General features: G+C 67.5%; 808 protein-coding genes, 12 tRNA genes, 6 rRNA genes, 1 other RNA gene and 13 pseudogenes (2 of these 840 only partly in view). 312 read left to right on the top strand and 528 right to left on the bottom strand.

Going from position 1 to position 922,746, the window contains the following annotated elements; genetic code table 11:
• The 4 genes in view from K3U94_RS10730 to K3U94_RS10715 are tightly spaced (at most 49 nt apart) and all read right to left on the bottom strand, a layout consistent with a single transcriptional unit that may run on beyond the window.
• Window positions 1-578 carry the 5' portion of an SDR family NAD(P)-dependent oxidoreductase gene (locus tag K3U94_RS10730; protein ID WP_220696461.1) on the bottom strand. It extends 157 nt beyond the left edge of the window, so 578 of the gene's 735 nt are visible here — the first part of the coding sequence; its start codon is at window positions 576-578; its stop codon lies beyond the left edge, outside the window.
• The gene (locus tag K3U94_RS10725) at window positions 575-1,027 is read right to left on the bottom strand and encodes a VOC family protein (RefSeq protein WP_047320849.1); all 453 of its coding nucleotides are present in this window, start codon (window positions 1,025-1,027) and stop codon (window positions 575-577) included. Before K3U94_RS10725 ends, K3U94_RS10730 begins: the two co-directional genes overlap by 4 nt.
• Window positions 1,028-1,041: 14 nt before the next feature.
• On the bottom strand, window positions 1,042-2,520 hold the full coding sequence (locus K3U94_RS10720; protein ID WP_230987541.1) for a flavin-containing monooxygenase: 1,479 nt from the start codon (window positions 2,518-2,520) through the stop codon (window positions 1,042-1,044).
• Window positions 2,521-2,569: 49 nt separating this feature from the next.
• Window positions 2,570-3,487 carry a metal-dependent hydrolase gene (locus K3U94_RS10715; RefSeq protein WP_220696459.1) on the bottom strand — a complete coding sequence of 306 codons (918 nt, stop codon included), beginning with the start codon at window positions 3,485-3,487 and terminating at the stop codon, window positions 2,570-2,572.
• 118 nt (window positions 3,488-3,605) lie between these two features.
• On the opposite strand from K3U94_RS10715, the gene K3U94_RS10710 reads away from it, so the two are divergent.
• Window positions 3,606-4,151 (top strand): TetR/AcrR family transcriptional regulator, encoded by a 546-nt coding sequence (locus tag K3U94_RS10710; RefSeq protein ID WP_047320846.1) that lies wholly within the window; start codon window positions 3,606-3,608, stop codon window positions 4,149-4,151.
• On the opposite strand, the gene K3U94_RS10705 is transcribed toward K3U94_RS10710, so the two are convergent.
• Window positions 4,137-4,970 (bottom strand): alpha/beta fold hydrolase, encoded by an 834-nt coding sequence (locus K3U94_RS10705; RefSeq protein ID WP_230987540.1) that lies wholly within the window; start codon window positions 4,968-4,970, stop codon window positions 4,137-4,139. The two genes, K3U94_RS10710 and K3U94_RS10705, sit on opposite strands and share 15 nt — an antisense overlap.
• A gap of 129 nt (window positions 4,971-5,099) precedes the next feature.
• Between K3U94_RS10705 and K3U94_RS10700 the strand changes: the two genes are divergently transcribed.
• Genes K3U94_RS10700 through K3U94_RS10685 form a run of 4 tightly spaced genes read left to right on the top strand, consistent with a single transcriptional unit; the run spans window position 5,100 to window position 9,325 of the window.
• Window positions 5,100-6,596 carry a flavin-containing monooxygenase gene (locus K3U94_RS10700; protein ID WP_220696457.1) on the top strand — a complete coding sequence of 499 codons (1,497 nt, stop codon included), beginning with the start codon at window positions 5,100-5,102 and terminating at the stop codon, window positions 6,594-6,596.
• Window positions 6,562-6,885: a hypothetical protein gene (locus K3U94_RS10695; protein ID WP_220696456.1), complete on the top strand. Its 324-nt coding sequence runs from the start codon at window positions 6,562-6,564 to the stop codon at window positions 6,883-6,885. Before K3U94_RS10700 ends, K3U94_RS10695 begins: the two co-directional genes overlap by 35 nt.
• Complete coding sequence (locus tag K3U94_RS10690; RefSeq protein ID WP_220696455.1) at window positions 6,882-8,444, top strand: SDR family NAD(P)-dependent oxidoreductase; 1,563 nt, start codon at window positions 6,882-6,884, stop codon at window positions 8,442-8,444. The genes K3U94_RS10695 and K3U94_RS10690 overlap by 4 nt, the downstream gene beginning before the upstream one ends.
• On the top strand, window positions 8,441-9,325 hold the full coding sequence (locus K3U94_RS10685; RefSeq protein ID WP_220696454.1) for an amidohydrolase family protein: 885 nt from the start codon (window positions 8,441-8,443) through the stop codon (window positions 9,323-9,325). Before K3U94_RS10690 ends, K3U94_RS10685 begins: the two co-directional genes overlap by 4 nt.
• A 25-nt stretch (window positions 9,326-9,350) precedes the next feature.
• On the opposite strand, the gene K3U94_RS10680 is transcribed toward K3U94_RS10685, so the two are convergent.
• The gene (locus K3U94_RS10680; protein WP_220696453.1) at window positions 9,351-10,016 is read right to left on the bottom strand and encodes a chymotrypsin family serine protease; all 666 of its coding nucleotides are present in this window, start codon (window positions 10,014-10,016) and stop codon (window positions 9,351-9,353) included.
• 136 nt (window positions 10,017-10,152) lie between these two features.
• Here K3U94_RS10680 and K3U94_RS10675 point away from each other — a divergent pair, with 136 nt between their 5' ends.
• Window positions 10,153-10,719 (top strand): metallophosphoesterase family protein, encoded by a 567-nt coding sequence (locus K3U94_RS10675; RefSeq protein WP_220696452.1) that lies wholly within the window; start codon window positions 10,153-10,155, stop codon window positions 10,717-10,719.
• Between the two features lie 13 nt (window positions 10,720-10,732).
• Here the strand turns inward: K3U94_RS10675 and K3U94_RS10670 are convergent, their stop codons facing one another.
• The 3 genes from K3U94_RS10670 to K3U94_RS10660 form a co-directional block, all read right to left on the bottom strand.
• Window positions 10,733-11,275, bottom strand: coding sequence for a GIY-YIG nuclease family protein (locus tag K3U94_RS10670; protein ID WP_220696451.1), 543 nt, complete (start codon window positions 11,273-11,275; stop codon window positions 10,733-10,735).
• Between the two features lie 87 nt (window positions 11,276-11,362).
• Window positions 11,363-11,824, bottom strand: a complete 462-nt coding sequence (locus tag K3U94_RS10665) for a hypothetical protein (protein WP_220696450.1) — start codon at window positions 11,822-11,824, stop codon at window positions 11,363-11,365.
• A gap of 154 nt (window positions 11,825-11,978) precedes the next feature.
• The gene (locus K3U94_RS10660; protein ID WP_220696449.1) at window positions 11,979-12,185 is read right to left on the bottom strand and encodes a hypothetical protein; all 207 of its coding nucleotides are present in this window, start codon (window positions 12,183-12,185) and stop codon (window positions 11,979-11,981) included.
• Between the two features lie 448 nt (window positions 12,186-12,633).
• Between K3U94_RS10660 and K3U94_RS10655 the strand changes: the two genes are divergently transcribed.
• The 4 genes from K3U94_RS10655 to K3U94_RS10640 all read left to right on the top strand — a co-directional run bounded on the left by K3U94_RS10655 (window position 12,634) and on the right by K3U94_RS10640 (window position 16,997).
• Window positions 12,634-14,100, top strand: coding sequence for a serine/threonine-protein kinase (locus K3U94_RS10655; protein ID WP_220696448.1), 1,467 nt, complete (start codon window positions 12,634-12,636; stop codon window positions 14,098-14,100).
• Window positions 14,101-14,169: 69 nt separating this feature from the next.
• Complete coding sequence (locus K3U94_RS10650) at window positions 14,170-15,180, top strand: hypothetical protein (protein ID WP_220696447.1); 1,011 nt, start codon at window positions 14,170-14,172, stop codon at window positions 15,178-15,180.
• Between the two features lie 61 nt (window positions 15,181-15,241).
• Window positions 15,242-16,135 (top strand): protein NO VEIN domain-containing protein, encoded by an 894-nt coding sequence (locus tag K3U94_RS10645; protein ID WP_220696446.1) that lies wholly within the window; start codon window positions 15,242-15,244, stop codon window positions 16,133-16,135.
• 115 nt (window positions 16,136-16,250) lie between these two features.
• The gene (locus K3U94_RS10640) at window positions 16,251-16,997 is read left to right on the top strand and encodes a DUF5131 family protein (RefSeq protein WP_220696445.1); all 747 of its coding nucleotides are present in this window, start codon (window positions 16,251-16,253) and stop codon (window positions 16,995-16,997) included.
• On the opposite strand, the gene tcmP is transcribed toward K3U94_RS10640, so the two are convergent.
• Window positions 16,994-17,992, bottom strand: a complete 999-nt coding sequence (gene tcmP, locus K3U94_RS10635) for a three-Cys-motif partner protein TcmP (RefSeq protein WP_220696444.1) — start codon at window positions 17,990-17,992, stop codon at window positions 16,994-16,996. The genes K3U94_RS10640 and tcmP overlap by 4 nt on opposite strands.
• A gap of 381 nt (window positions 17,993-18,373) precedes the next feature.
• Between tcmP and K3U94_RS10630 the strand changes: the two genes are divergently transcribed.
• On the top strand, window positions 18,374-18,583 hold the full coding sequence (locus K3U94_RS10630; protein WP_220696443.1) for a cytochrome c-type biogenesis protein: 210 nt from the start codon (window positions 18,374-18,376) through the stop codon (window positions 18,581-18,583).
• 326 nt (window positions 18,584-18,909) lie between these two features.
• On the opposite strand, the gene K3U94_RS24130 is transcribed toward K3U94_RS10630, so the two are convergent.
• From K3U94_RS24130 to K3U94_RS10570, 12 genes are all read right to left on the bottom strand, one after another.
• Window positions 18,910-20,088, bottom strand: coding sequence for a PGRS repeat-containing protein (locus K3U94_RS24130; protein WP_267878354.1), 1,179 nt, complete (start codon window positions 20,086-20,088; stop codon window positions 18,910-18,912).
• Window positions 20,089-20,456: 368 nt separating this feature from the next.
• A complete protein-coding gene (locus K3U94_RS10615; protein ID WP_220696441.1) occupies window positions 20,457-20,831 on the bottom strand; it encodes a hypothetical protein in 375 nt (124 codons plus the stop codon).
• Window positions 20,832-20,833: 2 nt separating this feature from the next.
• Complete coding sequence (locus tag K3U94_RS10610) at window positions 20,834-21,340, bottom strand: tyrosine-type recombinase/integrase (protein WP_220696440.1); 507 nt, start codon at window positions 21,338-21,340, stop codon at window positions 20,834-20,836.
• Window positions 21,341-21,371: 31 nt separating this feature from the next.
• On the bottom strand, window positions 21,372-21,719 hold the full coding sequence (locus tag K3U94_RS10605) for a hypothetical protein (protein WP_220696439.1): 348 nt from the start codon (window positions 21,717-21,719) through the stop codon (window positions 21,372-21,374).
• 526 nt (window positions 21,720-22,245) lie between these two features.
• A complete protein-coding gene (locus K3U94_RS10600) occupies window positions 22,246-22,608 on the bottom strand; it encodes a DUF732 domain-containing protein (RefSeq protein WP_220696438.1) in 363 nt (120 codons plus the stop codon).
• Window positions 22,605-22,862, bottom strand: coding sequence for a hypothetical protein (locus tag K3U94_RS10595; RefSeq protein WP_220696437.1), 258 nt, complete (start codon window positions 22,860-22,862; stop codon window positions 22,605-22,607). Before K3U94_RS10595 ends, K3U94_RS10600 begins: the two co-directional genes overlap by 4 nt.
• Before the next feature lie 14 nt (window positions 22,863-22,876).
• Window positions 22,877-23,209, bottom strand: coding sequence for a DUF732 domain-containing protein (locus K3U94_RS10590; protein ID WP_220696436.1), 333 nt, complete (start codon window positions 23,207-23,209; stop codon window positions 22,877-22,879).
• A 268-nt stretch (window positions 23,210-23,477) separates the two neighbouring features.
• Window positions 23,478-23,786 carry a DUF732 domain-containing protein gene (locus tag K3U94_RS10585; RefSeq protein WP_220696435.1) on the bottom strand — a complete coding sequence of 103 codons (309 nt, stop codon included), beginning with the start codon at window positions 23,784-23,786 and terminating at the stop codon, window positions 23,478-23,480.
• A 187-nt stretch (window positions 23,787-23,973) separates the two neighbouring features.
• Complete coding sequence (locus tag K3U94_RS10580) at window positions 23,974-24,870, bottom strand: hypothetical protein (RefSeq protein WP_220696434.1); 897 nt, start codon at window positions 24,868-24,870, stop codon at window positions 23,974-23,976.
• A 283-nt stretch (window positions 24,871-25,153) separates the two neighbouring features.
• Window positions 25,154-25,897 (bottom strand): AAA family ATPase, encoded by a 744-nt coding sequence (locus K3U94_RS23675; protein ID WP_267878363.1) that lies wholly within the window; start codon window positions 25,895-25,897, stop codon window positions 25,154-25,156.
• Window positions 25,898-25,972: 75 nt separating this feature from the next.
• Window positions 25,973-26,635 (bottom strand): hypothetical protein, encoded by a 663-nt coding sequence (locus K3U94_RS23670; protein WP_230987537.1) that lies wholly within the window; start codon window positions 26,633-26,635, stop codon window positions 25,973-25,975.
• 107 nt (window positions 26,636-26,742) lie between these two features.
• A tRNA-Pro gene (locus K3U94_RS10570) sits at window positions 26,743-26,816 on the bottom strand.
• 183 nt (window positions 26,817-26,999) lie between these two features.
• Here K3U94_RS10570 and K3U94_RS10565 point away from each other — a divergent pair.
• Complete coding sequence (locus K3U94_RS10565) at window positions 27,000-28,655, top strand: patatin-like phospholipase family protein (RefSeq protein WP_230987600.1); 1,656 nt, start codon at window positions 27,000-27,002, stop codon at window positions 28,653-28,655.
• 5 nt (window positions 28,656-28,660) lie between these two features.
• Here the strand turns inward: K3U94_RS10565 and K3U94_RS10560 are convergent, their stop codons facing one another.
• Window positions 28,661-29,443: a sulfite exporter TauE/SafE family protein gene (locus tag K3U94_RS10560; protein WP_220696432.1), complete on the bottom strand. Its 783-nt coding sequence runs from the start codon at window positions 29,441-29,443 to the stop codon at window positions 28,661-28,663.
• Between the two features lie 60 nt (window positions 29,444-29,503).
• On the opposite strand from K3U94_RS10560, the gene K3U94_RS10555 reads away from it, so the two are divergent.
• Window positions 29,504-29,938: a hypothetical protein gene (locus K3U94_RS10555; protein WP_220696431.1), complete on the top strand. Its 435-nt coding sequence runs from the start codon at window positions 29,504-29,506 to the stop codon at window positions 29,936-29,938.
• A 9-nt stretch (window positions 29,939-29,947) separates the two neighbouring features.
• Here K3U94_RS10555 and der read toward each other — a convergent pair whose 3' ends face one another.
• The 6 genes from der to K3U94_RS10525 are packed head-to-tail and all read right to left on the bottom strand — an operon-like array spanning window position 29,948 to window position 35,264.
• Complete coding sequence (der, locus tag K3U94_RS10550) at window positions 29,948-31,354, bottom strand: ribosome biogenesis GTPase Der (RefSeq protein ID WP_220696430.1); 1,407 nt, start codon at window positions 31,352-31,354, stop codon at window positions 29,948-29,950.
• Window positions 31,351-32,043: a (d)CMP kinase gene (gene cmk / locus K3U94_RS10545; RefSeq protein WP_220696429.1), complete on the bottom strand. Its 693-nt coding sequence runs from the start codon at window positions 32,041-32,043 to the stop codon at window positions 31,351-31,353. The genes der and cmk overlap by 4 nt, the downstream gene beginning before the upstream one ends.
• Window positions 32,040-32,795, bottom strand: coding sequence for a pseudouridine synthase (locus K3U94_RS10540; RefSeq protein WP_220696428.1), 756 nt, complete (start codon window positions 32,793-32,795; stop codon window positions 32,040-32,042). Before K3U94_RS10540 ends, cmk begins: the two co-directional genes overlap by 4 nt.
• Complete coding sequence (gene scpB, locus K3U94_RS10535) at window positions 32,795-33,571, bottom strand: SMC-Scp complex subunit ScpB (protein ID WP_220696427.1); 777 nt, start codon at window positions 33,569-33,571, stop codon at window positions 32,795-32,797. Before scpB ends, K3U94_RS10540 begins: the two co-directional genes overlap by 1 nt.
• Window positions 33,572-33,585: 14 nt before the next feature.
• The gene (locus K3U94_RS10530) at window positions 33,586-34,410 is read right to left on the bottom strand and encodes a segregation/condensation protein A (protein WP_220696426.1); all 825 of its coding nucleotides are present in this window, start codon (window positions 34,408-34,410) and stop codon (window positions 33,586-33,588) included.
• Entirely contained in the window at window positions 34,407-35,264 is an 858-nt protein-coding gene (locus K3U94_RS10525) for a ParA family protein (protein ID WP_047320823.1), read from the bottom strand. Before K3U94_RS10525 ends, K3U94_RS10530 begins: the two co-directional genes overlap by 4 nt.
• A gap of 112 nt (window positions 35,265-35,376) precedes the next feature.
• Between K3U94_RS10525 and K3U94_RS10520 the strand changes: the two genes are divergently transcribed.
• Window positions 35,377-36,132, top strand: coding sequence for an O-methyltransferase (locus K3U94_RS10520; protein ID WP_220696425.1), 756 nt, complete (start codon window positions 35,377-35,379; stop codon window positions 36,130-36,132).
• Between the two features lie 110 nt (window positions 36,133-36,242).
• Here K3U94_RS10520 and xerD read toward each other — a convergent pair whose 3' ends face one another.
• From xerD to K3U94_RS10445, 15 genes are all read right to left on the bottom strand, one after another.
• Window positions 36,243-37,199 (bottom strand): site-specific tyrosine recombinase XerD, encoded by a 957-nt coding sequence (gene xerD, locus K3U94_RS10515; protein WP_047320821.1) that lies wholly within the window; start codon window positions 37,197-37,199, stop codon window positions 36,243-36,245.
• Window positions 37,196-37,819 (bottom strand): NUDIX domain-containing protein, encoded by a 624-nt coding sequence (locus tag K3U94_RS10510; protein ID WP_220696424.1) that lies wholly within the window; start codon window positions 37,817-37,819, stop codon window positions 37,196-37,198. The genes xerD and K3U94_RS10510 overlap by 4 nt, the downstream gene beginning before the upstream one ends.
• The gene (pyrG, locus tag K3U94_RS10505) at window positions 37,812-39,620 is read right to left on the bottom strand and encodes a CTP synthase (protein ID WP_047320874.1); all 1,809 of its coding nucleotides are present in this window, start codon (window positions 39,618-39,620) and stop codon (window positions 37,812-37,814) included. The genes K3U94_RS10510 and pyrG overlap by 8 nt, the downstream gene beginning before the upstream one ends.
• Before the next feature lie 141 nt (window positions 39,621-39,761).
• Window positions 39,762-40,703 (bottom strand): copper transporter, encoded by a 942-nt coding sequence (locus K3U94_RS10500; protein WP_047320819.1) that lies wholly within the window; start codon window positions 40,701-40,703, stop codon window positions 39,762-39,764.
• A gap of 37 nt (window positions 40,704-40,740) precedes the next feature.
• Entirely contained in the window at window positions 40,741-41,922 is a 1,182-nt protein-coding gene (steA, locus tag K3U94_RS10495; RefSeq protein WP_220696423.1) for a putative cytokinetic ring protein SteA, read from the bottom strand.
• Window positions 41,923-42,033: 111 nt separating this feature from the next.
• Complete coding sequence (gene recN, locus K3U94_RS10490) at window positions 42,034-43,818, bottom strand: DNA repair protein RecN (RefSeq protein ID WP_220696422.1); 1,785 nt, start codon at window positions 43,816-43,818, stop codon at window positions 42,034-42,036.
• A gap of 13 nt (window positions 43,819-43,831) precedes the next feature.
• Window positions 43,832-44,764 (bottom strand): NAD kinase, encoded by a 933-nt coding sequence (locus K3U94_RS10485; RefSeq protein ID WP_047320817.1) that lies wholly within the window; start codon window positions 44,762-44,764, stop codon window positions 43,832-43,834.
• Window positions 44,761-45,567 carry a TlyA family RNA methyltransferase gene (locus K3U94_RS10480; RefSeq protein ID WP_220696421.1) on the bottom strand — a complete coding sequence of 269 codons (807 nt, stop codon included), beginning with the start codon at window positions 45,565-45,567 and terminating at the stop codon, window positions 44,761-44,763. The genes K3U94_RS10485 and K3U94_RS10480 overlap by 4 nt, the downstream gene beginning before the upstream one ends.
• Window positions 45,568-45,574: 7 nt before the next feature.
• On the bottom strand, window positions 45,575-45,751 hold the full coding sequence (locus tag K3U94_RS10475; RefSeq protein WP_220696420.1) for a hypothetical protein: 177 nt from the start codon (window positions 45,749-45,751) through the stop codon (window positions 45,575-45,577).
• Between the two features lie 28 nt (window positions 45,752-45,779).
• Window positions 45,780-47,837, bottom strand: a complete 2,058-nt coding sequence (locus K3U94_RS10470) for an HAD-IIA family hydrolase (protein WP_230987536.1) — start codon at window positions 47,835-47,837, stop codon at window positions 45,780-45,782.
• A gap of 165 nt (window positions 47,838-48,002) precedes the next feature.
• Window positions 48,003-48,115, bottom strand: a 5S ribosomal RNA gene (gene rrf, locus K3U94_RS10465).
• Between the two features lie 131 nt (window positions 48,116-48,246).
• Window positions 48,247-51,373, bottom strand: a 23S ribosomal RNA gene (locus K3U94_RS10460).
• A 357-nt stretch (window positions 51,374-51,730) separates the two neighbouring features.
• Window positions 51,731-53,265: ribosomal RNA gene (locus K3U94_RS10455) — 16S ribosomal RNA — on the bottom strand.
• The 16S, 23S and 5S rRNA genes sit together here, the layout of an rRNA operon.
• A 403-nt stretch (window positions 53,266-53,668) precedes the next feature.
• The gene (tyrS, locus tag K3U94_RS10450; protein ID WP_220696418.1) at window positions 53,669-54,937 is read right to left on the bottom strand and encodes a tyrosine--tRNA ligase; all 1,269 of its coding nucleotides are present in this window, start codon (window positions 54,935-54,937) and stop codon (window positions 53,669-53,671) included.
• Between the two features lie 17 nt (window positions 54,938-54,954).
• A complete protein-coding gene (locus K3U94_RS10445; RefSeq protein WP_047320970.1) occupies window positions 54,955-55,566 on the bottom strand; it encodes a DNA-3-methyladenine glycosylase in 612 nt (203 codons plus the stop codon).
• Between the two features lie 69 nt (window positions 55,567-55,635).
• Here K3U94_RS10445 and K3U94_RS10440 point away from each other — a divergent pair, with 69 nt between their 5' ends.
• The 3 genes from K3U94_RS10440 to K3U94_RS10430 are packed head-to-tail and all read left to right on the top strand — an operon-like array spanning window position 55,636 to window position 57,778.
• The gene (locus K3U94_RS10440) at window positions 55,636-56,394 is read left to right on the top strand and encodes an ABC transporter ATP-binding protein (protein ID WP_220696417.1); all 759 of its coding nucleotides are present in this window, start codon (window positions 55,636-55,638) and stop codon (window positions 56,392-56,394) included.
• Window positions 56,328-57,158, top strand: a complete 831-nt coding sequence (locus K3U94_RS10435; RefSeq protein WP_220696416.1) for an ABC transporter permease — start codon at window positions 56,328-56,330, stop codon at window positions 57,156-57,158. Before K3U94_RS10440 ends, K3U94_RS10435 begins: the two co-directional genes overlap by 67 nt.
• Complete coding sequence (locus tag K3U94_RS10430) at window positions 57,158-57,778, top strand: TetR/AcrR family transcriptional regulator (protein ID WP_220696415.1); 621 nt, start codon at window positions 57,158-57,160, stop codon at window positions 57,776-57,778. The genes K3U94_RS10435 and K3U94_RS10430 overlap by 1 nt, the downstream gene beginning before the upstream one ends.
• Here the strand turns inward: K3U94_RS10430 and K3U94_RS10425 are convergent.
• Window positions 57,744-57,968 (bottom strand): Trm112 family protein, encoded by a 225-nt coding sequence (locus tag K3U94_RS10425; RefSeq protein WP_220696414.1) that lies wholly within the window; start codon window positions 57,966-57,968, stop codon window positions 57,744-57,746. The two genes, K3U94_RS10430 and K3U94_RS10425, sit on opposite strands and share 35 nt — an antisense overlap.
• Window positions 57,965-60,994 carry an acyl-CoA synthetase gene (locus K3U94_RS10420; RefSeq protein WP_220696413.1) on the bottom strand — a complete coding sequence of 1,010 codons (3,030 nt, stop codon included), beginning with the start codon at window positions 60,992-60,994 and terminating at the stop codon, window positions 57,965-57,967. The genes K3U94_RS10425 and K3U94_RS10420 overlap by 4 nt, the downstream gene beginning before the upstream one ends.
• A 70-nt stretch (window positions 60,995-61,064) precedes the next feature.
• On the opposite strand from K3U94_RS10420, the gene K3U94_RS10415 reads away from it, so the two are divergent.
• Window positions 61,065-62,846: an ABC-F family ATP-binding cassette domain-containing protein gene (locus tag K3U94_RS10415; RefSeq protein ID WP_220696412.1), complete on the top strand. Its 1,782-nt coding sequence runs from the start codon at window positions 61,065-61,067 to the stop codon at window positions 62,844-62,846.
• 185 nt (window positions 62,847-63,031) lie between these two features.
• On the opposite strand, the gene K3U94_RS10410 is transcribed toward K3U94_RS10415, so the two are convergent.
• Window positions 63,032-63,685 carry a M15 family metallopeptidase gene (locus tag K3U94_RS10410; RefSeq protein ID WP_220696757.1) on the bottom strand — a complete coding sequence of 218 codons (654 nt, stop codon included), beginning with the start codon at window positions 63,683-63,685 and terminating at the stop codon, window positions 63,032-63,034.
• Between the two features lie 126 nt (window positions 63,686-63,811).
• On the opposite strand from K3U94_RS10410, the gene K3U94_RS10405 reads away from it, so the two are divergent.
• The 4 genes from K3U94_RS10405 (at window position 63,812) to K3U94_RS10390 (ending at window position 67,597) form a co-directional block, all read left to right on the top strand.
• The gene (locus K3U94_RS10405; RefSeq protein ID WP_220696411.1) at window positions 63,812-64,579 is read left to right on the top strand and encodes a siderophore-interacting protein; all 768 of its coding nucleotides are present in this window, start codon (window positions 63,812-63,814) and stop codon (window positions 64,577-64,579) included.
• Between the two features lie 10 nt (window positions 64,580-64,589).
• Window positions 64,590-66,098 (top strand): PPE family protein, encoded by a 1,509-nt coding sequence (locus tag K3U94_RS10400; protein WP_220696410.1) that lies wholly within the window; start codon window positions 64,590-64,592, stop codon window positions 66,096-66,098.
• Window positions 66,076-66,738 carry a biliverdin-producing heme oxygenase gene (locus tag K3U94_RS10395; RefSeq protein WP_220696409.1) on the top strand — a complete coding sequence of 221 codons (663 nt, stop codon included), beginning with the start codon at window positions 66,076-66,078 and terminating at the stop codon, window positions 66,736-66,738. The genes K3U94_RS10400 and K3U94_RS10395 overlap by 23 nt, the downstream gene beginning before the upstream one ends.
• Window positions 66,739-66,850: 112 nt before the next feature.
• Window positions 66,851-67,597 carry a helix-turn-helix domain-containing protein gene (locus tag K3U94_RS10390; RefSeq protein WP_220696408.1) on the top strand — a complete coding sequence of 249 codons (747 nt, stop codon included), beginning with the start codon at window positions 66,851-66,853 and terminating at the stop codon, window positions 67,595-67,597.
• Here the strand turns inward: K3U94_RS10390 and argH are convergent.
• The 14 genes from argH to K3U94_RS10320 all read right to left on the bottom strand — a co-directional run bounded on the left by argH (window position 67,594) and on the right by K3U94_RS10320 (window position 88,215).
• Complete coding sequence (gene argH, locus K3U94_RS10385; RefSeq protein WP_220696407.1) at window positions 67,594-69,006, bottom strand: argininosuccinate lyase; 1,413 nt, start codon at window positions 69,004-69,006, stop codon at window positions 67,594-67,596. The two genes, K3U94_RS10390 and argH, sit on opposite strands and share 4 nt — an antisense overlap.
• A gap of 85 nt (window positions 69,007-69,091) precedes the next feature.
• Complete coding sequence (locus K3U94_RS10380; RefSeq protein WP_220696406.1) at window positions 69,092-70,288, bottom strand: argininosuccinate synthase; 1,197 nt, start codon at window positions 70,286-70,288, stop codon at window positions 69,092-69,094.
• A gap of 33 nt (window positions 70,289-70,321) precedes the next feature.
• Window positions 70,322-70,810, bottom strand: coding sequence for an arginine repressor (locus K3U94_RS10375; RefSeq protein WP_047320983.1), 489 nt, complete (start codon window positions 70,808-70,810; stop codon window positions 70,322-70,324).
• Window positions 70,807-71,733, bottom strand: coding sequence for an ornithine carbamoyltransferase (gene argF, locus K3U94_RS10370; RefSeq protein ID WP_220696405.1), 927 nt, complete (start codon window positions 71,731-71,733; stop codon window positions 70,807-70,809). The genes K3U94_RS10375 and argF overlap by 4 nt, the downstream gene beginning before the upstream one ends.
• Window positions 71,730-72,905, bottom strand: coding sequence for an acetylornithine transaminase (locus K3U94_RS10365; protein WP_220696404.1), 1,176 nt, complete (start codon window positions 72,903-72,905; stop codon window positions 71,730-71,732). Before K3U94_RS10365 ends, argF begins: the two co-directional genes overlap by 4 nt.
• On the bottom strand, window positions 72,902-73,780 hold the full coding sequence (gene argB / locus K3U94_RS10360) for an acetylglutamate kinase (protein WP_047320986.1): 879 nt from the start codon (window positions 73,778-73,780) through the stop codon (window positions 72,902-72,904). The genes K3U94_RS10365 and argB overlap by 4 nt, the downstream gene beginning before the upstream one ends.
• Window positions 73,777-74,979: a bifunctional glutamate N-acetyltransferase/amino-acid acetyltransferase ArgJ gene (gene argJ, locus K3U94_RS10355; protein ID WP_220696403.1), complete on the bottom strand. Its 1,203-nt coding sequence runs from the start codon at window positions 74,977-74,979 to the stop codon at window positions 73,777-73,779. The genes argB and argJ overlap by 4 nt, the downstream gene beginning before the upstream one ends.
• Complete coding sequence (argC, locus tag K3U94_RS10350) at window positions 74,976-76,034, bottom strand: N-acetyl-gamma-glutamyl-phosphate reductase (RefSeq protein ID WP_220696402.1); 1,059 nt, start codon at window positions 76,032-76,034, stop codon at window positions 74,976-74,978. The genes argJ and argC overlap by 4 nt, the downstream gene beginning before the upstream one ends.
• Before the next feature lie 125 nt (window positions 76,035-76,159).
• Window positions 76,160-77,602: a dihydrolipoyl dehydrogenase family protein gene (locus K3U94_RS10345; RefSeq protein ID WP_220696401.1), complete on the bottom strand. Its 1,443-nt coding sequence runs from the start codon at window positions 77,600-77,602 to the stop codon at window positions 76,160-76,162.
• A 329-nt stretch (window positions 77,603-77,931) separates the two neighbouring features.
• Window positions 77,932-79,272, bottom strand: a complete 1,341-nt coding sequence (locus K3U94_RS10340) for an IS110 family RNA-guided transposase (RefSeq protein WP_157864287.1) — start codon at window positions 79,270-79,272, stop codon at window positions 77,932-77,934.
• Between the two features lie 125 nt (window positions 79,273-79,397).
• On the bottom strand, window positions 79,398-81,881 hold the full coding sequence (gene pheT, locus K3U94_RS10335; RefSeq protein ID WP_220696400.1) for a phenylalanine--tRNA ligase subunit beta: 2,484 nt from the start codon (window positions 81,879-81,881) through the stop codon (window positions 79,398-79,400).
• Entirely contained in the window at window positions 81,881-82,933 is a 1,053-nt protein-coding gene (gene pheS / locus K3U94_RS10330; protein ID WP_047320991.1) for a phenylalanine--tRNA ligase subunit alpha, read from the bottom strand. The genes pheT and pheS overlap by 1 nt, the downstream gene beginning before the upstream one ends.
• A 118-nt stretch (window positions 82,934-83,051) precedes the next feature.
• Entirely contained in the window at window positions 83,052-87,167 is a 4,116-nt protein-coding gene (locus tag K3U94_RS24125) for a PGRS repeat-containing protein (RefSeq protein WP_267878353.1), read from the bottom strand.
• A gap of 142 nt (window positions 87,168-87,309) precedes the next feature.
• Window positions 87,310-88,215, bottom strand: a complete 906-nt coding sequence (locus tag K3U94_RS10320) for an adenylate/guanylate cyclase domain-containing protein (RefSeq protein WP_082134232.1) — start codon at window positions 88,213-88,215, stop codon at window positions 87,310-87,312.
• A 155-nt stretch (window positions 88,216-88,370) separates the two neighbouring features.
• On the opposite strand from K3U94_RS10320, the gene K3U94_RS10315 reads away from it, so the two are divergent.
• Window positions 88,371-89,489, top strand: coding sequence for an oxygenase MpaB family protein (locus tag K3U94_RS10315; protein ID WP_082134233.1), 1,119 nt, complete (start codon window positions 88,371-88,373; stop codon window positions 89,487-89,489).
• Here the strand turns inward: K3U94_RS10315 and K3U94_RS10310 are convergent.
• From K3U94_RS10310 to infC, 4 genes are read right to left on the bottom strand one after another with little or no spacing between them, the layout of a single operon-like run.
• Window positions 89,486-90,268 carry a TrmH family RNA methyltransferase gene (locus K3U94_RS10310; protein WP_220696399.1) on the bottom strand — a complete coding sequence of 261 codons (783 nt, stop codon included), beginning with the start codon at window positions 90,266-90,268 and terminating at the stop codon, window positions 89,486-89,488. The two genes, K3U94_RS10315 and K3U94_RS10310, sit on opposite strands and share 4 nt — an antisense overlap.
• A 14-nt stretch (window positions 90,269-90,282) precedes the next feature.
• On the bottom strand, window positions 90,283-90,672 hold the full coding sequence (gene rplT / locus K3U94_RS10305; RefSeq protein ID WP_024442881.1) for a 50S ribosomal protein L20: 390 nt from the start codon (window positions 90,670-90,672) through the stop codon (window positions 90,283-90,285).
• Window positions 90,673-90,726: 54 nt separating this feature from the next.
• Window positions 90,727-90,921: a 50S ribosomal protein L35 gene (gene rpmI, locus K3U94_RS10300; protein ID WP_047320993.1), complete on the bottom strand. Its 195-nt coding sequence runs from the start codon at window positions 90,919-90,921 to the stop codon at window positions 90,727-90,729.
• 26 nt (window positions 90,922-90,947) lie between these two features.
• Window positions 90,948-91,604 (bottom strand): translation initiation factor IF-3, encoded by a 657-nt coding sequence (gene infC / locus K3U94_RS10295; protein WP_220696756.1) that lies wholly within the window; start codon window positions 91,602-91,604, stop codon window positions 90,948-90,950.
• Window positions 91,605-92,002: 398 nt separating this feature from the next.
• On the opposite strand from infC, the gene lysX reads away from it, so the two are divergent.
• From lysX to K3U94_RS10260, 7 genes are read left to right on the top strand one after another with little or no spacing between them, the layout of a single operon-like run.
• Entirely contained in the window at window positions 92,003-95,284 is a 3,282-nt protein-coding gene (lysX, locus tag K3U94_RS10290) for a bifunctional lysylphosphatidylglycerol synthetase/lysine--tRNA ligase LysX (RefSeq protein WP_434084924.1), read from the top strand.
• 59 nt (window positions 95,285-95,343) lie between these two features.
• The gene (locus K3U94_RS10285) at window positions 95,344-96,666 is read left to right on the top strand and encodes an alpha/beta hydrolase (protein WP_220696755.1); all 1,323 of its coding nucleotides are present in this window, start codon (window positions 95,344-95,346) and stop codon (window positions 96,664-96,666) included.
• A gap of 8 nt (window positions 96,667-96,674) precedes the next feature.
• Window positions 96,675-97,091: a DUF6653 family protein gene (locus tag K3U94_RS10280; protein WP_230987535.1), complete on the top strand. Its 417-nt coding sequence runs from the start codon at window positions 96,675-96,677 to the stop codon at window positions 97,089-97,091.
• Between the two features lie 10 nt (window positions 97,092-97,101).
• On the top strand, window positions 97,102-97,341 hold the full coding sequence (locus tag K3U94_RS10275; RefSeq protein ID WP_220696397.1) for a hypothetical protein: 240 nt from the start codon (window positions 97,102-97,104) through the stop codon (window positions 97,339-97,341).
• 3 nt (window positions 97,342-97,344) lie between these two features.
• Window positions 97,345-98,517, top strand: coding sequence for a winged helix DNA-binding domain-containing protein (locus K3U94_RS10270; RefSeq protein WP_220696396.1), 1,173 nt, complete (start codon window positions 97,345-97,347; stop codon window positions 98,515-98,517).
• A 25-nt stretch (window positions 98,518-98,542) separates the two neighbouring features.
• Window positions 98,543-98,785 carry a ribbon-helix-helix protein, CopG family gene (locus K3U94_RS10265; RefSeq protein WP_047320996.1) on the top strand — a complete coding sequence of 81 codons (243 nt, stop codon included), beginning with the start codon at window positions 98,543-98,545 and terminating at the stop codon, window positions 98,783-98,785.
• The gene (locus tag K3U94_RS10260; RefSeq protein WP_220696395.1) at window positions 98,782-99,216 is read left to right on the top strand and encodes a type II toxin-antitoxin system VapC family toxin; all 435 of its coding nucleotides are present in this window, start codon (window positions 98,782-98,784) and stop codon (window positions 99,214-99,216) included. The genes K3U94_RS10265 and K3U94_RS10260 overlap by 4 nt, the downstream gene beginning before the upstream one ends.
• Here the strand turns inward: K3U94_RS10260 and uvrA are convergent.
• Window positions 99,213-102,119 carry an excinuclease ABC subunit UvrA gene (gene uvrA / locus K3U94_RS10255; protein ID WP_220696394.1) on the bottom strand — a complete coding sequence of 969 codons (2,907 nt, stop codon included), beginning with the start codon at window positions 102,117-102,119 and terminating at the stop codon, window positions 99,213-99,215. The genes K3U94_RS10260 and uvrA overlap by 4 nt on opposite strands.
• A gap of 57 nt (window positions 102,120-102,176) precedes the next feature.
• Between uvrA and K3U94_RS10250 the strand changes: the two genes are divergently transcribed.
• Window positions 102,177-102,863 carry an MBL fold metallo-hydrolase gene (locus K3U94_RS10250; RefSeq protein WP_220696393.1) on the top strand — a complete coding sequence of 229 codons (687 nt, stop codon included), beginning with the start codon at window positions 102,177-102,179 and terminating at the stop codon, window positions 102,861-102,863.
• Between the two features lie 10 nt (window positions 102,864-102,873).
• On the opposite strand, the gene K3U94_RS10245 is transcribed toward K3U94_RS10250, so the two are convergent.
• From K3U94_RS10245 to K3U94_RS24415, 3 genes and pseudogenes are all read right to left on the bottom strand, one after another.
• On the bottom strand, window positions 102,874-103,320 hold the full coding sequence (locus tag K3U94_RS10245; protein WP_047321000.1) for a universal stress protein: 447 nt from the start codon (window positions 103,318-103,320) through the stop codon (window positions 102,874-102,876).
• A 305-nt stretch (window positions 103,321-103,625) separates the two neighbouring features.
• Complete coding sequence (locus K3U94_RS24420) at window positions 103,626-104,399, bottom strand: IS256 family transposase (RefSeq protein ID WP_434084923.1); 774 nt, start codon at window positions 104,397-104,399, stop codon at window positions 103,626-103,628.
• A gap of 100 nt (window positions 104,400-104,499) precedes the next feature.
• Window positions 104,500-104,862: pseudogene (locus tag K3U94_RS24415) on the bottom strand (transposase); the annotation flags it as partial.
• 274 nt (window positions 104,863-105,136) lie between these two features.
• On the opposite strand from K3U94_RS24415, the gene K3U94_RS10235 reads away from it, so the two are divergent.
• The gene (locus K3U94_RS10235) at window positions 105,137-106,585 is read left to right on the top strand and encodes a glycosyltransferase family 39 protein (RefSeq protein WP_230987534.1); all 1,449 of its coding nucleotides are present in this window, start codon (window positions 105,137-105,139) and stop codon (window positions 106,583-106,585) included.
• Between the two features lie 3 nt (window positions 106,586-106,588).
• Here the strand turns inward: K3U94_RS10235 and K3U94_RS10230 are convergent, their stop codons facing one another.
• Entirely contained in the window at window positions 106,589-106,948 is a 360-nt protein-coding gene (locus K3U94_RS10230; RefSeq protein WP_220696391.1) for an Rv2640c family ArsR-like transcriptional regulator, read from the bottom strand.
• 102 nt (window positions 106,949-107,050) lie between these two features.
• On the opposite strand from K3U94_RS10230, the gene K3U94_RS10225 reads away from it, so the two are divergent.
• Window positions 107,051-107,446, top strand: a complete 396-nt coding sequence (locus K3U94_RS10225) for an ArsI/CadI family heavy metal resistance metalloenzyme (protein WP_220696390.1) — start codon at window positions 107,051-107,053, stop codon at window positions 107,444-107,446.
• A complete protein-coding gene (gene arsB / locus K3U94_RS10220) occupies window positions 107,446-108,966 on the top strand; it encodes an ACR3 family arsenite efflux transporter (protein WP_220696753.1) in 1,521 nt (506 codons plus the stop codon). The genes K3U94_RS10225 and arsB overlap by 1 nt, the downstream gene beginning before the upstream one ends.
• On the opposite strand, the gene K3U94_RS10215 is transcribed toward arsB, so the two are convergent.
• Complete coding sequence (locus K3U94_RS10215) at window positions 108,918-110,357, bottom strand: MFS transporter (protein WP_220696389.1); 1,440 nt, start codon at window positions 110,355-110,357, stop codon at window positions 108,918-108,920. The genes arsB and K3U94_RS10215 overlap by 49 nt on opposite strands.
• A 59-nt stretch (window positions 110,358-110,416) precedes the next feature.
• A complete protein-coding gene (gene uvrB / locus K3U94_RS10210; RefSeq protein ID WP_220696388.1) occupies window positions 110,417-112,597 on the bottom strand; it encodes an excinuclease ABC subunit UvrB in 2,181 nt (726 codons plus the stop codon).
• A gap of 46 nt (window positions 112,598-112,643) precedes the next feature.
• Between uvrB and K3U94_RS10205 the strand changes: the two genes are divergently transcribed.
• Window positions 112,644-113,147, top strand: coding sequence for a ribonuclease FAU-1 family protein (locus K3U94_RS10205; protein ID WP_220696387.1), 504 nt, complete (start codon window positions 112,644-112,646; stop codon window positions 113,145-113,147).
• Window positions 113,148-113,157: 10 nt separating this feature from the next.
• A complete protein-coding gene (locus K3U94_RS10200; protein WP_052957025.1) occupies window positions 113,158-113,598 on the top strand; it encodes a hypothetical protein in 441 nt (146 codons plus the stop codon).
• 16 nt (window positions 113,599-113,614) lie between these two features.
• On the opposite strand, the gene coaE is transcribed toward K3U94_RS10200, so the two are convergent.
• Together coaE and rpsA are read right to left on the bottom strand one after the other, a co-directional pair.
• Window positions 113,615-114,832: a dephospho-CoA kinase gene (coaE, locus tag K3U94_RS10195; RefSeq protein WP_220696386.1), complete on the bottom strand. Its 1,218-nt coding sequence runs from the start codon at window positions 114,830-114,832 to the stop codon at window positions 113,615-113,617.
• Between the two features lie 39 nt (window positions 114,833-114,871).
• Window positions 114,872-116,311 carry a 30S ribosomal protein S1 gene (rpsA, locus tag K3U94_RS10190; protein WP_047321004.1) on the bottom strand — a complete coding sequence of 480 codons (1,440 nt, stop codon included), beginning with the start codon at window positions 116,309-116,311 and terminating at the stop codon, window positions 114,872-114,874.
• 173 nt (window positions 116,312-116,484) lie between these two features.
• Here rpsA and K3U94_RS10185 point away from each other — a divergent pair, with 173 nt between their 5' ends.
• The 3 genes from K3U94_RS10185 to K3U94_RS10175 all read left to right on the top strand — a co-directional run bounded on the left by K3U94_RS10185 (window position 116,485) and on the right by K3U94_RS10175 (window position 119,025).
• The gene (locus tag K3U94_RS10185; RefSeq protein ID WP_220696752.1) at window positions 116,485-117,612 is read left to right on the top strand and encodes a PrsW family intramembrane metalloprotease; all 1,128 of its coding nucleotides are present in this window, start codon (window positions 116,485-116,487) and stop codon (window positions 117,610-117,612) included.
• 18 nt (window positions 117,613-117,630) lie between these two features.
• Window positions 117,631-118,596 (top strand): NAD(P)H-dependent flavin oxidoreductase, encoded by a 966-nt coding sequence (locus K3U94_RS10180; protein ID WP_220696385.1) that lies wholly within the window; start codon window positions 117,631-117,633, stop codon window positions 118,594-118,596.
• A gap of 63 nt (window positions 118,597-118,659) precedes the next feature.
• Window positions 118,660-119,025: a nuclear transport factor 2 family protein gene (locus K3U94_RS10175; RefSeq protein ID WP_220696384.1), complete on the top strand. Its 366-nt coding sequence runs from the start codon at window positions 118,660-118,662 to the stop codon at window positions 119,023-119,025.
• A 6-nt stretch (window positions 119,026-119,031) separates the two neighbouring features.
• Here the strand turns inward: K3U94_RS10175 and K3U94_RS10170 are convergent, their stop codons facing one another.
• Complete coding sequence (locus K3U94_RS10170; RefSeq protein WP_220696383.1) at window positions 119,032-120,561, bottom strand: HNH endonuclease signature motif containing protein; 1,530 nt, start codon at window positions 120,559-120,561, stop codon at window positions 119,032-119,034.
• Window positions 120,562-120,619: 58 nt separating this feature from the next.
• Entirely contained in the window at window positions 120,620-123,334 is a 2,715-nt protein-coding gene (polA, locus tag K3U94_RS10165; RefSeq protein ID WP_220696382.1) for a DNA polymerase I, read from the bottom strand.
• A gap of 78 nt (window positions 123,335-123,412) precedes the next feature.
• Between polA and K3U94_RS10160 the strand changes: the two genes are divergently transcribed.
• The 3 genes from K3U94_RS10160 to K3U94_RS10150 all read left to right on the top strand — a co-directional run bounded on the left by K3U94_RS10160 (window position 123,413) and on the right by K3U94_RS10150 (window position 125,373).
• Entirely contained in the window at window positions 123,413-123,862 is a 450-nt protein-coding gene (locus tag K3U94_RS10160) for a Zn-ribbon domain-containing OB-fold protein (RefSeq protein ID WP_220696381.1), read from the top strand.
• Window positions 123,855-125,051 carry a lipid-transfer protein gene (locus K3U94_RS10155; RefSeq protein WP_220696380.1) on the top strand — a complete coding sequence of 399 codons (1,197 nt, stop codon included), beginning with the start codon at window positions 123,855-123,857 and terminating at the stop codon, window positions 125,049-125,051. Before K3U94_RS10160 ends, K3U94_RS10155 begins: the two co-directional genes overlap by 8 nt.
• A 91-nt stretch (window positions 125,052-125,142) precedes the next feature.
• Window positions 125,143-125,373, top strand: coding sequence for a DUF167 domain-containing protein (locus tag K3U94_RS10150; RefSeq protein WP_047321363.1), 231 nt, complete (start codon window positions 125,143-125,145; stop codon window positions 125,371-125,373).
• Between the two features lie 20 nt (window positions 125,374-125,393).
• Here K3U94_RS10150 and K3U94_RS10145 read toward each other — a convergent pair whose 3' ends face one another.
• The 8 genes and pseudogenes from K3U94_RS10145 to K3U94_RS10110 form a co-directional block, all read right to left on the bottom strand.
• Window positions 125,394-126,059, bottom strand: coding sequence for a GntR family transcriptional regulator (locus tag K3U94_RS10145; RefSeq protein WP_047321362.1), 666 nt, complete (start codon window positions 126,057-126,059; stop codon window positions 125,394-125,396).
• An 8-nt stretch (window positions 126,060-126,067) separates the two neighbouring features.
• The gene (gene prcA / locus K3U94_RS10140) at window positions 126,068-126,814 is read right to left on the bottom strand and encodes a proteasome subunit alpha (protein ID WP_220696379.1); all 747 of its coding nucleotides are present in this window, start codon (window positions 126,812-126,814) and stop codon (window positions 126,068-126,070) included.
• Entirely contained in the window at window positions 126,811-127,698 is an 888-nt protein-coding gene (gene prcB, locus K3U94_RS10135) for a proteasome subunit beta (protein ID WP_220696378.1), read from the bottom strand. The genes prcA and prcB overlap by 4 nt, the downstream gene beginning before the upstream one ends.
• Complete coding sequence (locus K3U94_RS10130) at window positions 127,695-127,889, bottom strand: ubiquitin-like protein Pup (protein ID WP_024441366.1); 195 nt, start codon at window positions 127,887-127,889, stop codon at window positions 127,695-127,697. The genes prcB and K3U94_RS10130 overlap by 4 nt, the downstream gene beginning before the upstream one ends.
• An 83-nt stretch (window positions 127,890-127,972) precedes the next feature.
• On the bottom strand, window positions 127,973-129,481 hold the full coding sequence (dop, locus tag K3U94_RS10125) for a depupylase/deamidase Dop (RefSeq protein ID WP_220696377.1): 1,509 nt from the start codon (window positions 129,479-129,481) through the stop codon (window positions 127,973-127,975).
• Between the two features lie 29 nt (window positions 129,482-129,510).
• A pseudogene (locus K3U94_RS10120) lies at window positions 129,511-130,173 on the bottom strand (DUF2293 domain-containing protein); the annotation flags it as partial.
• 2 nt (window positions 130,174-130,175) lie between these two features.
• Window positions 130,176-132,113 carry a hypothetical protein gene (locus K3U94_RS10115; RefSeq protein WP_220696375.1) on the bottom strand — a complete coding sequence of 646 codons (1,938 nt, stop codon included), beginning with the start codon at window positions 132,111-132,113 and terminating at the stop codon, window positions 130,176-130,178.
• Between the two features lie 90 nt (window positions 132,114-132,203).
• A complete protein-coding gene (locus tag K3U94_RS10110; RefSeq protein WP_230987532.1) occupies window positions 132,204-132,875 on the bottom strand; it encodes a TetR/AcrR family transcriptional regulator in 672 nt (223 codons plus the stop codon).
• Window positions 132,876-132,958: 83 nt separating this feature from the next.
• Between K3U94_RS10110 and K3U94_RS10105 the strand changes: the two genes are divergently transcribed.
• A complete protein-coding gene (locus tag K3U94_RS10105; protein WP_220696374.1) occupies window positions 132,959-133,381 on the top strand; it encodes a hypothetical protein in 423 nt (140 codons plus the stop codon).
• 139 nt (window positions 133,382-133,520) lie between these two features.
• On the opposite strand, the gene arc is transcribed toward K3U94_RS10105, so the two are convergent.
• Window positions 133,521-135,344 carry a proteasome ATPase gene (gene arc, locus K3U94_RS10100; RefSeq protein ID WP_047321370.1) on the bottom strand — a complete coding sequence of 608 codons (1,824 nt, stop codon included), beginning with the start codon at window positions 135,342-135,344 and terminating at the stop codon, window positions 133,521-133,523.
• Window positions 135,345-135,509: 165 nt separating this feature from the next.
• Here arc and K3U94_RS10095 point away from each other — a divergent pair, with 165 nt between their 5' ends.
• From K3U94_RS10095 to K3U94_RS10080, 4 genes are all read left to right on the top strand, one after another.
• Entirely contained in the window at window positions 135,510-136,004 is a 495-nt protein-coding gene (locus K3U94_RS10095) for an MTB12 family secreted protein (RefSeq protein WP_220696373.1), read from the top strand.
• A gap of 12 nt (window positions 136,005-136,016) precedes the next feature.
• Entirely contained in the window at window positions 136,017-136,550 is a 534-nt protein-coding gene (gene lppK, locus K3U94_RS10090) for a lipoprotein LppK (protein WP_220696372.1), read from the top strand.
• A gap of 2 nt (window positions 136,551-136,552) precedes the next feature.
• Entirely contained in the window at window positions 136,553-136,846 is a 294-nt protein-coding gene (locus K3U94_RS10085) for a DUF503 domain-containing protein (protein ID WP_047321353.1), read from the top strand.
• A 73-nt stretch (window positions 136,847-136,919) separates the two neighbouring features.
• Window positions 136,920-138,626, top strand: coding sequence for a hypothetical protein (locus tag K3U94_RS10080; RefSeq protein WP_220696371.1), 1,707 nt, complete (start codon window positions 136,920-136,922; stop codon window positions 138,624-138,626).
• Window positions 138,627-138,629: 3 nt separating this feature from the next.
• Here K3U94_RS10080 and K3U94_RS10075 read toward each other — a convergent pair whose 3' ends face one another.
• Window positions 138,630-139,466: a tRNA (adenine-N1)-methyltransferase gene (locus tag K3U94_RS10075; protein ID WP_220696370.1), complete on the bottom strand. Its 837-nt coding sequence runs from the start codon at window positions 139,464-139,466 to the stop codon at window positions 138,630-138,632.
• Between the two features lie 65 nt (window positions 139,467-139,531).
• Here K3U94_RS10075 and K3U94_RS10070 point away from each other — a divergent pair, with 65 nt between their 5' ends.
• Window positions 139,532-140,344: a RecB family exonuclease gene (locus tag K3U94_RS10070; protein ID WP_220696369.1), complete on the top strand. Its 813-nt coding sequence runs from the start codon at window positions 139,532-139,534 to the stop codon at window positions 140,342-140,344.
• On the top strand, window positions 140,341-141,126 hold the full coding sequence (locus tag K3U94_RS10065; RefSeq protein ID WP_220696368.1) for a thioesterase family protein: 786 nt from the start codon (window positions 140,341-140,343) through the stop codon (window positions 141,124-141,126). The genes K3U94_RS10070 and K3U94_RS10065 overlap by 4 nt, the downstream gene beginning before the upstream one ends.
• 5 nt (window positions 141,127-141,131) lie before the next feature.
• On the opposite strand, the gene K3U94_RS10060 is transcribed toward K3U94_RS10065, so the two are convergent.
• The 5 genes from K3U94_RS10060 to metH form a co-directional block, all read right to left on the bottom strand.
• Window positions 141,132-141,614 (bottom strand): DUF4126 family protein, encoded by a 483-nt coding sequence (locus tag K3U94_RS10060; protein ID WP_047321368.1) that lies wholly within the window; start codon window positions 141,612-141,614, stop codon window positions 141,132-141,134.
• A gap of 70 nt (window positions 141,615-141,684) precedes the next feature.
• Complete coding sequence (gene hisG, locus K3U94_RS10055) at window positions 141,685-142,545, bottom strand: ATP phosphoribosyltransferase (protein ID WP_220696367.1); 861 nt, start codon at window positions 142,543-142,545, stop codon at window positions 141,685-141,687.
• A 2-nt stretch (window positions 142,546-142,547) separates the two neighbouring features.
• Window positions 142,548-142,829, bottom strand: a complete 282-nt coding sequence (locus K3U94_RS10050; protein ID WP_046284100.1) for a phosphoribosyl-ATP diphosphatase — start codon at window positions 142,827-142,829, stop codon at window positions 142,548-142,550.
• A gap of 79 nt (window positions 142,830-142,908) precedes the next feature.
• Entirely contained in the window at window positions 142,909-143,619 is a 711-nt protein-coding gene (locus K3U94_RS10045; protein ID WP_220696366.1) for an HAD family hydrolase, read from the bottom strand.
• Between the two features lie 6 nt (window positions 143,620-143,625).
• Complete coding sequence (gene metH / locus K3U94_RS10040) at window positions 143,626-147,366, bottom strand: methionine synthase (RefSeq protein ID WP_220696365.1); 3,741 nt, start codon at window positions 147,364-147,366, stop codon at window positions 143,626-143,628.
• A 201-nt stretch (window positions 147,367-147,567) separates the two neighbouring features.
• Here metH and K3U94_RS10035 point away from each other — a divergent pair, with 201 nt between their 5' ends.
• Complete coding sequence (locus K3U94_RS10035; protein ID WP_220696364.1) at window positions 147,568-148,434, top strand: PAC2 family protein; 867 nt, start codon at window positions 147,568-147,570, stop codon at window positions 148,432-148,434.
• A gap of 19 nt (window positions 148,435-148,453) precedes the next feature.
• Here the strand turns inward: K3U94_RS10035 and K3U94_RS10030 are convergent, their stop codons facing one another.
• From K3U94_RS10030 to K3U94_RS09995, 8 genes are all read right to left on the bottom strand, one after another.
• A complete protein-coding gene (locus K3U94_RS10030) occupies window positions 148,454-149,332 on the bottom strand; it encodes an SDR family oxidoreductase (protein WP_220696363.1) in 879 nt (292 codons plus the stop codon).
• A gap of 29 nt (window positions 149,333-149,361) precedes the next feature.
• Window positions 149,362-150,597, bottom strand: a complete 1,236-nt coding sequence (gene mshC / locus K3U94_RS10025; RefSeq protein WP_220696362.1) for a cysteine--1-D-myo-inosityl 2-amino-2-deoxy-alpha-D-glucopyranoside ligase — start codon at window positions 150,595-150,597, stop codon at window positions 149,362-149,364.
• 24 nt (window positions 150,598-150,621) lie between these two features.
• Window positions 150,622-151,407, bottom strand: coding sequence for a 3'(2'),5'-bisphosphate nucleotidase CysQ (locus K3U94_RS10020; protein WP_220696361.1), 786 nt, complete (start codon window positions 151,405-151,407; stop codon window positions 150,622-150,624).
• A 70-nt stretch (window positions 151,408-151,477) separates the two neighbouring features.
• Window positions 151,478-152,305, bottom strand: a complete 828-nt coding sequence (locus K3U94_RS10015; RefSeq protein ID WP_220696360.1) for an Rv2133c family protein — start codon at window positions 152,303-152,305, stop codon at window positions 151,478-151,480.
• A complete protein-coding gene (locus K3U94_RS10010) occupies window positions 152,289-152,882 on the bottom strand; it encodes an Rv2134c family protein (RefSeq protein ID WP_220696359.1) in 594 nt (197 codons plus the stop codon). Before K3U94_RS10010 ends, K3U94_RS10015 begins: the two co-directional genes overlap by 17 nt.
• Window positions 152,883-152,943: 61 nt before the next feature.
• Window positions 152,944-153,630, bottom strand: coding sequence for a histidine phosphatase family protein (locus K3U94_RS10005; protein ID WP_220696358.1), 687 nt, complete (start codon window positions 153,628-153,630; stop codon window positions 152,944-152,946).
• Entirely contained in the window at window positions 153,627-154,481 is an 855-nt protein-coding gene (locus K3U94_RS10000) for an undecaprenyl-diphosphate phosphatase (RefSeq protein ID WP_220696750.1), read from the bottom strand. Before K3U94_RS10000 ends, K3U94_RS10005 begins: the two co-directional genes overlap by 4 nt.
• 45 nt (window positions 154,482-154,526) lie before the next feature.
• Window positions 154,527-154,820 carry a hypothetical protein gene (locus K3U94_RS09995; protein WP_047321341.1) on the bottom strand — a complete coding sequence of 98 codons (294 nt, stop codon included), beginning with the start codon at window positions 154,818-154,820 and terminating at the stop codon, window positions 154,527-154,529.
• Between the two features lie 124 nt (window positions 154,821-154,944).
• Here K3U94_RS09995 and K3U94_RS09990 point away from each other — a divergent pair, with 124 nt between their 5' ends.
• Genes K3U94_RS09990 through K3U94_RS09980 form a run of 3 tightly spaced genes read left to right on the top strand, consistent with a single transcriptional unit; the run spans window position 154,945 to window position 157,320 of the window.
• On the top strand, window positions 154,945-155,985 hold the full coding sequence (locus K3U94_RS09990) for a YncE family protein (RefSeq protein WP_220696357.1): 1,041 nt from the start codon (window positions 154,945-154,947) through the stop codon (window positions 155,983-155,985).
• Window positions 155,982-156,248, top strand: coding sequence for a DUF5703 family protein (locus tag K3U94_RS09985; RefSeq protein ID WP_047321340.1), 267 nt, complete (start codon window positions 155,982-155,984; stop codon window positions 156,246-156,248). The genes K3U94_RS09990 and K3U94_RS09985 overlap by 4 nt, the downstream gene beginning before the upstream one ends.
• Window positions 156,249-156,252: 4 nt before the next feature.
• On the top strand, window positions 156,253-157,320 hold the full coding sequence (locus tag K3U94_RS09980) for a quinone-dependent dihydroorotate dehydrogenase (protein WP_220696356.1): 1,068 nt from the start codon (window positions 156,253-156,255) through the stop codon (window positions 157,318-157,320).
• Between the two features lie 208 nt (window positions 157,321-157,528).
• Here the strand turns inward: K3U94_RS09980 and K3U94_RS09975 are convergent, their stop codons facing one another.
• Complete coding sequence (locus K3U94_RS09975; RefSeq protein WP_220696355.1) at window positions 157,529-158,059, bottom strand: YbhB/YbcL family Raf kinase inhibitor-like protein; 531 nt, start codon at window positions 158,057-158,059, stop codon at window positions 157,529-157,531.
• Window positions 158,060-158,080: 21 nt separating this feature from the next.
• A complete protein-coding gene (locus tag K3U94_RS09970) occupies window positions 158,081-159,427 on the bottom strand; it encodes a M20/M25/M40 family metallo-hydrolase (RefSeq protein ID WP_220696354.1) in 1,347 nt (448 codons plus the stop codon).
• 108 nt (window positions 159,428-159,535) lie between these two features.
• Here K3U94_RS09970 and K3U94_RS09965 point away from each other — a divergent pair.
• Window positions 159,536-159,621: transfer RNA gene (locus K3U94_RS09965), tRNA-Leu, on the top strand.
• On the opposite strand, the gene K3U94_RS09960 is transcribed toward K3U94_RS09965, so the two are convergent.
• The 4 genes from K3U94_RS09960 to K3U94_RS09945 form a co-directional block, all read right to left on the bottom strand.
• Window positions 159,603-161,249, bottom strand: a complete 1,647-nt coding sequence (locus tag K3U94_RS09960; RefSeq protein ID WP_005086570.1) for a recombinase family protein — start codon at window positions 161,247-161,249, stop codon at window positions 159,603-159,605. The genes K3U94_RS09965 and K3U94_RS09960 overlap by 19 nt on opposite strands.
• Before the next feature lie 186 nt (window positions 161,250-161,435).
• Window positions 161,436-162,926 carry a replication initiator gene (locus tag K3U94_RS09955; RefSeq protein ID WP_005086571.1) on the bottom strand — a complete coding sequence of 497 codons (1,491 nt, stop codon included), beginning with the start codon at window positions 162,924-162,926 and terminating at the stop codon, window positions 161,436-161,438.
• Entirely contained in the window at window positions 162,919-164,364 is a 1,446-nt protein-coding gene (locus K3U94_RS09950) for an FtsK/SpoIIIE domain-containing protein (RefSeq protein ID WP_005086572.1), read from the bottom strand. Before K3U94_RS09950 ends, K3U94_RS09955 begins: the two co-directional genes overlap by 8 nt.
• Window positions 164,365-164,468: 104 nt before the next feature.
• Window positions 164,469-164,813 (bottom strand): SCO3933 family regulatory protein, encoded by a 345-nt coding sequence (locus K3U94_RS09945; RefSeq protein ID WP_005086573.1) that lies wholly within the window; start codon window positions 164,811-164,813, stop codon window positions 164,469-164,471.
• 254 nt (window positions 164,814-165,067) lie between these two features.
• Here K3U94_RS09945 and K3U94_RS09940 point away from each other — a divergent pair, with 254 nt between their 5' ends.
• Window positions 165,068-165,868, top strand: coding sequence for a hypothetical protein (locus K3U94_RS09940; protein WP_005086574.1), 801 nt, complete (start codon window positions 165,068-165,070; stop codon window positions 165,866-165,868).
• Between the two features lie 5 nt (window positions 165,869-165,873).
• Window positions 165,874-166,341, top strand: coding sequence for an NUDIX hydrolase (locus K3U94_RS09935; protein ID WP_005086575.1), 468 nt, complete (start codon window positions 165,874-165,876; stop codon window positions 166,339-166,341).
• Window positions 166,342-166,351: 10 nt separating this feature from the next.
• On the opposite strand, the gene K3U94_RS09930 is transcribed toward K3U94_RS09935, so the two are convergent.
• The 15 genes from K3U94_RS09930 to K3U94_RS09860 all read right to left on the bottom strand — a co-directional run bounded on the left by K3U94_RS09930 (window position 166,352) and on the right by K3U94_RS09860 (window position 183,947).
• A complete protein-coding gene (locus tag K3U94_RS09930; protein ID WP_005116484.1) occupies window positions 166,352-166,888 on the bottom strand; it encodes an HD domain-containing protein in 537 nt (178 codons plus the stop codon).
• A gap of 370 nt (window positions 166,889-167,258) precedes the next feature.
• Window positions 167,259-168,458: an acyl-CoA dehydrogenase family protein gene (locus tag K3U94_RS09925; RefSeq protein ID WP_005086577.1), complete on the bottom strand. Its 1,200-nt coding sequence runs from the start codon at window positions 168,456-168,458 to the stop codon at window positions 167,259-167,261.
• Window positions 168,459-168,617: 159 nt separating this feature from the next.
• Window positions 168,618-169,724: an NDMA-dependent alcohol dehydrogenase gene (locus tag K3U94_RS09920; protein ID WP_005086578.1), complete on the bottom strand. Its 1,107-nt coding sequence runs from the start codon at window positions 169,722-169,724 to the stop codon at window positions 168,618-168,620.
• 148 nt (window positions 169,725-169,872) lie between these two features.
• Window positions 169,873-170,283, bottom strand: a complete 411-nt coding sequence (locus K3U94_RS09915; protein WP_005086579.1) for an SCP2 sterol-binding domain-containing protein — start codon at window positions 170,281-170,283, stop codon at window positions 169,873-169,875.
• A gap of 91 nt (window positions 170,284-170,374) precedes the next feature.
• The gene (locus tag K3U94_RS09910; RefSeq protein WP_005086581.1) at window positions 170,375-171,433 is read right to left on the bottom strand and encodes a BtrH N-terminal domain-containing protein; all 1,059 of its coding nucleotides are present in this window, start codon (window positions 171,431-171,433) and stop codon (window positions 170,375-170,377) included.
• A 49-nt stretch (window positions 171,434-171,482) separates the two neighbouring features.
• Window positions 171,483-172,628: an acyl-CoA dehydrogenase family protein gene (locus K3U94_RS09905; RefSeq protein WP_005086582.1), complete on the bottom strand. Its 1,146-nt coding sequence runs from the start codon at window positions 172,626-172,628 to the stop codon at window positions 171,483-171,485.
• 38 nt (window positions 172,629-172,666) lie between these two features.
• The gene (locus K3U94_RS09900) at window positions 172,667-174,286 is read right to left on the bottom strand and encodes a fatty acid--CoA ligase (protein ID WP_005118169.1); all 1,620 of its coding nucleotides are present in this window, start codon (window positions 174,284-174,286) and stop codon (window positions 172,667-172,669) included.
• 26 nt (window positions 174,287-174,312) lie between these two features.
• On the bottom strand, window positions 174,313-174,966 hold the full coding sequence (locus K3U94_RS09895; RefSeq protein ID WP_005086585.1) for a transglutaminase-like domain-containing protein: 654 nt from the start codon (window positions 174,964-174,966) through the stop codon (window positions 174,313-174,315).
• Window positions 174,963-176,420: a cytochrome P450 gene (locus K3U94_RS09890; RefSeq protein ID WP_005086587.1), complete on the bottom strand. Its 1,458-nt coding sequence runs from the start codon at window positions 176,418-176,420 to the stop codon at window positions 174,963-174,965. Before K3U94_RS09890 ends, K3U94_RS09895 begins: the two co-directional genes overlap by 4 nt.
• Window positions 176,421-176,535: 115 nt before the next feature.
• Window positions 176,536-178,065: a flavin-containing monooxygenase gene (locus K3U94_RS09885; RefSeq protein ID WP_005086589.1), complete on the bottom strand. Its 1,530-nt coding sequence runs from the start codon at window positions 178,063-178,065 to the stop codon at window positions 176,536-176,538.
• 76 nt (window positions 178,066-178,141) lie between these two features.
• Complete coding sequence (locus K3U94_RS09880; RefSeq protein WP_016895701.1) at window positions 178,142-179,107, bottom strand: alpha/beta hydrolase; 966 nt, start codon at window positions 179,105-179,107, stop codon at window positions 178,142-178,144.
• On the bottom strand, window positions 179,104-180,621 hold the full coding sequence (locus K3U94_RS09875) for a flavin-containing monooxygenase (RefSeq protein ID WP_005086591.1): 1,518 nt from the start codon (window positions 180,619-180,621) through the stop codon (window positions 179,104-179,106). Before K3U94_RS09875 ends, K3U94_RS09880 begins: the two co-directional genes overlap by 4 nt.
• A gap of 44 nt (window positions 180,622-180,665) precedes the next feature.
• The gene (locus tag K3U94_RS09870; protein WP_005086592.1) at window positions 180,666-182,159 is read right to left on the bottom strand and encodes a flavin-containing monooxygenase; all 1,494 of its coding nucleotides are present in this window, start codon (window positions 182,157-182,159) and stop codon (window positions 180,666-180,668) included.
• Window positions 182,156-183,079 (bottom strand): hypothetical protein, encoded by a 924-nt coding sequence (locus tag K3U94_RS09865; protein WP_005086594.1) that lies wholly within the window; start codon window positions 183,077-183,079, stop codon window positions 182,156-182,158. Before K3U94_RS09865 ends, K3U94_RS09870 begins: the two co-directional genes overlap by 4 nt.
• A gap of 13 nt (window positions 183,080-183,092) precedes the next feature.
• Window positions 183,093-183,947 carry an SDR family NAD(P)-dependent oxidoreductase gene (locus K3U94_RS09860; protein ID WP_005086595.1) on the bottom strand — a complete coding sequence of 285 codons (855 nt, stop codon included), beginning with the start codon at window positions 183,945-183,947 and terminating at the stop codon, window positions 183,093-183,095.
• A 128-nt stretch (window positions 183,948-184,075) separates the two neighbouring features.
• On the opposite strand from K3U94_RS09860, the gene K3U94_RS09855 reads away from it, so the two are divergent.
• A complete protein-coding gene (locus K3U94_RS09855) occupies window positions 184,076-184,708 on the top strand; it encodes a TetR/AcrR family transcriptional regulator (protein ID WP_005086596.1) in 633 nt (210 codons plus the stop codon).
• 183 nt (window positions 184,709-184,891) lie between these two features.
• On the opposite strand, the gene K3U94_RS09850 is transcribed toward K3U94_RS09855, so the two are convergent.
• A complete protein-coding gene (locus K3U94_RS09850; protein ID WP_005086597.1) occupies window positions 184,892-185,761 on the bottom strand; it encodes a metal-dependent hydrolase in 870 nt (289 codons plus the stop codon).
• Between the two features lie 68 nt (window positions 185,762-185,829).
• Here K3U94_RS09850 and K3U94_RS09845 point away from each other — a divergent pair, with 68 nt between their 5' ends.
• From K3U94_RS09845 to K3U94_RS09820, 6 genes are all read left to right on the top strand, one after another.
• Window positions 185,830-186,504, top strand: coding sequence for a TetR/AcrR family transcriptional regulator (locus K3U94_RS09845; RefSeq protein ID WP_005086598.1), 675 nt, complete (start codon window positions 185,830-185,832; stop codon window positions 186,502-186,504).
• 351 nt (window positions 186,505-186,855) lie between these two features.
• Entirely contained in the window at window positions 186,856-188,457 is a 1,602-nt protein-coding gene (locus tag K3U94_RS09840; protein WP_005086599.1) for an acyl-CoA carboxylase subunit beta, read from the top strand.
• Between the two features lie 5 nt (window positions 188,458-188,462).
• Window positions 188,463-190,496: an ATP-binding protein gene (locus tag K3U94_RS09835; RefSeq protein WP_005116476.1), complete on the top strand. Its 2,034-nt coding sequence runs from the start codon at window positions 188,463-188,465 to the stop codon at window positions 190,494-190,496.
• Between the two features lie 54 nt (window positions 190,497-190,550).
• A complete protein-coding gene (locus K3U94_RS09830; RefSeq protein ID WP_005086601.1) occupies window positions 190,551-191,705 on the top strand; it encodes an acyl-CoA dehydrogenase family protein in 1,155 nt (384 codons plus the stop codon).
• Between the two features lie 26 nt (window positions 191,706-191,731).
• Window positions 191,732-193,285 (top strand): acyl-CoA synthetase, encoded by a 1,554-nt coding sequence (locus K3U94_RS09825; RefSeq protein ID WP_005086603.1) that lies wholly within the window; start codon window positions 191,732-191,734, stop codon window positions 193,283-193,285.
• A 213-nt stretch (window positions 193,286-193,498) separates the two neighbouring features.
• Window positions 193,499-194,092: a TetR/AcrR family transcriptional regulator gene (locus K3U94_RS09820; protein ID WP_005086604.1), complete on the top strand. Its 594-nt coding sequence runs from the start codon at window positions 193,499-193,501 to the stop codon at window positions 194,090-194,092.
• On the opposite strand, the pseudogene K3U94_RS09815 reads toward K3U94_RS09820, so the two are convergent.
• The 11 genes and pseudogenes from K3U94_RS09815 to K3U94_RS09765 form a co-directional block, all read right to left on the bottom strand.
• Window positions 194,089-195,815: pseudogene (locus K3U94_RS09815) on the bottom strand (acyclic terpene utilization AtuA family protein). The gene K3U94_RS09820 and the pseudogene K3U94_RS09815 overlap by 4 nt on opposite strands.
• Window positions 195,812-196,624 (bottom strand): TIGR03084 family metal-binding protein, encoded by an 813-nt coding sequence (locus K3U94_RS09810; RefSeq protein ID WP_005116473.1) that lies wholly within the window; start codon window positions 196,622-196,624, stop codon window positions 195,812-195,814. The pseudogene K3U94_RS09815 and the gene K3U94_RS09810 overlap by 4 nt, the downstream one beginning before the upstream one ends.
• Window position 196,625: 1 nt before the next feature.
• Window positions 196,626-197,393 (bottom strand): enoyl-CoA hydratase/isomerase family protein, encoded by a 768-nt coding sequence (locus K3U94_RS09805; protein ID WP_005086608.1) that lies wholly within the window; start codon window positions 197,391-197,393, stop codon window positions 196,626-196,628.
• Between the two features lie 43 nt (window positions 197,394-197,436).
• The gene (locus K3U94_RS09800; protein WP_005086609.1) at window positions 197,437-197,907 is read right to left on the bottom strand and encodes a hotdog family protein; all 471 of its coding nucleotides are present in this window, start codon (window positions 197,905-197,907) and stop codon (window positions 197,437-197,439) included.
• Window positions 197,904-198,395: an FAS1-like dehydratase domain-containing protein gene (locus K3U94_RS09795; RefSeq protein WP_005115562.1), complete on the bottom strand. Its 492-nt coding sequence runs from the start codon at window positions 198,393-198,395 to the stop codon at window positions 197,904-197,906. The genes K3U94_RS09800 and K3U94_RS09795 overlap by 4 nt, the downstream gene beginning before the upstream one ends.
• A gap of 32 nt (window positions 198,396-198,427) precedes the next feature.
• The gene (locus K3U94_RS09790) at window positions 198,428-198,853 is read right to left on the bottom strand and encodes a dihydroxy-acid dehydratase (RefSeq protein ID WP_005086611.1); all 426 of its coding nucleotides are present in this window, start codon (window positions 198,851-198,853) and stop codon (window positions 198,428-198,430) included.
• Window positions 198,850-199,308, bottom strand: a complete 459-nt coding sequence (locus K3U94_RS09785; RefSeq protein ID WP_005086612.1) for an FAS1-like dehydratase domain-containing protein — start codon at window positions 199,306-199,308, stop codon at window positions 198,850-198,852. Before K3U94_RS09785 ends, K3U94_RS09790 begins: the two co-directional genes overlap by 4 nt.
• The gene (locus tag K3U94_RS09780) at window positions 199,301-200,344 is read right to left on the bottom strand and encodes an LLM class flavin-dependent oxidoreductase (RefSeq protein WP_005086613.1); all 1,044 of its coding nucleotides are present in this window, start codon (window positions 200,342-200,344) and stop codon (window positions 199,301-199,303) included. The genes K3U94_RS09785 and K3U94_RS09780 overlap by 8 nt, the downstream gene beginning before the upstream one ends.
• Complete coding sequence (locus tag K3U94_RS09775; RefSeq protein WP_005061010.1) at window positions 200,341-200,778, bottom strand: Zn-ribbon domain-containing OB-fold protein; 438 nt, start codon at window positions 200,776-200,778, stop codon at window positions 200,341-200,343. Before K3U94_RS09775 ends, K3U94_RS09780 begins: the two co-directional genes overlap by 4 nt.
• Window positions 200,775-201,942 (bottom strand): annotated as a pseudogene (locus K3U94_RS24360) (thiolase family protein). The gene K3U94_RS09775 and the pseudogene K3U94_RS24360 overlap by 4 nt, the downstream one beginning before the upstream one ends.
• 282 nt (window positions 201,943-202,224) lie before the next feature.
• The gene (locus K3U94_RS09765) at window positions 202,225-203,229 is read right to left on the bottom strand and encodes a helix-turn-helix domain-containing protein (protein WP_005086614.1); all 1,005 of its coding nucleotides are present in this window, start codon (window positions 203,227-203,229) and stop codon (window positions 202,225-202,227) included.
• A gap of 114 nt (window positions 203,230-203,343) precedes the next feature.
• Between K3U94_RS09765 and K3U94_RS09760 the strand changes: the two genes are divergently transcribed.
• From K3U94_RS09760 to K3U94_RS09750, 3 genes are read left to right on the top strand one after another with little or no spacing between them, the layout of a single operon-like run.
• Window positions 203,344-203,664: a 2Fe-2S iron-sulfur cluster-binding protein gene (locus K3U94_RS09760; RefSeq protein WP_005086615.1), complete on the top strand. Its 321-nt coding sequence runs from the start codon at window positions 203,344-203,346 to the stop codon at window positions 203,662-203,664.
• Between the two features lie 30 nt (window positions 203,665-203,694).
• The gene (locus K3U94_RS09755; protein WP_005086616.1) at window positions 203,695-205,083 is read left to right on the top strand and encodes a cytochrome P450; all 1,389 of its coding nucleotides are present in this window, start codon (window positions 203,695-203,697) and stop codon (window positions 205,081-205,083) included.
• On the top strand, window positions 205,080-206,279 hold the full coding sequence (locus K3U94_RS09750; protein ID WP_005086617.1) for an NAD(P)/FAD-dependent oxidoreductase: 1,200 nt from the start codon (window positions 205,080-205,082) through the stop codon (window positions 206,277-206,279). The genes K3U94_RS09755 and K3U94_RS09750 overlap by 4 nt, the downstream gene beginning before the upstream one ends.
• 16 nt (window positions 206,280-206,295) lie before the next feature.
• Here K3U94_RS09750 and K3U94_RS09745 read toward each other — a convergent pair whose 3' ends face one another.
• The 4 genes from K3U94_RS09745 to K3U94_RS09730 form a co-directional block, all read right to left on the bottom strand.
• Window positions 206,296-206,877 carry a TetR/AcrR family transcriptional regulator gene (locus K3U94_RS09745; protein ID WP_005116470.1) on the bottom strand — a complete coding sequence of 194 codons (582 nt, stop codon included), beginning with the start codon at window positions 206,875-206,877 and terminating at the stop codon, window positions 206,296-206,298.
• A gap of 90 nt (window positions 206,878-206,967) precedes the next feature.
• The gene (locus tag K3U94_RS09740) at window positions 206,968-207,879 is read right to left on the bottom strand and encodes an alpha/beta fold hydrolase (protein WP_005086619.1); all 912 of its coding nucleotides are present in this window, start codon (window positions 207,877-207,879) and stop codon (window positions 206,968-206,970) included.
• On the bottom strand, window positions 207,879-208,316 hold the full coding sequence (locus K3U94_RS09735; protein ID WP_005086620.1) for a PaaI family thioesterase: 438 nt from the start codon (window positions 208,314-208,316) through the stop codon (window positions 207,879-207,881). The genes K3U94_RS09740 and K3U94_RS09735 overlap by 1 nt, the downstream gene beginning before the upstream one ends.
• 45 nt (window positions 208,317-208,361) lie before the next feature.
• The gene (locus K3U94_RS09730) at window positions 208,362-209,015 is read right to left on the bottom strand and encodes a TetR/AcrR family transcriptional regulator (RefSeq protein WP_369816234.1); all 654 of its coding nucleotides are present in this window, start codon (window positions 209,013-209,015) and stop codon (window positions 208,362-208,364) included.
• An 84-nt stretch (window positions 209,016-209,099) separates the two neighbouring features.
• On the opposite strand from K3U94_RS09730, the gene K3U94_RS09725 reads away from it, so the two are divergent.
• Genes K3U94_RS09725 through K3U94_RS09715 form a run of 3 tightly spaced genes read left to right on the top strand, consistent with a single transcriptional unit; the run spans window position 209,100 to window position 212,303 of the window.
• Window positions 209,100-210,593 carry an acetyl-CoA acetyltransferase gene (locus K3U94_RS09725; protein WP_005110545.1) on the top strand — a complete coding sequence of 498 codons (1,494 nt, stop codon included), beginning with the start codon at window positions 209,100-209,102 and terminating at the stop codon, window positions 210,591-210,593.
• On the top strand, window positions 210,590-211,690 hold the full coding sequence (locus K3U94_RS09720; protein ID WP_005086624.1) for a zinc-dependent alcohol dehydrogenase: 1,101 nt from the start codon (window positions 210,590-210,592) through the stop codon (window positions 211,688-211,690). Before K3U94_RS09725 ends, K3U94_RS09720 begins: the two co-directional genes overlap by 4 nt.
• A gap of 34 nt (window positions 211,691-211,724) precedes the next feature.
• Window positions 211,725-212,303: a carboxymuconolactone decarboxylase family protein gene (locus tag K3U94_RS09715; RefSeq protein WP_005086626.1), complete on the top strand. Its 579-nt coding sequence runs from the start codon at window positions 211,725-211,727 to the stop codon at window positions 212,301-212,303.
• Between the two features lie 143 nt (window positions 212,304-212,446).
• On the opposite strand, the pseudogene K3U94_RS09710 reads toward K3U94_RS09715, so the two are convergent.
• Both K3U94_RS09710 and K3U94_RS09705 read right to left on the bottom strand, forming a co-directional pair.
• A pseudogene (locus K3U94_RS09710) lies at window positions 212,447-213,624 on the bottom strand (IS481 family transposase).
• Between the two features lie 212 nt (window positions 213,625-213,836).
• Window positions 213,837-214,652, bottom strand: a complete 816-nt coding sequence (locus tag K3U94_RS09705; RefSeq protein ID WP_220696353.1) for an SDR family NAD(P)-dependent oxidoreductase — start codon at window positions 214,650-214,652, stop codon at window positions 213,837-213,839.
• A 135-nt stretch (window positions 214,653-214,787) separates the two neighbouring features.
• Between K3U94_RS09705 and K3U94_RS09700 the strand changes: the two genes are divergently transcribed.
• Window positions 214,788-215,501, top strand: a complete 714-nt coding sequence (locus tag K3U94_RS09700; RefSeq protein WP_220696352.1) for a phosphoribosyltransferase — start codon at window positions 214,788-214,790, stop codon at window positions 215,499-215,501.
• Here K3U94_RS09700 and K3U94_RS09695 read toward each other — a convergent pair.
• Entirely contained in the window at window positions 215,498-215,833 is a 336-nt protein-coding gene (locus tag K3U94_RS09695; protein ID WP_220696351.1) for a hypothetical protein, read from the bottom strand. The two genes, K3U94_RS09700 and K3U94_RS09695, sit on opposite strands and share 4 nt — an antisense overlap.
• A gap of 44 nt (window positions 215,834-215,877) precedes the next feature.
• A complete protein-coding gene (gene wag31, locus K3U94_RS09690; protein ID WP_047321029.1) occupies window positions 215,878-216,681 on the bottom strand; it encodes a DivIVA-like cell division protein Wag31 in 804 nt (267 codons plus the stop codon).
• Between the two features lie 521 nt (window positions 216,682-217,202).
• Here wag31 and K3U94_RS09685 point away from each other — a divergent pair.
• Window positions 217,203-217,997, top strand: coding sequence for a DUF2249 domain-containing protein (locus tag K3U94_RS09685; protein ID WP_220696350.1), 795 nt, complete (start codon window positions 217,203-217,205; stop codon window positions 217,995-217,997).
• 7 nt (window positions 217,998-218,004) lie between these two features.
• Here K3U94_RS09685 and K3U94_RS09680 read toward each other — a convergent pair whose 3' ends face one another.
• From K3U94_RS09680 to K3U94_RS09595, 18 genes are all read right to left on the bottom strand, one after another.
• Window positions 218,005-218,295: a YggT family protein gene (locus K3U94_RS09680; RefSeq protein WP_019735026.1), complete on the bottom strand. Its 291-nt coding sequence runs from the start codon at window positions 218,293-218,295 to the stop codon at window positions 218,005-218,007.
• Between the two features lie 70 nt (window positions 218,296-218,365).
• Window positions 218,366-219,034 carry a cell division protein SepF gene (locus K3U94_RS09675; RefSeq protein ID WP_220696349.1) on the bottom strand — a complete coding sequence of 223 codons (669 nt, stop codon included), beginning with the start codon at window positions 219,032-219,034 and terminating at the stop codon, window positions 218,366-218,368.
• Between the two features lie 155 nt (window positions 219,035-219,189).
• Window positions 219,190-219,897: a peptidoglycan editing factor PgeF gene (gene pgeF / locus K3U94_RS09670; RefSeq protein ID WP_220696348.1), complete on the bottom strand. Its 708-nt coding sequence runs from the start codon at window positions 219,895-219,897 to the stop codon at window positions 219,190-219,192.
• An 18-nt stretch (window positions 219,898-219,915) separates the two neighbouring features.
• Window positions 219,916-221,079 (bottom strand): cell division protein FtsZ, encoded by a 1,164-nt coding sequence (ftsZ, locus tag K3U94_RS09665; protein ID WP_220696347.1) that lies wholly within the window; start codon window positions 221,077-221,079, stop codon window positions 219,916-219,918.
• A 326-nt stretch (window positions 221,080-221,405) separates the two neighbouring features.
• A complete protein-coding gene (locus tag K3U94_RS09660; protein ID WP_434084914.1) occupies window positions 221,406-222,404 on the bottom strand; it encodes a cell division protein FtsQ/DivIB in 999 nt (332 codons plus the stop codon).
• Window positions 222,401-223,885 (bottom strand): UDP-N-acetylmuramate--L-alanine ligase, encoded by a 1,485-nt coding sequence (gene murC / locus K3U94_RS09655; RefSeq protein WP_220696346.1) that lies wholly within the window; start codon window positions 223,883-223,885, stop codon window positions 222,401-222,403. The genes K3U94_RS09660 and murC overlap by 4 nt, the downstream gene beginning before the upstream one ends.
• A gap of 5 nt (window positions 223,886-223,890) precedes the next feature.
• Window positions 223,891-225,036, bottom strand: a complete 1,146-nt coding sequence (gene murG / locus K3U94_RS09650) for an undecaprenyldiphospho-muramoylpentapeptide beta-N-acetylglucosaminyltransferase (protein WP_230987530.1) — start codon at window positions 225,034-225,036, stop codon at window positions 223,891-223,893.
• A 4-nt stretch (window positions 225,037-225,040) separates the two neighbouring features.
• Window positions 225,041-226,573: a putative lipid II flippase FtsW gene (gene ftsW, locus K3U94_RS09645; protein WP_220696344.1), complete on the bottom strand. Its 1,533-nt coding sequence runs from the start codon at window positions 226,571-226,573 to the stop codon at window positions 225,041-225,043.
• On the bottom strand, window positions 226,570-228,087 hold the full coding sequence (gene murD, locus K3U94_RS09640; protein WP_230987529.1) for a UDP-N-acetylmuramoyl-L-alanine--D-glutamate ligase: 1,518 nt from the start codon (window positions 228,085-228,087) through the stop codon (window positions 226,570-226,572). Before murD ends, ftsW begins: the two co-directional genes overlap by 4 nt.
• Window position 228,088: 1 nt before the next feature.
• Window positions 228,089-229,168 carry a phospho-N-acetylmuramoyl-pentapeptide-transferase gene (gene mraY, locus K3U94_RS09635; protein WP_220696343.1) on the bottom strand — a complete coding sequence of 360 codons (1,080 nt, stop codon included), beginning with the start codon at window positions 229,166-229,168 and terminating at the stop codon, window positions 228,089-228,091.
• Window positions 229,165-230,679, bottom strand: a complete 1,515-nt coding sequence (locus K3U94_RS09630) for a UDP-N-acetylmuramoyl-tripeptide--D-alanyl-D-alanine ligase (RefSeq protein ID WP_220696342.1) — start codon at window positions 230,677-230,679, stop codon at window positions 229,165-229,167. Before K3U94_RS09630 ends, mraY begins: the two co-directional genes overlap by 4 nt.
• Entirely contained in the window at window positions 230,676-232,229 is a 1,554-nt protein-coding gene (locus K3U94_RS09625) for a UDP-N-acetylmuramoyl-L-alanyl-D-glutamate--2,6-diaminopimelate ligase (protein ID WP_220696341.1), read from the bottom strand. The genes K3U94_RS09630 and K3U94_RS09625 overlap by 4 nt, the downstream gene beginning before the upstream one ends.
• Window positions 232,230-232,370: 141 nt before the next feature.
• On the bottom strand, window positions 232,371-232,622 hold the full coding sequence (locus tag K3U94_RS09620; RefSeq protein ID WP_220696340.1) for a hypothetical protein: 252 nt from the start codon (window positions 232,620-232,622) through the stop codon (window positions 232,371-232,373).
• Window positions 232,623-232,765: 143 nt separating this feature from the next.
• Entirely contained in the window at window positions 232,766-234,784 is a 2,019-nt protein-coding gene (locus tag K3U94_RS09615; protein ID WP_220696339.1) for a peptidoglycan D,D-transpeptidase FtsI family protein, read from the bottom strand.
• The gene (gene ftsL, locus K3U94_RS09610; protein WP_230987528.1) at window positions 234,781-235,893 is read right to left on the bottom strand and encodes a cell division protein FtsL; all 1,113 of its coding nucleotides are present in this window, start codon (window positions 235,891-235,893) and stop codon (window positions 234,781-234,783) included. The genes K3U94_RS09615 and ftsL overlap by 4 nt, the downstream gene beginning before the upstream one ends.
• Entirely contained in the window at window positions 235,893-237,107 is a 1,215-nt protein-coding gene (rsmH, locus tag K3U94_RS09605) for a 16S rRNA (cytosine(1402)-N(4))-methyltransferase RsmH (protein ID WP_220696338.1), read from the bottom strand. The genes ftsL and rsmH overlap by 1 nt, the downstream gene beginning before the upstream one ends.
• Window positions 237,082-237,513, bottom strand: a complete 432-nt coding sequence (mraZ, locus tag K3U94_RS09600) for a division/cell wall cluster transcriptional repressor MraZ (protein WP_024440488.1) — start codon at window positions 237,511-237,513, stop codon at window positions 237,082-237,084. The genes rsmH and mraZ overlap by 26 nt, the downstream gene beginning before the upstream one ends.
• Window positions 237,514-237,820: 307 nt before the next feature.
• Complete coding sequence (locus K3U94_RS09595; RefSeq protein WP_047321041.1) at window positions 237,821-238,222, bottom strand: SCO2097 family morphological protein; 402 nt, start codon at window positions 238,220-238,222, stop codon at window positions 237,821-237,823.
• Window positions 238,223-238,461: 239 nt separating this feature from the next.
• Between K3U94_RS09595 and K3U94_RS09590 the strand changes: the two genes are divergently transcribed.
• Both K3U94_RS09590 and K3U94_RS09585 read left to right on the top strand, forming a co-directional pair.
• Window positions 238,462-239,079, top strand: a complete 618-nt coding sequence (locus tag K3U94_RS09590; RefSeq protein WP_220696337.1) for a GNAT family N-acetyltransferase — start codon at window positions 238,462-238,464, stop codon at window positions 239,077-239,079.
• Window positions 239,080-239,226: 147 nt separating this feature from the next.
• Window positions 239,227-239,874, top strand: a complete 648-nt coding sequence (locus tag K3U94_RS09585; RefSeq protein WP_047321083.1) for an LppM family (lipo)protein — start codon at window positions 239,227-239,229, stop codon at window positions 239,872-239,874.
• Window positions 239,875-239,887: 13 nt separating this feature from the next.
• Here K3U94_RS09585 and K3U94_RS09580 read toward each other — a convergent pair whose 3' ends face one another.
• Window positions 239,888-240,781 (bottom strand): mycobacterial-type methylenetetrahydrofolate reductase, encoded by an 894-nt coding sequence (locus K3U94_RS09580; RefSeq protein WP_220696336.1) that lies wholly within the window; start codon window positions 240,779-240,781, stop codon window positions 239,888-239,890.
• Window positions 240,782-240,959: 178 nt separating this feature from the next.
• Here K3U94_RS09580 and idsA2 point away from each other — a divergent pair, with 178 nt between their 5' ends.
• Window positions 240,960-242,054 carry a bifunctional (2E,6E)-farnesyl/geranyl diphosphate synthase gene (gene idsA2 / locus K3U94_RS09575; protein WP_047321084.1) on the top strand — a complete coding sequence of 365 codons (1,095 nt, stop codon included), beginning with the start codon at window positions 240,960-240,962 and terminating at the stop codon, window positions 242,052-242,054.
• A 15-nt stretch (window positions 242,055-242,069) separates the two neighbouring features.
• Window positions 242,070-243,650: an alpha-(1->6)-mannopyranosyltransferase A gene (locus K3U94_RS09570; RefSeq protein ID WP_220696335.1), complete on the top strand. Its 1,581-nt coding sequence runs from the start codon at window positions 242,070-242,072 to the stop codon at window positions 243,648-243,650.
• A gap of 16 nt (window positions 243,651-243,666) precedes the next feature.
• Here the strand turns inward: K3U94_RS09570 and K3U94_RS09565 are convergent, their stop codons facing one another.
• Window positions 243,667-244,071, bottom strand: a complete 405-nt coding sequence (locus K3U94_RS09565) for an Rv2175c family DNA-binding protein (RefSeq protein WP_047321045.1) — start codon at window positions 244,069-244,071, stop codon at window positions 243,667-243,669.
• A 52-nt stretch (window positions 244,072-244,123) separates the two neighbouring features.
• Here K3U94_RS09565 and K3U94_RS09560 point away from each other — a divergent pair, with 52 nt between their 5' ends.
• Window positions 244,124-245,308 carry a protein kinase domain-containing protein gene (locus K3U94_RS09560; RefSeq protein ID WP_230987527.1) on the top strand — a complete coding sequence of 395 codons (1,185 nt, stop codon included), beginning with the start codon at window positions 244,124-244,126 and terminating at the stop codon, window positions 245,306-245,308.
• Window positions 245,309-245,402: 94 nt separating this feature from the next.
• Here the strand turns inward: K3U94_RS09560 and K3U94_RS09555 are convergent, their stop codons facing one another.
• Genes K3U94_RS09555 through K3U94_RS09545 form a run of 3 tightly spaced genes read right to left on the bottom strand, consistent with a single transcriptional unit; the run spans window position 245,403 to window position 248,321 of the window.
• The gene (locus K3U94_RS09555) at window positions 245,403-246,788 is read right to left on the bottom strand and encodes a class II 3-deoxy-7-phosphoheptulonate synthase (protein ID WP_220696334.1); all 1,386 of its coding nucleotides are present in this window, start codon (window positions 246,786-246,788) and stop codon (window positions 245,403-245,405) included.
• 34 nt (window positions 246,789-246,822) lie between these two features.
• Complete coding sequence (locus tag K3U94_RS09550) at window positions 246,823-247,311, bottom strand: polyadenylate-specific 3'-exoribonuclease AS (protein ID WP_220696745.1); 489 nt, start codon at window positions 247,309-247,311, stop codon at window positions 246,823-246,825.
• Entirely contained in the window at window positions 247,308-248,321 is a 1,014-nt protein-coding gene (locus K3U94_RS09545; RefSeq protein WP_220696333.1) for a hypothetical protein, read from the bottom strand. The genes K3U94_RS09550 and K3U94_RS09545 overlap by 4 nt, the downstream gene beginning before the upstream one ends.
• 93 nt (window positions 248,322-248,414) lie before the next feature.
• Here K3U94_RS09545 and K3U94_RS09540 point away from each other — a divergent pair, with 93 nt between their 5' ends.
• A complete protein-coding gene (locus K3U94_RS09540) occupies window positions 248,415-249,710 on the top strand; it encodes a glycosyltransferase 87 family protein (RefSeq protein ID WP_220696332.1) in 1,296 nt (431 codons plus the stop codon).
• Here K3U94_RS09540 and K3U94_RS09535 read toward each other — a convergent pair.
• The 5 genes from K3U94_RS09535 to K3U94_RS09515 all read right to left on the bottom strand — a co-directional run bounded on the left by K3U94_RS09535 (window position 249,671) and on the right by K3U94_RS09515 (window position 253,128).
• On the bottom strand, window positions 249,671-250,405 hold the full coding sequence (locus tag K3U94_RS09535; RefSeq protein ID WP_047321051.1) for a lysophospholipid acyltransferase family protein: 735 nt from the start codon (window positions 250,403-250,405) through the stop codon (window positions 249,671-249,673). The two genes, K3U94_RS09540 and K3U94_RS09535, sit on opposite strands and share 40 nt — an antisense overlap.
• A 125-nt stretch (window positions 250,406-250,530) precedes the next feature.
• Window positions 250,531-250,926: a hypothetical protein gene (locus K3U94_RS09530; protein ID WP_220696331.1), complete on the bottom strand. Its 396-nt coding sequence runs from the start codon at window positions 250,924-250,926 to the stop codon at window positions 250,531-250,533.
• Window positions 250,923-252,182 (bottom strand): ArsA family ATPase, encoded by a 1,260-nt coding sequence (locus K3U94_RS09525; protein WP_230987526.1) that lies wholly within the window; start codon window positions 252,180-252,182, stop codon window positions 250,923-250,925. Before K3U94_RS09525 ends, K3U94_RS09530 begins: the two co-directional genes overlap by 4 nt.
• Before the next feature lie 32 nt (window positions 252,183-252,214).
• Window positions 252,215-252,652: an SRPBCC family protein gene (locus tag K3U94_RS09520; protein WP_047321054.1), complete on the bottom strand. Its 438-nt coding sequence runs from the start codon at window positions 252,650-252,652 to the stop codon at window positions 252,215-252,217.
• An 80-nt stretch (window positions 252,653-252,732) separates the two neighbouring features.
• Window positions 252,733-253,128 carry a polyketide cyclase / dehydrase and lipid transport gene (locus K3U94_RS09515; protein ID WP_047321055.1) on the bottom strand — a complete coding sequence of 132 codons (396 nt, stop codon included), beginning with the start codon at window positions 253,126-253,128 and terminating at the stop codon, window positions 252,733-252,735.
• A 180-nt stretch (window positions 253,129-253,308) separates the two neighbouring features.
• Between K3U94_RS09515 and K3U94_RS09510 the strand changes: the two genes are divergently transcribed.
• Window positions 253,309-255,111 (top strand): AMP-dependent synthetase/ligase, encoded by a 1,803-nt coding sequence (locus K3U94_RS09510; protein WP_220696329.1) that lies wholly within the window; start codon window positions 253,309-253,311, stop codon window positions 255,109-255,111.
• Window positions 255,112-255,173: 62 nt separating this feature from the next.
• On the opposite strand, the gene K3U94_RS09505 is transcribed toward K3U94_RS09510, so the two are convergent.
• The 4 genes from K3U94_RS09505 to K3U94_RS09490 all read right to left on the bottom strand — a co-directional run bounded on the left by K3U94_RS09505 (window position 255,174) and on the right by K3U94_RS09490 (window position 258,779).
• The gene (locus K3U94_RS09505) at window positions 255,174-256,316 is read right to left on the bottom strand and encodes a glycosyltransferase family 4 protein (protein WP_220696328.1); all 1,143 of its coding nucleotides are present in this window, start codon (window positions 256,314-256,316) and stop codon (window positions 255,174-255,176) included.
• Between the two features lie 55 nt (window positions 256,317-256,371).
• Window positions 256,372-257,172 (bottom strand): eCIS core domain-containing protein, encoded by an 801-nt coding sequence (locus K3U94_RS09500; RefSeq protein ID WP_434084922.1) that lies wholly within the window; start codon window positions 257,170-257,172, stop codon window positions 256,372-256,374.
• Window positions 257,173-257,191: 19 nt separating this feature from the next.
• Window positions 257,192-258,328, bottom strand: a complete 1,137-nt coding sequence (gene ripC, locus K3U94_RS09495; protein WP_220696743.1) for a peptidoglycan hydrolase RipC — start codon at window positions 258,326-258,328, stop codon at window positions 257,192-257,194.
• A 184-nt stretch (window positions 258,329-258,512) separates the two neighbouring features.
• On the bottom strand, window positions 258,513-258,779 hold the full coding sequence (locus tag K3U94_RS09490; protein WP_230987524.1) for a hypothetical protein: 267 nt from the start codon (window positions 258,777-258,779) through the stop codon (window positions 258,513-258,515).
• Window positions 258,780-258,922: 143 nt separating this feature from the next.
• Here K3U94_RS09490 and K3U94_RS09485 point away from each other — a divergent pair.
• Window positions 258,923-260,737: pseudogene (locus tag K3U94_RS09485) on the top strand (DEDD exonuclease domain-containing protein); the annotation flags it as partial.
• Here the strand turns inward: K3U94_RS09485 and trpD are convergent.
• Window positions 260,675-261,757, bottom strand: a complete 1,083-nt coding sequence (gene trpD / locus K3U94_RS23650) for an anthranilate phosphoribosyltransferase (RefSeq protein ID WP_230987523.1) — start codon at window positions 261,755-261,757, stop codon at window positions 260,675-260,677. The pseudogene K3U94_RS09485 and the gene trpD sit on opposite strands and share 63 nt — an antisense overlap.
• A gap of 182 nt (window positions 261,758-261,939) precedes the next feature.
• Here trpD and ctaE point away from each other — a divergent pair, with 182 nt between their 5' ends.
• Genes ctaE through K3U94_RS09460 form a run of 5 tightly spaced genes read left to right on the top strand, consistent with a single transcriptional unit; the run spans window position 261,940 to window position 266,899 of the window.
• Window positions 261,940-262,551 carry an aa3-type cytochrome oxidase subunit III gene (ctaE, locus tag K3U94_RS09480; RefSeq protein ID WP_047321060.1) on the top strand — a complete coding sequence of 204 codons (612 nt, stop codon included), beginning with the start codon at window positions 261,940-261,942 and terminating at the stop codon, window positions 262,549-262,551.
• Window positions 262,548-263,423, top strand: coding sequence for a cytochrome bc1 complex diheme cytochrome c subunit (qcrC, locus tag K3U94_RS09475; protein ID WP_230987522.1), 876 nt, complete (start codon window positions 262,548-262,550; stop codon window positions 263,421-263,423). The genes ctaE and qcrC overlap by 4 nt, the downstream gene beginning before the upstream one ends.
• Window positions 263,420-264,589, top strand: a complete 1,170-nt coding sequence (gene qcrA / locus K3U94_RS09470; RefSeq protein ID WP_047321089.1) for a cytochrome bc1 complex Rieske iron-sulfur subunit — start codon at window positions 263,420-263,422, stop codon at window positions 264,587-264,589. The genes qcrC and qcrA overlap by 4 nt, the downstream gene beginning before the upstream one ends.
• Window positions 264,586-266,211, top strand: coding sequence for a cytochrome bc1 complex cytochrome b subunit (gene qcrB / locus K3U94_RS09465; RefSeq protein WP_047321061.1), 1,626 nt, complete (start codon window positions 264,586-264,588; stop codon window positions 266,209-266,211). The genes qcrA and qcrB overlap by 4 nt, the downstream gene beginning before the upstream one ends.
• A 58-nt stretch (window positions 266,212-266,269) precedes the next feature.
• The gene (locus K3U94_RS09460) at window positions 266,270-266,899 is read left to right on the top strand and encodes a pyridoxine/pyridoxamine 5'-phosphate oxidase (protein ID WP_220696326.1); all 630 of its coding nucleotides are present in this window, start codon (window positions 266,270-266,272) and stop codon (window positions 266,897-266,899) included.
• A gap of 32 nt (window positions 266,900-266,931) precedes the next feature.
• Here the strand turns inward: K3U94_RS09460 and K3U94_RS09455 are convergent, their stop codons facing one another.
• The 4 genes from K3U94_RS09455 to ctaC all read right to left on the bottom strand — a co-directional run bounded on the left by K3U94_RS09455 (window position 266,932) and on the right by ctaC (window position 270,088).
• Window positions 266,932-267,564 carry a DUF2561 family protein gene (locus K3U94_RS09455; protein WP_434084913.1) on the bottom strand — a complete coding sequence of 211 codons (633 nt, stop codon included), beginning with the start codon at window positions 267,562-267,564 and terminating at the stop codon, window positions 266,932-266,934.
• Window positions 267,561-268,448: an MmpS family transport accessory protein gene (locus K3U94_RS09450; RefSeq protein ID WP_220696325.1), complete on the bottom strand. Its 888-nt coding sequence runs from the start codon at window positions 268,446-268,448 to the stop codon at window positions 267,561-267,563. Before K3U94_RS09450 ends, K3U94_RS09455 begins: the two co-directional genes overlap by 4 nt.
• Window positions 268,449-268,578: 130 nt before the next feature.
• Complete coding sequence (ctaF, locus tag K3U94_RS09445) at window positions 268,579-268,998, bottom strand: cytochrome c oxidase subunit 4 (RefSeq protein WP_047321064.1); 420 nt, start codon at window positions 268,996-268,998, stop codon at window positions 268,579-268,581.
• Between the two features lie 10 nt (window positions 268,999-269,008).
• On the bottom strand, window positions 269,009-270,088 hold the full coding sequence (ctaC, locus tag K3U94_RS09440) for an aa3-type cytochrome oxidase subunit II (RefSeq protein WP_434084912.1): 1,080 nt from the start codon (window positions 270,086-270,088) through the stop codon (window positions 269,009-269,011).
• A gap of 194 nt (window positions 270,089-270,282) precedes the next feature.
• Here ctaC and asnB point away from each other — a divergent pair, with 194 nt between their 5' ends.
• Window positions 270,283-272,229, top strand: coding sequence for an asparagine synthase (glutamine-hydrolyzing) (gene asnB, locus K3U94_RS09435; protein WP_220696324.1), 1,947 nt, complete (start codon window positions 270,283-270,285; stop codon window positions 272,227-272,229).
• A 68-nt stretch (window positions 272,230-272,297) separates the two neighbouring features.
• Here the strand turns inward: asnB and K3U94_RS09430 are convergent, their stop codons facing one another.
• The 3 genes from K3U94_RS09430 to K3U94_RS09420 all read right to left on the bottom strand — a co-directional run bounded on the left by K3U94_RS09430 (window position 272,298) and on the right by K3U94_RS09420 (window position 275,045).
• A complete protein-coding gene (locus K3U94_RS09430; protein ID WP_047321067.1) occupies window positions 272,298-273,272 on the bottom strand; it encodes a carbohydrate kinase family protein in 975 nt (324 codons plus the stop codon).
• A 123-nt stretch (window positions 273,273-273,395) separates the two neighbouring features.
• On the bottom strand, window positions 273,396-273,752 hold the full coding sequence (locus K3U94_RS09425; RefSeq protein ID WP_220696323.1) for a HesB/IscA family protein: 357 nt from the start codon (window positions 273,750-273,752) through the stop codon (window positions 273,396-273,398).
• A 174-nt stretch (window positions 273,753-273,926) separates the two neighbouring features.
• A complete protein-coding gene (locus K3U94_RS09420; protein WP_220696322.1) occupies window positions 273,927-275,045 on the bottom strand; it encodes a glycerate kinase family protein in 1,119 nt (372 codons plus the stop codon).
• Window positions 275,046-275,178: 133 nt separating this feature from the next.
• Between K3U94_RS09420 and K3U94_RS09415 the strand changes: the two genes are divergently transcribed.
• The 4 genes from K3U94_RS09415 (at window position 275,179) to K3U94_RS09400 (ending at window position 277,898) form a co-directional block, all read left to right on the top strand.
• Window positions 275,179-275,808 carry a DUF3043 domain-containing protein gene (locus K3U94_RS09415; protein WP_434084921.1) on the top strand — a complete coding sequence of 210 codons (630 nt, stop codon included), beginning with the start codon at window positions 275,179-275,181 and terminating at the stop codon, window positions 275,806-275,808.
• A 31-nt stretch (window positions 275,809-275,839) separates the two neighbouring features.
• Window positions 275,840-276,883: a nicotinate-nucleotide--dimethylbenzimidazole phosphoribosyltransferase gene (gene cobT, locus K3U94_RS09410; protein ID WP_220696320.1), complete on the top strand. Its 1,044-nt coding sequence runs from the start codon at window positions 275,840-275,842 to the stop codon at window positions 276,881-276,883.
• The gene (locus tag K3U94_RS09405) at window positions 276,880-277,611 is read left to right on the top strand and encodes an adenosylcobinamide-GDP ribazoletransferase (protein WP_220696319.1); all 732 of its coding nucleotides are present in this window, start codon (window positions 276,880-276,882) and stop codon (window positions 277,609-277,611) included. Before cobT ends, K3U94_RS09405 begins: the two co-directional genes overlap by 4 nt.
• 125 nt (window positions 277,612-277,736) lie before the next feature.
• On the top strand, window positions 277,737-277,898 hold the full coding sequence (locus K3U94_RS09400; RefSeq protein ID WP_220696318.1) for a hypothetical protein: 162 nt from the start codon (window positions 277,737-277,739) through the stop codon (window positions 277,896-277,898).
• An 8-nt stretch (window positions 277,899-277,906) separates the two neighbouring features.
• On the opposite strand, the gene K3U94_RS09395 is transcribed toward K3U94_RS09400, so the two are convergent.
• Together K3U94_RS09395 and gcvT are read right to left on the bottom strand one after the other, a co-directional pair.
• Entirely contained in the window at window positions 277,907-279,013 is a 1,107-nt protein-coding gene (locus K3U94_RS09395; protein WP_047321073.1) for a branched-chain amino acid aminotransferase, read from the bottom strand.
• Window positions 279,014-279,036: 23 nt separating this feature from the next.
• Complete coding sequence (gene gcvT / locus K3U94_RS09390) at window positions 279,037-280,131, bottom strand: glycine cleavage system aminomethyltransferase GcvT (protein ID WP_047321074.1); 1,095 nt, start codon at window positions 280,129-280,131, stop codon at window positions 279,037-279,039.
• A gap of 32 nt (window positions 280,132-280,163) precedes the next feature.
• Between gcvT and K3U94_RS09385 the strand changes: the two genes are divergently transcribed.
• Together K3U94_RS09385 and K3U94_RS09380 are read left to right on the top strand one after the other, a co-directional pair.
• Entirely contained in the window at window positions 280,164-281,252 is a 1,089-nt protein-coding gene (locus K3U94_RS09385) for an adenylate/guanylate cyclase domain-containing protein (protein WP_047321075.1), read from the top strand.
• Window positions 281,253-281,263: 11 nt separating this feature from the next.
• Window positions 281,264-282,808, top strand: a complete 1,545-nt coding sequence (locus K3U94_RS09380) for a leucyl aminopeptidase (RefSeq protein WP_220696317.1) — start codon at window positions 281,264-281,266, stop codon at window positions 282,806-282,808.
• Between the two features lie 14 nt (window positions 282,809-282,822).
• Here K3U94_RS09380 and K3U94_RS09375 read toward each other — a convergent pair whose 3' ends face one another.
• Window positions 282,823-283,731 carry a hypothetical protein gene (locus K3U94_RS09375; protein ID WP_220696316.1) on the bottom strand — a complete coding sequence of 303 codons (909 nt, stop codon included), beginning with the start codon at window positions 283,729-283,731 and terminating at the stop codon, window positions 282,823-282,825.
• 232 nt (window positions 283,732-283,963) lie between these two features.
• Here K3U94_RS09375 and sucB point away from each other — a divergent pair, with 232 nt between their 5' ends.
• Genes sucB through K3U94_RS09350 form a run of 5 tightly spaced genes read left to right on the top strand, consistent with a single transcriptional unit; the run spans window position 283,964 to window position 289,145 of the window.
• Entirely contained in the window at window positions 283,964-285,721 is a 1,758-nt protein-coding gene (gene sucB, locus K3U94_RS09370; protein WP_220696315.1) for a 2-oxoglutarate dehydrogenase, E2 component, dihydrolipoamide succinyltransferase, read from the top strand.
• Between the two features lie 43 nt (window positions 285,722-285,764).
• The gene (locus K3U94_RS09365; RefSeq protein ID WP_220696314.1) at window positions 285,765-286,673 is read left to right on the top strand and encodes a TIGR01777 family oxidoreductase; all 909 of its coding nucleotides are present in this window, start codon (window positions 285,765-285,767) and stop codon (window positions 286,671-286,673) included.
• Window positions 286,674-286,700: 27 nt separating this feature from the next.
• A complete protein-coding gene (gene lipB / locus K3U94_RS09360; RefSeq protein ID WP_220696313.1) occupies window positions 286,701-287,396 on the top strand; it encodes a lipoyl(octanoyl) transferase LipB in 696 nt (231 codons plus the stop codon).
• Window positions 287,393-288,349 (top strand): lipoyl synthase, encoded by a 957-nt coding sequence (locus tag K3U94_RS09355; RefSeq protein WP_220696312.1) that lies wholly within the window; start codon window positions 287,393-287,395, stop codon window positions 288,347-288,349. Before lipB ends, K3U94_RS09355 begins: the two co-directional genes overlap by 4 nt.
• Window positions 288,350-288,392: 43 nt before the next feature.
• Entirely contained in the window at window positions 288,393-289,145 is a 753-nt protein-coding gene (locus K3U94_RS09350) for a DUF4191 domain-containing protein (protein ID WP_220696311.1), read from the top strand.
• 90 nt (window positions 289,146-289,235) lie between these two features.
• Here the strand turns inward: K3U94_RS09350 and K3U94_RS09345 are convergent, their stop codons facing one another.
• Complete coding sequence (locus tag K3U94_RS09345; RefSeq protein ID WP_220696310.1) at window positions 289,236-289,706, bottom strand: RDD family protein; 471 nt, start codon at window positions 289,704-289,706, stop codon at window positions 289,236-289,238.
• 123 nt (window positions 289,707-289,829) lie between these two features.
• Here K3U94_RS09345 and glnA (K3U94_RS09340) point away from each other — a divergent pair, with 123 nt between their 5' ends.
• Complete coding sequence (glnA, locus tag K3U94_RS09340) at window positions 289,830-291,266, top strand: type I glutamate--ammonia ligase (RefSeq protein ID WP_220696309.1); 1,437 nt, start codon at window positions 289,830-289,832, stop codon at window positions 291,264-291,266.
• Between the two features lie 64 nt (window positions 291,267-291,330).
• The gene (locus K3U94_RS09335) at window positions 291,331-291,852 is read left to right on the top strand and encodes an MTB12 C-terminal domain-containing protein (RefSeq protein ID WP_220696308.1); all 522 of its coding nucleotides are present in this window, start codon (window positions 291,331-291,333) and stop codon (window positions 291,850-291,852) included.
• A 35-nt stretch (window positions 291,853-291,887) separates the two neighbouring features.
• Here K3U94_RS09335 and K3U94_RS09330 read toward each other — a convergent pair whose 3' ends face one another.
• Window positions 291,888-292,562, bottom strand: a complete 675-nt coding sequence (locus K3U94_RS09330; RefSeq protein ID WP_230987520.1) for a hypothetical protein — start codon at window positions 292,560-292,562, stop codon at window positions 291,888-291,890.
• Window positions 292,563-293,250: 688 nt separating this feature from the next.
• On the opposite strand from K3U94_RS09330, the gene K3U94_RS09325 reads away from it, so the two are divergent.
• The gene (locus K3U94_RS09325; protein ID WP_230987519.1) at window positions 293,251-294,648 is read left to right on the top strand and encodes a PE-PPE domain-containing protein; all 1,398 of its coding nucleotides are present in this window, start codon (window positions 293,251-293,253) and stop codon (window positions 294,646-294,648) included.
• 16 nt (window positions 294,649-294,664) lie between these two features.
• Here K3U94_RS09325 and K3U94_RS09320 read toward each other — a convergent pair whose 3' ends face one another.
• The 4 genes from K3U94_RS09320 to K3U94_RS09305 are packed head-to-tail and all read right to left on the bottom strand — an operon-like array spanning window position 294,665 to window position 301,268.
• The gene (locus tag K3U94_RS09320) at window positions 294,665-295,312 is read right to left on the bottom strand and encodes a PaaI family thioesterase (protein ID WP_220696307.1); all 648 of its coding nucleotides are present in this window, start codon (window positions 295,310-295,312) and stop codon (window positions 294,665-294,667) included.
• Window positions 295,313-295,324: 12 nt separating this feature from the next.
• A complete protein-coding gene (locus K3U94_RS09315) occupies window positions 295,325-298,351 on the bottom strand; it encodes a bifunctional [glutamine synthetase] adenylyltransferase/[glutamine synthetase]-adenylyl-L-tyrosine phosphorylase (protein ID WP_220696306.1) in 3,027 nt (1,008 codons plus the stop codon).
• A 14-nt stretch (window positions 298,352-298,365) separates the two neighbouring features.
• A complete protein-coding gene (glnA, locus tag K3U94_RS09310; protein ID WP_047321447.1) occupies window positions 298,366-299,706 on the bottom strand; it encodes a type I glutamate--ammonia ligase in 1,341 nt (446 codons plus the stop codon).
• A gap of 20 nt (window positions 299,707-299,726) precedes the next feature.
• The gene (locus tag K3U94_RS09305; RefSeq protein ID WP_047321448.1) at window positions 299,727-301,268 is read right to left on the bottom strand and encodes an alpha/beta hydrolase; all 1,542 of its coding nucleotides are present in this window, start codon (window positions 301,266-301,268) and stop codon (window positions 299,727-299,729) included.
• 193 nt (window positions 301,269-301,461) lie between these two features.
• Between K3U94_RS09305 and panB the strand changes: the two genes are divergently transcribed.
• Both panB and K3U94_RS09295 read left to right on the top strand, forming a co-directional pair.
• Window positions 301,462-302,301, top strand: a complete 840-nt coding sequence (panB, locus tag K3U94_RS09300) for a 3-methyl-2-oxobutanoate hydroxymethyltransferase (protein ID WP_047321449.1) — start codon at window positions 301,462-301,464, stop codon at window positions 302,299-302,301.
• A 42-nt stretch (window positions 302,302-302,343) separates the two neighbouring features.
• Window positions 302,344-303,750: a CYTH and CHAD domain-containing protein gene (locus K3U94_RS09295; protein ID WP_220696305.1), complete on the top strand. Its 1,407-nt coding sequence runs from the start codon at window positions 302,344-302,346 to the stop codon at window positions 303,748-303,750.
• Between the two features lie 114 nt (window positions 303,751-303,864).
• Here K3U94_RS09295 and K3U94_RS09290 read toward each other — a convergent pair whose 3' ends face one another.
• The 18 genes and pseudogenes from K3U94_RS09290 to K3U94_RS09200 form a co-directional block, all read right to left on the bottom strand.
• The gene (locus K3U94_RS09290) at window positions 303,865-304,692 is read right to left on the bottom strand and encodes an HIRAN domain-containing protein (RefSeq protein WP_220696304.1); all 828 of its coding nucleotides are present in this window, start codon (window positions 304,690-304,692) and stop codon (window positions 303,865-303,867) included.
• Window positions 304,693-304,844: 152 nt separating this feature from the next.
• Window positions 304,845-305,600, bottom strand: coding sequence for an IS21-like element helper ATPase IstB (gene istB, locus K3U94_RS09285; RefSeq protein WP_046301961.1), 756 nt, complete (start codon window positions 305,598-305,600; stop codon window positions 304,845-304,847).
• Window positions 305,601-305,658: 58 nt separating this feature from the next.
• Window positions 305,659-307,200: an IS21 family transposase gene (istA, locus tag K3U94_RS09280; protein WP_047318348.1), complete on the bottom strand. Its 1,542-nt coding sequence runs from the start codon at window positions 307,198-307,200 to the stop codon at window positions 305,659-305,661.
• Window positions 307,201-308,305: 1,105 nt separating this feature from the next.
• Window positions 308,306-308,563: a hypothetical protein gene (locus K3U94_RS09275; protein ID WP_220696303.1), complete on the bottom strand. Its 258-nt coding sequence runs from the start codon at window positions 308,561-308,563 to the stop codon at window positions 308,306-308,308.
• Between the two features lie 14 nt (window positions 308,564-308,577).
• Entirely contained in the window at window positions 308,578-308,901 is a 324-nt protein-coding gene (locus K3U94_RS09270) for a DUF732 domain-containing protein (RefSeq protein WP_220696302.1), read from the bottom strand.
• Window positions 308,898-309,236 (bottom strand): DUF732 domain-containing protein, encoded by a 339-nt coding sequence (locus K3U94_RS09265; protein WP_220696301.1) that lies wholly within the window; start codon window positions 309,234-309,236, stop codon window positions 308,898-308,900. The genes K3U94_RS09270 and K3U94_RS09265 overlap by 4 nt, the downstream gene beginning before the upstream one ends.
• A 1,467-nt stretch (window positions 309,237-310,703) precedes the next feature.
• Window positions 310,704-311,091, bottom strand: an RNA gene (gene rnpB, locus K3U94_RS09255) — RNase P RNA component class A.
• A gap of 21 nt (window positions 311,092-311,112) precedes the next feature.
• Window positions 311,113-311,601 (bottom strand): annotated as a pseudogene (locus tag K3U94_RS09250) (CAP domain-containing protein); the annotation flags it as partial.
• 13 nt (window positions 311,602-311,614) lie between these two features.
• Window positions 311,615-312,181, bottom strand: coding sequence for an Rv1363c family protein (locus K3U94_RS09245; RefSeq protein WP_220696299.1), 567 nt, complete (start codon window positions 312,179-312,181; stop codon window positions 311,615-311,617).
• A 14-nt stretch (window positions 312,182-312,195) separates the two neighbouring features.
• Window positions 312,196-312,702, bottom strand: a complete 507-nt coding sequence (locus K3U94_RS09240; RefSeq protein WP_220696298.1) for an Rv1363c family protein — start codon at window positions 312,700-312,702, stop codon at window positions 312,196-312,198.
• On the bottom strand, window positions 312,669-314,105 hold the full coding sequence (locus tag K3U94_RS09235; RefSeq protein ID WP_220696297.1) for an MCE family protein: 1,437 nt from the start codon (window positions 314,103-314,105) through the stop codon (window positions 312,669-312,671). Before K3U94_RS09235 ends, K3U94_RS09240 begins: the two co-directional genes overlap by 34 nt.
• Before the next feature lies 1 nt (window position 314,106).
• Window positions 314,107-315,225 (bottom strand): virulence factor Mce family protein, encoded by a 1,119-nt coding sequence (locus tag K3U94_RS09230; RefSeq protein ID WP_275564546.1) that lies wholly within the window; start codon window positions 315,223-315,225, stop codon window positions 314,107-314,109.
• The gene (locus K3U94_RS09225; RefSeq protein WP_220696296.1) at window positions 315,222-316,532 is read right to left on the bottom strand and encodes an MCE family protein; all 1,311 of its coding nucleotides are present in this window, start codon (window positions 316,530-316,532) and stop codon (window positions 315,222-315,224) included. Before K3U94_RS09225 ends, K3U94_RS09230 begins: the two co-directional genes overlap by 4 nt.
• A gap of 1 nt (window position 316,533) precedes the next feature.
• Window positions 316,534-317,802 carry an MCE family protein gene (locus K3U94_RS09220; RefSeq protein WP_220696295.1) on the bottom strand — a complete coding sequence of 423 codons (1,269 nt, stop codon included), beginning with the start codon at window positions 317,800-317,802 and terminating at the stop codon, window positions 316,534-316,536.
• Window positions 317,799-318,827, bottom strand: coding sequence for an MCE family protein (locus K3U94_RS09215; protein WP_220696294.1), 1,029 nt, complete (start codon window positions 318,825-318,827; stop codon window positions 317,799-317,801). Before K3U94_RS09215 ends, K3U94_RS09220 begins: the two co-directional genes overlap by 4 nt.
• Window positions 318,824-320,101: an MCE family protein gene (locus tag K3U94_RS09210; protein WP_220696293.1), complete on the bottom strand. Its 1,278-nt coding sequence runs from the start codon at window positions 320,099-320,101 to the stop codon at window positions 318,824-318,826. The genes K3U94_RS09215 and K3U94_RS09210 overlap by 4 nt, the downstream gene beginning before the upstream one ends.
• 14 nt (window positions 320,102-320,115) lie before the next feature.
• Window positions 320,116-320,919 carry an ABC transporter permease gene (locus tag K3U94_RS09205; RefSeq protein WP_047319455.1) on the bottom strand — a complete coding sequence of 268 codons (804 nt, stop codon included), beginning with the start codon at window positions 320,917-320,919 and terminating at the stop codon, window positions 320,116-320,118.
• Window positions 320,916-321,680, bottom strand: coding sequence for an MlaE family ABC transporter permease (locus K3U94_RS09200; RefSeq protein ID WP_047319456.1), 765 nt, complete (start codon window positions 321,678-321,680; stop codon window positions 320,916-320,918). Before K3U94_RS09200 ends, K3U94_RS09205 begins: the two co-directional genes overlap by 4 nt.
• Window positions 321,681-322,046: 366 nt before the next feature.
• On the opposite strand from K3U94_RS09200, the gene K3U94_RS09195 reads away from it, so the two are divergent.
• The gene (locus tag K3U94_RS09195) at window positions 322,047-322,769 is read left to right on the top strand and encodes a 2OG-Fe(II) oxygenase (RefSeq protein ID WP_220696292.1); all 723 of its coding nucleotides are present in this window, start codon (window positions 322,047-322,049) and stop codon (window positions 322,767-322,769) included.
• Window positions 322,770-322,777: 8 nt separating this feature from the next.
• On the opposite strand, the gene K3U94_RS09190 is transcribed toward K3U94_RS09195, so the two are convergent.
• A complete protein-coding gene (locus tag K3U94_RS09190; protein ID WP_434084911.1) occupies window positions 322,778-323,434 on the bottom strand; it encodes an SAM-dependent methyltransferase in 657 nt (218 codons plus the stop codon).
• 75 nt (window positions 323,435-323,509) lie between these two features.
• Window positions 323,510-324,631, bottom strand: coding sequence for a YeiH family protein (locus K3U94_RS09185; RefSeq protein WP_220696291.1), 1,122 nt, complete (start codon window positions 324,629-324,631; stop codon window positions 323,510-323,512).
• Between the two features lie 236 nt (window positions 324,632-324,867).
• Here K3U94_RS09185 and relB (K3U94_RS09180) point away from each other — a divergent pair, with 236 nt between their 5' ends.
• Window positions 324,868-325,443 (top strand): type II toxin-antitoxin system RelB family anti-toxin, encoded by a 576-nt coding sequence (gene relB / locus K3U94_RS09180; RefSeq protein WP_220696290.1) that lies wholly within the window; start codon window positions 324,868-324,870, stop codon window positions 325,441-325,443.
• A gap of 25 nt (window positions 325,444-325,468) precedes the next feature.
• Here the strand turns inward: relB (K3U94_RS09180) and K3U94_RS09175 are convergent, their stop codons facing one another.
• Genes K3U94_RS09175 through K3U94_RS09165 form a run of 3 tightly spaced genes read right to left on the bottom strand, consistent with a single transcriptional unit; the run spans window position 325,469 to window position 328,432 of the window.
• Window positions 325,469-326,557 carry a bifunctional RNase H/acid phosphatase gene (locus K3U94_RS09175; protein WP_220696289.1) on the bottom strand — a complete coding sequence of 363 codons (1,089 nt, stop codon included), beginning with the start codon at window positions 326,555-326,557 and terminating at the stop codon, window positions 325,469-325,471.
• Between the two features lie 10 nt (window positions 326,558-326,567).
• Window positions 326,568-327,302 carry a zinc ribbon domain-containing protein gene (locus tag K3U94_RS09170; protein WP_220696288.1) on the bottom strand — a complete coding sequence of 245 codons (735 nt, stop codon included), beginning with the start codon at window positions 327,300-327,302 and terminating at the stop codon, window positions 326,568-326,570.
• Entirely contained in the window at window positions 327,299-328,432 is a 1,134-nt protein-coding gene (locus K3U94_RS09165) for a Nif3-like dinuclear metal center hexameric protein (RefSeq protein WP_047319462.1), read from the bottom strand. The genes K3U94_RS09170 and K3U94_RS09165 overlap by 4 nt, the downstream gene beginning before the upstream one ends.
• A gap of 61 nt (window positions 328,433-328,493) precedes the next feature.
• Here K3U94_RS09165 and K3U94_RS09160 point away from each other — a divergent pair, with 61 nt between their 5' ends.
• From K3U94_RS09160 to K3U94_RS09145, 4 genes are read left to right on the top strand one after another with little or no spacing between them, the layout of a single operon-like run.
• The gene (locus K3U94_RS09160; RefSeq protein WP_230987518.1) at window positions 328,494-329,171 is read left to right on the top strand and encodes an HAD-IA family hydrolase; all 678 of its coding nucleotides are present in this window, start codon (window positions 328,494-328,496) and stop codon (window positions 329,169-329,171) included.
• Window positions 329,164-329,658 (top strand): low molecular weight protein-tyrosine-phosphatase, encoded by a 495-nt coding sequence (locus tag K3U94_RS09155; RefSeq protein ID WP_167344279.1) that lies wholly within the window; start codon window positions 329,164-329,166, stop codon window positions 329,656-329,658. The genes K3U94_RS09160 and K3U94_RS09155 overlap by 8 nt, the downstream gene beginning before the upstream one ends.
• On the top strand, window positions 329,658-330,494 hold the full coding sequence (locus tag K3U94_RS09150; protein WP_220696286.1) for an SURF1 family cytochrome oxidase biogenesis protein: 837 nt from the start codon (window positions 329,658-329,660) through the stop codon (window positions 330,492-330,494). Before K3U94_RS09155 ends, K3U94_RS09150 begins: the two co-directional genes overlap by 1 nt.
• Window positions 330,495-330,528: 34 nt before the next feature.
• The gene (locus K3U94_RS09145) at window positions 330,529-331,389 is read left to right on the top strand and encodes an LLM class F420-dependent oxidoreductase (protein WP_220696736.1); all 861 of its coding nucleotides are present in this window, start codon (window positions 330,529-330,531) and stop codon (window positions 331,387-331,389) included.
• Window positions 331,390-331,391: 2 nt separating this feature from the next.
• Here K3U94_RS09145 and fadD8 read toward each other — a convergent pair whose 3' ends face one another.
• The gene (gene fadD8 / locus K3U94_RS09140; RefSeq protein WP_220696285.1) at window positions 331,392-332,984 is read right to left on the bottom strand and encodes a fatty-acid--CoA ligase FadD8; all 1,593 of its coding nucleotides are present in this window, start codon (window positions 332,982-332,984) and stop codon (window positions 331,392-331,394) included.
• Window positions 332,985-333,103: 119 nt separating this feature from the next.
• Here fadD8 and K3U94_RS09135 point away from each other — a divergent pair, with 119 nt between their 5' ends.
• Together K3U94_RS09135 and K3U94_RS09130 are read left to right on the top strand one after the other, a co-directional pair.
• Window positions 333,104-333,520: an ArsR/SmtB family transcription factor gene (locus K3U94_RS09135; RefSeq protein ID WP_230987517.1), complete on the top strand. Its 417-nt coding sequence runs from the start codon at window positions 333,104-333,106 to the stop codon at window positions 333,518-333,520.
• A gap of 7 nt (window positions 333,521-333,527) precedes the next feature.
• Window positions 333,528-333,734 carry a zinc transporter Slc39a7 gene (locus K3U94_RS09130; RefSeq protein ID WP_220696284.1) on the top strand — a complete coding sequence of 69 codons (207 nt, stop codon included), beginning with the start codon at window positions 333,528-333,530 and terminating at the stop codon, window positions 333,732-333,734.
• Window positions 333,735-333,761: 27 nt separating this feature from the next.
• Here K3U94_RS09130 and K3U94_RS09125 read toward each other — a convergent pair whose 3' ends face one another.
• The 5 genes from K3U94_RS09125 to K3U94_RS09105 all read right to left on the bottom strand — a co-directional run bounded on the left by K3U94_RS09125 (window position 333,762) and on the right by K3U94_RS09105 (window position 335,695).
• Window positions 333,762-333,980: a hypothetical protein gene (locus K3U94_RS09125; protein ID WP_220696283.1), complete on the bottom strand. Its 219-nt coding sequence runs from the start codon at window positions 333,978-333,980 to the stop codon at window positions 333,762-333,764.
• A gap of 38 nt (window positions 333,981-334,018) precedes the next feature.
• A tRNA-Val gene (locus K3U94_RS09120) sits at window positions 334,019-334,093 on the bottom strand.
• A gap of 112 nt (window positions 334,094-334,205) precedes the next feature.
• A complete protein-coding gene (locus tag K3U94_RS09115; protein ID WP_220696282.1) occupies window positions 334,206-334,667 on the bottom strand; it encodes a peroxiredoxin in 462 nt (153 codons plus the stop codon).
• Complete coding sequence (locus K3U94_RS09110; protein WP_047319470.1) at window positions 334,667-335,089, bottom strand: DUF3052 domain-containing protein; 423 nt, start codon at window positions 335,087-335,089, stop codon at window positions 334,667-334,669. Before K3U94_RS09110 ends, K3U94_RS09115 begins: the two co-directional genes overlap by 1 nt.
• A gap of 84 nt (window positions 335,090-335,173) precedes the next feature.
• Window positions 335,174-335,695, bottom strand: a complete 522-nt coding sequence (locus K3U94_RS09105; protein WP_230987515.1) for an Rv2240c family protein — start codon at window positions 335,693-335,695, stop codon at window positions 335,174-335,176.
• Between the two features lie 253 nt (window positions 335,696-335,948).
• Here K3U94_RS09105 and aceE point away from each other — a divergent pair, with 253 nt between their 5' ends.
• The 8 genes from aceE to K3U94_RS09065 all read left to right on the top strand — a co-directional run bounded on the left by aceE (window position 335,949) and on the right by K3U94_RS09065 (window position 348,302).
• Window positions 335,949-338,738 carry a pyruvate dehydrogenase (acetyl-transferring), homodimeric type gene (aceE, locus tag K3U94_RS09100; protein WP_220696281.1) on the top strand — a complete coding sequence of 930 codons (2,790 nt, stop codon included), beginning with the start codon at window positions 335,949-335,951 and terminating at the stop codon, window positions 338,736-338,738.
• A gap of 44 nt (window positions 338,739-338,782) precedes the next feature.
• Window positions 338,783-340,099 (top strand): PucR family transcriptional regulator, encoded by a 1,317-nt coding sequence (locus K3U94_RS09095; RefSeq protein WP_230987513.1) that lies wholly within the window; start codon window positions 338,783-338,785, stop codon window positions 340,097-340,099.
• Window positions 340,100-340,278: 179 nt separating this feature from the next.
• Window positions 340,279-341,211: an ACP S-malonyltransferase gene (locus K3U94_RS09090; RefSeq protein ID WP_082134086.1), complete on the top strand. Its 933-nt coding sequence runs from the start codon at window positions 340,279-340,281 to the stop codon at window positions 341,209-341,211.
• A gap of 89 nt (window positions 341,212-341,300) precedes the next feature.
• Window positions 341,301-341,600, top strand: a complete 300-nt coding sequence (gene acpM, locus K3U94_RS09085; RefSeq protein ID WP_024440584.1) for a meromycolate extension acyl carrier protein AcpM — start codon at window positions 341,301-341,303, stop codon at window positions 341,598-341,600.
• 2 nt (window positions 341,601-341,602) lie between these two features.
• Window positions 341,603-342,856, top strand: a complete 1,254-nt coding sequence (gene kasA, locus K3U94_RS09080) for a 3-oxoacyl-ACP synthase KasA (RefSeq protein ID WP_047319473.1) — start codon at window positions 341,603-341,605, stop codon at window positions 342,854-342,856.
• Window positions 342,857-342,891: 35 nt separating this feature from the next.
• Window positions 342,892-344,160: a 3-oxoacyl-ACP synthase KasB gene (kasB, locus tag K3U94_RS09075; protein ID WP_220696280.1), complete on the top strand. Its 1,269-nt coding sequence runs from the start codon at window positions 342,892-342,894 to the stop codon at window positions 344,158-344,160.
• 56 nt (window positions 344,161-344,216) lie between these two features.
• Complete coding sequence (locus K3U94_RS09070) at window positions 344,217-345,638, top strand: acyl-CoA carboxylase subunit beta (protein ID WP_047319475.1); 1,422 nt, start codon at window positions 344,217-344,219, stop codon at window positions 345,636-345,638.
• Between the two features lie 207 nt (window positions 345,639-345,845).
• Window positions 345,846-348,302, top strand: coding sequence for an arylsulfatase (locus K3U94_RS09065; protein WP_220696734.1), 2,457 nt, complete (start codon window positions 345,846-345,848; stop codon window positions 348,300-348,302).
• Here K3U94_RS09065 and K3U94_RS09060 read toward each other — a convergent pair whose 3' ends face one another.
• On the bottom strand, window positions 348,303-349,052 hold the full coding sequence (locus tag K3U94_RS09060; RefSeq protein WP_220696279.1) for an SDR family oxidoreductase: 750 nt from the start codon (window positions 349,050-349,052) through the stop codon (window positions 348,303-348,305).
• Window positions 349,053-349,163: 111 nt separating this feature from the next.
• On the opposite strand from K3U94_RS09060, the gene K3U94_RS09055 reads away from it, so the two are divergent.
• Both K3U94_RS09055 and K3U94_RS09050 read left to right on the top strand, forming a co-directional pair.
• Window positions 349,164-350,042: a LysR family transcriptional regulator gene (locus tag K3U94_RS09055; protein ID WP_220696278.1), complete on the top strand. Its 879-nt coding sequence runs from the start codon at window positions 349,164-349,166 to the stop codon at window positions 350,040-350,042.
• Window positions 350,043-350,121: 79 nt separating this feature from the next.
• Complete coding sequence (locus K3U94_RS09050) at window positions 350,122-350,688, top strand: methyltransferase family protein (RefSeq protein WP_220696277.1); 567 nt, start codon at window positions 350,122-350,124, stop codon at window positions 350,686-350,688.
• Window positions 350,689-350,692: 4 nt separating this feature from the next.
• Here the strand turns inward: K3U94_RS09050 and K3U94_RS09045 are convergent, their stop codons facing one another.
• From K3U94_RS09045 to K3U94_RS09030, 4 genes are all read right to left on the bottom strand, one after another.
• Window positions 350,693-352,285, bottom strand: a complete 1,593-nt coding sequence (locus K3U94_RS09045; RefSeq protein ID WP_220696276.1) for an FAD-dependent monooxygenase — start codon at window positions 352,283-352,285, stop codon at window positions 350,693-350,695.
• A gap of 81 nt (window positions 352,286-352,366) precedes the next feature.
• Window positions 352,367-352,993, bottom strand: coding sequence for a TetR/AcrR family transcriptional regulator (locus K3U94_RS09040; protein WP_220696275.1), 627 nt, complete (start codon window positions 352,991-352,993; stop codon window positions 352,367-352,369).
• 48 nt (window positions 352,994-353,041) lie between these two features.
• On the bottom strand, window positions 353,042-354,580 hold the full coding sequence (locus tag K3U94_RS09035) for a glycerol-3-phosphate dehydrogenase/oxidase (RefSeq protein WP_220696274.1): 1,539 nt from the start codon (window positions 354,578-354,580) through the stop codon (window positions 353,042-353,044).
• Window positions 354,577-355,155 (bottom strand): TetR/AcrR family transcriptional regulator, encoded by a 579-nt coding sequence (locus tag K3U94_RS09030; protein WP_220696273.1) that lies wholly within the window; start codon window positions 355,153-355,155, stop codon window positions 354,577-354,579. The genes K3U94_RS09035 and K3U94_RS09030 overlap by 4 nt, the downstream gene beginning before the upstream one ends.
• A 56-nt stretch (window positions 355,156-355,211) precedes the next feature.
• On the opposite strand from K3U94_RS09030, the gene K3U94_RS09025 reads away from it, so the two are divergent.
• Window positions 355,212-356,792, top strand: coding sequence for an FAD-binding oxidoreductase (locus K3U94_RS09025; RefSeq protein ID WP_220696733.1), 1,581 nt, complete (start codon window positions 355,212-355,214; stop codon window positions 356,790-356,792).
• Window positions 356,789-357,697 carry a diacylglycerol kinase gene (locus K3U94_RS09020; protein ID WP_047319485.1) on the top strand — a complete coding sequence of 303 codons (909 nt, stop codon included), beginning with the start codon at window positions 356,789-356,791 and terminating at the stop codon, window positions 357,695-357,697. Before K3U94_RS09025 ends, K3U94_RS09020 begins: the two co-directional genes overlap by 4 nt.
• 14 nt (window positions 357,698-357,711) lie before the next feature.
• Here the strand turns inward: K3U94_RS09020 and K3U94_RS09015 are convergent, their stop codons facing one another.
• The 3 genes from K3U94_RS09015 to K3U94_RS09005 form a co-directional block, all read right to left on the bottom strand.
• Entirely contained in the window at window positions 357,712-358,233 is a 522-nt protein-coding gene (locus K3U94_RS09015; RefSeq protein WP_047319574.1) for a DUF3145 domain-containing protein, read from the bottom strand.
• 135 nt (window positions 358,234-358,368) lie between these two features.
• Window positions 358,369-359,211, bottom strand: a complete 843-nt coding sequence (locus K3U94_RS09010; RefSeq protein WP_230987510.1) for a serine hydrolase domain-containing protein — start codon at window positions 359,209-359,211, stop codon at window positions 358,369-358,371.
• A 10-nt stretch (window positions 359,212-359,221) separates the two neighbouring features.
• Window positions 359,222-360,301: an AraC family transcriptional regulator gene (locus K3U94_RS09005; protein WP_047319486.1), complete on the bottom strand. Its 1,080-nt coding sequence runs from the start codon at window positions 360,299-360,301 to the stop codon at window positions 359,222-359,224.
• Window positions 360,302-360,393: 92 nt separating this feature from the next.
• Here K3U94_RS09005 and K3U94_RS09000 point away from each other — a divergent pair, with 92 nt between their 5' ends.
• Genes K3U94_RS09000 through K3U94_RS08990 form a run of 3 tightly spaced genes read left to right on the top strand, consistent with a single transcriptional unit; the run spans window position 360,394 to window position 363,921 of the window.
• Window positions 360,394-362,196, top strand: a complete 1,803-nt coding sequence (locus K3U94_RS09000; RefSeq protein ID WP_220696271.1) for an N-acyl-D-amino-acid deacylase family protein — start codon at window positions 360,394-360,396, stop codon at window positions 362,194-362,196.
• Between the two features lie 10 nt (window positions 362,197-362,206).
• Entirely contained in the window at window positions 362,207-363,292 is a 1,086-nt protein-coding gene (locus tag K3U94_RS08995) for an S-(hydroxymethyl)mycothiol dehydrogenase (protein WP_220696270.1), read from the top strand.
• Window positions 363,289-363,921, top strand: a complete 633-nt coding sequence (locus K3U94_RS08990) for an MBL fold metallo-hydrolase (protein ID WP_220696269.1) — start codon at window positions 363,289-363,291, stop codon at window positions 363,919-363,921. The genes K3U94_RS08995 and K3U94_RS08990 overlap by 4 nt, the downstream gene beginning before the upstream one ends.
• Window positions 363,922-363,924: 3 nt before the next feature.
• Here K3U94_RS08990 and K3U94_RS08985 read toward each other — a convergent pair whose 3' ends face one another.
• Window positions 363,925-364,641: an SHOCT domain-containing protein gene (locus K3U94_RS08985; RefSeq protein ID WP_434084910.1), complete on the bottom strand. Its 717-nt coding sequence runs from the start codon at window positions 364,639-364,641 to the stop codon at window positions 363,925-363,927.
• 82 nt (window positions 364,642-364,723) lie between these two features.
• On the opposite strand from K3U94_RS08985, the gene K3U94_RS08980 reads away from it, so the two are divergent.
• A complete protein-coding gene (locus K3U94_RS08980) occupies window positions 364,724-365,800 on the top strand; it encodes a class I SAM-dependent methyltransferase (RefSeq protein WP_047319491.1) in 1,077 nt (358 codons plus the stop codon).
• Here the strand turns inward: K3U94_RS08980 and K3U94_RS08975 are convergent.
• Window positions 365,797-367,323: an Hsp70 family protein gene (locus tag K3U94_RS08975; RefSeq protein WP_220696268.1), complete on the bottom strand. Its 1,527-nt coding sequence runs from the start codon at window positions 367,321-367,323 to the stop codon at window positions 365,797-365,799. The two genes, K3U94_RS08980 and K3U94_RS08975, sit on opposite strands and share 4 nt — an antisense overlap.
• Window positions 367,324-367,474: 151 nt before the next feature.
• On the opposite strand from K3U94_RS08975, the gene K3U94_RS08970 reads away from it, so the two are divergent.
• The 3 genes from K3U94_RS08970 (at window position 367,475) to K3U94_RS08960 (ending at window position 370,303) form a co-directional block, all read left to right on the top strand.
• A complete protein-coding gene (locus K3U94_RS08970) occupies window positions 367,475-368,722 on the top strand; it encodes an MFS transporter (protein ID WP_220696267.1) in 1,248 nt (415 codons plus the stop codon).
• A gap of 154 nt (window positions 368,723-368,876) precedes the next feature.
• Complete coding sequence (locus tag K3U94_RS08965; RefSeq protein ID WP_275564545.1) at window positions 368,877-369,551, top strand: cutinase family protein; 675 nt, start codon at window positions 368,877-368,879, stop codon at window positions 369,549-369,551.
• Window positions 369,552-369,643: 92 nt separating this feature from the next.
• On the top strand, window positions 369,644-370,303 hold the full coding sequence (locus tag K3U94_RS08960) for a cutinase family protein (protein WP_220696266.1): 660 nt from the start codon (window positions 369,644-369,646) through the stop codon (window positions 370,301-370,303).
• 56 nt (window positions 370,304-370,359) lie between these two features.
• Here the strand turns inward: K3U94_RS08960 and K3U94_RS08955 are convergent, their stop codons facing one another.
• From K3U94_RS08955 to K3U94_RS08945, 3 genes are read right to left on the bottom strand one after another with little or no spacing between them, the layout of a single operon-like run.
• A complete protein-coding gene (locus K3U94_RS08955; RefSeq protein WP_220696265.1) occupies window positions 370,360-371,919 on the bottom strand; it encodes an acetolactate synthase large subunit in 1,560 nt (519 codons plus the stop codon).
• Window positions 371,920-371,974: 55 nt separating this feature from the next.
• On the bottom strand, window positions 371,975-373,357 hold the full coding sequence (locus K3U94_RS08950) for an FAD-binding oxidoreductase (protein WP_220696264.1): 1,383 nt from the start codon (window positions 373,355-373,357) through the stop codon (window positions 371,975-371,977).
• A 6-nt stretch (window positions 373,358-373,363) separates the two neighbouring features.
• Complete coding sequence (locus K3U94_RS08945) at window positions 373,364-375,724, bottom strand: Tex family protein (RefSeq protein WP_220696263.1); 2,361 nt, start codon at window positions 375,722-375,724, stop codon at window positions 373,364-373,366.
• A 183-nt stretch (window positions 375,725-375,907) separates the two neighbouring features.
• Between K3U94_RS08945 and K3U94_RS08940 the strand changes: the two genes are divergently transcribed.
• Together K3U94_RS08940 and K3U94_RS08935 are read left to right on the top strand one after the other, a co-directional pair.
• Window positions 375,908-377,290, top strand: coding sequence for an HNH endonuclease signature motif containing protein (locus tag K3U94_RS08940; RefSeq protein ID WP_220696262.1), 1,383 nt, complete (start codon window positions 375,908-375,910; stop codon window positions 377,288-377,290).
• A 45-nt stretch (window positions 377,291-377,335) separates the two neighbouring features.
• On the top strand, window positions 377,336-378,046 hold the full coding sequence (locus K3U94_RS08935; protein WP_220696261.1) for an ankyrin repeat domain-containing protein: 711 nt from the start codon (window positions 377,336-377,338) through the stop codon (window positions 378,044-378,046).
• Here K3U94_RS08935 and K3U94_RS08930 read toward each other — a convergent pair.
• Entirely contained in the window at window positions 378,037-379,617 is a 1,581-nt protein-coding gene (locus K3U94_RS08930; RefSeq protein ID WP_220696260.1) for a class I adenylate-forming enzyme family protein, read from the bottom strand. The genes K3U94_RS08935 and K3U94_RS08930 overlap by 10 nt on opposite strands.
• Window positions 379,618-379,646: 29 nt before the next feature.
• Window positions 379,647-380,483, bottom strand: a complete 837-nt coding sequence (locus K3U94_RS08925; RefSeq protein ID WP_220696259.1) for an SDR family oxidoreductase — start codon at window positions 380,481-380,483, stop codon at window positions 379,647-379,649.
• 112 nt (window positions 380,484-380,595) lie between these two features.
• Between K3U94_RS08925 and K3U94_RS08920 the strand changes: the two genes are divergently transcribed.
• From K3U94_RS08920 to K3U94_RS08905, 4 genes are all read left to right on the top strand, one after another.
• Complete coding sequence (locus tag K3U94_RS08920) at window positions 380,596-381,708, top strand: glycoside hydrolase 5 family protein (protein ID WP_047319499.1); 1,113 nt, start codon at window positions 380,596-380,598, stop codon at window positions 381,706-381,708.
• A gap of 95 nt (window positions 381,709-381,803) precedes the next feature.
• On the top strand, window positions 381,804-383,579 hold the full coding sequence (locus K3U94_RS08915) for a serine/threonine-protein kinase (protein WP_220696258.1): 1,776 nt from the start codon (window positions 381,804-381,806) through the stop codon (window positions 383,577-383,579).
• Window positions 383,580-383,690: 111 nt separating this feature from the next.
• Window positions 383,691-384,758 carry a DUF1942 domain-containing protein gene (locus tag K3U94_RS08910; RefSeq protein ID WP_220696257.1) on the top strand — a complete coding sequence of 356 codons (1,068 nt, stop codon included), beginning with the start codon at window positions 383,691-383,693 and terminating at the stop codon, window positions 384,756-384,758.
• Window positions 384,759-384,907: 149 nt separating this feature from the next.
• Window positions 384,908-385,588: an MPT63 family protein gene (locus tag K3U94_RS08905; RefSeq protein ID WP_047319580.1), complete on the top strand. Its 681-nt coding sequence runs from the start codon at window positions 384,908-384,910 to the stop codon at window positions 385,586-385,588.
• 12 nt (window positions 385,589-385,600) lie between these two features.
• Here K3U94_RS08905 and K3U94_RS08900 read toward each other — a convergent pair whose 3' ends face one another.
• The 3 genes from K3U94_RS08900 to K3U94_RS08890 are packed head-to-tail and all read right to left on the bottom strand — an operon-like array spanning window position 385,601 to window position 388,943.
• Window positions 385,601-386,734: an acyl-CoA dehydrogenase family protein gene (locus K3U94_RS08900; protein ID WP_220696730.1), complete on the bottom strand. Its 1,134-nt coding sequence runs from the start codon at window positions 386,732-386,734 to the stop codon at window positions 385,601-385,603.
• A gap of 35 nt (window positions 386,735-386,769) precedes the next feature.
• Window positions 386,770-387,858 carry an NAD(P)H-dependent amine dehydrogenase family protein gene (locus tag K3U94_RS08895; protein ID WP_220696256.1) on the bottom strand — a complete coding sequence of 363 codons (1,089 nt, stop codon included), beginning with the start codon at window positions 387,856-387,858 and terminating at the stop codon, window positions 386,770-386,772.
• Window positions 387,855-388,943 (bottom strand): Rieske 2Fe-2S domain-containing protein, encoded by a 1,089-nt coding sequence (locus K3U94_RS08890; protein ID WP_220696255.1) that lies wholly within the window; start codon window positions 388,941-388,943, stop codon window positions 387,855-387,857. The genes K3U94_RS08895 and K3U94_RS08890 overlap by 4 nt, the downstream gene beginning before the upstream one ends.
• A 108-nt stretch (window positions 388,944-389,051) precedes the next feature.
• Here K3U94_RS08890 and K3U94_RS08885 point away from each other — a divergent pair, with 108 nt between their 5' ends.
• Together K3U94_RS08885 and K3U94_RS08880 are read left to right on the top strand one after the other, a co-directional pair.
• On the top strand, window positions 389,052-389,684 hold the full coding sequence (locus K3U94_RS08885; protein WP_220696254.1) for a TetR/AcrR family transcriptional regulator: 633 nt from the start codon (window positions 389,052-389,054) through the stop codon (window positions 389,682-389,684).
• Between the two features lie 140 nt (window positions 389,685-389,824).
• Window positions 389,825-390,430, top strand: coding sequence for a cutinase family protein (locus tag K3U94_RS08880; protein WP_434084920.1), 606 nt, complete (start codon window positions 389,825-389,827; stop codon window positions 390,428-390,430).
• A gap of 17 nt (window positions 390,431-390,447) precedes the next feature.
• On the opposite strand, the gene K3U94_RS08875 is transcribed toward K3U94_RS08880, so the two are convergent.
• From K3U94_RS08875 to K3U94_RS08840, 8 genes are all read right to left on the bottom strand, one after another.
• A complete protein-coding gene (locus tag K3U94_RS08875) occupies window positions 390,448-391,020 on the bottom strand; it encodes a carboxymuconolactone decarboxylase family protein (protein ID WP_220696252.1) in 573 nt (190 codons plus the stop codon).
• Window positions 391,017-391,334: a hypothetical protein gene (locus tag K3U94_RS08870; RefSeq protein WP_220696251.1), complete on the bottom strand. Its 318-nt coding sequence runs from the start codon at window positions 391,332-391,334 to the stop codon at window positions 391,017-391,019. Before K3U94_RS08870 ends, K3U94_RS08875 begins: the two co-directional genes overlap by 4 nt.
• A gap of 101 nt (window positions 391,335-391,435) precedes the next feature.
• Complete coding sequence (locus K3U94_RS08865) at window positions 391,436-391,996, bottom strand: ester cyclase (RefSeq protein ID WP_220696250.1); 561 nt, start codon at window positions 391,994-391,996, stop codon at window positions 391,436-391,438.
• Between the two features lie 19 nt (window positions 391,997-392,015).
• Entirely contained in the window at window positions 392,016-392,786 is a 771-nt protein-coding gene (locus K3U94_RS08860; protein ID WP_047319584.1) for a MerR family transcriptional regulator, read from the bottom strand.
• 9 nt (window positions 392,787-392,795) lie between these two features.
• Window positions 392,796-394,280, bottom strand: coding sequence for a flavin-containing monooxygenase (locus K3U94_RS08855; protein WP_220696249.1), 1,485 nt, complete (start codon window positions 394,278-394,280; stop codon window positions 392,796-392,798).
• 11 nt (window positions 394,281-394,291) lie between these two features.
• Window positions 394,292-395,212, bottom strand: coding sequence for a reductase (locus K3U94_RS08850; RefSeq protein ID WP_047319506.1), 921 nt, complete (start codon window positions 395,210-395,212; stop codon window positions 394,292-394,294).
• A 38-nt stretch (window positions 395,213-395,250) separates the two neighbouring features.
• Window positions 395,251-396,108, bottom strand: coding sequence for an SDR family NAD(P)-dependent oxidoreductase (locus K3U94_RS08845; RefSeq protein WP_220696248.1), 858 nt, complete (start codon window positions 396,106-396,108; stop codon window positions 395,251-395,253).
• Window positions 396,108-396,983 carry an alpha/beta hydrolase gene (locus K3U94_RS08840; RefSeq protein WP_434084909.1) on the bottom strand — a complete coding sequence of 292 codons (876 nt, stop codon included), beginning with the start codon at window positions 396,981-396,983 and terminating at the stop codon, window positions 396,108-396,110. Before K3U94_RS08840 ends, K3U94_RS08845 begins: the two co-directional genes overlap by 1 nt.
• 314 nt (window positions 396,984-397,297) lie before the next feature.
• Here K3U94_RS08840 and K3U94_RS08835 point away from each other — a divergent pair, with 314 nt between their 5' ends.
• On the top strand, window positions 397,298-397,924 hold the full coding sequence (locus tag K3U94_RS08835) for a hypothetical protein (RefSeq protein ID WP_220696247.1): 627 nt from the start codon (window positions 397,298-397,300) through the stop codon (window positions 397,922-397,924).
• Window positions 397,925-397,973: 49 nt separating this feature from the next.
• Here K3U94_RS08835 and K3U94_RS08830 read toward each other — a convergent pair whose 3' ends face one another.
• Together K3U94_RS08830 and K3U94_RS08825 are read right to left on the bottom strand one after the other, a co-directional pair.
• Complete coding sequence (locus K3U94_RS08830; protein ID WP_220696246.1) at window positions 397,974-399,935, bottom strand: phosphoinositide-specific phospholipase C-related protein; 1,962 nt, start codon at window positions 399,933-399,935, stop codon at window positions 397,974-397,976.
• Window positions 399,936-400,232: 297 nt separating this feature from the next.
• Window positions 400,233-401,255 carry a hypothetical protein gene (locus tag K3U94_RS08825; RefSeq protein WP_220696245.1) on the bottom strand — a complete coding sequence of 341 codons (1,023 nt, stop codon included), beginning with the start codon at window positions 401,253-401,255 and terminating at the stop codon, window positions 400,233-400,235.
• A gap of 334 nt (window positions 401,256-401,589) precedes the next feature.
• Here K3U94_RS08825 and K3U94_RS08820 point away from each other — a divergent pair, with 334 nt between their 5' ends.
• A complete protein-coding gene (locus K3U94_RS08820; RefSeq protein WP_220696244.1) occupies window positions 401,590-402,351 on the top strand; it encodes a PE-PPE domain-containing protein in 762 nt (253 codons plus the stop codon).
• Window positions 402,352-402,439: 88 nt separating this feature from the next.
• On the opposite strand, the gene K3U94_RS08815 is transcribed toward K3U94_RS08820, so the two are convergent.
• A tRNA-Ile gene (locus K3U94_RS08815) sits at window positions 402,440-402,513 on the bottom strand.
• Window positions 402,514-402,800: 287 nt separating this feature from the next.
• Here K3U94_RS08815 and K3U94_RS08810 point away from each other — a divergent pair.
• Window positions 402,801-402,953, top strand: coding sequence for a hypothetical protein (locus tag K3U94_RS08810; protein ID WP_047319587.1), 153 nt, complete (start codon window positions 402,801-402,803; stop codon window positions 402,951-402,953).
• A 168-nt stretch (window positions 402,954-403,121) separates the two neighbouring features.
• Here the strand turns inward: K3U94_RS08810 and K3U94_RS08805 are convergent, their stop codons facing one another.
• Entirely contained in the window at window positions 403,122-403,994 is an 873-nt protein-coding gene (locus K3U94_RS08805) for a sigma-70 family RNA polymerase sigma factor (RefSeq protein WP_220696243.1), read from the bottom strand.
• Window positions 403,995-404,073: 79 nt separating this feature from the next.
• Between K3U94_RS08805 and K3U94_RS08800 the strand changes: the two genes are divergently transcribed.
• Window positions 404,074-404,457, top strand: a complete 384-nt coding sequence (locus K3U94_RS08800) for a DoxX family protein (RefSeq protein ID WP_220696242.1) — start codon at window positions 404,074-404,076, stop codon at window positions 404,455-404,457.
• 59 nt (window positions 404,458-404,516) lie between these two features.
• Window positions 404,517-405,380 (top strand): alpha/beta fold hydrolase, encoded by an 864-nt coding sequence (locus tag K3U94_RS08795; RefSeq protein WP_047319514.1) that lies wholly within the window; start codon window positions 404,517-404,519, stop codon window positions 405,378-405,380.
• Between the two features lie 2 nt (window positions 405,381-405,382).
• On the opposite strand, the gene K3U94_RS08790 is transcribed toward K3U94_RS08795, so the two are convergent.
• Entirely contained in the window at window positions 405,383-406,123 is a 741-nt protein-coding gene (locus tag K3U94_RS08790) for a carboxymuconolactone decarboxylase family protein (protein WP_220696241.1), read from the bottom strand.
• 39 nt (window positions 406,124-406,162) lie between these two features.
• On the opposite strand from K3U94_RS08790, the gene K3U94_RS08785 reads away from it, so the two are divergent.
• The gene (locus K3U94_RS08785) at window positions 406,163-407,167 is read left to right on the top strand and encodes a zinc-binding dehydrogenase (protein ID WP_220696240.1); all 1,005 of its coding nucleotides are present in this window, start codon (window positions 406,163-406,165) and stop codon (window positions 407,165-407,167) included.
• 9 nt (window positions 407,168-407,176) lie between these two features.
• Here K3U94_RS08785 and htpG read toward each other — a convergent pair whose 3' ends face one another.
• Window positions 407,177-409,111, bottom strand: a complete 1,935-nt coding sequence (gene htpG / locus K3U94_RS08780) for a molecular chaperone HtpG (protein ID WP_220696239.1) — start codon at window positions 409,109-409,111, stop codon at window positions 407,177-407,179.
• A 144-nt stretch (window positions 409,112-409,255) separates the two neighbouring features.
• On the opposite strand from htpG, the gene K3U94_RS08775 reads away from it, so the two are divergent.
• Window positions 409,256-418,366 (top strand): BTAD domain-containing putative transcriptional regulator, encoded by a 9,111-nt coding sequence (locus K3U94_RS08775; protein WP_267878362.1) that lies wholly within the window; start codon window positions 409,256-409,258, stop codon window positions 418,364-418,366.
• Window positions 418,367-418,387: 21 nt separating this feature from the next.
• On the opposite strand, the gene K3U94_RS08770 is transcribed toward K3U94_RS08775, so the two are convergent.
• Together K3U94_RS08770 and K3U94_RS08765 are read right to left on the bottom strand one after the other, a co-directional pair.
• Window positions 418,388-419,755, bottom strand: coding sequence for a metallopeptidase TldD-related protein (locus K3U94_RS08770; RefSeq protein ID WP_047319518.1), 1,368 nt, complete (start codon window positions 419,753-419,755; stop codon window positions 418,388-418,390).
• Window positions 419,752-421,266, bottom strand: a complete 1,515-nt coding sequence (locus tag K3U94_RS08765) for a TldD/PmbA family protein (RefSeq protein WP_047319519.1) — start codon at window positions 421,264-421,266, stop codon at window positions 419,752-419,754. Before K3U94_RS08765 ends, K3U94_RS08770 begins: the two co-directional genes overlap by 4 nt.
• Window positions 421,267-421,328: 62 nt before the next feature.
• Here K3U94_RS08765 and K3U94_RS08760 point away from each other — a divergent pair, with 62 nt between their 5' ends.
• A complete protein-coding gene (locus K3U94_RS08760) occupies window positions 421,329-422,345 on the top strand; it encodes a DUF2804 family protein (RefSeq protein ID WP_052956884.1) in 1,017 nt (338 codons plus the stop codon).
• Window positions 422,346-422,371: 26 nt separating this feature from the next.
• Window positions 422,372-423,241: a carbohydrate ABC transporter permease gene (locus K3U94_RS08755; RefSeq protein WP_047319520.1), complete on the top strand. Its 870-nt coding sequence runs from the start codon at window positions 422,372-422,374 to the stop codon at window positions 423,239-423,241.
• Between the two features lie 26 nt (window positions 423,242-423,267).
• On the opposite strand, the gene K3U94_RS08750 is transcribed toward K3U94_RS08755, so the two are convergent.
• Together K3U94_RS08750 and K3U94_RS08745 are read right to left on the bottom strand one after the other, a co-directional pair.
• A complete protein-coding gene (locus tag K3U94_RS08750; RefSeq protein ID WP_047319521.1) occupies window positions 423,268-424,689 on the bottom strand; it encodes an amino acid permease in 1,422 nt (473 codons plus the stop codon).
• Between the two features lie 81 nt (window positions 424,690-424,770).
• Window positions 424,771-425,226 (bottom strand): lipoprotein LpqH, encoded by a 456-nt coding sequence (locus K3U94_RS08745; RefSeq protein WP_047319522.1) that lies wholly within the window; start codon window positions 425,224-425,226, stop codon window positions 424,771-424,773.
• A 248-nt stretch (window positions 425,227-425,474) separates the two neighbouring features.
• On the opposite strand from K3U94_RS08745, the gene K3U94_RS08740 reads away from it, so the two are divergent.
• Genes K3U94_RS08740 through K3U94_RS08730 form a run of 3 tightly spaced genes read left to right on the top strand, consistent with a single transcriptional unit; the run spans window position 425,475 to window position 430,254 of the window.
• Window positions 425,475-428,072 (top strand): ATP-binding protein, encoded by a 2,598-nt coding sequence (locus K3U94_RS08740; RefSeq protein WP_052956892.1) that lies wholly within the window; start codon window positions 425,475-425,477, stop codon window positions 428,070-428,072.
• Window positions 428,073-428,083: 11 nt separating this feature from the next.
• Window positions 428,084-428,926, top strand: coding sequence for a carbohydrate ABC transporter permease (locus K3U94_RS08735; RefSeq protein WP_047319523.1), 843 nt, complete (start codon window positions 428,084-428,086; stop codon window positions 428,924-428,926).
• Window positions 428,923-430,254, top strand: coding sequence for an ABC transporter substrate-binding protein (locus tag K3U94_RS08730; RefSeq protein ID WP_047319524.1), 1,332 nt, complete (start codon window positions 428,923-428,925; stop codon window positions 430,252-430,254). Before K3U94_RS08735 ends, K3U94_RS08730 begins: the two co-directional genes overlap by 4 nt.
• A gap of 41 nt (window positions 430,255-430,295) precedes the next feature.
• Here the strand turns inward: K3U94_RS08730 and K3U94_RS08725 are convergent, their stop codons facing one another.
• From K3U94_RS08725 to K3U94_RS08715, 3 genes are all read right to left on the bottom strand, one after another.
• Window positions 430,296-431,177, bottom strand: a complete 882-nt coding sequence (locus K3U94_RS08725) for a type IV toxin-antitoxin system AbiEi family antitoxin (protein WP_047319590.1) — start codon at window positions 431,175-431,177, stop codon at window positions 430,296-430,298.
• A 110-nt stretch (window positions 431,178-431,287) separates the two neighbouring features.
• Window positions 431,288-432,016, bottom strand: a complete 729-nt coding sequence (locus K3U94_RS08720; RefSeq protein WP_082134096.1) for a CbiQ family ECF transporter T component — start codon at window positions 432,014-432,016, stop codon at window positions 431,288-431,290.
• A 65-nt stretch (window positions 432,017-432,081) separates the two neighbouring features.
• Complete coding sequence (locus tag K3U94_RS08715) at window positions 432,082-434,085, bottom strand: ATP-binding cassette domain-containing protein (protein WP_220696727.1); 2,004 nt, start codon at window positions 434,083-434,085, stop codon at window positions 432,082-432,084.
• A gap of 134 nt (window positions 434,086-434,219) precedes the next feature.
• On the opposite strand from K3U94_RS08715, the gene K3U94_RS08710 reads away from it, so the two are divergent.
• From K3U94_RS08710 to K3U94_RS08700, 3 genes are all read left to right on the top strand, one after another.
• Complete coding sequence (locus tag K3U94_RS08710; RefSeq protein WP_220696238.1) at window positions 434,220-434,669, top strand: MarR family winged helix-turn-helix transcriptional regulator; 450 nt, start codon at window positions 434,220-434,222, stop codon at window positions 434,667-434,669.
• Window positions 434,670-434,897: 228 nt separating this feature from the next.
• Entirely contained in the window at window positions 434,898-436,706 is a 1,809-nt protein-coding gene (locus K3U94_RS08705; RefSeq protein WP_047319592.1) for a putative bifunctional diguanylate cyclase/phosphodiesterase, read from the top strand.
• 418 nt (window positions 436,707-437,124) lie between these two features.
• A complete protein-coding gene (locus K3U94_RS08700) occupies window positions 437,125-437,490 on the top strand; it encodes a PAS domain-containing protein (RefSeq protein WP_024440654.1) in 366 nt (121 codons plus the stop codon).
• A 5-nt stretch (window positions 437,491-437,495) separates the two neighbouring features.
• Here the strand turns inward: K3U94_RS08700 and K3U94_RS08695 are convergent, their stop codons facing one another.
• The 3 genes from K3U94_RS08695 to K3U94_RS08685 all read right to left on the bottom strand — a co-directional run bounded on the left by K3U94_RS08695 (window position 437,496) and on the right by K3U94_RS08685 (window position 440,216).
• Window positions 437,496-438,161 (bottom strand): TetR family transcriptional regulator, encoded by a 666-nt coding sequence (locus K3U94_RS08695; RefSeq protein WP_047319527.1) that lies wholly within the window; start codon window positions 438,159-438,161, stop codon window positions 437,496-437,498.
• Window positions 438,161-438,853 (bottom strand): TetR family transcriptional regulator, encoded by a 693-nt coding sequence (locus K3U94_RS08690; protein WP_047319528.1) that lies wholly within the window; start codon window positions 438,851-438,853, stop codon window positions 438,161-438,163. Before K3U94_RS08690 ends, K3U94_RS08695 begins: the two co-directional genes overlap by 1 nt.
• Before the next feature lie 199 nt (window positions 438,854-439,052).
• Complete coding sequence (locus tag K3U94_RS08685) at window positions 439,053-440,216, bottom strand: esterase-like activity of phytase family protein (protein WP_220696237.1); 1,164 nt, start codon at window positions 440,214-440,216, stop codon at window positions 439,053-439,055.
• 54 nt (window positions 440,217-440,270) lie between these two features.
• Here K3U94_RS08685 and K3U94_RS08680 point away from each other — a divergent pair, with 54 nt between their 5' ends.
• Both K3U94_RS08680 and K3U94_RS08675 read left to right on the top strand, forming a co-directional pair.
• Window positions 440,271-442,217, top strand: coding sequence for an acyl-CoA dehydrogenase family protein (locus tag K3U94_RS08680; RefSeq protein ID WP_412178204.1), 1,947 nt, complete (start codon window positions 440,271-440,273; stop codon window positions 442,215-442,217).
• A gap of 50 nt (window positions 442,218-442,267) precedes the next feature.
• Window positions 442,268-442,663, top strand: a complete 396-nt coding sequence (locus K3U94_RS08675; RefSeq protein ID WP_047319530.1) for a hypothetical protein — start codon at window positions 442,268-442,270, stop codon at window positions 442,661-442,663.
• 15 nt (window positions 442,664-442,678) lie between these two features.
• Here the strand turns inward: K3U94_RS08675 and K3U94_RS08670 are convergent.
• A tRNA-Asn gene (locus K3U94_RS08670) sits at window positions 442,679-442,754 on the bottom strand.
• 134 nt (window positions 442,755-442,888) lie between these two features.
• Between K3U94_RS08670 and K3U94_RS08665 the strand changes: the two genes are divergently transcribed.
• Window positions 442,889-443,143 (top strand): hypothetical protein, encoded by a 255-nt coding sequence (locus tag K3U94_RS08665; protein ID WP_220696236.1) that lies wholly within the window; start codon window positions 442,889-442,891, stop codon window positions 443,141-443,143.
• 75 nt (window positions 443,144-443,218) lie between these two features.
• Here K3U94_RS08665 and dnaG read toward each other — a convergent pair whose 3' ends face one another.
• The gene (dnaG, locus tag K3U94_RS08660) at window positions 443,219-445,135 is read right to left on the bottom strand and encodes a DNA primase (RefSeq protein ID WP_047319532.1); all 1,917 of its coding nucleotides are present in this window, start codon (window positions 445,133-445,135) and stop codon (window positions 443,219-443,221) included.
• A gap of 82 nt (window positions 445,136-445,217) precedes the next feature.
• On the opposite strand from dnaG, the gene K3U94_RS08655 reads away from it, so the two are divergent.
• Window positions 445,218-446,012 (top strand): sensor domain-containing protein, encoded by a 795-nt coding sequence (locus K3U94_RS08655; protein WP_047319533.1) that lies wholly within the window; start codon window positions 445,218-445,220, stop codon window positions 446,010-446,012.
• Between the two features lie 10 nt (window positions 446,013-446,022).
• Here the strand turns inward: K3U94_RS08655 and K3U94_RS08650 are convergent, their stop codons facing one another.
• Window positions 446,023-447,276: a deoxyguanosinetriphosphate triphosphohydrolase gene (locus K3U94_RS08650; RefSeq protein ID WP_220696235.1), complete on the bottom strand. Its 1,254-nt coding sequence runs from the start codon at window positions 447,274-447,276 to the stop codon at window positions 446,023-446,025.
• A 138-nt stretch (window positions 447,277-447,414) separates the two neighbouring features.
• Between K3U94_RS08650 and K3U94_RS08645 the strand changes: the two genes are divergently transcribed.
• The gene (locus tag K3U94_RS08645) at window positions 447,415-449,412 is read left to right on the top strand and encodes a TPM domain-containing protein (RefSeq protein WP_220696234.1); all 1,998 of its coding nucleotides are present in this window, start codon (window positions 447,415-447,417) and stop codon (window positions 449,410-449,412) included.
• A 14-nt stretch (window positions 449,413-449,426) separates the two neighbouring features.
• On the top strand, window positions 449,427-450,176 hold the full coding sequence (locus K3U94_RS08640) for a hypothetical protein (protein WP_220696233.1): 750 nt from the start codon (window positions 449,427-449,429) through the stop codon (window positions 450,174-450,176).
• Window positions 450,177-450,182: 6 nt separating this feature from the next.
• Here the strand turns inward: K3U94_RS08640 and K3U94_RS08635 are convergent, their stop codons facing one another.
• Window positions 450,183-451,565 (bottom strand): glycine--tRNA ligase, encoded by a 1,383-nt coding sequence (locus K3U94_RS08635; RefSeq protein ID WP_220696232.1) that lies wholly within the window; start codon window positions 451,563-451,565, stop codon window positions 450,183-450,185.
• 186 nt (window positions 451,566-451,751) lie between these two features.
• On the opposite strand from K3U94_RS08635, the gene K3U94_RS08630 reads away from it, so the two are divergent.
• Both K3U94_RS08630 and K3U94_RS08625 read left to right on the top strand, forming a co-directional pair.
• Window positions 451,752-452,084, top strand: coding sequence for an ArsR/SmtB family transcription factor (locus tag K3U94_RS08630; RefSeq protein ID WP_230987592.1), 333 nt, complete (start codon window positions 451,752-451,754; stop codon window positions 452,082-452,084).
• Window positions 452,081-452,473 (top strand): Fur family transcriptional regulator, encoded by a 393-nt coding sequence (locus K3U94_RS08625; RefSeq protein ID WP_047319537.1) that lies wholly within the window; start codon window positions 452,081-452,083, stop codon window positions 452,471-452,473. The genes K3U94_RS08630 and K3U94_RS08625 overlap by 4 nt, the downstream gene beginning before the upstream one ends.
• Window positions 452,474-452,485: 12 nt before the next feature.
• On the opposite strand, the gene K3U94_RS08620 is transcribed toward K3U94_RS08625, so the two are convergent.
• The 5 genes from K3U94_RS08620 to recO all read right to left on the bottom strand — a co-directional run bounded on the left by K3U94_RS08620 (window position 452,486) and on the right by recO (window position 456,658).
• Complete coding sequence (locus K3U94_RS08620) at window positions 452,486-452,875, bottom strand: hypothetical protein (RefSeq protein ID WP_220696231.1); 390 nt, start codon at window positions 452,873-452,875, stop codon at window positions 452,486-452,488.
• Entirely contained in the window at window positions 452,875-453,762 is an 888-nt protein-coding gene (locus K3U94_RS08615) for a decaprenyl diphosphate synthase (RefSeq protein WP_047319539.1), read from the bottom strand. Before K3U94_RS08615 ends, K3U94_RS08620 begins: the two co-directional genes overlap by 1 nt.
• A gap of 82 nt (window positions 453,763-453,844) precedes the next feature.
• Complete coding sequence (locus K3U94_RS08610) at window positions 453,845-455,065, bottom strand: class I SAM-dependent methyltransferase (protein WP_220696230.1); 1,221 nt, start codon at window positions 455,063-455,065, stop codon at window positions 453,845-453,847.
• A 134-nt stretch (window positions 455,066-455,199) separates the two neighbouring features.
• Window positions 455,200-455,742 carry a hypothetical protein gene (locus K3U94_RS24120; protein ID WP_220696229.1) on the bottom strand — a complete coding sequence of 181 codons (543 nt, stop codon included), beginning with the start codon at window positions 455,740-455,742 and terminating at the stop codon, window positions 455,200-455,202.
• Window positions 455,743-455,854: 112 nt separating this feature from the next.
• Entirely contained in the window at window positions 455,855-456,658 is an 804-nt protein-coding gene (recO, locus tag K3U94_RS08600; RefSeq protein ID WP_047319541.1) for a DNA repair protein RecO, read from the bottom strand.
• A 74-nt stretch (window positions 456,659-456,732) separates the two neighbouring features.
• On the opposite strand from recO, the gene K3U94_RS08595 reads away from it, so the two are divergent.
• From K3U94_RS08595 to K3U94_RS08585, 3 genes are all read left to right on the top strand, one after another.
• Window positions 456,733-458,181, top strand: a complete 1,449-nt coding sequence (locus tag K3U94_RS08595; RefSeq protein WP_220696228.1) for an amidase — start codon at window positions 456,733-456,735, stop codon at window positions 458,179-458,181.
• A gap of 122 nt (window positions 458,182-458,303) precedes the next feature.
• Window positions 458,304-458,642 (top strand): hemophore-related protein, encoded by a 339-nt coding sequence (locus K3U94_RS08590; RefSeq protein WP_047319543.1) that lies wholly within the window; start codon window positions 458,304-458,306, stop codon window positions 458,640-458,642.
• A gap of 13 nt (window positions 458,643-458,655) precedes the next feature.
• Window positions 458,656-459,522, top strand: a complete 867-nt coding sequence (locus tag K3U94_RS08585; protein ID WP_220696227.1) for a sulfurtransferase — start codon at window positions 458,656-458,658, stop codon at window positions 459,520-459,522.
• A gap of 26 nt (window positions 459,523-459,548) precedes the next feature.
• Here K3U94_RS08585 and K3U94_RS08580 read toward each other — a convergent pair whose 3' ends face one another.
• The 8 genes and pseudogenes from K3U94_RS08580 to K3U94_RS08545 all read right to left on the bottom strand — a co-directional run bounded on the left by K3U94_RS08580 (window position 459,549) and on the right by K3U94_RS08545 (window position 467,830).
• On the bottom strand, window positions 459,549-461,006 hold the full coding sequence (locus K3U94_RS08580) for a flavin-containing monooxygenase (RefSeq protein ID WP_220696226.1): 1,458 nt from the start codon (window positions 461,004-461,006) through the stop codon (window positions 459,549-459,551).
• Entirely contained in the window at window positions 461,003-461,860 is an 858-nt protein-coding gene (locus K3U94_RS08575; RefSeq protein WP_220696225.1) for an SDR family oxidoreductase, read from the bottom strand. The genes K3U94_RS08580 and K3U94_RS08575 overlap by 4 nt, the downstream gene beginning before the upstream one ends.
• Window positions 461,861-461,863: 3 nt before the next feature.
• Complete coding sequence (locus K3U94_RS08570; RefSeq protein ID WP_047319547.1) at window positions 461,864-462,538, bottom strand: DUF5642 family protein; 675 nt, start codon at window positions 462,536-462,538, stop codon at window positions 461,864-461,866.
• Window positions 462,539-462,623: 85 nt separating this feature from the next.
• Entirely contained in the window at window positions 462,624-463,532 is a 909-nt protein-coding gene (gene era, locus K3U94_RS08565) for a GTPase Era (protein ID WP_220696224.1), read from the bottom strand.
• Between the two features lie 90 nt (window positions 463,533-463,622).
• Window positions 463,623-464,921 (bottom strand): hemolysin family protein, encoded by a 1,299-nt coding sequence (locus K3U94_RS08560; protein WP_047319549.1) that lies wholly within the window; start codon window positions 464,919-464,921, stop codon window positions 463,623-463,625.
• The gene (ybeY, locus tag K3U94_RS08555; RefSeq protein WP_085263471.1) at window positions 464,918-465,454 is read right to left on the bottom strand and encodes an rRNA maturation RNase YbeY; all 537 of its coding nucleotides are present in this window, start codon (window positions 465,452-465,454) and stop codon (window positions 464,918-464,920) included. Before ybeY ends, K3U94_RS08560 begins: the two co-directional genes overlap by 4 nt.
• Complete coding sequence (locus tag K3U94_RS08550) at window positions 465,451-466,509, bottom strand: PhoH family protein (RefSeq protein WP_047319551.1); 1,059 nt, start codon at window positions 466,507-466,509, stop codon at window positions 465,451-465,453. The genes ybeY and K3U94_RS08550 overlap by 4 nt, the downstream gene beginning before the upstream one ends.
• Window positions 466,510-466,666: 157 nt before the next feature.
• Window positions 466,667-467,830 (bottom strand): annotated as a pseudogene (locus K3U94_RS08545) (sodium-dependent bicarbonate transport family permease).
• A gap of 795 nt (window positions 467,831-468,625) precedes the next feature.
• Between K3U94_RS08545 and K3U94_RS08535 the strand changes: the two are divergent.
• Window positions 468,626-469,273: a class I SAM-dependent methyltransferase gene (locus K3U94_RS08535; protein WP_220696222.1), complete on the top strand. Its 648-nt coding sequence runs from the start codon at window positions 468,626-468,628 to the stop codon at window positions 469,271-469,273.
• Here the strand turns inward: K3U94_RS08535 and K3U94_RS08530 are convergent, their stop codons facing one another.
• Genes K3U94_RS08530 through K3U94_RS08500 form a run of 7 tightly spaced genes read right to left on the bottom strand, consistent with a single transcriptional unit; the run spans window position 469,274 to window position 476,152 of the window.
• Entirely contained in the window at window positions 469,274-469,954 is a 681-nt protein-coding gene (locus tag K3U94_RS08530) for an AraC family transcriptional regulator (RefSeq protein WP_220696221.1), read from the bottom strand. It abuts the gene before it with no gap.
• Window positions 469,947-470,690, bottom strand: a complete 744-nt coding sequence (locus K3U94_RS08525; RefSeq protein WP_220696220.1) for a 16S rRNA (uracil(1498)-N(3))-methyltransferase — start codon at window positions 470,688-470,690, stop codon at window positions 469,947-469,949. Before K3U94_RS08525 ends, K3U94_RS08530 begins: the two co-directional genes overlap by 8 nt.
• Before the next feature lie 7 nt (window positions 470,691-470,697).
• A complete protein-coding gene (dnaJ, locus tag K3U94_RS08520; RefSeq protein ID WP_220696219.1) occupies window positions 470,698-471,849 on the bottom strand; it encodes a molecular chaperone DnaJ in 1,152 nt (383 codons plus the stop codon).
• Between the two features lie 33 nt (window positions 471,850-471,882).
• The gene (gene hrcA, locus K3U94_RS08515; RefSeq protein ID WP_047319556.1) at window positions 471,883-472,926 is read right to left on the bottom strand and encodes a heat-inducible transcriptional repressor HrcA; all 1,044 of its coding nucleotides are present in this window, start codon (window positions 472,924-472,926) and stop codon (window positions 471,883-471,885) included.
• Window positions 472,927-472,971: 45 nt separating this feature from the next.
• Complete coding sequence (locus K3U94_RS08510; protein WP_267878361.1) at window positions 472,972-473,889, bottom strand: LysR family transcriptional regulator; 918 nt, start codon at window positions 473,887-473,889, stop codon at window positions 472,972-472,974.
• A 32-nt stretch (window positions 473,890-473,921) separates the two neighbouring features.
• Entirely contained in the window at window positions 473,922-474,743 is an 822-nt protein-coding gene (eutC, locus tag K3U94_RS08505) for an ethanolamine ammonia-lyase subunit EutC (protein ID WP_220696217.1), read from the bottom strand.
• Window positions 474,740-476,152, bottom strand: a complete 1,413-nt coding sequence (locus K3U94_RS08500) for an ethanolamine ammonia-lyase subunit EutB (RefSeq protein ID WP_220696216.1) — start codon at window positions 476,150-476,152, stop codon at window positions 474,740-474,742. The genes eutC and K3U94_RS08500 overlap by 4 nt, the downstream gene beginning before the upstream one ends.
• 212 nt (window positions 476,153-476,364) lie before the next feature.
• Here K3U94_RS08500 and hisN point away from each other — a divergent pair, with 212 nt between their 5' ends.
• The 3 genes from hisN to K3U94_RS08485 all read left to right on the top strand — a co-directional run bounded on the left by hisN (window position 476,365) and on the right by K3U94_RS08485 (window position 480,461).
• The gene (gene hisN, locus K3U94_RS08495) at window positions 476,365-477,159 is read left to right on the top strand and encodes a histidinol-phosphatase (protein ID WP_434084919.1); all 795 of its coding nucleotides are present in this window, start codon (window positions 476,365-476,367) and stop codon (window positions 477,157-477,159) included.
• Between the two features lie 366 nt (window positions 477,160-477,525).
• Window positions 477,526-478,920: a pyridoxal phosphate-dependent decarboxylase family protein gene (locus K3U94_RS08490; RefSeq protein WP_047319560.1), complete on the top strand. Its 1,395-nt coding sequence runs from the start codon at window positions 477,526-477,528 to the stop codon at window positions 478,918-478,920.
• The gene (locus tag K3U94_RS08485; RefSeq protein WP_047319561.1) at window positions 478,917-480,461 is read left to right on the top strand and encodes a xylulokinase; all 1,545 of its coding nucleotides are present in this window, start codon (window positions 478,917-478,919) and stop codon (window positions 480,459-480,461) included. Before K3U94_RS08490 ends, K3U94_RS08485 begins: the two co-directional genes overlap by 4 nt.
• A 16-nt stretch (window positions 480,462-480,477) precedes the next feature.
• Here the strand turns inward: K3U94_RS08485 and K3U94_RS08480 are convergent, their stop codons facing one another.
• From K3U94_RS08480 to K3U94_RS08440, 9 genes are all read right to left on the bottom strand, one after another.
• Complete coding sequence (locus K3U94_RS08480; RefSeq protein ID WP_491562387.1) at window positions 480,478-480,975, bottom strand: MTB12 family secreted protein; 498 nt, start codon at window positions 480,973-480,975, stop codon at window positions 480,478-480,480.
• Between the two features lie 133 nt (window positions 480,976-481,108).
• Complete coding sequence (locus tag K3U94_RS08475) at window positions 481,109-482,539, bottom strand: serine/threonine-protein kinase (protein WP_052956890.1); 1,431 nt, start codon at window positions 482,537-482,539, stop codon at window positions 481,109-481,111.
• Between the two features lie 70 nt (window positions 482,540-482,609).
• The gene (locus K3U94_RS08470) at window positions 482,610-482,840 is read right to left on the bottom strand and encodes an MbtH family protein (RefSeq protein WP_047319563.1); all 231 of its coding nucleotides are present in this window, start codon (window positions 482,838-482,840) and stop codon (window positions 482,610-482,612) included.
• A complete protein-coding gene (gene mbtG, locus K3U94_RS08465; protein WP_047319564.1) occupies window positions 482,821-484,113 on the bottom strand; it encodes an NADPH-dependent L-lysine N(6)-monooxygenase MbtG in 1,293 nt (430 codons plus the stop codon). The genes K3U94_RS08470 and mbtG overlap by 20 nt, the downstream gene beginning before the upstream one ends.
• Window positions 484,110-488,483, bottom strand: a complete 4,374-nt coding sequence (locus tag K3U94_RS08460) for a non-ribosomal peptide synthetase (RefSeq protein ID WP_220696214.1) — start codon at window positions 488,481-488,483, stop codon at window positions 484,110-484,112. The genes mbtG and K3U94_RS08460 overlap by 4 nt, the downstream gene beginning before the upstream one ends.
• Window positions 488,480-495,103 carry a non-ribosomal peptide synthetase gene (locus K3U94_RS08455; RefSeq protein WP_220696213.1) on the bottom strand — a complete coding sequence of 2,208 codons (6,624 nt, stop codon included), beginning with the start codon at window positions 495,101-495,103 and terminating at the stop codon, window positions 488,480-488,482. Before K3U94_RS08455 ends, K3U94_RS08460 begins: the two co-directional genes overlap by 4 nt.
• Window positions 495,096-498,080: an SDR family NAD(P)-dependent oxidoreductase gene (locus K3U94_RS08450; RefSeq protein WP_220696212.1), complete on the bottom strand. Its 2,985-nt coding sequence runs from the start codon at window positions 498,078-498,080 to the stop codon at window positions 495,096-495,098. The genes K3U94_RS08455 and K3U94_RS08450 overlap by 8 nt, the downstream gene beginning before the upstream one ends.
• A complete protein-coding gene (locus K3U94_RS08445) occupies window positions 498,074-499,399 on the bottom strand; it encodes a beta-ketoacyl [acyl carrier protein] synthase domain-containing protein (protein WP_220696211.1) in 1,326 nt (441 codons plus the stop codon). The genes K3U94_RS08450 and K3U94_RS08445 overlap by 7 nt, the downstream gene beginning before the upstream one ends.
• Entirely contained in the window at window positions 499,392-500,138 is a 747-nt protein-coding gene (locus K3U94_RS08440) for a thioesterase II family protein (RefSeq protein WP_220696210.1), read from the bottom strand. Before K3U94_RS08440 ends, K3U94_RS08445 begins: the two co-directional genes overlap by 8 nt.
• A 176-nt stretch (window positions 500,139-500,314) precedes the next feature.
• Here K3U94_RS08440 and K3U94_RS08435 point away from each other — a divergent pair, with 176 nt between their 5' ends.
• On the top strand, window positions 500,315-500,686 hold the full coding sequence (locus K3U94_RS08435; protein WP_220696209.1) for a nuclear transport factor 2 family protein: 372 nt from the start codon (window positions 500,315-500,317) through the stop codon (window positions 500,684-500,686).
• A 19-nt stretch (window positions 500,687-500,705) separates the two neighbouring features.
• Here K3U94_RS08435 and K3U94_RS08430 read toward each other — a convergent pair whose 3' ends face one another.
• From K3U94_RS08430 to K3U94_RS08420, 3 genes are all read right to left on the bottom strand, one after another.
• Window positions 500,706-501,389, bottom strand: coding sequence for a cutinase family protein (locus K3U94_RS08430; RefSeq protein ID WP_220696208.1), 684 nt, complete (start codon window positions 501,387-501,389; stop codon window positions 500,706-500,708).
• 213 nt (window positions 501,390-501,602) lie between these two features.
• Entirely contained in the window at window positions 501,603-502,646 is a 1,044-nt protein-coding gene (locus K3U94_RS08425; RefSeq protein WP_220696207.1) for a hypothetical protein, read from the bottom strand.
• 432 nt (window positions 502,647-503,078) lie between these two features.
• Window positions 503,079-506,498, bottom strand: a complete 3,420-nt coding sequence (locus K3U94_RS08420; RefSeq protein WP_220696206.1) for a non-ribosomal peptide synthetase — start codon at window positions 506,496-506,498, stop codon at window positions 503,079-503,081.
• Window positions 506,499-506,585: 87 nt separating this feature from the next.
• On the opposite strand from K3U94_RS08420, the gene K3U94_RS08415 reads away from it, so the two are divergent.
• The gene (locus K3U94_RS08415; protein WP_047319993.1) at window positions 506,586-508,124 is read left to right on the top strand and encodes a (2,3-dihydroxybenzoyl)adenylate synthase; all 1,539 of its coding nucleotides are present in this window, start codon (window positions 506,586-506,588) and stop codon (window positions 508,122-508,124) included.
• Between the two features lie 15 nt (window positions 508,125-508,139).
• Here K3U94_RS08415 and K3U94_RS08410 read toward each other — a convergent pair whose 3' ends face one another.
• Genes K3U94_RS08410 through K3U94_RS08400 form a run of 3 tightly spaced genes read right to left on the bottom strand, consistent with a single transcriptional unit; the run spans window position 508,140 to window position 513,134 of the window.
• Window positions 508,140-508,775, bottom strand: a complete 636-nt coding sequence (locus K3U94_RS08410; RefSeq protein WP_220696205.1) for a DUF3060 domain-containing protein — start codon at window positions 508,773-508,775, stop codon at window positions 508,140-508,142.
• 25 nt (window positions 508,776-508,800) lie between these two features.
• The gene (locus K3U94_RS08405) at window positions 508,801-510,540 is read right to left on the bottom strand and encodes an ABC transporter ATP-binding protein (RefSeq protein ID WP_220696204.1); all 1,740 of its coding nucleotides are present in this window, start codon (window positions 510,538-510,540) and stop codon (window positions 508,801-508,803) included.
• Window positions 510,537-513,134, bottom strand: a complete 2,598-nt coding sequence (locus K3U94_RS08400; protein WP_220696203.1) for an ABC transporter ATP-binding protein/permease — start codon at window positions 513,132-513,134, stop codon at window positions 510,537-510,539. The genes K3U94_RS08405 and K3U94_RS08400 overlap by 4 nt, the downstream gene beginning before the upstream one ends.
• A 123-nt stretch (window positions 513,135-513,257) precedes the next feature.
• Between K3U94_RS08400 and K3U94_RS08395 the strand changes: the two genes are divergently transcribed.
• The gene (locus K3U94_RS08395; RefSeq protein ID WP_047319990.1) at window positions 513,258-513,887 is read left to right on the top strand and encodes a GNAT family N-acetyltransferase; all 630 of its coding nucleotides are present in this window, start codon (window positions 513,258-513,260) and stop codon (window positions 513,885-513,887) included.
• Here the strand turns inward: K3U94_RS08395 and mbtN are convergent.
• From mbtN to mbtL, 3 genes are read right to left on the bottom strand one after another with little or no spacing between them, the layout of a single operon-like run.
• Window positions 513,848-515,023 (bottom strand): mycobactin biosynthesis acyl-ACP dehydrogenase MbtN, encoded by a 1,176-nt coding sequence (gene mbtN, locus K3U94_RS08390; RefSeq protein ID WP_047319989.1) that lies wholly within the window; start codon window positions 515,021-515,023, stop codon window positions 513,848-513,850. The genes K3U94_RS08395 and mbtN overlap by 40 nt on opposite strands.
• Window positions 515,020-516,606 (bottom strand): long-chain-fatty acid--ACP ligase MbtM, encoded by a 1,587-nt coding sequence (mbtM, locus tag K3U94_RS08385; protein ID WP_047319988.1) that lies wholly within the window; start codon window positions 516,604-516,606, stop codon window positions 515,020-515,022. Before mbtM ends, mbtN begins: the two co-directional genes overlap by 4 nt.
• Window positions 516,603-516,911 carry a mycobactin biosynthesis acyl carrier protein MbtL gene (mbtL, locus tag K3U94_RS08380; RefSeq protein WP_267878360.1) on the bottom strand — a complete coding sequence of 103 codons (309 nt, stop codon included), beginning with the start codon at window positions 516,909-516,911 and terminating at the stop codon, window positions 516,603-516,605. The genes mbtM and mbtL overlap by 4 nt, the downstream gene beginning before the upstream one ends.
• A 124-nt stretch (window positions 516,912-517,035) precedes the next feature.
• Between mbtL and K3U94_RS08375 the strand changes: the two genes are divergently transcribed.
• From K3U94_RS08375 to K3U94_RS08355, 5 genes are all read left to right on the top strand, one after another.
• Window positions 517,036-517,956, top strand: coding sequence for a hypothetical protein (locus tag K3U94_RS08375; protein ID WP_047319986.1), 921 nt, complete (start codon window positions 517,036-517,038; stop codon window positions 517,954-517,956).
• Window positions 517,957-518,096: 140 nt separating this feature from the next.
• Window positions 518,097-518,963 carry an SDR family NAD(P)-dependent oxidoreductase gene (locus K3U94_RS08370; protein WP_047319985.1) on the top strand — a complete coding sequence of 289 codons (867 nt, stop codon included), beginning with the start codon at window positions 518,097-518,099 and terminating at the stop codon, window positions 518,961-518,963.
• Between the two features lie 11 nt (window positions 518,964-518,974).
• On the top strand, window positions 518,975-519,895 hold the full coding sequence (locus K3U94_RS08365) for a hypothetical protein (RefSeq protein WP_047319984.1): 921 nt from the start codon (window positions 518,975-518,977) through the stop codon (window positions 519,893-519,895).
• Window position 519,896: 1 nt separating this feature from the next.
• The gene (locus tag K3U94_RS08360; protein WP_220696202.1) at window positions 519,897-521,366 is read left to right on the top strand and encodes a flavin-containing monooxygenase; all 1,470 of its coding nucleotides are present in this window, start codon (window positions 519,897-519,899) and stop codon (window positions 521,364-521,366) included.
• Window positions 521,363-522,259, top strand: coding sequence for a MerR family transcriptional regulator (locus K3U94_RS08355; RefSeq protein ID WP_220696201.1), 897 nt, complete (start codon window positions 521,363-521,365; stop codon window positions 522,257-522,259). Before K3U94_RS08360 ends, K3U94_RS08355 begins: the two co-directional genes overlap by 4 nt.
• A gap of 25 nt (window positions 522,260-522,284) precedes the next feature.
• Here the strand turns inward: K3U94_RS08355 and K3U94_RS08350 are convergent, their stop codons facing one another.
• The 4 genes from K3U94_RS08350 to K3U94_RS08335 all read right to left on the bottom strand — a co-directional run bounded on the left by K3U94_RS08350 (window position 522,285) and on the right by K3U94_RS08335 (window position 525,554).
• Window positions 522,285-522,554: a metal-sensitive transcriptional regulator gene (locus K3U94_RS08350; RefSeq protein ID WP_220696200.1), complete on the bottom strand. Its 270-nt coding sequence runs from the start codon at window positions 522,552-522,554 to the stop codon at window positions 522,285-522,287.
• 69 nt (window positions 522,555-522,623) lie between these two features.
• Window positions 522,624-523,970, bottom strand: coding sequence for a salicylate synthase (locus tag K3U94_RS08345; RefSeq protein WP_220696199.1), 1,347 nt, complete (start codon window positions 523,968-523,970; stop codon window positions 522,624-522,626).
• A gap of 67 nt (window positions 523,971-524,037) precedes the next feature.
• A complete protein-coding gene (locus tag K3U94_RS08340) occupies window positions 524,038-524,532 on the bottom strand; it encodes a hemerythrin domain-containing protein (RefSeq protein WP_220696726.1) in 495 nt (164 codons plus the stop codon).
• The gene (locus K3U94_RS08335; protein ID WP_220696198.1) at window positions 524,529-525,554 is read right to left on the bottom strand and encodes a Rieske (2Fe-2S) protein; all 1,026 of its coding nucleotides are present in this window, start codon (window positions 525,552-525,554) and stop codon (window positions 524,529-524,531) included. The genes K3U94_RS08340 and K3U94_RS08335 overlap by 4 nt, the downstream gene beginning before the upstream one ends.
• A 525-nt stretch (window positions 525,555-526,079) precedes the next feature.
• On the opposite strand from K3U94_RS08335, the gene K3U94_RS08330 reads away from it, so the two are divergent.
• Window positions 526,080-526,352 carry a hypothetical protein gene (locus tag K3U94_RS08330; protein ID WP_412178212.1) on the top strand — a complete coding sequence of 91 codons (273 nt, stop codon included), beginning with the start codon at window positions 526,080-526,082 and terminating at the stop codon, window positions 526,350-526,352.
• An 18-nt stretch (window positions 526,353-526,370) separates the two neighbouring features.
• On the opposite strand, the gene hemW is transcribed toward K3U94_RS08330, so the two are convergent.
• The 3 genes from hemW to K3U94_RS08315 are packed head-to-tail and all read right to left on the bottom strand — an operon-like array spanning window position 526,371 to window position 528,536.
• Entirely contained in the window at window positions 526,371-527,552 is a 1,182-nt protein-coding gene (hemW, locus tag K3U94_RS08325) for a radical SAM family heme chaperone HemW (RefSeq protein WP_220696197.1), read from the bottom strand.
• 49 nt (window positions 527,553-527,601) lie between these two features.
• Window positions 527,602-528,000 (bottom strand): transglycosylase family protein, encoded by a 399-nt coding sequence (locus tag K3U94_RS08320; protein ID WP_220696196.1) that lies wholly within the window; start codon window positions 527,998-528,000, stop codon window positions 527,602-527,604.
• Window positions 527,997-528,536: an Rv1363c family protein gene (locus K3U94_RS08315; RefSeq protein ID WP_230987504.1), complete on the bottom strand. Its 540-nt coding sequence runs from the start codon at window positions 528,534-528,536 to the stop codon at window positions 527,997-527,999. The genes K3U94_RS08320 and K3U94_RS08315 overlap by 4 nt, the downstream gene beginning before the upstream one ends.
• 118 nt (window positions 528,537-528,654) lie before the next feature.
• Between K3U94_RS08315 and K3U94_RS24355 the strand changes: the two genes are divergently transcribed.
• The 6 genes from K3U94_RS24355 to K3U94_RS08290 all read left to right on the top strand — a co-directional run bounded on the left by K3U94_RS24355 (window position 528,655) and on the right by K3U94_RS08290 (window position 534,608).
• On the top strand, window positions 528,655-528,825 hold the full coding sequence (locus tag K3U94_RS24355) for an Ms4527A family Cys-rich leader peptide (RefSeq protein WP_350355354.1): 171 nt from the start codon (window positions 528,655-528,657) through the stop codon (window positions 528,823-528,825).
• A 113-nt stretch (window positions 528,826-528,938) separates the two neighbouring features.
• Window positions 528,939-530,618: a nitrite/sulfite reductase gene (locus tag K3U94_RS08310; RefSeq protein ID WP_220696195.1), complete on the top strand. Its 1,680-nt coding sequence runs from the start codon at window positions 528,939-528,941 to the stop codon at window positions 530,616-530,618.
• On the top strand, window positions 530,615-531,346 hold the full coding sequence (locus K3U94_RS08305) for a phosphoadenylyl-sulfate reductase (RefSeq protein ID WP_047319974.1): 732 nt from the start codon (window positions 530,615-530,617) through the stop codon (window positions 531,344-531,346). Before K3U94_RS08310 ends, K3U94_RS08305 begins: the two co-directional genes overlap by 4 nt.
• Window positions 531,325-532,056 (top strand): sirohydrochlorin chelatase, encoded by a 732-nt coding sequence (locus K3U94_RS08300; RefSeq protein ID WP_220696194.1) that lies wholly within the window; start codon window positions 531,325-531,327, stop codon window positions 532,054-532,056. The genes K3U94_RS08305 and K3U94_RS08300 overlap by 22 nt, the downstream gene beginning before the upstream one ends.
• Before the next feature lie 105 nt (window positions 532,057-532,161).
• A complete protein-coding gene (locus tag K3U94_RS08295) occupies window positions 532,162-532,974 on the top strand; it encodes an iron reductase (protein WP_230987502.1) in 813 nt (270 codons plus the stop codon).
• On the top strand, window positions 532,971-534,608 hold the full coding sequence (locus tag K3U94_RS08290; RefSeq protein WP_220696193.1) for a diflavin oxidoreductase: 1,638 nt from the start codon (window positions 532,971-532,973) through the stop codon (window positions 534,606-534,608). The genes K3U94_RS08295 and K3U94_RS08290 overlap by 4 nt, the downstream gene beginning before the upstream one ends.
• Before the next feature lie 16 nt (window positions 534,609-534,624).
• Here K3U94_RS08290 and K3U94_RS08285 read toward each other — a convergent pair whose 3' ends face one another.
• From K3U94_RS08285 to K3U94_RS08265, 5 genes are all read right to left on the bottom strand, one after another.
• The gene (locus K3U94_RS08285; RefSeq protein WP_047319972.1) at window positions 534,625-535,665 is read right to left on the bottom strand and encodes a sulfate/molybdate ABC transporter ATP-binding protein; all 1,041 of its coding nucleotides are present in this window, start codon (window positions 535,663-535,665) and stop codon (window positions 534,625-534,627) included.
• A complete protein-coding gene (gene cysW, locus K3U94_RS08280; RefSeq protein WP_220696192.1) occupies window positions 535,662-536,474 on the bottom strand; it encodes a sulfate ABC transporter permease subunit CysW in 813 nt (270 codons plus the stop codon). Before cysW ends, K3U94_RS08285 begins: the two co-directional genes overlap by 4 nt.
• A gap of 1 nt (window position 536,475) precedes the next feature.
• Entirely contained in the window at window positions 536,476-537,327 is an 852-nt protein-coding gene (gene cysT, locus K3U94_RS08275) for a sulfate ABC transporter permease subunit CysT (protein WP_220696191.1), read from the bottom strand.
• Window positions 537,324-538,355: an extracellular solute-binding protein gene (locus tag K3U94_RS08270; RefSeq protein ID WP_047319970.1), complete on the bottom strand. Its 1,032-nt coding sequence runs from the start codon at window positions 538,353-538,355 to the stop codon at window positions 537,324-537,326. Before K3U94_RS08270 ends, cysT begins: the two co-directional genes overlap by 4 nt.
• Window positions 538,356-538,715: 360 nt before the next feature.
• Entirely contained in the window at window positions 538,716-538,913 is a 198-nt protein-coding gene (locus K3U94_RS08265) for a hypothetical protein (protein WP_047320021.1), read from the bottom strand.
• A gap of 274 nt (window positions 538,914-539,187) precedes the next feature.
• On the opposite strand from K3U94_RS08265, the pseudogene K3U94_RS08260 reads away from it, so the two are divergent.
• Window positions 539,188-541,095, top strand: a pseudogene (locus K3U94_RS08260) (glycoside hydrolase family 15 protein); the annotation flags it as partial.
• Window positions 541,096-541,175: 80 nt separating this feature from the next.
• Here K3U94_RS08260 and K3U94_RS08255 read toward each other — a convergent pair.
• The 4 genes from K3U94_RS08255 to K3U94_RS08240 form a co-directional block, all read right to left on the bottom strand.
• Window positions 541,176-541,940, bottom strand: a complete 765-nt coding sequence (locus tag K3U94_RS08255; RefSeq protein ID WP_220696190.1) for a sensor domain-containing protein — start codon at window positions 541,938-541,940, stop codon at window positions 541,176-541,178.
• Window positions 541,940-543,784 carry a translation elongation factor 4 gene (gene lepA, locus K3U94_RS08250; protein ID WP_230987590.1) on the bottom strand — a complete coding sequence of 615 codons (1,845 nt, stop codon included), beginning with the start codon at window positions 543,782-543,784 and terminating at the stop codon, window positions 541,940-541,942. Before lepA ends, K3U94_RS08255 begins: the two co-directional genes overlap by 1 nt.
• 162 nt (window positions 543,785-543,946) lie before the next feature.
• Window positions 543,947-544,486, bottom strand: coding sequence for a hypothetical protein (locus K3U94_RS08245; protein ID WP_047319967.1), 540 nt, complete (start codon window positions 544,484-544,486; stop codon window positions 543,947-543,949).
• Window positions 544,487-544,835: 349 nt separating this feature from the next.
• Window positions 544,836-545,390, bottom strand: coding sequence for a hypothetical protein (locus K3U94_RS08240; protein ID WP_220696189.1), 555 nt, complete (start codon window positions 545,388-545,390; stop codon window positions 544,836-544,838).
• A gap of 588 nt (window positions 545,391-545,978) precedes the next feature.
• Between K3U94_RS08240 and K3U94_RS08235 the strand changes: the two genes are divergently transcribed.
• Window positions 545,979-546,593, top strand: coding sequence for a type II toxin-antitoxin system PemK/MazF family toxin (locus tag K3U94_RS08235; protein WP_047320019.1), 615 nt, complete (start codon window positions 545,979-545,981; stop codon window positions 546,591-546,593).
• 19 nt (window positions 546,594-546,612) lie between these two features.
• Here the strand turns inward: K3U94_RS08235 and K3U94_RS08230 are convergent, their stop codons facing one another.
• The gene (locus K3U94_RS08230; protein ID WP_220696188.1) at window positions 546,613-547,041 is read right to left on the bottom strand and encodes a CBS domain-containing protein; all 429 of its coding nucleotides are present in this window, start codon (window positions 547,039-547,041) and stop codon (window positions 546,613-546,615) included.
• 126 nt (window positions 547,042-547,167) lie between these two features.
• Here K3U94_RS08230 and K3U94_RS08225 point away from each other — a divergent pair, with 126 nt between their 5' ends.
• Both K3U94_RS08225 and rpsT read left to right on the top strand, forming a co-directional pair.
• Window positions 547,168-548,025 (top strand): ribonuclease Z, encoded by an 858-nt coding sequence (locus K3U94_RS08225; RefSeq protein ID WP_047319964.1) that lies wholly within the window; start codon window positions 547,168-547,170, stop codon window positions 548,023-548,025.
• Window positions 548,026-548,125: 100 nt separating this feature from the next.
• The gene (gene rpsT / locus K3U94_RS08220) at window positions 548,126-548,386 is read left to right on the top strand and encodes a 30S ribosomal protein S20 (RefSeq protein WP_047319963.1); all 261 of its coding nucleotides are present in this window, start codon (window positions 548,126-548,128) and stop codon (window positions 548,384-548,386) included.
• Between the two features lie 69 nt (window positions 548,387-548,455).
• On the opposite strand, the gene holA is transcribed toward rpsT, so the two are convergent.
• The 4 genes from holA to K3U94_RS08200 form a co-directional block, all read right to left on the bottom strand.
• Window positions 548,456-549,418, bottom strand: a complete 963-nt coding sequence (gene holA / locus K3U94_RS08215) for a DNA polymerase III subunit delta (RefSeq protein ID WP_220696187.1) — start codon at window positions 549,416-549,418, stop codon at window positions 548,456-548,458.
• A 12-nt stretch (window positions 549,419-549,430) separates the two neighbouring features.
• On the bottom strand, window positions 549,431-550,993 hold the full coding sequence (locus tag K3U94_RS08210) for a ComEC/Rec2 family competence protein (RefSeq protein ID WP_220696186.1): 1,563 nt from the start codon (window positions 550,991-550,993) through the stop codon (window positions 549,431-549,433).
• Window positions 550,994-550,996: 3 nt separating this feature from the next.
• Window positions 550,997-551,848, bottom strand: a complete 852-nt coding sequence (locus K3U94_RS08205; RefSeq protein WP_220696185.1) for a ComEA family DNA-binding protein — start codon at window positions 551,846-551,848, stop codon at window positions 550,997-550,999.
• 99 nt (window positions 551,849-551,947) lie between these two features.
• Entirely contained in the window at window positions 551,948-552,484 is a 537-nt protein-coding gene (locus K3U94_RS08200) for a DUF4352 domain-containing protein (RefSeq protein WP_047319959.1), read from the bottom strand.
• Between the two features lie 109 nt (window positions 552,485-552,593).
• Here K3U94_RS08200 and K3U94_RS08195 point away from each other — a divergent pair, with 109 nt between their 5' ends.
• Window positions 552,594-553,754, top strand: a complete 1,161-nt coding sequence (locus tag K3U94_RS08195) for an acyl-CoA dehydrogenase family protein (RefSeq protein ID WP_220696184.1) — start codon at window positions 552,594-552,596, stop codon at window positions 553,752-553,754.
• Between the two features lie 14 nt (window positions 553,755-553,768).
• Complete coding sequence (locus K3U94_RS08190; protein ID WP_047320018.1) at window positions 553,769-554,878, top strand: acyl-CoA dehydrogenase family protein; 1,110 nt, start codon at window positions 553,769-553,771, stop codon at window positions 554,876-554,878.
• Between the two features lie 90 nt (window positions 554,879-554,968).
• Here K3U94_RS08190 and K3U94_RS08185 read toward each other — a convergent pair whose 3' ends face one another.
• Window positions 554,969-556,180, bottom strand: a complete 1,212-nt coding sequence (locus K3U94_RS08185; RefSeq protein ID WP_220696724.1) for an enhanced intracellular survival protein Eis — start codon at window positions 556,178-556,180, stop codon at window positions 554,969-554,971.
• 38 nt (window positions 556,181-556,218) lie between these two features.
• On the opposite strand from K3U94_RS08185, the gene K3U94_RS08180 reads away from it, so the two are divergent.
• Window positions 556,219-557,262: an NAD(P)H-dependent amine dehydrogenase family protein gene (locus K3U94_RS08180; protein WP_220696183.1), complete on the top strand. Its 1,044-nt coding sequence runs from the start codon at window positions 556,219-556,221 to the stop codon at window positions 557,260-557,262.
• Between the two features lie 151 nt (window positions 557,263-557,413).
• Here the strand turns inward: K3U94_RS08180 and K3U94_RS08175 are convergent, their stop codons facing one another.
• Window positions 557,414-558,001, bottom strand: a complete 588-nt coding sequence (locus K3U94_RS08175) for a PepSY domain-containing protein (protein ID WP_220696182.1) — start codon at window positions 557,999-558,001, stop codon at window positions 557,414-557,416.
• Between the two features lie 231 nt (window positions 558,002-558,232).
• Here K3U94_RS08175 and K3U94_RS08170 point away from each other — a divergent pair, with 231 nt between their 5' ends.
• Together K3U94_RS08170 and K3U94_RS08165 are read left to right on the top strand one after the other, a co-directional pair.
• Window positions 558,233-558,676, top strand: a complete 444-nt coding sequence (locus K3U94_RS08170) for an MmpS family transport accessory protein (RefSeq protein WP_047319956.1) — start codon at window positions 558,233-558,235, stop codon at window positions 558,674-558,676.
• Window positions 558,673-561,591, top strand: a complete 2,919-nt coding sequence (locus tag K3U94_RS08165) for an MMPL/RND family transporter (protein ID WP_275564544.1) — start codon at window positions 558,673-558,675, stop codon at window positions 561,589-561,591. Before K3U94_RS08170 ends, K3U94_RS08165 begins: the two co-directional genes overlap by 4 nt.
• Window positions 561,592-561,607: 16 nt before the next feature.
• Here K3U94_RS08165 and K3U94_RS08160 read toward each other — a convergent pair whose 3' ends face one another.
• From K3U94_RS08160 to nadD, 5 genes are read right to left on the bottom strand one after another with little or no spacing between them, the layout of a single operon-like run.
• Entirely contained in the window at window positions 561,608-562,459 is an 852-nt protein-coding gene (locus K3U94_RS08160; protein WP_220696181.1) for a DegV family protein, read from the bottom strand.
• Entirely contained in the window at window positions 562,456-563,205 is a 750-nt protein-coding gene (gene octT / locus K3U94_RS08155; RefSeq protein ID WP_220696180.1) for a diglucosylglycerate octanoyltransferase, read from the bottom strand. The genes K3U94_RS08160 and octT overlap by 4 nt, the downstream gene beginning before the upstream one ends.
• On the bottom strand, window positions 563,195-563,875 hold the full coding sequence (gpgP, locus tag K3U94_RS08150; protein ID WP_047319952.1) for a glucosyl-3-phosphoglycerate phosphatase: 681 nt from the start codon (window positions 563,873-563,875) through the stop codon (window positions 563,195-563,197). Before gpgP ends, octT begins: the two co-directional genes overlap by 11 nt.
• Window positions 563,872-564,267: a ribosome silencing factor gene (gene rsfS / locus K3U94_RS08145; RefSeq protein WP_220696179.1), complete on the bottom strand. Its 396-nt coding sequence runs from the start codon at window positions 564,265-564,267 to the stop codon at window positions 563,872-563,874. The genes gpgP and rsfS overlap by 4 nt, the downstream gene beginning before the upstream one ends.
• Entirely contained in the window at window positions 564,264-564,890 is a 627-nt protein-coding gene (gene nadD, locus K3U94_RS08140; RefSeq protein ID WP_434084918.1) for a nicotinate-nucleotide adenylyltransferase, read from the bottom strand. The genes rsfS and nadD overlap by 4 nt, the downstream gene beginning before the upstream one ends.
• Before the next feature lie 162 nt (window positions 564,891-565,052).
• Here nadD and K3U94_RS08135 point away from each other — a divergent pair, with 162 nt between their 5' ends.
• Window positions 565,053-566,105, top strand: coding sequence for a class I SAM-dependent methyltransferase (locus tag K3U94_RS08135; RefSeq protein WP_434084908.1), 1,053 nt, complete (start codon window positions 565,053-565,055; stop codon window positions 566,103-566,105).
• A 14-nt stretch (window positions 566,106-566,119) separates the two neighbouring features.
• Here K3U94_RS08135 and K3U94_RS08130 read toward each other — a convergent pair whose 3' ends face one another.
• The 6 genes from K3U94_RS08130 to K3U94_RS08105 are packed head-to-tail and all read right to left on the bottom strand — an operon-like array spanning window position 566,120 to window position 574,307.
• Entirely contained in the window at window positions 566,120-567,028 is a 909-nt protein-coding gene (locus tag K3U94_RS08130) for an NAD-dependent epimerase/dehydratase family protein (protein ID WP_267878358.1), read from the bottom strand.
• Window positions 567,029-567,076: 48 nt separating this feature from the next.
• Complete coding sequence (locus K3U94_RS08125; protein WP_109519613.1) at window positions 567,077-568,519, bottom strand: vWA domain-containing protein; 1,443 nt, start codon at window positions 568,517-568,519, stop codon at window positions 567,077-567,079.
• A gap of 7 nt (window positions 568,520-568,526) precedes the next feature.
• Window positions 568,527-569,435: an AAA family ATPase gene (locus tag K3U94_RS08120; RefSeq protein ID WP_047319948.1), complete on the bottom strand. Its 909-nt coding sequence runs from the start codon at window positions 569,433-569,435 to the stop codon at window positions 568,527-568,529.
• Window positions 569,436-569,460: 25 nt separating this feature from the next.
• The gene (locus K3U94_RS08115; protein ID WP_047319947.1) at window positions 569,461-570,723 is read right to left on the bottom strand and encodes a glutamate-5-semialdehyde dehydrogenase; all 1,263 of its coding nucleotides are present in this window, start codon (window positions 570,721-570,723) and stop codon (window positions 569,461-569,463) included.
• 27 nt (window positions 570,724-570,750) lie between these two features.
• Window positions 570,751-572,139, bottom strand: a complete 1,389-nt coding sequence (locus K3U94_RS08110) for a mechanosensitive ion channel family protein (RefSeq protein WP_220696177.1) — start codon at window positions 572,137-572,139, stop codon at window positions 570,751-570,753.
• Entirely contained in the window at window positions 572,136-574,307 is a 2,172-nt protein-coding gene (locus K3U94_RS08105; RefSeq protein WP_220696176.1) for an adenylate/guanylate cyclase domain-containing protein, read from the bottom strand. Before K3U94_RS08105 ends, K3U94_RS08110 begins: the two co-directional genes overlap by 4 nt.
• An 84-nt stretch (window positions 574,308-574,391) precedes the next feature.
• Here K3U94_RS08105 and K3U94_RS08100 point away from each other — a divergent pair, with 84 nt between their 5' ends.
• On the top strand, window positions 574,392-575,252 hold the full coding sequence (locus tag K3U94_RS08100) for a ribokinase (protein ID WP_220696175.1): 861 nt from the start codon (window positions 574,392-574,394) through the stop codon (window positions 575,250-575,252).
• Here K3U94_RS08100 and K3U94_RS08095 read toward each other — a convergent pair.
• The 3 genes from K3U94_RS08095 to K3U94_RS08085 are packed head-to-tail and all read right to left on the bottom strand — an operon-like array spanning window position 575,236 to window position 578,466.
• The gene (locus K3U94_RS08095) at window positions 575,236-575,631 is read right to left on the bottom strand and encodes a tautomerase family protein (RefSeq protein WP_220696174.1); all 396 of its coding nucleotides are present in this window, start codon (window positions 575,629-575,631) and stop codon (window positions 575,236-575,238) included. The two genes, K3U94_RS08100 and K3U94_RS08095, sit on opposite strands and share 17 nt — an antisense overlap.
• A 21-nt stretch (window positions 575,632-575,652) precedes the next feature.
• Window positions 575,653-576,396, bottom strand: coding sequence for a methyltransferase domain-containing protein (locus K3U94_RS08090; RefSeq protein ID WP_220696173.1), 744 nt, complete (start codon window positions 576,394-576,396; stop codon window positions 575,653-575,655).
• Window positions 576,397-576,411: 15 nt separating this feature from the next.
• Window positions 576,412-578,466, bottom strand: a complete 2,055-nt coding sequence (locus tag K3U94_RS08085; protein WP_220696172.1) for an NAD(+) synthase — start codon at window positions 578,464-578,466, stop codon at window positions 576,412-576,414.
• 57 nt (window positions 578,467-578,523) lie between these two features.
• Between K3U94_RS08085 and K3U94_RS08080 the strand changes: the two genes are divergently transcribed.
• From K3U94_RS08080 to K3U94_RS08065, 4 genes are all read left to right on the top strand, one after another.
• Window positions 578,524-579,063 (top strand): cysteine hydrolase family protein, encoded by a 540-nt coding sequence (locus tag K3U94_RS08080; protein ID WP_220696171.1) that lies wholly within the window; start codon window positions 578,524-578,526, stop codon window positions 579,061-579,063.
• 4 nt (window positions 579,064-579,067) lie between these two features.
• Window positions 579,068-579,919, top strand: a complete 852-nt coding sequence (locus K3U94_RS08075; protein WP_220696170.1) for an NAD-dependent protein deacetylase — start codon at window positions 579,068-579,070, stop codon at window positions 579,917-579,919.
• 39 nt (window positions 579,920-579,958) lie between these two features.
• Window positions 579,959-581,209: an MFS transporter gene (locus K3U94_RS08070; protein WP_220696169.1), complete on the top strand. Its 1,251-nt coding sequence runs from the start codon at window positions 579,959-579,961 to the stop codon at window positions 581,207-581,209.
• Window positions 581,210-581,305: 96 nt separating this feature from the next.
• Window positions 581,306-582,181 carry an alpha/beta fold hydrolase gene (locus K3U94_RS08065; RefSeq protein WP_220696168.1) on the top strand — a complete coding sequence of 292 codons (876 nt, stop codon included), beginning with the start codon at window positions 581,306-581,308 and terminating at the stop codon, window positions 582,179-582,181.
• An 11-nt stretch (window positions 582,182-582,192) separates the two neighbouring features.
• On the opposite strand, the gene K3U94_RS08060 is transcribed toward K3U94_RS08065, so the two are convergent.
• The gene (locus K3U94_RS08060) at window positions 582,193-583,452 is read right to left on the bottom strand and encodes a cytochrome P450 (RefSeq protein WP_220696167.1); all 1,260 of its coding nucleotides are present in this window, start codon (window positions 583,450-583,452) and stop codon (window positions 582,193-582,195) included.
• Window positions 583,453-583,556: 104 nt separating this feature from the next.
• Between K3U94_RS08060 and K3U94_RS08055 the strand changes: the two genes are divergently transcribed.
• Window positions 583,557-584,192 (top strand): TetR/AcrR family transcriptional regulator, encoded by a 636-nt coding sequence (locus K3U94_RS08055; protein ID WP_220696166.1) that lies wholly within the window; start codon window positions 583,557-583,559, stop codon window positions 584,190-584,192.
• Window positions 584,193-584,198: 6 nt separating this feature from the next.
• Here the strand turns inward: K3U94_RS08055 and K3U94_RS08050 are convergent, their stop codons facing one another.
• From K3U94_RS08050 to clpX, 17 genes are all read right to left on the bottom strand, one after another.
• Window positions 584,199-584,951: a PE-PPE domain-containing protein gene (locus K3U94_RS08050; protein WP_220696165.1), complete on the bottom strand. Its 753-nt coding sequence runs from the start codon at window positions 584,949-584,951 to the stop codon at window positions 584,199-584,201.
• Window positions 584,952-585,078: 127 nt separating this feature from the next.
• Entirely contained in the window at window positions 585,079-586,185 is a 1,107-nt protein-coding gene (gene proB / locus K3U94_RS08045) for a glutamate 5-kinase (RefSeq protein WP_047319936.1), read from the bottom strand.
• A complete protein-coding gene (gene obgE / locus K3U94_RS08040; protein ID WP_220696164.1) occupies window positions 586,182-587,627 on the bottom strand; it encodes a GTPase ObgE in 1,446 nt (481 codons plus the stop codon). Before obgE ends, proB begins: the two co-directional genes overlap by 4 nt.
• A 48-nt stretch (window positions 587,628-587,675) precedes the next feature.
• Complete coding sequence (gene rpmA / locus K3U94_RS08035) at window positions 587,676-587,936, bottom strand: 50S ribosomal protein L27 (protein WP_024440772.1); 261 nt, start codon at window positions 587,934-587,936, stop codon at window positions 587,676-587,678.
• Window positions 587,937-587,953: 17 nt separating this feature from the next.
• Window positions 587,954-588,265, bottom strand: a complete 312-nt coding sequence (rplU, locus tag K3U94_RS08030; RefSeq protein WP_024440773.1) for a 50S ribosomal protein L21 — start codon at window positions 588,263-588,265, stop codon at window positions 587,954-587,956.
• Between the two features lie 152 nt (window positions 588,266-588,417).
• A complete protein-coding gene (gene rne, locus K3U94_RS08025; RefSeq protein WP_220696163.1) occupies window positions 588,418-591,342 on the bottom strand; it encodes a ribonuclease E in 2,925 nt (974 codons plus the stop codon).
• Window positions 591,343-591,637: 295 nt separating this feature from the next.
• Window positions 591,638-592,084, bottom strand: a complete 447-nt coding sequence (gene ndk, locus K3U94_RS08020; RefSeq protein ID WP_220696162.1) for a nucleoside-diphosphate kinase — start codon at window positions 592,082-592,084, stop codon at window positions 591,638-591,640.
• Between the two features lie 86 nt (window positions 592,085-592,170).
• Window positions 592,171-592,521 (bottom strand): DUF4233 domain-containing protein, encoded by a 351-nt coding sequence (locus K3U94_RS08015; RefSeq protein WP_047319932.1) that lies wholly within the window; start codon window positions 592,519-592,521, stop codon window positions 592,171-592,173.
• A complete protein-coding gene (gene folC / locus K3U94_RS08010) occupies window positions 592,518-593,933 on the bottom strand; it encodes a bifunctional tetrahydrofolate synthase/dihydrofolate synthase (RefSeq protein ID WP_220696161.1) in 1,416 nt (471 codons plus the stop codon). The genes K3U94_RS08015 and folC overlap by 4 nt, the downstream gene beginning before the upstream one ends.
• On the bottom strand, window positions 593,930-596,581 hold the full coding sequence (locus K3U94_RS08005; protein WP_220696160.1) for a valine--tRNA ligase: 2,652 nt from the start codon (window positions 596,579-596,581) through the stop codon (window positions 593,930-593,932). Before K3U94_RS08005 ends, folC begins: the two co-directional genes overlap by 4 nt.
• Before the next feature lie 92 nt (window positions 596,582-596,673).
• Window positions 596,674-597,264: a DUF937 domain-containing protein gene (locus K3U94_RS08000; protein WP_047320010.1), complete on the bottom strand. Its 591-nt coding sequence runs from the start codon at window positions 597,262-597,264 to the stop codon at window positions 596,674-596,676.
• A gap of 99 nt (window positions 597,265-597,363) precedes the next feature.
• Window positions 597,364-598,620 (bottom strand): saccharopine dehydrogenase family protein, encoded by a 1,257-nt coding sequence (locus K3U94_RS07995; RefSeq protein ID WP_220696159.1) that lies wholly within the window; start codon window positions 598,618-598,620, stop codon window positions 597,364-597,366.
• Window positions 598,621-598,714: 94 nt separating this feature from the next.
• Complete coding sequence (locus K3U94_RS07990) at window positions 598,715-599,038, bottom strand: transglycosylase family protein (protein ID WP_024440781.1); 324 nt, start codon at window positions 599,036-599,038, stop codon at window positions 598,715-598,717.
• 856 nt (window positions 599,039-599,894) lie between these two features.
• Complete coding sequence (gene mobA, locus K3U94_RS07985) at window positions 599,895-600,467, bottom strand: molybdenum cofactor guanylyltransferase (protein WP_220696158.1); 573 nt, start codon at window positions 600,465-600,467, stop codon at window positions 599,895-599,897.
• Window positions 600,468-600,471: 4 nt separating this feature from the next.
• On the bottom strand, window positions 600,472-601,557 hold the full coding sequence (locus K3U94_RS07980) for a 2-oxoacid:ferredoxin oxidoreductase subunit beta (RefSeq protein ID WP_047319928.1): 1,086 nt from the start codon (window positions 601,555-601,557) through the stop codon (window positions 600,472-600,474).
• Window positions 601,554-603,509 (bottom strand): 2-oxoacid:acceptor oxidoreductase subunit alpha, encoded by a 1,956-nt coding sequence (locus K3U94_RS07975; protein WP_230987500.1) that lies wholly within the window; start codon window positions 603,507-603,509, stop codon window positions 601,554-601,556. The genes K3U94_RS07980 and K3U94_RS07975 overlap by 4 nt, the downstream gene beginning before the upstream one ends.
• A 272-nt stretch (window positions 603,510-603,781) precedes the next feature.
• On the bottom strand, window positions 603,782-605,065 hold the full coding sequence (gene clpX / locus K3U94_RS07970) for an ATP-dependent Clp protease ATP-binding subunit ClpX (protein WP_047319927.1): 1,284 nt from the start codon (window positions 605,063-605,065) through the stop codon (window positions 603,782-603,784).
• A 265-nt stretch (window positions 605,066-605,330) separates the two neighbouring features.
• On the opposite strand from clpX, the gene mmuM reads away from it, so the two are divergent.
• On the top strand, window positions 605,331-606,224 hold the full coding sequence (gene mmuM, locus K3U94_RS07965) for a homocysteine S-methyltransferase (RefSeq protein ID WP_220696157.1): 894 nt from the start codon (window positions 605,331-605,333) through the stop codon (window positions 606,222-606,224).
• Between the two features lie 31 nt (window positions 606,225-606,255).
• Here the strand turns inward: mmuM and clpP2 are convergent, their stop codons facing one another.
• The 4 genes from clpP2 to K3U94_RS07945 form a co-directional block, all read right to left on the bottom strand.
• A complete protein-coding gene (gene clpP2 / locus K3U94_RS07960) occupies window positions 606,256-606,903 on the bottom strand; it encodes an ATP-dependent CLP protease proteolytic subunit ClpP2 (RefSeq protein WP_047319926.1) in 648 nt (215 codons plus the stop codon).
• Window positions 606,900-607,478 (bottom strand): ATP-dependent Clp protease proteolytic subunit, encoded by a 579-nt coding sequence (locus K3U94_RS07955; protein ID WP_047319925.1) that lies wholly within the window; start codon window positions 607,476-607,478, stop codon window positions 606,900-606,902. Before K3U94_RS07955 ends, clpP2 begins: the two co-directional genes overlap by 4 nt.
• 95 nt (window positions 607,479-607,573) lie before the next feature.
• The gene (tig, locus tag K3U94_RS07950; RefSeq protein ID WP_220696156.1) at window positions 607,574-608,986 is read right to left on the bottom strand and encodes a trigger factor; all 1,413 of its coding nucleotides are present in this window, start codon (window positions 608,984-608,986) and stop codon (window positions 607,574-607,576) included.
• Between the two features lie 58 nt (window positions 608,987-609,044).
• Window positions 609,045-609,121, bottom strand: a tRNA-Pro gene (locus K3U94_RS07945).
• A 136-nt stretch (window positions 609,122-609,257) separates the two neighbouring features.
• On the opposite strand from K3U94_RS07945, the gene K3U94_RS07940 reads away from it, so the two are divergent.
• Both K3U94_RS07940 and K3U94_RS07935 read left to right on the top strand, forming a co-directional pair.
• Window positions 609,258-609,331: transfer RNA gene (locus K3U94_RS07940), tRNA-Gly, on the top strand.
• 215 nt (window positions 609,332-609,546) lie between these two features.
• Window positions 609,547-610,770 carry a serine hydrolase domain-containing protein gene (locus K3U94_RS07935; protein WP_220696155.1) on the top strand — a complete coding sequence of 408 codons (1,224 nt, stop codon included), beginning with the start codon at window positions 609,547-609,549 and terminating at the stop codon, window positions 610,768-610,770.
• A 21-nt stretch (window positions 610,771-610,791) separates the two neighbouring features.
• Here K3U94_RS07935 and K3U94_RS07930 read toward each other — a convergent pair whose 3' ends face one another.
• The 5 genes from K3U94_RS07930 to K3U94_RS07910 form a co-directional block, all read right to left on the bottom strand.
• Window positions 610,792-611,175 carry an Mtp family mycobacterial-type pilin gene (locus K3U94_RS07930; RefSeq protein WP_220696154.1) on the bottom strand — a complete coding sequence of 128 codons (384 nt, stop codon included), beginning with the start codon at window positions 611,173-611,175 and terminating at the stop codon, window positions 610,792-610,794.
• 105 nt (window positions 611,176-611,280) lie between these two features.
• A complete protein-coding gene (locus K3U94_RS07925; protein WP_220696153.1) occupies window positions 611,281-612,084 on the bottom strand; it encodes an Fpg/Nei family DNA glycosylase in 804 nt (267 codons plus the stop codon).
• A gap of 21 nt (window positions 612,085-612,105) precedes the next feature.
• Window positions 612,106-612,585 (bottom strand): ribose-5-phosphate isomerase, encoded by a 480-nt coding sequence (locus K3U94_RS07920; RefSeq protein ID WP_047319922.1) that lies wholly within the window; start codon window positions 612,583-612,585, stop codon window positions 612,106-612,108.
• Window positions 612,586-612,626: 41 nt separating this feature from the next.
• The gene (locus tag K3U94_RS07915) at window positions 612,627-613,238 is read right to left on the bottom strand and encodes a DsbA family oxidoreductase (RefSeq protein ID WP_047319921.1); all 612 of its coding nucleotides are present in this window, start codon (window positions 613,236-613,238) and stop codon (window positions 612,627-612,629) included.
• 79 nt (window positions 613,239-613,317) lie between these two features.
• Window positions 613,318-613,698 carry a DUF1304 domain-containing protein gene (locus K3U94_RS07910; RefSeq protein ID WP_047319920.1) on the bottom strand — a complete coding sequence of 127 codons (381 nt, stop codon included), beginning with the start codon at window positions 613,696-613,698 and terminating at the stop codon, window positions 613,318-613,320.
• Window positions 613,699-613,758: 60 nt separating this feature from the next.
• On the opposite strand from K3U94_RS07910, the gene pepN reads away from it, so the two are divergent.
• Window positions 613,759-616,323: an aminopeptidase N gene (gene pepN / locus K3U94_RS07905; RefSeq protein WP_220696152.1), complete on the top strand. Its 2,565-nt coding sequence runs from the start codon at window positions 613,759-613,761 to the stop codon at window positions 616,321-616,323.
• On the opposite strand, the gene K3U94_RS07900 is transcribed toward pepN, so the two are convergent.
• From K3U94_RS07900 to K3U94_RS07885, 4 genes are all read right to left on the bottom strand, one after another.
• Window positions 616,324-617,088, bottom strand: a complete 765-nt coding sequence (locus tag K3U94_RS07900) for a hypothetical protein (protein ID WP_230987498.1) — start codon at window positions 617,086-617,088, stop codon at window positions 616,324-616,326.
• A gap of 35 nt (window positions 617,089-617,123) precedes the next feature.
• Window positions 617,124-617,591 (bottom strand): DUF5130 domain-containing protein, encoded by a 468-nt coding sequence (locus K3U94_RS07895; protein ID WP_047319918.1) that lies wholly within the window; start codon window positions 617,589-617,591, stop codon window positions 617,124-617,126.
• Entirely contained in the window at window positions 617,578-617,811 is a 234-nt protein-coding gene (ctaJ, locus tag K3U94_RS07890; RefSeq protein ID WP_047319917.1) for an aa3-type cytochrome oxidase subunit CtaJ, read from the bottom strand. Before ctaJ ends, K3U94_RS07895 begins: the two co-directional genes overlap by 14 nt.
• A gap of 64 nt (window positions 617,812-617,875) precedes the next feature.
• The gene (locus tag K3U94_RS07885; protein WP_052956925.1) at window positions 617,876-618,517 is read right to left on the bottom strand and encodes an HNH endonuclease; all 642 of its coding nucleotides are present in this window, start codon (window positions 618,515-618,517) and stop codon (window positions 617,876-617,878) included.
• Between the two features lie 135 nt (window positions 618,518-618,652).
• On the opposite strand from K3U94_RS07885, the gene K3U94_RS07880 reads away from it, so the two are divergent.
• Complete coding sequence (locus K3U94_RS07880) at window positions 618,653-619,051, top strand: globin (RefSeq protein ID WP_220696151.1); 399 nt, start codon at window positions 618,653-618,655, stop codon at window positions 619,049-619,051.
• Window positions 619,051-620,628: a glycoside hydrolase family 13 protein gene (locus K3U94_RS07875; protein WP_220696150.1), complete on the top strand. Its 1,578-nt coding sequence runs from the start codon at window positions 619,051-619,053 to the stop codon at window positions 620,626-620,628. The genes K3U94_RS07880 and K3U94_RS07875 overlap by 1 nt, the downstream gene beginning before the upstream one ends.
• Window positions 620,629-620,641: 13 nt before the next feature.
• Here K3U94_RS07875 and K3U94_RS07870 read toward each other — a convergent pair whose 3' ends face one another.
• Entirely contained in the window at window positions 620,642-621,499 is an 858-nt protein-coding gene (locus tag K3U94_RS07870) for an alpha/beta fold hydrolase (protein ID WP_220696149.1), read from the bottom strand.
• A gap of 22 nt (window positions 621,500-621,521) precedes the next feature.
• Here K3U94_RS07870 and K3U94_RS07865 point away from each other — a divergent pair, with 22 nt between their 5' ends.
• On the top strand, window positions 621,522-622,163 hold the full coding sequence (locus K3U94_RS07865; RefSeq protein WP_220696148.1) for a TetR/AcrR family transcriptional regulator: 642 nt from the start codon (window positions 621,522-621,524) through the stop codon (window positions 622,161-622,163).
• An 18-nt stretch (window positions 622,164-622,181) separates the two neighbouring features.
• Here the strand turns inward: K3U94_RS07865 and K3U94_RS07860 are convergent, their stop codons facing one another.
• From K3U94_RS07860 to K3U94_RS07840, 5 genes are all read right to left on the bottom strand, one after another.
• Entirely contained in the window at window positions 622,182-622,589 is a 408-nt protein-coding gene (locus K3U94_RS07860) for an acyl-CoA thioesterase (protein WP_267878357.1), read from the bottom strand.
• Between the two features lie 29 nt (window positions 622,590-622,618).
• Entirely contained in the window at window positions 622,619-627,460 is a 4,842-nt protein-coding gene (locus K3U94_RS07855; RefSeq protein ID WP_220696147.1) for an NAD-glutamate dehydrogenase, read from the bottom strand.
• 53 nt (window positions 627,461-627,513) lie between these two features.
• Entirely contained in the window at window positions 627,514-629,187 is a 1,674-nt protein-coding gene (gene ettA, locus K3U94_RS07850; RefSeq protein ID WP_047319911.1) for an energy-dependent translational throttle protein EttA, read from the bottom strand.
• Between the two features lie 81 nt (window positions 629,188-629,268).
• Entirely contained in the window at window positions 629,269-629,733 is a 465-nt protein-coding gene (locus tag K3U94_RS07845) for a single-stranded DNA-binding protein (RefSeq protein WP_220696146.1), read from the bottom strand.
• A 152-nt stretch (window positions 629,734-629,885) separates the two neighbouring features.
• Window positions 629,886-630,701 (bottom strand): LppX_LprAFG lipoprotein, encoded by an 816-nt coding sequence (locus tag K3U94_RS07840; protein WP_220696145.1) that lies wholly within the window; start codon window positions 630,699-630,701, stop codon window positions 629,886-629,888.
• Window positions 630,702-630,878: 177 nt separating this feature from the next.
• Between K3U94_RS07840 and K3U94_RS07835 the strand changes: the two genes are divergently transcribed.
• Window positions 630,879-632,225, top strand: coding sequence for an MFS transporter (locus tag K3U94_RS07835; protein WP_047320003.1), 1,347 nt, complete (start codon window positions 630,879-630,881; stop codon window positions 632,223-632,225).
• A 2-nt stretch (window positions 632,226-632,227) separates the two neighbouring features.
• Here K3U94_RS07835 and K3U94_RS07830 read toward each other — a convergent pair whose 3' ends face one another.
• The gene (locus tag K3U94_RS07830; RefSeq protein ID WP_220696144.1) at window positions 632,228-633,139 is read right to left on the bottom strand and encodes an acetoacetate decarboxylase family protein; all 912 of its coding nucleotides are present in this window, start codon (window positions 633,137-633,139) and stop codon (window positions 632,228-632,230) included.
• A gap of 157 nt (window positions 633,140-633,296) precedes the next feature.
• Here K3U94_RS07830 and K3U94_RS07825 point away from each other — a divergent pair, with 157 nt between their 5' ends.
• The 3 genes from K3U94_RS07825 to K3U94_RS07815 are packed head-to-tail and all read left to right on the top strand — an operon-like array spanning window position 633,297 to window position 636,487.
• On the top strand, window positions 633,297-634,535 hold the full coding sequence (locus K3U94_RS07825; RefSeq protein WP_220696143.1) for an NADH:flavin oxidoreductase/NADH oxidase family protein: 1,239 nt from the start codon (window positions 633,297-633,299) through the stop codon (window positions 634,533-634,535).
• A 27-nt stretch (window positions 634,536-634,562) separates the two neighbouring features.
• Entirely contained in the window at window positions 634,563-635,759 is a 1,197-nt protein-coding gene (locus K3U94_RS07820; RefSeq protein ID WP_220696142.1) for a saccharopine dehydrogenase family protein, read from the top strand.
• A complete protein-coding gene (locus K3U94_RS07815; RefSeq protein WP_220696141.1) occupies window positions 635,756-636,487 on the top strand; it encodes a nitroreductase family protein in 732 nt (243 codons plus the stop codon). Before K3U94_RS07820 ends, K3U94_RS07815 begins: the two co-directional genes overlap by 4 nt.
• On the opposite strand, the gene K3U94_RS07810 is transcribed toward K3U94_RS07815, so the two are convergent.
• Entirely contained in the window at window positions 636,449-637,279 is an 831-nt protein-coding gene (locus K3U94_RS07810) for an SDR family NAD(P)-dependent oxidoreductase (protein WP_220696140.1), read from the bottom strand. The genes K3U94_RS07815 and K3U94_RS07810 overlap by 39 nt on opposite strands.
• Before the next feature lie 127 nt (window positions 637,280-637,406).
• Here K3U94_RS07810 and K3U94_RS07805 point away from each other — a divergent pair, with 127 nt between their 5' ends.
• A complete protein-coding gene (locus K3U94_RS07805; RefSeq protein ID WP_220696139.1) occupies window positions 637,407-637,985 on the top strand; it encodes a TetR/AcrR family transcriptional regulator in 579 nt (192 codons plus the stop codon).
• A 19-nt stretch (window positions 637,986-638,004) separates the two neighbouring features.
• Here K3U94_RS07805 and K3U94_RS07800 read toward each other — a convergent pair whose 3' ends face one another.
• From K3U94_RS07800 to K3U94_RS07780, 5 genes are all read right to left on the bottom strand, one after another.
• Complete coding sequence (locus tag K3U94_RS07800; protein ID WP_047319903.1) at window positions 638,005-640,017, bottom strand: bifunctional copper resistance protein CopD/cytochrome c oxidase assembly protein; 2,013 nt, start codon at window positions 640,015-640,017, stop codon at window positions 638,005-638,007.
• A gap of 67 nt (window positions 640,018-640,084) precedes the next feature.
• Window positions 640,085-642,439 carry a glycerol-3-phosphate 1-O-acyltransferase gene (locus K3U94_RS07795; RefSeq protein ID WP_220696138.1) on the bottom strand — a complete coding sequence of 785 codons (2,355 nt, stop codon included), beginning with the start codon at window positions 642,437-642,439 and terminating at the stop codon, window positions 640,085-640,087.
• Window positions 642,436-644,046, bottom strand: coding sequence for an HAD-IB family hydrolase/lysophospholipid acyltransferase family protein (locus K3U94_RS07790; protein ID WP_220696137.1), 1,611 nt, complete (start codon window positions 644,044-644,046; stop codon window positions 642,436-642,438). Before K3U94_RS07790 ends, K3U94_RS07795 begins: the two co-directional genes overlap by 4 nt.
• On the bottom strand, window positions 644,043-645,491 hold the full coding sequence (locus K3U94_RS07785) for a wax ester/triacylglycerol synthase family O-acyltransferase (RefSeq protein ID WP_220696136.1): 1,449 nt from the start codon (window positions 645,489-645,491) through the stop codon (window positions 644,043-644,045). The genes K3U94_RS07790 and K3U94_RS07785 overlap by 4 nt, the downstream gene beginning before the upstream one ends.
• A gap of 165 nt (window positions 645,492-645,656) precedes the next feature.
• A complete protein-coding gene (locus tag K3U94_RS07780) occupies window positions 645,657-647,090 on the bottom strand; it encodes an RNA-guided endonuclease TnpB family protein (protein WP_220696135.1) in 1,434 nt (477 codons plus the stop codon).
• A 402-nt stretch (window positions 647,091-647,492) separates the two neighbouring features.
• On the opposite strand from K3U94_RS07780, the gene K3U94_RS07775 reads away from it, so the two are divergent.
• The 3 genes from K3U94_RS07775 (at window position 647,493) to K3U94_RS07765 (ending at window position 649,941) form a co-directional block, all read left to right on the top strand.
• Window positions 647,493-647,566 (top strand) — tRNA-Arg (locus K3U94_RS07775).
• A gap of 113 nt (window positions 647,567-647,679) precedes the next feature.
• Window positions 647,680-648,876: an IS481 family transposase gene (locus K3U94_RS07770; protein WP_220696134.1), complete on the top strand. Its 1,197-nt coding sequence runs from the start codon at window positions 647,680-647,682 to the stop codon at window positions 648,874-648,876.
• 306 nt (window positions 648,877-649,182) lie between these two features.
• Window positions 649,183-649,941: an enoyl-CoA hydratase gene (locus K3U94_RS07765; RefSeq protein ID WP_220696133.1), complete on the top strand. Its 759-nt coding sequence runs from the start codon at window positions 649,183-649,185 to the stop codon at window positions 649,939-649,941.
• A gap of 10 nt (window positions 649,942-649,951) precedes the next feature.
• Here the strand turns inward: K3U94_RS07765 and K3U94_RS07760 are convergent, their stop codons facing one another.
• The 19 genes and pseudogenes from K3U94_RS07760 to K3U94_RS07670 all read right to left on the bottom strand — a co-directional run bounded on the left by K3U94_RS07760 (window position 649,952) and on the right by K3U94_RS07670 (window position 672,319).
• The gene (locus K3U94_RS07760) at window positions 649,952-651,136 is read right to left on the bottom strand and encodes a dihydrolipoamide acetyltransferase family protein (RefSeq protein WP_220696132.1); all 1,185 of its coding nucleotides are present in this window, start codon (window positions 651,134-651,136) and stop codon (window positions 649,952-649,954) included.
• Complete coding sequence (locus K3U94_RS07755) at window positions 651,133-652,182, bottom strand: alpha-ketoacid dehydrogenase subunit beta (protein ID WP_047319896.1); 1,050 nt, start codon at window positions 652,180-652,182, stop codon at window positions 651,133-651,135. The genes K3U94_RS07760 and K3U94_RS07755 overlap by 4 nt, the downstream gene beginning before the upstream one ends.
• Window positions 652,182-653,276: a pyruvate dehydrogenase (acetyl-transferring) E1 component subunit alpha gene (pdhA, locus tag K3U94_RS07750; protein WP_220696131.1), complete on the bottom strand. Its 1,095-nt coding sequence runs from the start codon at window positions 653,274-653,276 to the stop codon at window positions 652,182-652,184. Before pdhA ends, K3U94_RS07755 begins: the two co-directional genes overlap by 1 nt.
• Window positions 653,277-653,364: 88 nt before the next feature.
• Window positions 653,365-655,932 (bottom strand): multicopper oxidase domain-containing protein, encoded by a 2,568-nt coding sequence (locus K3U94_RS07745; RefSeq protein ID WP_220696130.1) that lies wholly within the window; start codon window positions 655,930-655,932, stop codon window positions 653,365-653,367.
• A 79-nt stretch (window positions 655,933-656,011) separates the two neighbouring features.
• The gene (locus K3U94_RS07740; RefSeq protein WP_220696129.1) at window positions 656,012-657,073 is read right to left on the bottom strand and encodes a zinc-binding dehydrogenase; all 1,062 of its coding nucleotides are present in this window, start codon (window positions 657,071-657,073) and stop codon (window positions 656,012-656,014) included.
• A 10-nt stretch (window positions 657,074-657,083) separates the two neighbouring features.
• On the bottom strand, window positions 657,084-658,331 hold the full coding sequence (locus K3U94_RS07735; protein WP_220696128.1) for a sulfotransferase family protein: 1,248 nt from the start codon (window positions 658,329-658,331) through the stop codon (window positions 657,084-657,086).
• Window positions 658,328-659,392: a DUF1214 domain-containing protein gene (locus tag K3U94_RS07730; protein ID WP_220696127.1), complete on the bottom strand. Its 1,065-nt coding sequence runs from the start codon at window positions 659,390-659,392 to the stop codon at window positions 658,328-658,330. Before K3U94_RS07730 ends, K3U94_RS07735 begins: the two co-directional genes overlap by 4 nt.
• Window positions 659,385-660,002 (bottom strand): TetR/AcrR family transcriptional regulator, encoded by a 618-nt coding sequence (locus tag K3U94_RS07725; protein ID WP_220696126.1) that lies wholly within the window; start codon window positions 660,000-660,002, stop codon window positions 659,385-659,387. The genes K3U94_RS07730 and K3U94_RS07725 overlap by 8 nt, the downstream gene beginning before the upstream one ends.
• Window positions 660,003-660,094: 92 nt before the next feature.
• Complete coding sequence (locus K3U94_RS07720) at window positions 660,095-660,916, bottom strand: class I SAM-dependent methyltransferase (RefSeq protein ID WP_220696125.1); 822 nt, start codon at window positions 660,914-660,916, stop codon at window positions 660,095-660,097.
• A gap of 64 nt (window positions 660,917-660,980) precedes the next feature.
• On the bottom strand, window positions 660,981-661,910 hold the full coding sequence (locus tag K3U94_RS07715; protein ID WP_220696124.1) for a ketopantoate reductase family protein: 930 nt from the start codon (window positions 661,908-661,910) through the stop codon (window positions 660,981-660,983).
• A gap of 4 nt (window positions 661,911-661,914) precedes the next feature.
• Window positions 661,915-663,090 carry an enolase C-terminal domain-like protein gene (locus K3U94_RS07710; RefSeq protein ID WP_220696123.1) on the bottom strand — a complete coding sequence of 392 codons (1,176 nt, stop codon included), beginning with the start codon at window positions 663,088-663,090 and terminating at the stop codon, window positions 661,915-661,917.
• 23 nt (window positions 663,091-663,113) lie between these two features.
• Window positions 663,114-663,911 (bottom strand): HpcH/HpaI aldolase/citrate lyase family protein, encoded by a 798-nt coding sequence (locus K3U94_RS07705; protein ID WP_220696122.1) that lies wholly within the window; start codon window positions 663,909-663,911, stop codon window positions 663,114-663,116.
• A pseudogene (locus tag K3U94_RS07700) lies at window positions 663,908-664,497 on the bottom strand (MaoC family dehydratase). Before K3U94_RS07700 ends, K3U94_RS07705 begins: the two are co-directional and overlap by 4 nt.
• Window positions 664,497-665,657, bottom strand: a complete 1,161-nt coding sequence (locus tag K3U94_RS07695) for an acyl-CoA dehydrogenase family protein (RefSeq protein WP_109519715.1) — start codon at window positions 665,655-665,657, stop codon at window positions 664,497-664,499. The pseudogene K3U94_RS07700 and the gene K3U94_RS07695 overlap by 1 nt, the downstream one beginning before the upstream one ends.
• On the bottom strand, window positions 665,654-667,642 hold the full coding sequence (locus K3U94_RS07690; RefSeq protein ID WP_220696121.1) for an acetyl/propionyl/methylcrotonyl-CoA carboxylase subunit alpha: 1,989 nt from the start codon (window positions 667,640-667,642) through the stop codon (window positions 665,654-665,656). The genes K3U94_RS07695 and K3U94_RS07690 overlap by 4 nt, the downstream gene beginning before the upstream one ends.
• A gap of 6 nt (window positions 667,643-667,648) precedes the next feature.
• The gene (locus K3U94_RS07685) at window positions 667,649-669,220 is read right to left on the bottom strand and encodes a carboxyl transferase domain-containing protein (protein WP_220696120.1); all 1,572 of its coding nucleotides are present in this window, start codon (window positions 669,218-669,220) and stop codon (window positions 667,649-667,651) included.
• Window positions 669,217-669,858, bottom strand: a complete 642-nt coding sequence (locus K3U94_RS07680; protein ID WP_220696119.1) for a 3-oxoacid CoA-transferase subunit B — start codon at window positions 669,856-669,858, stop codon at window positions 669,217-669,219. Before K3U94_RS07680 ends, K3U94_RS07685 begins: the two co-directional genes overlap by 4 nt.
• Window positions 669,855-670,604, bottom strand: coding sequence for a CoA transferase subunit A (locus K3U94_RS07675; RefSeq protein ID WP_220696718.1), 750 nt, complete (start codon window positions 670,602-670,604; stop codon window positions 669,855-669,857). Before K3U94_RS07675 ends, K3U94_RS07680 begins: the two co-directional genes overlap by 4 nt.
• Window positions 670,605-670,678: 74 nt before the next feature.
• Complete coding sequence (locus K3U94_RS07670; RefSeq protein ID WP_220696118.1) at window positions 670,679-672,319, bottom strand: AMP-binding protein; 1,641 nt, start codon at window positions 672,317-672,319, stop codon at window positions 670,679-670,681.
• Between the two features lie 102 nt (window positions 672,320-672,421).
• Here K3U94_RS07670 and K3U94_RS07665 point away from each other — a divergent pair, with 102 nt between their 5' ends.
• Both K3U94_RS07665 and K3U94_RS07660 read left to right on the top strand, forming a co-directional pair.
• On the top strand, window positions 672,422-673,075 hold the full coding sequence (locus tag K3U94_RS07665; RefSeq protein ID WP_047321399.1) for an SACE_7040 family transcriptional regulator: 654 nt from the start codon (window positions 672,422-672,424) through the stop codon (window positions 673,073-673,075).
• A 66-nt stretch (window positions 673,076-673,141) separates the two neighbouring features.
• Window positions 673,142-673,912 (top strand): MmpS family transport accessory protein, encoded by a 771-nt coding sequence (locus K3U94_RS07660; protein ID WP_220696117.1) that lies wholly within the window; start codon window positions 673,142-673,144, stop codon window positions 673,910-673,912.
• Here K3U94_RS07660 and K3U94_RS07655 read toward each other — a convergent pair.
• From K3U94_RS07655 to K3U94_RS07645, 3 genes and pseudogenes are all read right to left on the bottom strand, one after another.
• Window positions 673,887-675,224, bottom strand: a complete 1,338-nt coding sequence (locus K3U94_RS07655) for an MFS transporter (protein WP_220696116.1) — start codon at window positions 675,222-675,224, stop codon at window positions 673,887-673,889. The genes K3U94_RS07660 and K3U94_RS07655 overlap by 26 nt on opposite strands.
• Window positions 675,221-676,609 (bottom strand): IS607 family element RNA-guided endonuclease TnpB, encoded by a 1,389-nt coding sequence (gene tnpB / locus K3U94_RS07650; RefSeq protein WP_220696115.1) that lies wholly within the window; start codon window positions 676,607-676,609, stop codon window positions 675,221-675,223. The genes K3U94_RS07655 and tnpB overlap by 4 nt, the downstream gene beginning before the upstream one ends.
• A pseudogene (locus tag K3U94_RS07645) lies at window positions 676,609-677,186 on the bottom strand (IS607 family transposase). Before K3U94_RS07645 ends, tnpB begins: the two are co-directional and overlap by 1 nt.
• Window positions 677,187-677,276: 90 nt before the next feature.
• Between K3U94_RS07645 and cmrA the strand changes: the two are divergent.
• Window positions 677,277-678,083: a mycolate reductase gene (gene cmrA / locus K3U94_RS07640; protein WP_220696114.1), complete on the top strand. Its 807-nt coding sequence runs from the start codon at window positions 677,277-677,279 to the stop codon at window positions 678,081-678,083.
• On the opposite strand, the gene K3U94_RS07635 is transcribed toward cmrA, so the two are convergent.
• Entirely contained in the window at window positions 678,080-679,624 is a 1,545-nt protein-coding gene (locus K3U94_RS07635) for a helicase HerA-like domain-containing protein (protein WP_047321396.1), read from the bottom strand. The two genes, cmrA and K3U94_RS07635, sit on opposite strands and share 4 nt — an antisense overlap.
• A gap of 75 nt (window positions 679,625-679,699) precedes the next feature.
• Between K3U94_RS07635 and orn the strand changes: the two genes are divergently transcribed.
• Together orn and K3U94_RS07625 are read left to right on the top strand one after the other, a co-directional pair.
• Window positions 679,700-680,356: an oligoribonuclease gene (gene orn / locus K3U94_RS07630; protein ID WP_220696113.1), complete on the top strand. Its 657-nt coding sequence runs from the start codon at window positions 679,700-679,702 to the stop codon at window positions 680,354-680,356.
• 34 nt (window positions 680,357-680,390) lie between these two features.
• Window positions 680,391-680,463 (top strand) — tRNA-His (locus K3U94_RS07625).
• 68 nt (window positions 680,464-680,531) lie between these two features.
• Here the strand turns inward: K3U94_RS07625 and K3U94_RS07620 are convergent.
• Window positions 680,532-681,122: a class I SAM-dependent methyltransferase gene (locus K3U94_RS07620; RefSeq protein WP_220696717.1), complete on the bottom strand. Its 591-nt coding sequence runs from the start codon at window positions 681,120-681,122 to the stop codon at window positions 680,532-680,534.
• Window positions 681,123-681,198: 76 nt separating this feature from the next.
• Complete coding sequence (locus tag K3U94_RS07615) at window positions 681,199-682,632, bottom strand: alkaline phosphatase family protein (protein ID WP_220696112.1); 1,434 nt, start codon at window positions 682,630-682,632, stop codon at window positions 681,199-681,201.
• A gap of 225 nt (window positions 682,633-682,857) precedes the next feature.
• Between K3U94_RS07615 and K3U94_RS07610 the strand changes: the two genes are divergently transcribed.
• On the top strand, window positions 682,858-684,003 hold the full coding sequence (locus K3U94_RS07610; RefSeq protein ID WP_220696111.1) for a PE-PPE domain-containing protein: 1,146 nt from the start codon (window positions 682,858-682,860) through the stop codon (window positions 684,001-684,003).
• A gap of 204 nt (window positions 684,004-684,207) precedes the next feature.
• Entirely contained in the window at window positions 684,208-684,993 is a 786-nt protein-coding gene (locus K3U94_RS07605) for a VldE C-terminal domain-containing protein (protein ID WP_220696110.1), read from the top strand.
• A 14-nt stretch (window positions 684,994-685,007) separates the two neighbouring features.
• Here K3U94_RS07605 and K3U94_RS07600 read toward each other — a convergent pair whose 3' ends face one another.
• Window positions 685,008-686,156 carry a L,D-transpeptidase gene (locus K3U94_RS07600; protein WP_412178222.1) on the bottom strand — a complete coding sequence of 383 codons (1,149 nt, stop codon included), beginning with the start codon at window positions 686,154-686,156 and terminating at the stop codon, window positions 685,008-685,010.
• Window positions 686,157-686,391: 235 nt separating this feature from the next.
• Here K3U94_RS07600 and K3U94_RS07595 point away from each other — a divergent pair.
• Window positions 686,392-686,464: transfer RNA gene (locus K3U94_RS07595), tRNA-Lys, on the top strand.
• A 151-nt stretch (window positions 686,465-686,615) separates the two neighbouring features.
• Window positions 686,616-687,536 carry a DUF3761 domain-containing protein gene (locus tag K3U94_RS07590; protein ID WP_230987497.1) on the top strand — a complete coding sequence of 307 codons (921 nt, stop codon included), beginning with the start codon at window positions 686,616-686,618 and terminating at the stop codon, window positions 687,534-687,536.
• Between the two features lie 12 nt (window positions 687,537-687,548).
• Here the strand turns inward: K3U94_RS07590 and K3U94_RS07585 are convergent, their stop codons facing one another.
• Window positions 687,549-689,885 (bottom strand): APC family permease, encoded by a 2,337-nt coding sequence (locus K3U94_RS07585; protein ID WP_220696109.1) that lies wholly within the window; start codon window positions 689,883-689,885, stop codon window positions 687,549-687,551.
• Window positions 689,886-689,951: 66 nt separating this feature from the next.
• Window positions 689,952-690,179, bottom strand: a complete 228-nt coding sequence (locus K3U94_RS07580; RefSeq protein WP_047321278.1) for a DUF3618 domain-containing protein — start codon at window positions 690,177-690,179, stop codon at window positions 689,952-689,954.
• A gap of 92 nt (window positions 690,180-690,271) precedes the next feature.
• Here K3U94_RS07580 and bcp point away from each other — a divergent pair, with 92 nt between their 5' ends.
• The 3 genes from bcp (at window position 690,272) to K3U94_RS07565 (ending at window position 692,453) form a co-directional block, all read left to right on the top strand.
• A complete protein-coding gene (bcp, locus tag K3U94_RS07575; protein WP_047321298.1) occupies window positions 690,272-690,745 on the top strand; it encodes a thioredoxin-dependent thiol peroxidase in 474 nt (157 codons plus the stop codon).
• 40 nt (window positions 690,746-690,785) lie between these two features.
• Entirely contained in the window at window positions 690,786-691,259 is a 474-nt protein-coding gene (locus K3U94_RS07570) for a VOC family protein (RefSeq protein ID WP_220696108.1), read from the top strand.
• Between the two features lie 156 nt (window positions 691,260-691,415).
• Entirely contained in the window at window positions 691,416-692,453 is a 1,038-nt protein-coding gene (locus K3U94_RS07565) for an FAD-dependent oxidoreductase (protein ID WP_220696107.1), read from the top strand.
• 12 nt (window positions 692,454-692,465) lie between these two features.
• Here K3U94_RS07565 and K3U94_RS07560 read toward each other — a convergent pair whose 3' ends face one another.
• Together K3U94_RS07560 and K3U94_RS07555 are read right to left on the bottom strand one after the other, a co-directional pair.
• Window positions 692,466-693,410, bottom strand: coding sequence for a LysR family transcriptional regulator (locus tag K3U94_RS07560; RefSeq protein WP_220696106.1), 945 nt, complete (start codon window positions 693,408-693,410; stop codon window positions 692,466-692,468).
• A gap of 50 nt (window positions 693,411-693,460) precedes the next feature.
• Window positions 693,461-694,798, bottom strand: a complete 1,338-nt coding sequence (locus K3U94_RS07555) for a dipeptidase (protein WP_220696105.1) — start codon at window positions 694,796-694,798, stop codon at window positions 693,461-693,463.
• 135 nt (window positions 694,799-694,933) lie between these two features.
• Here K3U94_RS07555 and K3U94_RS07550 point away from each other — a divergent pair, with 135 nt between their 5' ends.
• Window positions 694,934-696,175: an IS256 family transposase gene (locus K3U94_RS07550; protein ID WP_220696104.1), complete on the top strand. Its 1,242-nt coding sequence runs from the start codon at window positions 694,934-694,936 to the stop codon at window positions 696,173-696,175.
• Window positions 696,176-696,332: 157 nt separating this feature from the next.
• Here the strand turns inward: K3U94_RS07550 and acpS are convergent, their stop codons facing one another.
• The 3 genes from acpS to K3U94_RS07535 all read right to left on the bottom strand — a co-directional run bounded on the left by acpS (window position 696,333) and on the right by K3U94_RS07535 (window position 707,134).
• The gene (acpS, locus tag K3U94_RS07545) at window positions 696,333-696,722 is read right to left on the bottom strand and encodes a holo-ACP synthase AcpS (protein ID WP_047321283.1); all 390 of its coding nucleotides are present in this window, start codon (window positions 696,720-696,722) and stop codon (window positions 696,333-696,335) included.
• An 11-nt stretch (window positions 696,723-696,733) separates the two neighbouring features.
• The gene (locus tag K3U94_RS07540) at window positions 696,734-705,976 is read right to left on the bottom strand and encodes a type I polyketide synthase (RefSeq protein ID WP_220696103.1); all 9,243 of its coding nucleotides are present in this window, start codon (window positions 705,974-705,976) and stop codon (window positions 696,734-696,736) included.
• 435 nt (window positions 705,977-706,411) lie between these two features.
• Window positions 706,412-707,134, bottom strand: coding sequence for a DUF1906 domain-containing protein (locus K3U94_RS07535; protein WP_220696102.1), 723 nt, complete (start codon window positions 707,132-707,134; stop codon window positions 706,412-706,414).
• Between the two features lie 118 nt (window positions 707,135-707,252).
• Here K3U94_RS07535 and K3U94_RS07530 point away from each other — a divergent pair, with 118 nt between their 5' ends.
• On the top strand, window positions 707,253-708,509 hold the full coding sequence (locus tag K3U94_RS07530; RefSeq protein ID WP_230987494.1) for an MFS transporter: 1,257 nt from the start codon (window positions 707,253-707,255) through the stop codon (window positions 708,507-708,509).
• 4 nt (window positions 708,510-708,513) lie between these two features.
• On the opposite strand, the gene K3U94_RS07525 is transcribed toward K3U94_RS07530, so the two are convergent.
• On the bottom strand, window positions 708,514-708,897 hold the full coding sequence (locus tag K3U94_RS07525) for a DUF732 domain-containing protein (RefSeq protein WP_230987492.1): 384 nt from the start codon (window positions 708,895-708,897) through the stop codon (window positions 708,514-708,516).
• A 433-nt stretch (window positions 708,898-709,330) separates the two neighbouring features.
• Between K3U94_RS07525 and K3U94_RS07520 the strand changes: the two genes are divergently transcribed.
• Window positions 709,331-710,815: a hypothetical protein gene (locus K3U94_RS07520; RefSeq protein ID WP_131721551.1), complete on the top strand. Its 1,485-nt coding sequence runs from the start codon at window positions 709,331-709,333 to the stop codon at window positions 710,813-710,815.
• Window positions 710,816-710,846: 31 nt separating this feature from the next.
• Here K3U94_RS07520 and K3U94_RS07515 read toward each other — a convergent pair.
• Window positions 710,847-710,933 (bottom strand) — tRNA-Leu (locus tag K3U94_RS07515).
• Window positions 710,934-711,016: 83 nt separating this feature from the next.
• Here K3U94_RS07515 and K3U94_RS07510 point away from each other — a divergent pair.
• Window positions 711,017-711,388 (top strand): hypothetical protein, encoded by a 372-nt coding sequence (locus tag K3U94_RS07510; protein WP_200900700.1) that lies wholly within the window; start codon window positions 711,017-711,019, stop codon window positions 711,386-711,388.
• Complete coding sequence (locus K3U94_RS07505; protein WP_047321289.1) at window positions 711,385-711,726, top strand: DUF3817 domain-containing protein; 342 nt, start codon at window positions 711,385-711,387, stop codon at window positions 711,724-711,726. Before K3U94_RS07510 ends, K3U94_RS07505 begins: the two co-directional genes overlap by 4 nt.
• Window positions 711,727-711,741: 15 nt before the next feature.
• On the opposite strand, the gene K3U94_RS07500 is transcribed toward K3U94_RS07505, so the two are convergent.
• From K3U94_RS07500 to clpS, 8 genes are all read right to left on the bottom strand, one after another.
• Window positions 711,742-712,353, bottom strand: coding sequence for a non-canonical purine NTP pyrophosphatase (locus K3U94_RS07500; RefSeq protein ID WP_047321290.1), 612 nt, complete (start codon window positions 712,351-712,353; stop codon window positions 711,742-711,744).
• A gap of 8 nt (window positions 712,354-712,361) precedes the next feature.
• The gene (gene rph / locus K3U94_RS07495) at window positions 712,362-713,141 is read right to left on the bottom strand and encodes a ribonuclease PH (protein WP_047321291.1); all 780 of its coding nucleotides are present in this window, start codon (window positions 713,139-713,141) and stop codon (window positions 712,362-712,364) included.
• A 38-nt stretch (window positions 713,142-713,179) separates the two neighbouring features.
• Window positions 713,180-713,956 (bottom strand): cyclic nucleotide-degrading phosphodiesterase, encoded by a 777-nt coding sequence (locus tag K3U94_RS07490; RefSeq protein WP_047321292.1) that lies wholly within the window; start codon window positions 713,954-713,956, stop codon window positions 713,180-713,182.
• An 80-nt stretch (window positions 713,957-714,036) separates the two neighbouring features.
• Complete coding sequence (murI, locus tag K3U94_RS07485; RefSeq protein WP_109519708.1) at window positions 714,037-714,843, bottom strand: glutamate racemase; 807 nt, start codon at window positions 714,841-714,843, stop codon at window positions 714,037-714,039.
• Window positions 714,840-715,508: a rhomboid family intramembrane serine protease gene (locus K3U94_RS07480; RefSeq protein WP_434084907.1), complete on the bottom strand. Its 669-nt coding sequence runs from the start codon at window positions 715,506-715,508 to the stop codon at window positions 714,840-714,842. Before K3U94_RS07480 ends, murI begins: the two co-directional genes overlap by 4 nt.
• Window position 715,509: 1 nt before the next feature.
• On the bottom strand, window positions 715,510-716,580 hold the full coding sequence (locus K3U94_RS07475; RefSeq protein ID WP_047321293.1) for a P1 family peptidase: 1,071 nt from the start codon (window positions 716,578-716,580) through the stop codon (window positions 715,510-715,512).
• Between the two features lie 5 nt (window positions 716,581-716,585).
• A complete protein-coding gene (gene aosR / locus K3U94_RS07470; protein ID WP_047321294.1) occupies window positions 716,586-717,173 on the bottom strand; it encodes an oxidative stress transcriptional regulator AosR in 588 nt (195 codons plus the stop codon).
• A 30-nt stretch (window positions 717,174-717,203) separates the two neighbouring features.
• On the bottom strand, window positions 717,204-717,518 hold the full coding sequence (clpS, locus tag K3U94_RS07465; RefSeq protein WP_065039540.1) for an ATP-dependent Clp protease adapter ClpS: 315 nt from the start codon (window positions 717,516-717,518) through the stop codon (window positions 717,204-717,206).
• Window positions 717,519-717,573: 55 nt separating this feature from the next.
• Here clpS and K3U94_RS07460 point away from each other — a divergent pair, with 55 nt between their 5' ends.
• Window positions 717,574-718,881: a nicotinate phosphoribosyltransferase gene (locus K3U94_RS07460; protein ID WP_267878352.1), complete on the top strand. Its 1,308-nt coding sequence runs from the start codon at window positions 717,574-717,576 to the stop codon at window positions 718,879-718,881.
• Window position 718,882: 1 nt separating this feature from the next.
• Here K3U94_RS07460 and K3U94_RS07455 read toward each other — a convergent pair whose 3' ends face one another.
• On the bottom strand, window positions 718,883-719,149 hold the full coding sequence (locus K3U94_RS07455) for a YdeI/OmpD-associated family protein (protein WP_047321295.1): 267 nt from the start codon (window positions 719,147-719,149) through the stop codon (window positions 718,883-718,885).
• Between the two features lie 72 nt (window positions 719,150-719,221).
• Between K3U94_RS07455 and K3U94_RS07450 the strand changes: the two genes are divergently transcribed.
• The 4 genes from K3U94_RS07450 (at window position 719,222) to K3U94_RS07435 (ending at window position 726,200) form a co-directional block, all read left to right on the top strand.
• Window positions 719,222-719,596 (top strand): nuclear transport factor 2 family protein, encoded by a 375-nt coding sequence (locus K3U94_RS07450; RefSeq protein ID WP_047321296.1) that lies wholly within the window; start codon window positions 719,222-719,224, stop codon window positions 719,594-719,596.
• Window positions 719,597-719,640: 44 nt separating this feature from the next.
• Entirely contained in the window at window positions 719,641-721,623 is a 1,983-nt protein-coding gene (locus K3U94_RS07445) for an ATP-dependent DNA helicase (RefSeq protein ID WP_220696099.1), read from the top strand.
• A 212-nt stretch (window positions 721,624-721,835) separates the two neighbouring features.
• Complete coding sequence (locus K3U94_RS07440; RefSeq protein WP_220696098.1) at window positions 721,836-723,206, top strand: neutral zinc metallopeptidase; 1,371 nt, start codon at window positions 721,836-721,838, stop codon at window positions 723,204-723,206.
• A gap of 111 nt (window positions 723,207-723,317) precedes the next feature.
• Window positions 723,318-726,200, top strand: coding sequence for a PE family protein (locus tag K3U94_RS07435; protein ID WP_220696097.1), 2,883 nt, complete (start codon window positions 723,318-723,320; stop codon window positions 726,198-726,200).
• Between the two features lie 21 nt (window positions 726,201-726,221).
• Here the strand turns inward: K3U94_RS07435 and glgP are convergent, their stop codons facing one another.
• Complete coding sequence (gene glgP / locus K3U94_RS07430) at window positions 726,222-728,804, bottom strand: alpha-glucan family phosphorylase (RefSeq protein ID WP_220696096.1); 2,583 nt, start codon at window positions 728,802-728,804, stop codon at window positions 726,222-726,224.
• 139 nt (window positions 728,805-728,943) lie between these two features.
• Here glgP and K3U94_RS07425 point away from each other — a divergent pair, with 139 nt between their 5' ends.
• Together K3U94_RS07425 and glgB are read left to right on the top strand one after the other, a co-directional pair.
• Window positions 728,944-730,980 carry an alpha-1,4-glucan--maltose-1-phosphate maltosyltransferase gene (locus K3U94_RS07425; protein ID WP_220696095.1) on the top strand — a complete coding sequence of 679 codons (2,037 nt, stop codon included), beginning with the start codon at window positions 728,944-728,946 and terminating at the stop codon, window positions 730,978-730,980.
• Window positions 730,980-733,196, top strand: coding sequence for a 1,4-alpha-glucan branching protein GlgB (gene glgB, locus K3U94_RS07420; RefSeq protein WP_220696094.1), 2,217 nt, complete (start codon window positions 730,980-730,982; stop codon window positions 733,194-733,196). The genes K3U94_RS07425 and glgB overlap by 1 nt, the downstream gene beginning before the upstream one ends.
• A 16-nt stretch (window positions 733,197-733,212) precedes the next feature.
• Here the strand turns inward: glgB and K3U94_RS07415 are convergent, their stop codons facing one another.
• Together K3U94_RS07415 and K3U94_RS07410 are read right to left on the bottom strand one after the other, a co-directional pair.
• Window positions 733,213-734,124, bottom strand: a complete 912-nt coding sequence (locus K3U94_RS07415) for a tetratricopeptide repeat protein (RefSeq protein ID WP_220696093.1) — start codon at window positions 734,122-734,124, stop codon at window positions 733,213-733,215.
• A 144-nt stretch (window positions 734,125-734,268) separates the two neighbouring features.
• Window positions 734,269-735,450 carry an acetyl-CoA C-acetyltransferase gene (locus K3U94_RS07410; RefSeq protein WP_220696092.1) on the bottom strand — a complete coding sequence of 394 codons (1,182 nt, stop codon included), beginning with the start codon at window positions 735,448-735,450 and terminating at the stop codon, window positions 734,269-734,271.
• An 82-nt stretch (window positions 735,451-735,532) separates the two neighbouring features.
• Between K3U94_RS07410 and mce the strand changes: the two genes are divergently transcribed.
• Complete coding sequence (gene mce, locus K3U94_RS07405) at window positions 735,533-736,024, top strand: methylmalonyl-CoA epimerase (protein WP_047321539.1); 492 nt, start codon at window positions 735,533-735,535, stop codon at window positions 736,022-736,024.
• Between the two features lie 4 nt (window positions 736,025-736,028).
• On the opposite strand, the gene K3U94_RS23635 is transcribed toward mce, so the two are convergent.
• Genes K3U94_RS23635 through nucS form a run of 3 tightly spaced genes read right to left on the bottom strand, consistent with a single transcriptional unit; the run spans window position 736,029 to window position 738,142 of the window.
• The gene (locus K3U94_RS23635) at window positions 736,029-736,313 is read right to left on the bottom strand and encodes an Rv1322 family protein (RefSeq protein WP_230987490.1); all 285 of its coding nucleotides are present in this window, start codon (window positions 736,311-736,313) and stop codon (window positions 736,029-736,031) included.
• A 17-nt stretch (window positions 736,314-736,330) separates the two neighbouring features.
• Window positions 736,331-737,425, bottom strand: a complete 1,095-nt coding sequence (locus K3U94_RS07400; RefSeq protein ID WP_220696091.1) for an NADH:flavin oxidoreductase — start codon at window positions 737,423-737,425, stop codon at window positions 736,331-736,333.
• A 45-nt stretch (window positions 737,426-737,470) separates the two neighbouring features.
• Window positions 737,471-738,142, bottom strand: coding sequence for an endonuclease NucS (gene nucS / locus K3U94_RS07395; protein ID WP_047321541.1), 672 nt, complete (start codon window positions 738,140-738,142; stop codon window positions 737,471-737,473).
• Between the two features lie 46 nt (window positions 738,143-738,188).
• Between nucS and K3U94_RS07390 the strand changes: the two genes are divergently transcribed.
• On the top strand, window positions 738,189-739,793 hold the full coding sequence (locus K3U94_RS07390) for an adenylate/guanylate cyclase domain-containing protein (RefSeq protein ID WP_220696090.1): 1,605 nt from the start codon (window positions 738,189-738,191) through the stop codon (window positions 739,791-739,793).
• 7 nt (window positions 739,794-739,800) lie between these two features.
• Here K3U94_RS07390 and glsA read toward each other — a convergent pair whose 3' ends face one another.
• A complete protein-coding gene (glsA, locus tag K3U94_RS07385) occupies window positions 739,801-741,078 on the bottom strand; it encodes a glutaminase A (protein ID WP_220696089.1) in 1,278 nt (425 codons plus the stop codon).
• A gap of 88 nt (window positions 741,079-741,166) precedes the next feature.
• Between glsA and K3U94_RS07380 the strand changes: the two genes are divergently transcribed.
• Both K3U94_RS07380 and K3U94_RS07375 read left to right on the top strand, forming a co-directional pair.
• Complete coding sequence (locus K3U94_RS07380) at window positions 741,167-742,672, top strand: DNA-3-methyladenine glycosylase 2 family protein (protein WP_220696088.1); 1,506 nt, start codon at window positions 741,167-741,169, stop codon at window positions 742,670-742,672.
• Window positions 742,669-743,160 (top strand): methylated-DNA--[protein]-cysteine S-methyltransferase, encoded by a 492-nt coding sequence (locus tag K3U94_RS07375; RefSeq protein WP_047321544.1) that lies wholly within the window; start codon window positions 742,669-742,671, stop codon window positions 743,158-743,160. Before K3U94_RS07380 ends, K3U94_RS07375 begins: the two co-directional genes overlap by 4 nt.
• 6 nt (window positions 743,161-743,166) lie before the next feature.
• Here the strand turns inward: K3U94_RS07375 and K3U94_RS07370 are convergent, their stop codons facing one another.
• From K3U94_RS07370 to murA, 5 genes are all read right to left on the bottom strand, one after another.
• Complete coding sequence (locus tag K3U94_RS07370; RefSeq protein ID WP_230987488.1) at window positions 743,167-744,288, bottom strand: PE-PPE domain-containing protein; 1,122 nt, start codon at window positions 744,286-744,288, stop codon at window positions 743,167-743,169.
• Window positions 744,289-744,959: 671 nt separating this feature from the next.
• A 5S ribosomal RNA gene (gene rrf, locus K3U94_RS07365) occupies window positions 744,960-745,072 on the bottom strand.
• A 132-nt stretch (window positions 745,073-745,204) separates the two neighbouring features.
• Window positions 745,205-748,329 (bottom strand): 23S ribosomal RNA (locus K3U94_RS07360).
• Between the two features lie 356 nt (window positions 748,330-748,685).
• A 16S ribosomal RNA gene (locus K3U94_RS07355) occupies window positions 748,686-750,219 on the bottom strand.
• Window positions 750,220-750,493: 274 nt separating this feature from the next.
• Window positions 750,494-751,747 carry a UDP-N-acetylglucosamine 1-carboxyvinyltransferase gene (gene murA, locus K3U94_RS07350; RefSeq protein WP_047320031.1) on the bottom strand — a complete coding sequence of 418 codons (1,254 nt, stop codon included), beginning with the start codon at window positions 751,745-751,747 and terminating at the stop codon, window positions 750,494-750,496.
• A gap of 100 nt (window positions 751,748-751,847) precedes the next feature.
• On the opposite strand from murA, the gene K3U94_RS07345 reads away from it, so the two are divergent.
• Window positions 751,848-752,438: a cob(I)yrinic acid a,c-diamide adenosyltransferase gene (locus K3U94_RS07345; RefSeq protein WP_220696087.1), complete on the top strand. Its 591-nt coding sequence runs from the start codon at window positions 751,848-751,850 to the stop codon at window positions 752,436-752,438.
• A gap of 24 nt (window positions 752,439-752,462) precedes the next feature.
• Here the strand turns inward: K3U94_RS07345 and K3U94_RS07340 are convergent, their stop codons facing one another.
• The 21 genes from K3U94_RS07340 to argS all read right to left on the bottom strand — a co-directional run bounded on the left by K3U94_RS07340 (window position 752,463) and on the right by argS (window position 773,864).
• Window positions 752,463-752,906 carry a DUF2550 domain-containing protein gene (locus K3U94_RS07340; protein WP_220696086.1) on the bottom strand — a complete coding sequence of 148 codons (444 nt, stop codon included), beginning with the start codon at window positions 752,904-752,906 and terminating at the stop codon, window positions 752,463-752,465.
• A 13-nt stretch (window positions 752,907-752,919) separates the two neighbouring features.
• On the bottom strand, window positions 752,920-753,285 hold the full coding sequence (locus K3U94_RS07335) for a F0F1 ATP synthase subunit epsilon (protein ID WP_220696085.1): 366 nt from the start codon (window positions 753,283-753,285) through the stop codon (window positions 752,920-752,922).
• A gap of 34 nt (window positions 753,286-753,319) precedes the next feature.
• Window positions 753,320-754,750, bottom strand: coding sequence for a F0F1 ATP synthase subunit beta (atpD, locus tag K3U94_RS07330; protein WP_220696084.1), 1,431 nt, complete (start codon window positions 754,748-754,750; stop codon window positions 753,320-753,322).
• Window positions 754,751-754,784: 34 nt separating this feature from the next.
• Entirely contained in the window at window positions 754,785-755,708 is a 924-nt protein-coding gene (locus K3U94_RS07325; RefSeq protein WP_220696083.1) for a F0F1 ATP synthase subunit gamma, read from the bottom strand.
• Window positions 755,709-755,715: 7 nt separating this feature from the next.
• On the bottom strand, window positions 755,716-757,365 hold the full coding sequence (atpA, locus tag K3U94_RS07320) for a F0F1 ATP synthase subunit alpha (RefSeq protein WP_220696082.1): 1,650 nt from the start codon (window positions 757,363-757,365) through the stop codon (window positions 755,716-755,718).
• 59 nt (window positions 757,366-757,424) lie between these two features.
• Entirely contained in the window at window positions 757,425-758,753 is a 1,329-nt protein-coding gene (locus K3U94_RS07315; protein ID WP_220696081.1) for a F0F1 ATP synthase subunit B/delta, read from the bottom strand.
• A gap of 8 nt (window positions 758,754-758,761) precedes the next feature.
• Window positions 758,762-759,283 (bottom strand): F0F1 ATP synthase subunit B, encoded by a 522-nt coding sequence (locus K3U94_RS07310; protein ID WP_220696080.1) that lies wholly within the window; start codon window positions 759,281-759,283, stop codon window positions 758,762-758,764.
• 9 nt (window positions 759,284-759,292) lie between these two features.
• A complete protein-coding gene (locus K3U94_RS07305) occupies window positions 759,293-759,553 on the bottom strand; it encodes a F0F1 ATP synthase subunit C (RefSeq protein WP_019735417.1) in 261 nt (86 codons plus the stop codon).
• A 61-nt stretch (window positions 759,554-759,614) separates the two neighbouring features.
• Complete coding sequence (gene atpB / locus K3U94_RS07300) at window positions 759,615-760,370, bottom strand: F0F1 ATP synthase subunit A (RefSeq protein ID WP_220696079.1); 756 nt, start codon at window positions 760,368-760,370, stop codon at window positions 759,615-759,617.
• Window positions 760,363-760,809: an ATP synthase subunit I gene (locus tag K3U94_RS07295; RefSeq protein ID WP_220696078.1), complete on the bottom strand. Its 447-nt coding sequence runs from the start codon at window positions 760,807-760,809 to the stop codon at window positions 760,363-760,365. The genes atpB and K3U94_RS07295 overlap by 8 nt, the downstream gene beginning before the upstream one ends.
• Before the next feature lie 115 nt (window positions 760,810-760,924).
• Window positions 760,925-762,103 carry a glycosyltransferase family 4 protein gene (locus K3U94_RS07290; RefSeq protein WP_220696077.1) on the bottom strand — a complete coding sequence of 393 codons (1,179 nt, stop codon included), beginning with the start codon at window positions 762,101-762,103 and terminating at the stop codon, window positions 760,925-760,927.
• A complete protein-coding gene (locus K3U94_RS07285; protein ID WP_220696076.1) occupies window positions 762,100-762,759 on the bottom strand; it encodes an L-threonylcarbamoyladenylate synthase in 660 nt (219 codons plus the stop codon). Before K3U94_RS07285 ends, K3U94_RS07290 begins: the two co-directional genes overlap by 4 nt.
• Complete coding sequence (prmC, locus tag K3U94_RS07280) at window positions 762,756-763,613, bottom strand: peptide chain release factor N(5)-glutamine methyltransferase (RefSeq protein WP_220696075.1); 858 nt, start codon at window positions 763,611-763,613, stop codon at window positions 762,756-762,758. The genes K3U94_RS07285 and prmC overlap by 4 nt, the downstream gene beginning before the upstream one ends.
• Window positions 763,610-764,686 carry a peptide chain release factor 1 gene (gene prfA / locus K3U94_RS07275; protein ID WP_220696074.1) on the bottom strand — a complete coding sequence of 359 codons (1,077 nt, stop codon included), beginning with the start codon at window positions 764,684-764,686 and terminating at the stop codon, window positions 763,610-763,612. Before prfA ends, prmC begins: the two co-directional genes overlap by 4 nt.
• Window positions 764,687-764,755: 69 nt before the next feature.
• Complete coding sequence (gene rpmE, locus K3U94_RS07270; protein WP_220696073.1) at window positions 764,756-764,998, bottom strand: 50S ribosomal protein L31; 243 nt, start codon at window positions 764,996-764,998, stop codon at window positions 764,756-764,758.
• 151 nt (window positions 764,999-765,149) lie between these two features.
• Window positions 765,150-767,165: a transcription termination factor Rho gene (gene rho, locus K3U94_RS07265; RefSeq protein WP_220696072.1), complete on the bottom strand. Its 2,016-nt coding sequence runs from the start codon at window positions 767,163-767,165 to the stop codon at window positions 765,150-765,152.
• A 265-nt stretch (window positions 767,166-767,430) separates the two neighbouring features.
• Window positions 767,431-768,378, bottom strand: coding sequence for a homoserine kinase (gene thrB, locus K3U94_RS07260; protein ID WP_220696071.1), 948 nt, complete (start codon window positions 768,376-768,378; stop codon window positions 767,431-767,433).
• A complete protein-coding gene (gene thrC, locus K3U94_RS07255) occupies window positions 768,378-769,460 on the bottom strand; it encodes a threonine synthase (protein ID WP_220696070.1) in 1,083 nt (360 codons plus the stop codon). Before thrC ends, thrB begins: the two co-directional genes overlap by 1 nt.
• Window positions 769,457-770,776: a homoserine dehydrogenase gene (locus tag K3U94_RS07250; RefSeq protein WP_220696713.1), complete on the bottom strand. Its 1,320-nt coding sequence runs from the start codon at window positions 770,774-770,776 to the stop codon at window positions 769,457-769,459. The genes thrC and K3U94_RS07250 overlap by 4 nt, the downstream gene beginning before the upstream one ends.
• Before the next feature lie 17 nt (window positions 770,777-770,793).
• Window positions 770,794-772,221 (bottom strand): diaminopimelate decarboxylase, encoded by a 1,428-nt coding sequence (lysA, locus tag K3U94_RS07245; RefSeq protein WP_220696069.1) that lies wholly within the window; start codon window positions 772,219-772,221, stop codon window positions 770,794-770,796.
• On the bottom strand, window positions 772,218-773,864 hold the full coding sequence (gene argS / locus K3U94_RS07240; RefSeq protein WP_220696068.1) for an arginine--tRNA ligase: 1,647 nt from the start codon (window positions 773,862-773,864) through the stop codon (window positions 772,218-772,220). Before argS ends, lysA begins: the two co-directional genes overlap by 4 nt.
• Window positions 773,865-773,976: 112 nt before the next feature.
• Here argS and K3U94_RS07235 point away from each other — a divergent pair.
• Window positions 773,977-774,052: transfer RNA gene (locus K3U94_RS07235), tRNA-Arg, on the top strand.
• Between the two features lie 396 nt (window positions 774,053-774,448).
• Here K3U94_RS07235 and K3U94_RS07230 read toward each other — a convergent pair.
• Both K3U94_RS07230 and K3U94_RS07225 read right to left on the bottom strand, forming a co-directional pair.
• Window positions 774,449-776,398 (bottom strand): M48 family metallopeptidase, encoded by a 1,950-nt coding sequence (locus tag K3U94_RS07230; protein ID WP_220696067.1) that lies wholly within the window; start codon window positions 776,396-776,398, stop codon window positions 774,449-774,451.
• Between the two features lie 13 nt (window positions 776,399-776,411).
• Window positions 776,412-777,014: a LemA family protein gene (locus tag K3U94_RS07225; protein ID WP_220696066.1), complete on the bottom strand. Its 603-nt coding sequence runs from the start codon at window positions 777,012-777,014 to the stop codon at window positions 776,412-776,414.
• A gap of 522 nt (window positions 777,015-777,536) precedes the next feature.
• Here K3U94_RS07225 and K3U94_RS07220 point away from each other — a divergent pair.
• A complete protein-coding gene (locus tag K3U94_RS07220; protein WP_220696065.1) occupies window positions 777,537-780,257 on the top strand; it encodes a helix-turn-helix transcriptional regulator in 2,721 nt (906 codons plus the stop codon).
• On the opposite strand, the gene K3U94_RS07215 is transcribed toward K3U94_RS07220, so the two are convergent.
• On the bottom strand, window positions 780,239-780,523 hold the full coding sequence (locus K3U94_RS07215; protein WP_220696064.1) for a hypothetical protein: 285 nt from the start codon (window positions 780,521-780,523) through the stop codon (window positions 780,239-780,241). The two genes, K3U94_RS07220 and K3U94_RS07215, sit on opposite strands and share 19 nt — an antisense overlap.
• A 155-nt stretch (window positions 780,524-780,678) precedes the next feature.
• On the opposite strand from K3U94_RS07215, the gene K3U94_RS07210 reads away from it, so the two are divergent.
• The 3 genes from K3U94_RS07210 to K3U94_RS07200 all read left to right on the top strand — a co-directional run bounded on the left by K3U94_RS07210 (window position 780,679) and on the right by K3U94_RS07200 (window position 784,586).
• On the top strand, window positions 780,679-782,382 hold the full coding sequence (locus K3U94_RS07210) for a PGRS repeat-containing protein (protein WP_220696063.1): 1,704 nt from the start codon (window positions 780,679-780,681) through the stop codon (window positions 782,380-782,382).
• 182 nt (window positions 782,383-782,564) lie between these two features.
• Entirely contained in the window at window positions 782,565-783,593 is a 1,029-nt protein-coding gene (locus tag K3U94_RS07205; RefSeq protein ID WP_220696062.1) for a hypothetical protein, read from the top strand.
• A 75-nt stretch (window positions 783,594-783,668) separates the two neighbouring features.
• Entirely contained in the window at window positions 783,669-784,586 is a 918-nt protein-coding gene (locus K3U94_RS07200; RefSeq protein ID WP_220696061.1) for an LLM class F420-dependent oxidoreductase, read from the top strand.
• Window positions 784,587-784,604: 18 nt separating this feature from the next.
• Here the strand turns inward: K3U94_RS07200 and K3U94_RS07195 are convergent, their stop codons facing one another.
• Window positions 784,605-785,327: a FadR/GntR family transcriptional regulator gene (locus K3U94_RS07195; protein ID WP_047320064.1), complete on the bottom strand. Its 723-nt coding sequence runs from the start codon at window positions 785,325-785,327 to the stop codon at window positions 784,605-784,607.
• Between the two features lie 25 nt (window positions 785,328-785,352).
• On the opposite strand from K3U94_RS07195, the gene K3U94_RS07190 reads away from it, so the two are divergent.
• The 3 genes from K3U94_RS07190 to K3U94_RS07180 are packed head-to-tail and all read left to right on the top strand — an operon-like array spanning window position 785,353 to window position 788,557.
• Window positions 785,353-786,339: a tocopherol cyclase family protein gene (locus K3U94_RS07190; protein ID WP_220696060.1), complete on the top strand. Its 987-nt coding sequence runs from the start codon at window positions 785,353-785,355 to the stop codon at window positions 786,337-786,339.
• A complete protein-coding gene (locus tag K3U94_RS07185) occupies window positions 786,336-786,692 on the top strand; it encodes a hypothetical protein (RefSeq protein WP_220696059.1) in 357 nt (118 codons plus the stop codon). Before K3U94_RS07190 ends, K3U94_RS07185 begins: the two co-directional genes overlap by 4 nt.
• Entirely contained in the window at window positions 786,689-788,557 is a 1,869-nt protein-coding gene (locus K3U94_RS07180; RefSeq protein WP_220696058.1) for a GMC family oxidoreductase, read from the top strand. The genes K3U94_RS07185 and K3U94_RS07180 overlap by 4 nt, the downstream gene beginning before the upstream one ends.
• Before the next feature lie 13 nt (window positions 788,558-788,570).
• On the opposite strand, the gene K3U94_RS07175 is transcribed toward K3U94_RS07180, so the two are convergent.
• Together K3U94_RS07175 and K3U94_RS07170 are read right to left on the bottom strand one after the other, a co-directional pair.
• On the bottom strand, window positions 788,571-790,010 hold the full coding sequence (locus tag K3U94_RS07175) for a glycoside hydrolase family 183 protein (RefSeq protein ID WP_220696057.1): 1,440 nt from the start codon (window positions 790,008-790,010) through the stop codon (window positions 788,571-788,573).
• A gap of 131 nt (window positions 790,011-790,141) precedes the next feature.
• A complete protein-coding gene (locus tag K3U94_RS07170) occupies window positions 790,142-791,032 on the bottom strand; it encodes an LLM class flavin-dependent oxidoreductase (RefSeq protein WP_220696712.1) in 891 nt (296 codons plus the stop codon).
• 59 nt (window positions 791,033-791,091) lie between these two features.
• On the opposite strand from K3U94_RS07170, the gene K3U94_RS07165 reads away from it, so the two are divergent.
• Entirely contained in the window at window positions 791,092-791,481 is a 390-nt protein-coding gene (locus tag K3U94_RS07165; RefSeq protein ID WP_220696056.1) for a VOC family protein, read from the top strand.
• A 14-nt stretch (window positions 791,482-791,495) separates the two neighbouring features.
• On the opposite strand, the gene K3U94_RS07160 is transcribed toward K3U94_RS07165, so the two are convergent.
• From K3U94_RS07160 to cysD, 4 genes are read right to left on the bottom strand one after another with little or no spacing between them, the layout of a single operon-like run.
• Window positions 791,496-791,969, bottom strand: coding sequence for an Rrf2 family transcriptional regulator (locus K3U94_RS07160; RefSeq protein ID WP_220696055.1), 474 nt, complete (start codon window positions 791,967-791,969; stop codon window positions 791,496-791,498).
• Between the two features lie 25 nt (window positions 791,970-791,994).
• On the bottom strand, window positions 791,995-792,723 hold the full coding sequence (locus tag K3U94_RS07155; protein ID WP_220696054.1) for a 3'(2'),5'-bisphosphate nucleotidase CysQ: 729 nt from the start codon (window positions 792,721-792,723) through the stop codon (window positions 791,995-791,997).
• On the bottom strand, window positions 792,720-794,573 hold the full coding sequence (gene cysN / locus K3U94_RS07150) for a sulfate adenylyltransferase subunit CysN (protein WP_220696053.1): 1,854 nt from the start codon (window positions 794,571-794,573) through the stop codon (window positions 792,720-792,722). Before cysN ends, K3U94_RS07155 begins: the two co-directional genes overlap by 4 nt.
• Entirely contained in the window at window positions 794,573-795,511 is a 939-nt protein-coding gene (gene cysD, locus K3U94_RS07145) for a sulfate adenylyltransferase subunit CysD (RefSeq protein ID WP_230987487.1), read from the bottom strand. The genes cysN and cysD overlap by 1 nt, the downstream gene beginning before the upstream one ends.
• Before the next feature lie 255 nt (window positions 795,512-795,766).
• Here cysD and K3U94_RS07140 point away from each other — a divergent pair, with 255 nt between their 5' ends.
• Complete coding sequence (locus K3U94_RS07140; protein WP_157864287.1) at window positions 795,767-797,107, top strand: IS110 family RNA-guided transposase; 1,341 nt, start codon at window positions 795,767-795,769, stop codon at window positions 797,105-797,107.
• 306 nt (window positions 797,108-797,413) lie between these two features.
• Here K3U94_RS07140 and K3U94_RS07135 read toward each other — a convergent pair whose 3' ends face one another.
• The gene (locus tag K3U94_RS07135) at window positions 797,414-797,905 is read right to left on the bottom strand and encodes a beta-class carbonic anhydrase (protein ID WP_024442311.1); all 492 of its coding nucleotides are present in this window, start codon (window positions 797,903-797,905) and stop codon (window positions 797,414-797,416) included.
• Between the two features lie 194 nt (window positions 797,906-798,099).
• Here K3U94_RS07135 and oppB point away from each other — a divergent pair, with 194 nt between their 5' ends.
• From oppB to K3U94_RS07090, 9 genes are all read left to right on the top strand, one after another.
• Entirely contained in the window at window positions 798,100-799,077 is a 978-nt protein-coding gene (gene oppB / locus K3U94_RS07130; protein ID WP_220696052.1) for an oligopeptide ABC transporter permease OppB, read from the top strand.
• The gene (gene oppC / locus K3U94_RS07125) at window positions 799,074-799,955 is read left to right on the top strand and encodes an oligopeptide ABC transporter permease OppC (RefSeq protein ID WP_220696051.1); all 882 of its coding nucleotides are present in this window, start codon (window positions 799,074-799,076) and stop codon (window positions 799,953-799,955) included. Before oppB ends, oppC begins: the two co-directional genes overlap by 4 nt.
• Window positions 799,952-801,772 carry an oligopeptide ABC transporter ATP-binding protein OppD gene (gene oppD, locus K3U94_RS07120; RefSeq protein ID WP_220696050.1) on the top strand — a complete coding sequence of 607 codons (1,821 nt, stop codon included), beginning with the start codon at window positions 799,952-799,954 and terminating at the stop codon, window positions 801,770-801,772. Before oppC ends, oppD begins: the two co-directional genes overlap by 4 nt.
• 2 nt (window positions 801,773-801,774) lie before the next feature.
• Window positions 801,775-803,493 (top strand): oligopeptide ABC transporter substrate-binding protein OppA, encoded by a 1,719-nt coding sequence (gene oppA, locus K3U94_RS07115; protein WP_230987485.1) that lies wholly within the window; start codon window positions 801,775-801,777, stop codon window positions 803,491-803,493.
• Between the two features lie 86 nt (window positions 803,494-803,579).
• Window positions 803,580-803,837: a DUF4258 domain-containing protein gene (locus K3U94_RS24350; protein ID WP_350355356.1), complete on the top strand. Its 258-nt coding sequence runs from the start codon at window positions 803,580-803,582 to the stop codon at window positions 803,835-803,837.
• A 10-nt stretch (window positions 803,838-803,847) separates the two neighbouring features.
• On the top strand, window positions 803,848-804,105 hold the full coding sequence (locus tag K3U94_RS07105) for a hypothetical protein (RefSeq protein WP_220696047.1): 258 nt from the start codon (window positions 803,848-803,850) through the stop codon (window positions 804,103-804,105).
• Between the two features lie 60 nt (window positions 804,106-804,165).
• Entirely contained in the window at window positions 804,166-805,623 is a 1,458-nt protein-coding gene (locus K3U94_RS07100) for an FAD-dependent monooxygenase (RefSeq protein ID WP_220696046.1), read from the top strand.
• 104 nt (window positions 805,624-805,727) lie between these two features.
• A complete protein-coding gene (locus tag K3U94_RS07095; RefSeq protein ID WP_220696045.1) occupies window positions 805,728-805,979 on the top strand; it encodes a FitA-like ribbon-helix-helix domain-containing protein in 252 nt (83 codons plus the stop codon).
• Window positions 805,976-806,398, top strand: coding sequence for a type II toxin-antitoxin system VapC family toxin (locus K3U94_RS07090; protein ID WP_220696044.1), 423 nt, complete (start codon window positions 805,976-805,978; stop codon window positions 806,396-806,398). Before K3U94_RS07095 ends, K3U94_RS07090 begins: the two co-directional genes overlap by 4 nt.
• A gap of 13 nt (window positions 806,399-806,411) precedes the next feature.
• On the opposite strand, the gene K3U94_RS07085 is transcribed toward K3U94_RS07090, so the two are convergent.
• Window positions 806,412-809,027, bottom strand: coding sequence for an AAA family ATPase (locus tag K3U94_RS07085; RefSeq protein WP_220696043.1), 2,616 nt, complete (start codon window positions 809,025-809,027; stop codon window positions 806,412-806,414).
• Entirely contained in the window at window positions 809,024-810,169 is a 1,146-nt protein-coding gene (locus K3U94_RS07080) for a metallophosphoesterase family protein (RefSeq protein ID WP_220696042.1), read from the bottom strand. Before K3U94_RS07080 ends, K3U94_RS07085 begins: the two co-directional genes overlap by 4 nt.
• A 218-nt stretch (window positions 810,170-810,387) precedes the next feature.
• Between K3U94_RS07080 and K3U94_RS07075 the strand changes: the two genes are divergently transcribed.
• A complete protein-coding gene (locus K3U94_RS07075; RefSeq protein ID WP_220696041.1) occupies window positions 810,388-810,888 on the top strand; it encodes a SixA phosphatase family protein in 501 nt (166 codons plus the stop codon).
• Window positions 810,889-810,914: 26 nt separating this feature from the next.
• Here the strand turns inward: K3U94_RS07075 and K3U94_RS07070 are convergent, their stop codons facing one another.
• The 3 genes from K3U94_RS07070 to K3U94_RS07060 form a co-directional block, all read right to left on the bottom strand.
• Complete coding sequence (locus tag K3U94_RS07070; RefSeq protein WP_230987482.1) at window positions 810,915-811,295, bottom strand: type II toxin-antitoxin system VapC family toxin; 381 nt, start codon at window positions 811,293-811,295, stop codon at window positions 810,915-810,917.
• 16 nt (window positions 811,296-811,311) lie between these two features.
• Complete coding sequence (locus K3U94_RS07065; protein WP_220696040.1) at window positions 811,312-811,560, bottom strand: type II toxin-antitoxin system Phd/YefM family antitoxin; 249 nt, start codon at window positions 811,558-811,560, stop codon at window positions 811,312-811,314.
• A 142-nt stretch (window positions 811,561-811,702) separates the two neighbouring features.
• Window positions 811,703-812,008 carry a hypothetical protein gene (locus K3U94_RS07060; RefSeq protein ID WP_220696039.1) on the bottom strand — a complete coding sequence of 102 codons (306 nt, stop codon included), beginning with the start codon at window positions 812,006-812,008 and terminating at the stop codon, window positions 811,703-811,705.
• A 12-nt stretch (window positions 812,009-812,020) separates the two neighbouring features.
• Between K3U94_RS07060 and K3U94_RS07055 the strand changes: the two genes are divergently transcribed.
• Window positions 812,021-812,362, top strand: coding sequence for a type II toxin-antitoxin system RelE/ParE family toxin (locus K3U94_RS07055; protein WP_220696038.1), 342 nt, complete (start codon window positions 812,021-812,023; stop codon window positions 812,360-812,362).
• A gap of 4 nt (window positions 812,363-812,366) precedes the next feature.
• Entirely contained in the window at window positions 812,367-812,663 is a 297-nt protein-coding gene (relB, locus tag K3U94_RS07050) for a type II toxin-antitoxin system RelB family anti-toxin (RefSeq protein WP_220696037.1), read from the top strand.
• Window positions 812,664-812,712: 49 nt separating this feature from the next.
• Here relB (K3U94_RS07050) and K3U94_RS07045 read toward each other — a convergent pair whose 3' ends face one another.
• Window positions 812,713-813,897: a Fic family protein gene (locus tag K3U94_RS07045; RefSeq protein ID WP_220696036.1), complete on the bottom strand. Its 1,185-nt coding sequence runs from the start codon at window positions 813,895-813,897 to the stop codon at window positions 812,713-812,715.
• 184 nt (window positions 813,898-814,081) lie between these two features.
• On the opposite strand from K3U94_RS07045, the pseudogene K3U94_RS23630 reads away from it, so the two are divergent.
• A pseudogene (locus K3U94_RS23630) lies at window positions 814,082-814,183 on the top strand (antitoxin Xre/MbcA/ParS toxin-binding domain-containing protein); the annotation flags it as partial.
• A gap of 113 nt (window positions 814,184-814,296) precedes the next feature.
• Complete coding sequence (locus tag K3U94_RS07040) at window positions 814,297-814,764, top strand: hypothetical protein (protein WP_220696035.1); 468 nt, start codon at window positions 814,297-814,299, stop codon at window positions 814,762-814,764.
• Here K3U94_RS07040 and K3U94_RS07035 read toward each other — a convergent pair.
• On the bottom strand, window positions 814,761-815,102 hold the full coding sequence (locus K3U94_RS07035) for a helix-turn-helix domain-containing transcriptional regulator (protein ID WP_220696034.1): 342 nt from the start codon (window positions 815,100-815,102) through the stop codon (window positions 814,761-814,763). The two genes, K3U94_RS07040 and K3U94_RS07035, sit on opposite strands and share 4 nt — an antisense overlap.
• A gap of 329 nt (window positions 815,103-815,431) precedes the next feature.
• Here K3U94_RS07035 and K3U94_RS07030 point away from each other — a divergent pair, with 329 nt between their 5' ends.
• Both K3U94_RS07030 and K3U94_RS07025 read left to right on the top strand, forming a co-directional pair.
• On the top strand, window positions 815,432-815,863 hold the full coding sequence (locus tag K3U94_RS07030) for a type II toxin-antitoxin system TacA family antitoxin (RefSeq protein ID WP_220696033.1): 432 nt from the start codon (window positions 815,432-815,434) through the stop codon (window positions 815,861-815,863).
• Window positions 815,860-816,357, top strand: a complete 498-nt coding sequence (locus K3U94_RS07025; RefSeq protein WP_230987480.1) for a GNAT family N-acetyltransferase — start codon at window positions 815,860-815,862, stop codon at window positions 816,355-816,357. Before K3U94_RS07030 ends, K3U94_RS07025 begins: the two co-directional genes overlap by 4 nt.
• Window positions 816,358-816,398: 41 nt before the next feature.
• Here K3U94_RS07025 and K3U94_RS07020 read toward each other — a convergent pair whose 3' ends face one another.
• Window positions 816,399-817,568 (bottom strand): acyl-CoA dehydrogenase family protein, encoded by a 1,170-nt coding sequence (locus tag K3U94_RS07020; protein WP_220696031.1) that lies wholly within the window; start codon window positions 817,566-817,568, stop codon window positions 816,399-816,401.
• Between the two features lie 138 nt (window positions 817,569-817,706).
• Between K3U94_RS07020 and K3U94_RS07015 the strand changes: the two genes are divergently transcribed.
• Entirely contained in the window at window positions 817,707-818,228 is a 522-nt protein-coding gene (locus K3U94_RS07015) for a TetR family transcriptional regulator (RefSeq protein WP_220696030.1), read from the top strand.
• A 152-nt stretch (window positions 818,229-818,380) separates the two neighbouring features.
• Complete coding sequence (locus tag K3U94_RS07010; protein WP_230987475.1) at window positions 818,381-818,872, top strand: MarR family winged helix-turn-helix transcriptional regulator; 492 nt, start codon at window positions 818,381-818,383, stop codon at window positions 818,870-818,872.
• 156 nt (window positions 818,873-819,028) lie between these two features.
• Here the strand turns inward: K3U94_RS07010 and K3U94_RS24410 are convergent, their stop codons facing one another.
• Window positions 819,029-819,394, bottom strand: a complete 366-nt coding sequence (locus K3U94_RS24410) for a hypothetical protein (RefSeq protein WP_434084906.1) — start codon at window positions 819,392-819,394, stop codon at window positions 819,029-819,031.
• A 144-nt stretch (window positions 819,395-819,538) separates the two neighbouring features.
• Here K3U94_RS24410 and K3U94_RS23625 point away from each other — a divergent pair, with 144 nt between their 5' ends.
• Entirely contained in the window at window positions 819,539-819,913 is a 375-nt protein-coding gene (locus K3U94_RS23625; protein ID WP_230987474.1) for a hypothetical protein, read from the top strand.
• A gap of 343 nt (window positions 819,914-820,256) precedes the next feature.
• Here K3U94_RS23625 and K3U94_RS24115 read toward each other — a convergent pair whose 3' ends face one another.
• The 3 genes from K3U94_RS24115 to K3U94_RS24110 form a co-directional block, all read right to left on the bottom strand.
• A complete protein-coding gene (locus K3U94_RS24115; protein WP_267878351.1) occupies window positions 820,257-823,055 on the bottom strand; it encodes a PGRS repeat-containing protein in 2,799 nt (932 codons plus the stop codon).
• Between the two features lie 57 nt (window positions 823,056-823,112).
• Complete coding sequence (gene gjpA / locus K3U94_RS06990) at window positions 823,113-824,204, bottom strand: outer membrane porin GjpA (protein WP_220696028.1); 1,092 nt, start codon at window positions 824,202-824,204, stop codon at window positions 823,113-823,115.
• A 575-nt stretch (window positions 824,205-824,779) separates the two neighbouring features.
• Complete coding sequence (locus K3U94_RS24110; RefSeq protein ID WP_267878350.1) at window positions 824,780-825,307, bottom strand: MarR family winged helix-turn-helix transcriptional regulator; 528 nt, start codon at window positions 825,305-825,307, stop codon at window positions 824,780-824,782.
• On the opposite strand from K3U94_RS24110, the pseudogene K3U94_RS06980 reads away from it, so the two are divergent.
• Window positions 825,192-826,479: pseudogene (locus K3U94_RS06980) on the top strand (IS3 family transposase). The gene K3U94_RS24110 and the pseudogene K3U94_RS06980 overlap by 116 nt on opposite strands.
• A 2,007-nt stretch (window positions 826,480-828,486) precedes the next feature.
• On the opposite strand, the gene K3U94_RS06975 reads toward K3U94_RS06980, so the two are convergent.
• From K3U94_RS06975 to K3U94_RS06965, 3 genes are all read right to left on the bottom strand, one after another.
• On the bottom strand, window positions 828,487-829,008 hold the full coding sequence (locus tag K3U94_RS06975) for a MarR family winged helix-turn-helix transcriptional regulator (protein WP_230987469.1): 522 nt from the start codon (window positions 829,006-829,008) through the stop codon (window positions 828,487-828,489).
• Window positions 829,009-829,567: 559 nt separating this feature from the next.
• Window positions 829,568-830,752 (bottom strand): Fic family protein, encoded by a 1,185-nt coding sequence (locus K3U94_RS06970; RefSeq protein WP_220696026.1) that lies wholly within the window; start codon window positions 830,750-830,752, stop codon window positions 829,568-829,570.
• Window positions 830,753-831,003: 251 nt separating this feature from the next.
• The gene (locus K3U94_RS06965) at window positions 831,004-832,173 is read right to left on the bottom strand and encodes an acyl-CoA dehydrogenase family protein (RefSeq protein ID WP_220696025.1); all 1,170 of its coding nucleotides are present in this window, start codon (window positions 832,171-832,173) and stop codon (window positions 831,004-831,006) included.
• A 138-nt stretch (window positions 832,174-832,311) separates the two neighbouring features.
• On the opposite strand from K3U94_RS06965, the gene K3U94_RS06960 reads away from it, so the two are divergent.
• From K3U94_RS06960 to K3U94_RS06950, 3 genes are all read left to right on the top strand, one after another.
• Window positions 832,312-832,827 carry a TetR family transcriptional regulator gene (locus K3U94_RS06960; protein WP_220696024.1) on the top strand — a complete coding sequence of 172 codons (516 nt, stop codon included), beginning with the start codon at window positions 832,312-832,314 and terminating at the stop codon, window positions 832,825-832,827.
• Window positions 832,828-833,031: 204 nt separating this feature from the next.
• Entirely contained in the window at window positions 833,032-833,523 is a 492-nt protein-coding gene (locus K3U94_RS06955) for a MarR family winged helix-turn-helix transcriptional regulator (RefSeq protein ID WP_220696023.1), read from the top strand.
• 218 nt (window positions 833,524-833,741) lie between these two features.
• Complete coding sequence (locus tag K3U94_RS06950) at window positions 833,742-834,551, top strand: sulfotransferase family protein (RefSeq protein ID WP_220696022.1); 810 nt, start codon at window positions 833,742-833,744, stop codon at window positions 834,549-834,551.
• A 362-nt stretch (window positions 834,552-834,913) separates the two neighbouring features.
• On the opposite strand, the gene K3U94_RS24300 is transcribed toward K3U94_RS06950, so the two are convergent.
• The 6 genes from K3U94_RS24300 to K3U94_RS24460 form a co-directional block, all read right to left on the bottom strand.
• Window positions 834,914-838,387: a PGRS repeat-containing protein gene (locus K3U94_RS24300; RefSeq protein WP_220696021.1), complete on the bottom strand. Its 3,474-nt coding sequence runs from the start codon at window positions 838,385-838,387 to the stop codon at window positions 834,914-834,916.
• 85 nt (window positions 838,388-838,472) lie between these two features.
• On the bottom strand, window positions 838,473-839,615 hold the full coding sequence (gjpA, locus tag K3U94_RS06940) for an outer membrane porin GjpA (protein ID WP_230987467.1): 1,143 nt from the start codon (window positions 839,613-839,615) through the stop codon (window positions 838,473-838,475).
• 815 nt (window positions 839,616-840,430) lie between these two features.
• Window positions 840,431-840,955 (bottom strand): MarR family winged helix-turn-helix transcriptional regulator, encoded by a 525-nt coding sequence (locus K3U94_RS06935; protein WP_230987466.1) that lies wholly within the window; start codon window positions 840,953-840,955, stop codon window positions 840,431-840,433.
• 442 nt (window positions 840,956-841,397) lie between these two features.
• Window positions 841,398-841,904, bottom strand: coding sequence for a MarR family winged helix-turn-helix transcriptional regulator (locus K3U94_RS06930; protein WP_067975374.1), 507 nt, complete (start codon window positions 841,902-841,904; stop codon window positions 841,398-841,400).
• A 329-nt stretch (window positions 841,905-842,233) separates the two neighbouring features.
• Window positions 842,234-842,602 (bottom strand): MarR family transcriptional regulator, encoded by a 369-nt coding sequence (locus tag K3U94_RS06925; protein WP_230987464.1) that lies wholly within the window; start codon window positions 842,600-842,602, stop codon window positions 842,234-842,236.
• A gap of 221 nt (window positions 842,603-842,823) precedes the next feature.
• Window positions 842,824-842,988, bottom strand: a complete 165-nt coding sequence (locus tag K3U94_RS24460; protein ID WP_491562386.1) for a hypothetical protein — start codon at window positions 842,986-842,988, stop codon at window positions 842,824-842,826.
• A 47-nt stretch (window positions 842,989-843,035) separates the two neighbouring features.
• Here K3U94_RS24460 and K3U94_RS06920 point away from each other — a divergent pair, with 47 nt between their 5' ends.
• Window positions 843,036-843,266 (top strand): hypothetical protein, encoded by a 231-nt coding sequence (locus K3U94_RS06920; RefSeq protein WP_220696018.1) that lies wholly within the window; start codon window positions 843,036-843,038, stop codon window positions 843,264-843,266.
• A gap of 18 nt (window positions 843,267-843,284) precedes the next feature.
• Window positions 843,285-843,551, top strand: coding sequence for a hypothetical protein (locus tag K3U94_RS06915; RefSeq protein WP_220696017.1), 267 nt, complete (start codon window positions 843,285-843,287; stop codon window positions 843,549-843,551).
• A gap of 303 nt (window positions 843,552-843,854) precedes the next feature.
• Here the strand turns inward: K3U94_RS06915 and K3U94_RS06910 are convergent, their stop codons facing one another.
• Both K3U94_RS06910 and K3U94_RS06905 read right to left on the bottom strand, forming a co-directional pair.
• The gene (locus tag K3U94_RS06910; protein WP_220696016.1) at window positions 843,855-844,400 is read right to left on the bottom strand and encodes a DUF3558 domain-containing protein; all 546 of its coding nucleotides are present in this window, start codon (window positions 844,398-844,400) and stop codon (window positions 843,855-843,857) included.
• Window positions 844,397-844,897 (bottom strand): DUF3558 domain-containing protein, encoded by a 501-nt coding sequence (locus tag K3U94_RS06905; protein WP_220696705.1) that lies wholly within the window; start codon window positions 844,895-844,897, stop codon window positions 844,397-844,399. Before K3U94_RS06905 ends, K3U94_RS06910 begins: the two co-directional genes overlap by 4 nt.
• Before the next feature lie 171 nt (window positions 844,898-845,068).
• On the opposite strand from K3U94_RS06905, the gene K3U94_RS06900 reads away from it, so the two are divergent.
• Window positions 845,069-846,817: an ABC transporter ATP-binding protein gene (locus K3U94_RS06900; protein WP_220696015.1), complete on the top strand. Its 1,749-nt coding sequence runs from the start codon at window positions 845,069-845,071 to the stop codon at window positions 846,815-846,817.
• Window positions 846,814-848,715: an ABC transporter ATP-binding protein gene (locus K3U94_RS06895; RefSeq protein WP_230987462.1), complete on the top strand. Its 1,902-nt coding sequence runs from the start codon at window positions 846,814-846,816 to the stop codon at window positions 848,713-848,715. The genes K3U94_RS06900 and K3U94_RS06895 overlap by 4 nt, the downstream gene beginning before the upstream one ends.
• Window positions 848,716-849,255: 540 nt before the next feature.
• Here K3U94_RS06895 and K3U94_RS06890 read toward each other — a convergent pair.
• Window positions 849,256-850,233 carry an Acg family FMN-binding oxidoreductase gene (locus K3U94_RS06890; protein WP_220696014.1) on the bottom strand — a complete coding sequence of 326 codons (978 nt, stop codon included), beginning with the start codon at window positions 850,231-850,233 and terminating at the stop codon, window positions 849,256-849,258.
• Between the two features lie 211 nt (window positions 850,234-850,444).
• Between K3U94_RS06890 and K3U94_RS06885 the strand changes: the two genes are divergently transcribed.
• Together K3U94_RS06885 and K3U94_RS06880 are read left to right on the top strand one after the other, a co-directional pair.
• Window positions 850,445-851,266 carry a type IV toxin-antitoxin system AbiEi family antitoxin gene (locus K3U94_RS06885; protein ID WP_220696013.1) on the top strand — a complete coding sequence of 274 codons (822 nt, stop codon included), beginning with the start codon at window positions 850,445-850,447 and terminating at the stop codon, window positions 851,264-851,266.
• Window positions 851,263-852,159: a nucleotidyl transferase AbiEii/AbiGii toxin family protein gene (locus K3U94_RS06880; RefSeq protein WP_047320106.1), complete on the top strand. Its 897-nt coding sequence runs from the start codon at window positions 851,263-851,265 to the stop codon at window positions 852,157-852,159. The genes K3U94_RS06885 and K3U94_RS06880 overlap by 4 nt, the downstream gene beginning before the upstream one ends.
• On the opposite strand, the gene K3U94_RS06875 is transcribed toward K3U94_RS06880, so the two are convergent.
• The gene (locus K3U94_RS06875) at window positions 852,156-853,265 is read right to left on the bottom strand and encodes an adenylate/guanylate cyclase domain-containing protein (RefSeq protein ID WP_047320107.1); all 1,110 of its coding nucleotides are present in this window, start codon (window positions 853,263-853,265) and stop codon (window positions 852,156-852,158) included. The genes K3U94_RS06880 and K3U94_RS06875 overlap by 4 nt on opposite strands.
• 32 nt (window positions 853,266-853,297) lie before the next feature.
• Here K3U94_RS06875 and K3U94_RS06870 point away from each other — a divergent pair, with 32 nt between their 5' ends.
• The 6 genes from K3U94_RS06870 to K3U94_RS06845 all read left to right on the top strand — a co-directional run bounded on the left by K3U94_RS06870 (window position 853,298) and on the right by K3U94_RS06845 (window position 860,148).
• Window positions 853,298-854,449, top strand: a complete 1,152-nt coding sequence (locus K3U94_RS06870) for a MalY/PatB family protein (protein WP_220696012.1) — start codon at window positions 853,298-853,300, stop codon at window positions 854,447-854,449.
• A gap of 18 nt (window positions 854,450-854,467) precedes the next feature.
• Window positions 854,468-854,893 (top strand): HIT family protein, encoded by a 426-nt coding sequence (locus tag K3U94_RS06865; RefSeq protein ID WP_220696011.1) that lies wholly within the window; start codon window positions 854,468-854,470, stop codon window positions 854,891-854,893.
• Window positions 854,894-854,910: 17 nt separating this feature from the next.
• Window positions 854,911-855,366, top strand: a complete 456-nt coding sequence (locus tag K3U94_RS06860) for a nitroreductase family deazaflavin-dependent oxidoreductase (RefSeq protein ID WP_220696010.1) — start codon at window positions 854,911-854,913, stop codon at window positions 855,364-855,366.
• 71 nt (window positions 855,367-855,437) lie between these two features.
• On the top strand, window positions 855,438-859,487 hold the full coding sequence (locus K3U94_RS24295) for a PecA family PE domain-processing aspartic protease (RefSeq protein WP_220696009.1): 4,050 nt from the start codon (window positions 855,438-855,440) through the stop codon (window positions 859,485-859,487).
• Window positions 859,488-859,522: 35 nt separating this feature from the next.
• Window positions 859,523-859,771 carry a type II toxin-antitoxin system Phd/YefM family antitoxin gene (locus tag K3U94_RS06850; protein ID WP_220696008.1) on the top strand — a complete coding sequence of 83 codons (249 nt, stop codon included), beginning with the start codon at window positions 859,523-859,525 and terminating at the stop codon, window positions 859,769-859,771.
• A complete protein-coding gene (locus K3U94_RS06845; RefSeq protein WP_220696007.1) occupies window positions 859,768-860,148 on the top strand; it encodes a type II toxin-antitoxin system VapC family toxin in 381 nt (126 codons plus the stop codon). The genes K3U94_RS06850 and K3U94_RS06845 overlap by 4 nt, the downstream gene beginning before the upstream one ends.
• Window positions 860,149-860,189: 41 nt before the next feature.
• Here the strand turns inward: K3U94_RS06845 and K3U94_RS06840 are convergent, their stop codons facing one another.
• Entirely contained in the window at window positions 860,190-861,221 is a 1,032-nt protein-coding gene (locus K3U94_RS06840) for an LLM class flavin-dependent oxidoreductase (RefSeq protein WP_220696703.1), read from the bottom strand.
• 96 nt (window positions 861,222-861,317) lie between these two features.
• Here K3U94_RS06840 and K3U94_RS06835 point away from each other — a divergent pair, with 96 nt between their 5' ends.
• Entirely contained in the window at window positions 861,318-861,518 is a 201-nt protein-coding gene (locus K3U94_RS06835) for a BrnT family toxin (protein ID WP_230987460.1), read from the top strand.
• A 53-nt stretch (window positions 861,519-861,571) separates the two neighbouring features.
• The gene (gene brnA, locus K3U94_RS06830; protein WP_047320114.1) at window positions 861,572-861,808 is read left to right on the top strand and encodes a type II toxin-antitoxin system BrnA family antitoxin; all 237 of its coding nucleotides are present in this window, start codon (window positions 861,572-861,574) and stop codon (window positions 861,806-861,808) included.
• 15 nt (window positions 861,809-861,823) lie between these two features.
• Here brnA and K3U94_RS06825 read toward each other — a convergent pair whose 3' ends face one another.
• From K3U94_RS06825 to K3U94_RS06805, 5 genes are all read right to left on the bottom strand, one after another.
• Complete coding sequence (locus tag K3U94_RS06825) at window positions 861,824-862,642, bottom strand: uracil-DNA glycosylase (protein WP_047320115.1); 819 nt, start codon at window positions 862,640-862,642, stop codon at window positions 861,824-861,826.
• A gap of 66 nt (window positions 862,643-862,708) precedes the next feature.
• On the bottom strand, window positions 862,709-863,146 hold the full coding sequence (locus K3U94_RS06820) for a MarR family winged helix-turn-helix transcriptional regulator (RefSeq protein ID WP_047320157.1): 438 nt from the start codon (window positions 863,144-863,146) through the stop codon (window positions 862,709-862,711).
• A 54-nt stretch (window positions 863,147-863,200) separates the two neighbouring features.
• Window positions 863,201-863,704 carry a nucleoside deaminase gene (locus K3U94_RS06815; RefSeq protein WP_047320116.1) on the bottom strand — a complete coding sequence of 168 codons (504 nt, stop codon included), beginning with the start codon at window positions 863,702-863,704 and terminating at the stop codon, window positions 863,201-863,203.
• A 98-nt stretch (window positions 863,705-863,802) separates the two neighbouring features.
• Window positions 863,803-864,690, bottom strand: coding sequence for a transcriptional regulator CynR (gene cynR / locus K3U94_RS06810; RefSeq protein WP_047320158.1), 888 nt, complete (start codon window positions 864,688-864,690; stop codon window positions 863,803-863,805).
• A 76-nt stretch (window positions 864,691-864,766) separates the two neighbouring features.
• The gene (locus K3U94_RS06805) at window positions 864,767-865,657 is read right to left on the bottom strand and encodes a helix-turn-helix domain-containing protein (RefSeq protein ID WP_220696006.1); all 891 of its coding nucleotides are present in this window, start codon (window positions 865,655-865,657) and stop codon (window positions 864,767-864,769) included.
• 160 nt (window positions 865,658-865,817) lie between these two features.
• Between K3U94_RS06805 and K3U94_RS06800 the strand changes: the two genes are divergently transcribed.
• Both K3U94_RS06800 and K3U94_RS06795 read left to right on the top strand, forming a co-directional pair.
• On the top strand, window positions 865,818-867,770 hold the full coding sequence (locus tag K3U94_RS06800) for a hypothetical protein (RefSeq protein ID WP_220696005.1): 1,953 nt from the start codon (window positions 865,818-865,820) through the stop codon (window positions 867,768-867,770).
• A gap of 51 nt (window positions 867,771-867,821) precedes the next feature.
• Window positions 867,822-869,189 (top strand): FAD-binding oxidoreductase, encoded by a 1,368-nt coding sequence (locus K3U94_RS06795; protein ID WP_220696004.1) that lies wholly within the window; start codon window positions 867,822-867,824, stop codon window positions 869,187-869,189.
• An 89-nt stretch (window positions 869,190-869,278) separates the two neighbouring features.
• On the opposite strand, the gene K3U94_RS06790 is transcribed toward K3U94_RS06795, so the two are convergent.
• The 4 genes from K3U94_RS06790 to K3U94_RS06775 form a co-directional block, all read right to left on the bottom strand.
• Window positions 869,279-870,034, bottom strand: a complete 756-nt coding sequence (locus K3U94_RS06790; RefSeq protein ID WP_230987458.1) for a TetR/AcrR family transcriptional regulator — start codon at window positions 870,032-870,034, stop codon at window positions 869,279-869,281.
• Between the two features lie 65 nt (window positions 870,035-870,099).
• Window positions 870,100-870,537, bottom strand: coding sequence for a hypothetical protein (locus K3U94_RS06785; protein WP_047320120.1), 438 nt, complete (start codon window positions 870,535-870,537; stop codon window positions 870,100-870,102).
• Complete coding sequence (locus K3U94_RS06780) at window positions 870,534-873,458, bottom strand: MMPL/RND family transporter (protein ID WP_047320121.1); 2,925 nt, start codon at window positions 873,456-873,458, stop codon at window positions 870,534-870,536. Before K3U94_RS06780 ends, K3U94_RS06785 begins: the two co-directional genes overlap by 4 nt.
• A complete protein-coding gene (locus K3U94_RS06775; protein WP_047320122.1) occupies window positions 873,455-873,916 on the bottom strand; it encodes an MmpS family transport accessory protein in 462 nt (153 codons plus the stop codon). The genes K3U94_RS06780 and K3U94_RS06775 overlap by 4 nt, the downstream gene beginning before the upstream one ends.
• A 119-nt stretch (window positions 873,917-874,035) precedes the next feature.
• Between K3U94_RS06775 and K3U94_RS06770 the strand changes: the two genes are divergently transcribed.
• Both K3U94_RS06770 and K3U94_RS06765 read left to right on the top strand, forming a co-directional pair.
• Window positions 874,036-875,256 (top strand): cytochrome P450, encoded by a 1,221-nt coding sequence (locus tag K3U94_RS06770; protein WP_047320123.1) that lies wholly within the window; start codon window positions 874,036-874,038, stop codon window positions 875,254-875,256.
• The gene (locus tag K3U94_RS06765; RefSeq protein WP_047320124.1) at window positions 875,256-875,840 is read left to right on the top strand and encodes a TetR/AcrR family transcriptional regulator; all 585 of its coding nucleotides are present in this window, start codon (window positions 875,256-875,258) and stop codon (window positions 875,838-875,840) included. Before K3U94_RS06770 ends, K3U94_RS06765 begins: the two co-directional genes overlap by 1 nt.
• A gap of 284 nt (window positions 875,841-876,124) precedes the next feature.
• Here the strand turns inward: K3U94_RS06765 and K3U94_RS06760 are convergent, their stop codons facing one another.
• Both K3U94_RS06760 and K3U94_RS06755 read right to left on the bottom strand, forming a co-directional pair.
• Window positions 876,125-877,270 (bottom strand): acyltransferase family protein, encoded by a 1,146-nt coding sequence (locus K3U94_RS06760; RefSeq protein WP_220696003.1) that lies wholly within the window; start codon window positions 877,268-877,270, stop codon window positions 876,125-876,127.
• Window positions 877,267-879,015, bottom strand: coding sequence for a DEAD/DEAH box helicase (locus tag K3U94_RS06755; protein ID WP_220696002.1), 1,749 nt, complete (start codon window positions 879,013-879,015; stop codon window positions 877,267-877,269). Before K3U94_RS06755 ends, K3U94_RS06760 begins: the two co-directional genes overlap by 4 nt.
• 97 nt (window positions 879,016-879,112) lie before the next feature.
• On the opposite strand from K3U94_RS06755, the gene K3U94_RS06750 reads away from it, so the two are divergent.
• Window positions 879,113-879,682, top strand: coding sequence for an LppP/LprE family lipoprotein (locus K3U94_RS06750; RefSeq protein ID WP_220696001.1), 570 nt, complete (start codon window positions 879,113-879,115; stop codon window positions 879,680-879,682).
• A gap of 12 nt (window positions 879,683-879,694) precedes the next feature.
• Here K3U94_RS06750 and K3U94_RS06745 read toward each other — a convergent pair whose 3' ends face one another.
• Complete coding sequence (locus tag K3U94_RS06745) at window positions 879,695-881,605, bottom strand: MFS transporter (RefSeq protein ID WP_230987580.1); 1,911 nt, start codon at window positions 881,603-881,605, stop codon at window positions 879,695-879,697.
• A 298-nt stretch (window positions 881,606-881,903) separates the two neighbouring features.
• Here K3U94_RS06745 and K3U94_RS06740 point away from each other — a divergent pair, with 298 nt between their 5' ends.
• The 3 genes from K3U94_RS06740 to K3U94_RS06730 all read left to right on the top strand — a co-directional run bounded on the left by K3U94_RS06740 (window position 881,904) and on the right by K3U94_RS06730 (window position 887,496).
• Window positions 881,904-882,683 (top strand): hypothetical protein, encoded by a 780-nt coding sequence (locus tag K3U94_RS06740; protein ID WP_220695999.1) that lies wholly within the window; start codon window positions 881,904-881,906, stop codon window positions 882,681-882,683.
• 138 nt (window positions 882,684-882,821) lie between these two features.
• Entirely contained in the window at window positions 882,822-886,529 is a 3,708-nt protein-coding gene (locus K3U94_RS06735) for a multifunctional oxoglutarate decarboxylase/oxoglutarate dehydrogenase thiamine pyrophosphate-binding subunit/dihydrolipoyllysine-residue succinyltransferase subunit (protein WP_220695998.1), read from the top strand.
• A gap of 142 nt (window positions 886,530-886,671) precedes the next feature.
• Window positions 886,672-887,496 (top strand): SDR family NAD(P)-dependent oxidoreductase, encoded by an 825-nt coding sequence (locus K3U94_RS06730; RefSeq protein ID WP_047320130.1) that lies wholly within the window; start codon window positions 886,672-886,674, stop codon window positions 887,494-887,496.
• Window positions 887,497-887,501: 5 nt separating this feature from the next.
• Here K3U94_RS06730 and K3U94_RS06725 read toward each other — a convergent pair whose 3' ends face one another.
• Together K3U94_RS06725 and K3U94_RS06720 are read right to left on the bottom strand one after the other, a co-directional pair.
• Window positions 887,502-888,359, bottom strand: a complete 858-nt coding sequence (locus K3U94_RS06725; RefSeq protein WP_230987455.1) for a glycine betaine ABC transporter substrate-binding protein — start codon at window positions 888,357-888,359, stop codon at window positions 887,502-887,504.
• Window positions 888,360-888,367: 8 nt separating this feature from the next.
• Window positions 888,368-889,555 carry an NAD(P)-dependent malic enzyme gene (locus tag K3U94_RS06720; RefSeq protein ID WP_047320131.1) on the bottom strand — a complete coding sequence of 396 codons (1,188 nt, stop codon included), beginning with the start codon at window positions 889,553-889,555 and terminating at the stop codon, window positions 888,368-888,370.
• A gap of 116 nt (window positions 889,556-889,671) precedes the next feature.
• Here K3U94_RS06720 and K3U94_RS06715 point away from each other — a divergent pair, with 116 nt between their 5' ends.
• A complete protein-coding gene (locus tag K3U94_RS06715) occupies window positions 889,672-892,995 on the top strand; it encodes a LuxR family transcriptional regulator (protein ID WP_220695997.1) in 3,324 nt (1,107 codons plus the stop codon).
• A 4-nt stretch (window positions 892,996-892,999) separates the two neighbouring features.
• Here K3U94_RS06715 and K3U94_RS06710 read toward each other — a convergent pair whose 3' ends face one another.
• The gene (locus tag K3U94_RS06710; protein ID WP_047320132.1) at window positions 893,000-893,989 is read right to left on the bottom strand and encodes a malate dehydrogenase; all 990 of its coding nucleotides are present in this window, start codon (window positions 893,987-893,989) and stop codon (window positions 893,000-893,002) included.
• A gap of 173 nt (window positions 893,990-894,162) precedes the next feature.
• On the opposite strand from K3U94_RS06710, the gene corA reads away from it, so the two are divergent.
• On the top strand, window positions 894,163-895,197 hold the full coding sequence (gene corA, locus K3U94_RS06705; RefSeq protein ID WP_220695996.1) for a magnesium/cobalt transporter CorA: 1,035 nt from the start codon (window positions 894,163-894,165) through the stop codon (window positions 895,195-895,197).
• A gap of 163 nt (window positions 895,198-895,360) precedes the next feature.
• Here the strand turns inward: corA and K3U94_RS06700 are convergent, their stop codons facing one another.
• The 6 genes from K3U94_RS06700 to K3U94_RS06675 form a co-directional block, all read right to left on the bottom strand.
• Window positions 895,361-895,972: a suppressor of fused domain protein gene (locus tag K3U94_RS06700; RefSeq protein WP_220695995.1), complete on the bottom strand. Its 612-nt coding sequence runs from the start codon at window positions 895,970-895,972 to the stop codon at window positions 895,361-895,363.
• A complete protein-coding gene (locus K3U94_RS06695; RefSeq protein ID WP_220695994.1) occupies window positions 895,972-897,114 on the bottom strand; it encodes an ABC transporter ATP-binding protein in 1,143 nt (380 codons plus the stop codon). The genes K3U94_RS06700 and K3U94_RS06695 overlap by 1 nt, the downstream gene beginning before the upstream one ends.
• A gap of 4 nt (window positions 897,115-897,118) precedes the next feature.
• Window positions 897,119-897,946 carry a carbohydrate ABC transporter permease gene (locus K3U94_RS06690; RefSeq protein ID WP_047320136.1) on the bottom strand — a complete coding sequence of 276 codons (828 nt, stop codon included), beginning with the start codon at window positions 897,944-897,946 and terminating at the stop codon, window positions 897,119-897,121.
• Window positions 897,943-898,836, bottom strand: a complete 894-nt coding sequence (locus K3U94_RS06685) for a carbohydrate ABC transporter permease (protein ID WP_220695993.1) — start codon at window positions 898,834-898,836, stop codon at window positions 897,943-897,945. The genes K3U94_RS06690 and K3U94_RS06685 overlap by 4 nt, the downstream gene beginning before the upstream one ends.
• Entirely contained in the window at window positions 898,833-900,254 is a 1,422-nt protein-coding gene (locus K3U94_RS06680; RefSeq protein WP_220695992.1) for an extracellular solute-binding protein, read from the bottom strand. Before K3U94_RS06680 ends, K3U94_RS06685 begins: the two co-directional genes overlap by 4 nt.
• Window positions 900,255-900,334: 80 nt before the next feature.
• Window positions 900,335-900,862 (bottom strand): YflT domain-containing protein, encoded by a 528-nt coding sequence (locus K3U94_RS06675; RefSeq protein WP_047320139.1) that lies wholly within the window; start codon window positions 900,860-900,862, stop codon window positions 900,335-900,337.
• A 78-nt stretch (window positions 900,863-900,940) separates the two neighbouring features.
• Between K3U94_RS06675 and K3U94_RS06670 the strand changes: the two genes are divergently transcribed.
• Entirely contained in the window at window positions 900,941-901,558 is a 618-nt protein-coding gene (locus tag K3U94_RS06670; RefSeq protein WP_220695991.1) for a DUF4190 domain-containing protein, read from the top strand.
• Between the two features lie 447 nt (window positions 901,559-902,005).
• Window positions 902,006-902,674, top strand: coding sequence for a hypothetical protein (locus K3U94_RS06665; protein WP_131721562.1), 669 nt, complete (start codon window positions 902,006-902,008; stop codon window positions 902,672-902,674).
• Window positions 902,675-902,805: 131 nt separating this feature from the next.
• Here the strand turns inward: K3U94_RS06665 and K3U94_RS06660 are convergent, their stop codons facing one another.
• On the bottom strand, window positions 902,806-903,771 hold the full coding sequence (locus K3U94_RS06660) for an HpcH/HpaI aldolase/citrate lyase family protein (protein ID WP_220695990.1): 966 nt from the start codon (window positions 903,769-903,771) through the stop codon (window positions 902,806-902,808).
• Window positions 903,772-903,795: 24 nt separating this feature from the next.
• On the opposite strand from K3U94_RS06660, the gene K3U94_RS06655 reads away from it, so the two are divergent.
• From K3U94_RS06655 to K3U94_RS06640, 4 genes are all read left to right on the top strand, one after another.
• Window positions 903,796-905,094, top strand: coding sequence for a magnesium transporter MgtE N-terminal domain-containing protein (locus K3U94_RS06655; protein ID WP_047321606.1), 1,299 nt, complete (start codon window positions 903,796-903,798; stop codon window positions 905,092-905,094).
• Window positions 905,091-905,609: a DUF1003 domain-containing protein gene (locus tag K3U94_RS06650; protein ID WP_047321605.1), complete on the top strand. Its 519-nt coding sequence runs from the start codon at window positions 905,091-905,093 to the stop codon at window positions 905,607-905,609. Before K3U94_RS06655 ends, K3U94_RS06650 begins: the two co-directional genes overlap by 4 nt.
• 108 nt (window positions 905,610-905,717) lie before the next feature.
• Window positions 905,718-907,046 carry a lytic transglycosylase domain-containing protein gene (locus tag K3U94_RS06645; RefSeq protein ID WP_220695989.1) on the top strand — a complete coding sequence of 443 codons (1,329 nt, stop codon included), beginning with the start codon at window positions 905,718-905,720 and terminating at the stop codon, window positions 907,044-907,046.
• Window positions 907,047-907,095: 49 nt separating this feature from the next.
• Window positions 907,096-908,250, top strand: coding sequence for an Mrp/NBP35 family ATP-binding protein (locus K3U94_RS06640; protein ID WP_047317101.1), 1,155 nt, complete (start codon window positions 907,096-907,098; stop codon window positions 908,248-908,250).
• A 7-nt stretch (window positions 908,251-908,257) separates the two neighbouring features.
• Here K3U94_RS06640 and tatB read toward each other — a convergent pair whose 3' ends face one another.
• The 4 genes from tatB to sigE form a co-directional block, all read right to left on the bottom strand.
• A complete protein-coding gene (gene tatB / locus K3U94_RS06635) occupies window positions 908,258-908,641 on the bottom strand; it encodes a Sec-independent protein translocase protein TatB (RefSeq protein WP_047317102.1) in 384 nt (127 codons plus the stop codon).
• A 12-nt stretch (window positions 908,642-908,653) separates the two neighbouring features.
• The gene (gene htrA, locus K3U94_RS06630; protein ID WP_047317103.1) at window positions 908,654-910,153 is read right to left on the bottom strand and encodes a serine protease HtrA; all 1,500 of its coding nucleotides are present in this window, start codon (window positions 910,151-910,153) and stop codon (window positions 908,654-908,656) included.
• An 87-nt stretch (window positions 910,154-910,240) separates the two neighbouring features.
• On the bottom strand, window positions 910,241-910,648 hold the full coding sequence (gene rseA / locus K3U94_RS06625; protein ID WP_220695988.1) for an anti-sigma E factor RseA: 408 nt from the start codon (window positions 910,646-910,648) through the stop codon (window positions 910,241-910,243).
• Between the two features lie 122 nt (window positions 910,649-910,770).
• Window positions 910,771-911,562, bottom strand: coding sequence for an RNA polymerase sigma factor SigE (gene sigE / locus K3U94_RS06620; protein WP_082133880.1), 792 nt, complete (start codon window positions 911,560-911,562; stop codon window positions 910,771-910,773).
• 192 nt (window positions 911,563-911,754) lie between these two features.
• Between sigE and K3U94_RS06615 the strand changes: the two genes are divergently transcribed.
• From K3U94_RS06615 to K3U94_RS24090, 7 genes are all read left to right on the top strand, one after another.
• Window positions 911,755-912,420 carry an O-methyltransferase gene (locus K3U94_RS06615; protein WP_220695987.1) on the top strand — a complete coding sequence of 222 codons (666 nt, stop codon included), beginning with the start codon at window positions 911,755-911,757 and terminating at the stop codon, window positions 912,418-912,420.
• A gap of 197 nt (window positions 912,421-912,617) precedes the next feature.
• Entirely contained in the window at window positions 912,618-913,253 is a 636-nt protein-coding gene (locus tag K3U94_RS06610) for a TetR/AcrR family transcriptional regulator (protein WP_220695986.1), read from the top strand.
• Window positions 913,243-914,148: an ABC transporter ATP-binding protein gene (locus K3U94_RS06605; protein ID WP_220695985.1), complete on the top strand. Its 906-nt coding sequence runs from the start codon at window positions 913,243-913,245 to the stop codon at window positions 914,146-914,148. The genes K3U94_RS06610 and K3U94_RS06605 overlap by 11 nt, the downstream gene beginning before the upstream one ends.
• Window positions 914,145-915,779, top strand: coding sequence for an ABC transporter permease (locus K3U94_RS06600; RefSeq protein ID WP_220695984.1), 1,635 nt, complete (start codon window positions 914,145-914,147; stop codon window positions 915,777-915,779). Before K3U94_RS06605 ends, K3U94_RS06600 begins: the two co-directional genes overlap by 4 nt.
• A gap of 10 nt (window positions 915,780-915,789) precedes the next feature.
• Entirely contained in the window at window positions 915,790-916,464 is a 675-nt protein-coding gene (locus tag K3U94_RS06595; protein ID WP_220695983.1) for a methyltransferase family protein, read from the top strand.
• A 17-nt stretch (window positions 916,465-916,481) separates the two neighbouring features.
• Complete coding sequence (locus K3U94_RS06590) at window positions 916,482-917,156, top strand: methyltransferase family protein (RefSeq protein ID WP_220696701.1); 675 nt, start codon at window positions 916,482-916,484, stop codon at window positions 917,154-917,156.
• Between the two features lie 91 nt (window positions 917,157-917,247).
• Complete coding sequence (locus K3U94_RS24090) at window positions 917,248-918,633, top strand: DUF2599 domain-containing protein (protein ID WP_220695982.1); 1,386 nt, start codon at window positions 917,248-917,250, stop codon at window positions 918,631-918,633.
• A 4-nt stretch (window positions 918,634-918,637) separates the two neighbouring features.
• On the opposite strand, the gene glgC is transcribed toward K3U94_RS24090, so the two are convergent.
• Window positions 918,638-919,852, bottom strand: coding sequence for a glucose-1-phosphate adenylyltransferase (gene glgC, locus K3U94_RS06580; RefSeq protein ID WP_047317108.1), 1,215 nt, complete (start codon window positions 919,850-919,852; stop codon window positions 918,638-918,640).
• Window positions 919,853-919,991: 139 nt separating this feature from the next.
• Between glgC and glgA the strand changes: the two genes are divergently transcribed.
• Window positions 919,992-921,152, top strand: coding sequence for a glycogen synthase (glgA, locus tag K3U94_RS06575; protein WP_220695981.1), 1,161 nt, complete (start codon window positions 919,992-919,994; stop codon window positions 921,150-921,152).
• 15 nt (window positions 921,153-921,167) lie between these two features.
• Here glgA and K3U94_RS06570 read toward each other — a convergent pair whose 3' ends face one another.
• The 4 genes from K3U94_RS06570 to K3U94_RS06555 form a co-directional block, all read right to left on the bottom strand.
• Window positions 921,168-921,335 (bottom strand): DUF3117 domain-containing protein, encoded by a 168-nt coding sequence (locus K3U94_RS06570; protein WP_003885506.1) that lies wholly within the window; start codon window positions 921,333-921,335, stop codon window positions 921,168-921,170.
• Between the two features lie 166 nt (window positions 921,336-921,501).
• On the bottom strand, window positions 921,502-922,077 hold the full coding sequence (locus K3U94_RS06565; protein ID WP_220695980.1) for a DNA-3-methyladenine glycosylase I: 576 nt from the start codon (window positions 922,075-922,077) through the stop codon (window positions 921,502-921,504).
• Complete coding sequence (locus K3U94_RS06560) at window positions 922,074-922,385, bottom strand: DivIVA domain-containing protein (protein WP_047317111.1); 312 nt, start codon at window positions 922,383-922,385, stop codon at window positions 922,074-922,076. Before K3U94_RS06560 ends, K3U94_RS06565 begins: the two co-directional genes overlap by 4 nt.
• Window positions 922,386-922,458: 73 nt before the next feature.
• Window positions 922,459-922,746, bottom strand: the 3' end of a protein-coding gene (locus K3U94_RS06555) for a glucosyl-3-phosphoglycerate synthase (protein ID WP_047317112.1). Its footprint extends 651 nt past the window's final position; the window shows 288 of its 939 coding nt (coding positions 652-939); its start codon lies beyond the right edge, outside the window; it ends in the stop codon at window positions 922,459-922,461.

Raw genomic sequence — 922,746 nt, 5'->3', positions numbered from 1 at the left:
AGCCTTCCCAGCGCGGTCCGTTCGGTCAGCCCATCGACCCAGCCGGGTAGCTGCTCCGGCCTGGCGAGCATCGGGGTACGGGTGACCCCGGGACCCACCGCGTTGACCCGGATCCCGTGTGCGCCCCACTCGGCGGCCGCCACCCGCACCAGCATGTCCAGACCGGCTTTGGATACGCAGTAGGCGCCCATATCTCGGTCCGCCAGCGTTCCGCTGATGCTGGACACCGCGATGATCGACCCGCCGATTCCGGCGTCGATCATCGCTGCGGCGCCCGCGCGCATCGCCAGCCACGTCCCGGTCAGATTGACGTCCAGCACGCGCTTCCACTGCTCGGGCGGCTGCTCGAGGAGCAGTCCGGACGCGCCGATTCCGGCGCAGGTGATGAACCGGTCGGGGCAGCCCACCGTCTCGACGGTCTGCGCCATGGCTGCGCTGACCGCGCCGGGATCACTGATATCGCAGATGAAGTCGGCATCGTGGAGATCCCACACGGTGACCGTCAGGCCCTGCGAGCGCAGCCGGCTCACCACCGCCTCTCCGATACCGGACGCTCCCCCGACCACGACGGCGGTCATTCGGGTGCTCCGATGAGTTCGACGAGAACGCCGTCGGGTGCTGTGATGACCGCCATTGCCACACGTTTCCCGCCGGGTGCCGGCATGGATATCCGTCGCACTCCTTCGCTGAATCCCAGCGCCGCCAACGCCGGCAAGGTCGCTTCCACGTCACGTTGCAGCGAGACCAGGAAGAAGCCGGCGCGGGGCGGACCCGGGTCCGGATCGCCGGCACCAGGGACGCTCGCTCCACCGAGGAACTGCACGAGTTCCACGATCCCGGCTTCCGGGTGGGCCTGGTCGCCCAGGAAGATCGAACGCAGCGTGTCGGTTTCGGCGCCGAACAATGTCTTCCAATCCCCGGTGAAGGTGTGGTCGAGCAGCTGGGTCAGTCCCAGCCCGTCCCGCCAGAACCGCAGCGACACGTCGATATCGGCGGTGACGATCGCGGTGTGGTGAAGGGCGCGCACTCGAGATCCTCTCGTCAGATGACGGTCAGTGTCGTGTCGGCGGTGGACAAGTGGTAGTCCTCGAGGCGGACCGTTCGGAGCAGATCCGCGAACGCCATGCCGCTGTACGGGAACTGGGTGACGATCTTGCCGCTCGGGTGCCGGTAGTAGTTGTTGCAGTTCGCCAGCCACACCTTGCCCTGCATCGCGGCCTGGATTTCGGCGTTGTAGCGGGTGTGCACCTCGCGTCGCACCTCGACGCTGCGCAGACGGCGTTGCGACATCGAGTCCAGCAGCTGCCGCACATAGGCCGTCTGGACCTCCAGGATGTGGATGATGGAGGTGACACCGTTGGTGTTCGGGCCGTACAGGGTGAACAGATTGGGATAACCCGGGATTGCGGTGCCCAGGTAAGCCTCGGCGCCGTCTTTCCAGACCTCGCGCAGGCGTGCCCCGCCGCGGCCGACAACATCGAGACTGCTCAGGTAGTCGGCTGCCCGGAAACCGGTTCCGTAGATGACAGTGTCGGCCGGGTGTTCGGCGCCGTCGGCGGTACGCAATCCGTCGGTGGTGAACTCGACGATGGGCGAGGTTTCCAGGGTCACGTTGGGCAAGGTGAAGGTGGGCCACCAGTCCGCCGACAGAAGCGGGCGCTTGCACCCGACCGGGTAGTCCGGAGTCAGCTTCGCCCGCAGCACCGGATCCGCGATCTTGCGGTGCAGGTACTTGCGCGCCATCTCGGTGGAATCCCTTGTTTGGCGGGCATTCTCGGCGAAGTCGGCCATTTCGTACTGCTCGCATGCGGCGTTGCGGAGCTTGCGGGCCTCCTCGGGATGGCGCGCGAACAGCTGTTGCTGCTCCGGCGTGAACGGTTCGTCGGGCCGCGGCGCGACCCAGATGGGTGTGCGCTGAAAGACCGTCAGGTGCTCGGTTTCCCGGGCAATCGCCGGAACGTACTGAACCGCACTGGCACCGGTACCGATCGATGCGACCCGCTCCCCGGCGGTGGAGCGGGAATGATCCCATGCCGAGGAGTGGAATATCCGCCCTCGGAAGCTGTCCGCCCCGGGGATGTCGGGGAGGTTGGGGACGTCGAGCATGCCGACCGCACTGATCACCACGTCGAACTGGTAGGTGCGCGCGTCGTCGGTGTGTACGAACCACAAGTCGTCGGCATCTGACCACCGCAGTGTGCTCACGCTGGTGTTCGGGATCAGGTGACTGCGCAGACCGTGGTCGTCGGCCACCGCTTCCAGGTAGGCAAGGATCTCCGGCTGGTTGGCGAAAGTCTTGCTCCACCAGGGGTTGAGCGCAAACGAGAACGAATAGAAATGCGACGGCACATCGCATGCTGCTCCCGGGTAGGTGTTTTTGCGCCAGGTGCCACCGAATCCGTCATTGCGGTCGAAGATGGCGAACTCGTAGTCGCCGGCGGCCAGCGCGGTACCCATGGCGATGCCGCCCGGGCCCGCGCCGATGACCGCCACGGTCGGCTTGTCCGGTTTCGGCCTCACACCTCGACCTCTCATCTGTGACATACGGATGGCTGAACGTAAACGGCGATCATTCCGCGGAGAAGACCGTCATGTCGGCACCGTTGTCGTATTCGGACATCCAGGTGCCCGCCCAGTCCGGCAACGGCTGATCCGCCGGATCGTGATACGGCATCTGAGACAGCGCCAGCCGCCAGACCATCCGCGTCAGATCACCGGAGGGCACTGATCCGAACAGCGTTGGCGGCCCGGACAATCGGGTCCTACGGCGGCGCCCGCCGGGCCCGCGGAACTTGAACTCGTTGACCAACAGCGCTGCCGACATGAGCTCTTCCGCCGACACCACCCGCTCCTCGGCGGGCACTACCTCATCGATGGTGCGCCCGATCGCGGCGGCTATCTCACCGATATGCCGGAACGTGTGGCGAATGTGCCGAGCCCGGTACCACCGGTGGGGCGTCAGGTGGTTACACAGGATGAGCCCAGAGCTGCGGTGCTCGATCTCTTCGACGAAATGCCAGGTCATCAACGCGGCGACCCGCGGATCAGACCCGGCGAACAGCGAATGCCGGTTGTCCAGAATCACTTTGAACAACGGCGTGAAAGTGGCTTCGAGATTCGCGATATAGGAGGCGTGAAACTGCACCGGATGACCGTCGATCAGGTCGTCGAACGCTGCGGTGGCATCCACGTAGGCCCGTTCCAGCCCTGGGTACCGGGCGATCAGTGCCGCCATGTGCTTGCGGTGCGCCGCAGCGTGCTGGCCCTCCTGCCGCAGGAATGCGTCGGCCTCTGCCGCAACCGCGGGCGAGCGGTCGAAGTCCGGCTGCGCCTGCCGGAGCGCCTTGATCAGGTAACGCTCGAACGGTACTGCGATGAAGGTGAAAGCGTTACAGAACATCCCGAAGTTGGGATTGGCCGGCTGCCACAGAAAGGGCACCGTCGCGTCGAAGTCCCAACGGATTTTTCGCACCACCAGATCCGTCATCGGATGTCACCCCAATACGCGCTCAGGTCCTAACATGGACTCAATATTTGCCAGCAGGTGCGTACTGGCAGTGTGACATTTCAATGGCTATGTGTAAACCACTCGAGGAGGTGGCGGAGTGCCCGCTGAGAGCGAGCAGTCCATCCGCAAACGGATCCTGGACGCCACCTTCGAGGTGGTGGCCCGCTGCGGCCGCCGCAAGCTGCAGATCCTGGACGTGGCCGCCACAGCAGGCGTGTCCCGGCCCACGGTTTATCGCTACTTCGGGTCGAAGGAGGGCCTGCTGGACGCCTTCGCACTCTACGAACAGGACAACTTTGCAGTTGGAATGGCTGCTGCCACAGCAGGTTTACGTGGCATCGACCGAGTCAATGCCACACTGGAGTTCATCGTCGACTATCAGTTCTCGCACTCGCTGGCCATGCTGGTCGAACTGGAGCCCGAATATTCGATCGCGCAGATGGTGCGGGTACTGCCGATCATGGAGGAGGGTATGCGCCGGGTGCTCTCCGACGAGAATGCCGATATCGCCGCGGCCGCCGTCGTGCGCATTGCCGTGTGCCATTACCTGGTCGGCGGCGGCGACCGCACCAGCTTCCTGGCCGAATTGCGCCATGCCGCCGGCCTCGAACCGCGCCGCCGGCGCAACTCAGTCGGCCGCTAGCCAGGCCAGGATCTCGGCGGCGATCTCGGCGGGACGCTCCAGGTGCAGGAAGTGCCCCGCCCCCTCGACCATCCGGAACGCTGATCCCCCGGCGGGTAGATACGACGTCACGTCACCGAGCAGGTCGGCCCCGATCGCGCCGTCGCGGCGGCCGTGCAGGCACAGCGTGGGTATCGGGGGCACGGTCAGTGTCGCTGCGGCCTCGGACACGGCGCCGGGGTCGATGAACGCCGCATTGAAGGATGCCCGGTACGGACTGAGCACGCCCGCGATGGTCTCGGGTCCGACGTACCGGCGCAGCATCTCCAGGTCCTCTCCGGCGTCGTAGCCGGGCGACCAGTCCGACCACAAGGACTCCCAGAAACCCGGTTCCAGCAGCACTGATTCCGCGAGCCCGGCCTGCTGGATGAACCAAATGTAGAAGGATCGCTTGAGCTGGGCGTAGGAAAAGATGCCGCCGCCCAGCGCGGCCGTCGGCGGCACGGCCAGTGCCACAAAGCGGCGAAACGCTGCGGGGTCCGATGACACCGCGCCGTATCCCGCGTTGGCGCCCCAGTCGTGCCCGATGAGCACGGTCCGCTGGTCACCGCGGTGCACCGAACGTTCGGCGAGGATGTGCTGCACATAGGTTCCCACGCTGACCGGACCCGCAGCGGGGCTGTGGTATCCGGGCAGCCAGGGTGCCGCCACCCGGTAGCCGGCGCCGGCGAGCACCGGGCCGAGGTGCCGCCATGTGTGCGGGGTATCCGGAAATCCGTGTACCAGGAGCGCCAACGGTCTGGTCACGTCGTCGATGTCACCGAAGATCACCCGTGGCATCACAACTCCTCGCACTCCTGTTTACATACACACCTGCTTGTGTCAATCAATGCTAGGCATGCCAGCAAGACTTGGTTTACATTAATGACGAACTTTGTAACCCCGTGCGGATGCCGCCGAAAGGGAGTCATGTCGTTCGACCTCGAAGCCGTACACGCCAAATACCGCGCGGAACGTGACAAGCGCCTGGTGCCCGGACGGGCCGCTATCCGTGACATGACCCACGATCGGCGACTCGCCGGTTTCCTGACCGACCCCTTCACCGCCTGGCGCGAGCGCGAACCGGTCGAGGACGATCCCGATGTCGTGATCCTGGGCGGCGGGATCGCCGGGCTGTTGGCGGGGGCTCAGCTACGCAAGGCCGGCGTGGAGCGCATCCGGATCATCGACCGGGCCGGCGGAGTCGGCGGCACCTGGTACTGGAACCGCTACCCGGGCGTGATGTGTGACGTGGAGTCCTATCAGTACCTGCCCCTGCTCGAGGAACTCGATTACATCCCGACCCAGCGCTACGCCTACGGCGAAGAGATCCGGCTGCACCTGCAGGCCGTCGCCGACCGGTTCGACCTGGTGCGCGATGCGCTCTTCCACACCGGGATCCAGCGTGCGGTGTGGCATGAGGACTCCGGCAGATGGGTGATACACACCGACCGGGGCGACCTGCTTTCCGCCCGCCACTACGTGGTGGCCGCCGGCATATTGAACCTGCTGAAGCTGCCGGTGGTTCCGGGGATGGACGACTTCGCCGGAAAGGCCTTCCACACGGCACGCTGGGATTACGGATACACCGGCGGCGCCCCCGGCGCCCCCCTCACCGGACTCGCCGACAAGGCTGTCGCGCTGGTCGGCACCGGCGCCAGCGGACTGCAGGTTCTCCCGCCGCTGGCCGAGGCCGCGCGGCAGGTATTCGTGTTCCAGCGCACCCCTTCGGCGATCGGAGCGCGGGACAACCGGCCGACCGAACCCGATTTTCGGCACGGTCTGGCGCCCGGTTGGCAGAAGCGGCGGATGGACAATTTTCAATCGATCATGCTGGGCCGGCCGGTGGATACCGATCTGACCGACGATGGATGGACGAAATACTATGCCGCGGTGCAGAATCCGCCTCGGATCCCGGGCGCGGGCATCGCCGAGTTCCTGCTCAACGCGGAACGACTCGATTTCGACATCATGGAGCAGCATCGGCGCCGAATCGATGAACTGGTCACCGATCCCGAGGTCGCCGAGCAGCTCAAGCCCTACTACCGCTACCTGTGCAAGCGCCCGTGCTTCCACGACGAGTACTTCGACGCCTTCAACCGGCCCAACGTGACGCTTATCAGCTGCCCTGCCGGTATCCGAGCGGATCACCGAGCGCGGTCCGGTGGTCGACGGCCGCGAGTTCGACGTCGACTGCATCGTCTATGGCACCGGTTTCGAGGCGGAGGTGACACCCCTGCCGCGCCGCGTCGGCCACGACATCATCGGCCGCAACGGCATCACCCTGGCCGAGAAGTGGGCCGACGGCGCCGCCAGCCTGTTCGGAATGATGAGTCAAGGCTTCCCCAATATGTTCGTCATGCCGGCGCCGGGCCAGCAATCGGTGGTGACCGTGAACTACACCCAACTCGCGGTGCTCGGAGCTGAATTCGTCGCCGGAACGGTGGCCCTGCTGACCAAGCGCGACGCGACCGTCTTCGATGTACGGGCCGATGCCGAAGCCGACTGGATCAAGCAGATAGTCGACACGTTCGTCGACCCGAGCGGCGTGATGTCCGCCTGTACGCCGTCCCGGCTCAACAACGAGGGTGACCCCGGCGCTATCCGCGCGCGTGATACCAACTACGGCAAGGGTTTCGGCGACTACTTCGCCTATCGGGACCTACTGGAGAACTGGCTCGCCGCCGGCGACCTGGCCGGCCTGGACCTGGCGTGACCGACCGGCAACGGGTGGTCGCCGTCACCGGCGGTGGTGGCGGGATCGGCGCCGCGATCGCACAGGCGCTTGGGCGGGCCGGTGATTTCGTGGTGACCCTCGATCCGCTGGTCTCGCTGGACGGATCCCAGACCCTGCCGGCACCGGAACAGACGACCGCCGTCCGGATCGTCGCGGCCGGAGGCACTGCCCGCGCATCGGGAGTCTCGGTCACCGATGCGGCGGCGCTGCAGAAGTTGTTCACCGACCTGGCCGACGAGTTCGGCGGTCTCGACGCGGTGGTCAACGTCGCCGGCATCAGCCGCCCCACCAGCTACACCACCGGAAGCTCCCGCGACTGGCAGGATGTGCTCGCAGTCCACCTCGACGGGTATCGCAATGTGCTCTGTGCGGCAATGCCTTTGATGGCCGCCGCCGGCCGGGGACACATCCTGGGTGTCACGTCCGGGTCCGGCTGGCGCTCCGCGGATACCGGGGCCTACGGTTGCGCCAAACGCGCGGTCGCGGCACTCACCTGGCAGCTCGGACGACACGCGCCCGACGGTGTCACCGTCAATGCCATCTCCCCCATCGCCGCGACCCGGATGGTGGCCGTTGCACTGGCAAAGACCTCGACATCGGTCACCGGCGGGTTGTCACTGGCCGCCATGCCGTCCCCGGAGGACCTCGGCGCGCTCGCCGCGCATTTGGTCGCCGACGACTTCGCCACCTGCCAGGGTCGCGTGCTGTTCGCTGCGGGGTCGGAGATCGCGATGATCGACGAGCCGAGACTGATCGAGGCGGTCCGGGACACCGACCTGCCCCACCTTCTCGATACCGCGACCTCGATTGCGCTGGTACCGGCCGAGACTCACCAGACCACCGGTGGCGGCGGCAACGCCCGCTTCGGGTCGATCCTCGCTGAGCCCGCGCCCGCCGAACTACCACGCCCCGCCGCGCACACTTGTGCCGTGGCCGCGGACTCGCCGGCGGTGGCCTCGGCCGTTGCCGGGGCCCTGGGGCGCCGGGGTGTCTCGGTGACAACGGTCGACGAGCCTGCGGGGCTGGCCGGCATCCCCGCCCTCGACGCCGTCGTCATCGCCTCATCGAGCACGCCGTCCACGGCGGCGGCGCCGGGGTGGCAGCGCATCCTGGATGAGCACGGTGACATCGTGGCGCAGATCCACCGGGACGCCCGATGGAGCCGGGCGGTAGCCGACCTCGCGATCGCCACCAACCGCCCGATACGGCTGGTGGGCCTGCACGACGCCACCACCGCCGGTGGACGCAGCCGAGCTCAGGCAGCCGCCCAGCTGGCGCGGGCCGGACGCCAGGCCACCGACGGGCTGGTCCTGCCGTTCACCATCAGCGCCGAATCCGATGCCATCCCGGCGGATTTCATCGCTCATCTGCTGTGCAGTCAGCTCACCGGTGATCTGGCCGGCGCCGAACTGGTCACCGGCGAGGGATGGTTCGGCCTGCGCAACCACCCCCGGCCGGTCGGCAGCATCAGTTTCGGCGGGCCCGACGTCCCGCCGTGGTTCGACACGGCCCTTCAGGAAGTGGTGCAACCCCGATGACCGCCGAGACGCCGCGGCCCGCGCGCATTGTCGACGCGCATGTCCACCTGTGGGATCCGGCTCGCACCGATTGGTATCCCTATCTGACGCCGTCGGCCGAGCAGGCAGACCTCGACATGGGCGATGTCAGCGCCATGGCCCGTCGTTTCGACATGTCCGACTATGCCGCCGAGGCCGGCGACTGGAATGTCGAGAAGGTCGTCAATGTGGCCGCGGCGACGGACTGGTTCTCGGTCGACGAGACGCTGGAACTCGACCGACGCGCCGACGAGGGCGGCGGGCCGGACGCCATCATCGGCGGCCTGCCGTCAACCGAATCGGTGTCCGAGTCCATCGCGGCGTTGGACACCCAACTTGCGGCGTCACGCTTTCGCGGCGTCCGCCGAATGGGCGCCGACCGGGACTCGCTGCCGGCCGATGAGGTGCTCGATGCGCTGGCCGAGCGGGGCCTGATCTTCGAGTTCATGGCCCGTCCGGATCAGTTGACGGCCGCGGCACGGGGATTACGCAACCATGGCAATCTGCTCGTGGTCGTCGAGCACACCGGCTGGCCGTGTGACGATTCCGAGGCGGAGTACCGGCGGTGGCAGCAGGGGCTGCGGGCGATGGCCGATGTCGGTCCCAACGTCATGTGCAAGCTCTCCGGACTGGCCATGCCGCTCGGGACGATGAACGCCGGGGCGTTCACACCATGGCTGGAGTACGCAATCGCTACTTTCGGCGTGGACCGGTGTTGCTTTGCCAGCAATTTCCCCGTAGACGGCCTGCGCGGGACACTGCAGCAGCTCTGGCAGACGTACTCGACCGTCACCGCCGGGCTGCCGGCCGAGGCACGGGACAAGCTGTTCGCCGGCAATGCCGAACGGATCTACCGGTGCTGACGTGTCCGGCCGCCGTACCGCTGCGTCAGCTGCCGATGGGGACGAATCCGCTGCCTGGCCCGTCGCCGGCGTTGACATCGTCGAGAATCGCACTGAATTTCGTCAAGTACGTGAGCGCCCTCGGAAGCGAATACCTGCTGCCCAGTGTCACGCCGCCCGCGTAGACCATGCCGACCAGCAGGCCGTCCATGGTTACCGGAGCGCCCACGTCACCGTGGTCAAATTGCGCCAACAGGTTCACCCGTGGCCCGAAGGGGGTAGTGATGCGACCACAGAGACCAGGGTCGGCAGGTCCCCACTTGCATACGAGCGAATCGAACTGCGGTTCTGGGCCTAAACCGTTGATCGCAATACCGGCGTAGTCAGACACCGGGATCAGGTCGGGCACGTCGAACTTGATCACCGCGTAGCGAAGGTCGCCGTTGACGGCGACGACGGTGCCGACGGTGGCGTCTGTTCCCGCGACCGTGACGGCTGCCCCTGGTCCTCCGCACTGCGCTCCGGTGAAACCCACCACGTCACCGGTCCGGTCGCGTCCGATCGTGGTCAAGGTGCAGTAGTTGTTGCCGTCCACGATGATGACGGCCCCACCGCCCAAGATCACCATCGCGGCCGCGGGCGGGGCGGCAGGTAGCCCGACGCCCAGGAGCAGCGCGAGGGTAAGAGTGAGCCGCCAACGAGTGAACTGCAAGGCGCCTCTCCCTTTGATTCCGCTGATGCCGCGACCTGAGGCTGGGGCCAGCATGGCACACCGAGTCCGAAGCTGGAGATACCCGCGGCGCAATCCTTCCCGATGGGTGTCAGTAGTCGGTGACATCATCAGCGCCGTGGACTTCTTCGTTGCCGATCTGCACCTTGCGCACCCCAAGCTGGCGGCCATGCGCGGGTTTGACACGGTCGCAGCGCATGACTCGGCGGTGATGGCTTCGCTGTACCGGCTCGACCCCGACACCGACGCACTGTGGGTGCTGGGTGACATCTGCGCCGGCGGCGTTGGGAGCATGCACCTCGCCCTTGAGCAACTGGCGACGCTGCGAGTACCGCTCCACCTTGTGACGGGGAACCACGATCCGATCCACCCGATGTACCGCGGCGGACAGAAGCGTTTTGCCGACTACGCGCTGGTGTTCGCGAGCGTGCAACAGATGGCGCGGACCAAGATCGGCGGGACCAGCGTGCTGCTTTCGCATTTCCCATACCATGGCGTGCCGGACCGCTACTCGCGCAAGCAGTTTGACCAGTATCAGTTGCCTGACCTGGGCGGATGGCTGATCCACGGGCACACCCACTCGGATCAGCGGCGGAGCGGGGAACGCAGCATCTGTGTAGGCCTGGAGGCGTGGGATCTGCGGCCGGCGTCGGCTGACGAGTTGGCCGAGGAAATGTCGAAGTAGCCGCTCTCGCGCGTCACTGTCGCCGACTGGCCCGTGCCGCATCAGCGCAGCGCTTGCGCGCCGCCCTGATCGTCGGCGCGTCCGGGTTCGGCCAGTGCGTGAGATTCAATGGCGGCCGGGCTAATACGGCGAGTTCGCGCTCAAGCGGTTTGGGATCAGCCTCTTCGAACACGGCCACATCAAGGTGATCGTGCATCCAGGCGCTGAGTGCTTCTTCGCCGCTCTTGTCGAAGCGATAGTTGCGATAGTTGGTGTCGCTGGTGCCGGCGCTTCTCGGTTGGGGTTGCAGATCGAGTTCGTCGATCAGCAGCGCGCCCAGCGATCGACGCAGGGTGGAGAAGCCGCTGCCGCCCACACGGAAATGCGTGTCGAACTCCCGCTGAGCAAGGTTCTGCGACAGCCCGATGTAAAGACAGTCCCCGGATCCGCAGTGCAGTCCCGGCACAGCACCCTTACGGAGGAAAAACGCATAAACTCCGGGCGCTGCCGGGGCATCGAGGAGCGCCAGGTGAGAGCGACGATCCGACAGCCGCCCCAGCACCTGTGCTGCGTCCATGCTCGAAACCTAGCTGAGCTGCATCCTGTCCGCGTCCCAGCCACCACCGGGATGCAACTCGGGCGCGGTCCTCTACTGAGCCGGCACCTATTCCCCGGCGGGTGCGCCCGCCAGTGCGTCCAGTACCCGATCGATGAACCGGTCGGCATGGCCACGAAGGCTGTCGTTGGTGTGTTGGGTTGTGTCGACCTCGATCGGATCCGCCGATGCGAAACGCACCCGCATTGCACGCCGGTACGTCCGCTCCCCGAAACCGTCCGCCGAACCATAAGCGTTGACGTCGACCCCAGCGACCTGGCTGAGCGGCCGGATCACCGCAGCCAGATTCTGCTCCTCCGCAGCGTCGGCGATGTAGTCCAACTGTCCGATCACGTGCCGGTCGATCCACACCAGACGGCACCCGTGGTCTGGCAGCTTCTCGCGGGCGAAGCCTTCAACCGGCCACCGCCTAACCAGCTCGCCGATCTGCTCCACCACAATCCTGGGCGGCCGCGACCAGTCCGGGAATACGTCCCTGGCTATCTGCCGGAGTCGTTCTTCGTTCGTCATGGACGTCAAAGTAACCCCAACGGACGACCGTCGCCCGCCGACGCGGTCGCCATCGGCCTACCCTTTGACCTCTGTCGGGCTGACTGTCGGGCTGACCGGATTTGAACCCTGCGGCCGTCGCGGAGTTGATCGGCACCGAACCCATGCCAGAAAGTTAACAGCACTTCTGGGCTGCCGCCACTCGTCCCAACGAGGCCGCGCGAACCCAACGTCCGTAGGCATCCATATCGACGTTGTTGTCACACACGATGGTGACCATCTGTCGGCCAGCGAAGCGGTCGCGGTCCTGGGTGATCGGCGCGAGGCCGAGTGCGGCCGCCGGCTCAACGACCAGACCGGCGTGCTCGAGGAGCCTCCGCATCCCAGCGACGATCGAGGCCTCGCGGTCGGAAAGCCACTGTCGGCCAGCCAGATCGGACGACCGATGGCGCCGACGCAGCAGGGGGTGCTGCTCGACGTGCTGGATGGTTCAGGCCGGGACCCTGCAAGAGGCCGGGGTCAACCGCGAGCAAAAACAGCTGCACTCACGCCACCGAGCAGTGTTGACGCAAAAATGCCGCGATTGGTGCGATTGGCATATCACCGCAGGTCAAGGGCATGAATCGATTTGGTACCTGTACCGCGACTCGCACCGCGATTCATCCAACCCCTCCTCACCCAGCCGTGATGAACCCACCCCCCCACCCCGCCCCGACCGGTCCAGCCCCGGGAGCTGGGTCAGGCTGCGGGCGGTGCGGACGGGGCCGAAGCCGGCGGAGAAGTAGGGGCGCAGCGCGCCTCCTCCGCCTCTTGCCTGCCAAACTCACCGCGTGGACATCACCGAGATCGCTAGCTATCGGGTGATTCGTGAGCTCGGCGCCGGCGGCATGGGCCAGGTATTCCTGGTGCAACACCCCCGCCTTCCGCGTCGGGACGCGTTGAAGCTCCTCGACTCCGGTGTATCCCGCAACGACGACTTCAAAGCGCGGTTCCAGCGCGAAGCCGATCTCCTGGCGCAGCTTTCGCACCCCAACATCGTCACGCTGCACGACCGCGGCGAGTTCGACGGTCGGCTGTGGATCACGATGGAATACGTCAACGGCACTGACACCGCGCAGCTGCTCAAAGCTGGCACCCCGCTCGACACAAACCTCGCAACCTCTCTGATCGCTGGCGCCGCCGCAGCGCTGGACTACGCATGGCGCAAGCAGAAAATCACCCACCGCGACGTCAAGCCCGCGAACATCCTCGTCGGTATCGACGAGTCCGACGACGGCCCGGTGATCGAGTCAGTGAAGCTCGCCGACTTCGGCATCGCCAAGGCTGCCGGTGAATCGACCTCACTCACCTCCACTGGGATGACCATCGGAACGATGCAGTACATCAGCCCTGAGGCGATCGAAGGCGAAGCGGTCGATAACCGGTCGGACATCTACTCCCTGGGCTGCACTGCGTTCCACCTGCTCGCGGGTCAGCCGCCGTTCACGGGAACGTCGATCGCCTCGACGATGTCCGCGCACCTGACCAAGCCGGTGCCGCCCATCAGCACGGTCAACGCGCATCTGCCGGAAAGCATGAATGCAGTGTTCGAGCGGGTGCTGGCGAAGAACCCCGACGACCGATATCAGTCCTGCGCCGAGTTCGTCACCGCCCTCCAGGCGGTGGCCTCCGCCGGCGAGGTGCACTTCCCGGCGTCCGCTCCGACGCTGGCAGCGGCGACGTTGCCGAACAGAGTCGGTGTTGACGCGGCTGCTCCGACTTTGCTGCGGAAGACGAGCGAGGGCACGCAGGCGCGGCCGAAGTCCCGCCTCCCAATCTTCGCCGCAGTGGTAGCGATGCTGGCACTCACTGCGGTGATGCTGGGCATTTACGCGACGAGAGGGGACAAGAGCGTCGACGCTCCGCCCACTCCGAGCGCGACGGTGACAACCACGGCGACCACCACGAGCGCTGTACCGCCGCCGACGTTGTTGCCAGCGCCCGAGCCCATAAGTACGCCAACGCCGACTTTGGCGCCGACGCCATGGACCACGGTGACGACGACGGTTGCGGCAGCTCCCGTGCCGTACGAAGGAATGCCGTGCACTCCGGCGGAGTACAACCAGGAGACGGCTGATGGCACCTTGTACTGCAGTGCGATGACGGGTGCGTGGAGGGACCTGACCCACCAATCCCGCCCCGCAGTGGAAGCAGGTACGGCGTGCACTGAGCCCGGGGCACGCGCCCGTGTCGTGGCAAGTGACGGGCTCGTGACCTGCAAGGCTGGCCCGAGTGGTGACCTGATCTGGACCTGGTGAGCGCCCCGGCACTCACGACCGCCCCACGGCAGCTGCGTCATCGGTACCGGCTCATGTTGACTGTTAGCCGTGACGCAGACTTCATCAGCGCTCGATTGGTTGCCCGCTGAGCTCTCCCCGGTCGCCCTGCGCCTGGCCCGCGCCGATGAACTTCAGTACGAGCTTGAGAAGCTGTGCTTGGAATGGTCGAGCCGAGCACTCGGCTTTGCGCAGGTGTGGAACGACGAAGGGCTGCTGGACCTCACTGTTTCCGCGATCCGGCCCGTACCACCCGCCATCACGACGCTGTTCGGCGAAGCCGTCAATCACCTGCGCGCGGCTATCGACAATGTGGTTTTCCACCTCGTCGAGAAAGCACGCGGCTCGACCTTGCCTCCGGCCCAGGCTAGGAAGGTTGAAATGCCGATACGCCAATCGGCCGACAGTTTCGCGGAGTGGTCGAAGAAGATCGCCAAGCACGTGCCCGAGCTGGGTCCCGGAACCACACTCAACCAGCGGATCGAGAGTGCGCAGCCCTTTGCAGACCGCACCGTCATCATGTCGATCCCAATCGGACTGGCGAAGATGATGGGCGGCACCAGCCACGACGGGGTTCATCCACTGCTGTTGCTCCAGGGTTATTCCAACGAGGACAAGCACCGCATGATCCGCCCCGTCGCGTGCAGGTCAATTGCGACCCGTGACGACCTACCGTTCATAGCCCAAGACCTGGGATGGAAAGAGATCAACGAAGGCGACGTCGTTGCCAGCGACGTGGAGGAAGGCACTCTTGTCGGCGTAACCGCTCGGACAGCAGTCCATATTCAGCGCCCCGAACGCGCGGAATGGGTAGTGCCAGGGGCAGAGCTTTCGCAGATACATGACTTCATCGCCGACATCCTGATCCCCACCCTCGTTGCGGGAGCTCCGAACACTGAGACCTTGCCCCGGCAAGTCGATCTGAGCGACAGCGGGGAGACTGCCGAACAACGGATCCGCGCCGGAAAGAGTGAATCCGCGCACCGACGAGCGAACCGCGAGATAGGCGAACCGTTGTTCGCGGACGCAAACCTGCCCCGAATCATTCCCATGCCGGACTAGCGGCCTGGCGCAACCGTCGCCGGCCCGAGCCCCGTCCTCGCCTCGTGCGACGCTTGAGCCCGTGCCCGACACCGCTAACCCCTACCGCGAGGACATCGCCGGCTACCTCCGCCGCGCCCAGTGCCACTACGGCGCACAGTTGCTCTACGACGAAGCCGGATGGACGGTTGAGGACACCGCCAACGAACTCGACGTCCAGCAGCAACGGGTCCGCGCCTGCCGGCGCTCCGTTCACCGCGTGATCGACGGGCAGTTCGCCGCCAACAAGACGCAGGCCGACTTCGACGCCGACGCGCTCCGGGCGCTTCTGCACTTCCGCGGCGAGATGAGTGACGGGCTGCGAGAGCACATCAACACCCGGCTCAACCGGCTACGGACGGAGCATGAGCTCGATACCGGGGTCGAACCGCTGCGGTGCAAGTACGGCTTCGACTCTTCGTCCAAATCCACAACCCCACCGCTGCGGTCCCCCACCCCGCCTGAGCCCGCAGCCGAGCTCGACGAACCCGAACCAGAGCCAGTCCTTGCCCCGGACAGCGCCTCGACTGACGAAGTCGATGAGCTGGGATACGCCAGCGCCGCGGAGCGTCAGCAGGTCGACGAGATGGCGATGGAGCACGCCATGGATGAGGCCACGAGACGCTGGCCCACGGCTGCGGTCACGCAGATGCCGCACAACAACCCCGGGTTCGACATCGAGGTCCAGCACCCAGTCGAAGGCACGCGCTACATCGAGGTCAAGGGAACGCGTTCGCCCGAGCCCGCCTTCTTCATCACGGCCGGCGAAGTCGAGCACTCGCTCAGGCACCCGGATCGGTACTCCATCTGGATCTTCCACGCGATGGATCTCGACAGCGGCGAGGCGACACTGACCGAACACGACGGTCCGGTCACCGAGTCGCACTTCGAGCTTCGGCCGGTCCAGTACCGGGGCCGGTTCACCGGTCCACGGTGAACTGCCCGGCCGCTAGCCACTTGCGACACACTGGCCACAAACGCCACACTCAAACCGTCAGTGGCTGATCATAGAGTGACGCAGCGAGAAGAAAACCCCAGGTGAGGAGACCACGATGGCTGATCGTTCGGCGATCGAGTGGACCGAGGCCACCTGGAACCCCGTCACCGGCTGCGACCGCGTGTCAGCGGGATGCGACCACTGCTACGCGATGACACTCGCGAAGCGGCTGAAAGCCATGGGCTCGGCGAAGTACCAGGTCGACGGCGACCCGCGGACTTCCGGCCCGGGTTTCGGCGTCACGGTCCATCCGCAGGCCCTCGACGAGCCGTACCGGTGGCGCAATTCGCGCGTTGTGTTCGTGAATTCGATGAGCGACCTGTTCCACGCGAAGGTCCCGCTGGACTTCATCCGCGACGTGTTCGACGTCTGCCGCGACACCCCGCAGCACACCTATCAGGTGCTGACCAAGCGCAGTCTGCGGCTGCGTCGCGTGGCCGACAAGCTCGACTGGCCGGACAACCTCTGGATGGGCGTATCGGTGGAGAGCGCCGAGGTGCTGCAGCGCGTCGATGACCTTCGCCAGGTGCCCGCCGCGGTGCGGTTCCTGTCGTGCGAGCCGCTGCTCGGCCCGCTCGACGGCATCGACCTCACCGGCATCGGATGGGTGATCGCCGGCGGTGAATCCGGTCCTCGCTACCGGCCGATGGAGCTCGGCTGGGCTCGTGGGATCCGCGACGCGTGCACCGAAGCCAACGTGCCGTTCTTCTTCAAGCAGTGGGGCGGCCGGACACCGAAGGCTCTTGGCCGCGAGCTCGATGGCCAGCTGTGGGACGAGATGCCCGAGGCCGCTACGGGTTAGTGACCCCCGGCGTCCTCGTCAGGCGAGTACCGCAGGGGTTCGACGGGCGGAGCGAGCGGCTCACGTACCGACGTCTTGATAACCAAGTCGACAAGCTCGTCAGTCCCGAACAGACCTTCGTCGGAGTCCTTCGCCAACCGCCGTTCGACCTTCCTGGTCGCGCGCATCTTCTCCAACGCGACACCGTGCTTGGCGAACACCGACTCCATGATCTTGTTGCCGGTGGCATTCGATGTCGCGAAGATCACCGTGTAGATCGGCTGCCCGTTGGTGTTGGTGAACTCCAGCGGGATGGTGGTGGCGTAGCCCAACTCCTTCTCCAGTCGCCATCGCATCAGGTTGACTAGCTCGTCGCGGAACTGTTCAGCATTGAGCACCCCATCTCTGCGCGCGTACCAAAGCTCGCGCCACTGAGTTGTCCCGAACATGCGGTCCACCCGCTGGGCATATTCGGGGTCAGGTTCGTCGCCAGTGAATTGGAGGCCGCGCGGCAATAGTGCGTGGCCGAAGTACAGCCATAACTCGACCTTGAACCCCCGCTTGTTCTGTCGCCAGCTGGCGAGGTAACGGAGAGTCTCCCAAGTGATCTCGGCACTGAACTGATCGACCATGGCGAAGACCGCAGCGCCGCGCCGCCAACTGTAGTCGTAAGTATCGAGGTGCTTCGGGATCTCGATGTTGCAGTCACCGGGCAGCACCACCAGATCTCGGCCCGGGTATGCGTCTTGCAACGTCTTCCGCAGAGTCTCCGCGGTGCGCTGTTGGAGTTCGCAGAGCACGACGCGGTCGAAGGGTGGGTCCGTAGACAGAGCGCGATGGCCAGAGCCGAGGATGACGTTGCCGGTGCCCCGTTCAAAGTTGTCCGGTGCTCCCGCGAACAGATCGAGGTACAGAGTATGCCCGGCTGATTTCGACGCGATCGTGAAGGCCGTCAGGTAATCCGCGAGGGCCTCAAGTTTGATCCGGGACCAAGGCCCCCAGCCGCGACTCGCCAACACGCCATCCTCTCCCCGCCCGCTCCCCGCTGAAACAGCATCGACAAAGCGGACGTACCGCCCGCTCAGCGCCGGGAGAGCTGCTCTTGCAGGTTAAGCACGAGCTACGGCGATGCGTGTGTCGACGCGCCGCATTGACCACCTCCACCGACTCCCCCTGATCCGGCAAAGCCGTCTGCCCGATTGCATAAGGTCTACAGGCGCAGCCGGCGATGTGTAGGAGCAGAATGGGTTCGATTCACCAGGTGATCGAAACGCTGCGCCGTCGAACTCTGAGCGCGGCACGGTGTTCGAGCGGTTGATGGTGCGTTACTTCGAGCTGGTCCCGATGCTGTCGCAGCATCGTCCTACACTCGCGCTACCGCCACAGAAAGGATGACCATGTCCTCTTCCGACGATCTCGCCGCCGAGCTCATCAAGCAGGTCCATGAGCAGTTCGACCGGACGATCAACATCCCGGACGGCCTAACCGAAGACGAGGCAGTGGCCTATCTCGTCGCGGAGTACAAAAAGGAGACCGGCGTGGAGCTCGATGCCGACGATGTCCGCGCCGATGTCCGCGAACAGATGCAGGGGCGGACGACTACCTGACCCCCACCCCCGCCGTCGCCGCCACAATCCGCGCCCGCCTCGCCGCCGTCTCTCCCGCTGACCTGCCTGCGTTCGACGCCCAGCTGGCCGCCGCCGGCGACGCTGCCGCGGTCCTCGGGCGGTGGGCACTGCGACTGCACCCGATCAGCCCGGAGGAGAAGCGGCGCTGGATCGGTTCCGCTGCGGTGACTTCAACGGAATGTGGTGCCGCGACGCCGACGGGAAATGCGTGCAACTGTGACAGTCCTGCGCCGGGTGGCTACCCACAGGCCACCGCCGCCTATATCGCGATCAGCGACGAGCCGGCGCCCATGCCGTTCATGTCACTAGAAGTCTTGTCCCGGCGAGCCTGGCGAACCATCCACAGTGCCTTGGCCGCCGCTTCCGCCCTGACCGGCGTGTGCGCCGTTCGTAGCGTTGCCGCCGTTGCCACCGTTACCGCCGTCGCCCCTGTTGCCGCTAATTGGGGGAACGCCGCCGTTTCCGCCGTTGCCGCCGTTTCCGCCGTTGAACCCCACACCATCGCCGGTGCCACCGCTTCCGCCGGTCCCACCATCTCCCGCGTAACCCGCTGAAGTGTTGGCGTAACCACCACCTAAGCCGCCGTTGCCGCCGTTCCCTCCTGATGCGTTGCTGCCCAGTGCAGCGGACCAGCCGTTGCCGCCACTACCGCCGTCTCCGTGCTGGCCTGTAGGAAAACTCACTGGCCCCGCGTCGAACCTGCCTGAAATACCACCCTGGCCGCCGTTACCGCCGTCGGGGTGTTCGGCAGTGCCATCCGCGCCGCGGCCACCAACACCGCCCGAACCAACTTCACCGTAGTTGCCAGACGAATTCGCCAGAGTGCTGTAAAGGTTGCCGGCGAGTTCGTATCGGTTACCACGGGCACCGGCGTCACCGCCGTTCCCGCCACTCCGGCCGTCACCGTCACTAGTGATGAAAGAGCCTGCGATACCCGTACCGCCGGCGCCGCCGTTCCCGCCGTCGCCGCCAATACCAGCGAAGCTGCCTCCCCAGCCCCCACGGCCGCCATCACCGCCATCCTGACCGAGTATGCCGTCGCCGCCGTTCCCGCCGTCACCGCCGTTTCCAAAGAACCCGGCGTGTCCGCCGTTGCCGCCGTCACCACCGTCGATATTGCTCCAACCGTCGCCACCGTCACCCAACCAGAGCCCGCCGTTACCGCCATCAGGATCGGAAGCCGTCCCATCAGTGCCGTTGCAGATGAAACCGCAGGCGTCCGCGGACTCCGGAGCGAAGCTATTGATGACCCCATTGACCGTCTGACCGAAGGCGCTGTCAATCCAGGTCTGGACAGCGCCATGCAGCATGAGGTAGATCGACTCGACCAGCCCGCCGGTCGCATCCGCACTGCCGATGCCACTCAGCTCTCCGGCAGTTTGGGTCCACTCCCAGGTGATCGACATGTCAACGTGCGAAGAGAGGTCGAATACGGAATCGAACCAGGCCGAGTCATCTGCTTGCGCTGCTGGCATTGCGGCCATGCCGAACGCCGAGGCCGCGCCCAACGCTGCCGCGAATACGAACCCGCGGCGCCCTGCGTTCGTGGTGCACGAAGCTCGGTCGAACTTTGAGCGGTGCCGTTCGGCCATCTCGTCAAACCTCCAGTTTTCGGTCGCGGTCACGCCGCGTTAGATACACAGGATTTTCTATGGAAAACATGGATGGCAGGCCGCGCGACCGGTCGTCTCGACCCAATCCGCCAATCAGGGATGGCCTACGTAAACAGCTTGACCACCTGTGATGTCCTCTCCGCACCCACAGGCCGCGATCCTGCCAACTCAAGAAACCCTGGCCAGAACCTTAGCATCAAGTGAATGAGGATCTGCACCTCGACAACTTGCCGCCACTATCAGCAGGTCAGCGACATCGCCCCTAAACCGCCACAGCCCCAGCCACACCCCACTCCCGCTCCTCCGCCGCCGCGCTGCGCCGCCGCAACCGACGGCGCCGAGGCGTCGATGATCGTGTACACGCCTCCGCCGAACGCGACGCGCATCCCGACCAGCGATGCCGGCGCCGCCGCTGGGGCGGTCGGGACCAGGCCCCACACCCACCCGGTCGAGAACCCCATCGCCGCGGCCACACCCAGCAGGGCGATCGCCAGCCAGGTCAAAGTGCCATTGCCGCTGAAATGCGCGATCCCGGCGCAGAGCCCGCCGGCACCGCCCAGCAGCGCGGCAGTCTCGGCGCGGGTCAGCGGCGCGGCGGTCTCGGTGGTGGTCATGGTCATCCCTTCCTTGTCGGTGGATCCGACAGAAGCTCGGTCGCCTGTTGCACCGCTGCGAAGCTCGGCCGGGCGTAACGCTGCAACGACCGCAAGTTGGCGTGCCCGCTCTTCGCCATCAGCGTCGTGGTGCCGACGCCGGCCTCGGCGAGGTGGGTCAAGCTGGAGTGCCGCAGCTGGTGCAGGGTGATCTCGCCGCCGGTGTAGCGCTCGATCAGCGCCCGAGCCCGTCCATAGCTGAGCCGGGTTCGGCTGGTGTCGTGGTCGATGTCGCGGGCTTTGGTTGCGGCGGCCCGACGCGGCCCGGCCGGCAGATCGGTCAAGAAAACCGGCCCGGAGTTCCGGCCGGCGACGAGCCGGCCGAGGATCGCAGCGGTTCCGTCACCCCACGCGACCTGAATCTGATGCCCGCCTTTCTGCGTGATCACCGCCGATCGGTTCCGCAGATCCAGATCCTCGACGTTCAGCTGCAGGATGGCGCTGGCACGTGACGAAGTCTCGTAGAGCATCCGGAACAAGGCCTTGTCCCGGAGCGGAACGTCACGGCGCGAGCAGAGCCGGTCGATCGTGTGCCAGTCGACGGCGCGAGTTTCGTTCCTCTTCTCCCGGCGCCGCCGTGTAGAGCCGGCCGCCTTCGCGCATCGCCGCGGAGAACGCGGCGATCCGCCCGTGCAGCCGCGCATCGGTCGATTCCCAGTGCGCACCGAGCTCGGCCAGCGCTTCCGCGGAGTCGCCGGCCCACGCAGCGGAGCATTCGCCGACGTAGCCGGCATGACGAGCGGCGAAGGTGCGCGACACCTCGGTGGCGTTCGCCACCTGGGTGGCGTGGGTGTCCAGCAGCGCCGGGCGAACCGCGAGTTTCGCGGGATCGATCGGAACTGAAGCCATGCGAGAAAGTTAACAGCGCTTCTGAGCTGCCGCTAGTCACCCCGGGCGGGCGACCCGCAACTGAGCCGCGGCGGACAGCTGGCCGCTGATCGGATCCGCGCTCGGGATCAGCGGCGCGGCGGCGCAGCAGCGGTTCGGGTGAGCTGCGGTTACGGCTGAGAGGGCGCGGGTTCGCCGGCGGGTGCTGGTTCCGGAGCTGCACCTGCTGGGGGTGCCGACTCGGCACCGGCCGGGACATATGTGCAGCTGTGGTCAGCAACCTTTCCGCCGGAGAACGGCACAAAGTGCATGAGGCATTCATCCCGGCCGCCGTCGGAATACTTGCAGGTGAGGGTCGGGTTGAACCAGGGATCGCCGGTGGTCTTGCAGTACACGTGCTCCTTGAACACGCACTCGTTGTAGGCGTCATAGTCGTTCGCTAGAGCGGTACACGCACCGTCGGCATGGACGACCGGTGCAGGAGCGGCAAGGAACAGGGTGGCTGGCACAGCAGCGAGTAGAGCTTTGATCCACACGATTCGTCTCATTAGCTCGGCTCGCTGACAGGTGCTGGATCGGAACCTCCGAGGGTGTCGGGACATAGCTCGTGCTGCGCTCCTTCGATCATCACGTCGGTGAGTGGGAGGTTGTCAAGCAGAATAAGGCCGTCGCGTGGATTGCCAGCCCGATGGATCTTGTCGCATACCCAATGCCCCCACTCGATCGTCACCGGAGCTGCATCCGCGCCGCGGTGGTAAGTGAAGCCATGGGCGAACAGGTAGTCCATGTAGGACTGCTCATCCGCCTGCGCCATCCCCGCTGCTCCGAACAGCAACCCCATCACGGCCACGCCAGCGCTGAGCGCCTTCGCAATTCGTCCCATTGCAGTTCCTGTCGTTGACACGGTCACGGGCATAGCGTCTGGTCTGCGATCTCGACGAGGTCAATCGTCGAGTAGGTCAGGTTGGGCGCAGGGGCACGCCACAGTGCGCCATTCCCGTCCGCCTGGTCGTGGCAATACATGGTGCCCCAGTAAATGAGCATCTCGTCAGAGACGATCTGATACGCGCCGCGGGCGTGGTACTGGTCGAGGAAGTCCTGCCGAGCGTCAGCCGCAGCGGGCGACGCGCCGAGAAACAAAGCGGCGGAAAGAACGGTCGCCATCGTCAGAACGGTTCTCACTGCGCAGATCCAATGGTGTCGGGGCACAGCTCATGCTGCGCGATGTCGATCAGCTGTTGAGAAACCTTCGCGTTGGTGACGTAATTGAATCCGGCGCGAGGGTCTCCGTCCAGTCTGATGTTGTCGCAGATTTTTCGGCCGATTGTGAGGCGATTCGCAGATGAGCTGTAAACGTTCGCCGCGCCAGTCTCATTGAGTTGGTCCAAGTAGGACTGCTCATCGGCCTGCGCCACCCCTGCGGTTCCGAGCAGCAGCCCCGCCGCGGCCACACCAGCGTTGAGCACCTTCGCAATCCGTCCCATCGCGGTTCCTTTCGTTGACACGGTCACGGGCACAGCGTGTGGTCTGCGATGTGTGCGACTGCGGACGGAGAGAATGTTGGCGTCCAGGGTTGCCCGTACCACCAGGCTCCGGCGTTACGTGACTTCTGCTCGCAATAGCTTTCCGCGACGTAAACGAGCTGGTCGTCAGAGAATGTCTGGTGTGCGCCAGCGGCGTGGTATTGGTCGAGGAAGTCCTGTCGAGCGTCAGCCACAGCGAGCGGTGCGCCGAGCAGGACAGCGGCGGCAAACACGGTCGCCATCGTCAGAACGGTTCTCACTGCGCAGATCCGAGAGTGTCGGGGCAGCGTTCGTGTTGCGCCGCAACGGCGATACCGTGGCCATCTACAAGGATGCCTGCCGGGAACCCCGCCACTGTATCCAGGCTGGACCCTTCTCTCAATGACGAGCACATGATGTGTCCAAGGCCGATGAGTGTCGAGTCGTTCATCGAAGCGACGCGAACCCCGCTGCCGCGGATGCTAGAGATGAACGACGCGTCGTCCTCTTGCGCCACCCCCGCCGTTCCGAGCAGTAGTCCCAGCGCCGCGATACCGATTCCTGCCGCCCGCACGACCCGTTTCATCACGTTCCTTCCGCCGCCTGCTGACGCTCGATCGTCCAGTATCGCCGGACGTCCGTGGTTTCGCGCGGCGGATTGGCGGCATTCCCGCGACAGCGGTCCACCGGGATGCGCAGGAACTGGCCCGGTCGCAGCCCCGCGATCGGAGCTGGGTCAGCCGGGCGTTACGGCGCACCGCACCCAACGGCAGCTACAGAAATGCGCTTTCCACGGCAGCCTCCGATGCCGCCACCTGGCCACCGACGACGATGGTGAGACCCCGGAGAGTGGCTTCGTATCGAGTGCCGTCCGTGGGATTGATCGCGGTGAAGCCGTTGTCATCGGCGGTGACGTTGTCGACGCGGATCGCCGCCGAGTCACTCAGCCGCATCCCCTTGTAATAGAGACCTCCACTCGGTCCTCGGCAAATCACCACGAGCGAGGCTGCGGTTCGCAGGAGCATCGCCGAATGGTCTGGGACTTCGCAACGAGCAGCTGGGTATCCAAGGAATCCTTGAGCGTCCGCACCAGCGATGGGCAGCGGCGGGGTCGACCCGGGAACCGAAACATCCGGCGGCGGTGGTGGCGGTTCCGGCCACAGTGGGGGCCGCGCCGCTTCGGAAGGCGGCGGCAATTGGCGGTCCTCAAACGCGGGGACAGGTGAATCCCACCGACAGTCGAGCATGCGAAACATAAGGAAGTCTGGCTCGCCGTTGGCGCGCGGCCGCCCATTCGCCACCGGGGATATCGCTACGTCAGCCTTGAACGGCCCGCGGCCGAGTATCTCGCGCTGGCCCGCAAAATCAAGGACCAGGGTGAGGACCTTCCCGCGGGCGGACGCGGAAACCAGAACGCCTTCGGGGTTCGACTTGTCGAACTCCGATACGTCAGCTCTCCAGTCCTGGCCAACGCTGGGCTTCGGCGAAGACACGACGATCAACCGGTCATCGGCGATATGCGAAGGTCGAATGTAGAACTCCATGTCCATGCTGCCTGGCTCTTCTGTGAGCCCGAATCGATCTCGAACGAGCCGCGGCGATTGCGGCGCCTTTATGGCGAAGGTCGCTTCTAGTTGCAAGCGCTGACCACCCACATGGTCCAATGCCACTTGCTGGACTCGCGTGATCGCAGGACCCACGGGGTCGTCGCTGTCACTGCTTGGCTCGCAGCCCATCGCGTGAGGAAGCGCCGACCATCGCCTCGACCCTGGATCTTCTTTCGCACATCCGGTGCCGACGACGGTGGCACCAATTGCTAGGACGGCAAATCCAGATCGCAGTGCACGCATGCACATGATTCACGCATGCACATGATTACAGCAAACGCTCGCGCATGTTCCTACCGCAGTGAGTCCCCCTGAACCACCGCGCCCCGCATCTGATCCTCCGCCTTCACCGCGCACCCTGGCCGGCATGGACGCACCGACCCGTGAGCAGCTCAAAAGATTCGTGGTCGGCCGCCTGGCGGGGTCTGGTGCCACCCCCGAGCAGATCGAGGCGGCGACCGACGCGGTACTTAAGTATGCGCCGCTGCCCAGCTGGGAGTTCGACGGGCACTGGTATGGGACGGAGGCCAATCTCTCCCAACAGCGCAGCTGTGGTCAGCTCCCCGCCCTTCACGGTGAGGACCGCGCGGCGCACGATCTCCCGAATGTCACTGCCGCTGGTGCGCTCCGGAAGCCGGCCTGCCACAGCCGTTGTGTCGACCACGTCTGCGCCGGGCAGGCCGTCCAGCAGCGCAGCGAGGATCCGGGCAGCGTCGGGCCGGGTCGGGAAACCCACCATCGCCAGGCTGTCAAAACGACCGGTCCGGATCGCGGCAGCAGCGAGTGTCCCCGCGTCGTTCGTGCTGGCGAGGGTCAGGATCCGGGCATCGCTGGCGATGTCCATGGCCTGCAGCAATTCGCTGAGACCGCCACCGTCGCCGCGGTGGCGGTCAAGGCACCACAGGTCAACGTCGTCCAAGACGAGGAGCACCGGACCGCCCAGTTTCTGCGCTGCCTCCACGACGCCCGTGAGCAGTCGTTCCCCGGCCCGCGCCTCCACGTAAATCACCGTGAATTCGCCAACCAGTTCATTGGCGATCACCGCTGACACAGCTGACTTCCCTGTGCCGGGCGGGCCACAGAGGAGCACCCCGCGCCGGCTTCCCAAACCGTGACGGTTCAGCAGCTCGTACAGATCCCGCACCGCGGCCACTGCGAGATCGATTTATTTCCACACCTCCGGCGCCACGATCACGTTCTCACGGGTCAGCGGCGGCAGCTCGAGCAGCGACAGCGCTAGGGCTAAGCTGAAGCTGGCGCGACAAACCCTTCCGCGGTATGGATTCAGCTGATCCGCCCGCTGCAGCAGCCGGTCCAGGACGGCCCTCGCATCGCGCTGAAAATGACGATGCACGTAAGCGGTGACATCAAGGTTGTGGCCGAGCGACATTTGCGTGTCGATGCTGATCACCACCGGGGTATGCGGCAGCAGCGTTCCCGCCGAAAAAGCCGCGCGCAATTTCTGGGAGTGGTGGTAGGTCACGTCGCCGACTTCGGACTCCGTCCAGGCCGGCGGATCTGCGTAACTGTGCGGCCCAAGCTGCACCTGCCCCGCGTGCTTCTCAATCAGCTCCGCCAATGCCAGCGCCGCGGTCAGCCGCGTGACCGCCGACAAGGCGCGCTCTTCGTCGATTACGTGCGAGTGACTGGGCACTCCGAGGCAGCGGAGTGTGAACCGTTCTGCCGTCTCATTTTTCGGCGGTCGTTCCGCGACGCCGACAAGCAGCTGACCCAGCGCCATCAGCGCCCGCTGCGAGTCGTCGGCCAACGCATCGATCCACGCCGCTGCGTCGGTGATGGGTACCCGAGTTTCGGCGCCACTAGTCATGGCAAACGACGGTAGGCGGGGGTACCGACATCGAACTGGGGTCAAAACTGGGGTCAAACCCCGTTTCCGGAACCCCTCCGGACCTTAAAAACCACCTCTGAACTCTGTCGGGCTGACAGGATTTGAACCTGCGACCACTTGACCCCCAGTCAAGTGCGCTACCAAACTGCGCCACAGCCCGCCACCGCCGCAACATCTCCGGCAGCAGGTCGAAAGCCTACCGCACGGCCGCGGGTGTCCCGAATCCGCGTGAGGACACCTTGACCGCGTAGGCTCGGCCACGCGGGACTGCCCCCTCGGCAGCGCGACTACCCCTCAGGAATCACCACTTATGCAGCTTCCCCCCTCGCAGCAGTGGTCGGCCATGCCCGACCCCACGGACCCCATAGGCATCCCCGAGACCAGCGGCGACCCCGCCGTCACCGACGAAGTGGTCGACGTCGCCGACACCGGCGACACCGTTCTGCTGCTGCAGAAGATGGAAAACCGCCTCATCCGGCACACGCTGCGCCGGCCCGACGTGCTGAGCGCCGAGCAGCTGCGCCGGCTGCGGTATCTGCTCAACTTCGCCCGGCTCGACGACTTCGAGCCCGGCGCCGCCGGCCCGGGCGGCGCCCGCGGCCGCGGCGACGTCTCCGTCGGCGCGGAGCTGGCCGGGTGGCGAGCCAAGGTGGCCGACGCACTGCGCGGCCCACTGCGCGTAGAGCGCGACCCGGTGATGGCGTTGGTCGCCGCCCGTGACACCCTGGGCACGCTGGCCCCCGAGCAGGACGAACAGCGCCGCCTGCTGGCCGAACGCCACGGCAATGACTTCTCCCTGGCCGAGCTCGACGCGGAGGTGGGCCACAAGAAGCTGGTAGCCGTCCTCGGCGGGGGTGGCGGCGCCGGCTTCGTCTACATCGGCGGGATGGAGGCCCTGCTGGAGTCCGGGGCGGTGCCCGACTACCTGATCGGGTCCTCCTTCGGTTCCATCCTGAGCTCGGTGGTCAGCCGCACCTTGCCGGTGCCCATCGACGAGTACGTCCAGTGGGCCAAGACGGTGTCGTTCCGCGCCATCCTGGGGCCCGAGCGGCTGCGCCGCCGCCACGGCCTGACCGGTGTGTTCGCCTTGAACTTCGACCTGTTCGCCGACGCGATGTTCCGCCGCGAGGACGGCGCGCCGATGAAGATGTCGGATCTGGAGATTCCGTTCGATGCGGTGGTGGCCGGGGTGCGCCGCCAACCGTTTGCGGCCCTGCCGGCGCGTTATCGCAACCAGAGCCTGGCCGGCCTGCAGTTGCGGTCCTTCCCCTATCTGTCGATCGGCCTGGGCCCGCAGGTGGCGACGCGGATGTGGCAGACGGCCGCCTTCATCGACCCGCGGGTGGTGACCCCGATCGTGATCGGCGGCGACAACCCGGACCGCGACGTCAACGTCGTTGATGCGGCGTCGTTCTCCTCGGCGATCCCCGGGGTCTTGCACCACGAGCCCAAGGATCCGGCGATGGAGCCGATGTTCGACGCGCTGCTGGCCGACAACGACGTCGGCGCCCTGGTGGACGGTGGCGCGGCCAGCAATGTGCCTTTGGAGCTGGCTTGGAAACGAGTCCGCGCGGGCCGGTTGGGCACCCGCAACGCCTGCTACCTCGCCTTCGACTGCTTCCATCCGCAGTGGGACCCCAAGCACCTGTGGCTGGTGCCGATCACCCAAGCGATCCAGTTGCAGATGGTGCGCAACGCGCCTTATGCCGACCATCTGGTCCGGTTCTCCCCGACGCTGTCACCGGTCAACTTGGCGCCGTCGGCGGCAACCATCGACCGGGCCTGTCATTGGGGGCGCAAGAGTGTCGAGCATGCCATTCCGGTGGTTTCCGCACTGCTGCAACCGGTCTGGTGGGAAGGCACCGAGCCCTCGGTGGTGACCCCGAAGGCGCCCGCGCAACCGGAGCACCCGCACGCCGCGTCGATGGACGAGGTGATGGCCTCGGCCCGGGCGCCGCGCAGCCGCTGGGAACGGTGGCGTAGGCAGAACCCCGCCTGAGCCGGCTAGACCGTCACCAGCCGGTACAGCCCGATCAGTCCGACCACCAGGATCACCGCGCGCAGCGCGTTCGGAGACAACCGGCGCCCGTAGTGACCGCCCAGGTAGCCCCCGATCAGCGAACCAACGGCGATCAATCCGGCTGCCGGCCAACTGATCCGGTCGAAAGCCGTCGCGATGTAGGCCGCCGCGGCGACCACATTGACGATCAGCACCAGCAGGTTCTTCGCGGCGTTCATCCGCTGCATCGACTCGGGCAGCAGCACCCCCATCACGCCGATCAGCAGAATTCCTTGGGCCGCAGCGAAATAGCCGCCATACACACCGACAGCGAAAGTGCCGATTGCTAACGCCGCCAGCCGGCCATCGCTGAGCTGATCGGTCGAGCGACCCTCGGCCGCCGCGCGGCGCTGCGCCAACGCCTGAATCTTCGGGCCGATCACCACCAGCGCCAGGGCACCGACCAACAGCGCCGGGACGACCCGGTTGAACACGCTCTCGGGCAGGTGCAGCAGCAGGTACGCCCCGAGCACCGCGCCCAGCAGCGATCCCGGTATCTGCCATCGCAGTCGGTCCCACTGGCCGCGCAGTTCGCGACGGTACGCCCAAGTGCTGGAGATGCCGCCGGCCACCAGGCCGATCGCATTGGAGATCGTCGCGGTCAGTGGCGCAAAACCCAGCGTCACCAAGGTCGGAAAGGTGATCAACGTGCCCGAGCCGACCAGGGAGTTGATCACCCCGGCGCCCACCCCGGCCAGGATGATCAACACCATCTGCGATACCGGCATTTGCAGCACCCTACGCTGATCGTGCGCAGGGCTAGGGCAGCCGAGCTGAGAGGTGACGCGATGATCGGCATTACGGGAAAGCGGGCGGTCGGTGCTGTCTGCGGGCTGCTGTTCCTCCTCGGAGCGCCGCCGGCGGCCCAGGCCGCCCCGGAGGTGCCGTCAGGCCGGTACGCCTTCACCGCCCAGCACGGGCCGTCGCAGCGGGCTGCGACGTGGACGTTCACCCCGTGCGGCGCGACGTGCACCACCGTCGACGCCGAACGCTGGCTCCAGAACGCCGAATTTCATCTCAACGGTGGCCGCTGGGAGTACAGCGGGCGGGGCAGCATGGACTGCCCGGTGGATCACACCCCGCTGCCGGTGTCGAAGACGGTCAGCTTCGACGCGGTGACGCTGGCCGGGCAATGGACCACCGCAACCCTGGAGCCGTGCGGTCGCGGACCGGCCGGCGGGGTGGTGGGGCAATGGGACTTCCAGCTGACCAAGGCCGGCTAACTGGAGGGGTCAGCGAGAACGCTTGGGGCCGCGCTTCTCTCGCACTCGCACATTGATCCGGATCGGGCTGCCCTCGAATCCGAACGTCTCGCGCAGTCGCCGCTCCAGGAACCGGCGGTAGCCGGCCTCCAGGAATCCCGATGTGAACAACACGAACGTCGGCGGACGCGACGTCGCCTGGGTGGCGAACAGGATGCGCGGCGCGCGGCCGCCGCGTGCCGGCGGCGGGGTCGCGGCGACCACCTCTTTGAGCCAGGTGTTGAGCTGCCCCGTGGAGATCCTGGTGTCCCAGGAAGCCAGCGAGGTCTCCAGCGCAGGCACCAACTTCTGTACCGCGCGACCGGTTTTCGCGGAGATGTTCACCCGCGGCGCCCACGCCAGCCGGGCCATGTCCCGGTCGATCTCTTTGTCCAGCAGGTAACGCCGGTCTTCGTCGACCAGGTCCCACTTGTTGTAGGCCAGCACCACCGCCCGGCCCGCCTCGACCACCATCGAGATCACCCGCTGATCCTGCTCGGTCAGCGGCTGCGACGAATCGACCAGCACGATCACCACTTCGGCGGCGTCGATAGCGCCATGGGTGCGCACCGAGGCGTAGAACTCGTGTCCGCTGGCCTGCCCGACCTTGCGGCGCAGCCCGGCGGTGTCGACGAAACGCCAGATCTTGCCGTCCATCTCGATCAGCGAGTCGACCGGGTCGACGGTGGTGCCGGCCACATCGTGCACCACCGAACGCTCGTCGCCGGCCAACCGGTTCAACAGCGAGCTCTTGCCCACGTTGGGTTTGCCGACCAACGCCACCCGGCGTGGGCCGCCACCACCGCCGGCGGTTTCGGCCACCTCGGGCAGCTTGGCGATCACCTCATCCAGCAGGTCGGCCACTCCGCGTCCATGCAGTGCACTGATCGTGAACGGCTCGCCCAGTCCCAGCGACCACAGTGCCGCCGCGTCCGATTCGGCTCGCTCACTGTCAACCTTGTTGGCGGCCAAGAACACCGGCTTGCCGGACCGGCGCAGAATCCGCGCGGCGGCCTCGTCGCCCGCGGTCGCGCCCACCACCGCGTCCACCACCAGAATCACCGCATCGGCGGTACGCATGGCCACCGCGGCCTGCTCGGCCACCAGCTGCTGCAGACCCTTGGCGTCGGGTTCCCAACCGCCGGTGTCCTGCACGACGAATCGGCGGCCGGTCCACAGCGCGTCGTAGGACACCCGGTCGCGGGTCACCCCGGGCAGGTCCTGTACCACGGCTTCGCGCCGGCCCAGGATCCGGTTGACCAGCGTCGACTTGCCGACGTTGGGCCGGCCCACCACGGCCACCACCGGCGGCGGGCCGGAGTCTTCGACAAGATCGTCGAAGCCGCCGTCTTCGCCGATCTCCCAGTCGCTTTCGTCGACCCAGGTTCCGTCACTCATCGGATCGCCCCGCAATGCTGCTCAACCAGGTCCCGCAGGTGGTCGACCACCTGGTCCTGGGTCATGTCTCCGGTGTCCACGATCACCGCGTCGTCGGCGGGCCGCAGCGGCGACACCGCCCTCGTGGAATCCATCTCGTCGCGGCGAAGCACGTCAGCCAGCACGCCGGCGTAGTCGTCGCGCAGTCCGGCCGCGATGTTCTGGTCATTGCGCCGCCGGGCGCGGGTCTCGGCCGAGGCGGTCAGGAAGATCTTCACGTCGGCGTCGGGCAGCACCACGGTGCCCACGTCACGGCCTTCCACCACCACGCCGCCGCCTTGCGCGGCCAACTGCTGCTGCACGGCGACCAGCCGGCTGCGCACGGCGGGAACCGCCGCCACGGCCGACACCGCGCGGGTCACCTCGTCGCCGCGGATCTCTCGCGAAACGTCTTCGGCGCCAAGAAAAGCGCGATCGCCGTCGGGTTGGGGGTCCACCGAGACCTCGACACCCTGCGCGACCGCGGCGACGCCGTCGAGGTCATCGAGGGCGACACCGGACCGCAGCACCGCCAGCGTGACGACGCGGTACATCGCACCGGTGTCCAAATAGCGTGACCCCAGCGCCTTTGCCAATCCCCGCGCGACCGTGGACTTTCCGGTACCGGCCGGCCCGTCGATGGCGACGACGGCCGCACTGACCGGGCTCACAGACCGACTGCCTTATACAGTTCCCCGATTTCCTTGCGGGTCAACGCCCTGATGCTGCCGGGACGCTGCTCCCCCAGCGCAACCGTGCCGATGTCGGTGCGCACCAACTCCTGGACCGGAAATCCGACCGCCGCCAGCATCCGCCGCACGATCCGCTTGCGGCCTTCGTGCAGCGTCACCCGCACCAAAGACTTGCCGGGCACGGCGTCCACCACCGCGAAATCGTCGACGTTCGCCGGCCCGTCGTCGAGTTCGACGCCCTCGCGCAGCTTTTTGCCCAGCCCGCGCGGGACGGTGCCCAGCACGGTGGCCACGTAGGTCTTGGGCACCTGATACGACGGGTGCATCAGCCGGTGCGCAAGTTCGCCGTCGTTGGTCAACAGCATCAGGCCCTCGGTGTCGGCGTCGAGGCGCCCGACGTGAAACAGCTTGGCGTCACCGCGAACTCGATGTTGGACGTAGTCGCCGATGCACGGCCGCCCGCGGTCGTCCGACATCGTCGAATGCACCCCGCGCGGCTTGTTCAGCGCCAGGTAGACCCGGGTGTCATCGACGGTCACCCGCGCCCCGTCGACCCGGATGACCGATGCGGCAGGGTCCACTCGGGTGCCCAGTTCGGTCACCACCTGACCGTCCACTTCGACCCGGCCGTCGCGAATCATCCGCTCGGCCACCCGGCGCGAGGCGACCCCGGCCTGCGACAGCACCTTCTGCAGGCGCACTCCGTCTTGTTCTTCGTCCGGCCACGCCATCAGAGGTGGTCCACATCGAAGGTCAGCGGCTGATCGGCCGCCGGCGCACCGCCGAGTTTCATGAAACGCGGTTCGCTGTCCAGGGTTTCGCTCATTTCATCGATCACGTCGACATCAGGCAGCAGCGGCGCGATGTCGGGCAGGTCGGTCAGTGACGACAGGCCCAGCCGTTCCAGGAACAGCTCGGTGGTGGCGAACGTCACGGCCCCGGTGTCGGGGTCCGTGCCCGCCTCGGTGATCAAGCCGCGCGCCACCAAGGTTCGGATCACCGCGTCGACGTTGACGCCGCGGACCGCGCTGACGCGGGCCCGCGTCACGGGCTGGCGGTAGGCGACTACGGCAAGGGTCTCCAGCGCGGCGCGGGTCAGCTTGGACCGGGCGCCGTCGAGCAGTAACCGCTCCACGTACGGCGCGAACCGGGCGCGGGTGTACAGGCGCCAGCCGCCGCCGGCCTCACGCAGGTCGATGCCGCTGTCGCGTTCGGTGAACTCTTCGGCCATCGTCCGCAGTTTGGCCGTGATCCGGTAGACCGGCTGGTCGGTGGCGGCCGCCAGGGCCTCCACGGTCACCGGGGTGTCCACCACCAGCAGCAGGGCCTCGAGCACCGATCCCAGCTCGGAGTCCTCGAGCTCGGGTGCCAGGGCGACGTCGATCCCCAGATTGGAGCCCGACGTCCCGGCCGTTTCCTCGGCGGCCTCGTGGTCTTCCACAGCGTGGGCGGCCTCGGGAGCCTCGAAGTCCTCCGGCACTTCGGAGTCGGGCACGTGGTCAGTCATCAATTCGTCTCGCACTACTCGGCCGATTCTGCTTTCACCAGGTCTTCATTGGTGGGACGTTCCCCCGTCCACGACACCTGGAGCACACCAAGTGGTTCTGACTGCTCAAATGCTACCGCCCGGGCCCGATACAGTTCGAGCAGCGCTAGGAAGCGGCCGACGATCTCGATCGGCGCCTGACAGTCGGCGACCAGTTCGGAGAACGACGCCCACTGCCCCGTGCCGCGAGCCTCCAAGAGCCGCAACACCACACCGGCTTGCTCGGGAACCGACACCATCACCTGATGCAGGTGCCCGAGGCCCACCACCGGCGCCGGACGCGGGGTGAAGGCGGCCGCCGCGATCTGGGCGAAGGATTCGGCGTCGACGCCCAGCATCACTTCGGGGAGCAGGTTGGCATACCCGTCTTCCAGCGACACCGCGCGCGGATAGCTGCGCAACGCGGCGGCTTCGAGCTCGGCGAACATCTGCGCGACGTGTTTGAACGCCCGATATTGGAGCAGCCGCGCGAACAGCAGGTCGCGGACCTCGAGCAACGCCAGGTCTTCTTCGTCGTCGACCTGGCCGGCCGGCAGCAGCCGGGCCGCCTTGAGGTCGAGCAGCGTCGCGGCGATCACCAGAAAGGCCGTGGTCTCCTCGAGCTCCAGCTGCGCGCCGACGTCGCGGGTGTAGGCGATGAAGTCGTCGGTGACCTGGTGCAGAGCCACCTCGGTGACGTCGAGGCGATGCGCGAAGATCAGCTGCAGCAGCAGGTCGAACGGACCCTCGAAGTTTGTCAGCCGGACCTGGAAGCCCTGCGCGTCATGTGGGGCGTCGGCCGTCTCAGTGTCGGGGTTCACGCGCCGAATCGGTCGATGACTTCGCGGGCCAGCGCACGGTAGGCCTGTGCACCCCCGGATTTCGGAGCCCAGGTGGTGATGGGCTCGCCGGCCACGGTGGTCTCGGGGAAGCGGACGGTACGAGTGATGACCGTGTCGAACACCAGGTCGCCGAAGCGCTCCACCACCCGCGCCATGACCTCGCGGGAGTTGACCGTGCGCGGGTCGTAGCGAGTCAGCAGGATGCCGCTGATCTCCAGCTTCGGGTTGAGCCGGTCGCGGACCTTGTCGACGGTGTCGGTCAACAATGCCAGCCCGCGCAGCGAGAAGTACTCGCACTCAGTCGGGATCACCACGCCGTCGGCGCAGGCCAGACCGTTGACGGTGAGCAACCCCAGCGACGGCTGGCAGTCGATCAGCAGGTAGTCGTAGCGGTCCAGCACCGGGGTCAGCGCCCGCGCCAGGGAATGCTCCCGACCCACCTCGTTGACCAGCTGAATCTCGGCCGCGGACAGGTCGATGTTGGAGGGCACCAGGTCCAGGTTCTCCACCCCGGTGTGCACGACCACGTCGTCGATGCCGACCCGAGGTTCGACCAGCAGGTTGTGCACGGTGTGCGCCAGGTCGTAGTGCGGCACGCCGAGCCCCGCCGACAGCGCACCCTGCGGGTCCAGGTCCACCAGCAGCACCCGGCGGCCGTACTCGGCCAGCGCGGCACCGAGGTTGATGGTGGAGGTCGTCTTGCCGACGCCGCCCTTCTGATTGCACATCGCAATGACCTTGGCCGGCCCATGTGTCGAACGGGGCTGCGGCTCGGGGATATTCCGCGGCGGACGCCCGGTCAAACCGACGCCCGAGGTGTCGTCGTCGCTCATGGCCGGACCGGCGCTGTGGTGGCGGACATCCGCAGAAGTCTAATAGGTGACGGCCGTCTGCATTAGCCACATGACCAGTGATTGCGGCGCCGGCGGCCATAGGATCGCATCCATGAGCCTCAAACGACGTTTCCCCTTCCTGCGGTGGTCGTTCCTGCGGATGGCAACCGGTGGGCGCAACGTCGTCACAACAGGGCAGATCGGCGACGGCCGCGAGGCCGCAGCGGTCGACTTCGTGCTGGCCAACGCCCGCGCCGGCGATATCGACGACGTGCTCGCCCGCATCGACGAGTTCGCCTACGAGAAGTCTTTGCTGATCAATATCGGCGACGAGAAGGGCCTGCTGTTGGACGCCGCGGTGCAGCGGGTCAATCCGGCGTTGGCGCTGGAGCTGGGCACCTACTGCGGTTACAGCGCGCTGCGGATTGCCCGCGCCGCACCGGCGGCGCGGATCTACTCGATAGAGCTGGCCGAGGCCAACGCCGCCAACGCCCGGCGGATCTGGGCGCACGCCGGGGTGGCCGACCGGGTGACCTGTGTGGTGGGAACCATCGGCGACGGCGGGCGCACGCTGGACACGTTGACCGCTAAGCACGGTTTTGCCGCCGGTGGGCTGGACTTCTTGTTCCTCGACCACGACAAGACCGCCTACCTACCCGACTTGCAGGCGATCCTGGACCGGGGCTGGCTGCATCCGGGGGCGGTCGTGGTGGCCGACAACGTCAAGGTGCCGGGGGCGCCGCGTTACCGCGAGTACATGCGGGCTCAGCAGGGCGTGCTCTGGGACACCAGCGAACACCGCACCCACGTGGAATATCAGAGCCTGCTCCACGACCTGGTGCTGGAGTCGACCTATCTGGGCGGCTAGTTCCCTGCGCGAGCGTGCGCAGACTGACAGTTTTTGCGGCGTGTCGGCGTACAGACCCGCACTCTCGCGCCAGGAAACTCTCGCGCCGGGAAACTCTCGCGCCAAAAGAACTAGCGGGCGCGGGGGTGGGCGCCGGCCCACACCTCGCGCAGGGCGTTGACAGTGACCAACGTGTAGATCTGGGTGGTGGTCACCGAGGCGTGGCCGAGCAGCTCTTGCACCACCCGCACGTCGGCGCCGCCGTCGAGCAGATGGGTCGCGAACGAGTGTCGCAGGGTGTGCGGTGACACCTTGGCGGTGATCCCGGCCCGCTCGGCGGCGTCCTGCAGCACCTGCCAGGCGCTCTGGCGCGACAGCCGCCCGCCCCGGGCGTTGAGGAACACCGCCGCGGTACCGCGGCCCCGGCCCGCCAGATCGGGGCGGCCCCGCACCAGGTAGGCATCCAGCGCCGCCACCGCCGGCCGGCCCACCGGCACCAATCGCTGCTTGCCGCCTTTGCCGTGCAACAGCACCGATCGGTCTGCGACGTCGATGTCGTCGAGATCCAGGCCGACGGCCTCCGAGATACGAGATCCGGTGGAGTACAACATTTCCAGCAGGGCGCGGTTGCGCAGCGTCAACGGCCCGTCCGAGGCGCTGTCACCGCCGGCGCCGGCCAGCAGCGCCGCCACCTCGTCGATAGTCAGGCTCTTGGGCAGCCGCCGTCCCGGGGTCGGCGGCTTGACCGAACGCGCCACGTCGGCCGCCACCAGTCCCTCGGCGGCGGCGAACCGGTGCAAGCCGCGCACCGCGATCAGCGCGCGCCCCGCCGAGACCGCGGACAGTGCGGGCACGCCGTTGTCCGGGTCGCCTCGACGCAGCGTCACCAGAAACTCGGTGACATCGCCTTCGGCGACGCCGGCCAGGTCTTCGATCCCGCGGGCCAGCAGGTGCTCGCGGTAGCGGCGCAGGTCGCGCCGATAGGAACTCAAGGTGTTGGCGGCGACCCCGCGCTCGATGGTCAGGTGGTCCAGATACCCCTGCAACTGCCCGTTGAGCGGGCACACCGGCTGGGTCGCCGCGGTCATGGCCGGTTCTGTCTGGCCGCGAACGCGGTCGGTCGGTCGACCCACTCGGCGCCGGTGTCGCGCAGCTCGGCGAAGCCCTGACTGTGGGCAAAGGCGGCCAGGATCCCCGCCACCGCAATGGCATTGACGATCTCACCGGAAAACACCATCCGGGCCGCCTCGGCGATCGGATACCACTCGAGTTGCAGATCGGCCTCTTCGTCGTGGGCCTCCGGGCGGTCCACCTCGGTCAGGCCGGTGGCCAGATACACCCGCACCGACTCGTCGGAAAAGCCCGGGGTGGAGACCAGGTCGACCAGCACCTGCCAGGTACTCGCCGTCAGACCGGCCTCCTCGACCAGTTCGCGGCCCGCGGTCAGGTGCGACGGCTCGCCACCGACGTCGAGCAGGCCGGCGGGCAGTTCCCACAGCCGGCGGCCCAGCGCGTGGCGGTACTGGTAGATCAGCGGGATCCTGCCGTCGGCATCCAGGGCGACCACCGCCACCGCCCCGAAGTGCTCCACCACGTCCCGGGTGGCCGTCGCGCCGCCCGGCATCAAGACCTCGTCGCGGCGCAGCGCAAAGATTTTGCCGCTGTGCAGCAGCTGCGACGACGTGGTCTCGAAGACGTGGTCAGCCACGGGTGACGTGTTCCGGCAGCGCTTCTTGCAGTGGGTCGGTCAACGGCTGGGCGCTGCCGCCGTGCCCCTCGGCACCGTTCTGGGCGTCTTCGTGCTCAGCACCGTGAGGTTCGTGGGCGTGCTCGGGGATCTCCACCGGCAGCCGCTCGGCCGCCTTGTAGTCCATCGCCGCGCCGATGAACGCGGCGAACAGCGGATGCGCCCGGGTGGGCCTGCTCTTGAGCTCGGGGTGCGCCTGGGTGCCCACCAGGAACGGGTGTACCTCGCGGGGGTACTCGACGAACTCCACCAGCTTCCCGTCCGGGGAGGTGCCGGAGAACCGCAGCCCGCTCTCGGCGATCCGGTCGCGGTAGGCGTTGTTGACCTCGAAGCGGTGCCGGTGCCGTTCGGAGACCTCGGTGGCCTGATATGCCTCGGCCACAATCGAATCCGCTTCCAGCACGGCGGGATAGGCGCCGAGCCGCATGGTGCCGCCGAGGTCGGCGGTGCCGGCGACTGCCTCCTGCTGGTCGGCCATGGTCGCGATGACGGGGTCGGGCGTGTCGGGGTCGAACTCCGCCGAGCTGGCGTTGGTGATTCCGGCCAAGCGGGCCGCCTCGATCACGATGCACTGCAGACCCAGGCACAGTCCCAGCACCGGCAGGGCGTGGGTGCGGGCGTAGGTGATGGCGCCGATCTTGCCCTCGATGCCGCGGATGCCGAACCCGCCGGGGATCAGCACGCCGTGCATCTCCCCGAGCGCGGCGGCCGCGCCGGCGGGGGTTTCGCAGGCATCGGAGGCCACCCAGTGGATCTCGACCTTCGCGTAGTGGGTGAAGCCGCCGGCCCGCAGCGCCTCGGTCACCGACAGGTACGCATCCGACAGGTCGATGTACTTGCCCACCAAAGCAATTCGCACAGTCTCGTGGGGTTCGTGGACGCGGCGCAGCAGCTCGTCCCACTCGGTCCAGTCGACGTCCTTGAACGGCAGGTTGAGCCGACGCACCACGTAGGCGTCGAGTTCTTCGCGGTGCAGCACCTTGGGGATGTCGTAGATCGAGGGCGCGTCCGGGGTGGAGATCACCCCGTCGATGTCGACGTCGCACATCAGCGCGATCTTGTTCTTCAGTGCCTCGGGGACGTTGCGGTCGCAGCGCAGGATCAGCGCGTCGGGAGTGATGCCGATGCTGCGCAGCGCCGCCACCGAGTGCTGGGTGGGCTTGGTTTTGAGTTCTCCGGACGGGGCCAGGTAGGGCACCAGCGACACGTGCAGGAAGAACACGTTGTCCCGTCCGACATCGTGGCGGATCTGCCGGGCGGCTTCCAGGAACGGCTGCGACTCGATGTCGCCGACGGTGCCGCCGATCTCGGTGATCACCACGTCGGGGCGCACGCCGTCGGCGTCCGGCTCCGACATGGCCAGGATGCGGCGCTTGATCTCGTCGGTGATGTGCGGGATCACCTGCACGGTGTCGCCGAGGTATTCGCCGCGGCGCTCCTTGGCGATGACCGTCGAATAGACCTGGCCGGTGGTCACATTCGCCGAACCGGACAGATCGCGGTCCAGGAATCGCTCGTAGTGGCCGACGTCGAGGTCGGTCTCGGCACCGTCCTCGGTGACGAACACCTCGCCGTGCTGGAACGGATTCATCGTTCCGGGGTCGACGTTGAGGTAAGGGTCCAGCTTCTGCATGGTGACCTGCAAACCCCGGGCGATCAGCAACTGGCCCAGGCTACTTGCGGTCAAACCTTTACCTAGCGAGGACGCAACTCCGCCCGTGACGAAGAGATGCTTCGGCTCGGTTTGCGGATGCTTTCGCAGTGGTGGCAACACCAACCTCCGTGACGACGGCGCAGGATCTGAGGGCCTGCCGACCCACGGAATCTCACCCTAACATCGACGCGGCGTCTCGGCTCCAGACACGCCCACCCGCGCCCGGACACCGCCTGTGATACGTCGGCCTTATTGCGCCAGCGTGACCGACCCGGCGCCGTGGCCGATGCCGTACTGCCCCGGCTGTCCACCGCCGATCAGGCTGCTGACCGCCATGACGGTGGTGATCCGGCCCGACTCGATGTCCACGTCGTCGACGGTGCTGATCGTCCCGGCCACCGCGGAATCGGTGCGGGCCATTGCCACCGCCGCGGTGCCCGACGCCGACCCGTCCCGGCCGGCCAGGACCGTCGCCGAGCCGTGCGGGGCCAGTGCCGCGGCGAACCGGGCCACGCTCAGCCCACTGGTGCCGGCGTCTTCGGGCAGCGCCCCGCCGGTGAGCACCACGGCCGAGTTGGCCGCGGGGAAACGCTCTTGGGCGTAGGTGATGAAGCCGGTGTCGCGCAGCGCGGCCAGCACCGTGCCACGCGCGGCGTCGTCGGCGGGCGCGATCGTGGGGTTGCGGTTGATCAGCAGCGCGATCCCGAGCAGATCACCGGTCTGCGCGTCCTGGTCGACGAGGTTGGTGCTCAGTTGGGCACCGGCCGGCACGATGCCGGACTCCAGCACCGCACGCAGCTTTTCCTCGGCGTTGCCGTCGACGAACTGGGCCGTCAGTGTCACCGTTCCGGTGACGGTTCCGCCGGCCTGCCCGATGATCCGCGAGACCGCCTCGACGTCACCGTCGACGGCATCGGGGGTCCGGAAGATCACCGTGGATTTGCCGTTCAGCGCGTCGCGCACGATCCGGGGGGCCATCTGGGCGTCGAAATCGTTGGCGTTGCTAAGCCGCTCACCCAGCGCGTTGTGCTGTTCGTGCAGCGCGTCGATCTGCTCCCGCAGATCCTGCTTGTCGGACTGCAGCCCGGCCATCAACGGGCCCGACAACAGCCCGGAGCCGAGCACGACGCCGAACACCAGTGCCAGCAGCACTGCCGTCAGCGACATCGCGTGGTAGCGAGGGGTGATCATTGCGGTGCCGACCCCGATTCTTCTTAGTCGATCCCTGTTAGGTCACCCAGTGCCGCAGCCACTGCGACAGGTGGTGCCAGTAGTTGCCGAGCCACTCGAGCACCACGGCGTCGGTGCGCGAGACCCACAGCGCGACGATGATCGCCATCAGCATCGTCAGCACCAGCAGCGCGATCGCGCCGGCCGAGATCCGGTTGCGGTAGAGCGTGGCGACCGCCCGGGCGTCCACCAGCTTTTCGCCGACCTTGAGCCGGGTCATGAACATCGACGGGTTGGTCAGCTGGCGGGTCCGGTCGAAGAACGTCTCGATGTTGGCGGTGTGCCCGGCGGTCACCAGCAGCGCCGCACCGTGGTGATCGGCCAGCAGCAGCGCCAGGTCCATCGCGGAACCGGCGGCGGGGAAGGTCATGGCACCGACACCCAGGTCCTGGATGCGCTCCAGACCGGGTGCGTGGCCGTCGGCGTCGGCGGGCAGCACCACCTGCGAGCCGCACCGCAGCACCTCGGCGCTCATCTGGTCGGGGTCGCCGACGATCAGCTGCGGGCGGTAGCCGGCCTTGCGCAGCACGTCGGCTCCGGCACCGACGCCGATCAGCACCGGCTGGTACTCCTTGATGAACGGCTTGAGGCACTTGAGGTCGTCGACGGCGCCGGCTTCGTCACCGACCAGCACCACGTGGCGGCGCCGCAGGTCGACGTCGATCTCGGGGATCCCGATCCCGTCGATCAGCAGCGGGCTCTCGCTGCGGATGAACTCGATGGTGTTGCCGGCGAAGGACTCCAGGTGGGCCACCAGCCCGCTCTTGGCCTCGATCATCATGTCGGCGATCTCGACGTCGCTGCGCTCGACGCCGCGGGCCAGCCGGCGGTCGCCGGAGTACACGGCGCCGTTGTAGAGGCGGACCTTGGCGCCGTCCCGGATCTTCTTGAACACCGTGGGTCCGGCTTCGTCGATCAGCGTGACCCCGTTGGCGACCAATACTTCCGGCCCCAGGTTGGGGTAGCGCCCGGAGATCGATGCCGAGGCGTTGACGACGCCGGCGATCTGGGCTTCCACCAGCGCGTCGGCGGTGATCCGGTCCAGGTCGAGGATGTCGAGGACCACGATGTCGCCGGGGCCCACCCTGCGCAGCAGTCGGTCGATGTCGTGGTCGACCCGAGCCGTACCGACGAGACCGGGCCGAGCGGTGTTACGAGACAGCAGCGCAGACATCTTCATGGGCGCGATTCTGTCCGGGAAGTCGTGTGAATCCGGGGAGGCGCGCCGTAACACCAGCCCCAGAAGTTTCATCACGTCACATCAGTCACACGGCGCTGACCTGTCGTCGCCCTAGCCGTCGGAGCCGGCGCCCCGATCCTCCTGCGCGGCATCCAGCAGCTCTCGCGCGTGAGCCCGGGCGGTGTCGGTCTCCCCCAGCCCGGCCAGCATCCGGGCCAGCTCGCCGACCCGGTCGTCGTCCGCCAACCGCCGGACCCCGCTGGCGCCCTGTCGCCCGGTGGGCTCGACCATCAGGTGCACGTCGGCATAGGCCGCGACCTGCGGCAGGTGCGTCACCACGATGACCTGGTGGGTGCGGGCCAAGCGGGCCAGCCGCCGCCCGATCTGCACCGCGGCCCGTCCCCCCACTCCGGCGTCGACCTCGTCGAACACCATCGTGGTGCCCGCCGACTGCCGCGAAGAGGTGGCCAGCACCACCTCCAACGCGAGCATCACCCGCGACAGCTCCCCGCCGGAGGCGCTCTTGGCCAGCGGCAGCACCGTCATGCCGCGGTGCGGGGCCAGCCCGAACTCGACGTCGTCGATACCGTCGGCGCCCGCGTGCACGGTCTGTCCCGACGGCAACCGCAATGCGGACGGGTCCTCGGCGGCGGCCGGGCCGGTGCTCACCCCGATGCTGAATTCGGCATCGGCCATCGCCAACCCGGACAGTTCCGCACTGACCGCCTTGGCCAGTCCACCGGCCGCCTTGGTGCGCACGGCACTGAGGTCGGTGGCGGCCTTGGCCACCTCCTCGCCCAGCGCGTCGACACGGCGGGCCAACTCGGCGAGTGCTTCTTCGGAGACGTCGAGCTGGGTCAGGCGCTCCCGAGATTGCGCCGCCCAGGCCAGCACCCCGTCGATGTCGGCGGCGTATTTGCGGGTCAGGCTGCGCAGCTCGGCCTGCCGGGCCAGCTTGGCATCGAGCGCGTCGGCGCCGGTGGGCAGATCCTCGAGATAACTGCCGAGCTCGCGGGCCACGTCGCCCACCACGGTGAGCGCCTCACCGAGCTGATCGCCCAGTGCCTGCAGCACCGTGTCGTCGGTGGTGCTCAACGCCGTCTTCGCCTGCCCCAGCCGATCGGTTGCCGAGCTCGGCCCGTCCGCTGCGTCAACTGCTTCGTCGGCGCCGGCCAGGGCCGCCCGCGCGCCGGCGGCCGCGGCGCGCAGCGCATCGAGCTCGGAGAGTCGCCGGATCTCGGTGGTCAGCGCGTCGTCTTCCCCGGCGCGGGGGTCGACGGCATCGATCTCGCGGAGCGCGAACGTGAGCCGGTCGGCTTCCTGAGCCAGTTCCCGGGCGCGGTCGCGGCGTTCGACGAGCTCGCGCCGGGCGGATTGCCAGGCCTCGCGGGCGGCACGGTAGCGCTCCAGCCGGGGACCCACCGCGGCGTAGCGGTCCAGCGCCGCACGCTGCTCGTCCGGGCGCATCAACCGCAGCTGGTCGTTCTGGCCGTGCAGCGTCAACAGGCTGCCGGTGAATCCGGTCAGCGATTTGGCGGGCACCCCGCGACCGCCCAGGTAGGCCCGCGACGGGCCGTCGCGGCTGACCGAGCGGGCCGCGATCACCGTGCCGTCCTCGTCGCGCTCCGCCCCGGCGGCCTCCAACAGCTCGTCGATCTGCGCGGCCGCAGCCTGCGCCAGGTCGGCGGTGCAGAACCTGCCCTCCACCACGGCACGGGCGGCGCCGGAACGCACCCGGTTGGCGTCGGCGCGAGCACCGCCGAGCAGGTGCAGCCCGGTGACCACCATCGTCTTGCCGGTGCCGGTCTCGCCGGTCAGCACGGTCAGTCCGCGATCGAATTCGGCGGTGGCTGCGCTGATGGCGCCCAGGGACTCGATACGGATCTCAGTCAGCACCGGGAGCGCACCCCTACTGTCCCCGCCAGCCGGTGACGGGCAACCGGAATTTGCGCACCAGGCGGTCGGTGAACGGCGAGCGGCCCAGCCGCGCCCACTTCACCGGGGTGACGCCGCGCTGCACTTCCAGGCGCCCGCCGGCCGGCACCAGCATTTTGCGGCGACCATCGCAGAACACCAGCGCGTTGTGGCCGTCGCTTTCGACTTCGATCGCAATGGTCGATTCGGGGCTGGTGACCATGGGCCGGGCGAACAGCGCGTGCGCGTTGTTGGGCACCACCAGGATGGCGTCCAGGTCCGGCCAGAGCACCGGTCCACCGGCGGAGAACGCGTAGGCGGTGGATCCGGTGGGGGTCGACACCAGCACCCCGTCGCAGCCGAACGTCGACACCGGCCGGCCATCCACCTCCACGACGACGCCCAGCACGCCCAGCCGCGGGCCCTTCTCCATGCTGGCCTCGTTGAGCGCCCACCCGCTGTCGATGATCTCGCCGTCGGCGCGCACCACGACGTCGAGCGTCATCCGGTCTTCCACCCGGTAGTCGCGGGCGATGATCTTGTCCAGGACCTGGTCGATGGTGTCGGCTTCGGCCTCGGCCAGAAAGCCGATCCGGCCCAGGTTCACGCCCAGTACCGGGATGTCGGCGCTGCGAGCCAGTTCGGCGGCGCGCAGGAAGGTCCCGTCACCGCCGAGAACGAGCACCAGTTCGCAGCCCTCGGCCGCCCCGTTGTCGGGGTCCACCAGGTCGATCGCGACACCGAATTCGCGACCGTCGTCAGAACCCGCGTGCAGCGCGCCCTTGTCGACGGCTTCGGCGGTCAGCACCCGCAGCGCGATGCCGTGTTCGTCAAGCACCTTCTCGACGCGGCGAGCGGTGTCGGTGGCCTCTTCACGACCGCTGTGCACCACCAGCAGCACGGTGCGTTGACGATCTCCACTGGTCATTGCGGACCCCTCGCGACGGCATCCTGCACGGCCGCGCGCAACGCGTCACCGGCCAGCGGCGCGGCGGCGGCACGCAGGTGCAGAAAGTATTCGACGTTGCCGGACGGTCCCGGCAGCGGACTGGCGGTGACGGCGACGGTGCCCCACCCCAGTTCTTCGGCGCGGTGCGCCACCGATAAGACCGCGTCTGCCCGCAGGACCGGGTCGGACACCACACCGCCGGAACCCACCTGTTGTCGTCCGACCTCGAACTGTGGCTTCACCATCGGAACGATATCGGCGTCCGGTGACGCGCAGCCAGTCAGCGCGGGCAACACCGTGGCCAGCGAGATGAACGACAGGTCAGCGACGATCAGCTCCGCGGGCCCGCCGACGGCCTCCACCGTCAGGCCGCGGACGTTGGTGCGTTCGATGACCACCACCCGCGGGTCGGTACGCAGCGACCAGGCCAACTGCCCGTAGCCGACGTCCACGGCGACCACCCGGGCCGCACCCCGATCCAGCAGCACTTCGGTGAATCCGCCCGTCGAGGCACCGGCGTCCAGACACTGTCGGCCGGCCACCGCGATGCCGAAGGTGTCCAGCGCACCGATCAGCTTGTGCGCCCCGCGAGACACCCAGCTGCGTTCACCGTCGTCCAGCACGGCCAGCGCCGCGGTCAGCGCCACGGCGGTGGCCGGCTTGACCGCCGGGATGCCGTCGATGGTGACCTTGCCGGCATCGATCAATTCGGCGGCCTGCTGACGAGACCGCGCCAAACCGCGCCGGACCAGTTCGGCGTCGACGCGAGCACGCCGCGACATGCCTGACTCAGCCCTTCTCTACCGACTCCAGCGCCCGCACCAACACCTGGTGGGCTTCTTCGAGCCGCTGCGCCAAGGCGTTGAGATCGCTGTGGGCCGGCAGGTCGGCCAGCTCCGCTTCCCCCGGTAGCTCGGCCAGCAGTGCCGCGATGCGTGCTCGGACGTCCTCAATCTCACTGTTCATGGGTGCCACTCACGCTAGTCGATACCGCTTAAGGCCACGTGCCGAGCAGGGACCACTGTTGCAGCGCCGCATCCGCGGTGCCATCGGCAGCCGCGACCGTGAACGGGCGCCCGGCCAGCTCGGCGTCGGCCACCGCGGACGCGAGCGCGCGGACCACCGACAGGCCATCGCCGTCGTCTTCCTCGGGTTGCGCAGCGGCGACGGTGACGGTGGTGCCGTCCACCTGTAGGTCCCAATACGGCTGCGGGCCGATCGCCAGCCGGCCGGCGTCGACGTTGAGCGCCCGCAGGTCATGGCCGAGGTAGGTCGGGCGACACTCGGCAACAGCGCCGACGGCGTCACGTGCGGAGCTCACTCCGGTGAGCACCATCAGGCTGGGCAGCCCGGCGGCGTTGGCGGCGGCGATGTCGGTGTCGAGCCGGTCGCCCACCACCAGCGGGGCATAGAACTCGCCGCGGGCCAGTGCAGCAGTCAGCAGCGCCGGGCCCGGTTTACCGGCCACCTGCGGCTCGGCGTCGGTCGCGGCGCGAAGAGCGGCCACCATCGAACCGTTCCCGGGCAGCAGACCGCGCTCCGACGGCAACGTGTTGTCGACGTTCGTCGTCATCCACAGCGCCCCGGCCCGGATCGCCAGAGCCGCCTCGGCCAGGTCGGCCCAGCCCAGCTCGGTGGAGAGGCCCTGGATGACCGCCGCCGGTTCGTCGGAGGCCAGGCGCACCGCCTCCAACCCGACGGCGCCGATCTCGGCGGCCAGCGAGTCGGTGCCCAGCACCAGGACCCGCGCCCCGGCGGGAAGTTGGGCAGCCAGCAGGCCTGCCGCGATCTGGCCGCTGGTGACGACGTCCTCTGCCGTGGCGGTGAAGCCCAGCTGGTTCAGATGTACCGCGACCTCGTCGGCGCCGCGCGACGAATTGTTGGTGATGAACAGCGCTCGGCTCTGCAGCTCGGCCAGGGTCTCGACAGCGCCGTCAGTGGGTTCGCCACCGCGGAACACCGTGCCGTCGAGATCCAGCAGCAGGCAGTCGTATTCCTCGGCCAGCGTGGCGCCGCCACCGAGCTCCGCGATGCGGTCCTCCACATCGGTGATGCCCTCGGTGTCGGCGGCCGCGGCGCGCAGGAACCACTCCAGCGCTTCGCCTTGGCGGCCGAGCGCCACCAGCGTCTCGGCGTGCGCGTAGTGCAGCCGGGCCACTGTCGAGCCGGTCCGGTCGGGGTCCGCCGGCGCCGACGAGAGCACCGTCAGGGCCTGCTCCAACTGGCCCAGGTCGGCGCGAGCACCGGCGGCGACGATCCGCATCTCGTCGGCCTCGTCACCCTCGAGCTGTTCGGCATCCGGGCCGGTGGCCAACTCGATCGCCCGCTGGGGGCGACCCAGGCCGCGTTCGCAGTCGGCGATCAGCGGCAGCAGCGCGGACTTGCTGCCCATCCGCCGGGCCGCCCGCAGCTCGCCCAGCGCCTGCGACCAATCCCCGCACTGATAGGCGGCGATCCCGACGGCTTCGCGGACCGCGGTGATCCGCGTCGACCGGGACCGGGCCGCCTTGGCATGCCGCAGTGCGGCCTCGGGGTCGTCGTCGAGGAGCATCCCGGCAGCGACCAGGTGGCAGGCCACCGCGTCGGCGGTGACCCGGTTGAGCGTGCTCAGTTCCCGGCGCACTTCCGGAGCCAGCTGCTTGGGCTCGACTCCCTCGGGCAGCGGCGGATCGTCGTAGCGTGGGGTGGTCTCCTCGCCGGCAGGTCGCGGAGTTCGCGGCGTACTGTCCTGGTCCCGCCGTGGCCGCGCGGAGCGGTCGTAGTCCCGCGGGGGCCGGGCGGCACCGTCGCGCTCCCGCGCCGGCCGCGAGACGCCGTCGCGGTCCCGAGGTGGCCGCGGGCTGCCATCGCGGTCGCGCGGCGGCTGCGAACGACGATCACGATCCGGTCCCGCGCCCCGCGGTGTCCGGCGCTGATCACCGGCTCCCCGGAACGAACCACCACCGGACTGCCCAGGACGGCTCCCGGATTGCCCGGGCCGGCCTCGTCGCCCGGCATCCCCGGAGCCCCTGCCGCCCCGCGGCCCGTCGCCGCCATTGCCGTGTTCGGCCACCTCGCGCCCTCCGGTCGTAACAGTGCTACGGCAAAAGGATACGGCGAGGATCGCCGACCTCTTGACACGGTCGCATTTACGCGATCTGTTCGCGCAAAACATAGAACATGTGGAAAATGCCTGTGCCCCCCAACTGTTGTTGGGGGGCACAGGACTTTAAATTGTGTTCGGCGGTGTCCTACTTTTCCACCCGTGTGGGCAGTATCATCGGCGCTGACAGGCTTAGCTTCCGGGTTCGGGATGGGACCGGGCGTTTCCCTGTCGCTATTTCCGCCGTAACTCTATTTTCTTGTGTTGGGTGCCGGGGTTGGTTGGCCGGCACCCGGTGTCACCAAAGTGTGTTTGGTGGTGGGGTGTGGGTTTGAAGTTTTTGTGGTGTGGTTGCGGGCAACACATGTGTTTTTTGTGTGTTGGTAAGTTTTCGGCCGGTTAGTGCCAGTTCCCTGCACACCTTGCGGTGCTTCCAGGTCTGGTCTATCGATCCCGTGGTCTGCGGGGGGCCTTATCCCTCTAAAAGGGTGAGAATCCTGGTCTTGGAGTAGGTTTCCCGCTTAGATGCTTTCAGCGGTTATCCTGTCCGAACGTGGCTATCCAGCCGTGCTCCTGGTGGAACAACTGGTATACCAGAGGTTCGTCCGTCCCGGTCCTCTCGTACTAGGGACAGGTTTCCTCAAGATTCTGACGCGCGCGGCGGATAGAGACCGAACTGTCTCACGACGTTCTAAACCCAGCTCGCGTGCCGCTTTAATGGGCGAACAGCCCAACCCTTGGGACCTGCTCCAGCCCCAGGATGCGACGAGCCGACATCGAGGTGCCAAACCATCCCGTCGATATGGACTCTTGGGGAAGATCAGCCTGTTATCCCCGGGGTACCTTTTATCCGTTGAGCGACACCCCTTCCACTCGGGGGTGCCGGATCACTAGTCCCGACTTTCGTCCCTGTTTGACGTGTCAGTCTTACAGTCAAGCTCCCTTGTGCACTTACACTCAACACCTGATTGCCGTCCAGGTTGAGGGAACCTTTGGGCGCCTCCGTTACATTTTAGGAGGCAACCGCCCCAGTTAAACTACCCACCAGGCACTGTCCCTGAACCAGCTTCATGGTTCGAAGTTAGAGGTCCAATACGATCAGAGTGGTATTTCAACAACGACTCCACCCACACTGGCGTGCGGGTTTCACAGTCTCCCACCTATCCTACACAAACCGCATCGAACATCAATACCAAGCTATAGTGAAGGTCCCGGGGTCTTTTCGTCCTGCCGCGCGTAACGAGCATCTTTACTCGTAATGCAATTTCGCCGAGTCTATGGTTGAGACAGTTGAGAAGTCGTTACGCCATTCGTGCAGGTCGGAACTTACCCGACAAGGAATTTCGCTACCTTAGGATGGTTATAGTTACCACCGCCGTTTACTGGGGCTTAAATTCTCAGCTTCACCCCGAAGGGTTAACCGGTCCTCTTAACCTTCCAGCACCGGGCAGGCGTCAGTCCGTATACATCGTCTTGCGACTTCGCACGGACCTGTGTTTTTAGTAAACAGTCGCTTCTCACTGGTTTCTGCGACCCCCTCCCGCTGCCGGCCGTAAAGGCCATGACGGTATGAGGGTCCCCCTTCTCCCGAAGTTACGGGGGTATTTTGCCGAGTTCCTTAACCATAGTTCACTCGTACGCCTTGGTATTCTCTACCTGACCACCTGTGTTGGTTTGGGGTACGGGCCGTGTGTGTGCTCGCTAGAGGCTTTTCTCGGCAGCATAGGATCACCGAATTCGCCGCAATCGGCTATGCATCACCTCTCGGACTCATGAGACCCGGATTTGCCTAGATCTCGTCCTACGGGCTTGCCCCAGTATTACCACTGACTGGTACGGCTACCTTCCTGCGTCACCCCATCGCTTGACTACTACCAGCGAAGGTCCCACGCAGCCCCACAGTCCCCCTCACCCCGAAGGGATCGAAGTAACCATGGTTTTGGGTGGTTAGTACCACTGATTCATCATGGGCGCGCACACACGGGTACGGGAATATCAACCCGTTGTCCATCGACTACGCCTGTCGGCCTCGCCTTAGGTCCCGACTCACCCTGGGAGGACTGGCCTGGCCCAGGAACCCTTGGTCTTTCGGCGGGCAAGGTTCTCACTTGCCTCATCGCTACTCATGCCTGCATTCTCACTCCCACACCCTCCACCACTAGATCACTCTGTGGCTTCACCGGATGCAGGACGCTCCCCTACCCAATACTTGACGTATTGCCGCGGCTTCGGCGGTGTGCTTGAGCCCCGCTACATTATCGGCGCACAATCACTTGACCAGTGAGCTATTACGCACTCTTTCAAGGGTGGCTGCTTCTAAGCCAACCTCCTGGTTGTCTAAGCGACTGCACATCCTTTTCCACTTAGCACACGCTTTGGGGCCTTAGCCGCAAGCGATCTGGGCTGTTTCCCTCTCGACGCACGGAGCTTATCCCCCGCCGTCTCACTGCCACGCTTACACTCACCGGCATTCGGAGTTTGGCTGACGTCAGTAACCTAGTAGGGCCCATCGGCCATCCAGTAGCTCTACCTCCGGTGAGAAACACGCAACGCTGCACCTAAATGCATTTCGGGGAGAACCAGCTATCACGGAGTTTGATTGGCCTTTCACCCCTACCCACAACTCATCCCCTCAGTCTTCAACCTAAGTGGGTTCGGGCCTCCACGCGGTCTTACCCGCGCTTCACCCTGGCCATGGGTAGATCACTCCGCTTCGGGTCCACAACACGCCACTACACCAACCCCAACGGATTGGATACGCCCTATTCAGACTCGCTTTCGCTGCGGCTACCCCACACGGGTTAACCTCGCGACGTGCCGGTGACTCGCAGGCTCATTCTTCAAAAGGCACGCCATCACCCCACCACAAGGGAGGGCTCTGACGGATTGTAGGCACATGGTTTCAGGTACTATTTCACTCCCCTCCCGGGGTACTTTTCACCATTCCCTCACGGTACTAATCCGCTATCGGTCATCGAGTAGTATTCAGGCTTACCGGGTGGTCCCGGCAGATTCACAGCAGATTCCACGGGCCCGCTGCTACTCGGGAAACATCGCAAGGCAGGTATCGGGTTTTCACGTACCGGGCTCTCACCGTCTACGGCAGACCATCCCAGGCCACTTCCGCTAACCACAACACTTTCTCACTGCCCTCCGGCCAGGTAGAACCGGACACAACACTCCCACAACCCCGCACACACAACCCCTACCCGGTATCACATGCATACGGTTTAGCCATCCTCCGCTTTCGCTCGCCACTACTCACGGAATCACATTTTGTTTTCTCTTCCTACGGGTACTGAGATGTTTCACTTCCCCGCGTTACCTCCCCACCAGCTATACATTCACCAGCGGGTGACACGACATCACTCGTGCCGGGTTTCCCCATTCGGACATCCTCGGATCCACGCTCGGTTGGCAGCTCCCCGAGGCATATCGCAGCCTCCCACGTCCTTCATCGGCTCTCGATGCCAAGGCATCCACCATGCGCCCTTAAACACTTACAAACACAAAAACCAAGAAACAAAAATTGCAAAACAAACAAGACACCAGCCTTGCTTGTTAGATGCTCGCAACCACTATCCACAAAACAAACACCACACCCCACCACCAAGATGGAGCGACAACACACCCACCCCCACCAAGGGAGCAACAAACGGGCCTGTTGCCTCAGGACCCAACAGTGTGCCCAGACAAAGCCGGCCGACACCACCCCCGAAGAGGCCGCGCCGGTTGGTGATCAAAGCTGTTGTCGTTCAAATTAATCTGCACCACCGAACAACCCACTACAGGCGCCGGCGAAAAATCTCCCAACCGCATCACCCTCACCCATGTGAGGAACGGGGGAATATGGTGCTCCTTAGAAAGGAGGTGATCCAGCCGCACCTTCCGGTACGGCTACCTTGTTACGACTTCGTCCCAATCGCCGATCCCACCTTCGACGGCTCCCTCCACAAGGGTTAGGCCACCGGCTTCGGGTGTTACCGACTTTCATGACGTGACGGGCGGTGTGTACAAGGCCCGGGAACGTATTCACCGCAGCGTTGCTGATCTGCGATTACTAGCGACTCCGACTTCATGGGGTCGAGTTGCAGACCCCAATCCGAACTGAGACCGGCTTTAAAGGATTCGCTAACCCTCACGGGATCGCAGCCCTTTGTACCGGCCATTGTAGCATGTGTGAAGCCCTGGACATAAGGGGCATGATGACTTGACGTCATCCCCACCTTCCTCCGAGTTGACCCCGGCAGTCTCTCACGAGTCCCCACCATAACGTGCTGGCAACATGAGACAAGGGTTGCGCTCGTTGCGGGACTTAACCCAACATCTCACGACACGAGCTGACGACAGCCATGCACCACCTGCACACAGGCCACAAGGGAACCAACATCTCTGCTGGCGTCCTGTGCATGTCAAACCCAGGTAAGGTTCTTCGCGTTGCATCGAATTAATCCACATGCTCCGCCGCTTGTGCGGGCCCCCGTCAATTCCTTTGAGTTTTAGCCTTGCGGCCGTACTCCCCAGGCGGGGTACTTAATGCGTTAGCTACGGCACGGATCCCTAAAGGAAGGAAACCCACACCTAGTACCCACCGTTTACGGCGTGGACTACCAGGGTATCTAATCCTGTTCGCTCCCCACGCTTTCGCTCCTCAGCGTCAGTTACTGCCCAGAGACCCGCCTTCGCCACCGGTGTTCCTCCTGATATCTGCGCATTCCACCGCTACACCAGGAATTCCAGTCTCCCCTACAGTACTCCAGTCTGCCCGTATCGCCCGCACGCCCACAGTTAAGCTGTGAGTTTTCACGGACAACGTGACAAACCACCTACGAGCTCTTTACGCCCAGTAATTCCGGACAACGCTCGCACCCTACGTATTACCGCGGCTGCTGGCACGTAGTTGGCCGGTGCTTCTTCTGTACCTACCGTCACCCCAAGAAAAATCCCGGAGCTTCGCCGATACTGAAAGAGGTTTACAACCCGAAGGCCGTCATCCCCCACGCGGCGTCGCTGCATCAGGCTTGCGCCCATTGTGCAATATTCCCCACTGCTGCCTCCCGTAGGAGTCTGGGCCGTATCTCAGTCCCAGTGTGGCCGGACACCCTCTCAGGCCGGCTACCCGTCGTCGCCTTGGTAGGCCATTACCCCACCAACAAGCTGATAGGCCGCGGGCCCATCCCACACCGCAAAAGCTTTCCACCACACACCATGAAGCATGCGGTCCTATTCGGTATTAGACCCAGTTTCCCAGGCTTATCCCAAAGTGCAGGGCAGATCACCCACGTGTTACTCACCCGTTCGCCACTCGAGTACCCCCGAAAGGGCCTTTCCGTTCGACTTGCATGTGTTAAGCACGCCGCCAGCGTTCGTCCTGAGCCAGGATCAAACTCTCCAAACAAAAACCAATTTGGAAACAATCCCAAAACATCAGTTCCGAAAAACCGACAAAAAACAACACCACACCCCCAACACGGGGCGCCAGAGGCATGGCAAAAACAACAACAAACAAAAACCACCAAACACACTATTGAGTTCTCAAACAACACGCCCATCTGAACGCGCAGACAACCCGCGGCTAAAAGCCGCGTATTGGCAGTGCGGGCAGACGAAAACCCCCGGAATCGCATCTGAATCTCTGTCGATTCCGCGGGCTTGTCGCGCTCCCCCGGCTTGGCCGTGTCGCGGCGACGTCGATAAAGTTACGCGAGGTGAAACTGGGAGTCAAATCCGCTGCTAGCAGGCCCTTTTCAAGCGGTTCAAGATCAACTCGCACAGCCCACCGGCCTGCCTCCCGGCCTGGTCTAGACCCGTTCGACCCCCGCCACGTTGCGCTTGCCGCGGCGCAGCACCAGCCACCGGCCGTGCAGGAAATGCTCCGGCTGCGGCGTCCATTCCTCGCTGTCGACGCGGACGTTGTTCACTGAGACGCCGCCCTCACCGATAGTGCGCCGGGCCGCGCCCCGACTCGCCGACAGACCGGTCGCGACCAACAGGTCGACAATTCCGTCGGCAGCTCCGGGCTCCAACTGCGCCACCGAGGTCTCCCGTAGTGCCGCGGTCAGGGTGGACTCGTCCAAGCGGGTCAGCTCACCGCGGCCGAACAGCGCCTGGCTGGCCAACTCGACCGCCTCGGTGGCTGCTTCCCCATGCACCAGCGTGGTGAACTCCCGGGCCAACGCGCGCTGGGCGGCACGCTCGTGCGGGCGCTCCGCCGTCGCCTCCTCCAGCGCGGCCAGCTCCTCGGCCGACAGGAAGGTGAACCAGCGCAGGTAGCGGATCACGTCGGCGTCGGCGGTGTTGAAGAAGTACTGGTACCAGGCGTACGGGCTGGTCATCTCCGGATCCAGCCACAGGCTGCCGCCGCCGGTGGACTTGCCGAACTTGGTGCCGTCGGCGGCGGTGACCAGGGGCACGGTCAACGCGTGCACGGTCGCGCCCAGTTTCTGGCGAACCAGCCGGACCCCGGCGATGATGTTGCCCCACTGATCCGAGCCGCCGATCTGCAGCGAACAGCCGTACCGCTGATACAGCTGCACGTAGTCGTTCGCCTGCAACAGCATGTAGCTGAACTCGGTGTAGGAGATGCCCTCGTCGAGTCGGCGCCGGATGGTGTCGCGGTCCAGCATCACGTTGACCGAGAAGTGTTTGCCCACGTCACGCAGGAATTCCACCGCCGACAGCGGCGCGGTCCAGTCCAGGTTGTTCACCACCACCGCGCCGGTCGGGCCGTCGTCGAAGTCGACGAACCGCTCCAGCTGACCGCGGATCCGCTCGGACCACTCGGCCACGGTGTCGGCGGTGTTCAGGGTGCGTTCGCCGCTGTCCCGGGGGTCGCCGATGAGCCCGGTGGCGCCGCCGGCCAGCACGATGGGCCGGTGTCCGGCCCGCTGGAATCGGCGCAACGCCAGCAGCGGCACCAGGTTTCCGGCGTGCAGGCTGGGCGCGGTCGGGTCGAATCCGGCGTACACCGTGATCGGCCCGTTCGTCACGTCGGCAGTCAGGGCGTCCAGGTCAGTCGACTGGGCGATCAGCCCGCGCCAGGTCAGCTCGTCGAGAATCGTCGTCGGCATGGGTCGATTTTCCCGGATCAGTCCGAGGCGCCCGGCGCCGGTGCCCGCGGGCTGCGTCGGTAGACCGAAACCTCGGGCGTCCCGGGCGCCCACAGCCGCCATGGCCGGTCGGCGGCCTGGCTGACGCCCACCCGCGGTCCGGTCAGCGCCGTGAGCGGCCCGCCGAGCCGCAGCCGCACCGGACTGCACGGGTCGAACAAGTCGATCCCGTTGTCTTCCATAGTGATTCCCAACGCGGAACACAGATTCCCCGGACCGCGAGCCAATGCCACGCCCGGCACGGCGTCGCCGCGGCGAACCCGCGCCAGCGACTCCCCCTCGTCCACCACCGCGGCCCGCAGCAGCACCGCGGCGGCCGTCCCGTCCGGGCCGCAGACCACGTTGGCGCAGATGTGCATGCCGTAGCTGCGGTAGGTGTAAAGATGCCCGGGCGGGCCGAACATCACCGTGTTGCGCGCAGTGGGACCGCGGTAGGAATGCGCCGCCGGGTCGGGCCACGGCCCGTCGGGCACACCGCCGTAGGCCTCCACTTCGACGATGGTGGCATTGACGCCGCGACAGGTGAGGGTGGCGCCGAGCAACCGCCGGGCAGCCGCGAGCGGGTCGACGGCAAGCCCGGCAGCACTCACGCTGGAGATTCTGCCGTGAGTCCCCGACCGCCCTTGACAGGGCGTCGTCCCGGGCAGACTATTCATCACATGATGATTTCATCGCGTGATGAATTCTCGGGTTCGGGTCCGGCCATCGCGATCGATCATCTGCGGGTGGTGCGGGGCAAAAGGCCGGTACTGCACGACCTCTCCGTGCAGATCGCCCCGGGCACCATCACCGGCCTGCTCGGGCCATCTGGCTGCGGAAAGACCACGCTGATGCGTTGCATCGTGGGCACTCAACTCATCACCGACGGCCGGGTCGAGGTGCTGGGCAGCCCGGCCGGCTCCCCCGTGCTGCGCCATCGGGTCGGCTACATGCCGCAGCGGGCCACGATCTACGACGACCTGCGGGTGATCGACAACGTGCGGTACTTCGCCGCGCTCGCCGGGGTCGACGCCCGCGACGCGGACGACGCGATCGAATCGGTGGACCTGCAGAAGCACCGCGGCGACTACTGCGCCAACCTGTCCGGTGGGCAGCGCGCCCGCGTCTCGCTGGCCTGCGCATTGGTCGGCCGGCCGGACCTGCTGGTGCTCGACGAGCCGACGATCGGCCTGGACCCGGTGCTGCGCGCCGAGCTCTGGCAGCAGTTCGCGGCGCTGGCCCGGCGCGGCGCCACGTTGCTGGTGTCCAGTCATGTGATGGACGAGGCCGAGCACTGCGGCGATCTGCTGCTGATGCGCGAGGGCTGGCTGCTGGCGCGCACCACCCCGAGGCGACTGCGAGAGGAGACCGGATGTCGAGCGATGGAGGAAGCGTTCCTGTCCATCATCCGGCGCACCACCGCGCCCCGAGCCGGCTGACCGGATTCCTGCAGTTGCGGCCCTTCGTGGCCACCACACTGCGAATCCTGCGCCAGCTCGCCGGTGACCGGCGCAGTGTCGCGATGATTCTGCTGGTGCCCAGCCTGGTCATCACGCTGATGTACTTCATGTTCGGCAACGCCGCGCACCCGCCGGGCACGCCGTCGCCATTCAATGCGGCGTGCCTGGTCATGCTGGGCCTGTTTCCGCTGTTCTTGATGTTCGTCATCACCGCAATCACCATGCAGCGCGAACGCGCCTCGGGAACCCTGGAGCGCATCTTGACCACCCCGCTGCGCCGGGGCGACCTGCTCGCCGCCTACGGAACGGCGTTCTCGGTCGCGGCGGCCGCCCAGGCCAGTCTGGCGTGTGTTGTCGCGTTCTGGCTGCTCGGTTTCCACACCGTGGGCAGCCCGGCCTGGGTGTTCGCGATCGCGATCATCAACGCGGTGCTCGGTGTCGGGCTGGGCCTGCTGTGCAGTGCGTTCGCCCGCACCGAATTTCAGGCCGTGCAGTTCATTCCGCTGGTGATGGTGCCGCAACTGTTGCTGGCCGGGATCATCGTGCCGCGCGCGGCGATGCCCGGGTGGCTGCAGTGGTTGAGCAACGCGATGCCGGCCAGCTATGCACTCGAAGCACTGCAGCAGGTGGGCGCCCACCCGGAACTGACCGGTGTCGCGGTGCGCGACATCGTCATCGTGCTGGCGTTCGCGGTCGCGGCACTGGGATTGGCCGCGGTCACGCTACGGCGACGGACGCCGTGATGGCCATCGCGCCGCACAGCCGTAAACCGGGTCGCCCGTCGGGTGCCTCCGACACCCGCGACAGGATCCTGGCTGCGGCCCGAGAGCTATTCGCCCGCAACGGTTTCGCGAACACCTCCATCCGGGCGGTGGCCGCTCAAGCGGGCGTCGACGCGGCGCTGGTGCACCACTACCACGGCACCAAGCAACAGCTGTTCGCCGCCGCGGTCGCGCTGCCGATCGATCCGATGGTGGTGCTGGGGCCGCTGCGGGAGACACCGGTCGAGCAACTCGGGCGCACCCTGCCCGAACTGCTGCTGCCACTGTGGGATTCGCAGGCCGGCACCGGTCTGATCGCGGCAATGCGGTCGATGCTCACCGGGACCGAGGTGCCGCTGGCCCGATCGTTCTTTCGCGACATCGTGATCGCCGAACTCTCCCCGCGCATCGACGAACCGGCCGGAACCGGAGTACTGCGGGCCGAGTTCGCCGCAAGCCAGTTGATGGGCGTCGTGGTAGCCCGCTACATCGTCGGGCTGGAGCCGATCGCCTCGTTGCCGGCGCAGGAGGTCGTGGCGATGATCGCTCCCACCCTGCAGCGTTATCTCACCGGGGATCTGCCGGGCCCGCCTGGGCAATGAGCAGGGCGTGCTCGTCGTCGCCGACGTCCTCGGCCTCATCGACCAGCAGCACCGGAATGCCGTCGTCGATGCGGTAGGCCCGGTGCAGACGCGGGTTGTAGAGCACCTGGGCGCCGGAACGCTGCACCAACAGCAGCGGGCCGCGGTCGGCCGGGCAGACCAGGATGTCCAACAGGTCGTGGGCGATCATCGCCGGCCACCGGCCAGTTCGGCACGCACCGCGGCCGTCAGCCGCTTGAACTGTCGACTGGTGGCATCGAAGTACCAGGCGTTGCGTCCGGCCTTGGGCATTCCGGCCTCGCGCAGCGCGCCGACGACCGGGCGGTACACCGTGCTCAGCTGCAGGTCCGGCACCACGTGGATGACGTCAGGACCGACGCCGGAGGGAAGAGCTGCCACCGCCTCGCTGAGGTCGGCGGCGGTGATGGTGGCGCCCGGCTGCACCGTCACCGCCGACACCACAAGGTCCGCCCCCTCGGTCGGCACCCGATAGGTCACCGCCAGGTCGACGCCGGTGACAGCACCGAGCGCATCGGTGATGACCACCGGGAACGCGATGCCCCGGTCGGTACGGACGCTGGACGCGCGGCCGCCGACCAGCCAGTAGTCACCGTCGGCGTCGCGCCGGAACAAGAACTCCGTGGAGATCCAGGTGTCGGCCGGCGCGAACACCCCCCGCTTGACCGAGGCCGACGGGTCGATCGGTCCGCGGGGTTTGGCCAGCAGCACACCGACTTCGTCGGTCTCGGCGACCCGCACGAAACCCCGGTCGTCCTCGAGAATCAGGTCGTGGTCGCAGTCGTAGGCGGCCAGCTCCACATCCACCGCACCGGGCAGCGGGCGTCCCTTGCTGCCGACCTTGGCGCCGGACACGTTGGCCAGCACGGCCTGACCGTCCTTGGTGGCGAAGAACTCGACGACGTGGGCCGGCGCGAACGCCTCGGTGACCCGGTTCCACAGGCCGACGGGCATACCGGAACCGATGAACAGCCGGACCGGGTGGTTGCCCTGCAAGACGAAGTTCGGGTCGTCGATGACCTCGCCCAGCATCGCCCAGGTGTAGGACACCACGCTGACGCCGTACTGGCGAATTTCGGCGACGAACCGGTCCGGGTTCAGGCCACGTGACAGCGCGATGCGGGCGCCGCCGACCACCGCACCGCCGAGACTGACCAGCAGCCCGGACTCGTGGTGCAGCGGCGTGAGGCAGTACACCGTGTCGCCTGCGCCCAGGGCCGCCGTCGACGCGGTGCCGAACGCCGAGAGCGCCCAGCGGAAGTTGGTGATCTGCTTGGCCACCAGCTCGCCGGCCGCGTTGCCGAAAGCCACGAATGCCAGGTCGCGGGCGAAGCCCGGGTTCGGCCGGTACCAGCCGGGCAGTTCGACGGCGTCCGGGTCGATCTGCTCCATGTCGACGACGTCGATGTCGGTGGGCAGGTCCAGGTCGCGGGCTTCACCACCGCCGAGCACCAGCACCTGGCAGTCCAGTTCGCGGGCGGCCGCGCCGGCCAGCTCGAGAGTGTCCGGGTCGACGATGATGTCGGAGATGCCGCCCAGGCGAGCCGCGGGCAGCAGGTCTCCGTCGGTGGGCATCAGCACGGCCACCGCGCCCAGCCGGGACAACGCCGCGATCGCGACCAGGGCGCTGGGCCGGGTGGCCATCAGCACGCCGACGTGCACGCCTTGACGCACCCCGACGTCGATCAGGCCGCGGACGACGTTGTCGATGCGCTTGTTGACCGCCTCGTAGGTGTGTACCCGACCGTCGAACAACAGGAATTCGCCGTTGGGTGAGTCGGCGGCCTGCTCATCGATGATGCGGCCCAGCGAGATTCGGGTGTGGTCGTTGATCTGTCCCAGCCGAGCCAGCCGGGGCAGCGTGCGGGCGGTCTCAACCGCCATGGTGCGCACCGATTTCTGCGCCGCCACCATGGCGTCCGCGGCTCCGCGCGCCAGTGTCAACGCGACCTCGGAGGCCTCCCCCAGCCCGTGCGCGATCCGTGACGTCATCGCGACGCCGCGCTTGGCGCCCTCGGATGGCTGCGCGGACATCAGTGCCACTCCTGGTGGCTGCGGGCCCATCCCGGACTGCCACAGCACCCAGCGCGCCACGGTCGGCCAGGTCAGCTCGGCGGCCTTGGAGCCCACCACCAGACCGAAGTGGCCCGCCCGCAGCAGATATTCGAAGACCTTGGCATCCGGCGCGGCGCGGCGGATCCCGCGGACGGCCGCCGGCTGGCCGATGTCGTCGACCTCGCCGACGAATGCCAGCACCGGGCAGGTGATGTCGGCGAGCGTGACCAGTTGACCGTTGATGGCGAAACCACCGGTCATCATCCGGTTGTGGGCGATGAACTGCTTGAGCAGCTCGGAGATCGCCGGACCCGACCAGGCGATCCAGCCCTCGGACTCCAGGAACCGCCGCTGCGCCTCGCGGGGCAGCAGGGCCTCCCGGTCGTGCAGCTGACGCAGGAAGTCCATCCGCGCCTTCGCCGTCTTGAGCGGGTCCATCATCTGAAAGCCGACACGCGCCTGCCATCCCGAGATGTCCAGCCGGTTGAAGACGTGGTCGGCCATGAAACCGGCGACACCGGAGGCCAGGTTGGGCGGCAGGCCCATCGGCAGCGCGGCCAGGGTGTCCACCGGCGAACCGAACGCGATGATGCTGGCGATGTTCTTCGAATGCCGGTATGCCCCGGTCTGATAGGCGAACATGCCGCCCTGGGAGTAGCCGGCCAGGTGCACGTCGCGCCCGGTGGCCTCGGCGACGGTGTCGATGGCCTGGCTCAGGCCGACGATGTGGTCGGCCAGATTGCGGCGCATGCCGCCTTCGATCTGGTCCGGTGAACCGAAGTCGATCACCCACGGGTCCACCCCGGCGTCGTGCAGAATGCCGACCGCGCCCTCATCGTGTGTGACGTCCCACATGTTTGCCGACATCATCATCGGGTGCACCAGCAGCACCGGCGGTCCGGGCTGCGGTTGCCCCGGCCGGTTGTCCGGCGGGAAGTACCGCCGCAGCTTGTACATCGGGGTGCTCTCGACGATCTGGAACGGTGACGGCACCGTTCCGGTCTCCAGGCCGCCCCAGCGCAGCACCTCCAGGCCGTTCTGTGCGGTGGCCATCAGCCACTCGACCGGCCGGGTAATGGCCGACAAGTTCAGATCCACCGCAGCTCCCCTACTTCGCGCTCGATCCTGGAATGACGTGCACATTCTGGCACATCAGCACCGTAGGTCCGGCTGGTTCACCATTCGGCGAGGGGCAGGCAGTACCGTTCCTGCAGTGGCACACCTGCTCGGAGCCGAGGCCCTTCACCTGCGGTACGCCACCGGTGTGGTGTTGGACTCAGTCACCCTTGGGGTGAACGACGGCGCCCGGATCGGGATCGTCGGCCGCAACGGGGACGGAAAATCGTCGCTGCTGCGCCTGCTGGCCGGCGCCGCGACCCCGGATTCGGGCCGCGTCACCCGGCGCAGCGGTCTGCGAGTCGGGTTGCTGGACCAGGCCGACACCCTCGACCCGGACAGCACGTTGGGGGCGTCATTGGTCGGTGAGCAAGCCGACCACGAATGGGCGTCTGACCCACGGATCCGTGACGTGGTCGAGGGCTTGGTCTCCGACATCTCGTGGGACGCAACCATCTCCGAGCTGTCCGGCGGACAGCGCCGACGAGTGCAGTTGGCGGCGTTGCTGATCGGCGAGTGGGATGTGATCTGCCTCGACGAGCCGACCAACCACCTCGACGTGGAGGGGATCACCTGGCTGGCCCGGCATCTTCAGCAGCGCTGGGCCCGCAACAGCGGCGGCCTGCTGGTGGTCACCCACGACCGGTGGTTTCTCGACGAAGTGGCCACCACCACCTGGGAGGTGCACGACCGCATCGTGGAGCCGTTCCAGGGCGGCTACGCGGCTTACGTCCTGCAGCGGGTGGAGCGCGATCGGATGGCCGCGGCCAGTGAGGCCAGGCGGCAGAACCTGTTACGCAAGGAGTTGGCCTGGCTGCGACGTGGGGCACCGGCCCGCACGTCCAAGCCGAAGTTCCGCATCGAGGCGGCCAACGCACTGATCGCCGACGTCCCGCCGCTGCGCAACGACGTCGAGCTGATGAAGCTGGCGACCGCGCGGCTGGGCAAGGACGTCATCGACCTGCTCGATGTGTCGGTGACTTTTGACGGCAAACCGGTGCTGCGCGACGTCGAATGGCGGATCGGCCCCGGTGAGCGCACCGGGATCGTCGGCGCCAACGGTGCTGGGAAATCCACCCTGCTCGGTCTGATCGCCGGCACGGTGGTGCCGGACAGCGGCCGGGTCAAGCGCGGCAAGACGGTGCGACTGGGCATGTTGGACCAGCAGTCGGCGGAGTTGGCGACGCTCGCGCAAGACCGGGTGGCCGACGTGCTGGGCCGGCTGCGCAACGACTATCAGGTCGACGGCAAGGAGATGACGCCCGCGCAGCTGTTGGAGCGGCTCGGGTTCGGCAGCGCTCAGCTGTCGGCGCGGGTGGGCGAGCTCTCCGGCGGGCAGCAGCGGCGGCTGCAGTTGATGCTCACCTTGCTCGCCGAGCCGAACGTGCTGGTGCTCGACGAGCCCACCAACGACGTCGACACCGACATGCTGACCGCGACCGAGGACCTGTTGGACTCCTGGCCGGGCACCTTGATCGTGGTCTCCCATGACCGGTATCTGCTGGAGCGGGTGACCGACAACCAATACGCGATCCTGGACGGGCAACTGCGCCACCTGCCGGGCGGTGTCGACGAATACCTACAGCTGGCCGCCGACGCCCGTCGCGCACCGGTGTCGCGGCCCGTGGCCGCGGCCGCCGATGCCCCCGGGCCGCTGTCCGGAGCGGAACTGCGTGCGGCACAGAAGGATCTGGCCGCCGTCGATCGCCGGCTGGCCCGGCTGGCCGAGCAGATCGAGGCCAAACATCACCAGCTGGCCGACTACGACCAGTCCGATCATGTGGGCCTGGCGGAGCTCACCCGGGAGCTGAGGGCACTCGAGGCCGAGGTGGCCGAGCAGGAGGGCCGTTGGTTGGAGCTCTCGGAGCTCGTGGAGTAACCGCTTTCGTCACATGAGTCCCGCCGGTAACGCGAGAGAAGCATGTGGGCGTTGTCGATTTGGATAGCGCATGCGCTAGCAGTCGGCCGGCGCCGCGGCGGTGATATCGCCGGCGACATCCCTTTTCAACGTCGGTGCATGGTCGGTTGACGGTGCCAATGTGGCAGGTGTGACTTTTCGTCGCGTCAGCGCCGCTCGAAGTGCTGATAATCCACCGGCGACTTCCAGTTGCCGCCCCAACGCCACCCGGCGTCGGTGAAGACGCGGACCGCGGCGTCACCGGCATGCAGCAGGCCCGGCTCGATCCGACGGCGGTCCAGGTACACCTTCGCGTTGCGCGGCTCGAATTTTCCGTGGTCGACCGACGGATTCAGCAGCGGGTTGACGTCGATGGCACGGCCATAGGCGTGTAGCGCCCAGTTGCCGGAGCCCGGGATGCGCCGGCAGTTGAACGCCGAGGTGTTGTTGTCCTCCATCGACAGCTCGTCGTCGCCGCCCCGGTAGTGCGCCACCGGTTGCATCCGCTCGATCGGGAACTCCAGCCGGTAGAGCCGCTCGAATACCTCGATGACCTGCGAAACCAGCTCCTGGTTCACGATCAGTTCGCCGCGGTGCGGCCGGTCGTCGAAGCCGAGGTGGGTCAGCGTGACGCGCCGCAGCTGCGCGGGGGTAACCGGGCAGCCGGGGTGCCAGGTCGGGCCGAGTTCGGCGGCGGTGACGCCGGTGACGGTGGCGGGTTCGGGAGCGACATTCCGCGGCGAGGGTGCTGCCGATGTGGGTGCCGGCGGTGCGCCACCGGTGCACTGCGGCAGCAGCCCGCAGAGCGCGATCGCCGCCATCAGGCGCCACGCGGTCAAGATTCTTCGGCTGCCGTTGATCCATTCACGCTAGCGCAGCGCCAGATCTGCTACTGTCGCCGCTTAGGTAAGGCATACCTAATCTTATTCGACTTACGGGAGACCGCCGTGGCACCGCTCCTCGACTCGTTACCGCTCGTCAGCACCCTGCGCGACGCCCTGTTTCTGTCCGCAACCGTCGGGGAGATCGAACAGCTGACGCCGACGATGCGCCGCATCCGTTTCACCGGTCCGCGCCTGCGGGGCCTGACCTGGACACCGGGCCAGCATGTCCGTCTGCAGGTCGCCGGTCTACTCGATTCCGTGCTGCGGCTGCATCCCCACGACGCACTGCGCAGCTATTCCATCTACGACGCGGATCCCGACGCCGGAACGCTCGACATCGTGATGTGCCAACACGGCTACGACCAAGACGCCGTGACGCCTGCCCGGCGATGGGCGACGGGAGCGGCCCTCGGGGACCACGTCGATTTCACCCGGCCGCAGGGCAACTTCGTCGTACACCGCGACGCTGCCTACCACGTGTTCGTCGGGGAGGAGACGGCGTCGGTCGCGTTCGCCGCAATGCTGCGGTCGCTGCGGCCCGACGCGGAGGTCTACGGCGTCATCGAGGCGGCCACCGAGGCCGACCACCTTCCCCTCACCCGGCCGGTGACCCACGTCGAGCGCGGCGACGCCTCGGCCGCGAACTCCGCCGTCCTCGCTGACGCCCTGCGCGCCCTCGACCTGCCCGACCATCCCGGCGTCGCTTACCTCGCCGGTGAGGCCCGCACCATCCAGACTCTGCGAAAAATCCTGATCACCGAACGTGGCTGGGATCGACGCCGCATCCGTACCAAACCTTTCTGGACGCCCGGCCGTACCGGCATGGAGTGAGCCCGCGATCATGACCACACCCATTTGGATGGCGTTGCCCCCTGAGGTGCACTCCACCCTGCTCAGCAGCGGGGTGGGTGCCGGGACACTGCTGGCAGCTGCCGATGCCTGGACCGCACTGAGCAGCGAATACACCACGGCTGCAGCCGAACTCACGACAATTCTGGGCGCCGTGCAGGCCGGGACGTGGGAGGGCCAGGGCGCGACGCGCTACCTTGCCGCACATGTGCCCTACCTGACCTGGCTGATGCAGGCCGGTGCGAACAGCGCCAGTGCGGCCGCCCAGCTCCAGACTGCGGCCGGCTCCTACACCGCGGCTCTGGCAGCCATGCCGACCGTGGCCGAGCTGGCCGCCAACCGCGCGACGTTGGGCGTCTTGGTGGCGACAAACTTCTTCGGTGTCAACGCGATCCCGATCGCGGTCACCGAGGCGGACTACATCCGGATGTGGCTGCAGGCCGCGACGACCATGAGCGTGTATCAGGCCGTCTCCGCAGCGACCGTGGCATCAACACCGCAGACGGCGCCGGCACCGTCTGTCCTCGAGCCGGGTGTCGGTGAGGCGGGGTCCGCCGCCTTCACCGACCCCATCGAGGAATGGCTGTCGTGGTCCGAGCACTTCAGCAGCATGTACCGCATGCTCAAACAGGTACTTGCCGATCCGCTCGGCACCCTGATTCAGGTCATCATGGATTTTGCGGCCGACCCGGCGGCGGCCGTCACCACCTGGATGCCGTTGTTCTACCTCTTCGCCTACGCGGCAACCTTCGGCGTGATGGGAACGCCGATCTACGCCGCCATCATGGCGCCGGCAGCAGGATCGTCGGCGATCCCGATCGCATTGGGATTGTCCGGGCTCGCCTACCTGGCCCAGGTACCCCCCGCCTTGGAGCTACCGCCCGTGGTCACGCCCCAGAATCTGCCGGCTGCGGTCATGGTTCCGACTCCCCCGGCGTCTGCGCTGTCCACTCCTCCCGCTCCGGCTCCGGCGCCCGCAAGCACGGCCACCGCGCCGGCACCGCCGGTGCCGAATCCGCCTCCGGCTACCGGCGCCCCACCGCTGTACTACGCGGTTGCCGGCGGCGGCCCCGGCGTGGGCTTCGGCCCACCGATGCAGCAGCGGGCCGCGGAGGCGTCACGCCGTTCGAGGAGCGCGAGTGAAGCCGTAGACGCAGCGGCAGTGGCTGCGTCCGGCAGAAAATCCAGGACTCGCAGACGCCGCGGCGCCGAGGTCAAAGCCCGTGGCTATCGCTACGAGTTCATCACCATGGACGACGAGACGCCCGCTGCGCCTGTCCCGGTGCACCAGATGCGGGTCAGCGCATCGGGCAGCGTGACGATCGGATCGACCGGGGCTACGGCGAAGTCTGGACTGGCGGACCCGGCCGGACTCACTACGCTGGCGGAAGATGCATTCGGCAACGGGGCCACCACCCCGATGATGCCGGGAAGCTGGACCAGCCAAAGCACCCGCGAAGAAGGGAACGGATCACAGCATGCCGCTGAAGGCCCCGGTTGAACCCGATGCCGTCCGATCACTGTCCACCGCAATGCGGGAAGGATCGCAAGCGGCACACGACGCTGCCGAGGCCTCGCCGTTTGTGTCAGAACTGATGAGCGGCAAGGTCAACGAACAGGGCTACGTCGACTACTTGTTGCGGTTGCGGAGGGTCTACGCCGCACTGGAGGCCGCGGTGCGGGCGCGACGTGACGACGCACTCGTCGCGTCGGTGTACGACCCTGCGCTGGAACGGCTGTCGGCGATCGAGGCCGACCTGCAGTTCTGGGCCGGGGGGCCCGTCGCGGATGTCGATTCACCCGCCGCGCAGGCCTATTGCGACCGGATTGCGGCCGCCTCGAACAGCGACTTGCTGGCCCACCACTACACGCGCTACCTCGGGGATCTCTCCGGCGGCCAGGCGATCGGACGCGTGCTGGACCGCACGTTCGAGCTCGGCGGCGCCGGCCTGTCGTTCTACGAGTTCCCGGTGCGGGCGAAACCGTACAAGGACGCCTACCGTGCCCGTCTCGACGGGCTCGGCCTGGCGCCCGACGAAATCGCTCGCGTGGTCGATGAGGTCAGGCTCGCGTTCGGCCTGAACCAGGACTTGTTCGACGAGCTGGCCCAGAACCTGGCGTCCTATTACCGCGAATCCTGAGTCCGTCGGTGGGCCCGCGGTCTACGTCACCGGCCGCACCGGCATGGAGTAGCCCACCGAGTCAGGGGCTGTTGGTGCCCACTGTGCCGGGACTACCGGGGGTGCCGTCGGCATGGTTCTGTTGTCCCCCGCCGATAGGGCCCATCACTGGGTCGAGCGGACTATATTTTCTTCCGTGTCGGCGCCAGACACCACGTCTCGACGGGTCAGTACCGACCCGTCGAGACGTGGTGTCTTGGAAGCTGGGTTTCAACTGATCGACGCGGTAGCCCGGGTTTCTGAGGGACTCTGCATCACGGAGCTGGCCCGTGTGACGGACCTACCGAAAACAACCGCGCACCGGCTGGCTCGACAGTTGGTCGAGGTCGGCGCGCTGGAGCGGATCGGCGACCGTTACGTCGTCGGAGACAGCGTGTTGCGGTGGGGCAAAGTCCGGCCCAGCGGCGGCCGACTGTATACGGCCGCGTATCTGCCGGTGCGGCGGCTGGGGCAGCTCAGCGGCGCATTGACCGGCGTGATCGAGGATTCGCCCGACGGCCCGAACGTGGTGGTGCACTACTCGCGTGATGGAGTCCCCTTCACCGTCGATCCGTCGTCGACGCAATGGCACCACACCGCCGTCGCTCGGCTTTTCGCCCTCGGCATCGGCAAAAGCGGCATGGTGGCCTACGATCGCGGCGACGTGATGCCGGGGCTGAGTTGCGTAGCAGTGAGCCTGCGCCTGAAGGACCACATTCCCGCAGCTGTGGCGGCGCTGTACTTCCGGCCGGACCTGCCGCCCGCAGCCGCGTCCATGGCTATCGCCACGGCACGAACCATCCAGCGCAACTGGGCGCTGCCCCACTCGGCCAGCGCCTAGCTGTTCACCCAGCGCCGTTGCCGCACGGTGCGTTCAGCAAGGCCGGCAAGCTGATCGGCAACCCGGTCCGGCGCGGTCCCGCCACGGGCGTCGCGGGATGCCACCGAGCCTTCGACGGTGAGCACCTCGCGCACTTGCGGGGTGAGGTCCGGGCTGATGGCGGCCAGTTCGTCGTCGGTCAGCTCATCCAGACCGACCCCACGCTGCTCGGCTACCTTGACCGCCGCACCGGCTGCCTCGTGTGCGATGCGGAACGGAACACCTTGGCGCACCAGCCATTCGGCGATATCGGTGGCCAGGGTGTAGCCGGCCGGTGCCAGCGCGGCCATCCGCTCGGTGTCGAAGCGCAAGGTGCCGACCAGTCCGGCCATCGCTGGTAGCAGCAGCTCGAGCTGCGCCGCCGAGTCGAACACCGGCTCCTTGTCCTCCTGCAGGTCCCGGTTGTAGGCCAGCGGCTGGCCTTTGAGCGTTGCCAGCAGGCCGGTCAGGTTGCCGATCAGCCGGCCGGACTTGCCGCGGGCCAGCTCGGCGATGTCGGGGTTTTTCTTCTGCGGCATGATCGAGCTGCCGGTCGACCAGGAGTCGTGCAGGACGGCGTAGCCGAATTCCGTTGAACTCCACAGGATGATGTCTTCGGCCAGCCGAGACAGGTCGACGGCGATCATCGCGAACACGAATGCGGCCTCGGCGGCGAAGTCGCGTGCGGCGGTGGCGTCGATCGAGTTGTCCGCGGCCGCGGTGAAGCCGAGTTCGGCGGCAATAGCGTCCGGGTTGAGGCCCAGTGACGACCCGGCCAGCGCGCCGGACCCGTACGGCGAGACCGCGGCGCGGGCGTCGAAGTCGATGATCCGGTCCACGTCGCGCAGCAGCGGGTGGGCGTGGGCCAGCAGGTGATGGGCCAGCAGCACCGGTTGCGCGGACTGTAGGTGCGTCTTTCCCGGCATGATCGCGCTCGGGTGGGCAGCGGCCTGGTGTGCCAGCGCGCCGACCACGTCGAGCACCCCGGCGGCGACGCGACGGACCGCGTCGCGCAGCCACATCCGAAACAGCGTGGCCACCTGGTCGTTTCGCGATCGCCCGGCGCGCAGCCGGCCGCCCAGATCCGCGCCGACCCGGTCGATCAGGCCGCGCTCCAGCGCGCCGTGCACGTCTTCGTCGGTGACCAGCGGTCCGAAGCTGCCGTCGGCGACGTCTTCGCCGAGGCTGTCCAGGCCGGCCAGCAGCCCGTCACGCTGCTCGTCGGTGAGCAGCCCGGCGCCGTGCAGCACCTTCGCGTGCGCCTTGGACGCGGTCACGTCGTAAGGAGCCAGCACCCAGTCGAAGTGGGTGGATTTGCTCAGCGCCGCCAACGCGTCGGAAGGGCCTTCGGCGAACCGTCCGCCCCACAGTGATCCCTCGTTGGTGCTCATGGCATCCCTCCGAGCGCGAGCGTGCGTAAACCCGGCGACACGCTCGGCGAGTCGCCCGGGGACACGCACGCTCGCGGGAAAGGCGTCACCCCAGGTCCCGGCGGGCGGAGATCTTGGAGCTCAACCCGTGGATCTGGACGAAGCCGCGAGCCGCGGTCTGGTCGAAGGTGTCGCCCTCGTCGTAGGTGGCCAGGTTGAAGTCGTACAGCGACTCCGCGCTGCGCCGGCCGTTGACGATGATGCTGCCGCCGTGCAGCACCAGCCGGATGTCACCCGACACGTGCTGCTGGGTGTCCTCGACGAACACCTCTAGGGACCGCTTGAGCGGGCTGAACCACAGGCCGTCATAGGTGAGCTCGCCCCACTTGCGGTCCACACCGCGCTTGTAGCGGCCCAGCTCGCGCTCCAGGGTGACGTGCTCCAGCTCGGTGTGCGCGGTGATCAGCACCATCGCGCCGGGCGCCTCGTAGATCTCGCGGCTCTTGATGCCCACCAGCCGGTCCTCGACCACGTCCAGGCGTCCCACACCCTGCGCGCCGGCACGGGCGTTGAGCTCCTGGATGATCTGCAGCACGCTGAGCGGGCGACCGTCGATGGCCACCGGACGGCCCTTGTCGAAGCTGATGATCAGCTCGTCGGGGGCGTTGAAGTTGACCGTCGGGTCCTCGGTGTAGTCGTAGACGTCCTTGGTGGGGGCGTTCCACAGGTCCTCCAGAAACCCGGTCTCCACCGCGCGGCCCCACACGTTCTGGTCGACGGAGAACGGCGAGCGCTTGGTGACGTTGATCGGGATGTCGTTCTGCTCGGCGAACGCGATGGCCTTCTCCCGGGTCCAGGCGTAGTCGCGGACCGGGGCGATGACGTTCAGTTCGGGCGCCAGCGAGGCGAAGCCGACCTCGAAGCGGACCTGGTCGTTGCCCTTGCCGGTGCAGCCGTGCGCGACGATGGTGCCGCCGTGGCTCCGCGCGGCTTCCACCAGGTGCTTGACGATCAGCGGGCGGCTGATGGCCGAGACCAGCGGGTAGCGGTCCATGTAGAGCGCGTTGGCCTTGATGGTCGGCAGGCAGTACTCGTCGGCGAACTCGTTGCGGGCGTCGACCACGACGGCTTCCACCGCACCGCAGTCCAGGGCACGCTGGCGCACCACCTCCATGTCCTCGCCGCCCTGGCCGAGGTCGATGGCGACGGCGACCACTTCGCGGCCGGTCTCCTTGCCGATCCAGCTGATCGCCACCGAAGTGTCCAGGCCGCCGGAATACGCCAGGATGACGCGTTCGGACATCGAGTTCTCCTTGCTTTGTGTTGCTTTTGGGTCTTATTGCAGGTCGTTGAGGGTGGCGGCGAGTTCGGCGCCGGTCATCGGCTCACGGGCCGCCACGAAGATGGTGTCATCCCCGGCGATGGTGCCGACGACGTACGGTAGCGCGGCCCGATCAATGGCACTGGCCAGGTAGTCCGCCGCCCCGGGCGGGGTGCGCAGCACCGCGAGGTTTCCGGTGGCATCGGTGGACACCAGCAGCTCGCCCAGCAGCCGGCACAGCCGATCGGTGCCGCCGGACACTGCGCGCACCGGGCTGCCGTCCTCGGGCACCACGTACACCCCGGCTCCCCCGTCGACGCCGCGCAGCTTCACCGCGCCCAGCTCTTCGAGGTCCCGCGACAGGGTGGCCTGGGTGACCTCGATGCCGTCCGCGGCCAGGATCGAGGCCAGCTCCGTCTGGCTGCGCACCGACGCCGAGGACAGCACCTCGACGATGCGGGCCTGGCGGCCCACTCGCGTGACGGTGCTCTCGGCTCGGCTCATCGTGACCGTTCCAACAACCACACCAACAGCGCCTTCTGCGCGTGCAGACGGTTCTCGGCTTCGTCCCACACCGCGCTGCGCGGCCCGTCGATCACCGAGTCGGTGATCTCGTCGCCGCGGTGCGCCGGAAGACAGTGCAGCACCGTGACTTCCGGGTCGGCCAGCGCGACGAGTTCGTCGTTGATCTGGAACGGCCGAAACGGCGCCACCCGGTCCAGACCGTCGTCCTCCTGGCCCATCGAGGTCCAGGTGTCGGTGACCAGTACATCGGCGCCCGCGGCGGCCTTGGCCGGGTCCACGGTGAGCGTGACCGAGGCCCCGGTGTCCGCGGCGCGCTGCTGCGCGGCGGCGACGACGACGGGATCGGGCGTGAAGCCCTCCGGGGCGGCGACCGTGACGTGCACTCCGGCGGTGACGCCGCCGAGCATCAGCGAGTGCGCCATGTTGTTGGCGCCGTCACCGAGATACGTCAGCCGCAGACCTTTGAGCCCGCCCTTGCGTTCGGCGATGGTCTGCAGGTCGGCCAGCACCTGACAGGGGTGGAACTCATCGGAGAGCGCGTTGACGATCGGCACCGTGGCGGTCGAGGCCATCGCAGTCAGCCGGTCCTGGGCGAACGTGCGCCACACGATGGCGTCGACGTAGCGCGACAACACCCGTCCGGTGTCTTCCAAGGTTTCGTCGCGGCCCAGTTGGGTGGACCGGCCGTCGACGACGACGGCGTGGCCACCGAGTTGGGCGATGCCGATCTCGAAGGAGAACCGGGTGCGGGTGGAGTTCTTGTCGAAGATCACCGCGACCCCGCGAGGGCCTTCCAGTGGCCGGTGGCTGAACGGCTGCGCTTTCAGTTCCGCTGCCAGGGAAAGGATCTCGGCCTGCTCGGCCGGGGTGACGTCGTCGTCGCGCAGGAAATGGCGGATCATTGTGCAGCCTCCTTCGCGGTGTCGAGGATGCCCGGCAGGGCGGTGATGAAGCTGCCGATCTGCTCTTCGGTGACGATCAACGGCGGCGCCAACCGGACCACGCCCGCCGCGGCGGCGTTGACCAGGAAGCCGGCCTCCCGAGCGGCCAGTTCGACGGCTTTGGCCTTCGGCGCGGTCAGCACCACGCCCTGCAGCAGACCCTTGCCGCGGACGTGGTCGACCAGCGGATGGCCCAGTTCCTCGATGCCGTGGCTCAGCGTCTTGCCGAGCGTGCCAGCCCGGGTGATCAGGTCGTCGTCGGCCAGCGTCCGCAGCACCGCCAGCGCGGCCGCGGTGCACACCGGGTTGCCGCCGAAAGTGCTGCCGTGCAGGCCCGGAGTCAACAGGTCGCCGGCCGCGCCGACCGCCAGGCAGGCGCCGATCGGCAGCCCACCGCCCAAGCCCTTGGCCAGCGTGATGATGTCCGGGGTGATGCCGTCATGCTGGTGGGCGTAGAAGGCGCCGGTGCGCCCGATCCCGGTCTGGACTTCGTCGAGGACCAGCAGTGCGCCGTGGGCTGCGGTGATACCGCGAGCTTCGGCCAGGTAGCCGGCGGGCGGGGTGACGACACCGCCCTCCCCCATGATCGGCTCCAAGAAGACGGCAGCGGTACTCGAATCGACCGCCGCCGCAAGTGCTTTGGTGTCGCCGTAGGGGACGTGGGTGACGTCGCCGGGCAGGGGCTCGAACGGCTTCTGCTTGTCGGGCTGTCCGGTCAGCGCCAGCGACCCCATGGTCCGGCCGTGGAAGGCGCCCTGGGCGGCAACGATCTTCGTCTTGCCGGTGAGCCGGGTCATCTTGAAGGCGACTTCGTTGGCCTCGGTCCCGGAGTTGCAGAAGAACACCCGCGCCGGCGCGCCGAGATGATCGACCAGGCCCTCGGCCAGCGCGATGCCCGGCTCGGTCGCGTACAGGTTGGAGGTGTGGCCCAACGTGTTCAGCTGGGTGGTGACGGCCTCGATCACCGCCGGGTGCCGATGGCCGAGCACGTTGACCGCGATGCCGCCGAGCAGATCGACGTAGCTCTTCCCGGCCTCGTCGGTCACCACTGCGCCCTCGCCGCTGACCAGTGCCAGCGGCGGGGTGCCGTAGTTGTTCATCATCACCGCTTGCCAGCGATCTTGGAGGGTCACGCTTTCACCACCTTGGTTCCGGTGCCGGCGTGGGTGAACAGCTCGACCAGCACGCAGTGTTCGACGCGGCCGTCGATGATGTGGGCGCTGGGCACTCCGCCGCGGACGGCGCGCAGGCAGGCTTCGACTTTAGGGATCATGCCGGACTCCAGGCTCGGCAGCAGTTGCTCCAGCGTCGCGGTGTCGATCTCGCTGACCAGCGAATCGGTGTTGGGCCAGTCCGTGTAGAGGCCGTCGACGTCGGTGAGCATCAGCAGCTTCTCCGCCTGCAGGGCTTCGGCCAGGGCGGCCGCAGCGGTGTCGGCGTTGATGTTGTGCACCACGCCGTCGGGGTCGGGCGCCAGCGTCGAGACCACCGGAATCCGGCCTGCGGCAATCAGATCCAGCACCGCGGCGGTGTTGACCTGGTCGACGTCGCCGACCAGCCCGATATCGGTGGCGACCCCGTCGACGGTGACGCTGCGCCGCACCGCGGTGAACAGCGCCGCGTCCTCTCCGGTGATGCCGACCGCATACGGGCCGTGGGCGTTGATCAGGCCGACGAGTTCGCGACCTACCTGGCCGAACAGCACCATGCGCGCCACGTCGAGCACTTCCGGTGTGGTGACCCGGAATCCGCCCTTGAAGTCACCTTCGATGCCGAGCTTCTTCAGCATGGCGCTGATCTGCGGCCCGCCGCCGTGTACCACCACCGGGTGGATGCCGCAGTTGCGCAGGAAAGCCATGTCGGCGGCGAACGCGTGTTTGAGGGTGTCGTCGGTCATGGCGTTGCCGCCGTATTTGACGACGACGATCTTGCCGTGCAGCTGCTTGAGCCACGGCAGGGCCTCGGCCAGGACCTGGGCCTTGACGTGCGTGCTGAGTTGTTCGGTCATGAGCTATACGCGGAGTTCTCTTCGACGTAGGCGTGTGACAGGTCGGTGGTGCGCACCATGGCCTGCCCACTGCCGAGGTTGAGTTCCACGGTCACGTGGATGTCCGCCCCGGACAGGTCGACTTCCCTGGCGCCCGGCATGGGCATGCCATCGTGAAAGACCGGGGAGCCGTTGAACGACACCGTGATCCGGTCCGGGTCGATGGTGAACGGCACCATCCCCACGGCGGCCAGCACCCGTCCCCAGTTGGGGTCCGAGCCGAACAGCGCGGTCTTGACCAGGCTGTCGCGGGCCACGATCCGGGCGGCGATCAGGGCGTCGTCGTCGCTGCCCGCGCCGCTGACGGTGATACTCACCCGCTTGGTGACGCCCTCGGCGTCGGCCTGAAGCTGGGCGCACAGGTCGTCGCAGACGGCCAACACCGCGGCATCAAGGTCGTCCTGGCTGGGCGTGATCTCGCTGGCGCCCGACGACAGCAGCAGCACCGTGTCGTTGGTGGAGCAGCTACCGTCGATGTCGAGCCGGTCGAACGTCACCGCGGTGGCCCGGCGCAGGGCGGTGTCCAGCGCCTGGGCGTCGACCTTGGCGTCGGTGGTCAGCACCACCAGCATGGTGGCCAGCGACGGCGCCAGCATGCCGGCGCCCTTGGCCATGCCACCCACGGTCCAGTCGCCCTTGTGGTGCAGCGCAACCTGTTTGGGGACGGTGTCGGTGGTCATGATGGCGCGGGCGGCTTCGTCGCCGCCCACCAGGCCGCCGGCCATGGCCTGCACCACCTCGGTGACACCGGCCAGCAGCTTGTCCATCGGCAGCCGGTCACCGATCAGACCGGTGGAGCAGACCGCCACCTCGGCCGCCCCGGTCTCGGTGCCCCAGTCCGACAGCGCCGCCGCGACTGCTTCGGCCGTGCTGTGGGTGTCTTGGAAGCCGTCCGGGCCGGTGCATGCGTTGGCACCGCCGGAGTTCAGGATCACCGCCCGCAGCCGGCCGGCCTTGAGCACCTGCCGGCTCCAGAGGACCGGCGCGGCCTTGACCTGGTTGCTGGTGAACACGCCGGCCGCGGCGTAGTCCGGCCCTTCGTTGAACACCAGCGCCAGGTCCGGATTTCCGGAAACCTTGATGCCGGCGGCGATTCCGGCGGCCCGGAAGCCTCCGGGTGCGGTGACGCCCTGCTCACGCAGCAGTTTCTGGTCGGTCATGGCGCCACTCCCACGGTCGAAAGCCCTTCGGTCTCCGGCCAGCCCAGCGCCAGGTTCATCGCCTGGACGGCGGCACCACCGGTGCCCTTGACCAGGTTGTCGATCGCGGCGATCGCGATAAACGTCGAGGCGTCCTCGTCGATGGCGACCGCGAGGTGGGCGGCGTTGCTGCCGATCACCGATCCGGTCTTGGGCAGTTGCCCCTGCGGCAGCAGGTGCACGAACGGCTCGTCGTGGTAGGCCTTTTCGTAGACCGCCCGCAGTTCGGACAGCGGCGCCGTGGTCTTGGCGGTGCAGGTGGCCAGGATGCCCCGCGACGCCGGGATCAGCACCGGGACGAAGGCGACGGTGACGTCGCGGTGGGTGACCGCCCGCAGCCCCTGGCCGATCTCCGGGGTATGCCGGTGGGCGCCGCCGATGTTGTAGGCCCGCGCCGATCCGATGACCTCCGAGCCCAGCAGGTCGACCTTGGCGGCCTTGCCGGCACCGGAGGTGCCGCTGACCGCGACCACGGTGACGTCGGGTTCCACGAGTCCCGCGGCGACGGCCGGGAACAGCGCCAGCAGCGCCGCGGTCGGATAGCAGCCCGGCACCGCGATCCGCCGGGCGTTAATGAGTTTGTCCCGGCCGCCGGGCAGCTCCGGCAAGCCGTACGGCCAAGTGCCGGCATGCGCCGAGCCGTAGAAGCGTTCCCAGTCGGTTGGGTCGCCCAGCCGGAAGTCCGCTCCGCAGTCGATGACCACGGTGTCGTCGTCGAGCTGCTCGGCCAGCACTGCCGAATGTCCGTGCGGCAGGCCCAGAAACACCACGTCGTGTCCGGCGAGGGTGTCGACCTCGGTCGGTTCGAGGACACGGTCGGCCAGCGGCACCAGATGCGGGTGTTGTTCGCCCAGGGTGCTGCCGGCGTTGCCGGCGGCCGTCAGCGCGCCGATGCTCAGCCGGCCGTCGGCGTAGGCGGGGTGTCCGAGCAGCAGCCGCAGGATCTCCCCGCCGGCGTAGCCGCTGGCCCCAGCCACCGCCACTTTGATCGCTTTGGTCACCGGGCGATTCTGCATGATTATGCGTCTATACGCAAACTAATTACGTTCACTTTCGCGAGAGTGCGTGTTTGCGCCACAACCTGCGGCGTGTCGCGTACAACCACGCACCGTCGCCGCCGGTGACTGACGGTAGCCGACGGTCAGTTCGACCCGGCATCGCGGTAGGCCTCCAATAGGCGCAGCCACACTTCGCTGATCGTCGGGAAACACGGCACGGCGTGCCACAGCCGGCTGATCGGCACCCGGCCGGCGACGGCGATGGTGGCCGAATGAAGGAGCTCGGCCACACCGGGGCCGACGAATGTGACCCCGAGCAGGACCAATTCGTCGGCGTCGACCACCATGCGCGCCCGCCCCCGGTAGCCGTCGGCGTGCAGCTTGGCGCCCGTCACCGCGTCACCGATCTCCACGTCCACCACCTGCACCCGGTGACCGGCCTGTCGTGCCTGCTCGGCGGTGAGCCCGACCGCGGACGCTTCGGGGTCGGTGAAGAAGACCTGCGGCACGGCGTGATGGTCCGCGGTGGCGGCGTGCACGCCCCACGGCGCGGTGTCCAGCGGTGTCCCGGCGGCTCGGGCTCCGATGGCGTCGCCGGCGATGCGGGCTTGGTATTTGCCCTCGTGGGTCAGCAGTGCGCGGTGGTTGGCGTCGCCGCACGCATACAGCCAGCCGTCGTCGACGGCCCGCACCCGGCAGGTGTCGTCGACCTCCAGCCAGTCGCCGGGAGTCAGTCCGACGGTTTCCAGGCCGATGTCGCCGGTGGCCGGGGTGCGGCCGGTCGCGAACAGGATTTCGTCGACCTCTAGTTCGCTGCCGTCGGTCAGCTCCAAGCGCACCGGACCGTCGCCCACACGCTGCAGCCGGGCAACCGAAACACCGGTGCGCACATCGACTCCGGCGTCGGTGAGCCCGCGGGCGACGTATTCGCCGACGAACGGTTCCATCCGCGGCAACAAGCCCGAGCCGCGCACCAGCAACGTCACCGCCGAGCCCAATCCCTGCCAGGCGGTGGCCATCTCAACGCCCACCCCGCCGGCCCCGACCACGGCGAGGCGCCGGGGCACCGACGTGGCCTCGGTGGCTTCGCGGTTGATCCACGCACGGGCGTCGGCCATTCCCGGCAGGTCCGGCAGGGACGCGCGGGTGCCGGTGCAGACGACGACGGCGTGCCGGGCCGTCAGCGTCACGTCGCCATCGGCCGTGCTGACGACCACCCGTCGTGGCCCGTCCAGGCGGCCGTGGCCGCGCACCAGCGTCGCGCCGATCCCGTCGATCCAGTCCGCCTGCCCGGAGTCGTCCCAGTCCCCCACATAGTGATTGCGGCGCTTGAAGACCGCGGCGGCGGCGATCGGGGAACTGACGGCTTCGCGGGCGCCGGCCACCCGGCGGGCGTCGTCGAGAGCGAGCACCGGCCGCAGCAGGGCCTTGCTGGGCACGCATGCCCAGTAGGAACACTCGCCGCCGGCGAGTTCGCGTTCCACGATCGCCACGGTCAGCCCGGCAGCCCGGGCGCGGTCGGCGACGTTCTCCCCGACCGGTCCGGCGCCGAGGACGACGACGTCATAACTGGCGGATCGGGTCATGTGTCCGAGTCCTCTCGGCCGGGGTTTCCCCCAGCATGCCGGAGCATGGGGGTTCGCGATACCCCGCGAGCGTGCGTAGTTGTACACCTGGGCGCGGCGTGTCGTGTGCAAACACCTTCGTAAGTGGTTTTTGTCAAGGGGGTTGGGGGGCCTGCCCTGTCCTCGTCTCTACGTAGTTCGTCAAACGGGTTTGGTTCCCAACTGCGTTCAACCGAGTTCAGTGAGGATGGGCGGGGCCTGCTCAGGGTGTCTGGCGAGGTCACCCAATGGTTGCCTCATGCACGTGTGGAGCTTGGCCCCAACCGAGTTATTCGGGTGGATCGTGATGGTCAGGCGGCGGCCAGTGGCACCACCTCCGCGCCGGCACGGACTGCATCCCAGTGCACCCGGTTGGTAACGACGACATGGATCCAGCGCAGCAGTGCCGCGGCCAGCGCAGCGCGTGCCTGACCATCTGAGAGCGGATTGGCCTCGCGAGTGGTCAGGTTTCGGTAGCGCTCGGCCATCACCGGGTTGTGCAATAGGGCACCCCACACCGCGCGCCAGGCAGCCAGTCGCAGCCCGGGCCGACCGCGCCGGGAGATTCGGGCACGACCCGCAAACGTACCGCTGGCATTGTCGCGCGGGCACAGTCCAGCGTGCTTGACCAGCGAACGAGGGCTGTCGAAACGGGTGGGGTCACCGGTTTCGGCCAAGATGGCCGCCGCCCCGACCGTCGAGAGTCCGGGAATGCTGGTGACATAGGCGGTCAGGTCCAGCTCATCGAGGACGGCGACCATGCAAGCCTGCACCTGGGTCAACCGTGCGGTGGCCGCACGCCAGTCCCCGAGCACCCACCGGGCACGCTCGAGCATGCCGGGGCGCTGAGCCAGCACCCCTCGGCGGTCAACCAGAGCGACGAACACCGCCTCGATGATCGATCGGCGGCACCGCTTGCCGCCCCAACGCGGCAGCTCACGGCGTACCGCGGCTTCAAACCGCGGCAGACCCCATCGAGCCAACCGCTCCGGCCGACCCGCGCAACGCTCCAGTGCTACCGCCACCGCAGCACACCAGTTGACCGACTCAAACGGCGATGCAGCAGCCTCCAACACCCCGGGCCATGCGCACTCCAGCAAATCACGTATTTGCTGCATGCAGGCGGTGGATTCGGTGACCAACCGGCTGCGCCGCGCCCCCTGCTGACGCAGCCGTGCCCAGGTCTCATCAGCACGCTCCGGCACATAGCAGTGCAGCTGGGCGGTCAGCCGCGCGATCAGCATCGCGTCCTTGTCATCGCTTTTATCTCGGGTGTAATCCTCGGCTTCCCGAGCCTTGCCCACAAGCATCGGGTTGACACACACCAGCGTCATATCGCGTTCGCTCGCAAGCTGATTGAGCACCATCCAACGATGTCCCGTCGGCTCACACGCCACCGTCACACCGGCGAACCCCGCCTTGCGCGCAGCGCCCAACGCCCAGTCCAGTACCGGCCCCATGTCCCAGGCCCGCTCCCGAACCGTCTTCCGGGCCAGCACCTGCGAATCATGGTTACACACCGCCACCGCCTGCTTGCGATCCGCCAAATCAATCGCCACGATCGCGTGACCTACCGGCACCAGCTCCCGCAACCGCGCCAACCTGGCATTGCGGCGCCGATCACCACGCGACAATCCACTACCCTGAACCACGACGTCCTCCTCGCTGTTTTGGGACACCAAGCCCGTCAACGACAGCAGGAGGACGTCTTCTACATCCAGACTTTCAACGACACGCGCCATAGCTCTCTTACTACGCACCCCCGCGCCAGGAGGAGCTACCCCCGCAGGGCGGCGCCGACGGCCTCTCCGGCGCGGGCCACGGCGGCGTCGCGGGCGGCGCTGGCCTCGTCCTCGGTGAGCGTGCGATCGGCGGCCCGGAAGCGCAGCGCGAACGCGAGCGACTTGCGGCCCTCACCGACCTGCGGGCCGGTGTAGACGTCGAACAGCGCGATGTCCTCCAGCAGCTCACCGGCGCCCTCACGCACCGCGTCGGCCACCGATTGGGCGGTCACCTTCTCATCGACCACCAGGGCCAGGTCCTGGAACACCGCCGGGAACGGCGAGACCCGGGGCGCCGGCAGCGCGGCGGTCACCGGGATGGCGTCCAGGTTCAGCTCAACAGCACAGGTGCCCTTGGGCAGGCCGGCGCGTTCGACGACGGCCGGGTGCAGCTGGCCGGCGTGGCCGATCAGGGTCTCGCCGACGAGCACCTCGGCGCAGCGGCCCGGGTGCCACGGCAGATACGCCGCGGAGCGCAGCGTGACCTCGACACCGCTGGCCCGGGCGATCACCCGTGCCGCCTCGATGGCGTCGGCGGCTTCTACCGGCCGGCCCGGGCCCCACGGCCCGCGGGGTTCGGCCAGGCCGGTCAGCGCGACCGCGATGTGCTGCGGCTGGCGTGGCAGGGCCGCGTCGATGCCGGCGATCTCGGCGTCGGTGGGGCGCCGGACCGGGGTGACGGCCGGGAACTCGGCCGGGCCGGCCGACTGCACCACCTGGGCGATCGCGAACAGTGCGACATCGCTCATCCCCCGGGACACGTTGCGGCCCAACGCCTCCAGCAGGCCCGGCAGCAGGGTGCTGGCCAGCTGCGGCCGATCGGCCTCAAGCGGGTTGAGCACCGACACGGTGTTACGGCGCGGGTCGTCGTCGGCCAGGCCCCAGGTGTCGAACACTCCGGCGGGCAAGAACGGTGTGGTGAGCACCTCGACGTAGCCGGCCAGGGCCAGCGACTTGCCGATCGCGCGGCGTCGGCGCTGGGTGGCACTCAGCCCACGCCCGGCCGGTGCGGTCGGCAGGACCGACGGGATGGACTCCAGCCCCTCCAGCCGCAACACCTCCTCGACCAGATCGGCGGGCTGACGCAGGTCCGGACGCCAGCTCGGTGGGGTGACCGTGAGTACGTCACCGGCGGCCGCCACGTCGCAGCCGATCTGGGTGAGCCGCCGCACGGTGGTGCCATCGGGGTAGCTCACCCCCGCGGTGCGGTCCGGCAGGTCGGCGGCGATCTCGATGGCAGCCGGGTTCCAGTGCTCGACGGGCGGGTCGCCGCGCCAGTCGGTCAGCCCCGCCCCGATGACTCCGCCGGCGATCTCGGCCAGCAGTGTCGCGCAGCGGTCCAGCACGGCCACCGAGATAGCCGGGTCGACGGAGCGCTCGTAGCGCCGCGCCGCCTCGCTAGGCAGGTGTAGGCGCCGCGCGGTCCGCGACACCGCCGCGGGATCCCAGATCGCGGCCTCCAGCAGCACATCGGTTGAGTCGTCGCGCATTTCGGTGCTGCCCGAGCCCATCACGCCGCCGATCGCGGCGGTCGCGACGTCGTCGACGATGAGCACGTCGACCGGCTCCAGCTTGCGTTCGATGTCATCCAACGTGGTGACGGTCTCGCCGGCGGCGGCGAAGCGGACGTCGAATCCGCCGGCGATGCGGGCCCGGTCGTGGGCGTGCATCGGGTGGCCGAGTTCGACCATGACGTAGTTGGTGGCGTCGACGGCCGGCGAGATCGCCCGGATGCCACACAGTGCCAGGCGGCGCTGCAGCCACCACGGCGATACCGCCGCCGGGTCGATACCGGTGACGCTGCGCAGCGCGAAGCGGCGCACCCCGGTGCCCGGCTGCACGCTCAGCGGCCAGGCCTCCCCCTCCGCGGGCAGCGCCGGTACCGCAGCCGGGTCGGCGAAGTCCAAGTCCAAGGCGCAGGCGATGTCACGCGCCAGCCCGCGCACCGACATGCAGTAGCCGCGGTCGGGGGTGATCGCTAGCTCATAGACCACATCGTCCAGACCCAGCACCTCATGAGCGTCGGCGCCAGGTTCGGCCGTGCCCGCCGGCAGCACCAGGATGCCGGAATGGTCGGTGCTCAGCCGGATTTCGGAAGCCGAGCAGATCATCCCGTCGGAGGTGCGGCCGTAGGTCTTGCGGGTGGCAATCGCGAAGTCACCAGGCAGCACCGCTCCCGGCAACGCCACCACCACCAGATCGCCGACGGCGAAATTGCTGGCACCGCAGACGATGTCGCGCGGCTCCGCTTCGCCGACGTCGACGCGGCAGGCCCGGATCGGCTTCTTGAATTCGGTGAGTTCCTCGATCTCGACGACGCGACCGACCTTGAACGGACCGGTGACCGGACCCAGGGTGTGCACGCCCTCGACCTCGTGGCCGATTCGCAGCAGCGCCTGCTCAAGTTCCTCGGCGGTAATGTCGAAGCCCGGCGCGCCGGCGATCAGCGTCTCACGCAACCAGCTGTAGGGGATGCGCATCAGGCACCCACCCCGAACGGCAGGGAGAACCGGACGTCGCCCTCGACCATGTCGCGCATGTCGGGAATACCGTTGCGGAACTGCAGGGTTCGTTCCAATCCCATACCGAACGCGAAGCCGGAGTATTCGGCCGGGTCGATGCCCACCGCGCGCAGCACGTTGGGGTGCACCATCCCGCAGCCGCCCCATTCCACCCAGCCGGGTCCGCCCTTCTTGCCCTCGAACCAGATGTCGACCTCGGCCGACGGCTCGGTGAACGGGAAGAAGTGCGGCCGGATACGGGTCTTGGCGGCCGGCCCGAACTCCGACTGAGCGAAGGCGTCCAGGGTGCCGCGCAGGTGCGCCATGGTCAGTCCACGGTCGACCGCCAGGCCTTCGACCTGGTGGAACACCGGGGTGTGGGTGGCGTCGAGTTCGTCGGTGCGGAAGGTGCGCCCGATCGAGACGACGTAGACGGGCAGTTCGCGGGCCAGCAGGGCGCGGATCTGCACCGGGGAGGTGTGGGTGCGCAGCAGTTGCCGCGATCCGGGCGGGGCGATGTGGAAGGTGTCCTGGTCGCTGCGCGCGGGGTGGTCGACCGGGAAGTTCAGTGCGTCGAAGTTGAAGTGTTCGGCTTCGACCTCGGGGCCCTCGGCCAGTTCCCAGCCCATCGCGACGAAGGTGTCGGCGACGTGTTCGGCCAGCATGGTGATGGGGTGCCGCGCGCCGACGGGCTTCCGGGCCGAGGGCAGGGTGACGTCGATGCTCTCGGCGGCCAGCACGGCAGCGTCGCGCTCGGCGCGCAGGGCCGCCAGGCGCTCGTCGTAGGCGCGCTGGGCGTCGGTGCGGGCGGCGTTGACACGCTTCCCCGCGTCGGCGCGCGCGGTCTTGTCCAGTTTGGCCAGCGCCTGGCGTGCCAGTGCCAGCGGCGCCTTGTCACCGAGGTGCTCGGTTTTGGCGTGGGCCAACGCATCCAGGTCGGCGGCCGCGGCAAAGGCGGCCTGCGCTGCCTGCAGCGCCGAGGTCAGGGTCGCGTCGGAGACGACGGACGGGTCGACTGGTTGTTCGCCCACGCGAGGAAACTCCCTCTACTGGCTGTGATTTTGGCTGAGACGCAAGCGTCGATCTTATCGACATGACGACGAAAGCCCCGCACGCGGTGGCCGGTGTGCGGGGCTTTCGTCGGATGGGTTAAGGCGCCTTGGGCTCGGCTCCAGCGCCGCCGGCGCCACCTTCGACACCGTTGGTGTCGGTAGGTGCGGCGGGCTTGGTGCCGGCCGCACCTGCCACGCTGCCCGCCTTACCGCCGGTGCCGCCGGTGCCGCCGGCACCGCCCTTGGTGTTTCCGAGGCCGTTGCCGCCGTCGCCACCCTTGCCGCCGTCGCCACCGTGGCCGGTAGTGGCGGAATCAGTGCTGCTGCCGCCGTTACCGCCCGCACCGCCGGCGCCGACTGTGACCGCCTGGCCGTTGGTCGGTGCGGTAGCACTGCCGTTGAGGCTGCCGCCGTTACCACCGGCGCCGCCCTTACCGCCGTCACCGCTGGTGCTGTTGCCGCCCGCGCCACCGGCGCCGCCGGCCTGTGCCCGCCAACTGCCGTTGCCGCTGTCGCCGCCCTTGCCGCCGTCGCCGCCATCTCCGGTGGTGCCGGTTCCGCCCGCTCCGCCGGCCCCGCCGGTGCCGCCGGAGCCGTACTTGCTTCCGCCGGTAATGCCGGCGGCGGCCGTACCGCCGTCACCGCCGTTGCCGCCGGCCTCACCGTTGCCACCGGCGCCGCCGGTGCCCCCGCTGCCGCCGAAGCCGAGGATCTGGCCCTTGCCGGCCAGGTTGCCGTTGGCGTCATTCCAGCCAGTGCTCTCGCTGCCGGTGCCACCGTTGCCGCCCTTGCCGCCGACACCGTCGGTGCTGGCCCCACCGGCCCCACCACTGCCACCGCTGCCGCCGGTGATGGTGCCCTGTCCACCAGCGCCACCGTTGCCGCCATTGCCGCCGTTGCCGCTGTCGGGGGCCGGAGCGTCATCGGTGCCGGCACTGACGGTTGCAGCGCCCCCGGCTCCACCGGCACCGCCCGCGCCGCCCCAGATGACAACAGTGCCGTCTTCGGGAGCTTCCTCGATCCCACCGCCGAGACCACCATTGCCGCCGGTGCCACCGGTACCGGTGGTTGCCGCACCACCAGCACCGCCGGCGCCACCAGCGCCGGAGACGCCGAGGATGGTGCCGGCCGCAAACTTGTTGGTGAATCCGTCGATGCCCCAGGTGCCGTCGGACGACCAGCCGGTAGCGACTGCGCCGGCACCACCGTCGCCGCCCTTACCGCCTCCGGTGGTGCCGGCACCGCCGGCACCACCCGCGCCACCGGTGCCGCCGTACTGAGTGCCGGAGCCGGCGGTGCCGCCCTTGCCCCCGTCGCCGCCGACGCCGTTGGTCGCGGCTCCGCCCTTTCCGCCCGCACCGCCGTTGCCGCCCTTGGTGGCGGTGGTGGTGTTGGTGAAGTCGGATTTAGTGCTGGACCCGTTGCCGCCGTTACCGCCGTCACCACCATCACCAGCGACCGTGCCGCCCGCACCGCCCTTGCCACCAACACCACCATTGCCGCCGGTGGTTGCGGTGCCGGTGGTGGCGTAGGCGTTTCCGCCCAAACCACCGGTGCCGCCATCGCCGTTGGTCCCGCCCGTGCCGCCGTCACCGCCGGTGCCACCGTTCAGGTGCAGAGAGTCGCCGGCCGCGCCGTTGCCGCCACTGCCGCCGTGGACATTGTTGGGGTCGTAGATCCCTTGGCCGTCCGCACCGGCGGTACCGGCTTCGCCGCCCGTGCCGCCAGTACCTGCGTCGCCCGCCGCGCCGGCCTTACCCACCGAGCCCACGCTGCCGACGTTGCCGCCAGTGCCACCGGACCCGTAGCCATACTGGCCCTTGGAATCCCACTCCCCGTTGGCCCCGTCACCACCGTTGCCCCCCGCACCCGCCTGGCCACCGTCACCGCCGTTGCCGCCGTTGCCGTTGGTGCCGGAGTCGGACCCGCCGCCGGCACCGCCGGCGCCACCGTTACCACCGTTGTAGCCGGCGCCGCCGTTACCGCCATTTCCGTTGCCGCTGGCGAAGTCGCCGTCAGCACCCGTCAGGCCGGTTCCGCCGTTACCCCCATCGCCACCATTGCCGCCCTGGCCTCCGGTGCCGGTACCGGCGCCCTTGCCGCCATTGCCACCTGTGCCGCCGTGACCGCCGTTGCTCGGGATTGAGCCGTTGCCGTCGGCGCCGTTGCCGCCGGTGCCACCGTCGCCACCGGCACCATTGCTCCCTGCGTAGGCGTTGCCGCCGTTGCCGCCGCTGCCGCCATCGCCGCCGTATTTACCGTCGCCACCGTTGCCGCCCTTGCCGCCGTCGTTGTGCAGCGCGGTACCGGCGGCACCGTTGCCGCCGTTACCACCCGAGCTGGCCTGGGAGGGGAAGATGCTGCCGTCTTCACCCTGAGCGCCGGTGGCGCCTGCATCGTCGCCCTCGCCGCCGCCGGCGCCGCCGGCCCCGCCGTTGCCGACCTCTTCGCCGTTTTGACCTGCCTGACCGCCATTGCCGCCGCTACCGTCGCCGCCGTTGTCCCAGGTGCCGTTCGCGCCGTTGCCGCCGTTTCCGCCCGCACCGACGGCCCCGCCGGCACCGCCCTGGCCACCAGCACCGTTAGCTCCGTCGGAGCCGGTGTCGCTCTGGGCCGCACCGGCTAGACCGCCCTTGCCGCCCACACCGCCGTCGAAGCCGTTGCCGCCTTGGCCACCATTGCCGCCGTTGTCGCCCGCAACGGTGGCGTCTTGACCGTTCGTGCCCTTAATGCCGTCGTGCCCGGCTCCACCGGCACCACCGACACCGCCATTGCCGCCGTTACCCGCTTCGGTACCGCCCTTGCCGCCGTTGCCGCCGACACCGCCCGTCCCGCCGACAGCCGCGCTGCCGCCGTTCATGTCGTTACCGGCCGTACCGCTGATCCCGCCGGCACCGCCGGTACCACCCGAGCCGCCGTTGCCGATCTTGCCGCCGTCACCACCGGTCCCACCGTTGCCACCGGTACCAGCATCGTGGGTGGCATCACCGGCACCACCTGCGCCACCGGTACCACCAGCGCCGCCGTTACCGGTGTCGCCGCCGACGCCACCGTTACCGCCGAGACCACCATTGCCGGCGGCATTGCCGCCCTCGGCGTCGGCGCCGGCGCCACCGGTGCCACCCCTACCGCCGTTGCCGTTGATCGTGCTGGCCGCGCCGTCCGCGCCCTTGACACCGAGCGTGCCGCCGGCACCGCCGGTGCCGCCTACACCACCGACGCCACCATTACCGCCGTTGCCGCCGGTACCGCCGTTGAGCCCAGTGGGGTTGTCCTCACCCGCTGCGCCGGTGCCGCCCTGGCCGCCTTCGCCGCCGGCGCCGCCCTTGCCGCCCGCACCGCCGGTGCCGAACAGGGAGCCGCTCGCAGCACCGCCGTTGCCGCCCTTGCCGCCCGCGGCGCCATCGTTACCGGTACCACCAATACCGGTGCCGCTATCAGCCCACGTGCCAATGATGCCGGTCGCGCCGGTCGCGCCCACACCACCGTCGCCACCCGCGCCGCCGATCCCGAAGAGCCAGCCCATCGCGGCGCCACCATTGCCGCCGTCACCCCCGTCACCGCCGGCGCCACCCGCGCCGCCGATGCCCATGATCGAGCCGCCGAGGCCGCCCGCGCCGCCGTCGCCGCCCACAGCACCCGCGCCACCGGCGCCGCCGTTGCCGAACCAGCCGGCGTTACCACCCATGCCGCCGCCGATCGAAGCGTCGGCGTCCTCGTCAGCGCCCGCGGAGTAACCGGCCCCGCCGTCACCGAACCACAGCCCGCCGTCGCCGCCATTGATGTGGTCCGCCGTGCCGTCGGCGCCGTCGCCCAGATAGATCTGGCCTTCGGGCGCCCAGCTGTTGACCATGTTCACGATCCAGGCGTTGGCCGAGTTGTCGATCCACGACTCCATGGCCGAGTGGAACGGCTGGTAGAACAGCGTGTTGAACAGCGCCGAGACGTCGAACGCACTGGTGTCGGCGGCGCTGCCCGGGTCCGAGCTGAACCACGAACTGATGTCCCAGGCGTTGCTGTCCCAGCCGCTCGACGAGTCTGAGACGGGGGTGAACAGGTTGTCCAACCAGTCGAAGTCCCAGTCGGCGCGCGCCGTGGGAGCCGCCGCCAACGGGGCCATGCCGAACGTCAGGAACGCCGCCGCCGTGCCACCGGCGCCCACCAGCCGATTCGTCTTACGGCCGTTGTTCCGACGCTGCTGCCGACCTGACATGATTCCCCGCTTCTGCGTTAAGACGACCTGTGTAAACCGGTCAAATAGTTACGTTGCTCACCGCAGGGTATTCCAAGGAACGGGCTTCATCCACTCGTGCGCAGCAATCTGACCGGCCCGCAAGCCAGTTAACGACGCGCAATCAGTCGGTGTCCGAAGGGCTCTGGCGAACTACCTTCAGGCGGTACATCGTCAGATCCGCCGGGACGCCGCTGGTCTTGGCGGCGAGCACCTGACGGCGCGCCCGCTTGGCTACCACGCCCAGCTCATCAAGGGCGGCCGGATCGATACGTTCCAAGGTCGGCCCGGAAACCACGATCCCGCCCTTGGCGGCGCGTTCCATGACCCGGGCGGCGATGTTGACGTCCACGCCCAGCCAGTCGTCGGCCAACCGCTGCGGCCGGCCGGTGTGGATGCCGACCCGCATCCGCGGCGTGTGCCCGTTGACCTCTACCTCGCGGATGGCCTCTTGTGCCTCCAGGACCGCGGCGACGGCGACCAGCGGATCCCGGAACACGGCCATCAGCCCGTCGCCCATCCGTTTGACGATGCGTCCACCCGCATCCAGCAGCGGCGGCTCAATCGCGCGCGACACCCGCCGCAGCAGCGTCAGGGTGGCGTCGTCGCCGGACTGCAGCGACCACGTTGAGAAACCGACCAGGTCGGTGAAGACCAGCGTCGCCTCAGCATTGCCCGGCACCCGCGACATCCGTTGGGTCAGGGCCTGCCAGACCTGCAACGCGCCCAGGCTGACTTCACGGGAGGCCGCCGAGCGATCTCCCATCAGGCGATCGGCCGCCCGCGCGGCGGCCTGCGGTCCCCCGTCTCCGGCGGTGGACAGCGGATCACCGAACTCCGGGTCCCCGGGCAGCACCCGTCGCACCCGCCGGACCAGGTCAACGATCCGGACGTCGTTGGTGGTGCGGTTCAGCCAGGCCGCGGCCTCATCCAGGGAGAACGTTGGGCGGCGGTTGGGGCTGGGCTGGTCGGGCATCTCCACCGCCTCCCCGAGCCCATCAGCCTGCCGAGGGGCCGGCTCGAGGTCCATGTGACTCAGGGTAGGTGGCGCTCACGGAGACCGGCAACGACCCCGACAGTGGCACACGCCACGATCGGCGGTTTTCATGCGACGCGCCACAACGAATGTAGACAACGGCCGTTGTCACAATTATCGTAGTTTCAGGTTTCAAGACAGGAGACGTGATGACCGTTACGCCGACCGCGTCCGTTGAGCAGGCTTCCCCGCCCGCCGACGAAGGTGCCCAGAGCGTTGCCAAAACCGCTCCCAAACCCGCTCCCGCGGTGGAGCCGTTGAACTCCGATTCGCTGACCTGGAAGTACTTCGGCGACCTGCGCACCGGCATCATGGGCGTCTGGATCGGCGCCATCGAGAACATGTACCCCGGCCTGGGCGCCGGCGTGACCGAGCACTCCAGCATCTTGAGTGAGCCGATGCAGCGGGTGACGCGGTCGGTGTACCCGATCATGGGCGTGGTCTATGACGGCATCCGGGCACAGCACACCGGCGCATCGATCCGCGACTACCACCGCGACATCAAGGGGGTCGACGAGAAGGGCCGGCGCTATCACGCGCTGGACCCCGACACCTTCTACTGGGCGCACGCCACGTTCTTCATGTTGATCATCAAACTCGCCGAGTACTTCGACGGCGGGCTCACCTTGGCCGAGAAGCGCCAGCTCTTCGACGAGCACGTGCAGTGGTACCAGATGTACGGCATGAGCATGCGGCCCGTCCCGAAGTCCTGGGAAGAGTTCTGCGAGTACTGGAACCGGGTCTGCGAGGACGAGCTGGAGCTGACACCGGCCGCCATCGACATCTTGAACATCCGCATCCCGAAGCCGTGGTTCGTCCCGATGCCCGACGCGGTGTGGCACCAGATGTTCAAACCGGCGCTGGCGGCCCAGCGCTGGGTGGCGGCAGGGTTGTTCGAGCCGGTGGTGCGGGAAAAGGCCGGTCTGCGCTGGTCAGAGAGCGACGAGGTGCTGCTGCGGCTGCTGGGCAAGGTCAGCCACGTGGCATTCAGCTTCGTGCCCGACGAGATCCGGCTGCACCCGCGCGCGCTGGCCGGATACCGACGCGAGCAGGGCAAGATCCCCAGCGACACACCGCCCATCGAAGCCCCGTGGTTCAGCGGACCGCCAAAAGACCGGCGCCGCAGCGGGATGCACTACGTCCCGCCGGTCAGCCGGGGCATGAAACTGGTGGAGCGCGCCGGGGCGCTGATGCACAGCACCTTCTCGCTGGCCGCCGGCAGCGGCCTGACCCCGCGACCGCCACGCCGCAAGCCCAAGGCCGCCTAACCCCGGCGCTGGGCTCGCGCGCTTTGGTAGAGGCAGATCGCTGCTGCCGCAGCAACATTGAGGCTCTCAGCCCCGCCTGCCATCGGAATGCGCACCCGGTGGTCGGCGGCGGCTGCGGCCTCGGCCGGCAGACCCTGGGCTTCCGGGCCGAATAGCCACGCAGTCGGCGCGGTCAGCACCGGATCAGCGTCGTCGAGGCTCAGCTCCCCGTCCAGTGCCGTCGCCAGCACCTGCAAACCCGCCTCCCCCAACGCGGCGAGCACGGCGTGGGTGTCAGCGGCCACGACCACCGGGACGTGGAAGATGCTGCCCGCAGAGGAGCGCAGACACTTGCCGTTGTAGGGATCAACGCTGTTGCCGGTCAGCACCACCAGATCGGCGCCGGTGGCGTCGGCGATACGGATCAGAGTCCCGGCGTTACCGGGCTCGCCGATGCCCACCGCCACGGCCACCAGCTGCGGATGCTCGGCCAGTGATGCGTGCAGATCCGCTTCGGCCTGCGCGCACACCGCGACCAATCCGGCCGGAGTGACGGTGTCCGACAACGCTTTAGCCGCGCGGTCGGTGACCAGCTGGACCGGTACCTGCGAGCAAGCCAGCAGGTCGTGGTGACGCTGCGCCGCCGACTCGGTGGCGAAGACCTCGAGGACCAGGCCGCGAGCGATGGCGGCCTCGATCAGATTGGGCCCCTCGGCCAGGAAGCGCTGTTCGCGCTTCCTGGCCACGTGCCGATGCAGCTTGACCGCCGCGACCACCCGGGCCGAACGTTCGGTCAGCATCGGCTCGGTTCGGGTCAGGCAGCCTCGCCGGAGGGCGCGTTGACATCCTCGGGCAGCGCGGCCCGGGCGACCTCGACCAGCGCGGTGAAGGCAGCCGCGTCGCTGACGGCGATCTCGGCCAGGTTCTTGCGGTCCACCTCGACACCGGCGGCCTTGAGGCCCTGGATCAGCCGGTTGTAGGTGATGTCGTTGGCGCGGGCCGCGGCGTTGATGCGCGAGATCCACAGCTTGCGGAACTCACCCTTGCGGGCGCGACGGTCGCGGTAGGCGTAGGTCATTGAGTGGAGCTGCTGCTCCTTGGCCTTGCGGTACAGCCGCGACCGCTGGCCACGGTAACCCTTCGAAGCCTTCAGGACTGTACGGCGCTTCTTCTGGGCGTTGACTGCGCGCTTCACGCGTGCCATGGGGTGTTCCTACTCTCGTTGGGGCGTAAGGGGGTTGCGTTGCAAAAGCGGCAATTAGCCGTTCAGCATCGCGTTGACGCGCTTGGTGTCGTTGGCAGACACCGCGGTGCGGCCGGCCAGCCGACGGGTGCGGGTGCTCGGCTTGTGCTCGAGCAGGTGGCGGGCGTTGGCCTTCTGCCGGACGATCTTGCCGGTTCCGGTGCGACGGAATCGCTTCGAAGCGCCGCTGTGGGTTTTCGCCTTGGGCATGTTTCCTCAGTTCTGCTGTCGGGTTTTCAGTTCTCGGGCTGCTGCTCGGCCGCGTCCGCCGCGGGGGCGGGGGCGGGGGCGGGGGGCTTGGCGCCCGCGCCGGCGTCTTCTGCTGCCTTGGCACGGGTTTTCGCGCCGCGGTGCGGTGCCAGCACCATCGTCATGTTGCGTCCGTCTTGCTTGGCGGAGGTCTCGACGAAGCCGTACTCGGCCACGTCGGCGCCCAGCCGCTGCAGCAGGCGGTAGCCGAGTTCGGGCCGGGACTGCTCACGGCCGCGGAACATGATCGTCACCTTGACCTTGGCCCCGGCTTCGAGGAAGCGGACCACGTGGCCCTTCTTCGTCGCATAGTCGTGGTCGTCGATCTTGGGACGCAGCTTCTGTTCCTTGACGACGGTCTGCTGCTGGTTCTTGCGAGACTCGCGCTCCTTCTGAGCCGCCTCGTACTTGTACTTGCCGTAGTCCATGATCTTGCAGACCGGCGGTTTGGCGGTCGGTGCGACTTCGACAAGATCAAGATCGGCATCCGCGGCGACGCGAAGCGCATCTTCGATGCGCACAATGCCTACCTGCTCCCCGCCCGGGCCGATCAAACGAACCTCAGGTACACGAATGCGCTCGTTGACGCGGATCTCAGTGCTGATGGGACCTCCTTGGGTAGTCTTCGGTCGCGGCCGCCGCAGTGCTCGTCCGGACGCAGCGGCGCTGACCCCACCCACCAGCAAAAAAGCCCTGCACGAAGCAGGGCCCATACCGACCGATCACGGCCTGAACAACATCAAGCCGCCTGCGCACCGCGCAGAGCAGGCGGTTTACACCGCCTGCGACCGGACCACTGAGCCCAAGGATTGCTCCTCGGCTAGTGGTGGGAGGGAACTCCACTTGCTGTCCTGGCGTACGCCGGGACGGTCGCGAAAGCGAGTCTAGCAGCAGTTCAGCGCTGCTTCCTCCCGGCGATCGCGACCACCGGCGATTCCTCACATATTTTTCGCGGCTTTTCTGCTTATTCTCGCGGGCTATGACGTTGACTGTGCCGTCCGCGCCGCGCTCACGCAGCCGCTCGACGACCCGGTTCCACTGGGTGCCCGCGGCAGCCGCCTGGGCCGTCGGCATCGCCGCCACGTTGTCGCTGCTGGCGAGCATGTCACCGGTGATCCGCTGGGTGATCCGGGTGCCGCGTGAGTTCATCGACAAATATCTGTTCAACTTTCCCGACACCAGCCTGGCCTGGGCATTCGTGCTGGCCTTGCTGGCCGCCGCACTCAATGCGCACAAACGCATCGCCTGGTGGTTGCTGATCGCCAACCTGGTGGTCGCCGGCGGGTGGAACGTCAGCCGGCTGGTGTCGGACACCTCCGACCGGTTCCAGGTCGTCAGCGGCGTCGCGGGCCTGGTGCTGCACGTGGTCGCGATCGTGGTGCTGGTGGCAGCCCGCGATGAGTTCTGGGCCAAAGTACGGCGCGGTGCGCTGCTCAAGTCCGCCGCGGCACTGGTCGCCGGCTGGACGGTGGCGATCCTGCTGTGCTGGGGGCTCATCGAGCTGTTCCCCGGCACGGTGACGCGTCCGTTGCGGCTGCCCTATGTGGTGAACCGGGTGGTCGGCTTCGGGCTGCTCGAACCGGACTTCTTCCCCGGAAAACCGGATTTCGGGCTCAAGGCCCTCTGCGGGCTGCTCGGGGCGCTGGCCCTGATCATCGCGGCCATCGTGTTGTTCCTGTCCCAGCGGGCCGACAACGCCCTGACCGGCCAGGACGAGTCGGCGATCCGCGGGCTGCTCGAGCAGTACGGCCAGAACGACTCGCTGGGCTACTTCGCCACCCGCCGCGACAAGTCGGTGGTGTTCGCCCCCAGCGGGCGCGCCGCCATCACCTACCGGGTCGAGGTGGGTGTCTGCCTGGCCAGCGGCGACCCGGTGGGCGATCCGAAGGCATGGCCGCAGGCCATCAACACCTGGTTGCGGGTCTGCAAGGACTACGGCTGGGCGCCCGGGGTGATGGGTGCCAGCTTCGCCGGTGCGCAGGCTTTCCGCGACGCCGGCCTGAGCGCCCTGGAACTGGGCGACGAGGCGATCCTGCGACCCTCGGAGTTCAAACTGTCCGGGCCGGACATGCGCGGGGTCCGCCAGGCGGTCACCCGGGCCCGTCGCTCGGGCCTGACCGTGCGGATGCGCCGGCACGGTGAGATCGGCGCCGACGAAATGGCGCGGGTCATCGAACACGCCGACGCCTGGCGCGACACCGAATCCGAGCGCGGGTTCTCCATGGCTCTAGGCCGCCTCGGCGACCCGGCCGACGCCGACTGCCTGCTGGTCGAGGCGGTACGCGGCGATCCGCAAACCGGCGAAGTGGTGGCGATGCTGTCGCTGGTGCCGTGGGGGCACAGCGGGGTTTCGCTGGATCTGATGCGCCGCTCACCGCAATCCCCCAACGGCACCATCGAACTGATGGTCAGTGAACTGGCGTTGCAGGCCGCCACCATCGGCGTCAGCCGGATCTCGTTGAACTTCGCGATGTTCCGGGCTGCCTTCGAACAGGGCGCGCAGCTGGGCGCCGGTCCGGTGCTGCGACTGTGGCGCCGGCTGCTGATGTTCTTCTCCCGCTGGTGGCAGCTGGAGACGCTGTACCGCTCGAACATGAAATATCGGCCGGAGTGGGTGCCGCGCTACGCCTGCTACGAGGACGCCCGGTTGATCCCCCGCGTCGGCGTGGCCTCGGTGATCGCCGAAGGCTTTCTGGTGCTGCCCTTCTCACGGCGCAACGAGCAGCACACCGGACACCACTCGGCCGTACCGGCCACGGTGGCCGCCACCGGGCGGCTGCACAACGACGGGACCGCACCCGACGACGTGCACGGCAGTGCTGCCGGCGAGTTCGGCGAGCCCGCTGAGCCGCTCCCCCGGCTGCCCGAACAGGTCCGGGTCCGGATGGCCAAGTTGAAGTCCTTGCAGGACAGCGGCGTCGACGCCTACCCGGTGGGGTCCCCGCCCAGCCACAGCGTTGCCCAAGCTCTGGCGAGCAGTGGCGACGAGACCGTGTCGGTGGCCGGCCGGGTGCTGCGGATGCGCGACTACGGCGGCGTGCTCTTCGCCCAGCTGCGTGACTGGTCGGGTGAGGTGCAGTTGCTGCTCGACAATTCGGTTTTGGCCGAGGTCAGCCATGCACGGGCCGCGGACTTCAGCGCGGGTGTCGATCTCGGCGACCTGGTCCAGGCGACCGGCCGAATGGGCCACAGCCGCAACGGAACACCGTCGCTGCTGGTGCAGCACTGGCGGCTGGTCGGCAAATGCCTGCGCCCGCTGCCCGACAAGTGGAAAGGGCTGACCGACCCCGAGGCCCGGTTGCGGACCCGCTACGTGGACCTGGCGATCAACACGCAGGCGCGCGAGCTGATCGCAGCCCGCAGCAATGTGCTGCGTTCCATCCGGGACACCTTGTTCGCCAAGGGATTTCTGGAGGTCGAGACCCCGATCCTGCAGCAGCTGCACGGCGGGGCCAACGCGCGCCCGTTCGTCACCCACATCAACGCCTACGACCTCGACCTGTATCTGCGGATCGCCCCGGAGCTCTACCTCAAGCGGTTGTGCGTGGGCGGGGTGGAGCGGGTGTTCGAGCTGGGCCGAGCATTTCGCAACGAGGGCGTCGATTACAGCCACAACCCGGAGTTCACCCTGCTCGAGGCCTACCAGGCCCACGGCGACTACCTGGCCTGGATCGACGGAGCACACGAGCTGATCCAGAACGCCGCGGTGGCGGCCAACGGTGCGCCGGTGGTGCTGCGCCCGGGCGCAGACGACAAGCTGGAACCGGTCGACATCTCCGGGCAGTGGCGGGTGCGCAGCGTGCACGACGCGGTGTCCGACGCGCTCGGCGAGCAGATCGACGCCGGCACCGACCTGGCCACGCTGCGCCGATTGTCCGACCGCGCCGGTGTCCACTACCTGCGGCAGTGGGATGCCGGAGCGGTGGTGCTCGAACTCTACGAGCACCTGGTCGAGGCCCGCACCGAGAAGCCGACGTTCTACACCGACTTCCCCACTTCGGTGTCGCCGCTGACCCGGCCGCACCGCAGCAAGCCGGGCGTGGCCGAGCGGTGGGACCTGGTGGCGTGGGGTGTGGAGCTGGGCACCGCCTACAGCGAACTCACCGATCCGGTGGAGCAGCGCCGCCGGCTGCACCAGCAGTCGCTGCTGGCCGCCGGCGGCGACCCCGAGGCGATGGAACTCGACGAGGACTTCTTGGCGGCCATGGAGTACGCGATGCCGCCGACCGGCGGGCTGGGCATGGGCGTGGACCGCCTCGTCATGCTCATCACCGGCCACAGCATCCGGGACACCCTGCCGTTTCCGCTGGCCAAACCCCGCTGACCGGCGTTCCGGTCCATCATGGAGGGGTGATCCTGGCGAGTGGCGCACACACCTCGCTGATGCATGGCTGGATCCCGGTCACGGTGCAGGCGGCGGCGGTGTTGTCGCTGATTGTGGCCGTGGGCTGGCGGTCGCGGCGCTGGCTGGGGCGGCTTCCGCTGATCGGCGGCGTGGGGCTCGCCGCGGCGGCGTGCGCGTATTGGTTTGTCGCCGACGACGGTCTGTCCGGGCAGCCGCCGCCGCTAACCCTGTGGCTGTGGATCGCGCTGACCGGCGCCGCCGCGGCGCTGCTGGTCCTGGGCTGGGCAGGTGCGGCCTGGTGGCGCCGCGGCATATCCCTGCTGGCGGTGCCGCTGTGTCTGGCCAGCACGGGATTGACGCTCAACGCCTGGGTTGGCTACTTCCCGACTGCGCAGAGCGCCTGGGATCAGCTGACGTCCGGCCCACTGCCGGATCAGAGCGACATGGCCACGGTGAACGCGCTAGCCGGCTCGGGCACACTGCCCGAGCGCGGCCATGTGCTGCAGGTGACGATTCCCGCGGACGCCTCGCATTTCAAGCATCGCGGTGAGCTGGTGTACCTGCCGCCGGTGTGGTTCGCCCAGAGTCCGCCGCCGGCGCTGCCGGCCGTGATGATGATCGGCGGCGAGTTCAACACGCCCGCCGACTGGCTGCGCTCCGGGGGCGCGATCAAGGCCGTCGACGACTTCGCGGCAGCACACCACGGCAACGCACCGGTGCTGGTATTCGTCGATTCGGGCGGCTCCTTCAACAACGACACCGAATGCGTCAACGGCCCACGCGGTAACGCCGCCGACCATCTGACCGAAGACGTGGTGCCGTACGTGATCTCGCGCTTCGGCGTCAGCCCCGAACCGTCGCACTGGGGGGTGGTCGGCTGGTCCATGGGCGGCACCTGCGCGGTCGACCTGACCACGATGCATCCCGACAAGTTCAACGCCTTTGTCGACATCGCCGGCGACCTCAGCCCCAACGCGGGAACCCGCTCCCAGACCATCAACCGGCTGTTCGGCGGCAGCGTCGATGCCTGGGCGGCGTTCGACCCTTCGACGGTGATCGCCAAGCACGGCCGATATTCCGGGGTTTCGGGATGGTTCGCGGTCAACGGCAGCGCCAGCACGTCCGACACCGGCGGCCAGCTCGCCGCCGCGAAGTCGCTGTGCACGCTGGGCCAGGTCAATGGCATCGACTGCGCCGTGATCACCGAACCGGGCCAGCATGACTGGCCGTTCGCCGGGCGGGTGTTCACCCACGCGCTGCCGTGGCTGGCCGCCCGGCTGAACACCCCGGGCGTGCAACCGGTTCCGTTCCCGGACGCGTCGCGTGACGCGGCTCGCCACCTTACCCAGACAGGCCGGTGATCCGCCCGATGCCGACCATCACCCGCATCCGCCGCGCGATGTTCGCCCGGCACGCCAACCCGTGGAGCGCCTGGACCCGCTGGGCGACGACGCCGCTGATCCTGGTCCCGGTGTGGCGACGGTCATGGCGGGATGCGGCGTGGGTGTCGGTGTGGTTCGCGCTGAACCCGATGATCTTCCCGGCGCCGGCCGATCAAGCGGCGTGGTCGACCCGCGCGATGCTCGGCGAGGAACAGTGGATCATCGCCCGGCCGCGAGACGCCGCACTGCTGGTGAATCTGGCCGGCGGCGCGGCGACCGCGGCGGCGCTGCTCTACGCCCGACGGCGACGGCTCGGGCCGACGGTGATCGCGACGGTGGTGGCGATGGCGCTGACCATGGGCTACTGGGCATTGATGGTCCGCTACTTCGATCGCCGGCGGTAACGTGACGACCATGGGTGACGATCCGAGCGACCCGCAGCCCGACACCGGATACGACGGCTCCGGCGTGCCGACCTTCGAATCGGTGCGCGACAAGATCGAGCGCCGCTTTGAGACCTCGATCGGCGCTCAGGAGCTGGATGCCGAGACCCCGGAAGGCCGCACCGTCGAGAAGCAGTTCGAGGACCGCCAGCGCGCGGCCGCCGACCGGTTGGAGCAGATCCGCAAGTCCATGCGCGAGGGTGAGCACTGACCGGTGCGGACCTTTACCGTCGCCGAGCGGCGAAACCGTTTGGCGCGCCGGCATTTTCTGGCACCCGATACCGCAGCTGAGTCGATAGCCACGATCACGGCAACACTGGTCGGGCTGCACGCCACCGATCCCGCTACCCCGTACCTGTCGCTGTGGGCGCGGCATTCCCCATTCGCCGTGACCGACCTGGACGACGCCTTTTATGAAAAGCGTTCACTGGTCAAGCATCTGGCGATGCGCCGCACACTGTGGGTTTTCGATCCCGCCGACCTGCCCGCCGTGCAGGCCGCGGCCAGCGACCGGGTGGCCGACACCGAACGGCGGCGGCTGATCGCCGATGTGGCCAAAGCGGGTGTGGCCGATGACGGCGAAGAATGGCTGGCCCGGGCCGCCGCCGCGGTGCTACGGCACCTCGATGAGCATGGCCCGGCGAGCAGCATCGCGCTGCGCGCGGCCCTGCCCGAACTGGCCGGTACCTACGATCCCGCGCCCGGTAAGTCCTACGGCGGCCAGACCCATCTGGCGCCGCGCGCACTGACCGTGCTGGGCGCGCAGGGCCACATCGTGCGGGGGCCCAACGACGGAGGCTGGACCTCGTCGCGACCACAGTGGGCGATCGCGGCGAGCTGGCTCGGTGATCCCGCTGCCCCGATGACCGCCGAGCCGGCGCAGACCCAGCTGATCCGCACCTGGCTGCGAGCGTTCGGCCCGGCCACCGCCGACGACATCAAGTGGTGGTTCGGCACCACCAAGACCGTGGTCCGCAGGGCGTTGAGCGAGATCGGCGCGGTGGACGTCGACCTGCACGGCACGCCGGGGTATGCGCTGGCCGACGACCTGGAGCCCGAGCCCGAGCCTGAGCCGTGGGGTGCGCTGCTGCCGGGGCTCGACGTCACCACGATGGGCTGGTATCACCGCGACTGGTACCTCGGCGAGCACCGCGGCCAGCTCTTCGACAACAACGGCAACGCCGGCCCCACGGTGTGGTGGAACGGGCGGATCGTCGGCGGCTGGTATCAGAATGCGGCTGCCGAGGTGCAACTGCAGCTGCTCGAGGACCCGGGCAGCGCGGCCCGCTCTGCGCTGGAGAAGCGGGCGCAGGAGCTCACCGCGTGGCTGGACGGGGTGCGGGTGCCGCCGCGGTTCCCGTCGCCGCTGGTGAAGGCGGCGCGGTGATATATGGTACTGGTACCATAACCATATGGCACTGAAAAAGACGACGGTGATGGTCGACGAGGACGACTTGGCGGTGATCAAAGAGGCTGCCGCGAGGAACGGACGACCCGAGTCCGAGTACTTTCGCGAAGCCTTCCACCTCGCCGCCCTAAGGGCCCGTCGCTGGTCTGAAGACTGGGACATTCCCGTGCTGAGCTTCGGGCATCCGGTGACAGCTGACGAGATCCATCAGGTGGTCGCGGAAGCTTCCGCAGACAGCGCGGGATGATCGTCGTCGCTGACACATCCGGATTGGTGGCCGCGTTCAACTCCGCCGACCCGGAGCATCTGGCCGCGCGGAAGGCGCTGGTCGACGCGGCACTCACCGTCGTCTCCCCGCTCGTCCTGCTGGAGATCGAACACGTCACCACCCGAAATGTCGGCAGGCAGGCGGCCCTGGCAATCAACGATTGGCTACTCGCGCAGGAGCGTACCGGCCGCGTCACCATCGCCACCGTTACGGCCTCCACATTGCGGACCGCTCGTACCGTGCAAAACCGTTACGCGGCACTGCGACTCGACCTCACCGATGCGATCTCCGTCGCGATGGCCGAACAGTATGAAACGGACGCGGTGCTCACGCTCGACCGTCGCGACTTCCGTGCCATCACGCCCCTGAACAACGTTCCGGCATTCCGGTTGCTGCCCGATGACGGTTAAGCGCTGGCCTTGCGGCGGCGCTTGGCGGCTTTGGCCGGCTTCGCCGGCGCGCCCAGTATTTCGGCGAGGAACTTGCCGGTGTAGCTCTCCGGAACCGCCACCACGTCCTCGGGTGTGCCGGTGGCCACCACCGTCCCACCGCCCGCGCCGCCTTCGGGCCCCATGTCGATGATCCAGTCGGCGGTCTTGATCACGTCCAGGTTGTGCTCGATGACGATCACGGTGTTGCCCTTGTCGACCAGGCCGTTGATGACGCCCAGCAGTTTGGCGATGTCCTCGAAATGCAGGCCGGTGGTGGGCTCGTCGAGGATGTAGACCGTCCGCCCGGTGGAACGCTTCTGCAGCTCGGAGGCCAGCTTCACCCGCTGTGCCTCTCCCCCGGACAGCGTCGGCGCCGGCTGGCCCAGCCGCACATATCCGAGCCCGACGTCGACCAGGGTGCGCAGGTAGCGATGGATGCCGGTGATCGGCGCGAAGAACTCCGCCGCCTCCTCGATGGACATGTCGAGCACCTCGGCGATGGTCTTGCCCTTGTAGTGCACCTCCAGGGTCTCCCGGTTGTAGCGGGCGCCGTGGCAGACCTCGCAGGGCACGTAGACGTCGGGCAGGAAGTTCATCTCGATCTTGATGGTGCCGTCACCGGTGCACGCCTCGCAGCGGCCGCCCTTGACGTTGAACGAGAACCGGCCGGGCTGATAACCGCGGACCTTGGCCTCGGTGGTGGCGGCGAACAGGGTGCGGATCTTGTCGAACACCCCGGTGTAGGTGGCCGGGTTGGAGCGCGGCGTACGCCCGATCGGTGACTGGTCCACCCGCACCAGCTTGTCCAGGTGATCGAGTCCGGTGATCCGGGTGTGCCGGCCGGGCACCAGCCGGGCGCCGTTGAGCTTGTTGGCCAGCACCGTCGCCAGGATGTCGTTGACCAGGGTCGACTTGCCCGAGCCGGAGACCCCGGTGACCGCGGTGAGCACGCCGAGCGGAAACGCCACGTCCACACCGGACAGGTTGTGCTCGCGCGCCCCGACCACTCCGAGTTGGCGCTTGGCGTCCACCGGCCGGCGGATCTCTGGCACCGCAATGCTTTTCGCGCCGGACAGGTAGGCGCCGGTGATCGAGTCGGCGTTGGCCAGCAGCTCGCTGTAGGGGCCGCTGTGCACGATCTTGCCGCCGTGCTCGCCGGCCGCCGGGCCGATGTCGACGATCCAGTCGGCGTGCGCGATGGTGTCCAGGTCATGCTCGACGACGATCAGGGTGTTGCCCAGATCGCGCAGCCGCACCAGGGTTTCGATCAGCCGCCGGTTGTCGCGCTGATGCAGCCCGATCGACGGCTCGTCGAGCACGTAGAGCACCCCGACCAGGCCCGAACCGATCTGGGTGGCCAGCCGAATGCGTTGCGCCTCGCCACCGGACAGGGTTCCGGCGGCGCGGGACAGCGTCAGGTACTCCAGGCCGACGTCGAGCAGGAAGCTCAGCCGGGACTGGATCTCCTTGAGCACCTGCCCGGCGATGGCCTGCTCGCGGGGACCCAGGGTCAGCGCGTTGAGGAAGTCCGAGCAGTCCGCGATCGACAGCTCACTCACCTGCGCAATGGATTTGCTGCCGTAGTCGCCCGCGGCGAGCGTCACTGCGAGGATCTCCGGCTTGAGTCGGGTGCCGGCGCATTCCGGGCACGGCACGTCACGCATGAACCCGGCGTAGCGTTCCTTCATCTGCTCGGATTCGGTCTGCTCCATCTTGCGCTGCAGGAACGCCATCACACCTTCGAAATCGGTGTAGTAGGAGCGGGTGCGGCCATAGCGGTTGCGGTAGCGCACGTGCACCTGCTCGTCGGAGCCCTCCAGGATCGCCTTGCGGGCCTTGGCCGGCAGTTTGCGCCACGGGGTGTCGACGTCGAAGCCCATCGCCTCACCGAGGCTGGCCATCATCCGGGTGAAGTACTCACTGGTGGGGCCCATCGACCACGGCACCACCGCGCCCTCGGCCAGGGTGCGGTCCGGGTCGGGCACCACCAGGTCGGCGTCGACCTCCTTGCGGATGCCCAGGCCCGCGCACTCCGGGCAGGCCCCGTAGGGCGAGTTGAACGAGAACGACCGCGGCTCCAGGTCGTCGACCGACAGCGCGTGGCCGTTGGGGCAGGCCAGCTTCTCGGAGAACCGCTGCTCGCGGTGCGGGTGGTCGTCTTCCCGGTCGACGAACTCCAGCACCACGATGCCGTCGGCGAGGCCCAGCGCGGTCTCCACCGAGTCGGTGAGCCGCTGCTTGGCCGACTCCTTAACTGTGAGGCGGTCCACGACCACCTCGATGTCGTGCTTCTCCTGCTTCTTGAGCTTGGGTGGATCGGTCAGCGAATGCACCACGCCGTCCACCCGCACCCGGCTGTAGCCCTGGGAGTTCAGCTTCTCGAAGAGGTCGGCGAACTCCCCCTTGCGGGTGCGCACCACCGGCGCCAGCACCTGGAACCGCAGACCCTCGTCCATGGCCAGCACCTGGTCGACGATCTGCTGCGGGGTCTGGCGGGCGATCCGCTCGCCACAGACCGGGCAGTGCGGGGTCCCGGCCCGCGCGTAGAGCAGCCGCAGGTAGTCATAGACCTCGGTGATGGTGCCGACCGTCGAGCGCGGGTTGCGGTTGGTGGACTTCTGGTCGATGGACACCGCCGGCGACAGGCCCTCGATGAAGTCGACATCGGGCTTGTCCATCTGGCCCAGGAACTGGCGGGCGTAGGCCGACAGGGATTCGACGTAGCGGCGCTGGCCCTCGGCGAAGATGGTGTCGAAGGCCAGCGAGGATTTACCCGAACCGGACAACCCGGTGAACACGATCAGCGCGTCGCGCGGCAGATCCAGGTCCACACTGCGCAGGTTGTGTTCACGCGCACCCTTGACGATCAGCCGGTCAGCCACGGGTCCATGCTAGGTGGCGCTACCGACAACCAGCTCAGGGCCAGTACCGTGGCGGACATGACCTCCAAGATCGCGGTTGACGACAACTACACCGGACACGTCGAACCCGGTACCGCGGCGAGGCGCACCCTGCCCGGGGCCACGATCATCAAGGCCTCGGTGGGGCCGATGGACAACAACGCCTACCTGGTGACCTGCACCAACACCGGCAAGACACTGCTGATCGACGCGGCCAACGACGCCGAGAACCTGGTGGCGCTGGTGCGCGAGTACGCCCCGGACGTGGCGCTGATCGTCACCAGCCACCAGCACTTCGACCACTGGCAGGCGCTGACCGCGCTGGCCGAGGCCACCGGGGCTCCGACGGCCGCGCACGCCCTGGACGCCGAACCGCTGCCGGTGAAACCGGACCGCATCCTGGCCGACGGCGACACCGTGACCGTGGGCGATCTGGGCTTCGACGTGATCCATCTGCAGGGCCACACCGAGGGGTCGGTGGCGCTGGCGCTGGACGGCCCGGCCACCGGCGGTGTGACCCAACTGTTTACTGGCGACTGCCTCTTTCCGGGCGGAGTCGGGAAGACTTGGCAGCCCGGGGATTTCGAGCGCCTGCTGGGTGATGTGAGCCGCAAGGTGTTCGACCGGTTCGGCGACGACACCGTCGTCTACCCCGGGCACGGAGACGACACCGTGTTGGGGGTCGAGCGCCCGCATCTTGCCGAATGGCGCGAACGGGGTTGGTGATATCCGGGGATTACCCGGTGGTGTGAACGATCAGCACGTCGATCTTGGAGCGCCGCGACACGTTGGCCGGCACCGAACCGAGCAGCCGCCCGGCGATGGTGCTCAGGCCGACATTGCCGACCACCAGCAGGTCGGCCTTGACCGACTCGGCCAGCTCCACCAGCGCGTCGACCGGGGCACCGACGATGGCCCGCTCCTCCACCTCGTAGGCGCCGGCAGCGATAGCCCGCTCCTTGGCCTCCTTGAGGATGGCGTAGATCGGGGCGTTGCCCGAGGCCTTGTAGCCCTCGTCCTTGAGAGCGTCGGCGGCGCGGGGGTCGTCGGCGTGCGGCAGGTAGGCAGTGGCGATGACGACCTTGGAGCCCTCAGCCGATGCCAGGTGAGCCGCACGGTCGACGGCGCGCAGCGACGAGTCCGAGCCGTCCGTACCGACCACCACGGTCTTGTAGCCGCTCATTCGTAACCCTCCCGGTGCATTGGTCGCCTGTTCGCAAATTGAGCCATGGCGACATTAACGCGTCGACGGCCTCGATGGGGGCGATTGACGTCACATGTCGTTTGCGCCGCGGTGCGCGCAGCCGTCTGACCGGCCAGAAAGCCCGGTTTGACGGTCCTCGTGACGTAGCTGACATGTCGTGTCGACCGGTAGCGTGGAGTGTTATCACCGTCACCGCTACCGACAGCACAGATAGCGTCCCGTGGAGTGGTGGACTTCGGATCGGACGTGGTTCATGCGTCGTGATCGACGAGTCATGGTGAACGCTAAGCGATTTGGTGTTGTTTGGCAAGCGCTTCGGCGGTGTGTTTCTTGGCGATGACGGTGCGTAGTTCGTCCATGGAGACATCGGAGAGATAGCGGCGGGTGACCTGCCATTCGTCGTGGGCTTCGATGACTACCGCCGTCGCCAGGCGCAGGAACGCCGCGGGGTTGGGGAAGATCTCCACGACATCGGCCCGGCGCTTGATCTCCTTGTTCAACCGTTCTATGGGGTTGTTCGACCAGATCTTCTGCCAGTGGGCCTTCGGGAACGCGGTGAACGCCAGCACATCGGTCTTGGCCTCGCCCATCATGGCCGCGACCTTCGGAAACGATTCGGCGAGGGTGTCGGCGACGCGGTCCCACTGGTCGCCGACTCCCTCGGGGTCGGTGTGGGCGAAGATCGTCTTGACCGCCGCGGTCACCGCGGGGGCATGCTTCGCGGCCACGGCGGTGTGCAGGTTACGCATGAAATGCACCCGGCACCGCTGCCACGACGACCCACTGAACTGTTGGGCCACCGCAGCTTTCAAGCCCGCATGGGCATCGGAAATCACCAGGTGCACCCCGGACAGACCACGCGATTTGAGCGAGGCGAGGAACTCCCGCCAGAACTCGAAGGACTCGCTATCGCCGACAGCGGTGCCCAGCACCTCGCGGGTGCCGTCGATCGAGACCCCGGTGGCCACCACCAGGGCCTGGGAGACCACATGCGCCCCGACCCGCACCTTGCAGAACGTGGCGTCGCAGAACACGTACGGAAACTGCGTGTGAGCCAGGCTGCGGGTGCGAAACGCCTCGATCTCGGTATCGAGGCTTGGCGCAGATCCGGGAGACCTCCGACTTGGACACCCCGGATTCGACGCCCATCGCGGCTACCAGGTCATCGACGCTGCGCGTGGACACCCCGTGCACGTAGGCCTCCATGATCACCGCGTGCAGGGCCTTGTCGATGCGGCGGCGGCGTTCCAGCAGCGACGGGAAAAACGAGCTAAGCCCGCAGCTTGGGGATGCCCACCTCGATATCGCCGCGGTTGTGGCCACCGTCTTGGGGCGGTGCCCGTTGCGCTGCGTGCTACGCCCGCCGGTGCGCTCGTAGCGGCCGGCCCCGATCGCCTCGGTGGCCTCGGCCTCGATCAGCGCCTGCAGCCCGGCGCGGATCAGCTCAGCGAACACCGCACCGGAGTCGGCGGACTTGAGTGCATCGAGCTGGGCCAGCAGGGCAGAATGGTTCTGGGTCATCGCGTCGTGTGTCTTCCTGTTGAGTCACTTGGTAGGTAACTCACCGATCACTACGCGATGGCCCACCCCAACACCGGCACCGACACACCCGGGACCTTCAACCCTGGCCGGACCGCCTCCCGAAACCCCACCACCCCAGGGGACTTACCCACAGCACACGCCGTTGAGCCAGGTATTGAGCCCGGCCCCGGTGCGTACGGATGCGGGCCCGCCACCCCGCCCGCCGCCCTCACCGGACGCGGCCGTAATCGCCGTAGCGGCAACGTTGATCAGCGTGATCGGTGCGAGCCGGCCGTCTCTGTGGTTCGACGAGGCAGCCACCATTTCGGCGTCGACGCACCGCTCACTTCCGGAACTGTGGCGATTGCTCACCCACATCGACGCGGTGCACGGGCTGTATTACCTATTCATGCACGGCTGGTTTGCCGTCTTCCCCGCGACCGAATTCTGGTCGCGGGTGCCGAGCAGTCTGGCAGTCGGGCTAGGGGCCGCCGGTGTGGTGGTGCTGGCACGCGGGTTCACCGGCCGACAGGTATCGGTCTGCGCCGGTGCGCTTTACGCGATATTGCCGAGGATGACATGGGCCGGCGTCGAGGCACGCCCCTATGCGTTCTCGGCGATGGCCGCGGTCTGGCTCACCGTGCTGTGGGTGACCGCGGCCCGGCGCAACACCGTGCGACTGTGGACGGGCTACGGCGTGGCGCTCGTGGCGGCGACGCTGCTGAACACCTTCACCGTGCTGATGGTGGCGGTACACGCGGTGGCGCTGCGTGCGGTGGGGGGCGAGGGTTCGGCGAGGCGGAGATGGGCAACGGCGGCCGGTATCGCGTTGGCCGCGCTGGCCCCGTTCCTCTGGTTCAGCCAGGGGCAGATCCGGCAGGTCGCCTGGATCCGGCCGTTGAGCCCGCACACCGTCATCGAAATCGTCGAGCAGCAGTACTTCGACAACAGTGTGCCGTTCGCAATCCTGGCCTGGCTGGTGCTCGCCGCCGCCGTCGTGTCCGTTCGGACCGGCACCCGCCGGGCCCCTGACGACGACGCACGACGGCTGGTGGTGCTGTGCGTGGCCTGGATCCTCATTCCCACCGTGGCCACGCTGGCCTATTCGGTGCTGGTGAAACCCGTTTACTACCCGCGGTATTTGATCAGCACCGCTCCGGCGATGGCGATCGCGCTGGCGATCGCGGTCACCACAATCGTTGGTTCGCGCCGCGCCGTCATCGGCGTCGTCGCACTGCTGGCGATCGCGGCAGTGCCCAATTACATTGCCAATCAACGCGATCGCTACACCAAGGAGAAGGGCTGGGACTACAGCGCGGTGGCCGACGTGATCGTCGCGCACGCCCAGCCCGGCGACTGCCTGCTGATCGACAACACCACCAGGTGGCTACCCGGCCCGATCCGGGCGCTGACCGCGGCGCGCCCCGAGGCGTTCGCGAAGCTGACCGACCCCGGCCTCGGCCCGCACCGCCAAACTTTGGGGCAACTGTGGGACGGACACCTGTCGGTGTCGGCACTGAAGGACCAGTTCGACCGCTGCCCGACGATCTGGGCGATCACCGATCACGACCGCAGCCTGCCGGCCCATCAGGCGGCAGCGGCGCTGCCGGTGGGCACCCGGTTCGCCCGCACACCCGACGGTCAGATGCTGCACGCGCTGCGCTTCTACGCCGTGGAACGCTGGCAGTTCACCTTCGCCCAGGTGATCAAAGCCAGCCGGTAACCACTAGATGCAGCAGTTGGGGTCCAGGGCCGCGCACAAAGCCTGCAAGGCATCCGGCCGCACCCGGTGAAACATGTTCATCCCCCGCCGGTCCGACACCACAAAACCGGCCTTACGCAGCTGCGTCAGGTGGTGGCTGACCGTGGATTCACTCAAGCCCAGGACCGTGGCCAGGTCGCCGGACTTCTCCTCTCCGGCGGTCGAGCTGAACAGATACGACACGATCTTGACCCGAACCGGATCCGCTAACGCCTTGAGCCGCAAAGCGATCTGCAATGCATCGGTGTCAGTCATGGGCCCTGCGGCAACCGGGGCGCAACACACCGGCGCGGTCGTGTCGATCACCGGCAACGCTTTCGGCATGCATCCATACTGACATACTTCATTGACATATATCGAAATGGCGGGCAGGCTGACCCCGGGATCGCTAGTTCGACATATGTCTTACAACCGGAGGTGGTTGCCATGTCCCGCGTACAACTCGCACTCAACGTCGACGACCTCGATGCCGCAATCGCGTTCTACTCCCGGCTGTTCGGTACCGAGCCGGCCAAGGTCAAACCCGGCTACGCCAATTTCGCGATCGCCGACCCGCCGCTGAAGCTGGTGCTGCTGGAAAGTCCGGGCCACGGCGGGACGCTGAACCACCTCGGCATCGAGGTGCCCTCGAGCGAGATCGTCCACGAGGAGATCACCCGCCTGAGCGAATCGGGCCTGTTGACCGAGGAGGAGATGGGCACCACCTGCTGCTACGCCACTCAGGACAAGGTCTGGGTCAGCGGCCCGGACCGAGAACGCTGGGAGGTCTACACCAAGATCGCCGATACCGACTCTGCCGCAGCCCCGGCCTCGTGCTGCTGATGGTCGACGACGCCACGGCAATGCACTCGGCCGCGACCACTCGGCTGTCCACCCTGAACCGATTGCTGCCGTTCTGGATCGGACTGGCCATGGCCGCCGGCCTGATCTTGGGACGGATGATCCCGGGCCTGGGTGACGACCTCAGCGCGGTGCAGATCGACAGGATCTCACTGCCGATCGCGGTCGGGCTGCTGATCATGATGTATCCCGTGCTGGCCAAGGTCCGCTACGACCGGCTCGACACCGTCACCTCCGACCGGCGACTGCTGGTCAGCTCGCTACTGCTCAACTGGGTTGTCGGTCCAGCGGTGATGTTCGCCCTGGCATGGCTGCTGCTGGCCGATCTGCCCGAATACCGCACCGGGCTCATCGTGGTCGGGTTGGCCCGCTGTATCGCGATGGTCATCATCTGGAACGACCTGGCCTGCGGGGACCGCGAAGCCGCCGCCGTCCTCGTCGCGCTCAACTCGATCTTCCAAGTCGTGATGTTCGCCGTGCTGGGCTGGTTCTACCTTTCCGTGCTGCCCGGCTGGGTGGGACTGCCCCAGACAAGCATCGCGGTCTCTCCGTGGCAGATCGCCAAGTCCGTGGCCATCTTCCTCGGCATACCGCTGGCCGCCGGCTTCTTGACTCGCCGCTGGGCCGAACGCACCAAGGGCCGCGACTGGTATGAAAGCCGGCTGTTGCCGCGGATCGGACCCTGGGCGCTGTACGGCCTGCTCGGCACGATCGTCATCCTTTTCGCGTTACAAGGCGATCAGATCACCCGCCACCCCGTCGACGTGATCCGTATCGCGATCCCGCTGCTGGCCTATTTCGCGGTCATGTGGGGTGGCGGCTACCTCGTCGGGGCCGCTCTCGGCCTGGGCTATGCGCGCACCACCACCTTGGCGTTCACCGCCGCGGGCAACAATTTCGAACTCGCCATCGCGGTGGCGATCGCTACGTGGGGCGCCGCCAGTGGACAGGCACTCGCCGGGGTGGTCGGGCCCCTGATCGAGGTGCCCGTCCTGGTCGGTCTGGTCTACGCGTCGCTGGCCCTGCGGTCCCGCTTCACCGCAGCCACCAGACCCAGCGTGTTGTTCGTCTGCGTGCACAACGCCGGTCGGTCACAAATGGCCGCGGCACTGCTGCGCCATCTCGCCGGAGACCGCATCGAGGTTCGTTCCGCCGGTACTGAACCCGCCGACCAGCTCAACCCCGGCGCCGTTGCTGCCATGGCCGAAATCGGAATCGACCTCACCACCAGCACACCCAAGGTCCTCACCGCCGACGCCGTCGAGTCCAGCGACGTCGTCATCACCATGGGCTGCGGTGACACCTGTCCCTACTTCCCGGGCGTGACCTACCGCGACTGGAAACTCGATGATCCGGCCGGTCAGCCCCTCGACACTGTCCGCGCCATCCGCGACGACATCGCCAACTACGTCAACACGCTCATCGCCGAACTCTTGCCAGGTGTGGCACCGCGTCAGGCGGTGCCGCCGACGAGTTCGCCGGCACCCCGGCTGGCCCGATAGGCGACCACGAATCCCAGGGCGGCGAGCACGGCGAAGATCGCGAACAGCCAGCGGGCCGCGGGCTGGCCGGCGCTCATCGCGGTGTTGACCACCAGGCCGGCGATGCCGGCGCCGAACGCCCCGCCGATCAACGTGACGGTGTTGACCGCAGCGGCGGCGGTACCGCCCTCGGCCGGATCGTCGACGCAGCTCATCGCCCACGCCGACAGGTGCGGCCAGCCGGCGCCGACGCCGATACCCACGACCAGCAGTGCCAGCGCCCAGATCGCGGCGACCGCGGTCGGGTTGTAATGGCTCATCCGGGCGAACGCGACCACCGCCAGACCCGCCGACATCACCAGCGGCGCGCTGATCACCAGGCCGATGACCACTCGCACCTTGCTCACCGACGCGCTGGCGATCTCGCTGAACGTCCAGCCGGTCGACAGCGCGGCGCCCAGGAAGCCGGCCATCACCGGCGGCAGGTGAGCCAGCCGCTGCCCGAGCAGCGGGATGTACAGGTTGGCCTTCGTGGTGGCCATCAGCAGGCCCAGCGTCAGGTAGATCCACTTCTCCCGGCCCGGGTGGAACGCGCTGGACGGCAGCACCGCCGACGACGAGCGCCGGTCCACGACCAGGAACAGCCCCAGCAGGATGGCGCCCGCGACCAGCAGACCTGCCGCACCGACGAGACTGCGCGGCAACTGCGCGACACTGACCGCCAGCGCGGCGCCGCCCAGCAGCAGCAGCGACCGCACCGGGATCTTCATCGGCTCGCCGCGGTGCCCGCTGGTCCCGGCCGGCAGCACCACGCTCACTGCCACGCCCATCGCCACGGTCAGCATCGCCATGACACCGAACGCCCACCGCCAGATACCGAACTGCGCGAACAGGCCGCCGGCCGCCGGGCCAACCAGGGTGCCGATCCCCCACATGGCCGAGACCAGTCCCGACGCCCGGGTCCACAACCAGCTGGGTAGGACCGCGTTGATCAGCGCCCACCCCAGCCCGGCCAACAGGCCGCCGCCTATGCCCTGCAGGGTGCGACCGACCAGCAGAACTTCCATCTCGGGCGCCAGCGCACAGAGCACCGTGCCCAGGCCGAACGACAGCAGACCCATCAGGTAGGCCGCGCGGGACCCCACCCGGACCAGCACCGCGTTGGCCGCGGCTGCGGCGATCACGGATCCGACCAGGTACAGGGTGGTCACCCAGGCGTAAAACCGCTCACCGCCGATGTCCTTGATCGTGTTGGGCAGCAGGCTGATCGTCAGGAACTCATTGGTGGCGTACAGCGCCACACCACCGGCCAGCACGGCCGCGGTGCCCAGATAGCGCTTACCGAGCAGCTCACGCCAGCTGCCAGTGCTAACAGCGGGCTCATGCACCACCGCTTCAGTCAGTTCCACCACCGCTTGCAGTCAATCACGGATCACCATCACACGCGAAAATGGATCGGCTGCCTGGCGCGTCACTTGATTCCGGCCGCGTCCATACCCCGCAGTTCCTTCTTGAGGTCGGCGATCTCGTCGCGAATCCGGGCCGCCAGCTCGAATTGCAGATCACGCGCCGCGTTCATCATCTGCTCGGTGAGGTCCTTGACCAGATCGGCGAGCTCGGCTCGCGGCATGTTGCTGGTGTCGCGGCCCTCGAAGACCCCGGCGCTCACGGATTGGCCTGCCCGGCCCGGTGCCCCCTGGGCGCGCCGCCCGCGTGAAGCGTTGCGGCCCGACCCGGCGACCTCGATGGTTTCGGTGTCCTCCACCTCCCGGTACACCTGGTCGAGGATGTCGGCGATCTTCTTGCGCAGCGGCTGCGGGTCGATGCCGTTCGCCTCGTTGTAGGCGACCTGCTTGGCCCGGCGGCGTTCGGTTTCGTCGATGGCCTCCCGCATCGAGTCGGTGATCTTGTCGGCGTACATGTGCACTTCGCCGGAGACGTTGCGGGCGGCCCGGCCGATGGTCTGGATCAGGCTGCGGGTGGAGCGCAGGAAGCCCTCCTTGTCGGCGTCCAGGATCGCCACCAGCGACACCTCGGGCAGGTCCAGGCCCTCCCGCAGCAGGTTGATGCCGATCAGCACGTCGTAGTCGCCGAGCCGCAGCTGCCGCAGCAGCTCCACCCGGCGCAGCGTGTCGACCTCGGAGTGCAGGTAGCGCACCCGAATCCCCATCTCCAGCAGGTAGTCGGTGAGGTCTTCGGCCATTTTCTTGGTCAGCGTGGTCACCAGCACCCGCTCGTCGGCCGCGGTGCGCTGCCGGATCTCGGCGATCAGGTCGTCGATCTGGCCCTTGGTCGGCTTCACCACCACCTTGGGGTCCACCAGGCCGGTCGGGCGGATCACCTGCTCGACGAACTCGCCGCCGGCCTGGCTGAGCTCATAGGGGCCCGGAGTGGCCGACATGTAGACCGTCTGGCCGATCCGGTCGGCGAACTCCTCCCAGGTCAGCGGCCGGTTGTCGCAGGCCGACGGCAACCGGAACCCGAACTCCACCAGGTTGCGTTTGCGCGACATGTCGCCCTCGTACATGCCCCCGATCTGCGGCACGGTGACGTGCGACTCGTCGATGATGAGCAGGAAGTCCTCGGGGAAGTAATCCAGCAGGGTGGCCGGGGGCGTGCCGGCGCCGCGACCGTCGATGTGGCGCGAATAGTTCTCGATGCCCGAGCAGAAGCCGACCTGACGCATCATCTCGATGTCGTAGTTGGTGCGCATCCGCAGCCGCTGGGCTTCCAGCAGCTTGCCGTGGTTCTCCAGCTCTTCGAGGCGGGCGGCCAGCTCCTCCTCGATGGTGGAGATGGCCTGCGTCATCCGTTCCGGACCGGCGACGTAGTGGGTGGCCGGGAAGATGCGGAGCGAATCGACCTTGCGGACCACGTCCCCGGTGAGCGGATGCAGGTAGTACAGCGCCTCGATCTCGTCGCCGAAGTACTCGATGCGGACCGCCAGCTCCTCGTAGGACGGGATGATCTCGACGGTGTCGCCGCGCACCCGGAACGAGCCGCGGGTGAACGCCATGTCGTTGCGGGTGTACTGCACGTCGACCAGCAGCCGCAGCAGGGCGTCGCGCGGCACCTCCACGCCGACCTGCAGCTCGACGGAGCGGTCCAGGTAGGACTGCGGGGTGCCCAGGCCGTAGATGCAGGACACCGACGCGACCACCACCACGTCACGCCGGGACAGCAGGCTGGAGGTCGCCGAATGACGCAGCCGCTCGACGTCGTCGTTGATCGAGCTGTCCTTCTCGATGTAGGTGTCGGTCTGCGCGATATAGGCTTCCGGCTGGTAGTAGTCGTAGTACGAGACGAAATACTCGACTGCGTTGTGCGGCAGCATCTCTCGTAGCTCGTTTGCCAGCTGCGCGGCCAGCGTCTTGTTCGGCGCCATCACCAGGGTGGGCCGCTGCAGCCGCTCGATCAGCCAGGCCGCGGTGGCCGACTTGCCGGTGCCGGTGGCGCCGAGCAGCACCACGTCCTTCTCCCCCGAGGTGATGCGGCGTTCCAGTTCGGCAATGGCGGTCGGCTGGTCGCCGGCCGGCTGGTAGTCGCTGACGACGTCGAACCGGCCGCCGGCGCGGACGATGCCCTCGACGGCGTCAGCGGCGGGTCGGTACTCCGAATGCGCGACGATGGGGTGTTCCGTTGCGAAGGCCACGGAAACCAGAGTAGGCCGGGGAGCCGACAGGGAGAGGCGGTCAGTGGTGCACCCACCCAAGGAAGAGACCTTCGACCTGCACGGCTACACCAACACCGACCCCAAAGGGGTGGTGCGCGCCGTCGACGTCTACGAGGTGCATCCCTGGGGCCTCTACCTGGCCCGCCCCACCCCGGGGCGGGCCCAATTCCACTACCTGGAGTCCTGGCTGCTGCCGTCGCTGGGTCTGCGGGCGAGCATCTTCCACTTCAACCCCGGACACGAGCGCGACCAGGACTTCTACCTCGACGTCGGCGAGTACACCGCGGGACCGGAGCGCTGGCACTCCCGGGACCACTACCTGGACCTGGTGGTCCGCACCGGGTCCAGCGTCGAGCTCACCGACACCGACGAGCTGATGGCCGCCGTCGCCGAGGGTCTGCTGAGTCAGCATGACGCCGAGCAGGCGGTGCTGCGCGCGGTGAACGCCGTGGACGGCCTGGCCCGCAACGGCTACGACCTGCACCGCTGGCTGGCCGACCTCGGAATGCAACTCTCCTGGGCCGGGTAATCTCGCTGATATGAACGCCAAACTGCGAATCGGTGTCGCCGCTGCCACCACCGCAGCCGTACTCGGGTGCGGTCAGCTGATCCCGGCGCCGGCGGGGGCCGATGACAACGACACCACCACCGAGCTGCACAACGTGACCTACATCGCGAAGGTCGACGCCTGGTCCAGCGGCAACGTGGTGACCTTCATGCGCAACGACTACGAGACCGCCAGCGCGGACCTCGACGCGTTCGGCACCCCGTTCGAGGCCAACACCGTGATGTCCGACCCCAGCAAGGCCGGCATGGTGATCCGGCTGCGCTTCCCGACCACCGCAACCGTGCACTGCGAGATCAAGGTCGACGACGTCACCACCGTCAAGAGCGAGCGCTTCATCAACACCTGGGGCAACACCAATGACCCCCACACCGGCGCGATGCTGTGCGGCGCGCTGATCAGCAGCATGGCCTGATCAGGCTTTAACGCAGCTAAGGCCGCCACCCGGTGCGATCGGCCCAGGCCCATGCCTGCCGGTAGGCGGCGTCGAACCAGGGTTCCTTGACCTCGGCATACGCCGCGATGCCACCGTGCGCCCCCGCACGTTCCGCGTCGCGTTTGACGCCCAGGTACTCGGTCCGGGCCTCGGCGTCGGCGGACAGCCAGGCCGGGAACAGCAGGGCGAACTGCTGATTGGGCCAACCGGCCACTCGGATGTGGACGTTGGTGGCCCGGCCCGGGTCGGCGGAGGCGTGAATCCGCTTCTGCCACAACGCCGGGTCTGCCGCGTGATCGAACTCGTCGACGGTGCTGCGGGCGTTGGGCTTTCCGTTGTCGGTGGTGATCGCCTCCACCCGGGGGTAGCCGGCGCGCAGCAGGGATTCGGCGAGTTCGTCGGCCACCGCGAGGGATTCGACCGTGACCTGGACATCGATGACATCCTTGGCGTCCAGTCCGGGCACCGCCGTGGAGCCGATGTGATCAACGCGGGTGGCCCGGTGCCCACAGGCGGTGCGCACCCGGGCCAAGATTCGCTGCGCCTGATCCGGCCAGGTCGGATCGGCCGGCATCAGCTGCGTCGGGGACGGCACCGTCTGGCGCGTGGTGAGGTTGTGCGCGAACGGCAGGATGCGCTGGTGCCACAGCTCAAGGGCCTGCTTCGACAGCTCATCCGGGTTGCCGGAATTGTCCAGCCAGACGTCGGCGACGTCGCGTCGCTGCGGCTCGGTGGCCTGCGCGGCAATCCTGGCTCGCGCGTCGTCCTCCGACATACCGCGGTATTCACGCAGCCGAGCTACTCGGGTTTCTATCTCGGCGTGCACCACGACCACCAGCGGGAAAAGCGGCGCCATCTGAGACTCGACCAGCAGCGGGATGTCCTCGACGATCACCGCTTCGTCACCGGCCGCTGCGATCAGCTCAGCACGGCGGTGCGCCACCAGCGGATGCACGATGCCGTTGAGCGTTGCCCGCTTGTCGTCGTCGCTGAAAGCGATCGCGGCCAGCGCCGGACGGTCCAGTGCCCCGTCCGGCAACAAGATCCCCGGCCCGAAGGCCTCGACCAATTTGGCGAGGCCTTCGGTACCGGGCTCCACGACTTCGCGGGCGATGACATCACCGTCGACGATGACGCCACCGCACCGGCTGAAGGTAGCCGACACCGTCGACTTCCCGGCGCCGATACCGCCGGTCAGACCGATACGCAGCATCTGCGCCCCTTCAAAGCCCCTTCGAGCGCCCAGACGCTACTACGCGCTGTTACCGGCGAGCTTCTCCCGCAGCGCGGCGAGCTGCTCGTCGCTGGCCAGCGAACCACCGGCCGGAGCCTCGTCGCGGTGCGAACCGTTGGCACCTGAGCGCGGCTCGGCCTGCTCGGCAGCGGCGAACTTCTCCATCTGCGCGGTGTGCATCTTGTGCCGGCGCTCGGCCTCGGCGTAGCGGGCCTCCCACTCGGTGCGCTGCTTGTCGAAACCGTCGATCCACTCGTTGGTCTCGGCGTCGAAGCCCTCGGGGAAGATGTAGTTGCCCTGCTCGTCGTAGCTGTCGGCCATGCCGTACTTCGAGGGGTCGAACTCCTCGGTGTAGTCCTCGTTGGCCTGCTTGAGGCTCAGCGAGATCCGGCGGCGGTCCAGGTCGATGTCGATGACCTTGACCATGGCGTCGTCGCCGACCGCGACCACCTGGTCCGGGACCTCGACGTGGTGCTCAGCCAGCTCGGAGATGTGCACCAGACCCTCGATGCCCTCCTCGACACGGACGAACGCACCGAACGGCACCAGCTTGGTGACCTTGCCCGGGACGATCTGACCGATCGCGTGGGTGCGGGCGAAGTGGCGCCACGGGTCTTCCTGGGTGGCCTTGAGCGACAGCGAAACCCGCTCGCGGTCCATGTCGACGTCGAGCACCTCGACGGTGACCTCGTCGCCCACCTGGACGACCTCGGACGGGTGGTCGATGTGCTTCCAGGACAGCTCGGAGACGTGCACCAGGCCGTCCACGCCGCCCAGGTCGACGAAGGCGCCGAAGTTGACGATCGAGGAGACGACGCCCTTGCGGACGGCGCCCTTCTGCAGCTGGTTGAGGAACTCGCTGCGCACCTCGGACTGGGTCTGCTCCAGCCAGGCGCGACGCGACAGCACCACGTTGTTGCGGTTCTTGTCCAGCTCGATGATCTTGGCTTCGATCTCTTTGCCGATGTAGGGCTGCAGGTCGCGGACCCGGCGCATCTCCACCAGCGAGGCCGGCAGGAAGCCGCGCAGCCCGATGTCGAGGATCAGGCCGCCCTTGACGACCTCGATGACGGTGCCCTTGACGGCCTCGTCCTTCTCCTTGAGCTCTTCGATCGTGCCCCAGGCGCGCTCGTACTGGGCGCGCTTCTTGGACAGGATCAGACGACCCTCTTTGTCCTCTTTGGTCAGGACCAGGGCCTCGACCTCATCACCGACGGACACCACCTCGTGGGGGTCGACGTCGTGCTTGATGGACAGTTCGCGGGAGGGGATGACCCCTTCGGTCTTGTAACCGATGTCGAGCAGGACCTCGTCCCGGTCAACCTTGACGATCGTCCCTTCCACGATGTCGCCATCGTTGAAGTACTTGATCGTTTTGTCGATGGCGGCGAGAAAGTCCTCGGCCGAGCCGATGTCGTTGACGGCTACTTGCGGCGAGGTGACGGTGGGACTTGGCATGTGTTGGGTTGCTCCGGACATTGTGACGTAGTAGGGACGGGGTGCTATCACGCATGCTGCGCATGCGGTGGCCCGCGATCTGGCCTAGGACTAGTCGAGGACTACCTGTTGAGGCTACTCGACGCGTTGCACGCTGGACAAACCGGTGGCTACGCTCCCTCGCTATGCCTCAGATGCGGAACCGGCGGAGAGTCGGAGCGCCGCTCATCGTGATCGTCCTGCTCGCCATTCTCACCGTGTTCCTGTTGCTGCTGTTCACCGCGGCGAACCCGGGCGGGACGCTGACCGCGCTGGTACTGGCGAGCATGTCGATGCTGGTGGTGCTGTTGTGCTACCGCTGGCTGGACCGTTGGGAGCCCGAGCCGCGCCGGCTGCTGCAACTGGCGTTCTTGTGGGGAGCGTCGGTGGCCGTGGTGCTGGCGGTGGCACTGGAGACCTTCGGGTCATCGGTGGCCACCGTGCGGCCGCTGGTGTCGAAGGCCTTCGACATGGCAGCCATCCAGGCACCGTTCATCGAGGAGGCCGCGAAGGGCCTGTTCCTGCTGATCATGCTGACCGGGCGCCGGCGGCTGGCGCTCAACTCGCTGACCGACTGCATGGTCTACGCGGGCATCACGGCGGTGGGTTTCGCCTGGATGGAGGACATCGTCTACATCGCGCCGGCCGACTCACCGGCCAAGATGGCCGCGGTGGCCATCGCCCGGCTGATCTTCGGCCCCTTCGCCCACCCGCTGTTCACCACCATGACCGGGATCGGGGTGTTCTTCGCATTGCGCCGGCACGGCTTCTGGTCGAAAGCCTTCGTGATCCTGCTCGGCTATCTGGCGGCGGTGGCGATGCACGCCTCGTGGAACGCCTCGCTGGCGATGGGCGGCGGGCAACTTTTCCTGGTCACCTACGTGTTCTGGTTGGTCCCGGTGTTCCTGCTGATGGTGGTGCTGGGGATGCTGAGCCGCCGGCACGAGCAGCAGCTGGTCGCTTCGAAGCTGCCCGCGACGGTGGCGGGTGGCCTGATCACCCCCAATGAGGCGTCCTGGCTGGGCTCGATCCGGGCCCGCAAGCTGGCGATCCGCGAGGCGAAGCGCATCGGTGGCCGGCCCGCCGGTCGGGCCGTCAAGAAGTTCGCCGCCCAGGTGATCCAGCTGGCGTTCATCCGGGATCGCATCGACCGCGGCTTCGGTGATCCCGAGGTGTTCGCGGTGCAGCAGGAGGACGCCTACGGCGTGGTGGCCGCCCGCACAGCCGCTCCGGTGCTCTACACCATGGCGGGGTATCACTCGCCGGTGCCGGCGCGGCGGTGATCTTCGGGAGGCATCGCGATGTCGCTGCGCAATCGCCTCACCGACTACTTCGGTATCGAACACCCGATCGTGCTGGCGCCCATGGCGCAAGCTTCCGGCGGCCGGCTCGCCGCTGCGGTCACGCATGCCGGTGGACTCGGTCTTCTCGGCGGGGGCTACGGCGACGCTGACTGGGTGCAGCGCGAATTCGATGCCGCCGGCGACGCGCGCGTCGGGTGCGGTTTCATCACCTGGAGCCTGGCCCGCGTGCCGGAGGTTCTCGACCTCGCACTCAGCCGGCACCCGGCGGCGATCATGCTGTCCTTCGGTGATCCCGAGCCCTTCGCCGAAGCCATCCGCGACGCGGGGGTTCCGCTCATCTGCCAGGTGCAGACCCTTGAGCAGGCAGTTGCCGCGCTGCGGGCCGGAGCGAATGTCATCGTGGCCCAAGGCGCCGAGGCCGGCGGCCACGGAATGTCCACCCTCTCGACTCTCACGTTCGTCCCGGCCGTCGTCGACCTGGTGGCGGAGAGCTCCCCGGAAACTCTCGTACTGGCCGCGGGCGGTATCGCCGACGGCCGCGGGGTGGCCGCGGCGCTGGCGCTCGGTGCCGACGGAGTCTTGGTCGGCACTCGGTTCTGGGCCTGCAGCGAGGCGCTCGTGTCGCCCAGCGCTCACAAGCGCGTCATCCGGGCCAGCGGTGAGGACACCGTTCGCACCCGCGTCTACGACCTTGTGCGACAGCTTGATTGGCCTGCCCACTACGACGAGCGGGCGCTACGCAACGCGTTCCTGCAGAGCTGGCACGGCGACGAGAGCCACTTGCTGGCCAACCTGCCCGAGGCCATCGCCGCCTTCCAGGCGGGGCTCGCCGCGGCGGACTTCGACATTGCGCACATCCTGATCGGCGAGGCCGTCGGCCTCATCCACGACGTCGTGCCGGCGGGTGCCATCGTGGCGCAGATGGTGCACGACGCCACCCGAATCCTGAACCGCGGCTCGTAGCGGCCTTGATGGCCGTCCGACCCGGACTTTCAGTACCGTCGATACAGACGGAGAGGCTGATTGATGGGGACTTCGGAAGAACTGATCGCACTGGAACAACGCGGGTGGGAGGCGCTCGCGACGAGCGGTGAAGCCGCTGCGGACTTCTACCGGCACGTTCTCGACGACGACATCGCGATGGTGTTCCCAGGCGGTATGTCGATTTTTGACCGCGACGCCGTCATCGCATCCATGGGCGGCGATGCGTGGTCGTCCTTTGAGCTCAGCGATATCCACGTGCTTGTGCCGGTGCCCGATGTTGGCATCGTCACCTATCGCTCGACCTCGCAACGCGGAGATCAGCCCACCTACGTTGCCCTTGTCACCAGCGTCTACACACGGCGCGGCAACGCCTGGCGGCTCACGCTGCACCAACAGACCGCCGCCTGACCGCCGCTAGAAGGGTGGTGGGTCGTCGGGGTCGATGCCGGGGGCTACTTTCGGGAACCAGATGGCGTCGCGGGCGGCGCGTCGGGCTTGGCGGGCCTTGCGGTTGTGATTGCGTTCGGTGGCGATGCGGGCGGCGCGGTGTTGGGCGCGGGTGCGTCGGCGGCGGGGCATCATCGCGGTGCGGTCACCGCGGCGGTCCTCGTCGCGGCATTGAGGTGGCTTCAGGTTTCCGGTGGGTGCGCACAGGTGCGGGAACAGCAGGGAGCTGCCCGGGGTGGTGACGTAGGTCTGCCCGGAGGGTGAGGTCAGGATCAGCGTGCCGTCGGGCAGTTGCTGATCGCGCCAGCCCCAGAAGGTTTTCACCAAATGATGGGTGCGGCAATAGCATTTGAGGTTCGACGGATGGGTGACACCGCCGTCACCGCGGGGAATGGTGTGGTCGATGTCGCAGTCGAGTGCTGGGCGGTCACAGCCCGGCCAGCGGCACGTCAGGTCCCGGCACCGGACGAAATCCGCGAGTGCTTTGGAGGGCACATACCCGGGCTCGGGTGGTGCGTCGGTGGGGTGCACCAACGCCACCAGCCGGGCCGATTTGGCGAGTTCGGCGATCAGTTCCGGTGGGATGAGTCCATCGGCCTCGACCATGGAGCCCGGCTGCTCACCGGTGCCGTCGAGGGTGGCCTGCTGGGCGATCACATGAATCACCACCGGCGAGGCGCCCGGGCGCCCACCTGCCGCACAGTCGGACCGGCCGCAGCGGCATCCCAGCCGATCGGCCCGCGCCGCCAACGCCCCCATGGCATCGGCGCGCCGCTGCGCGCGGGTCCGTGGGTCGTGCTCACAGACCGTGGCCGCCAACGCATCCAAGGCCTTATCCACTGCACGCGCATCGACGCTGAACAAGCTGCCCTGGATCTCCGAGAGACCGCCTTCGACGTAGTCCCCGAACAGGATCTCGCGTTCGGCCTGCCGCTCCTTGCGGCGGCGCACCGCATCGGCGTCGGCTTTGGCCACGATCTTGTCGATCTTGCCCGCCAACCGGCTCATCGTCAGCGACGGCCAGCGCACCACCTGCGCCGCCAACTGCCCATCCACGGCCGCCAACACCTCACGGTCGGTGATCAACCCGGTGCGATACACCATCGTCTGAAACAACCGCAGATCGATATCACCGGCCGCAAAGACCTGCGCCACCTGCGGCAGCTGCTCGCGCATCGCCCGGGCATACCGCAGCCGACTGCCCGCCAGCCCTTGGCTGATCCGCAACGCCGCGGCGACCTCGGCAGCCACTGCCGCCTCGGTGTCGACCGCCCACTCCTCGGTTTCACTACAGCGACTCAACCGCAGCGCAAACAACTCCCCGATCGCCACCAAGTGCGCGGCTGCCGCCCGATTCTCCGCCCGCGCCGACGCGCAGACCCGATCCACCAACGCCGCCGACTCCGGCGTCACCGAGGGATACCGCCGCTCAAAGCGCTCAGACAGCCGCGCGATCGACTCCGCAGAGGGAAGCCTCGATGACGACTGTTCGAACATACGTTCGATTGTAGCAGCATCCACTGACACGTACCGGGTGTGTCGAGGCGAGCAGGGGTCAGTGCGCGGCAGCGTCCCAACTACGCCCGTAACCCACCGCGACCTCCAGCGGGACGCTGAGCGGATAGGCGCTGCCCATCTTGTCGCGTACCAGCGCCTCGAGCGGCTCGCGTTCGCCCTCGGCCACCTCGAACAGCAATTCGTCGTGCACCTGCAACAACATCCGCGACCGCAGGCCAGACGCCTTGAGGGCTCGGTCGACGTTGATCATCGCGACCTTGATGATGTCGGCCGCGCTGCCCTGAATCGGCGCGTTGAGCGCGGCCCGCTCGGCGGACTCCCGGACCTGGCGGTTGCTGCTGTCCAGTTCCGGCAGGTAGCGCCGCCGGCCCAGCACCGTCGAGGTGTAGCCGTCCTTGCGGGCCTGCTCGACGACCTCGTGCAGATAGTCGCGCACCCGGCCGAACCGGTCGAAGTAGGCGTCCATCTGCTCTTTGGCCTCTTCGGTGGAGATCTTGAGCTGGGAGGCCAACCCGTAGGCGCTCAACCCGTAGGCCAGGCCGTACGACATCGCCTTGACGCGGCGCCGCATGTCCGGGGTCACCTCGTCGATCGGCACCGAGAACGCCCGCGACCCGACGAACGAGTGCAGGTCTTCGCCGGTGTTGAACGCTTCGATGAGGCCTTCGTCGGCCGACAGGTGCGCCATGATGCGCATCTCGATCTGGCTGTAGTCGACCGTCATCAGCTCGGGGTAGCCGTCCCCCACCACGAAGGCGTCGCGGATCTGGCGTCCGGCGTCGGTGCGGATCGGGATGTTCTGCAAGTTCGGGTCGGTGGACGACAACCGGCCGGTCGCGGCGATCGTCTGGTTCAGCGTGGTGTGGATTCGGCCGTCGGAGGCAACCGATTTCAGCAATCCGTCGACGGTCACCTTCAGGCGAGTGACGTCGCGGTGCGTCAGCAGGTGCTCCAGGAACGGATGACCGGTCTTGTCGAACAGCGACTGCAGCGCGTCGGCATCGGTGGTGTAGCCGGTCTTGGTCTTCTTGGTCTTGGGCATGCCCAGTTCGTCGAAGAGCACCACCTGCAGCTGCTTGGGTGATCCGAGGTTGATCTGCTTGCCGATCACCGCGTAAGCGGCTTCGGCGGCGTCGCGGATCTGGTCACCGAACCGACTCTGCAGCTGGCTCAGGTGATCGAGGTCCACACCGATCCCGGCGGTCTCCAGCTCGGCCAGCACCCGCTGCAGGGGCAGCTCGATGTCGGCGAGCAGGCCGGAGGAGTCGATGCGGGCCAGTTCGAGATCCAGCGCGTCGGCCAGGTCGGCGACGGCCCGGGCCCGCAGGATCGCGGTCTGCACCGCTTGGTCGTCGATGCCTTCGGTGTCATCCAGCAGCGAGAGTTGTTGTTGCTCATCGGATTCGGCACGCAGTTCCCGGCGCAGGTAGCGCACCGAGAGGTCGTCGAGACTGAAGCTGCGCTGACCGGGCCGCACCAGGTAAGCGGCCAGGGCGGTGTCACAGGTGACACCGTCCAGAGTCCAGCCTCGCCCGGCCAGGTCGTGGATGGCCAGCTTGGCCTCGTGCAGCGCCTTGGGCTTGTCCGGGTCGGCCAGCCAGGCGGCCAACGCGGCGTCGTCCTCGGCGGTGAGCGTCGCGGTGTCGATATAGCCGCCATCGCCGTCCGCCGAGGCCAGGGCCAGTGCGGTGGCGTCGCTGTCGAAACTGCGGTGGGTGCCGATCACGGCCAGCCCGGTGCGACGCCCGTCGGCGGCGTGTTCGGCCAGCCAGGCCCCGACCGTGCCCGGCTCCAGGGCGGCGCCGCGCACCTCGAAGCCTTCCTCGGCCTCGGGCACCGTGCCCCCTGCGGTGGACAGAGTGTCGAACAGCCGGTCGCGCAGCACCCGGAACTCGAGGTCGTCGAAGAGCTGATGGATCTGCTCACGGTCCCACGGCACCAGCCGCAGGGTGTCCGGCGTCTGGGCCAGCGGCACGTTGCGGACCAGGTCGGTCAGCTCGCGGTTGAGGATCACGGTGGACAGGTTGGCGCGCAACGCATCTCCGACCTTGCCCTTGACGGTGTCGACCTGGTCCACCAGCCCCTGCAGCGACCCGTACTCGGTGATCCACTTCGAGGCGGTCTTCTCCCCCACCCCGGGGATGCCCGGCAGGTTGTCGCTGGGGTCGCCGCGCAGCGCCGCGAAGTCCGGGTACTGCGCCGGAGTCAGGCCGTACTTCTCGACGACCGCGTCCGGGGTGAACCGGGTCAGGTCGCTGACCCCCTTACGCGGGTAGAGCACGGTCACGTTCTCGTTGACCAGCTGCAGGGCGTCGCGGTCGCCGGTGACCACCAGCACCCGGTAGCCCTCGGCGTCGGCCTGGGTGGCCAGCGTGGCGATCAGGTCGTCGGCCTCATAACCGGGCTCCGACAGCGTGGTGATGCCCAGCGCGACGAGGACTTCCTTGGTGATGTCGATCTGGCCGCGGAACTCATCGGGGGTGGTCGAGCGGGTGGCCTTGTACTCCGGGAAGCGCTCGGAGCGGAAGGTCTGCCGCGACACGTCGAACGCGGCGGCGACGTGGGTGGGGGCCTCGTCGCGCAGCAGGTTGATGAGCATCGCGGTGAACCCGTAGACGGCGTTGGTGGTCAGGCCGCTGCGCGTCTTGAAATTCTCCGCGGGCAGCGCGTAGAAGGCCCGGTACGCCAGCGAGTTTCCGTCCAGCAGCAGCAGCGTCGGTTTGGTCTGACTCACAGGGCCAACTCTAGGCACCGCCGGCGGGCGCCCGTCAGCGCCGGTGGAATTGCAACACGTTTCAGTTTTACGGTCGCGGTTGGGTACGCTGACCGGGTGCCAGATGTAGCCTCGCAGCCAGCCATCGACGGGTGGTTCGCCACCGACGACGCCGGCCTCCCCCACCTGATCGGCGCCAAGTGTCCGCAGTGCGGCACTTACGTGTTCCCGCCGCGTGAGAACAACTGCCCCAACCCGGCCTGCGACGGCGACGTGTTGGAGCCGGTCGCGCTGTCGCGGCGCGGCACGATCTGGAGCTACACCGAGAACCGGTACCTGCCGCCGGCCCCCTACCCGCCGAGCGACCCGTTCGAGCCGTTCGCGATCGCCGCGGTGGAGTTGGCCGACGAGGGCCTGATCGTGCTGGGCAAGGTCGTCGAGGGCACCCTGGCCGCGGACTTGAAGGTCGGCATGGAGATGGAGCTGACCACCATGCCGCTCTACACCGACGACGACGGCGTGACGCGCACCGTCTACGCGTGGAAGAAGGTGGACTCCAATGCCTGAACCGCTGTACATCCTGGGTGCGGGCATGCACCCGTGGGGCAAGTGGGGCCGCGACTTCACCGAGTACGGCGTGGTCGCCGCCCGCGCCGCGCTGGCCGACGCCGGCCTGAACGCGCAGCAGATCCAGTTCATCGCCGGCGCGGACACCATCCGCAACGGCTACCCGGGTTTCATCGCCGGTTCGACGTTCGCCCAGAAGCTGGGCTGGAACGGGGTGCCGGTGTCGTCCTCGTATGCTGCCTGCGCCTCGGGCTCGCAGGCGCTGCAGAGCGCCCGGGCCCAGATCCTGGCCGGCTTCTGCGACGTGGCGCTGGTGATCGGCGCCGACACCACTCCCAAGGGCGCGTTCGCCCCGGTCGGCGGTGAGCGCAAGAATGACCCGGACTGGCAGCGGTTCCACCTGATCGGGGCGATGAACCCGGTGTACTTCGCGCTGCTGGCGCGCCGCCGGATGGACCTCTACGGCGCCACCTCCGAAGACTTCGCGAGCGTGAAGGTGAAGAACTCCCGGCACGGCTTGAGCAACCCGAATGCGCGCTACCGCAAGGAATCCGCGGTCGAAGACGTGCTGGCCAGCCCGGTGGTCTCCGACCCGCTGCGCCAGCTCGACATCTGCGCCACCTCCGACGGTGCCGCCGCGTTGATCGTGGCCAGCGCGGAATTCGCCCGCAAACACCTGGGTTCGCTCGAGGGTGTGCCGTCGGTGCGCGCGGTGTCCACCGTGACCCCGCGCTACCCCCAGCACCTGCCCGAACTGCCGGACATCGCAACCGATTCCACCGCTGTGGTGGCGGCCCCGGAGCGGGTGTTCAAGGACCAGATCCTGGACGCCGCCTACGCCGAGGCCGGGATCGGCCCCGAGGATGTCAGCCTGGCCGAGGTCTACGACCTGTCGACCGCGCTGGAGATCGACTGGTACGAGCACCTGGGGCTGTGCGCCAAGGGTGAGGGCGAGCAACTGCTGCGCAGCGGCGCCACCACGATCGGCGGCCGGGTGCCGGTGAACCCGTCGGGCGGGTTGGCCTGCTTCGGCGAGGCGATCCCGGCGCAGGCGATTGCCCAGGTGTGCGAGTTGACCTGGCAGCTGCGCGGGCAGGCCACCGGTCGGCAGGTCGAGGGCGCCACGGTGGGCGTGACCGCCAACCAGGGTCTGTTCGGTCACGGCTCCTCGGTGATCGTCGCCCGGTAGTTTTTTTGGCGCGAGAGTGCGTGTCTGCACGGCGACACGCCGAGTTGAGCCGTACAGCTACGCACACTCGCGGCACTGGGATCCTGTTGCGATGACCGAAACCGTCGTCGTCAAGGTCAAACCGGGCAGCCGCAAAGGTCCCCTGGTCGAGACCGACGATGACGGACAGCTCACCGTCTACGTTCGCGAGCCCGCCGTAGACGGCAAGGCGAACGCCGCCGTCATCCGTGTTCTGGCAGAGCATTTCGGCGTTCCGCGCAGCCGTGTCGAACTGGCATCCGGTGCGGGTGCGCGCGTCAAACGTTTCCGGATCGATCGCTAACCAACTCCGGTGAAACCAGTTCAGCCAGAACGCAACTCGCTCAGCACGCCACGCCTGGTCAACTCGGCGAGCACCACCTGAGCCTGCAATTCGGCCCGGTCCATACAGGCCACCCGTGCGGCCTCCGGGTCGCGCTGGCGGATCGCCGCGGCTTCGGCCTCAAAACTGGGCAGAAACTCTTCGTGTTCGTTGACGTAGCTCGTCCAGAACCCGCGCGGCATGAACACCCGTGAAGCGCTGATGGCCGCCTGCAGTGGCGGGCCGGCGTATTCCTCGACGATGATCCGGCGAAACTCGATGGCCGCGTCGTGAAACCCCGCCGGTGCCTTATGGCCGCGCAGTTCCCGCAGCGCCGCATCGAGTTCGGCGAGAACACGCGGCGTTGGGCTCGCCGCCGCCCGCGCCGATGGAATCGCATTCAATGTCCCGTGCAACTCGTGCTGTTCGCGAACCACGGCCTCATCAAACCGGCTGACAAACACGCCACGGTGATAAACGCTGGCCAGCATTCCTTGCTGCTCGAGTTGGTCGATCGCCTGCTGAACCGGCAGCCGGCTGACCCCCAAAGCGCCCGCGATCGCATCGCGGTTGATCCGGTCGCCGGTGCGCAGCTCCCCCGCCAGCACCAGGTCGACGATGTGGTTGACAACCAGGTCCTTCTCTTTGACCCCGTATTTCTTGGGCATAGGCGGGCCTAGCCAGAAGCCTCGTCTGACGCCTCCCCGGACGAGTCAGCTTGCGGCAGCAGTGATTCCAACGCGGCGCGGTTGATCCGCCGAAACGCGCGCTTGGGCCGGTTGGCATCCAGGATGGCCACCTCCAAGGTGCCCGGCCCCAGATCACGCGGTTCGGCGCCGTTGCCGGTGTCGGTCTGTTTGAGCGCGTTGACCGCGATGTGCAGCGCGTCAGCCAGCTCCGCGTTCTCGGCGTAGGACTCCTTGAGCGCATTCGTGACCGGCTCGGTGGTGCCGCCCATCACCACGAAGTGCGGCTCGTCGGTGATCGACCCGTCGTAGGTGACCCGGTACAGCTCAGGCGCTTTCGTCTGGCCCTGGTAGGCGACGCCGGCAACGCACAACTCCACCTCGTAGGGCTTGGCCTGCTCGGTGAAGATGGTGCCCAGCGTCTGGGCGTAGACGTTGGCCAGCTGGCGCGCGGTGACGTCACGCCGGTCATAGGCGTAGCCGCGGGTGTCGGCGAACTGAATACCGCCGCGGCGAAGGTTCTCGAACTCGTTGATCCGGCCCGCCGCTGCGAAACCGACTCGGTCGTAGAGTTCGCTGATCTTCTGCAGAGAGCGCGAAGGGTTTTCCGCGACGAACAGCACGCCGTCGGCGTAGGCCAGGGCCACCACGCTGCGGCCGCGGGCGATGCCCTTGCGGGCGAGCTCGCTGCGCTCGCGCATCGCCTGCTCGGGCGAGATGAAGTACGGGAAGCTCATTTCTTACCCCGCTTGGTCTCCGACGCCGAATCCCCTCCACGAGTTCGACTCTCGACCACCAGACGGGCCAATTCGGCGATCCGCTCCTCGGCGACGTCGACGGCGCCGTCGGCGTCGATGGTGACCGCAGTCGGGTAGATGCCACGCACCAGATCGGGGCCGCCGGTGGCGGAGTCGTCATCGGCGGCGTCGTAGAGCGCCTCGATGGCGACTCGCAGCGCGGAGTCGGCGTCGCTGATCCGACTGTAAAGCTTCTTGATCGATGACTTGGCGAACAGCGAGCCCGAGCCCACCGCCTGGTAGCCCTCGCTTTCGATGTTCCAGCCGCCGGCGGCGTCGAACGACACAATGCGCCCGGCGGTCTGAGGGTCGTCGGCGTCGATGTCGTAACCGGCCAGCAGTGGCAATGCCACCAGGCCCTGCATCGCGGCGCCCAGATTGCCGCGCACCATGGTCGACAGCCGGTTGACCTTGCCGGCGAACGTCAGCGGGACACCTTCGAGCTTCTCGTAGTGCTCCAGTTCCACCGCGTAGAGCCGGGCGAACTCGACGGCGATCGCCGCGGTGCCGGCGATGCCGGTCGCGGTGTACTCGTCGGTGACGTACACCTTCTGCACATCACGGCCCGCGATCATGTTGCCCTGTGTTGAGCGCCGGTCGCCGGCGATCAGGACCCCTCCCGGGTACTTCAACGCGACGATGGTGGTGCCGTGCGGCAATTGCTCACCTGCCCCGCCGGAATGCGCGGCGCCCGCGCCGGTCGGCAGTAGCTCCGGTGCCTGCAACCGCAGGAACTCCGAAAACGACGACAGACCTACACCGGTGAGCGCGATTCCTGGGTTTGCTGAGTTGAGGGGCAGACGATCACGCGACAACCAGGTCACTGGCCGCCCTTTTGGACGTACGCGCGCACGAAGTCTTCGGCGTTCTCCTCCAGCACGTCGTCGATCTCGTCGAGCAGGTCATCGGTGTCCTCGGTGAGCTTCTCCCGGCGTTCCTGGCCCGCCGCAGTGCTGCCGGTGAGATCGTCGTCGTCTCCGCCGCCCCCGCCACGCTTGGTCTGCTCCTGAGCCATTGCTGCCTCCTGAATCTCATCGGCCGCGCATGACCGCGGCCGGTTTCTCCACCCTACCGGTCGGCGACGATGTTGCTCGGGGTCTAGGTGGTGAGTTGTTGCACCAGTTCGGCGGCGCTGTCCACCGAGTCCAGCAAAGCTCCGACGTGCGCCTTACTGCCGCGCAGGGGCTCCAGCGTGGGGATCCGCACCAGCGAGTCCCCGCCCAGGTCGAAGATGACCGAGTCCCAGCTCGCGGCGGCGATGTCGGCTCCGAACCGGCGCAGGCACTCGCCACGGAAGTAGGCCCGGGTGTCGGTCGGCGGGTTGTGGACTGCGGCCAGCACCTGCTGTTCGGTGATCAGGCGGCGCATCGAGCCACGGGCGACCAGCCGGTTGTACAGGCCCTTGTCCAGCCGCACGTCGGAGTACTGCAGGTCGATCAGGTGCAGCCGGGGCGCCGACCAGCTCAGGTTCTCCCGCTGCCGGAACCCCTCCAGCAGACGCAGCTTGGCCGGCCAGTCCAGCACGTCGGCGCACTCCATCGGGTCCCGTTCCAGCTGGTCGAGCACCCGGGCCCAGGTCTCGATGATGTCGGTGGCGCGCGGATCCGGATCGCGGGTCTCGACCAGCTTGGCCACCCGCTCGAGGTAGATCCGTTGCAGCGCAAGGCCGGTCATCTCACGACCGTCGGCCAATGCGACAGTTGCCCGCAGGGTCGGGTCCCGGCTGATGACGTGCACCGCACGCACCGGCCGGGCCAACACCAGATCGCTCAGGTCGATCCCGTGCTCGGCACCCTCCTCGATCAGGTCGAGGACCAGCGCGGTGGTGCCCACCTTCAAATACGTCGAGGTCTCGGCGAGGTTGGCGTCGCCGATGATGACGTGCAGCCGGCGGTACTTGTCGGCGTCGGCGTGCGGCTCGTCGCGGGTGTTGATGATGCCGCGCTTGAGCGTGGTTTCCAGGCCGACTTCGACCTCGATGTAGTCGGCGCGCTGGGAGAGCTGGAAGCCCGGTTCGTCGCCCGCGGCGCCCAACCCGACGCGCCCGGAGCCGGTGACCACCTGCCGGGACACCAGAAACGGCGTCAGACCGGCGATGATCGCCGAGAACGGCGTCTGCCGGCTCATCAGATAGTTCTCGTGGGTGCCGTAGGAGGCGCCCTTGTTGTCGATGTTGTTCTTGTACAGCTGCAGCTTCGCCGCGCCGGGAACGCTGGCCACGTAGCGCGCGGCCGCCTCCATCACCCGCTCACCGGCCTTGTCCCAGATGACCGCGTCCAGCGGGTCGGTGACCTCGGGCGCCGAGTATTCGGGGTGGGCGTGATCGACGTAGAGCCGTGCCCCGTTGGTGAGGATCATGTTGGCCGCACCGACCTCGTCGGCGTCGATGATCGGGGGCGGGCCGGACGAGCGGCTCAGGTCGAAGCCGCGGGCATCCCGCAGCGGGGACTCCACCTCGTAGTCCCAGCGGGTGCGCTTGGCGCGTGGGATTCCGGCGGCGGCGGCGTAGGCCAGCACCGCCTGGGTGGAGGTGAGGATCGGGTTCGCGGTGGGATCTGATGGCGAAGCGATGCCGTATTCGACTTCGGTCCCGATGATCCGCTGCATGGCTAGAGCCTAGGCGAGGACGAAAAGGACTAACGCGGGTGGCGCGAGCGCCAGCTGGCAAGTACGTCCTCGACATGGTCGCGTACCCGGAGTCGAGCAGCTTCCCGACCGACGCCGGCCATCAACATCGCGTCGTAATCGGTCTCGGTGTGGCGGACCGAGGCCGCAACGGCCAGACGAACTGCCTCCGGAGCAAGCGCCCGGCCCGCGGCGCTTCGGCCCACCCGACCGCTGCCGCGCGTCGCCGCATGACGTGCGATCGCGGCGGCCCGGTCAGCGGGACACCCCGGGAACTGGCTACGGATGGCGTCAGCGAATTCGGCGGCGAAACGCTCGTCTTCATCGGCACGCCGGAGAGCGTCGCGCGCCCGCCGCCGTTCGCGTACCTCGGAGTCGGAAAGGCACTCCTGTTCGGCACCCTCGATCGCCTCCGGTTCAGCCAGGATGCCTTGGCGTTCATAGCGTTTTCGGGACCGGCTCCAGCGCACGACCACCGCCGAGAGCCGGCTGGCCTTTTTCGCGCGTCGGGTCATCGCTGCATCGCCCGACGGCAGAAATTCGAGATGGCCAAGGTCTGCGCAGTTCAGGCACAGCGGACCTGCATCGTCCATGATCAGCAGGTCGCCGGCGCCCGAACACGACGTACACGCCCAATCTCTGAGCGCTGCGATCACCACGAGGTCCGACGAGCGGTTCACCCGCGATTCGCCATCCAGCTGCGGTGGCGCATGGCGGCCTTACGTGCGGCTTTGGCCAGTTTGCGGTCGGTGAGGTGCTCGCCCAGCACATCGAGCACCTGTGCGGTCTCGGGAGCGGGATGTCGCCACATGCCGTCCAGCAAGCGGAACGGCTGATCGGCGTCGGGGCCGGTGGTGAACAAGTCGCAGAGCTCATCGGGGTCGTCCAAGTTGACGGCGAAGATGTCGACCATCGCCCCGATGTCGACGAAGCCGCCGAGACTGTCCATGTCGGCACGTTCATGCGCCATCAACCACATCGCCGCGTTGCCGGACACCGGGGTGTCCAGCAGCTGGCGAACCAGCGGTTCCACCAGACCGATGTCGAACATGTCGAGCGCCGCGAAACCGATCAGCCGGGCCCCGGCAGTCTGCACGGCCGTGATCGCCTCGGTGAGCAATCGAACCCGCTCAAGTGCGGGCAGGTTCGGCTGCCAAGCCGCCACCACCGATTCATGTTGGGTGTCGGGAACCGACAGCATGGCGTCGATCAACACGGTGGCGTCAGCCTCCGAAAGATCCTCCAGGCGGTGCAGGACAAGGCCTATTCGATCGACATAGTCAGGCAGGACGTGACGGCCCAGAGCGGTCAATGCGACGGCGCCCCCGCTCTTGTAGGAAAATCCAAACGGTTCGGCTGTTTCGATCCAGTCGGTCCAGAGCAGTACGCCTGCCACCTCAAGGGCTTCGAAAATGCGGATCAGGTTGCGCTCGACCTGCTCATCGATGCGTTCTCGTGGCGACAGCCAGGGTGTGGTCAGTTGCTGGGCGACCATCACCTTGGGTACCTCGACAAGGTCGGCGAACGGTGCCGCGCTATCGGGAAGGAGCAGCGGAGAAAGCCACAGCGCGATCCCCTCGTCCAAGAACTGGTCGAGGTCGTCGAAGAAGGCGTTGCGGTAGTAGACCCGCGAACTCAACGGACCGAGCTGTATCACCGACTCGATCAGAGCGGTCGCCTGCTGTACCGCCGATCGTCGCGCCCAGGCCTTGGTCGGAACCAGCCGACGCTGGTGCACCCGGACCGCGCCGGCGTCCTTCGCCACCTCAAGCAGGAAACGCAGATGCGGTAGATCCGCGGTGGACGAGGTCCGAAAGGTCCGGTCTCCGATTCGGGGGTCCATCTGGTCGCCGGTGTCGAGCAACTCGATCAACGCGCGCCCGTCGGCCAGCTTGAGGTTGCCCCTGCCGGTCAACGGTTTACCGGCCGGACCGAGGTATTCGCGCAGCGCAGCCACCTTCGCCGGCAGGGGCGCTGCAGCCGCCGCGGCCGCGACGTCGGCCGGCGGCGGGGGGATGTGAACGAACGGCAACTCGTACGGTTCCGGTTCGGGTTCCTGTTCGAAGAATCGATCCGTGGCCGCCCGGCGCTGCTCGAGCGGCAGGGCATTGTGCTCTTCGACTCGGGATTGCAGTGCGGCCAACATCTGCTCATCGGACATCTCCGAGACATCGCCCAGACCCGCGAACAGCGATTTGGCCATACCGAAGTTGGCCGGGTCGTCCATTGCCTCACGCATCGCCGGGGCCAGCTCGCGGGCCAGCTCGCTCAATGCTCTGGCGTGGCCTACCCCGCCGACCAGGCGCTGGGTATCGGCCATGAATTCGATGTAGGCGCCCACTGCCCGACAGACGCACTCGGACTGCCCGGGCGGTACAGATAGTTTGCGTGGGCACCACCCCAGTAGGAACTCTTCGATGTCTGCGTCGGTGAACTCGTCGAGCAGGCCGGTGGAGTAGTTATAGCGCCAGTCCAGGAAGATCCGGATGTCGCCGACGACCTCTGCTCGCTCTTCATCGGAGGCATCTAACCAACGGGCGACCTCACTGAGCAGTGTGTCCCGGGCAGCCGAGAAGGCTGCCTCATCGTCGGACGGGGAAAACCGTAACCGCATCGAGTCGAGGGTAGCCCCGGGCGGGCTCCGCCGTGCACGGATGTACAGCCCTACCGGCGTGTCGGCGGGCAGACGCGCACCCTCGCCGAATCAGTCTGGGGCGGTACGCAGGGTGCGGCGGACCATCTCCTTGGCCGCGGCGATGACGGCGGCCTCGTCGGGCTCGGCGTCCGCTAGGTAGGCGGCGTTCAACAGGCCGTCGACGGCGTAGTACAACAGCGCGGCGGTGGTGGGCGGATCGGTCACCGCGGCCGCTCCGGCGGCCACCGCCGCAGCAATGACGTCGGCGAGGAGCGTGACGACTTTGGCGTCGGCTTGGCGCAATTGGCGCAGCCCGTCGCCGGATGCTTGGGAGAACACCGCCCGGTGCAGCGCCGCGTTGGCCATGTCGTAGTGGATCATCTGCTCGATCAGCGCATCGAGCACCGCCGGCCAACCCGGCGCCGAGGGCCGCGCGGCGGCGAGCTGCTCCTGCACGGTGTCCAGGAAGGCATCGAGGTAGTCGGCCCACAACCGGGCCAGCAGGTGATCTTTGGATTCGAAGTACAGGTAGAACGTGCCCTTGGCGACCTGGGCCGCGGCGGTGACCTTGTCCACCGTCAGCTCGGTAGGTCCGTCGGCCAACAGCAAATCCCGGGCCACCTCCAGCAACTGGCTTTCCCGTTGTGCGGGCGGCAGCGTGGTGCGCCGCCGCCCGGATCCTTGCTGCGCCACTGCGTCGTCCTTTCCCGAGTCGGTACCGCCGTGGACCGTGCCGGACACGATTGACAGCCGCGGAGAACCGCCGTTACGGTAACATGACTGACCGTCAGTCAGTTCGATTCGAGCAGCAAAGCGAGGTTCGTATGGCAACAACTGACACCGCTACCGGTACGGACCTGCCGGTGACCGAGAATCTGAACAGCGCATTGAGCGTGATGGCAGTCGGCCGGATGATCCTCGCCGTGGTCTCATTGGCCGCGCCGAGGCAGTTCGCCAAGCTCGTCGGGGTCACGCCGTCGGCCGAACTCACCTACATGACCAGGATCTATGGAGCGCGGGCATTCGCGATGGGCCTGGCATATCTGACCAGCGGCGCCCGGGAGCGCTACCGCTGGAAGCGGCTCTCCCTGATGGTGGACTCCCTGGACACCATCAACGGCGTCAGCCATCTCGTTCGCCGTGACCTGCCGCTGCGCGCGGCCGTGAGCATGGTCGGTCTCACCGGTTCGTATGCGGTTATCGGCGCGACCAAGGTCGCAACAGAACAGTTCGCCGAATCGGGCTAGCCGAGGGCGCCGGCGTGCTGCGCGGGGTGACGTTTGGGCGTGCATGGTTGTACGTGGTTCGCGGCGTGTCGCCGGGCAAACACGCACCCTCGCGCAAGGAGGATGCCCGCGCTGAGAAGCCGCGCTACTAGAGCTAGCGCTACAGGTACTGGCCCAGGTTGGACTCGGTATCAATAGCACGACTGGCGCTCGACGACTTGCCGGTGACCAGGGTGCGGATGTAGACGATCCGCTCGCCCTTCTTGCCCGAGATCCGCGCCCAGTCATCGGGGTTGGTGGTGTTGGGCAGGTCCTCGTTCTCGGCGAACTCGTCGACGATCGAGTCCAGCAGGTGCTGGATGCGCAGGCCCGGCTGACCGGTCTCCAGAACCGACTTGATGGCGTTCTTCTTCGCCCGGTCGACCACGTTCTGGATCATCGCCCCGGAGTTGAAGTCCTTGAAGTACATGACCTCTTTGTCACCGTTGGCGTAGGTGACCTCCAGGAACCGGTTGTCGTCGATCTCGGCGTACATCCGGTCGACGACCTTCTCGATCATCGCCTTGATGCAGGCGGCGCGGTCCCCACCGAACTCGGCGAGGTCGTCGGCGTGCACCGGCAGCGTCTCGACCAAGTACTTCGAGAAGATGTCTTGTGCGGCTTCGGCATCCGGGCGCTCGATCTTGATCTTGACGTCGAGACGGCCGGGCCGCAGGATCGCCGGGTCGATCATGTCCTCACGGTTGGAGGCGCCGATCACGATGACGTTCTCCAGCCCCTCCACACCGTCGATCTCACTCAGCAGCTGGGGCACGACGGTGGTCTCCACGTCCGAGGAGACACCGGTGCCACGGGTGCGGAAGATCGAGTCCATCTCATCGAAGAACACGATGACCGGGGTGCCCTCGGAGGCCTTCTCGCGGGCACGCTGGAAGATCAGCCGGATGTGACGTTCGGTCTCGCCGACGAACTTGTTCAGCAGCTCGGGGCCCTTGATGTTGAGGAAGTACGACTTCGCCTCGTGGGCGTCGTCCCCGCGCACCTCGGCCATCTTCTTGGCCAGCGAGTTGGCCACCGCCTTGGCGATCAGCGTCTTGCCGCAGCCCGGCGGACCGTAGAGCAGCACCCCTTTGGGCGGACGCAGCGCGTATTCGCGGTAGAGGTCCTTGTGCAGGAACGGCAGTTCCACGGCGTCGCGGATCTGCTCGATCTGGCGAGTCAGGCCGCCGATGTCGCCGTAGCTGACGTCGGGCACCTCCTCGAGCACCAGGTCTTCGACCTCGGCCTTGGGGATGCGCTCGAAGGCGTAGCCGGCCTTAGTGTCGACCAGCAACGAGTCGCCGGGGCGCAGCTTGCGGGGACGCCAGTCATCCGACAGCGCGTCCGGGTTGCTCTCGGGAAGGTCCGCGGCGACCAGCGGCTCGGCCAGCCAGACGATGCGCTCCTCATCGGCGTGGCCCACAACCAGCGCGCGGTGCCCGTCGGACAGAATTTCACGCAACGTGGATATTTCGCCCACCGACTCGAAATTGCCGGCCTCGACCACCGTCAGCGCCTCGTTGAGCCGGACCGTCTGGCCCTTCTTGAGGGTAGCTACGTCGATGTTGGGCGAGATGTTCAGCCGCATCCGGCGGCCGGAGGTGAACACGTCGACGGTGTCGTCTTCGTGACTGCCCAGCAGCACCCCGTAGCCGCTCGGCGGCTGACCGAGCCGATCGACCTCCTCACGCAGCGCCAGCAACTGCTGGCGCGCCTCTTTGAGGGTGTCCATCAGCTTGGAGTTTCGCGCGGTCAGCGAGTCAATGTGGGCTTCGAGCTGACGCACATCGCGGCCGACGCGGGCGGTGTCCTGCGGGGTGTTCTCGAGCTGTGCGCGAAGCACCGCGGCTTCGCGGCGCAGTTCCTCCAACTCGGCGAAGTCATCACCGGGCGTGCCCGGCCCCCCGGACGCGTCGAAAGTCTCAGGACGCGGCGAATCTTCCATGTTGCTCATGGTGCGCTCCTTTCCCGAACTGGAAGTTGAAGCGACGGATACCTCAACGCTACCGGCCATTGTGCATTCGCGTGCTCTGTGGCAATCCGACACACCGGCTCCGCTGCTAGCCTCGCTCTCAAATCGGGTGATCAAAAGGGCCTAGAAAGGATCCGAATGAACATGAAATCCCTTGCCACGGGTATGGCGGCAGTCGCTGCCATCGGCGCGGCAGCCATAGCTGTGAGCTCCCTGGCAACGCCGGCGCCGGCCGCCGCCGAGGCACCGACGACGGTGTTCTTCGCGCCGCTGCCGTTGGACCCCGCCGCCGCCGTACCAGCGCCGGAGCAGCTGGCCAGTGTGCTCAACACGCTGGCCGACCCCGGTGTCCCCGCCGCCGGCAAGTCCGATCTCGTCGAGGGCGGCCTGGGCCCGGTCGAGAGCGGTGCCATCGACCACCGGCTGCAGAAGGCCCTCAAGAAGGGCGCCCTCCCGCTGTCGATCAGCGTGGCCAACGTCGTGCCGGCCGGCCCCGGAGCGGCCAGCGCCGACGTCACCGCGTCGGGGCCGAAGTTGGAGCCGCACTCGGTGAATCTCACCTTCGTCGACCAGGGTGGCTGGAAGCTCTCCCGGGCTTCGCTGTTGTCGCTGTCGCAGCTGACGTCGAGCTGATCGCAGACCCGTATGTGTAGCCACCGCATCGGCTGGCCCGCCGTCCTCGCGGCGGCGGTGCTGGTGATGTCGGGCTGCGCGGGCCACCAGCCGGCGGAGCCGGTGGCCGAGATTCCGGTGACGTCGACGACGGTGCCTGTCCAGGCGCCGTCGTCGGCCTTGCCGGCGCCCGAGGCGTTGACCGATGTCCTGTACCGGCTGTCGGACCCCGAGGTTCCCGGCGCAGACAAGCTGCCCCTCGTCGAGGGAGCCAAACCCGCCGACGCGGCAACCATCGACAAGTTCGCGACCGCCCTCAGGGACGGCGGATATCTGCCGCTGAACCTCGAGGCCGCCGATCTCGGCTGGTCGGACCGCTACCCGGGCAACGTCACCGCTGACGTCACGGTCAACACGGCCAACCCCGCCGCCGGCACGTTCGCCTTCCCGATGGAGTTCACGCCGAATCACGGCGACTGGCAGCTGTCGCAGGCCACCGCCAAGAGCCTGCTGGCATTCGGCAACGCCCAGGCCGGCAGCACACAGCCGGCGCCACCGCCGCCCTGACCATGTGGATCGGCTGGCTCGAATTCGACCTGCTGCTCGGTGAGGTGCACTCGCTCAAGCAAAAGCGCTCGGTGGTGCGCCCGATCGTCGCGGAGTTGCGGCGCAAGTTCGATGTGTCGGCCGCCGAGACGGGGTCGCCGGATCTGCACCGGCGCAGCGGAATCGGAGTGTCCGCGGTGTCGGGCGACCGCGGGCACCTGGTGGCGATCCTGGACGCGGCGGAACGCTTGGTGGCCGCCCGGCCGGAGATCGAACTGCTGTCGGTGCGCCGGGGGCTGAATCGCAGCGACGACTGAGACCGCAAAATCCCGTCGAAATCGGCACAGCGAACCCGCAGCAAACCGCTGGCGACCGGCGCATACTCCGAGAATGCCCATCGAGCAACGGCTGATCGTCAGCGTCGTTGACGAGATACCGGATTCCATACCGATCATCACCTATCAGCGTGACGATCACTCGTGTAGCGGGGCGTGGTCGCGCCCGAAAGTGCCAGCACTGGTCTTCGCCGACAACTCCCACGACGGGTCCGCGGTGGCCTATCACCACGGCGTGCTCGGCGGCGCGCAGACGCCGGTGCAGCTGGTGTTCTGGGGAGCCTGGTGGAACGGCGCGGGTTCGGCTCAGCGCGGTCTGATCGAATCCCGCACCCAGTCCCTTTTGGCGAGCCGCTATTTCAGTGAGCTGGGGCAGTATTACATCGCCGGCGCCCCGACCTGGCGGGGCTCGCTCACCGTGATCTCCCCCGGTCCGCCGTCGGGTGCGGTGGATTCCACTGTGACGATGCGGCGGGTGCTGGAATTGATCGAGGACTGCATCGACGACGGTGTGTTCCCCGATCCCGACGACGGCCCGCGGATCGCCTTCATTGTCCTGATGCCCCAGGGATTTACGGTGACCGGTGGCGCCGTTGCCGGTGCGCACTCGACGGACTACACGTTCGATTTCCCGTTCGATACGGATCGGTACTGGGCGGGCTGGGTGCGCTACTTCGACCCGGCAACCGAGGACATCGAACTGACGATGTCGACGTTGGGCCACGAGTTGGTGGAAATCCTGACCGATCCCGAGGCAGACGGCTGGCGGCGGGAACCGCTGGACGGCAACTGCGAGATCTGCGACTGGAGCGATTCGACGGTCAGCGGCCGGCAGGTGCGGCAGCGCGCCTGGGTCAACGACGTCCGTGTGCAGTCGTACTGGTCTGTCCGGCACGGGGCCACCGTCCTCCCGATCGATGACGACTACGGCGCGCAACTCGAGGCCAAGGTGACCGAGACCACTCGGCGGGAGGTGTCGCGGGGAACGCTGGTCTCCGACCCCGCGGTCCGCCGTGCCTGCGCGACCATCCCGGCATGCTGCATCGCTGACGACCGCTACGAGTACGTGCTGTACTCGGTGTCCGAGACCGCTCGGATTCGGTTGAACTGGACGCGGTACCGCACGCCCCGCGCCAGCTGGAGCATCCGCGGAATTGCCGTATCGGGTTCCGGCACCGTGCAAGTGACGCTTCCGGTAGACGGGTACAACGGCCAGAACCCGGTGACGGCGGTGCGGCGAGTGAGCGTGGGCTACACCGCGACGGACACCGTGCTGGACCTGACGGTCAACGAGCCCGGCGGCAACTTCGACCTGCCGGTGAGCTGCAGCGTGACCGACACGTCGATCGCGGGGAACGTGGCGACCAATGTGATCGCGACTCCCAGCGTCGTCGTCGGCTTCGTCGGAGCCGACCTGGTCGCCGACGCGAATTACCTCGCCGCGCTGAGCCGCTGCTATAAGGCGATGCTGGACAAGTACAAAGTCGAGTACCAGCCGATGGGACGGCCAGGGCCGGGCGACCCGATCAAGTACGACCCGACGGTGCTCAATATCGGACTACCGGCCTACGCCGGCCTGACCGGACACCAGCAACTGCAGGAAACCGGCAAGCTGATCCGCGCCGCGGCCTACCTGCTCGACTCCGACGACGCCTATGCCTTTGTCGGACATCTTGTTCGGTCGCAGCCGGCGCTGGTGCGCGCCCTGCAAACGCGCACCGAGGCGGACGTGGTGTCTACGTTGCTGACGACGACGTCCTGACCGCTACGGGCGTCCTCGTTTGCGTCCCAGCCGAGTCGGGGTGACGGTGTCCGGCGCCAGCCGGCGGGCGCAGACCAGGAATGCGGTGTGGCCGCGCATCGCGTGCTGGGGGCGAACCGCCAAGCCGACCACGTTCCAGCCGCGCTGCATCGTCTCCCAGGACCGCGGCTCGGTCCAGCACTGCTGCTCGCGCAGCGCCTCGTTCACCTGGGACAACTGGGTGACGGTAGCCACGTAAATCACCAGCACCCCACCGGGGATCAGCACCCGCGACACGGCTTCCAGCACCTCCCAGGGCGCCAGCATGTCCAGCACCACCCGGTCGATCGACGCGTCGGGCAGGTCGCAGTCGGCCACGTCGCCCATCACCAGCCGCCAGTTGTCCGGCTGGTGGCCGAGGAAGGTCTCGACGTTGGCGCGGGCGTGCACGGCGTGGTCGTCGCGCAACTCGTAGGAGATCACCTTGCCCTCCGGCCCGACCGCCCGCAGCAGCGACAGCGTCAGGGCTCCCGACCCCGCCCCGGCTTCGAGCACCCGGGCGCCGGGGAAGATGTCGCCCTCGTGGATGATCTGCGCGGAGTCCTTGGGATAGATCACCTGCGCACCGCGCGGCATCGACATCACGTAGTCGACCAGCAGCGGCCGCAGCACCAGGAACGGGTCGCCGTTGGCGGACTTGACCACGCTGCCGTCGGGCAGCCCGATCACCTCGTCGTGCGGAATGGCCCCGCGGTGGGTGTGGAAGTCACCGCCGGGGACCAGCACCGTGGTGTAGCGGCGCCCCTTGGCGTCGGTGAACTGGGCCCGATCGCCCGCCTGAAAAATCCCGGATTCGGACACAGCCGTCCACCCTACGCAGCGTGTTCGCGAAGGGTTGTCGGTGCATGCCCGTAGGGTTCGCAAGTATGAGCAAGCCTGCGTTATCCCCGTCGCGGGCGGCCGACTTCAAACAGTGCCCGCTGCTGTACCGATTCCGGGCCATTGACCGGCTCCCGGAACCACCTTCGGCAGCGCAACTGCGCGGCTCGGTGGTGCACGGCGCACTGGAGCGGCTCTACGCGCTGCCCGCATCACAGCGCGATCCCGCGACCGCCCGGGAGCTGGTGACCCCGGCCTGGGAGCACCTGATCAGCGCCTCCCCGGGCTTGGGCGCCGGGCTGGACGCCGAGCAGCTCATGGCCGAGGCACGCAGACTGCTGGCCGGCTACTACCGGCTGGAGGACCCCCGCCGGTTCGATCCGCAGAGCTGTGAGCAGCGGGTCGAGGTCGAGCTGACCGACGGCACCCTGCTGCGAGGCTTCGTCGACCGCATCGACGTCTCCGCGACCGGAGCGTTGCGGGTGGTCGACTACAAGACCGGCCGGGCTCCGTCGGCCACCGGGCGGCTGTCCGAGGCCGCCGAATCGAAGGCACTGTTCCAGATGAAGTTCTATGCGGTGGCGCTGCTGCGGTCCCGCGGTGTGCTGCCCGCACGGTTGCGGCTGATCTATCTGGCCGACGGGCAGCTGCTGGACTACTCTCCCGAGCACGCCGAGCTGCTGCGGTTCGAGAAGATCCTGATCGCGATCTGGCAGGCCATCCAAAATGCCGGTGCCACAGGAGATTTCCGTCCCCAGCCGTCACGCTTGTGTGACTGGTGCGCGCACCGCGCACTGTGCCCGGCGTTCGGGGGGACCCCGCCGCCCTACCCCGGCTGGCCGGCCGACAGCGCGGCATGACCGGCAGCTACTACCGACGCGCGGGCGGTTCCGGCCCCGATGACGTGGTCTACGAATCCACTGACCTGACCCGCAGCAACTGGGGCCAACTGCAGCACGGGTCTCCTCCGCTGGCGCTGCTCACCCGCGAGATCGAGCGGCTGCTCGACGGATCGGGTCAGCGGATCGCCCGACTGAGCCTGGACATCCTGGGGGCGATACCGGTGGCCCCGGTGCGGGTTGCGGCCCGAGTCCAGCGGCCGGGCCGGCGGATCGCCCTGCTGGAAGCCGAGATGCTCACCTGCGACGACGACCGGCCAGTGGCACGGCTGAGCGCGTGGGCGCTGGCCACCTCCGACAGCACCGCGGTGGCCTCCGACCGGCACGCGCCACTGACCAGCGGGCCGTCGTTGCCGCCGCCGGAGTGGTTCGCCCAGGCCAGCGGGTATGCCCAGTCGGTGCGCTGGCGTGTCCAACCGGACGCACCCGACGGCACGGCGGTCGCATGGTTGAGTCCGCGGGTGCACCTGGTGGACAGTGAGCCGACCACCGCCCTGCAGCGGCTGGCGATGGTGGTGGACTCCGCGAACGGTGTCGGCGCCGCGCTGGACGTCAACGAGTACATGTTCATGAACACCGACACCGTCGTGCACCTGCACCGGCTGCCGACCGGAGCGGACTTCGGCCTGCGCGCCCGCGCCTCGATCGGGCCGGACGGCGTGGGCGTCACCAGCGCGGAGCTGTTTGACCACGACGGATTCTTCGGAACGTCAGCGCAGGCACTACTGGTGCAGCGGCGCTGACCGGATCAGACCACCGCGGTCAACGCGGCGATCGCGAGTCCGCCCAGCACCGCGATGCTGTCCTCCATCAACGCGATCGGCAGATCGTGGCCGCCGTTGGCGGCGACCAGGCGCTGCCGGATCCCGAAACCGACCAGGGTGCCGATCACCGCACCGATGATGCCCGCGCCGAGCGCAGTCCAGGTGTAGTTCCAGGCCGTGCCGAGCACCGCGCCCGCGAACCCGCCCAGCACGATCCGCGCGGCGAACTGCATCGGCACGGTGCGCGCCGGCGTGCTGGGCAGTTGGTCGGTGATGAACTCACCAACCGCCAGTGCCGTCAGGACGGTGACGGTCGCCGGATGGCTCAGCCACTCGGCCCACGTCCCGTCCAAGTTGATCCACTGCAGGGCTGCGGCCCAGGCCATCACGGCCGGCGCGGTGAACGCGCGCAGTCCGGCAACGGCGCCGATGAACAGCGCGAGCACCAGCACGATGAAATGCGTCACCACTACCTCCCGGGCCAGTCGAGTCGACCACCGGACGCTAACACGGCAACGCCTCAGCTACCGGGACTGTTCAAAATCGGCAGAATCTGATGTCCGAGGCGAGGATCGCCTTGGCCCCGATCGCGGCCAACTCGTCCATGATGGCGTTGACCTCGCGTCGCGGCACCAGCGCGCGTACCGCCGCCCAGTCCGGGTCGGCGAGCGGGGCGATAGTCGGTGACTCCAGACCCGGGGTGATCGCGGTGGCCTGGTCGAGCACCGCTCGCGGGCAGTCGTAGTCCAGCATCAGATACTGCTGCCCGAACACCACGCCCTGCACCCGGGCGGCCAATTGGTCGCGGGCGCTGGCGGTCTGCGCGCTACGACCATTGGCCTCCGCGCCCTCGATCAACACCGCTTCCGAATCGCAGAGCGACTCACCGAAAGCCACCAGTCCGTGCTGGCGCAGGGTGCGCCCGGAACCCACCACGTCGGCGATCGCGTCGGCCACCCCCAGCTGGATCGAGATCTCCACCGCCCCGTCGAGCCGGATGACGGTGGCCTCGATTCCCTTGCCGGCCAGATCCTTGCGGACCAGATTCGGGTAGGCGGTCGCGATCCGCTTGCCGGCGAGGTCCGCGGCGACCCAGTCCCGCCCGGCCGGAGCGGCGTAGCGGAACCGCGAAGAGCCGAAACCCAGCGCCAACCGCTCGGCCACCGGCGCCCCGGACTCGGCCGCCAGATCCCGTCCGGTGATCCCGAAGTCGAGTTCCCCCGACCCGACGTAGATGGCGATGTCCTTGGGCCGCAGGAAGAAGAACTCGACCTTGTTGGCCGGATCGATGACCGTCAGGTCCTTGGCGTCGGTACGGCTGCGGTAGCCGGCCTCCGACAGCATCGCCGCGGCAGCCTCACTGAGCGCCCCCTTGTTGGGGACGGCGACACGCAACATGCTCACAGCTTCCCGTAGACGTCGGACAGCGTCAGCCCGCGCGAGATCATCAGCACCTGGGTCCAATACATCAGCTGGCTGATCTCCTCGGCCAGGTCCTCGTCGGACTGGTGTTCGGCGGCCAGCCACACCTCGCCGGCCTCCTCCAGGATCTTCTTGCCGATCGTGTGCACACCGGCATCCAGCGCCGCCACGGTGCCGCTGCCGGCCGGCCGGGTCGCGGCACGCTCACCGAGCTCGGCGAACAGCTCCTCGAAGGTCTTCACGAGCAGCGATTGTTTCATGTCCGGTCAGGGGCGGTCACGGCAGTTTCGCTCCGCGAGTGTTCGGCTACCGCCGCGAGCGTGCACAGATGTACAGGTTTTACGGCGTGTCGGCGTGCAGACGCGCACGCTCGCCGGAGGACGGGGCCAGCTGGGCGCAGATTTCGTGCAGGTCACTCAGCCCCAGCCCGGTCAGGGACTGCACGTGGTGGCGCCGGGCGCCGGCCGGCACCGGCACCGCATTGGGCACCACCAGCACCGCGCAACCGGCCGCCTCGGCCGCAGCCGCACCCGTCGGCGAGTCCTCCACGGCCAGACACCGGCGCGGATCCAGGTTCAGCAGCTTGGCGGCACGCAGGTAGGGATCCGGCGCCGGTTTGCCCGAGGGCACCTCGTCACCGCAGACCACGGCTGCGAAATAGTGCCGGCCAATGCTGCCCAGCGCCCGCTCGGCCAGCATCCGCGGGGTGTTGGTCACCAGGGCCGTCGGCATCGCCGCGGCGGCCAGCTCGTCGAGCAGCTCCCGGGCGCCGTCGCACCAGGGCAGGCCCGCGTCGAACAGCTCACCGGTGTAGTCGTGCAGCCAGCGCGCCGAGGCCGCCATGGCCGCCGGATCGAGCGGCAGCCCCAGGTCGTCGTAGACGATCCGCATGGTGTTCTCCGCGCAGCCGCCGACCGTTGACGCCCGGACCTCCGGAGTCAGCACCCCGCCGAGGCGGTCGTAGAGGGCGTCCATCGCGACGTCCCACAGCTTCTCGGAGTCGACCAGGGTGCCGTCCATGTCGCACAACACCGCGCGTAACACCGCCAACTGAGCTCAGTCCTCCGGGTTGTAGCCGAGGTTGGAGGCGAGCCAGCGCTCAGCTTCGGCCAGGGTCCAGCCCTTGCGCTTCGCGTAGTCGGCGACCTGGTCCTGGGCTAACCGGCCGATCACGAAGTACTGCGACTGCGGGTGCGAGAAGTACAAGCCGCTGACGGCGGCACCGGGCCACATCGCCATCGACTCAGTCAGCTCGATGCGGGTCCGCTCGTGGACGTCCATCAACTTCCAGATCGTCGCCTTCTCGGTGTGCTCCGGGCAGGCCGGGTAGCCCGGGGCAGGACGGATGCCCTGATACTTCTCGGCGATCAGCGCATCGTTGTCCAACTGCTCATCGGGCTGGAATCCCCAGAACTCCTTGCGAACCCGCTGATGCATCCGTTCGGCGAAGGCCTCCGCCAGCCGGTCGGCGACCGACTCCAGCAGGATCGCGCTGTAGTCGTCGAGGTCTGCCTTGAACTCCGCGATCTTCTCGCCGCTACCGAGGCCCGCCGTGACGGCAAAGGCGCCGATATAGTCCGCCAGACCCGTCTCTTTGGGGGCGATGTAGTCGCCCAGCGACCGGTTCGGGATGCCGGCCCGGTGCTCGCCCTGCTGGCGCAGGTTGTGGAACATCGTCAGCACCTCGGTACGGGTCTCGTCGGTGTAGACCTCGACGTCGTCGCCGACCGCGTTCGCCGGGAAGAACCCGATCACCGCGTTGGCCGTCAGCCACTTCTCCTCGATCAGGGTGTCGAGCATCTGCTGCGCGTCGTTGTACAGCTTGCGGGCAGCCTCGCCCGAAGCCGGGTTGTTGAGGATGTCGGGGAAGCGCCCCTTCATCTCCCAGGCGTTGAAAAACGGCTGCCAGTCGATGAACTCGCGCAACTCAGCGAGGTCGTAGTCAAGAAACTCCCGTACGCCGAGACCCTGGGCGGGTACCGGTGGCGTGTAGCCGTCCCACTCGATCGGCGTCCGGTTCGCGCGGGCCTTCTCCAGCGGCACCATCGGCCGCTCGTTCTTCTGAGCGTGCCGTTCCCGCAGGGACGCGTAGTCGGCCGCGGTCGACTCCAGCAGCGCCGGCCGCTGCCTGTCGTCGAGCAGCGCGGCCGCGACCGGAACGGAACGCGAGGCATCTTTGACCCAGACCACCGGACCGCTGCGACGCGGCGCAATCTTCACGGCCGTGTGGGCACGCGAAGTGGTCGCGCCGCCGATCAGCAGGGGGATCTCCAGGCCTTCACGCTCCATCTCGGCGGCGAAGCCCGCCATCTCCTCCAGCGACGGGGTGATCAGGCCGGAGAGGCCGACGATGTCGGCGTTGTATTCCTTGGCCGCAGCCAGGATCTTCTCGGCAGGCACCATCACACCGAGGTCGACGACGGTGTAGTTGTTGCACTGCAGCACGACCCCGACGATGTTCTTGCCGATGTCGTGGACGTCGCCCTTCACGGTCGCCATCACGATCGTGCCGTTGGTGTGCTCGGCTTCACCGGGCTGCTTCTCCGCCTCGATATACGGCAGCAGGTACGCCACGGCCTTCTTCATCACCCGGGCCGACTTCACCACCTGGGGCAGGAACATCTTGCCCGCGCCGAAGAGGTCGCCGACCACGTTCATACCGTCCATCAGCGGGCCCTCGATCACCTCGATCGGGCGACCGCCCGCGGCGGCGATCTCGGCCCGCAGCTCCTCGGTGTCGGTCTCTACGTCGGCGTCGATGCCCTTGACCAGGGCGTGCGTGATCCGCTCGCGAACCGGGAGGCTGCGCCATTCGGCCGCAGCGGTATCTTCAGCCTTCTCCGCGGAGTTGAACCGTTCGGCGATCTCCAGCAGCCGCTCGGCGGCATCGGGGCGCCGGTTCAGCACGACGTCCTCGATGCGGTCCCGCAACTCGGCGTCGATCGAGTCATAGGGCACCAACGCCCCGGCGTTGACAATGCCCATGTCCAGGCCGGCCTTGATGGCGTGGAACAGGAACACCGCGTGGATCGCCTCGCGGACCGGGTTGTTGCCCCGGAACGAGAACGACACGTTCGAGATGCCGCCGGAGATGTGCACCCCGGGAAGGTTCTCCTTGATCCAGGCGCAGGCCTCGATGAAGTCGATCCCGTAGGTCGCGTGCTCCTCGATGCCAGTCGCCAGCGCGAAGCAGTTCGGGTCGAAGATGATGTCCTCGGCCGGGAACCCGACCTGCTCGGTCAGGATCCGGTAGGCGCGTCCGCAGATCTCCTTGCGGCGCTCCAGGTTGTCGGCCTGCCCCTGCTCGTCGAAGGCCATCACGACCACGGCGGCGCCGTACTTGCGGCACAGCCGGGCCTCGCGGATGAACTTCTCCTCGCCCTCCTTCATGGAGATCGAGTTGACGATCGGTTTGCCCTGCACGTTCTTCAGGCCCGCTTCGATGACCTCCCATTTGGACGAGTCGATCATCACCGGCACGCGGCTGATGTCCGGCTCGGACGCAATCAGTTTGGTGAACCGGTCCATCGCGGCGACGCCGTCGATCATGCCTTCGTCCATGTTGATGTCGATGACCTGCGCACCGACCTCGACCTGCTGCAGCGCGACCGACAGCGCGGTGTCGTAGTCCTCGGCCTTGATCAGGTTGCGGAACCGGGCGGAGCCGGTGATGTTGGTGCGCTCACCGATATTCACGAACAGGGAGTCGTCGGTGATGTTGAGCGGTTCCAGACCCGACAGGCGGGTGGCCACCTCGATGGTGGGCAGCTCGCGCGGCGGCTTGCCCTCTACGACCTTGGCGATCTCGGCGATGTGCGCCGGCGCCGTTCCACAGCAACCCCCGACCATGTTGACCAGGCCCGCGTCGGCGAAGTCCGCGATGTAGGAGGCCTGAGCCTCCGGCGACTCGTCGTACTCGCCGAATGCGTTGGGCAGGCCGGCGTTCGGGTAGCAGGAGATGTAGGTGTCCGCGATCCGCGCCATCTCGGCGATGTACGGCCGCATCTCCGGCGCGCCCAAGGCGCAGTTGAGGCCCACCGCGATCGGCTTCGCGTGCCGGATCGAGTTCCAGAACGCCTCGGTGACCTGACCCGACAACGTACGCCCGGAGGCATCGGTGATGGTGCCGGAGATGATGACCGGCCAGCGTCGTCCGCGTTCCTCGAACAGCGTCTCGACGGCGAACACCGCTGCCTTGGCGTTCAGCGAGTCGAAGATCGTCTCGATGAGGAGGATGTCCGCGCCACCGTCGACCAGGCCGTTGGCGGCTTCGAGGTAGGCGGCGACCAGCTGGTCGTAGGAGACGTTGCGGGCACCGGGGTCGTTGACGTCCGGTGAGATCGACGCCGTCCGCGTCGTCGGCCCGAGCGTACCGGCCACGTAGCGAGGCTTCTCGGCAGTGCGGTATTCGTCTGCCGCCTTGCGGGCCAGGGCGGCACCGGCATAGTTCAGCTCATAGCTGAAGTCCGCCATGTCGTAGTCGGCGAGCGAGACCGCGTTCGCGTTGAACGTGTTGGTCTCCAGGATGTCGGCGCCCGCCTCGAGGTACTCGCGGTGGATGCCTTCGATGATCTGTGGTTGCGTCAGGGTGAGCAGGTCGTTGTTGCCCTGCAGCGCGGTCGGCCACTCGGTGAACCGGTCGCCGCGGTAGCCGGCCTCGTCCGGGCGGTCCCGCTGAATCGCCGTGCCCATCGCGCCGTCGATCACCATGATTCGCCGGCTCAGAGCAGCCGTCAGCTCGTCGGTGCAGTCAGGCCGGATGTTGGGCGCGAAGATTTCGGCCTCGGGGGCGGTCATGCGGGCTCCTTCCGTGGCGGAAGGCGTCCTTAACTCTGCCGAGCGTGGCGGTTACCGGCGGGACCGGCGAACCGTTGCAACGCCTCTCGACGGGGAAAAGTCTACGTGGTCGCCCAGCGTCGGGTTGAATGCCCCGACGAACAAGCCGACTCAGCCGGTCTGTGGGACCCGTGATCTTTGTGCAGGCCTTACCCTGGCCTTGTGACCCGACCGGATGACGGCGCTGCCCTTCCCGAACTGCACGACACCATCGTCGTGGCCGCGTTCGAGGGCTGGAATGATGCCGGCGACGCGGCCAGCGACGCCGTGCAGCATCTCAACAACATCTGGGAGGCCCGGCTGATCGTCGAGATCGACGACGAGGCCTACTACGACTACCAGGTGAATCGGCCGGTGATCCGCCAGCTCGACGGCGTCACCCGGGAGCTGGTCTGGCCGTCGATGCACATTTCGCACTGCCGCCCGCCGGGCAGCGACCGCGACATCGTGCTGATGCATGGAGTCGAGCCGAACATGCGCTGGCGGTCGTTCTGCGCCGAGCTGCTGGCGGTGATCGAACAACTCGACGTCGACACGGTGGTGATCCTGGGCGCACTGCTGGCCGACACCCCCCACACCCGCCCGGTGCCGGTGTCGGGGGCGGCGTACTCGGCGGAGTCGGCCACCCGCTTCGGGTTGACCGAGACCCGCTACGAGGGCCCGACCGGAATCACCGGGGTGTTCCAGGACGCCTGCGTGGCGGCCGGGATTCCGGCGGTCACCTTCTGGGCGGCGGTGCCGCACTACGTCTCGCAGCCACCCAACCCCAAGGCAACGGTCGCCCTGCTGCGCCGCGTCGAGGACGCCCTGGACATCGAGGTTCCGCTGGGCGACCTGCCGGCCCAAGCCGAGGAGTGGGAGCTGGCGGTCAGCGAGATGGCCAGCGAGGACGACGAAATCGCCGACTACGTGGCCTCCTTGGAGGAACGCGGCGACGCCGAGGTCGACATGACCGAGGCACTGAACAAGATCGACGGCGACGCGCTGGCCGCCGAGTTCGAGCGCTACCTGCGGCGCCGGCGGCGCTGAGCCGCCGGGCTCACGCGGGCTACTTTTCTTTTTCCCGGGCCTCGTTGTAGGCACTGGTGGAACGGCCCAGCGCGGCGACTTCGGCGTCCATCTTCGGGACGATGGTGGCGGCTCCCTTGATGAACGGGCCTTCCACCGGCCGCAGCGTCAGCACCGGCTTGAGCCAGCGGAACACCCCCACCCAGCCGGGGCAGTAGACGCGGCGACGGCGGCCCTCGATGCCGGCGACGAAGGCGTCGACACATTTGTCGACCGAGGTGGTCTTGTTCAGCGGCCACGGCAGCTTGGCCAGCATCTCGCCGAAGGCCCCCAGGTCGGCCTTGGTGTCGCGAACCAAGGGAGTGTCGATCCAGGCCATGTGCGCCGAGCCGACCTCCACGCCCTGGTAGGCGACCTCCTGGCGCAGCGCACTGGCGAAGTGCTCAACCCCGGCCTTGGCCACGTCGTAGGAGGCCATCCCGGCCAGCGGACTGAACGCCGCCAGCGAGGACACCACCAGCACATAGCCGCGACGCTCGATGACCGCCGGCAGCGCGGCCCGCACGGTGTTGAACACCCCCATCACGTCGACGTCGATCACCCGCTTGAACGTCTCGGGGTCCACGTTCAGCACCGACCCGTAGCTGGCGATGCCGGCGTTGGCGACGACGGTGTCGATGCCGCCGAACCGCTGCTCGGCCTGCGCGACCACCGACTGCATTGCGGCCAGATCCCGCACGTCGGCGACGGCGGTCAGCACCCGGTCACCGAGGTCATCGGCCAGCTTGTTGAGGGCGGCCGCATCCAGGTCGGTCACCACCACCGAGGCGCCCTGGGAGTGCAGCCGGCGGGCCAGCTGCTCGCCGATACCGTGCGCGCCACCGGTGATGAAAACGACTTGGGAGTGAATCGAAGACATGCGCTCAACCTACCCCCGCCGTGGGTGGCCTACAGCGCCACTCCCAGCAGCGCATCGACCGCGGTGGCCACCAGCCGCGGTGCGCTCGTGTCGTGACCGCCGTACTCCAGCGCGTCGGTCGTCCAGCCGTCCAACGCGGCCAGCGCCTTGACGGTGTCCAGGTCATCGGCGAGATAGCGACGGACCCGGGCGATGACGTCGTCGGCAGCCGGTCCGGCCGGTAGCGCCGTCGCGGCCCGCCAGCGGTCCAGCCTCGCCTCGGCCGCCGCGAGGGTCGCGTCGTCCCAGAACCGGTCGCTGCGGTAGTGCTCGGCCAGCAGGCCCAGCCGGATCGCGGCCGGCTCGGTTCCCTGGGCGCGCAACTTCGACACCAGCACCAGGTTGCCGCGACTCTTGGACATCTTGTGGCCGTCCCAGCCGATCATCCCGGCGTGCACGTAGTGCCGAGCGAAACGGCGCTCCCCCGTGAGGGATTCGGCGTGTGCGGCGGAGAACTCGTGGTGCGGGAAGACCAGATCGGAGCCGCCGCCCTGGATGTCGAGACCCGAGCCGATCCGGCTCAGCGCGATCGCGGCGCACTCGACATGCCAACCCGGCCGGCCCGTCCCGAACGGCGCCGGCCAACTGGGCTCACCCGGGCGGGCGGCGCGCCACAGCAGGGCGTCGAGCGGATCGGCCTTGCCGGCCCGATCCGGGTCGCCGCCGCGCTCGGCGAACAGTTCCAGCATGGTGGCGCGGTCGAACCCGGATTCGTAGCCGAACTGCTCGGTGGCGTCGGCGCGGAAGTAGATGTCGGGATAGTCGGCGTCGACGATGTAGGCCGACCCGGCGGCCAGCATCTTCTCGACGAGCTCGACCACCTCTGCTATGGCCTCGGTGGCCGCCACGTAGTCCCGCGGCGGCAGCACCCGCAACGCGGTCATGTCGGCGCCGAACAGCTCGACCTGACTGGCCGCCAGCGCCTGCCACTGCACCCCGTCTCGCTCGGCGCGCTCAAGCAGCGGGTCGTCGACGTCGGTGACGTTCTGCACGTAGTTCACCTGATGGCCGGCGTCGAGCCAGATCCGGTGAATCAGGTCGAACACCAGATAGGTGGCGGCGTGGCCCAGGTGCGTGGCGTCGTAGGGCGTGATGCCGCAGACGTACATGCTGGCCGTCGGGCCCGGCGACACCGGGCGCACCTGCCGGTCGGCGGTGTCATAGAGGCGCAGCGCCGGGCCGCGCCCGGGCAGGACCGGAACGGTCGGCGCGGACCACGATTGCATGTCCACGACTGTAAAGCCCCGCCTCTACAGCACCGTTCGCCGCATCGCGTCCAGCAGGATCGGCGCCACATCGGGCCGGCACATCAGCAGGTCGGGCAGGTAGGGGTCGGGGCGGTTGTAGCGCAACGGCGACCCGTCGATTCGGGACGCGTGCAGCCCCGCCGCCAGCACCACCCCGGCCGGGGCAGCCGAATCCCACTCCCACTGCCCGCCGGCGTGCAGGTAGGCGTCCACGTCGCCGCGCACCACGGCCATCGCCTTGGCGCCCGCCGAACCCATCAGCACCGGCTCCACCGGCAACACCTCGCGGATGAGCCGTACCACCGCGGGCATCCGGGAGGCGCTGACCGCGACCCGAATGGTGTCCGGCGGCCCGGTCGGCGGGGCGGGCCGGGCGACCGTGTCGGTGCGGAAGACGACGTTGCTTCTGTTGTCGTAGGCCGGCAGGGACACCGCGGCGTCGGTGATGGCGCCAAAGCCGTCGGCTCCGCCCCGCTGCCACAGCGCGATGTGCACCGCCCAGTCGTCGCGTCCCGGCGTGGTGAACTCCCGGGTGCCGTCCAGCGGGTCGACGATCCAGACCCGGTCTGCCCGCAGCCGGGCCAGGTTGTCCGGTGATTCCTCGCTGAGCACCGCGTCTGACGGGCGTGCGTCGCGCAGTCGGCGGATGATCAGCTGGTTCGCGCGGCCGTCGCCGGTGTCGCCCAGGTGCCACGGCTGGGCGAAGCCCACCTCGTCACGCACCGCCAGCAAGAGCTTTCCGGCCTCGACTGCCAGTTCGGCGGCCAGCGCCGCGTCGGTCAGCGTCACGTCTGGCAGTATCCCCGACGGCGGGCGGGGCCGGATTCGCGAGTGCGGCTAGCGGGCGGCCACCCCTTGTTCAGAACGCCGGCCAGGGTATCGGGCGATGACGGTTCGGGCCGGGCATCACCGGGTGGTCCAGCAGGTCGGTCACCCGCCGGCGCAGTGCCGCGATCTCGTCGGCGGTCAGGTGCGGTTGCAGGGTTACCGCCAGCGGGCCGTCCAGCGCCACCAGCAGCCGCGACAGCGCCGGCAACGCCTCGTCGTCCAGGTCGGCCACCGGTTTGCCCGCCCACCCCCACAGCACGGTGCGCAACTTGTCTTGGGTGTGCAGGCTCACGCCGTGGTCAACGCCGTAGACGCGGCCGTCGGTGCCGCACAGGATGTGCCCGCCCTTGCGGTCGGCGTTGTTGATCACCACGTCGAAGACGGCGAGGCGGCGCAGCCGCAGGTCGTCGGCGTGCACCAAGGTGACCGGGTCGCCGGTGTGGCCATAGGCCTGCAACACCGGCAGGTAGCCCGCCGGAACGTGGTCGCCGGGCACCACGTCGACCAGGCCGGGCGGCGGCGACGCGTCCTCGGCTTCGTCGTCGTCTTCGGGTTGATCCACCCAGCGCTGCACCATGCCCGGACCCGCCGGTCCCTCCCGAATGATGGTGTAGGGAACCAGGTTCCAGCCCAATTCGGCCGAGATCAGGTGCGCGCCGAGTTCGCGGCCGGCCAGGGTGCCGTCGGGGAAGTCCCAGAGCGGCTGTTCGCCGGCGACCGGCTTGTAGACGCAGTGCACGCGGTGCTCCCCCAGCGTCGCCTGGCACAGAAACGTGGCGTTGCTGGCCGAGCGGATGCGGCCCAGGATCTCCAGTTCCCCGGAGTGCAACGCCTCCCGGTCGTCAGATGTCGGCGTCATCGGGCTCATCGTCGGGCCCGAATGCGCCCCTTCGATAGCCGTTGGTGCGCACACACATGTGACCGGAGGGGTCCAGCGGCTCGTCGCACAGCGGACACGGCGGGCGGCCCGCCGAGATGACCCGGTTGGAGCGGGTGGCGAACTGGCGCGCGGACTCCGGGGTGAGGAACACCCGCACCGCGTCCGGCCCTTCGTCGGTGTCGTCGAGCACCACCGATGCGTCGAATTCGGCGTCACTGACCGCGAGCAGCTCAACCACCACCGTCTGCGCTTCGGAATCCCAGCCCAACCCCATGGTGCCGACCCGGAACTCCGCGTCCACCGGTGTGACCAGCGGGTCCAGGTCGTCGATCTCGGTGGGTTCGGGCGGCACCGGGGTGCCGAATCGGCGGTTGACCTCCAGCAGCAGCGCACCGATCCGTTCGGACAGCACTGCGACCTGCTGCTTTTCCAGCACCACCGAGACCACCCGCTCGTCGTGGACCGCCTGCAGATAGAAGGTGCGATTGCCGGGCTGGCCGACGGTCCCGGCCACGAAGCGGTCGGGGGTGCGGAAGACGTGAATTGCTCGGGACATGGCATCTCCAAAATACCGGCAGTTGAGGCGGCCGACGGTATCTGGCTTCGGCGAGGTGGACCTAGGTGGTGGACCCGCCGACTACGGCGTCGCTTTCACCGACGGTGCCGGCCGGCGAACTCTGCACCGCGGCGGCCAACGACGCTCCGGTGTGGTTGAGGTGGATCACGAACGGGCGCAACGGCGTGTAGCGGATCACGCTCGCCGATGCCGGGTCGGCGGTGATCCGTTGGAAGCCGTCCAGGTGCACGCCGAGCGCGTCGGCGATGACGGCCTTGATGACGTCGCCGTGGGTGCAGGCCACCCACAGCACGTCGGCGCCGTGCTGTTCGGCCAGCTGCCGGTCGTGATCGCGGACCGCGGTGACGGCGCGGGCCTGCACCTGCGCCAGCCCTTCGCCCTCGGGGAAGATCGCCGCGCTGGGCTGCGCCTGCACCACCCGCCACAGCGGCTCGGCGGTCAGCTCGCTGAGCTTGCGCCCGGTCCAGGCCCCGTAGTCGACTTCGGCGAGCCGGTCGTCGACGAGCGGCTCCAGCCCCAGCGCTGCGGCCAGCGGTTCGACGGTGCGTCGGCAGCGCAGCAGCGGTGAGCGCACCAACGCCTTGATCGGCAGGCCGTCGAGCCGGCCGACGAGCTGCGTGGCCTGCTCACGGCCCAGGTCGTCGAGTTCGACGCCTTCGGTGCGGCCGGCCAGCACCCCGGAGGTGTTCGAGGTGGACCGGCCATGCCGCAGCAGGATGACGGTCATGGCGAGGCCGCCAACACGCCGGTGGCCAGCAGGACCAGGATCGTCGTCCCGACGACCACCCGGTACCCGACAAACCAGTACATGCTGTGTGACACCAGGAACTTGAGGAACCAGGCGACGGCCGCCCAGCCCACCGCGAACGCGATCAGGGTGGCGACCAGCAGTTGCGGACCGCTGGCGCTCATGCCGGCCCCTTCGGGGTGAAACGCGTCAGGCAGCGAGAACAGCCCGGAGGCGAACACCGCGGGAATCGCCAGCAGGAAACCGAAGCGGGCGGCCAATTCCCGGTCCAGGCCGGCGAACAGCCCGGCACTGATGGTGGCGCCGGACCGTGACACCCCCGGCACCAGCGCAAGTGTCTGCGCCGAACCCACCAGCACGGCGTCGCGCCACGTCAGTTCCTTGGCATGGCGGGCCTGGCGGCCGAAGTACTCGGCTGCGGCGATCACCACCGAGAACACCACCAATGCGGTGGCCACCACCCACAGGTTGCGGACCCCGGACCGGATCAGGTCTTTGAACAGCAGGCCCAGCACACAGATCGGGATGGTGCCGATGATGACGTACCAGCCCATCCGGTAGTCGGTCTCGCGGTCGGCGGGCAACCGGGTCTTGGCCAGCGCCGACGCCACCCCCGAGAGCCAGGCCGTGCCGATGCGCGCGATGTCCCTGGCGAAGTAGACCAGCACGGCGACCTCGGTGCCGAGTTGGGTCACCGCCGTGAAGGAAGCGCCGGCGTCACCGGCGAAGAACAGCCGTGAGACCAACGCCAGGTGTCCCGACGACGAAACCGGCAGAAATTCGGTGAGGCCCTGGACAATCGCCAGGACAACCACTTGCGGCCACGACATCACCGTCTCGACTACCGACACGACGATGACCGTACCGGGCTGGTGTCAGCGGGTCAGACCGGATACCACGTCGCGCACCGCGGCGGCCAGGCTCCGCTCGTCGGCGACATCGATCTCGAACAGATGCCGGCTCGCGGTGGCGACCACGTCCTCGTCGTGCGGGACCGGGCCGGCCAGCCGGGGCCGATAGATGTCGACCACGAGCTTCTGCTGCTCGGTGTGGAACGAGAAACTACGGCCGTCACCGACCTCGCCGAAACCACTGGCGAAGGCCCCGGTCCAGATCTCCTCGATGCGGAACTCCGAACACGCCAGCTGCCAGTCATCGACCACAGTCATGGCCGCGAGGTTACACCTAAGCGAACTTATTGTTCGGCCGGACATGCGAGCTTCACCTCGCCGCCTTCCTTAGAATCGATATTTGCACCAACCCGCCACCATGACGAGCTGGAAGAGCTGCCCTGTGCCCAAGCGCGCCACCCGCCGGCCCCGCCGGTCCCTACAAGGCCTGTTGCTGCCGTTGTTGCTGCTCACAGCGTGCTCATCCAATCCCATCACCGCATCGCCGCCCACCATCGCGCCGGCCGAGCCCGCCGTCTCCCCGGTCGCCGCGGTCCGGCCGGCCGGCACGGTACGGCCACTGGCCGGCCGGGCCACCGGCGCGGTTTTCGACGCGGCCACCGGACTGCTGGCGGTGCTGTCTCCCGGGCCGGACGCGCAGGCCGCCGCCACGCTCGGGCTGGTCGGCGACGGGAGTCACCCGCCCGCCGTGGTCGCGTTGCCGGGGCCGGCAAGCGCACTGGCCGGCGACGGCAACGGCACGGTCTACCTGTCCGGCCATGGCGGCTACTACGCCGTCGACCTGGCCACCCGCAGCATCAAACGGGTCGACGTCGACGATGCCGCCGGTGTCGAGTTCACCGCGATCGGCCGGCGCGCCGACGGCACCATGGTGCTGGGCAGCGCTGACGGCGCGGTCTACACGCTGGCGAACGACGGCACGCGGATTGCGGAGCGGGTGAAGATCTTCGCCCGGGTCGACCAGATCGTGACCCAGGGCGATATCGCGGTGGTGCTGGACCGCGGCCAGACCTCGGTGACGACCATCGGTACCGACGGCAAGCCCCAGTACGCGCTGCGGGCGGGTCAGGGCGCGACCACGCTTGCCGCCGCTGCGCACGGGCCGGTGCTGGCGGCCGACCCCCGCAGCGGCCGGCTGCTGGTGTACGCCGTGGACCCGCTGATGCTGCACCAGGACTATCCGGTACCGCACGCTCCCTATGGACTGGCCGGGGCGGGCGGGTTTGCGTGGGTGTCGCAAACCGGGACGAACACCGTGACCGGCTACGATTTGTCCACCGGAATTCCCGTGGAGAAGGTTCGCTATCCGACCGTGCAGCAACCCAACACCCTGGCCTTGGACGAGAAGTCAGACACCTTGTACGTGGTGTCGGGCTCCGGCGCCGGGGTGCAGGTGATCGAGCACGCGGCGAGGCCACGTTGACCGCGCTGCGGCCACGCCGACTGCCGGCCGGCTGGGACACCGAACTGTCCGATGACTATGAGTGGATTCCGCTGCGACTGCCCCCGGAGGTCACCCGGATCGGGGCGTCCACCCGGCTGTCCATCGAAGCCGAATACCGAGGTTGGGAGCTGACCCGAGTGCGGTTGTACACCGACGGGAGCAGGCGGGTGTTGCTGCGCCGCAAGAAGTCTGCCGCGAACGCGATCAGCGAGAGCCGCTGCGTCGACCAGCCGGGACTGTAGACCGATGGGTCTCTACGGCGCGGTGCGCCGCGCGTTTTTCATGGTGCCGGCCGAGCGCATCCACACCATCGTGTTCGCCGGGCTGCGCGGTGCCACCGCCACGCCACCGGCACGGCGGGCTTTGCAGCGCCGGCTCGCCCCGCACGACCCGGTGCTGGCCAGCACCGTGTTCGGGGTGCGATTCCCCGGCCCGCTCGGGTTGGCCGCCGGGTTCGACAAGGACGGAGCCGGGATAAATGCTTGGGGCGCATTGGGTTTCGGTTACGCCGAAGTGGGCACCGTGACGGCCGCGGCGCAACCGGGTAACCCGGCGCCGCGCCTGTTCCGGCTGCCCGACGACCGCGCTCTGCTGAACCGGATGGGCTTCAACAATCACGGGGCCGCTGCGCTGGCGGCCCAGCTGGCGCGGCATCGGTCCGACGTGCCGATCGGGGTGAACATCGGCAAGACCAAGGCCACTCCGCCCGAGGGCGCGGTCGAGGACTACCGCACCAGCGCCCGGCTGCTGGCCCCGCTGGCCGCCTATCTGGTGGTCAACGTCAGCTCGCCGAACACGCCGGGACTGCGCGACCTGCAGGCCGTCGAGTCGCTGCGGCCCATCCTGGCCGCGGTCCGCGCCGAGACCACCAAGCCGGTGCTGGTGAAGATCGCACCGGACCTGGCCGATTCCGACCTGGATGCCATCGCCGACCTCTGCGTCGAGTTGGATCTGGCCGGCATCGTGGCGACCAACACCACGGTGTCACGCGACGGCCTGGCAACGCCGGGGGTGGCCGAGCTGGGGCCCGGCGGCATCTCCGGGCCACCGGTGGCCCGCCGCGCGCTGGAGGTGCTGCGGCGGCTGTACGCCCGGGTCGGCGATCGGCTGGTCCTGATCAGCGTCGGCGGGATCGAGACCGCCGACGACGCCTGGGAGCGGATCACTGCCGGCGCCGCACTGCTGCAGGGCTACACCGGCTTCATCTACGGCGGCGGCCTGTGGGCCAGGGATATCCATGACGGCCTGGCCCAGCGGCTGCGCGACGGCGGGTTCGCGTCGCTGTCCGAGGCGGTCGGGTCCGCCGCCCGCTAGCCCCTATTCCCCCGCGCGAACGTGCCCATCCCGCGCGAGCGTGCCCATCTCGCGCGAGCGTGCCCATCCCGCGCGAACGTGCCCATCTCGCGCGAACGTGCCCATCTCGCGCGAGCGTGCGTGTTTGTACGCGACTCGCCGGTCGCAACCGTACAAGCACGCACGCTCGCGGTGGGAAGTGCTCGCGCGGTGTGGGGCTAGTTCTGCACTACTTCTGTTCGAAGGTGCCGACGATCACCGCGCGCGCGATCGCGTGCATGAACAGGTTGAAGCCCAGGTAGGCCGGGCTGGCGTCTTCGGCCAGTTCCAGCTTCTCGACGTCGACGGCGTGCACCGCGACGTAGTAGCGGTGCGGCCCGTGACCGGCCGGCGGCGCGGCACCCACGTAGCGGCGCATCCCGGCGTCGTTGACCAGCGTCAGCGCGTCCCCGGGCAGCAGGCTGCCGTCCCCGACGCCTTCGGGCAGCTCGGTGCAGGTGGCCGGCAGGTTGGCCACCGCCCAGTGCCAGAAGCCCGACGCGGTGGGGGCGTCCGGGTCGTAGACGGTGACCGCGAAGCTGCGGGTCTCCTCGGGAAAGCCCGACCAGCTCAGCTGCGGGCTGGCGTCTTCACCGCCGGCACCCATGATTCCGCTCACCTGGGCTTTGCCCAGCGGCTGGCCGTCGGTCAGCGACGTGGAGGTGAGCGTGAACGTCGGCAGCTTGGGCAGCGCGGCGTACGGGTCGGGGGCTGTGGTCATGACGTGGTCCTCTCGTTGTGGTCAACAGTGTGTCAGGAAGTGGTGCAGCACGCGGGTACCGAACTCCAGGGCGTCAACCGGAACCCGTTCGTCGACCCCGTGGAACAGTGCGGAGAAGTCGAGGTCGGGCGGCAGCCGCAGCGGAGCGAATCCGAAGCAGCGAATACCCAACTTGGCGAACGCCTTTGCGTCCGTTCCTCCGGACAACATGTAGGGAACGGTCCGGGCGTCGGGGTCGCAGGCCAGCAGCGCGGCGTTCATCGCCTCGACCAGGTCGCCGTCGAAGGTCGTCTCGACCGGAGGCTGGATGGCGACCCATTCCCGGGTGACGTCCGGGCCGATCAGCGCATCGACCTCCGCCTCGAACGCGGCCTGGCGCCCGGGCAGCACTCGGCAGTCCAACACCGCCTCGGCCGTCGCCGGGATCACGTTGGCCTTGTAGCCGGCCGCCAGCATGGTCGGGGTCGCGGTGTCGCGCAGGGTGGCGTTGACGATGCGGGCCATCGGCCCCAGCTTCTCGATCATCCCTTCCAGGTCTGGCGAGTCGACGTCGATCGTAAGTCCGGTCTCGTCGCTGACCGCGGCCAAGAACTGCACTACGGCATCGGTGAGCACCAGCGGGAAGCGGTGCCGACCCAGTCGCGCCACGGCCTCGGCCAGGATGGTGACGGCGTTGTCGTCGTTGATCATCGACCCGTGCCCGGCCCGGCCGTGGGCCCGCAGCCGCATCCAGCACAGCCCCTTCTCCGCGGTCTCGATCAGGTACAGCCGGCGCTCCCCGCCATCGCGCCGCGGCACGGTCAGCGAGAAACCGCCGACCTCCCCGATCGCCTCGGTGACACCGGCGAACAGGTCCGGACGGTTCTCGACGAGCCACTGTGCGCCGTACTTGCCGCCGGCCTCCTCATCGGCGACGAACGCGAACACCAGATCCCGCGGCGGGGTGATCTTGTTCCGGGCCAGGTGCCTGGCCACCGCGATCATCATGCCGACCATGTCCTTCATGTCGACCGCGCCGCGGCCCCAGACATAGCCGTCCTCGATCGCGCCGGAGAACGGGTGCACGCTCCAGTCCGCAGCCTCGGCGGGCACCACGTCGAGGTGACCGTGGATCAGCAGTGCCCCGCGCGACGGATCGCTGCCCTTGAGGCGGGCGAACACGTTGCCCCGCCCCGGCGCACCGGATTCGAGGTATTCGGTCTCATAGCCCACTTCCTCGAGCTGGGCGGCCACCCAGCGCGCGCAGTCGGCCTCGCCTTTGGTGGTGGCCGGCTCTCCGGTGTTGGAGGTGTCGAAGCGGATGAGAGCGCTGACGAGTTCGACCACCTCGCCCACTGCGTCGCCGGCGGGATCGGGGAAATCGGTCACAGCTACCTTTACTACCACTTCGCGCCGCTGCGGATGGCGTCGCAAGGGCTGGGTTTGGGTCCGGCGATCAGCATCCGTTAGCCTTAGCTGCCCGGCCGAGCCGGGTTGGTCCGAGTGGCGGAATGGCAGACGCGCTAGCTTGAGGTGCTAGTGCCCTATTAACGGGCGTGGGGGTTCAAGTCCCCCCTCGGACACATCCGGCGACACGACTCAGGTCGGCAGTCGCCGTGACTCGCCGAAGATGCGGGTCGTAGTCGAGACGCAGGCCCAAGCTTGCGTACACCTCGGCGCGCTCAGCTCCGGTTGCCGCGCCGAGGATGACCGACAGTCCGCCTAACTCCTTAACTAACTCACTGATCTCGGCGGCACACATGGCGCGGGGCCGCGCCACTCGCTCAACGCGTGCCCTCAGCTCGTCGCGCTCGGCGGTACGTTGACGCAACGCAGCAGTTAGATCCTCAACGGCCACGCCAGACTCCACGGCGGTGATCAAGGCAGCCACTTTGGCATTCGCCTCGCTCAGCTGGCGCTGCAAGGCGGCGTAGCCAGGTCCGGCCGCCGGGTCCACGTCTTGCCCGCGTGCGAGGTCTTCTGGATCGGCCAGAGTGGCGATCCATTCGTCGAGTCGCGCTGTCACTGCGTCTTCGCGGAGATAGACGGTGCGCGGATGATCACTCAGGTCCACAGGTACAGAACGTGACTTGCCGAACTCACAACGGTAGAGGATCCGCGTTGTTTGCTTCCCCGGCCGGGCGGCGCCCTGCATGCGGCGTCCACATGCGGCACAGAACAGCAGCCCGCGCAGCGCATATGGCACCGTCGATTCTCTGCTACACACAAGACCCGGACCCCGCCGCGCCTGCATCCGAAGTCGGACAGCCCGCGCCAGCTCGTCAGTGATCAGCGCTTCGTGCGTTCGCCGGTCAGGTGCGATCCAGTCGACCTCGTCACGCCACCGCATGCGAGTCTCGTACCCGGCAGCGACATCGTCGGGGTTGACCAAGACCTCGTATTTCTCCTGCTTGCCCCACACACGAATACCGCGGTACGCCGGGTTGTCGAGGATTGCGCGGATCGCCGAATGGGACCATCCGCGCGGATCACGGTGCCGGTTCCGCTCCGGGTCATATTGGCTTGGTGATGGCACTCCATCGTCGGTGAGCTGCTGTGCGATGAAGCGCAAGCCAGCACCATCGGCGTACATGCGGTAGATCCGCTCGACGACCGAACATGTCGCGGGGTCGGGTTCGAGACGATGGAGCCGCTGCCCAAGACTTGCCTTGGCAGGGTTGGGATGCGGGCCGGCATCGACGAGTCGATACCCGTACGGTGGGCGACCGCCGAGGTATCTGGTTGTGTCCTGCGCGAGTGCCGACATCGCGGTACGGACGCGCATCTGGATTCGTGCGCGTTCTCCCTTGCTCATACCGCCGAAGAGCGTCATCACGAGGTCGTGTGCCTCGGATCCGGGATCAACCGCTCCGCCGACTTCAGGCACCCATAGGCCAACCCCGTAGTGCGTGAGCACCGGGAAAGTGAGCGCAAATTGCGGTCCGTAGAACGCGCGAGCAGGTTCCCCGATCACCACGGCATCGAAGCCACGGTCACGAGAAGTGACATCTGCAAGCAGACGTGAAGCCTCCGGTCTGCGTTTCCAGGGAAGCGAACGGCTTTGACCTATATCGAAGTAGTCGACAGCGAGGACTCCGCCATGCGGAGTGATCAGATCGATGGCACGACGTTTCTGCCAGCTGCGGCTCGCCTCGGGATCTTGAGCGTCCTCGGTACTCACTCGGCCATAGAAAGCGAACCTGAGGCTCATGCCACTTCCCTTCGTGATCCGCGGGTCCGGTCCCGCACAGCCAGTATGACGTTTACCAGCGCGCGGTTGGCCTCGCGCGGAAGCCGATTCCGGTTCGGCAGGTCAATTTGAACACCTCCCTCTGACATGCTCGGTGCATTAATTCGAGCGTCACATTCGGAGCGAGCATGTGGGGTTGGGCATCGTTCAGCCATCGCTTGCCCCTGGTGGATCCCAATGCTGGCTGCGTGTGTGGCGACGGGCTTCCACTAGTCCGATGCGGCGGATGTGAATACGTTGGAGGGCCGCGGAATAGACGAGACTGCGATCGCCGAGGCTGCCGGGGCCGGCACGGTCAAACTCCCACGCCACCAGATCATCGCCACCGGCGAAGTCACAGTCGGGATCGTATTGGTATGCAGTGCTTTTCGAGCTTTCCTGACGCGTCCAAATGGCGCGCTGTTCGCGCAGCACGGTCATGGTAGTCGAATAACGGCGGGATTTGCTGGTGATGTGGCCGCGGAATCCGAGGGTGTGCAACCACCGCCCGATGCCGGACAGTCCTTTGTCCGCGAGATCGCTGATGGTGGTCAGGATGGTCCGCACATGCTCGGACACGTCCAGGTCGGGTATGGCTTCCGTAGATAGGCGGCGTGCGCTGATTCCGAGGGCTGCCAAGGATTTGGTGACATACTTGGCGAGATAGCGCGCCACCAGCCGGCTAGACATGGACCGGCTTGAGCCTGAATTGTGCTCATTTGGCGGCGGATCCACCGATGCGGTTAGCGGTTGGGTGTCGATCTGTGTGCCGAACCGTATCGTCTGCCCACCGCCATCGGCTGTCGGGTCGTTGACGGTGAGTGTGACGGTGCGGATGGCGTACTGGATGACCTTAGCGAGTTCGACTGCACCGATAGGTGATTCCCACCCGGGGCGGTCAAGGTCGTCGTGGGGATCCAGGCGGATCAGTGCGTGGATGTGTGGGATAGCGCGGGCTTGCAGTTCGACGATCTTGATGAAGCTCACTCGCACCGTATCCGGGTCAACTCCGGCGGCTTTCAGGCTTTTGCGTAGGGCGCGCCGCAGGGTGATGGTGAAGCGTCGCCACAGTTCGGGCAGGTGCCACGTGAACAGCACATGCCCGGCATAGTCGTAGCACTCCGGACACAGCGGCTGGCCGACCCGCTCGTCGCCATGATCATGGGACATGCTGCACCACAATTGTTTTCCATGCGGGCAGCGTCGGTAGCCGCCGACCCGGTGCTGGTCGCGGCACACCTGCGCTGCCTTCTCCCGTGACTTCGTGGCGGTGTGGACGGCCCCGAAGCTCGGTGCGGTGAGAGTGACAAACACTTGCGGATGATCGGCCACCGTGGTGGGCATGCCGTGGTGACCGCCAGCGGCACCGGCGTGCACGAGTTGCCAGGTGTCGCGGGCGTAGAGATCCGAGCAGGAGGGGCAGATGTGGGCGCGACGGTTGTTGCAGCGCGTCCATACCACCCGCTGACGCCCGTACTCATCGGCACCGATCAGCTGGATGGGGTGGGCGCAGAATCCGACGGATTCTGCTCGTCGCCACCAGGATTCGTATCCCATCGAGGCGGCGCGCCGCACCATCTGCTCGACCACCCGGGCGGTGTCAGCTGTATCCGGAACACCCGGTAGGACAAGCTGCGCCGATGTCGTGGAGCTATTCACCGCTGCCCTCACTCGCGGTGTGGCCGGTATCGGTGTTGTGTGGCTGGTGGGGCTTGTTCGGTCGCCTCGCGGTTCGGCGGAACCGGCTGGCCAGGGCGGTAATGTCGTGGTCGGTGACGTGAAAGGCCCGCACCCGCTGGGCGTGGGCGGTGCCGTCAACCATCATGTAGCCCACCCCGGGGGTGGTGTCGGGGATGCGGTCGCATTCTGCCCCGGCATCGCGCGCCCCTTGGCCGAGGACCATGGTGGTTTGGGTGGCTTCGGTCAGCCGCAACCCGATCCGCACCGTGAACAGCTGCCGTACCGGCAGGGTGTCTTTGGCCGGGTCTTGGACCGCGGCGACCACGCTGATGCCGACTGCGCGGCCTTGGGAGAGCAGCAGGCCCAGGAGTTGTTCGACTTCGGTGCGGACCTTGCGGTCGGTCACGTATGCGGTCAGTGCGGCGATCTCATCGATCACCGCAACGAACAACGGCTCCGACGTCGTGGGGGTGTGTAGGCGGGTGTGGCCGCGCAGACGATTCGCCCGGGCGTGCATCACCGTGACGAGCTGGCGTAGCAACTCCAGGGTGGTGTCGGTGGCGTCGTGGGTGAACACGGTGAACAGGGGTGCTCCGGCACCGAGTTCCATGCCGCCTTTGGGGTCGATGACACACAACCGGACCAGCCCGGTCTTCACCGCGGGGGCAATGCCGGCGATCAACGACCACAGCACTGAGCCTTTGCCTGCGCCGGTTGCCCCGGCGATCAGCACGTGGTGACCGAGCAGCGGCACCTGCCACCAATGTCGCGTTTCGGTGATCCCGACCCGCACCGACACCAGATCGACCGGGGTGGCCGGGGTTGGCATGGGCAGGGCGATCGGTTCAGCCAGCACGTCTGCGCGCATTAACGTGATGCGCAGTTCGCCGGGCGAGATGGCGGTGATGCTGATGCGGCCGGCGCGCCACGCGGCGGCCAGCGCGTCGGACTGTTTATGCCAATCTGCCACGGACTGGCCGGTGACGATCCGCACCACGAGCACATCGGTGGTTTTACCGATCGTCACCGTGCGCAGGGTGGGAGTGAGAGTGCGTCCGCCGAGGGTGGCGGTCAGGCCGTGCAAGGTGCAGGTCGATTCCCAGGTGCGGGTGTAGCGCGACCACGTGAGCCAGCGCCGCCGTACCGGTTCGGTCACCCAGGCGCGAAATGACCCCGGTTGGAGCCAGGCCCAGCCCGCATACCCGGCACTGCACACGATCGCGCAGATCAGGCCCACGCGTGGGCCGTGGCTGATAGCAAGGACGAGGCTGGCGATGATGGGCACGCTGATCGCCGGGAACAGCACCGCCCACCACAGCACATACCCGGATGCGGTGAACAGCGACATGACCAGTTCTCCGAACCAGTCGTCATCGCCTGATCCACTGTTGGTGGTGTTCTTCTTGTTCGATGTCATGAGAGATGCCCTCCGTGAGCGTGTGGTCAACAGCAATGCCCGGGGTGTCGGGGTGGCGGGGTGCGATGATCTGCTCACCGCACCCCACACCCGCTTGGGGGTTGTTACTTCTGCGGGCGTGTCTGCTCACTCGGCGCAGCACCACTGGCGGTGGCGGCGGTGAGGGCATCAGCACGGAACGCCACCCCGCTGCGATCACCTTGGGCCCACGGGATGGCCACCAGACCAACTACCGAAACAGGCTGCGTGACTGTCACTTTGGGGTCTCCTGCCACAGTGACAATGAGCACTTCGCCGCCGGAGTCATCCAGCGCGAGGACCTGGGTGGCGTACATCGGCATCCCGGTGGCGGTGTCGACTTTCGGGGCGCCGGTTTCGAAGTTCAGCCGTGGCTCAGGAGCGCGGGTGACGATAAAACGAGTCCCAGACGTATCGATTCTCAAACGCATTGTCCTACTGGTCCTTTCGTGAGCTGTTGACGCCGGTCCGGCGCTGGACTCAGTTCACGTGGACATCACGGACGTTGCGAGAGACATATGCCGACATTTCCGACACATCCACGGGCATTTCGGACACGGCCCGGACATACCCACGGACATCACACCGGCACTATCGCCGCCGGGTGGCGGCAGTCGCATGGCAAACTAGACACCACGCGCTGAGGGATGGATACGGACGACACGGGAAGATGTGCGCTGGCACGATGGACGAGCAGGACGGCACCGAGGCCGCCATCACTCCCAACGATCGCCTCGTGCAGCGGCTACACGCCAAAGGTCTGTCCTCGCAGCGGTTCGCCACCGCGGTGGGTGTCGATATCAAGTCGGTGCGACGCTGGCTGGCCGATAGCGACTACAGAATTCGCGAACACAACGCCCACAGAGCCAGCGAGGTGCTCGACTGCACCCCGCATGACCTGTGGCCCAACCAGTACCCACCCTCCACCGCGAGCGCAGTGGCAACAGCGTCTGCGGGTGGGCCGTTCACCGCGACCCTGTATGCCAGCCGCACCCAGCTACCCATCACCATGTGGCAGCAGCATTTCGCCGACGCCACCACCGGCATCGACATCCTCGTCCTGGCGGCCACGTTCCTGTTCGACACCCTCGACGGATTCCTCGACACCCTGCTCGCCGCCGCCGCCCGCGGTGTGACGGTGCGGTTTCTCGTCGGGGACCCCGACACCCCCACCACGATCCTGCGCGGCGAGGAGGAAGGGATCGGCGAGGCCGTCATCGCCCGCTGCCGCACGTCCGTGGAACTGCTCGCCCCTCACGCCGGCACCCCGGGGCTGGACATCCGCACCCACGACACCGCGCTCTACACGTCGATCTTTCGGGTCGATGACGCCATGATCGTCAACTTCCACATCTACGGCTCAGCCGGGCGCAACAACCCTGTGCTGGTTCTGTCACGTCACCACGAGCCACGGCTCTGGGCCACCCTTGAAGACGCTTTCACCCAGGTCTGGGACCATGCCAGACCGCTGACCTCGAAAGGCTGACCCCGATGCGCACCGACTACTACAACGACCCCAACGCCCCGGCGCCCAACAGTGTCGTTCCGTCGGCCTCGGCCATCGTCACCGACGAACACGGTCGCATTCTGCTGATCAAACGCCGCGACAACACCCTGTGGGCGCTACCGGGCGGCGGCCACGACATCGGCGAAACTATCGCCGACACCGCCGTGCGGGAAGTCAAAGAGGAAACCGGGCTTGACGTCAAAGTCACGGGTCTGGTCGGTGTCTACACCAATCCCCGCCACGTGGTCGCGTTCACCGATGGCGAAGTCCGCCAGCAATTCTCGCTCCTGTTCACCACCACGGTGCTCGGCGGCACCCTTGCCATCGACCACGAAAGCACGGACATCGCCTGGACTGCACCCGACGAGATCCCTAACCTGGATATGCATCCGTCGATGAGGCTGCGCATCGAGCACTACCTGCAACACCGCGACGGCCCCTACCTCGGCTAACCGGCTGGGTTTATAGCCAGTCGCGTACTCGCCGGACGGCCGCCAACAATTCGTCGCGGCCCGCGTCGACCGCCCGGTGCACCGGGTCCTCGGATCCATAACGCGACAGCACGTCGCGTAACCGATCGCGCGGTGATATCGGCGCCCCGTCAGGTCCGGTCGTCAGATCGCAAAAAGTCAGCACATCAAGGAAATCGCTGGGCGGATCACTGAACGCGGATAAGCCTGACAAGCCCCGCTCGGCAGCCTCCGCGTGCGCTCCGGTATGAAAGGCCACCAAGGAGGCGGCCAGCTCCCCGAAGCCGGCCGCTCGCACGTACTCCGCTCCATCGAGCGGATGAAACCCGGTCCGGCGCAACGACGATGCGTAACCGATATCGTGCAGCCACGCCGCTGCGACCAGACAGTCCGCTGTCTGGGGATCGAAACGCCGACTCAACCGCTCGGCAGTCGCCGCGACGCCCCGGACATGCGCCAACCGCCGCGGCTGCTCAGCCAGCCGCGTCTCGGTCTCGCGCCGTGCACGCTGCGTCAGAACCCCGCTCACAGCCGCCAGCTTACGAGCCACAGCACCATGACGCAGCCCCCTCGCAGCTTATGACGTAGATCCTGGAGGCCAGGATCTGCGAGGAACGGCGGCTACCTGCAGGCTTCGCTACGCTCGCTCTGCTCCCGTACGCTGGCGCTCCCGTCCGCGCCGCTCCCTGCGCTTCGCCCTCCGTCCGCCGCCACGCACACATGCACCCACGACCGGCGCCGGAACTAAGTCGCAGGCCACCACAGCTCTGGCATCACGACGAAGCGCAGCTGCCCTCGCTCCTCGCCGCATCGAGACGCCGCGAGCGGCAGGCTGGACCAACAGCCGCCTGACCGTCGTTGACCTGCGATGTGAGAACTTTCTTTACTGGTATCAAGAACTAGAGTCCGATACGTTTGGCAATGATCTCATTCATGATTTCGTTGGTGCCGCCGCCTATTCCGAGAATCCGGCAGTCTCGGTAGTGTCTCTCGATCTCAGACTCACGCATGTAGCCCATCCCACCAAAGATCTGAACCGCCTCATTGACCACGTAGTCGCACGCATACACAGCGGTGTTCTTGGCCATCGACACCTCGGCAACGACATCCTCCCCCGCTAGCCACCTCTGCATGACCGCACGGGTATAGGTGCACGCCACGTCGACCTGTCGAGCCATCTCCGCGAGCTTATGGCGAATGACCTGGCGCCCCGTCAAGGGTCTACCGAACGTTTCACGCTCCCGCGCCCAACTCTTGGCGAGATCGAGAGCCCGACCCGCCGTCGCGTACGCCTGGACGGCGATGCCGAGCCGTTCAGCCTGAAATTGCTGCATGATCTGCAAAAACCCGCTGTTTGCTGCCCCCACCAGGTTCTCAGCCGGTACGCGAACGTCGACGAAAGACAACTCGGCGGTGTCGCTACATCGCCATCCCATCTTGTCCAACCGGCGGGACACTTCGAATCCAGGCGAATTCTTGTCGATCACGAGCAATGAAACTCCACCGTAACCCGGTCCGCCGGTGCGTACCGCCGTAGTAACGAAGTCCGCCCGAACTCCGCTGGTGATGAACGTCTTTGCTCCGTTGACCACGTAGGTGTCGCCGTCGCGCACTGCGCGTGTGCGCAAATTCGCGACATCTGAACCTGCCCCAGGCTCGGTAACGCCCAGCGAGCCGATCATCTTTCCTGCGAGCGTCGGACGGACATATCGTTCAATCAGGGCGTCGGAGCCATTGGCGGCAATGTGGGGAAGGGCAATGCCATGGGTGAACAAGGCGGCGCAGACGCCAGTGGACCCGCCTGCGGCCAGGATGGCCTCAGTGACCAGTGCAGAGTCAATCGCATTGCCGCCGCTGCCGCCGACTTCTTCCGGGAACCCGATTCCGAGAAGCCCCACCTCGGCAGCATTGAGATGCAGGTCGCGCGGAATCTCACCCACGTGCTCCCATTCCGCTAGCTTCGGCGCGATTTCACGTTCCACGAAAGACCGCGCCATTTGGCTCAGCGCTCGTCGCTCCGGCGTGGTCCACACCTCCGGGGCGATAGCGAAACGAGCAGCCCCATCCCCGCTTGCCGTGGTCGTGCCAGCGTCCGTCATCTCAGCCTCCAGAGAATTTGATAAATGATCTATGAGGTGTCTGATGCTTGCCGTCCTCACGACGGGAAAGAAGGACGCGACGCCAACCACCCAAGCGGCCCGGCCGCATGATCTGCAGCGACGCAAGGACATGAAGACCAGCAGTGGGCATGATGCTCTTCAGAACCGGACCAGCCCTCGGATGTTTTTTCCTGAACGCATATCCTCGTAGCCCTCATTGATTTGGTCGAGGGAGTATTCGCGGGTGACCAATTCATCGAGCTTCAACAACCCAGCGGAGTACAGCTCGACCAGTCGCGGAATATCGTGCGGCGCATTGGATGAGCCATACAAAGCGCCACGAATCTGCTTCTCGTAAAGCGTCATTTCAAGCAGTGATCCTGAGATCGATGAGTCGTCGGGGTGCCCGATGGCCGTGACCACGACGCGCCCGCGCTTTCCGACCAAGGCCAGCGCTTCCGCGGTGTAGGAGGCCTCAGCCACATCGGTGGTGAGGATGCAGACATCAGCCAGCTTGCCCAGCGTCATATCGCTGACCAGCGACCAAGCTTCATCCATCGAGGCCGCGGTGTGCGTCGCACCGAACCCGCTCGCTTGCTCTCGCTTGAACTTCACCGGATCGACCGCCACAATCGCCAGCGCTCCCGCGATTCGCGCGCCCTGAATCGCATTCATTCCGATTCCGCCCGCTCCCACTACCACGACGGTGTCCCCGGCGCGCACCTCCCCAGTCCGCACCGCAGATCCGTAACCGGTCGTGACGCCGCAACCGATCAAGGCTGCCCGATCCAGGGGGATTCCGCCGTCAATCTTGACCACGGACGCCTGCGGCACCACTGTGTACTCGGAAAACGTCCCGAGCAAACACATCTGCCCGACGTCCTCGCCTCGTGCGTGAAAGCGATAGGTGCCGTCGATCTGCGGTCCCATCATGAGCGCCGCTCCCAACTCACAGAGATTGCCCATGCCGCGCGCGCAGTACGAGCAGCGCCCACACGAGGGAAGGAAGGTCAAGATGACAGAATCACCTTCGGACAGTTCCTCAACCCCTTCGCCGCACTCCACGACTGTGCCAGCACCCTCATGACCCCCCACTACCGGCAATGGGATCGGGAGGTCGCCGGTCACCAGATGTTCGTCGGAATGGCACAAGCCGGTGGCCGCCAGCCGCACGAGGACCTCCCCGGGACCTGGCGGATCCAAATCGACTTCTTCGACCTCCCACTTCTGCTCCAAGCCCCACAAAACAGCCGCACGTGTCTTCATGTTGAAGTCCCTTCTATCGAATTACGCTTCTCGAGTAGTTATCCCGACCGCGCACGGTGGTCGCGCGAACTGTCCTGGATGATCTCCGGGCACATCGCCCAGAGGCCCGCGCCGCTCACCCGTGCCCGGGCGCGGTACCGCACCGACATCACACATTGAGCAGGTCGTGACGCTTGTCGGCCTCAAGGATTGCCCGGTATTCCGGAAAGAGGTTCTTTGCCTGCGGTATGAGCTTGATCAGTTTGGTGACAGGACCTTTCGCTCGTACAGTTCCTTTCGCCATCGCCATGGTCAAGTTCACCTTCCCCAACCAGAACCTGTTGCCGGTATCCGCGGACATGAACAATTCGACATTCGGTGTAACGCCACTGTCCGCGCCGGTCTCTACGACCTTCTCCGGCATATCCACGGTTAGTACCGCATCCGGATCGGTGTAGTGGATCCGTAACACCACCCCGGACCCGGCAAGTCTGTTCGCAAGGTCTTCGTTCTCCAAACCTCGTCGAAAGATGCCGGCGAGGTAGCGGTAAACCTCTTCCGCATCAGCGAAGACAGCCATCGTGATTCTCCCTTCTTATGACACAATTCAAAGCGCTCAAATAAATCTGCTGGGTCGCAACCAGTTCGGCTTGCTCCGAAGCAATCAGAACTCATAGGAGTAGATCTCCTGCCTCCCTCAGCGCCTCCGCGAGTCGACGTTCGGCTGTCGGCAATTGCGCAGCCACGGACGCGGCGCCGCTCGCTCTTCGGTGCGGATCTGCACCGCGGTCATAAGCGGCGTGCGCAACCGCGGTCCACAACTCAGATGCGGTCTTTGCAGCCTCCGCTGCTTTAAACGCAGGTTCGAAACTCAACTCTTCAGCGACGCGCCGACATCCACGTGCTTGCAGATCTCGGAACAGACCGCCTCCGGTTCCGGCTTTTTCGATGAAGGCGCTCAGCGCAAACAAGGCTCCGTCGAGGGTGTCGTCGTCAAAGATCTTCGGCCACCGCTTGAGATCCTCCACAAAAGTCGATACCCCTGGTAGCCCACGCACCTGAATTTCACAATCGGAGTCCTCGGTGATCGGCGCGCTCACACACGAACCCTGCATCGCGTCCGCGGACCTACGGAAGGCCGACCGGGCAGCATTGCCGAGATCTGGTGCCGCGCCGGGCCACTCGACTACGTAGGTGGTGTGCCGCGTGGGGACGGGAAATCCCGTCGATGCCCGCGCCTTCCGTAGATTCTCGTAAGGCACGGCTTGAGGTGTATCGCGATCGTTATCGACCACGAAGGCGAGTTCCTCGTCGTCGTCGTACCCTACGATCACGACATCGTGCCGGCTCATACTCAGACGCGTTCTCAGATAGGGCAATTCGGCGATGTCAGTCCACACCATGACCGGCGTACCGGCATCGATCTGTTCGGTCACCCATTTCCACCCGAGATCGGGGTCGTCTGTCGAACGACACTCGAAGCGCGCGCCCAACCGGGTCAAGTATTCGTCTTCGAGGTCCGCGCTGCGTCCAACGAGGTAGATCGGTGGACGTAGGTGGGCCGAGCGAACATACGAGAAGTCGAGGGCCCCGCCGAGAGCAAACACGATGCCTTCGTCCGGGGTGTCATCACCCCAACGGATCCCGGCCCATTCGGTCAAATCCCGAAGAGCCCCCGATCCGCAGTGGCCGCCCATGTCGTGGCGATACGGCACCACCATCGATGCCATCAGTCCTCCTCCTCTAGATGACTAACGTGCGGGCGGCAACTCCTCTGAGTCATAGGGAACGCGAGATGATTTCCTTCATCACCTCGTTCGTGCCGGCATAGATTTTTTGCACGCGCTGATCCACCCACAACCTCGAGATGGGGTACTCGGTCATGTAGCCATATCCGCCGTGAAGCTGCATACAGTCATCGAGTACCTTCATCGCTCGCTCAGTGGTCCACCACTTCGCCATGGCGACGGTCTGCACGTCGAGTTGACCCGCAAGGTGCAGGTCGATGCAGTAGTCGAGGAACACTCGTGCGATGCGCGTTTCTGTCGCGGCTTCAGCCAGCGTGAACTTAGTGTTCTGAAAGCCAAAGACAGGCCGACCGAACGCCTCCCGCTCACGGGTGTACTTGAGCGTCTGCTCCAGGGCAAGTTCCATCGCTGCGACAGCCCCCACCGCGACGATGAGTCGCTCTTGTGGCAGCTGCGTCATCAGCTGAATGAAGCCCTGTCCCTCAGACTGGCCCAGTAGATGCGAGCGCGGAACTCTCACTTCATCGAAGAACAACTCGGAGGTGTCCTGGCCGCGCTGGCCGATTTTGTCGAGAACCTTGCCGCGCCGGAATCCCGCCCGGTCAGCCTCGACAACGATCAAAGAGATGCCCGCAGCGCCCTGGCTCGGATCTGTCTTGGCAACAACGATGATGAGGTCGGCCTGTTGGCCGTTGGTGATGAAAGTCTTGGAGCCGGTGATCACGTACTCGTCACCGTCCAGGAGGGCTTTTGTCTTGACGCTCTGCAGATCGGACCCGGTCCCCGGTTCTGTCATGGCGATCGCCCCGATCATTTCACCGGACGCCATCTTGGGAAGCCACTGCGCGCGCAGCTCTTCAGTCGCGTACTGCAGGATGTAGTGGGCGACGATTCCGCTGTGCAGTCCCGCGCCCCATGAGCTGTCACCTATGCGGGCCTGCTCTTCAAGCACGACCGCTTCGTGCGCGAAAGTGCCACCGCCTCCGCCGTATTCCTCAGGTATAGACATGCAGAGCAGGCCCAGCTCGCCTGCTCGGTTCCACAGTTCTCGGTCGACGTGGTGCTGGTCTGCAAAGCGGTTCGCATGCGGCGCCAATTCGGCCGAGAAGAACTTCGCAGCGAGGTCACGAAGCTCGAGTAATTCGGCATTCATCCAGGGAGAGATTGGTGAGGACATGATTACCTTCCGACAGTTGGAATTTCAGGGATTTGACGTTATGACGTTTCGATTTCGATGAGGTATTCGCCGGCAGAGTGGCGCGCACGGATGGCCTTTTTGTCGTACTTTCCGACGCTCGTTCTCGGAATATCGGACACGAAGCTCCATCGCTCGGGAATCCACCATTTGGCGACTTTGTCCGCAAGGAACGATCGGAGTTGGTCAATGTCAACATCGGTTCCGGGGTGGACGACGACAAGCGCCAACGGCCTTTCCTGCCATTTATCGTCCGCGACGCCGACTACCGCCGCTTCGTACACGGCAGGGTGGCCGATCAGCGTGTTTTCCAGCTCCACCGAGGAGATCCATTCGCCACCTGACTTGATGACGTCTTTCGAGCGGTCGGTCAGTGTCAGATAGCCCTCGGCCTCGATCTTGCCCACATCACCGGTACGCAGCCATCCTTCGTCGAACTTCTCCGTATCGTTGTCTCCGAAATAGGACCCGGTGATCCAGGGACCGCGCGCCTGGATCTCCCCAACTGATTGCCCGTCCCACGGCACGTCTTTCCCGTCGTCGTCCCGCAACCGGATTTCGACACCGCAGATCGGCCGGCCCTGGGATGCGCGCAGCTCCCAGCGCCGCGTCGCGTCGGCTCTGTGAGGCGGACGTGCAACGGTCGCCAACGGAGAGGTTTCGGTCATACCCCAGGCCTGCACAATGGGCACGTCGTACTTCTCTTCGAATGCCCGCATCAACGAAAGCGGAACAGCAGACCCCCCGCACGCGACCAGCCGTAACGAAGAAATGTCCCGCTCAGGGTGCGAATCCAGATATCGGTCGACATCGTTCCAGATCGTCGGCACTGCACCGGCCAAGGTCGGTCTGGTGTCTTCGATGATCGACACCAACGGTTCGGCTTGGAGATACCGGTCAGGCAGTACCAGATCCGCACCGGACATCAACGCTGCGTAAATAAGCCCCCACGCATTGGCGTGAAACATTGGGACGATGGCCAGCAGACGGTCGGCCTCGCTGACTGACAAAGCGTTAGCTGTGCAGGCGGTCAGGGAGTGAAGGTACGTCGAACGGTGGCTGTAGACGACGCCTTTGGGATCTCCGGTGGTACCGCTCGTATAACACATGGCCGCGGCGGACAGCTCGTCGAGCTCAGGCCAGTCGAATGATTCTTCTTGGCCGGCAAGCACTTCCTCGTAACGCAGAACGGTCTTCCCGCATCCCTGTAGCGGGGCAAGGTCGCCCTCTCCGGTGACGATGACGGTGTGCACCGACGCCATCGCTGGGAGCGCGCGCGCCAACAACGGGGCAACCGAAGCGTCGACTAGGACGATCTGATCGCTCGCGTGGTTGGCGATGTACGCCAGTTGCTCTGGGGCCAAACGAATGTTGAGCGTGTGCAGGACCGCGCCCATGGAGGGAATCGCACAGTAGGCCTCCAGATGTTCCTGGTTGCTCCACTGGAAGGTGGCCACGCGTTGGTCTGCCGTGACGCCAAGACTGCGCAGCGCATTGGCAAGGCGAGCCACTCGCGCCAGCACAATGCGGTAAGGCGTTCTCCGATATCCATTTCCGGTCGGAGTGACGACCTCGCTGTCACCGTGTATGGCTGCCGCATGCTGGACGATCGCCGACACCGTGAGCGGAACATTTTGCATTGTGCTTTGCATCGTGTAGTGCCCTTTCAGGCGAAGAGGTCGGGACGGCTGTTCGGCTGATCGATGAATGTGCCGTAATGCGTTCTCAGTGCTTGCAGGATGTCTGCTAGGGGTAGATCGTCGTAGGCTCCCCGGTCGCGCAGATACTCCATGTGCTGGGTGCCGTCAGCGGTGAAACCATGGAGTAGCGCGTCGCTACGGCCGTCGAACTCGATCGGCGAGACACCGAAGCGTGCGCACAGCTCGCGATTGAACGCCGGGGTGGCCTTTACCCACGCACCGTTGAGGAACATGAGACTGTAGCCGTGGTAGACGAAAACGTCGCTACCACCCATCCGCTCGCGCAATGCCTTGGTCTGGAGGTGGTTTCGGACGTCGGCGAACCCCAGCCGCGCCGGGATTCCCGCCGCTCGGCACGCTGCAGTCAAGAGCACGGCCTTCGGGACGCAGTAGGCCCGTTCTGCGGTCGCGACGGTGCTGGCGCGATACGCGTGCGGGTTGTCGGTCACCGTGTAGGGGTCGTACCAAATGGAGTCACGGACCGCGGTGAAGATGGCGATGGCCTTCTCGGTGTCGCCGCAGGCATCACGGATCGTCGATGACACGAAGTCACGTACCGAATCTTGTTGCCAGTCAAGAAACTCCGTGGGTTCGAGGTAGGGCCTGTGGTCGACGGTCATCGGCGCTTCAACTGCAACGGAAGTCCGTCCACCGGAATGGGCAGGGAGGTGTTGTCCCATCGGACGTGATAGTTCTCCGGCACCGTCCAGGTGAGCGAACGCAGCATCCTGTGCAGGATTGCTTTGACCTCGAGCGTCCCGAATTGCATGCCGATGCACTTGTGCGCTCCACCTCCGAACGGAACCCAGGCGAATCGGTGGTGTTGGTCTTCGCGCCGAGGCTCGTCGAAACGTGAGGGATCGAACCGCCCCGGATCACTCCAGATCGTTCGATCGAAGTGATTTACGGCAGGCGTTATAGCGCATAACGTGTTCGAGGGGATGTGATATCCATCGATGGCGACATCTCGAACCGTCTTGCGCATCACCAGCGGAACAGGTGCAAGCAGTCTGAGCGCTTCCTTGATCACGAGGTCGATGACCGTCATCTTCTCCAGGGCCTCGATGTCCGGCAACCCGTCACCGATGGCCGCGGCTTCCGCAGCCGCAGCCTCCTGCCACTGCGGATACTTGGCAAGGAAATAGGTGACCGCTGTGGTGGTGATCGTCGAGGTGTCGTGGGCCGCCATCATCAAGAAGATCATGTGATTCACCACATCCTCGTCGGAAAACCGCTCCCCGTCTTCGGTCGTGGCTTGACAGAGAGCAGCGAACAGATCCTCCGTTTCACCGGCTCGCGCGGCCGGCAGATGCCGGAAGAAGTAGTCCTCCAAAACGCGCCGCCCTTGCACACCAGCGCGGAATCTGGTTCCCGGAAGCGGAGCACGCACAAGGGAACTCGCCGCCCGGACCGTAGCGACGAACGCCTTGTTGACAGCATCGCTCTCGTCCTTGCCGCGGCCGCCCATGAAGACGTCGGTAGCGATGTCGAGGGTGAGTTCCTTCAACAGTGGGTAGATTCGAACCGACGGGCCCACCGGCCACGCAGGCACTGCCGAGCGAACGCATGGCGTTACCTGTTCGACGTATCCGGTCAGGCGCGGACGCGTAAACGCCTCCTGCATGATGCGCCGGTGCATCAAGTGCTCGTCGAAGCTCATGAGCATCAAACCGCGATGGAAGAAGGCGTCGATCAGGAAGGACCAGCCATCCTGAGAGAATGCCTTCGCTTCGCTCGTGAACGCCTCTCGAGTGGCGTCAGGGCCGGCGATGACCACCATCTTGGTGCCGAACGCGCCCATCCACGACACCGAACCCAGACGGTCGTAGCGCTCTCGACTGAAATCCGAGCCGAATCGGATGTAGTCGAGCGTGTGACCTACGAAGGGCAGTCCGGCATCCCCCCGGACGGCTTTCAATCCACTGCCCGCGGGTGCCGGTGCCAGTTCACGAACCGGCCAGTCCCGGCTCCATCGACGCCATCTGTCGTCGACGGCGTGAGGCGCGGGGACCATGATCACAGAGGACAACCGCTCCTTCACGTGGTGCGCAGGTGCGAGAAGGTGATTCGTCATGGTTCCTCCTGGACGCTGGGCCGCTTTGACGGCGTCCACCAGTCTTTACAAAGATGCCATTGATGTCAATATCTAGACATTATTGGCCTAGCGGTTAAGTGCGCGTCTCGTGCCCTTAGTCGGCCAGGCTCGGTTCTGCAGGGTCTCCGACCTTTAGACGCCCGACGTTTCTCAAGACGTAATCGCCGCTGTGCGGCTTCCGGGTAAGGAGTCGATAAACCAAGGTAGGCCCCGGCCAGTTCGTCGGGATTTCCCCGCTCGAGGTTCGATACCAGCTCGCACACAGCGCCCACACCGACCTCCGTAGTCGCCTTCTCAAGCGCGTGTTGTAGCGTTGCGCGCTCTCCGCCCTGACATCGATCGCATGACCCGGATGAGCAGCCACGGCTTTGATGAGCGTTGCGATGTGACGGACTTGTGACTCGATCATGTAGAGGATCGACCCCGAGCCCACATTCGTGTTGGGACCATAAAGCAGGAACAGGTTCGGGAACATGGGGACAGTGATGCCCAGATATGCGTACGCCTGGGTCTTCCAACCCTCGGCCAAGGAGACTCCGCGAGAGCCGCGCACGGACATCGGGGCGAGAAAATCGGTGGCGCGAAACCCGGTTCCGTAGATCACGACATCTGCAGGACGAAACTTTCCATCCACGGTCTTGACACCGTTGTCGCAGAGCTCTGCGATAGCCTTCGGCACCAACGACACGCGATCACTCGCGATTGCTGGATAGTAATCATTCGAGAACAGCACTCGCTTGCACCCTGGCGCGTCCGAAGGCATCAATTGCTCGCGCAAAGATGGGCTAGCAACCTGCCGATGTAGGTGGCGGCGCGCGATCGCACCGAGGACGCGTGAGAGGGGCTTCGCGTCGACTAGCGTCACAGCGAGCAACTCGAAAATTAGCCATACCGCGAAACGCTCGAGGCGCAGCGCCATCGGCAATAACTCGCTCACCCTGTCGTGAAGGACTCCATACCTGCTGTCCCACTTCGGCAAGATCCACGGAGCCGTGCGCTGATATAGCGTGACATGCTCCGCCTCCTGGGCGATGTGTGGCACGAATTGGATGGCACTAGCTCCTGTGCCGATGACGGCTACTTGCTTGCCGCGAAGCGAAACCGATCGGTCCCAACGCGCCGAATGAAAGCGCGGCCCCTGGAAGGTGTCTGCGTCGGCAATAACGGGTACGTGGGGCAAGGAGAGCTGACCCACGGCCGAGACGACGACATCGCAGGTTATTGTCTCGTTCGAGTTCGTAACCAGGGTCCAACGCCCTGGCTGGTCATCGAAGGTCATTGCGACAACTTCGGTCTGGGTACGCAGATGCGCGGCCAGTCCGCCACTCTCCACGAGTTGTTGGAGGTACTTGAGTATCTCGGGCTGCTCGGCATATCGCCGTGACCAACGAGGATTGGGCTTGTACGAGAGTGAGTACAACGCTGACGGCACGTCGCAGGCCGCTCCCGGATAGGTGTTGTCACGCCAAACACCCCCGATGTCTGCAGCCTTTTCCAGGATCGTGAAGTTCGTGAACCCGTCCTTCTTCAGCCGGTGGGCCATCGCAACCCCGGCGAAGCCGGCCCCGATGATCACGATCGACGGATCGTACGCGCGACAGGCCGTCGCGAAGTTGCTGCTCATGAGGCAGAGACGACTGACTTCACGCTGCGGCGGTCGAGGTGGTGTAGGTGTAGGAGCATTGCCTGTTCGGACACTTTCACCTGACTTCCGAGGCTTCAAGGAAGCGTCCCGCTCGATGAATCGCGTCTCGGGCTTCGGGAAGAATCCGGAACATAGCCTGGAATACATGGATCTGTCCCCGGTATACCTGGATGTCGACGTGGGATCCAGCTGATTGAAGTCGCTCGGCGAGACGGCGCGAGTCATCGATCAACATTTCTCTCCCGCCCACCTGAATGAGGATCGGCGGCATCGAGGTGAGGTCCGCGTCAAGCACGCTGAGGCGCGGATCTCCGCGATCTGCGCCACCTACGTAGAGGTCAAGAGCGCGCGCCGCTGATTGAGCGGAGGCAAAAGGATCCCGGCGGCGAAGTTCACGCGCTCTGGCAAGTTCGCACCTGAGATCCAGGACGGGAGACATCAGCAGCATCGCATCAGGGAGCGGCAATCCAACTGCACGAGCGCCCAAGGCCGTGGCCATCGTGAGCTGACCGCCCGCTGAATCGCCGGCAACCGCGACGGTGCGCTGACAAGAACCCGGGGACCCTCCGCTGGTAAGCCAGCGATACGCATTCAGCGCATCGTCCGCGGCTGCGGGATAGGGATACCGCGGGGCAAGACGATACTTCACTGCGAAGATGGGGCGCCCGCTCGCCGAGGCGAGTTCACCAAGAAGACCGCGGTGCGTCTCCGGCGAGCACATAGAATAGGCGCCGCCGTGGATGTACAGCAAAGGGTTGGCATGCGGATTAATGGCAGGCGTGGTGATCCAGTCCCCACGAACCGGGCCTCCGGCGAATACAGTGTCAACCTTGCGCACTGTGACGCCGCGCCGAGGCCGTGAGGCTACGAGCGCTGTTCGAAGCACGCGATCCATCACCGCAAGTCCGTAGGCGTTTGATGGCATCAGCTGCGCCAGTGGCCGCAGCGTGGTTCGCGAGGACATCGCGACGAGATGACTGGCAAGACTGGGCTGCCAGTCAGGGGCATCCATTCTGGTCACCGGGGACACACCTCTTCGGGCCGATTCTCGAATCGGTAGTCCGAGAGGCGAAAGGTGCGGCTCCGCCAATAGGTCTCCAGAGTCGTTGATGGACGGAGTGGAACGTCACCGTGCCTGTCGAAGTAGTAGCTGTTGGCACTGGAACAGCTCGGCTGCCAGAAAACCTGTCTGTGACGCCGCCTTAGCACTTCGGCGAAATAACGGTCGTTCGCCTCCTTCTTGACCTCCACCCAGTTAGCACCCAGCGCCCGCGCGCGACGAAGACACCGGACGATGTGCCGACTCTGCGCCTCGATGAGCGTGAAGTACGAGGAACCGTTGTAGCCGTACGGGCCGAAGATGTTGAAATGATTCGGAAATCCCGGGACGCTCACCCCTTCGAAGGCCTGCAGTCGATGCTCGCCCCACCATGTAGCCTGCTCCAGCCCGCCGCGTCCCTTCAATACGTAAGTAGGCATGTTGCCCGACTCCATCACTTTGAAGCCGGTGGCCAGGATCAAGACGTCAATGGGATGAGCTTTGCCGTCTCGAGTATGGACGGATGCATGGTCGATATGGGTTATGCCGCTCGTCTCGAGCGAAACGTTGGACCGGTTGTAGGTTGCGAGATAGGAATTGTGGAAGCTGGGTCGTTTACAGCCCAACGAGTAGCGCGGAATGAGTTGTTCTCTCGTCGTCGGGTCATGGACCTCACGCCGCATGTACCGCTTTGCGGCGCTCTCCATGACATCGGCGAACGGTATCACCGTATGAAAGTGAGCGGCGATTGGGAAAGTGATTTCCACGAACGCCTGGCTGGCGGTCCGGGTCGCCAATTGTGCCCCCGGCAGGAAATGTAGAAGCCTTCCACCCCACGTCGGTATGGGGAAGTCTGGCTTCGGCAGACAATAAATTGGAGTTCGCTGAAATACCGTCAGACTCTCTGCTTTCTTTGCGACTTCGGGTATCAGTTGCACCGCCGATGCACCGGTACCGATTACTGCAACCCTCTTCCCGCTGAGATCTTTGGCATTGTCCCATCTAGCCGTGTGGAGCGTAACGCCGGCGAAATCTCGCACCCCCTTGATTTCAGGCCACTTTGGCCGACTGAGAACGCCGGAGCAATTTATCACGAAGCGTGCCGTGAACTCCTCACCATTGGCACTGGTCAAATGCCACCGTGTTGCGTTCTCGTCGAAACAAGCCTCGGTAATGGTTGTGTTGAAACGAATATGGTCCCAGAGCCGATACTTTTCAACACATCGCTCGGCATAGGCTTTGAGCTCATTGCCGTGGGCGTACGTGCGCGACCAAGAGGGCCGCATTTCGTATGAGAATTGATAACTGAACGACGGTATATCGACAGCGATACCCGGGTAGGTGTTCCAGTGCCACGTACCACCTACGCCATCGGCGTCATCAACCATCAAGAAGTCGGTAAATCCCGCCTTCATCAAGCTAATGCCAGACCCGATGCCGGAAAATCCAGCTCCTATGATAATTATCTCGTAATTACGGTCGGACTTGCGATCCATTCCTGTATTTCACCGTTCTGACGGTCAGCCTTGCAAACTTGTATTCAGAGTGATTGCGTCAGCTCGACGTGTGTATCGTCGCGCCGGGTTATCACGTAATCATGAGGATCCAAGCGGGATAGTTCTCTCATAAACTGGGTCGCGAAACCTGGGTACATCGTGCCGTTGTAGCCGTCCTCGGTCAAATACCAACTGCTGCACCCCGAATTCCAAGTCGTTCGTCGAAGGCGGCGCTGAATTTCGGAGTGATAGCGGTCCTGACGATCCTCCCTCACATCCAAAGTGCCGATGTCATTTTGCTGAAGGAGCTTGATCGCCTTGACTATATAGTCAATTGCAGCCTCCATATATACGAGCGCCGAGTTGTGGCCTGGCCCCGAATTCGGTCCGAAAGTGAAGAATAAGTTCGGATACCCGGCCACGCTCACGCTCTTGAAGGCAAATGTCCCCTGAGACCATTCATCGCCGAGCTTCCGACCGCCGAGGCCGCTAATCGGGAACGGGGTGCCACGTTTGGCCACATCGAAGCCAGTGGCAAATACGATACAGTCCACTTCGTGCTCGACACCGTCGGCGGTCCGAACACCGTTGGGTGACAATGTGGCGATCGGCCAGCTGATCAGCTTGCAGTTATCCGCCTGTAGCGCAGGGTAATAATCACTGGTCATGAGCATGCGCTTGCATCCAGGCCTGAAATGGGGCGTCAACTGACGTCTCAACCAGGAGTCTTTCACCTGCCGACGGAGATGAGCCTTGGCCGCCAGCTGTATCGCGGACGTCGCGGCGGTGTTCCAGACCATACCCACTGCCATCACTTCGTGGGCCCAAAACCACGCGTCGCGGAGCGCTTGTTCGCTCACCGGCAGGTGTGTGAAGGTCGAACGCGCCCAGGCCGGATGCCTGAAGTTCACCCTGGGCAACACCCAGCCGGGCGTTCTCTGGAAGACTTTGACCGAGGCAGCCGACTTTACGAGCTCGGGAATGATCTGAACCGCGCTCGCGCCTGTCCCGATGACTGCAACCCTCTTACCGCCGAGATCGTAGCCATGGTCCCATCGAGCGCTGTGGATCTTTTTTCCACCGTACGAGTCAATACCCCGAATATCGGGAAAGCTGGCGTTGGCAAGTGGTCCACTGGCCATCACAACTGACCGGGTGTGATACCGCTTTCCATCTGCCGTGTCGGCCATCCAGATGCCGGCACTCTCATCGAATTCCAAGGCAGTCACGTCGGTATCAAACTGGATGAACCGGGCAAGATCGTACTTGGCGACCATATCGTCGATATATTCGAGGATCTCAGCGCTCCCCGAGTAGGTACGAGTCCAGCCCGGATTCGGCTCGAACGAGTAGGAGTAGAGAAGCGAGGGAATATCGCAGGCCGCACCGGGATAAGTATTGTCTCGCCAGGTGCCTCCGACGCGATCTGACCGTTCCAGGATGACCAAGTCATCCGTGCCCTCTTGAAGCAGTCTGATCGCCGCACCGATACCTGCGAACCCGGCGCCGACGATCAACGTCGTCGTGGTGCCTGTCATTTGGCAACCGGTTCGTAGGTCAGTTCGTCCGTCCAGGATGGCGGCCGACCGAAAATCTGAACAGGGAAAACATCGATCGCATTGCCAAGGCGCTGAGACACGAAGTGCAGAGGCTGGGACCGCTTGATGGACGACGACATGTGCGCCTTCAAGATGTGATAGCCGGGCACCCTCCGCGTATGCTCACTGCGATCGCCGACATTGGCATACCGCGTCACTGCGTTGTATAACTTCTCCTCGGACAGACCCATAGCGTTGAGATTCATCAACATGCGCGTCAGGAGCGGGATATACAGCAAAGCGCCGGTGAGAATTCGCGGGTCGACAAGAGCACCCGCAGTTTGAATGGCGTGGATTCGCATCGGGCTGGCGCCCAGGTCATTCAAGACCTGGAAGCCAACCGCGAGATGCCTTGATTCGTCGCTGTTGACCTTGTTGAACACCTCCCCGCACACAGGGTCGTCAACCTCATCGAGGAGAAACTTCAGCAGCGCTCCATCGAGCGCAGTCTCCAGTGCCGGAATCGCGGCCCCGATGACGGTCAGGGGCAGGGCTTCCGCATAACGGTCCAGCCATTCGATGACCAGCCGAATATTCTTGTTCGGGACCGGTTTCTCGCCTTCCTCGAGCATGCCCCAGCGACGCATCAAGGCAAGTTCGGCATTGGCGTGACGCTGCTCCTCGGCGTGAAAGTAACGGTAAATGTCTCCGAGCGCTTCGAATGGCGCCTTTGGAGCCATCGCGGCGAAGGCACGTGCTCCAACATGCTCAATCCACACCACGTCGGACATGAATTGCTTGAGTTTGGGACGCTGTTCATCGGTGATCAGTTCCGCGCCAGGGGCGTTCCAATCGATATCGGCAAGAGCCCATTGCTTGTTTTTGATTGTCTCGAGCATGTCACTGTATGCGAAAGCCATTTTCCCTGCTCCTCTACTCGGCTGAATCGTTCCATGAGGCCATGCGCTCCACGAGGCCCAGCGTGCGAGTAAAGGGGCCGGGTAGGGCTCTCTTGAGTTGCCACAAGACTTTGGCATCGAGTTGGGGTACTACATAAATTTGTCCGCGATCGTGCGCGTTCAACGTCGTTCGAGCAACGTGCTGTGGCGAAATGCCGGTCCATTTCATCAGGTTGGCCGCGAGTCTTGCAGCCGCCTCGTCGATTTGAGGATTGTTGACGATGTTCGTCTTCACGAAGGTGGGGCAAAGCACTGTGACGTTGATGTCAGTACCGCTCAGTTCGGCCGCCAATGTCTCCGACAGAGCGAGCACCCCGGCCTTGCTCACGTTGTAAGCCGCCATCCGAGGGGCCGAGCCAAAGCTCGCTGCCGACGCCACATTGATGACTCCGCCATGCCCATTGCTGCGGAGCCGAGGCACAAAAGTCTCGCAGCCGTAGATAACGCCCCAGAGGTTGACAGAAATCGCCGCGTTCCAGTCCTCGATCGACGTCGCGCCGATGCGGTTGCCGCCCGCACCGATTCCGGCGTTGTTGATGACGAGGCTCGCAGCCTTCTCGAACCAGTCTTCGCTCACATCAGCGAGGTTGCGGACCTGCTCAAGATCGGTGACATCGCATGCGATGTCGAAGCCCTCGCCGCCAGCCTGCCTCACCAACTCTGCCGACTCTTTTGCAGTGACGGGATCTTTGTCGGCGCACACCACGCGTCCACCTCGGCGCGCAAGCTCCACGGCGAATGCGCGGCCGATACCGCTTCCTGCGCCCGTGACGACTGCATCGGCGCGGTGCGTTCTGCCTGGTGCGCCGCCGAAGGGCAGCAATCTCATCCGTCTGCCTTTCGGGTCGCGACATGGACGTCTGCTGTGGGGAAACTCTCATCTGGGGGCACCAGCCACCATTGGTGTCGCATGCCACCAGTTTGGTGGTGGAACGAGCACCTTGTCAAGATGGAGAGGTGCGGTCGAGAAACAAGCGCTGGGGTGGTCGGACCGGGGCCGAGCGTCGTGCCGAGCGACGGCAGCAATTGATCGAGGCCGCAACCGAGATTTGGAGTGAGAGCGGTTGGGCCGCGGTCACTATGCGCGGCGTATGCGCCCGCACAGGGCTGAACGATCGATACTTCTACGAGGGCTTCAAGACGCGCGATGAGCTGCTCGTTGCTGCGTGGGATGGCGTCCGCAATGACATGCTCGGCGAGGTCGCCGCGCTCTTCAACGAGCGTGCGAATCGGCCGCCGATCGAAACCATCACCGCGGCGATCACCATCGTGGTCGACCGGATCGCACGCGATCCCGGCCGGGCACGCATCCTCCTCGCTCAGCATGTCGGTAGCTCACCGCTACAAGACCGCCGCGCCGTGGCGCTACAGGAAGCAACGCAGTTGGTCGTTGAGGCAAGCCGGCCACACCTCCGACAAGATGCCGACGAGATAGCCCTTCGCATGGACACCCTGATCGCTGTCGGGGGATTCGTCGAAGTCATCACCGCCTGGCACTCCGGTTTGCTTGCGGTGACCGAGAAAGAAGTGGTCGCGCACACCAGCAGACTTGCTGAAACCCTGGCTCAACGCTATGTCATCAGCGACTGATCGAGGCTCACAACAGGGCCAGCCAGCCCCGTGGCGATCGCTGCGAACCGCATTTGCGGGTCCGACCGCCACCTTCACCGGCCACCGAGCACCGAATCCGTGAGTCGACCGACGCGTCGCACCCTGTTCGGAAGGAGCGACGCAGGAACGGTGCTCCTGCGTCGCCGCACTTCCGCATCTTTGCTATCCCGACGAAGCGATAACTCGCTGTGAACCGTCTTGGTCGAACAGTTCTTTGCTCCAATGCTCCAGGACCGCGGCGCTGTCCCAATCATCAGGATGGAAACCCGGGCGATTGTAGGAACGGAAACGCCGCAGCGCATCGGCGGTGAACATCGGGGTGCGACTGAAGCGGTACAGACTGCGCACCAACGTGACCGGGTTATATGAGGCTTTGTCAGCGGCCATGGACAGGGCAGTCTGCAGAATGAGTTCGCCGAACAGAATTACTGAAGCGATCCGCATGCCGCGTACACGGGTGCGCTCGGTTCCTCCCACGAGCCGATAGACATCGAAGGCAACCGCTTTGTGCTCCGACTCCTCGAAGGCATGCCACAGCAGAATCGGTCGAACCTCTGTCTGTCCGATGAGCTTCTGGGCGTCTTCGCTGGTAAGAATGATTTCTGCCAGCGTAGCGGTGTAGTGCTCCAACGCGGAGGTCATGGACAGCCGCATTTCCGGCGAAAAGCGCCGTTCCAATCGCTTGATCAGGCGTGCGACATGACGGTCGATTCGCGCCGTCGGATACCCCATGACCTGGAGTCGCTCGTTGAGGAGACGATGCTGGTGTCGATGTGTGGCCTCTTGTCCGATGAAACCCTTGACCGCTGTATCCAATTGGGGATCGTCGATGGAGCTCTGGAAGTTCCTGACCGATCGGATGAAGAAATCCTCGCCTTCCGGGAACGTCGCAGAAAGCACCGAGATGAAATGGCTCATCACCAGGTCGCCATCCACGAAGTGTTGCCGCTTCGTGGAGGTCGGCATCGGAAAACGAACACGCCTGGGTTTTGGCAGCACGCGGGTCCTGGTCCGGGCTTGATCTTCCGACACTGGAGGTCCTTCCTCGAAGTTGGATCTGACTTTATGCCTTGTCAGATAAGACTGCCAGACTGTAGGACATGAGTCCAGCACGTGTTTATGGCGGGCTGTCCGCAGCTCAACGCGATGCGCAGCGCCGCGTGATGTTGATTGATGCCGCGGTCTCAATCATGGGCACCCACGGAGCTACCGCGTGCACCGTGACCGCCGTGTGTGCGAAGTCAGGAGTGACGAGCCGGTACTTCTACCAGCAGTTTCGCGACCGAGACGCACTCTTGCGCGCGGTATTTGCCAAGATCTCCGCCACCTTCCAGGCGGTGATAACCAGCGCCATTCCGGACGACACGGTTGCTCCTCAAGAACTCGCTTACGCTCCGATCAAGGCCCTGGTTCAGGTGATCGAGAACGATCCCAGCATGGCCCGCATACTGTTTGTCGAATCGGGCGCAGAACCCCTCCTTCGGCAGCTGCGAAGCGAGCTGATGACCGATTTTGCGGAGCTGGTGCTCAGAGAGGCCCGCTTGCACCTCGATATACCCAGCGAGGTGCTTCAAGTCGCAGATCTCGCCGCCACCTACGGTGTCGGGGGCCTGTTCGAGATACTCCGTCGCTGGATAGACGGACAACTGAACCTCTCGACTGAAATGCTTATCGAGCACTGTGCGGGTTTTCTCGGCAGTCTCGGCCTATATACCCTCGGGCAGGCGCCTGATCAGGCCGCTCCGCGGCTGGCCGCAGTTGACGAGACCCGATAGATTCTGACCGACCCGGATTTATATACGACTCGGTTGGCTGAGGCGCATGGCGCGACGCTGATAATCACTGCTGGCGTTCACCCGAGATCGCGACCGTAGACTCCACGCGCGCCGGACGAGGAACTCGATACGACCTAGCAAGGGCCCTGTGTGTGCCGTCGCGCCCGCAGTCAATTCCTTTGATCGCTCGATCTGCAGCGAAGCGCACCGCTTCGATCCATCGCGCTTCGACGGAATCGCGGCGCGGGAAACAAATCTGACGCAAGCCCTGCCGCCGTTGTCACCTGATGTTAATTGCGGCTAACATCAGCGCCTAGCAGATGACGTCGATGCTCGCCCGGAGGGAAAATTTTGGTACAGGTCTTGCCCGACCGGGTCGACGACACCGCGCCCGGGTATCTCAAGAACCGCGAAGGACTGAGCGCGCAACTCCACACCATCGTGGAGCAACTGGCGCTGGTCAACGGCGGCGGAGGCGCGAAATACGTTGCGCGCCACCGCAAGCGGGGCAAGCTGCTCGTCCGCGAGCGCATCGAGCTGATGCTCGACCCCGACACGGCGTTCCTCGAACTATGTCCCTTCGCCGCCTGGGGCAGTAAGTTCCCCGTCGGCGGTAGCGTGGTGGTCGGCATCGGCGTAGTCGAGGGCATCGAGTCGATGATCATCGCCCACGACCCCACCGTCCGCGGCGGCGCATCGAACCCCTATACCTTCCGCAAGGTGTTCCGCGGCATGGCCATCGCGCGGGAGAACCGACTGCCCATCATCAACATCGTCGAGTCTGGCGGCGCCGACCTGCCCACACAGGCAGACATCTTCGTGCCCGGCGGACAGCTGTTCCACGACTTGACACAGCACAGCGCAGCGGGGCTGCCGACACTGGCCTTGGTCTTCGGCAACTCCACCGCTGGAGGTGCGTACGTCCCGGGCATGTGCGACTACGTCGTGATGGTTCGCAACCGTTCCAAGGTGTTCCTCGGGGGTCCGCCGCTGGTCAAGATGGCCACGGGCGAGGTCTCCGATGACGAGTCGCTCGGCGGCGCCGACATGCACGCCCGCACCTCGGGGCTGGCCGATTACATGGCCGAGGACGAGCAGGATGCGATCCGCATCGGCCGTCGCATCATGGCGCGGCTCAACTGGCGGAAGAACGGCCCCGGACCCACCACGCCGCCGCACCCACCGGTGCACGACCCCGATCAGCTGCTCGGCATCGCGTCGGTCGATCCGAAGGTGCCCTTCGACCCCCGCGACGTCATCGCCCGAGTGGTCGACGGCTCGGCCTTCGACGAGTTCAAACCTCTCTACGGCACGTCACTCGTCACCGGCTGGGCCTCGATCCACGGCTTCCCAGTCGGCATCCTCGCCAACGCACGGGGCATCCTGTTCAGTGAGGAGGCCGAGAAAGGTTCGCAGTTCATCCAACTGGCAAATCAGATCGACACCCCCCTCATCTTCCTGCAGAACACCACCGGTTTCATGGTCGGTGCCGAGTACGAACAGGGCGGCATCATCAAGGACGGCGCCAAGATGATCAACGCCGTATCCAACAGCACGGTCCCCCACGTGACCATCACCATGGGTGCGTCCTACGGTGCCGGGAACTACGGCATGTGCGGGCGATCGTACTCGCCGCGTTTCCTATTCGCTTGGCCTAACTCGAAGTCGGCCGTGATGGGTCCGGCGCAACTGGCCGGAGTGCTGTCCATCGTGGCGCGCGAGTCCGCCGCCGACCGCGGGCTGCCCTTCGACGAGGAGGCCGACGCCCAGATGCGCGCCGCCGTCGAGGAACAGATCGAGCGCGAATCCGTCGCACTGGCCAACAGCGGCCGACTTTACGACGACGGGATCATCGATCCCCGCGATACGCGGACCGTTCTCGGGTTCTGCCTGTCGGTGATCCACAACGGCGAGGTCCGTGGCCAGCGTGGCTACGGCGTGTTCCGGATGTGATGGCGATGCCCAAGATCCGCAAGGTCCTGGTCGCCAACCGTGGCGAGATCGCGCGGCGGGTGTTCCGCACTTGCCGCGATCTCGGCATCGCCACCGTCGCGGTCTATTCCGACGCCGACGCCGACGCGTGGCACGTCGCCGACGCCGACGAGGCCGTGCACCTTCCCGGCTCGTCTGCCGCTGAGACCTACCTCGACATCCACCGGATCATCGCCGCTGCCTCGCTCACCGGCGCGGACGCAGTACACCCCGGCTACGGCTTCCTTTCGGAAAACGCCGGGTTCGCGCGCGCCTGTGCCGCCGCCGACCTCGTCTTCATCGGTCCGCCGCCCGGGGCGATCGACGCGATGGGCTCGAAGCTGCAGGCCAAGAAGACGATGTCCGACGCGGGGGTGCCTGTGCTGCCCGGTGGCGACACGACGGGGCTATCGGCCGAGCAGCTGGCGAAGCTGGCCGCCGACGTCGGCTACCCCGTGCTGGTCAAGGCCAGCGCCGGCGGCGGTGGCCGAGGCATGCGCATTGTCGCGTCGCCGGACGAGCTCGACGAAGCGGTCACCTCCGCTTCGCGTGAGGCCGCCGCCGCGTTCGCCGACGGCACCGTCTTCCTCGAGCGTTACGTCCAGCGCCCACGCCACGTCGAGATCCAGATCATGGCCGACACGCACGGAAACGTCGTCTCTCTGTTCGAGCGCGAGTGCTCCGTGCAGCGTCGACACCAGAAGGTGATCGAGGAGGCGCCGTCACCGGTCGTCGACGACGCGTTGCGCGCTCGGATGAGCGAGGCCGCCATCGCCGCCGCGCGCGCCGTCGGCTACGTAGGCGCCGGGACGGTCGAGTTCGTCTACGACGCCGCTCAGGATGGCAAAGCCGACTCCTTCGCCTTCCTCGAGATGAACACCCGGCTGCAGGTCGAGCACCCGGTTACCGAGCTGATCACCGGCCTCGACCTGGTGCGTGCCCAGCTGCTCGTAGCCATGGGCCGCCCGCTGCCTGAGGAGATGCACAACCCGCGAATTCGCGGTCACGCGGTCGAGGCCCGTCTGTGCGCCGAGGATCCGGCCGATGACTACCGGCCCTGTACCGGCACCCTGCGCACCTTGGATGTCCCGGCGCTTGCCGGCGTGCGGGTTGACTCGGGTTTTCGTGCCGGTTCGGTCATCAGTCATTACTACGATTCGCTGCTGGCCAAGGTCATCGCGTGGGCACCAACGCGCGACGAGGCACTTGCCAGCCTCTCGGCGGCGCTGGCCGGCGCCCGTATTCACGGCGTGACCACCAATCGCAACCTGCTTGTTCGCGTCCTGCGCCATGACGAGTTCGCCGGGCGGGGCACCGACACTGGGTTCCTTGACCGACACGACGTCGCCCAACTCGGCGCTGCCCTCCCAGACACGCAGTCCGAGCGCCTGCACGCCGTCGCGGCGACCGTGGCCGGGGTGGCCGCGCGGCGTGCCGTCGCAACTCTGCAGGCCACGTTGCCCGCCGGCTGGCGCAACAACCCTTCGCAGCCGCAGACCACGACCTGGCAGACCCAGGGTGGGCGCGAAGTGCGCGTCGGGTACACGTTAGGTTCGACAGGGACCTGCCTGCAGGTCGACGACGAGCCGTTGGCCGACGTCGAGGTTGTCGAGGGCAGTAGCGAGCGGGTGGTGCTGCGCGTCGACGGGGTGCGCCGCACTTATGATGTCGTCCTCGACGGCGATGTTGCCCACCTCGACTCGGTCGCCGGCTACTCCGCCCTGCGGCTGGCGCCACGCTTCGTCGACCCGAGCACTCTCAACCCGCCCGGGTCGCTCACCGCGCCGATGCCGGGCTCGGTGATCCGACTACCGGTCGCCGAGGGCGAGACGGTCTCGGCGGGCCAAACCCTTGTCGTCCTGGAGGCGATGAAGATGGAGCACACCGTCGCGAGCCCGATCGACGGGGTGCTGAGCGCCCTGCCGGTCCAGGTCGGCCATCAGGTCTCGAGCGGTGACGTCCTCGCCGTGGTCGAGGCGGTGGACGGCGGTGAAGTGGCGTCGGACGCCACCGAGCTCTAATGAACCCGGCGCGCTCCCGATCGGTGGCGCGTCGATACCGATGTGAGGAGTGTCATGGAATTGCACGAGACAGAGGAACGTCAGGACCTGCGCAAGGCGGTCGCCGAGATCGCCAAGGACTTCGGACACGAGTACTACCTGGAAAAATCGCTGGCCGGCGCGAAGAGCACCGAGCTGTGGCAGGCCGTGGGCAAACAGGGCTTCCTCGGGGTGAACCTTTCCGAGCAGTACGGCGGCGGCGGCGGCGGCATCTACGACATGCAGATCGTCGGTGAGGAGCTCGCCGCGGCGGGCTGCCCGCTGCTGATGACCGTCGTCTCGCCAACCATCTGCGGCACGATCATCCAGGCATTCGGCAGTGAGGAACTCAAGCAGCAGTGGCTGCCGGGCATCGCCAGCGGCGAGACGATCATGGCATTCGCAATCACCGAGCCGGACGCGGGCTCGAACTCGCACAACATCTCCACGACCGCGAAACGCGACGGCGACGACTGGGTCATCAACGGCACCAAGTACTACATCTCCGGTGTCGACGAAGCCGAAGCGATCCTGGTCGTCACCCGAACGTCTACCAACGACAGTGGTCGCGGACTACTCAGCCTGCTCGTCGTGCCCACCGATGTCCCCGGGCTCACCAAGTCACTCATCCCGGTCCAGGCGGTCACTCCAGAGAAGCAGTTCACTCTATTCTTCGATGACGTCCGCGTGCCGGCCGCCAACCTTATCGGCACGGAGAACGAGGGCCTGCGCCAGGTCTTCATGGGCCTGAACCCGGAGCGAATCATGGGGGCAGCGCTCGGCAACGGCATCGGCCGTTACGCGCTGGATAAAGCCGCCGATTACGCCCGCAACCGCCACGTGTGGGGAGCGCCGATCGGCTCGCACCAGGGCGTATCGCACCCCCTCGCCCACGCCAAGATCCAGGTCGAGCTGGCCCGGTTGATGACCCAGCGTGCCGCCGCCCTGCACGACGCCGGCGATCCGGGGTCGGGTGAGGCGTCGAACATGGCGAAATATGCCGCAGCCGAGGCGGGCATCCTGGCGCTCGACCAGGCGATTCAGACCCACGGCGGCAACGGCATGGCCACCGAGTACGGCCTCGCCACGTTGTGGGGTCCGGCCCGGCTCATGCGCACCGCGCCGATCAGCCGCGAAATGATCCTCAACTTCGTGGCGCAGCACAGCCTGAAACTGCCCGCGTCCTACTGAGTCGCCGCGGACGGAAAGGGAATCGCATGCAACTCGGCATCGGTCAGTGGGTGACCCGGCGCGCCTTCCTCAACGGCGGGCGCACCGCGTTGATCAGCAACGGCGCGCACATCACCTACGCCGACCTCGATCGGCGCACCAACCAGGTCGCCGCCGCACTCATCGCCCTCGGCGTGCGCAAGGGCGATCGGGTCGCGATGCTGCTGGTCAATTCGACCGAGTTCATCCAGGTGCTGCTGGGCTGCGCCAAAATCGGCGCACTTGCAGTTCCGCTCAACGTGCGCCTTGCCGGACCCGAGATCGGCTACATCCTGGCCGACTCAGGCGCCGATGTTCTGGTCTTCCACGAGCCGTTCGCCGCGCAGGCCAAGAGCGCCGTCACCGAGTCCGGAGTCCGCGTGCGCCATGTCGTACGCGCCGGTGGGGCGCCGGCGCCGGGCGAGCTCGGCTACGAAGACGTCGTCTCGGGCGCCGCGCCCGAACCGCTCAACGGTGACGTCGACGGCAGCGACCCCGCGTTCATCATGTACACGTCGGGGACGACGGGCCGACCCAAGGGCGCGATCCTCACCCACGACAACCTGCTATGGAACGCGATCAACGTCCTCGGCACCGACATCGGCCTGCGGGGCGAGGACGTCACCGTCGCGGTGGCGCCGTTGTTCCACATCGGCGGGCTGGGAGTACACACCCTGCCGCTGCTCTACGTCGGCGGCACCAGCGTCATCATGCCGTCCTTCGAGCCGCGAGCTACGCTGCAGGCGATGGCCGACCACCACGTCACGGTTCAGTTCATGGTGCCGGCCATGTGGACCGCTCTCACACAGGTGTCCGACTTCGACTCCTTCAACCTGTCTGCGCTGCGTTTCGCCATGGGCGGCGGGTCGCCCGTCCCCCTCACGGTCATCGACTTCATGCGCGAGCGAGGCGTGCCCTTCACCGAGGGCTTCGGCATGACCGAGACCGCTCCCCTGGTGACCGTCCTCGACGCCGAGAACATCAGCACGCGGGCCGGGTCGATCGGCCGCGTCGCGATGCATGTCGACGCCCGCATCGTCGACGACGACGACCGCGACGTCGCGACCGACACCGTGGGCGAACTGATCGTGCGCGGTCCGAATGTGTTCACCGGCTACTGGATGAAGGCCGATTCGAGCGCCGAGGCGTTGCGCGGGGGCTGGTTCCACACGGGCGATCTCGGGCGCATGGACGCGGAGGGCTTCATCACCCTCGTCGACCGCAAGAAGGACATGATCATCTCCGGCGGCGAGAACGTCTACCCGATCGAGGTCGAGCAGGTCCTCTTCCGCCACCCGGCGGTGTTCGACGCCGCCGTGATCGGCGGTAAGGACGCGAAGTGGGGCGAACGCGTCGTCGCGGTCGTGGTTGCCGACCCGGCGACGCAGGCGCCGAGCGCCGAGGAGATCGTGGCGTGGTGCCGGGAGCGGCTGGCACACTTCAAGTGTCCGCGTGACGTGCACTTCGTCGCCGAACTGCCGCGCAACGCCACCGGCAAGCTGCTCAAGACCGAGCTGCGCGCGCAGTTCACGGGCATCGAGGGCGGAGTCGTTTTGCGCTGAGTCGTGCCGCTGCACATCGCGGGTTCGGAGCAGGGCCCCTAAATCATGAACTGAGAAAAGGATCGACAGCATCGGCGGGGGCTAGCGGTTTCGTTCACCTCCCTCGATTCGGTGCGGCGGGTGCCGACGCAGGCAACCCCAGCGTCGGTAGGATCCCAGCCCAGCGGATCGGACGGCGAACAACGTAACCACAAATCGACAGGAGGCCTGAAAGTGGCCGGTTTGCGCCGCAAACTGCTCCTCGAGGCCGCCGCCGACCTGTTCGCGCGGCAAGGCTTTCACGCCGTGGGCATCGACGACATCGGTGCCGCAGCAGGGGTGAGCGGGCCGGCCGTCTACCGGCACTTTCAGAACAAGGACGCGATCCTTCGCGAGTTATGCGACGCCGCCATGACTGAGCTGCTGGCCGGCGCCCGGCGCGCCACCACGGCCGGCACACCGACGGAGGTCCTGCACGCCCTTGTCGACCTGCACGCGGCCTTCGGCGCGCGACGACGCGGCCTGTTGGCCGTCTACGCCCGCGAGCACCGCTCGCTGTCGCCGCTGGCGACCCGTGCCCTGCGACGCCGACAGCACAGCTACGAGTCCTTTTGGGTCGAGGCACTCGTACGAGCACGGGGCGATCTGGACCGTGAGCGCGCACAGGGCCTGGTCGCCGCCGTGCTGTCATTGCTCAACGCGTCCGCGTACATGCCGGCGTCGCTGGACGACGCGACGATTGAGGCGATGCTGGCCGCCGCGGCCGTTGCGGCGCTGTTCAGCCGCGCGGTTACACAGCAGGTAGACGGCGCCCCGCACCGGATTTAGTGTGTGTCGAGCAGCGACTGGGGAATGTCCACCATGCGGGACCGCACGTATTCCCCGAGCCCCTTGGCCTGTGCGTCCAGCCGGGTCGAGGAGGCCACCCCGTCACCGAGCAAGCCGTGCACCACCACGTTGAGGGCGCGCAGGTTCGGCAGTTCGAAGCGCTCCATGGGCAGGTGCGCCGTCTCCGGCCCGAGCAGAGTGCGCAGCCGCTCGACGCTGAGGTAGTCACGCGCCCACGCGTACCCAGGGTCATCCCGTGCCCACAGGCCGAGGTTAGCGTTGCCGCCCTTGTCTCCGGACCGCGCGCCGAGTACCGACCCGAGCGGCGCGCGACGTGTCGGCCCGGACGGCACTGGCAGCTTCGCGAGCGCGGCGATCCTAGCCGGCGGGACGGCACCGGTCGGCGGGTCGGGGATCTCGTGCCGTGTGCCGTCGGCGTCGACGAGTACGTGCGTGAGGGCCGACCGCGCTACGTAGGCCGGCCGGTAGACGCCGAAGGCGGTCTCCGAGGACGGTGGCGTGGTGGTGTGGAAGCCGGCGAAACCAGCCAGGGCGATCTCCATGACCCCCCCCCGGAGAAGGCTCGGCCCACCTTGCGCGGGTCGGCGTCCTTCACCGTCACACGCAGGTGCGCGCAGGCTTGCTCGTTCGTCGGTGCGTCGGAGACGTCGAAACGCAACAGCCTCACGTCGACTTCGTCGAAGGCGTCGCGTCCGCCGAGAACGTCGAAGAGCTGCTGTTCGGCGAAAGCCGCCTTGGCCCCGATGTCGAGGCCGGTGAGCACCATGGTCATTGTGTTACGGAAGCCGCCCACCTCATTCAACGCCACCTTCAACGTGTCCGGCGGCGGACTGCCTTTCGTACCGCTGATCGCGACGCGGTGCTCACCCTGTTGAGCCAGCCGGATGGTGTCGAAGTGGGCGACGACGTCGGGGCCGAGGTAGGCAGGTTCAGCGGTCTCGTAGAGCAGCTGGGCGGTGACCGTGCCGACTGAGACCAGTCCCCCGGTGCCGGGATGCTTCGTGATCACCGAAGAGCCGTCCTCGGCGACCTCGGCGATCGGAAACCCCGGGTAGCGGCGGTCCGTGATCTCGTCCAGGAACGCGTAGTTGCCGCCCGTCGCCTGAGGGCCGCACTCGATCACGTGCCCGGCGACGACCGCGCCCGCGAGCCGATCCCAGTCGGCGGGTGCCCAGGCGTGCCACCAGGCGGCTGGACCGACGACCAGGGATGCGTCGGTGACCCGGCCGGTCACGACGACGTCGGCGCCCGAACGCAGCGCCTCGGTGATGCCCCAGGCGCCGAGGTACGCGTTGGCCGATACCGGTTTGATGTCGCCGACGGGCGGCGTGATTGCGTGGAGGTCGCCACGTAGGTCGTCGCCCTCGACGTGAGCGACGCGCGCGGTGAGGCCGAGACGGGCGGACAGCTCGCGCAACGCGGCGGCCAAGCCGGCGGGATTCAGCCCGCCCGCGTTCGCGACGACCTTGATGCCATGATCGAGACAGGTGCCCAGCACCTGTTCCATTTGGGTGAGGAAAGTCCGCGCGTACCCGCCGGACGGGTCTTTGGCCTGGGCCTTGGCCAGGATGAGCATGGTCAGCTCGGCCAGATAGTCACCGCACAGGACGTCGATCGGTCCGCCCTCGACCATCTCGCGGGCTGCGGCGATGCGGTCGCCGTAAAAGCCGGAGCAGTTGCCGATGCGGACCGGGACGCTCACCGCTGACGCCCTGCAAACTGGCCCGCCACGCGCCCGCCGCCAGGGGGCCCCGCGAAGGCCTGGGCGATCGCGAGCCACTGGTCGGCCAGCGGGCCGTCGGCGACCAAAGCGGTGTCGTCGCGGTGGCGGCGTTGGGTGACCAACAGGCAAAAGTCGAGCGCCGGCCCGCTCACGCGGTTGGCCGCGTCGGCTGGCCCCCACGTCCAGACGCTGCCGTCCGGAGCGGTCAGCTCAACGCGTACCGGGTCCGCGGGCAGGTCCAGACCGTTGGCCAGGTAGCTGAACGCGCGTGCACCCACCCCGATGTGGGCCACGTGACGCAGCCGTGCCGTGGCCTCGCGGGTCGCGCCGAGCGCGTCGACGACGTCCTGGCCGTGCGCCCAGGTCTCCATGAGTCGCGCTGTCAGCGACGAGACCGCGCTCATCGGCGGCCCGAACCACGGCAGGCGGGTCGCCGGGTCAATGTCCGCGAACGCCGCAACGAGGGCGGCACGCGACGTGTCGAACCACGCGAGCAGGTCGGCAGCCGGCATTTGACGGTAGCGCTCGGCGATGACGTCGGGTGAGATGGCTCCGTCGGCCATCATCGGCAGGTAGTCGCTGCTGAACCCGTCGGGGTCGGTGGCCGAGCGCACCGCGACGTCGTCGAAGAACGCCAGATGGCTGATCTGGTCGCGGATCGTCCAGCCCACGGCCGGAGTCGGCGCGTCCCAGCCGCGCGGACCTTCGGTCAGCGGCGCGACCAATCCGCGTAGGGCTGCCGTCTCCGCTTCGATGTCGGTGATAACCGACTGCATGCTCACCGCCATGTCAGTGTCCCTTCCACTGCGGCGCGCGCTTCTCGCGGAACGCCGCCGGGCCTTCCTGCGCGTCGTCGCTCAGATAGACCGGCTCCCATATCTCGTCGGCCAGGTCGTACGCGGCGGCGAGGTGGTGCTGCGCCGAGAGGTACACGGTGCGCTTGGACGCGAGCACGGACAGCGGTGCGTTCGCGGCGATGCTGAGCGCCAACTGCTGGGTACGCTCGCGTAACTGATCGGCCGGCACCACCTCATTGACCAAGCCGACCTGGTGGGCGCGCGCGGCGGTGATCGGGTCGCCGGTCAGCAGGATTTGCATGGCAACGCGCGGGGGCACCAGCCACGACAGGGGTGTCGCCCACGGCGAACCGCGGCCGACCTTGACCTCGCTGACGGCGAAGGTCGCGTGTTCGGCGGCCACGACCAGGTCGCACTGCTGCGCGAGCAGGAAGCCCCCGGCGAACGCGACACCGTTGACGGCCGCGATCGTCGGCTTCGCGACATCGATGTTGCGGCCGAACTGCGGAGCGAAGTCCTTCGGGGGCACCTTGAGCGCGTTCTGCGCCATCTCCTTCAAGTCCCCGCCGGCGCAGAACGCCTTATCGCCCACGCCGGTGAGGACGAGCACCTTCGCCGCGTCGTCGTCATTGAAGCGGAGTACCGCGTCGATAAGCCCCGTGCGCACAGCGTTGTTCAGCGCGTTGCGCGCCTCGGGCCGGTTGATCGTCAGCCAGGCCACGCTGTCGACGACCTCGTAGCGAATCGGTTGCTCGGCCACCGAGCCTCCGTCCCTCACCGTCGTCTCGCATGTGAGTGGCAGTTCACCCCGGCACCTCGACAAACGGGTCGGCCAGCTCAACGGTGGCTTCACTCGGCACGCACGGACCATCTTCGCTCGAGACGAGCAACTCGAGGTCGACGAGGCGCCGTCCGCCATCGTCGCGTTTGGCCACGACCTTGCCGCTCAGGGTCGCGGTCTGGCCCGGGTAGATCGACCGGATCATTGAGATTCTGCGGCGCCGGATGAGCGCGTCGGGTCCGGCCCATTCGTTGAGGCCGCGGTCGATGAAGCCATGGAAGAAGAGGGTTGACAGGTAGATTGTGCGCTGGCCCTGGCTGCGCGCGTAGTCGGGGTCGTGGTGACCGGGGAACCAGTCCCATGTCGAAGCCGCGTTCATGCAGATGCGCTTGTAGCTGATCTCGATCGAGACGGGCGTCAGGGTGTCGCCGACGGCGATGTCCTCGAACCGCACGGGGAAGCGGACCATGCTGTGCTCGGTGGATCCGTTCATGATGCGCCTTCACTATCGGCGGTGTCGTATCGGAAGAGCACGTTGGTGTTGCGGCCGATGACCTCACCGTGCTGGTCGGAGAACGTACTCACCGTGGTGATGAACACGCCGGTGCCCACCCGCGTCGTCTTCGGCTCGGAGATCGAGGCGATCTCCTCCACGATCGACACGTGATCGCCTACCCGGGGCCGGCGTTCGAACTCCGTCGTCGTCGAGGCGTTGATGATGTGGTGGCCCGGCAACGGGACGCTGAGCGCGAACATCATGTCGGCACGCGCTAGGTACCCGGGCACCCACTGCGGCGCGAAGCCGAGGCTCATCAGCAGCCCGGGCGGGCAGTCCTCACCCTCCCAGTAACGGGGGTTCGCGTCCTCGACGAGCGAGCAGTAGTACAACACCATCGAGCGGTCGATCGGGAACCACGCACGCCGCGGTTCGGAGCGATGACCGACCCACGCCCGGCCTTCGTCGAAGGTCCCGAATGTCATCCCGAGGCCGGTGACGTCGCTCGTTGGCGCGCTCACCGGGCCACCTGCACGACGGCGCTCCCCTTTATCGCGGGTTCGCCGGACTGGCGCGTGACCACGAGTTCGAGGTCTGCCACCTGCTGCCCTCCGGCCTCGCGCACGCCGGTGACCCTGCCGCCGAAGCTGAGCAGGTCACCGGGCCATACCTGACCGGTGAACCGGATGCGGAACGAGCGGATGTTGGCCAGCCCCACCCAGGCGGTCAGCCGCTGGGCGAGCACACCGCCGTGCAGCAGTCCCATACCGAACACACCGGGCATGCCGGCCGCGCGGGCGAACTCCTCGTCATGGTGGATCGGGTTGAAGTCGCCGCCGGACCCGGCGTAGCGGACGATGTGCGAGCGCGTCAGCGGGCCGAACTGTGAGCTCGGCATCTCGTCGCCGGCGGCCAACGCCACCGGCGCGGGGGATGTCGTCATTGGGTGGAGCCTCCGGTTTCGATCAAGACGTCGGTCTGGCGCACGACGAGTTCGTCGCGCTGGTTGGTGAAGTCGGTCTCGATCGTCACGATTGTCATGGTGCCGCCGCGCTTGCCCTCGCGGCTGGTCACGTTCGACACCCGACGCGTCTCGGTGAGCTCGTCGCCGACGACCACCGGCGCGAAATACTCCCAGCCGCACTCACCGTGCAGTACGCGTCGCAGGTCGAGCCCGAGGGCGCCGAACATGTCGTCGTCGGCGCGCCAGTGAGCCGAGGAGACGACGAAGGTCGGCGGAGCGGGGATCGCGCCGAAGCCGGCGGCGCGGGCCGCTGCGGCGTCCTGGTAGATCGGGTCGTGGTCGTCGAGGGACAGCGCGAACTCGCGCACTTTGGACCGGTCGACGGGAAATGTGGTGCTCCCGAGTTGCGTCCCGATGAGCGATGCGTCAGCCACTCTGGTCACCTTTCCCGCCGGCGAAGGCCGGTGCACAATCGCGAATGAGGCTGCCTAGGTTCTCGGCGATGCGCTCGGGCGCGAGGCCGATCGAGGGTGAGTAGAGAACGATGTGGTCCAGCACGCCCTCGTAGCGGCGCAGCCCTTCTCGGACCTCGGCGGCGGTGCCGGCCACCGCCATCGCGTCGATCATGTCGTCGGTGACGGCTGCGAACATGGCCGGCAGGTCACGCCGCGCGAACGCGTCGCGAATCGCCGCCCCCTGCCTGGCGAAGCCGCTCACATCGAGAACGTGTTCGTAGGTCTTCACCGAGGAGTAGAACGCGATCTGCTGCGCGGCCTCACGGCGTGCGATCTGTGGGTCGTCGTGCACCGCGCAGATGACCATCGAGACGATCTCAATGTCGGCGGGATCGCGTCCGGCCCGCTCCGCACCGCGCACGACGGCTGGGCGGGCGACCTCCTCGACGTAGGTCGTGGTGAATAGCGGATGACCGGCCAACCCGTCGGCGACGCGCCCTGCCACCTCGCACATCCGCGGACGCACGCCCGCGGTGATGATCGGGATGGCCCGCTGCGGCGGCGCGACGTCGCCGGTCGGGACGAGATTCATCCGATAGAAGCGACCCTCATGGCGCACGGGGCCCTCGTGCAGGTTCCAGATCCGACGCACGAGCGGGACCAGCTCCTCCATGCGCAGAGCGGGAGCGGAGGTGTCCTCCACGCCGTGCCAGTCGCTCATCATGCGGCGTGTGCCGTTGCCGAGCCCGAGCACGACGCGCCCGCCTGAAAGCTCGTCGAGGTCACGCGCCTCGGTGGCGAGCACGAGCGGGCTGCGCCCGACGCCATACAGGATCGACGACCCGATGCGGCAGCGCTTTGTGCGCGCGGCCATCGCGGCCATCGAGATCGAGCCGGAGCGCGAGTAGAACTCCGAGGCCCAGGCGGCGTCGAAGCCGGCGAGGTCGGTAGCCTCGGCGGTCTCGACAAGGGTGGCCAAGTCCGCGCCGAGCACCGAGACCCCGTACGTGCTCACGACGCCGCCGGCCTGAATCGGACCAGCCCAAGGTCCTCGTTCACCCGCTCGAACACTGCGCGCACTCTTGCGCCGATCGCAACTTCATCGGGGGCCACGCCCTCGAGACTGGCCAACAACTGCGGCCCCTCGTCCAGACGAACGAGCACGACGACGTACGGCTCGCTGCGCGGGAACGAGTCCCACGGGGGGCGGTACACCGGCGCGAAACTGACGATCTCACCAGTACCCGCCGCGGTCTCCCAGGCCAACTCACCGTCATGGCAGACGGGACACACCAGCCGCGGGTAGAGGAACGGGTGGCCGTTCGCGCACCGCTGGAAGACGAGTACGCCGCGGGCCGCTGCTGCGAAGTAGGGACGGTTGACATCGGTCAGCGGCGGCAGCGCCTCAGGATCGTGCAGACCGTCGAGGGAACTCGAAGCTGCGGTCATGACGCTCCCTCCATCACCATGCTGACGTGACTGCACAGCATCGAGCCGTAGCTGTGCACGAACGCGGTGTCCGCCCCGAAGACCTGACGGCCCTCGGCGCGACCGGGACAACTGCCAATAACCCTCGAGGATCTGCGAAATGCCAGAGGAGGTCCCGGTGTGCCCGAACCGGATCAGGCCGCCGTCGGTGTTCACCGGAAGGTCGCCCCCCGGATCGGCGCGGCCGTCACGGTAGAAATCGCCTGCCCCGCCGGGCTTCACGAAGCCCGCCTCCTCCAGGATCATCGCCGGGTTTGAGGCGAAGGCGTCGTAGAGCAAGGCGATGTCGATGTCGGCCGGCGCCCGTCCGGAGCGCTCGAAGGCCATCGGACCCGAACGGGCGGCCCCGGTACGACCCGGGCGGGCCAGCGAGGTCAGAAAACCGTGGGTGTGACCCTCTCCAAACCCGAGCAGGTGTACCGGCCGGTGTTTGCCCGCGCGAGCCCGGCGGGCCGAGCCCAGCACGAGCGCGCCACCGCCCTCGCAGGGAATCGAGCAGTGGTAGAAGTGGAACGGCCCGGCGATCGGGCGGGACGCCAGCACGTCCTCCACAGTCAGGCGTTGTGAGCGGTGCGCGATCGCCGCGGGATTCAGCGCGGCCCACCGGTCCTGCGACGCGGTGACCTCGGCGATGTCCGCCTTGCCCTGTCCCGTCTCGTGCATCCAGGCCTGCGCGATCAAACCGTACAGCGCCGGCACGGAGGGTCCGTAGGGCATCTCGAACGCGTGGTCACACACCAGCGCCATCAGTTCGCGCCCGCCATCGCGGATCGGTGGAAACTTGCCCGCCGACACGACCAGCACCGTCTCGGCCTCGCCCCGGGCGATGACGTTACTCGCCATGCGCGTCATGGCCAGATGGGTCCCGCCGCCAAGCTGACAGGTCATCTGAAGTTTCAGGTTGTGCAGCCCGAGATAGTCCATGAGGTCCTCGGACAGGAAGATCGAACCCTCGTTCGTCATCGGCCCGGCGCACACGAGACCGTCGACCTCGTCTGGGACCACCCCTGCGTCGGCGAGAGCCGCGACCGCGGCGCGCACATGCAATTCAGTGGAGGTGTACGGAACGTTTCTTCCTGGAGCGACTTCGGCGGCACCGATGATGGCCGGCTGGTCGTGTGGCATCCGGACTCCTTCCGACCACGCGTTCAACGCCGGTCCCGACGTGAACGACGGTTAGCATAGCGTGACTAGGGGGTCCGCGTCACCCCCGGCCCGCACCCGCCGCCAGCGCGGTATGGATTCTCTGGATGTCGTTGCGCCTCTTCCCAAGAGGGTGCTGCGATGACCGAAACCCGCGCCGATCGTGTCGTTTCTCGACGATGTCCAGGTGACAGATGAGGCCGATCGCGAAGCCCGCTGGTTCCGGTGGACGCCCGGCACGCGCCCGGGCGGAACTTTGCGCGCTCAGTCGCGCGTTTTTCTGAAGTGGCGCGGTGACCGACCGGTCCACCGTTTGAACGCATGTGTGAAGTTCGTGAGGTCCGCGTACCCGAGTTCTGCCGCGATCTCGCTTACAGACACCGATCTGTCGAGAATTCGCAGAATTGCTCGCTCCTGCAAGAACGACTGACGTAATTCTCGAAAGGTGGTCCCCTCTTCGCGCAGGCGCCGCTTCAACGTGCTCGGGGATATCGAGAGCTCGCCCGCCGTCCGGCTGATGTTCGTTTTTCCGGGATCTTTCTCGAGCAGGTCCCTTACTTTTTCGGAGACCGACGTGTCACGTCGTTGATCGAGAGTTCGCTGCAAATCGGTGACGGCAATCCGGTACGCCACAGGATCGGAGAATCGACAGACCTCCTCCAGCGTAGCCGCGGGAACGTGGACGAACGAGCTGGGGGCGTCGAAGAAGATCCGACCCGCCAACACTTCGTCATGAAGAACCCACGACTCCGGCGCTGAATGACTCAGATGCAGTTCAATATTCGGTACGGCACCCGCGAGCATGTCGAGCAGACGCAACAGCGCCAGCCCACCGTAGGTGACGGCCAGGCAGTTCAGGCCCGCGTCACCGGTGCGACCGGTGAGCCCGATCGTGAGGCCGCGTTCCGTCGAATGGAACGACGGGCTGAGGGCTGTGGTGATCACCGGCAGATAAGCAAGCAACTCGACAACCTCGGCTACCGAGCCCGCGCTGACCAAGGGAACACTGAGTGCCCCAAAGGACGTCAGTTTGGCGTGTTCAGCGAACGCGAAACCCAGACGGGTTCCCTGATCACAATCGAAATCGGAATATATCTCCCTGAACCACCGTAAGGGGACCTGCGCGTCGCGGCCCACCAACATCGACTCGGTGACGTGCTCGCGAACCATGATGCTGCGCAGCGCAATGCTGGCGTCATGCCCCAGCGCCTCACTGTCCAGCATCTGCAGGAAAGCCAGCGCTGGCATACCCGAGTCGTCGAGTTTCACGTGCCTCCCTGCGCGTGAGCTAAAAACACAACTCTTTGACTCCTGCGAGTCTAGCGACGCTGGTCACGCGCGACAACACTAAAAAGAGAAGTTCCAGATTGAGGAGAGTTAATCATGGCAGTCGTCACCTTCGTCTCTCATGACGGCGAGAAGTACGAAGCCCCCTTGGCCGAAGGGCAGTCCTTGATGCAGATTGCGGTCAATAACGCGGTGCCCGGCATCGACGGCGATTGCGGAGGGGAAGCCGCATGCGGAACATGCCACGTGATCGTCGCTCCCGAGTGGTCGGACACGGTGGGACTCTGCGGCGCCAACGAAGAGGAGATGCTCGCGATGAACCCCGAGCGTCAGCGGACGTCGAGGCTGTCCTGCCAGATGGCCGCCTCCGAGGCATGGGATGGCTTGACGGTCGAGCTACCTGAGTTCCAGCTCTGAAACAACGTCATGGATTTGGAGGAAACAATAATGAGTATTCCCGCGGCAGTGGCCGCCAAAGCCCAGTCTGCCGTGCCTCTGGAGCTGCAAATCCGCGGCGCACACCTCTACGACAAGACACGTCGGTGGGTAACCGGAACCAATGGTAAGAAGATCTTCACCGAGACGCCCATTCCTCCGGTCGAGGACGTCGATATCGCCGACATCGATCTCAGCAACCCGTTCCTCTACCGCCAAGGCCGCTGGAAGTCCTACTTCGAACGCGTGCGCAACGAGGCGCCGGTGCATTACCAGGCTCGCAGTCCGTTCGGCCCGTTCTGGTCGGTGACCCGCCACGCGGACATCATCGCCGTCGACAAGAACCACGAGGCTTTCTCCGCAGAGCCGTTCATCATCATCGGGAGACCGCCTCGTTTTATGGACATCGCCATGTTCATCGCGATGGATCCGCCACAACACGACTTGCAGCGCGCTTCCGTCCAAGGGGTTGTCGCGCCGAAGAACCTGCGCGAGATGGAGGGGCTGATCCGCTCGCGTGTCCAGGAAGTGCTGGACGATCTACCGGTGGATCAGCCGTTCAATTGGGTGCACCACGTCTCCATCGAACTGACAGCGCGCATGCTCGCGACCCTGCTGGACTTCCCGTACGAGCAGCGGCACAAGCTCGTGGAATGGTCGGACCTCGCCACCTCCATGGAGCAAGCCAATGGCGGTCCTTCCGACAACGACAGAGTGTTTCGTGGCATGGTCGACATGGCGAAGGGGCTCAGCGCTCTCTGGCATGACAAGGCGGCCCGTACCGCCAACGGGGAGCGACCGGGCTTCGATCTGATCACGATGCTGCAGGCCAACGAGGACACTAAGGATCTCATCGACCGCCCGATGGAATTCCTCGGCAATTTGGTATTGCTGATCGTCGGGGGAAACGACACGACTCGCAACTCGATGAGCGGAGGGGTTCTCGCCTTGAACCAGTTCCCCGATCAGTTCGAGAAGTTGAAGGCGAACCCTGACCTGATTCCCAACATGGTGTCCGAGATCATTCGCTGGCAGACCCCGTTGGCGTACATGCGCCGAGTCGCGAAAAAAGACATCATGTTGAACGGGCAATTCATCCGCAAGGGCGACAAGGTCGTGATGTGGTACGCCTCTGGTAACCGCGATGAGCGTGTCTTCGAGCGGGCCGATGAGTTGATCATCGATAGGAGCAACGCCCGCAATCACATCTCGTTCGGGTTCGGCGTGCACAGGTGCATGGGAAACCGACTTGCTGAGTTGCAGCTTCGAATCCTGTGGGAGGAATTGCTCCCTCGCTTTGAGAACATCGAGGTGGTCGGCGAACCCGAGTATGTGCAATCGAATTTCGTCAGGGGTATCAGCAAGCTGATGGTTCGCCTCACTCCCAGGCCGAGTGCATGACTCCCGAACGAGCGGTGATCGTCGGCGCGAGCCACGCCGGCGCGCAGTTGGCAGCTAATCTTCGAAGGGAGGGGTGGTCTGGGGAGGTCGTGCTCATCGGCGACGAGGGGGGACTGCCCTACCACCGGCCTCCGTTGTCGAAGGGATACCTGGCCGGCAAGAACGGCCTCGACGACCTCCTGATTCGCGGCGCTGATTTCTACGAAAAGCAGCACATTCGACTCTTGAATGCGACCGTGGAGGCGATCCACCGGAGTGCCAAGCGTGTGTCTCTGAGCACCGGCGACACGCTGACGTACACCAAGCTCGCGTTGTGCACCGGCGCAAGGGCCAGACGACTCCCCACACCAGGGGTGGATCTTCCCGGAATTCACTACCTGCGTACCGCTGCAGACGTCGAGTTGATCCGTGCCGCCGCCACACCGGGTCGGAGGGTTGTGATCGTGGGCGGCGGTTACATCGGGTTGGAAACGGCGGCCTCGCTGTGTTCGCTCGGCATGAACGTCACCGTCCTCGAGGCAACCGAGCGTGTACTCGAAAGGGTCACCGCGCCGGAGGTTTCCGCGTTTTACACGCGAATCCACCGCGGCGAGGGAGTGGAGATCCGAACACACGCCCTCGTCGAAGCCTTCTCCGGTAACGGTGGGGTGCAGGAGGTCGTGCTGGCTGACGGCGAATCGATCCCCGCCGACTTGGTCATCGTCGGCGTCGGTGTGGTGCCGAACACCGAGCTCGCCTCGGCCGCAGGATTATCCGTCGACAACGGCATCGTGATCGACGACCAGGCCCGCACCAGCGACCCCGACATCGTGGCCGCCGGCGACTGCACGAGCCACACCATGGCTCGATACGGCTCGCGTATTCGTTTGGAATCCGTATCGAGCGCCGGCGAGCAGGCCAAGATCGCTGCGGCGACAATCTGCGGAAAACACAGCGCAATCGCTGCGCTTCCGTGGTTCTGGTCCGACCAGTACGATCTCAAACTCCAGATTGCCGGTCTCAACGCCGGATACGACGAACTGTTGCTCAGTGGTGACCCGTCGCGTGACCGTGACTTCAGCTGCTTCTACTTCCGCGAGGGCGAACTCATCGCCGCCGACTGCGTCAATCGTCCTCGCGATTTCATGTCCAGTAAGCGGGCCATCAGCCAGCAGCTCCGAGTTGACCGCTCAGAGCTCCTCGCCGGCTCGATCTGACACGAGAGCTTGCTGGCTACAAACTGTGGACAACTCCCAGGTACCTGAGTGCTACGCGGGAGATCCGCTCACCGGTGGTGGCGATGTCCGCGGCGGGGAGTACAACATGACTCACTGTCAGTCGCACCAGAACATCTGCGACCTCCTCAACGTCTTCGGGATCGAGATCGTCGAAGTGGTCGTTAAACCACGTGATCAGAGCCGCGGAGCAGAGCTGAAGCAGGGAAGCCGACGTCGGCAGAAGAGGTAGGACTCCAGTAGACGACGAGCCACCGCGATCATTCCCCGAAGCGTTGGACGTCAGAACTGCCTTGAGGAGCGGGCTGTCTTCTGCTTCACAGAGGGTGAATTGCACCGCTGCGGTGATGCCGCCCCGCACGTCGCCCACGTGTTCGGCAAGGACGGCAAGAATGCCTTCCATAAAGCGCTGGCCCTCCGACACCACAAGCGCGTCGCCGAGCCCCTGTTTGTCGCCGAACTCTTTGTACAACGTCGGGCGGGAGACGCCGACCGATTCGGCAACCTCGCTCATCCGGACCTGATCCCAGCCCTTCTCGATGGCGAGTTCTCGTGTCGCCCTCAAAACCTTTTCGCGCACATGCCGGCGGAAAGACACCCGCACTGGTTCAGTTGGCATAGGAGCAGGATAGGCGCCAGCCCTACATGGGCAGTCAACCGACAGCAGGGTTCATATGGTCCTGTCGAGGAATTCGACGACCGCCGTCGAGAATGCGTCGTTGTTGTCGCCGGCAATCATGTGTCCCGCGCCCGACACGTCAACGGTTTGCGCGTGCGGAACGACGGTCAGGAAATGCCTTACTGTCTCTTCGGAGACGATGTCAGATAGTAGGCCCCGGACCAGCAGCGTTGGCGCGGACACCTGCCGCGCACCATCGAGAAGGAAGGCGCTCATCATCTCGAAGTACTCAGCGCCCTCGTCTGGATCACCCTGCAGGAACTGGAAATTCGACGTCACGAAGGCTGGATCCCATCGCCAGGACCAGCGACCGTCTTCGCGACGGGCGAGGACTTTTCGGAGCCCGTCGAGGTTTTCGGGGCGAGGGCGGTGCGGGTTGTAGGCGGCGATCACGTCAGCGGCCGACTCTAGGCTGTCGAAACCTTCGGGGTGTGCCGACATGAACGCTACGACTCGTCGGGCGCCGTCCATCTCCATTCTCGGAGTGACGTCAACCAGCACGACGGCCTGCCATAGATCCGGCGGGGCGAGCAAGTGTGTTCCGAGAATGGTCAACCCGCCCAGAGATGCGCCGATCGCGGCGACGGGGCGGCCGGAATCGGCGTATGAGCGCACGGCCAATAGGTCGGACCCCAGCCGGTCCATGTCGTAGCGTCCGTCGGGGTCCCAGTCGCTGTCCCCGTGTCCCCTGGTGTCGTACGCGGCCACCGTGTATCCCCGCTGGTGCAGGCGTTGGGCGGTGACGTCCCAGGCGTGTCGGCTTTGACCGCCGCCGTGAAGGAGCAACACGACCGCCCGCGGTGCGTCACAGTGGTAGAGGTCGACGGCCAGCGCCAGCCCGTCTGCCGTGGGCACGCGCTCGACCACAGGAGCCGACGAATCGCCTGTTCTCTTTGCCGACATCAGGAGCTCGTCTTCGGTGCGACGACGGTGACGGTTCCCTGGGCCGCACACACCGCTCTGCCGTCGTTGCAGATGTCGATCCGCGCCACCCCGCTGGTTCTGCCCAGCGCGATGATCTCAGCTGTGGCTACACAGGTGCCGCTGGAGACCGGACGAAGCAGATTCAGTTTGAACTCCGTTGTCGCGACCCAAGATCCCAGTGGAATCACGGGATAAAACACCACGCCGAGGCAGTGGTCGACCATGGCCGATAAGCAGCCCCCATGCAGGTTGCCGAACGGCGTCTTCAGGTCGTCGCGTGCGTCCATCTCCGCGACGAGCCGTCCCGCAGCGAATTCGGTGTGACGGAAGCCGAGGTAACCGGCCAACCCGCCCGTGGTTTCTGCTGCGCTCTTGAGTTGCTCAGCGACCTGTTCGTTGAACGTGGTGAATTGCACAGGCCCTCCTACCTCATCTGCCGTCGAGACATTACTCCATAGATGTCACATCGGTCGAGCGTGGTCACCCGCCAGGATCGCCGGAAGGAGAAACCTCGACAGAAACGCCCGGAGTCCGTCACGACTGCGCTCCCGCGGCCCTCGAACAGTCAGCAGGCTCAGTATCGTGCGGACAACCCACTCGGCGGCGTCGTCGACGGAGACGCCCGGTTCCACGCAACTCCAGTGTCTGGTGAAGATGGGACGCAGAAATTCGGTGACGATTTCGAAGAGGGACGTCGAGGTCCCCGCCGCGAGACCCACGCCGGCTAGTTCCTCGTCGCTGCCGAACAACAATCCGATGATCTCTTCGCGGCGCGCGGCCTCAACCGTGTATTCCACGAAGTCGACGAGCGCGGAGCCCAGGTCGGCGTGCGCCGCGATCCGCGGGCTGATGCGGTCGAGATAGCGCTCGGCGGCGCGAATGATGACGCCCGACATCACCGCCTCCCGACTGGGGAAGTAGCGATACACCGTTGCCCTGGACACACCCGCTGTTCTGCCGATGTCCTCCATAGTCGTGCCCACCACACCGCAACTCTCGAGGCACCGCTCGGCAGCATCGAGCAACCGGTCGCGAGCGGACCCACGATCTGTCGGCGCGGCGGCGCCCCATCTCAACAACCTCGTCGACACACAGCCAGTATGCCGCGCGCGCACACCATTGTGACTTGCCCACGCACATGACACCATCGCAGTTATGTCTCAAGTCAGCCCCGTGGCCCTGAGCGGATGCCGATGCCGATGTTGGTAGAAGCGCGTACCCCGGTTGTCGTCGGCGTGGGCGAAGTTACCCATCGCGGGAACGACTTCGTGGACCCGATCGACTTGGCGGTAGAAGCCGCACGCCGCGCGGTCAAAGACGCAGGTCGCCCGGTCGAGCGGCGCATCGACACCGTCGCGACTCCCGGCATCCTGGTCATACCGCGCGACAATCCCGCCAGCAGGATCGCCGAAGCGATGCACATCAGTCCCGCCCGCCGCATCAGCTGTCCCGTCGGCGGAAACACCCCGCAGTATCTCGTCGAGGTGTTGGGTGGCGAAATACGCGAAGGCCGTGCAGATGTCGTCCTGGTCGTCGGGGCGGAGAGCGGGCATTCCGCACGCAAGCTTCAGGGCAGGGCACTTCTCGACTCGCCGCCCCCACCCCGCTCCGGCGACGAATCCCTGGGCGACGCCCGCCCCGGGCTGAGTCAAGCCGAATTGTCGGTGGGTCTGAGTTGGCCGCACGAGGTGTATCCCATCTTCGAGTCCGCGATCGCCGCGCGCCACGGCCGCGACTTCGATGCTCAACGGGAGTGGCTGGGCACGCTGATGGCACCGTTCACAGCCGAGGCGGCACGCCATCCGGAACAGGCCTGGTTCCCACGCGCACGAAGTGCCACCGAACTCAGCGAAGTCACCGCGGAAAACCGCATGGTCTGCTTGCCCTATCCCAAGTTGCTCAACAGCATCATGTCCGTCGACATGGCTGCCGCCTTCATTCTCATGGCGGCCGAGGTGGCGGACGAATTGGGCGTCGCGCGCGATCGTTGGGTCTTTCCCTGGTCAGCAGCGACTTGCAACGACGTGTACTTCCCCGTGGAACGGCCGGACCTCAGTCGCTCATCGGGTATCGAGGTAGCGGCACGGAAGGCTCTCAATGCGGGGCGGTTGACCATCGACGACATCCGGTGGTTCGATCTCTACTCCTGCTTCCCGTCGGCAATTGAGATGACTGCCGAGGCTCTCGACTTGGACCCCCTCGACGACAGAGGCCTCACAGTAACCGGAGGCCTGCCGTATCACGGCGGTCCCGGAAACAATTACGTCAGCCACTCGATCGTTGAGATGGTCCGACGGTGTAGACGCGACCCAACCGATGTCGGACTCGTCACCGGCCTCGGGTGGTATTCGACGAAGCATTCGGTCGGTCTGTGGTCGGCCACCCCGCCACCAACCGGGTGGCGACTGCTCGACACGGCGGTCGAGCAAGCTCAGATCGATTCATCGAGGTTGGGTGTCGCAGGCGTCGACGAGGCGACCGGTTGCGCGACAGTGGACGGATACACCGTCGTCTACGACCGAGACGGGCAACCTCGATGGACTCCGATCATCGCGCACCTGTCCGACGGGCGAAGAGTCGTCGCACGCAGCGACGATCCGCAGATTGCCGAGGCGATGGGCGGGGAAATGTATGTAGGTAAAACGGTGTGCCTCCGAAACACAGGGTCGTTCACCGGATTCGAGCTTCCATGATCGCCGAGGCGATGGTGCTGACCGGACCGCGGAGTCTGCAGCGGCGCCAGATGATCATCCCCGACGTCGGCGACCGGGGTGCGATCCTGCGAGTTGAAGCATGCGGTCTGTGCGGAACAGATCACGAACAATTCACCGGACACCTGCCTGCCGGCTTCTCATTCGTTCCAGGGCACGAAATCGTCGGCATCGTCGAACATGTCGGCGCTGCGGCCGGCCAACGCTGGGGTGTACAAGCCGGCCAGCGCGTGGCCGTTGAGGTGTTCCGGTCCTGCCGAGACTGCCCCGAGTGCCGCCGCGGCGAATACCGGCGGTGCGCGGTGAACGGCATCGCCACCATGTTCGGGTTCGTCGACGTGGAGATCGGCGCGGGCTTATGGGGCGGATACGCCACCCATGTGGAGCTTCCGTGGGACGCGATGCTGCTCCCGATTGCCGAAGACATGGACCCCGTTCTCGCCACGTTGTTCAACCCTCTCGGGGCCGGTATCCAATGGGGGGCGACTCTTCCCGACACCAAGGCCGGGGACGTCGTAGCGATCCTGGGGCCCGGCATCCGCGGAATCTGTGCGGCGGTGGCGGCCAAAGAGGCGGGAGCCGCGTTCGTCGCGATGACCGGCGTCGGCCCACGCGACGAACAACGACTGGCCATCGCCAGATCATTCGGTGTCGACCTGCCCATCGATGTATCGCAGGACGATGCAGCGACCGCGCTTCAGCGTGAGACAGGCGGACGGCTTGCCGACGTGGTCGTCGACGTCACCGCCAAAGCACCCTCCGCGTTCGCCGATGCCGTCGGCCTTGCCAGGCCCGGCGGCACAATTGTGGTGGCCGGCACCCGCGGAGGAGGCGGCGCGCCCCGGTTTGAACCAGACTTGTTGGTCTATAAAGAATTACACGTCGTAGGCGCACTCGGCGTGGAGTATCCCGCCTACCGGGCAGCCCTCGAGATTCTCGCCATGGGCCGCTGGCCGTTCGACCGGATCACCAGAGAATCAACCGGATTCGCTGGGCTCGCACAGCTGCTCACTTCGCTTGCAGATGAAAGTGCCCGATCAAGTGGGGCGCTCCACAACGTCTTTTTGCCCACGCCCTAACGGCGGTGCAGAGGTTCAACAGAGAGGGCCACCCGTGACCATGGCGGAACGCGTACCGATGCTCGACCGTGAGCAGGCCCAGCTGCGAGCTGCCGAATGTGGGTTGCCCGAAGAGTTGGCAGAGCTGTCGGTATTCCGCGTGGCACTTCATCAGCCGCGTGTGGCGGTTGCGCTGTATGGGCTGCTGGACGCGTTACTCTTCCGCGGTTCCCTTGACGCGCGGCTACGCGAGCTGGTCATCTTGCGCATCGGCTGGATCACTGGCTCCGAATACGAATGGACTCAACATTGGCGAATCGCCACACTGCTCGGCGTGCCTGAGCGTGATCTCCTCGCGGTGCGCGACTGGCAGAATTCCGAAAGCCTCGGGCCAGTCGAGCGTGCGGTCCTCGCAGCGACCGATGATGTGGTACGCGACGGGGTCATCTCCGAGGAAAACTGGGCTGGGTGCCAGAAGGCGTTCAATAGCGATCACGCGGTTTTGGTCGAACTTGTCGGAGCAATCGCCAATTGGCGGCTCTTTTCGATCCTGCTTCGATCTCTGAATATTCCGCTTGAGTCCGGTACCGACGGCTGGCCGCCCGATGGGCGAGCTCCTCGGCGTCGCGATTGAGCGAAAAAGGTGGACCGGTGCTTGACCGAAGCGGTCAGCGCCCCAATCGCCAGACCACGACCCGTGTCGTAGACGGACAAGTCCCCCCTCGGACACATTTGTGATGAGTCGGGTCATGGGTTACACATGAGTCGCGTCATCGGTTACAGATTGCCCCGGCTTTTGCCGGGGTTTTTCTGTTTGTTGGGCCAGTAGTTGTGGTCGGGGTCGATGTGGTGGCTGGCGATGACGTGGTGGCCGGTTTTGCTGATGACGGTGACGGTGTCGGTGGTCACGAGGATGAGTACGGGTGTGCTGGCGTGGGCGCGGCCGATGCCGAGGTGGTGTAGGCGGCTGCCGTGGCGGAGGGTGAGTTTGCCGTAGTGGTCGAAGATGTCGGTGCGTAGCCGGATGGCAGTGCTGGGTTGGTTGGCGGGGGTGGCTTTGGGGCGGGCGAGGTAGGTCTGTTCGGGGGTGCGGTGGTGCGGGTGGGCGCGGTGGCCGCGTTCGGTGTTGTAGATGACGCGGAAGGCATCGAGGAGTTTTTGGAGTTCGGCCAGGGTGGCGGGGCGGGGTCGTGCGGCGAGCCAGCGTTTGAGGGTTTGGTGGAAGCGCTCGATTTTTCCTTGGGTCTGGGGGTGGCCGGGGTGCCCGTTTTTCTGGGTGATGCCCAGGGCGGCGAGGAGTCGTTCGAAGTCGTTGTGGCCGCCGGTGAATCGGGAGGTGTAGACCGAACCGTTGTCGGTCAAGGTGGCTGCGGGCAACCCGAATTCGAGGCTGGTGGCGGTGAAGGTGTCGACGACGTCGGGGCCGCTGACGCGGTGGTGGGCGGTGCACGCCAGTAGGTAGCGGGAGTGATCGTCGAGCCAGTTGAGGATCTCGGTGTCGGTGCCATTGGCCAGGGTCCAGTGGGTGAAGTCCGATTGCCAGCATTCGTTGGGTTGTTCGGCGGCGAAGCGGTGGTAGGAGCTGCGGGGGCGTTTGCGGGGTTGGGGGGTGATTAGGCCGTGGTGGTGCAGGATGCGCCGGATGGTGGAGGTCGAGGGCACTGGCAGGCTTTGGCGGGCCAGGTGGTTTTGCAGGGTGAGGGGGCCGGCGTCGAGGCCTTCGGCGGTGAGTTTTCGCGGAGTAAGACGATGGCGGCGATGACGTCATCGGGGATCCTGCGGGGGTTGCTGGTGGGGCGCCGGGAGCGGGGTTCGAGCGCGTCGAGGCCACCGGTTCGGTAGCGGGTCAGCAGGCGGTAGAGGTGTTGGCGGGATAGCCCGTAGGTGCGGGCTGCAGCAGTCACCGACAGGTTTCCGCTGAGGACTTCCAGGACGGCCACACGCGCTTTGGACATGACCCATGACTGTCACCCATGACCCGACTCAGCAGCCATCACCGCAGGTGTCACCCATGTCCCGACTCATCTGTCACCTATGTCGTGAACCCACACACCCCCTCGGACACAGTGTGATGAGTCGGGTCATGGGTTACACCTGAGCCGCGTCATCGGTTACAGATTTGTTCCCAGCCGGGTTAGCACAACTCCGGCAGCTATCGGGTGCGCAGCTATTGAAAGCGTGCCGTCAGCGGCATCAGAAGCCGGTGGTAATTGGACGGTGCAATGCGGACGATCAGGTCGAGGACTCTCGCGTCTGGTCCGACCAATACGCGGGCCTTGCGCTTGCGTACCGCTTTCAGGATGATGCGCGCGGCGCGTTCAGGCCCCGTGATCGCGATCTTGTCAAAAGCCTGCACCGCCTTCGTCTTATCGACACCCTCTGCTGTGGTCGCATTGCGGGCAACGGCAGTTTTGACGTATCCGGGATGCACCACCGTGACCGCCACCGGATGGTGTGCCAACAGCATTTCCTGCCGCAGCGCCTCCGTGAAGCCGCGAACCGCGAATTTCGCCGAAGTGTAAGCCGCTTGGCCTGGTACCCCGGCCAAACCGAACATGCTCGACATGTTGATGACGTGGCCGTCGCCGGAAGCGATGAGGTGAGGAATGAATGCTTTGGTGCCGTTCACGACGCCCCAATAGTCAACGTCCATCACCCGCTCGACATCCTTGAACTGGCTGATTTCAATGTCACCAAGGAACGCGATGCCAGCAATGTTGTAAATCTGGTTAACGGCACCAAAGTGATCTGCAACTGAATCGGCATATGCCGCGATCGCGTCGCGCTCGGTCACATCAATTCTTTCCCCACGTACCGGGCTGCCGATTCCCCGTAAAAGCTCCTCGGTGTGCGCGAGTCCATGGGCGTCCACGTCGCTGATGGCCAGCTTCGCGCCCGAGCGGGCCAGTTCAATGGCGAGCGCCTGTCCGATACCCGAACCTGCGCCGGTCACGGCAGCGACTTTCCCGGCGAAACCGTCCACGAATAACCTCCGCAAAGGCCATATCCCCTGGAGCGAGTGTGGCAGCGAGGCGACTGCCTTGTCTGGTGATTCGGCCGATATGCGCGCGTTCACCATCGCATCGCATGCCCCAACCGTCGTAGGCTCGATGGGGAGATGACTCGTCCAGGTGCGTACCTTCGCCAGCCGGCGCCACGCTCCTTCCACGACCGCCGTGACGCCGGCCGGGCCTTGGCCGAGCTGCTGACGGCTTACCTAGCCGACTACCTGCCCGGTGTAGCGGGCGCCCAGGGCGTGGTGGTGCTGGGATTGGCCCGCGGCGGCGTGCCGGTCGCCTGGGAGGTCGCCGCCGCCCTGCGGGCGCCGTTGGACGTGTTCCTGGTCCGCAAGCTCGGTGTGCCGCAGCAACCCGAGCTGGCGATGGGTGCGCTGGCCGGCGGCCACGTGGTGATGAACGACGAAGTGGTTCGCAGCCTGGGTATCAGCGACGACGTGGTGCAGTCGGTGATCGAGCGCGAGACGACCGAGTTGCGCCGCCGCGAACGTGCCTACCGCGGGGACCGGCCGCCGGCCGACCTGCGCGGCCGGGTGGTGATCTTGGTCGACGACGGTATCGCGACCGGAGCGAGTGTGCTGGCGGCCGTGCGGGCGGTCCAGGCGGCCGAACCGGCGTCGATCATCGTCGCCGTGCCGGTGGCGCCACGCTCGGCGTGCCGCAAGATCGCCCAGGAAGCCGACGACATCGTCTGCGTCACGACCCCCGACGCATTCGATGCCGTAGGGCAGGCCTACCGCGATTTTCACCAGACCGACGACGACGAAGTCCGCGACCTACTGGCCACACCGACTACGAGCCGAGCGGCGGGCTAATCGGCCGGGTGGGCGGCCGGCTCGTCGGCGGGCTCTTCGGTCGCCTCGGCGTCGAAGTCCACCTCGTCAACCGCGTCGGAGCTCTCGATGTCAGCACTGTCGTCATCGTCGGCGGGAACCTCGGACTCATCGACAGCGTCCCCGGCATCCAAGGGGGCCTCGACCGCTGGAGCTTTCGCGCGCCGCTCCCGCAACGCGTCCACGATCAGCAGCAGTACGCCCAGCACGCTCGCACCGATGCAGACCCACGCCACCAGCGCATTGCTGGTGACGACGGCGAACACCAACGCGGCAAGGCCGATTACCGCCAATACCAATGCGATGACCAGCATCTCATCACCTCCAGTCCGACGGGCGAACTACTCGACTCCGACGGTCAGTTGGTGCCGCGGTTGAAATGGTTGAACCCGCCGCCGTCGCCGGAGGCACTGCTGTCGACCGGTGCCGCCGAGCCCCGCTGGCCCAACTCCTCGAGCTGGGATTCCAGATACGTCTTGAGCCGGGTGCGGTACTCGCGCTCGAAAGTGCGCAGTTGTTCGAGGCGACCTTCCAGCACGGTGCGCTGCTGGTTGATCGTGCCCATGATCTCGGAGTGCTTGCGCTCCGCGTCGGCCTGCAGCGCGTCGGCCTTCTCCTGAGCCTGGCGCAGCTGGGTCTCCGAACGGGTCTGGGCGTCTGCCAGCATGGCGTCGGCCCGCTGACGGGCTTCGGCGACCGTCGTCTCGGCGGTCTGCCGCGCCTCGCTGAGGATCTGGTCGGCGTTGGCGCGGGCGTCGGCCATCAGCTTCTCCGACTCGGCCCGGGCCGTGCTGGTCAACCGGTCCGCGGTGTCCTGGGCCAGGCTCAGCACGCGGGCCGCCTTGAGGTGCTGCTCCTCGGAAGTCACTTCGGCCGCCGGCGGGGCCACCACGGGCTGCGGCGGGGCCACCGGTTCAGGGCTGGGCTCGTACACCGGGATCGAGGGAATCGGCTGCGCGCCGCCACCGGCACGGGCCGCGGCCAGATCCTGGTCGAGCTCGCTCACCCGCTGACGCAGGTCGGCGTTCTCCTCGATGAGACGAGTCAGCTCGGTCTCCACCAAGTCAAGGAAGGCGTCGACCTCGTCCTCGTTGTAGCCGCGCTTCCCAATCGGCGGTTTGCTGAACGCGACATTATGTACGTCGGCCGGTGTTAGTGGCATCGTCTGCCCCCTCGAGTCAGGTAGTAGGTAGCGCCGATCGGGCACGGGTTAGGTCGACCTGGAAAACGCTCGCCGTGTGTAACTGCCGTCCATCCTGTCACATCCGCCGCTGCGCTCGGCAATGTGAACGATATTAAGAGTGAATTTCAAATTGCTGCCACAGAAATCACGCTTTGGCAAACGGACGCTCTGAGGGCGATCGGCGATCCCGGCCGGTGAGCAGCGCCGCCGGACCACCGTGTCCGGGCCAAAGCCCCGGGACCAGGGGCTCGGCCGCCGGCGACAGCGGGCGGACGGTTCTGCCAATCCGACCGCCGGCAGCAAAGTGCTTAGGTGTCCAGCCAGCGAAATGTGATCTATTTCGCTGCGCCGCGAAACGTGTCGCCAGCCGATCCCGGGCGCCCCACCCGGCCCGCGGGGGTACCGGTCCGGCCCGCTCCGCCGTATTATTCACAATCGCGACCCGTAAATATTCATGGCGGGGTCGAACCATGCGGGACCGACCGGAGGGACACTCGGGAATGACAACGAATGACGTGGTCATGGCGACCAGCGCAGCGGACTCGGCAGCCGTCGATGACATCCGATCCCGCTACGCCGAACTGCTCGGCCGCCAGGCTGCGTTGGGTGCAGCGGCATTCGCCGCGCTGGGCGCGACCGGCCCGGCATTCGACGAGGCCCACCATGCAGTGCAGGCGTTCATCGACCAGGCGGTGCGGCCCCAATTGCGCGCCGCGGTGCAGTTGATCTTCCCCGCCTCGGCCGGTGTCGAGCGCGCCCGGCTGCTGGTCGAAGGCCTGCTCGGTGACACCCAGCTGATCGAGCAGACGGCGGCACGCATCGCCCACGGAACCGACCGGGTACAAGTCGTCGCGCACGTGGAGGCGCTGCGCGTACTCGTGGAGGCACTGCTGAGTAAGGTCGCCGACCTGCTGCTGCCCGCGCTCGCCCAGGACAGCGGCGTCTCGCTGGCCGAGCTGGCTGCCCAACTTCCCGCGGCCACAGTCGGCTCCGCTCCAGCCGCCCAGCCCGCCCCACAGGCCCACGGACACGACGGCCACGCCGGGTGCGGCTGCGGCGAGGAAGACGACGAGATGCCCGAACTGGACGTACGAGAGGTTCCGCACGCCATCAGGCATGCGACGGTGTTCGGTGCCTTCGACGCGGTTCCGGTGGGCGGATCGATGCTGCTGGTGGCGCCGCACGACCCGATTCCGCTGCTGCGTCAGCTCGCGGAGCGCAGCGGTGGCCGGCTGGCGGTCGGTTACGAGGAACGCGGACCGGAGGCCTGGCGGTTGCGCCTGACCCGGGTCTGAGTCCGAGTCACGCGGCGTGCTGCAGGGCCAGTTCCATCCCGACGAACGCGATCAGCAGCAGCACCATGATCGAGAGGTCGATGCGCACCGCCCCGATGGTCAACTGCGGTATGAGGCGTCGCAGCAGCTTCACCGGCGGATCGGTGATGCTCATGATCAGCTCCAGGATCACCACCGTGGCCCCCCGCGGGTGCCAGTCACGGCTGAACGAGCGGATGAACTCGATGACGATTCGGGCGATCAGCAACAGCCAGAAAACAAATAGCGCGATACCGAGAATCGTGAAGAACAGCGCCAACGGAATGCGACCTTACTGACGAGGGTGGGCCCGCATCAGCAGTGCTGACCGGCTCGACTGCCCTCCCAGACTACCGATAAGCGTAGAAGCCGGTCTCGGCGATGCGGCGGCGCTCCTCCGGAGACACGTCGACGTCGGCCGGGGACAGCAGAAACACCTTGGTCGCGACCTTGTCGAAAGAGCCGCGCAGGGCGAAGGCCAGGCCTGCGGCGAAGTCGACCAGCCGCTTGGCGTCGGCGTTGTCCATCGACACCAGGTCCATGATGACCGGGGTGCCGTCGCGGAACCGCTCGCCGATGGTGCGGGCTTCGCTGTAGTCCTTGGGCCGCAGCGTGGTGATCTTCGACAGTGGGCTGCTCTCGTCGAACATCTGCGCCATCCGTCGCGGCTCCATCGCCAGGGCGCCGCGGGTCGAGCCGCGCAGCGAGGAGAACCGGCGCTCGAAGTCACGGGGACGGTCGAACTCACGCGCGCGGTAGCGGGGGTCGCGGACATCGTCGTCGTAGCCGCCCCGGTAGCCGGCGGGCGCGTCGTCGTAGTCCCGGTCCTCGAAGCGGTCATCGTAACGGCTCTCGGAGCGGCCGCCGACCCGGTCGAAAACATCCTCCCCGAACCGCTCCGCCCGAGGTGCGTAGTCACGCGAGCCGGCGCGGTCATCGCCGTCCTCGTAGTAGTCGTCGTCGTAGTCCTCCATAGGAGCCATCCCGAAGTAGGCCTTGACCTTGTGGAGTGTGCTCATCCCTGGACCCTTCTAGGCTGATGACTGTGATGAAGGTGTGACTGAAGTGACTAATAACGGTGACGGTAACGGCAGCGAGCGCGTTGGCGCGGCACCGACACGCGGACAGCTCCCACCGTTTTCACTCACCCCCTCCAGCGACCTCTACCGCGGACTCATTCCAGCCACACCAGGGACGCAAGCCGGCCGGTGAGCCCGTCGCGACGGTGACTGAAAAGTTTCGGGTCCGCCGCCGTACAACGCGGGTCGGCGTCGATCGCGGTGACGCCCAATTCCCGTAGTTGACGGGCGATTCCAGCCCGCAGGTCCAGCCCGACAGTGCCGGCCGACGTGACGGTGCGACTGCCGGGCAAAGCCGCCTCGACCTCGTCGGCCATCTCGGCGGGCACCTCGTAGTGCAGCCCACTCACCGCCGGGCCCAGCAAAACCGAAACGTCGCTCGCGCGCGCTCCTGCCGTCAGCATTGCCTCCAGCGCGCGGGCGACCACACCGTGCTGCGCACCGACCCGGCCGGCATGGACCGCGGCGACCACCCCCGCACGGGCGTCGGCCATCAGCACCGGAACGCAGTCGGCGGTCACCACCACCATCGCCAGCCGGGGCACGGTGGTGACCAGAGCATCGGTGGCGTCGATCGGGCTGTCACGCGGCCCGTCGACGACCACCACGTGGTCGCCGTGGACCTGGTTCATCCACACCAGCCCGTCGGGACCAAGGCCGGTGGCCTTCGCCAGCCGCGCGCGGTTGGTCGCCACCGCCGCCGGGTCGTCGCCGACGTGGTCGCCGAGGTTGAAGCTGTCGAACGGAGCCGCCGACACGCCGCCGGAGCGGGTGGTCGTCACCCGCCGGACGCGAAAACTCACCGACCCGGGGCCCAAACGCTAGTGCCGCATGAACGGCGGGACGTCCACATCGTCGTCATCGCAGCCGTCATCGCCATTGCGCCCGCCGACGCTGACCGTGGCACCGTTGGTGGGAGCCGGCACACTGACCGCGTCCACCGGGTCGAACAGCGACGTGGTGACCTTGCCGGCCTGTCCGGACGCCATCGCGTGCCGGGCCTGACCAGCCGTGCCGGTCACCGGCTTGCGGCCGGAGCCCGCCGAGTCGAAGCCGGCCGCGATCACGGTCACCCGCACCTCGTCGCCGAGGGAGTCGTCGATCACGGTGCCGAAGATGATGTTGGCCTCGGGGTGCGCGGCGTCCTGAACCAGCGATGCGGCCTCGTTGATCTCGAACAACCCCAGGTCGCTGCCTCCGGCGACCGACATCAGCACGCCCTGGGCGCCTTCCATCGAGGCTTCCAGCAGCGGCGAATTGATCGCGATCTCGGCGGCCTTGAGCGCCCGGCCGTCGCCACGGGCCGATCCGATGCCCATCAGCGCGGTGCCGGCGCCGCTCATGATGCCCTTGACGTCGGCGAAGTCGACGTTGATCAGGCCGGGGGTGGTGATCAGGTCGGTGATGCCCTGGACACCGTTGAGCAGCACCTCGTCGGCGCTGCGGAACGCGTCCATCAGCGAGACCTGGGCGTCGCCCATCTGCAGCAGTCGGTCGTTGGGGATCACGATCAGGGTGTCGCAGCTCTCCCGCAGTGCGCCAATGCCGTTCTCGGCCTGATTGCTGCGCCGCTTGCCCTCGAAGGAGAACGGCCGGGTGACCACGCCGACGGTCAGTGCGCCGAGCTTGCGCGCGATGGTCGCGACCACCGGTGCACCGCCGGTGCCGGTGCCGCCGCCCTCCCCGGCGGTGACGAACACCATGTCGGCGCCGCGCAGCAGCTCCTCGATCTCGTCCTTGGCGTCCTCGGCGGCGCGACGACCCACTTCGGGGTCGGCGCCGGCACCGAGGCCGCGGGTGGAGTCACGGCCGACGTCGAGCTTCACGTCGGCGTCGCTCATCAGCAATGCCTGCGCGTCGGTGTTGATCGCGATGAACTCAACGCCCTTGAGGCCCTGCTCGATCATCCGGTTGACGGCATTGACGCCGCCACCACCGATGCCCACGACTTTGATGACGGCCAGATAGTTGTGCGGTGGGGTCATCGTTCGTCTTCCTCCCTGGTGGGATTGGAGTCCTCTCTGGGGCCGGGCCTGGCGCGGAACTCCCCGATCTGCCTGTACCAAACCCTGCCAAACCCTCAACCTCAACCAAAGGCTTAGAGTTATGTCAAGTTGTTCCGCGCAACCGCCACAGTAGGGCCGCCCCGGCCGTCATCGGCGCCGACGCGCCGAGACACGCCCCGCGAATTTTCCTGTAGGGCGGGGTCTTCCCGCTGCCCCTTTCGCCGAGTGTGAACCTGGCGACGGGATTTCCGCGTGTCGTGCAGCCGGATTCACACTCGCCGGCCACGACGGGTCGTTCGACAGCGCTACCGGACGGTGGGCAGGTCCGGGCTCGACACGTCATAGGTGTGGCCGGGCTGGGTCAACAACGCCGCCAGCTTCTGCGCCTTCTCCGCGGTGCGGTCGGTATTGCCCCACACCACCACCCGTCCGTCGGCCAGCGTCAAGGTGATCGACGCCACCGACGGGGCGGCCACCCGGCCGATCTGCCCGGCTACCTCGGGCGCCAACGAGGTCATCACCTGCAGGGCGGCCAGGGACGACGGGTCCGCCGGGCCGGGATTCTCCACATCGAAGAACGGCAGCATCCTCGGCGGCGCCCCCGTCGCGAAATCGACACCGTCGCGGTCGAACAGGTGCGGGCCGTCCGGAAAGTCTTTGTAGACCACCGGGACCCGCTCGACCACCGCGATCCCCAGCACCGAGGGATATTGGCGCTGCACCCGAGTGCTGGCCACCCGTCGGATCGTCGCGACCCGATCGGCCACACTGCCGGTGTCAATCTGCAGCAACGGCGTACCGAGCTCCACCCGCGCCACATCCAGCACTTCCTCACGGGTCACCGCTGCGATCCCGGTGACCTCGATCTCGCGCACCGACATCAGCGGTGTGAAGTACAAGATGAGCCCGAGCCCGACGATCAGCACCGCCGTCAGGAAGACCGCCAGCGCCATCTTCAGGCCGCGGATGGTGCCGCGGGGAACACCTTTGGCCGGTTCGGCGGAACCGGCGCGCAGTTTCCGCTTGGCCTCCCGGCGGGCCTGTTCGATGGCCTCGGCACGCGCCTGCGCGGCGCGCCGCTCCGCGCGTTCGCGGCGGGCCCGGCGTCGCGGCCCCTCCTCCTCGGCGGGCTCGTCGGCGGCTGCGGCGTCCTGGTCGTCCGTGGCGGCGTCGCCTTCCGGGGCCTCCGGTGCGGGCGCGGCAGCGCTGGTCTCGGCGGCTTCCGTTACGTCGCTTTCGGGGGCGTCCGCGACGTCCTCCGGTTCATCCGGTGGCACATCGGAGGTTTCGGGCGGCACGGTCACAGCGCGCCCGGGCGGCCGGGAGGGGTCCGATCGGACCGCGCCCGCAGCGCGGTGACGATCTCCGGGCCCAACACAGTCACGTCGCCGGCGCCCATGGTGATGATCACGTCACCGGGGCCGGCCGCCGCGGCCACCGCCTCGGGCACCGCCGAGAAATCGGGCAGGTAATGCACCGGCACGCTGACGTGTTCGGCAACAGTGGCGCCGCTCACCCCGGGCAACGGCTGCTCGCGCGCACCGTAGACGTCCAGGACGAAAACCTCGTCGGCGCCGTCCAGTGACCGGCCGAACTCGGTGGCGAATTCCTTTGTCCGCGAGTACAGATGCGGTTGGAACACCACCAGGCTGCGCCCGGTTCCCCGCTCGTCCAGCAGAGCTCGGACCGCGGTCAGCGTCGCGGCGATCTCGGTGGGATGGTGCGCGTAGTCGTCGAAGACCCGCACCGACCCCGTGCCGCCTGCCGAGCCCACCAGCTCAAATCGGCGGCGTACCCCGTCGAACCCGGCCAGGCCGTCGAGCACCGCATCCAGCGGCGCGCCGACCTCGACCGCCGCCAGCAGCGCGCCGAGCGCATTGAGAGCCATGTGCCGTCCGGGCACCCCCAGTCGCATCGCCCTGCGCTCACCCGTTCCGGCCAGCGTGATCTCGGCGACCGCGCCGGTGCCCTGCTGCTCCCAGCTGACCAGCTCGCCGTCGAGCGCCGCCCGCCCGGGGCGTTCGGTGCCGTAGCGCAGTACCCGGATGCCCTGCGCCGCAGTGCGGTCGGCCAGCTCGGCGGCGCCCGGGTCATCGACGCACACCACCACTGCCCCACCGGGCGCGATGCGCTCGACGAACGCGTCGAACACCTGCGTGTAGGCCTCGGCGCTGCCGAAGAAGTCGAGGTGGTCCGCCTCGATGTTGGTCACCACCGCGACGTTGGGGGTGTACTCCAACAGCGAGCCGTCGCTCTCGTCGGCCTCGGCGACGAACAGCGGACCGCTGCCATGATGGGCGTTGGTGCCGGCTTCTGAACCGGCAGAGCCCAATTCGCCGCCGACCGCAAACGACGGATCCAGCCCACAGTGCTGCAATGCGACCACCAGCATCGAGGTCGTGGTCGTCTTGCCGTGGGTGCCGGTGACCATCAGCGTGGTGCGCCCGGCCATCAGCTTCGCCAGCACCGCCGGCCGCAACACCACCGGGATGCCACGACGACGGGCCTCGACGAGCTCGGGATTGGTCTTGGGGATCGCCGCGTGGGTGGTGACCACCGTGGTGACCCCACCCGGCAGCAGGTCCAGGGCCGTTGCGTCGTGACCGATGCGGACCTGCGCGCCCCGGGCCCGCAGCGCGTGAATCCCTCGGGACTCCTTGGCATCCGAGCCCGAGACGAGGCCTCCGCGGTCCAGCAGGATGCGGGCGATGCCGGACATGCCCGCTCCGCCGATGCCGACCATGTGTACCCGGCTCAGTTCCGGCGGCAGTTGGTCGGAGCTCATGCCGCTCACCGGCCGTCCCTCGCTGCGCTCGCGACATCCAGCGCGACGGAAGCCACCCGTCGCGCCGCCTGCGGGTGCCCGGCCAGGACCGCGGCACTGGTCATCGCGGCCAGCCGCGCGGTGTCGGTGAGCAGCCCGGCGACGGTGTCGGCCACGAAATCCGGGGTCAGCGACGCATCGTCGACCAAGATGCCGCCTCCGGCGTTGACCACCGGAAGTGCGTTGAGGCGCTGTTCGCCGTTGCCGATCGGCAGCGGCACGTACACCGCGGGCAGCCCGACCGCCGACACTTCGGCAACCGTCATCGCCCCGGAACGGCAGATCGCCAGGTCCGCGGCCGCATACGCCAGGTCCATCCGGTCCAGGTAGGGCACCGCGACGTAGGGCGGATCACCCGGCTCGGCTTCCGGCAGGTCCAGGGTGTTCTTCGGTCCGTGCGCGTGCAGCACCGAAACGCCAGCGGCGGCAAGATGTTTGGCTGCTCCCGCCACGGCCCGGTTGATCGATTGGGCGCCCTGCGATCCGCCGAAGACCAGCAGCACCCGGGCGTCGTCGGCGAAGCCGAACTCGGCGCGGGCCGCCGACCGCAGCGCGGCCCGGTCCAAAGTCGTGATCGCCGCCCGGACCGGCACCCCGACCACCTCGGGATGGGCCAGACCGCAGTCAGGAACTGCCGACAGCACCCGCTGCGCGCCCCGGGCGCCGACCCGGTTGGCCAGGCCGGCACGTGCGTTGGCCTCGTGGATCACCACCGGCACCCGCTTCGCGCCGAGACCGCGCGCGGCCAGATACGCCGGCAGCGCCACATAGCCGCCGAAACCGATCACCACGTCGGCCTGCACGTCACGCAGCACCGCCCGGGCCTCCCGCACAGCACGCAGCACCCGCAGCGGTAGCCGGACGAGGTCGGCGTTGATCTTGCGGGGCAACGGCACCGGAGTGATCAGCTCCAGGTCGTAACCGCGGGCCGGCACCAGCCGGGTCTCCAGACCGCGGGCGGTGCCCAACGCGGTGATCCGGACGTCGGCGTCCAGGGCGCGGAGCGCGTCGGCGACCGCCATCGCAGGCTCGACATGGCCGGCAGTACCCCCGCCGGCGAGGACTACCGATAACGACGCGCCGCGGTCCGATGAGATGACCGAGTCGTTCACTCCCCTATCGCTGACCTTCCAATGCGCGTACACGTCCGCCAGTCGGACGCGCCCCGGCATGACGCCGGTCGCCTCCATTTTGCCCTGCGCGCCCGGCGCCTCGACTCGCTGCCCGGGCCGGCGCCTGCGCGGCGGCGCGCTGCCGGCCCGAGCGGGCCGGCGTGCGTCCGGTCGTTCGCGGCCGTGCCGCCGGCTGCGGACGCGACCGCAGCCGGTCACGTAGGGCCTCAAGACGGGTCGGCGAGTACGGCTCGGGCAGCGGCAGCCGCAGGATCCGGTTCATCCGGTCGTCCTGGCCGGCCCGCAGCGCGGCCACCGCCTCGGGTTCGTGCCGGGCCGCGTTGGCCATGATGCCGATCATGAACAGCGTTGTCGCCGTGGAGGTTCCGCCCGCCGATATCAGCGGTAGCTGAATTCCGGTGACGGGCAGCAGCCCGATCACATAGCCGACGTTGATGAACGACTGCCCGATCACCCACATCGTGGTGGCGGCGGTCAGCAGCCGCAGGAACGGGTCCGCGGAGCGCTTCGCGATCCGCATGCCGGTGTAGGCGAACAGCCCGAACAGCGCCAGCAGCCCGAACCCGCCGATGAAGCCGAGCTCCTCGCCGATGATCGCGAAGATGAAGTCATTGTGCGCGTTGGGCAGGTAGTTCCACTTCGCGGTTCCCTGGCCCAGGCCGTCGCCGAAGATACCGCCGTTGGCCAGCGCGAATTTCGCCTGGCGCGCCTGATAGCCGGCGTTCTGCGGGTCCGCGTCGGGGTCCAGCCAGGACCGCACCCGGTCGGAGCGGTAGCCCTCCGAGATGGCGAGGATCGCCGCGGCCGACACCACCGAGAAAAGCGAGCTGGTGAACACCTTCAGCGGCAGACCGGCGTACCACAGCAGCGCCAGCAGGATGATGCCCAGCGAGACCGTCTGCCCCAGGTCGGGCTGGGCGACGATCAGTGCCAGCGCCACCACCGCGGCCGGCACCAGCGGGACCAGCATCTCGCGCAGCGTCGCCCGCTCCATGCGGCGGCTCGCCAGCAGGTGTGCGCCCCAGATGGCGAACGCGATCTTGGCCAGCTCGGACGGTTGCATAGAAAAGCCGGCGATGACAAACCAGCCGCGGGATCCGTTGGACAGCGTGCCGATGCCCGGGATGAGCACCAGCACCAGCAACACGATGGTGAAGGCGAAGCCAGGAAAAGCCATCCGGCGCATGAACCGAACCGGCATCCGCAACGCGATGTAGCAACCGAACAGCCCGATCACCGTCCACAGCACCTGCTTGCCGAAGATCCGCCAGGCGGACCCGTCGGTGCCGTAGGACTCCACGCCGGAGGCGGACAGCACCATGATCAGGCCGAGCGTGGTCAGCAGCGCGGCCACGGCCACGATCAGGTGGAACGACGTCATCGGCCGGCCCAGCCAGGCCCCGAACCGGGTGCGCGGCTCGGTCTTGGCGGGCTTGTCCGCAGTTTGGTCGGAGGAGGCGGCAGCGGCTTCTGGGGCCCCGGCATCCCGTCGCAGCCGGGCCAGGATCCCGATCACACCGATCCTGCCGCGGAACGCGCAGCGGCGGCGAACGCGTCGCCGCGGGCGCCGTAGCCGGAGAACTGGTCGAAGGATGCCCCCGCCGGGGCCAGCAGCACCGTGTCACCGGGCCGGGCCAGGTCGCGGGCGGCGGCCACCACCGCTGTCATCACCCGTGAGCCCAGCGTCTCATCAGACCCATCAGCTACTCGCCTCACATGAGTAACTGGAGACACAGCAGTATCACCCATATCACTATCCTCGCCCGTCACAACGTGGACGACGGGGACATCCGGTGCGTGTCGTGATAACGCCTTGGCAACCTCGCCGCGATCGCGGCCGATCAACACGGCCCCGCCCAGGTGGCCGGCGATTCTGGCAACCGTCGGCTCGATCGCGGCGCCCTTGAGCAGTCCGCCGGCCACCCAGATCACCCGCGGGTGGGCCAGCACCGACGCCTCGGCCGCGTGCGGGTTGGTGGCCTTGGAATCGTCGACGTAGCGGATGCCGCCGTCGACGACGACCAGTTCGGCGCGATGCCGTCCGACCTCGAACGAGGCCAACGCCGCCGCGATCGCCTCCGGGGGCACGTCCACGCTGCGGGCCAGCGCGGCGGCCGCCAGCGCGTCCAGGATCCCGACCGGGCCCGGCACCGGTATCGACGCCGCCGGGGCCAGCGCCACCTGGTCAGCGAAGGCGCGATCGATCAGCATGCCGTCGAGCACGCCGAGCTCGCCGGGCGCCGGTTCGCCGAGCCGGAAGCCCACCTTGACCGGGGCGGGCGCCGCACCCAGCAGCGCCGCGGCAGGCCCGTCGTCCATGCCGACCACCGCCACCCGGCCGGCCAGCGCGCGGGCCTTGTCGGCGGTGTAGGCGGCCATGCTGCCGTGCCAGTCCAGGTGGTCCTCGGCGATGTTGAGCACCGCGCCGGCCTCCGGGCGCAGCGACGGGGCCCAGTGCAGCTGGAAACTGGACAGCTCCACGGCCAGCAGTTCGGATTCATGCGGCGGTCCCAGCTTCCGCTCTCCTCCGTCGAGCCTCGCTGAACCGCCGGCGGGCTCCCCCAGCACGTCCAGAACCGGACTGCCGATGTTGCCGCACAACTGGGCACGCCGTCCCGCGGCGACCAGCATGGCGTGCAGCATCGAGGTGGTGGTGGTCTTGCCGTTGGTGCCGGTCACCACCAGCCAGCGCCGCGGCGGCCCGTAGTGGCCCGCGACGTCGAGGCGCCAGGCCAGCTCCACGTCACCCCAGATCGGCACGCCGGCCGCTGCGGCGGCGGCCAGCACCGGTGTGTCCGGGCCGAATCCGGGACTGGTCACCACCAGTGCGTAGCCGCCGATCTGCGCCGCAGCCTGGGCCGGGGTGCAGGTGGTGACCTCGGGGTGGGCTTGCAGCGCGGTCGCGTTGTCGTCGCACAGCGTCACGTCCAGCCCGAACGGCGCCAAAGCGTTCAGCACCGCCCGCCCGGTGACCCCGGCCCCGGCGACCAGCACCCGCGCCCCCGGAGACAGCGGGGCCAACCCGGTCACCTCAGCCGCCTACGGCGGTGAACCACTCGCCGTAGAACATGGAGACACCCAAGCCGCAGGCAATGGCGGTGAGCAGCCAGAACCGGATGATCACGGTGGTCTCGGCCCAGCCGGCCAACTCGAAGTGGTGATGGAACGGGGCCATCCGGAACACCCGCCGGCCGGTACTGCGGAACGCCACGATCTGCACGACCACCGAGGTGATCTCGGCGACGAAGAGCCCACCGAGCACCACCGCGAGGATCTCGGTGCGGGTGGTGATCGACATGCCGGCGATCACTCCACCCAGCGCCAGCGAACCGGTGTCACCCATGAAGATCTTCGCCGGTGCGGCATTCCACCACAGGAACCCGATGCAGGCACCCGCGGTCGCGGCGGCGATCAGCGCCAGGTCCAGCGGGTCGCGCACGTTGTAGCAGCCCAGACCGGGTGCGATCGCGCAGGCGTTGCGGTGCTGCATGACGGTGATCAGCACGTAGGCGGCGCTGACCATCGCCATGGATCCGGCGGCCAGGCCGTCCAGGCCGTCGGTGAAGTTGACCGCGTTGGACCAGGCGCTGACGATCACGATGACGAACAGCACGAACACCGCCGCGGGCAACGTGACGGTGGCGATGTCGCGCACATAGGACAGTTGCAGGCTGCCCGGGGTCAGGCCGGAGCCGTTGCGGAAGCACAGCACCAGCAGGCCGAACAGGGTCGCGGCGGTTACCTGCCCGACGGTCTTGGCGGTCTTGTTCAGACCGAGGTTGCGGGAGCGGCGGATCTTGATCAGGTCGTCGACGAAGCCGACCGCGCCCAGCGCGGTGGCCAGCCCCAGGACCAGCAGGCCCGACGCCGTCGGTCCGGTGCCGTAGAACACCAACCCGGCCAGTTCCGCGGTCAGGTAGCCCGCCCAGATCCCGGCCACGATGGCCACACCGCCCATCGACGGGGTACCGCGTTTGCTCTGGTGGCTGGCCGGACCGTCCTCACGGATCTCCTGCCCGAAGCCCTGCTTGGTGAACACCCGGATCAGCACCGGGGTCAGCAGGATCGCGACCAGCAGCGCGACACCGGCCGCGATGAGGATCATTATCATCGGCGATCTCCTGGGTTTTCGCTGGTCAGCGCCTCAGCTAGCGCGGTCAGTCCCGCGGAGTTCGACGCCTTGACCAGTACCACGTCTCCCGCCCGCAGTTCGGCGCGTAAGAGAGCCAGGGCAGCATCGACGTCTTGTACCGCAGCGGCCCCTCTTTCTTCCGTGCCCCAGGAGCCCTCCATGACCGCGCCGTGCAGCATCGCGCCCATCGATCTCCCTACTCCGACGACAATGAGACGAGACACATCTAAGCGCACCGCGAGCCGTCCGATGCGGTCATGCTCAGATATCGCGTCCTCACCCAACTCGGCCATCTCCCCCAGCACCGCCCAGCTGCGGCGCTTCGCCCCCGGATTCTTACCGCGGGAGATCCAGGCCAGCGCCTGCAGCGCCGCCCGCATGGAGTCCGGGTTGGCGTTGTAGGAGTCATCGATCACGGTCACGCCGTCCGCGCGGGTGCTGACCTGCATCCGGTGCTGCGAGGCCGGTCCGGCGCCGGCCAGGGCGTCGGCCACCTGCTGCGGCGTGGCGCCGCATTCCAAGGCGACGGCGGCGGCGCACAGTGCGTTGCCGACCTGGTGATCGCCGGACACCCCAAGCGAGACAGGGACTTCGGCTCCCTCGCCACCGGAGTGCAGGGTGAACCGCGGGCGGGCCAGCTCGTCGAGCACCACCGGCTCGGCCCACACGTCGGCAGGAGCTGAACGGCTGACCCGCACCACTCGGGCGACGGTCTTGTCGGCCATCGCGGCCACCGCCGAGTCGTCGACGTTGAGGATCACCACACCGGACTCGGGAACGGCTTGTGCCAACTCGGCTTTGGTCTCGGCGATCGCTTCCCGTGAGCCGAACTCGCCCAGGTGCGCCGTCCCGACGTTGAGCACCACCGCGATCTGCGGGGGGGCGATGGCCGCCAGCGCGGCGATGTTGCCGCGATGCCGCGCCGACAGCTCGAGGACCAGATAATCGGTGTTCTCGTCGGCCCGCAGCACCGTCCACGGGTGACCCAGTTCGTTGTTGAACGATCCGGGCGGGGCGATCACCTCCCCCAGCGGCGCCAGCACCGCGGCGATCAGATCCTTGGTGGAGGTCTTGCCGGACGACCCGGTCACGCCGATGATCGTCAGTCCCTTGGCGACCAGGGCGGCCGCCACTGCCGCAGCCAGTTTGGCCAGCGCGGCCAGCACCGCGGCGCCGGATCCGGCCTCGTCGTCATGCTCGAGCGCACCGGACTGACTGTCGGATGCGACCGGTTCCACAACAACGGCCGGGACTCCGACCGGGCGGGCCGCCAGCACCGCCACCGCGCCGGCATTCACCGCGGAGGCCGCGTGGTCGTGGCCGTCGGCCCGCGCGCCGGGCAGGGCCAGGAACAGTGCGCCCGGGGTGATCCGGCGGGAGTCGAATTCCACGGTGCCGGTGACGACGGTGCGCTCGGCCTGCTCGGGGGTGATGTCGGCCAGCCGGCCGCCGACGATCTCGGCGATCTGCGCGACGGTCAGCGCGATCATCGGTGCTCCTCGCGCGCTTCCAGCGCCTGGGCCAGCTCCACCCGGTCGTCGAAGGGCTGGGTGTGCCCGGCGGCGGTCTGCCCGGTCTCGTGTCCCTTGCCAGCGACCAGCACCACATCGCCGGGCTGCGCCCATGCCACCGCGTGCGCGATCGCGGCCCGCCGGTCCCCGATCTCGACCACCTGCGCGCTACCCGCGGCGGCACCGGCCAGAACCGCGCGCCGGATGTCGGCGGGGTCTTCGCCGCGCGGGTTGTCGTCGGTGACCACCACCAGGTCGGCGGCCTGGGCGGCGATCCGTCCCATCGGTTCGCGCTTGCCGTGGTCACGGTCGCCACCGGCGCCGAACACCACGGCCAGTCGCCCAGTGGTGTCGCGCAGCTCCTGACGCAGGGTCGCCAGCACCGCTGCCAGCGCCCCGGGCTTGTGCGCGTAGTCGACCAGGGCCAGGAATCCCTGACCACGGTCGATCGACTCCATCCGCCCCGGCACCCGCGCCTCTCGCAGGCCGGGCGCCGCCTGCTCCGGCGACACTCCGACCGCATCGAGAATGGCCAGCGCCACAAGGCAATTGGCCACGTTGTAGTCGCCGGGCAGCCCGATGCCGATCGGGTGGTGCACACCGGCGGGGTCGACGGCCAGGAACTCTCTCCCGCGAGAACCGCCCGCGCTCACTTGCTCCACACCCCAGTCCGCGGGGCGGCCCGTCGCGCTGACAGTGACCGGCGCGGTCGCCCGCGCCGCCATCGCCGCGCCGGCGTCGTCGTCGACGCAGACCACCGACCGGGCGGCGTGCAGCGGCGACGCCGGATCGAACAACCGGGCCTTGGCCTCGAAGTAGTCCGCCATGGTCGGGTGGAAGTCGAGATGATCGCGCGACAGGTTGGTGAAGGCACCCACCGCGAACCGGGTGCCGTCGACCCGGCCCAACGTCAGGGCGTGACTGGACACCTCCATCACCGCGGTGTCCACCCCGCGCTGCGCCATCACGGCCAGCAGCGCCTGCAGCGCGGGCGCCTCGGGGGTGGTCAAAGCGCTGGGCAGGTCGACGCCGTCGATGCGGACGCCGACCGTGCCGATCAGACCGGCGGTGCGGCCCGCGGCCCGCAACCCCGCCTCGACCAGATAGGTGGTGGTGGTTTTGCCCGACGTGCCGGTGATGCCGATGACGGTGACCCGGTCGCAGGGATGTCCGTAGACCTGTGCCGCCAGTTCGCCCAACACGGTGCGGGGTGTCGGATGAACCAGGACCGGTATGCCGGGTAGCGGTGTGCCGTCGGCGATCTCGGCGGCCCCGGCGCCATCGGAGAGCACCGCGACCGCACCCCGGACGACCGCGTCGGCCGCGAATCGTGCGCCGTGGGTGGTGGCACCGGGCAACGCCGCGAACAGGTCACCGGGCCGCACGTCCTGGGCACGCAGGGTCAACCCGGTGATCGGCAGCTCCGGCACCACCTCACCGGTTACCGCGACCGCCCCGATCTGGGCCGCGAGCACACGCAGTGACGTGCCTGCACCGACGTCAGGGCGCAGAGCACCGGGCACCGCCATCACCTCCATCCGCTGCGGCCGGGTCGTCCGGATCGGCCCTGAGACTACCTAGAGGGGCCGTGCCCACAGCGCAGGCGATCCGGCTTGCGCCGACGGCGGGTCGTGGCGGCGGCGCGGCTCGCCAGAGGCGAGGCCCGCGGTTCAGCCGTCAGACGGTGGCGGCTGCTTGTTGAGCTTCTTGTCGAACATGCATTGGAAATCCCCGGCCGGACATCCGTACTCGGTCGGGTCCGGCAAGTCCACGCATGCGTCTCCGGACTTGGTCATGAAGCAGCCGCTGGCGTGGTGGTCACTCGCGATGGGTGCGCCGAGCAGCCCCACAGCCACGATGCCTGCCGCTGCGGCGAGAACCCCCGGAATTGCGTAACCGATCGCACTTGCTTTTCGGGCCATGATCGACCCTTTCTCTTCGGCGCCGGAACCCCCTTTGTCCCCGCGTTGTCCGAACGATAACCACAAGACCCACACCAAAACGGCGGAATCACGTCGTTATTTACGGACGAGAGTGGACGGATCAGCCGCCTAGGGTGCGGTGGCTACATCGCCTGCAGGACCAGCGGCGGCCCTGGGTCGGGCGACAACGGCACGTTGTGGCGCTGCAACAACCACCCGGCGATGTTGTGGAACAGCGGCGCCGCCGAGGTGCCCGGCGACCCGTCCGCGGCACGGTGGGGGTTGTTCATCATCAGGCCGATGACGTAGCGCGGATTGTCCGCCGGCGCTATCCCGGCGAAGGTGATCCAGTAGACGTCGTCGTAGTAGCAACCGCAGTCCGGGTTGATCTGCTGTGCGGTACCGGTTTTCCCGGCGATCTGGTAGCCGTCGACCGCGGCCTGCCATCCGGTGCCCTGCTGCACGCCGGTCGGATCACGTTGCACCACCGAGCGCAGCATGTTGCGCACGGTCGCCGCGGTCTGCTCCGAGACGACCCGGACGCCCTCGGGCCGCGGTTCCTCGGTGCGGCTGCCGTCGGGGGAAATGGTCGCCTTGATGATTCGCGGCGGAATTCGCAGGCCGTCGTTGGCGATGGCCTGGTACATCCCGGTCATCTGCAGCAGCGTCATCGACAGCCCCTGGCCGATGGGCAGGTTGGCGAAGGAGCTGCCGGACCATTGGTCCACCGGAGGTACCAGTCCGGCGCTCTCACCGGGCAGAGCCACGCCGGTGCGCTGTCCCAGACCGAACTTCTCCAGCATGTCGAACCAGCGCTCGGGCCCCACCCGTTGCGCCAGCATCAGGGTGCCGACGTTGGAGGACTTCCCGAAGACTCCGGTCACGGTGTACGGCGCGACGCCGTGCTCCCAGGCGTCGCTGACGGTGACATCGGCGATGTTGATCGATCCGGGCACCTGCAGCACATCGTCGGGGTGACCGAGGCCGTATTCGATCACCGAGGCGGCGGTGATGATCTTGTTCACCGAGCCCGGCTCGAACGGCGACGAGACCGCCAGGTTGCCGAGCTCGCGGTCCTCCTGGCGCCCGATGTCCTGAGAGGGATCGAACGTGTTGTCGCCGGCCATCGCCAGCACCTCACCACTGTGCGCGTCGAGCACCACGGCCGTGACGTCGTGAGCGCCGGTGACGTTCTTGGCCTGCTGCACCTGCTGCTGCACGTAGAACTGAATGTCGTCGTCGAGGGTGAGCTGGATGGTCGACCCGTTGACGGCCTTGTGCCGGTTGCGATAGCTGCCCGGGATCACCACGCCGTCCGAACCGCGGTCGTAGGTGACCGACCCGTCCGTTCCGGCCAGCACGGCGTCCATCGAGTCCTCCAGCCCCAGCAGGCCGTGGCCGTCCCAGTCGATGCCGCCGATGATGTTGGCCGCCAGCGACCCGCCCGGGTACTGCCGCAGGTCCTGGCGCTCGCTACCGACCTCCGGGCACTTCTCGGTGATCACCTCGGCCACCGCCGGGTCGACGGCACGGGCGAGATAGACGAAGGTCTCGTTGCTGCGCAGCTTCTTCAGCAGGGCCGCGGAGTCCGGCTTGTTGCCGAGGCGGGTGGAGATCTCCTTGGCGATCTCCTGCAGCCGCAGTTGTGGATCGGGGGCCGACGGGTCCTTCTTCTTGGCGTCGGCGAGCTGCTTGCCGATCTTGACCGGCTGGAAGGACAGCGCCCGAGCCTCGATGGTGAACGCAAGCTTGTCACCGGTGCGGTCGATGATGTCGCCGCGCATCGCCTGCTGGACGTCGGTGACCTTGAGTTGTCCGGCGGCTTCGGCCCGCAGCCCGGAGGCCCGAGGGACCTGCAGGTAGAACAGCTGTGCCGCCGACAATGCCAGCACCAGGAAGATGACCGCGTTGCCGGTGCGGTGCCGAAAGACGAACGAAGCGCTGCGCAGGCCCATCTCGGTGGCCGGGCGAGTACGGCGCTCGCGGGCCGAATGCCCGGTTGCCTGAGTCGCTTTCGAGGTCGCCTTCGGAGCCTTGCCGGACTTGGCGGTTTTGGCCGGTTTGGCCGGCGGGGTGGCGGATCGACGGTTCTTTCGCGTGACAGCTGTGGCCGAGCCGTCGGCGCGACGTGCCGGGCCGATCCCCCGCGCGGTCCGTCTCATCGCGCGGCTCCGGGAACCACCGGCGTCGCCACGGCTGCCGGCGGCAACGGGGGTTGCGGCGGCAGCACCGCCTCGGGCGGCAGCACCGCCGCCGGTGGCAGGACCGCCGCCGGAGGAAGCGTCCCGTCCAGCGGGAGCACCGTCTCGGGCGGCACCACCGACCCGGGCGGCAAGGCGACGGGCGGCAAGCCGTCAGACGGGAGGGCCGGAGGCGTCGCCAGGGGCGGGGTGTCTTGCGCGCCGGGCCCGGGCAACGGCCCGGCCTGGGGCGTGCCCGGGACTCCAGGCAGACCCGGAATGGTCAGCGGCGCGCCGGGCGCCGCCGGTACCGGCGGGACCGCGGCGGGCAGATGGCGGCTGTCGAGCTTCGGCCCGGCCGGCGGCACCCGAACCGGCACCTCTGCCGGTGGTGCCACATCGTCGGGCAACTTGGTGTTCAGCGGCGGCGGCGGCACTCCCTCGGCGGGCTTCGGGGTCCCGACGACCACCCAGTTGCCGACCGGGTCCTGGACCAGATGCGCGGTGTCTCGGCTGGGGATCATGCCCAGTTCGCGGGCCGCCTCGGCCAGCGCCGGTGCGGACTCGGCGGTGAGCACGTCACGCTCGAGTGCTTCCTTCTGCTGCATCAGGACCCGGTTGCGCTCCCGGATGCTGCCCAACTGGTAGGACCGCTCGGCGGCATCCGTCGACAGCCACAGGGTGATTCCCAGCCCGACGCCGAGCGCGCCGATGATCAGCACGACGAATGGAACCTTGGCCGCCAGCGTGCGCGGCCGCAGGTCGACCGAGGCCAGTCGAGCGATCAGGCGTTCGCGCAGCGGTACGCGCACAACCTTGGGCGCCTTGGCCTTTCGGGCCTTGGCTCGCGCCTTGGCCTGCTTGGTGTTCTTCGGCGGCACCGGTCGCGGATCGGGGCGAAGCGACGCCGCCTTCTGCGGGCCGGTGCGCGGTCGCGACTGGAGACCCGCTGCGGGCGCGGCTCCGCGCTGCCGGCGCGGGCCCCGGGCCTGCGTCGGCTCGTTGACGCGCCGCGGGCCGTTGCGAGTTGCGCCCTCGGGGCTACGGCGACGGTCGCCCTGCCGTACCGCGGGCTTGCGCTTGGCCGCCATCACTTCCCCCTCGATGCCACGATCGGCCCGGCCTGGACCCGTTCCACAGCACGCAGCCGGACCGAGCCCGCCCGCGGGTTGCGCTCGACCTCATCCGCCTCGGCCCGTTCGGCGCCGCGCGTCAACGTCACGAACTTCGGTTCGTCGCCGGGCAATTCGACCGGGAGACCGACCGGTGTGCGCGATGCGGTGGCCGCGGCGAACAGCTGCTTGACGATGCGGTCCTCCAACGACTGGTAGGACATCACCGCCACCCGTCCGCCCACCGCCAGCGCATTCAGCGCCGCCGGCAGCGCGTCTCGCAGCGAGTCCAGTTCGCCGTTGACCGCGATACGCAGCGCCTGAAACGTGCGCTTGGCCGGGTGTCCCCCGGTGCGCCGCGCCGGCGCCGGAATCGCCTCGTAGAGCAGCTCTGTCAGTTCCCCGGTCGAGGTGAACGGGGTCTGAGCTCGGCGCCGCACGATGTACTTGGCGATCCGCGACGCGAATCGCTCCTCGCCGAAGCGGCGCAGAATGTCGGTGAGCGCCGCCGCGTCGTAGGTGTTCACGATGTCTGCGGCGGTGAGTTCAGCCTGCGGGTCCATCCGCATGTCCAGCGGCGCGTCCTGCGCGTAGGAAAATCCCCGCTCCACCCGGTCGAGCTGCATCGAGGACACCCCGAGGTCGAACAACACCGCATCAACCGATCCGGTTGCGGCCAAGCCTGATTCGGCCAGCGCCGCGGCGATCCCGTCGTATCGGGTGCGGACCGTCTGGAGGCGATCGCCGAAGCGGGCCAACCGCGCCCCGGCGATGTCGAGTGCGGTGGTGTCGCGGTCCAACCCGATGACTCGCAAGCCGGGGAACTGGCTCAGAAAACGCTCCGTGTGCCCGCCGGCGCCCAGGGTGGCGTCCACCAGGGTCGCACCCTGGCCGTCGGCCGACTGCCTGGTCAGCGCCGGAGCCAGCAGCTCCACACAGCGGTCCAGCAGGACCGGCACGTGTCCGAATTCGCCCTGTTCGGCCACGGCAACACCTCCCGATCCAGAGTGGCAGTGCAACCGACCGTCGACCCGCTGCGCCCGGCTCCGCCGCGCTTGCGATCGCCGGGCCCCTGCCTCGAGGTCCCTGCCCGACGGCACGAACCTGACGTTGGGGAAGTACGTCAGGGTCGGTTCGGACAGAGGCCACGAGGCACGGGCGTGCGCCTCAGATGATGTCGCTGAGTGCTTCATCGCTGGCCGCGGAGAAGTTCTCTTCGTGCGTCTGCTGGTAGTCGCTCCAGGCTTGTGCGTCCCAGATCTCCAGGTAGTCCACCGACCCGATGACCACGCACTCCTTGGACAGGTTGGCGTAGCGACGGTGGTCGGGCGACAAGGTGATCCGGCCCTGGGCGTCGGGGTGCTGTTCGTCCGTGGCGGCGGCGAGGTTGCGCAGGAATGCTCGCGCGTCCGGGTTGCTGCGCGAAGCCTTGGCCGCCCGGCGGGCCAACTGCTCGAACTCCGCGCGCGGATACACGGCCAGGCTGTGGTCCTGACTCTTGGTGACCATCAACCCTCCTGCCAGCGCATCACGAAACTTCGCGGGCAGTGTCAGCCGCCCCTTGTCGTCGAGCTTGGGCGTGTAGGTGCCGAGGAACATCGGCCACCTCCCGCCACGTCGACATCGTCAGCCCACGATACCCCACATTCCCCCACTACGCACCATTTCCTAGGTCGAATCCACCCCTATGCCCCACTAGATCTGCCACTTTGTCTCCCCAACAGGCGAAACGGGGCCCCAACGGTCACCAAATGACCAGCTCAGGGCTGGTGGAGGCAAAGTGGGGCGCGGTGGGGCGGGGGCCTCGACGGGCTGGGCCCCGGACGCGACCCGGAAGCGGCTGTGCACACAAAAAAAGGGCAGCCGATCGGCTGCCCTTTCACATCACCCGTGCCGCTGGATCGGCCTACGGCTCGAACCGGCGGCGGAAACGGTCTTCCATCCGGCTGGCGAACGTACCGCCGCCCTTGACCCGCCGCTGCGAACCCCCGCCCGCCTTGGCCGCACCGTCTCGGGCGGCGACGGCGTGGTTGCCGGTGATGGCGAACACCACCCCACCGAACATCACCACGAATCCCAGCACGCTCAGAATCAGGAATGCCGCATTGACGGTGGTCGCGTAGAACGGGATACCGGAGACCAGCATCACCAGGCCGACCACGAAGAAGGTCATACCCTGCACCCGCCGGCGGGTGGTCGGGGTACGCAGGGCGCCGCCGCGAACGCTGGAAGCGAACTTGGGGTCCTCGGCGTACAGCGCGCTCTCAATCTCGTCGAGCATGCGCTGTTCATGATCGGAGAGTGGCATTCGTCCCTCCTTGCCGACGGCCGCTCATATCACTGCCCACGGCGCGATACGGACTGGTGCGGGCAACTAACACTGATAATACGAGGTAGGCCTGCGCCGTACCACAGGCTTCACCCGCCGATTGTAGCGGCGGTCCGGCAATGTCGATCCACAACGGCCGACGCCGCAGGGCCGAATCCGGATAATGGGACTTTGGACATGGGGCACACTCCCACTTCTCCGGGAAAGGAACCTGCACGTTGGTGACCTTCCTCCTCGACATGTCGCCGCGCGAAATGGCGGATCACCTCGGTGCGGCGCTACGCGTCTACGTCACCGCAATGGGCTACCCGCCGGGCACCGAGAGCCAACGTGCCGCGATGTGGCTGGATCACACCCGCCGAAGCGGCTGGCGGGCGGTGGCCGCCTTCGCAGACAACGAGCCCGGCGAAGTCGGCGAGATTCGTCAGCCGGGCGCGGCACCGGCGGGATTAAACGGAGCCGAGCTGCTGGGAGTGGCCTACGGCTACTGCGGAGCGCCCGACCAGTGGTGGCAGCAGCAGGTGGTGCTGGGCTTGCAGCGCCGCGGTCTGCCGCACCCCGACATCGCCCGCCTGATGGCCAGTTACTTCGAGCTGACCGAGTTGCACGTCGCGCCACGCGCCCAGGGCGGCGGCTTGGGTGAGGCCCTGGCCCGACGCCTGCTGGCCGGGCGTCCGGAAGCCAACGTGCTGCTGTCCACACCGGAGACCAACGGCGAAGGCAACCGCGCCTGGCGGTTGTACCGTCGGCTGGGGTTCACCGACGTGATCCGCGGTCATCACTTCGCCGGTGATCCCCGGCCATTCGCCATCTTGGGCCGGCCACTGCCGTTGTAGCAGCCGCGTCGTCGCCGGACCCGCCGACGGGTCTGGCACGATGACGTCGTGCATGTTCGGCGTTCGCTACCGCCCGTTCGGGGACCCGTCCCAGAGCCCGTTCGGGGCCGGGTTCGACGGTTGCGCAGCTACCGTCGCCTGGTTGCCATGGTCGCGCTGCTCTTGATCGCGGCGCCGTTGGCCGGATGCGTGCGCATTCGGGCCAACATCACCGTCTCCCCCAACGATCAGGTCTCCGGCCAGATTGTCGTCGCGGCCAAGCCGCGCAACGACAACGACACCGGCCCCAAGCTCAGCGCCGACCTGCCGTTCCCCCAGAAGATCGCGATCTCCAACTACAGCCGGGACGGCTACGTCGGCTCCCAGGCGGTGTTCTCCGACCTGACCTTCGCCGAACTGCCGCAGCTGGCCGGAATGCACCGCGATGCGGCCGGGGTGGACCTGTCGCTGCGCCGCGCCGGAAACCTGGTGATCCTGGAAGGCCGAGTGGACCTCACCTCACTCAACGACCCGGAGGCCGACGTCGAGTTGAGCGTCGCGTTCCCCGGTGAGGTGACGTCCACCAACGGCGACCGCATCGGTGGCGACACGGTGCAGTGGCGGCTCAAGCCTGGCGTGGTGAGCACCATGAGCGCCCAAGCCCGCTACACCGATCCCAGCACCCGATCATTCGCCCACGCCGCCATCTGGCTGATCCTGTCCACGTTCGCCGCGGCGGGCGCGGTTGCGGCAATCGCCTGGTACGGCCGGGACCGCGCACCGCGGTTCAGCTCCCCCGACGACAACGCCGGCTGAACAGCCTCCCGGGTCAGCGGGGCGCCGGTGACCAGTACTCGAGCATCTGCGCGAAGGTCCGAAACGCCGCCGCGGACACCCCGTAGGTCGCCTCGAAATGGATGCTCAGCGGGAAGCCCAGCTCCGCGACACCATCGATCACCCGCTTGTACAGGTCGAGCATCAGTTTGCGTCGCTGGTCGGGTTCGGCGTCGGCGAGCGTCTTGACGAAGTCCTGTTCGGCGGCCACCGCCGCGTTGCCCGGATCCTGAATCAGCCAGTTGATCAGGCCAGTCCGGTTCTCGAACGACGGCACGAAGCCGAACGACAGCAAGATCTCCGGGCGCGCGTCGCTGCGCTTGGCGAACTCGGTCAAGAACGGCACGATCGCGGCGGAGTACAGCAGCTGGGTCAGCGCGAACGTCGCGCCGCTCTCGCATTTGAAGTTGAACCGGCCGATCTCGTCGGCCCGGGTGGGAATCAAGATGACGCCGCGGTTGGCCACGTCGGCGCGGAACGTCGCCAGCGCGTCGGTCGGCGGGATGCCCGAGCCCTCGCCGTCGGCCATGGTGCGGGGCACGCCGACGAAGACCACGCCCTCGATCCCCGCGCCGGTCAGATCGCCCAGCCGCCTCCGCAGCGCCGCCTCGTCGGAGAACGAGGTGACCTGGGTGCACAACCCGGCCATGCCCGGCAGCTCGGGGCGGATCGCGTTCCAGAAGTCCAGCACGTCGAGCTTGGGCTTCATCTCGATCGGGCGGTCGTCGTCCTCGGCGATCATGCTCGGCATCAGAATGTGGCGGATCCGCCCTTCGATGCCAGCCTCGGCGGCGAACCGCAGAACCTTGTGTGCCTCCTCGATCGTCTGCTCGGGGCCCTTGTCCACGTTCGGTGGGACAAGCTCGAGTGCGACGGTGTTCAAGGTCACGTACCAGCTCCTTGTGAAAGACAGTCAGCAGACGGTCAACGTTGCCACAGGGCAGGACCGGGCAGCATTGGCCGCCTCCGGCCGCTACCGGCCTGAGTCCCCCCGGCTGTGGTGGCACACTCTACGCTGGACCCACGCTGGGGGTCCCCGGCCGGGCAGCACAGAAAGGGGCGCCGAGCTGAGTTCCAAGGCAACCGCAGCGACTACTCCGTCGGCCGCCGAGCTGGCCGCGGCCGTGACCGAACAGCTGCGCTCCCACCTGCGCACCCGTCGCACCGAGACCGCCTATATCGGCGACGACTACGAGGCGTTGATCACCGGCCTCGAAGAATTCGTGCTGGTCGGTGGCAAGCGGCTGCGTCCGGCGTTCGCCTACTGGGGCTGGCGCGCCATCACCGGCCGGGATGCCGACGACGGCGAGTTGCTGCTGTTCTCCGCACTGGAACTGCTGCACGCCTGCGCCCTGGTGCACGACGACGTGATCGACGCCTCAGCCACCCGCCGCGGCAACCCCACCACCCACCGCAAGTTCGCCGAGCTGCACCGCGCCCGCGGGTGGCGGGGCTCGGCCGACCAGTTCGGGATGTCGGCCGCCATCCTGCTCGGCGACCTGGCGCTGGTGTGGGCCGACGACATCGTCGCCGGTGCCGATCTGCCGGCCGATGCTCGGCAGCGGGTGCGGGGCGTGTGGTCGGACATCCGCACCGAGGTGCTGGGCGGCCAGTACCTCGACATCGTCGCCGAGTCCAGCGGCGTGGACTCGATCGCCTCGGCAATGCGGGTCAACACCTACAAGACCGCCTCCTACACGGTGGTGCGCCCGCTGCAGCTGGGCGTCGCCGCCGCTGCCGACCGGCCCGACATCCAGGCGCTGTTCCACGAGCTGGGCACCGACCTGGGCGTCGCGTTCCAGTTGCGCGACGACGTGCTGGGAGTATTCGGCGATCCAGCGGTGACCGGCAAGCCCTCCGGCGACGACCTGCGTTCGGGCAAGCGCACCGTGCTGCTGGCCGAAGCCGTTGAGCTGGCCGACAAGTCGGATCCGTTGGCGGCCAATCGGTTACGCAGCGCGATCGGCACCGCCCTGACCGAGGCGCAGGTCCGCGAGCTGTGCGAGATGATCGAGGCGGTAGGCGCTCTGGCGGCTGTCGAGGACCGTATCGATCTGCTGACCCGCCGCGCCATGGCCGCGCTGGCGGCCGCGCCCATCGACGAGGTTGCCAAAGCCGGACTGACCGACCTGGCCCGCCGGGTCGCCGACCGGTCCGCCTGATCGCCCGGAGCGCCGATGTCGAACCCCACCATCCCACCGGTCACGAGTGCGTCCAGCGACGCCGCCAGCGGCCTTCGGCGACTGCGGCAGTTCGCCGCCGGCGAGCAGGCCGGGGCCGCCTGGCTCGGCTGCCTGGGCGCCCTGCTGATCACGCTGGGCGGCTTGGGCGCCGGCAGCACCCGCATCCAGGACCCGGTGCTGGATTCCCTGCACCTGTCATGGCTGCGCTTCGGTCACGGTCTGGTGCTGTCGTCGGTGCTGCTGTGGGCCGGAGTCGCGGTGATGCTGGTGGCCTGGCTCGGCTTGGGCCGGCGGGTGATCGAGGGCACCGTGAGCACCTACACGTTGATCGCCACCACCGGCTTCTGGCTGGCGCCGCTGCTGCTCTCGGTCCCGGTGTTCAGCCGCGACACCTACTCCTACCTGGCCCAGGGCGCCCTGCTGCGCGATGGATTCGACCCGTATCAGGTGGGGCCGGTCGACAACCCCAATCCCCTGCTCGACGATGTCAGCCCGATCTGGGCCGCGACGACGGCACCGTACGGCCCGGCATTCATTCTGGTCGCCAAGCTCGTCACGATGCTGGTGGGCAACAACGTGGTGGCCGGCACCATGGTGCTGCGCCTGTGCATGCTGCCCGGGCTGGCGCTGCTGATCTGGGCCGCGCCCCGGGTGGCGGCCCGAGTCGGTGGCAGCGCGCCCGCGGCGCTGTTTCTGGCCGTGCTCAACCCGTTGGTGATCATCCACCTGATGGGCGGGGTGCACAACGAGATGCTGATGGTCGGCCTGGTGCTCGCCGGGATCGCGCTGACCCTGGAACGCCGCCACCTGGCGGGGATAACGCTGGTGGCGCTGGCGGCAGCGGTAAAAGCCACTGCCGCAATCGCATTGCCCTTCCTGGTGTGGGTGTGGATGCGTCGCCTGCGGGAGCCCCGCGGTTCAGCGAGGCTCGACGAAGGAGAGCCGAAGCTGGAACCGCGGCTTGAACCCCGCGGCTATCCGACGGTGGTCGCCTTCGCCGCCGCGACTGCGGTGTCCACGGCGATCGTTGTCGCGGTGTTCGCGGTGCTGTCGGCCCTGGCCGGAGTGGGCCTGGGCTGGTTGACCGCATTGCTGGCCGGCAACGTCAAGATCATCAACTGGCTGACCGTGCCGACGGCGGCCGCCAACCTGATCCACGCCGTCGGCGGGTTGTTCGCCCCGGTCAACTTCTACGCCGTTCTGCACATCACCCGGATCAGCGGGGTCGCGGTGATCGGGCTGGCGCTGCCGGTGCTGTGGTGGCGGTCGCGGCGCGACGATCGCGCTGCGGTCGCCGGAATCGCCTGGGCCATGCTGGTGGTGGTGCTGTTCGTGCCCGCCGCCTTGCCCTGGTACTACACCTGGCCGCTGGCGGTGGCGGCCACCCTGGTCCGTTCACCGACCGCGATCGCCGCGATCGCCGCGGCCTCGACGTGGATCATGGTGATCTTCAAACCCGACGGCTCGCACGGCATGTACACCTGGCTGCATGTGATCGGTGCGACCGGTTGCGCCGTGTACGCCTGGCGCCGGCTGTCCCAGGCACAGCCGGCGCCGGAACTCGACGCCGCTTGAGCGACGCCGCTTGAAGTCAGTAGGCCATGGCTTGCGCCCGGCGCATCACCTCGCGGGCCTGATGTGCGTGCAGCGCATCGATCGGGCGGGCGTTGTCGATCGACTCCCGCACGCCGTCGCGGGTCAACGACAGCGACGAATCCGGGGTGAACAGCCACCGCACGATGTCGGTCTGCTGATATCCGCCGTCGTGCAGCAGTGCCAGTAGCCCCGGCAGGCTCTTGACGACGTCCCCGTCTGCGGTGAAGAACACCTGCGGGACCACCAGCACGCCGGCCCGCCGCACCGCGACCAGATGATTGTCGCGCAGGTACTGGTGCACCTTGGTGACTGGCACCCCGAGCATTTCGGCGACCGTCGGCAGATCAAAGGTGGGTTCGTCGGGCTCAAGCACGTCTTCGGAGGCCGGAATGCTGCTCACGACACAAGTTTAAAGCCGCCGGACCGGCCGTCCACACACATACCATGACCAGGTGACTGGAGCGTGGGGCGGCGACGCACTGGCGGGCGCCCTGCTCGACGGCCGGTACCGGGTGGGCGCCCGGATCGCCACCGGCGGCACCTCCACGGTGTACCGCGGTCTCGACGAGCGCCTGGACCGCCCGGTCGCGGTCAAGGTGATGGATCTGCGCTACGCCGGTGACCAGCAATTCCTGACCCGGTTCCAGCTCGAGGCCCGAGCGGTCGCCCGGCTCAAAGACCCCGGGCTGGTCGCGGTCTACGACCAGGGTTTCGGTACCCCGCACGACCCCGGGCAGCCGTTTCTGGTGATGGAACTCGTCGAGGGCGGGACGCTGCGAGAGCTGCTCAACGAACGTGGCCCGATGCCGCCGCATGCGGTCGCCGCGGTACTGCGGCCGGTGCTGGGGGCACTGGGGATCGCGCACCGGGCCGGGCTGGTGCACCGTGACGTCAAACCGGAGAACATCCTGATCTCCGACGACGGCGACGTGAAGGTGGTCGACTTCGGGTTGGTCCGCGCCCTCGCGGCGGCGGGAATCACCTCCACCAACGTGATTTTGGGCACCGCGGCCTACCTGTCACCGGAGCAGGTCCGGGACGGAAACGCCGGACCCGCCAGCGACGTGTACGGGGTCGGCGTGCTCACCTACGAGCTGTTGACCGGACAGACACCCTTCTCCGGCGATTCGGCGTTGACGGTGGCCTACCAACGACTGGATCACGATATCCCCCCGCCGAGTTCCGCCATCGACGGGGTCCCAGGCGAATTCGACGACCTGGTTGCCCGGGCGACCGCCCGTGAACCGGCGGAGCGCTATGCCGACGGGCTCGAGATGGCGCACGCAGTCGACGTGATCAGCGAGCGGCTGGCACTGCCGGCGTTTCGGGTGCCGGCCCCCCGCAATTCCGCTCAGCACAACGCGGCCCCGCCCAGGCGCGCCGCCGAGCGCCCGGTGCCGCCGGCGCACCAGACACTGCATATGACTCGCGGGCCGGCTGACTGGGTGGACGACACCGACACCCAATATCAGCTGGTGACAGGGCAATTCGGCGGAGTCGAACTGAGCCAGTTCGTGTTGGAGCGCCAGCACGCCCGCCGGATGGTGGTCATCTGGCTGGCCGTGTTGTTCGCGGTCACCACGCTGGTCGCCGCGTTGGCGTGGACGCTGGGCAACAACGTCGGCGCGCTGCTGTAGCCCCCTGGACCCCCTTTGGTGCGAGCGTGCATGTTTGTACGCCCAGCACGGCGTGTCGCCGGGCAAACACGCACCCTCGCGCCCCGGGGGGACGTCAGCCGCGCAGCATCTCCGCGACCAGGAAGGCCAACTCCAGGCTCTGCTGGGTGTTGAGCCGCGGGTCGCACGCCGTCTCGTAGCGGCCGCCCAGGTCCGCGTCCGAAATGTCTTGGGCGCCACCGAGACACTCGGTGACGTCCTCCCCGGTGAACTCCAGGTGGATGCCGCCGGGGTGAGTGCCCAGCGCGTGATGCACCTCGAAGAACCCCTGTACCTCGTCGACGATCCGATCGAAGTGCCGGGTCTTGTGGCCGGTGGAGGCCTCGTGAGTGTTGCCGTGCATCGGGTCGCACTGCCAGATCACCTGGTGTCCGGTGGCCTGCACCTTCTCGATGATCCCCGGCAGCAGGTCGCGCACCTTGCTGTTCCCCATCCGGCTGATCAGGGTGAGTCGCCCCGGGACATTATGCGGGTCAAGACGTTCCACGTACTCGACTGCCTGGTCCGGTGTGGTGGTAGGACCGAGCTTGACCCCGATCGGGTTGGCGATCACCTCGGCGAGCGCGATGTGGGCGTGATCGAGCTGGCGGGTCCGCTCGCCGATCCACACGTAGTGCGCCGACAGGTCGTAGAGCTGCGGTGTGCCTGCGACGTCAGCCATCCGCAGCATGGCCCGCTCGTAGTCGAGCACCAAAGCTTCGTGGCTGGCGTAGATCTCGGCGGTCTGCAACTCCCGGTCGGCGACCCCGCACGCGCTCATGAACTTCAGGCCACGGTCGATCTCACCGGCCAGGGCCTCGTAGCGGGCACCCGCCGGCGAGGTGCGGACGAACTCCCGGTTCCAGTCGTGCACCAGTTCCAGCGACGCCAGGCCCGACGACGTCAGCGCCCGCACCAGGTTCATCGCGGCGCTGGCGTTGGCGTAGGCCCGCACCAGCCGCGACGGGTCGTGTTCGCGCACCGCGGCATCCGCAGCCAGGCCGTTGATCATGTCGCCGCGGTAAGACTTCAGCCCCAGCGCGTCGATGTCGGCCGAGCGCGGCTTGGCGTACTGACCGGCGATGCGGGCCATCTTGACCACCGGCATGCTGGCGCCGTAGGTCAGCACCACGGCCATCTGCAGCAGGGTGCGGATGTTGCCCTTGATGTGCGGCTCGGTGTTGTCGGTGAAGGTCTCGGCGCAGTCGCCGCCCTGCAGCAGGAATGCCTCCCCGCGGGCGACCTGGGCCAGCTGCGCCTTGAGGCGCTCGATCTCGGACGCCACTGTGATCGGCGGGACGCTCTCCAGCACGGTACGCATGGCCTTGGCCTGGTCGGCGGGCCAGCTGGGTTGCTGGACGGCCGGCCGGGCCAGCGCGGCGTCGAGGCGCTCGCGCAGATCCGCGGGCAGCGGCGGCAACGCCGGCAGCTGGTCGATGGGTACGTCAACGGTCCAGTTCACCCGACCATGGTAGCCGGGTGCCGACCCGCCCTGATCAGGCCAGTTCGCTGCCGGTGATGACCTGGAAACGGCGCAGCTGGTCGCGGGCGTCCACCAGCGCATCGTGACTGCCGGTCGACCGAGGTGGCAGGGGCGGCTGGTCCCGGTCCTCCCACAGTTGTTTGAGCTCACGGGTAAAACGTGGGATCGGCGCCGGCAGATCGGGCATGGTGCCCCACAACTGGCAGAGCACCACGTGGTCGTAGGCGCCCACCCAGGCCCACAACTCGATCGGCTCGCCGCGCTCGACGCCGAAGAACTCCTCCAGATCCGCGCGGATCCGGCTGCGCGGCCGCCAGGCCTGTGACGCCGGCGACGGCAGCTTCGGCAGTACATGGGTGCGCACCCACGGCCCCGCCCGATCCGGGTCGAACTCGGTGGAGACCGCATAGTATTCGCGCCCGTCCTCGGCGACCACACCGATCGAGATCAGCTCGATGGTGCGGCCGTCCTCGATGAACTCGGTGTCGTAGAAGTACCTCACTGCCACGGCCCGCCCGGCCGGTGGATCCGCGGAATCGCGACCGGCATGGTGGGCGCAGATGCCTCCGACACCGCCCGGTTGGGGCCCGGCCGGCCCGGCGCTCCGGCGGCGGGCGCCCGCCGGACGGGAGGCCTGCCGATGGGGACCTGCTGCCGGGGAGCCATGAACTGCACCGTCGGCGCCGACGCGGCCCGCACCTCACGGTCGAGCTCGGCGTCGACGGCGCGCTCATCGGGCACCTGGGGCCGGCCCGCGATCGCGTCCTGCAACCAGAGCTTGGCCGCAATCGCCGGGCGGCGCAGCCGGCGCTCGCGCTCCAGCGCACGGTGCATCCGGTCCCGACGAGTCAGGTAGCGCCAGCGGGCCCAGGGCGCGTGCGGCCGCGACAACCGCACCGCGCCCACCACCAGCAGCGGAAAGAAGAACATCCCGATCAATCCGGTCCACACCTTGCCTTTCAACAACACCATCACGCCCAGCGGCAACGCCATCACCAGGCTGGCGATCACACCCGCGTGGATCAGCGGCGACGAGGTGTCGTGCCACGTCGACAGCACAAACGTCAGCGGATGAAAGCCCAGCACCAGGAGCCCGGTGACCGCGGCGGCGGCGAACACGGCGTCCACCGAGGCACGGCCGTCCTCCTCCCAGTACACGTCCGACAGGTGCAGGATCAGCGCGTACTCGTCGAGCACCAGGGCCGCCCCGATCCCGAACGCTATCGCGGCCAGGCTGAACGCCGGCTCGTGCGCGTTCGGCCCGGCGGCCACCAGGGTCACCCCGGCGACCATCACCAACACCACCCCGAAGACCACGTGGTGGATGTGCTTGGACCCGAAGTGCAGATTGCGTGGCTGCCACCAGCGGGGCGGACGGGGGTTGTCGGCTTGGCTGCGGATGTAGCGCACCACCGAGCGGGTCACCAGAAACGTCACCAGGAAGGCCAGCAGACAGCACAGCAATGGCAGTCTGCCACGGCCGATGATGTCGTCGCGGAACCATTCCAGCACCTAATGCAACGTACGCCCTCGCGGCACACCACGCCCGGATCGCCACAGGCGTGCCTCGGTATAACGTCGCTACCCGATAGGCTGTGCTGCGACATGACTACATCGCGGCCGCCCGACCCGGGCCGTCGGCACGGGGGCATCAGCGGTTGGGCCGTTTGGTGGATCTTCACGCTGCTGACGGTTACGGCTCTGGGCTACACGACGTGGCGGGCGCTGGGCAGCACGCCGTACCACATCGACGTCGACGTCTACCGGATGGCGGCACAGGCCTGGCGTGCGGGCCGGCCGCTCTACGGCGAGGACTGGTTCCAAACCCAGATCGACGGGACGGTGCTGCCGTTCACCTATCCCCCGATCGCCGCGGTGTTGTTCGCCCCCCTTACCTGGGTGTCGCTGGGCACCGCGGCCGCCGCGCTGACCATCCTCTCGACGCTGCTTCTGGTGGTCTCGATCACCATCGTGCTCACCGGCCTGGGGGTCCGCTTCGACGCGCGGCCCGGCAGCGGGCCGGACTGGTGGCACCGCGGTGTGGTGGCGGTGGCGATCGTGGCGGCGTCCATCTGGTTGGACGCCGAACCGATCTGGGCCAACTTCGACTTCGGCCAGGTCAATGCGGTGTTGATGACGCTGGTGATCGCCGACTGTGTGCCACGGCGCACCTACTGGCCGCGCGGCGCGCTGCTGGGTGTCGCGGTGGCGCTGAAGCTGACCCCGGCGGTGTTCCTGCTCTACTTCCTGTTACGCCGCGACAGGCGCGCCGCGATGACCACCGTGGTGTCGTTCCTGGCGGCGACCTTGGTGGGGTTCGCGATGGCCTGGAGCGACTCCTGGCAGTACTGGACGCACACCGTCCGCGACACCGACCGCATCGGTGGGGCGAGCCTGAACACCAACCAGAACCTGGCCGGCGCGCTGGCTCGGCTGCCGCTGGACGACCACGTGCGCTCCGTGCTGTGGCTGGCGGGTTGCCTGCTGGTGCTCGCGGCGATGTGGTGGGCGGCCCGGCAGGTGATCGCCGCCGGTGAGCCGATTTTGGCGCTGGTCTGCGTGGCACTGTTCGGGTTGGTGGTGTCACCGGTGTCGTGGTCGCACCATTGGGTGTGGATGCTGCCGGCCGTGGTGGTGACGGTGGTGGTGGCCTACCGGCATCGAGCGGTCGGGCTGGGCGTGCTCAGTGTGGTGGGGGTGGCGCTGATGATGCGCAGTCCGATCGAGTTGCTGCCCGAACATCACGAGGCCGGCGCGGCGTGGTGGCGCCAACTGGCCGGGACGTCCTACGTGTGGTGGGCGCTGGCGATGATCGTCACGGCCGGCGCGACGCTGCGGCCCGGCCCCCGGACGAGTCCGGATCAGCCCGCCGCGGTCTCCGGAAACCGGGCAACCGGCTGACCTGTTGCCCCGTCCTGTTGCGGGACACCGTTTTTGACGCTGGCGGCGTAGATGTCGACGTATTCCTGGCCGGACAGCCGCATCAGCTCGTAGATCACCTCGTCGGTGACAGCACGTTCGATGAAACGGTTGTCGGCCATCCCCTCGAAACGGGAGAAGTCCATCGGCTCGCCGAAGCGGACCGTGACCCGGCCGAAGCGCAGCATCTTGGTGCCGGGCGGGTTGACGACGTTGGTACCGACCATCACGACCGGGATCACCGGGACGCCCGTGTGCAGCGCGAGCCGGGCCAGTCCGGTCTTGCCCTTGTACAGCCGGCCGTCGGGCGAGCGGGTGCCCTCGGGATAGATACCGAGCAGCTTGCCCTGCGCCAGGATCCGCTGGGCGGTGGTCAGCGCGGCCTGCGCGGCGTCAGAGTCGTTGCGGTCGATGGGAACCTGCCCGACTGCGGTGTAGAACGCGCGAGTCAGCCAGCCCTTGATCCCGGTGCCGGTGAAGTATTCCGACTTGGCCAGGAAGGTGATCCGCCGGCGCACCACCAGTGGCAGATAGAAGCTGTCCATGACGGCCAGGTGATTGCTGGCCAGGATGGCCGCACCCTCGTCAGGGATGTTCTCCAGGCCCTCGACTTTCGGCCGCCCGATCAGAGCCAGCAGAGGCCCGAAGAAGACGTACTTGACCAACCAGTACCACATGGCCCCTCCCTCCTACCCCGACTCGGCGGCCGTGTTCGCGCCAACTTTACCGACCGGGCGTGGCTAGGGCCACACGGTGATTCGTCACAGCGCGAATTCCGTGGAATTCCTCAGCTTTCGGTCTTTCAGGTTTCGGTTTCGATGGTGACCGGAATGGGTTCATAGCTGGGCCGGGCCGGCGGCTGCCCGCCACCACCGTCTCCGCCGGGCGGGCCGGGGTCGGGCGGGCGTGGCGCCCCGCCCGTCGGGTCGGCCTCCCCCACCACCGCGCGGATCACCTCATACAGCGCGACGCTGTGCTCGGCGACGATGGTGAGCAGCGGATGTTCTTCCCCGGTTACCAGCGCTGCCAGGGCGCACACCGGGCACCACACCTGTTGGCATTTGCCCGGGCCGTCGCCGGCGGCCGCCAGCAGCGCCGCGGCACGCACCGCCGGGTCGAGTCGATCCAGGATCGCCTGGGCGAGCTTGCGCAGCTCGGGCCCGAGCTCACCCAGATCCGGGTGCGCGCCAGCGTTCAACGTCGCACCTCCTCATCGCCAGTCACCGGCCACACGTCCGGATCCGGCCGGAAGCGCACCGTCAGTTCGCTGCCACGCAGCGTTGCGTCCACGACCGTGCACCGCCGCAGCACCGACGCCAACCGAACCCGACGTCGGGTGCCACCCGCACCGATGATCAGATCGTCTCCGGATCGCCCCAGGCTCAGCGCACCGGAATCGACCTGGGGTAACTCTAGCCGCAGTCGATACACCGCCCCCAGCCCGGAACCGGACTCCCGGTCGACCACCGGCCGCACCGGACCCGGTGGCGCCGACCCGTCGCGGCGGCGGCTGTTCGCGAGCAGATCACCCAGCGCCTTGGGGCCGATCGGCTCACCCGCCAGGTGCGGGACCAGCACCATCGCCACATCGCCGATGGCGCGGTCGACCTCTTCGAGGACACTGCTCTGTTCACCGATCCGCTCGGCGTACCAGTCGAACGCGGGGTGGGCCGGCAGGTTGGTGTAGACGTACGAATCGTCCTGCAACAAAATCTGATTGACGATCAGCTCTGCGACCCGCACACCCGTCAGCGACAGCGCCCCCAGGGTCCGGATGGCTTCGGCGGCCACCACGCGCTCGGCGGTCAGCACCAGGTGCGCCGTGACCGTCGTCTCATCGGTCAGCCGCTCGGCAAGCCGCTCGGCGGCGCGGCTGATCCGTTCGATCAGCTCGACCAGGGCGGTCGACCGGGGGTCCTCGGTTCCGCTGAGCCGACGGTGCCGCGGCCAGGACCGCTCGGCGTAGAGCGCCACGGTCGCCGGCAGGGTCAGCATCCGCATCGCATCGGCGGTGGACGCGCAGTCGACGACGACCCGGTCCCATTGCCCACTGTCTGCGAGTTCGCCGACCTCGTGCAGGCCCAGCACCTCCTGGACACCGGGAAGCGCCGAAAGTTCTTCGGGCGCAACGCTGCCCAGATCCGACTCCGGGAACCGTACGGCCAAGACGTCGACCACGCCGGCCCAGTGCCGCTCAAGCAGAGCCAGCGTGTCCAGCGCCAGCACGTCCAAGCGCCCACCGCCGGCTCCGGCGTCATCGACGGCCACCGGGATGGGGTCCCGGGCACCGCTGGGGGGCACCGGCAGGCCGAGCACGTCCCCGACCGAATGGGCCTGGTCGGTGGAGATCAGCAGCACCCGGTCTCCAGCGCATGCCAACGAGACAGCGGTCGCCGCCGCACACGTGGACTTGCCTACGCCGCCCTTGCCGACGAACAGACTGATCGCAGCCACCGGGAGCGCGGCCGTTCCTGCCTCAGGCGGCCTCACTCAGCCTCTGCTCGCTTCTTCAGGTCCTTCAGTGCGGTGTCGGTCAGCCGCCGCTCCGCTTTGCGCTTGAGCAGGCCGATCATCGGAATCATCAGATCCACCGACAACTCGTATAGAACCTCGGTTCCGGATCCCTTGGGCGTCAGGCGATATTCGCCGTTGAGGGCTTTCAGGAGCGAACTCGACGCCAAGGACCAGCGCACCGATCGACGGTCCGCCGACCAGTCGTAGTCCAGCACCATGGTGTCCTTGATCACGGCTGCGTCGAGCACCAGCCGCGCCACCTTCGGGTAACCGTCGGCATCGGTTTCGAGCACTTCGGCCTCGGTGTACTCCGAGACCCAGTCGGGGTAAGCGCCGATGTCGGCGATCACCTTCATCACCGTGTCCGGATCCGCCGCGATGTAGATCGTCTGAGCTGTCTTATCCGCCACGTACTTACTTCCCTAACTCGCTCGCGCCTGCCGCCGGCCCTCGGCAGAGACGGTACCTCGCCGGCCCCGGCGAAGCCGGGTCAACTGACGGCGATCGGAGGGACCCCCACCGGCCGGGAACGCTCAAGGCGGTCCTTGACTTCGAAGGCCATCCGCTTGCCGGCCACCCGGCGGCGGTGGTTCAGCTTCGCCAGGTTCAGCCGGGCCAGCTGCCGGCCGGTCACACCGGTGGGTTCGGCATGCAGGAAGTAGTGCAGCAGTACGCCGTCGAGCATCGGCTCCAGCCAGATCTCCATAGTGCCGGTCAGCGGCCCGCTCACCGTCCACCGAATGCCCTTGTCGGCGCGATCCTCGACCACCTGCAGCTGCAGGTCGGGCCACCACCGCTGCCAACTCGACGGGTCGCCGACTGCCGCGCCGACCTGCTCGCCGGAAGCGGCGACGAACGTCTCGTCGGCAACCTGGATACTGTTCATGGCCCGCAAGCGTATCGAATACGTTTGCTGAACAAACCTCCGCTATCACTGCTGCGGGCCGCTGCCGGGGCTCAATCTCTCCCGGTGGGTGAACCGCAACGTGAACACCGTCACGCTCATCATCAGGCGGCGACTAGGCTGAGCGGATCGACACCCAGGTTGGCAAGAGAGGTCATCGCAATGCGTGAGTTCAGTGTTCCCGCGCCGTTCACCGTCGAGGAGCACGACAACGTCGCCGCGGTCGTCTTCGAGCACGAGCGCAACAGTCCCGACTTCGTCATCTACCAGCGTCTCGTCGACGGGGTCTGGACGGATGTCACCTGCGCCACCGCCGCCGCGCAGATCCGTTCGGCCGCGCTGGGCCTGATCAGCCAGGGCGTGGCGGCCGGCGACCGGGTAGTCATCTTCTCGGCGACACGCTACGAGTGGGCCATCCTGGACTACGCGATCCTGTCCATCGGCGCGGTGACCGTACCGATCTACGAAACGTCGTCGGCCGAGCAAGTCCGATGGGTGATGCAGGACTCCAGCGCGGTGGTGGCGTTCGCCGAAACCGACGCCCACGCCAAGATCGTCAACGAACTCGCCGGCGACCTGCCCGCGCTGCGGCGGGTGCTGACCATCGACGGCTCGGGCGCCCAGGCCCTCGACGAGCTCAGCGAGGCCGCCGCCGGCCAAGACCCGGCACAGCTCACCGCGCGGATCGACGCGCTGCGGGCCACCGACGCGGCGACGCTGATCTACACCTCGGGCACCACCGGGCGGCCCAAGGGCTGCCAGCTCACCCACTCCAACATCCTCCACGAGCTGCGCGGCACGCAGGCTGCGCTGCCCACCCTGCTGGCTCCCGGCCAGCGCCTGCTGGTCTTCCTGCCGTTGGCGCACGTCCTGGCCCGTGCACTGAGCATCGCGGCCTTCGCCAATAAGGTGACGGTCGGGTTCACCAGTGACATCAAGAACCTGGTGCCGATGTTCTCGGTGTTCAAGCCAACGGTGGTGGTCTCGGTACCGCGGGTGTTCGAGAAGGTGTACAACACCGCCGCCCAGAACGCCGCCAACGACGGCAAGGGCCGCATCTTCGAGATCGCGGCCCAGACCGCGGTGGACTGGAGCGAGGCCATCGATCACGGCGGGCCGGGCCTGTTGCTGCGCGCCAAGCACGCCCTGTTCGACAAGCTCGTCTATCACAAGTTGCGCACGGCGCTGGGCGGCAACTGCCGCGCCTCGGTCTCCGGTGGGGCGCCGCTGGGCGAACGGCTGGGCCACTTCTACCGTGGTGTCGGCCTGTCCATCTACGAGGGCTACGGGCTGACCGAGACCACCGCCGCCATCACCGTCAACCCGGTCAGTGGCATGAAGGTGGGGACCGTCGGAAAGCTGGTGCCCGGCAACAGCATGCGCGTCGCCGAAGACGGCGAGTTGCTGGTGCGCGGCGGAGTGGTGTTCAACGGCTACTGGCGCAACGAGCAGGCCACCGCCGATGCGTTCACCGACGGCTGGTTCCGGACCGGCGACCTGGCCCACATCGACGCCGATGGCTACCTGAAGATCACCGGCCGTAAGAAGGAGATCATCGTCACCGCCGGCGGCAAGAACGTCGCCCCCGCGGTGCTCGAGGACCAGCTGCGCGCGCACCCGCTGATCAGCCAGGCGATGGTCGTCGGTGACGCCAAGCCGTTCATCGGCGCGCTGATCACCATCGACCCCGAGGCCATCGAGGGCTGGAAGCAGCGCAACAGCAAGGCCGACACCGCCACGGTGGCCGACTTGACGACCGACCCCGACCTGATCGCCGAGGTGGACGCGGCCGTCAAGCAGGCCAATCTGGCGGTCTCGCACGCCGAGTCGATCCGAAAGTTCCAGATCCTGCCGGTCGACTTCACCGAGGCCACCGGCGAGCTGACGCCCACGATGAAGGTGAAGCGCAACGTGGTCGCGGAGAAGTTCGCCGACGCGATCGAGGCGATCTACGCCAAGGGCTGACCAGCGGTTCAGCGAGGCTCGACGAAGGAGAGCCGAAGCTGGGACCGCCGCATGAACCAGCTTCAGGCTTGCAGCAGGTCGGCCATCCTCCCGGCCAGGGTGTCCCAGCGCCAGTGCCCCGTCACCCATTCGCGACCGGCGGCACCCATCGCAGCGGCCCGGTCGGGGTCGGCGAGCAATCCCGCGACGGCATCACCGATCTGAGCTACGGCCCGGCCCTCGACCACCAGCCCGGTCCGGTTGTGCAGGACGGTTTCGGGGGCGCCACCCGAGTTGCCGGCGACCACCGGGACGCCGGCCGCCGACGCCTCCAGGAACACGATGCCCAGACCCTCCACGTCAAGCCCGGCACCGCGGGTGCGGCACGGCATCGCGAACACGTCGCCGAGTAAGTAGTAGGCCGGCAGCTCGGCCGCCGGAACACCGCCGGTGAAGGTCACCGCATCGGCAACCCCGCACTCGCCGGCCAGCTTGTGCAGCGTCTCGGCGTAGGGTCCGCCGCCGACGATCACCAGCGCCGCGCCGTCGACGCGTTGCCGAATCGCCGGCAGGGCCCTGATCAGCATGTCCTGGCCCTTGCGGGGTACCAGTCGCGATACGCAGACCACGGTGGGACGCTCCCCCAGCCCATGCCGGGCCCGTAGTTCGGCGCGGGCAGCGGGGTCGGGACGGAACCGGTCGGTGTCCACTCCGGGCGGCAGATGCTCCAGCGCGGCGTCGGGGCCGAACGCCGAGGCGAACCGCCCGCGGGTGTAGTGGCTGACGAAAGTGACGGTGTCGCAGGACTCACCGATCCGGCGCAGCACCGAGCGGGCCCCCGGCAGCATCGACCAGCCGACCTCGTGACCGTGTGTGCTGGCCACCACCCGGGTGGCGCCGGCAGCGCGCGCCCGGTTCGCCAGCAACGCCAGCGGGGCGGCCGCACCGAACCAGACGGTCTGGGCGCCCAGGTCGCCGATGAGCCGGCGCATCCGGGAGTCGACGGCCGGGCCCGGCAACATCAGCGTGCCGGGATGGCGCACCACCTGATAGCCGGCCGATTTCGCGGCGCCGTCAAAGGCGTCGGCGCCCTTCCACTGCGGCGCGTACACCGTCACGTCGTGTCGCCCGCTGCCGGCGATGCGGCGCACCAGCTCTTCCAGGTAGCACTGGATGCCGCCGGGGCGCGGCGGAAAATCGTTGGTTACCAGCAGGACCCGGCTCACTGCAGGGATGCTAGCGGGCTGACGATGCGGGCCGCCCGCGGCCCGGGGGTGGCGCTCAACCCCGCCACCGCTGCCACCCGGCAAGCAACTCGGGCAGGTCCACGCCGAGCACCAGCGGCACCGCCACCGCCGGCGGCACATGCCCGGGACCGCAGGCGGTCAGGTAGAGCTCGCGCAGCTTGGCCGTCCCGAAGCGGTCGGCCACAAAACGAGCGAACTCCCACGCCCGGTCATAGGCCTGCGCCCGACGCGGTCCGGGCGCATCCAGGTCGGCATCCGAGGGCAGCGCGAGCACCGGCCCCGCCGGCCCGATCGCCCGGTCCCCGGTGGGCCGCGCGACGAAATCGGCTACGCCCTCGGTGAGCCAGCGCGGCGCATCGAGCGCGGTATCGGTCCGGGCCGCGTAGTGAAAAAGCTCGTGGGTCAACACGATTCGCAACGCCGGTGTGCTCATCGCATTCGCACCAGGCGCGAAGACTATTCGTTGACCAACTGCTGTCCGACGCTCCGGGTCCACCCGGTCGGCGACCGCGACCGCGGCGACATCGGCCCACTGCGCAACATCAGCGCTGTCGTGACCGGCAAGCTCGACGAACTGCCGATCCGAGCCGGTCGCCGTGACCTGAATGCGGTGCGTCCAGTCGGTCCCCCAGAACGCTTCGACCGCGTCGACGGCGGGCCCGATGTTTGCGGTCACCCGCGACAGCAGCTCTTCGCCGGGCTGGCCCCCGAGATTCTCCAGCACGACGCTGCGGTCATCGCCCACGATCAGCGGCACAGCTGCCGGCCGGCGAGCAGCTGCGCCCAGCAGCGCACCACCGCTGATCAGCTCGACAGCCAACAGCGCCGCAAGCAGGCGGCGGATTCCCCGGCGCTCAGTAACGGCGGGCGTTGTGGATCGGGCCGGAGGAGTTCATCGGCACCACCCGGACCGGCTGACCAAAGGTGGACGAGTGGATCATCATGCCGTCGCCGACGTAGATACCCGAGTGCGACGCATCTGAATAGAAGGTCAGCACGTCACCGGGCTGCAGGTCTGACAGCGACACCGGCTGCCCGCCGTTGGCCTGCGCCTGGCTGGAGTGCGGCAAGTTGATGCCGGCCTGGTGGAACGCCCACATCACCAGCCCGGAGCAGTCGAATCCGCCCGGCGCGGCCCCGCCCCAGACATAGGGCGTGCCGACCTGGGTCAACGCCGCCTGGACGGCGGTCGCGGCGGCTCCGCCACCGGGCCCGCCCCATGCCCCGTCCATCGGAGGCGGCGCATCGGAGCCGGGCATCGGGAATCCCGGGAATCCGGGTGCCGGCGGCACGCCCTCGGGGGCGGGCTCTCCCGGTACGGCTTCGGGCACCGGGCCGGGTGCTGCCATCGCGGTGCGCTGCTGCGGCGTCAGTGCGTAGTACTGCGATTTCACCACCGAGATCTGCAGTTGCAGACGGCTTTGGCGGGCCTGCAGCTCGGCGCGCACCGCGGCGGCCTGCTCGGCTGCCGTGCGGGCGTCGTCAGCCGACTTGGCGGACGCCTGCTCGGCCTGATCGGCCTGTTCGCTGGCGGTACGGAAACGGTCCAGTTGCACCGACAGGTCGCCGGCCACCACCCGCTGCACGCCGAGCTTGTCGATCAATTGTTGCGGCGACTCGGCGGTCAGGATGGCGTCCGCGCCGCCGACCCGGCCCCCCATGTAGGTGGTGGCGGCGAAGCGGTTGACGGCCGCTCGGTAGGTGGACAGCTGGTCCCGGGCCGCGTCCAGGGCGGCTTGATCGGCGGCGTGCGCGGTGTCCGCGGCCTGCTGCGCGGCGAGCTTCTCATCGAGATTGAGCTGCGCGGTGTGCATGGCCTCAGTGGTCTGTTCGGCCTGCCGGGACAGTTCGCTGAGCTTCGCCAGGGCGTCGTCGGCGGGGTCTGCGTGGACGTTTCCGACCAATACGCTGCTCAGAGTCGTGATACCGGCCAGCAAACCGGCTGCGGCGCCGAGGGCTGGGCGCCTCAAAGCACGCAGACGCCACTGCATACGTTCGAGCTCCAAGATTGCATCCTTAACACTGCCCAGGGAGGCACGGGGGTTGTGCCGCCGCCGAAACGTAAGGTCTCGAATAGGTTACGGAATGGCAACGCCGTTGTCCATCACGAGTTGCCCACATTAACAGTCGGGATTGTGAAAATCGTAAGACGGCTCGCCGGCGGTCCGGCCCTGGTCAGGCCACTCCCGGGCGGCGCAACGGCCCGCGCTCACCGCGGATCGGCACCAGCCGCAGTCGGGGCGCCATCCCGGCCTCGGCAAGCACATCCAGCGCCGCCCGCTCGTCTTCGAGTAGCTCGTTGGGCACCCCCAGCAACACGCTGACCACACAGTCGCGGCAGGCCGGTCCGCGCACCGCGCAGTCATCGCAGTCGATCACCATCGGATCCGCATCCACCCGGCGGGCGCCGCGGTCATCCGAGTGTCCCGAGATCTGTCCCATGACGATTCCTCTCGATCAGTTGCCGGCACGCTAACTCCGGGCACCGACAACCTCTCGCTTCATTGCGGCGGCCGCTCCTTCACCTCGCCTCCGGCGAGCCTCGCTGAACCGGGGGTGTCGGTGCGCCCGCCTACGGTTCGGCCATGACCTCCGGCTCTGACACCGGGCAGCTGAGCTTCGTCCAGTTCGAAGCCGAACTCGAAGCTGCCCCGGCCACCCTGCGGGACACCACGTTCGTGGTGGTGGACCTGGAGACCACCGGCGGCCGGGCCTCGGCCGGCGGCGACGACGACGCGGACGCCATCACCGAGATCGGCGCGGTCAAGGTGCGTGGCGGGGTGGTGGAGGGCGAGTTCGCCACGCTGATCAACCCGCAGCGCGGCATTCCGCCGCAGATCGTCCGGCTCACCGGAATCACCACCGCCATGGTCTACGACGCGCCCACGATCGACGCCGTGCTGCCGTCCTTCCTCGAGTTCGCCGGATTCGACCGCGGGTCGGTGCTGGTCGCCCATAACGCCGGGTTCGACGTCGGGTTCCTGACCGCCGCCGCACGCCGCTGCGAATTGGCCTGGCCGCGGCCGCCGGTGCTGTGCACGGTGCGGCTGGCGCGCCGGGTGCTCAGCCGCGACGAGGCGCCCAGTGTCCGGCTTGCCGAGTTATCCCGGCTGTTCGCGGTCAGCACCACGCCCACCCACCGAGCGCTCGACGACGCCCGCGCCACCGTCGACGTCCTGCACGCGCTGATCGAGCGGCTCGGCAACCAGCAGGTCAGCACTTTCGTCGACCTGCGCGCGTATCTGTCGCACACCACACCGGCCCAGCGCCGCAAGCGCAGCCTGGCCGTCGGGCTGCCGCACCGGCCGGGCGTCTACCTGTTTCGCGGACCGTCCGACGAAGTGCTCTACATCGGCACCTCCACCAACCTGCGCCGCCGGGTCGCGCAGTACTTCAACGGCTCCGAACGCCGCAGTCGCATCGCCGAGATGGTGGCACTGGCCACCCGGATCGACCACGTCGAATGCGCGCATCCGCTGGAGGCCGGAGTCCGCGAACTGCGGCTGCTGGCCGCCCACGCTCCGCCCTACAACCGACGATCGAAGTTCCCCCGGCGGTGGTGGTGGATCACGCTGACAGACGAGGCTTTTCCACGACTGACCGTGGTGCGCTCCCCCCGCCACCACCGGGCCGTCGGCCCGTTCCGATCGCGGGCCGACGCCGCCGAAACGGCCATCCTGCTAGCACGGTTCACCGGAATCCGAACCTGCACAAGGCGATTGAGCCGCGCCGGTCGGCACTCCTGCCCGCCGGTCGAAGTCGGTCCCTGCCCAGCGACGGCGGACGCCACCGCAGACGAGTACGCCGAAACGGTCGGACGTGCGGCCGCTCTGCTCGACGGCGCCGACAACTCCGCCCTGGGCGCCGCGGTGCAGCAGGTGCACGCGCTGGCCGATCGCGGACACTACGAAAGTGCCGCACGGCTGCGCGACCGCACCGCGGCCGCCATCGATGCCCTGTGGCGCAGCCAACGCGCCCGCGCCCTGGCGGCGCTGCCCGAGCTGGTGGCCGCGGCGCCGGATGGCACCGGTGGGTGGCAGCTCGCGGTGATCCGCCACGGCCGGCTGGCCGCCGCCGGGTGCGCCGCGCGCGGGGTGCCGCCGATGCCCGTCGTCGATGCGATCACCCTGGGGGCCGAGGCGGTGCTGCCCGAGCCGGCGCCGTTGGCCGGAGCTCTGGTCGAGGAGACCATGCTCATCGCCCGTTGGCTGGCAACGCCCGGGGTGCGCATCGTGCGGGTCGCGCCCGCCGACGGCGCCGACGGATGGACCTCGCCGCTGGCTTCGGCCGGGCCGTGGACGTCGTGGGCGGCGCTGGCCCGCTCGGCCCGGCTGGCCTCAGAGCTGGGCGCCGAAGCGGACCCAACGGGCCAGCAACTGTTCGGCCGCGCCGCTGTCGATCGCCTCGGCAGCGCGCGCCAACCCGTCCTCCCAGGCCGGCAACCACTCAGCGCTGCTGGATAACCCGGTATGGGCGACGATCGCCCCGGCGGCGTTGAGCACCACGGCATCCCGCACCGCGCCCTTGGTTCCGGCGAGAACCGAACGGGCCTCCTCGGCATTGGCCTGCGCGTCGCCGCCGAGCAGTTCGCCCACCTCGGCCCGGGCGAATCCGAAACCGGCCGGGTCGAACGTCAGCCGATCGATGGTGCCGGCCTGCACCCGCCAGATGGTGCTGGTCGTGGTGGTGGTCAGTTCGTCGAGGCCGTCATCACCGTGCACCACCAGCACGCTGGACTGCCGCGCCGCGAACACACCGGCCATCACCTCGGCCAACTCTCCGAACGCGCACCCGATCAACCCGGCCCGAGGTCGCGCCGGGTTGGTCAGCGGTCCCAGCAGGTTGAACACCGTGGGGACGCCGATCTCGCGCCGGGCCACCGAGGCGTTGCGATACGACGGCTGGAATTGCGGAGCGAAGCAGAACCCGATGCCGACCTCGGCGACACTGCGCGCCACCTCGTCCGGCCCCAGGTCGATGCGCACCCCCAACGCCTCCAGGGTGTCGGCGCCCCCGGACAGCGAGCCCGCCGACCGGTTGCCGTGTTTGACCACCGGCACACCTGCGGCGGCCACCACGATCGCCGCCATCGTGGACAGATTCACCGTGTTGGCGCCGTCCCCACCGGTGCCCACCACGTCGACGGTGTCGGTGCCGATCTTGTCGGTGGGCACCTTGCGGCCGTAGGCCAGCATGACGTCGGCCAGCTCACCTACCTCGGCGGCGGTCGGGCCCTTCATCTGCATCGCCACGCCGAACGCCGCAATCTGGGCGGACGTGGCGGAACCGGCCATGATCTGCTCCATCGCCCAGGCCGCCTGGCCCGCAGGCAGGTCCCTACCGGACGTCAGGCCGCCCAGCACCTGCCGCCACTGCCCTATCTGCGCTTTCGGCTGCACCGCACTACCTGGCTCGACCACGCGCCGATCGTCGCATGCGGCCTCCGCGACGCCAAAGCCAACCGGAAACAGGGCCCGAAACAGGTTGACGACGCAGCGCTAACAGTGCGCTCACGCGCGCGTAACGGCACAGACAACACCAGTTCAAACGAATTGCCAGCCCCGGGTGGAGATCTACAACTACATAGCGTCATACTTGCGGGGTGACGAGCGCTGTGGGGTCCTCGGGTACTGCCATTACTTCTCGTGTGCATTCGCTGAACCGGCCCAACATGGTCAGCGTCGGCACCATCGTGTGGCTGTCCAGTGAATTGATGTTCTTTGCCGGTCTGTTCGCGATGTACTTCACGGCACGCGCGCAGTCGGGTGGCGCCTGGCCGCCGCCGCCGACGGAGCTGAATCTGTGGCAGTCGGTGCCGGTGACGCTGGTGCTGATCGCGTCGTCGTTCACCTGCCAGATGGGCGTGTTCGCCGCCGAGCGTGGCGACGTGTTCGGGCTGCGCCGGTGGTACCTGCTGACCTTCCTCATGGGACTGTTCTTCGTCTGCGGTCAGGCCTACGAGTACTCCCACCTGATCTCGCACGGCACCACGATCCCGTCGAGCGCCTACGGCACCGTGTTCTACCTGACCACCGGGTTCCACGGCCTGCACGTCATCGGTGGGTTGGTCGCCTTCATCTTCCTGATGCTGCGCACCACGATGAGCAAGTTCACCCCGGCTCAGGCCACCGCCTCGATCGTCGTGTCCTACTACTGGCACTTCGTCGACATCGTGTGGATCGCACTGTTCGCCACGATCTACTTCATCCGATGAGCAACCGCCCGATGAACAGGAGTGTCCGGTTGAAGACACTGAAGAAGTGGGCCCGACCTGGCAACAACGAGACCGTCGCCCGGCGGCGCCTGCGCCGTCGGGTCTCCGGCGGACTGCTGCTGCTGGTAGCCCTGGCCCTGGCCGGCGGGATGGCCGCGCTGCTGACCCCGACCCCGCAGGTCGCGGTTGCCGACGAGTCGTCCTCGGCCCTGCTGCGGACCGGTAAGCAGCTCTTCGACACCTCGTGCGTGAGCTGCCACGGCGCCAACCTGCAGGGTGAGCCGGGCCGCGGACCGAGCCTGATCGGCGTCGGCGAAGCCGCCGTCTACTTCCAGGTCTCCAGCGGCCGGATGCCCGCGGTCCGCGGCGAGGCCCAGGCCCCCCGCACCTACCCGATCTTCGACGACAAGCAGATCGACGCCCTGGGCGCCTATGTGCAGGCCAACGGCGGCGGCCCCACCGTGGTGCGCAACGCCGACGGCAGCATCGCGCAGGCTTCGCTGCGCGGCGACGACCTGGGCCGCGGTGGCGACCTCTTCCGGCTCAACTGCGCGTCCTGCCACAACTTCACCGGCCGGGGCGGCGCGCTGTCCTCCGGTAAGTACGCGCCCGACCTGGAACCGGCCAGCGAGCAACAGATCCTGACCGCGATGCTGTCCGGCCCGCAGAACATGCCGCGCTTCTCCGACCGGCAGATCTCCATGGAAGAGAAGAAGGACATCATCGCCTACGTGAAATCCGTTACCGAGGAACGTGATCCGGGCGGCTACGGGCTCGGCGGGTTCGGCCCGGCTCCCGAGGGCATGGTGATTTGGATCGTCGGCATGGTCGCAGCCATCGCCGCAGCATTGTGGATCGGGGCACGCTCATGAGCAGCAACGACAAGACTGAACTCCCAGATGACGCCGCATTGGCGACGATGACCACCGAGGAGCTGCTGGCTCTCGGCGGCCAGATCGACGGTGTCGACACCGTCTTCAAGGAGCCCCGCTGGCCGGTCGAGGGCACTCGGGCCGAGAAGCGCGCCGAGCGCCGGGTCGCGGCCTGGTTCCTGGCGGGCGGCGGCTTCGGACTGGCCCTGCTCCTGATCTTCCTGTTCTGGCCGTGGGAGTACGCACCGCTGGAGTCCCCGAACGGCCTGGCGTACTCGCTGGCGACTCCGCTGTACGGGCTGACCTTCGGTCTCTCGGTGCTGTGCATCGCGGTCGGTGCGGTGCTGTTCGTCAAGAAGTTCATCCCCGAAGAGATCACCATCCAGGAGCGTCACGACGGCAGCTCCCCCGAGATCGACCGTAAGACGGTGGCGGCCCAGCTGACCGACGCGTTCGAGGGCTCGACGATCGGGCGGCGCAAGCTGCTGGGTGCGTCGCTGGGCGTGGGGTTCGGCGCGTTCGGCCTGGGCACTCTGGTGGCCGGTGCCGGCGGCCTGATCAAGAACCCCTGGAAGCCGGTCGTCGACACCGCCGAAGGCAAGAAGGCCGCGCTGTGGACGTCCGGGTGGACCCCGCGCTACCCCGGCGAGACCATCTACCTGGCCCGCGCGACCGGCCAGAGCACCAACTCGCCGTTCGTCAAGATGCGGCCCGAAGACCTGGACGCCGGCGGCATGGAGACGGTGTTCCCGTGGCGGGAGTCCGACGGCGACGGCACCACCGAGGAATCGAACGAGAAGCTCACCGCGATCATGATGGGCGTCCGTAACCCGGTGATGCTGATCCGTATCCGGCCCGACGACATGCCCAAGGTGGTCAAGCGCCAAGGCCAGGAGAGCTTCAACTACGGCGACTTCTTCGCCTACACCAAGATCTGCTCGCACCTGGGCTGTCCGTCTTCCCTGTTCGAGCAGCAGACCTATCGGATCCTGTGCCCGTGCCACCAGTCGCAGTTCGACGCGCTGCACTTCGCCAAGCCGGTCTTCGGCCCGGCGGCTCGCGCGCTGGCACAGCTGCCGATCACCATTGACGCCAATGGGCATCTGGTCGCCAATGGCGACTTCGTCGAACCTGTCGGACCGGCATTCTGGGAGCGCACCTCATGAGCCCTGCAATCGGCGACCTGCTCGCCCGCCAAGCAGACGACATCGATACCCGGTACCACCCGGCCGCCGCGCTGCGCCGCCAGTTCAACAAGGTCTTTCCGACGCACTGGTCGTTCCTGCTCGGTGAGATCGCGTTGTACAGCTTCATCATCTTGCTGCTGTCCGGCGTCTACCTGACGCTGTTCTTCGACCCGTCGATGGCCGAGGTCATCTACCACGGCGTCTACCAGCCGCTCAACGGCGTGCAGATGTCGCGGGCCTACGAGTCGGCGCTGGACATCTCCTTCGAGGTCCGCGGCGGCCTGTTCGTCCGCCAGCTCCACCACTGGGCCGCGCTGATGTTCGCGGCGTCGATCATGGTGCACCTGGCGCGCATCTTCTTCACCGGCGCGTTCCGCCGGCCGCGCGAGGCGAACTGGGTGATCGGGTCGCTGCTGCTGATCCTGGCCATGTTCGAGGGCTACTTCGGTTACTCGCTGCCCGACGACCTGCTGTCCGGTATCGGTCTGCGCGCCGCGCTGTCCTCGATCACGCTGGGCATGCCGGTGATCGGCACCTGGCTGCACTGGGCGCTGTTCGGCGGCGACTTCCCGGGCACCATCTTGATCCCCCGGCTCTACGCCCTGCACATCCTGCTGATCCCGGGCATCATCCTGGCCCTGATCGGCGTGCACATGGCGCTGGTGTGGTTCCAGAAGCACACCCAGTTCCCCGGCCCGGGCCGCACCGAGACCAACGTTGTCGGTGTGCGGGTGCTGCCGGTCTTCGCGATCAAGTCCGGTGCGTTCTTCGCGATGATCACCGGCATCCTCGGCCTGATGGGCGGGCTGCTGCAGATCAACGCGATCTGGAACCTGGGCCCCTACCGGCCTTCGCAGGTGTCGGCGGGTAGCCAGCCGGACTTCTACATGATGTGGACCGAGGGCCTGGCCCGTCTCTGGCCGGCCTGGGAGTTCTACTTCTGGGGCCACACCGTGCCCGGACCGGTCGGAGTCGCGCTGATCATGGGCGGGGTCTTCATCCTGCTGATGATCTACCCGTTCCTGGAGAAGAAGTTCACCGGCGACTACGCGCACCACAACCTGCTGCAGCGGCCCCGGGACGCTCCGGTCCGCACCGCGATCGGCGCCATGGCGATCAGCTTCTACATGGTGCTGACCCTGGCTGCGATGAACGACATCATCGCGTGGAAGTTCCACATCTCGCTGAATGCGACGACCTGGATCGGCCGTATCGGGATGGTGGTGCTGCCACCGCTGATCTTCTTCGCCACCTACCGGTGGTGCATCGGCTTGCAGCGCAGTGACCGCGACGTGCTCGAGCACGGCGTCGAGACCGGCATCATCAAGCGGCTGCCGCACGGTGCCTACATCGAGCTGCACCAGCCGCTGGGCCCGGTCGACGACCACGGCCACCCCATTCCGCTGGAATACGCCGGTGCGCCGCTGCCCAAGAAGATGAACAAGCTCGGTTCGGGCGGTGCCCCCGGTCGGGGCAGCTTCCTGACGGCCGACCCGGTCGACGAGGACGCCGCGCTCAACGAGGCCGCGCATGCCAGCGAGCGGCGTGCGCTGACCGCGCTGGCCGAGCACCAAGGCGGTAACACCAACGGCCACCACTAGGCCCACTGGGTCCGGACAAGCGGGCAGCCTGCGCAATCTCCTGCGCGGGCTGCCCGTTTTGGTCGGTGCGGCTCCAGAGTTCGACCCGGCGCAGGCACCCGGCGACCCCGTCGCACTGTTCGTCCAATGGTTGTTGCACGCTGTCGACAGCGGCATCGTGGAGCCGCACGCGATGACGTTGTCGACGGTCGGCGCGGCGGCCGGAACCGGCGGCTCGCGGCCGTCGGCGCGGGTGCTGATCCTCAAAGACATCGATGCCGCCGGTTGGCATTTCGGAGTCAGCTCGGCGAGCCGCAAGGGCGCCGACCTCGCCCGCAATCCGGCTGTCTCACTGACGTTTTACTGGCCCGCGCTGGGCCGTCAGGTCAGGGTCGACGGCATTGCCCTCCCCGACCCGCCACCGGTGACTGCCGACGACTTCCTGGCCCGCTCGGAAGGCGCCCGGGCGATGGTGCTCACCGGCCGGCAGAGCGAGCCCTACGACGATCCGGCAGAGATCAGCGAGGCCCTGGCCAAGGCGCACCTGGAGCTCGAACGCTCCCCCACCCTGGTGCCCGCCGAATGGGTGTCGTACGCGGTACAGGCCGACGCGGTCGAATTCTGGCAGGCCGACTCCACCCGCCGGCACCGCAGGCTGCGTTATGAACGTGACGGGACGAGCTGGTCAACGACGCTGCTCTGGCCGTAGCGGAGCCACGGGGCTGGGGCTGTGACGACGGCTCAGCCGAAGCGAGACGGAAGCTCCAGTACCTCACCCAGCCGACGCAGGTACAGCCACGGAATCACCGGCATGGCGGCAGTGCCGACCCCAGCCAGCCCGTAGCAGACCCACGAGCCGGTGTCCTTGCCGACGGCCATCAGGTAGGTGGCCAACGCGACCAGGGTCAAGGCGCCGCCCAGCGCGCTGGCCAGCACCGTGATGCCACGCAGCAGCACCCGATCCACCTGAGCCTGGTTGGGCAGCACCGGGCGTGTGCTGGCCGCCCGCCGGCCCGGAGCGTCGAAACCGCGCTGCGGGAGCGGGGCGTTCTGGCGCAGCGGCTTGGCCGGCGCCGGGGACGGGAAGCCGGGGGGCCGCGGAGGGCTGGGCTGGCGCGCCCGGAGCAGCACCGGGATGGCCGCGAGGATGACCAACGCGGACACCCCGATCACGATGTAGAGCAGGCCGCTGTGCGAACTCTTGGTCGGCTCGTGAAAGCCCCGCCCCAGATCGACGAGCGCCACCGTGGCCGCCACGCTCATGCCCAGCCACGTCAGCCAGATCGCGGCGCACGCGCCCAGCAGGACACGATCGGTGACCTCCGGGGACTGCCCCGGTCGAATGAATCGCTCTACCATGTTCCCGCCGGTCATCCGCAGCTCGTCGCCGGTGCGTCGTTGCTGTTGGAGAACAACACCCTACCGTCACTGCTGGTGATCGAGCAGTTGAGTTTGCTCAGCCGCAGCATGCTGGTGGCCTCCACCGAACCGATCTCGGACTGGGATATCGGGGTCAGGGTCAGCGACCACGGGATGTAGGCGTTGCGCTGCGTGCGACGTTGCCCGGACGCATCCACGTAGGTGATCGTGATCTGGTCGAACGGCGCCTTGGTGCCCGTCACCGAGTAGGTCACCTGCAGCGGCTTCGGCGGGGTGGTCGTGGTGGTCTCCTGCGTCGTGGTCGATGGCTCGGGCGCCGGCTCCTCGCTCGGCGGCGGCGGGGGCGGCGGCTCCTCGCTGCTGGGCGGCGGGGGCGGCGGCTCCTCGCTGCTGGGCGGCGGGGGCGGCGCCGTGGTGCTGGTGCTGGTCCGGGTGATCTCGTCCTGCACCGGCGGCACCGAGACCGTGCTGCTCGTCGTGCCGGGCGTAGCCAGATCGTGAGTCTCGGTGCGGGCGAACAGCAACGCCACCGACACCACCAGGGAGACCGCGGCGATGATCACGGTGACACCGACCACCCACGGCCACCGTGGCGTCTTGGCGTCCAGGTCCGGTTCGTCGGGTGCGTCGTAGTTGTCGTAGTCGTAGAGCCGCGGATCCACCGGAACGTAGGGCCCGCTCAGAAACTGCTCGGATTCGGGAGCCGAATACGCCTGCGAGTAGGCGGTGTTGTCCGGAGCAGCGGCGGTAGGAGTGGCAGCCACGTCGTCAAGCGGCTGGATCTCTCCGCCTGCCTCGGGGGCCAGGTCAGAGGCCGGCTGACCGTTGCCGGAGCCCTCGTCTCCAGAGCCCGCCTCTGGGGGATTCGGCCCGCTCATTCCCGCCTATCCTGTTCAAACCGCCGCGCCACGCCCTGACCGGTTGCGGTCGACATCAACCACCGTTGGTCATTGTGCATCGGCAACCCTACCCAAATGGGTCGACACGGCGGAGGCGACGGAGGTGTGGTCAGTGTTTCTCGGGGCCGATGTAGTACTCGAAGACCAGTCCGGCCACGCTCGACAACACGAACACCACTCCGGCAGCGATCAGCCACGGCAGCCACAGGGCGATCCCGACGGCGGCCACCGACCCGGACAGCGCGACCAGAATCGGCCACCAGCTGTGCGGGCTGAAAAAGCCCAGCTCGCCGGCGCCGTCACTGACCTCGGCCGCTTCGTAGTCCTCGGGACGAGTGTCCAGCCGGCGTGCCACGAACCGGAAGAAGGTGGCCACGATCATGGCCATCATCCCGGTCAGGAACAGCGCGGTGGTGCCGGCCCATTCCACGCCGCCGGTGGCGAACTTCCCGGTCAGCACCGCGTAGATCACCCCGACCACCAGGAAGAAGGTGGCGACGAACTCGAACAGCCTGGATTCGATGCGCATGCGGTTGTCCCTACTTGTTGCTGGCTTGCGGGGCTAGCAGGCCACGGCGGCTGTCAAACGGGAACGTGGTGGTGGCCAGCGGTTCCTGCTTGATCGCCTCCAGCGCCTCGGCGTTGGTCTTTCCGGCGATGCGCTGATCCAGATAGGCCTTGAAGTCGTTCGGCGAGACCACTCGGACTTCGAAGTTCATCATCGCGTGGTAGGTGCCGCACATCTCGGCGCAGTGGCCGACGAACGCGCCTTCCTTGGTGATCTCGGAGACCTGGAAGGTGTTCACCTGGTTGTTGCGCTCGGGCCAGGCGATGACGTCGCGCTTGAACAGGAACTCGGGCACCCAGAAGGCGTGGATGACGTCGGCCGAGTTGAGGACAAATTCGATGCGCTTACCGCTCGGCAGCACCAACACCGGGATCTCGCTGGTGGTGCCCACCGTCTCGATCTTGTCGAAGTTCAGGTACGTGCGGTCCTCGGTGTTGAGGCCGCGCACCGGTCCGACCAGTTCTTCGCCGTGCGCGTCGACGCCCTCGGGCTTCGAGGCCATCGCGTCCTTGCGGGGCTGGTCCACGCCGTCGTAGCTCAGCGTGTGGTCGTGGAAGTCGACCTTCTGGTAGCCGAACTTCCAGTTCCACTGGAAGGCGGTGACGTCGACGACGACCTCCGGGTCGGGCTCGTGGTGCAGCATCTCCTCCTGGACCACGACGGTGAAGTAGAAGATCACCGCGACGGCCAGGAACGGCAAGACGGTCAGCCCGAGTTCCAGCGGCATGTTGTAGCCGAACTGGCGCGGCAGCTCAGTGTCGGTCGCCTTCTTGCGGTGGAAGATCATCGACCAGAAGATCATTCCCCAGACCAGCCCACCGATCACCACCGAAGCGATGACCATGCCGATCCACAGCTGGTAGTTCGCCTCGGCCTGCGGCGTGATGCCCTTGGGCCAGCCGAAGCCGACCACATCGGTCCAGTCGACGCTGCAACCGCTGAGCGTCACCGCCAGCAGTCCGAGCACGCTGACCGCGGTCAGCGGTCGAAGCAGACGGCGATGTGCAACGCCCTGCCCGCGACGTGTCACGTTGGTGCCTCCTCGAGTCACAGAACGGGCCGACTGACCCGGCGGAGCAGTCGAATACTACGCAGCGTAGACCACCCGGATCACCGAGGTTTGATGTACCTGCCGGTTGGCCGCCCCAGTGTGTTGACCGCCTCATCCGACTCCCCCGGTCCGCACCCGCCCTGCGCAGGCCTACATGGTTAAAGGCCGATACCGGTGCGGCATACTGGGACCCGATGTGTGGACTGCTGGCCTTCGTCTGTGCCCCGGCCGGCACGACACCGGGCCCTGATGTGGCCGAAGTCGCCGGCGCGGTGTCGCGCGCAACCCACCTGATGCGCCACCGCGGCCCGGACGAGCCAGGCGGCATCTGGGCCGGCGACCGCGTGGTGTTCGGCTTCAACCGGCTGTCGTTCATCGACATCGCCCACTCGCACCAGCCCATGCGGTGGGGCCCGCCGGAGGCTCCGGAGCGCTACGAACTGGTGTTCAACGGCGAGATCTACAACTACCTGGAGTTACGCGAAGAGCTGGCCGCCGACCACGGCGCGGTGTTCGCCACCGACGGCGACGGCGAGGCGATCGTCGCGGGCTACCACTACTGGGGCGTCGACGTGCTCACGCGGTTGCGCGGCATGTTCGCCTTCGCGGTGTGGGACACCGTGGCCGGCGAGCTGTTCTGCGCCCGCGACCCGTTCGGGATCAAACCGCTGTTCATGGCGTCCGGCCCGGGCGGCACGGTGGTGGGCAGCGAGAAGAAGTGCCTATTGGACCTGGCCGACGTGGTGGGTTTCGACACCGACATCGACACCCGCGCCGTCCAGCACTACACGGTGCTGCAGTACGTGCCGGAACCGGAGACGCTGCACCGCGGCATCCGCCGGCTGGAGTCGGGCTGCTACGCCCGGATTCGGCCCGGCGGCGCGCCGGAGACCACTCGCTATTTCCGGCCGCGGTTCGACGCCACCCCGATCACCCGCGATACCGAGCAGGCCCGCTACGACGAGATCACCGCGGTGCTGGAGGATTCGGTCGCCAAGCACATGCGGGCCGACGTCACCGTCGGCGCGTTTCTGTCCGGGGGGATCGACTCCACCGCGATCGCGGCGCTGGCGATGCGGCACAACCCCAAGCTGATCACCTTCACCACCGGGTTCGAGCGGGAGGGCTTCTCCGAGATCGACGTGGCCGCTGCGTCCGCCGAGGCGATCGGCGCCCGGCACGTGGTCAAGGTGGTGAGCCCGGCCGAGTTCGTCGCCGCCCTGCCCGAGATCGTCTGGTATCTGGACGACCCGGTCGCCGACCCGGCCCTGGTTCCGCTGTACTTCATCGCCGCCGAGGCCCGCAAGCACGTCAAGGTGGTGCTCTCCGGCGAAGGCGCCGACGAGCTGTTCGGCGGCTACACGATCTACCGCGAGCCGCTGTCGCTGCGCCCGTTCGACTACCTGCCGGCGCCGGTGCGCCGGTCGCTGGGCAAGGCGTCGCGGCCGTTGCCCGAGGGAATGCGCGGCAAGAGCCTGCTGCACCGCGGGTCGCTGACGCTGGAAGAGCGCTACTACGGCAACGCGCGCAGCTTCTCCGACGAGCAACTGCGCGCGGTACTGCCCGGCTTCTCCCCCGAATGGACCCACACCGACGTCACCGCGCCGCTGTATGCCGAATCGGCCGGCTGGGACCCGGTGGCCCGGATGCAGCACATCGACCTGTTCACCTGGCTGCGCGGCGACATCCTGGTCAAGGCCGACAAGATGACCATGGCCAATTCACTGGAGCTGCGGGTGCCGTTCCTGGACCCCGAGGTGTTCGCGGTGGCGTCGCGGCTTCCGGTATCGGCCAAGATCACCCGCACCACCACCAAATACGCGCTGCGCCGGGCGCTGGAGCCGATCATTCCCGCGCACGTGCTGCACCGCCCCAAGCTCGGCTTCCCGGTGCCGTTGCGGCACTGGCTGCGCGCCGGTGAGCTGCTGGAGTGGGCGTACGCGATGGTGGACGCCACCGGCGCCGATCACCTGATCGATGTCGCCGCGGTGCGCACGATGCTCGACGAGCACCGCGTCGGCACCGCCGATCACAGCCGTCGGTTGTGGACCGCGCTGATCTTCATGTTGTGGCACGCGATCTTCGTCGAGCACAGCGTGGTGCCCGCCATCCGGGAGCCGGACTACCCGGTGCGGCTGTAGCCGTTCACTCTGCGCCCACCAGGCCAGCTACTCGCACGTTTGCCTGGTAGGCGCAGAGTCAGCGTCGATTACTTGAGCGCAGCGCTGATCTCGGCTGCGGCCGCGTCACCGTAGGCGTCCGCCAACCGGCTCACCGCGACGTCGCGGTCCCACACCCACTCCTGGGTCCCGGTGGACTCCAGCACCAGCACGGCCACCAGCGAACCGAGCTGCGCGGAGCGCTCCAGGTTCAGCCCGGCGCTGCGTCCGGTGAGGAAGCCGGCGCGGAAAGCATCGCCGACCCCGGTCGGGTCGGTCTGGGACTTCTCCGGAACCACGCCGACGTGGATGCGGGAGCCGTCCGGGGAAACGATGTCGACGCCGTCGCCGCCCAGGGTGGTCACCCGCAGCCCGACCTGCTTGGCGACGTCGGCCTCGGTCCAGCCGGTCTTGGACAGCAGCAGATCCCACTCGTAGTCGTTGGTGAACAGGTAGGTGGCACCGTCGATGAGCTTGCGGATCTCGTCCCCGGTCAGCCGGGCCAACTGCTGCGACGGGTCGGCGGCGAACGCCAGCCCGAGCTTGCGGCACTCCTCGGTGTGCAAGAACATCGCCTCGGGGTCGTTGGCCCCGACGATCACCAGCTCCGGCTTCCCAGCGGTCTCGACCAGCTTGGCCAGCGAGATGTTGCGGGCCTCCGACATCGCACCGGGGTAGAACGACGCGATCTGGGCCATGTCCTGGTCGGTGGTGCAGACAAACCGGGCGGTATGCGCGGTCGTCGAGGTCAGCACGTGGTCGCAGTTGACCCCGTGGGAGACCAGCCACTGCCGGTAGTCGGCGAAGTCGGCGCCGGCGGCACCGACCAGGGCGGCGTCACCACCGAGCACACCGATGGCGAAGGCGATGTTGCCCGCCACCCCACCGCGGTGCACCACCAGGTCGTCGACCAGGAAGCTCAGCGACACCTTCTGCAGGTGATCGGCCAGCAGCTGTTCGGAAAACCGACCCGGAAAGCGCATCAGATGGTCGGTCGCGATCGAACCGGTCACCGCAATCGTCACTGAAGAATCCCCCTCGTATGGTCACCATGGGCCTGGATGTGGGTACCCACGGTAGCGGTCCGGTGCCGCCGGTTCGTCGCCGGGCAGCACAAAACCCCCGACGTTCAGGTGATATTCAGGCGCTCAGTTGAACGAGTCGCCGCACGAGCACGAGCCGCCGGCGTTGGGGTTCTCGATGGTGAAGCCCTGCTTGTCGATCTGGTCGGCGTAGCCGATCTCGGCGCCTTGCAGATACGGCGCGCTCATCCGGTCGACGGTCAGCGTGACGCCGTTGAACTCCGCTACCACGTCACCGTCGAGGCTGCGGTCGTCGAAGAACAAGTTGTAGCGCAGGCCGGCGCAGCCGCCCGGCTGGACCGAAATCCGCAGGGTCAGGTCGTCACGACCTTCCTGTTCCAGCAGCGCCTTCACCTTGGCCGCGGCCTCATCGGTCAAGACCACGCCGTGAGACTCGGTGGCCGACTGATCTTGAACAGTCATTGCGTCTCCCTATTGCGGTTGATCATGGGGGCGGGCCCGACCTCGACGCGAGGCACTCGAGCCCACCACAACAACGATACCCTGCGCCAACGTGTTCCCTACCCATGCGGCGAGCCCGGCGGTTAGCGAGGCTCGACGCAGGAGAGGCGAAGCTGGAGTGCCGAATCACCCGGGCTAACCCGTCGGGCGGCCACCGATCTGCGCCGCCGTGACGGCGGTCAGCCCGATCAGTTGGTTCGCGGCGTCGATCAGGGCCAGCCCCACCGAGCCGGCATAATCGGCGATCGCCCGGGCGGCCAACACGCCGGCCGACCGCAATGCCGGTTCGTCCAGGCTGATCTGTCCGGCCAACACCAGCAGCGGTATCTCCCGCGCCCGGGCCGCAGCCGCCAGCGAACCGATCACCTTTCCGTGCAGCGACTGCTGGTCGAAGTGCCCCTCGCCGGTGACCAGGACGTCGGTGTCGGCGAGCGCGGCCTCCAGACCGGTGTGACGGGCCACGATCTCCGCCCCGGACTCGACGGTGCCGCCCAGGGCCAGCACGGCTGCTCCGATCCCTCCGGCCGCCCCGGCGCCCGACGCGGAACTGGCCTCCCATCCGGCGGCGGCGTCCAGTTCGGTCGCCCAGGCGGCCAGCCGGCTCTCGAGTACCGCGACCGTGGCCGCGTCGGCGCCCTTCTGCGGGCCGAACACGCGGGCCGCGCCCCACGGCCCCAGCAGCGGGTATTCGACGTCGCAGGCCGCGACCAGTTCGACCCCCGCGAGCCGCCGTCGGCCAGCGGCCAGGCCGCCCAGTTCATCGACCATGCCGCGGCCCCCGTCGGTGCAGGCACTGCCGCCGAGGCCGACGACGATCCGCTGCGCCCCGGCCGCCAGGGCCACCGCGACAAGCTGGCCGACACCGGCGCTGTGGGCGACCAGGGCGGTCCGTGGTGACGGCGGTTCGCCGAGCAGTGCCAGCCCGCAGGCCTGCGCGCACTCCAGGTAGGCGGTCTTGGTTTCGGCGTCCCAGACCCATTCCGCCTCGACCGACTCCTCCAGCGGCCCGATGACCCGCGACCGCTGCACGGCGCCCAGCGCGGTGGCCAGCACCGCGACAAAGCCCGGGCCACCATCAGACTGCGGTGCGATCGCCAGCCGGTCGTGTGGTCGGCTGCGATGCCAGCCCGTCGAGATAGCGGCGGCGGCCTGCACCGCGGTCAGGCTCTCGCCGAAACAGTCCGGCGCGATCAGCACCCGAAGCGCCCGCACCCGAGGACCGGCTGAGCCGCCGACACCCGGGTGATCAGCCATCTCTGCAGCGTATTCCAGGCGCGCGGATTCCAGGCGCGCGGACGGCGACGCAGGCCGGGCGGAGGAGGCAAGTAATCTGGCGGGCGTGAAGTTGCCGGGGCGCAGAAAAGACGAGACTCAGCCCGCTGAGTCCGTGGTCTCCGCCGTCTCTCTCGACGGCGACGAGTCTGAGGACGCCATTCGCGGCGGTGTGACCCCGCCCAAGGGCCGGCCCACCCCCAAGCGCAGCGCCGCGGCCAAACGTCGCGGCCCGGTGGCACCGGCGCCGATGACCTCCGCGGAGGCCCGGGCCCGGCGCAAGTCGCTGGCCGGCCCGAAGCTGAGCAAGGAGGAGCGCCGGATCGCGAAAGCGGAGCGCCGTGAGCGAATGGCCGACCGCCGGCAACGGATGCTGGCCGGCGACGAGTCCGCGTTGCTGGAACGCGACCGCGGCCCGGTACGCCGGTATGTTCGCGACATCGTCGACGCCCGCTACAACCTGTTGGGCCTGTTCATGCCGGTCGCGCTGGGCCTGATGTTCATCATGATGGCGGTCCCGCAGATCCAGTACTACATTTCGCCGGCGATGATGCTGCTGATGGTCTTGATGGCCATCGACGGAGTGCTGGTGGCCCGCAAGGCCGGCAGGCTGGTCGACGCCAAGTTCCCCGACAATCTCGAAAGCCGTTGGAAGCTGGGGCTGTACGCCGCCAGCCGCGCATCCACACTGCGCCGCATGCGAGCACCCCGCCCGCAGGTGCGGCGCGGCGAACGCCTCGACTGAGCCCGAATCGGGGCCGACAACCTTGGATTTCGTGGATTTCCCACCGGTCAGCCCGCCCGATGCCGAGGTGGCGGCGGCCGCCTGGGCCCGGCAGGACTCCCTGACCAAGCCCGCGGGTTCACTGGGCCGCCTGGAGGCTCTGTCGGTGTGGGCCGCGTCCTGTCAAGGGCATTGTCCGCCAAGACAATTCGAGCGTGTCCGCATTGTGGTGTTCGCCGGCGATCACGGTGTGACCCGGGAACGGGTGTCCGCCTACCCCGCGGAGGTGACGGCGCAGATGGTCGCCAACATCGACCGTGGCGGGGCGGCCATCAACGCACTGGCCGCCGTCGGCGGGGCCGGGGTGCGGGTGGTGGACATGGCCGTAAACGGAGAAGCCACCAGTGCCTACAAGGTGCGTCGCGGCAGCGGTGACATCACGTGCGAGGACGCCCTGACCGCCGAGGAGACCCTCGCCGCGGTCGAAGCGGGCCGGCGAATCGCCGACGAAGAAGTCGACGGCGGAGCAGATCTGCTCATCCCCGGCGATATGGGAATTGGAAATACCACCGTCGCAACGACATTGATCGCCGCGCTGACCGGCGCCGAGCCCGCCGAGGTGGTGGGCCACGGGACGGGGATCGATGACGCCGGCTGGGCGCGCAAGACCGCGGCAGTGCGCGACGCGCTCTTCCGATCCCGCCCGCAGCACGCCGATCCTCTGGCGTTGCTGCGCTGCTGCGGCGGCGCCGACTTGGCGGCGCTGGCGGGCTTCTGCGCCCAGGCCGCGGTGCGGCGCACCCCGGTGCTGCTCGACGGCGTGGCGTCGACGGCTGCCGCACTGGTGGCCGACCGGCTGGCCCCCGGGGCTCGGGCCTGGTGGCAGGCCGGGCATCGTTCGCCGGAGCCGGCGCACGCGATGGCCTGCGCGGCGCTGGGTCTGGAGCCGATCCTCGACCTGCGGATGCGGTTGGGCGAGGGCACCGGCGCCGCGGTGGCGCTGCCGGTGCTGCGCGCCGCCGTCGCGGCGTTGTCGTCGATGTCGACCTTCGCCGAGGCGGGTGTGTCCGGGCCGGCCGACGGAGCGTCCGGGTGATCCGTTCACTGGTCGCCGCGGTGGGGTTCGGAACGGCCGTGCAGCTGCCGGGGGCGGCCGCCCATCCACCGGGGCGCGGGGCGCTGACGGCGCTGCCGGTGATCGGCGCCGCTCTCGGCGCGCTGGCCGCGGCCATGGTGTGGGCCGGCGGATATGCCTTCGGCCCGGGCAGCCCGGTGACCGGCCTACTGGCCGTGGCGGCGCTGCTGGCCGCCACCCGTGGGCTGCACATCGACGGGGTGGCCGACACCGCCGACGGCCTGGGGTGCTATCGGCCCGCGCCGCAGGCGCTGCAGGTGATGCGCGAGGGATCGACCGGCCCGTTCGGGGTCGTCGCGGTGGTGTTGGTGATCGGCTTGCAGGCGACCACCTTCCCGATGCTGAGCGCCGGGCAGATCGTGGTCGCGGTCTGCGCCGGCCGGGTGGCCGCCGTGCTGGCCTGCCTTCGCTCGGTGCCCGCCGCTGCGGGAAGCATGCTGGGCGCCACGGTGGCCGGCAGTCAGCCGCTGCCGGTCGCGGCCGCCTGGGTAGTGGCGCTGCTCGTCGGGGCGATACCTGCCGGCGCGGCGCCGTGGCACGGGCCGGCGGCCGTCGCGGTGGCCCTATGTTGCGCCGCCGTTCTGGTCAGACACTGTGTGCGCCGCCTGGGTGGTATCACCGGCGACGTGCTGGGGGCCGTCATCGAGTGGACGACGACGCTGGTCGCAGTGGCTCTGGCCGCGCTCTGACCACTTCGAACGAGCAACGCATTTCTCCGGACTTATACACATTTCTCCCACCCGGATTCTTACCTTCAGGGTAGTTTTGTAAAAATTGGTCGGCATTAACATCTGGTCCACGGGGAGGGGCGCCGATGGCTCGCCACCATAGTTACAGCAAGCGGAGCCGGGAATCACGCAAGGCGATGACCGACGGCAGCGTCGATGACGGCTATCCCGATTGTTGTGAGTGCATGACCGAGGACTGGTCGGCGTTGGCCGACGAGATCAGCCTGCCGTCAGATCCGGTGGGCTGAGCTGCGGCTCAGTCCAGCCGGGCCATCCACCCGTGGGTGTCGGCGAAGGTGCCGCGCTGGATTCCGGTCAGGGTGTCGCGCAGCGCCATGGTGACCTCACCGGGCTGGCCGTCGGCGATGGTGAACTCGCCGTCGGCGGATTTGACCTGCGAGACCGGAGTGATGACGGCGGCCGTTCCGCAGGCGAAGACCTCGGTGATCTCACCGGAAGCGGCTTTCTTCTGCCATTCACTGACATCGATCTTGCGTTCTTCGACGGCGAACCCGGCGTCACTTGCCAACTGCAGCAACGAATCCCGTGTGATACCCGGCAGCAGTGAGCCGGACAGCTCGGGAGTGACCAGGCGCGCCGACCCACCGGTGCCGAACACGAAGAACAGGTTCATCCCGCCCATCTCTTCGACGTAGCGGCGCTCGGCCGCATCCAGCCACACCACCTGGTCGCAGCCGTTGTCGGCGGCCTGCGCCTGGGCGACCAGCGACGCGGCGTAGTTACCGCCGAACTTGGCCGCGCCGGTACCGCCGGGGCAGGCCCGCACGTACTCCGTCGACAGCCACACGCTCACCGGCTTGATCCCGCCCTTGAAGTACGCCCCGGCCGGTGAGCCCATCACCAGGCAGCGGTACTCATTGGCCGGGCGCACCCCCAGCCCCGGCTCGGTGGCGAAGACAAACGGGCGGAGGTAGAGCGATTCCTCACCGCCCGGCGCGGGCACCCAGGCTCCGTCCACGGCGATCAACTGCCGCAACGACTCGATGAACAGATCGTCGGGCAACTCCGGAATCGCCAGCCGCCGCGACGACGCGCGCATCCGGGCAGCATTTGCCTCCGGCCGGAACGAGACGATCGATCCGTCGGTCCACCGGTAGGCCTTGAGCCCTTCGAACACCTCTTGCGCGTAATGCAGGACGATGGCCGACGGGTCCAGTTCGATGGGCCCGTAAGGGATGACCCGCGCATTGTGCCAACCCGCGTCCACGGTGTAGTCGATCGACACCATGTGGTCGGTGTGGTATTTACCGAAACCCGGCTCCGCCAAAATGGATTCGCGCACCTCGTCGGGCGTCGGGTTCGCGGTGACCGACACGTGGAACTCGAGGAGGCTGCTCGTCATGCAGCGATTGTATAACCGGTGCGCTAGCGGGTTTTTGCCGTGACGAACGGCGGCGTCACCACCTCGCATTCGACGGCGCGGCCGCGCACGTCGACATCCAGCCGTCCACCATCTTTGATGCCCGCATCTACGTCAATCAGTGCCAGCGCAATGCCGGCCTTCAGCGTCGGCGAGAACGTGCCCGACGTGGTGACCCCGACCCGGCGGTCACCGTCGAGCACGGCCAGGTCGGCACGCAGCACTCCCCGACCCGTGGCGCGCAGACCGCGCAGCAGCCGAGCCGGGCCGGCGGCCTTCTCCGCCAGCAGCGCGTCGCGGCCGAAGAACGATTCCTTCTTCCAGCCGATCGCCCAACCGCAGCGGGCCTGCAGCGGCGAGATGGTCGGCGACAGTTCGTGTCCGTGCAGCGCGTAGCCCATCTCGGTGCGCAGGGTGTCGCGGGCGCCCAGGCCGGCCGGCTCGCCACCGATCTGCCGTACGGCCTCTACCAGTGCGTCGAACACCGGCCCCGCGGATTCCCACTCCGGCAGCAGCTCGTAGCCGTGTTCACCGGTGTAACCGGACCGGCACACCCGGACAGGCACGCCGGCGAAGGCGGCATCGGCGAACGCCATGTAGTCCATTTCGGTCGGCAGGCCGAGACCGGCGACCACTTCCGTCGACCGCGGGCCCTGCACCGCCAGCACCGCGCGCGACCGGTGTTCGTCGGTGATCGTCACCCCGGCCGGAGCCACTTCCTGCAGCGCAGCCACCACGGCTGCGGTGTTAGCGGCGTTGGGCACCAGGAAGATCTCGTCGTCGGAGACGTAGTAGGCAATCAGGTCGTCGATTACGCCACCGGATTCATTGCAGCACAACGTGTATTGAGCCTGCCCTGGCACGATCCTGGCCAGGTCGTTGGTGAGCGTCGCATTGACGAAGGCCGCCGCACCCGGACCGCGAACGGTCGCCTTACCCAGGTGGCTGACATCGAAGAGACCCACCGTTTCGCGGGTGGCATTGTGCTCGGCGACCGTGCCGGCGTAGGAGACCGGCATCAGCCACCCGCCGAACTCGGCGAAGCTGGCGCCCAGCGCGCGGTGGCGGTCTTCCAGGGGTCCGTGTTGCAGTTCGCTCACGTCGAGCCACCCTAATCGGCACACTGGTGTGAATGGTGGATTGGGATGCGCTCGAGGCTGCCGGTATCGCTGACCCCAGGGGCCGTGCGGGCCTGGTCGAGTACCTCGACGGCCTGGGTTTCACCGTCGAAGAGATGGCCGAGGCCGAGCGCCAGGGCCGGTTGTTCGGCTTGGCCGGTGACGCGGTGGGACGCTCGGGCCCGCCCGACTACACGTTGCGCACCGCGGCCGAGGCGCTGGGTCTGCCGGTCGACGACGTCGCGCAGGCGTGGCGGATGCTCGGGCTCACTGTTCCCGGCCCGGACACGCCCGCGCTGAGTCAGGCCGACGTGGACGGGCTGGCCACCTGGGTCCAGATGCGGTCCTATCTCGGGGAGCCCGTCGACGGCTTTCTGCGGGTGCTGGGGGCCACGATGGCGCGGCTGGCCGAGGCCGAGTCGTCGATGATCCGGCTCAGCGAGCCCGACATGTGGCTGGGCCACACCCGCGACGAACTGCGCACCGCCCGGGCCTGGCGCTCGGTCGCGGGCTATATCCCGCGTATCGGCGCCATGATCGACGCCGTCCACCGCCAGCACCAGGTCAGCCACCGGACCTTCCTCGAGGGGCTGGCCGGCGGGCCGGCGGCCAGCCTGATGTGCGGCGTCGGGTTCGCCGACCTGACCGGTTTCACCGCGCTGACCCAGGTCCTCACCTCCGCGGAGCTGGCGACGCTGCTCACCGATTTCGCCGGCACCGTCGCCGACGTCGTGCATTGCGACGGCGGGCGGGTGGTCAAGTTCATCGGTGACGCGGTGATGTGGGTGAGTGCGACCGGAGAACTGCTGGCCAGGGCGGCGATCGACCTTGTCGACCACCCGAAGGCCCGCAAAGCCGGATTGCAGGTACGTGCCGGTGTGGCCTACGGCGAGATGGTGGCCATCAACGGCGATTACTTCGGCACCCCGGTCAATCTGGCCGCGCGCCTGGTGGATGCGGCCGCACCCGGCCAAGTGCTGGCCTCTACCTGCGTCCGCGACGAACTCCCCGACTGGCCGGCTACCCTGCAGGAACCGTTGACGCTCAAGGGTTTCGACGAACCCGTCCCGGCATACCAATTGCACCCGAACCCAGATCGTTAGGGTGAGTGCTTGTGAGCACCGAACCCGGATACCCCGCCCCCTCCGTCACTGTCGCCTCCTCGCTGCCCGCCAACGCGGATGAGGCCGTGCTGATCGTGCCGATCGTCGCGGCCGATGACGAGGCTGAATCCGGCGCCGTGGTCGCCGCTACCGAGCCGGCGCTGCCCGCCGAGGCGGTCGCCGAGATCGAGGCTGGTCTGCGCGCGCTGGGCGCCAAGGGCAGCAGTGAGCAGGTGAACCGGCTGGTGGTGGCATCGCTGCCGGTGGCCAGTGTGGTGACCGTCGGACTGGGCAAGCCGCGTGATTCCTGGCCGGCCGACACCGTCCGGCGGGCCGCCGGAAGTGCGGCACGTTCACTCAACGGCACTGCCACGGTGATCAGCGTGCTGAGCGGGCTGCCCGGTGACGGGGTGCTCGCCGCCGGCGTCGAGGGGCTGCTGCTGGGCGGCTACCGATTCACCGCCTTCCGCAGCGAGAAGACCGCCCCCAAGGAACCCGGCCTGCGGTCCGTGACCGTGCTGTCCACCGCGGCCGACGCCGAGGCGCAGGCGGCGCGCGGCGCCGACATCGCCGCCGCGGTGGCCACCGCGCGCGACTTCGTCAACACCCCGCCGAGTCACCTGTTTCCGGCCGAATTCGCCGACCGCGCCAGGGCATTGGGCGAGTCGGTCGGCCTGGAGGTCGAGGTGCTCGACGAGCAGGCGCTCGCCGCCGCCGGCTACGGCGGGGTGATCGGTGTCGGTCAGGGCTCCTCGCGCCCGCCGCGTCTGGTGCGACTGACCCATCGGGGATCACGCCTGCTCGACGACCCGGCCGGCGCGAAGAAGGTGGCGCTGGTCGGCAAGGGCATCACCTTCGACACCGGGGGCATCTCGATCAAGCCGGCGGCCTCGATGCACCACATGACCTCCGACATGGGCGGGGCGGCCGCGGTGATCGCGACGGTGGTGCTCGCTGCGCGTCGCGGGCTGACGGTCGACGTGACCGCGACGGTGCCGATGGCCGAGAACATGCCGTCGTCGACGGCGCAGCGCCCGGGCGACGTGCTCACGCAGTACGGCGGCACCACCGTCGAGGTGCTCAACACGGACGCCGAAGGCCGGCTGATCCTGGCCGATGCGATCGTGCGGGCCTGCGAGGACGACCCGGACTACCTCATTGAGACCTCGACGCTGACCGGCGCGCAGACGGTGGCGCTCGGCGCGCGCATCCCCGGGGTGATGGGCTCAGACGAGTTCCGCGACCGAGTGGCAGCGATCTCGCAGGCCGTCGGCGAGAACGGCTGGCCGATGCCGTTGCCCGACGAGCTCAAAGAGGACCTGAAGTCGACGGTGGCCGACCTGTCCAACGTCAGTGGCCAGCGGTTCGCCGGCATGCTGGTCGCCGGGGTGTTCCTGCGTGAGTTCGTGGCCGACGGAGTGGCCTGGGTGCACATCGACGTTGCCGGGCCGGCCTATAACTCCGGCGGCGCCTGGGGCTACACCGGCAAGGGTGGCACTGGGGTGCCGACTCGCACCATGTTCGCGGTGCTGGAAGACATCGCCGCGAACGGCTGACCCACGGTCGGCCGTCAGGCTTGGACTTCCGCGTCTGGCGCGCTCTGCGGCGTCGGCGCCGGGCGGTGCAGGCTTTCCACGCCCTGTTGAAACGACAGCGCCGCACTTTGCACCAGCATCAACCCGGCGAACACGACAACCCAGCACCAGGCTTCCGACGAATCCAGGTGCGATGCCACATCGGTTTTCGGCAGCGCCGCCATCGAGCGAACGATCGCCGCGATGATGACGACGGTGCTCAGGTACGGAAACGCCGTCCGAATCCGCGCGGCCATGGACCCGATCGGCGATTCGCTACGCCGGCGCCCGCGCCCGAGGAACCATCCGGTCGCACAGGCGATCGCGATGCCCGCCGTGATGGGCACAGACAGCCGGTTGGCGTCGTCCCACAGCGGCTGCAACGGCCGATGCGCCTGCTGGTCACCCAGCGAGAGCGCCAGGTCGGTCAGCGTCGCCTCCACGAAGAACACCGCGATCGGCGGGACCAGGACCGCCACAATGAACACGCAGTGTCTGATCAGCGTTCCGGCGCTGCCCGACACGAACTGCACGACCGCGTACAGCAGAATGTAGAGCGAGGCCACAAACGATATGCCGCCCAACAGTTCAGCGGACGTGGCACGGCCGCTGGCCACCGCACAACCCTGTTCACCGGCCAGCAGACTGTATTGCACCGCGGTCAGGAACAGCCCGAGAAATGCGTTCATCAGCGCGACCCCGGTGAGGGTCTCGTGCTCGACCTCGCGAGGGTCCGGCGAATGACCATCGCTACGACGCCGGTACGCGCGATCAAGCACCAGGTTGATGACGACGAACGCGAAACCGGCCAGCAAACCGGCTAGTTGGGCGTAGTTACGGGCCACGATGGATACGTCGAAGCCGGTCCACAGCTCACAGGTTGCGGCGATCTGCTCAGCGGGCACCCGCGAGATAGTAGTGACGCTTCAGCGGCCGCAGTAGTGCTTTGGCGGACTGCGTTTCGTGCACTACCGCACGGCGCCGGGCGCCGTGCGACCGCCACCTCAGTGTGTGCCCGCGGCACCGCAATGACAGGATGGTTTTCGACAGTCCACCTGGGCACCGCCCTCGCCGCACCACTGACGTGGTATCCAGGAAACGACGTGCAGCGACCGATCGAGCGAGGAGTCAACAACGATGGCCTTCTCAGTCCAGATGCCCGCCCTCGGTGAGAGCGTCACCGAGGGAACGGTGACCCGCTGGCTCAAGCAGGAAGGCGACACCGTCGAGGTTGACGAGCCGCTCCTGGAGGTCTCCACCGACAAGGTCGACACCGAGATCCCGTCACCGGTAGCGGGTGTGCTGACCAAGATCATCGCCGGCGAGGACACCACGGTCGAGGTCGGCGGTGAGCTGGCGTTGATCGGTGAGGCCGGGGACAGCGCCGCGGCGCCGGCGGCCCCCGCGGCACCGGCAGCCGAGCCCGCACCTGCGCCGGCTGAGCCGGCTCCCGCTGCCGAGGCACCGGCCGAGCCGGCCGCCGCTGCTCCCCCGCCCGCCGCCCCGGAGGCACCCGCCGGAGACGGCACCCCGGTGCTCATGCCCGAGCTGGGTGAGTCGGTCACCGAAGGCACCGTGACGCGCTGGCTCAAGCAGGTCGGTGACACCGTCGAGGTCGACGAGCCGCTGGTGGAGGTCTCCACCGACAAGGTCGACACCGAGATTCCGTCACCGGTGGCCGGCACCCTGCTGTCGATCACCGCCGGCGAGGACACCACTGTCGAGGTCGGCGGTGAATTGGCCCGAATCGGCTCCGGTGCCCCGGCGGCCCCCGCCGCCGCGCCGGCTCCCACGCCCGCTCCCACCGCTCCCGCCCCTGCACCGGCGGCTCCCGCTCCTGCACCCGAGCCTGCTCCCCCGGCGCCGGCTCCGCAGGCCCGACCGGAACCCACCCCCGCGCCGGCACCCGCGGCCGCACCCCCACCGGCGCAGCCCGCCGCGGCCGAGGCCCCGGCCGGCGACGCCGCACGATATGTGACCCCGCTGGTGCGCAAGCTGGCCGCCGACAACAACGTCGATCTGAACCAGGTGACCGGCACCGGAGTCGGCGGGCGGATCCGCAAGCAGGACGTGCTGGCCTTCGCGGCGAAGCAGGCCGAGCCGCAGCAGGCGCCGGCGGCACCGGCCGCCCAGCGCCCGGCCGCTCCGGCACCCGCCTCGGCGCTGGCACACCTGCGTGGCACCACCGCCAAAGCCAGCCGGATCCGTCAGATCACCGCCAAGAAAACCCGCGAATCCCTGCAGGCCACCGCGCAGCTGACCCAGGTCCACGAGGTGGACATGACCAAGATCGTGGCGCTGCGGGCCAGGGCGAAGGCGGACTTCGCCGAACGCGAGGGCGTCAACCTGACCTACCTTCCGTTCATCGCCCGCGCGGTGATCGACGCCCTCAAGGCGCACCCCAACGTCAACGCCAGCTACAACGAGGACGCCGGCGAGATCACCTACCACGACGCCGAGCACCTCGGCTTCGCCGTGGACACCGAGCAGGGTCTGCTGTCCCCGGTCGTCCACAACGCCGGTGATCTGTCCCTGGCCGGACTTGCCCGCGCCATCGCCGACATCGCGGCCCGGGCGCGCTCGGGTGACCTCAAACCGGACGAGCTGTCCGGGGGTACCTTCACGATCACCAACATCGGCAGCCAGGGCGCACTGTTCGACACCCCGATTCTGGTTCCGCCGCAGGCCGCCATGCTCGGCACCGGAGCCATCGTCAAACGGCCGCGGGTCGTCATCGACGAAGCCGGCAACGAGTCGGTGGGGGTGCGTTCGGTCTGCTACCTGCCGCTGACCTACGACCACCGTTTGATCGACGGCGCGGACGCCGGGAGGTTCGTGACCACGATCAAGAACCGGCTCGAAGAGGGTGCGTTCGAGGCAGACCTGGGTCTGTAACGGCGCCGGGGGCTTTTCCGAAGAGCTGCAAGAGGATTCAGCTGTGAGCAACCCCATCGTCGCGATCGCCGGGTCATCCGGGCTGATCGGCTCGGCTCTGGTCTCGGCGTTGCGTGCCGACGATCACCAGGTGCTGCGGATTGTGCGGCGGGCACCGGCCAACGCCGGCGAGCTGCAGTGGGACCCCGAGGCCGGTGACATCGACGTCGGCGCACTGGCCGGAGTCGACGCCGTGGTCAATCTGTGCGGCGTCGGCGTGGGTGACCGCCGCTGGTCGGGGGCGTTCAAGCAGAGCCTGCGCGACAGCCGGATCACCCCCACCGAGGTGCTGTCGGCCGCGGTGGCCGAGGCCGGCGTACCGGTGCTGGTCAATGCGAGCGGGGTCGGCTATTACGGTGATACGGGCAACCGCATCGTCGACGAATCCGGTTCGGCGGGAACGGGGTTCCTGGCTCAGCTCGCCGAGGACTGGGAAGCGGCAACGGCGTCCGCCCAAGCTTCGGGCGCCCGCGTGGTGTTGGCCCGCACCGGCATCGTGCTGTCGCGTTCCGGCGGCGCCTTGGGCCGGTTGCGACCGCTGTTCTCCCTGGGACTCGGCGCCCGGATCGGCAACGGCCGGCAGTACATGTCGTGGATCAGCATGGAGGACGAGGTGCGGGCGCTGGCGTTCGCGATCTCGCATGACACGCTGTCCGGCCCGGTGAATCTGACCGGGCCGGCGCCGGTGACCAATGCCGAGTTCACCGCCGCACTGGGACGCGCGGTCGGCCGCCCGACCCCGATGCTGTTACCCGCTTTCGCGGTCCGTGCCGGGCTCGGCGAATTCGCCGAAAGCCTCCTCACCGGACAGCGAGCCATTCCCGCCGTGTTGGAGCAGGCCGGTTTCCGGTTTGCCCACCACACCGTGGGCGAGGCCCTGACCTACGCCACCTCCCGGCCGACCCCGCTGTAGACACACCGCGCCGAGTAGCCTGCGAACATGGCCTCCATCCGCTCCAGCGCCGCACCGATCGAGGTGCGCCAGCTGGGCACCGTCGACTATGGCGCGGCCTGGCAACTGCAACGCGAGCTGGCCGAGGCCAGGTCGGCCGGCGGCCCGGACACGCTGCTGCTGCTGGAGCACCCGCCGGTCTATACCGCCGGGCGCCGCACCGAGCCGCAAGAGCGCCCGATGGACGGCACCCCGGTGGTCGACACCGACCGCGGCGGCAAGATCACCTGGCACGGCCCGGGCCAGCTCGTGGGCTATCCGGTGATCGGCCTCGCCGAACCATTGGATGTGGTGAATTACGTTCGACGCCTTGAGGAATCGTTGATCGAGGTGTGTAACACTTTGGGCCTCAACACGGTTCGAGTGGACGGCCGATCCGGGGTGTGGCTGCCGCCGGGAGGTGGCCGGCCCGCTCGCAAGGTCGCCGCGATCGGTGTCCGGGTGGCCCGCGCCACCACGTTGCACGGATTCGCGCTCAATTGTGATTGTGATCTCAATGCGTTCAGCTCGATTGTGCCGTGCGGGATCACCGACGCGGGAGTGACGTCGCTGTCGGCGGAGCTGGGCTTCGTGACCGGCGTCGAGGACGTGCGGCAGGCGGTGGCCAGCGCAGTCGTCGACGCTCTCGACGGCGTGCTGCCGGTGCGCGAGCATTCCGCTCCACGCGTAACATCGACCAGGTGAGCGCCGCCCCGGAAGGCCGTAGGTTAAGCCGTGCCGAAGCACGCAACGCCGAGACTCCGATCGAACGCAAACCCCCGTGGATCAAGACCCGCGCCCGGATGGGGCCGAGCTACACCCAGCTCAAGGTTTTGGTGAAGCAGGAAAAGCTCCACACGGTGTGCGAGGAAGCGGGCTGTCCCAACATCTACGAGTGTTGGGAAGACCGGGAGGCCACCTTCCTGATCGGCGGAGAGGTCTGCACCCGCAACTGCTCGTTCTGTCTCATCAAGTCGGGTAAGCCTCCCGAGCTGGACCGCGACGAACCACGCCGGGTAGCCGAGAGCGTGCAGTCGATGGGCCTGCGGTATTCGACGGTCACCGGTGTCGCCCGCGACGATCTGCCCGATCAGGGATCCTGGCTCTACGCCGAGACGGTGCGTGCCATCAAGGACCTCAACCCGTCGACCGGCGTCGAACTGTTGATCCCCGACTTCGGCGGACGGCCCGACCTGTTGGGCGAAGTGTTTGAGTCTCGCCCGGAAGTGCTGGCGCACAACGTTGAAACCGTGCCGCGTATCTTCAAGTTGATCCGGCCCGGATTCAGCTACGAACGCAGCCTGAACGTGCTGACCCAGGCCCGTGACGCGGGGTTGGTGGCCAAGAGCAACCTCATCCTGGGCATGGGCGAGACCCCCGAAGAGATCCGGGCGGCCCTGTCCGACTTGTACGACGCCGGCGCCGAACTGGTCACCATCACCCAGTACCTGCGCCCCACCGAGCGACACCACCCGATCCACCGATGGGTCAAGCCCGAGGAGTTCGTCGAGCACGCCCGCTACGCCGAGCAGCTGGGCTTCGCCGGAGTGATGTCCGGGCCGCTGGTGCGCTCGTCGTATCGAGCCGGACGCCTCTATCAGCAGGCGCTGGAAAACCGGTCACGCCGCGAGCAGTCCCCCGCCGCCGCCCACGGCTGAGGCCCCGGGTGGCGGCCAGTCCGGCTGCGTATCCTTGGTAGCTATGCCCAGACCGCGCAATACCGCCGAGAACAAGGCTGCCCGGGCGGAGGCCAAAGCCGCCCGCAAGGCCGCCAGCAGGCAGCGCCGCACCCAGCTGTGGCAAGCCTTCCAGCTGCAGCGCAAAGAGGACACGCGGCTGGTGCCCTACATGGTCGGCGCCTTCGTGCTGGTCGCCGGGGTGACCACGGCACTGGCACTCAACGGCGGCACGTTCGCCAAGGTGACGACGATCCCACTCGGCCTGGTGTTGGGCGCCTTGGTGGCATTCATCATCTTCGGCCGGCGCGCTCAGCGGTCGGTCTACCGCAAAGCCGAGGGGCAGGCCGGCGCTGCGGCCTGGGCGTTGGACAACCTGCGTGGCAAGTGGCGGGTGACCCCGGGGGTCTCCGCTACCGGCCAGCTCGATGCCGTGCACCGGGTGATCGGGCGACCGGGCATCATCTTCGTCGCCGAGGGTTCCCCCGCTCGGCTCAAGCCACTGCTCGCCCAGGAGAAGAAGCGCACCGCCCGGCTGGTCGGTGAGGTACCGATCTACGACGTGGTGGTGGGCACCGGCGACGGTGAGGTTCCGCTGGCCAAGCTGGAACGTTTCCTGACCAAGCTGCCGGCCAACATCACGACGAAGCAGATGGATTCGCTGGAGTCGAAGCTGGCCGCGCTGGGTTCGCGGACCGGAACCGCGGCCATGCCCAAGGGGCCGCTGCCCGGCGGCGCGAAGGTGCGTGGTGTTCAGCGCGCGGTGCGCCGGCGTTAGCTCACAAACAGCCCGTTGACTCTGCGCTGACGGCGGGGCCTACTCGCATTTTTGCGCCGTACACGCAGACTCAATGCGGCGGCTAAAGACTCAGCGGCTGCGCACCACGGCGGTGGCAGTGGCCCGGTCCTGCAGGCCACGGCCGTCGGCGTCGGCGAACAAGGCCGGCACCACCAGTGCGATCAACAGTCCACGAACCGTGGCGCGACCGACGCCCACGCCCAGGCCGGGGCCGTCCACCGGGACCACCCGGAGCCCGCAGGCGTACTGGCCCGGCGTGAAGCCGAACAGGCGTACGGCGGCCACCCCGAGCACCAGCCAGATCCCCAGCACCACGGTTGCCAGGTATTCCGCGGTCACCACGCCGGCTGCCACTGCCAGGCCGGCCAGCCCGTAGCTCACCATCCAGTCGAGGGCCAGGGCCGCCACCCGGCGCCCCATCGGCGCCAGGGAACCCGGGCCGCTGGATGGCAAACCCAGGCCCCGCCCCGGGGCGTTGTCGGGACGGCTGGGTCCGGCAGATTCCGGCCCGGACAGCCACGAGGAGAACGTGCGGCTCATGGCCCCTACGATAGGCGGGCGGCGAATCCGACCCGGCGTCGACGGGTCCGGCCGCGGTTGCGTAACGTCAGCACCGGCAACCTCAGCGTCCGACCGGGGCTACCAGCGGAGGAGAAAACTTCTGTGACCGACAAGACGGCCGACGACATTCTCAAGCTCGTCGCCGATGAGAACGTGGAGTACGTCGACATCCAGTTCTGCGACTTGCCCGGTCAGATGCAACATCTGTCGATCCCCGCGTCCACGCTGGACGCCAGCGTATTCGAAGACGGGCTGGCCTTCGACGGATCCTCCATCCGCGGTTTCCAGTCCATCCACGAGTCCGACATGATGCTGCTCCCCGACTTCTCCACTGCCCAGATCGATCCGTTCCGGGCCGCCAAGACCCTCAACCTGAACTTCTTCGTCCACGACCCGTTCACGCGCGAGCCCTACTCCCGTGACCCGCGCAACGTGGCCCGCAAAGCCGAGAACTACCTCACCAGCACCGGCATCGCCGACACCGCCTACTTCGGCGCCGAAGCCGAGTTCTACATCTTCGACTCAGTGCGCTTCGACTCCCAGATGAACGGCACCTTCTACGAGGTCGACTCCGATTCGGGCTGGTGGAACACCGGCTCGCCGACCGAGGCCGACGGACGGGCCAATCGCGGATACAAGACCCGCCCCAAGGGCGGCTACTTCCCCGTCGCCCCCAACGACCAGTACGTCGACTTGCGCGACACCATGACCACCAACCTGGCCAATGCCGGCTTCACCTTGGAACGCGGCCACCACGAATGCGGCTCCGGGGGGCAGGCGGAGATCAACTACAAGTTCAACACCCTGCTGCATGCCGCCGACGACGTCATGTTGTTCAAATACATCATCAAGAACACCGCCTGGGCTAACGGCAAGACCGTCACGTTCATGCCCAAGCCCCTGTTCGGCGACAACGGCTCGGGGATGCACGTACACCTGTCGCTGTGGAAGGCCGGTCAGCCACTGTTCTACGACGAGGCCGGCTACGCCGGACTGTCCGACACCGCCCGCCACTGCATCGGCGGGATCCTGCATCACGCGCCGTCGCTGCTGGCGTTCACCAACCCCACCCTCAACTCCTACAAGCGACTGGTGCCGCACTACGAGGCGCCGATCAACCTGGTCTACAGCCAGCGCAACCGCTCGGCCTGCGTGCGCATCCCGATCACCGGCACCAACCCCAAGGCCAAGCGCCTGGAGTTCCGCTGCCCGGACTCGTCCAGCAACCCGTATCTGGCGTTCGCGGCGATGTTGATGGCCGGCATCGACGGCATCAAGAACAAGATCGAGCCGGCCGCCCCGGTCGACAAGGACCTCTACGAGTTGCCACCGGATGAGGCCGCCCACATCCCGCAGGCACCTACCACGCTGGCCGAGGTGATGGACAACCTCGAGGCCGACCACGAATACCTCACCGAGGGCGGCGTATTCACTTCGGACCTCATCGAGAACTGGATCCGCTACAAGCGCGACCACGAAATCACGCCGATCAGCGTTCGCCCGCACCCGTACGAGTTCGCGCTGTACTACGACTGCTGAGCAGGTCGGCCGGCTTGATCGGATGCAGCCCCGATCCGCCGAAATATCGTATTACGATTAACTGATGCTCGCCCTGACGCGCGCGTGGCGGACTGCCATCAGAACAGCGATAGTCACCACGACGCTGGCGTGTGCGCCCGGAGCACATGCCGACCCCGGGCCACCCCCGGGCGCCCCCGTCCCCACCGCCGAGCAGGTGACGGCCATCTTGAACCAACTGACCGACCCGGCGGTCCCCGACGCGGACAAGGCCACGCTGGTCGAAGGCGGGCTCTCGCCGGACGAGATGAGCCAGAACGATCAGGGACTGGCCAAGCTGGACCGGCATCACGCCCTGCCGTTCGCCTTCACCGTCACCGATGTCCAGCCGGCGATCAATAACCTGGCCGGTGTCACCGCAGCCCTCACCGGGCCGCGGCAGCCCGTACCCGTGATACGGCCGCTGGTCCTGGTCGACCACGACGGGACCTGGCAGCTCACCCACGACTCGTATGACCCGACATTGGTCAACATGGTCCGCCACGTCATACACCGGGTCGGGCCGCACCCCAACCCCGGCGGTAACGTCGCCGTCTTCGGCTGGTGACCGAGCTGCGTGAGCGGTCAGCCAGACCGGTGGAGTCAGAACGAGAAGTCGAAGAGGCCCGCCGTGGTCACGGCGTCGTCGAAAAGGCTTCCGATCCACACGATGGGCATGGACGCGATCGCTGCCGGGATCGTCTCAGAGAAGATGACCCCGAGCATCTGAAATTGAGCACTGACAGCGCCCGGGACCGATCCGTCCTCGATCGCGCTCTCGAATGCGTTGGTGGCATTGAGCATTGACTCGCTGGCATCCGCCCACTGCTGGTTGAGCGGCGCCAAGAACAGTTGATCGATCAGCGAGGACATCGAACCAGAATGCGCGAGGATCGCGGACTCTGCCGGCACCAGCCTGTCGTCCACCATGAACACAAACGTGTCCAGGATGCTTGGAATGCGCTGCGCCGACTCGACGGCTGAGAGCAAGGTGCCGGACAGCTCCGAGACATCGATCCCAGTGATGACGCCTTTGGCATCGAGGAAATTCACGCCGGCCATGATCAGCAGATCGGTCGAGTCGGCGCCTCCTCCGGCGGCTGCGACACCGGCAAGCTGATCGGCCGCTCCGGCGTGGGCGCCGCCCAGCCCGACCGTCAGCGCGACCGCTACGGCCCCGCCGATCAAGCCGGCTCCGACTCCAAAACGACGGATATCACCCGACATCTGCATAACCCTCTTCCTCCCCGAACCCCACGTCGCCGGCCGCAGCAGCAAACATGAATATTTCTGAAGAAGAAGCATAGCAAATAGCCAGAAGCCTGGCCTGTCCTGCGCAATTTACCCAGCCCCGGGCTATCGCTGCGAAATCCACCACTCCAAGCCGTGGGCTAAGGGCGGCGCACCAACGCCGGTGAACTGTTCTTCGCCTGCGGTTGCGATCACACGACGCCGCCGACGGCAGACAACGAACCCTCGTCACCACATCCGGCCGACTGGGCCGGACCAACGGAACCACCCCACCCCAAATCAACCATGCCCATCACCGGAGAAGAACTCCTGCGCGGAAACACCGGACCGCCCAACGACGAAGCCGCCTGGCCGGCGAATTACCCGCGCGATTCTGTGTGTTTGCCGGGAGCCGGAGAAAGAACGCTAGCCTGGCTCGTCACGACCGGCCCCTCTTCGAAGCCCGCTTCCCTTGCTGCCGAAACACATTTGCGGACAAGGAATTTGATTCGCCGGATGGCCGCAGCCAGCGGCCAATCGGTGCTGAACCGCGGCCGCGTTGATTCTGCCGCAGACGTTTGCCGGGGCGGCTCCACACGCCAGAAGAGAGGAGCCGGTAACGGGCGTTACCAAACCTCTCAAACATGTGATTGAACTTAGAAACAGTCCGATGTAATTTATCGCCAGATCAGTGACTTTCCAGCTAAAGGGCTTGTTTTCCACGAAAGGGACGCCCATGACTAACCCCAGGTTGCTGCCGCTGGCCATGGCGCCGCTGCTGATCGCCGGTCCCGCCCTCCCCGCAGGCATTGCGGCCCAAACCCCGAAGACGGTCTCCGCGCAGGTGATCCTGCTCGACACCGAGGGCTGGGGTATGGGTGGCAGCGGCACCCCGATCCCCTCACAAGCACTCATCGCCGCCATCAGCGAGCGCTACATCATGCCGGCCGCGCCGATCTTCCCCGGCCAGCCGGTGTTCCCGGTCGACTCGGTGCATCCCCTCTTCACCCCGGAAGGCCTGTATCCGATGACCGGCGTCAAGTCGCTGGTACTCGACCAGTCCCTGGCGCAGGGCGTCCAGATCCTGGACGCCACCATCAAGGAGCGGCTCGCCTTGGGGCACGACCTCGTGGTGGTGGGCGGATCGCAGAGTTCCACCATCGCTTCGCTGGAGATGCGCAACCTGCTGGCACTGCCGGCGGATCAGATCCCGACCTCCGATCAGCTGTCGTTCGTCCTGCTGGTCGACCCCAGCAATCCCAACGGTGGCCTGCTGTCACGCTTCGGCGACCCGGGCCTGCCGCCGCTGAGCTTCCCCAGCATGGGCGTCACCTTCAGCGGGGCGACCCCGTCGGACACCCCGTGGGACACCGCCATCTACAACATGGAGTACGACGGCTTCTCGGACTTCCCGCGTTACCCGCTGAACTTCCTGGCCGATCTCAACGCCGTCTTGGGCATCGCATTCGTGCACGGCACCATCCCCGACCTCTCCGACGAGCAGATCGCCCAATCCGTCCTGCTGCCGGTGTCGGAAGGCTATGCCGGCCACACCGACTACTTCATGATTCCCACCGAGAACCTGCCGCTGCTGGAGTTGCTGCGAGCCGTTCCCATCCTGGGCGATCCGCTGGCAGATCTGATGCAGCCGGCGCTGCGGGTGCTGATCAACCTGGGCTACGGCAATATCGAAAATGGTTGGGACCCGGGGCCGGCTAACCTGTCCACCCCGTTCGGGTTGTTCCCGAACGTCGATCTGGGTGACGTCCTCACGGCGCTGGGCAACGGTGTTCAGCAGGGCTGGCAGGACTTCCTCAACGATCTGGGCTCGCTGCCGAGTCTGCCCGACGCCCTGGCCAACAGCGCGGCGGTGTTAAGCGACTTCACCGACGGGGTGAACGCGTTCTCCGCCGATCTGTCCACCCTCTACTCGACCCTGCTGCCGATCACCGACCTGGTCAACGCCCTGTTCACCACCCTGCCGGCATACGACGTCAGTCTGTTCGCACAGGAGCTGGCCTCCGGTGACCTGCTCAATGCCGTCATGATGCCGATCGCGGCCGACATGGGACTGGCCACCGCGGGCATCGGAATCGGCGCGCTGAGCGTGCTGTCGGCCCTGATCTCGCTGTAACGGGTGGCGGCCGCCGTCACTCGAGCCCGTCGCGGGCCCAGGACGGCGTGATGAAGACCCCGTCGGCCTCCACGGTGACCCCGTTGGCGTCGGAGATATGTCCGCGGGCGTACGTCTTGACGCCGTCCTTGCGGTAGATCGAGGCTTCGGCGCGCAACGGCCCCAACGGTGTTCCGCGCAGGTACTTCACCGTGATCGTGCCGGTGTAGCGCGGCTTAGTCAGGCCGTCGCTGGCCGCCTCGCCGAGCACATGGTCGAGCACCAGGGCACTGACGCCGCCGTGGACCAGCGACGGCGGGCCCTCGTAGGCCGCGCCCAGATAGAAGTCACTCCAGCAGTGCCCGGTCTCCCCGTGCTGGATCACCAGCGGCGGTGCGATCGGGTTACGCAGACCCACCACGGCGTTACCCCACGCCAGCGGCCGCCCGTCGACGACATAGCGCAGTCCCGGTGAGTCGCTGAGGGTCCCGGCACGAAGCCGCTCGGTCAGCTGCTGTATCTGAGCGGTCACCTCGCGGGCCGTGGGGTCGTCGGCCTGGGTGCGGATGGAGGCGTCGATCAGGTCGCGGACCGCTTGGGCCAACGGTCCGTACCGCTCCAACAGCTGCCCGCTCTCGTCGCCGCTGATCGTCGGCACGTTCGAGTGAGCCCTGAAATCCACCACCGAGGTCCTCCTTCAGTCTCCGAATACCTTGCGCACCACAACCTTCGCGCGCCGCGTCACCCGGAGGTAGTTGTCCAGGAACTCACCGCCGTCGCCGCCGGGCCAGCCGGCGGCCACCGCAACCGCGTTGAGCGCGCGGCCCGGCCCGGGCAGTTGGTCGGTGGGTTTGCCACGAACCAGCACCAATGCGTTGCGGGCACGGGTTGCGATCAGCCAGGCCTGCCGAAGCCGGTCCACATCGTCTTCCTCGAGCAGCCCGGCAGCGGCGATGGCGTCCAGGGTTTCCAGCGTAGAGGTGTTGTGCAACGCCGGTACACGGTGGGCGTGGCGCAACTGCAGCAGCTGCACGGTCCACTCGACGTCGGCCAGGCCACCTCGGCCCAGTTTGGTGTGCGTGTTGGGGTCGGCCCCGCGCGGCAGCCGCTCGGCGTCGACGCGCGCCTTCACTCGGCGAATCTCCCGCACCGCGTCGGCGGACACCCCACCGGGCGGATAACGGGTGGCGTCGACCATCCGCAGGAACCGGTTGCCCAGGTCCGGATCACCGGCGACGCAGTGCGCCCGCAGCAGTGCCTGGATCTCCCACGGCTGCGCCCACTGGTCGTAGTAGGCCGCGTAGGAGGCCAACGTGCGCACCGGCGGGCCGTTGCGGCCCTCGGGACGCAGGTTGATGTCGACCTGCAGTGGCGGGTCGACGCTGGCGGTGCCCAACAGCGCCCGGACCTGCTCGGCGATCGAGGTCGCCCAACGCACCGCGTCGCCGTCGCTCACCCCCGCCGCCTTCTCATTGGCCTCGCACACGAACATGACATCGGCATCCGAGCCGTAGCCGAGTTCGCGCCCGCCGAGCCGGCCCATGCCGATCACCGCGATCCGCGCCGGCGCGGACTCCGCGTCTGCGTCGGGCGAGCCGGGGAGATTGACCCGGATGATCGCGTCCAGGGCGGCCTGCAACACCGCCACCCACACCGCGGTCAGGGCCCGGCAGACATCGATGACGTCGAGCATGCCCAGCAGGTCCGCCGAGGCAATGCGGGCCAGCTCGTGGCGCCGCAGGCTGCGGGCCGAGGCGATCGCGCGGACCGGGTCGGGATAGCGGCCCGCCGACGCGATCAGCGCCCGCGACACCGCGTCCGAATCGGTGTCGAGCAGCTTCGGCCCCGTCGGGCCGTCGCCATAGGCCTGGATGACGTCGGGTGAGCGCATCAGCAGTTCCGGGATGTAGGCCGAAGTGCCCAGCACCCGCATCAGCCGCTTGGCCACGGCGCTGCTGTCGCGCAGGGTGCTCAGATACCAGCGCTGCTGGGCCATCGCCTCGCTGAGCCGCCGGTAGGCCAGCAGGCCCGCGTCGGGATTGGGTGTGTCCGAGAGCCAGTACAGCAACGTGGGCAGCAGCACCGCCTGCACCCGGCCCCGGCGACCACTCTGATTGGTCAGCGCGCCCAGATGCGTCAGGGCATTGTGCGGCGCCTCGTAACCGAGTGCCGCCAGCTGACGTTCCGCGGCACCGCGCGTCAGCCCCCCGACCAGCTCCAGACCCTCCGGGCTGACCGCCTCCAGCAGCGGCTGATAGAAGAGCTTGGCGTGCAGCCGCGACACCCGCCTGTTCTGGGCCTTGAGCTCTTCGCGAAGTACGCCCAGGGCGTCATGCCGGCCGTCCGGACGGACATGGGCGGCGCGGGCCAGCCAGCGCAGTGCCTCGTCGTCGTCGAGCGGCGGGAGCATATGGGTGCGCTTGAGCCGCTGCAGCTGCAACCGGTGTTCCAACAGTCGCAGGAACTCGTAGGAGGCGGTCAAGTTGGCCGAATCATCGCGGCCGATGTAGCCACCGGCACCCAAGGCCGCCAGCGCATCGACCGTGGATGCCACATGCAACGACTCGTCGCTGCGGCCGTGCACCAGCTGCAGCAGCTGCACGGCGAACTCCACGTCACGCAATCCCCCGGATCCCAGCTTGAGCTCGCGGGACCGGATCTCGGCGGGCACCAGCTGCTCCACCCGGCGCCGCATCGCCTGCACGTCGGTGACGAAATCCTCACGCTCGCAGGCGGTCCAGACCATCGGCAGCAACGCGTCGATGTAGGCCCGGCCCAAGTCGGCGTCGCCGGCTGCCGCGCGCGCCTTGAGCAGCGCCTGAAACTCCCAGGTCTTGGCCCACCGCTGGTAGTAGACGATGTGCGATTCCAGGGTTCGCACCAGCGCGCCGTGCCGGCCCTCCGGCCGCAAGCCGGCATCCACCTCGAAGAACGCCTCGCCGGCCACCCGCATCAGCTCACCGGCCACCCGGGTGCTCACCGCACCGGCATCTTCGGCGACGAAGATGACATCGACGTCGCTGACGTAATTCAGTTCCCGCGCACCGCATTTGCCCATGGCGATCACGGCCAGTCGGGGTACGGTGGCACCGGCGTCGGCGCCGCAGACGTGCAGCTCGGCCACTCGCAGCGCGGCCGCCAGCGCAGCGTCGGCCAGGTCGGCCAGATGCTCGCCGACCGCCACGAAGGGCAGCACCGGCAGGTTCTCGACGGTGGGCGCCAGGTCTATCGACGCCAACACCAGCAGCCGGTCGCGGTACAGCGACCGCAGCCGCTCGACGTAGGCGCCGTCTGCGGTGGCGGCCACGCAGTCGGTGAACATGGCGCGCAGCTGCGTCGCCGACGGCAGTGTGATCGTGTAGTCGTCGGAGTCGGCTGGGCTGGTCAACAGCTTCCAGGATTCCGGGTGAGTGATCAGGTGATCCCCCAGCGTCAGTGAGGATCCCAGCACCCCGAACAGTCGCCCGCGCAGTCCCCGGTCGGCCATGAGCGCTGCGCTCAGTTCATCCCAGTCGATGCCCGGCGCTTCGGACAGCCGCACCAGGGTGCGCAGCGCGACGTCGGCGTCGGGAGCGCGGGACAGCGCCCAGAGCACGTCGACGTGCGGTTGGGTGTACGCGCTGTACCAGCCCAGGGCGGTCAGGTCTGCTGCGGCATACCGGTCGACCAGGCCCAGGCGCCCGACGCTGGGCAGCTTGCGGCGCTGAGCTCCGGGATAAGCCACGACCGTCGGGGGCTTTACAGCGCCAGGTAGTTCTGCAGCTCGTAGGGGGTCACGTGGCTGCGGTAGTTCGCCCACTCCTGGCGCTTGTTACGCAGGAAGAAGTCGAAGACCTGCTCCCCCAACGCTTCCGCGACCAGCTCGGAGTTCTCCATCTCGCTCAGCGCGCGCTCCAGGGTGCCGGGCAGTTCGCGGTAGCCCATCGCCCGGCGCTCCTCGGGAGTCAGCGCCCAGACGTTGTCCTCGGCCTCCGGGCCGAGCTCGTAACCCTGCTCCACCCCGCGCAGCCCGGCGGCCAGCAGCACCGCGAACGCAAGGTAAGGGTTGCACGCCGAATCCGGGCTGCGCACCTCGATGCGCCGCGACGACGTCTTGTGCGGGCTGTACATCGGCACGCGCACCAGCGCCGAGCGGTTGGAGGCGCCCCAGGACGCCGCGGTGGGTGCTTCCCCGCCGTGGATCAGCCGCTTGTAGGAGTTGACCCACTGGTTGGTGACGGCGCTGATCTCGTTGGCGTGCTCGAGAATCCCGGCGATGAACGACTTCGCGGTGGCCGACAGCTGCAGCGGGTCGTCCGGGCTGTGGAAGGCGTTGACTTCGCCCTCGAACAGGCTCATGTGGGTGTGCATGGCCGAACCGGCGTGCTCGCGGAACGGCTTGGGCATGAACGACGCCCGGACGCCTTCCTTGAGCGCGATCTCTTTGATCAGGTAGCGGAACGTCATCACGTTGTCGGCCATCGACAGCGCGTCGGCGTAGCGCAGGTCGATCTCCTGCTGGCCCGGGGCGTTCTCGTGGTGGCTGTACTCCACCGAGATGCCCATCGATTCCAGCGCGTCGATCGCGTGCCGGCGGAAGTTGGCGGCCGAACCGTGGATCGACTGGTCGAAGTAGCCCGCGTCATCGGCCGGAACCGGGGTGCTGCCGTCATAGGGGCCGGGTTCCAGCAGGAAGAACTCGATCTCGGGGTGCACGTAGCAGGCGAAGCCCAGTTCCCCCGCCTTGGCCAGCTGCCGGCGCAACACGTGCCGCGACGACGCCCAGGCCGGAGATCCGTCCGGCATGGTGATGTCGCAGAACATCCGCGCCGAGTACTGCCGGCCGGAGTCCGACGTCCAGGGCAACAGCTGGAAGGTGGACGGGTCGGGATGGGCGACCATGTCGGATTCGAAGACCCGGGCGAAGCCCTCTATTGCCGAGCCGTCGAAGCCGACACCCTCGTCGAATGCGCCCTCGAGCTCGGCCGGGGCGATCGCGACTGATTTCAGATAACCGAGTACATCGGTGAACCAAAGCCGGACGAAACGGATGTCGCGTTCCTCCAGCGTGCGGAGCACAAACTCCTTCTGACGGTCCATACCGCGAAGCGTATCAGCGCTCAGCACTTCGCATCGGTTGGCGGCAACGTGCCGTCGACCAGGTATCGCGCGGCGAATCGGTCCACGCATTCGTTGCCCTGGAATACCACCGTGTGCTGGGTTCCGTTGAACGTCAGCAGGCCGCCGCCCAGCTGCTTGGCCAAGTCCACACCGGCCTGATACGGGGTCGCCGGGTCGCGGGTGGTGGAGACCACCATCGTCGGCGGCAGGTCCGGCACCGAGATGGTGTGCGGCTGCGTCGTCGGGGGGACCGGCCAGAAGGCGCAGGTGCCCAGCGGGGCGTCGCCGGTGAACTTGCCGTAGCTCATGAACGGCGCCACCTCACGCGAACGCCGGTCTTCCTCGATCACCTTGGCGCGGTCGGTGACCGGCGGCTGATCGACGCAGTTGACCGCGACCCGGGCATCGGTGGCGTTGGTGTAGTGGCCGTTGGCGTCCCGGCGCATGTACAGGTCGGCGAGGCTCAGCATGATGTCGCCGCGGCCGTCCACCAGATCGGACAGGCCGTCGTTGAGATGCGTCCAGAACGTCGGCGAGTACAGCGCCATGATGGTGCCGACGATCGCGTCGCTGTAGCTCAGCCCGCGCGGGTCCTTGGTCTTGGCGGGCTTGTCCACCAGCGGGTCGACCAGGCTGTGGTAGACGTCGACGGCTTTGGCCGGGTCGGTGCCCAACGGGCAGTCGGCGTCTTTCGCGCAGTCCGCCGCGAAGTCGTCGAACGCACCCTGGAAGGCCTGCGCCTGCCGCAGGTCCTCTTCGACCGGGTCGGCATTCGGGTCCACCGCGCCGTCCAGGATCATCGCGCGCACGTTCTGCGGGTAGGCCTCGGCGTAGGCCGAGCCGATCCGGGTGCCGTAGGAGTAGCCGAGGTAGGTCAGCTTGTCGTCGCCCAGCCCGGCCCGGATCGCGTCCAGGTCGCGGGCGACGTTGACGGTGCCGACGTTGGCCAGGAACTCCTTGCCGCTCTTGTCCAGGCAGCGCGCGACGTACTCCTTGGTCTCGTTCTCGATGCGCTCCACGCCCTCGGGGCTGTAGTCGACCTGGTTCAGGGCACGCAGCCGGTCGTTCTCCTTGTCGGAGTTGCACCAGACCGCGGGCCGTGACGAGGCCACCCCGCGCGGGTCGAACCCGACCAGGTCAAAACGCTCCCGGACCTGACGGGGCAGCGAGCTGACCAACCCCACCGCGGTTTCGATCCCGGACTCCCCCGGGCCGCCGGGGTTGATCACCAACGAGCCGATCTTGTCCTTGGTGGCCGGGAACCGGATCATGGCCAGCCGGGCCACGGCGCCCTGCGGCTTGGAGTAGTCGACCGGAACCCCGATGAATCCGCACTGGGCGTCGGCGGGCACCTTGATATTGGTGTCGGCGGTGAACCGGCACTTGTCCCATTGGACCGGCTGCCCGACCCGCGGCACCGCCAGCACCGCGTGGCCCGGCGTCATCCGGGTGCAGCTGCCGACGGTCAGTGCCACCATCGCGATCGCGAGGCAGGTCAGGGCGGTGCGCGTCATCCTGTCGCGGCGCGTCGGCGAGCTCATGACACCACATGCTGCCATGCACGCCCGCGCAAGCCCGGTCACCCGGTGCGCTGCGCGCGTGGCGGTGTGAGGAAATCCACTCCACCTGGTGGTTCAGCTGCGCCGCGGCAGGTGGCACACTGGGCATGTCAGACGACCCGGGGACCCGAGTGACGGGCTTCGAGGATCGACCCGAACAATTCGAGGGACAACGATGTCTGAGCACGTTTATGGCGCTTCACCTGACCCTGTCCGCATTGCACCGCAGACCCGCGTCCATCATCTGCAGCAGATGAAGAACGAGGGCCGCAAGTGGGGGATGCTGACGGCCTACGACTACTCCTCCGCCCGCATCTTCGACGACGCCGGCATCCCGGTGCTGCTGGTCGGCGACTCGGCGGCCAACGTGGTCTACGGCTATGACAGCACGGTTCCGATCACGATCGACGAGCTGATCCCGCTGGTGCGCGCGGTGGTGCGCGGCGCCCCGCACGCGCTGGTGGTCGCCGATCTTCCGTTCGGCTCCTACGAGGGTGGGCCGGCGGCGGCGCTGGCCACCGCCACCCGGTTCATGAAGGAGGGCGGCGCGCACGCGGTCAAGCTGGAGGGCGGCGAGCGGGTGGCCGACCAGATCGCGACGTTGTCCGCGGCCGGCATCCCGGTGATGGCGCACATCGGGTTCACCCCGCAGAGCGTCAACACCTTGGGCGGTTTCCGGGTGCAGGGGCGCGGTGACGCCGCCGAGCAGACCGTGCACGACGCGATCGCGGTGGCCGAGGCGGGTGCGTTCGCGGTGGTGATGGAGATGGTGCCGGCCGAGTTGGCCACCCAGATCACCGGAAAGCTGACCATTCCCACCGTCGGGATCGGCGCTGGGCCCAACTGCGACGCCCAAGTTCTGGTGTGGCAGGACATGGCCGGAATGACTACCGGCAAGACCGCCCGATTCGTCAAGCGCTTCGGCGCCGTGGGCGCTGAATTGCGCCGCGCCGCAGAGCAATACGCCCAAGAGGTGGCGGCGGGAACCTTCCCGGCGGAAGAGCACTGCTTCTAGAACGCCATGTCCGGGCGGTCCGGATGTGACAGGCTGGACGCCGTGTCTGCAACCGACCCGAGCACCTCTCGGTTCCGCGAGGTGGAACGCAAGTTCGACGTTGACGCATCGGCCATCTCACCGTCCTTCGACGGCATCGCCGGGGTCGCCCGAGTTGAGCAGTTGCCGGCACAGGCACTTGCGGCCGTGTACTTCGACACACCCGGTCACGACCTGGCGGCCCGGCGAGTCACGTTGCGCCGGCGCACCGGCGGTCCCGACGCCGGCTGGCACCTGAAACTTCCGGCCGGGACGGACACCCGCACCGAGGTACGCGCACCCCTGGGCCCGGAGATTCCGGACGACCTGCTCGACGTGGTGAGGGCGATCGTCAGGGATCGGCCGCTGGCCCCCGTGGCACAAATCCGTACCGCCCGCAGTGTGGTGGTGCTGCGCGACGATCACGATGAGGTGTTAGCCGAGTTCTGCGACGATCAGGTCACCGCGTCGGCCGACGGCGATACCGAACAGTGCTGGCGGGAATGGGAAGTGGAACTGGGCGGCGGGGACCTCGAGCTGCTGGACCGGCTGAGCAACCGGCTGCACGACACCGGCGCCAAGCCGGCCGGCTACGGCTCCAAACTGGCCAGGGTGCTCGGCGCGCCGCCGGTGGCCGCGCACCCGACCGATCGCCTGCATCGAGCGCTGGCCGAGCAGATCGAGCAACTGCTCGTCTGGGATCGCGCGGTGCGCGCCGACGCCGACGACGCGATTCATCAGATGCGGGTGACGATCCGACGGATCCGCAGCCTGTTGCACGGCGAGGAGGCTGCCCATGCCCCGCTACTCGACGAACTGCAGGAACTGGGTGCGGTACTGGGTGTCGCCCGCGACGCCGAGGTGCTGGCCCAGCGCTATCAGCAGGCGCTCGACGAGCTGACGCCAGAGCTGGTCCGCGGGCCGGTGGGCGAACGGCTGGTCGCCGGTTCGCTGCGCCGCTATCAGACGGGACGACGCCGCAGCCTGGCCGCGATGCGCTCCCCCCGGTACTTCCGGCTGCTCGACGGCCTCGACGATCTGGTGAGCGCGCCCGCCGCCGAGCGGTACGCCACCGTGGACATCGCCTACCGCCGGCTGCGCAAGGCGGTGAAGGCCGCCAAGACGGCCGCCGACCGCGACGCGGCACTGCACCGGATCCGCAAGGCCGCCAAGCGACTGCGCTACGCCGCCTCAGCAGCGAACAAGACGAAGATCGCCCAGCGCGCGAAGACGATTCAGACCGTGCTCGGCGACCATCAGGACAGCGTGGTCAGCCGGGCGCATCTGCTTCAACAGGCCGATGCCGCGGCGGCCGCCGGCGAGGACACCTTCACCTACGGCCTGCTGTATGCCCGCGAGGTCGACCTCGCCGCGCGGAGCCGGGCGGCGTTGCGGCCCGCGCTGCGCAAGCTGAACCGGGTGGTTCGGTGAGGCTCGCTACAACCACGGCTGGCGCGGCGCCACGGCCAACAAATCCGAGCCGTGGTAAGGCTCCACAACGCACACAATTGGGAAACAGCACTTCGATCGGATGTCGTGTTGCTCCTAGCCGGAATCGACGTACGGCCATTCATCCTCTGTCAGTCCGCTAAAGGACAACGTCACCCTGGCCCGCCAAACTCCATCGTCGTTGCGCGCCCAAATGCGAACCGGAACGATGAAGTGCTTGCCCGTGGCGTGGCTATCCCAGGCCCGCTTCTTCGTCCTCAAATCGCCGTGTGGCACATAGCCGACAACCAGCCCTTCGACGTGAACTGCGACGGCGATCCCGATCTTTTCATTGCTGTAGGGGTGTTCCGGGTCTGGTATCAGCGCGGCGTTCCGCATGAGGACGCCACCAAACGGCCACCCTGCCCTGCCAAAAATCTCGGCGAACGATTCACGGTGGTTCGACTCGCCAATAACCTCGACATCGCGGAAATCGTCGTCGGGGTACAAATCGTCTTGCTCCACGGCATACGACCACTCGGGTTCCGTCTCACCTGAGAACGACAGGGTTACCCTCGATACCCAAGCTCCATTGTCATTCCGCGACCAGACGCGGGCCAAGACTTCAAGGTTCTTATCGTCGATGGATGCGGCGATAGCGCGCGATTTGGTCGCCTCATCGGCACGCGGAACGTAGCCCACACGCAGGCCCTCGATGTAGACCGCAACCGCGGTGTCGTCAAAGGGGTTTTCCGGCTCAGGAACCAGCGACGCGGTGCGGATGATAACTCCGCCCCCAGGTCGGTCCGCCGTGCAAAAGATCGCCGCAAAGGCCTCGGCGTGATAGGCCTCGCCCGCTACCTCCACATCCGACTGATACTCGCACTGCGGCTCTTTCGCCGGCTCGACTTGCTGCAATTTTCGCAAGATGTCACGCAGACCCATATCCAAATCACCCAGCCTCGTGATTGTGCAGCAAATACACCGGATCGTATGTCAATGTGTCGACGGTCACGTAATTCCCCAGGGGTAGTCGTCACGTAATTCCCCAGGTTGGGAGCTGCTGGTGGTGAGGGTAGCGGGGTTGGCGGTCGGTGTCAGGTGGTGGTGACTCCGGGGCGCTTGCGGGGCCGGTAGGAGGGGCCGTCCATGAGGACTTGGTGGCTGGTGTTGATCAGCCGGTCGAGCAGTGATTCGGCGACGACGGGGTTGGGGAACAGCGGGTACCAATCCTTGGGGGCGCGGTTGCTGGTCAGGATCAGCGGCTTGGCGGCGATGGCGCGGTCGGAGACCAGGTCGTAGAGGTCGTCGCTTTGGGTGGGGGTGTGCTCGCGCATGGCGAAGTCGTCGACGATGAGGACCAGGGGGCGGGTGTATTCGCGCATGCGTTGGCCGATGGTGCGGTCAGCGTGACCGCCGGCGAGGTCGGCGAGCATTCGGGAGCATTTGACGAAGCGGATGTCGCCGCCGCGTCGAGCTACTTGGTGTCCGAGTGCTTGTGCTACATGGGTTTTGCCGACTCCGACGGGTCCGTAGAGGATCACCGATTCGCCGGCGTCGAGCCAGCGCAGTGCGGCCAGATCGCGCAGCATCGCGGCGGGCAACTTGGGGCTGACGGCGAAGTCGAAGTCCTCGAAGGTGTTGGCTTGTTCGAAGCGGGCGCGCCGTATTCGCCGTGCCAGGGCGGCGGTCTCGCGGCGGGCGATTTCGTCTTCGCAGAGCACCTGCAGGAATTCCAGGTGGCCGAGTTTCCCGTCGCGGGTTTGGGCCAGGCGGGCATCGAGGGTGTCGAGCATGCCGGTCAGTTTGAGAGTCTTGAGTGCGGCACGAAGGCTGGGGTCGTGAATGGTCATGACGGTAGTCCTTTGTTGAATCGAGTTGGCGCAGAGCAGGATTAGCGGCTAGTAAGCGTCAGGCGGTACGTTCGGTGTCAAAGGCGGCGGGGCCGCGCAGCAACGCCGGCACTGCCGGGGTGGTAGGCCGCGGCGATTCCTCGCCGTATTCGGTACCGGCGGCCAGGATCCCCTTGACGGTGCGGTAGCCCGGATCGTCGATCGCCAGTGCGCGAGCACACGCCGCGTCCAGGCGGGCGTCACCGTATTTGTCGCGTAGCCGGATGATCCCCTGGATGGCCCTCAGTCGGTGGATGGCGTTGACCGCCGACAGTTCGGCGACGATCGCGACGGCACCAGGTCCGATCTGCTCGGCTTGGGTGCGACACCACGTCACGTTGCGCAGGGTATGGGCGATCTTGTTCGGCGGGTAGTGCTCGTAGTTGGTCGATCGGCCCGACAGATGCAGCACATGGGTCGCCACAACCGCATCGCTGTGGAAGATCTGCACCACATCACCTGCAGTGCGCACCAGCAGTTTCTGGCCCATCAACCGCCACGGTGCTGAGTAGAACGCTTTGCCCGACTTGACATGACAGTCCGGTGCCAGGGTGCCAACCGTGTAGGTCACGGACTCAAATCGACGCTGCGGCAACGGCATCAGTGCATCGCGTTCCACCGCGGTGAACACCGATGCTGGCCTCTGACCGTCCAGGCCGCGGTGCTTGTGGACGCCATAGACGTCGGTGGACCACCGCAGCGCCTCGGCCTGCATCTGCTCCAGGCTGGTGAACTCCCGCCCGGCGAAGAACGAATCCCGAATGTAGGGCATCGGCCGCTCAATGCGAGGCTTGTCTTTAGGCTTTCGTGCCCGCGCGGGGTCGATCAGGGTGCCGTAGAACGCGGCGAGCTCGGCGTAGGCCGGGTTGATCTGTGGGTCATACAGATCCGCCCGCAGCACCCCGGTTTTCAGGTTGTCGCAGACCAACCGCGCTGGAACACCATCAAAGAACTCGAATGCCGCCACGTGCGAGGCGTTCCACGAGTGCTGATCCATCCGCAGCACCGGCTGGACGAACAGGGCCCGTGAGCACGCCAGGATCATCGCGAACGCCCACACCGCCACCCGACGCCCCGCCTCCGGGTCGAACCACATGCCGAGCCTGCCGTAGTCGATCTGGGCTTCACTGCCGGGTTCGACAGCGCCCCGCGGTACAGTGGCCTTGCCTTCGAGGCGTTGTTCAGCGAAAGCTGTTGTGATGTAACGCCGCACCGTCGACTCCGACACATCGACGTGATAGTCGTCGCGTAGCCGTTGGGCGATGGTGGCCACCGTCACTGGCGCCGCAAGCTGATCTTTGATCCACTGATGGTGCACCGCGATCAGCGGCCAGGTCAGTGCCCGTGCGGTCGGGTCGACCAGCTCAGGGAACCACCGCGCGATCCGCGCCCGCCACAGCTCCTCGTCGAACGACCCATCAGGCGCTGGCATCAGCCCCTCGGCCAGCGCCGGGGTCAAATACTTGCGGATCGTCTTGCGGTCGATGCCCAGTGCCTCATGAATCTGCACCTGGGATCGGCCGGCGTTCCAGTGTCGGAACATCTCCACGAAGTCGGTCACGGTCCACGCTCTCCTTGCCACCTCAGGCCCCTTCCAGGCCCCCGGAGCGGGGCACCTGAACGGAGCGAACCTGAGCAGCACCCCAACCCCACCCGACACACCCCGGGGTGGGGAATTACGTGACGGCAGGTGGGGAATTACGTGACGGACAACCCCTCAAACCTGGGGAAATACGTGACCGCTGACAAATGTGCAGACAGCGCAGGCTGAATTTCGCGAAACCAATCGGCGGGCTACCGACCGGCCGTTGGGCGGTGTTGCCGCGTACTCCTGCGTACCGGGACGCCGGCCAGTGCCTTAAGGCGGACGAGCTGGCCTGTAATCCGGATTCTGCTACCAGGGTGTTTGAATCATCAAGCAGCGTTGGCTGTATTGCGAAAGACCAGATCACAGCGTTGACTGCGTTGGCCGAAGCAAGAGCAAGCGAGCTGTGCTGCGGTTTTCAAGACAACTCAGATCTCCATTGAGCCTGTAAGCGGCGACGGTTGACGACACGCTGCCTCAGTCGCATCACCCATCGTTTTCGAGACGCAGGTTTTCACCGATACGGCAACCTGCAGCCGCGCCACTCTCAACTGTTGACGTCTCCGCAGCCCGCTCCGGCTGGTACAGCTGGACAATCATCGGCTCAGCGCTAGGGACCAGCGGTGAGGCGCCGCAGCAGCGTTGCGGGTGAGCTACGACTGAGAGGGCACGGGTTCCGCAGCTGTTGCGGGTGCGGGCTCGGCGGGTTCCTGCGCACCACCGGGTGCCGGTGCGGGTTCCGCGCCAGGCGGAAAGTACGTGCAGGTGTGGTCGATGACCCCTAGTCCGCTGAACGAGTACGGGTTCGTGTGTGTGACGCATTCATCCCGGCCGCCATCGGAGTAGGTGCAGGTATTGGAATGTATGCCAATGAAACCCCCGGTGTACTTGCAGTACACGTGCATTTTGAAGATGCACTCGTCATACGCGTCATAGTCGGGTGCTAATGCGGTGCACGCGCCTTCGGCGTGGACGACCGGTGCCGGTGCTGCGAGGAACAACGTGGCGGGCACGGCGGCGAGTACGCCAACAGCGAGCGTCTTCGTAATACGATTCATCGCAGCTACTTTCGTTGATGAGGTCATGGGCAGAGTGTGCGGTCCGCGATCTCCGCCGCTGTGGTCGGCGAGTACCCCATGTTGAACGGGTTCGTGTGCCACCATGGGCCGTTTCCGTCCGCCTTGTCATGGCAGTATTTGGTCGCGTAGTAGAGAAGTTGGTCATCCGGCACCAGTTGATGCGCGCCAGCGGCGTGATACTGGTCGAGGAAATCCTGTCGAGCATCAGCCATAGCGGTCGGCGCGCCCAGCAACACGGCGGCGGCGAGAACGGTCGTCATCGTCAGAACGGTTTTCACTTCGGGCTTTCAAGGATGTCGGGACACAGTTCGTGTTGCGCCGCTTCGATCATGAGGTCGTCGAGTGATGCCGCCATGAACGGATTTACGCCATTGCGCGGTCCGCCGTTCCAACGAATGTTGTCGCAGACTATGTGCCCGCCCTTGATTGCGCTCGTCGCTGATGACACGTCGTAGTGGTAGTTCCAGCCGTGACTGAACAGGTAGTCCAGGTAGGACTGCTCGTCAGCCACCGCTACCCCAGCTGCGCCGAGCAGCAGCCCCAGCGCCGCGACACTGATTCCGCCTGTACGCACGACCCGACTCATCACGGTCTTCACTGCGCCCCTTGAAGGGTGTCCGGACACAACTCGTGTTGCGCCGCTTCGATCATCATCGGACGTAGATGGCCTGTGTCGTGAGTTGAATTCGGCATCGCTTGATCGGCTGGTATGCCTGCACGGATTCCGTCACAAGTCATACGTCCGATCATTAAGGTTTCGGAGTCGCCCATGCTCCCGAAGTAGCCATATCGATCCGGCAAGCCGTTCGCATGAACGCGATCCAGAAATGACCTCGCATCCGCCTGTGCCACCCCCGCTGTTCCGACCAGCAGCCCCAGTGCCGCGACAACGATTCCTGCCGTCCGCACGATGCGCCCCACCGAGATCGTCACTTCGGACCTTCGAGGGTGTCTGGGCACAGCTCGTGTTGGGCGGTTTCGATCAACTGTTGAGGAACCGTAACGTTGGTCCAGGAATTGAATCCGGCGCGAGGGTCTCCGTCCAGTCTGATGTTGTCGCAGATTTGTCGGCCGATGGCTAAGCGATTCGCAGATGAGGTGTAGTAGTTCCCCGCGCCATTCTCATTGAGTTGGTCCAGGTAGGACCGCTCGTCAGCGGACGCCGCTCCTGCTGTTCCGAGCAGTAGCCCCAACGCCGCGAGACTGACACCGACTGACTGCGCTGTGCACCTCATTACGCTCCTCCGGTTCATATGCGACCCCATATACCATCCAATGTGCTGCAACTCAGCGCAAAACCGTCAGGCGACTGCGCATACGCATTGCCCGCGCAGCGGGAGCCTACTTTTTGAACGCCTCTCAGCGGCCAGTCAAGCGGACCGTCCCAGACATTGCCGGACCGACCGTCATAGTGACACGAAAAAAGTCCGCCGTTCCGATCTCGGCCAAACACGTACTTGCCGTAATTGCTGCACGGCTGACCACGCACGGGGTCGTGGCGCATGCCGGGGACATCCCCCTGCCCAACTTGACTCTGCTGCGCGGGTGGGGGCGTCACAGCTGGGCGTACCTCAGAACAGGCGACATTCCCGGCCATCCCTGGCTCAGCGAGAACGTCCTCGCACGTACCGCACGGAACCGTCGCGATCTTGCCGCCTAGCTGGACCTGGCAAAGTGGTTCTGCTGACGCTAAGGGCGATGGCGACGCCAGGCTCCAACCGGCGCACAAGAAAATTGCCACTACGACTCTGGGGAGCACCGAAGCGCAATGCTGAGGCATCGCTGCATGCTAATCCGGCAAGAGATTGGAGCATAAAGCAAATCCCCGCCACCCCTCCCGGAGAACCACGCAGCTCCTACGTCGCCTGACGAGCCCGGCGCTATCGCGGAGCGCGAAACCAGAAGCCAGAGGGAGGTTGATCTAGTGGCCGTGGGGCAGCGAGGCATGCGCCGTAGGACTCAAAGCGCGCGGTGCATTCGGCCAACCTGCGCCGCCTGTCCGTCGTTTCCGAACCGAGAAGCAGTGCACAGGCTGTTCGCTTGTACTTGATGGGCGATTTCTACACCATCGCTGTATCGAATACCCCTTCAAAACTGTTCTGACCTTCGACATCATTCCGCGGCATCGTCTTCGTCGCCTCGAAAATGATTCGTTTTTCGTTGTACTTAACTAGATGAACCCGGCTCGATACCAAAACATCGGTCATGAGGCAGTTCAGGCGATGAACCGCCTTCACACATCAACGATCGCGGGGAATAGAACTGAAGGTGCCGACCCCGCCGCCGAAGAACTTCAATAGGTCCGATGCCAAGAAGGGCTGCCTCGACCAACTCCACAAACGTCTAGGGCACGGATCTCGCCGAAGGCTACCGCTGGACATGCAGGTAAACAGCTCGGGGCGGACGAGTTGGCCTGTAAGCCGGATTCTGTCCCGCACCGCTTACGCGGTGCGGCGGCGACCATCCATCTGGGCACACCGTCGCCGGGTACCTCAAGCGGCCTACCCGCAGATTCGGGCGAGCAGCCCTCAAACACCTGCGCGACCGCACCGAAATGCGGCCTTCTTGGCCTTGCTTCGGGTGGGGTTTACCAAGCCGTCCCGGTCACCCGGAACACTGGTGCGCTCTTACCGCACCGTTTCACCCTTACCACCTTGCGGTGGCGGTCTGTTTTCTGTGGCACTATCCCGCGAGTCACCTCGGATTGCTGTTAGCAATCACCCTGCTCTGTGAAGTCCGGACTTTCCTCGACCCGCTTTACGCGCGCCGCGGCCGCCCGGCCAACTCGTCCGCGCTGATCACCGTACTACGCGTTGCCCCGCAATGCCGCACCGTAAACGGCGACCACCACGGATCGGTCGGGGCTATTCTCCGACCACACGCCGATCGCGGTGTTGGCGCAGTCGGACATGATCGCGAAATCCGCGGGGTTGTAATACCACCGGTTGAGGATCTCGATGCCGCTGATGGCCACCGCAGGGTTGATCGCCACGGTTTCGGCCACCGTCCCCGGAAAGCCTGCGGCCTGCGCGCGGGTCTGCGGCGTGGATCCGTCCGAACCGAGGTCTGAATCCAGATCCCGATGTCCCAGAACGTCTTTGGCGTGCCATTCGGCGGCAAGCACCAGCCGGGGATCCACCATCACCTTCTCGGCGCAACCGGCCTGGTGGTGAATCGTGTAGACGTTGGTCACCACACTGTCGTTGAGACGCGAGTTGTCGGCACCGGCAGCAGGCAGCGCCCCCGCGCTGGCAATCATGATCGCCAGCAGCGCCGCACGGCGCACATCAATTCCCATCTGGCACCTAGCCCTACACCGGGTCGAACTGCGAGACCAGCCACCGGCCACCGACTTTGTCCAAGGTGACCCGCACACTCGAGGCGGTCGTGGTGGGCGGCCCATTTCCGATCGTGGTCGCCTGGTCGACGAAGAGCAGCACCACCGCATGGCGCGCACTCGCGCTCACCGATGACGCCGCGGGCACCGTCACCACCGTCGAAATGTGCTGCTGTTTGGCGCCGGGTGCGACCACTTCCTTGATCAGTTGGGTGTACTCGTCGCGGAAGGCGCCGGTCATGCCGTCGGCGGCCGCCGCCGACGCGCTGTCGACGGTGTCGGGGCGATACGACAGCATCGCGATGGTGGCATCGGTCGCGGTCTGTACCGACTGGGCCGCTGCCTGCTGAGCCACCCGCGCCGAGACGTCCTGCCACCGGAAGTAGCCTGCCGCCAACGTCAGAATCAATGCCAGACCGGGCAGCGCAGCGACTGCCACCAGACGTAGCGCCGCCCGCGGGTCCCGCTTCGGCCGACCGGTGTCGTCAACGACATCGGCGACGCTGCTGTCGGGTGCCTCAATCGTGGGAGCTGTAGTCATGGCTGAATCCCCGCTCACTGAACGAACGCGATGTTGGACACTTTGGGGCCGTCGCCGGTGCGTTGCAGGCTGATTCGCATCCGCCAGCGGCGCGGCTCCGGTTGGACAGCCCCGGCGATCGTGGTGCGCACCGAGACCGCCAGCAACACGTCGGCCCGGTCGCCGTCCACCGATTCCAACCCGGCTTCGGTGACGGTGCCTTCCGACTCCGAGTGGGCCTGCTTGACGACGTCGACGAAGGGCCGGGATCGCTGGCTGAAGTCGTCGCGGAACTCTCCGGTCGTCGAATCGATGATGCGCTGCACATCGGCGTCAGCCTGCGCGTAGCTGATCGTCGTCAGGTTGATCGCCGCTTGACGGGCCACCTGCACGTAGCTCTCACGCTGCTCCTGCGCCTGCTGGATGTGGTGGTCGCGGTAGCCGAGCCAGCCGACCGCACCAGCCAGCGCCACCACGGCCAGGCTCGCGCCTGCGGCCACTCGGCGTTCTATTCGCCCGGGGGCAGCAACATCGTCTGCCATGTCTGCTCCTTCCGCTGGGGGGCCAGATCGGTTCGGGTGTATCGCTTGCCGTCCGGGCCGAGGTAGCTTCCGGTCTCCGGGTCGTAGGGAACGAAGGCGACCGGCGGCTGATGTGCAGGGGCACGCGGCGGATCCTGCGGCACGGCCTGACCGGACAAGGTGGCGTTGGGATCGCCCTTCCAGTTGTAGCCGTCGTTGAGCGGGATGAACGACTCGTCGCTCTCGCACATCTCGACCGTGGGCGCGCGTTTGGCGGGATTGTTCTCGCAGGGAATATTGCGCGCACCACGCACATTCAGGTCCGAGTCCTGCGGAACGCGGCAGTACAGCTCGCCGGCGGGCCGATCCGGGTAGTCGACGGCGCTGGGTGACCGCTGCTGGCGGGCCGGGAGGAATCCGGTGTTGCAGGGCGGCGGGTAGTTCATGTTGAGGTTGAAGTCCAGGTAGATACCGCGATAGGGCGTGTTGAGGCCCGAGTCGGCCAGCGTGATCGCCGACATCACCGCGGTCCCCTGCGGAAACAGCACCAGCAGCTGCTCGATGCCCTGGTGGAACGTCACCGCGATCTCACCGAGGCTGACCATGTTGGCCAGCAACACCGGCAGCGCCGGAGCCACCCGGCCCAGCAGCGCATTGGCTTCATCGAGTGCTGGGGCGCCGATGCTGAGCAGGCCCGCGAATGCCCGGTCTTCGGCCTCGAGCTGGCCGGTGATCGATGCCAGCCGCTGCGCCCAAGCCGTGATCGAATCCGCGGTTTGCACTTGCGAATTCAGCACCGGTGGGGTCTGGTCGATCAACTGCGCGAATGGCTGCGCGGCCTCGCCGCCTTCGATCGCCAGCGACGTCGATCCGGCGACGATGCGGGACAGTTCGGCGCCAAGCCCGCCCACCGCTTTGTCGGCCTCGTCGATGACGGTGCGCAGATCGTCGTGCGGGATCGCCAGCAGCGCACGGTTGGTGGCGTCGAGCAGGTTGGCGATGTCGGCCGGAATCCGCACCTTGTCCGCGGGGATCACGTCCCCGGCGCGCAGCATCCGCTGCTGGGCGGCGTCGGCGGTCGGTGTGAGTTCGATGAACTGTTCACCGATCGCCGAGCGGCTGTGCACCGCGGCCGTCACCTGCGCGGGCACCTTGATCGACGAGTTGAGTTTCAGCACCGCGCGCACCCCGTCGGCGTCGACGTCGATCGCGCTGACCCTGCCGATCTCGGTGCCGCGGTAGGTCACCACCGACGTCGGGTACAGCCCGCCGGACGCCGGCAGTTCGACGGTCACGGTGTAGCGGCCGATGCCGAAAAGTGCTGGGACCTTGACGAAACCGAACGCCATCACCCCGCCGGCGACGACGGTGACCGTCGCCAGGATCGCCAGCTGGGTCCAGACGGTGCGGGACAGCCGAAACACCTCAGTACCCCCCGAAGTGGTAAGGGGCGACCAGCGGGTTGCCTGCGGTGTACGGGCTGGGCATCTGGCCGACGGTTCTCCCCCACTGGAGTTCCAGCTCGGTGAGGTCGCCTTCCCAGCGTGTTCCGGTGAACAGGCCGCTGTCGATCCGGCTCAAGGTCAGGTCGACGACCAGGCTGATGTTGGCGAAGTCGCCGCGGAACCAATTGGGGATGTTGCTCTTGACCCAGGGGTAGGTGGACAGGAAGTCGAGACCCTGCGTCAGCGCCGGACCGGCGTCGGCCAGCGAGCGCAACACCGGGGCGATGTTGCGCAGGTTGGCCACCAGGGCCTCCCTGCTCTGGTTGACGGTGGAGACCGCGATGGCACTGAATTTTCCGAGCGCGTCGGCGGCGTCGGCGATCTTGGTGCGTTCTTCGGCCAGCACCGCCAGTGCCTGCGGGATCGTCGTCAGTGCCCGGTCGACGGTGCGGTTCTGCTGGGCGAACTGGCCGACGAGGCCGTTCAGCTTCTCGGTGGCCGATATGATGTCGTCGGTCTGATCGTTGAGCGCCGCGATGAAGGTGTCCAATTGCGTGAGCAGGCTGCGCATGTCGCTCTCGCGTCCCGCCAGCGCGCGAGCGAAGCTCTGGTTGATCTCCTGCAGCTGCGCCAGTCCGCCACCGTTGAGCAGCAGCGAGACCGATGCCAGGGTTTGCTCGGTGCTCGGATAGGTGGCGGCCCTCGACAGCGGGATGACCGCGCCGTCTTTCAGTTCGCCGCGCGGCGGCTCGTCGGTCGGAGGCGCCAACTCGATATGCATCGAGCCGAGCAGGCTGGTCTGACCGACTTTGGCGGTGCTGTTCGCCGGCAGGTGCACGCTGTTGTCGATGCGCATGGTCACCAGCGCGTGCCAGTCCTGGACCTCGATCTTGGTCACATTGCCCACGTTGACGTCGGCGACCCGCACCCGCGAGTTCTGCTGAATGACCACGACATCGGGCAACTGGGCCGAGATCGTGTAGGTGCCGTCGCCGCGTCCGGTCCCCGGCAGGCTCAGCGAGTTCAGGCCCCGCCATTGGCAGCCGGTGACGCCGGACAGCGAGGCGATGCTCAGCGCGATGACCACGAGCCGCTTCACGGGGCGCCCTCCGGTGGCGGCGACGGCAGCAGCAGGCCGGGCAGACCAAGCTCGGGGCCAACGGGTTGCGGCGCCGGTTCGGCCGGCTGTTGCTGCGCAGCGCCCGGCCTGAGCCGGTCTTCGCTGTAGGTGATCTCGTTCGGTCGCGCCGCGGTACCGACGAACGGGTTGCCGCCGATCGGCAGAAAGTTGTACTGGCGGTTCTTGATGATCGGCGCCAGATACTGCACGCACAGCTTCGATGCCTGCAGTGAGTTCGCCCGGGCCAGGGCCTCGATTCCGCTGCAGATGAATTGGACGGTGTTGGCGAAGTTCCCAAGCGCCATCACGCCGGTGATCGCGCTCTGGGCCGGCTGGTAGATGTTCACGAAGTTCTGGAACACCGAGGGTGCGATGTGCAGGACCTGTTTGAGGTCGCCGCGGCTTTCGTTGAGTGCGGTGGTGACCGCCGTGAGGTGATCGACGGTGACGCTGAAGCCCTCCCGGTTTTCGCTGATGAAGCCGCGCAGGTCGTTGACCGCACCGTCGAGACTCGTCATCGCGTCGGCGAACTCGCGGGGCGAATTGTCCAGCACGGTGGTGATATCGGCGAGGTTGACGTTGAACGCCGCCAGCAGGTCACTGCTGGAGGTCAGCGCGGACACCAGCAGTTGCATGTTGCGGACCGTGCTGAAGATGTCGGTGCTGTGGTCGCCCAGCGCCGACATCGCCTGCGACAGTTTGATCACCGTCTCGCGGGCGGTGTCACCCTGGCCTCGAAGGTTGGCTGCCGCGGTGTTGACGAAGGCACCGACGGCACTGCGGCCGGCAGCGTCGGTCGGCTGCAGGGAATCGGTGAGCTTTTCCAGCTGCTGCCGAAAGTCGTCCCACTCGACCGGAACCGCCGTGCGGTCCTGGCCGATGCTGGCGCCGTTGGCCAGTTCGGGGCCGCCCGAGTACGCCGGGACGAGCTGGATCGCCCTGGCGCTGACCAACGACGGCGACAGGATCGCCGCCCTCACATCGGCGGGAACCTGGTATTGGGCGCCGACGGAGAAAGTCACCTTGGCAGTGTCCGGGAGCGGTTCGATGCGCTCGACGGTTCCGACGGCGACGCCCAGGATGCGGATTTCGTCGCCGGTGTAGAGCCCGTTGGTGTTGGCGAAGTAGGCGGTGTAGACGTGCTTACGCAGGCTCGCCCAGGGTGGCCCGGCCACCAGGAAGAGCGCGACGACCAGGCTCGACACCAGCAGGGCCGCGGTCGCCAGCCGCAGGAGTCGCGCGCGGCTGGACGGCAGGTTCCCACCGGCCACGGAGTGGGCGCTCATCTCAGCTCCCCCCGTCTGCCGGCGGGCCGAGTGCGGGTGGGCCCGGGGGTGGTCCGCCCGGTGGCGGCGCCGGCAACGGCTCCCGGTAGGGATAGCGCGGATCTCCGGGCTTGCCGGTAATGGCGTCCGGCAAGGTCAGATTCGGCTCGCCGCCCTGTCCGGTGCGGGGAAACGGCATCGGCAGTGGCGGGGTGCCCGGCTGGCCGACGGCCGGGTCGTTCAACTCCGAGGGCAGCAGCACATTGGGGTCCAGGCCCAGATCCGAGAATGCGGCCTCGATGGCCGGCTGGGCCAGCTGGCCCGGAATCAGGTTCACCACCGACGCCTTGAAGAACGGCCCGGAACCCAGCACCTCGCCGAACGACATGGCGTAGCGGCGAAACAGGTAGAGCGTGCGCTGCAGGTCGGCTCGGCGGTTGTCGAGAATCTCCAGGACGCCGTTGAGCTTGTCCACCGCGGGCTTGAGTTGCTGGCGGTTGTCGTCGACCACGGCCGAGACCTGCCGCGACACCGCGGTCAGGTTGGCCATCAATGCGTCGACCGAATTGCGTTGCGACAACAACTCACTCAGCAGGGCGTTGCTGTTGGCGACGAGGCCGGCGATCTGCTCGCTGCGCCGGGCCAGCACGCCGGTGACGTTGTTGGCGTTGGCCAGCAGTTGACGCAGCGTGGCGTCGCGTTTGTCGAGGGTGTCCGAGAATCGGGCCACTCCCTGCAGCGCCATCTTGAGGTCCGGCGGCGTGTCTTTGAAGGTCTCCGCCAAGGTGGTGAGCGCAGAGGACAATTGCGTGGTGTCCAGACCACTGATGACGGCGGTCAGATCTCCCAGGGCATCCGGCAGATCGTAGGGCGACGTCGTGCGTTCGACCGGTATCGGACCGGTGAGGTGGCCGTCGCCGCGCGGCGTGAGTTCCAGAAATTTGTTGCCCAGCACCGTCTCGGTCTTGATCGCGGCTTCGGTCCGGTCGCCGAGCACGACGCCCTTGCGGACCGTGAACGTCACCCGGACCCGGTTGCCCTCCAGCCGGAGGCCGGCGACCCGGCCCACCTCAAGCCCCGACACCCGCACATCACTGTTGGGTTTGATGCCACCGGCCTCGGTGAAGTAAGCGGCGTAGTCGGATGTGCCCTTGACCAGCGGCAGCCTGTCATAGCTGAACACCGCAACCACCAAAGCGACCAGCAGAAGTATGCCGGCGACGCCGACCGCTGGCCGGTTGCGTTCGGCGAGCGGTTTGATGGTGATCCGCGGCAGTTTCGGTCTCGTCATTTCGGGGCGCACCGTCCGGTCGTCTGGTTCATGATCTTGGAGTAGAGCGGTTGGCCGCCTTTGCCATTCACCTTGATCACCAGGTCACACATGTAGAAGCCGAAGTAGTCGCCATAGAGTCCGTTGCGCGCCAGAACCTGATAGGCGTCGGGCAGCGTCTTGACCAGATCATCGACATAGTCGCGGTCGGCCATCACCTGGCCGGCGGCCCGATCGGTTTGCGTCACGACGTCGCGGATGGGTTCGCGGGCCACGGTCAGCAAGTCGGCGACCGTACCGGCCGCGGCGTTGATATAGGCCACACCGTTGGTGAGGTCGGTTCGGCGATCTGCCAGCCCCTGGATCATGTGGGCCAGGGAATCCAGCCCGTGGCCGAACTCCTGGTCGCGGGTGCTGAAGGTGCCCAGCACGGTGTTGAGGTTGTTGATCACCTGGCCGATCAGTTCGTCGCGCCCGGCCAACGTAGTGGTCAATGTCGACGTCTGCGCCAACACCGAGGCGATGGTGCCGCCCTGGCCCTGAAACACCTTGAGCAGTTCTCCGCTGAGGGCGTTCACCTGGTCGGGGTCCAACGCACGGAACAGCGGCCGGAAACCTCCGATGAGGGCATCCACGTCGAGTGCGGGTTGGGTCCGTGTCAGCGGAATGGTCTGACCCGGCTGCAGTGTGCGTACCGAGCCCGGCCCCTGCTCCAACGACAGGTAGCGGTCGCCGATGAGGTTCTCGTAGCGCACCGCCGCTCGGGTGCCCTCGGTGAGCGTGAGACCCCGGTCGATGGAGAAGTCGACCGTGACGGTGCCGTCCGGGTGCAACGCCATGTTCGTGACCTTGCCGATCTCGACACCGGCGATGCGAACGAAGTTGCCGCCCTTGAGACCCGACACGTTGGTGAACTCGGCCCGGTAGCCGGCCCGGGAGTCAAACCGGAACTGCCCGAACACCGTGACCAGGATGAAGATGAACACCAGGCACGTCACCGTGAACAGCACGACCCAGGTCAGGGTCTTGCCGATATTGCCTCTCATGGCGACTCCGGTCCTGGCGCGGGCGGCCCGGGATAGCGGATTCTTGGCGGTTCCGGCTCCGGCTTGGTCACCGGGAAGTAGTTGGCGAAGCCGGGGAAACCGATACCCGGGTTGGGCCGAACATCCAGGCCGGTGCCGAATCCGGTGTCGGTCACCAGATATTTCACCGGGAAGTTCTTGCTCACGTCGGGCAGTGAGCCGCAGCTGGGCCTGCCGCCGGGTCCGCCCCGGGCATTGACCAAAGGCAAGTTGTCCGGGTACCGATACGGATCGTCGCCGGCGAGCATCGCGGCGTCCATGATGACCGACCTGCCATTGCCGCCCATGGCGTCTCGTCCGCCGTTCTCCAGGAACCATTGCGCACCCTGGAACAGGCAGGTGTAGGTCGGCGAGTACTCCTCGAGCAGGTCGGTGGTCGGCGCCATCAAGTTGAGCGCTTGAACCAGTCCGGGCTGGTTTCCGCCGATGGTGTCCACCCCGGTCGCGGAGAAGCCGACCGCGGCGAGCAGCAGCGCGTCCAGTTCGCCGGCCTGGCCGGACAAGGTCGCGCTGGTGGTGGACGCGGAGTCCAGGACGTTCAGGATGTTCTGTGCGGCAACGGAATAGATTCCGGTGGTCTGGCCGAACAGTTGCCAGTCGCGCTGCACGGTCGGCATCCGTGGGTTCACCGCGGTCAGTATCGTGTTGGCGCCGGTGATCGCCTGGCCGATGACGTCGCCCCTGCCCCGCACCGATTCGGCCACCGCCGACAGCACCGAATTGAGCTTGGCAGGGTCGATGGCGTGGACCACTGCCTGCAGGTTCTCGAACATCGTGTTGACTTCCACCGTCACGTTGCGTGAGCGCAGCACCGCGCCCGCCTGGAGCCGCTGTCCGCTGGGGCCGCTCGAAGGGATGACCAGATCGACGTACTTGGCGCCGAACGCGGTGCTGGACTTGATCTCGGCTTCGATGTTGCTCGGCAGGTATCCGAAGGGCCGCGGGTACATCTTCAGATTCAGCGTGGACAGTCGGTTCTGATCCGACCCCGGTTGGGTGCCAATGGATCTCACTTCGCCGATCTGAATGCCGCGCAGCTTTACCTTGGCCCCGTTCTCCATCACCAAGCCGGCTCGATCGGAGACCAGCGTCAGCGGGACGTATCGCCGGAATGCTCCGGAGAACAGCAGGGCGGTCATCGCGCACAGGGCCGCGATCACCACGACCAGGACGGGCGACCACCAGATCGGATCGATCCCGCCGTGGCGGGATCTGTTGCGGGTGCCGGTGCTCATTGACTCACCCCGCCTCACCCCGACAGGTGAAAGTTGCCGGACTGTCCGTACACGGACAGCGTGATGGTCAACAGCACAAACACCGTCGCGGTCACCGAGGTTCGCACGGCGCGGCCCACGGCCTCGCCGACTCCGGCCGGGCCACCGGTCGCGGTGAAACCGTAGTAGGTATGCACCACCATGACCGCGGTGGCCATCGACAGCGCGGCCAAAAACGACCACAGCAGGTCGGTGGGTTCTAAAAATGTGGAGAAGTAGTGGTCGTAGACGCCCCGCGACTGCCCGTAAATCACGGTCGTGCCGAAGCGGGTTGCCAAAAACGCCATCAGCACGGCGACGGTGTAGAGCGGTATCACCACCAGAACCCCGGCGACGATCCGGGTGGCGGCAAGGTAGGTGATCGACCGAATACCCATCGCTTCAAGCGCGTCGATCTCTTCGTTGATCCGCATCGAGCCGATCTGCGCGGTGGCGCCGGCGCCGATGGTCGCCGCCAAGGCCACCCCGGCGGTGGCCGGGGCGATGAACCGGACGTTGAGGAAGGCACCCAGGAAACCGGTCAGGGCCTCAATTCCGACGTTGGACAAGGTGTTGTAGCCCTGCACGGCGATCAGCGCGCCGGTGGACAAGGTGAGGAAGCCGACGATGACCACGGTGCCGCCGATCACGGCCAGCGCCCCCGCGCCCATTCCCATGACGGCGATCAACCGCAGCACCTCGCCGGGATAGCGGCGGACCGCATCCCCGACGGCGACCAGTGCGGCGCCGTAGAAGGCGGTCTGTTCGCCCAGCCGCCGGGTGGTCTCCGCGGCCGTCACGGCGCCACCTTCACACCGAAGGCGGTGGCCAGAATGTTGATCAGAAACAGTGCCATGAAAGCGAAGACGACGGTTTCGTTGACCGCGTTGCCCACAGCGGTCGGGCCGCCACCCACGGACAGGCCTTTGTAGCAGGCGATCAGCCCGGCGGACAGACCGAACAGCAGCGCCTTGGCCAGCGAAACCACCACCTGCGGCAGCCCGGTCAGCAGCGTCATGCCGGCGACGAAAGCACCGGGCGTGACGTGCTGCACGAACACCACGAATGCGTAGCTTCCGGTCAGGCCGACCACCGCGACCACCGAATAGAGCATTACCGCAACGAATGTCGCCGCGATCACGCGAGGAACCACGAGTGCCTCGACGGGGTTGACCCCGATCACCTTCATTGCGTCGATCTCCTCGCGGATGGTGCGGGCGCCCAGGTCAGCGCACATGGCGGTGGCGCCCGCGCCCGAGACGACGATGGCGGTAACCACCGGGCCCACCTGGGTGACCGCCGCCAGCGCCGCGCCCGCGCCGGACAGGTCGGAGGCGCCGATCTCCAGCAGCACGATGTTGAGGGTGAAGACGATGAGCACGGTGTAGGGAATCGACAGCATGATCGTCGGGACGATCGACACCCGGGCGACGAACCAGATCTGGTTGATCAGCTCGCGCCAGGCCCACGGTGGTCGCGCCATCGCCGCGAACGTCTCGCCGGCAAGCACGACGAAATCGCCGACGGCGACCGCGGGCTTGGACCAGGACGGCCCGCTCATCGCTGCCTGCCTGTGGTGTGCGCCAACGCGTCAGCCCGTTCGCGCGCGTACGACGAGCCGTCCGGTCGACGACGGCTCCGCCACTGCTGCCCCACCAGGTGCGCATGTCACTGCTGATCTCCCGCGCATTCGTCGCTCCCCTCCTGTAGTTGGCCGGAACAGTAGGAGGGCACGAGTTAGCTGTCAACGGACCCAAATGGCCTACTACCGCACTGTTCATGGAAGCTGCTGGTTGCCAGTTGCCGGAGATTTGGCGCACGGCGATTTAATCGAACCGACCGGAACGGCAACACCGCTCGCGCGCCGCACCGTGGTTTCGGCACGGTGGCGCACACTCGATAGCACCCGATCGGAAGGAACCCCGGTATGGCGACGACGGCGACGCGCTGGGAGCGGCGGGTGGACGCCGGCGACTGGGACGCCGTCGCCGCCGAACTCGACGAGTGCGGCGGCGCCCTGCTGCCGCGGCTGCTGACGGTCGCCGAGGCGGCGCGGCTGCGGCGTTGCTACGACGACGACGAGCGCTTCCGCGCCACCGTCGACATGCAGCGTCATCGCTACGGCTCCGGGCAATACCGATATTTCGCGGCACCGGCACCCGATCCCGTCGACGCGCTCAAGCGGGCGCTGTACCCGCGCCTGCTGCCGATCGCCCGGGACTGGGCTACCCGGCTGGGCCGGGACGCGCCGTGGCCCGACGACTTCGATGAGTGGCTGAGCCACTGCCACCGGGCAGGTCAGACCAAGCCGACCGCGCTGATGCTGCGCTACGGCTCTGGAGACTGGAATGCGCTGCACCGGGACCTCTACGGCGAGTTGGTGTTTCCCCTACAGGTGGTGATCAACCTCAGCGACCCGGCCACCGACTACACCGGGGGTGAGTTTCTGCTCGTCGAGCAGCGCCCGCGCGCGCAGTCGCGGGGCGTGGCCGTGCAGCTGCCGCACGGGCACGGCTATGTGTTCACCACCCGCGACCGGCCGGTGCGCTCCACCCGCGGCTGGTCGACAGCGCCGGTGCGCCACGGCGTCTCACCGATCCGCTCGGGTCAGCGCTACACGCTGGGGCTGATCTTTCACGACGCAGCGTGAAGACGCGCCTACCCCGTGTGCTCGGTACGCCGCAGCAGGATCACGTTGTCAATCAGCACTCCGGTCTGGCCGTCGGGTCCGACGGCGTCGCGGTCGGCAGTTCCGATCCGCAGCAGCTCCCACTGCGCGTCATCGATGCCCAGCCCGGCCAGCACCTCGTCGGCCGTGGCGAAATGATGCTCGCGGACGTGCTCGCCGGCCCACGGCGGCGCGGCGCCGTGGTCGACGATCAGCAGTCGGCCGCCCACCGCCACGGCGTCGGCCGCCCGGCGCAGCACCGGTTCGCGGTCCAGTTCCACCGGCGAGTGCAGAAACTGCGCAGACACCAAGTCGAATCGGCCGTCCGGAAAGCTGCTGGACAGGTCGTGGCGCTCAAAGCGGATGCGCGCAGCCACGTCGCGCTCTTGCGCGGCGGCCCGGCCGCGTGCCAGCGCATTGGCCGAGATATCGACCGCCACCACCTGCCAGCCGTGCGCGGCCAGCCAGATGGCGTCGGCGCCCTCCCCGCAGCCCAGATCCAGTGCCCGGCCGGGGGCTAGGTCGGCGGTGATCTCGGCGAGCGCAACGTTGAACCGTCCACTCCAGACCGGATCGTCGCCTCCGTAGAACTCGTCCCAGAACTCTTGTGCGTCGCGCACTGCGTCCGTCATCGGTCGTTCGCTCATGCATCGAGCATGCGGGCTGCAACCCTAAACGGCACGCTTGTTTGCTATTCAGGCAAATGACCCCGAGATCAGCCCTCAGGCGGCAGCCACACCCCAGCCCAACCACCGGGAGGTCACCAGCACCAGACCCAACGACACGGTGGCCACCACCACCAGGCCGATGACAGCCACCAGCAGCGGCCGCCAACCCGCCCGGGCGATCTGGCGGAAGTCGGTGGACAGACCGACGCCGGCGAAAGTCAGCAGGAAAGCCCATCGCGACACGTTGCCCAGGCTCGTCAGCTGAGGCTTGTCCAGCCAGCCCAGTGTGGCCACCGCCGACACCACCAGAAACCCCAAGACGAATTTGGGGAACTGGTGCCAGATGAAGGCCGCCTTGGCCCGGTAGCCCGATGCCACCTGCTCTGCCTGTCCGCGCGCCGCCCAGTACAGCGCAAAACCCAGGACCACGAAGCCGATCAGGGCGTTGCGGACGGATTTCACCAGCACCGCGATCTTGCCGGCCTCGTCGGAGAACAGGTAACCGGTGGCGGTCGTCTCCGCGGTGTTGTCCACGGACAGGCCTGCCCACAGTCCGAACTCGTGGTCACTCAACCCGATCAGGTGGCCCAGCGGCGGCAACACGAACAGGCCCACTGCCCCGAGCGCCAGGATGGCGGCAATCGCATAACTGACCTCGGAGTTCTTGGCGCGGATGGCACCCTTCGACGCGATGATCGCCGACACCCCGCAGATCGAGGTGCCGATGGCCAGCAAGGACCCGAGCTTTCCGGACAACCCGAAAAGGTGTGCTGCGCCAAGGATTATTGCGCCGGCAATCGTCATGTCGAGCAGAATCTGAATCAGGCTGATACCGCCCAGTTTGGCGATATCGCCGAGCACGAATCGAGAACCCAGCGCGACGATGCCGACCTTGAGCCAGAACTCGTAGGTCAGCACGCCCGGGAGAAAGACCCGGTGCAGTCCGACGGTGTTTCTGATCACGAGCCCGATGACGATGGCCCACAGCACATATTCGATGTCGGGCACCGTCGCGTGCAGCTGGTGGCCCAGCGCCAGCCACCACCGCTGGGCGTACTTGCCGAGCAGCCCGACGGCCAGCAGCAACGCGACGCCGGGCAGATAGTCCAGCGGGCGCCGGCTGGTGAAGACCGCGTCCGTGGCGAACTGCTCTGAATCTGGGCGCGTCGTGGTCATTTGGTCACCACGGAATCTTCGGGAGCAGGTCGGCCAGGGCCAGCGCAATGAGCACACCGACCACGAGGTTCGCCCATCCGTCCACGCCCAACCACTTCATCTGCGGCCTCTCTTCAGTGGTTTCGGCGTAACGGTATGACACCGCCGGTGCGCGATGACAGAGTTCAAATCACCGTCGCTGAAAAGGCGCGCCCATGCTTGCCTGCCCGCCGCCGACCCTGGCAACCTGGATTGCTATGCAGGCAAGCACTGACGACGGCGGTGTAGACCTGCGGGTGCGGCGTCGGCTGCGTGAGCTGCGCACCCAGCAGGGGCTGACCCTGGAGGACGTGGCGACCCGCGCGCGCATCGACGTCTCGACGTTGAGCCGGCTGGAATCGGGCAAGCGACGCCTGGCGCTGGATCACCTGCCCCGGCTGGCCGAGGCCCTGTCGGTCAGCACCGATGAGTTGCTGCGCGCCCCGCAGCACCAGGATCCGCGGGTGCGGGGCGCCTCGCACACACACCACGGCATCACCTATTGGCCGCTGACTCGGCACGGGCCGGCCGGGGGTCTGCATGCCTTCAAGATCCGGGTCGGTGTACGCCGCCGACGCCCGGCCGAGCTGCCGGTGCACGAGGGCCACGAGTGGATGTACGTGCTGTCCGGCCGGCTCCGGTTGGTGCTCGGTGACGACGATTTCCTGATCGGGCCCGGTGAAGCGGTCGAGTTCTCCACCTGGACACCGCATTGGTTCGGCGCGGTCGACGGCCCGGCCGAGGCCATCGTGATCTTCGGAACCCACGGTGAACGCGTGCACCTGCACGATTGACGCGCGCGATGCGCGACTACAGGGACTACAGGTAGGCGGTCTGATTCACCAGGCGCACCGACGCGGGCCCGTCGCCGTAGAACTCGGCGATGCTCAGCGACGCCAAGTCCAGGTGCAGCCGGTACAAGATGGCCGGGCCGGCGTCCAGCGCCAGGCGCAGCACGGTCTTGATCGGCGTCACATGCGACACCACCAGCACGGTGCTGCCGCTGTGGTCAGCGACGATCCGGTCGCGCGCGGCCAGCACCCGCTGCTGCACGGCGTCGAAGCTCTCCCCGTCGGGGGGCTGCGTGGAGGTGTCCTTCAGCCAGCGCCGGTGCAGGTCGGGATCGCGCTCGGCGGCCTCGGCGAAGGTCAGGCCCTCCCAGGCCCCGAAGTCGGTCTCGGTCAGGTCCTCATCGACGGTGACGTCCAACCGCAGCAGCTTCGCCGCCGCCTCGGCGGTGTCGCGGCAGCGCTGCAGCGGTGAGCTGATGACCGCCGCGATACCGCCGCGCTGGGCCAGGTAGCGCGCCGCCGCATCGGCCTGCTGCCGGCCGGTGTCGGTCAGTGGCGGGTTCCCGCGTCCGGAGTAGCGGCGGTGCACCGACAGCTCGGTCTGGCCGTGCCGCAGCAACAGCAGCCGAGTCGCCGTTCCCGTCGCGCCGGTCCAGCCGGGAGCCGTAGGCGCAGGAGCCTTCTCCGCCGGCGTCGTTGCGGGCCGGTCGATTCCGGCGGCGGCGTCCATGGCCTCGTTGGCCAACCGGTCCGCGTGGGAATTCTTCTCCCGCGGTATCCAGGTGTAGCGGACGTGGTCGAAGCCCGAGGCCAGCTCGCGCGCCTGCCGGTGCAACGGGATCAGGTCGGGATGTTTGACCTTCCACCGGCCGGCCATCTGTTCGACCACCAGCTTGGAGTCCATGAACACCGCCACCTCGGCGGCACCCAACCGGGCCGCTGCAGACAATCCCGCGACCAGGCCCCGGTATTCGGCGACGTTGTTGGTGGCAACGCCGATGGCCTCCTTGGCCTCGGCGAGCACCTCGGAGCGATCGGCGGACCACACCACCGCCCCGTAGCCGGCCGGGCCCGGGTTCCCCCGCGACCCGCCGTCGGCTTCAATGATCACCTTCATCGGCGACGCACTAACCGAAGTCCTTGACCCTCAGCAGGATCGCGTTGCACTCCGGGCAGCGCAGCACCTCCTCGGGCGCCGCTGCCGAGATCCGGGCCAGCTCACCGCGGTCGATCTCGATTCGGCAGGCGCCGCACTGGCCGCCCCGCAGCGGTCCCGCGCCGACCCCACCGGAAGCCCGCTGCCGCTCATAGAGCGCCAGCAGCTCGTCGTCGATCGTGGCGGCGAGCTCGTCGCGGCTCGCCGCGCGCTGCCCGCGGGTGGTCTCGATCTCGGCCAGGGCGGTGTCCACCGCCTCCTGCACCCGGGCCAAGTCGGCGGCCAGGCCTTCAAGCACGGTTGCTTCCGCGGTCGCCTGGGTCTGCAGTTGCTCGCGCTGCTCCATCAACTCCAGCAGCGAGTCCTCCAAGCTGGACTGACGCTTCTGCAGCGTCTCCAGCTCATGCTGCAGGTCGACGACCTGTTTGACGTTGGCCTGTCCCGAATCCAGCAGGGCACGATCACGGTCTTCACGCTGGCGCACCGCGTCGATCTCCGACTCGAAACGGCCGGCTTGGGCGTCCAAGTCCTCCAAGGCCAACTCCAGCGCGGCCAGCCGGTCAGCGGCCGCGGTGTGCTCAGCCTGGATCCGCTCGCGGTCCTGCCGCTCGGGAAGATGCCCGGCGCGGTGCGCAATCCGGGCCAGCTCGGCGTCCAGCTCCAGCAACTCCAGCAGCGAACGTTGTTGAGCTACAGCAGCCTTCATGACCGGTCTCCTTCATGCGCGAGATTCCAGGGGTCGGTGCGCAGCGTGCTGACACGCACCGGCAGCGTCGCACCGAAATGCGAGCGGAGTACGTCGGCGGCCTGCGCGCACCACGGGTATTCACTGGCCCAGTGGGCCACGTCGACCAGCGCCACCGCAGACCGCCGGGAATGCTCGTCCGCCGGATGGTGCCGCAAGTCCGCGGTGACGTAGACCTGCGCGTCGGCGGCCGCCGCGGCATCCAGCAGGGAATCTCCCGCGCCACCGCAGACCGCCACCCGCGAGACCGGCAAGTCGGGGTCTCCGCAGGCCCGCACCCCCCACGAGGTGGCCGGCAGGCCCGCGGCGACGCGGGCAACGAACGCGCTCAACGGCTCCGGGGTCGCCAGACTGCCGACCCGGCCGATTCCCACCCCGGCGGGCAGCGGCTGCACCGCGAAGATGTCGAACGCCGGCTCCTCGTAGGGATGGGCGGCCAGCAGCGCCGCGTGAATCGCCCCGCGTGCGCGCGCCGGGGCCACCACCTCGACGCGGTCCTCGGGGACGCGCTCCACCGCGCCCACCTGGCCGATCGTCGGCGTTGCACCGTCGCCGGGCAGGAACTGGCCGGTGCCCGGCACACTCCAACTGCACTGCGTGTAGTCACCGATACGGCCCGCGCCGGCCGCGAAGACCGCGGCGCGAACCGCCTCGGCGTGCTCGGCCGGGGTGTAGATCACCCATTTGTCGGTGTCGGCGGTCGGGCCGGCCGGCTCCAGCACGGACTCCACGGTCAGCCCGAGTGCTGCCGCGAGCGCGTCGGAGACCCCGGGCGCGGCCGCGTCGGCGTTGGTGTGGGCGGTGAACAGGGCGCGACCGGTCCGGATCAGCCGGTGCACCAGCGAACCCTTGGGGGTGCTGGCCGCCACGGTGTCCACCCCGCGCAGCAGCAGCGGGTGGTGGGCCAGCAGCAGGCCGCCGTCGGGAACCTCGTCGACCACCGCCGAGGTGGCGTCCACCGCGATCGTCACCGAGCTCACCAGGTCGTCGGGGTCACCGCAGACCAGCCCGACCGAGTCCCAGGAGTGGGCCAGCCCGGGCGGGTAGGCCGCATCCAGTACGTCAATGACGTCAGCCAGCCGCGCGGTCACACTGCAAGACAGTAGTGCGCCACCCGGCGAGCTCTCCGCGCACGTCGGGGACAATGGGACCGTGACGCGCACGAGCACCGCCGCCGCCGAATTGGTGATCTTCGACCTGGACGGCACCTTGACCGACTCCGCGGCCGGGATCGTCGCCAGCTTCCGGCACGCGCTGGACCACATCGGCGCACCGATTCCCGAGGGTGATCTGGCTGCCCGGCTCGTCGGCCCGCCGATGCACCACACCCTGGCGGCGATGGGCCTCGGCGAGCAGACCGAGGCCGCGGTCGCCGCCTACCGTGCCGACTACACCAGCCGCGGGTGGCAGATGAACACCATGTTCGACGGCGTCGCCGCGCTGCTGAGCGACCTGCGGGCCGCCGGGGTCCGGTTGGCCGTGGCCACCTCCAAGGTCGAGCCGACCGCGCGCAAGATCCTCGCGCATTTCGGGCTCGACGGTTATTTCGAGGTGGTTGCCGGTGCCAGTGTCGACGGCGCCCGGGCCGCCAAGTCCGACGTGGTGGCCCATGCCCTGGATCAGCTGGCGCCGCTGCCGCAGCGCGTCCTGATGGTGGGCGACCGGCGTCATGATGTGGACGGTGCGGCCGCGCACGGGATCGACACGGTGCTGGTCGGTTGGGGCTACGGTCAGTCCGACTATGCGGACATCGCCGATACCGAATTCGCCGACGGTCCCGTTGCCCACGTGCAGACCGTCACCGAACTACGGGAGGTGCTCGGTGTCTGACCCGATGCTGCATGTCACGTTCGTCTGCACCGGCAACATCTGCCGCTCGCCGATGGCCGAGAAGATGTTCGCCCACCAGCTCGCGCAGCGCGGACTGAGCGGCACCGTGCGGGTGACCAGCGCCGGAACCGCGGACTGGCATGTCGGCAAGGGCGCCGACGAACGCACCAATCGGGTGCTGCGCGACAACGGTTATCCGGTGGAGCATCGCGCCGCCCAGGTCGGGCCCGAGCACGAGGCCGCGGACCTGGTGGTGGCGCTGGGACGCAACCACGTCGGGCTGCTGCAGGGGCTGGGCATTCCGGCCGAGCGGATCCGGATGCTGCGGTCCTTCGACCCGCGTTCGGGTGCGGCCGTACCGGACGTCGACGATCCCTACTACGGCGGTCATGACGATTTCGTGCGGGCCTTCACCGTCATCGCGGCCGCGCTACCGGGACTGCATGCCTGGGTAGACGGGCAGCTGGCGTTGGGCGAGAGCGGCTGATGCGACGCCTGGCCTTCCTGCTGCGCCCGAGCTGGCTGGCCCTGGCGGCGGTGGTGCTGGGCTTCGCCTACCTGTGCTTCACCGTGCTGGCGCCGTGGCAGCTGGGCAAGAACACCACCACTTCCCGGGCGAACAGCCAACTCGAACACGCACTGACCGCCGAACCCGTACCGGTGACCACGCTGCTACCGCATCAGGATTCGTCGGCGCCGGACGAGCAGTGGCGGCCGGTGACCGCCACCGGGCACTACCTGGCCGAGGCGCAGGTGCTGGTGCGACTGCGGGTCATCGACGGAGTGCCGGCGATGGAGGTCCTGACGCCGTTCGCGGTCAAAGGCGGGCCGACCGTGCTGGTGAACCGCGGCTACGTGCGTACCGACGACGGCGGCTCGCGGGTGCCGGAGATCCCTGCGCCACCGGATTCCGAGGTCACCATCACCGCGCGGTTGCGTGACTCGCAAGGCGCCATTGAAGGCAAGAACCCCTTCACCGAGAACGGTTTTCGGCAGGTGTACTCGATCAACACCGAGCAGGTCGCGGCGACGACCGGCGTTCCGCTGACCGGGTCCTATCTGCAGCTCGTCGAGGACCAGCCCGGCGGTTTGGGTGTGATCGCGCTGCCACGCCGGGATGCCGGGCCGTTCCTGTCCTACGGGATTCAGTGGATCGCATTCGGGATCCTGGCACCAATAGGTTTGGGGTACTTCGCGTTCGCCGAGCTGCGGGCCCGGCGGGAGGAGCGCGCCGCGACGCAGGATCAGGCCGATGCCGATGAGCCCGCGCCGCCGATGACCGTCGAGCAGAAGCTCGCCGACCGATACGGCCGGCGACGGTAGACCGCCGACCGCGCTATGCCATCCTGGGGCGATGGTGAACATCTCGGGTGTCGGGATCTGGAGTGCGCCGCTGCGCTACGGCGATCAGGGCGAGGCCGCCGAAGCGGCCGCCGAATTGGAGGAACTGGGCTTCGGCGCGCTGTGGATCCCGGATGTCGGTGGTCCGGTGTTCGACGCGGTGGGCAACCTGTTGGCGGCCACCCGCCGCGCGGTCATCGCCACCGGCATCCTGAACCTGTGGATGCACAGCCCGGCCGACGTCGCGGCGTCCTACGCAGCGCTGAGTGCGGCACACGGTGATCGGTTCCTGCTCGGTATCGGTGTCAGCCATGCACCGCTGATCGACGCCGGGGATCCCGGGCGATACCGCCGGCCGCTGCGCGCCATGAGCGAGTTTCTCGACGGGCTCGACGCTGCCGAGGCGCCCGTGCCGGTCGAGTCGCGGGTGCTCGCGGCATTGGGCCCGAAGATGCTCGACTTGGCCGCCGCCCGTAGCCGCGGCGCCCACCCGTACCTGACCACGCCTGCGCACACTCGGTTTGCCCGCGAGCAGCTGGGCGAGGGACCGTTGCTGCTGCCCGAGCAGACCGCCATCTTGTGCGCCAGCCGCGAGGAGGCGCGCGCGATCGGCACCAAGTGGCTGGGCTCCTACCTGGCGCTGCCCAACTACGCCAACAACCTGCTGCGGTCGGGATTCACCGAGGATGACATCGCCGGCGTCAGCGACCGGTTGTTCGACGCGATCATCGCCTGGGGAACCCCGGAGGCCGTGACCAGCCGGGTCGCCGAGCACCGGGCCGCCGGCGCGGACCACGTCTGCGTCCAGCTGCTGGATGCCGACCCGCGCGCCTTCCCGCGGGAGCAGTGGCGGCAGCTGGCCGCCGCGCTGCGCTGATCTCAGCCGACGGAACGCTCTGCGCCGGACCAGAACTGGGCGCGCACCGCCTTCTTGTCCGGCTTGCCCAGCGCGGTCACCGGCACCGATTCGGCGACGACCACCTGCTTGGGCGACTGAACCGAACCCTTGCGTTCTTTGACCGCGGATTGGATCTCGGCGGTCATGGTGGCCACCGCGGCGGCATCGCTGGCGACACCCGGGCGCAGCACCACCACTGCGGTCACGGCCTCGCCCCATTTCTCGTCGGGGGTGCCGATCACGCACACCTGGGCCACCGACGGGTGCTCGGCGATGACGTCCTCGACCTCGCGGGGGAACACGTTGAAACCGCCGGTGACGATCATGTCCTTGGTGCGGTCCACGATGTAGTAGAAGCCGTCTTCGTCCTCGCGGGCCAGGTCGCCGGTGTGCATCCAGCCGTCCTTGAAGGTGTCGGCGGTGGCCTCCGGAAGCTTCCAGTAGCCACCCGACAGCAGGGGCCCGGACACGCAGATCTCGCCGACCTCACCCTGGGGCACCGGGTTGCCGTCGTCGCCCAGCAGCGCCACCCGGGCGAACAGCGTCGGGCGACCGCATGAGGTGAGCCGCTTCTGGTCGTGGTCGCCCTTGGCCAGGTAGGTGATCACCATCGGCGCCTCGGACTGGCCGTAGTACTGGGCGAAGATCGGGCCGAACCGGTCGATGGCCTCCTGGAGCCGGACCGGGTTCATCGCCGAGGCGCCGTAGTACACCGTCTCCAGCGACGACAGGTCGCGGGTGTGCGAGTCCGGGTGATCCATGAGCGCGTAGATCATCGACGGCACCAGCATGGTGGCGGTGATCTTCTGCTCCTCGATCACCCGCAGCACCTCGGCCGGGTCGAATTTGGTCAACACCACCAGCTGACCGCCCTTGACGATGGTCGGCACGAAAAATGCTGCGCCGGCGTGCGACAGCGGGGTGCACATCAGGAACTTCGGCGCCTCCGGCCACTCCCACTCGGCGAGCTGAATGGTCGTCATCGCGGTGATGGACCCGACGGTGCCGATGACGCCCTTCGGCTTGCCGGTGGTGCCGCCGGTGTAGGTGAGGCTGCCGATGTGATCTGCGGCCAGGTCGGGAACCACCAGCGGCTTCGGCTCGTACTTGGCCGCCTCGGCAGCCAGGTCGACGGCCTTGCCTTCGAGCTCCGGTGGCACCGGCCCGATGGTCAGCACCTGGCGCAACGTCGGCACCTTCTCGAGCAGGCCGAGCGCACGTTCCACGAAGGCCGGGGTGGGATCGATGACCAGCGTGTCGACCTCGGCGTCGGCCAGCACGTAGGCGTGGTCGTCCAGCGAACCCAGCGGGTGCAGTGCGGTGCGCCGGTGGCCCTGGATCTGCCCGGCGCCGATGATCATCAACACCTCGGGGCGGTTCAGCGACAGTAAGCCGAACATGTCGGCCCCGAGTGACTCGAAGGCCTGGATGTACTGGCTGATGCGCTCGGCGAGCTGGCCGCCGGTCAGCGTGGTGTCGCCGAGGAACAGCACCGGCTTGTCCTGGTTGCGCTTCAGCGCACCGGCGGTGAGATGCCCGGAATGAATGGGCTGGCGCATGGACTGCGTCGACATCGGGCTACCTCCACTAGTGCGCTGACGGCCTGCCCGCTGGACACTACCGACCGCCTCATCCGTCCCTGGGACGAGCCGAGGGTTGACACCTCCCGGCCCCCAAGATCTACTATTTGCGTATGCATGCAGGTAATGGTCCAGCGGATCGGTTGCCGGAGGATCAAGTCGGCCTGATCGTCGAGGTGTTCCGGATGTTGGCTGACGCCACCCGGGTACAGGTGCTGTGGGCACTGACCAGCCGGGAAATGTCGGTCAACGAACTCGCCGAACATGTCGGCAAGCCGGCGCCATCGGTGTCACAACACCTGGCGAAGCTGCGGATGGCGCGGCTGGTGCGCACCCGCCGCGAGGGCACCACGATCTTCTACAGCATGGAGAACGAGCACGTCTGCCAGTTGGTCACCGACGCCGTCTTCAACGCCGAGCATGCCGGCCCGGGGGTGCCGCCGCACCACCGCGCCGCCCAGAACCTCCCGGCCGCTGCCGGAGAGGCGCTGCCCGAATTTCGGCAGCGCGCCATCGAACAAGGGAGATGAGCCACCCATGTCGCACCACAACCATGAGCACGACGCGCCGCATGCGCACGAGCACACCCATGGCGGCCTGACGCACACCCACGTGCACGACACTCACGAGCACGACCATGTCGACCATGAGCATGAGCACACTCACGAAGACGGGACCGTGCACAGCCATCCGCACGCTCATCAGGTGGGCCTGGAGCATGCGGGTCACGCGCATTCGCACTGAGCAGGAGTCTTAGCGCCGCCCGCCCGGTCAGGCCGACAGCACAATCAGCAGGGCGATGACGCCGATCAGCACCAGCAGGGCCGCCCACAACACAGCACGCACGCCTGCCGGCTTCGCAGAACGGCCCGATGGCGTCAGCTGCGGGCTGGTCGACGGCGGTACTCCCCATTGGCCGGTCGGGGCCCGGTCGGGCGGAACGGGGGGTGACGGCCGGGTGGGTTCGTCCGGTGTCGGAAAGGTTGACATGCCTACCGCATTGACGATCTACCGCGGTGTCAAACAACTGGTGGGCGCGGACGGTATCGAACCGCCGACCGCTGGTGTGTAAAACCAGAGCTCTACCACTGAGCTACGCGCCCCTGCCTCGGGCAGGTTACCCGGATGGTGCCGGGCTCCCAAAACCGCGAGATCGGACTGACGCAGCAGAAGTTCGAGTGGATCTCTGCGTGAGCCCGATTTCGCGGCAACGGGTCAGGACTTCAGGGCGCCCAGGGCGTCGAGCCAGAGCTGCTGGTCGCGCGCCTCGCCGGGCTGCTTCATCTCGGCGAACCGAATGATGCCGGACTTGTCGATGACGAACGTCCCGCGGTTCGGAAAGCCGGTGTCGGAGTTGAACACCCCGTATTCCTCGCTCACGGCGCCGTGCGGCCAGAAATCCGAGAGCACCGGGAACAGAAACCCGCTCTCGGTCGCCCAGATCTTGTGGGTGGGCGGCGGCCCCACCGAGATCGCCAGCGCCGCGCTGTCGTCATTGACGTAGCTGGGCAGGTGGTCGCGCAGCTGACCCAGCTCGCCCTGGCAGATTCCGGTGAAGGCCAGCGGGAAGAACACCAAAAGAACGTTCTTGTCGCCCCGGAAGCTGCTCAGCGTCACCGGCTGCTGGTTCTGGTCCTTGAGGGTGAAGTCAGGAGCCTCGGCACCGACTTGCAGCATCAACGCTTCCCCGCGCGGGACTTGGGCTGCACCAGGCGACTGGCGCTCCAGTCACCCAGGTTGACCGACGACGTCGGCATCAGGCCGGCGGTCGGCGCCGCTTCGGCGATCTCGGCGGGCTGTACATGCCCGGATCGGCCTGTCTTGGGCGTCAATACCCAGATCACGCCGTCGTCGGCCAAGGCGGTGATCGCATCCATCAGGGTGTCCACCAGGTCACCGTCGCCATCGCGCCACCACAGCAGCACGACGTCCACCACCTCGTCGGTGTCCTCGTCGAGCAGTTCGCTGCCGGCGGCCTCTTCGACGTCGGCCCGGATGTCGTCGTCGGCGTCCTCGTCCCAGCCGAACTCCTGGACCAACTGCTTGCTCTCGATGCCCAGTTTGCGGGCGAAGTTCGGGGCGTTATCCGCCGCGACCACCGTGCGACCTCCTTCGATCGTCAGCGCTGCGTGTGATGTGAATCATCGTTGCACAGCTCACCGTGCTGGGCGGGACCAGCGGGCTCAGAAGGCTTTGCACAGCTGCATCCCCTTGTCCCGGGCCCGGTTGAGTTCATCCTTGCGGGCGTTGTACACCGATACCGGCGCCTTGGATGAAATCGCGGTCGCGACGCCGCGCGCGGCCTGCGCGTAGGTGTTGAACGCGTCGGTCAGCTCCTGCGACAGCTTCTCGTTGATCGCCGCGATCACCTCGTCGGCACTGTGGTTGAGCGCCTCCACCGCCGGCCCGGCGGTGCCGGAGATGTCGCCGCCGTTGTTGAACGCCTCCACGTACTTGTTCACCACGTCGACGGCGTCGCTGCTGCTCGAGGCGAACCGGCCGCACGCGCCGCGGACCGCCTGGGTCGTCATCGACTGCTGGCGCTGGGTCTCCCGGATGCTCGAGGTGGCCTCCGAAGCCGACACCGACGCCGACACCGAGGAGCGGTAGGCCGGGGCTTCGGAGGTGTCGGCTTGCGGGTTGCCGCCGATGATGCTGGTACAGCCGACGACACCCATCGCCAACGCCGCAACCACACCGGCCACCGACGCGCCTACCCGAGCGTGTCGCCGCGTCTGGGCGCGCGAGGCAGTCAGCCGTCGGGTCAGCACAACTTCAAACGTTACCGCGTACCCGCCACCAGGCCGAGATCAGCCCACCCCGCGGCACTCGCCCACCGCCGCTCGGGTGTCCGGTGGGGCACGATAGAAAAGACGGGACCGGCGAATCGATCGGTCGGTGTCATCCTGGCCACAAGCCGGGAGGCACGTCATGACCTCCGAACCAAGGAGCAATGCGTTGACCACTGAGGCCGCACATCAGGATCTGGCCAAAAAGCCAAGCAGCACAGGAGAATCCGACCGGGTCCGGGTGATCCGCGAGGGGGTGGCGTCCTACCTTCCCGACATCGACTCCGACGAGACCTCCGAGTGGCTGGAGTCCTTCGACGAACTGCTGGCCCGGTCCGGCCCGGCCCGCGCCCGCTACCTGATGCTGCGACTGCTCGAACGCGCCGGAGAGCAGCGGGTCGCGATCCCGGCGCTCACCTCCACCGACTATGTCAACACCATCCCGACCGAACTGGAACCCTGGTTCCCCGGCGACGAGGAAACCGAACGCCGCTACCGCAGCTGGATCCGCTGGAACGCCGCGGTGATGGTGCACCGCGCGCAACGCCCGGGGGTCGGCGTCGGCGGCCACATCTCGACCTACGCGTCGTCGTCGACGCTGTATGAGGTCGGGTTCAACCACTTCTTCCGCGGCAAGGACCACCCCGGCGGCGGCGACCAGGTGTTCATCCAGGGCCACGCCTCCCCCGGCATCTACGCGCGCGCCTTCCTCGAGGGCCGGCTGAGCACCCATGATCTCGACGGCTTCCGCCAGGAGCACAGCCACCCGGGCGGTGGCCTGCCGTCCTACCCGCACCCGCGGCTGATGCCCGACTTCTGGGAGTTCCCCACGGTGTCGATGGGCCTGGGCCCGATGAACGCCATCTACCAGGCGCGGTTCAACCACTACCTGCATGACCGGGGCATCAAAGACACCTCCGATCAGCACGTGTGGTGCTTCTTGGGCGACGGCGAGATGGACGAGCCGGAGAGCCGCGGGCTGCTGCACGTCGGCGCGCTGGAAGGCCTGGACAACCTGACCTTCGTGGTCAACTGCAACCTGCAGCGCCTGGACGGCCCGGTGCGCGGCAACGGCAAGATCATCCAGGAGCTGGAATCGTTCTTCCGCGGCGCGGGCTGGAACGTGATCAAGGTGGTGTGGGGCCGCGAGTGGGATGCGCTGCTGCACGCCGACCGGGACGGCGCCCTGGTCAACCTGATGAACGTCACTCCCGACGGCGACTACCAGACCTACAAGGCCAACGACGGCGGCTACGTGCGGGAGCACTTCTTCGGCCGCGACCCGCGCACCAAGGCGCTCGTTGAGAATCTGTCCGACCAGGACATCTGGCACCTCAAGCGCGGCGGGCACGACTACCGCAAAGTCCACGCCGCCTACCGCGCCGCCGTCGAGCACAAGGGCCAGCCCACCGTCATCCTGGCCAAGACCATCAAGGGCTACAGCCTGGGCAGCTACTTCGCCGGCCGTAACGCCACCCACCAGATGAAGAAGTTCCGGCTGCAAGACCTCAAGGACTTCCGCGACGAGATGCGGATTCCGATCCCGGACTCCGAACTCGAAGAAAACCCGTACCTGCCGCCCTACTACCACCCCGGCGAAAACGCCCCCGAGATCCGCTACCTGCTGGATCGCCGGCGCGCCCTGGGCGGCTTCGTGCCGGGCCGCCGCACCCAGGCCAAAACGGTGGAGCTGCCGGGCTCCGATGCCTATGCCGCGGTCAAGAAGGGATCGGGCACCCAGGAAGTCGCCACCACCATGGCCACCGTGCGGGTGTTCAAAGAGTTGTTGCGGGACAAGCAGTTAGGTCCGCGTCTGGTGCCGATCATCCCCGATGAGGCACGCACCTTCGGGATGGACTCGTGGTTCCCGTCGTTGAAGATCTACAACCGCAACGGCCAGCTCTACACCTCTGTCGATGCCGACCTGATGCTGGCCTACAAGGAAAGCGAAGTCGGCCAGATCCTGCACGAGGGCATCAACGAAGCCGGCTCGACGGCCTCGTTCACCGCGGTCGGCACCTCCTATGCCACCCACGACGAGCCGATGGTGCCGATCTACATCTTCTATTCGATGTTCGGCTTCCAGCGCACCGGCGACGGCCTGTGGGCGGCCGCCGATCAGATGGCGCGCGGTTTCGTCCTGGGGGCCACCGCGGGACGCACCACGCTGACCGGTGAGGGGCTGCAGCACGCCGACGGGCACTCGCTGTTGTTGGCGTCCACCAACCCGGCGGTGGTGTCCTACGATCCCGCGTTCGCCTACGAAGTCGCCCACATCATCGAAAGCGGTCTGCACCGCATGTACGGCCCAACCCCGGAGAACGTGTACTTCTACGTCACGCTCTACAACGAGCCCTACGTGCAGCCGGCCGAGCCCGAGGGCTTCGACCCCGACGGGCTGCTGCGCGGCATCTACCGCTTCCGCAAAGCTCCCGAACCCCGGTCGAACACCGCGCAGATCCTGGCCTCGGGGGTGGCGGTGCCCGAGGCGCTGCGTGCCGCCGACCTGTTGTCCGCCGACTGGGATGTGGCCGCCGACGTCTGGTCGGTGACCAGCTGGGGTGAGCTCAACCGCGACGGTGTGGCCATCGAGCGCGAGCGGCTGCGGCACCCGGAGCGTCCGGCCGCGGTGCCGTATGTGACGCAGGCCCTGGCGGACGCCACCGGCCCGGTCGTGGCGGTGTCGGACTGGATGCGTGCGGTGCCCGAGCAGATCCGGCCCTGGGTGCCCGGCAACTACGTCACCCTGGGCACCGACGGTTTCGGGTTCTCCGACACCCGTCCGGCCGCGCGGCGCTACTTCAACACCGACGCCGAGTCGGTGGTGGTGGCGGTGCTGGCGGCGCTGGCCCGCGACGGCGCCATCGACGCGTCCGTCGCGGTGACCGCGGCCACGCAGTACCAGATCGACGACGTGCTGGCCGCCCCCGAGCAGACGTCGGATTCCGGCGTGGCCTAGCGGTCTTGTGGGTTCCAGCCAGAAAAAGGGCGTAGCTTTTAGGGATGGTTGACAACCCGGCGGGCCCCGTCCTGCCGCGCTCCACGCTGGACCTGCTGAGCACCGTCCCGGACACCCTGCTGCGCCGGCTCAAGCACTACTCGGGCCGGCTGGCCACCGAGGCGGTGTCGATGATGGGTGACCGGTTGCCCTTCTTCGCCGACCTGGAGGCCTCCCAGCGCGCCAGCGTGGCCCTGGTGGTGCAGACCGCGGTGGTCAACTTCGCCGAGTGGATGCACGACCCGCACGGCAACGTCAGCCACACCGCGCAGGCCTTCGAGTTGGTGCCCCAGGACCTGACCCGCCACATCGCGCTGCGGCACACCGTGGACATGGTGCGGGTCACCATGGAGTTCTTCGAGGAAGTGGTGCCGCTGCTGGCCCGCTCCGAGGAGCAGGTGACCGCGCTGACGGTGGGCATCCTCAAGTACAGCCGGGATCTGGCGTTCACCGCAGCCTCCGCCTACGCCGACGCCGCCGAGGCCCGGGGCACCTGGGACTCCCGGATGGAGGCCAGCGTGGTGGACGCCGTGGTACGCGGCGACACCGGTCCGGAGTTGTTGAGCCGCGCGGCCGCGCTGAACTGGGACACCACCGCCCCGGCCACGGTCGTGGTGGGCACCGCACCACCCGGCCCGGATGCCTTCGCCGGCCAGAAAGCCAGCCAGGACATCCGCGACGTGGCCGAACGCCATGGCCGGGCGGCGCTGACCGACGTGCACGGCACCTGGCTGGTGGCTATCGTGTCCGGTCCGCTGGCGCCCACTCAGAAGTTCTTGGCCGACCTGCTCGGCGCGTTCTCCGACGGTCCGGTGGTGATCGGACCGACGGCTCCCACCTTGACCGCCGCCTATCACAGTGCCAGCGAGGCGATCTCGGGGATGAACGCCGTGGTGGGCTGGACCGGGGCGCCGCGACCGGTGCTGGCTCGTGAACTGTTGCCGGAGCGGGCACTGATCGGGGATGCGTCGGCGATCGCGGCCCTGCACACCGACGTGATGCGGCCGCTGGCCGAGGCCGGCCCCACGCTCACCGAGACACTCGACGCCTATTTGGACTGTGGCGGCGCGATCGAGGCCTGCGCCCGCAAGTTGTTCGTTCATCCAAACACCGTCCGTTACCGGCTCAAGCGGATCGCCGACTTCACCGGACGCGATCCGGCCGTGCCGCGCGACGCCTATGTCCTGCGGGTAGCCGCCACGGTCGGGCGGCTGGCCAACCAAGCGCAGCACGCGAGTTTCAGCAATGCAGAGGCGGCCTACGCCAGGCCACAGGTGGGCGTCCGCGGTCCCGACGAACCTCAGGTCAGCACAGCGGGATGACCCACCGAGGCGTGCTGCGGGCACGTACCGATGCGCACCAACGGCGGACAGTTGTCGCAGTTCGGTATCGAACACGTCGCATGGAACGGCAGGTTTGTAGGGTCTCCACAAAAACATAAGACAATGTTCATAATCTAGGACATCCTGCAAACCGCGCTTCACAATGTTCTCTTAAAGACGTGATTGCGTTGCTCGCTCCCGGACAGGGATCGCAGACCCCCGGCATGCTGTCGCCGTGGCTTGAGGCGCCCGGCGCCGATGCCGCGCGCGAGCAGTTGGCCGCCTGGTCGGAGGTCAGTGGCCTGGACCTGATCACGCTGGGCACCACCGCGACCGCCGAGGAGATCACCGACACGGCGGTCACGCAGCCGCTGGTGGTGGCGGCGACCCTGCTGGCCTACGCCGAGCTGGTCAAGCGGCGCAACGGCGCGGTGAGCGGCAGCGATGTCATCGTGGCCGGCCATTCCGTCGGTGAGATCGCCGCCTACGCGATCGCGGGCGTCATCTCCCCCGACGACGCCGTCATGCTGGCCGCCACCCGCGGTCGTGAGATGGCGAAGGCCTGCGCACTTGAGCCGACCGGCATGGCTGCGGTGCTCGGCGGCGACGAGGCCGAGGTGCTGACCCGCCTCGAGCAGCTCGACCTGACCCCGGCCAACCGCAACGCCGTCGGCCAGATCGTGGCGGCCGGCCCGCTGCCGGCGCTGGACAAGCTCGCCGAAGACCCGCCCGCCAAGGCCCGGGTCCGCAAGCTGGCCACCGCCGGGGCGTTCCACACCCAGTACATGGCACCGGCGCTGGAGGCCTACGCCGCCGCCGTCGAGCAGGTCAAGGCCGCCGGAGTTTCGGAACCGACCGCTACCCTGTTGTCCAACCGCGACGGTCAGCCGGTGACGTCGGCGGCCCAGGCGCTGGAGTACCTGGTCGCGCAGCTGACCCGGCCGGTGCGCTGGGACCTGTGCACCGAGACGCTCCGCGCCCGCGAGGTCACGGCGATCGTGGAGTTCCCGCCCGCCGGCACCCTGGCCGGCATCGCGAAACGCGAACTTCGGGGGACCCCGACGCACGCCGTCAAGTCCCCCGCGGATCTGGACGGGCTGCCCGAGTTCTAACCCGTTTCAAGCCCGCTCCAACCCTGCACAACCAGATACGCAGTAATCAGCCCGCACACCCCGTGCGGATCCAACCGAAGGGAAACACAGTGCCTGCTAGTCAGGAAGAAATCATCGCCGGTCTCGCCGAGATCATCGAAGAGGTGACCGGTATCGAGCCGAGCGAGGTCACCGTCGAGAAGTCCTTCGTCGACGACCTGGACATCGACTCGCTGTCGATGGTGGAGATCGCCGTTCAGACCGAAGACAAGTACGGCGTGAAGATCCCCGACGAGGACCTCGCGGGTCTGCGTACCGTCGGTGACGTGGTGGGCTACATCCAGAAGCTCGAGGCCGAGAACCCCGAGGCTGCCGCCGCGCTGCGCGAGAAGTTCGGTTCTGAGAGCTGATCGTGTCCTCCTCACTTTCGACGGCCAACGGCGGTTACCCCAGTGTGGTGGTAACCGCCGTTGAGGCCACGACTTCGATCGGTGCGGACATCGAGAGCACGTGGAAGGGCCTGCTGGCCGGCGAAAGCGGAATCCACGTCCTCGAAGACGAGTTCGTCACCAAATGGGACCTGCCGGTCAAGATCGGTGGGCATCTCAAGGACCCGGTCGACGACCACATGGGCCGCCTCGACATGCGTCGCATGTCCTATGTCCAGCGGATGGCCAAGCTGCTCAGCGGCCGACTCTGGGAGAACGCCGGTTCTCCCGAGGTCGACCAGGACCGGCTCGCCGTGGTGATCGGCACCGGCCTGGGCGGTGGCGAGAAGATCGTCGAGACCTACGACCTGATGAACGAGGGCGGCCCCCGCAAGGTGTCGCCGCTGGCCGTTCAGATGATCATGCCCAACGGCGCCGCCGCGGTGGTCGGCCTGCAGGTCGGCGCCCGTGCCGGGGTCATCACCCCGGTGTCGGCCTGCTCGTCGGGCTCGGAGGCGATCGCGCACGCGTGGCGTCAGATCGTCATGGGTGACGCCGACATGGTCGTCTGCGGTGGCGTCGAAGGCGGCATCGAGGCTCTGCCGATCGCGACGTTCTCGATGATGCGCGCGATGTCGACGCGCAACGACGACCCCGAGGGTGCGTCGCGGCCGTTCGACAAGGACCGGGACGGCTTCGTGTTCGGTGAGGCCGGCGCGATGATGATCATCGAGACCGAAGAGCACGCCAAGGCACGCGGCGCCAAGCCGCTGGCCCGGCTGATGGGCGCCGGAATCACCTCCGACGCCTACCACATGGTGGCTCCCGGCCCCGACGGCAAGCGGGCCGGCCGGGCGATGACGCGGTCGCTGGAGTTGGCGGGCCTGTCCGCCAAGGACGTCGACCACATCAACGCGCACGGAACTGCCACTCCGATCGGGGACACCGCCGAGGCGAACGCGATCCGGGAAGCCGGTTGCCAGCACGCCGCGGTGTACGCACCCAAGTCGGCGCTGGGCCACTCCATCGGGGCGGTCGGGGCGCTGGAGTCGGTGCTGACGGTGCTCTCGCTGCGTGACGGGGTCATCCCGCCGACGCTGAACTACGAGACGCCGGACCCGGAGATCGATCTGGACATCGTGGCGGGCGAGCCCCGCTACGGCGACTACAAGTACGCCATCAACAATTCATTCGGGTTCGGTGGGCACAACGTCGCGCTCGCCTTTGGGCGGTACTGACACCGGATCTCGAGAGAGGGAAGTTCGCAACAGCCATGTCAACGCTGGCAACGGGAAAGGGTCTCCCCAACGTCGTCGTCACCGGCTACGCCATGACGACGGCTTTGGCCGCGGACGGGGAGAACACCTGGAAGAAGCTGCTGGACGGCCAGAGCGGCATACGCAAGCTCACCGATTCGTTCGTCGAAGAGTATGACCTGCCGGTTCGCATCGGCGGGCATCTCGTCGAGAACCCGGAGTCATTCGACGAAGGGCTGAGCCGGACCGAGCTGCGTCGGCTTTCCTACTTGCAGAAGATGGCTTTGGTGCTGAGCCGGCGTGCCTGGGCGCACGCCGGCTCACCCGAAGTCGATACGCGGCGCCTCATGGTGTCGGTCGGCACCGGGATGGGCTCCAGCGAGGAGCTCGTCTGGGCCTATGACGGTATGCGCGAGCGCGGCCTCAAGGCGGTCTCGCCGTTGGTCGTGCAGAAGTACATGCCCAACGGAGCGGCCGCGGCCGTCGGACTGGACCGTCAGGCCAAGGCCGGGGTGATCACCCCGATCTCGGCCTGTGCCTCCGGTTCGGAGGGCATCGCGCATGCCTGGCAGCAGATCGTGCTCGGCGAAGCCGACATCGCGATCTGCGGTGGCGTGGAAACCCGGATCGAAGCGGTGCCGATCGCCGGGTTCGCCCAGATGCGCATCGTGCTGTCCACCACCAACGACGACCCGGAGGGCGCCTGCCGCCCGTTCGACCGCGACCGCAACGGGTTCGTGTTCGGCGAGGCCGGCGCGCTGATGGTGATTGAGACCGAGGAGCACGCCAAGGCGCGCGGGGCCAACATCCTCGCCCGGATCATGGGTGCCTCGATCACCTCGGACGGCTACCACATCGTCGCGCCGGACCCCGACGGCCAAAGCGCCGGTCGGGCGATGACGCGGGCGATCCAGATCGCCGACCTGACACCCGGCGACATCAGCCACGTCAATGCGCACGCCACCGGCACCTCGGTGGGTGACGTGGCAGAAGGCCACGCCATCAACCTCGCGTTGGGCCCGCACGGCGGCAACGCCGCGGTGTACGCGCCCAAGGCGGCGCTCGGCCACTCGGTCGGCGCGGTCGGCGCGGTGGAGTCCATCCTGACGGTGATGGCGCTGCGTGAACAGGTCATCCCACCGACGCGGAACCTGGAGAATCTCGACCCGGAGATCGACCTGGACGTGGTGGCCGGTGAGCCGCGGCCGGGCGACTACCAGTACGCGATCAACAACTCGTTCGGGTTCGGCGGGCACAACGTCGCGATCGTCTTCGGTCGGTACTGAAGGCCATAGACGGACCAGAAGCGAGACCCGCGATCAATCAACCAAGGAGAAGCGCGATGACGACTATTGCTCCCGAAACGGTGGGCGAATCGCTCGACCCGCGCGATCCCCTGCTGCGCCTGTCGACGTTCTTCGACGACGGCACCGTGGAGTTGCTGCACGAGCGTGACCGCTCCGGGGTGCTGGCCGCCGGCGGCACCGTCAACGGCGTACGCACCATCGCGTTCTGCACTGACGGCACCGTGATGGGCGGTGCGATGGGCATCGAGGGCTGCGATCACATCGTCAACGCCTACGACACCGCGATCGCCGAGCAGAGCCCGATCGTGGGCCTGTGGCACTCGGGGGGCGCCCGGTTGGCCGAGGGCGTGCGAGCCCTGCACGCGGTGGGCCGGGTGTTCGAGGCCATGATCCGGGCGTCCGGATTCGTCCCGCAGATCTCGGTGGTGGTCGGTTTCGCCGCCGGCGGCGCCGCCTACGGCCCGGCTCTGACCGACGTCATCGTGATGGCACCGGAGGGCCGGGTGTTCGTCACCGGCCCCGACGTGGTGCGCAGCGTCACCGGTGAGGACGTCGACATGGCCGCGCTGGGCGGCCCCGACACCCACCACAAGAAGTCCGGCGTGTGCCACATCGTCGCCGACGACGAGCTCGACGCCTACGAGCGGGGCCGCCGTCTGGTCGGGTTGTTCTGCCAGCAGGGCCATTTCGACCGCAACAAGGCCGAGGCGGGCGAGATCGACCTGCACGCGCTGCTGCCGGAGTCGGCGCGGCGCGCCTACGACGTGCACCCGCTGGTGAACGGGCTGCTCGACGCCGACGCACCCTTCGATGAGTTCCAGGCCAAGTGGGCGCCGTCGATGGTGGTCGGGCTGGGCCGGTTGTCGGGTCGCACCGTCGGGGTGCTGGCCAACAACCCGCTGCGGCTGGGCGGTTGCCTGAACTCCGAGAGCGCCGAGAAGGCGGCACGTTTCGTGCGGCTGTGCGACGCGTTCGGGATTCCGCTGATCGTGATCGTCGATGTGCCGGGCTACCTGCCCGGTGTCGGTCAGGAATGGGGCGGCGTGGTGCGCCGCGGCGCCAAGCTGCTGCACGCGTTCGGCGAGGCCACCGTCCCCCGCGTCACGCTGGTGACCCGCAAGACCTACGGCGGGGCTTACATCGCGATGAACTCGCGGTCGTTGGGCGCCACCAAGGTGTTCGCCTGGCCGGACGCCGAGGTCGCGGTGATGGGAGCCAAGGCCGCGGTCGGCATCCTGCACAAGAAGAAGCTGGCCGCCGCGCCCGATCACGAGCGGGACGCGCTGCACGAGGAGTTGGCCGCCGAGCACGAGCGGATCGCCGGCGGCGTGGACAGCGCCATCGACATCGGCGTGGTCGACGAGAAGATCGACCCCTCGCACACCCGCGGCAAGATCACCCAGGCACTGGCCGAGGCGCCCGCCCGTCGCGGCCGCCACAAGAACATCCCGCTGTAGCCCCGATATTTTCCGCGAGGGTGCGTGTCTGCACCCCGACCCGCCGCTGTCGGGCGCGCAACTGCGCACGCTCGGCAGCAGCCGGTTACGCCCGAACCAATGCGTCGCGCCCGGCTGTCGGATACAACTACACCTATGCCGTCCGCCGACGAAACGCCAGCAGCCGCACCGGATGGATCCGAGTCCGGAACTGACCAGCCCCGCGCAATGCTGCGGCGGCGCCAGGTACTGGGTGGCCTAGCCGCTCTGGGCGTGGGCGGCGCCGGCGTCTCGGCGCTGGCTGGCTGCGAAAGCAAGGGCAGCAGCGGTGACACTGCCGGCGCCCCGGGTTATGGCACCGGGATCAACGACGGGTTCGACGGGAAGATCGAACTCGACGTGCGGGATTCGCAGCCCGACTGGGGTCCGTTCGAGCTCAAACATGCCCCCCAGGGCGCGCCCAATGTGCTGGTGGTGCTCTACGACGACACCGGGATGGCGGCGTGGTCACCCTACGGCGGGGCGATCGACATGCCTGTCATGCAGCGCCTTGCCGACAACGGGCTGACGTATTCGCAATGGCACACCACGGCGCTGTGTTCACCGACCCGGTCGTGCGTCTTGACCGGCCGCAACCACCACGTGAACCGCTTCGCCTCGATCACCGAGGGATCCGACGGTTTCCCCGGTGCGGCGGCCCGGCTGCCCGCGCAATGCGCGACGCTCGGGCAGGTGCTGCAGGACAACGGGTACAGCACATTCTGGGTGGGCAAGAACCACAATGTGCCCGAGGAGGACGTCTCCAGTGGGGGCAGCAAATCGGAGTGGCCCCTGCAGAAGGGGTTCGACCGATTCTACGGGTTTCTCGGTGGTGAAACCAACCAGTGGTACCCGGATCTGGTGGAGGACAACAGGTTCATCGAACAGCCCTACAGCCCGGAAGACGGCTACCACCTGTCGAAAGACCTCGCCGACAACGCACTTCGCATGCTGCGCGACCAACGGTCCAGCAATCCGTCCAAACCCTGGTACATGTGGTTCTGCCCGGGCGCCAATCACGCCCCGCACCACAGCCCGACCGAATACGCCGAGAAATATCGCGGCAGGTTCGATGACGGCTACGAGGCGTACCGGGAGTGGGTGTTGGCCCGCATGGTCGACAAGGGCATCATGCCGCACGGCACCCGCCTGACGCCGCTGAACCCCCTTCCCGACGACGTCGCCGCGCCGATAGATGCTGTGCGGCCGTGGGATTCGCTCAACGCCGACGAGAAGCGCCTGTTCGCCCGGATGGCCGAGGTCTTCGCCGGGTTCTCCGAATACACCGACGCCCAAGTGGGCCGGATCGTCGACTACCTTGAGAACTCCGGCCAGTTGGACAACACGCTCATCTTCTACTGCGCCGACAACGGCGCCTCCGGCGAAGGCTCCCCGAACGGCTCGGTCAACGAGAACAAATTCTTCAACGGCTACCCCGACGAGCTGGCCGAGAATATGCGCTACCTCGACGTGCTGGGGACGCCCGACACCTACAACCACTATCCGACCGGCTGGGCGGCCGCGTTCTCCACACCGTTTCAGATGTTCAAACGCTACTCGCAGTTCTCCGGTGGCACCTGCGACCCCATGGTGATCCACTGGCCCGCAGGCATCAAGGCCAAAGGCCAAGTGCGCCATCAGTATCACCACGCCACCGACATCGTCCCGACCATCCTCGATGCGGCGGGAATCCCGATGCCGAAGGAGTACCGCGGCGTGAAGCAGTACCCGCTCAACGGGGTGTCGATGCGCTACAGCTTCGACTCCCCGGATGCGCCCACCGCCAAGAAGCGGCAGTACTACGCCATGCTGGGCACTCGCGGAATCTGGGAAGACGGCTGGAAGGCGGCGGCGCTGCACGCACCGATCAGCGGCACAAGCCACTTCGACCAGGACCGCTGGGAGCTCTACCACGTCGATGAGGATCGCTCTGAATCCACGAACGTCGCCGACAAGTATCCCGACAAACTCAAGGCGCTCATCGACGCGTGGTTCTCCGAGGCCAAGGACAACTACGTTCTGCCGCTCGACGACCGCACAGCCACCGAAATGATCGCCATCGACCGGCCGCATTTCGAACCACCGCGCGATCGCTACACCTACTACCCGGATACCGCGCCTGTCCCGGAAGGCGTGGCAGCCAATATCCGCGGTCGGTCGTACAAGATCGTCGCCAACGTCGATCTGGCCCGCGACGCCCAGGGGGTGCTCTTTGCCCATGGGTCCCGGTTCGGCGGGCACGCGCTGTTCATCAAGGACGGCAAGCTGCACTACGTGTACAACTTCCTCGGAATCAAGCCCGAACAGGAGTTCGTCTCACAGCGGCTAACCCCCGGCAAGCACACTCTCGGCATGGAGTTTGTCCGCAAAGAGTCCGGAAAATACGGTGAGTCGCTGGGTACCACAACGCTTTACGTTGACGGAAACGCCGTCGACAGCGGTCCGATGCGCGCTCAGGTGGGCAAGTTCACGCTCGCCGGCGACGGACTGTGTGTCGGGTACGACAGCGGCGACAACGTCTCCGGTCAATACCAGAACCCGGGGACCTTCACCGGCGGCAGCATCCAGGGCGTCATCATCGACGTCAGCCCGGAGGCCTTCATCGATCTGCAACGGGAAGCCGCCGCGGCACTCGCTCGCGACTGATCACCGCGTGGTGTAGCCGCCGTTGGCGAAGATGGTCTGCCCGGTGATCCAGTGCCCGCCGTCGAGCAGGAACACCACCAGCGGTGCGATGTCCTCGATCCGGGTCAGGCGGTTGCCCATCGCCTGCGACTTGTGGAACTCGACGCGCTCCGGGGTTTCCTGCGGGTAGAAGAACGGGGTGTCCATCGGCCCGGGCGCGACGCTGTTGACGCTGATGCCCCGGGTCCCGAACTCTTTGGCCGCTGCCCGGGTGAAGTGCTCCACCGGACTCTTGGAGCCCGCGTAGGTGGAATAGCCGTCGGTGAACGCCCCCAGCAGTGCGGTCACGATCGTCACCACCGAACCGTTGTCGGACAGGCGCTGGCCGGCCTGCTGCAAGAAGAAGTACGCGGACTTGGCGTTGATGTCGAACATCGAGTCGTACTCGGCTTCGGTGGTTTCCAGCATCGGCTTGCGCAGCACCTTGCCGACGGTGTTGACCGCGAAGTCCACCCCGCCGAACGCATCCACCGCGACGTCGAACAATGCGGTGACATTGGCCGGAACGGTCAGGTCGCCCTGCACCTTGATCGCCTTGGCGCCGGCGGCCTGCACCGCGGCGACGGTCTTGTCGGCGTCGGGCTCGGAGCTGTCGCTGTTGTAGTGCACCGCGACGTTGACGCCGTGCGAGGCCAGCGTGGTGCTGATCAGCCCGCCCAGGTTCTTGGCCCCGGCGGCCACCACCGCCGATTTCCCGGTCAAATCGCTCATGGAAAGTCCCCTTCTGCTGTCTCTGGCCACGAAACTAACCCGGCGACACACAAATGAGAAACAGCGTTATACGAGTTATCGACAAGAATTACTTGTGGCTAGCATGGATCGATGCTCCCGGTCCCCGACCTGCGCCGCCTGACCCACTTCATCGCCGTCGCCGAGTCTTCCGGCTTCACCAGCGCCGCCACGCAACTGCACCTGTCGCAGCAAGCGCTGTCGCATTCGGTGCAACAGCTGGAGAAGGAGATCGGCGTGACACTGCTGGTGCGCTCCGGCCGCCGCATCGCGTTGACCCCGGCCGGCCAGACCCTGATGGACGAGGGCCGCGCTCTGCTCGCAGCGGCCAGAACCCTCACTGCGCACACCCGCGCCGCGGCCAGCGCGCAACCGAAGGAATTCGTCATCGGCCACTCCCCTGCGATCAGCAACCGCGACGTCTACACACTGATCGAACCGGCGATCGCCGCGGCGCCCGACACGTCATTCACGGTCGTGCAGCTGTTTCCGGACCGGCTCACCGCCGGGGCGCGCGACGGCGCCGTGCAGTTGGGGCTGCGCCGCGCGGTGGTGCCCCAAGAGCTGCTCGCCGGCGCGGTGATCCGCTACGACCCGCTGCGGGTCGCCGTGCCCAGCAACCACCCGCTGGCCGCGCGCTCCCCCCTCCGCATCGCCGACCTGGCGAACGAAGTGATCGCGCTGTGGGCGCCGCCCGGCGCCTCCTATTACAGCGACTTCCTGATCAACGCCTGCCGGCGTGCGGGTTTCGAACCGCAGTATCAGGTCAGTCGGGTGCAGGGCTGCCCGCCTGAGGTAGCGGCCTTGACCGACAGCGCCGCGGCGTTCGTCACCGCACCGGCCGGCCCGGCCCTCGATGGAGCCGTCACGGTGGTCGACCTCGACGAGCCGCTGCTGGTGCCCATGCAGGCGCTGTGGCAGCCGCATACCAGTTCAGCGGTACGGGACCTCATTCTGCGTCGACGCCCTTGACAACCGGCACGACAACCCAAGACAATTCATCATACGATGAATTAGATAGCTCTAGCCGCAGCAGACCGGAGGGTTTCCGATGCCCGGATATCTGGCCGCCCTGGCACTCGCGCTGTGTCCCGTCCTGGTGGCTGTTCGTCTGATCGTGCTGCGGCGCAGCGGAACCGATGCCCTGCACTTCGGGCGCATCGACAACAAGGACTTCCTGATCCCGCCCTTCGCGCTGGCCTACTTCTACGCGGTCTTCGCCGGCGCGTTCGGATGGCCGCTGGTGGGCTCCGGGCGGTTCTTCAGCTCAACCCCCGTCGCCTGGGCCGGGGTCGCACTGTGTTTCGGCGGCGTGCTGTTGGTCGGGTTGAGCCTGGTCGCCTTCGGCCGCAGTTTTCGTGTCGGTATCGACACCGATAACCCGGACAAGCTGGTGACGTCGGGCGTGTTCGCGATCAGCCGCAATCCCATCTATGTCGGATTCGGGCTGGTGCTGCTCGGCCAGTTCCTGGTGTTTCCGAGCTGGGTTCCGCTCATCTACCTGCTCGCCGGTCTGTGGCTGTTCAACCGCCAGGTGCTGCGGGAGGAAGCCTTCATGCGTGAGCACTACGGCCGTGAGTACGCCGACTACTGCGGCCGGGTTCGCCGGTATCTGTAGGAGTTCAGCTGCGGGCGAGGATGGTCGACAACGCCCGCTGCAGCTCGCTGTCGGGGTTGGCCGGCAGCCCGTCGGCGCGCCATCCCACGAAGTCATCCGGACGGATCAGCAATGCGCCGTCGGGCGCCAGTCCGGTGGTACGCGCCCAGCCCTCATCGGCGATCCGATGCGCGACCAGTGGGATGCCCAGTACCTCCGAGGTCTGTGCCGCGGCGGCCCGCCACCGTCCACCGTCGGACCCGGTCAGCACGGTGAAACCCGGGCCGAGCAGATCAAGGGTCGAAAGCCGTTGTCCGCCATGCGTCAGCCATACATGCGGCACCCGGGTGCCGGGTTGTCCGCACAGGTCCGACACCAGTGAGACCGCGCTGGGGTCGGACGGCGCTGGGTCGTCCGACAGCACCGCGGCTGACCGATACCGGTAGCCGATCAGCAGGGCGAACATCGGCGCCTCTTCACCCGCCGACAGGCCCGGTCCGGTGTCGTCGAGCCGCAGCAGGGGCAGCACCGGCCCGGTCAGCGATTGGCGGGCGCTGAAGCACCCCACCGGGTGCCGTTCGGTGTGATAGGTGTCCAGCAGCGCCGGATCGGCCATCCCCGCCGAAACGGCCGCCAGCTTCCAGGCCAGATTGTGTGCGCTCTGGATGGCGCAGTTGGCGCCGCCGGCCTTGAACGGCGGCATGGCGTGAGCCGAGTCCCCGACGAGAAACACTCTGCCGCAGCGGAACCAGTCAGCGACCAGCTCGTAGGGCTGCCACGGCGTCACCTCGACGATCTCCATATCGATGTGCTCACCGATCGCCTTGGTGAGCAGCCGGTGGCAGTGATCGGCGGTGAATTGCGCAGCGGTCTCGCCTCGGCCGGGCAGATAGGTGGTGAGGAACATGCCGAAGTCGTCACGCACCGGCAGAAAGATGCCGTCCACCTCGTCGTTGGCGACCTGTATGGCGTCACCGTCGCCGAGCTGCGGAACGAACTGTCGCCAGGGCCCGCGAAAGTAGATGAACACGACGTAGATCGGCAACGCCCCGTGCCCGGACGTCGGTATGCCGAGCGCGTCGCGGGCCGGGCTGTGCACGCCGTCGGCAGCGATCAGGTAGTCCGCACGCACCACCTCGGCGCCGCCGGTGTCGCGGTCACGGACAACGGCGGTGACTCCGGTGTCGTCCTGCTCCAGGGAACACAACTCGGTGCCGTAGCGAACCTCGCCGCCCTGCCCGCGGATGTGTTCGAGCAGCATCGGCTCCAGCGCGCTTTGCGGACAGTACTGCGCGGCCGGCTCGGGACTGAGGCCGCCGAACGGTGCGAAGATCGCGTCGACGTCAAACGCCGGCTGGGCCTGTGTGCTGGTGAGCGAGGCTTTGGTGAGCATGTCCGAGACGCCCTCGGCCACCGCGTGCACCTCGTCCGCCAGGCCCAGGCCGCGCAGGATCTCCAGACTGCGGAAGCTCAGGTTGCGGGCTTTTGGGTAGAGGAAGACCTCGCGGCGTTTCTCGACCACGAGGGACCGCACGCCGTGTTTGGCCAACAGTGCCGAGGCACTCAAGCCGCCCGCGCCTGCGCCGACGATCAGTACCGGGACTCGATTGCCGGTCATCGCCACCTCCCGATCTATGCGGAACTAATCAGTTCCGCATAGATGCCAATGTGGCACGCGCAGTTGCGTCGCGCAACCCGATTAGGGCGTCGGCGCACCGGTGAGTGGCAGGATCACGTCTTCGAGCACGCGCCGGACGAAAACCCGGTCGACCGGTCGTCCGGTCATCACGCGCAGCATGTTGAGACCCAACGCGACGTCGGGGATCAGACTCAGGTCGCGGCCGGCCGGGATTTCGCCCCGCGCCAGTGCCTGGTCCAGCAGCACCCGGATCACGTGGCGTGGCGGGTCGAGCACCAGATCATCGAGGGCTGCCGCCAGCACGGGGTTGTGCATGGCGGCCGCCGCCACCCCCACGATGACCTGAATCATGCTCAGACCAGCGTCATCGAACTCGGGCACCATTGCGACCAGTGTCTCGATATCACCGCGCAGACTGCCGGTGTTGGGCGGTTCGACCGAGCCCTGCTGTCTGCGCCAGTGCGCGATCGCGTCGGCCACCACCACCGCTTTCGACGGCCAGCGCCGGTAGATCGCGGCCTTGCCGACACCGGCGCGGCCCGCGATGTCGTCCACGCTGAGCCGGTCGTACCCCAGCTCGGCCACACCCTGCAGTGCCGCGTTCAGGATGGCCGGGTCACGCGTCCGGTCCAGGCGCCCCGGGCTGCGCCGTGGATGCGGTCCGGCGCCGGCCCCCTCCTCTGCCATAGGCCCCAGCTTAGCGATACGAGTCGGTTCCGTTTGCGAGACTCGCGATCACTCGTGCGGAGCGAACTCCCGGGCAACCTCGAGCACACGGTCGCGGTCGTCGGCGACCAATCCGATCCGGGTCCGGCGGTCCACGATGTCCCCGACGGTCAGCGCACCTTCGTGGCTGACGGCGTACTCGAACTCGGCGCGGATCACGTCGATTCCGTCGGTCACCGCTTCTGCGGGCCGCTCGCAGGTGGCGGCGGCCAGCACATTGGCCGCTTCCGCGCCGTAGCGCGCCACCAGCGACTCGGGCAGCGCTCCCGCCGGCGTCGCGGCAGTCCCCGGGTTCTCCGGCGCGCCGATCAGCGGCAGGTCCCGCGTCCGACACGGTGTGGCCCGCAGATCCCGCAGGCGCGCGGCCCGGTCCAGCACGTCTTCGGCCATGTGCCGGTACTCGGTCAGCTTTCCGCCGATCACGCTGAACACCCCGGTCTCCGATTCGACGACGGCGTGGTTGCGTGAGACGTCCGCGGTGCGGCCTTCGCCGGTATCGATCAGCGGCCGCAGCCCGGCATAGGCGCCGCGGACGTCGGCCGTGCTCAATGCGGTGCCCAACGCGGTGTTGACGGTGTCCAACAGGAATGAGATCTCCGCCGACGTAGGTTGCGGCACATCGGGAATCGGCCCCGGCGCCTCTTCGTCGGTAAGACCCAGGTACACCCGTCCGAGCTGCTCGGGCATGGCGAACACGAACCGGTTGAGTTCACCGGGGATCGGCACCGTCAGCGCGGCGGTCGGATAGCCGAAGTCCTTCGCGTCGAACACCAAATGCGTTCCGCGGCTCGGCCGCAGCCGCAGCGCCGGGTCGATGTCGGCGGCCCAGACCCCGGTCGCATTGATCACGGCCCGGGCGGCGACGTCGAAGGACTCACCGGAGAACTGGTCGGTCAGCCGTACCCTGTCGCCGGCGGCCTGCGATGCCGCCACGTAGGTCAGGATCGTCGCGCCGTATTGGGCCGCGGTACGGGCAACGGCCGTGACCAGGCGGGCGTCGTCGATCAGTTGCCCGTCGTAGGCCAACAGGCCACCGTCGAGGCCGTCGCGGCGCACGGTCGGCGCCAACTTCACGGCGCGCTCGGCCGAGACCCGTCGCGAGCGGGGCAACACCGTCGCGGGTGTGCCGGCCAGCCGGCGCAGCGCGTCACCGGCAAGAAAGCCGGTACGCACCAGGGCCCGGTCGCGCCGACGCATCGACCCCAGCAGCGGGACCAGTTGCGGCATAGCCCGCACCAAGTGCGGAGCGTTGCGAGTCATCAGGATTCCGCGCTCGATCGCGCTGCGGCGCGCAATGCCCACGTTGCCGGTGGCCAGGTATCGCAGCCCGCCGTGGACCAGTTTGGAGCTCCACCGGCTGGTGCCGAAGGCCAGGTCCTGCTTGTCCACGCACACCACCCGCAGCCCGCGGGTGGCTGCGTCCAGGGCGATGCCGGCACCGGTGATCCCCCCGCCGATCACGACGACATCAACAGTCGGGTGCTCCGCCAGTGCGCTCAGTTCGGCGGTGCGGCGGGCGGCATTGAGCGCGGCGGTGTCGGGTATCACGAGAGGTACCTGTTCAGGGTGTAGGCCAGTTCGGTGGAGAGCGCGTCCTCGTCCAAGATGGGCGCGACGACTTGGGCGGACTGGATCGCCGATTGGGTGATCAACAGACACATCGCGGCGAGTTGGCGTGGGTCACCGGCTCGCACACCGCCGGCGGCCTGGGCGTCGCCGAGTTCGCCGGCCACCAGATCGACCAACCGCCGTTGACTGGACCCCATCCGCTGGGCGATGTAGACCATCGCCAGATCGGGTGCGTGATGCAGCACCTGCATCACCACCTCGTCGTGGCGCAGCCGCGCCGCAACCGCGACGATCCGCTTCACCAGCGCCTCACGTCCCGTTCCAGGTTGCTCCAGCTCGCCCCAGGCGGCGGTGATCCGTGAAGTCAGCAGTGCGGCGATCACCGACCGGCTGTCCGGCCAACGCCGGTACACCGTCGGGCGGCTCACCCCGGCGCGACGCGCGATGGCCGCCAACGTCACCCGCTCCATTCCCAAGGCAAGCAGGCAGCTCGCGGCGGCATCGAGGATCCGCTCCCCGACCTCCACCTGCTCGTCATTACTGGTTGACAGCACGTGTAATACTGTAACGCATGACGCAGGCCGATGCCCGGGACGCCCTGACCCCGCCGATGAAGTGGAACGCCTGGGGCGATCCGGCAGCGGCCAAGCCTTTGAGCGATGGCATCCGTCAACTGCTCAAGGCAGCCCTGGGCGTGGAAGGCACTAGCGCCCCGGAACGCGATCCCAGCCAGGTGTCGCTCACGCCGTCGGCATTGACCGACGCTGACCACGCCGCGTTGGCGGCGATCGTCGGCGACGGGCACTGCCGCACCGATCACACCGCACGGCTGCTGCACGCCGGGGGCAAATCCACGCTGGATCTGCTGCGGCGCAATGATTCCGGCACCCAAGATGCGCCCGACGCGGTGCTGCTGCCCGGCAGTGACGACGAAGTCGCCGCCATCCTCGACTACTGCAGCCAGCACGCCATCGCGGTGGTCCCGTTCGGCGGCGGCACCAGCGTCGTCGGCGGGCTCGACCCGATCCGCGGCGACTTCGCTGCCGTCGTGAGCGTGGACCTGCGCCGATTCGATGCCCTGTTGAACCTCGACGAAGTCTCCGGCGAGGCGGAATTCGGCGCCGGGGTGACCGGGCCCGACGCCGAGCGACTGCTCGGTGAGCGCGGTTTCTCGTTGGGCCATTTTCCGCAGAGCTTCCAGTTCGCCACCCTGGGCGGGTACGCCGCCACCCGCTCCTCGGGCCAGGACTCGGCCGGCTATGGCCGCTTCGACGACATGGTCCGCGGCCTGCGGATGATCACCCCGGCCGGCGTGCTGGACCTGGGCCGCGCCCCGGCCTCAGCGGCCGGACCGGACCTGCGCCAGCTGGTGCTGGGCTCGGAGGGTGTCTTCGGCGTCATCACCCGCGTGCGGGTGCGCGTGCATCCGGTGCCGGCGACCACCCGCTACGAGGCGTGGTCGTTCCCGGACTTCGCCACCGGCGCCGCGGCCCTGCGCGCCGTCACTCAGACCGGCGCCGGACCGACCGTCATCCGGCTGTCCGACGAAGCCGAGACCGGCGTGAACCTGGCCACCACCGAGCAGATCGGCGAGCAACAGATCACCGGCGGCTGCCTGGCGATCACGCTGTTCGAGGGGACCGCCGAGCACACCGAAAGCCGGCACGCAGAAACCCGGGCGGTGCTGGCCGCGCACCGCGGCACGTCGCTGGGCGAAGAACCGGCGCGCGCCTGGGAGCACGGCCGTTTCGGCGCGCCGTACCTGCGCGATTCGCTGCTGGCTGCCGGGGCGCTGTGCGAAACGCTGGAGACCGCCACCGACTGGGCCGGCGTTCCGGCGCTCAAGACGGCGGTCACCGAGGCACTGACCACCGCACTGGGCGACAGCGGGACGCCCGCGCTGGTGTTATGCCATATCTCGCACGTCTACCCGACCGGCGCGTCGCTCTACTTCACTGTGGTCGCCGGCCAGCGCGGCAACCCCATCGAACAGTGGCAGGCCGCGAAAGCCGCTGCCGGCGATGCGATCATGCGCGCGGGCGGAACCATCACCCACCACCACGCCGTCGGCGCCGATCACCGGCCGTGGATGAGCGAAGAGGTCGGCGAGCTGGGTGTGCAGGTGCTGCGAGCAGTCAAGGCCACGCTGGATCCGGCCGGAATCCTCAACCCCGGCAAACTGATTCCATGACGAGCCGAGAAATCCGCCGGATCACGCTGCTGACCAACCCGGCGGCCGGACACGGCAATGCCCGGCATGCGGCGGAGCGGGCGCTGGCGCGGTTCCAGCAGCGCGGCGTCAACGTCAACCACATCGTCGGCTCCGACGCCCGCCACGCGCGGCAGTTGCTCGACGAGGCGCTGGCGGCCGGAACGGATGCCGTGGTGGTGGCCGGCGGCGACGGTGTCATCTCACTGGCGTTGCAGTCATTGGCGCTCGGTGACGTGCCGCTGGGGATCATCCCGGCCGGCACCGGCAACGACCACGCCCGGGAATACGGTTTGCCCACCGGCGATCCCGAGGCGGCCGCCGACGTCGTCGCCGAAGGCCGCACCGAGACGATCGATCTGGGCCGCATCACCGAAGACAGCGGCGCGGTGTCCTGGTTCGGCACCGTGATGGCGGCCGGTTTCGATTCGCTGGTGAGCGACCGCGTCAATCGGATGCGCTGGCCGCACGGCCGGATGCGCTACAACGTGGCCATGGTGGCGGAGATGTCCAAGCTACGGCTGCTGCCGTTCCGCCTGACGTTCGACGACGACGAGCCGGTGGACATCGAGCTGACGCTGGCGGCGTTCGGCAACACCCGCAGCTACGGCGGCGGCATGTTGATCTGCCCGGGCGCCGATCACGCCGACGGCCTGCTGGATGTCACCATGGTGCACTCGGGTTCACGGACCAAGCTGATCCGGCTGTTCCCCACCGTGTTCAAGGGCACCCATGTGCTTCTCGATGAGGTGACCACCCGGCGGGCGAAGTCTATTCGAGTCGAGTGCCCCGGAATCAACGCTTACGCCGACGGTGACTACGTAGCCCCACTGCCGGTGACGGTGGCGGCGGTGCCGGGTGCGCTGCAAATCCTGCGCCGTCCCTAGCCCGCCATAGGAAATCAGCCCACGCCGCGGCTGAGCCAGGACACCTCCGCGCCCTCACCGCCGTCGCGATAGGCCTCCAGCGCGTCATCCCAGGCGGTGCCCAGCACCGTTTCCAGGTCCGCGGCGAGCGCGTCGGCGCCGGCGGCCATCAGCGTGCGCAGGCGGTTCTCCCCGACCATCACGTCGCCGTTGGCGCTCATCGTCCCGCTCCACAGACCGAGCTGCGGGGTGTGGCTGAACCGTTGGCCGTCGACTCCGGCGCTGGGATCCTCGGTGACCTCGAACCGCAACACCGACCAGGAGCGCAGCGCGCTGGCGAGTTGGGCGCCGGTGCCCACCGGACCGACCCAGTTGACCACGGCTCGCAGCTGTCCCGGCATGGCCGGTTGCGGCGTCCAGTTGAGCTTCGCCTGGCCGTTTCGGGCACCCAAAGCCGAGGTCAGTGCCCACTCGACGTGCGGGCACACCGCCGCGGGCGAGGCGTGGATGTACACCACGCCGCTGGTCACGTCGGCGAATTGATTCGTCGCGCGCATCAGTTGCTCCTTCGGATCCACGAGGGACGTCTTCCCCAACGACCTGGTGGGACCGAATTTGAGCAGTGTTGCTGCAGAAACTGGAGTGTATTCAGTGTTGTATGTGTCTATTGTGCCTCGTGTGACGCCTGTTGGCTAGTCCCGGCCGAACGCGGCTACCACTGCGTCGGCCAGGGCCGGCCAGCGGCCCGTGACCCAGTCGCCGAAGTCGCGGTCGGTGAGCACCACCAGCGCCCGCTCGATCGCCGGATCAGCCCAGATCAGGGTGCCGGACTGGCCGAAATGGCCGAACGTCCGCGCCGAGTTGGCCGTGCCGGTCCAGTGCGGCGTTTTGCCGTCCCGGATCTCGAAGCCCAGCCCCCAGTCGTTCGGCCGCTGCGGCCCGTAACCCGGCAACACGCCGTCCAGGCCGGGAAACTGCACGCGGGTGGCCTCGGCGTGCAGCTGCGGCGACACCGTGGCCGGCGTCAGCAGGTCACCGGCGAACGCGGCCAAGTCCGCGACGGTCGAGGTGCCTCCGAAACCGGCCGCCGGCGCTCCCCCGTCCAGCCGGCTGGCTGCCATGCCCAGCGGCTCGAACACCGCTTCGGTCAGGTAGCGGCCGAATTCGATCCCGGACTCCCGCTGCACCGTGTCGGCCAGCACCGCGAAGCCGTAGTTGGAGTACACCCGCCGGGTGCCGGGCTTGGCCAGGACCCGATCGGAGTCCGGCGACAGCCCGGAGGCGTGCGCGAGCAGATGCCGCACCGTGGCACCCGGCGGCCCGGCCGGGGTGTCGAGTTCGACGGCTCCCTCCTCCACCGCGACCTGCACCGCCCGCGCCACCAAGGGCTTGGTCACCGACGCGAGGTAGAACGGCCGCGCGGTGTCGCCGTGGGTGGCCAGCACGCCTTGGGGGCCGACGACGGCAGCGGCCGCGTGGTCGACGGGCCAGTCGTCGAGGGCGGAGAGGGCGGACGGGGCTTCAGCGGCGGACACCGCCATCACCCTAGCCTCGGCCGTCGAACCCGGTCGCCGCGCGGACGGCCTTGCGGTGACTGCTCGCGCTGCAGCCGAACCAGCGCTGACAGGACCGGCTGAGCACGCTCTGTTCGGCGTAGCCGAGCTCGCGCGTGAGGTGCGCCAGGCTGATGTCGGTGTCACGCAGGTAGCGGTGAGCGGCCTCCCGGCGGACCCCGTCGACCAGGGCGGCGAACGTAGTCCCCTCGGCGGCCAGTCGCCGGTGCAGCGCCTTCGGATGCAGGCCGAGCTGGCCGGCGATCAGCTCGAGGTTCACGGTGCCGGTGGGCAACAGCTGGCGAGCGATCGCACGCACCGACGCCGCGATGCCCGGGGACTCGGCGGTGATGCCACGCAGATAGCGCACCATGGCCTGGTGGGCCTGGTCGTCCCGGTGCAGGGGTCGGTCCAGATCGACGGTGCGAAAGGTGAACCCGGCCACCGGTTGCGCGAAGTAGGGGCGGCAGCCGAAGTAGGCCAGATAGTCGCGCACCGGGGTGAGCGCCTCGTGCGGAAGGTGCACCGACAGTGGCGAATACGGGGCGTCGAACATCATCCGCATGATTCCCAGTGAGACCCCCAGCGACAGCTCGGTGGTCTGCGGGTGCGGCGGGGATCGCTCGATGAGCACCTCGAACGCATAGAACGACTCGCCGGGTTCATGCGGCGGTCCCAGCTTCCCCTCTCCTGCGTCGAGCCTCGCTGAACCGCCGGCACGGCCGCCCGGGATGATGCGCGCTGAGATCGCCGGACTGTAGGCGGATAGGAACCGCTCCACGATCGAGAACCCGCCGCCGACGGTGGCCGCGGTGCGTGCGGCCACACCCAGCGGCCCGAAGTTGCCGATGTCCTGACGCAGCGCCAGCCGGCGCCCGAAATCCGGGCAACCGGTGGCATACGCTGCAGACTCAACGGCCAGGATCACTGCGCGGTACGGCACGAAGACGTCGTGGGCTCCGACCGATCCGCCCGGCACCCCGGCTGCGGCCAGCAATGCCGCGGGATCACCGCCGAGCTCGGTGACCAGCTCCGGGTATCCGGACAGCGCGGTGCCGCGCACCACCGACATGTCCGCAAATATCAAAGAAATGTCCGCAGATGTCAAGACTTCGCCCGCGTCGCCGGACATGCTGGAACGGCATTCGGCGGAAAGGAACACCCGTGAGCTTTGACACCGTGATTCGTGGCGGCCGGTGGTTCGACGGCACCGGCGCACCGTCGGCGATCCGCAACATCGGTATCCGCGACGGGCACGTCGCCGCCATCTCCGCCGAACCACTCGACGAGGCGGGCTGCGGCCAGGTGATCGACGCGGCCGGCAAGTGGGTGCTGCCCGGGCTGCTGGACATCCACACCCACTACGACGTCGAGATACTCGTCGCCCCCTCGCTGTCGGAGTCGGTGCGCCACGGCGTGACGACGGTGCTGGTGGGCTCGTGCTCGCTGTCCACCATCCACGTCGACGGCCAGGACGCCGGCGACCTGTTCGGACGGGTGGAGGCCATCCCGCGCCGGTACGTGGTCGACACGATCGATGCGCACAAGACCTGGTCGAGTTGTGAGGACTACATCGCCAGCCTGGAGAAGCTGCCGCTCGGCCCGAATGTGACTGCGTTCATTGGGCATTCGGACATGCGCGCCGCCACCATGGGACTGGACCGCGCCACCCGCTCCGACGCTCGGCCCACGGCGGCCGAGCAGGCCCGGATGGAACAGATGCTGGACGAGGCATTGGAAGCGGGATTCGTCGGAATGTCTTCGCAGCAGTTGCTTTTCGACAAGATGGACGGCGACGTCTGCCGCTCGCGCACGCTGCCGTCGACGTACGCCAAGCCCAAGGAATTGCGCCGGCTCAAGTCGAAGCTGCGCCGCAGCGGGCGGATTCTGCAGGCCGGCCCGGACGTCAAGAACCCCTTCGACGTGGTGTCCCAGCTGGCGCAGGCCCTGGGGATCTTCCGCCGCCCGCTCAAGACCAGCCTGCTGGCCGCCGCCGACGTCAAGAGCAACCGGTGGGCAATTCCGGCGATGGTCAAGGCCTCGCGCATGCTGACCAAGCTGGGCGCCGATTTCCGCTGGCAGCACCTGCCGGTGCCGTTCGAGGTGTACGCCGACGGCATCGATCTGGTGATCTTCGAAGAGTTCGGTTCGGGAGCCGAAGCGCTGCACCTGCGGGAATCGCTCGAGCGTGACGAGTTGATGCGCGACGAGTCCTACCGGCGACGCTTCCGCAAGGACTACGAAAACAAGTACGGCCCGCGGGTCTGGCACCGTGACTTCTTCGACGCCGAAATCGTCGACTGCCCCGACGCCTCGGTGATCGGAAAGTCCTTCGGGCAGGTCGGGATCGAGCGCGGCGGAGTGCATCCCGTCGACGCCTTCCTCGACCTTGTGCTGGAGCATGGCAGCGCCCTGCGCTGGCACACCACGATCTCCAACCACCGGCCCGAGGTGCTCAAGAAGCTCGCCGCCGAACCCGGCATCCAGATGGGCTTCTCGGACGCGGGCGCGCACCTGCGCAACATGGCGTTCTACAACATGGGGCTGCGGTTGCTGCGCCACGTCCTCGACGCTCAGCAGTCCGGGCAGGCGTTCTTGTCAGTCGAGCAGGCGGTGCACCGGTTGACCGGTGAACTGGCCGACTGGTACCGGATCGACGCCGGCCACCTGCGGGTCGGTGACCGCGCCGACGTGGTGGTCATCGACCCCGCCCACCTCGACGACACCCTGGACACCTACGTCGAGGAACCGTTCGCCCAGTACGGCGGGATGTCACGCATGGTGAACCGCAACGACGAAGCCGTCAGCGCGGTCTTGGTCTCCGGCCAGGCGGTGGTGCTCGACGGCCAGCCCACCAGTGTGCTTGGGACCCAACGCACCGGAAGTTTCCTGCGTGCCGACACCCGCACCCCGGCGGTCGCCGCGCAAGCCCCGGTGCCGGCACCGGGCGCGCAGGCGGCAACATAAGGTTGACCCCATGAGTCAGACAGTGCGCGGGGTGATCTCCCGTGAAAAGGGCAAGCCGGTCGAGATGACCGACATCGTCATCCCCGATCCCGGTGCCAACGATGTCGTCGTCGCCATCACCGCCTGCGGGGTCTGCCACACCGACCTGACCTACCGCGACGGCGGTATCAACGACAGCTACCCCTTCCTGCTGGGCCACGAGGCCTCCGGCACCGTCGAGTCGGTGGGATCGGCCGTCACCGCGGTCGAGCCCGGCGACTTCGTGATCCTGAACTGGCGCGCGGTGTGCGGACAGTGCCGCGCCTGCAAGCGCGGCCGCCCGCACCTGTGCTTCGACACCTTCAACGCCTCGGTTCCGATGACCCTGACCGACGGCACCGAACTCACCCCGGCGCTGGGCATCGGGGCGTTCGCCGACAAGACCCTGGTTCACGAAGGTCAGTGCACCAAGGTCGATCCGAGCGCTGACCCGGCGGTGGCGGGACTGTTGGGCTGCGGGGTGATGGCCGGTCTGGGCGCTGCGATCAACACCGGCGGCGTCACCCGCGACGACACCGTGGCGGTGATCGGATGCGGCGGCGTGGGCGACGCCGCGATCGCCGGCGCGGCCCTGGTGGGTGCCCGGCGCATCATCGCCGTCGACACCGACAACACCAAACTGAACTGGGCCCGTGAATTCGGCGCCACCCACACCATCAACGCCCGTGAGCTCGACCCGGTGGAGACCATCCAGGATCTCACCGACGGTTTCGGCGCCGACGTGGTGATCGATGCGGTCGGGCGCCCGGAGACCTGGAAGCAGGCGTTCTACGCCCGTGACCTGGCCGGAACCGTTGTGCTGGTGGGCGTTCCAACCCCGGATATGACGCTGGAGATGCCGCTGATCGACTTCTTCTCCCGCGGAGGGGCGCTGAAGTCGTCCTGGTACGGCGACTGCCTGCCCGAACGGGACTTCCCCACCCTGATCAGCCTGTACCTGCAGGGTCGGCTTCCGCTGGAGAAGTTCGTCTCCGAACGCATCGGGCTGGGCGATGTCGAGAAGGCATTCCATCGCATGCACGGCGGCGAAGTGCTGCGGTCGGTCGTGGTGCTGTGAGCGCCGGCAGCCCGATTCAGCGGGTCGTCACCCACGGCACATTCGAACTCGACGGCGGCAGTTGGGAAGTCGACAACAACATCTGGATCGTCGGTGACGATTCCGATGTGGTGGTCTTCGACGCCGCGCACGACGCGGCCCCGATCATCGACGCCGTCAACGGGCGCAACGTGGTGGCGGTGGTCTGCACGCACGGCCACAACGACCACATCACCGTGGCGCCGGAGCTGGGACGAGCGCTCGACGCACCGGTGCTGCTGCACCCCGGCGACGACATGTTGTGGCAGATGACGCACCCGGACAGCGACTTTCGTGCTGTAGCCGACGGCGACACGCTCACTGTCGGAGGCTTGGAACTGCGGGCACTGCACACCCCCGGTCACTCGCCGGGCTCGGTGTGCTGGCATGCGCCGGACCTGGGCGCGGTCTTCAGCGGCGACACCCTATTCTGCGGCGGCCCGGGGGCCACCGGCCGCTCGTTCTCGGACTTCCCGACGATCTTGGCGTCGATCTCCGTGCGGCTGGGCGAACTGCCGGCCGAGACTGTCGTCTACACCGGACACGGCGACAGCACGCGGATCGGTGACGAACTGGTCCACTACGACGAGTGGGTGGCGCGCGGCCACTGAGCCTCAGTGCCCGCGCAGGATTCGCCGCTTCTCTTCGGCGAACTCCTTCTCGGTCAGCGCTCCGGAATCGCGCAGCGCCGTGATCGTCTTGAGCTGCTCGATGCGGATTCCTTCGCCCTCGGGAACGAACCGGTCGTGGCCGAAATCTGTTCCGCTGCCGACAGTCTCCGTCGGCGAGCGGCGACGGCGTGCCGTCAACAACCGGCCTGCGACCAGATCCACGAGACCGAGAGCGAAGATCACCGGAAACACCCAGAGCAGCGTCGAGTGGCCGGCGGGCTTTCCGAACGCCAGCCGCGGAGCGATATATGCCCCGACCTGCCCGTCGGTGGCGATCTGGTAGTCGCCGGCCTCGGCTACGTAGATCCGCCACAGCCGCCGCCGCGTGTCGTTGTTGACCGTGGTGGTCATCCCGATGCTTTCCTGGAACTCTGGATCGGGCACTCCGTCCGGTGGCGTCACCGTCACGCTGATCGGTGGCACCGGCAGTCCGCCACCGGTGGGACTGGAGATGACCCGGGTGTGCAGATTCACCGTCACCTCGCCCGCCGGCAGATGTACCCGGCCCGTGCCTGGAATCGGCACCTCGCCGTAGGCGTCGTAGCGGTCCAGCACAAAGACATTGAGAATCAGCGCAACCACAAAGCCGATCACGCCGATGGTCATCAGGCCGGCCGCCACCACGACCGGAATGCGTCCGATCGCCCGCTGCGCGCTCACTTACGGAAGTGTGCCACGGATTGCCGATAGCGCTACCGTCAGTGGTGATATCGATGACGGTTCGCTCCGGTCGGAGGTGCCCATGCCAGAGTCGAGCATCGTGGTCCGTCCCGAGCCCGGCGGCGCTCCCTCGAGCCGGCTGCAGGCGGCCGGACTGGCCCACGCCACCGGTGTGTTCGAACAGCTCGCGGCGACGGTTCCGCTGCCATCCGCGCCGCTTCCGATCGTCGTCGCCGACTATGGCGCCGCCACCGGCTACAACTCACTGCTTCCGATCGGCGCCGCCATCGCCGCCTTCCGCCGGCGGACCCGGCCAGACCATGCCGTGTTGGTCGCCCACACCGACCTGCCGGACAACGACTTCACCGCGTTGTTCACCACGCTGGCAGAGGATCCCGACAGCTACGTCCGCAAGGACACGGCCAGCTTCCCGTCGGCGATAGGCCGGTCGTTCTACGCCCAGATCCTGCCCTCGCAGAGCGTCACCCTGGGTTGGACGTCCTGGGCGACCATGTGGCTGCGCCGGCCCGCCGCGGAGCTACCCGGATTCGCCGACCACGTCCACGTCGAGCACAGCGACGACGACGCCGCGCGGCGCGCCTACGCGCGCCAGGCCGCCCAGGATTGGCATGACTTCGTGGCGTTCCGCGGCCGGGAATTGAGCCCCGGCGGGAAGCTGCTGGTGTTGACCGCAGCCGTCGACGCCGCGGGACGATCGGGCTACCGGCCGCTGCTCGATGCGATCGTCGCGGTTCTCGACGAGCAGGTGCGCGAGGGCCGCCTGACCCGGGACGAGGTCGCCCGCATGGCGATCCCGGTGCTCGGCCGCAGCGAGAAGGAACTTCGCGCGCCGTTCGCCCCCGCCGGGCGGTTCGAGTCGCTGACGATCGAGCGGCTGGAGGTGTTCGACGCCGAGGACCGGTTCTGGGACCGATACCTGCTCGACGGCGATGCGGTCGCGCTCGGCGCCCAGTGGGCCGCCTTCGTCAGCGCCGCCGTATTCCCCACGCTGGCCGCCGGGTTGACCGGCGGGACCGACGATCAGCGCGCAGCCGACTTCGTGCGTCACCTGGAAGCCGGCGTCGCCGCCCGGCTCGCGAGCAACCCGCAGCAGGTGCAGATTCCGCTGGCGCTGGTCGTTCTGGCCAAGCAGCGCTAAGGGCTGACCGGGCTCTCTGTGGGTTCTGGGGCCGGGGTCTCCGGAAACTCGGGCAGAGTCGGCGGAATGGTTTCGGGGCTGGGCGCGAACGCCGGCGGCGGCTCGAACGTCGGTGACGGTGAGGTGGTGGTGGCGGTGGAGGAGACGGTGGTCAGCACGCCGGAGTCCGGTCCGGTGTCGGCGGCATGCCGCAGCACCAGCACGGCGACCGTGCCCAGCAACATCGCGACCAGCGCAGCCAGGATCACCACCGCGACCGGCCGCTGATACCACTCCACGCCACCCTGGCCGCCGATCACGTCGGGTTCCGGTGCCGTGGGCTGGCGTGGCGGAACGGGAGCCGGGCGAGCCGGCGGTGGCGTCACCAACGGTTGCAGCCCCGCATCCGGGGCACTTTCGGGGGTCGGCGGCGGAGCGTGCTCCGGCGGCGAGACCGACTCGGGGAACGGTGGCGGCGCCACCGGCGGCGGCGCCTTCTTCGCGATGGTCACCACATTGCCGGCGACGCTCAGCGCGGCGCCGATAGCCGCCGTCAACTGTGGTCGCGGCGAGCTGATTACGGCGGCCCCAAAGCGTTGCGACAGGCCGGTGGTGACCGTCGGCATGTTCGCCCCACCGCCAACCGACACGATCGCCGACAGCGCATCGGGAACAATCTCGTTGTCGTCCAAGGTGTCCTGCAAGACCGTGAAAAAGCCGTCAAGGGGCTGGCGCAGGGCCTCGTCGAGTTCTGCGCGGGTCAGCCACACGCCGCCGTGGAACCCCGCGAGTTCGGCCACCGTCTCGGACGACAACTGTTCCTTGGCGTCACGGCATTGGCTGCGCAGCCGGGTCAGCGACCCCACCGTCGGAGGGCCGTCGCCGTTGCCACCCAGATCGGCGACCACGTGATCCAGCAGCGCCTGATCGATCACGTCTCCGGACAAGACGGTGCTGCGGCGGGTGGCGCTGATCGGTTCGAAACCCCGGCCCGCGTCGACGAGGGTGACATTGGTTCCGCTTCCCCCGAAGTCGCACACCGCGATGATCCCGTGGTCTGGTAGACCCGGATTCGCTTGCAGCGCAGTCAAAGCTGCCGTCGTATCGGAGATCAGCGACACCGGATGCTGCGCCCACTCCGAAACCCGGCCCAGCGCGGTACGCAGCGCACCGACCGCGTCACGCGACCAGTGCGCGGGATAGGTGACCGCCACCGCCGGCGGTATCGGACGTCCCTCGGTCACCGCATAGGCCAGGGCATGCAACCCATCAGCGAGCAGTTGCTCGGCACGGTGGGTAGACCCGTCACTCGCCACCACCGGCCTACCGCCGCCGACCCGATCCACGAAGTCGGTCACCACGAGTCCACGGTCGTGCAGGTCAGAACTCACCGCGGAATTCTCCGAGGGCATGCCGATTTGGGATGGCCGATCCCGGAACAGCGTCAGCACGGGCCGACGGGTGATCGCGCGGTCGGCGGTTACTGCCGCCAATGTGGTCGCCCCGACGGACATCCCCAACGCGGGGCCTGTCTCTTGCGCCATGCTGTCCCATCCACGGTGTCATCCGGCGATCAGAGCGCACCGGTCCGCGCAATTTTATCGATGAATATCCGATATACCCGGTATTGCAGCGCCGTTGGTGCGCCGGAGAAGGGCCACCGACGGCCACTCCGGACGTCTAGCATCTGGTCATATGCGCGCGCCGAGCCCCGGTGCATCCCGCCCGGCGTTGAGTGCCTGGCGGTTCGTCACGGTGTTCGGCACCGTCAGCCTGCTGGCAGATTTCGTCTACGAGGGCGCTCGTTCCATCACCGGGCCGCTGCTGGCGTCATTCGGCGCCACCGGCCTGGTGGTCGGCACCGTGACGGGAGTCGGCGAGGCCGCCGCGCTCGGCCTGCGACTGGTGTCGGGACCGCTGGCTGATCGGACCCGACGCTTCTGGGCCTGGACGATTGCCGGGTACGTCCTGACCGTGCTGACCGTGCCACTGCTCGGTGTTGCCGGCACGCTCTGGGTTGCCTGCGCCTTGGTGATTGCCGAGCGGGTCGGCAAGGCGGTCCGCAGCCCCGCCAAAGACACCTTGCTGTCGCACGCGACCAGTGCCACCGGCCGTGGCCGGGGCTTCGCCGTGCATGAAGCGCTCGACCAGGTAGGTGCGGTGATCGGTCCGTTGACCGTGGCCGCGGTGCTGGCACTCACCGGCGGCGACTACGCCCCCGCGCTGGGTGTGCTGGCGTTACCCGGTGCCGCAACGCTGGCCCTGCTGGTCTGGCTGCGGCTGCGGGTGCCCGAGCCCGCGAGCTACGAACCCGGCGCGGCGCGCGCCCACCCGACGCGCGGCGACGCCGGGCGGTTGCCGGCGGTGTTCTGGCGGTACTGCGGGTTCGTCGCGCTGACGATGATCGGTTTCACGACCTTCGGCTTGGTGTCGTTTCACCTGGTCAACCGCGGTTTGCTGCCGGCGGCAGCGGTCCCGGTGCTGTATGCGGCGGCCATGGTCGCCGACGCGCTGGCGGCGCTCGCCTCGGGGTGGTGCTATGACCGGTTCGGCGGCAAGGTCTTGTTTGCCCTCCCGATTCTGTCGGCTGCCGTCGCGGTGTTCGCCTTCGCCGGAAACGTCCCCGCGGTGGTGGCCGGGGCGCTGCTGTGGGGTGCCGCGGTGGGCATTCAGGAGTCGACGCTGCGTGCCGTGGTCGCCGACCTGGTCGCACCGGGGCGCCGGGCCAGCGCCTACGGGGCATTCGCCGCCGCGCTGGGCGGGGCCGCCGCGGCCGGCGGAGCGCTGACCGGCTGGCTCTACGACGTATCGGTCCACACGTTGATGGCGTCGATCGTGGGAATCCAACTGCTCGCGCTCACTGTCGGGGGTGTGTCCAAAGTTTGCTCGGGCGACAATCGCCGGCAGTCATCTCACCGACACCAGACAGACATCTCCCAGTAACCAGCGACCATTCGGCAGCGATCTCAGTTTTGACTCAGAACTTCGCTATGAGCCACTCAGCGTGCTGCTCATCAGTGGGTCAGCCTTCACTGAATACGTTCACTGCCAGGGGTGTCTGCTGCACACGACACGATTCTTATGCCACCATGTACCGGTGAACCCACGTCGGATACTTCGTTCCCTCGGTGTTGTTCTGGCCCTGACCTGGCTGCTGCACAGCACCGCCGCCATCCCTGCCCCTGCCTCCGCCGAGCCGTGTCCCGATGTCCAAGTATTGTTTGCTAGAGGCACCGGTGAGGAAGCCGGCCTCGGCGAGACCGGGCAAGCATTCGTCAACTCGCTACGGGCCCGGTTGCCGGACCGTCCGGTGGACGTCTACGCGATCGACTACCCGGCCACCAATGACTGGCCGACAGGCATTGAGGGCATCCGTGACGCCACCGCCCACATCGAGGCCACTGCGGCGAACTGCCCCAAGACCAAGATGGTGCTCGGCGGCTTCTCGCAGGGCGCCGCGGTGATGGGCTTCTCCACCGCCAACGCCATCCCAGACGGCGTGGAAGGGGTCGATATACCACGGCCAATGCCCCCGGAAGTGGCAGACCACGTCGCCGCCGTGGTGCTCTTCGGAACTCCGAACGACCGGGCGATGAATTTCCTCGGCCAGCCGCCCTTGGCCATCGGCCCGGCGTATGCCGCCAAGACCATCCAGCTGTGTGCGCCCGAAGACCCGGTCTGCTCCGAGGGACTGAACTTCTCCGCGCACGCACCGGGCGCCTACGACGGGATCGCAGACGAAGGCGCGGCCTACGCGGCAAACCGGCTCTAACCACCGTGTTCGCCCCGCAGGACCAGCTTTGCGGTTTGCTGATTCGCGACCCGCGGGCCACCGGCACGACCGGGGCATGTCAGCATTTAAGGATGAATTTGCGTAACACTGTTCGCACCTTCGCTGCCGTGGTGATGCTCACCGGGACCCTGGTGGCCGCGCCGATGGGCATTCCCGCCGCAGCCGCAGAGCCCTGCCCGGACGCCGAGGTGGTGTTCGCCCGCGGCTCCGGTCAGCCCGTCGGACTCGGTGACGTCGGTGAGGCCTTCGTCGGTTCCCTGCAGGAGCAGTTGCAGGGCGTGAACGTCAACGTCTACCCGGTCGAGTACCCGGCGAGCACCGATTACCACAACAGCGCGGTCCTCGGTGAGAGTGACGCCACCGCCCACATTCAGGGCACGGTCGCCAACTGCCCCAAGACCAAGCTCGTGCTCGGCGGCTACTCCCAGGGCGCCAGCGTCATCGCGATGTCCAGCAATGCGCTGCCGGCTCCGGTCGCCAACCACGTGGTCGCGGTGGCACTGTTCGGCCCGCCGTCGAGCCCGTACTCCACCTCGTTGTGGGGCGGTCCGCTGCCGGTCCTCGCCGCGTCCTACCGCCCGAAGACCATCGACTTCTGCCTGGCGGGCGACATCTACTGCGAAGACAGCGGCAGCGTCGTCCCGCACCTGATGTACGTACAGGACGGCAAGACCGTGGAGGCCGCGACATTCGTGGCGAATCGGGTCACGGGCGGCCAGAGCGTCAGCTAGCACGCTCGGCCGGACCGAAGCCGGCCACGGCGGCGGGTCAGAGCACCGTCGTCCGGTCAGAACAGGGTCGGGATCCGCGCATCGATCAGGTGCGGTCCCGGCTCGGCCACGGCCCGGCGGAACTGTTCGGCGAGTTCCTCGCAGGTGGTGGCTACCGTCGCCGGCACCCCGAAGCCCTCGGCGATCTTCGCGAAGTCCATATTCGGCCGCGACAGGTCGAGCAGATCGTTTGCCTTCGGCCCACCGCCCTGCGCACCCACCCGGGCCAGTTCCAGGCGCAGGATCGCATACGAGCTGTTGTTGATCAGCACCGTGGTCACGTTCAGGTTCTCGCGCGCCATCGTCCACAACGCGGAGATGGTGTAGGCCGCACTGCCGTCGGCCTGCAGCGCGATCACCGGCCGGTCCGGTGCGGCCACGGCCGCACCCAGAGCGACCGGCAGACCCTGCCCGATCGCGCCGCCGGTCAGCGTGAGCACGTCGTGACGTGGCGCGCCGGCGGTGGCCGCGGGCAGCATCAGGCCCGAGGTGTTGGACTCGTCGGAGATGATCGCGTTGTCAGGCAGCAGTGCCCCGATCACCTGTACCCAGTTCTGCGGGGTGAGCTGCCCGGTCGGGAGTTCGGGGACGGCGGCGGGTGCCGGCCGCGGCTGCACGCCGGAATCCACCGCATCGGCCAGCTGCTCGAGTGCGGCCACCACATCGGTCTCGAGGCCGGCCAGGTTGTGTACGACGCAACCCTCGGGAACCAAGTCACTGGGCTTGCCGGGGTAGGCGAAGAACGACACCGGAGCCCGCGTGCCGGCCACCACCAGGTGCTTGATGCCGTCGAGTTGGAAGGCGGCCTGCTCCGCCAGGTAGCCAAGCCGGTCGATCGCCGGGACCCCGGCGCCGCGGACGAGCCGGGCCGGGAAAGTCTCGACCAGAGCACGAGCACCGGTTGCGGCGACTATCCGGTCGGTGGCCTCCAGAGCGCGTACATCGGCGACAGCGGGCCCGCCGATCAGGATCGCCACCGGCTCGCCGCTGCCCAGCACGGCGGCGACATCGGCGACGGCCTGTGCGTCGGGAGCAGCCGCGGGGACCGGTTCGACCGGCCCGGCCGCCCGCGCGCCGTCTTCCCAGGAGATGTCGGCGGGCAGAATCAGGTTGGCGACCTGTGCCGGACTGGCCAGTGACTGCGCGACCGCTTCGGCGGCGTCGCGCCCCACGTCGCCGCCGCTGCCGGTGCGGCGCACCCAGCCGTGGGTCCAGTCGGTCAGCGGTTCGATGTCGGATTCCAGCGGCGCGTCGTACTTCTTGTGGTACGTGGCGTGATCGCCGATGACGTTGACCACCGGCACGTGCGCCCGGCGGGCGTTGTGCAAGTTGGCCAAGCCATTACCCAGCCCGGGCCCCAGGTGCAGCAGGGTGGCAGCGGGCTTTCCGGCCACCCGGGCATACCCGTCGGCGGCACCGGTGACCACGCCTTCGAACAGGCACAGCACCCCGCGCATCTGCGGCACCGAATCCAAGGCGGCCACGAAATGCATCTCGGAAGTACCGGGATTGGCGAAGCAGACCTGAACCCCGCTGTCGACCAAAGTGGCGATCAGGGCCTGTGCTCCGTTAGTCATGTGGCTGCCTTTCTTGCCGGGCACCGAAGTTTGCGGGACGCGCGCGATCTGCTGCCTATAGAAGCACGCCCGGATTGAGGATCCCGGCGGGGTCGAAGGCATCCTTGATTCGGCGCATCAGGGCGATCTTGACCGGATCCTCCAGCTCCAGGAAATGCTGCGTCTTGAGCCGTCCCAGGCCGTGCTCACCGGAGATGGCGCCGCCGAGGGCCATCGCGGCCGCGAAGATGTCGTGCAGCAGCCGGTGGCGGACCTCGTCGTCGGCGCAGAACACCGCCAGGTGGACGTTACCGTCACCGGCGTGTCCGCAGCCGACCACACCGGCACCCGCCGACTGGGCGAATTCTTGTGCCTTGGTGAGGAACTGGTGCATCTCGGCCCGCGGTACCACCACGTCGATGACATCGTGGGCCCCGGCGGCCTTGGCCGTCCAGAACGCTTTCTCGCGGGCTTCGATCAGGGCGTGCGCTGAATTACCCTCCAGCACATAGACATCAATGGCCCCCAGCGAGCCCAGCAGTTCGCCCAGCATGGCCACGTCGTCATCGAGGCGCTCACGGTCGCGGTTCTCCACCCCCACCACCAGGTACGCCTCCGCGGTCTCACGCACCGCGTCGGGGATGCCCAGGTTCAGGTTCTGCGAGTAGCTGATCGCGGCCAGGGTGAGTTTGTCGACGTATTCCAGGATCACCGGGTCCACGCCGCTGCGCACCGCCGCCGGCACCGCACGCAGCACCGCGGGCAGATCCGGAAACGGCGCCAACAGCGTGGCGGAGTGCCCAAGGCGGGGGTAGAGCCGAACCGTGACCTCGGTGGCCAGCGCGCACGTGCCCTCGGAGCCGATGATCAGCTGGGTCAGGTCATAACCGGTGGACAGCTTGGTGATTCGGCCGCCGGCGCGGATCAGCTCGCCAGTCGGCAACGCAGCCTGCAGGCCGAGCACGTTGTGCCGCGTGACCCCGTATTTGACCGCGCGCATGCCGCCGGCGTTGGTACCGACGTTTCCGCCGACACTGGCGGACAGTTCGCCCGGGAAGACGGTATACATCAGCCCCGCCTCGGCCGTCGCGGTGTCGAGGTCGGCCAAGGTGACGCCGGGTTGCACCACCGCGACCTGATTGTCGGTGTCGATCTCCAGGATCGCGTTCATCCGCTCGAAGGAGATCAGCAGACCGTCGGGGCACGGCCGCGCGCCCGCGGACATGCCGGTGCCGGATCCGCGGGCGGTCACCGGAACCTTGGCTTCGGTTGCCGCGGCCAGCAGCGCCGCAACCTGCTCGGCGGTCTGTGGGCGGGCGACGTAGCGCGGCGTCACCGGCGCTCCTACCAGCGCCTCGTCATGGGCGTAGTCGGGACCGATCTGCTCGCCGGTCAGCAGTCCGCCTGCTCCGACGATGTCGGCGAACTGCTGTGCGACGCCGGTGTCTTGCGTGGCCATCCGTCCCTACTTCCCAAATCCGGCGTCACGTAGCGCCTGAGCCATCGACCCGCCTGCCGGTGCCGCATCCCGCCGCCCGGCACCGTTGCCGGGACGCCGCCCACGATTCTGCTTGGCGTTGTCACCGCGCGCAGCCGGTTTGGCCGCCGGGCCGCGGGAGGATGTGCCGGGCTTGTCCGCCGGCTTGTCCCCCAGCCGCAGACTGAGCCCGATGCGCTGGCGGTCGACATCGACGTCGACGACCTTCACCTTCACCACCTGGCCGGAACGGACCACCTCGTGCGGGTCGGACACGAAGCGGTCGGCCATGGCCGAGACGTGCACCAGACCGTCCTGGTGCACCCCGATGTCGACGAACGCTCCGAAGGCGGCGACGTTGGTCACCACCCCCTCCAGGACCATGCCCACCTTGAGGTCGGCCACCTTCTCCACGCCCGCGGCGAAGGTCGCCGTCGAGAACGCCGGCCGCGGGTCACGTCCCGGCTTCTCCAACTCGGCGAGGATGTCGGTCACGGTCGGGACCCCGAACCGGTCGTCGGCGAAGTCGCCGGGTTGCAGCGACCGCAGCAATCGTTCGTCGCCGATGATCTCGGCCAGCGACACTCCCGAGCGGTCCAGGATGCGCCGGACCACCGGGTAGGCCTCGGGATGCACCCCCGAGGAGTCCAGCGGGTCGTCACCGTCGCGGATGCGCAGGAAACCGGCGCACTGCTCAAATGCCTTGGGCCCCAGCCGTGGCACGTCGAGCAGGGCGGCCCGGCTGCGGAACGGACCGGTCTGGTCACGGTGCGCCACGATGGCCTCAGCCAGCGACTCCGACACCCCGGACACTTTGGCCAGCAGCGGGGCCGAGGCGGTGTTGAGGTCAACACCCACGGCGTTCACCGCGTCTTCGACCACCGCATCGAGGCTGCGCGCCAGGGTTCCCGGTGTCACGTCGTGCTGGTACTGGCCGACGCCGATGGACTTCGGTTCGATCTTGACCAGCTCGGCCAGCGGATCCTGCAGTCGCCGCGCGATCGACACCGCCCCGCGCAGCGTGACGTCCAGATCGGGTAGCTCATGCGCGGCGTAGGCCGACGCCGAGTACACCGAGGCGCCGGCCTCGCTGACCATCGCCTTGGTCGGTGCGGGAGCACCGGCGGCCTTGAGGTCGGCGATCAGCTCGGCGGCCAGGGCGTCGGTCTCGCGCGACGCGGTGCCGTTGCCGACGGCGATCAGGTCGACGCCGTGCCGGGCCACCAGTGCGGCCAGTGCCGCCTTGGCCTGATCCCACTGCTTCTGCGGCTGGTGCGGGAAGACCGCGCAGGTGTCGACGACCTTGCCGGTGCCGTCGACGACGGCGACCTTCACCCCGGTGCGAAAACCCGGGTCCAACCCGAGCGTGGTGCGGTTGCCCGCCGGTGCGGCCAGCAGCAGGTCTTTGAGGTTCTTGGCGAACACCGCCACCGCGTCCTGCTCGGCGCGTTGCTTTAGGCGCATCCGCGCGTCAACTGCTGCCGAGAACGCCAGCCGGGTGTCCCATGCCCACCGAACGGTGTCTGCCAGCCAGGGCGTCGCGGGGCCGGGGGCCGTCATATCCACACCCAGCGACTTGGCCACCATCGCCTGGTAGGGCTCGTTGTCGCCGCCGTCGAAGGACAGCGCCAGAGCGTCTTCCTTCTCACCCCGCAACACGGCCAGCACCCGGTGCGACGGCATGGTCTCCAGCGCTTCGCTGAACTCGAAATAGTCCCGGAATTTCTGCGCCGCAGCGCTTTTCGCAGCGTCTTCGGAGCGCGGCGCGGTTGTCAGCGAGCCGGACGACCAGAACTTCTCCCGGACCGCGCCCACCAGCTCGGCATCCTCGGCGGCGCGTTCGACCAGGATGGCGCGGGCACCCTCCAGCGCGGCCGCGGCGTCGGCGACCTCCTCGCCGGTGTACTCCGAAGCGAGCTGCTGCGGGTCCAGTGCCGGATCGGCCAGCAGCCGGTCGGCCAGCGGCTCCAGGCCCGACTCCCGCGCGATCTGCGCCTTGGTGCGGCGCTTGGGTTTGTAGGGCAGGTAGATGTCCTCGACGCGAGCCTTGGTGTCGGCCGACAGCAGCGCGTTTCGCAACTCGTCGGTGAGCTTGCCCTGCTCCTCGATCGAGGACAGCACCGCAGCCCGGCGGTCGTCGAGCTCGCGCAGGTAGCGCAGCCGCTCTTCCAGGGTGCGCAGCTGCCCGTCGTCGAGGCTGCCGGTGACCTCTTTGCGGTAGCGGGCGATGAACGGAACCGTCGCCCCCTCGTCGAGCAGCGCGACGGCCGCCGCGACCTGCCGTTCGGCTACTTCCAGTTCGTCGGCAAGGCGGGCGTTCACCGGTTTGAGGGTCAGGTTCGCGGTCACGCCGACGGACCCTACCGAACGCCGCTGACAGTTCCTGGGTGCGGCACGGCGTGCTGGATCACCATCAGCTTGAACAGCGTTGCCGCCAGGCAATTTCGGGTGATTCATCCACAGTTGCCCGGTTCATCCACAGATCACCGTTCGAGCCCCGGTGTTCGCACAAATGTTCGATAACGTGGGGATATGTCTGATCAGGTCCTTCCCCCCGCTGCGGCGGCGCGCGCGGCTATCCGCGCGGATCTGACACTGATCGACGACGCCCAGGCACGGCTGAGGGCGGCCGACACGGACCTGGTCGGCAACGCGTTTCGCGTCGAAATGGCCGAACACCTCGAAACCCAACACCGTGTCAACCGCGGCCTGTCCTACCGCATCTTCGGCGAGATCGCCGACCCTGCCGACGGTCCCGACGACCCCCGGCTACCCGCAGACACCAAGATCGCCGACCTGCTGTGGTCACGCCTGCGCATCACCCGCGCCGAGGTCCGGCGTCGTTTCCGCATCGCTGCCCGCATCCGACCGCGCCGCAAGCTCACCGGACCCCCGACTCCGCCGGAGCTGCCCGACGTCGCCGCCGCGGTCGAGGACGGCCGTATCGGTGATGACCACATCAAATCGGTCACCGCAGCCCTCGACCAGCTACCCGCGCATGTCGCGCCAGCCGACCGGGAGGCCGCCGAACGCACCCTGGTCCGCCACGCCACCGAACAGGACGCTGCCTTCGTCACCATCATGGGTCACGCCATCGCCGATGTCCTCAACCCCGACGGCAACTTCACCGACGAGGACCGAGCGCGCCGCCGCAACCTCGTCCTGGGTCGCCAAGGCCCCGACGGGATGAGCCGGCTATCCGGCTGCATCGACCCCGAAACCCGCGCCTATCTGGAGGCCGTCATGGCCGCAGTACGCCCCGGCCACCGGCGGCCCGGTAACTCTGAAGAGCGCGATACCCGCTCATCGGGACAACGCGACCACGACGCACTCAAGCTCGCGCTGCGCCACAGCATCGAGTCCGGCTCCATGGGCACCCACCGCGGGGTTCCCGTGACCGTCATCGTCACCACAAAACTCGCCGACCTCGACCAGGCGACCCGCGCCATGACCGACCCGGATAGCCCGATGCCGGCTCCGGCCCGTACCGGCGGCGGCAGCCGCCTGCCGATGCGTGATCTGATCCGCATGGCGGCCAACTCGATTCACTACCTCGCGGTGTTCGACAACCACTCCGAGCGGCCGCTGTATCTGGGCCGCAGCAAACGCATCGCCACGCTGGATCACCGGATCATCTGCCACGCTCGCGACCGCGGCTGCACGAGGCCGAACTGCACCGAGCCCGGCTACCACTGCGAAGTTCACCATTCGACCGACTGGGCACACGATGGCCGCACCAACGCCGACGAGCTCTACTTCGCCTGCGGCGGCGACCACGGCGCTGCCACCCGCGGCGACCTCCAGACTCACGTCACCGAGCAAGGCCGACTGGCGTGGACCGACGGCACCGGCCCGCCCCAGATCAACCATCTCCACCACCCTGAGGAACTTCTCGATGACGTCGAAGACCCATAGCGGCGGACTCAAGCGCCGCGGCCCAAACCGCGAGAAGATGGCACCGTGACGACCTACGCCGAGATCCGCAACAACGCGCCGCTCTGGCCGGGTGTGATGGACCGCGCACTGCTCGGCAATCGGCAAGCGCAAGCCGCCCTATACCTGGCCGACATGGCCAAGCGGGGCAAGTGGAGCACGGTGATCCGTGAGCTCGACCGCGGCGATCACGTGGTCGATATCAAGGCGTGGCGGCCGGGAGGCAAGTCCTGGCTGACGGTGCTGCATCAGGCCGGCTGGCACGGCGCGTCCCCGGACGTCGCGTCCTGGCTGATCGAGCGGGGCGCGCTGCGCTCACAACCGGACGCCGCCGGTCGCACCGCCTATGACCTCGCCGTCGAGCACCGGCGGTCGGCCGAACTGCTGGAGGTGCTCCAACCACCGCCGGCGCCGCTGGACCATGACCGGATCGCAGCGCTCAACATCCAGCTCACCGCCGTGATCGACGACCTGATCCAACACCTGTTCCGGGGTGGCGACCTGCGCCAGATGCTCCGCTATCCCCCGGTCGAGGTGCTGCACGAGCTGCCCAGAAGACAACTGTGGTTCCCAGTGCCGTATCTGTGGGGCGGATTCCGGATCGGTCTGCGCGACAACGACATCGAGATGGTCGGCGGCTATCGAGAACTCGACCCGGTCGGTGACGTGCACGTTGCGACGGTCGGCTATCTCATCACACCCGAGGGCCCGTCGCAGGTCTACGAAGGCTATGAATAGCCGCTGATCTCGCGCAACTGTCCCTTCGCGATCTTGCCGCCGGATGAGCGCGGCAACTCGTCGATGACGACAAGGCGTTCCGGCAACAGCTCTTTGGACACCCCGAGTGCCAGCAGGTGCTCGACGAGTTCGGCCAACTCGAGGGTGCCGCCGTCCGCGCGTGCCACCTCGGCGAGTTCGACGTAGACGCAGACCTTCTCGCCGAACACCTCGTCGCGCATCGGCACCGCCGCGGCCACCGCGATCGCCGGATGGGTCATCACCGCGTCTTCGACCTGGGCGGCGCTGATGTTCTTGCCGCCGCGCAGAATGAAATCCGATGTCCGGCCGGTGACGCTCAGATAGCCGTCGGCGTCGATCTCGCAGATGTCCCCCATGCGCATCCAGCCATCGGCGGTGAACAGCTTGTCGTGATCGACGCCGTTCAAGTAGCCGAGGCTGGTGGCCGGCCCCCGGCAGGCGGGCTGCCCACGGCCGGTGTCGGTCACATCGGTGTTTCCGTCCTCGCCGCCGAAGAGCCGGACCGCCATCTCGCCGACGATTCGCCCACCGGTCCGCAACCGCCGCTCCAACGAGTCGTCGAGGGTGGTGGCGCTGAGCACCCCGGTCTCGTTGGAGCCGTAGAACTGCAGGATTTTCGCCCCGGTGAGCTCCTCGAACTCCGCGGCCGGCCGGTAGGGCAACGCCTCCCCGCCGGTGAACACCACCCGCAACGAGCTCAAATCGAACTCGCGGCTGGCCGGATCCGCCATCATCATGGTCAATTGCGTGCTGACACAGCACAATACGGTGACCCGGTGACGTGCTATCGCGGCACAGGTCGCGGCTGCGGTGAAGCGGTCCAGCAGGATCGCCGTAGCGCCGAGGTGAATCGGGGTGGTGTGGCTGGTCCAGAGACCGAAACCGAACGGCGTGGGAATGATCGGCAGGAAGACGTCCCCGGGGCTCAGTTGCCCGTTGGCGACGGCCAGCTGGTGAAAGTAATGCCAGCGATTCTGGGTGTGCACCACGCATTTGGGCAGTCCGGTGGTACCGGAGGTGGAGTTGATCAGGAAGACGTCATCCGGTCCGAGTTGCGGTCCCGGCACACCGATTTCGGCGGCGGTTTGCAGCTCGTCAATGCTCAGCGCTGCGATCTCGAGTCCGGCCGCGGCGGCGTGCCGCTGCTCGTCGGTGATCAGCAGCCGGGCCTGCGAGGCGGCCAGGATCGCGGACACCTCCCGGGTTCCGGCCCGTGCACCAATACCGACCACTACCGCCCCGCACCGCTCGATCGCCACGAACAGCACGTGGATGGCCGCGGAATCGCGATGCCACACCGCGATCCGGTCTCCGGGACGAACCCCGGCACCTGCCAGCCGCGTCGCCAACTCCTGCGCCGCGATGTCGAATTCCGGCCAGGTCAAGCCTGCACCCAGGTAGTCCATATAGGCGTCCCGGGCGGGGAATCTCTGGGCATTGCGGCGCACCGCGTCCGACAGCGTGGTCTGCGACCACCAGCCGACGGCGTGATAGTGGGCGGCCTCGGCGGCGGTGTAAGCCGGTGATTCCCAGTCGATCTCGGGAGACATCGTCGCTCACCGCCTTCGGTCACTCGATATCAGTAGATGTAGTCTTCGCCGCTCGCTCGCACGGTGATGTCGCTGATACTGATACCCCAGGGCTGGTCGATGACGTGCACCACCGCCTCGGCGAGGTCTTCGGGGGTGATCAGCCAGTACCTCACCGAGTCGATGTCGGTCTGCTCGGGGTCCAGGGTGCCCTCGGCGAACGCGGTGACCGACCGCATGTAGCTGTCACCGCGGGAGCCGACGATGCCCATGATCGCCGCGCCGTTGACCACTCCTCTGCCGAGGTTGGTGCCCAGAACCCCGGTCGGCTTGACCGTGGTCACCTTGATTTTTCCCTTCGCCTCGCTGCGCAGCGAGTCCGATAGGACGGTGACCGCGGCCTTGGTCGCGCTGTAGACGCCCGAGCCGGCCACACCGGCGTTGCCGTAGATCGAGGAGATGTTGACGACATGGCCGCGGCCCTGCTCGATCATCTGGTCGTAGACCGCCGAAATGCCGTTCACCACGCCCTTGATGTTGATGTCGATCGCCCGGTGCCAGTGCTGCCAGGCCTTCTCGTGATCGGCGAAATAGGCCAGCGGCATCACACCGGCGTTGTTGACGATGACGTCCACCGCGCCGAAAGTCTGCACCGCGTGTCGCACCGCGGCTTTCATCTGCTCGATGTCGGTGACGTCGGCCACCTGATAGGTACCGGACAGGCCGGCCTCGCGGATCCCGTCGAAGACCGCCGCAAGGTTCTCGGCACCGATGTCGACGCCGACAACGCGGGCCCCGGCGGCGGCGCACTTCTCCGCGATCAGTTTGCCGAATCCGCCCCCGGCACCGGTGATGACGACGACCTTGTCCTGCAGGTGCTGCGACATAGTCGGCCAGTTTAGGTGGCCGCGGCCGCGCCAGTTGCCACCGCCCGATTTGCTCGGCGACAGGCCGAGCGTTCGGACGTCCGGTAACGGGTCCGGACGTTATGTTTACTTCGTGAAGCGTCGAACGGCACTGGGGCTACCCCTCCTGCTGGCGGCGGGTCCCACCTTGAGCCGGCTCCCGCGGGCCGGCGCGGACCCCGGCCGGTGGTCGATCGACCGGGTAAATCGCTGGTACCAGGCGCAGGGTTGGCCGGTCGGCTCCAACTACATCACCTCCACCGCGGTCAATCAGCTCGAGATGTTCCAGCCGAGCACCTTCGACCTGCGCCGGATCGACGCCGAGTTGGGCTGGGCCCGGTCGGCCGGCTTCAACACCGTGCGGGTGTTCTTGCACGACCAGCTGTGGGCCGCCGATCAGCGGGGCTTTCAATACCGGCTGGGCCAGTTCGTCGCGGTCGCGGCTCGCCACCGCATCAAGCCGATGTTCGTGCTGTTCGACTCCTGCTGGGACCCGCACCCCAAGGCCGGACCACAGCTGGCCCCCCGAGTGGGCATCCACAATTCGCGGTGGGTGCAGAGTCCCGGAGCCGAACGGCTCGGAGACCGCAGCTACTACCGAACCCTGTATGACTACGTCACCGGTGTGATGACCCAGTTCCGGTATGACGAACGGGTGCTGGCTTGGGACCTGTGGAACGAGCCGGACAACATGGCCCGCGAGTACAGCTCCGTCGAACGGTCGGACAAGCTGGATTACATCAGTGACCTGCTGCCCCAGGTGTTCAGTTGGGCGCGTTCGGTCGACGCCCGTCAGCCGCTGACCAGTGGGATCTGGGAGGGCTCGCGGCAGGGCAGCACGATCGTCAACACCCAGCTCAACAGCTCCGACGTCATCACGTTCCACTCCTACGACAAGCCGGCGACGTTCAGTGATCGCATCGCCGAACTGGCGCCCCTGGGTCGGCCGATGATGTGCACCGAATATCTGGCCCGCACCCGTGGCAACACCATCGACGGGATTCTGCCGATCATGAAGCGCCACAACGTGGGCGCCTACAACTGGGGATTCGTCGCCGGGCGGACGCAGACCTACCTGCCGTGGGACTCCTGGGACCATCCCTACACCGCGGAGCCGCAGGTCTGGTTCCACGACCTGGTGCAGCCCACCGGTCGCGCGTACCGGAATCTGGAGATCATGACGATCAGCAATCTCACCGGCCGCTGACCAGCCCCATACCTGCGATGTTGGCGCTACCGGCTGATAGCGGCGCGGTTCAGTGATGAAATCATGGGCGGCAATGTCGTCGTGAGGAGTCGGTGATGGGCGAGACCGCGTCGGGTTCGCGGGCTGGGTCACGGGTGGGGCGTTACCTCCTCAAACGACTGCTGGGACGCGGCACCACCGGTGAGGTCTACGAGGCGGTCGACACCCACAAGGACCGCGCCGCCGCGGTCAAACTGCTGGCGCCGGCGTTGGGCGGGAATCCGGCGTTCCGGGAGTGGCTGCAGCGTGAGGCGCTCGTGGTCGGGCGGGTGCAGGAGCCGCACGTGGTCCCGGTTCGCGACTACGGCGAGCTCGACGGCCAGGTGTTCATCGATATGCCGCTGGTTGCCGGAGCCGACTTGGCCGCGCTGTTGAAACGGAACGGCGTACTGCCCCCGTCGCGTGCGGTGAACATCGTGTGGCAGGCGGCGTCGGCCCTGGATGCCGCGCACGGCGCCGGGGTGATCCACCGCGGCGTCAAACCGCGCAACATCCTGGTGACCAGTGACGACTTCGTCTATCTGGTGGATTTCGGACTGGCCGGCGCGCCCGGGGCCGACGCGGCCGACGCCCAGAATGCGGGCGCCCGCTGGAAGTACGCGGCGCCGGAGCTGTTCTCCGGCAGTGACTTCGGCCCAGCCGTCGACATCTATGCGCTGACGTGCGTGCTCTACCAGTGCTTGACGGGTTCGCCGCCGTACCGGGCCGACAGCCTCAAGATGCTGGCCAACGCGCATCAGAACAAGCCGATTCCGCGGCCCAGCCTTGCCGGGGCGACCATCCCGGCCGCCTTGGACGAGGTCGTCGCCAAAGGTATGGCCAAGGACCCGCAGGAGCGTTATGCCAGCGCCGCGGAGCTCGCGACCGCCGCCTATCAGGCGCTCAGCGCGCCCGATCAGCACCGGACACTGCAGATTTATGAGGCCAGCCAGCAGTCCACTCCGCCGCTGATCGAGCAACCTCAGCCGGGCTCGCCACCGGTGGAACCGACCGAGGTGCCTGCTGCCGAGCCACCGGTGCCGCCGGCCGCGACGGCCGAGGTTCCCCCGGACCCGGTGCACGAGGTGCCGACGGTCCCCGAGGCGCAACCAACCCAGTCGGTCCCGCCGCCGGCCGAGCCCACCCCGATTCCCGAGGCCGTGACCGCGGCGCGTCCCACCGGTCATCCCGGCCTGCCCCGGGTCTCGACCGCCACCGACGACTGGTTCAGTTCGTCCCGGCGACCGCGCCTGTCTCACGATCCCGCAAAACGCAAGCTGCTGCTGCGGATCGGCGCGGCCCTGATCGTTGTCGTGGGGTTGATCGCCTGGATGACGAGCCGATCGGGCTCCGACGAGCTGGGAGCCGGCGGCGACACCTCGCGGTCCGCCGCGGGGGCGAGTCAGCCCACGACGACCATGTCGCCGGCCGAGGCACAGGCCCGTCTGCTCAAGCTGCTGCCGTCGGGCTATCCGCAGGACACCTGTACGTCGACCCCGCCGTCGGCCGGCGCCATCGCGGAGGTGACGTGTGGCCGCAACGTCGACCTCGACGGCCCGCCCGCGGCGACCTACTCACTGTTCCCCGATGCCGGTGCGCTGCGCCAGAGCTTCGACAGCACGGTGCAGGCCACCACCGTCGTCACCTGTCCGGGCCGAATCCAGTCGCCGGGTCCCTGGCACCGCACCGCGACCCCGGATAAGACGGCCGGGACGCTGCTGTGCGGCGTGCGGCAGGGGTCTCCCGTGCTGGTCTGGACCAACGATGCCAACCTGACTATCGGCTCACTGCGAACCGAACGCGCCGCCCCCACTCTGGAGCAGTTCTACACGTGGTGGAGTTCGCATTCCTGACCGCCGATCCTGGCGACGCGAATAACCGCAGCCGTCAAATCCGTTAGGATTTTCGACTTGGAGTCACTGCATCACCTTCGAGATCCAGTCGAGCCGAGGAGTCAACCAATAATGAAGTTCTTCACAACTGCCGTGGCAGCCGCGGGCGCGTTGGCCGCAGCCGGTGCCGTCACCGCCGCGACCGCCAGTGCGGACGCCGGCGACGTCGCCCCCTCGACCCACCCGATCGGCACCCAGGGCACGGTGGAGAACGGGGGTGTCATCCAGGGCTGGACCGTCAGTGACCTGCGCCCCAGCTCCGATGCCATCCCCTACCAGCCTCGCGGCACCCTGTGGGAGGCCACCGCCACCGACGTGGCGATCCAGGGCACCGTCACCCCGGTGATCGCCAACCTGGGTGCGCGTTCAGCGAGCGGTCAGACCTACCCGGCGCTGTTCGGGGTGCCCACGGCGCAGGGCGTGAACCCGGCCAACCTGACGCAGGGCCAGAAGACCAGCGGCAAGGTCTACTTCGACGTCACCGGCGACGCGCCCAACAGCGCGGTGTACCAGTTCGCCGGCCACGACCAGCTGGTTTGGACCCCCGCCGCACCGACCACGTCGAGCGGCGGTTCGTCGGGTCCGGCGGCCACCGGTTCGCAGCGGGCTTCCGGTCCGGCGGCCACCGGCGCGAAGCCTGCCCAGTCAGGCACCCAGGGCGCTCCGGCCGCTACCGACACCACCCCGGCTGCAGCCGGCAGCCAGGGCACCCCGCTTCCCGCGAGCAGCCAGGGCACCCCACTGCCGGCTGAGGCCGACGGCACTCCGGCCGCTGCCTCCGGCTCGGAGGCCGCGGGCACCTCAGGCACGGCGGGCACGTCGGGCACCTCGGGCACACAAGCCCAGGGCACCGCGGGCAGCGCGGAAGCGTCGACTTCCGCCAGCGGCCCGGCACCGTCCTCGCAGCAGACCCCGGGTACGCCGAGCCAGTCGGAGGCCTCGGCTGCCGCCAGCAGTTCGGGTACGCCGCTTCCCGCCGAGGCCCCCGGTGCTTCGACGACGGAGGCGACCGGCACGACGGGCACCGGTTCGGAAGGCACCGCTTCGGCCGCGGCCGGAAACCAGGGCACGCCGCTTCCGGCGGCCACCCCCGGCACCCCGGCGGCCAGCGGCGCGAACACCTCGACCGCTTCGCACTGACCGAAGTTCTCTCGCCAGGCCGGCCCGACCTCCACTACCGCGAGGTCGGGCCGGACTCGTTCCTGGGTAGCCTGGTCCCCAGCCCGTTACGATTGAAGTACTTGAGTACCAATGTCGTCGGCATGCAGCCGATTTGAGGAGACAGTCCCATGAAGTCCATCTCGACCGCCCTGGCCGCGGGAGCACTGGCCGCCGCGGGCGCCCTCACCACCGGGATTGCCGGCGCGGACCCTGACCCGGCCCCGGCGCCCGCCCCTGCCACCCAACCGATCGGCACCCAGGGCACCGTGCCCGAAGGACCCGGAGTCCACGGCTGGACGATCAGCGATCTGCGGCCCAGCTCGGACGCCATCCCCTATCAGCCCCGCGGCACCCTGTGGGAGGCCACCGCCACCGACGAGGCGATCCAGGGCGCCGTCTTTCCGATCGTCGCCAACCTCAGTGCCCGTTCGGCCAGCGGCCAGAACTACCAGGCTTTGTTCACCGTGCCCACCGCGCAGGGCATCGCTCCCGCCGCCCTGACTCAGGGCCAGAAGGCCAGCGGCAAAGTCTACTTCGACGTCACCGGCGACGCCCCCAACAGCATGGTGTACCAAACCGGCGGCAACGATCTGATCCGTTGGGTGGCGCCGGCGCCCCAGGCTCCGCCGCAGCCCCAAGCCCCCGCCGGCGGGTCGCAGGTCCCGGCCACCGGAGGCAGCAACCGGGCGCCTGCCGCACCGGCTCGTCCCCCGGCGTCGCGGCCCGCGCACCCCGCACCGTCAGCGCCGCCGTCCGGCAGCTCCGGGACTCCGCTGCCCGAGGGCAGTTCCGGGACCCCGCTGCCCTGATTCAGCGGCTGATCAGAGCCCGAACTGGTCGTCGATCAGCCCGAGCCAGATCTGGGCCGCGTCGATAGCGACCTTCTCACTGATGAAGGCGTGCTGGGTTCCGGTGTAGATGTCGCGGAATGCTCGTTCGAGGCGACTGCCTTCGCGGATCGCCGTCGTTCCGGCCGCCAGATGTGCCCATTCGGCGCAGCTTCTGGCGGTGTCGGTGGCGTAGACGGCTGCCACTCGCATGTCGGCCCGCAGTCGCGGCGTCAGGTCTTCGCCTGCCGCGACGGCGGACTCGGCCGTGGTGAAAGCATCCAGCACCAACAGGCGGGCGGCGCGCCATGCGGCGACGTGGTGAGCCAGATCTTTCTGAAACGTCGGGCGACTGGCCAACGCCGCCATGTCGCTCATCCGGTATTTGGTGGCTGCCAGCTCCGTCACGTCGTCGAGCATGCTTTTGGCCACACCGAGCGCCCAGGACGCGTGTCCGGCAGCCGTGACCGGCATCAAACCCATCCGAGCTGCCGGCGAGGCACCCCGAAGGGGTACACGGCAGAACAGCGGAAAAGTCCGGCTGCCCGGCACGAACACGTCGTGTGCGCTGTAGTCATAAGAGCCGGTTCCCTTGAGCCCCTGTACATGCCAGCCATCGTTGAACGAGATCTGCGCACGTGGCACCACCGCGACCTGCATGTCGGGTATCCCGTCGCTGACCCAGCGCATCTCGCCGTCGTCCATCGGGAAAAAACCGGCGGCGACGTACTGGGAGTGGCCGATGCCGGAGCCGAAGCTCCAGGCTCCGCTCAACCGGTAACCGCCGTCGACGACGACGCCCTGTCCGTTCGGAAAGTATTGGCCACCCAGCGTCACCTGATTGCCGTGGGCGGTGAACACCTCGTTGAATCCGTCGTCAGGCAGGTAGGCAGCGGCCGCGAACGACGACGGCATGTTGGCGATGCCGATCCAGCCGAACGAGCCGTCCTGCCATGCCATTTCGATCCAGGTCTCGATCATCTCGGCAAACGTCGGCTCGACACCTCCAGCCGCGGCGGGGTTGAACGCCGACATCAGGCCGGTGCGCCACATCTCGTCGACGATGGGGGCGGTCAGCGTGCGGCGCTGCTCGGACGCGGCCGCCTCGGCTGCCACCAGCTCACGCATGCCGCGCGCCAACGCGACAACCCTGCCGGCCTCGGTCACGTGCGGAATCGTCCGGCGAATCCGCGCAGTGGCAGGTCGGCGCTGGTCAGCAGGCCCGGCGGCGCCGCCACCACCGACTTGATCGCATTGAGGGCGGGCAACCCGGTCACGGTCATGCCGATCGAGGCGAAGTTGTCCGGATTGGACAGGTCCACACCGGGCTTGGGGAAGATCATGTGCTTGTTGTAGACGCACGGATCACCGGTGACCCGGGTGATGTAGCAGCCCTTGATATTCCAGTTCGGTTCGGTGAACGGCGTCATCTGCCACTCCAGATGCGTCTCGACGCGCGGCACCCCGTCCACCATCCCCTGATACTTGATGTAGTTGCCGCCCAAGGAGCCCTTCGGCAGGGTGTACCAGCCCAGGTCGACATCCCGGGTGCAGACCCCCAGCTCGTAATCGAACGTCACCTCGTCGAGGGTCAGATCGAAGCAGTCGGCCATCATCAGCACGCTGTCGGCGAAGACTCGGGTGAACTTCTCCAGCTTGGCCGGGATCTCCGGGTCATCGGCCGGCTGTCCGTAGCCCACCTCGATCCAGGTGTCCCTGGAGTGGTGACACGACACGTCCACCGACTCGATGGTGGTGATGTTCTCGATCTCGGCCACGTCGGCCGAACACACCACGCCCAGAATCTGATTGAGCCCCGGGTTCATCCCGGTGCCGTAGAACGTCGCACCGCCCTTTTCGCAGGCTTCGGCCAGCAGCTGCGTGACCGGTTTGCCCGACGGGTGCGGGTGGTTGCGGTCACGATGCCAGCCGGTGATCCAGTCCGCGGTGGTGACGATGTTGATGCCCGCTTCCAAGATCGCGACGTAGAGGTCCTCGTCGGGGAACACTCCGTGAAACGTCAGCACGTCGGGCTTTGCGGCGACGATCTCCTGGACACTGCCGGTCGCGATGACCCCGTTGGGGGCGATCCCGGCCAGCTCGCCGGTGTCTTTGCCGATCTTGTCCGGCGAATAGCAGTGCACGCCCACCAGCTCGAGGTCATCGCGGGCGGCGAACCGCCGGATCATCTCGGTTCCGACGTTTCCGGTGGCGACCTGGAATACCCGGACGGGTGCGGCGGCTGCGTTCATGCGGTGAAACCTTTCTGCGCGTAGACCTCAGCAGCACTGCCGCCGATGCCGTCGGGATAGAACTGCTTGGCCCACTGGCGGATTGCGGTGAAGCCCTCGTACTCGGCGGTCGCCAGCGCCGGCGGATCCGAATAGCGCTGATGCGACCAGATGTGGATGTCTTGCTCGAACTGACGGATGACTTCACGCCCGAACTCGGCCGCCCGGGCCTCGGCGCGACCAGCGTCGCCGGGTTTATGCGGCGGTCCCAGCTTCGCCTCTCCTCCGTCGAGCCTCGCTGAACCGCCGGGCTTATGCGGCGACCGGCCGATGTAGACCATGAAGCGGACGTCGGAGGTCGAGTCGTCGACCGGCGTGATCGCCGAGATGGTCCGGTTGTCGATCATCCCCCAGCTCTTGGTCACCGCGATCCCCAAGCCGCCGTTGATGGCTTCCACGCCGCTGTTGACGTCCTCGATCCTTTGACCGTCGTCGCCTTCGAAGGTGATGGTGAAGTCGACATAGGACACCGGTTCGGCGAAGTCGTGGCGGGTGAAGACCGGCACGATCGGGGTCCGGTGCACGTACTTGAAGTGGGCGAAGTCCACACCGTTTTCCAGCACGTACTGCGGGTGCAGCTCCAGGCCTTGGCGAAACAGCCGTTGTTGCGGGTAGTAGTCGTCGGCGCTGCGGTCGTCGAAGCTGGCGAACACGTCCGGCGCGTCGAAGAACGGCGCACGCCCTTGCGCGTCGTTCCAGATGTAGACCGACTCGTTGCGTTCGACGGCGGGATAGGTGGTGATGCGCCGACCACGGTTGGGCTTGTCCTGGTAGGGAATACAGACGTTGCGGCCCTGGGAGTTCCACTGCCAGCCGTGGAACGGACATTGCAGCACCTCGCCACAGACGGTGCCGCCGAAACCGAGGTGTGCGCCGAGGTGCTCACAGTAGGCGTTCATCACGGTGAGCTGACCCGACTCGGCCCGCCAGGCCACCATCTCCCGGCCGAAGTACTTCATGGTGTGGACATCGCCGATGCCGATCTCGTCGGACCAGGCGACTTGAAACCAGCCTGTCGGGTTCATCGACAACGGCGGTTTGGCCATGTCCACGCGTCCTCTCTGTGGTCTCCGACCGGGCCGACTGTCGCAGCATAGTGCGCCTCGCAAAGGAATCATAGTGGGTGCTATGTAAATGTTGTTAGGATTCGGACGATGGTTCAATCGGAGGCGCGGCGCAGCAATAAGCGGGGGCTGGCAACCCGCGAGGCGATGCTGGACGCCGCGGTGCGCTCCCTTGCCACCGGGGACCCCGGCGCGGTGTCGGCCAGCCGGATCGCGAAGGAGAGCGGCGCCACCTGGGGCGCCGTGCAGTATCAGTTCGGCGATGTCGACGGCTTCTGGGCGGCGGTGTTGCACCGCACCGCCGAACGACGCGACGCCGCGATCTCGGCGTTCGGCAGTGTGAAATCGGATGCGCCGCTGCGGGAACGGGTCGCGGCGATCATCGACACGCTCTATGACGGGCTGGCGTCGCCGGATTCACGTGCGATCGAGAATCTGCGCGCCGCACTCCCCCGCGACCACCGCGAATTGGAACGGCTGTATCCGCGCACCGCGGCGGAGTTGTACTCCTGGGGCAAGAGCTGGCTGACGACGTGCCATGCGGCCTTCGCCGATCTCGGTGTCGACCCCCAGCGGGTGCGCGAGGTGGCCGCCCTCATCCCGGGTGCGATGCGCGGGCTGGTCTCCGAGCGCCAGCTGGGCTCGTATGCCGATCTCGACGAGGCCCGCCGCGGGCTGACCAATGCGCTGGCCGCATATCTCGAAGGGTCGCGGTCCAGCTAGGGCTGCGGGGACCCGACCGCGGCGGCAGGAAGGGATTGCGGACCACTACTATCCACTTCGTGAGCGATTCCTCGGCCCGCCGACTGCGGCTCGCAAGTTCAGGCGCTGTGCTGGCGGCAGCCTTGCTGACCGCCCCCGTCATGATTCCCGCCGGAACACCCGGTGCCGTCGCACCGGCTGGTGCGGCATGCCCCGACGTCGAAGTGGTGTTTGCCCGTGGGCGTCTGGAATCGCCTGGGGCCGGCGCGGTCGGCAACGCGTTCGTCAGCGCGCTGCGGGCCAAGACCTCCAAATACGTCAGCCTGTATGCGGTGAACTACCCCGCTGACAATCAGATCGACCAGGGCGCCAACGACATGAGCGCACACATCCAGAACACCATCAACGGATGCCCGAACACCCGCATCGTGCCGGGCGGCTACTCGTTGGGCGCGGCGGTCACCGACGTCGTGCTTGCGGTCCCCTTCCAGGTGTGGGGATTCAACAATCCCCTGCCACCGGGCGCCGACGAGCACATCGCCGCAGTGGCGCTGTTCGGCAACGGCAGTCAGTGGGTCGGACCCATCACGAACTTCAACCCGATCTACAACGATCGGACCATCGAGCAGTGTCATGGCGCCGACCCGATCTGCAACCCGGCCGACCCGAACACCTGGGAAGAGAACTGGCCGCAACACCTGGCCAGCGCTTACATCTCGTCAGGGATGGTCAACCAAGCGGCTGACTTCGTCGCCGGAAAGCTGTAGCTGGTCCTCAGCGTCGGCTAGCCGTAACCACGCTTCACCAGATGGCGTGCACCGGCCGCCATGGCGGCCGGGCCAGCCACCTCGAAGTCGAATGCGTTGGCCAATCGATCGGTGATGTTGAAGACCAGGCTGACGGCCAGCGCGTCCTTGACCTGCTCGGGGGTAACACCGGTCGCCAGCACGGCTCGTACATCGTCGGCGTCGATGCGGTGCTGGCGGGTCAGCTTGCCGAGCAGGCCAAGCGTTGCCCGCAGTCCTTCGGTGATCGGGGCGGTGTCCAGATCGGCGAGGGTGGCGGCTGCGGTCGCATCGCCGTAGCAGATGTTGGAGGTGGCCGTGTGGGCGGCGACGCAGAACGGGCAGTCGTTGACCTTCGAGACGTAGGCGGCCATCAGTTCTCGTTCCCCGATGGACCACGCCGACGGCCCGCGCATCGCTTCGTTGGTGAGGGGGCCACCACCGTAAAACTCCGGGCGGTAGAACGCGAGCTTGACGGCGTCGACGACCGGCTGCCGTGACACCAGGCGAATGATTCCCAGCAGGGCTTTGGTGCGCAGCCGGTGGCCGTGGTCCAGGATGGTCAGCCTCATTGCGTGCCCCGGTCCTCGGTGGCGCCGGCGAGCGCTTCCAGCGCGCTGGTGTACTGCCGGGTCGCCTGGCCGACCGCGGCGCACACGACGATCTCGAAGATCTGGTCTTCGCTCAGGCCTACGACTCGGGCGGTGTCAACATCCGCGTCGGCCACGCCGTACGAGCGCAGGGCAACCTTGTCGATCAGGGTCTTGATCGGTTCATCCAGCCCAGCGTTGCGGTAAGCCGCTCGACGCAATTCCAGCGACGCTGCCCCGTCCTTGCCCAGAATGCGTTCCAGCAGCGCTTGATGCAATTCGGCAATGTCGGACATGACTTTACGTGGACCTCCTCGTCTGACTGAGGGTCACATCGGCTGGTCGCTACCGGTCCATTGTGCGACCGTCTGGTCCGTGCCGTCCATATCTGGGCGGCTCAGCTCGACAGACCCGCCGGTGGGGTCTGGATGAGGCTGGGGTCGGGTGCCCCCGACATACGCAGCAGACCCCGCAGAACGCGGATCACCAGCGGCCAGGAGCGCGGATCGCGCAGGTTGACGCCGCCGATCAGTTGTTTGACCATGGACAGCGTGTCGAAGTAGATCCGCTCGACTGCCAGGTTCTCGTGCTCATCGAAGATGAAATACGCGGTCATGCGGGTCCGGTGTCGTGATCCGGTCGCCGGAACAGCGCCAAGGGGACCCAGATGTGTTCCGGTCAGCCAGAATTCGACGATCACCGCGTCGGCGCTGTGGCGCAGCGCGATGATCTCGTGGTTTTGGTCGGGGAAAGCCACCCGGGTGTCACGGTAGTAGCCACGTACTTCGTCGTCGCCGTCGTGCACGGTCAGCGTCGGGATGATCTCGTAGTGGGGATGCGGGAACGTCGCCAGCACGTCGTCCCAGTCCTGACGCACTTCATCCCGGAAATGGTCGAGAACCAGCTTTTCGCGGGCTTGGAGGACCTCACGAGACGGGATCGCGTAGCGGTCGGTCATGGTCGTTCCCCTTATTGAGTCAAGCGTTGTCCTGCCGGCGAGTTTCGCGCTCGTCGCTGCCTTGCCGATACTGCCGCAGCTCGGCACGCACGGCCGCATCGAACGCTCGGTTCAGGCTGGCGTGCGCGGACCGCCGTGCCACCCTGCGCATGGCGTCGACCAGGTCTGCGGCCCAGGCGAGTTCGTCGTCATTGGCCGGCAACCACCCGGGCCCGCGCTGCCGGACCACCTCGGCGTGTCCGCTGCGGGTCAGAAGTTCGGCCGCCTCGTCCAACTTCTTGTCGACTGCGGTCACCGTCTCCAGCATCGCCGCCAGGGGCATCCCGCGCGACATCAGCGTGGCGAGGTCATCGATCTGATCCGTGTCGGCCACCCGGTAGACGTTGTCGACATCGGTCGGCTCGATGACTCCACTGGTAAGCAAGCGCCGAAGCAACTCCGCGTCGAGCCGGCCCAGCCGCGCCTCCAATTGTTCGCGCGTCATGGTCTGCGACAGCGGACGTGACCACGGCGCGGTCACCAACTCGCCCAGATCGGCCAGGTCCAAAACCTCGACCAGGGCCTCGCCGCGCTGAAGCCCGGTCAGGAACTTCAAGATGTGTTTGACCGTGAATCCCTCGCCGAGCAAACGGACGATCGCCTGTAGCTGCTTAAGGTGCCGGTCGGTGTAGATGGCGACCCTGCCCCGGCGCTGGGGCCGGGGCAACAGACCGCTTTCCTGGTACACCCGGACGTTGCGAGTGGTGGTCCCAGCCTGTCTCGCAAGATCGTCGATCCGGTACTCGGTCACTATGACATCCTAGGCAGTCAGGACCGGGTCACTGCTTGTCTGCGCGGCGGTGATCTTGAAGTCTTCCAGGTTCAGCGTCTTGAGTTGGTTGACGAATTGTGTGGCGAAACCTGGGAACATGGTGGCGTTGAAGCCGTCCTCGGTCAGGTACCAGCTCTGGCATCCGGAATTCCATGTGGTGGACTGCAGGCGTCGCTGAATGTCCTTGTTGTAGCGATCCTGCACCTCGGGCCGTACATCGAGCGACTTCCATTCGTACTGCAGCAGTTTCGAAATGGCGCCGACGATGTAGTCGATCTGAGCCTCCATGTAGACCAGGGCCGAGCTGTGGCCCGGTCCGGAGTTCGGCCCGAAGGTGAAGAACAGATTCGGATAGCCCGAGACGGCGACACTGCGGTAGGCGTAGGCGCCCCTGCTCCATTCCGAAGCCAGGTCGCGGCCGTCGATTCCGGTGATCGGGATGGGGGTGCCGGCTTTGGACACCTCGAATCCGGTGGCGAACACGATGGCGTCGAACTGGTGCTCGATGCCTTCGACGGTGCGAATTCCCTTGGGCGACAACCGGGCGATCGGCCAGGTCACCAGCTTGCAGTTGTCCTTCTGCAACGCAGGATAGTAGTCACTGGTCATCAGGAGCCGCTTGCAGCCGGCGGAGAAGTCCGGTGTGAGCTGTCGACGCAACCACGGATCCTTCACCTGCGCGCGCAGGTTCGCCAAACTCAGGGCTTCCACCAGACGCGTGAAGGGGCTGTCCCACACCACGCCGACCGCGACCGACTCATGGCCCCAGAACCAGGCCGACCGCATCAGTTTTTCGGCCAGCGGCACATCCTTGTAGATCTTCTTCAGCCAGCCACTGGTCGCGGTGTTGAGCCGCGGCAGCACCCACCCCGGGGTGCGCTGGAACACCTTGACGGACTCGGCCACCTTGACCAGTTCGGGGATGATCTGCACCCCGCTGGCACCGGTACCGACCACGGCCACCTTCTTGCCGGTGAAGTCATAGTCGTGATCCCAACGGGCGCTGTGGATCTTGCGCCCCTCATAGTCCTCGATACCGGGGATGTCGGGGAAGCTGGCATTGGACAACGGCCCCGAGGCCACGATGACGGTCCTGGCGCGCACCGCTTCCCGGCCGACCAGGTCGATGGTCCATTCTCCGGCTTGCGCGTCGTAGCTGATCCCGGCGACGGTGTGCTCGAACCGGATATGCGGCGCGATCCCGAAGGTTTCGACCATGTTGCCGATATAGCCGAGTATTTCGGAGCTGCCCGAGTAGGTGTGCGACCAGTCTGGGTTGGGCGCGAAGCTGTAGGAGTACAGCCGCGACGGGATGTCACAGGCCGCGCCGGGATAGGTGTTGTCGCGCCAGGTGCCGCCGACCCGCGAATCCCGTTCGAACAGGACGAAGTCGGTGATTCCCTGGTCTTTGAGTCGGATGGCGGCACCGATGCCGGCGAAGCCGGCGCCGATGATCGCGACGGAGATCGTCATGTCCTGCTCCTTCACGCGACCGGCTCGTAGGTCAGTTCCTGCGACCAGGTCGGGGTGTTGTGCACCAGCGAGGGCGGGATGACACCGGTGATCTTGACCAGGGAGTCGGCCAACCAGTGGTACTTGGAGCTGCGGTCGATCACCTTCTTGCCGTGCCAGGAGATGAACTGGTACATCGGCACCCGGCGGGCGAAAGCACTTCGTTCACCGACGCTTTGGAAGCGACGCATGGCCTGGTAGAGGCGTTCTTCATTGACGCCCATCGCCACGATGTTGTCGCGCATCTTGTTCAGCAGCGGGAAGTAGCTCAACGTGCCGATCAGCAGCGCGGGGTTCATCCAGCTGCCGACCAACTCGACCGCCAACTTCCGCATGCTGGCGTGGCCCAGAATGTCCATCACCTCGAAGTCGACGGCCAGGTGACGCGACTCGTCGGAGTTGATCCGTTTGAAGACCTCTTGGGCCACCGGGTCTTTGACCTCGTCGGTGATGAACTTGATCAGCGCGCCGTCCAGGGCCACTTCCAGCATCGGGATGACGGTGCCCAGGATCGACAGCGACATGCCATCGGAGAACTTGTCGAGCCAGGTGATCACCAGCTGGACGTTGACACTCGGAGCTGGAATTTCGTCGTCGTCCAGCATTCCCCAGCGCCGCATCAAGGCGAGCTCGGCGTTCGCGTGCTTCTGCTCCTCGGCGTGGAAGTGTTCGTAAATGCTCTTCAGGGTTGGGGTCGGGGCCTTCTTGGCGAGCGCCGCGAAGCCGCGGGCACCGACGTTCTCGATCCACATCAGGTCGGTCATGAACGGCTTGAGCTTGGCCCAGAGCTCCGGCTCGATCAGGTCGGCGCCGGGGGCGTCCCAGTCGATGTCGACCAAGGCCCACTGCTTGTCCTTGATCTTCTGCAGCATGTCGTCGAGGTTCATCGCCATGATCAGTTCTTTCCTTTCACAAGACCGTTATTCGCAGGTCAGTTCTGGGGAAGCAGGCGGGCGAGCAACCCGGTGCCTCGGACGTAGAGTTCCGGGAAGTGCCGCTTCAGGTGCCAGATGACCGTGGCGTCGAGTTGCGGCACCACATACAGCCGGCCGCTGTCGTGCGCGTCCAAGGTGCGCGCCGCGACGTTGTCCGCAGACAGTCCGGTCCAGTGCGCCAGCTGCTGACTGAGGTTCATCGACCGGGGTGTGATCCGGCCGTCTTGAAAGACGTTGGTCTTCACAAAGGTCGGGCACAGCACCGTGACCGCGATGTCGGTGCCGTCCAGTTCGGCGGCCAGTGTCTCCGACAGCGACATCACGCCGGCCTTGGACACGTTGTAGGCCGCCATCGACGGCGCCGCCGCGAATCCTGCGGCCGATGCCACGTTGATGATTCCGCCGCGTCCGGCTTCCCGCAGCAACGGAGTGAACACCTCGCAGCCGTAGACCACGCCCCACAAGTTGATCCCGAGCGCCCAGTCCCAGTCCTCGAAACCGATGTCGCCGACTGACTTTCCGCCGATGCCGACACCGGCGTTGTTGATCACCAGGGTCGGTGGGCCACCGAAGATCTCCCGGGCGCGAGTGGCCAGCAGCTCGATCGCGCCGCGGTCGGACACATCGCACTGCACCGCATGCCCTGTCCCGGTCGGCAGCTGCTCGATCAGCGCCACCGTCTCCGCGGCCCGCTCTGCGTTGATGTCGGCGCAGATGACGTCTCCGCCCCGACGAGCCAGCTCCAGCGCGAACGACCGCCCGATGCCGCTGCCGGCGCCGGTGACCACCGCCTTGGCGTTGGCCGTCCGCCGATCGTTGCGAAACAGGGACAGCACCGTGTCGAGTCCGAACATCAGCGCACCGCCCCGAGTTCGTCGAATCGCTGGTCGGCATAGACACCCGCGATGAAGGCCGCCACGCGGCGCAGCGCGGGCTTGGCCTCCGGGGCCAGTCGCGGCAGGGCCTGGAAGACATGCACCATTCCCGGCCACACCTCCAAGGTGCTGACTCCACCGTTCCGGCGTATTTCGGCGTCCAGGTGGCGCGCGTCGGCGCTGAGCATCTCGAACCCGCCCACCTGGGTCAAGACCGGCGGGAGCCGATCGGCCCGGGCGAAATCGAGCCGGAGGCGCACGTTGTCGGGGTCTTGGTCCCGCACGTAGAGCTGCACCAGTCGGCGGGCTGAGGCCGCCGACACCGCGGGGTCGCGCCGCACCTTCTCCTGTTGCTCGGCCAGCTTCAGCGTGAGGTCGACCAACGGCGAGAACAGCACCACACCGGCCGGCTGGAAGCCCGGTTCATCGGCGTGTGCGAGCAACATGTCGCAGGTCAGGTGACCCCCCGCGGAGTCCGCGCCGATCACGATGTCGGAGGCGGCATGCCCCTGGGCCAGCAACCACCGGTAGCCGGCCTCGACGTCGTCGGCGGCTGCGGGGAACGGGTTCTCGGGAGCCAACCGGTAGTCCACGGAGAACATCGGCAATCCGGTTGCCTCCGAGAGCCTGGCGACCAGCTTGCGGTGAGTCCGCGTCGAGCACAGCACGTATCCGCTGCCATGCACGTAGTAACCGGCCCGCCGGCCGAACTCGACGCCGGGCCCGAGCACCCATTCGCCACGCACCCCCGCGTCGCGCACCGGCATGACCCTGGTGCCGGTCGGCATCGAACCGAGCGTTCCCATAATGCTGGCGATCAGTCCGCGCGCGAACGCGATGCCCGGTCGATTCATCGGAATCATGTTGTTGAGAACGTGCAACGTCCAGCGCGTGGACGTGGCCGCAACCACGGCGCGCGTCGATGCGCGGGTGGGTACTGGCGGCAGGGTCGAACCATCCGGATCCGTCACGGCACACACAACACCAGCAATCGTGCCATTTGTCAATGGCACGGTTGACGGTGTAGAAGTGCGGGCCGGCGAGCGGGCGCCAACCAGCCGACGCTCCTGAGCGTTACCCAATTGAATTTTATATTGCGCTCAGCATCAGCTCACGCTATCGTCCTGAAAAGGGAAAATATTTCCGTTAACTTGATCGGGGGGATCCCATGGAACACACTCGTCGCGCCCACGCCGCCGTTGCCGTCGCCGTCGCAAGCGCCGGCCTCATCGCCGCCGTCCCCGCTGCCCCCCACATGCAGCAGGCTGGCGTCCAGCTAACGACCGCCGCAGTCGAGCTCACCGACTTCGCCGGTTCCGCGGCCGCGGCCGCGGATCTGTTCCCGGCCCTGCAAACCAACTTCGAACTGGCTGCCAGCGATTTCCAGCAAGGTCTGACAGACCTGTTCAACCTGGACCTGCTCGGCGCGGTCGGCAACTTCACCCCAGCAGTGGCGAATATCTTGCCGGCCATCCCGGAGAACATCCTGGTGGCTGCCGTGGGCGGCGTGCTGGGCCAGGATTTCGGGGGCTACCTGGCCTTCGCGGGGGATTTCGCTGTCAACCCGCCGTTCACAGACTGGTCTTCGCTGGTTCCCAGCCTGACGGAGATGTTCGAAGCCGGCATCTACGAAATCAGCGCGGGCGTCCAGAATCTCTTCGCTCTGGAGATCGCTGACAGTCTGTACCACACGTTCGCGGGCCTGGACAGCCTGTTCGTCTTCCTACCCGCAATGGTCTTCCTCGGTGTTCCGGCCCTGGTGGGCGACAGTCTGCTGGAGCTCGTCGGCCTGTAAGGCACCGGCGATCAGCGGGCCGCAACGGAGCAGACAGCCCGAGCAGTGGTCATGACACCCTCCCCGGAAACAGCGGGGCGGGTACTGACGCCAGCATCGGCGGCAGGCTCGGTGTGACTGGAGCCGACGGCGCCGCTGGTGGCGTTGCTCCCATAGTCCAGTTGCCGTCGTTGCCCGCGGTGTAAGCCAGCCAGACCCGGTCAACGCCGGCCTGGGCTTTGGCGGCCTTGAGCAGTTCGTTCTGGTATCCGGTACGGGGTACCGCGAAGGCGCCCTGGCCCACGCACGCGAGGGCGCCACCGCCGAATTGGCCGGCGCCGCTGCTGATGTGCCAGCCGTCGGGGGCCTGGCAGGCGTAGGGCAGGAACTGGCCGCATGCCTCGGCCTGGAAGCGGCCGTCGCCGTTGTGCACTGCGCACTGCTGGGCGGGGCTGGACAGCGGTTGACCATAAGACCAGCTCCACACGAAGCCCGCCAGCTGATCGGCGTGCGGGTCCACGAAGTTCGGGCCCGGCGCGTTGGCGCCGCAGCGCATCATCTCGTGGATCTGGTCGGCCGTCATCGGCTGGGCATTGCCGCCGCCGGCGAGCACGTCGACCAGGGTGTTGGAGTCGAAGAACCGCGTATAGGAGCTCTCGAACTGTGCCCTGGTGAAATAGCAGTCAGGGAACTGCACGGTCACAGGCATCCCCTTCTCCTGCACGTTGCTGTCGTTGAAGCCGAGCGCGTCCCACGCCGCGTCGTGGCCACAACCGCTGTTGGTATAGAGCAGCACCTGCTTGCCGCTCGCGAGGATCTGGGCCATGGACACACCCAGCGGTATCGGCTGGGTGTCGCAGGAGGAGCCGGGCTGCACCTGCGCGGGGCGGAACAACAGGTCCCGCGCCGAGGTATTGCCCAGCGTGCTCTCGATGACCGCGGCCCCGGCCGGCAGCGACTTGCTGATGTCGTCGACCGGGTCGTCGAGCCGATTCTCGATGTAGAGGACGATCACCTGGTCGGGGTGGGCGTCCAACCAGCGCCGGATCTCTTGCAAGCCGGAGGCCGCGGTCCGTTCGAAGGTGCAGCCCAGGTGGTTGTCGAAGCCGTGGCACAAGATCGGCGCGTAGCCGCCGGGGGCGCCCAGGCTGGGGTACCAGTGCAGGTCGAGCTCGATGAACCGCATGTCCAAGTCGAGTTGGTTGACCAACGAATACAGCTGGTCGGGGTCCATACCCGACAAGGTGGGTGGGATGTTGGCGTTGGTGTAGTTGAACGAGTTGTGCGTCGCCGGTATCTGGGCCTCCCCCAGCGGCAGGGTCGAGCTCAGCTGGTACTGCTGGGTCAGCGCCTTGTGCACTGGGCCGGCCAGGTAGCTCTGCACGGAGCGGTCGCCGATGGGGCTGCCGCTGCGCAGCGCGCAATAGTCGATCGGACCGTTGACCACTCGGCACTGGCTGGCCACCAGTTGCGCCGCGGTGTCGAGCGTCTTGCACGTCACGGCCAGTTGCCCGGTGGCGACGTCAAAGCAGGCGCTGATCAGTCCGTGCTTGTTGCCACCGAACCAGCTGCACGCGTCGACCGAGCCCACCGTGCTGCAGGCCTGCACCAGCGGGTCGGTGACGTCGCCGATCGCTGTGCATACCGGGGTGAAGGCCGGGCCCAGGTCGGTGCAGGCGGTCGCCAGTGACGGCGGCGCCGAATCGGGCGACATGACTTGGATGCCGACGGTGGCCGGCGTCGAGACCGTCGCGCCGTCGGTCGTGGCGTAGCTGAAGGCATCGGTACCGACAAACCCATTGGCCGGCGTGTAAGTGAAGGTAGCGCCGCTGATGGTCGCCGTGCCGTGTGCAGGTGGGGTGACGACGGCGAACTGGGTGGTCGGAATAGCCGGGACGGCAACCAGTCCGGCACTCACCGGGGTGGCCGTGGTGGTCACGGCCACCACGTTCTGCGCCTGGGTGATCGCCGCCGACGCCGACCCCGGCAGTCCCAGCACGGCCCCCGCGCAGACGGAAAGTACTGACAGCACTGCGATTACCGCGGTCCAACGCAGTCGGCGGGTTGGGAGCCCCGTCGTGGCGGTCCACCCGGGGTGGCGCCGAGAACGCTCAACTGCCGCCCCATCGACCACGGACCAAACTCCTTATTCGGTTACGACACCGACTCGCTCACGGAACACTCAGGCAACTTCCGTAACAATGAGCATCAAGAATCACACCCGTAACACGACACGATCACAGATCGAACTCAATGAATTTTGCTGATTAACTTGGCTTCTGCGCACTCCGGCAGGTCGCCACGCGAGGCGTGGCAAACGCCGAACGGTTCAGAAATCCGGCAGTAGAGCGCTCGGCTGCACCGAGTCGCCCATGACGAAGTCGCCGAGATCCGGCGGCAGCGGATCATTGATCGGGGCGGACGGGGCGCCGATCGACTCGGCGACGGCACGGGGCAGAAAATTCACCAGGGCATCGACAAAACCCGTTTGGTTCACATCCTCGAAGGGCGCGAGGAGGCCGGCGAGGCCCGGGATTTCACTGTTGAGATAGGCGTTGAGGAGTTCCGCCGGTGCGCCGATCAGTCCGAACAGTGCGCCGGTGATGTCCCCGGCCGACACGTCGTCGACGATGTTGCGGGCCACCGTCTCGAACTCGGCGACGACGGCCTGCACGGAGCTCAGCGCGGCAAGGCCGACCGGCACCTGCAATGCGTGCAGGGTGGCCATAGACGCGTTCACGACATTGCCGACGATGTTGTAGGGAATCGCCAGCAGGTGATCCACCAGACCGGCGACCGGAAAGATACTCAGCACGATGATGATGCCCTGCCCCAGCGCCGCGGTGATATCGCTGGACGAGATGGCGTCGAACAGCGTTTCGAGCTGGCCGGGCAGGTTGATAACTCCGTCGACGAAGGACTGGGCGGTGGCGCCGAGCAAATTGAACGTCGTCTGCGCGTAGTCGAACCAGTTGGTGGCCAGCTGGACCACCGTGGGCAGCGGGTCGTCCAGCCAGTGCGCGCCGATAGTGCCCAGATTGTTGAAGGTGTTGGTAATCAGGTCCACATATGGGTCGAAGGGACTGGCCGTCAGGTCGACCGCGCGCACGACATCGTCGGGCGGCGGCGCCACCGACGGCGTCGCGATGAGGGTTCCCGCGGCCAATGCTGCGATGCCGACGGTGATACCGGGGTGCCTGACTGATCCCACAACACTCATTTCATGACTGGAGCCACTACGGTAACTCTGGGCACGCTGGTCAACCGCGGGAATGGGTGATTTTTGGGCACGCCGCGTGCGAGCCGGGCGACCGCCAATGGGGGCCGCCGGAGACGTGGCGAGCGCCGGCAACGGGGCAGTTTGGCCGCGGGGCGCATGGCAATGAACGGGTGAGTAGCGGCACGGCCGTCCTTGGTTTGAGTCCCCAGATGCGCACCTAAGTCTTCTTATTCCCGCCCGCTGACTCCTTTAGCACATCAACGGGCCGGACGTTGCCGGTTTCATTCAGCGAATCTTTCAAATCCAAAGACGGAAATTGACGCTACTTGCAATAATCCTGTCAGTTGCCAACTGACTGCACAGCCTACGATCCGACATCTGCTGGGGGCAGGTCGGAAGACGTAATCGCCTGCCGTGCAATCAGCTTGGCGACATCACCAGTGATCGCTACGAACAAGGGGGTTCGATGAAGCAAATCATCTTCGGCGTCGCACTGTGTGGCGCCGCGTTGGCGTTCGCCGGTGCAGCCAACGCCGCCAACGATAACCAGTACGACTTCCTCTACGGCTCAACCGACGCGTTGGTCCTGGGCCCAACGGGCATCGCCACACCGACTGCCAACTACATCAGCAACGGGATCGACCTGTACCTCGATCCGCTCGGTTATGGCGGCACCGTCGCGTCTTCCGTGGCGCTGAGCATCCCCAACAGTTGGGACTTCCTTGAGAGCGTCCCGCAGGGTCAAACCATCCTCGTCGACGCGATCCTCGCCGACTACAACGCCGGCGAGATGGGCTGCGACGCCTCCGGCGCGTGCAGCGACCCGCTGACCATTTTCACCTACTCCCAGAGCAGCCTGATCGCCTCCTACGCCCAGGAGCAACTCGCTGATGCCGGAGTGCCCACCGACGCTTTGCGTTTCGTGATGCTCGGCGCCAACCCCGCCGCCGTCCCCACCGACCTCTACCCCACCGAAGTGTTCAACATCCAGGGCGACGTCTTCGCGGACAACTTGGGCAAGAGTTGGTGGGACCTGCTGTTCGGGAACACCAGTTGGCAGGACCTGCTGTACGGGCTGGCACTGCATCAGGTCTACCTCGGGTTGACGCCAGACCAAATCGACTCGGCCACATCGGTTGTCGACGGGCTGACCACGTTCAACGAGATTCCCACACTCGACACCGGCGACCTGATCCAAGCGCTGTTCAATTCGTTCTTTGCGGTGTGATTTCTAGATCGGGCGTTGAGCCGTGCGGTTGCGGTGCGGTCGCACGGCTCAGCTCCACTTAGAGAGCGACTCGTAGTAGGGCTCGTAGTAGGGCGGGCGGGGCTCGAACCCGCGACCAATGGATTATGAGTCCACGGCTCTAACCAACTGAGCTACCGCCCCTGATACGCATGCGCGCGGGAACCATCGTGCCATGCCGCGCCAGCAGCGTCTCCATGCGCCGCCGGCCCCGATCCGCGCCGTCATGATCTTTCGTCGACGACTTCGCATCCGGTGTCGGCCGCGCTGGCGGGGAGCTGCCCGCCGGCCATCGCGGTTGACTTCCCGGCCACAACATTCGGCTGATCCACGGCCGGCGAAACGCCGGGCCCTTCCGCAACGTCACGCGCCAATGGCCGCCTAACATCTTTATATTGCAATGTCTGCATATGTTCTGTATGGTTACCACCATGAACACGACAGAGCACCAGACCCACACCCACACCGAACACACCCACGGCCCCGACTGCGGCCATGAGGCAATTCAGCACGGCGACCACGTGGACTACCTTCACGATGGTCATCGTCACGCCGCTCACGGCGACCACTACGACGAGCACTGATCACTCGCCGCGTGGCCGTGTACGCAACGTCGGCAATGGACCGTGCGCAACCGATGAGGAAGGCCACGCAACAGCGGGGCCTTCCTCATTTGCAGGTAACCGACTGAGCAAAGTCCCTACCTACGACGGGTGTGCCCACCCCCGGACCCGCTGATTAAGAGTCCGCTGTTATGCGTCCGGCGGATCGGGCAACTCCATGCCGGCCAACCGCACCGGGTCCGTGATCGACACGATGCCCACCAGGCGACCGTCCCGCACCGTGCACGCCATCAAGGCCAGCGGCCGGCCCGTCGGACCCCAGCCCAAGATTCCCGGCTCGCCGTTGACCAGGACACGACGCGCGGTGATGCGCGCCCCCTGACCTCGACGGACCGCCTCCACGACCGCACTGGCCCCGGTCGTGACGGTCACACCGCGGACCGTGTGCTGACGCCACGTGACCTCGGGATCGAGCACCCGCAGGAGAGCGCCGAAGTCCCCTCCCTGCGCGGCGGCCAGGAAGGCATCGACGACCTCACGCTGCACATGCCGATCCCCCGCCGGCGTGGGTACGTCCCGGACCTTGCGGCGCGCCCGGCTGGCCAGCATCTTGGCGGCATCAGCCGACTTCCCGACGATCGGCCCGATCTCGGCGAACGGAACGGCGAACATGTCGTGCAACACAAACGCGAGCCGCTCATCGGGGCGCAGCGATCCCAGCACGACCAGCAGCGCCAGCCCGACTGAATCCGCCAGCACCGCAGCGTCTTCCGGAGTGTCGCTATCGTCGGTCACCACGAGTTCGGGAAGGTCTTGATCGGTCGAGATCTCGGGCCGGGCGGCGCGCGAACGCAGGGTGTCGATGCAGATGCGGCTGATCACCGTCGTCAACCACGCCGGCAGGTTGTCGATCGCATCGACGTCCTGGCGGGACAGCCGCAACCACGCCTCCTGGACCGCGTCTTCGGCGTCCGCCCCTGAGCCCAGCACCCGATACGCCAGCGCCAGCAGGCGGTGACGCTGCTGCTCGAATGCCTGCGCCAGTTGCGACTCGGTCGTCATCGGTTACCTCTCGTGGTGCCGGTCCGTCATAGGTAATGACGAACCCCACCCGATCGAGGTAACCACGAAGGAGTACACCATGAACACCGCCCTGTGGATCATCGCCGGCGTCGCCGCCATCGCGTATTTCATCGGCGGCGCCATTCAGGTGCTGACGCCCAAAGAGAAGATCCGGTCACTGGGTGCCAGCCAGCACTGGGTCGACGACTTCAGCAGCGGCCACATCAAGGCCATCGGAACCATCAAGATGATCGGTGCCCTCGGCCTGATTCTCCCGGCGGCGCTCCGCGTGGCACCCGTGCTCGTGCCGCTGGCGGCCTGCGGCCTCATGCTGTTCATGGCTGGCGCCGCCACCACCAGATTCCGCCGCAGCGAGTGGGGGCACATGGCCGGCGACGTCGCGTTTCTGGCTGTGTTCGCCTTTCTCGCCTGGGGCCGGTTCGACCTGCAGCCATTCGTCTGAACGGTGATTCCCGACGACACCGTGACTGCCGCGGTGGGGCCCCGGCTTACGATCCCAAGATGACCGCCGAAACGTTCGTCACCCACGCCCCCGGCGATGTCCGGATCATCGCCGACCGGCACGGTGATCCCGACGCGCGTGCGGTGGTCTTCCTGCACGGCGGCGGGCAGACCCGCCGCTCCTGGGCCCGGGCCGCCGCGGCGGTGGCCGAGCGTGGCTGGCAGGCGGTCACCGTTGACCTGCGCGGCCACGGCGAATCCGATTGGGCCAGCGAGGGCGACTACCGGTTGGTCAGCTTCGCCGCCGACGTCCACGAGGTGCTGCGCACCCTGCCGCCGGACCCGGTACTGGTCGGCGCCTCACTGGGCGGGTGTACCTCGATGCTGCTCTGCGGCGAACTGGCTCCCGGTGCGGCGAGCGCAGTGGTGCTCGTCGACATCGTCCCGAACATGGACGCCGGCGGCGCCGAGCGGATACAGGCGTTCATGGCTGAGCGGATGGAGTCCGGCTTCGGCTCCCTCGACGAGGTCGCCGACGCGATCGCCGCCTACAACCCGCACCGACCCCGCCCGGCGGACCTGAACGGGCTCACCGCCAACCTGCGCCGCCGCGGTGACCGTTGGTATTGGCACTGGGATCCGAAGTTCGTCAACGGCAGCGAGGAACTGGCCCCGCTGGAGATCCACGACGTCGACCGCCTCAATGCCGCGGTGCAGACCATCCTCGACGGCGGCGTACCGATGCTGCTGGTACGCGGTCAGCTCAGCGACCTGGTCAGCGCCGCCAACGCCGAGGAGTTCCTGGCCCGGTTCCCTCAGGTGGAGTTCGTCGACGTTGCCGGGGCCGGTCACATGGTCGCCGGGGACCGCAACGACATCTTCGCCGACGCCATCCTGGGCTTTTTGGCCCGTCACTCCGCCTGAGCTCAGCCGAATACGGTCTGGCCGTCGGCATCCAGCAGATAGCGCTCGGTGCCGTCGGCGACCCGCGGCGCGTCGGCGGCCAGTGCCACCGCAATCTTGTTGCCGGCGTTGCGCATCACGTCCAGGGTCAGCTCGATGGCCTGCTCGTCGGTGAAGTGCCGGTGCACTGCAGCGGCTACGTCGGCGTCGATGTGCGCCGGCGTCCAGATCAGCGCGTCGACGTAGCGCAACGCGGCCTTCTGCGCATCGCTGAGCAGCACCGACTCCTCGAAACGTTCGATGTCGTCGTAGAGCGATTCGGAGCCTCCGGCGTCCAGCGCAGTCGTCTCGCGCAGTGACTTGCACAGCCGGCAGTTGTGCTGGGCCGCACCGCGCAGCCGGACCACCTCCGAGGTCACCGCGTCCAGCGACCGCAGCCGGGCCACGGCCGGCATGAACCCGTTGAACAAGGCATCGGCCAGATGGCCCGAGGCGTCGCGCTCAACCGCAGGTGGCGGCAGCGCCACCCCCAGGGCATCGAGGCCGGCACGCACCCGTGGCGCGAAGTCCGCGATGAACATCTGCACGACCGCACCGAACGTCTGCTCCCCCAATGCCTCCCGCAGCCGGTCCCGCTGATCATCGGTGATCATCGAGACATCGACACAGAACTGCTCGGCGAACTCGGCCACCGCGGGATCGGACTCGGCCGCCACTTCGCCCGACAACGCCACCAACCGGTTCAGCTCATCGAGAACGTCCATCTCAAGGATTATGGACCGCGCGGCAATAGGCTGAAACCCATGCGCGTCGTCGTCATCACCAAACACGGGCCCCCGTCGGTGCTGCAGGTACAGGATCGCCCCGACCCTCCGCCGCCCGCCAGCGGCCAGGTGCGGATCGGGGTGCGTGCGGCGGGCGTGAACTTCGCCGACCACCTTGCCCGGGTGGGTCTGTATCCCGATGCGCCGAAGCTGCCCGCCGTGGTCGGCTACGAGGTGGCCGGGACCATCGAGGCGGTCGGTGACGGTGTTGACCCGGCCCGTATCGGCGAGCGGGTGCTGGCCGGCACCCGTTTCGGCGGCTACGCCGAGATCGTCAACGCCAACGCCGCCGACACGGTCTCCCTGCCGCCGTCGATGAGCTTCGAGGAGGGCGCGGCGATACCGGTGAACTATGCGACGGCGTGGGCGGCGCTGCATGGCTACGGGTCGCTGCGGGCGGGCGAGCGCGTGCTGGTGCATGCCGCGGCAGGCGGCGTCGGCATCGCGGCGATCCAGCTGGCCAAGGCTGCCGGGGCCGTCGTGCACGGCACCGCGTCACCGGGCAAACACGCCCAGCTCGAGGCGCTGGGCATCGACCGCGCCATCGACTACCGCCGCAAAGGCTGGTGGGAGGGCCTGCCGTCGTATGACATCGTGCTCGACGGGCTCGGCGGCACCTCGCTGCGGCGCTCGCTGAAGTTGTTGCGTCCCGGCGGACGCCTTGTTGCCTACGGTCTTTCGTCGCTGCAGCAGGGTGAGAAGCGGTCGCTGCTGCGGGCGGCGCCGCAGGCGCTGGCGATGCTGCGCGGTTTCAGTCTGATCACGCAGATGGAGCAGTCCAAAGCCGTCATCGGCCTGAACATGCTGCGGCTGTGGGACGATCGGGGCACCCTCGGACCCTGGATCGCCCCACTGTCCGAGGCGCTGGCAGGCGGGACCGCGGCCCCGGTGGTGCATGCGGCGGTGCCGTTCGCGAATGCGCCCGAGGCCCACCGCATTCTGGCCGCCCGCGAGAACGTCGGCAAAGTGGTGCTGGTGCCCTAACGGCCGCGCTCAGACGGTGCGGGCCAGCCGGTGCGCCAGCAGCTCGGCGAAACGAGCCGGATCCTCCAGCGCCCCACCTTCGGCCAACAGCGCTGTGCCGTAGAGCAGCTCCGCGGTCTCGGCCAAGTCGGCATCCTCGCCGCCGCGCTCGCTGTGCGCCTGGCGCAGACCGGTGACCAGCGGATGGTGCGGGTTGAGTTCGAGGATGCGCTTGCCGACCGGAACCTCCTGGCCGTTGGCGCGGTAGATGCGCGCCAAGGCCGGGGTCATCTCGAAGGTGTCGGTGATCAGGCAGGCCGGTGACTCGGTCAGCCGGGTCGACAGCCGCACCTCTTTGACGTGCTCGGTCAGCGTCTGCTCCAGCCACGCCAGCAGGTCGGCGAAATCCTTCTGCTGTTCCTCGCGCTCGGCCTCGTGCGCGGCCTTGTCCTCCTCGGAGTCCAGATCCACCTCACCCTTGGCCGTCGACTGCAGCGGTTTCCCGGCGAATTCGGCGACGGTGTTGACCCAGATCTCGTCGACCGGATCCGTGAGCAGCAGCACCTCGTAGCCCTTGGCCTTGAACGCCTCCAGGTGCGGCGACTTCAGCAGCTGCTGGCGGGATTCGCCGGTCGCGTAGAAGATCTGCTCCTGGCCGTCTTTCATGCGTTCGACGTACTCGGCCAGCGTGGTCGGCTCGGAGTCGCTGTGCGTCGAGGCGAACGAGCTGATCGCAAGCAGGGCCTCCTGATTGTCGAAGTCGGAGAGCAACCCCTCCTTGACGACGCGGCCGAACTCGGTCCAGAACGTGCGGTAGTCGTCGGGCCGCTGCGACTGCAGCTCCTTGATGGTCGACAACACCTTCTTGGTCAACCGCCGGCGAATCGCGTTGATCTGGCGGTCCTGCTGCAGGATCTCCCGGGAGACATTGAGCGACATGTCCGCTGCGTCGACGACGCCCTTGACGAAGCGCAGGTACTCGGGCATCAGCTGGTCGCAGTCGCCCATGATGAACACGCGCTTGACATACAGCTGGACGCCGACCTGGGCGTCCCGGTTGAACAGGTCGAACGGGGCGTGCGACGGGATGAACAACAGGGCCTGGTATTCGAAGGTGCCTTCGGCCTTCATCGCGATGACCTCGAGCGGGTCGTCCCAGGCGTGCGCGATGTGCTTGTAGAACTCGTTGTATTCCTCTTGCGAGACTTCGTCTTTGGGACGCGCCCACAGTGCCTGCATCGAGTTCAGCGTCGCGGTCTCCACCGTGACCGTCTCCTCGCCACCTTCTTCGGCAGCCGGCGTCCGGCGCTCGACCTGCATCCGGATCGGCCAGGCGATGAAGTCGGAGTATTTCTTGACCAGGCCACGGATCGTCCACTCCGCGGTGTAGTCGTGCAACGCGTCTTCGGCGTCTTCGGGCTTGAGGTGCAAGGTGATCGACGTGCCCTGCGGCGCTTCCTCAACGGGTTCGATGGTGTAGGTGCCGTCACCACTGGATTCCCACCGGATGGCTTCGCTCTGGCCGGCCTTGTGGGTGACCATCTCAACCTTGTCGGCGACCATGAACACCGAGTAGAAGCCGATCCCGAACTGGCCGATCAGCTCTTCGGATGCTTTGGCGTTCTGCGCTTCGCGCAGTTGCTGGCGCAGCTCGGCGGTGCCGGAGCGGGCCAGCGTGCCGATCAAATCCACCACCTCATCACGCGACATACCGATGCCGTTGTCGCGGACCGTCAGGGTGCGGGCCGTCTTATCCACCTCGATCTCGATGTGCAGGTCGGAGGTGTCTGCCTCGAGGTCCTTGTTGCGGAACGCCTCGAGCCGCAGCTTGTCCAGTGCGTCGGAGGCGTTGGAGATCAGCTCCCTCAGGAACGCGTCCTTGTTGGAGTAGACCGAATGGACCATCAAATCCAGCAGCTGTCGGGCCTCAGCCTGAAATTCCAGCTGCTCCACACGTTCGCTCATAAGCGCCAAATTTTACCGACGCCTTCGTCGTGTTCCTCGGGGGGTCAAGCCACCTGCGACGCGCCCCCGATCGGGTCTTTACCGGATCTTGACCGCGTGTTGAATCGCCCCACCGACGATTGCCACGTGACTACCATTCAAGCCGTGGAGCTGGGGGTTTTGGGACCTCTTCAGGCCCGGCGGGACGGCGCCCGGGTGACAATCCCGGGCGCCAAACCGCGCGCGATCCTCACCATGCTCGGGCTGCACGGCGGTTCTGTCGTGTCGGCCGAAACACTGATCGATCTGCTCTGGGGTGACGAACCGCCGCGCACCGCGGCCAAGGCGCTGCAGACCCACATCTCCTCACTGCGTCGGGCGTTGGGCGACGGCTTCGTCCTCACGCAGGGAATGGGCTGGATCCTCAACACGACCGAGGTGGACGCCCCGCGTTACAAGCTGGCCACCAGAGCAGGACGAGATGCGGCAGCGGCCGGAGATACCACTCAATCGGTAGTCCGCTTCGAGGAGGCGCTGAACCTCTGGCGCGGAACTCCCGAACTGCCCGACTCCCGCCGGGGAATTTCGGAAAAGACACGCTGGGTCGAGGGACACGCCGCGCTGGTCGAGGACCGTGCCGATGCGCTGCTCGCGACGGGGCGGGCCGCGGAGATCGTCGGCGAGCTGGAGGCCGCGGTGGCCGACGCGCCGCTGCGCGAGCGGCGGTGGGCCCAGCTGATGCTCGCGCTCTATCGCGCGGGCCGACAGGGTGAAGCCCTGGGCGCGTATCAACGAGCCCGGTCGCTGCTCGCCGACGAGCTCGGGGTCGATCCCGGGCCGGAGCTTCGGCGGCTTGCAGCCGCGATCGTCGCTCAGGACTCCGCACTGGATCACCCGGTGGCCCAGCATCTTCCGTCGGTGACCCGCGCCGTGACCTTTCTGCTCACCGATATCGAGGGATCGACTGCCGCGTGGGAGGCCGATGCCGCCGCCATGGCGATAGCGCTCGCGCGCCACGACGAACTGGTCGAGCAGGTCGTCACCTCCCGCGGCGGGCGGCTCATCAAAACGCGTGGCGAAGGCGATGCCACATTCTCGGTCTTCGACCGGCCCTCAGCTGCGGCCGCCGCGGCGATGGAACTGCAAGACGCAATCCTTCACGAGCCGTGGGGGCTGCGCGAGCCCATGCGTATCCGGATCGCCCTGCACACCGGCGAGGTGGAGCTGCGCGACGGTGACTACTTCGGTCGGGCGGTCAACCGCGCCGCCCGCCTGCGGTCACTGGCCATCGGAGGCCAGATCCTGTGCTCCGGAGCGACGGCCGAGCTCGTCATCGACAGCCTGTCCGACGACGTTGTTCTTGCCGACCTCGGGATGCGCGCGCTGCGCAACCTGCCGCGCCCGGAGCATGTCTTCGAACTCCGCGTACAGACCGCCGAGCAACTCGAAAAGACCGTCGACGAACCCCTCGAGCGGCCCGACCTCCCCGCGGTGCTGACCGGCCCCGGGCGGTTCGTCGGCCGCGGCCTGGAGCTCGAGCAACTTGCTGCAGCCTGGCAGGCCGCGCTCGCCGGCGGCATTCACGCGATGCTGATCGCCGGCGAACCCGGCGTGGGCAAGACGCGCCTGGCCGGCGAATGGTCGCAACAGGCCTTCGGGCAAGGCGCCGTCGTGTTGTACGGCCGTTCCGACGAGGACCTGGGTGCGCCCTATCAGCCCTTCGCCGAAGCGCTGCGTTCGCTGGTGCCCTGCATCGGCCCGCAGAGACTGCGGGGATTGCGAGGTGTTGAAGCACTGCTCCCGCTGGTTCCCGGTCTGACCGATGCGCTGCCCGACCTGTCCGCGCCGCCCCGCGCCGACCCCGACACCGAACGCTATGCACTGTTCGACGCCGTCGTCGCGCTGCTGGAACTCGCCTCTGCCCGTGCGCCCGTCGTCCTGATACTCGACGATCTGCACTGGGCGGCCAAACCGACGCTGCTGCTGTTGCGGCACCTGTTGCGCTTTGGCGACCGCACCCGGGTGCAAATCGTCGCGACGTATCGCAGCACTGACCTCGACCGAGCCCATCCCCTGGCGGCGATGCTCGCCGACCTGCACCGGGACGGCACCGCGGACCGCCTCGCTCTCGGCGGCCTCGGCGCCGACGACGTGACCGCCTATGTCGCCGAGGCCGGATACGACGACGAACAGCTCGCCCGGGCGTTGGCATCGGTCACCGGCGGCAACCCGTTCTTCTTGATCGAGGCACTGCGCCATGTGGACGAAAGTGGCGGCGTCTGGGATCCGGGCACCTTGCCGCAGGGCGTTCGTGAAGCCGTGAGCCGCAGGCTTTCGCGACTGCCGGCAGAGACCAACAAGGCCCTTGCCGCGGCCGCCGTGGTCGGCAGCCGCTTCGCGGTGGACCTCGTGGAGCAGGTGGTTGAACGCGATCTCGTCGACGCCTTCGAGGAAGCGTGCAAAGCCGGCATCGTCATCGAAGAGTCCGGCGGTCGATACCGGTTCAATCATGCGATCGTCCGGCAGGCGCTGATTGCCGAGCTGGCGTCGGTGCGGCGCATGCGACTGCATCAACGTATCGCCACGACGCTGGAAGCAACGCCCGGCGCGGACGGGGAGCTGCTGGCGGAACTGGCGTACCACTATTTCGAATGCGCTTGGGCGGGAAACGCCGCCAAGGCCGTCGAGTATTGCCGACGGGCGGCGGATCAGGCGATGTCCCGCCTCGCCTACGAAGGCGCCGCCGATCTCTACGACCGGGCGCTGCACGCTCTGGAGGAGATCGACGACGAGCTGCCCGATCGCGCCGACCAGGCCGCCGAGCTGCTGGTCGCGCGCTGTGAGGCGCTGCTTGCCGCCGGCGAGGTGGCTTCGGCGACCCGTGCGGTGTCCCAATTGCAGTCAGTCACAGTCGCTTCGGACCGGCTGGCCGCGTGGGCGACGTGTTTCGACGGCCAACTCTCGATGCTGATCCGCCCGGAGCGATTGGACGAGGTCGAGACCGCGTTGGCCGCCGCCGCCGACAAGCTGGCCGGATTGGGCGACGCCGAAGGGGAAGCCAAGGCCCATACCGTACGCGCCGGATGCCTTGCGCGTCTTGGGCGAATCGGCGACTGCGAGATCGCGTTGGACAGCGCGTTGACCGCGGCGCGGCACGCACGTGAACACCGTCGGGTGAACGCGGTGCTGGCCGGAGCGCCCCTTGCGGCGCTGTGGGGGCCGAATCCGGTTCCGCGTGCCGGCGGGCGTTGTCTTGACGTGGTGCGACTGTTGCGAATCACGACGGATTCGCCTGCGGTCGAGGCGACGTCGACGCGATGCCAAGCCGTCCTGGAGGCCTTCCGCGGCCGCGCCGCCACCGCCCGACGGATGATCGACTCGGCGCGCCGCACAGTCACCGAGATCGGCCTGCGTCATGCCCTGCTCGAGGTTGAGCAGTTCGCCGGAATCATTGAGCTGGTTGTGGACGACCCCAGCGGCGCCGAGCCGCACCTGCGTCAGGCCTACCACGGTTTTCGCCGGATGGGGCTGGAGGCCGACACCGCCGAGACCGCTGCCCTGCTGGGCCGTACCTGCCTGGCCCTCGACCGAGTCGCCGAGGCGGAGGAGTTGTGCACCGAAAGTGAGCGGCTCGCGGGACACGCCTTGAAGGCGTCGATCGCCTGGCGCACGCTGCGGGCGCTGTTGTTGACGCGCCGCGGTGATCATGATGCGGCGCGGCAGATGGCCGAGTCGGCGGTCGACCTGGCTGAACGCACCGACGCCCTGGTCGATCACGGCGATGCCTGTCTGGCGCTGGCGACGGTGTTGAACGCCGCCGGCGATGAGGCGGGTGCACGGGCCGCCGCGGAGCGAGCGACGGCGCTCTACGAGCGGAAAGGTGCTGAGGCACTCGCCGCCAAGGCGCACGCGATGCTGGGCGATCCCGTCGCGCCCGTCCCCGCGGCACCAGCCGAATCGCCGGCCATCGACCTGACCAACGCGGCCACCCGTGCGGCGCAACGGGTGATGGCCGCTGTTGACCGCGAAGACTGGGACGAGTTCGAGCGGCTGTTTGCGCCCCAGCCGTCAATCGAAAGCCGCCGCAAGATCGTCGGCTTCGCGCAGACCGACCTTCCGACCCACCAGGTGATGCATCAGACCAGGCAGGATCTCGAGGCGGGGGCCATCCGGGTCGACCATGTCATCGTCGCCGTACGAGGCGAGCGACTGGCTCTCGCCCGGGTGATCGTCGGCACCCCCGACGCGGGTCCTGGAGCACCGCACGACGAACTCCTCCAGGTGTACGGCATCGACGAAGAGGGGCGAATAGCACTGCAGGTGTGGTTCGACCTCGAAGACATGGATGCGGCGATCGCCGAACTCGATGCGCTGCAAGCGCGATTCGCGGATAAACGCTCACGAACCCGGCACTTGGAGAACAAGGCGGCGCTGGTAGTCGAGCGGTTCTACCCCCACTTCGCGGCCCGCGACTGGGAGGCTATCGCCCAAGCAGCGGCCGAGGACTATTCGATCGACGATCGCCGGCGGACGGTCAACTCCGGGACTCGATATGGCCGAGCCGCCGGGATCCAGGAGTTGCAGGCCACCGCTGAGGTCGGATTCACGATAACCATGTTGGGCACCGTGGCGACCCGCGGCGAGCGTCTCGTCCTCACCCGCGTCCGCGCCGCCGGCCATGACCCCGATGCGATTCACAACGAAGTCCTCAACGTCGTCGAGATCGACTCAGAAGGCAAGGTTGTGGCGGTCGTCGTGTTCGATCTTGAGGACATCGAGGCTGCCCTGGCCGAACTCGATGCGCGATATCTCGCCGGCGAAGCAGCCGCCTGCGCTGGCACTTGGTCGGCGATCACCGGGGTCTTTGTCGCGCTCAGTCGAGGCGAAATGCCTCCGACAACTGCCGAGTTCACCGATATCGACAATCGGGCGCTTGCGACGGTCGGGAAAGGCGACCTGATGGCATACCTCCGCGTCGCCTTGGACGACACGGTGCAGAACATCGTTTATGCCGAAGCCGTACACCGGCTGACCGACCGCGGCGCGGTTATCTCCCACGTCGCCAAGGGGACTTCGCGGGACGGCTTAGACGTCGAGTGGCGCCTTATCGACACCTTGACGGTCGAGGGCGGACTGGTCAGCAGCTGCGAGATGTTCGACGAGGCAGACCTCGATGGAGCCCTGGCGAGGTTGGACGAACTGCGCCCGAAGTCGCAGCGGCTGGAGAACGCGGCAAGCCGGGCCTACCAGCGTTTCCAGTCGTACTTCACGACCCGCGACTGGGAAGCTCTGAGAGAGGTTCTGACCGACGACGTGTCCACCGAAGACCGTCGTCGGGTGGTGGGCTCGGGCGTTCGGTTGGGCCGCGACGCGGTAATCACCGAACTTTCAGCGCTCGCCAGTACCGGCAGCCTGAATCAGGCCCTCACCGCAGATGTGGTCGCGACCCGTGGCCGGCGGCTCATCCTTACGCGTACCCGATACACCGCCAGCAACGAGCCCGCGGCGTACTACTTCGTTGGGCTGGAGGTAATTGAGGTCGACGCCAACGAGCGGGTGACGGCGCGGGTCGGGTTCGACCGTGACGACTTTGACGCCGCCATCGCCGAGCTCGACGCGCGCTACCTCGGCGGCGAAGCAGCGCCTCACTCAGACGTCTGGTCGGCCGTAGCGGGAAGTTACGCCGCGCTGAACCAGCACAAGCTGCCGTTGATCACGCCAGACTGCGTCAACATCGACCACCGAACAGAGACGGCGTTCGGGCCCGGTGACGTCACCGCATACATCCAAGCCGGATGGGATGTCGAGCAAGACATCGATATCTATGTCGAGCAAGTGCATCGGCTGAGCAGCATCGGAGCGGTCGTCACCTACACAGCGCAGGAGACTTCGCGCGACGGGCTTGACGCCGAGTGGCGCGGCATCGCGGTCTTTACGGTGGACAGCGGCACGATCAACCGCACTGAGGTATTCGACGAAGCCGACCTCGACGCTGCGCTCACGAGATATGAAGAACTACACCAGCAGCCGCGCCAACGGGAGAACGCGGCATGGCAAGTGGCAGAGCGCCTCCAGCCGCACTTCGCGGCGCGCGACTGGAACGCCGCGGCGAAGCTGCTTGCCGACAACTTTGTCAATGACGATCGTCGTCGAGTCGTCGGATCGGGGATCCGACATGGCCGAGACGCCACGATGGCAGACGCCCAAGCCACCGCCGGCCTGTTCACCGACGTGACGACGACGTTCCTGGCGACCCGTGGGACACGCCTTGCCCTCGCGCGGAACAGCTTCTCGGGCACCGACCGAGAATCCGGGGCCTTTCTCACCGAGGCACTCAGCATCCTGGAGGTCAACTCCGACGATCTGGCCACGGCGCTGGTCACATTCGACATCGACGACTTCGATTCCGCAATCGCCGAGCTCGACGCCCGTTACCTCGCCGGCGAGGCGGCCGCATACGCACGCACGTGGTCAATGCTCACAGCGACGTACGCCGCAGCGAACAAGCAACAACTCCGACTGACACCGGACTGCGTGACCATCGATCACCGACGACTCGCGACAATAGAGGTGGGCGACTTGGCCGCATACATCCGTTCCTCATGGGACGACGCGCAGAGCTTCCACGTCTATATCGCCGCGGTGCATCGGCTGAGCACACACGGGGCGGTCTTCACCCAAGCGGCGCGAGGGACCTCAGGCCAGGGCTTCGACGCCGAATGGCAAGAAGTCCTCGTGGCTACGTTCGCAGACGACCTTGTCAACCGCTGCGAGCTGTTCGACGAAGCGGACCTCGATGCCGCACTCACCAGATTCGAAGAGCTGCAACCGAAGTTGGTGCGGTTGGGCAATGCGGCAGGGCGCGTATATGAGCGCATCTTGGCGCACTTCGCCGCTCAGGACTGGGCTGCAATCGCAGGGACCTTGGCCGACGACTGTTCCACGATGGATCGTCGTCGCGTGGTCAATGCTGGTCTCCGACATGGCAGAGACGCGGTCGTCGCAGAAGTTGCAGCAATCGCTGAGGTCGGGGTGGTCCTTACCTCAGACATCGTTGCGACCCGAGGGGAACGCCTCGTCTTGAGTCGTGGCCGCGCTTTGGAGAACGTCCACCGACCCGATGCGTTTCGCAGCGACCTACTCGACGTTGTCGAAATCGACGCCAACGAGAAGGTCGTGGCACGCGTCATATTCGACCTCGACGACATCGATGCCGCCTTCACCGAACTCGACACCCGCTACCTCGCTGGTGAAGCCGCCGCCTACGCACAGACGTGGTCACTCATCATGCAAGGTTTCGCCGCGCTCAACCGGCGCGAACTTTTCCCGACCACGCCAGACTGGGTGAACATCGATCACCGGCGAGGGACCCCCATTGCACCCGGCGAAATGCCCAAGCTGCTCAGCGCTATGTGGACCTTCCCGTCTGATCTGAGCCACTTCATCGACGCGGTACACCGACTGAACGACCGTGGAGCGGTCTACACCTACAGGGCGCAGGAATTCTCCACAGACGGCTTCTACGCCGAATGGCACGGGATCACCGTGATCACCTTCGAAGGCCACCTGGTCAACCGCTGCGAGGTGTTCGACGGGGAAGACCTCGACGCCGCGCTCGCCAGGTTCGACGAACTACAGCAGCAGCCAAGGCAACTGGAGCACCTGGAGAACACGGCACGCCGAGTGGAGCGGCGATTCGAGTCGTCCTTCGCGAGCCGCGACTGGGAGGCGATGGCCGAGCTGTTGGCCGACGACTCCTCCACCGACGATCGTCGCCCGCTGGTGGGCGTAGGCGTCCGACGTGGTAGAGACACCGTTATCGCCGACTGGCGAGCGACCGCTGATGTCGGTGTCCTGAACGTGTCGTCGAGCGTCATCGCGACTCGCGGCGAGCGCCTTGTCCTGGGTCGCTACCGTTTCGCGGGCAACGACCAACGGCCCGAGGCGTTCCACACCGACGTGCTCGGCGTCCTGGAGATCGACGACAGCCAGCGGATCACCTCGGCGGTCATGCTCGACATCGACGAAATCGATTCCGCGCTAGCTGAACTCGACGCCCGCTACCTTGCCGGGGAAGCGGCCGCTTACGCGCACACCTGGTCACTGGTCCTCGGTGCTTATGCCGGGTTCAACCGGCGCGATCTTGCCGCGACGACGCCGGACTGGGTAAGTATTGACCACCGGCGCGGGGCGGCTTTCGCGTCCGGCGACATGGTCCAGTACATCCAGGCCGCTTGGGACGACTCGCCGGACACCCGGATCTACATCGCAGTGGTGCATCGACTCAGCGACATCGGAGCGGTCGTCACCCATGTGGCGCAGGGGATTTCCCAAGAGGGCTTCGACGCCGAGTGGCGTGATATCAACGTAGTGACCGTCGACGGCGATTTGGTCGATCGCTCCGAACTGTTCGACGGAGACGACCTCGACGCCGCGCTAGCACGGTTCGAAGAACTCGGTCGATGGACGCCGCCGCTTGAGAACGCCGCGACCCGGGTCTGCGCACGCGTAGCAGACGCATACAACCGTCGTGACGGGGACGCACTGTTCGCGCTCGCGAGCGCGGATAGCCGATATGAGGACCGGCGAAAAGGCCTGCGCGACACCCACGAGGGCGCAGAGGTGCAGAAAGTCGTTGATGCCACGTTGGAGACGACGCCCAGCAGTTGGCGGATGGAGATGGAGCCCATCGCCCTCAGAGGGTCTCGCCTCACGCTGACCCGAAGGAGCTATCGCGACAGCGATGATCCCGATCAACCGATCACCGTCGACATGTTGAGTGTCATCGAAGTCGACTCCGACGCCCTGATGAACCGCTCAGTGACTTTTGATCCCGACGACATCGAAGCCGCTGTCGCCGAACTCGACGCCCGTTACCTCGCCGGGGAAGCGGCAGCCCACGCGCACACCTGGTCGACTATTTTGCGCGCTTTCGACGCGTTCAACGCACACCAGCTCCCCGCAACAACGCCAGACTGGGTGAATGTCGACCATCGCCGAGGAAGAGCCTTCTCGCCCGGCGACCTGGTCCCCTACATCCATGCCGCATGGGAACTTGCGCCCCAAGCCAAGATCTATGTCGAGGCAGTACATCGGCTGACCGATCTCGGAGCGGTCGTCACCCAAGTGTTGCGGGGAACGTCGCCAAACGGCTTCGACGCCGAATGGCTTGAGGTCAATCTGCTGACCGTCGATGGCGACCTGATCAACCGAAGTGAGCTGTTCGACGAGGAAGACCTCGGCGCCGCACTCGCCAGATTCGACGAGCTCAGTTGACCGAGGACTCGACGTGAGAACTCACTGCGCCTGGCTCACCGACGACATGTGGAAGTCGGGAATTCGCAGTGACGGCATCGACGCCCGGGTCGCCCAATCACCCCATTCCCGGGGCAGCGTCGGCTCGGCGATGCCGGCCTGCGTGGCACGGCGCAGCAGGTCCAACGGGCTCTCGTTGAACCGGAAGTTGTTCACCGCCGCAGTCACCTTGCCGTCTTCGACCAGGTAGACGCCGTCGCGGGTCAGCCCGGTCAGCAGCAGTGTGGTCGGGTCGACCTCGCGGATGTACCACAGCGTGGTCAGCAGCAGCCCGCGCTCGGTCGAGGCGATCATCTCGTCCATGCTGGCCGAACCGCCCGTCATCAGCAGGTTGTCGGCCGCCAGGGCGACCGGGGCGCCGAACTCGGCGGCAGCGGCCCGCGGGTAGGCCAGCGCGTTGATCACCCCGCCGCGAATCCAGTCCACGCAGCCGATGTCCAGGCCGTTGTCGAACACCGATGCGGTCTCTGACGAGGTGCCGGTCGCCACGAACGGCGCGCACTCGAGCCCGAACGCATGCGGATCCGAATACAGGGTCAGCGGCAGTTCGGACAGCCGCTCCCCCACCCGGGTGCCGCCGCCGGGCGCCGACAGCGCGGTGCGGCCCTCCTGGGCACCGCGGCCGCTCATCGTCCAACCGAGATAGATCATCATGTCGGCCACTGTGGACGGCGGCATCAACGTTTCGTAGCGTCCGGCCGGCAGCTCGACGCTGCGCGCCGCCCAGCCCAATCGCGTCGAGAGCTGCTTCAGCAGCGAATCCGTTGGCACATCAACGAAATCCGGTGTGCTGACCCCAGCCCAGGCACTGGCGCCGTCGCGTTTGGCGTTGATCTCCACCGTCCCGGTGGGCTGGGTGAAACGCCGCCGCAGCCCGGTCGAGGACGCCAGGAACGTCGTCTCCACCTCGTGGCGAGCGAACCCGTAGAGCTGGTCGGCGCCCCGAAAGCCACGGCTCAGCGAGGTGGCCAGCCCGGCGAAGACCTCCGCGCCGGTCTGCGGCACCTCAGCGTCCCAGTCGTCGGGTATGCCATTGCCGCCCAACAGCTCCACGGCGTCGCGAGCCTCCGGCGCGCCCGCAGCCGCCTCCGCTGAGGCGGCCACCAACTCGGCGATCTGCGCCGGCTCCACCTCCGACGAGCACAGCGAGCCGACCCGCGGCCCCTCGTCGTCGTAAACGATCGTGACGACCGTGGTGGTCCGGCTGGTCGAGACCCCGTTGGTGGTCATCGAGTTGCCCGCCCAGCGCAGCGACGACTCGGACCGGTCCGTCACCAGCACGATGGTCTCGGTCTTGTCGCCTTTGGCCGCCGCCAAAGCCGTGTCGATGACCTGTTGCGCGGGAATCATTCCCGGCCCCCCTCGCTGCGCGTGTTGAGCACGTTGATCCCCCGGAACAGCGCCGACGGACAGCCGTGGCTGACCGCGGCGACCTGACCGGGCTGGGCCTTGCCGCAGTTGAACGCCCCGCCCAGCCGCCACGTCGACGCGCCGCCGACGGCCTCCATCGCGTTCCAGAAATCGGTGGTGGTCGCCTGATAGGCCACGTCGCGCAGCTGCCCGTCCAGACGGCCGTCGCGGATCCGGAAGAACCGCTGACCGGTGAACTGGAAGTTGTAGCGCTGCATGTCAATCGACCACGATCGGTCCCCGACGATGTAGATGCCGTTGTCGACCCGCGCGATCAGGTCGGCGGTGGACAGGTCCTCAGGACCCGGCTGCAGTGACACGTTGGCCATCCGCTGGATCGGGACGTGATGCGGCGAGTCGGCATACGAGCACCCGTTGGAACGAGATTGCCCCAGCCGGGGCGCGAACACCCGGTCCAGCTGATACCCCACGAATCGCCCGTCGCGCACCAGGTCCCAGCTCTGAGCAGCGACACCCTCGTCGTCGTAGCCGATGCTGGCCAACCCGTAGGGCACCGTGCGGTCAGCGGTCACGTTCATCACCGGCGACCCGTACTGCAGCGTGCCGAGCTTGTCCGGGGTGGCGAACGATGTTCCGGCGTAGGCCGCCTCGTAACCGATGGCCCGGTCGTATTCGGTTGCGTGTCCGATGGATTCGTGGATGGTCAGCCACAGGTTGGTCGGGTCGATCACCAGATCCGTCGGCCCGGCCGTCACACCCGGGGACTTGACCTTCTCGGCGAGCAGCACCGGGAGTTCGGCCAGCTCGCCGGACCAGTCCCACACGTCGTCGCCGGCCACCGCCTCCCAACCGCGCGCGGTCGGTGGCGCCAGCGTGCGCATCGAGTCGAAGCCGTCCGGCCCGACGGTGACCGCATCGCAGACCGGCATCAGCCGCACTCGCTGCTGGGTGATCGAAGACCCGAACGTGTCGGCGTAGAAAGTCTGTTCCTTGACCGCGGTCAGCGCGGCCGTCACATGGTTCACTCCATCGGCAGCGAGCAACCGGCCCGAGTAGTCCTCCAGCACGTCGATCTTGTCGGAGGTGGGCACGTCGAACGGATCGACCAGGTAGTCCGACACCCACGTCGCGTCGCGGTACACCGGTTCGGCTGCCAGCTCGACACGTTCGGCGTTGAGGACGGCCAGCGTCTTGGCCACCTGCACGGCACGGCGGGCGGTATCGGCCGCGACACCCGGCGCCAGCTCGGCATGTGAGGCGAAGCCCCAGGTGCCGTCGACCACCACCCGCACCGCGAAGCCGAGCTCACGGTTGACGACGGCGGTCTCCAACTCACCGTCGCGCAGTCGGATGACCTCGGTGGAAATCCGGTGAATACGCAGGTCAGCATGCTCGGCGCCGGCTGCTCTGGCCGCCGACAACGCGGCGTCGGCCAGCTCGTGGCGGGGCAGGGCCAGAAAGTCGGCATCGATCCCCCGGTTCGCTGTCACCCGTCCACCGTAACGACGTGCCGAGGGTTGACCGCGGCATAGGTGTCAATAAAGATCACGGCGTGACAGCGCCACAGCGACTGGTTGAAGACGGTGTTCGGCGCTATGGCCGGTTCGAGGAGCGGGTCCGAGACACCAACCCGGTCGACGCGCACCGAGGCTTGTCGCGCCTCTGGCGCGAGTTCCGGCTCAAGGAGTGGGTCGGTTTCGCCTTGATCCACCCCGAGATGTCGGGCGCCATGATCATGCAGGACGTGAAGTACCTGGCGTCGTCGGAGTTGTTCGTCCGCGACCAGGCCACGGGTGTCCTGGTGGAGAAAAGCGCCCGGTTCCGGGGCGGCAGCCTGGGCCTGCCCGACGACCTGCTGCACGGTGGCCCCTGCCGCGTCAAGACGCGCCGCTACCTGCTCGAATACCACTTCGATGCCGACGCCGACACACTCACGGTGCGGATCGACTGCGCGGCAGACAGACACGGGCCCGCGATCACCGGCGCGCTGACGCTGTATATGGCGGGCGCCGCGCCGCCGCTCAGCCTCAGCGCCAAGCTCACGTCGGCGATCGACTACTACACGTTCAAGCAGCCGCTTCCCGCCGACGGGAAGCTCACGGTGGGTGACCGAACCTACGTGTTCGACTCCGCCCGCGATTTCGCCATCCTCGATGAGCATCGTTCGCAGTTCCCGTACTCGACATCCTGGACGTGGGGCACCTTTGCGGTCCGAATGGCCGGCGGTGTGGTGGGCTCCAACTTCGTCGACCGGCCGGAGTTCAGCGACGAGGACGACGAGTCGTCGAACTGGGTTCCCGGCGGTGTCCAGCCGCTCGCGGGAGTCCGGTTCGACTTCGCCTCCGATGATCCGCTGTCGACCGTGCGCGTCCGCGACCGTGACGGCCGGCTCGACGTGACATTCACCCCGGCGGGGCGCAAAGCGGTCAAACTCAACCTTCTCGCGGCCGCGATCGACTACTGGCAGCTCGCCGGCACCTATCGGGGCACCGTGACATCCCTGGCCGGCGAGTCGTTCTCCGTCGCCGACGTGCCCGGGGTGCTCGAACGGATGAAGACCCGCTTTTGAGTCGGCACAAGCGCTTTAATACAACGATGAGCCGGGCCCCCCGCTCCACGGCGCTGGCTTACGCGCTGCTCGCCCCCAGCCTGTTCGGCGTGGTGGCGTTCCTGCTGCTGCCGATGCTGGTGGTGGTGTGGCTGAGCCTGCACCGCTGGGATCTCTTGGGGCCGATCAGCTATGTCGGCGCGGATAACTGGCGATCGGTGCTGACCGATCCGGTGTTCGGCAATTCCCTCGTGGTGACCGTGCTTTTCGTCGCGATCGTCGTCCCGCTGCAAACCGTGCTGGGTCTGGGGGTGGCGGTCTTGCTGGCCCGCGAGCTGCCCGGCAGCGGCGTCTTCCGCACCGTCTACGTGCTGCCGTGGATCTGCGCGCCGTTGGCGATCGCGGTGCTGTGGCGCTGGATTCTGAGCCCCACCGACGGCGCGGTCAGCACCGTGCTCGGGCACCGCATCGAATGGCTGACCGATCCGGGGCTGGCGCTGCCGGTGACCTCGGCGGTGGTGGTGTGGACCAACGTCGGCTACGTCGCCCTGTTCTTCCTGGCCGGCATCCTGGCCATCCCCACCCAGGTGCTCTCAGCGGCACGCATCGACGGGGCGAACGGCTGGCAGCGGTTCTGGCGGGTCACCCTGCCGATGCTGCGCCCCACCATGTTCTTTGTGCTGGTCACCGGGGTGGTCAGCGCGGCGCAGGTGTTCGACACCGTGTACGCGCTGACTGGGGGCGGACCGGGCGGCCGCACCGACCTGATCGCGCACCGCATTTATGACGAGGCGTTCGGGATGGCGGCGATCGGCCGGGCCGCGGTGATGGCGCTGGTGCTGTTCGCCGTACTGGTTTCAGTGACGGTCGTTCAACAGCTTTCGTTGGGCCGGCGGGTCAGCTACGACCTCACGTGAGCCCACGTCGTTGCTGTGCTTGCGTACTAACCACCGTTGAGCGCGCTGTGACGGCGACCCCACACCAGGTAGAAGATCAACGCGACCGCTACCCAGCCGGCGAACACCATCCAGGTGTACCGGTGCAGGCTGCACATGATCCATCCGCAAACCACCACTGACAAGATCGGTGTGATCGGATAACCGGGCACCTTGAATCCGCGGGGCAGATCCGGTTCCCGGACCCGTAGCACAACCACCGCCACGGACACGACAATAAACGCGGTCAAGGCTCCGATGGAGACCGTTTCGGCCAGACGCGCAAGCGGCACCAGGCCGGCGAGGATTGCCGCCACGACCGCGACGATCATGGTGTTGGTTGCGGGTGTCCGAGTGCGCGGGTTGACCTTGGCGAACGTCGCCGGCATTAGACCGTCGCGACCCATCGCGAAAAGGATGCGGGTCTGGCAGTACATCGTGACCAAAGTGACCGAGAAGATCGAGATCACCGCGCCCGCGGCCAACACGGTGCCGCCTAAGCGGTTTCCGGTGATGTGGTCCACAATCACGGCCAGGCCCGCGCTTTGCCCCTCGAAGTCCTGCCACGGCTGGCTGCCCATCGCGGCCACCGCGACAATCACATAGACACCGGTCACGATCAGCAGTGCCGCGATGATTGCCCGCGGGATCGTGTGCTGCGGGTCTTTGGCCTCCTCACCGGCGGTGGAGACCGCGTCAAGACCTACGTAGGAGAAGAAGATCGTGCCCGCCGCCCAGCTGATTCCCGAGAATCCAAAAGGGGCGAAGTCAGTGAAGTGGTTCGCTCTGAACGCCGTTGACGCGATCGCCGCGAACATCAGCAGCACGCCGAGTTTGATCACCACCATGACGGCATTGACTTTGGCCGATTCACTGGTGCCGCCGATCAACATAGCCGCACAAATTGTCACCAAGACGATAGCCGGCAGGTTGACGAAACCACCTTCGGAATCCCATGGTCCCGATGAAATAGCCTGCGGTACCGAGAATCCGAAGACATTGAGCGACAGTTTGTTCAGGTACTGACTCCACCCAACTGACACCGCGGCGGTAGACACCCCGTATTCGAGCAGCAGGCATGCCCCGACAACCACGGCCATGAACTCACCGAGGGTGGCATAGCAGTATGAGTATGCCGACCCCGAAATTGGCACCGCCGAAGCCAACTCCGCGTAGCAGATCGCGGCCAGACCCGCTGCGGCCCCGGCGATGATGAACGAAACGACCACTGCCGGGCCGGCTTGCGGTACCGCCACCGGGAAGACAAAGAAGATCCCTGTGCCGACCGTCGAGCCGACGCCGAACATGGTGAGCCGAAAGCCACCGAGCCTGCGTCGCAGGTGATTCGTGCCCCCGGTGGCGATCGGTGCACCGTTCACCGGACGACGCCGCAGCATCTGCCGTGACATGCCGAGCGCCGGCGTTGACATTGGTGCCCCTAGCTGGACGGTTGGTGTCCATCATTGAACACGCCCCGACCGGCGCAACGGGTTACAACACGACGAACCGGACTAAGAACAAGTCACGTCGATTTCGAAGGGCTTGTTCACCGGCTGCATCGGGTTGGCCGTGTCGATCCCGGTCGCGGTGCCGCTGATCTTGTATTCCTTGCCGTTCTTGGTCGCCTTGGCGCTGCCCTGACCGGTGCCCGCGGTGTATGCCAGCGTCACACCGTTGACGTTGCCCAGCCCAACCGACTTCACCTCTGGCGGGTTGGCGTCGGTGAGCACCGCGGCGATACCCGTGGCCGCTCCGCCGATCGCGATGTTGACGGTGCCGGCCATCGTCGTACACACGGTCGAGCCGCTGACGTTCTGGTCTTTGCCGTCGATGGTGACTTTCGCGTTTGCGGCAGCGCCTCCGACGTTCACCGACGAGTGCTCCGTCTTCGGGCCGCTGGAGCACCCGGACAGACCTACGATCGCGATTGCTGCCGCCGCTGCGGCAACCGTTACTGAACGCTTCACCCGTACTCCTTTGTTATTGGTGGTCACGTGCCTGGTTTCGTGCTCTTTGGCGGGCGCGGGCGGGGGCTGGCGGGCTAGGCTTCATTCCGCATCCTGATCCGATGGCGGTGTGCTGCTGCCCGTGGCAGGCCGCCCGCCACGCTCACTTGGAGTGTGCTGGGCAGGCCGGCTCCGGCGCATCAGGTAATTACCCCATATTTGCTCCGGGATGCGCGGTCCCCGACGCCGAGGCGGGAGAGGAGGTGGCCGTGGCAGGCCGTCTGCTCGAACGCGATTCGGCACTGGCGACCCTTGATCGTTGCCGTCGAGCCGCCGGCCGAGGGCGTGGGCAGCTGGTGTTGCTGCGCGGGGAGGCCGGGGTGGGCAAGACCACGGTGATCGCCCGATTTCTCGCCGGCCTCGATCCAGGCACGCGGGCCCTGCGGGGCTGGTGCGACGGATTGGCCACCCCGCGGCCGTTGGGTCCGTTCATCGACATGCTCGCCGACCTTCCCGCGGATCAGGCGACCTCGATACGGGCGGCCATCGACGCCGGTGACACCGAGGCGGTCTACGCCCGGTTGGCCGGCGTCGTCGGCGACGGCAACCCCTCGGTCTGCGTGATCGAGGACCTGCACTGGGCCGACGGCGCCACCCTGGATCTGCTGCGTTATCTGGCCCGGCGGATCGACATGCTGCCGATGCTGCTGGTGGTGTCCTACCGCGACGACCAGATCGGCCCAACCCACCCGCTGGCAGTGCTGTTAGGTGATGTGGCGACTTGGGCGACCGTGACTCGGATCGCGCTGGACCCGCTCAGCGCCGCGGCGGTGGCCGCGTTGGCCGCCGGCAGTGGCATCAACGCCCAAGCGTTGTACCGGCTTACCGGCGGGAACTCGTTTTTCGTCACGGAGGTGTTGGCCGCCGGGGCCGATGCGCTGAACGACGGCGGCCTGCCGTGCAGCGTTTCCGAGGCGGTTCGGGGCAGGCTCGCAAGACTGTCGGCGGCTGCGCGCGAAACCGCGCAGGCGGCCGCGATCTGCGGGCCGCGGGCGCACCCCGCCCTGCTCGAGGCGATATCGCCGGGCGCGACGAGCACATTGAGCGAATGCCTAGACGCCGGGGTGCTGGTCGCCAACGCCGACACGGTGGGGTTCCGCCACGAACTGGCCCGCCGCGCCACCGTCGAGCAGATCCCCGCCTATCAGCGCCGAGTGCTGCACAAGCGGGCAATGACCACGCTGGCCGAGCCGCCGATCGATCCGGACACATTGGCGGCGCTGACATTTCACGCCGAACAGGCCGGCGACACCGACGCCGTCATCAGCTATGGCCCAGCGGCCGCCGAGCGCGCTGCGAAGTTCGGCGCCAATCGGCAAGCCACCGACCTGTATGCGCTGGTGCTGCGCCACGCCGACACCATCCCCGGCGAGCAACGGGTGATCTGGCTCGAACGGCACGCCTTCAGCAGCTACCTGAGCGGCCAGGCCGACTCTGCGGTGTCGTCGTTACGAGAGGCGATCGCGCTGCGCCACGAGTTGGAGGATCCGTATCAGGAGGCCGAGGATCTGCGCTGGCTGTCGCGCCTCCTGCAGCCACTGGGACGCCCTGAGGAAGCCATGCGGTCGGCGCACGCGTCATTACTGCTGCTCGAAAACCTCGGCCCGTCCCCGCAGTTGGCGTGGTCCCTGATCAACATGGCTCACATCGCCGCGCTTGCGTTGGACCCCGCCTGTGCCCGGTATGCGGCCCGCGCGAAAGCCCTCGGGGATCAATTCCGGGACCCCGCCGTGGTGATCCGTGCCCGTGGATACACCGCACTCACCACCGTGTTCTGTACCGACACCGGCTGGGACGAATTCGAGGCGGTATGGCGAGAGGCGGCCACAACCCCCGGGCTCGAGGAACACGGCGGAATATTCGGCATCCTCATCGGCATGTTCGCTGTCGTTCGCGGCGAATTCGGTCGCGCGGAGCGTTATCTCGCCGAAGCGGCGGCCTTCCTCGACCACTGCGACCTTGGTATGTTCCAGACCCTGGTGGCGGGGCTGCAGGCACTTACCGGCTTGGCTCGCGGCGACTGGATGGCTGCCGCGCTGGCGGCCGAGCAGATCCTGACCCGGCCTGGACTCACCCCCCAGCACCGGATCACGCCGTTGATCACCGTCGCCTTGATCCGGGCACGCCGCGGCGAGGAACCCGTCTGGCCCCTACTCGATGAGGCCCTCGAGTGTGCGACGGGCAGCCTGCTGCGCCTGCCGGTGTGCGCCGCGCGTGCCGAAGCCGCCTGGCTGGCCGGCGACGACGAGGCGGCCCGCCACGCCGCGGCCGAAATCCTCACGGTGTCCGGCACGGCGCACGCGTGGCTGGGGGGGTCCCTGCGGCGCTGGGCTCATCTGGCCGGAGGCCGATCGGGTACAGACGTCATCGCTGACACTCCCTATGAACGTGAAATCAACGGGGATTGGTGCGCGGCCGCGCAGGAGTGGGCCCTCCGTGGCTGTCCCTACGATGTCGCCATCGCTCAACTCGGCGGCGACATCGACGCCGTCGAGGCCGCGCTGGGCGTCTTCCGCCGGCTCGGCGCCCGCCCCGCGGCCCGCCGCGCTCAGCAACGCCTCGCCCAGCTGCGCGGTCGCGATCCCGACCGCCGCCGCAAAGGCACCAGCGCTGACCCGAACGGCCTCACCAAGCGCCAACGGGACGTCCTCGAACTCCTTGCCACCGGGCGCAGCGATGCCGAAATCGCCACCGCCCTCTATATCAGCACCAAAACCGCCAACGCGCACGTGTGCGCCGTCCTGGCCAAACTGGGCGTGCACAACCGCACTCAGGCCGCCGCCTACGCCTACCAACAGCCCCGGTGAGAGCCCACGTCATGTCGATCAGCAACTTAGTCAGTCCGCCCAAGCGGGTTCGCGCCTCAGCGATCTACGCGCTGTTGACGCTCGGCGCGCTGGTCACCCTGGCGCCGTTCGGGCTCGGGCTGCTGACGTCGTTCACCCCGGCTCGCCAATTCGCCACCGGCACTCCCCTGGCGTGGCCGCATCCGCCGACGCTGGACAACTATGGCGACCTCGGCGGTGCCGGATTCAGCCGGGCGGCGGCGGTCACCACGCTGATGACGGCGGTGATCGTGTTGGGACAGCTGAGTTTTTCGGTGCTGGCCGCCTATGCGTTCGCGCGGCTGGAGTTCCCGGGCCGCGACACGTTGTTCTGGGTGTATGTGGCGACCCTGATGGTGCCGGCCACCGTGACGGTGGTGCCGTTGTATCTGATGATGGCGCAGCTGGGTCTGCGGAACACGTTCTGGGCGTTGGTGTTGCCGTTCGTGTTCGGGTCTCCGTACGCGATCTTCCTGCTGCGTCAGCATTTTCGAGCCGTCCCGAATGACCTGATCAACGCCGCGCGTCTCGACGGAGCGAATACCCTGGACGTGATCGTGCACGTGATGCTGCCGGCGAGTCGGCCGATCCTGGTCACGCTGGGGTTGATCACCGTGGTCTCGCAATGGAACAACTTCATGTGGCCGCTGGTGATCACCAGCGGCGACAAGTGGCGGGTGCTCACGGTGGCGACCGCCGCCCTGCAATCCCGTTACAACGCGCAATGGACGCTGGTGATGGCGGCGACCACGGTGGCGATGATTCCGCTGATCGCGCTGTTCATGGTGTTCCAGCGCCGCGTCGTGCAGTCGATCGTCGTCACGGGGATCAAGTGAGCCGGCCGCGGTTCTCCACCGTATTCGCGGTGGCGGCAGTGGCCCTGGCCGCGCTGTTCGGCGCGGCGGCGGTGCTGCTCGACGGCGCCTCGACCCGATCGGCCGCCGGCGCGACGGTGGTGACGGTACGACTGTGGGACGAACAGGTGGCAACCGCCTACCGACAGTCGTTCGCGGCGTTCCAACGCGCCCACCCCGAGATCGAAGTGCGCGTCAACGTCGTCTCCTACCGGACCTACTTCGACACGCTGCGCACCGATGTCGCCGGTGGCGGCGCCGACGACATCTTCTGGCTCTCCGACGCCTACCTGGCCGGGTACGCCGACAGCGGACGGCTGATGAAGATCGATGCGGCGGGCGCGGATTGGGAACCGTCGGTGGTCACCCAGTTCACCCGTGGCGGGACACTGTGGGGGGTGCCGCAACTGACCGACGGCGGGATCGCGGTGTACTACAACGCCGATCTGCTGGCCGCCGCGGGAGTCGATCCCGCTCAGTTGGCGAGGCTGCGCTGGGATCCCCACGGTGTGAGCGACAGCCTGCGGCCGCTGCTGGCGAAGCTCACCCGTGACAGCGCCGGGCGCAGCGCGGGCACACCGGGTTTCGACGAGCGCCGCATCCGGCAGTGGGGCTACAACGCCGCCAACGACCCGCAGGGCATCTACCTCAACTACATCGGCTCGGCCGGCGGGGTGTTCCAGCGCGACGACGAGTTCGCCTTCGACAACCCGGCCGCAGTCGCCGCCTTCGGCTACCTGGTGCAGCTGATCAACGGCGACCACGTGGCGCCACCGGCATCGGAGACCAACACCAACGGCGACTTCTCCCGTAATCAATTCCTGGCCGGGAAGATGGCACTGTTCCAGTCCGGCACCTACAACCTGGCGGCCATCGCAGGGCAGGCCGGGTTCTCCTGGGGGGTGGCGATGCTGCCGGCCGGCCCGGCCGGGCGAGTCAGCGTCACCAACGGCATCGCCGCAGTGGGCAACGCCGCTTCGAAGCACCCGACAGCAGTGCGGGAGGTCTTGGCCTGGCTCGGCAGCTATCAGGGCAACGAATACCTGGGGCGTCAGGGGGCGGCGATCCCGGCCGTGCTCAGTGCCCAACGGGTCTACTTCGACTACTGGGCGCACCGCGGGATCGACGTCACGCCGTTCTTCGCGGTGCTCAACGGTCCCCGCATCCCAGCGCCGGGCGGCGGTGTGGGATTCCCGGCCGGAAACCAGGCAATCAAGCCCTATTTCGACGAAATGTTCCTCGGCCGTATCGACGTCGCCACCGCGCTGCGCAGAGCGCAGGACGCCGCCAACGCAGCAGCCTCCCGCTGACCCTCCGCGAAATCGGGTTCACGCAGACAACGTGCGAGTGGCTACCTGCGTGAGCGGGATCTCGCGGGGTAGACGGGCTGCCCCTGCCACCCTCGCGACCACAGAGCATGAGCCACCCGATCGATGACACCGACCACGGTGTCCTCCTTGATCACCCTGTTGTTCAGCCAGCCGAGTTGAGGCAGCGTGCGTTCTCGGTAATGGTCCTTGACATACGAGCTGCGGACGGTGCGGTGCACCTCGCCGTCGTACTCGGCGGAGACCTTGAACTCCTCCCAGCCCATGTCCAGCACCGCGAATAGACGCCCACCGACGTACACCGGAATCTGCGTCTTCGGAGTGGGAAACCCGGCGTCGATGAGAAGGAGCCGGAGCCAGGATTCCTTCAGCGAGTCTGCTCCCCGGTCCACCAGCGGTATGAGCTTCCGGAGCTGTTTCAAGCCCCTGGCGCCCGGATAGCGCTTAGCCAAGCCCAGCACATCGTCCGCGCAGAATGGCGTCGCCCGCGCCAGGGCATCGAGGCGCGCCAATGCCTGTCCGCGGGACAGGTGCCGGGCGATATCGAACGCGGTGCGCGCGGGTGTGGTGACGGTCAAGCCGCGGATGCAGGTGGCCTCGTCGTCAGCGACCCTTTCATTGCGAACGATGATCCCGTGTGGCGCTGGGCTCTTTCGCGACAGCAGCTCAACCGGGATGTCTGCGTCCACCCACTCCGCGCCGTGTAGGGCGGACGCGGCGACACCGGCGATCACACCGCTTCGTCCAGACCAGAGCCACGCGCCGGTAATCCTGTCGTGCAAGGTCGCCTGCTCGAACTTCGAAAAGTAGACATCGGGGTGGAGTCTGCGAAACCATCGGGCGAGACCATGGCGGGTAACAGCGCCGGTCGCGAGGGCCTCGCTTCCGATGAAGACACGCTGCATACCCGCGAGGATGCGTGCTAGGTGGGCCACCCGCACTTCACCCGGCCGCGAAATCGGGTTCACGCAGACAACGTGCGAGTGGCGACCTGCGTGAGCGGGATCTCGCGAGGTTAGAGCGCCGACAGTTCGACAGCCACCGCCGCGCCGCAGATCACGACCACCAGCACCAGGGCAATCAGGTCGGACAACCCCGGCCGCGCCGGCGACGCGGAGATCTGGCCGATGCCACCACGAGCGGTGATCGCGTCCCCCATCTCGTCAGCCCGGCGAAGCGTCACGGTGATGGCGGCCGTGATCAGATCGATCGCCTCGCGCGCCCAGCGGCGCCGACGTTGCCGACGGGTGCGCGGCCGGGACCGAGGCCGCAGCCGCCGCGCGGCATAGAGCACCCGGAACTCATCGACCAGCATCGGGAAGGCGCGCAGTGCCAGCGCCAGCGTCACCGCCCACTCGTCGACGGGAATTCGAAGCAGCCGCAGCGGACGCCCCAGCGTGGCCACCGCGGGAGCGATCTCCGCGACATTGGTGGTCCACGACACCATCGCGCCCAGCCCCAGCAGCACGATCGACAGCGCGGTGATCCGCAGGAAGTACAGCAGCCCACCCAGGCCGGCCGGGTCGCCGCCGGACATGGCCGCGGTGCCGCCGCCGACCAACAGCAACACCCACAGCCAGCGCGGCACCGAGGGCAGCGCGCCCCGAGGGATGCGGGCGATCCTGGCCGCGCTGAGCACCAGCAGTGCCACCGCGCCGATCGTCACCCAGCCGGGATAGAAGGTCAGCAGCACCGAGATGCCGAAGACCACGATCAGCTTCGTGCCGGCCCACAGTCGGTGCATGGCGGAGTCGCCGGGAACCGGCCGCAGCAGCACCACCGGCCGGGGGGTGCTGCGCGCCTGGCCCGTCACGCCGCACCTGCCGGCGCCGGCACCAGTACACCGTTGTGTAAGTGCAGGGTCCGCGGGCACAACTCGCCGAGGCCGGCGAAGTCGTGCGAGATGACCACCACCGTCAGACCGCTCTCCCTCCGCAGGTCCTCCAGCAGTCGCAGCAAGCCGTCCCGGCTGGCGGCGTCGAGGCCGGCCAGCGGCTCGTCGAGGATCAACGCTCGCGGAGACCGGGCCAACAGGCCGGCCAGCACCAGGCGACGCATCTGGCCGCCGCTGAGTTGGTCGATGCGCCGGCCGGCCAGCGCCCCGTCCAGGCCGACGGCCGCCAGTGCGGCGCTGACCCTGGCGTGGTCACGCGGCGAAAAGCCGGCAGCAGAGGCCACCTCCAAACCGACGTAGCTGCGCATCAGCTGTAACCGGGCCGCCTGGAAGGACAGCGCGACGGCCCCCACCTGCTGGTCGGCGGGCCGGCCCCCGAGCAGGCAGCTGCCGGTGGTCGGAGTCGTCAGGCCGGCCATGATCCACGCCAGGGTGGACTTGCCTGAGCCATTGCCACCATGGATCAACAAGCCGTCGCCTTCGTCGACGCTGAAGGTGATGTCACGCAGCGCGGTCTTGGCCCACGGCGTGCCGCTGCCGTATTCGTGCCCCACACCGGATAACTCGAGCACCGGCGGACCGACGCGTCGCGGTGCGTCTCCGCCGGACGCGGCGGGTGCCGCGGCGGTCTCCACCATGGCGGTGTTGTCACGGGACCCGGACAGGTCGATGGTCCGGTCGGCGCTGCCGGCCTCGTCGTTGTAGTGGGTGATGTGCACCAAGGACGTGCAACGCCGATCCGAACACCCGGCCAGCTCCGACAGCACCCCCAGCAGCGCCTCGCGCCCTTGCGGGTCGACCATGCTGGTGACCTCGTCGGCGATCAGCAGCGCGGGCTCGCGGGCCAGCGCCGCCGCGACCGCCAACCGCTGCAGTTCCCCGCCGGACAGACCGCCGGTGTCGCGCTCGGCGAAACCCGACAGGCCGACCTCGGCGAGGAGCCGCTCGACGTCGGTGCTGGTCCCCGGCGGCAGGCCCCACACCACATCGTCGGCGACCCGGGTGCCCAGCACCTGGCTCTCCGGATGCTGCATGACCACCGCGGTGCCCCCGGGTGCACCAAGCCCCACTGCGCCGGGGCGCTCGACGGTGCCCGCGGTGGGTGCCCGCCCGGCCAGCAACAGCATCAAGGTGGTCTTGCCCGATCCATTGGCGCCGGTGATCGCGACGTGTTCGCCGGCGCGTACTTCCAGGCTTACCGGTCCTAGGGCGTCATGGTCGGAGTGCGGGTAACGGAACCGCACCTGATCCAGCCGGACCGGGACCGGCGCCACCGGGCCGGTCTCGACCGGTAGGTCCAGTTTGTGCACGTCGGGCACCCCGCGCAGCCGGTCGAGTACCCGCGACAGCGCCCACCAGCCGAGCAGCGAGACGATCATGACGCTGACGGTCATCTGCGCCAGGATGAGCCACTGCCAGTAGCGCAGCAGCGCACCGAGAAATCCGTTCAGATCCTGGGCGGCCCGCTGGAATTCCGGCAGCGGGACACGCGACAGGGCGGCCGCGACCCCGTGCACGTTGGCGGTGATCGCGTCGAAGATCAGATGGCGCAGCCGTGACAGCACGGTCAGCGCCAGCACCATGGCGGTGCCGAAGAGGCCGCCGGCCACCGCAGAGGCCACGACCACGGTGGGCAGGCCACGGCGATGGCGTTTGATGACGCCGGTCAGCCCGCCGATGTAGGCGCTGTTGACCACCGTCATGAAGCCGCCCATGCCGGCGATCAGAAACGCGATGGTCGCGGCCGCGACGGTGGCGGCGATCAACACGCGGATCCGGTAGCGGTAGGCCAACAGCCCCATCGGCACCGTGCCGAGCAGCGCCAAACCGGCGGCGAAGGGCACCACGACCGCGATGATCGCCGTCGCCGCGCACAGCGCCGCCATCACGGCGGCCTGCGCAGTCTCGACGGGCCGCATCGACCGCGCCCGGACTCGGTTCACGCCCTGGCCGGTCTTCGTCACCCGTCGATTCTGCCAGTCGCTCGGAGCGCCCCCACGCGGCGTGGACCGAGCTGGTCCACTTTCGTTCACGCTTGTGAAATACTTGCCCGATGGTAGCCCCCGCCCAAGCCAGCCTCGGAGCCGATTTGCTCAGCGTTGTCTCCCGGCTCAATCGGCTCGCCACCCAGCGAGTCGCGCTTCCGATCCCGGGGGCACAAGCTCGACTGTTGTCCACTATCGAGGACCTGGACGTGGCCCGGATCTCCGACCTGGCCGCGGTGGACCACTGCTCCCAGCCGACGATGACGACCCAGGTACGCCGACTCGAGGACGCGGGCCTGACCACCCGCACGCCCGACCCGCTCGACGCCCGCGCCGTGCTGATCCGGATCACCGACAAGGGCGTCGAGACGATGGCCCGGGTCCGCCAGGACCGGGCGGCGGCGCTCGATCCGGAACTGGACCGTCTGTCGCCCGAAGACCGCCGGACACTCGCCGACGCGGTTGAGGTGCTCCACCGATTCCTCGCCGAGGCTGCCCCGACCCGTCCCGTCCGCTAGCGCGGCGGGGCCGGGCGCCGCAAGTCGCCGATCGATCTAGCAGCCGCAATTCGGCTGAGATGTTCCCAGCCCGACCGCTTTGTCGAATATGCTCGACAGCGGCATCGGCCCGAAGCGATCCCAGGCCTCCTGCGGCCCCCGCGGCTCGCCCACTGGGCTGCCGGTCTTCGGGGGAAGGACATCGTGGCGGATAGATTGGCGCTGGTCACCTCGATCGCCGCCCAACTGATGGCCACCACGCCGTCGACGGCTGCCGCGGTCAGTGAACGCGTGCTGCAGACGCTGGTGGAGCAGCTCAACGTCGATGCGGGGTTCCTGCGCCACAACGATCACGAGATCAGGGCCTCCAAGCTGGTGGCCGAATGGCCGCCGCGCACCGACCCGCCGAACCCCGACCCGCTGGCCGTCGTCTCGTTCACCACCGCCGATCCGGTCTTCACCACCTGCGCGCACGGCAAGCGGGTGGCGGTCATCCGGCCCGAGCCGGACGAGTCCGGTTATGTGCGCCAGATGGCGAAAGACCATGCCGTCGAATCGCTGTCGGTGGCCACCGCGCCGCTGATCTCCGGCCCGGTGACCATCGGCATGCTGGGACTGGTCAAGTTCCGCCGACCCAAGTGGCGTCCCGAAGAACTCAACACGATCGAGGCGATCGCCTCGCTGTTCGCCCAGTTGCAGGCCCGCGTCGCGGCCGAGGAGCGGCTGCGCTATCTGGCCGACCACGACGACCTGACCGGCCTGCACAATCGTCGGGCGCTGGTCGCCCACCTCTCCGAGCGACTCGCCGCCGGCAGTCCCGGACCGGTCGGTGTCTTCTACATCGACCTCGACCGGCTCAAGCCCATCAACGACTACCTCGGTCACGCCGCCGGCGACTGGTTCATCCAGGACTTCGCCCGGCGGCTGCGTGCGTACGCCGGGAACCGGACCATGGCGGCCCGGATCGGCGGGGACGAGTTCGTCGTCATCCCGGACTGGCCGATGTCGATGGCCAGCGCTGAGACGTTCGCCGACCGGCTGCAGGGCGCCCTGCGCGAGCGGGTGGAGATCCAGGGCCACACGGTCAACAGCACGGTCAGCGTGGGCGTGACGGTGGGGCTGCCCGGGGAGGACACCAGCGCCGGCCTGCTGCACCGCGCCGACGAGGCCGTCCTGGCCGCGAAACGCGGCGGCGGCAACCAGACCGTCAGCTCCACCGACGACATGTCGTTGAAGAGCTTGTTCCGCAAGGACATCGAACTGCACATGCAGGGCAAGATCGACGACGAGTCGTTGCTGTTGTACTACCAGCCCGAGGTCGATCTGTGGAGTGGCGCCATCGTCGCGGTGGAGGCGCTGGTCCGCTGGCGGCATCCCACCCGCGGGTTGCTGTTGCCGAGTTCGTTCATCAGCATCGCCGAATCCGCCAACCTGGCCGATGATCTGGGCCGGTGGGTGATGCGCACCGCGTGCGCGGAATTCAGCGGTTGGCAGGCCAACGGCGTGCGGACCAACGCCACTCTGCGTATCAACGTCTCGCCGGTCCAGCTGGCCGCCCGCGGTTTCGTCCAGAACGTGGTGGAAACCATCAACGAGTTCGGCCTGCGCCCCGGCTCGCTGTGCCTGGAGATCACCGAGCGGGCGGTGGTGCAGAACATCGAGAGCACCCGTAGGACCCTAGCGGAACTGCGCGAAGCCGGGGTGCAGATCGCCATCGACGACTTCGGCACCGGTTACGCCGTCCTGTCACACCTGAAGGATCTGCCGGTCGACACCCTGAAGATCGACACCGTGTTCGTGCGTGAATTGGGCGTCAACCCCGGCGATCTCGCGATCGTACGAGCGATCATCGCGCTTGCCGAGGCATTCGGCCTGCAGGTGGTGGCCGAGGGTGTGGAAACCTCAGCGGCCGCGCTCACCTTGATGCGGCACGGTTGTCACCGCGCGCAGGGGTTCCTGTTCTCCCGGCCGGTGCCGGGTCCCGCCGCCGAAGCGATGCTGGCGTCACGCTGGATGGCGATGCCTTTCCTAGCCGACAGCCAGGCTTTGGTGATCTGACAAGAACATCGCCCGGTAGAAAGCGGCACACAACCGCACCCCCGTCTGCCTGCCGGCGAGCGCTGCGGTCGGTGCGGTGCACCAACGCGGCTCGGCGTGCGGCGGCAATAGGCGATGCGGACCCCTCAAGGTGCCCCGGGCGAAGCTGTGGGAGGAACTCACCGGCGCCGGCCAGGGCGCGCGCCTCAACGCGCCCGATCCGTACAAACCAGTCCCTCGCATAACCGGAGATAGTACATACCTTTTGGATGATGTTCAATCCATACGAGACTGTGTGTCAAGTCACGTTGATGTCGCTGACGGCGCCCACGCCGCTGTCACCACCCGGCAGCGGCGAACAGCGCCCGCGCCCTCGGCGGCGCCCGTCATAATCAGACCCATGGAGCGACGGCGGAACGCGCAAACCCCTCTGGCACCGATGGACACTCTGCGGCAGCTGCCGGCCCTGGTCGCACTCGAGCGGATCCCCGTTCCAGTGCTCGCGATCGCCGACGACGGCACTATCTTGTTCGCCAACAGCGGGTTCGCCGCCATGCTGGGCTACACCCAGGAAGAGGTGCTCGCCCTGGAGTTTCGGCAGATCTTCGGCCAGGTCCCGCCGGCTGAGGAATCCGCCCTGTCGGTGATGCACTCCCTAGCCAATCTGGTTGTTTCCCTGGAACATCGGGACGGCTCGACGGTGCGTGCCCTGATGAGCAAGTCAGCGCTCGAACGGGCCGACGACCGGGTTGCGCTCGCCACGTTCCAAGACCTCACCGAGCAGCTCTGGTTGGAGGAGCGCTAGCGCCTTCAGCGTTCGGCGGCTGACCCGCCGTCACTGCCGTTCTGATAGCGCAGCGCGTCGCGCGCCAGGAACTGCCGGAAATACGGCAGGGAGTCGGCCACCACGATCGCGGGCAACAGGGTCTCCCACATCCGGGTCACCCGGCCGATGCTGTCACCCGCGTAGTGCGTCATGAGCCACGTGCCGAGCATCGCCGAGGTGATCGACTCGGCGACTTGGCGGGCGTCGAGGTCCTCGCGCAGGTCGCCCTCCGCGATCGCACGCGCGGTCTGGGCGGCAACCGCGTCCGCCCATTCGCCGCCGACCTCAGCCCCCAACTCGTTGGATTCCGCCAGCGCGAAGACCAGGTGGCCCGCGGCCCGCGCCTCCTTGTCGACGGACAACACCTCCGTGACCGCGAACATGCCGTGGATCATCCCCTCCAATGCGGGCGAGGACGGCTGGCACATGCTCCGGAAAGTGGTCAAGACAGTGGCGAAACCACCTTCGATGATGGCCGTCACCAACGAGTCCATCGAGTCGAAGTGGTGGTACAGCGCCCCCTTGGTCACCCCGGCCCGCTCAATGATCGCGGTTCGCCCGGCAGCGACGTAGCCGGCCTCGCCGAAGACATCGATGGCCGCATCGAGCAGCTTGCGCCGAGTCGCCTCGGACCGGACCTGGCGCGCCATCAGCCCACCTCGCCATCGGACACCGCGGACTTCGCCCCCGCCGACGTGGTCTTGACCGCCAACGCGGTACGCCGCCGAACGAACTGAACGAAATAATCGATGCGATCGGCGGGCACCACACTGGGCAGCACAACCGACCAGACCCGCTCCAGCTCACGCAGGAACTGTTCGGGCTCATCGAGATTGCCCGCCTGCCGCAAACCCAGATACAGCGCCACCATCATCCGGGCCACATCCTGTGGATCGCGGTCGAGGACGTCGCCTTCGGCGATAGCCCGCTTGGTCACCACACTCAACGCCTGAATCGCATTGTTGAGCACCGTGGCCTGCAGCCCCTCGGCACCGCCGACCACCGGAAGCAGATGCAGCATCGCCCGGGCACTGTCACTGGTGAGGTCCTCGACCGCCATGAGGTAGCCCACGTCGAGCAGCGTCTCCAAGCCGGAAAGCTTGCGGTCCACCAAGGCTCGGATCGCTGTGCCGGTCTTCGCGAGTTGTTCGTCGATGACGGCCAAAGCAAGCGCATGCTTAGAACGAAAATGGAAATACATCGCGCCCTTGGTCAATTCCGCTTCAGACAGAATGTCGTCGAGGCCGACGTCGTGAAAGGGCCGCTGGGCGAACTGATGCGCAGCGGCACGGATGATCTGCTGGCGCGTGGCATCCGCGCGCCGGTCGCTCGAATCAGCCAACGCGTGATCTCAGCCTCGTCGCTGACCAGCAGTCGTACCACACCCGGGTTACGGTATCAGCCGAATGACGAAGTTGACTCATTTCTATACTTGAAATCGTCATTCACCTCTGATGACATTCCGAAAACGCCAATTCCGCGGCGCCAGATTGTATTCGGTCTGCTTGGGACTGTCGCGCCGGCGATGACCGTTGCCCGAGCTAACCGGCGGGCATCGCGAACGCGACGAACTGGGTCACCTCCCGCGGCGAGAAGTTGTCGTCACTGACGAGTACCACCGTCTGGCGGCCGTCGGGCAGGCGCGGTCCCAGCGTCAGCCCCTCGATGTTGTCCAGCGGGTCCAGGCCTGGCGTGGTGGACAGATCGGCCAACAACGTCTTGGTCATCGGAGTCACGGCCGCGCCGGCCAGCGCCGGCATACCGAGCACATCGGTGGCCCCGGCGATCTCGGCGCGAAACAGCCGTACCGTCGGGCGGTCGCTGAACGCGCGCTCGATCACCAGGAACGCGATGTCCGACAGGGCCAGCAGGTCGGTGAGGCCGTTGGTTCCGGCCGGTCCAGAGGTCTCCGCGGCCGGCTCCAGCGGGTAGGCGTACTGGGCGACCGGCGCGCCGGGGCCTGCGTCGGAATCGAGGCGGTAGGCGGTGATGCGAGTCAGCGCGCCGTGGGCCCGATCCGGCAGGGGGCCGTCGTCGTAGCCCGGACCCTCCATCGCGGCGAACAGCATCCGTCCGTCTGCGGTCACCGTCAGGCCTTCGAGGGTGGTGTTGCGGCGCGGACCGGTGGGCTGCGCCGACATCGCCAGCTGCGGCGGCATGCTGAACCGGCCCAGGTAGCTGCCGTCGAGCCCGGCGGTCCGGACCCAGGGGTCGGCCAGCAGCGCACCGAGCGGGCCGTCGGTGCGCCGCTCCCCCTCCGACGACCAGTACAACCGCTGCCGGCCGGCATCGAACGCGATGCCTTCGGGGTCAGGTGGGATGACCGGCGGCGTTGCGTCGAAGGCCGGGGGCTCAAAGGGGCGCCCGTCGGCGTCCAGCAGCGGAATCATGGCACTGATCGCCACGTCGTCGACGCCGCGGTCCGACACCGAGAGCCGCACCGTGTAGAACCGGGCCGGCCCTTGAGACGATCGGTCGTCGCTGATCACGTAGTAGCAGTCGCGGCCGGGGTCGTAGCTGATTCCGGACAGACCGCCCACGACGGTGCCGGCAAACGTGGTGTCCGGCGGCAGAACAGCTTGACCGAGATACTGCAGCACCGCGGTCGCCGCGGGGGTATCGCACGGTGCACAACCCGCAAGCCCCAGGCCGGCGGCGAGCAGCACACCGCACAGCGCCGGCAACCGGATCAGCTTCCCACGCACATCGGTAATCTAAACCCGGTTTACCGTTGGCCCCGCATGGCTACGGTGCATGGGGTGACCATTTCCGATGCCCTGCGCGACACGTTGGACGGCCGCTGGCGGACGGTGAAAAACCAGGTCCGGGCCACGCTCTGCGATGAGAAGTTTCGTCCGCACTACACACCGAACACGGCGATCGCCCGGGCCAAGGTCGCCGAACAGCTCAAGATCATGGCGGGCTCGGGCGTGGCGGCGGACAGTTTCCGCAAGGAACACGGCGGCACCGGCGACGTCGGCGCGGCGATCACCATGATCGAGATGTTGGCCATGTCGGATCTGTCGCTGATGGTCAAGGCCGGGGTGCAGTGGGGGCTGTTCGGCGGCGCGGTGGAGAACCTCGGCACCGAGCGCCACCACCGCGCCTATGTCGAGAAGATCATCGACCTCGACCTGCTCGGGTGCTTTGCGATGACCGAGACCGGCCATGGCAGCGACGTGCAGTCGTTGGAGACCACCGCCACCTACGACCCCGGAACCCAGGAGTTCGTCATCGACTCCGCCACCGGCTCCGCGCGCAAGGACTACATCGGCGGCGCGGCCGAAACCGCTACCGTCGCGGCAGTTTTCGCCCAGCTCATCACCGGAACCGAAAGCCACGGCGTGCACTGCTTCCTGGTGCCGATCCGCGACGCGCAGGGCAACGATCTGCCCGGCGTCACCACCTCGGACTGCCACTACAAAGGCGGCCTGCCCGGGGTGGACAACGGGCGCATCGTCTTCGACCACGTCCGGGTTCCCCGGGAGAACCTGCTGAATCGCTACGCCGATGTGGATCCCGACGGCAGCTACCGCTCCTCGATCGAGAGCGATGGCCGGCGGTTCTTCACCATGATCGGCACCCTGATCCGCGGCCGGGTCTCGGTGGGCGGGAGCGCGGGTGCGGCCGCCCGGGTCGCGCTGGACATCGCTACCCGATATGCGTTGCAGCGCAGGCAGTTCAGCGCCCCAAGCGACGATGGAGACGAAACTGAGGTGCTGATCATGGACTATCTGGTCCACCAGCGCCGGCTCTTTCCGCTGATTGCCCGCTCCTACGCGCTGCAGTTCGCCCAGAACGAGCTGGTGGGCCGCTGCCACGATCTGCAGACCGCCGACGAGCCCGACGCCGAGGAACAGCGTGAGCTGGAGGCACGGGCGGCCGGACTGAAAGCCGCCAATACCTGGCACGCCTCCCGGGCCATCCAGGAGGCACGCGAGGCCTGCGGCGGCGCCGGATACATGGCCGAGAATCGGTTGATTGCGCTGCGCGCCGACATCGACGTGTTCACCACCTTCGAGGGCGACAACCACGTGCTGACCCAACTGGTGGCCAAGCAGCTGCTGACCACCTACGCCGATGACATCGCCGACATGAGCCCGGTCGGGTGGGTGCGGTTCGCCGCCGAGGCGGTCGGGGACCGAGTGCTGAAACGCACTGCGGCCGAGACGATCATCCAGACCATCGTGGACGCCAGGCAGGACAGCGAGGAGGAGGGCAGCCTGTTCAACCGGGGCACCCAGGTGCACATGTTCGAAGACCGCGAGGAGTATCTGCTGACCTCGGTGGCCCGACGGCTCAGGGCCAAGGCCCAGGACATGGGCGACTTCGACGCCTTCAACGCGGTACAGGACCACATGCTGCATGCGGCCACCGCTCACATCGACCGAGTCGTCTTGGAGGCGTTCGTCGCCGGAATCGACTCCTGCCCGGATCCCGATGCCCGCGAACTGCTGGAGCTGGTGTGCGACCTATACGCGCTCAGCGTCATCGAAGACGACAAAGCCTGGTACATCGAGCACCGGTATCTGTCCACCGATCGGGCCAAGGCCGTCACCCGTGGCATCAACGACCGGTGCCGGAAGTTGCGGCCGCACGCGCAGACTCTGATCGACGGGTTCGGCATCCCCGAACAACTGCGGTACGCCGAAATGCTGCATCCGGAACACTTGTCGGTACCGCCCGCCGGTGCGTCCGCCGGGTAGCCGGCTTATAGGCTGTCTGGACCCCAGACCGAAACAAAGGAGTACCTCTCATGGCGTGGTTCCTCGCCCTGAATGCCACCCCCACCAAAGGCGTGCAAGCGCCTACCTATGAGCTGCACGAAACCGCCGATATCGAGCGGATCATCGAGGAGTTGGCCACCTTCGCGGCCACCGACCGGGCCGTGGCGGTTCCCGCCGTCTTCAACAGCGGCCGCCAGCAGGTCACCGTGTATGTGCGTCCGGCCGCCTGGGGCGCGTGGGCCATCTATGAGCTCAGCGAAGAAGAGCGCCGCGAGATGATGGCCAACAACCCGCTGGTCAACGCGCTGGCGCAGGCCCGTGCCGCCAAGCAACAGGGGGCGCAGTCACAGCAGGTGCCGGGTATGTTCGCACCGCAGCAGCCGCCTTCGCAGTCGGGTCCGTCGGTGATTCCCCGGCTGGACTAACGCCGGTATCAAACGTGGCTCCCCCGGGTGGACTCGAACCACCAACCCTCCGGTTAACAGCCGAATGCTCTGCCAATTGAGCTACAGGGGATTGCTGTCCTCGCGGACTTGCAAGACTCTAGCGCATACCGAAACCACCGCGGTGCAACGGGGGTCGCACCCGGCCCCCGTGGCACCGCGTGAGGCAGGATGGAAGCACTGCATCGACTGTTCTAAGGGGCCGCATTGATCGGGTATGTCGTGGTGATGGGGGTCGGCTACGTGATGGGCACCAAAGCCGGCCGCCGCCGCTACGAGCAGATTGTCGGCACCTATCACGCGGTGACGAGCAGCCCGGTCGCCAAAGCGCTGATCGACAAGGGGCGGCGCAGCATCGCCAACCGGATCCATCCCGACCCGACGATGGTGACGCTGACCGAGCTCGAGGACGGCGTCACGGTGGTGCGGCCGGAGGAGCCGGACGACGACCCGCGGCGGTGACCTCCGGCCGCGCTTGCGATCAGGCGGTCCCATAACGCCTGACCCGCTGCACGCGACCTCCGGCCGCGCTTGCGATCAGGCGGTCAGATCGTCGCCGCTGGCCTGCTCCAGCAGACTGCGCCGGTAGGCCTCCATGGCCACCAGGTCGCCGAAGAGCGCATGATATTCGTCGCTGTGCTCCACCGGTGACATGCGCTGCAGTTTGGACTTGACCTCGGCGATCTGTCGGCCCACCCACACCTCTTGCAGCCGGGCCAGCACCCCGCCGATATAACGCGGCAGCTTGTCGTCGTCGACGCGAATGGCCTCCACACTCAACTCGTGGATCAGCGCGGTGGTCAGTGACGAGGGCGTCTGCTCGCGCACCGTTTCGATCCACTGCGCACCGCCGGGGCCGGCCACCCCTGCGGTCCCCCCGGCCGCATCGATCGCGGAGCGCACCGCGGCATAACCGGGGTGGGTGAAACTCTCCACCGTCAGGGTGTCGAAGACCGGCCCGGCCAACGCCGGGAATTGCAGGGCCGCCTTGAGTGCCTCGCGCTGCGGCCACAACGTCGGATCCGCCGGGTTGGGTCGTGCGACCGCCGGCTGCTCGGCGGGTTTGGCGGCCGCTCGCGGCACCTGACGTTCCCGGCCCCTGCTGTCGCCCTTGGCGTCGTTCTTGGCCTGCGCACGCACCCGGCCGATGACCTGTGCGACATCGTCCCAGCCCACCCAGCCGGCGAGCTGGCGCGCGTACTCGTCGCGCAGCGTCGGGTCCTTGATCTGGGCGACCATCGGCACGCAGCGGCGCAGCGCGGCGACCCGGCCCTCGGCCGTGTCCAGGTCCATCTCCGAGAGCGCGGTACGAACCGCGAACTCGAACAGCGGGGTGCGGCGCGCCACCAGGTCGCGCAGCGCCTCGTCACCGTGCGCCAGGCGCAGATCACACGGGTCCATGCCGTCGGCGGCGACCGCGACGAACGACTGCCCGGCCAGCTGCTGCTCACCCTCCAGCGCCTTGACCGCAGCGGCCCGCCCCGCCGCGTCGCCGTCGAAGACGTAGATCAGTTCACCCCGAAAGAACTTGTCGTCCATCATCAGTCGGCGCAGCATCGCCAGGTGCTCATCGCCGAAGGCGGTACCGCACGAGGCGACCGCGGTGGTGACCCCGGCCAGATGCATCGCCATCACGTCGGTGTAGCCCTCGACGACGATCGCCTGGTGCCCACGGGCGATGTCCCGTTTGGCCAGGTCGAGGCCGAACAACACGTTGGACTTCTTGTAGAGCGTGGTCTCCGGGGTGTTGACGTACTTGGCTTCCATCGGGTCGTCGTCGAACAGCCGGCGGGCACCGAACCCGATCACCTCCCCCGCCGACGAACGGATCGGCCACAGCAGCCGGCGGTGGAATCGGTCCATCGGACCGCGGCGCCCCTCCCGGGACAGACCCGCAGCCTCCAGTTCCTTGAACTCAAAGCCTTTACGCAGCAGATGTTTGGTCAGGCCGTCCCACCCGGACGGGGCGAAGCCGCAACCGAACCGTTCGGCGGCCGCGGCGTCGAAGTTTCGCTCGGTGAGATATTTTCGCGCCGGCGCTGCCTCGGGGCTGCTCAGCGCCGCGGTGTAGAACTCGGCGGCCGCCGCATTGGCGGCGATCAACCGGCTGCGGCCACCGCGCTCGCGCTGGATGTTGGTCGCCGACGCGCCGGTGTAGGTGATGGTGTGGCCGACCCGGTCGGCCAACAGCTCCACCGCCTCGACGAAGCTGGCGTGCTCGATCTTCTGTATGAAGGCGTACACGTCGCCGCCTTCCCCACAGCCGAAGCAGTGGAAGAGGCCGTGGTTGGGCCGGACGTGAAAAGACGGCGACTTCTCGTTGTGGAACGGGCACAGCCCCTTCAGCGAGTCCGCGCCGGCGCGCCTGAGCTGCACGTAGTCACCGACCACGTCCTCGATCCGGACACGTTCGCGGATGGCGGCGATGTCGCGATCGGAGATACGGCCTGGCACCGGGTCAGTCTAGAGCGCACAGCCAGTCACAAGCCGCCATGTTTTAAGCTCGCCTGGTCAACGTCGACGTCAGGGAGCGCGCATGAGTCTGTCCGAGCAGTCCACGGCGGCGAAATCCAAGCGACCTCGCCTGCTGCTCGTCCTCGCTGTCGTCGCACTGGCGGTAGTGGGGTTGGTGACGTGGCTGGTGCTGCCCGACCGGTCCCGGAGTGCGGCCGGCGTCACCGGCGAGACCGTCAAGCAGGTGCTGCTCAGCGGCACCGAGCTGACCGCCATGCTGGATCAGCCCTTCACGACGGTCACCGGCCCGCCGTCCTACGGCGGTCTGGAGGCGATGGACGACTCGGCAACTCCGGGTGACTGCGTCGGGGTCCTCGACGTCGCGCAGCGCAGCGTGTACGCGTCGGCGCCGGTCCAGAGCTACGCGCGTGAAACCTGGATCGATTCCGAACCCGCCCGCGACGGCTTCAAGCCGCTCGACACCCGGGTGATGTTCGTCAAGGAGGCCGTGGTCGCCCTGCCCAGCGCGGCGGACGCCCGGCAGCTGTTCGAGAAGTTCACCGAGCAGTGGAAACACTGCGACGGGCAACCGGTCAACGCTGCCGACCCGGACACGGCTGGGTCGCCGCACCTTCCCGGCACCGAAATGCACATCACCGACGTGCGGGTCACCGACGACGTCCTGGCGGCATCGATCGTGCTGGACAAGAGTCCCAAGGCGCCCGACACCCGGGCCATCGGGCTGCAGGACAACTGCATTGTCGGAGTTTTGATCGCCTTCACCGGAACCGAGAACGCCAGTGGTTCCGGCGACCCGCAGACCAGCAGCACCGATGTCGTGCGGGCCATGATGGACAAGGTCGCCAAGCTGAGCTGAGTTCGTTCGCTCAACCCGCGACGAGGCGTTCCAGCCGCCCCTCGGTGCACGACGCTATCTGGTCGACGACCACCCGCAACCGCGCGCCGTCGTCGGCCGCGGCGGTAAACGCCGGAACGAAGATCGGGTCCAGGCTGCCCGGCGCCGTGGCGAGCAACCGGTGTGCCACCTCGTGCACCTGCTCACGCTGAGCGGCCTGAATCCTGCGGTGCTGATCCGAGGAGATGATGAACTGCACCGCAAGGGTTTTCAGCACGGCCACTTCGGCCCGCACCAGTTCTGGCACAACGAGGTCTGCCTGGTAGCGGGTCAGCGGCCCGGGGCCGGCGGCAGCGTGGGTGGCGGTGATCGCTGCGGAGGCGAAGCGCCCGACGAGTTCACTGGTCAACCGTTTGAGTGCCACCGACGCCGACAGGGTCGCGTCGTAATCACCCACCGCGGCCACCACCGGCAGTTCGGTGAGCCGGCGAGCCGCCCCAGCCAGATCGTGCACCCCGTTGGGGTCGCCCAAACGCGTCAGCTCGGCCACCGTCGACGCATCGGCAAGCACCCGCAGATCGATCCGGCCCGAAATCACGCCGTCTTCAACGTCATGCACCGAATAGGCGACGTCGTCGGCCCAGTCCATGATCTGCGACTCCAGACAGACCCGTCCCTCCGGCGCCCCGCGGCGCATCCAGTCGGCGGCCGCCCGGTCGTCGTCGTAGAAGCCGAACTTGGTGCGGACCGAGCCGTCTGCCGCGCTCCGGCGCCACGGATATTTGGTGACCGCATCCAGTGCCGCCCGGCTCAGATTCAGCCCCGCACTGGCACCGTCGGGCCCCAGGACCTTCGGCTCCAGACTGGTCAGGATCCGGAAGTTCTGCGCGTTTCCTTCGAAACCTCCGCAGCCCGAGGCGATTTCGTTGAGCGCCTGCTCACCGTTGTGGCCGTAGGGCGGGTGGCCGATGTCGTGGGCCAATCCGGCCAGGTCCACCAGGTCAGGATCACAGCCCAGTCCGATCGCCATCCCCCGCCCGATCTGCGCCACCTCCAGCGAGTGCGTCAGCCGGGTGCGCGGGGTGTCCCCGTCTCGGGGGCCCACGACCTGAGTCTTGTCGGCCAGCCGGCGCAGCGCAGCGCTGTGCAGCACCCTGGCCCGGTCGCGGGCAAAGTCGGTCCGGTGCTGGCCGCCGGTTCCGGGCAGGCCGGCGGTTTTCGACGACTCCGCCACGATGCGGTCACGGTCGTGCGCGTCGTAGCTGTCGTAGGAGTTTGTGGCCACCGCCGCCAGTCTATTTTGACCTCGTCCGGGTCCACGACACGGCGGGCCGAAGCTGGGCACACGACCCGCCGCGAAACCGAGTGAGCCGGTCGCAGAATTGGCGTCGAGCACCCCCGGATCGCATATAGATTGGCCAGCATGCGCATCACCCGCCTGGCCGGCGCCGCCCTGGCGTTTCTCATCGCAGTGCTGCTGGTAGCTCCGAGCGCCGCGGCGCAGCCTCCGATGCGTCTGCCCAGCTCGATCACCGACAGTGCCGGAGCCCTGTCGCAGTCCGAGCGCGCCGGGGTGCAAGACGCGATCGACAAGCTCTACGCCGACCGGCACATCCGGCTGTGGGTGGTCTACGTCGACGTGTTCTCCGGCCAGACCGCCGAGGACTGGGGCCGCAGCACGGCGCGGCTCAGCGATCTCGGCAGCAACGACGCCGTGCTCGCGGTGGCCATCGCCGACCGCAGCTACGCCTTCCTGGTGTCCAACGGGATCTCCGAGATCAGCACCGGCAAAGTCGACGCATTGCGGCGCAACCAGATCGAGCCGGCCCTGCACCGTGGCGACTGGGCCGCGGCGGCCTCAGCGGCGGCCACCGGACTGGACGCGGCCGCCGCGCCCGCCGAGGTGAGCTGGGCACCGATCCTGATCGCCCTGGCCGCGGTGGCGGCCGCCGGCCTGGTGGTGCTGCTGGTGGTGCGTCATCTGCGGCGCCGGCGCCACGCCGCGGCCCTGGCGGCGGCCCGGCGGGTCGATTCCACCGACCCCAACGCACTGTCCGACGTGCCGGTGTTCGCGCTGGACGCCCTGTCGCGGGAGAAGGTCGTCGAAGTCGACAACGCGGTGCGTACCAGCACCAACGAACTGGAGTTGGCCGTCGAAGAGTTCGGCGAGGAGCGCACCCGGCCGTTCGCGCAGGCCGTTGCCTCGGCCAAGGCGGCCATGGAACACGCCTTCACGGTGCGCCAGCAACTCGACGACGACATCCCCGAGACGCCGGCCCAACAGCGCGACCTGCTGACCGGGGTGATCGTCACCGCCTCCAAGGCGGACCGCGAACTGGAGACCCAGCGCGCCTCGTTCGAGCAGTTGCGCGATCTGGTGCTCAACGCCGCCGACCGCCTCGACGCGCTGACCCAGCAACTGGTCGAGCTGACCGGCCGCATTCCGGCCTCCGAACAGCATCTGGTCGCGTTGCACACCGAATTCGACGCCACCGCGCTCAGTTCGGTGTCCGGCAACGTCAAGACGGCACAGGACCGAGCGGCCTTCGCCGAGCGCAACATCACCCGGGCGCGCAGCCTGGCCGACCGCCCGGTCACCGGCGGGCAAAGCGACCTGGTGGACGCGGTGCGGGCCGCCGAGTCGGGCCTGGGCCAGGGCCGGGCGCTGCTCGACGCGGTGGACAATGCCGCCAGCGACATCCGCCACGCGGTCGCCACGCTGCCAGAGACCATCACCGACGCCGAGGCCGGTATCGCGCAGGCCACCGCCCAGCTGCAGCGCGGGGTGGGCACGCACAAGTCCCAGCTGACCGCCGCCCGCGACACCGTGGTCAAGGCCGTCGCCACCGCCCGCACCTCGGGAGATCCCCTGGGGGCCTTCACCGCGCTGATCAAGGCCGACGGCGAACTGGACCAGCTGCTGGACACCGTCGCCGAGGAACGCGCAGCCGCCGAGCGTTTGGCCCGCACCCTCGAACAGGCCCTGTTCACCGCGTCGTCGCGCATCCGCGCCGTGTCCGACTACATCGACACCCGTCGCGGCAGTGTCGGGCCGGAGGCACGCACCCGGCTGGCCGAGGCACGGCGCCGACTCGACGCCGCCAACGACAAGCGCGCCACCGATGTCGCCGGAGCCATCACCCAGGCCAACGGCGCGGCCACCCTGGCCGCCGCGGCGCAGTCCCTGGCCAAGGCGGACGTGCAGTCCGCGCAACGGGCCTACTACGGGCGCTACGGCAGCGGCCCCGGCGGCGGCAACGACACCGGCGCCATGTTGGGCGGAATCATCATCGGCAACATCCTCTCCGGGGGTGGCGGCGGCTTCGGCGGTGGAGGCGGCGGAGGGGGCGGCTGGAGCCCGACCTCATTCGGCGGCTCCTCTTCGGGCGGCGGCTTCCTCGGCGGCGGCGGCCGGTTCTAGCCCTCCGGTAAACCATGCTGGGTCTGGTCAACGTCGCTGTAGTGGTGCCCCTGGTGGCGTGCGGCTACGCGCTGTGGGTCCGCCGCGACACCTGGGGGTCACGCTGGGACAGCAATCCCTCCCGCATCCTGGTCTTCATCGGTGGCGCGGTCGTGCTCATGTCACCGGTGGGGTGGGGGCTTCTCGACCCGCTCCTGCACAGCGCGCTTGGGGTGTGGAACGTCGCCGGCCTGCTTGCTGCACTCTGCATGTTCGCCGCGGTGGTGACTATGTCCGGGCATCTGGTGACCCGACTGGACGATCAGGACCGCGCCAAACGGTTGGAGCGTCGCTACATCAAGACTCCGCTGAAATTGGTTCTGCCGCTGGCGATCATCGTGTTCTTCATCGCTGACCGGGGACGGCCCCCGTGTCAGGACGTCTTCGCGACCCGCGGCCCATGGTTCACCGTGTACTGGACGCTGATCTGCCTCTCCGCGCTCTACCTGTTCGGGCTCACCGGCCGGGTGTTACTGACCCTGCGCAGCGATCCGCGCTCCACGTCGTCCGCCGAACAGTACCTGGCCTGGATCGCCCTGAAGGCCGCAGCCATGTCCTACCAGCTGATCAGCGTGCTGATCGGAAGTACCCTCACACTGCCCACCTGGATCTTCGCGGGGGCGGCCAGCCTGGCTTTCGCCTACGCATCCGCGCGGTCCTGGCAGGCCCGGACCGAGTGGTTCAAACCGTTCAGGCCGATAACCCCCGAAGCCACCGGGGACTGACGTCGGTCAGCAGCCCTTGAGGCGCACGGCCAGGTAGTCGGAGACCGCGTCGATGGCCACCCGCTCCTGAGACATGGTGTCGCGCTCGCGCACCGTGACGGCGTGGTCTTCGAGCGAGTCGAAGTCGACCGTGATGCAGAACGGGGTGCCGATCTCGTCCTGGCGCCGGTAGCGCCGCCCGACCGCCCCGGCGTCGTCGAACTCCACGTTCCAGGACTGGCGCAGCTCGGCGGCCAAGTCCCGAGCCTTGGGCGACAGGTCCGCGTTGCGCGACAGCGGCAACACCGCGGCCTTGACCGGCGCCAGTCGCGGGTCCAGCCGCAGCACCGTGCGCTTGTCCACCCCGCCCTTGGCGTTGGGGGCCTCGTCCTCGTGGTACGAGTCCACCAGGAAGGCCATCAGCGAGCGGGTCAGGCCGGCTGCCGGTTCGATCACGTACGGCACGTAGCGGGTGTCGGATGCCTGGTCGTAGAACGACAGGTCCACACCGGAATGCTCCGAGTGCGTGGTCAGGTCGAAGTTGGTGCGGTTGGCGATGCCCTCCAGCTCACCCCACGGGTTCCCGGCGAAACCGAACTTGTACTCGATGTCGGTGGTGCCGGCGGAGTAGTGCGACAGCTTCTCGAGCGGGTGTTCGTAGAGGCGCAGGTTCTCACGCTTGATGCCCAGGTCGACGTACCACTGCAGGCGCGCGTCGATCCAGTACTGGTGCCACTCCTTGGCCGTGGACGGTTCGACGAAGAACTCCATCTCCATCTGCTCGAACTCGCGGGTCCGGAAGATGAAGTTGCCGGGAGTGATCTCGTTGCGGAAACTCTTGCCGATCTGGCCGATTCCGAACGGCGGCTTGCGACGTGCCGTGGTCACCACGTTGGCGAAGTTGACGAAGATGCCCTGTGCCGTCTCGGGCCGCAGGTAGTGCAGGCCCTCTTCGGACTCGATCGGGCCCAGGTAGGTCTTGAGCATCATGTTGAAGTCACGGGGCTCGGTCCACTCGCCCTTGGTACCGCAGTCCGGACAGGCGATCTCGCTCATCGGCACGTCGTCAGGGTTACCCCCCTTTTTCAGTGCCACCGCTTCCTGCATGTGATCCTGCCGGTGCCGCTTGTGGCAGTTGAGGCACTCCACCAGCGGGTCGTTGAACACCGCGACGTGCCCGGAGGCCACCCACACCTGACGCGGCAGGATGATCGCACTGTCCAAGCCGACGACGTCGTCGCGGGAGGTCACGACCGAGCGCCACCACTGGCGCTTGATGTTCTCCTTGAGCTCCACCCCGAGTGGGCCGTAGTCCCACGCCGACTTTGTGCCGCCGTAGATTTCGCCCGACTGGAAGACCAGGCCGCGTCGCTTGGCCAGATTGGCAACGGTGTCGATGATGGACGCCACGAGGGGGTGCTCTCCTGTCTGGACGGGACCGCGCCGGCAACGCCGACACGCAAAACATCAGTCATCGTATCGATACCGCCGGAGTTCTTTGACATGCGTCATCACGCATGGAACAGTGGATGCCAGCTGAAAATGATTTCCAACGCGTCCGGAGGTGGTGCTGTGCCCTCCTCAGCGTCGGGTCTGATGGCCGACGGCCACCAACACAGCGGTCCTGCCTTCCCCGCGACACCGCCGCGAGAGATCCTCGACGCCGCCGGGGAATTGCTCCGCGCGCTGGCCGCCCCGGTGCGCATCGCGATCGTGTTGCAACTGCGGGAGTCGCAACGCTGCGTGCACGAGCTCGTCGACGCGCTGGGGGTGCCCCAGCCGCTGGTCAGTCAGCACCTCAAGATCCTCAAGGCAGCCGGGGTGGTCGCCGGGGAACGTTCCGGCCGCGAAGTGCTCTACCGGCTGGCCGATCATCACCTGGCGCACATCGCCATCGACGCCGTGGCCCATGCCGGTGAGGACCGTTGACCGCCCCCGGCGTGCGCTCCACCCGGCAGCGGGCGGCGATTTCGGCGTTGCTGGAGACCGTCGACGATTTCCGGTCGGCGCAGGAGCTGCACGACGCGCTGCGTGAGCGTGGCGAGAACATCGGACTGACCACCGTCTATCGCACGTTGCAGGCGATGGCCTCGGCCGGCCAGGTCGACACGCTGCGTTCCGACACCGGCGAATCGGTGTACCGGCGTTGCTCCGATCATCATCACCACCACCTGGTGTGTCGGGACTGCGGGGCCACCGTCGAAGTGGGCGATCGCGAAGTCGAGGAGTGGGCGGCCCGCATCGCCGCCGAACACAATTACTCCGACGTGGGCCACACCATCGAGATCTTCGGCACCTGCGCCGACTGCCGCAAGTGAGCCCCGCACTCCTCAGGCGCTGAGTGCATCCCGGACGTCGACGCCTTTGGCCAACACCAACAGGACCAGCGTGCGCAACGCGTCGTCGGTCAGGCCCGATCCGGGAAAGTTGTAGCGCAGCATCACATCTGCGGACTCGGCGTCCTTCTCGACCAGGGTGACGGTCCCGAGCTGGCTGAGGTTCGCCTGCTCGGCAGCACGCTCGCGCAGCTTCTCGGTCAGCGGCAGATCCCACGCCAGGATCTGGGTGAGCGACACCAGCTCGAGATCCTCGGCGATCGGCACCACCCGCAACGACGCCAGCGTCCCGTCGTGGCGGACGGTCAGCGCACCGTCGGGCTCGGCATCAACGGCCAGCACCTCGGCGAGCACCGCGGCAAGGCGGTCGGCCAGTGCCGTCATCACGCCGTTCCGAACCGGCGCTGTCGCGAGGCGTACTGCTCGCAGGCCTCCCACAGGTCGCGGCGGTCGTAGTCCGGCCACAGCTTCTCTTGAAAGATGTACTCGGCGTAGGCCGCCTGCCACAGCATGAAGTTGGACGACCGCTGCTCGCCCGAGGTGCGGATCAGCAAATCGACGTCGGGCATGTCGGGCCGGTGCAGATGCCGCGCGATGGTGGCCTCGTTGATCCGGCTCGGGTTCAGCTTGCCCGCCACCGCCTCCCGGGCGATGGCCTGTGCGGCTTCGGCGATCTCGGTGCGCCCACCGTAGTTGACGCAGTAATTGATGGTGATGACGTCGTTGCCGACGGTCATGGCTTCGGCGATCTCGAATTCTTTGATCACGCTGCGCCACATCTTCGGCCGCGAACCCACCCAGCGCATCCGCACGCCCATCGCGTTGAGGTTCTCCCGGCGCCGACGCACCACCTCGCGGTTGAAGCCCATCAGGAAGCGGACCTCTTCAGCCGAGCGCTTCCAGTTCTCGGTGGAGAACGCGTACACGGTCAGCCACTTGATACCGAGTTCGATGGCGCCGCAGGTGATGTCGATCAGCACCGCCTCGCCCATCTTGTGCCCCTCGGTGCGACCCAACCCGCGCTGGGTCGCCCAGCGGCCGTTGCCGTCCATGACGACGGCAACGTGGTTGGGCAGCGCCTCGGCGGGGATCTGCGGGGCGACGGCCTTGGAGGTGTGCTGCGGGGGGCGGCACGGCCCACCGCCCGGCGGCGAGGGCAGCTGCGGGAAGACCACCGGCCAGGTGGACTTGTCCGGGAACACCGGATAGTCGTCGGGTGCCGCGGGCAGTTGCGGGAAGGCAGCCTTCCGATTGGCCCGATTCAACACCATGCGCCCTATCCTGCCCGACCGGGCCGGCGCCGCCTGCGGCGACCATGCGGTCGCCGCGGCGGCTTACCGGCCATACCGACGATCAGGAACCGGCACTCAGATCCATCGCGACGAAGTCCAGACGCCACAGCGACTGGAACAGCTTGCGGCCGAACTTCTCCAGGTCCGCAGCGCTCCCGCGCGACGGGCCGCCGGCCTGCGCCAGGTCCGCGGCGATCTGACGAATGCTGCGACGACCGTCGATGCTCTGGACGAACGGCAGCTGAGCCGGGTTGAGCGGCATACGCCAGCCCGAGCGGAAGATCTCGTTGCCGTTCAAGCCGCACTTCCAGCGGAACAGCGGCACGTAGTCGAGGCTCTCCGGCGTCGAGAAGTCGATCGTGTAGCTGCTCTTGGCCCGCTCGGGGCGAGTGGCGATGAAGAAGTGCCGCGCGTTGAGGGTGTGGATGCGCTCCATCACCGACCAGATCTTCTCCTCCGGCAAGGCGTTCACCTTGTCGTAGAAGCCGGCGGACGGCACCGCCACATCGTGGGCGTAGTACGGCGCCTTGAGCAGCCAGCCCTGGAAGTCCAACCCGGCCGACTGGACCAGATCGATGCAGCCGTCGACGTCGTAGCTCTTCGCCCGGCCGTGCAGGAACGTGTCCACCAGGCCCGAGTCCGAGGCCAGGTCGCCGGCGATCTTCAGGTACGGCTGGACCGGGTGGTCCTGCGACAGCAGGCGGATGGCCTGGCGGACGGTCTGGATCGACTCGTCGTTCTGCTCCAACCCCAGGTCCTGGAAGACCGACTCCAGAATCTCGATGCCGATCCGGCCGTAGCGCGCGTAGAGCATGATGCCGGCGACGCCGTCGGGCCGCAGCCGTTCTGCGATCGCCTTCATGCCCACCTTCGGGTCGGCCATGTGGTGCAGCACGCCCGTCGAGATCGCCAGGTCGAAGTCCCGGCCGAGCGTGGCCAGCTCCTCGATCGGCAGCTGGTGCAGCTCCAGGTTCCACAAGCCGTGCTTGTCCTTGAGGTACTGCTGGTGCCCCAACGACGACGCGCTGATGTCGACGGCCACCACCCGGGCCTGAGGGTTGTTGTAGGCGAAGACCGCCGCCTGGTTGGTGCCGCAGCCGGCGATCAGGATGTCGAGGTCGGGGCGGTACTCACGATCCGGCCACAGCACCCGGTGCGCGTGGCTCGGGTCGAACCACTCCCAGTTTCCGGCCGACCATGCCTGCAGGTCGTGGATGGGCGGCGGGTAGGTCCACCGCTCGTACTGCCGGGAGACGACGTCTGCACGTGGATTCTCGGTCACTTCTTTGTGGCTCCTTGTCGAATTGCCCCCCGCCGGATCGGATCAGACTTTAGCGGGGGCTGTTTGTGCCGGCGCGCCGGGAGCAGACTCCGAGTGGAGAGCCCGACGCACCGGAACGATCGGTTGCGGCTGAGTCAGCCGGCACGCCCGGGCTGACCCGGCTGTCCGGGCTGGCCCGGGGTTCCGCCCGGTCCGGGAGCGCCGCCCAGACCGCCGGCACCGCCCTCGCCGGGCTGGCCGCCCGGCCCCGCAGCACCACCGGCACCACCGGCACCGCCCGCACCGCCGTGGCCGCCGTCACCGCCCCGGCCGCCTGCGCCGCCCTTACCGCCTTGGCCACCGGCACCACCCTTGCCGCCCTGACCACCTTTACCGCCCTGGCCGCCCTTACCGCCCTGGCCGCCCAGGCCACCGGCGCCGGGGGCACCGTCAGCCCCGGGAGCGCCATCAGCTCCGTTGGCGCCGTCAGCGCCATCGGCACCATCAGCACCGGGGCCGTTCGACGGCAACGGCGCCGTGATCCCGGCAGCCGGGCCGGGTTCGGCGGCCCGCGCGCAGGAAGCCACGGCCGGGATCATTCCCACGACGAGTAGCGCCCCGGCCGCCGCACCGATACCGGCTCCGTAGCCCGGTGTCGTCCTGTGCGCCCAGCGCCCCCACCCGGTGTCGTGAAACATTCGGCCTGCCTTCCTGATTAAACCTAGGGATCGTGAAGTCGCATCAGCGTACCGCTGACACCCGCATAGTCCACCGAAACGGACACAATCCCCAGGTCGGCGCCCGGTGCGATCAGCCGTCGCTGCCGGTGGCCTGGGGCTGAACCTCAACTTCAGCCTCGACGTCGTGCCCGGCCGGCCGATGCTGAACCCGCTCCACCAACGGCAACGTCCGCAGCCGGCGCTCCAGGTGCCACTGCAGATGCGCGGCCACCAATCCGCTGGCATGGCTGCGATGCGCCGCCGTGGAAAGCTCGGCGACCTCCCAGTCGCCGTCGTGCAACGCCGACATCAGATCCAGCACACCCATCGGCGGGGTGGTCGAACCAGCCGGGCGGCAGTGCCCGCAGACGCTGCCACCGGCCGCGACGTGAAATGCCCGGTGCGGACCGGGGGTGGCGCAACGGGCGCACTCGGTCAGTGCCGGCGCCCACCCGGCCACCGACATGGCACGCAGCAGATAGGCGTCCAGCACCAGCTCACGGGAGCGCCGGCCGTCGGCCACCGCGCGCAGCGCACCGACGGTGAGCCGGTGCAACGCCGTCGCCGGGGCCCGCTCGGCACCGGCCAGGCGTTCCGCGGTCTCCAAGATCACGCAGGCGCAGGTGTAGCGGCCGTAGTCGCTGACGATGTCGGTGGCGAACGCGTCCACCGACACCACCTGGGTGACGATGTCGAGGTTGCGGCCGGGGTGCAGCTGCACGTCGATGTGGGCGAACGGCTCCAGCCGGGCGCCGAACTTGCTGCGGGTACGACGCACCCCCTTGGCCACCGCGCGGACCAGCCCGTGGTCGCGGGTGAGCAAAGTGACGATCCGGTCGGCTTCGCCGAGCTTGTGCTGGCGCAGCACCACCGCCCGGTCCCGGTACAGCCGCATCGGACCAGTTTCGCATCGCGAGGGGGTGTTTCGAGGACACCCACCGGCGTGGCACGCCGATACTCTCATCACCGATGACCCACCCGCCCGCGGCGTCCGGCACCCGCTTCCCCACCCTCACCGAGCAGCTCTACCAGCTGGCCAGCGGCGAGGCGACCTCTGTCGACCTGGTGCGCCGGGCGCTGCACGCCATCGACGCCAGCCAGTCCACCCTGAACGCCTTCCGGGTGGTGTTCACCGAGTCGGCGCTGGTCAGCGCCGCCGAAGCCGACCGGCGTCGGGCCGCGGGCCACCGCGCCCCGCTGCTGGGCATCCCGATCGCGGTCAAAGACGACACCGATATCGCGGGTGTGGCCACCTCGTTCGGCACCTCCGGGTACGTCGAGCCCGCCGGCCACGACGCGGAGGTGGTGCGCCGCCTGCGGGCCGCCGGCGCGGTGATCGTCGGCAAGACCAACACCTGCGAGTTGGGCCAGTGGCCTTTCACCAGCGGCCCCGGGTTCGGCCACACCCGCAATCCCTGGTCTCGCCGGCACACCCCCGGTGGGTCGTCGGGGGGCAGCGCCGCCGCGGTGGCCGCGGGCCTGGTCGCCGCGGCAATCGGATCCGACGGAGCCGGCAGCGTGCGCATCCCCGCCGCGTGGACGCACCTGGTCGGCATCAAGCCGCAGCGCGGCCGCATCTCCACCTGGCCGCTGCCGGAGGCGTTCAACGGGCTCACCGTCAACGGGGTGCTGGCTCGCACCGTCGAGGACGCGGCGCTGGTGCTGGACGCGGTCTCCGGCAACGCCGACGGAGACCTGCACAAACCGCCGCCGCTGGCGGTCTCGGACTATGTGCGGACCGCTCCGGGGCAACTGCGTATCGCGCTGTCGACGCGGTTCCCCTACACCGGGTTCCCGGCTCGGCTGGATCCGGAGATCAGGGCGGCGCTGGAACGCACCGCCGAGCAGCTGCGCCTGCTCGGGCACACCGTGGTTCCCGGGAACCCCGACTACGGGCTGCGACTGTCGTGGAATTTCCTGTCCCGGTCCACCGCCGGAGTGTTGACCGCCGCCAACGGCCTCGGTGGCGCCGTCAACCTCGACCCGCGGACATTGGCCAACATGCGCACCGGCCGGCTGCTGTCGCAGGCCGTGCTGCGCAAGGCCCGCGCTCACGAGACCCGGGATCAGCGCCGGGTGGGCTCGATCTTCCGCATCGTCGACGTGGTGCTGGCGCCCACCACCGCCCAGCCGCCACCACTGGTGCACACGTTCGACGACCTGGGCAGCTGGGAGACCGACCGCACCATGATCGCGGCCTGCCCGGTGACCTGGCCGTGGAACCTGCTGGGTTGGCCGTCGATCAACGTGCCGGCCGGGTTCACCTCCGAAGGGCTGCCGATCGGCGTGCAGTTGATGGGGCCGGCCAACAGCGACGGCTTATTGGTGTCGCTGGCCGCTGAGCTGGAGGGCATCAACGGCTGGGCGGCCCGGCAACCCACGCCGTGGTGGCGTACCGAGCCCGGCCACGGCTCGTGAGCCGCCCAGAACGCCGCTAGCTGCGACTTCAGCGGGTTAAGCGGAGGTCCGCTAAGCTTGGCCCGTCTTCAAGTAGGTCTCCGCATCCCCGAAAAGGTGCACTGGTGAAAGGCGTCCACAAAATGGCCTCTCTGTCGTTGACCAGATTCGCTGTCGCAGCTGGCAGCGCGGCTGTAGCGCTCTCCGCCGGAGCCGGTTTCGCCGCCGCGGCCCCCGACCTCGACTCGGTAATCAACACCACCTGCACGTACTCGCAGGTGACCGCGGCACTGAACGCGGAGAACCCCGCTGCCGCAGCCAAGCTCAACGCAAATCCGATGGTCGGCAGCATCCTGCAGAGCTTTTTGAGCTCCACCCCCGCTCAGCGCCAGGAACAGGCCGCTCAGCTCCGGACCATGCCGGCGGCCCAGCAGTACATGGACACCATCACCTCGGTCGCCGGCTCCTGCAACAACTACTGAGCGGATCCCCGCGGTGGGCCCGCGCAACAAGGTCCTGATCACCGCCGCGGAGCTCACCGAGCTCCTGCGGGCCGGTGATCCGGTGACCGTCCTCGACGTCCGCTGGAGCCTGGAGGCACCGGACGGGCATCAGGCATATCTTCACGGCCACCTTCCGGGTGCGGTGTACGTCTCACTCGAAGACGAGTTGTCCGACCACACCGTGCCCGACCGTGGTCGGCACCCGCTGCCGACCGGACGCAATCTGGAGGCCGCCGCCCGCCGATGGGGGGTGCGGCGCAACCAGCCGGTGGTGGTCTACGACGACTGGAACCGGGCCGCATCCGGGCGACTGTGGTGGTTGCTGACCACCTCCGGGGTGGCCGATGTGCGCATTCTCGACGGCGGCCTGTCGGCGTGGACGGCAGCCGGCGGCGAGTTGCAGACCGGCGAGGTCTCCCCCGAACCGGGCAACGTCACCCTGCTGCCCGAGGACCTCTATGAGGGCCTGCGGCCGACGCTGACCGCCGACGAGACGGGCGAAGCCGCCCGCACCGGCTCGGTGGCACTGCTCGACGCCCGCGCCCCGGAGCGGTTCCGTGCCGAGGTGGAGCCGATCGATGCGGCCGCCGGTCACATTCCGGGCGCGAAGAACCTGCCGTTCACCGCCCTGCTGGCCGCCGACGGAACCTTCCTGCCCGACGACGCGATCGCCGGACTGCTGGCCGACCGCGGTGTCGGCGCCGACGACACGGTGGGGACCTACTGCGGTTCGGGGATCAGCGCCACGGTGATCGTGGCGGCGCTGGCCGCCGCCGGCCGCTCCGCGGCCATGTTCCCGGGGTCGTGGTCGCAGTGGAGTGCGGATCCGTCCCGGCCGGTGGCACGCGGCGAGGACTGACGGCCACCTCAGCCGAGGTGGCTGGGTCAACTGAGGTGGAAGGCCGCCGGATCGGGGCTGCCCAGCATCGCTTTCATCGTCGCGCGGTCGAACGGCCACAGGTCAACGGCGCCGCCCTCGGTGAGGTACCAGGAGTTGCAGCCGGTGTTCCACACCGTCGGGCCCATTGCGGTGGCGACGTCGTCGTTGAACCGGGTGGTGGCCTGGTCGGTGACCTCGACAGTGGTCAGCTCGCCGGCCCGGAACTTCGCCAACCACTGGGCGATGTAGCGCGCGGTCAGCTCCGAGGTGTACTGCAGGGAGATCGATCCGGTGGGCGAATTGGGGCCCAACACGGTGAACAGGTTCGGGAAGCCGGGAATCGCAGTCATCCGGTAGGCGCGCGGGCCCTTGGCCCAGGCGTCATCGATGCTGACCCCGTCCCGCCCATGCAACCGCATGGGACGCATGTAGTTGTGGGCGTGGAAGCCGGTCGCCAGCACGATGACGTCGGTGTCCCGGTGGGTGCCGTCGGCGGTGCGGATGCCGTTCGGGGTGACTTCGGCGATGGCGTCGGTGACCAGGTCGGCGTTATCGGCGCCGATGGCCCGGTAGTAGGTCCCCGATATCACCTGGCGCTTGCACAACGGCTGATAGTCGGGGTGGAGTTTGTCCCGTAAGTCTTTGTCGCGCACCTGGATTCGCAGACATGCTCGGGCGTACTCCTGCACCACCCGGCGCCGCCACGTCGGGCGGGTGGTGACATCGGTCAGCAGCGCAGAGCCGCCGAACGCCATCAGCCGGTAGAGCGCACGATGCAGCTTCGGGAGCCGCGCCAGCACCCCGGCGACGCCCGGCAGCTGTCGAAGCGACGTGGGCGCCCACAGGATCCATTGCGCCGAACGCACATAATGGTCGATCGACGCGGCGTCGGGCTGCAGGGCCGAGACCACCTGCACGCCGGTGGAACCGGTGCCGATCACCGCGATCCGTTTCCCGCCGGTCTCAAGCCCGTCGTCCCACCGGGCGGTGTGCACCACCGGGCCCGCGAAGTCCGCGAGCCCGGGGATCTCGGGGACAAACGGGTGGTGCAGCACGCCGGTCGCGCAGACCAGGAAGTCGGCGACCAACTCTTCACCGGCGGCGGTGGTGACAACCCAGTGCCGGCGCTCATCCCATTGCGCGTCGGTCACCTCGGTGTCGAGCCTGATCAGCTCCGCCAGCCCGAGCTCGTCGACGACGTCGCGGTGATACCGCTGGATGGCGGTGCCGGTGGCCCAGGCATGCTGCCAGTCGGGTTTCGGAGCGAACCCGAACTGGTAGATCTGCGAGGGCACGTCGCATCGCAGTCCCGGATAGTGGTTCCAGTACCAGACCCCGCCCACGTCGGAGCCCTTCTCCAGGACGGTGATGTCGGTGAAACCCTGCTCACGCAGAACGTGCGCGGTGGTGATACCCGCAACGCCCGCCCCGATGATGATGACGCGGGGCTCGCGCTCGGTCACGAGGCCGACTCGCCATGATGAGCGCGGGCCTGCCGGTCCACCCGCTCGATGTAGGCACTGCGCGCCGCGGTGTCAATGGAGGTGAGCGCCCGCCGATCATCGAGCAGCCGCCGAGCCAGACTCTGCAGCCACTCGGGCACGAACGCGGTCGTCGACCACGCCGGAGCCACCCAACGGGGCACCGACCGGCGAGCGGCACGTGATCGCAACACCGCCAAGATCGCCGCCGCCACATCCTCCGGATCGACCGTGGGCATGCCGCCGCCCAGCGGGGCGCCGGAGGTCAGTTCGGTCCGCACCGCCGAAGGCAGCACCGCCGAGACCGCGACACCGGTGCCGGCGTACTCACGCCGCGCGGACAGCGACGCCCCCAGGGCCGCGAATTTGCTCGCGTTGTAGGTGAGCATGCCGGGCACCGGAATCATGCCGGCCATCGAGGCGACGTTGACGACGTGGCCGCGGCCCCGCCGGGCCATACCGGGCAGCACCGCCTGCATACCGTTGAGCACGCCGCGGACATTGACGTCCAGGATCAGATCCCTGACCTGCTCCGTCTCGGCTTCGAAGGCGCCGAGCGGCATGACCCCGGCGTTGTTGACCAGGACGTCCAGTGGGCCCTCAGACGCCTCAATCCGCGCCAGCATGTCCCGCCAGGACGCCGGGTTGGTCACGTCGAGCCAACCGCCGCAGACGCCGAGTTCGGCGGCCGTCTGCAGGCAGGTGTCCTCGTCGACGTCGCCGATCCACACTCGGGCGCCGCGGGCGGCGAGCAGCTTCGCGGTGGCCGCGCCGATCCCGCGGGCGCCGCCGGTGATCAGCACTCGGGCGTCGCCGACCGACTGCTTCTTCGGCATGGGCTAGTCGCGCAGCGCCGACACCGCGTCGACCAGCAACTGGCGCGCCCGGTCGGCGTCGACCATCGTCGGCGGCTGGCCGCGGACCGGCTGCGGGTTGGCCGTGACCTGCACCAGCGCGCTGCCCAGGTAGGCGGTGAAGGTGTAGGACTCGCGAGACTGCTGCTGGCCGTCCTTGCCGGTGATCTCGATCTCCGAGTGCGAACCCACGGTCTTGGCGTGGTCGATCTGCGGGGCGTCCACCTCGTCGAGGTAGCCGGTGAGCTTTCCGGCGTTGAACGAGACGTGCTTGCACTTCTCGGCGTCCGCGGCGTCGTACGGCAGGTCCTGGTCGGCCTGCATAGCGATCGCGACCAGCTGGTTGCCGTTGCCGAGGATGGAGACCATCGACATCTTGCCCCGGATGCCCTTCGGCGGCCGGCCGGTGTTGGCAGCGAAGTCAGCGCAGTCGGAGGGGTCGAACGTCACTCCCGGCGGCATCTTCTGCGGCCCGAGGATCTTCGGATCGATGTCGTTGGGACCCTTGGTCTGGGTCTTGAAGTCCGAGCCGAACGTCGACTGAACGTTGAAGAGCTTGGTGGTATCGACCGGCTTTTGGCTCCCCCCGCAACCGGCCAGTGCTTGCGCACACACGATGAGGCCAACCGAGGAGACAAGCAACGACTTGCGTACGGGCATCCCTGGAATCTACCAATATCGTTTCGCCGGCCGCGGGCGGTGGCCGTCGGCGTTCGGGCGCGATACGCGCCGGCCTGACCCCGTCCTAGAAGCCCAACCGCCCGAGCTGCTTGGGGTCGCGCTGCCAGTTCTTGGCCACCTTGACCCGCAGGTCGAGAAACACCTTGGTACCCAACAGTTTCTCGATCTGCGTGCGCGCGGCCGTACCCACCTCGCGCAGCCGGGCGCCGCCGCGGCCGATCACGATTCCCTTCTGGCTGTCGCGTTCGACGTAGAGGATCGCGTACACGTCGATCAGGTCCTCCCGGTCGTCGCGTGGGCGCACTTCCTCGATCACCACCGCCAGCGAATGCGGCAGTTCGTCGCGCACGCCCTCCAGGGCGGCTTCCCGGATGAACTCGGCCATCAGGGTCTCTTCGGGCTCGTCGGTCAGTTCACCGTCCGGGTAGAAGGCGGGACCGACGGGCAGCGCCGCGGCCAGCACGTCGATCAGCACATCGACTTGCTCGCCGCTGACCGCCGACACCGGAACGATCTCGGCTTCCGGCGCCAGCTCACCGACCGCGACCAGTTGCGCGGCGACGTGATCGCGGGTGCCCTTGTCGATTTTGGTGACAACGACGACCAGTTTGGTTCTGGGTGCGACCGCGCGGATCTGCTCGATGATCCAGCGGTCCCCCGGGCCGATCGGCTCGTCGGCGGGAATGCACAGACCGATGACGTCGACCTGCGAATAGGTGTCTTTGACCAACTCGTTCAGCCGCTTGCCCAGCAGCGTGCGGGGACGGTGCAGACCGGGGGTGTCAACCAGGATGATCTGGAAGTCGTCTCGGTGCACGATGCCGCGGATGGTGTGCCGGGTGGTCTGCGGGCGGTTCGAGGTGATGGCCACCTTCGCACCGACCAGGGCGTTGGTGAGTGTCGACTTGCCGGTGTTGGGCCGTCCGACGAAACATACGAAGCCGGAATGGAACCCGGAATCCGATCCAGTCACGAGCCGCCTTTCGCCGAACGTGTTCTCAGCGCGAGATTTCGGGTGCATGGTCGCAATGCGTGCACGTTCGACGCGCGCACCGCGAGTGCGTCACTGTTCAACTGCGGCCTCCTCACCGGCGGGTTCGACCGGGCTGACCAGAACTGTGCTGATCCGCACCCGCCCGCGGCTGTCGCGGCTGCCCTCCGCCCGCAGACGCAGGCCGTGTGACACTACCTCGGCGCCGGGCAGCGGAACGCGGCCCAGCTCCAGCGCGAGCAGCCCGCCGACCGTGTCGACGTCGAAACCGGAGTCGAACTGCACCCCGTAGAGTTCCCCGACGTCTTCGATCGGCAGCCGCGCCGAGACCCGAAATCTGTTGCCGTCCAACTTTTCCACCGGGGCGACTTCGCCTTGGTCATACTCATCGGCGATCTCACCGACGATCTCCTCCAACACGTCCTCGATGGTGACCAGTCCGGCGATCGCGCCGTACTCGTCCACCAGTAGCGCCATGTGATAGCGACTGCGCTGCATGTCTTCCAGCAGCGCGTTGAGCGCCTTGGAGTCGGGCATGAAGACCGCCGGGCGCATCACCTGCGCCACCGTGGTGTCCCGCCCCCCGTTGACCGAGTAATAGGTTTGTTGGACAAGGTCTTTCAGGTAGACCACGCCGAGGATGTCATCGACGTTCTCGCCGATCACCGGGATCCGGGAATGCCCACTGCGCACCGCCAATGACGTGGCCTGTCCGGCGGATTTGTCATGTTCGATCCACACCATCTCGGTGCGCGGCACCATCACCTCACGGGCCGGGGTGTCGGCGAGTTCGAAGACCGACTGGATCATCCGGCGCTCGTCGGCCGCCACCACCCCGCGCTGCTGTGCCATGTCGACCACTTCGCGCAGCTCGATTTCGGAGGCGAACGGCCCGTTGCGGAATCCCCGCCCCGGAGTCAGCGCGTTACCCAGCACCACCAGCACGCGGCTGATCGGGGCGAGCAACACCGACAGGACCTGCAACGGAAGCGCCGCGGCCAGTGCGATCGAGTAGGCGTTCTGCCGGCCCAGGGTCCGCGGCCCCACCCCGATCACCACGAAGCTGACCACCACCATGGCCGCGGCGGCGGCCAACAGCCCCCAGTCCAGGCCGAGTACAGCGCTGAGCAGGTGCACCAGCAGCGCAGTCGCGGTGACCTCGCAGGTGATGCGCAACAGCACCACCAGGTTGATGTAGCGGGGGCGTTCGGCCATCAGCTTGACCAGCCAGACCGCGCCGGGCCGCTTCGCCCGCACCAGTTCCTCGACCCGCGCCGGCGAGACGGTGCTGACCGCGGCGTCGATTGCCGCGAACAACCCGCCCAGACCGATCAGCGCGATCACGCCGAGTAGCAGCGGTGTTCCGGTCACGGTTCGTCGAAGTACCTGGACTTGTCCAGCAGCCGGCGGTCCTTCTCGCTCTGGGTCTCGGCCCGGTAGGTCTCGACCTGGTCGGCGACCCACTCCTCGAGCAGACGGCGCTGCAACGCGAACATCTCTTTTTCTTCGTCCGGCTCGGCGTGGTCGTAACCGAGCAGGTGCAGCACGCCATGCACGGTGAGCAGAGCCAGCTCCTGGCCCAGCGAATGGCCGGCCGCCGCGGCCTGTTCGGCGGCGAACTCCGGGCACAGTGCGATATCGCCGAGCATCGACGGGCCGGGCTCGGGAGCGTCCGGCCGGCCGCCCGGCTCCAGTTCGTCCATCGGGAAGCTCATGACGTCGGTGGGCCCGGGCAGGTCCATCCAGCGCATGTGCAGGTCAGCCATCGCGGCGGTGTCCAGCAGCACCATCGACAGCTCGGCACCGGGATTGACGTCCATCTTGGCCAGCACGAACTTGGCGACGCTGACCAGCTCAACCTCGGAGACGTCGAGGCCGGATTCGTTGGAGACCTCAATGCTCATCGGCGCGACCTGCCTTGCGAGGCGCGCCGCGACGCCCGGTTCATGGCCAGTCCCGGCTGGACCTGTTCGGATTCGTGGCGTGAGTAGGCGTCGACGATCTCCGACACCAGCCGGTGGCGGACGACGTCGACGCTGGTGAGTTCGGCGACGTAGATGTCGTCGATGTCGTCGAGGATGTCCACGGCGGCCCGCAGCCCGGATCTCGCCCCGCCGGCCAGATCAATCTGGGTGACGTCGCCGGTGACCACGATCTTGGAGCCGAAGCCCAGCCGGGTGAGGAACATCTTCATCTGTTCGGCGGTGGTGTTCTGCGCCTCGTCGAGAATGATGAACGCGTCATTGAGCGTCCGTCCGCGCATGTACGCCAGCGGCGCCACCTCGATCACCCCGGAACTCATCAGCTTGGGAATCAGCTCCGGGTCCATCATGTCGTGCAGCGCGTCGTAGAGCGGGCGCAGATACGGGTCGATCTTCTCGCTCAAGGTGCCGGGCAGAAACCCCAGCCGCTCACCGGCTTCCACCGCCGGACGGGTCAGGATGATGCGAGTGACCTGTTTGGTCTGCAGCGCTTTGACCGCCTTGGCCATCGCCAGGTAGGTCTTGCCGGTGCCGGCCGGGCCGATGCCGAAGACGATGGTGTGCGCGTCGATGGCGTCGACGTAGCGCTTCTGGTTGAGCGTCTTGGGCCGGATGGTCTTGCCGCGCCGCGACAGGATGTCGAGGCTCAGGACTTCGGCAGGCGATGCACTGTCCGTGCCGGTGCCCACCAGCATGCCGACGCTGTGGCGCACCGTTTCGGGAGTCAGCGGCTGGCCGCGGCCCGCGATCGCGACCAGCTCGGAGAGCACCCGCTCAGCCAGGGCGACGTCGGCCGGTGCTCCGGAGATGGTGACGGCATTGCCGCGCACGTGCAGGTCGGCGGTCAGCAGGCGTTCGATGGCGCGCAGGTTCTCATCTGCGGAACCCAGCAGGCCCACGACCAGGTCGGGTGGAATATCGACGCTGCTGCGAACCTGCGAGGCCGGCCCGGCAGCGGGGGTATCGCGGGGCGTCACGGGGTTTCCGATACCTGCTTTCTTGATTTTCGCGGGGTATCCGCGGGTCAGACGGCTGCTGCGAGTCTACCGTCGGGCACCGTCTGGCCCCAGCGGTTCACTTCGCCCAGTGGTCCCAGAATCAGTACTTAAAAACGGTACATGGCGTCCTCCCCTCTTACAGCGACGAGACAAGATGGGAAATCTCGATGTAGAGCGGAATCCCGATGGTGACGTTGTAGGAGAACGTCAGACCCAGCGACGCGGCCAACGGCAGACTGGGACTGGCTTCTGGAATCGCCAGTCGCTGGATGGCCGGAACGGCGATATAGGAAGCCGCGCCGCTCAGCACCGCGAACAGGACGTAGCTTCCCAGTTCGAACTGCACTCCGGTCAGCAGCGAGTAGCCGCGGACAACGAGTATGCCGATCGTGGCGAACAAGTTCGGAACGAGCAGCCCGAACAGGATGAAGCCACGGCCGGCTGACTTCAGATCTTGCAGTTTGCGGGCTGCGGTCAGACCCATCTCCAGCAGGAAGAGACACAGTGCCCCCTGGAATGCCGTGATGAAAATCGGGTCCTCGACTGAGGTGACCTAGGACCCTTGCAGGCCGCTGAGGAACCCGATCGAGATACCGCCGAGCAGCAGACAGATCCCCGGGTTGAGGAAGACTTCCCGCAGGAGTTCCTGATTGAGCAGGCGACCATGTGTGGAGGTATCGACCTCCGCGTGGCTCTCGGACCTCATGTCGATCGCAAGGCCGGTGGGGCTCGCCGCACTCACGACCGCGTGGACTGCACCGGCCGGCACCGTGTAACCGGCCTCTTTGGGCATGTATCCGTCGGCATCCATCCCCTTATGGCGTAACCGGGCGACCAACAGGAGGGCCACCAAACACCCGGGGATCTCCATGACCGCCAACATGACGGGCATATAGGCGTCGTACGCAATTCCGGCGGTGGCCAGGACACCCAGGCAGGTTGCGAATGTGCCTGCCGAGTCCGATGCGTAGTATCCAGCGACCGTCGCACGATCGACTTCTCGCATTTTGGTGAGATGTTTGAGCAGGTAGTAGGCGAGCGTCCCGATCAGGAAGTTCGAGACGAAGCCGGTGGCCACAAACCCGAGGATGCCGCCGACCCGGGCGAGATCGATTTCCGCCAGTTCTTCACCCCCGTGCCAACCGATGGCCAACAACAGATACATCGTCAGGCCCTGATAAACCGCGGTGGGGAACTCGAACGGAACCTTCATCAACGCGAGCAGGAATCCGAAGTAGAAGAACAACAAGAGCGGCTTGAACAGGTTGTGCGTGAAGTTCTGCCAGAATTCGAGGAGCATTTTTGTCTCTCTTTCGGGTTCAGCGTCACCGACGATGAAGCGCAGGTATCAGTTCCGTGGCGTTACAGCTCTTTTGGCGCCCTTCAGATGCACGGCGTGAACGCCGGGCTTCCTGGACAATTCGTCGAGCAGTTCGTCCAGCCCGGCCTGGTCGACATCCCAGTGCTGCATGGCCTCGGGCGGCGCATCAGCGGTGTCCCTCGAGGGCTCCTGCACAAGATCGGGCGCGTCGACGGTTAGACCCTGCGTCGGATTCAAAATCCAGACAGGCGTTGCGTCTGAAGATTCCCGCTACGTCAACAGAGGCGAGAAATCTACTACTGATACCGAAGTCTGTTGTGAGACAGCAACCTTAAAGGTCCTGGGTCAGTACTTTACCCAAAATGTCTGACCGGCAGCGCTTTTCGCGCCACTTGCAAAGAGAAGGAAGATATCGGAGGCCCTAGGATCCGCGGTAGCGCCACTGACGATGCCGCCGGCAGAAGCGGTCGATGTCATCTCCGCCGGCGATGGCGAGAGCAAGGATGCGCTCTTGACCGGGGGCGCGACCACCGCTCATTTCAGATCGGCGAGTGCGACCTGATGCGAGTGTCAGCCGGTCGCGTGCCACATCGGCCCGCGACCGCCAATTACTCACTGCAACAGTCATCTTAATTAAGTGATAGTACACAATATTTGTCACCAGGCCACAGCCAACTCACTGACGACTCGCAGTACAGACTGCGCGGCTGGTACGGCATGCGGCGAGCGGTTTGTTCAAGACGTGATGGTGCCGCGCGGGCGAAAGTGGCGGGTATGAGCGAGGACATCTTCACCCCTGCCCTGGGCCGCTTGGCGCCGGCCCGGTTCTTCGACTACGTGGTGGCGCTGACGCGAGAGCGGCTGTGGCGGAGCCTGACCGTCATGCACCTGGCGCCGCGTCCCGGCGACGCGATCCTGGACGTGGGTTGCGGCACCGGTTCCTTGGCGCTGCTGGCCGCTCGGGTGGAGCCGCAGGCGAAGATCGTCGGCCTGGACCCCGATCCGGAGATCTTGGCGGTGGCACGCGAGAAGGATGCCGACGGCCGGGTTCGCTGGCTGACCGGGATGGGCGACGACCTGGTGGCATCGGTGGGCGCGGAGTCGATGGACGGCGTGACATCCAGCCTGGTGCTGCACCAATGTCCGATGGACGTCAAGCGTGCGATCCTGGCGTCGATGTTCGCGGTGTTGCGGCCAGGCGGGCGGCTGGTGATCGCCGACTTCGGGCTCCAGCGGACAGTGTTGATGCGCCTGGCGTTTCGGTTTGTTCAGTTCGCCGACGGCAAGACCGACACCCAACCCAACGCCGATGGTGTTCTCCCGGAGCTGATTTCGGCCGCCGGCTTCGTGGGTGTTCGCGAAGCCGACGTGGTGGCCACCATCAACGGGACGATCTCGATCTATACGGCCCGCAAACGGTGATCACGCCAGAGCCTGCAGCACCACCGACGGGGTCAGGCCCATCATCTCCCGCATCTGTCGGGTGAAGTGGGCCTGATCGGCGAAGCCCGCGGCGGTCGCGGCTTCGGCCAGCGGCATCCCCGACTGCAGGGCTTCGACGGCCCGACGCAGCCGTGACCAGACCCGCCAGCGGGTGAGCGGCATCCCCAGTTCCCGGCGCGCCAGCGCGCGCAGGCGCTGCGGCGACAGGCCGATCTCGGCGGCCAGGCTCGGCATCGCGATGTTGCTGTCGGCGAGCATGGCCAGCGCCGTCACCAGACGCGGATCCAGCTCCTGCGACTGGCCCCGGCAGGCGGCGGCGACATCGGGCTCGCGCAGCTCGCCCAGCTCGGGGGCGGCGGCGATCCCGGCGTCATAGCGTTGCCGCAGCTGGTCGGCGAACAGGCAGTGCGGCTCGATGAAATAGGTGATCAGGTCGCGGATGGCCAGGATGCGGTGCGGCGCCATCGGTGAGACGACCACTGCGGCAGCCTGATGACGCGTTCCGGCCGGGTCCACCATCGCCACTTCGCCTCGCCCGGCGACGACGATCTGGAAGGCGCCGTGGCGGTGGATCGGGCCGCCGCCACCCACCGGACCCCGATACACCGCGTAGCCGTCGCTGATGCTCAGCGACGGCACCGCTCCCGCGGGGTTAGTCAATCCCCCAGCGCGGGGTCAGCACCCCGAGCGCACCCAGCGCGACCGCCGCCGCGGTGGAGGTGCGCAGCACGGTCGGTCCGAGCCGGGCGGCGACGGCGCCGGCGCCGGTCAGCGCCGTCAGCTCCGCCTCGGTGATACCGCCTTCGGGCCCGACCACCAGGGCCAGTGCCGGTGCCGCGGACACGTCGGGCAACCCGGCTGCCGCCGCGTCGTGCAATACCAGCACCGTCGTGCCGCCGGTGACCTGTTCGCCGACCCACGACACCAGTTCCGAAGTCGCCAGCACGCCAGCCACCGGCGGAATGTGGGCGCGGCGGGATTGCCCGGCGGCCGCCCGGGCGACCGCCTGCCAGCGTCGTACTCCCTTGTCGGCTCGCGGGCCGTCCCAGCGGGCCACGCACCGGTCGGCCTGCCAGGCCACGAAGGCGTCGGCACCGGCCTCGGTGGCCAGCTCGATCGCCAGCTCGGATCGTTCGGATTTGGGCAGCGCCTGCACCACGGTGACCGGCGGGGCCGGCGGTGCGACCTGGCTACGGTCGAGCACCCGGGCCCGCAATCCGCTGCGGTCGGCCTCCTCGACCTGGCACTGCGCCACGACGCCGGCGCCGTCACCGAGCGTCAGCTGCTCACCGGGCCGGATCCGGCGCACCGTCGCCGCGTGGAAGCCGGCGTCGCCGCCGACCACGGCAAGCGCACCCACCTCGGGCAGCGCGTCGACGTAGAACAGGCCGGCCACCGCGGGCTCAGCGCCCGGTGAAGGTCTCGCGCAGTCGGCTGAACAGCCCGCCGCTCTGCGGCGCGTGTGCCGAGCGGACTTCGGCGGTCTCGCGGTCGCGGTGCTCTTTGAACTGGCGCAGCAGCTCGGTGTCGTGGCTGTCGAGGCGCTCGGGGACCACCACCTCGATGTGGGCGTGCAGGTCACCGCGCGCCCCGGTCCGCACCTGCGGCATGCCGTGGCCGCGCAGCACGATGGTCGCCCCCGGCTGGGTGCCGGCCGGGATGGTGATCTCGGTGGCGCCGTCGAGGATCGCGTCGACGGTCACGGTGGTGCCCAGCGCCGCGTCGACCATCGGCACCGAGATGTGGCAGTGCAGGTCGTCACCGTCGCGGGCGAAGATGTCGTGGGGCTGCTCGTGCACCTCGACGTAGAGGTCACCGGCCGGTCCCCCACCCGGGCCGACCTCGCCCTGGGCGGCCAGCCGAACGCGCATGCCGTCGCCGACTCCGGCGGGGATCTTGACGCTGATCTCGCGACGTGAGCGCACCCGGCCGTCGCCGCCGCACTGGTGGCACGGATCCGGAATCACCTCGCCGACTCCGCGGCAGGTCGGACACGGCCGTGACGTCATGACCTGGCCCAGCAGCGAGCGCTGCATGCTCTGCACCTCGCCGCGGCCGTGGCAGGTGTCGCACGTCATGGGGCGCGAATCCCCGTTGGTCCCGCGGCCCTGGCAGCGATCGCACAGCACCGCGGTGTCGACGGTGACGCGCTTGGTCACGCCGGTAGCGCACTCGGTGAGGTCCAGGCGCAGGCGCAGCAGCGAGTCCGACCCCGGCCGCACCCGTCCGATCGGGCCGCGCGAGGCCGCGCCGCCGCCGAAGAACGCTTCGAACACATCCCCGAGGCCGCCAAAGCCCGAGGAGCCGCCGAATCCACCAAAGCCGTTGCCGGCGCCGTTCTCCAGCGGGTCGCCGCCGAGGTCGACGATCCGGCGTTTCTCCGGGTCGGACAGCACCTCGTAGGCGGCGCTGATCTCCTTGAACTTGGCCTGCGCCGCCTCGTCGGGGTTGACGTCGGGGTGGTAGGTGCGCGCCAGCTTTCGATAGGCGCGCTTGAGCTCGGTGTCGCTAGCGTCCTTATCGACGCCCAACAAGCCGTAATAGTCGCGTGCCACGCCTGACCCTTCCCAACGTCTGCCGGCCGGAGGTTAGCGAGCCCCGAGCACTTCACCGATGTACATAGCAACCGCAGCGACACTGGCGATAGTTCCCGGATAGTCCATCCGGGTGGGACCCAGCACCCCCATACCCCCGTACACAGTGCCCTGCGACCCGTACGCGGTGGACACCACCGAGGCGCCGGCCATCTCCTCAGCCTCGGTCTCGTGACCGATGCGCACCGTGACTTTACCGGCTTCCTGCTGCACGGCCAGCAACCGCAGCACCACAACCTGCTCTTCGAGAACCTCCAGCACCGACCGCAGTGAGCTGCCGAAGTCGGCGGCGTTGCGGGTCAGGTTGGCCGTACCGCCCAGCAACAGGCGCTCCTCGCGGTGCTCGACCAGCGATTCCAGCAGCACGGTCGCCGAGCGACCGACCGCGTTGGCCAGACCGGGGGCAAGCCCGCTGCGCCCGTCCAGGTGCCCGGCGAGTTCGGCGACGGCGGTGGACGCCGCCGAGATCCGCTTCCCGTCCAGCGCGGCGCCGAGCATCTCCCGCAGCTGACTGAGCTGGTGGTCGTCGATGGGGTCGCCGAGTTCGACGATCCGCTGATCGACTCGGCCGGAGTCGGTGATGACCACGAGCAGCAACCGCGCCGGGGTGAGCGCGATCACCTCGAGGCGGCGCACGGTCGACACCGACAGAGTCGGGTACTGCACGACGGCCACCTGGCGGGTCAGCTGCGCCAGGGTGCGCACCGCGCGGCGGAGCACGTCGTCGAGGTCGACACCGGAGTCCAGGAACGACAGGATCGCCCGGCGCTCGGCGGCCGACAGCGGCTTGACGTCGTCGATACGGTCGACGAACTCTCGGTAGCCCTTCTCGGTGGGCACCCGCCCGGAACTGGTGTGCGGTTGGGCGATGTACCCCTCGGCCTCCAGCACCGCCATGTCGTTGCGAACCGTGGCCGGGGAAACCCCCAGATTGTGCCGTTCGACCAGGGCTTTGGAGCCGATCGGCTCCTTGGTGGCGACGAAGTCCGCGACGATGGCCCGCAGTACCTCAAAGCGGCGATCATCAGCCACGCCCATGGGGTGCTCACCTCCTGCTTCGAACAGCTACGGCCGCCCTCGATTTTACGGTGACGGCGCCAGCAGCCGGTGCTCGATGCCGTGCACGATGTCCGGCTCCCGATCCCGCACCAAACAGGCGACCTCGACGAAACGGGAGACGAGCGGTGACGGCTCGTCGTCGGTCCAGCCCACCGCGATCGCCGAGCCGGGCCAGTCGTCGATCGGCACGAACCGGACGCCGGTCGCCGGCATGAAGTGCGCGGCTGCCGCGCTGGTGACGGCGATGGCCGCCCCGGCGGCGACCACCTGTGCTTCCTCGGTGATCGAGTCGGCGCGCACCACGTCGACCTTCGTCGCGTCGGTCCGCGCCGCGGCCAGGCTCCAGAACGCGTGATGGGCTTCGTCGACGCTGGACGACTGGGTGATCGGGTCATCGAGCAGGTCTCGCACCGACACCGACGTCCGTCCGGCGAGCCGGTGCGAGGCCGACACCATAGCGACGACGGGATCGACCGCCAAGATCTCGGCCTTGATGTTGGGCGTGCTCTGGGGCAGCCGCAGGAAGGTCACGTCGGCAGCCCGCGACGCCAACCCGGCCGACGGATCGCTGACCGGGAATTCCCGCATCTCGATGGTGACGTCGGGGTGACGTTCCCGGAACTCGGCAATGATCGGCGCCGTCAGTTCGAGCGCCGCACCCGGTACGTACCCCAGCCGCAGCGTGCCGACCACCCCGCGGGCTGCCTGCTCCGCGGCGGCGGCGGCGCTGTCCAGCGCGGCCAAGACCGCGCGCGCTCCCTCCAAGAAGACTTCGCCGGCGGGCGTCAGCGTCACGTTGCGGGTGGTTCGGTCGAACAGCTTGGCGCCGAGTTCGTCTTCGAGGTCTTTGATCTGGCGGCTCAGTGCCTGCTGCGCCAGGTACACGCGCGCCGCTGCCCGACTGAAGTGCAGTTCTTCAGCAGCCACCACGAAGTGGCGCAGCTTTCGCGTGTTGATGTCGATGGTGCTCGATCTTAGGACACCACGTGTTGGTCGAGGGTGGTTGAACCCGGCGGTTCAGCGAGGCTCGACGAAGGAGAGCCGAAGCTGGGACCGCCGCGTGGAAGCGACCCCTCCAGTGCACCCACCGACACCGCTTTCAAGTCGACCCCCGACCGGCCCAGTGTCCGCGCGCCGGTGATCAGGGCGTCGATGACGCGGGCCGCATCGAGGTAGCCGAGACCGTCCGGGGGGTGCACGTTGGACACGCAGTTGCGTTCGGCGTCGCTGCGTCCCGGCCGCGGCAGGTGCGTCAGGTACAGCCCGAGGCTGCTGGCCACCGACAGACCCGGCCGCTCGCCGATCAGCACCACAACGGTCTGGACGCCCATCGCCTGGCCGATGTGGTCGCCGAGCGCCACCCGGGCACCGGTCGCGATCACCGGCGCGGCGATCGTTCGGTGGGCACCCACCACATCGGCCAGCGCGCGCAGCAACGCAACACCGTGTTCGGTCAGCGCCCTCGGAGACAGCCCGTCGCACAGCACGAAACCCACCTCGGCCGCAGTGCAAGGAATCTCGCTCAGATCGTTCGGCAGGCGACCCAGGTCGGGGCGCCGTAGATACTCCTGACGACTGCTTGCCCGGCTGGTCACGGCGACGGGTTCACCGAGCCCCACTTCGGCCACCTGCTGCGCCAGGCAGCCGACGTCGAACGGTTGGCGCACCGCGTCGCGAGCCAGGGCATGGGCCGCCCGGAACTCCAGGACGCTGCGGGTGGGCTGGGCGTCGCCGGAGCGGCCGAGCCCGATCCGCGCCTGGGTGTGGCGGCGCAGGTCCTGCCAGACGGCGCTCATGCCGGTGCCGCCAGCGAACGCAACGGTGAGCGCTCCACCGCACTCGGAAGCACCCGACCGGACTCGTCGGCGATACCGATCCCCTGTAGCCATGCCTCGAACTCGGGAGCTGGACGCAGGCCCAGCACTCGGCGCGCGTAGAGCGCGTCGTGGAAGGACATGCTCTGGTAGCCCAGCATCACGTCGTCGGCTCCCGGGACGGTGATGACGAAATTGCAGCCGGCGACACCGAGCAGCGTGAGCAGGGTGTCCACGTCGTCTTGGTCGGCTTCGGCGTGATTGGTGTAGCAGACGTCGACGCCCATCGGCAGGCCGAGCAGCTTGCCGCAGAAGTGGTCTTCCAGCCCGGCCCGGGCGATCTGCTTGCCGTCGTAGAGGTATTCCGGCCCGATGAAACCGACGACCGTGTTGACCAGCAGCGGCGAGAACTCGCGGGCCACCGCGTAGGCCCGGACCTCCAGGGTCTGCTGATCGACAGGCCGGCCGTCGCTGCCCAGGTGCGCGTGCGCGCTCAGCGCCGAGCCCTGCCCGGTCTCGAAGTACATCACGTTGTCCCCGGCGGTCCCGCGCTGCAGTGAACGCCCGGCCTCGTGGGCGGTACGCAGCAGATCCAGGCTCACACCGAAGCTGCGGTTGGCCCCCTCGGTCCCGGCGATCGACTGGAACACCAGGTCGACCGGGACGCCCTGCTCGATCAGCTCGATGGTCGTGGTCACATGCGAGAGCACGCAGGACTGCGTCGGTATCTGGTAACGCAGCCGGATGTCGTCGAGCAGGTACAGCAGATCGGCGGTCGCCTGCGGTGAGTCGGTGGCCGGGTTGATGCCGATCACCGCGTCGCCGCATCCGTGCAGCAGCCCGTCGAGAGTGGCCGCGGCGACACCCCGCGGGTCGTCGGTCGGATGGTTGGGCTGCAGCCGGGTGGCCAGCCGGCCCGGCAGGCCCAGCGTGGTGCGGAACGCGCTGGTGACCGAGACCGATCGCGCGACCGCGATCAGGTCCTGGTTCCGCATGAGTTTGCTGACCGCGGCGACCATCTCGGGGGTCAGTCCGGGCCCGACTCGGCGCAGGGTGTCGGCCGCTGTCGGCGTCGCCGCCACTTCCAGCAGCCAGTCCCGCAGACCGCCGACGGTCAGATGCGACACCGCCCGGTAGCTCTCGCGGTCATGGCGATCGATGATCAGCCGGGTCACTTCGTCGGACTCGTAGGGCACCACCAGGTCGTGCAGGAAGGTGTCCAAGCCGACGTCGGCGAGCGCCCACTGCGCGGCGGCTCGCTCGGCGTCGCTGGCCGCGGCGCAGCCGGCCAGTTCGTCACCGGATCGGCGCGGGGTGGCCTTGGCCAGCAGATCGATCAGCCCGTCGAACTGGTAGGTGGTGCCGGCCAGCGTCTGCGTGTACGCGGTCACCGTAGGCCCCCTCAGCTGGATTCCCCTGATCGAGTCGACGGCGGCACGCAGCAGTGACCAGGAAATGTCGTGGTGCCGATATGAGTCGCGGCGAAGAAATGCTCCCGCGGCGACCAGTTTTGCATATCATCGGCGCGATCCCATAATTCTTCTATTTCGCCGGCCGGCACCGAAAAGCCTCAACTCGGTGGTACTGTCTCCGGCTTGTGGGAATTGCAGCAGCATCCGTCAATGACGATTTGGCCCTGGCGCTGGGTCTGGCGGACCTCGCCGACGCCATGACCATGGACCGATTCGGGGCACTGGACCTGCGGGTCGACACAAAACCGGACCTCACTCCGGTCACCGACGCCGATCGCGCGGTCGAAGTCGCGCTGCGCGACGCCCTGGCGAGGGACCGGCCCGATGACGACGTGCTGGGTGAGGAGTTCGGCGGCAGTGCAACCTTCAGCGGCCGCCAGTGGGTCATCGACCCGATCGACGGAACCAAGAACTTCGTGCGCGGGGTGCCGGTGTGGGCCACCCTGATCGCCCTGCTTGACGACGGCGTGCCGTGCGTCGGCGCCATCAGCGCTCCCGCGTTGGGCAGACGGTGGTGGGCGGCCCATGGTCTGGGCGCATTCGCCGTGTTCGGCGGGGCGGCGCCGCGACGGCTGTCGGTCTCGGCGGTGGCTGACCTGGGCTCTGCGAGCCTGTCGTTCGCGGGACTCAAGCAGTGGGCGCAGCTCGGACTGCGACAGCACTTCCTGGATCTGACCGACACCGTGTGGCGAACGCGCAGTTACGGCGACTTCTGGGCCTATTGCCTGCTCGCCGAGGGCGCACTCGACATCGTTGCCGAGCCCACGGTGTCGCTGTGGGATCTGGCCGCGCTCGACATCCTGGTGCGGGAGGCGGGCGGGACGTTCACGGGCCTCAACGGCGCTGCCGGCCCGCACGGCGGCAGCGCGGTGGCCACCAACACGGCGTTGCACCCGGCGGTGTTGGACAGCCTGGGCGTGGCATAGCGCCGCGCATTCACTCCCGAGCACCCGATTAACAACAAGAATTTGTCAATGCCGTAGGTTTTTGGTGTTGGAATTCTCATCCGCGATTTGACATTCTTGGCCCGCGGCCATTGAACAATAGCGTGACAATTCTTACTGCCCACCCGCAGCCGACATTCGGACGCGCAGGAGGTCGTGAATTCACCCATTCCGCTGTCGGGGCCTCGGAGGTCAGCCGGCACGATACCGACGGAGTGGGCGCGACGTGATGTGACACCACGTCGGTCGGCCATGGTTAGCTCTGCTATTGCGCGTGTGCACAACAACACGATGATCCCTCGGGGTTCCGACCCGGCGGGGTCTCAAGATGGAGGATCTGCTCTCACCATGTCCGATTTCCCCTATACGGACCGCTTCACCGTCAACCGGACGCTGCCCGAGCAAGGCCGGCCGCGCGACGAGGTGCTTGCGGAGCTGCGTGAGATGGCGCAGGCCGAGGACCCCACCTGGGAAACCGGCAAGGTGTCCGGGACCATGTACTGCGGCGACCATGAGCACTACCGCTTCCTCGATGAGGCGTTTGGACTGTTCGCCCACGTGAACGTGCTGCAGCGCGACATCTGCCCGTCGGCCACCAAGTTCGAGGGCGAAATCATCGCGATGGCGCTGGACCTGATGCACGCCGAGGCCATCACCGACGGGCAGCCGGTCGGAATGGTCACCACGGGTGGCACCGGCAGCATCATCCATGCACTGCTGGCCTACCGGGAGCACGCCGCCAAGCATCGGGGCATCACCCGGCCGAACTTCATCAAGCCCGAAACCGGCCACCCGGCCTTCGACAAGGGCTGTCACCTGTTCGGCATCGAGCTGCGCAAGGCGCCCGTCGACCCGCAGACCGCTCAGGTAGATGTCGAGTGGGTGGCGAACAACATCGACGAGAACACCATCGCGATCATGGGCTCGGCGTGCAATTACGGCTACGGCACCGTCGACCCGATCCCGGAGTTGGGACAGCTGGCTCAGGAGCGCGGGGTGGGGTTGCACGTCGATGCCTGCCTGGGCGGCTTCGTACTGCCGTTCGCGAATGAGTTGGGTTATGACATACCGCTTTTCGACTTCCGTGTTCCCGGTGTCACCAGCATCTCGGCAGATAACCACAAGTACGGCTACGCGCTCAAGGGCGCTTCGACACTGTTGTTCCGCGACAAGGCGTACCGCAACGCGCAGTACTTCTTCCTGCCGGATTGGACCGGCGGCAAGTACATGTCCCCGGGCATCGAAGGCTCCCGCTCAGGCGGGCTGATCGCCGCCGCGTGGGCGTCGATGGTCCAGCTGGGCCGCGAGGGATACCTGCGCTACGCCAAGGCGATCTTGGAGACGGCGTCGGCGATGCAGGACGCGGTGCGCAGCCACCCCGAACTGACGATCATCGGCTCGCCCACATTCTGTTTCGCCTTCCGCTCCGACGAGTTCGACATCTACCACGTGGCCGACGCCATGAAGCCCAAGGGCTGGCGGTTCAACGGCCAGCAGTACCCCAACGCCATCCACATGGCGGTGACCCGGCCGCAGACCCAGCCCGGTGTCGTGGAGGCATTCACCGCCGACCTCGACGACGCGATCGAGTACGCCAAGAAGAAGACCGCCGCCGGTGAGGCGCCGATCAGCGCCGCCGTCTACGGCGGCGTCCCCGGCGGGATGACCGAGGAGGCGGCTCAGTTCATCGAAGGGTTCATGGAGCACATCCTCGACACCCAGCAGTCCCTGCCGCCCCTATGAGCAGTGCGGAGCGCATCGATCGCGTCGTTCTGGCCGTCGACCTCGGCACCGGCGGCCCGAAAGTCGGGTTCGTGTCGTTGGACGGCACCGTGCTGTGGTCGGACCTCGTCGAGGTCTCGACCGAGTATGGGCCGGACGGGGCCGCCACCCAGGACGCCGGTCTGTGGTGGGAGATCATCCGCGACGCCACCAAGCGCGGGCTGGCCGAGAGCGGGGTGCGCGGCGAGCAGGTGGCCGGGGTGTCGATCACCGGGCAGTGGGCCAGCACCGTCCCGGTCGACGCCGAGGGACGTCCGGCGGGCCCATGCGTGATGTGGATGGACACCCGCGGTGCGCCTTACAGCCGCAAGGTATTCGGCGGTCGGGTGGCCGGCTATCGGCCACGGGTCCTGCTCAGTTGGCTTCGCCGCAACGGCGGCATCCCCTCGCCCAGCGGCGACGACCCGGTCGGGCACATGCTGCACCTGCAGCACGGCGACCCGATGGTCTTCGCGGCGACCCGCTGGCTGCTGGAGCCGGTCGACTACCTCGGCATGTGTTTCACCGGACGGGCGGCGGCATCGCGGGCTTCGATGATGGGCAGCTGGCTCACCAACAACCGCAACCTGGGCGTGCTCGACTACGACGACGTGCTGGTGCGGCTGTCCGGTGTCGACCGGGCGAAGCTGCCGCCGCTGGTGCCGACCGGTTCCATCATCGGTCCGGTGGCGCCGTCGGTTGCCGCCGAACTCGGCATATCGCCCACGGCCCAGGTGGTCACCGGCACCCCGGACCTGCACGCCGCGGCGGTGGGTTCCGGTGCGGTGCGCCAAGGTGAGCTGCACCTGACCATCTCCACCACGTCGTGGATCAGCTGCCCCGTGGCGTTCAAAAAGACCGATGCGTTCCACCAGCTGGCCACCGTTGCCGGCCTCGACCCGACGTCCTACCTGCTGGTGAACAACCAGGACACCGCTGGGCGGGCACTGCAGTGGTTGCGCGACAACGTGTTCGAGGATCTCGATTACGACGCCCTGACCGCGCTGGCGGCGGGTGCACCGGCCGGCTCGAACGGGCTGATCTTCACGCCCTGGCTCAAAGGCGAGCACTCCCCCGTCGACGACCGCCGTGCGCGCGGCGGTTTCCACAACCTGTCGCTGGCCACCACCCGCGCCGATCTGGTGCGCGCGGTGCTCGAAGGGGTCGCCTACAACAGCCGCTGGCTGCTCGAATGCGTGAATCGGTTCACCCCCACCGCCGTACCGATCCGGATCGTCGGCGGCGGGGCGCGCTCGGACCTGTGGTGCCAGATCATGGCCGATGTCACCGGCCGTACCTGCGAACGGGTGGCCGACCCGTTGAACGCACAGTTGCGGGGCGCGGCGCTGTTCGCCGGGATCGGGATCGGCGAGTTGGATCGCGACGAGCTACGCGATCTGATCCCGCTCGACGGCGTGTTCGAGCCCGTGGCCGCCAATCACGCGGTCTACGACCGGCTCTTCGCCGAGTTCCCCGGGCTCTACCGGGCGCAGAAAGGCATGTTCGGCCGCCTCAACGGCTGACCGACCCGTTATGCGGCTAGTGGGCCGCGAGGATCTGCATCAGCTGCGTCGCCGAGTCGTGCGACAGCACCCAGCGGCCTTGGTCGACGAGCTGCAGCGGGACCGTCTGCGGCGCAGGCATCTTGGGGCCGGAGATGGTGACGTTGGCCAGCCCCTGGCCCTCGCCCGTCTGGACGACGTTGATCACGTCGAAGTTGTAGGGCAGCTCACCGTCGCGGTAGTCCTTGCGCAGCTCGCTGTCGAGCTCGTGGCCCTCGTGCTGCGTGATACCGTTCTCGACCAGGTCAGCCTTCTCCTTGTAGCCGATGCCGGCGTCGCTGAGCCTGGTCAGCATGCCCGACACCTCACCGGTCGTGGGCAGCGGCACACCGGACGGAGCCGGCGGCGCCGGAGCGGGAGCCGGTGCCGGCGGAGCGGGCTCCAGCGGGATAGGCGCACCGGCGACGGCGGTCGCCGTCGGGTATGCAGTCACTACTCCGATTGCGGTGAGCGCCGCCACCCCTGCTGCGAACATTCTCACTGTGCAAACCCCCATCTCGGGCGGGCGGCACCCCTGCCGCGCCCGCGGACAAACCCGAAATTCCCATTCACTCCGACGACGGTGTCGGTCCTGCCAATCTACCCTCGCCGGCTGACCAGCGGCAGGCTCACGGTCGATAGATCTGCCAAGTCGATCCCGGGCCGGCCAGCGAGTCTGTGCCGCCGCCGTTGGTCGGCAGGCACGTGATCAACAGACCGTCGTCAGAGCGTGCCATGGTGTACCTGCGCACCCCGTCGCACGGCGTGCCGATCGTGTGCACCTCCGTCGGGTTGACCGACAGCACCCATACCCGGCCGTCACAGACCACCGATCCGTTGGCCGGGTCGCCACCGAGTTTGCCGAACTGGTTGCAGGCGGCCCCCAGCGTCGGGATCAGTGGCATCGCCTGCGGCGCCGTGGTCAACATTGCCGGCGTCGTGGTGACGGTCACAGTGACCGGTGGCGATACCGGACTGGGCGGCGGGGCAGCGGCCACGGACGGGAGCGCAGTGCTCGGCAGCGGCGGGGACGGAAGCGAAGTGACAGGGCTGGTCAGCGGTGCGGTCGCCAGCACGCGGGAATGCGACAACTGCACGCCCAGGTACACGATCGCACCGATCAGCAGCAGCGCCAAGACCGTCGGAATGACGGTTGCGGCCCGAACCACCCGATTCGGCGGCCGCCACGCCGACGCCCGGGCCGCCGCGGGCGCGGCGATCGTGGCGTCGTGGCCGCAAAACGCCCTAGCGAATTCGCCGCAGGACCCGAACCTCTCACGCGGATTCTTGGCCATCGCCTTGGCCAGCACCCCGTCGAGGCCGGCAAGCTCCGGACGCACCTCGCTCACGCGAGGTGGCGGCGCGGTGAGGTGCCGACCGATCACCACCGCAGGGTTGGAGTGGGCAAATGGCGGCGATCCGGTCAGCAGGTGAAATGCCGTGGCAGCCAGCGCGTACTGGTCGGCTCGCCCGTCGATCTCTGCGCCCATCAGCTGTTCGGGTGCAGCGTAGCTAACCGTGCCCACCGTCATGTTCGTCTCGGTCAGACCACTGACCTCATCAAGCCGGCGGGCGATACCGAAGTCGCCCAACAGGATTCGTCGATGATCCATCCCGGGACCAGCCAGCAGCACATTGGCGGGCTTGACGTCGCGGTGCAGCAGCCCCTTGGCATGTGAGTAGTCGAGCGCGTCGGCAACCGCGGTTACGATCTCCGCTACCTCCGGCAGGGACATCCCTGAGGGATAGCGATTCCGCAGCAGGCACGCCGTATCCGCTCCATCGACATAGTCCATCGCGATCCACAGCTGGTCGCGGTGTTCCCCGCGGTCGTGCACGCCGACGATGTGCGGGTGAAACAGCGTCGCGGCCAGGTCGGCCTCGCGGTGAAACCGCACCCGGAAGTCGACATCGGCCGACACGTCTGCGGGCAGCACCTTCAGCGCGTCGCGCCGCGGCAGCCGGGGGTGTTCGGCCAGGTAAACCTCGCCCATCCCGCCGGAGCCCAACAACCGCACCACGGTGTACTCCGCGAACACGTCACCCGCCGCCAACGACATGGGCGAATGGTAGCGGTCAGCACCGACAGGTACACCGCTCGCCGGCCTGGGTTATCCGAACTTCAGGCTCCTAGCCTTCGCCGGCCGCCATGGCATCACGAAGACTCTTGGGCCGCAGGTCGTTCCAGTGCTGCTCGACGTACTCCAAACATGCCGCCCGGGCGGCACCCTGTTCAGCTCCGTAGACCACTCGCCACCCAGCAGGAACGTTGGCGAACGTCGGCCAGAGGCTGTACTGCTCCTCGTCGTTGATCAGCACGTAGAAGCTGCCGTTTTCGTCGTCAAAGGGATTGGTGCTCATCGGATCTCCTCGGTGTCGGTGGCGCGGCAGAAAGGTGGGCGCCCAGCACCCGGTCGGACAGCAGTCCCAAGCAGCTCAGGTTGGGAAAACCGGGCCCCTGGGTGAGGCCGGCCAGGTTGGGCAGGAAGAGCTTCGGGGTGACATCGCTGACGGCCAGGTCGTGTCCGATGGCCTCGGCCAGCCGGTCGCCGGTAAGCGGCCCGCCCAGGCCCAGCTCGAGCAGGTCCAGGGTGTCCTGGCCGAACAGCGACACGAACCACAGCGGGTCGGCGCCGGAGCCGTCGATGACCAGGTCGAATCCGTGCACGGTCTCGAAGTTCTCACCGCCGCGGTTGGTGCTCAGCGTCAGTCGGATTCGGCTGTCGCGGGCGACCGCGTGCGCCACCCGGCCCCGCAGGTGGCGGATCCGGTCGTCGGCCAGCAGCGCGTCCTGCACCCGGGCCGAGAACACCCCGCGGTCGGTGCGGGCCAGCGCATCTCGCCGCTCGGCCAACGTCAGCGCGGTCCAGTCGATGGGATCGGAGAACAAGGTGTTTTCGAAGAAACCTTCCCCTCGGGTGAACAGCGTCACCTGCGGGGAGATCACGGTGATCGTCGAAACCCGGTGCCGGAAAAGCTCATTGAGCATCGATGCGGCGGTCTCACCGCCGCCGATAACTGCAACGCGCTCGGCGCTGATCCGGTCGGCCGCGGCCCGGTGCCAGAACTGTGCGATGGAGAGCACCAGCGGGTTGCCGGGCAGGATCGACTTCTCGGCCTGGCCGGGCCCGGTGATCATCACCGCGTCTGCGGCCACCGTAGTCTCCCGGGAGGCCTCCCTCGTGTGCAGCACCCACCCGGCGCCGTTCACCCCCAGCCGCTCCACCTCACCGGGGATCACGTTGAGCCGCACCGCGTCGGCCACCCAGCGCAGGTACTGGCTCCACCGCAGGTGGGTGGGGGCCGGCCGGCCCCGGTCCACCCATTCGGCGAACTGGCCGGTGGCGATCAGATAGGACTGCCAGCCATAGCGGGTCATGCGCTCGTCGAGTTCGGCATTGCGGCCGGCCACCAGTGCCGAGCGGTAGGGGAAGCCGACGTCCTTCTCCGGGCTGGTGCCCAGCCGGTGCGCGCCGTCGGTCCAGCCTCCGGAGGCACGCCAGTTGGCGGCGACCTCGGTGCGTTCGACGGCGACCACGTCCGGCGCGGCGACTCCCATGTCGCGCAGCACGGCGGCCTTCGCGGCCACCGCGACCGCCTTGGCCCCCGCGCCCACCACCGCAAGTGTGCTCATCGCAGTTCCTCCACCAGGTCGCCCAGGCTGTCGGTGAACAGCTCTTGCAGCTGCACGATCTCGGCGTCGCCGAGAATATCGGGCAGCGTGCGCCACTGGGTCATCAGCGCCTGCCCCGCCCCGAGGTCGGCCACCGCGGCGAAGATGCTCAGCTCGTGACGCACCGCCTGGTCGGGCTCGGGCACCGACGGCAGCGCGGCGATCAGGTCCGGTGCCACGTCCGGCCCGCCGCCTGCCCGGTCGACCCGGCCCAGGTAGTTCAGCAGCAGCTGCGGCCCCGGCTGGGCCGCCAGCCGGTCGGCGGTGTCGGCACGCAGGTAGGCCAGCAGCCCGTAGTCGATTCCGCCACCCGGGATGTCGGCGAGTGCGCGCGCCACCCCTGCCGGGTCGGCCTGGGCCACTCGCAGCGGATAGATCGCCGACAGCAGACCGGCGATGTCGGCGGTGTCGACACCGGTCACGATCTCCTCGGCACGCCCATGGGTCTCCAACGCCAGCAGCGGTGTCGCGCGGGTCTGCCCGCGGCGAGCCCGCCAAGCGGTGACCATCCGCGCGGTCGCCGCGACCAGCAGGTCATGCATCGGAACCGGCAAGGCCAACAGCGCAGCGGTCAGCGTCGGGTCGGCTACGGTCACCGACACCGTGAGATCACCGGCGCGATCGCGCTGCGGGTCGACTCGCCGAGCACCCAGATCCGGGTCGTCGCCGGCCAGCTGGGCGGCCCAGAAGTCCACCGTGTCCAGGCTCTGCGCACGCTCCTGCAACGCGGTCGCCCAGCGCCGGTAACCGCTGCGCTCCGGCAGCGGATCGGCCCCGGCCAGCGCGGCGTGCAGTTCACCGAGAATCACCTGCCACGACACCGGATCCAGTGCCAGTACGTGCCCGCACAGGATCAGCACCCCTGCGCCGTCGGGCACGCGCAGCCACACCGCCCGCAGCATGACTCCGTTCTCCGGATCCAGGCTCTCCAACAGTCGGGTGCCGTGCTCGGTGACCACCGAAAGGTCGGCCGCGGTGACCGTGACCTCGGTCAGGACGTCGACCGGCTGGGTCGGGAACAGCGTCAGCTCGGCCCGGTCAAGGCGGGCATGCAACAGCGGGTGCGCGGCGACAATCGCGGCCAATGCGGCCCGCAGCCGCTCACCGTCGATGTCGTCGGGCAGCCGGATCGCTTCGACCTGCCCCAGCCGGCGTGGGCTGCCGTATTGGTAGAGCCAGCGGCCGGCCGGCAGCAGCGGAACCGGCCCGTGGGCCGCAGCCGAGCCGTCGCGCTGCGCCGCTTCGTCGGCTTCGGCGACTTCTCGGTCCAAGGCGGCGGCAACATCGCGAATCGTGTTACAGCTCAAGACGGTCCGCGGACGCAACGGCAGGCCGCGCCGGCGGGCCGCCCGCACCATCGACAGCGCGACGATGCTGTCCAAGCCCAGCTCACGCAGATCGGTCTCGACACCGGGGGCCACACCGCCGAACACTTCGGCGAGCAGCTCCACCAAGACCTTCTCGGTGTCAGTGACCGCCTCGACTCCACCGCCGACGAAGGGACCGGCCAATGCCAGCAGCGCCTCGGCATCCAGTTTTCCGTTGGAGGTCAAGGGCATCGATTCCACCGCGGTGATGCGGGCCGGCATCAGATAGGACGGCAGTCGGGTGCCGAGCTCGGCGCGCACCCGGGTTGTGTCCACCTGCGCGCCGGTGACGAAGCCGGCCAGCTGGGTTCCGGCCGGCCCCTGCACGGGCAGTACCGCGGCCGCGGTCACCCCGGTCGCCGCGGCCAGTGCCGCCTCGACTTCGGCGATCTCGACCCGGTAGCCGCGCACCTTGACCTGGTCGTCGGCACGGCCGAGGTAGACCAGCCGGCCGTCGACCCGGCGCCGGACCAGGTCCCCGGTGCGATACATCCGACCGCCGGCACGAAACGGGTCGGCGACATAGCGGGCCGCGGTCGCCCCGGCGCGGCCCAGGTAGCCGCGGGTGACCTGCGCGCCGGCCAGGTACAGCTCGCCGGCCACCCCGTCGGGCACCTCGCGCAGCGCAGAATCCAGCACGTGGGCGCTCATGCCCCGCACCGCTTCCCCGATCACCGGAACATCGGTGTCGGCGACGTCGGCGACGACGGCTTCCACCGTGGTCTCGGTGGGCCCGTAACAGTTGTGGACTGCCGTCGAGGGCGCCGCACGCAGTCGCGCCCAGGTGTGCGGCGCGATCGCCTCGCCGCCGAGCGCCAGCACGGTGAGGCGGTGGTCGGAGCCGGCGTCAAGCAGCCCGGCGTCGAACAGTTGGGTGAACATCGACGGTGAGGTGTCGATCATGTCCAGCCGGTGGCGGCGGATGCCGTCGATGATCGCTTCGGCATCCCGCATCTCCTCGGCGGAGAACAGGTGCACACTCTGACCGCCCAGCAGGCCGACCAGCGGCTGCCAGCTCGCGTCGAAACTCAGCGACCAGGCGTGCGCGACGCGCAGTGCCCGGCCCAGGCGCGCGACCGCGGGTGCGTACATGCGTTGCTGGTGGTCGGCGAAGTACGACGCCAGCGCGCGGTGGGTGCCGACGACGCCCTTGGGTTCTCCGGTGGATCCGGAGGTGAAGATCACGTAGGCGGCCGAGTCGGGGTGGATCGCGGTCGGGGTCCGGCGCTGCACGGCATCGTCGGAACGCAGCTCGGTTAGTAGTTCGACCGTCAGTGCCAGCTTCGGATCGGATTGGCGCAGAATCGATTCGATGCGCGTTTCGGGCAGGCTGATGTCCACGGGCACGTAGGCCGCCCCGGCCTGCAGCACTGCCAGGATCGCGATGACGGAATCCAGCGAGCGGGGCAGCGCGATCGCGACCCGGTCTTCGGGACCGATCCCGCGCCCGGCCAATGCCCGCGCCAGCCCAGCGGATTCGGCCGCCAGCTCGGCGTAGGTCAGGCTGCGGTTTTCACCGGTGAGCGCCGGACTGTCGGGGTGCGCCGCGGCGGCCGCCGCGAACAGGGCGGGCACCGATGTGGCCGGGTTAGTGCGGCGGTCCACCGGATCGGTGATGCGGGCCCGCTCGGCGGGCAGCAGCACGTCCAGGTCGGCGATGCGGGGCCGCGCCGGGTCGGGAAGCTGGCGCAGCACCTGCAGCAGGCGCCGTCCCAGATCCGGAATCTTCAATTCCCCCAGCGCATCCGGAATGGCCTCGAGCAGCACGGTGAGCCGGCCGTCGCGGGGCGGGTAGCTGACCAGGGTCAGCGGGTAGTGCGTGAGGCTTTCCACCGTGACCGGGATGAAGCGCACGCCGTCGGGCGTGGTGACCCCGGCCGACGCTGAGCCGATCGGTGCGTTCTCGAACACCAGCAGGGTGTCGAACACCGCATTACCGCTGGCCCGCTGCACCGTCGACAGGCTCAAGTACCCCAGGTCGCGCATGGCGGCGGTATCGCGTTGCAGCGCTTGGCAGGTGGCGACCACCTCGGCGCGCGGCGGTGTCGACGCGGCCACCGGGACAGTGTTGATGAACAGGCCGACCATGGTCTCGACGCCGGTGAGCTGTTGCGGGCGGCCCGACACCACGGCGCCGAACGCCACGTCGGTCCGGTCGGTGAGTCGACCGAGCAGCACCGCCCAGGCGAACTGCAGCACCGTGTTCAGCGTCAGCCCGTGCCGGCGTGCCCACTCGGTGAGACGCTCGGTGGCCGCGGTGTCCAGCGCGAACTCGTGGGTCTGCGGGACGGCGCTGCCCACCGCGGCTCGCTCGCCGGCCAGGATCGTCGGGGCGCTCAGCGGCGCCAGATAGTCGCGCCACCGCTGCGTCGCGGCGTCGGTGTCTTGACTTGTCAGCCAGCCGATGTAGTCGCGGTAAGGGCGTGGCGGGGGCAGCGGGTCGACACCGCCGGCGCGGTAGATCGCCACCATTTCGTCGAAGAACACCGCCATCGACCACCCGTCGAGCAGCAGGTGGTGCACGGTGAGAATCAGCCGGTACCGCTCGGGGGCGGACTGGATCAGCACGAAGCGCAGCAGCGGCCCGCGGGCCAAATCGAAGTTCGTGGTGCGTTCGATGCGCGCGATCTCATCGAATTCACTTGGCGCAGATTCGATCTCCCGCCACGGCAGAACCGCTGTCGCCGGTATGATCTGCACCGGGTGCGGCAGGTCGACGTCCCAGAACGACGCCCGCAGGTTGGCGTGCCGGGCCAGCATCACCTCGGCACTGCGGCGCAGCAACGCGGCGTCGACGGCGCCGACGATATCGATGACGAACTGCACGGTGTAGATGTCGACACCGTCGACCGCACCCCCGTCATCGGTGGCAAGCTTGGCCAGCGAGAACAATCCCTGCTGCAGCGGGGAGAGCGCCAGCACGTCCTCGACCGCCGGGGCAACCCGCTGGGAGACATCGGTCACGGCGAATCACCCCATGCCGCGGTCAGATCCGCCAGCGCGTCGCTGCTCAGACCCGAGACACTCATCGGCTCGAACGCCGTGTCGGCGGCTTCCGGGGTGCCACCGGCCGCAGCCGCAGCGTCGACAGCGGCGGCCAGTTCGGCGAACGTCGGGTGCTCGAAGATCATCCGCGGGTCGACGTCCAGCCCCGCCGCACGCGCCCGCGCGGCCAGCTGCACCGACAGGATGCTGTCGCCGCCGAGTTCGAAGAAGCCGTCACTGCGCCCGATCGCCGCAACACCCAACAACTCGGCGCAGATTCCGACCAGCGTCTGTTCGGTGGCGGTGACCGGCGGATCCGACTCCCCGCGGGTGGCCACCGCCGGCTGCGGCAGCGCGGGCCGGTTCAGCTTCCCGGAGTCCGTCAGCGGCATGGCGTCGAGCACCGTCAACGAGGACGGGACCATGTAGCCGGGCAGCGTCGCGGCCACGGCCGCACGCACCGACGCGATGAACTCCGCCGCGTCGGTGACCGGTGCGGCGGGTACCAGGTAGCCGGCCAGCGTGGTGCCGCCGCGCTGCTCCCAGGTGCGGGCAGCGGCCGACGCCACTCCGGGTGCGCCGCGCAGTGCGGCCTCCACCTCGGCCAACTCCACCCGGAAGCCCCGCACCTTGACCTGGTGGTCAGTGCGGCCAACGAATTCCAACACGCCGTCGACGGTCCACCGGGCCCGGTCGCCACTGCGGTAGAGCCGGTCGCCGGGCGTCTGCGAGAACGGGTTGGCGACGAAGCGGGTCGAGGTCAGCCCGGGCCGCTTCCAGTAGCCGCGGACGATCTGCGGGCCCGCGTAGTAGACCTCGCCGACCACCCCGGGCGGCACCGGCTGCAGCGCGTCGTCGAGCACATAGGCCTGCGACCCGGGTGTGGGCCGGCCCAGTTTCGGTGTGGGCGGCTCCAGTTCACCGCGCACCACCGCGCCGGAGGTTTCGGTGGCACCGAAGTTGTTGAGCAGCTGAGCGTTCGGGTCGAGTGCCCCGCCGAGCCGGGCCAGCAGGTCCGCCGACACCGGCTCGCCGCTGCACACCAGACGGCGCAGCCCGCGCAACGTGTCGCCGGATTCATGCGGCGGTCCCAGCTTCGCCTCTCCTCCGTCGAGCCTCGCTGAACCACCGTCGGAGTCGGCCAGCACGGAGATCAGGCTGGCCACCGCCGTCACCTGAGCCACCCGCTCGTCCACGATCAGCCGTGCCAGTGCCTCGGGGTTACGGAACTCGTTGTCGTCGGCCAGAATCAGCGTCGCCCCGGCGGCCAGCCCGGCCAGCATCTCCATGCCACCCTCCAGGAACGTCATCGACGACTGGGCCAGCCGGATGTCCTCACCGGCCACCGGGTAGTGGGCGAGCTGCCAGTTCAGCCGGGCACTCATCGACCGGTGGGTGCCCAGCACACCCTTCGGCACGCCGGTGGAACCGGAGGTGAACACCAGATACATCGGGTCGTCGGGGTGCGGCACCGGAAGATCCACGCCGGCAGCGTCTTTGGTCAGCTCCACCTGCACATCGGCATCGTCCAGGCACAGCAGCGTCACACCGTCGCTTGCCGGAATCGCGTCCCGGGTGGCGCTGCTGACCAGGATCACCTTCGGCGCCGCATCGTTCAAGAAGACGTCGTCGATCATGAACTCGAGGCGCTGGCGCGGATAGCTCGGGTCCAGCGGGAAGTAGCCGGCGCCGGCCTTCATGATGCCGACCAGCGCCACCGGCAGATCCAGGTCGCGGCGCACCGACAGGCCCACCAGGGTTCCGGGCTCCACGCCGGCGGCGATCAGCAGCTCGGCAAGCCGGTCGGAGCGGGAATGCAGCTGCGGGTAGGCGAGCTCGGCTCCGGCGCAGCGCACCGCGACGCCGTCGAAGCTGCGGCTGGGCGCCAGCACGTCGGCGATAGTGCGCGGGTCACCCGCGGGAGCCTCGGCACCGCGGCTCCACTGGTGCAGGATGCGGTCACGCTGCTCGTCGTCGACCAGGCTGATGTCGCGCAGCGCCCGTCCCGGATCACCTGCCATGGTGGCCAGCACCCGGCCCAGCCAATCGGCCAGCCGCTGCACGGTGGCGCGCTCGTAGAGGTCGGTGCGGTAGATCAGATGTCCGTCATAGCCGTCACCGTCGGCGTCCACGGTGGTGAACAGGTTCACCGAGAGGTCGGCGTGCGCGATGTCGAATGTGGGCATCACGGTGCGGAAGACCAAGTCGCCGTCCGGACCGGTGTCGATGACGTGGGTGACATCGGCGGCCTCGCGGACGTGGACCACCACCTGGAACAGCGGGTTGCGCGACAGCGTCCGGACCGGGTTGAGCGCCTCCACCAGCCGGTCGAAGGGCAGGTCGGCATGCGCATAGGCGCCCAGTGCCGCTTCCCGCGCCCGGGTCACCACCTCACGCAGGGTCGGGTTGCCGGACAACCGGTTTCGCAGCACCACGATGTTGACGAAGAACCCGACCAGGTTGTCCAGGGCGTTGTCGGTGCGTCCGGCGATCGGGACCCCGAGCGGGATGTCGTCGCCGCTGCCGGCCAGGTGCAGCAGCACCGCGACCGCGGCCTGCACCACCATGAACTCGGTGGCGCCGGTCTCACGGGCCAGCGCCGCCAGCCCGGCCCGCACCTGCGGGGGGACGGTGAATGCCACCGAGTCGCCGGAGCCGTTCGCGGTGGCGGGGCGGGGGAAGTCCGGCCGCGGCCCGGTGTCGTCGGCCAGGCCGGCAAGTTGTTCGATCCAGTAGCGGCGCTGCGCCTCGATCAACCCGGACTCGTCACGCAGCAGTTCGCCCTGCCAGTGCGCGAAGTCGGCGTACTGCAACGCCGGCGGCTCCCATGCCGGCGCGGAGCCGGCGGCCCGAGACCGGTAGGCGATCAGCAGGTCGGTGAAGAGCACCTCGACCGACCAGTGGTCGGCGGCGATGTGATGCACCACCAGGGACAGCACCCGTTCGTCGCCGGGCAGGTGCAGCAGTGCCGCGCGGATCGGCCAATCCCGTTCCAGGTCGAACGCGATCGCGCGCTGCTCATCGAGTCGGGCCTTGGTCCACGCCGTGACGGCGCCCGGATCGGTTTCCGGACACTGCAGTTCGGTTACCTGCACCGGCGCGGGCGCGTTGATGACCTGGTGGGGCAGCCCGTCGATCTCGGTGAACGTGGTGCGCAGGCTGTCGTGTCGGGCCACCACGTCACTGATCGCGGCGGTCAGGGCAGCGGTGTCGCAGGGGCCGGTGAGCCGGGCCGACAGCGGAATGTTGTCACCGGTGGCGCCGGGGTCGAGCCGGTAGGCGAACCAGGTACGCAGCTGGGATGCCGACACCGGTAGATTCCCGGACCGCGGCACCGCGACGAGCGCCGGCCGCCCCAGCCCCGCCTCGTCGCCTTGTGCGGCAGGTGCGGTGTCTATCGCGGCGGCCAGCCGGGCTACCGTGCTGGCCTCGAAGATCTCCCGGATACCGATCTCCACCCCGCAGCGGGCGCGGATCGCCGCCACCAGTTTGGTGGCCAGCAGCGAGTGACCGCCGAGGTCGAAGAACGAGTCGTCAGCACCCACCTTGTCGCGGGAGAGCAGTTGGGCGAACAGTTGCGCCACCAGGTGTTCGGTGTCGGTCTGCGGCTCCCGGTAGGGCGTGCTCTCGATAGGCTGCGGGTCGGGCAGCGCAGCGCGATCGATCTTGCCGTGCGCGGTGATCGGAATGTCATCGACCACCACGTAGGCCGCCGGCGCCATGTATTCCGGGAGCGCGGCGGCCACCCGGGCCCGGATCCGCGGGATGTCCACGGTCTCTTCAGCAGCCCCTTGCTCGGCGGGCGTCAGGTAGGCGACCAGGCTGCGGCCCAGCGCGGGCAGATCGGAGACCACCACCACGCACTGTCCTACGCTGGGGTCCACCGAGATGGCCGAGGCCACCTCGCCGAGTTCGATCCGGAAGCCGCGGACCTTGACCTGATCGTCGGCGCGGCCGATGAATTCCAGGTCACCGGCGGCATTGCGGCGGGCCAGATCACCGGTGCGGTACAGCCGCTGGCCCGGCGTCCAAGGGTCGGCGACGAAGCGCTCGGCGGTCAGGCCGGGGCGGTCGAAGTAGCCGCGCGCCACATGCGTTCCGCCGATGTAGATCTCGCCGATCACCCCGACCGGCACCGGCGCCAAGGCGTCGTCGAGCAGCCACATGGTGGTGTTGATGTTGGGGCTGCCGATCGGCACGATCCGGTTGCCCTGGGGGCCTTCCACCTTGTATCGGCTGGAGTTGACCACCGTCTCGGTGGGGCCGTAGAAGTTGTGCAGCAGGGCATCGAAGGTGGCGTGGAACTTGTCCGCCAGCTCGCCGGGCAGCGGTTCGCCGCCGATCGGGATGCGCCGCAGGGTGCGCCACTGGTTCACCCCGGGCAGCGACAGGAACAGCCCCAGCAACGACGGCACGAAGTGCATGGCGGTGACGCCTTCACGCTGCAGCAGGTCGGTCAGGTAGCCGATGTCGCGCAGTCCGTCCGGGCGCGGAATCACCAGCCGCGCACCGTTTCCCAGGGTTCCGAACAGTTCGCCGATCGACACGTCGAAGCTGGGCGAAGCGACCTGCAGCAGTACGTCGGTGTCGTCGATGCCGTACTCGTCGCCGAACCAGAGCAGGTACTCGGTGATCGGGGCGTGGGATACCTCGACGCCCTTGGGCAGCCCCGTCGAACCCGAGGTGTAGATGAGGTAGGCGAGATTCTCCGGTCGCAGCGGCCGCACCCGGTCGGCGTCGGTCGGGTCGGTGTCGGGACGGCCGGCCAGCTCGTCGACGGTCAGCGGCTCACGCAGCACTATCGACGGCCGGGCGTCGCCGAGGATGAATTCGATACGGTCCGGCGGGTATTCGGGGTCGACGGGAACGTAGGCGGCGCCGGCTTTGGCGATGCCCAGGGCGGTGACCACCAAGTCCGTCGAGCGGCCGAACAGCACCGCGACCTTGTCCTCGGTGCCGATGCCGGCGGCGATCAGGTGGTGTGCGATTCGGTTGGCGCGTGCGTTGATCTCCGCGTAGCTGTACTTGCCGTGGTCGTCGACGACGGCGATGGCGTTCGGGGTGGCCGCAGCCCGGTCGGCCACCAGCGAGCCCAGGGTGGCCGGCGCCTCGGGGGGCGGGGCGAAGTGGGGTCCGCGGGAAATGGCGTCCAGCCAGGTCCGGTCGTCGTCGCCGAGGATGTCCAGCTCGCCGATGGTCGTCTCAGGCTGGGCGACCGCGGCGGACAGCAACTGCACCAGGTGGCGCAGCAACTGCTCGACCAATGCCTCGTCGAGCACGTCGTGCAGGTACTCGGCCTCGATCAGCGCGCCGCCATCGTGTGAGCCGCCGGCCTCCACCATGATTCCCAGCGGCAGCTGGGCGATCTTGCCGCGGTAATCGGCTCGGGTGCAGGTGATCCCGTCCGGCTGGAAGCCGCCCCCGTGTGTCGACCGGAAACCGAAGCTGAGCCGGGTGAGTCGTTCCACTCCCCCGTGCCGGCGATCCGGGTTGAGTTCACGCACCACCCGGTCGAGGTTGATGCCCTGGTGGCCGAACGCCCCCAGTGCGGCGTCGCGGGTTTGCGCCAGCAGTTCGTTGAACCGGGCAGCAGCGTCGACCTTCGCGCGCAGCACCACGGTGTTGCCGAAGTAGCCGATGGCGCCTTCGGTACCGGCGGTGCGGTTGAGCACCGGTGAGGCGATGAGGAAGTCGTCGGTGGCGGTGTAGCGGTAGATCAGCGCCGACAACGCCGCGGCGATCACCATGTAGGGCGTAGCGCCGCTGCTGCGTGCCAGCTCGGCGATGCCGGCCATCAACTCGGCCGGCAAGGTGCGGGTGCACAATCCGGCGCGCAGGGTGCGAGGTACCGCCGAGCCGTGCGGGCCGGGCAGCTCGAGCGGGTCCGGCGGCTCGGCCAACAGCGTGCGCCAGTAATCCAGCTCCGCCGCGTGGTCGGAGTTCGCCGGTGCGACGGGGTGCGGGGCGGGCGGGCGGGTGGCGAACTGCTCTGGGTCGTCATAGGCGGCGGTGAGGTCGGCGAAGAAGACCGCCCAGGAGTCGTCGTCCCAGGCGATGTGGTGGGCCACCAGCAGCAGAATGTGTTCGTCGGGCGCCACCCGGATCAGGGTGAGCCGAAGCGGCGCATCGGATTCCAGCCGGAACGGGGTGCCGAATTCTCGCTGGGCCAGCACTTCCAGCCGCAGTGCGCGGGCCTGTTCGGCGAGGTCGGACAGGTCGTGTGCGGCAAAGCCCGGCGTGACCTCAGCGATAACCGGGTGGGGTTCGCCCGCGTCGTCGATGGAATAGACGGTGCGCAGCACGGGGTGGCGTGCGGCCACTGCGGCCAACGCGGCCTGCAGCCGGGCGCCGTCCAGCGGACCGGTGAGACGGTAGGAGACCGAGATGTTGGCCAGGGCGCCGTCCGGGTCGAGCGCCTGCACGAACCACATGCGTCGCTGTCCGTCGCTCATGGTCAGCGGCCCAGACCCGTTGGCCGGCCCGGAAGCCGGCTCGTCAGAGGACGAAGCAGCGGACAGTCCGCGTTCGGCGAGTCGGCGGCGCAGCAGTTCCAGCCGCAGCTCGTTCGCGTCGGTCGCCTGGTCGACGGCGTCAGTCATGGGTGAATACAGTCCTTTCCGTCGCCGCGGCCGGCGCTGCGTCATCGCTCAGCGCCGCCGTCAGCTGGGCTCCGGTCATTCCGGCCAGCAGCGGGCCGAGCGCCACGCGCAGGCCGGTGGCCCGCCCCAAGCGCTTGCGCAAGTCCAGTGCGAGAAGGGAATCCAGGCCGAGGTCGACCAGGGCCCGGTGCATGTCGATGTCGTCGGGACCTTCCAGGCCGAGCACCGTCACCAGTTCGGCGGCCACCACCTCACCGATCGGGCGATCCGCCTCGGCGTCAGCCGTTGCTGCGGTCAGTGATTCGTCGAACGGCGAAGGCACGCCCTGGCTGTCGAAGAACACCGCCAGCCGATCGAAATCGGCGGCCAGGATCGCCGGGTCGTCTGGCGCGGCAAGGAATCCGGCGATGATCGCGGCCTCCGGGGTCATCGGCGTGAGGCCGGTGCGGGCGATCCGGTCCTTCTCCTCGCCGCTGACGACGGCCACGCTGCGCCACAGTCCCCAGCGGATGGAGGTGGCGTTTCGGCCCTGCGCCCGCAGCTGTCCCACCAGCGTGTCGGCCATCCGGTTGGCCGCCGCGTAGAGTCCGTGTCCCGACCCGCCCCACAGCGCCAGCACCGAGGAGCACACCAGCACCCGAGCGTCGGCGGCCAGCGGCCAGAGCCGTGCCAGGTTGTCCAGTCCGATCACCTTGGCGCCGAAGGCGTCCCGGACCGCCTCGGCGGTCACCTTCGACGTAGCCACGGCTTCTGCCGACGCGGTATGCACCAGCAGCCCGGCCGGTACGGGTCGGTGTTCCGCGATGACCGCCGCGACTGCGGCGTCATCGGTGATGTCGCAGCGGATCGCGGTGATGCGCGCCCCGGTACGCGCGCGCAGCGCATCCAACTGGGGCGCATTCGCATCGCCGGCCCCGCTCCGGCTGAGCAGGACGATGTCGCGCGCGCCGTGTTCGGCGCAGAACGCCGCATACGCCATGCCGATGGCTCCGGTACCGCCGCTGATCACCACGGTCTCCGGGACCGCGGGCACCGTTGCGGCAGCAGTGGACTCGACGGACTCGACGAACCGGCGGGTCGCAAGGCGCCCGGCACGCACCGCGACCTCGGTGTCGGTCAGCCAGAGTGCGGCACCGGCGGCTCGCAGGTCTGCGACGGTGGGCTGCACCGGCAGGTCCAGGTGCGCGAACGTGTGGTCGGGGTAGTCGAATCCGGTGCTGCGATGCAGCGCGGCCAAGGCGGCGGCGCCGGGACGCGGTGGCGGATCACCGTCGAGTTGCTCGGCGCCGCGGGTCAGCAGCCAGACCCGGCGGCAGTGCTGCCCCGGCTGAACAACGGTCTGGCCGGTCGCGTGTGCGGCGAACTCGGTTGTTGCTGTGGCGATATCGGCCGCGTCGGCAAGCGGAGCGATCACAAGCAGGAATTCGGCGTCGGCCGGGTTCACCACCTCGACGTCCAGCTCCGCCGCCAATTGCGCCGTCAGCTCAGGCGATTGGCCGGCGTAGTCGACGACGGCCACCCGCGCGGGCCGCTGCTCCGGCTCGGCGACCGGCCGCCAGCTCTCGGTCATGACGACCGGCATCCGATGGCGCGGCGCGGACGTCTCCGCGCCGGCCCACAACCGGTTGGTGTGCATCGGTGCATGCGGGAAATGCCGCAGCAGCGCAGGAGCGTCCGGTGGGGTGAAGTCACGCCAGCGATAGCCGGGGTCGGCGATCGCCGCGGCGGCGATGTTCGCTGCCAGCGCCTCACCGGCGGGCCGGTCACGGTCGGTGCTGCCCAACACCTGGGCGGCCCCGACCGAGTCGCCCAGCGCGACGAGCAGGGTCGGGTGCGGCGACATCTCGATGAACGTCGTAACCCCGCGCGCCACCGCGGCAGCGGCGGCCAAGTCGAATCGGACCTGCCGGCGCAGATTGTCGAACCAGTACTGTCGGAACGCTGTGGCAGGCGGGATCGGACCGCCGTACACCGACCCGATGAATTCCACCGGGGCGCTGTGGAATTGCGCGTCGGGAAGCTGCCCGGTCAGCTGGTCACGCAACGGCTCCAGGGCGCTGGTGTGCGCGGGGTAGCGCACCGGCAGCTCGCGGGCGAAAACGCCGCGCTGGCCGGCGCACTCCAGAATCTGCTGTATCGCCGGCCACTCGCCGGAGACGACCACCGATTCGGGGCCGTTGACCACCGACAGCTCCAGCCAGCCGGGGATTGCGGCGATGATGTCGGCCGCGGCGTCGGCGTTCAGGGCGATCATCGCCATGCCGAACCGGACCGGCGCGTTGGCGGCCAGCTGGTCGGTCAGCTGCGCACGTGCGGCCACCACCGCCACCGCGGCGTCCAAATCCACCACGCCGGCGGTGTAGGCAGCGGCCAGCTCCCCCAGGCTGTGGCCGACGGTGATGTCGGGCAGCACGCCGAAATGTCGCCAGGTGGCTGCCAGGGCCGCGGCGTGGGTGAACTGGGCGGCCTGCACCACCACGGGGTCGGTGCGGCGGTCCCAGCTTCGCTGAACCACCGGGTCAGTGTCATCGGCGCCGCGCAGGTAGCTCAGCGGCGAGGCGTGACCGGCACGCAGGAAGGCGTCATGACAGCGGTCCGCCTCGGCGCGGTAGGCCGCAAGCTCGAGCAGCTCGGCGCCCATGCCGGGCCACTGGTTCCCCTGGCCCGGGAACACGAAGGCGGTGCGAGCGGCCTCGGGTTGATGCGACCGAGCCACCAAGGGGTGTTCGACGCCGCGGTAGACGGCGTCGAGGCCGCCGATGAGCTCGGCGGCGTCGCGAGCCCGGATCACCGCGCGGTAGCGGCGCATCGAGCGGGTGGCCCGCAGGGTCTGGGCGACCGCCGAGACCCCGGCGGGGTGCGTGTGCAGGTAGCGCGCCAGCGCGCCCGCCTCGGCGGCCACCAGGTCGCGGGCGTGTGCCGAGATCAGCACGGGGATCCGGCCGTCGGGCAGGGTCATCGGGTGGCTGTTCAGCACGACGCGACCTCGGAAGCGTCGTCCACCCCGACGATCACATGCGCGTTGGTGCCGCTCATTCCGAACGCCGACACCGAGCCGATCCGACGGCCGTCGCTCGCCGGCCAGGCGGTGATGGTTTCGGCCAGCGTGATTCCGTGACCGTCCCAGTCGATGCCGTCATGCCAGCCGTCTCGAACATGCAACGTGGCCGGGATCGTCTGGTGCTCAGCGGCCAGGAGCAGCTTGGTCAGCCCGAGCGCGCCCGCCGCGGCCTGGGTATGACCGATGTTGGATTTCACCGAGCCGAGCCGCGGGCCGGCGCCGCCAGCCGTGTCGGTGCCGTAGACGCTGATCAGCGAGCGCAGCTCCACGGGATCTCCGACCCGGGTCCCGGTTCCGTGGCCCTCGATCATCCCGACCTGGCTGGGGTGCACGCCGGCGTCGGCCAGGGCGTGCCGGAACAGTCGCTGCTGGGCCTGTTCACTGGGGGTGAGCAGGCCGGTGGTGTGACCGTCCTGGTTGAGCCGGCTGGCCATGATCTCGCCGTAGATGTGGCGGCGCTCGCGCAGCGCGGCCGACTTCCGTTGCAGCACAAAGATTCCAGCACCTTCGGCCCACACCGTTCCGGTGGCGGCGGCACTGTAGGGCCGGCAATGGCCGTCGTCGGAGAGCGCGTGCTGCTTGGAGAACTCGACGAAGAAGCCGGGCGAGCCCATTACGCACACCCCGCCGGCCAGCGCCATGTCGGTGTCCCCGGTCTGGATCGCCTGCACCGCGAAGTGCAACGCGGACAGCGCCGACGAACAGGAGGTGTCGACCGTGATCGCCGGGCCGGCCAGGCCAAGGGTGTAGGCGATCCGGCCGGAGATCACCGACAGTGCGGTGCCGGGCAGCAGGTGACCGCTGTGCGCGCCGAACTGCGCCATGTCCGGGCCGTAGCCGGTGACCGATGCGCCGAGGTACACGCCGACGTCGTGGCCGGTGAGCTCGTCGGGGTTGATGCCGGCGTCTTCGAGGGCGCGCCAGGCCACCCGTAGCGCCACCCGCTGCTGCGGGTCCATCGCGATGGCTTCGCGCGGTGCAATACCGAAGAACCCGGGGTCGAATTCGGCGGCGCCGGACAGGAATCCGCCTGCGTTGCAGATGGGTTTGAAGCCGTCGCGGTGCGATCCCTCGATGAGTTCACGCACCGCCCAGTCCCGGTCTTCGGGGATGGTGCTCAGCGCCTCGCGGCCGTCGGCCAGCAGTGACCAGTACTGCTCGGCGGTGTCGATCCCACCGGGCGCCTCGACGCCGAGGCCGGTGATGACGACCGGGTCCTCGCGCCGATCATTCATCGGCGATGATCCGCTTCGCCAAGGTCTCGATGTGCTCGTAGTGGTAGAAGTGCCCACCGTCGTACAGCGACATCGACCAGTCACCGGTGGTGTGGTCGGCCCAGCGTTCCAGCAGGTCGGCGCCGACCCGGTCGTCGGAGCGACCGCCCAGCACGCTGATGTCGGCACGAATGGTGGCATCGGGTGCGCACTGGTAACGGTTGAACGCCAGGTAATCCGCGCGCACCGGGGTCAGCAGCAGGGTGAGGAATTCCTCGTCGGCCAATATCCGCGGATCGGTGCCGCCGAGCTGGGCGAGTTCGGCGCGCAGGTCGGCGTCCCCGGTGGGCACTTTGCGCAGCCCGGCCACCAGGCCCGGCGCAGGCGCGGCCGAGGCCCACAGGCGCTGGATCTCGATGCCGCGCTCTTCCGCGATCCGCGCGAACTCGAACGCGACCAGCGAGCCCATGCTGTGCCCGAACAGGCGTAGCGGCCCGAGCTGGTGCCAGGGCGCGGCGTCGAACAGGCTGCGGGCCAACTCCGGCAGGGTTTCGGCGGCCGGCTCGCGAAAACGGTCGGCACGCTGCGGATACTGCATGACGTAGGTGTCGGCACCGGTGGCCAGGGCCAGTGCCAGCGGGCGATAGTTGACCGCCGTTCCGCCGGCGTGCGGGAACACCAGAGTCGGGGCGCCGGGCCCGGGAAAGCGCCCGATCCAGGGTGGGAACTGCGCGACGGCCGAGGTGTCGTCGACGGCCATCCGATCCCCTCCCGATCCCCTCGCAAGTGTTAGTAAAGGCTGCCCTAATTTCCCTGCGTTAGGTTACCCCTATAGGGGGCGGGCCGGAAATCCGGGAGCTTGTGGGCCGGGCCGTTTCCTCGCACTGAATACACGTTCGGCGAAGGCGGGGCCTCGCCGTGGGCCACACTCCCCTGATGGACGTCCGCACCACGATAGATACCTACCTGCGGGCCTGGACGCACCAGGACGCCGAACTCATCACCACGATCTTCACCGACGACGCCACCTACCACGAGCGGGTGCTGGGCGAACCGATCCGCGCCCGCGCCGGGATCCGCGACTATTGGCAGAGCAAGGTCGTCCAGGGACAGGCCAACATCGATGCCCGACTGCTCAACCTCTACACCGCCACCGACGGCACCACGGTGATCGCCGAGTGGGAGGCGACATTCGACGACCGCGTCCAGAACGTGCGAAAACGGATGCGCGAAGTCGCCATTCTGGAATTCGCCGGTGAGCGGATCGCCAGCCTGCGCGAGTACTGGGCCTCGGAGGTAGTCGGATAACGCGGGTTGCCGCCCAGCGTCAGAGCTGGCCGGCTACGAACGCCGCCGCCTGACCGGGCATCGGCGACTGCGCATAGGACAGGTGCGGCGCGGAGAACATCTCGTCGTGCGAAGGCAGCGCCAGGGCGCCCGGAGTGCAGATCGGATCGCCGTCGGCACACAGGTCGATGGCCTTGGCCCCGTACCAGGGGCTGATCTCGCTGATCGGTCCGCCCAGGTACCGGTCGGTGGGATTCCCGAAGACCGCGACCGCAGCCACGTGTGCGGCCTCCTCCTCCGACAGGGTCGCGGCGTTGAAGCCCGCCACCGATGCCCGCGCGATGGTGATCAGGTCGATGACCATCGCGCCTTGCGAATATCCGCCGAGCACCAGCTTGGTGTTGGGGCAGCTCGCGACCATGGATTGCACGTGGGCGTTCGCATCGCCGGCGCCGGCGGACGCCGATGGCGGCCAGTCTTCGCCTGCCGGGTAATTGACCGCATACACCCCGACGGTCCGTCCCCCGACTTGCGAGCGCAGGGCATCGATGAACTTCTGGCCGACTCCGCCAACCCCGGGGGGCTCGGCGGTGCCACGGGCGAAGGTCACCTCGACGTCGGGACAGCCGGCAGCGGAGGCGGAGGGAACGACGACCGGGGACAGCGTCGACAAGGCCGTCAGCACCGCAACACCGAGCAATAGAAGCGATCGGCGCGCTTTCATGTCATCGATGCTGGCACACCTTGACTGCGGTCCACCACCCCTCATTGGGACGTTTAACTGCACTTTTGAGCCACCTGTCCGGTCCCGCCGGCCGGCGGGCAGGTGACCGCCGCCGGGCCTGAAACCCGCTCGTCAAATGCGGAGCCGACGAGCATCCACACCACACCACACCGGTCCGCGGACCGGTGTGGTGTGCATGGCGCGCACGCCAACTTAGAGGCTGGACAGTGCGGCGAGCAGGTCCGAGACTGAGGCTCCCACCGCGTCTGCTGCCGCCGATCCGGCGGAGTCCCCCAGCGGACCCAGTGCTGTCACAAACTGCTCGGGCCAGGTCAGCAAAAGGTGTTCGAGCAGGCTGCCGCTGCTGATCAGGCCAGAGAACAGTCCGGAAGCCCCGTTGTAGGGGTTGTCGCCGACGTCGTAACCGTTGACAAAGGAATTGAACACATCGGAGGGCAAGTTGTTCAGGTCGGACATACCGTGGGTGTTGTCACCGGCCGCGAATTCGCTAGAGATGGCTTGCAGATCGTTGGTCAAGGTGAACATGGCACTGATTTCAGGCGTCGCCAAGGCCTTGAACGCATCTTTGAGCCAGCTGTAGTCGCCGAACGTCGTCAGCAGGCTCGTCTGGATCTGCGACATCTCAACGGGAATCGAGTAGCTCGTGACACCGTGGCTGGTTTCGTCGACAAAAGCGCTCAGCAACGGTTTCATGGTGTGATCGACCACCTCCAGCGAGTACGCGTTGAAGTCGCTGTAGGCCTGCACGACGTTGCCGGTCTGGAAATCGTGAGAAAGCGAATCCAGCAGGCTGCCGGTCTCGCTGTCGCCGGCGGGATTCGTCACGGTACCGCCGAACAGCCCGAACACGTAGCCGTCGTCGCCGCCGTACCAGCCGCCGTACAGCGCGTTCTGGACACCGGTCTCGAAGCCGGTTATCGCGGCAGTGATTTGATCGTTGAAGTGCCCTGACACGTTGCCAAGAGCGGCCGACAAGTCGCCACTTCCCGTGGCGCCCTCAGCCTGCAGGGTCGCCCAGTTGCTTTGCGCATTGGAGAGGGCTGTCGACCAGTCGACTTCGCCGGCGGTCAGAGTGACACCCGCGTGCCGGAAGTCGGGCAGACCAGAGGCGATCGGAGTCACGGCGATGACGCCCGCGCCCAGTAGGGCGACACCGGCGACCCGCAAGTAGCCCGCACACGCGGAGTCAGATCTGAGACCACGAAGGGGCAGATCGTGTTGCAGGGGTGATTGCACGTTGGTCTCCTCATTAGAAAGAAATGTGTCGTGCCTTTTGGACGCGGTGGGACGCTACCTCGGTAAGCCCTTAGAAGCAAGGCATGCCTAACCTACAAAACGTTACGATTGGCTAGCCTAATTTCTGCGTTATCGTGCAGAGCCTCCGGCGCGGATTGCAGCCGGATCGGTGTCCCGTCCACAGCGAGGAACGCAGCGTTACCGCAGGTCCTCAGCCATGACACCTTGGCTGCGGCAACACCGGGCCCGCTCGGCGGACATCAACGTGAACCCACCAACTCCGGGTATTTGTCGGGGCGGCCTAATGCGAGTCGGGCATTGCTTGCATTAGCTGTGCATTTGCGCACAGTCTGCTTGAAATTCGCTTTATTTTCGGAACGGCACCGTCGACCACTTCCCATTATGGATAGCCGCCTGAATATCCGCCGGAAGTCATTGGCTGAGCGCGTCGGCAACCTGCGCCGCATCGAGCTGCGCCACTTCCAGGTACACCTCCGCGACCGCGTCCAACCGACCGGGATCGGCCTCAGCGGCAGCCAGCCGCGATGCCAGCCCTGCGACGGTTCGGGTGGCGAAGATGTCGGCGACTACCGCGCCGGGGGCGTCCAGCCAGGTGCGGATGCGTGACACGGCGGCGGTGGCCAGCACCGAATCGCCGCCCAGGGCGAAGAAGTCGTCGTCAGCTCCGACCCGGGCGGCACCGAGCACCTCGGCGACGATCGCGGCCAGGGCGCGCTGCAGCGGACCGGCCGGCTCGCGATAGCCGTCGCCTGCCGCCACGGCCGCGGCCAGTTCGGCCGTCACCGCCCGCCGGTCGATCTTGCCGGAGACGGTGTAGGGAATCGACGAAACCACCTGCAGCTGCCGGGGAATCATGTGCTCGGGCAGTGACTCGGCCAGCCCGGCCCGCAGGCCGGCAACGCTTGCCGCGGGATCATCGGTGCGCACCGCGGCAGCCAACATCTCACGCCCGCCGGGCTCGGTCAGCGCCACCACCACCGCCTCGGCGACGCCGGGCAGCCGGCGCAGCGCGGCTTCGACCTCGCCGAGCTCAATCCGGTAGCCGCTGATCTTGACCCGGTGATCGGCGCGACCGACGAATTCCAGGGTGCCGTCGGACTGGTAGCGGGCCAGATCGCCGGTGCGATACCAGGTTCGGCCGTCGTACTCGACGAACTTCTCGGCGGTCAGATCGGGCCGGCCGCGATAACCCGAGGCGATACCGCGCCCGGCAACCCACAGTTCGCCGGCCACCCAGTCCGGACGGTCGGCTCCGTCGGCGCCGACGACCCGGCAGGCGATGTTGGGCAGCGGGATGCCGTAGGGCACCGAGGCCCACTGTGCCGGCGGTTCATCCTCGACCTCGCAGATGGTGGCATGGATGGCGGTTTCGGTGGCCCCGCCCAGCCCGGCGAACCGCACCCCGGGTGCCACCGCGGCAAATCGTCGCGCCAGTTCGGGGCGCACCCAGTCGCCTCCGGTCAGCACCGCCCGCACCGACGACAATTCGCCGCCGGTGGCGGCCAACATCTCCAGCGCCCCCGGCATCAGGTTGAGCACACTGACCCGGTGCCGAGCCACCAGCTGCGCCCACACCTCGGGGCTGCGCCGGTCGACCTCGTCGACCATCACGATCGCCGCACCGGCGCGCAGCATGGCGAAGATGTCGAGCACCGACATGTCGGCGTCCAGGGTCAGCAGCGCCAGACTGCGGTCCTGTGGACCGAATCCAAAACGGGCGCTGAGTGTTTCGACGGTGTTCATGGCGGCGTCGTGGGTGACCTCGACGCCCTTGGGCTCGCCGGTGGAGCCGGAGGTGAACACCACATAGGCCAGCTCGGACGGATCGGTGCGCACCGGTTCCATAACACCGGGTCGCTGCACGGCATCGGACACAGCCACCACCGGAATATCCAACTCCGGCACCGCTTCGCCGGTCACCAAGGCCAGCACGGCACCGCCCAGCGCCAGGATGCGTTCTCTGCGCTCGGGCGGCTGATCGGCCGCGATCGGCAGATACACCGCACCGGCGGCCAGGGTGCCTAGCAGCGCCGGGATCTGCTCTGCCCCTTTGGGCCCCAGCAGCGCCACGGTGTCACCGGGCCGCACGCCGCGCTCCCGCAAGGCGGCGGACACCGCCAACGCCTGATCGCGCAGCTGGCCGTAGCTCAACTCCCCCGACTCGTGCAGTAGCGCGACCGCCTCGGGATCGCGGTCGGCCTGGCGAAAGAAGCCGTCCTGCAAAGCTTCCCCGCTGGGGTCGGCGGTGCCCGCGTTCACCGACTCCCGCACCTGGGCCTGATCGGCGGGCAACGCGGCCGGCGCCGGCTCCGCCCAGCCGTCGCCGCCGGCCAGCCGGGTCAGGTCGGCGATGTGGTGGGCGAACATGGCGTCGATGACGCCCGGCGCGAACATCTCCTCGCGCACGTCCCAGTTCACCAGGATGCCGCCGTCGAACTCGGTGACCTGAGCGTCCAACAGCACTTGCGGGCCCTGGGAGATGATCCAGACCGGGGAGCCGAACGCACCGGTGACCTCGTCGGCGAACAGCTCCCCGAGTCCCAGCGCACTGGTGAACACCACCGGCGCCAGCACCTGCGTGCCGCGATGCCGGCTCAGGTCACGCAGCACCGCCAGGCCGGGATAGTCGGCGTGCGCGGCGGCGGTCCGCATGGCGTCCTGTAGCGCGTGCGCGCGCTGCGCACCGGTGCTGGCCTGGCTCAGATCCACATCCAGTAGCAGTGACGAGGTGAAATCACCGACCAGCCGATCCACGTCGTCGTGCAACGGTTCCCGGCCGAACAGCGGCACGTTGAGCAGGAAACGCGGTGCGTCCGACCAGCTGGCCAGGGTGTGGGAGAACGAGGCGGCCAGGGTCATGGCCGGGGTGACGCCGTGGGCGCGCGCCTGGCCGAACAGCGCGTCGCGGGTGTCGGGGTCCAGCCAGTGCCACCGCCGGGTGCTGCGCCGCGGGTCGTCGGGGGCGCCTATGGGCGGCGGCAGCTTGGGCGGGTCGGGCAGGTCGGGGATGCGCTGCGCCCACCACTGGCGGTGGCTCTCGTCGGGCTCGCGGTCGGCGGTGGCGTGGCGGTACTGCCGGTAGGTGTAGCCCAGCTTCGGCAACGTCTCCCCCCGGTAGGCGGCGGCCAGATCCGCCATCAGGGTGCGGTAACTCATCGCGTCGGCGGCCTGCATGTCCAGGTCGACGTGCAGGCGCGCGGTCCCGTCCGGCAGCAACGACACCGTGAGCTCGAAGACCGCGTTGTCGAGTTGCTGATGCGATTTCGCCACCCTGGTGGCGTCCAGCCGTTGGGCCACCTCGGCGACGTCCAGTCCGCGCAGATCCTGCACCACGACGGGCAGTTCGGCGTCAGCCCGGATGCGCTGGGTGCCGTCGGGCGAGAATTCCACCCGCAGCATCGGGTGGCGGGCGGCCAGCGCGGTTGCGGCGGCGGCCAGCCGGTCCGTATCAATGCCGGGCCCGTCAAACTCGACGTAAAGGTGTCCCGCCACCCCGCCGAGCGCCACGTCGTCGTCGCGTCCCACCCACATGGCGTGCTGCATGGGAGCCAGCGGAAACGGTGCGCAGGCGTCCGTCGGGTCGTCCGTCGGGGCGGTGACCGGCGCGGGTTCGCCCCGCTCGCCCAACAGGTCCTGCCAGGCGGCGATGCGGGGGTCGGCGGCCAGCGCAGCGAAGTCGACGTCAAGACCCTGTTTGCGCCAGCGGCCGGCGAGGCTCATCATCCGGATCGAGTCCAGACCCTGTCCGACCAGGTCGGCGTCGGGGTCGACGGCGCTGACGTCGGCGCCGAGCAGCTCAGCGACCTGCGCGCGAATCTCCTCCGGCCCCACCGCGCCACCCCACCCTTCGTTAGGCTGCCCTAATTTCGTTGAAGCTACTCTAGCTACGTTCGGTCGTCGGAAAGCCAGGGAGTACAGATGCACGGGTTCGTACCGTTTCCCGACGAGCGGGCCGCCGCCTACCGGGCCGCCGGGTACTGGAGCGGACGACCGTTGGCATCGCTGCTCGACGACGCCGCCGCGCGCTGGCCCGAGCGTCCCGCGGTGATCGATGGAGGCGCGACGTTGTCGTATACGCAGCTGGACGCGGCCGCCGATCACGCCGCGGCGGGCTTGCACCGGCTGGGGGTCGGCGCCGGCGACCGGGTGCTGCTGCAGTTGCCCAACAGTTGCACCTTCGCGGTCACGTTGTTCGGGCTGCTGCGGGTGGGCGCTATCCCGGTGCTGTGCCTACCGGGCCATCGCGCTGTCGAGATCGGGCATCTGGCTGCGGTCAGCGATGCGGTCGGGATCGTAATCCCTGACGCCGCTGCGGGATTCGACTACCCGGCGATGGCTGCCGAACTGGGCCTGCGGCGGATCGTCATCGACGAAACGTCCGACAGCTCTCCCCCGCCTCGATTCACCCCCGACCCGGCCACACCGGCACTGCTGCTGGTCTCCGGCGGAACCACCGGGCTGCCCAAGCTGATCCCCCGCACCCACGACGACTACGTCTACAACGCCACCGCCAGCGCGCAGGTATGCGAGCTGACCACCGACGACGTCTACCTGGTGGCGTTGCCGGCCGCGCACAATTTCCCGCTGGCCTGCCCGGGGTTACTGGGCGCCATGTCGGTGGGAGCGACCACCGTCTTCGGCGCCGACCCCAGCCCGGAGGCGGCGTTCGCCACCATCGCCCGCCACCGGGTGACGGTCACCGCGCTGGTGCCGGCGTTGGCCACGCTGTGGGCGCAGGCCTGCGACTGGGAGCCGCAGAAGCCGACGACGCTGCGGTTGCTGCAGGTCGGCGGCGCCAAACTGGCGCCGGGCGACGCCCGCCGGATTCGCGAGGTACTGACGCCGGGCCTGCAGCAGGTGTTCGGCATGGCCGAGGGGCTGCTCTGCTACACCCGGCCCGGCGACGCAGCGGAGTTGCTCGACACCACGCAGGGCCGGCCATTGTGTGCCGACGACGAGCTGCGGGTGGTCGACGAGGACGGCGCCGAGGCACCCGAGGGTGAGCTGCTGGTGCGCGGGCCCTACACGATCAACGGCTACTACAACGCGGCCGAGGCCAACGCGCGATCCTTCAGCCCGGACGGTTTCTACCGCAGCGGGGACCGGGTCCGCCGCCTGCCGGGCGGTTATCTGGAGGTGACCGGGCGGATCAAGGACGTGATCGTTCGCGGCGGCGAGAACATCGCTGCCGACGAACTGGAGACGCACCTGCTGACGCATCCGGCGGTTCGGTCGGCTGCCGCGGTCGGCCTGTCGGATCAGTACCTGGGCGAAAAAGTGTGCGCTGCAGTTGTTTTCAAGGGGTCACCCCTGACGCTGACAGAGCTGAACCGCCATCTCGATGAGTGCGGGGTCGCCACCCACGTCCGGGTCGATCAGCTGGCGGCGCTACCGGCGCTGCCTACCACGGCGGTTGGCAAGATCGACAAAAAAGCGTTGGTCCGCCAGCTCGGCTGAACCGGATTCGCCGACTTAACCCCGTTCGACGACGTTGTCGAACCCCGAGGTGCTTATCACCGGGTTACCGGAGCGGTAGGTGACCCGGTTGTTGAGACCCGATGCCGTGACCTTGGGCGTTGCGTCCACGGTGATGACGTTGCCGATACCGGACACTGTCAGACCGGCGCACTGGCCGGTGAGTTCCACCGTGTTTCTGACCCCACTCACGGAGACGTAGCGCCCGGCGCAGGCCAGGGTCTTGTTCTCCCCGGCCCCGGCGATGGTGATGGTGACGCCGCCGTCTGGCACCGGGGCGGCCGACGGTGCCGCGATCGGCGGCTCCGGAACCATGGGCGGCTCCGGAACGGGGGCCGGAGCCGACTCGGACGGCAAAGGTATGGGGGTGAAACCGCTGGGCGTGGTGGGCCGCCCAGGCTCGGAGCGGGTCGAGTCCTGGGAGAACAGGAACACCGCGAATGCGCCAGCTATCACCACTGCTGCCGACATCGCACCGACGACGATGGTCAGACCCCGGCCGTGGCCTGACCGCGGCGGTGCCTGTCCGTCGACGGCTCCCGACGAGACGGTGAGTTCCACGGGCCCGGTGAAGTCCGACAGCGGGCGCTCCAATTCCCGTATCCGGGCCTCGGGGTCATCGTCGGAGTTCACGCTGGAATGATCGCACAGCTGGGCGCTAGCCGGCGTGGATCTGCCACCCGGCGGCATCGTTTTGCTGTCGCCAGAACTCATCGAAACGTCCACCGGCCGCTCGCAATTCATCGATCGTGCCGTCTTCGACCACTCGGCCGTCGTCGATGAACAGCACGCGGTCGGCCTGGGAGATGCTGGCCAGCCGGTGCGCGACGATCACCCGGGTGCGCGGGCGCAGTTCGGAGCTCAGGGCGGCGACGATCGCCGCCTCGTTCTCGGTGTCCAGAGCGCTGGTCGCCTCGTCGACCAACAGCACCGGTGCGGGTTTGAGCAGGGCACGGGCGATGCTGACCCGTTGACGCTCACCGCCGGACAACGCCGCGCCGGCTTCGCCCACCCTAGTGCCGGCGCCGTCGGGTAACCGGGCGACCAGCTCGTCGACGCGAGCCAATTCGGTGGCCCGCCCAAAGGTCTCTTGATCGGCCTCGGGGTCTCCGACCAGCACGTTGTCGCGGATCGTGCCGTCGAGCAGGTAGGGATGCTGGAACACCACGCTGCTGGCGGCCCGCCGCGACGGGGCATCCAGCCCGGCGGCATCCACCCCGTCCAGCAGCACCCGGCCGCCGGTCGGCTCATACAGTCCGGCGATCAGGGACAGAATGGTGCTCTTGCCCGACCCGGAGGGCCCGACGATAGCCGTCGTGGTGCCGGGCTCCAGCGTGAAGCTCACCCGGTCGAGCACCGGTGGGCCCGCTGGGTCGTAGCCGAACGTGACGTCGTCGAACTCGATGCGCGGCGCAGCGCCACCGTCGGGTAGCCGGCTGGTTCCGACCGTCACCTCCGGCGCGGTGAGCACGGCACGGATCCGCTCGAGGGAGGCCCGCGTCGACTCCAGGGCAGGCGCCAGCTCGCTGATAACGGTGAAGGGTTCCAGGTAGCGAGCCGCCACGACGATCAACGCGATGGCCTCGGGAACGCTCAGCGTGCCGGTCACGGTCAGCGCGGTGGTGGTTCCGGCAAGCAGGATCAACGCGCCCTGGCTGGCCAGGCTGAACAGCAGCTGCCCCGGAATCTGCATGAGCAGCAGCCGCATCGCCGCGCCATGCTGGGCGCTCAGCGCCTGCCCGACGGTGCTGCGCTCGGGTTCGACGCGCCGCGCCGCGCGCAGCGCCTGCTGGGTGCGGGCGAACTCGATGATCCGCTCGGTCAGCGCGGTGTTGGCGTCCCCGGCCGCGGCGTCCGCGCGGGCGCTGAGCCGATTGGACGCCCACAGCGCCCCCAGCAGCAGCGGTACCCCACCCAGCGCGGCCAGCCCCAGCTGCCACGACACCCCGAGCAACGCCAGTGCGATCGCCGGCGGCAGCAGGATCGCGCTGATCAGCGGGGTCAGCAGATTGACCACCAGGCTCACCAGTTCCGGGCCGGTGGCAGCGATCGCCTGTCGGGCGGCCGCCGTGTTCTCCGCGGTGAACCAGCCCAATCGGACGCCGGGCAGCCGGTCGGCCACGTCATGTTGGGTGTGATCGAGGACGGCGAATCCCAGGTCGAATCCGATTCGGGCGCAGACGAAGTCGATCAGCCAGCCCGCGACAGTCGCCACGGTCAGCCAACCCAACCAGGCCACCGCCCGGCTCGGGGTGTCGGAGAACAGCGCGCTCACCAGCGGGACCAGCAGCACGGTTCCCGCCGCCCGTACCGCTACCGACACCAGCGTTAGCGCGGCGTAAGCGAACATCCGACCGCGACGGTCCTGCGGAATCAGCCGGATCAGGGTGCGGATCATCGGCTCGCCTCCGCGCCCGCGGTGACCGCGACGCGGCCGGTCTCCCACAGCTGTAGGTAGCGTCCTCCCGCAGCCAGCAGCTCGTCGTGACTGCCCTGTTCGACGATGCCGCCGTGGTCGAGCACCACGATCTGGTCGGCGCCGGTGATCGTGTGCAGCCGGTGTGCGATGACGAGCACGGTCCGGTCCTTGGTCAGCCTGTTCAGTGCCTGCTGCACCAGGTATTCCGACTCGGGATCGGCGAACGCGGTGGCCTCGTCCAGGATGAGCACAGGGGTGTCGGCCAGGATGGCGCGAGCGATGGTGAGCCGCTGCCGCTCCCCGCCGGAGAGCGCCGCGGCGGCCCCGAGCACGGTGTCGTAGCCGTGCGGCAGCCGCAGTATCCGGTCATGGATTTGGGCCTGACGGGCGGCGGCCTGCACCTGCTCGTCAGTGGCATCCGGGACGGCCAACGCGATGTTGTCGCGCACGCTGCCGTGCACCAGTTGGGTTTCCTGCAGGACGAATCCCACTCGGCGGTAGAGCTGGTCGGCGGTCAACGACCGGATGTCTTGTCCGTCAACCGATATCGATCCGGACTCGATATCGTGGAACCGGGCCAGCAGTGCGGCCAGCGTCGACTTGCCCGACCCCGACGGGCCGACCAGTGCGGTCACCGTGCCCGGCCGCAGCGTCAACGACACGTCGCGGATCACCGGGACACCGGGGCGGTAGCCGAAGGTGACCGCGTCGAAGCGCACCGTCCCGGCCGCGGCCGCCGGCTCCACTGAGGCGGCGTCATGCTGCTCGACCGCGAGTTCGGGTTCGTCCAGGGCGATCTGCAGCCGCCGGGCCGCCAGCATGCCGCCGCGAATACCACCGACCCCCAGGCCGATGCCCAGCAGGCGGGCGCCGAAGGTGGTGCCCAGCAATAGGAACGGCAGTAGGTTCACCGGGACCATTCGGCCGGTGACGATCAGCGGGGTACCGGTCAGCATGATCAGCCACAGGAAGGTCGACGGGCGGGTGACCAGGTCCATCAGCGTCTTCTTGCCGATGAAGGGCCGCTGCCAGTCCACCAGAAAATTGATGTATTCGTCGAGGCGGCGGCGGAAAGTCGAGGCCGCGGCCCCACCGAACACCCGGATCACCGGCTGGCCCTCCAGATAGGTGCCGGCTTCGCCGTTCATGCGCTCGGCCCAGCGTTGCGCCTGGCTGATCTTGGGACCCGACTGGGTCAGCATCACCGACATCAGCACCATGTAGACCAGCACGGGCGCGAACAGCACCAGAGCCACCCGCCAGTCCACCACGAACAGGTAGACCAGCACCGCCACCGGCGCCACGACGGCGGCGACGGCGTCGGGAATGGCGTGCGTCACCAGATAGTGCAGAGATAGGGTGTCGTCGGCGACCAGTTGCTTGATCGAGCCGGATCCGCGGGCGGTGAACCAGCCCAGCGGCAGCCGCGACAGCTTGCTCAGCAATCGAGTTCGCAGCGCGCTGGCAAAGCGGGCGTCGACGACATGCAGCCACAGCGTCAGTCCCGCCCCCAGCAATGTGCCCAAGCCCAGCAACGACAGCGCGGCGATCCCGACCGTCCACAGCCGTGACTCGTCGGCACCGGCGACCAACAGCCGGGCCAGCTCCACCAGCAGCACGAACGGCGCCAACTGCAGCAGCGTGATCAGGGCCTGCAGCACACCGGAGATGATCAGCGGCACCTTCAACGGGGCGAGCAGCCGTCCCGCGGCCTGGGCGCGCCATGCCCCCTTTGCGTTGACTCTGCGCTCACCCGGCGGTTCACTCGCACTCTTGTCTGGTGGCGGCAGAGTCAACGAGGTGGGCTCGGCGACTTCGGGTGCGCGCTGGGTGCCCATGGCACGTCCGGCGGTCCAGTAGGCCTGCGCGTGGATCTCGGATTTGGGGAAGCCGAACTCGTCGCGCAGCCGGGTCCGCAGCGCCTTGAGCGTCGCGGCTTCCGGGGTGGCCCAGGCATACCAGTCCGACCAGTCCCGGGCCTCGATCGCCGCGGCCAGCGAGCTCGCGTCGCGCCGGGGCACCCAGTGCACCCGCAGCCGGGGATGTTCACGCAGTGGGATCAGCAGGTCGTCGTCCTCGTGCTGTTCGAGGTACAGCTCGATCGGTACGTCGGGCGCGACGGTGCCGATAATCCCGTTGATCCCCGGGATCGACGCCGAGTCCCCCATCAGCAGGTAGCCGGCGGGCTGCGCGTCGGCGTCGGGCACCTCGAAGCGCGAGGAGCCCATCAGTGACATCGCCGCGATGGAGGCTCCGGGTTCGACGGTGCGGGCCCAGCGGGTGGCCGGACCGGCCGGTTCGTGCAGCACCATGTCGACCGCGAAGCGCCCGGTCTCGGCGTCGCCCTCGGCGATGGTGTAGGCGCGCTGGAACTCGGTGTCCGAACCGTCCGGGTCCGGGAACCAGAACCTCAGCCAGGCACTGGGTTCCACGGCCGCGTCGGTGAACAGGGTGGGCGAGTGCATCCAGACCCGGATGCAATGTGGGGCGATCCAGCTGGTTTCGAGCACCGTTACGGTGTGGTCGCGAGCACCGAAGCCCCGCAGAATCGCACCCTGCAAGCCGCGCGCCATCACGGTCCTTTCGCCAACGGTGGCCCCCGCGGAGTCGGGCTCCGCCCCCCGCCGCCAAGTCGAACCTAGGTTACCCTACCCTCACTTACTCGAATAGGCGCTCGGGTAGGCTCACTGCTCGTTATGACTGACGCCGCAACCATCCTGCACCGCGAGCTGACGGATATATCCGACGAGGTGCGCCGCGTCCCGGCACCCCCGATCCCGGTGCTGGCCGAGCCCTATGCGATCCGGGTTGCCGACCCGGACGCCGACGCGGAGATGATCTCGGAGTGGATGAACCGGCCCCACCTCGCGCAGACGTGGGAGTCCGCCTGGCCGCCGGAGCGCTGGCGCGCTTACCTCACCGCCCAGGTCACCGGCAGGTATTCGCGGCCGTTGATCGTCAGCCGGCAGGGGCAAGACGGCGGTTATATCGAGATCTACCGGGCGGCAAAGGATTCCATCGCGAAGTACTATGCGGCCGACCCCTATGATCTGGGCATTCACGCTGCCGTCGCCGACACCACGGTGGTCAATCGCGGGTTCGCGGCGATCCTGTTGCCGCGCATCATGCGCTACGTCTTCGACCTCGAGCCGCAGTGCCGGCGGATGATGTTCGAACCCGAGTACCGCAACACGGCGATGCGCCGGCTGGCCGAATATGTCGGCGGCGTTTTCCTCGGCGAACACGACATGGGTTATCGCAAGATGGCGCTCTACGCGGTACTGCGCTACCCCGACGACGACCCGCTGTCGAACAACTCGGCGTAGCCCTCGTAGTCGGGCCGCATCCCGGCAGCAACCAGTTCCCAGAGCACCTCGTCGGTGCCGCCGCCCACGCGGGCCAGCTTCATGTCCCGCCACCAGCGCCCGAGCGGCGTCTCGTCGACCAGATAGCCGGTCCCGCCGAAGATGTGCATGCATTCGGCGATCACCTCTTCGCCGAGCCGCGCCGCGGTCACCTTCATCGCCGCGGAGGTCCGCAGGTCGAGCTTGCCCCCAGCCGCGAATCCGTTGAGCCCGTGACGAAGCAGGTCGACGCGGGCCTGCATGTCGGCCATTCGCAGCCGCAGCGCCTGATGCTCGAACAAGGTGGCGCCGAACTGGGTGCGGTGCATCATCCGAGCGAGGGTGATCCCAAGAACTTTCTGGGTCGACGAGGCGACCTGCCCGGCGATCGACATGCGCTCGTGCGCCAGTCCCCAGGAAATGGCGGCCAGCCCGGTGCCCGGTCGGGCGACCAGGGCGTCGGCGGGCACCCAGGTGTCGATGTCGACCGGGGCGGTGTCCAGTGGGCCCGCCCCGACTTTGCTGAACGGCTCGTGCACCTGCACCTGGTCGGTCGGCACCGCGATCATCATGACGTTGCCCTGCCGGCTGTTCTCGTCATGGTCCACGCTGCGGGCCAGCACCAGGATGTGGTCGGAGATGGGTGACAGCGACACGAACTTCTTGCGGCCGCGCACCTCGAAACCGTCGCGCACGGAACGGGCTTCGGTCTGCACGCGCTGTAGGTCCGATCCCCCGGACTCCTCCGACGCGCCGATGCACAGCACCGCTTCGCCGCGGATGGCCCGCTGGCAGATGTCCTTCAGATACTCCGAGCGGGCGAAGCGGTGCAGAATCGAGATCGACGAATCCTGCAGGCTCACACCGACTCCGATGCCGGCAGACCCGAGCCGCCCCAGCGCGTAGGCCAACTCCAGAAGTTTGGCCACGTCGGTGGGCTGCGCTCCCGCCCACTTCTGCGTGAAGACGCCGGCCCGGCCGAGGTGCTCGATCAGCTTGCGGGGAAAGCGCCCGCTGTCTTCGGCTTCGGCCGTCCAATCCACGACCTGCTGGTCGAACACCTCGTTGAGCAGAGCGCGGTAGGCATCGATATCCGAGATATCCGACCCCGCAATCACTTCATAACCTCCATGTTGCGTTTGACTTCCAGCCGCCGCAGCTTCCCCGACGACGTCCGGGGCAGCGAGCCCGGCGCCAGGAACACCACATCTGCGGGCACCACCCCGCATTGCGAGGCCACCCGGGAGATCAAGTCGGCACGCGCGCCGGCCTCGTCACGGCCACGGAACTCCGCGGCGATCACCAGACCCGGGCGGATTCCGTCGGTGCCGACCGCCACCACCGCACCGTCGCGGACACCACGCACCTCGGCGGCGACCCGCTCGATCTCGGTGGGAAACACGTTGCGCCCGGCGATCGAGATGATCTCTTTGGCCCGGCCGCAGACCACCAGGCCGGCGTCGGTGAAGTAGCCGAGGTCGCCGGTGGCAAACCAGGCGTCCGGGTCCAGCGCCGGCTGGCCGAGGTAGCCCGACATCATCGAGGTTCCGCGGATCTCGATCTCACCGACCTCGCGCTGCGGCAGCTCCTCGTGGCGTTCGGCCACCGGGCTGATCCGGACCTGCATGCCGGGAATCGGCTCTCCGAGCACCGCATGCCTGCGCCCGGACTCGGCGTCATCGCTTGCCGCGCCGACGATTTCGTCGTACTGCAGACCGGTCCCCGGCCGTGGCGCGGTCACCGCACAGGTGGCCTCCGCCAGGCCGTAGGACGGCATGAGGGCACCCGGATCGAGACCGTATTTGCCGAGTTCGGTGACGAATCGCTCCAGTCCCGCACAGTCGACGGGTTCGCCTCCGTTGATCGCGACCCGCAGCCGGCCCAGGTCCACTTCGGGGACCCGTCGGGCGTACTTGCCGATCACGCCGTAGGCGAAGTTCGGTGCGGCCGTCATGGTGGCCCGGCTGTCGTGCAACCAGCTCAACCACCGAAACGGCGAGGCGGCGAACGCGGCGGTCGGCGCCAACCACTGTTCCGAGCCGGTCAGCGCCGCGCTGAGCAGGAAGGTCAGGCCCATGTCGTGGTACAGCGGCAGCCAGCTGCAGCCGACGTCGTCCGCCGGATCGACACCGACATGCTTGCTCAAGCCGGAGACGTTCGCCAGCACCGCGGCCGGTGACAGCTGGGCGGTACGCGGGGTGCCGGTGGACCCGGCGGTGCCCTGCAATACCGCGGGCACATCGGTGTCCGCGGTGACGGGATCGACCGAGCGACCGGTGCCGGCGACCGCGGCGACGTCAGCCACCGCCAGACTGCGATCGCTCTCCTCGGCGCGCAGCAGGTCCAACACCGGACCGTGGCTCAGCACCGTGCCGACCCCAATGCCGTGGAAACGATCCAGCGTCGCCTGTGCCCATTGCTGGGGATCAGCGCCGCGGACCGGGCCGGGGAGGATCGACACGCTGCGGCCGGCCAACCAGGCGCCCTGGATCGCGGCGACCAGATCCGCGGTCGGCTCACCGACCAGCCCGACGGCACCGGCGTCATCGCCGTCCAGGATCCGGGCGGCCACACTTTCGGCCCGAGCGTGCACCTGCTGCCACGGGTGGCGATTCCATGCTCCGGCGTCGGGGTCGAAGACCACCAGGTCGTGTTCCGACCCGGTCATCGCCCGGGTCAGGGCGCTGGCCAGCACACTCACGCGTCGGCGGGGGCTTTCGCCCGGATGGCGGCTTCGAGGTCCCCGACCGTGTCGCAGTTCAACAGGTCTTCCTCGGACAGTGCTACACCCAGCCGGTCCTCGATGGCCACCATGCCGATCGCGAAGGCCACCGAGTCTAGGCCCACGTCGTCCACCAGCCGCGACTCCGGAGTCACGCGGTTGAGATCGACCTGCAGGTCGTCTCGCAAAATCTCGCGCAGCGCGGCGTTGATGGCATCGGGGGATGAAGCGCTCATGCCCAGCGACGCTACACCAAACGACGAACTAAGGTTAGCTTGCCCTATCTTGTGACTCCCGACACTTGAGGTAAGGCAAGGCTTGCCTGATGTCGCTCTTATGGTTAACGTTAGCCGGCGTTCTACATAGACAGAAACCTCACATCAGATGAGGTAACGATAAGGAGAAGCAATGCAGCTCGCCCTGGCCGACGGTTCGACCGACCGCGGCACCGCATTTAACACCCGCGCCACGGGCCTCCTGGCCGCGGGTGTCGCCCTGGCCGGCGCCGGCGTGATCGCCGTCAACCCGGTCGCCCCGATGATCAGCGCGGTCGCCCAGCAGCCCGCCGTCGAGCTCACCGCCACCACTGGCGAGAACCTCGACCACATCATGGACCTGCTGACGGGCCCGAACCCGATCTTCACCGCCCTCGGCGAGCTGGGCAGCTACTACGGCCAGGTCGCCAGCGACAGCTTCGCCGGCGTGCAGGATGGCCTCGAGATCATGTGGTCCGGCGGCGGCCGGGTCATCGGCCTGGAGAACCTGATCCCGCAGGTCACTGAGTTCCTCCAGCAGGGCGACACCCTCAGCGCCTGGAACGCGATCAACAACGACATCCTGTACAACATGAACGGCATCTTCCAGCCGCTCTTCGACCACACCGTCCGTGGCACCGGCGAGTTCGTGCCCGGCGTGATGGGCATCGGCGCCGACCTGACCCATGTTTGGGCGGCCGTGCAGGAAGTCTTCGGCGACTTCAACTTCTGGAAGACCACCGCCAAGTACCTGTACGAGCCGATCACCGGCTTCACCTTCGCGTTGTCGGAAAACCTGACCGGCGTGCCCGACGGCATCGAGCACACGGCGCAAGACCCGCTCGACGCACTGCTCAACGGCTACATCACGTGGGACTCGGAAACCGGCGAGAACACCGGCCAGTGGTGGGGCCTGCTCACCGAGCAGGGCACCTTGTCGTATTTCCTCGACTTCCTGCCGGGCAAGATCGCCGACGCGCTGACCTCGACCATCCCGGTCGACGCCGACCCCGGTGACGCAGCCGCGGCCGCCAGCCTGCTCGACTTCGGCTGGCTCGACGGCCTGTTCAACTAGTAGCACCACCCGTCTCGCGCGGGCTGGAGGCAACTCCAGCCCGCGCGTGCACGAGAGCCGGGTTCGGGCCCCCTCGGGCCCGGGCCCGGCTCAAAACATTGCCATTGACTAATGGCACCATTGACTGTTGACTCAGTCACATGATCCTTGGCCGATCCCCCAAACGCAGCCATGGGGCCTCCGCCGTCGTCACCGGCGCAGGAAGCGGCATCGGAGCCGCATTCGCCATCGAACTCGCCCGCCGCGGCAGCGCCGTGGTCTGCAGCGACATCGACGATGACGCCGCCCAACGCACCGTCGAGGCCATTACGGGCACGGGCGGCCGCGCCACCGCCGTGCACTGCGACGTCGCGAAAGTCGACGACGTCGCCGCGCTGGCCGACGCCGCACAGTCCTGGTTCGGCCACTCGCCCACCCTGGTGATCAACAACGCCGGCGTCGGCGCCGGCGGAGAGCCGATCGGCACCATGTCGCTGGACGACTGGAACTGGACGCTCGGTATCAACCTGTGGGGCCCGATCCACGGCTGTCACGTCTTCACCCCAATCCTGCGGGAAGCGGGCCCGGAGCAACCCCGTCAACCCCGCGGCATCATCAACGTCGCCTCGGCGGCGTCCTTCGGCGCCGCCCCGGAGATGGCGGCCTACAACGTCAGCAAGGCCGGTGTGCTGTCACTGTCGGAGACCTTGGCCGCCGAGTTGTCCGGTACCGGCATCGGGGTCACCGTGCTGTGCCCGACGTTCGTCAAGACCAACATCGTCGAATCCGGCCGGATCACAGCCCAATCCAGCGACGCCGCCAACCTGTTGATGCGCTGGACCGGGCTCTCCGCTGGGCGCGTTGCCCGCGACTGCCTGGACACCCACGACCGCGGCGGGCTGTACTGCATGCCGCAGCTGGACGCCAAAATCGGTTGGAACATCAAACGTTTCGCGCCGGAGACCTTCACCCGAACCATCGGACTGGCATTCCGTGCCAGTGCAGCACTACCGGGCCGGGCCGACTGAAGGAGAAGCAGATGGCTCTCGACATGGACGTCATGCTCGCCAAGATCAAGGATCGGCAGTGGGCGCTGGCCGATATCGACTGGGACGCACCGGGAGCCGAGCTGATCCGTCCCGAGATGGCGCCCGAACTCAAGAAGTTCATGGCCGACCTATGCTGGATCGAGAACATCGGCGCCCGCGGCTTCGCGGCCATGGCGCGCAAGGCGCCCACCGCGACGCTGGCCGAGATCTACCGGTACTTCCATGCCGAGGAGCAACGGCACGCCAATGCCGAGCTGGCGCTGATGAAGCGCTGGGGCATGCTCGAAGACGGCGAGATACCCGAGCCCAACGTGAACATCCGGCTGGCCATGCAGTGGCTGGACGACTACTCCGACGACTTGCCGCTGTCGGTGCTGGGCACGGTGATCCCGATGCTGGAAGTCGCACTCGACGGCGCGCTGCTCAAGTTCCTGCTCGACGAGGTCGACGACCCGGTGTGCCACCAGGTGTTCGAGAAGATCAACAACGACGAATCACGGCACATCGCGGTCGATTTCGAGGTGCTGGAGCTGATTGGACACGCCGACGCCCGCAGGCTGGCGATCGAGTTCGTCGGCACCGTCGCCTCCCCCTCACTGATCGTCGGGGCGCTGATCTCGATCCCGTTGCTCACCCGGATCCGCAACGAGGTGATCGGCATGGGACTGGATCCCCAGCGGCTGTACTCGGCACTGATGCGTTTCACTCAGTTCGGCGAACGCGGCGAACACACCCGGCGGGTGCCGGCCTACCAGGTGATCAAGCGCTACTCAGGCTGGATGGCCAACCCGAACAGCCCGTACCATCTGCTGGCCAATCCGGCGGTGTGGCTCTCCGGCTTCTACCCCAAGCGGCTGCTCAAGCCCATCCCGAGCTGGTTCAAAGAGCTCACCCACGAACCGGCGGCCTGAGGTGGCGCGCGCGCACATCTACCAGACGCTGATCGTGGGCGCCGGGTTCACCGGAATAGGCGCGGCGATCAAACTGACGGAGGCGGGCCTCGCCGGCGCCGACGAGATCATCATCCTGGAGCGCAGTGACCGGGTCGGCGGCACCTGGCGCGACACCCGCTATCCCGGTGCGGCATGCGACATTCCGTCGCTGCTGTACTCCTTCTCCTTCGTCGCCAACCCCGGCTGGTCGCGGGCCTACCCGTCGGCCGACGAGATCTGTGCCCACATCGAGGACATGGTCGACCGGTTCGACTTGCGCCGCCACATCCGGTTCGGCACCGATGTCACCGGGCTGGCGTTCGATGAGGGTGCCGGCGTCTGGACGGTGTCGGCCGGGAGCACGAAGTTTCGGGCCCGCACCGTGGTGCTGGCATCCGGGCCGCTGCCGGACTCCAGCTTCCCCGCCATCCGCGGCCTGGAGAGCTACACCGGCCACAAGATCCACAGCGCTCGCTGGGACAGCGACTACGACTTCACCGGCAAGAGGGTCGCAGTCGTCGGCACCGGCGCCAGCGCGGTGCAGATCATCCCGGAGCTGGTCGAGCGGGCCGGGTTCGTCAAGGTCTTTCAGCGCACTCCGGGCTGGGTGATCCCCCGCCTGGACATAGCCATGCCGGCCGCAGTGCAGGATCTGTTCGCCAAAGTCCCTGCTGCCCAACAGCTTGCCCGCCAGGCACTGTTCTGGGGGCACGAGGCCAGCGCCACCGCATTGGTGTGGAACACCCCGCTCAGCGGCCTGGTGGCTCAACTGGGCAAAGCCCACCTGCATGCGACGGTCAAGGATCCCTGGCTGCGGCGCCAGCTCACCCCGGACTTCACCCCCGGCTGCAAGCGCATGCTGATCTCCAGCGACTACTACCCGGCACTGCAGCGCGACAACTGCAAGCTGATCGCCTGGCCGATCGCCACGGTCAGCCCGTCGGGCATCCGCACCAGCGACGGCGTGGAACATCAGCTGGACGCCATTGTGTTCGCGACCGGCTACGACGTGCACCTGACCGGCCCACCGTTTCCGGTCACCGGACTAAGCGGCCGGTCCCTGGCCGCGGACTGGAGCGGCGGCGGTCAGGCCTTCAAGAGCATTCAGGCCCACGGCTACCCGAACCTGTTCTTCATGACGGGCCCCAACTCCGGGCCGGGCCACAACTCACTACTGGTCTACGTCGAAGGCCAGATCGACTACGTGGTGCGTGCCGTCGGCGCAATCCGCAGGGGAAGCCTGCGCTACCTGGATGTACGTGACGAGGTGCAACGCCGCCACAATCAACAGCTCCAGCGGCGGCTGGGCAAGACGACCTGGATGTCGGGCTGTCGCAGCTGGTATTTGACCGAGGACGGTTTCAACGCGTCGATGTACCCGGGGTTCGCGACGCAGTATCTTCGGCAGATGCGCAGTTTCCGCCTCGCCGACTACCACGCGGTGGCATGACCGCACCGGATCGTCCCGCCAAGCCCGACTCCATCGCCGGGGTGCTGGCGAATCTGCGGCGGGTGCCCCGCCGAGTACGGCGCGAGTCCCGCGAGGTGATCGAGGCCGCGGTGACGCAGCTCTTCGAGATCGTGGTGCGTCACCCGGGCGGCAACACCGCATCCCGGGAGTACCGGATCGACGACCTGGCCCGACTGGGCGGCACCACCACGCGCAACGTGCGGGTGTACCGGGACCGGGATCTGCTGCCACCGCCGCGACGAGTCGGGCGGATCGCGTTGTACAACGACACCCATCTGACCCGGCTGCGGCTGATCACCTCGATGCTCGACCGCGGCTACACCATCGCGCACGTCAAAGAGATGATCGGCGCCTGGGAACAGGGCAAAGACCTCGGCGACATCCTGGGCCTGGAAAGCGCGATCGCCGGCAACTGGACCACCGAACGGCCCGAGACCATGCCGCGTGCGGAGGCCGAGCGGCGAATCGGCGACCCGCCGGCGATGCGCAGGCTGGTGGCACTCGGGGTGATCCGGCTCAACGAGGCCGACTCCCTGGCCACCATCACCCGGCCCAAGCTGATCGAAGCGTTCAACGAGGTCCGCGGCTACGGCATCGCCATCGACAAGCTCATCGACCTCTACGAGGAGACGCTGCCGCACATCGATGCGATCAGCCAGATGTTGGTGCGCGCCGGCGCCGAACACGTGCTGAAAAGGGTCCAGCCCGGTGCACCGCTGCCGGCCGACACCGAGATCGCCGAGCTGATCGGCATGCTGGTGCGGTTCCGCACCCAGGCCGTCGCCTCGGTCACCGCCACCCTGGCCTCGTCGATCGAATCGACCATCGAGTCGATGGTCAGCGGCCTGCTCACCGAGTCGCTGTTGCACTGACGCCGCGTCGCGGGTAGGGGTCTCCCTAGGCCAGCGCGAGGAACAGCTTCTCGAGTTCGTCCTCGGAGAGCGGGGCCTTGCCGTTGGCGGATTCACCGGACAGGCACTCGCGAAGCCCACTCGCGACAATCTTGAAGCCCGCCCGATCCAGGGCGCGCGAGACCGCCGCAAGCTGGGTGACCACATCCTTACAGTCGCGGCCGCCCTCGATCATCGCGATCACTCCGGCGAGCTGGCCGTGCGCACGGCGCAGCCGGTTCAACACCGACTTGACGCTGTCTTCGTCATCAAGCACGTGAGGTCCTCTCCCCGAGCTGCCTGTTATACCCTACAGGGTATCCCAACAGCAGGGCGGGCCGCAGATTCAGCGGTCGGCGATCAGATACGGCGCCAGGGTGGCCAGCTTCTCGCAGGTCTCCTCGAATTCCCGCTCGGGCCGCGACTCAGCGATGACACCCGCGCCAGCCCGCAGCCAGCAACGCCCGCCGCCCTCGTAGGCAGCCCGCAACGTCAACGCGGCATCCAGCCCGCCGTCGGCCGAGAACATCACCACCGCGCCGGAGTACAGGCCCCGTGGGCACTCGTCGAGCCGCAGGATGGCGTCGATTCCCGCCGATTTCGGGATCCCCGACGCGGTGACCGCAGGAAACAGCGCCTCCAGGGCATCCATCCGGTCCCGTGCGGCATCCAGCCGCCCGCGCACCGTCGACCCCAGGTGCTGGACGCTGCCCCGCTCCCGCACGGTCATGAAGTCCGCGACGACGGTACTGCCTGGCTCGGCGATCTCGGTGATCTCGTCCACCGACGTGCGTACCGAGATCGCGTGCTCCACGATCTCCTTGGCATCGGATTCCAGGTCGGCTCGAACCGCTGCGTCGATCGCGGGATCGCCGGTGCGTGCGCGCGTCCCGGCCAGCGGCTCGGTGACCACCACACCGTCGCCGCGCACCTCGGCCACCAGCTCCGGGCTGTACCCGAGCGCCCGGATCCCGCCCAGCCGCAGCAAGAATGACCGAGCCGGAGTGTTGTGGCGCCGGCCCAGTCGGTAGGTCGACGGGAAGTCCAGCGCGAACGGCACCTCGACGCAACGCGACAGGATCACCTTGCGGTAGCTGCCGGCGCGGATCTCCTCGACCGCGGTCGCCACCCGATCCCGATAGCCGGCACCGTCGGCGTCGACCACAATCGGCGACGGCTCGGCCAGCGCGGGAACACCGTCGGCCAACAGCCGCTCCAGCACCGCGACTGCGCGGTCGCTGTGTCCGAACAGCTCGACTGTCTCGGCGGTGACGACGATGCGGGTCTGCGGCCAGAACACCCGCGCCAGCGCGGTGCCCGGCGCCAACCGGTCCTGCAACCCGAATCGGTAGGTGCCGAATTCGAAGGCCACCCAGCCGAATACCTCGGCGGCCTCGAGCAGCAACCGGTCCACTGCCTCACCGAGCACTGCGGCCGGCCGGCCTCGCCAATGTTCGCGACGCACCACCCCGTCGCGGACCGTGCGCAGCTCGTCGCTGTCCAGCTCAACGGCAGCGCGCACACCGGCCGCCAACGTCCAACTTCCGGCGCGCTCGTAGAGCAGGTACTCCTGAGCGTCATGTTCCGGCAGTTCCACGGCCAGCGCGGCGGCCAGGTCAGCCGGCTCGACGCCCGGCGGCAACGGCACCGACAACGCGGCTTCGGAAACCGTTTCTACACCGACTTCGGACACGGTTAGTAAATGTAGCCTAACCTACCAAGTGATGTGCGCCTCGCCCCGCGAACCCGCGTGCGCAACCTCAGCCGGGCAGCAGGGCCAGCAGTCTCGCTCGCGCTTTCACGTGCAGCTGTTCGAACTTGGAATTGCGCTGACGTTCCATCTCCGCGGCCATCCGATTGCCCAGGTCCTCCAACTCCGCGTCGGTCAGGTCGACCGGCGCCGGCGGAGGTACCAGGTCGCGCTCCTCTTCGTCGGCGTGCGCTTCCAGGACGGTGAGGAAGGAATTCCACTCGTCCACATACCGGGGTGAGCTGGTCGGAGTCCGCAATGCAACCGCGAGCTGGTCGTAGATCTGCCGGTGCTCGGCGTGTGCGATCGCGATCAGCCGGCTGGCCGCGGCCAGCGCCGGATAGTAGATGTCGTCCTCGATCTTCATATGGATGGTGAACTCTCGCAGCAGCTTGTCGAGGGTCTCCTGCCGCTCGTCCGATCCAACCGGGGCGGCCTTGAGCTTGGATCCCAATCCGCGCAGCACGTTGTGGTGGTTCCGCAAGACGGTGTAAGCGTCACTTATTGTGCGATCTCCTTCTGTTCCGCGATTTCGGGGCACTCCAGGGTCTGCGGAGCGAGGTATTTCACCCGGCCCTCACCGAGTGGCGTCGGCACGCCGTCGCGCAGCTCGACCATCCCGTCCTGCACCCGCGCCTGGTAGCAGGGCAGTGGAGCGGCGGCCGGTCCGCGCACCACGGCACCGGTCTGGACGTCGAACTGCGAGCCGTGCCACGGGCAGACGACCCGGCCGCGGTCGAGCCAGCCGTCCTCCATCGGCGCGGCAAGGTGCGGGCACAGCCCGGCGAACGCGGACACGTTGTCGCCGTCGCGGCACAGCACCACGCCGACCCCGTCGACCTCGACCCGCTTGAGCTTCTTGCCGGCGGGAAGCTCCGCCTCCGGGAGCACCGGCGTCCAGTCGTCGATGCGCAGCCGCTCACCGGACTGGTCGATACCGATCCCGGAGCCGAACACCAGTGCGCCGCCCAGGAATCCACTGGCGGAGGTGATGCCATAGCCGACCGCGCTGGTGATGACGCCCCGCAGGTGCCGTCCACGGCGCCGGTCCCGCCAGGATTGGATGTACAGGCCCGTGGCGACGAGGTTCAGCACGCCGTGCACCAGCCCGATCCGTCGGTCCTTTTCGTGGGTGTGCTGCCAGTCGGTGACCCCGGTGGCCGCCGAAGCCAAGTTGGCCGCAATCCCCAGACTCAGGGCGCGCTGGGCGAACCGGGACGCGTCAAGCATTTCCGTCGCGGACTTGCTCGGCAGCAGGCTCAGCGCGTCCAAGGCGACCGTAGTCCCGATGGCGCCGGTGGTCAGCGACGCCAGCGGCGGATGCACGGGGTGCCCCAACCACACGCCGTTCAAGAAGTTGGTCACCCGGTTCCGCGCCCCGCCGAAGGCGTTGAACACGAAGCTCAGCACGTTCTCCAGCCGGTAGCTGGGCCGGTCCATCCATTCCTGTCGTCCAAGAACTTCCAGCACTCGGCCGCCGGCCCCGTGCGCCCGGTCCTCGGCGCCTCGCACCCGTTGAACTGCCATCCCGTCGCCTCCATCCACCTCTGGGCTAACCCGATTGCAGCCCCGTTTGCAGCCTCGTTTGCGGAGCTATACCCCGGAGCGTATCCGCATGTACGATTTACTACAAGTAACGGGTTACGATATTGCTGCACGCGCCTGACTTCCGTTGCGCGATAACTCCACCGTAGGTCCAGCCTGTTCCCCAAATCTGTTATTTGGCATTGCATTCGATGCCATTTTGAGCAGTGGCAGGCGACCCCCAACACAGACCTGGCAATACCAAGACAAGATAGCTGTGAATGTGCTGGCAACGATTTACCTGCGGGAGACGCGAGTGCTGCGGAGCGGCATATAACCGCATCTGCGGTTTATTGATTGGCCCTGCGGTCCACCCGCCGAATCAGTGACACCGACCACAGCCACCGGATCGCAGTGATGCGTTACAGGCGTTCACAATTCGGTATCGGTCCGCACACAACGGTTGGCAACGCCACCATCCGCGCGGACTATAGAGGCATGCTAAGTATTCGCAAACTCGTGGGATCGATGTTCGTAGCGACAGCCGCCGCGGCGATCGCGCTCGCCCCGACAGGCGTGATGCTGATGACCGGTTCGGCGGGCACGCCAGGCCAGACCGCGGTCGCCCAACCGCACGGTTCCGGCGGCCCCGACGGCAACGGCGGGGGAAGCGGCTGTGGCCATGACGCCGGTTGGCAGGGCTGCGGTGGCTTTGTCCCCGGCCAGGGCGGATTCGGCCACGGCTGCTTCAACGGCATCTGCGGCAGCTGGGACGGCAACCGCGGTTGGTTCAGCGGCTGATCGGCGCCCGGATCGCCACTAGCCCAGCAGCGACCGCACCACCGCGTCGGCCAGCAGCCGACCGCGATCGGTGAGCACCAGCCGCTCACCGTCGGTGTGCAGCAAGCCGTCGCTGACCGCGGTCGCGGCGCGCTCGCGCTCCTCGGCATCCAGGACCGCCAGCGCCAGCCCGTCGCGCATCCGCAGTCGCAACATCACGTCCTCGGTGTGACGGTCGGCGGCGGAGAGCTCTTCGAAGCCGGCCACCGGCAGTAAGTTGTCCCCCAGCAGCTGCGCGTAAGTGTTGGGGTGCTTGACGTTCCACCAGCGCAGCGCGCCGTCGTAACTGTGTGCGCCCGGGCCGGCACCCCACCACCGGCCACCTCCCCAGTAGCCCAGGTTGTGCCGGCAGGCCGCGCCGGGCCGACTCCAGTTGGACACCTCGTACCAGTCCATCCCGGCCGCCCGCAGCCGGCCGTCGACCAGCTCGTAGCGGTGCGCCGCCACATCACCCTCAGGTGCGGGTAGTTCCCCGCGCCGCACGCGACGGGCCAGTGCGGTGCCGTCCTCCACGATCAGGCTGTAGGCCGAGACATGATCCACGCCCGCCTCCAGCGCCGCGTCCACCGAACGCAGCAGATCGTCATCGGTCTCGCCCGGGGTGCCGTAGATCAGGTCGATGTTGAGGTGCTCGAAGCCCGCGGCCCGCGCCTCGCGCGCGGCAGCCACCGGCCGGCCCGGCGAATGGATCCGGTCCAGGGTGGCCAGCACGCGCGGCGACACCGACTGCATGCCCAGCGAAACCCGGGTGTAGCCCGCGGCGCGGATCGACTCGAAGAACTCCGGTGACGTCGACTCCGGGTTCGCCTCGGTGGTGACCTCGGCGTCGTCGGCCAGTCCGAAGTGTTCGCGGACATGGTCGAGCACGCGCGCCAGCCGCGCCCCGCCCAGCAGCGACGGGGTGCCGCCGCCGACGAAAACCGTGTCGGCCCGCTGCCTGCCCAGCCGGGCGGCCGCGAGCTCCAGTTCCTTGTCCAGCGCCGCCACCCAGGCGTCGGGGTTCGCGCCGCCCAGCTCCGCCGGGGTGTAGGTGTTGAAGTCGCAGTAGCCGCACCGGATGAAACAGAACGGCACGTGCACGTACACCCCGAACGGGCCGTCGTGGCCGCGCCGGGCCGGCGCCACGTCGGGCAGCGCTACGGCAGTCGGGGTCGGCGTCATGGGGCCCGATCATCCCACGCCGGCGCGGGCGGCGCCGTTCGTCAGCGCCTCAGTCGGATCGCGCGCCGGTCCCCGGTGTGTCCTCGGACAGCGCCGTCACATAGTGGGTCAGCGAACCGACCGGAGCGGCCGCGGCGGCACCGCCGCGCGACACGCACGCCGGCCAGGCCCCGGGCCCCCGGTTGGCCATGATGCGCTTGGCGACGGCGATCTGCTGTTGCGCCGACGCCTGCGAGGGCAGTCCCACTCCGCCGTTGTCGTCCCAGTCCGCGACGCTGATCTGCAGCCCGCCGTAACCGCCGTCACCGGTATCGGCTGACCAGTTACCGCCGGACTCGCAGAGGGCGATGGCTTCCCAGTCGATCGGGTCGGCGCTGGCCGCGCCGGACAATTCGGCGGCGCCGGCCAGCAGCACGCCCGCCGTCAGCGTCGCTGTGAACTTCCTCATATCAACTCCACCTTGCTGGCCAGCCAGCGTCCGTCGACCTTGTCCATGGTCATCCGGATCCGGCTGTGGTCGAGCACGGGTTCGGGATTGTCGGCGTTACGCACCGCCTGGTCGACCAGCAGCACCACCACGGCGTGGTTACGGTCGGCGGATTTCAGCACCGCCTCGGCGACGTGCCCGCGCGCCGTCGCCCTGTTGTCTATCAACTGCTGACGCAACCGCACGCTGGAACGGGTGTGCATGGTCCGGAACTGGCCGGTCGATCCGTCGGTGATGTCGGCGAAGTCGCGATCGATGTTGTCGGCGTCGATATTGCTCAGTCGCAACACATATGCCTCGGCCGCCTCCAGGGCCTGCTCACCGGCGAGGTGGGTTTGATAATGCTGGATCGCCAGCCATCCGCCGCAACCGACCGTGGCCGCCAGCGTCGTCACGGCCAGCCAGCGCCGCAGCTGGGCACGGCCGCTGGTACGCCGGGGCGGGTCGGCCACCGGCAATGGTTCCCACGCCGGATCCCATCCGAAGTCGACACTCACCTGTCCCACCCGCCTTCCGATCGGCTGACCGTCTGCGGCGGCCCGGTACCCAGGTGCATCGCCCCCGGGCCGTTCCGATCCGCTCCCCCGGGCCGACCGCCGCGACGTCGAGCCCCAGATGAGTTTTGCTCACGATGATCACAACTTTGCGCCGGTAAGGAAGATTTTCGGCATCCATGGCATAATCGCCGGTGTGACCGCCGCCTACTGCACCTCGTCTGGGGTTGCCCTGGTGGCTCGGCGGCATATCGATTTCAAGCGTGTCTGCAGCTGTCGCTGTCTGCCTTGATGTCGTAGAACCGCCCACCTGTACTTTCCAGCTGGCCGCCGGATCTGCGCCGCCGGAGACAGTCGCCGGTGAACTGCGCTCAATCCCGCCGGCTCCTCTTTGAAGGAGAATCGATGACCGCCACTCCATCCGCTCCCCCGGCCCGGGCTAAGCGCAGTGAGGCCCAGTGGGCGCTCGGCGAAACCGAACCGGCCAACCACAACGAGCAGTTCAAGCAGGAAGACCCGGCCCTCAATGTGCAGGCCCGGATCCTCGACGTCTACTCCAAGCAGGGCTTCGACAGCATCACCAAGGACGACCTGCGCGGCCGCTTCCGCTGGATGGGCCTCTACACCCAGCGTGAGCAGGGCTACGACGGCACCTTCACCGGCGACGAGAACGCCGACCTGCTCGAGGCGCCCTACTTCATGCTGCGGGTGCGCTGCGACGGCAAGCCGATGTCGGCCGCCGCCATGCGGACCCTCGGTCAGATCTCGGTCGACTTCGCGCGGAACACCGCCGACATCTCCGACCGCAACAACCTGCAATACCACTGGATCGAGATCGAGAACGTCCCGGAGATCTGGAACCGCCTGGATGCGGTCGGGCTGCAGACCATCGAGGCCTGCGGCGACTGCCCGCGCGGCATGCTCGGCTCGCCCCTGGCCGGGGAATCGCTCGACGAGGTGCTCGACCCGTCCCCCGCACTCGACGAGATCGTCCGCCGCTACATCGGCAACCCGGAATTCGCCAACCTGCCGCGCAAGTTCAAGACCGCCGTCTCCGGTCTGCCGGACGTCGCCCACGAGATCAACGACATCTCCTTCATCGGCGTCAACCACCCCGAGCACGGCCCCGGGTTGGACCTGTGGGTCGGCGGCGGCCTGTCCACTAACCCGATGCTGGCCCAGCGCCTCGGCGCGTGGGTGCCGCTGGACGAGGTGCCCGACGTCTGGGAGGCCGTCACGAGCCTGTTCCGTGACTACGGCTATCGCCGGCTGCGTTCCAAGGCCCGGCTGAAGTTCCTGGTCAAGGACTGGGGCGTCGAGAAGTTCCGCGAAGTTCTCGAGACCGAGTACCTCAAGCGCCCGCTGATCGACGGGCCGGCGGCGGCACAGCCCACCGCGACCGTCGACCACGTCGGGGTGCAGAAGACCCGCAATGGCCGCAACGCGGTCGGGGTGGCCCCGATCTCCGGTCGGGTGAACGGCGAGACGCTGCTCAAGGTCGCGGAATTGATGGAGCAGGTCGGTTCCGACCGGGCCCGGTTCACGCCCTACCAGAAGCTGGTCATCCTCGACGTTCCCGACGAGAAGGTCGACGGCCTGGTGGCGGAGCTGGATGCGCTGGGCCTGCCGTCCAACCCGTCGCCGTGGCGGCGCAACCTGATGGCCTGCACCGGGCTGGAGTTCTGCAAGCTGTCGTTCGTCGAGACCCGCGTGCGGGCCCAGAGCCTGGTCCCAGAGCTCGAGCAACGCCTCGACGACCTCAACGCCGTCCTGGACGTGCCGGTCACGGTCAACATCAACGGGTGCCCGAACTCATGTGCTCGGATCCAGGTGGCCGACATCGGGTTCAAGGGTCAGATGATCGACGACGGCAACGGCAACTCGGTCCCCGGCTTCCAGGTGCACCTCGGCGGCAGCCTGGGCGCCGACAGCGGGTTCGGCCGCAAGCTGCGCCAGCACAAGGTCTACAGCGACGAACTCGGCGACTACATCGAACGGGTGGTCCGTAACTTCATCAAACAACGCAGCGCTGGTGAGCGTTTCGCGCAGTGGGCGGTGCGTGCCGAAGAAGACGATCTGCGATGAGGCCCCACAGCGAAGCGGAGCTGCGTGAGCTGGCCGCCCAGGGCGCGGCCGAGCTCGACGGCGCCAGCGCCACCGAGCTGCTGGAGTGGACGGATGCGAACTTCGGCGGGGTGAACGGCCCCCGAGGTGGCGCCACCTGCAACTACGTGGTGGCCTCCAACATGGCCGACGCAGTGCTGGTGGACCTGGCGGCCAAGGTCCGCGCCGGGGTTCCGGTGCTGTTCCTCGACACCGGCTACCATTTCGCCGAGACCATCGGCACCCGCGATGCGGTGGAGGCGATGTACGACATCGCGTTGGTCAACGTCACCCCGGAGCAGACGGTGGCGGAGCAGGACGCCGCCCACGGCAAAGACCTGTTCGGGTCCAATCCGGCGCTGTGCTGCCGGCTGCGCAAGGTCGAGCCGCTGTCTCGCACGCTGCGCGGCTACTCGGCGTGGGTCACCGGGTTGCGCCGGGTGGAGGCGCCGACGCGTGCCAACGCCCCGCTGATCAGCTTCGACGAGCAGTTCGGTCTGGTGAAGGTCAACCCCCTCGCCGCGTGGACCGATGACGAGATGGACGCCTACATCATCGCCAACAACGTGCTGGTCAACCCGCTGATCGATGAGGGCTACCCGTCGATCGGCTGCGCGCCGTGCACCATCAAGCCGGAGGCGGGTGCCGATCCGCGCAGCGGACGCTGGGCCGGCCTGGCCAAGACCGAATGCGGGCTGCACGCCTCGTGACCACCACGCTGGTACTGACCGCGCACGGCAGCCGGGATCCACGCTCGGCGGCCAACACCCGTGCGATCGCCGGGCACCTGCGCCGGGTGGCGCCCGAATACGCCGTGCGGGTGGCGTTCTGCGAACACAGCACCCCGAACCTGCGCGATGTGCTGCGTGAGACCACCGGCGACACGATCGTGGCCCCCCTGCTGTTGGCGAGTGCCTACCACGCCCGCGTCGATATTCCGGCGATGATCGCGGAGTCCGGCGTTGATCTGCGGGTGGCTCCGACGCTGGGCGAGGACAGCCGTCTGGTGCAGGTTCTCGGCGAACGCCTGACCAGCGCCGGTGCCTCGCGATTCGACCCGGAGCTGGGTGTGGTGGTGGTCGCGGTGGGCTCCTCGCGTGCGGCGGCCAATGCCCAGACCGCCACGATCGCAGCTCCGCTGTCTCGCGGAACACGTTGGGCCGGAGTGGAAGTCGCCTTCGCCACCGAGGGCCCCCAGCCGTCGGTGCCCGAAGCCGTCGAACGCTTGCGGGCACGTGGCGCCACCAAGCTGATGATCGCCCCGTGGTTCCTGGCCCACGGCAGGATCACCGACCGGGTCGCGGCCTACGCCGCACCGGCGGGGATCACGATGGCCCAGCCGCTCGGCGCGCACCGCCTGGTGGCCGCGACCGTGCTGGACCGCGTGGAAGACGTCCTGACGGCGCGGGCCGCCGCCTGACGGACGGCGGTTCGCCAAAGACCGCTCCGCAGTGAGACCCGTCACAGCGCTCATCACCACCCTTCACCCTTAGTATGGTTAGCCTAACCTACGTAAGGAGCTTGGGTGACGTCCACGGGCGAGGATCCCCTTATCGCGAGAATGGTAATTCGTCGGCGGTTCGCGCTGCACGAATCCTGTACCAGGCTTCGCCAGCTCCATCCGCATTGCCCCCGAACCTACGGTGTCGCGGTTCTCGCTGACGTCAACAAGCGCCGATGGTTCCCGTTGGATTCGGTTTTCACCATCGATCGCCTGCGGGTCCGCTTCGATGAGACCGCCGCCATGACAGACCCACGCGCGGCAGGAAACGTCCTGGCCGCGCGGCTGGTCCACGAAGTGCTGGGGCGGCTTCTTCCGCTGGTGCTACTCGAGGGACGCGCGTGGGACGCCGGCCTGGAGAACCTGTGGGTGCACTTCGACCGCGACAACGACATCGACTGGGTGGCCGTTGTCGACCCGACCGTGCGCGTGCTTCCCGACGACCCCTGGATCCACGAGAAGGGCGAGCGCGGCCACACCGACACGGTGGTGGTGCTGCCCAGCGAATCGGCCCTGACCACCTGGGCGGCCCACCGCTGCCACCGAACTTTGGCGCCGCTGTTCGTCTGGCTCCATGCGGTGTGCGAGGGCGCGATCTCGATCGCGTCGATGTGGCAGCTCCTGGGATCGACGGTGGTGGTCGCGGCAAACCAGCTGCCACGCCGCACCGAGCAGGACGAGGCCGTCAGCTTCCGGCGCAGTCAGGCCATCCTGGACGCGATGGTCGGCTTCGGCCTACCGGTGCGGGGGCCCGCCATGCCGGCGTTCCAGCCGAAGACAGCCCCCCGTCGGGTCCCCACCGGCACCGCTTCGAGTTCGGGCGGGCAACGGCTGTGAACACCGGCCCCGACTTCTCGATGGTGGTCGGCTTTGGCAGCGACATGGGCAACGCCGAAGACGCCGCCATGTCGTTCGCCGAGGCCTTCGAAGAAGCCACCGGTCTCAGCGTCGAAGCCGTCGAGCTCAATCAGGTCGACATCAGTGACCTGCACTCGGCCACCCACCTCATCGTCGTCACCTCGACCTGGGGCGACGGCGAGTTTCCCGACAACGCCACGCTGTTCTGGGAGGCCCTGAGCGCCGACGCCGCCGACCGCCTGGAACACCTGAGTTTCGCGGTGCTCGCCCTCGGCGACACCGGTTACGACCTGTTCTGCAACGCCGGCCGACTGCTCGACGCACGGCTGGAGCAGTTGGGCGCCACCCGGTTGGCCGAACGCGTCGACATCGACGGCTCCTATGCCAAGCCGGCCGCGGCCTGGACGACCGACGTCGTCAAACTCCTGACCGCCGAGCACACCGCCCCCGGTGGGGGCGTCGTCGTATCGAGCCGCGCCGCGCACTCCCCCGATCAGGCCACACCGACCAACCCCGACCGAGATCACCCCTTCGAAGCCCGCGTAATGGTCAACAAGCTGCTCACCGCGCCCGGATCCGACAAAGAGGTCCGCCACTACGAGCTGGACCTCACCGGCTCCGGCATCGCCTATGCCGCAGGCGATTCCCTGGCCGTGCATCCGACCAACGACCCCGCTCTGGTCGACGCCATCTTGGCCGAGTTCGGGCTGGGCCCCGAACACACCGTGCCCGGCCACGACGAGCCCCTCGGTGTGCTGCTGACCCATCACCTCGAGATACGGACGCCGTCGCGAGCACTGCGGGAGCTGACGGCCTCACGCACCCGCGACGCGCATGCCGCAGCTGCGCTGGGCGGGAATGCCGATGCGGCACAGGACTCTTGGCTCTACGGCAGAGACGTGCTCGACCTGATCAGACTGGGCACGCTGACCGCTGACGAGGTGATCGACACGTTGCGTCCGCTTCAGTACCGCGACTACTCGATCGCCTCGAGCCCACTGGTCAGCCCCGACCACGCGCACCTGACCGTCGCGACCGTGCGTTACGCCCTCGCAGACCGCCACTATGGCGGCGTGGCTACCTCGTTCCTGGCCGACCGCGCCGACACCGTGCGAGTACACCTGCGGCCCAACCATTCCTTCCGACTGCCCGGACCCGATGTGCCCGTCATCATGATCGGCCCCGGGACCGGGGTGGCGCCGTTTCGCGCGTTCCTGCAAGAACGCCGCGCCGCCGGCGCCAAGGGACGTTCGTGGCTCTTCTTCGGGAATCGGCGCAGAGCCGGCGACTTCCTCTACCGGAACGAGTTCGAGGACCATCTCAGGTCAGGGGTGCTGTCCCGGCTCGACCTCGCGTTCTCCCGCGACGACGCCACCGACACACCGAATCGGTATGTCCAGCAACGCATGTGGGAGAACTCGACGGAGCTCTTCAGCTGGCTCGAAGAGGGTGCGCAGCTCTACGTCTGCGGCGATGCCGAACGTATGGCCAAGGACGTCGACGCCGCACTGCATGCCATCGTGGCCAGCGCCGGCAACATGGACACCGCTGCGGCGCACGCCTATGTCAACCAGCTCATCAAGACCCATCGCTATCTGCGGGACGTGTACTAGCCGGCGCAGGGTCGGCTTACCCTGACGCCGGTACCGCCGCGCCCACCGCCGCCACGTCGCTCAACGGCGGGATCCGGGTGGCCCGCACGTAAACGGTGTCCCCCTCGGCCAACGCGAGCGCCTCGGCGTCCCCGCGGGTGATCTGGGCGGTGAACGGCACCTGGGTCGCGGCATTGGTGAGCTCGACCCGCACCTCGAAGCCCAGCGTCACCACCCGGTCGACGGTGGCACGCAGCACCCCGACCCCGTCGGCGCCGTCTACCGTTGCCGCGGACACCGCCATGTCGGGGGTGCGGCCGACCCGGATGTCGTGCGGACGGACCAAGGCTCCGTTGAGCGAGGACACCGCGCCCAGGAACGACATGACGAACGCGTTCGCCGGCGCGTCATACACCTCGGTCGGGGTGCCGAGCTGCTCGATGCGGCCCTGATTCAGCACGGCGATCCGGTCCGCGACGTCCAGCGCCTCGGCCTGGTCGTGAGTGACCAGCACCGTGGTGACGTGCACCTCGTCGTGCAGGCGGCGCAGCCAGGCCCGCAGGTCTTCCCGGACCTTGGCGTCCAGCGCCCCGAACGGCTCATCGAGCAGCAGCACCTGCGGGTCCACCGCAAGGGCCCGCGCCAGGGCCATCCGCTGGCGCTGACCGCCGGACAGCTGGTTGGGGTAGCGGGTCTGGAAACCGCTGAGCCCCACCACTTCGAGCAGGTTGTCCACCTTCTCTTTGATTTCGGCCTTGGGTCGCTTGCGGATCTTGAGCCCGAACGCCACGTTGTCGCGCACCGTCATGTGCTTGAACGCCGCGTAGTGCTGAAAGACGAACCCGATCCCGCGCCGCTGCGGCGGAACCCCGGTGACGTCGACTCCGTTGATGGTGACCGTCCCGCTGTCCGGGTGGTCCAGGCCGGCGATGGCCCGCAGCAGAGTCGACTTGCCCGAGCCGCTGGGCCCGAGCAGCGCCGTCAGCGAACCGGACGGGACCGCGAAGTCGACGTTGTCCAATGCGACGAAGTCGCCGTAGCGCTTGTTCGCCCCGCGCACCGTGATTGCGTTGCTCATTTGTTTCCCTTTCCGGCCCGCACGTCGAGCACCACCTGAACGATCAAGACCAACACCGACACCGTCATCAGCAGTGTGGACAAGGCGTAGGCGCCGTATTCGGCGCCGCGGTTGTAACGGTCGGACACCAGCAGTGTCAGCGTCTGGGACTTTCCGGGCAGGTTCGACGACACGATCAACACCGCGCCGTACTCGCCGAGCGTGCGCGCCACCGTCAGCACGATCCCGTAAGTCAGCCCCCAGCGGATGGATGGCAGCGTGATCCGCCAGAACGTCTGCCACCAACTCGAACCCAGCGTCGCCGACGCTTCCTCCATATCGGTGCCCAGTTCGTGCAGCACCGGTTCGACTTCCCGGATCACGAACGGCAGCGTGACGAAGATGCTGGCCAGCACGATGCCGGGCAGGCCGAAGATGATCTTGAAACCCCAGTCGTTCTCCACGAAGCCCAGCAGCCCCGCGGATCCCCACAGCACCACCAGCGCCACACCGACGATCACCGGCGAGACCGCGAATGGCAGGTCAATGACCGCCTGAAGCACGCCCTTGCCGCGGAACTTGTTGCGAGCCAATACTAATGCTGTCGGAATACCGAAGACGACGTTCAGCGGCACCACGATCGCCACCACCAGCAGCGACAGTTGCAGCGCCGAGATGGCTGCCGGTGTGGAGATGTAGTCGAAGAACTGTCCGAGCCCGGGCGCGAAGCTGCGCCACAGGATCAACGACACCGGGACGATCAGCAGCAGGCCGATGTAGGCCACCGCGAGGAAGCGGAGCAGGTAGCGGATTTTCCGTGACGACGTCATATCAGGACCTCTCCTGCCGCTTGCTCACTCGCGACCCCAGCACCCGCAGGGCGAGCAGCACCAGGAACGAAATCCCGAGCAGTACCAGCGAGATCGCCGCCGCACCGGTGCGGTCGTCGTTCTCGATCAACGTCCGGATCCACTGCGAGGACACCTCGGTCTTGCCGGGCACCGCGCCACCGATCAACACCACCGAACCGAACTCGCCGATCGCCCGGGAGAACGCCAGCCCCGCTCCCGTCAGCAGCGCCGGTGTCAGGGCCGGCAGCACCACGGCCCGGAAGATGGTCAGCCCGGAGGCGCCCAGCGACGCGGCGGCTTCCTCGACCTCCCGATCGATCTCCAGCAGCACCGGTTGCACCGACCGCACCACGAACGGCAGCGTGACGAACGCCAGCGCCAGGCCGACGCCCCAGGCGGTGTGCTGCAGGTGCACGTGCACGGGGCTGGCGGGGCCGTAGAGCGCCAGCATCACCAGGCTCGCGACGATGGTGGGCAGCGCGAACGGCAGGTCGATGATCACGTCGATGAAGCGCTTGCCGAAGAAGTCGTCGCGCACCAGCACCCACGCGATCAACAGGCCGAACAGCAGGTTGAGCACGGTGACCCCGGCCGCGATCGTCAGCGTCACCCGAAACGACTGCACGGCGGCGTGCGAGGTGACCGCCAGCTGGAACGCACGCCACCCACCGCCGCCGGCCTGCCAGGCGATCGCGGCCAGCGGCGCCAACACGATCAGCGACAGCCACACCGTGGCAGCACCGACGCGCAGCGACACCCCTTCCCGTCGAAACCCTGAGTGCTCGCCGCCCTCGCCGGGCCGAGTCACCTCGGTGACCACCGTCGCGCTCATCCGGTGACCCGGGTGTAGATCTTGGTGATCGCGCCGCTCGACTTGTCGAAGAGGGCGTTGTCGACCACGTCCCACCCGCCGAGGTCGGCGATCGTCCACAGCTTGTCGGGGTCCGGGAACGTGTGGCGGAATTCGTCGGCGATGCTCGGGTCGACCGGACGGAAGCCGGCTTCGGCCCACAGCCGTTGCGCCGCCGTCGTGTACTGGAAATTCTTGAACGCGGTGACGGTGTCAAGGTGCCGACTGGAGGTCACCACGGCCAACGGGTTTTCGATCTTGAAGGTCTGCGACGGGTTGACGTGCTCCACCGGCTTGCCCTTGCGCTCGACCGCGATCGCCTCGTTCTCGTAGCTGATCAGCACGTCGCCGCTGCCCTGCAGGAACACATCGGTGGCCTCGCGACCCGAGCCCGGGCGCAGCTTGAAGTGGTCACTGACCAGCTGCTCGATGAAGTCCAGGCCTGCCTGCGGGTTCTTGCCGCCCTCGCTCTTGACGGCGTACGGGGCCAGCAGGTTCCATTTGGCCGATCCAGAGCTCAGCGGGCTGGGGCTGATCACCTCGACCCCGGGCCGCAACAGGTCGTCCCAGCCGTTGATGTGCTTGGGATTGCCCTGCCGGACCACCAAGGTCACCACCGAACCGAACGGGATTCCCTTGGTGACGTCGGCGTTCCAGTCCTCGGCGACCTTGCCGGCCTTCACCAGTCGGGTGACGTCGGGTTCCACGGAGAAGTTCACGATGTCGGCGGGTTTGCCGCTGGCGACGCCGCGGGACTGATCGCCCGATGCGCCATAGGAGGTGACGACCTGGACGTCGGCGCCGTCCTCGGTGTTGTAGAAGGCCGGGATCACCTTGCTCCAGCCGGGCTCGGGAACCGCGTAGGCCACCAGCGTCAGGGTGGTGTGCGCCTCGGAGCGCTCACCGCCTCCGACGACATCGCTGGGTCCGCCGCCGCATCCGGCGAGCGTGGTGACTGCCATGGCGGCGGCCAGTGCCAGCGCGATGCTGCGCGCGAGAGTATTGGGCATTGATGACCTTTCCGGGCGAATCCGTATAGACGTCGGCAAGAATGCTTGTCCGTCGGATCGCGAAAGGCGTTCGATTTCTACAGAACGTGCGTCAACAAAGACGACACCGGTACGCCGACGGGTGCGGTATCAGCGACAACAGTGCAGGTCGGCCACAGCGGAAGTGATCACGGCGAGCTTCGGGAACGCCACAATCTGGCGCTGCCGGTCACCGGTCGCTGCGAACATGCGGGGAAGCATAACAGAGCCCTGTGCGGGCAGCGCCCGGCCCGGTTCGGCGGGTCTAGCGGGTCAGCAGCCAGCTGACGATCACCAACACAATCAGGCCGATCAGCACCAACGTGACCTGCGAACGCGGCATCAGCGGGCCCCGCCGTCACGACCGTGCCGGACACGCTCCTGCACCCGGATTCCCTCCCCCAGGGCCGCGTCCAGCACCGAGGCCAGGCCGTAGGCCAGCAACAACACCACCGGCATCACCACCGCGGTCTGCACCACAAAGCCGAGGCCGGACAACCACAACTCAACACCGTCCCACCAGCTCAGGAAGCCCACCACCCAGCCCACTTTAGCGGCGACCGCAAGCGCGGCGAAGCCGGGCGAAGCCAGGCGAAGCGGGCCGGCAGCCCAAGCCTGGATCGGCCGATCCGGGTAGACGCGCGGCAGACCCGCCAGAGATGATGACGGAATGGACCTGCACACCCCGCCGGGCGATGCACCCGCCAAGACCGCGCCGGAAATCACCACGCCCGCCGCAGGCACCGGCGCCGCGGCTCCGTCACCACCACCCCTGTCGGCGACCGCTCCGGTGCCGTATGCGGCGTCACCGAGTCAGGTCCGCAACCCGTTTCCACCGATCGCCGACTACGCCTTTCTGTCGGACTGCGAGAACACCTGCCTGATCTCGGCGGCGGGCTCGGTGGAGTGGATGTGCCTGCCGCGCCCGGACTCCCCCAGCGTTTTCGGCGCCCTGCTGGACCGCAGCGCGGGGCACTTTCGGCTCGGGCCGTACGGGGTGTCGGTGCCCGCGGCGCGGCGCTACCTGCCCGGCAGCCCCATCATGGAGACCACCTGGCAGACCCATACCGGCTGGCTGATCGTGCGTGACGCGCTGGTGATGGGTAAATGGCACGACATCGACGCACGGTCGCAGACCCACCGGCGCACCCCCACCGACTGGGACGCCGAGCACATCCTGCTGCGCACGGTGCGTTGCGTCAGCGGCACCGTCGAGTTGACCATGAGCTGCGAGCCCGCATTCGACTATCACCGCACCAGCGCCACCTGGGAGTACTCGGCCAACGCCTACGGCGAGGCGATCGCGCGGGCCCGGCAGAATCCGGACGCCCACCCGACCCTGCGATTGACGACGAACCTGCGGTTGGGACTGGAGGGCCGCGAGGCCCGGGCCCGTACCCGGCTGACCGAGGGCGACGACGTCTTCGTGGCCTTGAGCTGGTCGAAACATCCTGCGCCGCAAAGCTATGCCGAAGCCGCCGACAAAATGTGGAACACCACCGAATGCTGGCGACAGTGGATCAACATCGGGAACTTCCCCGATCATCCGTGGCGCTCCTATCTGCAGCGCAGCGCGCTGACGCTGAAGGGCCTGACCTATTCGCCGACCGGAGCCCTGTTGGCCGCGCCCACCACGTCGCTGCCGGAAACGCCTCAGGGCGAACGGAATTGGGACTACCGCTACAGCTGGGTACGCGACTCGGCGTTCACCCTGTGGGGCCTGTACACGCTGGGACTGGACCGCGAGGCCGATGACTTCTTCTCGTTCATCGCCGACGTGTCCGGCGTCAACAACGGACAGCAACACCCGTTGCAGGTGATGTACGGCGTCGGCGGGGAGCATGAGCTGGTGGAACAGGAGCTGGACCACCTGTCCGGCTACGACAACGCCCGTCCGGTACGGATCGGCAATGGCGCCTACAACCAGCAGCAGCACGACATCTGGGGCACCATGCTCGACTCTGTCTACCTGCACGCCAAGTCCCGCGAGCAGATCCCGGAAACCCTGTGGCCGGTGCTGAAGCGCCAGGTGGAAGAGGCGATCAAGCACTGGCGCGAACCCGACCGGGGCATCTGGGAGGTGCGCGGCGAACCGCAGCACTTCACCTCCTCGAAGGTGATGTGCTGGGTGGCGCTGGACCGCGGGTCGAAGCTGGCCGAGCTGCAGGGCGCGGTCTCCTACGCCAAGCAGTGGCGGGCGATCGCCGAGGAGATCAAGGCCGACGTGTTGGCCAACGGAGTGGATTCCCGCGGCGTGCTGACCCAGACGTACGGCAGCACGGCGCTGGACGCTTCGCTGCTGCTGGTGGTGCTCACCCGGTTTCTGCCGGCCGATGACCCGCGGGTGCGCGCCACCGTCATGGCGATCGCCGAAGAGCTCACCGAGGACGGCCTGGTGCTGCGGTACCGGACCGAGGAGACCGACGACGGGCTGTCCGGCGCCGAGGGCACCTTCACCATCTGCTCGTTCTGGCTGGTCTCGGCGTTGGTCGAGATCGGCGAAGTCAGCCGGGCCAAGCATCTGTGTGAGCGGCTGTTGTCGTTCGCCAGCCCGTTGCACCTCTACGCCGAGGAGATCGAGCCCCGCACCGGCCGGCATTTGGGCAACTTCCCGCAGGCCTTCACGCACCTGGCGCTGATCAACGCCGTCGTGCACGTGATCCGCGCCGAGGAGGAGGCCGACTCCACCGGAGGTTTCCAGCCCGCGAACGCGCCGATGTAGCTCGGTCCTGTTGCGCGAGCAGACGCAAAATCGCCTAAAATTCGGGCCTTTTCGGTGATTTTGTGTCTGTTCGGCGCGGGTCAGCCGCTGAGGTTGCGGATCTTGTCCAGCATCGCCCGGGCCAGGTCGGCGGCGGTGGTGTCCCCGGCGGGCGGGGCGCCGGAGTGGTCGTCCTCGTCGACGAACCAGAACACATCAACGTCGACGACGCAGTTCACCCGCGCCGCGAGCGCCCGCGAGACCCGCAGTCCCGCTTCGCCGTCCACACTTGTACGCACCGTGGCCACCAGCACCGCGTCCTGGTCGGAGACGTCGGTGACCTCGCCACTGGCCTCGCTGTCCTCCCCGCTGTCGCGCGTCACGACCACCCCGTCGCAGCTGCCCCACTGCTCGGCGAACTTCTCGAAGAGCGCGTCGGCGTCGGCGGCACTGTCCAGTGCGACCACCGCTTCGCCCACCCCGGTCAACGGCGAGTCCCCGGCGCCGGTGCTGTCCCAGAACTCATGGGCGACGTCCCGTACCCCGGCGGAGCTGTACACGCTGCGCTGGCCGCCGACCGCCGCGCCGACGCAGTCTTGCGGCTCCGCCGACTCCCAGGCGTCGGGCAGGTCGTCGAGGCCGCCGAACCGCGGCGGCAGGGAGGGGTCGCTGCGGAAGGGCTGGCCGGTCAGCTTCGACAACTCGGAGTCGTCGAGCAACACCTGCCGGACCGCCATCCCGGTCACCGGGGTTGGCGCCAATCCCGGTGCGGGCCGGACAGTTCCGGAGACCACCGTGGTGCACCCGCTGGCGAGCAGCACGACCGCCACCGCGCCCGCCGCGATTGTGCCTACCCGGGAGGCCACTACTTCTTGGCCTTATCTCCGGCAGAGCCCCCGCTGTCGGTGGACAGCGCCGCGACGAACGCCTCCTGCGGCACATCGACCCGCCCGATGGTCTTCATCCGCTTCTTGCCCTCTTTCTGCTTCTCCAGCAGCTTGCGCTTACGGGTGATGTCACCGCCGTAGCACTTGGACAACACGTCCTTGCGGATGGCCCGGATATTCTCGCGGGCAATGATTCTCGAGCCGATCGCGGCCTGCACCGGCACTTCGAACTGCTGGCGCGGGATCAGCTCCTTGAGCTTGGTGGTCATCTTGTTGCCGTAGGCCGAGGCCGAGTCTTTGTGGACGATCGCACTGAACGCGTCCACCGGCTCGCCCTGCAGCAGGATGTCGACCTTGACCAAGTCGGCCTCCTGCTCCCCGGCCTCCTCGTAGTCCAGGCTGGCGTAGCCGCGAGTGCGCGACTTCAGCGAGTCGAAAAAGTCGAAGATGATCTCGCCCAACGGCATCGTGTAGCGCAGCTCGACGCGTTCCGGCGAGAGGTAGTCCATCCCGCCGAGTTCCCCACGACGGGACTGGCACAGTTCCATGATGGTGCCGACGAACTCGCTCGGGGCGATCACGGTGGTCTTGACGACGGGCTCGTAGACAGTGCGGATCTTGCCTTCCGGCCAGTCCGACGGGTTGGTGACGATGATCTCGGTGTTGTCTTCGGCGATCACCCGGTAGACGACGTTGGGCGAGGTGGAGATCAGGTCCAGGTCGAATTCGCGCTCGAGGCGTTCCCGGGTGATCTCCATGTGCAGCAGGCCCAGGAAGCCGCAGCGGAACCCGAAGCCCAGCGCCACCGAGGTTTCCGGCTCGTAGGTCAGGGCGGCGTCGTTGAGCTGCAACTTGTCCAGGGCGTCACGCAGATTCGGGTAGTCCGACCCGTCCACCGGGTACAACCCGGAGTAGACCATCGGTTTGGGTTCGCGGTAGCCGGTGAGCGCCTCGGTGGCCCCGCCCCGGGCGGTGGTGACGGTGTCGCCGACCTTCGACTGGCGCACGTCCTTCACGCCGGTGATCAAGTAACCCACCTCGCCGACACCAAGCCCCTTGGCGGGCTTGGGTTCCGGGGAGACGATGCCGACTTCAAGCAGCTCGTGGGTGGCACCGGTGGACATCATGGCGATCTTCTCGCGAGGGGTGATCTTGCCGTCGACGACACGCACGTAGGTGACCACACCGCGGTAGATGTCGTAGACGGAGTCGAAGATCATCGCCCGGGTGGGCGCGTCGGCGTCGCCGGTGGGCGGAGGCACCTGCCTGACCACCTCGTCGAGCAGTTCCGCCACGCCTTCGCCGGTCTTCCCGGAGACCTTCAACACGTCTTCGGGCTCGCACCCGATGATGTGGGCCAGTTCGGCGGCGTAACGCTCCGGGTCGGCCGCGGGCAGGTCGATCTTGTTGAGCACCGGGATGATGGTCAGGTCACGATCCAGCGCCAGGTACAGGTTGGCCAGGGTCTGGGCCTCGATGCCCTGGGCGGCGTCGACCAGGAGGACTGCGCCCTCGCAGGCCTCCAGCGCGCGGGATACCTCGTAGGTGAAGTCGACGTGACCGGGTGTGTCGATCAGATGCAGCACGTAGTCGCCGGATGCCGCGCGTTGGCCTGCGCCCTGCTCCGGGTGGTCCTTGACCGTCCAGGGCAGCCGGACGTTCTGCGCCTTGATGGTGATGCCGCGTTCCCGCTCGATGTCCATCCGGTCCAGGTACTGGGCCCGCATCGATCGGTCGTCGACGACGCCGGTGAGCTGCAGCATCCGGTCGGCCAAGGTGGATTTGCCGTGGTCGATGTGGGCGATGATGCAGAAGTTCCGTATCTGCGCCGGCGCGGTGAAGGTCTGGTCGGCGAAACTGCTGATGGGAATCTCCTGGTGAACGGGGGCGGTGGTGCCTATCTGCCTAGTCAGGGTAGCGAGGCGGTGGCGTCAAGACGAAACCCCCGGAGACCAGCTCCGGGGGTTTGCGTTTCCGAACGACGATTACAGGTCGATCGCGAAGTAACCGCCGAGGTCGGCAATGCCCGCCTGGAAGAAGTTGGCGGCATCTTCCCAAGCACTGTCGCCGGCCAGGCTGGCGGCGATCGCGGCGTCGGATCCGAACAGGTAGTCGGCGGCGTTCTCGAACTCGATCTGGTCGCCGCCGTTGAGGATCGCGAACAGCAGCACGTTGTTGCCGTCGATGAACTGCGTCAACGCACCGTTGAGCAGGCTGTAAGAGCCCGGGTCGCTGGAAATCTCGTCTTCCCAGTTGACGCCGTAGAGCATCATGCCGAAGGCGGCGTTCACGTCGTCTTGGTTGATGGTGAGGAACGGGTTGGCCTCGGAGGCATCGATGACCTTGTCGCCCACGCCGGCCAGGGTGGCCTGCGACTCGAAGAGGAAGTTCATCGACTGGATCTCACTCGCCAGCACCGAGCTGAAGTCGAAGCCGGTCGAGTCGTCGGCAGCCGCCAACGGCGCCAACGCGAGTGCCGTACCAGCGGCAAAGCTGCCGAGCACACCGATTTTCCGCATGTCCATTCCCCCCAAAATGCCCTTCATCCTCACTGCCCGGCGGCCGGTTTCCCCACCCCCGCCGGAAGCTCCCCCCAGCACCGTTGCTGTGAGCCGGATAAAATCTAACAAAGACCTGTGATCAATACAAGTGAATGTTCACTCGTATTTTGGTTTCTTCGGGTTCTTCCCCATGTTCGCCCCAGGGCGAGCAGTATTTGTGCACGTCGAACTGTGTTCAGGATCACGATCCGGGCCGCCCGCGCACCGCGTCCGATGTCCCGAATACCCCCAAGTGAACATCGGGACCGGTGGTACCCACGGCAAGACGAAGCCCCCGGAGACGATCCTCCGGGGGTTTCGGTTCGGCCTGCGGCTAGGAGTCGAAGATGCCGAAGAAGCCCATCAAGTCGCCCCAGGCGAACTGGAAGTAGCTGGCGGCTTCTGCCCAGCCACTGGCGGCGCTATTGGCGATGTCCTCCATGCTGTTCCCGCCAAGCAGGTCGCCGGTGCCGCCGTCCCAATCGAGCACAGCGCCGTTGTTCATCATCGCGTACAACAGCGAGTTGATGCCGTCGTCGAACGGAACCATCGCGCCGTTGTAGACGTTGTAGGCACCCGGATCGGAGGCCAGTCCGGCCTCCTCCGGATTGAAGCCGTAGACCAGGTAATCGAAAGCGGTCGTGCCACTGTCCTGAACCGTAGACACGTCCGCGGGGTTGATGATGTCGAAGCCCTGCGGGCCCGTGGTGACGTCCGTGGAGGGGACGCCCGCCAAGAAGGTGTCGGTCCCGAAGAGGAAGTTCATCGACGCGATCTCGCTGTCCACCACGGACGTCAAGGGGTCGGTGTCGGCAGATGCCAACGGCGCCAATATGAACGCCGCGCCGGCGGCGAAGCCACCAACGACGACAAATTTGCGCATGCTCATGTTCAATGCCTTTCGCGATGTCTCTCTTTGGCGGTGGTCCGCCCCAGGAGCCCCCCAGCACAACCACTGAAAGCCGCAGGGGCTCTGTCAGTTTCACTAATCCTGTTACGATTGAAACCCTGCGTGATAGCTGCGCAAATCCATATACCTCCTGATAGCCCCTCGGCGCGCAGAAGGACCCGGGCGATCACCCACCGGACTCAGCCAAGGCATCAGTTGCCGGCGAACGCCATGCCATACATGTCGTTCCGGGCGGTGACTTGCCCCATTTCAAGCACCCCCGGAGGAAAAGCCAAGAACCTCCCCAGACTGCGGCTTTCGGCGACTTCCACCCACCGATTGAAATCTTCCGTCCGGCTGACGACGGGTTATACCTGCGCCGGCCCGTTGAGAAGAAGCCCCCTGTGAATCAATATTCCCGTACCGTACGCCGATGCCTCTCTGCGGACAACACAAGTGGGACATCAGTTTTCGTACAGATTCCTGTGCTTTTCGTTTACGTTCGCGTCAAGGAGGGATGATCGCCGGCACAGCTCTGGCGAGGCCCAGACACCCATGCCCGAAGCGCGTTTCGCCTATGCTGCGAACATGGCTTCCCCGCGGAAGACTCCATGGGAGACGGTGCAGCGATTCGCCGAGCACCTGGTGTTCAACGAGGCTCCCCGGTTCATCCGCCAACTCGAACAGGCACCGCAGGTCCAGCAGCGCATCCAACGCGGTATCGAGCAGGGCATCAAGATCGGCCTGGAAATGCTCACCGGCGCGACATCAGAGCCGCCGACGGAGATCCCCGCCGGGCGCCCGGTAACCGACAGCAGTGTGCCTACCGCACACCGCGCACGCCGGCTCGTCTACTCCCCCGACCTCAACGGCCGCGCCGACCCGGGCGAGATCGTCTGGACGTGGGTGGCCTATGAGGACGAACCGGACCAGGGCAAGGACCGACCGGTGCTGGTCGTCGGCCGCGACCGCAACACACTGCTGGGCCTGATGCTGTCCAGCCGGCAACGGCACGCCGACGACAGGAACTGGGTCGGTATCGGTGCGGGCAACTGGGACGACGCCCGCCGGATCAGCTGGGTGCGGCTCGACCGAGTGCTCGACGTGCCCGAGGAATCGATCCGGCGCGAAGGCGCCATTCTGGAGCGCTCGGTGTTCGAGGTGGTGGCCGCCCGACTGCGCAGCGACTACTCGTGGAGCTGACGCAGCCCCTCCGATCTAGCTAGCCCTGGGCGATGTAGTCACGCAGCTGCTCGTGTTCGGCCTGCAGCTCCTCCATGCGGGACTTGACAACGTCGCCGATGCTGACGATCCCGGCCAATCGGCCGTTTTCGAGTACCGGGATGTGACGTGCGCGGTGCTCGGTCATCAACATGCTGACGTCGTCGGCGGAGTCGCTCTTGGTGCAGGTCGCCACCACGCGGGTCATGATGGCCGATACCGGCCGGACCAGCAGGCTGGCGCCGTGGACGTGTAACTGGCGTACCACGTCGCGCTCGGAGGCCACCCCCTCCAGGCCATCGGGCCCGATCACGACCATGGCGCCGATGTTGTGCTCAGCCAGGCCCGCGAGCAACTCCATGACGGTGGCATCCGGATGGATGGTCACCACCGCCGCACCCTTGTTCCGCAATACATCCGCGATCCGCATTGACGCCTCCCGCCGCAGTGATCTGCTTCACACCAGGCTAGGCCATTTGGCCCGGCCGGGGGTGGCGATAACGAAACTGAGCCGATCGCGTAGCGCACGAGCGCCATCTGTGGCATATGTGACGTCATGACGATCGAGATCACGCTGCTGGGCACCGGAAGCCCGATCCCCGACCCGAACCGCGCCGGCCCGTCGACGCTGATCCGAGCCGGCGGCCAGCAACTGCTGGTCGACTGCGGACGAGGGGTGCTGCAGCGTTTGGCAGCGGCGGGCAGCTCGGCCAGCACCCTGTCGGCGCTGCTGCTCACCCACCTGCACAGCGACCACATCGCCGACCTGGGCGATCTGCTGATCACCCGGTGGGTCACCACCTTCACCCCGGATGCCCCGCCGCTGCCGATCATCGGGCCGCCGGGCACCGCGGAGGTGGTGGAGGCGACCTTGCGAGCGTTCGGCCACGACATCGGCTACCGCATCGCCCATCACGACGATCTGACCGCCCCGCCCCCGGTGGACGTGCAGGAACACACCGCGGGCCAGGTCTGGGATCGCGACGGCGTGCGGATCACCGTTGCGCCCACCGACCACCGGCCGGTGACGCCGACGATCGGCTTCCGGATCGAGCACTCCGACGAAAACGGGACCGCCTCGGTGGTGGCGGCCGGCGACACCGTGCCCTGCGAGAGCCTCGACGAGCTGGCGAGCGGGGCCGGTGCGCTGGTGCACACCGTCATCCGCAGCGACCTCATCGAGTTGCTGCCCCAGCAGCGGATCCGCGATATCTGCGACTATCACTCTTCGGTGGCCCAGGCGGCCGCGACCGCCCAACGGGCCGGGGTGGGCATTCTGGTGCTGACGCACTATGTACCTGCCATCGCACCCGGGCAGGAGGAGCAGTGGCGGGCGCTGGCGGCCGCGGAGTTCGACGGTCCGATCGAACTCGGCGACGACCTGCACCGAGTCGAGGTGACCGCCCGCAGCTGAGTCGAGTTGGGGAGTTGCCGGGCCAGCTGGTACCCTGAACAGCTGTTGCTCCCGTGTCGGGAGGCGAACCCAACTCAAGTTTTTGCGAAGGAATTACTCCGTGGCCAACATCAAGTCGCAGGTGAAGCGCAACCGGACCAACGAGCAGGCCCGGCTGCGCAACCAGTCGGTGAAGTCGGCGGTGCGCACCGCGATCCGTGCCTTCCGTGAGGCCGCCGCAGCCGGCGACAAGGACAAGGCCGGCGTGCTGCTGGCTTCGACCAGCCGCAAGCTGGACCAGGCCGCCAGCAAGGGCGTCATCCACAAGAACCAGGCCGCCAACAAGAAGTCGGCGCTGGCGAAGGCGCTCAACCAGCTCTGACCTAGCGGATTGCCCGCAACCGCAGGCCCCTGATTCCACTGGCGAACAGGGGCCTTCGTGTTGCCCGGATCAGCGGTCGGCCAACTCGGCGACCCCGCGGACCGCGGCCTCCAGTGCGTAGTCGGCGTCGGCAGCGGCGCCTTTGACGTCAGCGTTGAGGGCGGCCACCAGCCGCACCGCGGCCGCCATGGTCCCCGGCGACCAAAACCGCGACTGCTTCTGCGCCTTCTGCACCCGCCAGGGCGGCATGCCCAATTCACCGGCCAGCCGGTACGAATCACCCGACTTGGACCTCACCCGGGCGATGGTGTGAACCGCCTCGGCCAAGGCGTCGGCCAGCACCACGTGCGGTTCGCCGCGAATCATCGCCCAGCGCAGTGCCTCGGTGGCACCGGCGACGTCGCCGACGACCGCCCGATCGGCGACGTCGAACCCCTTCACCTCGGCTTTGCCGCTGTGATAGCGCCGCACCGCGATGGCGTCGACGTGCCCACCGGTATCGGCGACCAGCTGCGAGCAGGCCGCGGCCAGTTCGCGAATGTCAGAGCCCACTGCGTCGAGCAGCGCCGTCACGCAGGCGTCATCGACTCGAACCTTGAGCCCGCGGAACTCGGCCCGGACGAAGTCGGCACGTTCGGAGGCCTTGGTGATGCGGGCACAGGTGTGCACCTCGGCACCGAGTTCCCGCAGCTGCCCGGCCAGCGCCTTGGCCCGGCCGGCCCCGGAATGCACCACCACCAGCACGGTGCCCAGCGGGACGTCCTCGGCCGTGGCGGCGATCAGCGCCACGGCCTCCTTCCCGGCTTCGGCGGCGGCCTCGAGCACCACCACCCGTTCGTCGGCGAACAGCGACGGGCTCAGCAGCTCGGCGAGCTCGCCCGCCTCGACCTCACCGGCCCGCAACCGGTCCACCGGTATGTCGGTGCTGCCGGCCTGCTTCCGAACTGCGGCCAGTACCTGGCCAACGGCCCGTTCGACCAGCAGTTCCTCATCCCCGAGGATCAGATGCAGCGGCGAAACCGATTGGCTCACCCGCCAATCGTGTCACGCTGTGCCGACACCCGCCCAGGCGGTCAACACCTGCGTGGCCGACCACGCCAGCAGGCACAGTGCCAACGCGGCCAGCACCCGCCGGCACCACCGCCATCGCCAACACACCACCACCAGGACGGCGGCGGCACCGACCCCGACGACCCCCACCACGCCCTGCGGCACCGGCACGGTGGCGGCGGGAACCCCGCCGGACCAGCGCGCGACGCGGCAGACCCACCACAACTCCGGTCCGGTGAAACGGATCAACAGCGAGGCGCCCGCCGGCCACCACCCGCACAAGACCGCCGCCGCGCTGCCCAGCACGGTGATCGGCGCGACCAGCGCCGCCACCGCCAGGTTGGCCACAGTGCTGACCAGGCTGAGCCGCCCAGAGATGCCTGCGATCAACGGCGCGGTGACCAGGTTGGCGGCCCACGCCACACAGACCGCGGCGGCCAGCGGCCGAGGCCACCCATGGGCCACCAGCCGGGACGTCCAGACCGGTGCGATGAGCACCAACGCCGCGGTGGCCACCACCGACAGCGCGAACCCGACGTCGACCGCCAGGTGCGGGGCCAACGCCAGCAGCACCAGCACACTGGCGGCCAGGCTCGGCACCGCCTGGCGGCTGCGCGCTGAGAGCACGCCCAACAGCGCGATAGCTCCCATCACCGCCGCCCGCAACACACTGGCCGTGGGCTGCACGACGATCACGAATGCGACCAGTGCAATCCCGGCCAGTACCGCGGCGGCGCGCGGCCCGACCAGTCGCGCCGAGAACAGCACCGCACCGCAGACGATCGTCACGTTGGCGCCGGAGACCGCCATCAGGTGGGTCAGCCCCGCGGCCCGAAAGTCTCGCCCGGTGGCGGCGGTGATCGCCGAGGTGTCGCCGAGCACCAACGCGGGCAGCATCCGGGCCTGCTCGTCGGGCAGCGCCCGCGCGGCGACGATCGCGAACCGGGCCCGAACCCGATGTGCTGCCCGCGCGACCGGTCCCGGCCGGCCGCGCACCGGAGTGCCGGTGGCCGTGAGCACCGCCACCGACAGATCCCGCCGGTCCGGGCGGGCGACCTTGGCGCGAAACGCCATCGACTGGCCGACCATCACCTCGCCGAATTCGACGCCGGAGGCGAATACCACCACCCGGCCCGACGCGACCGCGTCATCGAGGCGCTGCAAGGTGGCCCGAAACATCACCCGGCGCGCGCCGGCCGGCAGCGGGCTCTCACTCGGGGTGACCGTCACCGCCGCCGTCGTGCCGACCACCGCGCTGATCGGATGGTGCTCGACGGCGGCGGTACGCAACGCAACCGCCCACCCGAAGCCCACCCCCGTCATCGACGCCGCGGCAACCGCCGCACTCACCAGCCGCCAACCGGGGCGCCGGAGCCGTCCGGCGTAGCAGTACAGCACGCCGGCTGTCACACCCAGCAGAGCACACAGCGCGGCTAGGACGCCGCCGATCTGCCACTGGATGCCGGCCGCCGTGACCAGCCAGCCGACCACCGCCGCCGGCACCAGCCGAACGTCGAGCCGGGCCGCCGGCGCCGGTGCGGCCGCCGGCGGCGTCACGGGTCAGACACGAACCAGGGCACGCAGCTTGTCCAGGCGCGCCGGGCCGATTCCGTCGACGTCGCCGAGCTGATCGACGCTGGTGAACTTCCCGTGCGTGTCGCGCCAGGCCACGATGGCGGCCGCGGTCACCGGACCCACCCCGGGCAGGGCGTCGAGCTGCTCGACCGTCGCGGTGTTGAGGTTGACCGGCTCGCCCGGTTTGGGGCCGGGCCCGGCAGGTGTCGGTGCGGTGCTGGTACGTGGCGCATCCGCGGCCGGCGTGACCGCGCCGACCGAACTGCCCAGTACCGGCAGGCCGGGCGGCGGTGCCAGACCGACCACGATCTGTTCGCCGTCGACCAGGGGCCGGGCCAGGTTCAGCCCCACCGTATCCGCGCCGTCGAGGGCGCCGCCGGCCGCGGTCAACGCGTCGGCGATCCGGGAGCCGGGCGCCAATGTCGTCAGACCCGGCTTGTGCACCAGCCCGACCACGCTGACCACCACCTGCTCAACGGGCGGCGCCGCGGAGCTGGCGGCCAGATCCTCGGTGCGCGGGCTGGCGGTCGAAACCATCTCCACCGGTGGCAGTTTGGCGCTGATCACCGGCGCGGGCTGGTCCCGCAGCACGGTGAACACCGTGATGAGCACGGCGACTGCGGCGATCACCGCGAGGGCGATCGCACCGGCTCGGCCCGGGTCGGCCCGCACTCGGGCAAGCCAGCCCGTTTCTGCTGCGGCGTCGGGCAGCCACCGCGGCAGCAACGAATTCGGGTCAGCCTCGTCGCCGGCTTCGGAGGTGTGGTCGCCACTCTCGGATTCCGGCAGCAGGCCGAGTCGACGCTGCAGCCGCTCGCCGGGTAGTTCTGATGCCATGCGCCGACGGTAGGTGCCGGCACCGTCGACCCGGCTCGCTCACCGCACGGTTCGGGCCGGATCTGTGGATCGATCCCGGGCTGTGCACAACCCTTCTCGCTAGGGGTTCAGCCACTCCCCGACGTCGTGCGAGATGCCCGACGACGGCGTGTACCGCACCTTCGCCGCAGTGACCCCGGTGGGCAGCGCGAAGACCACGCAACCGGTGTTCGATGCGCCGGCGGGGATCAAGAACCAGCCGTAGGCGAAGTCCTTGCACTCGGTCACGGTGGCGAAGTCGGCCTGGTAGTTCTGCTCGTCGGAACCCACCACGGTGACATCACTGTTGCTGTTGCCGACGATGGTCGTGGTTCCGGCGTTCTCGATCCGCAGCTTGGTGGCGAGGTAGGTCTTGCCGGCCGCGCCCCAGCCGTTCGGGACGGTTGCCGGCGCGATGACCTCCGTCAACGTCACAGCGATCTTCTGCCCGCCGATCCGCATCAGGTCCAGCGTCTGGCCGATGTGCGCGGGCGGCCTCGGGGCCGCACTCTGCGTGGCCCCCGGTGACGAGTCCGTGGTGGCCTTCTGCGCCGGCTCCCCCGAGCACGACACGAGAGACAAGACCAGGACACAGAGCGCGACGACCCACCGTCTCATGAGGTCCAGCCTACAAAAGCGCACGGTAAGCCCTCCCCCGCAGTACCGCGGGTCCGCCGATTAGGGTGCATACCAACCGTGAGTTCACCCAACCAACCGGGAGGTCGACGTGAGACTGGCACTGACCACGGAGGAGGCAGCATTCCGCGACGAAATGCGTACCTTCTTCACCACCGAGATCCCCGCTGACATTCGCGAACGCAGCCGGTTGGGCCATTCGATCTTCCCCGACGACATCGTCACCACCCAGCGGATCCTCAACGCCAACGGCCTCGCGGTTCCCAACTGGCCGGTCGAGTGGGGCGGCAAGGACTGGACAGCGACCCAGCACCAGATCTGGCACGACGAGATGCAGCTGGCCTCGGTGCCCGAACCGCTGACCTTCAACGCCAAGATGGTCGGTCCGGTGATCGCGGAATTCGGCTCCCAGGCAACCAAGGAGCGCTTCCTGCCGGCCACGGCCAACCTGGATATCTGGTGGTGCCAAGGCTTTTCCGAGCCGGAGGCCGGCTCCGACCTGGCCAGCCTGCGCACCACCGCGGTGCGCGACGGCGACAGCTACATCGTCAACGGGCAGAAGACCTGGACCACACTCGGCCAGTACGCGGACTGGATCTTCTGCCTGGTGCGCACCGACCCGCAGGCCCCCAAGAAGCAGGCCGGGATCTCCTTCCTGCTGTTCGAGGTGTCGACTCCCGGGGTGACCATGCGGCCGATCAAGCTGATCGACGGCGGCTATGAGGTCAACGAGGTGTTCTTCTCCGATGTGCGGGTGCCCGCTGATCAACTGGTCGGCGAGGAAAACCACGGCTGGACCTACGCGAAGTTCCTGCTGGGCAACGAGCGGACCGGCATCGCCGGGGTGACCCGCACCAAGGTGCGCGTCGCCGAACTCAAGCAGCGCGCCAAGGCGCTGGGAGCCCTCGACGATCCATTGTTCGCCGCACGGGTCGCCGAACTCGAAAACGATCTGCTGGCATTGGAGCTCACCCAGATGCGCGTGTCGAGCGACTCCGCCGACGGCAAGCCGAACCCGGCGTCGTCGGTGCTCAAGCTGCGCGGCAGCCAGCTGCAGCAGGCCGCCACCGAGCTGTTCGTGGAGCTGGCCGGTCCCGATGCCCTGCCCTTCGAGGCGGGCGACGGCATCGCCACGCCCACCTGGGCGCAGGACGCGGCGCCGACGTACCTGAACTACCGCAAGACGTCGATCTACGGCGGCAGCAACGAGGTACAGCGCACCATCATCGCGTCGACCATTCTCGGCCTTTAGGAGGTATGACGGCCATGGACTTTCAACTCAGCGACGAGCAGGTTCTGCTGCGCGACACCACCCGTTCGATGTTGTCGGGCTACGACACCGAGACCCGCAACAAGGTCATCGAGACCGACCCCGGATTCAACCCCGAGGTGTGGAAACAGCTGGCGGACATCGGGATTCTCGGTCTCGGTTTCGACCCGCAGGAATCCGGTCCGCTGGAGATCATGGTGGTGCTCACCGAGATCGGCCGGCGGGTAGCGCCGGAGCCCGTCGTGCACGGAGCGCTCGGGCCGGGAGCGCTGATCGCCGAGCGCGGCGATGCGCAGCAGCGTGAGTTGCTCGACGCCGTCGCCGGGGGCGAGCAGATCCTGGCGTTCGCACACACCGAGCCGGGCATGCGCGGCACGGCAGGCAAGGTGGCCACCACGGCTGTGCAGCAGGGTGATTCGTGGCGGCTGAGCGGACGCAAGAACCCGGTGCTGACCGGGGATCGCGCCGACACACTGGTGGTCAGCGCCGCTTTGCCGGCCGGCGGGACCGGGCTGTTTTTGGTCGACGGAAGCGCCGACGGCCTGACCCGTCAGTCCTACCGGACTTTCGACGGCCAGCGTGGCGCCCAGGTCGACTTCGCCGACACACCGGCCACCGCGCTCGGCGAGGCGACCGATGCCACGGCCGCCATTGAGCGCGCGGTCATCCGCATCTCCTCGGCACTGTGCGCCGAAGCGGTCGGCGCGATGGAAGAGGCCTTGCGGCTGACCACCGACTACCTCAAGACGCGCAAGCAGTTCGGGGTCACGCTCAACACCTTCCAGACCCTGACTCAGCGCGCCGCCGACATGTACGTGTCGCTGGAGCTGGCCCGCAGCATGAGCATGTACGCGGCGATGTCACTCGCCGATGACAACTACGACCCGGTGATCGCGGCGCGCGCCAAGCTGCAGGTCGGCCGGTCCGGGCGGCACATCGCTCAGGAGTCCATCCAGTTGCACGGCGGGATCGGGGTGACCTGGGAGTACCCAGTCGGCCACTATGCGGCCCGGCTCACCGCGATCGAGCACACCCTGGGTTCGTCGCAGGATCAGCTGCACGTGCTGATCGACAACCTGGGTGGCTACGACCTGGCCAAGCTGTAGCCCTACCTTTCCCCGAGCGTGCGTGTCCCCGGTCTCGACACGGAGTGTCGGACCGGGGACACGCACGCTCGCGCTAAGAAGAAACCCGAGCTAGAAGAAAAACCCGAGCTGAGCCGGGACGTCGGTGAGGAACGCCGCGTCCAATCGGCGCACCACGGCGTCGTCGCCGCATCGCAACCGGCCGGCACGGGCCAGCGCGGAGGCACGGTGCGCGCCCAAGTAGAGGCTGCCCAGTACATCCAGGTCCAGCTCGACATCGGCCGCCGCGTCGGTCGGGGCGCAGCAGGCCCGGCCGTCGCGGACCTGGAGCGCGAATCTGCCCCCGTCGCCACGGAACCCGTCACACACCTGCAGAACGACCGACACGTCGGCGCCGTAGCTGCGTGCCTGTAGCGCGGCTGGGATGTTCATGATCCGCAGCCACAGGTCGTCCTGCCGTCCGGTGGTGGTGGCCACCCGGGTGTCGGTCAGTAGGTACGGCATCGGATCGTCCGGGTAGGTTTCGACGACGATCTTTCCCATCAGGTCCAGCCCGAGCAGCGCCCGCCACAGCGCGGCGTGGGCGCCCGGGGTGACCGCCCGGAACTCCCCCACCCGCACCGTCTTTGGCTCTCCGGCGTGCACCCGGTAGAGCACATAGCCGTCGGGATGCAGCAGCCCGAACCACTCGGTGCCGCCGTCCCGGGTGTCCTCCCGGTCGGCGAGCAGGTCATCCCAGAGCGCCGGCGGGCGCTCCAAACCACCCGGGGTGCGCTGGCGCCACCGCTGGTAGACCGCTGCGAACTCGTCGCGGCTGTGGGCCGCGCTGACCAGTCGTACCCCGCCCGGATCGGGCGCGTCGGGATGCAAGTGGGCGAACCGCCGGTCGATGGTCAGCTCGTGATCGATCGTCGCCGGCCCGTAACCGAACCGCCCGTAGATGCCGCCCTCACTGGCGGTCAACGCCGCGATCGGATAGCCCGAATCAGCGATGCGCCGGTGCAATTCGTTGTACATCAACCGGAGCACACCACGTCGGCGGTGAGTCGGCGCCACCACCACGCCACTGATTCCGGCGACCGGCAGGATCGTCTCGCCCGGGACCGTCATCCGCAGGTCGAGGTAGAAGGCGACACCGACCACCGAGTCACCGTCGCAGGCCACCACCGCTCCGTCGGCCGGTACTAAGCTGCGGATGGCCTCGACCTCATCAGGATGCGTGACCACGCCGAACCCGGCGTTCTCCAGCAGCATGATCGATGGCCAGTCGTCAGCGGTCACGGTGCGCACGCTCAGGTCAGTCACGTGGTCCGACGGTGCCACAAAGGCGGTCACTGCGCACCTGAATATGGTGGTGACCTATGAACACACCGCTTCGCGTCATCCAATGGACCACCGGAAACATCGGACAGCGCTCGCTGCACGCCATCATCGCCCGCCCCGACATGGAACTCGTCGGGGTCTACGCCCACGGCAAGGACAAGGTCGGGGTGGATGCCGCCGAGCTGGCCGGGTGGCCGGAGCCGACCGGGATCACCGCCACTGATGACATCGACGCCCTGATCGCGCTGAAGCCAGACGCCTGCTGTTACAACCCGCTGTGGCCCAGCATCGACGAGTTGGTCGCACTGCTGGAGGCCGGAGTGAATGTGTGCTCGACCGCGGCCTGGATCACCGGTGGCAAGCAGAGCGCGCAAGACCGCAAGCGCATCGAGGACGCCTGCCGGGCCGGGAACTCCACCATGTTCGGCAGCGGCGCGCACCCGGGTCTTACCAACATGGTCGGCATGGTGCTGTCCGGGGCGTGCGAGCGGGTCGACGAGATCCGGATCACCGAGTCGGTGGACTGCTCGACGTATGAGTCGGCGGCCACCATGGCGGCGATGGGCTTCGCGCAGGACCCCGACACCCCCGGGTTGGCCGAAAGCGTTCGCCGCGAAAGCGAAGTTTTTGCCGAGTCCGCGGCGATGATGGCCGATGCGATCGGCGCGCAGTTGGACCGCATCACCTTCGATGTGCAGTTCACCGCCGCGACCGGCGACAGCGACCTGGGCTTTATGAAGATCCCGGCCGGCACCGTGGGCAGTGTCTTCGGCTATCACCGCGGCTGGGTGGGTGAGCGCAACGTGGTCAGCGTTGGCTTCAACTGGATCATGGGCAACCAGGTCACCCCGCCCAAACCGGTGGCACACGGCCACGTCATCCAGGTGTTCGGACTGCCCAATATGCGCACCGTCATCAACTGCCTGCCGCCGAAGGACTGGAACGAGCCGAACTTCAACGGCTTGGGCTCGATCTACACGGCGATGCCGGTGACCAACGCGGTGTCGTCGGTGGTCGCCGCCGAACCGGGCATCGTCACGCTGGCCGAGCTGCCACCGATCACCGGCCGCGCCGGCGGTTAGCGAGGCTCGACGAAGGAGAGCCGAAGCTGGACCGCCGAATCAGGCCTGCCGGTTAGCGAGGCTCGACGAAGGAGAGCCGAAGCTGGACCGCCGAATCAGGCCTGCCGGTTAGCAAGGCTCGACGAAGGAGAGCCGAAGCCGGACCGCCGAATCAGGCCTGCCGGTTGACGGTGACGGCCCCCGACGCCGCGTCGACGGTGACGTCGCGTTCGGACAGTTGGTCGTCCCACACGTCGGCTTCCCAGACGACGGTGCCGTTCATGTCGAGCAGGCTCAGCTCGGTGATCGAACTGTTGGGCACTGCCCGCAGTACGCGATCCACCGCACTGCGGTAATCCAAGTGGGTACCGTCCACATTGGCGCGCCGCTTGGCCTTGTCGGCGTCGCTGTCCTCGGTTGCGGTGGGGCCGACCAGCACGCTGACCCCGTCGGATGCGACCTTGACCTGATGTTCGGTGCCGTCGGGGGTGACCACCCTGGCCTTCCAGGTACCGGCGTCGCTGGTCTGACTCTCGATGAAGATCAACACGCTGTCCGGTACCTGCGAAACGGCGAGGTCACCGGCGCGAAGCAGGGTGTGCGGGTCTGGCGGCGCGTCGGGTCGAGTCCACGACGCCTCGGGGGCCACGGACTCCTGCGACGACGCGCCGGACGCGCCTTTGTCGCTGCACCCGGCCAGTGCCAGCGCTGCCACGATGACCACCGCACCGAATCGGACGACATTTCCCAGAGCGTGCATCAGCGGCCATGCTACTGAAGTCGAGACGTTGGCGCTGAACTCAAGGCGCCGCGGCCACAGCCCGTTCGCAAGTCGGCGCCCGAGCAGCACCGGTTGCGGTCCTTAGCTAAGCGAAGGTTATGCTGCCGAAGGGCGCGATTCGCGGAACCATCGATGCTTCCGGCGAGGCCGGGGAGCAGACCGTTCAGCGCCGACGTTCAACCGCAGTATCGGCAGGCGGAAGGCGGTGAGATGAGGAAGATCTCGGTCGCCGGCATACTCAAACGGCATTGGATTCCGCTGGTCTTCATCGTGGTCATCGCGATCTCGAGTGTGGTCGTCAGCCGGCTGCACAAGGTGTTCGCCTCCGAAGACCTCAACCCGCATGCGGGTGCCGGCATCGAGATCGTCCAGTTCAACCCGAAATACGTCGCCTACGAGGCCTTCGGACCGCCCGGCACCACCGCCGACATCAATTACTGGGACGCCGAGGCCAACGTCCATCAACTGAACAACGTGCCGCTGCCGTGGTCCTACACCGTCGTCACGGTGCTGCCCGCCGTCATGGCCAACATGATCGTGCAGGGCAACACCGGTGAGATCGGCTGCCGAATCAAGATCGACGACCGGCTGCTCGACGAACGCCGCGCCACCGGCCTCAACGCCCAGACTTTCTGCCTGGTGAAGTCCGGATGATCAAACGAATCAAAGAGCAGCTGGACAGCCACCAGGATCCGCACGTCAAGCGGCCGTTCTTCGCGCACATGCTGCGCATTTTCGCGGTGCCGATCATCATCGTCTGGATCGTGCTCACCGTGCTGGTGAATGTCCTTGTGCCTCAGCTGGAAGTCATCTCCGAGGAGCACTCCGCGCCGCTGGCGCCCGTCGATGCGCCGTCGATGATCGCCAGCAAGCTGGTCGGCGAGAACTTTCAGGAGTACAAGTCCAACAGCACCGTGATGATGGTGGTGGTCGGCGAGGAAGAACTCGGCGAAGCCGCCCATCACTACTACGACGAGATCGTCGCGAAGCTGGTCGCCGACAAAAACCATGTCGAGCACGCCCAGGACTTCTGGAGTGACCGGCTGACCGCCGCGGGCGTTCAGAGCTCGGATGCCAAGGCCGCCTACATCATGCTCAACCTGGTGGGCAACCAGGGCATGACCGAGGCCAACGACTCGGTCGTCGCGGTTCGCCAGGCCATCGATGACACCCCCGCGCCGCCCGGGGTGCAGGCCTACGTCGCCGGGCCGGCCGCGCTGACCGCGGACCTGCGGGCGATCGGCGACGCCAGCCTGGTCAAGATCACGCTGTTCACCATCGCAGCGATCGCGATCATGCTGCTGATCGTCTTCAGGTCGGTGTCAGCGATGTTGACGCAGCTGTTCCTGACCCTGCTCGAGCTGATGTGCGCCCGCGGTGTCGTCGCCGTCCTGGGCTATCACGACGTGATGGGCCTGACGACGTTCGCAGTCAACATCATGGTGATGCTCGCGATCGCCGCCGGCACCGACTACGGCATCTTTCTCATCGGCCGGTACCGGGAAGCCCGGCTGGCCGGCGAGGACCGGGTCGACGCCTACTACACCACCGTGCGCAGTGTCACCCCGGTGGTGCTGGGGTCGGGCCTGACCATCGCCGGGGCGTCGGCGATGCTGTACTTCACCCGGCTGCCCTACTTCCACACCATGGGCATCCCGGTCTCGGTGGGCATGCTCGTGGTGGTGGGCGCCGCGCTGACCCTGGGACCGGCCATGCTGGTGGTGGTCACCAGCTTCGGCCTCCTCGACCCCAAAAAGGCCAAGCGGGGCGGGTTCTGGCGCCAGGCCGGCGTGTCGGTGGTGCGCTGGCCAGGCCCCATCGCGGTGGCCAGCCTGGCCGTCATCATGATCGGTCTGGTGGCCCTACCGGGATTCAAACCGGGTTACGACGACCGTAAGTACCTGCCGCAGGACACCCCGGTCAATGTGGCCTACGCCGCCGCGGAGAAACATTTCTCGGCGGCCCGGATGGCGCCGGACATCACCATGGTGACTTCCGACCACGACATGCGCAATCCCGCTGACATGCTGGTGCTGGACCGAGTCGCCAAGAACATCATGCGGGTGGTCGGGATCGGGATGATCCAGGACATCACTCGACCGTTGGGAATTCCGCTGCAGCACAGTTCGATACCGTTCCAACTCAGCGTCTCCAACCAGCTGATGATCCAGAACATGAAGACGCTCAAGGACCGGATCAAAGACATCGACACCATCTCCCAGCAACTGGACAAGGACATCGAGTTGCTGATCCAGATGTACGGATATCTCCAGGAGGTCGACCGGACGTTCGACGACACGGCCGAGGTCACCCGGCGCACCGTGGACGTCACCGACCGGATACGCGACCACATCGCCGAGTTCGACGACCAGTTCCGTCCGCTGCGCAGCTACTTCTACTGGGAGCCGCACTGCTTCGACATCCCGATGTGCAACGCGCTGCGTAACACCTTCGACGCCACCGACGGGATCGATCAACTCGCCGAGCAGATGCGCTATCTGTCCGACGACATCACCAAGACAGCGCACCTGTTGCCGCAGGCGGTCGAGTTGCTGCCGGCCGTGGTCGACACCATGCGAATCATGCGCGGGCTGGTGCTGACCGTGCACTCGACGTTCTCGGCGTTCATCAACCAGATGGAGGACCTGAGCAACACCCAGATCATGATGGGTCAGAGCTTCGACGACTCCAAGAACGACGACTTCTTCTATCTGCCCGCAGAAGCGTTCGACAACAAGGACTTCCAAACCGGCCTGCGACTGTTCATGTCCCCGGACGGCAAATCGGCGCGGTTCTTCGTCACGCACCAGACCTATCCGGCGACCGCGGAGGGCATCAAACGCGTTGAGCCGGAGCGGATCGCTGCCCAAGAGGCGCTGAAGCAGTCGTCGTTGTCGGACGCCAAGGTCTACATCGGCGGCATGGCTGCGCTCTACGAAGACATGCAGAACGGCGCCAAGTACGACCTGATGATCGCGATCGTGGCGTCGCTGACGCTGATCTTCTTGATCATGATGATGATCACCCGAAGCCTGGTGGCCGCAGCGGTCATCCTCGGCACCGCGTCCAGTTCGATCGCCGCGTCGTTCGGCATCTCGGTGCTGATCTGGCAGCACATATTCGGCCAGCACATCTATTGGGTGACGCTGGTGCTGGCGGTCATCGTGTTGCTGGCGGTCGGCTCGGACTACAACCTGCTGCTGGTCTCCCGTTTCGAGGAGGAGATACACGCCGGGCTCAAGACCGGCTATATCCGGGCGATGGCCGGCAGCGGCGGGGTGGTGACCTCGGCGGGCATGGTGTTCGCCGCGACCATGGGCATCATGTTCTTCAGTGATCTCAAGGCCATCGGCATGTATGGCACCACCGTGGCGATCGGGTTGCTGCTGGACACCTTCGTGGTCCGGGCATTCTTCATGCCGTCGATCGCGACATTGCTGGGCAAGTGGTTCTGGTGGCCGCAGGTGGTCCGGCCGTGGGGCCCCAACAAGAACATTCGCGGGATCGCGGCGCACACCCCGCACGAAGAGTCCACCGACACCGACAGATTCCCAGCGCCCACGCAGTGACCGGGCGTTGACCCGATCAGACCCCACCCGGGTCGACATCGACACACACCGCGACCGCGCCGGCCCCCACATGCAGGGCCAACGTCGGGCACAGGCTGGTGATCACCGCGGGCTCGCAGCCCGGCAACCGCTCCGCCAGCGCACCCGCCACGTCTTGGGCCCCCTGCAGATTGGCGACGTGATGCACCGCCAGCGCCGCAGGGCGATCTCCGACCACATCACAGACCCGGTCGATCATCGACGCGACGGCCTTGCTGACGGTGCGGATACGCTGCGCCAGAACGAGTTTTCCCTCTTCCACCGCCAGCAGCGGCTTCAGGGACAGGGCGGTGCCCAGCCAGGCCGCCGCGCTGCCGATCCGGCCGCTGCGCCGCAGGTTGTCCAGCCGCTGCACCACCATGTAGGCGTGCCCACGTTGCACGGCGGCGTCCGCCGCGGCGGCAACTCCTTGCAGGTCGGCACCGCCGGCGGCCGCTCGGGCAGCGGCCAAGACCGCGAATCCGGTGCCCATCGCCGCCGACTTCGAGTCGATCACCCGCACGCCGGGGCCGATCTTGCCGGCCACCTGCTCGGCGGTGCCGAAAGTCCCGGACAACGCCGAAGAGATGTGCACCGCCACCACTCCGGAGCCGGCGCTGTAGGCAAGCGCGTTCCGGTAGGCCTCTGCCAGTTCCTCGGGACCGGCCCCGGAGGTGGTGACGCGCTCACGCGCATAGATGTCCGCGGGCACCTCGTCGACACCGTCGCGCAGGTCGGCCCCGTCGAGCAGGATGTGCAGCGGCACCGTGCGGATGCCCCACCGGTCACGCATCTCGACGGGCAGGCACGCCGAGGAATCGGTGACCACGACAACGGTCGGGCCGCTCATTCCACCGGCCCGGGAACGCCGGCCTCGCTGAGGGCTTTGAGCATCAGGTCGGCGACCGCCCGGTGCGCTTCGAAGTTCCAGTGGATGCCGTCGGGATTTGCGCGCCCGCTCATGACTTCATCGGCTACCGCGGCCTTCAGGTCCACCAGGGGGACGTCGTGTTCCCGCGACCAGGCCGTGATGGCCCGCACCGTGGGCTCCCGTCCCTGGTGGGCGCGGCCATACGTATCGGCGATGTGTACCGACGGCAGCGAGGCCACAATGGGGATTCCGGGCCGGTTGAAATCGATGGCCCCCCTAGTCATTTCGAGATACTCGACGGTGAGGTGCGGCGGTAGGGCCGCCCGAGCCACCGGCGAAAAGCGGGGCTGCAGCCAGCCGTAACCGTCGCGGACCCAGCGACGCAGCCAGGACGGCCGCACATAGCGGATCAACTCGCGCAGCGCCGTCGGCCACACCGACGGCAATGAGTCCATCCCGCTGGTGGCGAAGATGACCGCACCGGCGCGGGGCAGGGCGGCCCAGGCACGCGGGTCCTGGGTGGACGCCCACCAGACGTCCCGGCTGGTCCAGCCGATCCGGCCGATCAGTTCGACATCCCAGTCCAGCTGGCTGGCAACGATGTTCGGCCAGATCCGCGGGTCGTCGGCGGGCAAGCCGCCGGTGGGCCCGTAGTAGGACAGCGAGTCGGCGAAGACCAGCAGCGTGGGACGGGCTTGTGCGGGCGTCCGCGATTCAGAGGACATCACTGGCCACCTGTGCTGAGGCGTTCCAGACGTCGAGACGCCACCGCACGTCGGCGAAATCGTCGTCGGGATCCGGGCCGTCGGAGTATCCGCTGAGCTGGGTCCAGCTGGCGTTGGCCATACCGCCCAGCACCGGCCAGTTCTCGACCGGCAGCCGCAGCAACGCCGCGGTCAGCGCGGCGATCAACCCGCCGTGGGCGACCAGGACCACCGGCTGATCGGCGTGATCGGCTCCGCCCCAGTCCGGTTCCCCGGCCACCAGCTCACGCACCAGCGGAACGCTGCGCTCGGCCACGTCGATCCGGCTCTCGCCGCCGTGGGGCGCCCATCGGGCGTCGTCGCGCCACGCCGACCGGGCTCCCGGTGCGGCGGCGTCGACCTCTTCGTGGGTCAGCCCCTGCCAGTCCCCCAGATGGGTTTCCCGCAGCCGGGTGTCCACCCGGACCGGCAACCCGTTGTGCTCGGCCAGCACGGTGGCGGTGTCGTAGGCGCGCCACAGGTCCGAGGACACGATCAGCAACGGGTGCCGCTTGCGCAGCACCTCCGCCGCCGCCTCCGCCTGCGCGCGGCCCAGATCGCTCAGCACCGTGTCCAGCTGGCCCTGCATCCGGCTGCCGGCGTTGAACTCGGTCTGGCCGTGACGCAGCAGAATCAGCCTGCGGATCCTCACGACGCATCCTCCGGCGCCGACTCACCGGCTGAGTCCGCTAAGTCCACCGGCACCAGCGGGCAGTCCTTCCACAGCCGGTCCAGCGCATAGAAGTCCCGCTCATCCTGGTGCTGGATGTGCACGACGATGTCGACGTAGTCCAGCAGGGTCCAGCGCCCCTCGCGGGTGCCCTCGCGGCGCGCCGGCTTGTAGCCGGCCAGGCGCATCTTGTCCTCGACCTCGTCGACGATCGCGTTGACCTGGCGCTCATTGGACGCCGAGGCGATCACGAAGCAGTCGGTGATGACCAGTTGCGCGGAGACGTCGATGACGACGACGTCGTCGGCCAGCTTGTTCGCGGCGGCGGCGGCCGCCACGGTGGCCATCCGCACGGCCTCGGGTGTCGCGGTCATTGTGGGTCTCCGGGGGTCGGTTGGTAGAGGCGGCGCTTGGACACGTACTGGACCACACCGTCGGGTACCAGGTACCAGATCGGGCGGGATTCTGCCGCACGCCGGCGGCAATCGGTCGATGAAATCGCCAGCGCCGGCACTTCGACCAGCGTCAACGCCTGCGGTGGCAGGGAGCCGAGCGCATCAGCGAGATGGTCGCCGTTCAGCTCGTAGCCGGGCCGGCTCACCCCGACGAACCGCGCCATCTCGAACATCTCCGGCCAATCCTGCCAGGACAGAATGGTGGCCAGCGCGTCGGCGCCGGTGATGAAGTAGAGCTCGGCATCGGGGTTCTGTTCGTGCAGGTCACGCAGGGTGTCCTTGGTGTAGGTGGGGCCGCCGCGATCGATATCAGCCCGGCTCACCGAGAACCGCGGGTTCGACGCAGTGGCGATCACCGTCATCAGGTAGCGGTCCTCCGCGGCAGTGACGCGGCGCTTCTTGAGCCACGGCTGGCCCGTGGGCACGAACACCACCTCGTCGAGCCCGAACAGATCGGCGACCTCGCTGGCGGCGACCAGATGGCCATGATGGATGGGATCGAACGTCCCACCCATGACTCCCAGCCGCCGTTTTCGCACGATAGGCCAGCTTACTTGGGGTCCTCGCCGGCGCGAGCGCACTGGTGGCGCCGTTCGTCGACGGTGGAGCCGGGCAACGCCGAGCGGCTTTCCGCTACGGCGTACGCTCGTCGGAGAACGCAACCCCCCGTTGCTGCCGCGAAGCGGATGCCAATCGTGTAGAAGATGTCTGTGGAAGATTTTCCGTTGAGTTCACTTGATCGCGCCCAGGCGGCCCAGGACGCCATGGTGAAGCGCTTTTACACCCGTGCCCAGATCAGCGGCGACATCAGGCTTCCAGCCATGCCGAGCATGCTGGAGGAATACGTGACGATGTGCTCGGCCGTGTTCGCGGGCCTGGGCAAGCCCTTCAGCGATGACGAGCTCGACCGGCTCAGAGAAGTGTTGGAAGGCCAACTGGCTGAGGCCTACGCGCACTCGCTGCGCTCGCACATCATCATCTCCTACAACGCCCCGATCGGTCCCACCCTGAACTACACGGTGCGCGCCCAGTGGAGTTCCGTCGCTGAGGCATACGCCGCCTGGCTGGACACGCGCAAACCACCGCTGTTCGGCACCGAACCCGACGCGAAGGTCTGGCACCTCGCCTGCGAGGCCGGCGATCCGGCCTCCCATCCGGTGCTCGAGATCGGTGGGGGCACCGGCCGCAACGCCCTGGCGCTGGCGCGTCGCGGACATCCGGTCGACGTCGTCGAGATGACCCCGAAGTTCGCCGAGATGCTCACGACCGACGCAGCGGCGGAATCCTTGGACGTGCGAGTCATCGTCCGGGACGTGTTCGAAGACGCCGATGACCTGCGCAACGACTACCAGATGATGGTGCTTTCTGAGGTGTTGACCGATTTCCGGGGCACCGCAGAGCTACGCAGCCTGTTCGAGCTCGCCGCCCGATGCCTGGCTCCCGGCGGGCGACTGGTGTTCAACAGCTTCCTGGCGCACGACGGCTACGAGCCCGACGCCGCAGCCCGCGAATTCTGCCAGCAGGTGTACTCGGGTCTGTACACCCGCAACGAAATGTCGGCCGCGTCGGCCGGCCTACCCCTGCAGCTGCTCTCCGACGAGTCCGTCCATGACTACGAGAAGGCGCACCTGCCCGAGGGCGGCTGGCCACCCACCAGCTGGTACATCGAATGGATCAGCGGGCAGGACGCGTTCCGCACCACGCGGGAGGAAAGCCCGATGGAGTTGCGCTGGCTGGTCTACCAGCGGACGTACTGAACCTCTGCGGGCGGCTAGCGCCAACGGGCTACGCCGTCGTCGATCATCTGTTGGAAGTGCTCTACGACGGAGTCCGCAACCGGCCGGAAATCGATGGCGAGCTCCGAACGCGCGCGCGAACTGTCCAGGCATAGCGGCCAGCCGATATTGTGCTCGACAAACGGGCGAGTCAGTCCCGCCACCGGCGCCACCAGCTTGACCATGAACTTGGGCAGCTCGCGGGTCGGGAAGGACAGCCGGGCACCGAAGTGCCGCCGCAACATTCGGCTGAGTTCCAGCATGCTGACGACTTCGGAGTTCACCACGTAGCGGCCATGCGCCCCGGGTGTGTAGCCGGCGCTGATGTGGGCGCGGGCCACATCGCGCACGTCGACGCAGCCCATCTGCAGCGCGGGCGCACCCAGCGCCATCGACATGTCGACGAAGTGCCGCATGGTGTCCATGCTTCCCGAGGCGCTGGCCGTGGTCAGCGACGGTCCCAGCACCAGCGAGGGGTGAATGGTGACCAGGTCCCAGCGCTGCTGGGCCTGCTGGATCTGCCACGCCGCCCGCTCGGCGACCGTCTTGGAGTAGGGGTAGGGCTGGTGCTCGGGTGTGCTGGTGGTGTTCCAGTCCGCCTCGGTGAAGCACGCTTTGCCCTTCATGTCCGCGTTGTCGCCGTAGATGGCCGCCACGCTGCTGGTCAGCACCACCCGCGCCACCGAAGGAGTCTGGTCCACGGCCGACAACACGTTGCGGGTGCCTTCGAGCGCGGGCCGTACCAGTTGCCGATCGGCGTCGCGGATGGTGCCGAGCAGGAACGGCGAGGCGGTGTGGATGACCAGCTGGCAGCCTTGCATCGCCTCGGTGAAACTGCCCGGTTCGAGCAGGTCGGCCCGGTGCAGGCTGAGCTGCCCCGGGTGCCGCTCAGCAAGCGCGTGCAGGTGTTCCAGACCGCGGGGCTTCTCGGGATCGCGAACCTTTCTGATCGCCTACACCGGCAGCAGCTGGTCGATCACCGACGCCAGCTGCTTGGCCGAGCGGCATTCGTGCATCGGGATCACGTCGCTGTAGCGCGGTACCGCGGAATCCCCACTGCCCCACAGATGCCGGGGCTCGGGGTTGAGCCAGTGCGCGTGCCGGCTGGCGGTCACCAGATGCGACAGCACCTCCACACCGGGGTTTCGGTAGTTGGTTCGACCGTCTCCCAGCACCAGCAGCGCGCTGCGCGGAGACACCACGTTCGGATAGTTCTCGGCGAACGAGACGAACGCGTTGCCGTAGTCGGAATGGCCGTCGCGGGTATAGACCCCGGACTCCCGGGTGATCCGCTGGATGGCCACCGCCAGGTCGGCATCCGGTCCGAACAGGTGCGTCACCTCGTCGGTGGTGTCGATGAACGCAAACACCCGGACTCTCGAAAACTGTTGGCGCAGAGCGTGAACCAGTAGCAAGGTGAAGTGACTGAACCCGGCGACCGAGCCGGACACATCGCACAACACCACCAGTTCGGGCCGGGCGGGACGCGGTTTGCGCAGCACCACGTCGATCGGCACCCCGCCGGTCGACATCGACTTGCGCAGGGTCTTGCGCAGATCGATGGTGCCGGCACGGGAGCGTCGCCGGCGTGCGGCCAGCCGGGTTGCCAGGGTGCGGGCCAGCGGCGCCACCACCCGGCGCATCTGGCGCAACTGTTCGCCGGACGCACGGAGGAACTCGACGTTCTCGCTCAGCTGCGGGATGCCGTACATCTGCACGTGTTCGCGCCCCAACTGTTCAGCGGTGCGCCGCTTGGTCTCGGCGTCGACGAGCTTGCGCAGCGCAGCGATCCGCTGCGCGGCCATCGCCTTGGCGATCTGTTCCTGGGTGGGGCTGGGTTCGTCACCGTAGGGCGCGAGCAGCCCGGCCAGCAGCTTGCCTTCCAACTCGTCGAGCGCCAGCGCTTTGAGCGCCTGGTAGGCCGAGTAGGACGGGCCGCGACTGGAGCGGTATTGCCCGTAGGCGCCGACGATCGCGGCGATCATCGCCGACAATCGGGGATCGGTGTCGGCCAGATCGGGGTTCGCGGTCAACAGATCGACCAGCATCGCCCGCATGTCCTCGGCGTCCTCGGGCAGCGGCACGTCGTCGGCCGGCTGCTCGTCGCCGTCGACAACCACCGTGCGCCCGCCCAGCGCGGCGGGGAACCACAGATCGAACATGGCGTCATAGGTGTCGCGGTGATCGGGCCGGCGCAGCACCGCGCAGGCCAGCCCTTCCCGCAGCACCTCCCGGTCGTCGAGCCCGATCGCCGTCAGCACCCGTCCGGCGTCAACGGTCTCCGACGGGCCCACCGAAATCCCCTGCCCGCGCAGCGCTTCCACGAACCCCACCAGGTGTCCCGGAATCCCGTGCGGGGCAAGGGGTTGCGGTGGGCGGATACGGCGAACCATCAGCGGACCATCAGTTCAGTCGCAGCTCTCCGGATGCCCGCACCTGATCGGACTGGTGCTTGAGCACGACGCCTAGGGTGGCTGCGACGGTGGCGTCGTCGATGGTGTCCATGCCCAGAGCCAAGATGGTGCGGCCCCAGTCGATGGTCTCGGCCACCGACGGCAGCTTCTTGAGCTGCATGCCGCGCAGCACCCCGATGATGCGCACCAACTCGGCGGCCAGGTGCTCGGGCAACTCGGGTACTCGCGACAGCAGAATGCGGCGTTCCAGGTCCGGATCGGGGAAGTCGATGTGCAGGAACAGGCAACGGCGCTTGAGCGCTTCGGACAGTTCCCGGGTGGCGTTGGAGGTCAACAGCGTGAACGGGGTGCGCGTCGCGGTGATCGTGCCCAGTTCCGGAACGGTGACCGCGAAGTCGGAGAGCACCTCCAGCAGCAGGCCCTCGATTTCGATGTCGGCCTTGTCGGTCTCGTCGATCAGCAGCACGGTCGGGTCGGTGCGCCGGATCGCGGTCAGCAGCGGACGTGACAGCAGGAACTCCTCGGAGAACACGTCCATCTTGGTGGCGTCCCAGTCGCCGCCCGGACCGGCAGTGTTGCCGGACTGAATACGGAGTATCTGCTTGGCGTGATTCCACTCGTAGAGCGCCCGGGCCTCGTCGACGCCCTCATAGCACTGCAGCCGCACCAGCCCGGAACCGGTGGCCGCGGCCACCGCGCGGGCCAGTTCGGTCTTGCCGACCCCGGCCGGGCCCTCCACCAGCAGGGGTTTGCCCAGTCGATCGGCCAGGAACACCGCCGTGGTGGTGGCGGTGTCCGCCAGGTATCCGGTCTCGGCCAGCCGGCGAGCGACGTCGTCGATGTCGGAGAACAGCGGCGCCTGGCGGGCCGGGGTGGCGGGGATGGCGGGCTTTTCCATGCGGATGTTGCTCCTTCGAGGCGCCTTAGACGGGACGGGTGTGGCCGTCACCCCACACGATCCATTTGGTCGACGTCAGCTCCGGCAGCCCCATCGGGCCCCGGGCGTGCAGTTTCTGGGTGGAGATGCCGATCTCGGCGCCGAAGCCGAACTGCTCGCCGTCGGTGAAGGCCGTGGAAGCGTTGACCATTACCGCGGCGGCGTCGACCAGCTCGCTGAATCGCTGGGCGGCGGCCATGTTGGTGGTGACGATGGCCTCGGTGTGGCCGGTGCCGTACTCGTTGATGTGGTCGATCGCGTCCTCGAGGCCGTCGACCACCGAGAGCGCGATGTCCATCGCCAGGTATTCGCGACGCAAGTCTTCCTCGGCAGCGGCGTCGTCGGCCTGCCCGGTGCAGTCGTGCACCGCAACTCCAGCGGCGGTCAATGCGTCCACCAGCCGGGGCACTGCGGACGCGGCGATGGCCTTGTCGACCAGCAGGGTCTCGGCGGCGTTGCAGACGCTGGGCCGACGGGTCTTGGAGTTCAACAGCACTTGTTCGGCGATGTCGAGGTCGGCGGCCTCATGGACATAGACGTGGCAGTTGCCGACCCCGGTCTCGATGGTGGGCACCAACGCGTCGCGCACGACGGCTTCGATCAGCCCGGCCCCGCCGCGCGGGATCACCACGTCGACCAGTCCGCGGGCCTGGATCAGGTGGGTGACGGTGGCCCGGTCGGCCGACGACAGCAGCTGCACCGCGTCGGCGGGCAGGTCCTCATCCACCAAAGCGCCGCGCAGCACGTCGACCAGAGCCTGGTTGGAGTGGGCCGCCGACGAACTGCCACGCAGCAGCGCGGCGTTGCCGGACTTCAGCGTCAACCCGAATGCGTCGACGGTGACGTTGGGCCGGCCTTCGTAGACCATGCCCACCACGCCCAGGGGGACGCGCTGCTGACGCAGCAGCAGTCCGTTGGGCAGGGTGTAGCCGCGCAGTACCTCGCCCACCGGGTCGGGCAGGCCGGCGACCTGGCGCAGTCCGGCGGCGATACCGTCGACGCGGGCCTTGGACAGCGCCAGCCGGTCCAGCATGGCCTCGGGAGTGCCGGCGGCACGGGCGGCGGCAACGTCGCGTTCATTGGCGGCCAGGATGTCGTCAGCGTGGGCCAGCAAGGCGTCGGCCGCGGCGTTCAGCGCACTGTTCTTGGCCGCGGTGGACAACGCCGTCAGGGAACGCGAGGCGACCCTTGCGCGACGGGCGGCGTCGTGGACCTCTTGGCGCAGGTCGGGAAGCACGGGGACGCTCATCGTGCCAGAGTATCGGCGAACGCCCGATCAGGTAAAACGGCCCCGCTGTGTTGATGGCGCCGCGGGGCGCCGCTGGTCGATGATCCGGCCCAGTTCCTGCAGCAACAGCGGCTTGGCCATCACCAGATCCTCGATGTGCTCGCGGTCGATGACCACCGCGGTCACTTCTTCCAGTGCGCGCGCGTCGAACTGGCTGGATTGGCGGGTCAGTGTGGTGACCCCGAGAAACGCACCGTGGCGCAGCGTGGCGCCCGGCTCGGCCGGATCCTCCCCGCTCATCAGGACGCTGCCGTCCGTCAGAAATGTCATCGCGGTCGGTACCTGACCCGCCTGTTGCAGCGGTTCGCCTGTGCCGTACCGGACCATCCTGGCGTAGGGCACCAGGGCGTGCTGATCGGCGTCGGTCAGTCGCAGTGCGGGTGCCACAACGGTCCGCAGCGCCTCGGCCACCCGTTCCGGCGTGCAGAACTCGTCGTCGGCGTCGTCAAGGTGCAGTCCCTCCCGTCGGGAGGCGTACCAGAGCCATCGTAAGAAGGTGGCCTGCGCCGCACTGTCGTCGCTCGGTGAGTCGACCGCAATGACGGTGCGGTATTGACCGCTACCCAACGCGGCCGAATCCGGTGCCGCGCCGGTGGTTCGCATCGGCAGCGCGGTGGCAACGCGCGACAACAACGCGCACACCAGATCTGGCGGATCGCCGACGGCAAACGTGGTGGTGATCGACACCCGGTGCGCACCGCTGGATCGGCTGATGTTGGTGAATGAGGTGCCGGCCAGCACCGAGTTCGGCGTCACCTGCAGTCCGTCGGCGGTGCTGATGTGCACTGCTCGCCAGTTCACTTCGACGACCCGGCCGTGGGCGGTGGGGGTGGACAGCCAGTCGCCGATCCGGAAGGGCTGCTCGAAGAGCATGAACAGACCCGAAACGATCTGGCCGACCGAGTTCTGCAGCATCAGGCCGATGACCACCGATGTCACGCCCAGCGCGGTGAACAGGCCGCCGATCTTGGCGCCCCACACGAGGGACAGCGTCAGCGCCAGGCCCACACCGATCAGCAGGAATCGGGCGACATCGATGAAGATGGTCGGTATCCGGCCCCGCCACGAGTCTTTCGGGGCGCTCTGGAAGAAGGTGACGTCGAGCACCGACAGCAGCAACACCAGCAGCACGAAGCCGAACGCGGTGTAGATGACCCGCAGCGTCGGATCGTGTTCGGGTACGCCGGCCACCTCGGCCAGCAGCACCATCAATGCGCCCAGCGGCAGCAGGTAATTCCGCGCCAGCGCCACCGGCCGAGCCAGGTGGCTGCCTCGGCGCGCCAGCGCCCCATGCCCTTCGGTGAGCAGCACCAGGCCAGCGGGAAGCCCGACGGCGACCCCGATCGCCCAGTACAGCCACGGCCCGAAGACGTTCACGGCGCCTCGGACAATCTCGAGGCCAATCTCCAGGCCGGTTCCTGGGCGTCACCGATCGTCACAGTTCCGGCCGGGGCGAACTCCGCGACATCACCGAGCATGTCGCGCACCGCCGCGGTGACGTAGATGCCGGATTCCGGTGTGTTCCTGCGCAACTGGTAGGCGAGGTTGACCGCAGAGCCCCACAGGTCATAGGTGACACCGGATCGGCCCACCAGACCGCTGACGACCTCGCCGGTGTTGACTCCGGCCCACAGGCTCAGCCGGTAGCCGGATTTGATGGCGAACCGATCGACGATGCGCTGCATCTCGCTGGCGAATTCGACGATTCGGTGCACGCCGTCCAGCCGCGGGGTGGTCAAGCCGCAGCCCGCGAGATAGCCGTTGTACATGGTCCGGATTCGTTCGACTCCAACGCCTTCGGCCGCCGCGTCGAACTGTCGGACCAAGTCGTCGACGATCGTCACCAATTCGCTCGCGGACACTTCGGAGGACAGTTGATCGATACCCTGCAGCTCGGCGTAGATGACGGTGACGTTGTGGTGCGCATCTGCGATGGCCTGCTCGCCCCCGCGGTAGCGCCGCACCAGCGACTCGGGCATCAGCGACAACAGCAGCTCGTCGTTCTGCTTGCGCTGCTGGTTGAGCAACTCCTCCTTGGTGCGGAGGCTGTGGCTCATGTCGTTGAACGCCTTGGTGAGATCGCCGATCTCATCGGCCGTCCGGGCCGGTACCACGGCGCTGTAGTCGCCGGCGCTGATCCGCTGGGCGGCGGCCTGCAGCCGCCGGATCGGTTGCAGGAAGAGTCGGGCAAGCAGCATCGCCAGCACACAGATCGCGAAGATGACCCCGGTGGTGGCCAGCACCACTCTCCTGCTGAAGGAGGTGACGCCGGAGTAGGCGTCGGAGTACTCCCTCGTGGCCAGGATCGACCACTGCAGGTCCGAGTTGGGCACGGTCAGCGGCGCGTACGCGGTCAGCTCTCGTTTGCCCAGATAGTCGTATCCGGTGGTGAGCGTTCCGGACTGGCCACGCTGCGCGGCCTGCAGGCCCGGTCCGCCGACCGGCTGCACCAGGGCGGTGGTCCCCAACCGCACCGCGCGGTCCACCGTCGCCTCGGCGGTTCCCGCCGCCACCGCTTCGCGGCGGTAGCGCTCGGGGTCCTCCAGGAAAAGACGTGAATCGGAGCGCATCAGGTCGTCCGGACCGGCCAGGTAGGTCTCGGCGGTGTGTCCCAGCCCGGCGGCATCCCAGTCGCGGTCGGCGGTCATGATCCGGGTGACCTTCGCGCTGGGCAGCGCCAAGGCCATCACGCCCTCGACCGCGCCCTTGGTGCCGACGGGTGACACCAGCCAGGCTGTGGGCGTGTCCAAGTTGGGTTGGTACGGCTGGAAATCGGTGATCCAGACGAAGTTGACCGCGTTGGCTGCCAGCGCTTTGCGGAAGGCGTCACGCAGGCCGGATTCGCGGTAGGGGCCGGTGAGCAGGTTCGTGCCCAGGTCCACACCCTTGTTGACCGAGTAGACCACGTTGCCTCGGGTGTCCAACAGCAACGCATCCTGGTACCCGTTGAGCTGGACGATCTGGGCAAAAACGTCGTTGAACTGGGCGTTTGCCGCCGACCACGCACTGCCGTCACCGGCGTCGTCGAGCTTCTTGGCGTCCCCGGCGAAACCCGCGGTGTAGTGGGCCTGCAGGTAGCGCTGCGCGTTCGAGGTGGGCAGAAACGCGGCGACGTCCGCTTGCTCGCCGGTCCGTTCGGTCAAGGCCTTGGTGAAGTTGTCCCGGTAGTAGGCCGTGATCGTCCGCTGCTGTTCGGGCGTGACCGGAGCATGGGCGAGTTCGTCGAATCCCGCGCTGAACGCCTGGAGTGCGGTAGCCGCGGTCACTCCCCCGCTGACAACCGCCAGGACATTGGACATGTCGACGAACAAGCCGGTGACCGCGCGACGCTGCAACTCGCGGGCCTGCACCAGCTTGTTGGTCGCCGCACGCTGCAATTCCTGTGCGCCATACTGAAACTCGACGAATCCAACGACTGCGACCGAAGCGATGCTGGTCAGCAGCAGAATGATCATCAGCTTGGTTTTGATGCTGAGCCGGGCCGCCAGCCGCCGGTACGGGCGCTCATCGTTCGCCGTGGTCACTGTCGACGGTGCCGAGTCCACTCGGCGGCTCCCTTCGTTGTCGGATGGGTTCTCACCCTAGGGGATGCACGACATTCCGCGGTCGCGAATGCGAAGCTGAAACCCATGGCGACGCGGGTGTGCGTGGTGGGCAGCGTGAACACCGATACCGTCTTCGCCGTCGCCGCGCTTCCCGCCCCGGGCGAGACGGTGCTGGCCGCGGCACAAAGCACCCATCCCGGTGGGAAAGGCGCCAACCAGGCGGTGGCCGCGGCCCGAGCGGGGGCACGGGTGCAATTCGTGGGCGCGGTCGGTGACGACGACGCCGGGCTGCTGCTGCGCGGGCACCTGCGCGACAACGGTGTGGGGACCGAGGGCCTGACGACGATGCCCGGGCCCAGCGGCTCGGCGGTCATCACGGTGGACCCGTCCGGGGAGAACACCATCGTGGTGGCCCCCGGCGCCAACGGCGCGTGGGCGCTGGATTCCGGCCAGCGCAATCTGATCGCCGACTGCGACGTGCTGCTGATGCAGTTGGAGATTCCCATCCCGGTGGCCACCGCGGCCGCCGAGCTGGCCCACGCGAGCGGGGCGACGGTGATCCTCAACGTGTCCCCGCCCGGCGGTGACGTTGCCGAGCTCGCCGGGCTGATCGACGTCGCGGTGCTCAACGAGACCGAATCCGCCCGGTTCCACCACCAGGTGCCGCACCGAGTGGTCACGCTCGGCGCGCATGGTGCCCGCTACCGCGGGTCCGGCGGCACGCGAACCGTGCCGTCTCCGGTGGTGCAAGCGGTCGACAGTACCGGCGCGGGCGACGTCTTCGCCGGTGTGCTGGCGACCGAGTGGGCCGGCGGGATCGAACACGCCCTGCAACGCGCCTGCGTGGCAGGGGCGTTGGCAACGCTGGTGGCCGGCGCCGGCGACTGCGCCCCGCGCGCCGAGGCGATCAGCGCGGCACTGGAGGCGTTCACACCCGGACGTTGAGCCCCAGGTCGACGTCGGATGCGGCCTGCCCGCCCCGGATGCCCCAGTTGTCCCGATCCACCTCGTGCAGGGTGATCATCACGTGGTCAGCGGGAATGCCCAGCGCGGCAAGGTTTTCGACGATCCCGGCATACAGCTGCCGCTTGGCCTCCAGGGACCGGCCGGAGAAGCAGTCGATCGAGATCAGCGTGCGGCACTCGGGCTTTGCGAGCTGCTCCGGAACCGCGAACCGGTGCGGCTCATGGACGACCAACCGCACGTTCTTGTCCGTGGCCGGGGTCTGGAAGGCGGTCACCAGCGCGCCGTGGACGGCATCGATGATCGCGACTTCCTCGGCCGGCTCGTAGCGGCGGCGGACCTCGATCAGGACAGTGGGCATGATTCCCAGACTGCCAGATGATCAGTCCCGCTTGGCCCGCACCCACTGGATGGTGCCGAAGTTCTTGACCCGCACGCTGGTGAAACCTTCGCGTTCGAGGGTGTCTGCGATCTCGTCGTCGTCGAACACCCGTGCACCGGCTTTGGGCAGCAGCTGCCACAACCGCGAGGCCGACCCGGCGGTGGGCACCATCAGTGCGATGCGCCCGCCCGGCTTGAGCACCCGCGCCATCTCACCCAGCGCGGCCGACGGATCGGGGATCAGCTGCAGCACGGCGATCGAGACGACAGCATCAACGGTCTTCTCGCGCAGCGGGAGTCGCTGCGCGTCAGCGCGCAGGAAACCGGCCTGGGAGCCCGCCTGTACCCGTACCGCCCGGGCGAGCATCGGTTCTGAGACATCGATACCCAGGGCCAAACCGTCGGGGCCGACGGCCTGGGCCAGTGAGGCGGTGATACTGCCCGGTCCGCAGCCGACGTCCAGCGCCACCCCGCCGGCGGGGACCTCCAGCCAGTCGATCGGGTGCTGCCAGGCTTCGAGCAGTCGGCGGGCCAGCGCTTGGGCATTGTCGTAGAACATCGACCCGAACGATGAGGCCCACAGCTTTTGGATGGCACCGGTGTTCTGCTGCGCGACCACCTCCCCCGCGCCGTCGAGCAGGTCGAGATAACCCCGGCTGACCTGCGGGTCCGACGGTCGATCGCTGAGCAACGTCATGGCCCGCTGCAACGCCGGTGACAACGGAAACCTTCGAATTTCGGCCATCCTCGGTGCTCCTGTCTACTCCTGCGGAATCTCCCGTTCGATCTCGTCGAGCCAGATCCGCGCCGACATGTCCGACGGGGCCCGCCATTCCCCCCGCGGTGACAGCGAACCGCCGTGAGACACCTTGGGCCCGTTCGGCAGCGCTGAGCGCTTGAATTGACTGAACGAATAGAACCGCTGCACAAAGACTTTCAGCCAGTGCCGAATTTCCGCCAGCGAATAGGCCTGCCGTTTGTCCGCCGGATACCCCGGCGGCCAGGAGCCCACTTCCACGTCATGCCAGGCATGCCAGGCCAAGAACGCGGTCTTGGCGGGCGTGAAACCGTAGCGCAGCGCCTGAAACAGTGCGAAGTCCTGCAGCGAGTACGGGCCCACCTTGTCCTCGCTGCGCTGAAGCTCCTCGCCGTCCGTCGCCGGGACCAGCTCTGGACTGATCTCGGTGTTGAGCACCGAGGCCAGTACCGCGCACACATCGGTGTCGAACTCGCCGGAGTTGATCACCCACCGGATCAGGTGCTGGATCAGCGTTTTGGGCACTCCGCCGTTGACGTTGTAGTGCGACATCTGATCGCCCACCCCGTAGGTGGACCAGCCCAGGGCCAACTCCGACAGATCACCGGTACCCAGCACGATGCCGCCGCGCTGGTTGGCGATCCGGAACAGGTAGTCGGTGCGCAGGCCCGCCTGTACGTTTTCGAACGTGATGTCATAGACGGCTTCACCGCGGGCGAACGGGTGCCCGAGCTCGCCGAGCATCAGTTTCGCCGTCTCGCGGATGTCGATCTCTGCGAAGGTCACCCCCAGCGCCTTGCTCAGCGCGGCGGCGTTGGCCTTGGTGCGCTCACCGGTGGCAAAGCCGGGCAGGGTGAACGCCAGAATGTCACTGCGCGGCCGGCTTTCCCGGTCCATCGCCCGCGCCGCGACGATCAGGGCGTGGGTCGAATCCAGGCCCCCCGACACCCCGATCACGACCTTGGGATAGTTCAGCGCACGCAGCCGCTGCTCCAGACCCGATACCTGAATGTTGTAGGCCTCGTAGCAATCCTGTTGCAGTCGCTGCGGATTCGACGGCACGAACGGGAATCGTTCAACCACCCGCCGCAAACCGATGTCCCGGGCCGGCGGGTCCAGAAGGAACTCCACCCGCCGGAACGCCTGCACCGCATCACGCTGGTGGCGGCGATTGTCGTCGAACGTGCCCATTCGCAACCGCTCCGAGCGCAGCAGCCCGAGGTCGACGTCGGCAACCGATCGGCGCGGGCCGCTGGGAAACCGTTCGCTTTCGTCGAGCAGCGTGCCGTTCTCCCAGATCATGGTCTGGCCGTCCCAGGCGAGGTCGGTGGTCGACTCTCCTTCTCCGGCAGCGGCGTAGACGTAGGCGGCCAGGCATCGCGCCGAGGCTGACCGGGCCAACAGGCTGCGGTCTTCGGCACGTCCGACGGTGATCGGGCTGCCAGACAGGTTGGCCAGCACCGTCGCGCCGGCCAACGCGGCCTGGGCGCTGGGCGGCACCGGCACGAACATGTCCTCGCACACCTCGGCGTGCAGCACGAACCCGGGCAGGTCGGTCGCGGCGAACAGCAGGTCCGGCCCGAACGGGACCTCGACCCCGCCCAGCCGGATCAGTCCGCGTTCGTCGGCGCCGGCAGCCAACTGACGGCCCTCGTAGAACTCCCGGTAGGTGGGCAGGTAGGACTTCGGGGCCACCCCCAGGATGCGCCCGCGGTGGATGACGACCGCGGTGTTGTAGACGCGATGTACATAGCGCAGCGGTGCCCCCACCACCAGGACCGGCAGTAGCTCCGTCGACGCCGCGACCACGTCGAGCAGTGCCGCCTCGACGGCACCGAGCAGGCTGTCCTGCTGCACGATGTCGTCAATCGAGTATCCCGACAGCGTGAGTTCGGGGAAGACGGCCAGAACGACGCCGTCGTCGTGGCATTCGCGTGCCAGCCGCAGCACCGACTCGGCGTTGGCGGCCGGGTCGGCAAGGGTGGTGCGGTGCGTGCAGGCGGCAACCCGCGCGAACCCGTGCCGGTAGGCGTTGTAGAAGTCCCCAGAATGCTCCATTGCTCCCATTGTTGCCCGGACGGTGTCAACATGCAGCTTTCGGGTATCACCAGGGGCATGACCGATACCGCGGTGGTCGTCGTCGACATGCTCAACGCCTACCGCCACCTCGACGCAGAACAACTGGCCGGCAACGTCGCCCAGATCGTCGAACCACTGGCCGACCTGGTGGAACGCAGCCGGGCCGACGACGATGTCGACCTGATCTACGTCAACGACAACTACGGCGACTTCACCGCCGGATTCGCCCAGATCGTCGGATCGGCACTGAACGGTACGAGACCCGAACTGGTTCGCCCGATCATCCCCGTGGCCGGCGATCGGATGATGACCAAGGTGCGACACAGCGCCTTCTACTCCACTCCACTGGAGTACCTGCTCCGTCGGCTCGGCACCCGGCGGTTGATCCTGACCGGGCAGGTCACCGAGCAATGCATCCTCTACACCGCCCTGGACGCCTACGTCCGCCACCTCCCGGTGGTGATACCGGTCGATGCCGTCGCCCACATCGACCCCGGACTGGGCGCCGCCGCGCTGGAGATGATGTGCCGCAATATGGCTGCCGAGCGATCGACCGCCGCGGAGTGCCTACGCTGATCAGATGGGCGGAGGCGAGTCGACGGTCTGCGACCTGCTGTCGCTGCTGGCTGGGCGGCGGGTCGCGGTGCTCACCGGTGCCGGCATCTCCACCGATTCGGGCATTCCGGACTATCGCGGCCCGGACTCCCCGCCGAGCAACCCGATGACCATCGCCCAGTTCACCAGCGACCCGGTGTTTCGTCAGCGGTACTGGGCCCGCAACCACGTCGGCTGGCGCCACATGGCTGACACCGCGCCCAACACCGGGCATTTGGCGCTGGCCGCACTGGAAGAAGCCGGCGTGGTGACCGGAGTGATCACCCAGAACGTCGACCTGCTGCACACCAAAGCGGGGAGTCGGCGCGTGGTGGACCTGCACGGCAGCTATGCGACGGTGATCTGTTTGGCCTGCGGGCAGTCGTTGAGCCGGGCGTCGTTGGCCGAGCAGCTGCAGGAGCTCAACCCGGGGTTCATCGACCGGGCGGAGAAGCTCGGCGGCATCGCCGTGGCGCCCGATGCGGACGCCGTCGTCACCGATACCGCGTCCTTCCGCTTCGTCGACTGCCGGCACTGCGGCGGGATTCTTAAGCCCGACATCGTCTATTTCGGCGAAAGTGTCCCCAAAGTACGTGTTGCTCAAGCTTATTCGATGGTCGATGATGCCGAGGCATTGCTGGTGGCGGGTTCGTCGCTGACGGTGTTCTCCGGCTACCGGTTTGTCCGCCATGCGGCGGCGCGCGGCGTCCCGGTCGCGATCGTCAACCGTGGGCCCACCCGCGGCGACGAGTTGGCCGCCGTCAAGATCGACGGCGGTTGTTCGCCGGTGCTGGCGCTGTTGGCGTCGGAGTTGGCCTGCGAGATTTCGTCGCGGTAATCGTCGGTAAATCGCTGCGAAATCCGGCACGATGCTCGGGTGACGAAGCAGCGGCTCACACCCGACCAGCGCAACTCCTTCCTCGCCGCCGTATTGGGCTGGTCGATGGATGCCTTCGACTACTTCATCGTGGTGTTCGTCTACGCCGACATCGCCAAGACCTTCGGCCACACCAAGACCGAGGTCGCGTTTCTGACCACCGCCACTCTTGCGATGCGCCCGCTCGGGGCGCTGCTGTTCGGTCTGTGGGCCGACCGGGTCGGCAGGCGAATACCACTGATGGTGAACGTCATCTTCTATTCGACGGTGGGGTTCTTGTGCGCGTTCGCGCCCACCTTCACCGTGCTGGTGATTCTGCGCCTGCTGTACGGGATCGGGATGGGTGGCGAATGGGGGCTGGGCGCCGCGCTGGCCATGGAGAAGATCCCACCCGAGCGCCGCGGGTTCTTCTCCGGGCTGCTGCAGGAGGGCTATCTGTTCGGCTACCTGGCCGCAACCGTGGCCTCGCTGCTGGTGAACGACGTGCTGGGGTTGTCCTGGCGCTGGCTGTTCGGGCTTTCGATCCTGCCGGCCATGGTCAGCCTGCTGATCCGCTACCGGGTGACTGAGTCCGAGGTATGGCAGGCCACCCAGGATCGGATGCGGCTGACCCGCACCAAGATTCGCGACGTGTTCACCGACGCGAAGGTGATTCGCCGGTTCTGCTATCTGGTGGTGCTGATGACGGCGTTCAACTGGATGAGCCACGGCACCCACGACATCTACCCGACATTTCTGACCTCGGCCGACGGGGCGGGCCTGTCCCATGTCACGGCCAAGTGGATCGCGGTGATCTACAACATCGGCGGAATCATCGGCGGGCTGATCTTCGGCTCGCTGTCACAGCGGTTGGGCCGGCGCTACGCGATCATCTGGGCCGCGGTGATGGGCTTGCCGATCGTGCCGCTGTTCGCGCTGTCGCACACCGCGGGCATGTTGTGCCTGGGCTCGTTTCTGATCCAGATCTGCGTGCAGGGCGCCTGGGGTGTGATCCCGGCGCACCTGACCGAGATGTCGCCGGACGCGATCCGCGGCTTCTACCCGGGCGTGACCTATCAGCTGGGCAATCTCTTCGCCGCGTTCAACCTGCCGATCCAGGAGCACTTGGCGGCCGCGCACGGCTACCCGTTCGCCCTGGTGGTCACGGTGGTGCCGACGCTGATCGCCGTCATCGTGCTGACCGCGATCGGCAAGGACGCCACCGGGATCCGGTTCGGGACCGACCACCTAATCCCCGCCGAGCAGACATAAAAGCGCCCTGCTGCCCAAGAAATCAGGCACTTTCGTGTCTGCTCGCCGCAAGCATCGCTACCATCACCGGCACGCACTACCACGTTGAGGACCACCATGGCGAACCGGTCACCCTTCCGCAGGGCACGGGAGCGCGAGCAGTTCATCGCGAATTATGACGAGGTCATGCGGGGTTGGCCGGTGCCGTTCACCGAGTGCATGGTGGAAACCGCTTACGGCCAGACCCACACGGTGGTCTGTGGTGAACCGTCGGCGCCGCCCCTTGTTCTGCTGCACGGCGCCAGCGCGACCTCAGCGATGTGGCGGCCGGTTATCGCGGCGCTGAGTGCCCAGTACCGCTGCTATTGCCTCGACACCATCACCGACACGTCCAAAAGTGTGCTCACCAGCGAAATATCCTCTCCCGACGACTACGTCGACTGGCTGAGGCAGGTGTTCGATGCCCTCGGCCTCACGAATGCTCGGGTGGTGGGCCTGTCCTATGGCGGCTGGCTCGCCGCCCAATTGGGCCTCCGGGCACCGGAACTGGTCAGCCATCTGGTGCTGCTCACACCCGCGGGAACGCTGGCGCCGCTGACCATTCAGTTCTACGTCCGGATGATGACCCCGATACTGCTCCGGTCGCCGGCACGGGTTCGTGCCGCCGTGCAGTGGTTAGCCAGCACTCCGGATGCGTGCAGCGATCCGACGGTGAAGCTGATCGTGGTGAGCATGTTGACATCTCGCCCGTTTCGGCGGCCGGTACTGCCGTCGGTATTGACCGATGCCGAGTTGCGACGGCTCACCATGCCGGTGACGGTGGTGATCGGCGATCGGGACGTCATTTATCGCGGCGGTCCGGTAGCGACATTGGCCCGCGCGCGACGGCTGATCCCGCAAGTGTCCACCCGGTCGATGCCCGGCGCCAACCACATGCTCACTGTCGACTGCCCGGATGAGCTGATCACCGAACTGACCCGGGCGCTCGCCTGAGCCGATGCAGATCAGAACGTGCAAGTCATGGCGCGGATGCCGTGAATGAAGCTGCCCGCTAGGTACTCCGGGTCACCGGCCTCGATACGCGGCAGCTGGCGGAGCAATTCACCGAACAGGGCGCGCAGCTGGGCCCGGGCGACATGGGTCCCCAGGCAGTAATGCTGCCCACCGCCGCCGAAGCCCAGATGCGGATTGGGGTCGCGGCTCAGATCCAGACGATCGGGCTGGTCGAACACCTGCGCATCCCAGTTGCCCGACGCGTAGAACATCGCCACCTTGTCGCCGGCCCGAATGGTCTGGCCGCCGAGTTCGTAATCGGTTGCGGCGGTGCGACGGAAGGTCATCACCGGCGTCGCGTAGCGGATGAACTCCTCTACCGCGGTCCCGATGCGGCGCTCGAAATCCTCCAGTAGCCAGGCGCGTTGGTCACCGAAATCGGTGAGCGCTTTGAGTGCGTGACTGGTGGTCTGACGGGTGGTGTCGTTGCCGGCCACCGCGAGCAGCACGAAGTAAGCGGACACCTCGGCGTCGGTGAGCCGGTCACCGTCGACCTCGGCGTTGACCAGGCTGCTGAACAGGTCGTCACCGGGAGCCTCCCGACGCTGCGCGGCCAGCGCGCCGGCGACCTGATGCAGATACATGATGTTTTCGCCCATCACCGCCAGCGGGTCGCGCCCGGCGAGGAACACCGGGTCGTTGGTCGATACCAGCGCATCGGCGGCATGGGCTACCTGTGCGCGCTCGGAATCCGGGACGCCCACCATATCTGCCAGCGTGCGCAATGGGAGCTCTTTGGCGCAGTACTCGACGAAGTCGGACCCGCTGCCGGCGGCCCGCAACTCTTCAACGATCGCCTTGGCATTGGCCTTGATCGAATCTTCGATACGGCGGATCTGGCGGGGTGTGAACGCCGCGGTTGCCAGCTTGCGCAGCTTGGTGTGCCGGGGCGGGTCCATCGCCAGGAAGGACTGCGTGGTCTCCAGCATCTCCTCCGGGAAGTTCTCGAACATCACGCCCTTGCCGGACAGGAACACCTCGTTGGTGCGGCTCACCTCGACGATGTCGGCATGGCGGGTGACCGCCCAATAGCCGGGATCGTCGGGATCGTTGAGCATGGCGTCTTCGACCGGCGGATGCCAGCTCACCGGCCGCTCCGCGCGCAGTATCGCGAAGGAGCGCTCACGTTCCGCGGCGGTGCCCGACCAGAACGCGCGTGAGGACAGGTCGACCTCGTCATAGCTGCGCAGCGCGGTGGATGGTGCTGTCACGAGACCTCCTCGGCGTATGGCCCCGGTCACATCGGGCTCGACCGACACTAAGTCTAGACATCATGTCTAGTCAAGACGTCGGGCTTACCGTTACGCTCGACGCTGTGGCTTCTGTGACCCGCAAGCCCCCGACCAGCCGCCAGGAGCGGCGCGAGGAGATTGAGCGGTGCCTGCTCGACGCCACCGAGCGACTGATGAGCGCCGGCGCCAGCTTCACCGAACTCAGCGTGGATCGGCTCGCCACCGAGGCGGGCATTTCGCGCGCCAGCTTCTACATCTACTTCGAGGACAAAGGCCATCTGTTGCGTCGGCTCGCCGGCCAGGTGTTCGGCGATCTCGCCTCGGGGGCCGACCGTTGGTGGAGCGTGGCGCAGCGCCGCGATCCCGACGATGTCCGCGCTGCGATGGCCGCGATCATCGCCAACTATCGGCGGCATCAACCGCTGCTGATCGCGCTGAGCGAGATGGCGGGCTACGACCCGCTGGTGGGCGCCACCTACCGCGACTTGCTGACCGGCATCTCGGGTCGGGTGGCCCAAGTCATCGAAGACGGCCAGGCCGACGGCTCCATTCGCCGCGAGTTACCGGTCGACGCCACCGCGAGTGCGCTCACCTGGATGGTGGAGCGGGTCTGCCAGCAGAATCTGCCGGTCCGCGACACCGATTACGATTCCGAGCTCGCTACCGCTCTGACTGAGATCGTTTGGGGGACGCTGTATCTCGGCACTGCGGCGAAGTAGCGCGGATTACGGGCCGCTCCAAGCCGAGCGATCGTAGGAGCCGTCGATCCTGCTGCGCTTCCTTTTCAGCCGGCTGGGCAACAGTGCGGACAGGCCGCAGGCCGGAGGTATGCGCGTCGGGGACAACACGTAGGTGATGTTGCCGCGGCGGACGCGGATGTTCTCAGCGCTGTTGATGTCGAGCCGGAAGTAGTTGTTGTGGATCGTCACCAGGCCCAGCAGAGCGTTTCTGACGGCCAACGAGTCGACCTGTGCGGCAGGCAGGTTGGGAAAATCGGCCATGCCGTCGTATTGGCGACACAGGTCGGTCACCGCGAACCGGGTGTTCGCCGGCACGCCGACGCCACCGTAGTCGGGCAGCTTCATGAACGTGACCAGCTTCGGGTCGGCCTGATAGATGCCATGAAAAGGCTGTTCGGGATTGGCCAGCAGTAGAAACGACACCCTGTCGGTCGGGACTGAGGAGGTCGGCCCCTCCTCGCGCAACCACTTGCAGGCAACCTGCGCCCCCATACTCACCCCATAGACGAGGACGTCGTCGGCATCGGGTGAGGCGTTGAAGTGGGCGGTCAGCATATCGTCGAGGGCTTGCACGCCACGTTCCACCGCTTTGACCGCTGAGACGTAGCGCAGGCCGTCGAAGTAGGTGTTGGGGTACTTGACGCGTTTGACGGTCTTGCCCTTGGTGACCGCGCCCCGGCACATGAACCGCAGAAACCCGCTCCAGCCCGCCCCGTCGACGGTGAACACCGTGGTCATCTGTCAACCCCCTATCGCTGGTATCGACCACCCGAACGTGCGTAGTTGTACGCCCCCGACCGGCGTGTCGCTGGGCAAACCCGCACGCTCGCGAGAAGGGACGGGAAGGGACGGGAAGGGGCGGGAACTACACCGCGACCAGGTCGTCGGCGTGGACAACCGGCCGACGCGCGTCCGGTGCCAGCTCGGCGGTGGAATGGCCGATCATGGCGTCCAGCTCCGCCGCGTCGTAACCGACCACGCCGCGGGCCACCACGGCTCCGTCCGGGCCACACAGTTCGACCACGTCGCCGCCGTAGAACCTGCCCGAGACCGCGGTGATCCCGGCCGGCAGCAGGGAGCGTCGGCGAGCCAGCACCGCCTCGACGGCCCCGGCGTCCAGCGTCAGCGTTCCGGCCGCGTCGGCGGCGTGGCGCACCCAGAACTTGCGCGCCGACAACCGTTGCGCCCGGGGCGCGAAGACGGTGCCCACCGATGCGTCGGACAGTGCGGCGGCTGCCGCACCGGCCGCGGCCAGCAACACCGGAACGCCCGCGTCGGCGGCCAACAGTGCCGACGACAGCTTCGACACCATGCCGCCGGTACCGAGGTGACTGCCCTCGCTGGCAACCACATCGGCGAGATCGTCCGGTCCCGACACCTCGGGGACCAGGCGAGCCGGGCCCTTGCGCGGATCGGAGTCATAAAGGCCGTCGATGTCGGAGAGCAGCACCAGCGCGTCGGCGCCCACCAGATGCGCCACCAGTGCCGAGAGCCGGTCGTTGTCGCCGAACCGGATCTCGCTGGTGGCCACCGTGTCGTTCTCGTTGACGATCGCCACCGCGTGCAGTGCGCGCAGCCGGTCCAGGGTGCGGGCGGCGTTGGTGTGTGACACCCGCATCGAGACGTCCTGAGCGGTCAGCAGCACCTGCCCGACGGTGCGGCCGAACCGGCCGAAGGCGGCACTCCACGCGTTGACCAACGCCACCTGCCCCACACTGGCGGCGGCCTGTTTGGTGGCCAGATCGGTTGGCCGCTTGGTCAACCCGAGCGGCTCCAGGCCGGCGGCGATAGCCCCCGAAGACACGATCACCACGTCCGAGCCGGCCTTCATCCGGGCTTCGATCGCCTCGGCGAGCCCGGCCAGCCGGGCCGCGTCGAACATGCCGGTCTCCGTGGTCAGCGCGGTGGTGCCGATCTTGACGACGACGCTGCGCGCGGTCCGAATCGCCTCGCGCGCACCAGTGCCGGTCACTCGTCCTCCGAATGCTCACGGCGCTGCTTGCGCGCCACCTTGCGCTCGGCGGCACCCACTCGGTCGGTGCGCTCCAACCTGCTGTCGGTGCCCCGCCCGGACAGCGTCATGTCCACCCCGGCCGGCGTGGCCGGCTCCCAGTCGAAGGTCATGTCCCCGATCGTCACCGCGCAACCCGGTTTGGCTCCCCGCCGCAGCAGCTCGTCCTCGACCCCCAGTCGCGCCAACCGGTCACCCAGGTAGCCGACCGCTTCGTCGTTGTCGAAGTTGGTCTGGTGCACCCAGCGCTCAGGACGGGTGCCCCGAACGATGAAGCCGCCCTCGCCGTCCGACTCCACGCTGAACCCGGTCTCACCCGCAAGTACTGGACGAATGACCGGGCGTCGTGCCACCGGCTCCGGCTGCGCCGCGCGATACGCCGACACCATGTCGGCCAGCGCAAACGTCAACGGGCGCAGCCCTTCCCTGCTCACCGTCGAGACCATGAACACCGGCCAGCCGCGCTCGGCCACGATGTCGTCGCGGACGAACTCCGCCATCTCCCGCGCTTCCGGCACGTCGATCTTGTTGAGCACCACCGCCCGCGGGCGGTCGACCAGGTCGCCGAGCGTCGAATCCCCTTGCATGGTGGGGGTATAGGCGGCCAGTTCGGCTTCAATCGCTTCGATATCGGAGAGCGGGTCACGGCCCGGCTCGGCGGTCGCACAGTCCACGACATGCACCAGCACCGCGCAGCGTTCGATGTGCCGCAGAAAGTCCAAGCCCAGTCCGCGGCCGGCCGAGGCACCCGGGATGAGGCCGGGCACGTCAGCGGCGGTGAAGGTGTTCTCGCCAGCCGACACCACGCCCAGGTTGGGCGCCAGCGTGGTGAAGGGGTAGTCGGCGATCTTCGGCTTGGCCGCCGAGATCACCGACACCAGTGCGGATTTGCCCGCGGACGGGAATCCGATCAGCCCGACGTCGGCGACGGTCTTGAGTTCCAGCGTGAGGTCGCGGGTTTCGCCCTTCTCCCCCAGCAGCGCGAAGCCGGGCGCCTTGCGGGCGCGCGACACCAGCGCCGCATTGCCCAGCCCGCCGCGACCGCCGGCGGCTGCCTCGAAGCGGGCACCCGTGCCTACCAGGTCGGCCAGCAGCCGCCCGTGCTCGTCGAGCACGACGGTGCCGTCGGGAACTTTGATCTCCAGGTCCGCGCCGAACGCGCCGTCCTTGTTGTTGCCCTGGCCCTGTTTGCCGGACGGCGCGTCGATGTGCGGCCGAAAGTGAAAGTCCAGCAGGGTGTGCACTCCGGCGTCGACGACCAGCACGACGCTGCCGCCGCGGCCGCCGTTGCCACCGTCGGGACCACCGAGCGGCTTGAACTTCTCCCGGTGAATCGAGGCGCAGCCGTTGCCCCCGTCGCCGGCCCGCACATGGATGACAACGCGGTCGACGAACCGGGACATGGCGTTACTACCTATCCGGCGCCCAAAGGCGCCCAGTTACGCCGGCGACTAGTCGCGGGCGACAGGCACGATGTTGATCAACTTGCGGCCACGCTTCACACCGAACTCGACCGCACCGGGTGCCGTGGCGAACAGGGTGTCGTCGCCGCCGCGCCCGACGTTGACGCCGGGGTGGAAGTGGGTGCCGCGCTGCCGCACCAAAATCTCGCCGGCCTTGACGACCTGGCCGCCGAACCGCTTGACCCCGAGCCGCTGGGCGTTGGAGTCGCGCCCGTTACGTGAGCTGGAAGCGCCCTTTTTGTGTGCCATCTCGCTGCCTCCTGCTGCTACTTGATTCCGGTGACCTTGAGCACGGTCAGCTGCTGACGGTGACCCTGCCGCTTGTGGTAGCCGGTCTTGTTCTTGAACTTGTGGATGCGGATCTTGGGGCCCTTGGTGTGCTCCAGGATCTCGCCGGTGACGGCGACCTTCGCCAGCTTGGCGGCGTCGGTGGTGACGGTGGCACCGTCCACGACCAGCGCGACCGGCAGCGAGACCGACGATCCCGGCTCGGACTCGATCTTCTCGACCTTGAGCACGTCACCGACGGCAACCTTGTACTGCTTGCCGCCGGTTTTGACGATTGCGTACGTCGCCATCGTTGGTTTCTACCTCTGCTTCTCGGGCGCGCACGCCATCGGGACTTGCGCAGGTGTCTGGGGTTCTGTCCGCCGAGCTGTGGTTATTCCCGCCTGGCGACAACTGGTCAAGGGTACGTGACCAGCGGCTAAGGGGTCAAACCGGCGCGGCCTTAGATCGGTGGCCCGGCCGGTCGGGCCGCCGCACGCCGACGTCGCGGACGCTCGACCACCGCGACCGGCGCCTCGGGCTCCTCAAAGTCCTCGGAGTCCTCCGCGTCCTCAGCATCGTCGGAGTCTTCTTCATCGGACTCGTCGATGACATCCAGGTCGTCGTCGAAGTCCTCGTCGTCATCGTCGTCGAGATCGACTTCGTCGACATCCTCGTCGTCGGCGTCTTCGTCGTCGACATCCTCGTCGTCGACGTCTTCCTCATCGACGTCTTCGTCTTCGTCGTCTGTGTCGTCCTCGGCGTCGGTGAGGTCCTCGTCGGAGTCCAGGTCCTCCGAAGCGACCTCGTCGGTGCCCTCGGCCTCCTCGGCGCCTTCGGCGCCCTGCTCGACCAACAGCTCATCGGCGTCGGGTGCGGTCTCGTGCTCGTCGTCCGACTCGTCGTGCCGGTCGCTGGCCGCCGCCATCGCCTTGAACATCGGGTGGTCACCGGGCGTGTGCACCGGAACCTTGGCGACCGCCGGCTCGTCGACCTTCGGCTTCTTCGAGCGCTTGCTGCGGCGGCTGGTGCTGCTGCCGCCCGATTCAGACTTGCGTCCCGGCGCGGCCGAGTCCACCGGGTCGCCGTGCAGCATGATGCCGCGCCCAGCGCAGTGTTGACACGAGGTCGAGAACGCCTCGATGAGCCCGGTGCCCAGGCGTTTGCGGGTCAGCTGTACCAGACCCAGCGACGTCACCTCCGAAACCTGGTGGCGGGTGCGGTCGCGGCCCAGCGCCTCGGTCAGCCGGCGCAGCACCAGGTCGCGGTTGGACTCCAGCACCATGTCGATGAAGTCGATGACGATGATGCCGCCGATGTCACGGAGGCGAAGCTGCCGCACGATCTCCTCGGCGGCCTCCAGGTTGTTCTTGGTCACCGTCTCCTCGAGGTTGCCCCCGGAGCCGGTGAACTTGCCGGTGTTGACGTCGACCACCGTCATCGCCTCGGTCCGGTCGATGACCAGCGTGCCGCCCGAGGGCAGCCAAACCTTGCGGTCCAGCGCCTTGGCCAGCTGCTCGTCGATGCGGTGCACGGCGAACACGTCCGGACCGGCCTGGCCCTCCGGACCTGTGGGGGGCTGGTAGCGGGTCAGCTTCGGCACCAGCTCGGGGGCCACCGAGCCCACGTACTCATTGATCGTGGCCCAGGCCTCGTCACCGGAGACCACCAACTCGGAGAAGTCCTCGTTGAACAGGTCCCGGATCACCTTGACCAGCACGTCGGGCTCTTCGTAGAGCGCCACCGCGGCCCCGGCCGCTTTCCCCTTGGTCTCGGCCGCGGTGGCCTCGATCTGGCTCCAGCGTTCCTGCAGGCGTTCCACGTCGGCGCGGATGTCTTCTTCTTTGACACCCTCCGACGCGGTGCGGATGATCACGCCGGCGTCGGCGGGCACCACCTCGCGCAGGATCTCCTTGAGCCGCTGACGCTCGGTGTCGGGCAGCTTGCGACTGATCCCGGTCGACGACGCACCCGGCACGTACACCAGGTAACGGCCGGCCAGCGAGACCTGCGTGGTCAGGCGGGCGCCCTTGTGCCCGATGGGGTCCTTGCTGACCTGCACCACGACGTAGTCGCCGGGTTTGAGCGCCTGCTCGATCTTGCGGTTGGCGCCACCGAGTCCGGCGGCCTCCCAGTTCACCTCACCGGCGTACAGCACGCCGTTGCGGCCCCGGCCGATGTCGACGAACGCGGCCTCCATCGACGGCAGCACGTTCTGCACGATGCCCAGGTAGACGTTGCCCACCAATGACGTCGACGCGGCCGAGGTCACGAAGTGCTCGACCATCACGCCGTCTTCCAGCACGGCGATCTGGGTGTAGCGCGCGCCCTGGTGCGGCGGCTCGGTCCGGACCCGGTCGCGGACCACCATGCGGCGTTCGACGGCCTCGCGGCGGGCCAGGAACTCGGCCTCGCTCAAAATCGGCGGACGACGCCGCCCGGCGTCGCGGCCGTCGCGGCGACGCTGCCGCTTGGCCTCCAGCCGTGTCGAGCCGGTGATGCCCTGGATCTCGTCGTCGCCGGTGCCCCGGTCGGCCTTGGCAGACCGGCTGGTCTTGGCGCGCGGGGCCCGTTCGTGCACGACGGTGTTGGGCGGGTCGTCCGACGACCCGGTGTCGTCGTCCTCGCCGGTCCCGGCCTTGCGCCGACGGCGGCGGCGACGACGGCGGTTGCCGGCCTCCTCGGCCGAACCGCCCTCTTCGTCGGCGGCGTCGTCGGCGTCGGCGGCCTCGTCCGATTCCGCGGCGGAGTCGTCGTCCTCGGTCTCGTCGTCGGCGTCCTCGGCGGCAGCACCCTCGGACCCGCGGCCCCGGCCACGGCCACGGCGACCGCGGCGGCGGCGCCGGTTGGCGGGCCGGTCTCCGTTCTCGTCGTCGGCGTCGGTCTCGGCGTCGGCCTCAGCACCGCCGAGGTCGTCGTCGCCATAGTCGTCCGAGTCGTCGTCGGTATCGACGTCGACGTCGCGAGGCACCGCACGCTCAAAGGCGACCGGCTGCGGCGCGACGAACAACGGCATGTAGTCAGCCCGCGCGACGGCCGGCTCCGGTGCCGTCTCCAGCAGCAGCCGGGACTCGGGTTCGTCGGGGACCTCGCCGGCATCCCCAGCGTCCGCTGCCTCGCCGGCCTCCTGGAAGAGCCCGGCGACAGCGGGTTCGGCGATCGAGTCCAGCAGGTCGCGGACTCGCACCGCCTCGACACGGTCCACGCTGGAGTGCGCGCTGCGCGCCCGGCCATCCAGCTCGGTCAGAGCATCCAGGACCCGCCGGCTGGTGGTGCCCAGAACCCGCGCCAGCGAGTGCACCCGCAGGCGATCGGGCAACTCCTCGTGTTCGCTCGGCCCTGCTGATACGTCTGAATCGGGGCCTTTAAAAAGAGAGGGGTCTGCCACGTACGTCTCCTCAAGCCCCCGGGCGCGTCGTGCGACGCGGCCACGCGAGGACTTCTCGTTATGGGCCCGGCTCACTTCCCCGGGCTTGTGGTGGTCTCGCTCCGAGGGGCTCGGGTTGAACCGACTCGGTGCCTGGCTGAATGAGGACCGGCGATCGGCGCCGCATCACATATCGCGACCGTCGCACTCGCCGAAGTCTTCATTCGGGTGTCGGACACCGGTCCGGTGACGTTCACCCGTTAGTCAGTATCCCACACAATCCACAGGAGCCGGACGAAAGGCACTAACTACGACGTCAGGCCAGTGTCATCGGAGCCGTCGGCGCCGATGACTTCAAGTCGGGGAACCACAGCGCGATCTCACGCTCGGCCGACTCCGGTGAGTCCGAGCCGTGCACCAGGTTGAACTGGGTCTCCAGACCGAAATCACCGCGGATGGTGCCCGGGATGGCCTTGGCCACCGGGTCGGTGCCACCGGCGAGCTGCCGGAACGCCTCGATCGCGCGCGGTCCTTCCACCACGGCGGCGACCACGGGACCTGAGGTGATGAAATCCAGCAGGGAAGCGAAAAACGCCTTGCCCTCATGCTCGCCGTAGTGCTGCCGGGCCACGGCCTGCTGCACCGGCCGCAGTTCCAGGGCCGCCAACGTCAGGCCCTTCTTCTCGATCCGGCTGATGATCTCGCCCACCAGCCGACGGTTCACGCCGTCCGGCTTGATCAGCACCAAAGTCCGCTCAGTCATGAAGCGCCGCTCCTGTCCCATCGTTCCGCCCTGCGTCGTCGCCAGCGGCACGGGCGACAGCGTACCGGCCCTGGCGTCGGGTTCCGTCACGAGCGTCGCAACACCACCGCACGGAAATAGGCGATCAACGCCCACACCGCGGTGAACACCAGGCCCATGATGCCCACGCCTGGGTACACCACGAACCCGGCCACCAGCACCAACTGCAGCGCCAGATTGGCCCAGATCGCCCAGCTGCGGCCCTGGATCCCGGCGAACAGCAGCAACACCAGCGCCAGGCCGAGCAGATACGTCAGCGAGAAGGGTGTCAGGCCACCCCCGACGACGCTGACCACCGGGAGAGCCAACAGCACCGTGATGGACTCGAGTATCAGCGTCGCGGCCATTACGCCGCGAAAACCCCGCCACGGGTCGGGGGCGTCTGGCTGGTCGGTCATGCCGGGTCCTTCCCGAACAGGGAGCGAGCGGCGCCGGCGGTGACCACCGAGCCGGTGATCACGATGCCCGCCCCCGAAGCTTCGCCTTCGGAGTCGAATTCGTCGACCAACGCCGTGGCGGTGTCGATCGCATCTTCCAGCGTTTCGGTGGTGACCACCCGGTCGTCACCGAACCACCGTGCTGCGGCGACGGTGAGTGCCTCGACGTCCAGCGCCCGCGGAGAACCGTTATGGGTCACCACAATTCGGTCGAACACCGGCTCTAGTGCCGCCAAGATGCCGTCGACGTCCTTGTCGCCCAGCACGCTCACCACACCGACCAGATACCGGAAGTCGAAATCCTCGGCGAGGGCCTGGGCCAGCACGGCGGCGCCGGCCGGGTTGTGCGCGGCGTCGATGAACACCGTGGGCGAGCTGCGCATCCGCTCCAGCCGGCCGGGGCTGTGTACCGCGGCGAAGCCCGCCCGAACGGTCTCGACATCGAGCTGGCGCTCGGCGCCGGCGCCGAAGAACGCCTCCACCGCCGCCAGCGCCAGCACCGCGTTGTGCGCCTGGTGCTCGCCGTGCAGCGGCAGAAAGATGTCGGAGTACACCCCGCCCAGGCCCTGCAGTTCCAGCACCTGCCCGCCGACCGCGAGTTGGCGGCTGCGCACCGCGAACTCCGAGTTCTCCCGCGCCACCGCGGCGTCGGCGCGCACCGACTGCGCCAGCAACACCTCCATCACCTCGGGCGCCTGGCGGGCGATCACTGCCACGGTGTCGGTCAGTTCTTCCGACGAGCGGTGAATGATGCCGGCCTTCTCCGCGGCGATCCCGGCGATGTCGTCACCGAGATAGTCGACGTGGTCGATGCCGATCGGGGTGATGACGGCGACCGGGGCTTCGACGACGTTGGTGGCGTCCCAGCGCCCACCCATGCCGACCTCGACGATGGCGACATCGACCGGGGCATCGGCGAATGCCGCGAACGCCATCCCGGTGAGCACCTCGAACTTGCTCATGGCCGGGCCCCCGTCAGCCTGCGAGGATGCGTCGACCATCTGCACGAAGGGCTCGATCTCGGCGTAGGTCTCCACGTACCGCGCCGGGCTGATCGGCTGGCCGTCGACCGCAATGCGCTCGACCGCCGACTGCAGGTGCGGGCTGGTGGTGCGCCCGGTACGGCGAGAAAACGCCGTCAGCAACGCATCGATCATCCGCACCACCGAGGTCTTGCCGTTGGTGCCGGCGACGTGGATGGACGGGTAACCGCGCTGCGGTGAGCCGAGCAGTTCCAGCAGGGCGTTGATCCGGGTCAGGCTGGGTTCGATCTTGGTTTCGCCCCAACGCTGATCCAGCAGGTGCTCGACCTGGAGCAACGCCGCGATCTCGTCCGGGGTGGGCTCGTCGGTGCCGATCGGTTGATCGGTCACGTCAGGCCTGCCAGCCGCGCGGTGATCCGCTCCACTTCGTCGCCGGCCAACTGCTGGCGCCCACGGATCTTGTCCACCACCGCTTCGGGCGCCTTGGCCAGGAACGCCGCATTGCCCAGTTTCGCCGAGGTGGCCTCGAGCTCCTTGCGCGCGGTGGCCAGGTCCTTCTCCAGCCGACGGCGCTCGGCTTCGACGTCGACGGTGCCGGAGGTGTCCAGTTCGACGACGACCGTGCTTCCCCCGCCCGTGGGGCCCAGTCGCACCTCGACGGTGGCCGACGGTGCGAAGTCCTCCCCCGGCTCGGTCAGCCAGGCCTGGGAGGTCACCGCTGCCACCTGGGTGGCCAGGTCGGCGTCGTCGATGCCGGTCAGCCGGGCCGGGACCTTCTGCCGGTCGCGCAGACCCTGGTCGCTGCGGAACCGGCGCACCTCGGTCACCAGCTTCTGCATGTCGGTGATCCGTTGCGCGGCAACCCGGTCCAGCGCGATGCCCGACGATGCCGGCCAGTCCGCGATCACCAGCGACTCGGCGCCGGTGAGCTCTTGCCACAGGGTTTCGGTGACGAAGGGGATCACCGGGTGCAACAGCCGCAACAGGGTGTCCAGCACCGCCGCGAGCACGGCGGTGGTGTGGCTCAGCCCCTGCCCCAGCTGGGTCTTGGCCAACTCGACGTACCAGTCGCAGAACTCATCCCAGGCGAAGTGGTACAGCGCTTCGCAGGCTCGCCCGAACTCATAGCCCTCGAAGGCCGAATCCACTTCGGCGCGAACCTCTTCCAGGCGCCCCAGAATCCAGCGGTCGGCGTCGGTCAGCTCCGAGAGCGCCGGCAACGGCGCCGGCGACGCGCCGTTCATCAGCGCGAACCGGGTCGCGTTGAACAGCTTGGTGACGAAGTTGCGCGACGCACGGGCGTGGTCCTCGCCGATCGACAGGTCACTGCCGGGGCTGGCGCCGCGGGCCAGGGTGAACCGCAGGGCGTCGGCGCCGAACATCTCCACCCAGTCCAGCGGGTCGATGCCGTTGCCGCGCGATTTGCTCATCTTGCGGCCGTGCTCGTCGCGGATCAGGCCGTGCAGGAACACGTTGCGGAACGGAACTTTGCCATCGGGCAGCGCGGCGTCGCCGCCCACGAAGGTGCCGAACATCATCATCCGGGCCACCCAGAAGAACAGGATGTCGTAGCCGGTCACCAAAACGCTTGTCGGATAGAACTTCTCCAGTTCCGGTGTGGCGTCGGGCCAGCCCATCGTGGAGAACGGCCACAACGCCGAGGAGAACCAGGTGTCCAGCACGTCGGGGTCCTGCTCCCAGCCCTGCGGCGGGGTCTCGTCCGGGCCGACGCAGACCTTCTCGCCGTTCGGCCCGTGCCAGATCGGGATGCGGTGCCCCCACCACAGCTGCCGGGAGATGCACCAGTCGTGCATGTCGTCGACCCACGCGAACCAGCGCGGCTCCAGGCTCGTGGGGTGGATGACGGTGTCGCCGTTGCGAACCGCGTCACCGGCGGCCTTGGCCAGCGAGGAGACGTCGACCCACCACTGCATGGACAGCCGCGGTTCGATGACTTCGCCGCTGCGCTCGGAATGCCCGACGCTGTGCAGGTAGGGCCGCTTCTCGGCGACGATGCGCCCCTCGGCGGCCAGCGCCTCGCGCACCGCGACCCGCGCCTCGAAACGGTCCATGCCGTCGAACTGCGTTCCGGTGCCGGTGATCCGGCCTTTGGTGTCCAGGATGGTCGGCATTGCCAGCTGGTGGCGCAGACCGATCTCGAAGTCGTTGGGGTCGTGGGCGGGGGTGACTTTGACGGCGCCGGTGCCGAATTCGGGGTCGACGTGTGCGTCGGCGACCACGGCGATCTCCCGGTCCAGGAACGGGTGAGCCAAGCTGGTCCCGACCAGGTCGCGGTACCGGTCGTCGTCGGGGTGCACCGCGATCGCGGTGTCACCGAGCATGGTCTCCAGCCGGGTGGTGGCCACCACGATGTGGGGTTGGGAGTCATCGAGCGAGCCGTACCGGAACGACACCAGCTCGCCCTCGATGTCCTCGTATTTGACCTCGAGGTCGCTGATCGCGGTCTCCAGCACCGGCGACCAGTTGACCAGTCGTTCGGCCTGGTAGATCAGCCCCGCGTCGTAGAGCCGCTTGAATATGGTGCGGACCGCCCGGGACAGGCCGTCGTCCATGGTGAACCGTTCGCGACTCCAGTCCACGCCGTCGCCGAGCCGGCGCATCTGGCCCCCGATGGTGCCGCCGGACTCCCGCTTCCAGTCCCAGACCTTGTCGATGAACAGTTCGCGGCCGAAGTCTTCCTTGGTCTTGCCGTCAATGGCGAGCTGGCGTTCCACCACGCTCTGGGTGGCGATGCCGGCGTGGTCCATACCCGGCAGCCACAACACCTCGTAGCCCTGCATTCGCTTCCGACGGGTCAACACGTCCATCAGGGTGTGGTCGAGCGCGTGTCCCATGTGCAGGCTGCCGGTGACGTTGGGCGGGGGCAGCACGATCGAGTAGCCGGGCTTATCGCTGGTGGGGTCGGCGCTGAAGTAGCCGGCATCCACCCAACGCTGGTAGATCGCGTCCTCGACCGCACCCGGCTCCCATGACTTGGGCAGGGCATCGGCGTTGGCGGCGTTGGGGGTGTCAGTCACCGGTCAATTCTAGGAATGCCTGCCGAGCAGTCGCGAAAGCCCCCGAATCCGGCTCGATTCGGGGGCTTTCACGACTGCTCACGCAGGTAGGGCTACTTCTTGCCGCCGAGCAGACCGCCGAGGATGTCGCCGATGGCGCCGCCGGTCTTGCCGCCGATCATGTTGCCCAGGATGCTGCCCATCGACTGGTTCTTGGCGCCGCCGCCGCCGGCCATGCCGCCCAGGATGCTGCCCAGGACATCACCGAGGCCGCCACCGGAGGCCTGCTGCTGGGCCGGCTCGGCCTTCTGGCCGGTCAGCTGCTTGCCGATGTAGGCGAGCACGATCGGCGCGATGATCGGCAACAGCTTCTGCAGCAGGTCGTTGTTGCCGGCGCCGGCACCGGACAGCGCCGAGGCGACCTGGTTGGTGTCGTTGCCACCGAAGATGGTGGAGATCACCTGTTGGCCTTGCGACTGGCTGGCGCCGAAAGCGTTGTCCAGCAGTCCCTGAGCGGCGAAGGTGGCGGCGGTGTTGACAATGCTGTCGGCCTGACCCGGGTCTTGGGCGTTCTGGCTCAAACCGCTGACCAGCACCGGCACCAGGGTACGGATGGTGCTGTCCACTTCACCCGAGTCGGCGCCGAGCTGGTTGGCGATGTCTTGGATGGGGATCTGAGCAAAGAGATCGTCGAGGCCGGCCATGAGAGATTCCACCTTCTTTACTGGGTGCTGCTACGGGCAGCGGTCGAAAATGACACTAGCGGAAAGATCAGTGGCCGGCACCGGCCAATTGAGCCGCGGTCAACGCAGCCGGGAAACCTCGAGCGTCACCCCCGCCGCGGGCAGTCTGGACAGCAGCACGTCACCCATCGCGGCCGCCGGGGTCAGCACACCGTAGTGGTCGGACAGTGCGTCGCGGTCCAGCGCCAGGGCCAAAGCGCTCTCGCCCAACAGCACCGAGGTGGCCTGGTAGCCGGGGTCACCCCGCTGCGCCATGTCCGCCCGGTAGCGGGCTCCGCCGCTGGTGGTCGTGTAGGTCTCGATGCGGTAGTAGCCGTTCTCGCGCCGGCTGCGGCTGGGTCCGGTTCCCGGCTTGGGCAACACCCGTTCCAGCAATCCGTTCGGCAGGAGCCGCAGGACGTGGCCGCCGACCCCGAAGGTCACCTTGCCCATCCCGGTCGCCAATCCAGACAGCGCAGGTGCGGCAGCCGACGAGCCGACGCTCATGTGCTCGGCGTAGCGGAAGCGGCGACCGTAGGCCCAATCCAGCAGTGCGTTGCTGCGCCGCACGATGCGGGTGTTGACGGGCGCCATGGCGAAACCGGCGGTCCAGATTCCGTCCAGCTCCGGCGCGATATCTTGGCCCCGCCGCCAGGACAGGTCCGGCTCGGGGCCCAATCGGGGTTCGGCGGACCGATCCGAGCTGAGCGTGTAGGGATCCGACAGCTGGCGTCGGGCCTTCGGATCGTTGGCGGCGGCGCCCAGGAACTCGATCATCGAGGCCAGCGTGCCGGCGGACACCCCGGCGGAGAACCCTCGCACCACGTAGTCGGTGTCGAGCAGGTCCCCGGTGCCGTCGTCGCGGGCCGCCCGATACAGGGCGTACACGCTCATATCCGACGGGATGGAGTCGAAGCCGCAGCCATGCACGATCCGGGCCCGGTTGTCGGCCGCCTGCTTGTGGTGACGGTCGATGCTCTCCCGCACGAACAGCGTCTCGCCGGTGAGGTCGACGTAATCGGTGCCCGTCGCGGCGCAGGCCGCCACCAAGGGCATTCCATAACGGGTGTAGGGGCCGACGGTGGTGATCACCACCCGGGTCCGGGCCGCCATCGCCGCCAGTGTTGTGGGCTTGTCGGCGTCGGCCATCAGGGTCGGCCAGCCTTGGGCTCGGGATCCGAGGCCGTCGCGGACCTCGCGCAGCCGCTCCGCCGAGCGGCCCGCCAACCCGATCCGGGCGGCGCCGCCGGCGCGGGCCAGGTACTGGGCGGTCAGCTTCCCTGCGAAACCGGTGGCTCCATAGAGGACGATGTCGAGCTCACGAGGCGTGTCAGGCACCCGCCCGACGCTACTCGCCGGCCGGAGCCCCTTCCGACGGCGACGGCGCCGGGCTGCTCGCCCGGCGCCGTCGTCGATAGCGCTAGAGGGATGTTCAGCCGCGACGGCCGCACACCGGCCAGGCACCGATGCCCTGGCTGCGCAGGACGTTCTCGGCAACCCGGATCTGCTCGGCACGGCTGGCGTTGTGCGGCATGCCGCTGCCACCGTTGGCACGCCAGGTGCCGGCGTTGAACTGCAGTCCGCCGTAGTAGCCGTTGCCGGTGTTGATCGACCAGTTGCCGCCCGACTCGCAGGCCGCGATGGCGTCCCAGTTGACGCTGTCCGCCTTGGCGGTGGCGTCGGACAGGGCGACCGCGCCGGTGATCAGGGCGCCGGCGATCGCGGCCAGGGTCAGGGGCTTGCGGACGTTCTTCAACATCGTTCCTTTCGCAGCGCGCGCGCCGAAGTGCGCCCACGGCAAGTGGGCCGGCATGCCTGGGGTCCAGGCGGGAGTGGTCTTCGAGACGTGCCGTCTAGGTCAGGCACGACAGCGGGGGCAGATCGCCCGCCGGGTTGACACCCGGCACCGCGGAGGCGTTCGAAGGGCCGCCCGCGGCCCCGCTCACACGCGGTTCCGTCGATTCAATTTGTTTGCCCCGCATTAGGGCGAGAGGAAACTTACGAAACGTTCATGCGACAAGTCCAACCGCATGACGCGACTATTTCGGGCAGATAACGAAAGAATCACACCACCGTCGGGAATGGTTATAGCAGGTCAGCAGCCGCTTTAGGCGTTCCGTCGACACGGCAGTACACCTCGGCGACCGTGAGTCAGATCACGGGGTTTTTGTGGGCTGGACCACTGGAAATGAGGGGACTCGGGGGCCGTTTGCCGCTCACCGAGCCGAAAACCGGACACTACATAGGCCCCAGCAGCATCAGACGCCCCAAAATTCGCAGGTCATCGAACCAGGACGGGCCGAAGCGCCCCAAGCAGGCGAAAAGATCCGCGACCACCGAAGCCGCCAGTAATTGGCCCGGCCGAGTCAATGTTTTGACCCGGCCCGCCTCGACATGCACCGCCTGTCGAGGCCCTGATTCAATTACCTTGGGCTACAAGCGATTCCGCCGCCCGGCGCCGGCCGTCCGAGAATCGGAGGGGTCCATCGATTCCGCGTTCCGCCAATAATCTCTGCATCTCGCGCAGATAATACGACGATTTATTTCGCTATCTACGCACGCCGCATCGCGCTTTGTTTACGACTACAAACCGCATTTGCTGAAGTAGCGACTCAGAGCAGGCCGGCAACATCGTCCGGCGAGTTGAGATTGGCCAGCGGGGACGCATCGGCCAGCACGACCCGGCGGACGTCAGCCCCGTCGATCAGCGCGCCCACCCGACGTTCCCCGGCGGCGACCAAGGCATCGACGGTGTCGGCCAACGTGGTGCGATACACCCCGGCCAGATAGTGGTCGCGGTCGGCGTGCGGCAGCACGATATCGGCCGCGGCAGCACTTAACGTGTCGATCAATTCCGTTGTCAGAAAAGGCATGTCGACCCCGCAGACGAAGGCGCGCTGGGCGCCGTCCCGCGCCGCGGCTCGCAACCCCAGCCCGATAGCCGGCAACGGACCCAGCCCGGGCACCTCATCGCGCAGCACCTGCGCAGGAAGATCGGGCAGCGCTTGGCCCTGGGCGGCCACCACGAAGACGGGGTCGCAGCGCTGCGCAAGCACCGAGACCAGGTGTTCCACCAGGGTCAGACCGGCGAAGCGGCCCGGCACGGTCAGAGTGGCCTTGTCCCGGCCCATCCGGCGCGAGGCGCCGCCGGCCAGCACGACACCGGCCAACCGACCGGCAGTCATGGCGTCAGTCGACAGTCCAGGTGTCGCGACCACGCAGCAGCGCCTGAAGTGCGGCAGTGTCGTGGGCGGTCGACTGCCTGGCCTCGGCGACCTGCGCGCGCGCCAGGTCGTCGTAGGTGGGCTTGGTGACCTTGCGGAAGATGCCCATCGGGAAGTGCGACAGGTCCTGCTCGGAGAGCCGCGACAGTGCGAAGGCGTACGAGGAGTCGGCCTGGGTGGCGTCGTGCACCACGATCTGCTCGGCCGAGACGTCGGCGGTCTTGGCGACCTCCAGCCCGAAGCCGGACTTGATGACGCAGTACTCCCCCTCGGCGCCGAACACGACGCGCTCGCCGTGCCGGACATTGATGATGCGGCTCTCCGCACCTTCCTTGCGCAGCAGGTCGAAGGAGCCGTCGTTGAACACCGGGCAGTCCTGCAGGATCTCCACCAGCGCCGAGCCTCGGTGCGCCATCGCACCCTGCAGGACCTCGGTAAGGCCCTTGCGGTCGGAGTCCAGGGCACGCCCGACGAACGTCGCCTCGGCGCCGATAGCCAGCGAGATCGGGTTGAACGGGTTGTCCAGCGAACCGAAGGGCGTCGACTTGGTGACCTTGCCGGTCTCCGACGTCGGCGAGTACTGGCCCTTGGTCAGGCCGTAGATCCGGTTGTTGAACAGCAGGATGGTGATGTTGACGTTGCGTCGCAGCGTGTGGATCAGGTGGTTGCCGCCGATCGACAGCGCGTCGCCGTCACCGGTGATCAGGAACACCTTGAGGTCTTCGCGGGCGGTCGCCAGACCGGTGGCGAAGGTCGGGCCACGACCGTGGATCGAGTGCACCCCGTAGGTGTTCATGTAGTAGGGGAAACGGCTTGAGCAGCCGATCCCGCTGACGAACACCACGTTCTCGCGCCGCACCCCCAGCTCGGGCAGGAAGTTGCGCACGGAGTTGAGGATGGCGTAGTCGCCACAGCCCGGGCACCAGCGCACCTCCTGGTCGGAGGTGAAGTCCTTGGACTTCTGCGGCTCGTCGGTGGTGGGGACCCCGCTCAGCGCGGTCAGCCCCAGATCGGTACCGACAAGCGAGCCGAGGGCTTCGGTGGTGGTCATGAGTTCGCTCCTGCTGTACCCGCAATGGTGACCGCCGCGGCCCTGGCCAGCGACGCCTTCTCGTTCTCCCGATCGGCCAGCGTGCCCGCCAGCGCGTCGTCGATGATCCCCTCGACCTCGTCGGCCAGGAACGCCTGGCCGGTCACCTTGGTCACCGACTGGATGTCGACCAGGTAGCGACCGCGCAGCAGCAGTGCCAACTGGCCCAGGTTCATCTCCGGCAGCACCACCTTGGGGTAGCGCCGCAGCACCTCACCCAGGTTGGCCGGCAGCGGGTTGAGGTAGCGCAGGTGCGCCTGCGCAACCTTGATACCGCCGCGCCGGACCCGCCGGCAGGCCTCAGCGATCGGGCCGTAGGAACTGCCCCAGCCCAGCATCAGCAGCTCGGCGTCTCCGGACGGGTCGTCGACCACCAGGTCGGGAACCTCGATGCCGTCGACCTTGGCCTGGCGCAGCCGCACCATCAGGTCGTGGTTGGCCGGCTCGTAGGAGATCGCTCCGGAGCCGTTGGCCTTCTCCAGCCCACCGATCCGGTGTTCCAGGCCCGGCGTGCCGGGGATGGCGAACTGCCGGGCCAGGGTCTGCGGGTCGCGCGCGTACGGCGCGAAGTCCTCGCCGGCCTTGGCCAGGTTGCGGTCGATGGGCTCCATCGCCGCGATGTCGGGAATCCGCCACGGCTCGGAGCCGTTGGCGATCGCGCCGTCGGAGAGCAGCACCACCGGAGTGCGGTAGGTCAGCGCGATCCGGACGGCCTCGATGGCCGCGTCGAAGCAGTCCGAGGGCGTGCATGGCGCCAGTACCGCCACCGGCGACTCGCCGTTGCGTCCGTAGAGCGCCTGCATCAGGTCGGCCTGCTCGGTCTTGGTCGGCAGGCCGGTCGACGGGCCACCGCGCTGGACGTTGATCAGCAACAGCGGCAGCTCGGTCATGACGGCCAGGCCCAACGCCTCGGCCTTGAGGGCCAACCCCGGACCAGAGGTACTGGTGACGCCCAGCGCGCCGCCGTAGGAGGCGCCGATCGCCGCGCCGATACCGGCGATCTCGTCTTCGGCCTGGAAGGTCAGCACGTTGAAGTTCTTGTACTTGGACAGCTCGTGCAGGATGTCCGAGGCCGGGGTGATCGGGTAGGTCCCCAACACCACCTGGGTGTCGGCCAGCTGGCCGGCGACGATCACGCCGTAGGCCATCGCGGTGTTTCCCGAGATCTGGCGGTACTCACCCGCCGGCAGCTTGGCCGGGGCGATCTCATAGGTGGTGCCGAACGCCTCGGTGGTCTCGCCGTAGTTCCAGCCCGCCTTCAGCGCCAGCACGTTGGCGTCGGCGACGTCGGGCTTCTTGGCGAACTTCTCCCGGATGAAGCGCTCGCTGCTCTCCAGCTCCCGGCCGTACATCCAGGACAACAGGCCGAGGGCGAACATGTTCTTGGCCCGGGCGCCGTCCTTCTTGGTCGCACCGATCGCCTCGACCGCACCCAGCGTCAGCGAGGTCATCGCCACCGGGACCACGACGTAGTCGGAGAGTTCCTCGGTCTCCAGCGGGTTGGTCTCATAGCCGATCTTGGCCAGGTTGCGTTTGGTGAACTCGTCGGAGTTCACGATCACCATGCCGCCGCGCGGCAGGTCGCCGATATTGGCCTTCAGCGCCGCCGGGTTCATCGCCACCAGCACGTCGGGGCGGTCACCGGCGGTGAGGATGTCGAAGTCGGCGATCTGGATCTGGAACGACGAAACACCGGGCAAGGTGCCCTGAGGTGCGCGGATCTCGGCCGGATAGTTGGGCTGGGTGGCCAGGTCGTTGCCGAACAGGGCCGCCTCGGAGGTGAAGCGATCGCCGGTGAGCTGCATGCCGTCACCGGAGTCACCGGCGAAACGGATGACGACCTTCTCGAGTTTTTGGCGCCCGGGTGCCGACCCGACTCCGTTACCACTCGGCCCCACGGCCCCGCCTTCCATCACTGTCCACCCGGGCCCGCGCAGCACGGCTGGCGCACCCACAAGTTTTTCTGTCACTGGCAGTACCGATTATTGCACCGCTCTTATAGACCATACGACGCCACACCGTGTCGAAATTCGGGTTACTCAGTGTTAAATATCGATGTCACACCGGGGTTCGCGGTCAACTCAAGACGGAAATGTGGTTTTCATCACGTTCACGCGGGAGCCAACTCTAAGAAAGCTCGGTACTCACGAGTAACTTTGCGCGGCGCACCGAGCGCCGCTCCCGATCAGGCGCTCTTGTCGCGACGCTCGCTGCGGGATGCCTTGCGCGGCACGATGGTCGGCAGCACGTTGTCCTGCACCGTTTCCTTGGTCACCACGACCTTGGCGACGTCGTTGCGGCTGGGGATGTCGTACATGACCGGCAGCAGCACTTCTTCCATGATGGCCCGCAGCCCGCGCGCACCGGTGCCCCGGTGGATGGCCTGATCCGCGATGGCCTCCAGCGCGTCCTGGCTGAACTCAAGCTCCACCCCGTCCATCTCGAACAGCCGGGTGTACTGCTTGACGAGCGCGTTCTTGGGCTCCGACAGGATCTTGACCAGCGACTCCATGTCGAGGTTGGTCACCGAGGCCACCACCGGCAACCGGCCGATGAACTCCGGGATCAGACCGAACTTGATCAGGTCCTCGGGCATGACCTCGGCAAAGTGGTCGGTGGTGTCGATCTCGGCCTTCGACCGGACTTCGGCGCCGAATCCCAAGCCGCGCTTGCCAACCCGGTCCGAGACGATCTTCTCCAGTCCGGCGAAAGCACCAGCCACGATGAACAGCACGTTGGTGGTGTCGATCTGGATGAACTCCTGGTGCGGGTGCTTGCGGCCGCCCTGCGGCGGAACCGAGGCCTGGGTGCCCTCCAGGATCTTCAGCAGCGCCTGCTGCACTCCCTCGCCGGAGACGTCGCGGGTGATCGACGGGTTTTCGCTCTTGCGGGCGATCTTGTCGACCTCGTCGATGTAGACGATGCCGGTCTCGGCGCGCTTGACGTCATAGTCGGCCGCTTGAATCAGTTTGAGGAGAATGTTCTCGACGTCTTCACCGACGTAACCCGCTTCGGTCAGCGCGGTGGCGTCGGCGATCGCGAACGGGACGTTGAGCATCTTGGCCAGGGTCTGGGCCAGGTAGGTCTTGCCGCAGCCGGTGGGCCCGAGCATCAAGATGTTGGACTTGGTCAGCTCAACCGGCTCACCGGAGCGGGAATCCCGACTCTTCTCGCCGGCCTGGATGCGCTTGTAGTGGTTGTAGACCGCCACCGCCAAAGTGCGCTTGGCGGTGTCCTGACCGATGACGTAGCCCTCCAGGAACTCCCGGATCTCCGCGGGCTTGGGCAGTTCGTCGAGCTTGACGTCGTCGGCGTCGGCCAGTTCCTCTTCGATGATCTCGTTGCACAGGTCGATGCACTCATCGCAGATGTAGACGCCCGGACCCGCGATGAGCTTCTTGACCTGCTTCTGGCTCTTGCCGCAGAACGAACATTTCAGCAAGTCCCCGCCGTCTCCAATGCGCGCCATAGTGCGTTAGGACCTACTTCCTGTTCGCCGTCTGTCGTCGGGGTGCCGGTGTCTGCTCCGACGCTACCCGTTCATTCCGGTGCGAGGCGACCGATAAGGCCGAATCGCGTCGTTGGTATTCATCACTGGCCCCGTCTGCCTGCTCCAAGAACATATCGCCCAAGGCGCCGCACCCGGAGTGTGACGCGCTGGCGTGGCGTGAGCGTTTCGGGGGCGTTACCCGGCTGTGAGACAGCCGAAGCCTTCCAGCTCTACAGTGGCCAGCGTGGGGTTCGCCGTGCCCGACGATACCGTGCTCGTCGCCGATGGGGGGCTGGCGACGGAGCTGGAAGCCCGCGGCTTTGATCTTTCCGACCCGCTGTGGTCGGCGCGGTTGCTCGTCGAGTCTCCCCGCGACATTGCGGCCGTTCACAGCGCGTTCTACGCGGCGGGCGCGCAGATCGCGACCACCGCCAGCTATCAGGCAAGCTTCGACGGGTTCGCCGCCCGCGGCATCGGCCGTCACGCGGCCGAGGCGCTGCTGCGCCGCAGTGTGGACCTGGCCCGCGAAGCCGGCGGCGGCGCAAGCGGGCGCTGGGTTGCGGCGTCGGTCGGTCCGTACGGCGCCGCCCGCGCCGACGGCTCGGAATACCTTGGCCGGTACGGACTTTCGGTCGCACAGTTATCGGTGTGGCACCGGCCGCGGCTGGAGGTGCTGGCCGGCGCAGGCGCCGACCTGCTCGCGTTGGAGACGGTGCCGGACCTCGACGAGGCGGCGGCCCTGGTAAGTCTGGTCTGCGAGGTGAATGTGCCGGCCTGGCTCAGCTACACGATCGACGGCACGAAGACCCGCGCCGGACAGCCACTCGCGGAGGCCTTCGCGGTGGCCGCCGAGGTACCGCAGATTGTCGCTGTCGGGGTGAACTGCTGCGCCCCACACGATGTCCTGCCGGCGATCGAGATTGCCCGCGAGGTCACCGGCAAGCCGGTGATCGTCTACCCCAACAGCGGTGAGCGCTGGGAGTCCGGGAGGTGGACGGGGCCGAGGTGCTTCTCCCCCGCGCTGGTGCCGCAGTGGGTTGCCGCCGGAGCACGCATCGTGGGCGGTTGCTGCCGGGTCGGGCCGGCCGACATCAGCGATATCGCCGAAATCGTGCTCACGCAGGAAAAGTGCGAGTGACGGTCTGCGTGAGCGCGATCTCGCGCAAAAATCAGGCGGTCTGCGCCGACAGCTTCCGGTACTCCAGGACGGTGTCGATGATCCCGTACTCCTTGGCCTCGGCGGCGGTGAGGATCTTGTCGCGATCGGTGTCCTTGCGGATCACCTCCGGGTCCTTGCCGGTGTGGCGGGCCAGGGTGGACTCCATCAGGGTCCGCATCCGCTCGATCTCGGCCGCCTGGATCTCCAGGTCGGAGAACTGGCCCTGGATCACGCCGGACAGCGACGGCTGGTGGATCAGCACCCGTGCGTTGGGCAGCGCCATCCGCTTGCCCGGGGTGCCCGCCGCCAGCAACACCGCCGCAGCCGAGGCGGCCTGACCCAGGCACACCGTCTGGATGTCGGCCCGCACGTACTGCATGGTGTCGTAGATCGCCATCAGCGATGTGAACGAACCACCCGGGGAGTTGATGTACATGGTGATGTCGCGGTCCGGGTCCAGCGACTCCAAGACCAGCAACTGGGCCATGATGTCGTTGGCCGAGGCGTCATCGACCTGGACGCCCAGGAAGATGATGCGCTCTTCGAACAGCTTGTTATACGGGTTCGACTCCTTGACGCCCCAGCTGGAGTGCTCCACGAACGACGGCAGGATGTAGCGCGCCTGCGGTGCGATGGCTCGCAAGGTTTCGGGGTTCATGACGTGGCTCCGTTGACGTGGGCGCTGGTGATGATGTGATCGACGAAGCCGTATTCCAGGGCTTCCTGGGCGGTGAACCAGCGGTCGCGGTCGGAGTCGGCCTCGATCCGCTCGATGGACTGCCCGGTGAACTCGGCGTTGAGCCGGAACATCTCCTTCTTGATGACCGCGAACTGCTCGGCCTGGATGGCGATGTCGGCGGCGCTGCCGGTCACCCCGCCCAACGGCTGGTGCATCAGGATTCGGGCGTGCGGCAGGGCGTAGCGCTTGCCCTTGGTGCCCGCCGCGAGCAGGAACTCGCCCATCGAGGCGGCCATCCCCATCGCGTAGGTGGCGACGTCACACGGCGCCAGCACCATCGTGTCGTAGATCGCCATCCCCGCGCTGATCGAACCGCCCGGGGAGTTGATGTAGAGCGAAATGTCCTTGGTCGGGTCCTCGGCGGCCAACAGCAGGATCTGAGCGCACAGCCGGTTGGCGATGTCGTCGTCCACCTGCGACCCCAGGAAGATGATGCGTTCTCGCAGTAGGCGCTCGTATACCGAGTCGACGAGATTCAGTCCGGGCTGGCTCACAGTGGGATACCTGCTTTCTCGAGATTCATATGCACCGACCCTAACCAACCGGGACGGCTCAGGGCGGTCCGAACCGGCTTCGTTCGCTTACAGCGTCACTCGTCGGATGCAGCCTCGGCGGCTTCCTCGGCCGCTTCCTCAGCGGCGGCCAGGGCCTCGGCGGCTTCGTCCGCCTCGTCACCGGATTCGTCGGTGCCGAAGAACTCAGCGGTGTCGATCTCGTTGCCGTCGGTGTCGCTGACCGCAGCCGCACGCACCGCCGCCGCCAGCGCCATGCCACGGCGCACGTCGGCGAAGACCGCCGGCAGCTGGTTGTTCTGCTGCAGGAACTGCACCAACTGCTGCGGCGGGATGCCGTACTGACGGGCCATCAGCACCAGGTGCTGGGTGAGGTCGTTCTGCCCCACCTGGATCTCCAGCTTGTCGCCGAGCGCGTCGAGCAGCAGCTGGGTCTTCACCGACTTCTCGGCCTCACTGCGGGTCTCGGCGTCGAACTCGGCGCGCGAGGAGCCCTTCTCGGCCAGCGACTCGGCGAACTTGTTCTCATCGTGGTCCACAGCGTGCAGGGCGTTGTGCAGGGCATTGTCGACGTGCGCCTGCACCACGGCCTCGGGCAGCGGCATCTCGACCTGCTCGACCAGGGTCTCCAGCGTCACCTCACGGACCTTCTCGGCCTGCTGAATGCGCTTGGTCCGGCCCACCTGCTCGACGAGGTTCTCGCGCAGTTCGGCGATGGTGTCGTATTCGCTGGCCAGCTGCGCGAATTCGTCATCGGCCTCGGGCAGCTCGCGCTCCTTGACCGCCTGAACCGTGACCGTGACCTCAGCGTCCTTGCCGGCCTGCGGACCGGCCGCCAGCTTGGTGGTGAAGGACTTGCTCTCACCGGCCGACAGCCCCACGATGGCGTCGTCGAGGCCCTCGATGAGCTGACCCGATCCGACCTCGTGCGACAGCCCCTCAGTGGCAGCCCCTTCAACCGCTTCACCGTCGATGGTGGCGTCCAGGTCGATCGAGACGAAGTCGCCCTTCGCGGCCGGGCGGTCGACACCGGTCAGGGTGCCGAACCGGGCGCGCAGCGAGTCGAGCTCGGCGTCAACCTCTTCGTCGTTGACCTCGATGGGGTCCACGGAGATCTTGAGCTGCTCCAGGTCGGGCAGAGTGATGTCCGGGCGCACGTCCACCTCGGCGGTGAAGGAGATCTGCTCACCGTCGTCGAGCTTGGTGACCTCGATGTCGGGCTGGCCGAGGGGCTTGAGGTCCGACGTCGTGACCGCCTCGGTGTAGCGGCTCGGCAGCGCCTCGTTGACCACCTGCTGGAGCACCGCGGCACGACCGAAACGGGCCTCGATGAGCTTGGCCGGCGCCTTACCCGGCCGGAAACCCGGCAACCGCACCTGCTTGGCCAGCTCCTTGTAGGTCCGCTCGAAATCCGGCTGAAGCTCGGTGAACGGCACCTCAACGTTGATGCGAACCCGGGTCGGGGTCAGCTGCTCGACGGTGCTCTTCACGGGTGTACTCCTCGATATCGTTGACGTGGTCAGTCGTGCCGGGTGCGGCGCGCGCTAGTGGTCGGGGTGACAGGATTTGAACCTGCGGCCTTCCGCTCCCAAAGCGGATGCGCTACCAAGCTGCGCTACACCCCGCACTGACCAGGCGATCCTACGGCCCGGCATATCGGTGATCACAATGACCTGCTGTCAACGCCCCACAAAGGCACCGCGGCGGGGCAATTGGATTTCGGGTCCGCCACGCCGGTACAGTCTGGCTCTAGCTATTCATGCGGGCGTAGCTCAATGGTAGAGCCCTAGTCTTCCAAACTAGCTACGCGGGTTCGATTCCCGTCGCCCGCTCCACGAGGACCAGCGCGGAGGCCGTCGACCTGCAGTTCGACGGCCTCCAGCGGTGGTCTCCCCTGATGACCAGCGCCAGGCCAGTGGCAAATGCCGACCGGGGCCGGGGGCTGCTGTACTCACACGACACCGCCGACTTATCCTTCGAAGCGAGCTACACGGGTCCGATCGCCCCGTCGCCCCGCGGAAGGGGATTCTCCCAAGCAGGAAGGCACGCCATGGGCGGCACACGGCACGTCCACATTCATGGGACGTGCTCCCCGCGCTTTGCGAAGGTGCGCGACGAGTTCGAACGCAACTTCACCGAGCGCGACGAACTCGGCGCGGCCGTGGCGGCCTATGTCGACGGCGAACTCGTGGTCAATCTGTGGGCCGGTTCCGTCGACGTCGAGGGGCAGCGGCCCTGGCAAGAAGACACGTTGAGCACCGTGCTGTCCGGCAGCAAGGGCCTGACCAGCACCTGCGTCCACCGGCTCGCCGAGGCCGGGGAGCTGGACCTGCGGGTGCCGGTGGCCCACTACTGGCCGGCGTTCGGCCAGGCCGGCAAGGACGACATCTCCCTGGCGATGGTGCTGGCGCACCGCTCCGGGGCGATCGGGCCGCGCGAACCGATGCACTGGCGCGACGTCACCGACTGGGATCTGGTCTGCGAGCGGTTGGCCGCCGCGGAACCGTGGTGGCGCCCCGGCACCGCGCAGGGCTACCACATGACCACCTACGGCTTCATCATCGGCGAAGTCGTCCGGCGGGTGACCGGACTGACAGTGAGCCAGTACCTGCGCACCGAGGTCGCCGGGCCGCTCGGCGCCGAGGTGCACATCGGGGTGCCGGCCGACCAGCAGCCCTACCGCTGCGCCGACCCGGTGGGCAAGCCGACGATCCGGGAGATGCTGTCCTCCGCCGGCGCGCCGAAGCGCCCGACCTCGTTGGACGACCACTCCAAGGCCGGACTGGCGGTCGCGATGGGGTTCGCCCCCGACGACGAGATCGCCACCAACGATCTGACCCTGTGGCGCCAACTGGAGTTCCCCGGCACCAACGCCCAGGTCTCCGCGCTGGGCATGGCCACCTTCTACAACGCACTGGTGCAGGAGAAGCTGCTCAGCCGGGCCACCATGGACCGCCTGCGGGTACTGCAGGGCGGCACCGAAACCGATCTCGTGCTCGGCCCCCGGGTCGCCGAACACGGGTGGGGCATGGGTTACATGCTCAACGCCCAGGGGGTCAACGGGCCCAACCGGAGAATCTTCGGTCACGGCGGCCTCGGCGGGTCGTTCGCGTTCGCCGATCTGGAGCACCGGATCGGCTACGGCTACGTGATGAACCGGTTCGACCACACCCAGGCCAATGCCGACCCGCGCAGCGTGGTGTTGTCCAACGAGATCTACCGCGCACTCGGGGTGGCGATTCGGCCCCGGCGCGAAACGGTGTACGACGACTGAGGTTTAGCCTGCGGCCGGGGATCAGCGGTGGCCGGCCCCGGGCTGCCCCGGACTGCCCGGGTGGTCGAAGTCTCCGGGGTGTTCGGGCCCACCGGGCCCTTGAGGATGGGGTCCTTGGGGACCATGGGGTCCTTGGGGGCCGTGTTGGTCAAAGCCGCCCGGGCCGCGCTCATCGCCATGAAAATCGCGACTGTGGTCATTGCCGTCGCGATCGCGGTGGTGATCGTCGTGGCATTCGTTCTTCTCCCAGTTCACGCCCCACGTCGTGTCCCAGGTCTGGCCGGGGCACCAGTGATAGACCGGCGCCGGCACCGCGCGAGCTTGGGCGGCGACACCGAGCCCGATCAGCCCGGTGCCTGTCGCAACGGCAAGGGTGGCAGCCGAAATTCTGCTCAACGGTTTCATGCGGTCGGTTATAGCCGCCCTACCTGCCAGCGACCTGCCATAGAAACGGCCAAACAGCTTGAAAATCATGGGCTTTCGCTGGGAGTTGACTGGCCGACCCGGACGTCAGGACTGACAGGACGGACACCAGAACACATTGCGGCCCTGTAGTTCCGCGGTGCGCACGGCAGCCCCGCACAGTCGGCAGGGGTCGCCGGCGCGGCGGTAGACGTAGGTGCGCGGCTTGCCGGCCGCGTACGCCGGAGCGCCGTGGTCGTCCTCGGGCCGGACGACGACGATGTTGCCGCGCCGCAGGCCCACCTTCATCAGCGCCGCCAAGTCGGCCCAGATCGCGGCGAAGTCCGCTTCGCCGATCTCTACGCCGGGTCGGTAGGGGTCGATCCGGTGCCGGAACAGCACCTCGCTGCGGTAGACGTTGCCCACCCCGGCCAGCACCGACTGGTCCATCAGTAGCGCAGCAATAGATTTGCGGGACTTGGCGATTCGCTTGAAGGCCAGGGACGGGTCGGCATCGGCGCGCAGCGGGTCGGGCCCCAGCCGCGCGATCACGTCGGCGACCTGCGCCTCGTCGACCACTTCGCAGGCGGCCGGACCGCGCAGATCGGTACCGTATTCGGCGCCCAGCATCCGCATCCGGACCTGGCCGACCGGGTCGGGCACGCCACCGTCAGCCAGGCCGAACTCGGTGAAGTGGCCGTAGATGCCCAGGTGCACGTGCACGATCGGCCCGCGCGCGTAGTGGTGGAACAGATGCTTGCCCCACGCCTCGGCACGCAGCAGCGACTGTCCGTCGACCATGGCGGCACCGGCTTCGAAGCGGCCCTGCGGACTGGACACCGCTACCGGCGCGCCGGCGAAGCGGCGCTGATGGAGCCGGGCCAGCCGGTGCAGGATGTGCCCCTCCGGCATGTCAGTCCAGTCTGTGCCGCGTCAGGCCGGCGCGCCGGGCACCGGAGGTGCCTCGTGGTTTCGTTCGTAGGCGGCCAGGATGTCGATCCGCCGCTGGTGACGTTCGGCCTCCGACCACGGGGTGCTCAGGAACGCGTCGACGATCGCGAGCGCTTCGGCGGTGGAGTGCATCCGGCCACCGATGCCGATCAGCTGGGCGTTGTTGTGTTCCCTGGCCAGCTGGGCGGTTTCGGTGCTCCACGCCAGCGCACACCGCGCCCCGGGCACCTTGTTGGCCGCGATCTGCTCGCCGTTGCCGGACCCGCCGATCACGATGCCGAGGCTGTCGGGGTCGGCAACCGTGCGGGCCGCCGCCGCGATGCAGAACGCCGGGTAGTCGTCCTCGGCGTCGTAGCTGAACGCCCCGCAGTCGACCGGCTCGTGGCCGGCCTGCTTCAGGTGCTCGACGATCTGTTCTTTGAGTTCGTAGCCGGCGTGGTCGCAGCCGAGGTAGACGCGCATGGCGTCATTGTCTCAGACCCGGTGCGCTCCCCCGCCAGCCGTCAGTCGAACTCCGGCGCCTCGCCCCGGGTGCGCTTGAGCTCCCAGAAATGCGGGTAGGACGCGAAGGTCACCGACGCATCCCACAGCTGGCCCGCCTGCTCGCCGCGGGGGATACGCGACAACACCGGCCCGAAGAACGCCACCCCGTTGACGTGGATGGTCGGGGTCCCGACATCCTTGCCGACCGCGTCCATCCCGGCGTGGTGGCTCGCGCGCAGCGCGTCGTCGTAGGTGTCGGTGGTGGCGGCGTCGGCAAGTTCGGCCGGCAGACCCACCTCGGCCAGCGCACCGGCGATCACGTCAGGGAAGTCCTTGTTGTTCTGGTTGTGGATCCGGGTCCCCATCGCGGTGTACAGCGGCCGCAGGATCTCGTTGCCGCGCAACTGTTCGGCGGCGATCGCAACCCGCACCGGACCCCATGCCTGCTTCATGCCCTCGCGATACTGCTCCGGAAGGTCGTCGCGGCCCTCGTTGAGCACGGCCAGGCTCATCACATGGAAGGTGACGTCGATGTCACGGACTTTCTCGACCTCCAGGATCCACCGAGAGGTGATCCAGCACCATGGGCACAGCGGGTCGAACCAGAACTCGGCTTGCGACTTCTCGGGCATGGGCGATCCTCTCAGCCAACAATGGACACGTCTGGAACGTCTAACGCGGCACCGGGCACATCTATGCCCGCACCGCGCGTTACAGGCTCAGCGCCAGCAGTGCGACCGCAACCGCTGGGAAGGCACCCTGGACGACGGCGGCGCGGGCCTTGTCCGGCGACGACGTCACCAGAACCAGTGCCGCGGCCAGCATGGAACCCACGCCGGCGAAGATCAGCGCAAGCCCAACGGTGTTGTGGTCCAACGCAACCGCGGCGATGCCGACTACCGTGACGATGGCCAGGAACAGGTTGTAGAAACCTTGGTTGAAGGCCAGCGCCTTGGTGGTCTCGGCCTCCTCGGCGGTGGTGCCGAAGACGGCCCGAGTGCGCGGTGAGGTCCAACTCAGCGACTCGAGCGCGAAGATGTAGACGTGCAACACCGCGGCGAGCGCGGCGAAGGTCAGACCGGCGAGGAGCATGGCCTCATTAAACTCGGTCCGGCGCCCGTCCGCACGGTCCGGCGGCTACTGTAGGCGGGCGTGGCACTTCCTAACCTCACCCGCGACCAGGCCGCCGAACGGGCCGCTGCGGTCACCGTCGTCAACTACCGGATCGCCCTGGACCTGACCGATGGCAGCGGCAAACCGGGCGAGCGCACCTTCCGCTCCACCACCACCGTCACCTTCGACGCACTGGCCGGCACCGACACCGTCATCGACATCGCCGCCGAGACGATCCACAGCGCCACCCTCAACGGCCGCGCCCTCGACGTCTCGGCCTACGACGAGTCGGTCGGCGTCGCGCTGAGCGGCCTGGCCGAGCACAACACCGTCGAGATCGACGCGCAGTGCTACTACTCCAACACCGGCGAAGGTCTGCACCGCTTCGTCGACCCGGTCGACGACGAGGTGTACCTGTACTCGCAGTTCGAAACCGCCGACGCCAAGCGGATGTTCGCCTGCTTCGACCAGCCAGACCTCAAGGCCACCTTCGACATCACCGTCACCGCGCCGCAGCATTGGCAGGTGATCTCCAACGGCGCCACGGTGGCCGTCGACGGCGGTGTTCACACCTTCGCGGCCACGCCCAAGATGAGCACGTACCTGGTGGCGCTGATCGCCGGACCGTATGCCCGTTGGGACGACGTCTACCGTGACGAGCACAGCGAGATCCCGCTGGGCCTGTTCTGCCGGGCATCGCTGGCCGAGCACATGGACTCCGAGCGCCTGTTCACCGAGACCAAGCAGGGATTCGGGTTCTACCACAGCAACTTCGGTGTGCCGTATGCGTTCGGCAAGTACGACCAGCTGTTCGTGCCGGAGTTCAACGCCGGCGCCATGGAGAACGCCGGAGCGGTGACGTTCCTGGAGGACTACGTCTTTCGCAGCAAGGTGACCCGGGCGTCTTATGAGCGACGCGCTGAGACCGTGCTGCACGAGATGGCGCACATGTGGTTCGGCGACCTGGTCACCATGCGCTGGTGGGACGACCTGTGGCTCAACGAGTCGTTCGCGACGTTCGCCTCGGTGCTGTGCCAAAGCGAGGCAACCGAATACACCAGCGCCTGGACGACCTTCGCGAACGCGGAGAAGTCATGGGCCTACCGCCAAGACCAGCTGCCGTCGACGCACCCGATCGCCGCCGACATCCCCGACCTGGCCGCCGTGGAGGTCAACTTCGACGGGATCACCTACGCCAAGGGCGCATCCGTGCTCAAGCAGTTGGTGGCCTATGTCGGCCTGGACCACTTCCTGGCTGGTCTGCGCGACTACTTCGCCGCGCACGCGTTCGACAACGCCACTTTTGACGACCTGCTGGCCGCGCTGGAGAAGGCGTCCGGCCGGGATCTGTCCGACTGGGGCCGGCAGTGGCTGAAGACCACCGGCCTGAACACGCTGCGGGCGGACTTCGATGTCGACGACGACGGCCGGTTCACCCGGTTCGCGGTGACTCAGGGCGGTGCCGCCCCTGGTGCCGGGGAGACTCGGGTGCACCGGTTGGCGGTGGGGATCTACGACGACGACCCGAACTGTTCGGGCCGGCTGGTGCGGGTGCACCGCGAGGAGCTGGACATCGACGGGCCCAGCACCGAAGTTCCCGGCCTGGTTGGGGTTTCGCGCGGAAAGCTGATCCTGGTCAATGACGACGACCTGACCTACTGCGCGCTGCGGCTGGACCCGCAGTCGCTGGCGACCGCCACCGACCGCATCGCCGACATCGCCGAGTCGCTGCCGCGCACCCTGGTGTGGTCGGCGGCCTGGGAGATGACCCGTGAGGCCGAGTTGCGCGCCCGGGATTTCGTGGCGCTGGTGCAACGCGGCATCGGAGCCGAGACCGAGGTCGGTGTCGCCGCCCGGTTGCTGCTGCAGGCGCAGACCGCGCTGGGGTTCTACGCCGAGCCGGGCTGGGCCGCCGAGCAGGGTTGGCCGGCGTTCGCCGACCGGCTGCTGGAGTTGGCCCGCGGCGCCGATCCCGGCTCGGATCACCAGTTGGCCTATGTCAACGCGCTGTGCACCTCGGTGCTCGCCGAGCGGCACAACGCGGTGCTGGCCGCGCTGCTGGACGCCGACCCGGCCACTCAGGGGTTGGCCGGGCTGGCCGTTGACACCGACCTGCGCTGGCGGATCGTGGTGGCGCTGGCCCGCAGCGGCACGCTGGACTCTGCGGCGATCGACGCCGAGGTCCAGCGTGACCCCACCGCGGCCGGCCGACGCCAGGGCGCCCAGGCTTCGGCGGCCCGGCCGGAACCCGCTGTCAAGGAAGCGGCCTGGCAGCAGGTGATCGAGGACGACACGTTGGCCAACATCACCGGCCGGGCGATCATCGCCGGAATCGTGCAGCCCGGCCAGGGTGAGCTGTTGGCGCCCTTCACCGCTCGCTATTTCGAGGCGATTTCCGGTGTGTGGGAGCGGCGATCCAGCGAGGTGGCGCAGACCGTGGTGGTGGGCCTGTACCCCGGCTGGGACGTCAGCCAGTCCGGATTGGACGCCGCCGACGCGTTTCTCGCCGATCCTTCGGTGCCGCCTGCGCTTCGGCGGTTGGTGGTGGAGGGCCGGGCCGGGGTGGAGCGGTCGCTGCGGGCACGCACCTTCGACACCGCTTGATCAGCGGTATCCCCCGTCGCGCAGGCCGGCGTCCTTCTCGAAACTGTTGATGCCGCCGAGGACTCGCGCCTTGGCCTCCTCGGCGAGGTAGCGAGCCGGCATCCGTATCGGTCCCAGGGCAGCCCACTGCCGAGCGTGGATCTCCTCGTGATGCAGCAGCGCGTCCAGGCCCGGGCCGCCCCGGCCGAGTCGGCCGGATTCGACGATCTCGCGCAGCCGCCGGGCGGGTTCGGAGACGCGCTGCTGGGTGTTGACCAGGAACAGATCGCCCCACATAGTGCCGCCGCGGTGGCTGAATGAACCGTGAATTCGATTGCCGCCCAGCACCATCAGCACGCCGTTCGGGGTGGTGGCCACACAGCCGCCGGTGTTGCAGATGCTGCGGACCGCTGCGTAGCTCCAGCGATTGGCGCGCTGGCGATCGATGATCCGTCGCACTTCGGCGGCACCGTACGGCGTTTCGGGAAAATCGCTGCGAGCGCCGGGCCGGCCATAACCGGTGCCCGCATTGAGCAGGTAAGTCAACAGCGCCGCGCGGCGCGCGTCGTCGGCGCGGGCTGTTCGGGGGATCACGAAAAAGCTCTTACCGTCCGGGTCGGTGATCTGCTCCATCACATCCAAAGCCCGGAAGCTGTCACGTGTGATGCCCTGCCCGCGAACGATTTCGGTTACCGCTTGCGGGGCAACACCGCGCCGGTCGATGTTCGCCAGCCAGACCCGGTGCGCCGGGGAGGCCGACGCGACGGCGGCGCGGGCTAAAGACACCTGCCGCACGCTCGCCGAACCGATAAGGGCAGCCGTCAGGCCCGGGTGACGCCGGCGCTGATCACCTGAACCGCGCTGACCAGTCCGTCGATCAGGTTGCCGTCGCGGAACGCCGCAGCCGCCGCGGCCACACCCTGCGGTGCCGCCGCTGGGGCAATACGGTCAGCCACGCCGGCACCGTAGACCACCTCGATGGCCTTCTGGTCCGGTGAGACCGCGATGAGCACCGCGTCGTTGGGGGTGGGCACCTTCGCCAGAATCTCGCGGGCCCGCTCGGCGGTGTCAGCACCCAAGTCGCCGATGTAGGTGGCGAAACGCGCCTGAGTCGCCCGCGACGCGTAGGTCAGTGCCTCGTCGAGAGCCACCAGTTCCTTGACCGGGAACGGGTAGTGCAACGACGCCTCGCCGGGCTCAGTGACCCCGGAGATCCGGCCGCTGTTGGTGATCACCGAGCCGTACGGCAGGTCCGCCGGATCGATCGTCACGACTTCACCAGTTGCCACTGGTTCCACCCCCCACGCTGAACTCGGATTTGCCGTGGCCGTGTCCGCCGCCAATGGCCTCGTCGGTCGCCGACCACAGGATCGGCGGGTGTGTCCACTGCTCGGACATCTGGTAGGTGGCCGCGCGCGGCCCCTTGTGCAACAGGGTCCGTGCGGCCAGCAGTGCGAACACTGCTACCGGGATGCCGATGAAGATGCCGAGGGTTTCCAACAGGCTCACGCCGTAGACGGTATCCCACCGCTACCTGCCCGGTGCAACAACCCGGCCCGATACGGCGACCAGGTCAGGCCGCGCCTTCACCCAGATAGCGCATCCACACCGGATCGAGATCGTGGATCACCGCCAGCAACCGCCAATGCTGGCCCTTGGGCGAGGTCGGCACCAGCCGGAGCGTCCAGCCGATCTCGGTGAGCAACCGGTCCGCCTTGCGGTGGTTGCAGGTCGAGCAGGCGGCCACGCAGTTCTCCCAGGAGTGGTCGCCGCCGCGGCTGCGCGGCACCACGTGGTCGACGGTGTCGGCCTTGCCGCCGCAGTAGGCACAGCTGTGTTGGTCTCGGTGCATCAGCGCGGCGCGGGTCAACGGGATCCGAGCCCGGTAGGGCACCCGGACGTAGTTCCGCAGCCGGATCACCGAGGGCACCGGCACCGACCGGGTCGCCGAGTGGATGACCGGTCCGGCCGGATCGTCGTGCACGATGTCGGCCTTGCCGCAGATCAGCATGACTACGGCACGCCGCAGCGGAAGCGCCGTCAACGGCTCGAAGGTGGAGTTCAGCAGCAGTACTCGCCGGCGCGTCCAGATCGAGACGGCGTCATTGCCGGTCCCAGAACCGGAAGTGGCGACCGAATGCAGGCATGGGGCGGCGGCAAGCCCGCTCAGGCTCGCCGGTGGGGCACCGGGGGTGCGGTGGCCCCGACGTTTCATATCCGGTCTTGCAGCCGGTTTAGGTGTCGCACCATTGACCTCCGCCGAACAGTTCACCATGATTCGGCGCTGGTCGCACGCCTATTTGCTGTGTGTTCACCGGTAGGCGCCGGCGATGCCCCACAATGGGAGGCGATGCAGCCGATAGAAGAGCCCTCGTTTTATGACGCCGTCGGCGGTGCGGAAACGTTCCACGCCATCGTGTCGCGGTTTTACCAACTGGTCGCCCAGGATCCGATCCTGCGGCCGATGTACCCCGCCGACGACATGGACGGCGCCGAGGAGCGGTTACGGATGTTCCTCGAGCAGTACTGGGGCGGACCGCGCACCTACACCGAGCTTCGCGGCCACCCGCGGCTGCGGATGCGCCATGTCCCCTACCGGATCGGCCCGCTGCAGCGTGATGCGTGGCTGCGCAACATGGTGACCGCGGTCAACGAGATCGACAGCGACACCCTTGACGACGCACACCGCGGCGAACTGCTGCAGTATCTGCATTCGGCGGCCGACTTCCTGGTCAACGCGCCGATCTGATGGCCACACACGACCGCCCCGGCCACACCCCGTGGTGGGCCGACAGTGTGTTCTACCAGGTGTATCCCCGCTCGTTCGCCGACAGCAACTCCGACGGGGTCGGCGACCTGGACGGGGTGACCGCACACCTGGACTACCTGCGGTGGCTGGGCGTCGACGCGCTGTGGCTCAACCCGGTGATGGTGTCGCCGATGGCCGACCACGGCTACGACGTGGCAGATCCGCGTGGCATCGATCCGCTCTTCGGTGACCTGGCGGCGCTGGATCGGCTGGTGGCCGCCGCGCACGAGCGGGGAATCAAGCTGACCATGGACCTGGTGCCCAACCACACCAGTTCGGCGCATCCCTGGTTCGTCGAGGCACTGGCCGCCAGGCCGGGCAGCCCCGCGCGGGACCGCTACTTCTTCCGGGACGGGCGCGGGCCCGACGGCCAGCTGCCGCCCAACAACTGGGTGTCGGTCTTCGGCGGCCCGGCCTGGACGCGGGTCGCCGAACCCGACGGCCCGGGCCAGTGGTACCTGCACCTGTTCGATGTGTCACAACCGGATCTGAACTGGGACAACCCGGAGGTGTTCGCCGATTTCGAGCGAACCCTGCGGTTCTGGTTGGACCGCGGCGTGGACGGCTTCCGGATCGATGTCTCGCACGGCATGGCCAAGCCGGCCGGCCTGCCGGACATGCCGGTCACCGATGTGAAGCTGCTGGCCCACCGTGACGACGACCCGCGGTTCAACCGTCCGGGAGTGCACCCGATCCACCGGGCGATTCGCCGGGTCATCGATGACTACCCCGACGCGGTCAGCGTGGGCGAGGTCTGGGTACACGACAACGCTGCGTTCGCCGAGTACCTGCGGCCCGACGAGCTGCACCTGGCTTTCAACTTCCGGCTGCTGCAAGCCGACTTCGAAGCCACAGAGATCCGCGATGCGATCGACAACTCGCTGGCCGCCGTCGCGTCGGTGGGCGCCAGCGCCACCTGGGCGCTGGAGAACCACGACGTCGAGCGGGCGGTCACCCGCTACGGCGGCGGGACCGTCGGGCTGGACCGGGCGCGGGCCATGGCCCTGGTGCTGTTGGCCCTGCCCGGCGCGGTGTTCGTCTACAACGGCCAGGAGTTGGGCCTGCCGAACGTCGAGCTGCCCGATTCGGCCCTGCAGGACCCGGTGTGGGAGCGCTCCGGGCACACCGAACGCGGTCGTGACGGCTGCCGGGTGCCGCTGCCATGGTCCGGTGACAGACCGGCGTTCGGCTTCTCCGACAACCCCAACACCTGGCTGCCGATGCCGCCGGACTGGGCGTCGCTGACCGTCGGCAAACAACGCAGCGAACGCAACTCGACGCTGTCGCTGTTCCGGCAGGCGCTGGCAATACGCAGGAGCAGAAACGCGCTAACCGGGTCGCGGGTCGATTGGCTGGAGGCGCTGCCCGGAATGCTCATCTTCCGGCGCGGCGGGCTGGTATGCGCGCTGAATGCCGGCGACCGTGCGGTCGATCTTCCGGAGGGACAACTGGTCTTGGCCAGCGCGCCGGCGACGGGCGGTGTCTTGCCGCCCAACACCGCCGCGTGGCTGGTCTGACCGGCCGGTCACCTCACCGTCGTTCACGGACTCCCGGACCGCTTGCGGTGCTGGCGAATTCGGCGACCAGATCTGCCAGCCGGTCCGGCTGATCGATCATCGAGAACGTGCGCGCACCTTCGATGAGTTCGAAGCGGGAGTTGGGCAGCGTCGCGGCGAGGCGCCTGCCGTCCTCGACGGGAAAGAACACATCATCGGTAGACCAGGCGATCAGGGCCGGCTTGGTGAACTCGTGCAGTCGCGCCGCGGCGTCCAGGGAGATCTGCTGGTTCAGCGACCTGGTGAGCTGACGGAGGTCTTCGACGACCGCGGCATCACCCAGCGCGGGTTTCACCCACGCTTTCACCAGCTGGTCGATGTCGCCGTGCGACAGCGCGCCGTAGCCGCGGCGACGGAACACCCGCAGCCGCATCGGCTGTAGCGCAGCACGGAAGGTGATCGCCGTCTTCGCGGCCAGCATGAACGGCTTCAGAATGGGCGGCGGGAAATGCTCGAAGGCGTCGCAGCTGGTCAACACCAGCGCCCCGAGCCGATCCGGGTGGTTGACCGCGACCAGCTGGCTGATCAGGCCTCCGGTGTCGTTGCCGACCAACACCACATCCTCCAGGCCGAGCGCGCCCAGGAACGCGTCCACCATTGCGGCGATCCCCGGCAGGGTTCGATCAGCTCCGCTCCGCAACGCGCTCGGGTGCGCGCCCAGCGGCCAGTTCGGGGCGATGCAGCGCAGATTTCGCGCTGCCAGGCGCGCGCTCAGCGGCCCCCACAGCGAGGCGCCCATGGCGTAGCCGTGGATGAACAGCACCGGGCGGCCGTCCTGGGGGCCCGCGGTGTCGTAGTGGATTGTTCCGGCGTCAATGTCAACGGTGGGCATTGGATGCTCCTAACATAGTTACGTGCAACCTGCCGACAACTTACCGACAGCCTGTACGGAAATCAAGCGTCGGACCCAAGCGGAGCGGTCAGCCGCCACCCGTGCCGCCCTGACCAGTGCGGCCCGCAAACTGTGGGGTGCGCGTGGCTACGCGGCCGTGGGGACCCCGGAGATCGCCGAGGCCGCCGGGGTGACCCGCGGCGCGATGTATCACCAGTTCCCGGACAAGGCAGCACTTTTCCTGGCGGTCGTGGAGGCCGTGGAGGCGGACGTCATGGCGCGCCTCGCCGAAGCGGTCGCCGCATCCGGGGCAACCACACCCGCTGCTGCGCTGCGGTCAGCCGCCGAGAATTGGCTGGTGGTGGCCAAGGATCCGGAGGTGCGTCAACTCGTCCTGCTCGATGCACCCACCGTGCTGGGTTGGGACGGCTTTCGCGACGTCGCCCAGCGCTACAGCCTGGGCATGACCGAACAGCTGCTCAGCGAAGCCATGCAGGCCGGACAACTCCCCCACCAGCCCGTCCGCGCGCTCGCCCACGTTCTGATCGGCGCGCTCGACGAAGCGGCGATGGTGATCGCGACAGCCGACGACCCCGAGCAGACCCGAGCCGACGTGAGCACCGTCATCCAACGGCTGCTCGACGCGATGCTCACCGAGGGTTGACCAGCCGCGTAGGCGCGCTCAGCGGATGAATTTCTCCAGATAGGCGCGATGGTCGGCGGACAGCCGCACCAGCTTCTGCTCGTCAATGCTGAAGGTGGCCACCTGTGTTTCGGCGATCACGGCGGGCCGCGAATCCGGGGCGGCGTGCGCCGAGCGCACCTCGTAGCCGATGGTGAAGTCCACCGTGCGCAGCCGCGACACCCACATCGTCACCTGCAGTGGCGAGTCCGTCAGCCGCAGCTGCCCTTTGTAGGCGACTTTCACCTCGGCGATCAGGAGACCGACGCTGGTGATGTCGACCGCGAAGGCCGGCGACAGGAACGGAACCCGCGCCTCTTCGAGCATCGTCACCATGGTCGCGTGGTTCACGTGCTGGTACATGTCGATGTCCGACCAGCGCACCGGAACCGATGCCACGAAGCCCACCGGCGCACCGGTGGATTCGCCTGCCGGACTCACGACGCCGCCCCGCGCGTCATGCTCCGGATCTGCCGCGCCGCCACCGACAGCGTCGCCAGATCCCGCTGGTCGGATTCGTAGATCTGGGTCAGCGTGCGCCGTGCCCGCTCCACGCGCGAGGCGTTGGTCGATTCCCATTCGGTGATTTTCTGCATCCCGTCCTCGTCCGGTTCCCCGACCGCCAGCACATCCAGGCACAGCGACCGCACCGAATTGTAGATGTCGTCGCGGATCGCCAACCGCGCCAAGGCATGCCAGCGGTCGTCACGGGGCAGCTGGGCGACCGCGGTCAGCAGCCCGTCGGTGCCCAGCCGATCCATCAGCGCAAAGTAGGTGTCGGCGACCTCGTCGGCGTCGCGTTCGGTGATATCGGCGATGTCGATGATGTCGAGCAGGCTGTAGCGGTACAAGCCGTGGGCGACGTCGGAAGCCAGGCCGCGGGGCACGCCCTGAGCCGCGAACTCGCCGATGTGTTTGGCCACGATGTCGGCGTCGTCGCCGCGCAGCCAGTCCGACATCCGAGGTGACAGCGCGGCGACCTGCTGGGCGAACCGATTGATCTCGGCGCCCACCGCCAGCGGCTGCGGGCGGTAGTTGAGCAGCCAACGGCCGGCCCGGTCGATGAGCCGCCGCAGGTCCAGCGTCATCCGGTCGGTCACCGCGACCGGCAGGCCGTCTTGCTCACCGGCGGCGCGGATGCGGCGCCACAGGTCGCCCACCCCGAAGATGGCGTCGGTCGCGACGTAGGCACGCACGGCGTCGATCAGCTCGACGCCCGCGTCCTCGGTGATCCGGAAGGCGTAGGTGATGCCTGCGGTGTCCACCACATCGTTGATCAGCATCGTGGTGACGATTTCGCGGCGCAGTTGATGTTGGCGGATCTCGGCGCCGAAGCGCTGCTGCAGCACCTGCGGGAAATACCGCGGCAACCGTGCGGCGAACACATCCTGTTCCGGTAAGTCGGTGGCCAGCACCGCCGCTTTCAGGGTCAGCTTGACGTGCGCCATCAGGGTCGCCAACTCCGGTGAGGCCAGGCCCAGCCCGGCCTCGGCGCGTCGAGCGATCTCCTTCTCCGACGGCAACGCTTCCAGTTCACGGTTGAGGCCGCGGTCGGCCACCAGGTGCCGGATCTGATCGGCGTGCACCGGCAGCAGGCTCGCGGCGTTGGCCCGGCTGGTGCCCATCAGGTCGTTCTGGGCGGTGTTGTCGGCCAGCACCAGCGCGCTGACCTCGTCGGTCATCGACGCCAGCAGTTGCGGCCGGTCTGCGGCGTCGACCTTGCCGACGGTGACCAGGGCGTCGATCAGGATCTTGATGTTGACCTCGTGGTCGGAGCAGTCGACTCCGGCGGAGTTGTCCAGCGCGTCGGTGTTGATCCGCCCACCGGCCAAGTCGAATTCGACGCGGCCCAGGGGCGTGACGCCGAGGTTTCCGCCTTCGCCGATCACCTTGGCGCGCACCTGGTTTCCGTTGACCCGGACCTGGTCGTTGGCACGGTCGCCCACATCGGCGTCGGATTCGGACTCGGCTTTGACGTAGGTGCCGATGCCGCCGTTGAACAGCAGGTCGACGGGAGCCCGCAGAATGGCCCGGATCAGCACCGGCGGGGTGAGCTCGGTGATGTTCTCGTCGAGACCCAGCACGCCGGCGACCTGCGGGCTGACCGGCACGGATTTCAGGTCTCTCGGGTAGACACCACCACCGGCGCTGATCAGCGACTTGTCGTAGTCGTCCCAGCTGGAGCGGGGCAGGTCGAACATCCGCTGACGCTCGGCGAAAGACCGGGCGGGGTCGGGGTCGGGGTCAAGGAAGATGTGCCGGTGGTCGAAGGCGGCCACCAGCCGGATGTGTTCGCTGCGCAGCATGCCGTTGCCGAACACGTCGCCGCTCATGTCGCCGACTCCCACGACGGTGAAATCCTCGGTCTGGGTATCGATTCCCATCTCCCGGAAGTGCCGCTTGACCGACTCCCACGCGCCCTTGGCGGTGATGCCCATCTCCTTGTGGTCGTAGCCGACCGACCCGCCGGACGCGAACGCGTCACCCAGCCAGTAGCCGTAGGACTTGGCAACGTCGTTGGCGATGTCGGAGAAGCTGGCGGTCCCCTTGTCGGCGGCCACCACCAGGTACGCGTCGTCTCCGTCACGACGCACGACCTGCGGCGGCGCGCTGACCGCACCGGTGGCGTGGTCGACGTTGTCGGTGACGTCGAGCAGGCCGGAGATGAACAGCGTGTAGCAGGCGATCCCTTCGTCGCGGGCCGCCTCGCGATCCGCGACCGGGTTACCACTGGGCGTCGGTGGGTGTTTGACCACGAACCCGCCTTTGGCTCCGGTCGGGACGATGACGGCGTTCTTGACCTCTTGCGCTTTGACCAGGCCGAGGATCTCGGTGCGATAGTCCTCGCGTCGGTCGGACCAGCGCAGCCCGCCGCGCGATACGAAGCCGAACCGCAGGTGCACGCCCTCGACACGGGGTGAGTAGACGAAGATCTCGAACTTCGGCCGCGGCAGCGGCAACTCGTCGATCAGGCCGGCATCCAGCTTGAGCGCCAGCACGTTACGTGCCCGTGCCGAATCAGACCGGGTGACAAAGTAATTGGTACGCAGGGTGGCTTGAATCAGCGAGGCGAATGCACGCAGCACCCGGTCGGTGTCCAGGCTCACCACCGCGTCGATGCCGGCCGCGACGTCAGCGGCTGCGGCTTGCGCGTCACGGTTGCGGTGCGTGCGGGATGGGTCGAACAATGCCTCAAACAGCGCCACCAGGGCACGCGCGATACCCGGATACTCGTTGAGCACCGAGGCGATGTGGTTCTCGCTGTAGGGAAAACGGGCCTGGCGCAGGTATTTGGCGTAACCGCGCAGCACCACCACCTGTTGCCAGTTCAGCCCGGCGCGCAGCACCAGTTCGTTGAATCGGTCGGGCTCGACCCGGCCCTCCCAGATCGCGGTCACCCCGTCGGCGAACCGCTGTTGGGCGTCGTCCCGCTCGGCGCCGGTCGCCGGGATCTCGATGGTGGGGTGCGCGGACACCTTGAACTTGTAGATCCACACCTGCAGGCCGTCAGCCCGGGTGACGGTGAACGGCCGCTCTTCGAGCACCGCCACCCCCATGCACTGCAGCATCGGCAGCAGTTGGCTCAGCGACGCACCGTGCCCGCCGAGGAACCAGGCCAACTGACTTCCGTCGGCCTCGCCGTAGTCGGAGAACACCAACTTGACCGAGTCGGAGGTAAGCCGCTCGATGATGGCGATGTCGCCGACGGCTTCGGCTGGAGTGACAGCCTGCTTGTAGATTTCGCCGAAGGCGGCGGCATAGTGTTCGGCCACGTCGGCGTCTATGGAGTCCTGCGCCGCCGTCTCGAGCAACCGGTCTCCCCAGGTGCGGGTGGCCTCGGCCAGCAGCGCCTGGATCCGGACCCGGTTGGACTCGCCGGTGTCGACCGAACGGGCGTCGGGATCGTCGGACAAGCGGACCATGAAATGCAGCAGCGCCCACGGCGCTTCGCTGACGCGCGCGCTGTATTCCAGCCCTACCCCACCGAACTCGTGGATCAGGATGTCCTCCATGTGCAACCGCACCGCGGTGGTGTAGCGGTCCCGGGGCAGGTACACCAGGCAGGACACAAAGCGCCCGGTCCGGTCGCCGCGCAGGAACAACAGGGTTCCGCGCCGCGCGCCCAGGTCGGAGACCGCCATCGCCATGTTCAGCAACTGCTCCGCGTCGATCGCGAAAAGCTCTGAGCGCGGGACCGTTTGGATGATGTCGAGCAGCAGCTGCCCGGGGTGGCCGGGCTCCTTCTCCGCCAGGGCCAGGGCGTGGCGGACGGTGTGTGAGATGACCGGTATCTCGAAGACGTCGGCATTCATGGCGCCGGCGGTGAACAGACCGACGAAGCGGTGCGCGACGATGCTGTCGCCGGTGTCCTCGCGGATCACCACCACATAGGTGCGCGAACTGAATCGCATGTAGCTGGGCACGGTGGCCTGCGCCAGGGTCAGCAGGTTATCGCCGGTGAGCCTGGGCCGCAAGGACTTACGCAGCCGCAGCACTCCCAGCCGGGCGGCATCTTCGACCAAGACCTGCCCATCGCGCACCACACCGCTCTGGTAACCCAGCAGCACGAAGTGCCCGTCGGCCAGCCACTGCAGCAGTGCGGCGACATCCTCGCGGTCCGGCGCGGTGTAATGCCCGTGCGCGTTGGCTTCGACGTCGGCCGCCAGCTCGGTGAGCGCGCTGCGCATCGCCGTGGAGTCGATCGCGACCTGGCGGACGTCGGCCATCACATCGGGCAGCAGCCGTTCGGTCTCGGCGAGGGTGTTGCGGGTGACCGTCGGTGAAAGCTGGACATGGATCCAGGCCTCAGCCCCCGCGGAGCCGTCTGCGGATCTTGGTTCCACCGAGCGCAGTTCCCCGGCCGCATCGCGCTGCACGGTGAACACCGGCGTCATGATCCCGACGTAGGCCACCCCGAGCCGGTGCAGCAGCACCGCCACCGAGTCCATCAGCATGCCGCCGTGCTCGGTGACCACCTGCAGTGCCGGCCCGAAACCAGCCGGATCGTCGGCGGGGTACACCGCAACGCGGGTCTCACCGGCTTGCCGGTGCTGCGCCAGCCGGGCGTGCGCGGCCAGCAGCGCCGGGGTCACGACGGCGACGGCGGCGGCCCGGCTGGCCGGATCGGTGCCCGACGGTTCGTCGCTGACCAAAGAGTCGCTGTGCGACCCGCGATAGGTCTCGACATAGGCGGCCGACACCCAAGCAGGAATGCCTTGCGGCTCAGAGGGATCGGGAAATGTTGTCCACGCGGTCGATTCCTTGGTGGACTTTGTCATCCCCACCCCTCCTGACTGGTGTCAGCTCCGGCAGCGCCGCTACCGAGCCAACATTAGTCGCGGGTGAGCCTGCGGTGGGTCACTCGATGCGGACGCGCCGCTTCGGCGCCGAGCCGTTCCACCTTGTTCTCCTCGTAGGCACCGAAGTTGCCCTCGAACCAGAACCACTTGGCCTCGTTGTCGTCGTCACCCTCCCACGCCAGGATGTGGGTGCAGGTGCGGTCCAGGAACCAGCGGTCGTGGCTGATGACCACGGCGCATCCCGGGAACTGTTCGAGGGCGTTCTCGAGTGAACCGAGCGTTTCGACATCGAGGTCGTTGGTCGGCTCGTCCAGCAGGATCAGGTTGCCGCCCTGCTTGAGGGTCAACGCCAGGTTCAGCCGGTTGCGTTCACCACCGGAGAGCACACCGGCAGGCTTCTGCTGATCGGGGCCTTTGAACCCGAACGCCGAGACGTAGGCCCGCGACGGGATCTCGTTCTGCCCGACCTCGATGTAGTCCAAGCCGTCGGAGACAACTTCCCAGACCGTCTTCTTCGGGTCGATGCCGGCACGGTTCTGGTCGACGTAGCTCAACTTGACCGTGTCGCCGACCTTGACCGTGCCGCTGTCCGGCTTTTCCAGACCGACGATCGTCTTGAACAGGGTGGTCTTGCCGACGCCGTTGGGACCGATCACGCCGACGATGCCGTTGCGCGGCAGCGTGAACGACAGATCCTTGATCAACAGCCGCCCGCCGAAGCCCTTGTCGAGGTGTTCGACCTCCACCACCAGGTTGCCCAGCCGCGGTCCGACCGGGATCTGGATCTCCTCGAAGTCGAGCTTGCGGGTCTTCTCCGCCTCGACCACCATCTCCTCGTACCGCTGCAGGCGGGCCTTGTTCTTGGCTTGGCGGGCCTTGGCACCCGAGCGCACCCAGGCGAGTTCGTCCTTGAGCCGCTTCTGCAGCTTCTGGTCCTTCTTGCCCTGCACCTCGAGGCGGTCGGCCTTCTTCTCCAGGTAGGTCGAGTAGTTGCCCTCGTAGGGGTAGGCCCGGCCGCGGTCGAGCTCCAGGATCCACTGCGCCACGTTGTCGAGGAAGTAGCGGTCGTGGGTGACCGCGAGGATGGCGCCCGGGTAGGAGGCCAGGTGCTGCTCGAGCCACAGCACGCTCTCGGCGTCGAGGTGGTTGGTGGGCTCGTCAAGGAGCAGCAGGTCGGGCTTGCTCAGCAGCAGTTTGCACAGCGCCACCCGCCGGCGCTCACCCCCGGAGAGGTGGGTGACGGGCTCGTCGGGCGGCGGGCAGCGCAGCGCGTCCATCGCCTGTTCGAGCTGCGAATCGATGTCCCAGGCGTCGGCGGCGTCAAGCTCCTCCTGAAGCTTGCCCATCTCTTCCATCAGCTCATCGGTGTAGTCGGTGGCCATCAGCTCGGCGACCTCGTTGTACCGATTGAGCTTGGCTTTGATCGGCACGCCCTCTTCGACGTTCTCCCGGACGGTCTTGGTGTCGTCCAGTGGCGGCTCCTGCAACAGGATGCCGACGGTGGCACCGGGCGCCAGGAAGGCGTCGCCGTTGTTCGCTTTGTCCAGCCCAGCCATGATCCGCAGGACGCTGGACTTGCCGGCGCCGTTGGGACCGACGACACCGATCTTGGCGCCGGGCAGGAAGTTCAGCGTCACGTCGTCGAGGATGACTTTGTCGCCGTGTGCTTTGCGCACCTTCTTCATCGTGTAGATGAACTCAGCCATGCCGGGGTGTCGCCTCCTGGTCTCGCGAATTTGCTCGCTGACCATCCTAGGGGGTAACCCCGGCACCGCCGTCGGCTGCTCTCAGGCGGTGAGCGCCATCCCCTCATCGGCGTCGGCGTCCTCCTCGGCGGAATCCGGGTCGTCGGCCTCGTCGCTACGGGCGGCAGCGGGCGGGCTGTCCGGTCCGGCGGCGATGATCTTCTCCACCCGGGCCGCGCACCGCGCCAGGTCGGGGCCCACCGCGGTCGCGCGCAGCTCCACCGACGAGCGGCGAACCCCGTCCTTGTCCTCGTACTCGCTGGTGAAGACATGCCCCACCACGATCACCGGCAATCCCTTACTCAGCGACGCTCCCACCCCGGTGACCAACCTGTCCCAGCAGTTGACCGTCACGAACAGCGAGTTACCGGTCTCCCAGCTGCCGTCGGCACCGCGTCGGCGAGAGTTGCTGGCGACCCGGAACTTGATCAATTCGTGCTCACCCACCCGGCGCCGGATCGGGTCTGTTGCGACGTTGCCGATCACGGTCAACAAAGTCTCGTACATTGCATGATTCCTTCCTGGTTGCGGCGGGCCGAACGGGCTCGCCGGTGCTGCACCCATTGGGCCGGGCGGGCCCGACAACGAACCCGGGCCGGCCGTCGCGCGCAACGGCAACTGGGGAAGAACAGCGGATTGGGGATAACCTCGCCGGGCACCTAGGTGCGCGGCTTGCCGACAGTCACCGGCGCATTCCAGTTCGAGAAGGTGATCGTCACCGACGCGTCCTCGCCGGCGGCCAGCTCCAGCGCGACCAGGTGGTGATCACCGGTCTCCTGGATCCAGACCGTGCACGCGGTCCGTTTGGTGGCGTGCAGCTGCGGCACGATCTTCTTCGCCACGTCAGCCGACACCTCGCCGGTGATCCGGACGGTGTGCACGTCATCGACGGTCTCGCGCTCCTGGACCTCGGGATCGACGAAATCGGTCAGCATGCCGGCCAGCCCGGTGTCGGGGCTCAGGATGTTGGCCGCGTCATAGAAGTTCGCGGCGGGACCGTAGTCGATCCAGCGGCCGTGCTCCTGCGAGACGTAGAAGTCGCCGCCGAACACCACGAACGCGACATAGGCCGGAGCGCCCCGGTAGGCGATCTTGGCGTAGCCCTTTGCCGCGGGGCCCGGCTGCTGAGTCACGTCGGCGTCGAGCGCCGTGACCGGCATGTTCTCGATGTTGCCGGTCACCGACAGCGACAGGCGCACGGTCTCGAGTTCCGCGGTGGTGGCGCTGGACTCCTTCAGGATCGCCGCTGCGTCCGGCAGCGGCTCGGTGGACTTCTTCGACGACGACGACGACGACGGCGACGGCGACGCGGTGGATGACGGCACCGATGAGGTTGGCGCAGTCGTGGCGGAGATCGTCGGAGCGGCGGATGCCGGCGCATCCGTCGGAGCCTGCGGCGAGGGGGTGGCTGAGCAACCGGCGACCAGGGCAGCAGCAGCGCTGACCACGGTCAGGACGCCTGGGAGCCTGCGCATGCCGCCATCGTAGAGGCCACCCGCCCGGCCGGGCAGCTCCTGCTGTGCGGCGAGAAGTGGGCGGGCGGTTGGTATACGTTGCTTGCGGTGGGTACCAAAGGCCGGTCCGGCAGCGGTGAACACACGAACCGCAGCACATGGGCACGCGACGACATCCGGGTCTCGGACCCGGCGGCCATGCAGCGCTCGATCGCGGGGACCGCGATCGGCAACTTCATGGAGTGGTACGACTTCGGCATCTACGGCTTCCTGGCCACCACGATCGCGCAGGTCTTCTACCCCAGCGACAGCTCCAGCGCGGCGGGCCTGATCGCCACGTTCGGAACCATGGCGGCGGCATTCGCGGTCCGGCCGTTCGGCGGCATCATCTTCGGCGCGCTGGGCGACCGCATCGGCCGCAAACGGATCTTGATCATGACCGTCACGCTGATGGCCGTCGGCACCACGATCACCGGCCTGCTGCCGTCCTACGAGGACATCGGGATCTGGGCGCCGATCCTGCTCATCGTCACCCGCGTCATGCAGGGGTTCTCCACCGGCGGCGAGTACGTGGGCGCAATGACCCACATCAGCGAACACGCCCCCGACCGCAATCGCGGAGCGCTGGCAGGATTCCTGCCACTGGGCACGCTCGGCGGTTATGTGATGGGTGCGGCGGTGGTGACCGCCCTGAAGTCCCAACTGCCGGTTGCCGAGATGCTGCGGTGGGGCTGGCGAGTGCCGTTCCTGCTGGGTGTTCCGCTGGCCGTCGTCGCGTTGTACATGCGGTTGCGCATCGACGAGTCCCCGGTCTTTGAAGAGCTAGAACAGCTCAACGAAAACCGCGACACCGCCCGCGGCAACGGTTGGGGACAGTTCCAGCGGACGGTCACCCGGCAGCGCAGAGGCCTGCTGATCTGCATGGGACTGGTGCTGGCCGAGAACGTCACCAACTACATGCTCACCGGCTATCTGCCGACATATTTCAAGCAGGTCGGCCGGATCAGCGGCAGCCGCGGACTGACGATGATCGTGGTGGCGCTGCTGCTGATGCTGGTCGCGGTGGTGCCGCTGGCCAGACTCTCCGATCGCATCGGCCGCAAACCGATCCTGTGGACCGGCAGCGCCCTGCTGATCGTCGGCTCCGTGCCGGCGTTCCTGTTGATCGGCCAGGGCGGCAGCTATGCGCTGCGCCTGCTCGGAGTGTTGATGATCGGGGTGATGCTGCTGTGCTTCTACGCCACCACACCGTCAACGCTGCCCGCCCTGTTCCCCTCCACCGTCCGCTACTTCGCGGTGGCGATCGGTTTCAACATTTCGGTCTCGCTGTTCGGTGGCACCACTCCCCTGGTCGCCGAGACGCTGGTCTCCGGAACCGGCAACGTACTGGTGCCGGCCTACCTGCTGATGGGCGCCGGCGTCGTGGGGGCGATCACGGTGTGGTTCACCCCGGAGGTGGCCGGCAAACGGTTGCCGGGCTCGGGGCCGTCGGTGGCCACCGAGCAGGAGGCCGAGGCGATCGCCCAGGCCGGACTGCACGAATAGCCTCAACTCTGAACCGACGTGGGAACGGGCATGTGCAGGGCGAGTTGCGCTTCGCATGTGACGTCGAGTTGAACAGTCCGGATCGGTTTGAGCGATCGCAGGTCGTCGGCCAACCGCCCCCGTCCGACCCGCAGGTCGAGATGGCGCGGGAAACGTGCGGTACCGGCCGAGAGCACGTTGGTCTGACTCAGGGTGGAGTGCCAGGCGCCGTGGATAGTGGTGTACGAGGTGAGTGTGGAGACCCGGTCGCCGGTCCGGTATCGGATCTGGGCGGGAGTGGCCACCGATAACGCCAGGTCCGTCTCGCCAGCCTCGTTGGCCACCCGGGCGGTGGCCCGGTGACCGTCGATGTCGACGTCAAGTTCGGTGACCCACTTGGGGAACCCATAACCGACATGACCTCGTACCTGCGCGATATCGGTGCTCACCGGCAGGGACAGCACGTAGCTGTGAAGGTGGTCGTTGCCGAGCCCGGCGAGCAGGTCTACGAACCCGAGCCGGCCATGCCGTGCGGGTCGCACCGCGATTGCGACGGCGGCTTCGGTGTAGAAGTCGATGTCGCACACGTCGTAGCGGAAAAACATCACCGAGATCAGCCCCAGGCCCGGCCCGATCTCTAACGGCGCCAATTCTTTTGGCAGCCGGCTACGGATGGCGCTGGTGCTGGCCAGCATGACCAGCCGGGCGGTGCGGATCCGGTAGTAGAAGTTCGGGGTGAGCGTCGGTCCGATCGGTGAGTCGACGCGAGTCTTGGGCAGCTGCCGGAAGAAATCGACACCGCTCACTCGCGGGTCGGCGGCGACGTCGTCGAGGTCGGTGTTCATCCGGTACCGGTCGTAGAGACCGCCTTTGGGGACCGCGACCAGATGCCCACCCAGGTCGACTTCGACGGTGTCCTGCCGGGTCGGTGACATGGCGGCTCCTCCTCATGGATAGGGACGGGTCGGCGTCAGACTAGGCCGCCAATGTAAGCACCGTCAACACTTGCGGGCAACACCGATGTTGACGGCGCTTACTTCGCGCCCTATGCTGACGTAAGCACTGTTAACATTGCCCCGTCCGGAGAGTTCGATGCCCGCCACCATCTTCACGCCCCTGCGCCTGGCCAACGGCTCGGTCATCGAAAACCGCTTGGTCAAGGCCGCTATGGAAGAGAACATGGCGGTCGCGGGACAACTGCCCGACGAGGCACTCTTCCGGCTGTACCGGCGGTGGAGCGAGGGCGGTGCGGGCCTGATCATCACCGGCAACGTGATGGTCCACGCCGAGGCGCTGACCGGACCGGCGGGCGTCGTGCTCGACGCGCAGGCGCCGCTGGAGCCCTTCCGGCAGTGGGCGGCTGCGGCCCGCAGCGGCGGCTCGCGGGTGTGGATGCAGATCAACCACCCCGGTCGACAGGTGATGGCCAACATGCCCGGTGTCGCCTGGGGCCCCTCGGCTATCCGGGTCGACATCGGCCGCAACAGCAAGCGGCTGGCCCAGCCCGTCGAGATGACCGCCGAGCAGATCGAGGCGACCGTGGCACGTTTCGCCGAGACCGCCCGGCGCGCGCAACGGGCCGGGTTCGACGGCGTAGAGATCCATGCCGCGCACGGCTACCTGCTCTCGCAGTTCCTCTCGCCGCTGTCGAACCAGCGCACCGATCAGTGGGGCGGATCCTTGCCGAACCGGGCCAGGCTGCTGCTCGATATCGTTCGCGCGGTCAGGTCGTCGGTGTCTCCCGCGTTCACCGTGGCGGTCAAGCTGAACTCGGCCGACTTCCAGCGTGGTGGCTTCGACGCCGACGACGCCGCGACCGTGATCCAGCTGCTGGCGCCCCTCGGGGTCGACGTGGTCGAACTCTCCGGCGGCAGCTACGAAAGCCCCGCCATGACCGGTCAGGCCACCGACGAGCGGACTCGAGCCCGCGAGGCGTACTTCCTCACCCTCGCCGAGGAACTCGCCCAGTCCAGTCCGCTGCCGCTGATGCTGACCGGCGGCATCGTCCGCCGATCGGTGGCCGACGAAGTCCTCGCCGGCGGTATCGACCTGGTCGGCATGGGGACCGCGCTGGCCGTCGATCCCGATCTGCCGAACAAGTGGCGTGCCGGTGCCGACGCCGCGGTCGAACTCGGGCCGGTCACTGTCAAGGACAAGGCCGCCGCGTCGGCCATCAGCATGGCCCGTGTCCGTTATCAGCTGCGCCGGCTGGGCAAGGGCAAACAACCCCGACCCAGGGTGCATCCGTTTGCCGCCTACGCGCAGGAGGCCGTCTTGCGGCGCCGTGCCCTGCGTCGTTACCACAGCTGGCTGCACGCCCGTGCCGCCTGACCGACTCCACCCGACGAAGAATGGAACATGAGCATCCCTGACCAAACTGACCGCCGCCCTTTCGATCTGGTGATCTTCGGCGCCACCGGCTTCACCGGCGGCCTCACCGCCGACTACCTCGCGGCCCATCTTCCGGCCGATGCCCGGTGGGCCCTGGCCGGGCGCAACCAGGCCAAGCTCGAAGCGGTGCGCGACCGGCTGGCTGCCATCAACCCGGCCGCCGCCCAGCTGCCGCTCCTGCTTGCCGACACCGGTGATCCGGATTCGCTGCGCGCGGTGGCCGAATCGGCCCGGGTGGTGATCGCCACGGTCGGCCCGTACCTGGAGCACGGCGAGCCGCTGGTGGCGGCGTGCGCCGCGGCCGGCACCGACTACCTGGACCTCACCGGCGAGCCGGAGTTCATCGACCGGATGTATCTGAACCACCACGCCAGGGCTCTGCAGACCGGTGCCCGGCTGGTGCACGCCTGCGGATTCGACTCCATCCCACACGATTTGGGCGCCTTCTTCACCGTCACGCACCTGCCCGACGGGGTACCGCTGCGGGTGCGGGGCGTGGTGCGCGCCGACATGATGATCTCCGGCGGCACTTTGCACTCCGCGCTGGCACAGATGTCGCGGCTGCGACAGATGCGCCAGGTCGAAGTGGCACGCAAGAAGGCCGAGCCGCGCACCGATGGCCGCCGGACGCGGGCCCGTGTCGGAGTTCCGCGCCGCGATGCCGAACTCGGCGTGTGGCTGCTGCCCCTGCCCACGGTCGATCCCCAGATCGTGCAGCGATCCGCAGCCGCTCGCGCCGACTACGGCCCCGACTTCACCTACACCCACTACGCGGGACTCCAGCGGGCCACCACGCTGGCCGCTGCCCTCGCGGGCGTCGGCGCGTTCGTCGCCGCCGCGCAGGTGCCGCGGCTGCGGCGGGTGCTCGGCAGGCGAATCCCGCAGGGTGAGGGCCCGTCGGAGACGCGAAGGGCCAGTTCATGGTTCACCGTCGATTTCATCGGCGAGGGCGGCGGGAAGCAGGTGCACACTCAGGTGCGCGGCGGTGATCCGGGCTACGGCGAGACCGCGAAAATGCTTGCGGAGTCGGCCATGTGCCTGGCATTCGACGCCAACCCGCAGACTTCCGGCCAGCTGACCACCGTCGCCGCGATGGGTGAGAACCTTCTGCGCCGGCTGACCGAGGCCGGCATCTCATTTCGTGTCGTCGAGGAGAAGCGATGAACACCACCCCGGGCCCGTTCGTACCCCCCGACGCCGGCGAGGCACTCGCGGGATTGAACATGCCGCTCGCCGAGGCCATGCGCTCCCAGCGCGCGATCCGCCGGCTGCACTTCGACCCCGTCGACGCCGACGTGCTGCGCGAGGTGCTTGCGCTGGCACTCAAGGCCCCCACCAGTTCGAACAGCCAGGACTGGGCATTCGTCGTTGTCAACGACGCCGAGCAGAAGCGCCGGCTGGTGCGCAGCTACCAACGAATGTTCAAGCCGTTCGGGTGGCTTGCCATGCGGGCTGCCCCCGATGAACCGACGCGACGCCAGTTAAGGGTGTCCGAATGGCAGCGTGAGCACTACCATGAACTGCCGACCCTGGTCGTTGCGTGCTATCGGCGCAACCTGCGGCATCGGCCGGTGGGGTGGCCGCAGATCAGGGTCTCGTCGTTCTATGGGTCGGTCTATCCCGCAGTGCAGAACCTGCTCCTGGCGTGCCGGGCGGTGGGCCTGGGCGCCTCACTGCAGACACTGCCGGTGTGGTCGGTTCGCAGCACGCGCCGCGTGCTGGAGCTGCCTCCCGAGATGGCGCCGGTGTGCATCATCCCGATCGGTTGGGCCCGTGGGCGGTACGGCCCGACCCAGCGTCCGCCGATCGACGAAGTGGTGCATGTCGACCGGTTCGGCAACCAGCCGTGGCGATCAGCCCAGGCCGACGAGGTCGGTGGAGATAGCCCATAGCCCGTCGATGAGCTTCGGGTCGTGGGCCTGGCGGTTCTCGCGGCCGCGGGCTCGGTGGCGGTCGAAGTAGACGCCGTTGATCTCCGGGTCGGCGCCGCGGTTGGCCAGCTCGATCAGGGGTGCGGCCCCTTGGGCCGGGGTGATGGCCGCGAGGCGGCGCAGCGGGGTGCGGTAAAGCAGGCCGACGAACCATGAGTCCCTGCCGAAGCTGGTCGCGACCGGACCGGGATGCACCGCGGCCGAGACGATCCCCTCCGAATCCCAGCGCTCGGCAATACCGCGGGTGAACAGGATGTTCATCAGTTTGCTGGTGCCGTAGGCACGCGTCTCGAACGCGCGCCGACGCCGATAGTCCAGGTCATCGAGGTCAACGTGTCCGAACAGGTTGCCGACGCTCGAGGTGTTCAGCACCAGCGCGCCGTTGGCTGCGGCCAGCCGGTCGCGCAGCAGGTTGGTCAGCAAGAAGGGCGCGAGGTGATTGATCTGGAAGTTGGGTTCGTGACCGTCGGCGGTGCGCAGCCGCGGCGCGAACGTTCCGCCCGCATTGTTCAGCAGGACGTCGATGCGGCCGACCTGCTCACGGATCTGTTGCGCCAGGGAGCGGACCTGATCCAGATGGGCGAAATCGGCGGTCAGCGCGGTGGCACCGGTGTCGGCGGCGACGGGCGCCAACTTCTGGGCCGACCGCCCGACGACAACGAGGTTGACCTCCGGCCCGGCCAAGGCACGCGCCGCCACGGCGCCGATGCCGTCACTGGCGCCGGTGATCACGATCGTCCGGGGTGCATTCACGGGCAGGGTCTCCTTCGCTTCGCGGCCGTCGAGCACGCTGTCGAGCACCGATGTTAGCGGCGCTTACCCGCGCATGCTGCTAACATTATGAGCTCATGTAAGCGGCGTCAACACGGGGTAGCCACAGATGTCAGCGTCCACCAAGACCTACCACCACGGCGACCTGCCCGGAACCCTGCTACGCGCGGCTATGGATCTCCTTGAGGAAAACGGCGCTACCGAACTGTCGCTGCGTGCCGCTGCCCGACGCGCCGGTGTCTCGACCGCGGCGCCCTACCGCCACTTCGCCGACCGAAACGCCCTGCTGTCAGCGATCGCCGCGGTGGGCTATCGCGAACTGGCCACCGATCTGGTCGCGGCGCATCCGGCGCCGAAGACGGCGGACGACCTCGCTGCGATCGCCGTCGCCTACGTCCAGTTCGCGCTGAGCCGGCCCGGGCTCTTCCGGGTGATGTTCACCGAGCAGTGCGACCCGAGTAACACCGAGCGGGTGGATGCGGTCACCGCGATCCAGGAATATCTGAACTCGATTGTGCAGCAGGTGTTTCCATCGGCCGATCCGGAAGCCATGGCCACCGCCGTGTGGGGACTGGTGCACGGCCTGGCCTTCTTGCACCTCGACGGCAAACTCGACACCTCGTCCGCGCAGGTCGTCGCCGATCACGTGCGCGCGGCCGTGCGCGCCGCAGCCGGTCAGATCGGCTAGGCCGGCCGTCGTCGCGGGGTCAGCGCTGCACCGTCCCGTCGCGGCGGGCCATCTCGGCCAGCATCGCGTTGTAGGCGGCCAGGTCGGCGTCGTCATCCCGGTCGGCGGCGCGGTCGAGTCGCTTTGCGGTGCGCCGGTCACTGCGATGCCACTGCACCAGTAGCGCAATCATCACCATCAGCAGCGGCAATTCGCCTGCCGACCAGGTGATGCCGCCGCCCAGGTGCTGGTCTCCAGCCAAGTCGGTGTGCCAGGGCAAGCCCAGCGCACCGTAGAACCACTCCCCGAGCACCTTGTGCATGCCCATCAGGAAGACCCCGAAGAAGCCGTGCAGCGGCAGCGAGGCGAACACCACCGCCAGCTTGGCCAGCGGTGAGACGGGCCGGGGGGTGGGGTCCACGCCGATCACGACCCAATAGAAGAGGTAGCCGCTGAGGATGAAGTGGATGTTCATCGCCAGGTGGCCGGCATGGCTGCCGGCGATCGAGTCGAACAGGCTGCTGAAGTAGAGCCCGTAAAAGCCGACGACGAAGATCACCGCCGCGATGATCGGATTGGTGAGGAACCGGGAGACCCGGCTGTGCAGCGCGGCCAGCAACCACTCCCGCATCCCTGGCGGCTCACCGCGACCGGCGACCGGCAGCGCCCGCAGCGCCAGCGTGGTCGGTCCGCCCAGCACAAGCAGGATCGGCACCAGCATCGACAGCAGCATGTGCACGGCCATGTGCATGCTGAACATCGCCGGCATGTAGCGGCCGGTGCCCGACGAGGTGGCGAACAGCAGGGTCGCACAGCCCAGCAGCCAGGCGGTCGTGCGGCCCGCGGGCCAGGCGTCGCCGCGGCGTCGCAGCCGCAGCACCCCGGCCAGATACACGCCGGCCAGGACTATCGCGGCGGTGCCGAAGACGACGTCGAATCGCCAGTCGAACAGGATCCGCGCCACGGTCGGCGGGCCGGCCAAGTCGTAGCCGATCTTGACCATCGGGACCGACGGGTTGAGCACCGCCGGCGGGGGTGGCGGGGTGCGCCCCAACCCCACCGCGACACCGAAGGTGAGCGCGAAGACAACGGCCTCCGTCAGCGCCAGCCGGATCAGCGGGGCGCGCTTATTGGGATCTTTCTGCAGCGCCGCCACTCCACGGCGCCGCTGCCCCACACCGAGGGCGCCGAGCACACACAGGGCGACGAACTTGACCACCACCAGCCGGCCGTACGGGCTGGTCAGCAGCTCGGCGGGGGTCAGCCGCACCAGTGCGTTGAGCACCCCCGACAGGCCCATCGCCACGAAGCACCACAACGCCACGGTGGAGAATCGCCGGGCTGCCAGGTCGGCGTGTTCCCCGCCGCGCAGCGCGTGCACCAGCAGCGCGAGCAGGCCGCCGGCCCACAGGCCCGCGGCGACCAGGTGGATGAGCAGGCTGTTGGTGGCCAGGTCGTGTGACCCGCCGGCGGCAGAGTGCCCGGTCAACCCCAACGGGATCAGTGTCAGCAGCGAACCGGCCAGCAGCACCGGTGTCCAGGACCAGCGCAGCACGGGCAGACTCGCCAGGGTCACCACCGCAGCCAGCAGCGCGGTCCACCGCCAGGCCGACGCGGTGTCGACCAGCCCGGCAAACGACCAGGCCGTCGCTGGGTCGAGGAACTCGGACAGCGGGTGGCCGGAGACATCCGAGATCGTCAGCGGAACCAGCAGCGCGGCGCACACCGCCCACGTTCCCGACGCCGCGGTGCCCAAGCGCAGCGCGCGGTAGCCGGCGGCGTCGAGTACCCCGCTTTGCTGCGGCGGCACCAGGAAAGCCGCGAGCAGAAACGATCCCACCGCCAGCACCGCCGCCATTTCGCCGGCCGCCCGCACGAACGGCAGCCCCAGCGTGGTCACCGGACCCGGGTCGGGCAGACCGGTCGCGGTCAGGGCATCGGCCAACGACAGCGCACCGATCCCGGCGGCGGTACACCCGGCCAGGATCGCCAGCCCGGCAAGCATCGGCACCAAGATCGCCGCGCGGCTGCGGGTCGCCGAAATCGCCGTCATGGCTCCCAGGGTATGGTGCGCGCCCGCCGCGCCGCATACCAGGCGGGCGACGGTCCGGCCCGTCCTGCTACCTGCCTATCCCCCGCCAATGCCGCCGCACCTCCATGTCCCGGGCGGCGAACGCCTCCCGGGCGATGCGGGCGATGTGGTCGGAGTCCTGCAGGATCCGGCGCAATTCAGCCCGGAACGCTTTGCGTCGCCCAGTCAGATCCGGCGCGGGTTCCAGCAGGCCCTGGTCGGCGACTACCTGACATGCGGTCGCGAACAGCAGGGTGGACACCGACTCACTGCTGCGGACACGGCCCTGCGCCACGTACTGGCGGCCGACCCCCAGCGCCAACTGGGTCAGTTCGTTCTCGCCGATGTCGGCCGGTGCGTCGCAGAGCACGTCGGCGACGATCGCGTAGGACTCGAAGAACACCCGCAGCATGACGTCGGAGGTCACCGGCGTCTTCTCCGACAGGATGCCGTCGCTCTCGGCGCCACCCGCGGCAACCCGCGCCTCCCAATTGTCGAACCAGGACATCTCCTCGGCGATGTTGTCGCGGAACGACGCCGAGTCGGCGAAGTAGAAGTCGAACTTGAGCAGGTCCCGCAGCCGCATCGCCTGCGTCCAGAACGCGTCCAGCCGGTCGCCTTCACCGCGGCCGGCGTGCGCCAGGGCCAGCTCGACGATCGAGGTCTCCAGGAAGGCGTGGATCACCGAGTTGCGGTAGAACGACGCGGCGTGTTCGTCCTCGGGGGCGATCCGCCACACCGACTCTCGCCCGCCGTCGACGCGGGTGACCGGATGCCCGTTGGACAGCGCATCCACCGCCGCGCGTACCCCGTCGCGGCTGCGCAGCCGCAACGCGCTGGTGGAGATCGGGGTCTGCTTGCGTTCCAGATAATCGAGCCCGGCCTGCAGCGAATGGTGGATCTGGTCGAGCGTCAACGCCAGCCCGTGCGTGGTCAGCAGCAGCGCCGACACCAGACCGGTCGCGCTGATCGGGGTGACGCGCTGGATCCGCCAGGCCACCTCGATGGCCATCTTCTGCATGGCCAGCCGCTTGGCGTCCGGATCGGTCGCCGTCGGGCTGTCGGGGGCGCCGAGGTACTGGCGCATCGACACGGCCTCGGGGAAACGCACGTAGATCTTGCCGTAGTTGCGTTCGCCCTGGGCCTTGATGAACCGGTAGAGCCAGCGGATGCCCTCGGGGGTCTTCTCCCCGCCCCGGGCGTAGGCGGCATACTCGTCGGTCTCGTGCAGCTGGTCGAAGCTGATCGAAACGCCCTGCAGAAGAACATCTTCAGTGCGGTTGTCCAGATAGGCATCGGCGACGTAGGTCATCAGCCCGAGCTTGGGCGGCAGCATCTTGCCGGTGCGCGACCGGGTTCCCTCGATGGACCAGCTCAGGTTGAACCGCTTCTCCATCACATAGCCGACGTACTCCTTGAGCACGTATTTGTAGAGCGGGTTGTTGCCGATGCTGCGGCGGATGAAGATGACCCCGGAGCGTCGCAGCAGCGGCCCCATCAATCCGAACGAGAGGTTGATGCCGGCGAAGACGTGGACCGGGGGCAGCCGGTTCTCCTGCATCGCCACCGGCATGACCGCCCCGTCGATGTAGGACCGGTGGGAGAACAGCAGCACCGCGGGGTGGTTCTCCAGGGCGGTGCGCAGCGCGGCGACCTGATACTCGTCGTAGTCGATCTCGGGGTCGAAGCCGCGGCTGAGCATCCGGGTCAAGACGGCGACCATGTCGACCGACACCCGGCTCCAGCCGGTGGACAGCTCATCGAGCATCTTGCCGGCCTCGTCGACCGTGGCGCCCGGAATGGCTTGCAGTCCCTCACGAAATCGGGTGGACGCCAAGATCTCCGGTTTCACCAGGCGCGGCGATTTGTACTGCGGGCCCAGGATCCGGTTCTCCGCGCGCTCCAGCGCCAGCACCGCGCGGCGAGTGACGAAATGCGCGAAGTCCCGCGGATTTTCACCGACGGTATTCTCACTCCACTGGCTGCGCAGGTCGGCGACGCTGGCCGGCTCACCAACCACCACACGGGCCAGCGACGACTCGGTGCGCAGGATCTGGCGTTGTTGGCGTTCACTGGGCCGGTAGGGATTGCGGCCCGGCAGCAACGCGATCACCCGCTTCAGGGCGGACGCTTCGGCACGGGGCATCCAGAACACGCGCACCGGCAGGATAGACCGCCGCTCGTCGCGTTCCAGGTGCCCGACCAATCGAGCCATCGCCCCGGGCGACCGCTGGGACGGGTCCAGCTGCAGCAGCTCGATACGGGCGTCGGTCCGGCCGTCGCGGTAGCGCTCCAGCCACTCGTGAACGAGGTCGGCCTCCACCGGCGACGACACATAGGCCAGGACCAGCGTGTCAGCGGTTGCGGTGGATCCCGAGGGGTCGGTGGCCGATGATGTCGTCACTGCTCCCCCTTCGGGGCCGGTGGCTTCTTGGCCGGAGCCTTCTTGGCCGGGGCCTTCTTGGCGGCAGTCTTCTTGGCCGGGGCCTTTTTGGCGGGCGCCTTCTTGGCCGGCGCGGGCGGCTTGGGCGACCAGGCCGGCAACTCGTCGACCGGCCAATCGGCCAGGGTGTCCAGGTACAGCTGGCGGACCTGTTCGATCCGCTCGGGCAGGGTCTCGAGCGTCCAGTCCTCGACCGAGATCGCCGGGAACACCGCGACGTCGACGGTGCCGGGGTGGGCGCTCATCGAGTCCCGGGCGGCGACCACCTCGGCGTTGCGGATGATCACCGGCACAATCGGGATCCCGGCCGCCATCGCGAGCCGGAACGGCCCCTTCTTGAACGGGCCGACCCCGGTGGTGTCCACCCGGGTCCCTTCCGGCGCGATCACCACCGACAGGCCCCGCTTGGCGCGTTCCTCGACCTGTTGCAGGGACTCCACGGCCGCGGCCGCGTCGTCGCGGTCGATGAACACCATCTCGGTCAGCTTGCCCAGCGGGCCGGCGATCGGATCCCTCTCCAGCTCCCGCTTGCCGACGCTGATCCAGTTGTCGCGGACCAGTGACGCGGTGATGACCGGATCGACCTGGTTGCGGTGGTTGAAGATGAACACCGCCGGCCGGGTTGCGGTGAGGTTTTCTTTGCCGATCACGTTGAGCCGCACGCCATTGAGACCCAGCAGCACCTGCGGGAACAGCGCGGTGAAGAAGTTGACGCCCCGGCGCCGGCTGCCGCTCAGCAGGCCCACCCCGATCGCCCCCGCGCCCACCGGGACGATCGAGCTGAGCCCGGCCAGATTCCGCAGTTGACCGACGACTCCGCTGCCACGGCTGCTGAACTGCAGCACCGGCCAGCCGCGCTTACGGGCCACCGAGGCCATCTTGCCCTCGGGGTTCGTCGGTCGCGGATTACCCACCAGATGCATCAGCGCGACGTCCTCGTCCCCGTCGGCGTAGAAGTAACTGTCCTGCAGGTCGATGTCGTGTTCGGCGGCGAACTTCTGCACCGCGGCGGCTTTGCCCGGCCCCCACAGGATCGGTTCCACCACCTCGCCGGTGAGGACACCGTTCTCGTCGGTCACGAACGCGTTGGTGAGCGTGTTGGTGATGCCCAGAAAGCGGGCCACCGGTTCCACCTGAATGGTCAGCGCGGAAGAACTCAGCACCACGGTGTGCCCGCGTGCCTGATGGGCCCGCACCACTTCACGCATCTCCGGGTAGATGCGTTTGGCGATCTTCTGGACGAAAAGCCGCTCGCCGATCTCATCGAGGTCACTGATCGAGCGGCCGCGCAGCGCCGACGACGCCGTGGTGATGAGCTCTTCGAACTCGATGCGGCCGAGTTGATGGTTGAGCCCGGCCTGGACCATGCCGAACAACTCCCCCAAGCCCATGTCGCGGCTGCGGAATCGCTCCCGGGTGAGGATGACGGCGGTGAAGCCGGCCACCAGGGTGCCGTCGAGATCGAAGAACGCGCCGATCTTGGGGCCGGGCGGGCTGGCGGCGATCTCGGCCACCGAGCCGGGCAGCCGCATCTCGCGTGGCGGCCGAGACTTCGCGCCGTCGGTCATGACTCTCCGCCGGAGACGAATGAGGCCGCCACGCAGCGCGGCGCGGGATCGCCGGCGAGCGCCAGCACTTCGTCGAAGCCCTCCACCAGGCATGTGGCGAACAGCTTCTCGTCGCGCACGGCTGCGCGGTCATAGCGGACCGTGATGGTGCACTCACCGCCACGGGAGATCAGCACCACCATCATCGCGATACCCGGCAACGGACCGAGCCCGTAGTGCCGCAGCACCTTCGCGCCCGCGATATAGGTGTCGCCGGGATAGAACGCCACGTTGCTGGCCTGCACGTCGGCGCTGACCACCGATTCGGTCATCTTCTCCAGAACCGGCGACGGGAAGACGCTCAGCAGCGGTGCGATGGAGCCGAGCACGTCCATCGCAGGTTCATCACGGCGCTGGGTCATCTGCGCCCGGATCCGCTTGATCCGCTCCACCGGGTCGGCGACCCCGATCGGGGCGGCCAGGTTCACCCCGGTGAACCGGTTGCCCCCGGCGGGATCGGCTTCGGCGCGCAGGTTCACCGGGATCGCCATCGGCAGGGTGGCGATCGGCACCCCCAACGCCCGGTGGTAGCGCCCCAGCGCACCCGACAGGGCAGCCAGGTACGCGTCGTTGATGGACCCGCCGCCGGCCTTGGCGGCCCGATGCAGGTCCGCCAGCCGGATGTCGATCGCCTCGGTCCGGCTGGTCAGGCTGCGCCGGCGCAGCAACGGCGAGGGTTCGGCGGCCTGGCTCATCACTCGCGCGCCCGACCGGGCGTAGGTGATGGCGCCGGTGACCGCCGACAACGGGTCACGCACGGTGCGGGTCGCCATCGACAGCGCTCCCAACAGCACGTCGCGGGTGCTGCCGAGCACCGCGGCCGGCAGATGGTTGATGCCGTCACGCATCAGGTCGTTGGCCGACAGGTCCTGAGGCACCGGTTGCGGCGGCATCGGCCGGGCCGGCGGATCGCGTTCCAAGTCGTAGATCCGGCCGAACATCGCGGCGCCCCCGACACCGTCGGTGACTGCATGACTGAGGTGCATCAAGGTGGCGGCGCGCCCCTCGGCCAGCCCTTCCACCAGCGTCGCCGACCACAGCGGGCGCTGGATGTCCATCGGTGACTGCAGGGCCACCTCGGCCAGATCGAGCACCTCGCGCAAACCCCCGGGCGCGGGGACCCGGACCCGCCGAACATGAAAGTCGAGGTTGAAGTCGGGGTCCACCACCCAGCGCGGCGCAGCCGTCGGCAGCGTGGGCACCACTACCTTCTGGCGCAGCCGCAGCACCTTCCGCGAGACGTTCTCGAACAGACTCCGGAAGCGGTCCCAGTCCGGGGTGGTGTCGAGCAGCTCCAGACCCATGATCCCCGAGCGGGTACGGGGATTGGCCTCCCCGCGGTGCAACAGGTAGTCGAGAGCACCGAGTTCGGTGGGCAGGCCGGCGGCGTCGACGCGGTCACCCACGCCGAGCTCCAGACTGCGGCTTCCGGCCCTGGCCTGCCCGGCCCACCGACGCAGCCACCACGCGCCCCTTCTGTTTCACAGTCTTCACGAGCACCATTCAACGCTAAAGCATGTCGAACAACTGTGGTGGTTGTTCGGCACCGCCCTTCTCGGGCGTTCCTTGGCTCATGCCGCTGGTGCGGTGTGAACGTCGGTTCCCGCTTCGTCCAGGCTGGTTTCACCGGCACTCGTGGGGTGCTGGCCAGAGCCGTCCTGTCGGCGGGCGTTGGTGGCCCGGCCTCCTGCTTGGGGGTCCGGGGTTCGTGGATGGTCGTGGTGGGATTGGCCCCAGCGCGCCAGGTTGATTGCCTCATTTAGGTCACGATCGAGACGGTGACCGTTTGGGCAGCTAAACACCCGATCAGCCAGACTCAGATCGCGGCGACGTTCCCCGCATGTCGAGCACAGCTGGCTGGACGGGTACCAGCGGTCGGCGACCGCGATCTGCCCGGATCGCCATGCCTGTTTGTAGTGCAGTTGGCGGGCGAACTCAGCCCAGCTCGCGTCAGCGATAGCGCGGGCGAGTCGGCGATTGGCCAGCATCCCCGCGGTGTTCAGATCTTCGATGACGAGCCGGTCGTGGGTCTTGATCAGCTGGTTGGAGATCCGGCGGAGGAAATGCTTGCGAATGTTCGCAGTGCGGTGGTGATGCCTGGCCAGCTTGCGGGCAGCGTCGCGGCGGTTATGTGATCCTTTCTGTTTGCGGGACAACGATTTCGCTATCCGGCGCTGGCGGGCCATACGGGTGGCCAGTGGTTTGGGCGCGTCGGTGATGCGGACGACCTCGACCCCGTCGCCGGTGGCGGCGACTGCGAACGCCGACAGGCCCCGATCAACCCCGACCCAGCCAGTGGCATCACTTGCGTGGCGCGACTGGTGCTGCATCGCTGGGTGCAAATCGGCGGCTTCGACGTTCAACGCGACCCACCACCGGCCAGCGTACTGGGATACGGTAGCGAACAGGATCTTTGCGCGGCCCGCAGCGAGCATGCGCCGCAGCCGGCGGGTGTCGTCGTACACAGCGATCTGGCCGATACCGGGCAGGGTGACCGAACGCGGCCGGTTGTTGTCTCCGACGCGGATCGCCGCGGTCTTGCCTTTGGGGTGGTTGTTGCGCAGCCGAAACGACGGAGTCGACGCGGTCTTTTTCTTGAACCGGGGAAACCCGACACGCTTGCCGCGGCGTTTCCCAGCACGAGAGTCCGACCAGGCCCTCAACCCTTTGCCGCAGTCGACGGCGGCTTCCTCGAACACCTGCTGACACACCTCGCCCCGCCACGCCAGCCCCGTCACGATCAGCTCGGTCATCCCGGTGGCATCGCCGGCGAACACCCGCCCGGCGGCTTCGGTCTTCTTCCAGCTGTTGAAGGCGTTGATCAAGTCGAAACCGGTCCACGGCACCTTGATGCCAGGATCGGCACGCCGGTCACTTAGCGCGGACTTGACCAGCCGTAGGCACTGGTTGAACCCGAACCGGGCCGCACCCGCATGCCGCGCCAAGACCACGGACTGCTCGACGGCGGGGTCGAGGCAAAACTTGAACGTCGTATGTCGGCTCATCAACAGTGAGCATGGCATTGGCCCCCGACAAGACGTTGACATGGCGGAACGTAGCGGGCCGCGTGATCGACCCGGCGGCACACCACGCCGCCGGCGGTATGACTCCGATCCGTCCGATACCGCCCGCGCGCATCAACCGGTTCGTCGTACCCTCAGCGGCCAGGATGACGAAGGCTTCCTCTACCTCAGCCAAATCGCCCTACTCCTACGGCGACTCGACCGCAGCCAGTTGTTCGACACGCCTTAGGTGTTCACATCCGGCGACGGATGCCGATCGTCCGGATCGGGAGCCCGGTCGGCAGAACGAGTAAGTCTGCTGCGGGGTAAATCGGAAACAGCCGCTGCGGCTTTGCTCGGTCGGCGTGGATTCACCTCTACCAGCGGATAAACTGAGCCTGCATTGCCTCCGTAGCTCAGGTGGATAGAGCACATGACTTCTAATCTTGTGGTCGCAGGTTCGAGTCCTGCCGGGGGCGCGTCAGGGGTGTATTACGTCGGGTGATGCTTGACGTTTCGGCTTCGGCTGATTCTTGACGGTGTTTCGGTTGATGCTTGTCAGCTGTTTCGGTTGATCCTTGACACTCCCTGGATGAGGGAGTTGAGCGTGGTTGAGCAGAGGTATCAGGCCGTGATGGCGGTGATCGGTGATGGGTTGTCGATCTCGCAGGTGGCCGAGAAGGTGGGGGTGTCGCGGCAGACGCTGCATGCCTGGTTGGCCCGGTATGAGGCCGAGGGCCTCGACGGGCTCAAGGATCGTTCGCATCGGCCGCGGGGCTGTCCGCATCAGATGGATGCCCATGTCGAGGCGCAGTTGTTGGAGTTGCGTCGGTCGCGGCCGTATTGGGGGCCGCGCCGGTTGGTGTTCGAGTTGGCCAAGCGTGGTGTTAGGCCGGTGCCTTCGGAGTCGGCGGCCTATCGGGCGTTGGTGCGGGCAGCCATGATCGACCCGGGCGTGCGTGATCGGCGTTCGCGTAAGTGGAAACGTTGGGAACGCGGCGCGGCGATGCAACTGTGGCAGATGGACGTCGTCGGCGGGTTCCCGCTGGCCGATGGCACCAGCGCCAAGGCACTGACCGGTGTCGATGATCATTCCCGGATGTGCGTCTGTGCGCACCTGATGAGCCGGGAACGGACCCGGGCGGTCTGCGAGGGGTTACGGGCGGCGCTGAGTCGTTATGGGGCTCCCGAGCAGATCCTGACCGACAACGGCAAGGTGTTCACCGGGCGATTCAATCACCCACCGGTGGAGGTGCTCTTCGATGCGATCTGCCGCCACAGCGGCATCGAACATCTGTTGACCCAACCCCGCAGTCCCACGACGACGGGCAAGATTGAGCGTTTCCACCGCAGCTTGCGTGCTGAATTCCTGAGCACCCAAAAGCCTTTCAGCAATCTCAGGGCCGCGCAGCTGGCGTTGAATGAGTGGGTCGACTATTACAACACCGCCCGCCCGCACCAAGGAATCGACATGCTCACCCCGGCCCAACGATTCACCCCGAGCGTGACCGGCACGGCGGTGAGCCCACCGATCAACCGCACCGATCGCAGCGGTGATGACTGGGTGTCGCGTCGGGTCACCACCAACGGGGTCGTCAGTGTCGCCTGGCAGCAAGTCAGCGTCGGCGCCCACCACGCCGGCTCACGCTGCGACATCCACGTCGACGGGGATCTACTGCGGTTTTACATCGGCGACGATCTGGTCAAGACCGCCGCACGAACCAGCCGCGGCGAGGTAAGAAACAAACGGGCCTTCCGCACCCGCGAACAGGCCCAATCACTAACCTAGAGTGTCAACGATCAACCGAAGAAGATCCGTCAAGCATCAACCGAGGTTGAACAGGGGCGCGTCAGGGGCGCGTCAGGGCGCGTCAGTCGGGCGCGTCAGTCGGTGGCAAAGCGCCGGCCGTCCGTATCGCATGACAGTGTGTAGCGGAACGACAAAGAGACCGGGTAAATCGGGAAAGGCAGGCCAATGAGCCACGAGCGGACGCTCATCTACTACACCCTCTTCATGATCGCGCTGGTAGCGGTGACCGCCGTGGTCGTCGCCTTCATCGCCTGACCGGTCCCGGCCGCAAGAGCGTCGGAAGCAATGACACGCCCCGATCTCGTCTTATACAACGTCACTGACCGCGTAGCGCTGATCACCGTCAACGATCCGGACCGGCGCAACGCCGTCACCGGCGCCATGTCGGCGCAGCTGCGGGCTGCCGTGGAGCGGGCCGAAGCCGACCCCGGTGTGCACGCGGTGGTGGTCACCGGTGCGGGCCGGGCGTTCTGCGCCGGTGCCGACCTGTCGGCCCTCGGTGTCGCCACCGAGGACGGGCTGTTGGCGCTGTACGACGGTTTCATGGCGATCGCCCAGTGCACGTTGCCCACGATCGCCGCGGTCAACGGTGCCGCGGTGGGCGCGGGCCTGAACCTGGCCCTGGCCGCCGACGTGCGGATCGCCGGTCCAGCGGCGCTGTTCGATGCCCGGTTCCAACAGCTGGGTCTGCATCCCGGCGGCGGCGCCACCTGGATGCTGCACCGGGCGGTGGGGCCTCAGGTGGCCCGCGCCGCGCTGCTGTTCGGCATGCGATTCGACGCCGACGCCGCGGTGCGGCACGGCTTGGCGCTGCAGATCGACGACGACCCCGTCGCCGCGGCGTTGACGCTGGCCGCCGGGCCGGCGTCGGCGCCTCGACCGGTGGTCTTGGCCACCAAGGCCACGATGCGGGCCACCGCCAGCCCCGGGTCTCTCGAGGGCGACCAACACGAGTTCGCCAAGCGGACCGAGCTGGGTCCGCAGGCGGCCACTGTCGAGTCACCGGACTTCGCCGCACGGCTGGCCGCAGCGCAGCGCAGATAGCGCAGCCCTGCTAGAGGTCCAACAGCGCGGTTTCCGGTTGCTCGATCAGATCGCGGAGCGCACACAGGAATTCGGCAACCTGCGCACCGTCGGCGACACGATGGTCAAACGCGCATGTCAGGGTCAGTTGCGGACGCACCACGACAGTGTCGTGCACCGCCACCGGTCGCGGTTTCAGCGAACCGATCCCCAGAATGGCCGCCTCCGGGTAATTGATCACCGGCACCCCGTCGTCGAGGCCGAGCGCCCCGAAGTTGGAGACGGTGAACGTCGAACCCTGCAGCTCGGCCGGTTTGAGCGTGCCGGCCCGGGCCTCGGCGATCAGCCGGGCCACGGTGTCGGCGAGCTCCCGGGTGGTCTTGCGGTGCGCGTCGAACACCACCGGAACCAGCAGGCCGCGGGGCGCGGCCACCCCGAAACCCAGATGCACCCCGTGATGGGTGCGGATGCGCGGGCCGTCCGGTGTGTCGACCCAGCTCGCGTTCAACACCGGGTGGCGGGTCAGGGCGATCACCAGCAGGCGCAGGATCAGCACGAAAGGGGTGATCGCCGGGCCGCCCGACTCGGCGAGCCGATCCCGCAGCCGCAGCAGGTTGCTGCCGTCCACCTGCACACTGGCATGTGCGTCGGGAATCCTGCTGCGCGACAATACCATCCGTTCAGCCATGGCCGCCTGCACCGGGGTGGGCGGACGAAGTTCATCGCCGGGAGCCGCCTCGCCAGCGGCTGCCCGCACGCCGTCGGCGGTGATCACGCCGCTCGGTCCGGGCGTCACGCTGCTCAAGTCGACGCCCAGCTCAGCGGCGAGCTTGCGGGCACCCGGCTTGGCCCTCGGCCGCCCGGGAACGGAAGTGCAGGTGCGGCGGCTGGTGTCGAAAGTGTCGTCGGCGCCGTAGCCGACCAGAACCGGCGCGCGCCCCGCGAGCGCATCGGGGCGCGCGCCCGCACCCGTGTCGATGCGGACCAGCGGTGCCCCGACCGCGAGCACATCTCCCACCGCGCCGCCCAGCTCGACCACCCGGCCGGCATACGGGCTGGGGATCTCCACTTCGGCTTTGGCCGTCTCCACCGAGCACAGCGCCTGGTTGAGTTCGATCTGATCGCCGACCGCCACGTTCCAGCTGGTCACCGTCACCTCTTCGAGCCCCTCTCCGAGGTCGGGGACGGCGAAGGTCTGGACCGTGTCGGTACTCATGGCAGTTCCAGGACGCGCTGAACGCAGTCCAGCACCCGGTCGGGGCCCGGCAGCCACAGGCGTTCCAGCCGGGCCGGTGGATACGGGGTGTCGAATCCGCTGGCGCGCAACACCGGTGCCTCCAGCTCGTAGAACAGGTCCTCCTGGATGCGGGCGGCCAGTTCGGCGCCGTAGCCGAGGTTGCGGGGTCCTTCGTGCAGGACCACGCATCGCCCGGTGCGTCGCACCGACGCGGCGACGGTGTCGAAGTCGAGCGGGACCAGTGAGCGCAGGTCGACTACTTCCAGGCTCCACCCGTGGTGTTGCTCGCCGATGTCGGCCGCGGACAGCGCAGTGGCCACCCCGCCGCCGTAGGTGAGCACCGTGACGTCGGTACCAGGCCGGCGTACGGCGGCGCATCCGATGCCCGGCGCCGGGTGTTCGGTGTCGACGAGTCCGCGGGCCCAGTAACGTCGTTTCGGCTCCAGGAACATCACCGGGTCGGGGGCGGCGATCGCGTGGCGCAGCAGCCAGTAGGCGTCCGAGGGATCTGCGGGCACCACCACCTTCAGCCCGGCGGTGTGCGCCCAGTAGGTTTCGGTGGACTCCGAGTGATGTTCGGCCGCACCGATCCCACCGAACGACGGGATGCGCACGGTGACCGGCATCGGCACCGCGCCGCGGGTACGGGTCCGGTACTTGGCCAGGTGGCTGACCACCTGGTCCAGCGCCGGGTAGCTGAACCCGTCGAACTGGATCTCCGGCACCGGGACGAAGCCCCGAATCGCCAGTCCGATGGCGATGCCGATGACCGCCGATTCAGCCAGCGGAGTGTCGAAACAGCGTTGCTCTCCGAAGGTTTCGGCTAGGCCTTCGGTCACCCGGAACACCCCGCCCTGCACGCCGACGTCGGTGCCGAACACCAGGACCTTGGGCTCGGCTTCCATCGCGTCACGTAGGGCCCGGTTAAGGGCCTGCACCATGGTCAGCTCTTCGGTGCGCTTGCCGGCTCCGGTGGCCGGGGCCGGGGTCGCCGAGCGGGTGGGCGGTTCGAGGATCTGAGTCATCAACGCTCCCTGGCCAACTCGGCGCGGATCGCGGCGCGCTGCTGCTGCAGCTCCGGGGTGATGTCGGCGTAGACGGCGGTGAACACCTCGTCGATGTCGGCATCGGCGGCCCCGACGGTGGCCTCTCGCAGCTCGGTGCGCATCCGCTTGGCCCGAGTGTCGACCCGGTCCTGCAGCCGCTGCGTCCACACGCCGATATTGCGCAGGTAGGTGCGGTAGCGCGGGATCGGGTCCAGTGCTGCCCACTGGTCGAGTTCGGCGCTGCTGCGGTAACGCGTCGGATCATCGGACGTGGTGTGCGGGCCGAGCCGGTAGGTGACGGCCTCGATCAGGCTCGGGCCGCCACCATGCCGCGCCCGCTCGGCGGCCTCGGCCATCACCGCGTAACAGGCCAGCGGATCATTGCCGTCCACCCGGATACCCGGCATGCCGTAACCGATCGCCTTGTGCGCCAGCGAGACAGCGGCGGTCTGCTTTTTCAGCGGCACCGAGATGGCCCACTGGTTGTTCTGCACGTAGAACACGCACGGGGCGGTGAACACCGCGGCGAAGTTCAGTGCCTCGTGGACGTCGCCCTCACTGGTGGCGCCGTCGCCGACGAAGGCGACGGTGACGGAGTCTTCGTCCAGGCGTTGCGCGGCCATCGCCGCGCCCACCGCGTGCAGCGCCTGGGTACCGATCGGAACCGAGATCGGCGCGCAGCATTTCGCGGTGAACTCCAGACCGCCGTTCCAGGTGCCCCGCCACGCGGCCGCGACGTGCCACGGCGGGATTCCCCGGGTGACGAAGACTCCCAGTTCGCGGTACTGCGGGAACAGCCAGTCGGTTTTGCGCAGGCACGCGGCGGCGCCTACTTGGGCTGCCTCCTGGCCGCGACACGATGCGTAGAGCGCCAGCTCGCCCTGGCGTTGCAGGTTGACCAGTTCGGTGTCGAGCTCTCGGGTGAGCACCATCTGCTCGTAGAGCCAGCTCAGAGTCTCTTCGGGCAGGTCGCGGTCGTAACGGTTCTCGGCGGTGGGCGCCCCGTCCGGCGCGATCAGCTGCACAGGTTCCAGGGCGACTTCGGGACCGGTAATGCCTGGTAGCTGGCCCATGTGAGCCTCCTTGTGACGCTGATCTCATTATGCCAGCGAACACCGACTGCTCCGGTGTTGTGCCGGTGGCGGCGCACCGTGTCGGACGCTAGCCGGAGACCTCGAAGATGCCGTGCGCCCCGTTCTCGGCGTGCCGCATGTCGTGATCCATGAACGGGTAGTGGCCCGGTTCGGGGAAGGTCATCTCGACGAAGCCGCCCTGGGCGGGCGCCAGGTCGAGGGCCTGCGATCCCCCCGAACCGCCGGGGGGCCGCAGCAGCCAGGCGCCCTCTTTGTAGACGGTGTCGAACTGCGTTCCGACGACGTGGAATGCGATCGCGTCACCCGGGCCGGCATTGACCACCCAGACCCGTACCCGTTCGCCGGTGTGAGCTGGCAGCGGGGCGTGCATGTACTGGGCCGCGGTGCCGTTGAACATCCAGCCGTCGGGCTGACCGGCGCGGATCGCGGTGGTCTTGGCGTCGGAATCCGGCGGGCCCGCGTAGAGCTGGGCGCCGACCAGGGCGTATTCCCGGTCCACCGCCGGCAATCCGGGCGGGTCGATGATCACCGCCCCGTACATGCCGTTGGCGATGTGCAGCGTCATCGGCGGTGTACTGCAGTGATAGAGCCAGGCGCCGGCCCGGTGCGCCGTGAAGCGGTAAACCAGCCGCTCCCCCGGCGCCAAGGTGCGCATCGGCTGGTCCGGGGCGAGCGCTCCGGCATGAAAGTCGATGCCGTGGCCCATGCTCGCGTCGTTGATCAGGGTGATCTCGAAGGTGTCCCCGACCCGGCCGTGCAGCGTCGGTGCCGGCTCGACGCCGCCGAAGGTCCACCGGATCTCGCGGCGACCGGGCGCGATCTCCAGCTCCCGGTCGACGGCGCGCAGTTCCAGCCGATGCACACCCGGGATCGCCGGAGCCAGCACCGCGTCGTGCGGGGTCCAGCCCGGCGACGGGTCGGCGGCCAGGTCCAGGACCGTGGGCGTGGACGAGCCGCTCTGACCGCCACCGGTGTGCTGATGACGCGGGACGCCGCCGACCGCGTGGATCGTCATCGTCATGCCGGCGGCCCGGTGACCGGGTACGTCGCACCACGCCTCTCGGTCCTGTTGCACCGCACCGAGATCCAGCACCGCGGTCTGGCCGCGGCTCAGCCGCGGGGTGTGCTCGCCGGTGTCGACGTGCAGGTCGTGCGGCAATCCGTCGGCGTTGGTGACCCGCAGCACCAGCCGGGTCCCGGCCGGCACGTCGATCACGTCCGGGGAGAACCGCATGTCCTTCAGCGTGACGTCGATGGTGCGTGCCGCACCGGTGACGCCGGCGGCCCCCGAGGGTGCGGGGCCGCCCATCCCCAGCGCCACTGCGACCGCGGCTACCGCGGCGACGGCGACGGCCCCGGTGATCGCCCGGGGACGGGGCGTGATCGCGTCGATGTCCAGCGGGCCGCGCAGTGCCACCGGTATCGCAAGCCGCAGGGCCAGCAGCACGAAGCTTGCGACCGCAACGGCGGCCAACGCCCAGCCGATCAACGGCAGCGGTTCGCGCCACGGCCCGGCCACCAGCGGCACGGCGAGGTTGATCGCGCACACCCGGGCCTGCCAGCCCTGGTCCAGATAGCCGATGACGGCCTTGCGAACCGGCGGACCGTTGGCCACCAGGATCGGCAGCAACTGACTCAACGCACCCAGCAGGATCTGGGCGACGAAGCCCACCGCCAGCAGCGGGAGCAGAGTGTGCTCCACCAATGCGGGCAACACCTCGACGGAGCGGGCCGCGATCAGACGGGTCGTCTCGACCACGACGGCGATTCCGAGCCAGAGTGTCGCGCCGACCAGCATCCAGGCCGCGGGTCCGGTGAAGCTGCGGCCGGGCCACAATCCCGCGATGGAAAGGCCGACTCCGACCGCGTAGCCCAGCAGACCCGCGGCCGTCAGCCACCAGCTGCCGGCGAGCAGGCCGACGGCGGCGGCGGCCAGACCTGCCGTCAGCGTCGGCAGCGCGCGGCGAGCCATCGCAAAGCTGCGCGGGGTGATTTTCTCGCGGATCGTGGTGGGCCACAAGGTGAACAGCGTGCCCATCACGGTCAGCCCGATCCAGCCGTAGAGCATCACGTGCACGTGGGTGGTCCACAATCGCGCATACCAACGGGCCACACCGACGGCCATCGCAGCACCGGTCGCCGATCCGGCCAGCAGCGCTGCGATCGCGGCCAGGTAGAAACCGACCAGGTAGTCGAAACGCGCTGACAGGGCAGACTTCTTCATCGCGATCAACTCGGCGCCGTGAGCGACCGCGACCACGGCCACGGCTGTGCCCCCGGCCCCGGACAGCGCTTCGGCGTTGAAGGCCACCCCGGCCAGGGTCGCGATCACGGCGGCGTTGAGCAGTGCCAGCTTGGCCACCAGGTGCCACTGCGGCGGGTCGGGAACCCGGCACAGCGTGGTGGTGAAGTGTCCGGACCAGATCACGATCGCATTGGTGGCGGCACCGAGCAGCAACGCGTGGACCGGCAGCCAGATCGGGTGCGCAACGACGTTGTGCGCGGCGAGCAGCACCACCGCGACGGCCAGCCAGCCCAGCACCACGATGTTGGCGCCGAGGAATACCGGCCCGCGCGGTCCGCCCCGGCGGCGGGGCTTGACGACCGGCGCCGGGGGTGGCCCCAACTGAATCATGTTCGCCAGGCTACGGTGGCCGCGCGTCTAGTCGGAAGTGACCTTAGACATCGAAAGCCGTCGGTTTGATCCCGGCGTGCTACCGGGGCCGGTCGGTGGTGACCACCAGGCGGCCGGTGGTTTGACGAGCGGCCATGCGCTCCAAGGCATTCGGCAGTTCGGTCCAGGGCACCTCTGCGCCAACAACGGTGCGGATCTTACCGGTGCGCAGCATCTCCAGGATCTTCGCGTGGGCGTCCAGCCCCTCGGAGCGGGCCGGCCAGTTGAAGCCCAGCGTGCGGCGGATTGCCACCGGGTCGTTGACGTAGACCAGGCATACCCCGCACACGTCGAAGTTGCTGTAGGCGATGGGCCGTGGCGAGAGATAGTCGCCGTCCTCCAAGGCGATGTCCTGGGCGAATCCCGCCATCAGATACCGGCCGTTCAGGCCCATGGCGCGGAAGGTCTGCACCGCCACGTCCCCGCCGACCGCGTCGAACGCGACGTCGACACCCCGGCCGTAGGTCAGTTCCACGACCTGCTCGACCCAGTCGCCGTTGCGGTAGTTGATCGCGTGGTCGGCACCGAGTTCCTTGCAGAACTCGACCTTCTCGTCGCTGCCGGCGGTGGCGATCACCCGGGCGCCCAGCGCTTTACCGAGCACCAACGCGCCGGATCCGGTGCCGCCGGCGGCGGCGTGCACCAGCAGGGTCTCGCCCGGCTTCAGGCGGCCGCGCTCCCGCAGCGCGAACCAGCCCAGGTGGAACGGGTAGTGCAGGGCCGCACCGTCGACGTCGCTGACCCACTCCGGCAGGTCCAGCGCGGTCGCCGCGTCCACGATCGCGTAGGAGGCGTATCCACCGAACGCCATCACCGGGATGCCGACGATGCGCCGGCCGATGAGATGTTCAGCACCCTGCCCGGCACTTTCCACGACCCCGACCGTCTCCATGCCGGGCACGAACGGCGGTTGCAGTGGCAGCGTGGTGTAGCGGCCACCGATGATGTCGATGTCGTTGAAATTGAGGCAGAAGGCGTTGACCGCGACTCGGATTTCGCCGGGTCCGGGCGCGCGCACCTCCACGCTCTGACGGGCCAGCACTTTGGCCGGGTCCCCGAGTTCGGTGGCGACCCAGGCGTCAGCGGTGATCGGTTGATTCATCATTCTCCCGTTAGTCGGCGACGAAGCGGTTTCGATAGTCGCGCAAGCGATTTGCGATCTCGTCTGCGTCCAGTCCGAGATCGGCCGGCTGGTAGTCGACCGCGCCGTAGCGCCCGCGTGGGTGATCAATGCAGAACTGCGTCATCGCTTCCTTCGCTCGGGTGTCGAGTGGCTGGTCCGCGAGCTCGTAGATGGCAGCGACGGTCCCGTCCTCATCTGCCATGAAGTCCTCGAACCGCACGTCGACAGACTGTGCCGCCGGCAGCACGTCGCGGTCACGCAGGCATCCGGTGAGCAGGTCGTCGGCCCGATCCAGCCAATACTTCGAGATCTTGACCGGGTCGGGATGGTCGCAGCCCATGCGCGCTGCGTAGCTGATCATGGTTGCCATCGACCGGGTCACTTCGACCGGATCACGATGGGTGACAACGAAAGTGGCGTCGGGGAAAGTGGCATACAGCGCCCAGAACTGCTCCAGATGCTGTGGCGATTTGAGCACCCAGCGAGTGCCGCCGCGCAGCCATTGCAGGGCTTGCAGGGTGCGCTTCATATAGGCGTACGACGCGCTCTGATCGTGTGTCTTGTAGTGCTGCGCGAATGTCGGGACGAAATAGCTACATTCGAACAGCATTCCCGAGATGTCGTTGCCCAGCAGCTGGATCTCTTCATGCGCGTGGTCGACGGTCATGTCGTGCATGCGCTTGAACTCGGGCATCGAGGTGTTGATCAGATCCAAACCGACGGCACAGCGGTCGCGTCTGGCCTGCGGATCGGGCTCGCCCGGAGTGGCAACCGGTTCCATGCTCTCCCAGTACGGCAGGTACCGCAGCGCCGGGTCCGCGGCGATCAGGTTGTGCAAGTGGGTGGTGCCGGTGCGCGGCAGTCCGCAGACGATGATCGGGCGCTCGATCTCGACGCTCTCGATCTCGGGGTTCGCCGCGATCAGATCTTCCAGCCGAAGCCGGTTGACCAGGTGGCCCGCCAGTTGTTCGAACGCCATCGCCCGCCCGACGCCGGACAGGTCGGCCTCCTCGACCAGCGACCGGCACAGTACGTCGAGGCGCTCACGAAAGCCGTTGTCGCCCCAGTTGTGCAGGCCCGTTCGGTCGGTCGCGGCCTGCAGTAGGGCCTCCGGTGTGAGTTGCAGGACGGCGCCGTAGCCGGCCAGGCCTTCGCGCATCGGGCGGGCGGCCTCGGGATAGACCGGATTGGCAAGGTCGTTGAGCCGGATCGCACCCGGACGAGTGGCGGCGCTCACGAGGCCAGCTCTGCGACGTCGACGACCCGGCAGCTCAGCGGGTCGGGGGTGGCCTCGGGCAGGAACCAGCGCAGCCAGATCAGGCCTTTCGACCGGCCCGCGGTCGACACCCAGTTCGGATGCCCGGGATCGGTTTCGCTGATCACGATCTGCCAGGACCCGTCGGGCCGGTAGGTGACGTGCGCGCCGTTGATCGTGACCCGTTCGCGGGTGTAGTCGTAGGTGTGCAGGAACGGGTTCCACAGGCACAGATTCCAGAACACGCACTCCGGTGAGGTTCCTTCGATGACCAGCGCCTGGCCGGGCTGCAGTTCGTAGGCGCCCATCGAATAGGCGGCATCACCGGCCGCCCAGCCCACCGTGCGACTCGGCACGGGATACGGATCCTGGAGCACGTTGGCCGGCAGTCGCACGGGCGCCATGGCGGCCTGCTCACGAATCCAGGTCCGCGCCGCGCGCATTCGCCGGCTCAAATCGGCCCGGCTGTCGGGGCGCCGGCCAGTGTCATCAAGCGCCTCGATCTTCCACTGCACCCGCCGATCGGTGCCGGGGTCGGTGAGGTAGTCGCGGGTGAGGATGAACACGGCGTCGGGCTCCAGTTTGAGCCAATTGCCCTGCCGTTCTTGGGCACTGATGATGAATTCGAAGTTTCCTTCGGCGTCGCAACCGAGGTCGCGGTCGTTGATGGTGTCGATGATGCGGTCGCTGTAGCGGCCGTCATCGGGGCCGCCGTAGACGGTCATGGACAGATAGACCGCGTCGCCGCGCTTGCCCGTGACCCGGTAGCTGCGGCTCGGGTCGATCGGCGCCAGCTGGTAGAAGGCATCTGAATTGTCGCCGCCCCATTTGAGGTAGGGGCCGATCACGTCGACCAGGATCGGCTTGTCCGCATCTCCCCAGATGTAGGCCTCGGCGGCGACGCGCAGCAGGCTCAGCGCCCATCGGTAACCGTCGAGGACGTCGGCCTCCTCCAGCGGCGGATCGGCGTTGAGCAGGCGCTGCTCGACGGCACGGACCTCGTCGAGCAAGTCGCCGAATGCGACGGACAACTCGTCACTCATCCCGGTTCTCCTTCTTTCTCATTCCCTGCAGCAGTAGGGAACACAGCCTGTCGGCGGCGGCGTCGACGGTGTCGGTGGCCAAGACTTGGGCGATGTAGAAACTGGTGCCCACCAGTGCGTCGTAGGCAATCTCGACATCGACGTCGGCGTTGAGCACGCCTTGCTCGATGCCGGCGCGGACCAGCGCGGCGAACGCGGTACGGGTGGTTTCGTCAAGCAGCTGTTGGGTGCGGATGAACAGTTCCGGGTCACGGTGACGATCGGCCAGGATGCCCAACGCCGCGGCAGCCACCTCCGGTGAGCGCCAGAACTCGAACACGCCGGCGACGAATTGGCGCAGGTCGGCCTCGAAGTCACCCGAGCTGGTGAGCACGTCGCCGACCTCGGCGGCACCGAAGACCGCGTCGAACACCAGATGCGTCTTCGACGGCCAGCGCCGGTAGACGGTGGGGCGGCTGACGTCCGCCTCGCGGGCGATCGCCTCGATGGACACCTGGTCGTAGCCGTCTTGGGCCAGCAGCCGGCGGGTGGCCTGGGTGATGGCCTGCTCGGTGCGGGGATCGCGCGGGCGTCCGCGACCGGCCGGGGCCTGGTCCGCGCTTGCCGTCACTGTGGCATCCGCTGTCGGCGACTCACGCCCTAAACAATTACATTACGTAACGTAATTAGTCAACGGTGTTGCGGACGCCCCGACTGCGCAGCTCAGAACGCGTAGCGGTGGTACTGCGACATGTTCGCCACCGCCGGAACCAGCGACATCGCCTTGCCCAGCGCCCGGTAGCGACGGGGAAGTTCGGAGTAGGTGTCCGACTCGAACCAGCGCACCCACTCCAACAGCCGCGTACCCGGGACCGCGGCCAGAATCTCGCGGGGCTCATTGATCCCCCACTGCAGCGTCGCCCCGGAGCGGCGTACCACGGCGTTGGCCCACTGGGTCTTGATGCCCAACCGGTTGAAGGCGTCGAACTGCAACTCCCCGCTCGGGGCGTGCTCGACCACCCGCCGTAGCAACGCGACGCCGTCGGATTCGGTGAGGTACATGGTCAGGCCTTCGCCGAGCATCAAGGTCGGACGGTCGGCGGGGATTTCGGCGAACCACGCCGGGTCGGTGACCGACGCCGCCACCACGTGGTTGTGGTCTCGCTCGGGAAGTAGTTGCCGGCGCAGGTCGGCGACGTCCGGATAGTCGATGTCGTACCAGTCGACTCCGTCGCCCGGCTGCAGCCGGAAGTATCGGGCGTCGAGCCCACAGCCCACGTGCAACACCACGGCATTGGGGTTGGTCGCCAGGAACCGGCGGGCCCAGTGGTCGAAATGCGCCGAGCGGGTGGTCACCGAGGGCGACCGAGCCGCGGTGATGGTGGTCTTGCTCCAGTCGTAGTCGATGCGTTCGACCACTTCCTTGGCGTAGCGATCCCCCAGGATGGGTTCGGGCAGATCGGCGTCCAGCGCCTTGGCGTACAGCGTCGCCAGCATGGTCTGCGGCGCGCCGCTCAGGTCCACCCGTGCCTTGTCATCGGTCATGCCAATCCACGCTAGCGCGGTCGCGGAAAAGCCGCGCGGAGCTGAACGCCGGTCGGCGTGGTGTTCAGTCCTTCGGCGTTATCCACTGACGTTCAACGGCTTTGACCAGTGCGGTCAGCGTGGCGTTCACCGGAACCTGTTCCCCCACCTGCGCGGCCGTGCGCACCACAGCACCGTTGATGACGTCGATCTCGCTGACTCGGTGGGCCAGGTGATCCAGCAGCGCAGACGGTTTGGCGTTCGGCATCTGCGCGCCGAAGGCCCGGACATGCGCCACCGGATCTGCCACGTCGATGCCGATTCCGGCGGCGCGGGCCACCGTCCAGGCTTCGGTCGCGGTGGCGCGGCTGACCGGTCCCATCTCCGTGTCGTCCATGACCTGACCCACCGTCATCCCGGTCAGCGCGCACGGCGCGCTGTAGGCGGCGTTGCAGATCAGCTTCTCCCACTGCATGGCGGCGATGTCGGCGACCGCGGCCGCGTCGAATCCCGCCTCCGACCACACCCGAGCGATCTGATCGACAGTCGAAAACGGCAGCGCCGCATAGCCGCCGAACCGGACGGCACGCATCGCGTTGTGGTGCACATGTCCCGGCGCGGGACGCGAGGCTCCGAAGCCGCTGGCGATGCCCACCGCCACCCGGGCCGCGCCGACGATGTCGGCGACGGTGTCGGCCGACCCGAGTCCGTTCTGGATGGTCAACACCGGCGTGTCCTCGCCGAGCAGCGGCAGTGCCTGGTTGGCCCCGGCGGCGACGTCGGCGGCCTTGACCGCCAGCACCACCAGATCCATCGGCTCGGCCGGCGCGGTGGTGGCCGCGCGCATCGGAACCACCTGGTCAGGCTGCGGTCCGCTGATTCGCAGGCCGCCCGCGGCGATGGCGTCGACATGCGCGCTTGACCGGTCCACGGCCAGTACGTCGTTGCCGGCCGCCGCCAGCTTGGCGGCATAGATCGATCCCATGGCGCCGCATCCGATGACCGCGATCTTCATCTGCTCATCCCACCAGGTCGGCGATCACGGCGGCCAGGTCGGGCTTCTCCTCCAGCCCGAAGCCCGGGGCGTCGGTCGGCGCGATGGTGCCCTCGGCCAGCACGCAACCCGGCGCGTAGCCACCGAACGGTGCGAACACCCCCGGGTAGGACTCGCAGCCACCCAGTCCCAGCGCGACCGCGATGTGCAGGTTGATCAGGTGCCCGCCGTGCGGGAAGGCGAAGCGGCGGTCGAAGCCGTGCGCCTCGAGGACCTCGATCATCCGGGCGTATTCGGTCAACCCGTAGCTGAGCCCGGCGTCCATCTGGAAGATGTCGATGCCCGGCCGCATCCCGGCGTAACGAACCAGGTTGGTCGCGTCCCGCACCGAGAACAGGTTCTCTCCGGTGGCGACGGCACCGTCGTAGGCCGCAATGACCGCGGCGTTCAACGCAAAGTCGAGCGGATCACCGGGCTCTTCGTACCAGCGCAGGCCATACGGGTTCAGCGCTTTCGCCCACTGCACCGCGTCGGCCTCGTCGAACCGGCCGTTGGCGTCGACCGCGACCCGGGCACCGCTGCCGACGATGTCGATCACGGCCTCGATGCGCGCCAGGTCCTCGCTGGTCGACGCGCCGCCGATCTTCATCTTGACCGCGTCGTAGCCCATGTCGAGATAGCCGCGGATCTCGGTGCGCAGCCGGTCCAGGCCGGCCGCGGTGTCGTCGCCCGGGTAGTAGTAACCGCCGGCGGCATACACCGGGACAGCCGTGCTGACGGTGGCGCGGCCGAAATACCCGGCGATGGTGCGGTAGGCAGGCTCGTCGGCGAGTTTGGCATTGAGGTCCCAGCACGCCAGCTCCAGCGCGGCCGCCGCACCCGCCCGGTCGCCATGCCCGCCGGGCTTCTCGTCGGTCAGCGCACAACCCAGCACCCGCGCGGGGTCGATCCGGCCGGCGTCGTCCAGCAGCACCTCGGGGTTCGCGCGCAGCACGCGCGGGATCATCCGGTCGGCGAGAATGCCACTCTGCGCGAACCGGCCGATCGAGTTGAACGCCACCCCGGTCACCGGCTTCCCGTCACGGATCTGGTCGCTAACCACCGCGACCAGCGACACCGTGTGCCGGGAGAAATCCACCAAGGCATTGGCGACCTCGCCGCGCAGCCGCACCGGTGTCTCGATGATCTGGGTGATGCGCATGCGGTGTCAGTCCTCCTGGTGCGTCAATCCGCTCGCCGCAGGATGGCTTCGGCGTGCCGCAGCACCGGGGAGTCGACCATCTGTCCTTCGAACGCGAACACCCCGCGCTCGGTGTGCGCTGCGGCGAGCACCCTGCGCGCCCAGTCGACCCGTTCGGGGGCGGGCCGATAGGCATCGCGGACCACCGCGATCTGGCTCGGGTGGATGCACACCGTAGCAGCGAATCCGACCGCGGCGCCATCGAGCGCTTCGGCTTTGAGCCCGTCGAGATCGCCGATGTTGAGGTAGACGGCGTCCAATGCGGCCCGGCCGAACGTCGATGCCGCCAACAGGACACTCGAGCGCACGTGGCGGGCCACGTCGCGGTACCGCCCGTCGGCGTGACGGCTCGAGCCGCCGCCCATCGCGGCGACCAGATCTTCGGCGCCCCACATCATTGCGACGCAGTCCTGCGCGGCGGCGATCTCGGCGCAGAACACCGCACCGCGCGGGGTTTCGATCAGGGCCACCACCTGCCGCGGAGCCAGCGCGGCGACCTGGGCGGCGGATTCGGTCTTGGCCAGCATCAGCGTGGTGTAGGCGGTGTCGGCCAGTGCCTCCAAGTCGCGGGCCTGATCTTCGGTGCCGGCCGGGTTCACCCGCACCACGGTCCGTTCCGGGTCAAGGGGGTTGCGCCGCAATGCTTCCCGGGCGGCCGGCCGGTCCGCGGCCGCTACCCCGTCTTCCAGATCGAGGATCACCACGTCGGCGACCGCGGCCGCTTTGCCGTATCGCTCCGGGCGATCCGCCGGGCAGAACAGCCAGGCCGGACCGGCGCTCACTGTTGGTCCTCGGTCGGCCGTTTGCGCACCAGCGTGGTGCGTACCGCGCGGGCGACGATGTCGCCGTTCTGGTTACGTCCGACATGCTCCAACGTCACGATGCCCTCGCCGGGGCGGCTCTTGGACTCCCGCTTGTCGGTGCAGACGGTTTCGGCGTACAGGGTGTCGCCGTGGAACACCGGCTTGGGGAACGACACCTCCGAGAAGCCCAGGTTGGCCACGATGGTGCCCAGCGTCAGCTGCGCTACCGACAGGCCGACCAGCGTGGAGAGAGTGAACATCGAATTCACCAGGCGCTCACCGCGGAAGCCGGGCTGTTGGGCCGCCCAGGCGGCATCCAGGTGCAGCGACTGGGTGTTCATGGTCAGCGTGGTGAACAGCACGTTGTCGGCTTCGGTGATGGTGCGCCCGGGCCGGTGCAGGTAGATGGTGCCGATCTCGTATTCCTCGAACCACAGTCCGCGCTGCTCGACCGTCTTGCTCACGCCGCTTCCCTTCCGCTCCTTCTCCCGCCGAGTGTGAATCCTGCGACACGACACGCCGACGCGGCGTCGCAGGACTCACACTCGGCAGAGGACGTCCCCATCACAGCCCCAGCGATCGTGCGATGAGCATCAGCTGCACCTCGGTGGTGCCCTCGCCGATCTCGAGGATCTTGCTGTCCCGGTAATGCCGGGCCACCGGGTATTCGTTGATGAAGCCGTAGCCGCCGTGGATCTGGGTGGCGTCCCGGGCGTTGTCCATCGCCGCTTCCGAGGAGATCATCTTGGCGATCGCCGCCTCCTTCTTGAACGGCTTGCCCGCCAACATCTTCGCGGCGGCGTCGTAGTAGGCGGTACGGGCGACGTGAGCGCGGGCCTCCATCCGGGCGATCTTGAAGCTGATCGCCTGATAGGAGCCGATCGTCTGGCCGAACGCCTCGCGCTCGCCGGCGTACTTGACGCTCTCGTCGACGCAGCCCTGCGCCACCCCGGTGGCGACCGCGGCGATCGCGATGCGGCCCTCGTCCAGGATCGACAGGAAGTTGGCGTAGCCCCGGCCCTCTTCGCCGAGCAGGTTGGCTTGAGGAACGCGGGCGTCGGCGAAGGTGAGCGGGTGGGTGTCCGAGGCGTTCCAGCCGACCTTGTTGTAGGCCGGCTCCACGGTGAATCCCGCTGTGCCGGAAGGCACGATGATGGTGGAGATCTCCTTCTTGCCGTCGGGCCGGGTTCCGGTGACGGCGGTGACCGTCACCAGCGAGGTGATGTCGGTGCCGGAGTTGGTGATGAACTGCTTGGTGCCGTTGATCACCCACTCGTCGCCGTCGCGGCGGGCGGTGGTCCGGGTGCCGCCGGCGTCGGATCCGGCGCCCGGCTCGGTCAGGCCGAAGCCCGCCAGCGCGCGACCGGTCACCAGATCCGGCAGCCAGGTCTGCTTCTGTTCTTCGGAGCCGAACCGGTAGATCGGCATCGCCCCCAGGCCCACCCCGGCTTCCAGGGTCATCGCCACCGACTGGTCGACCTTGCCGAGTTCCTCCAGGGCGAGCGCCAGGGCGAAGTAGTCGCCGCCCATGCCGCCGTACTCCTCGGGGAACGGCAGGCCGAACAGCCCCATCTCCCCCATCTTCGCGATCACTTCGTAGGGGAAGCTGTGCTCTTCGTCGTGCTTGGCCGCCACCGGAGCGACGACGGTGCGGGCGAACTCGGCGACGGTGTCGCGCAGGTCCAGGTAGTGGCTCGGCAGGGTTCCTGCCTCGATGGTGGTCATGATTTCGCTTCCTCGGTCTCGTCCTCCGGGATCAGCCGCGCCAGCACCTGATCCACCTTCACTTGTTCGCCCACCGCCACCAACACCTGCACCCGGCCGGAAATCGGGGCGGTCAGGGTGTGCTCCATCTTCATCGCCTCGACCACGACCACCGGATCACCTTCGCCGACAGTCGATTCCGATGCGGCACTGACGGCGATCACGGTGCCCGGCATCGGGCTGGCGATCTCTGCGCTGCGGGTTACGCCGCCGCGGTGCACGCGCACCACTTCGGCCTCCCGCAGCTGCCAGCTTCCGCGTTCGTCGCAGATCCACAGTTGACCGTCGTCCTCGGCGAACAGGTAGCGGCGTTGCCGCCCGGCCACCGTAGCGATCAGCTGGTCGCCTTCGACATGGGCGTTGGCGCTCTGGATCTCGCCGTCACCGATCTGTACCTGCGCGGCATCGGGCAGCCCCCACACCGACACCGTCTCGGTGCGCAGCGGGGTGTGCATCTCGGTGCGCACCGGCGCCGCCGCCCCGATCCGCCATCCGCTCGGGGCCGCCCACAGATCACTGCGCCCGCGCTCGGCGAGCGCCCACTGGCGGTAGAGGCCACCGGCGGCCAACACATCGTCGGGCGCGGGCACCGGTGCGAAATCGCCCGACCGCGCATCCAGCAGTTCGGTGTCCAAGTCACCGGCGACCACCCGCGCATCGGCCAGCAGGAACCGCAGGAACTCGACGTTGGTCTGCACCCCGAACACCGCCGTGCCGGCCAGCGCCGCGTCGAGGCGCGCCAGTGCCTGCGTCCGGTCGGCGCCGTGCGCGATCACCTTGGACAGCATCGGGTCGTAGTCGCTGCCGACGACGGTGCCGTCCTGCAACGACGAGTCCACCCGCACCCCGGGTCCAGCAGGCTCGTGCACCGCCAGCACCCGCCCACCAGTGGGCAGGAAACCGCGGGCCGGGTCTTCGGCATACACCCGGGCTTCCACGGCGTGCCCGGTGAAGGTGATGTCGTCCTGAGTGAAGGACAGCTTCTCCCCGGCGGCCACCCGCAGCTGCCACTCCACCAGGTCCAGGCCGGTGATCGCTTCGGTGACCGGGTGTTCCACCTGCAGCCGGGTGTTCATCTCCATGAAGAAGAACTCATCCGGGCGATCCGCGGAGACGATGAATTCCACGGTGCCGGCGCCGACGTAGTCCACGCTGCGGGCGGTGTTGCAGGCCGCCGCCCCGATGCGGTCCCGGGTGGCGGCGTCCAGCAGCGGCGACGGCGCCTCCTCGATCACCTTCTGGTGGCGTCGCTGCAGGCTGCATTCGCGTTCGCCGAGGTGCACCACATTGCCCTGGGTGTCGGCGAGCACCTGCACCTCGATGTGGCGCGGCCGCAGCACGAATCGCTCCAAGAACAAGGTGTCGTCACCGAACGCCGAGGCCGCCTCACGCCGTGCGGTGGCCAGCGCCGCGCGCAGCTGCGCAGGCTCTTCCACCAGGTGCATACCCTTGCCACCACCGCCGGCCGAAGGCTTGATCAGCACCGGGTAACCGATCTCGCCGGCCGCAGTCACCAACTCGTCATCGGACAGGCCGGGTTTGGCGATACCCGGAACCACCGGCACCTCAAACGCAGTGACGGTGTTCTTCGCTGAGATCTTGTCGCCCATCACCTCGATAGCCCGGGCCGGCGGCCCGATGAACACCACTCCGGCCCGCTCGCAGGCGGCCGCGAATCCGGCGTTCTCGGAAAGGAATCCGTAGCCGGGATGAATGGCCTGGGCGCCGGTGGCCGCGGCGGCCTCGAGCACCTTGGGTATCGACAGGTAGCTCTCCAGCACCGGCGCGGGCCCCAGGCGCACCGCGGTGTCGGCTTCGCGCACATGGCGCGCTCCGGCGTCGGCGTCGCTGTAGACGGCTACGGATCGGATGCCCATCCGGCGCAGGGTGCGGATCACCCGCACCGCGATCTCACCGCGGTTGGCTATCAAGACGGTGTCAAACATCTCCGCTCACATCCGGAATACGCCGTAGGAGACCGGGTTCAAAGGCGCGTTCGAGCAGACCGAAAGCGCCAGGCCCAGCACTGTTCTGGTGTCGGCCGGGTCGATGATCCCGTCGTCCCACAACCGCGCGGTCGAGTAGTAGGGGTTGCCCTGCGCCTCGTATTGCTCGCGGATCGGGGCCTTGAAGGCCTCCTCGTCGGACGCCGACCACGGCTTGCCGGCCGCGTCGAGTTGATCGCCGCGCACGGTGGCCAGCACCGACGCCGCCTGCTCGCCACCCATCACCGAGATCCGGGCATTGGGCCACATCCACAGGAACCGCGGCGAATACGCCCGACCACACATGGAGTAGTTGCCCGCCCCGTAGGAGCCGCCGATCACGACCGTCAGCTTGGGCACCCGCGCGCAGGCCACCGCGGTGACCATCTTGGCTCCGTGCTTGGCGATGCCGCCGGCCTCGTAGTCGCGGCCGACCATGAAGCCAGCGATGTTCTGCAGGAACACCAGTGGGATCGAGCGCTTGTCGCACAGTTCGATGAAGTGCGCCCCCTTGAGCGCGGATTCACCGAACAGCACACCGTTGTTGGCGATGATCCCGACCGGGTGGCCATGGATGCGCGCGAACGCGGTCACCAGGGTTTTGCCGTACTCGGCCTTGAACTCGCTGTACTCGCTGTTGTCGACCAGCCGGACGATCACCTGCCGCACGTCATAGGGCACCCGCGGGTCCGGCGGAACTACGTCGTAGAGCTCGGCCGGATCGTGGCGGGGTTCCACGGAGTCGCTGATCTCCCAGGGGCTTTCGGGGCGCGGCCCGAAGGTCGCCGCGATCTCGCGCACGATGCGCAGCGCGTGCTCGTCGTCGTCGGCCAAATAGTCGGTGACCCCGGAGACCTTGGAGTGCAGGTCGCCGCCGCCGAGTTCTTCGGCGGTCACCACCTCGCCGGTGGCGGCCTTCACCAGCGGTGGTCCGCCGAGGAAGATGGTGCCCTGCTCCCGGACGATGACGGCCTCGTCGCTCATCGCCGGAACGTAGGCGCCGCCCGCGGTGCACGAACCCAGCACCGCCGCGATCTGTGGGATGCCCTGAGCGCTCATGGTGGCCTGGTTGTAGAAGATCCGACCGAAGTGCTCACGGTCGGGGAAGACTTCGTCCTGGCGGGGCAGGAACGCTCCCCCGGAGTCCACCAGGTACAGGCACGGCAGCCGGTTGCCCAGCGCCACCTCCTGGGCACGCAGGTGCTTTTTGACCGTGATCGGGTAGTAGGTGCCGCCTTTGACAGTGGCGTCATTGGCGACGACCACGCATTCGCGCCCCGCGACCCGACCGATGCCGGTGATGATCCCCGCCCCGGGACACTCGTCGTCGTACATCCCGTCGGCGGCCAGTGGGGCCAGTTCCAGGAACGGGCTGCCGGGGTCCAGCAGCCGGTCAACCCGGTCGCGCGGCAACAGTTTTCCGCGAGCCACGTGGCGCTGCCGGGACTGCTCGTTGCCGCCGAGGGCGGCCGCCGCCAGCTTGGTGTTGAGTTCGGCGACCAGGCGACGGTGCTCGTCAGCGAATGCCGGTGCGGTCATGACAGTGCCGAAAGATCCAGCGGAGCATCGGTTTTTGCGACGACTTCGTCGACGGAGACGCCCGGGGCGGTCTCGACCAGCTGCAAGCCCGCCTCGGTGACGTCGATGACGGCCAGGTCGGTGATGATCCGGTTGACGCAGCGGGCCCCGGTCAGCGGCAGCGTGCACTGCTCGACGATCTTGGCGCTGCCGTCTTTGGCGGCGTGCTCCATCATCACGATCACCCGGCGCGCGCCGTGCACCAGGTCCATCGCCCCGCCCATGCCTTTGATCATCTTGCCGGGGATCATCCAGTTGGCCAGGTCCCCGGCGGCCGAAACCTGCATGGCGCCAAGGACCGCCACGTCGAGGTGCCCGCCGCGGACGACTCCGAACGAGGCCGACGACGAGAAGAACGACGCTCCGGGCAGGACCGTCACCGTTTCCTTGCCGGCGTTGATCAGGTCGGCGTCGAGGTCTTCACGCAGCGGGTAAGGGCCGACCCCGAGGATTCCGTTCTCCGAGTGCAGCACCACGCTGACGCCGTCGGGAATGTGGTTGGGAATCAAGGTGGGCAGTCCGATGCCGAGGTTGACATACTGCCCGTCGCGCAGCTCGGAGGCCACTCGCGCGGCCAGCTCGTCTCTGGTGAGTGTCATGACTCGCGCACCGTCTCCCGCTCGATTCGCTTGATCGGATTGGGCACATGCACCACGCGGTGCACGAAAACTCCCTGGGTGTGCACCTCGGCGGGGCAGATCTCGCCGGGCTCCACCAGATGCTCGACCTCGGCGATGGTGATCCGGCCCGCCGCAGCGCAGTCCGGGTTGAAGTTGGCGGCGGCCTCGCGGTAGACGAGATTGCCGTGCCGGTCGCCCTTCCAGGCGTGCACCAGCGCGAAGTCGGTGCGGATCGCCCGCTCCAGAACATAGGTGCGCCCGTCGAACTCCCGGGTCTCCTTCGGCGGCGAGGCCACCGCCACCCCGCCGGCCCCGTCATAGCGCCACGGCAGGCCGCCGTCGGCGACCTGGGTGCCCACGCCGGTGGGCGTGTAGAACGCCGGGATTCCGGCGCCGCCGGCACGCAGCCGCTCGGCGAGGGTCCCCTGCGGGGTCAGCTCCACTTCGAGCTCGCCGGAGAGGAACTGCCGGGCGAACTCCTTGTTCTCGCCCACATAGGAGCTGACGGTGCGGCGGATGCGCTTGTGCTCCAACAGCACTCCCAGGCCGACGCCGTCGACGCCGCAGTTGTTCGACACCGTCTCCAGATCGGTGACCCCGAGCTGGAGCAGGGCGTCGATCAACGCCTCCGGAATGCCGCAGAGTCCGAACCCGCCAACCGCCAGTGACGCGCCGTCGGTCACGTCGGCCACGGCCTCTGCCGCCGTCGCCACGACCTTGTCTATCGCCACGCGCGCCTCCTCATTTCAGTTAATGTTCATTAACTGATGCCAGAGAATACCATTCTCAGGCAGCCATGTCAGCCGCCGCCCAAATGCTCGATTGCCTGCTGGCGCATCTCGTCCTTGCGGACCTTGCCGGTGACCGTCATCGGAAACTCGGTCACGACCCGGACGTACCGCGGCACCTTGAAGTGCGCCAGGCGCCCGGTGCAGAACTCCCGCAGCCGCTCGGCGGTCAGTGGTGGCGCCCCGTCGCGCATCATCACCACCGCCATCAGCTCCTCGCCGTAGGTGTCGTCGGGCACGCCGATGACCTGGGCGTCGCGGATGTCGGGATGGGTGTGGAGGAATTCCTCGATCTCGCGCGGGTAGATGTTCTCCCCGCCGCGGATCACCATGTCCTTGATCCGCCCGGTGATGCGCACATAGCCGTCGCCGTCCATGACGGCCAGGTCGCCGGTGTGCATCCAGCCGCCCGCATCGATGGCCGCCGCGGTCTTGTCCGGGTCGTTCCAGTAACCGGTCATCACCGAATAGCCGCGGGTGCACAGCTCGCCGACCCGCCCGCGCGGCACCGTCGCGCGGGTGTCCGGGTCGGTCAGCTTGATCTCGAGATGCGGGCCGACCTGCCCGACGGTCTCGACTCGCTGCGCCAGCGAGTCATCGGCGCGGGTTTGGGTCGACACCGGGGAGGTCTCGGTCATGCCGTAGCAGATCGCGACCCCGGCCATGTGCATGTCGTCGATGACCCGTCGCATCACCTGGGCCGGGCACGGCGATCCCGCCATGATCCCGGTGCGCAGGCTGGTGAGGTCATACTGCCCGAAGTCGGGCTGGCCGAGCTCGGCGATGAACATGGTCGGCACCCCGTAGAGGCTGGTGCACGCCTCATCCTGCACGGCCCGCAGCGTGGCCGCCGGATCGAAGCCGGGCCCCGGCAAGACGATGGCCGCGCCGTGACTGGTCGCCGCCAGGCTCCCCATCACCAGACCGAAGCAGTGATAAAGCGGCACGGGAAGGCAGATCCGATCCGCTTCGGTGTAGCCGAGCAGTTCACCGACCAGGTAGCCGTTGTTGAGGATGTTGCGATGGCTTAGCGTCGCGCCCTTGGGGTAACCCGTTGTGCCCGAGGTGTATTGGATATTGATGGGGTCGTGGGCTTGTAGTGTCGCCGCCACCTGCGTCAGTGTTGTCGCATCGATCGGCGTACCTGCCAGCTCCTGCCACCGAGCAGAGCCGATGAACACCGCCTCGCGCAGATCCGGGCATTCGGGGGCCACCTCCCGCAGCATGCCGACGTAGTCGGACGTCTTGAAACGCGATGCTGAGATGACCATCGCGACCCCGGATTGCTTGAGCGCATAGGCCAATTCGTGGGTGCGGTACGCGGGGTTGACGTTGACCAGGATTGCGCCGATCTCGGCGGTGGCGTACTGGGTCAAAACCCATTCGGCGCAGTTGGGCGCCCAAATGCCCACCCGGTCCCCCGTGCTGATACCGGCTTTCAGCAGGCCGGTGGCCAGACGCCGCACATCGGCGGAGAGTTCGGCGTAGGTCCAGCGCCGGCCCGACGGAACGTCAACCAACGCATCGCGATCGGGGAACGCACTCGCGGTGGCCGCGAGGTTGGCGCCGATCGTCGTCTCCAACAGGGCGGGGTGGGACCCGCCGCGGGCGTAGGACAAGTCGTCCTGTGCCGCGGGTACCGCAGTTGCCATCGGCCCCTCCACCGGTGCCGCCCGAAGTCGGATGTGTTCCGAGGCGACGGGTGTTACGTTAGTGGCCATTAACTGAGATGTCCACGACGGAGCGGAGGCGTGATGGCTTCTTCCATTCCGAAGTCCATCTCGGCCGACTCGGCGGGCAACGACGAGCCGGCCAACCGGCGCAGCCGGCTGAAGTCCGACCGGCGTAGCCAGTTGCTCACGGCCGCCGAACGCCTCTTCGCCCAGGGCGGCTACCCGGCCGTGCGGCTGGAGGACATCGGCGCGGCCGCCGGCGTAAGCGGCCCGGCCATCTACCGACACTTCGCGGGCAAGGAAGCACTGCTGGTGGAGTTGCTGGTCGGTATCAGCACCCGGCTGCTCGCGGGGGCGCGCGCCGTCGAAGCCAGCGGACGCAGCCCGCAGGAAGTGCTGGACGGCCTGGTCGATTTTCATCTCGATTTCGCCCTCGGCGAGCCGGACCTGATTCGGATCCAGGACCGTGACCTGGCGCATCTGCCGGCCGCCGCGCAGCGCCAAGTGCGCAGCGCCCAGCGTCAGTACGTGGAGGTGTGGGTGAGCGTGTTGTGTGCGCTGCGTCCCGGGCTGGCCGAGGCCGATGCGCGGCTGATGGCCCATGCGGCGTTCGGCTTGTTGAACTCGACCCCGCACAGCGTGAAGCCCTCCGGAGCCAAATCGGCCGGGCCGGAACGCTCGCGAGCGGTGTTGCGGGCGATGACGATCAGCGCGCTGGGCGCCGTCGGAATTTAGTCGGGCGCGCCCGACGTCCCGGCCGCGAGCGCTCGGCGCAGGTACCCTGCAAGCCATGAGGTGGGCATGACCGATCCGTACCGACCGGATGGTTCCAATCAGCAGTGGCAGCGCGGTGGAGCGTCCGAACCGCCGACCTACGGCTTTCCGCCATACGTCGACCCGGCGTACGCCGGGCAGCTCCCGACGTACCCGCCCGGCTATCCGCCGCAGGCTCCCCACCCGACCGAGCAGTTGCCGCGGCAACACTGGGAGCCGCCCCAGCCCCCGCCAGGTGGACCGGTAGGCGGCGGCGAGGGCGGACCGCCGGAGCCCCCGAGATTCCCCAACTGGCTGTTTCTGGTGGCCGGTGCCGCAGTGCTGCTGGTGGTCGGCATGGTGATCGCCCTGGTGATCGCCAATGGCTCGCAGCGCAATTCGGCCACCGTGACGCCGGTGACCCCGCTGCCGACAGCGCCAAGCACCCCGGTTCCCAAGCGCGTCCCCACCACCACTCCGCCACCGTCACGGACTCCCGCGCCCAGCACCACGACGACCGCACCGCCACCGACGACCTCGACCACCGCCGGTGTCCCCGAGACGATCGTCTACAGCGTCAGCGGGACCGGCAGGGCGCTCAGCATCGCCTATATCGATACCGGCGGAATATTGCAGACCGAGTTCAATGTGGCTCTGCCGTGGAGCAAGCAGGTGACACTGACGCCGCCGGCGACGACGGCCGCGGCGGTCACGGTGGTCAATTTCGGCGAGCAGATCACCTGCTCGGTATCGGTGGACGGCACCCGGGTCCGTCAGCGCACCGGTTCGATCCTCACGGTGTGCGCGGCGGCCGGCTGACGCGCACCGGCAGGACCGCGAGCAGACCGAGCAACAACACCGTGCACAGCCCGCCCATGCCCGCCCGGTCGGTGCCGAAGACGTCGACGAAGACCGAGAACAGCCACGGCGCCAGGAACGACACCGCCCGACCGGTCATCGTGTAGAGGCCGAACGCCACCCCTTCGAACCCATCCCGACCGTCCTGCGCCATCCGCAGCAGCAGGGTGCGCGCCGCGGATTGGGTCGGCCCGATGAACAGACACAGCACCAGCCCACAGGCCCAGAACGCCCGGGGTCCGGACAGCGTCATCAGCGTGGTGCCGGCGGCGATCATCGCGACCAGTGACCCGACGATGACGGTTTTGGATCCGATCCGGTCGTCGAGCAGGCCACCGGTGATAGCGCCCACCGCGGCGACCACGCTGGCGGCCACCCCGAAGATCAGGACGTCGCCGGCCGAGATGCCATAGACGTTGACGCCGAGCACCGCACCGAACGCGAACACCCCGGCCAGCCCGTCGCGGAAGATCGCGCTGGCCACCAGGTAGAAGACCAGGTTGCGGTCGCGGTGCCATTCCGCGGTGATGTCGCGCCACAGCTGGCGGTAACCGCCGAAGAACCCGAGCCGCAGCGGAGGCTCCTCGCCCTCGCCGGCCAGGCGGTGCGCGGTGAGCAGCAACGGCAAGGCGAACACCGTCAGCCAGGCCGCGGCCAGCAGCATCGCCACCCGAATGTTGTGGCCGCCCTCGGTGGACAAGCCGAGCAGGCCGCGGGTGGGACCGCTGCCGGCGATGCAGCCCACATAGACGAGCAGCAACAACACCACGCTGCCGGCATAGCCCGCCGCCCAGCCGAAGCCGGAGATCCGCCCGGAGTTCTGCGGCGTCGACAGCTGCCGCAGCATGGCGTTGTAGGGCACGCCGGCCAGGTCGCCGCACGCGGCGACCAGCGCCAGCAGCAGCAGTCCCGGAGCCAGGTAGGCGGGTTCGTCACGGATCAGGCTCATCGAGGCGGTCAGCACCGCTGCGGTACCGGTCAGCACCGCCAGCGTCACGCGACGACGGTGCGGGGCGGCCACCCAGACCCCGATCACCGGCGCTATCGCGGCCACGGTCAGCCCGGAAATGGCCAGGGTGCGGCCCAGCCAGCTGGCCGGGGACACCTGTCCGGGCAGGTCGCGGCCGACACTGCTGGTCAGATACACCGAGTACACGAACGTCACCACGATGGCGCTGACACCGGCCGCGCCGGTGTCCCACAGGGCCCACGCCACGATCCGGGATCGCCCCGGCTTGTCCGCCGTTGCAAGTGAGTGATCATTAGTGGTCACGCGACTTGCACCCCGTCTCGGGGATGTTCGGCAACCGTGTGACTGCCTCCCTTCCGCGTTTCACGGCCACCTGCCCGGCCAGGCTGGGTCTTACGGTCGGCTCCACGCTTGACGGCGGCCCCAACTGGGCCGACGACACTATTGCCCATAGCGGGCTCCTCGTAGCGTGCGAGGGTGATCGCGGCGTTGTCGTCGCGGTGGTGCGATGTCGAGCAGTCATCGCATCGCCACTGTTCGCCCCAGCCGATATCTTGCACATGCCCGCAGGCGTGGCAGGTTTTCGACGAGGGGAACCAACAGTCGGCGACCACCAGTGACGATCCGTACCAGCCCGTCTTGTAGGACAGGTGCCGGCGCGGGGTGCCCAGAGCCGCATCGGAGAGCGCGCGCCGGCGGGCGCGCGCCCCTGACAGGCCCTTTTGCCGCAGCATCCCGGCAGCGTCCAAGCCTTCGACAACGATGCGGCCGTGGGTTTTGGCCAATCGCGTGGTCAGGACGTGCAGGTGATGGGTACGGACATCGTTGACCCGGCGGTGCAGCCGGGACATCTCGGTGGTGCGCTCACGATAGCGCCGTGAGCCTTTCCTGCAGCGCGACCGAGCCCGGCTGACCCGCCGCAGCTGCGTGAGGGCGGCATCGAGCGGGCGCGGGTTGGCAACTCGCTCGATGACCTCACCGGTGTCGTTGGCCACGGTCGCCAGTCGACGCACCCCCACATCGACACCGACCCGCGAACCCGGGAATGCCACGTTGGGCCGCTGGGGGCGCTGCATCAGCACGCGCACACTCGCATCCATTCGGGTACCGTTGCGGCGAACCGAGATCGCCAACACCCGCGCTCGGTCTTTCGCGATGAGCCGTTGCAGCCGGCGGGTGTTCTCATGGGTGCGTACACAGCCGATCACCGGAAGTGTGAGGTGGCGGCGGTCGGGCTCCACCCGCATCGCCCCGGTCGTGAACGACACGCGGTCGCAGTCACGGCCTTTGCGCTTGAATCGCGGAAAACCAACTCTCCGGCCAGCCCGGGCGCCGGCACGAGAGGTCTGCCAATTCCAGTAGGCATCCACCGCGCCGGCAATCCCGTCGGCGTAGGCCTCCTTCGAGCACTCCGCCCACCACACCGCACCGGTCTCGGCATTGACACACACATCGTTCTTGACCTGGTTCCACCGCTTTCGCAGCACCGGCAGCGAAGGCTTCGCCGTCTCGATGCCAGTCTCACGCCACGCCTGAATATCGGCCTTCAAGGTGGCCACAGCCCAGTTGTATGCCTTACGACGAGCGCCGAAATGTCGTGCCAGCGCACGAGCTTGGGCTTCGGTCGGGTCCAACGTGAACCGGAACGCCTGCGCCGACCAACCCTCGGGAATATCGAAGCGCGCCATCAGGCCGCCTCGCCATCGCCGGCAGCGGCAATCGCACGTTTGGCTCGGTTAGCCGCAGCCCGCTTCCCGTAAAGCCGGACGCCCATCCTGGCGAGAATTTCAGTCATATCGCGTACTAATCGTCGTCTACCTCAGCGGCATCAACCACGAGCAACTCGCGGCCCTGGGCAGCGAGTGCGGCTTCGACATACTCAGAGCCGAAACGGCAGAACCTATCCCGGTGCTCCACCACGATCTGACTAACAGTCGGGTCGCGCAGCAAGGCCAGGAACTTACGGCGGCGCCCGTTCAATGCCAAACCGACCTCAGTCACCACCTTGTCGACCGGAATCTGTTCAGCAGTGGCCCACGCGGTCACCCGAGCCACCTGCCGATCCAGATCGGTCTTCTGATCCGCCGACAAGACCCGCGCATACACCGCCGTCCGCCGATTCTGGACTGGCTCAGCGGCTACATCGTTCATCAGGATCAGCCGCCCCACCCGTTGCGCCGCAACAGGCAACTGGCCCGGGTGAAACCAGCGATACGCGGTCACCCGCGCAACACCGTTGCGCTCAGCCCACGCCGTCAGATTCATGCCTCTGTTCTTACAGCACACCGCCGACAACTACTGACCACTCAGCCCGCAACCCCGGCTCGTCCATGAGTGGCACTCTACGATTGCCCCATGCCAATTCCTGCTCCCAGCCCAGATGCCCGCGCCGTCGTCACCGGAGCGTCCCAGGGGATCGGTGAGGCGCTGGCCACCGAGCTGGCCGCCCGCGGCCACGCCCTGATCATCACCGCGCGCCGCGAAGATGTGCTCAACGACGTGGCGGCGCGGTTGCGTGACAAGTACGGGGTCGCGGTGGAGGTGCGGGCGGTCGACCTGGCCGATCCACCGGCCCGTGACGCGTTCTGCGCTGAGTTGGCCGAGCGGGAGATCTCCGTGCTGTGCGCCAACGCCGGAACCGCGACGTTCGGGCCGATCTCCGGTCTGGATCCGGTGGCGGAGAAGGCCCAGGTACAGCTGAACGCGGTGGCGGTGCATGACTTGGTCTTGGCCGTGCTGCCGGGTATGTTGGCGCGCCGCGCCGGGGGCATCCTGATCTCCGGTTCGGCGGCGGGAAACTCACCGATCCCCAACAACGCCACCTACGCCGCGACCAAGGCGTTCGCCAACACGTTCAGCGAATCGCTGCGCGGCGAGCTGCTGAAGTCCGGGGTGCACGTGACGTTGCTGGCGCCCGGGCCGGTGCGTGCCGAGATGCCCGATGCCGCCGAGGCCTCGCTGGTCGACAGGCTGATCCCCGACTTTTTGTGGATCTCCACACAACACACCGCGAAGCTGTCGCTGGATGCACTGGCGCGCAACAAGATGCGCGTCGTACCCGGGATCACTTCCAAGGCCATGTCGATGGCCAGTGGCTATGCGCCGCGCGCCATCGTCACGCCGATCGTGGGAGCGGTCTACAAGAAGCTCGGCGGGGGTTAGCGCCGGCGCCGACCGGTGCCGAAGATACTGCGGGTGATCTCGCGGCCGAAAGCGGTTCCGGCGGAACGCATCGCACTCTTGACGGCCGGATTGCCCAACACCTTCTCGAAGAAACCCGGCTCCGGCGGCGGTGGCGGCGGCAGGTCCGGCAGGTCCACATCGCCGGGAAGGTCCGGCAGCGGAGTCAGTTTGGCGTTGAGCCGCTCGTACGCCGAGTCCCGGTCGATGGTCTGGCCGTACTGCACCTGCAACGGACTGGCCTGGGCGGCGGCGCGGATCGCGTCGTTGCCGATGGCGGCCATCAGCGAGCGCGGCGCCCGCAGCCGGGTCCACGCCACCGGGGTGGGTGAGCCTCGCTCGGAAAGCACGGTGACGACGGCCTCGCCGATCCCCAGCGAGGTCAACGCCGATTCCAGGTCGTAGACATCGGTTTTCGGGTAGGTGCGCACCGTCTTGCTGAGCGCCTTCTGGTCATCAGGGGTGAAGGCCCGCAGCGCATGCTGGATGCGCGCACCCAGCTGCGAGAGCACCGCGTTGGGCACGTCGGTGGGCAACTGCGTACAGAAGAACACGCCGACGCCCTTCGAGCGGATCAGCTTGACGGTCTGCTCGACCTGGTCGAGGAAAGCCTTGGAGGCGTCGGTGAACAGCAGGTGCGCCTCGTCGAAGAAGAACACCAGCTTGGGTTTGTCGATGTCACCGACCTCGGGCAGGAAGGTGAACAAGTCGGCCAGCACCCACATCAAGAAGGTGGAGAACAGCACCGGGCGCGCCGCCTGGTCGCCGAGTTCCAGCAGCGAGATGATGCCGCGCCCTTGGGGGTCCAGGCGGATCAGATCCTTGGGGTCCAGTTCCGGCTCCCCGAAGAAGGTGTCGGCGCCTTCGGCCTCCAGGTTGACCAGCGCACGCAGGATCACCCCGGCGGTCGCCGGTGACACCGCCCCCAGCGCTTTCAGTTCCGGTTTGCCTTCGTCACTGGTCAGATAGGTGATGACCGCTCGCAGATCCTTCAGATCCAGCAGCGGCAGCCCCTGCTGGTCAGCCCAGTGGAAGATCAAGCCCAGCGTCGACTCCTGGGTGCCGTTGAGGCCCAGCACCTTCGACAACAGAATCGGGCCGAAGCTGGAGATGGTGGCCCGCACCGGAATACCGATGCCGCCGGTACCCAGCGACAGAAACTCCGTCGGGAACGCCGTCGGCGCCCAGTCGTCGCCGGTCTCGCTGGCGCGCTGGGTGACCTTGTCGCCGGCCTCTCCGGCGCGCGACAGCCCGGACAGGTCGCCCTTGACGTCGGCCATCAGCACCGGGACACCGGCGGCGGACAGCTGCTCGGCAATCACCTGCAATGTCTTGGTCTTGCCGGTGCCGGTGGCGCCGGCCACCAGCCCGTGCCGGTTGATGGTGGCCAGCGGAATGCGGACCTGCGCGGCGGCGTCTGCGGTGCCGTCGATGACTACCGTGCCCAGTTCGAGGGCCTGGCCGTCGGCGGCGTAGCCGGCCGCGATCTGCTGCGCGGCGTTCGCCGCCGAGTCGGGACTCACAGGTCACGACACTACTTGGCCGGTCTGTACCGCTGTGCGGCTATGCCCGCGGCGAACGGCTAACGTTGGCTAACTGTGAGTGCTGCACGAGACGAACTCGTCTGGATCGACTGTGAGATGACCGGCCTGGATCTGGGCTCGGACAAGCTCATCGAGATCGCCGTCCTGGTCACCGACGGTGAGCTGAACATCCTGGGCGACGGTATTGACGTGGTGATCCATGCCGACGACGCGGACCTGGACGCGATGAGCCCGGTGGTGACCGAGATGCACACCCGATCGGGCCTGATCGACGAGGTCAGGGCGTCGACGATCGACCTGGCTACCGCCGAAGCGATGGTGCTCGACTACATCCGCACCCACGTCAAGCAGGCCAAGACGGCGCCGCTGGCGGGCAACTCGATCGGCACCGACCGCGGCTTCCTGGCTCGCGACATGGCCGCCCTCAACGACTACCTGCACTACCGGATGATCGACGTCAGCTCGATCAAGGAGTTGTGCCGTCGCTGGTATCCGCGGATCTACTTCGGCCAGCCGGAGAAGGGCCTGGCGCACCGCGCACTGGCCGACATCCACGAGTCCATCCGGGAATTGAAGTACTACCGGCGCACCGCGTTCGTCGCCCCGCCCGGGCCGTCTACCAGCGACATTGCCGCGATCGCCGGGGAACTGGGGCCGCCGGTGGACGCGCCCGACGATATCGATTCGGTCGCTGAGCGCCCTAGCGGTTAGTATCGACGACGCTGCTTGCTAGTCGGCAGCAATGGTGGCTGTAGTTCAGTTGGTAGAGCACCAGGTTGTGATCCTGGGTGTCGCGGGTTCGAGTCCCGTCAGCCACCCCGCAGGTGGGAGGGCATTTTTGCCCTCCCACCTTCTGCGTTCTTGAAGACGCCAGCGCGAAAGGCGCCTAGGCAGCCTCACCCCGAGTGAATTCCACGATGTCACGCCATCGGTTTCCCGTCGCGGACTTGAGCACAAAGCCCTTGGGTTCGAAAAGAGCACGTAGTTCTGCGACGCCCAGTCGATCGGGGTCAAGGAATATCTCCTGGAAGACCAGCCGCCCACCCGGCTTGATCACTTTCTGCAAAGACTCCGCACATGCCGCTTTGTCCGGAACCTCGCCGATCACGCTAGCCAGAAACGCAAGATCAAAAGTGTTGTCGGGGAAGGGAAGCCCGTCACTGGCGTCGCCCGAGTGAAACTGCACATTGCGGTAGCCGGCAGCCTCAATTTTTCGCCTCACCTTCTCCAGCATCTGCGGTTGGATATCGAAAAGATCGAGGTGGCCGGTCGTCAGCCGGCGGGCGATCTCAATACTGAAGATCCCCGGACCAGGTCCGATCTCCAGCACTCGTTCACCTCCGCCAAGCGCTAGCTGCTCGACCACGCCACCAGGATTGACAAAGCGTCGGTGAAGCGGATTGTCCAGCAGGAAGGCGGCCTGGTGCGGAAAAGGGAAGTCACCAACCCGGCGCACCTGACGTATCACAGCGTCCATCCACGTTGTAGGCATGAAATTAGGCTACCCTAACTTCGGCCTCCGTGGCCTGGGATCAGCCCGAGCCCGATGCGTATCAGGCATCCAGCAGCGCGGGCAGCTCGAATCCCCCGAGCGTATGGTCGGGCGCGAACAGGCTGCTGTCCCCGGTGAGTAGCCCCCACGGGTCGGAGAACTCGGAGGCGCCCGGCAGCGGCGGGTCGGTCGGCGCGATGACTCCCGATCCGGTCAGGTACGCAACGCCCCGAGCCAGCGCAACGCTCGTGTCCACCACCAGACCGCCCACGAAATCGTTGATCTGCTGGGCGAATTGGGCGAGCCCACTGATCAGGAAGATGTCCTGGTCGACGATCGACTGCAGGAGCTTGTCGATCTCGGTGACGACGAGATTGAGCCCGTACGGGATGGAGGTGACCACCGTGCGGACGGCCAGCGCGATCTCGTTTCCGATATTGGGATAGCCGGACATCGCGATCGCGTCGAGGAGGGCCTGCTTGAGGTCGACGGGTGTGACGGTGCTGTTCAGGATGCTCGGGTCGTTGGCCATCGAGACGCCGTCGAAGTCCGACCGCAGCGGAACTCCGAACAGCGACAAGATCGTTGGTGTGATGTCGACGGTGGAGAAGTTCAGGTTCTGGCTGCCGTCGCTCGCGTGCTCGCCGGCCTGATCGAAGATGACGAAAGACGACGTCTCGTTGGGCGACTGGAAGCCGTGGCCCAGGAGTCCCAGCGACTGCTGGTGGCCGTGGTCGGTGGTGATGATGATCGACCAGTCGTCACCGGTGGTCGCCTTGACCTGCTCGACCGCGGCCAAGATCTGCTGGATGTTGGCGCCGACGTTCACGACAGCTTGGGCGTATTCGGGCGACCCGCCACCGAATCCGTGTCCGGCCTCGTCGACCTGCACTTGGTAGGAGAACAGGAAGTTGGAGATGTCGTCCGGGTTGTCCGCGGTCGCCAGGATCTGAGCGATGGTCTGCGCGGTGACCAGCGCGTCGGCGTCGGCCCAGTTGGTTTCGAAGGGGACGAAGATGTTGCTGTCGGCCGGGTAGCCGCCCGCAGCAGCGATGTCGTTGATGTAGTCCCAGTCGGCGATCACCGAAGTGTTGACCTCGGGCTTGTAGTACTCGAGCAGGTTGAACACGGTCGGCCACAGGTTGTACGGCTCGGAGCTGAACAGGTTGTTGGTCACCCCGTGCTTGTCGTCCCATACGCCGGTGAGGATCGTTGACCATGACGGGCCGGAGAAGGTGGTGTGGTTAATCAGGCTTGCGGTTCCGGTAATGCCTTGGTCCATCGCGGTTTTGAAGCCGCTGCCCGCGTTGTAGGCGTACTCCAGGATCTTGTCCAAGTTGGTGCCGTCGGTACCGATCAGCAGCACGTGCTCCGCGGCCAGCATCCAGTCGGCGCGCAGCTCGGACGGCCCCGTCTGCGCCCCTACCACCGCCCCCGTTCCGGCAACCAGGCCGGCGACGGTCGCACCGCACAGAAACCGCTGCACCTTTGTCACGATCGGATTCCCTCGTCGAAGTTTGCGCGAGACTGCCGACGACACTAGCAATCACACAGGCAATGCTCAGGATTTGCGGGGAACTCGCCCAGCGCAGGGCTCGCGGACCGGCCTTCCCGGATGTGGCGTTGACGCCATCCGCCGCGTCCCCGATATTGAAACCGGCAATCTCGGCCGCCGGGGGGCGTAGGACAGCGTCGCTGACGCTGTAGGGAGGAACTCTCGATGTGGTCCGCTCCTAAGCCCACCCGCCGGCTTCGAGTTATCGGGCCCCTCACGGCCGTCACCGCGGGACTGATCACCGCGGCCCTGCCGATGCCGTCCGCCGACGGCCCACGCACGGCCGATGTGCGGCTGACCGCCAGCGATACAGCCGGCTCCCCGCTCGGGGGCGGCACCGCCCTGATCTTGGGCCCCAGCGGGATTCCGACGCCGGGCCAGCGCTACGCCGACCTGGCCAACGAGCTCTACCTGCAACCGCATGGCTTTACCGGCACCATCCAGATCCTGACCACGCCCGAACGGCTGTTTTTCGACAAGGCCGAGTCACGGATCGAAGGGGCACAGATCCTGACGACCGCGATTCAGCAGCAGATCGCCGGCGGAGGAGTCAGTGCGGAAAATCCGGTCGTGGTGTTCGGGTACTCGCAAAGCGCCGGATTCTCCGGCCTGACCATGGACCAGCTGCACGCCCAGGGCGTACCCAGCGACCTCGTGCGCTTCATGCTGGTCGGCGATCCCGTTGCCCCCAACGGGGGTATCTGGTCCGGCTTGGGAGTGTTCCCGACGACGCCCGACAATCTGTACCCCACCGACATCTACAACTTCGAGTACGACGGTTTCGCCGACTTCCCCCGCTATCCGCTCAACCTGCTGTCCGACCTCAACGCCTTCATGGGCATCTTCACCCAGCATCTGGAGTATCTGAGTATCGACGCTGATCAGATCAGCAACGCGGTGCTGTTGCCGGGCTCTGCGGAACTCACCGGCGAGGGCCTGACGAACTACTACATGATTCCGGCGCAGACCCTGCCGCTGCTGTCCCCACTACTACTCCTGCCGGTGATCGGGCAGCCGCTCTATGACCTGCTGGAGCCCGATATGAGGATCCTGGTCAACCTGGGCTACGGCAACATCACCGACGGCTGGTTCCCGGGACCGGCGAATGTGGCTACTCCCCTCGGATTGTTCCCGACCGGCCTGGACTGGTCCGCCGTCCAGCAAGCACTCATCGATGGCGCCCAGCAAGGTTTTCAGAACGCGATCAGTGATCTGTTCCCGCCCTGGTCGGCCCTGACGCCGCTGGCCGAGGCCGCCCAGGCTGATTTCACCGATGTGGTGTCAGCAATCGCCGCGGTGTTCGGGATTTAGTGATCTAGCGAACACCCGCTCATCACGTTCGAGATCACCGGCGCCCATTACCAGGCTGACCTGGTCTGACTGCCGCGCAACCCGTGATTGCCCTACCGCCGGCCATCCACTTCGGACGCGCCTTTCCGCGTGCCGGGTTGATGTCGAGATAACGTTTTGGTTACGGTTCCCTGCGTGCTCACGCAAGGACTAGTAGATCTGCGCATGAAATCCTCGGTTCTGGCCGCGACGACTCTGTTGCCGGCCGCCGTGTTCTTGGCCGGCGGCGTCGGTGCCGAGCCGGGAAACAACGACGAACCTCCACCTCCGGCCGCCGCCGATGCGCCGCCGCCGCCCGAGGAAGCGCCCCCTCCACCACCGGAAGACGCACCTCCCCCACCACCTGAGGACGGGCCACCCCCGCCGCCGGAGGACGCGCCTCCGCCGCCGCCCGAAGACCTGCCGCCTCCGCCGCCGGAGGACGCGCCTCCCCCACCACCCGAAGACGGACCACCTCCGCCCCCGGAGGACATTCCGCCCCCGCCACAGGACTGGGGACCGCCCGCGCCCGATCTGGTGACCAATTGGTCCATGCCGGCGCCGCACGCGCTGCCGCCGGGAATCGTCAACGAGCGCGGCATGCAGGTCAAGACCATCCTCGTCGCACGCAGCATCAGCGAAGCGTTCCCGCAGATTCACGACATGATCGGCGTGCGTCCCGACGGCCAGCGCTGGCATCCCTCCGGCCTGGCCATCGACGTGATGATCCCCAACCCGGGTAGCCCCGAGGGCATCGCGTTGGGAGACCAGATCGTCGACTACGTCAGGCAGAACGCCGGTCGGTTCGCCATGCAGGACGCGATCTGGCGCGGCACCTACTACACGCCGGCGGGGCCCAGCGGTCGCGGCAACGGCCACTACGACCACGTGCACATCACCACGTTCGGCGGGGGTTATCCCAACGGCAACGAGGAGTACCTGCGCGAGGACGGCGAACCGCCCCCGGCCTGACCGCGCCTAGCGCGTCAGCGCACCGGATCTTTGGCGTTGCCGGCCTGCCACTGCGACCACGGCACATTCCAGTCGCCCAGGCCCTCGTCGCCGGCCAGTGGTGCGCCGATGGTGTTGTTGATCTGCACCACGTCGCCGCGTTTGACGTGGTCGTAGAACCACAGCGCGTTGCTGGGGCTGACGTTGATGCAGCCGTGACTGGTGTTGGCGTAGCCCTGGGCTCCCACCGACCACGGGGCCGAGTGCACGAAGATGCCGCTGTAGGAGATCTGGGTGGCCCAGTCGACGTCGGTGCGATACCCGTTGGGCGAGTTGACCGGCACCCCGTAGGTGGACGAGTCCATGACGATGTGCGCGAAACGCTCGCCGACGATGTAGGTGCCGTTGTTGGTCGGGGTGCTCTCTTTGCCCATCGACACCGGCATGGTCTTGGCCACTTCGCCGTTGATGCGCACCACCATCGACTTGGTGTCGTCGTCGACGGTGGCGATCACCTCGTCGCCGATGACGAAGTGGCTGGCCGCGTTGTCCTGTCCGTAGACCCCGTTGCCCAGATCCACCCCATAGGTGTTGACCTGCACGTCCACGTTGGTTCCCGGCTTCCAGAAGGCTTGCGGGCGCCAGCGCACCTCGCGATTGTTCAGCCAGTAGAAGGCGCCCACCACCGGAGGATCGGTGGTGATGGTGATCGCCTTCTCGGCCGCCTCGCGGTCGACGATGTTCTCGTCGAATCGAATCGCTACCGGCTGACCGACGCCGACCACCTCGCCGTCACGCGGCATGACGTAAGGCATGGTCAGGTTCTGCGGCGAGTGCGTCTGAAATGTCATCTGCCGGCTGGTCACGCCACCGAGTCCCAGCGCCTTCGCGTTGACCGTATAGCGCTTGTTGTAGCCGAGCTGTTCGGATGTCGCCCAGGTCAATCCGTCGGCGCTGAGCTTGCCGTCGACGACTGCGCCGTACTCGTTGACCATGGTGACGGAATCGAGCACGCCGTCCTCGGCGGTCACTGTCACCGGCGCGTCCACCGCAACACCGACCGCCTTGTCGGTGACCGACGCGGTGACCTTGGGAACCAGCAGGTCAGCAAAGGGGGTGCCCTTGTCGGTGATGATCTTGGCCGCTTCGGCGTCGGCGTTGCTGCCGCAGGCGCTCATGCTCATCACCGCAGCCGAAACCATCAGCAATGCCGCTGCCCGGGACCCTAACCCCCGGCAGCGTTGTGCCAAACCGACCTGCCCCATGCTTTTCCCACCTGACCGTGCTGATGCTGCTCGCAGGCAGTCTAGTGGGTAATCGACACTGCCGCTGTTCCGTCCGGGAGAGCGCCCTGACGTCGCGATTTCGTCTCCCGGCGCGGCGCCTGTTATTGTCTCTTTCGCGGTTCTTGACCGCACGGCGCCGTTAGCTCAGTTGGTAGAGCAGCTGACTCTTAATCAGCGGGTCCGGGGTTCGAAACCCTGACGGCGCACAGCTCAGAAGACATTTCGGTGTAGCGCAGCACACTGCGGCTGACACTCAGTCGACCCGAGGTGGCAGTCCCGCCGGATCCGAAGTGGGCTCGCTCACAAGCCACGCTCCCATGACTTCCCTCCACGGTCCGGTAGCCGAATACTCGACGCGTGCAGACGCAAAACGACAAGGACGGCGGCACCGGTATGGGACCGACGATCGTCCGGGTTGCCCACCGTTCCCTAACCAAGCCGGTCACCGATGACGGTCCTGAAGACCTCTGCCACTGGCCCTTTAACGAGCCGCCGGTGCCCGGGCAGTGGGTGATCGCACCAACCTCTGTGCAGGCCGAGAGCTACGCCGTCGTCGCCGGACTGGGCAAGGCTGACGATGCCAAGGGCGCTGCCCTCAAGACCATCACCAAAGTGGTGCCCGAAGAAGACGTCGCAGAAGCGCTGAGGAAAGCGAAAGCCGAGACGATGGCGTGGCTCTGGCTCGCCCAACGCACGGCAGGATTCCCCGCCCCCGGCTACCCCGCTCCGCCCGACGAGTACCCCTACTCACCCATCCCGCCTTCGAGGGGGACCGCACCGAGCGCCGATGTGGCCAGCGAATACGGACTCGTCTGGCGGCGAGTTCACCGTCAGGCACAAGAGTGCGGACTTCCCGATGAACAGCTCAAGCGGTTCAAGAGCATCTCCGAGCAGTGGTTCGCACTCTCCCAAAGCTTGCCGGCGGAGCAGGCCCAACGCCCCGCGTCGGCGAATGCCCCGGCAGAAAAGGACATAACGGATGCGGCGGACGCACCGACAAAACGTTCTGTGCCGAAGTGGCTTTGGGTACTTGCGGCCGTTGTCGTCGCAGTCGTCGTCATTGTTGTTCTGGTCCGGGTCGTGGGCGCAAAGACCGGTGAGTCGAGCGGGACGCCACCGACGAGCCATCCGACGACATCGCAGCCATCTGCCTTCCCTTCTGCGCCAGCGGGAGCCAACGCGCAGTGCCGAGACGGCACGTATTCGTTCTCAACTCGCCGGAATGGTTCCTGCGCGGGCCATGGCGGCGTCGCTGCATGGCTGGACAGCCAACCATGACCGGGCTTCGCACTATTGCGACGTCCGCTGTTCGCCCGTCGCTGTGACGATTCGATAGCTCGGGTCAGACATGTACACCGGTCCGTTGCCGTTTCGCCGCGCCTTGCCGGTGAGCGCAACCACATCACCGGGGGCGATGTCGGTGCCCCGCCCCGCGGGAAATGTCGCGCGCAGCTCGCCGGTGCCGTCTCCGACCACCGCGACGCGGACCGGCTTGCCGTTCCTGATGGTGTCGTCGACCTCGTTGACCCGCCCCTCGACGGTGGCCAGGTGCCCGACGATGAGGGCGTCCACCGCGATGGCGTCCGGTGGCGGCGCCGGATGCTCGTAGCGGTCCACGTCCTGCTGGTCGTGGCGCGCCACCCACTGCTGGAGCTTCCCGACTTCGCGCACCAGGCGCTGTTCGAATAGGTCCGGGAACGCCTGACGCACGCGCGACTGCACGTCGTAGGGCACGATCGTCGCCGCCGCGTCGGGAACCAGGCTCACGGCCTTGGCGATCTTGTCCGCGGTGCGATCGTGCAGCAGGCGCCCCAGCAGCGGCGCGTAGGTGCGCCGGGGCAGCAACACGGTCACGTGGCAGTCCGGATATTGGGCCCGCGCCGTGTCGACCAGCTGCTGGGCGGTGCGAGTCAGCCGGCGGTCCGGGCAGTCGACCACCCGCAGCGGGGTGTCCAGGCCGTAGTACTCCCAGCGCTGCTGCAGCAGTGTGGCGTGCGCGGCGTCGACCACCAGGTGCACCGCGGCCAGATCGTCGGCGTAGAGCCCTTTGCCGTAGCGCAGCGCTTCGAGTACCGCCAGGTCCAGCGAATGCACGAAAACCATCACCCGGTGACGGGCGTATTTGACGACGTCGGGCCGGTCGGTGCGGAATCGCTCCAGGATCGCGGCCTCGGCGCGGTATTCCCGGTTGAGCCGGATCAGCACCAGCACCAGCAGTGGGAACACGACCACGACCAGCCAGGCTCCCTCGGTGAATTTCGCCACCGCGAAGATCGCCACCACCACGGTAGACAGCAGTCCCGCCGAGAAATTGATGGCGAGCTTGTACCGCCAGCCCGATTCCCGATGCGTCACATGGTGTTTGGCCATGCCGTAGCCGGCCATCGCGAATCCGGTGAACACCCCGATCGCGTAGAACGGCACCAGCGCGTTGACTGAACCACCGGTGACCACCAGCAGAGTCACCGCCAGGACGGTGAGCACGATGATGCCGTTGGAAAAGACCAGCCGATGCCCGCGCTTGGTCAACTGGCGGGGCAGGAATCGGTCTTCGGCGACGAAGCTGGCCAGCATCGGAAACCCGTTGAAGCTGGTGTTCGCTCCGGTGAACAGGATCAACGCCGTTGCCGTCTGCACCAGCACGTAGCAGACCTGGCCCAGCCAGCCGCCGCCGAACACCGCCCGGGCCACCTCGGAGAGCACCGAGGGATATCCGGCCGCGTACGGCGGGGTGTGGGTGCGGTAGGCCAGGTAGGTGACGCCGGCCAGCAGGAAGCCCAGAATGCACGCCATCGTGGTGAGCACCCGCCGGGCATTCACGCCCTGCGGCTTGTTGAACACGCTGACGGTATTGGAGATGGCTTCCACACCGGTCAGTGATGACCCGCCGTTGGCGAACGCCCGCAGCACCACGAGGATGGTCGCCCCCATGATCAGCCCGTTGCCCTGGTGGACCGGCACCGCTCCGGGTAGATGCTCCGCGTCGTAAACCGGTAAGCCCCAGAAGATCTCGCGCACCACGCCGGTGATGATCATCAGCCCGAGCATGCCCGCGAAGAAGTAGGTCGGTATCGCGAATGTGCGGCCCGCTTCCCGCAGGCCACGCAGGTTCGCGTAACACATCACGATCACCACCGCGACGGTGATCTCCAGGCTGTAGGGCCCCAGTGGGCGGATCGCGGAGACGACGGCGACGGTGCCGGCCGCGGACTGCACGGCGACGGTCACCACGTAGTCGATCAGCAGCGCCGCAGCGGCGACCTGCGCCACCCGGGGGCCAAAATTCTCCCGCGAGACGATGTAGGAGCCGCCGGCCCGGGTGTAGGTCATCACCACCTGGCGATACGACGCGGTGACCAGCACCAGGATCAGCAGCACCACACCGGTGATGGGCAGCAGCAGCGCGAACGCGGCCAGGCCGGCGAACGGCAGCAGTTCGATCAGGATCTCTTCGACGCCATAGGCGTTCGAGGAGATCGCGTCGGGTGAAAGTACGCCTAGTGCAACCGGATTCGACAGTCGTTCGGAGCGCAGCGCACCGGTGACCAGCGGCCGCCCCAGCACCAGCCGTTTGAGCGTGTAGCCGATCGGGTCGGGCCGCGGCGCCGGGGGCTGTTGGGCGCGCATCGCAATATCTTCACCCCGGCAGCGTCACGCCGCCAGACCCAATTTTTGCGCTCGCGCGCGGGGCTATCAGCGGTTGCGGATTCGACGAATCGCCAGGACGACAATCAGGCCGCCGACACCGGCCAGAGAGGCCATCACCGCAGGTTTTGTGACGATCTCGATCGCCCGGGCCTTGGCCCGGTCGGCCAAATGGCGGGGGTTAGCCCGGTCCGCGAGGATGTCAACCGTCGACGCCAGCTGCTCGCGGGCCTGATCGATGTCCTTCTTAATCGTGTCGGGATCGCGTTCCGCCACTGTCGTCCTCCCTGTCCGATGCTGCCCCTGTCGAACTACCCTAGAGCAGCCGGGGTTCGTCTCACGCTCCGGCGAGCAGAAAGGGGCAGTTGTTGACCGACACCGCACGCCTGGCGCCTGGTGATGAAGCGCCCGCGTTCAGCCTTCCCGACGCCGACGGCAACACCGTGTCACTGGCCGACTACCGGGGACGACGGGTCGTCGTCTACTTCTACCCGGCGGCCTCCACCCCAGGCTGCACCAAGCAGGCCTGCGACTTCCGGGACAACCTGCGCGATTTCAACGACGCCGGCCTCGACGTCGTCGGCATCTCCCCCGACAAGCCCGCCAAGCTGGCCAAGTTCCGCGACACCGAGGGATTGACCTTCCCGCTGCTGTCCGACCCCGACCGCACGGTGCTGGCGGCCTGGGGCGCCTACGGTGAGAAGAAGATGTACGGCAAGACGGTGCAGGGGGTCATCCGCTCGACGTTCGTCGTCGACGAGCAGGGCAAGATCGCCGAGGCCCAGTACAACGTGCGGGCCACCGGCCACGTAGCGAAACTGCGGCGAGATCTATCGGTCTGACCGCCGAGGTCGCCAGCCGCCGACCGAGAAGGAGCAGCTCATGCCTGTCATCCGGACGAGTTTGTGGTTCGACACCCAGGCATTGGAGGCCGCCGAGTACTACGTGTCGATCTTCCCCAATTCGAAGGTCACCACCGTCTCGTACTGGGGCGCGGAAAACCCCGAGCGCGACGGCACCCCGCTGGAAGTGTTGTTCGACCTCGACGGACGGCAGTTCTCCGCGATCAACGGCGGGCCAGACTTCACGTTGAACGAGGCCATCTCGATCCAGGTCTACTGCGCCGACCAGGCCGAGGTCGACCACTACTGGGACGCGTTGCGCGCCGGCGGTAAGGAAGTCCAGTGTGGCTGGCTCACCGATCGCTACGGATTGTCCTGGCAGATCATCCCGCAACGGTTGTCGGAGTTGATGACCGATCCAGATCCCCAGCGAGTGCTACGGGCGAAGCAGGCCATGTACACGATGGTCAAGCTCGACATCGCCGCGTTGGAAGCCGCGGCCGACGGCCGGTGACCACATCTCACAACGACGCCTTGTGACCTGACAAACACCAGTCCACTAGCCACGGGCTGCCGGCGGGCGGAGCATTGTGCCAACGGTCGGGCTTGGGTGGCGCCTCCGATCCGACCGAGTCGGCGCGCTACTCCCACCCCGTTGGAAGGCAGGAAGATGACTGGGCACAGCTGGGCGGTGATCGGAGCAGGTCCCGCGGGTATCGCCGCGGTGGGCCGGTTGCTCGACCATGGCGTCCCCGGGGACGAGATCGTCTGGATCGACCCCGACTTTGCCGCCGGTGACCTCGGCACCAAATGGCGTGCCGTGCCCGGCAACACCCATGTGTCGTTGTTCCTCGACTACTTGAACGGCTCACCGTCGTTTCGGTTCGCCGAAGCGCCCCACTTTGAGCTGACCGACATCGATCCCGGTCACACCTGCCTGCTCGGCCACATCGCCGATCCGTTGGTATGGATCTCGCAACACCTGGCAGAGCGAGTCACGCCCATTCGGGCGGTGGCAACAGAGCTCACGCTGCGTAACCGCCGGTGGTTGGTGCGCACCGAAGAAGCCGAGATCGAAGCGAAGAATGTGATCCTTGCCATTGGTTCGGTTCCCAAGAAGCTTCATCATCCGCACCTGGAGGAGATTCCGATCGAGGTGGCGCTGAACCCCGACAAGCTTGGGCAGCTGGCGTTGGACGACGCCACGGTGGCCGTACTCGGCTCGTCGCACTCCTCCATGGTGGCCCTGCCCAATCTGCTGGACACACGGGTCCGCAAAGTCATCAACTTCTACCGGAGCCCCACCAAATACGCTGTCTACCTGGGTGATCAGATTCTGTTCGACGACACCGGCCTCAAGGGAAAGGCCGCAGAGTGGGCCCGGGCGAACATTGACGGGACGTATCCGGAACGCCTGGAACGGTATCGGGTAAACGACCCGGAGTCCGCCGAGCGGCTCCAAGCCTGTAGTCACGTCGTTTACACCGTCGGCTTCACCCGACGGCAGCTCCCCGCGACCCCGCAGTGGGGGGAGCTGGAATGCGATCCGGCGAACGGCATCCTTGCGCCGGGACTGTTCGGGGTCGGGATTGCGTTCCCCGAGTACGGAATCGACTCGTTCGGATCTGGGCAGTATCGGATCGGGCTCATCAAGTTCATGCAGCGGCTCAACAGCGCCCTGCCCCTGTGGTTGCAGTACGGCACATAGCTTCCGCGTGCGTCAGCGCGGCAGGTTGGCGCTGCCGATGTGGCTCAACAGGTCCCGGACCGCACCGGCCGGCGGCGTCCGCCCGCCCGTCCAGATCGCCCTCAGCTCACGATGCAGGTCCAATTCCGGCACCGCGACGCAGCGAAGCCGGCCCACCGCAAGGTCATCGGCGACGGCCAGCCTGCTCATCACCGCCGGCCCGGCCCCGGCCAGGACGGCGCCCCGCACGGCCACCGACGAAGACAGTTCCAGTGCCGGACGTGCCTGTTCCACCTCGTGCCCCAAGACGGCACGCAATGCCGAAGTCAGCGAGTCACGGGTGCCCGAACCCTGTTCACGCACGACCAGCGGGGTCTGGCTGAGTTCTGCCGCGGTCACGCCTTTGGTGCGACGCACCCACTTGTGGTCCGGCGGCACGATCACCACGAGGTCGTCGTGCGCGACAACCCGGCTTCGAATACCGGTCAGCACCCCCGGACTCTCGATGAATCCCAGGTCCGCCGATCCGCCTCGAACACTCGAGATCGCCTGCTCGCTGTTGGTGGCGGTCAGAATGACCTCGGGCGCCTCGCGGCCGGTTCGCGTGGCGGAGGTCTGCAGTGACACGATCCAGCGGGGCATCAATTGTTCGGCGATCGTCAGGCTCGCAACCACCTTCACCCTCTTGCGGCTCGCGGTCCGCAACGAAGCGAGTCCGGCATCGACGTGGCCGGCGACATCCAGTAGCTGATCTGCCCACTCCGTCACGACCGCACCGGCCGCAGTCAGCTGCGAACCACGCGCACTACGGGTCACCAGCCGCACACCGGTCTGGGCCTCCATCGCTGACAGTCGTGCCGAAACGGCCTGCTGCGTCAGCCCCAGTTCCCGACCGGCGGCGCCAAGGCTGCCGGTTCTGGCGATAGCCAACAACATCTCGAACGCCGACAAGTCGGGCATGCGAGGGCTGAGCGCCATGTCCCCATGCAATCACAAGTCGCGGTTGTGAGCCCGCAAGCCCGCGATCATCAGGCGGGCTGACCGCCCAGCTTGGCCAGCAACAGTGCTTCGGCGGTGGCGGCGCGTTCCAGCACTCCCAGGTGCAGGCTCTCGTTGATGCTGTGCGCTTGCGTGCCGGGATCCTCCACCCCGGTGACCAGGATGGTCGCCTGCGGGTAGGCGGCGGCGAACTCGGCGATGAACGGGATTGAACCGCCCATGCCCATGTCGATGGGTGCGACGCCCCACGCCTGGGCGAACGCGGCCCTGGCGGCGTCGTACACCGGACCGGTGGCGTCGATGGCGTAGGGCTGACCGACGTCGCCCGGGGTGACGGTCACCTGCGCTCCCCACGGGGCATGGTGCTGCAGGTGAGTGGTGAGCGCCTGCAGGTGGGCGGCGGCGTCGCCGCCGGGAGCCACCCGCATGCTGACCTTGGCGCGAGCCCGTGGGATCAGCGTGTTCGACGATGCCGCGATGCTCGTGGTGTCGATACCGATGACGGTGATCGCCGGCTTGGCCCACATCCGCTGCGGCACCGAGCCGGAGCCGATCTCGGCCACCCCGTCCAGCAGCCCGGTGTCGGCACGGACCCGTTCGGGTGGGTAATCGACTGGTGCCGCGGTGCTTTCGTGAAGTCCGGCGACCGCGACGTTGCCGTCGTCGTCGTGCAGGCTCGCCAGCAGCCGCACCAGGACGGTCAGCGCGTCGGGCACCACCCCACCCCACAACCCCGAGTGCAGGCCGTGGTCCAGGGTCGCGACTTCCACCACGCAGTCGACCAGCCCCCGTAGCGACACCGTCAGTGAGGGGATGTCGGTGCTCCAGTTGTCGGAGTCGGCGATCACGATCACGTCGGCGCTCAGCGCCTCGCGGTGCGCGGCGAGCAGTGCCCCCAGCGACGGTGACCCGGATTCCTCTTCGCCTTCGACGAAGACCGTCACACCGACTGGAGGATGGCCGCCGTGCGCCCGGAACGCCGCCAGATGTGTTGCGATACCGGCTTTGTCGTCGGCGGTGCCGCGGCCATAGAGGCGTCCGTCGCGTTCGGTGGGCTCGAACGGCGGTGACTCCCACTGTCCCGCATCACCCTCGGGCTGCACATCGTGATGGGCGTACAGCAACACCGTCGGGGCGCCCGGCGGTGGCGGATAGTGCGCGATGACTGCCGGGGCACCGCCTTCGGCGACGATCTGCACCTGCGGAAAACCAGCCTGGCTCAGCAGATCTGCGGTCAGTTGTGCGCTGCGCTGTACCTCGGGGCGCCGCGCGGGGTCCGCCCACACCGACTCGATGCGGACCAGATCCTCCAGGTCGGCGCGTACCGACGGCAGCACGTCGCGGACTCGCTGCACCAGATCGCTCATGGCGTCGAGGTTAGCCGGGTTCACGTCCCCGGCGGTGGTGTAAGTAGGGGCGGCGTGTCGGTCCTGATGTAGGAGGCCATCGCGGGAGTCTCTGTGGTGAAACGACCAAGGATCACTACCGAGAGGAACACCGCGATGGCCCTGGATCAGTCTGCCTTGCTGGAGGTGCTCGATGCACTGCGCACCGCCGATGCCGGTGAGCGAATCACCCAAGCCGCCGAAACCATCTACCAGGCTCTGATCGAGGCGGAGTTGACCGCTTTGATCGGCGCCGCCGCGCATGAGCGCTGCGAGTCCAGAACCAATCAGCGCAATGGGTCACGGCCGCGCACCTTGACCACCGTGGCCGGCGATCTGGAGCTGCGTATCCCCAAGCTGCGGTCGGGTTCGTTTTTCCCTGCCCTGCTCGAGCGCCGCCGCCGAGTCGATCAGTGCCTGTTCGGGGTGGTGATGGAGGCCTACCTGCACGGCACTTCCACCCGCAAGGTCGACGATCTGGTCAAAGCCCTCGGGGCCGATTCGGGGATCTCCAAAAGCGAGGTCTCGCGGATCTGCGCGGACCTAGACACCGAAGTGGCCGCCTTCCGCGACCGCCCGCTCTCGGAGCAGGCATTCCCGTACGTGTTCCTCGATGCCACCTACTGCAAAGCCCGGGTCAACCACCGGGTCGTCTCCCAGGCGGTGGTCATCGCCACCGGCGTGGCCGCCGATGGCCGCCGCGAAGTACTCGGCTTTGAGGTCGGCGATTCCGAGGACGGCGCGTTCTGGACGGCGTTTCTGCGTTCGCTGAAATCACGCGGCCTTACCGGGGTGCAGCTGGTCATCTCCGATGCCCACGCCGGGCTGCGGGCCGCGATCGAGGCGGTGCTGATCGGGGCTGCCTGGCAGCGCTGCCGGGTGCATTTCGTGCGCAACGTGCTGGCCCAGGTGCCCAAGGGCTCCGCGGAGATGGTGGCCGCGGCGATCCGCACCATCTTCGCCCAGACCGACGCCGATCATGTGCGCGAGCAGCTCGACACCATCGCCACCATGCTGGGCCGTCAGTTCCCCAAGGTCGAGACCATGCTGCGCAATGCCGCCGATGACGTCACCGCCTTCGCCGATTTCCCGGTGGCGCACTGGAAGAAGATCTGGTCAACCAACCCCTTGGAGCGGCTCAACCGGGAAATCAAACGCAGAACCGACGTCGTCGGGGTCTTCCCGAATCCAGCCGCGCTGCTGCGGCTGGCCGGCTCGGTGCTCGTCGAAGCCCACGATGAATGGCAGGTCGCCGACAAACGCTACCTATCCGAAGCCACCCTGGCCCTGCTCAAAACCAGCGACCCCGGCACCAAACCCACCGAAAGCGTTGCCCCCACAGCGGCTCTCACGGCATAGTGAAAACCACAGAGCCTCACGCGAAAACGCTGGCCTTACTTACACCACCCCACGGGGCGCGACCGTTAGCCGGTGCTTCTGCTGGCGCGAGCGTGCGCAGAATGCCAGTTTCACCCGGCGTGTTGCGTACAAACACGCACCGTCGCGCAAAGGGGCGTCACACCTCGAGGATGGCGACGGCGGCGGCGGTGTCGGCCTCATGGGTCAGTGACACGTGGATCGTCACATCGGCCAAATGCTGCGCTATCTCACCGGAGAGTCGCACCTTCGGGCGTCCCCACGTGTCGGTGACCACCTCGATGTCGCGGTGAATCGCCTCCGGCAACACCGGTTTCTGCGCGAACCGCGAACCCGACCACGCCTTGATCACCGCCTCCTTGGCCGCCCAGCGGGCCGCCAGGTGCCGCGCCGCCGACGAACTCTTGTCGGAGGCGTCCCGGCGTTCCCCGGGGGTGAACGTCGCGGCGAACACCGTCCCGGGCTGGTCGACCTGCTCGGCGAAGTCGGGAATCGAAACCAGGTCGATCCCGACACCAACGATGCCCATAGCCGGTGACGTTATCCGATGTAGACGTCGTCGTCGCCGAGCCGTGCCGCCGGGTTGAGCAGCATGGCCGACTCTTGGCGCTTCTCCGGTGTGTCGTGGTCGAACCGCCGGTCGGCGGGCCGCTCGTACATCGGCTTGCCACCGGCGATCGCCGAGGCGAGCCGCCGCTGACCGGCCAGGACACGCTCGGAGGCCTGCTGCAGGTAGGCCTCGCGCTGGCTCGGGTCCAGCGCCGCCAGGAACGCCGCCGGGTGCACCAGGGCGACCAGACCGGACACGTGGCCGAAGCCGAGGCTGGTGACCAACCCGGCCTTGAGGGGGAACTTCTCCCCCAGCTCCAGCGTCTCGCGCACCCACACCAGGTGCCCGGCGGTCGCCAGCTCGTCGTCGACGCAGTCCAGGCTGCGGTTGGGCGGGATCACCCCGTCCCGCAGCACCTGACACAAGCCCATCATCTGGAAGACCGCCGCACCGCCCTTGGCGTGCCCGGTGAGGCTCTTCTGGCTGATCACGAACAGCGGCGCACCTTGCGAGCGGCCCAGCGAGTCGGCCAGCCGCTCGTGCAGCTCGGTCTCGTTGGGGTCGTTGGCCAACGTCGAGGTGTCGTGCTTGGAGACCACCGCGATGTCGTCGGCGCCCACGCCCAGCTTGGCCAGCGAACGGGCCAGCATCGAATCCTTGCCGCCCCGGCCCGCGCCCAGGGCGCCCAGGCCCGGAGCCGGGATCGAGGTGTGCACGCCGTCGGCGAAGCTCTGCGCGTAGGCCACCACCGCCAGCACCGGCAGGCCCATCTTGGCGGCCAGGTCGCCGCGGGCCAGCAGAATGGTGCCACCGCCCTGGGCCTCGACGAAGCCCAGCCGGCGCCGGTCGTTGGCGCGGGAGAACTTCGAGTCGCTGATGCCCTTGGCGCGCATCATCTCGGTGTCGGCGGTGGCCGCCATGTCACCGAAGCCGATGATGGCCTCCAGGGTCAGGTCGTCGTAGCCGCCGGCCACCACCAGCTCGGCCTTGCCCAGCCGGATCTTGTCGACGCCCTCCTCGACCGAGACCGCCGCGGTGGCACAGGCGGCCACCGGGTGGATCATCGAGCCGTAGGACCCGACGTAGCTCTGGATCACATGCGCCGCAACGACGTTGGGCAGGACTTCCTGCAGGATGTCGTTCGGCTTGGCCCGCCCGAGCAGGTTGCCGTGGTACATGGTCTGCATCGAGGTCATGCCGCCCATGCCGGTGCCCTGGGTGCTGGCCACCAGCGACGGGTGCACCCAGCGCAGCAGCTCGGTCGGGGTGAAGCCCGCCGACAGGAACGCATCCACGGTCGCGATGATGTTCCACAGCGCCACCCGGTCGATGGAGGTGGCCATGTCCTGGCTGATCCCCCACACCGTCGGGTCGAACCCGGTCGGGATCTGAGCACCCACAGTGCGCGACAGCTTGCTCTTGCGCGGCACCCGAATCTCGGTGCCGGCCTTGCGGATCACCTGCCAGTCCGACGAATCCGGCACCGGACGCACCACGGTGTGCTCGGGGTCGAACTCAACGAACGCGCGTGCGTCGGACTCGCTGGAGACCACGAACGAGAAGTCCTTGTCCAGGAACACGCTGACCAGCAGCGGCGAGGCGTGGTCGGGGTCGATCGCGCCGTCGTCGACGAACTCGCGAACACCGACGCGTTCCACCACGGCGTCGTGGTAGCGCTCCACCAGCTCGGCCTCGTCGACCAGCTCGCCGGTCGCGGTGTCATACCAACCCGGGGTCGGGTCGTCCTCCCACTTGACCAGCCCGGTGGTCCAGGCCAGCTCCAGCACTCCGGCCGCCGACAGCTCGCCGGAGACCTCCATCTCGAAGCGGGTGCGCGACGAGCCGAGCGGGCCCAGTTCGGCGCCACCGACGATGACCACCAGGTCGGCCGGGTCCACGTCGAGGTCGTCCCAGGCCGGCGGGGGTGCCGGGGTGTAGCCGCGCGGCGGGCTGGGCAGTGCCGCAATGGTATTCGCGGCATCCTCAGCCTCGTCATCGACTGCTGCCTCGGCGGTCATCTCTTCGCGGGCCTTCGCGGCCAGCTCGGCCATGTCCAGGTTCGCCTCGGCCAGGCCACCGGTCAGGTCGGCCTCGATCGGTGTGTTGGCCGCGGCCACCTTCGACTCGACGTTGCACAGCTCCAGCAGCATGGCCGCCATCTGCTCGGTCGAGTAGGTGGTGACGCCGGCTTCCTCGACCGCATCGACGATGACGTCGTTGTGGCCCATCAGCCCGGTGCCGCGGGTCCAGCCGATCAAGGCGTGGGCCAGGCTGACCCGAGACGCCCACGAGGACTCGGCCTTCCAGCGTGACACCAGCGCGTCCAGCGACGCCTTGGCCTCGCCGTAGGCGCCGTCACCGCCGAACATGCCGCGGTTGGGTGAGCCGGGCAGCACCACGTGCAACCGGGAGGCGATGTCGCGTTCTGCGCCGATCTTCGACAAGCCGCCGATCAGGCGCTGCACCGCCCACAGCAGGACCTTCATCTCCATCTCGGCGCGCGCACCGGCCTCCGACAGGTCGCCGGTGACCCGCGGTGCCGCGAACGGGAACAGCAGTGTCGGGGTTTGCGCATCCTTGAGGTGGATCGACTGCGGCCCAAGGCTTTCGGTCTGCTCGGTACCGACCCACTCGACCAGTGCGTCGATGTCGGAGTAGGAGGCCATGTTGGCGGGCACCACCCACAGCGCCGCACCGAACCGAGCGTGGTCGCGGTAAAGGCTGCGGTAGAAGCCCAGCCGCTCATCGTCGAGTCGAGACGTGGTGGCGATGACGGTCGCACCGCCGTCGAGCAGCTGCCCGACCACCGACGCGGCGATCGAGCCCTTGGAGGCACCGGTCACCACCGCCACCTCGTCGCTGTAGCGGCCCCGGCCCGGGTTCTCCGCGCCGGCGGCGATCCGGGCGTACAGCGAGCCGTGAATCTGCCGGCCAGAGGCCAGCGCGCGGGCCTGCCACCACGACGCCTGGGTGGCGACCACGTGGCCGGCACCCTCGAAACGCTCGGCGAGACGGGCCCAGTCGGCGTCGACGTCGCCTTCGTCGAGCAGCCACAGCTTGACCAGGTCCTCGCGGGCACTGGCCCAACGGTCGTCGAACAGCACCGCCTTACGGCCGTCGAACACCGGCGCCACCAGGCGCGGCCAGTCCGAACCCAATTCGGCGGTCACCAGGTCGATCAGTTCGCTGTCGGTGGCACCCGCCGGGGCACTCACCGCATCGTCGAATCCGAGTTGGCCCAACACCAGCCGGGCGGCCGAGGCGAGCACACCGTCGCGGCCGGTGATCTGGGCGGTGAACTCGCCCAGCGCGGCGGCGTCCACCGTCGCACCGCCGCCACCGCCGGCCGACGGCAGCGACACCGCGACACCGCGACGTGCGGCGACGGCCTGGACGGCCGCGTCGACGACCTTGTCGACGGCCGCGGCGTCGGCCAGCGCACCCTCATGCAACCCGCCCAGGGCGCCGCCCCGGACACTGGTGCCTTCGCGGGTTCCCAACGCCACCTCGACGGCGACGTGCTTGGCCCACCCGTCACCGAGCTCCCAGGTCTTCTTGACCCGCTCGGCGATGGCGCCGGGCCGCTTGCCCGACGGCCCGAGAATGGTGCGGAGCTGGTCGTTGATCGCGTCGGTCAGCACCGGGCCGTACGGCTTGTAGGTGCGGGCCAGCTTCGTCACCTGCGACTTCAGTCCGGACAGGTCGGCCTCGGCGGCGCCGTCGATGGCGCCCAGGTTCAGCTCCGAACCCAGGTCCACCAACAGCTGGTTGCGCCGCGACGACGCGCCGTCGGTGATGGACTCGATGGAGTCCAGCGCCTCGATCTGGTCGATGCGCATCTTGGCGCTCAGTGCGATCAGCGCGCAGGTGGCGTCGGCGGCGTCGAACGCGATGTCGTCGGGGCGCGGGCCACCCGACGGAGCGGCCGGGGCGGCCGGTGCCGGAGCGGCCTCGGTCGGGGCGGCGTCCGCCGCCCCCTCGGCCGGTGCCGCTTCCTCCTCGGGCTCCGGCTCGGGGTCGGTGTCGGTGGCGAACAGCACCGCGGCGTCCCGCTCAGCGTTGAGCACTTCCACGGTGCTGTGGGCGTACTCGGGCAGCTTGAGCGTGTTGGTGGCCAGTCCGGCGACCGTCGGGGCGGTCTTCACCCCGATCTCGACGAACCGTTCCACGCCCAACCCGCCGGCCGCCTGCTCGATGAACAGCAGGTCCTGGGTTTCGATCCAGCGCACCGGGCTGGCGAACTGCCAGGCCAGCAACTCGATGACGATCTTGCGGCACAGTTCGGCGGGCTTCTCGTTGCGCCAGGTGTCGTAGTCGGCCAGCACCTCGTCGAGCGGCTCGGCCGGCACCAGGTCGCGAATCTCCTGGATGAACTCCCGGTCCAGGGTGAATGGCTTGGGCACCAGGTTGGGGATGTAGCGGCCGATGATCAGCGCCGGGTCCTGGTCACGCGGCATGACCCGCTCCAGCGAACGCCGGAAGTCGTCCACGCCGATACGCAGCACGCTGGAGTGGAACGGCACGTCGATGCCGGGCACCAGGATGAACGAGCGCTTGCCTCCGCTGATCTCGCGGCGCCGCTCGACCTCGGCCTCCAGCGCCTCCAGGCCGGCGACCGTCCCGGCGATCGCGTACTGCGAGCCGCGCAGGTTGAAGTTGACGATCTGCAGGAATTCCCCGGTGCGCTCGGAGATCTCGTCCACGAACGCGGTGACGTCGGCGTCGTCGAGGTCGATCTGCGACGGGCGGATGGCGGCCAGTCTGTAGTTGGACCGGCCCATGGCGTCACGCGGCACGATGTCGTGCATCTTCGAGCCGCGGTGGAACACCACCTCCAGCAGCGCTTCGAGCTCGTAGACACCGCTGACGCACGCCAGCGCGGTGTACTCGCCGACGGAGTGACCGCAGGCGATCGCACCCTCGACGAACGCGCCCTGCTCGCGCATCTCGGCGACCTGCGCGGCCGCCACGGTGGCCATCGCCACCTGGGTGAACTGCGTCAGGTACAGCACGCCGTCGGGGTGCTGGTAGTGCACACCGGAGGCGATCAGGGACGTCGGGTTGTCGCGCACCACGTGCAGCACCGAGAAGCCGAGGGTTTCGCGGGTGAACTTGTCCGCGGAGTCCCACACCTTGCGCGCAGCCTTGGACCGGGCGCGGACCTCCATGCCCATGCCCTTGTGCTGGATGCCCTGACCCGGGAAGGCGTAGACGGTCTTGGGGGCGGTCAGTCGGGCGGTCGCCGACATCACCAGGTCTGAGCCGATCCGTGCGGACACCTCCAAAACCTCTGCGCCCAGGTCGATTCCGACCCGGTCCACCCGGAAGTCGACCTCGTCACCGGGCTTCACCATGCCCAGGAAACGCGCGGTCCAGCCGACCAGCCGGGCCGGCGGGCGGGCCTGCCCGTCGGTGGCGGTCACCACGTGCTGGGCCGCGGCCGAGAGCCACATGCCGTGCACGATGGGCGATTCCAGACCGGCCAGCAGCGCGGCGGCCCGGTCGGTGTGGATCGGGTTGTAGTCGCCGGAGACCGCCGCGAACGGCCGCATGTCGACCGGCGCGGTGATGGTGACGTCGCGCCGGCGGCGGCGCGGGGTGTCGGTGGCGTTGTCGGAGACCGCGCCGCCGGCCCGGACCGGGTCGGTCAGTTCCGTGGCGCCGGTGCGCCCGCGGATCGCGAAGCGCTCTTCCAGGGTGGCCAGCACGGTTCCGTCGGCGGCGGCAACCGTGACGGACACCGGGACGACACGGCCGACCTCGGTGTCGGTGGCCGCCGAAGCCGTTGCGGTGACGGTCAATTCAGCCGGTTGCGCCGGCAGTGCGGCCAGCAGGTGTGCCGCGTGGTCCAGGTGCACCAGCGACAGCAGGCCCTCGACAACCGGGAATCCGGTGCCGGTGGTCGCCGAGCCGATGGCGGCGAACACGGCCGGCCAGCACCGGCCGACCAGTGCGTCGGGCACGGTGGACAGTCCCGGCGCCAGCGGCGCGCCGAACGTTGCGGTCACCCCGGTGTGGTCGGCGACCTGCTCGGGGTTCCACTCCACGGTCACGGTGGCCGAGCCGTTGTGCACCGGCGGCAAGGACTCCGGGCCGTCGACGCCGGCGGCGATGGCCAGCACCGCGCGCATCGCGGCGGCGGCGTCCTCGGTGGACACCAGCGGGGCGGCGCCGTCGACGACGGCTGCCGGCACGGTGAAGCGAATGTTGATCCAGACACCGGACAGCGGCACGCTGAGCACAACATTGGTGTCCGAGACGACCTCGAGACGCGCCCCGGTCGTCGGATGGGTGGCCGCACGGTTCTCCTGCACCTGCCACTCGTCGGAGGCGCCGATCCGATGCACCGGGTTGGTGGCGGTACGCCCCGCCCACAGCACGTCGGGAGCGTCGAGCAGCACGGCCAGCGGGCCCGTGACGTCGGTGCGGCCCTGACGGCGCGCGGTGACGGATCGAGGCTCCACCCCTGCTTTCTGGTAGGCGGCCAGCACCTGGTCGACCGCTGCCTGCTCGAAGCGGTCCAGCAGCTCACCGACCGGCTCGTCGACGCGAGTGATGCCGGCGACGGCGGTGATGCCCGGAATGATGCAGACCTGCTCGGCGGTGTAGCGGGCGTCGTGCGCCTGCCACAGCGAGTCGCTGCGCCACCAGCGGCGCACGTCCTTGTCGATCACCGGCACGAAGTTGACCGGCTTGCCCGGCGTCTTGCAGAGCTGGGTGAAGAACGGCGCGTCGGCCGGGTGCAGCCGGACGGTCTCGGCCTCCGGGTAGCGGGCCAGCAGCGCCGCGATGGCCTCTGCGGGTCGCTCCAGGATCGACTGTCCCCCTTCGGAATCGGTGAACAGCGTCTCGATCGGGCCGGACTCGAGCTCGTTGAGTCGCGCTTCGGCGCGCTGCAGCATCGAACCGAACCGCTCCCGCCAGGTGTCGGCCAGCCACGGGCTGTCCGGTGACGCGGTGTCCGCGGTCGAGTCGCCCGCACCGATGGCCAGTTCCACATAGCGGCGCAGCCACTGCGCGTAGGTCATCTCGGTGACATCACCGAAATAGGGTTTGGCGGTGTCGGCCAGCGCCGCGATGATCTCGTCGCGACGCGCAGCGACGGCCTCGCCGTCACCGGCGACTTCGTCGAGCAACCGGCCGCACCGGGAGGCGACGTTGTCGATCTCGTGGATGTCGGCACCGAGCTGGCTACGCGAGGAAGCCATGCCGCCCTGGGCTTTTCCGGCGCCGATCCACTGGTCGGTGCCCGTGGTGTCGACCAGCATCTGCTTCACGGCCGGCGACGTGGTGGCCTCCAGGGTCGCCATCGCCGCGGTGCCGACCAGGATGCCGTCAACGGGCATCAACGGGAAGCCGTGCTGCTGCGACCACCGGCCGGACAGGTATTCGGCGGCCTGCTCGGGAGTGCCGATACCACCGCCGACGCACAGGGTGATGTTGGGCTGCGAGCGCAGCTCGGAGTAGGTCGCCAGCAGCAGGTCGTCGAGGTCCTCCCAGGAGTGGTGGCCACCGGCGCGGCCACCCTCGACGTGCGCGATCACCGGGGTGGTGGGCACCTCGGCGGCGATGCGGATCACCGACCGGATCTGCTCGACGGTGCCGGGCTTGAACACCACGTGGCTGATGCCGGCGTCGTTGAGCTCGGCGATCAGCTCGACGGCCTCTTCCAGCTCGGGGATGCCGGCGCTGATCACCAGGCCGTCGAACGGGGCGCCGGACTGACGCGCCTTCTGCACCAACCGTTTTCCGCCGACCTGCAGCTTCCACAGGTACGGGTCCAAGAACAGCGAGTTGAACTGGACGGTGCGCCCCGGCTCGAGCAGCGTCGTCAGCTCCGCGACCCGGTCGTTGAAGATCTCCTCGGTGACCTGCCCACCGCCGGCCAGCTCAGACCAGTGCCCGGCGTTGGCGGCCGCGGCGACGATCTTGGCGTCCACGGTGGTCGGCGTCATGCCGGCCAGCAGGATCGGCGAGCGGCCGGTCAGCCGGGTGAACTTGGTGTCGAGCTTGACCCGGCCGTCGGGCAGCTGAACCACCGACGGGGCGTAGCTGGTCCAGGGCCGGGCGACCTCCGGGACGGCGCCGATGGTGAACAGATTGCGCTGACCACCGCGGGTGGCCACCGGCACGATCCCGATGCCCAGGCCGCGGATCACCGGCGCGGTCAGCCGGGTCAGGATGTCGCCGGGTCCCAGATCCAGAATCCAGCGGGCACCCGCGTCGTGCAACGCGGTGACCTCGTCGACCCAGTCGACCTGACCCACCAGGATCGAGTCGGCCAGCTGGCGGGTCAGCTCGACATCGAGGCCCACCTTGGCGGCCCACTGCGCGACGATCTCGATGCCGTCGGACAGTCGCGGCGAGTGGAAGCCGACCTCGACCTGCACCGGCTCGAAGACCGGAGCGAAGACCGCACCGCCACGCAGCTTGTTCTTGCGCTCGGCGGCCTCTTTCTCGGCGATCTGCTCGCAGTACAGCTCGAAGCGGGACAGCTGCTCGGGGGTTCCGGTGATCACCACGGCGCGGCGACCGTTGCGGATGGACAGCACCGGCGGAAGCACCGTGCGCACGTCGGTGGCGAACTCGTCCAACAGTTGCCGGATGCGCTCCGGGTCGACGTTGGTGACCGACACCATCGGCGGGCGGTCCCCCAGGACCGAGATTCCACGGCGACGGGCCACCAGCGTTCCGGCCGCCCCGATCAGCTGGGCGATCGCGAGCAGCTGGACGTCGTTGGCGCCGCCCGCTTTCAGCGACTCGACGGCCAGAATGCCCTGCGAGTGCCCGGCCGCCGCGACAGGCGGGGTGGCCGACAGGTCCAGCCCTTGACGCTCCATCGCTCGCATCGCCGCGATCTGGGTCAGCAGCACGCCCGGCACCGACACGGCGGCCGAGGTCAGCTGCTTGGCCGACGGGATCGGGTCCTCGGCTGCCAGCGCCCGCACCCATTGCAGCGGCTCGAAGCCGATGGGCCGGACCACAACAAGTTCCTTGGCGATCGGCTCGAGCAGCAGGTCGGCCTCACCGGCCAACGTGGCCAGCTCCGTCTCGATGCCGGCCGAAGACACCAGCTCTTCGAGCGACTCCAGCCAGGCACTGCCCTGCCCGCCGAAGGCCACCGCGTACGGCTCGCCGGCCGTCAACCGATCCACCAGAGCGGACGAGGCGCTGGCGAAGCGCCCCGAGCCTGCTCCGTCAGCGGAAACCCGGTCGTGTTCGTGGATCGTCACGTTATGTATCTCCCCTGCCCTGGTTAACGTCGCGTCGTCATCGACGCCCGCCGGGATAGCCGGCCCAAACTGCGGGCTCTCGCGTGTTCGCGGCCGCGCTTCAGCAGTAAGAGTGTCATAAGAACCTGTGCCGTTTCCGCAGCAAATTGGTTACTGGTGAGTTCTACGCTCGGGTAACCCGGCCCCGGATATCACGGGGCTCGACGGCGCTCGTAACGATCCGGGACAAACGTCCTGCATGCGTGGGGTTACGGTCGAGTAGCCACAACGACGCAGATCAAGGCTCCATTGTTATCTAATCGTTATGTTTGAATCAGCGAGGCCAACAGCCTTTGGCGGCGTCCGGGGCTCCGACCTCGAACGAGCGCCGCGATCCCCGCCCTGCGCGGCCCGATCCGGCGCCAGTTTGCTGGACGGACAGCGACCGGAGCGTGGTCAAACCCACTGACCGAACTGGGGCGCCAGGATCTCGTTGATGTCCACACCAACGCCGCCGACGGTGCGCCTGTCGATCTCCACCTGATGCAAATTGGCGGCCGGATGGGCGATGCCGCCGGGGGAACCGAAGTTGTGCTGCCAGAAGCAGGAGCCCAGACCGTCCTGCAGCGCCCACTCGATGGTCGTGGAGTTGGCATAGACGCCGGTGCGCTCCGGCCCGATCACCGACTGCCATCCCCGCAGATACGGCGCAACCTGGTCCTTGTACTGCTCGTAGGAAGGGTTGTCGTCGATCGAGGCATAGATCGGCGCGCTGTCCGGGCCGCCGGCCGCGGTATGCAACTGCGCGCCACGCTTGGCGTGGTCCACACCGGCGTCCTGGCCGCCCAGCCAGTCTGCGGTCGCCTGCTTTCCGAACTGGTAGCAGGAGACGATCGTGAGTCCGTTCTCCTGCAGGTCCCGTGCCTCGGCCGGCTGAATCGGCTTGCCGAGCATCCACTCAGCGCCGGGCCGGCGGTCCGACACATAGCGGATAGCACCCGCCGCACCGGAAGCCTTGATCGCGCCGGCCGACAAAACCCCGGCCGAATAATCCAGCAGAATGCCCAGCGGTGCCGCCTCGGCGGCCGCGGCGAGCAGCGCCGAGACCCCGGCGCCAAGCCCGGCCGCCGCGGGCACCGTCGCAGCGAGTTTGAACACGTCGCGCCGTGATATCACCACGCGTCACAGACTAAGACAGACTTCGCCCGGGTTTTCGCCGGTCACCGACGAATATCAGGCCGAAATCGTGTGCGACCATAGCGCGTGTCCCGCAACAGACAGACAAGGTAGGCCTCAATTGCGTCCCTGGATCGTGTGGGGCACCGGCCTGCTGTCCTATTTGGTGGCCGTGCTGGACCGGACCACCTTCGGGGTATCGGGTCTCGACGCAGCAGAACGCTTCCACGCCGGCCCGAGCACGTTGTCGTCGTTCGTGATCGTGCAGCTGATCGTCTATGCCGCCATGCAGATTCCGGCCGGCGTGCTGCTGGACCGCTTCGGTCCCCGGGCGATGATCGCCACCGGTGTCACGGTGCTCTCCGCGGCCCAACTCACGCTCTCGCTGACGCATTCGCTGCCCACCGCGGTCGGCGCGTACGGCGCCATCGGCCTGGGTGACTCGTTCATCTTCATCTCGGTCATCCGTCTGCTCCCCAATTGGTTTGCCGCCAAACGTGTTCCACTGCTCACCCAACTCACCGGCATCTGCGGCCAGTTCGGCCAGTTCCTCTCGGCAGTGCCGTTCCTCGCAATTCTGCTGCACGGCGGCTGGGCGGCCGCCTACCTCTCGGCGGCAGGGCTGGGCTTGTTCGCGGGCACGCTGACGCTGGCCGTGGTACGCGACGCCCCGCCGGCGACGCCGGCCGCCGTCCACGCGCGGACTTTCCGGGACGCGTTCGGTGAGATCAAAACGGTGTGGTCGCGGCCGGGGACCAAAGCGGGCTTCTTCACCCATATGGGCAACGCGTTTTCGCCCGGCGTGTTCGCGCTGATGTGGGGGGTGCCATACCTGACTACCGCACAAGGCCTTTCGCGCGGCGTGGCGGGTGTGGTGCTGACGCTGTCGGTGGCGCCCTTCATCGTGGTGGGGCTGTTGGTCGGAACCATCTCGGCGCGCTGGCCCCGGCACCGGTCGAACGTGGCGCTGACGATGATCGCGCTGATCGCAGCGACCTGGACAGTGCTGTTGGCGCTGCCGCACCCCGCGCCGCACTGGCTGTTGGTGGTGCTGATCCTGGTGATCTCGGCGGGTCAGCCGGTGTCGATGCTGGCCTTCGACTTCGCCCGTACCTACAATCCGCCAGCGGCGTTGGGCACCGCGCAAGGCATGGTCAACACCGGCGGCTTCATCGCCACCCTGCTCATCATGCAGGCGATGGGAATGGTTATCGCCATGACCGGGGGCTATTCATTCGCGGCGTTCCGGCTGGCCTGGACGATGCAGTACATCGTCTGGGCGGTGGCCGCCGTCGGCGTGGTGATCTACGGGCGGAAAGCCCGAGACTCCGAGACGTTCGGCCAAACGCCCATGCCCGTGGCCGTGTCCGAGCACTGAGCCGTTAGGGCGCCAACGAATATGGGTCCGGCAGCTGCGGGCAGTAGGCGTGCCGAGACGCGTTGATGATGGCGTGCGCTTGGTCGGGCGGCACTTCCAGATTCGCGATGACCGAGGCCGGCACCAGCCGGGGTGAGTCGGCCAGCGCCACGCAGACCGCGTGGCCCTCCTGGACCAGCAGAGTGCGCAGCGACTCGCACTTGATGCTGCCGCAGATCTGCTTGTCGTAGTCGGGGTGCACCCCCTGCTGTTCCAGTTCGTCGAAGAACACCTGGTCCTGGTCGGGTTGCGCCACGGCGACCGGTATCGGCGCAAGAACTCCGGCGCCGACCATCGCAACGCTGAACGCGCTGGCCACCCACATCTTCATCGCGCTGCACCAATCCACGGACGACGGCATCGTTCATTCTGACACCGGCGGCGGCAGCGGAGGGGCGAAGTCGAGCAGCCGACGAACCGACCTTTGCCGTTCACTGCAGCCCCTTCGGCCACGCGTTAGCTGGAAGGGCACTGAAAGTTCCCTGTCCGGCGCGCGGCTGTCCGCGCCACCGAGGCATAAAATACCTGTTCAAAAGGCTGGCCGGGGCGGGGCGGAACAGCGCGATCCTCGGCGTCAAATTTATTAGCTGGATGGGATAGACCTATCAGGAACCCGGTCTATCGTTCGCCTCACGCTTTCAGCCGGCCGCTCCAGTCATCGCAGCAACGCCCGGCTGATGCGTCGTCAAGGGGACGGTCGAACCACGTGAGTGGTCTGACTATCGGGGGAAGACATGGTCAAGGCAACACAACCTCATCGGCATGCGCGGAAAGGCTGGGTGTTGGCTGCGGCGAGCGCCGTGGTCGCAGCCACGGTCGCGCCGGTCAAGCCGTGGTCGGCGGGGATGTCGGTTGTCGACCGGGCGGTGCGCCTGGTGGCCGACGATTCCGTGCTCAACGTCCCCTTCAACCTGTTCCAAGACCTCTTCAATATCCCGGCCAACGAAGTCGCCGCCACTGATGTACTAGCGGATTCCTTCTTCTGGACCGGCACCTGGTGGACCCCAAGCGCGACGAACCTGTGGGGCGAGGACCCCGGCGACCCGGGGCACTTCATGGCCATCTTCGACTACCTATTTCCGTTCGCGCCGCAGATCTCGGGCCTCGACCAGCCAGAGATCGATCCGACCCTGCTGGCGAACGGGACCGCGGGCCTGGGGCAACAGTTCGCCATGCTGGCCGCGGCCGAGCTCCCGGTCAGCGCCTCGTGCGACGCCGTCCAATGCTCGCCGATGGTGCCGACGGACCCGATCACCGGTGTTACCGGGATCGACAGGTTGATCGACTTCGAGAAGGTGTTTACCAACTTTCCCAACGCCGACAACCAATTACCCCTTTTCAGCCACTGGTTGCAGGTGCCGTTGCAGCAGCTGCTCACTGGATATCAGTTTCCCAGCACAGCCGCCGACACCGCCAATCCGACGGCGGCCGGAATCGCGGACCCCTCAGCAGGTGTCGGTCCGGGCGGTTCGGTGCCGGGCGCCCCGCTCGACTCGGTACCGGGCAGCCAGGCTCAACCGGGCTTCGGCTTCCCGGGCACCACAACCGGATCCGATGGTGAGAACTTGATGCCGTGGTCGGGCGTCAACGTCCAACTCAATCCACTCGGGCCGTTCGAGCAGTGGTTCCAGAGCCTGGAGGCACCGGTCAACCTCAATGGCTTCCAGCTGGTCAGCCCGGATGACGTGTCCGAGGCCCTGAAAGCTCTGGCTGCCGGAGCCGTGGTGGACTTCGACCCGTTCTCCCCCGGAAGCCCGCTGTGCCCCGCGCTGTGCGACCAGTCCCCGTTCGCCCCGCCCTTCGGCCTCACCACGGCGGACCTGGTGCAGTCGATCCAAAACGTCGGGCCGCCCAGCCCGCTGATCAGCGAGTGGCTCAGCCTCAACAGCTCAGGCCTGGCGAACGCGCCGACACCCGAACAGATCGACGCCACCGTGGCGGGTCTGCAAACCGGGGTGTTCACGCTGACCCCGGGAACTGAAGATCAGATCGTTGACTACCTCAACAGCATCAACCCAAACCTGTCCGAGCTCCTGGTCAATTCGGGGCTGATGACCGATCCGGCGTACCTGGGTCCCTGGGCCGGAACCGGCGGGCCGGACAGCGGTGTCGACGTCCCCTCGGTGCCCAGCGAGTTGGGCGGGTGGAATCCGCTGCAAATCTGGCCCGACCTGCTCGGCGTCGCCGACCCGACCGGGGGCCTGTCGGGTGACCTCACCGACTTCTGGACTTCGCTGTCGAGCATCTGGGACGGCTTCGGGCTGTAAGGGCTCGGGGTCCCGGCAGCCCGCTTCACATTGGTGCGGGCGGAGGGACTCGAACCCTCACGCTCTTTCGAGCACGGGCACCTAAAACCCGCATGTCTGCCAATTCCATCACGCCCGCAAGGCGACTCAGTCTAGCTTTCCGGCAACCCACTACCGCGAAGGCCTGGCGGCGGTCCGGACCTGGCGCGGTACCGTCATGGGGTGTCCACTACACGGCGTCGGAGACCTGCACTGGTTGTGCTGGTGATCGTCGCCGCCAGCGCGTGCCTGGCGCTGGGCTGGTGGCAGTGGACCCGGTTCCAAGAGGTCAACGGCACCTTCCAGAATCTCGGTTACGCACTGCAGTGGCCCCTGTTCGCCTGGTTCTGCGTGTACGCCTACCGCAAGTTCGTCCGCTACGAAGAAGAGCCGCCGGAGCTGCGCCCCGCAGACACCGTGACCGAGATACCAGCTGGACTGCTGCCGGAGCGGCCCGCGGCCGCCGCACCCACCGACGACCCCGCGATGCGGGAGTACAACGCCTATTTGGCCGAGCTCTCCGAGAACGACCGACAGAACAGGAACACCGCATGACCGAGTCACCCGCCCAGACTGCTCCCGCCGAGAAGATCCGCAGCGCACTGCTGCCCTACCGGGTGATGGCGTGGGCAACGGGCGTCTGGCTGATCGCCCTGTGTTACGAGATCGTGGTGCGCTACGTGGTCAAGGTGGACAACCCGCCGACGTGGATCGGCGTGGTGCACGGCTGGGTGTACTTCGCCTACCTGCTGGCCACTTTCAACCTGGCGGTCAAGGTCCGCTGGCCGCTCGGCAAGACCATCGGGGTACTGCTGGCCGGCACCATTCCCCTGCTCGGCATCATCGTCGAACACTTCCAGTCGCGAAACATCAAGGCCCAGTTCAACCTCTGAGGCCCTGCGACGTCGTCAGGCCAGCGAACGCAGCGCCGGCAGAAGCAATTCGAGCGCCCGGCCGCGATGTGATGCGGCGTCCTTTTCTGCCGGGCTCAACTGCGCCGCGGTGCGGTCGGTGCCCACTGGGACGAACACCGGGTCGTAACCGAATCCGCCGTCGCCCTGCGGTTCCCGAGCGATGCTGCCCGCCCACTCGCCGCGCACCACCACCTCGTGCTCGGCTCCGGTGCCCCATACCAGCGCGCACGCGGACACGAACGCCGCGCCGCGCCGCTCGTCGGGCACGTCGCGCAGCTGCGCCAGCAGCAAAGCGGTATTGGCCGCGTCGTCACCGTGGCTGCCCGACCAGCGCGCCGACAAAACCCCCGGCATGCCGTTGAGCGCCGCGACCGTCAGACCTGAATCGTCTGCGACACAAGGCAATCCGGTCGCCTCATAGCCGTCACGCGCTTTCGCCAGGGCGTTCCCCTCGAACGTCGCCGCAGTTTCCGGCGCTTCGGGATACGGTGGCACCTCATCGAGCGAGACCAGGTGCACACCCGAGATTCCGGCGCGCTCCAGCACCCGGCTCAGCTCGGCCAACTTCTTGCGGTTGCGGCTGGCCACCAGCAGTTGCTGCGTCATCGGCGCGGTCAGCTGCCGAATGCCTTCTTCGGCGCCGGCCCTTCCGGCAGCACCCCCGGATACGGCAGTGCCAGCGCTTCGCGCTGCACCACGAACAGCTTCTCGCAGGCGGCCAGTGCCGCGTCGAGCATCTTGTCCAGGGTCGAGCGCGGGAACGTCGCACCCTCGCCGGTGCCCTGGATCTCCACCAGTGTTCCGGTGTCGGTGGCGACGACGTTCATGTCGACCTCGGCGCGCGAGTCCTCCTCGTAGGGAAGGTCGACGCGGACCCGGCCGTCGACCACGCCGACGCTGACGGCCGAGATCGCGCACGACAACGGGCGGGGATCCGACAACTTGCCCGCGGCCGACAGGTAGGTGACCGCATCGGCGAGCGCCACATACGCGCCGGTGATCGCCGCGGTGCGAGTACCGCCGTCGGCCTGCAGCACGTCACAGTCGATCGCGATGGTGTTCTCCCCCAGCGCCGCCAGGTCGATGCAGGCCCGCAACGAGCGGCCCACCAGCCGGCTGATCTCCTGGGTGCGCCCGCCGACGCGGCCCTTGACCGATTCGCGGTCCGAGCGGGAGTGGGTGGCGGCGGGCAGCATGGCGTATTCGGCGGTCAGCCAACCGCGACCGGAGCCTTTCCGCCAGCGCGGAACACCCTCGGTGACACTGGCTGTGCACATGACCCGAGTGTTGCCGAATTCGACCAGCACTGAGCCGGCCGGGTTCGAGGTGAATCCGCGGGTGATGACGACGGGGCGCAGCTCGTCGTCGAGGCGACCGTCTTCTCGTTTGGACACGCGGATAACCCTAGCCGCGGGCGGAGTCCAGCGTTGGGTCAGGACCGCTTGATGTCGAACGCCTCGTCGCACACCACGGCGTGCACCGGACCGTCGAACTCGGCCTTGGCCTCCCCGATCACGTCCTCGCGCGAGGTCCAGGGCGGGATGTGAGTCAGCAGCAGTTGGCCGACACCGGCGGCCGCGGCGATGCGCCCGGCCTCGGTTCCCGACAGGTGCAGGTTGGGCGGTCGGTTGTCCTCATGGGTCCACGACGCCTCGCACAAGAACACGTCGGCGCCGCGCGCCAACTCAATCACCGCATCGCAGTAGCCGGTGTCCGCGCTGTAGACCAGCGTCGCGCCGGACGGATCGGTGATCCGCATCCCGTATGACTCGGTCGGATGCGATACCAGTCCGGGCTGCACACTGAGCAACCCGAACTTGACCGGCTCACCGTCCACCCAAGAGCGGACGTCGAAGATGTCGGTGATGTCATCGATCTCGCCGCCATAGGGCGACGACGCCGCACCCATCCGCGACCAGGTGTCGCTGGGCCCGTAGAGCAGACCCTTGTCGAACGGCTTGATCGCCACCGAAGGGTGGTAGCGGCGCCAGACGAACAACCCCGGAAGATCCAAGCAGTGGTCGGCATGCAAGTGCGACAACAGCACATGCACCGAGCCCGGATCGACATGACGTTGCAGGGCGCCGAGGACCCCACCTCCGAAGTCGATAACCAGCGGCGGCGAGTCCGGCGCCTGCAACAGATATCCCGATGCCGGCGAGTCCGGACCCACCACACTCCCGGAGCAGCCGAGCACGGTCAGTCGCACGTTCCCTACTGTGCCATGTTCGCCGCGGCCATGACGAAGACACCGGCGCTTTGCTCTCTATTCGTCATCGAAATCACGGGCTAGTGCAACGGGGCGTGGCGGTGGACGGATCCGACGCCGGTGATGGCCGGTCCCAGAAAACGAGTAGCGAGTGCAGCAAACGCCTCCGGATCTCCGGTGGCTTCGAAGATCCGGGTTGCCGGGGCGGCCTCATGCGGACGCAGTAGGTCACGCTCAGTAAGCACTCGCAACAGTTCTTTGGCCGTCTCTTCGGCGCTGGACACCAGCGTCACCTGCTCACCCATCGCGAGCTGGATCAACCCCGACAGCAGCGGGTAATGCGTGCAGCCCAACACCAGAGTGTCGACCCCAGCGCGTTGCAGCGGCTCCAGATAACCCTCGGCCAGTCCCAACACCTGGCGGCCACTGGTGATACCGCGCTCGACGAAGTCGACAAAGCGGGGGCAGGCCACCGCGGTGATCTCGGTGTCGCGGGCGGCCGCGAACGCGTCCTGGTAGGCGTGACTGGCGATCGTCGCCTGCGTCCCGATCACCCCGATCCGACCGTTGCGGGAGGTTGCTACCGCCCGGCGCACTGCCGGCAGGATCACCTCGACGACCGGCACGTCGTAGCGTTCCCGCGCATCGCGCAGACAAGCCGCCGACGCGGTGTTGCACGCGATCACCAACGCCTTGATCCCGCGCTGGACCAGGTCGTCCCCGATGGCCAGGGCGTGCGCACGGACCTCGGGGATGGTCAGCGGGCCGTACGGGCCGTTGCCGGTGTCGCCGACATAGATGATGTCCTCGTCGGGCAACTGGTCGATGATCGAACGGGCGACGGTCAGCCCGCCGACACCGGAGTCGAAGATTCCGATCGGGCTCACGCCGCCGCCCCCCGGCGAAGCTTCCGGGCGTTGCGTTCGGGACCCGCCAGCCAGTAGGCGGCCAACACCCCGGCGAGCGCCCCGCACAGGTGGCCCTGCCAGGACACCCCACCGCACACCGGACCTTTTAAGAGCACCGGCACCGCTCCCCACAGGATTCCGCCGTAGAGGAACAGCACCACGACCCCGACCAGAATCTGCCAGATCCGGCGGGTGAACCACCCGAACACCACCAGGAAGGCCAGCCAACCGAAGATCAGACCGGAGGCACCGATGTGGTCAGTCGGCCCGCACGCCGACCCGACGTTGCCGATCAACCAGGTGCCCAGCCCGCCGACGATCCACACGATCGCGGTGGCCAGCACAAACCGGGCCAGGCCGGTCAACGTCAACAGGAACCCGAGCACCAGCGCGGGGCCGGTGTTGGCCAGCAGATGCGCCCAGTTCGCGTGCAGCAGCGGAGCGAACAGCACCCCCCACAGGCCGTCGGTCTCCAGCGGCCGGATGCCATTGCGGTCCAGATGGTGACCGCCGACCTGGTCGACGGCTTCCACCAGATACAGCAGCCCGACGAACGCGACGATGGTGGCCCCGCCGGTACGCCAGACGGGTTTCTCCTCGGGCCGCGGTGCAGGTGCTGTCCCCCCGCGGGCAGTCATGCCCACCTCACGGCCTTCCCGAATGGCCGCCGGGCCGGTCGGCGAAGGCGCCCGGCACGGTGCCCCGGTAGGTCGGGATTCCGGCCACCGGATCAGCGCACAGCAACCCCGACAGCACCGCCCGGGCCAGACAGTCCGCCGCGGCGGCGCCGACCGCCGCGATCAGGCCCGTCTCCGGGGACATCGCAGCCGGTGTTCCCGGCAGCGGCGGAACCTCGACCGTCCCGGTCGACAACGCGAACACTGTGTCGCCGTCCACCGGAGTGTGCGAGGGCCGGATGCTGCGGGCCAGCCCGTCCTGCGCGGCGATCGCCACCCGCCGGCAGCCGGCCGGGCTGAGCGCGGCGTCGGTGGCCACCACGGCGATGGTGGTGTTGAGCGCCAGGGTTTTGGGCTCCAGGCCGGCGAGTATCGCCAACTGTTCGGACGGCGGCGCCGTCAGACCGAATTCTTCGATGAGCAGGGTCGACCAAGGCAAACCGGTGGTGGGGTCGATGAGCTCGCCGGTGGGGTTCACCACCACGATCACGCCCACGGTGACCACGTCGTCCCCGAGATCCAGTGTCGTCGACGCGGTGCCCACGCCGCCCTTGAAAACCCCGGCGCGCGCCCCGGCTCCGGCGCCGACGCTGCCCGACGCCGGTTGTTCGCCGTCGGGGCCGGCGGCCGCGACTGCGGCGGCGTAGCCGAATTCCGCGGTGGGCCGTCGGTCCCAGCCGCCGACCGGCAGGTCGAAGATGACTGCGGCCGGCACGATCGGCACCACGCCGCCGTCCAGCGCCACACCGCGGCCCTGCTCCTCCAACCAGGTCATCACGCCGTCGGCGGTCGCCAGTCCGTAGGCGCTGCCGCCGGAAAGCACCACCGCGTCGACCCAACGCACGCTGTTGGCCGGGTCCAGCAAATCGGTCTCGCGAGTCCCGGGTGCCCCACCGCGGCCGTCGACGGCGCCGACCGTCCCGGGCGGTGCCAGCACGACAGTGACGCCGGTGGCCCAGCCGGACCCCAGCGTCGCGTCCGGATCGATCCGCTGGTGGTGGCCCACCCGGATGCCGGTGACATCGGTGATCGAACCCATGCCTGTCATCGTCTGGGCCTTCCCATCAGCGCGACCACCAGAAATTCCTGCAGCACAGTGAGCCACTGATACACGTTGAGCTGACCAGCCATGGGGTCGCCCGCCGGCACCTGATCGGGGCCGTCGGGGCCGATCTTGAGCACGGTGCCGAGCGCGAGGCGAATGTCGTTGACCGCGGCAATCCAGGCGTTGGCCTGCTCCTCGGTCAGCTCGAAACGGCCGCCCTGTTCGGGAACGGTGGCCAGCACTTGTTGGGCCGCGCCACGTTTGGCGTCGATGATCCCCGGTTCGTGCAGGCTGCGCAGCGCTGCGTTCAGGCCGTCTGCGTCGACTGCGGAGTCGTTCTCACCGTCTTCCGGGCGATAGAAGTCCGGTAGCAGGCGGCGCGTCGTGGCGTCTTCGGGCGTTCGGGTGTTGCCGGTTCGTATCCCGGTGATCTGTTCAAGTTCGTCCGGTGGCGAAGAGGACTCCCGTGCGTCGAGCATGCCGAGGATCGACCCGACCAGGTTCCGGAGCAGCGCGGCCTCGTGCAGGGCCAGCGCAGACCGGAAGCGGGGCCCGTCGCCGGTTTCGACCCGCTTCCATTTCTGCACGGTGAAGTCCCGGTTCCCTTCGGTTGAGTCTTAACGGTCCTGCTGCATGGTCGCCCACAACCCGGCGGCATGCAGCTTGGACACGTCGACCTCCATCGACTCACGGCTTCCCGCCGACACCACGGCCTTGCCCTCGTGGTGCACCTGCAGCATCAGCTTGGTCGCGTGCTGCTCGCTGTAGCCGAACAGCTTCTGGAAGATGTAGGTCACATAGGTCATCAGGTTGACCGGGTCGTCCCAGACGATGGTCACCCAGGGGGAAGCCGTCTCCTCGACTGGGTCGGCATGCCGCTGTCCGGTGCCCTGCGGTTTCACCGGGGCGGACGTCGGTGCTGACGTGGCCATACCGCTCAGGATACCGAGCCGAGGTGGGGTGCGGTCCAGTCGATACGGTTGGCGGGTGAACTCTCCGGCCCGGTACGGCGGGCTGCTCACCGACAAGTACGAGCTGACCATGCTCGCCGCGGCGCTGCGCGACGGCACGGCCAGCCGGCGGGCCGGCTTCGAAATGTTCACCCGCCGACTCCCCGAGGCGCGCCGCTACGGGGTGGTCGCCGGCACCGACCGGTTTCTGGAGGCCCTGGCCGGGTTCACCTTCGACGACGCCGCGCTGAGTCTGCTCTCGGGGTTCCTGGACCGCCAGACCGTGAGATTCCTGGCCGATTTCCGCTTCCGCGGCGACATCGACGGCTATCCCGAAGGGGAGCTGTACTTCGCCGGGTCGCCGGTACTCAGCGTGCAGGGCAGCTTCGCCGAGTGCGTCGTGCTGGAAACCCTGCTGCTGTCGATCTTCAACCACGACACCGCGATCGCCTCGGCGGCCGCTCGCATGGTCAACGCGGCCGGCGGACGGCCACTGATCGAGATGGGCTCACGCCGCACGCATGAGCAGGCCGCCGTGGCTGCCGCCCGGGCCGCCTACCTGGCGGGGTTTGCCGGAACCTCCAACCTGGAGGCGCACCGCCGTTTCGGGGTGCCGGTGCTGGGCACCAGCGCGCACGCCTTCACCCTGTTGCATACCGGAGCCGACGGCGAGTTGGCGGCGTTCCGCGCCCAGGTCGCCGCGCAGGGCGTCGACACCACGCTGCTGGTGGACACCTATGACGTCGCCACCGGGGTGGCCAACGCCGTCACGGCGGCCGGGCCGGGGCTCGGCGCGGTGCGCATCGACTCCGGTGAGCTGGCGGTGTTGGCCCATCAGGTCCGTGACCAGCTGGACCGGCTGGGTGCCACCAAGACCAAGATCGTGGTCTCCGGCGACCTCGACGAATACGGCATCGCGGCGTTGCGGGCCGCGCCGGTGGACAGTTACGGCGTCGGCACCGCCTTGGTGACCGGCTCGGGCGTGCCGGCTGCCGGGTTTGTCTACAAACTGGTCGAGGTGGACGGCAATCCGGTGCATAAGCGCAGCACCGGCAAAGAGTCACAGGGCGGACTCAAACAGGCGCTGCGGGTCGCGCGGGACAGCGGGATCGTCACCGAGGAGGTCGTCTACCCGGCCGGGCGCCCACCGGCGCTGGACGCGCGGGCCCGGATAGTGACCGTTCCGCTGGTACGCGGCGGTGACGTGGTGACCGAGACCGGGACGGCGGCACTGGCCGCGGCGCGCGAACGCGTGGTGGCCGGACTGCACAGCCTGCCGTGGGAGGGGCTCAAGCTGGCGCACGGTGAGCCGGCCATCCCGACGCGGGTGGTTTCGGTCGGCTGACCTACTTGCCGTTGCGTTCCCGGTGTTTGCACCCGGGCCAGCAGCAGGGGCGCCGCTTGCCTTCCTCGAGTTCCTCACGGGTCCGGCGAATCCGGCGCTCACGGGTGACCTGCTGCTTGGCGTCTTCCACCCAGCAGATGAACTCATTGCGCGCCAACGGCGTAATGCTCTGCCATGCGTCCAGTGCCGTGGGGCTGACCAACAGTCCGTCCCGCAGGTCCGCCGGTAGTTCGTGCACTGCGCCGCCTGGCAATCGCTGGCTGCTCATCACCTCAGGGTAGTGGCAGCCGGCGGGAAAACGGGTGGGGCACGAGCGCCGGTGTCACTACCGTGCATAGGTATGGACATCGATGCGGCGACGTTCGGCCAGCAGTGGGTGCGCGCCTGGAACCACCACGACGTCGACGCCGTTCTGGCGCATTTTCACGACGATGTGGTGTTCACCTCCCCGGTGGCTGCGCAGATGTATCCCGAGACGGCCGGAGTGATCCACGGCAAGGCCGCGCTGCGCCGCTATTGGTCCGGCGCTCTGCAGCGCATGCCGGATCTGCACTTCGTCGTCGAAGACGTCTACCGGGGCATCGACACCATCGTGATCAACTACCGCAACCAGAACGGCGGACTCGTCAACGAGGTCCTGCGATTCGACGCCGACGGCTTGGTGATCGAGGGGCACGGAACCTATCTCGTTGCCCGGTCCGCCGCCACGGCCTGACGCATGAGCATGCAGATCGCAAAGCGGGCTACCGTGTGCACACCATGGCTGACCCGTCCGTATCCGAGCTGCTCGCCGCCGCGGTAGCCGCACTGGGCGGCAGCGAACGCGAGGGCCAGGTACGCATGGCCGAGGCGGTGGCGCACGCCTTCGACACCGGCGAACATCTGGCCGTGCAGGCCGGCACCGGTACCGGCAAGTCGCTGGCCTACCTGGTTCCGGCGATCGCGCGGGCGTTGGCCGACGAAAACCCGGTCGTGGTGTCGACCGCGACCATCGCACTACAGCGCCAGCTCGTCGACCGCGACCTGCCGCGTCTGGCCGGCGCCCTGGAAAAGGTACTGCCCCGGCGGCCCACCTTCGCACTGCTCAAGGGCCGACGGAATTACCTGTGCCTGAACAAGATCCATACCGGCCTCGCCGAGGAGTCCGACGACGGGCCGCAGGCCGAACTGTTCGATCCGTTCGCGGCAAGCGCCCTGGGCCGCGACGTGCAGCGACTCGCCGCGTGGGCTGAGGACACCGACACCGGCGACCGCGACGACCTCAAACCCGGTGTACCGGAACGGTCCTGGTCCCAAGTCAGCGTCTCGGCGCGGGAATGCGTGGGCGCCGTGCGCTGCCAATACGGCACGGACTGCTTTGCCGAGCGGGCCCGCGCCGTCGCCGCCGAGGCCGACGTCGTCGTCACCAACCATGCGCTGTTGGCCATCGACGCCATCTCCGACACCACCGTGTTGCCCGAGCATCACCTGCTGGTGGTCGACGAGGCGCACGAGCTCACCGACCGGGTGACCTCGGTGGCCACCGCAGAGCTGAGCGCGACCATGCTCAGCGTCGCGGTGCGCCGCGTCGGCCGGCTGATCTCCCCCGAGCTGGTCCAGCGCCTCGATGCCGCATCGCTGACGTTCGGCTCGGCGATCCACGACGGCACTCCCGGCCGGATGGACCACCTCGACGACGAGCTGGCCACCTATCTGGCCGCGCTGCGTGACGCCGCCGGGGCGGCCCGCGCGGCCATCGACACCGCCCCCGCCGACCCCAAGGCCGCCGCCGCGCGCAAGGAATCCGTCGCCGCGTTGACCGAAATCGCCGACACCGCGGCCAGGATCCTGACCTCGTTCGAGCCGGCCATCCCCGACCGCTACGACGTGGTGTGGCTCAGCCACGAAGACAACCGGGGCTCGGTGCGGGCGGTGCTGCGGGTGGCGCCGTTGTCGGTGGCGGGCCTCTTGCGCGAGCGGCTGTTCGCCCGCGCGACGACGGTCCTGACCTCGGCGACGCTGACCGTCGGCGGGTCTTTCGACGCCATGGCCGGCGACTGGGGTCTGCGGCGCGGCGAGGATCCCCAGGCCGCGCGCTGGCGGGGACTCGACGTCGGCTCGCCGTTTGCGCACGCCAAGGCGGGCATCCTCTACGTTGCCGCGCACCTGCCGCCACCCGGGCGCGACGGCACCGGCACGGCCGAACAGCTCGACGAGATCACCGCGCTGATCACCGCGGCCGGCGGCCGGACCCTGGGCTTGTTCTCGTCGATGCGGGCAGCACGAGCCGCGGCCGAGGCAATGCGCGAGCGCCTCGACACCCCGGTGCTGTGCCAGGGCGACGACACCACCGGCACGCTGGTCGAGCAGTTCGCCGACGACGCCGAGACCTCGCTGTTCGGCACGCTGTCGCTGTGGCAGGGCGTCGACGTACCGGGACCGTCGCTGTCGCTGGTTCTCATCGACCGGATCCCGTTCCCGCGACCCGACGATCCGCTGCTGACCGCCCGGCAGCGCGCGATCACCGCCCACGGCGGCAACGGCTTCATGGCGGTCGCCGCCAACCACGCGGCCCTGCTGCTGGCCCAGGGCGCCGGCCGGCTGCTGCGCGGGATCGACGACCGCGGCGTGGTGGCGGTACTCGACTCCCGGATGGCCACCGCCCGCTACGCCGGATACCTGCGGGCCTCGCTGCCGCCGTTCTGGGCTACCACTGACACCGGCAAGGTGCAGCTGGCGCTGCAGCGGCTGCGCGGCGCCTGATCCCACTATCGTGGTACCCCATGCGCCTTGCCCGCCGACGGCACCGTGTTTATGCGGCGGCCCCAGCTTCACCTCTCCTTCGTCGAGGCTCGCTGAACCACCGTGTTTATGCGGCGGCCCCAGCTTCACCTCTCCTTCGTCGAGGCTCGCTGAACCACCGTGTTCTCGTCACCGCCTGCACGCTGGTGTTATTGCTGGGCGGATGCGCCCGGATGCTCGACGGGCAACCCGTGTCGGTCTTCGCCGACCCATTCCGGGTGGGAGGCCTGCAGGCTGTCGACGGCCCCACCGGGCTGCGCCCTGACGCCCCACCGCCGACCCGGGAGGTCGAGGGCACTGACGGCGGGCGGATCGATCAGCTGGCAGCCCAGTCGGTCAGCGACCTCGAGGCGTTTTGGACCACGACCTACCCCAACACCTTCGACGGTGAGTTCAAGCCGGCGAAATCACTGCTTTCCTGGGATCCGGCGCAACTGCGCGGAAAGTTCTGCGACAACAGGACTTTCCTGCTGGTCAACGCGGCCTACTGCTATCTGGACAACACCATCGGCTGGGATCGCCGGCTGCTGCTGCCGGCGCTGCGCAGCGCCTATGGCGACATGGCCATCACCATGGTGCTCGCCCACGAATACGGCCACGCGATTGCCCGCACGGCCGGCATCACCAAGCGGCGCCAGACCCCGACACTGGTGGCCGAGCAGCAGGCCGACTGCCTGGCCGGTGTGTACCTGCGCTGGGTGGCCCAGGGCGACTCGCCGCGCTTCACGCTGAGCACCGGCGACGGGCTCAACGGCGTGTTGGCCGCGATGCTGGCGCTACGCGATCCGTTGCTCGGTCCCGACGAGACGATCGGCAGCAACGAGCACGGCTCGGCCTTCGAGCGGATCTCGGCATTCCAGTTCGGGTTCACCGACGGCGCCGGGTCGTGTCAGGCCATCGACACCAAAGAGATCGACCAGCGGCGCGGCGAACTGCCCGTCCAGCTGCAGCAGAATGAGACCGGCGAGGTGCCGGTCAGCGAGGAATCGGTGCGGCTGATCGTCGACGCGATGAACACCGCCTTCACGCCGGCCCAACCGCCGACGCTCACGTTCGACGCCGCGACCGCATCGTCGTGCTCGGACGCCCGGCCCAGCCCGCCTGCCTCGTATTGTCCGGCGACCAACACCATCGTTGTCGACCTGCCGGCCCTACAGAGCATGGGCACCCCCAGCAAGGACCAGAAGTTGGCGACGCTGTCCGGCGACAACACCGCCTATTCGGCGCTGATCTCGCGGTACCTGCAGCGCGTGCAGATCGAACACGGCGGACTGGTGCTCGACAACGCCGCGGCCGCGCTGCGCACCGCGTGCCTCACGGGAGTGGCCACCACCCGGCTGTCCGAGGGCGTCACCACCTCCAACGGCGGCCGAATCGCATTGACCGCAGGCGATCTGGACGAGGCGGTCGCCGGGCTGCTGACCAACGGTCTGGCCGCCGGCGACATCAACGGCGAGTCGGTGCCGGCCGGGTTCTCTCGCATCGATGCCTACCGCACCGGAGTGCTCGGCGATTTCGATCGCTGCCTGGCCCGCTTCCCCTGACTGGCGGCGCTGCAGTAGTGGACTACTGAGGCCACCCGCCCTGGCTGGTGTTACAACCTCAGAAGGCCCTGAAGGCAGCGATGACGGGGCCCGCCAGGAGGTATCGGGATCATGACAGCGCGGCGCAGCACCAAGAACGGCAGCACGTCGGGAGGCTGGCGGGGGCGTCGCCGCCGGGTACTCGGCGCGGGCACGGCCGCCGGAGGGTTCCTGGCGTTGGGCATTACCCCGCTGGCCGGCGCGCCCCAGGCACGCGCCGACGTCGACTGGCTGTTCGACCTGCTGGACCCGCTGTCGGGTTCCACTTCCGTCATCGACGCCGCCGACTCCGGCGCCTGGGCCTGGCTGGATCCCACCACCTGGGGCCTCGACGTCGGCACCGCCGCTCTGGCCGCGGCCAGCCCCGTTGACGGCGCAGCGTGGTTTGACCAATACGTCTACCACCCGATCCACAGCGCCATTGACGACTGGATCAACAGCCCAGACGGCCTGCAGTTCGCCACCTTCGTCAACACGTTCTCCGGCCAGTTCCTCATCGGCGACGGCGCCGACGGCACCGCAGATCATCCCGACGGCGGGGCGGGTGGGCTGCTGTTCGGCGACGGCGGCGACGGCTATTACGGCGGAAGCGGAGGTAACGCGGGCTGGCTGATCGGCGACGGCGGCAATGCCGGCGGGGCGGCCCCCTCGCCGGAGATCAGCGCCTTCGGCGCTGTCGAGTACCTGACTCCGATCGACGGAACGCCGGGGCAGGCCGGCAATGCCGCGTACCTGTTCGGCAACGGAGGCAATGGCGGCGACGGTACCGACGGAGTCGACGGGGGCAACGGTGGAGACGGCGGTGTCGGCGGCGCCGGCGGGCTCTGGTGGGGCAACGGCGGCAACGGCGGCAACGGCGGCAATGGTTCGCTGGGCAGCGACGGCACCGTTGGCCACGGCGGAGACGGGGGCGCCGGCGGTAACGGCGCGACCTTGTTCGGCAAGGGCGGCGGCGGCGGCAGCGGCGGCGCGGGCGGTAATGGAGCGGCAGGACTCCTGAACCTGCCCGGTGGCTTGGTCTACGTCGCCGGTAGCGGCGGAAACGGCGGTGGCGGCGGGACGGGTGGTCTGTTCGGCGCCGCGGGCGACGGCGGCAATGGCGGCGCAGGCGGCAACGGGGGCACAGGCGCCGACGACCTGGGCGATGCCGGGGTCGGCGCCCTGGGCGGCTGGGGAGGCCACGGCGGGGCTGGTGGCGCGGCTGGTGTGGGCGGCCTGTTCGGCGGCGCGGGTGCCGGCGGCAACGGTGGCAGCGGCGGCAATGGCGGTAACGGCGGCGGTGCCGGTGGCGGCGGCACCGCCGGCTCCGGCGGCTGGGGAGGCTCTGGCGGTGCAGCCGGCGCTGGGGGCATCGCCGGAACGGGTGGGCTCGGCGGCTCCGGCGGTGTCGGCGGCAACGCCGGCATTGGTGGCACCGCCGGCGACGGTGGCAACGGCGGCTATGGCGGTGGTGGCGGCGGCGGTGTCGGCTTCGGCGCCGCCGGCACCGGCGGTGTGGGGGGTGTCGGCGGCAACGGTGGCAACGCCGGCGCCGGTGGCCACGCCGGCAACGGCGGCAGCGGCTACCAGGGCGGCAGCGGCGGCAATGGCAGCGGCGTCGGCAGCGGCGGACTTGGTGGTGCAGGCGGCACCGGCGGAAATGGCGGCGTCACCAGCGCCGGCGGCTACTCCGGTAACGGTGGTGCGGGCGGTGCCGGCGGCCTAGGTGGCAACGGGTTGGTCAGTGGTAGTGGCGGCAAGGGAGCTCTCGGCGGCACCGGTGGTGACGCCGGCGACGGAGGCAACGCCGGCTGGGGCGGCAGCGGCGGCACGGGCGGATTCAGTGGTGTCGGCTGGGGCGGTAGCGGCGGGACTGGCGGAACCGGCGGTGCCGCGGGCGCCGGTGAAGGCTTCGCCGGCGGCACGGGCGGCTCCGGTGGCACCGGCGGCTGGGGCGGCACCGGCTACAACAGCGGCGGCGGCGGGGGCGGCGCGGGCGGGCCGGGCAGTGCCGCCGGCATCGGCGGCAGCGGTGGCAATGGTGGCAACGGCGCCACCGCCTCCGCAAACAGCTTCAACCTGGTCGGCGGCGGCGCTGTCGCCGGCGTCGGGGGCACCGGCGGCGCCGGCGGCTACGACGGCGCGTCCGGCGGCGACGGCGGAACCGGTGGCTACGGAGGGGCCGGGTCCTACTTCGGCGGTGGCGGCGGCAACGGCGGCAATGGCGGTGCCGGCGGAACCGGAGTTGGCTCCGACGGCGGAAGAGGCGGCAACGGTGGCGGCGTGGGCACCGGCCTGTGGGGCGGTGACGGCGGCAACGGCGGCAACGGCGGCACCCACGGCGCGTCCGGCGGCAACGGCGGCGACGGCAGCTCCGGTGACGGCGCCGACGGCGGCGCCGGCGGCAACGGCGGGCTGGGCAACGGCTCCGACGGGGGCAACGGCGGCAACGCCGGTGCCAATCTGGGCCTCAGCGGCGGCGGCCGCGGCGGTCACGGTGGTGACGGCGGAACCGACGGAGCCCGTGGCGGCAACGGCGGAGTCGGCGGTGCAAACAACACCAATAGCGTGAATGCCGGCGGTGGTGGCAACGGCGGCAACGGCGGTTCGGGCGCCGGCGGCTACGGCGGAGCCGGCGGGACCGGCGGCAACTCTATTGGCGCTTGGGGCGGGAACGGCGGCAACGGCGGCAACGGCACCGCAGGGGGCAACGGCGGCAACGGCGGCATCGGCTACTACGGCTACGGTGGCGACGAGTACTACCGCGGCTACGACTACGGCGAAGGCGGCAGCGGTGGCGCCGGCGGCAACGGTGGTTTCGTCGGCCCGAACGGCAGCGGCGGCGGCGGCGCCGGCGGTAATGGAGGTAACGCGACCGGCTACCTCAACGTCGGTGGCAATGGCGGCGCCGGCGGCAACGGCGGCGCCGACGGGACCCCTGGCGCCCCCGGAACCCCCGGCCAGAACCGTCCGTGAACTCTGCGGCGCCGAGGGCCCTCAGGCCAACGTGACCAGTCCCAACTCCGCATCGCCGGACAGCAACGGATGGCACGGCAGCACCCGTACGGTGTAACCCACCGCCCCGGCGACCGGCAGCCGACTGGTGGTGGAGAAGACTTCCGTGCCGTCCGCGTCGGTGTGCGCATGCGGCATCGCCACGGTGACCGGGTCCATCAGGGTGTCACCGGAATCCACCCGGCCCAGCACCGCCTGCACCACCACCTCGTCCGGCCGCAGCCCGGCCAGGCGCACCGAGGCGGTCAGCGTCAACTCCGACCCCAACCAGGGCGCGTCGGGCAGCCCGGTGCTGTCGACGTCGGTGATCTGGATGTGCGGCCAGGCCGCCTCCGCCCGGCGCCGGTAGTCCGCCAGCTGACGCGCCGCACCGTAGGGCACACCGTCGATCGGCTCGCAGGTGCGCCGCAACGACTGCGCGGCTGGGGCGTAGCACTGCTCCACGTAGTCGTGCACCATCCGCGACGCCAGCACCTTCGGGCCCAGCGTCTGCAGCGTGTGATGAACCATCTCCATCCAGCGCGGCGGCACGCCCCGGTCGTCGCGGTCGTAGAACTTCGGCACCACCGATGACGCCAGCAGGTCGTAGAGCGCCGCGGCTTCCAGATCGTCGCGCCGATTCTCGTCGGCGACCCCGTCCGCGGTGGGAATCGCCCAGCCGTTCTGCCCGTCGAACCACTCGTCCCACCAGCCGTCGCGAATCGACAGGTTCAGCCCGCCGTTGAGCGCGCTCTTCATTCCCGAGGTACCGCAGGCTTCCAGCGGGCGCAGCGGATTGTTCAGCCAGACATCGCATCCGGCGTAGAGTCGCCGCGCCATCGACATGTCGTAGTCGGGCAGGAACGCAATGCGGTGCCGCACCTCGGGGCGGTCGGCGAACCGCACCACCTGCTGAATCAGCGCCTTGCCGTCGTCGTCGGCCGGGTGGGACTTACCGGCGACGATCAGCTGGACGGGGCGCTGCTCATCGAGCAGCAGCTGCTCCAATCGGTCGGGATCACGCAGCATCAGCGTCAACCGCTTGTACGTCGGCACCCGGCGGGCGAAGCCGATGGTCAGCACGTCGGGGTCGAATGCGGTAGCGATCCAGCCCAACTCGGCCTCCGAGGAGCCTCGCTCCAGGCCAGACCGCAGCAGCCGCAACCGGACCTCGTCGACGAGCAGTGCCCGCAGCTGCGAGCGGATAGACCAGAGCGTCAGGGGATCGACCTGCTGCAGACGCTGCCAAGCCGCCGGCTCGCTGAACGAGTCGGGAGCGGCGACGTCACGACTCAGCTGCAGCCACGGGGGCGCCGCCCAACTCGGCGCGTGCACGCCGTTGGTGATCGAGCCGATCGGCACCTCGTCGCCGTCGAACCCGGGCCACAGGTCGTTGAACATGACCCGGCTCACCCGGCCGTGCAGCCGAGAGACGCCGTTGGCGCGCTGCGCCAGCCGCAGGCCCATGTGGGCCATGTTGAACATGCCGGGATCGTGTTCCACGCCCAGTTCCATGATCCGGTCGGTGGGCACCCCGGCGACCAGCGCGTCACCGCTGTCGTCGAAGTAGCGGCGAACCATGTCGGCGGGAAACCGGTCGATTCCGGCCGGGACTGGGGTGTGGGTGGTGAACACCGTCGCCGAACGGACTACGGCCAGCGCGGTGTCGAAATCCAGCCCCTGCTCGGCGATCAGCTCACGGATGCGCTCGACGCCGAGGAAGCCGGCATGCCCCTCGTTCATGTGAAAAACCTCGGGGGCGGGCGTGCCCTGTAACCGGGTGAACTCGCGGATCGCCCGCACGCCGCCGATCCCCGCCAGGATCTCCTGACGGATCCGGTGCTCCTGGTCGCCGCCGTACAACCGGTCGGTGATCCCCCGCAGCTGGTGCGGATTCTCGCCGATGTCGGAATCCAGCAGCAGCAACGGCACTCGGCCGACCTGCGCGACCCAGATTCGGGCCCGCAGCCGGCCGGCGCCGGGCAGCGCCACATCGATCAGCACCGGTCGGCCGTCGGTGTCGACGAGCAGGCGCAACGGCAGCCCCTGCGGATCGAGGGCCGGATAGGTCTCGCGCTGCCAGCCGTCGGCGGTCAGCGCTTGACGGAAGTATCCGGACCGGTAGTACAGCCCCACCGCGATCAACGGCACGCCCAGATCCGACGCCGACTTCAGGTGGTCTCCCGCCAGGATCCCCAGGCCGCCCGAGTAGTTGGGCAGAGCTTCGGCGACCCCGAACTCCATCGAGAAGTAGGCGATCGCCGTCGGCAGCGCCGCCCCACCGTCCTGCTGGTGCTGATACCACCTCGGACTGGTCAAGTACGCCGTGAGGTCGGCCGACAGCGCGTCGAGACGGGCGGTGAACTCCTGATCGGCGGCCAGCTCCTCGAGCCCTGCGGGACTGACCGCCCCCAGCAGCGCTACCGGGTCACGCCCACACCCGTCCCACAATTCGGGGTCGATGGCGGCGAAGAGCTCCTGAGTCGGTTGCTCCCACGACCAGCGCAGGTTCATCGACAGTTGCTCGAGTGCCAGCAGCCTTTCGGGCAGGTGGGCGCGAACGGTGAACCGGCGGAGGGCCTTCACGCTTGACCACACTACCGGCGACGCGAATCTGCGACTGCCACCTAGACCTGACAATTCGGTTGCGAACATGTTGCGTGATGCCAGGCCCCCGGACGACGGTTACCGTGGGCGCAGAGAGCCCGACGACGAACGGAGTGTGGTGGCTGGCCGAGTCGAGGTCGACGATGTCGAACCGGTCGTCTCGTGCGGCCGCTACCCGGCCAAGGCCGTGGTGGGTGAGACCGTGCCGGTCAAGGCCACGGTCTGGCGCGAAGGCCACGAGGCCGTCGCGGCGACGTTGGTGGTGCGCTACGCCGGGCGCCGCTATCCGCTGCCCGGCGATCCCCCGCCCGCGACCGCGACCGGCTCGGCACTGCATGTGCCCATGCACACCGGGTTCGACGCCTACGTGTTCCACGGCGCCTTCACTCCCGACACCGTCGGCCTGTGGACTTTCCGTGTGGAGGGCTGGGGAGATCCGCTGCAGAGCTGGCGGCACGCCGTGACCGCCAAGCTCGACGCCGGCCTGGCTGCGGCCGAGCTGTCCAACGACCTGTTGATCGGCGCCGCATTGTTCGACCGTGCCGCGGCCGGGGTGCCGTCCGCACAGCGCGAACCGGTGCTGGCGGCGGCCGCTGCGTTGCGTGCCTCAGGCGACCCGGTGACGCGGGCCGCGCCGGCGCTGTCTGCCGAACTCGACGAGCTGTTGGCCCGCCACCCACTGCGTGAGTTGGTCACCGCCGGTGTCGAACACCAGGTCTGGGTGGATCGGCCGCTGGCACGCCGCGGCGCCTGGTACGAGATGTTCCCGCGCTCCACCGGCGGCTGGGACGCCGAGGGCCGCCCCGTGCACGGCACGTTCGCCACCGCGGCCGCGGCACTGCCCCGGATCGCGGAGATGGGCTTCGACGTGGTGTACCTGCCACCGGTCCACCCCATCGGCCGGGTACACCGCAAGGGCCGCAACAACTCCGCGACCGCCGAACCCGGCGACGTGGGTTCGCCGTGGGCCATCGGCAGCGCCGAGGGCGGCCACGACGCGGTGCATCCGGCACTGGGCGACATCGGCGACTTCGACGACTTCGTCGCCGCGGCCCGCCGGCTCGACCTGGAGGTCGCGCTGGACCTGGCGTTGCAGTGCGCACCGGATCATCCCTGGGCCACCCAGCATCGGGAATGGTTCACCGAGCTGCCCGACGGCACCATCGCCTACGCGGAGAACCCGCCGAAGAAATACCAGGACATCTACCCGCTGAACTTCGACAACGATCCCGCCGGCCTGTACGCCGAGGTGCTGCGGGTGGTCCGGTTCTGGATAGACCACGGGGTGAAGGTCTTTCGAGTCGACAACCCGCACACCAAGCCCCCCGACTTCTGGCTCTGGTTGATCGCCGCCGTCAAGAACATCGATCCCGATGTGCTGTTTCTGTCCGAGGCGTTCACTCCCCCGGCGCGGCAGTACGGTTTGTCCAAGCTGGGCTTCACCCAGTCCTACTCGTACTTCACCTGGCAGACAACGAAATCCGAGCTCACCGAGTTCGGCCGGCTGATCGCCGAACTCGCCGACTTCCGCCGGCCGAATCTGTTCGTCAACACCCCCGACATCCTGCACGCCAGCCTGCAGCACGGCGGCCCCGGGATGTTCGCCATCCGCGCGGTACTGGCGGCGACGCTGGGCCCGACGTGGGGCGTGTACTCCGGTTTCGAGTTGTTCGAGGACCGTGCAGTACGTGAAGGCAGCGAGGAGTACCTCGATTCGGAGAAGTATGAACTTCGACCCCGCGACTTCGCCGGTGCCGTCGCCGAAGGCCGCTCCCTGGAGCCGTTCATCGCCCGGCTCAACGAGATTCGCCGGCTGCATCCGGCGTTCAACCAACTGCGCACCGTGCACTTCCACCAGGTCGACAACGACGCGCTGCTGGCCTACAGCAAGTTCGACCCGGCCACCGGCGACACCGTGCTGGTGGTGGTCACGCTGAACCCGTTCAGCGCCGAGCAGGCGACCCTGCACTTGGACATGTGGGCACTGGGAATGCCTGACTACCAACGCTTCTGGGTCCGTGACCAGATCAGCGGTGAGGACTACAACTGGGGCCAGGACAATTATGTGCGCCTGGACCCGGCACGAGCGGTCGCCCACATCGTCACCATGCCGCCGATCAACGCCCAAGCCCGCACCGAGTTGCTGCGCCGCTGATGAGCACGATGACCCGACACCTGGCGCCTCACCCTGCCGACGTGGCCCGGCTGCTCGCCGGTGAACACCACGATCCGCACTCCGTCCTGGGCGCGCACGAGTACGGCAGGACCACCGTCATCCGGGCGCTGCGCCCGCGCGCTCGGCGGGTGGTGGTGCTCGTCGGTACCGAGCGCTTCGTCATGCGCGACCTGGGCTCCGGGTTGTTCGCGGCGGCGTGTCCGTTCACCGACCTCGTCGACTACCGGCTGGAGGTGCACTACCCGGAAACGGCTGAGTTCGCCGAGCCCACCGGCGTGCACACGACCGCCGATGGATACCGATTTGCGCCGACCCTGGGCGAGTTCGACCTGTATCTGTTCGCCGAGGGACGCCACGAACGACTCTGGGACGTGATGGGGGCTCATCACCGCACCTTCATCACGCCCGACGGCGAGGTGTCCGGCGTGTCCTTCGCGGTGTGGGCGCCCAACGCCGCCGGGGTGAGTCTGATCGGTGATTTCAACGGCTGGGCCGGTGACGACGCCCCGCTGCGGTCATTGGGCTCGTCGGGCATCTGGGAGCTGTTCTGGCCCGACTTCCCCACCGCCGGCCTCTACAAGTTCCGCATCCACGGGGCCGACGGGGCCGTCACCGAGCGCGCCGATCCGTTCGCCTACGCCACCGAGGTGCCGCCGCGCACCGCATCGGTGGTGACGTGCAGCGACTACACCTGGAACGACACCGACTGGATGGCACAGCGCTGCAAGCGTGACCCGGTGAGCGAGCCGATGAGCACCTACGAGGTCCATCTGGGCTCTTGGCGGCCGGGCCTGAGCTACCGCCAGCTGGCAGTAGAGCTGACCGAATACGTTGTACAGCAGGGCTTCACCCACGTGGAGCTGCTGCCGGTGGCGGAGCATCCGTTCGGCGGCTCTTGGGGATATCAGGTGACGTCGTACTACGCCCCGACCGCGCGCTTCGGCACCCCCGATGACTTCCGGGCGCTGGTCGACGCGCTGCACGGTGCGGGCATCGGCGTCATCGTGGACTGGGTGCCGGCGCACTTCCCCAAGGACGACTGGGCGCTCGGCAGATTCGACGGCACCCCGCTCTACGAGCACTCCGATCCGCGGCGCGGTGAGCAACTCGACTGGGGCACCTACGTATTCGACTTCGGCCGCCCCGAAGTACGCAACTTTCTGGTCGCCAACGCGCTGTACTGGCTGACCGAGTTCCACGTGGACGGGCTGCGGGTGGACGCCGTCGCATCGATGCTCTACCTGGACTATTCGCGCCCGCACGGCGAGTGGACCCCCAACATCCACGGCGGCCGCGAGAATCTGGAGGCGGTGCAGTTCCTGCAGGAGTTGAACGCGACCACCCATCGGGTTGCGCCGGGAATCGTGACCATCGCCGAGGAGTCCACCTCCTGGCCGGGAGTCACCCGGGAGACCAGCCTTGGCGGACTCGGGTTTTCGATGAAGTGGAACATGGGCTGGATGCATGACACGCTGGCCTACCTCGGTCACGATCCGGTGCACCGCAGTTACCACCACCACAACATGACGTTCTCGATGCTGTATGCGTTCAGCGAGAACTACGTGCTGCCGATCAGCCACGACGAGGTGGTGCACGGCAAGGGCACACTGTGGTCCAGGATGCCCGGTGACGACCACCACAAGGCCGCGGGCCTGCGTGCCCTGCTCGCCTACCAATGGGCGCATCCCGGCAAGCAGTTGCTGTTCATGGGCCAGGAATTCGGTCAGCGCAGCGAGTGGTGCAACGAGCGCGGAGTCGACTGGTTCCAGCTCGACCCCCAGGTCGAGCCCGACGGCTACTCACCCGGCATCCTGCGTCTGGTCAGCGACCTCAACGCTCGCTACCGCGCGCTGCCCGCCTTGTGGACCCAGGACGCCGACCCGCGGGGCTACTCCTGGATCGACGCCAACGACTCGGCCAGCAACGTACTGAGCTTCCTGCGCTACGGCACCGACGGTTCGGTGCTGGCCTGCGTGTTCAACTTCGCCGGTGTCACCCACGCCGATTACCACCTGGGGTTGCCCCGGGCCGGCCGTTGGCGTGAGGTGCTCAACACCGATGCGGTCGGCTACCGAGGGTCGGGCGAGGGCAACCTGGGCGGGGTCGAGGCCACCGACGATCCATGGCACGGCCGGCCGGCCTCGGCGGTGCTGGTGTTACCCGCCCTGTCCGCCGTGTGGCTGGCGCCCGAGTAGCTCGGGTAGCTCGGGGTCAGTACAGCGCGTTGGCCAGGTTGCGCCGGCCGGCGACGACCTCCGGGTCGGCGGGGTCGAACAGCTCGAACAGCTCCACCAACCGGGTCCGCACCGCGGCCCGCTCGTCACCGGCGGTCCGCCGCACCAATGCGATCAGCCGGTCGAACGCAGCGGTGACGTCCTGGTTGAGGATCTGCACGTCAGCGGCGGCGAAGGCCGCCTCGACGTTGTTCGGGTCGGCGTCGGCCTGTGCCGGCGCATCGGGTTGCCGACCGGTCGCACGTTCCAGGAAGGCGAGCTGGCGCAACGCCCCCTTGGCTTCGGCGTGGTCGGGGTCGGTGTCCAGCAACGCCTGATAGGAGGCTCGGGCCGCGTCGAAGTCACCGGCGTCGAGCTGCTCACGCGCCTGCGCCAGCACCGGGTCCACCTGCTCCGGCTGCTCCGCGTCACCGCCGCCGGCGAGCTTGCCTGCGGTGGCCGACACCAACGAGTCCACCCAACGGCGCAGCTGGTCGGGCGGCTGGGGTCCCTGAAAGCTGGTGATCGGTTGGCCGGCGGCCAGCGCCACCACGGTCGGCACGGCGTCCACGCCGAACACCTGCGCCACCCGTGGGGCGACGTCGACATTGACGGTGGCCAGCGACCACTTGGCCGCACCGCCGGCGTTGTCCGCCTGGGCCAGCCCGGCGAGGGTGTCGGCCAGCTGAATGCAGGCTTCACTGCGCGGCGACCACAGCAGCACCACCACCGGCACCTGATTGGACCGGACCAGCACCTCGTCTTCGAAGTTGGCCTCGGTGATCTCGGTGGCACCTGGTGGAGCCGAGGCGCTACCGGCGGCGCCGCCGGATTGAGCCGGCTTCTTGAGGCCGGACAGGTCCACTGCTCCGGCCAACGCCGGGCCGATCGGGGGTCGAGGACGCGTCACGCCGTCAAGTCTGTCACGTCGTCCTCGCCGCGCCGCCGACGGCTGTTTTCGCGCCCGACCACTCGACTATGACCAAGATCACACTGTCGCGTCGCCGTGCGGAAACAACCCGCGCCAGCAACCTACGCAACCGTAGGGAAGCCGTTACCCCGCGCGCAGGATGAGCGCGTCGCCCTGGCCACCGGCACCGCACAGCGCGGCCACCGCGTAGCCCGAACCGCGCCGCTTGAGCTCAAGGGCGGCGTGCAGCGTGATGCGCGCGCCCGACATCCCGATCGGGTGCCCCACGGCGATCGCGCCGCCGTGCACATTGACGACGTCGGGGTTCAGACCCAGCTCCCGGGTCGAGGCCAGCGATACCGCCGCAAAGGCCTCGTTGATCTCCACCACGTCGAGTTGGTCGATCGAGATGCCCTCGCGGGCGATCGCCTTCTTGATGGCGTTGGCCGGCTGGGACTGCAGAGTCGAGTCCGGCCCGGCCACGACACCGTGTGCCCCGATCTCGCACAGCCAGTCCAGACCCAGTTCCTGCGCCTTGGCCTTGCTCATCACCACCACGGCGGCGGCGCCGTCGGAGATCTGCGACGACGAGCCGGCGGTGATGGTGCCGTCGGAGCGGAACGCCGGCTTGAGACCGCCCAGCGACTCTGCGGTGGTGTTGGCCCGGATGCCCTCGTCCTCGGTGAACTCCAACGGATCCCCCTTGCGCTGCGGGATCTTCACCGGCACCACCTCGTCGGCGAAAACGCCGTCTTTCCACGCCGCGGCGGCCTTGCGGTGCGATTCGGCCGCGAACTCGTCCTGCTCTGCGCGGGTGAACTTGTCCTCGTCGTTGCGCTGCTCGGTGAGCGCGCCCATCGGCTGGTCGGTGAAGACGTCATGCAGACCGTCGTAGGCGAGGTGGTCGCGTACCGTCACGTCGCCGTACTTGTAGCCCTCACGGCTCTTGAGGAGCAGGTGCGGCGCCTGGGTCATCGACTCCTGGCCGCCTGCCACCACCACGTCGAACTCGCCGGCGCGAATCAGCTGGTCAGCCATGGCGATGGCGTTGATTCCGGACAGACACATCTTGTTGATGGTCAGCGTCGGCACGTCCCAGCCGATGCCCGCACCGACCGCCGCCTGCCGGGCCGGCATCTGACCGGCGCCCGCGGTGAGCACCTGGCCCATGATCACGTATTGCACCAGCGACGCCGGCACCTGTGCCTTCTCCAGCGCCCCGGCGATGGCGACGGCGCCCAGGTCACTGCCGGAGAAATCCTTCAGCGAGCCCATCAGCCGGCCGATCGGGGTCCGAGCCCCAGCAACGATCACCGATGTCGTCATGACTACCTCCCGGGCGGGTATGAGGGGCCGATCTTTCCGGTCGGCGCAGCACGATGTTTGCGCTCAGGTTACCGTTACTCCTATGACGACCGAATCCGTCGCTGACCCTTGTGAGGTGCGCCCCGCCCTGGCCTCGGCCTTGGTGACGGCGATCGATCACGTCGGTATCGCGGTCCCGGACCTGGAAGTGGCCAAGAAGTGGTACCACGACCAGCTCGGGATGATCGTGCTGCACGAAGAGGTCAACGAGGAGCAGGGCATCGTCGAAGCGATGCTTGCGGTGCGCGGCGCCCCGGTCGGCAGCGCCCAGATCCAGTTGATGGCGCCGATCGACGAGTCGTCGACCATCGCCAAGTTCCTGGACAAGCGCGGCCCCGGTCTGCAGCAGCTGGCCTACCGCACCAGCGACATCGACGTGCTGTCCGACCGGTTGCGTGAGCAGGGCATGCGACTGCTCTACGAGGCACCGCGGCGCGGCACGTCGAACTCGCGAATCAACTTCATCCACCCCAAGGACGCCGGCGGGGTGCTGGTCGAGCTGGTCGAGCCGGCCGCGGACGCGGAAGCGCACTGAGCCTCTAGGACCACTTGCGGGTCGGCCCCCGGTTGTCGCGGTTGGCCCAACACGGCGTGTGCCAATGCCGTCGATCATCGCCCGCATGAGCTGGCCACACCACCACATGGGCTATGCCGCAACGAATTTCGTGATCGCACCCCGGACACCGATAGACTTTCACAGCCCGCGAACCCGCGACCGGTACGACGATGTATTCGTAGCCATCGGAGCCGGTCTCCACGCGTTGTTGCAGCGGCAGCGGCCGTAGCGGCTGTTGCCGACGCGACGGACTGCGGCGACGAGCCATGGTCATCAGGCTAGCGGTCAAGCCAGTGCCGACAGCGCAACCGCCGCGTCGTAGCCGCCGAACCCGTCCAGCTCGCCGTCACGCAGTCGATTCACCCATGCCGGGTCGGCGAGCAGCGCGCGCCCGATGGCGACCACGTCGAACTCCCCGGCGTCGAACTGGTCGACCAGACGGTCGACCGGTGCGGGCGCAATCACCTCGCCACGCTTCTCGCTGCGGAACTGCGTCTCCAACCCGACCGAGCCCACTGCGATCACCGGAACGCCGGTGACCTTCCTGGTCCATCCGGCAAGGCTCAATTCCGGGTCGTGGCCTTCGAACCCGGGCAGATAATGCCTGCGCGTCGAGGGGTGCAGCACATCCACCCCGGCGTCGACCAGCGGTGTGAGCAGTTCCTGCAACTGTGTCGGGTCGTCGGCGATGGACGCCGCGTAGTCGGTGCCCTTCCACTGGGAGAAGCGGAAGATGATTGGATAGTCCGGGCCGACCGCGGCGCGGACAGCTGCGACCACTTCGGCCGGGAAACGCGTGCGCGCGGCCAGCGATCCGCCGTAGCCGTCGGTACGCCGATTCGTGCGCTCCCAGAAGAATTCGTCGAGCAGGTAGCCGTGAGCGCCGTGGATTTCGACCGCGTCGAAGCCGAGGTCGCGCGCAGTGGCGGCACTGGTGGCGTAAAGCTGTGCGATCTCAGCGAGTTCGTCGGTTCGCAGCGCGCGGCCCCGCGGTTCACCGCGCCCATCGATGCCCGACGGGCCGACGGGTTCCACCCCATCGTCATTGCGGCGCTCAACACCCTGGTGCCACAGCTGCGCGGCGATCGTCGCTCCCTCAGAGTGGACGCTGTCGACGACACGGGTCCACCCGGCGAGCACCTCGTCGCCGGCGAGCGTCGGCACGCTGGCCGGGAATCCTGCTGCCGGGTCGGGCAACCGGATGCCCTCGGTGATGATCAGCCCTACACCGCCCGCAGCGCGCCGTCGGTAGTACTCGGCCACATTGCTGCCGGGAATTCCCTGCGGCGAGGCCTGGCGGGTCATCGGCGCCATGGCGAACCGATTGGGAACGGTCAGCGAGCGGATCGTCAGGGGCTGGAAAAGATCATCGACTGGCATGCGGTCCTGCAACGCACGGCCGCGCGCTTCTATTCCGGCCTGCGCTCAGAACAGCCGGTACTCGTCGCTGTCCATGCCGCGCATCGCGTCATAATCCAGTGTCAGGCAACGGATGCCGCGGTCGGTGGCCAGTGTGCGGGCCTGCGGCTTGATCTGCTGGGCGGCGAACACCCCGCTGACCGGCGCCAGCAGACTGTCGCGGTTGAGCAGTTCGAGGTAACGCGTGAGCTGTTCCACGCCGTCGATCTCGCCGCGCCGCTTGATCTCCACCGCGACCGCTCGCCCCTGTTCGTCACGACACAACAGGTCAACCGGACCGATCGCGGTCATGTACTCCCGGCGCACCAGGGAGTAACCCTCGCCGAGCAGTTCGACGTGCTCGGCCAGCAGCGCCTGCAGTTGCGCCTCGACGCCGTCTTTCACCAGCCCGGGGTCGACACCCAGCTCGTGGCTGGAGTCGTGCTCGATCTCCTCGATGGTGATCCGCAGCTGGTCGCCGGTCTTGTTCGCCACCACCCACACCGGCAATTCACCGCCGGTTTCTTCGGTGAGCCGGCATGGTGGGCTCATCCAGTTCAGTGGCTTGTAAGCACGGTCGTCGGCGTGCACGCTGACCGAGCCGTCGGCCTTCAACAGCAGCAGTCGCCGGGCAGAGGGCAGGTGCGCGGTGAGCCGGCCGACATAGTCGACGGTGCACTGGGCGATCACGAGTCGCATCCGATCCACCTTAAGGCCCGTGCCGAGCAATTATTCTTACGCCACGATGAAGCCGCCAAAGACGACCGCGCAACGCCTGGGCCGAGTGCTGGAGCTGCTCACCCGTCAGACTGACCGGCTGCCCGAGACGCCCGAATACGGTTCTTGGCTGCTGGGCCGCGTCTCGGAAAGTCAGTACCTGCGCCGGATTCGCATCCAGTTCATCATGACCGTGGTCATCGTGGCGACCAACCTGCTCGGGATCGGTGTGGTCACGCTGCTGGTGACGGTGGCCTACCCGACGCCCAGCGTGTTCTCCGACGCCCCGGCCTGGCTGACGTTCGGCATCGTTCCGGCCTACGTGGTGACCGCGTTGATCGGCGGCACCTACGGGATCACCCGGCGCACCATCAAAATGTTGCGCTGGGCGATCAAGGAACAACAACCCACCCGCTTGGACGAGCGCAATGCGTTTCTGGCGCCGTGGCGGGTGTCGCAGGTGGTGCTCGCCCTGTGGGGCCTGGCGGCGGTGCTGTTCACGCCGCTGTACGGGATACACAACAGCGTCTTCATTCCGATCGTGGCCTTCACCGTGAGCGTCTGCGGCATCCAGGTTGCCACCGCCTGTTACCTGTGCACCGAATTCGCGCTGCGGCCCGTTGCCGCACAGGCACTCGCCGCGGGCAGGCCGCCGCGGCGGTTCGTGTCGGGCATCATGGGCCGAACCATGATGGTCTGGCTACTCACCTCGGGTGTGCCGGTTCTGGGCATCGCGCTGACAGCGCTGTTCGCCCTGGTGTTGAAGAACCTCACCGAGACCCAGTTCGGCATCGCCGTACTGATCGTTTCGACTGCCACCCTGATCTTCGGGTTCCTGCTGATGTGGATCCTGTCCTGGCTCACCACGGCGCCGGTGCGGGTGGTGCGCGCTGCGCTCAAACGTGTCGAACAGGGCAATCTGCAGGGCGACCTGGTGGTGTTCGACGGCACCGAACTCGGTGAGCTGCAAAGTGGTTTCAACGCGATGGTGCACGGGCTGCGGGAGCGCGAACGGGTGCGTGACCTGTTCGGCCGCCACGTCGGGCGTGAGGTGGCGGCCGCCGCCGAGCGCGACAAGATCCAGCTCGGTGGCGAAGAACGCCACGTCGCAGTCCTTTTCGTCGACATCGTCGGCTCGACGCAAATCGTGACCGCCAAGCCGGCGACCGAGGTCGTCACCCTGCTGAACCGATTTTTCGCCGTCGTCGTCGACGAAGTCGACCGCCACCGGGGCCTGATCAACAAGTTCGAGGGTGACGCCACCCTGGCGATCTTCGGCGCCCCGAATCACCTCGACCAGCCCGAGGACGAAGCGTTGGCCGCAGCCCGGGGCATTCTGTACCGCCTGGCCAACGAGGTGCCCGAGATCCGGGCGGGAATCGGTGTGGCGGCCGGCCAGGTCGTCGCCGGAAACGTCGGCGCCAAAGAACGTTTCGAATACACCGTGATCGGCGAGCCGGTCAATGAGGCCGCCCGGTTATGCGAGTTGGCCAAAACCCAACCGCTGCCGCTGCTGACGACGGCCAAAACCATGTACGCGGCCAGCATCAGCGAGCAAGCCCATTGGGTGGTGGGTGACTCGATCGTGCTGCGCGGCTACGAACTGCCGACCGTGCTGGCCAGCCCGCTGTAGCCTCGGGCTACTCCCCCGCCCACGTCTCGGTCGCCGCCAGCGCATCCTCGACCGTGGCGAACACCAGCCCGGCGTAGGCCGCTGGGTCGGGCGTCACCGATCCGCTGGGGTCGACGAGCAGACCCTGCTTGCCCAGATCCCGCAACTCGTCGGACAGCCCGGCGAGCAGGGCACGCGCCGGTTCGCTGATCGTGTGCAGCCGCGACACGTCGAGGATCGCGGTGTCGAACTCGCCACAGTCGCGGGTCGCGGTGCGGGCCACCTGTTCGGCCCCGGCGAACAGCAGGTCGCCGTGCACCTCGTAGACACGAACTCCGGGGCGCGGGGTGTACACCCCGCGAATGGCCGCGTGAGCCTCACTGCTCACCGTCAGGAAGTGCAGTCCGAGCTGCTGGGAAAGACTGCGGCACACCAGCATTCCACGCACGCTGTTGCCTTTCGCGTCGATCCGCGGCGAATAGACGCCGATGCCCAGCTGGCCGGGCAGCACCGCCACGATGCCACCGGCCACACCGCTCTTGGCCGGCATCCCGACCGCACTGACCCACGCGCCGGCGGCGTCGTACATGCCGCAGGTCACCATGACCGACAGCGTGCGCCGTACCACCGCGGCATCGGTCACCTGCCGCCCGGTCAATGGGTTGAGGCCGCCGCGGGCCAGTGTCGCCGCCATCCGGGCCAGGTCGATGCTGGTGACTTTCAGGGAACACTGGCGGATGTAGAGGTCCAAGGCCTCGTCGGGGTCGGCCCCCAGCGCGCCGAAACTCTCCAGCAGGTAAGCGATCCCGCGGTTGCGGCTGCCGCTGGCCCGCTCGGACTCGTACACGGCCTCGTCGAAGTCCAGGCTGCGTCCGGCGCAGGCGCTGAAGAACTCGCGGACCAGACCGAACCGCTCCTCGACGGTCTTCCCCGGGATCAAGGAGCAGGCCACGATCGCACCCGCATTGATCATCGGGTTCTTCGGGACATTGGTGACCTGATCGACGCTGATCTTGTTGAAGCCCTCACCCGAGGGCTCCACACCGATCCGCGCGTCGACATCCGCTTGCCCCAGCTGATCGAGGGCGAGCGCGTAGGTGAACGGCTTGGAGATCGACTGCATCGTGAATTGCACGTCGGCGTCGCCGGATTGGTAGACGTAGCCGTCCGACGAGGACAACGCCAAACCGAACCCCGCGGGATCGACCTCTGCCAGTTCCGGGATGTAGCTCGCCAAGGCCCCGTGGTTCGCCCCGGCGTGCTCGGCAAGGATCCCGTCCAAGTACCGCTGTACCAGTGCCGCCACGCACCGATGCTAGCCCGCGCCAACGGCCCGGCACTGTCGTGTCGCTTTTCCGCTAGTGTCGTCGGCCGGCGCGTGTCATGGTTGAAACGTGCATGACGACTTCGACCGCTGCTACCGCGCCGTGAAGTCGAAAGACGCCCGCTTCGACGGCTGGTTCATCACCGCGGTGCTCACGACACGGATCTACTGCCGGCCCAGCTGCCCGGCACGCCCGCCGCTGCCGCGGAATGTGGAGTTCTACCCCACCGCCGCCGCGGCTCAGCGGGCCGGTTTCCGCGCCTGTAAGCGTTGCCGCCCCGACGCCGCACCGGGTTCTCCGGAGTGGAACATCCGTGGCGACGTCGTGGGGCGGGCCATGCGCCTGATCGCCGACGGCACAGTGGATCGGGAGGGCGTGAGCGGGCTTGCCAGTCACCTCGGCTATTCCGCCCGCCAGTTGCAGCGATTGCTGCAGGCCGAGGTGGGTGCCGGCCCGCTGGCACTGTCCCGCGCACAGCGCACGCAGACCGCCCGCGTCCTGATCGAGACCACGGACCTGCCCTTGGGCGATGTCGCATTCGCCGCCGGATTCGCCAGCATCCGGCAGTTCAACGACACCATCCGCGCCGTGTGTGCCACGACGCCGACCGTGTTGCGCAGCAACGCCGCCGCACGCTCAGGAGCCCGCCCCGGCCGCGACTCCCCCGGTCCGGGTGCGCTGTCGCTGCGCCTTCCGGTGCGCACCCCGTTCGCGTTCGAGGGCGTGTTCGGGCACCTGGCGGCGTGCGCGGTGCCGGGCTGCGAAGAGGTACGCGACGGTGCGTACCGGCGCACCCTGCGCCTGCCGCACGGCAACGGAGTTGCCAGCCTGCGCCCGGCCCCCGACCATGTCCGATGCCGACTCGTGCTCGACGACTTCCGCGATCTCACCGCCGCGATCACCCGCTGCCGACGACTGCTGGACCTCGACGCTGACCCGGAAGCCGTCGTCGAGGCCCTCACCGCCGACCCCGACCTGGCACCGCTGGTGACCAAGGCGCCGGGACAACGCATTCCACGGACCGTCGACGAAGCCGAGCTCGCGGTGCGGGCGGTGCTCAGCCAGCAGGTGTCGACCAAGGCAGCGCGCACCCATACGCATCGGCTGGTGGCGGCACACGGGCAACCGCTCGACGATCCGGACGGCGGGCTCACTCATGTCTTTCCCTCGGTGGAACGACTCGCCGACATCGATCCCGATCAGCTCGCCCTCCCCCAAACCCGCCGGCGAACGCTGCTCACCCTGGTCGCGCGGCTGGCCGACGGCACCCTCGGCCTGAGTGCCGGCTGCGACTGGGAGCGGGCTCGGCACGACCTGATGGCGCTGCCGGGAGTCGGGGCCTGGACCGCCGAGGTGATCGCCATGCGCGGGCTGGGTGACCCCGACGCGTTTCCCGTCACCGACCTCGGGGTGCAGGTAGCGGCCCGCCGCCACGGCCTGCCCGACAACCCGCAGACCCTGATCCAACGCAGTGCTCGCTGGCGGCCGTGGCGCTCCTATGCCACCCAGCATCTCTGGGCCAGCCTCGATCACGCCGTGAACGACTGGCCCCCGGCATCGAAGGAGATCGCATGACCACTCAGCGCATCATCGACAGCCCCATCGGGCCGCTCACCCTGGCAGGCAAAGACGGCAAGCTCAGTCATCTGTTGATGCTCGATCATTCGCACGCCCCCAGCCGGACTGGCTGGACACGCGACGACACCGCGTTTCCGGATGTGGTGGAGCAACTCGCGGCATACTTCGCCGGCGACCTCACCGAGTTCGACCTGACCTATGAGATGGCCGGCACTGACTTTCAACGCCGAGTGTGGGCCGCCCTGTTGACCATCCCGTACGGCCAGACCCGCTCCTACGGACAGCTGGCCAGCCAGATCGGGTCGCCGACGGCCTCCCGGGCCGTCGGGTTGGCCAACGGCCGCAACCCGATCTCGATCATCGTCCCGTGCCACCGTGTCATCGGCAGCAACGGCAGCCTGACCGGTTACGGCGGCGGTATCGACCGCAAGCGGGCACTGCTGGATCTGGAGCGACAGCGAAGCCAAGCCACCCTGTTCGGTTGAGGGCGCTTAGTCCGGCATCGGGTATTCGGTGGTGTCGGTGAAGCCTTCGAAGAAGGTGACGAGACCCGTCAGGGCCTCCTCCAACGTCGGGGTCGGCGAGTCGATGGCACCCACGATGTAGCCCTCTTGAATCAGACCGGCCAGCGACGGGTGCTCCACGAGCGGAATGATCTGGTACGTCGCGGGGTCCAGCAAACTTGCGATGGCGTTGCTGATCCCCTGTTGGACGCCATTGCCGAGGGCGGTCAACAAGTCACCGAAGTCGATGTTGGTTGGGAAGAGCCCCGAACCGGCCGCTGCATCGACGTCTCCCGGCGGCCAACCGTGGTCGATGTTGCCGTAGCCGAGGTTCACCAAGATCCGTGTGACGGGTTCCAACAGCTCATAGAGGGGCTGTCCGAGAATCGGGATCAACTGCAGCGGAGCCAACAGCGGCAGTAGCTCCGAGGGAATCATGTAATAGGAGTTCAGCGAGTCAGGGTCCGAGGTCGGCAGTTCAATAGCAGACGCGACCTGTTCGGGCGTCGCGCTCAACAGCACCGAATGTCCGTAGATGAAGCCCAAGATGGAGTTCAGGTCCGACAGCGGATTGAAATACGTCGGCCGAAAGGCCACCGGGTCGTATTCATAGTTGTAGACGTCGGTGTGATACAGGTCGGTGGGGATGCCGCTGGTGCCCGGCGACCCGATCAGTACGAACCTCACCAGATCGTCGGACACACCCTCGTCGGCAAGTCTCTCCATCAGGCCTACGGAGATCGCGGAGCTCTGCGAGTAGCCGAACACGACGACGGGGTGCTCGGCGTCCACCTCGCCGCCGCTGATCTGCTCCATGACCGCGTTGTAGAGGATCTGCCCACCTACCGCCTGCGAGGTCGAACTGACGTTCTCCGGCGTCCAGAGGGACACCAGCTCGCCGCCGAATCCGTGCGGCTGCAGGTACAGCTCGTTGACAGCATCGAGGTATCGCTCCGACGGTTGCGGCATGCCGGTTCCGCCCATCAGGAAAGCGATGCCGTCACCAAGCGACGTCCCGTTACCCGTCAGCGAGACCGCCGTCGCCAGTGCGGGCGGCACCGACGATGCCACCGGAGCGCCGGCGAAGAAGCTGGCAGCAGCGACGCTCACGACAAGCGGTAGGCAAGTGTTAACGCGCACGCGGATCCTCCTGTTAAGTTCCTTAGCTGCTGCTTAACGTTATAGTCGGGCGGCGAATCCTGCAACAGCAGCTGCCGTCCGCCGGGTCCGGCATCCCTGCAGACCATTGCAAGGGGAATCCCCGTATCTCCAGCGCCGGAGCAAACCTAATATCGACGACAAAGAGGCACCATCCCGGGCGAGGAGGGGAAATACGAGATGGCAACAATCCGGCTTGCGGCTTTCGTTGCGTTGACAGCGAGCTTCGCCGTAGGCCTAGCGGCGCCGGCGTCAGCCGACCTGGTTGACGGCACCTACCAGCGCTCGGGAGACGGCCCTGCGGGGTCCATGTTTTCCGAGGCGACTGTGACAGTCACTTCCTGCGGCCCTGGCTGTAAAAACCTTGCCGGGAGTGTGCGAGGCGATGAGGTTGTGCAAATGCACTTGGAAGGCAATACCTGGACCGGTACCGACAGCACCCACACGGTGCTGACCATCGATAACGATTCCCTGACGGGTACTGAAACCAGCCCTTTCTTGCGTAACCCCGTGAACTCCCGCTACGTCAAGATCGATTAGTCAACGACGGCTGTTCTTGCCGCGGGCAGTGGACAATATGGAAACGCCCCCCGATTTCTCGGGGGGCGTTTCACTTAAATTGTGTTCGGCGGTGTCCTACTTTTCCACCCGTGTGGGCAGTATCATCGGCGCTGACAGGCTTAGCTTCCGGGTTCGGGATGGGACCGGGCGTTTCCCTGTCGCTATTTCCGCCGTAACTCTATTTTCTTGTGTTGGGGTGCCGGGGTTGGTTGGCCGGCACCCGGTGTCACCAAAGTGTGTTTGGTGGTGGGGTGTGGGTTTGAAGTTTTTGTGGTGTGGTTGCGGGCAACACATGTGTTTTTTGTGTGTTGGTAAGTTTTCGGCCGGTTAGTGCCAGTTCCCTGCACACCTTGCGGTGCTTCCAGGTCTGGTCTATCGATCCCGTGGTCTGCGGGGGGCCTTATCCCTCTAAAAGGGTGAGAATCCTGGTCTTGGAGTAGGTTTCCCGCTTAGATGCTTTCAGCGGTTATCCTGTCCGAACGTGGCTATCCAGCCGTGCTCCTGGTGGAACAACTGGTATACCAGAGGTTCGTCCGTCCCGGTCCTCTCGTACTAGGGACAGGTTTCCTCAAGATTCTGACGCGCGCGGCGGATAGAGACCGAACTGTCTCACGACGTTCTAAACCCAGCTCGCGTGCCGCTTTAATGGGCGAACAGCCCAACCCTTGGGACCTGCTCCAGCCCCAGGATGCGACGAGCCGACATCGAGGTGCCAAACCATCCCGTCGATATGGACTCTTGGGGAAGATCAGCCTGTTATCCCCGGGGTACCTTTTATCCGTTGAGCGACACCCCTTCCACTCGGGGGTGCCGGATCACTAGTCCCGACTTTCGTCCCTGTTTGACGTGTCAGTCTTACAGTCAAGCTCCCTTGTGCACTTACACTCAACACCTGATTGCCGTCCAGGTTGAGGGAACCTTTGGGCGCCTCCGTTACATTTTAGGAGGCAACCGCCCCAGTTAAACTACCCACCAGGCACTGTCCCTGAACCAGCTTCATGGTTCGAAGTTAGAGGTCCAATACGATCAGAGTGGTATTTCAACAACGACTCCACCCACACTGGCGTGCGGGTTTCACAGTCTCCCACCTATCCTACACAAACCGCATCGAACATCAATACCAAGCTATAGTGAAGGTCCCGGGGTCTTTTCGTCCTGCCGCGCGTAACGAGCATCTTTACTCGTAATGCAATTTCGCCGAGTCTATGGTTGAGACAGTTGAGAAGTCGTTACGCCATTCGTGCAGGTCGGAACTTACCCGACAAGGAATTTCGCTACCTTAGGATGGTTATAGTTACCACCGCCGTTTACTGGGGCTTAAATTCTCAGCTTCACCCCGAAGGGTTAACCGGTCCTCTTAACCTTCCAGCACCGGGCAGGCGTCAGTCCGTATACATCGTCTTGCGACTTCGCACGGACCTGTGTTTTTAGTAAACAGTCGCTTCTCACTGGTTTCTGCGACCCCCTCCCGCTGCTTAACCGTAAAGGCCATGACGGTATGAGGGTCCCCCTTCTCCCGAAGTTACGGGGGTATTTTGCCGAGTTCCTTAACCATAGTTCACTCGTACGCCTTGGTATTCTCTACCTGACCACCTGTGTTGGTTTGGGGTACGGGCCGTGTGTGTGCTCGCTAGAGGCTTTTCTCGGCAGCATAGGATCACCGAATTCGCCGCAATCGGCTATGCATCACCTCTCGGACTCATGAGACCCGGATTTGCCTAGATCTCGTCCTACGGGCTTGCCCCAGTATTACCACTGACTGGTACGGCTACCTTCCTGCGTCACCCCATCGCTTGACTACTACCAGCGAAGGTCCCACGCAGCCCCACAGTCCCCCTCACCCCGAAGGGATCGAAGTAACCATGGTTTTGGGTGGTTAGTACCACTGATTCATCATGGGCGCGCACACACGGGTACGGGAATATCAACCCGTTGTCCATCGACTACGCCTGTCGGCCTCGCCTTAGGTCCCGACTCACCCTGGGAGGACTGGCCTGGCCCAGGAACCCTTGGTCTTTCGGCGGGCAAGGTTCTCACTTGCCTCATCGCTACTCATGCCTGCATTCTCACTCCCACACCCTCCACCACTAGATCACTCTGTGGCTTCACCGGATGCAGGACGCTCCCCTACCCAATACTTGACGTATTGCCGCGGCTTCGGCGGTGTGCTTGAGCCCCGCTACATTATCGGCGCACAATCACTTGACCAGTGAGCTATTACGCACTCTTTCAAGGGTGGCTGCTTCTAAGCCAACCTCCTGGTTGTCTAAGCGACTGCACATCCTTTTCCACTTAGCACACGCTTTGGGGCCTTAGCCGGCGATCTGGGCTGTTTCCCTCTCGACGCACGGAGCTTATCCCCCGCCGTCTCACTGCCACGCTTACACTCACCGGCATTCGGAGTTTGGCTGACGTCAGTAACCTAGTAGGGCCCATCGGCCATCCAGTAGCTCTACCTCCGGTGAGAAACACGCAACGCTGCACCTAAATGCATTTCGGGGAGAACCAGCTATCACGGAGTTTGATTGGCCTTTCACCCCTACCCACAACTCATCCCCTCAGTCTTCAACCTAAGTGGGTTCGGGCCTCCACGCGGTCTTACCCGCGCTTCACCCTGGCCATGGGTAGATCACTCCGCTTCGGGTCCACAACACGCCACTACACCAACCCCAACGGATTGGATACGCCCTATTCAGACTCGCTTTCGCTGCGGCTACCCCACACGGGTTAACCTCGCGACGTGCCGGTGACTCGCAGGCTCATTCTTCAAAAGGCACGCCATCACCCCACCACAAGGGAGGGCTCTGACGGATTGTAGGCACATGGTTTCAGGTACTATTTCACTCCCCTCCCGGGGTACTTTTCACCATTCCCTCACGGTACTAATCCGCTATCGGTCATCGAGTAGTATTCAGGCTTACCGGGTGGTCCCGGCAGATTCACAGCAGATTCCACGGGCCCGCTGCTACTCGGGAAACATCGCAAGGCAGGTATCGGGTTTTCACGTACCGGGCTCTCACCGTCTACGGCAGACCATCCCAGGCCACTTCCGCTAACCACAACACTTTCTCACTGCCCTCCGGCCAGGTAGAACCGGACACAACACTCCCACAACCCCGCACACACAACCCCTACCCGGTATCACATGCATACGGTTTAGCCATCCTCCGCTTTCGCTCGCCACTACTCACGGAATCACATTTTGTTTTCTCTTCCTACGGGTACTGAGATGTTTCACTTCCCCGCGTTACCTCCCCACCAGCTATACATTCACCAGCGGGTGACACGACATCACTCGTGCCGGGTTTCCCCATTCGGACATCCTCGGATCCACGCTCGGTTGGCAGCTCCCCGAGGCATATCGCAGCCTCCCACGTCCTTCATCGGCTCTCGATGCCAAGGCATCCACCATGCGCCCTTAAACACTTACAAACACAAAAACCAAGAAACAAAAATTGCAAAACAAACAAGACACACAGTCTCGCTTGTTAGATGCTCGCAACCACTATCCACAAAACAAACACCACACCCCACCACCAAGATGGAGCGACAACACACCCACCCCCCGAAAGGAGCAACAAACGGGCCTGTTGCCTCAGGACCCAACAGTGTGCCCAGCCACAGCCGGCCGACACCACCCCCGAAGAGGCCGCGCCGGTTGGTGATCAAAGCTGTTGTCGTTCAAATTATCTGCACCACCGGACAACCCACTACAGGCGCCGGCGAAAAATCTCCCAACCGCATCACCCTCACCCATGTGAGGAACGGGGGAACATGGTGCTCCTTAGAAAGGAGGTGATCCAGCCGCACCTTCCGGTACGGCTACCTTGTTACGACTTCGTCCCAATCGCCGATCCCACCTTCGACGGCTCCCTCCACAAGGGTTAGGCCACCGGCTTCGGGTGTTACCGACTTTCATGACGTGACGGGCGGTGTGTACAAGGCCCGGGAACGTATTCACCGCAGCGTTGCTGATCTGCGATTACTAGCGACTCCGACTTCATGGGGTCGAGTTGCAGACCCCAATCCGAACTGAGACCGGCTTTAAAGGATTCGCTAACCCTCACGGGATCGCAGCCCTTTGTACCGGCCATTGTAGCATGTGTGAAGCCCTGGACATAAGGGGCATGATGACTTGACGTCATCCCCACCTTCCTCCGAGTTGACCCCGGCAGTCTCTCACGAGTCCCCACCATAACGTGCTGGCAACATGAGACAAGGGTTGCGCTCGTTGCGGGACTTAACCCAACATCTCACGACACGAGCTGACGACAGCCATGCACCACCTGCACACAGGCCACAAGGGAACCAACATCTCTGCTGGCGTCCTGTGCATGTCAAACCCAGGTAAGGTTCTTCGCGTTGCATCGAATTAATCCACATGCTCCGCCGCTTGTGCGGGCCCCCGTCAATTCCTTTGAGTTTTAGCCTTGCGGCCGTACTCCCCAGGCGGGGTACTTAATGCGTTAGCTACGGCACGGATCCCTAAAGGAAGGAAACCCACACCTAGTACCCACCGTTTACGGCGTGGACTACCAGGGTATCTAATCCTGTTCGCTCCCCACGCTTTCGCTCCTCAGCGTCAGTTACTGCCCAGAGACCCGCCTTCGCCACCGGTGTTCCTCCTGATATCTGCGCATTCCACCGCTACACCAGGAATTCCAGTCTCCCCTACAGTACTCCAGTCTGCCCGTATCGCCCGCACGCCCACAGTTAAGCTGTGAGTTTTCACGGACAACGTGACAAACCACCTACGAGCTCTTTACGCCCAGTAATTCCGGACAACGCTCGCACCCTACGTATTACCGCGGCTGCTGGCACGTAGTTGGCCGGTGCTTCTTCTGTACCTACCGTCACCCCAAGAAAAATCCCGGAGCTTCGCCGATACTGAAAGAGGTTTACAACCCGAAGGCCGTCATCCCCCACGCGGCGTCGCTGCATCAGGCTTGCGCCCATTGTGCAATATTCCCCACTGCTGCCTCCCGTAGGAGTCTGGGCCGTATCTCAGTCCCAGTGTGGCCGGACACCCTCTCAGGCCGCTACCCGTCGTCGCCTTGGTAGGCCATTACCCCACCAACAAGCTGATAGGCCGCGGGCCCATCCCACACCGCAAAAGCTTTCCACCACACACCATGAAGCATGCGGTCCTATTCGGTATTAGACCCAGTTTCCCAGGCTTATCCCAAAGTGCAGGGCAGATCACCCACGTGTTACTCACCCGTTCGCCACTCGAGTACCCCCGAAAGGGCCTTTCCGTTCGACTTGCATGTGTTAAGCACGCCGCCAGCGTTCGTCCTGAGCCAGGATCAAACTCTCCAAACAAAAACCAATTTGGAAACAATCCCAAAACATCAGTTCCGAAAAACCGACAAAAACAACACCACACCCCCAACACGGGGCGCCAGAGGCATGGCAAAAACAACAACAAACAAAAACCACCAAACACACTATTGAGTTCTCAAACAACACGCCCGGCTTCAGGCAACCCCGCTACTATACTCCGTAGTCAGAGTTGAGTCAACTCCGAGTTTTTCGGGGCTTCCGGAAGGACTTCCAGACTGCTGGTCGTTCCGCTCCCGCGGCCCGCCGGCTCGACCTATATTACACGTTCGATCTCAGCGCCCAAATCGCCTAGATATTCCACGAACAACGGGTAGCCGCGATCGATGTGGTAGACGTCGTGGACCTCGGTCTCACCGTCTGCGACCAGGCCCGCAAGGACCAGACCGGCTCCGGCGCGGATGTCGGAGGCCCACACCGGAGCGCTCGAGAGCTGCGGCAGACCACGCACCACCGCATGGTGGCCGTCGGTGCGGGCGTCGGCACCCAGTCGGATCATCTCCTCGACGAACCGGAATCTGGCTTCGAACACGTTCTCGGTGATCATCGACGTGCCCTCGGCGATCGCCGCGAGGCCGATCGCCATCGGCTGCAGGTCAGTGGGGAATCCCGGAAACGGCAGGGTCGCGACGTTGACGGCCTTGGGCCGCTCGTACTGCACGACCCGGAAGCCGTTATCGGACTGGGTCACGGTCGCCCCCGCGTCGTGCAGCTTGTGCAGGACGAGCTGCAGGTGCGCCGGGTCCACTCCGGTGACTGAGATATCGCCGCGGGTCATCACCGCGGCAATCGCCCAGGTCGCGGCGACGATCCGGTCGCCGATCACCTCGTGTTCGGTGGGGTGCAGACGCGGCACCCCGGTGATCTTCAGCGTCGGTGAGCCCGCACCTTCGATCTGCGCGCCCATCTGGTTGAGCATCGTGCAGAGGTCAACGACATCGGGCTCGCGCGCCGCATTGTGGATGGTGGTGACGCCCTCGGCCAGGACTGCGGCCATCAAGATGTTCTCGGTGGCACCGACCGACGGAAACTCCAACTGGATCTCGGCGCCGCGCAGCTTCTCGGCGTGCGCGACCACGCAACCGTGCTCGATATTGCAGGTGGCGCCCAGCTGGCGCAGGCCCGCCTGATGCATGTCGAGCGGGCGCGACCCGATCGCGTCGCCGCCCGGAAGTGCGACTTTCGCCTTCAGGCAGCGGCCCACCAGGGGCCCAAGCACACAGACCGAAGCGCGGAACTGGCGCACCGCGGCGAAGTCCGCGTCGTACTTGGGTTCGTCCGGCGAGGTGATGCGCACCGTGGTGCCGTCAAGTTCGACGTTGGCGCCCAGGCCGCGCAGCACCTCGGCCATCAGCGGCACGTCCAGAATGTCCGGGCAGTTGGTGATGGTGCTGGTGCCCTCCGCCAACAGGGCTGCCGCCATCAGCTTCAGGACGCTGTTCTTAGCGCCGCCGACGGCGACCTCACCGGACAATCGGTTACCCCCGGTAACCACGAAACGCTCTCCCACTCGCGTCAGTGTAGTGACGACACGAGCCCGATCCTGACCAATCCGGGCTCCAACCGAAGCGGGGATTGCACCGATTCCCGCCCCCGGTACGGTTTGGGCTATGGCAGTGCACATCACTCGCGTTTACACCCGTACCGGCGACGACGGAACGACCGGGTTGAGCGACTTCTCCCGAGTCCCCAAGACCGACCCGAGGCTGGTCGCCTACGCCGATGTCGAGGAGGCCAACGCGGCGATCGGTGTCGCGCTAGCGCTCGGCCACCCCGCCGAGGCGGTGAGCGCCACGCTGCTGCAGATCCAGAACGACCTGTTCGACGCGGGCGCGGATCTGGCCACGCCGGTTGCCGAGAATCCGAAGTATCCGCCACTGCGGATCACCGCCGACTACGTCGATCGGGTGGAGGCGTGGTGTGACGAATACAACGAGCAGCTGCCGCCCCTCAACTCATTCATCCTGCCGGGGGGATCACCACTGTCGGCATTGCTGCATGTGGCGCGAACCGCGGTGCGCCGTGCCGAGCGCTCGGCCTGGGCTGCACTCGATACCTATCCGGACGGAGTGTCGGTACTGCCGGCCAAGTATCTGAATCGCTTGTCGGACTTGATGTTTGTGTTGTGCCGAGTGGCGAACACCGATGGTGATGTGCTCTGGAAGCCCGGTGGCGATCGCGCCGACCGGCCCGAAAAGTAGTCCGCGCCAACGGCGTCGGCTGATTCAGTAGCTCTGGCGCCGGGCCCGCGGCGACGGGCGCGCCTCCAGCCACGACAGGAAGGCGGTCCGCGCGCCGCGGTCCAGCGCTATCTCGAAGCCGGCCCGACCGTCCTGGTTGGCATCGCACAGTTCGAGCACCACGATCTCGTCGGTCATGATGTCGAATTCGTCGCCCCGGGGCGCACGGCGGGCCACCACATCCACGCCACGTCGGCTGAGCCGACGGTCCGGCCACAACCGCACGCTGGAAAGACGGTAGAAGGCGGCCTCACCGCCGCGATAACGGACCACGCCGTGACGCCAGCCGTGGCCGCCGACGGCCGGCAGGTCGCGCATGATCGCGGCCGTACCGCCTTGACGCAGCTTCCACAGCCGATAGCTCAGCGCCACGACGGCGCAGAGGAGAACGGCGACGAGCACGACCATAAACATCATGGGCGTGCTCATCGGTTCACGTCTTCTAGTCGATTACACCTAGAGCACGCAGCCTGGCCCGTCCCCGTGCAGCCATCTTGGGGTCGTTGGACTGGGCCTCGTGCCGTGCGGATGCCTCGTCGATCTCCGAGGTGAAGTCGACAGCCTCCGCCAAGATGCTGACGCCCTCTTCGGTCACCGACAAGAAGCCGCCGTGCACGGCGAGCCGCAGCTCGTCCTCGTCGACCCGGTCCACCCGCACCATGGCGTCGTCGACGAGCTCGGCAACCACCGGGATGTGCCCCGGCAGGATGCCGATCTCACCGACGGTGGTCCGGGTGAAGATGAACGTGGCCTTGCCCGACCACACCTTGCGATCGACCGCGACGATGTCGACGTCAAGCTCTGCCATTACCCACCACCTTTCGCCGCCAGAAGATTCCGGGTCACAGCTTGGCGCCCAGGCTCTCGGCCTTCTTGGCCAGGTCGTCGAGGCCACCGATCAGGAAGAACGCCTGCTCGGGCAGGTGGTCGAAGTCACCCTTGGTCAGCCGGTCGAAGGCCTCGATGGTCTCCTTCAGCGGCACCGTCGAGCCGGGCTGGCCGGTGAACTGCTCGGCCGCCATCATGTTCTGGCTCAGGAACCGCTCGATACGCCGCGCCCGGCCGACCAGCTGCTTGTCCTCTTCGGACAGCTCGTCGATACCGAGGATGGCGATGATGTCCTGCAGGTCCTTGTAACGCTGCAGAACCCGGATGACCTCCTGGGCGACGCGGTAGTGCTCTTCGCCGACGATGGCCGGGTCCAGAATGGTCGAGCTGGAGGCCAGCGGGTCCACGGCCGGGAAGATGCCCTTGGAGAACACCGCACGAGACAGCTCGGTGGTGGCGTCCAAGTGCGCGAACGTGGTTGCCGGCGCCGGGTCGGTGTAGTCGTCGGCGGGCACGTACACGGCCTGCATCGAGGTGATGGACCGACCGCGGGTCGAGGTGATCCGCTCCTGCAGCTCACCCATCTCGTCGGCCAGCGTGGGCTGGTAACCCACGGCCGAAGGCATGCGGCCCAGCAGGGTCGAAACCTCGGAGCCGGCCTGGGTGAACCGGAAGATGTTGTCGATGAACAGCAGCACGTCCTGGCCTGCCTCGTCGCGGAACCACTCGGCCATGGTCAGGGCCGACAGCGCCACGCGCATACGCGTGCCCGGCGGCTCGTCCATCTGGCCGAACACCAAGGCGGTGTCCTTGAGCACGTTGGCGTCCTCCAGCTCGACCCACAGGTCGTTGCCCTCACGGGTGCGCTCCCCGACGCCGGCGAACACCGAGGTGCCACCGAAGTTGCGGGCGATACGGTTGATCATCTCCTGGATGAGCACGGTCTTGCCGACGCCGGCACCACCGAACAGGGCGATCTTGCCGCCACGCACGTACGGGGTGAGCAGGTCGACGACCTTCAGGCCGGTCTCGAGCATCTCGGTGCGCGGTTCCAGCTCGTTGAATGGCGGGGGCTTGCGGTGGATGCCCCAGTGCTCGAAGTCTTCGCCGTAGCCCGGCTTGTCGAGGCAGTTCCCCAGTGCGTTGAACACGTGGCCCTTGACCTCGTGACCGACCGGCACCGAGATCGCGGCGCCCGTGTCGGTGACCGCGGTGCCACGCACCAGGCCGTCGGTGGGCTGCATCGAAATGGTGCGGACCAGGTTGTCACCCAAGTGCTGGGCGACCTCGAGGGTCAGCGTCTTGGCCAGCTCCGAGAAGGAGATCTCCGCGTGCAGAGCGTTGAACAGCTCCGGCACCGCGCCCCGGGGGAACTCGACGTCGACGACAGGGCCGGTTACGCGCACCACGCGGCCGGCGGTTGTCTTGTCAGCGGTAACAGTCATTATCTTCTTCGCTTCCTAGTACTTACCGGGGGGCTTACCGAGAGGCATCGGCGAGGGCATTCGCACCGCCGACGATCTCGCTGATTTCCTGGGTGATCTGAGCCTGGCGCTCGCGGTTGGCCTCAAGGGTCAACGCCTTGATCAAGTCGTCGGCGTTGTCGGTCGCCGACTTCATCGCGCGCTGGCGCGAAGCCAGCTCCGAGGCCGCCGAGTCGAGCAGCGCGGCATACACACGGGTGGTCAGATACCGCGGCAGCAGCGAGTCGAACAGCGTGGTGGCATCCGGCTCGAAGGAGTACAGGGTCTTCGGACCGGTCTCCTCGCCCACGTATTCCACCAACATCGGGGCGATCCGCCGCGCCTCTGCCGACTGCGACAGCATCGAGCGGAAGTCGGTCGACACGATGTGCAGTTCGTCGACACCCAGGACCCCGTCGGTGCCCGGGTGGTTGCCGTCGTCGTCGACACCGGCCAGGAATGCCTCAACCAGGGTCGAGGCGATCGTGGCGGCGTTCTCGTACGTCGGCTGCTCGGAGAATCCGGTCCAGGAGTCGGTGACCGCCCAGTTCCGGAACGAGTAGTAGGCCAGCGCCTTGCGGCCGACGACGTAGAGAACCGGGTCCTTGCCCTCCGAGCGCAGCAGAGCGAACAGCTCCTCTGCCCGGCGGAAGACGTTGGCGTTGTAGCCGCCACACAGACCACGGTCGGACGACACCACCAGGACACCCGCCCGCTTGGGCTCGCTGCGCTCGACCAGCAACGGGTGGTCCAGGGCCGCCTCGGCGGCCAGAGTGGTGAGCAACCGGGTGATCTCGACGGCGTACGGCCGCGCCGTTTCCAGCCGGGCCTGCGCCCGGCCGATACGCGAGGTGGCGATCAGCTCCTGGGCCTTGGTGATCTTCTTGATCGACCCGGCTGAGCGGATGCGCCCGCGTAGTTCGCGAAGTGTGGCTGCCATAGCGGCGTTACTTCTTCTTCGCCGGCGCGGCCTTGTGGACCTGCACCGCTTCCTTGCCGAGCTTGTCCTCGTCGAGCGCGTCGACGTGCGCGTCCGGCACCACCGAGCTGCCGTCTGTGGCGGCAAAGCCCTTCTTGAACTGGTTGATGACCGACACCAGTTTCTCGTTGGCCTCATCGGAGAGCTTCTTGGACTCGCGGATCCCGGTCAGGATCTCTTTCTCCGAGGCCCGGATGTGGTCCAGCAGCTCGGATTCGAAGCGGCCCACGTCCTCGACCGGCACCGAGTCCAGGTGACCTTCGGTACCCAGGAAGATCGAGATCACCTGCTCCTCGACGGGCAGCGGTGCGTACTGGGGCTGCTTGAGCAGCTCCACCAGGCGTGCGCCACGCTCCAGCTGCGCCTTCGAAGTGGCGTCCAGGTCGGAGGCGAATGCGGCGAAGGCCTCCAGCTCGCGGTACTGCGACAGGTCCAGACGCAGCGAGCCGGCCACCTCCTTCATCGCCTTGATCTGGGCGGCGCCACCGACACGGGACACCGACACACCGACGTTGATGGCCGGGCGGACGCCCTGGTTGAACAGGTCGCTCTCCAGGAAGCACTGGCCGTCGGTGATCGAGATGACGTTGGTGGGGATGTAGGCCGAGATGTCGTTGGCCTTGGTCTCGATGATCGGCAGACCGGTCAGCGAACCGCCACCCAGTTCGTCGGAGAGCTTCGCGCAACGCTCCAGCAGACGGGAGTGCAGGTAGAACACGTCACCCGGGTAGGCCTCGCGGCCCGGCGGGCGGCGCAGCAGCAGCGAGATGGCGCGGTAGGCCTCGGCCTGCTTGGTCAGGTCGTCGAAGACGATCAGCACGTGCTTGCCCGAGTACATCCAGTGCTGGGCGATCGCCGAGCCGGTGTAGGGGGCCAGCCACTTGAAGCCGGCGGAGTCCGACGCCGGTGCGGCGACGATCGTGGTGTAGTCCATGGCGCCGCCCTCTTCCAGCGCGCGACGCACGCTGGCGATGGTGGTGCCCTTCTGGCCGATCGCGACGTAGACGCAACGGACCTGCTGGTTCGGGTCTCCGGTCTCCCAGTTCTTACGCTGGTTGAGGATGGTGTCCACACAGAGCGCGGTCTTGCCGGTCTTGCGGTCGCCGATGACGAGCTGACGCTGTCCGCGGCCGATCGGGGTCATGGCGTCGACGGCCTTGATGCCGGTCTGCAGCGGCTCGCTGACGCTCTGACGCTGAACCACCGAGGGGGCCTGCATCTCCAGAGGACGACGGGCCTCGGCTTCGATCTCGCCGCGCGCGTCGATGGGCTGTCCCAGCGGGTTGACGACGCGACCGAGGAAGCCGTCGCCGACCGGCACCGAGAGCACCTCACCGGTGCGCTTGACCTGCTGGCCCTGCTCGATGTTCTCGAATTCGCCCAGGATCACCGCACCGACGCTGTGCTCGTCGAGGTTCAGGGCCACGCCCAGCACGCCGCCGGGGAACTCGAGGAGCTCCTGGGTCATCACCGAAGGCAGGCCCTCGACGTGTGCGATGCCGTCACCGGCGTCGATGACGGTGCCGACCTCCTCGCGCGCGGTGTCGGCGCTGAAGGAGCTCACGTACTCCTCGATCGCCCCCTGAATGTCGTCAGAGGAGATTGTCAACTCTGCCATGGCTTTTCGTCTTCCTGCCTTCGAATGGGTATTGGGCTCTGAGACCGGGTAGGTCTGGGTCAGTCGGGCAATTGCGTCTTGGCGTCCGCGAGGCGCGACGACAGCGTGCCGTCGATCACCTCGTCGCCGACCGAGATCGCCAACCCGCCTAGTCGTGCGGGGTCGACGTCGACCTGCACGCGGACCGGGTGGCTGTAGATCCGGCTCAGGACGGTGTTCAGCCGGGTGCGCTGGGCGTCGCTGAGTTCGGCGGCCGCACCGACGTCCGCCACCAATTCGCCACGACGTGCCACTGCGATCTGAGCAAGCTCGGCGATCGCCTGGTGCGCGGACTGGCCACGCAACAGCCGGACGGTCTGCTCGAGCAGTGCCGCCGTGATCGGGTTGGCACCGCCAAGAACATTGCGCAGCAACCCGACCCGACCAGCTGCCGGAGTCGCGGTGTCACCGAGCAGGATGTCCAGACGGGGCTGGGCGTCGAGCACGCGGGAGAACCGGAACAGCTGGTCCTCCACCTCGTCGACGGTGCCCGCACTCTCGGCCGACAGCAGCAGTGCCTGCCGGGCGACGTGCTCGACGGCGGTGACCAGGTCCGCGCCGTTTGACCACCGGGCCGAAGCCGCGTCGGTCACCAGCGTCAGGGCGGCGGCACCGACCTTGTCGGCGAACAACCGCTGCACCAGACGTACCTTCGGTCCGGCGTCGTCGGTCGGCACGGTCAGGTGACGGGTGATCACGCTCTCGCGCTCGAGCAGTTCGGCCACGCCGGTGAGCTCATCGGCCAGCGAGGCCAAGCCCTGCTGGTCCAGGCCACCGGCCACCTCGCCGAACTTGTCCTGCAGGCCGGCCAGAGCCTGACGGCTGGCCGAACGCATCCCGGCCAGGATCGGCGACTCGACCTCGACGGACTTCGGCGCCATGGCGTCGAGCTCGTCGAGGAACCGGTCCACGGTGGCGGACTGCCGCTGCGGGTCGGAGACGTGCGCGCGAACCAGTTCGCCCGCTCGCTCCACAGCTTCGGCACCCAGGCCGGACCGCAGCTCGCGGATGAGCTGCGCCCGCATGAGACCGACCTGCTGCCCGCCGGTGGTCTTCACACGCTCGGCTTCGACACCGGCTTGGCTGCGCAGTTGCTCGGCGATCCGCTCGGCGTCCGAGTGGGCCTCCGCGGTGACCCGCTTCGCCTCGGCCGACGCGTTCGCCAGTGCCGTGGAGTGCGCCTGACCGGCTTCGGTCAGACGAGCGGCGGCTGCTGCCGCCTCCTCCAGCTGCTTGCGCACCGACTCCTGCTGGTCGGCCATCAGCTTGCGCACCGGCGGCACGACGAACTTGACCAGCAGCCAAACGATGACGGCAAAGCCGACCAGCTGCCCGATGAAAATCGACATCTCTGTTGCTACCGCCCCGTACTCGCCGCGGAAAGTGCCTCGGCCTCAACACCGAGGATCCGGCTGGCCAGGGTGGCAGACAGTGTCTCCACCCGGGCCTGCAGCTGCTCACTCACCGCATCGCCTTCTTGCTTGAGCTTGTCGGTGGCGGCCTGCAATGTCGAGGCCACCTCCGCCTCGGCCGCCGACCGCTGCTCGTCGATCACCTTGCGACCCTCGGCACGAGCTTCGTCTCGTGCCGTGCTGGCCTCAAGGCGCGCCGCCGCCATCTGCTTCTCGTAGTCGGCTTCGGCGGCCGCGAACTGCTCGGCAGACTCCCGATTGTCGGCGAGAGTCTTGGTGATCATGTTCTCGCGCTCCCGCAGCACCTTCATGATCGGCGGCACCACGAAGGTACTGATCACGCCGAGCACGATCAGGAAGATCGCGAGCACGACGAAGAAGGTGCCGTCGGGAATGAGGAAGCTCTTCTTCGGGCCTTCCTCAGCTGCCTCGCTCAAGGCGAGGACAGCAACGCTCATGTCACCCATCGTGTTGCGTTACTGCTGTGCGGCGATCGGGGTGGCGAAGACGAACAACGCCATGAAGGCCAGGTTGATGAAGTAGGCCGCTTCGACCAGACCGACCGTGATGAAGAACGGGGTGAACAGGCGACCCTGAGCTTCGGGCTGACGGGCGATACCGGCGATCAGCGCGTTACCGGCGATACCGTCACCGATACCGGCGCCGATGGCACCGCCGCCCATGATGAGACCGCCGCCGATGAGGGCACCAAGTCCGATCAGATTGGGATCTGCCATTTCATTCCTCCTTGCTAGCTGGTAGTGCTCTACCAGGTCTGATGTGGTCGTGCAGGTGGTACTAGTGGTGGTCTTCTTCGAGCTCCATGGCCTGGCTGAAGTACAGGATGGTCAGCAGCGCGAAGATGAACGCCTGGATCAGTCCGACGAACAGGTCGAAGGTCTTCCAGATCGCGTTCGGCGCGACCATGAAGACCGGTCCCAGCAGCGCGATCAGGCTGACCAGGATGCCGCCGGCGAAGATGTTGCCGAACAGACGCAGAGACAGCGAGACCGGCTTGGCGATTTCTTCGACCAGGTTGATCGGCGCCAGGATCGCGACGTGGCCCTTGAGCACCCGCAGCGGGTGGCCGATGAAGCCGCGCCGCCAGAAGCCGGCCAGGTGGTATCCGCAGAACACCAGCAGAGCGAGCGCCAGCACGAAGTTGATGTCGGCGGCGGCAGAGGAGATCAATTCATGGATGCCGTGCTCGTCGGCGTACTGCACCGGCAGCACCGACAGCCAGTTACAGACCAGGATGAAGATGAAGATCGTCACCGCCAGCGGCAGCACGAACGGGGCGATCTTCATTCCGATGGCGCCCTCGATCTGGTTGCGCATCTGAATGGTGATCGCCTCGAAGAACAGCTGCACCCCGCCGGGAACCCCACTCGACGTGACCTTGGCGCGCAGGAACAGCGCCAGGGCGATCACGATCACCGCTGCGATCGCGGTGGAGGTGATGGTGTCGATGTTGACCTCACCGACCAGCGGCCACACCGCGGTCTCGTGGTGGCCGACCTCGATGGCTCCCTCAGCCACGATCGACTCAGTCATTTTCCGTCCCTTCAGCGCCGGACTCTGACGCTTGCGCGCGGAGCTTTTTTACCACTGGCAGCATGGTGGTCAGCACCAGCACTACCTCGAACAAGGCCAATCCGAACAGCGCGCCGAGGCCCTCTGGACGGAACTGGTAAGCGATAGCCAGGCCGATCGCGCTGATGACCAGAAGACGAGACGCCGAGTTCAGCGCCATCTTCTTCTTCAGCGGATGGTCGGAGGCGGTGATCTTCAGCGCCGACCGGCGAATCAGCAGGGCGTTGCCCAGGCCGAGTGCCAGACCCAGCCCGAAGAACACTCCGAAGAGCGGTCGGCCGAATTGAGCAGCCGCAGCAACGGCGGCTGCGGTCAGAGCGACACAGATCAGTGACAGCCGAATCGGCTGGAACACCACCGACGGCAACACCAACGGCGCATCCTGCGCTGGTGTCGTCACCGCCTCACCCCAATCTGAATCTGCCCTGCGTCACTGTCGTGAAGTCGCCCGCCGAGCGTATCGGATGCCCGAACGCCTTGTGGAACCACCTACAACACCATCTTAGACGGTGCTACTACCGCGCGTCGTAGGGGTCGTCTTCCGGGTCGCTGCCCCGGCGTAGCAACGGGATGAGCGTAACGACAATCGCGACGAGCATCGCACCCAACATCACCGCCCCGGTGTAGCGCGGGTCGAAGAAGATGGTGCCGGCCGCCCCGAATGCGACGATCGCCGTCCACAAGTAGATCAGCAGCACCACCCGGCGATCGGAGTGGCCGATCTGCAGCAGCCGGTGGTGCAGGTGCATCTTGTCCGGACTGAACGGGCTCAGCCCGGCGCGCGTGCGCCGGATGATCGCCAGCAGGACGTCCAGCGCCGGCACGCACATCACCGCCGCCACCAGCAGGAACGGCGAGAGCAGCGCGAAGACGTCGCGCGCGCCGTAGGCGGTTTGCGAGATCGGCCCGGCTGCCGTGGTGGACGCCGCGGCCAGCATCAGTCCGATCAGCATCGAGCCCGAGTCGCCCATGAAGATCTTCGCGGGACTGAAATTGTGCGGCAGGAAGCCCAAGCAGGCCCCGGCCAAGACCACCGAGATCAACGCCGGCGGGTAGAACAGCACGTCGCCGCCGTGGTCCTGCAGGACGCCGACGGAGAACATGCAGATCGCCAGTGCGGTGATCAGTCCCAGGCCGGCAGCCAGACCGTCGAGGCCATCGACGAAGTTCATCGCGTTGACGATCGACACCGTCAGCGCGAGCGTGAGCAGGATCGACGAGACCTGATCGAGCACCACGGTGCCGACGCCGCCGATCGGGATGTACAGCACACTCCAGGCCACGCCCATGGTGACCAGCACGCTGGCCGCGGTGATCTGGCCGGCGAACTTGGTCAGGGCATCCAGGCCCCACTTGTCGTCGAGCAGACCGATTCCCATGATGACGCCGCCGGCCAGCACCACCGCCGGCATGCCCGTGGAGTAGACGAAGCCACGCGTCAGCGCCGGCAGCTGCGAGGCCAGGAAGATCCCGGCGACGATGCCGACGTACATCGCCAGCCCGCCCATCCGCGGTGTGGGCTGCACATGGACATCGCGTTCGCGCGGGTAGGCAACGGCGCCGATGCGGGTGGCCATCCAGCGCACGGGCCCGGTGGTGAAGTAGGTGATGATCGCCGCGGTCAGTCCGACCAGCGCCAGCTCACGCAGCGGTACGCCGGCACCGCGGTCGGCCAGCGCCAGCAGGCTGGTCACGGAGTCCCCGTCAACGAGTCCGGATCGAGTCCCAGCACGGCGCCGATCTGTTCGGCGGTGACCGGTCCGGTCCGCACGATCCGCGGCGCGGGGCCGGTCAGATCCACGATCGTCGATGCCGCGCCCTGTTCGGCGGGGCCCGCGTCGAGGTAGACCTCGACGGACTCCCCCAGTTGGCTTTGCGCCTCGGCGGCCTCGACGGCGGGCGACCCACCGGAGACGTTGGCGCTGGACACCGCCATCGGACCCACCGCTTTGAGGATCTCCAGGGCCACCGGATGCAGCGGCATGCGCACCATGACGGTGCCGCGGGCTTCGCCGAGGTCCCACTGCAGCGACGGGGCCTGGGTGACGATCAGGCTCAGCGCACCCGGCCAGAACGCACGGATCAGTTCACGGGCGGTGTCGGGCACGATCAGGGCCAGCCCGTCGATGGAGTTCCACGACCCCACCAGCACGCCGACCGGCATGTCGCGGCCGCGTCGTTTAGCAGCCAGCAGCGCCGTCACCCCAGCGGCGTTGAAGGCGTCGGCGCCGATCCCGTAGACGGTGTCGGTCGGCAGCACCACCAGACGGCCGCCACGCACAGCGTCGATCGCCGCTGCGATTCCGGCCGTACGCTGGTCGGCGTCGGTGCAGTCGAAAACCTCTGTCATGGTTGGTCGTTCCTGATCGCCGTCACGAACCGGAGCCGCCCAGTCAGGTCGGGCCGGGAAATCACCTCATCGAAAAATCCAGTGCCGCGCACAGTTTGGACTGTGGCCGTCGCCGTGGTGTCGTCGTGCTCAACGGCGAACCATCCGCCGGGGCGAAGCAGCCGCGCCGCGAGATCGGCCAGCGGGGTGATCACCGACATCCCGTCGGGTCCGCCGAACAACGCATGCTCCGGATCGTGCTGGGCCACTTCAGGATCTAGATCCGCGCCTTCGGGGATGTAGGGCGGGTTGCTGACTATCACATCGACCCGACCGTCGAGCTCCGACAGCAGCGCCGGCGTGGTCACGTCGGCGCCGATCAGCTCCACCGACGTTCCCGCGCAGTTGCGTCGTGCGTAGTCCAAGGCCGGCTCGGAGTCCTCGACGGCGAGCACCCGGGCGCCGGGAAAACTCCGGGACAGCGCGATCGCCAACGCACCGGAACCGGTACAGGCGTCGACGATCACCGGGTGAGCGCCGAGCGGTTGGGCCACAGCCTGTTTCAGCACCCAGTCGAGCATGGCTTCGGTCTCCGGCCGCGGGATGAACACCCCCGGGCCGACCTGCAGCAGCACCGGGCCGAACGCCGCGGTGCCGATCAGGTGCTGCAGCGGGATACGGGAGCTGCGTGCGGCGACCAATTCCCGGTAACGCCCGAAGAACTCGTCGTCGGGTGGATCCAGCAGCGCCAGCCGGCCGCGATCGGTACCAGCCACATGGGCAGCGAGCTCTTCAGCGTCGTAGCGGGCGGAGTCAATCCCGGCATCAGCGAAAAGCGCTGCAGCGGAGTCGATCGCGTCCCGTATGCGGCTCACGCCGTCCCCTGTAACCGGGTTTCCTTATCGGCGGCTGCCAGCGCGTCGAACATCGCATCGAGATCCCCGTCGAGGACCTGGTCGAGGTTGTGCGCCTTGTAGCCGATGCGGTGGTCGGTGATCCGGTTCTCGGGGTAGTTGTAGGTGCGGATGCGCTCGCTGCGGTCCACGGTGCGGATCTGGCTGGCCCGATCCGCCGACGCGTCCGCCTGGGCCTGCTCCTCGGCAACCGCCTGCAGCCGGGCCGCCAAGACCTGCATCGCACGGGCCTTGTTCTGCAGCTGCGACCGCTCGTTCTGGCAGGTCACCACGATGCCGGTCGGCAGGTGGGTGATACGCACCGCCGAGTCGGTGGTGTTGACGCCCTGGCCACCCTTGCCGGAGGACCGGTAGACGTCGATGCGCAGGTCTGACTCGTCGATGGCCACCTCGGCGACCTCTTCGGGTTCGGGGTAGACCAACACGCCCGCGGCCGAGGTGTGGACGCGGCCCTGGGATTCGGTCACCGGCACTCGCTGCACGCGGTGCACGCCGCCTTCGAACTTCATCTTCGACCACACGCCGTCGGCGGAATCGCCCTTGCTCGCGATGGTGAGCGTGGCGTCCTTGTAGCCGCCCAGGTCGGAGGTGGTCTCGTCGAGAACCGTCACCTTCCAGCCCTGGCGTTCTGCGTAGCGGATGTACATCCGGGCCAGATCTGCGGCGAACAGCGCCGACTCCTCGCCGCCTTCGCCGGATTTGACCTCCAGCACGATGTCATCGGCGTCGTGCGGATCGCGGGGCGCCAGCATGTCGGTGAGCGCGGTGTCCAGCTCGGCGACGCGCGTCTCCAGCTCCGGCACCTCGGCGGCGAACGACGCGTCGTCGGCAGCCAGTTCCCGGGCGGCCTCGAGGTCACCGCGGGCCGATTCGAGCTTGCGGTGGGTGGCGATGATGGGCGCCAGCTGGGCGAAGCGCCGCCCGGCTCGACGCGCCTCGGACGGATCGTTGTGCAGTTCGGGATCCGACAGCTGCGTCTCCAGGGCGGCGTGCTCAGCCAGCAGGGCGTCGATCCCCTGAATGCTTTGGGTCATCTCACCTCCATCCCCGAACGCAAGCCGACGCCCGGACGTGTTGACACGTTCCGGGCGTCGGTGAGGGAGCTACTTGTCGTCGGCTGCAGCTGCTGCGGCGCCGGCGTTGCGCTTGCCGTAGCGCTTCTCGAAGCGCGCGACGCGGCCGCCGCTGTCGAGGATCTTCTGCTTGCCGGTGTAGAACGGGTGGCACTGCGAGCAGACCTCGACCACGATGTGGCCGCTCTCCTTGGTGCTACGGGTGGTGAAGGAGTTCCCACAACCGCAGACCACGGTGGTCTCGCCGTAGGCGGGGTGAATGCCAGTCTTCATGATGTCCTCTTCAATCGTGGGCCGCCGGGTCGCCCGCCTTCGAATGTGGGGCGGACGTGAACCGGAACCTGAGGTGTTCGATTATGCCAGCTACGCCAGCGCCCCCCAAAACGCCGGGAGGCTCCCCCGTTATTCCACGGGGTTCAGGCGATCAGTCGTTGTCCATTCCCGGCGTGGTCTTGGACACCTGCACCAGGAACTCGTAGTTGTTCTTGGTCTTGCGCAGCTGACTCATCAACAGGTCGATGGCCTGATGCGAGTCCAGACCGGACAGCAGGCGACGCAGCTTGTGCACGATCGCGAACTCGTCCGGCGAGAGCAGCAGCTCGTCCTTGCGGGTGCCCGACGGGTTGACGTCGACGGCCGGGAACACCCGGCGCTCGGCGATCTTGCGGTCCAGCTTGAGCTCGGCGTTGCCGGTGCCCTTGAACTCTTCGAAGATCACCGTGTCACCGGTGGAGCCGGTCTCCACCATCGCGGTGGCGATGATGGTCAGCGAACCGCCGTCCTCGATGTTGCGGGCCGCGCCCAGGAACCGCTTGGGCGGGTAGAGCGCGGTGGAGTCCACACCACCGGACAGGATGCGGCCCGACGCCGGGGAGGCGTTGTTGTAGGCACGACCCAGCCGGGTGATCGAGTCCAGCAGTACGACCACGTCCTTGCCCTGCTCGACCAGGCGCTTGGCCCGCTCGATGGCCAGCTCGGCGGCCTGGGTGTGGTCTGACGGCGGCCGGTCGAAGGTCGAGGCGATGACCTCACCCTTGACCGAGCGCTGCATGTCGGTGACTTCTTCAGGACGCTCGTCGACCAGCACCACCATCAGGTGGCACTCCGGGTTGTTGCGGGTGATCGCGTTGGCGATGTCCTGCATGATCGTGGTCTTACCGGCCTTGGGCGGCGACACGATCAGCGCGCGCTGCCCCTTGCCGATCGGCATGATCAGGTCGATGATCCGGGTGGTCAGCTTCTCCCCGGAGGTCTCCAAACGCAGCCGCTGGTTCGGGTAGAGCGGGGTCAGCTTGGTGAAGTCCGGACGGTTCCGGGCCTCTTCAACCGGGCCGCCGTTGACCGAGTCCAACCGCACCAGCGGGTTGAACTTCTGCCGCTGGTTGGGCTGGTCGCCGTCCCGGGCCACCCGCACGGCGCCGGTCACCGCGTCACCACGGCGCAGCCCGTTCTTGCGGACCATGTTCATCGAGACGTAGACGTCGTTGGGGCCGGCCAGGTAGCCGGAGGTACGCACGAACGCGTAGTTGTCCAGCACGTCGAGGATGCCGGCGACCGGCTGGACGACGTCGTCCTCGCGCAGCTCGGCGTCGTTGCGCTCGCCACCGCCGCCGCCTTCGCTGCCACGTTCGCCACGGCGACGCCGGTCACGGAAACGGCGGCCGCGACGGCCACCGCGGTCGTCGTCGTCGCCACCGCCCCGGTTGGACTGGTCGCCGCCCTGGTCGTCGCGCTTGGACTGCGCGGCGTCGTCGGTTTTGGAGTCGGTTTTGGGCTCGCCCTTGGCGCCCTCACGCTCACGGCGTGCACCGGACTGCTCGGCCTTGTCAGCCTTGTCCTCGTTCCGGCCCTGCTTGCGCGACTCACCCTGGGCGTCGGCCTCGGCGGGCTTGTCCTGCTCGGCGGGCTTCTCGGGCTCTCCGTCGTTGGCGGCGGGTGCGCCGGTCGCACGGTTGGAGCCGCGGCGTTCGCGGCGGGGCGGCGCCGCGGGGGCATCCGCCTCGTTGGCCGGGGCGGGCTCGGCACCGTTGGCCGCGCCGTTGGCGGGCTGTTCGGCGCTGGGCTGGGCGTCAGAAGCGTTCCCGCCGTTGCCGCCGACCTCGCGGATCGCGGCGATCAGTTCGCTCTTGCGCATCCCGGAGGAGCCCTTGACACCGACGCGGTTGGCCAGTGCCCGCAGTTCGGGCAGCACCATCGCCGACAGCGAGCCGTCGGAGGGGGCAGCACCGTTTTCGGGCGCCGACGCTTCGGGCGCCGAAGCGGGAGCGGGAGCGGGAGCGGACTCGGTGGTGGCCGGCTCCGACGCGGTCTCCGGAGCGGACGGCGCGGCGTCACTGCCGCCGGCGGCGACGTCCTGGCTGGTCTCGGGAGTGCTCGGGGGGGTTGACAGCGATTCCTGGTCGGTGCTGCCTTCAGCCGTGAAGAGGTCCGTTTCGGTCACGGATTTCCTTTCTTCCCTCGTCGGTTTTCTCACGCGAGGGGTTTGGTTGCATTCAGCGGACTCGCCGAGTGCGTGTCACCGTCGACTGTGTAACGGTGTAGCCCGTATCGACGGCGTCGTAACACAAACCGTCAGCTACGGGAAGAATTTGGTGGCATCCCGGTTGACATCGCAGTCTGATTCAGGTGCTGATGCCGCGAATGCGGGACGGGACCGAGGATAGCCCGCTTCTTTGCTCGACGCAACAGATACTGCGCGGCGCGCCTCAACCCGGCACCGCCACCCCGGAGTTCCACTTGACCGCGTCGCCGACCGGCATCTCCGTGACGTTGAACATTCGCGCCTCCGGGGACTCAAGCACCTCAGCGGGCAGTTGGGCCGCTGTCGACAGCGCGATCACCGCAGGTCCGGCACCGGAAAGCACGGCCGCGACGCCGTGCCGACGCAGCAATCGCAGGAATGCCGCCGACTCCGGCTGCGCGGCGCCGCGCTGCGGCTGGTGCAGCACATCCTCGGTGGCCGCCAGCAGCAGGTCGGGCCGCTCGGTGAGTGCCACCACCAGCAGCGCGGCCCGGCTGACGTTGAACCGGGCATCGCGGTGGCTGACCTGTTCGGGCAGCAGCGCGCGGGTCTCGGCCGTCGACGAGCGCACCTGCGGGATCGCCGGGAACAGATGGATGTCGGGGTGCAGTCGCAGCGGCGCTGCTGAGTAGTCGGCACTGCCGTCGGCCTTGCTCGCGGTCCAGGACACCACTGCCCCGCCCAGGACGGCGGCGGAGGCGTTATCGGGGTGGCCCTCGAACTCCGAGGCCAGCTGGATCAGCTGGGCTTCGGACAGGCCGGGCCGATCAAGTTGTGCGACAAGGCCGTTGACCACGGCCAGCCCACCGACCACCGCGGCCGCCGACGAGCCCAGGCCGCGCTGATGCGGAATCGCATTGCGGCAGCGCACCACCATTCCGGGGGCCTGCACGCCGGCTTCGCGCATGCCGCGCAGGATGCCTTGCACCACAAGGTGATCGGAAGTCAGCGGCACCTGACCGGCGCCTTCCCCCTCGACCTGCACCACCAGACCGGACTCGACCGTCTCGACGATCACCTCGTCGTAGAGCCCCAGCGCCAGACCCAGGCTGTCGAAGCCGGGGCCCAGGTTGGCGCTCGACGCCGCTACCGCGACGCTGGCCGTCAACCCGGTCGGCAACAACTGAACCACTAGGCCAGCCCCAATTCGGCGACCACGGTGGCCGCGTCGACGGGAACCGCGGTCACCTCGGGCATGTCCTTGAGCGCGGTGTCCGGGTCCTTGAGACCGTTGCCGGTCACGGTGCACACCACCGTCGAACCGCGCGGCACCCAGCCGTCCTCCACCGACTTGAGCAGGCCGGCGATGCTGGCCGCCGAGGCCGGCTCGACGAACACGCCCTCGGACTGCGCCACCAGGTGGTAGGCGGCCAGGATCTCGTCGTCGGTGGCGGCCAGGAAGCGCCCACCGGAGTCCACCTGCGCTTCGACGGCCTGCGTCCAGGACGCCGGCGAACCGATGCGAATCGCGGTGGCGATGGTCTCCGGGTTTTTGACCGGCGCGCCCAGCACCAGCGGAGCCGCCCCCGCGGCCTGGGTGCCCAGCATCTTCGGCAGCTTCTCGGTCAGGCCGTCGGCGTAGTACTCGCGGTAGCCCTTCCAGTACGCGGTGATGTTGCCGGCGTTACCGACCGGCAGCGAGTGGATGTCGGGCGCGGTGCCCAGTGCGTCGACGATCTCGAACGCGGCGGTCTTCTGACCTTCGATGCGCACCGGGTTCACCGAGTTCACCAGCGAGATGGTCGGGAAGTCGGTGGCCATCTTGCGGGCCAGTTCCAGGCAGTCGTCGAAGTTGCCGTCGATCTGAATGATCTTGGCGCCGTGCATGACTGCCTGCGCGAGCTTGCCCATCGCGATCTTGCCCTGCGGGATCAGCACCGCGCAGGTGATGCCGGCGCGTGCGGCGTAGGCCGCCGCCGAAGCCGAGGTGTTGCCGGTCGAGGCGCACAGCACCGCCTGCTGGCCGCGGGCCACCGCGTCGGTGACCGCCATCGTCATCCCGCGGTCCTTGAACGAGCCGGTCGGGTTGAGCCCCTCGACCTTCAGGTGCACCGTGCAGCCGGTCTGTTCGGAGATCCGCTTGGCGTGGATCAGCGGGGTGCCACCCTCGTGCAGGGTGATGGCCGTCCAGTCGTCGCCGATGGGAAGCCGATCGCGGTAGGCACCGATCAGACCGGGCCAGGGGCGGTGGATCGGTGTCCGGGTGGAGCTCACTGGTCTGTTCCTTCCAGTCGTAGCACGCTGGCGATCCGCTGGACGGCGTCCAGGTCAGCCAGCGCCGCAACGGTTTTCGACAATGCTGCGTCGGCAGCCCGGTGGGTGACCACCACGATCCGAGCGCCGATCAGCTGGCCCTCGTTGTCGGCCACGCCCTCCTGGCGCACCTCGGCGATGCTCACCCCGTGGGCGGCGAATTCGGCTGCCACCGTGGACAGCACACCCGGCTTGTCGGCGACGTCCATGCTCACGTAGTAGCGGGTCTGCACGTCGCCGATGGGTGCGATGGCCAGCTGGGCGTACTTGGACTCCCGCGGCCCGCGCCCGCCCTGCACCCGGTTGCGGGCGGCCATCACCAGATCGCCGGTGACCGCCGATGCGGTCGGCGCACCGCCGGCGCCCTGGCCGTAGAACATCAGCCGGCCGGCCGCCTCGGCTTCGACCACCACCGCGTTGAAGGCCCCGTTGACGGTGGCCAGCGGATGGCTCAGCGGTACCAGCGCGGGGTACACCCGGGCCGAAACCCGCTGTTGCCCATCACTTGTGGTGATGCGCTCGCAGATCGCCAGCAGCTTGATGGTGCAGCCCAACGCCCGTGCCGTGGTGAAGTCGGCCGGGCTGATGCTGGTGATGCCCTCGCGGTACACGTCGTCGGCGGTGACCCGGGTGTGGAACGCGATCGACGCCAGGATCGCGGCCTTGGCGGCGGCGTCGTAGCCCTCCACGTCGGCTGTCGGGTCGGCCTCGGCGTAGCCCAGCGCACTGGCGTCGGCCAGCGCGGCGGTGTAGTCGGCGCCGGTGGAGTCCATTTCGGACAGGATGTAGTTGGTGGTGCCGTTGACGATGCCCGCCACCCGCAACACGGTGTCGCCGGCCAGCGACTGGGTCAGCGGCCGGATGACCGGGATGGCGCCGGCGACGCTGGCCTCGAAGTACAGGTCCACCCGCGCGTTCTCGGCGGCCTCGGCCAGCTCCCCGGTGGATCGTGACAGCAGGGCCTTGTTGGCGGTGACGACGGATTTGCCGTGCGCGATCGCCGACAGGATCGCCTTGCGGGCCGGCTCGACCGGGCCCATCAGTTCCACGACGATGTCGACGTCGCTGCGCGACACCAGACTGTCGATGTCGTCGGTCAGCAACTCCACCGGCACGCCGCGGTCGGCCGCCACCCGGCGCACCCCGACCCCGCGCAGCACCAGGGGCGCACCGATACGGGCGGCCAGATCATCAGCGCTGGCCTCGAGGATGCGGACGACTTCGCTGCCGACGTTGCCCAAGCCGAGAACTGCCACCCCTACCGGGGCTCCGGACACCTGCGAACCGGACACTTCTACCCCACCTCCAGGCTGATCAGGTCTTCGACGGTCTCCCGGCGCAGCATAAGTCGGGCGTTCCCGTCACGTACCGCCACCACCGCCGGGCGGGTGAGCAGGTTGTACCGGCTCGACATCGAGTAACAGTAGGCGCCGGTGGCGGCCACGGCGATCAGGTCGCCGGGAACCATGCCTTCGGGCACCCAGGTGTCGCGGACGATGATGTCGCCGCTCTCGCAGTGCTTGCCGACGATGCGCGCCAGCTCCGGCAGGGCTTCTGACCCGTCTAGGGTGCGCGACACCAGGCGCACGTCGTAGTGCGCGTCGTACAGCGCCGGACGGATGTTGTCGCTCATGCCGCCGTCGACGCTGACGTAGCGGCGATGTCCGGTGGCGCTGACGGCGACATCCTTGACGGTGCCGACCTCATAGAGCGTGATGGTGCCCGGCCCGGCGATGGCCCGACCGGGTTCGACGACCAGCTGCGGGGTGGGCAGGCCCACCGCCGCGGACTCGTCGCGCACGATCGCGGCCAGCTTGCCGGCCAGCTCGGCCATCGGCGGCGGGTCGTCCTGCGGCTGATACGAGATGCCCAGTCCCCCACCCAGGTCGATGACCGAGAGCTGCGCGGTCTTGTCGACACCGAACTCGGCGACCACGTCGCGCAGCAGCCCGATGACCCGGTGCGCGGCCAACTCGAAGCCGGCGACGTCGAAGATCTGCGAGCCGATGTGGCTGTGCAGCCCGATCAGGCGCAGGCTTTGGGTGGCGAACACCTTTCTGATGGCGTCCATTGCCGCACCGCTGGCCAGCGACAGCCCGAACTTCTGGTCTTCGTGGGCCGTTGAGATGAACTCGTGGGTGTGGGCCTCGACACCGACGGTGACGCGCACCAGCACGTCCTGCACCACACCGGCGGCCGCCGCGACGGCGTCGAGGCGGTCGATCTCGATCAGCGAGTCGAGCACGATGTGGCCGACGCCGGCGTTGACCGCCGTTTCCAGCTCGGCAACGGATTTGTTGTTGCCGTGCAAGGTGATTCGTTGAGCGGGGAAGCCGGCGTGCAGGGCCACAGCCAGCTCGCCTCCGGTGGCGACATCCAGACACAGGCCCTCTTGGTCGATCCAGCGCGCGATCTCGCTACACAGGAAGGCTTTGGCGGCGTAGTGCACGTTGTCGCCCCCACCGAATGCCTCGGCGATCTCGCGGCAGCGGCCCCGGAAGTCGTCCTCGTCGATGACGAACAGGGGGGTGCCGAATTCGGCGGCCAGGTCGGTGACCTTCACCCCGGCGATCTGCGTCACGCCGTCGTCTCCGCGAACGGTGTTGCGCGGCCAGACGTTCGGCGCCAGCTGCAGCAGCTGCTGCGGAGTCTGGGGGCGCGGCGGAAGTCCGTCGTGCTGGATCTCTTCGGCGTGGCGGGGGCCCGCGGGGTGGACGTTCACATCCGCTCCGGTGCGCTCACGCCGAGGATGCTCAGCCCGTTGGCGATCACCTGGCGGGTGGCCTGACACAGCGCCAGCCGCGCGGCGTGCAGGTCGCCCGGCTCTTCATCGCCTTGGGGCAGCACCCGGCAGCTGTCGTAGAACCGGTGGTAGTCCCCGGCGAGGTCTTCCAGGTAGCGGCAGACCCGGTGCGGTTCCCGCAGTGCGGCAGCGGTTTCCAGCACCCGGGGGAACTCGCCCAGGTTGCGGATCAGCGCGCCTTCCTTGTCGTGGCGCAGCAGCCCGAGGTTGCCGGTGTCCGGCGCCAGGCCCAGTTCGGCGGCGTTGCGGGCCAGAGCGGAGAGCCGGGCGTGCGCGTATTGCACGTAGTAGACCGGGTTTTCGTTGCTCGCCGAAGACCACAACGCCAGGTCGATGTCGATCGGGGTGTCCACCGAAGAGCGGATCAGGCTGTAGCGGGAGGCGTCCACGCCGATAGCCTCGACCAGGTCATCGAGGGTGATGACGGTGCCGGCACGCTTGCTCATCTTGACCGGCTGGCCGTCGCGCACCAGGTTGACCATCTGGCCGATCAGCACCTCGACGGTCGCCGGGTCGTCACCGAAGGCCGCCGCGGCGGCCTTGAGCCGGGCGATGTAGCCGTGGTGGTCGGCGCCGAGCATGTAGATGCACAGGTTGAAGCCGCGCTCGCGCTTGTCCAGGTAGTAGGCCAGGTCGCCGGCGATGTAGGCGGGCTTGCCGTCGCTCTTGATGACGACGCGGTCCTTGTCGTCGCCGTAGGCGCTGGTGCGCAGCCAGGTGGCGCCGTCTTTTTCGTAGATGTTGCCGTTGGCGCGCAGCCGTTCGATGGCCTGCTCGACCCGGCCGGAGGTGTGCATCGAGTCTTCGTGGGTGAAGACGTCGAAGTCGGTGCCGAACTCATGCAGCGACTTTTTGATGTGGGTGAACATCAGGTCGACGCCGATTGCGCGGAACGTCTCCTGCGCGTCGGGGCTGTTCAGGGCGTCGGGGGCCTTGGCCTGGATTTGGGCCGCGATGTCGGTGATGTAGGCGCCGGCGTAGCCGTCCTCGGGGGCCGGCTCGCCCTTGGCGGCGGCGATCAGCGAGTTGGCGAACCGGTCGATCTGGGCGCCGTGGTCGTTGAAGTAGTACTCGCGGGTGACCGCGGCACCCTGCGTGCTCAGCAGCCGGCCGAGTGCGTCGCCGACGGCGGCCCAGCGGGTGCCTCCGATGTGGATGGGGCCGGTGGGGTTGGCCGAGACGAACTCCAGGTTGACGTTGAGCGCGCCGAACTCGTTGGAGTGGCCGTAGTTGGCGCCGGCGGCGATGATGTTGGCGACGACGGCGCCCTGCGCGGAGGCCTCGATGCGCAGGTTCACAAAGCCCGGTCCAGCGATCTCGGCGGCGGCGATCCCGTCGGCCTGCGCCAGCGCCTCGGCCAGCCATCCGGCCAGCTCACGCGGGTTGGCGCCCACCTTCTTGCCCAGCTGCAGGGCCAGGTTGGTGGCGTAATCACCGTGTTCGGGGTTGCGCGGCCGCTCGACGGTCACCGTCGCGGGTATGGCGGCGGTGTCCAGGTCGTGCTCGGCCAGCACCGCGGTGGCGGTGGTCTTGAGCAATTCGGCCAGATCGGCGGGGGTCACGAGGCCCCATCCTATGGTCTGACGTGGTCAGGCCCCGAATCCGTCCGGTTCTCGGGCCCGGGCGTGGATGCGCTACTCTGTCAAAGCCCACATGGCGCCGCATCACGCGAGCGCCCCCGTAGCTCAGGGGATAGAGCGTCTGCCTCCGGAGCAGAAGGTCGCAGGTTCGAATCCTGCCGGGGGCACCACCGATGAGCTGCGTAAACGGTACATCCCATACGCTACGTGCGACCCCCGTGCCATTTCGAAACGGCAGTTCCTCACGGTCCGTCCGGTCTATTGACCGAACGCAAGGAACCTCTGCCACGACCACCAATAAGGCCCTGTCAGTGGGGTCTACCACGCCGCCGACCAGGACCTACCCACGCCCCACAGAACGCCGTGGCCCAATTCGCCTACGACATGCCTCCCGTGGACTCGTACTGGCCCACCATCATCTTGTTCGGCCAGCGGCCTGCGCCGCAACGGCCTCACCGCCGCCTAAACGCGTGCCGTGCGACAAAACATCCCGCATATATCGCCGTGACGTCATCGTCAGGTACATCACCGGCCTGGGTCCGCTCGGCTTGCTCGACCAACGTCAGTCAGCCCAACAGCGCAGGCAGGGGAACGTGCATCAAGCCGCATGCCGCACGGAGCAATTCAGCTTCCGACGCTGCCACGGTGCCGTCGTGCAGAACCGATTCCACCATCGCTTCGACGAGTGCTTGCTTCGCCCTGGGGTCCAAGGCGTCGAGGGCGGCCCAGCCTTCGTCGAGGGTCTGCTGCCAGCTCAAGCGGCGCGGGCTCTCGGGCCTCGCGGTATCACCGTAAAGTCGTTGCAGCGCAATGTCCAAAGACTGTGCCGCCACGTCTTGGTCGGCGCCCCCCGCGACCGCGAGAGTCGCCAGCAGGGTTGTCACCACCGGACGCACACCGGTGAGCGAATCGCTGCCTACCTTGCTCCGGCGAGCCGGGTCGTTGGTATCGAGCACGTAATTCCAGACCAGGCGAGTCAGGCAGTATTCGAACATCGTCACCTTCTCGTCGGCGACGGCGAGCGCATTCAGCACCGCGATGAGCGCGTCCTGTTCGGCACGAGAGTGGGTGGCGATCTGCGGCAAAGCCAGCGCGACTACCGGGAGCCGAAGTTCGTGCGGCAGCGCCCGCATCCGGTCGGCGAGGGCGGCGGCTTCCCGCGCCTGCGTCGGCCCCAGACGTTCGGTCACCGAGGCGAGCTGACGGGAGTGCAGACCCCCGCTCGACGGCGCGAGGAGCAACGCGATGACGGCCGCGGGGGCCGTGGTGGGCTGGCTGGCCAGCGCGCGGACATCGTCAGGAATCCGCGCATGCAGTGCCGCGCCGTACTTCAGGTCAGCCGGAGTGAAAGTGCCTGCGCGAGCCACGATTTGCTCAGGGCTGGTGCGCCAGCCGGCATTGGGGGCTTGCTCTGGTGCGGGGGCCTGACGGCCGAGCGCCGTTCCGGCAGGGGCGAAACCTGCGGCGACGTCCTCGGCCAGGCCGTCGGGTGCCTGATTGGCGTACCGCTGCTGTAGTTCGGCGATTTCCCCGGGGTCGAAGTCTGGGTTGAGCGCCCTGATCCGGTCGGTGAGTGGCGGATGCGTCGCAAACAACGACGTGAACGACCATCGCACGCCTTCTCCGAACAGCATGTGGCTGACCTCGGCCGCATTGCGGGAGTTACGCAGCTGCGAACCGGTCGGTATGCCGCCAATCTTCTTCAGTGCGCCTTCGAGGCCGTCGGTCTGACGCGTGAACTGCACCGCCGACGCGTCGGCCAGCCACTCCCGTTGCCGTGCTACCGCAGCCTTGATCACGTTGGCGAAGAACACGCCGACGTAGCCGAGCACCATCATCGCGAACGCGAACGCAACGAGGGGCAGCGCGCGCTTGCTGTCACTCCCGCGACCGCCGAACTGCAGTACGCGCAAGCCGATCATTCCGATCAGCAGAATTCCGCTGAGTAGTCCGATGAGTCGAATGTTCAGCCGCATATCACCGTTGAGGATGTGGCTGAACTCGTGAGCGATCACACCCTGCAATTCGTCACGGTTGAGTTGCGCCAGGGCTCCCCCTGTCACCGCGATGGCAGCATCGGCAGGCGTGAAACCTGCCGCGAAAGCGTTGATTCCGGGTTCACCGGGCATGACGAACAAACGTGGCGCAGGCACGCCGGAAGCCAGCGACATCTCCTCGACGATGTTGACGTACCTACGCAACTGCGGGTCGGTCGTCGTCGGGTCCACGGGCACCGCACCGACGGCCGCGGCGACAGCGGCACCCCCGCGGCGCAGCGAAATCGTCTTGAACAGCGTTCCACCTGCGATGACCAAAAGCGTGATTGCGGTGACGACGATGACGATCGCAAGAATCGATGACGCGTCGATCCCGTAGTAATCCTTTGAGAGATAGACGAAGGCAATCACCGCGGCGGCATCGATCGCCGCGACCAACGCCATCACCGCAGCCCCGAAGAGAAGCACCAGCTTCAGCGTGGTTCCCTTGGCGGCCCGCTGGTGCTCGAAGAAGTTCATGGCCGCCGGTCGGTCAGAACTGAACCTTCGGCGCGTCCCGCATCTCCGGGTGTTCCGGCGGGATCTCGAGCAGGGCGGCCGGGGCAAAGTTGAATATGCCGGCATAGACATTGCCGGGGAACGTCTCACGCCGGTTGTTGTAGCTCATCACCGCGTCGTTGTAGGCCTGGCGGGCGAACGCGACCTTGTTTTCCGTGGAGGTCAGTTCCTCCGACAGTTGCATCATGTTCTGGTTCGCCTTGAGGTCGGGATACTGCTCGACCACCAGGTTGAGCCGGCTTAGCGCGCCGTTGAGCTCCTGCTGCCCCTGGGCCAACTGCTGCATCGCCGCCGGGTCGCCGGGATTGGCCTGGGCAGCGGCAAGGCCGTTCATCGCGGCGCCACGCGCATTGACGACAGCCTCCAAGGTCTGGCGCTCATGCGACAGGTACGCCTTGGCGGTTTCGATCAGGTTGGGAATGAGGTCGAAGCGACGCCGCAACTGAACGTCGATCTGGGCGAAGGCGTTCTTGTACGCGTTGCGCGCCCGAACCAGCCCGTTGTAGCCCGCGATCACCAACACCGCGAGGAGCAGAAATATGACAACGACGACGATGAGTCCGATGGTGAGCTCCACGAGGCATACCTCCAAAGAGTCGGCCTAACCGCAATTTGTGCGGTTTTCGGCGAAGCGTAACCGCTGAAAGGCCAGCGCAGGTCCGTTCGGAGGCTTCAGCCGCTTCGCTCCGACTACTCGCCGTATCCGAGTCGGATGAGATCTCGGGGGCCTCACCGGCACCCGGCGCATCCCCTTGCTCCTAGGGGCAGCGCCGCCGGGACTGGAGGTGGACCACCACCGTCAGTACGGCAGGGGTTCCTACGTTTAAGCCCTCGTTGTGGGCGACCGGCCGTGGGAGTTTCTACCGATGGCAGTAAAAAGGGGTCCGATGTTGAGCCTTTCTCGGTGCGCCACGAAAAAAGGCGGCTGACGTCGCCCTTTTCAGGGTTTCCGGTCTACACCGACAACGGCCGCCCATCCGATCGTGAAACTTCAAACACGCGCAGCGTGGCTCGAAAAGTGACTGGGCTTCACCCCGTCGAACTGAGCTCCTGAACTGCACCTACGTCATACACTCATCCCGCGACGGGTGGGTGGGCGATGGACACGATCAATGATGTGACCCGACGCGCCGAATGGTGCGCAGTGACGACATTCTTCGATCGCCCGTGGGAAGAGCCCGGTGCGCTGATTATTGACGGCGACGCAGGTATCGGCAAGACGACCTTTTGGTTGGCGGCATGTGATTACGCCCGACGCAACGGAGTTCGCGTGCTCTCAGCGCGCCCGGTGGCCGCTGAGGCGGTGCTGGCGTACGCCGCCGTGGCCGACCTGCTTTCGGGGGTGGAGCCGGACGTCTGGGCGAATTTCCCTGATCCCCAGCGACGTGCCCTCGACCACATCCTGTTGCGTTCAGCGCACGGCGGCACCACCGCCGACCAGCGGACGCTCGCCGCAGCGCTGCTGGCGGTGATCGATGTACTCGCCCAACGTCAACGGGTGTTACTGGCCATCGACGACCTGCAGTGGTTGGATCCATCGAGCGCCCTGGTGATCAGCTTTGCGACGCGACGGCTCCGCGGACCTGCGGCTGCGCTGGCCACCGTCCGCACCGGTGTCAACGAAACCCGGGCAATCACGCTGCCACTGCCCGCACCGGACGCGACACAGCGGATCGCCTTGCCGCCGATGAAACTTGGCGATCTCCACCTGATTGTGTCGCGACGGCTCGGACGATCTATCGCACGTCCGGCCATGGTCCGCATCCATGAGGTGTCGGGTGGAAACCCGTTCTACGCAATCGAACTCGCGCGAAGCATCCAGAACGGTTTCGCGGCCAACGACTTCCGATTGGCGGGCACGCTCTCGGAGGTGGTGCGGGCGCGATTGGATGGGCTGCGCGGCGATCTCCAGGAGTTGCTGCTTGCAGCGGCGTGCCTGGGCAGGCCCACCGTCGAGTTGTTGGCGGACGCGCTCGCGATGGATGCGGCACAGCTTCGGCCGCTTTTGGAGCAGGCCGAGGCAGCCGGGGTGCTGGTACTCGACGGACACAAAGTTCGCTTCTCTCATCCGCTGTTGGCAACGGGCGTCACAAGCGACGCGTCAGCGGCCCGGCGCCGGGACATGCATCGTCGGCTGGCGCAGATTGTGACCGAACCCGAACTCCAGGCGCGCCATTTGGCCTTCGCCGCGACCCATGCTGACCCGGCAACGCTGAAGGCCCTGGATACGGGAGCTGAGATCGCGGGCATGCGGGGCGCACCGGCCGTCGCCGCCGAGCTGACCGACCTGGCGATCGGGCTCGGCGGTGACACCGTGCAGCGTCAGGTGAGCTCGGCGCGAAACCATTTCAACGCCGGTGACGCCGCGACCGCGCGCGCGATTCTGCTGCGGGCCATCGAACGCGACGGGCCCGCGCCGTTGCGTGCCGAGGCCCTGTACCTGCTTGCGATGCTGAGCCAGTTCGAGGACAGCCTGATCGACGCGGCCGGTTATCTCGAGCGTGCTCTCGATCATGCGGGAGACACATCGGGGTTGCGGGTACAGATCCTGGTGCTGAAGTCGTGGATCGAGGTCCGGATCGGGCGGGCGGTGTCGTCGGAACAGACCGTCGAGGCAGCGGTCAAGGACGCCGAGCGGCTCGGGGAGCCAGCCCTGCTCGGCCAAGCCCTGGCCATGTCGGTGGTGGTGCACCTGCTGTGCGGGAACGGTTTCGACGACGGTGTTCGCCGGCGCGCGCGGACGCTGGAGGGGCGCGCGACGTTGACCAACGCCATGGCATTGTCGTGGGTGGGCGAACTGGCTGCGGCCAGCGTCGAGTTCGAGGCGGTCCGGCGGCACTGTATTGAGCATGCCTACGAAAGCGACCTGGTCTTCGTGTCGTTTCACAGCGTGCTCAACGAGATCTGGCGCGGCGACTTCGCTCGGGCCGCGCTCATCGCCGAGGACACCGTCGAACGGGCACGCCAGCTCGACGGGGCGCTGCAGCTGTCCGCGGCGATGACCGCCCGGGCCATCGTGGCCGCTTACGCCGGGCACGTCGACGACGCGCGCACGGATGTGCACGAGGCGACGACGCCGATCGTGCGTAGCGGTTCGCAGCTGCTGACCGCGTGGGTCGTCGCGGCGCTGGGTTTCCTGGAGGTATCGCTGGGCAACCATCCGGCCGCCGTCGACGTGTTGTCGCCGCTGCTGCCCACAATCAGCGCGAACGCGACCGAGATATTCGTCGCCGGTTTCGTGCCCGACGCCGTCGAGGCGCTGGTTCAAGTGGGGCGCATCGATGACGCCGAACCGCTGGTCGAGGCGTTGGCGGCGAACGGGCACCGGCTGGACCGGCCGTGGATGCTGGCCGTCGCCGAGCGCGGTCGCGCGATGCTGCTGGCCGCTCACGGTGACCTGGACGGCGCCAGTGCGGCCGCTACGCTCGCGATCGGCCACCACGACCGGCTGGCAATGCCGTTCGAACGGGCGCGAACGTTGTTGTTGCTCGGGCAATTGCAGCGGCGGCAACGCAGAAAGGACGCTTCGGCACACACCATCCGGGAGGCGCTGGCCGTCTTCGAGGAGCTGCAGACGCCGTTGTGGGCCGAGCGTGCCCGCGCCGAACTGGAACGATCCAGCGTGGGTCGACAACGCGGCGCCGGCCTGACCCCGTCCGAGCAACGGGTGGCTGAGCTGGCTGCGTCGGGAATGACCACTCGCGACGTCGCGGCGGCGTTGTTCATCAGTCCGAAAACGGTCGAGGCCAACCTTTCTCGCGTGTATCGCAAACTGGCGATTCATTCGCGGGCCGAGCTCGGTCAACACATGCGCAGATGAACCCCTGCTGCGGACGTGATCCGCTGCGCCGACATACCGGCGCGCTCGCACACCTGCGCCACCACCCGCGCGGAGGCGGCGATGAACACGCCGAACAGCATGGCGTCACCGGGTAGCGCGATCACCCCGAGCAGCCGGATCGCCGTGCCACCGGCCGAGACATCGGCGACGGCGCCGTCGAGGCGGGCGGCGGTGGGGCGCACCGGTGCGTCGGCCAGGTCTTGGCAATACCATTCGGCCAGAAAATAGGCCTCGGGCGAACCCATGGTGCGAGGCTACGTCGCCGCCTCCTGCGGGGAAATCGGGTGTTTCCCTACCGTTGCCTCAGCGCCATGCCAGGCAATAACAAGGGAAACACCTGATTTATCGGACTCTCGAGCGTTATTAGCGTCAACGCTGACTGAGCTCGGGAGGTGCTGTCATGACCACGAACCGCAAGCGCCGGATCCTCGGTGCGAGTGCAGCAGCAGGTGCGTTTCTGACGTTCGGGATGACGCCGCCGAGCATCGCGCCGCGCGCGCAGGCCGACGAGTTCGACTGGCTCGTGGACTGGTTGGACCCGCTGTTCACCCCGGCGCCCGCCGACCACGTCGATTGGCTGGCTTGGCTGGACCCCGGTGATGCGGCAGCGTCCACGCAGTCCGCCGCAGCCTGGTTCGACCAGTTCGTCTACCTGCCGATGCACACCAGCATCGAAAACTGGATCAACAGCCCGCTGGGATTGCAGGTCGACGCCGTCATCAACCAGCTCGCCGGCCAGTATGTGATCGGCGACGGCGCCGACGGCACACTGGCTCACCCGACCGGGTATGACGGCGGTGCGTGGTTCGGTGACGGCGGCGACGGCTACACGCCGGGCGTCTACGGCACCGACGGTGGTGACGGTGGCAATGCCGGCTGGTTCGGCAATGGCGGGGCCGGTGGCAACGGCGCCCTCGACAGTGACGGCGGGGCCGGCGGGATCGGCGGGTCCTATATGGGTCACGGCGGCGACGGCGGCGACGGCGGACCCGGATTCGACAGTGGTGGTAACGGCGGGGCCGGCGGTGACGCACCTGGCTGGCTGTTCGGCGTCGGTGGTGCCGGTGGTGTCGGCGGCGACGGTGCGTCCTCGGCTAACCCCATGGTGTCGGGCGCACCCGGCGGCGACGGCGGTGCCGGCGGCAATGCGACGGGACTGATGTTCGGTGATGGTGGCGCCGGCGGTGCGGGCGGGCGGGGCGGTAGCGCCGTTGGCGTCGGCGGCCTGGGCGGTCAGGGTGGGTCCGGTGGCAACAGCTCTGCCCTCGGCGGGGCGGGCGGCCGCGGTGGAGACGCGGGGTCCGGTGGGGGCGCGGTCGCCGACGGCCTCGGCAATGCGGGCGGCAGCGGTGGCGACGGCGGCAACGGAGGGCCGATGGGGCCCGGCGGCGCGGGGGGTGCCGGTGGCGACGGCGGCGACATCAACGGGACCACCGGTTCCGCTGGTCTGGGCGGGAACGGCGGCAGCGGCGGATTCGGCGGCTGGGGTGGGGCCGGCGGCGCTGGCGGCTCCGGTGGGGTCGGCGGCAGCGTCACCGGTCATCCCGGCGGCGCCGGAGGTACCGGGGGCGACGGCGGCGCCGCAGGCAACGGCGGCCACGCGGCCGGCGGCGGTGGTGGTGGCGGCGGCGGCGCGGCAACCGTCGTCGCCCCGGCACCCGCGGCCGACGGTGCCGACGGGGGTAATGGCGGCAACGGCGGAACCGCCACCAGCGGAGGCTGGGGCGGCGTCGGCGGCGTCGGCGGAATCGGCGGCCGCGGCGGTGTCAGCGGAGTCGGCGGCGCCGGCGGTAACGGTGGCGCAGGGTCCAACGGTGGTATCGGCGGGGATGGCGGTAACGGCGGCTGGGGTGGTTGGGATGGTGCCGGTGGTGCCGGTGGCAACGGCGGCGCAGGCTCCGACGCCGGTGCCGGTGGTCAGGGCGGGGACGGAGGCGGCGGGTCCCATTCCGGCATCGGCGGTGACGGCCACGGCGGGGCGGGAGGCAACGGCGGCCGCGGCACGGGCTCCGGCAACATCGGCGGCGACGGCGGTCTGGGCGGCGATGCACAAGCGAACGGAGCGCCGGGAGAACCGGGAGCCGACGGCAACAATTCCCCTTAGCAGGCGACCCCCGACCGCATCAGCGCATGAATCCGATTGCGGCGTAAGCACTTATCGTCAAGAGGCGGGTGAAAGCTTCCCGGTCTGGTACCAGGGAAGCTTTACCGCAGGAAGATGGTCGGCGTTACGTCGCCGACCGGCTGATTCCACGGGCGACCGCGACGTTGGCAAGGCTGAGGGGCATGCCGGCAGCCGCGCGGCGACTGGCTCAGAAACGCCTCGATGACCTGCGGAATTCCCAATTCATCGGCCCATTGCCAACCAATCCGGTGCTCGCCGGCGACGCGCGTACGCGCGCCCAAGCCAGACGACAATTCCAGGATTTCCTCGAATCTGGTCAGGCCTATCCAGATCGGCCACCGCTGACACCCGATCAAGCAACCCAGAGGATTCGCCGCAGGGGCAGCTTGGGGTTCGTGGGTGGGGCCCGAGGGCACCGTGATTGTCGGACTTCTCGGTTCTATTGCGGGCGGGTTTGGCGGGGATACATTGGTGCGAAAGATGATGGGCGGCTGATGGTACGCGATTTGTCCTTCGGAGTAATTGTCCTGTGCTACCTCGCGGGATTTCTACTGTCTTTCTCCAAATTCAGCACCAGCGCCCAGCGACGCATCTACTGGAGTTGTGCCTGCACAGCGGGGTTCTTCGGCACCCTGGCAACGTATCCGACGTGGGCTAACGCAGCCATACTGGGCATTTTGGTTCCGGCGGTGATGGTAGTTGCAGCGTATGTGTCCACTCCTTACATCAAGATCGGCGGCAAGATCTACTCGTTGACGATCCCAGACCCCGATCCCGAAGATGCTCTCGCGACAACCGATTCAGCACAGCAGGAGATCGATCCACATCCGGACTCCTACAGCGGACTACTCACCGCCACAACTATGTGGTGGTCTCTCGTCGTACTAGGTGCGATCGCCGCCGGAAACGTCTACTTCGCCGCCTCGGGACGAGGTGAGGTTTGGGTCGGCCTGATGAGTGGCACGTTCTTCGCGCTGCTATCTGTTGTCACCGCATACGGCGACGCCAGTTGGCGCTATCCGATAGCGCGCGGCCAATACATGCAATTCGGTGTCGCCTCGGTCCTCACCGCAGGCGCTTTCCCCGCGATGTACCTGACCGCGTACTACATCGCCCAGCGCCGGCCACTACGACGCAAACAGTCGATGGAATATCGGGTACACCCCCGCCACAGGAGACTAGACAGCTAAACCCTCCGCAAAATTTCGCTTCGCGCACAGCAGAATCTCCCCAGCCAGCTACCCCATGCCCCTAGGGTCGATGACGTGACGATTCGCCTTGGCTTCCAGATCCCCGACTTCTCTTACGGCACCGGCATTTCGAAGTTGTTTCCCACGGTCATCGAGCAGGCCCGCGAGGCCGAGGCCGGCGGATTCGACGCCGTGTTCGTGATGGACCACTTCTACCAACTGCCCATGTTGGGCTCCCCCGACCAGCCGATGCTCGAGGCGTATACGACCCTGGGTGCGCTGGCGACCGCGACCGACCGGGTCCAGCTGGGCGCGCTGGTCACCGGCAACACCTACCGCAACCCGGCCCTGCTGGCCAAGATCATCACCACCCTCGATGTGGTCAGCGCCGGCCGCGCGATCCTGGGTATCGGCACCGGGTGGTTCGAGCTCGAACACGACCAGTTGGGTTTCGAGTTCGGCACTTTCACCGACCGGTTCAACCGGCTCTATGAGGCGCTGCAGATCATCCTGCCGATGGTCAAGGGTGAGCGGCCCACTTTCTCCGGCGACTGGTATCGCACCCGGGAGGCCATGGCCGAACCCCGCTTCCGCGACCATATTCCGCTGCTGATCGGCGGCAGCGGCGAGAAGAAGACGATCCCGCTGGCGGCCCGCCACTTCGACCACCTCAACCTCATCACCGGCTTCGACCAACTGCCGGCGAAGGTGGACGCGATCCGGCGCAGCTGCGACGAGGTCGGCCGCGACCCGGCGACCCTGGAAACCACCATGCTGCTCACGGCGCTGGCCGGCGAGAACCTCACCGCCGATCAGATTCCCGCCCAGATTGCTCAGCGGGCGGTGGCCGGCAGCCCCGAAGCGATCGCCGAGCAGGTCAAGTCCAAGGTGCTCGACGCCGGCGTCGGCGGGGTGACCATCAACATCCCCGGCAACACCCCCGGCGTGATCACCGAGGTGGGTGCGGCGTTGCGCGCGGTGCTCGACGACTGATACCGGCTCGCGGCCCGGTCAGCCAGCACCGCTCTGACGTGCGGCCGCCAGCATGCGGTGGCCGCTGGCCTGCAGATGCGCCCGCATCGCGACGGCGGTCTCTGCCGCATCTCGGGATGCGGCGGCCTCAGCGATCGCCGCCAGAGCGGACCGTACGGCCGTGGGGTCGTCGAACGCCGCGGTGAGCTCATGCGAGCGCCCGCCGAAACCTTGCTGAACCCAACCGAACATCAAGGCCAGGGCGCGATTGTGTGTCGCATGGATGAGCACCGCGAAGAAGGCGAGCTCTGCTGCCTGCAGCGCTTCAGGGGTATCTGCTGCCCGCACAAACTCCAGCGTCGGGTGCAGGGCAGCGAGATCCTCGGGCGTACCGCGGCTGACGGCCAGGTCGCCGATCAGCAGGCCGAGCGCCTCCCGAATTTCAAGCAGCTCGGCGAGGAAATCGGGCCCCAGTTTGCGCAGCAGCACCTCGACGATTGCCGGATCTGTCAGGGCCGCGGGCTCGCGCACCAGGTTGCCGCTGCCCTGGCGGGCTTCGATCAGCCCCATGTGCTGCAGCCGGGCCAGCGCCTGACGCAGCGACGTCCGGTTCACGCCGAGTTGTTCGGCCAGGTCACGTTCGGGCGGTAGTACCGAACCCGGCGGAAAAGCACCGTCGACGATCGCCTCGATGATCGACGTCGCGATCTGCTCATCGAGGCGCTGACGCTGCGGTTGCGGAATTGGGCTTGACTGGTCCATTGGCTCAACCAATATAGTACGCAAGATGACGCCCCACGAACTGGAATCGGCAGCCGCCGCCCGATGGCGCGGACAGCCTGGTCGCCTCGAGGTGTGGTACGCGACCCTGTCCGATCCGGTGAGCCACGCCGGCCTATGGATCCACCACGAGGTGGTGGCACCCGCCGACGGCGGCCCGCCATTCGGCCACGGGTGGATCACGTGGTTCCCAGCCGGGGCCGAACCACACACTCAGCGGTTCGGCCCCGAGCCCATCGGGCCCAGTCACGACGACGGCAGCTGGTACCGCGGCGCGGGCGGCCGAGTCGCTCCCGGGTCCCTTGTCGGGTGCGCCGGTGCGATGGACTGGGACCTGCGCTGGACAGATTCCGGATCGCCACTGTGGACCTTCCCACGGTTCGTCTGGGAGCGCGAGCTACTGCCCGGCGCTCAGGTGGTACTGGCGCCGACCGCAGAATTTCGGGGAACGCTGTCGGTGAACGGAACTCCCCACCAGATCAATGGATGGCGCGGCGCGGTGTCGCACATCTACGGTCACGGCAACGCGGAGCGGTGGGGCTGGATCCATGCCGATCTCGGCGGGCAGGACGCACTCGAAGTCGTCACCGCGGTGTCGCGGCGACCGGGCCTGCGCGCGCTGCGGCCCGTGGCGTTCATCCGGTTGCGCACCGATCGCCGGGACTGGCCGGGCAGCACCCTGCCGGCCGTGCGGGTACGCACCGTGCTCGATCTTCCACGTTGGCAGCTGGAGGGACGAATCGGCAAGCGCACGATACGAATTCGTGTTGACCAGCCGGCCGACCGATGCGTCAGTCTGCGTTATCAGGACCCCGACGGCGCCACCGTGGTGTGCACCAACACCGAGCAGGCCGACATCCAGATCGAGATCAGCCACCGTCGGCGCGGCGTCCGCACCGTCGATCGCAGTTGGTCACTGCCGGGCACCGGCCATGCCGAGATCGGCGTTCGAGGAGACGCGGCGCCGACCGTCAACGAAAGGATGCACGGATGAGCTTCCTGCTGGATCCGCCGATGTTGGTCGCCGCCGGCATCTTGATCGAGCGCGAACTCGACGAAGAGCGGCGCGATTTCGCCGAGGCCGCTGTGCTGGGCACCTTCTTCGGGGCGTCTTTCGGGCTCTACCACAATGTGCCCGGACTCGGCGTCATGTGGCGGCCCTTCCGCGCCCGAGACGGCCGAGATTTCATGTGGAACAGCGGGATTCTTCGGCTTCGCACCGAGTCGTCCGGGTGGCGCGAGCACGCGATCGCGGCGGCGCTCTTCGCGACCTATCCGCTGTTCCTCAAACTGGGCCGGCGTCTCGGTCGACGCCGCTCCCCTCGCGCGCTGACCCCCGTCTCGTGAAACTCGCTGACCACGCTGCCGCGTCGTTCGGCTCTGCCCTGTTGCCGGAGGAATACGGCGGTCCCCCGCCCGCTGTCCTGGTGACACGGATCGACCGGTATGTCCGTCAACTGCCGGCCTCAACCCGGGTGGCGGTGCGCGCCGGACTGCTGTCGGTGGCGGCAGCAAGCTACCTCGGTACCGGACACACCTCACGCCACCTCCCGGCGGAGGCCCGGGCCAAAGTACTGCGCCGCATCGCCGGTCTGGGCGCAACCACAGAGACGGCGGTGGACGGTCTCAAAGCGGTTGTGTTGCTGGCCAATGGCGCCGACAGTTACGCCGACGAATTGCTCGCGCAGGCGCAGCAGGCCGCCGTGGTGCGTCCCGACGCAACGCTTTCCATCAGCACCTCCACCGAAGCCGCCGCGGTGGTACGGGCCGACGCCGTAGTCGTCGGATCGGGCGCCGGCGGAGCGATGGTGGCGCGCACGTTGGCTCGCGCGGGCTTGGACACGGTGGTGCTGGAGGAGGGCCGGCGCTGGACCGCCGACGAATTCCGCAGCACACACCCGATGGACCGCTACGCCGGCCTCTACCGCGGCGGGGGCGCAACGATTGCGCTCGGTCGCCCGCCGGTTGTGCTGCCCATCGGACGTGCGGTCGGCGGCACCACCGTGGTGAATTCGGGCACCTGTTATCGCCCACCGGAGGCAGTGCAAAAGCGATGGCGGGATCATTACGGGCTGGCTCTTGCCGACCCGGATCTGCTGACGCGGCTGCTTGACGACGTTGAAGCCACGCTGCAGATCGGTCCGGTTCCCTCGGACATCATGGGCCGCAATGGTTCTCTGCTGCTTGAAGGCGCGCGGGCACTCGGCTGGCGCGCGGGGCCCATCACCCGCAACGCACCTGGATGCGGTGGCTGCTGCCAGTGCGCCCTCGGCTGCCCGCGCAACGCGAAGTTCGGGGTCCATCTCAACGCGCTGCCGCAGGCGTGCGACGCCGGCGCCCACATCATTTCGCACGCGCGCGTGACCTGGGTGCTGCATGCTCGTGGCCGTACCCGCGGGGTGCGGGCGCTGCGGCCCGACGGCTCCACCTTCGACGTGATCGCGCCGACGGTGGTGGTCGCAAGCGGCGCCACAGAAACACCTAAGCTGCTGTGGCGCAGTCGCCTAGGCAGACATCCCCGACTCGGCCGCAACCTCGCCCTGCATCCGTCGGTCCCACTGGCCGGCCGTTTCGACGAGGAGGTGTACGCCTGGCACGGGGTGCTGCAAAGCGCTGCCGTCGAGGAACTGCACCATTCGCAAGGCGTATTGATCGAGGCAACCGCGACCCCACCCGGAATGGGTTCGATGGTATTTCCCGGTTATGGCCGTGATCTCCTGGGCTGGCTCGACCGCGCACACCATGTCGCGTCGGTGGGCGCCATGGTTGCCGATGAGGGCGTCGGGCGGGTCGTCCGGTCGGCACGGGGACCGACCCTGCTGCGCTACACCATCACCGATCGGGATCTGGGCAAGCTGGTGATCGCGATCGAGGCGATGGGGCGCGTGCTGTTTGCCGCCGGAGCCCGAGAGGTCCTGACCGGCCTTCCCTCGGCGCCCACGGTGTCCTCGATGGACGAGTTGAGTGAGGTCCTGCGCAGGTCCGATCCCAGACGCCTCCATCTGGCCGCTTTCCACCCCACCGGTACCGCTGCCGCCGGAAGCGATGAGCAACTCTGCCCGGTCGATGAGCACGGACGATTACGCGGTGTCGATGGCGTTTGGGTCGCCGATGCCTCCATCTTGCCCAGCTGCCCCGAGGTCAACCCGCAGGTTTCCATCATGGCGTTGGCGTTGGCGGTAGCCGAGCAAGTCGTGGCGTCACGGAATTGAGCTGCGAGAGCGGCTATCCCAACACCGTGTGCATCAGCATCACGTCGTAGGCGTTCCACAGCGACAGCGTGAAGTACACGTCCTTGCCCGTCGACCAGGGGTGCACGTAGGGCGCGTAGATGCCGCCGGGAATCTGGCCGGTGGGGATCAGCGTCTGTTCGGCGCTCCACGGCCCCTGCGGAGTGGGAGCGGTGCGGGCCACCACGTCATTGCCGCCGTTGCCGTAGAGCGCCAGATACTGCCGCAGGTAGGTGTTGTACTGCACCGACATCTCACCGACCGGGCCGGGGATCACCGGCGTGGCCGCCGCCGGGTTGCTCGGCACCCAAGATCCGCTGTCCCCATTCCAGTACTGGTAGGTCGTGAGGTCGGGAATGGTGCGCTCGGGCACCCGCGACAGGTACGCCGAACCGGCGCGACCCGCGGGGGTTCCATAGGAGTACAGGTAGCCGTCGTTACCCCGCAGGAACGCACCCTGCTGGAACTTCTCGTTACCGGGGACGAAGCGCGCCCGGGGCACGTTCTCCTGCGACGTCGAACGCACTGTCCCCGGATAGACGCCCCAGGTTTCCCCGTTGTCGTTGGAGACCGCGATCGCCGAGTAGTTGGTGGACCATTCGCCGTCACGGCCCCACTGCTTGACCGACATGAAGTTCATGTACTGGTTGCCGGCGATCCCGATGGCGGCGGTGGGGATCATGCTCTCCTGGGCTGGCGCCAGTTGCACGGCGGGCAGGATCTGCTTGGAGAAATTCGCTTGCCGCAGCGGCGAACCCGAGTACTTGTTGCCGACCGCTCCGGGACTCACGGTGATGCCGTCGGCCAGGTTGTTGTCCTGGCTGCGCAGCAGCACGTTGTGCCGCCACTGTTTGCCCTGGATGCGGCAGTAGCCGAAGGTGTCGCCGAACGCCATGAGTATCTGACGGTTGGCGGGATCTCCGTTGTCCCATGGGATTCCGAGGTCGGTACCGGAGATGCCGAAGCGTTGCAGGGTTTGGTTGGGGCTGTTGGGCCCGGTCACCCACTCCACCAGCGAGGTCTGGGCTCCGGCGATGGCTCCTGCGGCGTCTTCGGTCGAGATTCCCTGATCTGCACCGGCATTCGGAACGGGCTGGACCGGTTGGGCGACGTTCGGCACGGCTTGGCCACCGGGATACGGGGCCGGCGGCACTACCGCGGCCTGCTGCTTGATGGTGCCGTTGGGGTTGATCAGCGCAGCGATCAGCGGTCCCAGTTTGGGCAGCGGCGCTTGATCATTGGTGCCACGGGGCCGACGCCCGGTCGGCAGCTGCCCGGCTCCGGTGGTCGGTGAGCCCGGCGGCGGGTCGATGTTGGCTTCGGGGGCGTTGCAGGTCGCCGCCGTCGCCGGCGGCGCGAACTCGGTGGCGGCAACCAGCCCAAGTACGACGGCCGGCACCATTGCCGCCGAGACGATTCGACGCGTCGCCGACATGTCACACCTTTCCCCGGACCCGCTCCCGGGCCTCACACCACTGTGACGATAGTGATTTCTGGGACTTCTGTGACCTCCGGAGAACGATAGAGACGCTTCCGTGACGGTGTCGCAACCCGCGGATTGCCCGCTCAGCCGGCCCGGTTGACCTCGGCGACCACGTCGGACACGCTGCGCAATTGGCCCAGGTCGGAGCTGGTCGGGATCAGATGGACCTCGTCGGTGCCCACCGCCGCAAACTGGCGCAGCACCTCGGCCAACTCGTCCTCACTGCCGGCCCAGCCCGTCGTCGGCGCCATCGCCTCCACGTACTCGGCGGGAATCCAGTTCATGTAGCGCAGCAGGTGCCGGCGCACCTGGTCGCGGGCTTCGTCGCGGTCACCCAACGCGAACCAGAACGACGTCGCCAGATACGGCTGGGCCCGGCCCGCCTGCCGCCAGGCGTCGCGGGCGACGTCGAACAGCTCGTTCTGTTTGGCGACGTCGAGGTCCATGGTGATGCCGGCCAGGCCTTCGGCCCAGGTCGCCGCGCTGCGCAAGGTCTTGGGGCCGATGGTCCCGACCACCAGCGGCGGCCCGCCGGGTTGGGTGGGCGCCGGCCCGACCGGCAGCACCGACTCGGTGAGCTTCTCCCCCGCCCAGACCCGCCGCATGATCGCCACCGCCGCGGCCATCTCGCCCATGGTCTGCGTGGCCTGATCGGCTCCGACCGCGCGGTAGTCCTCGACCCGGCCGCCGACGCCCAGCCCGACGGTGAGTCGGCCCTGGCTGAGCAGGTCCGCAGTGGCGAGCGCTTTGGCAAGCATGACGGGGTCGTGCAGTTGCGGAACGATCACCGTGGTCACCAGACGCACCCGCTCGGTCCATGCCGACAGCGCACCCAGCAGGGTCAGGCTGTCGGGGTTGGTGAAGGCGATCCGCTCGCCCCAACACAACGACGAGAACGGCCCGTCGTCGACGGCGCGCGCCCAGTCCCGCAGCAGCGTTGCGTCCAGGTCGGACTCCATCACCGGCATGGTCATTCCCACCTGCATGACCGCGATTGTGGCACGGGCGGCGTGCGCGGCCGACACTTGAAGGGATGAGCATTTCTTTCAACCACACGATCGTGGCCGCACACGACAAGCATGCCTCGGCGGCGTTTCTGGCCGAACTGTTCGGTCTGCCCGCGCCGCAGCCGTTCGGCCACTTCCAAGTCGTCGCGCTCGACCACCAGGCCAGCCTCGACTACGCCGACGTTCCCGCCGGCGAGGAGATCCGGCCGCAGCACTATGCGTTTCTGGTCTCCGAGTCCGACTTCGACGCGATCTACGCCAAGATCTCCGGGCGCGGGCTGGCGCACTGGGCAGATCCGCGGGGTGAGCGCCCGGGCGAGATCAACCACAACGATGGTGGGCGCGGGGTGTATTTCCGTGATCCCGACGGCCACTACCTGGAGATCCTCACCCGGCCGTACGGCTCGGGTTCGTAGCTCGGGCGCGGTTCTCAGCTGCCGTGACCGCGCTGGCGTTCCTGGGTGCGGTAGTCGGTGGCCAGTTCGGCGACGTGCGCCGGCAGATCGCCCGACGCCACGTCGGCCAGGCTGGTCTGCTCGAGCACCGAGCGCATGCTGGCCCGCAATGCCCGCCACACGTCGGTCAACGCGGCCGTCGGGCCGGCGTAGGGCAGATCGCCCATGCCGATGTCCCGCACACTGGCCAGCGGGCCGTCGATGCAACGCAACACGTCGGCGACGCTGATCGCGGTGGCCGCCCTGGCCAGCTCGTAGCCGCCGTCGCGGCCGCGCTGGCTGCGCACCAGTCGGTCGGTGCGCAGATCGGACAGGATGTCGACGAGGAACTGCGCCGGAATGCCCTGCGCGGCCGCTATTTCGTCGGTCTTGACCAAGGCGCCGGGCTCGGCGGTGGCCAGGTGGACCATCGCTCGCACCGCGTACTCCGCCTTGGCCGACATGCGCATTGCGAGCATTCTTCCATCTGGCGGGTCAGCTGATCGCTGCGAGCACCTCTTGCGCGTATTCGGGGCGGCACACCACCAGGTCGGGCAGCAATGGGTCCGCCCGGTTGTAGACCAGCGGTGAACCGTCGATGCGCGAGGTGTGCAGGCCTGCGGCCCGGGCCACCGCCACCGGGGCCGCCGAGTCCCACTCGTACTGCCCGCCGGCGTGCACGTAGACGTCGGTGGTGCCCGCCACGACGGAGGCCACCTTCACTCCGGCCGAGCCCATCGGCACCAGCACGCCGTCCAGTCGCTCGCGAACCGCTTCGGCGATCGCGGGCGGACGGCTGCGTGACACCGCGATACGGGGCGCCCCCTGGTATGCGGGCGGGGCGGGAACCGTCGGGGTGGCCAGCGTGCTGTCCCGCGCGGGCAGCGCCACCGCCCCGGCGGACAACTCGCCGGCTTGCCACAGCGCCACGTGCACGGCCCAGTCGTCGCGGCCGAGTTCGCTGAACTCCCGGGTGCCGTCCAGCGGGTCGACGATCCACACCCGCTCGGCGGCCAGGCGGACCGGGTTGTCGGCGCCCTCCTCGGACAGCACCGCGTCGTCGGGCCGCTCACTGGCCAGTGCGGCCATCAGGAAGTCGTGCGAACGCTGGTCGCCGGCCGCCTTCCGTTCCGCCTCTGTCGCGTCGGCCAGTTCCTCGCGGACACGCAGCAGCAGCCGGCCCGCCTCGGCGGCCAGGTGCGCGGCCAGCTGGTGATCGTTCACTTGCGGTCGTCGATCGCCGCGATGACCTGGCGGGCCTGCTCGTCGACGCTGTTCTGCGAGCTCAACCGCACGTCGGGGTTCCGCGGCCGCTGATACGGGCTGTCGATACCGGTGAAGTGCGTGATCAGTCCCGCGCGCGCCTTCGCGTAGAGCCCCTTGGGGTCACGCTGCTCGCACTCCTCCAACGAGGTGTCGCAGAACACCTCGACGAAGTCGAACCCGGCGTCGGTGTGCACCTGGCGGGCCAGCTGGCGATGCTCGATCAGCGGGCTGATCGCCGGCACCAACACGATCTGGCCGGAGTCGGCCAGCAAGGTGGCCACGTGCGCCAGCCGCCGCAGATTCTCGGCACGGTCGGCCATCGAGAAGCCCAGGTCGGCATTGAGGCCGTGCCGCAGGTTGTCGCCGTCGAGAACGTAAGCCGGCGTGCCCCTTTCGAGCAACAGCTGTTCGACACGCATCGCCACCGACGACTTGCCCGCGCCGGACAGGCCGGTCAGCCACACGGTGCGGCCCTTGGACAACCGGTCGGTCGCGGTGACCAGCGACTCATGCCGCACCGTGTTGGGGCTCGACACGCGCGGCGAGACGTCGCGCAGCACCATGCCGGCGGCCACGGTCCCGTTGGTCGCCTGATCGATCAGGATGAACGAGCCGGTGGCGTCGTTGCGGGTGAACTCGTCGAGCATCAGCGGCACCTGCGAGCGCAGCGAGACGCGGCCGAGCTCGTTGAGCTTCAACGTGTTCGCCTCTTTGTCGCGGTGCAAGGTATTGACGTCGAGGCGGTAGTCCAGCGCCATCACCTTCACCCGGGTGGTCCGGGTGGTGTGCTTGATGATGTAGTCGTTGCCCGGCTGCAGCGTCGCACCGTCGGCCATCCAACACACGGTGGCGTCGAAGTCCTGGACCACGCGCGGCTGGTTGTTGGTGCGGGCGATCATGTCGCCACGGGAGATGTCGATGTCGTCGGTGAGGCTCACCGAGACGGCCATCGGCGGAAACGCTTCGGCCACTGTGCCGTTGGGACCCTCGATCGCGGCGATCCGGCTCGGCTTGCCCGAGGGCAGCACCACGACGTCGTCGCCGGGACGCAGCACACCACTGGCCACCGTGCCGGCGTAGCTACGGTGATCGGCGTGCTCGTGGGTCTGCGGGCGGATCACGTACTGCACCGGGAACCGCACGTCGACCAGGTTGCGGTCACCGGCGATGTAGACCTCTTCCAGATGCGACAGCAGCGCCGGACCGTCGTAGAAGGGCGTCTTGTCGGACTTGGTCACCACGTTGTCGCCGAGCAGCGCCGAGATCGGGATGGTCGTCACGTCGTGCACGTCCAGGCGGGTGGCGAACGAGTGGAAGTCGTCGCGGATCGCTTCGAACTTCTCGGCGTCCCAGTCGATCAGATCCATCTTGTTGACCGCCAACACAATGTGACGGATCCCCAGCAGCGACGCCAGGAAGGTGTGCCGGCGGGACTGCTCCTGCAGCCCGTGCCGCGCGTCGACCAGCACGATCGCCAGCTGGGCGGTCGAGGCTCCGGTCACCATGTTGCGGGTGTACTGGATGTGCCCCGGGGTGTCGGCGATGATGAATTTCCGCTTGGGCGTTGCGAAGTAGCGGTAAGCGACATCGATCGTGATGCCCTGCTCGCGCTCGGCGCGCAGACCGTCGGTCACCAGTGCCAGGTCGGTGTAGTCGTGACCGCGCTCCCGGGAGGTGCGCTCGACCGAGGCCAGCTGGTCCTCCATGACGGCCTTGGAATCGAACAGCAGCCGTCCGATCAGCGTGGACTTGCCGTCGTCGACCGATCCGGCCGTGGCGATACGAAGCAGCGTGGTTGCCGCACCCATCAGAAATACCCCTGCCTCTTGCGGTCTTCCATGCCTGCTTCGGAGATCCGGTCGTCGGCGCGAGTCGCCCCGCGCTCAGTCAGCCGGGACACTGCGGTCTCGTCGATCACCTCGTCGACGGTGGCCGCCGTGGATTCCACGCAGCCCGTGCAGGTGACGTCGCCGACGGTGCGGAACCGGACCGATGTCTCGAACACCTCTTCCCCGTCGACGGGGCGCAGGAACTCATGGTCGGCCAGCAGCATGCCGTCACGCCGGAACACCTTGCGCTGGTGCGCGAAATAGATTGACGGCAGCGCGATTTCCTCGGCGCCGATGTAGGACCAGATGTCGAACTCAGTCCAGTTCGACAGCGGGAACGCCCTGATGTGTTCGCCGGCCCGATGCCGCCCGTTGTAGAGGTTCCACAGCTCGGGCCGTTGGGCCTTGGGGTCCCACTGGCCGAACTCGTCACGGAAGCTGAACACCCGCTCCTTGGCGCGAGCCTTCTCCTCGTCGCGGCGGGCACCGCCGAACGCGGCGTCGAACTTGTTCTCGCGGATCGCCCGCAGCAACGTGACGGTCTGCAGCGGGTTGCGCGACGGCCCGTCGTCGACCACCCGTCCGGCGTCGATGTCGTCTTGCACCGAGGCGACCACCAGCCGGACTCCGGTCTGGGCGACCAGCTCGTCGCGGGCGGCGATGACCTCGTCGAAGTTGTGGCCGGTGTCGACATGCATCACCGGGAACGGCAGCCGGCCCGGCGCGAACGCCTTGACGGCCAGATGCAGCATGACGATGGAGTCCTTGCCGCCCGAGAACAGCAGCACCGGACGCTCGAACTCCGCCGCCACCTCCCGAATGATGTGGATGGCCTCGGCCTCCAGGGTGCGCAGATGCGTGAGCTGATAGTGCCCGGCCGTAGAGGCCTCGGGGGGCGCAGTGACGTTACTGGTCATGACTTCCTTGCCAGGGATACCCGATAATCTTGGTGAGACTTACCATATTTGTTGGTTATGGCTGGCTATGCAACCAGCCGCACTGTGTTGCTGTCAATGTGATCTATGCGCCCCCGCGCCTACCCCTGCACCTACCCCTGCGCGAGCGTGCGTAGTAAGAGAGCTATGGCGCGTGTCGTTGAAAGTCTGGATGTAGAAGACGTCCTCCTGCTGTCGTTGACGGGCTTGGTGTCCCAAAACAGCGAGGAGGACGTCGTGGTTCAGGGTAGTGGATTGTCGCGTGGTGATCGGCGCCGCAATGCCAGGTTGGCGCGGTTGCGGGAGCTGGTGCCGGTAGGTCACGCGATCGTGGCGATTGATTTGGCGGATCGCAAGCAGGCGGTGGCGGTGTGTAACCATGATTCGCAGGTGCTGGCCCGGAAGACGGTTCGGGAGCGGGCCTGGGACATGGGGCCGGTACTGGACTGGGCGTTGGGCGCTGCGCGCAAGGCGGGGTTCGCCGGTGTGACGGTGGCGTGTGAGCCGACGGGACATCGTTGGATGGTGCTCAATCAGCTTGCGAGCGAACGCGATATGACGCTGGTGTGTGTCAACCCGATGCTTGTGGGCAAGGCTCGGGAAGCCGAGGATTACACCCGAGATAAAAGCGATGACAAGGACGCGATGCTGATCGCGCGGCTGACCGCCCAGCTGCACTGCTATGTGCCGGAGCGTGCTGATGAGACCTGGGCACGGCTGCGTCAGCAGGGGGCGCGGCGCAGCCGGTTGGTCACCGAATCCACCGCCTGCATGCAGCAAATACGTGATTTGCTGGAGTGCGCATGGCCCGGGGTGTTGGAGGCTGCTGCATCGCCGTTTGAGTCGGTCAACTGGTGTGCTGCGGTGGCGGTAGCACTGGAGCGTTGCGCGGGTCGGCCGGAGCGGTTGGCTCGATGGGGTCTGCCGCGGTTTGAAGCCGCGGTACGCCGTGAGCTGCCGCGTTGGGGCGGCAAGCGGTGCCGCCGATCGATCATCGAGGCGGTGTTCGTCGCTCTGGTTGACCGCCGAGGGGTGCTGGCTCAGCGCCCCGGCATGCTCGAGCGTGCCCGGTGGGTGCTCGGGGACTGGCGTGCGGCCACCGCACGGTTGACCCAGGTGCAGGCTTGCATGGTCGCCGTCCTCGATGAGCTGGACCTGACCGCCTATGTCACCAGCATTCCCGGACTCTCGACGGTCGGGGCGGCGGCCATCTTGGCCGAAACCGGTGACCCCACCCGTTTCGACAGCCCTCGTTCGCTGGTCAAGCACGCTGGACTGTGCCCGCGCGACAATGCCAGCGGTACGTTTGCGGGTCGTGCCCGAATCTCCCGGCGCGGTCGGCCCGGGCTGCGACTGGCTGCCTGGCGCGCGGTGTGGGGTGCCCTATTGCACAACCCGGTGATGGCCGAGCGCTACCGAAACCTGACCACTCGCGAGGCCAATCCGCTCTCAGATGGTCAGGCACGCGCTGCGCTGGCCGCGGCACTGCTGCGCTGGATCCATGTCGTCGTTACCAACCGGGTGCACTGGGATGCAGTCCGTGCCGGCGCGGAGGTGGTGCCACTGGCCGCCGCCTGACCATCACGATCCACCCGAATAACTCGGTTGGGGCCAAGCTCCACACGTGCATGAGGCAACCATTGGGTGACCTCGCCAGACACCCTGAGCAGGCCCCGCCCATCCTCACTGAACTCGGTTGAACGCAGTTGGGAACCAAACCCGTTTGACGAACTACGTAGAGACGAGGACAGGGCAGGCCCCCCAACCCCCTTGACAAAAACCACTTACGAAGGTGTCTGTACGCCGACACGCCGCTCAGGGACGTACATCTGCGCACCCTCGTCGGGGTCATTACCTCCCCGGCGAGGGGCCCAGGACGAGCAGCTACAGCGTGACCTCGTCAAGCTTGCCGGTCGCGACGTCGAAGACGAATCCGCGCAGGGACGTGGTCTGGGTGATGAACGGGCTGGCCTTGATCCGCCGCAGCGACTGCCGGACGTCCTCGACCGGGTCCGGGAACGCCTCGGCCGACCATGTCGGGCGGATACCGGTCTCTTCCAGGATGGAACGCTTGAAGTCGTCGTCGGTGAAGGTCAGCATCCCGCAGTCGGTGTGATGGATCAGGATGATCTCGCGGGTGCCCAACAGCCGTTGGCTGATCGCCAGGGAGCGGATCGCATCCTCGGAGATGACACCCCCCGCGTTGCGGATGGCATGCGCCTCTCCCTCGTTGAGGCCAAGCACCCGATAGACGTCCAGACGCGCGTCCATGCAGGCGACGATCGCGACGTGCTTGCTCGGCGGCATCGGCAGCGGACCGGTGAAGGTCTTCGCGTATTCGGCGTTGTTCGCCAGGTAGTCATCGGTGACGGTCACAGGTCTTCTCCTCTGTCGCGGTGCAGCGGAGCCTAGTGAACGAGCCCGCGGATTTCACGGGTAAAAATCACGCAAAATCGTCCTCTGTCGGCGCCCCACGCGCCGCGAGCGTGCGTAGATGTACAGATCTCCCCGGTGTGTCGCGGCCAGACACGCACGCTCGCGGGAGTGGGGCACCCTCTACCCTTTTGGCCATGACGCGGTTTCTGGCCGGCCGGGCGCTGAACTACCTGGTGCTGCTGGGCCTCGCCTCGTTTCTGACGTTCTGCCTGACGTCGTTGGCCTTCGCGCCGCTGGACAGCCTCATGCAGCGCAATCCGCGTCCGCCGCAGGCCGTGATCGACGCCAAGGCCACCGAACTGGGCCTGGACAAGCCGATTCCGCTGCGTTACGCGCACTGGGCCTCGCACGCGGTGCGCGGCGACTTCGGTGTCACCGTCACCGGTCAGCCGGTCTCCGGGGAACTGGGCCGGCGCGTCGGCGTCAGCCTGCGTCTGCTGGTCGTCGGTTCGCTGGCCGGCACCGCTATCGGCGTGGTGGCCGGGGCTTGGGGGGCGGTGCGCCAGTACCGGCTCTCCGACCGGGTCATCACCATGGCCGCGCTGCTGGTGTTGTCGGTACCGACCTTCGTGCTGGCCAACCTGGTGATCCTCAGCGCGCTGCGAGTGAACTGGGCGCTGGGCGCCCAACTGTTCGACTACACCGGCGAGACCTCCCCCGGGTTGGTCACCGGATTCTGGCCCGGGCTGGTCGACCGGCTGCAGCACCTGGTGCTGCCGTCGCTGACCCTGGCACTGGGTGCGGCCGCCAGCTTCAGCCGCTATCAGCGCAACGCGATGCTCGACGTGCTCGGCCAGGACTTCATCCGCACCGCACGGGCCAAGGGCCTGACCCGCCGGCGTGCCCTGTTCAAACACGGGTTGCGCACCGCGCTGATCCCGATGGCGACGCTGTTCGCCTACGGGGTGGCCGGCCTGGTCACCGGCGCGGTCTTCGTCGAGAAGATCTTCGGCTGGCACGGCATGGGCGAATGGGTGGTGCAGGGCGTGGCGACCCAGGACACCAACATCGTCGCGGCCATCACGGTGTTCTCCGGCGCGGTGGTGCTGCTGGCCGGGCTGCTCTCCGACGTCATCTACGCGATGCTCGACCCGCGGGTGCGGGTGTCATGAGTCCCGAGATCGAGTTCGCCTCGCGGCGCACCCTGGTGCTGCGCCGGTTCCTGCGCAGCCGCGGCGCGGTCGGCGCACTGGCGCTGCTGGCGGTGATGTTCGTCGGCTGCTACGCCTTGCCGGGCCTGCTGCCCTACTCCTACACCGACCTGGACTACGACGCGCTGCTGGTGCCGCCGGGCGCTCGACACTGGTTGGGCACCAACGCTTTAGGGCAAGACCTGCTGGCCCAGATCCTGCGCGGCATGCAGAAATCGATGCTGATCGGGGTGTGCGTGGCGCTGATCTCCACGGTGATCGCCGCGACCGTCGGTGCGATCTCGGGGTATTTCGGCGGATGGCGCGACCGGGTGCTGATGTGGCTGGTGGACCTGCTGCTGGTGGTGCCGGCGTTCATCCTGATCGCGATCATCACCCCACGCACCAAGAACAGCGGCAACATCGCGCTGCTGGTGCTGCTGCTGGCCGGGTTCAGCTGGATGGTCAGCGCCCGAATGGTGCGCGGCCTGACCATGAGCCTGCGGGAACGTGAATTCATCCGGGCCGCACGGTATATGGGCGTCTCCAGCCGGCGCATCATCATCGACCACGTGGTACCCAATGTGGCGTCCATCTTGATCATCGACACCGCGCTCAACGTCGCGGTGGCCATCCTGGCCGAGACCGGTTTGAGCTACCTGGGTTTCGGCATCCAGCCGCCCGATGTCTCGCTGGGCACCCTGATCGCCGACGGCACCGCCTCGGCCATCACCTTCCCGTGGGTGTTCCTGTTCCCGGCCGGGGTCCTGATCACGATCCTGGTCTGCGCCAACCTCGCCGGGGACGGTCTGCGTGACGCCCTGGATCCCGATGCCGCGACGCTGCGGGGACGCCGATGAGCACCTTGCTGGAAGTCTCCGATCTGGCCGTGACGTTCGGCGCCGGTCCCGACGCGGTGCGCGCCGTGCGCGGGGTCAGCTATCACGTCGACGCCGGCGAAGTGGTGGCGATGGTCGGCGAATCGGGCTCGGGGAAATCCGCGGCGGCGATGGCCGTGATGGGCTTGCTGCCCGAGCACGCGCAGGTGTCCGGTTCGGTACTGCTGCAGGGCACGCAGCTGATCGGGCTGGGAGACACCGCGATGTCGAAGTTCCGCGGCGCCTCGATCGGGATGGTGTTCCAGGATCCGATGTCGGCGCTGACACCGGTGTACACCGTGGGCGATCAGATCGCCGAGGCCATCGAGGTGCACCAGCCCCGGGTGGGCCGAGCCGCGGCGCGCCGACGGGCGGTCGAGCTGCTGGAGCTGGTCGGGATCAATCGGCCCGAGCAGCGGGCGCGGGCGTTTCCGCACGAGCTGTCCGGCGGGGAACGCCAACGGGTGGTGATCGCCATCGCGATCGCCTGCGACCCGGACCTGCTCATCTGCGACGAACCCACCACCGCGCTCGATGTCACCGTGCAGGCCCAGATCCTGGAAGTCCTCAAGACCGCGCGGGACGTGACCGGGGCCGGGGTTCTGATCATCACCCACGACCTCGGGGTGGTCGCCGAATTCGCCGACCGCGCCGTGGTGATGTACGCCGGCCGCGTGGTCGAAGCCGCACCGGTCGAGGCGTTGTACTCCGACCGGCGGATGCCCTACACCGTCGGACTGCTGGGATCGGTGCCCCGGCTGGACGCCCCGCAGGGCACTCGGTTGGTGCCGATCCCGGGCGCACCACCGTCCTTGACGGCCGGGATCGACGCGGGGTGTCCCTTCGCCCCGCGTTGCCCGTTGGCCGAAGACGACTGCCTGCTGAGCGAGCCGGAGCTGCTGGATCTCGGTGCCGGACATTCCGCCGCCTGCATCCACACCGACCAGGTGGAGGGCCGCAGCGCCGCCGACATCTACGGCGTGCGCACCGAAGTGGCGGCTGCGGTCACAGCGGAATCCCCCACCGTGCTGCGGGTTCGCAACCTGGTCAAGACCTATCCGCTGACCAAGGGCGTACTGCGCCGGCGCGCGGGTGAGGTGCGCGCCGTCGACGGGGTGAGCTTCGAGTTGCAGCAGGGCCGCACCTTGGGGATCGTCGGCGAATCCGGCTCGGGCAAATCCACCACCTTGCACCAGATCCTGGAGCTGACCGCACCGCAGTCCGGATCGATCGAAGTACTGGGCACCGACGTCGCGACGTTGAAGCGTGACGGCCGTCGCGCCCTGCGGCGTGACCTGCAGGTGGTGTTCCAGGATCCGGTCGCTTCACTGGATCCCCGGCTGCCGGTCTTCGAACTGCTGGCAGAACCCCTGCGCGCCAATGGCTCCGGCAAAGCCGCCATCCATGCCCGGGTCGCCGAGCTCCTGGAGTTGGTCGGACTGCGCCGCGGCGACGCACTGCGCTACCCCTCGGAGTTCTCCGGCGGACAGAAGCAGCGGATCGGCATCGCCCGGGCACTGGCGTTGCAGCCGAAGATTCTCGCGCTGGACGAGCCGGTGTCCGCGCTCGATGTGTCGATTCAGGCCGGCATCATCAACCTGCTGCTGGATCTGCAGCAGCAACTTGGGCTGTCCTACCTCTTTGTGTCGCATGACCTTTCGGTGGTCAAGCACCTGGCCCATCGGGTCGCGGTGATGTTCGCCGGGGCGATCGTCGAACAGGGCGAGGCCGATCAGGTCTTCAGCGACCCCCAACACGACTACACCCGGCGGCTGCTGGCCGCGGTGCCACACTTATGACTATGACGTTGACTCTGCGCTCACCACGCAGTTTTACGAGAAGAGTGCCTGGTGGACGCAGAGTCAACGGGGTGGTGGCCATCGTGTTGGCTGCCGGCCTGGCGTTGAGCGGTTGCACGGCAGTCGATATCACCGCGCCCGAGGGCACCGCCTCGGTCGGCACCGCCAGCGACGTCAACCCGCAGGACCCGGCGAGGTTGCGCGACGGCGGCAACCTCCGGCTCTCGATGACGCAGTTCCCGCCGAACTTCAACCCGCTGCACATCGACGGAAACCTGGCCGAGAACGCCGCCATGCTCAAGGCCACCATGCCGCGGGCCTTCACCATCGGAGCGGACGGCTCGGCGACGGTGGACACCGACTACTTCACCAGTGTGGAATTGACCGGCACCAACCCCCAGGTGGTCACCTACACCATCAACCCGAAAGCGGTGTGGAGCGACGGGACGCCGCTGAGCTGGAAAGACATCGCCAGCCAGATCCATGCCACCAGTGGCGCCGACGGCAGCTACGCGATCGCGACCACCAACGGCGCTGAGCGTGTCGCCTCGGTGACCCGCGGCGTCGACGACCGGCAGGCCGTGATGCGCTTCGCCAAGCCCTACGCGGAGTGGCGGGGCATGTTCGCGGGTAACTCGATGCTGTTGCCGGCCAGCATGACCGGCGACCCGACCACCTTCAACAAGGCTCAGCTGAGCAAGCCGGGCCCGTCGGCCGGGCCATTCGTGCTGTCGACCCTCGATCGCACCAGTCAGCGAATCACGTTGACCCGCAACCCCGCCTGGTGGGGCCGGACCCCGAAGCTCGACACCATCACCTACCTGGTGCTCGATGAGGCCGCCCGGATGCCTGCACTGCAGAACCACACCATCGACGCCACCGGGGTGGCCACCCTGGATCAGTTGACGATCGCGCGCCGCACCGAGGGCATCGCGATCCGGCGGGCGCCGACCCCGGCCTGGAACCACTTCACCTTCAACGGGGCACCGGGCGCGATTCTGTCCGACAAGGCGCTGCGGCTGGCGGTCATGCGCGGCATCGACCGGTCCACGATCGCCAAGGTCACCCAGCGCGGCCTGACCGCCGACCCGGTGCCGCTGAACAACCACATCTACGTGGCCGGCCAGGAGGGCTACCAGGACAACAGTGCGGTGGTGGCCTACGACCCCGAGCGCGCCGCACGCGAACTCGACGAACTCGGCTGGACACTGCACGGCAAGTTCCGGGAGAAGAACGGTCGCCCCCTGGTGATCCGCCACCTGTTCTACGACGCGTCGAGCACCCGCCAATTCGCCCAAGTGGCGCAGCACAACCTGGCCCAGATCGGGGTCAAGCTGCAGCTGGACGCCAAGGCCGGGGGCGGCTTCTTCACTGACTACGTCAATGTCGGCGACTTCGACATCGCCCAATTCAGTTGGGTCGGTGACGCGTTCCCACTGGCCGGGCTGAACCAGATCTCCGCCTCCTACGGGGAGGCCAACTTCGGCAAGATCGGCAGCCCGGCCATCGACGCCAAGATCGAGGAGACGCTGGAGGCGCTCGATCCGGTGGTGGCCCGGGCCCGGGCCAACGAGGTCGATTCCCTGCTCTGGGCCGAGGGTTTCAGCCTGCCGCTCATCCAGACCACTGGCAATGTGGCGGTGCGCAGTTCGCTGGCCAATTTCGGCGCGCCGGGGCTGGCCGACCTGGACTACACCGTGATCGGGTTCATGAAGGACTGACCGCCCTGCGTCGTACGAGCCAGATGTCGATCTGCCAGTTGGAGGAACTGTCAAGATCTTGTTGACGCGACCGAAGTCGTCAAGATATCCTTGACGTTATTGAGTTCGCCGAATCGGCTCGCAAGCACTACGCCGAGCATGAGATCTCCGATGCGGATGCCCTGCACGTCATTCGCAATCCCGTCAGGCTTATCGAGCAGGAGGGGGACTACGAGGGTCGCCTGCTGATTATCGGCGTCGACGCGGGCGTACGGCTGCTTGAGGTCGTGGTGGTCCCCGCCGACGACCCACAGCGGATCATCCACGTGAACGTGCTGCAACCGAAGAACTACGACTACCTGTGAGGTGATGACCATGGCGACAAAGGTCAACGAGACCACCGCCGCGGAGCAGTGGATCGACCAGCTGGACCCCGCAGACCCGTCGGTGAAGGTGCGCGCCGGGCGGTATCTGCGGCATGTCCGCGAGGCGGCTGAGGCAGCCGATGCTGCGACCGACGCTCTGCGTCGGGCGGTGGCGGAAGCGCGCGAAAACGGCGAGAGCTGGGGCACCATTGGCATGGTGTTAGGGGTGTCGCGGCAGGCAGTGCAGCAACGATTCCGCGATGTGTGAGGGTGGACCGCCCGGGCTAGCAGATTTCGATTACACCGCAATAGGTTTCATGAAAGAGTAATGACCGACCATCAGGTGGTGATCGTCGGCGCTGGCCCGACCGGCTTGATGCTGGCGGGCGAGCTGGCATTGGCCGGAATCGACGTCGGGATCGTCGAGCGCCGCGCCGGCCATGACCTGATAGGGTCGCGGGCGGGTGGTATCACCCCGCGCACCATCGAGATTCTCGACCAGCGCGGACTCGTCGACCGGTTCTTGGCGCAAGGGCGTATCGGCCAGATCTGCCATTTCGCGTGGATCATGCTGGACATCAGCGATTTGCCGACCCGGCACAACTACACGGTCGGACTTCCGCAGTACCGCGTTGAGCGCACCCTCGCCGACTGGGTCAACGAGCTGGGTGTGCGGATCTACCACGGCCGCGACGTGATCGGCTTCGCCCAGGATGACTGTGGCGTCGACGTCGAACTCTCCGACGGCACAACGCTGCGCGCCGCCTACCTGGTCGGGTGCGACGGCGGCCGCAGCGAGATTCGCAAGATGGCCGGAATCGCGTTTCCCGGTTGGGACCCGACGGCGATCTGCTTGATCACCGAGGGCGATCTGGCCGACGAGCCGCCGTGGGGCCTGCACCGCGACGACGTCGGCATCCATTCCTTCTTCCGCCTGGAGGCCGACGGTCCGGTACGGGTGATGGTGACTGCGCCGCAGCTAGAGTCCAGTGAAGATCCGACCCAGGACGATGTCAGTCAGGCCCTGATCTCGCGGCGCGGTACCGACTACGGGTTGCACAATGTCCGCTGGGTCCGCCGGTTCACCGACGTGACCAGGCAGGCCGAACGCTATCGGGACCGGCGCGTGTTGCTGGCAGGCGATGCCGCACACGTGCATTCGCCGGCGGGCGGGCAGGGCCTCAACACCGGTGTGCAAGATGCGGTGAACCTCGGATGGAAGCTGGCCCAGGTGCTCGCCGGGACCTCACCCGAGGGCCTGTTGGACACCTACCACGCCGAGCGTCATCCGGTCGGCGCCCGGGTGCTACACAACACCATGGCCCAGAGCACGCTGCTGGAGCCCGGACCCCGTGTCGACGCCTTGCGTGACACCATGGCCGAACTGCTGAGGCTCGATGAGCCGCGCCGGCGGGTCGCTGCGATGATGTGCGGGCTGGACATTCACTACGACCTCGGCGGCGGTCATCCGCTGGTGGGTCGACGGATGCCTGATCTGGAGGTGTCGACGCCGGCAGGCACCGTGGGTGTCTTCGGGCTGCTGCACGATGGTCGCGGTGCGCTGCTGAACTTCGGCGCCCCTTGGGATTTCGATATCAGCCCGTGGGCTGACCGGGTAGCGGAGCTCGATGCCGACTACGACGGCCCGTGGGAGCTGCCGGTTCTAGGTGTCGTAGCCGCGCCCGATGCGGTGCTAATCCGTCCGGATGGTCACGTCGCGTGGGTCGGCGACGGCACCCCGGAAGGGCTGGGTGCGGCGCTGAGCAGCTGGTTCGGCACCCGCTGACGCAGCACTGAATTGTGCAATGCCGTCGCTGAACCGATGATCGGGGAGGTTCTCGGCGCCGGGAAAGCGAGGTGCATCCCGTGATAGCACGATATCATTCTGACGTGGCTCAGATTCTGATCCGTCAGCTTGATGACGACGTCAAGCAAAAGCTGGTCCAGCGCGCCCGCCGACACGGCCGCAGTACCGAAGAGGAAGTTCGCGAGATCCTGCGCAACGCGGTCCGAGATGCCGACGTGACACCAGCTCGACTCGGCTCACAAATCTCAGCTCGGTTCGCCGGGATCGGCCTTCACGATGAGATCAGTGAGCTGCGCGGACATCCTGTGCGCCCGGCGGAGTTCGGCGACCTGTGATCCTGCTCGATACCAACGTAATCTCCGCGCTGATGCAACAGCGGCCGGACGACGCGGTGGTGCAATGGCTCGACGGCCTGCCCGCCGAGTCGATCTGGACGACATCCGTGACCGTTTTCGAGGTGTGGACCGGACTGGAACTACTCGAGCCAAGCCGGCGTCGTCGGCGCCTCGAGTTGGCGTTCGCGCAACTGCTCGCCGAGGACCTCGACGGTCGCGTGCAGACTTTCGATCAGCCGGCCGCGCTGGCGGCGGCTGGTCTTGCCGCACGTGGACGTCGTGAGGGGCACCCCGTCGAGGTACGCGACGTCCAGATCGCGGGAATCGCTGTCGCCAGGAAGGCGTCGCTTGCCACCCGTAATGTCCGGCACTTCCAAGACCTGGGAGCCGAGTTGATCAACCCGTGGTCAGGCGGGTAACAGGTCGAAGTCCCTAGGCGCTCAAATCGATGCGGTGAGCATCGGTGACACTGCGGTAGCGATCCGGGTCGCAGGTCAGCACGATCACCTGGCCGTGCAAACCGACCGCGTCGAACACCGCGCCCATCTTCTGCAGCCGATCGGGATCGGTGAAGCCGAGCGCGTCATCGATCACCACCGGGACGCTGTCCTCCTTGGCGACCAGCGCCGCCCCGGCCAGCCGGGTCAGGATGCCCAGCTGTTCCTTGGCGCCGCCGGACAGCGACTCGTAGGGCACGGTGCGACCACCGAGGGTGCGGGCGCAGATCTTCAGGTCGGTGTCGACGTCGACTTCGAAGTCGGCGCCGAACACGTGAGCGCCCAGCCGCTGGATCTCGGCACGGAACGGCTCGACGTAGCGCCGGCGGGTGTCGTCGCGGTGGCGGGTCATCGTCGACCGCAGCAGCGCCGCTGCGCGTGCCCGGCGCCCGATCCGATCGTGTTCGGCCGCAGTGTGTTCCCGCGCGCTCTGGGCGGCGTCGAGCTGACCCCGCCGACCCTGGGTGCCGAACACGGCGAGCTCGACCTCCACCTCGTGCAGCGCGCGGGAGGTCTCGGCGTGGCTGGCCCTTACGTCCTGAGCCGCGGTCTGCGCTGCCGCGAGTTCGGCGTCGATCGCGTCGGGGGCGGCGGCGCCCAGCTGTTCGGACAATTCGGTCACGCGCTGCTCGGCGGTGCGCAATGCCTGCGCGTTGGAGTCGGCGGTAGCCGCCAGCTCGTCATCGCTGACCGTTGCCCGCTGCGCGGCGAGACGCTGGTTGACCGCCTCCAGCTCACCGCGCTGCGCCGCCACCTTGTCGCGCAGCAGCATCAGCCGCGTGGCAGCGTCGCCGCGCAGGGCCGCGGCATCCTGGGCGGCGCGGCGCAGGGCTTCGCAGTGAGCGTCGGCCTGCGCCCGCAGCCCCTCTGCCTCATCACGGTCGGCGCGGGCCTGCGCCGGTGTGATCCGGGCGGGGATCTCGCCATGCTCGCCGCGCAGTCGCGTCAGCCGCGCCCGTAACGCCTCGATCTCCTCGGCACCGCGCAACGCTGCCAGGGCGGCGGCCAGCTGGTCGCGGCTGCCCTGCAGTTCCCGGCGCCGCTGGTCGGCGTGGCGCGCCTGTGCCAGATCAGCCACGCCTGCCGCCGCCAGGGCATCGGCAAGTTCGGCTTGTGCCGCAGCATGTTTCACGCTGGCCTCACGTGCACTGTCCCCCGGGCGGACACGCACCCGCAGCAAGCCGGGCACGTCGACCTCGATGCCGTCGGTGACGGTGGCGGACCAGCTCTGGCCGGCGGGCAGCGCGGCGGGCTCGCCGGCGATCACCAGATCGATGTCGCCGACCGCGGCGAGCTCGAGTGTCGCCGAGATCGCGGCCAGTGACGCCTCGGTCCGTTCGCAGGCCGCAGACGCCTGCTCGATCCGGCGCAGCATCGGCTCGGTCACCACGATCTGCGTCAGCTGTGCCGCCACCTCGGCGAGCTGGGCTTCGGTGGCGTCCAGCCGGGCGAGCCGGTCCGCGAGCCGATCAGCCTCGTCTCGCGCGGCGAGTTGATCCACGACGCGGCGCGCAGCTGCGGCACGTTCGGTGGCGCCGACCACGGCTTGTGCGGCGGTTGCCGCGGCGGCGTCTGCTGCGGCGGCGTCGGTATCAACAGTGGCTTGCGCCTGTGCCGCACCGTCGATCTCGGTGTCCAGCAGGCTGATCGCCGCCGCCCGAGATTCGAGCTCGTCGCGCTGCCGGTGCCGCTCGGCGTGGGCGCTGTCGGTCGCGGCGGCGGTGGCTTTGGCCGCGGTGGCCACCAACTGCGCATCGCGAAGCTGGCCGCGCAGCGCTGCGATCGCGGCGCCGGCAGCCTGCGCCGCACTGTGCCGGGCGTCCGCGGCGGCCTGCTCGTCGGCCAACCTCGCCAACTGCTCGGACAGCTCGGCGTGCCGGTGCACCCGGTCGTCCACTTCGGCGAACAGCTCGGCGCACCGCGCTACCTCGGCGTCGGCGTCAGCAAGTGCGGCAATGGCCTTGGCCCAGTCCCCGGTGGGACGCCCGGTCCCGGTGAAGTAGCGCGCGTACTCGGCATCGATGCGCTCGATGAGAAGAGGCTCGGTTCCGCTGAGGGTGGCGGTGTCGCCGGCGGCGACGTCCAGCGCCCGAGACAGCGCATCGCACCCGGACAAGTCCACCGCCGCGGTCGACGACACCTGCAGCACCCGCTGGGCCTGCCACAGGCCGGTGTCCATGGTCTGCTCCAGCATGGCGCGGACCCGGTCATGCGCCTCATCGCCGGTGAGCTGCTCGCGGCGCGGCTCCAGGATGGTCAGTTGCGTGCGGGGCGCCTTGTGGAAGCGTTTGTGGTAGACGAAACGGTAAGGGCCGGTGCTGATGTCCGCGGTGACCTCGGCACCGACGTCAGCGTAGGTGGGCTTGACCTGCTTGACGTCCTTCTTGGCGGAGCGGTCCTTGGACTCCAGCAACAGGTCCAGCGCCTCGATCATCGAGGACTTGCCGATCTCGTTGGCGCCGGAGACCACCACCACGCCGTGGTCGGGGAAATCGATCTCCCGATGCGCCACACCACGATAGTTGGTCAACACCAACCGGTGCAGTCTCATGCCACTCCCCGGTCCACCAGGCGCAGCAGCAGCGCCAGCGCGGCGTGGGCGTCGTCGGCGGCACCGGTGTCGGCATCGCGGGCGGCAGCGACCAGTTCCTCGACCGCATCGGCGGCGAACCCGCCGATTCCGAGGTCGGAGAACTCGCCGTCGGCGGGAACCACCACCAGGTGGGTATGACGTCTCCAGGTGCCCACCCAGGCGAACAGCCGCGAATACCGGTCCAGGCAGACGTCGAGGGCGGCCCGGTCGGTGACGCTGAGCGAACCCGTCAGTGCCAGCTGCACTACCGTGCGTTCCTTATCCGGCAGCTGGTCGAGGTTGATGTCCAGGTCGGTGACATCACGGCCATTGTCGAGCTGGCGGTGCAGCGTTAGGAAACGCCAACGGCCGACGTGGCGGGAGTCCACGCTCACGGCGCCGTCGGCCTCGTCGATGTCGACCAGCAGCACGTGGCCGGGGTCGGATTCGATGTCGTCGAAGTTGGTGACCTCCGGCGAACCGGAATACCAGATGCGGCCGGTCTCCCCGACCTGGGTGCGGGAGTGCTTGTCCCCCAAGGCGACGTAGTGGAGCGCGCCGCGAGACAGCGCGTCCTGCAGGCCGGCCAGCAGAATCAGCGCCGGGTTGCCCGGATCGGGATCCAGCGCGTCGACGCCGCCGTGGGCAACCAGGATCCGGATGGTGCCGTCGGCCGGCAGTTCCTCGAGCGCGGCCGCGGTCAGGTCGGTGGTGGGGCGCTTGGACCGCCACGGCGCGGCGACGATCTCCAGGCCGGGGCGCACCTGGTGCACACCCGCGGTGTCGAGCACCACCACGTTGTCGGGGCACTCGGCGGCGAACAACGCGCTGGTATACACCGACGCCGCGTCGAGCGGATCATGGTTTCCGGGTAGCAGATAGACCGGGATCCCGATGGTGCGCATGGCCTCCAAGGACTGACTGATGACCTCGGGGGCGAGCTGGTTGTCTTCGAACACATCTCCGGCGACGACCACGAATTCCGCGCCCGTCTCCTTCGCCAGTGCCCCCAGCCCGGCCACCGCGTCGCGCCGGGCCGCCGCGTAACGCGGCTGGGCGTCGCCGGCCAGGAAGTGCCGGGTCATGCCGAGCTGCCAATCGGCGGTGTGCACGAATCGCATGTCGGTCCTGTCCCTTTCCGCCGGGCCGTCGGCCGGGCATCGCGAGTGTATGGCCGCTCACCGACAAGCCCGCGGACCTCGATCGGCAGGTCCGCAAACCCGCACCGCGCTTCGAACTCGTGCGTCACACCCGACACTTCAGCACCGCCGGAGGGCCAGTGAGATGTTTGCGAATCGGATAGCGCGGGCGATATCAGTCACCCCCTACCCTGGAGCGGGTGAGCACTCACCGCACCCTGATCCTGCTGCGGCACGCCAAGTCGGACTATCCGCCCGGAGCGGCCGACCATGAGCGTCCGTTGGCGCCGCGCGGGATCCGGGAGGCCGGACTGGCCGGCGAATGGCTGCGCGCTCACGCGCCGGCCGTCGATGCGGTGCTGTGTTCGACCGCCACCCGTACCCGACAGACTTACGCGCAAACCGCACTGACGGCCCCGGTGCGCTATGTCGACGATCTCTACGACGCGATGCCCGGAACCGTGATCGCGACCATCAACACCGTCGCCGACGACGTCGACACGCTGCTGGTGATCGGTCACGAGCCAGCGATGTCGCGCGTCGCACTGGGACTGGCCGGCGATGGCACCGATAGTGCTGTAGCCCAACAGATCTCGGAGAAGTACCCGACGTCGGGAATCGCCGTCCTTCATGTCGTCGGCAGCTGGGCGGACGTGGAGCTGGGATCGGCCGCGCTGGTGGCGTTCGCGGTTCCTCGCTAGACGTGCGCGCCTAACGCACCGGGCGATCAAACGGCAACGACGCGAATCAGGCCCTCGAGCCCCGCGAAATCCTGGGCGTTGCGACTGTAGAGGTCGAGCCGATTGGCGTGCGCCGTTGCTGCGATCAACAGATCCGCGAAGCGGCTTCGTGGCTTTCGTCCTTCGCGCGCCACTGCGGCGACAACGAGGCCATAACTGCGGACGGCGGACTCGTCGAAGGGGATGGGCTCCAGCCGGGATTCCACCTCCTGCAGCCGGGCCTGGCGCTTGGCCGCCTCGAGGGCCGTCGTCGCCAACAGCGGGCCGGCAGCCAACTCGGCAGCAGTGATGGCCGATATCGCCACCTCGCCGGGAAGCGCAGCAATGACCGCCGGGTCGTGCCAGTCGATCACGACCGAGGTGTCCAAGAGACCGGACGTCACCTCAGATTCCCTGGTCGATGACCCGGTCGAGGTCGGCCCGGAACTGACGATGGTCAATGCGCACCGCCGTACCCGCCAGTGCAGCGACTTCGCCGCGCGTGATGAAAGTGCGACGCGCAGCCCGCAGCGGGCGAAGTTCGGCCACCGGCTCGCCATTGCGGGTCACGACGAACGTCTCACCAGCCACCACCGCATCGACCACCTTCGCATTGTTGTTGCGGAGATCCCGCTGAGCGATGGTCTTGGGCATGACGCAACTGTAGCAATGGGTGCTACGGATAGCTACGAGCCCGCGCTCGGGATCAACGAACCAATAGTCCGGTACAGCTCGGCACCTTTGCGGACGGGCTCGACGTAGCGAGGCGTCCGTTGTACCGATTGGTCGGCATCGCTCAAACCATGCCCTGTTGACCGAGTTGGATCGCGAGGTCGACCAGATCCTCAGTCAGTTCACCACTTTCGACCATGTCGATCGGACGCCGATCCTCAAGGCCTTCATCGGCGCGATACCACCAGTCCAGCGTTCCCCACGGGTCTGCGTCGCATTCCAGCTGACGGTTCGCATAAGCCACGATGGGGCGGATCTGCTGACGCATCGGGTCGATCTGGAACTTGGGATACCGATATTGATTGCCGATCTTGACGCCCAGCAGTTCGTGTGCGCGGCGTATATCGTTGCCGCGATATAGCGACAGCAATATATTATCTTGGTGTCCCGCCGAGATGGTCAGCTATGGCACATTGAGCTAAGCGAAGAGGTGGACGAGTGGTTGCAGGCGTTGTCTGCCAAGGCCACGGCACAAGCCGTCCGGGCCTTGGATCTGCTCGCGGTGCGTGGGTCCTCATTGCGGACGCCGCACAGCCGAAAGCTCGACGACGACCGGTGGGAACTGCGGTTTCGGTGCGAGCGGGTGAATCAACGTATTACCTACACGGTGGAGCTTGAGCGCCAGGTGATCACACTGACTACGTTGCGCAAGCAGCGCAACAACGAACGCAAGGAAGTGCAGCGAGCACGCAACGTGTTACGTCGCCGGCAAGGCAAGGGATAAAACGATGAGCAGCTACAGCGACCGTCGCGAACAGATTCTGGCTGAACTTGCCCCTGACGATCGGGCTGCGTTCGACGAGGCTTATGCGATCGCAGGTCTGGTGATGGAACTGGCTGAGACCGTCTACCGTGCTCGCGAGACCGCGGGGCTGACCCAGGCTGAGCTGGCCCGCAAGATGGGCACCACGCAGTCGGCAATCGCATCCATCGAATCCGGAGCCCGCACTCCGACGGTCGAGCTGCTCGAACGCCTCGCCCGCGCCTGCGGGCAGCGACTCACCATCCGCATCGCTGCCGCCTAACCCAGGAGTCGCACCGCGAGCAACGAAGGAGTCGTCGATCCGAGGCCCTCTACCCGGGGCGAACTCGCCGGCCGATCGCATCACTGAGTGCATCGAGCTCGGTCAATACGTCGGCGGCAGCCCAGACGCGATTGCGCGCGCCCGTCGACAATATTTCAAGGATGCCGACCTCCATCAGCCGTCCGAGTGCCCGGTATGTGCTGGCATCTGTCGTTCCCGTGATCTGTTGGGCGGTATCGGCATTGAAGATCGGAACGTCCAAGAGGCTCTCGAGTAGAGTCTCGTCTGCAGAGCCGGACCGTGGGCGCGCCACTGACCGCCAGTGGTCGGGCAGTTCGGCGAGACGAACTGCAGATTCTTCCGCAGCGCTGCTCGCATGTACGGCGGCTTCGGCGAGGTAGCCGACAAATTGATCGGCGTCACCGCGGCGGTAGTTGGTGAGCCGCCCGAAATAGTCGTCGGTATTGGCCAGCATGACCGAGGCCAGCGGCACCGTAACTCGTTGGGTGAGCCCCCGCCTGCGGAGGATGGCGCTGATCAGCGCACGTCCGATACGGCCGTTGCCGTCGGTAAAAGGGTGGATCGATTCGAACTGGGCGTGGGCGATAGCGGCCTGCGCGACGATCGGCAGATCTGTGCGGTTGGCGAATACCAGCAGGTCCTCTACGAGAGAAAGCACTAACTCGCGTGGTGGCGGTACATAGAGCGCCCCGATCGGTGTGTAGTCGCTGCCACCGATCCAGTTCTGGACGTTGCGCAGCTGCCCGGGGCTGTCGGCGTAGGGGTCGGGGGCCATCAGTAGTCGATGGGTTTCCAGGACCGCTTCGAGAGTAAGAGGACCAGCGTCGGCCGCGTCAACAAGTTGCATCAACGCCCGAACGGCAGCGAGTTGAGATTCCGCCTCCGCGCTGGCATTTCCGCCTGCGAAGGCTTTACCGAACGCACGCCATCCAGCGTCGATGTGCTCGATCTTGGATGACGCCACGGACTCGCTCCGGAGCAAGAAATCCGCTAAGGGTGCAAGATGCTGGCCGAATCCGGCTTCCAGGCGAGCGACGGCAACCAGGGCGGCCTCATGCGCGCGCGCCACTGCACCCACCGGGTCATAGTCCAGGTCGCCAATCATTGGAGGTAGCGCCACTTCGATCTGCTTGAGCATGCGATCGTCACGGTTACCCTGTCGCGTACGAGGCGCCCACTCACGCTGCTCAACGTGATGCGCAGGCCAGCCCATAGCGAACCCTTCTCACGTAACCGATACCAAAGCCATCTTTAGTATAGTTTTATATCTTGAAAGTTAGCTATAGCGCTGTCATGTCCCGTTCCCCGGTCAGTCCGGAGCCCCAAGGCCGAGATGCTCCTCTCAGCGATACCGCTGTCGGCGGCGCAAACCCGAGTACGTGCGGATTGCAGTGAGGCGGTTACGGGAACACCGCAAGCCTGCCGACCTCGTTCGAGACGGCGAGTACCAACGCGTATTGGCGCTCATCGACGCGATGGCGGAGGGAGTGTTCGTGTGACTCCGCTTCCCAACTCCGGCCCGGATTTGACGCATACACCGACCTGACCGTTCATGCACAGGATGCACCGCCTGGAACTCACGAATAGCCGGACTGTCTTACCATCCACGCTCATGAGCAAGGCGAAGAAAGCGCCTCGCCAGGGCTTGTCGTCGGACGCACCGCACCGTGTCGAATTCTTCCAACGGCGCCCAAATGAGGACCCAGAACAGAGCGCCCCCGGCCTGGAATTCCTGCGCGCGTGCCCATCCAAGGTGCAGGCGACGATGCTCGCGGTTCTCAAGGCCGTCGCCGAGGCACCACCGAAACGCTTCGCCGGCGGTGGGCACTGGGAAGCGATGCACGGGTCCATGAGCGGCTGGCACGAGGTCCGCGTCGACGGGTCGAAGCCGCGCAGGCACTATCGCCTGTTTTGTCGCGTGGACACCGAAGCGCTCGGAACGGACCGGCCGATCCTCGCGGTGATCACGGGCATGAGCAAGGCTGTACGAACGACGTTCAGCGAAGCGGACCACCTCAAGGTGCGCGAGCTGGGAACTGAGTATTTCAGCCGCAACCCGCGTTCTGTGAAAAACGGCTAGGCACTTACCGCGAGCATCGGCTTGGTGATCCGTTCACGCTCCTCGGCGGACATGGGAGTCAACGTGACCTTCAACCCCAGGGCCGCAGCAAGTTCGGCCACGGTGGCAAGGGTCGGGTTCACAGTCTGCGCGGACAGCAGGCGGCGCACGACGCTGGGATGAGAACCGATCGCGCGGGCGAGCCGCGCCTTGGTGAGGTTGGACGCTTCTCGTGCGTCATCGAGCTGATTGACGACGGCGTCGATCGCAGCGATGCGCGCCGTCTCAGCGGCATAGCTGCGGGCGAACTCTGGATCTGCGAGCCGCTCGGCCAACAGAGTGTTAAACGTCTCCGACATGGTCAACTCCTCACGCAGGTGCGTGACTTAAATGTTACGCAGGTTGCAAATGGAGGACAAATCCAGGTGTCGCCAGGGGCGGAGATCGACGACGAGCCATGCCCGGTGCCGTTTCGATGTCCGCCCCGAAGGACCAACTTCGGCCCGTGGCAGCATGTCAACGCCCCCGCGAGCTTCGCCACCCCCCAGATCATCGCCCGCAACGCCGGCGCCGGCTCCACCCCATGACCGTCAGGGCGCTGGAGTGATAGATGCTCCCCCGGGTCTGGATGGCGTGGCCGAGCCCGAGCACATTGATTTGTACGCCCATTGGGCGCACAATCGGCCGTATGGCTGAGCAACGTGGGAAGACCGACCCGGACCGCGGCAGGCCTGCCGGGAAGCCAGTTGCGAGCAGTGCCCAAACTGGGAGGCACATCGCACCGCGCGACTGTTCCAATAAGACAATCCGCGTCTCGGCAGACGGTAAGTGGACATCCGGGGAGCGAAAGACCAGTCGCCTCACCGCGAGGCTGACGCCCGACCAAGACGCGATCATTCGCCACGCCGCTGAACTCACAGGAACCGATATCACGAACTTCACCATCACGACGCTGCTGGCACGCGCCGCCGACATCTTGGCCGACCGCAGGCTCTTCATCTTGGACGACGCCGCATGGACCGAGTTCAACGCGATGCTCGACGCACCGGCTTCACCCAAGCCTCGACTCGAGAAATTATTTTCCGAACCCAGCGTCTTCGATACGACGCCCGAGAGGTGAGCTATAGCTTCCCCCGGCCAATAGCCCAGGCCGACGAAGTCGCTGCGTTCGACAGCGGCGAACCCAGCTTGGACGATTACTTGCGGCGGAAGGCGCTGGCCAACCACATCGAGGGCGGCTCCAGGTGTTTCGTCACCACGATCGGAAGGCGGGTGGTCGGTTACTACTGCTTGGCGGCGGGGTCTGTTCAGCACCAGGACGCGCCAGGCAGGGTGCGCCGAAATATGCCGCGACCGGTGCCGGTGATTCTGCTGTCCCGGCTCGCCGTCGACCGAGAGGAGCGGGGTAACGGGCTGGGCAGTCATCTCCTGCGGGACGCGATCACCCGATCAGCGCAGGCCGCCGACACCATTGGTGTGCGCGCGATCCTGGTGCACGCACTGCACTCAGATGCCGCCAGTTTTTACCGGCACTTCGACTTCATGCCAAGTCCAACCGATGACCTGCATCTGACGCTACTGATCAAGGACGCCCGCGCACTGCTCGGAGGGTAGAGAAAGTCCTGAAGTAGGTAGAGCCAGAACAGTCTCACCCGTCAGATCATCGCCCGCAACGCCGGCGACGGCTCCACTCCCATGACCGTCAGGGCACTGGAGTGATAGATGCTCCCCGGGGTCTGGATAGCGTGCCCCAGCCCGACGTGGGCGTCGCGCCAGAACCGCTGCAGCGGATTGTTCCGGCGCGCGGCGTTGCCCCCGGAGCGGGCGAAGATCGCATCGGCGGCGGCCACGGCCCGCCAGGCGCAGCGAATCTGGTTGCGCCGCACCAGCGAGCGATCCTCGAAGCTGATCTCCTTGCCAGCATCGGCGAGGTCGTACATTCTGCTGATGCCGTCCAGGAGTTGCACGCGTGAGGCGGCGATGTCCGCGGCGGCCTCCGAGATCGCGTAGAGCACGTACGGGTCGTCCTTGATCTTGGTGCCGGTGGCGGCGACCCGGTCGCGCTGATAGTCCAGGTGGGCAGCCAGTGCGCCCTCGGTGATCCCGATGAGCGCGGAGGTGATCCCGAGCGGGAACATCGTCCAGAACGGCAGCTTGTAGAGGGGCTCGGTGCGACCGGCCGCCTCGGCAGCGCTCGCGCCGGAGGCGACGTGCTCGAAGTCGATGGTGCGGTAATCCGGGATGAAGGCGCCGTCGACGATGATGTCCTTGCTGCCGGTGCCCGACAGGCCGATGACATCCCAGGAGTCCTCGACGATGGTGTAGTCGGCGCGCGGCAAGACGACGTGTAAGACCTTGGGCGGCATGGTCTCCGCGACGCGCGCACCGAGGAAGATCCAGTCGCAGTGATCGGTGCCCGAGGAGAAGTTCCACCGCCCGGTCAACCGATAGCCGCCCTCGACCGGAGTCGCGACGCCTTGTGCGGCATAGGGGGACGCGATCCAGGTGTCGGGATTCTCGGCCCAGATCTCGGCTTGCAGCCGGCGGTCCATCAGCGCCATCTCCCAGGGGTGCACTCCCCCGACGCCGCACACCCAGCCGGTGGAGCCGCAGTGCTTGGCCACCGCCATGACCGCCTCGGCGAAGTCGCGCGGGTGGGCGGCGTAACCGCCGAAGTCGGTCGGCTGCAGCATCCGCATCACGCCGGCTTCGCGAATCAGCGCCACCGACTGCTGCGAGAGCTTGCCCAGGCGTTCGCTGTCTTCGGCGGTGTCCGCCAGCTGGGCGGCGATCTTCTCGACGCGCTCGACGACTTCGTGCGCCATAACCGGCACCTCCTGCTCTCTGCGGAACCCCCGGCGGGATCCGTTGGTGTCAGTACCGTACTCCCGATTTGTCCAAATGGTCAATCCATATGGTCAATCCATTTGTGCAACTGCTCTCGCCCTGGCTAACCTGCCTTCATGGGCAACCGTGAGGATCTGCTGGAGGGCGCCAAGCGCTGCCTCGTCGAACGAGGCTGGGCGAACACGACGGTGCGCGACATCGCCGCGGCGGCCGGCGTCAGCCACGCCGCCATCGGCTATCACTTCGGCAGCCGCGAACGCCTGCTGGTGCAGGCCCTCTTCGAAGAGCTCGACGAACTCGATGCCCGCATGTCCCCCAACGGGCAGCCGGCGGCCACGGCCGTGGAGCGATGGCAGGCGGTGCTGGAGTCCTTCACCACCGACAAGGCACTGTGGACCTCGCACCTGGAAGCGATCGTGCAAGCCCAACGCAACGACGAACTGCGCGCGCGCCTAGCCGAAGGCCAGGAGCGTGCTCGCGAGGAACTGGGCGGCTCCGTCGCACTGGCGGTGGTGCTGGGCATGATGATTCAGTCGCTCATCGATCCCGACAGCGCGCCGACGGCGACGCAGGCGGTTGCGGAGCTGCGGGAGCTGGCCAACGCCCCCACGCGCACCACACCGCGGCAACCATCGTGAGGCGGGTGAGCGGCACCGCGCGCCAACCGAATCGGGCAGCACTGACCGATTTTCCTGTGCGGCACTGAGAATTTGTCGTCGCCGTCATCAATTTCGAAGTTCTTGAGTGAAATTGATGCCGAAACGCAAACTGTCACATAGGATCATGCCTCATGATGAGGCGCAACGTCCGGCGGACCGCCAGCGCCATGCCAGGCCTAGACATCGCTGAGCAGCGGTCCTGGCAGAATTTCTTGACGACCACCATGGGCATGTTCGGGGCCTTGAATCGGAAATTGATGGACGCACACCAGTTGACGCTGGCCGATGTGAAAATCCTGGCCATCCTGCGTGATTCACCTGTCGACGGTGCCAGAATGGGCGATCTCGCTGAGGCACTGCTGTCCCACCCAAGCCGTATAACCAGGCATATCAGCCGACTTGAAGACGAAGGGCTGGTGCTGCGAACACCACGTCCGGGCGACCGGCGTGTGGTAGTAGCCACCAGCACCGACAAGGGTCGAAAGATGTTGCAAAAAGCCAACGTTACCTATGCCGAAGCGGTTAGATCCGAGTTCCTCGGGCACCTGTCACGGCCGCAGATCGCAGCGTTGGGTGAGAGCTGCCGACAGATCGGCGCAGCATTCACCGACCCCGAGCAGTAGGCAGCGATTTCGAGCGGTAGGCACGATTCGGGTCACCGCCGGTCTCGGCAGTAGTCCGATTTGACGGGATGCCTAGCGAACCAATGATTGTTGGACGATGTTGGCCACAGCGGCCTGCTCCAGGATCCCGGCCGGGGTGGGCTGCCGCGGTGCGTGTCATTCGGCCACCGTCGGACAGCCACGATCGAGGAACTGTTGCCGACATACGCCGCGTTGGACTTTGCCGCTGGAGGTGACGGGAATGCTCCGCGGCTGCACCAGGCCTATTGAGTCCGCCTGAATCCCGTGGTGCGAGGCGAGCGCGGCCTGCACTGCGTCCACCATCTCGGTGAGATCGCCTTCGGTGACTCGTTCGCGATCCACCTCCTGCACCATAACGAGCTCCGCGGCACCCGATTCCGGCGTGACCGCAAAGACCGCACTGCGCCCCGAGAGAAACGCGGGGTGACATCGTTGTCCCAGCCGCCAGAGCCGAACGAGGCGATGCGGCGGGTTGCCCGCTCGCCGCGCGTCTCCCGGCACGACTGAGCCCGGTGGTGTTCGTCTGCTCCACGTACGACGAACGGTTCACCGTCGAGACCGCTCGATTGCGGGCAGCCGACGCTCACCACGTGGCTCGCCCGACATGCCGCCACCGCACAGGCCAAACGCACCGCTCGGGCATTTGTGTGGACAGAGGAAGGCCATGCTGCCGTGCTGGCCTACTTCACCCTGTCGACGCACGAGATCGTGGCGGCCGACCTGCCGCGCCGTCTCGCCCGCGGCATGCCCGAGCGCATCCCGGCGGTACTGCTGGGCAAGCTGGCACTCGACAGGCGACTGCACGGACGGGGTTTGGGTGGGCAGTTGCTGTTCGGCGCCTACCACCGCGTATTGGCCGCCACGCGTACCGTCGCGGCCCGTTACCTCGTGGTCGACGCCATCGATGATGACGCTGCCCGGTTCTGCGAGCACTACGGCTTCCTCCGTTCGCCGGCCGAACCGTCCCTGCGCATGGTTCGCAAACTCGGCGACATCCAGGCCGACGTCGGGCTCTGCTGAATTCCGCGGCGAGCGCGCGAAAAACCGGCAATCTTGCCGGTATGTCGTCCGGGAACACGGCCGCCCGCGCAGAGTTTGGACCCCGAACCACGCAGATCCGCCGCGATCGCCCGGTCCATGACGTCCAACTCGCGATACCTCAGCCGGCCTTCGTCTTCACCGTCACCGTTGTAGGAGAAGCTGAACGCCACCTTGCCGCGATAACGTTCGGCCTGCCGGCGCAATAGGTCAACCAGGGTATGTGCGGTGGGCATGATGTCCTCGCGTCTCTCGGATACGACCGCGGTCGCCGGGCCCTTAGCGGAACCGACGACCGCGATCGGCGATCTACGACCCGCCGGGGTCAGCCGGGATTGCCAGCTTTGCCGGTGCTCCCGCCGACACCGGGGCCGCCGTCGGGTGTGCCAGTGCCGCCGGTACCGGCGCTGCCGCCGGGACCTCCAGCACCACCATCACCAGGCTGCCCGGTAGTACCGGTGCCAGTGGGGATTCCAGCCCTGTTGCCGTTGCCGCCGGTGCCACCGACGCCGCCGTTGCCGCCGTCGCCACCGCCGCCCTGGTTGCCGCTGGTGCTTGTGCCACCCATGCCACCGTTGCCGCCGGTCCCGCCGGTCCCGCCGGTCCCGCCGTTACCACCGTCAAAGGCATTGCCGTCAGCGTCGACACCGCCGAACCCGCCACGGCCTCCCGTGCCGCCCGTGCCGCCGACACCGCCGGCACCGCCCTGCCCGCCATCACCGCTGATCGCGGTGCCGCCCGCGCCACCTTGGCCGCCGATGCCGGCAGTCCCGCCGTCACCGCCGTCAGTGCCTGGCGCGGTAGTGGAGTTGCCACCATAGGTGCCGTTCACGCCGGCCCCACCGGTGCCGCCCTTACCGCCAGCACCGCCGTTACCGGTGCCCGTCGCCGCACCTCCAACACCACCCACACCGCCGGCCGCGCCAGTCCCGCCAGCCACGCCAGGTCCGCCGGTCCCGCCGATCCCGCCGGTTCCGCCGTCGACCGCGTCAGTACCCTCACCGCCGTGACCGCCGACACCACCGATACCGGCGGCGTCGGAGCCGCGCCCACCGGTACCGCCCTGGCCACCGGCACCCGCGTGCTCACTGCCGGCCTGAAGACCCAAGGGGTTGTTGGTCGGTATCGTCGTCCCGCCGCTGCTACCGCCGGCACCTCCGGCACCGCCAACGCCACCGACAAGGCCGCTTCCGCCCACACCGCCGCTTCCGCCGTTGCCACCGGACGCTGTGCCATCGCCACCGGCGCCGCCAGTACCGCCGGCGGCCCCAGTCGCTCCTTCGGTAGTGACACTGTTGGCAGCGCCGCCGTTACCACCGTTACCGCCGACGCTCACGCCGCTGTCAGCGCCGTCACCCCCGTCGCCGCCGGCACTGCCGACAACAGGCGCGGTGCCCTGACCGCTTGCACCGCCGTTACCGCCGTTGCCGCCGCGGCTGAAGGTGCCGGCGCCGTTGTCCCAGCCGGTGGCGTTACCACCGGCGCCACCATTGGCGCCGATGGCGCCATCGGACAAGCCGCCACCACTGGCACCGCCGTTACCGCCGTTACCACCCTGGAACGTCGCGGTGCCGCCGTCCCCAGCGCGCCCGCCGACAACAGCGGACCCGGTGCTACTGAAGCCAGACCTGCCTCCGTTACCGCCGTTACCGCCCGTGGTCTTGACGGTGTCATCACCGGTTGCGCCATTGCCCCCATTTCCCCCGGCACCCGCCGCGCCACCGGTGGCAGCGCCTTGGCCACCGTCACCGCCGTTACCGCCTTTGCCGGCAATGCCATCGGTGGCGTCACCGCCGGTGCCACCATCTCCACCCGCTCCACCGGTGTAGCCGGAATTGGCCTGGCCCCCGGTGCCGCCCGCTCCACCGCTGCCACCGTTGAGACCAGCACCACCGGCACCACCTGCACCACCGGCACCACCGATGTAGCCGCTGCTACCCGACGAGCCGACGCCGCCAGCACCGCCGTTGCCGAGGTAGTTGCCAGCGCCGTCTTGGTAGGCGTCACCGCCGTTACCACCGGCACCGCCGGCAGCGCCGATGTCACCTTCACCGAAGGCACCGTCCTGCCCGGCGTGGCCAAACCACGCGCCGCTAAAGTAGCTGGAACCTCTAGCTCCGCCGGTGCCGTTCGAAACGCCGCCCGTGCCGCCCCGCCCGCCGTTGCCGCCGTCGACGTGGTCGGCGGTTCCGCTAGCACCGTCACCGCCGTTACCGCCGACCCCAGCGGCACCGCCGTTGCCGCCGTTGCCGAACATGAACGCGCTGCGCCCGCCGGAGCCGCCAATGCCGCCCCAGCCGCCCCAGCCGCCGTCGCCGCTGCCACCATCGGCGAAGGTGCCTAGAGCGCCGTCGGCGCCGGCCCCGCCGTTGCCGCCGGCCCCGCCGTTGCCGAACAGCCAGGCGGACGCGTCACCGCCGAGTCCACCCGCGCCGCCCTGGGCCCCGGAATCGGGCGCCCCGTCGCCACCCGCGCCGCCCGCCCCACCGTTGCCCATCCACAAGCCACCTGCGCCACCGGCCCCGCCGGCGCCACCCTGGGCACCGGCAACACCGGCCCCGCCGCCACCGCCGGCACCGCCGTCGCCGAGCCAGCCGGAGGCGTTGCCGCCGTTGCCGCCGGCAATGCCGGCGACATCGGAGTTCCAGCCATCGCCGCCGTCGCCGAACCACAGTCCGCCGGCCCCACCGTCAGGGTTCAGTTCGGTGCCATCGGCGCCGTCGCCGATGAGGAATTGGCCGGCCACGGTGTTGATGGCACCGTTGACCATTGCACCGAAATCACTGTTGATCCAGCTCTCCAAGGACGTGTGTATTGGGGTGTAGATCCACTGATCAATCATCGTGGCCCAACCACCCGGGTCACCGGCATCGGCTGCACCCAACGAGGGTGTTAGCCAGGCACCGAAGTCCCATCCGCCCACAGTGTCGGTGGGGTCGGCAGCCACCCACGCCGACGGGTCGAACAGGTCCGCCAGCCAATCGAGCCCATCGGCCTGGGCCGGTGGCGCGGAAGTCAGCGGGGCCATGCCGAAGGCCAGGAACGCACCGGCAGCGCTACCGGCTCCGAGCACCCGTGCGTGGCGCCGGGATTCCGATTTGTTGGTGGTGTGACGACGACTCATGGTGTGCATACCTCTCTGAAAAGTCATAGTGGGCAACGAAGATAGGGGCGGAGTCGATTAGGACGCGGTGAACAGGTCCTGCAGCCAGTCGGTCGCTGCCGCACTCATGCCGCCGTCATCAAGGGCATCGGTAGCCAGCAGCGGCAGATCGGTTCCGGCCAACGGTGGGGTCACCACGACCGCGCCCTTGCCGTCCCAACCCGAACCCAGCAGCGCCCCGACAGTTTGTCCCCAGGCCTGCCAGGCCGCGATCGGGCCGATCGCGGCGCTGTCCAACTCGAGCGTGCCAAGGATGGGAACCCCGCTGAACTCCAAGCCGACACTTTGGAAGAGCGAGCCACCGACCGCAGGGACCGAAGCCGCGATCTGACCGCCCGCACCGAGCACCTCATAGGGGCCGACCTGCGCCGCGCCGGTGCTCAGCAGCCCGCCGAATGCGAAGTCCAGATGCTCCATGGTCATCCCGGCCGGGAAGAACCCGGCATCGTTGATCATCGGCAACAGCGCATCCAGGTTGAGAGTGGCGCCGTTGAAGAAGGCCCCGCCCATATTCGTCAGGGTGTCGCCGAAGCTGTCACCGTCGGTGATGCTGTTCATCAACGCGATCCACGGACTGATGCCCGGGCCCAGCATCCCCATTAGGACCGCACTTTGTGGAGAGCCCAACCAGTCGATGATCGGCAGGACCATGTTGGGGTCGATATCGGGCGGCAAGTAGCCTGCGACCTGCCCAAACATCAGGTTATGGGCGTCGTCCATGGCGTGGTTGAGGACCGTGGCGCGGGTTTCGGCGGTCATGTCCTGCATCGTGAACCCGGTGATCACCGCATTGAGATACAGCTGGATCTGCTCGTTGATCGCGTTGGTGGAGCCGGCCGGGTCGTTGAGCAGTTGGTCCCAGTAGCCCATCTGGTTGGCCATGAACTGCTGCATCCCCACACTGGGAGCCAGATACCAGTTGTTCATCATCGTGGTCAGATTCGCCGAGGCGGCGTTGAACACGTCCTCCCACGCCCCGGTGAGCTGCACGACAGGGGACGCGGTATCGACCCGTTCGGGCAGTGGCGCGGCCGCCGGTGTGACTGCGACGAGGCCGGCGCCCACGATCGCGACACCGGCGGTGGCGTAGGGACGAATTGCTAACGGCATTGCCATCTCCTCAGAGCTCACCTTCAGTTCAACGGGTACAAGGTTCGAAAGGCCCTTTATGTGGGCCGAAATGAGAAATTACCTCAGAAGAACTCAGGTTCCTACAGGTTTCGGGCGTGGTTGAATGATCCGTTCGCGGCTGGCGATTCTCCGCAATCCAATAATGAGCGAAAATAGCTGATCAGCCCCCATCATCAGGGACTCCAGCAACATATACTTGCGATCGACACAATTGCATTTGGAAATATTATGGAAATTGATTAGAACACGTTCATAAATCTGACGACGACCGGGACGGGACGCGTTATAGACTCATGACCTGCAACTATTTCCTGAGTGAGCATTTGACACGCGTCGAGTATCTGACGGATCGTCGCCTCCGCGCTGCCGCCCTCACGGTCTCCGCATGGCAAACCGCTGCAGGACCCATTGACAGTGCGCACGCAAGGCACAAGTAATTCGCGAAAAGCACCACAACCAGCAGCGCAGCGCGCCTGGGCATTAGTCACAGGCCAGGAGCTAGCCGTCGTATTGAAGTAATATTTAGATAAGCGAACAGGATGAACCAACCGGGCTCAGAGCAGCTCAAACCCTGGCGGCTCCGCAGCCTTCGCCCGCTGAGTGATCCGACGACACCCGTCGCCCATCGCGATCATCTGCCGACGCGACATCTGATCGAGGTAGTACCTGCGGACATCCTGTGCATACGCCTCCGCGGCAGGCTTGACCTTCGCCCGCCCCTGGCGGGTGATGACGGCGACCACACCTCGCAAATCCATCGTGCTGCGGGCGCGGCGCACCAACCCTTGCGACTCCAGTCGCCGAACCTGTTGGCTGATCCGACTGCGATTGACCATCAACTCCTGTGCCAAGTCACCCATCCGCGCCCACCCACCAGGCTCCCTGTTAAGGATGTCCAGCAGCAAGAAGTCGAACTGAGCCGTCCCGGTAAGTCCGGAGACTCCCGATCTTGGGAGGATTCGAGTTATGGGACGTGCAAGCAGGTATCCCGCTGAGCTTCGAGAGCGCGCGGTGCGGATGGTGGCCGAGGTCCGCCCGCAGTACCCCTCGGAGTGGGCGGCAATCACCGCGGTGGCCGGCATGTTGGGAATCGGTACTGCGGAGACGCTGCGGACCTGGGTTCGTGGCTCGCAGGTCGATTCCGGTCAGCGACCCGGTGTGACCTCGGCGATGGCCCAGGAGAACAAGGCGTTGCGCCGCGAGATCGCTGAACTGCGCCGCGCCAATGAGATCTTGAAAGCAGCGGCGATTTTCTTCGGGGCCGAGCTCGACCGGCCCGGGAAACGGTGATTCGGTTTATCGCCGAGCACAAGGACTACCAGGTGCCCGGCTCTGATGGTGGGGCCGGGCTTCGCTGGGGTGTCGAGCCCATGTGTGCGGTGCTGTCGGCCAACGGGGTGTCGATCAGCCCGTCGACCTACTACGAGTGGATCAACAAGACCCCGACGCGCCGCCAGGTGCGCGAGGCCGAGCTAGTCGAGATCATCAGCACTCAGCGCAACGACGCCAAGACCGGCAAGTTCGTGCAGACCCTGGGCTCACGCAAGATGTGGATCCGGCTGCGCGGCCAGGGCCACGATGTGGCCCGTTGCACGGTGGAGCGGATCATGCGCGCCCAGGGCTGGGAGGGGGCCCGCTATGGGTCCAAACACAAGACCACGATCAGTGACGACAGCCATGCCCGTTACCCGGATCTGGTCGATCGCCATTTCTGCGCTCCGACGCCAAATCGATTGTGGGTAGCCGACTTTACGTATGTGGCGACCTGGAGCGGTTTTGTCTACGTGGCCTTCGTGATCGATGCGTTCAGCCGTCGCATTCTCGGCTGGAGGGCAGCGAGGTCGATGACCACGCCGCTGGTTCTTGACGCCCTCGAGCACGCATTCTTCACTCGGGCTCAAGAGGGGCACTACGATCTGCGTGGCCTGATTGCGCACAACGACGCTTAAGCGCCCAGTACACGTCGGTGGCGTTCACGCAGCGGCTCATCGACGAAGGAGTGGACCCCTCGGTCGGGTCGGTCGGCGACGCACTGGACAACGCGCTCGCCGAGACGACCGTCGGTTCGTTCAAGAACGAGCTCATCCATCGGCAAGGCCCGTGGCGCGACGTCAGCCAGGTCGAACTCGCCACCGCCGAATGGGTCGACTGGTTCAACACCGAACGTCCCCACGACTACCTCGACGACTTCACCCCCGCAGCCGTCGAAGCGCTTCACTACGATCACAGGCACACCCCACCGAAGGCGGGGTGATTCAAGGAAATCAGTCCCCGGACTTACCGGGACGGCTCACACAGCGTGAGCTGGTTCTCCGCGAGAAGTCGCCGGCTTAGCATGTCCACCAGTCGAGCCGATGCGTTCAGGAACTCCTGCCAGCATTCCTGCTCCACATCATCGAGCCCCGGCAAGCGATTCGTCGGCGGCCCGGCAGTCGTCTCCTCCACGGCGGGCGACGGTATCCAACATGGTCGCTCCGCACGAGAGGAAACGCTGGCAAATTCAATTGTCACCGCAAATCCACCACCCAACGGTGGCGATCGGCAATCTTCGAGTCGGCGACGTTGCGCTGGTCATAGACTTCTCGATCCCGTATCAGAAAATTTTCAGACTGAACTACCTAGTTCACGACAAAAGCTACTCGCGAGTAGCTTTTCGTAACGCGTTCCCTCGCAAGTACTAGATAGCTGGATGGTCGTTTTTTGAGTATTACACGGTGCTCAGATGCAGTAAAGAGCCAAATCTGCAGTTTGCTGAATAACATCGTTATTGCAACACGTTTCAAGTCCCTCGACGGGTGACGGGACAATAGTGCAGAGAGCGGTCCTGGCAAACCCGCCGAAGGAGGTTCGCCCACAGAGAGCGACGAACACGGTTTCGTCGTGCACGCCTGCGGCGCCGCGTCATCCCAGCAAACTCTCCGTCGGCGCACTTCGATCAAACCTCACCGGCCACGGCCGCAGGATTCTGGTACCCATGCTCCATAACCGTCACAGTTGCCCCGCTCACCGACTGGATTGGGCTGCCGCCTTAGGCTCCTTTGGAATCACCCGTCACGCACTCCAACGGCGGAGCATTGACGGCGCGGCAGGTGTCGAACAGAGCGTGCATCTGCGCGCGCGATAAATCGAGTTATGCGCGCAAATCACCAACGCCTAGGTCGTCAATGCACCGATGGGCTGTGCGCGTCCGGTACACCTAACACGCCGGAGCACGCCCCGCCGGCCCTAGAGGCCGAGTGCGCATCTGCACGTCCCGGGCGTTCGGTCTGCGTCGCCATCCGGCTTCGCGTCAACTCCGGTACGTCGGCCCACTCAATCACCGCGGCGCCCCGCGATCCATCCGAGCCGGCAGGTGATAGGAGCAACACGTTAGAGATCGTGAACTTATACGCCTCAAGGAGTTTGGTGTCTATGTTGGCAGATTGACTTTCGGCCAGCCGGGTACCTCTACCGGTTTCGGCGTCGACCTCTGCGAGTCCCGGTACCTACCCCGCCGGAGACTCCAGGGCCATCGCATCCATGACAACAGGGGCCAGGCGATGCGCTGACCGACCCGTCGGCAAACAGAATTCAAGCTCAGCGACACTCAGGAATTCGCCAGACTAGCGGCGGCCGGCGACGGTACGCGACGCTCGTTTCCCGGTCATTTTCCTATTGGTTTTACACTGGTATCAATTTTGCTGTGAACTACCTGCTTAAAAGCCGAATACTGTCATGAGTGCCATTCACTGCGCATGCTATCAACGCATTTGTGCAGCTAGTCGCCATGTTTAGCGCACAGACCACGCGATAAGACGTCGTATTTCGCAGCTCATCGTTGTTACCGAGTCTGCCTGTAATGCAATGGCACCTCACGCACACGGCTTCCGCGCGCACCGGTTGAGCGGTCACCGCAAAGCTCGCCACTCGCGGCCAGGGCTGTATGTGCGCCTCAGAAATCTGGTCGGACCAAACGCCCTCCACATGGCACTAAAGGGGCCGTAGCTACCAGGCTCTGGATGTGCTTCGGACCCCGATTCGTCGCCTTACGCCGGCATCAGTCGACTTCCTCTTGCCTGTCATCGGAGCCGGTGGCGGCGTAGCTGTTCGGCCGGTAAAGCGCTCGTCGACGTCTTCGCAACCGTCGGACATGCTGCACTCCCACCGCCACCGGACGGGTCAAACAACTACTCAGAGACGGCGCTATGGTCGCGATCGCCTAGCCGCCGGAACGCCTTTGGCGCCCTATTGAATCCAGCTGATTACGCTGCCCGGTGCCGACTCACCCGCGGGCGCGCCGCTGAGGAGGGCCTTTCAGCCGGGAAACGTTGAGCGAAGCATTGATCCGCCTGCAGCCGTCGACCAGGCTGACCATGTGCTCGTGCTGAAGGTAGTCCAGGTATTGCACGCGGACCTCCCGCGCATAGGTTTCCAGCACTGCGTTCAGATGCATGTGACCCTCACTGGTGATCCGCGGCAACATGCCGCGCGCATCGCGCCGGTTCGGACTACGCGTGATCCAGCCCAGCCCTTCTAGTCGGCGGATCTGGGTGTTCAACTGCCCCTGCGATATCCACAGTGCCCGAGCCAGGGCACAGAGCCGATGGTTCCGGCGATCCGGCCTGTTGAGCAGCTCCAGCAGCAGCACGTCGCGAATGGAAATGTTGTGGGCGTCCATCAACGACTCGTTAAGCCCTGCCAGCACATTGAGCGAGCAGCTCAGAAATTGTTGCCAGGCACGCTGCTCGATCCCGTCGAACCCAGGTAACGGCAGCACGGGTTGGAGTTCGTGTATTGCGTCCACGGCGCGCGACGCTAGCTGAGACTGGGTCGCCCGCGCTGCAAAAATTCAGGGATGCTCAGTATTTCTCGCGGATTCGTCCCGGCGAGAATGACGTTCAGCGACGTCTGGTTCGTCCGGATTGCTCTGGTCAGCGAGATACTCTGGCTCCCAACAGAACACTTCCAACTAGAACTAGTTGGTTCAGAATGAAAACCTCGTGTCGTGTCACCAGTTGCTGTACACCGCGGGCGTCGATTCCGTCACATCGCTGCGACGGCCCGCGTCAAGCAACGCCGCCATCGGCTATCACTTCGGCAGCCGCGAACGCCTGCTCGTACAGGCCCTCTTCGAAGAGCTCGACGAACTCGACGCACGCTTGTCCCCCGAGGGACGGCCCACGACGGCTGTGGACGGATGGCAGGCGATACCACCACCGACAAGGCCCTGTGGACCTCGCATCTAGAAGCGACCGTGCAAGCCCAACGCCTGCTAGGAGCTCAAACGTGCACCAGGAGTGCGCGACTCGGTCTCTGTGAGTCGTCTACACCCGATCAACGGCTGAATGGCCGATCGGAAGCCCCTATCCGCGGCGGACCCGCCGACCGATCGCATCACTGAGTGCATCAAGCTCGGTCAACACGTCAGCGGCAGCCCAGACACGGTTGCGCGCGCCCGTTGACAATATTTCAAGGATGCCGACCTCTGTCAGCCGTCCGAGCGCCCTGTATGTGCTGGCATCTGTTGTTCCCGTGATCTGTTGCGCGGTGTCGGCATTGAAGATCGGGACGTCCAAGAGGCTCTCGATGAGGGTCTCGTCTGCAGAGCCCGACCGCGGGCGCGCAACTGACCGCCAGTGGTCGGGCAGTTCGGCGAGATGGACTGCCGATTCTTCCGAGGCGTTGCTCGCATGTACCGCAGCCTCAGCGAGGTAGCCGACAAACTGGTTGGCGTCACCGCGGCGGTAGTTGGTGAGCCGCGCGAAATAGTCATCAGTATTGGCCAGCATGACCGATGCCAGCGGCACCGTAACCCGTTGGGTGAGCCCATGTCGGCGGAGGATGGCACTGATCAGTGCACGACCGATGCGACCGTTGCCGTCGGTGAACGGGTGGATCGATTCGAACTGGGCGTGGGCGATCGCGGCCTGCGCGACAATCGGCAGATCTGTGCGATTGGCGAAGACCAGCAGGTCTTCCACAAGAGAAGGCACTAACTCGGGTGGTGGCGGTATGTACAGCGCACCGATAGGTGTGTAGTCGCTGCCACCGATCCAGTTCTGGACGTTGCGCAGCTGCCCGGGGCTGTCGGCGTAAGGGTCAGGTGCCATCAGTAGTCGATGGGTTTCGAGGACCGCTTCGAGGGTAAGTGGACCGGTGTCGGCCGCGTCAACAAGTTGCATCAACGCCCGAACTGCAGCTAGTTGGGATTCTGCCTCCGCGCTGGCGTTTCCACCTGCGAAGGCTTTGCCGAATGCACGCCATCCAGCATCGATGTGCTCAATCTTGGATGACGCCACAGACTCGCTCCGCAGCAAGAAATCCGCTAAGGGCGCGAGGTGCTGGCCGAACCCGGCTTCGAGGCGAGCGACAGCAACCAGGGCAGCCTCATGCGCGCGCGCCACTGCACCCACAGGGTCATAGCTCAGATTGCCGATCGTTGGCGGTAACGCCACTTCGATCTGCTTGAGCATGCGGTCGTCACGGTTACCCTGGCGCGTACGAGGCGCCCACGGACGCTGTTCGGCTTGATGCGCAGGCCATGCCATAGCGAACCCTTCTCGCCTAACGAACACCAACAACATGATTATTATAGTTTTATATACCTAAAGTTAGCTATACCCGCTGTCATCCGAAGTCCTGGGTCCCCCAGAGAATCCGGGGACCCAAACCGGAGACGCTTCATCAGGCGGTGCCCCTGTCGGCGGCGCAAGCCGAGTGGGTTCGAATTGCAGTGAGGGTCGTGGGTTCCCCAAGAACCACGACCCTCACTGCAATATCAGCGTTACCGGAGCCGGCGTCAGATCATCGCTCGCAACGCCGGCGCCGGTTCCACCCCCATGACCGTCAAGGCACTGGAGTGATAGATGGTCCCCGGGGTCTGGATGGCGTGGCCCAGCCCGACGTGGGCGTCGCGCCAGAACCGCTGCAGCGGGTTGTTGCGGCGCGCGGCATTGCCCCCGGAGCGGGCGAAAATCGCGTCCGCGGCAGAAACGGCCCGCCAAGCGCAGCGAATCTGGTTGCGCCGCACCAGCGAGCGATCCTCGAAGCTGATCTCCTTACCGGCGTCGGCCAGGTCGTACATCCTGCTGATGCCGTCCAGGAGTTGCACGCGCGAGGCGGCGATCTCCGCGGCCGCTTCGGAGATCGCGTAGAGGACGTACGGGTCGTCTTTGATCTTGGTGCCGGTGGCGGCCACCCGGTCACGCTGATAGTCCAGGTGCGCCGCCAGTGCGCCCTCGGTGATTCCGATGAGTGCGCTGGTGATCCCGAGCGGGAACATGGCCCAGAACGGCAGCTTGTAGACCGTCTCATCGCGCCCGGCCGCTTCAGCGGCGCTGGCGCCGGAGGCGACGTGCTCGAAGTCGATGGTGCGGTAGTCCGGGATGAAGGCGCCGTCGACGATGATGTCCTTGCTGCCGGTTCCCGACAGGCCGATGACGTCCCAGGAGTCCTCGACGATGGTGTAGTCGGCGCGCGGCAAGACGACGTGTAAGACCTTGGGCGGCATGGTCTCCGCGACGCGCGCACCGAGGAAGATCCAGTCGCAGTGATCGGTGCCCGAGGAGAAGTTCCACCGCCCGGTCAACCGATAGCCGCCCTCGACCGGAGTCGCGACGCCTTGTGCGGCATAGGGGGACGCGATCCAGGTGTCGGGATTCTCGGCCCAGATCTCGGCTTGCAGCCGGCGGTCCATCAGCGCCATCTCCCAGGGGTGCACTCCCCCGACGCCGCACACCCAGCCGGTGGAGCCGCAGTGCTTGGCCACCGCCATGACCGCCTCGGCGAAGTCGCGCGGGTGGGCGGCGTAACCGCCGAAGTCCGTCGGCTGCAGCATCCGCATCACGCCGGCTTCGCGAATCAGCGCCACCGACTGATCGGAGAGCTTGCCCAGGCGTTCGCTGTCTTCGGCGGTGCCCGCCAGCTGGGCGGCGATCTTCTCGACGCGCTCGACGACTTCGTGCGCCATAACCGGCACCTCCTGCTCTCTGCGGAACCCCCGGCGGGATCCGTTGGTGTCAGTACCGTACTCCCGATTTGTCCAAATGGTCAATCCATATGGTCAATCCATTTGTGCAACCGCTCCCGTCCTGGCTAACCTGCCTTCATGGGCAACCGTGAGGATCTGCTGGAGGGCGCCAAGCGCTGCCTCGTCGAACGAGGCTGGGCGAACACCACGGTGCGCGACATCGCCGCGGCGGCCGGCGTCAGCCATGCCGCCATCGGCTATCACTTCGGCAGCCGCGAACGCCTCCTGGTGCAGGCCCTCTTCGAAGAGCTCGACGAACTCGATGCCCGCATGTCCCCCGACGGGCAGCCGGCGGCCACGGCGGTGGAGCGATGGCAGGCGGTGCTGGAGTCCTTCACCACCGACAAAGCACTGTGGACCTCGCACCTGGAAGCGATCGTGCAAGCCCAACGCAACGACGAACTGCGCGCGCGCCTGGCCGAAGGCCAGGAGCGTGCTCGCGAGGAGCTGGGCGGCTCGGTGGCGCTGGCAGTGGTGCTGGGCATGATGATTCAGTCGCTGATCGATCCCGAGAGTGCGCCAACGGCGACGCAGGCGGTTGCGGAGCTGCGGGAGCTGGCGGGCGAGGGTAAGCGGGAATCTCGACGTGCGTGATGCCTGAATCGCCGACCATAAGACGACTTACTCAATTGAGCGCCAAGGGAACTCGATCACTTCATTTCACCTAGATCATGCAGGTGACTGACAGCACCTACACAGCAAGTGTTGCACTACTTAGTGATTCGCACTTTTTACCCGTACGAAAAGTGTTTCAAACTGTCGCTATTCATGGAGCGAGCTGCCGCGTAGTATCGCCGCATGGACGGCTTCATCTCTGGTCCAATCGACGGTACTGCAACAGAATTGAGCCTCGCCGAGCAGAAGTCCTGGCAGAACTATCTGGCAGCGGTTCTGCACATGAACACGACACTGAACCGTCAGCTGACCACTACCCATCAACTGTCGTTGGCCGATGTCCAATTGCTGGAATTGCTCGCCAACGCGCCAGATGGAAACTTCCAAATGGGCCAACTGGCAATCGCTTTGATGGCCCTACCCAGCAGGCTGACTAGGCAGGTGCGACGCCTCGAAGGGGAAGGGCTCGTGGCTCGCACAACGAGTCCCCATGACCGCCGCCGAGTCTTGGCGACGATCACCGACGCTGGACGAGCGATGTTGGAAGAAGCCATGGTCACTTACTCCAACGAGGTGCGAACCCACTTCTTGGGACCGTTGACGCGGCCGCAGGTTTCGGCTGTGGCGACGACGTGTAAGCAGATCGGCGACGCACTGACCCGACCGGACCGGTAGCGGATGCCGGGTTGTATTGCGATGTATTCCTTACGGTTTGAAGCATATTGTCACCAGCGCTGCTTAGTTGTTTCTTCTGCTTCAAGCCTGCCATCAGGTTCGATTTGGCCACGTGGCTACCGTCGAAGTAGTGCGGTCCCATTGCGGTCGAGCGATTTCCACACGTCCGCGCGCTCCGAAATGGGGTCGACGCGGCCGACTCAAAGGAGACGTCTCGTATGCCATCGATTCACTTCATCTCGGGCCTGCCGCGTTCGGGATCTACTTTGTTGGCCGCGCTCCTACGGCAGAATCCTCGCTTCGAGGCCGGCATGTCCGGGCCGCTGGCCGGAATGTTCGGCGCACTGCTGGGCGAGATGAGCGCACGCAACGAGTTTTCGGTATTCATCGATGACACGAAGCGCCAACGCATGCTGCACGGGCTGTTCGAGAACTTCTATGCCGACTGCCCGGCAGACGTCATCTTTGACACCAACCGCAGCTGGTGCGCCTGGATGCCCGCAATTGCGCAGCTCTTTCCCGATGCGAAAGTTATTGCTTGCGTACGCGACATGCCGTGGATCCTCGACAGCATTGAGCGCCTCATCCAGCACAATGTCTTCACGCCATCGTCGATCTTCAACTTTCAACCCGGTGGCACCGTTTACACCCGGGCCAACGGTGTTGCAGCGCAGACCGGCATGGTGGGTGCGCCTTACGATGCGCTCAAGCAGGCGTCCTTCGGCGCTCAACGCGATCGGCTACTGCTGGTGCAGTACGAGACATTGACCGCCGATCCGGCCAAGGCCATGCACTCGATCTATCGGTTTCTAGACGAGCCAGCATTCGACCACGACTTCGACCACATTGATTACGACGTCACCGAGTTTGATGAACGAGCTGGGACGCCGGGGCTGCACACCGTTCGCGAAATGGTGAGCGCCGAACCTCGCGAGAGCTTGCTGCCGCCAGACCTTTTCAGCCGGTTCGTGAACGACGCGTTCTGGCGAGATCCGAATAGGGTCCCACAAGACCTGCAGATCGTTTGACCGTTCCAGATCCGGCCAAACAACGGGCCACTCAAGTCAGCAAGTGTTCGCGTTCGCTCATTTTGTGACTACCACCACGGAATCATCCCGTTTTCTTCTACGAGAACACCTTCAACTGTTCGGTCCAATTGACCCACCGCGGTGATCTACCAGCTGATTGCGATGGGCTGACTGCGACCGCTGCCCCCGTCGTAATCGACTCTCGAAAGCGTCGCCGTTGGAGGCAATCTCATGGTGGCCCATAAGCCCGGTGCGCCGATTACCCCCCGATTGGGGAGCTCACTGACCGTGTGAATGCTGGCGAGCAGGCTCGGCGCCCCCACAGGGGTCCACCGAGCCTGCTCGCCAATTGCTTTTCGATATCAGGGGATTAGTTGGCCGGGTTGGCCCGCTTGGCCGGCAGCGCCGATCTGGCCCGGCTGCCCTGCGGGCGTGCCGGCGCCACCGGCGCCCGGTTGGCCGGTGCCGGCGCCGGCGCCGCCGGCTCCGGGTGTAGTGGAGCTGGCCCCGCCGGTTCCGCCGTTGCCGCCGGTGCCACCATTACCGCCAGCTCCACCGCCTGCACCGTTTACGCCAGCACCACCGGCGCCTCCTTTGTAGCCACTGGTAAACCCACCAGGCCCTCCTTTGCCGCCGGCGGTGCCGCCGAGGCCGGTGCCACCGGTGCCGCCGTTGCCACTGTTGCCGGCATTACCACCGACACCGCCGGTGTTTCCAACGCCGACGCCGTTGCCACCGGCCCCACCCGGCCCCATTAGACCGCCATGGCCGCCGGCGCCGGCCGCGCCGTAGGCGCCGCCTGTACCGCTGATGCTCTGGCCGCCAGCACCACCGCTGGCACCGTTGCCGCCGAGGCCACCACTGCCGCCCTGCCCGCCGGCCAGGCCCTGGCCGGCGCCGTTGGTGCCGCCAGCGCCGCCGTAACCCGCGTTGCCGCCGTAACCCCCGGCTTGGCCGGCGCCGCCATTGCCACCATTGCCGGTGCCCGAGGTGCCACCTGCGCCGCCCTGGCCGCCGTTGCCGCCGAGGCCTCCGTTGCCGCCGGCGCCACCCACCTGGAACGGAGAAAAGGTCCCGGTGTAGCCGGCGCCGCCCCGGCCGGCGTAGCCACCGGCCCCGCCTGTACCACCATTGCCCTCGATGCCGCCAGCCCCATTGCCGCCGTTTGTGCTGATGCCCCCGGCGCCACCGACGCCACCGGCCCCACCGACACCGCCGGTACCACCATTTCCGCCAGCCAGGCCATTGTTGCCGGTGACCGCGGTGCCAGGGGCACCAGTACCGCCCTGACCGCCGGCGCCACCGGTGCCACCGGTGCCACCGTTGCCGCCGTTGCCGCCCTTGCCGGTGACCGCAGTCCCGCCGACGCCGCCCTGGCCGCCGGTCGCACCGTTGCCGCCGGTACCACCGTCACCGCCGGGGGCGTTCGCCTCAACGCTGCCGTTGCTGCCGTGTGTGCCAGTGGCGCCCTGGCCGCCGTTGCCGCCGTTGCCGCCGTTGCCGGTACCCGTGGCCGCACCGCCGGTGCCGCCAGTTCCCGGGGTGCTGTCGGTTGTACCGGTGCCGCCTTGACCACCGACACCTCCGTTACCGCCATTGGCTGCACCAGCGCCCACACCACCGTCACCGCCATTGCCGGCGGTGCCACCGGGCGCAGTCAGGGCCGTGTTGTTCGCATTGGCGGAGCTGTTACCGCCCGCACCGCCGGCACCACCGTTACCGGCGTGGGTGCTGCCGGCAGCGAGGTGGAAGGGGTTCGTGGCCAGCATCGCGATGCCACTGCTGTCCCCACCCGCACCTCCGTCGGCGCCCGATCCGGGGGAAAGAGCCCCAGTCCCGCCGGCACCACCGGCACCACCGTTACCACCGATGGATGTGCCGTCACCACCAGCCCCGGCGGCACCTCCGTTACCACCGATGCCTCCACTCGAACCCGTAATACCGGCTCCGGCGCCACCGCCGGCACCACCGGTGCCGCCGTTACCACCCACGCTGACGACGTTGGCGCCAGTCGCCCCGTCAGCGCCGGCACCACCGTTCCCGCCGTGAGCGGCGGTACCGCCGGCGACAGCGCCACCACCGCTACCGCCACTACCTCCACTACCGCCTTGGCTGTAAATCGTGCCATCGCCCGCCTGCCATCCGCTGGCCTGACCGCCGTCACCACCATTACCACCCGTGCCGTCATTGCCCGCGCCGCCCGCGCCGCCATTGCCGCCATTGCCTCCGGTGAGGGTGCCGCTACCGCCGCTACCGCCACTACCGCCGCTACCACTGTTTACGCCGTTGGTGGCGCCGCCGCCGCTACCGCCGTTGCCACCGGCACCACCGGAGGTTTGGATGGTGTTGTCCGTGGTGGCACCGACTCCACCGGCTCCGCCGTTGCCACCGCTACCACCCACGGCGTTTGCGAGGCCGGTCGAGCCCGCAGCCCCTCCATTGCCGCCCTTGCCGGCTATGCCCGCGGAGGCCTCACCGCCCTGACCACCGTTACCACCGTTGCCAGCCACTCCAGACACGGTGTGATCTCCGTTTGCGGCGCCTCCGCGGCCGCCGACACCGCCGTCGCCGCCATTGCGGCCGAAGCCGCCAGCGCCACCGTCACCACCATTACCGGCATTGTTGCCGTTACCGCCGATGCCGCCGATGCCGCCCTTGCCGCCGTTACCCAGGAAGTTCCCGGTGGTGGGGTCTTTGTAGCTGTCGCCGCCGGAGCCGCCAGCACCGCCGGCACCGCCATTTCCGTCGTTGCCGGCTTGTCCCAGTGAGCCCCCGTACGTTTGATCACCACCAGCACCACCGGCGCCACCTTTACCGCCGGAACCAGCCACTCCGCCATTGAGGTGCGCGGCAATGCCGTCGCTAATCCCGGTCGCACCATCCCCGCCCGCGCCAGCCGCACCACCAGCACCGCCATTGCCGCCAATGCCGAGGCCGAACCCGCTCTTACCGCCGTCCCCGCCGGCGCCGCCGTTGCCAGCGTTGCCGCCAACGCCAGTCCCGACGGAGGCGAAACTACCTGCGGCACCCGCTGCACCAGCGCCACCGAAACCACCGTCGCCGCCGTTGCCGAACAACCAGCCCGCCGCCGAACCACCGACGCCGCCGTTGCCGCCGACTCCGCCTGCTACGAGAGCAGCTCCACCGTTGCCGCCGGCGCCACCGATGCCCATCCCGATGCCGCCGGCGCCACCGGCCCCACCATCGGCCCCAGCGCCACCGTCGCCACCGTCGCCACCATCACCGATCCAGCCGATGGCGTTGCCCCCGTTACCGCCGTCCACACCCGCATCAGCGCTGGCGTCATAACCGGCCCCGCCGTCACCGAACCACAAACCGCCAGTACCACCATCGGGGTTCTCGGCCGTCCCGGCCGCACCGTCGCCGATCAAATAAACACCCGCCCACCCGTTGATGGCCGTGTCGATCTGCTCGCCGAATGGACTGTTGATCCATGCCTCAAGGACGTTGTGGGTTGGCTGGTAGATCCACTGATCGAACACCTGCGCCCAATCCACCAAAGCAGCATCAGCCGACGACGCAGTCAACGAGTCCAGTACCGTCTCCGTGGCACCGTTGTCAGCGAACGTGGGATCCCAAGAAGTCACCCAAGCACTCAGATCCGTACCCATGGTGGGGTCGATGCTGGAGATCGCATTGATAAGAGGGTCGAAGATCAAGTCGAGTTCGTCGGCCTGAGCCACTGGGGATGCGGCCAGCGGCAGCACGCCGAAAGCTAGGAATACACCGACCGAACTACCGGCCCCAATTGTCCCGGGACCACGCCCCTTGCAGTGCTGGGGGCCACGATCGCTGCGGGTGTGACGACGGCTCATGGACAAACACCTTTCGTGAAAACAGACAAAGCTGGACTACCGGGAGCAACAGGAATTGAGTTGAGGGAAATGGGCTGTAAGGGATCTACAGACCCAGCCAGGACAAGACATCCTGAACAAAGCCGGACAGGTCATCGGCTGCGGTAGACATTGCGACGCCGCTGTCCGTGAGGTCATCGGGCACAGCCGGGAATACAACCCCAGCCAGCGGAGAGCCGGTGCCGTCCCAGCCGGTCAGGGTGGCGGCGATCTGGGCCCACGCCTCCCATGCCCCGAGCGGACCGATCGCTTCACTGGGGGCAGTCAGGAATTGCACCACCGGAACGCCCGCGAATTGGATGCCGACGCTGTTAAACATCGAGCCGCCGACGGCCGGCATGGTGTAGCCGCCCACGTCGTACGGGTCAGCCGACACACTGCCGGTGCTCAACAAGCCGCCGAAGCCGATGTCAAGGTTCTGCATCGTCATACCCGCCGGGAACAGCCCCAGCCCGTTGATCGCGGGCAGCAAGCTGTCGAGGTTCAACGTGGCGCCGTTGAAGAACGCCCCGAACATATTGGCCATCGTGGCGTTGATGTCGTCCCCGTCAGCGATGCTGTTACCTAGAGCGACCCACGGGCTGATCCAGGGCCCGATCGCTCCCATGAAAATCGCGCTCGACGGCGATGCCAACCAGTCGATGATCGGGGTCGCCGCGGCTACCTGATCGGCAGGAATGTAGCCGGGAATTTGACCAAACAACACCTGATGACCATTGGTAAGTCCACCTTCCAGGGTGTGATCCAACACCGTTGACGTCGTGTCGGGGCTGGCGTTCTGCAACCCGTAACCGGTCAAAACCGCCCCCAGGTTGCTTTGGGTCTCATTCATCCAAGTGGAAATGTTGCTCGGGTCGTTCAGCACCTGCTGAATGAAGCCAATTTGGTTGGCTACGGACTGCTGGAGCCCGACGCCCGGCGCCAGAATGAAGTTGTTGAACAGGATCGACGCGTTCTCCGACGCGGTGTTGTACTGATCGATCCACGGCGCCAACAGATCTGACTCCCCCGCAGTCAGCGTCACAGCCCGGATCGTGTTGATGTCCGGCACCGGCACAACCACCGGGGTGGCCGCAATCAAGCCGGCCCCCACCAGGGCGACGCCAACCGTGGCGTAGGGACGAAGGGTATGCCGCACGGCGGTCTCCTTTGTTTTGGTCGTGTTGTGGCGCTCGCTTTTCGCGGGCACCGGAACCTTGGGGACGGCGCACCGCCGAAGGTGAAAGCGGGCGCTATCGGAGCGCCTAATCCCGGTAATGCGGTGCTGACGAGCCATCCGTGTTCCCTTCTTACGGGCTAGTGCGTGGGTGAAATCTGTTGCGAGGCCGGGAGAACCGGGACGTCGTTGTCCAGGTCTCCCAGGCTTCGAAGGCCGCACCGGCGCCGGGAAGGCGGCGCCGGTGCGTACCACCGACCTCACCGGTTCGGCAGAGACATCGAGGGTTGGGGTTTGTCTCCATGGCGCCTCCCGACGAGAGCGAGCCAAAATTTACCTGGCACAAACCTGAATCGGATATAGATTTCTGCCGCTTTTCAAAACTCATGTCGGCCGAGATCATGATCGCAATCTGACCGACAGCTATATCCCCTGATCAGCCGCCGCATCCACGAGCATTAGCAAACGCAATTCAGCGCCTCTGTGCTTCAATGCAAAATTACCGATGAGTAACTTTTGCATTTTCGGCTAACCCCTGTTATCCGTTAACGAAACACATCCCAAACCACTCTTACGCTGCTGTTTTACGACGCTACCGTTCGACCACCGCCCCACTGGACATCCCTCAGCGCGCCAACAAGTTATCAACCATACGGTTACTATCAGGCAAATTGCGGGATGAGTTGATTATTTTCGTTCTGAAACAATTCCAGAGGACAATACGGCAGCGAATCAGCTATACGCTGCACAAATGAATGGCAGTCACTCAATCAGCGCACGATTCGACTACCTAAGAAATGGCGAATCAATGGCAACCCGGCGGGCCCGTCGCAAACGGGCGGCCATGCTCAGCCTCGCGACTGCCAACCCCTGCGCCGCTTCGACTTCGCGGATGCCTTGAGCGGCAAGCTGATTCGCCGGCAGCTGTCCCCCAGCGCGATCATCTGCGGGCGCGAGATGGGATCGAGGTAGAACGCACGCACGGACTGGACGTAGGTCCGAGCCGCCGGCCGCACCACCGCCCGGCCGTCGCGGGTGATGCTGGCGAGCACCCCGCGCCCGTCGGTGCGGCTGCGGCTGCGCCGAACCAAGTCCTGCGACTCCAGCCGCCGCATCAACTCGGTCAGCCGGCTCGGTGACAGCACCAGAGCGTGGGCCAGATCGCCCATGCGAGCCGACCCGTCGGCAGAGCGGGCCAGTGACTGCAGCACCAGGAAATCGAACAGGCTCAGGCTGTGCCGCGCGAGCAGTTGGCGGTTCACCGTCGAGAGCAACAGCGCCGACGATTCCAGGAACGCCTGCCAACACTGTTGCTCGATCTCATCGAGGCCCGGCAGGTGATGCGATGGGGTCTCGGCACCGTCGTCTTCCACGGCGGGCGACGGTATCCAACGACGTGGCCGGATCTGCGGAGAAACTTCGGCAAACTCCGCGGCCGCGACGGATCCACCGGCGGAAAACGACGCTGGGCAATGTTTCGGTGCTGATAAGACACTGGTCATGAGCCACTTCGATCCCGGCCAGAAAACGGCCGAATTGAACTATCTAGTTCAAGGCGAAAGCTACTAGCGAGTAGGTTTTATAACGCGTTCTAGCGCAATCCCGAGATAGCCGCGCCCCGTGCCAGATAGCCTAAATCTCAGCTCACGCCAGGTAAAGACCCTGTTTCTGCATTTGCCGCATCTCCTAGCAATGCAACAGGTGCTAATTAGCTACCCGAAGGCGCGTAATTCACTCGGCAAACACCACACGACGAGGCCGTGACGCGTCCAAAACCTCCGCGGCCCACCGCCGTACGGAGGTGAGCGCGTCGCCTCAGCGAGCGGCCTTGAGCGCTTTGCGGCGCCCATTCGTGCTCAGCGAGTCGTTGATCCGCCGGCAGCTGTCGACCAGATTGACCATTTGCTCATGCTTGAGCTGGTTGAGGTAATGCACGCGAATCCCGTGCGCGTAGGTCTCCATCACCGCGTGCAGACGGGTGTGTCCGGCGCTGGTGATCCGGGGCAGGATGCCACGTGGATCGCCTGGGCTGGGGCTACGGGTGATCCAACCGTGGCCTTCCAACCGGCGGATCTGGGTAGACAACTGCCCCTGCGTCACACCAAGCGCCTCGGCCAGCACACACAGCCGGTGTTCCCGCCTCCTGGGCCTGCTCAACAGCTCCAGCAGCAGGACGTCACGTATCGAGAGGTCATGTGCGCCCTTGAGGCACACATTCACTGCGTCAACGACATTCAGCGAGCAGGCTAGAAACTGTTGCCAGCAGTGTTGCTCGATTCCATCGAGCCCCGGAAGCCAGGCTATTGCTTGGAGTTCATGCATCTCGTCCACGGGCCGCGATGTTATCGAAGGATGCGCCTCAGAAACGGGGAACGCGTGTCAGTTCGAGCATCTCACCACGAATTCGTCCCGGCGAGAATGGCGGTCGGCAAAGGCCTGCCCGGCACGACGGCCCAGGTCAGCTAGACATTCCGAGCACCCTGAGAAAACCGCCACGACGAACTAATTCGTTCAAACGGAAACTACTCGGTTTCGTTCGACCGGAAACTAGTCGGTTCGATAGCGAAACAATGAGAAACCGGGAATTTGTCGTCACCGGACGCCGGATGGACCGCGCGGTACGCATCGGCCGGCCCGAGGAGAACGGCCGGCTAATCCGCGCCTGCTGTACTGCCGATATACGCCTGGCTGTCCAGCACGGCGTGAAGACGCGCGTAGCCCTCGCTGGTGATCCGGGGCAGAATGCCGCGCCGGTCGCGTTGGCACGGGCTGCGGGTGACCAGGCCGCGCTCCTCCAACCGACGGACCTGGCCGACCAGTGCACCCGGTGACACCCCGAGCGTCTGCGCCAGCACGCAGATGCGATGTGCCCGCCGGTCCGGCCTGCTGAGCAGCTCCAGCAGCAGGACGTCGCGAAGGGTGACGCCGTGTGCACCGCGCAGGCGCACGTCCAGTGCCGCCATCAGATTGGCCGAGCCGCTGAGAAGCTTTCTCCAGCGCCCTTGCTCGAACGCGTCCACGGCGCGGGACGCTAGCGAAGAACGGAGTGGCCGCACAGGCAAAACGGCGCGACCCACAGCTTGTCGGGTGGATCCGCCCGGAGGCCATGGGCGTTCGGCAAAACGCCGTCGAATTAGACCTCGCAGGTCAGCGAGATGTTCTGGCCCGCAACAGAAAACCATCACTTTGAACCACTTGGTTCAGAGCGAAACCACCAGACTCGCCGACGCGGCAGGCAGCGTTACGAGTTGGTCGCGAGCGTCAGTTCCATCAACTTCGAGGCCTGCTCGAGCAGAACGGCACCTTCTGGTTCTGTCACCGTGACGATCATCGCCACGGCGGCATCGGGGATCGCCCCCGGAATAAAGGCGCACGTGATGGCGTGCCCAGCATCGACGGCGAGTATGACAAGTTATCTTGCCGCCCCGGTGGGCCGCAAGGTAACTTGGATGCATGGTGGCGCGACCGCGCATCGCAGAGCCCGCACACCGTCACGGCATCGGAAGCGAGGACATCGTGCACGCCTACCGCAATGCGCTGCACTTCCGTGTAAGTGACGACGACATGGATATGGCAGTTGGGCCGGCGCGCAACGGTGCGCTACTGGAAGTCGGCTTCATCCGCGCCGTGGACGGTGAGGTCGTGATCCTGCATGCCATGCCCGTCCGCGAAAAGTTCCTCTGAGTGAGAAAGGTGATGATCATGCCCCGCACCGTAGAAGAAATCCTTGCGCACGCAGAGGCGCTGGCTGACCGTTTCGAGTCCGACGACTTCCACGGCGAGAAGGTCAGCCCCGCTGAATACGCGCTGATCGTCGCTGCCCGTGAACGTGCCAGCGCCGAAGCCCATATCGCCGCAGCGATTGCGACCGCCCGCCACGAAGGTGCGTCGTGGTCGCGAATCGGCAAGATTATCGGCACCAGCGGGGAGGCCGCCCGTCAGCGTTACGCCGCGGCCGGTCTGTCTTGACCAACAAGAGTTCGTCCCGGGCACCGGCTCAGCCCGACGAGGCCCAACAGCAGGTATGGCGAAACCCTGCGCTGCAGCAGCATTTGCGGACCGCCATGTCACGACCGGGCGGGCCCCGTCCGACACGTGATTAGCCCGCAGCGCCGAGTCCCTCGGTCCGGAAACGGCGACGCTACGGGGACCGGTTCAGCCCGGCCGCAGTGATATTGCCACCGCTATCGTCTTCCAACATCCCTCACCACCCGAGATTCGGGTCGCAGGTGACGGATGTGAACCGGTCCCACCGGATCGGCACGGCCGCGACTACGAGTTGGTCGCGAGCGTCAGCTCCATCAGCTTCAAAGCCTGCTCGCACGCGTCGATCCCGGGTGCCTGCGGGTTGACCCACCAGCCGACCACTCCGGCGGCGTCGCTGGCGACCCCGCAGGAGCCGTTCGGGTCGGCCGGACGCATCACGATCGACGGCACGCCCACGATGGTTTTAGGCTCGATCTGATACTTCAAGAACTCGGCGACCTTGCGCTCGTTGTCCAGGCTGCCCTGCTCGAACCAGAACCGGGTGATGTCGATCAGCCCGGCCGGGTTGGCCGCCTGCCAGCGGCAGATGGCGCCGACGAAGGTGCTCTGGATGTCGAGCGGGTCCGCTCCCACCGTCTTGGCCAAGATGTCGGTGGTCAGCACCTCGCACTCCTTGAGCAGGTTCGGGTACTGCCGCTCGGAGTTGTTGTTGCGCTTGGTGTCGCCCGCGCCGGCCTTGACCGCGGTGCCGCCCACCTCACGGGAGCAACCCGTCAAGCTGGTCAACACTGCCAACACCGCGACCGCGCTGGCCACTACGCGCCGGCTCATTTCGCGTTCGCAATCGACTGGCGAGTCAGCTCTTTGGCGACGTCGCACGGATCCGGGAACGGCTTCTGCGCGAAGCTCACCGACCACTCGATGAAGTCATCTTTGAATTGGATGCCGACCTCACACAGGTTGTCGCCCATCGTCGGGGCGGTGCCGATCGCGATGAAACCGCTGTGGCCGTCGATGTTGATGTCCTCCACGGAAGTACGCGAGACCTCCTCGGTCTTGCGCTCGCGACCGATGGGGCTCCCGCGATACCAGGAGAAGGAGAAGTGCGGGCCCATGATCCCGCCGCGCAGCAGCCACTGGCAGCCCACCGAGTTCTGTGCGGTGCCGACCACCCCCGCCACCCTGGTCAGGTTCGCGATCGTCTCGTCGCTGATCCCGCCGCACTGCGGAAACGACGGTCCGTGATTGCTCTGCTCGGCCGTCGGCGACGCGGACTGGCTGCCGCCCTGAGCTTCAGGCGAGTTGGAGTCGGAACATCCGCCGACCATCGGGATCACCGCAGCGGCCGCCAGGGCCGGGACCGTCAGTTTGAGCCGCACACGATGCACTGTAGCGGCACCGCCGCCCGTCAACCACGACACAGCGGTGACCAGTCGGTTTGTGTCGCCGCGTATTGCCGCAGCAACGCCACGGCGGCACGGGTATGCGACAGTAACCCCATGCTTCTGGCGCTGCTGCGCTGCTACCTCAGGCCCTACCGCTGGCCGGTCGCTGCGGTGATGGCACTGCAACTGATCAGCACGCTGGCTTCGCTGTACCTGCCGACCGTCAACGCCACGATCATCGACGAAGGCGTGGTCCGCGGTGACACCGCGATCATCGTCCGGCTGGGCGCGGTGATGCTCGGCGTCACCGGCCTGCAGATGCTGTGCGCCATCGCCGCGGTCTACTTCGGTGCGCGTACCGGGACGGGCTTCGGACGCGATCTGCGCCGGGCGGTGTTCGCCCAGGTGATCCGGTTCTCCGAACGCGAAACCACCCGGTTCGGGGCGCCAACCCTGTTGACCCGCACCACCAACGACGTCCGCCAGATCCAGCTGATAGTCCAGCTGGGCGCCGGCACGCTGGTCGCCGCGCCGATCATGAGCATCGGCGGGGTGCTGATGGCGGTGCACCAGGACGCCGGACTGGCGTGGCTGCTGGCCGTCAGCGTGCCGGTGTTGGCGCTGGCCAATTACCTGATCGTGTCGCGGATGCTGCCGCTGTTCCGGCGCATGCAGATGCTGATCGACAACATCAACCGGGTGCTGCGCGACCAGCTCACCGGCATCCGGGTGATCCGCGCCTTCGCCCGCGAACCGTTCGAGAAGGACCGGTTCGCCCAGGCCAACACGGCGCTGTCGGACGCCTCGCTGACCGTCGGGAACCTGCAGGTCCTGATGCTGCCGACGACCACGCTGATCATCAACACCTCCAGTGTCGCGCTGATCTGGTTCGGCGCGCTGCGCATCGACGCCGGTCAGATGCAGATCGGGTCGCTGATCGCGTTCCTCTCCTACTTCATGCAGATCCTGATGGCCGTGCTGATGGCCACCATGGTGCTGGCGATCCTGCCGCGCGCCGCGGTCTGCGCCGAACGGATCACCGCGGTGCTGTCCACCGAACCGACCATCGGGCCGCCGGCTCAGCCGGTGTCACCGTCGTCGCGCACCGGCGAGGTCCGGCTGCACGGTGTCGGCTTCCGCTACCCCGGCGCCGACCGCTCGGTGCTGTCCGACGTGTCCTTGACCGCGCGGCCCGGCACCACCACCGCGGTGGTCGGCTCCACCGGATCGGGCAAGTCCACCCTGGCGTCGCTGATCTGCCGGTTGCGGGACGCGACCGACGGCGCGGTGCTCATCGACGGTGTGGACGTACGCGACCGCGACCCCGAGGAGCTGTGGTCGGGCATCGGGCTGGTGCCCCAGCGCGGTTACCTGTTCTCCGGCACCGTCGCCGACAACCTGCGCTACGGCGCCCCGGCGGAGGCGACCGTCAGCGATGAGCAGATGTGGGAGGCATTACGGGTGGCCGCCGCCGACGACTTCGTGGCGGCCCACCCCGACGGGCTGGCGATGCCGGTGGCCCAGGGCGGGATCAACCTGTCCGGCGGGCAGCGGCAACGGCTCGCGATCGCCCGGGCGGTGATCCGGCGGCCGTCGATCTATGTGTTCGACGACGCGTTCTCGGCCCTGGACACCCGCACCGACGCCCGCGTCCGCGCCGCCCTGCGCGAGGTGGCCGCCGACGCGACGGTGATCATCGTGGCGCAGCGGATCTCGACGGTCACCCAGGCCGATCAGGTGATCGTCCTGGACGACGGCCGGGTGGTCGGCACCGGAACCCACCAGCAGCTGCTGGCCGACTGCCCCACCTACGCCGAGTTCGCCGAATCCCAGTCGGTGACCGCCGAGGTCGGTGGCCTGTGAGCGCACCGGTGGCGACTCCGACGGTACGGCCCGCGAACTTCTGGCCGACCGCGCTGCGCCTGGCCCGCCGGATGGGCCCGCAGCGCCGGCTGATCGCTGCGGTCATCAGCCTGTCGCTGGGTGGTATCGCGCTCGGTGTGGCCGGGCCGCGAATCCTGGGTCATGCCACCGATCTGGTGTTCAACGGCATCATCGGCCGCGGTCTGCCGGCGGGAATCACCAAGCAGCAAGCTATCGAGGATGCCCGCGCCGCCGGCCACGGCACCTACGCCGAGATGTTGTCGCGCATGGACGTGATCCCGGGCGCCGGCGTCGACTTCGCCGCGGTGGCGCGCACGCTCGCACTGGCGATGGGCCTGTATCTGATTGCGGCGCTGATGGTCTGGACGCAGGCGCGGTTGCTCAACGTGATCCTGCAACGCACCATGCGGGCGCTGCGCCGCGACGTCGAGGACAAGCTGCACCGGCTACCCCTGCGGTATTTCGACACCCAACGGCGCGGGGAACTGTTGAGCCGGGTCACCAACGATGTCGACAACACCGCGACCTCGGTGTCCATGACGGTCAGCCACCTGTTCTCCTCGGTGCTGACCGTGCTGGTGGTGCTGGCAATGATGCTGTCCATCTCGCCGCTGCTGGCCGTGATCACCCTGGCCGGAGTGCCGGTGACGCTGCTGGCGGTACGGTCGATCACCCGGCGCTCGCAACGACTGTTCGCCGCGCAGTGGGCCGCCACCGGGCAGCTCAACGCCCACCTGGAGGAGACCTACAGCGGCTTCACCCTGGTGCGGACCTTCGGGCACCGCGACTTGGCACAGCAGCGGTTCGACGACTGCAACGACGAGTTGTACCGGGCCGGCTTCGGCGCCCAGTTCTTCTCCGGGCTGATCTCCCCGGCGACCGGGCTGATCGCCAACCTCGGCTACGTCGCGGTCGCGGTGATCGGCGGATTCCAGGTGGCCACCGGACAGATCACGCTGGGAAGCATTCAGGCGTTCATCGCCTACGTCCGCCAGTTCAACCAGCCGCTCGGGAATCTGGCATCGATGTTCAACGCCCTGCAGTCCGGTGCCGCCAGCGCCGAGCGGGTGTTTGCCTTCCTCGACGAGGCCGAAGAGCCCCCGGCCCCGTCGACGCCGCTGTGGCGCCCCGACTCCGAACCGCGCGGCGCGGCACCGCGCGGCCGGGTGGAGTTCCGCGACGTCAGCTTCGGCTACCGGCCCGGCGTGCCGGTGATCGAGGACCTGTCGCTGAGCGTGGCAGCGGGCGCCGTGGTGGCGATCGTCGGCCCGACCGGGGCCGGCAAGACCACCCTGGTCAACCTGTTGATGCGGTTCTACGACGTGGACCGTGGACAGATCCTGATCGACGGCGTGGACATCACGGACGTGGACCGCTGCGCACTACGTTCCTCGATCGGCATGGTGCTGCAGGACACCTGGCTGTTCACCGGAACGATCGCCGAGAACATCGGCTACGGCCGGCCCGACGCCACCGAGGACGAGATCATCGAGGCGGCCCGCGCCGCGCATGTCGACCCCTTCGTGCGGACCCTGCCGGACGGCTACGGCACCCGGGTCAACGACGACGGCGGGGCCATCAGCGCCGGCGAGAAGCAGCTGATCACCATCGCCCGGGCGTTTCTGGCCCAGCCGCAGTTGCTCATCCTCGACGAGGCCACCAGTTCGGTGGACACCCGCACCGAACTGCTGATCCAGCGGGCGATGCGGGAGCTGCGCCAGGGCCGCACCAGTTTCATTATCGCCCACCGGCTTTCGACGATCCGTGACGCCGACCTGATCCTGGTGATGCAGGCCGGCCGGATCGTGGAGCAGGGCACCCACGCCGAGTTGCTGGCCCGCCGCGGGGCTTACTGGGCGATGGCCGAGGGCAGCTGAATTCGGCGAAATCAACCATTGCCCAGCGCTGGCCAGCGGCGTAAATTCGACTGCGAAGCAGGCCCGGACATGACCGATCCGAAGAGCTGGAACAGTGGGTGAAAGCCAGCCGCGCAGGAAGTGTAGACGCTCCCAGTTGTCAGCCGGGCCTGCCCTAATTTTCCGGTGGCGGCCAAATCCAGAACCACGGCCAAATCCAGAACCATGTGACAGTTGCCCGGCTTTGAGCGACTAATCGCAACGGGCTCGTTTCACCACCCGTGACTGTCGCTCAAAGCCGGGCAACTTTCCTATCCCCCGAGCCGTCGCCTCATCCCCCAGCCGTCGCCGCCCGGCCCACTCGGAAATTGCCGGAGACCCGCACAGGTGCGCTGGCCGCCAGTGTGAATTTGACGACGCGACACGCCCGTGTCACGTCGTCAAATTCACACTGGGCGCCTATTTTTCCATCCCCCACGACGCGGCGCAGCCCCTAGCGCCGCTTCGCGCGACAAATGGCAAGAGACCGCCGTAAGGCTGGCGCCGAGTCCATAGCCCGAATCAGATCTTCAGGTGCAGCACATCGGCCAGCGGTCGCCGCGGCGTGGGCACCGGAGGCTTCTCCAGAGCCGGCGCGCCACCGACGCGCACCAGCACCTGGGGCAGGTCATCGCCGCCGACCAACCCGGCGAGCAGCGCCCGGGCGGCGGGCACCTCGGTCAGATGCGTTACCGGGCAGGTCGCCAAGCCGGCCATCGTGGCTTCCAGCAACACCGTCGAGAGCGCCTCGCCGCAGGCCAGCGCATCCTCCGGCTCGTCGCTGGCGGTCGCCAACAGCACGATCTTCGAATGGTCGTCGCCGACCTCGATACGTCGTTCCCGGTTGTGGGTGACCGGGAAGGTCCGCCCGATGTCCACCCGATCGCTTTCGGCGGCCGAGACCAGCGCGCTCTCCGGAATCCCGTCGGAGACCTCGAACGGTGCTGTCCACCAGCCGAGTTCGGCGTGATACGACGAGTCGTACAGGCGCAGCGCCTCGGTGAGCTGGGAGGCATCGGCAAGCTTGGAGCGCAGCTCGTCGGCGAGCACGCTCAGTCGCACCGGGCCGGTCACGGTGTCGTGCAACACCGTTTCGAACGGCGCCCAGTTACTCGGCGCCATGAACGGCAGCCGATCGGTGTGACGCGTCAGGATCGCCCCGGCGCGATACCGGTCCAGTTCCGTGACCCGTTCCGCGGCGGTGAAGCCGATCGAGGCCAGGTGCTCCGCCTGCGCGGCATCCGGGAACCGCTCGACGTCGGCCGTCCAGCCGGCTGCGGCCATCGCCACCCGCAGGTGGTCGAGCACGGCGCCGCAACTGATCAACGCCTCACGCGCGGACTGGTCGCCGTGCACGGCGCGGGTCGGGTCCAGGTACAAATCCAGCCGGCCTCCGCCGGCCACCCATCGCCACGGCTGGCTGTTGTGCAACGACGGCGCCCGGCAGGCCAGCCGCACCGCTTCGGTGAGAACCTCGGAATCCACGGTCGTCTCCAGCATCAGCCACCTCCAACTGGGTCTGTCGACTTCAGGCTCCCAGCCAGCTCCCAGTCGCAACAGGGGCCGTTAGTCACCGGCCGGACGGCTTTGGACCCGCGTCAGTCGGGTTCAGAGGCAACCGCTTCTGGTTGACCCGCGCCCAAGCCGTTCCGGCCGCACCACTGTCAGATACGCCCTTAATTTGTTACTATTTATCGAATTGAGGTGGTAAATGACAGCAGCACGGAGGATATCGCGATCAGTCGCGCCGGTCGTAGAGCAACTTGAGCTTGACGGCGACTTACTGGTGCCGCTCGACCGGCTAGCTGCCATCATGCGCCAGGTCGGGCTTGAAGCCGACCAAACGGCCGCGCGCCACCTTGCCTACGAACTCCAACGTGAAGGCTGGCTGGGGCCACTGCGAACCCGACACGTCTGGGAATTCCTCCCGGGCGCCCGCGGCGGCGCCTACGGCTCTGGCGACCGCTTCATTGAGCTTCGTGCCCAGCTTGCCGTGAACCCATCCTGGCCTGGCGTACTCGCAATGGACTCAGCTGCATCCATACTCGGACTGGCGCAGCGGATCCCCGAACAGGAGGTGGTCGCCCTGCCTGTCGACACCTCGTTTCCGAAGGCACTCACCGGCGACTGGCGCTATGTCCGGATCGAGCTGTCCAAGCCAGGACTGACGACGATCAACGGATTGCCGTCCTGGAACATCGAGGGTCTGCTCGTCGGGATTGCGGCACGGCCCTCGGCCTACAAAGATGTCGCCGGCCTTGGGCAATGGCTGACGGAGTCGGTCATAGACGTGGACAAAGACACCGTCATCAGCCTGCTGAAGCCGATGCACCGCACAACAGCACAACGCGCTGCCTACCTCCTCGGAGCAGCCGGCAACGACTACTTGCGAGCCGCGATCCTCGCGACCTATCCGGCGAGGGGCACAGCGTGGCTCGGCCCTCGCATCGCCGGTCAGGGTGTCTTTGACGCCCTGACGCAAGTCAATGACACCCTGCTACACCCGTATCTCAACGTGGGTGGCGGCTCATGACCCGCATCACCGACGGCCACCTTGCGCGCCACTATCAAGGAGTAAAGGGCGGACGCGACGCTGCTCTGCTGGACATCGCGCAGGACCACGCCTTGCGCCTGATCCACAATGCCGGGCTATTCGACAGCGGCCTGGTGTTCAAAGGCGGCACGGCACTGCGGAAGTTCAGGGCGGGCAACGCCGGCCGCTTTTCGACCGACCTCGACTTCGCCGCGCCCGACGAGGACCTGGCGCTTGCCACCCTGCGGGCTCTCGACGGCGTTGAGATCGACGGATTCGCCTTCGCAATCGAAAATCTCGGCGACGACGGCCGGCGTGGAGACCTGAAGGTCGACACACCGTTCGGCCGCCCGCAACTGGGCGCCAAGGTGGAGTTGGCACGCCATGCACTGAGTTTGGAGCCCGAGACGCTTGATCCCGTGCACCTGCCGATCCACGATCGGTATGACTTCACCCTGCCTCCGACCCCTGTCGTACGGGCCGAGGAAGCCGTCTCCGAGAAACTCGCGCGATACCGTCGCGTTTCCCTGGCCCGCGATCTCTACGACCTGCAATGGTTTGCGACCTCGCGGGTGATCGACGAGGCGCTCACCCGGCGGCTGTGGGTTCTCAAGGCCTACCGCGACGTCGTCGTCGACGGACGTGGCAACAAACCTGTCGATCCCGACGAGGTGCTAAGACCACGCGACCCAAGCGAATTCCAGCGTGAGGATATCGGCTACCTCACCAAACCTGTGCGTCTCAAAGAGTGGATCGCCGTTGTGCGTCAACGCTACGGCTTTATCTCTCGCCTGGACGCAGACGAACGACACTGGGCTCAATGCAACGAGCGAGACCTCTACCAGGTCCAAACAGCGCTGGCGTCGCTGAGGGCCGCGCACCTCAAACCCTAGGTTTGGGTGTGCCGGACGCGGAACAGACTCACCTCGCTCTTGATGCCCTTGAGGTGGCGTCCGCCGGCGAACGACCACTGGAAGGCGTCGGATTCGGTCAGCGCCACCCGCACCGGCTCCGCCACCAGCACCGTGCCCGGCCGGGCGACCCCGGTGATCCGGCTGGCGGTGTTCACCGGGCTGCCGAACCAGTCCCCGACCCGGCTCACCGCCTCGCCGGAGGCGATACCGGCACGGAGCCGAGGCAGGCTGTCGTCGGCCTGGGCCGCCTCAACGAGCCGCAGCACCGCGTCGACCAGCGGCGCAGGCTCCGGGCACACGAACATCACCGCGTCGCCGATAGTCTTGATGAATCGCACCGGCGGAACGGCGATCTCGCGTCCCAGCACCGTCAAGCGCTCGGCGAGCTGAACCAGCTCCTCGGGCGGCACCATCTCCCCGAGCCGGGTGAAGCCGACCAGGTCGGCGAACGCGACGGTGATCTGCCGCGCCCCCGGCAGCGGTGCGCCCGCCAAGCGCTCGCTGGCGGTGACGGCGTCGATGTCGAGCTGATGACGCAGCTGCATCATCAGCATGTCCTGGACGAACGGGCCCAACATCGGCGCCAGCCCGGCCACCAGGTCCCGCGACCGCTGAGCGATCTGCAGCTCGGTGACACCCGGTTCGCCGATCGCCGACAACACCGTGAAGCGCATGAATTCCGCGGTGTGCGCCAACCCGTCGGCCAACAGGCGAGCGGTCTGCAAGGCCTGCTCGGCATCGATGCCGGCGTCTATGAAGCGGCGCGCATGCATGGCGATGCTGGCGTCGGCACGCATCTGCGCCGGGGCGTCCGGATCCTCCATCCAGGGCAGCCCGACCGCCCGCAGCAGGCGCTGCAACTGATCGAGGTCGACTCCGGTGGACTCGCTGATCTCGCGAGCCGAGACGTAGGTGCCGTCGTCGCCGACCAGCCGTCGCGACGCCAACAGCATCGGTGAGACGTTCCCGCGGATCTCCTCGGCGGTGACGCCCTGCCCCAGCAGCCATTCGATCAGTTCGGCGCGCTCAGCACGCGCGGAGCCGTCCAGCCCGTCCAGCAAGTCCTCGATTTCGGGGTCAGCCACGCCGCAAACGTATCTCGCGGCAGACTGACGGAGTGGCTGAAGTCTTCGATGCGCTGACCCCCGCTCAACTCCGTGCCCGCAACACCATCAAGTGGAATCACTTCGGTCCCGACGTGCTGCCGCTGTGGATCGCCGAGATGGACTTCCCCACCGCGCCCGCGGTGCTCGACGGGGTGCGCGCCTGCGTGGCCAACGAGGAGTTCGGCTATCCGGCGCTGAGCTCGGATGCGTTGCCGGTGGCGCTGACGCAGTGGTGCCTGCACCGCTACGGCTGGTCCATCCAGCCGGAGTGGGTGCGGGTGGTGCCCGACGTCCTCAAGGGCATGGAGGTGGTGATCGAGTTCCTCACCCGCCCGGAGAGCCCGGTGGTGTTGCCGGTGCCGGCCTACATGCCGTTCTTCGACCTGCTGACCGTCACCGGCCGCCAGCGCGTGGAAATCCCTATGACACAGCAGGATTCGGGCTGCTACCTGATGGACCTGGACGCCCTGGACGCCGCGTTCGCCGCCGGGGCGGGGTCGCTGATTCTGTGCAATCCGAACAACCCGCTGGGCACCGCCTTCACGGCCGAGGAGCTCAGCGCGATCGTGGACATCGCCGCGCGCCATGGCGCCCGGGTGATCGCCGACGAGATCCACGCCCCGCTGGTCTACGACCGGCCCCATGTAGCGGCCGCCGCGGTGTCGCCCGCCGCCGCCGACACCGTCATCACGCTGATGTCGGCCTCCAAGGGCTGGAATTTGCCCGGGCTGATGTGCGCCCAGGTGATCCTGACCAATCCGCGCGACGTCGAGGCGTGGCGCAGGATCAACATGCTGCACACGATGGGCGCCGCCACCGTCGGCATCAGCGCCAACCTCGCCGCCTACCGCCACGGCGGACCGTGGCTGGACGCCCTGCTGCCCTACCTGCGGGCCAACCGCGACCACCTCAGCCAAGCGCTGCCGGCAGCGGTGCCGGGCCTGCGGATCAGCCACCCCGAGGCCACCTACCTGGCCTGGGTCGATTTCCGGGAGCTGGGACTGCCCGCCGAACCGGCCGAGATCCTGCTGGCCGACGCGCGGGTGGCACTGAGCCCGGGTATCCCGTTCGGCGGCGGCCGGGGCTTCGCGCGGCTGAACTTCGCCACCACCCGGGCCATCCTGGACCGGGCGATCGAGGCGATGGCCGGTGCGCTGACCTGACGCATTACCGTGGCGGGCATGTCCTGCGTGTTCTGCGCCGTGGTCGCCGGTGATGCGCCGGCGGTGCGGGTTTTCGAAGACGACGACTACCTGGCGTTTCTCGACATCCGGCCGTTCACCCGCGGCCACACCCTGGTGATCCCCAAGCAGCACTTCGTGGACCTCACCGACACCCCGGCGGCCACCCTGGCCGGCATGCTCACCGTGGGGCAGCGGATCGCCCAGGCCGCGCGCAGCTCGGGGCTGCACGCCGACGGCAACAACCTGGTGATCAACGACGGCCGGGCAGCCTTTCAGAGCGTGTTCCATATCCACCTGCACGTGGTCCCGCGCCGTGACGGCGACCGGCTGTCCTTCGCGAAAGGCCTGCTGGTGCGCCGCGATCCGGACCGCGAGGGCACCGGGGCGATCCTGCGGTCGGCGCTGGCGAGCAGCGGCAGCTAGCGGGCAGACTCGAGGGTATGGCTCATCTATCCCTGATCGACAAGGTGGGCGTCCGAGCGCTCGGCCTGCACAGCCTGATCTACCAACAGACCAACGGCTGGATCGGCCACAAGGTCCCGGGCCTGCCTCCCAACCTGTTGCTGCACACCGTGGGCGCGAAGACCGGCCAGCCGCGCACCTCGGCGCTGAGCTACGCCCGCGACGGCGACACATACCTGATCGTCGCGTCGATGGGCGGCGCGCCGCGCTCCCCCGGCTGGTACCACAACCTCAAGGCCAATCCCGAGGTGGAAATCAACGTCGGGCCGAAGCGCCTGCGGACCATCGCGCAACCGGTGCTGCCCGACGACCCGGACTACACCCGGCTGTGGCGAATCGTCAACGCCAACAATGCCAATCGCTACGAGGCCTACCAGCGCCGCACGACCCGGCCGATCCCGGTGGTGAGGCTCACGCCGGTGCCCGCTACTTAATAGGCGTTATTTCCGAGAGTAGTCCGTTGTTCTGCTTTGCTCAGGTATCACTCAGCTAGTACTTTGGGGCGATGAGTCGTCAGGGCGGGCCGGGTAAGTCGCAGTCAGCACGCCGGCGCCTGGCGGGAGCCGGAGCGGCGGTCGGCACTTTCCTGGCCGTCGGGCTGACGCCCGCGACCCCGTCGGCACACGCCGACGGGATGGACTTCGACTGGCTGGTCGACATGTTCACGCCGGTCGCCGGAGTCGCCGCCGACACCACTCCCCTCGACTCCGCGGCATGGTTTGACCAGCTCTTCTACGACCCGTTCCACACCTCCATCGAGAACTGGATCAACAGTGACTTCGGGTCGATGGTCAACGGCTGGATCAACACCGCCTCCGGGCAGTTCCTGATCGGCGACGGCACGGACGGAACGGCGGAAAACCCCAACGGCGGCGCCGGCGGCCTGTGGTTCGGCGACGGCGGTGACGGCTTCGACCAGAGCGCCGCCGGGGTGGCCGGCGGCAACGGCGGGGCGGCCGGCATGTTCGGCGACGGCGGGGCCGGCGGTGACGGCGGGGCCGGCGCGGCGGGCGGCATCGGCGGGGCCGGTGGGTCGTTCATGGGCAACGGCGGTGTCGGCGGCACGGGCGGAGTCGGTGTCGACGGCGCGGCCGCCGGTACCGGGGGCGCCGGCGGCGATGCCATCGCCTGGCTGTTCGGCAACGGCGGCGCCGGCGGCATGGGCGGAACGGGGTCCGTGGGCGCGGGCGCGACCGGAGCAACGGGCTTCACCGGGGGCAACGGATCGCTGGGCGGTGCCGGCGGTGTGGGCGGGTCCAGCCTCTCGGCGCAGTACGGCGACGGCGGCCGCGGTGGTGCGGGCGGTAGCGGAGGCACCGGCGGAGCGGGCGGAGCCGGAACCGCTGGGATCGACGCGACCATCGCCGGTGGGGCCGGCGGTAACGGCGGCGACGGCATGCAGGGCGGCAACGGCGGGGCCGGCGGCAATGGCGGGGCCGGCGGCGCCTCGGCCAACGGGGTCGCGGGTCTGCAGGGTGCCGGCGGCAACGGCGGCAACGGTGGGTCAGGCGGCGCGGCCGGCGACGGCGGGGCCGGCGGCAACGGCGATGCGAGCAACCCCAACGGGGGGCGCGGCGGCAATGGCGGCGCCTTCGGCGCCGGAGGATTCGGCGGCGACGGCGGGGCGGGCTCCGTCCACGGCGCCAGCGGGGCGACCGGGACCCCCTCGGACTACGCGGGGAACGGCGGCGCGGGCGGCAACGGCTACGACGCGGCTTCCGACCCCAACGCGGCCCCGGGCACCAGCGGCGGCAACGGCGGCGCCGGCGGTACCGGCAGCCTGCACGGCAACGGCGGGGCCGGTGGCGTCGGCGGCAACGGCTCCAACGGCGTCAACGGTGGGCCCGGCAGCATCGGCGGGGCCGGTGGCAGCGGTGGCAACGGCGGCGCCGGCGGCGCCTCGCTCGGCGACGGCCACGGCGGAGCGGGCGGAGCCGGCGGCAATGCCGGCAACGGCGGCACCGGCGGCAACGGATCGGCGGGGACCAACGCCACCACCGCCGGCGCGGCCGGTGGCAACGGCGGCAACGGCATGCAGGGCGGCAAAGGCGGGGTTGGCGGCAACGGCGGCGCCGGCGGCACCTCGGCTGAAGGAACCGCGGGCCAACAGGGCGCCGGCGGGAATGGCGGCAACGGCGGGACCGGCGGCACCCCCGGTGACGGCGGCAAGGGCGCCAACGGCAATGCCAGCAACCCCAACGGTGGCCGCGGCGGCAACGGCGGCCAAGCGGGTGCCGGGGGCCTCGGCGGTGCCGGCGGGACTGGCTCGGTCAACGGTGCCACCGGCGCGACCGGATCGGCATCGACCGCGCACGCCGGGAACGGCGGCGCCGGCGGCAATGGCTTCAACGCCGTCACCCCGGGCGCCAGCGGCGGCAACGGCGGCGCCGGCGGAACCGGCAGCCTGCACGGCGACGGCGGCGCGGGCGGAAATGGCGGCAACGGCGCCACCGGTGCCAATGGCAACCCGGTTCTTAATAACGGCAACGCCGGAGACGGCGGCAACGGCGGCAAGGGCGGAGCCGGCGGCAACTCGCTCGGCGACGGCAACGGCGGCAAGGGCGGAGCGGGTGGCAACGCCGGCAACGGCGGCCGCGGCGTGGACCAGAGCCAACTGCCCCCCAGCGCCACCCTGCCCGGCAGCGGCGGCGACGGCGGCAAGGGCGGTGTCGGCGGGGCCGGCGGCAGCAGCGCCTACGCACATGGAACCGGCACCGGCAATGGCGGCGCCGGCGGCGCGGGCGGAGCCGGCGGCAACGGCGGCGGCAACGGCATCGCCACCCTGGACATCGCCAACAGCGTCCCCTACGGCAGCGGCGGCGACGGCGGGGCCGGCGGCGTCGGCGGCAACGGCGGGCTCGGCGACACCGGAGCACTCGGCGGCGGCACCGGCTTCAACGGTGGAAGCGGCGGGGCCGGCGGCACCGGTGGTGCGGGCGGCTCGGCCTACACCGGCAGCGTCGCGCTGCACGAGCACGGCACGTTCGGCACCAACGGCAACGGTGGCGCCGGGGGTGGCGGCGGTACCGGTGGTGGCGGCGGCATCGGCGGGGCCGGTGACGACAGCGCGGGCGGCACCGGTGGCAACGGCGGCAACGGCGGGGCGGCCGGTAACGGCGGGGCGCCCGGCTCCGGGTTCAACGCCCAACCCGGTATCAACAAGGCTCCGGTCGGCATCGGCGGGGACGGCGGGAAGGGCGGCGCCGCCGGTTCCGGCGGGTCCGGCGGCAAGGGCGACACCGGCTTCAACGGCGGCACCGGCGGAAACGGCGGCATCGGCGGCGCGGGCGCCAATGGCGGAAGCGCCACCGGCACCTACTACGCGCAGGGCTCCAGCGGTGGTGACGGCGGAAACGGCGGCGCCGGCGGGAACGCCGGAGCGGGCGGCACCGGAGGTTTGGGCGCCCACGCGGGCAGCGGCGGCAACGCCGGCGCGGGCGGCCACGGCGGCAACGGTGGTGACGGCGGAGACGCCACGCTGGCCGGGACGAACGTGCACGGCGGGGCGGCCGGTGACGGCGGCGACGGCGGAGCTGCGGGTGCGGTGGCCGCCGGCGGGCTCGGAGCCAACGGCGGCAGCGGTGGCGACGGCGGCGACGGCGGTAGCGGCGGGACCATCGGCAGCCACGGCGCCAACGGTGCCGGCGGGGCCGGCGGGGCCGGTTCGGGCTCCGGGCACGCCGGCGCGACCGGCGGACCCGACGGCCCGGTCAACGTCACCGTCCCGCTGTACCTGCAGAGCGGCGGCATCAGCCCGATCGTCTACATCTCGATCAACGGCGGGCCGCCGGTACCGGTCCAGATCGACACCGGCTCCACCGGTCTGACGATTCTCAACAGCGCCGTCGGCAACCCCGGTGGCCTCGGCGATGTGCTGCTGTCCGGCAACTCCAGCTACGCGGGCCTGGGCAACAACAGCTACGGCTTCCAGACCTACAGCACCACGGTGGGTTTCTGCGACAAGGTTGCCTGCTCAGGCGACATCGTCACCGACCCGACCGCCGTCAACGTAGTCACCTCGTCGTCGAACGCCCTGATGACGCAGTACTTCAACCAGTACGGCATCGTCGGGGTGTTGGGCATTGGGCCCAACAACGGCCACGCCGGCACCTCGACGATCATCTCGGCGCTGCCCGGCGCGCTCAACCAGGGCGTGCTCATCGACGAGCAGACCGGTCAGCTGACCTTCGGGCCGAACCCGCTGACCCCCGAGATCTCGGTGCCCGGGTCGCCGTTCGTCGACACGATGGTGTCGATCAACGGTGGCGCCCCGGTGGCGGTGTCCACGTCGCTGGACTCCGGCGGCATGTACGGCAGCATTCCGCAGTCGCTGTTCCCGCAGCTCGGGGTCGGTTCGCAGGTGCCGGCCGGCACGGTGATCTCGGTGTACAACGCCGACGGCAGCACCTTGCTGTACTCCTACACCACCACCAACAACGGTCCGTATGTGACGTCGGGCGGGGCGGCCAACAGCGGCTATTACCCGTTCTCGGTGAACCCGGTCTACATCGACTACCGGCCCAGCGGTTTCGGGGCCACCATCATCAACCGCTGAGCCGTCGCGAGGTAGCACGTGTGCTACCATGGGGCATGGAAACGGTTGGTCTACGCGAACTGCGCCAGAACGCCTCCGATCTGGTTCGCCGCGTCGAGGACGGTGAGGAAATCACCATCACCGTGGCCGGTCGGCCAAGCGCCCGGCTCGTGCCCGCCGCACCACGGGCGTGGCGGCGGTGGACCGATATCGCCGAACTGTTCAACGGCCCGGAAGATCCGGCATGGAGCGACGATCGTGAGACGATTGAGCACGCGATAGCCGATCCGTGGAACGCGCGTTGATCGCCATTTTGGACACCAGCGTCGTCATCGCCACCGGCGTCGCGCCCCTGCAAGGCGAATTGGCCGTCAGCACAATCACTCTGGCCGAGTTACATTTCGGGGTTCTGGTCGCGAAACTCCCGGAGGTCCGCGCCGAGCGGCTGCGTCGCCTGTCGGTCTTGCAACGCAGCTTCGACGCACTGCCGCTCACCGGGAGTGTGGCCGCCAGCTACGGTCAAATCGCCGCGGCGGTCACCGCGGCCGGCCGTCAACCGCGGGCCCGCTCAATGGACCTGCTCATCGCGGCAACCGCACACGCTCACTCAGCCAGGCTCTACACCCGCAACCCAGCGGATTTCGCCGGCTTGGACAATCTGCTCGAAGTAGTCGCGGTTTAACCGAGCGCGGTGGTTGCGGCGATCAGCCGACAGACGGACTGCTACAGCAGCTCCTTGGCCAGCAGTTCGCAAGTGCGTTCCCGGCCCGGCGCGGTGGCCGGATCGGTGCCGCGGTACGCCGAGGCGACCGGGTTGATCATCACCTCGTCGACCGCGAAGTGCTCCGCCAGCGCGCTGAGCTGCTCGGCCGCCTCGGCCGGAGTGCCGACGACCGCGCGCCGCAGCCCACTGTCGATGATGCGTTGTTCGGAGTCGGAGACCGCTGCCGCCTGCGCATCCTCGACCAGATCGACGGCGCCCAACGGTCGACCGGTCCGCAACCGGGCCATCATCTGCAGGTTGGGCAGCATCAACGCCGTTGCCTCGTCGCGGGTTTCGGCAACGGATGCGTTGACGGTCAGAAACGTCGTCGGCTCCGCACACACGTCGCTCGGCGTGAAGTTCTCCCGGTAGTAGGCCAGCGCCTCCTCGGTGCCCTGGCCGGAGAAGTGGTGGGCGAACACGTAGGGCAGCCCCTTGGCCGCGGCCAGTCGCGCCGAATACATGCTCGATCCCAGCAGCCACAGCTGCGGCTCGCCGACGGCGGCCGGGGTGGCCTTGAGCAGGTAGTCGCCGTCACGCAACTGGACCTGCACGCCGCGGCTGCTCATCATCGCCCGTACGTGGTCGAGATAGTCGGGGAAGTTCGCGATGTCTTCGTCGCCCCGGCCGGAGCGCAGCATGACGGAAGTGACCGGGTCGGATCCGGGCGCCCGGCCGATGCCCAAGTCGATGCGCCCGGGTGCGGCGGCCTCCAACAGCGCGAACTGTTCGGCGACGGCCAGCGGGGCGTGATTGGGCAGCATCACGCCGCCCGAACCGAGCCGCACCCGCGACGTCTGCGCGGCAAGGTATGCGAGCAGTACCGGCGGGCTGGTGGCCCCCACCGAGGGCATGTTGTGGTGCTCGGCCACCCAATATCTGGTGAATCCGAGGCGGTCAGCGGTTTGTGCCAGCCGCACCGTCGCGGCCAGCGCATCGGCGGTGGACTGGTCGGTACGGACCGGGACGAGATCAAGAACGGAAAGACGCACGTTGGCTACAACGCGCGACACTCGGTATGGCTTCCCACTTCCCTCCCACTCGGCGACGCGCCCCGGTGATGAGTAATTACGGTATAATTACTGCGCGTGTTGGCGTTCGAGTTCGATCCAGCCAAGAGCGCTGCAAACCTGACCAAGCACGGCATCGACTTCGATGTTGCACAGTCCATTTGGTCCGACCCCCGCCGCATCGAAGTGCCGGCACGCACGACGGATGAGCCGAGGTGGATGGCGATCGGGCAGATAGACGGCCGATGCTGGTCCGCGGTATTGACCTACCCGAGATGACCACGTGCGGATCATCTCCGTACGCCGCTCGCGCGAAGGAGAGGCAGCGATCTATGAAAGCTGACGAGTTCGACGAACGATTCGACAACGGCCAGGACATGGCCGCCGCTCTCGACACCGCACGGGCACGCCGCCCGGGCGAGCAGCACCGCCGAGTCAACGTCGACTTCCCGGTCTGGATGATCGCCGAACTCGACCGCGAAGCAACCCGACTCGGAGTCACCCGCCAGTCGCTCATCAAAGTCTGGATCGCGGAGAAACTTGACCACGGCGGTCACACCGCGGCCTGACCGTCGAGCGCCCGGTCAGCCCCTCAATCCCGCCAGCCGAGCCGCGTCGCCAAAGATGTCGTCCAGCATGGCCGGGGTCAGCCGTCCGGTGAACATGTTCTGTTGGCTGGGGTGATAGCAGCCCAGCAGCCGCAGCGCCGGGCCGAGTTCGGCGACCGCTCCGTGGCCGAACTTCGGTTTGGGCTTGGGCACTTGGCCGGCGGCAATCCGCAGCGCGATCTGCCAGGCGAAGCCGCCCAGCGCCACCATCACCCGCACGTGGGGAGCGATCAGTTGCCATTCGGCGTCGATCCACGGCGCGCAGGTGTTGCGCTCGACCGTCGTCGGAGCGTTGTCGGGTGGGGCGCAGCGCACCGGGGCGATGATCCGGATGTCGTTGGCGTGCAGCCCATCCGCGGCGTCGACGCTGGTGGGCTGGTTGACCAGGCCGGCCCGGTACAGCGCGGCGTACAACTGGTCGCCCGACCGGTCGCCGGTGAACATCCGGCCGGTGCGGTTGGCGCCATTGGCAGCCGGGGCCAGTCCGACGATCACGATCTTGGGCTTCGGCGAGCCCCAGCCGGGCACCGGCCGCCCCCAGTAGGGCTGGTCGGCGAAGGACTTTCGCTTGGTGACCGCGACCTGTTCGCGCCAGGTCACCAGTCGCGGGCAGGCCCGGCAGACGCTGATCAGCGCGTCGAGTTCGTCGATCGAGGCGGCTTGGTCGGCCAGCTGCACCACCCGCGCGGCGTCGACGGCCTGCGGCGTTTCCGGGGTTGCCGGGTCACCGGGCCAGCCGGCGCCGGGCGGCACCGGGGAGTCGAACAGCTGACCGGTCCGGGGGTGGTTGAGCATTGGTCTACTGTGCACGCTCTTAGATCCGATGCCCACTCCGGCATGGCGCGGAGGCGCAGGGCCGGCTCAACAGGAACGCGGGTCGGCGCTCTCCGACAAGTTGTCGCGGATCTGCGCATAGGCGTGCGCGAACAGGTCCACGTCGCGCGCACTGAGCAGGTCGAAAAGGTTGCGCCGCAACGTGGCAACGTGCCCGCCCGAAACCGACTCCAGCTTCGCCAGCCCGGAGTCGGTCAACTCGGCGAACCATCCGCGTTTGTCCTCGTCGCACCCGACGCGGCGCAGCCAGCCCGCTCTGGCCAATCGACTCACCGCACCGGTGGTCCCGCTACGGGTCGTGACCGCCGCCTCGGTGAGCTCGCCCATCCGCAACCGGCGTTGCCGCGCCTCGGACAACAGCACCAGAACCTCGAAATCGGCAAAGGTGATCCCGCCGTCGGCGACCAGCTGAACTTCGAGCTCCCGCAACAGCAGCCGGGTGCTGTCCAGGTACCCCCGCCACATCCGCTGTTCGGCTTCACTGAGCCATCGGATCTCTTCCGCCACGACAACCCGTCCCTAATTCCCAGCGGTGGCGACCCCGGAGTACGACAGCGCCCGCCCGTTGCGCTGCTCCCATAGCCGATAGACGTCGACCGCGTCGTCGCGAGAGTCATGCCGCATGGGCAGCCGCCGCTGTTCCCAGGGCTTGGCGAACTCGTCGTAGAAGGTGTTGAACTCGAAGTACTTTCGGTCGTCGACGTAATACGGCTCGTAGGCCTCGCGGGTGGTCAGGAAGACGACCTCGTCCGGCGAGCAGTAGTACAGCGCACCCAGGCACATGGGGCACGGCTGCGCCAGGATGTAGATGGTGGCCCCGGTCAGGCTTTCGGTGCCCAGCGCCGTGCACGCCTGCCGAATGGCGAGGATCTCCGCGTGCGCGGTGGGGTCGTTGGTCTGAGCGACCCGATTCGGGCTCTCGGCCAGAATCGCACCGTCCTTGACGATGACCGTCGCGAACGGACGCCCGCCCTGCTCGACGTTACGGCGGGCAAGCTCAATGGTGTGTTGGGCGAAGTCCATGTCGGCTTCCAGGAAGAGTGTGCGGGCATGCCTGTCAGGCTGCCGCAGCGCCCGCTATAGCGTCCAATACTTGTTTCCGATAAACGCGATAGATGTCGTCAATCGATTTCGCGGGCGATTTCCGCCAGCATCCGGCTGAATGCCTGCGCGGCCGCCGAGTGGTAGGCCGTGGCGCGCACCAGCGCCACCACGGTCCGGGTGGGAAGGCGCGGCACCAGCGGCACCGGATGCAGATCGCGATGCTCGCGGGCGATCGCGTCCGGCAACACGGTGGCCAGCGCGCCACCGCGCACCGAGGCCAGCAGCGCACTGATCGAATTGGCTTCCACCGCGATCCGCGGCGCGACCCCGCGGTCGGTGAAGTAGGCGTCGATCTGCAGCCGGGTGGCGAAGTCGGTGTTGAGCAGGCAGAGCGGCTCGTGGGTCAGCCGGGCAACCGGTAGCGGCGTCGCTCTGGCCGCAAAGGGGTGACCCGGGCCGACCACCAGAGTCAGCGTCTCGGTGAACAGCACGGTGTGCTCGATCCCGTCGGCGTGCGGGCCCGCGAAGGCGATGCCGAGGTCGAGCCGGTCGGCGAGCAGATCAGCCTCGATGCGGTCCTGGGTGTCCTCGCGGACCGAGAGCGTGATGCCGGGATGGGCGGTGTGGAACCGGTGCACCAGCGGCCCGATCAGGTAGGCGGTGAACGTCGGCGTCATCGCCACCCGCAGATGCCCGCGTGACAGGTCCTGTACGTCGTGGACCGCACGTTCGCCGGCGTCGAGATCCCGCAGCGCCAACCGAGCATGCTCCGCATACGCCTCGCCGGCATCGGTCAGCCGTACCGTGCGCCCCGAGCGATCCAGCAGCTCCACGGCCAGCGCGCGCTCGAGCTGCTTGATCTGCTGCGACAGGGTGGGCTGGGAGATGTGCAGCGCCTCGGCCGCGCGGGTGAAATTCCCGTGCTCGGCCACCGCGAGCAGATACCGAATGTGGCGCAGCTCCATCGGCCGACTATAGGTGCCATCGATCGAGATGACGGGCATTACGTCCTAGCCGCTATTGCCGATGGTCGGGCAGCGACTAGGAGGACAGTTGCTCTGCGGTCGCCCGGATCTCACCGATGTAGCGGTCCCGGTCGGCGGCACTCACGTCTCGCCGCAGCGGCCCCAGCTGCAATTCGTAAGTCGCTACGCCCTTTTCAAACACCGGGGCAGCCAGATAGCTGACCGACAGCGGCTGCGTACCGGCAAGTTGCGTTGCGGTATAGGGGTTTCCGTTGACGCCGGTCAGCAGCTCGAAGACCCGTTGGCGCAGCGCGGTGCGGCGTGGATGCTCGGCCAGCAGCTCGACCACCTCGGCAAGCACATCGAGCGCCTCCAGTCCCAGGCCGCCAAGGCCGAACACCACCACGCCGTTGCGGCGCACCTGGTCCAAGGCGTCGTCCAGCACGTCGCGACCGACGTCTTGCGCCGATGCCAGCCACTCCTGCTGGGCCTGCGCATCGCGGTGTGCGACCACGCTGACGCCCACAGGTGCGATCAGTGGCAACCGCACCCCCACACCCACGCCGGCCGGGATGCGCCCGCGGCCGCGAACCAGGGTCAAGAAGCTCAACTCGGTCGGCCCCACCAGCGCCAGTCCGGCCCCGCAGCCGGCCCGCTCGGCCATCTGCTCGATCAGGTGTGCGCCCTGCGTCGACAGCGGCCACAACCGCCGCACCGTCTCGGCGACCCCGATCAGCCCGGACCCCAGGGTGTAGCTGCGATCGGCCCGCCGCGACGCCCATCCCGCCTGCTCCAATGCCAGCAAGATCGACGTCACGGTGGCACGGTTCAACTCCAGCCGCGCCGCGATCTGGGCGACTGAACTGGGCTGTGTCTGCGCGGCCAACAACCCCACGATGGCGACCACCCGATCCGTGGGCGGCGAGCCCGGCCGCTTCTCATCGTCTCGCTCGGCGGGCCCGTCCATCGCCCTCCTCGTGTCTGGCATGCAGAAGATCACCGATCGTACGGGCCTCGGCGCCGACCCTTGTGCACACGTCCACCCAGCGGTAGCGTCCCGTCACATCGTACTTTCAGTTGTCATTCATGTGACAAATAGTTGTCACATCTGACCGCAGAGGAGCCCCATGGCCACCCGATGTACGGAAAGCTCCCGCCGCGCGCTGTGTACCGCCGGACTGGCGGCGGCCGTGGTGGCCGGCACGGCGGCGATCACGATCCAGCCGGCCCCCCTGACGCGCTCCACCCCGGTGGCGTTGACCTCGGTTTCGGCCGCCGTGCAGCAAGCGATCGACGATCTGCTGGCCGTGATGCAGCAGGCCGCGGCCGACGACGCCGCGCTGCCGTTCGCCACACCCGACGGCGTCGCCATGCTGATGACGGGTCTGCAGAACACGAACTACGAGTTGCTCATGGCCGGGATCTCTCGCGTCACCGAGCTGTTCGACGGCTGGTTCTTTCAGTCACCCGAAGTGCTGGCCGGTGACGCCGCCGATCCGCGCCAGTACTTCCAGTTCTTCACTCCCGACATCTACTACCACGCGACCGCTGGCCTGGCCCCGGGCGCAACCTACGAGCTGACCGGCCACCTCGGCGGCGGCACCGAAGCATTCGCCATCGCCACCGAACAGATCACCGGCTCGCAGGCCGTCAGCAAGGAGAGCCTGGAACTCGGCACGAACTTGGTGGTCAATCCCGACGGCACCTTCACCGTCTACATCGGCCCCAACGCGCCCAGTGGCGCGGTCAACTTCATCGACGACGACAGCGCCACCATCCAGGGAGCCGCCTCCCTGCTGGTCCGCGACGTGCTGGGCAATTGGGCCAAAGGCCCCAGCGACATCAGCATCCACTGCATCGCCGATTGCCCGCCGTTCTTCGCCATCCCCGAAGGCGGGTTCTTTCCCAGCGACGACACGACGACTCCGCCGAAGATCACTTCGATCGACGACGCGCTGACCACCCTGTTCAGTGCCTTCGCCAAGATCGCCGGGCCGTTCAACACCCAGAACATGGGGCTGGCCCAGATCGCCGGAATCCAGGAGCCCGCCAACACCATGAGCCCGCTGGCCACCGAGACCAGCCTGTTCGCGACGGGGCTGCCCAGTGCGGACGTCTCGGCGGGGAACTTCGATCTGGCCCCCGGTGAGGCGCTGATCGTGAAAGTCCCCGATGTGGCGGCCGCCTACAGCGGCATCGAGCTGATGAACGTCTACGGCGCGGCGCTGCCGTTCACCCTGGCGCAGACCACCCTCAACAACACCACCGCCTACCAGGCCGCCGACGGCTACACCTACTACGTGGTGAGCGCCACCAACCCCGGTGTGGCGAACTGGCTGGACACCGGCGGCGTCGCCAACGGCGAGATCTTCGCCCGCTTCGAAAACCTCACCGCCGGAACCGATCCCACCGGCCTGGAGGTGACGACTCAGGTGGTTCCGGTGTCCGATATCGCCGACTACCTGCCCGGCGACACCCCGACCGTCAGCGCAGCCGAATATGCCGCCGACATGACCCAGCGAGTGCTGTCCTACGACTACGCCCTGGACGTGTCGCGAATGCACGCCCAACCGGCCTGGTTGATCCAGGAAATGCTGTTCTCCGGACTCAAGGGCCTGATCGGCAGCGACAACTACGCGGCGGTGTTCGGTGAGGAACCCGTCACGCCGTTGGCCCTGCGCTTCACCGATGCCCTGAGCCCGGACTGGGCCGCCGTCTGGCACGGGTTCACCAGCGACCCCCTCGGCAGCCTGGCCGCGGTGGCCAACAATCTGCCGCTGCTGTGGAGCGATATCAGCCTGCCGTTCCAGCTGGCGGGGGCGCAATCGCTGCTGTCGCTGCTTTTACCGGGAGGCTCGCTGCTCGACGACGCCCTGTTCGACCCGAACGGTGGGATCGTCGCCGGGTTGCTCAATGCTCGCGACGACTTCGCCACGACGATCCTGACGGCCAACGACGCCTGGCCCACGGAAGTGGGCGAGCAGGCTGCCCAGCAGTGGGCGAACATGTCCGACTTGGTCGATCAGACTGCGCCGATGGACCTGGGCTCATGGTTCTCGTCGCTGTTCGACGCCGGCTGAGTCGATCCGTCGCGGCGCGGCCGGACCCCGCAGCTCCGTAGGATCACCTGCGTGAACGCCGACGCGCTGACCCAACTGATCGCCGATCTCCCCGAGGGCATGGTGGTCACCGACCCGACGATCACCGCGGGCTACCGGCAGGACAATGCGCTGGACCCGTTGGCGGGCCAGCCCCTGGCGGTGGTGCGGCCGCTGCGCACCGAAGAAGTACAGACGGTCATGCGGTGGGCCAGCGCGCATCGGGTGCCGGTGGTGACCCGCGGTGCCGGCACGGGCCTGTCCGGCGGCGCCACCGCGATCGACGGCGGAATCGTGTTGTGCACCGAGAAGATGCGCGAGATCAGCGTCGACCCCGTCACCCGCACCGCGGTGTGCCAGCCGGGCCTGTTCAACGCCGAGGTGAAGAAGGCCGTCGCCGCCTACGGACTGTGGTACCCGCCGGACCCGTCGTCGTTCGAGATCTGCAGCATAGGCGGCAACATCGCCACCAACGCCGGCGGCCTGTGCTGCGTCAAGTACGGCGTGACCACCGACTACGTGCTGGGCCTGCAGGTGGTGCTGGCCGACGGCACCGCGGTGCGCCTGGGCGGGCCACGGCTCAAGGACGTCGCCGGGCTCTCGTTGACCAAGTTGTTCGTCGGCAGCGAGGGCACCCTCGGGGTGGTCACCGAGGTGACCCTGCGGCTGTTGCCGGCTCAGCCGAAATCGGCTGTGGTGGTGGCTACTTTCGACTCGGTGGCCGCCGCGGCGGAGGCGGTGCTCGACGTGTCCGGGCGGCTGCGCCCGTCGATGCTGGAGTTCATGGACTCAGCGGCGATCAACGCCGTCGAAGATCAACTGCGCATGGGCCTGGACCGCGAGGCCGCGGCCATGCTGGTGGCGGCCTCCGACGAGCGCGGCCACGCGGGCGCCGAGGATGTCGAGCTGATGGCCCGGGTGTTCACCGAGCACCACGCCAAGGAGGTGTTCTCCACCGACGACCCGGTCGAGGCCGAAGGATTCGTGGCGGCCCGGCGGTTCTGCATCCCGGCGGTCGAGGCCAAGGGCCCGCTACTGCTGGAGGACGTTGGGGTGCCGGTGCCACGGCTGGCGGAGCTGATCACCGGTATCGAGAAGATCGCCGCCGAGCGCCGACTGCTGATCTCGGTGATCGCGCACGCCGGCGACGGCAACACCCACCCGCTGATCGTGCACGACCCGAATGATCCCGACCATGTGCAACGCGCCGAGCTCGCCTACGGCGAGATCATGGACCTGGCCCTGGCGCTGGGCGGCACCATCACCGGCGAGCACGGCGTGGGGCGGTTGAAGCGCCCCTGGCTGGCCGAGCAGCTGGGGCCCGACGTGATGGCACTGAACCAACGGGTCAAGGCCGCGCTCGACCCGCTGAACATCCTCAACCCGGGTTCGGGGATCTAGTCGCTTCCTGCGCGAGCGTGCGTATTTCCGGAAATTCGCTCGGTGTGTCGACCGGGGACACGCACGCTCGCGAAGAGGGCGACCGACCATTATGGTCGAATTTCCACGGCGGCAAGGAAATTGGCGGTCAAGTGTTCGCAGATGCTGTCGACATCGGGCAGCATGAAGTCGAGCGCGTCGGGGAACGCCGGACGCATCAGCATGTGGATGAGCATGGGTCCGAGAAGTTGCTGGATCAGCACCAGCAGCGGCTGATCCTTGATGCGTCCTGCGCGGACCTCTGCCTCGAACCAGGCTCCGAGCGTGCCCAACATGCGTGGAGCCGTGTAGCGGGTCAGTGACTGCACCGTGGCACTTTCCGGCCGCGAGTACACCTCCGCCAGCATCGCGGGAGCGACACGGGGTTCACGGCTCAGCGCGACCGCTATGGTGCGGTAAATGCCGTGCACTGTGGTACGGAGGTCATCCGGTACGGCGGCAAGATAATCTTCGATGTCGCGGATGGGACTGTACTGGTCGAACACTGCGCGTAGCAGTTCGTCGCGTCCGCCGAAAACGGCGTGCAAACTGAACACCGAGCAGTCGGCGCGCTCGGCAATGCTGTCCAGAGTGGTTGCCGCCAAGCCGTTCTCGCTGATCAACTCGGCGGCCGCGGTAAGTGCTCGCACCCGTACCGGGGGCCGGCCGCCGGGGTCGATGCCGGCGGCACGGACCGCGGCATCGAGAACCCTGCGGGATCCGCCCAACCTGCGAAGTAGCGTGCTGCGGGACATCTGGGCTTCGGCGGCGATTGCGCTGACCGGAACTTCAGCAATGTCGCGTTTGAGTGTCTCGGCGGCGCGCACCGCGGCCTCGATCAGCTCTGGCGCAACGGTTTCCACGGGCTTGGTGGCGGTGTCAGCTTGGCGACTCACAGCACGACCGCGTCCTCTAGGCGCGATTTCAAGCGTGCGACCCTGCTGAACTGTGCCAGCATGTTCAACGAACCCAGCATCGGAAAGCCTCCGATGAACGTCCGGAATGAGGGGTTGCCGCCGTGGACGTCGAGTTCGTGAAGGCAGCCGACGATGTAGAACAGTCCGGCGAAGAAGATGACCGCGGGTATCGCATATGCCAGCGGGGACCGGGCGTCGGCGACCAGTTCGTGCGCGTAGGTGAACTCGTCTTGCGTCAGGGGCTGACGCTTGCGCACTTTGGCCAGCACCGCTTTGTGAGCACCTATTTCTTCGCCGAGTGCCGCCGGAGTCCGATCCTCCAACCGCCTGACGTACACGAGCGCACACCCGGCGAAAACCACTGCCAAAACTGCCGCCAGCACCGTGAGAACACCCCAGAATCCGAAATTCATTGTCCCCCTCCACCGCTGCCGCCCCTGGATGGGCTGACCGTGGACGTGCCCGGATCGTCGTCCTCCCACAGCAATAGCTGCCGTACCGCAGCACGGGAGCCATACGGCTGCAGCATCTGGCTGGCGGGCCGGGGGCGTACCTTCAGCGGCCACCAGAACCAGCGGCCCAGCAGTGCTGCGATCGACGGGGTCATGAACGAGCGCACGATCAGCGTGTCGAACAACAGCCCGAGGGCGATCGTGGTGCCGATCTGGCCCAGCACCCGCAGCTCGGCGAACATAAACGATGCCATCGTCGCGGCGAAGACCAAACCCGCCGAGGTGACTACCGAGCCGGAGCCGGCCATCGCCCGGATGATGCCGGTGTTGATGCCGGCGTGGTATTCCTCCTTGAACCGGGATATCAGCAATAGGTTGTAGTCGGATCCCACGGCCAGCAGCAGAATGACTGCCAGTGCCAACACGATCCAGTACAAGTGGATGCCGAAGATGTACTGCCAGATCAGTACCGAGAGCCCGAACGACGCACCCAAAGACAGGGCGACGGTGCCGACGATGACCAGTGCGGCGATGACGCTGCCGGTGATGAACATCATCACCAGCAGGATCAGGCTCAGCGCGGCGACTCCGGCAATCATCAGGTCATACTTGGCGCCCTCGGCGATGTCCTTATAGGTGGCTGCGGTACCGGCGAGGTAGATCTTGGATCCCGCGAGCGGAGTTCCCTTGACCGCATCCCGCGCGGCATGGCGGATCGCGTCGATATGTGAAATGCCTTCCGGTGTTGCCGGATCGCCCTCATGGGTGATGATCATCCGGGCCGCCTTGCCGTCGGGTGACATGAACATCTTCACCCCCCGTAGGAATTCCGGGTTGGTGAAGACCTCCGGCGGTAGATAGAACGAGTCATCGGTCTTCGCCTCGTCGAACGCTTTGCCCATGGCCGTCGCGTTGTCCAGTCCTTCCGCGGCCTGGTCGTTCAACCCGGAACTGGTCGCGTGGTTCGTCATGCTCAGGTCGCGGTTCTGTTCCTGACTGGCTATCTGGGGCGGGATCAGCGCAAGCAGCTTGGGTTGCAGTGCATCGAGTTTGGCGATGCTCCCGGCGACGTCGTCGAGCTGAGAGGTGAGCACGTCGATTCCGTCGAGCGCGTCGAGCACCGACCGGATGGCCGCGCACGCCGGGATGTCGAAACAGTGCGGTTCCCAGTAGAAGTAGCTGCGCAGCGGGCGGATGAAGTCGTCGAAATTCGCAATTTTATTCCGCAGATCCGTCGCGGTCGCCACCGTCTCCTGGAATGCCTTCGCCTGCTCATCGGTGATGGCGCCGGATTGCTGCTGCAGGAGATATTGCTGGCGCAGGATGTCGATCGAATTGTTGATCACGTCAACCTGTTTGAGCATGTTGGCCGCTTGCGACTCCTGGAAGGGCAGGTTGAGGATCTGCGTCGCGCTGCCGGCGCTGATCTGAAACGGGATCGACGTGTGATCCAGGGGCGTACCCAGCGGACGGGTGATCGATTGGACCTGCGCGACGCCGTCGGTATGGAAGATCGCCTTTGCGACGCGCTCGAGCAGGATCATGTTCGTCGGGTTGCGCATGTCGTGGTCGGCTTCGATCATCAGCAGCTCGGGGTTGAGCCTGGCCTGTGAAAAGTGCCGTTCGGCAGCGGCATAGCCGACGTTGGCCGGGGCGTCGGCCGGCATATAGGGCCGGGTGTCATAGCTGGTTTTGTATCCGGGCAAGGCGAGCAGGCCGATCAGCGCGACCGCGATCGTGGCCACCAGGATGGGTCCGGGCCAGCGCACCAGGGCCGTGCCGATTCGCCGCCAGCCCTGGGTACTCAGCTGCCGCGCAGGCTCGAACAGGCCGAAGTGCCGGCCGACGGCGAGCATGGCGGGCGCCAACGTCAAGGCCGCGACGACAGCGACGAGAACTCCGATACCCGCGGGGACACCGAGCGTCTGAAAATACGGGAGCCGAGCGAACGTCAGGCAGAACACCGCACCGGCAATCGTCAGGCCCGAGCCCAGGATGATGTGTGCGGTGCCGTGATACATCGTGTTGAACGCCGTGACCCGGTCCTGGCCGCCGTAGCGGGCTTCGTGGAAACGGCCGAGTAGGAAGATTGCGTAGTCGGTGCCGGCGGCGATCACCAGCAGTGTCAGAAGATTCGTCGAATACGTCGACAGTTTGATGATGCCGGCGTTGGCCAACACGGCGACGACGCCGCGCGACGCGGTCAGCTCGATCATCACCATGAAGACCACCAGGATCGCTGTGGTGACGCGTCGGTACAACCACAACAGCATCATCAGGATGACGCCGATCGTGATCAGGGTCGTTTTCCACGTGCCCTTGCTGCCGACTTCGAATTGGTCGGTGACCAACGGTGCGGCCCCGGTGACATAGGCCCGTACACCCGGTGGCGGTGGCGTGTCATTGACGATGCTGCGCACCGCGTCGACCGATTCGTTGGCCAGCGATTCGCCTTGGTTTCCTGCGAGATAGACCTGCACCAACGCGGCCTTGCCGTCGTTGCTCTGCGAGCCGGCCGCGGTCAGGGGATCGCCCCAGAAATCCTGAACGTGCTCGACGTGCCGGGTGTCCCGGTTGAGCTTGGCGATCAACCCGTCGTAGTAGTGGTGTGCCGCGGCATCCAAGGGCTGATCGCCCTCCAGCACGATCATCGCCGAACTGTCCGAACTGAACTCCTGGAAAACCGCACCGATGTGTTTGGCGGCCTTCAGCGACGGTGCGTCCTGCGGGCTCAGTGACGCGTTGTTTGCTTCGGCCACCTTCTCCAGTTGCGGTACAAAAACATTCGTCACCATGGCGACGGCGAGCCAGAAGAATACGATCGCCGCGGAGTAGCGCCTCAGCAGGTCCGGGAGCCGACGCCACGAGATCTGCGGGCTCATCCGGACTTGTCCATACAGTAGGTGAAGGCGTGCAAGGTATTGACCGTTCTCTCGTCTTTCACGTCGCCGTCGATCGTGATCCGGCAGCTGATCGAATCGCTGTCGCCTTGGGCCGCAACATTGGCGGCAACAGCCGGTTTCGTCGTCGTCGCGTCGTAGGACCAGGGCAGCACGACAGCGTCGGCGCGTTGCGGCTGCGCATCCACATCCAAATAGGTGATCGTCGCAACCGTCCCCGGCGGGCCATAGACCTCGATGAACACTCGTTTGGGGTTGAACGGCGCAACGTCGTTGGCGAAACCACTAGGGGTAGACACGACGTCGCGGGACGCGAAAATGCCGTGTAGGCGATACACCGTAAGTCCCGCGACGAACACGACGAGCACCGCCGTCAGCAGCTTCCAGTTGCGGCCCAGGTGGCGTACCAGTGAGACCTTCTGACTGTCGCGCGTTGACATGGCGGTCAAATTAGACTGCATTACAGTTTCACACAAGTACTGTGTCAGCGATGCAGGCCAGTCGACCGGAATCCCACAAGCTATTGACACCGAACGGGCGGTTGTCGTACCAATGAGACATGACGACCACGCTGTCTCATCCGAAGTTTGAGCTCTGCAACGCCGACACCTGGCCCAACCCCTGGCCGATGTACGCCGCGCTGCGCGACCACGACCCGGTCCACCACGTGGTCCCGGAGAACGCGCCCAACCAGGACTACTACGTGCTGTCCCGGCACGCCGACATCTGGGCGGCCGCCGCCGACCACGAGACCTTCTCCTCGGCACAGGGACTGACCGTCAACTACGGCGAGCTGGAGCTGATCGGCCTGGCCGACAACCCGCCGATGGTGATGCAGGATCCGCCGGTGCACACCGAGTTTCGCAAGCTGGTGGCCCGCGGGTTCATGCCGCGGCAGGTGGAGTTGCTGGAGCCCAAGGTTCGCGAGTTCGTCGTCGAGCGCCTCGAGCGACTGCAGGCCAACGGCGGCGGCGATATCGTCGGCGAGCTGTTCAAGCCGCTGCCGTCGATGGTGGTCGCGCACTACCTGGGTGTTCCGGAGGAGGACCGCAGCCAGTTCGACCGGTGGACCGAGGCGGTCGTCGCGGCCACCGTCAGCGAAGACGGCGTCGCCTCGGCCGGTGACGCGATCGGCGAGATGATGGCCTACTTCAGCGGCCTCATCGAACGCCGCCGCACCGACCCACAGGATGACACCGTCTCGCATCTGGTGGCAGCCGGGATGGGCGCCGACGGTGACGTCGCCGGGCTGCTGGCGGTGTTGGCGTTCACCTTCACCATGGTGACCGGCGGTAACGACACAACGACCGGAATGCTCGGCGGCTCAGTGCAATTGCTGCAGCGACACCCGGACCAGCGTCAACTGCTGGTGGACAACCCGGAGCTGATCCGCGACGCCGTCGAGGAGTTGCTGCGCTTGACCTCCCCCGTACAGGGGCTGGCCCGGACCACCACCCGGGACGTGACCATCGGCGACACCACCATCCCGATGGGACGCAAGGTGTTGCTGCTCTACGGCTCGGGCAACCGCGACGAACGCCAGTTCGGGCCGGACGCCGCGGACCTCAATGTGCAACGCAAGCCGCACCAGATCCTCACCTTCAGTTACGGCGCGCATCACTGCATCGGCAATCAGGCGGCGCGGATGCAGGCGCGAGTGGCGCTGCAGGAACTGCTGGCACGCTGCCCGAACTACACCATCGACGAATCCGGAATCCGATGGGCCGGTGGCAGTTACGTGCGACGACCGCTGTCGGTTCCGTTCACCGCCGGATCGTGATGGCCGGGCGGGCCTGGCTGTCCGACCAGCGCGGAGAGCTTGCCGCCGAGAAGATCCTCGACGCGGCCGAAAAGCTGTTCGCCGAGCACGATGCCGCTTCGGTGGGCATGAATGAGATCGCCCGCGCCGCAGGATGTTCCCGCGCCACGCTGTATCGGTATTTCGAGAGCCGCGACGCGCTGCACACCGCCTACGTGCACCGCTGGGCCAACACGCTCTATCACGAGTTGACCCGGCGGCTGTCCGGCATCGACGACCCGGCGGAGCGGCTGGTCACCGGGATCACCGAATCGCTGTCCCTGGTGCGCGGCAACCCGGCGCTGGCATCGTGGTTCGCCGAGAGCGGACCGCCGATCGGGACCGCGATGGCCGCGCAGTCCGACGTCATCACCGTGATGGTCGCGTCGTTCCTGAACACGCTGGGCGACGGCGACACCGATAACCAGCAGCGCGCCCGCTGGGTGGTGCGGGTGATGACGTCACTGCTGAGCTTCCCCGGCCGCGACGCCGACGACGAGCGGGCGATGCTGACGCAGTTCGTGGTTCCGGTGGTGCTCGCGCCGGGCCGCCTCAGCTCGGCTTAGGGAATGAGGGCTTAGGCAATAGGAGAGTTGCCCGCCTCCGAGCGACTGTGCGACGAACCCCGCTCAGGGGGCTTCGCCCCGGTGTGACGGCGAGGACATTGCGCCGAGTGTGCGGTTTGGTAGGGGAAAACGCAGCGCTGGCCTCCCAAACCGCACACTCGACCCAAACCGCACACTCGACGAAGAGCGCTGCCGGACGCGACCGCCGGCCAGGGCGGGTTGTCGGTCACAGGCGGGCAATTCTCCCTGTGGCCCGGCCGGGAACAATCCTGGCTGAACGGCACTCAGGCCCGCACCCGGGTGAGCCGGTGCAGCAGCCAGGACACCGGCACGGTGACCACCATGGTGACCACGAACAGGGCCAGCATCGACCCGGTGTAGACCGGGGTGCGCAGCACCTCCACCATCACCAACTCCATCAGCACCAGGTGAACCAGGAAGATCTCATAGGAGATCTCCCCCAGCCACACCATCGGCCGGCTCGCCAGAAACCGCGCATACCAGCCGCGGTTGCCCAACGCCAGGGGCGCCACCATCAGCGCGGCGATCACGGCGTAGAAGCCGGCTTTGACCAGAGCCTCGGACAGCTTGGCCGGTGACGTGGTGGGTTCCCCGGCGATCGGCGTGGACGCGATGAGATAACAGATGAGCGCCAACGGAATAGCCACGAAGCCATAGCAGCGCACGCCCATCGCCTGCAGCACCGTGAGCATCATGCCGGCGACGAACCAGGCCAGATAACCCGGCAGCCACAGCCGGGCGCCGTCGGGCAGGAAGTCAGTCGTGTGCACCAGCGTCAACCAGGCCGGCGTGATCGCCGCCGCCGCGGTCAGCCCGACCAGCAGCAGCGCCGGCCGCCACTGCCGTCGGCACAACCAGACCAATGCCACATAGGCCAGCAGTGGAAGCACCACGTAGAAGGCGACTTCGACTGCGAGGCTCCACATCTGGGTGAGTCCCTGGTGCAGATAGCCGAACATGTAGTTGTCGGTGTAGATCTGGGTCAGCGTCAGGTTGCGCAGCAACCCGACCCAGTTGTGGCCGGGGTTCGGGCCGGCGGTGCGGTAGTGGTAGATCACATAGGCCAGCAGCACGGTCACGACATAGGCGGGCATGATGCGGCGCACCCGGTGCCAGGCGTAGCGCCGGACCGAGGGGTCGGGTCGCCCCAACGCGTTGGCCCGCACCCACGGCTGGAACAGCAGAAAACCGGAGAGCACGAAGAAGATCGGCACCCCGATCTCCATCCGGGAGCCCAGCAGGCCCGCATAGCCGTGGGTGTACTTACCAGTGGTGTAGGCCGCGTGCGTTCCCACCACCAGGAGAGCGGCCACCGCACGCACACCGGTCAGCGACGCGACCCGGTCCACATGGGCGACCTGCTCGAGCCCGCCCTGTTCGTCCTCGTCCTCGTCCGGCGAGAGGGTCATTCGGTCCGTTTCCGGTACCCACCCTCGCCGCGACGTTCGGGTTTACCAGACGGCCGCTCACGACGCAGGTTGATCAGCTGGCCCTGAATCCGGGTCTGCTCCAACGCCTTGAGCGTCTTGCCGGACAGTTTGGCGGGCAGCTCGACCAGCGAGTGGTCCACCTTGATGCTGATGTTGCCGAAGTCGCTGCGATTCAAGCCGCCCTCGTTGGCCAGCGCCCCGACGATCGCACCCGGGTTGACCTTGTGGCGCTTGCCGACCGCGATCCGGTAGGTGGCAAACCCTTCCTTCGGGGGGCCCTTGCGGTCGCCTTTGCGGTCGTCCCGGCCGCCGTCGCGATCCTTGACGCGTTCACGTCGCTTGTCCGGCGGCGGCTCCACCATCAGGAACGCCTCACCGTCTCGGGACTGCAGCGCCAGCGCGGCGGCGATGTCAGCCATCGGCACGTTGTGCTCGCGGCTGTAGTCCTCGACCAGGCGACGGAACAGCTCGATGCCCGACGCACTGAGATGGTTGGTGATCGCGTCGGCGAACTTGGCGACCCGCTGAGCGTTGACGTCATCGACGCTGGGCAGCTCGGCCTCGACCAGCTTCTGCCGCGTCACCTTCTCGATCAGCCGCAGCAGGTGGCGTTCCCGCGGGTTGACGAACAGCAGCGCGGTTCCCGAGCGCCCGGCCCGCCCGGTGCGCCCGATCCGGTGCACATAGGCCTCGGGGTCGTTGGGAATGTCGTAGTTGACGACGTGGGAGATGCGCTCCACGTCCAGTCCACGGGCGGCGACATCGGTGGCGACCAGGATGTCGATGTTGCCGTTCTTCAGTGCGGTGATGGTCCGTTCCCGCTGCGCCTGCGCGATGTCACCGTTGATCGCCGCCGCGGAAAACCCTCGAGCGCGCAGCTTTTCGGCGACCTCCTCGGTGGCCTGCTTGGTGCGGACGAAGACGATCATCGCTTCGAAGGGCTCGACTTCGAGCACCCGGGTCAGGGCGTCCATCTTGCGCGGCCCGGCGACTTCGATGTAGCGCTGGGAGATGTTCTCCGCCGTGGTGGTTTTCGCCTTGACGGTGACTTCGACGGGGTCGTGCAGGTAGCGGCTGGTGATACGACGAATGGCCGAGGGCATGGTCGCCGAGAACAGGGCCACCTGCTTGTACTCGGGGGTGTCGGCCAGGATGCGCTCGACGTCCTCGGCGAAACCCATCTGCAGCATCTCGTCGGCCTCGTCGAGCACCAGGTAGTCCAGGTGCGACAAGTCCAGGCTGCCGCGTTCCAGGTGGTCGATGACCCGGCCCGGCGTACCGACCACCACTTGCGCGCCGCGCTTGAGCCCGGACAGCTGCACCGTGTAGGACGCGCCGCCGTAGATCGGCAGCACGTTGATCCGGGGCAGATGCGCGCCGTAGCGCCCGAACGCCTCGGCGACCTGCAGCGCCAACTCGCGGGTGGGCGCGAGCACCAGCGCCTGGGTGGCTTTGCTGGTGGTGTCGATGCGCGACAGGATCGGAATGGCGAACGCGGCGGTCTTGCCGGTGCCGGTCTGGGCCAGCCCGACCACGTCGGAACCCTCCAGCAGGGCCGGGATGGTGGCGGCCTGGATCGCCGAGGGCGTCTCGTAGCCGACGTCGGCGACGGCCTTGAGCACCGAAGGGTGGATCTGCAGGTCGGCGAATGTCGGGGTGTCGTCCGCGATGGACGGGGCGGGTGGGTCCGGGAACGGCTCAGCGGGCACATCAGTCGAGGTCATAGCGCTTAACAGTCTAAGGGCAAAGACGCCCACCTAACGCCACAGTTGATCCGGGGTCGGCCGCGCCTCCCCGGACAGTCGGCTGGGCGGCGGTACGGTGCCCGGTGTGCCGGGTGCCGTCAAACCGTCAGTAGCGATCGTCGCGCTGGCCGCAGCTCTGCTGGCCGGCTGCGGTTCGGGAGACTCCACCGTCGCCAAGACCCCGGAGAACACCAGCCCGGCCGCCGCACCGCCGCAGGCGCCCACCACCACCGCGTCCGCGACGTCGAGCAGCCCGGCCCCCGCCGACCCGTGCGCGGTCAACCTGGCCGCGCCGGCGATCACCAAGGCCGTCTCAGAGCTGCCCCGTGACCCGCGCAGCAAGCAACCGTGGAGCCCGGAGCCACTGGCCGGCAACTACAGCACCTGTGCCGACATCTCGGCGGTGATCATCAAGGCCAACACCAACGCCGAACACCCGAGTACGCGTGCGGTGTTGTTTCACCGCGGCGAATTCCTGCCCCAATCCGTACCGGAAACCTACGGATTCAGCGGCATCGACGTGGCGCAGTCCACCGGCGACACGGTGGCCCTGCGAAACGCCAGCGGGATACCGGGGTTGGCCGGGATCGTGAAATTCCACTGGAACGGCACCGGGGTAGAGATCGTCGGCAACACCACCCGCTAGCCGGTCCCGGGCCTAGAACCACCTGTCGCGCTGCGAGTGCCGCCCGAAGGCATCGGTGTCGTCGGGATCCTCCCGATAGTGCCGATTTCGGCGGCTCGGACTGGTGCCGGTGATCCCGAATTTGGCCAGCACATCGGGCACCGGCGTCCCGTTCGTGAGCGGCCGCAGATGGCGTCCCGCATCGACATCAAAGCCGTTGTGGTGCAGCGATATCGGTTCAGGCTCGGCAATCAGCGTCCGCACCGGCGCGATCTCGACGGTCAGCGGCTCGGTGGCGGGGTCCTGCGGGCGACGGGCTTGCGGGGCCCTGGGCGGGACGGCCGGAATCGGCTCGGTCCGTTCGTCGACGTCGGGTTCGACGCTGCGGGGGTGGAAGTGTCGAGGCAGGCTGACGCGTTCGGGGACGCTGGCGTCAGCGGGGCGGTCGTCGAGGTCGTCGAAGTCCTCGTAATCGCCGAAATCGTCGAAGTCATCGAAACCGTCGGGATCGGCGCCGTAGTCGCTCTGCCTGGTGGTGCGGCGGGCCGGGTCGACGACGTAGCCGACCATGAACAGCGCGGCGACCACACCGAACAGCGCGACGAATGCCGGCAACAGCGTCGCCTCCGACATGGCCGCCGCGAACGGCTCGTGCAAAAACTCGGGCAGCTGCAGGACCGCGGAGGGGTGCTCGGGGTGCAGGCCGCCCGGCATCGCCGGCAGGTCGGCGGCGATCCTCGACGTCATGAAGGCCGCCATGCCGGCGCTGCCCAGCACCGCCCCGACCTGGCGGGTCGCGTTGTAGACCCCGGAACCGGCACCGGCCAGCTGTGGCGGCAGGTTGCGGGTGGCGGTGGCCGCCAGCGGCGACCAGATGAATGCCATCCCGACCCCGATCGCCGCGAACGGCAGCACCAGCCGCCAGACCGGGGTGAGCGGCGTCATCTCGATCGACAGCCAGGTGAGCGCGATCGCCAGTACCGAAAAGCCGAAACCGACCACCGCCCGGGGATGCGCCCGGTCGACGATCTTTCCGACCACCGGAGCCAGCACTCCGGTGGCGATCGCCATCGGCGCGGTCAGCAGAGCGGAGCGGGTGGGTGACATCCCGCACACCGCCTGGGCGTAGAACATCACCGGCAGCACCATCCCGGTGGCCGCAAAACCGATGACGGCCACTCCGGCGTTGGCCAGCCCGAAGTCGAGGTCGCGGAAGATGTGCAGTGGTACCAGCGGCTCACCGCCTGTGACGGCCTGCCAGTAGACGAAGACCGCCAGGCAGCAGATGCCACCGAAGATCTGCACCCAGATCCACGGCGCCCACCCCTGCGACTCACCTTCCTGCAGCGCGAAGACCAGCAGGAACATCCCGATCCCCGACAGCGCCACGCCGAGGATGTCGAAACGATGACGGTGCACCGGCAGTTCGGGAATCAGCACGATGGCCAGGACCAGGCCGATGACCCCGATCGGGACGTTGACGAAGAAGATCCACTCCCAGCCCAGCCGGTCCACCAGCACGCCGCCGGCCAGCGGCCCGATCAGCGTCGCAACCCCGGCGGTCGCGCCCCACACGCTCATCGCCGCACCGCGCCGATCCGGGGGGAACGTGCGGGTGATCACCGACAGGGTCTGCGGGGTCAGCAGGGCGGCGCCCACGCCCTGGACCGCCCGGGCGGCGATCAGCATCGCGATGCCCCCGGCCAGACCGCACCACAGCGACGCTGCGGTGAACACCGCCAGCCCGATCAGGTACAGGTTCTTGGGTCCGAACTGGTCACCGAGCCGTCCGGCGACCAGCAGCGGCACCGCGTAGCCCAGCAGGTAGGAACTGGTAACCCAGATCACCGTGTCGTAGCCGATGTCGAGCGCCGACATGATGCTCGGATTGGCGACGGCCACGATGGTGGAATCCACCAGGATCACGAAGAAGCCGAGCATCATCGCCCACAGCGCGTTCCACGGGTTGACCGGATCGGCTGAGCGCGTCGGACCGGAACGTGCGAAATCCGCGCGTTCCGGGTCCACGTTCGTGCTGCTCAAGCGCCGCCCCTCCGATCGCTGCGCCGTGCTGTTCAGGGCTCCAAGCCACCTCATCCGACGCTACGGACAGATGGTGTCGGGAACAACTCGGATCGCCGGTGCGGGAATTCGCTGATGGGCGACGACTGTTCCGTTGAAACGGGTAAACAGTCACCAGGGCGTTAGCCTGAAGACCACCGAATCGAAACGGGAGGCAACCATGGGCATCTTTCGACGGCGAAGGCCGGCGCAGGCTCCGGCGCCGACCTTCGACGAGGAGAAGCCGACCATGGCGGCCCGGGTGTTGGCGCGGGTCATCGAGCGCAGCGAGCGGGTGCAGGGTCCGGCGGTGCGCGCCTACGTGGAGCGACTGCGCCGCAGTGATCCCGATGCCGACCCGGCGCAGGTCATCGCCAAGCTGGAGAAGCGTTTCCTGGCCGCGGCGACGGCCAGCGGCGCCGCGGTGGGCGCCACCGCGGCCGTGCCGGCGATCGGCACCCTGATGGCGCTGTCGGCGGTTGCCGGGGAGACCGCGGTGTTCCTGGAGGCCACCGCGTTCTTCGTGCTGTCCGTCGCGGAGGTACACGGCATTCCGGTGGACAACCGCGACCGGCGGCGCGCGCTGGTGCTGGCGGTGTTGGTGGGCGACCAGGGCAAGGGCGCGCTCGCCGACCTGCTCGGCCCGGGCCGCACCAGCGGCGCGTGGCTCGCCGAAGGTTCTGCGGGCGTCGCGGCGCTACCGCTTCCGGCGGTCAAGGAGTTGAACTCCCGACTGCTGCGGTACTTCGTCAAGCGCTTCACCCTGCGCCGCGGGGCGCTGGCGTTCGGCAAGCTGTTGCCGGTTGGCCTGGGGGCGGTGATCGGGGCCATTGGGAACCGCCTGATAGGCAAGAAGATCATCAGCAACGCCCGCAAGGCGTTCGGTCCCCCCGCCCGCCGCTGGCCGGTGAACTTGCACCTGGTGCCGGCCCTGAGCGATGACGATGCCCACTCCGCATAACCGTCGGCGGAATCGGGTCCGGCGGACAATCGGCCGCGAGCCTGGCGGAATATCTCCGAGGGGCTAGCCTTTATGAGGCAGGCGGGCGCGGGCGCAAGTGCCACGCCGAACGACCAGGAATCGAGGCGAGAAGCTGTCGTGAGCGGTATCAGTTCACCCTTCGGTCAGAACGAGTGGCTAGTCGAGGAGATGTACCGCAAATTCCGCGAGGATCCCGCCTCGGTGGACCCGAGCTGGCACGAGTTCCTGGCCGACTACTCCCCCGACGCGCAGCGCGGTGACGGTGCGGCTGCACCCGCGGCCCCGCCCGCTCCCCCGGCGCAACCGGCTCCCCCCGCTCCTGCGGCACCCGCCCCCGCAGCACCGGCCGCTGCCGCCCCGGCTCCTGCTGCTCCGGCGCCGGCCCCGGCCGCCAAGCCCACCCCCTCGCAAGCTCCCGCGCCGCTCGCCGACGACGAGCTGCAGGTGTTGCGTGGCGCCGCGGCAGCAGTGGTCAAGAACATGTCCACCTCCCTGGAGGTGCCGACGGCCACCAGCGTGCGCGCCGTGCCGGCCAAACTGATGATCGACAACCGCATCGTCATCAACAACCAGCTCAAGCGGACCCGCGGCGGCAAGATCTCGTTCACCCACCTGCTGGGTTACGCGATCGTGCAGGCGGTCAAGCAGTTCCCCAACATGAACCGGCATTTCGCCGAGGTCGACGGCAAGCCGAACGCCGTCACGCCGGCCCACACCAACCTGGGACTGGCCATCGACCTGCAGGGCGCCGGCGGCAAGCGGTCCCTGGTGGTGGCTGCCATCAAGGGCTCGGAATCGCTGCGCTTCGCGCAGTTCGTCGACGCCTACGAAGACATCGTGCGTCGGGCCCGGGACGGCAAGCTCACCGCCGAGGACTTCGCCGGCGTGACGATCTCGCTGACCAACCCCGGAACCATCGGCACCGTGCACTCGGTGCCCCGGCTGATGGCCGGCCAGGGCGCGATCATCGGCGTCGGCGCAATGGAATATCCCGCCGAGTTCCAAGGGGCCAGCGAACAGCGCATCGCCGAGCTGGGCGTCGGCAAGGTGATCACCCTCACCTCGACCTATGACCACCGCATCATCCAGGGCGCGGAATCGGGCGACTTCCTGCGCACCGTGCACGAGATGCTGCTGTCGGACGCGTTCTGGGACGAGATCTTCTTCGAGCTGTCCATCCCCTACGAGCCGGTGCGGTGGCGCACGGACAACCCGGACTCGGTGGTGGACAAGAACGCCCGCGTCGTCGAGCTGATCGCCGCCTACCGCAACCGCGGCCACCTGATGGCCGACATCGACCCGCTGCGACTGGACAACACCCGGTTCCGCAGCCACCCCGACCTGGACGTGCAGAGCCACGGCCTGACATTGTGGGACCTGGACCGGGAGTTCAAAGTCACCGGCCTGCCGGGCAGCGATATCCGTAAGCTGCGCGAGATCCTGTCGGTGCTGCGCGACGCCTACTGCCGCCACGTGGGCGTGGAGTACACCCACATCCTCGAGCCCGAGCAGCAGCAGTGGCTGCAGGAGCGCATCGAGGTCAAGCACGTCAAACCCACTGTGGCGCAGCAGAAGTACATTCTGAGCAAGCTCAACGCCGCCGAGGCGTTCGAAAGCTTCCTGCAGACCAAATACGTCGGCCAGAAGCGGTTCTCCCTCGAAGGCGCCGAAACCGTCATCCCGATGATGGACGCGGCCATCGACCAGTGCGCCGAGCACGGCCTCGACGAGGTCGTCATCGGGATGCCGCACCGCGGCCGGCTCAATGTGCTGGCCAACATCGTCGGCAAGCCCTACTCGCAGATCTTCACCGAGTTCGAGGGCAACCTCAACCCGGCCGAGGCGCACGGCTCCGGCGACGTCAAGTACCACCTGGGCGCCACCGGGGTGTACCTGCAGATGTTCGGCGACAACGACATTCAGGTGTCGCTGACCGCCAACCCGTCACACCTGGAGGCGGTGGACCCGGTGCTGGAGGGCCTGGTCCGGGCCCGCCAGGACCTGCTGGGCCGCGGCGCCCTGGGCACCGACGAAGACCCACCCTTCTCGGTGGTGCCGATGATGCTGCACGGCGACGCCGCGTTCGCCGGTCAGGGCGTGGTGGCCGAGACGCTCAACATGGCACTGCTGCCCGGCTACCGGGTCGGCGGCACCATCCACATCGTCGTCAACAACCAGATCGGTTTCACCACAGCGCCGGACTACTCGCGTTCCAGCGAATACTGCACCGACGTGGCCAAGATGATCGGCGCGCCGATCTTCCACGTCAACGGCGATGACCCGGAAGCCTGCGACTGGGTGGCCCGGCTGGCAGTGGACTTCCGGCAGAAGTTCCACAAGGACGTCATCATCGACATGCTGTGCTACCGCCGCCGCGGGCACAACGAGGGCGACGACCCGTCGATGACGAACCCGTACATGTACGACGTGATCGGCACCAAGAGCGGTGTCCGCAAGAGCTACACCGAAGACCTGATCGGCCGCGGCGACATCTCGCTGAAGGAGGCCGAGGACGCGCTGCGTGACTACCACGGCCAGCTGGAGCGGGTGTTCAACGAGATCCGCGAACTGGAGAAGCATGCCGCGCTGCCCAGCGAGTCGGTGGAGTCCGAGCAGCAGGTGCCGCGCGGCCTGAACACCGCGGTCGACAAGGCAATGCTGGCCCGCATCGGCGACGCGTTCATGACGATCCCCGAGGGCTTCACCGTGCACCCGCGGGTGCTGCCGGTGCTGGAGCGACGCCGCGAAATGGCGTACGAGGGCAAGGTGGACTGGGCGTTCGGCGAGCTGTTGGCGCTGGGCTCGCTGGTCGCCGAGGGCAAGCTCATCCGGTTGTCCGGGCAGGACACCCGCCGAGGCACCTTCTCGCAGCGGCATTCGGTGATCATCGACCAGGCCAACGGCGCGGAGTTCAGCCCGTTGCAGCTGCTGGCCACCAATGCCGACGGCACCCCGACCGGCGGCAAGTTCCTGGTCTATGACTCGCCGCTGTCGGAGTTCGCCGCCGTCGGCTTCGAGTACGGCTACACCGTCGGCAACCCGGACGCCCTGGTGCTGTGGGAGGCGCAGTTCGGCGACTTCGTCAACGGCGCCCAGTCGATCATCGACGAGTTCATCAGTTCCGGCGAGGCCAAGTGGGGTCAGCTGTCCAACGTGGTGCTGCTGCTGCCGCACGGCCACGAGGGCCAGGGCCCGGACCACACCTCCGGGCGCATCGAGCGCTTCCTGCAGCTGTGGGCGGAGGGCTCGATGACGATCGCGGTGCCCTCGACCCCGTCGAACTACTTCCACCTGCTGCGCCGCCACGCCCTCGACGGGATCCAGCGGCCGCTGATCGTGTTCACCCCGAAGTCGATGCTGCGCAACAAGGCGGCGATCAGCGACATCAAGGACTTCACCGACGTCAAGTTCCGCTCGGTGCTCGAGGAACCCACCTACGAGGACGGCGTGGGCGACCGCAGCAAGGTCACCCGGGTGCTGCTGACCAGCGGCAAGCTCTACTACGAGCTGGTCGCGCGTAAGGCCAAGGACGGCCGTGACGACATCGCGATCGTGCGGATCGAACAGCTGGCCCCGCTGCCCAAGCGCCGCCTCGGTGACACCCTGGACCGCTACCCGAACGCGCAGCAGTTCTTCTGGGTGCAGGAGGAGCCGGCCAACCAGGGGGCATGGCCGCGGTTCGGCCTGGAGCTGCCGGAGCTGCTGCCGGAGAAGCTGACCGGGATCAAGCGGATCTCGCGCCGCGCCATGTCGGCGCCGTCGTCGGGGTCGTCGAAGGTGCACGCGGTCGAGCAGCAGGAGATCATCGACTCGGCCTTCAGCTGAGCCCCCTTTTCCCGCGAGGGTGCGTGTCTGCACGCGACACGCCGCGTCATCACGTGCAACTACGCACCTTCGCGGGGCCACCAAACCCAGTACCAGCGGTACCGAATAAGCTCAGACAGTCCACCGACCGCTGGGAGAACACATGCAGGGATTCGCCGGGAAGGTCGCCGTCGTCACCGGTGCCGGTTCGGGCATCGGTCAAGCGCTGGCCATCGAGCTGGCCCGCGCGGGAGCGCAGCTGGCGATCAGCGACGTCGACACCGAGGGTCTCGCCCAGACCGAGCGGCGGCTGACCGCGCTGGGCGTGCGTGTCAAGGCCGACCGTCTCGACGTCACCGAGCGAGAGGCGTTCCTCGCCTACGCCGAAGAGGTCAAAGAACACTTCGGCAAGGTCAACCAGATCTACAACAACGCCGGTATCGCGTTCAGCGGCGACGTCGAGATCAGCCCGTTCAAAGACATCGAGCGGGTGATGGACGTCGACTTCTGGGGCGTGGTCAACGGCACCAAGGCCTTCCTGCCGCACCTGATCGAATCCGGCGACGGACACGTCATCAACATCTCCAGCCTGTTCGGGCTGCTGGCCATGCCCGGCCAGGCCGCCTACAACGCCGCCAAATTCGCCGTCCGCGGCTTCACCGAGGCGTTGAACCAGGAAATGGCCATCAACAAGCACCCGGTCAAGGTCACCACGGTGCATCCGGGCGGCATCAAGACCGCGATCGCCCGCAACGCCACCGTCGCCGAGGGGTTGGACGCCAAGGCGATGGCCGACTTCTTCGACCGGCGCCTGGCCTCCACCACCGCCGAGGAGGCCGCCCGGGTGATCCTCGACGGGGTCAGCAAGAACCGGGCCCGCGTGCTCATCGGCAACGATGCGCGGACTCTGGACCTGCTCGTGCGCATCTTGGGCTCGCGATACCAACGCCTGTTCTCGTTCGCCCTGCCCAAGCTCCGGCCACAGTAGCCCGGCTATCTGCCCAGCGGGTGCTCGTCCAAGAAGGCGTCCGCCACGGCCTGCGGGTCGGCGCCGTCGGCCACCTTGCGGCGCATGTCGATCAGCGCTTCGGTGTCCAGCACGCCGGCCACCTGATTGATCGCCAGCAGTTGGGCTTCGGTCAACTCATTGCGGCGATACAGCGGCACCACATTCTCGGCGCGCACCAGCGCGGGGCGCGCGTCGGTGAGCAGCACGGTGCCTTCCGGCACGTCGGGATCGGCGGTACTGGTCCACGCCGCGGTGATCTGACGGGCCTGCAGGGCCGCGAACAGCGCTGCGTCATCGCCGAATTCGCGCAGCTTGGGCAGCGTGCACCGGCCCACCGTCTTCGGCACCCGCACGCCCGCGACACCGCCGACGGTCAACCCGGCGCAATGCCGGACGAGTGCGGGCAGGTCGGTGCCGCCCCACGCGGTCGCCGTCGCCTTCGTCACGGCCAGGGCGGGCTTGTCCTCAGCGGTCATGGCGTAGTCGCCGACCGCCAGGCCCTCCGGCAGCGCGCCGGCCAACGCCCAGTAGACGGCCCGATCGGAGCGCGCCGTCGAATCGCGGGCGAACATCACCAGGAAGCGGCCGGTGAAACCGGGAACGACGGTCAACTCCCCCGCATCCAGCCCGCCAACCGGGTCGGCGACGGCCTCAAGCCGCACCGCGGCACCGGCACCGCGCAGGGCGCTCGCATACAGGTGGCCCAGGACCTGCGACTGCGGATCCTGCGACATTCCCACGCTCAGTGGCGGCGGCCCCGGATGGGCGCCACAGCCGGCGATCAGCACAGCCGCCCATCCGAGCGCCAGGCGGCGCAGGTGATGTCCTAGCGGCCTGGGCACCGTGCGCTCTACGACGCGGAGTCGGCGGCCGCCGCGACGGCCGCCGCAACGGCCGGCTCGACCCGCGGGTCCAGCGGGCTGGGCACGATACGGTCCGGGGCCAGCTCGTCGGCGACGACGGAGAAGATCGCCTCTGCCGCAGCCAACTTCATCGTCTCGGTGATGCGGCGCGCGCCGGCGTCCAGCGCACCACGGAACACGCCCGGGAAGGCCAGCACGTTGTTGATCTGGTTGGGGAAATCGCTGCGGCCGGTCGCCACCACCGCCGCGTACTTGGCCGCCAGGTCGGGGTGGATCTCGGGGTCGGGGTTCGACAGCGCGAACACCACCCCACCCGGAGCCATCGACGCGATCAGCTCCTCGGGCACCACCCCGCCGGACGCGCCCAGGAAGACGTCGGCGCCGGCCAGCGCCTCGGCCAGGCCGCCGGTAAGGCCCCGAGGATTGGTCCGCTGCGCCAACTCGATCTTGACGTCGTTCATGCCGGAGCGCTCCGGATGCAGCACGCCCTGCGAATCCAGCACGATCATCTCCGAGATGCCCCGCGAGAGCAGGATGTTGGCGCAGGCCACACCGGCGGCGCCGGCACCGGAAACCACCACCCGCAGCGACGCGATGTCGCGGTCGAGCACCTTGGCCGCGCCCAGCAGGGCCGCCAGGGCCACGATCGCGGTGCCGTGCTGGTCGTCGTGCATCACCGGGCAGTCCAGCGCCTCGATCACCCGTCGCTCGATTTCGAAGCACCGCGGGGCGGAGATGTCCTCCAGATTGACCGCCCCGAACGACGGGCGCAGCCGCACCAGGGTCTCGACGATCTCGTCGGGATCCTTGGTGTCCAACACGATGGGGATGGAGTCCAGGCCGGCGAACGTCTTGAACAGCGCGGCCTTGCCCTCCATCACCGGCAGGGCGGCCGACGGCCCGAGGTCACCGAGCCCGAGCACCGAGGTGCCGTCGCTGACCACCGCCACCAGCCGGTGCGCCCAGGTGTAGCGGGCCGCCAGCGTGTGGTCCGCGGCGATGGCGCGACTGACCTGCGCCACACCCGGGGTGTAGGCGATCGACAGCGCACGTTGGCTGTCCAGCGGGGCTTTGAGGTCGACGGAGATCTTTCCGCCCGTGTGGGCTTCGAAGATCTCTTCGTCTCCGATGACGATCGGCGAGCTGTTCACCATGTTCGCAAGGTTCTCGGGCATCGATAGTCCAGGGTACTGCTCTGGCTTTGCATTCTTTCGATCGGCTGGGACAGCCCATGTATCCCGCGCGCGCATCTACGCGCTTTCGCTGATGTTTTGCCGGCCGGGCGGGTCGCATGCTGGCTACCATGAGCGAACGCACGGACACGCCGGCGGTGAACTGGAGTGAGTTGGGCGTGAGCGAGCTCCCGACCGGAACGGTGACGTTGCTGCTGGCCGACGTCGAGGGCTCAACGCGGCTCTGGGAGACCCAGGCCGAACAGATGACGGCTGCGATCGCGCGGCTGGACCGCACCCTCACCGAAGTCCTCGCTGCCCATGGCGGGGTCCGGCCCGTCGAACAGGGTGAGGGCGACAGCTTCGTGGCGGCGTTCGCCCGGGCCAGCGACGCGGTGGCCTGCGCCGTGGAACTGCAGCGTGCGCCGTTGGCACCGATTCGGCTTCGCATCGGCCTGCACAGCGGCGAGGTGCAACTGCGCGGTCAAACCAGTGAGGCGGGCAACTACATCGGGCCGACCATCAACCGCACCGCCCGCATCCGCGACTTGGGGCACGGCGGCCAAACGGTCCTCTCGGCAATCACCGAAGCCTTGGTCATCGACCGGCTCCCCGCCGGCGCCTGGCTGATCGAGCTGGGCAGCTATCCCTTGCGCGGGCTGCCCCGTCCCGAACGGGTGCTGCAGCTGTGCCACCCGGATCTGCGCAACGACTTCCCGCCGCTGCGGGCGTCCACGACCGTCGCGTCCACCCATCTGCCCCCTCAGCTGACCAGCTTCATCGGACGTGGCGCCCAGATCGATGACGTGCGGGCGCTGTTGGCCGACAACCGCTTGGTCACGTTGACCGGTTCCGGTGGCGCGGGCAAGACCCGGTTGGCGGTACAGATCGCCGGGCTGCTGGCGGACCACTTCGCCGACGGCATCTGGTATGTCGATCTGGCGCCGATCACCGATCCGGAGCTGGTGCCGATGGTCGCGGCCCGGGCGTTGGGCCTGCCGGATCAGCCGGACCGCTCCGCGATGGACACCCTGCTCCGCTGGATCGGCGAGCGGCATCTGCTGGTGGTGCTGGACAACTGCGAACACCTCCTCGATGCGACCGCAACGCTGCTGCTCGGCCTGCTCGGCGCCTGCCCACGGCTGACGTTCCTGGCCACCAGCCGAGAACCGATCGGGGTGGACGGCGAAGTGGTCTGGCGGGTGCCCTCACTGTCGCTGGTCGACGAGGCCATCACGTTGTTCACCGACCGCGCCCGTCACGCCCGTCCGGACTTCCAGGTCACCGAGGACAACGCCGCCGCGGTCACGGAGATCTGCCGGCGACTGGACGGGATGCCGCTGGCGATCGAGCTCGCAGCGGCGCGGGTGCGCGCGTTGTCGCTCGAGGAGATCCTCGAGGGGTTGCATGACCGGTTCCGGCTGCTGACCGGCGGTTCGCGCCGCGCGGTGCGTCGCCAGCAGACCTTGCACGCATCCGTCGACTGGTCGCACGCTCTACTCACCGATCCCGAGCGGGTGTTGTTCCGGCGCCTTGCCGCCTTCATGGATGGTTTTCATCTCGACGCCGCCCAGTTCGTGGCCGGATGCGGAGCCATTGCGAGTCACCAAGTGCTCGATCAACTCACTCTCTTGGTTGACAAGTCGCTCGTGATCGCCGAAAACACCACTGGCCGAACGCGCTACCGGATGCTGGAAATGGTGCGCCAGTACGCCATGGAAAAGCTCGGCGAGTCCGGCGAAGCCGACGCCATCCGGGCGCGTCACCGCGACCACTACACCGCGATGGCTGCCGCGCTCGACCACCCGCCTCACGACGGTTACGAACTGATGCTGGCGAGGGCAGACACCGAAATCGACAATCTCCGTGCTGCGTTCGCGTGGAGCCAGGAAAACGACGAGCCGGAGCAGGCGTTGACCTTGGCTTCATCCCTGCTCCCGCTCTGGCTCGGCCGCGGCCGCATCGCCGAAGGCGTGACCTGGTTCGACACCGCCCTGCGCGACAGTGCTGCGCGGGGCACGGAGCTCGCTGGCCCGATACGGGCACGGGCGCTGTCCGATCACGCACTTCTCAACGCATGGGGCCTCGCGTTGAACAGCTTGGACGAAGCGCAGGAAGCGGTGGCGATCGCACGTGACCTCGACGATCAGGCGCTACTGGCCCGGGCGTTGACCGCCTGCGTCAGCATCGCCGCCTACAACGCGGAGGTGGCGGCGCCGTACTTCGCCGAAGCGATCGAGCTCGCCCGCGCACTGGATGACCGCTGGCGGCTGAGTCAGATTCTCGGTTGGCAGACCTATGCGGCCGCGGTGACGGGTGACCTGAATGGCGCCTTCACGATCGGGCAATCGGGCCATGAGCTGGCCGATTCCATTGGCGACCAGTTCAACTCGCGATACTGCCGCAACTGGCAGGGGATGGCGCGCTACATGCAGGGCGACCTGGCCGGGGAGATCACGCGCTGTCAGGAGATGATCGCCGACGCGGACAGCGCCGGCGACCTTCTGAACCGGTTCCTGGGCTTGCAGAACCTGGCTCTGGCGTCGGCCTTTCGGTGCGAGATCGGCCAAGCCGAAGAGGCATTGGCGGCGCTGATCGAAACCGGCGCCGAACTCAGCGGCGTGCACGAGGGCGTCGCCCATATGGCAGTGGGGCTGGTGGCATTGGCCAGTGGCGACGCGGCCGCGGCGACAGTCGCACAGGAGCGGATGTGGCATCACATCGGCGTCTACAGCCAGGTCGCCGCCATATTCCGCTGGTGCCGAGCCGAAACCGCTGTGGCACTGGGCGATCTGGCGGCTGCGGCGCAATGGGCCGACGACGGCGTCGCCGCAACGACAGGGTGGTACCGAATGATGGGCCTCGTTTCGCGTGCGCGGGTTGCGATCGCCCAGGGCGAGCCCGAGCGCGCGCAGCGCGACCTCTACGAAGCACTCGCGATCGCCGCCGAAATGACGGCACAAACCGGGGTTCCCGAGGCCTTCGAGTGTCTGGCCGCCACGGTCTCGCGCGCTGGCCGCACCCAAGAAGCCGCCCGGCTGTTCGGCGCCGCCGCCGGCATCCGGCAACGCACCGGCGCCGTCCGATTCAAAATCCACGACGCCGACTGGCACGCCTGGCTGACCGCGTTGCGGAAGTCGATGGACGACAACGATTTTGACTCCGCCTGGGCCGAAGGAGCCGCGCTGTCCACCGCGGACGCCATCGGCTACGCGCTGCGCGGGCGCGGCGAGCGCAAACGCCCCACCAACGGTTGGACCTCACTCACCCCGACCGAGCTCGACGTCGCGCGACTGGTCAGCGAAGGACTGCCGAACAAAGACATTGCCGCTCGGCTCTTCGTGTCTCCGCGCACCGTGCAGACGCATCTGACCCACGTCTACACCAAGCTCGGGCTCACCTCCCGAGTGCAGCTCGCACAGGAAGTCGCCCGCCGGGCTTAGCGCCTCAGATCAGGCCCAGCCCAGTGACCGCCTCGCGCTCCTCGGCCAGCTCAGCGGTCGAGGCGTCGATCTTGCCGCGGGAGAAGTCGTCGATCTCCAGGCCCTGCACGATGCTCCAGTCACCATCGGAGGTGGTGACCGGGAACGACGAGATCAGGCCCTCCGGCACGCCGTAGGAACCGTCGGAGACCACGGCCATCGACACCCAGTCGTTGTCGGGAGTGCCGAGCAGCCAGCTCCGCGCTGCGTCGATGGTGGCCGACGCGGCGGAGGCCGCCGACGAGGCGCCCCGCGCGTCGATGATCGCCGCGCCACGCTTGGCGACGGTGGGGATGAAGTCGTTCTCGATCCAAGCCTGGTCGTTGACCACCTCGGCGGCGTTACGCCCGCCGACCTCGGCGTGGAACAGGTCCGGGTACTGGCTGGCCGAGTGGTTGCCCCAGATCGTCATCTTCTTGATGTCGGTGACTTTGGCGCCGGTCTTGGCAGCCAGCTGCGAGATCGCCCGGTTGTGGTCCAGGCGGGTCAGTGCGGAGAAGCGCTCGTTGGGGATGTCGGGGGCGTTGGTCATCGCGATCAGCGCGTTGGTGTTGGCCGGGTTGCCGGTCACACCCACCCGGATGTCGGAGGCCGCGACCGCGTTGAGGGCCTTGCCCTGCGCGGTGAAGATCGCACCGTTGGCCTCCAGCAGGTCGCTGCGCTCCATGCCCGGTCCACGCGGGCGGGCGCCGACCAGCAGCGCCAGGTTGACACCGTCGAAGATCTTGTTCGCGTCCGAGCCGATCTGCACCCCCGACAGCAGCGGGAACGCGCAGTCGTCGAGCTCCATGACGACACCCTCGAGCGCCTTGAGGGCGGGCTCGATCTCCAGCAGGCGCAGTTCGATCGGCCGGTCGGGGCCCAGCAACGACCCGCTGGCCAGGCGGAACAGCAGGCTGTAGCCGATCTGGCCGGCGGCGCCGGTGACGGCCACCTTGAGTGGGGTTTTGCTCACGTCAAGTGCTCCTCGAACGAGTTCGGCTGGTCTGGCTTTGGTCCGGGTCGAAACTAGCGCACCGGCGTCGTCACCGAAACTTCGGGACCTCCAGCCCTTCATCGCGCTCACCGTGCACGTTGGCGCCGGACGCGTAGCATTTGACCGGCACCTGCGCGGGAGGGAGAGCGGCCATGACGGCGTTGCGGGACCCGACACCCCGAGTGCTGGTCGACTGCGGTGTCTACGCAGACGGCCAGCGGATTCCCGGCGAGTTCACCCCGGCCGGCGCCCGGGCCAAGGTGCGCGAGATCGAGGCGAGTGGCCGGGAGGCGTTCGTCTGGGTCGGTCTGCACGAGCCGGGCGAGGCCCAGATGCAGGGCGTGGCTGCCACCTTCCAACTGCACCCGCTGTCAGTCGAAGACGCAGTTCAGGCACATCAGCGGCCCAAGTTGGAGCGCTACGACGACACCTTGTTCCTGGCGCTCAAGACCGTCAACTACATCCCGCACGAGTCGGCGTTGCTGCCGCGCGAGATCGTCGAAACGGGCGAGATCATGATCTTCGTCGGCAAGAACTTCGTGGTCACCGTCCGGCACGGCGAGCACAGCGGCTTGGCGCAAGTCCGCAAAAGGATGGACACCGATCCCGAACAGATGCGGCTGGGTCCGTTTGCCGTGATGCATGCCATCGCCGACTACGTGGTGGACCGCTACGTCGAGGTGACCAACCTCATGGAAAGCGACATCGACGTCATCGAGGAGACGGCGTTCGCGCCCGGCACCCGCACCGACGTCGAACCGATCTACCAGATCAAGCGTGAGGTCGTCGAGCTGCGGCGCGCGGTCGCGCCACTGTCGGTGCCGTTCGAGCGGATGCAGACCGACTACCGGGATCTGATCTCCAAAGAGGTGCGGCGCTATCTGCGCGACGTCGCCGATCACCAGACCCGCGCCGCCGAGCAGATCGCCGGCTACGACGAGCTGCTCAGCTCACTGGTGCAGGCCGCGCTGGCACGAGTGGGCATGCAGCAGAACACCGACATGCGCAAGATGTCGGCCTGGGCCGGCATCATCGCCGTGCCGACCATGATCGCCGGCATCTACGGAATGAACTTCGACCGCATGCCGGTGCTGCACTGGGCATTCGGCTATCCGATGGTGGTGGCGGGTATGTGCGTGATCTCCGCGGTGCTCTACCGCGCGTTCCGCCGCAACGGCTGGCTCTGAGGGCCGCCCGCCCTGCCTCCACTCTCCGCGAGCGAGCGTGTTTGTACGCCGACACGCCGCTGCGGTGGTGCAACCGTGCACGCTCACACCCGGGTGAGCGTGCGCAGTTGCACAGGTTTCTCGGCGTGCCGCGGTACAAACACGCTCTCTCGCCGGAGAGAAACTACAGCGGCTGGGACGCGGGACGGTCCGGGTCGAAGACGTCCACGCCGTCAGACCGCCAGGCCTCGCGCATCGCCTCGGCGCCCTTGAGCCGCACCCAGGCGGCCTCGGTCGCGGTGATCGGGGTGGCGGACAAGAACCGCACCGGCTCCCGCGGCGGTGCCAACGCCAACTCTGCGACGTCGCTGTCGCCCAGCAACACCGCGGTGAACGGCACCGGGCCCGAGGGCCCAGTCCACAGCGGCCCCCCGAGGTCGATCAGCGCATCGGGCGCCAACACCACCCCTTCGACCACCGGCGCGGCCGCTACCGCGGCGAGACTGCGGGCCAGCCCGGTATCAGAACCCGAGGAACGCAGGCTCACAACGATTTCGGCCCGGGGGCCGTGCACCGGGTCGGCCAGCAGCTGACCGGGGTCGCCCATGGGGTGGCGCGAGCAACCCGCCGAGACGTAGTGCACCATCCGGTCGGGTCCGGGCCCGAACCGCAACACCTCGATGGGCTCGACACCCAGAAACGTCACCCGTGCGGTGTCGGGTTCGACACTCGAGCCGGCGACGCCCGCGAAATGCCGTCGGACATGCTCACGCACCCGGTCCAGCTCGTCGCTCATCACGCGGCCGGCGGCACGCTGAGGTTCACCCCGGATTTGGCGTCGAACACGACCACCTTGTCAGGGTCCAGCGCCAGCTCGATCGGCTGCCCGCCGGCTGCCTTCGACGCAGCCGGAACCCTGGCCACCAGATCGTTTTCGGCTGATGCGTCGCCGGATTCGTTCGGGGTGAAGTACAGGTACTTGTCGGCGCCCAGTGATTCGACGAGGTCGACGCGGGCCGCGAACGTCACCGCGCGGGCGCGCTGAGCGTCATCGAGCAGCGCGGCATCGCCGAGATGCTCCGGGCGCACCCCGATGACCACCGCACCGCCGGCCGGTGCCGGATGCTTGCCGATCGACGCGCGCGTCGCCGCGTCGAGCGGTAGCTCACCGATGGGCAGGCGTACGCCGGTCGCGGTCAGCGTTCCCGGGAAGAAGTTCATCGCCGGAGAGCCGACGAAACCGGCGACGAACAGGTTGGCGGGCCGCTGGTAGAGCTCGTCGGGCGTGCCGATCTGCTGGGCGATCCCACCGTGCATCACCACCACCCGGTCACCGAGCGTCATCGCCTCGGTCTGGTCGTGCGTGACGTAGACGGTGGTGGCGCCCAGCCTGCGCTGCAGCCGGGCGATCTCACTGCGCATCTGCACCCGCAGCTTGGCGTCGAGGTTCGACAGCGGCTCGTCCATCAGAAATGCCTTGGGGTGCCGAACGATCGCCCGCCCCATCGCGACCCGCTGCCGCTGGCCGCCGGAGAGCTGCGACGGCTTGCGGTCCAGAAGAGCTGTCAGGTCGAGGATTTCGGCGACCTCGGCCACCTTCTCGGCGATCTGCGGCTTCTTCATCTTGGCCAGGGTCAACGGGAACGCGATGTTCTGCCGCACCGTCATGTGTGGGTAGAGGGCGTAGGACTGGAACACCATCGCGATGTCGCGGTCCTTGGGTGCGCGCTCGTTGACGCGTTCGCCACCGATGCGCAGCTCCCCCGACGTGATCTCCTCCAGACCGGCGATCATGTTGAGCGTGGTGGACTTTCCGCAGCCCGAGGGCCCCACCAAAATGATGAACTCGCCGTCGGCGATGCTCAGCGACAGGTCCTTCACCGCCACCGCACCATCGGGGTAGCTCTTGCTGACGTGGAGGAGTTCGATCTCTGCCATCGGCCTATCCCTTCACCGCGCCGGAGGTCAGTCCCGCCACGATCCGTCGTTGGAAGATTAGAACAAACACGATGATCGGCACGGTGATCACCATGGCGCCCGCCGCGATCGATCCGGTCGGCTCCTCGAATTGCGAACTGCCGGTGAAGTTGGCGATCGCCACCGGCGCGGTGACCGAGGCCTTGGTCGCCGTCAGCGACAACGCCAACAGCAGGTCGTTCCAGGCGAAGATGAACACCAGAATCGCCGCGGTGACGATGCCCGGCGCCGCGAGCGGCGCAATCACCTTGCGGAACGCCTGACCGGGGGTGGCGCCGTCCATCTTGGCGGCCTTCTCCAGGTCCCACGGGATCTCTTGGAAGAACGCCGAGAGGGTGTAGATCGCCAGCGGCAGAGCGAAGGTGATGTAGGGAATGATCAACCCCAGCCAGGTGTCGAACAGCCCGGTGGCCCGCTCGATGTTGAAAATCGGTGTCACCAGCGATATCTGAGGAAACATCGCGATCAGCAGGGCCGCCCCGATCAGCAGCCTTTTGCCGGGGAAGTCCAGGCGAGCCACGGCATAGGCGGCCATTGCCCCGATCACCACCGCGATCACCGTGGTGATCAGCCCGATACCCACCGAGTTGATCAGCGCCGAGCCGAAGACGTCACCGGCGAAGATGCCGCGGTAGTTGTCCAGGGTCACCGACGACGGAATCAGCTTGCCGTCCTTGACCGTTGAGGTGGGTTTGAGCGACAACGAGAAGATCCACAGCACCGGGACCAGGGCGTAAACCACCACCGCCAGGTCGATGATCAGCCACGCGGTGCGGCGGCGAAGCTCGGTCATCTCTGGCCCGATCCCGGCGCCGCGGCACCGAACACTTTGACGAACACCCACGCGATCAATGCCACGCAGATGAAGATCAGCACCGAGATCGCCGACCCCAACCCGACGTTGAATCCCTTGAACAGGTTGTCGTAACCCAAGATCGACACCGAGCCGGTGCTGTTGGATCCGTTGGTGAGCACGTAGATGTTGTCGAAGATCCGAAACGCGTCCAGCGTGCGGAACAGCAACGCCACCAGGATCGCCGGTTTCATCATCGGCAGAATGATGGTGACCAGTCGCCGCCAGGCACCGGCACCGTCCACCTGTGCTGCCTTGAGCAGTTCGTCGGGCACCAGTGCCAGCCCGGCCAGCAGCAGCAGCGCCATGAACGGCGTCGTCTTCCACACCTCGGCCAGCACCACGATCCCCAGCGACGGGAGCTGGTGGGTCAGTGGCGCACTGCCGGTGGGCAGCAGATTGGCCAGGTAACCGGTCCCCGGAGTCCAGGCGTAATACCAGCTGTAGGCGGCAGCGACGGTGACGATGCCGTAGGGCACCAGCACCGCCGTGCGCACCATGCCCTTGGCGAACAGGCTGCGGTGCATCACCAGTGCCAGCGCCAGGCCGAAGACGAATTCGAAGGCCACCGAGACCACGGTGATACCCAGCGTCACCGCGAACGCGGTCCACCAATAGGAGTCGGTCAGGGTGGTCTGATAGTTGGCCAGGCCGACGAACGCGGTGTCGTCCGGGGTAGTCAGGTTGTAACGCAACAGGCTCAGCCAGATCGCGTACCCGATCGGATAGGCCGTCACGGCCAGCATCAGGATCACCGCCGGCGCGACGAGCGCCACCGCGAGCCGGCGCTGTGAACGGACGTCATCTGCGCGGGAGTCGGCGCGGGTCACGGGATCAGCCCCTTGCCGTCGATGGCCTTGCGCACCTGCACCGTGAGCTCGTCGGCGGTGCGCTCGGGGTCGATGGCGCTGATCGGTGCCAGCGTTGCCGATATCCGGGTCGACACCGCTTGATAGACCGGTGTCACCGGCCGCACCGCGGCGTCGGTGAGTTGCTGACGGATCACGTTGTGCTGCGGGTACTTCTCCTGGAATTGCGGGTCGGCGTACACCGAGGCGCGCACCGCGGGCAGCCCGCCCTCGATCGCGACATACTTCTGGTTCGCGGCGTTTCGCAGACAGCGCACCGCTTCGAACGCCTCGGCGCGATGCCGGGTGGTCCTGGCCACCGCCAGGTTCAACCCGCCGAGGGTCACCTTGGCCGGATGCCCCGCCACCACCGCCGGATACGGCGCATACCCGAGCACGTTGCGGCTGGCCTCATAGGCAATGCGGTACTGCTCGTCGCTGGGCGCAAAGGCGCCGATGCCGTCGACACTGCCGGCCAGATCCGAACGCCCTTGCAGCGGAAGGAACCCCACCCCGCCCTTGACCGCGTTCTCCAGCATGGACGGCAGCACGAAGGGCCAGTTGACCTCCAGCGCCGCCTTGCCCTGCTCGAATGCCAGCCGGGCGGTGCCCTCATCGCTCTGGGTGATCGACGGGTCGGCCCCCGGAGCGGTCGCCACCGCCTTCATGACCCGCAGCGCAGCGACGGTGGCGGCCCGATGCTCGGCGGTGTCGGTGAGGGTGACGGACTTGCCGTCGTCGCCGAGGACCCGGCCCCCTGCACTTTCCAGCAGGGTGTTGAACCACACCACCAAGCCCTCGTATTGCTTGGCCTGCACCGCGATCCAGCTCGGCTCACCCGCGGCGTGCAATCGGGACGCCTCGGCGACCATGCCGTCCCAGGTGGACGGCGCGGACTTCATCAGATCCGGCCGGTACCAGAGTAATTGGGTGTTGGTGACGACCGGCGCGGCGTAGAGCCGATCGCGCCAGCGGGCGGTCGCGAGCGGGCCGGGCAGCGTGTCATCGGCGGCGTCGGCCTCGGCTTTGCCGGCCGGGTCCTGGGACAGCGGCAGCGCCCAGCCGGCCTCGGCGAATTCGGCGGTCCACACCACGTCCAGACCCATCACATCCAGGGTGCGGTCGTTGCCGGTGAGCCGGCGGGCCAATTGCAGGCGCTGGTCGTCCGCGGCGCGCGGCAGGCTGAACTGCTGCACCCGGTACCGGCCACCGGCCTGCTCGGTGCAGCGCGCCGCGAGGACACGGAACGTCGCGGTGTCGTTGGCCGGGGTGTACACGCTGATCACCGGGACATCAGCGGCCGACCCGGACGAACCGCAGGCCGATCCCGCCGAGGCAACGGTCAGTGCAGTCAGCGCAGCCGCGCCCAGCCGCCGTACGCGACCGCGCCGACTCGCCACGCCACCCGCCTCCCGTTGCCGTTTCGTGCCACGACGGTAAGGCCGCCTGACCGCGCTACGCAACAACGCCCGTCAGAGTGTCAGAGCGTCAGCTTCGCCAGTAGATCCCGGCCCTGCTCGGCACTCTGCGGGTCGCACAGCACGTCGTAGCGGCCCGCGACCAGCTGCATGGTCGAGCTGAAATCCCTTGTACCGCGGGCCATCGCGTAGGGAACCGACGAGGTGATCAAACCGAAGAACACCCCGGCGATCAGGCCGGTCACCAGCGCCTGGGTCGGGTTGGCGCTGAAGATGCCCAGCACCAGGCCGATGAACAGGCCCAGCCAGGCCCCGGTCAGCACGCCGCCGCCGAGGACTTTGGGCCAGGTGAGCCGGCCGGTGACCCTCTCGACCTGCATCAGGTCGACGCCGACGATGGTCACCTGCTGGACCGGAAACTGCTGATCGGACAGGTAATCCACCGCGCGCTGCGCCTCGGCGTAGGTGGGGTACGAACCGATCGGCCAGCCTTTGGGCGGGGTGGGCAGCCGGCCGATGTCCCGGCGCCCCGGCGCGGCCGCCGCGCCGATCGGATCGGGAGTCTGTCCGGGTTGGAAGGGGCTGGTCATGGGATTTCTTTCTCCTCGCTCCGGGAAGCGGCCGTCGGACGACGAGCCGGGCCCGGTGCATCGGCTAGGTTGAACAGCATGACAGCTCCCGGCGGGGATTCTGGCGAGAATCCACGAGGCAATGCCGACCAACCCTGGGCCGACGCGGGTGCACCCCCGCCCGACCAGGGCGGCTGGCCCTACCCGTCGGGCTTCGAGGGCTACCCGCCGGCACCCGGCTACCCGCCGCCTGGCTTCCCCCCGACTGGCTTCCCTCCGCCGCCCCCGTCCGCGGGCGGTTATCCGCCGCCCCCACCGCCCGGCAACTATCTGCCGCCCGGCGGCTATGTGCCGCCCGCACCTGCCGGCCCGAACGAATACCCGGGACTCGGCGCCCCTCCCGGATATCCTCCGCCGGGCTACGGCAACCCCCCGGGTTACCCGCCGTCGGGCTATGGCACGCCGTATCCGGGCAGCTACTTCAATCCGGGCCAGGCGCAGAAGACCAACGTCCTGGCGGTCAGCTCCCTGGTGGTGTCGTTGCTCGGCCTGGTGTTCTGGCCGCTGGGAGTGGCCGGCGTCATCCTGGGGGGCGTCGCGCTGAGCCAGATCAGGTCGACCGGTGAGGCGGGCCACGGTCTCGCGGTGGCCGGTACCGCGATAGGCGGTGTCGCCGTGACTCTTTCGTTCATTCTCGCAATGATCGCCCTGAACTAAGCGCCGAGCCGAGGTTCACCGGCCGCCCGGCGGGACGAAGACAGTTGCCCGCCTTTGCGCGACAGCACAGGGCGGGAAGCGGTGGCGACTGTGGCGCCTGAGGCCTGTCGTCAGCCCTAGGGTCGCGGCGACTTCACCGGCAGCCGCCACAGGCAGAACGCCAGTCGCCCTGACCGACGTTGCGCTGGTCATGAGGGCACCGGAGATTTGCTTTTTGCTTCGCAGCGATGGCTACGTCGACACCGTTGAACACTTCCGAGACTCGCGTGCCGAATCCTGGTCGGCCGGCCGGGGCCTCGGCCGATGGCTAAATAATCTAGAGGTAAATCTCACAATGAAGCGATTGCACTCTAAGCATAAATTAAGTATTATTCCTCCAGAGCAGACGCAAGTTCATGTTTCAGGTCAATTAGCTTGGAGGAGCGAACAATGGCTATGTTCTCATCGGTGCCCGTCACCGCGGGCCTGGCCGTCATCGGTGCCGGCTTGCTTGCCCCCGCGCCGCCCGCGGTTTCGCTGTCGGCGCCCCCTCAGGAGCATCGCGTCCAGCTCGCCGGGGCGTCCTTCTCTGACTTCCTGACATCCCACGGCTCAGCCGAGTGGACTTCCGCCGACCCAGGTGAAGCTGCCGACTACGGCAGTGACGTCAGTTATCCCGACATGGACCATATCCCAAACAATGCCCGTGACATCTTGCAAGCGGTAGTAGACCTGGGGCAGGCCCAGATCAGCGCGGGCCTCAGCGGTGTCTCCGGGGGTGACTTGATTGCAGGCTTGTGGGAGATCAGCAGCGGGTTGAGCAATCTTTTTGTCGCCGCCCCCGAAACCGCCGTCCTGGGCATGATCGACACGGCCCTGGCGCAGCAGATCGTCTTCCCCTATTTCGCGCCCAATATCCTCGTGTGGTCGTCGCTGGACTTCGGCGGGCTGATCAACGACATCCAACAGCGATCCGTGGCCGGAATGTCTGCAATATCGGACGGTATCGGAGCTCTTGCATTCGACGACATCAACGTCGGCCTGGCCAGCATCGTTGTCGGTCTGAACCATTTGCTGGTGGAAATCCCGCTGGATCTTATTCTCGGGCCCGCCACCGTGCTACTGGCCGGTTTGTGATGGGCGGTAGCTCCCGTCGCTTTACCGGGCAGGCGGCGCCAACTCGATCCCATTGACATAACGCAACAGTCGCTCAAAGCCGGGCAGTGGCCGTCATGGGTCGGTCCGGGGCGCGGCCCCACTGAACCCCGCTAGGCCGGCGGTGTGAACGGCGGCGCCTCACGACGCATCCCGGCCGCCCGGCCCTTGCCCGCCACCACCAAAGCCATTTTGCGGCTGGCCTCGTCGAGCATCTCGTCACCGAGCATCACCGCACCGCGGGCACCGCCGGCTTGCGAGGTGTGCCACGCATAGGCCTCCAGGATCAGCTCGGCATGGTCGTACTCGGACTGACGCGGGCTGAAGATCTCATTGCCCGCCGCGATCTGGTCGGGATGCAGCACCCATTTGCCGTCGTAACCGAGCGCGGCCGAGCGGCCGGCCACCCGCCGGAACGCCTCGACGTCACGCACTTTCAGATACGGCCCGTCGACGGCGGCGACCCCGTGGGCGCGCGCCGCCACCAGGATCGTCATCAACACGTGGTGGTAGGCGTCGCCCTCGGTATAGCCCTCGGGCTGCTCACCGACCTCCAGGGTGCGGGTGTTGAGGCTGGCCATCAGGTCGGCCGGACCGAGCACCAGCGCCTGCACCCGCGGCGCCGCGGCGATCGCGTTGATGTTCATCAGGCCGCGGGCATCCTCGATCTGGGCGTCGACACCGATCTGCCCGACCGGCAGCCCGTGGATGGTCTCCAGCTGGGTGAGCAACAGATCGAGGGCCTGCACATGCGAGGCGTCGGACACCTTCGGCAGCACGATCACGTCGAGTCGGCTGCCAGCGGCACCGACCGCCGAGACCACCTCGATCAGGTCGGCATGGGTCCACGGTGTGGTCCAGTCGTTGACCCGCACCCCCAGCAACGGGGCCGTCCAGTCCCGCGCGGTCAGCGCTTGGGCGGCCAGGCCCCGAGCCTGCTCTTTGGCCGCTGGAGCGACGGCGTCCTCCAAGTCGAGAAAGACCTCGTCGGCGGACAGACCCTTGGCCTTGTCGATCATCTTCTGGCTGCTGCCAGGCACCGATAGGCAAGTACGGCGGGGGCGATACACGTTGGTCACCTAAATACTCCTACCCTTTCAACCATGGCGTCGAGCAACAGGGTTTACGCAGCGCGGCTTGCGAGGATGCTGGTGCTAGGCCCGTTCGGCGAATCTGTCGGTCGGGTCCGCGATGTGGTCGTCAGTCTCAGTATCGTGCGTCAGCAGCCGCGTGTGCTGGGCCTGGTAGTCGAACTCCCTACTCGCAGACGCATCTTCGTGCCGATTCTGCGGGTCGCGTCGATCGAACCCAACGCGGTCACCCTCAACACCGGAACGGTGTCACTGCGCAAGTTCAACCAGCGGCCCGGTGAGGCACTGGTGCTCGGCCAGGTTTTGGACACCAAGGTCCGGGTCACCGACCCGGAGCTGCCGGAGCTGGCCGGCGTCGATGTGGCGATCACCGACTTGGCCATCGAACAGAGCCGCACGCGCGACTGGCTGGTCACCCGGATCGCGGTGCGGCATTCCCGGCGGCTGGGCCGGCGCGCCGCCGTCCACATCGTGGACTGGCACAACGTGCAGGGCCTCACCCCGTCCGCGCTCGCGATGCCCGGGCAGGGCGTGGCGCAGCTGCTGCAGCAGTTCGAGGGCTGGCGGCCGATCGAGGTCGCCGACGCCATCCGCGAGCTGCCGCCCAAGCGCCGCTACGAGGTGATCAACGCGCTGGACAACGCACGGCTGGCCGACATCCTGCAGGAGCTCCCGGAGGAACGTCAGGCCGTCGTACTGGCCCAGCTGGGCACCGATCGGGCCGCCGACGTGCTGGAGGAGATGGACCCCGACGACGCCGCGGACCTGCTGGGCGTGATGAACCCCACCGAGGCCGAGACGCTGCTGGCCAGGATGGACCCCGACGACTCCGACCCGGTGCGCCGACTGCTGGAGCACTCCCCTGACACCGCAGGAGGCCTGATGACCTCCAACCCGGTGGTGCTGACCGCCGACACCTCGGTCGCCGAGGCCTTGGCCCGGGTGCGCGACCCCGACCTGACTCCGGCGCTGTCGTCGCTGGTTTTCGTGACACGGGCTCCCACCGCCACCCCGACCGGCCGCTACCTGGGCTCCGTCCCGCTGCAGCAGCTGCTGCGGGTGCCGCCGGCCGAACTCATCGGCGGGTTCGTCGACTCCGACCTTCCGGCATTGAACCCGGAGGTGTCCCTGGCGGAGCTGACCCGCTACTTCGCCGCCTACAACCTGGTCTGCGGACCGGTGCTCGACGAACAGAACCACCTGCTGGGCGCGGTGACGGTCGACGACGTGCTGGATCACCTGCTGCCGGATGATTGGCGCGAAACCCCCGAGCCCGACCTGGGGCCGAAACTCGCCGGGAGGCCGTCGTGACCGACCGCTCGACATCGCAGCGGCTGTCCACGCCGCGCACCTCGCGGTTCCCCAGCTTGAACATGGATCCCGACGCGCTGGGCCGGTTCACCGAATCGGTGGCACGGTTCTTCGGCACCGGGCGCTACCTGGCCATCCAGACCATATTGGTGGTCGGCTGGATCCTGCTGAACGTCTACGCGATCCGATTCCAGTGGGACCCCTACCCGTTCATCCTGCTCAACCTGGCGTTTTCCACCCAGGCCGCCTACGCCGCGCCGCTGATCCTGCTGGCCCAGAACCGGCAGGAGAACCGCGACCGGGTCAGCTTGGACGAGGACCGCCGCCGCGCCGCACAGACCAAAGCCGACACCGAGTACCTGGCCCGGGAACTGGCGTCACTGCGCCTGGCGGTCGGTGAGGTTGCCACCCGCGACTACCTGCACCATGAGCTCGAGCGGGTCCGGGAACTGCTGGAGACCCTGCGTCCAGACCCCGATCCCGCCGCCCCGGAGCCCGCTCAACGGCCGTCCTGACAGGTGACGCGGACCAGATAACGGTCATCAACGGGACATGTCTTGGGTATGGTGACCTAGTTCACGAAGCCCGTGCGGTTTCACCAGAGCGGAATTAGGGGCGGTCGAGTGCCAACAGGGGGCGGCGCAGCGGAACGCGTGTCCCGCGCTGCCAGATTGCGGCGGGCGGCCCGCTCAGCCCTGCGGCCCGCCTTCGGCCTGACGTTCATCACCCCGCTGGTGTTCGCCGGCGCCGTAGGTGCCACGCCCCGCTCTCCGTCGACCTCGCTGCCGTTGCGCAATGCCGCGGTCACCCCGCTGGCGGCTTCGGTGCACACATCCTCGACCGGCCACTCCTCGGGCCCCTCCGTCGTCGCGGTACGCCGCCCGCAGGCGAACCTGCACGTCGCCGCGGGCGCACCGTCGGCGCCGCCGGCAGCGGTCGTCTATGCGCCGGGCACCTTGGGGATCCCCAAGACCGCGCTGGCCGCCTACCAAAACGCCGAACAGCAGATGGCGGTCGCCGATCCCCAATGCGGGATCAGCTGGAACCTGCTGGCCGGGATCGGGCGCATCGAATCCGGGCACGCCAACGGCGGGGCCACCGATGTGCGCGGCAACGTGCTGCAGCCGATCTACGGACCGGCGCTGGACGGCACCCTGCCCGGAAACGAAGTCATCGTGGCCAGCAGCGCCCCGGGACGCGTCGTCTACGCCCGCGCACTGGGCCCGATGCAATTCCTGCCCGGAACCTGGTCGCGGTACGCCGCCGACGGCGACGGCGACGGGCGAGCGGACCCGCAGAACGTCTACGACGCGACGTTGGCAGCAGCACGCTACCTGTGCAGCGGCGGGATGAACCTGCGCGAACAGTCACAGGTCCTGACCGCGATCCTGCGCTACAACAACTCGATGGCCTACGCGGAGAACGTGATGGGCTGGGCGGCGGCTTACGCCACCGGGGTGGCCCCCGTCGACCTGCCGCCGATCGTAGGCCCGGCACCGCCGATCGCGGACCTGCACCTGGAGCACCTGGAACACCCGGAAGGGCTCGGGCCCGAGTCGCTCAGCATGCACGGGATGTCCCAGGTCAACCACCCCGCCGAATCGTCGCTGATCGATCTGGGCCAGCCGAGTTTGGAGACCCAGCTGGCGAATATGCCCTGGCTGCCGCCGTGGATGACCTCGCCCGAGCAGCAACAGCAACAGCAGCTGCCGCGCCCCGCGGCGGCCTGCCGGATGATCTGCCTGGAGCCCCAAGCCGCGCCGGCCCCACCAGCGCCGCCCAACGGTGTCCCGCCGGCCCCCTTCGGTCCCCCGGAAGCCCCGCCGGCCCCGCCTGCGCCGATGCCGGCCTACGCCGTCGCACCGTCGCCGCCGGACGTCCCGGGCGCGCCGCCACCCCAGGCGCCTGCCGGTGCACCCCAGGACGGAGCGCAGGCCGTCCCCCCGGCCTGACGCATCTCACAGGCAAAGGCCCTGCCTCGCTGGCCTAGACTCGGTTGCGATGTCCGAGAATCACGATGAGACTGCGGCCCTGCACGACGCGATCTATGCAGCGCTGGGCAATGTGCTGGACCCCGATATCCGGCGTCCCATCACCGATCTGGGCATGGTCAAGAGCATCGAGATCGCGGACGACCGCAGTGTGCACGTCACGGTCTACCTGACGATCGCCGGCTGTCCGATGAAAGCCGAGATCACCAACAACGTCACCACCGCGATCAACGACGTGCCCGGCACCGGACCCGTCAAGGTCAGCCTGGATGTCTTCAGCGACGAGCAGCGCGCCGAGCTGCGCAAACAGCTGCGTGGCGACGCTCGGGAACCGGTCATCCCGTTCGCCCAGCCGGGCTCGCTGACCAAGGTGTACGCGATCGCCTCGGGCAAGGGCGGGGTCGGCAAATCCAGTGTGACGGTCAACCTCGCGGTCGCGCTGGCCGAACGCGGTATGTCCGTCGGGGTGCTCGACGCCGACATCTACGGCCACTCGGTACCACGGATGATGGGCGTCACCGCCCTGCCCACCCAGGTCGACTCGATGATCATGCCGCCGATCGGATACGGCGTGAAGGTGATCTCGATTGCGATGTTCACCCAGGGCAACACACCGGTGGTGTGGCGGGGCCCGATGCTGCACCGGGCGTTGCAGCAGTTCCTGGCCGACGTGTACTGGGGTGACCTGGACGTGCTGTTGCTGGATCTGCCGCCGGGCACCGGCGACATCGCGATCTCGGTGGCACAGTTGGTTCCGTCGGCCGAGATCCTGGTGGTGACGACGCCGCAGCAGGCGGCCGCGGAGGTGGCCGAGCGGGCCGGGGCGATCGCACTGCAGACCCGCCAGCAGGTCGTCGGAGTGGTGGAGAACATGGCCGGACTGGCCATGCCCGACGGGTCCACCATGCACCTGTTCGGCGAGGGCGGCGGCGAGCGGGTCGCCGAGCGGCTGACCCGGGCGATGGGCCGTGACGTGCCGCTGCTGGGTCAGGTGCCGATCGACAGCGAGATGGTGACCGGCGGCGACTCCGGATCCCCGGTGGTGCTCTCGCCGGACTCGGTGGCGGGCAAGGAGCTGCGCCGAGTCGCCGATCAGCTGGCCACCCGCCGACGCGGGCTGGTGGGGATGTCGCTGGGCTTGGACACCGGGGGCTCCCAGCGCTGAGTCTGGTCTAGGTCGCGTCGGTGTCGAAGGGAGCCGGTCCCCCCGGCTCGGGCACCACGGCCGGTGTCAGCGGCTTCGGGCGAGGCTCTGCGGCCAGCGAACCGACCGCGGTGAACAGTGAATCGTCGCCATCGAGCAGATGCCGGGTCAGCGCGGCGCGCGGTGTCATGCCGCGCAACTTCTGCAGTTCGCTCAGCGGCGCCCGAAGGTCGTCGAACTCCGGACCGATCTCTTCGCGTAGCTGGTCGGTGGCGTTGGTGACGTAGTCGCGGGCCTGGCGCAGCGCGCCGGCGGTCCACCGGATGGCTCCCGGCAGCCGCTCCGGGCCCAGGACCACCAGCCCGATCACCACGAGGACGAGCATCTCGCCCCAGCCGACATTCGCGAACATCGAGGCGAACTTCTAACCGTCGGGGGTGGGGGTCACCGTCAGCGTCACATGGCGCCCGTCCCGGACCACCTCGACCGGGGCTTCCTTGCCGATGGTCAGATTGCGGACCGCCACGACGAATTCGTTGGCGTCGGCAACGGTGCGATCGCCGATCTTGACCACCACGTCGTTCTCCAGCATGCCGCCCTTCTCCGCGGGGCTGCCCACCTTGACGTTGGCGATCTGCGCGCCGGACGCGATGGCGTTGCTGACCGAGCGAGCGCTGACCCCCAACGTGGGGTGCACGATCTTGCCGTCCTTGATCAGCGCCTCGGCCACGGTCTTCATCTCATTGACCGGGATCGCGAATCCCAGCCCGCTGGCGCTGTCGGACAACGACTTTCCGGCGGTGTTGATCCCGACCAGCTGGGCATCCATGTCGATCAGCGCACCGCCGGAGTTGCCGTGGTTGATCGAGGCGTCGGTCTGCACCGCGTCGATGACGGTGTCGGTGTCGGAGTCGTCGCCGGAGAGCGGCACGGGCCGGTGTACGGCGCTGATGATGCCGTGGGTCACGGTGCTGCGCAGGCCCAGCGGAGCGCCCGCCGCGATCACCTCGTCACCGACCCGGATCTTGTCGGAGTCACCGAGACGGGCCACCGACAGGTTGTCGACGTTGTCGACCTTGAGCACGGCCAGGTCGGTCTTCGGGTCGCGACCGACCAGGTTGGCCAGCACCTCTTTGCCGTCGTTGAACACCACCGTGGTCTTGAACTTGCTGGGGTTGTTGGCGGCTTCGGAGATCACGTGGTTGTTGGTGACGATGTAGCCCTTGCCGTCGATCACCACCCCGGAGCCCTGCATGCCCTGGTCGTCGCTGACCGACTCGATGGTCACCACGGAATTCGCGATGGCTTCGGCGACCTTGGCGAACCGCCCGGCCGGCTCCTCGGCGTTGCCCTTGGTGGACAGCGTCACCTTCGACGTCGTGAATGCCTCGACGACCTGCGCGGTGGTACGTCCGACCCAGCCGCCGACCATGCCGATCGCCAGCGCAATCGCGGCCAGCGTGGCCAGCGCCCGGTAGGAGATCCGGTCGCCGAACAGCACGTCGCGCACGCCGAGGCGGCCACCCCACTCGCCGGGCGCCCGCGGTGCGGGCGGGACCACGGCCGGCGCACCCAGTGCGGCGCCGGCGGCGGGGTCACGCCACGGGTCGCGGGTGTCTTCCAGCCCGTCCGGTTTGCCGTTGCGGCCCAGCGCGCCGGCGTCGGCAGGATGGCGCTGCAACGAGGGGCCGCTGCCGTAGGGCCGACTGAAGGCCTCTTTGAGCACCGGGTCCGGCGGCAGGTCACGCGGGGTGAACTCGCCCTGTTCACGGTACTTCTTGGGCCGTACGTCGGCGGGAATGAAAGAACCGGGCACCCCGTCGGGCCGGCCGAAGGCCTTTTTGGACGCACTGTCCACAGGGGGCCGGTAGACGGGTCGCGGCGCCAAGCGGTTACCGCCGGCGTTCTCGTTGTTGGAGCTCACCTATTCCTCTTCCGGGTCCAGCCCTGGGTCGCTTCCAGGCTCCGCGAGCACAGCATCACCGGGCGCTGGCGCCGCTGGAGATCCACCTTACCGACGTTTACGGCGTTCTTGAGGTTTGCCGTCGTCGAACCGGGCGGGCATCGGCCTGGTCGGCTCGTCGGGCGAACAGTCGGCCGGGGAATCGGGGATCTGGGACAACAGGCCGAGCAGCGCGGAGGGAATCCGGATCGGATGCGAATCGCGCAGGGCCGAGCGCGCCCGGCCCTGGTATTCCACTTCGGCCGCGCAATCGGGGCACAGCGACAGGTGGTGGGCCGCGCGCAGGTGGGCGTTCATCCGCAGCTCGCCGTCGACGTAGGCGGTGATCGCCTCGCTGCAGAGATGTTCGGTGGACCCGAACTGGCGCGGGGCACCGACCGGCGCGTCACTTTGCGAGGCGAACTGAGCGGGCAGCCAGGAGAATGCGCGACGGAAGACACCTCCGCGGTCCGTCACACCGGACTCCTCTCCGATCGCATACCCAGATCAGCACTCAATCGGGCTCAATAAAGACCCAATAAGAATGTAGCGCGATACCGCCCGCGGACGCGGAAACCCGAAGGTGTCGGCGACGCGGCTCAGCCGGCCGCGACGCCGCCGAAGGCCAAACCGTCGCGCTGACTGGTTCGAGCGGCGAGATAGTCACGCAGGGCCTGGCGGCCTCGGTGAATGCGGCTGCGCACGGTGCCCAGCTTCACCCCGAGCGTGGCCCCGACCTCCTCGTAGGACAGGCCTTCGATGTCGCACAGCACGACCGCGGCGCGGAACTCCGGCGCCAACGAGTCCAGCGCTGCCTGCAGGTCCGGGTCCAGCCGCGCATCGTGGTAGATCTGCTCGGGGTCGGGCTCGTCGGCGGGCACCCGGTCGTAGTCCTCCGGCAGCGCCTCCATGCGGACGCGCCCCCGCCTGCGCACCATGTCCAGGAACAGGTTGGTGGTGATGCGGTGCAGCCAGCCCTCGAAGGTTCCAGGCTGGTAGTTGTGCACCGAACGGAACACCCGGATGAAGGTCTCCTGGGTGAGATCCTCTGCGTCCTGCTGGTTTCCGGAGAGCCGGTAAGCCAGCCGGTAGACCCGGTCGGCGTGCTGGCGCACCAGTTCGTCCCACGACGGCATCGCCGCAACGTCTCCGGTGGCGTCGAACACCGCGGTGCCCTGCGGCTCCTCGGGCTGTTCGACCCAATCGGTGTCGGAGTAACGGTCCGAGTGGGTGGTCGGGTGCGACATGGCGACCGGGGGCAGCAAAGTGGTTATGGCGACGTCCTCTAGCTCGGGTCCGCCGTCTGGCGACGGCAGCTCACTATCGCGGTCAACGCGCACCGGGCCCCTCGTATTCCTAGCGTCTCGAGGCCGGTTCCTACCTCGTTCCATGCCGATACCGTTGCCTATCGCGGTATGCCAGCTCTGTGCTGTCACTGAACTCCGACTGTGAACCTGTGTTCGAATACGCCACGCACTGCGGTTATACGACCAGGTAACAGTTCGGACACGGGCCGCGCCCCGGGCGTGTCGGGCGGGCGCGCCGGTGCGCGGGCCGCAACGGCTTTGTCCTACGCTGCGGACATGGCCAGCACCGACGACACTCCCGGGGAGCCGCCGCGCAGTCGAGCCGATGCTCTGTTGGCGCACGCCGAGGACTCCATGACCGAGGACGCGGTTCTGGCGGCCGCCCGCGACCGGGCCGGGGAGATCGGCGTCGGGTCGATCAGCGCCGCGGTCGGCGCGCTACTGAGCCTGCTGACCAAACTCAGCGGCGGCAAGGCGGTGGTCGAGGTGGGCACCGGCGCCGGCGTCAGCGGGCTGTGGCTGCTGTCGGGGATGGGCGAAGACGGTGTGCTGACCACGATCGACATCGAGCCCGAGCACCAGCGGACCGCCAAGCAGGCCTTCGGTGACGCCGGAATCGGGCCCGGCAGAACACGGTTCATCAGTGGCCGCGCCCAAGAGGTGCTGACCCGCCTCGCCGACGAGTCCTACGACCTGGTGTTCGTCGATGCCGACCCGATCGACCAGCCCGGCTACGTCCTGGAAGCCGTGCGGTTGCTGCGGCCCGGCGGCGTGGTCGTGGTGCACCGGGCCGCCTTGGGCGGCCGGGCCGGAGATCCGGCGGCCAACGACGCCGAGGTGCTTGCCGTGCGCGAAGCGGCCCGGCTGATCGCCGTGGACGAGCGGCTGACCCCGGCGTTGATTCCGCTGGGCGACGGCCTGTTGGCCGCCGTTCGCGACTGAGACTTCACTCCCCCACACAACCTGCACTCCCGCACGCACCTGCGCTCCCCACTCCACCTGCGCTCCCCACCCACCTGCGCGAGCGTGCGCGTTGGTACGCGACACGCCGCGTTCTGACGGACAAACACGCACCCTCGCGCCAATGGGGGCGGGCAAGGTCTTGACACCCGACTGAACGCGTGTTTAGCGTATTGAACATGCGTTCAGCGGACTTGACGGCTACGGCGAGAATCCGCGATGCGGCCATCGAGCAGTTCGGGCGGCAGGGATTCGGTGTCAGCGTCCGGGCTATCGCCGAGGCCGCCGGAGTCAGCGCCGCTCTGGTCATCCACCACTTCGGCTCCAAAGAGGGGCTGCGCAAGGCCTGCGACGAGTTCGTCGCCGAAGAGATCCGCAGCGGTAAATCCGAGGCGATGCGCTCGGCTGACCCCGGAACCTGGTTCGCGCAGATGGCCGAAATCGAGTCCTATGCGCCGATGATGGCCTACCTGGTCCGCAGCATGCAGTCCGGCGGCGAGCTGGCAAACACGTTGTGGCGCAGGATGATAGACAACGCCGAAGGCTACCTCGACGAGGGCGTACGCGCCGGCACCCTCAAACCCAGCCGCGACCCCAAAGCCCGGGCCCGCTTCCTGGCCATCAACAACGGCGGCGGATTCCTGCTGTATCTGCAGATGCACGAGAACCCGACCGATCTGCGCGCCGTGCTGCGCGACTACGCGCGCGACATGATCTTGCCCGCGCTCGAGATCTACACCGAGGGCCTGATGACCGACCGCACCATGTACGACGCTTTCCTGGCGACCGAACAAGGGGGAACGGATGCGACCTGACAACCATTGGCCGGCAATCGAAATCCGCGGACTAGAGAAGAGCTTCGGCCAGGTCAAGGCGCTCGACGGACTGGACCTGACCGTCTACGGCGGCGAGGTGCACGGCTTCCTCGGCCCCAACGGCGCCGGCAAATCCACCACCATCCGCATCCTGCTGGGCCTGGTGAAGGCCGACAGTGGGACCGTGCGGCTGCTCGGCGGTGATCCCTGGACCGACGCGGTCGAGCTGCACCGCGAGATCGCCTACGTGCCAGGCGATGTCACCTTGTGGCCGGCATTGACCGGAGGCGAGATCATCGACCTGCTGGCGCGGATGCGCGGCGGCCTCGACGAGCGGCGCCGCGACGAGTTGATCGAGCGCTTCGACCTGGACCCGAGCAAGAAGGCCCGCACCTACTCCAAGGGCAACCGCCAGAAGGTCTCGCTGATCTCCGCCTTCTCCTCGCACGCCCGGCTGCTCGTGCTCGACGAGCCCAGCACCGGACTGGACCCCTTGATGGAGAACGTCTTCCAGCAATGCGTCGCCGAGGCGAGCCGGCGCGGCGCCACCGTTCTGCTGTCCAGCCACATTCTGGCCGAGACCGAGACCCTGTGCCAGCGGGTGACGATCATCCGGGCCGGGCGCGTGGTCGAAAGCGGCTCGCTGGAATCGCTGCGGCACCTGCGTCGCACCTCGATTCAGGCTGACCTGATGCGCGATCCCGGTGATCTGACCCGCATCCCGGGGGTCGCGGACGTGCGATACACCGGCACCGTGCTGCATGCGCAGGTCGACAGCGCCAGCCTCGCAGAGCTCATCGCGGTGCTCGGCGCAGCCGGCGTGCGCAGCCTCACCAGCCAACCACCGACGCTCGAAGAGCTGTTCCTGCGTCACTACGACACGGTCCGGGTATGACTGCCGTCGTCGTCCAACCCGCGTCACCGCACTACCGCCGGGGCGGGTCGAATCTCGTTGGCACGCTGGGGCTGCTGCGCCTGTGCCTGCGACGCGACCGCATCGTGCTGCCACTGTGGGTGCTGCTGTTGTCGCTGCCGCTGGCCAGCGTCTACATCGCGAGCGTCGAGGCGATCTATCCCACCGCCGCCGACCGCGCCGGCCTGGCCGCGACCATCATGGCCAGCCCGGCGCAGCGCGCGATGTACGGCCAGGTCTACAACGACTCCCTCGGCGCGGTGGGCATTTGGAAGGCCGGGATTTTCCACCTGCTGATCGCGGTCGCGGTGATCCTGACCGTCATCCGGCACACCCGCGCCGACGAGGAGACCGGCCGCACCGAGCTGATCGACTCGACCGCGGTGGGCCGCTATGCCGGGCTGACCGGCGCGCTACTGCTGGCCTCGGGTGCGTCGGTGGCCACCGGTGTGATCGGGGCGGCGGGCCTGCTGACCACCGCCGTGCCGGCCGCCGGATCGTGGGCGTTCGGAGCGGCACTGGCCTGCTCCGGGCTGGTGTTCACCGCCGTGGCCGCGGTTGCCGCCCAGTTGTCACCCAGCGCACGGTTCGCCCGCGGCGCCGCGTTCGGCGTGCTGGCCGGCGCGTTCACGCTGCGCGCCGTGGGCGATGCGGGATCGGGTGCGCTGTCGTGGCTCTCACCCCTGGGCTGGTCGCTACAGGTCCGGCCGTACGCCGGTGACCGCTGGTGGGTGCTGCTACTGCATCTGGCCGCGACGGCTGCGCTCACCTGGCTGACCTATCGGCTCGCCGCCCGCCGCGATGTCGGGGCCGGGCTGCTGGCCGACCGTCCGGGCCCCCGCCGGGCGGCGCCGACGCTGGCGGGCACGTTCGGCTTGACGTGGCGGCTCGACCGCGGGGCGCTGCGGCTGTGGACGACTGCCCTGGTGCTCTACGGGCTGCTGGTCGGCAGCGTGGTGCACGGTATCGGCGACGAAGTGGGCAGCGATCGCGCCCGCGACGTCGTCATTCGGCTGGGCGGTACCGCGGCGCTGGAGCATGCATTCGTCGCGGTGGCGTTCACCATGCTGGGCATGGTCGCGGCAGCTTTCGCGGTGTCGCTGGTACTGCGGCTGCACCAGGAGGAAGCCGCAACGCGCGCCGAGACGCTGCTCGCCGGAGCGTTGTCGCGAAATCGTTGGTTGGCAAGCCATCTGGTGGCCGCACTGGCCGGATCGACGCTCGCGATGCTCGCTGCCGGGCTGGTGGCCGGAATCGTCTACGGGACGGCGACCGGCGACATCGGCGCCCAGGTGCCCGCGGTGGTGGGCAGCGCCGCCGTGCAGTTACCGGCGGTCTGGCTGCCCGCGGCCGTGGCGGTCGCCTTGTTCGGGCTCGTCCCCAAGGTCGCGCCCGCCGCGTGGGCGGTGCTGACCGGGTTCGTCGCGCTGTATCTGCTCGGCTCCATCTCCGGACTGCCGCAGTGGGTGCTCGACCTCGAACCATTCGCCCACATCCCGGTGATCGGAGACGGCGCGCTGCGCGTCGTGCCGCTGGTGGTGCTGCTGGCGATCGACGCCGCACTGATCGCCGTGGGCTTGCAGGCCTTCCGGCGCAGGGATCTGACGACATGAGGAGGACGACGTGAAAGCTGTTGGCAAAGGTTTGTTTTCAGCCTTTTTGGGCCTGGTTGCCTTCGGATTGCTGCTGTTCGTGCCGGCCGGGACGGTGCACTACTGGCAGGCCTGGGTGTTCCTCGCGGTGTTCGCCGCGTCCACCTGGATTCCCAGCGTCTACCTGATGCGCACCAATCCGGCCGCACTGGATCGGCGGATGCAAGTAGGACCGCTGGCGGAGACGCGGCCAGTGCAACGGATCGTGATCACCGCCATCTTCATCTGCTTTCCCGCCCTGTTCGTCCTGAGCGCGGTGGATCACCGTCTCGGATGGTCGACGGTGCCGACGGCGGTCTGCCTGTTCGGCGACGTGCTGGTGGCGGCCGGACTGGTCCTGGCCATGGCGGTGGTCATCCAGAACGGTTACGCGGCGGCCAACGTCACCGTCGAAGCGGGCCAGGCGCTGGTCTCCACGGGCCTGTACGGGCTGGTGCGGCACCCGATGTACACCGGGAACGTCCTCCTGATGGCCGGTACGCCACTGGCTCTCGGCTCCTACTGGGGGCTGGTCTTGCTGCTGCCGGGGATGGCCCTGCTGATCGTGCGCATCTTCGACGAGGAGCGGTTGCTGACCCAGGAACTGAGCGGATATCGCGAGTACACCGCGCGGGTGCGGTACCGACTGCTGCCCTACGTGTGGTGAACGAGAAGGCGACGCAGATGAAGGTGATGGCTCAAGCCATCGGCGCCGGCCTGGTCACAGCGGCGCTGTGCGGGTTGCTGTTGTTCTGGGCGGCAGGCACTTTCGACTACTGGCAGGCCTGGACATTCCTGGCGGTCTACACCACGATCAGCATCGCGTGCTGCGTCTACTGGGGCCTCACCAATCCGGCAGTGCTGCAGCGGCGGCTGCGCGGCGGCCCGAAGGCCGAAACCCGGATCCCGCAGAAACTGGCCAGCACAGCCCTGGTCGTTGCATTCGCGGCCGGGTTGGTGGTCAGCGCGCTGGATCACCGGTTCGGGTGGTCAGCCCCGCCGACGGCCGTGCCGATACTCGGCGAAGCCCTGGCGGTGCTCGGATTCGGCCTTGGCGTGCTGTCCATCATGGAGAACAACTACGCCGCAGCCAACATCACCGTCGAGAACGAACAGCCGGTGATATCGACCGGGATGTACGGCTTGGTCCGCCACCCGATGTACTTCGCCGCGCTGGTCACGATGATCGGCATACCGCTGGCCCTCGGCTCGTACTGGGGGCTGGTGGGCGCACTCGCCTACGTGCCCATCCTGGTGGTCCGAATCTTCGACGAGGAGCGGTTGCTGGCCCAGGAGCTCAGCGGATACCGCGAATACACCCGCCACGTCCGCTACCGTCTGCTGCCCTACCTCTGGTGATGGGCTCGGCGGGATACCGCCGCGGACTCCAGTGGCTTACAGTTCCCTAAGTAAAGACTGTTAGTTCCTACTTAGGGAGATCGGTAGAGCCATGCGCGCACGCAAGCAGGGCAGCGTCACCCGCGGTATCGGCACCCGCACCGTCTCCCCCACCCGGACGGCCGCCGCTGCAGCAGGCGCCCTGGTAGTGGGCCTCACCCCGATGCTGGCCGCCGCCCCGGCGCAGGCGGACTGGGACTGGCTGCTCGATGCAGCGGCGCCGGTGGAAGTCGCCGGCAGCGCGGCAGGCGGACTCGACTTGGGCAGCCTGATGGCGCTGGTCCAGTCTTTCACCGACCAACTCGATCCGGCCACCAACAAGCTGTTCTCCGACGTCATTGACGCGGTGCTGGCCTGGCCTGGCCCGAGCCAGTCCCTCGACACCGCCGACTGGGTGAACCAGTTCATCTACGCACCGCTGCATGACGGGCTCCAGCAGTGGATTGCCAGCCCGTTCGGCGAGCTCAGCCTGGGTGTGATCAACGCACCGTTTGCCACGCTGTTCGGCCGCGATCTGATCGGCGACGGCATCGACGGGTTCGACGGCGTCAACACCAGCCTGTTCGGTCAGTCGGGCTGGTTCGGCGACGCCGGTGATGGCGGCTTCCTGTTCGGCGACGGCGGAGCCGGCGTCGCGGGTATCGACGGGATCGGCGGCGCCGGCGGCGACGCGGGCTTCTTCGGCAACGGTGGAGCGGGCGGGCTGGGCGGCGTCGGAGCCGCCGGCGGCGACGGCGGCGCCGGCGGCTGGTTCATGGGCGTGGGCGGCGCGGGCGGTGCCGGCGGCGCGGGTGCGGGCGGCGGCACCGGTGGCGTGGGAGTCGGCATGCTGCTGGGCACCGGGGGCACCGGCGGCGCCGGGGGCATCGGTCTTGCGGGGGACATCGGCGGTGACGGCGGAGTGGGCGGTGCCGGGGCCTGGTGGACGGGCCGCGGCGGCGACGGCGGTGTCGGCGGTGAAGGCGACGGGGACGAAAACGGCGGCGCCGGGGGCGACGGCGGCGCGGGTGGGCTGTTGTTCGGCCGCGGCGGCGACGGCGGCCTCGGCGGTGAAGGCGGCGCGGGTGGCCTGGGCGGCGCGGGCGGCTTCCTGGGCGCCGCGGGAATCAGCGCGGCGCCGTACGTCGCGAACACCCAGTGGGTGACCTACGACGGCGGAACCAGCCTGCGCGTCTACCCGACCGACACCGGCCGAACCGAGGCCGGCGAGCCCGGCACTCTGCGCCAGGGCGAGCAGGCCTGGGCGGAAGTCGTGAAGCGCAACCCGGAGGCCAACAACCCCGGCATGCGCGCGCAGTTCCTGTGCCACTGGCAGTTCGCCGAATTCATCCAGCCCGGCAAGACCAGTTGGAATCTGGAGCCGTGGCGCCCGGACGTGAGCACCCTGAACCTGCTCGCCAACGGCTGCAACCCCGGCGGCGCCGAGGAGCCGTTCTAATCCGCTAGATCCAAACTCCCTTTCCGACGGCCACCACGCCGCCGGCGCTGATGGAGAACCGTTCCCGGTCCTTCTCCAGGTCGACACCGATCATCTCGCCGGGCCCGACCACGACGTTCTTGTCCAGGATCGCGTGCCGCACCACCGCGCCGCGTCCCACCCGGGCCCCGGGCATGATCACGCTGTCCTCCACGATCGCGCCGTCGTCGATCACCACATTCGACGACAGCACCGAGTTGCGCACCGAGCCCGCCGAGATCACGCTGCCGGCGCCCACCACCGACTCCTGCGCCGAGCCGCCGTTGACGAACTTCGCCGGCGCCAGGTTTTCTGTCGCGCCGTGAATCGGCCAGCGGTTGTTGTACAGGTTGAACACCGGGTGCGCTGACACCAAGTCCATGTGCGCGTCGTAGAACGCGTCCAGAGTTCCGACGTCACGCCAGTAGCCGCGATCCCGCTCGGTGGCGCCGGGCACCTCGTTGTCGGAGAAGTCGTAGACCGCGGCCATTCCGTCGGCCACCAGGCGCGGCATGATGTCGCCGCCCATGTCGTGGTCGGAGTGATCATCGTCGGCGTCGGCGCGGATCGCGTCGATCAGCACCTTGGTGGTGAAGACGTAGTTGCCCATCGACACATACGTGCTGGCCGGATCATCGGGCGTGCCAGGAGGGTTCGCCGGCTTCTCCATGAACCCGCGGATCCGGCCGGACTCGTCGGCGTCGATGCAACCGAACGCGGAGGCTTCCGCGCGCGGCACCCGAACCCCCGCGACGGTCGCCCCGGCCCCACTGTCGATGTGGAAGCGCACCATCTGTTCGGGGTCCATCCGGTACACGTGGTCGGCTCCGAAGACCACGATGTAGTCCGGGTCTTCGTCGAAGATCAGGTTCAGCGACTGATAGATGGCGTCGGCGGACCCGGTGTACCAGCGCGGGCCGAGGCGCTGTTGCGCCGGCACCGGCGTGATGTACTCCCCCGCCAGGCCGCTCAACCGCCAGTTCTGCGAGATGTGCCGGTCCAGCGAATGCGACTTGTACTGCGTCAGAACGCAAATCCGCAGGTAGCGAGCGTTGACCAGATTCGACAGCACGAAGTCGATCAACCGGTAGGCACCCCCGAAGGGGACCGCCGGCTTGGCTCGGTCCGCCGTCAGCGGGTGCAGCCGCTTGCCCTCCCCACCGGCCAGGACGATGCCCAGCACATGCGGCGCTTCCCTCATGGCCACAAACCTATCGGCCACTTCGAAGCCCTGCCAGGTTGACCGCACGATTGGCGACGGTTCTTTACAAAAGCGTCGTCACAGATCGCCGGTCGATCCGCTGCGTGGCCGCCGATCTGCGACCGCTACCGTGCCGGTTATGCGGGTGGCGATGCTGACTCGGGAATACCCCCCGGAGATCTATGGCGGTGCGGGTGTCCATGTCACCAACCTGGTCGAAGCGCTGCGGCGGTTGTGTCACGTGGACGTGCACTGCATGGGCGCGCCGCGGCCGGGTGCACACGCGCATCAGCCCGATCCGGCGCTGCGGGACGCCAATCCGGCGCTCGGGACGCTGTCGGCCGACCTGACGATGGTCGACGCCGTCAGCTCGGCCGATGTCGCGCACTCGCACACCTGGTACACCGCGCTGGCCGGCCGGCTGGCGGCGCTGCTGTACGACATCCCGCATGTGCTGACCGCGCATTCGCTGGAGCCGCTGCGCCCCTGGAAGGCCGAACAGCTGGGCGGCGGCTACCGGGTGTCGTCGTGGGCCGAAAAGGAGGCGACGACGGCCGCAGACGCGGTCATCGCGGTCAGCTCGGCCATGCGCGACGACCTGCTGCGGGTCTACCCGGAGTTGCGACCCGACCGCGTGCACGTGATCTACAGCGGCATCGACACCGAGGTCTGGCGTCCGCAGCCCACCGGTGCCGATTCTATGCCGGCCGAACTCGGTGTCGACCCGGACCGGCCGATGGTGGCCTTCGTCGGGCGGATCACCCGCCAAAAGGGGGTGGCCCATCTGGTGGCCGCCGCCCACCGATTCCACCCGGAGGCGCAACTGGTGTTGTGCGCGGGCGCCCCTGACACACGGGAGATCGCCGATGAGGTCAGTGCCGCGGTGGCCGATCTGGCCGCCGCCCGCAGCGGGGTGTTCTGGATTCAGGAGACCCTGCCCGCCCGACAGATCCGCGAATTGCTTTCGGCAGCAACGGTTTTTGTATGCCCGTCGGTGTACGAGCCGCTGGGCATCGTCAATCTGGAGGCGATGGCCTGCGGCACCGCCGTGGTGGCCTCCGACGTCGGCGGTATCCCGGAGGTGGTCACCGACGGCGTGACCGGCACCCTGGTCCACTACGACGGCACCGATCCGGACGGCTACCACGCCGAACTCGCCGAAGCGGTCAACGCTTTGATCACCGACCCGGCCCGTGCGCAGCGTTACGGCGACGCCGGGAGGCGCCGCTGCGAGGAGGTGTTCTCCTGGGCGCGAGTGGCCGAGCAGACCCTGGCCGTCTACCGGCAGGCGGGCCGCTAGCCAGACCGACCCGCCTTAGCTGGTGACGGCTTTGAGTTCGTCGCCGAGCGCAGCGGCCTCGTCGGGAGTCAACTCGACGACCAGCCGTCCACCACCCTCAAGCGGTACCCGCATCACGATGCCGCGCCCCTCTTTGGTCGCTTCCAACGGACCGTCACCGGTCCGGGGCTTCATCGCCGCCATCGAGTGCTCCCTCCAGGTACCAGCCCGCAGGCCGTGCCCATGATCTGCGCCGGGTGTGCTCGGCAGTCGCAGCGTCCGGCTTCGAACTGCAAATTCACTCCGCCATTCTCCCCTATCGGCGACGGCGCGTGCACAAGACCCGATTCCAGGTCGCATTTTAGTGGATCTAGGCAGTTGCCGGCGGCACCCAGCAATCCCGGACGTGGTCGTCAACCATGCCTGTGGCCTGCATCAACGCATACGCGGTCGTGGGTCCCACGAATCGGAACCCGCGACGCTTCAATTCGCGCGCCATCGCCGTCGATTCCGGCGTGACGGCGGGTATTGCCGACAGGTCCACCGGGCGCGGACGTGGCGGCGGGGCGAATGACCACAACAAGTCCGCCAAATCGGTGGAACCCAGGGCAATGGTCGCCCGGGCGTTGGCGATCGTCGACTCGATCTTGGCTCGGTTGCGCACGATGCCGGGATCGTCCATCAGCCGGGCCACGTCGGCGTCGGTGAAGCCGGCGACGGTCTCGACGTCGAAATCGGCGAACGCGCGCCGGAAGTTCTCCCGCTTGCGCAGAATCACCAGCCACGACAGTCCGCTCTGGAAGGCTTCCAGGCTGACCCGCTCGAACAGCGCCGCCCGGTCCCGCACCGGACGGCCCCACTCTTGGTCGTGGTAGTCGCGGTAGAGCACCGAGCCGTTGTTGACCCAGCCGCACCGGATCTGGCCGTCGTCGGGTGCGCTGCTCAACGCGACTCCGCCTCGGTCGCGGCGGCCGCCTGCGCCGCGGCAAGCTGACCGCGGAGCTGGTCAAGCTCGGCGCCGAGGCGCTCCAGCACCCAGTCGACCTCACCGGTGTTGTAGCCGCGCAGCACCTGGGAGAACTTGACCGCGTCGACATCGGCACCCGTGACGCCGGAGGCGGGCAGCATGGTGGCCGTGGTCGCCCGCGGCAGCGGCGGCAGCTGCTCGCCCCGGCCGAACAGCGTGCTGGCCACCCCAAACAGCAGCAACGCGGTGAGCACGAGCACAACGAGGTACAGCAACACCAGTGTCACGGCATCGATAGTGCCTCATTGCACCGACACGGGGGGCGGCGCCGACTGGATCAGCGCTGGCGATCGCCAGGGGTCAACGCTGGCGCAAGGTGTTCATCGGCGGCCGGTCGACCAACGACAACGGCGTGGTGCGCGGCAGATACTCGTCACCGTCCGCGAAGAACTGGGTCAGGCCCACCCCGGAATCCGGGACACCGCACCGCGACAGCAACGTGGCGACGACTTGGCGGCTCATCACGGCCAACTCGGCCAGCGGGCGGTTGCGGTGGGCCCGGACACCCAGGTTGACCTGGGCGATCGCCTCCAGCCCCAACCGGTCGTAGGTGTCGATCAACAGCCCGATCTCCACCCCGTAGCCGGG

Origin of the sequence: Mycolicibacter heraklionensis, from assembly GCF_019645815.1 — a bacterium.
Lineage (GTDB): Bacteria > Actinomycetota > Actinomycetes > Mycobacteriales > Mycobacteriaceae > Mycobacterium > Mycobacterium heraklionense.
Note: the sequence above shows the minus strand (reverse complement) of the source record. Positions and strands in the feature narration are given on the sequence as shown.

Excerpts from the sequence above, each read along its gene's own strand:
- K3U94_RS08235 (WP_047320019.1), top strand. The coding sequence starts at position 545,979 with ATGGCTTCCCCGCGGAAGACTCCATGGGAGACGGTGCAGCGATTCGCC.
- brnA (WP_047320114.1), top strand. The coding sequence starts at position 861,572 with ATGAAAGCTGACGAGTTCGACGAACGATTCGACAACGGCCAGGACATG.
- rplU (WP_024440773.1), bottom strand. The coding sequence starts at position 588,265 with ATGGCGACGTACGCAATCGTCAAAACCGGCGGCAAGCAGTACAAGGTT.
- K3U94_RS08430 (WP_220696208.1), bottom strand. The coding sequence starts at position 501,389 with ATGAAAGCGCGCCGATCGCTTCTATTGCTCGGTGTTGCGGTGCTGACG.
- K3U94_RS07555 (WP_220696105.1), bottom strand. The coding sequence starts at position 694,798 with ATGAGCGATCTGGTGCAGCGAGTCCGCGACGTGCTGCCGTCGGTACGC.
- K3U94_RS08865 (WP_220696250.1), bottom strand. The coding sequence starts at position 391,996 with ATGACCGACCGCTACGCGATCCCGTCTCGTGAGGTCCTCCAAGCCCGC.
- K3U94_RS07830 (WP_220696144.1), bottom strand. The coding sequence starts at position 633,139 with ATGTCACCGACCCGGCAGGACACCGTCGAAGTCGACCTGGGTGGGCAT.
- K3U94_RS06860 (WP_220696010.1), top strand. The coding sequence starts at position 854,911 with ATGGCTCATCTATCCCTGATCGACAAGGTGGGCGTCCGAGCGCTCGGC.
- istB (WP_046301961.1), bottom strand. The coding sequence starts at position 305,600 with ATGACCATTCACGACCCCAGCCTTCGTGCCGCACTCAAGACTCTCAAA.
- K3U94_RS07410 (WP_220696092.1), bottom strand. The coding sequence starts at position 735,450 with ATGACGACATCGGTGATCGTTGCTGGGGCTCGGACCCCGATCGGCCGG.
- K3U94_RS07975 (WP_230987500.1), bottom strand. The coding sequence starts at position 603,509 with ATGGAAGGCGGGGCCGTGGGGCCGAGTGGTAACGGAGTCGGGTCGGCA.
- K3U94_RS08015 (WP_047319932.1), bottom strand. The coding sequence starts at position 592,521 with ATGACCGACCAGCCAGACGCCCCCGACCCGTGGCGGGGTTTTCGCGGC.
- K3U94_RS08335 (WP_220696198.1), bottom strand. The coding sequence starts at position 525,554 with ATGGCAGTTCAACGGGTGCGAGGCGCCGAGGACCGGGCGCACGGGGCC.
- K3U94_RS07445 (WP_220696099.1), top strand. The coding sequence starts at position 719,641 with ATGGCTGACCCGTCCGTATCCGAGCTGCTCGCCGCCGCGGTAGCCGCA.
- K3U94_RS08115 (WP_047319947.1), bottom strand. The coding sequence starts at position 570,723 with ATGAGCGTCCCCGTGCTTCCCGACCTGCGCCAAGAGGTCCACGACGCC.
- K3U94_RS07310 (WP_220696080.1), bottom strand. The coding sequence starts at position 759,283 with ATGGGTGACATGAGCGTTGCTGTCCTCGCCTTGAGCGAGGCAGCTGAG.
- K3U94_RS06815 (WP_047320116.1), bottom strand. The coding sequence starts at position 863,704 with ATGGACTTCGCCCAACACACCATTGAGCTTGCCCGCCGTAACGTCGAG.
- K3U94_RS07765 (WP_220696133.1), top strand. The coding sequence starts at position 649,183 with ATGACACGCCCCGATCTCGTCTTATACAACGTCACTGACCGCGTAGCG.
- K3U94_RS07190 (WP_220696060.1), top strand. The coding sequence starts at position 785,353 with ATGACGCCCCACGAACTGGAATCGGCAGCCGCCGCCCGATGGCGCGGA.
- K3U94_RS24295 (WP_220696009.1), top strand. The coding sequence starts at position 855,438 with ATGAGTCGTCAGGGCGGGCCGGGTAAGTCGCAGTCAGCACGCCGGCGC.
- K3U94_RS08880 (WP_434084920.1), top strand. The coding sequence starts at position 389,825 with ATGATTCCCGCCGGAACACCCGGTGCCGTCGCACCGGCTGGTGCGGCA.
- ctaF (WP_047321064.1), bottom strand. The coding sequence starts at position 268,998 with ATGCGCATCGAATCCAGGCTGTTCGAGTTCGTCGCCACCTTCTTCCTG.
- K3U94_RS09050 (WP_220696277.1), top strand. The coding sequence starts at position 350,122 with ATGCCCGGATATCTGGCCGCCCTGGCACTCGCGCTGTGTCCCGTCCTG.
- K3U94_RS10705 (WP_230987540.1), bottom strand. The coding sequence starts at position 4,970 with ATGCCACGGGTGATCTTCGGTGACATCGACGACGTGACCAGACCGTTG.
- K3U94_RS07440 (WP_220696098.1), top strand. The coding sequence starts at position 721,836 with ATGCTCGACGGGCAACCCGTGTCGGTCTTCGCCGACCCATTCCGGGTG.
- K3U94_RS06640 (WP_047317101.1), top strand. The coding sequence starts at position 907,096 with ATGTCCGAGAATCACGATGAGACTGCGGCCCTGCACGACGCGATCTAT.
- K3U94_RS08870 (WP_220696251.1), bottom strand. The coding sequence starts at position 391,334 with ATGTCCGACATTGCCGAATTGCATCAAGCGCTGCTGGAACGCATTCTG.
- K3U94_RS09175 (WP_220696289.1), bottom strand. The coding sequence starts at position 326,557 with ATGAAGGTGATCATTGAAGCCGACGGCGGGTCGCGGGGGAACCCGGGC.
- clpX (WP_047319927.1), bottom strand. The coding sequence starts at position 605,065 with ATGGCGCGCATTGGAGACGGCGGGGACTTGCTGAAATGTTCGTTCTGC.
- K3U94_RS07745 (WP_220696130.1), bottom strand. The coding sequence starts at position 655,932 with ATGATTCAGTTGGGGCCACCCCCGGCGCCGGTCGTCAAGCCCCGCCGC.
- K3U94_RS09845 (WP_005086598.1), top strand. The coding sequence starts at position 185,830 with ATGAGTCCAGCACGTGTTTATGGCGGGCTGTCCGCAGCTCAACGCGAT.
- K3U94_RS06610 (WP_220695986.1), top strand. The coding sequence starts at position 912,618 with ATGCGTTCAGCGGACTTGACGGCTACGGCGAGAATCCGCGATGCGGCC.
- K3U94_RS08395 (WP_047319990.1), top strand. The coding sequence starts at position 513,258 with ATGACTGACGCCGCAACCATCCTGCACCGCGAGCTGACGGATATATCC.
- K3U94_RS08435 (WP_220696209.1), top strand. The coding sequence starts at position 500,315 with ATGGACGTCCGCACCACGATAGATACCTACCTGCGGGCCTGGACGCAC.
- mbtG (WP_047319564.1), bottom strand. The coding sequence starts at position 484,113 with ATGAGCACACTTGCGGTGGTGGGCGCGGGGGCCAAGGCGGTCGCGGTG.
- K3U94_RS10390 (WP_220696408.1), top strand. The coding sequence starts at position 66,851 with ATGGTTCTGTTGTCCCCCGCCGATAGGGCCCATCACTGGGTCGAGCGG.
- K3U94_RS09490 (WP_230987524.1), bottom strand. The coding sequence starts at position 258,779 with ATGGGACAGATCTCGGGACACTCGGATGACCGCGGCGCCCGCCGGGTG.
- K3U94_RS10200 (WP_052957025.1), top strand. The coding sequence starts at position 113,158 with ATGAACGCCAAACTGCGAATCGGTGTCGCCGCTGCCACCACCGCAGCC.
- K3U94_RS07100 (WP_220696046.1), top strand. The coding sequence starts at position 804,166 with ATGACCGACCATCAGGTGGTGATCGTCGGCGCTGGCCCGACCGGCTTG.
- K3U94_RS06720 (WP_047320131.1), bottom strand. The coding sequence starts at position 889,555 with ATGCCCGAGAACCTTGCGAACATGGTGAACAGCTCGCCGATCGTCATC.
- clpS (WP_065039540.1), bottom strand. The coding sequence starts at position 717,518 with ATGGCCACGTCAGCACCGACGTCCGCCCCGGTGAAACCGCAGGGCACC.
- K3U94_RS09905 (WP_005086582.1), bottom strand. The coding sequence starts at position 172,628 with ATGTCCTCACCAATCTCTCCCTGGATGAATGCCGAATTACTCGAGCTT.
- K3U94_RS10435 (WP_220696416.1), top strand. The coding sequence starts at position 56,328 with ATGTCGAGCGATGGAGGAAGCGTTCCTGTCCATCATCCGGCGCACCAC.
- metH (WP_220696365.1), bottom strand. The coding sequence starts at position 147,366 with ATGACCGCCCCCGAGGCCGAAATCTTCGCGCCCAACATCCGGCCTGAC.
- K3U94_RS09700 (WP_220696352.1), top strand. The coding sequence starts at position 214,788 with ATGACTCGTCCAGGTGCGTACCTTCGCCAGCCGGCGCCACGCTCCTTC.
- K3U94_RS08160 (WP_220696181.1), bottom strand. The coding sequence starts at position 562,459 with ATGAGCGGCCCGACCGTTGTCGTGGTCACCGATTCCTCGGCGTGCCTG.
- K3U94_RS08900 (WP_220696730.1), bottom strand. The coding sequence starts at position 386,734 with ATGCGTGAGCTGGTGGCAGCCGAGGCGGCCGCGTCCGAGCAGCGCCGC.
- K3U94_RS09245 (WP_220696299.1), bottom strand. The coding sequence starts at position 312,181 with ATGACTACAGCTCCCACGATTGAGGCACCCGACAGCAGCGTCGCCGAT.
- K3U94_RS09070 (WP_047319475.1), top strand. The coding sequence starts at position 344,217 with ATGACGACTATTGCTCCCGAAACGGTGGGCGAATCGCTCGACCCGCGC.
- K3U94_RS08720 (WP_082134096.1), bottom strand. The coding sequence starts at position 432,016 with ATGCACCGACTGTGGGCCGGCACGAAGCTGATCGTGGTCTTCGGCATC.
- K3U94_RS08405 (WP_220696204.1), bottom strand. The coding sequence starts at position 510,540 with ATGATCCGCACCCTGATCCGGCTGATTCCGCAGGACCGTCGCGGTCGG.
- K3U94_RS09720 (WP_005086624.1), top strand. The coding sequence starts at position 210,590 with ATGATCGCCGAGGCGATGGTGCTGACCGGACCGCGGAGTCTGCAGCGG.
- K3U94_RS07205 (WP_220696062.1), top strand. The coding sequence starts at position 782,565 with ATGCCGGCAGCCGCGCGGCGACTGGCTCAGAAACGCCTCGATGACCTG.
- K3U94_RS08240 (WP_220696189.1), bottom strand. The coding sequence starts at position 545,390 with ATGAGCATGCGCAAATTTGTCGTCGTTGGTGGCTTCGCCGCCGGCGCG.
- K3U94_RS07875 (WP_220696150.1), top strand. The coding sequence starts at position 619,051 with ATGGCCACACACGACCGCCCCGGCCACACCCCGTGGTGGGCCGACAGT.
- K3U94_RS06715 (WP_220695997.1), top strand. The coding sequence starts at position 889,672 with ATGCTGGCTACCATGAGCGAACGCACGGACACGCCGGCGGTGAACTGG.
- K3U94_RS09625 (WP_220696341.1), bottom strand. The coding sequence starts at position 232,229 with ATGGCGGTGCCCGGTGCTCTGCGCCCTGACGTCGGTGCAGGCACGTCA.
- K3U94_RS06755 (WP_220696002.1), bottom strand. The coding sequence starts at position 879,015 with ATGACCTCGACTGATGTGCCCGCTGAGCCGTTCCCGGACCCACCCGCC.
- K3U94_RS07605 (WP_220696110.1), top strand. The coding sequence starts at position 684,208 with ATGAAATCCTCGGTTCTGGCCGCGACGACTCTGTTGCCGGCCGCCGTG.
- K3U94_RS10145 (WP_047321362.1), bottom strand. The coding sequence starts at position 126,059 with ATGCCCAAGAAATACGGGGTCAAAGAGAAGGACCTGGTTGTCAACCAC.
- K3U94_RS07045 (WP_220696036.1), bottom strand. The coding sequence starts at position 813,897 with ATGGGCTGGCCTGCGCATCACGTTGAGCAGCGTGAGTGGGCGCCTCGT.
- cysN (WP_220696053.1), bottom strand. The coding sequence starts at position 794,573 with ATGGGTGCGGCAACCACGCTGCTTCGTATCGCCACGGCCGGATCGGTC.
- qcrA (WP_047321089.1), top strand. The coding sequence starts at position 263,420 with ATGAGCAGCAACGACAAGACTGAACTCCCAGATGACGCCGCATTGGCG.
- K3U94_RS06915 (WP_220696017.1), top strand. The coding sequence starts at position 843,285 with ATGCCCCGCACCGTAGAAGAAATCCTTGCGCACGCAGAGGCGCTGGCT.
- K3U94_RS09940 (WP_005086574.1), top strand. The coding sequence starts at position 165,068 with ATGGACGAGCAGGACGGCACCGAGGCCGCCATCACTCCCAACGATCGC.
- argJ (WP_220696403.1), bottom strand. The coding sequence starts at position 74,979 with ATGACCGACCAGAAACTGCTGCGTGAGCAGGGCGTCACCGCACCCGGA.
- K3U94_RS09630 (WP_220696342.1), bottom strand. The coding sequence starts at position 230,679 with ATGATCGCGCTGACCGTCGCGCAGATCGCCGAGATCGTCGGCGGCCGG.
- obgE (WP_220696164.1), bottom strand. The coding sequence starts at position 587,627 with ATGTCCCGGTTCGTCGACCGCGTTGTCATCCATGTGCGGGCCGGCGAC.
- K3U94_RS07035 (WP_220696034.1), bottom strand. The coding sequence starts at position 815,102 with ATGTCGGAGACGTTTAACACTCTGTTGGCCGAGCGGCTCGCAGATCCA.
- K3U94_RS09095 (WP_230987513.1), top strand. The coding sequence starts at position 338,783 with ATGGTTGACAACCCGGCGGGCCCCGTCCTGCCGCGCTCCACGCTGGAC.
- K3U94_RS06920 (WP_220696018.1), top strand. The coding sequence starts at position 843,036 with ATGGTGGCGCGACCGCGCATCGCAGAGCCCGCACACCGTCACGGCATC.
- K3U94_RS07065 (WP_220696040.1), bottom strand. The coding sequence starts at position 811,560 with ATGCCCAAGACCATCGCTCAGCGGGATCTCCGCAACAACAATGCGAAG.
- atpB (WP_220696079.1), bottom strand. The coding sequence starts at position 760,370 with ATGACTGAGTCGATCGTGGCTGAGGGAGCCATCGAGGTCGGCCACCAC.
- K3U94_RS07185 (WP_220696059.1), top strand. The coding sequence starts at position 786,336 with ATGAGCTTCCTGCTGGATCCGCCGATGTTGGTCGCCGCCGGCATCTTG.
- K3U94_RS06850 (WP_220696008.1), top strand. The coding sequence starts at position 859,523 with ATGGAAACGGTTGGTCTACGCGAACTGCGCCAGAACGCCTCCGATCTG.
- K3U94_RS08180 (WP_220696183.1), top strand. The coding sequence starts at position 556,219 with ATGAACACACCGCTTCGCGTCATCCAATGGACCACCGGAAACATCGGA.
- K3U94_RS07450 (WP_047321296.1), top strand. The coding sequence starts at position 719,222 with ATGGACATCGATGCGGCGACGTTCGGCCAGCAGTGGGTGCGCGCCTGG.
- K3U94_RS07800 (WP_047319903.1), bottom strand. The coding sequence starts at position 640,017 with ATGACGGCGATTTCGGCGACCCGCAGCCGCGCGGCGATCTTGGTGCCG.
- K3U94_RS08620 (WP_220696231.1), bottom strand. The coding sequence starts at position 452,875 with ATGACGGCACTGGCCGACCGCCTTGCCGCGGTGCTCGCCGAGGTGCTG.
- rplT (WP_024442881.1), bottom strand. The coding sequence starts at position 90,672 with ATGGCACGCGTGAAGCGCGCAGTCAACGCCCAGAAGAAGCGCCGTACA.
- xerD (WP_047320821.1), bottom strand. The coding sequence starts at position 37,199 with ATGACCGCGGCGACCCAGCCGGTGTGCCCGCTCAACGGGCAGTTGCAG.
- K3U94_RS07085 (WP_220696043.1), bottom strand. The coding sequence starts at position 809,027 with ATGAGACTGCACCGGTTGGTGTTGACCAACTATCGTGGTGTGGCGCAT.
- K3U94_RS08640 (WP_220696233.1), top strand. The coding sequence starts at position 449,427 with ATGCTGGGTCTGGTCAACGTCGCTGTAGTGGTGCCCCTGGTGGCGTGC.
- gjpA (WP_220696028.1), bottom strand. The coding sequence starts at position 824,204 with ATGCCGTTAGCAATTCGTCCCTACGCCACCGCCGGTGTCGCGATCGTG.
- hrcA (WP_047319556.1), bottom strand. The coding sequence starts at position 472,926 with ATGGGCGTGGCTGATGATCGCCGCTTTGAGGTACTGCGGGCCATCGTC.
- K3U94_RS07170 (WP_220696712.1), bottom strand. The coding sequence starts at position 791,032 with ATGACCATGCCGGTGATGGAGTCCGACCTGGACGCAACGCTGCTGCGG.
- K3U94_RS10010 (WP_220696359.1), bottom strand. The coding sequence starts at position 152,882 with ATGTCCCGAGCAATTCACGTCTTCCGCACCCCCGACCGCTTCGTGGCC.
- K3U94_RS06675 (WP_047320139.1), bottom strand. The coding sequence starts at position 900,862 with ATGACCAGCCCCTTCCAACCCGGACAGACTCCCGATCCGATCGGCGCG.
- acpS (WP_047321283.1), bottom strand. The coding sequence starts at position 696,722 with ATGGGCATCGTTGGTGTCGGGATCGACCTGGTTTCGATTCCCGACTTC.
- K3U94_RS08100 (WP_220696175.1), top strand. The coding sequence starts at position 574,392 with ATGGCGACGCGGGTGTGCGTGGTGGGCAGCGTGAACACCGATACCGTC.
- K3U94_RS09570 (WP_220696335.1), top strand. The coding sequence starts at position 242,070 with ATGTCGAACCCCACCATCCCACCGGTCACGAGTGCGTCCAGCGACGCC.
- ripC (WP_220696743.1), bottom strand. The coding sequence starts at position 258,328 with ATGCAGTGGCGTCTGCGTGCTTTGAGGCGCCCAGCCCTCGGCGCCGCA.
- K3U94_RS07565 (WP_220696107.1), top strand. The coding sequence starts at position 691,416 with ATGACTGGGCACAGCTGGGCGGTGATCGGAGCAGGTCCCGCGGGTATC.
- rpmA (WP_024440772.1), bottom strand. The coding sequence starts at position 587,936 with ATGGCACACAAAAAGGGCGCTTCCAGCTCACGTAACGGGCGCGACTCC.
- argB (WP_047320986.1), bottom strand. The coding sequence starts at position 73,780 with ATGACCGAACAACTCAGCACGCACGTCAAGGCCCAGGTCCTGGCCGAG.
- K3U94_RS08490 (WP_047319560.1), top strand. The coding sequence starts at position 477,526 with ATGTCCGATTTCCCCTATACGGACCGCTTCACCGTCAACCGGACGCTG.
- K3U94_RS09760 (WP_005086615.1), top strand. The coding sequence starts at position 203,344 with ATGGCAGTCGTCACCTTCGTCTCTCATGACGGCGAGAAGTACGAAGCC.
- K3U94_RS07040 (WP_220696035.1), top strand. The coding sequence starts at position 814,297 with ATGAGCAAGGCGAAGAAAGCGCCTCGCCAGGGCTTGTCGTCGGACGCA.
- K3U94_RS09395 (WP_047321073.1), bottom strand. The coding sequence starts at position 279,013 with ATGACGAGCAGCCTCCTCGAGTTCCACGTGTCGGTCACCGCGAACCCG.
- K3U94_RS08645 (WP_220696234.1), top strand. The coding sequence starts at position 447,415 with ATGCGCATCACCCGCCTGGCCGGCGCCGCCCTGGCGTTTCTCATCGCA.
- K3U94_RS24120 (WP_220696229.1), bottom strand. The coding sequence starts at position 455,742 with ATGTTTCACGACACCGGGTGGGGGCGCTGGGCGCACAGGACGACACCG.
- lipB (WP_220696313.1), top strand. The coding sequence starts at position 286,701 with ATGGCCTCCATCCGCTCCAGCGCCGCACCGATCGAGGTGCGCCAGCTG.
- rsmH (WP_220696338.1), bottom strand. The coding sequence starts at position 237,107 with ATGAAGCACTCAGCGACATCATCTGAGGCGCACGCCCGTGCCTCGTGG.
- glnA (WP_047321447.1), bottom strand. The coding sequence starts at position 299,706 with ATGGACCGTCAGAAGGAGTTTGTGCTCCGCACGCTGGAGGAACGCGAC.
- K3U94_RS08305 (WP_047319974.1), top strand. The coding sequence starts at position 530,615 with ATGAGGCCCCACAGCGAAGCGGAGCTGCGTGAGCTGGCCGCCCAGGGC.
- K3U94_RS07345 (WP_220696087.1), top strand. The coding sequence starts at position 751,848 with ATGGCAGTGCACATCACTCGCGTTTACACCCGTACCGGCGACGACGGA.
- K3U94_RS09455 (WP_434084913.1), bottom strand. The coding sequence starts at position 267,564 with ATGACCGGCGGGAACATGGTAGAGCGATTCATTCGACCGGGGCAGTCC.
- htpG (WP_220696239.1), bottom strand. The coding sequence starts at position 409,111 with ATGAGCGAACGTGTGGAGCAGCTGGAATTTCAGGCTGAGGCCCGACAG.
- oppD (WP_220696050.1), top strand. The coding sequence starts at position 799,952 with ATGAGCACCTTGCTGGAAGTCTCCGATCTGGCCGTGACGTTCGGCGCC.
- K3U94_RS09795 (WP_005115562.1), bottom strand. The coding sequence starts at position 198,395 with ATGACATTCGGGACCTTCGACGAAGGCCGGGCGTGGGTCGGTCATCGC.
- K3U94_RS08845 (WP_220696248.1), bottom strand. The coding sequence starts at position 396,108 with ATGTTCGGACTCGACACGGTGCTGTCCCTGTTTCGCAACGATCGGCGG.
- K3U94_RS08750 (WP_047319521.1), bottom strand. The coding sequence starts at position 424,689 with ATGTCAACGCCGGCGCTCGGCATGTCACGGCAGATGCTGCGGCGTCGT.
- K3U94_RS10150 (WP_047321363.1), top strand. The coding sequence starts at position 125,143 with ATGACCGAAACCGTCGTCGTCAAGGTCAAACCGGGCAGCCGCAAAGGT.
- K3U94_RS10685 (WP_220696454.1), top strand. The coding sequence starts at position 8,441 with ATGACCGCCGAGACGCCGCGGCCCGCGCGCATTGTCGACGCGCATGTC.
- K3U94_RS07305 (WP_019735417.1), bottom strand. The coding sequence starts at position 759,553 with ATGGCAGATCCCAATCTGATCGGACTTGGTGCCCTCATCGGCGGCGGT.
- K3U94_RS07910 (WP_047319920.1), bottom strand. The coding sequence starts at position 613,698 with ATGCTCCTCGCCGGTCTGACCTTCGCCGCGCTCGCCGCGGTGTTGCAC.
- K3U94_RS10345 (WP_220696401.1), bottom strand. The coding sequence starts at position 77,602 with ATGACCCGATCCGCCAGTTATGACGTCGTCGTCCTCGGCGCCGGACCG.
- K3U94_RS07805 (WP_220696139.1), top strand. The coding sequence starts at position 637,407 with ATGTCAGCGTCCACCAAGACCTACCACCACGGCGACCTGCCCGGAACC.
- argF (WP_220696405.1), bottom strand. The coding sequence starts at position 71,733 with ATGATCCGCCATTTCCTGCGCGACGACGACGTCACCCCGGCCGAGCAG.
- K3U94_RS10500 (WP_047320819.1), bottom strand. The coding sequence starts at position 40,703 with ATGATCACCCCTCGCTACCACGCGATGTCGCTGACGGCAGTGCTGCTG.
- K3U94_RS07820 (WP_220696142.1), top strand. The coding sequence starts at position 634,563 with ATGAGCATCCCTGACCAAACTGACCGCCGCCCTTTCGATCTGGTGATC.
- K3U94_RS24355 (WP_350355354.1), top strand. The coding sequence starts at position 528,655 with ATGAGTTTTGCTCACGATGATCACAACTTTGCGCCGGTAAGGAAGATT.
- K3U94_RS08175 (WP_220696182.1), bottom strand. The coding sequence starts at position 558,001 with ATGCACGCTCTGGGAAATGTCGTCCGATTCGGTGCGGTGGTCATCGTG.
- K3U94_RS08085 (WP_220696172.1), bottom strand. The coding sequence starts at position 578,466 with ATGGAGCATTCTGGGGACTTCTACAACGCCTACCGGCACGGGTTCGCG.
- K3U94_RS09810 (WP_005116473.1), bottom strand. The coding sequence starts at position 196,624 with ATGGCGGTGAGCATGCAGTCGGTTATCACCGACATCGAAGCGGAGACG.
- K3U94_RS06865 (WP_220696011.1), top strand. The coding sequence starts at position 854,468 with ATGTCCTGCGTGTTCTGCGCCGTGGTCGCCGGTGATGCGCCGGCGGTG.
- K3U94_RS07695 (WP_109519715.1), bottom strand. The coding sequence starts at position 665,657 with ATGACCACCATCGAGGCAGGAACCCTGCCGAGCCACTACCTGGACCTG.
- K3U94_RS10015 (WP_220696360.1), bottom strand. The coding sequence starts at position 152,305 with ATGACGCCGACATCTGACGACCGGGAGGCGTTGCACTCCGGGGAACTG.
- K3U94_RS10665 (WP_220696450.1), bottom strand. The coding sequence starts at position 11,824 with ATGACGAACGAAGAACGACTCCGGCAGATAGCCAGGGACGTATTCCCG.
- eutC (WP_220696217.1), bottom strand. The coding sequence starts at position 474,743 with ATGAGCGCCGTCTGGCAGGACCTGCGCCGCCACACCCAGGCGCGGATC.
- K3U94_RS09190 (WP_434084911.1), bottom strand. The coding sequence starts at position 323,434 with ATGAGCGAACGACCGATGACGGACGCAGTGCGCGACGCACAAGAGTTC.
- K3U94_RS10410 (WP_220696757.1), bottom strand. The coding sequence starts at position 63,685 with ATGGCGGCGATCGCGCTCTGCGGGCTGCTGCCGCAGTGCACCGGTGGC.
- K3U94_RS09800 (WP_005086609.1), bottom strand. The coding sequence starts at position 197,907 with ATGAACGGATCCACCGAGCACAGCATGGTCCGCTTCCCCGTGCGGTTC.
- K3U94_RS10175 (WP_220696384.1), top strand. The coding sequence starts at position 118,660 with ATGGGGACTTCGGAAGAACTGATCGCACTGGAACAACGCGGGTGGGAG.
- K3U94_RS07720 (WP_220696125.1), bottom strand. The coding sequence starts at position 660,916 with ATGACCGATGACAAGGCACGGGTGGACCTGAGCGGCGCGCCGCAGACC.
- K3U94_RS09950 (WP_005086572.1), bottom strand. The coding sequence starts at position 164,364 with ATGACATCGAACAAGAAGAACACCACCAACAGTGGATCAGGCGATGAC.
- K3U94_RS08930 (WP_220696260.1), bottom strand. The coding sequence starts at position 379,617 with ATGTCTCCCGAGATCGACTGGGAATCACCGGCTTACACCGCCGCCGAG.
- K3U94_RS09875 (WP_005086591.1), bottom strand. The coding sequence starts at position 180,621 with ATGGATCGCAAGTCCGACCGTAATTACGAGATAATTATCATAGGAGCT.
- K3U94_RS06960 (WP_220696024.1), top strand. The coding sequence starts at position 832,312 with ATGGGCAACCGTGAGGATCTGCTGGAGGGCGCCAAGCGCTGCCTCGTC.
- K3U94_RS10660 (WP_220696449.1), bottom strand. The coding sequence starts at position 12,185 with ATGCGGAGGCTCCTCGAGCACGCCGGTCTGGTCGTTGAGCCGGCGGCC.
- K3U94_RS10555 (WP_220696431.1), top strand. The coding sequence starts at position 29,504 with ATGATCGGCATTACGGGAAAGCGGGCGGTCGGTGCTGTCTGCGGGCTG.
- wag31 (WP_047321029.1), bottom strand. The coding sequence starts at position 216,681 with ATGCCACTAACACCGGCCGACGTACATAATGTCGCGTTCAGCAAACCG.
- K3U94_RS09895 (WP_005086585.1), bottom strand. The coding sequence starts at position 174,966 with ATGACCGTCGACCACAGGCCCTACCTCGAACCCACGGAGTTTCTTGAC.
- K3U94_RS06825 (WP_047320115.1), bottom strand. The coding sequence starts at position 862,642 with ATGCTCAACCACCCCCGGACCGGTCAGCTGTTCGACTCCCCGGTGCCG.
- K3U94_RS07160 (WP_220696055.1), bottom strand. The coding sequence starts at position 791,969 with ATGCGCATGTCGGCCAAGGCGGAGTACGCGGTGCGAGCGATGGTCCAC.
- K3U94_RS24115 (WP_267878351.1), bottom strand. The coding sequence starts at position 823,055 with ATGAGTCGTCGTCACACCACCAACAAATCGGAATCCCGGCGCCACGCA.
- K3U94_RS10540 (WP_220696428.1), bottom strand. The coding sequence starts at position 32,795 with ATGGCGTGGCCGGACGAAGAACAAGACGGAGTGCGCCTGCAGAAGGTG.
- K3U94_RS06800 (WP_220696005.1), top strand. The coding sequence starts at position 865,818 with ATGGCCACCCGATGTACGGAAAGCTCCCGCCGCGCGCTGTGTACCGCC.
- K3U94_RS09910 (WP_005086581.1), bottom strand. The coding sequence starts at position 171,433 with ATGGCATCGATGGTGGTGCCGTATCGCCACGACATGGGCGGCCACTGC.
- K3U94_RS08320 (WP_220696196.1), bottom strand. The coding sequence starts at position 528,000 with ATGAGGAAGTTCACAGCGACGCTGACGGCGGGCGTGCTGCTGGCCGGC.
- K3U94_RS08790 (WP_220696241.1), bottom strand. The coding sequence starts at position 406,123 with ATGGACGTTCTCGATGAGCTGAACCGGTTGGTGGCGTTGTCGGGCGAA.
- K3U94_RS07620 (WP_220696717.1), bottom strand. The coding sequence starts at position 681,122 with ATGGACGCTGTGATACGTCAGGTGCGCCGGGTTGGTGACTTCCCTTTT.
- K3U94_RS07340 (WP_220696086.1), bottom strand. The coding sequence starts at position 752,906 with ATGAGCACGCCCATGATGTTTATGGTCGTGCTCGTCGCCGTTCTCCTC.
- prfA (WP_220696074.1), bottom strand. The coding sequence starts at position 764,686 with ATGACCCAAAGCATTCAGGGGATCGACGCCCTGCTGGCTGAGCACGCC.
- K3U94_RS09925 (WP_005086577.1), bottom strand. The coding sequence starts at position 168,458 with ATGACGGACGCTGGCACGACCACGGCAAGCGGGGATGGGGCTGCTCGT.
- K3U94_RS09305 (WP_047321448.1), bottom strand. The coding sequence starts at position 301,268 with ATGAGCTCGCCGACGCGCCGCGACAGGATGACGCGCACCGCCCTGACC.
- K3U94_RS09740 (WP_005086619.1), bottom strand. The coding sequence starts at position 207,879 with ATGTCGGCAAAGAGAACAGGCGATTCGTCGGCTCCTGTGGTCGAGCGC.
- K3U94_RS08095 (WP_220696174.1), bottom strand. The coding sequence starts at position 575,631 with ATGCCCACTGTCCTGATCGAGGTCCGCCGCCGCTACGAGCCGGCCGAG.
- K3U94_RS07560 (WP_220696106.1), bottom strand. The coding sequence starts at position 693,410 with ATGGCGCTCAGCCCTCGCATGCCCGACTTGTCGGCGTTCGAGATGTTG.
- K3U94_RS08970 (WP_220696267.1), top strand. The coding sequence starts at position 367,475 with ATGCGCGCGCCGAGCCCCGGTGCATCCCGCCCGGCGTTGAGTGCCTGG.
- K3U94_RS08355 (WP_220696201.1), top strand. The coding sequence starts at position 521,363 with ATGACCGCACCGGATCGTCCCGCCAAGCCCGACTCCATCGCCGGGGTG.
- K3U94_RS10080 (WP_220696371.1), top strand. The coding sequence starts at position 136,920 with ATGCCCATCGAGCAACGGCTGATCGTCAGCGTCGTTGACGAGATACCG.
- K3U94_RS06785 (WP_047320120.1), bottom strand. The coding sequence starts at position 870,537 with ATGAATTTCGGATTCTGGGGTGTTCTCACGGTGCTGGCGGCAGTTTTG.
- K3U94_RS09675 (WP_220696349.1), bottom strand. The coding sequence starts at position 219,034 with ATGAGCACACTCCACAAGGTCAAGGCCTACTTCGGGATGGCTCCTATG.
- nucS (WP_047321541.1), bottom strand. The coding sequence starts at position 738,142 with ATGCGACTCGTGATCGCCCAGTGCACCGTCGACTATGTCGGCCGGCTC.
- K3U94_RS07600 (WP_412178222.1), bottom strand. The coding sequence starts at position 686,156 with ATGAGCATGAGCGCCTGCGGCAGCAACGCCGACGCCGAAGCGGCCAAG.
- K3U94_RS09540 (WP_220696332.1), top strand. The coding sequence starts at position 248,415 with ATGACTACATCGCGGCCGCCCGACCCGGGCCGTCGGCACGGGGGCATC.
- K3U94_RS06880 (WP_047320106.1), top strand. The coding sequence starts at position 851,263 with ATGACCCGCATCACCGACGGCCACCTTGCGCGCCACTATCAAGGAGTA.
- rpmI (WP_047320993.1), bottom strand. The coding sequence starts at position 90,921 with ATGCCCAAGGCGAAAACCCACAGCGGCGCTTCGAAGCGATTCCGTCGC.
- K3U94_RS07855 (WP_220696147.1), bottom strand. The coding sequence starts at position 627,460 with ATGACAAAGTCCACCAAGGAATCGACCGCGTGGACAACATTTCCCGAT.
- mce (WP_047321539.1), top strand. The coding sequence starts at position 735,533 with ATGACGACCGAATCCGTCGCTGACCCTTGTGAGGTGCGCCCCGCCCTG.
- octT (WP_220696180.1), bottom strand. The coding sequence starts at position 563,205 with ATGTCCTCTGAATCGCGGACGCCCGCACAAGCCCGTCCCACGCTGCTG.
- K3U94_RS24090 (WP_220695982.1), top strand. The coding sequence starts at position 917,248 with ATGCGCGCACGCAAGCAGGGCAGCGTCACCCGCGGTATCGGCACCCGC.
- steA (WP_220696423.1), bottom strand. The coding sequence starts at position 41,922 with ATGAAGATGTCTGCGCTGCTGTCTCGTAACACCGCTCGGCCCGGTCTC.
- relB (WP_220696290.1), top strand. The coding sequence starts at position 324,868 with ATGCAGGCAAGCACTGACGACGGCGGTGTAGACCTGCGGGTGCGGCGT.
- K3U94_RS09450 (WP_220696325.1), bottom strand. The coding sequence starts at position 268,448 with ATGAGCGGGCCGAATCCCCCAGAGGCGGGCTCTGGAGACGAGGGCTCC.
- tyrS (WP_220696418.1), bottom strand. The coding sequence starts at position 54,937 with ATGCCGACGACGATTCTCGACGAGCTGACCTGGCGCGGGCTGATCGCC.
- ftsZ (WP_220696347.1), bottom strand. The coding sequence starts at position 221,079 with ATGACCCCACCGCACAACTATCTGGCCGTCATCAAAGTCGTGGGCATC.
- K3U94_RS24125 (WP_267878353.1), bottom strand. The coding sequence starts at position 87,167 with ATGTCAGGTCGGCAGCAGCGTCGGAACAACGGCCGTAAGACGAATCGG.
- hisG (WP_220696367.1), bottom strand. The coding sequence starts at position 142,545 with ATGTTGCGTGTCGCCGTCCCCAACAAGGGGGCGCTCAGTGAGGCTGCC.
- clpP2 (WP_047319926.1), bottom strand. The coding sequence starts at position 606,903 with ATGAACCCCGAAACCTTGCGAGCCATCGCACCGCAGGCGCGCTACATC.
- K3U94_RS09275 (WP_220696303.1), bottom strand. The coding sequence starts at position 308,563 with ATGACGACCGTTCTCGCCGCCGCCGTGTTGCTGGGCGCGCCGACCGCT.
- K3U94_RS09685 (WP_220696350.1), top strand. The coding sequence starts at position 217,203 with ATGACAACGAATGACGTGGTCATGGCGACCAGCGCAGCGGACTCGGCA.
- K3U94_RS07500 (WP_047321290.1), bottom strand. The coding sequence starts at position 712,353 with ATGACGCAGCAACTGCTGGTGGCCAGCCGCAACCGCAAGAAGTTGGCC.
- K3U94_RS10485 (WP_047320817.1), bottom strand. The coding sequence starts at position 44,764 with ATGACCAGTGGAGATCGTCAACGCACCGTGCTGCTGGTGGTGCACAGC.
- tnpB (WP_220696115.1), bottom strand. The coding sequence starts at position 676,609 with ATGGCGCGCTTCGATATTCCCGAGGGTTGGTCGGCGCAGGCGTTCCGG.
- K3U94_RS06570 (WP_003885506.1), bottom strand. The coding sequence starts at position 921,335 with ATGGCGGCGATGAAGCCCCGGACCGGTGACGGTCCGTTGGAAGCGACC.
- K3U94_RS08700 (WP_024440654.1), top strand. The coding sequence starts at position 437,125 with ATGGACACTCTGCGGCAGCTGCCGGCCCTGGTCGCACTCGAGCGGATC.
- K3U94_RS09130 (WP_220696284.1), top strand. The coding sequence starts at position 333,528 with ATGTCGCACCACAACCATGAGCACGACGCGCCGCATGCGCACGAGCAC.
- K3U94_RS06770 (WP_047320123.1), top strand. The coding sequence starts at position 874,036 with ATGACGACCACGCTGTCTCATCCGAAGTTTGAGCTCTGCAACGCCGAC.
- K3U94_RS06605 (WP_220695985.1), top strand. The coding sequence starts at position 913,243 with ATGCGACCTGACAACCATTGGCCGGCAATCGAAATCCGCGGACTAGAG.
- K3U94_RS06900 (WP_220696015.1), top strand. The coding sequence starts at position 845,069 with ATGCTTCTGGCGCTGCTGCGCTGCTACCTCAGGCCCTACCGCTGGCCG.
- K3U94_RS07665 (WP_047321399.1), top strand. The coding sequence starts at position 672,422 with ATGGCTTCTTCCATTCCGAAGTCCATCTCGGCCGACTCGGCGGGCAAC.
- der (WP_220696430.1), bottom strand. The coding sequence starts at position 31,354 with ATGAGTGACGGAACCTGGGTCGACGAAAGCGACTGGGAGATCGGCGAA.
- K3U94_RS10475 (WP_220696420.1), bottom strand. The coding sequence starts at position 45,751 with ATGAACAGTGAGATTGAGGACGTCCGAGCACGCATCGCGGCACTGCTG.
- oppA (WP_230987485.1), top strand. The coding sequence starts at position 801,775 with ATGACGTTGACTCTGCGCTCACCACGCAGTTTTACGAGAAGAGTGCCT.
- K3U94_RS24130 (WP_267878354.1), bottom strand. The coding sequence starts at position 20,088 with ATGGCCGCAATGCCAGCAGCGCAAGCAGATGACTCGGCCTGGTTCGAT.
- K3U94_RS10595 (WP_220696437.1), bottom strand. The coding sequence starts at position 22,862 with ATGGCGACCGTTCTTTCCGCCGCTTTGTTTCTCGGCGCGTCGCCCGCT.
- K3U94_RS09900 (WP_005118169.1), bottom strand. The coding sequence starts at position 174,286 with ATGCAAAATGTTCCGCTCACGGTGTCGGCGATCGTCCAGCATGCGGCA.
- K3U94_RS09345 (WP_220696310.1), bottom strand. The coding sequence starts at position 289,706 with ATGAGCCGCACGTTCTCCTCGTGGCTGTCCGGGCCGGAATCTGCCGGA.
- K3U94_RS09920 (WP_005086578.1), bottom strand. The coding sequence starts at position 169,724 with ATGAAGACACGTGCGGCTGTTTTGTGGGGCTTGGAGCAGAAGTGGGAG.
- K3U94_RS08855 (WP_220696249.1), bottom strand. The coding sequence starts at position 394,280 with ATGACGATCTCCGTCGCGATCATCGGCGCCGGCTTCGCCGGCATCGGT.
- arsB (WP_220696753.1), top strand. The coding sequence starts at position 107,446 with ATGGTCGACGACGCCACGGCAATGCACTCGGCCGCGACCACTCGGCTG.
- K3U94_RS09210 (WP_220696293.1), bottom strand. The coding sequence starts at position 320,101 with ATGAGCACCGGCACCCGCAACAGATCCCGCCACGGCGGGATCGATCCG.
- K3U94_RS10095 (WP_220696373.1), top strand. The coding sequence starts at position 135,510 with ATGAACATGAAATCCCTTGCCACGGGTATGGCGGCAGTCGCTGCCATC.
- K3U94_RS08770 (WP_047319518.1), bottom strand. The coding sequence starts at position 419,755 with ATGATTCCCGCGCAACAGGTCATCGACACGGCTTTGGCGGCGGCCAAA.
- K3U94_RS08810 (WP_047319587.1), top strand. The coding sequence starts at position 402,801 with ATGAACACGACAGAGCACCAGACCCACACCCACACCGAACACACCCAC.
- K3U94_RS09695 (WP_220696351.1), bottom strand. The coding sequence starts at position 215,833 with ATGCTGGTCATCGCATTGGTATTGGCGGTAATCGGCCTTGCCGCGTTG.
- fadD8 (WP_220696285.1), bottom strand. The coding sequence starts at position 332,984 with ATGTCGACGCAGTCCATGCGCCAGCCCATTCATTCCGGGCATCTCACC.
- K3U94_RS08285 (WP_047319972.1), bottom strand. The coding sequence starts at position 535,665 with ATGAGCAACGCAATCACGGTGCGCGGGGCGAACAAGCGCTACGGCGAC.
- K3U94_RS08980 (WP_047319491.1), top strand. The coding sequence starts at position 364,724 with ATGCCAGAGTCGAGCATCGTGGTCCGTCCCGAGCCCGGCGGCGCTCCC.
- K3U94_RS08170 (WP_047319956.1), top strand. The coding sequence starts at position 558,233 with ATGAGGAAGATCTCGGTCGCCGGCATACTCAAACGGCATTGGATTCCG.
- K3U94_RS07680 (WP_220696119.1), bottom strand. The coding sequence starts at position 669,858 with ATGACACTCACCAGAGACGAGCTGGCCGCGCGAGTGGCCTCCGAGCTG.
- mshC (WP_220696362.1), bottom strand. The coding sequence starts at position 150,597 with ATGCAATCGTGGTCCGCGCCGACCGTTCCGGTCCTGCCCGGGCGCGGC.
- K3U94_RS07390 (WP_220696090.1), top strand. The coding sequence starts at position 738,189 with ATGAAGCCGCCAAAGACGACCGCGCAACGCCTGGGCCGAGTGCTGGAG.
- K3U94_RS10285 (WP_220696755.1), top strand. The coding sequence starts at position 95,344 with ATGCATGGCTGGATCCCGGTCACGGTGCAGGCGGCGGCGGTGTTGTCG.
- K3U94_RS08090 (WP_220696173.1), bottom strand. The coding sequence starts at position 576,396 with ATGGCCGAAATTCGAAGGTTTCCGTTGTCACCGGCGTTGCAGCGGGCC.
- K3U94_RS10425 (WP_220696414.1), bottom strand. The coding sequence starts at position 57,968 with ATGATCGCCCACGACCTGTTGGACATCCTGGTCTGCCCGGCCGACCGC.
- K3U94_RS08470 (WP_047319563.1), bottom strand. The coding sequence starts at position 482,840 with ATGAGCACCAATCCCTTTGACGACGAAAACGGCAGCTTCTACGTGCTG.
- arc (WP_047321370.1), bottom strand. The coding sequence starts at position 135,344 with ATGGAAGATTCGCCGCGTCCTGAGACTTTCGACGCGTCCGGGGGGCCG.
- K3U94_RS09425 (WP_220696323.1), bottom strand. The coding sequence starts at position 273,752 with ATGACTGTTCAAGATCAGTCGGCCACCGAGTCTCACGGCGTGGTCTTG.
- cysT (WP_220696191.1), bottom strand. The coding sequence starts at position 537,327 with ATGAGCGCGACGGTGGTCACCGAGGTGACTCGGCCCGGCGAGGGCGGC.
- K3U94_RS07325 (WP_220696083.1), bottom strand. The coding sequence starts at position 755,708 with ATGGCAGCCACACTTCGCGAACTACGCGGGCGCATCCGCTCAGCCGGG.
- K3U94_RS09755 (WP_005086616.1), top strand. The coding sequence starts at position 203,695 with ATGAGTATTCCCGCGGCAGTGGCCGCCAAAGCCCAGTCTGCCGTGCCT.
- K3U94_RS08205 (WP_220696185.1), bottom strand. The coding sequence starts at position 551,848 with ATGGCATCAGAACTACCCGGCGAGCGGCTGCAGCGTCGACTCGGCCTG.
- K3U94_RS07730 (WP_220696127.1), bottom strand. The coding sequence starts at position 659,392 with ATGAGTGACGAGTTGTCCGTCGCATTCGGCGACTTGCTCGACGAGGTC.
- K3U94_RS07550 (WP_220696104.1), top strand. The coding sequence starts at position 694,934 with ATGGCCCTGGATCAGTCTGCCTTGCTGGAGGTGCTCGATGCACTGCGC.
- K3U94_RS09790 (WP_005086611.1), bottom strand. The coding sequence starts at position 198,853 with ATGACGACATCCCCCGCGCCGGTGGCGTTGGCCGCCGGCGACGAGATG.
- K3U94_RS08190 (WP_047320018.1), top strand. The coding sequence starts at position 553,769 with ATGGACTTTCAACTCAGCGACGAGCAGGTTCTGCTGCGCGACACCACC.
- K3U94_RS10155 (WP_220696380.1), top strand. The coding sequence starts at position 123,855 with ATGCCTGAACCGCTGTACATCCTGGGTGCGGGCATGCACCCGTGGGGC.
- K3U94_RS07790 (WP_220696137.1), bottom strand. The coding sequence starts at position 644,046 with ATGACCGACGGCGCGAAGTCTCGGCCGCCACGCGAGATGCGGCTGCCC.
- K3U94_RS09825 (WP_005086603.1), top strand. The coding sequence starts at position 191,732 with ATGCAACTCGGCATCGGTCAGTGGGTGACCCGGCGCGCCTTCCTCAAC.
- K3U94_RS09615 (WP_220696339.1), bottom strand. The coding sequence starts at position 234,784 with ATGAGACGGACCGCGCGGGGGATCGGCCCGGCACGTCGCGCCGACGGC.
- K3U94_RS08995 (WP_220696270.1), top strand. The coding sequence starts at position 362,207 with ATGAGTCAGACAGTGCGCGGGGTGATCTCCCGTGAAAAGGGCAAGCCG.
- K3U94_RS08955 (WP_220696265.1), bottom strand. The coding sequence starts at position 371,919 with ATGACTAACGGAGCACAGGCCCTGATCGCCACTTTGGTCGACAGCGGG.
- K3U94_RS09835 (WP_005116476.1), top strand. The coding sequence starts at position 188,463 with ATGCCCAAGATCCGCAAGGTCCTGGTCGCCAACCGTGGCGAGATCGCG.
- K3U94_RS07930 (WP_220696154.1), bottom strand. The coding sequence starts at position 611,175 with ATGAAACCGTTGAGCAGAATTTCGGCTGCCACCCTTGCCGTTGCGACA.
- K3U94_RS09055 (WP_220696278.1), top strand. The coding sequence starts at position 349,164 with ATGCTCCCGGTCCCCGACCTGCGCCGCCTGACCCACTTCATCGCCGTC.
- K3U94_RS09870 (WP_005086592.1), bottom strand. The coding sequence starts at position 182,159 with ATGACAGGCACCACGACGACGTTGATCGTCGGCGCCGGGTTCGCAGGT.
- K3U94_RS10310 (WP_220696399.1), bottom strand. The coding sequence starts at position 90,268 with ATGCTGACCGAACGTTCGGCCCGGGTGGTCGCGGCGGTCAAGCTGCAT.
- K3U94_RS06600 (WP_220695984.1), top strand. The coding sequence starts at position 914,145 with ATGACTGCCGTCGTCGTCCAACCCGCGTCACCGCACTACCGCCGGGGC.
- K3U94_RS06955 (WP_220696023.1), top strand. The coding sequence starts at position 833,032 with ATGGACGGCTTCATCTCTGGTCCAATCGACGGTACTGCAACAGAATTG.
- K3U94_RS23635 (WP_230987490.1), bottom strand. The coding sequence starts at position 736,313 with ATGGCTCGTCGCCGCAGTCCGTCGCGTCGGCAACAGCCGCTACGGCCG.
- K3U94_RS07210 (WP_220696063.1), top strand. The coding sequence starts at position 780,679 with ATGACCACGAACCGCAAGCGCCGGATCCTCGGTGCGAGTGCAGCAGCA.
- K3U94_RS10525 (WP_047320823.1), bottom strand. The coding sequence starts at position 35,264 with ATGAGCGACGACGACACCTCGGGCGTCGGTTTGACCGGGCGTCCGCCG.
- K3U94_RS08725 (WP_047319590.1), bottom strand. The coding sequence starts at position 431,177 with ATGCAGCGTGTCTTCATCGGAAGCGAGGCCCTCGCGACCGGCGCTGTT.
- cynR (WP_047320158.1), bottom strand. The coding sequence starts at position 864,690 with ATGGAGCTGCGCCACATTCGGTATCTGCTCGCGGTGGCCGAGCACGGG.
- K3U94_RS08695 (WP_047319527.1), bottom strand. The coding sequence starts at position 438,161 with ATGGCGCGCCAGGTCCGGTCCGAGGCGACTCGGCGCAAGCTGCTCGAT.
- K3U94_RS07715 (WP_220696124.1), bottom strand. The coding sequence starts at position 661,910 with ATGAAGATCGCGGTCATCGGATGCGGCGCCATGGGATCGATCTATGCC.
- K3U94_RS06820 (WP_047320157.1), bottom strand. The coding sequence starts at position 863,146 with ATGTGGCGGGGGTACCTGGACAGCACCCGGCTGCTGTTGCGGGAGCTC.
- K3U94_RS08370 (WP_047319985.1), top strand. The coding sequence starts at position 518,097 with ATGATCCTTGGCCGATCCCCCAAACGCAGCCATGGGGCCTCCGCCGTC.
- K3U94_RS10605 (WP_220696439.1), bottom strand. The coding sequence starts at position 21,719 with ATGGCTTCAGTTCCGATCGATCCCGCGAAACTCGCGGTTCGCCCGGCG.
- panB (WP_047321449.1), top strand. The coding sequence starts at position 301,462 with ATGTCTGAGCACGTTTATGGCGCTTCACCTGACCCTGTCCGCATTGCA.
- K3U94_RS09515 (WP_047321055.1), bottom strand. The coding sequence starts at position 253,128 with ATGAACAGTATCCAGGTTGCCGACGAGACGTTCGTCGCCGCTTCCGGC.
- K3U94_RS09150 (WP_220696286.1), top strand. The coding sequence starts at position 329,658 with ATGCGACGCCTGGCCTTCCTGCTGCGCCCGAGCTGGCTGGCCCTGGCG.
- K3U94_RS10585 (WP_220696435.1), bottom strand. The coding sequence starts at position 23,786 with ATGAAACGGGTCGTGCGGGCGGCAGGAATCGGTATCGCGGCGCTGGGA.
- K3U94_RS06950 (WP_220696022.1), top strand. The coding sequence starts at position 833,742 with ATGCCATCGATTCACTTCATCTCGGGCCTGCCGCGTTCGGGATCTACT.
- K3U94_RS08975 (WP_220696268.1), bottom strand. The coding sequence starts at position 367,323 with ATGGCGCAAGAGACAGGCCCCGCGTTGGGGATGTCCGTCGGGGCGACC.
- K3U94_RS06970 (WP_220696026.1), bottom strand. The coding sequence starts at position 830,752 with ATGGCATGGCCTGCGCATCAAGCCGAACAGCGTCCGTGGGCGCCTCGT.
- K3U94_RS09860 (WP_005086595.1), bottom strand. The coding sequence starts at position 183,947 with ATGAGATTGCTGCCCTTCGGCGGCGCACCAGGCAGAACGCACCGCGCC.
- K3U94_RS10130 (WP_024441366.1), bottom strand. The coding sequence starts at position 127,889 with ATGGCTCAGGAGCAGACCAAGCGTGGCGGGGGCGGCGGAGACGACGAC.
- K3U94_RS08735 (WP_047319523.1), top strand. The coding sequence starts at position 428,084 with ATGTCGATCAGCAACTTAGTCAGTCCGCCCAAGCGGGTTCGCGCCTCA.
- K3U94_RS07175 (WP_220696057.1), bottom strand. The coding sequence starts at position 790,010 with ATGTCGGCGACGCGTCGAATCGTCTCGGCGGCAATGGTGCCGGCCGTC.
- K3U94_RS09045 (WP_220696276.1), bottom strand. The coding sequence starts at position 352,285 with ATGACCGGCAATCGAGTCCCGGTACTGATCGTCGGCGCAGGCGCGGGC.
- K3U94_RS08225 (WP_047319964.1), top strand. The coding sequence starts at position 547,168 with ATGACGATCGAGATCACGCTGCTGGGCACCGGAAGCCCGATCCCCGAC.
- K3U94_RS07230 (WP_220696067.1), bottom strand. The coding sequence starts at position 776,398 with ATGAACTTCTTCGAGCACCAGCGGGCCGCCAAGGGAACCACGCTGAAG.
- cysW (WP_220696192.1), bottom strand. The coding sequence starts at position 536,474 with ATGACGTCGTCACGGAAAATCCGCTACCTGCTCCGCTTCCTCGCGGTG.
- K3U94_RS07770 (WP_220696134.1), top strand. The coding sequence starts at position 647,680 with ATGAGGGAGTTGAGCGTGGTTGAGCAGAGGTATCAGGCCGTGATGGCG.
- K3U94_RS07710 (WP_220696123.1), bottom strand. The coding sequence starts at position 663,090 with ATGCGCATCACCCAGATCATCGAGACACCGGTGCGGCTGCGCGGCGAG.
- K3U94_RS07740 (WP_220696129.1), bottom strand. The coding sequence starts at position 657,073 with ATGAATCAACCGATCACCGCTGACGCCTGGGTCGCCACCGAACTCGGG.
- rsfS (WP_220696179.1), bottom strand. The coding sequence starts at position 564,267 with ATGACCGCGACACCCGAGGCCGTGCGGATGGCCACCGTGGCGGCCGCC.
- K3U94_RS09510 (WP_220696329.1), top strand. The coding sequence starts at position 253,309 with ATGCGTGAGTTCAGTGTTCCCGCGCCGTTCACCGTCGAGGAGCACGAC.
- K3U94_RS08000 (WP_047320010.1), bottom strand. The coding sequence starts at position 597,264 with ATGGCCGGCCTCGACGATCTCTTTGCTCAGATCCCCATCCAAGACATC.
- K3U94_RS08270 (WP_047319970.1), bottom strand. The coding sequence starts at position 538,355 with ATGCCCAATACTCTCGCGCGCAGCATCGCGCTGGCACTGGCCGCCGCC.
- K3U94_RS10480 (WP_220696421.1), bottom strand. The coding sequence starts at position 45,567 with ATGTCGCGGCGTGCTCGCGTCGACGCCGAACTGGTCCGGCGCGGTTTG.
- K3U94_RS07935 (WP_220696155.1), top strand. The coding sequence starts at position 609,547 with ATGGGCGGCACACGGCACGTCCACATTCATGGGACGTGCTCCCCGCGC.
- K3U94_RS10280 (WP_230987535.1), top strand. The coding sequence starts at position 96,675 with ATGCCGACCATCACCCGCATCCGCCGCGCGATGTTCGCCCGGCACGCC.
- K3U94_RS07285 (WP_220696076.1), bottom strand. The coding sequence starts at position 762,759 with ATGACAGAGGTTTTCGACTGCACCGACGCCGACCAGCGTACGGCCGGA.
- K3U94_RS07760 (WP_220696132.1), bottom strand. The coding sequence starts at position 651,136 with ATGAGTACCGACACGGTCCAGACCTTCGCCGTCCCCGACCTCGGAGAG.
- K3U94_RS09585 (WP_047321083.1), top strand. The coding sequence starts at position 239,227 with ATGGTCGCGCTGCTCTTGATCGCGGCGCCGTTGGCCGGATGCGTGCGC.
- K3U94_RS07015 (WP_220696030.1), top strand. The coding sequence starts at position 817,707 with ATGGGCAACCGTGAGGATCTGCTGGAGGGCGCCAAGCGCTGCCTCGTC.
- K3U94_RS10260 (WP_220696395.1), top strand. The coding sequence starts at position 98,782 with ATGATCGTCGTCGCTGACACATCCGGATTGGTGGCCGCGTTCAACTCC.
- K3U94_RS07825 (WP_220696143.1), top strand. The coding sequence starts at position 633,297 with ATGCCCGCCACCATCTTCACGCCCCTGCGCCTGGCCAACGGCTCGGTC.
- K3U94_RS08480 (WP_491562387.1), bottom strand. The coding sequence starts at position 480,975 with ATGTTCGCAGCAGGGGTGGCGGCGCTCACCGCAATCGGAGTAGTGACT.
- K3U94_RS07215 (WP_220696064.1), bottom strand. The coding sequence starts at position 780,523 with ATGGGTTCGCCCGAGGCCTATTTTCTGGCCGAATGGTATTGCCAAGAC.
- K3U94_RS07505 (WP_047321289.1), top strand. The coding sequence starts at position 711,385 with ATGACCGAGTCACCCGCCCAGACTGCTCCCGCCGAGAAGATCCGCAGC.
- dop (WP_220696377.1), bottom strand. The coding sequence starts at position 129,481 with ATGCAGCGGATCATCGGGACCGAAGTCGAATACGGCATCGCTTCGCCA.
- K3U94_RS06615 (WP_220695987.1), top strand. The coding sequence starts at position 911,755 with ATGGCCAGCACCGACGACACTCCCGGGGAGCCGCCGCGCAGTCGAGCC.
- K3U94_RS09060 (WP_220696279.1), bottom strand. The coding sequence starts at position 349,052 with ATGAGCGATTTGACCGGGAAATCGGCGGTGGTGGCCGCCGGGGCCAAG.
- K3U94_RS10380 (WP_220696406.1), bottom strand. The coding sequence starts at position 70,288 with ATGTCCGAACGCGTCATCCTGGCGTATTCCGGCGGCCTGGACACTTCG.
- rpmE (WP_220696073.1), bottom strand. The coding sequence starts at position 764,998 with ATGAAGACTGGCATTCACCCCGCCTACGGCGAGACCACCGTGGTCTGC.
- K3U94_RS07165 (WP_220696056.1), top strand. The coding sequence starts at position 791,092 with ATGAGCATTTCTTTCAACCACACGATCGTGGCCGCACACGACAAGCAT.
- K3U94_RS10070 (WP_220696369.1), top strand. The coding sequence starts at position 139,532 with ATGAGCAAGCCTGCGTTATCCCCGTCGCGGGCGGCCGACTTCAAACAG.
- K3U94_RS07610 (WP_220696111.1), top strand. The coding sequence starts at position 682,858 with ATGTGGTCCGCTCCTAAGCCCACCCGCCGGCTTCGAGTTATCGGGCCC.
- K3U94_RS10375 (WP_047320983.1), bottom strand. The coding sequence starts at position 70,810 with ATGAGCCGAGCCGAGAGCACCGTCACGCGAGTGGGCCGCCAGGCCCGC.
- K3U94_RS07920 (WP_047319922.1), bottom strand. The coding sequence starts at position 612,585 with ATGCGCGTCTACCTCGGCTGCGACCACGCCGGCTACGAACTCAAAGAA.
- K3U94_RS10565 (WP_230987600.1), top strand. The coding sequence starts at position 27,000 with ATGCCCGACCCCACGGACCCCATAGGCATCCCCGAGACCAGCGGCGAC.
- K3U94_RS08940 (WP_220696262.1), top strand. The coding sequence starts at position 375,908 with ATGTCTGATCAGGTCCTTCCCCCCGCTGCGGCGGCGCGCGCGGCTATC.
- K3U94_RS08835 (WP_220696247.1), top strand. The coding sequence starts at position 397,298 with ATGGAACACACTCGTCGCGCCCACGCCGCCGTTGCCGTCGCCGTCGCA.
- K3U94_RS08890 (WP_220696255.1), bottom strand. The coding sequence starts at position 388,943 with ATGGCCAAACCGCCGTTGTCGATGAACCCGACAGGCTGGTTTCAAGTC.
- K3U94_RS06905 (WP_220696705.1), bottom strand. The coding sequence starts at position 844,897 with ATGGTCGGCGGATGTTCCGACTCCAACTCGCCTGAAGCTCAGGGCGGC.
- qcrC (WP_230987522.1), top strand. The coding sequence starts at position 262,548 with ATGAGCAACCGCCCGATGAACAGGAGTGTCCGGTTGAAGACACTGAAG.
- K3U94_RS06760 (WP_220696003.1), bottom strand. The coding sequence starts at position 877,270 with ATGACCCTCTCGCCGGACGAGGACGAGGACGAACAGGGCGGGCTCGAG.
- scpB (WP_220696427.1), bottom strand. The coding sequence starts at position 33,571 with ATGACTGACCACGTGCCCGACTCCGAAGTGCCGGAGGACTTCGAGGCT.
- K3U94_RS09015 (WP_047319574.1), bottom strand. The coding sequence starts at position 358,233 with ATGCGCGCGACGAATCAATTCGCCGACGTGACCAGCGGCGTGGTGTAC.
- K3U94_RS08960 (WP_220696266.1), top strand. The coding sequence starts at position 369,644 with ATGAATTTGCGTAACACTGTTCGCACCTTCGCTGCCGTGGTGATGCTC.
- K3U94_RS08455 (WP_220696213.1), bottom strand. The coding sequence starts at position 495,103 with ATGACTGACGCCGTCGACCAGGCGACCGACGCGAACGAGCTGCGGCTG.
- K3U94_RS10395 (WP_220696409.1), top strand. The coding sequence starts at position 66,076 with ATGCCGCTGAAGGCCCCGGTTGAACCCGATGCCGTCCGATCACTGTCC.
- K3U94_RS10520 (WP_220696425.1), top strand. The coding sequence starts at position 35,377 with ATGAGCCTCAAACGACGTTTCCCCTTCCTGCGGTGGTCGTTCCTGCGG.
- K3U94_RS10230 (WP_220696391.1), bottom strand. The coding sequence starts at position 106,948 with ATGCCGAAAGCGTTGCCGGTGATCGACACGACCGCGCCGGTGTGTTGC.
- K3U94_RS24300 (WP_220696021.1), bottom strand. The coding sequence starts at position 838,387 with ATGAGCCGTCGTCACACCCGCAGCGATCGTGGCCCCCAGCACTGCAAG.
- K3U94_RS09195 (WP_220696292.1), top strand. The coding sequence starts at position 322,047 with ATGGCGACGACGGCGACGCGCTGGGAGCGGCGGGTGGACGCCGGCGAC.
- K3U94_RS08895 (WP_220696256.1), bottom strand. The coding sequence starts at position 387,858 with ATGAACGCAGCCGCCGCACCCGTCCGGGTATTCCAGGTCGCCACCGGA.
- K3U94_RS10670 (WP_220696451.1), bottom strand. The coding sequence starts at position 11,275 with ATGGACGCAGCACAGGTGCTGGGGCGGCTGTCGGATCGTCGCTCTCAC.
- K3U94_RS08615 (WP_047319539.1), bottom strand. The coding sequence starts at position 453,762 with ATGGTGTTGAATCGGGCCAATCGGAAGGCTGCCTTCCCGCAACTGCCC.
- K3U94_RS10250 (WP_220696393.1), top strand. The coding sequence starts at position 102,177 with ATGACCTCCAAGATCGCGGTTGACGACAACTACACCGGACACGTCGAA.
- K3U94_RS08925 (WP_220696259.1), bottom strand. The coding sequence starts at position 380,483 with ATGTCGCAGCACCTGCAGGACAAGGTCGTCGTCATCACCGGTGCCGGG.
- K3U94_RS09400 (WP_220696318.1), top strand. The coding sequence starts at position 277,737 with ATGGCTCGCCACCATAGTTACAGCAAGCGGAGCCGGGAATCACGCAAG.
- K3U94_RS07685 (WP_220696120.1), bottom strand. The coding sequence starts at position 669,220 with ATGACCGCACCGGCATTCGCTGACGAGCACCGTCGCCTGGTCGCCGAA.
- K3U94_RS08245 (WP_047319967.1), bottom strand. The coding sequence starts at position 544,486 with ATGGACATGCGGAAAATCGGTGTGCTCGGCAGCTTTGCCGCTGGTACG.
- K3U94_RS09290 (WP_220696304.1), bottom strand. The coding sequence starts at position 304,692 with ATGGGTCTGCGTGACATCTTGCGAAAATTGCAGCAAGTCGAGCCGGCG.
- K3U94_RS08820 (WP_220696244.1), top strand. The coding sequence starts at position 401,590 with ATGAAGCAAATCATCTTCGGCGTCGCACTGTGTGGCGCCGCGTTGGCG.
- K3U94_RS07030 (WP_220696033.1), top strand. The coding sequence starts at position 815,432 with ATGGCTGAGCAACGTGGGAAGACCGACCCGGACCGCGGCAGGCCTGCC.
- K3U94_RS06700 (WP_220695995.1), bottom strand. The coding sequence starts at position 895,972 with ATGAGCGACGAGCTGGACCGGGTGCGTGAGCATGTCCGACGGCATTTC.
- K3U94_RS09980 (WP_220696356.1), top strand. The coding sequence starts at position 156,253 with ATGGGTCTCTACGGCGCGGTGCGCCGCGCGTTTTTCATGGTGCCGGCC.
- K3U94_RS08475 (WP_052956890.1), bottom strand. The coding sequence starts at position 482,539 with ATGTCGTTGGCGGCGGGTGACGTGTTCGCGGAGTACACCGTGGTGCGG.
- K3U94_RS07835 (WP_047320003.1), top strand. The coding sequence starts at position 630,879 with ATGCAGCGCTCGATCGCGGGGACCGCGATCGGCAACTTCATGGAGTGG.
- K3U94_RS08595 (WP_220696228.1), top strand. The coding sequence starts at position 456,733 with ATGACCCACCCGCCCGCGGCGTCCGGCACCCGCTTCCCCACCCTCACC.
- K3U94_RS08850 (WP_047319506.1), bottom strand. The coding sequence starts at position 395,212 with ATGGCGATGAACCTCGACGACATGCTGCAGAAGATCAAGGACAAGCAG.
- K3U94_RS09865 (WP_005086594.1), bottom strand. The coding sequence starts at position 183,079 with ATGGCTTTCGCATACAGTGACATGCTCGAGACAATCAAAAACAAGCAA.
- K3U94_RS07845 (WP_220696146.1), bottom strand. The coding sequence starts at position 629,733 with ATGTACGAGACTTTGTTGACCGTGATCGGCAACGTCGCAACAGACCCG.
- K3U94_RS08715 (WP_220696727.1), bottom strand. The coding sequence starts at position 434,085 with ATGCGGCCCGTCGAGACTGCGCAGGCCGCCGTGATGGCGGCGCTGTGC.
- K3U94_RS09225 (WP_220696296.1), bottom strand. The coding sequence starts at position 316,532 with ATGAGCGCCCACTCCGTGGCCGGTGGGAACCTGCCGTCCAGCCGCGCG.
- K3U94_RS09325 (WP_230987519.1), top strand. The coding sequence starts at position 293,251 with ATGACTAACCCCAGGTTGCTGCCGCTGGCCATGGCGCCGCTGCTGATC.
- K3U94_RS07315 (WP_220696081.1), bottom strand. The coding sequence starts at position 758,753 with ATGTCGATTTTCATCGGGCAGCTGGTCGGCTTTGCCGTCATCGTTTGG.
- K3U94_RS07475 (WP_047321293.1), bottom strand. The coding sequence starts at position 716,580 with ATGGGTTCGATCACCGATGTCACCGGCATCCGGGTGGGCCACCACCAG.
- K3U94_RS08575 (WP_220696225.1), bottom strand. The coding sequence starts at position 461,860 with ATGCCGAAGAAGCAGTCGGTCGGCGACGCCCGAGTGCTGATCACCGGC.
- K3U94_RS08570 (WP_047319547.1), bottom strand. The coding sequence starts at position 462,538 with ATGCCCGTACGCAAGTCGTTGCTTGTCTCCTCGGTTGGCCTCATCGTG.
- K3U94_RS07335 (WP_220696085.1), bottom strand. The coding sequence starts at position 753,285 with ATGGCAGAGCTTGACGTCGACATCGTCGCGGTCGATCGCAAGGTGTGG.
- K3U94_RS06965 (WP_220696025.1), bottom strand. The coding sequence starts at position 832,173 with ATGGCGCACGAAGTCGTCGAGCGCGTCGAGAAGATCGCCGCCCAGCTG.
- K3U94_RS10170 (WP_220696383.1), bottom strand. The coding sequence starts at position 120,561 with ATGTTCGAACAGTCGTCATCGAGGCTTCCCTCTGCGGAGTCGATCGCG.
- K3U94_RS23670 (WP_230987537.1), bottom strand. The coding sequence starts at position 26,635 with ATGACTAGTGGCGCCGAAACTCGGGTACCCATCACCGACGCAGCGGCG.
- K3U94_RS09115 (WP_220696282.1), bottom strand. The coding sequence starts at position 334,667 with ATGCTGCAAGTCGGTGCCGAGGCTCCTGACTTCACCCTCAAGGACCAG.
- K3U94_RS06885 (WP_220696013.1), top strand. The coding sequence starts at position 850,445 with ATGACAGCAGCACGGAGGATATCGCGATCAGTCGCGCCGGTCGTAGAG.
- K3U94_RS09725 (WP_005110545.1), top strand. The coding sequence starts at position 209,100 with ATGTTGGTAGAAGCGCGTACCCCGGTTGTCGTCGGCGTGGGCGAAGTT.
- ettA (WP_047319911.1), bottom strand. The coding sequence starts at position 629,187 with ATGGCTGAGTTCATCTACACGATGAAGAAGGTGCGCAAAGCACACGGC.
- argH (WP_220696407.1), bottom strand. The coding sequence starts at position 69,006 with ATGAGCACCAACGAGGGATCACTGTGGGGCGGACGGTTCGCCGAAGGC.
- K3U94_RS09620 (WP_220696340.1), bottom strand. The coding sequence starts at position 232,622 with ATGGCCCGAAAAGCAAGTGCGATCGGTTACGCAATTCCGGGGGTTCTC.
- K3U94_RS07455 (WP_047321295.1), bottom strand. The coding sequence starts at position 719,149 with ATGAGCAGCCAGCGATTGCCAGGCGGCGCAGTGCACGAACTACCGGCG.
- K3U94_RS06730 (WP_047320130.1), top strand. The coding sequence starts at position 886,672 with ATGCAGGGATTCGCCGGGAAGGTCGCCGTCGTCACCGGTGCCGGTTCG.
- cysD (WP_230987487.1), bottom strand. The coding sequence starts at position 795,511 with ATGACCAGTAACGTCACTGCGCCCCCCGAGGCCTCTACGGCCGGGCAC.
- K3U94_RS10115 (WP_220696375.1), bottom strand. The coding sequence starts at position 132,113 with ATGCGGTTACGGTTTTCCCCGTCCGACGATGAGGCAGCCTTCTCGGCT.
- ndk (WP_220696162.1), bottom strand. The coding sequence starts at position 592,084 with ATGACTGAGCGGACTTTGGTGCTGATCAAGCCGGACGGCGTGAACCGT.
- K3U94_RS09020 (WP_047319485.1), top strand. The coding sequence starts at position 356,789 with ATGACGAGCCGAGAAATCCGCCGGATCACGCTGCTGACCAACCCGGCG.
- K3U94_RS08840 (WP_434084909.1), bottom strand. The coding sequence starts at position 396,983 with ATGAATCGACCGGGCATCGCGTTCGCGCGCGGACTGATCGCCAGCATT.
- K3U94_RS08710 (WP_220696238.1), top strand. The coding sequence starts at position 434,220 with ATGGTAGCCCCCGCCCAAGCCAGCCTCGGAGCCGATTTGCTCAGCGTT.
- K3U94_RS08950 (WP_220696264.1), bottom strand. The coding sequence starts at position 373,357 with ATGGCCACGCAAGACACCGGCGTCGCACAGCAGTTCGCCGACATCGTC.
- K3U94_RS10640 (WP_220696445.1), top strand. The coding sequence starts at position 16,251 with ATGGCTGATCGTTCGGCGATCGAGTGGACCGAGGCCACCTGGAACCCC.
- K3U94_RS10065 (WP_220696368.1), top strand. The coding sequence starts at position 140,341 with ATGACCGGCAGCTACTACCGACGCGCGGGCGGTTCCGGCCCCGATGAC.
- K3U94_RS07010 (WP_230987475.1), top strand. The coding sequence starts at position 818,381 with ATGATGAGGCGCAACGTCCGGCGGACCGCCAGCGCCATGCCAGGCCTA.
- asnB (WP_220696324.1), top strand. The coding sequence starts at position 270,283 with ATGTGTGGACTGCTGGCCTTCGTCTGTGCCCCGGCCGGCACGACACCG.
- K3U94_RS09125 (WP_220696283.1), bottom strand. The coding sequence starts at position 333,980 with ATGTCAACCTTTCCGACACCGGACGAACCCACCCGGCCGTCACCCCCC.
- atpD (WP_220696084.1), bottom strand. The coding sequence starts at position 754,750 with ATGACTGTTACCGCTGACAAGACAACCGCCGGCCGCGTGGTGCGCGTA.
- K3U94_RS08135 (WP_434084908.1), top strand. The coding sequence starts at position 565,053 with ATGTCTGTGGAAGATTTTCCGTTGAGTTCACTTGATCGCGCCCAGGCG.
- pdhA (WP_220696131.1), bottom strand. The coding sequence starts at position 653,276 with ATGGGCCAGCTACCAGGCATTACCGGTCCCGAAGTCGCCCTGGAACCT.
- K3U94_RS08915 (WP_220696258.1), top strand. The coding sequence starts at position 381,804 with ATGGGCGAGACCGCGTCGGGTTCGCGGGCTGGGTCACGGGTGGGGCGT.
- sucB (WP_220696315.1), top strand. The coding sequence starts at position 283,964 with ATGGCCTTCTCAGTCCAGATGCCCGCCCTCGGTGAGAGCGTCACCGAG.
- K3U94_RS07670 (WP_220696118.1), bottom strand. The coding sequence starts at position 672,319 with ATGGCAACTGCGGTACCCGCGGCACAGGACGACTTGTCCTACGCCCGC.
- K3U94_RS09890 (WP_005086587.1), bottom strand. The coding sequence starts at position 176,420 with ATGACGAATCACCTTCTCGCACCTGCGCACCACGTGAAGGAGCGGTTG.
- K3U94_RS10320 (WP_082134232.1), bottom strand. The coding sequence starts at position 88,215 with ATGGACCTCGAGCCGGCCCCTCGGCAGGCTGATGGGCTCGGGGAGGCG.
- K3U94_RS10700 (WP_220696457.1), top strand. The coding sequence starts at position 5,100 with ATGTCGTTCGACCTCGAAGCCGTACACGCCAAATACCGCGCGGAACGT.
- K3U94_RS09975 (WP_220696355.1), bottom strand. The coding sequence starts at position 158,059 with ATGACCACAGCCCCCGACCCGTACGCCGCGCTGCCCAAGCTGCCGACG.
- K3U94_RS10030 (WP_220696363.1), bottom strand. The coding sequence starts at position 149,332 with ATGTCTTCGATTCACTCCCAAGTCGTTTTCATCACCGGTGGCGCGCAC.
- K3U94_RS06690 (WP_047320136.1), bottom strand. The coding sequence starts at position 897,946 with ATGACCGAGCTTCGCCGCCGCACCGCGTGGCTGATCATCGACCTGGCG.
- K3U94_RS10050 (WP_046284100.1), bottom strand. The coding sequence starts at position 142,829 with ATGAAACAATCGCTGCTCGTGAAGACCTTCGAGGAGCTGTTCGCCGAG.
- kasB (WP_220696280.1), top strand. The coding sequence starts at position 342,892 with ATGTCAACGCTGGCAACGGGAAAGGGTCTCCCCAACGTCGTCGTCACC.
- K3U94_RS08330 (WP_412178212.1), top strand. The coding sequence starts at position 526,080 with ATGTTCGTAGCGACAGCCGCCGCGGCGATCGCGCTCGCCCCGACAGGC.
- K3U94_RS08080 (WP_220696171.1), top strand. The coding sequence starts at position 578,524 with ATGACCGATACCGCGGTGGTCGTCGTCGACATGCTCAACGCCTACCGC.
- K3U94_RS07585 (WP_220696109.1), bottom strand. The coding sequence starts at position 689,885 with ATGCGCGCCCAACAGCCCCCGGCGCCGCGGCCCGACCCGATCGGCTAC.
- glgA (WP_220695981.1), top strand. The coding sequence starts at position 919,992 with ATGCGGGTGGCGATGCTGACTCGGGAATACCCCCCGGAGATCTATGGC.
- K3U94_RS08885 (WP_220696254.1), top strand. The coding sequence starts at position 389,052 with ATGGTTCAATCGGAGGCGCGGCGCAGCAATAAGCGGGGGCTGGCAACC.
- mraZ (WP_024440488.1), bottom strand. The coding sequence starts at position 237,513 with ATGTTCCTCGGCACCTACACGCCCAAGCTCGACGACAAGGGGCGGCTG.
- oppC (WP_220696051.1), top strand. The coding sequence starts at position 799,074 with ATGAGTCCCGAGATCGAGTTCGCCTCGCGGCGCACCCTGGTGCTGCGC.
- K3U94_RS08655 (WP_047319533.1), top strand. The coding sequence starts at position 445,218 with ATGAGTCTGTCCGAGCAGTCCACGGCGGCGAAATCCAAGCGACCTCGC.
- K3U94_RS08905 (WP_047319580.1), top strand. The coding sequence starts at position 384,908 with ATGAAGTCCATCTCGACCGCCCTGGCCGCGGGAGCACTGGCCGCCGCG.
- K3U94_RS08120 (WP_047319948.1), bottom strand. The coding sequence starts at position 569,435 with ATGGAAAAGCCCGCCATCCCCGCCACCCCGGCCCGCCAGGCGCCGCTG.
- K3U94_RS09775 (WP_005061010.1), bottom strand. The coding sequence starts at position 200,778 with ATGACCGCAGCTTCGAGTTCCCTCGACGGTCTGCACGATCCTGAGGCG.
- K3U94_RS08365 (WP_047319984.1), top strand. The coding sequence starts at position 518,975 with ATGGCTCTCGACATGGACGTCATGCTCGCCAAGATCAAGGATCGGCAG.
- K3U94_RS07915 (WP_047319921.1), bottom strand. The coding sequence starts at position 613,238 with ATGCCCGAGAAGTCGCAAGCCGAGTTCTGGTTCGACCCGCTGTGCCCA.
- K3U94_RS10315 (WP_082134233.1), top strand. The coding sequence starts at position 88,371 with ATGACCGTTACGCCGACCGCGTCCGTTGAGCAGGCTTCCCCGCCCGCC.
- K3U94_RS08400 (WP_220696203.1), bottom strand. The coding sequence starts at position 513,134 with ATGGCGCGCGGCTTGCAGGGTGCGATTCTGCGGGGCTTCGGTGCTCGC.
- K3U94_RS09935 (WP_005086575.1), top strand. The coding sequence starts at position 165,874 with ATGCGCACCGACTACTACAACGACCCCAACGCCCCGGCGCCCAACAGT.
- K3U94_RS08910 (WP_220696257.1), top strand. The coding sequence starts at position 383,691 with ATGAAGTTCTTCACAACTGCCGTGGCAGCCGCGGGCGCGTTGGCCGCA.
- K3U94_RS09040 (WP_220696275.1), bottom strand. The coding sequence starts at position 352,993 with ATGGCAGAGGAGGGGGCCGGCGCCGGACCGCATCCACGGCGCAGCCCG.
- qcrB (WP_047321061.1), top strand. The coding sequence starts at position 264,586 with ATGAGCCCTGCAATCGGCGACCTGCTCGCCCGCCAAGCAGACGACATC.
- K3U94_RS07660 (WP_220696117.1), top strand. The coding sequence starts at position 673,142 with ATGACCGATCCGTACCGACCGGATGGTTCCAATCAGCAGTGGCAGCGC.
- K3U94_RS06670 (WP_220695991.1), top strand. The coding sequence starts at position 900,941 with ATGACAGCTCCCGGCGGGGATTCTGGCGAGAATCCACGAGGCAATGCC.
- K3U94_RS06740 (WP_220695999.1), top strand. The coding sequence starts at position 881,904 with ATGGGCATCTTTCGACGGCGAAGGCCGGCGCAGGCTCCGGCGCCGACC.
- K3U94_RS06780 (WP_047320121.1), bottom strand. The coding sequence starts at position 873,458 with ATGAGCCCGCAGATCTCGTGGCGTCGGCTCCCGGACCTGCTGAGGCGC.
- glgC (WP_047317108.1), bottom strand. The coding sequence starts at position 919,852 with ATGAGGGAAGCGCCGCATGTGCTGGGCATCGTCCTGGCCGGTGGGGAG.
- K3U94_RS10265 (WP_047320996.1), top strand. The coding sequence starts at position 98,543 with ATGGCACTGAAAAAGACGACGGTGATGGTCGACGAGGACGACTTGGCG.
- hemW (WP_220696197.1), bottom strand. The coding sequence starts at position 527,552 with ATGACGCCGACCCCGACTGCCGTAGCGCTGCCCGACGTGGCGCCGGCC.
- K3U94_RS10400 (WP_220696410.1), top strand. The coding sequence starts at position 64,590 with ATGACCACACCCATTTGGATGGCGTTGCCCCCTGAGGTGCACTCCACC.
- K3U94_RS08445 (WP_220696211.1), bottom strand. The coding sequence starts at position 499,399 with ATGAATGATCGGCGCGAGGACCCGGTCGTCATCACCGGCCTCGGCGTC.
- K3U94_RS10105 (WP_220696374.1), top strand. The coding sequence starts at position 132,959 with ATGGCAACAACTGACACCGCTACCGGTACGGACCTGCCGGTGACCGAG.
- K3U94_RS06655 (WP_047321606.1), top strand. The coding sequence starts at position 903,796 with ATGGCGTCGAGCAACAGGGTTTACGCAGCGCGGCTTGCGAGGATGCTG.
- K3U94_RS07840 (WP_220696145.1), bottom strand. The coding sequence starts at position 630,701 with ATGCGCAGGCTCCCAGGCGTCCTGACCGTGGTCAGCGCTGCTGCTGCC.
- glgB (WP_220696094.1), top strand. The coding sequence starts at position 730,980 with ATGAGCACGATGACCCGACACCTGGCGCCTCACCCTGCCGACGTGGCC.
- tatB (WP_047317102.1), bottom strand. The coding sequence starts at position 908,641 with ATGTTCGCGAATGTCGGCTGGGGCGAGATGCTCGTCCTCGTGGTGATC.
- K3U94_RS10225 (WP_220696390.1), top strand. The coding sequence starts at position 107,051 with ATGTCCCGCGTACAACTCGCACTCAACGTCGACGACCTCGATGCCGCA.
- K3U94_RS09220 (WP_220696295.1), bottom strand. The coding sequence starts at position 317,802 with ATGACGAGACCGAAACTGCCGCGGATCACCATCAAACCGCTCGCCGAA.
- K3U94_RS09005 (WP_047319486.1), bottom strand. The coding sequence starts at position 360,301 with ATGTCGGTGGTGCGCGGCACCGCGCTGTCCGGATACCCGGAGCTGGTC.
- K3U94_RS08705 (WP_047319592.1), top strand. The coding sequence starts at position 434,898 with ATGGCCACCACGCCGTCGACGGCTGCCGCGGTCAGTGAACGCGTGCTG.
- K3U94_RS09025 (WP_220696733.1), top strand. The coding sequence starts at position 355,212 with ATGAAGTGGAACGCCTGGGGCGATCCGGCAGCGGCCAAGCCTTTGAGC.
- K3U94_RS07880 (WP_220696151.1), top strand. The coding sequence starts at position 618,653 with ATGCAGCCGATAGAAGAGCCCTCGTTTTATGACGCCGTCGGCGGTGCG.
- K3U94_RS09215 (WP_220696294.1), bottom strand. The coding sequence starts at position 318,827 with ATGAGAGGCAATATCGGCAAGACCCTGACCTGGGTCGTGCTGTTCACG.
- K3U94_RS09185 (WP_220696291.1), bottom strand. The coding sequence starts at position 324,631 with ATGACCACGACGCGCCCAGATTCAGAGCAGTTCGCCACGGACGCGGTC.
- K3U94_RS09350 (WP_220696311.1), top strand. The coding sequence starts at position 288,393 with ATGCCCAGACCGCGCAATACCGCCGAGAACAAGGCTGCCCGGGCGGAG.
- cmrA (WP_220696114.1), top strand. The coding sequence starts at position 677,277 with ATGCCAATTCCTGCTCCCAGCCCAGATGCCCGCGCCGTCGTCACCGGA.
- ybeY (WP_085263471.1), bottom strand. The coding sequence starts at position 465,454 with ATGAGCATTGAGGTCTCCAACGAATCCGGCCTCGACGTCTCCGAGGTT.
- K3U94_RS10245 (WP_047321000.1), bottom strand. The coding sequence starts at position 103,320 with ATGAGCGGCTACAAGACCGTGGTGGTCGGTACGGACGGCTCGGACTCG.
- K3U94_RS08300 (WP_220696194.1), top strand. The coding sequence starts at position 531,325 with ATGCGGGCTGCACGCCTCGTGACCACCACGCTGGTACTGACCGCGCAC.
- K3U94_RS08755 (WP_047319520.1), top strand. The coding sequence starts at position 422,372 with ATGAGCCGGGCCCCCCGCTCCACGGCGCTGGCTTACGCGCTGCTCGCC.
- K3U94_RS07020 (WP_220696031.1), bottom strand. The coding sequence starts at position 817,568 with ATGGCGCACGAAGTCGTCGAGCGCGTCGAGAAGATCGCCGCCCAGCTG.
- K3U94_RS08310 (WP_220696195.1), top strand. The coding sequence starts at position 528,939 with ATGACCGCCACTCCATCCGCTCCCCCGGCCCGGGCTAAGCGCAGTGAG.
- K3U94_RS10085 (WP_047321353.1), top strand. The coding sequence starts at position 136,553 with ATGTGGATCGGCTGGCTCGAATTCGACCTGCTGCTCGGTGAGGTGCAC.
- K3U94_RS07220 (WP_220696065.1), top strand. The coding sequence starts at position 777,537 with ATGGACACGATCAATGATGTGACCCGACGCGCCGAATGGTGCGCAGTG.
- recO (WP_047319541.1), bottom strand. The coding sequence starts at position 456,658 with ATGCGGCTGTACCGGGACCGGGCGGTGGTGCTGCGCCAGCACAAGCTC.
- K3U94_RS09750 (WP_005086617.1), top strand. The coding sequence starts at position 205,080 with ATGACTCCCGAACGAGCGGTGATCGTCGGCGCGAGCCACGCCGGCGCG.
- K3U94_RS07980 (WP_047319928.1), bottom strand. The coding sequence starts at position 601,557 with ATGACCACCACCGAAGCCCTCGGCTCGCTTGTCGGTACCGATCTGGGG.
- corA (WP_220695996.1), top strand. The coding sequence starts at position 894,163 with ATGACGGCGTTGCGGGACCCGACACCCCGAGTGCTGGTCGACTGCGGT.
- K3U94_RS09885 (WP_005086589.1), bottom strand. The coding sequence starts at position 178,065 with ATGAGCAGCAACTTCGCGACGGCCTGTCGCGCGTACGATCCGTCGATC.
- K3U94_RS07815 (WP_220696141.1), top strand. The coding sequence starts at position 635,756 with ATGAACACCACCCCGGGCCCGTTCGTACCCCCCGACGCCGGCGAGGCA.
- K3U94_RS07400 (WP_220696091.1), bottom strand. The coding sequence starts at position 737,425 with ATGCCAGTCGATGATCTTTTCCAGCCCCTGACGATCCGCTCGCTGACC.
- K3U94_RS08065 (WP_220696168.1), top strand. The coding sequence starts at position 581,306 with ATGGCGAACCGGTCACCCTTCCGCAGGGCACGGGAGCGCGAGCAGTTC.
- K3U94_RS09995 (WP_047321341.1), bottom strand. The coding sequence starts at position 154,820 with ATGACTGTGGTCGATGACTGGCAGCTGGCGTGTTCGGAGTTCCGCATC.
- K3U94_RS10615 (WP_220696441.1), bottom strand. The coding sequence starts at position 20,831 with ATGACCACCACCGAGACCGCCGCGCCGCTGACCCGCGCCGAGACTGCC.
- mraY (WP_220696343.1), bottom strand. The coding sequence starts at position 229,168 with ATGATAATGATCCTCATCGCGGCCGGTGTCGCGCTGCTGGTCGCGATC.
- K3U94_RS09945 (WP_005086573.1), bottom strand. The coding sequence starts at position 164,813 with ATGCGTTTGAGAATCGATACGTCTGGGACTCGTTTTATCGTCACCCGC.
- K3U94_RS09915 (WP_005086579.1), bottom strand. The coding sequence starts at position 170,283 with ATGGCTGTCTTCGCTGATGCGGAAGAGGTTTACCGCTACCTCGCCGGC.
- K3U94_RS09065 (WP_220696734.1), top strand. The coding sequence starts at position 345,846 with ATGCTGCGGCGGCGCCAGGTACTGGGTGGCCTAGCCGCTCTGGGCGTG.
- pheT (WP_220696400.1), bottom strand. The coding sequence starts at position 81,881 with ATGCGCATCCCCTACAGCTGGTTGCGTGAGACGCTGATCGCCGGCGCG.
- murC (WP_220696346.1), bottom strand. The coding sequence starts at position 223,885 with ATGAGCTCCGACCAACTGCCGCCGGAACTGAGCCGGGTACACATGGTC.
- K3U94_RS07780 (WP_220696135.1), bottom strand. The coding sequence starts at position 647,090 with ATGAGCCGACATACGACGTTCAAGTTTTGCCTCGACCCCGCCGTCGAG.
- K3U94_RS08630 (WP_230987592.1), top strand. The coding sequence starts at position 451,752 with ATGGCCGACGGCCACCAACACAGCGGTCCTGCCTTCCCCGCGACACCG.
- K3U94_RS09240 (WP_220696298.1), bottom strand. The coding sequence starts at position 312,702 with ATGGCAGACGATGTTGCTGCCCCCGGGCGAATAGAACGCCGAGTGGCC.
- oppB (WP_220696052.1), top strand. The coding sequence starts at position 798,100 with ATGACGCGGTTTCTGGCCGGCCGGGCGCTGAACTACCTGGTGCTGCTG.
- K3U94_RS10275 (WP_220696397.1), top strand. The coding sequence starts at position 97,102 with ATGGGTGACGATCCGAGCGACCCGCAGCCCGACACCGGATACGACGGC.
- K3U94_RS06775 (WP_047320122.1), bottom strand. The coding sequence starts at position 873,916 with ATGTCAACGCGCGACAGTCAGAAGGTCTCACTGGTACGCCACCTGGGC.
- K3U94_RS09135 (WP_230987517.1), top strand. The coding sequence starts at position 333,104 with ATGCATGCAGGTAATGGTCCAGCGGATCGGTTGCCGGAGGATCAAGTC.
- K3U94_RS07195 (WP_047320064.1), bottom strand. The coding sequence starts at position 785,327 with ATGGACCAGTCAAGCCCAATTCCGCAACCGCAGCGTCAGCGCCTCGAT.
- prcA (WP_220696379.1), bottom strand. The coding sequence starts at position 126,814 with ATGAGCTTCCCGTACTTCATCTCGCCCGAGCAGGCGATGCGCGAGCGC.
- relB (WP_220696037.1), top strand. The coding sequence starts at position 812,367 with ATGAGCAGCTACAGCGACCGTCGCGAACAGATTCTGGCTGAACTTGCC.
- K3U94_RS08535 (WP_220696222.1), top strand. The coding sequence starts at position 468,626 with ATGAGCGAGGACATCTTCACCCCTGCCCTGGGCCGCTTGGCGCCGGCC.
- K3U94_RS10440 (WP_220696417.1), top strand. The coding sequence starts at position 55,636 with ATGATGATTTCATCGCGTGATGAATTCTCGGGTTCGGGTCCGGCCATC.
- K3U94_RS09830 (WP_005086601.1), top strand. The coding sequence starts at position 190,551 with ATGGAATTGCACGAGACAGAGGAACGTCAGGACCTGCGCAAGGCGGTC.
- K3U94_RS08415 (WP_047319993.1), top strand. The coding sequence starts at position 506,586 with ATGCACGGGTTCGTACCGTTTCCCGACGAGCGGGCCGCCGCCTACCGG.
- K3U94_RS06745 (WP_230987580.1), bottom strand. The coding sequence starts at position 881,605 with ATGATGCTCGGCTTCTTCGTGATCCTGGTGGATTCCACCATCGTGGCC.
- K3U94_RS06890 (WP_220696014.1), bottom strand. The coding sequence starts at position 850,233 with ATGCTGGAGACGACCGTGGATTCCGAGGTTCTCACCGAAGCGGTGCGG.
- K3U94_RS08440 (WP_220696210.1), bottom strand. The coding sequence starts at position 500,138 with ATGGCCGTCGACGACACCTCGGCCGTCGCGCAGTTCCCACCCTGGATC.
- K3U94_RS08800 (WP_220696242.1), top strand. The coding sequence starts at position 404,074 with ATGAACACCGCCCTGTGGATCATCGCCGGCGTCGCCGCCATCGCGTAT.
- K3U94_RS10630 (WP_220696443.1), top strand. The coding sequence starts at position 18,374 with ATGTCCTCTTCCGACGATCTCGCCGCCGAGCTCATCAAGCAGGTCCAT.
- lppK (WP_220696372.1), top strand. The coding sequence starts at position 136,017 with ATGTGTAGCCACCGCATCGGCTGGCCCGCCGTCCTCGCGGCGGCGGTG.
- K3U94_RS10610 (WP_220696440.1), bottom strand. The coding sequence starts at position 21,340 with ATGCTCTACGAGACTTCGTCACGTGCCAGCGCCATCCTGCAGCTGAAC.
- K3U94_RS07925 (WP_220696153.1), bottom strand. The coding sequence starts at position 612,084 with ATGCCGGAGGGGCACATCCTGCACCGGCTGGCCCGGCTCCATCAGCGC.
- K3U94_RS24110 (WP_267878350.1), bottom strand. The coding sequence starts at position 825,307 with ATGCCGGCCACCGCGGTGATTGCCGCCCACTCCGAGGGGTACTGCGGG.
- K3U94_RS09595 (WP_047321041.1), bottom strand. The coding sequence starts at position 238,222 with ATGCCACTCTCCGATCATGAACAGCGCATGCTCGACGAGATTGAGAGC.
- K3U94_RS08485 (WP_047319561.1), top strand. The coding sequence starts at position 478,917 with ATGAGCAGTGCGGAGCGCATCGATCGCGTCGTTCTGGCCGTCGACCTC.
- K3U94_RS06765 (WP_047320124.1), top strand. The coding sequence starts at position 875,256 with ATGGCCGGGCGGGCCTGGCTGTCCGACCAGCGCGGAGAGCTTGCCGCC.
- K3U94_RS08675 (WP_047319530.1), top strand. The coding sequence starts at position 442,268 with ATGGCGTGGTTCCTCGCCCTGAATGCCACCCCCACCAAAGGCGTGCAA.
- K3U94_RS08785 (WP_220696240.1), top strand. The coding sequence starts at position 406,163 with ATGCGCGTCGTCGTCATCACCAAACACGGGCCCCCGTCGGTGCTGCAG.
- K3U94_RS09200 (WP_047319456.1), bottom strand. The coding sequence starts at position 321,680 with ATGAGCGGGCCGTCCTGGTCCAAGCCCGCGGTCGCCGTCGGCGATTTC.
- K3U94_RS10000 (WP_220696750.1), bottom strand. The coding sequence starts at position 154,481 with ATGTCGTGGCCGCAAGTGGTTGTCCTGGCGATTGTCCAGGGCCTCACC.
- K3U94_RS10715 (WP_220696459.1), bottom strand. The coding sequence starts at position 3,487 with ATGACGGATCTGGTGGTGCGAAAAATCCGTTGGGACTTCGACGCGACG.
- K3U94_RS06590 (WP_220696701.1), top strand. The coding sequence starts at position 916,482 with ATGAAGGTGATGGCTCAAGCCATCGGCGCCGGCCTGGTCACAGCGGCG.
- K3U94_RS08375 (WP_047319986.1), top strand. The coding sequence starts at position 517,036 with ATGCAGCTCGCCCTGGCCGACGGTTCGACCGACCGCGGCACCGCATTT.
- ftsL (WP_230987528.1), bottom strand. The coding sequence starts at position 235,893 with ATGGCGGCCAAGCGCAAGCCCGCGGTACGGCAGGGCGACCGTCGCCGT.
- K3U94_RS10005 (WP_220696358.1), bottom strand. The coding sequence starts at position 153,630 with ATGACCGTCATCCTGCTGCGGCATGGCCGGTCCACCTCGAACACCTCC.
- K3U94_RS10430 (WP_220696415.1), top strand. The coding sequence starts at position 57,158 with ATGGCCATCGCGCCGCACAGCCGTAAACCGGGTCGCCCGTCGGGTGCC.
- K3U94_RS07080 (WP_220696042.1), bottom strand. The coding sequence starts at position 810,169 with ATGCGATTCGTGCACACCGCCGATTGGCAGCTCGGCATGACCCGGCAC.
- K3U94_RS10420 (WP_220696413.1), bottom strand. The coding sequence starts at position 60,994 with ATGTGCACGTCATTCCAGGATCGAGCGCGAAGTAGGGGAGCTGCGGTG.
- K3U94_RS06910 (WP_220696016.1), bottom strand. The coding sequence starts at position 844,400 with ATGAGCCGGCGCGTAGTGGCCAGCGCGGTCGCGGTGTTGGCAGTGTTG.
- K3U94_RS09170 (WP_220696288.1), bottom strand. The coding sequence starts at position 327,302 with ATGAAGGCTGCTGTAGCTCAACAACGTTCGCTGCTGGAGTTGCTGGAG.
- K3U94_RS10560 (WP_220696432.1), bottom strand. The coding sequence starts at position 29,443 with ATGCCGGTATCGCAGATGGTGTTGATCATCCTGGCCGGGGTGGGCGCC.
- K3U94_RS07690 (WP_220696121.1), bottom strand. The coding sequence starts at position 667,642 with ATGTTTGACACCGTCTTGATAGCCAACCGCGGTGAGATCGCGGTGCGG.
- K3U94_RS08805 (WP_220696243.1), bottom strand. The coding sequence starts at position 403,994 with ATGACGACCGAGTCGCAACTGGCGCAGGCATTCGAGCAGCAGCGTCAC.
- K3U94_RS09960 (WP_005086570.1), bottom strand. The coding sequence starts at position 161,249 with ATGAGCCTCAGGTTCGCTTTCTATGGCCGAGTGAGTACCGAGGACGCT.
- K3U94_RS08230 (WP_220696188.1), bottom strand. The coding sequence starts at position 547,041 with ATGCGGATCGCGGATGTATTGCGGAACAAGGGTGCGGCGGTGGTGACC.
- K3U94_RS07755 (WP_047319896.1), bottom strand. The coding sequence starts at position 652,182 with ATGACTCAGATCCTCGAACCGCCCACCCGCTCGGCGACCCCGGCCCCG.
- K3U94_RS09335 (WP_220696308.1), top strand. The coding sequence starts at position 291,331 with ATGCTCGCCCTGACGCGCGCGTGGCGGACTGCCATCAGAACAGCGATA.
- K3U94_RS10185 (WP_220696752.1), top strand. The coding sequence starts at position 116,485 with ATGCGGAACCGGCGGAGAGTCGGAGCGCCGCTCATCGTGATCGTCCTG.
- K3U94_RS08875 (WP_220696252.1), bottom strand. The coding sequence starts at position 391,020 with ATGAGGCTGACCATCCTGGACCACGGCCACCGGCTGCGCACCAAAGCC.
- K3U94_RS07570 (WP_220696108.1), top strand. The coding sequence starts at position 690,786 with ATGCCTGTCATCCGGACGAGTTTGTGGTTCGACACCCAGGCATTGGAG.
- K3U94_RS08590 (WP_047319543.1), top strand. The coding sequence starts at position 458,304 with ATGGCCTCTCTGTCGTTGACCAGATTCGCTGTCGCAGCTGGCAGCGCG.
- K3U94_RS06805 (WP_220696006.1), bottom strand. The coding sequence starts at position 865,657 with ATGGACGGGCCCGCCGAGCGAGACGATGAGAAGCGGCCGGGCTCGCCG.
- K3U94_RS09385 (WP_047321075.1), top strand. The coding sequence starts at position 280,164 with ATGGTGGATTGGGATGCGCTCGAGGCTGCCGGTATCGCTGACCCCAGG.
- K3U94_RS08050 (WP_220696165.1), bottom strand. The coding sequence starts at position 584,951 with ATGACCACGGTGTTCACCGTCGACGGGGCGGGCTGGAGCGGGTTTCTG.
- K3U94_RS08200 (WP_047319959.1), bottom strand. The coding sequence starts at position 552,484 with ATGAGACGGTGGGTCGTCGCGCTCTGTGTCCTGGTCTTGTCTCTCGTG.
- K3U94_RS07375 (WP_047321544.1), top strand. The coding sequence starts at position 742,669 with ATGACCACTCAGCGCATCATCGACAGCCCCATCGGGCCGCTCACCCTG.
- K3U94_RS07885 (WP_052956925.1), bottom strand. The coding sequence starts at position 618,517 with ATGAAACGTCGGGGCCACCGCACCCCCGGTGCCCCACCGGCGAGCCTG.
- K3U94_RS08795 (WP_047319514.1), top strand. The coding sequence starts at position 404,517 with ATGACCGCCGAAACGTTCGTCACCCACGCCCCCGGCGATGTCCGGATC.
- K3U94_RS06930 (WP_067975374.1), bottom strand. The coding sequence starts at position 841,904 with ATGCATGAACTCCAAGCAATAGCCTGGCTTCCGGGGCTCGATGGAATC.
- K3U94_RS07105 (WP_220696047.1), top strand. The coding sequence starts at position 803,848 with ATGGCGACAAAGGTCAACGAGACCACCGCCGCGGAGCAGTGGATCGAC.
- K3U94_RS09535 (WP_047321051.1), bottom strand. The coding sequence starts at position 250,405 with ATGTGGTACTGGTTGGTCAAGTACGTCTTCTTCGGGCCTCTGCTGGCT.
- mobA (WP_220696158.1), bottom strand. The coding sequence starts at position 600,467 with ATGACTGCCGGTCGGTTGGCCGGTGTCGTGCTGGCCGGCGGCGCCTCG.
- K3U94_RS07870 (WP_220696149.1), bottom strand. The coding sequence starts at position 621,499 with ATGCCCACCGTTGACATTGACGCCGGAACAATCCACTACGACACCGCG.
- rpsA (WP_047321004.1), bottom strand. The coding sequence starts at position 116,311 with ATGCCAAGTCCCACCGTCACCTCGCCGCAAGTAGCCGTCAACGACATC.
- K3U94_RS10180 (WP_220696385.1), top strand. The coding sequence starts at position 117,631 with ATGTCGCTGCGCAATCGCCTCACCGACTACTTCGGTATCGAACACCCG.
- K3U94_RS06695 (WP_220695994.1), bottom strand. The coding sequence starts at position 897,114 with ATGGCAGAGATCGAACTCCTCCACGTCAGCAAGAGCTACCCCGATGGT.
- argC (WP_220696402.1), bottom strand. The coding sequence starts at position 76,034 with ATGCAGAATCGCCCGGTGACCAAAGCGATCAAAGTGGCGGTGGCTGGG.
- K3U94_RS09420 (WP_220696322.1), bottom strand. The coding sequence starts at position 275,045 with ATGGCTGATCACCCGGGTGTCGGCGGCTCAGCCGGTCCTCGGGTGCGG.
- atpA (WP_220696082.1), bottom strand. The coding sequence starts at position 757,365 with ATGGCAGAGTTGACAATCTCCTCTGACGACATTCAGGGGGCGATCGAG.
- K3U94_RS08075 (WP_220696170.1), top strand. The coding sequence starts at position 579,068 with ATGGGCGGAGGCGAGTCGACGGTCTGCGACCTGCTGTCGCTGCTGGCT.
- coaE (WP_220696386.1), bottom strand. The coding sequence starts at position 114,832 with ATGCTGCGTATCGGTCTGACCGGCGGTATCGGCGCCGGGAAGTCGACG.
- K3U94_RS08165 (WP_275564544.1), top strand. The coding sequence starts at position 558,673 with ATGATCAAACGAATCAAAGAGCAGCTGGACAGCCACCAGGATCCGCAC.
- K3U94_RS07435 (WP_220696097.1), top strand. The coding sequence starts at position 723,318 with ATGACAGCGCGGCGCAGCACCAAGAACGGCAGCACGTCGGGAGGCTGG.
- sigE (WP_082133880.1), bottom strand. The coding sequence starts at position 911,562 with ATGGAACGAGGTAGGAACCGGCCTCGAGACGCTAGGAATACGAGGGGC.